This is a genomic window from Spirosoma lituiforme, assembly GCF_054776635.1.
The window spans coordinates 807,186-1,629,521 of record NZ_BAAHBO010000001.1; the positions used below are offsets into that span (position 1 = coordinate 807,186).

Consider the following 822,336-nt stretch of genomic DNA (forward strand, 5'->3'; position numbering starts at 1 on the left):
GGCTGATTCGGGGGAAATCAAATCGGCTAAACGGCAAGTGTTCTCCGATTCGGTAGTGCCCGGTTATGGGGCCGTTTGTCAGGCTGGTAGGCCGTACGATTACCCAGTCGAGCCCACTTTCCCGAACGGCCTGTTCCTGCTTTTCTTTTTCGGCTATCACACCGCTCAGCAGCGTCTTGATAATCAGCTTGCTGGGTAGCGATGCTTCCTCGTAACTCGTTCCCACCCCTAGCGACGATACCACGAACAGTTTCTGGACGCCCGCCTGATGCATGGCCACTACCAGATTACGGGTACCCTCCGCCACTGCCTGATCCTTTTGGCCGGGTCGGCTACCCAACGAACAGATAACCACATCCTGACGCCGGACCGCCGGTAATACGGTTTCGGGCTTAAGCACATCGCCCGTTAGAACCGTTAAATTAGGATGCTGAATGAGCAGTTTAGCCGGATCCCGAACAAAAGCGGTTACGAAATGACCCAGTTGAAGTGCTTGCTCCACAACCTGGCGTCCTGTTCCTCCGGTAGCCCCCACGACTAATACTTGCATAAAAAAGCTGATTTTAGGTATGTGTATAACCCAAAACCAGCTGTTCAGTTTTTACTATAATGCCGACCGGATTTTATTCCAGCAGATCCGGGCGTCGAATCCGGGTTCGTTCGAGAGCCTGTTCGTGCCGCCATTCGTCGATTTTTGCTTCATGACCCGATAATAAAATATCGGGTACCCGATAGCCTTCGAACTCGGCGGGGCGCGTATAGACGGGTGGAGCCAGCAAATTGTCCTGAAATGAGTCGGTCAGGGCTGATGTTTCATCATTCAGCACACCGGGCAGCAAGCGAATGATGGCATCCGACAGCACGCACGCGGCCAGTTCCCCACCGGACAATACATAATCCCCAATGCTTACTTCTCTGGTGATGAATACCTCTCGAACCCGCTCATCGACTCCTTTGTAATGCCCGCACAGAATGATCAGATTCTGTCTCAACGAAAGCGCGTTAGTCGTCTGTTGATTTAGTCGTTCACCATCTGGCGTCATGTAAATTATCTCATCGTAAGCGCGCTCGTTCTGCAACGACCGAATGCATTTGGCAATCGGCTCAATCTGCATGACCATACCGGCTCCGCCCCCAAAAGCATAGTCGTCTACACGTCGATGTTTATCCGCCGTGTAATCGCGCAGGTCGTGAACCACAACTTCCACATAGCCTCCCTGCTGAGCCCGTTGCAAAATGGAATGGGCAAAGAAACTATCCAGTAGCCGGGGCAGACAGGTTATAATATCAATCCTCATCGGTGTCATCCGGGCTGCGGTCAGTATCGTTGCCGTTTACGGCTTCGTTATCATCATCCTTGCTATTCTCTTCCATATAAATCTCCAGTAACCCGTCGGGTAAGGCTACGTTGAGTTTCTGGGTAGCGCGGTCAACCGTCCGAACAATATCGCTGTTGATTGGAATCAGGACTTCTTTGCCCAGGTAATCCATGGCAATCAGGTCCTGCGCATTCATCGCATACACGCCCCGGACAATACCTAACTCGCCCGCTTCGGCATCGACAATCTGGTAGCCAACGATTTCGTGAAAATAGAACCGAGTCTCATCAGTAATAGGCTCCAGCTCATCCAGGGGTAAATAGGCACCACAGTTGATCAGCCGCTCGGCCTGCTCAATGGTATCTACATCTTCGAAGGCAATGATAGCGCGACTCCCTTTAACGATAGCGATGGATTCGATAAAGTAGGGGATCAAGTCTCCTTTTACTTCCAGCAAAACGGATTCCAAATCGGCGTATTCGGCCGCGTTGTCTACGTCTAAAAAAAGGACTAGCTCGCCACTAACGCCATGCGTTTTGGTGATGTGTCCTACCTGGTAACAATCATCTTTTGTCATATATAAAGTGGCCCGTTAGCGCCTTATCAGAACCCTGTTCTTATTCGTTAGCCATGCGGTACTCAGCGAAGTGACCCCGTTGGGGGTCGTTGAGCAGCCACATGTAGTACAAAAATAGCCTGCTCATCGTTGAACAGGCTATTTTTGTACCATTTCAGAGCACGAGGCTCCGTAGAAAATTATTCAGCAGCTGGCGCGTCCGTTGCTGGCGTTGCTTCAGCTACGGGAGCTTCCTCAACGGCAGGTGTTTCGGTTGCAGCAGGTGCCTCAGCTACAGGAGCTTCTTCAGCAGCAGGAGCCTCAACAACTGGTTCTTCTACTTTGTTTTTCTTGGCGATAGCTTCAGCACGCGCTTCGTTCACTTTTTTCTCAGCATCCAGGCGAGCAGCACGATCCTGCTCTTTGGTTTGCGTTTTCGTGTCGGCAGCACCGGCCTTCCGACCATCTTTCTCATTTTTCCAGGTCGAGTATTTCTCGTCAGCCTGTTCCTGTGAGATGGCACCTTTGTTAACGCCGACTTGCAGGTGTTTGCGGTACATGATGCCTTCGTGCGACAATACCGAACGGGCGGTATCGGTCGGCTGAGCACCTACCATGAGCCAGTAAACAGCCCGTTCCGACTTCAATACGACCGTCGAAGGGTCGGTGTTGGGGTTGTATGAACCGATTTTCTCGATAAACCGGCCATCGCGAGGAGAAGTTGATTCCGCGATCACGATGTCATACATCGCCATTTTTTTGCGTCCGCGACGCGCTAAACGAATTTTAACAGCCATTTGTGCTTGTTTGTTTTTGACGGGAGACGCATCCCCCTTGTAAAACGTGGCCGCAAAGGTACAAAAAAAGTTTGAGGTTTTTAGTCAGACATTTGAGGTTTTCTTAAAAACAACATCAGACGTCTACCCACAAACCTCAAACTTTCACAAAAACCCTTCACTACACGAGTCTATAAGCCGGGTTCTGTCCTTCTACCAGAAGTAGAATGGCTTATCATTTATCTAGGATGGTCGTCACCGGCCACCTCGTTCGACCTACCCACGTCGGCGTTCAGCGCGCACCCGGTGGGGGTTACACTGAAGCGGGAACGGGCCGCTCCGCATCCGACGCATATTTGGTCTTTCAGCCCCTAAGGTTTATCCTGCCCCGCTGGTCACCCAGTGGGCGGTGGGCTCTTACCCCACCTTTTCACCCTTACCCCACCGTAATGGGGCGGTATATTCTCTGTGACACTGGCTGTCGAACGGTCGTCGCCAACCGCCCGCCTTCCCGTTAGGAAGTAGGGTGCCCTATGCTGCCCGGACTTTCCTCGCCCAATTACTCTGACGCGATAAGCCGACTCGTATCGCTCGGGGGTGCAAAGATACAGATAATCGAGGAGGTTTAAAGAAACCAACGTGGCGTATCGATTGTAAGTCTATTTCTCAGCACGCAGGGCGGTGATGGTCAACTTGTTGTCAAGCTAAGCCCGCCCGACCCTTACTTAATAGCCGCAATAGCAGCCGCGTAATCAGGCTCTTGCCCTATTTCCGGCACTTGCTGTTCGTAAACAATTTTCCCTTCGGGATTCACTACGATCACCGCACGACTTAATAATCCTTTCATCGGTCCGTCGGCAATTTGCACCCCGTACGAATGGCCAAAATCAGTTCTAAAATCAGAAAGCATTACTACATTTTTAATGCCTTCCGCGCCACAAAAAGCTTTTTGGGCAAAAGGCAGATCTTTGGAAATACAGAGAACGGTTGTGTTTTTTAGTCCTGCCGCATCCTCGTTAAATTTCCGTACCGATTTGGAACAAACGCCGGTGTTCACGCTTGGGAAAATATTCATGATCACATATTTGCCCTTATAATCAGCCAGGGTATTATCCTTAAGATCGATACCAGTCAACGTGAACTCTTTGACCGACGTGCCCACCGCGGGTAGTTTACCAACGGTATGAATGGTTTTACCACCCAGAGAAATGGCCGTACCCGTCGTTTGTGCCAGCGAGACACCTGTAACGAATAGTCCAGCAAGTCCCAGAAGAAAGAGTTTAAAGGCGTGCGTAAAATGTTTAGAACCGGTCATAAACTGTATAGATTGATAGTGATTCCTTAAATGTACAAAGATAGCCGCTCCAATCAGACAACAGGCAATACTTTCGTTGTTCTGGCTTGCTCGGTTTATAGGGTGATCTGTTGTTTACTTCGGGGGCTTCATAACCTTCCGGTTACGTATTTCTGCCAGTTGTGTTGTTCGCTAAATCCTAGCACGTCCCGAATTTTACGATTAGAAAATAAGGCTTCATGCTCGCCCAACTCGCGACTGATTGGCACACCGGGGAAGAATGTCTCAGCCAGTTCTTGGCTAGGAAGAATGGCTCCATTTTGATCGTTTCCCGCATTAAAAACCTGATACCCAAGACCTTCTTTTTGCAAACATAAATCCACAATCTGGCCCAAGTCACGCGCATCAATGTAACAGAAAGCATTCCGGCGTCGCACCTCAGGGTGGGCAAAATAAGTGGGAAACAGCTCGGCGTACTCGTGGGGCTCAATCACATTGCCAATGCGGAGGGCATAGATATCAAAACCCGACCGGCGCTGGAAGCTGCGAGCCGTTTGTTCATTGACCACTTTCGATAAGCCGTAGCTATCCATGGGATTCACGTCATACTCTTCTTCCAGCGGCAGTACAGTAGGATTGGTTTTGCCATCAGAAAAACAGATGCCGTAGGTCGTCTCAGAGGAAGCAATAATAATTTTTCGAATGCCCAGTTTCACGGCGGCCTCCAGCACATTATAGGTACCGATTGTGTTGACCCGAAACGTCTCATTATCGGGTTTGAGTAAGATTCTGGGTACGGCCGCAAAATGAACGACGGCATCAAATCTGGGAATGCCGGTACCAGGCTCCAATTCAGCCAGGTTGGCATACGAACTCATGGCACTAAAGACTTGTCCGGAATCGGTAACATCAACGACCAGATTGTCGACCCCCGGTTGATTCAGGGGTGTCAGATCGACATTGAGCACCTGGTATCCCTGGTCGATGAGGTAAGCAATAACATGCTTCCCGGCTTTTCCCGATCCGCCTGTAAAAAGTATTCGCTTTTTAGTCATGTATTCGTCTGGTTGAAACTATTTTTTTGGTCATGATTGGTCATGAACTAATACTGGTCGATGAGCAGGACCTGCCCTCCTTTTGGGGCGGGATTCTACAGAGATCAGACGATTTCCAGTCCGTGCGAGACCTAGCTATTGAAATTCGTCAGACGGATTCCTATGGTCTCCGATCGGGGAATCGCTTAATTTTCTGCCTAACCTTTACCTACCAGAAACCTCTTCACCACTGATTAATCGAATGCCCGGATGGTCGGCCAGGATACTCAGGACTGTATCGAAATACGTTTCGCCGGTGCCATTCTCTAAAGCCCTCAATTTATCGGCAAACAGTTTTTTGTTGTAGGGCGATTCTGGTCTGAGTTTGTCCAGATAGTAAGTTCGGGTCGTTTGATAGCCTAACGCATTCCGGCTATGGTCCATATGGTGCCAGACAAGGTCAACCGATTGGACGCCTTGTAGGGCGCCGTAGCCCCCATACAATAAATCATCGAGCGCGTCGAGACTAGGACCGATCGTCCAGCTTTCGCCAACCATAAATACCCGGTTAATCTCCGCATAAAAAGAGGGGATGTCGTTGATGGCGTTACCCTCAATCTCTATCCGTTTGACCATCGTTACCTTATTGTAATCCATCAACTTTTACGTTGATTCGTCCTTTAGCATTAACGACAGCCAGCATAGCGGTGGGGGTCAGGTAAACCTGATCGGGCTTGATTTCGTCGATGTGCCCATTGATCGTGACTCCTTTTACGACCTGATTATTTTTTAATCGCTCCTGTAACAACAACTGCATATCAGCTAGTTGCGAGCCGATGGGTATGGTGAATTGCTTCTCGAGGGTGCGGGCAAACGTACCTTTCAATAGCCAGCTGGCCGACTGCTGCAACACATTACGGGTATCCAGGTCGTACCGCAAATCTTTCAGCGAGATGGTCTGCTGCTGTGCATCGTAGTAAGGCCGTCCGCTCAGGTAAATGTCGCCATTGATCGTGCCTTTCAGGCCAGCCTTAATAATGAGGTTATCATTCTGACCGTACATATCCATGCTCGTAATGGTGATGGTGTACCGATTCTCGCTAAAGGAAAACGATTTTCCAACGAACTCGTCGGCGGCAAGTTTAGCCGCTTCCGGATACGTGGCTTCACTCAACAGCCCAATCTGAAAATCGTCCTTTACCTGCGGAACAACGGTTAGATCGGGGAGCGATACCGCAGGTTTCACATCGGGTTTAGCTCCGGTCGTCGTGAGTGTAAATCCTTCAATGCCGATGGTCGATCGAATGACCCGCCCCTCAAAACGCAATGGCGTAATGAGGATGCGTTTGGGCACCACCTGTAAATAAGTGCGGTACTTTTCGGAAATGAGGTAGGGCTCCCGGAGCGTATTCCAGACTTTCAGCACGGGAGTTCGAAGATCAATGTTCCGGCGCACCTGCTGATCCAGCGTTTTGGTGATGCTGCCCAGATTTTTGTCGATCATTCGACCAACAATGTTGGTGATCGGAATACTCAGCCCCACAATATTCACCGTTGGCCGACGCACCCAACCGTATCCATCCGCTTCGGTGTGCGTATTGACCGACCAGTCATGATCCAGATCAAACTTCGTCTTGAAACGCAGGTCGAGTTCAAACTCGGTTTCTTTGTACTGCGTGAAACCGAGTACCGATATGCCCGCTTTTACCCATATGCGCAGTGGCACCGTAAAGTGAAACAGGCTATCCTGCGCATTGACCAGAATAGTACCCCGCTTCCACACCTTCGTCATGAACTGATCCTTGTTGTTATCGTCCAGACTGTTGTCCTCGTAGATCAGGCCGTTGACCTGCGCATTGATTTGCCGTTCAACGTCGCCCAGCGCAATCGACACAGGTACATGAGCCGTGGACAAAAAGCGTTCATTTCGAACTTCCATTTCGGTGGTATTATAAGCTTCCTTGGGCGCCTTGGTATTCAGCCGGTTACCAGACGGATGTCCGCAACTTAACAGAAAAAAACTACAACACAGAACAGCACTGCTTAAATAGGCCAATGGACAGACCCTGTGACCTAAAGCCTGTTTACTTAAGCGTGACCTTCGTGGCACCATAGCCAAATTTCTGCTTTTGAGCGTCTTCAAAAAATTTAACGTGCGGATGCTGCCCTAATCGCTTGTGGAGTTCGGTGCGTAGCGATCCACTTCCCACCCCATGAATGAATGTAATATCGCTCATGGCGCTGGCAATGGCATTTTCAAGCGTTTTCTCGAATGTATCGAGTTGCAGCTTCAACAGCTCGGCCGGATTGCGATTGCCCGCTCCCTTTGGCAACAATGTCTCAATGTGCAGATCAACCACTGACGTTGGCCGTTCGATGGATACACCCTCTGTCTCCGATTTAGGCTTGAGCATTTCTGCCTTCAAATCCTCGGGGTGAATTAGTGCCGGTTTGGGCTGGGACGCACGATTGCTGCCTGGTGCCGACGGCTGCGGCTGTTCACTCTCCGCATCCAGCTGCGTAATGAAGCCAGGCAGATTAATCACGGGAACCGTTGTCTTGTTCTTAAAGAAAGTGGTGGCACGGGCTTTGAACCGCTTGATCAGCGGTGGCCGCAACGTCGATTTACCCGCTCTGAACCAAAGTCCCTGGACTACAAATGTCGGCCAGCTTTCGAAGCTGGCATGCAGGTACAGATCGTTCATTTTCTGTTGCGACTTGGGTTTCAATAAGCCGCTATGCAGCCCTCGAAACTGAACCCCACCGCCCGCACCCGCCGATTCTTCGCCCAGCACATAGGCAAGCTCCCAATCGGTATTGTTGATTAGATGGAGCGTGTACTCGCGATCATTGACCGGCAAGAACGCCAGGTAAATTCCTTGATTCGACAGAATGGTCGGGGCCTTGGGCTCTACTGTTTTCTGGGGGGCAAACGTGCTGGTTTTAAGCAGGCGGTCAGCCTCCAGAGGAGAAACGGGAACCAGTTCCGAACGCATTACCGGAATCCGGAACCCGTCTTCAATTTCAATTTCGATCATATCGCCGGGTAAAAAGCGCGATACCACTCCCTGTTCTTTTGCCCGGAGTAACCGGACTTTATCACCGATATTCATACTCGTTAATGGTCAGCCGTGTCAAGTCAATTGTCAAGTAGCTTTGGGGGCCAATGACCCGCCAAAAGTATAACCGATATAAACAAAAATCCCTTTCACTGACGGGCAAATCATTTGAAGAGAAATTTCAACAATCGACTATCTTCTTGGCTATCAACCAATACGCTGGGGCAAACTACCGGCATTAAGGTCGTTATTATCTTTCAGGGCTACCCCCGTCAGTTGCAGACGGAAGGCCGACTGAATGAGATACAGAAGTTTATCAACGGCCATTTCTGGCGATAAACCCTGTTCCCGGATGTTCGAAATACAGTTTCGGCGTTCATCCGTCAGACCAGATTGGGGCGCATATGTGATATAAGCTCCCATACTGTCGAACGAACTCAACCCCGGCCGTTCGCCAATAAAGACAACGGCCAGCCGAGGGCGCAGCATCTCCCCGATGGCATCAGTAATCGCTACCCGGCCCTGCTCGACCACGAATAGGGGCGTTAGCGAATAACCCGCCTGCTGAAGCTTACGGGCCAGCAGGGAAATGACCGGACCCGCATTTTTCATGATGGCCGTTGCGGATAAACCGTCAGCGATGATCAGGCAGACATCGGCCGGAGGGTTGTTAAGTTGCTGTAGGTAATCAATGGAACGGTCGTCGAGCAATCGGCCATAATCAGGTCGTTGCAGATACGTATCCCGACTCTCGGCCCGGCTTTGCAGGATGTGAACAGGCAGGCCAGCATCGGCCAGAGAGGTCTGTAGATCACCCAGATCCAGCTGCGAATATACCGCATCTTTGGCGTGCGCGTGCGCCAGCCTGAAGTGAAGTGATGCCTGAAGCGGCACCGAAACGCCGGTTTTCCCCAGCGCAATCCGGGCTCTGGTATACGCCTTCAGCGGCTCCCATTCATCGGGCTCTATGCCGTTCTTTCTGGATTCGTTCATGCGGGAAGAAGGGCTGCGACTAACTGGTTCTGCGCCCCACCCGACAGCCGGTTTCCGATACCATCCATAATGCCCTGCCGAAGAAGCCACGCTTCAAATTCGGGAGCCGGTCGCAGGCCCAGCACCCGGCGCAGGTAGAGTGCATCGTGGAACGAGGTAGACTGGTAATTAAGCATGATGTCGTCGGCACCGGGAATACCCATGATAAAGTTGATGCCCGCTACCCCTAACAACGTCAGTAGTGTATCCATGTCGTCCTGATCGGCCTGGGCGTGGTTGGTATAGCAAATATCCATGCCCATGGGCAAGCCCATAAGCTTTCCGCAAAAGTGATCTTCGAGTCCGGCCCGAATGATCTGCTTCCCATCGAACAGGTATTCGGGGCCAATGAAGCCAACGACGGAATTGACCAGAAAAGGAGCAAACTTCCGGGCTACAGCATAGGCGCGCACTTCGCACGTTTGCTGGTCGACGTTGTGGTGCCCGCCCGACGAGAGGGCACTCCCCTGCCCCGTCTCGAAATACATCAGGTTGGTACCAATCGTGCCCCGTTTCAGCGACAGGCCCGCTTCGTACGCTTCCTGCAATAGCGACAAAGTAACCCCAAAACTGGCATTCGCCTTTTCGGTACCGGCAATCGACTGAAAGATCAGGTCAACGGGCACCCGCTGCTCAATCAGTTGTAAGGTGGTCGTTATGTGGCTCAAAACGCAGTTCTGGGTTGGCATATCGAGTCGTTCGCGCAGGTTATCCAGCATGTACAGCAGTTGCGCCGTTGCCGCCGGACTATCAGTGGCCGGGTTAATGCCAATCATGGCGTCGCCACTACCGTACAGCAATCCGTCAATAATGCTGGCGGCCACCCCTTTCGCATCGTCGGTTGGGTGATTGGGTTGCAGGCGTACGGATAAATGACCTGACAATCCCTGTGTATTTCTGAATCGGGTGACGACCTCACATTTCTTAGCGACCAAAATCAAGTCCTGATTTCGCATCAGCTTGGATACGGCAGACACCATTTCCGGCAGCAGGCCGGGCGCTATCTGGTGCAACAGGACGGTGCTGGCTTCGTCGCTCAACAGCCAGTCGCGAAGATCTCCGACGGTAAAATGGCTAATGCTCGAAAAGGCCGCTTTATCGTGGGTATCCATAATCAGGCGCGTTACTTCATCGCTTTCGTAGGGAATAACGGCTTCATTCAGAAAGGTCGTCAGCGGCACATCGGCCAAGGCGATCTGGGCGGCCACCCGCTCTTCGTAACGCTCGGCAACCAAGCCCGCCAGCGCATCGCCCGAACGCAGCGGGGTTGCTTTCGCCAACAGTTCCTTCAGGTCCCGGAAGCGGTACGTAAAGTTGCCAATGGTGCATGTGTAGGCCATAAACAAATTTGTGTGTAATACTCGATCCACCGACAATCAAAAAGCTCCGTACGGTTCACAGCTGCGATTTCCAGAACCTACACAGTAACATACAGACCTTTTCCTCAACCCATGTTATTCGGCCGGGCTGGTCACCATTTCCCGTTGCCATTCCTGCTTCACTTTTTGGTACCTGCCCGATACGTAAAATACACCCGATAGGATAACCAGTCCGGTAAAGAATAGAAAACTCAGCCAGCTGTAGAAGTAAATCATGGCTACCAGCGTCACAATGGCCAGCACCAGAGCCAGCGCCGGGAAGTACGGATACAAGGGTGCTTTAAACGAACGGGGTAAGGCAGGTTGTGTTTGCCGGAGCCGAAACAAGGCCAGCATACTGACAATGTAAACGACTACCGCGCCAATCGTGGACAGGATTACCAGTTTACTCGTGTCAAATGAAAGCAACGCGATAATGCCGAAGACGGCACCCGCCATCAGCGCCCAGACCGGAACTTGGCGGGTTTTACTGACCAACGCCAGGCCGTGAGGCAGGTAGCCGCTACGGGCTAGGGCAAAGATTTGACGGGAATAGCTGATGATGATGCCGTGAAAGGAAGCGATCAGGCCAAACAGGCCAACGCTGGCAAAGAATTTGGTCAATGGGTTCTGCCGGCCAAGCACAAGGGCGATGGCTTCGGGCATGGGGTAATCGAGGTGATCCAGGTTTTCCCAGTTTGTAATGCCGCCCACACTAATCATAACTGTGAGGGCCAGAAAAGCCAGCGTCAGCACCGCCGAAATATAACCTTTGGCAATGGCATTTTTCTCTTCTTTCACCTCCTCGGCCACCATTGCCATGCCCTCCAGGCACACAAAAAGCCAGATAGCAAACGGCAGAGCCGCAAAAACACCCGACCAGCCGAAAGGCATCGGGTTGTGCAGAAACGTATCGAGGTGCGTGTGTGGGTACACGACGCCAATAAACAGCAACAGTTCACCGATGGCGATAATGGTCATCACCAGGGAAAACCAGGCCGCTTCTTTGATGCCCAGCAGATTGATCAGCGTGAACACAACGAATGACCCGATCGAGCACCAGACAACAGGAACGCCGGGGTAAAGAAAATGGACGTAGCTGCCCAGCGCCAAAGCAATAGCAGGTGTCGCAAACAGGAACTCAATGAGGGTAGCGTACCCGGCAACCAGCGCCCCAATAGGCCCAAAAGCCTGGAGGGCATAGGCAAACGGGCCTCCGGCGTTCGGAATAGCCGTTGTGAGTTCGGTGAAGCTAAAGATAAACGTAAAGTAGAGTACCGTAATGAACAACGTTGCCAGCAACAGCCCCAACGTACCAGCCACGCCCCAGCCATAGTTCCAGCCGAAATATTCACCGGAAATAACCAGCCCTACACCAATGGCCCATAAATGAATCGGTGTCAAGGCCTTTTTCAGTGCCGGAGTTTCGTTAGCCATCGAGGTTGGTATCGTTTTTTACAAATCCGTACAAATAGGTCAATTCTCTAAAAGTAAAAACAAAAAGCGGTCAGCCAATAAATAGCCGACCGCTTTTAGACAGGTTTTTGCCTGTATTAACCGAAATTACTCAATTTTTCCCACCATATCTTCTGGTTTCACCCACTGGTTGAACTCCTCTTCGGTGAGATAGCCAAGCTGAAGAGCGGTTTCTTTGAGGGTTGACCCATTTTTGTGAGCCGTCTGGGCAATTTCGGCGGCTTTGTAATAACCGATCTTTGTGTTCAGGGCGGTAACGAGCATCAGCGACGAATCGACGTGCTTTTTGATGTTTGCTTCGATGGGTTCGATGCCTTCCGCACACTTGTCGTTGAACGATACACAAACGTCGCCGATGAGCCGGGCCGAATGCAGGAAGTTGAAGATCATGACCGGCTTGAACACGTTCAGTTCGAAGTGACCGCTCATGCCCCCAATGTTAATGGCAACGTCATTGCCCATTACCTGCGCGGCCACCATCGTCATGGCTTCACTCTGGGTCGGGTTTACCTTGCCCGGCATGATCGACGACCCCGGCTCATTATCCGGAATGTGCAGTTCGCCGATTCCCGCGCGCGGGCCGCTCGACAGCATCCGAATATCGTTTCCGATTTTCATCAGGCTGGCGGCTACTGTTTTCAGCGCGCCGTGGGCCTCAACAATCGCGTCGTGGGCAGCCAGGGCTTCAAACTTATTTTCGGCCGTTATAAAAGGCAGACCCGTCACCGAAGCAATGTGTTTCGCGACGTTTTCGGAGTAGTTCGGGGGGGTGTTGATACCGGTTCCTACGGCGGTACCTCCCAGAGCCAGTTCGCTAAGGTGGGCCAGTGTATTGTTGATGGCCCGCAAACCATGATCGAGTTGCGACACGTAGCCCGAAAGCTCCTGCCCCACCGTCAATGGTGTAGCGTCCATGAAGTGCGTCCGACCAATTTTAACGATGTGCATGAACGCCTTCGATTTAGCCGCCAGCGTATCACGCAGCTTGGTGATACCCGGAATGGTCACGTCGACCAGAATTTTATAGGCCGCAATGTGCATGGCCGTCGGAAACGTATCGTTCGACGACTGCGACTTGTTTACGTCGTCGTTGGGGTGCAGGAATTTCTTCTCATCAGCGAGTTGACCGCCCTGCAAAACGTGTCCGCGGTAGGCAATCACCTCGTTTACGTTCATGTTCGACTGCGTACCGGAGCCGGTTTGCCAGACAACGAGGGGAAATTGATCGTCCAGCTTTCCGGCCAGAATTTCGTCGCAGGCCTGACCGATCAGATCGCTTTTTTCCTGCGACAGTCCACCCGCGTCGAGGTTCGTCAGCGCGGCCGCTTTTTTCAGGTACGCAAACGCCCGGATAATTTCGCGGGGCATTTTGTTGATGTCCTGAGCAATTTTGAAGTTTTCGATAGAGCGTTGGGTTTGGGCGCCCCAATAAACATTGGCCGGAACCTGTACCTGACCCATCGTGTCTTTTTCGATGCGGTATTCCATGAATAAAGAGTGAAAGAGTGAAAGAGCAAAAGAGTGACTTAGAAAGGCGACGGGTTTTCGCTCATTCAATCGTTCGCTCTTTCACTCTTTGATATGACTGCAAAGGTAAAACTGAAAAACAATTCTCGCTCGTCGTTTTTCGGTTAAACTAAATTCTCGCGTAGAACGGCCTCCCACCGGCCTTTAGGAAAGATAAATACAGGCGGAATACGTACCGCGGTGATCTAAAATTACCGGGAAATAGTTAGTGTCGAAAGGCCCAAAGCGCTCCTGTATGCCCACGAACAAACTACCTCAAAAAATAGCGGCTCGCCAGCACGAAATAACGGCTGATTTCCTGCGCATTATTGACCGGCATCTGTCCGATATTGTCGACGGTCGCGTGCTGGAGATGTACGAAATCCGGGACATTGCCGATGAAATGCATATTCACCCGACGCACCTGAGCAATACCATCAAACTGGCGACCGGTAAGGCACCCTGCTTCTTTTTCGAGGAAAAGATCATGCATATTGCCCGAGCAATGTTGCAGGCGAATCAACGCTCCATCGCCAACATCGCCACGACCCTTACCTTCGACCCCTCCAATTTTACCAAGTTCTTCAAGCGATTTCAGGGCATGACGCCCAAACAGTATCGGGAATCGGTTTTGCAGGAAGAATGGGCAAAAACTGAACTACTCACCATTTAATCTGAAGCTGTCACCATACTCCGGCGGATTGAAAGCCTCACTTTTGCGCCATCATCCTTAAACACAATACGATGGCAACTGAAAACAAAATTGCGCTGGTGACCGGTGGCAGCCGGGGTTTGGGCAAAAACATGGCCCTTAGGCTGGCCCAGAAAGGCATTGGTGTCGTGCTGACGTACAACAGCAGGCAGGACGAAGCTCAATCAGTGGTCGCTGACATTGAGGCCATTGGTCAGAAAGCAGTGGCCCTGCAACTGAACACCGGCGATGTCCGACGCTTCGACGCCTTTTATGAGCAGCTACAAACCGCACTGCACGACACCTTTGCCACAGATCGCTTCGATTTTCTGATCAACAATGCCGGTACGGCTGCCTATACCTTATTCGCAGATACCACCGAAGAGCAGTTTGATGAGATGGTCAATATCCATTTGAAAGGGGTATTTTTCCTGACGCAAAAAGCCCTGCCCCTGCTCAACGACGGTGGCCGGATCATCAACATTTCGACGGGGCTGGCTCGGTTTGCCAATCCGGGTTCCTCAGCTTACGCCAGCATGAAAGGGGGCGTAGAGGTCTTTACCCGGTACCTGGCCAAAGAGCTGGGCGCCCGGGGAATCGCAGCCAACGTGGTCGCTCCTGGTGCCATCGAAACCGATTTTGGCGGGGGACGCGTGCGCGACAATGCTCAGATCAACAGCCATCTGGCGTCAGTTACGGCGCTGGGCCGCGTCGGCCTGCCGGACGACATCGGCGGGGTAGTTGCCTTTCTGTGCAGCGAGGAAGCCCGGTGGATCAATGCGCAACGAATTGAAGTTTCGGGCGGTATGTTTTTGTAGCAATTACTTGTCTGACTAAGTAAGGATCAATCAGGGTCTGTGCTGATCGGAAAGCCGATTATACAGACCCTGATTGGTTTCCCTGGTTCATGTCCTCACGAACCACTCGTGTGTCAGCCATAATTGCCAGCCGGGTATTTGGCCCGTAAAGACACGGGCTATGGAAACCAACGTACATAACGTTTCAGTCGTTTGTATCTTCAGAGACCGGCTTTCCAAGTTGTATTTCCGTAAATGATTCGTCAGTTTTACAGGATAAGTCTTTACCCAAACTACGTATGGATCAACGCATTATTAATCTCTTCGACGAATACACGCACAAGCCTCTTAAACGGGATGATTTTCTGAAACAACTGGCGAAGCTGACCGGTAGCATGGCGGCTGCCCTAACCGTTCTACCACTTCTGGAGGTCAACTACGCGCACGCCGAAACGGTGGCCCATCAGGACGACCGGATCAAAACCGAGTCGGTTACGTTTCCTGGCTCAGACACCACCATGAAAGGATACCTGGCCCGGCCAACAGCAGCAGGTAAGTACCCTTCCGTTGTCGTCATTCACGAAAACCGGGGGTTAAATCCTCACATTGAAGACATTACGCGCCGGTTAGCCGTTGCCGGCTTCTTGGCGCTGGCCCCCGACGCCTTATCTGCCTCTGGCGGAACACCCAGCGACGAAACCCAGATGCGTGAACTATTCGGCAAACTGGATCCCGGGAAAACTCGGGAAAATTTCGAGAAAGCCCTCGATTACCTCAAAACACGGCCCGAAAGCAACGGGAAAGTCGGGTGCGTAGGTTTTTGCTGGGGGGGTGCCATGGCCAATCAGCTCGCGGTTCACTACCCTGATCTGAAAGCAGCTGTTCCTTTTTATGGCCGCCAGCCGGAAGCTGCCGATGTACCCAGCATAAAAGCCGCCGTACAACTCCATTACGGTGGTCTGGATGAGCGCATTAACGCCGGGATTCCGGCTTACGAAGAAGCCCTCAAAAAAGCAGGCGTTCCTTACGAGCTGTATGTGTACGAAGGGGCGCAGCACGCTTTCAATAACGATACAGCACCCACTCGTTACAATGAAGCCGCAGCCAAACTGGCCTGGGAACGGACAACAAAATTTCTGAAGGCGCGCCTGTCGTAATTACCAGCCATTTAGTAATAAACCCGAACAATTCGACAGGTTTCTGTTTTACTTATCGGCGGCCTCTTCAGCGTCTATGTAGTGGTTAGCTATTGATCAATAAATAGCCATTTCTTTAACGTAGTTCACCAACACAACGCATGAAAATCGGCAAAAAAGAAAACCCGGTAAAAGAGTTGAGTTTCGCCCTGGGAGCGGGCGTATTGGCAGGCATAGCCGGTACCGCAGCCATCACGATTTCTCAGATGATCGAGATGCGCATCACGAAACGGAAATCCAGTACAGCACCCGTCAAAGCGGTCTCCAAAGTTCTTAAACTGAAACCTACCCGAAAAGACGAAAAAGAAGCCGTATCGCAGGAAATTCACTGGACTTACGGCACAGCCTGGGGAATTCCAAGAGGGATTTTGTCTTTAACGGGGGTACAGGGCTGGCCAGCCACGCTTCTGCATTTTGCGGCAATCTGGGCAACCGAACTAACGATGCTTCCGTCGCTCGACGTAGCTCCACCCGTTACAGAGGAAGAGCCAAAGGCAATAGCTATTGATGCCCTTCACCATGCCGTTTATGCCGTTGCCGCCGGACTGGTGTACGACGCCATTGCGGAAAGCGATTGATTGATGAAATTTTCTGCTGTCATTTATTGATAACGCAATTTTTTATCTGTTTTTACTAAAACGATAGTTAAAAAGTTGGCAAAATCAGAAAAATAAAAAATCATGATGGGTTACTTTTTCAATGGTAGCGTATTAAGGGAGTAGAAACATACTAACTACTTTAATTCTACTAACGACATGGCAAAATCTGCATTCTTCCTACTGTCAATGATGGCTCTAGCAACGGCTTGCTCTAGCACAAAAACGGAGTCTACTACATCGGCAACGACAGTGTCAGACAGCGCGTCTACGATGGGTGATTCAACGACTACAATGAGCGACTCTACGTCGACCATGATGAGTGATACAACAAAGAAAGACTCGATCAAGTAGTCGTTCTTTTTCATATTCCGATTAACAAAGAAGCCCCTCTACAGAGGGGCTTCTTTGTTAATCGGGTTGTTAATTCCGGCAAACAGTTAAAGGTGTGGTGAAACCATCAATTTCCGTTTCGACAGCGATCCGGCAAACCAGTTTTTACGCAGGCCCACATAAATACCGGTGGCAGTAGGCAAAAAAGCGCCTTGATCCACTGCCACACTGGTATTTAGTTGGATAGTGCCCAGCATCGGTAATTGAACCGGACCGTTCACCTGAACCAAACCCGAAAACTGATTCAGTGTGCTGGCAAACGGCGCGCTATACGTACCCCTATTTCGGCTGTTCGATGCCTTGAGTAACCAGGTTGTTTGTTTACCAAGGTGGCCGCGCAGACCAATGTGCAGGACGGCTACCCGGTTGTTAATGATGGGTCCGTAAGGAAGATTTGGGCGTATGTCGCCTTCGGGGGTGAGAAACGGGGTTCCGATGGTGTGTGCATGAGTGGTCCACCCATCAATGAACTGAGAATTGTTAAAATAGTCGACCTTTCCCCGGCGCTGCGGATCATCAATAACGAATTGATTGCCGCCCTGATTCGCGGTATACAGGAATTCGATTACCCCACGATCCACGGAAAAGAAGCCATTCCCCCGATGCCTCCGGCGAATACTTAACCCGTTCAAGCCGTCGGCAATGGTAGTCAGGTACCAGATCGCACCGGTATCGTACGGATTTTGCCGATAGACCAGGAACGCACAGTCGCCAATGTTGAATTCGGCCCCTACATCCAGTGATCCCAAATGATTACCCACCCGATTCGTTTCGTCGAACGCTGAAATGTTCCCATCTACGGACAAATCAGAAGAGGGCAGCATGGTTACCACGTACAAGTAAGCTTTCAGACTCGAGGGGAGCTGCCCATTGTTCGATACATTCGTCCCTAAATAGGCCGACTGGCCTCCCCAGACGGCCTGGTGGTTGATCCCCCCGTATAGTCGGAAGGGCCAGGAGGATTTACCCAATCGTACGTAGAGCGAAGCCTGGTGAAGAAAAGTACCCTGAACTTTCCGATTCTCGTTCTCGAACCAGGCATGGCCGTAGATCGCATTGATACTGACAGCGCCTTTGGTGAATCCTATGGGTGCGTATCCCCGTGTGCCCAACTGGATCGTCGGTAAGGGCAGTGCATTGCCCGACATGGCGTAGGCTCCAGAGGTCAGCAGCGTGTCGACGAGCCCTATAATCGTTCGTCTACGACCGATATACAACTCAAGTTGTCGCCAACTGGCTTTTACGTACGCCTGCGGTACGATCACTTGCTTCGTCAACGAACCTCCGTTTCCAACAGCCTCGATACCGTATCCCCAATCAATTTTTCGGGTGGATGAGGCCCGATAGTCAGATGACAGCCCAAGCCGTACCGTACCGAAAGAGCCCGCCAGCGGTACCGTACCATATTGATTAGCCCGTTGCCAGAACGGCACCATCGGCCCCGTAGTCAGTAAGGCACCCACTTCGGTGTACGCCTGCGTGGTTCTGCTTACCGAATCCGATTGAGCTGATGCGTTGTTGAAGGAAGCCAGAAGCGAAAGAAGTAGTAAACAGGCAATATAGTGCATCGACCCTCGGTTGGATTGAGCAAATCTACCTAAACACCCCCTTCCTCAGATTAAAGCGAAATGAAACTACCTGCTGCCAATAAACAGGTAACCACAGCTTGATTTTACTTATTTCGTTAACTTCTCAGCTGCTTTTTCATCAACCATCCAGACCAATTCACCATCGGCGGGCTTGATAACCTGTGACGGATACTTATCAGGGTCGTAGTCCCCTTCAAGTACTTCTTTAAGCGGATCGGCTTTTTTTGGCCCAGCAATCAGAAACGCAACGCAGGAGGCCCGATTCACAATCGGCGCCGTTAACGTTAGCCGATACATATCCTGCTGCGTCAGGAAGTACGCTTTGGTCCAGGCAGTTGCCTCATGGACAACGTCGGTGCCAGGAAATAGCGAAAGTGTGTGCCCATCATCGCCCATACCCAGCAGGACCAGGTCGAACGTAGGGCCGGTGTCGCCGAAGTACTCATGCAGAATTCGGTCGTAGTCAGCGGATGCAGCCTCGGGTTCAAGGTCAGTACGCCAGACATGAATTTGTTCTTCGGGGGTGTAAACGTGCCCAAGCAGGGTATCATACGCCATACCCGCGTTGCTTTGCTCATCGTCGATGGGCACATAGCGTTCGTCGCCCCAGAAAACGTGGAGCTGAAGCCACGGAATCTGATCAACATAAGGTGCCTTAGCCAGCAGTTCATGTAACGCTTTAGGCGTACTTCCTCCCGACAGGGCAATCGTGAAGCGGTCCTGCGTTTTAAGTACTTCTTTAATACGCTTTGTAATAAAATCAGCCGCAGCTTTGGCCAGATCGGCGGGATTCTTTTTTATAATAAGTTGCATAACAGACGGTTCAGCTCTCACTCGGTGTTGTGGGCGAGAGTTTGTTAAACAAAATCCTCACGCATAGGCGTAAATACATCGACCAGTACCCCAGCCTCTTCGCAAACGGCTCCGTGCCAGACATTGGAAGGAATGTAAAACACGTCCCCCGCCCGCACGATGCGCGTTTCCTCGCCAATCATGATCGAAAACGCCCCACTGGCCACATAGCTCATTTGCGTATGAATATGGCTGTGGGGTGCGCCAACGCCACCCGTTTCGAAAGCGACCTTGACCATCATCAGGTTTGGATCGTAGGTCATGATTTTGCGCTTCACACCTTCGGCTACCGATTCCCACGGTAAGCGCTGGTCATCGACGAATAGGCTGGCGAATTGGGACATGGGTTGCAGTATTCAATATCTGAAATCGGTTTGCATCTTTCTGTGGTCTATGGCCCCGTGGTCTGTGTTTCCACGGGCCACGGGAAGACGTAAACGACTAACCCCTACTTCATCATCCAGTGAAAGCCGTCTCGCTCAACCAGTTGCTGGGCGGCTTCGGGACCCCATGAACCAGGTGCATAATTTGGAAAGTCAACAGGTTCGGACTCCCAGGCATCCAGAATCGGCGTAACGACTTTCCAGGCCGCTTCAACCTGATCGGCCCGCATAAACAGCGTTGCATCACCGGTCATGACATCCAGTAAAAGCGTTTCGTAGGCTTCCGGCTCCTGACCCTCATAATCCTCCTTGTAGCTGAACACCATCTCTACCGGATCGATGGCGAGCGTTTGCCCTGGTCGCTTGGCCTGGAACCGTAACCGAATATCCATGGCCGGCTGAATACCGATCGTCAACTGGTTCGAAGCCCAGTTTTCGGTGGCTTCTTCGGGAAAGGCGTAGCTAGGGGCGGGTTTGAACTGAATATTGATGACCGTTGCTTTTTCGGGAAGCGACTTGCCGGTACGCAGGTAAAATGGCACATCCTCCCACCGCCAGTTGTCGACGAATAGTTTAACGGCGGCAAATGTTTCTGTCTTCGAATCGGGCTTGACGCCTTCCTCTTCACGATAGCCAGGAATGGTTTTGCCGTCTTTCTCGCCGGGTCCGTACTGCCCCCGAACGGCCATATCCTTTACCTGCTCAGGCTTGATCCGGCGGATGGCGTTCAGAACATCTACCTTTTTGTTACGAACCTCGTTGGCGTCGAACGAAATAGGCGCTTCGGTCGCCACCATACACAGCATTTGAAGGAGGTGATTCTGGATCATATCCCGCAACGCACCAGACCCTTCGTAATAGCCACCCCGCCCTTCGAGACCGACCGTTTCCGAGGCTGTAATCTGTACATACTCAACATAACGTCGGTTCCAGATTGGTTCGAACAGTGAATTGGCAAATCGCAAGGCTAGTATATTCTGTACCGTTTCTTTCCCTAAATAGTGGTCGATCCGATAGATTTGCTCTTCGGCGAATAGGCCGCCCAGCAGTGTGTTTAGTTCCTGTGCCGTTTTAAGATCGTGGCCGAATGGCTTTTCGACCACAATTCTGACGTGGGATTTATCGCAGCAGAGTTCGAGTTTGCCCAGGTTGGTGGCAATGCCCGGCACCAGTTGGGGCGCTACGGCCAGGTAAAAAACAACGTTGGCCTGACTACCCCATTCCCCTTCTTTCTTGGCAACGAAGTCTGACAGTTTCGAATAGGCGTTTGCGTCACCCGCGTCCATTTGCAGGTAAGAGATGACGTTTGAAAACGACGCCCACGTGTTTTCCAGGTCGTCTTTCCGACGGGAAAACGACTTTACGCCTTCGAGCAACCGCTCCCGGAACGACTCATCGGTATACTCACTTCTTCCCAATCCAACCACCGCAAACTGGTCTGACAGGTAGTTATCGAGCGACAGATTGTACAAGGCAGGGGTCAGTTTGCGAAGATTCAAATCTCCGCTACCGCCAAAAATAAATAAGATCGTTGCCGAGGGGCGCTGATTAGTAGCTGGAATCATAGTCAGTTAGATGGACGGGCTGCAAATTACCGCCAGTCTGTTTTCCGAACAAGTTTACTCCGTTAAGGTTTCATCTTAGCCTACGATTCTGCTACTTTTGGCTGTTGTTTTAATCCCTATTCGTTTACATATGAAAATTGCCATAGGCTCCGATCACGCTGGTTTCCGTTATAAAGAAGCCATTAAACAGTTCCTCACAGGTCTGGGACACGAAGTTATCGATAAGGGTACGTATGCCGAAACGCCCTCTGTCGATTACCCACTTTACATCCGCCCCGTTGCCGAAGCTGTTGCTGCCGGCGATGTTGAGCGGGGGGTGGTACTGGGTGGCTCCGGCAATGGCGAAGCGATAATGGCTAACCGGATTAAAGGGGTGCGCTGCGGCCTGTGCTGGAACGAAGAGTCGGCCCGGCTGTGCCGCCAGCATAACGATGCCAACGTTATATCAATTGGCGAGCGGATGATGAGCGAGGAAACAGCCCTCAATCTGGTTAAAATCTGGCTCGATACCCCCTTCGAAGGCGGTCGACACCAGGCTCGCATTAACGAGCTTGACCGGTAACTGATCAACCCATGACTATCCTCTGGACGTACCTGAAACCGTATCGCTGGCTGGCAGTGCTGGCTCTGGCGTTGGCAGGTACTGCCCAGATACTGGCCCTGGTCGACCCCATTATTTTCGGGAAACTTATTGACGAATACGCGACAAATCCCGGCCGGAAAACCGATTCGGAGAAGATCAATGGGGTGTTGTTTCTGCTGGGACTTGCCGTTGGCGTAGCCGTTTTGTCAAACATCACCAAGGCCTTTCAGGAGTATACCACCCGGCTGGTCGTTCAGAAATTCGGCACCGACATTTTCAATGACGGCCTGAAACAAACGCTCCGGTTATCCTACCAAGAGTTTGGCGACCAGAGTAGTGGAGCTACGCTGTCCATTCTCCAGAAAGTTCGTACTGACACGGAGAAGTTCATCAACGCCTTCGTGAATATCCTGTTTTCGTCGCTGGTCGGCATCGGGTTTCTCATTTGGTACGCCGTCACGAAACACTGGGCCCTGGTACCCGTGTTTCTGATTGGCGTGTTGCTGCTGGGTGGCCTGACGGGTATGCTCAGTACTCAGATCAAAACCACGCAACGGTCGATCAACCGCGAAACAGCCCTGTTGTCGGGCGTTATTACCGAGTCGTTACGCAACATTGAACTGATAAAAAGTCTGGGACTAACGTTTCCGGAAATCAGACGGCTTAAGGTGCAGACCGGGCGCATTTTCGAGCTGGAAATGTTCAAGGTAAAACGGGTTCGGCTGCTTTCGTTCTGGCAAAGCACCACGCTCAACGTGCTCAAGCAATCGGTTCTGTTCACCCTCCTGTGGCTTATTTTCCGTCATGTTTTAAGTACCGGCGAGCTGATTTCCATGCAGTTTATTTCGGTTGCTATTTTCAGCCCGTTGCAGGAGTTAGGCAATATCATTCTGGCGTACCGCGAAGCCGAAGCGGGGTTGCACAGTTTCGAAAAATTGATGCAGAAGCCCATCGAACGAAACCCGGAATCGCCTGTGGTTGTCGGGCCCCTCGAACGACTACGTTTCGATGATGTGGTGTTTCGGCACAACGGCGCGGTTCAGAATGCAATTAACGGGGTTTCTTTCGAAGCCCAGCTGGGCGATACCATTGCTTTTGTGGGGCCATCCGGTTCCGGAAAATCTACTATGGTCAAGCTGCTGGTTGGTCTTTATCGACCCGTCGATGGGGAGATTTACTACAATGACATTTCCACGAAAGATATTCGCTTCAATCCGATGCGTCGACAGATCGGATTCGTTACCCAGGATACGCACCTGTTTGCCGGAACCATCCGCGAAAACCTGTTATTCGTTAAACCCGATGCTACGGAAGCCGAAATGCTCGACGCACTGGACAAAGCGGCCTGCGATCACCTGCTGGCTCGCTCGGCCCACGGGCTCGATACACAAATTGGTGAGGGCGGACTGAAAATGTCTGGGGGCGAAAAACAGCGGCTATCCATTGCCCGGGCCCTGGTCCGGCACCCACGCCTGCTGATTTTCGATGAAGCCACATCGGCACTCGACTCACTAACCGAAGAAGAAATTACCGATACTGTTCGAAGCGTGTCGGCTCTGAATGAACAGATTACCATTCTGATTGCTCACCGACTTTCGACCATTCTGCACGCCAATACCATTTTCGTGCTGGAGAAAGGCAAAGTCATCGAAATGGGTAGTCATGATGCATTGGTTGCCCAAAAGGGACTCTATTATGCCATGTGGCGGCAGCAAATCGGCGAACGCAGAACAAATCTGACCAATGCCGAGCCTTAACTATTACCTGTTTCAACCAGCTTATACATTACCCAAAAAAGAGGCTACGACAAGAGCCCAACAATGGCGGCACAGCTTTTTGCCCGTGCCTTACTGAAAGTCTCCTTATGAACAAGCGTGGTCGGCAGGTCAGCTATTTTCTGTCCAGTCAGTATTTTTCTGATGGGTTACGCACAACGCTGTCCATTCTCCTGCCTTCTTTATTCCTGGCGCAGTTCGGGCAGCTTCAGGCGGGGATGGCCATGTCGCTGGGGGCACTTAATGTCAGCCTGAGCGACGCCCCCGGCCCGGTTATGCACCGGCGCAACGGAATGGCCATCAGCGCCCTGATCAGCTTTTCGGTAACGTTCATAACGGGTTTTGCCCGGATGCATCCGTACGTGTTGGGCGTAGAAATATTCCTGTTCAGTTTTTTCTTTTCCATGTTTGCCATCTACGGCAGTCGCGCCACATCCGTGGGAACGGCGGCCCTGCTCATCATGATTCTGATGATCGACCGACCACTCGACGCCCGGGGTGTCATCCATGAGAGTACGTTGGTATTAGCTGGTAGCGTCTGGTACAGTACCATTAGTTTGATCGCATCGCGCCTGCAGCCGTACCGACTGGCGCAGCAGGCACTGGGGCAATGCATCCATGAGATCGCTAAACTCATGGCCATCAAAGGAGACTTTTACGACACCAGTACCCAACTGGACGATAACTACCGCCGACTGATTGCCCAGCAGGTCGATGTGAGCGAAAAGCAGGATGCCGTGCGGGAAGTCTTGTTCAAAAGTCGACGCATTGTTACGGAAACCACGCGAACAGGCCGGTTGCTGCTTCTGACGTTTGTGGATGTGGTCGATTTATACGAACAGATCATCGCGATGTATTACGACTATTCCGACATTCGCGAGCGTTTTGGCAAATCGGCGGTATTAGATGCTATTTCCCGATCCATCCGGCGCTTATCGGTTGAACTCGATCACATCGGCTTAGCCATTCAGTTGCCCGTCCCGTTTCACAGACCGGTCGACAGTACGCCTGAACTGGAAAACCTGAAACGCAGCATCGACGCACTCAGTGACCAGGATGGCAGTACGCTTGTACTCAAAAAAGTACTGGTTACGTTACGAACGATAAGCCAACGGGTCAGTACGTTACAAAAAAATCTTTCGTCCACGAAAGTGAACCCCGTCGATAACGAGGCCATGGAGTACGGCCGATTTGTTTCCCATCAGGAAATCGACCTGAAGTCGTTCCGGGATAATCTGACCCTTAGTTCGTTAACCTTCCGGTATTCGATACGAGTGGCCATAGCCATGCTGCTGGGCTTTATTATTACCAAACTCCTGCCCTACGGACACCATAGCTACTGGGTGCTGTTGACCATTTCGGTGATTCTGAAACCCGCATTCAGCCTGACCAAGCAACGAAATGTTCAGCGGATCGTTGGCACGCTGGCCGGGGGTATTATTGGTGTGCTCGTGCTCACCTATTTTCCTGACAAGCATGTACAGTTTGGCTTTATGGTCCTGTTTATGCTGGGCACCTACAGCGCGCAGCGGATCAACTACATCGTTATGGTCATTTGTGTAACTCCCTTCGTACTGATTCTTTTCAACTTTCTAGGGGTGAGCTACCTGGGGGTTGCCGAAGAGCGCTTCTTCGATACACTGCTGGGAGGCATTATTGCTCTGACGGCCGGATACGCATTCTTCCCGCAATGGGAGTCCGATCAGTTAGTTAAACCCATGAAGGCCATTTTGCACGCCAACATTCGGTATTTACAGCTATTGCTCGATAGCCTTTCCGGGGGAACGATTAGTTCGGTCGAGTACAAACTGACCCGTAAAGAAGTATACGTAACGTCGGCTAATCTATCAGCGGCTTTTGAACGTATGCTCTCTGAACCGAAGCACAAGCAGCGTAACGAGAAACTTGTTTACGAATTTGTTGTTCTGAACCATATTTTATCGGCCAATATCGCCACCATCACGTCTGCTCAATTAGCGAATCAGCCTGGTTGTTACCCAACGACCCTACAACGACCGATCAAACGGGCCTTATTCAGCCTGACTGAGAGTCTACGACGGTTGGGCACAACGGCCGAAAAACCGATTCAAGATAGCGCGGGAGTACCTCTGCCTGCGTTACCTGTCATGGACAATTCACCAGACCCGCTGTTGAGCGATCAGCTGGCGTTTATTCAACAGGTAAGCAGCGATATTGGGAAACTGGTGGAGCGGGTAGACAAATAAAAAATCCCCGACAGTTTCGCTATCGGGGACTTCTCGTGCATGTTGTAATGAAAACCAAGAATCTGATCGTTTTGTTCCATCATTGAAAAATTACCTGCTAGTTTTTCAACTTATTAATCTTTTTTCTCACGTCAATTTTCACCTCTAAAACCATTAAAACTATGCCCTATCTAGTGCTTGACCTTGAAATGACAGGACCCGAACCCGATTACAATGAAATTATTCAGATTGGCGCGGTTCTGTTCGATGATAACTGGGTCGAGAAAGGTACTTACCTCACCAATGTATACCCCGAAAATAAAGAAGCCTTTTCCTCCTCTTCCGAAAAAATCCATAACCTGTCGCTGGCCGAGTTAGAAGATGCACCCATGATCTACGACGTGCTGCCTGAACTGGAAGAGTGGATTTGTTTACAACTTGCCCTCCGCGTGCCCAAAGGCCAGTTGGACCGAACCCCGTTTTTACGTGACGTGGTCATCTGTGGTCAGAGTGTTATAAACGACATCAATTTCCTCAAAGAGGCCTATCGCTACGAGAAGCTGAAATGGCCCTTCTCCCGCGTACTACTCGATTTGCACACGCTGGCTTACTTTACCTTCCGGGTTTTAAAAGCAAACGGCCAGAAAGTGCCGGATCGCCTGAGTCTTACGGCTATTGCGGGCTATTTTGGTTTCTCCCGGGAGGATGGTTTTCACAATGCGCTCGAAGATGCCGTACTGACAGCCAGGTGTTTGAAAAAAGTCTTTGCCCTGGCCGATGAGATGAAGTTAATAGGCTAAGGCATGCAGATTCGCTTTGCATTCGAGGTAATCCTGGCGTTGTCCATCATTAACATCGGCTTTTTTTCGGCCGGACTCCTCTGGTTTACAAGCGACAATCGGCAGGCCAACCGCTTTCTGGCGGGGCTGATGGCGGCTATCTCGTGCTGGCAAATCGACGGTTTCTTTCGGGTATCGGGCTTGTATACACAAAATGCAGGCCTGTACTTTCTACCCATTTTCTATTCCTTCGCTTTTGGGCCACTTATTTATTTTTACGTCAAGAGTCTGACGAACAGTCACTTTCGACTCAAACGACAGCATTGGCTGCATTTTCTGCCGGTCGCCATTCAGGCACTGCTGTATTTCTTTCTTACCAGTCAGTCTTACGAATATCGAAGCTGGTTTTGGACAACCGTTCATTATCCGATCACATACAGCATCGAGTTTGACGGTACCTGGCTTTCCTTACTCATTTACTTAATTTTATCGTTGCGGCTGCTTCAGAAGTATGGCCATTATGTCCAGGAGAACTTCTCAGAAACCAGCCGACTGACCTTGCGGTGGCTTCGGGCTTTACTCTTTATTTTGGCTGTAGTGTGCGTTCAGTGGGCTGTCGAACTGATCCTGCGCGATATTTTCCATTTGTTTTATCAGTATGATTACTCATACTGGCTACTCTGTTTACTTCTGATTGTCTTGGGTGTAGCGGGTTTGAAGCAGGGTAATTTAGCCAACGTACAATTCAAAAATGATGCCGTTGCTGACCTTTCGCATAACCCGGCTAAACCAGTCATCGATGTCAAGCCAGAGCACATTGAGCGTATTCGGCGGGCGATGGACACCGACAAATTGTACCTCAATCCTACCCTGACCTTAACCGAACTTGCTCAGCACGTCGATCTCAATGCTAAGGTTGTTTCGCAGGTCATCAACGCTGGTATTGGCCAATCGTTCAATGATTTTGTGAACGCCTATCGGGTCAACGAAGTGAAGCAACGGTTGCACTCCAATGACCTGACCCGGCTTACCCTACTGGGTATTGCCCTGGAATCGGGCTTCAATTCAAAAACAACATTTAACCGGATATTTCGTCAGCACACCGGGCAGTCACCGAGCGAGTTTGCCCAGCGTGACTAAGGCCAAATCATCCGTTGGCACGTCCCAATCCTGTTCTGGGACGCTTGGGGCCATTTAGCCTTCCACTTTTGTATCGTTCAAACAAACCAAACCCGTTTCTGCGATGCGTACACTCATTTTTCTTACCGCCCTTGCCACCGGTCTGCTCACTGGCCCGATTGCCACCGCTCAATCCCCAGGTTTGGGTTGGTCTGATAAAAGCCGACTACTACCCGATAAGCTCCGTTCGTTGCCGGTTGGGCTCACGCTCTGGCATACGAATAACCCCTGTGTTCCAACGCTGGAAGGCGATACGTATTACTGGAAGCATGCAACGATGGTTCGCGCCGAAGTAGGCGACCTTGAACTGGTGGAGGCAGGGAGTTTCATCTGGTACGACTCAACGGGCTGGCATTCCAACATAGCATATGACCCCAGTCTGTTCGCCAAAAAATTTAACTGCCCCAGCGGCAAATTAAAAAATGGGCAAACTTATACGTTTGGCAAAAACTGGCGATTTGGTAAACAGGCTTACGGGGGCGATGCCCTTTGGTATGTAATTGCGCGCAATCGCTCGGGGAAATTATATAAAGGCTACGGCCTGATCGAGACTGAAGGTATAGTTAACAAATAGTCATTTTGCTAAACCAGACACGTCAATGAAAACGCTTGCGAATCTTACTGCTGTTTTTGCGTTATTATTCATCTTGTCAACCGCTGTACAAGCTCAGAACCAGTCATTCAGCATTGACCCTGATGCCAGTCGGCTTACCTGGACCGGTTACGCCGAAGTAGGCTCCTGGGCACCCACGGGTACACTTCGGCTGGCCAAAGGCCAACTAACCCAAATGGGTCGACGAATCAGCAGCGCAACGATGACGATGGATATGACTAGTATTCAGCATGAAAACGACCGGTTGCAAAGGCACCTTCTGGATGAAGCTTTTTTCGATACAGCTCGCTTCCCAACGGCCACCTTTGTTCTACGGTCCCTATCCGGAACAACGGCTACGGGACAACTCACGCTGAAAGGTATTACACAACCCATCTCCTTCCCCGTTACCACTAGCCAGGATGGCACCAGTTTGCGCATCAAAGGTCGGGCGCTCATTGACCGGACTCTATTCGGCATTCGGTATAATTCAACAAGTTTTTTTGCTGATTTGGGTGATCAGGCAATCAAAAACGAGTTTTCATTACAATTCGATGTTCTTGCTAAACCAATTGTGCCTACTAAACGAAGTGCTACCCGCTAGATACTAGCCCTAATAAACAAACGGACGCGGGCTGAAGCACAGAACAAAAACGATCAGGGCCAGCCAGCCCAACAGTTGCCGCTTAATAGTCAGTGGTTCTTCAAGTTCCGTCTCGGGATGGTAAATTCCGAGGAACCGCCCCAGTACGAATGCAAACGCCAGAAATCCGGAATACCCCTCCAGATCTGGCTGTACCCAGACAACTACTAATTGGGTAGCTACGACGCTGAGCGTGACGATCAGAGACGTCATTCGGTTTTCGCTAATGCGGGAGAAAGCCAGATATAAAAAGCCGATATACAGGCCAAAATTGCCTAACTCCGAGTAGAAAGCTTCGTCTGTTGGTACCGCAAAATCGCTGGGTTTGAACATACCTAACCCGGCGTAGAAGGCAAAAGCGGTGAACAGGATAGGCGACACCCACTGAAATCGCTTGCGCCCAATGAGGGCGTACATAATGTGTCCACCGTCCAGCTGCCCGATGGGAATGAGATTGAGCGAGGTAAAAAACAGCGCCAGATACCCGGCCATCAGGTACGGGTAGTGGATCATCTCGTACGGATGTGGTACTCGGGCGGGGTCAGCTACGTGGTTTTTGAAGAAGTTGAAGAGCAGGTTATCCCCCAGCTTCAGTGGCGAAACACCTTCCGGCAAGTTCTGGTAGGCGAATCGGCCATAGTCAAGTCCCCATTTCTGGTACTCTGGGTGGATGGTAAAAATAAATTCGGGTGGCGGCAAATGCGTGAAACCGTACCAGAGCACCACCAGCGCCAGGGCAAACCCGGCCAGCGGGCCAGCGATTCCAATATCGAAGTATTTCTGCCGACTATTGATGTAGTCCTGAATTCGGATGAACGCTCCCAGTGTACCGATACTCTGCCCGATGCCAAGCCATAACGGAATGTAGTAAGGTAAAGTAACCCGAACGTGATTGGCTTTGGCCGTAAAATAATGACCAAACTCATGAACGGTCAGTATCGCCAGAAAAGGAATCGAAAAGTTAAACCCATCTACAAACTCCGACCAGCCGAGCGTTTTCATCCCCTCAATCGGAATAAACAAACGCCCAAACATCCACTCGGCTCCCGCCATGGTAGTCGTAATCAGGGTCAGTAAAAAAAGACCTCCGTGAAGGAGGTAGGTACGGGTACGTGGGCTCATGTATGCTGTGGAATGTGGGATATAAGGTATATGATGTATGATGTCTGTACTGACCCTATATCATATATCTTATATCATACACCTGTTAAATAGTCTATTATTGTTGAGGGGGGCTGTACGTGTACGGCCTGAATACCTAACCCGGCAGCAGCCTTGATGTTCGCAGCATTATCGTCAAAGAAAGCAGTCTCTTCGGCAATCAGTCCACCCTCAGCCAGCACATGCTGATAGATTTCGGGCGATGGTTTGGCCAGGCGAACCTCATAGGAATAAAACACCCGTTCGAAAAGCTCCTCCAGTGTTGGCTGACCCATTCCCGTCAGTACACTATTCACTTTACGGATATGAATCGGACTGGTGTTGCTCAGCAGAAACAGGCGGTAACTCGACTTTAGTTGTTTGATCCGCTCGATGCGTTCGATGGGCAAATCGAGGAGAATTGTGTTCCAGGCCGTGTCGATTACTTCATCGGCCCACTGGTCTGATGACCCGGATTCGGAACCCGATTCGCTGGCCCGGCTTTTCAGCAGTGTCCGAACATGAGCCCGGAAAGCCTCGTCATCGATCAGGCCGGTTTCGTATTGCCCAACGATGTCGTGTTGCATCCAGAGCTCCCGCACCTGCTCTTCGGGCAGGTTAGCCAGCATGGCAAAATTCCGGATGGGGGCGGTCAAATCTATCGGGATGATTACATCGCCGAGGTCGAAAATAAGGTTTTTGAGCGTTGATGTATTAAGCATAAACTGCACGTATAGCGTCGGTTCGGGCGGTACGTGAACCGCAAGCCAAAGATAACGTTAGATTTGCAGACAAACGGTGAAACAGAATGGCAAAGTTGATGGTAAAGAACGCTTCGCTTAATCAACAAAGCCGCTGAGACTATCCCAGCGGCTTTGCTTATCTACTTGTTGATGGCCTGATTATTCCAGAACAACACCCATTTCGCAGAACTTATCGATGCGTTGGCTGATGCGTTCCTGCGGATCAATGGCGTTCAGTTGCTCGATAGAATCCAGAATAACTTTCTTCAGTTGGTTTGCCATGGCCTGGTGATCGTTGTGGGCACCACCAAGCGGTTCTTCCACAATTTCATCCACCAGCTTGTTCGCCTGCATATCGCGGGCGGTCAGCTTCATGGCTTCGGCGGCCTGTTCTTTAAAGTCCCAGCTACGCCAGAGAATGGTCGAACAGTTTTCGGGCGAAATAACGGAGTACCAGGTGTTTTCAAGCATCAGCACCTTATCGCCAATGGCAATACCCAGCGCACCGCCCGAGGCACCCTCACCGATGACGACGCAGATAACGGGCACCGTCAGCATGAACATCTCTTTCAGGTTACGGGCAATGGCTTCCCCCTGTCCGCGCTCTTCGGCTTCCAGACCCGGAAACGCACCGGGGGTGTCGATCAGTGTAATAATGGGCTTGTTGAATTTCTCGGCCAGCTTCATCAGGCGAAGCGCTTTCCGATACCCTTCCGGATTCGGCATACCAAAGTTACGGTACTGACGCTGCTTGGTATTCCGCCCTTTTTGTTGCCCGATGATCATCACCGTTTGCCCCCCCAGTTCGCAGAAACCACCGACCATCGCCGGATCGTCGCGCACGGTCCGGTCGCCGTGCAGTTCGATAAACTGATCGCACATGAGCGAAATGTAATCGAGGGTATAGGGGCGATCGGGATGCCGCGACAACTGGACGCGCTGCCAGCGGGTAAGATTCTGAAAAATTTCCCGTCGCAGTTTATCGATGCTCTTTTCCAGCACGTTAACCGCTTCGCTGACGTCTACATTGCTGGTTTGCGCTAATTTCTTAGTTTCCTCCAGCCGCGCTTCCAGGTCGGCGATGGGCTTTTCAAAGTCAAGGTATGTTCTCATGTATAAGAATGACCGGGTCGCCGGTGCGATTATGCCTGATGAATAATACCTGATAAACCGGCCCGTAGCCCTGTTCATCAGGTATTATTCATCACTCACCATTTATAAGTCAAAACGTTCGCCCTTTTTCGGGATAATAACCTGTGGAAAGCCTTCTTCCGCCAGGGTGGCCTTGAACGATTCCATACTTTCGTACTCGCCGTGAACCAAGAAAATGTTTTTGAGCGTTTCGGGCGACTGCATGCGCACAAAATTGATCAGATCATTCCGGTCGCCGTGGCCGCTGAATACGTCAATTTTTTCGACGTTGGCCAGCACCTGGTGGTCCGTTCCTTTGATGCTGAGGGTTTGTTGCCCATTCAGCAAACGCCAGCCGAGCGTACCTTCGGCGCAATAGCCGATGATCAGAATCGTAGCGTATGGATTGCTGATATTTTCGGCCACGTGGTACTCAACCCGACCGCCTTGCACCATACCCGATGACGAAATGATGATGCAGGGTTCACCAAAATTGGACACCGCTTTACTCGCCTTCGATGATTCCAGAAACTGGAAGTTCTGAAAATCGAACAGCGTTTCGTTTTCCTTGTAAAACTCCCGTGCTTCCTTATTCAGCAGGCTGATGTGCTGCATGTAAATTTTGGTACTCTCAAAGCCCATCGGACTATCCGAAAAAACCCGGATAGGCGGAAAGTTTCGTTCCGTATACAGTCGGTTAAGCGTATAAAGCAACGCCTGTGTCCGGCCAACACTGAATGAGGGAATAATAAGCCGCCCTGGAATATCGATGCAGGTCCGCTGAATAATATCAGCCAACGCATCTTCGGGCGTCATCTGGTTCTCGTGCAGACGATTGCCGTAGGTGCTTTCACAGACCAGGTAATCAACGGCGGGTACCGTAGCCGGATCAACCAGAAGCGGATAGTTCTTCCGGCCAATATCACCCGAGAAGCAAATACTTTTTCGCTCGCCGTTTTCCGTCACATTGATGACAATGTGCGCTGCGCCGAGTAAGTGCCCTGCCGGAATGAAGGTCACATCGACACCATCGGCAACCCTGAACTTGCGGTTGAAACCAATGGGGACAATATTCTCCATGGTTTCCCGAACCTGTTTGTCCAGAAACAGATCCTTCTGCATCTGTACCTGCCGGTCCTTGACGCGTTGTTTCTTGCTGGCGTTCAGCTCGTTAATGCGCTTTTGGTTAAGCGACGCTGCATCTTTGAGCAGCACATTCGTCAGGGAAAACGTCGGTTCAGTACAGAGTATCTGCCCTTCGTAGCCTTCCCGGAATAAATTGGGCAAATTACCCGAGTGATCCACGTGGGCGTGGGTCAGCAGGACCAGATTTATGCTTGATGCCTCAAAGGGGAAAAATCCCGGATGAGTAACGGCGGGGGGTGATTGACCGTTCGAACTAGCGTCTTGTGGTCTGGACCGATCCAGGTCTGAACCACAGTCAATCAGGATGCGGTAATCATCCTCCAGTTCCAGCAGATACATACTGCCGGTTACCTGCCGGGCCGCCCCCAGAAATGATAATTTCATGCGTGCAACTTTAACTATTCGGTGTCGTTTATTCGATATCTTAGGGTAGGTGCTTTTATCGCAAGTTGGGTGGCGCAATCTTCGTAAGTTTGCAAAAGTACGAAATACCCATCGAATCGCCTAACTGTTCCTTAATGCGCTTTATTCCCCCTTTCGTAGCTGCCCGTTCGCTTGTTTTAGCCACCTGTTTACTCCCTTTTTTTACTACCTCACGCTCTGTTTCTCAACCCCGGCCACCAGCCGATTCGGTAGCTATTCAGCAACTGCTCAGGCAGGTAGAAGCCGTTCAGGCCAGCCCAGCCGTTCGATATGGAACACTAGCACTGTCCGTTCGGCGGGTGCGAGATGGGAAAGAATTTATCGGCTACAATGCCCGCATGAGCCTGCCATCGGCCTCAACGCTAAAACTTATTACAACAGCAACGGCTCTGGCCGTATTGGGTCCTAATTACACCTATACAACGAGTCTTGAGTACGATGGTGCTATTAAAGATTCTGTTTTGACCGGTAATTTATACATACGGGGTATGGGCGACCCTTCGCTGGGGAGTTGGCGATTTCCGGCTTATTACGATTTGCCGGCCCTGATGAAAAGCTGGTCGGATGCAGTGCGCGCTGCGGGCATCCGCACCATTCAGGGAATGGTTGTGGGCGATGCCAGCCTGTATGACGACCTGACAACACCCGGCACCTGGCCCTTCGGGGATTTGGGCAATTATTACGGAGCCAGTTTAAGCGCGCTGAACATCAATGAGAATCTGTTCCGCGTATTTTTCAGACCAGGCAAATCCGTCGGTGCCTCTACCAGCGTGCTACGCACAGACCCCGTCCTGCCTTATCTTACGTTTCGAAATACGGTTACGACCGATGCCGCCAATACGGGTGATCAGGTAAACATTTACGGGGCTCCGTTTTCGAATCAGCAATGGCTGACGGGTAAGGTTCCGATGGGTGAGCCAGCCAACGAGTTCAGCGTAAAAGGCTCCCTACCCGATCCCGCCTTTTTTACCGCCTTTGCGCTTCATAACCAGCTTGTTCAGGATAATGTGACGGTCAGTAGTGCACCGATCTCGCAGGGTGGCGGGTTACCAAAAACAGTTATATCCGCCGGCAAACGAACCATATTAACTCAACACAAATCCCCATTGCTTACGGAGTTGATTCAACAGACAAACTACCAGAGCATCAATCTGTACGCCGAAGCGTTTCTGCGAACAACGGCGCTGGCGCTGACTAAATCCGTTCGGTCGACGAATGCCAGTATCGACGCGTTGACGGCCTATTGGCAACGCAAAGGGGTTGATTTAAACGGATTTCGGATTCGGGATGGAAGCGGCCTGTCGACGGTGGGTGCTCTCACGGCCGATAATATGACGGGAATCCTTAGTACCATGGGCCGGGAGAACGTATTTCCGCAATTTTACGAAACCATTCCTGTCGTGGGGCAAACCGGAACCGTACGAAGCCTGGCGCGCGGAACAGCCGCAGCGGGGAACATTCGGGCCAAAAGTGGTTCCATTGAAGGCGTTCGTGCCTATGCGGGATACTTTACCGCTGCGGATGGCGAACGCATGAGTTTTTGTGTGCTGGTCAATAAATTTACGCCCGGCCAGAACCGCGCCGTAACCAGCGCACTGGAAAAGATTTTCGTGAGTCTGGTAGGGTTGAATGCAACGAGTGAACGAGCGCCCCGTTGAACCGCTCTTTCACTCTTTCGTTCTTTCACTCTTTTAATTTTCTATTCATTTTCCAAGTGCTCGCAAACGGTTACAACGTTGAACCAGTACTGGCCAATGGCTTTTGTCACTTCGCTCAGTCGCTGGAAGGTCGGGGGTTTTGTGATAAAGCTGTTGGCCCCGTTGAAGTACGACGTTTCAATATCATCTTTGGCATCCGACGTAGTCAGCACCAGGATGGGAATGTGGCGAAACACATCGTCCGATTTAATTTCCCGCAGAGCCTCCCGGCCATCCTTGCGGGGCATGTTCAAATCCAATAATATAAGCTCAGGCAGCGTATGCGCTGCGCCTGCATACCGCCCTTCATACCGCAGAAAATCCATCAAGTCTTCGCCATCTTCAGCAAATGAAATACGGCTCGCTGGATAATGCTGATGAAAGGCTTCCCGAGTCAGGTAACGGTCATCTTCGTCGTCGTCAACTAGCAGGATATGAATAGGTTTCTGAAGCTGGTCGGTCATACTGTTGTTGTGATTGGCTTTCTGGTAAAACGACTACAAACGTGGTGCCCGCATTTGGTTTGCTTCGCGCCGTGATGTACCCGTGGTGATACATGATAACGCGCTTGCAAATGGCCAGCCCAATACCGGTTCCATCGAACGTGTTTTTACCATGTAACCGTTGAAAAACTTTAAAGATGTGGTCAATATATTTCTCCTCAAACCCAATGCCATTATCCTCAATGGAAATTTCAAAATAATTTCGGCCGGGTATTAATCCGGCATAACACTCGCCGTCTACGGCCTGAACCGCAATGCGAAGTACCGGCTGAACACCGGGCCGAACAAATTTCAGTGCATTGGAAATCAAGTTGTTGAACAAATGGTCCATTTGGCTGGCAATGCCGTCAATTACGGGCAGATGGCTGACCTCAAGCCGAACGTTCAACCCCTTGATTCGCAACTCCTGGTCATCCAGAATCCGCTGAACAATGTCACTCAGTGAAACCGGCTCAAAGTTCTCCCGATGGCTGGAAATACGGGAAAAATTCAACAGATCCTTTATGAGTTTGGACATACGCTCGGCCGAATTCGAGATTTTGCTCATGAACAGCAGGCTATCCGCGTCGAACAAGTTCCCGTATCGGTCAGTAATCAAATTAGCGAACGACTGGATTTTACGTAATGGTTCCTGTAGGTCATGGCTTGCCACAAAAGCAAATCGCTCCAGTTCTTCATTCGAGGCTTCCAGTTGCCGAATCTGGCCTCTCAACTGAGAATCATAAGCCCGTAACTGGTCTTCGGTTTGCTGCCGGTGCGTTAACTCCTGCACCAGCAACCGATATAAGACAAGTAACGTCAGGAATGTCAGCAAGGACAGCGCGGCAATGATAATAAGCGTGTTTCGATACGATCGATCCGCCTGCCGGATTCTGACTCCCATCAGGGTTTGCTCCGTTTCCACCATCAACGCCACATGACTCCGTAATAAATCCATCTGGCGCTTGCTCTCTGCATTGATTAATGAACTTTTAAAGTCAGACAGTTTGGTCTTCAAACGCGACTGGGTGATCGCCAGCTTGTCATTGATCAATTTCTCAAGTCGAAACCGACGTTGAATCTGAACCCGGTTATCGGTGGTCAGGCCCCGTAATTTGGCAATTTCTCCAGGTAGCAACTGAAGAGCTGTTCGATAGGGTTCCAGATGCGAAACATCATTGGTAATAACATACCCTCTTGAACTTGTCTCCACGTCCTTAATCAACGAGATAATGTTGTTGAGAACCTGGATAACTTCATACGTATGGCGAACCTGCCGGGTATCGTTGCCATACCGGGTATAGCTATAAAAGGAGATGACAAATCCTGAACCAATCAGCACCATAGCCACAATGAAGCCCATCGCAATGCGACGGTTCATGCGTAATGAGCCAATTGTGTTCACTTTTTGCATACCGTGGAGTTATTCCGTGGCAAAGATAAACAACGAACTTAGTGCCGTCTATTCTCTACAATGTTTCAACAACCAAATTATGGTTGGTGTAGATACATACATCCGCTGCGATGTGCAGGCTCTCGCGAACCATTTCCTCGGCCGACAGGCCCGACGCGTGCCTCTTCAGGGCTAAAGCCGCCGACTGCGCGTACATGCCCCCCGAACCGATAGCCGCTACATCGGCATCGGGCTCAATTACGTCGCCGGTACCTGATACCAGTAATAAATCATCTTTAGACGCCACGATCAGCATGGCTTCCAGTTTACGCAGGTAGCGATCCGTCCGCCAGTCTTTTGCCAGTTCAATAGCGGCCCGTTTAAGGTTTCCGCCGTAGGCATTGAGTTTTTCCTCGAACCGCTCGATCAGGGTAAAAGCGTCGGCGGTCGATCCGGCAAACCCGGCCAGTACCTTACCGCCCATCAGGATGCGCACTTTACGTACATTACTTTTGGCAACGGTGTTTCCCATGGTAGCCTGCCCGTCGGCACCAAGCGACACCTGACCATTATGACGAATACCAACTACTGTCGTTGCGTGAATTTTGGGTTGCATGAATTATAATTTGTTGATGTATATAACACCAGGTTGGTGGTTTGTAGTTCGTCGTTGCCTTGACCAACGCCATAGCCTGAGGTGGTCGTTAGCGGAATAACGAACCAACCCCCATTAACTGTTTTCGGAAAATGGGATCGGGCGGTTTACGCTCTCTTCGAGTGAGATAAATGTTTCGGTACGCTGAATACCACTTACTTTCTGAATTTTATCATGGAGCACTTCGCGGAGATGTTGCGTATCCCGGCAAACGATTTTGGCGAATATACTGTAAATACCAGTTGTGTAGTGAATGTTGACAACCTCCGGAATTTTTTCCAGCTGGCGGGATACTTCTTCATACAGAGAACTCTTGTCCAGGTAAATTCCCAGAAAAGCACTAATGTCCCAGCCAAGCTTGGTATGGTCGATGACCAGTTGAGACCCGCGAACAATTCCCATCTGCTTCAATTTGTTCATACGCACATGAACCGTACCACCCGACACAAAAATACGCTTGCCTATTTCCGTATAGGCCATGTTGGCGTCCTGCATCAGCAAACTCAGTATCTTTAGATCCGTATTATCAATTTCTAAATTTTTCTCGGTCATTTTAACGCATTTTTTGATGAGTGCTAACAAAACTAATCCATTTTTGAACGGTTTGTAAATTTTAGGAAATTTTTATATAAAATTTGCAATAAACAGCCATCATAGACTACCTTTGTATTGTCAAGTTGATCGAGCGGGGTCACACGCCGGTCTTCTTGATTCTTTTTCTCACACTGTAGGATGTCGAAATTGGCAGACGTGCCCTCCTGTCTCGGGGGTGGTGATAAAGGATAAACGCAGCATAATGCCGCCCGCAAGGGCGACTGGGGTTGACCACCAGAGTTGTACTGTAGCTAACTGCACCGTGGGCGGTTCGAGTCCCCCTCCTACAGCAAGTACCCGCCCTGGCGGTCGAAGAGTTTAGTTTGTTGATGAAGTGTAATTGAACACGCCGGCTCCCCGATGAGTCCGGCGTTTGTTTTTTTGTAGCCACTCGCAAACTTGTCGTCCCTACCCGGCCTCTATCTAGCTTAAACGCGGACTTTTTTGCGTATTTTTGTCATTTATTAAGCAAGACTTCCCGTCGTAACGACGATCCGATATTCCAACGTGAAACACATTCGTAATTTTTGCATTATCGCCCACATTGATCACGGTAAGAGTACCCTGGCCGATCGTTTGTTAGAATTCACCAAAACTGTTGGCTCCCGCGATATGCAGGCCCAATTGCTGGATAATATGGATCTGGAGCGTGAGCGTGGTATCACCATCAAGAGCCATGCCATCCAGATGGACTACATGCACAAAGGTGAAATCTATACCCTGAACCTGATCGATACGCCCGGCCACGTCGATTTCAGCTACGAGGTATCACGCTCTATTGCCGCTTGCGAAGGGGCCTTACTGCTGGTCGATGCCTCGCAGGGAACGGAGGCCCAGACGATCTCCAACCTGTACCTGGCCCTGAATAACGATCTGGTTATCATTCCCGTTCTGAACAAGATTGACCTGCCGGGTTCCAGACCCGAGGAGATTAAGGACGAAATGGTAGACCTGCTGGGTTGCGAACGTGACGACATTATTCCGGCGTCGGGAAAAGAAGGCATCGGCGTTCCCGAAATTCTGGCCGCTATTGTGGAGCGTATTCCAGCGCCGAAAGGCGAGCCCGCCGGTCCCTTGCAGGCGCTGATCTTCGATTCGCACTTCAACTCCTACCGGGGTATCGAAGTTATTTTTCGGGTCAAGAACGGCCGTATTCGCAAAGGCGATAAGGTGAAGTTCATGAACACCGGCAAAGAATACACCGCTGACGAAATCGGAACGCTCCGCCTGACTCAGGAGCCTAAGGACGTAATCGAATGTGGCGATGTGGGGTACCTGATCTCGGGTATTAAAGTGGCCAAAGAAGTAAAAGTCGGCGATACCGTTACCACTATCGACAATCCTGCCAACGTTGCTATTCAAGGTTTTTCGGAAGTAAAACCGATGGTCTTTGCGGGTATTTACCCGGTAGAAACCAGCGAGTTCGAAGATTTGCGCGATGCGATGGAAAAGCTGCAGCTCAACGATGCCGCCCTCGTATGGGAGCCGGAAACATCGGCCGCGCTGGGATTTGGTTTCCGCTGCGGCTTCCTGGGCATGCTCCACATGGAAATTGTGCAGGAACGCCTGGAACGTGAATTCGACATGACGGTGATTACGACTGTCCCATCGGTGCGGTTCGAGGTAATGACGACCAAAGCCGAAGAGCTTCAGGTGTCGGCTCCCGCTGAAATGCCCGATCCAAACCTGATCGATTACATTGAGGAGCCGTTTATCCGGGCACAGATTATTACTAAAGCGGAATACGTCGGTGGTATCATGGGGCTCTGTATGGACAAGCGGAGTTTGCTTAAAAATCAGGTGTACCTGACCGCCGACCGCGTTGAACTCCAGTTTGAGATGCCGTTGGCCGAAGTTGTATTCGACTTTTTCGATAAGCTCAAGACAATCTCACGTGGGTATGCCTCCCTCGATTACGAGTTCATGGACAACCGCGAGTCGGACATGGTGAAACTCGATGTAATGCTTAACGGCGACAAAGTCGATGCGCTCTCCGCCATTGTTCACCGCTCGAAGTCGTATGAATGGGGCAAGAAACTGTGCGAAAAACTACGTGAATTAATTCCCCGACAACAGTTTGAAATTGCCATCCAGGCAGCTATCGGCCAGAAAATCATTGCCCGCGAAACCTTGAGTGCCCTTCGTAAAGACGTATTGGCCAAGTGTTATGGCGGTGATATTTCCCGGAAGCGCAAGCTGCTCGACAAGCAGAAAAAAGGAAAGAAACGAATGCGCCAGGTCGGCAACGTGGAGATACCCCAGGAAGCATTCATGGCGGTATTAAAGATCAACTAAGAAAATGGCCAGCCCGAAACGAGCTGGCCATTTTTGCTATGTGCCTCAATAAATGAAAGAATCTTAGGCTAACGTAGCGTCTACTTTGATCGTTGCATTCAGTAATTTTGAGATAGGACAGTTGTGTTCGGCGTGATCGACGAGCTCATCAAACTTAGCCTTGTCAAGACCGGGTACGGCCGCTTTAAGCGTCAATACCGACGTCGTGATTGTTCCATCTTCCAGAGAAATAGCACAATCCACGTCCAGCGAATCGGCCGCAAAGCCAGCCTGCTGAATGTTAAAGGCCAGCTGCATCGCAAAACAACCGGCATGAGCAGCGGCTATTAACTCTTCGGGGTTGGTACCTGTGCCATTCTCGAATCGGGTTTTATACGAATATTGTGTTTCTTTCAGAACGGTGCTGGCCGTTGTTACGGTTCCCTGACCATCTTTACCGGTTCCGGCCCAATGAGCCTGTGCGTTGCGAGTGAGTTTCATGATGTTATGAGTTAACTATGTTTGTGATTTGATTTCGTTGAGACAAAAGTAGCAGACCTGTTTCTGCCTATTTTTCACCTATGTTAAAAAGTACCCGCTACTAAAAAAACGGAATCGCCGTTTCGTATTCAGCCCATGACATCCCCGCAGCAAGTCTTATTACACCAGCAATTGTACCAATTCGCCCAGCTTTCAGATGCAGATATCACCCTGTCAACTGAATTCTGGCAAGCCAGAACGGTCGATCGGCATGACTACTTCAACGTCCCCAATTCGCTCTGCCGGTATGTTGGTTTTATCGTAAAAGGGATTTTTCGAGTCTATTACATAGACCCAAAAACGGAACTGGAATATAATCTTTACTTCGCTGGCGAGAATATGTTTATTACTTCGTTAAAAAGTTTGCTCACCCGTACCACTTGCCCGTACCTGATCGAAGCGCTGGAAACATCGGAACTGATGGTGATGCAGTATGATCACCTGCAGCAACTGTACGAGCGTTCGCACGGTTGGGAACGCTTCGGGCGCCTGTTGGCGGAGCAGTATTTTCTGATGAATCAACTCCGATCGGAGAGTTTGCTGGCCCAGACCGCCGAAGAACGCTATGTGGATTTATTAACAAATCATCCGGACATTCTTAATCGGGTTTCGCTAAGTCATATCTCGTCGTACCTGGGCATCAAGGGGCCTTCGCTAAGCAGAATCAGGGCGCAGGTAGCCCGAAAAGCGTAGCCGTACAGGCAGCATGAGCACTGGTAAGAATTACTCTATTCCAGCCTAACCATACTTTCCTTAATACCCTCAGATTCTAAAACTTAGTTGCCTTTTCACTTGTTGAACCGGCTTTGAGTATATAAGGGTTTTCGCTCGCAGCCAGGTCATTTTTCTTTTAAATTAAATGGACAATTAGGGTGCGGCTACGCGCGTAAACCTTGACACCAATAACTACATATCCCGATAGACTAGTAGGTAATATACTGATAATCATTTTCTTATATTTATTTTGGAAAAACAAAATACACTATTCACCTTTGCCTAGCAATTAGCAAGGCTATCCTAGCTTTACCCATCCGATTAGCATGACCACGTTACACAAACCGGCACGATTCGTTTCAACCATCACCGCTTCTCCCCGTCGGGACTTAGGGATGTGCCGAATGCCAATGCAACCCTGTTGTTGAGGCTAAATTCTTTTCACCCTGTGTCCTGATCCGTGCGCGTTGACCCGACGCAGTACTTTTGCTCCAGCCGATCGAATGCGTACCTGCCAGCAAACCTAGTTGGGCACTGTGACAAACAATATAGCCTACTTAGTCAATAGAACATATAAGCCAATAATGAACCTTCCTCCATCTTCACTTCAATCATGCACCCAACACTTTTCACTTCCCCGTCCATCGCCCAAGGGCTTACTGCGCACGTGACATACCAGATTGCAGGTTTCGACCGACTGAATTTCGTGAGTGATATTGCCAATACCGTACCACAGGATGGCAACTACACCATTCGGGCTTTATCCTTTGAAGCGAATGGTATCCAGGCCAGCGGCTTACTGACGGTTCAGATGCAGGAAAACCACAGACTCAACGGTTTGCTGATGCAGCGTTTACGCTCCGTACGGGGACTAGTCAGTATACGGGAAGTTCAGTAAACTCTTTTTTGATTACCAGCGGGTCAGTCAGCGGCAACTGATTGGCCTGTTCATAAAAAAGCCGAAACGGCGGCAACCGTTCCGGCTGGCTAACAATAAGGCTCTGACCGGCCTCATTTCAACATAACCAAGACAAAGTAATGCAAAAACTTTTATTTGCAGGGGTAGCCTGGCTACTCTTCTGCGGAGGATTGCTGGCACAATCGACCGCAACACGACTATCGGGTACCGTTCGAACCGATAACGGCGAGCCGCTGCCGGGAGCAAACGTGGTGCTGAAAAACCAGACAAAAGGGGCAACAACTGACGCCAATGGCCTTTTTAGCCTGGAAGCCCGCTCGGGTGATGAACTGGTTGTATCAGCCATTGGCTACCAGACAACACAGATTAAGGTTGGCGTAAAAACAACGCTCGCTATTTCTTTGCGGGAGTCGGCTTCCCAATTAAACGAAGTTGTCGTCGTAGGTTATGGTACCCAGGACCGCAAAAATCTGGTCGGTTCGGTTACGCAGGTCAACGCCGACGAAATCAAGAACCGTCCGGTTGCCAGCTTCGACCAGCAGTTGCAGGGTCGGGCAGCCGGTGTTCAGGTGGCAGCCAATACGGGTGTACCGGGCGATGGCATTTTCTTCCGCATCCGGGGCACAACGTCCATCAACGCCAGTAATGATCCACTGTATGTCGTGGATGGTGTGTTTGTAAACAACCAGTCACTCCAGAAAATTACAACCCAGGGCCAGTCAAACAACCCATTAGCCGATATTAACCCCGCCGATATCGAATCCATTTCGATTCTGAAAGATGCCGAAGCGACTGCTATTTATGGTGCCCGCGCGGCCAATGGCGTTGTGCTGATTACGACAAAAAGGGGGGCATATAACAGTAAAACGAAAGTTAACCTGAACGCATCCGTTGGGCAGGCGTGGGCTCCCAAACTCTGGGATCTGGTTACGGGACCCGAGCACGCAACGATTATCAACGAAGCCTGGATTAATGATGGTAAGTCTCCTGCTACCCGCCCTTTCCGTCCGGTTTCGGAGGGAGGACGCGGTCTGCCCGAAGACCAGCCTACCTACGACCGGCTGAGTGATATTTTCCGGACGGGTGCCCTGCGGAACTATGATCTGGCCGTGTCGGGTGGTACCAAGCAAACGCGTTTTTACCTGGGTGGTGGCTACACGAGTCAGCAGGCAACGCTTCGTACCAATGATTTTGCCCGGGCGAGTTTCAAACTCAATCTTGATCAGGACATTACGGACAAAATTCGCATTGGCACAAGCAACATCTTCTCTCAGTCGAACCGGACCAATGCCCGCGTCGGCGATGGGCCACAGGGCGGCATTTTACAGGCTGCACTGCACACCCCAACGTATTTACCCAAGTTCAATATTGATGGAACCTATGCCAAATGGGCGGGTTTCGATAACCTGGATGTGCTGATCAATAACACCGATATGCACTCCATTAGTACTCGTTACATCGGCAACATTTACGGTGAATACGACATCGCGGACGGACTTAAACTGCGCAGTAGCTGGAGTATCGACTACAACAATTACGACGAATACGAGTACTGGAATACCCTGACCAACCGGGGTAGCGCCAGCAAAGGACTGGCAACATCGAGTGTCAGCAAAAATACGATCTGGATTAACGAACAAACGTTATCGTACCGAAAAAGCATTGATAACCAGCATAACTTCGGTGCCTTAGTGGGTAACACGTTACAGGGCAATGTATCGACCCAGACGCTGGCGCAGGGCACCAACTTTCCATCGGATGCCTTCAAACAGATTGTCTCAGCTTCGGTAACGACGGCTTCATCAACCCGCAACCAGTATAACCTGGTTTCGTTCTTTGGCCGGGTCGATTATAATTTCGCGAAGAAATATTTTGTTGAAGCCAGCCTCCGGGCCGATGCGTCATCGAAGTTTGCCCAGGGTCATCAGTGGGGTTATTTTCCGTCGGCCGGGGTTGCCTGGCAACTCAAGCAGGAAAACTTTCTGCGGGATGTTGCTTTTGTCAGCGACCTGAAAATCCGGGCCAGTGTAGGCCTGACAGGAAACCAGAATGGCATCGGCAACTACGCATCGCGGGGATTGTGGGGCGGTGGCAACAACTACCTGGACAATCCGGGCACAACGCCGGTCCAGTTGGCTAACCCCGACCTGAAGTGGGAAACCACCCGCCAAAGTAATATCGCCCTGAACGTTGGGCTGTGGAACAACCGCGTTGGTTTGGAAGTCAACGCCTATTCGAAATACACCTACGATCTGCTCTTATTGGTCCCGTTGGCTCAGAGTTCAGGCTTCGCCAGTATTTACCGGAACGACGGCGAAATCAGTAACCGGGGCCTTGAATTTGCCATCAATTCGCAGAACATCAACAAAGCGGGTTTTCAATGGAATACCAGCTTCAATATTGCGGGAAACGTTAACCGGATCGAGAAGTTGACCATTCCTGTCGATGCCAGTTACGCAGCCGAACGAATGGCGCAGGGCCAGGCATTCCACTCGTTCTACGTCTATAAACAGCTCTACGTCGACCCAAAAACGGGCGATGCGGTCTATGACGATGTGAACAAAGACGGCAGGATCACCGTGGCCGACCGGCAGTTCTACGGCAGTGCGCTGCCCAAATTTTTCGGTGGCCTGAATAATACCTTTGCGTATAAAGGCTTCGATTTATCGGTGTTCTTCAATTTCAGCTACGGTAACAAGGTCTTCAACAACAACCGTTTCTTTCACGAATCGGGTGGTACGCGGGATGACCGTCGGGCCATCAACAAGAATCAGCTGACCCGCTGGCAGAAAGAAGGCGACGTTACGGATGTGCCCCGAGTGACCACCATCGGGAATAATTACAACCTGAGCCCCACCAGCCGCTTTGTAGAGGATGGCTCGTTTCTGCGGCTGAATTCGCTGGTGCTTGGCTACACGATTCCAAAATCGGTGCTCCGGCGGGTGGGCGTTTCGTCGGCCCGGATTTACTACAGCGGTTCAAACCTGTGGCTGGTCAGTAAGTATCAGGGACCCGATCCGGAAGTTAACGTAACGGCTGACCCAACTACCCAGGGGTATGACCTGGGTACGCCCCCACAACCCCGAACGGCTCAGTTCGGCCTCAATCTGACCTTTTGATCCGTTAGCGCTTATTCACCATGAAACTGACAGTTAAACTAGTTCCCTTTTTTCTTCTGCTCACGGGTTGCCAATCCTTCCTGGATGTGCAGCCTGAACTACAAGTCGATGAATCGCAGGCCATAACCAATGCCAGTACCGCCGAAGCTGCGTTAAATGGGTTGTACAATCGTCTGGGTAGCGATGGCTATTATGGCTCCAACTTTCAGGCGCTGGCTTATTTATCGGGGGGCGATATCCAATGGACAGGTTCGCAGGGAGCCCCCCAGGAGATAACATCCCGCAAATTAACGGCCGATAATAGCTACGTCGGCTCAGCCTGGTCAGCTATTTACCGGACCATTCTCCAGGCCAACTACCTGCTGGAAACCGTACCCAATCTCACCGATCCCCTCCTGATCGCCGACCGGAAAAACCAGATTCAGGGCGAGGCTTATGCCTTGCGAGCCCTGTCGTACTTTGACCTGGTCCGAGGCTGGGGCGGTGTGCAGACAATTCTGAAAGCAACCCGTACGCCATCCGACAATACGGGTATTAGCCGCGGAAGTGCCGACGACACCTATGCCCAGGTACTCAAGGACCTGACTGCGGCCGAACCGTTATTGAGCGCTACGACCAACCGAAACAAAGTCACCCGGAAAACCGTCTGGGCGTTGCGGGCACGCTACCATTTGTACCGTCAGGAGTGGGATCAGGCAGAAACTTACGCCGGCAAACTCATCGATGATACAAACTACAAACTGGCCAAACCATACAACGCTTTTTTTGCGAACAACGCGATAGCCACGCCCGAATCAGTCTTCGAGATCGCCTACAGTAACTCGTTTAAAAATGGTCATTACAACTGGTGGTTACCGCCAGCCCTCAGCGGCCGACGGGAGTGGGCACCCAACGACAAGCTCGTGGCCCTCCTCAACGATCCGAATGTGGGCGGCAACCGGAAAGAATTGATTGCCCAGACGAGCCCGCCGGGTAATTTGTGGTACGGCAAACTGTATTACCGAATCCCGCTCGGCACCGATCCGGCCTATGTCATTCGCATTGCCGAGCTGTACCTGATTCGGGCCGAAGCGCGGGCGCAACTTGGTAAGACAACGGCCGCCCTTTCCGATCTGAATGCCGTTCGGGATCGGGCAGCCGTCCCCGCATTGCAGGCCGTTACGAAAGAAGCTTTATTATTGGCTATTGAAACGGAGCGGCAGGTCGAGTTTCCATTCGAAGCCGACCGCTGGTTCAATCTGATCCGGACGGGCCGGGTAGCTGCCGTGCTGGGCATTACCGATGCCAGTAAATACGTCTTGCCCATCCCGAATAGTGAAATCCTGGCCGATAAAGCCTTAACACAGAATCAAGGGTATTAAATCAGGTCCATTTATTATGAAAAAGCCATTTGTATTCTCTCTCCTTCTGCTGGCCTTCCTCACAGGTCAGCTTTCGGCCCAAACGCCCCAGACCGTAGGACCGGAGAAAGGGGCGCTTGTTATTGTTGGCGGGGGCACTATGGGCCCCGAACTCTGGAATCGGTTTATTGACCTAGCGGGTGGACCAGCCGCGGCCAGCATTGTTATTATCCCAACAGCGGGCGACGATTCATCGGCGAACAGCACTCCGCGCGAAAAGGAAAAACTGCTTAGCCTGGGGGTTAAAAACATTACCGTCCTGCACACCCGCGACCCAAAAGTTGCCAATCAGGAATCGTTTGTCGCTCCGTTGCGCAACGCTACCGGCGTCTGGTTTGTGGGCGGACGGCACTGGCGGCTGGCCGACTCGTACCTGAATACACTGGCCCACAAGGAGTTCAACGCCGTATTGAGTCGGGGTGGCGTCATTGGCGGTACATCGGCAGGCGCTACCATCCTGGGCTCGTTTTTGGTACGGGGCGATACCAAAGGCAATTCGATTATGATCGGCGACCATACCCAGGGGCTGGATTTTATGCACAACGTAACCATCGACCAGCACTTTCTGCGCCGGAATCGTCAATTCGATCTCATCGAGGTGATCAAAGCCAGACCCGAGCTATTGGGCATTGCCATTGATGAAAGCACCGCCATTGTGGTTCAGCAAAACACCTTCGACGTGATCGGCAACTCCTACGTAGGTATTTACGAAGCCGGACAGATCGCTAAGAGCACTAAATATCCATCGGGCCAGAACAGCAGCGGAGGGCCGTTTTATTTTCTAGGCAAAGGCCAGAAATTTGATCTGAAAGCCCGCAACGTAATTAGCCAGCAACCACCACGGCCCAACGAGCCGGCAAAGTGAGTTGAGGCCATTTTACTGAGAAGTCTAAAATGCATCCTTATTATTCTATTTATTCCATAGAATTTAATTAGATATGTCATTACCTTCGGCTACATCAATTGAATCGGCTCCAGCCTGGACCAGAGGGGAGAAAATAATCTTTCGCTTCGTCTTTATCTATTTCCTGATTCAGGCAATTCCCCTCGACTGGCAATTCTACCGAAACCTATTCTCCATCGACTGGGGAGCCCATTACTACCGCGATCTGTTCAATCTGGCACGGTACGCTCCCCATTTTTTTGGCCCAGTCGATACGTTCGTGAACTGGGCCGTTGTCGCCTTGATCGCGCTGGTAGGCACAGCAATCTGGACCATTCGGGATCGGAAACACGCAGCTTACGACGAACTGTATTACTGGCTCCGGGTCATTGTCCGGTATCGGCTGGCGGTGGCTATGCTCGCCTATGGGTTTATAAAACTGTTCCCCATGCAGGCCCCGTTTCCATCGCTCAGTAACCTCAACACACCGTACGGGGAATTTACAGCCTGGAAGCTTTTCTCGCTTAGTCTGGGCATTACGCCTTCGTACGAATCCTTCCTGGGTCTCGTCGAAATTCTGGGCGCACTGCTGCTGCTTAATCGCAAAACAACCACCATCGGCACGCTGATTATCATCCCATTTCTGGGTAATGTATTCATGTCTAATCTGGCGTATGAAGGGGGCGAACACGTGTATAGTTTCCTGCTCATTACGTTTGCCCTATTCTTGTTCTCCTTCGATGCGATCCGCCTGTTCCGGCTGGTTTCGCTGGAGCGCCCCGCCCTGCCTAATCGCTTCAGGCCGGTATTGACCGAAACCTGGCAACGCTACGGTCGGTTGGCCCTCAAAAGCAGTTTCATCTTTTTTGCCGTGTTTCTTTACGGCTACAAAACGTACGCAGCCTACAAAACAGGACCGTACCCGTTTCCTCAAACGCCGGGTTTGCCCGGAGCCGCTGGCGTGTATGATGTTCAGTTGTTTAAGCTGGCTGGCCAAACCCTCCCCTACTCTAAAACCGATTCGGTACGCTGGCAGGATGTTGTATTTGAAACCTGGAACACAATCAGTATTAAGTCGAACCGGCCGGTCATTCCGAATCAGGCCAATACCGAACAGATTCAGGTTGATGATGCCAATCGAACCTACGAGCAGGCGGGTACAACGGGCCGCCACTATTACAGCTACCAGATCGACTCGACCAAACACGTACTAACGCTGACAAATCGTAATCCGCACTACCCAAACGAAACGCTGACATTACACTACCAGCAGCTACCCAATCAGCTGGTCTTGTCGGGACTAAACAAAAGTCGTGATTCCGTGTACGTGGTTTTAGACAAACTTAACAAGAAGTACCTGCTGAACGAGGCTGCCAAAGCCGGTCGCCGGGGAACCCTTACGCTTTAATTACGCAAAACAATGGCACTCCCGAATAGCACTCCCGAACGGTTAGACTCAGGCCTGGTTTCGCCCGAAGAACTGACCACTACCCAACCCGCAGCCAGGCCACCAGCGACTCCTGACGGTTCGTCGGCAACGACCAGAGTACCCCTTACTAACCCCGAGAAAGGTCGCTATCCGGACTGGACACAAAGCCAGAAAATCGCCTTCCGCATAGCGTTTGTATTCTTTATTGTCATGTCTATACCAACCAATGCGAGCTGGTATAAGAACATAGCTTCCCTCGACTGGCTGCATCTGCACTACCGCGACCTCTATGACGTGGCCCGTTTTCAGCCGAACCTACTGGGTCGGGCAAGTTGGTGGCCCGCGTGGCTGGGCTACGGGGAATGGGTTTTTATTCTGCTGGTTTCTGCTGTGGTAGGCCTGATCTGGACGGCCGTTGTTGCCCTCCGCCGGACTGAGCCGAGCAACTATAACTGGCTCTACTACTGGCTTCGGGTGGTGGTTCGCTACCGGGCGGGCATCGGTATCATTGGTTTTGGCTTTACCAAACTATTACCCACTCAGTTGCCGTACCCGTCGCTCGGCTTGCTGAATACCAACTTCGGCGACCTTACGGCGCAGAAGATCTATTGGCTTTCCATTGGCATTGTGCCCTGGTATGAGGTGTTTACGGGCGTTGTGGAAGTACTGGCCGGAGCGCTTTTGTTTTTCCGGGCCACCACGTTCTGGGGAGCCGTTCTATTATTTGGCGCACTCGCCGACATTGTCTACGTCAATCTGGCTTATGATGGGGGCGTACATGGCTACAGTTCCTATTTCGTGGTGTTGTCAGGGTTCCTACTGGTCTATTACATCCGGGATCTGTATTCCCTGCTGATTCGCGAACAACGCACCATTCCGGTTCATTATTACCCGTCGTTTACGGGTTGGCAGCAGGGGGCGCGCATCGGGCTAAAAACCGCTACCATTGGCATTTTCCTGGTTCTTCTCTTCTGGATTCAATACGTCAATTTCCGGTACGATCCGTATAAACAACCCGCTCAGAAAGGCGTTCGCGAATTGCGAGGCAATTATGCCGTGACGGCATTCAAACTTAACAATCGCGAGATTCCCTATTCACCAGTAGACTCCGTTCGGTGGCAGGAAGCCACGTTCGAAAACTGGTCGACGCTCACGTTCAGGGTTAATCGGGCTGTCCCGCTTGACCTCTCCAACGGGGGCGGCTCCCCCATGCGCGACCTGAACCGAACGTTCGAATTAACGGGGGTAGCCGGTGGTCAGCGGGTATTTTATTACGATGCCGACCCGATCAGTCAGACACTGTACTTGCAGGATAAATACCGGCCTGCTACCGGTCGGCGGGGTGAAGGTGGAGAAAGTAGCGAGGATTCTGCTAAAAAGAAACAAACACCGAAATCAACGGCAACCTCAGGCAAACCCGCCGAATCCTGGATTCCCGCTTCAGCACTGGCCCACATTGGCCCGGAGGACACAAAAATTGAGTCTGTGGCCCGCACAACCCGGCGCACCAAAGGCATACAGTCCGAAGCCCGGCAGGAAGACGGAACCCGTAAACGAATGATACTCAACTACCAGACAACCGACGGATCGCGCGTGGTACTGACGGGCATCAATGAAAACAAAGATTCCGTTTATATCGTGCTGGACCGAATTAACCGCCAGTATGCCTTGTCGAAAAGCACGCTGAATGCGGGCACGTATTAGACGAAGGCCCGGACTAGATCATACCTCAATCGGAACGGTTACGGCGCAAACGGCTGTTATAGGCTTGATTCCTACTCCAATTAAATGATTAATCCTGAATTTGATGCCGTGGTTGTCGGCTCGGGTCCAAACGGTCTGAGTGCGGCCATTACCCTGCAACGCGCGGGTCTGTCGGTCATGGTGCTGGAAGCCAAAGACACGATTGGCGGGGGGCTTCGTTCGGCCGAGCTGACCCAGCCCGGCTTCGTGCACGACATTTGTTCGGCGATTCATCCACTGGCGGTTGGTTCCCCCTTTTTTCGGGCTTTGCCATTGGCCGAACACGGTCTGGAATTTATTAACCCGACGCTGGCAGCTGCCCACCCGTTCGATGATGGCACGGCCGCTGCCCTCCGGCGGTCGCTGACCGAAACAGCTCAATCGCTGGGTATTGATGAACAGACCTACCGGAAGCTGATGGAGCCTATCGTTCGGGACTGGCCGACGATGGCTCCCGATATTCTGGGGCCACTACGTTTCCCCAGGCACCCGATCAATATGGCTAGTTTTGGACTGGATGCACTTTTACCTGTCACACAGCTGGTCAAACGGTTCAAAACAAAAGAGGCACGCGGACTTTTTGGGGGCATGGCGGCTCACGCCATTCAGCCGTTGAGCAACCTGACCACCTCGGCTATTGCGCTGGTGCTGATGACGGCCGGGCACCTCTACGACTGGCCGATTCCCAAAGGAGGTTCACAGACCATAGCCAATGCGTTGGCGTCCTATTTTCGATCCATCGGCGGAAAAATTGAAACGGGGCAGCTAGTCCAGTCGCTGAAAGACATTCCGCCCACGCGGGTTGTTCTGTTCGATGTTACCCCCCGGCAATTGCTCAGCATTGCCGGCGACCGGTTTTCAGCGCTGTACCGCAAGCAGTTGGAGCACTACCGCTATGGCATGGGCGTCTTTAAAATTGACTGGGCGCTGGATGGCCCGATTCCGTTCACGGCACCCGACTGCCGGGCAGCCGGGACCATTCACCTCGGCGGCACGTTCGAGGAAATCGCGGATGCCGAACAGGCTACTTCGTCAGGTAAACATCCCGATAAACCCTTCATTTTGTTAGCCCAGCAAAGCCTGTTCGACGCCAGCCGCAGCCCCGAGGGCAACCATACGGCCTGGGCGTATTGCCACGTACCAAACGGGTCGACGGTAGACCGAACCCAGGTTATCGAGCAGCAGGTAGAACGGTTCGCACCTGGCTTCAGGGACCGGATTCTGGATCGGCATACGATGAACACCGCTCAAATGGAAACCTACAACCCGAACTACATCGGGGGCGACATCAACGGGGGGATCATTGACATTGGGCAGTTATACACGCGTCCGGTAGTCAGTTTATCGCCTTACAAAACATCCGCGCCGGGCCTGTTTATCTGTTCGTCGGCTACCCCTCCCGGTGGCGGAGTGCATGGCATGTGCGGCTACCATGCGGCTCGGGTAGCCCTGCGCGAAGGATTTGGCCTTCCGGTTCCAATAACGCTGGTAACGACCTAAGAAACCGGTAGCTTCAGCCCTCTGGCAGATGGCTCAACACGGGTTATAGCAACCGCCAACCGACCGCCCCGAATGATACAGAAGATACTAAGCGAAAGAACTGACACGTTGAATTTGTTGTCTTATCCTTGTATGGATTGATCCTTTTTTAGACAGGCTGTTTTCGCTCATATGGCTGCCCGAAAAAAGTGAATCACCCATGATTTCCGAGATCAGTAAACGATGTCTTTTTTTGTTAAACCCGGCTCCATTACTCGCCAGATTTGGGGTGACGCCGATGTAATTCTTCTGGTTTTTGCCGGTTCAGCCGCCGAGTTTGCCCTGAACCGGGCGGTAGACTGGTTGTTTTTCACGGGTAAACTCCCGGCTGATCCCATAGCCCGACTCTTTTCAACGGTCCGCTACGCGCAGGATATTGTCTTTTCTTCCGATGAGAAATCCCGGCAGGCCATTGCCCGTATGAGCGCCATTCATGGGAGTGTTGAGCAGAAGCGCGGCTATCAGATCCCCGATTGGGCCTACCGGGATGTTCTGTACATGCTGATCGACTACTCGATACGCGCTTTCGAAACTCTTCACCGACCCCTGACTGATGTTGAGCAGGAAGATGTGTTTGCTACCTTTCGGGAAGTGGGTGCGGGCATGCACGTTCCTGATCTGCCGACAAATTACGCCGACTGGAAAATCGACCGGGAAGCCCATCTGAACCGCGATTTGGTGCGCAGTGAGTTTACGGATAAGCTATTTCAGCGGTACCGCGAACAGCTGGGTAGCTGGCGGTACGATCTGCTCCGGCAAGCGCAGGCCGTTCTGGTGCCTAAACAGGTGAGTCAACGACTGTCCTTACCCCAAAAACCCCTCCTGACGCACACGATTGGGCTATACAAAGTGCTGAATGCGCTTGGTCTTCGCTCCGTCGTTCAGCGCGTACTGCTGCCAACAGACTATCTGGAGCAAATCCGGGGTTTGGACAGGTAAGTTTACCGTAGTAGGTTTACAGACGACGGCGTAAGGCCGAGTCAGCGTGGCCCGATCGCACACCATCAATCTCAACTTCATCAGCATGACGACATTACCCATTACTACGTCTGTTTTCGACCTGTTCAAGGTCGGGCCGGGTCCGTCCAGTTCGCATACCATTGGCCCGATGAAGGCGGCCTTTGATTTCCGGCAGCGGCTGGCTCAACTTCCGGCTGATGTCCAGCAACAGGCTGATGCGATTCATGTTTATTTGTATGGTTCGTTGAGCGCAACCGGCAAAGGGCACGGAACCGACCGCGCCGTGGTGGCGGGTTTGCTGGGCTGGCAACCCGAAACGACGGACCCCGTTGCAATGCTGAATCTGTTACGCGACCCAGTGGTATCGTATCCCGTTTCGATGGGTGATCGCTCGGTTGATGTCGGCGCATCGCACATTCATTTCGAACGGAAACGGTACGATTCTCCCTACGCCAACACGATGGTGCTCAAGCTAACGGCAGGTGATCAGGTATTGGCCGAAGAAGAATATTATTCGATTGGGGGCGGGTTCATCATTCGCAAAGGCGAACCCGAAGCCAGCGCTAACACCTATAACGTGCCCTACCCCTACAGCACGATGGCCGAGCTGAAAGAGCAGCTTACCGCCAATGCCATTTCGCTGGATGAACTGTTGATGGCGAATGAAATGGCATTGACTAACCGGAGCCGCACAGACGTGAACCAGCGGCTCGACCGGATCCTGGATTTTATGCATAAGGCCATCCGGCGGGGCCTGAAACAGAAGGGTGTACTGCCCGGCAATATCAGGCTGAGCCGCAAAGCACCCATTTTATTCCAGCAGGCCAAAGCTATGAGTCATCCGGGGGCGGACCTCCGCTCAGACAGTTTCCTCATTTTCCTGAACGCTTACTGCCTAGCCGCATCAGAAGAAAACGCGGCCGGTGGCATCGTTGTTACGGCCCCGACCTCGGGCGCGTCGGGCGTTATTCCGGGATTGACTTTCCTGGCCAAACATCATTTTCAGTACGACCGAGCAACCATGCGGACGGGTATGCTGGCGGCAGCCGTTATTGGTTTTCTGATCAAGCACAACGCCAGCATTTCGGGAGCCGAAATGGGATGCATGGGCGAAATCGGTTCGGCTTCGGCGATGGGGGCGGCTTTTCTGACCCGTTGTGCCCAGTCGGTCAGTGATATTGGCCCCATCGAAGCCGCAGCCGAAATCGGTATCGAGCACCACCTTGGTATGACCTGCGACCCCATTGGAGGCTACGTGCAGATTCCGTGTATCGAGCGCAATGCCATGGGAGCGGTGAAGGCCTACAATGCTTATTTGCTGGCGACATCGGGAGCCGCATCATTCCAGAAAATTTCGCTCGATGCGGTCATCAAGGTTATGAAAGCCACCGGCCGTGATATGTCGACCAGATACAAAGAAACGTCGGAGGCCGGACTGGCCCTGAGTGCCACCGAGTGCTAGGTACTTATACCGCGCTATTTCTGACAGGCGCCAAGAATCGACCTGGCGGGGGTGAAAAAGAAGGCTGGCACTACGCCTTTCTCTTTTTCACCCCCGCTTTCTTTTTGTTCCCCCGGTCGATTGCTTTAAACAATTGGTGGTATTTACTACTTTTTCAATGCATACGCTTACTAACACAGTCTAGCACGGACTACATCATGACTAATATATATACACCCCAGCAGCAACGTATTCTGCTCATTACAAGCCTGATTGTTATTGCAGGCTTCATCATTTTCGGCTTGAGCGGCTACATATCGGCCTTTCTGGGAGCCGCGATTCTTTACGTAGTTTTCCGGCCCTGGTTTACAGCGCTGGCCATCAAACGAAACTGGAGTCGGCCGCTGGTGACGACGCTTATCATTATTTTCTCCGTCGTGGTGATCATCATGCCCTTTTTAACGCTGAGCCTGCTGCTGATTGATCGCATTCAGTACTATTCCCAGCACACGGAAGATATTCTGAATCTGGCTAAGAAAGCCGAAGAACTGACGGGTTATCAAATTACCAGCCAGGAAAACATTCAGACGGTTCTTCGGCAGGGCGGTTCGTATGCCAGCCGACTACTACCTTCACTGGCGGGGGGAGCACTGGACTTCATCGTTATCCTCGGCCTGATGTTCTTTACGCTGTATTTTATGTTCGTGCAACAGGACGCTTTTCAGAAAGGACTTAAAAAGTACCTGCCTTTCAAATATGATACCCAGAAAGAACTCGGCGAATCCCTTAAAAACAACGTCAATGCCAACGTACTTGGACAGGCACTGGTCAGTTTTGTACAGGGCCTTTTGACTGGTGCCACATTGTGGGTATTTGGTGTTCCGGATGCTTTATTCTGGGGAACGGTGGCCTTTTTCATGGCGTTTATTCCCGTACTGGGCACTCCACTGGTGTGGGGGCCAGCCGGTTTGATTCAGCTATCACAGGGCAATACGGCTCAGGGCATCGGTATTCTGGTCGTGGGCGTTGTCGTTATCATTAACATTGACAATCTGCTTCGGATTATGCTGGCCAAGCGCATGGGCGACATCCATCCGCTTGTAACCCTGGCCGGCATTGTACTGGGGGTTCCCATTTTCGGCATCCTGGGGCTGGTCGTCGGGCCGCTGCTTCTCTCCTACTTTATTGTACTGATCAACGTATTCGAGCGGGACAATAAGAGTCAGGAAAAAGAAGTCGCGCTGGCCCAGGAACGAATAGCGAAAGAAGTTGCCCTGAAGAAATAGTTACTTCAGACTGTGGGATGGATGCGCCGTTGGAAAGATCACTAGCGCGTCGTAGCCCAGAATTGTCCGGCGAAGATCAACATCATTGATGTTGATCTTTTGCTTTTGCAGGGCTTTCCGAATGGGCAACAGATTGAAGACAACCCAACTCTCGCCTGGTGTGACCTCGAAGAAAGGTTTCAGGAACTTCAGTTCCCCATCGACGGGATCGAGCGGACGCTCCGGCAATGCCTTGAAGGGGCTTCCCTGGATTCCGTTTTTGCCAAAAATAGCGATGTGATAAGTGCCTTTGTAGTCGCTTTCGGCAAGGTTACTGAGCAAATTTCCACAGTCATAAACCGTCAGGTAGCTTTCCCCGCGGGCGCAGTGCATGGCTCCCAGTTTAACCAGTACCTTCTTGTCTTTTATGGCCGACGCGTAAGCCGCCATCAGCTGGTGTTTCATCAACTGCACCCGCAGGGCATGGCTCTGGCTCTTGTAAATTCGGGCCGACAATTGAATATCATCCAGTGTTTGTTTTTCAGAAACGGTCATTGGCTCTTTTGCTAAATCGGCCAGGTCCTGCTCGAATACAGCACTTTGCATGTACATGGGATGACTCAGATCGGCAGCGGCTTTCATGGCCGAAAGGGTAGCCCGTTCGGCCATGTCGGCATAACGCTGACGCACACGGGGGCGGGTAGCCTTATGGGCCAGGTCATCGTAAAGCAGTTGATCAGACATCATCATAACCTGGTCAAGACCAATCAGCGACGTATGCCTGCGGCTCGCTTCCTGAAGCATATGAAATTCCTCCTGCAAACTATAGAAAGACAGGGCGGGTCCGGCCTGAACGGCCCATTTCTTGAGTAACACCGTATCCGTTTGCGCAAGCTTCTGGGTAAGCATCCGGGCAATGTACGGGTCTACTTCCAGCGCAAAGGTGTTGAACGAAGTGGTTTTCAGTACCTGTTCCGTGAAGTAGGGGATTTCCGCCATGAAGTGGTCTTCCCCGATCAGAACGTGCTGATTCTCCTTAACGCCTGCCTGGATCAGGTCCCAGCCCTTACCCGTAAAACCAGTGGGGCTAGGTTGTAACAACAGGGTATTTTCGTTTAGCAGACGCGTCCACAGGGTGTCGGGTTGCTGGGCATATGCGGTGGAGATAGTAATTAGAAAAACAGCCGATAGTATGTATTGAACGATGCGAGACATTGGCACTGGTCTGTGAGTTGGGGTAGGTACCCGATTGATTGAAATAGTGTATAAAAATGGCTGTGAAGGGTGGGATAGTAACGGTCTGATTCCGGTACTATCCCACCCTTCACAGCCATTTTCGGTTTAACATACTCGTTATTGACGCGTTACTTTGCTGGCTCCCGATGTTTCCGAATCCAGCGAACCAACCTGACCCAGCGTAGCGTGACTGGCTCCGCTGGCATCTACCGAAGCTTTACCAACATTCATGTCGGTGGCTTCGATTTTACTGGCTCCGCTCAGGTCAACGTCTAACTGGGTGGCATGCCCCCGCAGCACGGCATTGGAGGCACCCGACAACTGGATGGTCAGCTTCTCCACCGATCCGTCGAAAACAGTCCGGCAGGCACCGCTCATGTCAATATCCAGGTTTTTATAATTACCGAAACCGACAAGACTGGCTTTGGACGCACCGGATAGTTTCAGCTCGTCGATGTTCGGAACGGTAATGGTCAGGCCGACGCGTTTGCGGTTATTCCAGTCGAACAGGCCGCCCTGCCGGTCAATTTTCACCTCCAGCGTGCTGCCGTTCACCCGAACGTCCATGTCGCTCATGTCGTCCTCACGACCGTCGGCAATAACTTTAAAAGTATCGCCCTTGCGGAACCGGACAACAAACGCACCGGCAATATTTACTTTCGAGAAGGCGGTCACGTTGAACTGGCGTGTATGGTCACCAATGCGGTCGAAATCATCGCCGAGTTCGCTGGCTACGGCACTTTGTACATCGTCGGTCAGGTCCGTTACGTCGTTGTCTTCATCCGTACCATCACGGTCTTTTTCGCGGGGGTAGTTGATACAGGCCAGCCCCTCTTCTTTGGTGAACTTCCAGAGGCTGGACGACATCCGTTCCAGTTCCCGTTCGCCAAACTCGTTCCGGATGTAGCGGGCAAAGTCTTCCGTCATCCGGAAGGGTTTACCGTACGGAATCATCAGGTCCATGTCCAGATCCTGCGCCCGGAAACGGGCTCTAGGCAACAGTTCCATCGAATTATCGAACCGCACCACCGAATCCCGGATGACATAAACATAGCGAACCTGCCGGGCGTTGGCCTGTGCATCGGCGCGGCTGCGGCCCTGCGCCCGAAACGTCTGAACAAGATTCAGGACTGATCCTTCGTACCCTTTCAATTCAATTGACGGACGATCATTCCAATTATCATTATCATAGTCGACGTCATTGATCGCAAACGTCGGTACGGCGGCCGGCACATTCAGCACCTTGGTTTCTTCAACCGTACCCCGGCGCTGAAAACTGCTGATCAACGGTGTTATCGTGCCCCCAAAGATGACCAGACCAACCAGCCAGATGCCGCCCAGCGTCAGGGCCGTCCGTGTCGAAATAACCGAGCGTGTGGTGATCAGCATGATGCCTAGCACCGCCAGCGCGAAGGCCGGAATAAGCCCCACCACCACCGCCGACAGCACCGTTGGAAGGGTTACGTCGGCCCGAATCAGGTCAGTCGGAAACCCACCGGGGCCAATGGCCGTACTCGACCATATGCCAATGGCGGCTCCAATAAACGCAAGGCAGGCAATCATGAGCGAGAAGCCCAGCAGCAGCATAATGACCCCCGCAAACACCCGGATCAGCGATACAACACCGTTCAGGAGTGGTCCCAGCGCGCGGCCAAGTCCGCCAATAATCGTGGCGATGGCCCGGAAAGGAAACAGCAGAATTCGGGTCAGGGCGCTTTCGTTCGTAGCAGTTTCGTTAATATTCAGGTTTTGTTTAATGCTGTTTTCAATATTGAACAGGGTGATGGGCTGGCCCTGCATTTCCATCTTTTCGGTAAGCGTATTGGCCGTTGGGGCAATCATCCAGAGAACGATGTACAGCAGAAAACCCACGCCGAAGAATACGATACCCAGTACAAACAACAGGCGAACAATACCCGTATCGATGCCGAAATAGGCGGCAATCCCGGAAGCAACGCCCCCCAGTACTTTGTCTTCGGGATTGCGGAAAAACTTCTTGACGGTTTTATCTTCCTCAATCGTTACAACGCCGGGCAGCGCAATCCACATGGCAATGTACACGATGAACGTGAACCCGCTCAGTCCGCCGAAAAACCCATCCGGGCCATTAGAAGCTCCACTTAGCGCCGGTAGACCAATAAACAACCCAACAAAAATCAGCCGTACCCACACCACATCCATGTTGAAATAGTGCGCCAGCCCGGCACAGACGCCACCCAGGGTTTTCCGGCGCACATCGCGCACCAGCCTCCGGGGCTCCTGATACACACCGGGGTTAGGAGGTGGGGTTGCAAATGTGGCTCCTGCTGACCCACCCGCCTGACTGCTTCGGGTTTGCGCGCTTCCCGCCGAAGAGGCCGAATGCCGACCGCCGTTGGTGACCAGCACTTCTTCTTCCTCTACGGCCTCAAAATCCGCAACCGTCCCCATAGCCGCAACGAGTTCATTCACATCATCGAGCGAGACAACCTGTTTGTCGGCGGCTTTCAGTTTGGCCAATAGCTTTTCGGCAATCCGGTTTTCGATATCCGTGACAATCTCCTGGCTGTCTTCGTAGGTTGAGAAATATTGCTGAACCGTAGACAGGTAGTTCTTTAATTTATCGTAGCCATCCTCTTCGATATGAAAGATGACGCCACTAATATTGATACTGATGGTCTTTTTCATTGCGATCCGACGTTGCAGGTTTATGAAGATAGAGTAGGTTAAGTGTTGGCTGGAGGAGTAATTGGTTCGGGGGAGGGCGACACGGTCACAGCACCATTCGTGATTTTTTTGTGCAGCTCAACTTTCCCGATAATCGAGTTGACGGATTCGGCAAGCTCCTGCCAGGTATCGTTGAGAGCCTCCAGCGAATTTCGGCCAAGATCCGTCAGGATGTAATATTTACGTGGTGGCCCCGACGTAGATTCTACCCATTTGTAATCGAGCAGACCGGCATTTTTCAAGCGGGTTAGCAAGGGGTACAGGGTACCCTCTACCACCATGATCCGGGCGGAAGTCAGCTCGTCGAGCATATCAGAGGCATATATTTCACCTCTCGATATGATATGCAAAATGCAGAACTCCAGAATCCCCTTCCGCATTTGCACCTGAGCGTTTTCTATATTCATCGGTGTATTGGCTTTCGTTAATTTCCTAAATCAAAGGTACAATAAGGTACTATGCGATGCAAGGTACCTTACTATTTTTATTCCCATTCCGGTATTGATGGCAAAAAATAGGGATGAATGGCTTGTGATGAGTACCGTCACGCATTTGCTTTTTCGAGCATTCGACAAAACCCCAATAAGACTATAGCAATAAACTATATAACAATGCAGCAAAAACAGCGACCATTGATCAACGATCGGTAAAATTTTCCCATATTTGCAACATTGTTGCATATTCAACTTTTAGTTGGTACCGCTCCTTAGCTGACGTACCGCTCCGTTTTTTTATGAAAACCACTTTATTGAGGCAAAAAGCAGACTACATCGGTATCACTGGCTCCGTCCTCTGCCTTGTTCACTGCCTTATCACGCCCGTACTGGTCTTAACGTCCACCCTGCTCAATCACGACACGCTTCGAGTTGGTTTCTTAAGCCTGGATTATCTGTTTATCGGCATCAACATCGTGGCCGTCTGGTCGGCTTCGCGGCATACGTCCCAGCTGATTCGCCTGGCACTTTGGAGTTTTCTGGTACTGTTTGCCCTTGGCTTATGGCTGGAGGATATACCAGGGTTCGACTACGTAGCCTACGCAGCCTCGCTGGGCCTGGTGATTACGCACCTGGCGAACATCCGGTATTGCCGCACGCACCATGTGCACTAGGTCAGCCTTACTCATTTCGATCAGTACTAATCAGCTTTCGTATGAAGACTCCATTTGTTTATACGCTCCTTCTGACCAGTATTTTGGTAGCCTGCTCGCCATCGGACAAGAAAGACCCGCTGCTGGCCGAAGCCACTCAGTATCACCAGCAAGCAACTGACATTCAGGCTGTTGTTGAGCCGCAAATCGAACAAATCGATTCGCTCAAAACGATTCTGTCTGCTCAGAAAACGGCCGCGGCTCAGGCCCGCGCCACGACCCTCGACAGTCTGAAAGCAGCTTTCGCCGACTGGGAAGAAAACCTGGTTGAAGTGCCTGGTATGCCGCATAATCATACCCACGAACATGGCGAACATCACCATCATACCGATGCTACGCTTAAAGATCTGCCCGCTGAACAGATGCGCGATCTGCAGCACGAAACGCTGAAATCCATTCAGCAGATTCAGTCCCGCCTGGATGCGGTGACGAAATCCATTTAGTCATCAACGAACCAATTATCGATGAAACAAGTCATTACCCTCTTTTTAATTCTCATTACTTCTTATCTCCGGGCGCAGACTATTTCAGGTACCGTATCGGATGCCATTACCGGCGAGCGGGTGGCGGGTGCCACCGTTCGCTTACCCGACAGCGACAAAGGTACCATCACCGACACGCTGGGACAGTTTTCCATAACTGGCCGAGGAACGCTTATCGTATCGTTCCTCGGCTATAAGACCGCTCGGGTTCGGGCCACAGACCGGCCAATGACCATCGAACTGGTTCCCGAAGCGGGCGAATTACAGACCGTTGAAGTCGTCGGACGATCAGCGCGTGACTATACGAGCGAGTATTCGTTTTCGGCCACCAAAATTGCGGCCCTCAACAAGGATATTCCGCAATCCATCAGCACGGTTACCAAAGAACTGATCGCTGACCGACAGGCATTTCAACTGGCCGATGCAGTAAAAATTGTCAGTGGGGTCATTCCGTCGAGTTTCTACAATCAATACGCCATTCGGGGTATCAGTCAGAATGAAGAAGGCCAGCTCGTCAACGGGATGCGGACCCGGCAGTACTACTTTCTGCAACCACTGACCACCAACATCGAGCGGGTAGAAGTTATCAAGGGACCAGCCAGTGCTTCGTTTTCATCAGTGGATCCGGGGGGGAGTATCAACCTGGTGACCAAAAAACCGCTGGCGACCAACCGGCGGGACGTGAGCCTGAGCGTAGGTAGCTTCAGCACCATTCGGGGAACGCTGGATTTTACGGGACCGCTCAACGACAGCAAAACCCTGCTGTATCGTATCAACGGAGCTTATCAGGAAGCCCGCAGCTACCGCGATCTGGTCAGCAATAAATCCTTTTTAGTTTCTCCCTCCTTCTCGTACGTCCCCAACAAGCAAACGTCCATCAATGCGGAACTGATCGTCAGCAACATGACGGGCAACCTGGATCGGGGACAACCCATTTTCGGGGCCACGGCGGGTGTAACGGACCTCAACAGTACACCCATTAGCCTGAATCTGGGCGCGCCGAACGATTTCTTCAAGTCGAAAGAGTTGATCCTGACAGGCAATCTCGCTCACAAATTCACCGACCGGATTACGTTCACCACGGCGTACATGAAACAAACCTGGACGGAAGATCTGCAGGAACACCGCACTACCAATGCCTTTGCGGTCGACCTGACGGGAAAGCCCGTTACGTCGCTGGCGGCCATGCAGTTTGTGCAGCGAAAGCAGTTCTGGAACGTCGATAACCTGAACAGCTACCTTAATGTCGACCTGAACACGGGCCAGGTCAGTCATAAACTATTGGTGGGGTACGATCTTCACCGCTGGCAGAAACTGAAAGGGGGCGGGCAAAATGCGGCCCGTGGCTACCTGCTCAAGGACGGAACAGTGGCCGCTGCGTTTGTGCCCGCCAATGCAGCTAATTACCAGACCATTGCCGTTGGGGGCAGTACACTCCCCCGCCCCAATGTCAACCACTTCGACCTTAGCAATCCGAGCTATACGATTCGTAATGTGGACGATTATGTGCTGAATGTGCGTACGGCTCTGCAACCTGCCCTAACGACAACCCAGGCGATTTACGTACAGGAACAGCTCAAATGGAATCGGCTGACGCTGCTGGCGGGGCTCAGACAGGAATGGTTCGACGACATAACCAACTACGGGGCACCCGGTACGATCACCGTCACCAAAACGGCGCTACTACCCCGGCTGGGTCTGACGTATGCCGTCAATCCGAGCGTAAACGTGTATGGCACGTACCTGCGAGGTTACCAGCCTCAGTCGAATACGGTAACCCTGATACCCGTTGCAGCCCCGGCAGGCAGCACATTCGACCCGCTGGAGAGTGATTTGAAAGAAGTGGGTGTAAAGACCGATCTGGCCGGTGGACGGCTCCGGGTTACGTCGGCCCTTTATGAAATCAACCAGCGCAATCTGCTCATGAATGCCAACGACCCGACCAATCCCGATCGGCTGGTAACGCGCGGAGCCGAACGCAGCCGGGGCTTTGAGGTTGATGCGGCTGGTTACTTGACACCCAACTGGCAGGTCAATGCATCGTACAGTTACATCGACGCGATCATCCTGAGTGATGCCGACGAAACATTGATCGGTGCCCGAAAACAGAACACCCCCGTCAACAGCGGCAATCTCTGGACGCGGTACAATTTTACGGCCAATTCGCCCTTGAGCGACCTGGGTATCGGGCTGGGTTTTCAGTACAGTGGCAGCAAGATTCCCTGGTTTACGCGCGCCTTCGAGGTACCCGCCTACACCACCGTCGACCTGGCGCTGTACTATACCCCCGCGAAAAGCAATGTCCAGGTGGCACTAAACGTCAACAACGTAACCAACCAGACCTACTGGACGGGGGCGCAAACGTACCTGCGCTTGTTTCCGGGTGCCCCCCGCAATACGATGCTGACCATGACCTACCGCTTTTGATCTTACGCCCTATGCTACGAACGGAACGACTGATTGCCCGCCAGGTATGGGATACCGCCTTTAAAAACCGGGCCATTTTCGGCTTACTCATCGGTATTGGTCTGCTGCTTGTTTATGCCGCGATAGCTGGCTGGATGACCTTTCAGCAGCAGACCGCCATGGGCCAGAAGTACCAGCAACAGGCCCGCCACGACTGGTTGAGCAACCCCGACAAGCACCCGCACCGCATGGCTCACTACGGTCATTTTGCGTTCCGGCCGAAAGCCCCGCTAAGCGTGTTCGATTTCGGGATGGAGAATTTTCTGGGCAATACCCTCTTTCTGGAAGCGCACAAGCAGAATACGGTCAACTTTTCGGACGCGGGGTTTTCGACGGGGATGCTGCGGTTTGGCGAGATCAGCCTGGCAATGATTCTGCAACTCCTGCTGCCCCTGCTCCTGTTTTTTCTGGGCTTCGGAACGGTAGCTACCGAACGCGAAACGGGTACGCTGAAACTGGTCCTGAGTCAGGGCGTAAGCTGGCAACAACTCATTACGGGCAAGAGCCTGGGCCTGGTGTCGGTAATGCTTGCCCTTTTTGGCCCGGTCGTGCTGACCACCAGTTTGCTCTGTTTCAGCTTGCAGGGGGGCATTTTCACCGCCGATCAGGCAATCCGGCTGGTGTTGCTGATGCTGGCTTACTTTCTGTACCTGACTTTCTTTTGCGTCATCGCCGTCCTGGTATCGGTCCGGAGCCAGACAGCCAAAACCGCCCTGGTATCGCTCATTGGCCTCTGGCTGATGCTTACGCTGGTGCTACCCAGGGCATCGCAGGCCTTGGGGTCTTATCTACATCCGGCCCCCTCAAAAGCAAGGTTTCTGGCAGCCATTCAGGCCGATGTCTTACTGGAAGGCGATAGCCACAACCCTAACGATCCGCATTACAAAGCCCTGAAAGATTCACTCCTGGCCGCTTATCAGGTCGCTACGGTGCAGCAACTGCCGATCAACTACAGCGGGTTTGTGATGGCCGAGGGCGAGAAAATCAGTGCTCACCTGTACAACGAGCATTTCAATCAGTTGCTGGCTATTTACGACCAGCAAAACCGCTTCTCGAAAGCAATGGCATTCCTGAATCCCTACCTAGCCATCCGGAATTTGTCCATGGCGCTGTCGGGAACGGACTTTGCCAGCTATGTCGATTTTCAGCAGCAGGCTGAGCAGTACCGTTATGACATGGCCCAGACCATAAACGATCTGCAAATTCGCTACATCAGCAACAAGAAGCTGGGACCGACCGACAAACCGTATCAGATCGACCATAAATACTGGCAGCAAATCCCCGATTTTACCTACCAGGCACCGGTAGTGGCGAGCGTTTTCCGGCACGAAATCATTTCGCTGCTGGCCTTTGCCTTCTGGTCGGTGCTGCTGGTAGTCATTGCGGGTCGATTGACTAAAACCTTAAAAGCAATCTAACATGATCCGGCTTGTATTCACTAATTTCATTCGTTCCGGTGGGGTTCGGCTCGGACTCGTTTTTCTGCTGACGATCGGTCTTGTCTCCCTGTTCGTGGGCAACCAATTCAATCAACGGCAGCAGCAGGCCGTAGCCGATGCCACGGCTTTTCAACGGCAGGATTTTCCAAGAAATGCTGCGCTGCACCACGACGATCTTGGTTTGCTACTGTACTACCTGAAATTCTCGGTCATTAATCACACCCGGCCGCTTACGGGCCTGTCTATCGGGCAGCGCGACATCAATGCGTCGGTGCAGAGCGTTACGCTTCGCGCGCTGGAGGGGCAGAAATACGATGCCGACCTGACCAACCCCGCCAATCTGCTGTTGGGCAATGTCGATTTCAGTTTCGTACTGATCTACCTGTTTCCGTTACTGATCATTGCGTTCACCTATTCGATTATCTCGGCCGAAAAAGAGAATGGCACCTGGGCCATCATCGCTACGCAGTGCCAGCACCTGATCAGATTTGTTAGCCAGCTTTTCTTCATTCGTCTGGTAGTAGTCCTGTCGGTTCTGGGGTTCATCTGCGGGCTGGCCGTTATCATGCTGGGTATCCCGTTGAACAGCGCATTCGGGTTGTTTCTGACTATGTCGGTGTTGTATGTGCTGTTCTGGTTCAGCGTCTGTTTTTGGGTAGCCTCGTTGCAACGGTCGTCCAGCACCAATGCCATGCTGCTGCTAAGTATCTGGCTGGCCCTGCTGATCGTTATCCCGGCCCTGGTCAACAATTACATGCTGATCCGCTATCCCGTGCCGGAAGCCCAGGCCACTACGTTGGCTCAGCGCAAAGGCGTTCACGAAAAATGGGACATGGATAAGGCCGCAACGGTCGAAAAGTTCTACGCGCATTACCCTCAGTTCCGGCAGGTGCCCGTGGCCGATATGCCCTTCGACTGGCGCTGGTACTATGCCATGCAACAGGTAGGCGACGATGAGTCGGCTGGTCAGGCGGGCGAGCTCCGGCGCAAGCTACAGCAGCGCGAGACGGCCGGGCGTATTCTTGCCCGGTTCGTACCAACGCTGCACACCCAGCTTCAACTCAACGAACTGGCCCGGTCGGGCCTGGGCAATCATCTTCGCTTTCTGGACTATACCGGCCGATTTCACGAAAAAATGCGGCTGTATTTCTACCCTAAAATTTTCCGTAATGCCCCCGTTTCGGCGGAGAAGTGGATCGCTTTTGCCATCGAAACATTTGCCGACACTATCCCCATCAGCCCGATTGCTGTTCTGGGGCCACTCCTGCTGTTCACTGCCCTGTTTGCCGGGCTAGGCTGGTTCCGGTTCCGGCAAACGATTTTCAATCCATAACACCCAGACCTATGCTGCAAGCCATCGACCTGACCAAACAATACGCGCCCACCCTGCCTCCTTCGCTCAACAACCTTAATCTAACCGTTCGGCCGGGCGAAATTTTCTGTCTGCTCGGCCAGAACGGAGCAGGCAAGACGACAACCATCAACCTGTTTTTAGGATTCGTCAGACCCACATCCGGCGAGGCTCTTCTTAACGGCCTGAGCGTGGCTGAACACCCGCAGGAATCAAAGAAATTTCTGGCTTACCTCCCCGAAACGGTTATGCTGTATCCGCACCTGACGGGTGTGGAAAATCTCCGTTTTTTCTCCGCACTGGCCGGATTTCGGTACGGCGATAACGAACTAAGCCAGTACCTGAATCAGGCCGGTTTGCCGCCTGACGCGCACCAGAACCGAGTAGGTGTTTACTCGAAGGGAATGCGCCAGAAGGTAGGCATTGCCATTGCCCTGGCCAAACAGGCGAAAGTACTGCTGCTCGACGAACCCACCAGTGGCCTCGACCCCAAAGCCAGCAATGAGTTTTCCGATCTGCTCCGAACATTGAGTGCGAGCGGAGCGGCTATCCTGATGGCGACTCACGACATTTTTCGGGCCAAAGAAGTGGGTACCCACATCGGCATCATGCGCCAGGGCCGCCTGATCCAAACTCTGTCCACCAACGATCTGACTGCCAACGAACTCGAAGCGATCTACCTGCAAACCGTCTGAACCAGGCAACGCATTGCTGCCATGACCGGAAGCCAGGTACGATCAACTGCCTCATAAGTGATTACCGAATTCACAGCCATACAGGCTAAACGCACAGTCGGATCTGTATTCTAAAAAAAGGAGTTGACCTTTGCCGTTGTTCTCCATCGGCATGAAAAAGATACACCTACCGCTGTTCCTTCTCCTCGTAGCCCAGACCGTTTACGGGCAAATTGACTGGGGAGCGTACTCCCAGAGTTTTTCACACGACATCCGGCATGATGCGTCATCCCTGTCGCTCATCGTCGCTATTCCCAAGAATAATAACTCGTTCTGGGACCTGGATGCTAACAGCCGTCATTTCTATGCGTTGGTAAAGGACGCTGCTTTCCAGACAATTCGGCCGAATAAGCTGCTTGCCCGCACGACGTTCGATACGGCACGGGCGCAGTTTTTTCTGCACGGCGTGAATCCGACGAACGCAGCGGACTACCAGTTTCGTGTCGTGGAATACCCCACCAACCGGGTTCTGGTACCATGGCAGCGCATCAGCCGATTTACGGATTCTACACTTATTAAGGAATCCGGATTATCCCGGATGGCTTATCTGGGCGGTTATAAAGCTCCGCTGAATCACTCGCTGATCGTCGATGTTCGCCATACCGGCACCAGTCAGCTTATCAGGACTTCGCTGGTTAGCTGGGTTTCGATAAAACCCGTCATTACCAGTGTTTACACCTCTGACAATCTGGACGCTTTTTTGAGAAAACTCCAGTATCCGTGGGCCAGAGAACCTGATTCGGACCGGGCGATTCGGCCATCGGACCCGCTGATATTACCCGCTACCAACAGGAACCTGGTCCTGCTGCTGGCGGCAAAAATCTACCAGAAAGAGCAGGTGCAGTATGAGCTGGTACGCAATGGCCGGGTGGTGAGGCCCTGGAAAAATAACGACTACGACAACAGCTTTATCTGGCTCAAAGACTATACACCCGGCTCCTATCGGCTAAACATTCGCTACACCGTTCAGCCTCAACATGTCAGGACGTATCGTTTTGAGGTAGCACCAGCCTGGTACCAATCCTTGGGCTTCAACATTATGGTTGGTGTATTTCTTTTTGCCTGTTTAGTCGCCTTCTTCTTCTTGATGCTTTATCTTCGGCAACGACAAAAAAGTCGCCAGGCGCTGGCAAACAAAACCAAGCTGCAACTGGAACTGAAGGCCATTTATGCCCAGTTGAATCCTCATTTTGTCTTCAACGCCCTGAGTTCAATTCAGGGGTTAATCAACAAGCAGGATATTCAGGGTGCCAACAGCTATCTGTCTGATTTTTCCCGGTTAATGCGCGAGTCCCTGACAAACAGCCATAAGGAAGAAATTTCGTTGCATGAGGAACTACAGGGACTGGAAACGTACCTGAAACTGGAGCAGCTTCGGTTTGGGTTTACTTACCAGATCACCCTGGATAAGTCGATCAATCGATACGACAGCAATGTTCCTGCTCTGCTCTTGCAGCCTCTGGTGGAGAACGCCGTTAAGCACGGTGTTGCCTCTTTAGGAAAGGCCGGCCAGATTCATATTCATGTCGACAAAACCGGTGATACCCTGATTATTCGTATTACGGACAACGGAAAAGGGTTCCCGGCGGAGGCTTCGTCAACCGGATTTGGCTTGAAACTAACCCGCGACCGCATTAGTCTGTTAAATGAGTTAAACCGGGAGCAGCCAATCCATTTTGAGGTGGTTCCTGACTCGGCCAAAGGCACCGAGATCATTCTCCGTTTTACGCACTGGTTTGCATGAAGGCCATCCTGATTGACGACGAAATCCATAACCTGGACAACCTGCGAGAACTATTGAGGCTGTACTGCCCGCAGGTAACCATTGGCGGTAGTGCCACGAGTGCGGAAACGGCAAAAGCGCTGTTGTACCAGCATCAGCCGGATCTGGTATTTCTGGATATTCAGATGCCCGGCCAAACGGGTTTCGATCTGTTGCGCAGCCTTTCCGTCCACAACTTTGAAGTAATCGTTGTTACGGCTTATGATCAGTACGCCATTCAGGCGATGCGCTTCGCGGCAGTCGACTATTTACTGAAACCAATCGACATAGGCGAGTTGCAATCGGCGGTTGATAAAGCCATAAAACAACGCCGGCTGAAAGTACAGAGCCAGCAGCTGGAGAATCTGCTGCACTTGCTGAAATCACAGCAAACAAATGAGGAACAGCGCATTGCGCTGGCCACTACCAAAGAAACCCGATTGGTAAAGGTCAGTGAGATTTTTCGCTGTGAATCGTCCAACAACTACACCACCTTCTACCTGAGCGGTGGCGAAGCGTTGCTGGTTTGCAAACCCATTTATGAGTACGAGGAACTCTTGAAAGACCACGGGTTTCTGCGCTGCCACCAGTCCCACCTGGTCAATACGAAGTGGATCAAAAGCTGGAAGAAAGAGTTTGGTGATTTCCTGTTATTAACCGACGGAGCCGAAATACCGGTTTCACGCGGCAAGAAAGATGCGATCCGGCAAGCATTGAACCTTTCCTGATCGGGATACACCTGTAGACAATCAGGAAGAGCTACCCGATGAATTCATGGGCACCTTGGCCAGAAGAATGACGGCGTGTAAAGCCAGGGAGCCAGGCAGGATTCGGTTACTCAACCAAACATACACCCTGGCTTAACAGGCTGGCATTCTCCTGACGTGATAAGCAACTTTTAGGCACACCATCCATAAATTAAAAAGCCCCACGGGCCGGGCCAGTGGGGCTGAAGTAACGTAACAGACATAAAACGCCTATCTGATGATTTTATTGTGTGCCCTGCAATCAGACGGCGCTTATTTATCAGTTTTTTTACCCATTCGAAAGTGGGGGCGTTCATTACATATAAGCTTCATCGCGGCCAACGCGGAGCTTCACTACGGTCAATGCATTCAGTAGTTTCAGCAGCGGGTAAGCCGGGTCTACCTCGTGCCAGCGGAAACCACCGAAGTTGGCCCGCCCCCCGTACTGGTGGCGATTGTTGTGGTACAACACCGGGCACCGATCCCCAAACCACTCCATCCACATCCAGTTGGGCACCCCCTTTTTAAATTTGGCCGGAATAGCGGCCCGGATGTTCAGAATGTCATTATAATAGGTACGGGTCTTCCCCATCATGTCGAACAGGTTTTTGGGAAATTCCGGCGAGTGGGGATTCTGGTCCGTATCCGCGTGAGCCGCTCCGGCGTACCGGTGGTGCAGGCGGTGCATAATACCGTAGGCGCGTGGGCTCAGAAACGAAGACCCCTGCCCGATGAAGGTAAGCACGTAAAAACTTTTTTCCAGCCTTTGCTCATGGTGAACATCGGGTGGGCGGCATAGCGGTGAAGAAAGAGGGTCTGCATCAACCCCGGCAAATACCAGTGCGCCAGAAAGAAAGCGAGGATAAGCATAAAAAGAGGTTGACAGATTTACAGCGGCAATAAATTACAATAAGTTCAGGCTCATCAGGCACGCCAGAAACTGACGGCATCCATCATTAATGCGTGAAAACTCGCCGACCAGCGCCGTCGCATGGCGCTCGATCGTAGCCGCCAGACTGAATCGGGCGTCGGTACACATGAGCATCCTCTGGCTCGATGAACAGACAGCGCCGTTGCAGAGCAGGTCACGGTTCAAGCGGTCGAGTTTGGTTTGTAACTGATTGAGGTCCCGGCAGTAATCAACGGCGTCGTGGCAAAGACTTCGGCAGGTATCGTGGCGCATTACCTCCAGGAGCAACGACCGTAACTGACGAATTTCTTCCTCCTGCTGGCGGATAATCTGTTGCCAGTGCTGTTGTTCCTGCTGGCAGGCAACCGTTGTTGAAGGCTGGCGAAATGGCATACGGGACAGGTTCGAATTCATGTGATTTTACGAGTAAGAAGTTGAAAAGAGAGCTATTGTACCTGACAATTCAGTTGATAAAAAAGCTCAGGACTATCGATAGGTCCAGCGTAGCGCCACAGCTCCAGGCCCTGCCGAAGCAGCACAAAGGCCGGCAGGACTGCAAAACCAAAACTCCGGACCACTTCGGGATGGGTCGTTTCGTTGATGTGCATCAGCTGCACGGTTGCATCGAGCCCCGAACGGAGGTTTTCCAAAAGCCGGTCCACATCGGCACGATAGGCCGGAGCAGCGGATGTACAAACCAGCAGCACAGACCGTTGAGCTGCCGCCGGTTCCAACGAAGACGGAGATACCATGACAATATGCCGGTTGATGGGCGTAAAATTGGGCATATTGCCCTGCCCAAACCGTGAGACACATCAGCCATAAAACTGATTAAAATCAGCCGCCTTCGGTCTATAGTCGTTTACTTTGCACCCATAGGATTTTTGCTAAAAGCCGCGCCACGGTTTGTTCGGGTGTCATTGAGAACCGTGGCGCGGCTTTTAGCAAAAATCCAGACTCCTAAAGATTGATTCGTATGTTCGACGACTCCTTCGAGGCCGTTTTTACCCACGCCACCATCGGCATCATCGTCTGCAATGAGCAGGGCCATATCGTGTCTGCCAACCGGCACGCGCGCGCCCTGTTTGGCTACAGCGAAGAGGCTATGACCAACGTATCCATCGATGCGCTCGTACCCGATTCGGTAACCGGACGGCACGCCCAGTTGCGAGCGTCTTTTAACGCCCATCCGCAGGTGAGAGCCATGGGACACGGGCGCGATCTCTTCGCCAAACGACAAGATGGATCAGTATTTCCCGCCGAGATTAGCCTGAGTTATTTCTACCGGGAAAAAGCGTTGATGGCGGTGGCGTATATCATCGACATTACCACCAAAAAGGAAGCGGAACAAACCTTACTGGAACAGAAAAGCCGCATCGAGCAGCTCAATGCCGAGCTGGAACAGAAAGTTATCGACCGTACCCACGCGCTGATGACCACGCTGCACCAGCTCGAACAATCGAAAGATGAACTGGCCAAAGCGTTGGCGGCCGAGCGCGAACTGGGCGAGTTGAAATCGCGCTTTGTGTCCATGGCGTCGCACGAGTTCAGAACACCCCTCAGCGCCATACTGACATCAGCATCGCTCATCGAAAAATACCCCGAAACCGATCAGCAGGCTAAACGGCTCCGGCATATTCACCGCATTAAGGCGTCCGTCAATCACCTCAACGACATTCTGGAGGAGTTCCTGTCGGTGGGTCGTCTGGAAGAGGGGCGCGTGGAAGCCACCTGGTCGTGGGTTTCGTTTCCGGAACTGGCGCGTGAAGTAACCGGTGATCTGCACGCTATGCTGAAAGCCGGGCAAACTATTCAGACCCGGTTCGACGATATACAGCCCGTGTATTCCGATCCCTCGCTGCTGCGAAAAATCTTGGTGAATCTGCTCTCAAACGCCATCAAATATTCGGGCGAACATCAGGCGGTTCAATTGGTAGCATCCTGTCAGGAAACCACGTTTCAGATCACAATCCGGGATCAGGGCATCGGTATTTCAGCCGACGATCAGACCCATTTGTTCGAGCGGTTTTTTCGGGCCAAAAACGCCACCAATTTTGCCGGTACGGGTCTTGGCCTGCATATTGTAGCCAAGTACCTCGAACTGCTTCGAGGTACCATATCTCTAACCAGCCAGTTAGACGCCGGTACGACGGTTACCCTCTCCTTTCCTCATGAAAACCATCCTACTCATTGAAGACAATGCCGCTATTCGGGAGAATACGGCGGAAATTCTGGAACTGGCCGGATACCGGGTTCTGACGGCCGAAAATGGCAAACGGGGCATTGAACAGGCCCTGACCGACCGACCGGACCTGATTATCTGCGACATCATGATGCCGGTTCTGGATGGCTACGGCGTATTACACATCGTCAACAAAAATTCCAGCCTGGGCGGAATCCCGTTTATTTTCCTGACCGCCAAATCCGAACGGGTCGATTTTCGAAAGGGGATGGAACTGGGGGCCGATGACTACCTGACCAAACCGTTTGACGATACCGAACTGCTCAGCGCCGTGGAGGGACGCCTGAACCGTTTTCAGCACGTTGGTGCCGGACCACTGCGGGCGGATTATGAGCTGGCGAAAGAAGTCATTGCGCCGTTTGTGGATGATGTTCGCTCGGCTGGCGGACTGGCGGAACTGGTGGCAGATCGAAAAGTGCACGCGGTTCCTAAGAAACAGTTTATCTATACCGAAGGCGACGAACCAACCCGGCTGTATTTTCTCAAACGGGGTCGCGTCAAAACCAGTCGTACCAGCCCGGACGGGAAAGAACTGGTAACGGGGCTTTACGGACCGGGCGAGTTTTTCGGTGATGTACCCTTGCTGGACGAAACAAATTATACGGACTCTGCCCTGACGCTTGAGGACGCCGACCTGGTGTACGTACCCAAGGCCGATTTCCGGCAATTACTGCTGGCACAACCCGACGTGGGTCGTCAGTTTGTTCGTCTGCTGGCCGGGCGCGTCAGCGAAAAAGAAGATCAGTTGCTGGATATGGCCTACGGTTCGTTGCGTCGGCGGGTAGCCACCGCACTACTTCGGCTTCAGGAGCCGCTACCCACCGGCGAGCTGGCCCCACCTATTCAACTCTCGCGCGATGATCTGGCGGCCATCATCGGCACCGCCACGGAATCGCTGATTCGCACGCTGAGCGAATTTAAACACGATGGGCTGATTGACGTCAGCAGTGCCGGTATTCGGGTTCTGCAACCCGACAAACTCCGCCGGGCCAACTGGTAAGGCCCGACGAAACTCATCTCACTGTTTTTAAGTCAACTTGCAGAATAAATTCATGTCCGGAATCAACCCGGCGGCATGTAATGGTCTTCGTGGGTGTAGCCGTATTCAGCTACTTTCTGCGCCCGATACCAATATAATTCCGGATTGTCAGGTGCCCAGGTATTCAGCCCATCGACATACCGGTTGAACATGCAGAACGCAGCCGCAATCAACACCGTATCGTGAATATCGCGGTCGGTGGCTCTTTCAGCGCGGGCCCGGTCAATCTGCTCAGTTGTGACTTGCTTGCCGCCTTGCTGTACGCTTCCGGCAATGGTTAATAAAGCTTTCAGTTTATCCGAAATAGCGGCCTGGACATAGTCCTGTTTCACCGACCGCACCAGCGACCAGTCGGTATCGACCAGGTGATGACTGGCTACGGCCCCGTGAATGGTCTGGCAGAAAAAACAATCGTTTTGAGCGGATACATACGTGGCAATCAGTTCCCGCTCGCCTTCGCTGAGGGTTGAATCAGGATGGTTTGCATTCGCGCGAAGCAGTACGTTGACCAGATCATTAAGGGGGCGGGCCGTTTCGGGGCTAAACGCCATCGGGCCGCGAATACCCAGCAGACCGGGCAAGAAATCGAGATGAGGCATGGTGTTCGTTTGGGTTTAGTTTGGTTTGGGTAAGGCGTAGCCTATCGTTCCCATGCGCTCGCCCATGGCCGCGTAGGCAGCCGGGTCGTCGGGCGTTAGCGTAGCGAGGCCATCCACATAGCGGTTGTACATCGAAAACGAAGCGGCAATGAGCACCGTGTCGTGAATATCGCCATCGGTCGCGCCTTCCGTTCGGGCAGCCGCCACCACATCGTCCGTCACCGTACGGGCATCAGCCGTTACGCGTTCGGCAATCGTGAGCAGAGCCCGAAGTTTGGACGAGATGGGTGCCGTTTCCGGATTTTGCAGTGCCTGATCGACAACCGATGCCTGTTCGCCAAAAAGATAGCGGGAGGCCGCAGCGTGGCTGTTCATACAGAAAGCCGTGCGGTTTCGGCTCGACACATAGGCCGCAATCAGTTCGCGCTCGGCATCGGACAATGTACTGTCGGGTGAACCGGCGCGAAGCAACGCCTGTGCCAATTCATAAAGTGGTTTACCCGTGTCGGGCCGGTACATAACCAGACTGCGAATACCCGGCGCGTCGTTATTGAGTTGAATATGTGGCATATGCAACGTTCTCGTTTTGGAATGAAAAATGGTTGGCTTACTATTTTTTGACAGGATTCACAGGACGTATTAAAAAAATGATTAGCAAAATAAATCCTGTAAATCCTGTCGAAAAAAAACTGTACACTTCCTACTATTTACTAAGAAACAGGCCTGTATCGCACAAAAACAGCCACCCAGGCAACCAGAAAGGCGATAGAAAACAGGAGCAACGCGTTGCCGAAACCACCCAACTCCGCGACCATCGTACCGACGAAAAACACCGACGTTGCTGTAAAAAAACGACCGATATTGAAGCTGATGCCAGCCGCCGTTGCGCGAATCCGAACAGAAAACAACGCCGGGATAATGCTCGACAATGCCCCCTGACTAATACCGAAGAACAAGGCAACAAAAGCCGTTTCGGCATAAATGATCGGCGAAAACTGGCGGTTCGAGAGAAACAGCAGCGCACAGCCGCCTGCACAGCCCGCGAAGGTCAGCAAAAGCGTTATTCGCGAACCGAGTCGCCCGATCAGGACGCCCGATACCATACCACCGATAATGCCGCCCATGCCGAGCAGCATCATGGTCAGTCCCCGTTCGCGCCCGCCCGTCTGACCGGCAGGCAGCAGCGACTGTACCCAGGTCGGAATCCAGGAAAACGTACCCCACAGCCCGATCAATACCGCCCCGAAAATCAACACGCCGGTCAGCAGGTTGGCCCGGTCGGCAGTTGTCCATGCCTTGTCGGGGTTCGATTGCTGGCGTTGCTGTACCCAGTTATCCGATTCAGGTAGACGCACGAACATCAGCAGAGCCACCAGTACCGGAATCAGGCCCAGCCAGAACGCCTGTCGCCAGGGAACCAGCCCGGCGTTGAGTCCGCCCGTTGCCACGATGCCCACCGGAAACATGACGGCCAGAATGCCCAGCACGACCGCCCGACTCGTTGAGGGCCAGATTTCAGATAGATAAACGGTAGTGAGCAGCAACACGCCACCCACGCCCGCGCCCGTCAGAAATCGACACACGAGCAGCACCGGCCAGGTAGGCGCGAAAACCGTACACAGCATGGACACGCCGTAAAGAAACGTAACGAACGCGACGGCCCACGCCCGCCCAATCCGATCCGCGACTAGGCCGAACACGAGTCCACCGACTGTCCAGCCGTACAGAAAAGCCGCGCTGATGTAAGCGCCGATTTCGCCTAATTGGGCTTCAGAAACCGACTGACCTACCAATTCCGGTATGGCAACCGGCAGAAATGTCGCCATGAGCGTAGAGGCCGTTCCGCCCAGCAAATACGACAGTGCACACAGTCCAAAGGCGAACCAGTTGGCGGGCAGGATTTGGGGTTTAGTGAGAGTTGCTTCCATTTTTAACGAGTGAAAGAGTGGCCAAAGAATGAAAGAGCGAAAGAGTGGCTGGCGCAAACAACGCTCTTTCGCTCTTTCATTCTTTAATTAAAGACAAGTGACACATAATAAAGCCCACCCACCGCCGGAGAGCCATAGGCCTGCACCACATACTGGTTGGTCAGGTTATTGGCACCAAGCTTGATGACCGTGTTGAGTGAGGATACCCGGTAGTTGACCTGTGCATCGAGGAGGTGATAGGCCGGTACGCGTCCGGGAATGAGCGCATTAAACGAACTTACCCAGTCGAAGCTTTCCTGCCAGTGCCACGCAACATTAAAACCAACATTGGGCAAAAGACTGCGGTGGCCGAGCGTGACGTTGGTCTTGAAACGGGGTGTATTGAAAGCGGCTACGTTGTTGGGATCGGCGTTGCGGATGTTGAAGGCCGACCACGTACCGTTGGTCCCGATCTGGTAGCCGCCCGGTGTCCGGTAGGTCAGACCGAGCGTGGCCCCCTGCGATGATACCTTGTCGGGGGCGTTGGTATACAGTTGAAACGCCTGAACCCGCCCGCTCAGAATATCCTGCGCGGCTGCGGCATTGGGTTTACTGTCCGAACCCAGCACCGGGCTTTCCGGACGTAGCACCACGGAGTTGAGAATGAAGTTGGTATAAACGCCGTAGTAGTAGTTGGCATCGACCGACAGATTACTGCTTAACAACCCGCGATAACCGACCTCAAAACTATTGACCCGTTCGGGCGCAATGTACGGCACGTTCGATTTCTGCAACTTGTCTTTGTTGTTCAGCACCGCCTGTTGCGGTCCGACTTTACCGACATCGGCCCCGAAACCAGCCCCAAACTGATTCACGCTGGCGGCTATGTACGAATTTTCGTAGACGTTCATGCCCGCGCTGTTACTGGGTGCGCCCCCCAGAATCGTGATCGGCCCCACGTTGAGTTTGATAAACTGGTCGGACGGTGTAGGGTTCCGGAAACCCGTCTGGTAACTCGCCCGGAAATGGTGCCGGTCGGTGACTGAATAGACCGCCGAGGCCCGGGGCGTAAAATACCCAGCGAAATTCTGGTTCTTATCGTACCGGCCCGATACCGTTAGTTTTAGCTTATCGGCCAGTATTGCCTTGCTGATCTGCGCGAACGCGCCGTATTCGTGGTACAGAATCCGCCCGCCCTTGTCGTCGAAAAGCGTGCCGTTCGTGAACAGACTGTATTGCCGGAAATTACCGCCAACCAGAACTTCCGCAACGTTATTGAGCGCCGATGTCAGGTTGTACTGGCCATCAGCGTGCCACATACTGGTCTGGCTCAGAATACCCGCGCCAGCCAGGCCCTGAATGGCCGTCAGCCGATTTTTCTGCGCTTCGTACTCGGCCGTACCGGGCAGCAATCGTCCCTGATCGGCGAAGGTTCGGGCAGCCGTCTGATCGTTGCCACTCACGTTCGGAATCGTGCCACCATAAGCGGCTGCGTACCGGCTGAACCAGGTGTCATCGGCTTTATCGGGTGTGACGACGTTGCCATTTAGGTCGCGCACCCACGTTCGGTTGATCTGCTGCCCCAGTGACCGCGTATTGTAGGAATTATGCGAGTCTTCGGCGTTGCTGTACCAGCGCACGAAGAACTGCTTCCCGCGTAATTCCAGCCGGTGTTGCGTAAGTGAAAATCCGTTGACCGAGAACCGATTAGAGCCGGTATAATTGGCGGTTCCTTTGGCGTAGTTGAACGCGTAAATCGCTTCTAAACCCGGCGTAATCCGGTAGTGGAGCGCCCCATTCAGCTTCAGGCTATAGACGTTGTAATCGGTCAGATCTTTCTCCAGATACCCCGTCCGCGAGACTTGCCCCGCATTCGTCAGGGTTCTGACCACCTCATCACCGTAGATATTGAGACCGTTCCGGGCCGGGTTTTGCGCCCCCCGCTGGTCGGTTGGAGTAGCCTGGTTTACATCGGTGTAATCGGTCGCAAACCAGTCGAGCCCCCACATATACGATGCGTTCAGCTTAAACGCGAACTTGTTATTGAATGCTTTGGCATACCGAATGGCATGATCGTTGTACATGGCGGCTCCCGTGTTCCGGTCATTCAAATGATTCACACCCACTTTGGCCTGAACGCTCAGTCCCTGGTGCGTGAACGGATCTTTGCTCGTCATCAGCAATGCGCCATTGAAAGCCGCCGGACCATACAGCGCCGAAGCCGCACCGGGCACCAACTCCACGCTCTCGGCATCCAGATCGCTCAGTCCGAACATGTTGCCGACCGAAAAGCCGAACCCGGCAGGTTGATTGTCTACTCCGTCGATGAGTTGCAGAAACCGGCTATTGCCCGTGCTGGCAAAACCCCGCGTGTTGATCTGCCGATAAGTCAACCCACTCGTGACCATGTCGACGCCCTTCAGGTTATTGATCCCCTCGTAAAACGAAGCGGACGGCGTTTCGCGAATGTTGCGGGCGTCCATTTTCTCGATTGTGACCGGTGCTCTGACCAGCCGCTCTTCCACGCGGGATGCGCCCACGACCACTTCATCCAGATCACTGACCGACAGGTTCAGATGAATGACAAGGGGAGCGTTACTATTCGTCACCGAAACCGTTTGGGGTTCGTAGCCAACCATCGAGATACGTAGCGTGAGTGCCCCTGCTCGGTTAGTCTGGATGCTGAATTTCCCGGCATTATCGGTGACCGCACCCGACCGTTGACCAGTCAGGGTAACCGTTGCGTTGACCAGCGGCTTATGATTAACGAGGTCCATTACAGAGCCGGTTACGTTAACGGATTGGGCAAACGTTAGGGTACTAACGAGCCAGAGCCCCGCGAAAAGCAAGGCGTATTTCTTTATATTCATGAGGTAGAAATGCGTCAAAATGACGGCACAGTCCCCTCTGCCCAGTACCTAGAAACTATTGGCGAAGGCAGAAACTGTACGCAGTAAGTTGTTTATGACTGATTGGATGTGGATTGTGGAGCCGGATGACCGCCCGGTGGACGGTTATAGCCCCGATTCACGATGCGGTCACCGAGCACCTCGTAATAAGCCGGATCGGTGGGAGTCACCGTCGCCATGCCGTCCACGTATTTGTTGTACAGGCAAAACAGCGCGGCCAGGAGCACGGTGTCATGGATCTCGCGATCGGTAGCGCCAGCCGCCTGCGCACGGGCAACGGCTTCGGGCGTGACGGCCAGACCCGACCGCTGCGTCAGGGCGGCAATCTGGAGCAGTGCTTTCATTTTCTCGCTCACGGGAGCGGTTTCGATGTCGGCTTTTACCGCAGCCGCTATCGTATCATCGCCGAGCAGCATATCGGCGGCTTTCGTGTGGGCGGCATTGCAGAAATTGGTCTCGTTGCGCGACGACACCAGGGCGGCAATCAGTTCGCGTTCGCCTTGTGACAGGGTTGATTCACCCCGCAGTAGTACTTGGGTCAGTTCCCGAATGGGCATGGCCGTATCAAGCCGGTATTCGAGCAGGCCCGTAATACCCGGCAAATGGTCCGGTAGAGGAATATGTGGCATGATGTAAAACAATATGGAGATTGGGCAGGTCTCGTTACACCGTTCGGTAACGACCCGCGACCAACGCGTTCGACAGTAATTAGGAGACACAAACTGTTGCCGGGCTATAAAATAGCGCCCAGGAAACAGCGAAAACGATTGATGGAATCGTTCACCTGAATAGCTATGAGAGGCAAGAAAATGGACAGAAAATCCACGTCAGGCCCTGGGCGGTGGAGACGAAACCCGCTGGGCTAATTGATCGAATAGAACCGGTTTTTCGGGAATCCGAATAGCGGTAAGCCAACCCCGCGACTGGAAACAAAAGGCAATTCGCGGGGCAGGCGAGTACTCTTTAAGCAAAAATTTCAGCAGCGTATTGGCTTTACTGGGCGAGTCGCTGGCACCGGTCACGTGCTCCTGCATGAACGAGAGCAAATCACTCTGCTAGAACGAATCACCACTCGTCTGGAGGCCGGAAATGAACAGCGTATCCCCCTGAACGGTCATGCTCACAACCGAATAATACTGCCCCCGGTACGTAAACCCGTCCGACGTCGTACTCGTAATCGCGCTGGCATCGGGTTTGTCATTGAGCGGAATCTGAAACTCGACAAGGCTATCGACGGAGCGGTATACCTGTAGCCGCTGGGAAAGATCGTGTTCAGCCTGCCACCATGTTCCTACGCATACCAGCACGTATGCCAGAATGTGATGCAGGAGCAAGCCAAACAAACCAATCGATATTGCCTTCTTCACGCGAACGTCGCAGGTAAAATTTTTCCAATAATAATACTAAATTTTAAACAAAGCTATAGACTCGCTTGTCGGCAACCCTATGCCGGGGCTTGTCAGGTTTTAGATGTTGGTATAGCGAGAACGGGACCACCCGCCAGCACCACACCGGGAGTAGGGTAAAATAGATTGTGGCAATTACCATCAGTGGTGCGTAATGACACGAGCCGCTGACGTTAATTGCCACAGAAACAGGTATATGGTCGGGTTGATTGAGACGTCTCGATTCTATCCGTTGTGGGACAGAACGTGACGACCCCGAACGTTCATGAAGTGGATGTCGTAATTGTGTTTAAGCTGCCGGTAAATTACCCGCGCAAACGTTACGAGGGCACCGCTGCTTTTTCGCCATCCGCTCCGATGAATCGTACTTGGCTCTACGGAGTTATTGTGGTAAAACAACTCCGTATAATCGTTATAGAACAGGCCTTTCCCTTTATTTTGCAGAAAGGATATGCACATTCTGTACTCCGTCTGGTCGGGCGGGGTTGTTTCGTCAAATGGGCCGAATTTATCCAGAAACGAGCTACGACGCAGGTGTGGATGATCACTGTAATAATGCACTTTCCGGTAATTCGTGGCCAACGGCGAGAATACCATTTCCGAAAACTTAGCTGAATCGGGTTTCAGGTACGGATACCGGAAGTACGCGTAAAAACGAACAATATCCAGTTCAGACCGCTTGTTCATCTGCGCCAGCGATTCGCGAAGAGCGGCCGGGAACTGAGGACCTGCTTCGAAATCATCTTCAACGAATAAGGTATAGGGTGTCTTCACCGCCCGCTGGCCTTTGTTCATGTTGTAGCCAGCGCCCATGTTGCGGGGGGAGGTAAGCAACTGAAACGGCATTTTCTGCTGAAGCTTTTTAATCCGGTCCAGGTGCAGAGGCTGGCTGCCATCGTCCGTTACGATAATCGCGCCAAACTGGCAATTAAGCGCCTGAAAGCTTTTAAGTAAATTTTCCAGCGAAAGGCTTCTGTTATAATTTGTAATTAAGAGCGTTACGTCGTTGAAGGTATGGTTCATGGTATCCTGTCCGTTTTAAGCGAATGACCTAGTGATTAACTGGGTCAAAAGTAGCAGCCTTCAGCGGCTACGACCGACGGACTTCGACAAGTAGCTAGTTTTGCCCGTTTTTAGGTTACATACCGCGATAAAATGGTAGTCGGCATTACCGTCAACGCTGGCTACTTATCTACCCTTATACCCATACCTACGCTTCATTGAGGCAGATACACCCGAAAGGTAGCTCCCTGCCCCGGCTGGCTGTGCGCCGTAATAGCGCCCCCATGATTGGCCACTACCTTTTCGCAGATAGCCAGGCCCACGCCTGTACCGGCAAACTCATTTTTGCCGTGTAGTCGCTGAAATACCTGAAATATCCGCTCCGTATACTTCTCATCGAACCCGACTCCATTATCCGTAATCTCAATACAGTGGTACATCGCGGCATGCCGGGTTGGCTTAACCGAATGAGGTAATTCGCGGGCGTTTAAGGTTGAGCAATGAATCTGAATCCGGGGAGTGGTGGAATCAGAACGGCTAAACTTGATCGCATTCGAGAGCAGATTTTGCAGTAGCTGACCCAATTGGGATGGATCTCCCTGCACCGCAGGCAAGGGTCCTATGTCAAGTTGAACCTGACTTTCGCTGACGGCTACGGCCAGATCATCCAGGGCAATGTCCACAAGCTGACGAAGCGGAACGGAAACCCGATTCACCTGATTGGTCGAAATCCGGGAGAAAGCCAGTAGATCCTTAATCAGGCGGGACATTCGCTGGGCCGCCGACTGCATCCGATCAACGTAGATCAGCTCTTCGTCCATGGTTGAGCCGTAACGCGTTTTGAGCAGATCGCTAAACTGCTGAATCTTACGCAGGGGTTCCTGTAAATCGTGACTGGCAATGTACGCAAACTGCTCCAGATTCTGATTCGAGCGCATCAGATGCCGGTTGGCTTCGGCAAAATCTTCGTTGGCTTCGGCCAGCTCTTCGTTGGTAGCGGCCAGTTCTTCGTTGGTAGCGTATAACTCTTCCGTGCGCAGGTAAACCTGTTTTTCCAGAGCCAGCTGAGCGCTCCGTTGCTGGGTAATGTCCTGAACGGTGCCCCGGACCTTATGCGCGGTTCCTTCCGGGGTAAACGTTATTTTACCCTGCGTTCGTAAAATGCGCTCCTGGCTGGTTGGGGTTGCCTCGACGTAATACTCGATATCGAACCGGCCCGAACTTTCCGGAGCCAGCAATTGCGCCAGCGCGTTGTGGATACGGCTTCGATCGGCCGCCCGGATGGACGATTGAACCCGCTCGCGCGTGATGGGTTCTGTTGGCAGAATGCCATGCCAGGACCGCATACGATCGGAAAACGTGATCTGATCGGTTGTCGGATCCAGTTCCCAGGTACCTAGTTCGGCCAATTCGACGGCCTGCTGAAGCGCTTCTTTTGCCTCTTCAATCTGACGCCGGTCCATTACTGTCTGCGTTACATCAACCGCCATGTGTAAAATGGCATACACCTGACCCTGTTCGGTCTTCAGCGGGTGGTACGTAACGTTGAACCAGTACGTTTTCCGTTGACCATCTATCACCAGATCAGCCGGTTGTTCCGCATGCTGATAGGCAACGCCCGTATCGTATACCTGCTCCAGCAAGTGTATAAAGGGCTGACCTTTCAGTTCCGGCAGTGCCTCGATCAGGTTCACGCCGATAACCGATACCGGTTTCTCCCAAATCCGCCGGAGTGCTTCATTCGCCATGTCGATGGTAAACGAACGGCCACTATACACGCCAATGGCAAACGGTGCCTCCTGAATCAGGTTTCGGAAGCGGATTTCCGCTTGTCGACGCGACAGGCTCAGGTCGATCTGGGCCCGAACTTTGGTGAGTAATTCGGGAGCGGCAAAGGGTTTGACCAGGTAATCGTCTGCACCAGCTTCCAGCCCGTCGATGCGGGCCTCCTGCCCGGCCCGGGCCGATAAAAAAATAAGGGGAATATGGCTGGTGGCGGAGTTCTGCTTAACCCGGCGCAACAGTTCGCTGCCGTCCATGACCGGCATCATTAAATCACTCAGAATCAGTTGGGGTGGATTGATCAGCAGTTGCTTGAGGGCCTCAGCGCCGTTGACGGCCGTGCGTACAGTAAAATGCGGCTCAAGCAGTCGGACCAGGTAAGCCCGCATATCGGCATTGTCGTCCACAACCAGGACACTGGCCGAGGAGGGACCCGGCAAGGCACTACCGGGTGAACTGGATACTAGCGCAGAACGGGATTCGGCGGGTAGCATCGTTTGCGCTTCTTCTAAAAAGGCGGCAGCCAGACCGCTTGCTTCCTGCTGGCGGTAGCCTTCGCTTACCTGATGGGCGGGCAAATGCGCGTTACCCATCGGAATGCGCACGGTAAAGGTACTACCCTCCCCTTCTACGCTGTCTACCTGAATACGGCCCTGGTGCAGCTGTACGAGTTCACTGACCAGTGAAAGACCGATACCGGTTCCCTCATGGGTACGGCCACCCGCCTGCTCCACCCGATGAAACCGCTCAAACATATGCGGCAATTCACGGGGCGGAATGCCTACGCCCGTATCCGAAATGCGCAGGATCGCCATGCCATCCTGGCTGTGCAGATGAACCCCTATCGTGCCCTGTAACGTGTATTTAAACGCGTTCGACAGCAAGTTGAGGACAATCTTTTCCCACATATCGGTATCTACGTAGACCAACGATGGCAGCGATGGGCAATCAACCACGAAGTTCAGTCTGGCTCTGTCGAGGAGCGACCGAAAACTACTGGCCAGGTCTACGGTAAAAACCGATAGATCCACGGGTCGGAACCGGGCAGTTACCCGGCCCGCTTCGATGCGACTGAAATCCAGCAGGTTATTGACCAGTTTAAGCAAACGACCAGCATTGCGGTGCGCCTGTTCAATCGGTTCTTTATACGCTATCGTCTGGGCCAGGGCGGTATGCTTCAGTTCCTCCAGCGGCCCCAGCATCAGGGTTAAGGGGGTACGAAATTCGTGGCTGATGTTGCTAAAGAAGGCCGTTTTGGCCTGATCGATGGCGGCCAGGGCTTCGGCTCGTTTTTGCTCCTCCTGGTAGGCGTGCACGTTCGAGAAGGCCGTATTAATGGTATTGGCCAGTAGTGCATAAAAAGTAAGGTATTCCTGATCCAGCGCCCGGTGCGGACTAACCCCGGCCAGAATGAACCCGACCGGTTCGGGATTTCCTGACAGCTGAATGGGCAATCGTAGCGCCGTATGGGGCGAATCCGGGTAAGGACCTCCCTGGAGCGGCCCAACCGTTTCGGCTAGTTCAGTAATGACCTGGGTTTGTTCCAGATCGGCGAGCCAGGGCGTTTGGGCGACGGTTAATTCGTGAAGGGCAATCGGCGCGGGGGAGTCGTCTTTCAGGCCGGACGCATTCACCAGCCGGGCCACCGCTCCTGTCGGCTGAAGTTCGTACAGGAGCAAAAACGGCAAATCCAGGGCAAACTCCCCAGCGGCTGTCGCCAGCCCTTCGTAGATATCTGCATTCGTTTTGGCTTGACCCGTCCGGGCGGCCACATCCCGAAGAACCTGGGTCCGCCGGGCGCTGAGCATCTTATCCGTCGTTTCGGTAATGGGGTGAAAAATGCCCCCCACCTCACCCGATTCGTCCCGTATGGGGGCGAATGAGAAAGTCATAAACGCTTCTTCCAGGTAGCCGTAGCGATCCAGAAACATGCGCTGATCTTTAATGTAGGTTCCTTCTCCCTGCTGCCCCTTGGTAAACGCATCGCCCACCACGGGAAGAGCGGTTTCCCAGCAGATTCGAAAATTCTGCCCCATTGATTCGGGGTGCTTGGCTCCGCAAATGGGTCGGTAGCTATCGTTGTAAATCTGGATGGTTTCCGGCCCCCAGGCAATGAGAATAGGAAAGGTTGACGATAGGCACAGGCTAACGGAGGTTCGCAGGCTTTGGGGCCAACTGGCAACTGGCCCGAGGGGCGTCTTCGACCAGTCCATTGACCGGATTAGTTTTCCCATTTCGCCCCCTCCGGCCAAAAATGGTTCCACAGCTTCATTCACATTCATTGGTAGATTAAATGGTACAGTTCAGTTCGTCTAGCTGTACGCATTTCGGCTGCAAGATACTGAACCGAGCCAAACTAGGTTTAACGCCCACCACGGGAACCAGGTTATTTTATCCTACAGACTGGCTACGCACCGAGACATTGGCCTGACCGAACCAGCCCCATCCAGACTGTGGAGCAGCCGACAATGTCAAAATTCAACCCCATAAACCCATTGTTTCAGGAAATCGGTAATAACGGTCAAGACGGCTTCCGGGTGGGTGTACAGGGAAAAATGATTACTGGGTACCGGGTGAAAATGATGATGTACCAACAGCAGCCCCGCCACGAAATTATGGTAGCGGCTGAGCCGTTGGTTTGGATTTGAACTGCATTACCCCGTCGGTCAGGCGCCCAAAACGAATCGTCAGCATATCCTTGAGGTAGTTTTGATAAACCTTCCACGGACGGCGCCCCCCTTGCTGAGGCAGCACTTGCCGGGCGCGCTGAACGTAACCCGAGGCTAAATCGACAAAAGGAACGGCGGCCATCCCGGCCTGTCGGCGAGGAACCGCGATGGCATAGTTGTGGCGATCCATGTGCCGCAGCAGCCGACAGACGTAGCCAGCGGTTAAATCGGTTTTTAGCGTCCACGACGCGTTGGTATAGCCAAAGGCGAGCGCCAGGTTGGGAACATCGCTCAGCATCATGCCTTTATACGCCATCCGCTCATTAGGGTGTACCAACTCCCCATCTACGATAAGCTGCATACCGCCAAACAGCTGAATGGTCAGGCCCGTCGCCAGCACTACCATATCGGCGGGCAGTTGCTGGCCCGACTTAAGCTGAAGCCCTTGCGGGGTGAAGTGGTCAATCTCATCAGTTACGACGGTAGCCCGCCCCTTCCGAATAGCATTAAACAAGTCGCCATTCGGCACCACGCACATCCGTTGATCCCAGGGATTGTATCGGGGGGTAAAGTGCGTTTTTACGTCGTAATCCGCCCCAAGCTGCCTGGAAACCAGCCCTATTAATTGCTGCTTTGTCTGGTCAGGACGGCTTCGGGCCAGCCAGTAAAGCCCGACACTACCGACTATATTTTTCCAGCGGATGAGCGAGTAGGCTAGCCGCTGGGGTAACCAGCGTTGCAGGCGAAGGCTCAGCTTGTCGTGGGCGGGCAGGGCAACAACGTAGGTAGGCGATCGCTGCAACAATGTCACCTGAGCCGCCGACGAAGCCAGGGCCGGCACCAGAGTCATGGCCGTTGCCCCGCTTCCCACCACTACGACCTGCTTACCCGTATAGGTCAACTCGCTGGGCCATATTTGCGGCAGCACGATCTGTCCGTCAAAGTCATTTTCGCCAGTGAACCGGGGCCGGTGGGGCTGATCGTACTGGTAATAGCCGCTGCACATATACAAGAATCGCGTATGCAGCGTATGCCGAACCGACCCCTGCTCGACCTCCAGCGTCCAGCAAGCCTGCGGAGTAGACCAGGCTGCGGAAATCACTCTATGGCCAAACCGGATGTGCGGAATTACGCCGTTCTCCCCGGCTGTTTCCTCAATGTAGTTTCGGATAGTGGCTCCGTCTGCGATGGCTTTCGGTTCCTGCCAGGGTTTAAAGGCATACCCCAGCGTATACATATCCGAATCGGATCGAATACCGGGGTAACGAAACAGATCCCAGGTACCTCCTATGGCCTGACGGGCTTCCAGGATGGCATAACGCTTGTGGGGCAGTTTCTTTTGTAGCCAGCAGGCGGCCCCGATTCCGGCCAGTCCAGCCCCCACAATGAGTACATCGAACGGAGATTCTTCGGAAGTAACAGCCTGTGTCACCATCATACTGAGTTATCAAATCTAACCTTACTTACGATCGCAAAAGTAAATCTGAAAAGGTGAAACGTGTGCAAAGTTTGACTGTGGCAGTTGAGGGTGTCCGTTTAAAAACCGCACCGGCGACCCGGCCAACACCACCGTCACGGGCGAATAACGATTCACTTGAATCAGACAGCCAAAAAAGTGATAACTTTAACCAATGCACGTACTCCATACTAACCCGAACGTACCGATCTACTCGATAGAGCCCGATGCAACCGGTAACACCCAGTTCAGGGTCTATAGTTTTGACGGCAGTCTGCCCAATCAGTCCGATCTTCTTATTCCCCATCGCAAGGATCATTACCTGCTGGTGTTCATCCGGCGGGCGAGCAGCCGTCAATGGATTGACATGACGCCCTATGAACTGAAGGACAACACCATCTATTTTTCCGGGCCGAACCACATCATCGTCAAGGAAGGCTTTACGCAATTATGGAGCACGGGTATTGCGTTTACGAGTGAGTTTCTGTCGCTTCAGGAAAATGCGTCATTAGCCCGGTTGCCACTTATTCAAAATCCGCAGAACAGGCATGAATTGCTACTTACAGAGACGGATATTCTGTTTGTGGAAGACATGCTGAGCCAGATTCGCCGGGAGTATCAACAGCCCGGCGAATGGCAGCAGCGAATGCTGACGGCTTACCTCACGGTGCTGCTTACGTACTTGAGCCGCCTGTATACCGAACAGTTTCCCGCTACCGAGACCTCGGCCGATACACTTCTGCTCAAACAGTTTCAAACGAAAATCGACACGTATTTTCGGCAGGTACACGAAGTTAGTGAATACGCGTCCATGCTCAATCTGTCGGCGGGCTACCTGAGCGAGGTGGTAAAAAATCAGAGTGGCAAGCCAGCCATCAAGCATATCCACGAGCGGCTGGTGCTGGAAGCCCGTCGCCTGCTCTTTCACACTAATAACTCGCTGAAAGAAATCGCTTTTGAGCTTGGCTTTTCAGATGCCTCGTACTTCAACCGGTTCTTTAAACGCGAAACCGGTATGACGCCCGCCGAATACCGGGCAACCATCCGCAAAATGTACCAGTAATGCCGCAGAATGTGTTTCATTCGGGTATCAGGCAGGGCGTAGCTTTGTGCGGTAAAACGAATCAACGATGAAAACGGTACTGATCACAGGAGCAAACAAGAGTATTGGCTTTGAAACAGCCCGGCAATTACTACAGCAGGGATATTATGTATACCTTGGAAGCCGCGATTTATCGAAAGGACAGCAGGCAGTCCATCAGTTGCAGTCGGAAGGGCTGACGCAGGTAGAGCCTATCGAGATTGATGTCAACAACCCGGACTCGATCAAAGCGGCCCGCGACGTGCTGGGTCAGAAAACAGCTGTACTGGACGTGCTGATTAATAACGCGGGTATTTCCGGTGGCATGGCGGGCCCGCTGGATATGGACACCAGCGAATTCAGGCAGGTATTCGACACGAATTTCTTCGGCGTTATTGACGTAACGCAGGCATTCATCGACCTGCTGCGGCCATCATTGGAGCCCCGCATCGTCAATGTCACATCGGGATTGGGATCGCTCACCTTGCAGAGTGATCCTTCCTGGATATACTATGGCATCACACCAGCCGCTTACGTTCCGTCGAAAGCGGCCCTGAACGCCTATACCATTGTGCTGGCGCATCAACTACGCGATACGCCGTTCAAGGTAAATGCCGTTGATCCGGGCTACACCGACACCGATTTCAATCACCACTCGGGGCCTGGAACCGTGCCGGATGCGGCCGCCCGGGTTGTGAAAGCAGCCGTATTTGGTTCAGATGGCCCAACGGGGCAGTTCTTTAGTGACGACAATTCGCCCGAAACAGGCATCAGCCCGTGGTAGGTTCACTGGATTTTACCGGACGGGTGATTGGTGGAGACACGAACCACGGACACGTACCCTGTTTTAACCTGGTGACTGTGTCAAGGCAAGAACCATAAAGACAAGGGTATGGATTATGGCTTACCGATACCGTTTCACCGATCTGGGTTTCAGAGCAAACCAGCCGATGATAGCCAGTGGGATAGCCAGGCAGAGCCAGGAAATACCGTCCCACAGGTCATCGCCGATCAGGGCCGATAACAGGCCAATAGTACTGAGAATACCCAACAAAATAGGTAAGGTCCAGACGTGCCAGTAATCATAGTTACTGGCACGCTGTGGTCTACGCAGAAAACGTCTGTGTCCCAAGATTTCTACCGGCTAAAGGATGGTTGCTGTACGGTTGACTGTACGCGGGCGAACTGCGCTCTGGTGGCTTTGTTGCGGGCAAACCACAGGTAAAGGCCGCTACCCAGCACAACAATAGTAATGACATCGAACAGCGCCCAGATGATTTTTAGCGGTAAGCCGCCGTAATCGCCAAAGTGCAGCGGTTGCGAAATAAATACGGCATTAACGTACCAGGGCATACTCCGCATATCGGTCAGTGTACCCGTTTTCGCATCGACCAGAGCGGGCTTTGCCAGGCGCGATGTCAGGGGCGTCGTGCCCTTCATAAAAACGGCGTAATGGTGCTGACTGGAATACGGCGTACCCGGATAGGCCACAAAGGATGGTTCCATACCGGGAGCAGCTTCTTTGGCGATCTTCATAGCCTGATCGAGTGGCGCCAGCGTACCCCGCAACGGAGCAGCTCCTTTGTAGGGCGCAACCATCTCGGCCAGTTGCCCCTGCTGCCACAGTCCCTGCACCACTTCGGCCAGCGTGTTCAGCACCCCCGTAAAGCCAACCACGGTAGCCCAGACAACCGTTACCACGCCCAGTAAATTGTGTAAATCGAGCCACTTCAGCCGGGTCGAGCGCTCCGTACGCACCATGCCGAAGTCGAACCGACGCATGATTGGACTGTAGAGCATCAATCCTGACCCAATCGCCACGACGAACAACAAGCCCATTAGCCCCAGAAACAGCTTGCCTCCCAGGCCCATGAACATGTCGACATGCAGTTGCAGCATCACGTACATAAAGCCTTCCTGCAGCTTGGGCTCTTCCAGAACACGGGCGGTGCGGTTGTCAAAGATAACCAGCTTGTAGTTATCGGCCGGCGCCGTCATGGAATCAGACAGGGTGAACGTCGTCGTATTCGGCTCGTGTTCATCCCAGTAAACGTACCGAATCACTTTGGTCGGAAACTGCTGGTGAACCGTTTGGGCCAGCCGTTCCAGGGGTACGGTTGGCGTTCCGGCGGGCATGGAAGGTGCCAGCGGGGGTTTGCCTTCAAGAGCCTCAATCTCTTCGTGAAAAATAAGCGGCAAACCCGTCAGGCAAAGCATCAGCAGAAAGGCTGTGCAAATCAGGCTCGTCCATTTATGAATCTGAAACCAGGTTTTAACTTGATGGGCGGTGCGCATAAGACCACTGGATTACGTGACTTGAACTGAAGATAAAACGGCATAGCCCCGACCACTGCCGGGGCCGTACGGTAGTCTAGAATTTGTAGGCAATGCTGCCGACGAAACTCCGTAGTTTCTGGGCGTTCATGGTGGTGTAGCCAATCCAGTAATGCTGGTTGGTCAGGTTATCGGCCTTCACCGACAGCCGGTACTTCCGCCGGTCGTAAAAGGCCGATGCGTTGAGAACCGTATACGCGGGCAAAATGAATTCACCCAGGCTGACACTGTTCTGAATCTTGTTATCACTGGCGTAATTGCCCCCGAAACCAAACCCCAGGCCACGAAGCGCGTACGAGTTCAGGCGGTAACTAAGCCAGAGGTTAGCCAGCACGGGCGAAGAAGCCGTCGTTGGTCGGCGACCGTTCACATCGGCGTCGGCCTTCGTTAGCTTGGAGTCGTTGTAAGAAAATCCGGCGACCACGTTAAACCCCGTGATCGGGTTCGCGATTACGTCGATCTCAATACCCCGGCTTACCTGCGTACCATCCTGCGTCTGAGCGAATTTAGCCGCGGCCAATGGGTTCGGATCGGTGCGCAGCAGGTTGCTTACCTGAATGTCGTAGTAGCTGATGGAGGTCGTTAACCGACCGTCAAAGGCATTCAGTTTTACCCCGGCCTCAAACTGGTTGGCCCGTTCCAGTTTGGCGAACCGTTGTGTTAGACTGTCGGTAGCCGTTACGTCGTAAGCATTGTAAATGCCCTGGTTGTTGAAGCTGTTCTGGTAGTTGGCAAACAGCGACACTTTATCCTTGATTGGCTGATAGACCAGCCCGAACTTAGGCGAAAACGCCGTCTGATTATAACCCGCCACAGCCGAACCAACAGTACCACCCTCGTTATGAAAGTCATCGACCCGCAGCGCGGCCAAAACACTTAACCGATCGGTCAGGTTCAGCACATCCGAAATGAAGGCACTATAGGTATTTCGAATGCCGGTGAGCGGATACGTGAAATCAGGCGCTTTGCTGGCGTACAACGCGTTCAGGGCCGCCCCGTTAAATTTACTGTAATCGTACTCCCTGGAAATAGGAACGGTATCGAACGTACTGCCAAAGAACAGTTGGTTGGCGTTTACATGCAGGTAATCCAACCCGACCACAATCCGATTACGCAGGCTACCCAACCGGAAATCACCATTAAAAAGCTGTTGCACCTCAAAAACGTCGTTGGTGCTGTTGCGTGTCGACTGATCGGCCCGGACCAAATCGTTATTTCCCAGGCCTCGGCTCGATGGAATCATGTAGAAATATGGGCCTATTCCATTCGAATAGCTGTGGCTGGTGCTAATGTTTGTCGACGACGTAAACGCCGGGGAGATTCGGTAATTAACCTGCCCGAACAGGTTTGTACTGCGCGACTGCTGCGTCAGGCCGGAGCCCATGTACGAATTGCGGTAATCGACGTTCAGCTGATCGGCACGGGTAGCCCCGAGGGTATAGCCCGGCACATAAAAGAAGAAGAGCTGCTTGCCAACGCTCTCATTCCGGTAAATTTCGGCATCAAGCTGAATGGATAACCGCTCGGTCGGCTTGAACAACAAGCTGGGAGCCAGCGCGACCCGACTGCTGAACCCCTGCGTCTGGAACGTGCCCTCGTGCTGGAACGCCGTATTGACGCGCAGCATCAGATTCCGGCTTTTGTTGAGCGGGGTGTTTACATCAAGACTGGCCCGCTGAAGATCGTAGCTGCCCGCCGACAGGGTAACTTCGCCCCCAAACGTTTCGTATGGTTTCTTGGTGACCCGGTTAACCAGGCCGCCGTAAGACGTTAATGCACTACCAAACAGGGTTGCCGATGGCCCTTTAATCGTTTCCAGTTTCTCCAGGTTAACAGCGTCGATGTCAGTTGTCACATTACCGGCCAGCCCATTCCGTAGCTGGCTCTGAACAATAAACCCGCGCGTACTATAATAGCTACCGCCATCACCAGCCCGGCCGGTCGCTTCCCACATTTTCTGAACACCGGGTGCGTTACGCATGGCATCATCAACCGAAAAAACGAGTTGCTCGGTCAGTAATTCTTTGCCGATGGTATTGTATACCTGTGGATTCTCCAGGTTTTTGAGGGGCATTTTCGACACATAGTCGCTGGATGAGCGGGCGAATCGATTGGTGCGGCTACCGTTTACGGTCACCTCCGTTAATTGCGATGCGCTTTCTGACAGGGTAACATCCACCGTAACGGTTTCCGTCCCGTTTGTGGTAACCGCTTGTTCTACCGTTTTCAGGCCGATAGATGAAACCTGAAGCTGGTACGTCCCGGCCTTAACATGATTGATTGAGAAATCACCTTTGGCATTGGTCAGGGCTCCTTGCCCTTTGCCTTTCAGGCTAACCGTTACGGCTTCAGCGGGATTACCGTCCGAGGTTTTTACGCTGCCCCGGATCGTGCCCCCTGTCTGGGCCTGAACAACAAAAGTACTTAATGAGAAAAAGAATACGTAGAGTACTTTAATGGCATTCATTTGTGGGTATTATATAGATTCATTCTAAAGAATTACAAATGAACGACAGAATTCGCTGCAATAAAATTTATTCTTATTAATTCTAAATAAATGAACCTGTTTTAGGATTCCTGAATGAAATTATTGAACTCCCTCCCGCAAGTTTTTCCTGATCGAATCCTCCGTTGTATTCATTCGTGAATGCAACCGTTACAATGGCAGGTTCCATCTTCTACACGTTTGTTCATGGCGTCTGGTTACCTTGGTTTGTATCCTCACGAACCAGGGGGCGGTGGATTTTCGTAGTCCATGCCCCACAGACTGCAGCCCCAGGGGCTATGAACCTATACAGTAGTACAATTCTGCTAAACTATATTTTCTCGTCGTTCTTCCTTGTAAATCAGTGGACTATTGTTTAGGTTAGAATCGCCTAAACCCTACGATCGTGAACCAGCCTATAACACATCCTGATCACTCTTTTAATGCAACACCCCAACCCCATCGCTCTACTCTGCTCGTAGGCAGCCTGCCCTTCTCCGACGAGACAGAATGCATGACTCGCGCCCTGGAGGCTCTGGGATCTTCTTTATTCTGTTTACCCGACGGAGAAATTGGCGAGAAAACGCCTGCATTTCCAAAAGGAAACCGCATCGCCTGGGTCGTGTACGCCATCGAAAAGATAACCGCCGATGCCGACAACTGGGAAATTGTGAAACAACCCAAACGGAGTTCGGATGACGGGATGGCCATTAATTATGACAGCTTTCAGAAGCTGAAGCCCAGACGCTCCCCCGCCGATTTACCCGAACACGTTCAGTTGGGGTACGATGATTTCTTCCGCTCCAGCTATCCTGTATTTCAGCGCCTGCGGGAGCAGTATGGCCTTCCCGACTTAAAGTTTCAGATGGGCGTACCCACCGGTTTTGCCATGGGTTTTGCGTTTGCCAGTCCCATTACCTGGCTGCGCTATACCTATGCATTCAACACCATCATTGCCCGCGAAGTGAATGCCGCCCTGGCGCAGGCGGGTAATGACCTGCTCATCCAAATAGAGGTACCTCCCGAACTTTATGCGGCTTACAAGCTGCCCACTCCGCTTATGGGACTTGCCCTGCGCCCGATTCTGGATCTGCTGAAAAAGATCACGCCCGGCGCCCAGATTGGCATTCACCTTTGTCTGGGCGACTTTCATAACGAAGCACTGGTGCACCCTAAAACGCTGGACAAAATGGTGGCGTTCTCTAATCGGCTGGTTCAGGCCTGGCCGGTTCAGCACCAACTGGTTTATGTTCATTATCCACTGGCCGAAGGAATCGTTGCCCCGCCAACGGATGAAGGATATTATGCCCCCCTGGCCGCTGTTCAGTTGCCCGGACATACGCGCTTCGTAGCGGGCTTTGTTCACGAAAAACGCACCCTGGCCGAACATCACCAGATTTTAAGGAATATCGAAACCGCCCGTGGCCAAGCCGTTGATATAGCCTGTTCGTGCGGACTGGGCCGCCGGTCTGCCCAAACGGCCAGCCAATTACTCGCCCTGATGGCTGAATTAAGTAGCGCGTAACCCACCCGATGGTTGTTACTGAAACAAGTCGTAAAACACAGGGCTATTGTGCCAATGAAAGTCGTCGAAAAAGAAACCGAAACATTTTGCCCGGCAAACCGGGCGCACTGGCGGGCGTGGTTGCAGGAACACCACGCGGATCAACAATCGGTTTGGCTCGTCTACCACAAAAAGAAATCAGCCACCCCCACCCTGACCTGGAGCGAAGCCGTAGACGAAGCCCTTTGTTTCGGGTGGATCGATAGCCTGGCAAAGTCCATAGACGACCACACATACCGGCAGTTTTTCAGCCGACGGAAACCGACGAGCGTCTGGTCAAAAATCAACAAGGAGAAAGTTAAACAGCTCATGGACAACGGCCTGATGACCCCGGCCGGTTTAACGGCGATCGACATTGCCAAACAGAATGGCTCCTGGACGATTCTGGACGACGTCGATGCGCTGGTCATTCCTCCGGATTTAGCGGCTGCTTTTCAGGAAAACCCAAATGCAGAACGCTATTTCCTCGACCTGAGCAAGTCCGATAAACGGGTCATTCTCCAACGGCTTGTCATGGCAAAACGGCCGCAGACCCGACAGAATCGAATAAGAGAACTGGTCGAATTGGCCGCCCAGGGTTTGAGACAAAAAATACGGCCATGAGTCATCGATTAGGGGCGCGGCAAGGAACGGTTCCTTGTTTTTAAGCGCCGAATGCGGTTCCTTTGTCCCAACGTTCTTTGTTTTCCGTCAAACAAGCTAATGGTTTTCCTGAGAGTTTCAGGAAATGAAAAAGGAATCGTGTGAGAATCACGAGCAGACGTTGCTACTGTCAGTGACAATTAAAAAGGGTTTGCCCTCGATGTCCATTGTCCCACAACCGGTTCGCCCGCTTCGGCGTATCGGTTACGATGGGGTGAGAAGGACGGCAAATACCGTCACAAGCCAGGAGACTTGCCTTTAGCTTTGCTGATTACGCCCACACGCGACTGGGTTTCATCACGATTGACTGCTTCATCCCTGCTTCTCCCCGAGGCTGGGGGTTGTTTGTCGTATTGTGTAAAATCTGGATCATGTGGTAGGCGTATGGAGTTCGGCATCGAACGCGATCAACCATTTTTTCCAATTACAACATGATCGCTCACAACCTCGGCTATCCACGAATCGGTAGCCACCGCGAACTCAAACGAGCCCTCGAACAATGCTGGGCTCAAACGATTACCCCCCAACAGCTTCAGGAGGTAGCCCGTCAACTCAGACAGGCTAACTGGCTGACTCAACAGCAGGCCGGCATTTCGCTGATTCCCTGCAACGATTTCTCGCTCTATGACCAGGTTCTGGACATGTCCCTGACGGTAGGAGCCATTCCCAACCGGTTTCAGCCCCTCCTCGACACCACAGACCCGGATCTGCTGCCGCTGTATTTTGCGATGGCCCGCGGTTACCAGCAGGCTGGACTCGACCTAAAGGCGATGGAAATGACAAAGTGGTTCGATACGAATTACCACTACATCGTTCCTGAGTTTTCGGCAGACCAGACATTCTCACTGCTTTCCGAGAAGGTTTTCACCGAGTTTGAGGAAGCGAAACAAACGCTGGGTATAGTGCCCAAACCCGTCCTGTTAGGACCCGTATCGTATTTGCTGTTGGGGAAAGCAAAAGATACGGGCTTCGATCAGCTGGACTTACTGGACCGCCTGTTGCCCGTGTATGAACAGATTCTTAGCCGGTTGCAGGCACAGGGAGCCGACTGGATTCAGCTCGATGAGCCCTGCCTGTCGCTGGATTTGACGGTTCAGCAGCGCAACATACTGGTCTCGGTTTATCGGCAGTTCCACGATCAGTTTCCGAACCTCAAGCTGTTACTGGCCTCGTATTTCGAGTGTTACGGAGACAATCTGACGACGGTTCTTCACCTACCCGTTGAAGCTATCCACCTGGATCTGGTCCGCTGCCCCAATCAACTGGCCGATGTGCTGAGTACCGATTTCGTCCAGCAGAAAACCCGCCTGTCGTTGGGCCTGGTCGATGGCCGAAACATCTGGATCAATGACCTGGATAAATCACTTGCTACTCTGCGTAAGGCCGTCGATGCGATTGGTCCCGATCGTATCCTTGTTTCGCCTTCCTGTTCGCTGGTACACGTTCCCTGCGATCTGTCGACTGAAACCGGGCAGGCAGGACTAAGCCAGCAAATCAATCAATGGCTGGCGTTTGCCCGCCAAAAACTGGACGAGGTTGCTACACTGACAACCCTTGTCCAGGACCCGAACAATTCCCAGGCGCTGGCTTATCTGACGAGTAATCAGAACGCCATACAGGCTCGCCGGGAATCGAGCGATGTCAATAGACCAGCCGTTCAGCAACGCCTGCAGCAATTGGGTGAGCAGGATGCCCGGCGCGGACAGACGTTTACGCAACGGCAGACCTTGCAGCGTGACCAGCATAAACTGCCCCTCTTCCCCACCACAACGATTGGTTCATTTCCCCAGACCGATGTGGTACGGGCCAACCGGGCAAAATTCAAAAAAGGGGAGAAAACGCTGACTGAATACGAAGCCTTTATTACGTCGGAAACCGAGCAGGCGATTCGCTGGCAGGAAGAAGTAGGACTGGATGTGCTGGTGCACGGCGAGTTCGAGCGGAACGACATGGTCGAGTATTTCGGTGAGTTACTCGACGGGATTGCCTTCAGCGAAAATGGCTGGGTACAGAGTTACGGGTCGCGGTGCGTGAAACCACCCATCATTTTTGGTGATGTTCACCGGCCGGAAGCCATGACCGTGCGTTGGGCGCAGTTTGCCCAGTCGCTGACGAGCAAACCCGTGAAAGGAATGCTTACGGGCCCTGTCACTATTTTACAATGGTCTTTTGTCCGCGATGATCAGCCCCGGAGAGATACCTGCCTGCAACTGGCCCTGGCTATTCGCGATGAAGTGGTGGATCTGGAAGCGGCTGGCATTGGTATTATTCAGATTGATGAACCGGCCCTTCGGGAAGGGTTACCGCTGCGTCGGGAAAACTGGAATACGTATCTGAACTGGGCCGTGATGGCGTTTCGGGTAGCCGCATCGGGTGTGCAGGACCAGACGCAGATTCATACCCATATGTGTTACGCGGAATTCAACGACATCATCGGGGCTATTGCCGATCTGGATGCCGATGTAATTACCATCGAAACGTCCCGATCACAAATGGAGTTGCTGGACGCGTTTGCCCGGTTTGCCTACCCGAATGAAGTCGGGCCGGGGGTGTATGACATTCATAGCCCACGGGTGCCGTCGGTAACCGAAATGGTCGATCTGCTTCAGAAAGCCACGAACGTGTTACCTGCCCGGAATCTATGGGTTAATCCCGATTGTGGCCTGAAAACACGACGCTGGCCGGAAACCACCGAAGCGCTGAAAAACATGGTGCAGGCGGCCCGGACCGTTCGTGAGGCTGTACTGGAATCTGTGTAATTAGCAACGGTCTTCTGCCGGGGAACCGGCAGAAGACTGTTTTTCTCCTTGTAGGCAACACCCGTAGCATGAATTACAAAGCGATTACGACCTTGAAAAAAGCGGATACGGAAGGCCGAATACCTCCGCACACGCTGGATCAGTACGTTCGCAGTGATCTGGCAGCCCAGCTCATGAAGGCCCTGACCCCCACCCTTGCCATTAACCGCGTTGCTTCAGGCTCATCGTCTACCAGCCTGACTAATCCGTCAACGGTCGATTTCACAACCGAACTATTTATCCTTGGTTCCAGCCAGTGGCAGAAGGTGAAAGCCTCGCTGTGTGCATCGGCAGCGTCTTTATCGACTGACCAGCAGCAGTTCGTCCGGCAACTAATTGATGAAATTGAAACGACCCACCTGAATGCCCCTTCTTCCAGTTAACTAGGTCAGACCTTTTGCCGGGAGTCGTTGCGATGGCATGACTTTCGGCAGAAGGTCTGAACGGGTCGTATACTATCCACCAGCCGGCCAATTTGCCGACCACGAGTGTTAGGTTTGGTGGACGTATCGTTTTACCTGATTTCAGGCAGCCGCTAAAATCTCCGCAAAGATTGTCTTAGTAATGGGCTTGATGTAAAAACGGGAGACTTCTTTATACGTTGCGGCTCTAGCATGATCTGCCGGATCAATTGAAGAACTCACTATATAAATCTTTATTTTCTTAGCGGGCTGAACAGTCACAAACTCATCCAGAAATTGCCATCCGTCCATCACGGGCATATTTAGATCGACCAGTATCACGTCTGGCAGTAAATCCGGTGATGCTATAATAGACCTGAGATAATTCCATGCGTCCAGTCCATTGTGAAAAATCAATAAACGCTCGCAAAAGTCAATTGCTCTTAATTGCTTTGACAGTATTTGCGTATACATTTTATCATCATCTATTACGCAGGCAATATTCAGTTTTTTCATTGGTTATGATTTAATTGTTACGGTGAAGGTTGTTTCCCGATTAACCTGGCTTTCAACCGAAATCCGACCATTCATGGCTTCGACCTGATTCTTGGTGATAAATAAGCCGATACCACGAGCATCCGCATTACCATGAAATGTTTTGTACATCCCAAAAAGCTTGTGGCCGTGCATGTTCAGATCAATTCCCTGGCCATTATCCGCTACTTTCAGTACAATGCCGTCTTCGCTCGGAAAAGCCGACAGTCTGATGACAGGAGTCCGATCGGGATGGCTGTATTTAAGACAATTGCTGATCAGATTTAATAAGACACTTTCCAGGTAAGCTGGATTGTACTGAACCACAATATGTTCACTAACATCAACATATACCTGGGCCTGAGCTTGTCGGAGCGACTGGGATAAAGTGGTCAGGATACGATCTATCTCGTAGCGTAGCTGTAGTGGTTTTTTGTCTTTGGTTTTATTCCCCCGCATCTGAATAACCTCATTAAGATGCACCAGTGTTTCCTGCAAGTTGACGATATTCAGCCCCAGCATATCCATGTACTCCTGCCGTTCTTTTTCGTCCAGTTCCTGAGATAGCATCTCGACCAGCAGTTGAATATTACCCGTATGCGAACGCAGGTTATGAGAAACGATGTGGGCAAAGTTTAACAGGCGGGCATTCTGGCTGCTGACGAGTTCCAGCGTTTTTCGCTGTTCTTCTTCCAGGCTTTTACGCGCATGAATATCCATGCATGTCCCTATCATAAGCCGTGGCTGATCGCCTTCTTCCCAGTCTATGATTTTTCCCCGGACTTCCACCCAAATCCACTGGCCTTCCTGGTGTAACATCCGGCACTCAAAGGTATAAATATCTACTTCTCGCCGGAGATACTGCTTTAGCAGTCGGTTACCCGTTTGCTGATCATCGGGATGAAGCAGGCTGCTCCAGAAATCTATTTTACTAATGGATGATTTATCCGGATTGTACCCTAAAATCGCTACCAGTTTCTGATTATAAATAACCTGATCGTTACGCAAGTCCCACTCCCAGGTGCCCACATTGGTACTCTGGATGATATTATCCAGCCGTTGCCGTTCCCGTTGTAAGAGGTCAACGTAGTTTTTTCGTTCAGAGATGTTCTTTATTTGCGAAACAAAGTATAGAGGCTCATTTTTCTGATCGCGTACCAGCGATACATGTAGAAGGGTCCATATCAATTGGCTATTTTTATGAATATAGCGTTTTTCGATGTGGTATCGATCGATCGTACCGGTTAACAACCGGTTCATTTGTTCGAGGTCAGTATCCAGATCATCCTGAAAGGTAATATCCTGGAACGTAATCTGTAATAGTTCACTTTCCGTATAACCCAGCAGTCGGCAAAGGCTAGTGTTGACTTTAAGCCAATTTCCTTTTAGGGAAACCAGAGCCATACCAATAGGAGCAAAGTCAAATGCCTGATGAAAACGTTGCTCACGCTCTAAAAAGCTATTGGCCTTGGTAACTTCCTGGGTTATGTCCTCCAGTGTTCCGTATAAAGCCGTACAGATACCCATGTCGAGACAGACGCTGGCGCGCATACGTACCCACTTAACCGTACCGCTTGTTGCGCGCAGCTGAAACGTACCTACTCTGGATTGGCGACACGTAATCACCTCATCGATCAGTTGTTGGGCGCTATCCTTGTCCAGATAGAATAGTAGACTATGCGCAACCGATGGAACGAACTCAGGGCCAACCTCATAAATCGTCCTTGCAACAGCATTCCAGTAAAGTTCGCCGGTTAGTAGATTCCATTCCCAGATACCCAATTGAGCGAGAGAGACTGTCCTATCGTATAAGTCAAGTTTAGTTTGCATTACCTGTCTACTGGAAAAAAAGAGAGTTGTCAAATAGTATATGCCAATTTCAACAATTTAGCAGCGCCCTGATTGTCTATTCAGCATCACCCAACGGTGGCTTCACAAACCAAAATTAATACACGCATAATCGGCTATTTTTTTTACATGAATTTGTCTTCAATTGTCAATTCATGCATTTGATTAATTTCTAATGACCAAAAATTAGTTTGCAGAATCTCTATCCGGACTGTTACAACCATTGGAGCAAATTAATCCCACACGAAGTTGTTTCAACGCGGTCACTAATTTTCGGGCACAGCTATACAGTATATGCGTGTCAGTAACACAATTATAAACTAACTAATCATAAATTACCACCGCCATAGTTAACTCAATTTAATTTTAAGTAATTTATTGTAACCATAAATGATATCATTAAATTTATTCAATACTGACAGGGTGATTACTCGATTGTTGATCCAAAAGTATCGAGTGGTTCGTGTCTTCACAATGTACAAATCAGGCTAACAAGCGACCGAAGTCTGTTTAGACCATACGCGCACTAGTGATCCTGCTGCGGCCAATCCCAAAAGTGCCAGCGTTTGACCCATTTGTGACAGGGCTTCCCGTGCGGTGTGCCGACCTTTGATCTATCAAAACGGATCATTAACCACGAATCACATAGATCATGAAAACGCTCATTAATCCCCTCGTCATTGCTTTTGCATTAACCCTCGCTACGTTTACCGCTTCAGTTGCCGATACCAAACCCGGTAACAATCCGGCTACCGCTGCCAAGTTTCAAACCAGTATGTACACCACCACGGAAGGCAAACTCCAGATTGCCGTCGAGAAAGAAACAACGGGTGCTGTCGATATTCAATTCGTGAATGCGCAGGGCAAGGTGCTGTTTGACCAACGGATGACCAAGAGAGAAAAAATAGCCCGCCTTCGCCTGACCGTCAATGATCTGCCCGACGGTTTATACCAGGTGCGGATAACGAATCACGTGGACGTGACTACGCATTCGGTCACCTTATCAACGCAGCAGCCCCTTGATGGCCCAGGTCGGCTGGTAGCCATTCGCTAGAGCCTGTCAGTCTGGTACAGGGCGGGTAATCAGACCCGCCCTTTTATCTGTCGGGGCTTTCGGCAGGTGCTTCTTCTCCATAGTTGTACAATCAATCCGTCGTTTCATTTTAGCATGTCCTTTTCACTACGAGTCGCTTTCTACCTGGCATTTACGTTATTCATCAACAGACCGGCAACTGCCCAGACCGATACCGTCAACTACGCCAGTCTGGCCCACGAAGAAATTTTAACCGGCAAGACAGATAATTTTGGTCTGTTCGATGACGCATTCTACCGAAATCAGTTCTTCCTGCTGGGCGAATCGCACGGGGTAGCGAAACCTCAGGAAGTTGATCTACGCCTGCTCACGCACCTCAACAAACGCGTCGGGGTCCGGTTCTACATCGCCGAGGTTGATGCCAGTCAGGCCTATTACTTAAATCAGTTTCTGGCAATGGGCCACCAGGCTACGCTGACCCGAGTATTTCGCATCTGGGTTGAGCAACAGGCCCAATGGGCTAACCAGGAGTACCGGCATAAAATTGAGGCTATCCGCGCATTAAACCAGACCCTGCCCAAAAACCGGCAGATTCAGTTCGTTGGCATCGACCGGATTCAGGATAAGCCCTTAGCGGCTGAACACCTGACGGAGTTACTCGGCAAACACGGGCGCGGTCAGTCGACGCAGCCACTGGCCGATTCGTTGATCGCGCAACTAGCGGCCAACCAACCCGATAGCGTAGTTGCCAGAACAGCGCTTGCCTGGCTTACCGACTGGGCCTCAAACGAAGCGGCCTATACCAGATTCTGGGGTAAAGATGCCGAAACCATTCGCCACCTGTTGACCAACGTAAGCTATTTAAAAACCATCAAGAGTCGGGAAATAACCATCTTCACCAATTTCAAAACGGTTTTGCCCAGCCTCAACCAGGAAAAGCTCTACGGTTTCTGGGGCTTCTTCCACGTGTTACAACGTCCATTGAAGACGGGGGTCAAGCCCTTTGCCTGCCAGGTGAACGAGTCGGATTTGTATTTGCACGACAAAATCGTTTCAATCACGTTCAGCTACCTGGATAGCTACACCATGACGCCAACCAAGTTCATGCCTCCCTTTTTGCAGGAAAAAGGCAAGGCCTTTAGCCGGATCGACAAGTTCAACAATGACAGCGAGTTGATGAAATCGGAAGGAATCGGCACGATACGATCCGTGACAAAACCCCACTCCGTGACCTTGTTTGCCCTGGACCGGCCGGGCTCATTTGCCCGCCAAACACCGATCCGCATTGCGTATGCGGCTGCGATGCCACAAAAACTGGTCTTCAGCCCTACCCTGCCCATGACCAGCTATTTTCAATACCTGATTCTGATACGGGATTCGGACATGACAACCCCGCTGCAACCCTAAGTCTTGTTTCGACTATTCGTTCATTGTCAGCGAACAAAAGGTACCTTAGTAGAGGTACCTTTTTTGTTTTTCGGCCTACCCGTTTCTGGTCACACCAAGCGATAGTTGTACCCCTGTCGGTAAACCTTTTACCGGAAAACTACTTTTATCAGTAGGTTGGTTTCTCTCGGGGTCCCCGTTTTTACCAAAATTCTCGTTTTAAGAAGATCACTCAAGGCTCATATTATGGATCTTTTTTCGGCTGTTAGTGCCCTGGTTGGGCTAAGTGCACTCCTCTCGTATATCAACCACCGCTTTGTCCGGCTACCCGGCACGATCGGTATTGTGGTGCTGACACTGGCACTTATTCTGGTGGTCCGGCTGGCGGGTAACTTCTCGACCGACACGGCCCGGCATCTCGTTCAGATCAATGAGCAGATTGATTTCTCTCGTACGCTGCTCGAAGTCATGCTCGGCTTTTTGCTCTTTGCCGCAGCCCTTCAAGTGGATCTGGAGGCCCTGAAGAAGCAATTTCGGGAAGTTCTGGTGCTCAGCACGGTAGGCGTCGTTATCTCAACGGGCTTAATCGGGTTGGGTTTGTACTGGTTAACGCAATACATTGGCACACCTATTCCCATGATAGGCTGTTTGCTGTTTGGTGCCCTGATTTCTCCCACTGACCCGGTAGCTGTAGGGGCTGTCCTCAAGCAGTCGCCCATTCCACCCCGACTGGAAACCATTATCTCCGGCGAGTCTTTGTTCAACGATGGTGTTGGCCTGGTTTTATTTGTTTCGTTACAGGAAGTAGCCAACCCAGACGTTGATTTCTTTTTGCTGGATGCCGTGAAGCTGTTTGCCCAGGAAGTAATCGGGGGAATTGGGCTGGGATTGGCAATGAGTTTTGTGGCGTATCGACTCATCAAGGCCAGTGATGATTTTCAGACGGTTGTGCTGCTGTCGCTGGCCCTGGTGATGCTTCTTTCGGTCGTGGCTAGCTCCCTGCACGTATCGGTTCCGCTGGCCGAAGTAGCGGCTGGCCTGTTGCTCGGCCAGCGTTTACCCGGCGGACAATCAACCGATAGCCCCAAGTTCTATCTCAAACGGTTCTGGCATTTGATCGATGAATTATTAAACACCGTGCTGTTCGTTATGATTGGTTTACAGGTAGTTGGCCTACCTTATCTGTCCAACTACACCTGGATCGCGCTCTGCGCCACCGTCCTGGTTATTGCGGCTCGCTGGCTGAGTATTCTCCTGCCCTTCCTGCTCCAATTTCAGCTAGCCAAGCAACCTAAAGGAAGTCTTCGGATCTTAACCTGGGCTGGCTTACGCGGAGGCATTTCCATTGCGCTCGCTCTGTCCCTGCCTGATTCACCCTACAACGAACTGATTCTGGCCTGTTGTTATGGTGTGGTTATGTTCTCCATCATCGGGCAGGGCCTGACGCTAAACCGATTGGTCACCTCCGTAGCCAAATCCCAGCAATCAATTAGCCAGACCAGCTAGTTGCCGAAGACTGACCTATAGTTAACTACCTTTCGTCATTGACCTACCACGATCAGAACCGGAGCGTACCGGCCGCTTATTTACCCGTTCTAAGCAGGGCTTTATTGGCTGACCGACGACCAGGTCGTATGTTTATACAAATTTTCTGCTCTTGAACCCGGTGTATTGGGCTCTGGTGCTGTACAAAGGGTAAGGGCCAAGATTATGATTCACTCACTGTATGCGGTTGCTTGTTTCTATCTACTTGGTCACATTAGTCATACTCTTGTCGGCGGCCGTACTCGCTCAACCAGCAGACTCTTCGGTTACTACTCACAAAACTCAGCGAACGCAAAGCGACAAGGCTCGTCTGCAAGACTACACAGCCACCGCCCAATATTATTTCGATATCGATCAGTACGATAGCCTGTACATCTACACAAAGCGGGGGCTTCAGCTGGTAAGCCAGGGAGTTCACCGGGGTTACCCCGGCGATTTGCACCATTTTCTGGCTCGCTACTATCGTCATCTTGGCTTATATGGCCAGGCAATTGGCCCGATCCGCCAAGCCATCAGCTACGCGAAAGCAGCCAATAACAGCAAGAAAGTTGCCGAGTTTCAGTACGCATTAGCCGTGATTTACTCGGATGCGGGTGATCTGGCCCGGTCTATTGATCAGATCGGGCTGAACATAACCTACCTGGCTACCCACGAAGATACGCCAACCCTTGGCGCAAACTACCTGCTGATCATTACCCTTTACCGACAGCTGAAGAACCCCGCTCTGGAAGAAATCTATACCCAGAAATATGTTGCGCTGGACAAACGAAACTGGCCACCGGTCGATCGCATGTACGCGTCTATCCTGAAGGGTGAACTACTGGAGCAAACCGGTCAACTCCGGGAAGCAGCGATGGCGTATAAACAGAGTTTGGCCTATGCGCGTCTGACAAACAGTCCTTTCCGAATAATCGATGGCCTTGAAATGGTTGGAATTAATTTACGCAACCAGCGTCGCTATGCATCAGCCATTCAGTTATTCAATGATCAATTCATCAAAGCACGTGCCTTAAGGCAAATGTCATTCATGGCCAGTGCCAAACGGGAATTAGCCATGACGTATCTGGCGTCAAAGCGACCGGAAGAGGCTTTGAGAGAAGCTCGTCTGGCCCTGGTCCTTTCCTGGCAGAATAAACAACGCGATGGCATTATTGCTTCGCTGGGCAGCTTGGGCGTTATCTTGAAAGCCAACGGACAGTATCAGAAAGCGTTGGCAGCCAATGAAGAGCAGCAACGGTTAAAAGAACAGACCTACTCCGAAAAAAATGCACAGCGGCTAGCTTACATGCAGGCGTTGTTCGATGTTGACTCAAAGGAAAAAACGATCAAACTTCTACAAAAGAATGTCCAGTTGGATCGACTGAAAGCGCTTCGCCAGCAGGAACAGCTTACCGTTGCCAAACAAACCCAGCTGGCTGCAGCCGCCAGCATTGGTCTGTTGTTCGCGCTGATGGGTACGGTCTATTTCTTTCTGCGCAAATCGCAGCGTGCTTACTCGACACTGACCCACCAGCAACAACTGTTACAACAAACGGCCAATGAACTAGCCGAAGCCAATGCCGTTAAAAACAAGCTATTTTCCATTGTTGGACATGATTTGCGCAGTCCCCTGGCCAGCCTGAAGACGACCATTCGACAGATCCAGGAAAACAACGATCCATCTACGCACGATCGGCCACTGGTAAGTCGACTGGAAAGGCAGGTGGACAACATGCTGGGGCTGCTAACCAACTTACTGGACTGGTCGATGATCCAGTTGAACGGCTTTCTCACCTTCCCCGAATCATTGCTGTTGTATCCCCTCATAGAGGAAATGCTCAGTCAGGCCAGTGAGCAGCTTCAACAAAAGCAGTTGACCGTTATCAACCAGGTCGACAGAAGGCATTTTGGCTTGGCTGACAAGCAACAGTTGCGCATTGTTTTGCACAACATCCTTACGAACGCCATTAAATTCTCTCGACCGGGGGGCTATATACGCATCCAGTCGATTATGCGCGAAGATTTCGTTGAGCTGCTGATCCGGGATTCGGGAATCGGCATGTCTACCGAACAGGTCATGACCCTGCTGGCCTGGCCGGAAGTGCGCAAAGGCACCATGGGCGAAAGCGGTATGGGGCTCGGTTTACGAATTTGTCGGGATATGCTGGCTCGCCAGAGCGGAAGCCTACACATTGACAGTAAGCTGGACAAAGGCACGTCGGTTCGTATTCAACTCCAGCGAGCGGACAAGCAGGTCCAGCGAACTGCTGCTCTCTGAAAGCGAACGTGCTGAACCCAACCCACACTAAACCGCAAGCCTGACAACTCATTCCACCTTATGTCCGGACCAAATGGTAGCCTGGTCCGGACGAGTCCCCTACTTCACCGCCACCACTTCAACCTCAATCAAGACATCTTCACGCGTTAGCTGAGACACGCTTTTCATGTCGATGATGGCAGGCATCTGCGTAAAGTACGCTTTCGCTAGGCTGTTGAGTGCCTGTGAATTGGTTGTGTCAACCGCGGTCGATGTACTGCGGATAGAATACGTTATCTGAGTCACATTCTGAAGCGTCATATCGACCGTCTGGAGCGCGGTTTTCAGGTTATCGAAAACCTGCTGGGCCTGTAGCCGTAAATTTCCCGGTCCCACCAACTCGCCCGTTGTTGTAAAGGGCCGTTGGCTGCACACGTACACTTGCTTGCCAGGAATACCGGGCTCCGCTTTGTACAAATAACCCGTCGGAACTTTGGGTGTCTCGATGGGCTGGGCCCGACCGCAGGAGGCCAGCACCAGTCCGATAACTAAAGTAAATAGGAGTTTTATCATTGTTATATTCGTTTTATTCCAAGAAGGTTTTATTTTTTTCAAGATGTTGTTCTGTTTAGGTATACTACCATTAAATATATATACATAAACGCTTTACCCTATTACAATTTAATAAACTTATTAACTGGATGTTCGTAACGTAGCCCGGCACTGGTCATCTTCCCCGTTTGTGTACCCGTTGCCGGGCTTCGAGTCAGGATCTGCCTGATCGACGCTTACGATCTGGGCCTGGTTTGTGTATGCCCCGGTACCCGTTACGCGGACAGTAAAGACCAGGTTCGCCGACTGGCCACTGGCGAGAGAGCTGATGGAACCGCGAAGAACGGATTGATTCATTGTCATGCCCGACGTAGAGGAGACAAATTCGACGCCCGTGGGCAGTACGCTGTTCAGTACAATATTGGTCGCCGTTGTTCCCCCCTGGTTGGTTACAATCAGGCTGACGCTAACTGGCTGGCCTTTCGCAACGGTTGGTTTACTCAGTTGCATCAGCATGCTCAAATCTGATTTGGTCATATCAGCTGCGGGCTGATTGGAGCGAACGGACGGCAAAGTGACTTGGTCGGGATTGGGCGAAACGTACACCTGAGACGAGTTGGTAAAGGTCCGAAGATAGGTTTGCGCTTCATCCCGTTCGCCGTTGGCCGTACCATTTTTCAGGGTCGCATACAGGGCTGGATTGGCCGACGCCGTAATTTCAGCCGTTGTCTGATACGCCCCCGCGGTCGTTATCCGGCCGATGTATTGCTGGCTGACACGGGCACCCGCCGATACCGCTGCGATCGTACCACTGACGACATTACTCAAAAGCCGGAGCGCGCTGCTAGCAGAAACGAAACTCATATTAGCCGGCAGGCGACTCTGGATGGTTACAGGGCCCGCATCGCAGCCACTTTTGTTTTGAACCAGCAGCTGGAAGCCAACCGTATCATTGACAGACACCACCAGCCGCGTCGGTTGCAGGGTAATGGTCAAATCGACGGGTGCCAGCGTAACGTTTTGGGTAACAGCCGTTGACGAGCATCCGTATACCGGCTCTACGGCCCGAACGCTGTACACGCCCGGTGTGGTAACAACAATCGACGAAGAAGTAGCGCCCGTACTCCACATATTTGACCCCGCATAAGATGAGATGAGCCGCAAACCGGTACGGCGGCAAATGCTCGACGTACCATCCGCCGACGTAAGGACAGGTGATGCGGGCTGAACCGTTGCGGGAATCACAGTAGCGGGAGGAAAATAAGTTCGCTTCTGGGTGTTTATCAGTCGAGCAGAATAGGTGCCCGCTCCCGCCGTTATCTGCTGAAGCGAACTGCCCGTATTCCACTGGTACGAATAACCAGCGGGCTGGGCAATAACCAGTTGGTTGGATCCGGCACAACTCAAACTCGTCAATGGCTGTGTCTCAGCCGGGTATGGCGTGGCAGACGCCCAAACGTTGTTGATCGCTGCCGCCCATAAATCACCGGCTTTTACCTGCCCGGTGGGTGAATAATGAATACCGTCTGGCCGGTCGTCCGTAGAACTGATCTGGTCAAGGTCGGGCCCCTGAAAGGCTTTGTAATTAGCTCGGCTAATGATCTGACTCTGAGCCGCCCGGACATTGTCGAACCGGCCACCCACGAACGAAGACAGCGCCACAATACAGCCCAGATCGGGCTTATTGAACTCCGTTCTCATTTTGTCGATCACCTTGCTGTAGTATTTGTAGGTCGAGTCGGTTGGATTGCCCCGATCATTTTCGCCATGCTGGATCAGAACGGCCCGGATGCCGGTTGTTGGCACGTAAAGGTTCATCAGATTGCGCAGGTTGGCATAGGGCATCCGCAGATCATACCGCACAAAGGAGTGCTGAAAGGGAATGTCGTAGGCGGCCCAGTAATTGTACTGCATGGTGGTTCCTCCGAATCCGGCGTTGTACAGCAAAACGGGTACATTCAGGCGACTGACCAACGCATCGCCCATGTGCCCCCACAGCCAGGCGTACTCCCCAAAAGGCGAACTGCCATTGTGGGTCATCAATTTATCGAAGGTCAGGCCGGGCAGGTATTGCGTATCGGCGGTGTTCAGGTATTGACGAAACGTATCGGTGTTGGGATCGACGGCCACCACCGTCACCCGATCATCATTGGCTCCGTTTATGGACGGGCATTTGTTAACGCCATCAACGATACAGCTTGATCCCTGGGCGTTGGAGTGGCCGATAATGGCAAAAACCTCACCCACACCAAACCGGTCTACCGAGTCGACCGCCACCAGATTTCCCCCTTTCGATCCGCGTACCTGGATTTTGTACCATCCTCCCGTTACGTCCAGATTGCCGCTGAACTGACCGTTGGTCGGATTGACCTGTAGCGTAGACCAGGCCGTTGTAGTACCCTGCCCGTTGGTCCGGACCAATGCGCGGGCTTCGACCAGATCCAGCGGTCGGCTATAGCTACCTGCCACCTGCACCTTTGCCCGGTTATTAGCGTCCCGCTGAACAACCATCCGGTTTATTGGAAACGTGACGTTTAATTGTGCGAATACGGCTACAGGCGTTCCCAGCCCCCACAGCATTACCCAGTAAAATAAACTTCGTTTAAAAGTCCTGCTCATTCTCTCCTGTACTTATCACGTTGACATATTACCCAGTATTGATTAATCCTCGAGCAATTATGATACCGAACTAGTATTTTTTATCTCTTTTTATTACCATTTTATTTAAATCATTAACTAAATGAATCAGCTGAGATGTGCTTATTCATTAGGCGCTATCCGTTCGTTGCGCAGGCTACGTAGCTACGTACCGGCTGGTGATTTTGTGGGTTTCAGGGTAATTTAGGGCCGACATACACCCTGATTATGAAAAAATCGCTTCCTCTTCTACTTTGCCTATCGGTCACCTGGGCCGTGGCTCAGCTTAAACCCTCTTTTATCACGCCCTACGAGCGTAGCCAGGGGAAAGAAACGGCCACCTACGCTGAAATTATTGACTATTACCAGCGACTGGACAGGCAATTTGATCAGGCGAAACTGGTGGAAGTGGGAAAAACAGATGTGGGTAAGCCGTTGCATGTGCTGCTTCTTTCCGCAGACAGAGTGTTCACCGCCCGGCCCGACCGGGTTACCCTGCTGATCAATAACGGCATTCATCCCGGCGAGCCGGAGGGCATTGATGCGTGTATGATGATGGTCCGCGATCTGCTACTGGCCCATAAGCTACCGAAAAACGTACTACTGGCTATTATCCCTGTCTTTAACGTGGGCGGCTCATTGAACCGGGGCGTGTCGCGGGTGAACCAAAACGGGCCAACGACATACGGTTTTCGGGGTAATGCCCGCAACCTGAACCTCAACCGGGATTTTGTGAAAGCCGAAGCGGAGAATACACGTTCGTTTCAGGTGATTTTTCAGCGACTTAAACCGCAGGTTTTCATCGACAACCACACCAGCAACGGGGCCGATTATCAGCACGTCGTTACGTATTTTGCCACTCAGAAAGACAAGCTTCATCCGGCCGTATCGGGCTACATGACGCAAACGTTTCAGCCTGAACTAGATAAACGACTGACTGATAAGGGGTTTCCGTCAGCACCTTACGTAAACCACCCTAAAGACACCCCCGAGAGCGGCTTGCTGGGCTACAATGACTCCCCCCGCTATTCGACGGGTTATGCCGCCATGTTCAATTGCTTTGGCTTTACGCTCGAAACGCATATGTGGAAAGATTATCCCGCCCGGGTAAAGGGCAGTTATGCGTTCGACGAAGCCGTCATGCGTGTATGCGAACGCGATGCCCGCACCATTCTGGCCAATAAGCAGCGGGCCGATGCTGCCGTCAGCCAGCAAACGACCTTTGCCATCAACTACCGGCTCGACCGCACGAAGACGGATTCGGTTACCTTTCTGGGCTACGAAGCTGGTTACAAACCCAGCGAGGTGTCGGGACTGAAACGGCTTTTCTACGACCGGAGTAAACCATTCACCAAACGCATTCCCTATCAGAACACGTTTGTAGCCGACCTTCAACTGACTAAACCCGATAGCTATCTGATTCCACAGGGGTGGCGGGAAGTCATTGCACTGCTCAGGCGGAACGGTGTTTCCATGCGGGCGCTTTCCAAAGACACGCTTGTGACTGTGTCGGCCTATTACATAGAGGATTACAAAACAGGATCTCGTCCGTACGAAGGGCACTATGTTCACTCAGGCGTGACGGTTCGGACGGAGACCCAACGGATTCCGTTTTACAAAGGTGATTACGTTATTCCAGCCAATCAGCCCGCCAACCGCTACCTGATCGAGACCCTAGAACCACAGGCCGCCGATTCATTTTTTGCCTGGAATTTCTTCGACAGCATCCTGGACCAGAAGGAGTATTTTTCCGGTTACATTTTTGAGGATACGGCGGCTGAACTGCTCCGGCAAAACCCGGCTCTTCGTCAGCAACTAGCCGACAAACGAGCCGCCGATAAAGCCTTTGCCGAAGATGGCAACGCCCAGTTGGCGTTCATTTACAAGCAAACACCTTACTTTGAAAAGACAGTCAACCGGTATCCGGTATACCGGCTGAAAGCTAAGAATTGAGCGCGTCTCTCTGACCCAAATTACATCAATGACCGCGTTTTGGGATCATCCTGACCGTTGAAAAACTTATCTAAAACCGCCTGAAAAACCGGGTTTGTGTTTGGTAAGGCCCCAAACAGAGTCATGCTGGAGCGCAGCTTCAACTCATCGATGCTACCCAGAATCTGGTTGGCGGTTTTCCCCTCGACAGCCAGTAATGCCTTGCTTATCTCGATCAATCGACCGCCCAGTACGGGATGCTGCAAATAGGCGTTTGCTTCATCCAGATTTTTAATGGCGTAAAAGCGGGCCGTTTCGCTGACGCCCAGGCCCGCTATCTGCGGAAAAATGTACCACATCCAATGGCTTTGTTTGTGGCCATTCGTTACCTCGGCGAGTGCCCGATCATAATCATTGGCCTGAGCCTCTATGAACCGGGTCAAATCAGTTTCTGCTAGCATCATGGTGTTGTCTTTGCCAACAAACCAGGCGGTTGTGCAGAAAGTTTACCGGCGCTTTTTCTTTGGTTGTTCCGGATGCAGGGCGTTAGCCTTCTTTCATCGTCTTCAAGTTGGTGCGGCAAAATGCACCAACTTGAGTAAAAAGACCTACAAACGATTACGGGTATCTTTTTTCATCACGAGACACAACGTCTGGCTGATAGGACCTTACCAAACGCAATTGATTATGGCATGATTTTTACGAGGGGCATGATCAGCCATTTTCGGTTCGAGTCCATCCGCACGCAAGTTTCTCCCACAACGTTTTACTTATCAAAAAAACTGACCAAAAGCAGAAGACTAACCCTGTGTTCTGTTCTTTCTGCTACTACCCGATATGATTCATCCGGTGTATGATCAACAACCCCTTATGCTTTGGCTTTACGATTTGCCGACCTGGCTATTTGCGCTGTTAACAATTGCTTTTTTTGTGGTATTGGGGCTAATCGGCCTGGTGTTAACGCACCGGAGAATTAACGAGGGGACATTCGCCACATTGATTGACAATGGCACGGTTGGCTGGTTTTTCTCGGGAGTGACTGTACTTTATGGCCTGCTGCTGGGCCTGCTGACGGTGGCTACCTGGAGTAATTTTACGCAGGCAACCGGGCTTGCGTCGAAAGAAGCGGCCACCATTGCGGTTCTCTACAGAAATTTTGCCGGTTACCCGCCTGAACAGCGCGTGCGTCTGCAACAATCGCTCCGGATGTATACCGAGTTTATCGTGCACAAGTCCTGGCCATTGCAACGCAGGGGTTTAATTCACGACGGCGAATCAGACCGCCTGATTCAATTGCAAACCATTATTCAGGCGATTGAACCCGCCACCGAAGGCAAAAAGATTTTACAGGCGGAGTCGATCCGGGCGTTTACGGCTCTGGTCGAATTACGCCGGTTGCGAATGGAATCGATTACGGGTAGCGTCCCCGGCGTTATCTGGTATGTCGTGCTGCTTGGGGCTTTATTAACGCTGCTTTTTTCTTACTTTTTTCTGGTCAAAGATATCTGGTTCCATGCGCTGCTGATCGCTATGCTGGCCACCGTGATTGGCCTGTTAATTTTCCTCATTGCCGCGCTGGACCACCCCTATCGAGGAGCCGTTAGCGTCGAATCAACGGCGTACCAGCTGGTACTCGACAAAGTCATGAAGCCCTGAACCGTTTATTGGCAACGGTCGAGCGGATCGGTTACCATCCCGTTGTGCACGGGCAGAACTACCCCTTAATCTGATACTTAGGATAATTTAATTTTTCCCTCAGACTCCCCTTAGACGGGCGCATTAGGTTTGCCTTCGTAATCAACCAAACTCAGATTATGAAACGCAAAAATCAGCTCCTATTGCTACTAGCCGTTGTTGGGCTGGCAGGCACATTTACCGCACACGCACAACCACCTGTAGGCCCCGGCGGTCCCGGTCCAAACGCCTTTGCGGGAATCCGACCTCCCCAACCGTCGGGAATGGTCGCCTTAACCACGTTGTCAGGTACGATACAGCAATTCACCGCCAACGATGAATCCGTTCTGGATGGTTTTACGCTCAATACAGGTTCGAATACGGTTGCGGTACAGTTTCCGGCTCACCTGGGGCAGGCTATTCAGGCCGCGGGGAAGTCTGGTAGTAAAGTAACGGTAACGGGCTCAACCGACACAACTCCCGAAGGAGCCGCTGTCTTTCGGCTGGTTAGTCTGACAAGCGGGCAATCGGTCGTGACCGATACACCACCTGCTGCCCCGGCTGCCTTACCTACCCCAACCCCCATTACTGTAAAAGGAAAAGTGGCTGATTATCAGATCAACCGACAGGGACAGGTTAGCGGGTTACGACTAAGCGACCAGACGCTGGTGCGGGTGCCTCCGCACGTAGCCGCTCAGCTCACAACGTTAGCGCCTAAAGAAAGCACAGTTTCTGTAACAGGTTACGTACAACCCGTTGGCGAAGGACAGGTCAGATTACAGAAACAGACTATCGTTGAGGCTTCTCAAATCACCGTCAACGGGCAATCCTTTCTGGTCCGGTAGCACCTTACGACAGGCTTCCGCTCTTTTTTCATGGTTCATCCGGTTCAGGTTGGCATCGCACAGGAACCGGATGAACCATGCGTATGTACGGAAACAACTCTAGGTATTTTTCTCCACAGCTTCCCCGGATATTTCCCTAGACAAAGCCATTCGGCTACCTGAAGGCTAGGGCATAGTGCATTATTTACGCCCTCCGCTAAGTCCGGTACAATATTTACACGAAATAGATGGCATTAGCCCATCATTCACGGTACAAAACACTAGCCAACTATTAAAATATGGTTAAATTATCGACAAACCCCACGACGCGCCAACCCAGCACGGCCAGCTTACGCGCACTGGACACGGCCAATTTCTTGCTGGCCGATGTTCGGGATGGGCTTGGCCCCTATCTGGCTATTTATTTATTAACCACCCTGCACTGGGATGCGCAGAATATCGGGATTGCCATGTCGGTTATGGGCATTGCTACCGTCGTCGCACAGACCCCCGCCGGTGCGCTGGTTGACCGAACCCGCCGGAAGCGCGTCTACTCAATCATAGCATCGCTCCTCATTGCGTTTGCCGCCGTCATCACGATTACTGTACCAACCTTTTCGGTCATTATGGGTGGTCAGGCCATTATGGGTGTAGCAGCCGCCTGGTTTGCTCCGGCGGTAGCCGCCATTACGCTGGGTATGGTTGGGCCCAAGGCGCTGGATAAACGGGTTGGCCGCAATGAAACCTTCAACCATGCCGGCAACGTATTTGCGGCCCTGCTGGCGGGTCTGCTGGGTTATTACGTGAGCACAAAAGGGATTTTCCTGCTGCTGGCGGCCATGTCTATTCTGAGTAGTATATCAGTTTGGCGCATTCGGGAAGAAGATATCGACCACCAGCTGGCCCGGGGTTGCTCGGACGAAGAGCAACAGGCCAATGATGGTAAGCCTTCGGGCATCCGGGCTATTCTGGGCAACCGATCGATTCTCTTTTTTGCCCTGGCCTGCGTGTTGTTCCACTTTGCCAACGCAGCCATGCTGCCCTTGCTCGGTCAGCGACTGGCGCAGGGAATCAACGCAGGCGCGTCTTCGGCCTACATGTCGGCCTGTATCATTGTGGCGCAACTGGTGATGATTCCTGTCAGTTACTTCACCGGAAAGTTAGCACCTAGTGGCCGTAAACGACTGTTGCTCATTGCGTTTGCCGTACTGCCGATCCGTGGTCTGCTGTACACATTAACGGGTGATCCAACATTGCTGGTTGCCATTCAGATACTGGACGGCGTCGGCGCGGGTATCTTCGGGGTATTATCCATTCTGATCGTTTCGGACCTGACGCGCGGCTCGGGCCTGTTCAACACCACGCAGGGCGCCATTGCCACAGCCGTTGGCCTGGGGGCTTCCCTCAGCAATGCATTCGCCGGTACATTATTGCAGAAAACGAATTACAATGTTGCCTTTCTGACGCTGGCATCCCTGGCGGTCGTTGCGCTGATCGTTCTCTGGTTCTTTGTGCCCGAAACGGCTCCATCAGCACAGCCGGTTGCGCGCGAAAACTGACCTTCCGGGGATTAATGATTGTGTATCGGACCGTAGAGTCCTGTTAACCGGCTTTTCTGTGGATTGGATTTACGCGCTACCAAACTGGTTCTTCTTTATTTTTTGCTGCGGGGCAACTCTTCTGTTTTCGATGGTTGGTCTGGTGCTGCTCCGTCCGTGGGTCAGGGCGCACGTAAGTGACTCAGCAGAGCACAATGATCTGGTCAGCTATTTCCTGGGATCTTCCGGTGTTATTTACGGCATCCTGCTGGGCCTGGTGGCGGCTGGCGTGTGGAGCAATTTTCAAGCCTTATCGGCTCAGGTAGACGGCGAAGCGACCATTACAGCCGCGCTGTATCAGGACATGGCCACGTATCCGCAACCCTATCGCCGGATGTATCAGCAGGAGTTAAAGGCCTACGTACGATCAGTTATTCATCAGGACTGGCCCGCTCATAACCGGGGAGAAATACCGCAGGAAAGCAGTAAGATTCTCCGTTCGTTCAAAAACAATCTCTTTGATTTTGTGCCGCCTACTCCCCGACTACGGGTCGTTCATGAACAAGCCATCAACCAGCTCAATGAACTGCTGATTGCGCACCGCCTGCGGTTACGGGGGGATCAGGCCAACCTGCCCGAACTGCTGTGGTGGGTCATCATTCTGGGGGCGTTGATCAACGTAGCCATCTCCTGGTTTTTTGTGGCGGAGGATATCACGCATCAGGTGGCTTTGACCGCGTTGATTGCACTGTTACTGGGGTCTCTTTTATTTCTGACAGCCGCCATGGACAATCCGTTTCGGGGTGGATTCAGCGTTGATGCCAGCGCTTTTGAATCCGTGCTCTATGAGATGGTCAATTACTAAGCGAACGCCCCCCCGTTGCATCCGCCAATCATTCTTTTACAAATACATATACAATACAACCATGATAACACATCGACTTCATTTACCCTTACTCGGTTTGCTTTGGCTAACCATTACGCTAAGCGGTTGCCTGTCGAACCGGCAGACCAGCTCGACCCTGAACCGGGTAGCCAGCGACAACTGCAACATCGATTCCAGCGGCACCTCTGGCTACGTGTTTCATCCGGTCAATCTGGTTCCCGGCTCGCCGGACGACCTGTTGCTCCGGCAACGCTACGGCGAACGCGGCCTTCGTATGGCGCAGGCCGTGGGGCTTACACCCCTGCTGGTGCAGATGACCCAGTTGGAGCAGCAACAACGTTCCGACCAGCTCCCCTCCACGCAATACCTGGTCATACGTCAGAAACTGACCGACCAGCTTCAACTCGCCAACTTCGATATTTCTACCGCAGCGGCTCTGGTCGATTGTGACAGCAAGCGCGCTACGCTAACGGCAACGTTGCTTACCCGCCGGGAAAACAGCCGCGAAAAACTTATGACAATCAGCGCCATTACCATCGGTGCGGTAGCTATTATCGGTGCCAGTCTGCTGAATCTCAACGAGCAACCGCATAGCGCCGACTGGCTACACATTGCCGGGGGTATCGGCGAAGGTGGCCTGGGTGTGCTGGCGTTACGGCAAAAACCGCCCCGGGCGGAGTACCGCCACCTACGCAATCCACTCCGCGATATATGGAATCGGGCCAAAACATCGACTGATTTTCCGCCCCTGGTCTGGTATTACCTCAACAAGCCGAAATCAGACAATAGCCCCGCTTTGGTCGACGCCCTGCGCAGCCGTTGGGAGTTGCTGGTTTCGCTGGATAAAAAAGCGGGGCGTCCGCGCAGACACACGCGTCGGGAGGTGGCTTATTTCAGCGATGGCGATACCTACACCGCCGAAGAACTCACCGTTCGGGCGGCCATGCTCGGGCAGTTGGAAACCGAACTTCGGCTCATGAACAATGACCTGACCATTCTGCTCAACGAAATTGTCCGACCAGTCACAAAACGGTAAGCCGAGTGGGCAATCGGAAACGAAAAATAAGCCTGTCAAATTAATTCTATCTTAAGCTTATCTTCATCTGGGCACGGCAACTTTGGTACATCAACCATAGAAAGCTAATGAAACGAACTCTTGTATCGGCCGCCCTTCTGGCCACCCTGCTCACAGCCAGCTGTAGCAAAAATGCGCTCATGCCCGACCAGACACAGGCCACCGAGACCAGTGCTCTTTTTGGCGCCCGTGCGTCGGCCAATCTGGTGGCCTTACCCACTGCCACATTACCCGCCACTGTGAAGTCGTACCTGGATCAGAACGCGTCGGGTTACACCTTGATCAGAGTTGAGAAGCTGATCCAGCCGGGCGCAACAACGGCTTCGGGAACGAAGGTGACCGTTCTGCAAAATGGTGTACCGGTCGAGTATTTCTTCGATACAAACGGCGCCCTCACGACCCGCCCTGCCGGGCCCCGTGGTGAAGTTATCACGCGTCTGACAGCGGCTCAGTTACCGGCTTCGGTCAGTAGCTACCTCAGCCAGACCTACTCAGGTTATCAGCTGGTAATGGCCGAGTCGATGCAAATCAGCGGATCGGTGCAGGAGTACCGGGTGCAGATTCTGGCGAACAATCAACGGATCGACGTTCACTTTGACGGCACGGGTAATTTCCGCGACGCGCATACGGCACCCGGCAACCTGACGACGACCCATTCGGTTAGCTACATTTCGCGGGACAATCTGTCGGACGCCATCAAAACGGCCCTGAGCAGCACATATGCGTCCTACACCTACGGGTGGGCCGAGCAGCATGTACACGACGGAACTACGACTTATGATGTCAAGCTATTCAGCAACAACCAACCTACCGTCCTGCATTTCGACACGAACGGTGCGCTGGTAGCGCCTAAGGGTCCAGCCGCTGGTGGTCCTATGTCGGGCACGGCCGTTGGTGGCCCAACGGCTCCGGTATCAGGCACCGCGATCGGTGGGCCAACGGCTCCCGGATCAGGTACGGCGGTGGGTGGCCCAACAGCCCCAGGTTCGGGCACCGTGGTGGGTGGTCCAGCAGCACCTAAACCGGGTACGCCAACTCCACCAGCTTCGGGAACAGCAACTCCAGGTGCGCCAGCCAACCACCAGTTGATTCTGGATGCCACCAAGTTACCATCAGCCATTACGACGTATCTGCAAACCAACTTCGGGGGATACACCTACCTGGCCGCTGATCTGCATACGCCCCCAACGGGCACATCCGGTGAATATACCGTTGATATCGCCGTTGGGCAGCAATTGTACAAACTCCGCTTCTCAGCCTCCGGTGAGTTGCTGATGGCCGAAGCCAGAGGATAGTACGTAGGGAATAATTCGTGCGAATAACGTAAAGCCGTTGCTGTTACCCGATTAACGCCGGGTAACAGCAACGGCTTTACGTTGTTGACGATCAGCCACTCTGGTTAATTTCTGATAGTATGGTCAAGCAGATTGATCTGGATTAAACGACCTTCCGGCCTACTTGACTACAGATTATTGGCTGTCACCGGGTCACGACGGACAAAAAAAGACCGGGTCAGCTAAAGCTAGTGCAATTTTTGCTGTACATGTGTAGTCCTTCATCCATGCTCACAGCTTGCTCTATGTCCACCCATAACGCCGACCATTATTTTAACCAGGGAAACGTTTATTTCAACAAGGGCGAGTATCAGCTGGCCATCGATCAATACAATCAGGCCACCAGTACTGATCCACAATTTTCGTCGGCTTTCTGCAACCTGGGGGTGGCGTTTGCTGAATTACACAACCACGCCAAAGCCATTGAATCCTGCCAGCGGGCTATCAAGCTAAACCCCCATGATGCGGTGGCTTTCTATAATTTGGGGCTTTCGTACGCGGAGACCAGTAATTATACCAAAGCGATCGATTCATTTCAATCGGCTATTTCGTTAAATAGCCGTTACGCTAAAGCCTACTACAATTTAGGACTTGCGTATGCTGCGGTGGGACAGTTTGAGTCGGCCATTGATCATTATCAGCAAGCGATTGCGATTCAACCCACATTTGCCAGGGCTCATTTCAGCATGGGGTTATGTTATGCCGAGCAAGCCGATTATGCCAAAGCCGTCGAGTCCTGTCTGCGCTCCATCGATATAAATCCCAGCAATGCCAAAGTCTACTATCAGTTGGGGCTTTTGTACGCCGAACTCGGAAACTACAGTAAAGCGGTTAAATACTGTCAGCAGGCCATCGAATTAAACTCCCAGGAGCCAGCCGCTTATTACCACATGGGGCTGGCCTGTCATAAATTATCAAATTTCACCAAGGCCATCGAGTGCTACCAGCAAGCCATTGAGTTGAATGGTCATTACGTCGAAGCCTATCATAATATGGGCCTCGCTTACAATAACTTAGGCAACAATGGCCGTGCTATTGAATGCTATCAGCAGGCCATTGTTCTGAACCCTCGTTATGTAGACGCTCACTATAGTATGGGAGCGGCTTATTACCGACTGGGTAACTACGGACGGGCCATTGAGTGTTATGAATTGGGTGATCATCTCAACCTTCGCGAATTAAGCCAGCGCTAGCCCACCGTACCTTTGTTCGGTTCGGCCAGACCGCTCACCCCTCAAATCGGATCTCCGCCCGAAACCAGCCCTCGGTGGCGGCAACGGTGAGGGTTCCGCCCATGAGCCGGATAATCTGATGACTGATCCACAAGCCCAGTCCATACCCATCGTGTCGGACATCGGCCTGGTAGAATTCGCGGGCAAGCCGGTCCGGATCCGGCACGGCGGAATTTGTCTGGTTAGCCAGCGACCAGATAACGGTTTCGTTCTGCTGAAGAATACTGAGGTCGAGCTTCGTGTGGGGAATAGCGTACTTGACGGCATTGTCCAATAAATTCAACAACACATTCGTCAGCTTGTCCTGATCAGCCAGAACAGTCAGCGACGGGGCCGCTTCATCCAGGCAGACCGACAGGTACAGATGCCGCTGGTTAATAGACGGATGATACCGTTCCGTGAGCAGTAAGGTCAGGTCGTCGAGTTCGATGCGCTCGGGTCGCAGTTGCAGTGTACCCGCCCGGAGCTGACTCATGGCCAGCAGATCATCGACCAGCCGACTCAGCCGACGTAATTCAGCCAGCTGACTAGCCAGAAAAAGCCGCTCCCGGTCGTTGATCGCTTCTCGCTGGGCCACTTCAATTTCGGTGCGCAAAATGCTTAACGGAGTCCGCAGCTCGTGCGAGGCAGCCGCAAAGAAATTCTGCTGGGTATCAACAGCCTGCCGGATACGATCGAGCATGTCGTTAATGGTATCGGCCAGTTCCTGTAATTCATCACCCGTTTTGGGGGCACGGATTGGGGTTACCTGCTCAGCCCGATTGACGGAGCGGGCCGAGTCGATGATATTACGCAGGGGTCTGAGCAACCAGCCGCTGAGCCACCACGCCCCAAGTCCCGATAGCGTCATGCTCATCAGCAACGTAACGGCCAGTAACCAGCCAATCTGCTGCAACTGGCGGTCTAGAGGCTGGTTACTATGACCAACAACCGTTGTCAGTTTACCATAGCCATCATCGGCGTTGCGCACATAGCTGGCGAGCCGGAACGTATCAGACTGCGCAATAGACCTCCTGGTATGAGCCAGCTTGTGCGCCGGGAACCGGGGGGATACGTACAGTCGCTTCCTGAAGCGTCCGGTAGAATACCACAGCGACAATACTTCGTCCCGCTCGGGCAAGGGAATGACCAGCGGATAAATAGACGTTCGTTCCGACAAACGGGCCGCCCGCTCAGTCAGCGACCGGTTGTCCTGTTGAATCAGCACGTCTTTAACCCGGTTGAATACGTAGAAGGCGGCTCCGGCAAATCCTAAAAAGAAGGTAACGCCAAAGACCAGCCCTATTTTCAGACGAATGCTACGAACCGGACGCAATAGGGACATAGAGAACAGACAAGAAGACGACAGATTTAATTAACCTCAAGGGTACCCCGCAGCCGATAGCCAACTCCAACGACCGTTTCGAGCAGGGGCGTTGCGTGGCCCCGGTCAATTTTTTTACGCAACTGATGAATATACACTTCCACCACGTTGCTCCCCCGGTCGAAGTCAGACTCCCATACTTTTTCGGTTAGCTGCGCCTTGGCAATCACCCGGCCGGCCTGACGCATCAGTTGTTCCAACAGTTGATACTCCCGGGGTGTCAACGTGATGGGCTGACCCGCCCGACTAACCTGCCGACTGGTCAGATCCATCGACAGTTCACCTACGCGCCAAACTGCCAGTCGGCTACCGGCCTGGCTGCGCTGTACGGTGCGGATACGAGCCAGTAATTCGTCCAGTTCAAAGGGTTTGCGCAGGTAATCAACGGCGCCCAGGTCCAGCCCGCGTACCACGTGTTGCGACTGGTTAAGTGCACTCAGAATCATAACCGGTATGTTGATTCCGAACGCCCGCAGGGTACGCAGCACATCGAAGCCAGTGGTGCCGGGCAACATCAGATCCAGAAGAATCAAGTCATAACCGCCCACGGCTGCCTGTTCGAGTCCAGCGGCTGCCGACAGGGCAGTATCTACCGAATAACCAGCCTGACGCAGGCCTTTTTGCAGGTGAATAACTAGTTTTTCTTCGTCGTCGATCAATAAAATTTTCATTAGAGCGCAAAAGTTTGTCCACGTATTGTCAGAGCGGTAGGATGCAGCAGCGGCAGACCCGTTCGGTTGACGAAGCCATCCGTCATTCGTTCGTAGCCAGCAACGCCCACCCGCTGAGCCCCCTCAAGCAGCAGGCTGATTTGATCGGCCTGGTGGGGCTTTAGTTCAACCAGGTATTTATCAGTGAGCAGCGCAACCAGGTGCCCGTTTTCGTCCTGCATATTCCCCATCAGCCGGCCTTCTGTCTGAACCATTTTACCCGATTGCGGGGGCGGGGGCGGCAGATCCGATACCTGAAAGCCTATTCCAGATCCAGCGTTTCGTACTTGCACTAACCGGTAAGTCGGGCTGGCTGGCTGACCAGTTGTTGCGGATTCGGAAGCGGGCCCGGAAACCGGTCTGGGATGTCCGGGGCCACCCCGATCCGGTTCGACGTCAGCGCCGACCAGTTGCCCGACGGGGGCCAGTCGTCTGATTTTGGCGGCTGTATGGGGCGGAAAGAGGAGGTGAACCTCACCCGTTCCCGTCCGCACCCGCAGGCCGTCATAATCCCCAATCCGGTTCGACAGATACCCCAGTACCCTCCCCGATAGGTGAGCGGAGTTTTGTGCTGACGCGTTTGTCGAACCAGACCAGAGGCTCATCAGAAATAAAAAATAGAGTAGCGGTTTTCTCATCAATTACAGGGGAATAGGGTGACCAGGAGCGTCTGTATGACTACCTTATTTTGCTGACTTTGTTCCGCGAAACCTGGCGTATGTACATAACCAGTTCAATAAAGAGAAGTCAGCTTACTGGCTAAACTAACGAGCGGATCTAAAGACCAGCTTAGTATGACATTAATTTTCCTTAAGCAAAGCGGATTCAACGGTCTACCCGGAACGAGTTGAATTTACGCCTGCCTGCTTACTCGGGCGCATTAACTTGAACGAGACTCCCTTTTTACAGATTTAAAAGCAGCTGGAGAAAACAGGCCAAGGTCGCTGTACGAACCAATCGGCTGGCATACCTGGCGCAACATCCAGAACAACAAAAAGGGCAGTCATTCTTTCGAATAACTGCCCTTCGAGGGTTTAGGCTGGTTGATTTAGTTAATGGCTATCAGACGACTGGGTGCAGTGGGCTGCTGGGTAACCAACGTTACCGCGTGAGTCGTCACCTCAACCCCGTTGCTGACCCGGACCTGATACGCCCCATCGGGCAAATCGCTCAGCGTCAGGCGAAGACGAGCTACTGTTTCTTTTTTGGCTATCCGTTGGGTGAACAGCACGTTGCCCTCGGCATTCACCAATTGGATGTCGACGATACCCGTTGCGTCTTTATCCAGAGCGATCTGCAGTTTGCCTTCGGCGGTGGTGTACATGCCCGTTTTGTAGCTGGCTACCTTAGCCGGACGTCCGCCGGGATTCGTGTTGTCCGCCAGGGAAGCGGAGAAGGTACCGGTGGTTAAAGCGAAGGCAACAACGAGGGAAGTAAGGAGCGTTTTCATGATCTATGTGTTTAGTGATTTACTTGGCTGTTTTGATAGATCAAAGGTCGCTGGGTTAGCCTAAGGAGGCTGTCTCAATTGGGTCAATCGCTAACACTTTTGAGAAAGGAAGTAAGTATATATGCTCACGCACTTTTCGTAGTGACAGGTTAGCCCTCCCGTATAAACAAAGCTGCGGTTGCCGGGTTGGGTTAACATAGCTCACTGAAAAATAAGCATCACTCCAGTAGCGGCCGTTTACTCCCGCTGAAAATTACACGCTCTATGCCTGGTAAAGTCCGTAAATATTGTGCCCCCCGCCGTATTGCCTTTCCGCTCCAATTTCTGGATGTATTTGTTGATCTATATGCCCATGCACGATCTCGTTTTACCCGCCAAACCAGTCGTTTACCTGACTCAAACAGTCCATCTATTTTATTGATGACGGCGGGCCATCTGGGCGATGCCCTCGTCTTGTCCTATACGTTTCCCCTCATCCGGCAGCGTTACCCAACCGCGCAGATTGACGTGCTGGCGGGCAGCTGGTGCGACCCGATCTGGAAGAACAATCCGTATATCCGACGCGTCATTCACCTCAACCACGTCTCTACCAATCGCAGCGCATTGTCCAGAACGGCAAAATGGCAGGCATTTTTTCGGTCAACTCGCTCCGCTATAAATTCCCTGCAAGACACCGTCTACGATTACTCGGTTGATATTCGCTACTCCGACTCGCCCATGCATTTCGTGCTGCCTTTTCTGCAGGTTAACCGTAAAATTGGTTTTGGCTCGCGGGGCATGGGTGGCCTGCTGGATAATGAGTTCTTTCTGCCCGATCAGGAAGAGAACAACTTCGATTTGCTGCTGATGCTGCTCAGGCCAATGGGTGTTTCGGGCTCTGTCCGGACGGTTGACCCATATTTTTTCCATCCCTCCCAACCACCCCGGCAGCTCTGGAGCAAAGTAGGTCAGCGGGTTCCGGAAACCAGAACCATTTTACTCTGCCCCGAATCAGGCAGCCCCCTTCGGATGCTATCGGCGGATTACTGGACCCGGTTAGCCACCCGCCTTTTGCAGGAAGGCTCATATGCCCTGGTATTCAGTGGGCAGAGTGCGTTTACAAAGGCACTTTACGAGCGGGTCCGAACCGAAAACCCGTCGGCAGTTAAGCGGTTGTATTCGGTTGTAGGCCAGTTAACGCTCGACGACCTGACCAGCCTGAGCGAACAGGCCGCGGCTGCTTTTACGCTCGACTCCTTACCCATGCACTTATGTTGCCTGGGTTGCCCCACCGTGTCGTTTCAGAAAAATGGCGTGGGTATTCAGTTTTTCCCGATTGGCAAGTATCCAACGCTGGTGATTCATAACCATGACAAGAGTCGTATGCTGACGCTGGACCGCCCAGGGTCGGACAGCGAGTACGTAACGGAATTTGACGATACGGTTCTTGATCGGGCCATACAGTGGTTTCGAACGCTCGACGCAAAACCGCTGATAAGTTCGCAATAGACTAAGCCCCAATGTCCAGTTTTTGTAGATTAATGGCCAAAGTATATACTTGACCGGCAGCGTAAAAGCGGAAGTTAGTAAGTAGAAAACCGAATTTAGTAGCCGTGTATTACTACTTATTCCGTACCGCCTTAATTGCCTTCAGCGCCACAATCAGGGGATTCAGCCCGCACAAAAGGCAATTCAGCCTACTTAATTTGACGGACTACGTTTAAATGCATAGGTTAGCTGACTAATTGATAATCAGACAAACCGGATGATATACAGTAGACAAGTGTACTTTGACGGAAGTATGCCTTCTATTCAGGACATCATCGAACGAGTTCGTCAGCGCACCGGCATTGAAGCCAACTACTTAGCCAACAAATGGCTACTAACGAACCCGCTCGACCAAACCGATGTGTTTAGTTTATATGCAGAGGGAGACAGCTGCCTCCTGCTGATGAATGAAGGAACGGAAACGGAGTTCTTGCAGGCAACGCTCTATGCTCTCCTTGATTTTGGCGGCTATTATCAGGACTGGTACGAATAACCCGGAACCAGCCTACACTTCCTGCTTTAAAAGCGACGAGATTAAAGCCGGGGAGCCGGAAAATGGACCGGACGAACTTATTTTCAGCGCGGCCAGGATCGAACCAAACTCACCGGCTTCTTCGATGGAGCTTCCTTGCAGCCGTCGCCAGAGATAACCGGCCATGTACGTATCCCCACAGCCCGTGGCGTCGATAACAGCCGTTGGTTGTGCCGCCATAATTGGGCAGAAAATGCCATCCTTATAAATAAGCGATCCCTTGCTACCGAGCGTTATGACTACCTCCTGTACACCCAGGTCCGCCAGGTACCGGGCCCCTTCGCGTGGGTCCTGCTGACCGGTGAGCACATTCATTTCGTATTCGTTTGCTTTTAGCGTATGCACGAAAGGAAGTACTTTCTTTTTGTCGGCCCAGTCCTGGTAAATGACGCGCTTCTGTTTGACGTACCTCAAATAGCCTTGCGCATCCAGCGATATCAGACTTTTTTTCGCCAGCTTCTCAATTAGCTTCGTCGGGATATCGTCGGACAATAGCGGCCCCAGATGGACTATTTTTGCGTCGATGGATGGTAGATTGGCGATTCGGAAAGGCAACGCTTTTTGCTCCACTCGCTGCTCCCTATGATCCTGATCAAAACTGTAGATGTTTTCGAAATAAACCGTGTGTGGACTGGGCATGGCATCCACTTTGATACCATCGGCCCGCAATTCATCGACAAACTGATGCTCCTGGAACGACAGCGCCGTTACTAATTTATAACTCAGGCCCGAATGGCGCAGGGCCTTGGCCATGTAAACAGATGTACCGCCCGGCCTGAACGCCACCGATTGGGGTGTAACAATTTTATCCAGCGATATATGGCCTATTATGCAGATGTCGAGCATTGTGCAGGTGATCGAAGTGTAGCAGCCAGTAGCTGAGCAAGTCAAAGGATACACGTGAGGGCTGATTTTACCGGCGTCTTCATTAGTCAAAGGCACCGGAAAACAATTCATTCACATCCCGATCGTTGTCAGGCCTAACCCAAAATAGATAACACGACCACGCCAGCCTGATGAATACGCTTTTCGGGTTCGGTAAAATTTAAAACCGCTGCAACGGCCCATTCGTTCGTTGTCACGATCACTTTTAGCCAGGAAGCGACACGAGCCCCAACCCTGTCTGACGAAAAATACTTAGGTCTCAAAAGTTCACGATAAGCCTTTCGGCCGGGCAAAAATGAACGTTCGCAAGGTAGAGCCAGGTTACGGCGTCACGGACAGACCGTTAACACCGTAACCTGGCTCTACGCAGCTTATTACTGAACAACGAAACTCTCGTTGGGTCGGCTCTGCACGATAAATGTTTTGGTAAGGGTCTCGGCTCCGGCAACGAGCGTCAGCTGGTAGGTGCCTGTGCCTAAGCTCGACAGGTCGAATTGCTGGCTCAGGCCCTTTTGAAGATTGACCGTTTCGGTGTAAACGGCCTGGCCGCTGGCGTCCCGAATCGCAACCTGGCCTTTCGTTTGAACAGGTTGAACGTATAACCTGATTTTATGCTCGGGGGTCATGACCAGACGGGTCTGAGCGGCTACAGATTTGCTAGGCTCATTGGTTGTTGCGAACGATGCCGTACTGGCTACCAGACCCAGCATCAGAATAAGTATTTTTTTCATGGCTGTTTTTGTTTGTTTTGCTATTTCGCCGTTGCGATGAAACAAAGTTGCCACAAGAGACTCAGGTCCGAAAATGAAAGGCGATGAGCGCGCCGATTGGGAGGATGAGCGCCCGTTTTCAAGCGAGGAACCTGAGATCAGGCGAACGAATGACTAACCATACCTAACTACTAGTCAAGCAATTACTTGGCACTACTCCGACCAGCTAACCAGGCACAGCGGCCCTGTTTTGACAAGGTTGATCAACTACGTTTATCGACAGATACCCTTCACTCGTCGCGCCAAACCCTTCGCTCATCGGCCGATTATAGCCTGTCGGTCGTTTTGATTTTCGAGGGGCTGACCTGAATCCTATTTTTGTTGTAGAGTCAGGTTTTCGCAATTGACGTGGCGTCAATTGCTATCTAGAAAGCGGGCATAACTTCCGGATAAGCTAGTAGCCAGCGGGGCCCTTCACCTTTTCACTAAAAACAGATAATGGTCGACAAGCTGACGTATTGGCAAAAATGGCAATTGGCCATTCGGTTGCTGCTGCTGTATTCACCGCTGCTGATGTACGTTAACCTGCCCGATTCCCTGCGGCATCCGGCCAAACTGCTGGAAGTATCGCCTTTCATAGCGGTTTTTATCCTGATTGCCATGTGCCTGTACTTCGTCTGGATCACGGCCACCGACTGGATTCAGATTCAATTGTTTCGCTGGTTTGGGGAGGATTTCTTGCTCGACTTCAACTGGCGGGCGCTAGTCCTTACCATGCTCATTTCGCTTGGGCTGGCGTCGCTGTATGCCCAGGTTTTTCAGTTTATCGTATCGACACTTTTTTCGCTGTTTTTCCACGATGATTTTGTAAAACATCCCTCGGCCCATCCCCGGCCGTTCAGCCCCGAGGTATTCGCCTACCTGCAACGGGTCAATAAAGTGTTCAATCTGGTCATCATGCTGTCGGCGTTTTACCTGACCATCCTTTCCCGCTCGTATCAGCAACTGAAACACGTACAGCTCCGGGCCGAACAATCGGAGAAAGAAGCCGCCATCAGCCAGGTCGAAGCCCTGAAAAATCAGCTCAGCCCGCACTTTCTGTTCAATAGTCTCAGCATTCTCACCTCCATGGTTCACGAAGATGCTGATCTCTCCGAGCGGTATATCAAGCAGTTAGCCAAGGTGTACCGGTACATTCTCGAACAGCGTGAACAGCAAGTCGTTTCCCTCAAAACAGAAATTGACTTCATCCGTGCCTACACGTTTCTGCTCCAGATCCGGTTCGAAAACAAATTCGAGGTCATCATCGACCTCAGTCCAGACCAGCAGACGCACTATCGAATTGCCCCGTTATCCCTTCAGTTACTGGTCGAAAACGCAGTTAAGCACAACCGGATGGCCATTGATGAACCCCTGCACGTGCGTATCTACTGCCAGGATGATGTACTGATTACGGAAAATACCTGGCTCCCCCGCGACCAGCCCGACTACTCGACCAGTATGGGATTGCGGAACATTGTCAATCGCTATGCGCTGCTCACCCCCCGGCCCGTATGGTACGGGCGTCAGGAAACTTTATTTGTCGTCAAAATTCCCCTGTTAGTATGAACGTCGTCATTATCGAAGATGAAGCCCGCACCGCCCGTCAACTGGAGCGAATGCTCAAAAAGTACGACGGGTCGATTCACATTCTGGCGCAGTTGCCTTCCGTAAAAGAAGCGGTCGCCTGGTTCAGTGAACATGGCCAGTCGCCACCACTCGACTTGGCCTTTATGGATATTCACCTGGAAGACGGACTGGCTTTCCGCATTTTCGATCAGATTCACCTGACCGTACCTGTCATTTTCACGACTGCCTACGACGAGTATGTACTCAAAGCGTTCAAGGTGAATAGCGTTGATTATCTGCTGAAACCGGTTGAGTACGACGAGCTGACGGCAGCCCTGGAGAAGTTCAAAACCACCCGGAGTCAGCCTGCCCTACCCGATCTGAGGGCACTGGTTCACCTGATACAGCAACCGGCATCGAACAGTTTTAAGGAACGTTTTATGGTCAGCATCGGTACCAAAATTCACAGCGTCGAGGTAACGGATGTTGCGTATTTCTATTCGGAAGAGAAAGCCACGTTTCTGGTGACAAAAAACGGGCAGTTGCTGCCGCTTGAGTATAGTCTGGATCAGGTCTCGGGGTTGCTCAATCCAGGAAATTTCTTTCGGGTAAACCGGCAGGTCATCATTGCCCGAGCCGCTATTCAGTCCGTTCACGCCTATTCAGCCGGGAAGCTCAAACTAGACTTACTACCCGTTTCCCGGCAAGAGGTGTTTGTGAGCACCAGCCGCCAATCTGAATTCAAAGACTGGCTGGGCCGATGATTGACAAGGGCTTTTCAACGGCCGGGCCCGGCCGGAACGGTGCCCCGTTACGACCGGGCCCGGAAGCCCATCATTACACAGAAATTAAGCGGTCGCGGGAGATGGTTCGCCACTCGGCGCTAACGTCGCCGTTTTCGATGGTGTATGCCCGTTCGTAGAGGGCTACCGTTGGGCAAATATGGTTGGGTAGTCCGTACACGATATCGCCAATCTGGTACGAATGTCCGACTTCGGCTTCGACGACCAGATGCTCCTCGCTCTGCCCGATTGCCTTTAGATCCGGGGCATTCAGAAACGTAATTCGCTGGGCCAGTTCGCCTTCGGCTGCTACAGATTTATGGCCAACATCCAGACATAACGTTGTGGAATCGGGCATAGAAATGACCCGCGAGACCACCAGCGCGGCCGGTAGAAACGGTTGCTCGGTCAAGACGCTCTGGTAGCCTTTGTCCCAATAGATGAACGTGCCGGGACTGCACTCGACATCCGGCCGTTTGGCGTGAATCGGGAACGTCGGGCTCCCGCCTACCACCAGCACGGGTTTCGTGAACCCTTGTGAAACGAGCGTATCGCGCAGGAGCTGAACGGGCCAGAAAGCCGCATCGCACTGGGTGGTACGAACCGCGACGTCCGGGTCGCGCAGGTGCCCGTCGTAGGCATGCAAACCCACCGGACGAACGCCCGGCAGTTGATCCAGTTCGGCATAAAGCGTCAGAACAGCCCCCCCCGGTGCAACGCCGGTACGGTTCATGCCCACATTCAGATCAATGTATACAGGCACCACCTGGTTAGTGGCCACGGCCAGATCGGACAGTTGGCGAGCGGTTGCGCTGTTATCGACCAGACAGGAAAAATCGGTTTGGGGATACATCCGGATCAGGCCAAGCAGCCGGTGCATTTTGGCCTCGTTTGGCTGATAGGCCAGCAGCACATCGGGCGCACCGATCATGGCCAGCATTTCGGCCTCCGCAATGGTGGCGCACTTGAACTTCCGGATACCTGCATCGAGCATTAACTGACAGGCCTCCCGCGATTTATTTGTTTTCACGTGGGGCCGCAACCGGCTCACGTTATCAATTGCTTTCACAAGAAAAGCAACATTTTGCCTTACCCGGTCCGGATAAATCACCAGGGCGGGCGTATCGAGATGGGTTACATCCGCAATCGAATACCAGGGCGCTTGTTCCATAACCTAAACCAGTTCAAACAGAGCCTCAACCTCGACCGGAATGTTGTCGGGCAACGAGCCCATGCCCACCGCCGACCGGACGCCAATGCCATTGTCGGGCCCCCAAACGGTGGCAAAAAGTTCGCTGCATCCGTTGATGACGTACGGGTGCCGACCAAAATCGGCCGTGCAGTTCACCATACCAAGCACCTTGATCACACGCTTCACCCGGTCCAGACTGCCCAGGTTCGTTCGGATGGTCGATAAAATCGTCAGTCCCACCTGCCGGGCGGCTAGTTTGGCCTGTTCGATATCTACGTCATCGCCAACACGACCGATGATCAGGCTTTTGTCATCCTGCACCGGGCCATGCCCCGATACGTACAGGTATTTTCCGTCGATCAGAAAGGGTTTATAAACACCCAGCGGCTGGGGAGCGGGTGGTAACGAAAGGCCGGTATCGGCAAAGGCTTTTTCGGGCGACATAGGGTTCGTCTGCATAGGAAATAAAAACAATATTCGGGCGAAAACGGCTTCATGGCGATTAAGGCCAGTTACTACACTGGTCTGGCACCCAGCGAAGCCGTACATTCGCAAACTTAACCGAAACGATCGGGTTAAGCGGCTAACAAGCCGAAATTCGTTTGATTTGTCGTACCAACGTTTATGAGAAAGTCATTGCCCATTCTGTTATTTTTCTTCGCTGCGTTGATCTGGATGGCGGCCACCCAGGCGCAACGGCCTACTCTTTACCTCATTGGCGACTCAACTGTTAAGAATTCCAACGACAAGGGCGACGGGGGTCTATGGGGCTGGGGCCACTTCATCGGCGCTTATTTCGACACAACGCGCATCCATATCGAGAACCAGGCCATTGGGGGGCGTAGCAGCCGTACGTTTCTGACCGAAGGCCGCTGGGATAAACTAATGAACCGGTTAAAGCCCGGTGATTTTGTTATGATCCAATTCGGGCACAACGACGCAAGCCCCGTTAATGACACCCTTCGGGCTCGCGGAACCCTCAGAGGTACGGGTAATGAGACACAGGAAATCGATAACCTAATTACCAAAAAACACGAAGTCGTGCACAGTTATGGCTGGTATATCCGCAAGTATGTAACGGACGCCAAAGCAAAAGGAGCCATACCCATTGTTCTGTCTTTAGTACCGCGCAATGCCTGGAAAGGTAGCAAGGTAATCCGGGGTGATACCGATTACGGCAAATGGGCCGCCGAGGTAGCCCATGGGGAACAGGATGGCAAGAAGAGCGTTTTCTTCATTAACCTGAATGAACTGGTTGCCCGCAAATACGACGTCGTGGGTGATTCGACTCTCCTGCAGGCCACCTACTTCGTCAAGGACAATGTGCACACGAACGCAGCCGGGGCCAAAGTCAACGCAGCTTCGGTTATAGACGGGCTCAAGGAATTAACGACCTGCCCGCTGAACAAATACGTAAACGAATAATGCCCCCGAATCGGGTACCCTCGCCCAACAAACAGTAAACCGGTTCGTCCATTTCCTTTTCCAGTCAGTACGCCGGTTAAAGTCGACTAATCATTTTTATTTAAGCATACGTTCACCAGGTAGCGCGTCATGCCGGGAAACCACTTCGCATGAGCTTAGCCGGCTTCGTCAACAGCATGAAACAGTTCTGCATTCTCCTGATCCTGATTTGTTTAACCGGCTCCATCAGACACGAAGCGGTTAGCTGGGTAGCCATTGGCGATTCGATTACGTATTTGAACGACCATCTCGACGAAACCGGAAATCGAGTCACCAAGGGGTATATGACCCGGGTTACGGAACGGCTCCCGTATATTCATTTTACCAACCAGGGGCACAATGGCTGGACTTCGGGTGGCATTGCCAGAGAAATTGACAACCTGGGCCTGAGTAAAGCCAATATGTACTCCGTCTTTCTGGGCACCAACGACTGGTGGGCTGGCCGGCCGCTGGGCCGCCTGGCCGACTATCAGGCCAATGCAGGCAACGCAACCGTGTATGGCTCATTCCGGATCATTATCAACAAACTCCGCCAGTTGAATCCGGAGGCCCCGATTGTTCTGATCACACCCATGCAACGGGCCGACTTCGTTTACCTGACTAATTTCAAGAACAACGCCTATGGCTCCTACAAGGCCAAAAACGGTCAGAACCTCGAAGCCTTTGCCAATGCCATCGACTCCATTGGCCGGTACGAGCAGCTGCCCGTACTGGATCTATACCACGAAAAAGGATTAAGACTAGAAAAGCTGGTTAAGTTCAAACGGCTGAAAGACCCGAAAAGCGGCCAGTACACAACCTATGGGTATCCAGACTTTATCGACGTCCCGTTTCAACCCGAAACGGATGAGTATCCTTATCCGGTAGAAGCCGTTGACATGACCTACGACGGGTTGCACCCATCCGACAAAGGGTATGAACTGATTAGTCGCCGACTGGTAAAGATTCTGAAAAAATACTAGGCTGGCTCTCCTTCCAGGCCAGCTCCGTTAACCGCTTTATCAGGGTTTGCGCGTGCTTTTTTGCCTGGCTCGTTATTTCTTCTGCGGTATAGCCAGCATGAAGCGACGTTCCATACATGTAAAGTGGTTCGATGTAATTCATCTGCGCATAATAGGCGGTCTGTTCCAGATTTCTGCAGTACTCATATATTCTGAAATGGTTTTTACCCAACGGTGTGTAACTCTCCGGCGGACCGCCTATCGTAAAACTCGCCATGAAGTTTTTACCTTTCAGGTGGTCTCCGCCCTGTCCGTAAGCAAAACCAGGGGTAAAGACCACATCAAACCAGTGCTTCAGGACCGCGGGCATGTTATACCAGTAAAATGGGTATTGAAAAATGATCGTCTGATGCCTCAGTAAAGCCCTCTGTTCGGCCACGGCGTCAATATGGTAATCGGGATAGAGTTGATTTACGTTCCTTACTTCAATAGCTAAACCACTGGTTTGCAGTTGTTCGACGATATTTTTATTCGCCAGCGAATGTTTGTAATTAGGGTGTCCCAGAATTAGTAAAGCCATTTTCTCGTTGCGTTTAACCTATAAAAATTATAGTTGCAAAACTATTTTTAGTAGTTTAGATCTGCAATAACTATCCAAAACGATAGGCTCATGAAGTATGGCAATGAAAACTGAGTGCTTAGGCAATTACGTGCGGGTCAACGATAAACTGTATCCCTGCACAACCAGTCTGGTCATGGATTTGATCGGTGGCAAGTGGAAAGCGTCCATCCTCTATCACCTCCAGGAATCGGAAAAACGCTACAATGAACTCCGGAAAGAAATGCCGTCGGTGACCGAGATGACGTTGAGTCTGCAACTAAAGCAACTGGAAAAAGACGGACTCGTGTCCAGAAAAGTATACGGCCAGAAGCCGCCGGTAAAAGTCATCTATAAACTGACCGATTTTGGCAAGCGATTTATCCCTGTTCTGGAAGCCATTACAGCCTGCGGTAACCAGATCGTGGTGGAAAAAGGCGAGTTTATAGCGAATCCGTAACGGAGAAGGCTGTTCCTGTTTCTCGCGCTACACCCTGATCGACTCCACAAACTCTCTGGGCGACTGCCCGGTAAGTTTCCTGAAGGCTCGGTTGAAGGTTGCTTTCGAGTTGAAGCCGCAGTCGAGGGCAATACCCAGCAGGCTTAAATGCCCGTTGGCTGGGTCGAGCGCCTGTTGTTTGAAGGCATCGACCCGGTACTGATTGACAAAATCATTGAAGTTTTTCCCCGTTCCGGCGTTGATGACCGGCGACAGGATGGACGTGTTTGTTTTAAGCCGCCGGGCGAGGTCGTTCAGCGACAGGTCCGGGTCCAGATAAGGTCGTTCGTTCTCCATATAGGTCAGTAAGGTATCGCGCCAGGACACCAGGTCAGTCCCTGACAGGGTGGGTGCTTTATTCACCTGCCGGGCCAATCCCCCCGCTTCCAGCATCGATTTGGATCTCTTGGCCGGTTCCTCTTCGGCTTCATCCGGCAAGGGTTTGATGGCGGCTGTTTGCGCCGGCGCGGGTGTCTCGGCAAACAACAACCGCCGACCCGGTTGCACCTGCGCGTAGCCGTGAATACTGACGTAATAGATGATAAAAACGCCGGCCAGTTCATCCCACCATTCCTGCCAGAACGTTAGGTTGAGCAGCAAATCGAGAATCAACATAATCAGGCTGAACAGAAATGTAGCCGTCAGGGCAATCAGAAAATTTCGGAACCAGCGAAAGCTGATGGTTTCGGTATCCGAAAACTGCGTCTTTATCCAGGCTCGATACTGCCGATAAAGCCTCAAGGACAGCATCAGGTAATACACATCCTGACCGATACCGATAATCGTCTCTACATCACTGATGTGGTACGGGTAATGCACCGTTGCTTTCCAACGCTCAACGAAGGCCGGACCCATCGAAAAAACGCTGATATGATATACCACATAAAGCAAAAACGGGACCGCATGCCAGCTATCCTGCCAGGTAAACCGGAAATCGGCATTGAGCTGGCTTTTCAGGTAGAAATAGCACAAAGCCGGGAGGAGAAACGCAAGCGACCGGGGGAAGAACTCCAGTTCGCGCCAGAGAATTTCAATACCGCCAAAGCCCAGCATGTACTCCCAGATATTAAGACTGAGGCCGATCAATACCCAACCGAGCAGCCAGTCAGACAGGCGCTCTTCGCGCCGGGCCCGTACCCACAACAGCAGAGCGTAAATCCAGCCCTGCATAAAGCCGAACAACAGGGGGGATGAATAGGCGTTGAACTGAAACGTCATCAATACAGCTATTTATGGGCAAGATACAGTCTGTTTGGTTACCGGAAGATATTGATGATTTTGCCATCATCTTCCTTTTTCACGACCAGAAAAGGTTTGCTCCCGTCAATCCGTTGCCCGCTCATAACCAAGTCAACCTGCTTGTCGTCAGCAACGTAAACTTTCGTGCCGATGGGCAATTTTTGTTTGGTATTCCCCATCGGCATCAGCATCATTATCTGTGTACCGTTTCCGGTTTCGTCGGGCCGGTAAGTAATGAGACTGATCTTGTGGGGCATCAGACTGTTGTTTCTGAAACGAATGGTTGCAACAGGCACTGAGGAGTGGGTTGTCGTTTCGGGATCGGTCAGGAGCGTTTTACCGCCATCATCAGCCGTTACGGTGAAGATAAACCCTTCGGTCGTTTCGCCGTCCCGGCTAAAGTAGAGCTTACTGCCCACTGGCCAGTTTTTGGGCGTCGATTCGTTGCGGTTCATGGTAAACCCGTACGCCATACCCGGCCCTTCGGCACGAAACATCCGGTGATAGCCAAGGTTGTTCCGCAACGTGAACGCCACTCGGGCAACGGTTTCGGTCGATGCTGTTTTTTGGGCCAAACTGCGTGAAGAAAGGGTCTGAACGAGCCCTAATAGAATAAAACAGATGTGTTTCGTTGTCATGTTTCCTGTGTTTATAGATTATCTTTTGTCTTGATCCGGCTGGCGTCGGTGCCGGTTTCGCGCTCACGGGCGGCTTTAATGTCTTTGCTACCAAAGCGATAAGTAAACCGGACCGTTACCCGACGGCTTTCCCATTTCCGGTCGATGTTGAACTGCTGCGTCAGAAAATCGGCCGATTGTTTCCAGCGCATGGTATTCAGTATATCGTCGATGCCTAGTGTTATTTTACCCCGCTCCTGCATGACTTTCTTTTGCAGGCTCAGGTTCAGGGCACCCAGCCCACCGATCCGGTAGACCGTCTGCCGGGTGGGGGCATTCCAGAAACCCGACACCTGCGCCGACCAGGTTTTCGGAAGGTTGAACGAATGCTGCATGTAGCCTTCAAAAGCAAACGCCCGCTGATCGAAGGGTTCCGTTGCCGACAGATTGCCCTGAAACCGATTCCAGGTGGCCCCGGCATAGGCATACGCAGTCCACCACTTTGTAAATTGATACGGTGCGTTAATCGACAACGTCAACGCGTCGATCCGGCCCACGTTGGCCACCGTCTGGTAAGCCATTAAACCTTCCTGCCGGATTACATCAGTGGTATACTCATTCGTGTGGCTATACGCCAATTTAATGGTCGATGCCCATTTGTAGGTATAGCTAAAGGCAAGGGTATGGGTATAGGTGGGGCGCAGGTAAGGATTTCCCCGCTGGCTCGTGTACGGATCGAGCTGATACACAAACGGATTCATATCCTGGTAGTTGGGTCGGCCAATTCGTCGCCCGTAGTTGAGGGCAAACTGGCCATTGCTGGTTGCCTGGTAATGCACAAAGGCCGTTGGAAACAGATTCAGGTAGGTCGTATCGGGCGCGTTGATGATCTGCTGGCGTAGGTCAACGGAGCGCCCCGTCACCGTCGAATGTTCGACCCGTATACCACCCTGCATCGACCATTTTCCCACCGACCGATTCAGGGAGGCATACCCCGCGCTGACAATCTCCCGGTACCTGAACCGATTTGTCCGGTTAACGTCGGGTTGCTCCCTGGTTTCGGTGTTATCGGGCCCAACAAAGGCCAGCAGATCGTTATCGGTGGTAACATCGGTGTGTTTCAGACCAGTCTCCAGTTTCAGGTGGCGGTTCTTCCATTCCTTCACAAAGTCGCTTTTCAGGGTAACGATGGTAATATCGGTGGCCGCATCGAACCGGCGTTGCCGCCTAAACAGGGGTTGCCCGGCCGGATCGACATAGTCGCTGGTAATGGCGCTGGGTGCCGTGTTGGCAAAACGCGTCACGTCCGCGTCGAGGTTGAGTTCCAGGCCAAGCGTGTCGGCGTAGCGGTAGTTCAGCGCGGCATTGATTCGGTTGTTCCGGGCGGGAGTTGCTGCCGTTCCGGTTGTCGACTGGTTTGCGATCGTCGAGTCCAGGATCATCTGACTGTCGATGATCCGTGTGGTCGTGTACGTTCCGAAGCGATTACCCGACGAGTTGCCCGATACCACAAAGCCAACCGTTTGCCGGGGCGATGCATTCCAGTGATCCAGCGTATAATCGGCCCCCGCTTTGTAAACAATGGACCGTGTACCATCGGAATCATAGCCGCTCTGGAGAAACTGCGAACCACCTGCTTTCCGGTTTAGCAGGACGTTTGTGATCTGGAAGTTATCGCTGACGGCGGCATTCCCGAACAGATTTATGCGTTTGGCACGGTAGTTCAGATCGAGTGCTGCGCTGGCCCGGTGGTGATCGCTCTGGCTATACCCTACCGATGCATTTCCATTCAGGCCCAAATTCTTATCCCGCCGGAATTTAATATTGATAATGCCCGCTCCTCCCTGCGCATCGAACCGGGCCGACGGGTTTGTGATCAACTCCACCTTATCGATATTCGACGCGGGCGTAGCCCGGAGCAGGTTGGCCAGGTCAGCCGCCGACAGGTTGGTTGGCTTCCCGTCGATAAACACATTGACGCCCTGTTTTCCGGCCATCCGGATGTTGTCGTTTGGATCAATGGCCACGCCAGGCGCCTGTTGCAGGAGTTCATAAGCTGTTTTCCCCTGTGCGGTGGCATCGGCCGCCACATTCAGTACGGTCTTATCGACCTGCTGCTCAACCAGTGATTTCTGCGCCCGTACGGTCACATCCATCAGCGTTTTCTCGGTGGCGTTGAGCACGATCGGCTCCAGTGCAAGGGATTGCCCGCCCTGTACGGTTATTAGCTGGCTGGTCGTATTCGCCATGCCCACCATGGATACTTGAACCCGGTACACGCCGGCGGCTACTTCAGTGAATACGTACTGCCCGGCTTCGTTGGCGAGTGCTCCCCCGGTCAATGTCGAGTCGGCTACCCGAAGAAGCTTGACGACAGCGAATGGTACAGGTTGCTGACGTATATCCCGAACAGAACCCGTTACAGACTGGGCAATGGACGAGACGGCCATCAGTAAAAGCAGCACGAACGTAGAGATTTGTTTCATAGGGTTGGCGTTTGAGATCGATAAGCCAAAGGTGGCAGAACGCTCCCCGCTGCTTCGCCCCAAACTAAATTTGAGACGCCCCAAATGATGAATTGAGCCGTTTACAACCGCCGGTGGGGCTTCGTCTCGCCAGGCCTTTTAGGCACCCCAGCGAATAGCAGGACCTTTGCCTAAAAGTGTAACCGATCAATCAACAAACAGACCAGTCCTCCGCTGCACGGCTTTCCTGGATGATGTATATTGATTGTTAAAACTATATACTATGATCAACGAAAGTTTGCCTACCACAGCTGCCCTTGACACGTATACCCCCATTAAGCCATTTACAGGATACGTGGCCGTGAGTCATGCCTTAATGCAACGAGAGGGATTTGCCGACTTCCTGTTCGACAATTTCGAAATGATCCGGGATTTGACCACGAGCCGGGATAGTTCGATGGGACTGAATCGGTTCGAGATGCAGTCGATTCGGTTCACGAAAGGCTACGGCCAGTATAAGGTTATTGTGGAACGCACCCTCAACGGCGACTTTGTTATCGGTTCCGTACGAAAGGTTGTTTGATAGAGCATCCTACTGTCAGTCAAAACGTTTCCTTACACCTTGTTGCTTATTTCTTTTCCGTTCATCCGCCGTAGACAACGCCCCGGCCGGATGAGGTTCGGGGCGTTCATCATTCGTTGACAGCTGTATTTAGTCAACCAAGATCATCGGGCAGAGCTGCATTGATAAGAATAATAACCGTTCCCTCAAAGATCATAAAAGTCTTCTGAATAGGGCTATAGCTTTAGAGAAAACCTTAACAGAATCCACATATGGCTTTCTTTAAATTCAAAATAGAATCTTACAAAGTCACCTCGTATCAGTATAGTACCTGGGACTTTACCAATGAAATTAAAGTGCTCAGTGAAGTGATGCCGTTTGGAGCCCGTTATTCCGCCCAACTTATTTTTGAGAAAGATAACAGCTACCAGTCTGATAATCGGCTCGGTTACGTAAAGCTACCACCAGCCAGTAAGCCCGGTTCAATCACGGAGATTGTCGTGGAGTGCAACAAGGAAAACTTCCCGGGATTTTATCAAATTCTGAGTACCGAAAAACCCGTTTATCTTTTTATTGCCTACGAAGACAAGCTAGCGACCAAGCCCGCGAATAGCCATTTCATCTTTCAAATGCAGCTATCAACAGACACAGAGCTACCCGGTGATTTTGAGAAATAAGCCCCTGCCTCAAGCGACGTACTACCAGGAACCGTAACGCCTTTTCTTCCTCATTTGTATCCCACTTTTGCACAATGCAAAATTCAGCACTTTAACATGTTGATTATCAAGCAACAAAAAAGCCATTCCTCAAGGCGGGAATGGCTTTCGCATTTTCTTAACCTAAACTAAGTCCGTACTTATGTAGAATATATGAGGTAATATATATGAGGTATGTCCTGCCATTTGGCGTTACCTATATCCTACATCATATAGCCTATATCATTTTCTAATTGCCTGATTTCACCCGATCCTGTTCCGCCGATGTAGCCGAGTTGCGTTGACGGGCGCTTTTAACGTTCTGATTTCCGAACCGGTAGGTGAACGTTAACATGATCCGACGGCTCTCCCAACGCGATCCGACCCGGAAATCAATGTCCTGCACCATGGCCCGGCCTCTGAACTGATTCATCCAGAAAGGATCGTTCACATTCAGCTTCAGGTTGGCTTTCCCATCCATCAATTTCTTCTGAACCCCGATACTGAACGCGCCCATTGGCTGTGCCCGGTAAAAGCCGTATTGGGAAGCCGAATTGTACCAGCCTGACACCTCGGCCGACAGCGTTTTGCTCAGCGTAAAATTGTTGGATGTGTATAGATTGAACGCCACCAGCTTCACCTGGTAAGGGGTATCAGAGTAAACCGTCTGGTAATTCTGGTAGTATGTGCTGATGTTATTCTGCATGCGCCACCACTTTGTAACGGGCACCGGGAAACTCATATTCAAGCTTAGATTATCCAGGTGACCCAGGTTTTCGGGCGTTACGTAAGTGATGTTCTGGGCGGCAATCTGCCGGGGTGTTTCCTGGTTGATGAAATCCGTTGTCCGGCTGAAGCCCAGTGTTGTCGAAAAAGCGCCTTTAAAAACGTGTGTCAGCTCAACCGAATTGGTGTACTGAGGCCGTAAAAACGGGTTTCCCTTCTGATACGTGTAGGGGTCCAGATAGAACACGAAGGGGTTCAGATTCTGGTAATCAGGCCGGTCGATCCGGCGGCTGTAGGACAGGTTCAGCACGTTATTCGTGTCCAGTTGCCGGGATAGAAACACCGTCGGAAACAGATTCAGGTAATTGCGGTCAACCGTCTGGTTCAGCGTGACCGATGTGCCCGTCGAGTGCGTGTGTTCGGCCCGTAGTCCCGTCTGGATTTTCAGCTTGCCGACTTTACCCGCGTAGTTGATGTAGGCTGCGTTGATGTTTTCATTGTATTTGAACTGGTTCGACCGGCTGGCATCGAACAACCACTGCCGGGTTTCCTGTTGCAGCGTATCGTAAATCGTGTTGTTGTCCGCATCGACAAAGCTGCTCTTTAAACCGGCTTCAAACTTGCTGCCGTTTTTCATTGGGTGCACGTAATCCGTCTTGAACGCCAGGATGTTAATGACCGACGGCATGTTGTTGCGTACATCCTGACTGGGGCGGTTCAGCGTATTGTCGGGATTATAATAGACTGTACTCAGGTCGTTTCTGTTCTGCCCGCCGTAGTGAACGTAGTCGGCATCAAGTGTCCACTCCCGCCCTTTCCCGTCAAAATCGTACTTGTAGTTCACGTTACCCGTCACGTTCGACATGTATTCACGGGCGTCGGTTTTAGTCGTAGGGCGGCTGGTAAGCTGCCGGTTTTGATCGCTGATAAATGTGTTGTTCTGCCCGTTCGAGCGCCAGTCATTCGAGAACCCATTGAACAGCACCCCGATTGTGCTTTTGTTACTCAGGAAATAATCCAGACCGGCTTTGTACGAATGCCCGACAAACTGGTTCGGCCGGAACGAATACTGATCGAAGTAGGTCGTTTTGCCGTTGTACGGAATGGCCCGGTTGATCTCGTTTGTCTGGGCGCTCTGCCGGTTCACGTAACTGTAGTTACCGAACACATTGACCTTGCCTTCGCGGTGGTTCAGGTTCAGCGACGTATTGAATTTGGGGAGATCGTCGCGGGCACCAACCAGGCTGTTCACCCAGCCATAGCCCGTACCGATGATGAATGTACCGTTGGTCCCGAAATTCTTGTTCTTTTTCATCTTGATATTGATGATCCCCGAGTTACCGGCCGCATCGTATTTGGACCCCGGATTGGTTATGATCTCGATACTGGCAATGTTATCGCTGGGGGTATTCTTGAGTAAGTTCGATACCTCCTGCTGCGACAGATAGGTTTGTTTCCCGTCGATGTAGACGATCACGCCCGCTTTTCCCTTCAGTTGAATCTGGTCATTCTGCCGGTCGATGGTGACGCCGGGCGCTTTTTCCAGCACTTCCAAGGCAGTGTTTCCGCTGGCGACAATGCTGTTTTCCACGTTCATCACGGTACGATCTACCTGTTGCTCAATGAATGGCTTCTGGGCAACAACCTTTACTTCGGTCAGGCTTTTGGTTTCGTCACTCATGGCCAGAGCAGGAACGCTGGCCGTTGGGTGAGCTTCATCAAGAGTGAACGGTACGCTATACGTTTTGCGGTATCCTATCTGCTGAGCCGCCACCAGGTAGTTACCGGCACCAACGTTTTCAAACGCATATTTCCCATCGACGTCACTGATCGCTCCTTTTACCAGCGTAGAATCTTTCGCTTTCAGCAGCATCATCGTTGTAAATTCAAGTGGTTTCCCTGCTGCAGAACCGACTTGTCCGTTTACGGTACCCCGCGTCAGGATTTGGGTAAATCCCGTTGATAGCGTGAATAGAAGTAAGAAAGAGGCCAGTAGACTAGTTTTCATAGAGGTTGACTTTTTGGAAGGTTGCGATGTCTCTTCTCAAGTACATGGCAAAGGTAGGTAGTGTGTATCGCAAAGTACCTGTTCTTACACAAGCGGTCTGAACGGCAGGATAAGCGGATTTTAATCAGGGATTAACTTAACAGGGAGAGATTCAGCCAAAAGACATCGATGAAGTCCGTACTGTTGCATGTCCATATACTTTTTATTTGTACTTTCCGGCAACACGTACGTAAGGTTATTCATGGAAGTACTCTATACAATCTGGGGGTTGTTCAACATTGGACTAGGCATTGCCCTACTTGCTGTTTCTTACTGGAACTTTCGCTTTTTCGCGCAACGGTATGGTGCACTGGCAACGGGAATCCTTTTTCTGCTAACGGCCTCCATGTGCCAGTCACCAACGTCCAAGCCGCAAACGGGCCCCAATCCGAGTTTTTCTGTGGCCACTGGTATTATTCCTGAATTCTCTCCCGATCGGGCGCGGTCGTACCGGGCGCGTCTGGCTGACTTGGGTTCGTGCCAGCTAGGGCAGCATATTACACTCTACCGAAAAAACCAGTCCGATTCGATTCAGATCACCAGTGCCGTTTACCTGACGGGCTTTATATCCGGTCTTTTATGGACGCCGACTGTAGCCTTCGCCAATGCTGGCCCGGATCGACGTATTCGTTACGGGGCAGCCGGTACACTGGAATGGCGGTTGCTTGGCATGCCAGTGTACCACCAGTTAAAGCAGTTTTCGGCCAGTGTATCCGTCGACAGTTTGTCGGCCTTCTGATTCGACGGATAGAATTTTGATTCCGAAACGCACCATCGGTCCGCCCAATCTCGAAAAGCCGGGCCTAGATTTTGATCCCTACGGCCCATACACTGGCATCTGGCCCTTGGCCGGCGCGGAATGGACTGGCGGGTTCGTACCGGAAGAACAGTTTTGACGTACTCCGGAAACCCAGTTCCGTAGTGAGTCCCCAACGCACAGGGTTCAGGTTGTAGGAACCGTGCGTCCGAACGGCCGAGCCGCCCTCTGGTTTCACTTTGGTATAACTGTCGAGTCGGATACCGGCATACGCACCCACGCCCAGTGTTATTCCCGACCGGAACACAACATTAAGCATTACCGGCAAATTCAGTTGAGTTGTTACAAGTTTCGACTTACGCAGATCCACATCGGCTTGCTCAACGCTCAATTGGCTGTTTCGGTTGACCAACACGTTTCTGTTTTCGAACATGAAGTTATTCCAGGCCACTTCGGGGCCGGTTATCAGCCGAAGTTTGGTTGCGCCATTCACCGACAGCGGAATTCGTTTTTGCCAGGACAACGCCACGAAACGGGAGCCAATCGGCCGAAAATCATAACCCGCTGGCAGCGACCCACCGAAGTTGTTGATGCCCAGATAAACGCTGAAATCAGACGTGATCCGATCCATGGCTCTCCGGCAACGGGTCGTAGAAACCGTCGAATCCGAGTTAATAATAACCGTAGTCGTTTGGGCGAACGAAGCCACGGAGGCAACCAACAACGCTGAGGTGAGGAGGTGTTTGATCGTTTTCATGGTTGTAGTCGATAATAGAGTTTAGGAAAATTGACGTTGCTTTTTATTCAGGTTGTATTCTTCTGTGGTATTTGACAGGAAGATGTACGTTCGGTAGGGCCAGGTTGCATGCCTATCAAAAAAATTTACATTTAGTTGGTTAACAAAACAATACACTACGCATAACCACCTAAAAATCAGACGATCAATCAATAAAAATAGCCACTTCGTTTAAGTGGCTATTTTTATAAACAGGCTGTCGTGGTATCAGTCTACTCCTCTTCACTGTTGTTCAGTTTGGCCAGCAACCCGTATCCCCCACGAAGCACGATCGGCGTCTTTTGGGGGTCGATGCCGGGAGGAAGCGTAACAGCGGTGTACCCGTTTTCATGCACGCCCGTTTTGAGTTCTATCTGTCGGAAATGATAAACAGCAGCCTGGGTGTCCTTACGATCAAGCACATAAATGTATGACTTACCGCCATAGTCGATGATAGCCGTTTCGGGCAGGGCGGTCAGGGGCTGCGTTTTCACATCGACCTGTGCCGACACGTAGGCCCCCGGAATGTAATCGCTGGCGGTGCCTTCGGGGTGAGCCAGTACCGAAATGGTCCGATCCGCTGCGATGGCTTTACCGATCAAAAAGATGGTTGCCCGACGATTGGGTACCTCTTCGCTCCCGATGCCAAAACGAACGTTCTGTCCACTGTGGATGCGGTTAATGTCTTTCTCGAAGATGTTCAGCCGAACGTGCGGGTGATCAACGTTTGTGATCTGCACCAGTACATCGGCGGGGTTCACAAAACGGCCATTGTTAACAGGCACGTCGGTCACGTACCCCGACACGGGTGCGGGTACCGTAATCGTGCGGGTCATTCGGGCGGGGCTTAGCGTAGCCGGATTGATACGCAGAATCGCCAGCCGCTGCCCCATGCCCGCCAGTTGCGCCTGTAAACTCTGCCGGCTGGACCGAACTTGCTGGAAAATCTTCAGGGCATTGACGTTATCACGGCTCAGTTCCTCCTGACGGGCATATTCCAGATCGGCATACTCCAGCTTGGCTTTGGTATCCAGATAATCCTGCTGCAATTGAATAAATTCGGGGTTTTCGAGCACAACCAGTGTCTGGCCTTTCCGAATACGCATGCCCGGCTCAAGCTGAATCTGACGAATGTAGCCACCAACGGGCACCGACACCGACACCATGTTCTGGGCGGGTACATCAATGGCCCCGTTTACTTTTAAGGTGGTGCTTAAGGACCGCAACGTAGGCTGGCCCAGGGCAATAGCAGCCATCGTATACTGAGCCTGCGTCAGCGAAACAACAACCGGACCCGCCGGTGCATTCGTCGCGCTGGAATCTGTTCCGCTCGCCTGCGGTTTTTCATCGGTCTTGTTCTGCCCCTCTTCCGACGTTCCTGTGGACTGGCAGGCCGTGGTCCAGACGAAAGCACTAATGAGTAGGGCGAACAAATGAAGTAGCTGTGCTGATTTTATTGGTAAATTCATGGGAATGCGAGAGAATGGCAAGGGAACTAGAGGTTGCCCAGTAAATAGTTGATGTAAAGAACCGCTTGGTTGTACTGATTCAGCAGATCAAGGTGGTTCGATCGGATGGTGAGTGCTTGCTGAAGAGCTAGCGAAAACTCAACGTACCCAATGTCACCACTGCCGAACGCCCGACGGGCATTAGCCTGAATCAGGCCAGCCTGGGCGAGGGCGTTCTGTTCATAGTACGCCAGTGCATCGCGGTACTGCTGGTATTGCTGTACCGCCTGAATCAGTTGCTGGCTCAGGGCAAACTGTTGCTGCTGCAACTCGGTCTGGGCGATCTGCTCTCCAATTCGGGCTGCATTGATGCGCGCCTTCTGAGCCTGCCCCAGTAAGGGCAACGAAATACCAACCTGCCCCCCCTGAAACCGGTAGCCCGGCCCAAAGTACAATTCCTGTCCATCAATTAGTTGATTACCCACCAGTGTCTGCGTAAACAGCCCCACCAGAAAATCCGGTTTCAGCCGCGCCTGTTCTACCAATCGGGCTTGCTGAGCCACCCTGATTTGCTGGGTCAGTTGGCGCAGCAACGGGTTTTGCTTCAGACTAGCGGTATCAACGGCCAGTTGAAGCGTCAGTTTGGTCAACGGCTGGTCTATTACATCAACGGCCGAGGGGCTGTTCAGTAAGGTCTGCAACCGGGCACGCGTCCCTATCCGGTTAGCTTCGTTCTGCGCCAGTCGAACCTGCTGATCGGCCCGCTGACTTTCGGCGGTTGCCTTTTCCAGACTTCCCGTTTCACCCGTACGGAAGCGGAGATTGGCCGCCTGCACAAACTCACTCAGCAACGTATCCTGCTGCCGGAACAAACGGCTTTTCTGATACAGGTATGCCAACTCGTAGTAGGCCGATCTGACTTGATACTGCACGTCGTTGCGTGTCACGAGTACCCCCGCTTCCCGGCTAGCCACGGTCTGATCGTTCAGGTCAGCCAACCGGCGCATCAATCCTGGATTTGGAATCGATTGCGTCACCGTCAGGTTATTGTCGAACCGGCGGCTGTTGTATTGACCCATCAGAAGTGTTGCGGACAATCGTCCGGCGTCGTAGGCGGTTCGGCGCAGGGCTTGTTGCTGGGTCACGCCCAGCCCCGCAATCTGGAGTTGTGTATTCCGGCTGCCGGCCTGCTGCAATGCCTGATCCAGCGTGATCGTTTGCATCTGCACACTCTGGGACCAGGCCCCCGTTGACGCGAGCATCAGCAGGATAACGGTAACCACGGCAGTCGTTTTTTGCGAAGCGGCTTTCGTTTCTTTTTCCAGTGCTTTCTTTTCCATCAGTGAATAGAGTATAGGCAACACGATGAGCGTGAGCAGGGTAGCCGTGAGTAAGCCCCCAATAACGACGGTGGCCAGCGGCTTTTGCACCTCCGCCCCGGCCGAGTTGGAGATAGCCATGGGAATGAAGCCCAATGATGCCACCAGAGCCGTCATGATAACAGGACGTAACCGAACCTCGGCCCCCTGCCGGATAATTTCGGTCATGTCCGTCAGACCTTCCTCGTGCCGGAGTCGGTTAAACTCGGCAATCAGGACAATACCGTTCAGGACCGACACGCCGAACAAGGCAATAAACCCGACGCCAGCCGAGATACTGAACGGCATGTCCCGCAACAGCAGGGCGAAAACACCCCCGATAGCAGCCATAGGAATGGCCATAAAAATGAGCAGACTCTGCCGAATGGAACCGAACGTGAAAAATAACAGGGCGAAAATGAGGCCCAGGGCAATGGGAACGGCAATGGTCAGTCGCTTTTTGGCGTCGACAAGGTTTTGAAACTGTCCGCCATACGTGGTATAATAGCCCGGCGGATACTTAATCTGCTGACCGACTTTTTGCCGAAGCTCGTCCACGATGCTTTCCACATCGCGCCCCCGAACGTTGAAGCCCAGGGTAATCCGCCGGTGGGTGTTGTCGCGCTGAATCTGATTGGGCGCCTGCTCCATCGTCACCGTAGCCACCTGACCAAGCGGAATCTGGCCACTCGGCGTGGCGATGTACGTATTCCGAATATCGTCCAGGTTCTGCCGCTTGTCTGCCGCCAGCCGCACAACCAGATCAAACCGCTTCTCTCCTTCGAAGACGAGCCCGGCCGACTGGCCCGCAAAGGCGGTGTTAATCACCCGGTTTACGTCCGACACGTTGAGGCCAAACTTAGCGATCTGCGCCCGGTCCAGCTTGATCAGAATCTGCGACAGGCCGCCTACCTGCTCGATGTACAGGTCCTGCGCGCCCTTGATCGTTCGAACAATCCGGCCTACATCGTTGGCCAATCGGGTCAACTCTTTCAGGTCTTCCCCATAAATTTTGAGGGCTACATCCTGCCGGGCACCCGTCATCAACTCATTGAATCGCATCTGAACCGGCTGCTGAAAACCAAACGTAACGCCGGGAATAACCGACAAAGCGTCTGCCATCTTAGCCGCCAGTTCATCGCGGGTTTTGGCCGATGTCCATTCACTTCTAGGTTTGAGAATGACCATCTGGTCGGCCGCTTCGATGGGCATCGGGTCCGTAGGAATTTCGCCGGAGCCGATTTTGGCCACGACCTGCTCGACCTCCGGAAACTGCTTCAGCAACACCCGCTCGGCTTTTAGCGTCGCATCCACTGTCTCGGATAGCGAACTACCCGTCAGTGTACGCGTGTCGACGGCAAAATCCCCCTCGTCCAGTTGTGGGATAAACTCACCCCCCATCCGGCTGAACAGAAAAACCGCGACCGACAGCAACGATACCGCACTCACCAGAATGAGTCGTCGATGTGTCAGCGCACGCAATAGAACGGGTTCGTAGAACCGATAAACCCGGTTCATAATCTTGTCCGAGAACGTCTCTTTGTGAACGATCGTTTTGTTGAGCAGCAGCGCCGAAATCATGGGCACATACGTCAGCGACAGAATGAAGGCCCCCAGAATGGCGAAGGCCACCGTCAGGGCCATGGGCCGGAACATTTTGCCCTCAATACCGGATAGCGCCAGAATGGGCAGGTATACGATGAGAATAATAATTTCGCCGAAGGCCGCCGATGAGCGAATCCGGGCCGCTGACAGGAACACCTCTTCGTCCATTTCGTCCTGCGTCAGGGTCTTATCCTTATTGCGCAGGGTAATGTGGTGAAGCGTGGCCTCGACGATGATAACCGCCCCGTCCACAATCAACCCAAAGTCAATGGCCCCCAGGCTCATCAGGTTGCCCGACACGCCGAACAGGTTCATCATGGCAATGGCAAACAGCAGCGCCAAGGGAATCACGGAGGCTACGACAAACCCGGCCCGGAAATTACCCAGCAGAAGCACCAGCACAAAAATTACGATGGTCGCTCCTTCCAGCAGGTTCCGCTCTACGGTACCGATGGCGCTGTTGACCATTTTTGTCCGGTCCAGAAACGGCACGATCATAACACCTTCGGGCAGGGTTTTCTGAATCTCGGCAATTTTGGTTTTGACCCGTTTAATAACCGCTGACGAGTTTTCGCCCTTGATCATCATCACCACTGCGCCAACCGTTTCGCCGACCCCGTTGCGGGTAACGGCTCCGTACCGCACCGCCGACCCCAGTTGCACGGTAGCTACATCCCGAACACGCACCGGTAAGCCTTGGGCACTGAGCCGAATAACAATGTCGCCAATATCACCCGGCGAGGTAATCAGCCCCTCGGACCGGATAAAGTAGGCATTCGGTTTTTTATCGATATACGCCCCGCCCGTATTTTGGTTGTTCTGTTGCAGGGCATTAAAAATATCGGTAATGGTGATGCCCATACTCCGCAGCCGGTCGGGATCAACCGCAATTTCGTACTGCTTTAGGAGTCCCCCAAACCCGCTGACATCGGCCACACCGGGTGTTCCCAGCAGCCCCCGCCGAATGGTCCAGTCCTGAATGGTACGCAGGTCGGTCAGGGAGTATTTCGATTCGTATCCTTTTCTGGTCGTAACGGTGTACTGAAAAATTTCGCCCAGCCCCGTCGTAACGGGTGCCATCACAGGAGTACCCACCCCGGGCGGAATCTGGCCCACCACGTTCTGAAGCCGCTCGGCAATCTGTTGTCGGGCCCAGTACACATCGGTTGCATCGGTGAAAACCACCGTCACAATAGACAGGCCAAAGCGCGAAAACGAGCGCAGTTCGGTAATATCGGGGATGTTGGACAAGCTGACCTCGATCGGAAAGGTCACCAGACGTTCAATGTCTTCGGCAGCCAGCGATGGACTGCTCGTAATCACCTGTACCTGGTTGTTGGTGATGTCGGGAACGGCGTCAATCGGCAACTGGGTAACTGACCAGCTACCCCAGAGAACCAGCGCGAGGGAGAACAGGCCAATGATCAGCTTATTGCGGATGGAAAACCGAATAATGGCATTCAGCATGAGAATGGGACAGAATTAAGAAGTGATCAGCCTCTGCTGGCCCGGAAGCGCCTAGGACACAACGGCGACCAACACCCAATGGCGTTAAGCACAGACTGAGGGAAACAGGAAAGTAGCCCGAACAACGTAGCACGCGTACCCGTATGGGCACAGTGGGGCTTACAGAATCAACCGACGGCCGTTCGGGGTGGATTGATGAGCGAGAAAACCGACAGGAATGAGTATAGATCGGCTTTACGGAAAAAGACCGCTTTGCTGGCCAGAATGGCCCCAACTACTGAAGAAACGTGCAGTCGGACGGTACCGGGCGAAAAGGCGGGCAGCGTATGCCCCCCCGCAGGCAAATTCTGGTGGCTGTGCTTGGGGTGTTTCTGATGTTCTGAATTGGCCCCGTAGTGCATCGCCAGGAAATCAATGAAACCTAACTGATCATCGGACGCGCGGTGCTGCTTGTAGTGTTGCATCAACTCGACCCACTTGGCCGACTGGTCAATGCTGAAGCCAGGGAGCAAACTGCTTCCCAACATCAGACCAGCCAGTAGTAATGCAACAATCGACTTCATACAAATTGCCTTTCACCCCAATAACGCCGAATGGCTCCCAAAGTTTCTCAACCTGATTGACGCTCCCTAATTTAGAACGAGTCAATGGTTTGCAGGAGCGGATATTGGCCTTTCCTCCTGGGTCGTGTCCTCACGAACTGGCGACCCGGCTGACACCACATCCGAAATCAATTAACGGGCAGGTAAATCAGAAACGTAGTGCCTTCGCCCAGCTGGCTGACCGCCGTGATAGCCCCGCCATGGTTAGCCACTACTTTTTCGCAGATAGCCAGGCCGACGCCCGTACCAGCGTACTCGCTGCGCCCGTGTAGCCGCTGGAATACCTGAAAAATCCGGTCAATGTACTTTTCATCGAAACCAATTCCATTGTCGGTTACCTGGATGCAGTAATACGCGACAGCCTCCCGGGCAGGCTTGACCGAAGGGGGCAATTGCTTCGCCAGAACGCGTTCATGCTGAACCTGAATATGGGGCGTTATACCCGCTTTCCGAAATTTCAGCGCATTGCTTAGTAAGTTCTGAAACAGCTGCCGCAACTGCGACGCATCACCCAGAATAGTCGGTAGGTCATCGATCAGGATTTTGGCCCCGGCCTGCTCAATGACCACTTCCAGATCATCCAGTACTTCGGTAACCAGCTTGCTTAACCGTACGGGTGCCGCTTTTTCCTGCCGAGTTGAAATCTGCGAAAAAGACAGTAAGTCTCGGATCAGCAATGACATCCGAACAGCCGCTAGCTGCATTCGCTCCAGATGACCAGCCCCGTCGCCTAACTGACTGCCATACTGGGTTTTTAGAATATCGCCGAAAGACTGAATTTTCCGAAGCGGTTCCTGCAAGTCGTGACTGGCAATGTAAGCAAACTTTTCCAGGTTATCATTCGAACGACGGAGGTCATAATTGGACGCTTCCAGCTCTTTGGTGCGTATCCGGACCTGCTCTTCCAGGTTGGCTGCCAATTCTTTCTGTTCGTGAATATCCGTTGCGGTTCCCACCCAGACGGTGATGGTCCCATCTTCGTCACGAATCGGTATAGCCCGGTTTAAATGCCAGCGATAGGTCCCATCCGACCCTCTCCGATAGCGGTTTTCTACGACAAAATTGGTTCCATCGGTGAGCGACTTTTGGTACGCTTCTAGGGTATGCGACAAATCATTGGGATGCACCACGTCTTCCCAGTTGATAGCGGCTGCCTGTTCGGTCGCCAGACCGGTATAGTCATACCAGCGCTGGTTGAAAAAATTCATTTTCCCGTCGGGCGTATTGGTCCAAGTCATCTGCGCAATGGCCTCCATGAGCGTACGGAACCGCAATTCGCTCTCTTCAATGGCCCGGCGGGTCAGCACCTGCTCGGTTACGTCGGTGGCCATGCACATAATGGCGTACACTCGGCCATCGGTATCATGCAGGGGCTTGTAAGTAAAATTAAAGTAATAGCGTTTCAGTACGCCGTCCACCACAATATCGGCGGCAGCTTCCTGGGCAGAATATTCGATGCCACTAACGTACACGTTATCCAGTATGTCCAGAAAAGGCTGACCCTCCAGCTCGGGGAGCGCTTCGAGGAGGGGTTTGTTCAGAACGGTATTGCCCTTGCCCCAAAACTTAAGCATGGGTTCATTCGGCATTTCAATAACCAGATCCCGGCCAACGAATAAATTCAAGGCAATAGGAGCCTCTTCGATCAGGTTACGAAACCGTTGCTCACTTTCCTGTAGTGCTTTTTTCGCTCTTACCTGCTGCGTAACCTCGGTAGCCACTACAATGATGCTAGCCGTTGCATCAGTAACATCGTAGGCGGGAGCATACACGAAGTCAATGTATGCTTCTTCCAGTTTCCCGTTCCGGTGCAGCCAGGCCAGGGTCTCGAAGCCATAATGGGCATTTCCCGACCTAAAAACCTCCGCCAACAATCGGGGAAATTCCTGCCCTTCGATTTCAGGGAGTGCGTTGAGCAGGGGCAGACCGATGATCGACGCATCTTTTCCCCACAGCTCCAACATGGGTAAATTGGCCGTTTCGATGACCATGCTGCGCTCATTGAGTATTCCGATGGCCACGGGTGCCTGGTTGATCATTCTCCGGAAACGTTCTTCGCTGGCCCGCAGCTTGCCTTCGGTTGCCACCCGGTCGCTGATGTCGTTGGCAATCACCAGCAGACCGTGGGTTTCCTCGAGGGCTTCGGCAATTCGGGTAACATTCACCTGCACCCATCGCTCGGATCCGTCTTTCCGAATGTACCGCTTCACCAGGCTGATGTAGTTCCGGTCGCCCCGCGTAAGCTCCCCGAACAGCCGACGGTTTTCGTCCTGATGATCGGGATGCGTTAAGTCGAGAAAATTAAACGTGTATAGTTCCGGGGCTGGGTAACCCAGCAGTTGGATAAAGGCCGAATTGGCCAGGGTGAAATTACCCTTCTCATCGGTGAACGACATGCCTACCGACGCATTGTTAAAGGCAATCGAGAACCGTTGTTCAGCCTCAAGAAGCGCCTTTTTCTGCTCCTTCGATTCGGTAATATCCAGTGCTACCCCCGAAAGGGATACCGGTTTGCCAGCCGAATTGAACAGGTATTGCCCGATTACCTTGACCCAGTGTACGGATTTGTCATTCCAGATAAAACGCGCTTCATAATGTATAGTATTGGTTTGTTCCGCAATCGAATAAGCCTGATCGCGGATGGAGCGGTCATCGGGATGGAGGTGATCGATGAATGTATTTCGGGTTACGGGCCCCAGCTCTTCACCCGTAAATATTCGGGCCAGAGAAGGCGAATAGAGCATGTGATTCGTCTCAACATCAATCGAAAACGAACCCGAGCCCGAACTTTCAATAGCCATTCGGGCCTGTTGTTCCACCAAAGCGGCCCGCTCCTGAGCAAGCACCTGGGCCGTAATTTCCTGCGCTACGCCCGAAAAGCGGTGGGCCTCCCCCGTATCGGTAAAATGAGTTTGCCCGATAAACCGCACCCAGCGCAGCTTGCCATCTAAAGTACTGATTGTCCGGAACGTGGTGTCGTATTGCCCACCGGATTCGGGATTTAAGGCCCGCTGCACTTCGTTGTCAATCCGCTCCCGATCATCGGGGTGGACATGTTTCAGGGAGTCGGTGTAGCTGAGATCACCTTTGACCCAGCCCAGCAGTCGTTCGCAGCGCTCGTCCCAGCTAGCCAGATTCCGGGCCGGATCGAACGACCAGGTACCCATCTGCGCCGACTCCAGCGCAAAGCGAAGCCGTTCTTCGCTTTCGTTTCGTTGCTGTTGCAGGGCAACCCGCTCGGTTATATCCTGCATGGCGCCCACCATGCGCACGGCACGGCCTTCACGATGCACAACGTACCCTCGGTCCAAAACGGTAGCCGTGGTACCATCGGCACAGAAGAATCGGTATTCGGCCGACCAGTTTGTACCGCCCCCGTCAAGTACGCGATGAATACTACCAACGACCCGGTCTTTGTCATCCGGGTGAATATGAGCATACCAGAATGTCGGCTCACTCGTGTTATGCTGCAATTCGTGGCCGAACAAGGTTTTAAGTCCCTCATTCCACCAGATCGTATCCCTGTCCAGGTCCCAATGCCAAACCGCATCACTGGTGGCTTTGGCGAGCAGGTCAAATAATTCGCTGGTTGTTACTAAATCGTTTGTCAATGGTTAGGCCCCGCAATCTTGATAAAACTCTCCCAGCGCTAAAGTTAAGAAAACAAAAACAGGCAACCATTCCCTGACAATGGTTTTACTGCCCACTGGGTAATCCGCAATTAGGCGAAACTATTTACTGTCCGTGTATACATACGCGGCTAGCCTGCTTAGCTGTTGGCTGAGTACCCGCTGGCGGCTCTTCATCTGCGCCAGATGCCGTTGGTAAAATTCAAGCATATGTCCGTTACGGCTAAGCATGGCCGATCGGGCAGGTTCGGTGTGAACCTGGTAGTCAATAGTCTGAGCGCACGTTTTGGTAACGCGAATCGCTTTTTCAAGGTGACGTATGTACGCTTCCTGTCGTTGTATCTGACGTTGGACATGAGCAATCAGCCAGTGTTCATGAGCCGGAACTGATTCGCTCGGTATGGGTTCTTCCCTTTCCTTCTCCCAAAGCGGACTCGCTGCGCTGGGTAACGAGTCGACATCGGCATTGACCCGATTGATTAAATGAATCAATTGATTTTGGTCATCAGGTTTAGCCAGATGGATAAACTTAGCGGCTGCACTAAACAAATAATGCTCCAGCAGCTGATGAAACGGGTCAGAAGGGGTTACCATTTTTTGGTTGGCTGGAAGGAGTTAAGGCCGAATCACTCCGAACGCGTGCTTGCGATTCAATGAATTTACCCGGCGTGTGTGGTTGATAAACGGCGAGTACACGGCCAGAAACTGGTTTGCTGAAGCTCGGTGAGTGGGTCCATGTCATAAACTGACTTCTCCGGTTCCGCCTTCATTGCCGGATGGCAACGAATTAGCCATTGGGTCGACATTGCTTCACCTGATGACCGGAACGGACTTCATATCGAATGAGAATCACGCCATAATAACAGTCCTGGTACTATGAATAAAGGCAAATTGAGCAAAACGGTAACGGGCTATTTAGCGAACGGTACAGTTTACTGCTTCTCAAACAAAGCTTCGCTCACGAACGGATCATTGACTGGCTGCATTGGGCACTCTCTTTTGCAAATGGCTCGGCAATTCCCGCTCTGTCAGCGAGTTTTTATTTCGCCAGAGCGTTGTCAATCCATAAATTGGTTGATTACTGACGGTTAACGAACCGCATTAAGCCGCTTCAACAACCTGGCGGTGACGTACTGCGCAGGCAGTATGTTTGCGTGTTGTACCTGGACGCTCTTAATGTAGGCAATCAGTTTTGACTCAATTGATTGATTGGACGAGTCATTAGCAGAGAAGAGATTCGCGTCGGCCTTCATAGGCAACAAAAGTAAGTAACCCTCTTTTTCCTTATTCGGGAAAAAGACCCAATTACCGGGGGGTGAATCACCCTTTTGTAACCTGGTTGCGCCATTTACCAAATTAAGGCTATACACTGAGCGTAACGGCAACCGCGGTGAGTCTTTATGACTGATTGTGTTACAGCTTCCTCATGCTCATTTTTTACATACCCTAAAAATGCCTCATCCTGCTGTGGGATGTTCATTCCTGATCAGAAACGAACACCCCACAGCAGGATGAGGAAACGAAAAGCGTCTGTTAGTTGAACGCCTTTTTGAGGGCATCGGCGGCTAAGGCCTGCGCCTGTTTAGCCTCGGGTAACACGGTTGCCATCCCAAAGAACTCATGAGTGACACCCTCGTACCGTTTGTAGGTGACGGCAACACCCGCAGCCTTAAGTTGATCGGCGAGTAATTTACCCTCCGTTTGCAAGGGATCCAGTTCGGCGGCAATCAGCGTTGTGCCCGGTAAGCCCCGCAGGTCTGCCTTAACCAGATTGATGCGAGGATCACTGCGCTGGGCGTTGTCGGAAACAGTCTGTTTCAGAAAGTAAGCCATCATTGGTTTGTCTAATGGCTTGGCCGTAGCATACTGGTTATACGAAGCACTGTTGAGATCATTACTGGCAATCGGGTACACCAGAACCTGATGAAGAGGCAGGGCTACTTTCTTATCCCGGGCCATGATGCTTACGTTAGCTGCCAGGTTCCCCCCGGCACTCTCACCCACCACGGCTACCCGCTTGGGGTCGCCCTTGATACTGGATGCATGCTGCAACACCCACTGATAAGCCGCGAAGGCGTCGTTATGCTGGGCAGGAAACTTGTCTTCAGGAGCCAGCCGGTAAGCCACCGATACCACCACTGCCCCTACCTGCTCGGCCAGCCCCTGCGCTGACGCGTTATAGGTATCTATGTCCGCAATTACCCAACCACCACCATGATAGTACACAATAACCGGGAAGGGTCCGCTACCCGTTTTAGGTGTGTATACCCGAGCGTGAATGGTCTTACTACCCTCAATAGGTATCTGTTGACCCATTGTGTCCACTTTTGGTTCCGGCATGGAAATGAAATAGTCGCGCATAACCCCCATCACCGCCATTGTGGGGGTAGGATTCAGGCGAGCTTCTTTGGGCGATAATTGCGGCAGGGGCTTAGCCTGAAAGCTGGCCAGCTTTTCCAGTACTACCTGCATTTGCGGAGTGATGGATGGCGCCCAGGCGGGCTTGGCCAGTTTAGGTTTAAGATCATCCGGGCTACCCGGCTTCATCGCCGTACTGTCGCCCGTTGATGAGGTCACCGTGTCTTTGTTATCGGTCGTTTCGGTCCGGTTATTCTGATTGCAGCCAGACAAGCTAAGTGTCGCTACGAACAAACAGCAGAGACTCAGGCGCTGAGGTAGAAATGGTCGTTGGGGCATGATACTATATAGTATTTTGTAGTCATTAGCTATAAACTTATTTAGTTAATTAAAGTTATTCTTGTTTACCTATCGGCTTAAGGTTTTACTCTATTGTCTGTACAGGCTGGTCGGCATTTTCTAACTAGTACCAACACATCGTATATGTTCACAAGTACATCTCGTCATTGGGCTTTTGCATGGAGCCTTCTGTGCCTTGTCATCACCCGGTCAACGGTTGCCCAGCAATCGCCCCCACTCGAGCCGGTATTTAAGGACAGTACCTACCAGATCACCGGCGTTGCTGTTTCTAAAACCGGCCGGTTGTTTGTCAATTATCCATACTGGACGGACACGTACCGTTACGCCGTGGCAGAAATAGGCAAAGACGGTACGGTCAAGCCCTACCCCAGTGCCGATTACAACACCTGGCGCGAAGGCCAGCCAGTAACAACAAATCGCTGGATTTGCGTGCAGTCCGTGCACGTCGACGCCAAAGACCGGTTATGGGTAGTAGACGCTGCCAGTCCCAAACAGAGTGGTGTTATCGGCAACGCCCATCGTCTGGTATGTTTTAATTTATCGACCAACCAGGTCGAAAAGACGTTCCCGATGCAGGGCATAGTCGGCTACGATAGTTACCTCAATGACATCCGCGTGGATACCGATCGGGAAGTAGCCTACGTAACGGAATCCAAAAAGGGAGGCATCATTGTCGTGGACATCAAAAGTGGTAAGTCCCGGCTTCTGCTCAGCGGAGACAAGTCGGTAAAAGCCGACCCCACGTATACGTTTGTTATCGATGGCCGCGAATTGCGCGACAATCTCGGTCCCGTGCGTTTTCAATCCGATGGACTGGCCCTGACGCCCGATGGGAACTATCTCTATTACAAACCACTCAGCGATAACAAATTATACCGCATCAAAACGGAGTACCTGCGCGATCAGGCCCTGCCAGCGGCTCAATTGTCGGCGCGGGTAGAAGACCTGGGCCGGGTTGCTTCCACGGATGGCATGATTATCGACCAACAGGGCAATCTCTACATGGGTGACGACCAGACCTATACGCTGTATCGCCTTCCGAGCGCTACGGCAGCCTCATTCAAACCCAACAAACAAGTACTATTAACGGATAATAACCGGCTAATGTGGCCCGACAGTTACGCCATTTATAACGGTTATCTCTACGTAACCACCTCACACATTCAACACATGGCCAAGCACAACGGTGGTAAATCTACCCGTAAACTACCCTACGAAGTACTGCGGTTGAAGATTGAGTAAACTGTTCAGCATGTCCTGGCGTACCTACACGATGTATAAGCTACCCATAAAAAACCCAGATAACTAAGTAGCTATCTGGGTTTTTTATTAATGTGACCCCGATTGGATTCGAACCAATGACCGCCTTCTTAGAAGGAAGATGCTCTATCCAGCTGAGCTACGGGACCAATACACTGGACGGGCTTTTACAAGCAGACCAATCTTCTTTTTTCACCTGTGCGTAAGGGGTTTCCCCAGCAGAAATGAGTAGAAGCGTCAAAATTACGCTCATTGACGCTATAATGCAAAAAAACTGAGCAACCAGTATTATTTTAAATTCATGGGCGGTCTAATCGTCTACTCCTTCAGTAGTTATTTCCTCAGCCGAAAAAAGCCATTTGTCTTAATCAGCCTCTGTGTGAGGCTGATTATAGGGCACCGATAACATTTACCTGACTGGAAAGTTATATGCCTATCTATGTACTTAATTCCGCAGACAGTCAAATGAGTAATAATTCTGAGAATCTGAAGGTCATTTTTTTCGAGCCGGCATCCGGGAATAAGACTGGTCGTATAATCGCCGATGGTTATTTTAGTTTCGTACCTACTTTCAAAGAAGGAGAAGAAATAAACATTGCCCTTTCCCGAAAAGAAACCGCCAACGAGACGGTGCATGATCCAATTGGGCATAAAACTCACCAGGTCGTTAAAACGGACTGGGTATTAATGATCGAAGAAGAAAGCAAAGAAGCGCTGGCTACCCTTGTCGTGTCGGTTTCGCCGATCGCTGTACAGACCAGTGTTATAGCTGAATTCCCCAATATCGTGGGTACTCATGCCTGACGGAAGATCCTCTGGACAGGGAAATCACCCTACCTGAGTTTTCTCCATTCTGCACAAATAGGGAAATAAAACGCATTTTGTCGCAAGAAACAGTTAACTTGTTGGTTGGGTAAAATACCTTGACTATGGCTAGATTCATTGAAGTAACAGTTAGTGAGCAGAATACGTTATTCGATGCAGGCCACATTGCGAGTGTGATGGACATGGCTGCAGGTTGCTACGTTTATGTGGTAGGTATAGCACAGCCATTTAACGTATCAGAAACGTACCAGGAGGTTGTCAATGCACTCAAAAAAGCACCCGATATTGCTGGATTTGTGTACTCAATTATTGATAAGGCAAAAAAAAGCAATCCATCAGCATCAGTTAGTTACTAATCTGGTACGTTGTTTTACCGATTAACGTAAAAAAATAGTATGAATCGAGAAGCCCGTTCGCATCAGAATGGGCTTTTCTGTTTAACTGCCTTTCATGTCTGAACGTAAAACCGGACACTAGTACTGATTCGGGAAAGCCGGCAAATAGTCGGCAATGGCCTGACTGCGTTGAATCGTATGATTTTTGCAAATGGCATTCGGAGCGGCTCCCTGTAAACGTTGTGAGCAAACCCAACAAGTTAAACGACAAGGCACCACTCGTGCCCGTATCATTACCTCATTCAGTAAGCCAGTTGTGACTGGAGCTTGAGCCACTTGTCTGTACTCAACCGGTGTTATAAACTGCAAGGCCTGATGAGGCCATTCCGTGCTGTACTCCACCAGCCACGCAGCCACCGTTTGGCCTACCTGTCGGATACTTGATCTGAAAGGCGAGTGACTCGGTAGGCAGGTAAAGGGGAATCGACAGCACGGGCCGCCGGGTCGTTACGAACCTTACGACTACCAATCAAATTATCCGACGTAAGATCTGGCCGCAACAGCAGACCGTGATCAGCACGGATTACAGGCCACACCCCAGTACTTGTGCCGCCAAGCCAACTGCTCGATCCGAATGCTGAATACTTTGTCTTTCTGCTTGATGACCGTTGGTTCTGCTAGCGCATTGCGGCTCATTCCCACACTCGTGAGTGATCTGAGCGATTATCTACCGGTTATCTTACGATTGAGACCGGACCACCGATGCGGCTGCTTTCAGTTCGCTTTTTAAAACTTGTGAAAATTAGTTTTTCACGCTATTGCTCACTGGCTCACTTTCAAAGGTTCAAGACATACTGAGTCCGATTTTCAAGAAACCTCATAAAGAATTAGCGGTATGAATAAGTCTATCTATCCGGCAGTCTTATCTAACGTACCCTTTAAAGCAAGTTTGTGAAACCTACCGCTACGGCGGACCATCAAAATTATGGGGAAGACTACGCTCACGAATTATTAAAAATAACTATAACAAAAAAGTAACCTTAAAAATAATAGAATGGATATAAACTCGCAGGAATACACTATTGTATTGCCTAAATAAACCATTGTCTTTATTAGTCATCTCTGCTTTTATAATAATTCATTAATTGGCTTTTACTTAATGATATTTTAATCTTTTTTGAGAGTAAAGGTTCTGGCATTATCCTTTATTACTTTATTTAAAATAATCACACCAAAAGAGGCATAGATTTAGATACTAAATCAGACCATCTACATTAAATTATTTAGCCTTTAGCATTGAATTACTTCATTAGAGCTATCCTTAAAAACTCTTTAATTTTCTTAATAATAGATTTAATAAGTTATGAAAATTACTTAATCATCAACAATTTAACTAACTGATTATAAGTAGTAGCTGTCATATATTTAAGCATTTCCTGAGTATAGAGAAACCTTGCCCTTTCACGTATAATTTGGTATAAACTTTTATATTTTTTAACCTACAAAACGTATGAAGACGAATATACAGAAATGCATCTGTAGAATTGGCAGATTTAGGCAGTTTATTCTGTTGAATATTTTACTGGCAAAACTACTTACTGTGAGTGCCGGAATTCCTGGCTCTTTATTATCAGTAGATATACCTATTACCGGAAAAGTTATCGATTCGGAAACTAAAACGGCGGTACCGGGTGTAAATATTATTATCAAAGGCACCGGTATCGGAACAACAACAGACACAGAAGGAAATTATAAGATCTCTGTGCCAAACACTTCGGCAACCTTAGTATTTAGTTTTGTTGGCTATATCAGTCAGGAAGTAAAAGTGGGTAACCGAAACACGGTCAGCATTACACTGGCACCTGATGCAAAAGCCCTTGGCGAAGTTGTGGTTATTGGCTACGGTACCGTAAAAAAATCAGACTTAACCGGGGCAGTAGCTACCATCAAAGGAGAAGAGCTGATGGATAAACCCGTACCCAACGTCTCCCAGGCGTTGCAGGGGAAAATAGCCGGCGTTGAAGTCAGCGTAAACAGCAACGCACCGGGAGCAGCCGCCAAAGTACGGGTTCGTGGTTTAGGATCAATCAACTCCAACATCGATCCGCTATACGTTGTCGACGGCGTCATTGGGGTGGATGGTAATTCTATCAATCCCAATGACATTGCCTCGCTGGAAGTGCTGAAAGATGCCTCGTCAACGGCAATTTATGGGGCACGGGGTGCCAACGGGGTTATTCTGATTACGACCAAACGGGGCCGGTCAGGAGCTGCCCGTGTTACGTACTCCGGCGACGTAAACGTGAGCGACCTGTACCGGCACGTCCGAACGCTAAATTCGGATGAGTTCATTCAGGTTTACAACCAGGCATTCACCAACGGCAGCAAGTTTGACCCCAATGGCGCGACCTGGACGCCCCTCGCTCCGCTTGATCACGCTCATTTCCCGCTGCTGTTCGATACAAACAACAAGCCTCTGTATAATACTAACTGGGAAAAAGAAGTCTATAAGCCCGCTTTTTCTCAGAATCAGAATCTGAACGTTCAGGGAGGCAATGAAAAAACCGTGTACAGTCTATCGCTTGGGTATTTGAACCAGAATGGCCTGATGATCAACTCCGGTTTCAAGCGGTACTCGGTTCGGTTAACGCTCGACAACAACGTTAACAAATGGCTGAAAATTGGTGGTACCATTTCGGGGATCAACAGCCAGCAAAAAGTAGTGTCGGACGGAAACGGAGGCTTAAACGTTCCCCGTTCGGTATCGGAAGAAGTGCCGATTGTACCCGTCAAATACCCGGATGGTACCTGGGCGGGCAATAACGACATTGCCGGTCTGGAAGGAGCCCCTAACCCGGTCAACACCGCCACAAACCGATACACGCTCAACAATACCCTGCAGGCGTTAGGCAATGTTTACCTGCTGTTTCACATCACCAAAGACCTCGACTTCCGGACGGATTTAGGCTATAATGTCAATTACCAGAAAAATAACTTTTTCTCGTCGCAGAACCTGCCGCACATCTCGGCGGATCAGGGCGGGGTAGCGGGGATTACCAATAACTCGACCCGGTACTGGCAATCGGAAAATTACCTGACCTGGAATAAAACCATTAATGAGCATCAGCACCTGACGGCCTTGCTGGGTGCCTCTTGGCAACAGTACAACCAGGAAACTGCCTACGTTGAGACTCAGAACTTTATCGACGATATTTTTCAGTGGCACAATCTCGGTTCGGGTTCGGTAAAAAGTTCGTCGACCTCATCGGATTATAAGTGGGCCATGAATTCTTACTACGCCCGGTTGAGCTATAACCTGAACGAGAAGTATTTATTCACGGCTACGGGTCGCTACGATGGGTCATCGAAATTCGGGGCCAATAATAAATTTGCCTTTTTCCCGTCTGCAGGAGCTGCCTGGCGCGTATCGGAAGAGGATTTTCTAAGAGGCAACAAAACCATTACCAACTTAAAAGTACGGGCAAGCTACGGCTTATCGGGTAATCAGGAAATTGGTCAGTACCGCTCCATTGCCCAGATTCAGCCGACCAACACCATATTGGGGGGTACCCAGCAATCGGCCCTGCTGCCCAGCTATCTGGGTAACCCGAATCTGAAATGGGAACGATCGCAGCAGTTCGATGCCGGGGTCGAACTGGGTATCGGTGAAGCCATCAACCTGACCGTCGATTATTATAACCGGGTGACCAAAGATTTGCTGTTGCAGGCCCCCATCCCGTGGTCGGCGGGTGAGCAAAATGCCAATGTGTACCAGAACATTGGCTCGGTCCGAAACTCGGGTGTGGAGGTGAGTTTCAACAGTACGAACATTCGGAAAAATAACTTTACCTGGACGAGCAGTGTCGTTTTTGCGTCGAACCGGAACCGGATTTTAAAACTGAATAACGGCAACGCGGATATTTTTCCCGGTCCTAATTTTCTGGGTCAGACCAACATTTTGCGAGTAGGCGAACCCATTGGATCGCTGTGGGGCATGACCCGGCTGGGTACGTACGGCACAAACGAGGCCGATGAAGCCGCCAAGCATAACCTTAAGCCCGGCGACCGGAAGTATATCTACAATGCCGATGGCAGCAACTACTACAGCATCATTGGCCGCACAACCCCCAAATGGACGGGCGTACTGAGCAACACGTTCAAATATAAAAACTGGGACCTTACTGCCGATATCCGCTTTGTGCAGGGTATCAATACCGCAGCCACCTTCAAGCATTCTACCGAAGACCGGCAGACGCTGGCAAACAGTCTGGCCACCGTGCTGGATGCCTGGACACCCGACCACCAGAACACCATGATTTCGCAAGTGCGAAACTACAAATTTGCGCAGGATTCGCACTTCGATACGTGGTGGGTAGAAGATGGCTCGTTCATTCGTGGGCAAAACTTTGTACTGGGTTACAACTTTGACAATTCTGCCCTACAGCGTATGAAAATAAACCGGCTGCGCGTCTACGCGAGTGTACAGAACCTATTCATTATCACCAAATACAGCGGTTACGACCCGGAGGTAGACACGTTTAATGCAGGGTACGGGTCGAACAGTGCCTTTTCGCAAAACCTCGATTTCTTTTCCTATCCCCGTCCCCGTGTCTGGAATCTGGGCGTAAACCTCACCTTTTAATTCTTTCACGAAACGTCATGAAATTAATCAGATATAGTGTAGTGGTCATTGCTCTGCTGACCATGGGGAGCTGTAAAGAGTTTTTACAGGAAAATCCAACCGGGTTTATTACGCCTTCTTCGAATGTTTCGAGCGTAAAAGTGGCTCGTGCCTACGCCAATGCGGGCTATGCCAGCCTGCAGGGTTTTCTGGCTGGTCAGCCTGCGTCTTATGGTGGCAATACCTGGAACCTGCTGGAGTTTGTAACCGGCAAAGTCAACAGTGATCTGGGACAGACCGGGTTTGCTACCTTTCAGAAGCTAGCCTACAATAATTCGTCCTTTTACTTTGATACCTGGTGGCAGCAGATGTACCTGGGAGTTGGGAACTGTAATCTGGCCATTCAGAGTATTCCCTCGATCAATGCCAGCGGACTAACGGACGAGCAGAAAACAAATATGCTGGCTGAAGTCCATACCCTGAGAGCCCTGTATTATTTTCAACTGGTGCGTATGTACGGGGCGGTACCGAGTGTAACCAGTACTCCGACCGACCTGAACCTGAATGTTCCCCGCACACCGGCGAAGGACATTTATGACAAAATTATTATTCCCGATCTGCTGCTGGCCGAAAAATCGACGCTACCCTGGCAGGATAATACCGGGAAGGTGTCGATGGGCGCTGTTGAATCGCTCCTGGCCGATGTGTACCTGACCTACGCGGGGGCCGCCATCAACGGTGGAGCGTCGTATTATGCCGAATCGGCCAAACGTTCGCTGAATGTGATTCAAAACGGTGGGTATACCTTATTTTCGGAATACACGGATATGATCAATCCGGCCAACAAAAACCTGGGCGAATTTATTCTGCAGGTTCAGTATGCCGCCAGTGTTCCATCCATTAACCCGCTGACACCCCTCACGATTCCCAACTATTCGGGCATCTCGAAATACGCGGATGAATACGGGTCTGTTTATCCGACGGATCAGTTTATAAAGTCGTTTCCGGCGGGCGACAAACGGGTGCAGGATCGGCAGTACGTATACCGGTCCTATCCCAGTCTGAAAACGGGCGAGACCGTAACATTCAGAAACACATATATCTATAAGTGGTTCGACGTGAACGCTGTAACGAATACCGCCAAGTCTGACCTCAATTATACATTGTACCGGCTGGCCGATGTGTATCTGATGTATGCCGAAGCATCCAACCGGGCCGAGGGTTCGCCTAATGCAAAAGCGGTTGATTACGTCAATAAAATTCGTACCCGCGCCCAACTGGCATCAATCGGTACGTTGAGCCAAAGCGCTTTCGAACAGGAGGTTTGGTTGCAGCGCTACTTCGAGCTATGCTTCGAAAACAAGATGTGGTTCGATATGATCCGCACCCGCAAAGTACACAACGACGTAACGGGCAACTGGGACGATTTTGTGGGGCACAAAACAGTTTTTGACGCCACATTTACCGAGAAAAATCTGCTCTTTCCAGTGCCTCTTCAGGAGCTGAACGTAAACCCGAATTTGTTGCCTAACAACACCGGTTATTAAGCCGCTGTCAGCGAATAGAGCCTCTTTTTACCGTCAGTAGCGCGCTCGTTACGGAATGCACAACGGATGGTAAAAAGGGGTGTGAGTCGTCAACATAAGTACTAACCTAGGCTTTACAGGCTTCTCTTTCTGTTTACACGGCTAGCTCTTGTCTCGGTTAACCGACGAGTCGGCAAAAGTGGTTTTCCTGAATACCTGTACCAAGTAGGCTTTCTCCATTTTTAGCTTCTGGCTTGTAGTACATCAACGCTTAAGCAACTCATTATGACAGACATTATGCAACTTCTTGTCGACGAGCTTACCGGCTTTTTGGGTATTCACCACTGGATGGCGATGTTCCGTTCGGGTGACTACCACTCATTACTTACCTGGAAGGGCATCCAGGCGGCCCTCTCTCCCCTGATTCCGCTCCTGTTATTGATCGAACTGATTCGGGGAGGTTTATACCGCACCTTCAACGTGGAAAACTATAAGATGTCTTTTTTGATCTACATCGTTAACCGCTTTATTTCCCGGTACCTTTCCATTGGCGCTGTCGCTTTTTGCATCGGCTTGTTTGAAAACCACGCGTTGTTTACGACTACCCTTACCTGGTACTGGTTCATCTACGGCTATATTGTTTGGGAACTCGCTCACTTTGTCTATCATTATCTGGGCCATAAAGTGCGGCTGTTCTGGTGCCTGCATTCTACGCATCATGCACCGGAAGATATGAACCTTTCGGTTACGTATGCCCACTTTTTCCTGGAGGCTCCCTACGCCGATGTTATCCGGACGACCATTTGTCTGCTACTCGGAGTGAATCCTCCCCTTTTGTTTCTGATCATGTTCATTGACGGAACGTGGGGCGCTTTTATCCACGTAGGGGAAAACCTTTTGAAAGATGGTCGGCTGGGTTTTCTCAATAAAATCCTGCTTACCCCCTCACACCACCGCGTACACCATGCCAAGAATCCACTTTACATGGACACTAACTTTTGTAATTTATTGCCTATTTGGGATAAAGCCTTTGGCACCCTACAAACGGAAGAGAAAGGTTTGAAAATTGAATATGGCATATCCCGGCAGGTCAGGCGGGGTCATTTTGGGGATGCTTATTTTGGGGAGTTCTACGCTCTGTTCATCGACATGAAACGGGCTCCCGGCCTGATAAATAAGCTTTTATACATCGTCATGCCCCCTGGCTGGAGTCACACAGGTGATCATAAAACGGCAAAAATAGTTCGCCACAATTATCTTCAGCAGACTACCAACGAGCCTGCGACTCCCGTAAGCTAACCCTACACAAACCGGCCAGTCTGAGCCGCCAGCTAAGGCAACCCATCCATGAATCAGTGGATGTACTAACAAAACTATCTACCGAGATTGGGAAAGCCCGCTCCTTTATCTCATTGGGGCAGCAGGTAAGTGAAGCCAGGTACACTTGTCGGCAGATCAGTCAACCGATCCGCATTTCGTTCAAGTCCTGACCAGAACAGTCAAAGCACTCACGAACTAATCCAATGCTCGGAAATGATGGAGCGCATCGTGTCAAAATCGTTGGCTTAACGATGCCGGCTTCAACAAAGACTAAGTTAAATGGAGTGGGGCTACCCCTAACTGACAGGGCCAAAAAGCCCATGTCCATCATTTTGTCTTGGCATCGTCGTTGGTTACCTTTTTACCCAGTGTTTCCCCTCCCGCCCGAATCTGCCCAAACTGCCAGCTAAAGGTCAGTTTGACCGATCGCGTGACGTACTGATTGGCGGTGTGCGCCCGAAAGGAGTTGGACTGCGAATCGTTAGTTTGCCGAAACGGATGCGTAAACGGATTGTTAAGCCCCAGCGTCAGGCTGCCTTTCTTGTCCCAGAACTCCCTGCGGGCTGCCAGACTGTAATGATACCAGGCCGAGTTTTTACCCTGCAACAGGACCCAGCCGGTGCTGTACATGCCGTAGGCTTGCAGCGAATAATTTTTGGGCAACTGATAGGCCATGTTCAGGTTAAGCTGCCAGAGCCAGCCCGCATTCTGCACCTGCAAGGCCGTACTACTGAATTGCGTATGGTAAAACTCCCCTCCGCCGTTTACTTTCCAGTTCCGGTTTAGTTGCCCCGCTACGTTTACATTCAGTCCCGTTCGCTGATTCCGCGCTACGTTCTGCTTGATGGTTTGCGATACCCCGGATGTATCGACCGTTCGCACGTCTTCGATGGAATTGTCGGTTTGCCGACGGTAGAGCGCCAGATTCAGATACGCCCCGCTTTTAGTAGTCAGGCTGTACGAGAGTTCGGCCAGATGCGTCAGTTCGGGGCGCAACTGGGGGTTACCCGCACTCAGATTCTTCGGGTCACTGGCGTTGATGAAGGGATTCAGATCCCAGATCATGGGCCGGGAAATACGCTGCGTATAGCTGACTTTGACCGACTGGCGCTCATCCAGTTGCTTACTCAGGATAACACTGGGTATGATGTTGGTAAAGCGAATACGGAACGGGGGTATTGAATCGGCAAATCGCCCATCCATAACGGTATTCTCCAGGCGAACGCCCGATTGAAGGGTCCATTTGGTTTGATTGGTCAGCTTCAGCGATGCATAGGTGGCCAGTACCTGCTGGTCATACGCGAACGTATTGGAACGACCTGCATTAAAAGTTAACAGATCGACCGCGTCCAGACTGCTGGTGTATATTGCATACGTACTGCCCACATCCCGCCGGATGGCTTTCACCCCAAATTCGAGCAGTTGGCGACCCGCGGATGAAAAGGGATGCGTATAATCGAGTTGAACCGTGAGCTGTGGATTCTGGCTTTTATTCTGGCTCATTTCCCGATAAATGGGCGAACCCGCTAGGCTATACTGGTCGCTGGTGTAGCGCGTGTTGTCGAACGTGTAGCTGTACTGACCCAGCACGGTAAGCTCCTGTTTCGGTTTTTTGAACGTTCGGGTATAGCCCGCGTTAAATTCCACATTGCCAAACGGCGATTGCTGGTCGACGTCCTGATTGTATTCCTGGGAGACAATACCCTCGGCATTTCGAAACCGGTTATAGAGCCCATTCGAATTGGGCCAGGCCCCACCCCACGTACTGATCGAGACGTTCACCCGGTTCAGCGTATCGAAGGCGTATTCCATACTCAAGTCCCCGAACCAGCCCCGATGAACGTTGTTGGCACTGCGTCGCTGGAACAACTCACCGGCGGGCTGGCCGTTCAGCAGCGATACGCGGGTTATTTCCGAAACACTTTTTTCGCGTTCGGCATCGGCATTTCCGGAAAACGTCAACCCAAATTTCTCCCGTTTGAATCCGTAGCTGCCCCCCAGCGACTGCATGTAGTTGCCCGCCGTTACGTCCAGATTACCAGAAGAACCTTTCAGCTGCTTCTTGGTGATGATGTTGATGACCCCGCCCGACCCTTCGGCATCGTAGCGCGCCGATGGACTGGTAATGACTTCCACCGATTGAATGGTATTGGCCGGAATCATCTTCAGCGCTTCGCTCAGGTTACGCGCCAGCAAACCCGACGGTCGACCGTTGAGCAGCACTTTCAGATTCGAGCTACCCCGCAGTTGCACATTCCCCGTTACGTCCACCGTGAGCATGGGCGCTTTGCGCAATACATCCACCGCCGTCCCTCCTTTGTTGGTCAGGTCGTTCGCTGCGTTATAAACCAGTCGGTCTGATTTTTCTTCGATCAATGCCTTCTGCCCGGTGATCACAACTTCGCTGAGTTGACGACTTTCCGGACGCAGTAATAGCGTACCCAGTTGCAAAACCGGCTTCTGGGCCGTCAGCGTAAGGGCGTCAACTGTCCGGGACTGGTAGCCAATAAACGTCAGCCGAAGGCTATAGGAACCGGGCAGTACGCCCGAAAAGGCAAAGGAGCCGCTTTCGGACGTTGTTTTGCCGGTCAATACGGCACCAGCAGCCGTTAACAGCGCAACCGTAGCAAAAGGTACTGGCTGACGAGTTACCGAATCCAGCACGATTCCGTTCAGCTGACCTGCCGATTGAGAAACGGCTGAAGGAGTTGGTTGCTGAGCAACAGCACGGATTGATAGCAAAAAGAAGAATGATACGTAGTAGAGCGTCGAGAAGTTCATGCCGATTAAATGCCGCCGGGAATCCAGTAGAATGGGGTAAAGTACGGTTTAATGGTTGGGGTATTTGGCAAAAGAATGACGAACGAGGTCTTTTTGGTGACCAACTGAGTTGGTCATTTACGTTTGTAGAGCTTGTGCGTTCCATGTTGTTTTGCAGAAAATTGCCTGATACTAAACGTTTTTTACGGACAAGCATGGCTCGACTATTCTTCCAGAAGCTTCTGGTGGCTTACCCTGATCTAACGGCCCTCGTCGTACGCCTGGGTTTTGGGTTTATGATGAGTGTCAATCACGGGTATGTCAAACTCATGCATTTCCACGAGTGGAAAACCGACTTCACCCACTTTATGGGTTTGGCTAGTTCCCTTTCGCTGGCGCTGGCTATCTTCGCCGAACTGGGATGTTCAGTGATGCTGATGCTGGGTTTGTTCACCCGGCTGGCTCTCCTGCCTTTATTGATCGCGATGGCGGTTATCTTCCAGTCGCACCACTGGGACTTGCTGGGCGAGGGTGAACTGGCAACGAGCTTTCTGATTGGCTACCTGGCTATTTTGGCCATCGGGCCGGGTCGCTATAGCCTGGACTGGCTGCTTAGCGAGCGACTGAAACCCAAAGCGAACTGAACCAAGTTGCGGGTACCACTCATTAAAAACGTAGACTGATCGATGCGACTACCTACCTGGTTCGATAACCGAAAGCGATGGTTACGGGAAGGACTCTTCTTTGTAGTCCTTTTCGTGCTGATGTCGCTCAACTCCTGGAATCGGCTGACCACCCTTAATGATTTTGGCCGAGCCCTTATCTACTTTCTGCTGCTCTACGGCCAGGCGCAGTTTCACCGGTTTGTGCTGTTTCCATTGTTATTCAGCCAGCAGGTCAGGCGCTACCTCGTCCTGACGACTCTGTGTTTGCTGGCGGGCAGCTTAGTAGTCTATACGGCTAATTACTGGCTTTATCCGGAGTTTTATAACACCCAGGACTGGCGCGAAATCGGTCTTTTCCATCTGGCTACCTGCATGGTCAGTCTGATTGCCATTCTGGCTCTTTTCCTGATCCAGCGTTTTTACCAGCAGCAGCAGGAGCGCCATGCGGATCAGTTGCTGCTTCAGGAGGTACAGATGAAGTTTCTGCACGCTCAGTTGAATCCGCATTTCTTTTTCAATACACTAAACAACCTGTACGGCATCAGCTTGCATCAACCTGCCCGCATGCCTGATTTACTGATGCAGCTCTCGAAGCTGATGCGGTATCAGGTCGATAGCAGTCGGCGGTCGTGGGTATCGCTTCAGCAGGAAATCGAGTTTATCACCAGCTACGTGACGCTGGAACGCGAACGCGTAGGAAACCGTTGCCAAATTGCGTATACGCATCCAACCGATACATACTGCCTACAAGGTTATCAGTTAGCCCCGCTCCTGCTCATACCGCTAGTCGAAAATGCGTTCAAACATGGAACAGGTGATATCCAGGGCTGCTTCGTCGCTATTTCCGTAACGCTGAATGGCGATGCATTAACCCTTCGCATCGAAAACTCGGTGCCGAGCCATAAGGTACCCGTTACGTCGACTGGACTGGGCTTGCAGAACACGCGCCAGCGGCTGGAGATTCTCTATGCCGGTAAGCATCAACTCCGGGTCGAACAGCCACCGGGCCGGTACAAAACCGAACTGATTGTTCAGTTAACTCCCTTGCTCCATGCCCAGTCCATTGCGGTGCCTGCTCATTGACGATGAAGTAGCCGCTCATTACGTATTACAACACTACGTTGAGCAGGTAGACCAACTAGCGCTGGTCGGCAGTTGCTATCATGCGCTGGAAGCCATTAATTTCCTGCACCGTCAGCCCGTCGATCTCCTGTTTCTGGATATCAATATGCCCCAGATGAATGGCCTCCAGATGCTGGAAACGCTGACCCATCCACCCAAAGTTATTCTCACGACCGCCCATTCGGAGTTTGCTTTGGAAAGCTACAATTACAACGTAGTGGATTACCTGCTAAAGCCCATCGAATTCGCCCGATTCCTGAAGGCCATTGATAAGGTCGTGGTCGCGCAACCCGAAGAAGAAACGCAACGGGTGAGTTTATCCATACCTGCTCCGGCTTCTTTTGTGATCAAAGTAGACGGCGACTGGGTACGACTGGCTTACGACGATCTGCTGTATGGCCAGAGCTGGGGCAATTATGTCAAGCTGTTCACTACGCAGCAGATCTACGTAACGGCCTTGACCATGACCGAGCTCGAGCAGCGATTACCCGCTCATCAGTTTATTCGCATCCATAAATCCTACCTGGCTTCTCTGAACAAAATCAGACGCCTGAGCGGCAACGAGGTTCTGGTAGGCGAAGCAACGCTGCCCGTTGGGCTTACCTACCGCCGGGAATTAGTGGACCGGTTCCAGTAAGGGTAAATCACTTAGAGCATGTTTAAAAACGTAAGTATTCACTCCGAGCCATTTTCAATGCGTCACTCTATGTGACAAAAACAGGATGCCAACGGCGACTTTTACCCAACGATCTACCACCTTAACACAAAGACCTTTGACAAAATCAGACCCTTCGCTGTACGTTCAATTATACTCTCTTTGACTGATTCAATTGATATAGTCATTTATAGGCGATGCTCCCTTTCCAAAGGGCTTAGGGATATCCTTCTTTTTGTTCGCCTTGCAACCTAGAAATTCTGTACCTTCAACATTAACAACCTGCTTCCTAGGTCGACAATAGATTTCTCACATTCACGTCCTTGACGTGAGTTAGGTACTACTATATCATGAAGTTAGGTTACGCCCGTGTCTCTACGGCACCGGCCGCCCGGCCAAGCTTAAAGGGCTATCCAAAGCCGGTGAGCAGAAAGCCCGACTTGGTGAAAGTCTCTACAAAGAAGCCAAGTATCCGGTTGAACAAATCGCCCGAGAGTTACACATCCCTAAAACTACTCTGTATAAGTATCTCCGTCTACGCGAGGTCGAAATTGGCGCTTCAGTCGAAATCCCGATTACCACAACGTAGAAAGTTGTAGCTGTGGCCCATTTAACTCTCCTTCTTTCGCCCAAATAACTATGACCAGTCTCGATAAGCATCCATCGAGGTTGAATCCTTCAGAACGGTATGCGAGCCGTCTGGCCCCGCAATGATTGCTCCCGTACCATGACTAGTTCCTCAAGAGGTGCACAGCTGTTTTATCGTTGAAGAGTCGTGTGAGCCGCTTGCCATAGGAATCAGTTTTGGTCAGCCGGTTACCCAACAACAAACCTGCCTGATTCTTTAGTTTGCTAAGATTAATGGTCTCTTCGATTAAGCTGGCGCAGGCCGCAAGCAGCAAATTTTCAGCATACTGAAAGGTAGATAGGGAGCGAAATCGAGCCATGTGAGTCACGTTATGAAGCACGTGTTTTGTCTTCGCTTTTGCTGAAATGCCCCATCCATGTCCAGCTCTGAAGAAAAAAAATTATGATTCAGTAACAAACCCCACGCAAAGGGTACGATTATTGTAAATAAATATACTATATGTTACTATTAAATAAAAAACTACACAAAAACAATAAAAGATGCTAAGGGAGCACAAAGAAGTATACAGACGGGTATACCCACAAATAGTCTATTTAAAGGAACCCTCATTTTATGTTAATCTATGATTAGACATATACTTCAGACGGTGGCGGCAATAACTTTTTTGATAAGTAGTGTCGGCTTCCCTTTATCATCATCTGCTCAACTGAAAATAACGCATCCGATTAGCCGGATGGTCGTTCAGCGTGATGTCTCTAATCAGGCAGCGGTACAGATTGCCGGTAGCTACAATCAGGCGGTGGACCTTGTTGAAGCACGGGTTGTAGCGAGAGTTGCCGGACAGGGAACCAATACAAACTGGACAACCTTACAGGTCAATCCAGTGAATGGACAATTTAACGGAAGCATTCAGGTAAAAGGAGGGTGGTATAAAATTCAGGTCCGGGGATCACTTTTGGGGACTATCGTGGCCAGTGATTCCGTCGATCGCTTTGGTGTAGGAGAGGTGTTTGCGATCATGGGGCATTCCAATGCCCAGGGATCAAGCTGCATCATTAACGGCCAAAATCATTGCCCAACTATTGGCGGAGCTGTTGACGAACGGGTTAACGTTATTGGGATCGATCAGCGCAGTACCACGACCACTCAGTACCTAAATACGGCAGAGACCCGCTACCTGCCAGGGTTAGCCTTCAGTCAGTTATTGCTCAAAAGTGGGAGTTCACCCTTTGGGGATATACCCTGGCTATGGGGCCATATGGGCGATGAACTGGTGAGTCGGATCAATGTGCCCGTCTTGTTATATAATGCCGGCTTTGGCGGTACAAATATGGAGATTACCTACAAGGCTGCCTATGATATTCCATTTCAACACGGTTTTTGTCGATATGACTTGCGGATGCCTTTTGTCAACATTCGCAATGTAATGAACCTGTATGTGCCTACAACCGGCATTCGGGCCGTATTGATTTTGCATGGCGAGAATGACCGGGGTAATCCGCAGGATTCGACCTATAAATATTATACGAAAGTGATCGATAAGATGCGTCTCGAATTTAACATGCCAAATCTGGCTTGTATCGTTGCCATATCGTCGTATACAGGAGCCCGTTTCGATAATGTACGGGCAGCCCAGTTCCAGGTCATTAACCAGCCAAAATATAAAGCGTTTATGGGGCCTGACCTGGATAACATCTACACCCTGGAGGATCGCCCCGATGGTGCACATTATTCGCCTACCGGGCAGGTTAAAGTCGGGGATGCCTGGGCGGCTGCCATCAACAACGTATACGCGTCCATTTCGCCTTATCCGGGTTTGCGGGAGCCTATGGCCAACATAAGTTGCGGGAGTGGAAATACGCTCACGTTGTCTCAGCCTACTGGGTATCAGTATGAATGGGACACGGGAAGCACCAGTCAGAGTCTGACAGTCGCGACGGGTACCTATTCGGCCCGGATTAAAGATAGTCAGTCAAGAATATTTTTCTCGCCCGCTCTCGTAGTTCCAGCTACCGTTCGGCCGAATTCGCCTACTATAACGACCGATAATGGAACCTGGAACATCTGTCGCACCACCGGTTTGCGGCTGACCTCGTCCTATTCTGGCGTCAATACCTGGAGCACGGGGGCAAGTTCATTATCGATTAATGTGACAACGCCGGGTGTTTATAGCCTACAAGCCAAGCATCCGGTCTACGGCTGTTTGTCGAGTGTTGTCTCGCAGACAGTCGGCTTGTCGAGCGTCTCCCTGGCTTTATCCATGCAGACCGCTAAACGAGTTGTCAACCTGAGTGACCCCACTCAGTTCAACTTGCTCGTACGCAATACCAGTGCCTGTGATGCCGGACCCATTTCGGTCATCAGCCGTCTTCCACCCAATGTATCGATCGTCTCAACCAGCGCGAGTATGACTGTTGCCAACGGCGTAGTTAGTACCTTGATACCTGCTTTACCCGCAGGTTCTCTGATTAATCAGACCTATACCGCTCGTCTGGATGCCGCTGGTTATTATCGAGCTACTGCCGAAATTACGGCAACAACGAATACCGCGTTGAACTCAACGCCGAACAATGGTACCGGAAATGGAGAAGTTGATGAAGCATCCATTGATTTGCGAACAAAGATTGTTTCATCGGCGGTGTATCAATCACCAAACCCGAATCAGCGAACCTTACCGATTGTTAAGCTGAATCAGCCTGTACCTGACCCGTCAAAGGCTGATCTTAGTTTACAGCTGTTGGCCAATCGCCTGACCCCCCGGGTAAATCAGCTTGTTGAGATCACCCTGGTCGTTAAAAACGAAGGGGGCTTAGCCTCATCGAATGTTTTACTTCAGGATGTGCTGCCGGCCAATTGTCAATTTGTCTCCTCGACAACGGGCATGAGTGTTTCGAATGGGGTCGTCAGTGGCCTTATTGCACAAATAGCCGCCGGTCAGTCGACTACCATGACATTTACCGTCAGGCTAACCACTGCGGGCGTATACACGAATAAGGCTCAAATTCTGAGTGCGGATCAAGCCGATTCCGACTCGACTCCCGGCAATGGATACACCAATGGAGAAGACGACCAGGGCAGTATTGTACTACGGTCACTCAACTGATAACTCCGAAAAACACAGTATAAGTAGTCGTCATACACGTTATCAATCCCAGACAATGATCCATCTCTTTATCAGAAATAAACAAATAAACGGCTATTTCGCTAAACCCATTAACCAAGTTTTTTACCCGATAAAGTTGAACCCATTATCTGAATTGTCCTTTGGATTTCTAACGGTCAATATAGGTCTAATCGAATCAGTTGCCTGCGGGTAATCAAGGATAACTCTGTGAAAGTCGCTGGGCCGAAGCGGTTTGCAAAGCCTTCATCAGTGCGGGCAGCAAAATGGGTTTGGAGACGTAATCATCCATGCCAGCGTTTCGACAGGCTTGCTCATCCTCCTTCATCGCGTTGGCCGTCATGGCAATGATGATCGGCTGAGGCCCTGCTTGCCGACGAATGGATTGAGTGGCTTCCAGGCCGTTCATTTCGGGCATCTGTACATCCATCAGAATCACATCATAAGCGTGTTGCTGTAGCATCGCGAGGACTTCCACCCCATGCTGGGCCAGATGCGGTTGGTAGCCTAACTTACTCAATAAACGAAGAATCAACTTTTGGTTTATGGGGTAATCTTCCGCCACCAGAATAGATAATGGATACTGCTGACCAAACTCAGTCGATAAGCGCTGCTGGGTAGGGCGCAAAGCTGCCTGCTGCGGCTGATAGGACAGATTGAGTTGTCGGTGAACCAGATCAAAAAGCTGATGCTGATGAATTGGTTTGGTCAACACGTTGGCAAACAACTCCGAATACGCTTTATGAGCGTCTTCACCGACAGAACTTAACAAGATAATTGGCAGTTGGGCATGGTTGATCTTTATCGCACGGGCTAGTTCAAGGCCATTCAGACCCGGCATATGCAGATCGGTAATGACGAGGTGAAAGGGAGCGCTTTCCACCAGTAAAGCCAGTGCCTCTTCGCCCGACGAGGCTGTCGTGGGAGCCAACTGCCACTGAGCAAGCTGGGTCTTCAGGATAAACAGATTTGTCGGGTTATCATCGACCAGCAGTATCCGTTTGCCAGCGTTATCCGCTAAATTGATGGGCTGATGCGGTGGTTGAACCGGCTGACCTACTTTTAAGTGGACGGTGAAGGTAAAGGTTGTTCCAGTACCTTCTACACTTTCTACCTGAATGTCGCCCCCCATTAATTTTATTAACCGTTCACTGATGGCTAGCCCCAAACCTGTACCACCGTAACGCCGGGTCATGGAAGAGTCGACCTGAGAAAAGGCCTTAAAAAGCCGATGTAGCTGTTCTCTGGCCATTCCAATGCCCGTATCGCGTACCTGAAAAAGTAGTTTGAGCTCGCTATCCACGAGGGGCTGGTGTAGCTTTACGTTGACTAACACTTCTCCCCGATCCGTAAATTTGACGGCATTGCCAACCAGATTGATCAAAATCTGACGCAGCCGCAGACTGTCTCCAATAAGGTGTAGAGGCACCTGTGGGTCAAGCTGATACACCAGATCAAGATTGGACTGGGCAGCTTTGCTGGCAAAAAGATCAAGTACTTCTTCGATGCACTGGGGTAAATCAATCTCGCCCTCTTCCAATTCCAGATGTCCCGATTCAATCTTGGAAAAGTCGAGAATATCATTGATAATGCCCAGCAAATTTTGGGCTGATTGAACGATGGTATCCACGTACTCCCTTTGCTGGTCTACCAGTTCAGTATCGTTCAGTAAATAGGCCATTCCCAGTACACCGTTCATGGGCGTACGGATCTCATGGCTCATGGTGGCCAGAAACACACTCTTCGCTTTATTGGCCTTTTCGGCCTCTTCCCGAGCCGTCTTCTCCTGAATTCGTCGCTCGCTGAGTTCCTCAATGAGGTGATGCATTTCATTCGCTTGACTTTGCAATGTCTCCGTCTGACTTCGTAATTCTTCGGCCTGGTTTCGCAGCTGTTCTTTCTGCTGAAATACTTCTTTTGTCCGCTGGCTGACCATTACTTCCAGTCTCCTTTTTCCGAGTTTGAGTATTCGTACGCGCCTTTGGTATAGCAGGTAAGTGCTACCCATCAGTAACAGAGCCCCAATCGTTCTGAACCACCAGGTTTGCCAATAGGGCGGTTCAAGAATAACTCGAAAAGCGGTCCCCTTTTCATTCCAGTGGCCGTCATTGTTAGAAGCTTTCACCCGAAACGTATAGGTACCCGGCTCAAGGTTCGTATAAGTCGCCACTCGCCCGGGACCCTTTAAACTCCAGCCTTTATCAAATCCTTCCAGTTTATAGGTGTACTGATTTCGTTCGGGATGCGAATAGTTAAGGGCGGCAAACCCAAAGGTTACCGTCGATTGGTGATGGGGAAGTGTGATCTGAAGCGAACGAAGCCAAATGGGCCGGTTAAAAACATGAAGATGAGTAATCACTACCGGGGGTATAAACAAATTGTCGGGTAACTGAGTCGGGTCAACTCTATTGAGTCCGTTGATACCACCAAAAAACAAGTGATTCTGTTGGCCTTCATAAGCGGCCATTCGATTAAATGACCCTGGCTGCAACCCATCGCCCGAATCAAAATTCCGGAACGCTTTTCTGGTCAGATTAAAAACCGACAACCCTTTGTTGGTACCAATCCAGAGCTTACCGTCCCGATCACTTAGCAGGCTCTGAATGACCTTACTGGCCAATCCGTCTTTTTCCTGGTAACTAATGAAGGACTGAGTTTGGGGGTCAAAACGGTTTAGTCCTCCGTTGGTACCCACCCACATCCGATGCCAGGCATCTTCGTGGAGGCTGTTGACTAAATTATGACTTAAACTCCCCGGAACAGACCGGTCATGCCGGTAGGTATGGAAGGTGCCGCTTTGGCCATCAATGACCTGAAGGCCATCCCCTTCCGTACCAATCCATAAATTTTGGTGGTGATCGAAGCACAACGAACTGATGTAGCCTTGTGTGAGGTGCCCGGAACGAGTCGGATCTGGTTTATAATGGGTAAACAGACGGGTCTTTTTGTCGTATCGGCTGATGCCCTTTCCCAGAGTGCCTAACCAGATTTCCCCTTTTCTCCCTTCCGTGATGGTGGAAACTGTTTCCTGACTGAGACCCTTGGCGTCGTCAGTTACCGGAAAATTCAGGAAGTCCTCTGATGCTTGGCGAAACAAGCTGAGTCCCCCTTTGTAGCTACCCACCCAGATATCCCCATCACGATCCTGGTAGATACTCATGATAAAATCGCTCGGAATACTTTTCGAATTAGTGGACTTGTGGCGGTAGTGAGTGTAGTGCTGGGTAGCTTTATGCAGGACATTCAGGCCACCCCCATCCGTTCCGGTCCACACATTACCCCGATGATCTTCCAGAACAGCCATTACGTTATTATTCGTAAGGCTGTTTGGGTCGTTAATGTCTTTCTGATACAGGCGGAATTTGGCTGGTTGATGGTCGAAGAAATTGATTCCTCCGCTATAGGTGCCAACCCACATATTGCCGCTACGATCCTGGCAAAGAGCGTAGATAGAGCCATTGTTCAGACCATTGGGATTGTTCTCCTGATAGGGGTAGTGAGTAAAAGCCGTTCTGTTTTTATTCAATACGCTGATTCCACCGTTTTCGGTGCCTACCCACAGGCCGCCTTCCCTATCTTCTGCCAAAGTATTAATATCGTCATGGCAGATAGACGTTGGGTTGCCCGCGTTGTGTCGATACTGGATGAACGTTTTTTGATCCTCATTCAGCAAGTTTAAGCCGCCCCCTTCCGTGGCAATCCACAGCCGCCCTTTTGAGTCCTGGAACAGCTTTTTGAGGGCGTTCTGGCTTAAAGACGAAGGATCGGAAGGTATGTTTTTAAAATGTTGGAAAGTCTGTCTCTGAGCGTCCCAGCGGTCCAGGCCCGCGCCTAAAGTAGCCACCCAGATCTGCCCTTTATGATCTACCAGCACATCCTGAATCAGGTTATGACCCAGACTCCCCGGATCACTGGCTCGATGCTGGTATCGGGTAAAGGTACCCTGGGCCGGATCAAATCGATTGAGTCCGTTTCCGGTTGCTATCCATAGATTCCCTTGACCGTCTTCCTTAATAGCCGTAACATGATTGTTACTTAAGGTTTTGCTATCCTTTTCGGTGCTTTTAAATACGCTGAATTTGCCGGTTTGTTTATCAAATCGGCACAGACCACCATCATCGGTTCCCACCCAGAGCTGGCCTTTGCGATCTTCATAAAGTGCCAACACGTAGTTATCACTTAGACTGGAGGTCTGGAGAGGATCATGCTGATACACCGAAAAGGAATACCCATCGTATCGATTTAGACCGTCCTGAGTGCCAAACCACATAAATCCCTGTTGGTCCTGCAGAATGGCGGTTACGTTGCTTTGGGATAGGCCTTCATACGTGGTAATGTGCTTAAAGCCTACATTGCTGGTTTGCGCTTGAGACAAATGGAAAAGCAGACTAGCGACCAACAGGACAGCAGTAAATCGGTTCATGAACGGCTCAGCAAACGGATATTACCCAGTGAAAAATAGTAGAAAAGCGGGGCGGACCCACTAGCATTAAAAATTAGATAGAAACCTCAAAATTAGATAGCTGAACGTATAGTCTATATCCTCTCACTGGTCGCCGAAGGTAGGTAAACTAAGGGTATAATGTACTTAATATACATACCTGTATGGAAAAATGAACTTATTATTTATTAAGTGGCCAATTATAAAAATTTGTCAAATACCACAGACTGTAAGCCAAAAACAAGGGCTATCATACACTCTATATGATAGCCTACAATTCCCCAACAAAAGCGAATATATCCGTTGGTTCTTAAGCAAGCTTTGTTGGCATTACCGACGTCAAAATATGTTGGTGATCTGACCGGGCCGCCTGTGCGGATGGAGCCGCTATACACCGTTCCGAAACCGTTAGAAACTGGCTTCACCGCCGACCTGGTCGAATTCACCTGGAGCGTTTACCGGCCTATAGTCCCCACCTCAACCCAGTCGAGTTAGTCTGGAGCCAACTTAAGCGATCTCTGAAAAACAGGCTCTTTACAAGCCTGGAATCGCTCCAAGCCGCTGTATTGGAAGAAGTTGCTTACTTACAGGCAGACCGCCACCGTATACGTTGTTTTTTTCGCAAAAAGGAGGTTTCTTTCTTCATGGACTAATTCACAGATATAAAAACGAAATTGGCGAAACATTATAGAAATATCTTTAACAATTCCCTCTACTACTAAGATCTTAGTGAAATAAATTTATCCCAATCATTAAACTCCTTATACGTTCCTACTGTAGAGAATAAGTTTTCAATTTGACTATCTGCTTCAATAGGATCATTTTGTATATGGTAATAAAGGCCGAGCAATTGTAATGTGCTAATTAGGCAATGGTCTCTTAACGTCGAATATCTTAGCATTTGATCGGGAAATACGGGTTCGTTTCTCTCAATCAACGGATTATCTTTATACGCATTTACGATTAATATTGGTTTTGGCTTTGTTCCTGTTCGTGCAAAGTACTCTGCTGACCATTTTTCAAGTTGAGCAGAATGTTTTTCTGCAGAAGACCCTTTGACGCCTTTAACTTCAACTACCGCAATCTTATCTTTATATTGTACAACTAAGTCTTCTCGATTATTTCCCGTCTCTAATATTATGAACCCTAGCTCTAGTAAGAGTTTTTCGATTTCTTCTTCAAGCTCTGACCCAGTAGCTACGAAGAATATTTTCTTTTTTGCTACAGAGTCATACTGCTCTCTTTTAATCTGTAACTCGTTGTTTAATGCTTCAATATTATCTGAGATTAAAGCTATATCATTTACCAACTCACTTTCAGTAGGCAGTAAATAATCCTTTGTCCATTCAGGCAACTCTATTCTTTCTCGTGAAACACGTATTTTTTTTATTACTGAGTATAAGTCGTTGAAGAAATCTTCTTGAACACTTTGAACGCTTTCTTTAACTGGAGGTAGAAAAACGCATTCTTGAGCCCAAAAACCTAAAGGTTTTTTATTTACAGGTGTCGAAGCAATTTTACTTCCTGAAAAAGTACTTAAATAAGCACTGTAATAAAAGTGGTTCTGATATTTTGTCAAAAAGTCAGTAAATAAGCCTTTTGATTCTATTTCAATGGTTGTACCTGACTGCTTATCTGTTTCGGTCTTAGGTATTGGAACAAAAAAATCGAGACTTTTTGATCTACCTACGTTATTAATATAAACATTAAAAAGGCTTTGCTCAGGCGTAAAATATATTATGGGAATATTTTTATAATGAATAAACTCTTCTAACTCTTTTTTTCGTCTCTCATAATCACCTATCCGATTTGTATATGAATCATCTAACATAAAAGGGAAATCTAAAAACAACATATCAAATTCAAGAAGTGTCCTTGAAGAAGTATATCTGAATCGATCTACATTCCTAAAATAACTCCCAAACTCTGCAACTTTTATTTTTGTCATATAAAAGTTAAATCTTTAGATTAATTGACATGACTTATTTTACCTTATAATCTCCAAAGTATAGACGTTTGATGTTAGACTGTTGCTAATACATTACAGCTATTATAGAACAAAAAGTAAACACCATTAGACATTTGAGGCTTATGATGAAATGCATACTTGTTTCAACCAACAACAAAAAAGCCAGTTAACAATTAAGCTAACTGGCTGATTTTCAATGTCGGGGTGGCAGGATTCGAACCTACGACCTCCTGCTCCCAAAGCAGGCGCGATACCGGGCTACGCTACACCCCGAAGAAGTACTCTTTCACTCAGCGGAGAGAGAGGGATTCGAACCCTCGGTACCGTTACCAGTACGACAGTTTAGCAAACTGTTCCTTTCGGCCACTCAGGCATCTCTCCGAAGCCAATCAAATCTCTTCCTGATTGATTGGGACACAAAGGTAAGGTAAGAATTCGTTCTCAGCAAGAGGTAGATCAAAAAATATTTTTTAAATCGCTACTTTCGCCCTTCCTGACGATAAACCCTATCGAGCGATTTGGCTCATCATCAGGCCAATACTTCCCAAAATGAACTGGCTTTACTCGTTATCCAGCACCGAATTTATTTTTATAGGCCTCTTTATTGGCCTCTATATACTGTACGTCTGGCGCACATTTCGACTGGCTCGTCAGCTAAATACAGCCGCCTGGGGCGTTGTACCCAAGTTTTTTCTACGGGGCAGTTACCTGACGTTGTTAATCATTGTTCTGCTGGGGCCGTCCTTTGGCGAGGCCGAAGACAATTTGCTGACCAGCGGGCACGATACGTTTCTGCTCGTCGATATTTCGCGCTCTATGGATGCCAGCGATGTTGTTCCTACCCGACTTGAACGGGTAAAGTACGATATTCAACAGTTGTGTGATACGTTACCAGCCGATCGGTTCGGCCTGATTATGGCCACTCAGGAGTCGTTCGTGCTGTCGCCCCTTACGGCCGATCATGACGCGCTTAAACAACTCATGCGCGAGGTACATACGAGTGCTTCACTGACCGGTGGGACCGATCTGTGCAATGCTATTGAACTCGCCCGCCAAAAACTTCTGGCCGACTCATCAACGTACCAGAGCGTTAGAGCCATTGTGCTTTTCAGCGACGGAGAGAATATTGGCCCCTGCGAACGCAGTGAACTGGCTCGTCTACGATCCTTCGGGCTACCCCTGATCACCGTTGGGGTAGGTACGGAAACGGGGGCGTCGATCAAGATGGGACGCGATTTTGTCCGGGATGATAATCGCCAGATCGTTCGGAGTCGGCTCAACCGTCCGTTTTTGCAGGAACTGGCCCGTGATGGCCGGGGTCAGTACATTGAAGCCGATCCAAATGGACTTTATGTAAACGAGTTGGCCGGGGTTTTACGTTCTCTGAAAGGTCGGGTTATCGACCAGCACCGGATGGCGGTATCCACGAACAAGTATTATTATTTTCTGATAGCGGCCCTGGTATTCATAGCGCTTGATCTGATTGTGACCATTCGAACCTTCCGATTGTGAGTTGGTCTGCCCATTTCGCCTTACTTTTGTCCACCATCCGTTAACGCCTGATGATTTATCTATTCATGACCGCCTGGCTGCTCTGGATCGAATTACTGCCGGTGAGTCCAATTTCCCGGAACAATCAAATGCGTCAGGAAGCCCAGGCCGCTTACCAGGCCGGCCAGTATGCCCGGGCCCTTTCCCTCTACGCTACGCTCAGTCAGACCACCACAACCATTGACCCGGCCGTACGGCTAAATCTGGGCCATACCTATTTCAAATTAAACCGATTCACGAAGGCGAAGCCGCAGTACGAAACGTTGCTTCAGTCAGACCGGCCCGATTTACGTACGGCAGCGGCTACCCAACTGGGTGTTATTGCCTGTCTGGAGCGTGACAGCGCAACGGCTTTGTCGTTGTTTCAGCAGGCCCTGCTCGAAAACGCCGACAACGAATCTGCCCGTTATAATTTTGAGCTGGTTAAGAAATATTATTCCGGCAAAAAACCGGATCCGACCACAAAACCGAAATCCGCGGATAAGAAACCCAGGCAGGTTAACAAGTCGCGCCCGGCGGGTGGCCAACAGGTAGAACGGTCGGCCCGGCAGGACGAGCTGTTGCGCCGGTTTCAGCGCCTGAACCTGAATGAAGAACAGGCCCTGCAACTCCTCGACGCCATGCAGAGCGACGACCTGCCGTATGCACTAACCCGCTCGGCCCGACGATCAACAAAACCAGCCGATACCGGGAACCGGTGGTAAGCGTTGGTGTTACTAGTATACTATGAACGAAGTCGTAATTGTTTCTGCTGTTCGAACGCCCATTGGGGGGTTTGGTGGTGTTTTGTCAACGTTGTCGGCGACTGATCTCGGGGCGGCAGCCATTCGGGGTGCGCTCAACCGGGCAAACGTTCAGGCCGATCAGGTGCAGGAAGTGTACATGGGTAACGTTGTCTCGGCGAACGTCGGGCAGGCTCCGGCGAAACAGGCTGCGTTAAAGGCAGGCTTGCCGGCAACCGTTCCTTGCACTACTATTAATAAAGTTTGCGCATCAGGAACAAAAGCCATTATGCTGGCCGCCCAGGCGATTCAGTTAGGGCAGGCGGATGTTATTGTGGCGGGCGGTATGGAAAGTATGTCGAATACTCCCTATTACATACCCAAAGCCCGTTTTGGGTATAAATACGGTAATGCCGAGCTGGTAGACGGACTGGCCCGTGATGGGTTGGTAGATGTGTATGACCAGTGTGCAATGGGCGTTTTTGCCGACAAAACAGCCGAGACTTACGGCATCAGTCGCGAGGAGCAGGACGCGTTTACGGTACAGTCCTACCGCCGAACGGAAGCCAGCACGCAAAGTGGTCAGTTCAACGCCGAAATCATCTCCATCGATGTAGCCGGGCGCAAGGGCAGTGTGACCATAACGGAAGACGAGGAGTACAAGAATGTCATTTACGACAAAATTCCAACCCTGAAGGCTGCTTTCACGCCCAACGGCACCGTTACACCCGCTAGCTCGTCGCCCATTAGCGATGGCGCGTCGGCGCTGGTCATCATGAACCGGCGAAAAGCGGATGAGTTGGGCTTGACACCCCTGGCTCGAATCGTGGCGTATGCGGATGCCGAACAGGAACCTCAGTGGTTTACCACGGCACCTACCAAAGCCGTTCCTCTGGCTTTACAACGGGCCGGGCTGACTACCAATGACATTGACTTTTTCGAAATAAACGAAGCTTTTTCGGTGGTACCGCTCACATTCAGTAAGGTACTGGAGATTCCACAAACGAAGCTGAACGTAGCGGGCGGTGCCGTTGCAATGGGGCATCCACTGGGGGCATCTGGAGCCCGTATTGTAACCACTCTTACCAACGTGCTGCACCAAAACGGCGGTCGCTTCGGGGTTGTTGGTATTTGCAACGGCGGTGGCGGGGCCTCAGCCATTGTGATTGAAAAATTGTAAAGAGGTCGATGGCGCGTTGGCCGGGCCACGTTGGCTCCGGCCAACGCGCCATCGACCCAACTTAATGTAAATAGATGAACGCTATTCAGGAGACCAATTTCCAATTTCCTGGCCAAACGGCCTTTTATCGCGGTAAAGTACGTGATGTTTACTCTTTTCCTGACAAACTGGTCATGATTGCATCTGACCGGATTTCAGCCTTTGATGTGGTGTTGCCCCGCCCCATTCCGTTCAAGGGACAGGTGCTCAATCAAACAGCGTCCTACTTCCTGAACGCAACGGCCGATATTGTCCCGAACTGGCTCCTAGCAGTGCCCGATCCCAATGTGAGTATTGGTCTCAAATGCGAACCGTACGCCGTTGAAATGGTCGTACGCGGGTATCTGGCTGGTCATGCCTGGCGAGAATATCGCGACGGGAACCGAGTGCTCTGTGGTGTTGCCTTGCCCGATGGGTTACGCGAAAATGATAAACTGCCCGAGCCCATTATCACGCCCTCAACCAAAGCGCACGAAGGGCACGATGAAGATATCAGCCGCGAAGAGATTCTAAGCCGGGGTATCGTTTCAGAACCCGAATACATTCAGCTGGAAGCTTACGCGCTGGCTCTTTTTGCCCGCGGTACAGCAATGGCGGCTGAACGGGGCCTGATCCTGGTCGACACCAAATACGAGTTCGGTAATCTGGACGGCAAGGTCTACCTGATCGACGAAGTACACACGCCGGATTCCTCACGTTACTTCTACGCTGACACTTACGCCGAGAATCAGCAGACAGGCCAGACCCAAAAACAATTGTCGAAAGAATTCGTTAGAGAATGGCTGATTGCGAACGGTTTTCAGGGTAAAACCGGCCAGCAAATTCCGATGATGTCCGATGAATGGGTTAACCAAATCACAACCCGCTATATTGAGTTGTTCGAAACAGTTACCGGGCAATCCTTTCAGCCCGCCGACGCTACCAACCCGCTCGCCCGAATTGAAGCCAGTGTTATTCAAACAATTACCATAAACCAAGCGTAAGATAACCGCTGACTGGACAGCGGTGCGGTCAGGTCAGCTTATCGATCAAAATTGACGATACATGAATTACACAATCGAAAAAAACGAACAGTTCGCCTTGATTCGGTTAGCCGAAAGTCAGTTCGGGGAAGACGTATCGACCACCTTCGAGATGTTAAGCCGGAGTCTGTTTCGGGAGGGCTACAGCAATATTATTGTTGACTTTGCCCCTGTCGAATCCGTTGATCAGATGGGTATAGCAACCATTCGCCGGATAAACAGACAGTGCATTAATGAAGTTGGCCTGCTGGTTCTGGTTACGAAAAATGAGGACCTGATTACAGTACTCGATAGTGCCAATATCAGCGATCTGACCATACTTCCAACCGTTGAAGAAGCCGTTGATGCCGTGTTTATGAACGAATTGGAGAATGACTTTCGGAGCGAAGAGGATGACGAGTACGACATCGGGGGGAGCGTCGGTAACGCCGATGCCTAACTCAACAACCAATCAGGATGCGGAACACGTCCGGCCTGGTAACCCGTCTTTTTCCCTGACTATTTTGGGAGCCGGGTCGGCGACGCCAACCTTGCGTCTTCATCAAACAGCACAGCTGCTGACTGTGGGTAGCGACTATATGCTCATCGACTGTGGAGAGGGCACGCAGCTACGCCTGATCGAGCAGCGGATTCGGCCGGGTCGCCTGCGCTACATTTTTATCAGCCATCTCCATGGGGATCACTACTTTGGTTTACCCCCTTTGCTGTCGAGCCTGAACCTGGGTGGCCGGACGGAAGACCTGTATCTTTTTGGGCCACGCGGCCTAGACGAGGTACTGACCACGATTTTTCGGGTCTCGACTTCACGGTTAGGCTTTACCCTTCATTTTCAGCCCGTTGAACCTGGCGAATCGGTTCTTTTGCTCGACCATCCGCAACTGACGGTTGAGTCTATTCCGTTGCAGCACCGCATTGACTGCTCCGGGTATCTTTTCCGGGAAAAACCGCATAAGCCGCATTTGCTTCGGGAGAAGTTACCGGCCGACGTGCCCGTTGCCTACCTGAAACAGCTTAAAGATGGTAACGATATCATGGGCGACGATGGTGAGATTCTGTACGCGGTTACCGACTACACCGAACCGGGCCCTCTCTCCCGCTCCTATGCCTATTGTTCGGATACGCGTTACGTAGAGGAGCTGGTGCCGCAATTGCAGGGAGTTAGTTTGTTGTATCATGAAGCTACTTTCCTGGAAGACAATGCCCAACGGGCGGCTGAAGTCTACCATTCTACGGCCAAACAGGCGGCTACGATTGCCGCAAAAGCCGGAGTCGGACGACTGTTGATTGGCCATTTCTCATCGCGCTACAAGCAATTTGACTTGTTTCTGGACGAAGCGCGTACCATTTTTCCGGAAACGTACCTGGCTATTGAGGGCGAAACAACGCCCGTATAAAGTCTGATTGTGGTAAGCTACTGACCAAAACGATTGTTTTGTGCCCGTTGCTTACCACTAACTATTTCTTTGACCTACCTCCACCGGTTTCTGACTATATTTAGCCCCTAAACTTTATCCATTCATTCATGCTGGCATTTCGCCTGGGGTTTTTAGACATCGGCTGGCTCGATTTTCTCGATATTGGCCTGGTCACCCTCCTTATCTACCAAATTTACAACCTCGTTCGGGGAAGCGTTGCCAGCCGCGTATTCGTTGGTTATTTATTGGTGTATCTGGCTTATCTGATTGTTAAGGCACTGGGCCTTAACTTGATGACCACCATTCTTGAATATTTTATCAGTGTGGGTGCCCTGGCCCTGATCATTATTTTCCAGCACGAAATTCGACGCTTTCTGCTGCTCATTGGCAAGTCGACCAACTTATCAAACAACCGGTGGCTGCGTCGATGGCTTCTCCGCGACTTCACGGGTGCTGAAGAAGCGACAACGTCCCTGAAGCCTATTCTGGACACCTGCAAAACGCTGGGTGCCGAGTTTTCGGGGGGGTTGCTGGTCCTCCAGAAAAACGACGATTTGGAGAAGTTTGCGGAGTCGGGCGAAGTCATTGATGCCGACCTGTCGAAACCGCTCCTACTGGCCATTTTTAGTCAGTACAGCCCCCTGCACGATGGAGCGGTTATCATTAGCGAAGGGAGGATTCGGGCGGCCCGTTGTATCTTGCCCGTCTCGGAAGACGACGAGTTGCCGCCTTCACTTGGCTTTCGCCACAGGGCGGCTTTGGGAATGAGTGAGGCAACAGATGCGGCCGTCATTGCTGTTTCGGAAGAAAGTGGTCGTTTATCGTTAGCCCTTAACGGTGAGTTGTTTACGAACCTTACCCAACCCGAATTAGAAACCCGGCTTGAAAAATACCTGCGCGAACCCAAAAATCGATCATGATCCGCTTGATGATAAATACCAAAAAGGCCCAGCCGACTAAGCGGTGGGCCTTTTTGGTTGATGGGCTATGGTTGCGAGGAAGGTTCGATTAATACTCCAATATATACGCTAGATTCTTGGCCTGCTCCACAAAGTCGCCGATTTGCTCTACCGAAGGCGGGCGTTGTGTAAACTGGCGGACGCTGTTTATTTTTATTAGTTTAGCGTGCAGATTTTTAGGCTCCCGCTCGGCCAATTCCTTAACGGTATCAACGCCGGCTTCTTCCATCAGGTCGCTGTACACGCGACCAATTCCTTTTATTCGGGCCAAGTCAGCACGATTAGCTAATTCTAAAATAATCTTTGCATCGACGCCACTTGTCGACGCCAGCGCTTTACGATCCGATGGCGTTCTGGTCGCTTCCAAAAGCGAATCACTATCACTGATTCCTTGTCCTTTCAAGGCATTTAATACGGCATCGGTAATACCGCGTAGTTCTCCTAACGTGAGGCTCATAGTTGAATAAAGCTGATTTATAACGTAAATGTTGACCCGACCTTCGGGCCACATAATACTTTTTTAACGAACAAGGTACTTTCTTCGGGTATCATTCAAAAGAAATTTCTTCTGAACGGTAAAACTGTCCGGATGAAGCTGATTAAATTCGTTTTGCCATTCAGTGTATCGAGACGGCTCGTTTTGCTGAAAAAGGCTGGCGTTTATTTTCTTCTGGAGCAAATATTCCTCGAAATTCATTTTACTATTTTTTCTGTTGGTACGAAAAAGCGGAATGTCGTTTTTATTGCTTTTTATACACCGCAAAAAAGACCTACTCTCGTCGAAAGCACAGACAAATGTACAACGTAAATTAGGCAACTAGTTTTCCGGGAACGGATTATTAGTAAGGATTGATCAGCCACACGCGTAAAAGGTAACGTCTTGATCGTCAACAAAGCAGTATCGCCGGTGTGTAGACCGCGAGCGGAAGCGATCAGAAGGCAGCCTTTTCTGAATGCAGAAACTACTTACCAAAAAACCTTCGTTCTAAGTACGTGATTCACAAACAACATTGAGTAGCTATGGCATAGCCATTTAAGTAAAAAAACGGCATTGATCTACGGTTTCCTTTATTCTTTTGGCAACAAAAACGGGTGAAAACGAAATCCTTTTACCCGATTGAATTCCAGCGAAGGTGCCGGAATTTTAAAGAATTGGGCCGTTCCAACAAACCGTTGTAGGGAAGGCGAAAAAGCATTTATCCGGGATAAATCGGCGTCGGGTGAAATAAAAAACTGACGGTATCGGTCAAACTTAACCGGGCGGCCTTCGCTATCAACCAGTGGTGGATTTTCATGCCCGCCAATCATACCACTACCGCTATACCCAACATCTATATTTAACCAGCGCGGAAATGAAGGGCCAACGGGTAATACAGACGCCAGATTAACGGATAACCAGTACTGCTGCCCATTGTAATCTTTCAACATTTGCACCCCCGTTGTTTTACCAAGTACATTAGGCCGGAAAGGCGGAAAAATCGTTTTCCGAAATCCATATTTTAAGCTCACAACCTGCTGACCGGACCCGTATTGCTGCCCCATGAAGAGGGCCGTTCCGGCAGCGTTGGCCAGCATATCGCCTTTCGAAAAACCCCAGCCTTCCGAATGTCCATCGTACACTTCCAGCGTCGTTTGAAACAGTAAAGCCAGCAGGCCACCGGTCAGAATACTGGCTTGTTCGTTTACTCCGCTCCAGCGCATTAACTCGTAACCTCCCCTGCTCATGCAATAAGCCGTTGCCGCATGGCCAACTTTGTCCATCTGGAGCCATTCCCGATTGTCATTGAAGGAATGAAACGGCACTTTTTTCTTATACCATTGCTTCCGCAGCATGAGTAATGTAATGGTGTAAAAAGCCGCGGTGCCCACCAGTACACCAATGAATCGTCCCTGCCGGATGCCCGCCGGTTCAGGCCCCACCGGAGCAACAGATAGCGGTTGAGCCTGAACTGGCTGACCAAGTAGGAGCACGCACAAACAGAGCCATACGAAGGCACGAAACGGGTATTTCATAAGCCAAAACTATCAAAAATAGATGGGTTGCCCGCTTTCTCATTGGCGCACCGGACCGGATTACCTGACGTGCGGACACCGAATACACCACGGATACGACGTCTGATGAGCTTTGCCAATGCAAACGCACCGGTCACCAGAGAATAAAAAACGGATAAAACAAAGGTAAATCGGTGGTTTTGGAACATCCGGCCTGCCAACTTTGTAACTATAACAGGAATACATACCCGAATAGAATACATTTTAGCTGCCTATTTAAATCATGGCGAAACGTAGTAAAACAATACAAAAAGGTCCCGATGTAGTTCTGATTGGAGCTGGCATCATGAGTGCCACACTAGGTGTGTTGCTGAAAGAACTGCAACCCGACATCACAATCGACATCTATGAACGCCTGGACAGCGCGGCTGCCGAAAGTTCGGATGCCTGGAATAACGCCGGAACCGGTCACTCGGCTTTTTGCGAACTCAACTACACTCCCGAACAGGAAGATGGTTCGATTGACCCCTCCAAGGCCATAAAAATTGCCGAATCGTTCGAGCTGTCGAAGCAGTTCTGGGCTTTTCTCATTCAACGTGGGTTTCTGAATGACGCCCCCAATTTCATCCGGTCTATTCCGCACATGAGTTTTGTGTGGGGCAAAGACAACGTTTCGTATCTGCGCAAACGCTTTGAGGCACTCCAGCAGAATTACCTGTTTCATGGTATGCGCTATTCGGAAGACCCAGCTCAACTGGCCGAGTGGATGCCATTGGTGATGCAGGATCGAGACCCGGCGCAGGCGGTAGCGGCTACCCGTATGGACATCGGTACCGACGTCAACTTCGGCGCGCTGACCAGGGCTATGTTTCGCCGGTTGTACGATATGCCCGGCGTCCATGTTCATTTTGCTCACGACGTACGCGATTTATGGCGGTCTAAATCGATGGGGGGCTGGAAGCTTCGGGTGGAGAACGTGACAACCAACCAGGTTCGCGATATTCAGACCCAGTTTATATTTATCGGGGCGGGTGGTGGTTCGTTGCGGCTTCTCGAAAAATCGGACATTCCCGAAAGCCGGGGCTTCGGGGGGTTCCCGGTTAGCGGCCAGTGGCTGAAGTGCGTTAACCCCGAGGTTATTGAGCAACACCAGGCTAAAGTATACGGCAAAGCGTCTGTGGGTGCCCCCCCAATGTCAGTCCCTCACCTGGATACCCGCATGATTGACGGCAAGCGCGAACTTCTGTTTGGGCCTTACGCTGGCTTCTCGACCAAATTCCTGAAAAGTGGCTCGTACATGGACCTTCCTAAATCCATTCAGCTGAGCAACATGGCCCCTATGCTCATGGCCGGCCTTCATAACGTATCCCTGACAAAGTACCTGATTCAACAGGTATTGCAATCGCCCGAAGACCGGCTGAATGCTTTGCGGGAGTACTACCCGGATGCCAGGATGGACGACTGGGAGCTGGAAATTGCCGGTCAGCGGGTACAGGTTATCAAGAAAGACGACGAAGAAGGCGGTGTACTCGAATTTGGCACCGAAGTGGTTAGTGCAGCTGATGGCAGCATTGCGGCTTTGCTGGGTGCTTCCCCAGGCGCGTCGACAGCGGTATCGATCATGCTCGATTTGCTGAAGCGCTGCTTCCCCGAGCAACTGGCGACCGATACCTGGCAGCAAAAACTGAAAGAGATGATTCCAAGCTACGGCCAGGTACTGGCAAACAACCCTGCACTTGGGCAGGAACTTAGAAAGCAAACAAGCGAGGTACTGGGTCTTGGCATTTACGAGTATACTGCCAGTGAAAAATAAGTAGCCTTAGCTAATCAGCACAGTTCTGAACGGTACTCCATAACGTACCCGTTCAAACCAGCTAATCAGAGAAACCCCTTCCGGCGACAACCCGATTCAGGCTGTTGCAGGAAGGGGTTTCTTGCGTTTTGACAAGCCGGAATCGTTCGTATAACATTTTTTTAACGTGAAATTTTATAGCTGTATCAGCAAGATTTTATACTCGTTGGCAGCGAACGTTAATACTAAATAGTACAAAAGTTTACTAAAACTAATTTTTGATAACAAAATAGCTGTAAAGTACAATTTAATGAGGCAAGTCAAATTTAATCGGCCTAAAAATTGCAGATGTATAAGTGATATCATAGTTTTCTGACTAATTTCGGTAACTATATATTTACTAATATAAAAATTTGACTACCTTATTTCCGTACTTAACATGAAGAAAAATTTATCTCAACGAGTAGCGATGCTATTTCGTTGTGTTCCTGTTTGCTTATTGTCGGTCGGTAATCTATCCCCATCCATTGGGCAAACTACTTACTACGTAGCCAGTTCGGGCAACGATTCAAACACCGGACGCACCAGCGACTCGCCCTTTCAGACTATTTCAAAAGTTAACAGCCTGGCGCTGCAACCCGGCGATCAGGTGTTATTCCGGCGAAACGATACCTTCCGGGGCAGCCTTCAACTTCGACAGTCAGGTACGTCGACCAGTCCAATTGTGATTGATGCGTACGGCTCGGGCAACAAGCCGGTTTTATCCGGCGCGGTAGCGGTTGGTAACTGGACTAACGCAGGGAACAATGTATGGCAGGCCAATTGCCCAAGCTGCGGAGATCGGGTAACGGGTTTATACCGCGACAACACGCCCCTCCCACTCGGCCGCTACCCCAACCTCAGTGCAGCCAACAAAGGCTATCTGACGGTTCAGTCGCACAATGGAAAAACACAACTCACCAGCCAACAGGGGCTATCGACCAACTGGTCGGGTGCCGAAGCCGTTTTCCGGCCCGTGCAGTGGATACTGAACCGGGCAACCATCACCTCGCAGTCGGGCAACACCCTCACGCTGGTCTCTTCCGGCACTTACGACATTACCGATAACTGGGGTTATTTTATTCAGAACCACCGGTCTACCCTCGACCAGCGGGGCGAATGGTTTTACAACCCGGCGACTAAAACGATTTTCCTATACGATGATCAGACAAACCCCAACAGTCAGTCTGTAGCGGCCACGGTTTTTTCGGAAGGGACCAGTGTCTCGTCGGCCTCGTTCATAACGATTCGCAATCTGAAGATTACCCAGACACTGGCAACGGGTCTGCTAGCCACCAACAGTTCCAACCTGACGGTCAGCAACGTAGACATTACGCAATCGGGAGAAGATGCGTTGTGTATTCAGGGGGCCGGACAACAACTGTTACTGGAAAATAACCTGATTGAAGATGCCAACAACAATGGCGTTGTCATTGCGGCCTACCAGAATGTCACCTTCCGGGGTAACACCCTCCGGCGCGTTGGCCTGATTCCGGGGCTCGGGAAAAGTGGTGATGGCACGTATGTTGGCTTTCAGTCGGCCAGCACTGCCAACACATTGATCGAAAACAATGTCCTCGATAACATAGGCTACAACGCCCTTAATTTCTCGGCCAGTACCACCGTTCAGCGCAACCAGATTAGCAACTTTTGCCTGACCAAAAGCGATGGCAGCGGTCTGTACATCTGGAATGGTAATCAGCAGGCCATGAGCGGTATCCGCCTGATCTCGAATGTTGTTTTCAACGGCATTGGTGCTCCCGAAGGATCGCCCAACGGCACGTCTTCGGGCGCCCACGGCATTTACCTCGATGATTGTACGAAGAACATGGAGGTAACCAACAATACGGTGTACAACTGCCGGGGGCTGGGCTTCTTTCTGCACGGTTCGTCGGCAATTAATCTGTCGGGAAATACGGCTTACAACAACAGTGAGGGTCAGTTGGCCATTACAAGCGCGGACGGATGCCAGCCCCGTAACAATCAGATTCAGAATAACCTATTCGTGAGTCGATTGGCCAACCAGTTTACGGTGAAATACGAGTCGAATCAGAATGACCTGAGCAGCTACGGCCAGTTCGATTATAATGCCTACGGTCGTCCTTTTGAAGATACGTACAAGGTATTGGCCGTGTATAACCGAACGACCGGATCAAATCTTTCGCTGGCGCAGTGGCAAAGTCAGTATGGTAAAGACCAGAACACCGTTAACAGTCCGATCACCTATTCGTCGGGTAATCCAGACGATTACATCAAGGCCCTGGTCAATAGCTCAGCCAATCCAAGTCAGGTATCTCTGGATGGCACCTACCGCGACATGCGTAACCGCATTTACACAGGACAGGTAACGGTACCCGCCTTTTCGTCGTTGATTTTGCTGAAAGATATTGCCGCATCGATGCCATTACGCGATGCCGACAATCCAGCCAATGCCGTGACCGGACTAGATTATAGCTACTACGAAGGAAGCTGGAATAATCTCCCAACCTTTAGTACCCTGACCCCCGTTAAGACCGGGGTTATTAACACGCCCACCCTGGCAATCCGCAACCGGGATGATAATTTTGCGGCTCGCTACACGGGCTACGTAAGCATTCCAGCCGACGGCATCTACACATTCTACACCAATTCGGACGATGGCAGCAAACTGCTGATCGGCTCTACCGAAGTCGTCAACAACGATGGTGGGCACGTTGTCCAGGAACGCTCGGGGTCCATTGGTCTGAAGGCGGGTCTCCATGCATTGACCGTACTCTATTTCGAAGGTGGTGGCGACCAGGCACTAAGCGTCAGTTACAGCGGTCCTAACTTGGGCAAGCAGACCATTCCGGATGCCGCCTTCAAACGCGTAGCCCCGGTTCAGTCTTTACGAAATGCCGACAATCCGGCCAACACAACGGCTGGTCTGGATTACAGCTACTACGAAGGAAACTGGAATAACCTGCCCGACTTTACGACCCTTACCCCGACCAAAACGGGAACCAGCACAAACCTCAACCTGTCGGTCCGCAACCGCGACAACACTTACAGCATTCGGTACACGGGCTACATCAGCGTTCCAACCGACGGCATCTACACGTTCTACACCACCTCCGACGACGGCAGCAAGCTGTTGATCGGCTCTACCGAGGTCGTTAATAATGACGGTCTGCATGCCGAACAGGAGCGGTCGGGCACGATTGGTCTAAAGGCGGGTGTGCACGCCATCAGCATTCTTTTCCTGCAAGGCGGTGGCGGCCAAACCTTGATTGCCAGTTACAGCGGCCCCAATCTGGGCAAGCAGGCCATTCCGGATGCCGCCTTTCGGCGCGTGGGGTCGGCCCAACCTTCGGTTAGTACCAATCCCAATGGAAGTGGTACAGGCTTACGGGCGGCTTATTTCAACAACCAATATTTAAACGCGCCCAGTGTACTGACTCGTACCGACGCAACAATCGACTTCGATTGGGGAACAGGTTCGCCTGCTTCGGGCACGGTCAATATCGATAATTACTCTGTTCGGTGGACGGGTCAGGTTGAAGCGCCCGTTAGTGGCACCTATTATTTCAGCACCAACGCCGATGATGGAATTCGGCTGTGGGTCAACGGCATTCAGCTTATCAATGACTGGAACGCCCACCCGCCCGTCGTTAACAACGGCACATCCATAAACCTGACCGCCGGACAACGGTATGACATCCGCCTGGAATATTTTGAATACAATGGCGGGGCTTTGGCGAAACTGTGGTGGTCCTATCCGGGACAAACCCAGCAAACGGTTCCCCAGAGCCGGTTATATCCCGCTTCGACCGCCTACGCCGGTAGCCGGTTAGGTAATACAGACGAGTATAACGCAGTGGGTCCACTTGTAAAAAATGTGTATCCAATACCGGCGAAGCAGAGTTTATGGGTGCAGTATTATGCCGAAACGGCTGGCGAGGCCACTATCCAGTTAGTCAACTCAGCCGCTTTGCCCGTTCATCAGACAAACCACCAGGTTATACCGGGCGAAAACCTGATCAATGTAGCGGTGGATCAGCTAAACAGGGGCAGTTATGTTTTGACACTCACCCAAAATCAGCAGCGGCATAGTCGTAAAGTGATCCTGACGGAATAAGTTTTGGCGGGATTCCCGCAAAAAGCCGTGGCCGGTTGCAACTGCCCGGTAAATGTTTAACTCCTTTTGTATCTTGTGCCATGGTGTCGTCATCGTGGCACAAGTCTTTTCAGGCCAATCGCATAACCTATTCATGATCAGAACGATACTCACCCTCATCTGCTGGATTTCCCTATTACCGCTGGCGCATGCCCAGGATCGGCTCAGCGGAAAATCATTCGCGACCCGTGCGGTTGTAATGGCTCGTCACGGCATGGCCTGTACCTCCCACCCGCTCTCGACCCAGGCCGCCATCGACGTGCTTCGATCGGGCGGTAACGCCATTGATGCCGCCATTGCCGCCAATGCGATGGAGGGTCTGGTAGAGCCCCACGTCAACGGCATCGGGGGCGACCTGTTCGCTATTGTTTGGGATGCCAAAACGAAAAAGCTTTATGGCCTGAATGCCTCCGGCCGGTCACCCTACACGCTCACCTTGGCCGAATTGCAGAAACGGGGGCTCAAACACATTCCGTCCGATGGGCCGCTGCCGGTATCGGTACCGGGCTGCGTGGATGGGTGGTTCGAACTGCACAGGCGTTTCGGGAAAGCATCCATGACCAGCATTCTGTCACACGCGATCCGGTACGCCCGCGAAGGCTATCCTGTTCACGATGAAGCCGCCTTTTACTGGCCGTCCATGATTGCCCGATTCGGTAACTACCCGAATGTGAAAGAAACCTACGCCCCCGCCGGAACGGCGCCCAAACGCGGGGAGCTTTTCCGAAATCCAGCCCTGGCCACAACCCTGGAAAAAATCGCCAAAGGTGGCCGGGATGCCTTCTACAAAGGCGATATTGCCCAAACGATTGATGCGTTCATGAAGAAAATGGGCGGCTACCTGAGCGCCAAAGATCTGGCGGATCATACCTCCGAATGGGTTGAACCCGTTTCGACCAACTACCGGGGTTACGACGTGTGGGAACTCCCCCCCAACAGCCAGGGTATTGCCGCGCTTCAGATGCTGAACCTGCTGGAAGGGTACGATTTTTCGCAAATACCCTGGGGTAGTCCCGAGCACATTCACCGGTTTATCGAAGCTAAAAAACTAGCGTTCGAAGACCGCGCCAAGTATTACGCCGATCCGGCTTTTGCTAAAATCCCCGTGCAGGAACTCATCGGCAAACGCTACGCTGCCGAACGACGTAAACTCATTGACCTGAACCGGGCAGCCAGCCGGGTAGAAGCCGGCAACCCGGCGCTGAAACAAGGCGATACGATCTATTTGACCGTAGCCGACGAAGACGGAAATATGGTTTCGCTGATCCAAAGCAATTACCGGGGCTTTGGCTCAGGAATGGTCCCCGATGGACTAGGCTTTATGCTTCAGGACCGGGGCGAATTGTACAGCCTGACTGACGGCCAGAACAACACCTTTGCCCCGCATAAACGCCCTTTCCAGACCATCATTCCGGCCTTTATTACCAAAGATGGACAACCCTTTATGAGCTTTGGCGTCATGGGTGGCAGCTTTCAGCCACTTGGCCATGTGCAGATCGTGATGAACATGATCGACTTCGGTATGAACCCGCAGGAAGCTGGCGACGCGCCCCGTATTGATCACCAAGGATCGTCGGAACCAACGGGCGAGAAAATGGTAGACTCGGGACAAATCACCCTGGAGTCGGGCTACCCCTACGAAACCATCCGCGACCTGATGCGCAAAGGGCATAAAATCGGGTATGGCCTTGGTGGCTACGGTGGTTATCAGGCCATCATGTATGACGCCAAAAACAAAGTTTACCACGGCGCAACCGAATCCAGGAAGGACGGGCAGGCGGCCGGTTATTGATAGGCAACAGCCGCTTATCACCAACGACGATAGTATGACTACCGTGTGTTCGAAAAAGTTACCTACTAATTTAAAATCCGTTAATTTCAGGTTACACTTACTAGCGTTCCAATCAAACGATTAACCTTACTCATTCTTTCTCTATAATTCTTTAGATTTATGGAATCTCCCAGTCGCGCTCCACTGTCAGGTAGAGCCAGTAATATGACAACCAAAGTGGGTACTGCGCTGACAGTTGCCTCGCGTCCAGCGCCGAGTGCAGCTCAGCGAACGGCTGCTTCGGTATCGGATGGGTACTGGGCTGCTAAGAAAGTGTTCTCCGACGGGCGGGAAAGAAGGTACTGGAAAGGTGGGGGCACACGAACTCAGGGATGGTATGGTATAGGCATAACCGGTAGTTGGGATGATGACACCGCTCCCGCTCCATACCTCGGAGATGGTCCCTTGAATGAACACGAAGCCGGGGTTGAACTGATGTCAAGGGTGGAGACGACATCCTCTGGCAGTCGGCTGGCTGTCGTGCAGGAAACAGAAGAGTCCTGGGAAGAGGTACATACGAGAGCGCGCACTAAGCGACGGCCTCCTGTACGTATTAGTATGCCCGCTGAAATGAGCATGGACGTTTGCACCAAGTTACTCGATTGGTGCGAAAAAGTTGATGAACTTATTAAACTATATGATGCGAATGAGAAAGATGTGGCTAAGTGGCGAAACACACTGGCTGCATTAAGTGGCGCTCAGATAGCCTTAGGTCTGATAGGCGGTGGGTTAATGATTGCCGGCATTGTAGCCACGGGTGGGCTTGCCGCCATTCCAATGACTGCGGGTGCCATCGCCATTGCCGCAACCTCAGCGGCCGCGGGCGTAGGGGTGGGTGCTGCACGATCAGTAGCGGAAGTAGGACTGGAAAACGCACAACGCGGAGAAGGGCAACATGGCAAAGCGGTCGTAGGGGGAACGGAGCTATTAAAAGGAGCTGGTGGCGTAGGCGGTAAAGAGGCCCTGACAAGAGGACTTGCGGCCGCTACACAGGCAGGAGCGGCATCAGCCGTTGGCGCTGCGGCAGGTGGCGGAGGGGTCGCTATTTCCTTAGTAAAGGGGGGTATGGGTGTACATAAAGCGTACAAAGTTGATGTTGGATCCATGAGAAATGAAATTCACTGGAACAAGGCGCTAAAAAACTTGGACTCTGCAGAAAAATTTGTGGCAAAGAACACGACCAGACTCGATCCCGGTTTTGTAATCCTGTTAAAACTTAAGATACAAGATACTAAAGCCAAGGTAGCCCAAATAGCCCAGACAAGGGTGTAACAGCTTACTATTGACACTACTGTGCGCATAGCACGAAGGCCGGGATGCTATGTCCCGGCCTTCGTGCTATACGAAACAAACTAGATTCGTTACCCGCCTACTCCATCACCATTTCGGTATGGGCGGGGGCTTCGATTTTCTTACCGATGAAGAGTAGCAGCAACGGTACACAAATCAGGAAGAAACCACCGATCACCAGAAACGCATCGGCATAGGTCATGACCAGGGCCTGTTTTATCACGGCACCCTGCATAACCCCGTACGCTTTACTGGTAGCGGCCATCAAGGCATCCCCTTTCGACAGGAACAGGCCGGTGTACTGCCGGATACGATCAACCGATAGCGGGTTATATATTGAAACGTTGTCGCCCAACCGCGATGCGTGAAACATGGTGCGCGTTGAGATGTAGGTCGTCATGATGGCGGTTCCGAACGTACCGCCCAATTGCCGGATCATACCCGTCAGGGCCGACCCCTGCGGAATCTCGATGTTTTTCAGATCGGCCAGGGTAACAGTCGTCAGCGGGATAAAAATCAGGCCCATACCAATACCCCGGATGATGAGCGGCCAGAAGAAATAATCCGGACCAGCCGCCAGACTAATGGCCGATAAATCGAAGCAGAAGCCAAAGAACAGCAGGAAGCCGATACCCGCGTACCAAACGGGAGAAATGTAATTCTTACTCATCAGCCCGCCCACAACCGGCATCATCAACCCCGTAGCGATGGAACCCGGCATAAGCAATAACCCCGTCTGGCTGGCGGTGAAGCCCAGAATGGTCTGACAGAAAACCGGAATAATAAAGACCGACGCAAACAGACCAAATCCCAGAATAAAGTTGAACAGGGTACCCACGGCAAACCGGCGCTGAAGCAATAAACGCAAGTCCAGAATCGGAATTTTGACTGCCAGTTGCCGCCAGATAAACCCAATCAGACCGACACCAGCGGCAAGAGACATACCAACGATAAAGCTGGAATCGAACCAGTCTTTTTCTTCGCCTTTTTCCAGAATAATCTGTAGACCACCAATACCCATAATGAGCAGGATCAGTGCCAGCCAGTCCATCTTACCCGCTATCATTTTTTCGGCGGGTTCCTTGATATACGTGTACGTCAGGAAAGTAGCCAGAATACCGAACGGGATGTTGATGTAGAATACCCAGTTCCACGACAGGTTGTCGGTGATGAACCCACCAAGCGTAGGGCCGATGGATGGGCCAATGATTACACCCAGCCCGAAGATAGAATTGGCAATACCCAGATCCTCTTTCGGAAACGTCTGAATCAGGATAGACTGGGCCGTCGTTAACAGCCCACCACCCCCAATGCCCTGAACAACCCTGAAGAAAACAAGCTCCCAGACGTTGGTGGATGTACCACAGAATACCGATGCGATGGTGAACAGAATAATCGACGCAGCGAAGTAATTCCGGCGACCCAGTTTGGCCGTTAGCCAGCCCGACATCGTAATCATGACCGCACTGGCGGCTGCGTATCCCGTAACAACCCAGCTAATATCACCCAGCGATGCACCCAGGTTACCCATCATCTGGTTCAGGGTAACGTTAACGATGGATGAGTCGATGGTTTGCAGCAGGGCGGCCGTAGTCACCGTTATGACGACGATCCATTTATCAAAACCTAACTTTTTCATGAGTTTACGGTTTGGGGTATTTGGTTTGGGGTATTCGGTTAGCGGCCGCGCCAGTTGCTTTCGCGTCAGCCAACCGTAAACCCCAAACCAAATACCGGTTCTACTTCTGCAAATCCACCGCTACGGTTGCGCTCATGCCGGGACGAAGTTTGGCATAGAGCGGGCCGTTTTTATCCAGCTCGATCCGAACCGGAATCCGTTGCACCACTTTTACGTAGTTACCCGTTGCATTATCGGGGGGCAGGAGCGTGAACTTAGCGCCCGTAGCACCGGCAAATGATCCGACATGGCCGATCAGCTTTTCGCCTTCGAACGCGTCCACATCAATCTCGACCGTCTGGCCGGTCTGCATCTGTTTCAACTGCGTTTCTTTGAAGTTAGCCGTTACCCACAGGCTCGAATTACCAACGATTGAACACAACGCCTGACCAGCCTGCACCAGCTGACCTACTTGTACGGCCCGCTTCGACACGACACCGGCAATGGGTGCCTTCACAACGGTATACGACAGTTGAAGTTTAGCTAAATCCAGGTCTGACTGGCGCTGTTTGATGGCCGCCTGGGCCACCGAAATCTGCCCCTCCGTTGCCCGGCGCTGCGAATTGGTAACCCCCGTTTGCGTGCCGGCAGCCGCTACCTGGGCCTGCGCTGTCTGTAATTGAGCCTGGGCCGCCTGAACCTGCGCCTGTGCGGCATCCCGTTCGGCCTGTACAGCATCGAACTGTTGTTGCGGAACCGTTTTTTCGGCCAGTAATCGGCTGTACCGCTCAAAATCTTGATTGGCTTTCCGGGCGCGCGCCTGAGCCGCCGTTACGTTAGCCTGGGCCGTAGCTACCTGATTACGAGCGGTCAGGACACTTGCCTGCGAACTTTGGATGGTAGCCGATGCCACGTTAACCTGCGAGCGCGAAACGCCCGCCGAAGCCATAGCACTTTGCAAAGCCGCTTCGGCCTGCGCCACCCGAATTTTATAATCGGCATCGTCCAGAACGATCAGCGTATCGCCTTCCTTAACAAACTGGTTGTCTTTGAACCGGATGGCTTTCACATAGCCGCCCGCTTTGGGGATGACCGGGTTTACATCCCCGTCTATCTGAGCGTCGTCGGTTGTTTCATGACGTTGCAGGTAGCGGAACTCGCTGTACCCGAAAAAGAGAGCAATGGCCAGGACAATGACGCCCCCTACGCGGAATAAAGTTTTCTTGTTCATGATTATGTCGTTCGTCGGAACGTGAGATTAATTAAAGATTGTGACCCGTGGCTTTTAGCAGCCGTTGGTACGCCAGCTGGGCATCCACGGTGGCATTGATGACATTGAGTTGCGCCTGAAGCAGAAAGCTATCGGCCTCCAGCAGGTCCGTAGAACCAACCAGCCCGTTCCGAAAGCGGGATTCGGTCAGGCGGTAATTTTCCTGCGCCTGCCCAACCGCCGTGCGAATCACATGTTGCTGCTCCAGCGCCAATTGGTAATTGTTGTAAGCCGTTACAACTTCCGATCGAATCTGATCGGTTTGCTGCTGGCCCTGTATGGTAGCCTGATCGATGGCGGTTTTAGCCGAATTCAGTTTGCCTTTCATGTTGTACAGCGAACCGATGTTGTAGCTCAACCCAGCTCCTACATTCCAGGCGCTTATGAAGGAACTGCCTTCGGGAATAAGCCGCGCCGTTGGGTTGATGTAGTTGTACCCCGCCGATACGCCCAGGTGAGGGTACATCACACTTTTGGTATTGCGTAGCATAGCCTCGGCGGATTGTACCCGCAGGGCATTCGCCTGCACCTCCGGACGACTCTGTAAGGCCTGCCCCAGGAAATTGCTCAGGGGCTCGGCGGTAACAACCGGATTGGCCAAGGTTGTGTCGACGGTTATAACCTGGTCGTCGGGCAGGCCGATGAGCAGACCGAAATTGTACAGAGCCGTTTGTCGGGCTTTCTCGACCTGCAGGCGACTGAGCTGTAAGTTGTTCCGCTGCAACTGAATTTTCAGGACCTCGTTCGCCGTAACAACCCCTTCTTTCTGCAAATTCTGGGCTTCCCGCTCCCGTTCATCGAACTGCCGTATGTTCTGATCAATCACGCTCGTTGACCGAATCAGCTTAACGATATTATAGTAAGCATCCGTAACGGTGTAAACCAGTTCGGAACGGTTACGCTGCGCATCCAGATGACTGGCCTTGGCCAGCAAACTGGCCGACAGTTCGGCTGTTTTCTCCGCGAAGCCGCCGAATATTTCCTTGCTGATGGTAGCGCCCCCAATGGTGGCGTTGAACGCCCCTGCCGGAATAGACGCCAGCGCTTTCCCATCACTCCCCTGCCCGAACGCAAAAGGCCCGGTCAGGCTATAGCGTGAGTACGCCAATGATGCATTTGCCTGGGGCAGACTACGATCTTTCGCTTCCTGCGAGCGGGCTTCGGCCGCCAGCGAGCGCGAATCGGCCAGTTTAATTGCCTTGTTGTTTTGTAAGGCACGCTGAACGGCCTGATCCAGCGGCATAGCAGCGGGTGTTGGCTGGGCGGTTGTCCAGCCCAGACTCAGCACCCACAAGCCTGCCCCGATTACGTACTTTTTCATTTTACCGGTTTCTAATTTTCTCAAGTAGTGTGTTCATTGTGCGTACTTCCTCGTCGGTCAGATGGCTCACGATCGACTCAAAATTTTTAAACTCGACGGCTACCGCTTCCACAAACTGGTAGGACTCTTCGGTCAGTCGCAAATTCACTCGCCGACGATTCTGCGGATCGACCTCACGAACAATCAGATTTTTCGCGACCAATCGGTCCGTCAGCCGGGTCATATCGGAGTTTATGTCCGTCATCTTCTCCTTCAACTCACCCGCAGTCAAACTATCAGGATACACTTCTGAAAGACGGCGTAAGGTGATGTACTGTTGAACCGACAGATCGAACGGAGCTAGCTTTTGTCCAAAATAATTGAAGATGTAGCTATCCGTTTGATGCAGATTTTTGATCAGTCGATGGTATTCGTTAACAACTAGCTTTTCCATGTCTGTTAGGTGCGTCAAAGGTATAACCGATATTCGTTTAAACAAATTTCGTTTAAACGATGAAAATAGTATAGCTGTTACCTCCTTCAAATCGCTTTGGGTCACTTCCCTTTTTTTAATACAATATTTTCTATTTATTAAAATAATACAATACGTATTGTCGCCCAATTGACGAATCCAAACTGGTTTTTCAGCCGTTCTAAGCTGTATTTTTTAATGGTATTTTAACCAAGGATTTGTTGAGATGGGTATCTTGGTTGACTGATTACATCAAAGCTGTCTAAGCTGTGAAAATTGAATCATGGTCAACGCGTTTCTGTCGTTCCAACGCCGGAGGCATTTTGGAATAGTAGTCAGGCATTAGTTTTACACGAAGATGCCTCCGGCGTCGGAACGACAGAAACACGATTGCGTTAATAATCTGATGATGCTAAGCTCTACACAACAAACGCGTCAACGGATTCCGTTGACGCGTTTGTTATCAGTGGCATTAACCAGTTAAAAATACTTGACTATCAATGAGTTCAGGCGTTGGCAATTTTCACCGAAGTCATGGTTAGTGACCCGGCGACAGCTTTGTCGTTGAAGAACGAAACCGCGTCACGCTTTCCCTGAAGCCCCAGGGTATACAGTAGTGGCAGATAATGCTCCGGCGTTGGAATAGCCAAACGGGCTTCGGGGCCTAACCGATCATAGGCAATCAGGGGCGCATGGTCGCCATTCAGGATTAGTCTCTTGAACGTATCATTCATGTGAATGGCCCAGTCATGGCCAAAGGCGGCATTGAAGTCACGGGAGGGCGGCAGAGCAATCATGCGCAGGTTGTGCACCATATTGCCACTCCCCAGAATCAAAACCCCCTTCCGACGCAGCGACGCTAACTCCTTAGCCAGATCATAATGGTACTGCCCACCCTTGGTGTAATCGATGCTCAATTGCAGGACGGGTATATTGGCCTCCGGATACATCTGGCGGACAACGCTCCAGGTTCCGTGATCGAGACCCCAGTCGTGGTCCATTCCAACAACCGTAGAATGAACCAGCCCGGCGGTTTCTCTGGCTAATTCAGGGCTGCCCTTCGCGGGGTACTGCACGTCGAATAGAGCCTGCGGAAATCCACCGAAGTCGTGGATCGTTTTTGGTGATTCCATCGCCGTAATGTGGGTACCCCGGCTTAGCCAGTGGGCCGAAATAACCAGAACGGCCTTTGGTACAGGAATTTCATCCGCCAGTTTTTTCCAGTATTGACTAAATTCATTGGTTTCAATGCCATTCATGGGCGACCCATGACCCACGAACAAAACGGGCATTTCCGGTCCCTGTTCAGGGAGTGAACTTGTAAACTGGTTAAAGCTGGCTACCAATGGCGTTCCTATCATGGTGGTTAAAAAGTCTTTACGGTTCATTGTTTCCCGGTATTGACTCTAAAATGGAATCCGCCGATGATAGGTTCCTATCAAGCTGGCCATCTGATATACCTAGTTTCGTCTTGACTTATACTTTACTGATTCTACCCATGAAGGGATCGCTGAAACCCGCTTTACCGGTTTCCACCCGACCGGCGTATCGCTGCTCGAACAACTCAAAACCCGCTATCTTTACACTGAAATCGTACCAGTTGTGGCTGTTTTTCAGATCGAGTACTACGGCTCGCTGCGCTCCGGTTGTCCCCGCTTTTTCCAGCGATACCAGCTGCTTTTTCGATTGATAGGCGTTGTCTGTCAATTGAATGGTGTACGCCCGAGCCGAATCTACATTCTTCAGCTTTACCCGTACATTGCCCGTTAATTTTTTCCGGGAATCCTGCTCGTATTCGCACAATACCTGAATGGCCGGATAATCGGGACCAGTCGTAAATGCACGATAAAAGCCGTTCGGCCCCTGTACGCGCAGGTGAACCGGCTGATCGATTGGCCAGGAATCCCGCAATTCGTCGCCGGCCGAAACGGTATACGATCGAATGGTTACGTCGTCATTCTGTCGGTGCTGAACCTGAAAAGGAGCGCCAAGCGCCTGTTTGCCGAACGCATCGGTTCTGGCCGCTAGGGTCATTATAAATTGGTTCTCCGTTACCTGGCCATCTACGTACAGTTCATACGGTAACGCGCACGACGGACGGATGCCTTCTTCCTGATGCGGCAGATAAGGGGATGCCGCCGGGTTGCTGGCACATTGCTGCATATCCTGTTCCGAAAGACGCCTGTAGTTGGCAGGAACGTCCCTGAACTGGGCTTTGTGTATGCCTTCGATAAACGTTTTTTTCTCCAGCGACTTGGGCAATTTGATGGTTTCGCCATTGTAGGGCCGGAACACCGACGAGAGGTCACCGCATATTGTGCGTCGCCAGGAGCCAATGTTCGATTCCTGAATGTCCCTGCCTTTTTTATGGCTTAAAAACTTCTCCAGAAACTGGAGCGTCGAGGTATGGTCGAATAGCTCCGAATTTATGTAGCCACCCCGGCTCCAGGGCGATACAACGACCAGGGGCACGCGAAATCCGAGTCCGATTGGACCGGTTCGGCCCGGATGTTTGCGCTGGCTTTCCTGCTCCTGCGTCACAAATTCAAGCCGGGTATCAATGCCTTTACTCGTCAAACCTGTTTCGGGCTGGTCCGGGTGCGCAGGAACAAACGGGGGCACATGGTCAAAATAGCCGTCGTTTTCGTCATAGGCCAGAATGAAAATCGTTTTTTTCCAGACGTCCGGGTTTTGGGTCAGCATGTCCAGCATCTCCGAAATGTACCAGGCCCCATACCAGGGCGCAGAAGGGTGGTCGGAGAAGTTCTCGGGCGCCACAACCCAGGATACCGTCGGCAGTGCGTTGTTCTTCACATCGTCCCGAAACTGGTGCAGCACATCCCCTTTCGGCACCTGAACCTGCCGCCGGGTCGGGCCGTCGTCGTACGTCAGCGTCTCTAGTTCGTGGTAGTGAACGTCGCGTACATTGGTCGTGAACGCTTTCTGATGGAGATTCTTTGCCCGGTCCGGTAGCTGGTTGAACTTCTCCGGCGTGTAAGCGACCAGATCGGACTGTACCATTTTCAGCCACTGCTGCTGATGCGCCAGTTCCCGTTTCACAGCCGCCTGTTCTTTATCGCTCTCACCAAGGCCTTTCAGTTTGGCTTCCAGGGCCTGTATCCGGCCGGGAATTGCTTTTTCTTCCTGCTGAATGTGCCGGTAATAAGCCGGGTGATAGCGAACCTGGTACTGCGAAAACCATTCGATGGGGTTATCGGTGAAGTTACTCAGCCAGCCGTCGGCCTCCCCTGCCAGCCCCGTTGGCAAACTAATTTCATTCTGGTAGATTTTCCAGGAAACCCCGTTTTCTTCCAGCCGCTCAGGAAACGTCGTCCAGCCAACCTCCGAGCCATAATCCACATTTTCGTTGCGGACATTGGCGATCGCTTTCGGGTCGCGGGGGTCCCGCAGCGTACCTGTCCAGAAAAACAGGCGATTGGGGGTAGTGCCCGTCAATGAGGAGCAGAAGTTTTGGTCGCAAACCGTAAATGCGTCAGCCAGTGCATAATAGAAGGGCAAATCGTCGCGGTTGTAGTAGCCCAGCGTAAGGGGCATATTAGCGTACTCCTTGTTACCCGACTTTTTGGCATCCAGCCATTTGTCATGCTTGCCCCCATGGAAAGCATCGACCTGGTTCTCCCAGGAGTGGGGCAGCGAACTCATCCAGGTCGCTTTCGTATCGTGCATGTTCAGCCGAAAAGGCGCGTATGTTTCGCCGGCCGCATTGGTCTGCAACCAGACTTTATGGTTACCGGGCAAGTCGATGGCTCGGGGGTCGTTGAATCCGCGCACGCCCTGCAACATGCCGTAGGTATGATCGAAGGAACGATTTTCCTGCATCAGAATCACGACGTGCTCGGCATCCAGGTAGCTCGTTCCCGGCTGAGGATCAATAGCAAAAGCCTTTTGAATCGACTCGGGCACGATACCCGAGAGGCTTGTTGACAACAACGCAGCTTTTTTTATAAAGTCTCTTCTGGAATCCATATGCGCAACGGTTAGCCGGGAAAACTCGCTCTGATGTATAACCCAAAAATAAGCCAGACATAATCAAAAAACTTTTCTACCGGATTATTAAATCATTTTGTTTCACTTGGCGCTTTACACACTGTACACGCGTCATCCTCTTAGTTGGGTCTTGGTTTTCCTCGAACCACGATCCATAAACCGCAACCCCAACTCCCATGTGGATTCTCTTTGCTTTACTGGCTGCTCTGTCGGCGGCCGTTGTTGTTACGCTGTCAAAAGCCGGTGTTAAACACGTCGATTCGAGTCTGGCCTTCGCTATTCAGTCAGTCCTGATCCTGATCGTGTCCTGGAGTGTGGTTATCGCGCAGGGGAACTTGCCGGATGTCTCCCGGATCGAGCGCCGGGTCTGGATCTACCTGATCATCGCAGGTGTCGTTACCTGCCTCTCATCACTCCTGTCGTTTCGGGCGTTGAAACTGGGGAATGCCTCTCAGGTATCGCCGATTACCAACGTATCGCTGCTCTTTTCGGTTATTCTGGCGGCCGTTTTCCTCAAGGAAAAAGTAAGCTGGCAAGTCGTTATGGGCGCTCTTTTGATGGCTGCCGGGGCCATTGTTATCGCCACAACCAGGGAATAATTTCCCCCGGCTGAATGACATTGACGGCAGGAACACGTCTAGAAATGGAGTATATTTGTCTACTATCTTCTGCGCGTTCTATGACCGTTACCGTAAACGAAAAGCTTGATCTTGCCAACAATTTTGTTCTGCATACCAATCAAAATATATTTCTGACCGGGAAAGCCGGAACGGGCAAAACAACCTTCCTTCAGCAGATTAAACAACTGAGTGCAAAACGCCTTGCGGTTGTCGCACCCACTGGTGTAGCCGCCATAAACGCGGGGGGCGTTACCATTCATTCGCTCTTTCAGCTACCGTTTGGCCCTCTGGTGCCGGGTGCAACGCAACGCGAAGGCAAGAAATTCAACAAGGAGAAAATCAACCTGTTGCGCACGCTGGATCTGCTGGTAATCGACGAGATCAGTATGGTCAGGAGCGATGTACTGGACGGTATCGATGAAGTACTCCGGCAGTATCGTACCAGTTCGGCTCCCTTCGGAGGGGTTCAGCTATTGCTGATCGGCGATATGCAACAGTTGCCGCCGGTCATCAAAGACGAGGACTGGGCACTCTTGCGGCCCTATTACGATACGGGCTATTTTTTCGGCAGCAAAGCGCTGCGGCAAACATCCTACGTACCCATTGAGCTAACGCACATTTATCGGCAGTCCGACGAGCGCTTCATTAGCCTTCTTAACAGCATCCGCGAGAAAACCGTGACCAGGGCGCAACTGGACAACCTGAACCAGCGGTACATTCCTGACTTTTCCCCAAAAGACGATGAGGGTTACATTACCTTATCAACGCACAACTCGGCAGCCCAGCAAATCAATAGTCAGAAATTGCTGGCGCTGAAAGCCAAATCCCGCCATTTCACCGCTACCGTAGACGGTGATTTCCCGGCCCATACGTACCCGACCGACGCCAGCCTCGAACTGAAAGTGGGCGCTCAGGTGATGTTCATCAAAAATGACATTAGCCGGGACAAACTCTATTACAACGGCAAAATCGGCCGGATTACCGACATGGACGATTCGGCCATTTACGTAAAGAGCCATCAGGGCGGGGAAGATATTGTCGTATACCCCGCCGACTGGACGAATATTAAGTATACCCTGGATCCGGTTACGAAGGAAATCAAAAGTGAGCCGATCGGCACATTCAGGCAGTTTCCGCTTAAGCTGGCCTGGGCGATTACGGTTCACAAAAGCCAGGGACTTACCTTCGAAAAAGCGATTCTCGATGTATCGTCGGCCTTTGCGCATGGGCAGGTATACGTGGCCCTTAGCCGCTGCAAAACCCTGGATGGGCTGGTACTCCGCTCCCCGATTCCGGCGCATAGTATCAAAACCGAACTGGAACTGGAAGACTTTCACGAGCATGTTCAGCAGCAAACACCCAACGAACAGCATCTTCATCAGGCAAAACTTACCAATCAGCAGCACCTGCTCCGCGAACTGTTCTCGTTTGAACGCACGACCTCCCTCCTGTATCGGTGTCGGCGGGTGGTGAATGAACACGCCAGCAGTTTAGACGCAGAAGGCGTCCCCATTCTGACGCAATTGACGGATTTGGTTCGGGAGCGGGTTAGCGATGTATCGGGGCGTTTTCAGCAGCAGCTACCCAGTTACTTCGCCAGCGAAAACCTACCCGAGCATAACCCGGCTCTTCAGGAGCGGGTCAGCAAGGCAGGTACCTATTTCCAGACGTTGCTGGGTTCTGAGTTACTCCCACTCCTGCACCGTTTCCCAACCGACTGCGACAATAAGAAAGTGCGCGATCTGCTGCTGGAAGTGCTGGATGAGCTAGAGAAGGAGCTGTTCAGCAAGCTGCGGAGTTTTGAGAGTTGTAAAGAAGGCTTCAATGCCTTGAATTACCTGCAGGCACGTAACCGGGCCGAACTGGATTTTCAGCCGGAACGCAAAAAGCACGAGCCACAGGTTACCGAAGCAGCGAGTGCAGATGGGCCGCCACGGGGTGGTTTATACGGTGCCCTGATGAAATGGCGAAACGATATGGCAGGCGAACACAATACCTCCGGCTTTATGGTGTTGCCCCAAAAAACCATCGTCGAACTGGCTCGTCTCCGTCCAACGAACCAGGCCGAACTGCTCGCCATTAAAGGCTTTGGCAAAACTAAAGTGAAGCAGATTGGCGAAGATATTCTGCGGATTATTCGCGAAACGCCCACGGGTCGGGCTTCCAGCCCGGCTGCGCCGAAAGTAAAAACGCCAAAACCACCCAAAGAACCCAAGGAGATGTCGCCCGCCATCACCTATGCGCTCTTCCGATCCGGCAAAGGAGTCGATGAGATTGCCACCGAACGCGGGTTGGCCGTCTCGACCATCGAAAGCCATTTACTGCCGTACGTTAAGACGGGTGAGTTGGCCATTAACGCGCTTCTTCCGCCTAAAAAAGTAGCCAGCATTCGATCTTACCTCGAACAGTACCCATCCGAACCCCTCAGCACCATCCGGCAGGGCTTGGGGAATGACGTATCCTTCAGTGACATCCGGTTTGTGCAGTATGCCATGCGGGCAGAATTGGGCGAAGCGGGGGCGTGAAAGAGAGGGTATGAGTAACAGACGGTATAGTTACTTCTCCTTGTTCATATCCAGGTATAAATTCTGAATAAGACTGACGAGCTCCCCAACGTGCGAATTTCTGGCATCCAGAATAATTGACAGTTAAATTAACTCCTCCTCGCCGTCAGCAGATTTTGTATCGAACTTGAGTATGTACGGTAGAACATTTCCGTAAAACCAGCTTGTAAATTTCCGGGCGCGTGCCTTCTGGCGACCATCTGAGCTATCACAGATGAAAACAATTACCTGGTCTTTATGACCGAAAGAAATCAAAAAAGATGGACCGGATAGTTGGTTCTGTCAGCGGATCTGCAGGAATACGTTTCCCGAGGGGGTTGTCGGCCACAGCAATCACCATTTCATAAGCATCGACGGTCGACAGACCCTTCAAATATGTAGCTGGAGGGTACGAATTTAATCTCGTAGCCAATCTCATCGACAGTTGTGAAAGCATAGATATGATACTCTCCACCAACGAACTCAAATTTGTAGCTATTTCTTAACTCGTTGTCCGGCATTTTCCTTTCGCAGGTTTTCAAAAACAGCCCGGTATTCAGGGTCTGTCTGGTAACGCTCCCGCGCTTCTCGCTGCACTTGTTCCTTTACGTCCACAAGTTTGCGAATCTTCTCGCGGGCCGTCATGGGTTTGGTTGGCGTTCCCATTGTAGTAATTGATTTTGGACGGCTGTGTACGAATAAAGTGTCAGTCAGGAAACAACTCTTTGGGGCAAATTTACTCTTCTCGCTCATCAATACCCGCCGTAGAACTTCCGTAGGCCCCACTCGATCGAAATCAGGGTTAGGATAACGAAGAATAGCCAGCGCCAGTTGATAAGCTCGTTCATTTCCTCAGTACTGGTCAGGCGCGCGGGGTGCGGACGATTGGTCAGTATCCGAACGAGTTCATCCGTTTGATTGACCGCATAGAATTGACCACCGGTCTGTTTGGCAAGCTGGCGAAGCAGCCCGTGGTCGGCGGTTGTGTTGAGCGCTTCGAGTTGCAGATCCCGCACGACAAACTGCCCGGCTGACTGCTCTGCTTTATTATTAGTCGTTACACTGGCTTTGAACCGATACGCGCCTTCTGGCAGACGGCTGATTTCAAAGCGGCTGTTTGCCTCGGTCGGCGTGTAGTTATACGAACGGGTCAGCCCTTTCTCGTCGCTGATCTCCAGCCGGACGGATTTGTCGTACAGACGCTCATAAATGTCGTTGTACAGCTCCGTCTCGAAAATAACTTTTTCGCCCGATACGAACTCATTCCGAATTGGGTAGACGCGCAGCTTACGGCGATCTTCTTTCACGGAAATGAGTTGAATTACTTTCTGCATCAACTCATCGACGACCTCCTGCTTATCGGTCAGCGCGTATTCTTCCAGCCGCCAGGCCCACAGACCCTCGCCCGCCAGTACGGCCGTTTTGCGCGGACTGGTTACGTTCAGCGCCAGTAGCGGTTTGGCTGTCCGGACGCTGCCAACCTGCTGCCACAGTACGACTTCGCTACCCGCCTGCAACCTGAATTCGCCGTAGGGAACCGACATAGGCGGCAATTTAGCTAAAATCGAAAGCCGTTCCGGATCAAGATTAAGTTGTTTAAAAGCCGGATTAAATACGCCCGTCACTTTATCGCTCTGGTTCGGTTGTGCGTTCACCTGCATCACCGGATTCGATGTATTGAACGGGCCCAGCGACGATTGGTTGCCAAGTACGAACAGCACGGGGGTATTTTTGGCGAGGTACTTCTGAAGCAGTGCATTACCGACTCCCCCATTGTCGGGAATCTGGTGCAGAATGATCAGATCATAGGTCTTGTCCGCCGATGCGGTGGCTTCGGCTGGCGTTCCGGTCAGGATACGCACATCGAGTTCGTAGTTCTGATTTTTCTCCAGAATATTCCGCAATGCTTTTACATCCGGGTGCGGAGTCAGGGCCAGCAGGAGCACTTTCTCTTTTCCATCAATAACATCCAGGTACACATCCTGCCGGTTGTTACGCGTACTGAACTCACCGGGTTGCGGTAGTACTTCCACTACGTAATGCTGAACCCCTTTCTGGGCAGCTGTCGTCTGGAACGTCAGTTGGTTGAACGAACTGCCTTGTTCCCCCGTTTTTCCCGAGAAATTAATTGCCTGACGACCTAATTCTTTGCCGTTCTGCCGTAGTACCACGGTAGCACTGCGTCCCTGATAACCGTTACTGACCACTTCGGCCTTAACCGGAAACTGATTACCCAGGTACGCAATCCGGTTGGCAATAATGCCTTTCAGTTGAATATCCTTCTTGGGAATGGTGTCGCCAAGGCCAATGGTCTGCAACGCAAACGGATACTGCCCGAACGTCGGGGAAAGTCCCTGATTAAAAATACCATCCGACACCAGCACCACATCGGTCAGATTACGCCCCTCGTAATCCGATCGGATGCCCGACAGCAGGCCTGACAAATCGGTTGTGCGCTGGGTGAATGGAATCTGCGTAAGATCGGACTTGCCGTCCTCATTCGTCAAAACAGAATCGCCAAACGTCCGAATGGACACATCCAACCCCTTCTCGGTCAATTGCTGTTGCAGCGTCTGCAAACTGGCCAATGCCCTGGTAAGCGCCGGTCGACCCGAAGCCGCTACCGACTCGGAGTTGTCGATAGCCAGCACGACTTTGGGTTTCTCGGTGAGCGTACGCAGACTACGGATCAGCGGATTCAGCAAGAGGAAGGCCAGAAAACTGACAACGACAAAACGCAGGGCTGCCAGCCCGTAAGTCGTTCGTTTATCGAATCCGCCACTGGCCGTTCCACTACCTGCCAAACGGGGCAGCGGCTGATACATCGCAAACGCATAGACTGCCCCCACGAGCAGGCACACCAGAATCCACCAGGGAGACGATTGGAAAATGAAATTCATTACGTTGGAAGAGTAAGAATCGAGGAGTAAGGAGAAAGCACAGTAGGGCACGTCTTTCTCCTCACTCCTGACGCCTAGGTTAGCATTCCTCCGTCCACTTGCAGCACCTGACCGGTGATGTAGCGGGAGAGGTCGGAAGCCAGGAAGACAGCGCAGTCAGCGATTTCTTCGGGTTGGCCGCCACGTTTCATTGGGATCTGCTGTTTCCATTCGTCCAGTGCTTTCTCATTAATCTCACCGGTCATTTCCGTCTCGATGAAGCCGGGCGCAATGGCATTGGAACGGATATTCCGGGACCCTAATTCGAGGGCAACGGACTTTGTAAACCCAATAATACCGGCTTTCGATGCGGCATAATTGGCCTGGCCTGCGTTACCCCGAATGCCTACAACCGATGTCAGGTTAATGATGGAGCCCGACTTTGCTTTCATCATGGACTTGATGGCCGCTTTAGTAAGGTTAAAGACCGACTTTAGATTAACGTTAATTACGGTGTCCCATTGTTCTTCGGTCATGCGCATTAAAAGGCCATCTTTGGTAATACCGGCATTGTTGATGAGCACATCGAGTTTACCGAAGTCGGCCAGAACTTGGGTAATCAGTTCATCGGCCGCTTTGTGATCCGATGCATCGGAGCGGTACCCTTTTACCTGCCCGCCAAACGCCCGAAGTTCTTCTTCCAGGGCCTGTCCTTTTTCGACACTCGACAAGTAGGTGAAGGCAACGCTGGCACCTTCCTGAGCAAATTTTTGAGCAATAGCCCGACCAATTCCGCGCGACGCACCTGTGATCAGAGCAACTTTTCCTTTCAGTAAATCCATTATAAAGGGTAATAATTAATAGAAGACGAAATTAGTAGTTTGGCCTGAAAGGACAAGGTACGCATAGGTTTTGGTTTCGTGGATAAGCTGCGTTACTTTGTCAAAAATCAAGTGTTCCACCATGCGCCCTTATCTGCTTCTGTTATTCCTTCTGCTATCGTCGGTATCCGTTACGGTAGCACAGAAAATTTTTGCTCATAACGATTACGCAAAAACACGCCCGTTCGTTGATGCCTACGATCAGCGAGCCGACTTCATTGAAGCCGATGTGTGGCTACAGAATGGTAACCTGGTAGTCTCCCACGAAAAGCCGACCGGCCCGTTACCAACGCTCGATTCTCTGTATCTGCAGCCCATCGTTCGTTTGTTTCAGCAGTACAAAGATCGACCCAGTTCAGACCGCGATTACACATTTTCGCTGGTTATTGACATAAAAGAAAATCCAGCTGAAGTGATACCAAAACTTCTAACGATGTTGCAGGCGAATCTGATTTGCTTTAACCGAATGGCCAATGCGAAAGCCGTACAGGTAATTATTAGTGGAAGTCGCCCCCGAATTGATACCTTCCTCGACTACCCATTACTCCAGTTCGATGGGCGACCCAGTGAAGTATACGACCAGGAGACGCTTCAACGCGTGGCGCTGATCAGTGATAATTTCCAGTCGTACTCGCGCTGGGATGGCACGGGCGATCTATCCAACGAAGACCGGGACAAACTCAAGCGCGTTGTTAAACGAGCCCACAACGACAATAAACCGTTTCGTTTCTGGGCGACACCCGACACGCCCAACAGTTGGAAACAGCTGCGAAAACTAGGCGTTGATATCATCAACACCGATAAAATTAGCGAGGCTGTCGGCGCAATCCGCTAAGGATGCGTTCTCGGATGAGGCAGGTTATCAGGGTTCAACAGTAAACCTTTTTGCTTCTTTACTTATAGGTTTACCTGCATGCAGTAACTTCCTAAACCTCTACTCATCGGATGGATATTCCACAAATTAAAAAGGCCCCGCTTACGTACGATGTGGCCATTGTAGGCTCGGGCGCCGGGGGCGGTATGGCGGCCTATATGCTCGCCAAGGCCGGGGCTAAAGTGATCCTGCTCGAAGCAGGCGGCTACTACGATCCCGCTGACCCTAAGTACATTACGCAATTAAAATGGCCTTATGAATCTCCCCGACGGGGAGCCAGCACGGCGGCCCGGTCTGGCGGAGATTTCGATGCGGCCTGGGGTGGCTGGGATATTGAGGGAGAACCTTACTCCGCTAAACCCGATACCGAATTTAACTGGTTTCGGTCCAGAATGCTGGGGGGGCGGACCAACCACTGGGGGCGAATTTCCATGCGCTTTGGCCCCGACGATTTTCGGCGCCGTTCGCTTTCGGGCGTTGGCGACGACTGGCCAATCAGCTACGACGACCTTAAACCTTATTACGATAAAGTGGATCGACTGATTGGCGTTTTTGGTTCCGTCGAGAACTTTCCCAATGAGCCGGATGGTATTTTTCTGCCACCGCCCAAGCCACGCCTGCACGAGCTAATGATTCGGAAAGGGGCTCAGAGCATCGGTATTCCCGTTATTCCCTCACGCCTAAGCATTCTGACCAAGCCGATCAATAACGAGCGGGGCTCCTGTTTTTATTGCCACCAGTGTAACCGGGGTTGCCAGGCGTATGCCGACTTTTCGGCCTCCTCCGTCCTGTGCATTCCGGCGGTCAAAACCGGTAACGTGACCCTGGTGAACGGAGCTATGGTCCGCGAAGTGCTGACTGATCCACAAACCGGATTGGCGACGGGCGTTAGTTACGTAAACAACCGCACACTGGAGGAAGTGACCGTTCGGGCAAAAGCGGTGATGCTGGGCGCAAGCACCTGCGAATCGGCCCGTATCTTACTCAATTCCAAATCCTCCCGTTTCCCAAACGGACTGGCCAATAGCAGTGGCGTGGTGGGTAAATACCTGAATGATTCCACCGGGGCCAGCCGTTCCGGATTCATCCCGGCGTTGATGGATCGTAAACGGTACAACGAAGATGGGGTTGGCGGTATGCACGTATTCACACCCTGGTGGCTCGATAATAAGAAACTTGACTTCCCCCGTGGCTATCACATCGAATACGGTGGTGGGATGGGTATGCCTGCTTATGGCTTTGGTAGTGGTATCGAAGCCTTGAATGGCACCATTCCGGGTCGTGATGGCAAAACCAAAACAGGTGGTGGGTACGGGGCCAGCTTGAAAGATGACTACCGACGGTTTTACGGTGCCTACATCAGTATGGCAGGCCGCGGTGAACCGGTACCTCTCGAAACAAACTATTGCGAGATTGACCCCAACGCAGTCGACAAATATGGGATTCCAACCCTGCGTTTTCACTACAAATGGTCAGACTACGAAGTGAAGCAGGCCAAGCACATGCAGGATACCTTCGAAGAAATTATTCATTCTATGGGCGGCATTGCTCTCGGTGCGAAACCTGGTCCGAACACAGCACATGGGTATGGTCTGGCCGCACCCGGCCGAATTATTCACGAAGTAGGCACTGTTCGTATGGGGAACGACCCGCAAAAGTCAGCCCTGAACAAGTATCAGCAAGCGCACGATGTCAAAAATCTGTTCGTCGTTGATGCCGCCCCTTTTGTGACACAAGGCGATAAAAACGTAACCTGGACAATTCTGGCCAGCGCCATGCGTACGTCACAGTACTACATTGACCAGGTGAAACAGAAAAGTCTGTAGCACGGATATTTTGTCCACGCTACAAACAAAATCGGCCTGACTGTTGAAGTCAGGCCGATTTTGTTTGTCAACTAGTTGTATGCTATTCTACAGCTACTTCGGGCTTTTTCACCGTAATGGTCAGGACTTCGCCTTCGCCACTATAGTCGGCCAGAATCACATCGCCCTCTTTCAGCTCGCCTTTCAGAATTTCTTCTGCGACGGGATCTTCGAGGTAGCGTTGGATGGCACGACTCAGCGGCCGGGCTCCATACTGCGGATCGTATCCTTTCTCAGCCAGGAAGTCTTTCGCTTTTTCCGTCAGTTCAACCGTATAACCAAGGTTGGTAACACGTCCCAACAGTTTACCCAGCATTAGGTCAATGATTTTGTGAATGTCTTCACGCAACAGCGAGTTGAACACAATCACATCGTCTAGACGGTTCAGGAATTCCGGCGAGAACGCTTTCCGAAGCGCACTTTGAATCGTGCTCTTCATCAGTTCATCCTGGCTTTCGGCGCTCTTCTTGGTTGAGAAACCAATACCAGCACCAAAATCTTTCAAATCACGCACCCCAATGTTGGAGGTCATAATAATGATCGTATTCCGGAAATCTACCCGACGACCCAGACCGTCTGTCAGGATCCCATCGTCAAGCACTTGCAACAGAATGTTAAATACATCCGGGTGTGCTTTCTCGATTTCGTCCAGCAAGACAACACTGTAAGGTTTACGGCGAATTTTTTCCGTCAGCTGACCACCTTCTTCGTATCCAACATAACCTGGAGGTGCTCCCACGAGTCGGCTCACGCTGAATTTCTCCATGTATTCCGACATATCAATCCGTACCAGCGCATCGTCTTTATCGAAGAGATACGTAGCCAGCACTTTGGCTAATTCCGTCTTACCTACACCCGTTGGGCCCAAGAAGATGAATGAACCGATTGGTTTCTTAGGATCCTTCAGACCAACACGCGTCCGTTGAATGGCTTTCACCAGCTTGTCGATGGCTGACTGCTGACCGATAACGCGGCCTTTCAGTTCTTCGCCCATGCTGACGAGTTTCTTACCTTCATCGTTTGACACACTCGTGACCGGGATACCCGTCATCATCGCTACGACTTCGGCAACGTTTTCTTCGTTGACGGTGTACCGGCGCTTCTTGGTATCTTCCTCCCACAACTGCTTGGCACGGTCGAGCTGATCGATCAGGCGTTTTTCTTTGTCGCGGAGCTGGGCGGCTTCTTCGTACTTCTGGCTCTTAACAACCTGGTTTTTCTCCTTCTTGATGTTTTCGATCTGCTCTTCGAGCTTCAGAATATCTTCAGGAACCGTGATGTTCGAGATGTGTACACGAGCGCCCACTTCGTCCATCACGTCGATGGCTTTATCAGGCAGGAAGCGATCCGAGATATACCGTTCCGATAACTTCACCGCGGCCTCGATAGCCTCTTTGGTGTAATTAACGTGGTGGTGATCTTCGTATTTGTCCTTGATGTTGTTCAGAATTTCGATGGTTTCGTCAATCGACGTGGCATCGACCATAACCATCTGGAAACGACGGGCTAACGCACCATCCTTCTCGATGTACTGACGGTATTCATCAAGGGTTGTTGCACCGATACATTGAATGTCGCCCCGAGCCAACGCTGGTTTGAACATGTTCGACGCATCCAGTGAACCCGATGCACCGCCCGCGCCAACGATCGTGTGTAATTCATCAATGAACAGAATGACCTCCGGCGATTTTTCCAGTTCGTTCATAACCGCCTTCATCCGCTCTTCGAACTGGCCCCGGTATTTTGTACCAGCCACGAGCGAAGCAAGATCAAGGGTTACAACGCGTTTGCCGAACAACACCCGCGACACTTTCTTCTGCACTATGCGCAGGGCAAGGCCTTCGGCGATGGCTGTTTTACCAACCCCAGGCTCCCCAATCAGGATCGGGTTATTTTTCTTCCGGCGGCTCAGAATCTGAGCTACCCGCTCGATTTCTTTCTCACGACCAACGATAGGATCGAGTTTGCCTACTTCGGCAAGTTTGGTCAGATCACGACCGAAGTTATCCAGCACGGGCGTTCTCGATTTCTCGGTGCCTTTGGGATCTTTCCCTGAGCTGGAACTACCGCTGCCACCAAACATCCCCCGGTCGTTATCGTCATCGTCGGTATCGCTTGCCATTGTGGGGCGGCTTCCCGTTGATTGATATTCCAGCATCTCTTTAATGACTTCGTAATTAACGTTGAATTTGTTTAGAATCTGCGTGGCGACATTGTCTTCATCGCGCAGAATCGATAGTAACAGGTGCTCCGTTCCAATGAGTGGGCTCTTAAAGATCTTCGCTTCCAGGTACGTGATTTTTAGCGTTTTTTCCGACTGACGGGTCAGTGGAATATTCGCCAGATTTTTCACATTGTTGGTGGCTGTTCCTTTCGTTGCCTGTTCGATCGTAACCCGGAGTTCATCGAGCGAGATGCCAAGTTTTTTCAGCAGCCCGACCGCTACACCCTCACCCTCACGAATCATACCCAGCAACAGGTGTTCTGTGCCGATATAATCGTGGCCTAAGCGTAAGGCTTCTTCCCGACTCAGCGTGATAACTTCCTTAACGCGGTTTGAGAATTTTGCTTCCATTCGTTTTAGGGTCTCCTTAGGTAACCGTACTACAGGCCTAACGAAGAGTTTTAAGGATTTGTTCACTCCCGAAGGCCAGTCAGTAACACGTCCGAAGCGGCCGGTCCCTGGCAGAACAACAGGTCTATTATACTAAGATTCGGTACAAATTCTTGGCCAAAATTCTGAGGGTAGACGACGGGCTGGTGGAATACATACGTTTCCGGCTTGTTTCGCGGATTTAGCTTCGACCGGGCGTCAAATAGGCCGACCGGCGGAGTTTTTTCGTACCATTCTGTCAGGCTCAGATTTACCTTCAGACGCATTAATTTCAGACAAATTGTCAGCAATTCACTATTCAGATCAAACAAAAAAGTCCATTTTTTTTGATAAATGGGCTCGAAGTCAGGCACAAAGTATTCAAAAAAGGGTGCCTTGCCGTAAGCGGCCTGCATGCACCGCCAGTGATGCGATTGCCAGGACTGGTCATTCGCTACCCGCAAATCACGGATTGGCTGGTGGTTCGTCCCCTGTTGCACGGGCACCGTAAGGACATCAACCTTATTTGCTGTCTGAACGTAGCAGCGATTTCTGTAACTTTGCTTCTGGTAATGCTCCTGGGCTTCAAGCTGAACCCGCTCGAACTGCATCAATCCTGAAAAGAAGTCAATGCAGGGTAAGTAATGCAGGTCAATGAGTAAATCAGATGCTTGAAGCGCTGGTTGATTTTTTTCCAATAACACCAACGTTGTATCCGTTCACAAGTAACGCAAAAAAGCGATACTATCAACTGATTTTTAGTATTTTTTTAATTTCCCGACGAACCGGCCTTTGGCTCCACGTTCGCCCTATACTCGTCAAATGATCTTTTTTCGACTGCTATCGCGTTTGCCATTTCCGATATTATATGGCATTTCCGATGTTTTGTCTTTCCTCCTGCTGCATGTCATCCGCTATCGTCGAGCCGTTGTACTGGAAAATTTACGCCTTTCCTTCCCCGAAAAATCACCGGATGAGCTGAAACGAATCGCCAGAGGATTTTATCGAAACTTATCTGACCTGATCGTAGAAACCCTCAAGCAGCCAAGTCTTAAACCCGAATTTTTTCAGAAGCATATCCACTTCCCGAATATTGACTTGATCCAGTCGAGAATTTTAGCGGGCCACACCATCATCGGCATGAGTTCTCACCAGGCCAACTGGGAGTGGATTCCGGCCGCGTTGGTGCTCAACAAGATGCCGGTCGACAGTATTTACAAACCGCTGAGCAATCCATTTTTCGAAAAGCTGCTGGTTCATATTCGGTCACACTTGGGTCCGGTGCCCACACCGATGAATCTGTTGCCCCGACAAATGGTCATCCGGAAGCATATTCCCCGGATTATCGGACTCATCTCCGATCAGGTACCCGACGTACCTGAGCAAGCGTACTGGACCGACTTTTTGCACCGCGACTCCCCTTTTTATCCGGGTTCCGAACGGTTGGCCCGCAGTCGGAAACTAGCCGTTTTCTTCTTCGATATTGTACGGGTGCGCCGAAGTTATTATGAGGTAACGTTCCGGCTCGTTGCGGAGCCTCCTTACGAGAACCTGCCGCTGGGTGCCATCATGGAAGGCTATCGGGATGTGCTTGAGACCTCCATTCGCCGAAATCCATCCGACTGGCTGTGGTCGCATAAGCGTTGGAAACACTGGCGGGGCAAGTATGCCAGCGTCGGTGCAAAACTCACGTAGAGACGCATATTTGCGTCTTTTAGGTGAAATATGGTTGTACCTATGTACCGTTCACCCAAAAGACGCAAAGGGTTGCGTCTCTACATGTTACAACGAATCCCGCCGGGCTTTCTCAGCCCGTGACGAATCCCGTTTGGCTTTTATTTTGTCGCCCTCCGTTACAATAGCATTTTCGGCCTTATCCAGTCCTTTGTTAACTGTCTCACCAACTTTCTTGGCACCCTTACTAACAGCCTCGTCGGCTACTTTTGCTTTTTCTTTAATCGCCTGGCCCGTTTCTGAAGCTGCGTTGCCAACATTCTGACCCGCATTTCTCATATCCTCTTTCACCCGTGCTTTTCGTTCGGCACGTTCCTGCTTGCGAATTTCTTTCTTACTCAGCGCTGTACTGTCCTGAGCGTAGGCCCCAACGCTTAGCGACAGGGCGAGTGCAAAAACACTTAGTAATTTCGTTTTCATAATAGTCCGGTAAATGAACAGGTTGTGTATATACTGATTTTCGACACGAAAGATGTCGTTGCCATTTAACGGCCTCCTGGCTGTTTTGTTTCCTGAAAACCAGCCAATGAACTCATATACAGGCTTAAAAAGTCAACTAACTTATCGGACGCCAGGCGAACATTTACGTATTCCCTTACGTTTTTCTAAAAAAATGGGCCACGCACCGGAAAGTGCTTTTTCCGTACCTTTGTCTGGTCAAACGGCACTGCCGCCCCCTGTATGCTCAATTCGCTGCTTTCTTCATCTTCATCCGATCTGGTCGGTACTTCACCGGAATTTCAGCCAGTCGGGGTCAATTCACCGGTTCTTTACACATCTTCGCTCACCCGGTACGTTCGTCGGAAAACCAGTACGGTTACGATCGGCGATGTACCGATGGGTTCTGATTACCCTATTCGTGTGCAGTCCATGACGACGATAGACACGATGGATACGCAGGGTTCTATCGAGCAGACGATCCGGATGATCGAAGCAGGCTGCGAATACGTTCGTATAACGGCCCCAAGCGTTAAGGAAGCTCAGAATCTGGAAAACATCCGAAAAGGATTACGGGCAAAGGGATACACGACTCCGTTGGTGGCTGACATTCACTTTACGCCTAACGCAGCTGAACTGGCAGCCCGTATTGTGGAGAAAGTCAGGATCAACCCTGGCAATTATGCCGACCGGAAACGGTTTGAATTCATCGACTACACGGATGCTGCCTATGCCGCTGAACTGGATCGTATCCGGGATAAATTTTTGCCGCTGGTTCGTATCTGTAAAGAATACGGTACCGCCATGCGCATTGGTACCAATCACGGTTCCCTTTCCGACCGGATATTGAGTCGTTATGGCGATACTCCTGTGGGCATGGTTGAGTCGGCACTAGAATTTCTGCGCATCTGCGAAGCGGAAAATTATTACAATCTCACCCTGTCGATGAAGTCGAGTAACCCGCAGGTGATGGTGCAGGCGTATCGGCTGCTCGTTCAGCGCCTGGATGAAGAAGGGCTGAAGCCTTATCCGCTGCACCTTGGTGTAACCGAAGCGGGCGAAGCCGAAGATGGGCGGATAAAATCGGCGCTGGGGATTGGTACACTGCTCGAAGATGGTATTGGCGATACGGTTCGGGTGTCGTTGACGGAAGAGCCCGAGCGCGAAGCGCCCGTAGCCAAAGCACTAATTGACCGGTACACCAGCCGGGCGGCCACCAGCGCGCCTATTCCAGCAGTTACAACGTACCCGATCAATCCCTTCCAATACGCCCGGCGGCTAACGCATGAGGTTGCCAATTTTGGTGGGCAGAACGTGCCGCGTGTCATGGCTGACTTTAGTGGTGTCCCGGTAACCGAACACAAAAGCCTGCATCCGGTTGGCCATTTTTACCTGCCTGAGCCGGATAAATGGCGCATGAATGACCTGGGGGCAGACTACGTGTATACCGGATCTCACCCGGCGCGGTTCATGCTGCCTAATGGGTTGAAACAGATTCTGGATTTTGCCGTTTGGCAAACTCTTCCCGACCAGATCAACACCTTTCCCATATTGACCGCTGAAGAGTATCTGTCAGCTCGTGCCCAGGAGACACCCTTGCAGGCGCGCCTGAATTTTGTTCAGGTGTCGCTGCCCGCTTTATCGGAGGAATTGCTCCGTTTATTGAAGGAGGATATGACAGTGGTGCTGATGATCTCAACCGCCAACGCGCACGCAATGCCGGAATTACGCCGGCTGGTTGTCGAGCTAATGAACCGCCAAATCACGACACCAGTTGTTGTTCAGCGAAGCTACGTGTCCATTGCCGAAGAAGACTTGCCTTTATACGCGGCTACTGATGTAGGGGGGTTACTCATTGATGGGTTAGGCGATGGCATTATGCTGTCGAGTGCCAACAACTCCGCCGACGAGCTGAAACGGCTGAATAGCCTGTCCTTCGGCATTCTTCAGGCTGCCCGTACACGCATTACCAAAACGGAATACATATCTTGCCCATCCTGCGGTCGGACCCTATTCGACCTTCAGGAAACAACGGCGCTTATTCGTCAGCGTACTGACCATCTGAAAGGAGTAAAAATCGGTATTATGGGCTGTATCGTCAACGGACCGGGCGAAATGGCCGACGCTGATTACGGTTATGTTGGTATCGGTCGCGACAAGATTGCGCTCTACCGGGGCCAGCAGGTCATTAAGAAATCGGTTCCCGCCGACCGAGCTGTCGATGAGCTGATCGAGCTTATTCGGGAGGATGATCGCTGGCTGGAGCCGACCCTCGAAAGTACCTTTTAATCGATGTTTGTTGAGAGAAGGGGTAATGTTTCGCTTACTTTCTTTGTTATTCAATAGAACAATCACGTTCGGCGTAGTGTCTGTTTGTATTCATTCGGGACCGCCTGTGCGGTGCTCTAGCTATAACCTCCTGTGAACAAATTCGTTGATTATTTAAAGATAGGGCCTGTTTTTGCCTATTTTCTGCGGGTCTTTCGTAAACCCGATCCCAGTAAACCAACCAGCGTGAATCTTCGCATGATGCATGGCATCAATCGAATTTCGATTCTGATGTTTCTAATGGCTATCATTGTCTACACCGTTCGTCACTGTGTTCGATGAATACCGAAACCCTGCGCGACTATTGTCTTGGTAAACCGGGTGTCACGGAGTCGTTTCCCTTTGGTGGCGATGCGCTGGTGTTTAAGATAGGCGGCAAAATGTTTGCGTTGCTGGCTACCGAAAGCCAGCCAACAACGATCAATTTGAAATGTGATCCGGAACGGGCCGTTCAGTTACGGGAAGAACATAACGCCGTAACACCCGGTTACCACATGAACAAGACGCACTGGAACACAATTACGCTGAATGGGCACGTTCGAACAGCCGATATCCACGACTGGATCGACCATTCGTACGAGCTTGTTAGGAAGAGTTTACCAAAGGCCGTACAGGCCGAATTGCCCTGAGTTTGTTACTTGCTAAAGTTCACCTGAACGATTAATTTAGCTAAGCTGGAAGAAAAACCAGATTGGGTTATGGAAGTTGTACTGTTAAGTCTGCTGTTTGTGCTGTATCTGACTATCCGGTATTTCCTGATGGATCATGACACGTCGGCAGACAAAGACCGGAAACGATTTCAGAAGGGCATCGAGTTGGTTCAAAATCGGCAGTTCGACGAAGCCCATCTGTATTTCGATGAAGTTATCCGGCAACACCCCAAGTCAGCACTGGCCTACGCCTATCGCGGAAAATGCCAGTTGGTGCAGGAAAATTATTACTCAGCCATATACGATTTAACGCAGGCTATTAACCGGGATAATACCCTGGCGGATTGTTATTTAGACCGGGGCACTGCTTATTATTATACGAACGATTATCAACAGGCATTTCGGGAATTCGATAAGGCAGTCTGGCACTTTCGCGACTTAGCCCCCGATGCTTATCGCTGGAGAGCGCTGGCCCGCATTCAGATGCGTCAATTACCTCAGGCCGAAAACGACCTCCGCCGAGCCGTTTCGTTAGGGGACGAAAACTCGTTTCATATCCTGCTCAAACCACCCTTCACCCGGCCGGTATACCAAAAAAAGTAGGTTTATCGTTTTAGATTTCCGGTTAGTTCCACAACCATCCAGCGACATGAACTAACCGAAAACCTAAAACGGTAAACCTATTTCAATTTCCCCATCTGCTCAACATTCCGGCGGGTATCCAGGCGACTGGCCTGGGCTAGCTCCATAGACTTCTGGGCGGCTTTCTGCGCATCGGCTGTTTTCCCACCCCGGCGGTACGCTTCGGCCAGTTCAAAATATAAATCAGCCTGCTCTTTGGGACCTGGTTTCAGGGCCAACCCTTTGTTTATCCATTTTACCACCGTCGGCGCATCGACAGCATCGGGGCTCGACCGATTAAACAGGCGGGAAATGTACATGTACTCGGGAATGGTCAGCTGATTCGAATTGACCTGGTTATCCATCCGATCGGCTGCTTTGGCTGTCTGACGGGCGCGGAAATAGGCGCTTACTTCCGGTAACAACGTCCGGTTGGCTGCTGCTTTCGGATCAACACCTATCTTGACCAGGTCCTGTTTTACCTGTATAACTTTAGCGATGGGGAACTGCGCACCACGCCCACTAAACAAAGACGACATCAGTATATTTTCGGCCACCTGAAAAGCCTGATCGGCTCCATACGCTTTCCGATACGCGTCCATGTGGCTAATCATGTACTGGAACATTGGATTCTCAAAATCCAGAACCAGCTTTTGCAGGGCCAGCCAGTTGGTCTGGTTGGCATACGTAGCCGGTGATTGCTGACGGGCGTACTCGTTCATAGCCGCCATATTGGCCACCGTATCTTTCGTAACCCGGGCGTACATCGCGTAATCGATCAGAAAACTGGTTGACCGTTCGCCCTGCTGGTAACGTGATTTCATGTTCTGACTGCGGGCCTGCGTATCCAGCGCGTTTGATCCATGCCGGATTACTTCATCCGTCGTGTTGTTACTCATGGCAAAGTGAACCAGGTTCTGCTGTGGGTCGAAGTACAGAAACAAGGGCAACGAGGGCACGAACAATCGACGGCTGTTTAAAAACGCCTGTGTAGCAGGCTGAGCAATGTCCAGTTTGGTACTCAGAAACTTATCGTTATAAAACTTACCAACCCGACCATCGGCCAGCGTCGGTATGAAGCTTTGGCAAGTGTGGCAGGTGGGCGAGAAGATTTCAACAAATACGGGTTTCCCGGTACGGCGGGCCTCCTGAAATACACTGGCAATGGGGGTTGTTTTAAATTGAATACCAGCCTTCTGGGCGAGCGCAACATGGGCTACCAGGAGTAGCAGGAGTATCTTCTTCATAAAATAGGAAAGCCATTACGAGTACGTCGTAGCAAATTAACGACCAAAATTACCGGGCCAGTATTTGTTATTGCTGCTGCTGTTTTTGCTGCTTTATTTCTTCCTCCAGTCGCTTGCTCAGCACCTGACAGGTTCTTTCGATGTCGTCGGCCATCTGTTGATCACCGGTTGCATTCAGCGCCGTATCGGCGATACCGCTCATAATCTCGATCATAAAGCGCTTCATGTCAACTACCTCCATCTCTTTGGTCCAGAGATCAATCTTAAGCGTACTGTTGTGGTACTGATCCCAGAGCGAAATGGCAATGGCGCGTGTGTCACTAAGTCCTTCGTTCGGGTTATCGGTGGCCTCCCAATAAATTTTCTCAGGAATATTCTGGTCGTCTAATTCAACCGTAAAGTGGATGTCTGATTTTTTCATAGATACAAAAATAAGTAGCGCAAGCGGAAACCCGTGATGCAGGACAGAACAAACATTTATCCTCGTCAGTACGCAAAACGACATTTTGGGTATTTTCGTCCCAAATTAACAGGCCTTATGTACACCTTATATGCCATCTCCAACTGCGATACGGTAAAGAAAGCCCGCGTCTGGCTGGCTGAACACGCGGTAACGTATCAATTTCACGATTACAAAAAATCGGGTATCGACCGGGAGACGCTCGACCGCTGGCTGACGCAAAAGCCGTGGGAACAACTGGTAAACCGATCGGGAACGACCTGGAGAAAGCTGCCCGATGTCGAGAAGCCGACTAATACCGAAGAAGCCATTGCGCTGATGATGGAAAAACCCTCCGTTATTCGTCGCCCGATCATCGAATCCGATGAAAAAATTGTGGCGCTGGGTTTCGATGCACCCACGTATGCGGAAACGTTTTCCCGGTAAGCTGGCGTTCTTCCACCAAAGTCAATTAAATACTATATAGATGGCAAAAAGAACCCTGGATTCGCCGGAAGCTGTTCGGTTTCTGGTGGATTCGTTTTACGAAAAAGTACAGGTTGACCCGCTTATTGGCCCTGTTTTTACCCAGGTAGCGCAGGTCGACTGGTCGACCCATTTGCCCAAGATGTATGCTTTCTGGGAGTCATTAGTCCTGGGCAACAACGCGTACGACGGCCATCCGTTTCGTCCGCATCTGATCGTCAATCAGAAACACACGCTGACCATCGAGCATTTTGAACGATGGCTTCAATTATTTTCGGCGACGCTTTCCGAAAATTTTACGGGCGACGCTGCAGATCAGGTACGCCAGCGGGCTACGCAGATCGCACTGGTCTGGAATAATAAGCTCGAGTATATCAATAACGACTCCTTTATGGAAGGGTAGTAAACCGAAGCACGGCCAGTGAGCCGTGCTTCGGTTTATTGTTTGCTGAACACTTTCTTCAGAATATCAGTCACCCGTGCCGCCGGGTTTTCCCGAATCTTCTGCTCTTCCTGGGCCACTAGGATAAACAAGCCATCGACGGCCTTATTGGTCGCGTACTCCGTCAGATTGGGGTTAACCTTCTGCACAAAAGGCACTTTATTGTAGGTATTGACCAGATCGCTATAATACCTTGTCGCGTTGTTTTTCTTCAGGGTACTATCAATAATAGGCGAAAATTCGGTCACCAGTTGCTGGCCTGACGTCCGGCGTAAATATTGAGTAGCAGCATCATTTTGCCCCCGTAGAATACCGACCGCATCCTGAATCGTCATCGACGTAATGGCCTTGATGAATACAGGTTTTGCTTTTTTAGCAGCATCTTCGGCGGCCCGGTTCAATGACAGTTCAAACTGATCGACTTGTTTATTCAGGCCCAATTGCCGGAGCGTCGAAGCTACTTTCTGCGCTTCGGGCGGAAAGGCAATTTTAAGCAGCGGATTTTTGAAGTATCCATCCAGCGCAGACGCTTGGTCGGACCCTTTACTGATGCCAATTTGCAGGGCTTGTTTCAACCCGGTAGCGATATCGCTGCTGCTCAGACCACCCGCCGTACCAGCCGACGCACTCGTCACTGCCTTAAGCACTTTACCAAACAGACCACCACCAGATGATTGCGGGGTACTAGCCTTTGTGGTGGTCGAATCCTGGGCAAAGCCGCTTTGGCTATTAATGAGCGCGACCAGGGCGGCTATAAAAACTTTTTTCTTCATCGTGGGATTGATTTAATCAGGTTGCCATTTTATAACGGTCGATGGCCCTAAATCGTTTTTTCGTACTTTTGACAGCGTCGAATGGCTAAAGTAAAGTGGGTACAGAAAATTTGTTGTGCTACACTGACGCCCGGATCCTATAATCGTTACACGTCATCCATTCGTCTCTTTCATATTGCTCAAGTACCATGACTAACTCCGTCCGCGCCGAAGTAATTACCATTGGCGACGAACTATTGTTCGGACAAATTACCGACACGAATACAGCCTGGATTGGAACCGAATTAACCAACATAGGTATTCGTGTGGTTCGAAAAACATCGGTTGGTGATCAGGCCGATGCCATCTTACAAGCGCTTACCGAAGCGCATCATCGTGCCGATGTGATCATCATCACGGGCGGTCTGGGGCCCACCAAAGACGACATCACGAAGAAGACGCTCTGTACTTATTTTGGGGTTGGCATGGTCCGCAACGAAACGGCGCTGGCGCTGGTAACGGATTTCTTCGAGAAGCGGGGCCGCGAAATGACCGACCTCAACCGCGGCCAGGCCGACCTCCCCGCCAACGCCGTTTACATCCAGAACGATTGGGGCACGGCTCCCGGCATGTGGTTCGACTACGAGGGCCGCGTTTATGTATCCCTGCCTGGTGTGCCGTTCGAGATGATACACCTCATGTCGAACCGGATTTTACCGGAGCTGACGAATCATTTTGAAACGCCCATCATCAAACACAAAATGATTCGGACCGTCGGCATTGGCGAGTCTTTTCTGGCCGAGCGGATCGAAGCCTGGGAAGATGCCCTCCCCGATCACATCAAACTAGCCTATTTACCAAGCTTCGGCGGAGTAAAATTGCGTTTAACGGCCACGGGAACGGACAATGCGCAACTCGACCAGGAATTGGCCGCGCAGGTAGCCAGCGTTATGCCACTCATCCAGAAAAACGTGTATGGCTTCGACAACGACGAACTGGAAACGGTTGTGGGTACGTTGTTAATCCATAAAAAGCAAACGCTCGCGGCTGCCGAAAGCTGTACGGGGGGCTATGTATCGGCACAAATCACGAAAGTACCGGGTTCGTCGGCTTATTTCTGGGGCAGCGTTGTTAGTTACAGCAATAGCGTCAAAGTATCCCAGCTCGGGGTACGCCCCGAAACATTAACCCAGTACGGAGCCGTCAGCGAAGAAACCATTCGGCAAATGGCCGAGGGTGTCCGTAACGCATTGGGCACCAGCATAGGTATTGCCACAAGTGGTATTGCCGGTCCCGGTGGCGGCACGCCCGACAAACCCGTTGGCACCGTCTGGATTGCCTGCGCCACCGAACAGCGAACCGTTACCAGACTGCTCAAGCTGGGCCAGTACCGCGATCAGAACATTCAATTGACCACAACATATCTCTTGAATATGCTGCGGGAAGAACTACTTACCCATGAAGTATAAATGAACGGGCAACCGAGGCTCGTGTAGTCTTTCGTTTATACTTCATCTTCGCACCGGCGACCCGGTCATCATTAGAAAATGGCACTTATCGACATGGTCATGCCCAAAATGGGCGAAAGCATAATGGAATGTACGGTTATCACCTGGCTCAAACAGCCGGGCGACCGTATCGACATGGACGAATCGGTCCTGGAAGTAGCTACGGATAAAGTGGACACCGAAGTACCGGCCTCGCACAACGGTATACTGAAAGAGATTCTGGTCAACAACGGTGATGTTGTTGCCGTCGGTGCGCCCATTGCCCGCATTGAGGTTGATGAAGCCGTTCATCAGGATACGAATCCATCTGCGATACCACCTGCCGAACAGTCAGCTAATGCCGATCAGACGCCCATGGGTATTGGCGATGTGGCGAATGTTTCGGCTCCTCATGAACCCGATGAACTGGAAGCCTCTACGGCTGCCCGTGATCTGGAGGCAAGTATCATGGCCATGAGCAGCCGATCGGCACCTGCGGAGAAAGCGGTAGCCACATCGGCGAGGACGCTGGCAGACGATACACCGGTTTTTGACAATCGTTTTTACTCGCCCCTAGTCTTGAATATTGCCAAAGAGGAAAGCGTTTCGCGCGACGAACTCGACCGGATTCCCGGTTCTGGTGTCGAGAACCGGATAACCAAAAAAGATATTCTTGCTTACGTACTGGATCGGGCGGAAGGCCGATTACCGGGTGCTGGTAACCCGGTACCGGAAGCGCCCCGAGACAAATCGCCCGTAATTGCCCCAACGCCAAAAACCGAGCCCCAGGCTCCCCGCTCAGTCAACGGCCAGTCGGATATTATTCAGATGGACCGGATGCGGAAGCTGATCGCGCAGCGGATGGTGGAGTCAAAGCAGATTTCGCCACACGTCAGCTCGTTCGTCGAAGCCGATTTAACGCCCGTTGTGGAATGGCGCACGCAGATTAAAGACAAGTTCAAGCAGCAAACCGGCGAAAACCTGACGTATACGCCCATTCTGGTCGAGGCTATTGTCAAGGCGATCAAAGACTTTCCGATGATCAACGTCTCGGTTGAAGGCGACACCATCATCGTCAAAAAAGCCATTAACATTGGGATGGCAGTTGCGTTGCCGAGTGGCAACCTGATTGTACCCGTCATTCACGATGCCGACCAGTATAACCTCACGGGCCTGACCAAAAAAGTCAACGACCTGACCCGGCGCGCCCGTGAAAACAAACTCACGGCTGATGATCTGGCGGGGGGTACGTACACCATCTCGAACATCGGCACCTTTGGAAACTTATTGGGTACCCCCATTATTGTTCAGCCACAAGTTGCCATTATGGCATTTGGCGCCATAGTCAAGAAGCCAGCCGTCATTGAAACCCCGCAGGGCGACTTTATTGGTATTCGGCAGTTAATGTTCCTGTCGCATTCGTACGATCACCGCGTTGTTGATGGTTCGCTGGGTGGTCAGTTTGTGCGCCGGGTAGCTGATTACCTGGAACAATTTAAACCAGGATTTTCATAATCTGACCGATAACTTGTGATGTCACCATTTCCTTTGCGCTGAAAGCAAACTCAACCCAATCAGTAGAATCAAAAAATCTAGGCGGAGCCGCCCACGCGGTCAGACAATTATGAAACAACGCATTGCCATTGACATGGATGATGTCATGGCCGATACCCACGCCAAATTTATCCAGTTATATCTGGAGGGCGAAACTCCCCGATACACGCTTGAGGAATTGAAAGAAAAATCGTTTCACGAGCTGTTCGATGAAAATGAATACAAACTGATCTCAGAACGGGTGTATGAACCGGGCTTCTTCCGGGATATTCAGGTTATGGACGGTGCCAAAGAGGTCATTACTGACCTGATGCAGAAGTATGACGTGTTTGTGGCTACGGCAGCGCAGGAGTTCCCGAACTCATTACGCGAAAAGTGGGACTGGCTTCAGGAACATTTTCCCAACATCACATGGCACCACTACATTTTCCTGGGCGATAAAAGCGTACTCAACACGGACTATCTCATTGATGACTTGCCCCGAAATCTGCGCACGTTCCAAGGCGAAGGTTTACTTTTCGACGCGCTTCACAACCGGGAAGACAAGCAATTTCGGCGCATGAAGTCCTGGCAGGACATTGCCCGGCATTTGCTGTAGCCGTCAACCAGTGATTCTTGCCAAAATCATCTTGTACAAAAAAAGGCGCCGAGTAGTCGGCGCCTTTTTTATGTATGCAGTTGGCTGTTATGCCTCTACTTCTGTCTCTTTTTCAACTTCGACCAGTCGGTCATGCCCTACTTCGTGCTGCGCTTTTTTAGCTTCGGCCGATGGTCTCAGCCGTACGATGTGAAGTTTGTGCAGTAAGCCGATAACGGGGAAGGTTGGATCGAACTCGAACCATTTAGCGCCGAAGTTGGCCGCATTTGGCCGTTTGTGGTGATTGTTCTGGAACAACTCACCCATCATGACTACGTCCAGAATTAACGAATTTTTCGATTGGTCCTGGTTGTCGAAGTTCGAGTAGCCGTACTTGTGACCACTCCAGTTGATGATCGCACCGTGTACGGGTCCCATCACGAAATGAACGGGCAACAGGAAGAAAAATGCCCAGTGCATATCCAGATAGATAAACGCGAAGATGTAGAACAGACTGTACAGGACAGCCCAGCCCGCCCGTGACGCCCAGGAATCACCTACTTTTTCGATAAAGCTCCACTCGGGATAGTTCCGGTCAAACTGCCGCTCAATGGGTTGCTTCCGGTGAAGAACGGCGTTATAAATGTCTTTTGTTTTCCACATCATGGTAAAGATATTTTTGGTATGATGCGGAGAATGAGGATCTCTTTCGGTGTCGCTGAAGGCGTGGTGCATCCGGTGAAGAACCGCATAAGCCCGTGGGCTCAAATACGACGACCCCTGCGATACATAGGTTAAAGCGTAGAAAAACCGCTCCCAAAATTTGCTCATTGAGAACATTTTGTGGGCCGAATAGCGGTGCAGAAAAAACGTTTGGCAGAACAATGACAAATACCAATGTCCAATGAACGCGGCCAGTACAATCACAATGATGACTATTAAAGGGTGAAGATTACCGTAACATAAGAATACTCCTACAAAAATAACGAAATTTAAAGCTATTTGACCTGCCTTTCTTAAAATAATACTTTAATTAATTTACAGTCGTTGCGTATTGTAACAGGTTGGCACCCATCCGCAATGCCTGCTGACGAACGGGTTCGGGGTCATTATACACGCTCTGGTCCTCCCAGCCGTTACCCAGGTCGCATTCGTAGCTGTAGAAACACACCAACCGGCCCTGATAAATCAGTCCGAAGCCCTGTGGTGCCTTGGCGTCGTGCTCGTGCACTTTAGGCAAACCAGTAGCAAATTTAAATTTTTGTTGGTAGACCGGATGGTTAAAGGGCAGCTCGATGAAGGTAAGTTCGGGGAAAACTTTCTTCATTTCCCGACGAATAAACTTGTCCAGTCCATAATTATCATCAATGTGCAGAAATCCGCCCGACATCAGATACCGGCGCATGTTCTGCACGTCGCCATCACTGAACGTCACATTTCCGTGACCCGTCATGTGCACAAACGGGTAACCAAAAATGTCGGGGCTGCCCGGCTCCACAATGTCCTCCTCCGGAAAGATGTTCATGCGCAGACTGGCGTTGGCAAACTTAATCAGGTTCGGCAGCGAGGTTTTGTTTGCGTACCAGTCGCCCCCACCGTTGTACTTCAATTTGGCAATCTTATACGCATATTGGGCATACGTACTGGAGAGGGAAAGTCCCAACAGGAGTCCCATCAGCAGTGTGCGGGTAAAAGCCATTCTCATAAGTAAATCAGGATACTGGTAAAACGAAGACAGGTGCTGTTTTGGTTTCTGCTACCTAATAAACTGATTATTCTTCATAAATCATACCGACGTATGTCACGCCAGACAGAAGTCGTATCCTCTATTCCGCGTTCAGTACAGTCAACGTATGGCAGGCCATCAAGCCGGCGGTTTCGGTCCGTAATCGATTTGGCCCGAGGGTCACCATCTGGAAACCAGCCGCCATGGCTTGCTGAATTTCTCTTTCGGAGAAATCCCCCTCCGGACCTACCAGAACGGCATAGTGACCGGCAGCGGTGGCCCGTTTCAGTAGGTTCTGTGGCAGCTCATTGGTGGGCAGATGCGCGATAAACCGTTGTTCTTCCGTTACGGTTTTCAAAAAGTCGCCGAATGGAAGAGCCTCATCTATGATGGGCAGGTAGGATTGCAGAGACTGCTTCATAGCGGCTACGGCAATTTTTTCCAGACGTTCCAGTTTCAGTACACGCCGTTCGGAATGCTGTCCGAAAAAGAAACTGATGCGCTCGATACCTATTTCGACCGCTTTTTCGATGAACCACTCAATCCGGTCACTATTTTTTGTCGGTGCGATACAGATTCGGATCGAGAACGAACGCGGAGGAGTCGTTTGAACCTCGGTGATGCGAAATGCACAACGCCGGGCATCGACGGAATGAATAGCGGCCAAGTATCGGTTTCCCCGACCATCGGTCACGGCAACGGCATCACCAACGCTGAGCCGAAGTGTTTTGACAGCATGACGCGAATCGTCTTCGGTCAATAACTGAACGGGCTCGTCTGGAACGATATCAGGCTGGTAGAATAAATGCATACGTGCCACAAAAGTACGCAGCCAGCCAAGTAAACGGCGAGCCATTAGTGGGGAAAATTTATCGCAGCCAACACATCTTGCCCGAAAGGAACCCACCCCGTCATTTTTTTGTAATTTTGCCGGATAGATTACTTACTGTGAAAAAAGTCGCCTTTTATACACTCGGTTGCAAACTGAACTTTTCCGAAACGTCTACCCTGGCCCGGACAATGGAAGAGCATGGTTTCGAACGCGTTGAGTTCAACCAGCAACCCGATATTTTTATTATAAATACCTGCTCCGTGACGGATAATGCCGACAAAAAGTGTCGGAAAATTGTCCGCGAAGCCCAGAAAATTAACCCTGATGGGTACGTTGCTATCGTGGGTTGTTACGCCCAGCTAAAGCCAAAGGAGATTTCGGAAATTCCGGGTGTCGATGTGGTTTTGGGGGCAGCGGAAAAATTCCGCCTTCACGAAATCATGCCTACGTTCGTGAAGGTGCCGTCGGGTCAACCCGCTCAGGTATTCAACTCTCCCATTGAGGAAGCGATCGACTACCATGCGGCCTATTCGCTGAACGACCGCACCCGCACGTTTTTGAAAGTACAGGACGGCTGCGACTACCCCTGCGCGTACTGCACGATTCCGCTGGCACGGGGAAAAAGCCGCTCCGATACAGTAGCGAACGTTGTTCAGGCAGCCCATGAAATTGCCGGACGTGGCGTAAAGGAAATTGTGCTGACGGGCGTCAACATCGGCGATTTTGGTCTGGTCAATAATGAGCGAAAAGAAACTTTTCTGGATCTGATACAAGCCCTGGACGAAGTTGAGGGCATTGAGCGGTTCCGGATTTCGAGCATCGAGCCGAATCTGCTGACCAACGAAATCATTGCGTTCGTGGCTCAGTCGAAGCGATTTGTTCCCCATTTTCACATTCCGCTTCAGTCGGGCAGTAACCGGGTACTGGGCCTGATGCGTCGGCGATACAAGCGCGAACTGTACGCCGACCGCGTACACCAGATAAAAGAACTGATGCCCCATGCGTGCATTGGTGTCGATGTGATTGTGGGTCACCCCGGTGAAACGGAGACAGAGTTTAAGGAGACGTACTTGTTCCTCAACGAACTGCCGATTTCTTATCTGCACGTGTTTACCTATTCTGAGCGGCCAAATACACTGGCGGTAGACATCAAGCCAGTCGTACCAGGCCACGTTCGGGCTGAGCGGTCGAAGATGCTCCACATCCTGTCGGATAAAAAACGGCGGGCGTTTTATGACTCGCAGATTGGCCGGGATGCTACGGTTCTGTTTGAGGAAGACATTGCCGATGGCTGGATGCAGGGCTTCACGGACAACTATGTTCGTGTGGTCGCCAAATACGACCCCCTGCTCATCAACGAAACCCGGACGGTGCACATGACCGCCGTGAATGCAGCGGGCTTAATGGAAGTCATCGAACCCGAGGGAGTGCTGGAAACGCATTCGTAGTGTATGATCAAGCCGGTGTTAGTACCGGCTTTTTTTTGGCTCTATTTCTTCGTACCGCTTAAAAGACCCTGTCTGGATCATCAACTCCCATGAAACTAGTCGCCGAGATTTTAATTAGCCTGGTTGCCATCGAACACCTCTATATCCTGTATATGGAAATGTTTGCCTGGACCACCCTTGGCCGCAAAACCTTTAAATCGTTTCCTCCTGATTTATTTGAGAAGACAAAATCGCTGGCGGCTAATCAGGGCCTTTACAATGGCTTTCTGGCAGCGGGTCTCATCTGGTCATTATTCATTAATGACGCTGTCTGGCAGACAAACGTTGCCTATTTCTTTCTGGGTTGCGTCGTCGTTGCAGGCACTTACGGAGCCCTTACGGCACAGCGCTCAATCTTTTTTGTCCAGGCCCTCCCCGCTATTCTGGCAATGGTAGCGGTAGCACTCGCTTAAGAACAAGCGGTACGTAGCTAACGGGCAAACGTGTGCATCAGTCATGGCCATTTGTGGTCTGGTATACCCCTAAAAAGCAGGAGACCGCCCCCAAGCGGGAACGGCTCCATGAGTACAACAAAACCACAGATAAAGCTGCCAGACATTGTAGGCCAGACAGGGTGCCTGTGGCTCAGTTGCGGTTAAATAATCGTGTTTTGAGTTATATGATGTATGATATGTAATGTATGCTGTGGTTACGTCATACATTACATATCATACATCTACCTTACGCTTCGATGAGGTATTCGTCGTGTTGGCTTACGTCCAGACCTGACTTTTCGTCTTCTTCCGTTACACGTAGTGGCAGAATCAGGTCCGTTATTTTCAGAATGACGTAAGACATCACAAAGGCGAAGACCGATACACCGACTAAAGCAATGATGTGCGTGATGAACAGCTTCGTTTGACCGAATGCCAGACCTTCGTCAACAACAGCGGAGTTGATGCCTTTGCTGGCGAAAATACCCGTCATCACCATACCGACCATACCACCAACACCGTGGCAAGGGAATACATCAAGTGTATCGTCAAGCGTCGATTTCGAACGCAGGTGAGCTACGTAGTTCGATACCATAGCGCCAACCGTACCAATGAAGATAGCGGTAGGAATCGTTACGAAACCGGCCGCAGGTGTGATCGCTACCAGACCAACTACTGCACCGATACAGAAACCAAGCGCCGACACTTTTTTGCCTTTGGCTGCATCAAACAACACCCAGGCCAGACCAGCAGCGGCAGCAGCCGTGTTTGTCGTTGCAAAAGCGGAGGCCGCCAATGGCGAGGCTGCAACAGCCGAGCCAGCGTTGAAACCAAACCAGCCGAACCACAGCAGACCCGTACCCAACAACACGAAAGGAATGTTTGCGGGGGGGAAATAACTCGCTTCGAGGTGCGACTTCCGGCGCTTCAGGTACAGGGCACCAGCCAGGGCAGCCCAGCCAGCCGACATGTGAACAACCGTACCGCCCGCGAAATCAAGTACGCCCAGTTTGAACAGGATCCCTTCTGGATGCCAGGTCATGTGAGCCAGCGGTGCGTATACGAACAGGCTGAACAGGATCATGAACAGAACGTACGACCGGAAGTTGATCCGCTCAGCCATTGAACCGGTTACCAGCGCAGGGGTGATAACGGCAAACTTCAGTTGGAAAAACGCAAAGACAACCAATGGAATGGAAGCCGCCAGCGACCAGGGCTTACCATCCAGCACACCTTTGAACATGAAGTGATCCATTGGATTACCAATAAAACCACCGATTGATGTACCGAAGGCCAGGCTAAACCCAACCACTACCCATAAAATACTGATAACACCCATGGCCACAAAGCTTTGCAGCATGGTCGAGATCACATTTTTGTTGTTTACCATACCACCGTAGAAATACGCCAGACCAGGTGTCATCAACAAAACCAGCGCGGTAGCAACGAGCATCCAGGCGGTATCGCCAGAGTTAATACCTTCTGTTACGATTTGCGTGGGTACGGAAGGCATCAAAACAGCCACTACACTGACAATCAGTAGAATGGCGAGAGGAATGTAACTAGGTTTTTGCATGATACATGAGGGGTTTTTGTTGTACTAGTAAAGCTTTAAGGTTAAGAAAATGAGGGTGTAAGCCTAGAACTTGAAAATAGCGGCCATACCCAGTGTAGTTTGAGAAGGAGTCAACGAACCATCATTCTTTTCAAACTTGTTGGCGGAGTAACTGTCAATCCGAAGTTCAGGCTTCAGCAGGAGGTGACCATCAGCTGCCGTGATGTTGCCCGTTACCGTTATCGAGTTAACACTGGCTCCATTGCCGGCCGCATCTTTCAAAGCGCGAACTCCATTTTTGTTATCGAATGTTTCGTAGCGAATGCCAAGGCCAAACTTATCGGTAAAGGCATAGTTCGAATAGATGGCTGCACCACCCCAGCTTTGTGCCGTAGAGGGACCACCTCCATTCTGGTAATCCCCTTTCTGCGAACCCATGGCCGCGTTGAGGCCCAGGAAGAACCGGGAGGTTACCTGGTACGTAGTTGTCAAATCAAACAATTGGTAGCTGGCATTATTGGCCGATACAATACCAGTTGCCGTAGTACCCACATCCTGAGAGGCTTCATTCGATACGATTCCGTTCAGGTAGACGTTCCAGCCGGCAACGGGCGCGAAAAAGAACTGTCCGATTAGGCCCTTCTTTTTATTATTATCAAATAAGTTATCGACGTTGTTAACCAGACCAAGCATTAACGAAGCCCGATCGCTGAAGGCATACTGTGCTTTCAGGCCAATATGGTAGAAAGGACCGTTATTGAACAAGTTAGATAACGAGTAATTGTAGTTAACCGGAGCGTCAATAACTTCATAGCCAATGTGCGTTCCAAACTGACCTGCGGTGAACGACAATTTATTGGTGGCTTTGTATGTAATGTATGCCTGCTTGATCGCCAGAGCGGTAGATCCAGGCCCAAGCGGCCCAATGTAATTGCCGTAGTTTCCCAAGTCGGAAAATGGTCCGAATGTCAGATCCATTACCGCATCGACCTTGCTGGCCGAATAAACTGCTTTTGCCTGCACCAAGCCAATACCAAACTGACCCGCTCTCTGATCGAATGCGCGAGCGTTACCCACTACGCCAGCCCCATTCAATCCTAAGTTTGACTGGCTTTTCGGATTATTGAAGTTACCAAAGTAATAGGTGTCCATATACCCGGAGAAAGTAAATTTTCCGGGTGTCGGTGTGGCGGTGGTATCCTGGGCATGACCGGCAAAACCCAAAAACAAAGAACTAATAAGTAAAATTGTTTTTTTCATACTCTTTATTCGGTTGTAGGTAATGGTCTCTGTAGTCTTATTGTGAAGCAAATTTTGTTCAATAAATTATTCTACGCAATAGTCAACCCGAAATAATTATGAATTAAGTCATAAATAAGTCAATTTAATTGAAAAAGTTCTATTAAATCAATGATAATTTACCAAATACACCTACTTCAAGATTATTTATTATATTTTGTTTATATGCATATTGACCAAATTTTATTCTATTAGTCAACCTTATTTTTACCACTAATACGAGAACGTTATAAGACCCAATATGGCAAAAATGCAAAAAGGCCTATCCAGCATGCTGGATAGGCCTTTTTGCATTTTCTGTATTCGACTAACTAAGCTTCGGCGTGTAGCCAAGCTTTCTTAGCTAGTAACGTTTCTTCTTCTTCGACATGCTCGGGATCAGGAACGCAACAATCGACCGGACAGACAGCCGCACACTGCGGTTCCTCATGGAAGCCCATGCATTCCGTGCATTTGTCCGCAACAATGTAATAGAATTCGTTCGACACTGGAGTTTGCGGAGCCTTGCCGCTCACGATCGTGCCATCGCCGAAATCGACTTCGCCCAGTTCAGTTCCCCCACCCCAGGTCCATTCTACACCACCTTCGTAAATGGCTGTATTGGGGCATTCGGGTTCGCAGGCACCACAGTTGATGCACTCATCGGTGATCATGATTGCCATGAGCAGTGTATATTTTATATAGTAAAAACTAGTTGTCTCAAATTGAACAACAAATATAATTATTTAAAGGTTGGCAACAAACTAATATTTCATTACATTAGTTGATGGAGTATTCCATTTGTTTATCTCATTCAATGCTTTTACCAGAACGACTGCAAACGTTTGTGGCTCTGGGCGACTTCCTGCGCTCGGCCGACGCCCAACCCGAACTTGCTCAACTTGCCCAACAAGCCAACTACAGAAACAACTGGTTCACTCCCGAAAATTCGCTGAATTCGCTTCAGGCCATTGCCAGTGAGTTTCTTGTCGAAGACAAACTCAACGCCTGGGTAAATCTATACGCCCCTGGGCCAGAGGCAGCCTTTACAAAGGCATCCCGCGCAGTAGGTGTTGTTATGGCAGGTAATATTCCGGCCGTTGGTTTCCATGACATGCTCTGCGTATTGATCAGTGGTCATAAACTGATGGCTAAACTAAGCAGCCAGGATTTTGTATTAATTCATTATTTAATACAAAAATTAAAAGAGATTAACCCAGGGTTCTCTGAATTGATCGAAGAAGCTGACCGGCTGAACGCAGCAGAAGCGTACATAGCAACGGGTAGTAACAATACCGCTCGCTATTTTGACTACTACTTTGCCAAGAAACCGCACATTATCCGCAAAAACCGTACGTCGGTTGGTCTGTTGATGGGCGAAGAAGGTGAAGATGAATTCCTGAAGCTCAGTCACGACATTTCCGATTACTACGGTCTGGGCTGTCGTAACGTCTCTACCATTCTGGTGCCTGATGGGTATGATTTTACTCCCTTCCTCCGCACCATAGAGCCCCAGGTATCCATTTACCTGAACAATCACAAATACCAGAATAATTACGACTACAATAAGTCCATTTATCTGATCAACGCCGTTCCCCACCTGGACAATGGTTATTTGCTGCTGACCGAGAACGATGGTCTTGTCTCTCCTATCTCGGTATTGTATTTCCAGACTTATAAGACCCGGGCCGATGCAGATGCCTGGTTTGCCAGCCGCACCGATCAGATTCAGGTCATTGCTTCCGCCAAGGGATGGTATCCCGGCAGTGTTGCTTTTGGCAGCACCCAACAGCCTGGCCTAACCGATTATGCCGATGGTGTCGACACAATGGCCTTTTTAGGGGAGCTGTAGATGTATGCTAAATGGTGCATGATAGATAAATGGTTGGTAAGCGCTTACCTTATGGTCTATCATGTATAATGCCTTCCAAAGCAGATCCAAGACCTGCTCAGTTAGGTTTTCGAATCAAGAGCAGTCTGGCGTTTTGCACCAGATTGCTCCCCAAAATGGTTATTGGTGGTCTTCTTCTGCCTTTAATTCGGGACCTTATGAAAACTCATAAGGCATAAAAAAAGCCCACCGTTTCGGGTGAGCTTTTTAGTCATTGGACAGTGACCGATACGGGAATCGAACCCGTGTTACCGCCGTGAAAGGGCGATGTCCTAACCGCTAGACGAATCGGCCGTCTTGTTAAAGACCCACCCTTTTAACTTTTCAGCTGCCGTGGTGGCGAATCGTGGTGCAAAGGTAAGGCGATGTTTTTTAAATGCAATAGCTGGCACTAAAATTTTTTCAAAAAAAGCGGTCCTGCGTGTTTTAGTGCTATTTTTGAGGTGGTTAGCTTTTAAATTTTTTTTCGTCACTTACATGAAACACTTTTTGCTGCTTGCAGGAATAATGGTCGCATCGCTGACCGTTCAGCCCAGATCGGCTTCTGCACAGTCCCCTTCCTCTGCTTCGATCGACGCACCCGCTAAATTTCTCGGTTATCAGATTGGCGAACACTTTACGCCCCATTACAGGGTGCTGGCTTATGCCGAACAGATAGCTCGTCAGCTGCCAAAACGCATCAAGCTTATTCCTTACGGTACCACGTACGAAGGTCGCCAGTTGATGGTGGTTGCCATCGGTTCAGAAGAAAATATGAACCGGCTGGAAGAAATCCGGACCAATAACTTGAAACGCATTGGCCTGATGGATGGCAATCCGACAGCCGCGGCTCAACCGCCTATTGCCTGGTTGAGCTACAATGTACACGGCAATGAAGCTGTCAGCTCCGAAACGTTTATGGATGTACTGTACCGGTTGCTCAGTTCGTCGGATGCGGTGTCGCAGAAAATCATGAACACAACCGTAGTCATTCTTGATCCGGGCTTAAACCCCGACGGGCATGATCGGTACGTGAACTGGTACAACCAGATGGTGGGCCGTACACCCGACCCGACCCCCTCCGCCCGCGAACATAACGAACCCTGGCCGGGCGGGCGCTACACCCACTACCTGTTCGACCCCAACCGCGACTGGGCCTGGCAAACGCAGGAAATCACGCAGCAACGCATGGCGCTCTACCAGCAATGGATGCCCCACCTTCACGGTGATTTTCACGAAATGGGCGTCGAGAGTCCCTATTATTTTGCGCCCTCGGCCAAGCCGTATCATGAAGATATTACGCCCTTTCAGCGGAAATTCCAACAAACCATTGGCGATTACTGCAGCCGCTACTTCGATAAAAATGGCTGGCTCTACTACACCCGCGAGCGTTTTGATCTTTTTTACCCAAGCTACGGTGACACCTATCCAACCTACAACGGGGCGATTGGAATGACGTTTGAGCAAGGCGGCAGTGGTCGGGCGGGGCTGGCTATTGAGAAAGCCGACGGGGACACCCTGACCCTGCGTCAGCGCATTGACCACCACGTAGCCTCCAGCATAGCGACCCTCGAATCGGTAGCCGACCGGCCCGCTGAGATCGTGAAGGAATTCGGTCAGTTTTTCGACAAATCGCGAAATACACCCATTGGAGCGTACAAAAGTTATGTCATTAAGGCCAATGGCGATGCAGGCCGACTAAAAGCGTTACAGCAACTTCTGGAGCGTAACAAAATCACCTATGGTTATGCAGGTAAAGCCCAAACGATAGGGAGTGGCTTCAACTACACCACGCAGAAAAATGATAAGAATGTGTCTGTTTCAGCCGATGATATCGTAATCAGCGCCTATCAGCCTAAATCGACGCTGTTGAAAATCCTGTTCGAGCAAAGTTCTGCGCTGGAAGACTCGGCCACGTATGACATTACGGCCTGGTCACTGCCTTACGCATTCGGGTTGCAAACCTACGGTCTGACAACGCGGATCAATCCAGGAAACACGCAGCCAGCCGCTGTTACCAGTTCAACCTCAACGACCGCTACATCCCGGCCTTATGCCTACCTCGTGCGGTGGCAGTCATTACCCGCCGTACAAATGCTGGCGGGCCTGCTGAAGCAGAAAATCAGGGTGCGGGCGGCCGAGAAGCCGTTTGATGTCGAGAACAAAACCTTTCCTTCGGGCACCCTCATCGTGACCAGAGCCGGTAATGAGCGCTTCGGGGAACGCTTTGACGCCCTTGTCCGGGCTGAAGCAGTAAAAACGGGAGCCGACCTGACGCCGGTCCAAACGGGATTTGTGAGCAAAGGGTCGGATTTCGGATCGGATTTTGTAACCGGTCTGAAGGCACCCCGCGTCGGTGTCGTTATTGGCGAAGGAACGCCACCACCGTCGGCGGGCGAAGTCTGGCATTTCTTCGATCAGGAATTGAACTACCCCATTGCCCTGATTGATGGCAACACGCTCGGCAACGTCCAGTGGAACAAGCTGGATGTGCTCATTCTGCCAACCAACTACAACTACGGCCGCTACCTGACCGAGAAGACCTTGTCCTCCATTAAAGACTGGGTGCGGGCGGGCGGTAAGTTGATTGCCATGGAACGGGCGGCCTCCTTCCTGGCCGGAAAAGATGGCTTCGATTTGAAAGAGAAAGACGACAAGGGGAAAGACAAAAGCAAAGATAAAAGCAGTATGCTCGACTCCCTTAAGTTGTACATCGACCGCGAACGGACGGCCATAGCCGACGATATTCCGGGCAGTATTTACCGGGTCGATGTCGACACGTCGCACCCGCTGGGTTTCGGTTTGTCGGGTGGTTATTATTCACTGGTGCAGAATGCCTATAACTTTGATTTTCTGAAAGATGGCTGGAATGTAGGTTACCTCAAAACAAACAACTACGTGGCTGGCTTCTCCGGCAGAAATGCCAAGGAAAAGCTAAAAAACACCTTGGTGATGGGCGTTCAGGAACTTGGCAGGGGCAGTGTCGTTTACCTGGCCGATGACCCGCTGTTCCGGGGTTTCTGGTATAATGGTAAGCTATTGTTTGGCAATGCCGTGTTCATGGTCGGAAATTAATCCGACATCTTTTCATCAAAATAAAGACGCAGCGATGACCGTATCGCTGCGTCTTTATTTTGACGTTACAGGGGGTAAAATCACAATGTATGTCCCTTTTGTCATCGACCTATAACGCATTTGCTTGGTGAAACCGTTACTGCTTCTTTCAATACTATTTTCCTTTCTTGGTAGTACACCGCTGCTGGCTCAGAAGAAAAATGAACAATATCAGCTTCATATCAGCCGGGCTACTTCACCTATCGTCATCGATGGAATCGTTGACGAACCGGCCTGGCAAGCAGCCGAAGTAGCTTCTGATTTCTGGATGGTGTTACCCATGGATACCAGCCATGCCAACGTTCGGACCGACGTTCGGATGGCCTACGATGATCACCAGATTTACCTGAGCGCCGTTTGTTACCACGGCAATGTGGCAGGACCATACATCGTCGAGTCGCTGCGCCGTGACTGGAGTTTCACCAAGAACGACAACTTCATTTTCTTCATGGATACCTTCGATGACCAGACAAACGGGTTCACGTTTGGCACCAACGCAGCTGGCGCCCAGTGGGATGGTTTGTTATACGAGGGCGGCAAAGCGAACTTAAGCTGGGATAATAAATGGACTTCGTCCGTCAAGAACTACGCAGATCGGTACGTGTTTGAGATGGCCATTCCGTTCAAAACGATCCGGTACAAACGAGGCATCTCCCGGTGGGGCATTAACTTCAGCCGACAGGATTTAAAAACAACCGAGAAATCATCCTGGACGCCGATCCAGCGCCAGTTTCCCACGGCGTCTCTGGCGTTAACGGGTGTTTTGGTCTGGGATCAGCCACCACCACAGCCCGGTCCGAACATTTCCCTGATTCCGTATGCCCTTAGCGGCATGACCCGCGATTACCAGAACAGTGTTCCAACCCAGAATCGATTCGACGCCGGTCTGGACGCTAAAGTTGCCATTACTTCTTCCCTAAACCTCGACCTGACGGTCAATCCGGACTTTTCACAGGTAGATGTGGACCAGCAGGTGACCAACCTCGATCGGTATGAGTTGTTTTTTCCCGAAAAACGGCAGTTTTTCCTCGAAAACGGCGACCAGTTCACCAACTTTGGCTATTCGACCATTCGTCCCTTCTTTAGCCGTCGGATTGGTCTCGGCGGGGTCCCTATTCGCTTTGGTGCCCGGTTGAGCGGCAAACTGAACAAAGACTGGCGCATCGGAATCATGGATATGCAAACGGGCAGCGTTGACTACCCAGGGGCCGGCATAGAGTCGCTACCAGCCCAAAATTTCGCGGTTGTAGCTCTGCAACGACGCATCTTTGCTCGGTCGAACATCGGTATGATGTTTGTTAATAAAGAATCGCTCGCGTATAATCCAACGACCGATAACCCAGCTTATACACAGTACAACCGCAATGTTGGCTTAGAATACAACCTGGCCTCGGCAAATAATTTCTGGTCAGGTAAGGCGCTGTACGTCAAGTCATTTAGTCCACAGGTTAGCGGCACGGATCAATCCGGTAGTGATGCGGTCTATGCTGCTAACCTACAATATAACACCCGTCGGTGGCTTATTGGCGGACAAGTGGAATCGGTTGGCAAGAACTATACGGCCGAAGCCGGATACGTGCCTCGCCGGGGTTACGAACGGGTTACGGGTACGCTTGGCTACACGTTTTTACCCATAGCCAGCGGTGTGCTGAGCCATGGACCAACGGCAACATCGACTTATTTTTTCGACCCCGCCGGACGACAGAGTGACAACGAAACGGTTCTTAGCTATGTCGTTACATTCCGGAGTAAAAGTGTGTTTACGGGCTGGGTCGCGACGGATTATGTCCGCTTGCTGCAACCGTTCGATCCCACTAACAGCGGCCGACAAACGCTGGCAACCGGCACGCAGCACAACTGGACGGCGTGGGGGACCGATTTTGATTCCAAACCACAAAGCGTATTCACGTACGGTTTTTCGTCGCGCTACGGGGGTTATTACGACAACGGTACCCGCCTGAACCTTACCGCCGACCTGGGTTATCGGTTCCAGCCCTACGTGAGTCTGGCGGCCAGTGCCAGTTACAACGATATTCGGTTGCCCCAGCCGTGGGGACAAACCACATTCTGGCTGGTTGGCCCCCGGTTCGACGTGACCCTGACGAACACACTCTACCTGACTACCTTTGTTCAATACAATGAACAGCAGAAGAACATGAACCTCAATGCCCGGATTCAGTGGCGGTACAAACCGGCTTCCGATTTCTTCCTGGTCTACTCGGATAACTATTTACCTAACTCAGCCCAGATCGGTCAGGATGTTCCGGGGTTCCTTTCGGTGAAGAACCGCGCGCTGGTGCTGAAATGGACGTACTGGTGGAACCTGTAGGGTACTGGGTTTCAAACAAACTGGGGTCGTGCCTGTTTAATTGACAATTCGCCGACTGGCGCGTGGATATCAACTACACTATAACTGGTTAACGTTTTATGAAAACTCTTCTGCGTTTTTTTCCATCAGCTCTGGTAGCTATTTTTCTGACTTTGTTTCTAACCAGCTGCGCGGCCATTGGCGATATCTTCAAAGCAGGTGCATATACGGGTATCATCGGGGTTGTCGTGGTTCTGGGCGTCGTTATCTGGCTCGTATCGAAGCTGTTTGGCGGTGGCGGCCGGAATTCGTAGTAAATTCCCTGATCATAAATCAAAAGGGCGATTCCTGCCAGGAATCGCCCTTTTGATTTATGATCAGGGAATTTTAATGAAAGTTTAATAGTGCCTTTACGCCACCAATTCCAGCAGATTATCACGCTGAAGTACGGCCCGCTGGCGCTCGCTCAGATCGTCGGATGCTCTCATCAGTGGCAACCGAACATCGGCCGAAATGAGGCCCATTATCTCAAGAATATTCTTCACCCCCACCGGATTTCCTTCTTCGTACAGGAGCGGGTCAATGCGCAGGAAATGGCCAAGCTCTTTTCGGGCAAACGCAAAATCGCCCTGCAGGGCGGCCTCAATCAAGCCCGTGAATTTAGCCGGAAACGCATTGGCAATAACGGACATTACGCCTACACCACCAATGCTGATAATGGGGACTGCCTGCACGTCATCGCCTGAAATAAGCAGGAAATCGTCGGGTTTGTCACGCGCAATTTCCATGCACTGCTCAATCACGCACGAAGCTTCTTTTACCCCGATGATGTTGGGGTGCTGGGCCAGTTCGCAGATCGTTTCGGCACTCATGTTGATGCCTGTGCGGAATGGAATGTTGTAGAGAATAACCGGCACTGGACTGGCATCGGCGACACGCGTAAAGTGTTCGATGACGCCCCGCTTACCGGGTTTGTTATAATACGGACAAACCGACAGAATGGCGTCGACGCCCTCAAAATCAATGTCTTTCATGCCCGACACGACATCGGCGGTGACGTTGCCGCCCACACCGAAAACGATAGGCAGACTTTTAGGGTTGTTTTCCTTCAGGTATTGTAGTAACTGAGCCTTCTCCTGTTTAGTCACCGTTGGCGATTCGCCGGTTGTGCCCTGCAGGACGATGTAACGAACGCCCCCATTAGCAATGTGCCGGACGATGCGGCCAAAGCCGTCGAAATCAATTGAATAGTCAGCATTGAAAGGCGTTACAATGGCAACGCCTACGCCGTGAAATTTACCGTATTGGCTACGAGTATCCATCAGTTAACTGGAAACAGGAATTTATTATCGCAAAGTTACGTGAATTTAGGCTGGAGTCACGCGTTTACGCCGTCATTGTCAACGAGAAATCTCTGGGCACGAAGTAAGCGGGTGTTTTCAACTCGAATACCTCGTCGTGGATGGATGCTACATACAAACCAGAGGCCATGGCCTTATCCCTAACCTCTTTGGCCCCTTGTACACAGGCCAGAATACCAAACAGTTTTTTATGCGCATACTCCGGGTGAAACCGCCGGAAACGATCAAGACTCTTCAGCAGTTGGTCAATGTCCCGATCTTTGAGGTGGCTTTTCACTTCCACCAGCACAACCGTATTTACCTCACCGTTGGCCATCCCCAACACATCGATTTCTAATGTATCCGGACCGTACTCTGTTTTGTAATTGGTCGTGATCGTCGTCATCCCGAACTGCTTACGCAGTACCTTTTCCATCGACGGGAAAGCCATGCCTTCGGTAAAGCTGCCAAATTTGTTACCGATATCACCAATGAGTTTGGCATTTTGCTTGGTTATCCGGTCTGTTTCCTTTTGACTCTGGGATAGTTCTTTCTGAGTTAGGGCTATTTCCTGAAGAATCTGACGTATATCATCAAAGTTGGTCGTGGCTTCCATAGTTCGGTGGGGTTGTCTGTTTGCAAAGGTAACGAATTCAGTACCAATCCCATTTACACGTTCAGCATGGCCATAAACTCATCTTCGCCAATCATGGGCACGTTCAATTTCCGGGCTTTTTCGACCTTGGATGGCCCTGCACTTTCGCCCACGATCAGATAGTTCAGCTTCTTGGAAATTCCGCTCAGCAGCCGGCCCCCGTTGGCTTCGATGCGGGATTCGAGTTCTTCGCGGCTGAAATTTTCGAAGGTACCCGTGTACAGAAACGTTTTCCCCGTGAGCGAATCGCCCTCCTGCTCCACCACTTTTTTCTCGCCAACAAATTGCAGGCCGGCGACCCGGAGGTTTTCCACATACTCGCGGTTATCCGGATCAGCAAACCAGGCCACAACGCTCTCGGCAATGCGCGGGCCGGTATCGGGTACGGCCAGCAGTGCTTCCGGACTGGCGTTCATGATGGCATCCATCGACCCGAAATAATCCGTCAGTTTTTCGGCGGTGGTATTGCCCACGTACCGTATGCCCAGCGCAAACAAAACGTTGGGCAACGGCTGGGCCCTGGAGCGTTCAATAGCCGTCAGGATGTTTTCGACCGTTTTTTCCCGAAAGCTGACAATCCGCTTTTTGCCCGTTTCCTCATCCAGAAATATTTTTTCAATACCCAGTAAGTCGTTTGCCGTCAGCTTATACAAATCGGCTGGGGTTTGGACCAGCCCCCGATCAATGAGCAGCTCAATTTTACCTTCGCCCAGGCTCTCAATGTTCATGGCTCGGCGCTGAATGAAATGCTCGAACCGGGCCTGCCGCTGGGGTGGGCATCCTCGCTCATTGGGACAATAAAAATGCGCTTCGCCTTCCTTCCGAACCAGGGGGGTTCCACAGGCGGGGCAGGTTGTTGGGTAAATAATGGGTTGGCTTTGTTCAGTACGACGAGTCAAATCAACACCCGTAATTTTTGGAATGATCTCCCCCCCTTTTTCCACAAAAACGGTATCGTAGAGCTGGACTCCCAGCCGCTCAATTTCGTTTGAATTGTGAAGAGAAGCCCGTTTAACAATGGTGCCAGCCAACAACACGGGCGTCAGCAGGGCAACGGGTGTTACGGCCCCGGTTCGACCAACCTGGTATTGAATTCCATTCAAGGTTGTGCTGGCAGCCAGGGCTTTGTATTTAAAGGCAATCGCCCAGCGCGGACTTTTAGCCGTATACCCCAGATCCCGTTGCTGATCGTAGCGGTTTACTTTAATAACGATGCCGTCGGTATTGAGCGGCAGTTCGAAGCGCTTTGTGTCCCACTCGTTAACATACAGCATCACCTCCCGAATATCCGCGCACTTACGCCAGGTTTGAGAAACGTTGAAGCCCCATTCGTTCAGCGCAACCAGGCTTTCTTCGTGGGTGTGAAAAACGTCAACGTCCGACAGAAATGAGTACAAAAAGCAATCCAGACGCCGTTTGGCAACCGCCGTCGAATCCTGCTGTTTAAACGTTCCGGATGCGGCATTGCGCGGGTTGGCCAGTAAAGCCTCCCCAATATCTTCCCGCTCTTTGTTAATCCGTTCGAATTCGGCCAGCGGCATAAAGCCCTCGCCCCGAACTTCGAATAATGGCGGAACATCGGTCTTATGAATCCGCAGCGGCACCGTGCGAATGGTCCGGATGTTGTTCGTAATGTCATCCCCCCGAACCCCGTCGCCCCTCGTTGCGCCCTGCACCAGTACGCCATTCTCATAAGTCATGCTCAGCGCAACACCGTCGAATTTTAATTCACAGATGTACTCGTAGGGTTGTCCGTTTAAGCCTTTCTGAACCCGTTTATCGAACTCAACAAGTTCTTCTTCTGAGTAAGTATTACCCAGGGAAAGCATCGGAAACCGGTGGTACACTGTCTTAAATTCCTTGCTGATGGTGCCCCCTACACGGGCCGTTGGCGAATCGGGTTGACGAAAATCAGGGTATTGCGTTTCCAGAGAAGTTAACTCGGCCAAAAGTTTATCAAAGGTGAAATCATCCACTTCCGAAACACTATGCTGATAGTATTGATGATTGTAGTAATTCAGGGTATTTGTCAGTTCGGCAATGCGTTCCTGGGGATTCATAGGCTTAATGAAAAGTAAAAGAGTTCGTCGTATAGTATAAGTGGCTGCTGCTAAGGCAACATCCAGGTTAGTCTGCCGCACAAGACATACGTCATCTATTACTTATTCCCTATCGACTGTCCATAATTCTAAATGGGCAACATTGGTTTTGTTTCTTCGTTCATCCAAAAAAAGGTACTTTTACGGGATAAAAAAAACAGCTTGCTGCTGGCCGTGCTTTTGTCGTGAATCGTTTCCGTCATTGGCCAGACCACAACAGTTGCCTAATCCCTGACGGTGATTTCTTTACAGTCTATGACACAGCCTCTCATTGCTCCTTCGTTGCTTGCGGCCGACTTTGCCAATCTTCAACGCGATCTGGAACTGGTTAACCGAAGTGAGGCTGATTATCTTCATTTTGATGTTATGGACGGCGTATTCGTGCCTAACATCTCGTTTGGGTTTCCACTTCTTGAGGCTGTTCGCAACCATTGTACGAAGCCCATCGACGTGCATCTAATGATTACAGACCCGGACCGTTACCTCGACGCGTTTGCGGACGGCGGAGCTTCCGTCATTCACGTTCACTACGAAGCCTGTCCCCATCTGCACCGAACCCTGAGCCGCATTCGGGAATTGGGCTGCAAAGCGGGCGTTGCGCTCAATCCGCACACGCCCATCAGTGGCCTGGTCGATGTGCTCGACCAGATTGATGTCATTTTGATCATGTCTGTTAATCCGGGTTTCGGGGGCCAGTCATTCATCCCTCATACCCTTCGGAAAATTGCCGACCTAAAACAACTGCTGGTAACCAGCCAATGCCCCGCCCTCATTGAAGTCGACGGCGGTGTTAGTCTATCCAACGCAGATGCCTTGCTACGGGCCGGCACCGATATGCTGGTTGCTGGTAATTCCATTTTTGGCGCCAAAGACCCTCTGGACACCATTCATCAACTAAAGAACAGCCGCCAGCTGCTGGTAGCCTAATCACTTTCCGTAACGCCTAATCTAATTGACTGGAATCAATTCCATGAAAAAATCGTACCTGACCGTCTTGCTCAGTGCGTTGTTGCTGACAACCGCCTGCCGCAATACTGAATCAAGCCAAGAAGAAAGTTCAGATACTGATACCACAGCGCTTGGGGCTCCACCCGCCCCCGATTGGGCCCAAAATGCGACCATTTACGAAGTTAATACGCGCCAGTTCTCCCGCGAAGGAAACTTTAAAGCCATTGAAGCCCAGTTACCCCGCCTGAAAGAACTGGGCGTGGATATTCTGTGGCTGATGCCGATTTACCCCATCAGCCAGAAAAACAAAAAAGGCACACTGGGCAGTCCGTATGCCGTTGCCGATTTTAAGCGCGTAAACCCCGACTATGGCACCCTGGATGACTTCAAGTCGCTGGTGAACCGGGCACACGTACTTGGCCTGCGGGTCATTCTGGACTGGGTACCCAATCATACCGGATGGGATCATACCTGGGTAACACAGCACCCGGATTGGTATACGAAAATTGGTGGCAAAATGACGACGCCTGTAGACCCAAAAACCGGTAAGGCGACAGACTGGACCGATGTTGCGGATTTGAACTACGACAATCCGGAGATGCGCAAAGGAATGATTGATGCGATGCAATACTGGATTAAGGAATGTGGTATTGATGGCTACCGCTGTGATGTAGCGGGCTTTGTTCCGAACGACTTCTGGGCTCAGGTACGCCCCCAGTTAGACAAAATCAAAACCGTATTTATGTTATCGGAGTGGGAAGATGAGCCCGATCAGTTTAAAAACTGCTTCAACATGAACTACGGCTGGAGCATGCACACTATGATGAAAGCGGTTGCCAAAGGGGCGCGTACGGCAGATAAGATCGACTCCCTGCGCGAAGCCAATCAAAAGCGTTTTCCGAAGTGGTATTACCAGATGCTGTTTACGCAGAACCACGACGAAAATTCGCACAACGGTACGCTGGCGGAGTCGTTTGGCCCATCCGCCGATGCTTTTTTTGTGTTGTGCAGTACGCTGGAAGGTATGCCGCTGGTGTACAACGGCATGGAAGCCAACCTGAATAAACGGCTGGCCTTTTTCGAGAAAGATACCATTGTATGGGGTACGTACGCCAAGAGCGATTTTTTCAAGACCCTACTGACACTCAAGCACCGCAACCGGGCACTTTGGAATGGACTGGCGGGCGGTAAGTTGGTGAAAATTCCGACCGATCATGACGACAAGGTATATGCATTCTATCGGCATCGCGACAATGATCGCGTTACGGTGGTGCTAAACCTGGGCGATAAACCGCAAACCGTACAGTTGGGCGGTGATGGTTACACCGGTACGTATACGGATGTGTTCAGCCATCAGCCCGTTGAACTGAAGCCGGAAATGGTTGTAACGCTGAAACCCTGGGAATATCGGGTGATGACAAATTAGTCGGTACAACGCAAAGTACACCCCGGTTGCCTGGCGCATTCGCCTTGGGGTACGTCTTTTTTCAATAGAATTTGCTGCTTATATTAGAGCTTATAGAGCGCTTTTTTATGCCTTCGCAACGTAACCTTTTCTTGAGCAGTCTTTTGCTTATTTCCTTTACGGGGCTTGCACAACAAACCGGGCTGCGTTCAGCCGGGCTGCGTTCCACCGGACGCGGTTCGACTGAACGCAGCCCGGCTGGAACGGAGACAAAAACATCAGAGAGTCCGACAGCATTCCAGCGGCAAACAGCCAGTTCCGTACAGTGGGCGAGTCGGGTCGTTGGGGTATCTTCGGAGAAAAGAGGGGAAAATTACGGCGAGCAATACAAAGCCATTCAGGCGTTGGGACGCCCCAACAAGCTACCTGATACAGGGCCGAGCCCGTGCGCCTGGGCACCATTTTATGTTGATGGTACTGCCGATGAGTGGATTCAGGTCGGCTTTGCCAAACCCATGCGGGCCCGGCAAATTGTTGTCGCCGAAAATGTAAACCCAGGGTCCGTGGTGAAAGTGATCGCCATCGACGAAAAAGGCGTTGAGCACATTGTCTACGAAGCCGCGAGCACCCAACCCCGAGCAGATCCGCTGCTGCGTATTTTCCTTAACGATTCGACATTGGTATGCCAGCAGGTCAAAGTGGTGATTAACGGAGCTGCTCTGAAAGGGCTCAATCAAATTGATGGTATCGGTATGTCGGAGGACATAAAACCCATCACGGTGAGCCTTGTTGTATCGAAAGACACACCGAAAGACATTAAGAAAGAAAACCTCGGTAAAGCGATCAACTCTGTGGGACAGGAGGTGGCTCCGGTTATCTCGCCCGACGGACGGACGCTCTACTTCACCCGGAACTTTAATAAAGCGAACCTTGGCGCATCGGACCGGCAGGATGTCTGGTATTCAACACTGGAGTCGGGCGTGGGCGGTAACCCCGCTGGCTGGAGCGAGGCCGTCAACATCGGTTCCCCCATCAATAACACGGGCGACAATGCCATTAGCGGTATGTCGGCCGATGGGCGAACGGCTTATCTCATCAACGTGTACCGCCCCAATGGGGGTATGGTCTTCGGTATCTCTAAATCGACGCGCACCAAAACGGGCTGGTCGCAACCCGTCGAGTGCCGAATTGCCAACAACTATAACCTGCACGAGAAAAATCAACTGGAATTTTGTGTAGCACCTGATGGGCGGGCCATTATTCTGGCCGTTCAGCGAAAAGACACCCGTGGTGACCGCGATCTCTATGTCTCCCTAAAAAAGACGGATACAACCTGGTCAGAACCGGTGTCGTTGGGGGGTGTTGTCAATACGGCTGATTTTGAAAGCTCGCCTTTTCTGGCTGCCGATGGCCGAACCATGTATTTTACGTCGGGTGGTCATCCTGGTTTGGGCAACGGCGATATTTTTGTTTCCCGCCGGTTAGACGACTCCTGGAGTAACTGGAGTGAACCCGAAAACCTTGGGCCAAGCGTGAATACGGATGAATGGGATGGTTATTTTACCATTCCGGCCTCGGGCGATTATGCTTACCTAAGTTCCAGGGATGGTTCACTGGGCGAAGACGACATCTTTCGGCTTAAACTGTATCCGGCGATCAAACCCGACCCGGTCGCGATCATTACTGGAACTGTACTTGACTCGAAAAGCAGGAAACCCGTTGCATCACAAATTGTGTCGAACATTGTGGGTGAGCGAAAAGGGCTGGAAAAAGTAGACTACAACCCGGAATCCGGAGAGTTCAAGCTTATTCTCCCTACTCAGAAAGCCTACACCCTCACCGCCAGCCATGAAGGTTACTTTCCCACTACCGAAACTATTGACCTGAGCAAAGACAAGCGCTTCCGCGACATCAAAAAGAGTATTCTGCTGGTTAAGATTGAAACGGGCCAGAAAATAACGATGCGGGAAGTACTCTTCGAGCAGAGCCAGTTTGCGCTGCTGCCCGGTGCCGATGCGGAGCTGGACCGGGTAGTTGATATGCTGGCGAAATACCCGGAAATGGAACTGCTCATTGAGGGACATACTGATAATCAGGGTGACTGGGAGCCGAACATGAAGCTTGCTGAAGACCGGGTACGGGTTGTGAAGGAGTACTTGCTGAGTAAGGGGGTTACCCCCGTTCGTATCCAGACAAAAGCCTGGGGACCAAGCAAACCCATAGCCAGCAACGGCACGGAAGAGAAGCGTAAACTGAACCGACGGGTAGAATTCACGATCCTGAAATTGTAAAACCAGCGGGTAGTGACTTACCTTTGCGCCCAAATGCCGCATTCACTCACTACTGACCGCATGATGAACGACAGTCGTTCCGGTTTATTTGCCCAGCTAAGTTCTCCCCGCTTACTGCTTGTTCTGATTTTAGTTCTTGCCCTTGGTCTTCGGCTTTACAAGTCCAGTGTGCATGGTCTTTATCTGGATGAAAAGTTTACCCTGATCAACATTGCCGGGGTTTCGCTGGAGGGTTTCAACCAGCATGATGTATTCTTCACACCCGGCAAGATCTACTTTACCCCGAAGGAGTTCTGGAAAGAAAAACACCTCCACGACTACATCAGGGCCATTATTCAGAATGATATAGGCAATAGTGCCTCGCACTATGCGCTGCTCTGGGCGTGGGTTCAGCTTTTCGGCATGAGCGACCTGTCCATCCGGATGCCTTCCATCATTTTCAGTACCCTCATCGTCGGCCTGACCTATTTATTAACGAAGCGTTACTTTCGGTCGGAGTCACTGGCTCTCCTTTGCGCCTTTCTGTCGGCCATTGAGCCGTTTTTTATTGCCTATAGCCACATGGCCCGCAATTATTGCATGACCATTTTCATCACCATGCTGGGCACGTATCTTTTCCTGCGCATCCTCGACCGACGCGCCGAAGGGAAAACGCCCATCGGGATGTATGTCGGTTACGGGTTATGCTTTGCGCTGGCGGTACTGGGTCATTATCTGGCCGTTACGGTATTTATGTGCCACGGCATCTACCTGTTCCTGTTCAATCGCAATCTGAAGACCTATATCGGTTTAGGACTCAGCGTTATCGGCGGCACGGTCAGCCTGATTCTCCCGTGGTTTGTTTTCGGGGGGGGTAAGTATACGCTCCAGACATTGGCTTATCAGGCCCAGCTTTACCGGGGGCTTGCCTATTCGAACCCCTACAACAACGGTTTCAATATTATTCTGCCCGCCACGATTCCTAACGTTGTCAAGAAGTCGATTCCACTCTGGTCCGATCTGATGATGTTCTCCAACGGGCTTTCTTCCGAAACGCTGGCCTTTCGCAACCTGATTGTTGCCTTTTCGCTCGGCTGCATAGCCGTTTTTATCATCCATCGGTTTGGCCGGGGGCGCACCGTTCCGACCTGGGTAAGCATTGCAGTTCCGGTGTTGCTGGTGGCTGGCTTTGCGCTTTATAGCATTCCGTCGCTCCGGCTGCTGGCTGCAGCGGCTACGCCCATCTTCTACTACATGCTTTATCAGGCGGCTGTCGGATACACCAATCAGGCTGATCGGCGGCTGGTCTTTTTCCTCGTTTTGCTGAGCACATTCCCGACCCTGTTTGTTATTGCCATCGCGTTCCGCAACGATCATACGTACGGCCTGATGCAACGGTATTCCGGCTTTTCGTTTCCCTACAGCGTTATTTTAGTTGGCCTGATCATTCGCCAGGTGTTCCGGCAACCCACTTACCTGCGGCTGACACTGGTAGCGGTTCTGCTGGTTCAGAGCTATTACCTGGTCGAACTGCTGTATCGGATTTATGAAGACCAGGCTCCCAAATACACCTATTATGGCCGCTACCGGATCGCAAATCCATACAATACAGCAGCCGATCGGATAAAGGAACTGTATGCTCCGGGCGATACCGTTCTTTACCCATCCGCCCGAACGGCTCCCCGCGATGAAGTTGAAAATACCTATACCCGCCACTCGATTATTGACGCACAATACACGAACTTGTATCTGCCAAAAGACGCGACGTATTACCAACGCATGGATACCACCCAGACCGACCGCATCATTCTGGTGAAGGGCAATTCGGGGAAGCGCATTACGATTTTTGACTTTGAAGGCACCAAATACCGGTATTAATCGTGACCACAGAACAACCAGCAACGAACAACACACATCGCTCCGGTCAGCCGTCGACAACCCGACGTTGGCTGCCGGGGTTGGGCTGGGCGTTGCTTGTTTTACCCGTTCTGTTGTTTGGGTTGACCTGGCAGGCATATGCAGTCAATGTTCCCAAATGGGATGATCACGCCTTACGGAACTTCCTGTTCAATTTCGACCAGGAATCAACCTTAACGGGCAAACTTTACCAGCTCTTCAGGCAACACAACGAGCACCGGATCGTTTTCGACCGGCTTGTTTCGCTACTTGACTATCAACTATTTAGTCGATTGAACTACGTCCACCTGATGCTGGTGGGGAATTTGAGTCTGGTAGGCTTGCTATTAATTTTCACGGCGGCACTTCGTCGTTCCCGGCCCGATTTGTCCGGCCAATCGTTGCTCTATGCTGCACCTGTTGCCTGGCTTCTCTTCAACCTGTCGCAGTGGGAAAATATGTTCTGGGGGATGGCCGCTCTGCAGAACTTCTCGGTTGTTCTGTGGGTGATCGCGGCTTTTTACTTCTTGAGTTACACTACCAACTGGCGACTTGCTTTTGTGGCGGGTATGCTGGCCACCATCACGAGCGGTAACGGCCTGATGGTGTGGCCCCTGGGGTTTCTGATTCTATTGTTACGGCTACCGGCTTATGCAGATAAAAACAATCGTGTACAGTTTGGGCCTATAATCGGTTGGTTAGCGGGTGCCGCCGTCATCGTAGCTCTTTACTTCACCGGCTTCGAAAAACCGGACGGCGTCAAGTACGTAAGGCCGGGGGTACTGGAACTGGGTAAGGGCTGGTTTGCCGTCATCGGGGCGGCTGCGGAGGCATTGCCCATTAATCCCCCGCTCCGAATCTGCATCCTGCTCGGAGGAATGATGGTTTTGATTTTCGCAGCTATCGTAGGCTGGAGTCTTCTTGTGAACCGGCTGGCGCTGGGCGACCTGTTTGGTTGGCTACTGACCTCAAAGAAAACTAGTCATAAATCGGCCCCTACGCTTTCGTCAGTTACGGTTTTCTTCTGGAGTTGTACCGCATTTATTCTGGGCACCTCGGCCATTGTCGCCTGGGCGCGCACGGGAGCCGGGGTTGATTTATTGATTACCAGCCGTTACAAAATGTATTCGCTTACGGGGCTAGCGCTTCTCTACCTGTACGGCGTGGCCATGCTGCCAAAACCCGCCCGGCGCTGGTGGCTTTTGGGTGGGTTAACGAGTAGCGTACTTTTAGCCGTACTTTCTTATTTTTCGTTTCTGAACGAAACGATCTGGTGGCGACACTGGCTAACCACGAATCAATTCAACTGGACGCATTCATCAAACGATGCCACCTTTTCGTCCGATTCCGTTTCGCAGCGGTATACCCCGCCTACTCCCGCCTTTTACGACAATGCGTTGCCCGTCATATACGGACCAGCCCAACAGGCACCACTTGCCGTAAACATCGGTAAAATACAGGGCGGTTACTCGGTAAAAAATGAGACGTTCCCCGCCCAGGGACTCGGAGACGCCAGTGCTTATCTGCTGGCCCGTTCGCCCAAGCGAACGTATTTGTTTCCGGTCTGGCAACGGCAACAGTCAATGGTAAAAGCCCGTTTCAGGCCGGGCTACTTGTTTACCAATGGCTTCGACAGTGCTATTTACTCGGCAGAAATGGCCGCAGGTGCGTACCAACTATTTGTGCTGATTGTTTCCAGCGCGAACACGTACGAACTTCGGCCGACAAACCAAACTATCGTATCCTCCGGTCCACCAAAAACTGTAGAAGCCAAAAACTGGTAGGTTCTGGAAGTCAACTTCGTTATCCGTTAATCAAACTATCCGTTGGTTCATAAGCAAAGTCATTCGCCCGATTCGTCCAGTCAGTCCTCCATACCGACAACGACAACCGCCCGCCCGGCGCTGAACCACTTTCGGCAGTTGGACGGCATCCGGTTTCTGGCCGTTGGTATGGTTTTATTCGACCACTGGATGGTGGGCCGGGTCGACGGATTACCATTGGGTGCCCTGGGTGTTACGATTTTTTTCGTATTAAGCGGTTTCCTGATCACCCGTATTCTACTATCGAGCAAAGATAAACTAAGCAGCCTGCCGCAGGGCGGCCTGGGAAAGTACCTCAAAACGTTCTACATCCGTCGGACGCTTCGCATTTTTCCCATCTACTACATCACCCTGTTTGTTCTCTACCTGATCAACGAACCACCCATCCGTCGGACCATTGGCTGGCTGGCCCTCTACGGCACGAACATTTACATCGCCATCAACCAGACCTGGATGGGTACAGTCGATCATTTATGGTCGCTGGCCGTTGAGGAGCAGGTGTACCTTATTTTTCCGCTGTTGCTCTTCTTTGTTCCCCGCCGGTTTTTACCCGCAACGGCTATTCTGATGATCGTTGGCAGCGTGGCACTAAGGTACGTGCTGTATCGGCTCCGGCTACCTTGGTTTATCGAATACGTGTCGACCCCTACCTGCCTGGATTCGTTTGGTTTAGGCGCCCTTATGGCTTACGGCTGGCTGTACAAACGCGACTGGCTCGTCCGGCTTTTCACGCCGTCGGCCGGGGTCTGGCTCAGCATTCTCGTTTTTGCCGCTATTGTTTACCTCAACCACTGGATCTCAATTGATTCGCCAAGGGGTTATCACAACATTGTATCGGAGGTATGGGAGCGACTTTTTGCGTCGTTGATTGGTTTCTTTCTGATTGGCCATGGTATCATCGGCTTCAAAGGCCCCATGAAATGGTTGCTCGAACACCCCGTTAGCCAGTATATGGGCCGTATCAGTTACGGTTTATATTTGTTCCATAACTTCATCTTCAACGTTTTTCATACACAACCAACGCATTTTACCATACGGGCCTGGCGCCGTTTATCGGACCTGATGCCCTTCCTGAACAGTTCGTACTTCTTCCCGTTTTCCTTTTATTTAGCCCTTACCATTATCCTGGCAACACTCTCCTGGTATTTGATTGAAAAGCCAATAAATGATCTGAAGGATCGGTATTCTTATTGATGCGCCATCAAACCGGAACCCGTTAATCACCATTTCCGGTCAGACCACTCACTAACGTACAGTCTACTTAGCTCATTTCGCCCGTAACAATTTTATATATTTGCAAATAGTTAGTAAATGTACAAGCCAGATTACGAGCCACCACGCGTTTAAACAAAAGAGAATTATCAACTCGTTTTCAGTTTACCCAACATCTGCCCTATTGTGCATTAATCCGTTTTCACTATTCAAGCAAGTATGAGTCTCCTGCTGTCAATTGTAATGCCGGCTTACAACGAAGAAGAAGTTATTGAAGCTGTTGTCAAGCAGTGGACTGATTTGTTGACCCGCCAATTTCCTACCGAAAACACCCGCCTGATTGTTGTGAATGACGGTTCGCGCGATAAAACAGGGGCTATCCTGGATCAGATAAAAGACCGTTACCCTAAATTAATGGTCGTCCATCAGCCTAATGGTGGGCATGGGAATGGGGTCGTGAACGGGTATCGGCAGGCGGTGGCGCTGGATTCTGAATACGTTTTCCAGACCGATAGTGACGACCAGTTCATTACCGATGATTTTGGTAAATTATGGGCCAGACGGAACGAGTCGCCGTTTATTCTTGGCTATCGGGAAGAACGGTACGACGCCCCGGCCCGGTTAATTATTACGCGTATTCTTCGGCTGAGCATTGCGTTTATTTACGGAACGTATATTATGGACAGCAATATTCCGTTCCGGCTCATTCGGGGTACATTCCTGCGTAAGCTGCTGGCTCAATTACCTAATCCAACGCCTTTCGCGCCCAATATTTTTCTGGCTGTAATGGCCAAAAAAGCGGGGCATAACACCTTCGATATTCCCATTACGCACAAGGAGCGCCTGACGGGTACGGTTTCTATTCTGAAATGGAAACTGCTCAAAGTCTGCATTCAAAGTTTTAAAGAGCTGGCCCAGTTTCGGCTTGAGTTGAGCAGCAAAGTGAAAGCACTGAAAAAGCCAGAGCCTGTAACGGCCTAGACACATTGCCGTCGTTTACCGTTGATTCTCAGTTGGCCGATGCACGGAATCCGTTGCGCCAGTTAACCGAAAATCGTAAGGCGACCTACCACTCATCTTCCGTACTAAATGAAACGAAGTCTCTGGATTGCTGTTGGTACCCTCGTGCTGCTGATTGGCGGCTGGCTGGGGTACCGACAGTTTTTTCCGGCAGGTCGGACTGTTGGCTCTCTGGTGCCGCCCGGTGCTCTGCTGGTGCTGGCCAGCGACCGGCTTCAGGATACGGTTTCGGCACGCGTCCTGCGTACCCAGCTTTCGCTCCGGCAACTGCCGGTCTTTGACGAAGCCCGACAGAAACTCGACCGTTTCCTTTACGCAACCGCCGACACGGCTACTGTGCTCAAGTTTGTTTCTGGCCGAAACATTCGTTACTCGCTGCACTCCATCTCCAAGACGACACTCGATTTCATTTTTTACGTTCCCATATCGGCTCAGGATCAGCCATTTCTGAACCGGCTCACAAATCCGGATCCCCGACAGTACCGGGTACTCAATCACACGTTTGCGGGCGAGAAAATCCTTGATTTGGTAGCCAGGGGCAATGAACCCGTTGGCTCGTTCATTCTGACCGATGGCTTTTTAGTGGGCAGTGTATCGGGTATCCTGATTGAGAACGTAGCCAAACGGATGCACCAGTCGCTCAAGTTGACCGCTGCCGAGCCAGACTTCCAGGTCGATGAGGACCATCTGGCGGGGCTCTCCATACGGCCCGAAGTACTTCAGTCACTCTTTAGCAACGTAGGCTCCCTGATAAGGCTCTTTCTGCCGGAAGAACTGAATCTTCAGTTTCGGCAATCTGCTTCGCGCTCTCACCTGATTGGTTACGCAGTCGACCAGATCGGCAACCGGCGCGACGTAGCGGCTTTATTCGCGAATCAAGCGCCCCGGCGCATCCAGTACGCCAACCTGATTCCCCAAACAACGGCTACCTTGTACCACATTGGTATCAGTGATGCTTCTCAGTTTGGGAAGTCACTCAGTAATCTGTTGGGCTCGGCCTCCAGCGGCTTTCTGCGGGATCGGTTCAAGCAGATTGCGCCCGAAACTAAGCCGTTGTATCAGTCATTGGGACCAGACATTATGCTGTGTCGTCTGGAATCGCCAACGGGTGCCTTGCGTCAGGTATTAATTCTGACCGCCCTGGATGGCAAAAAGCTGGCAAATGCCTATCAGCAGGTAGCCTACCGGTCAGGGGCCAAGATGGCTACAGACCCAAAGAGCTATTTGGGGCACAAGATTTTGTTATTAAATATTCCGGAATTACCCGCGTCACTCTTTAGTAGTTTGTTTTCGGGTTTCTCCCAAAGCTGGATTACCCAACATGGTACCTCCCTGATCGTAGCCAACAGCGAAGATGCCTTGCAGGACTACCTGCAACAGGTACAGCGCGGAGCCGTCTGGACGGCGGATGCCCGGCAGGCCGAGTTACTGAACTCAACCCTGCGCCCGGCCAATTTTACGGCGTTTGCCCGGCTAAATCGCGGCCAAGCGAGTGTGCTTGCCAGTTGGCCGCTGGGTTGGCAGAATTTGCTCGACAAGGTAGATCCGGCAACTGGTACGCCCGCCCTGGCTAACCTGGAAAACATGGCCTACCAGGCCAGTTATGGCAATGAGAACATTCAGTCTACCGTTGTGCTGGGCCGCAACACCCGACCTGCGAGCCGGGCAGTGCTCAACAAAGTTTTACTTCAGAAGAAGACAGAATTCAACGCACCACTCATTTCAGCACCCATCGTAACGGGTAACCTGAGCGATAGTTCTGCCCAGTTTTACGCCCAGAACAATGCCGGTCAGTTTGTGCTGGTCACACCCGATGGTGATAAACTGGTACAAAACAACACCGATGGCCCCATTCGCAGCAATGCACTGGGTGTAGACTTCCTAAACAACGGCCGGTTGCAATACCTCTTCATGACCGATCGTACGCTGTACGTGGCCGACCCGGTTCGGATCAGTAAAAAGGTAGCGCTACAGGCCATTCCATTACCGAAAGGCATAGACCCCTCTTTTCTGGCCCGCCCGCGGGGTAGTCAGCAACGGAATATGGTGGCGCTGGCCGCTCACGAAGATGGGCATATTTACGCGCTCGATCGCCAGCGCCGAACCTTCGTCCGACTCATGACGGCTCCCCACAAAGGCACGTTGCAGCTTCCGTTCCAGGTAATGGTGACGCCCTCGGGTATGGATATACTCGCTATGCAGGCGGACGGCACCCTGAATCACTGGCGGGAAAACGGGACGCAGTATCCGCACTTCCCCGCTAAAATTGAGCGAACGAATGAAGAGGAGCCTGAAATCCGGTTTGTTGGCCCGGCTCTTCTGCCGCCCGGACAAACGCAGATTCGATCCATTACCGACGAAGGTCAGTTGTTAACGATCAACACGAACGGTCTTATTGCCAACCGAATTCAGTTGTATCGGCCTGTTCGGCGGGGTTATTTCAGGCTGTTCCCGGACGAAGACCAGACGAACTGGTTGCTTCTGCGTACAACCGATACGGAAATTTCCGTGCTGGATCAGCAGGGGCAGCGTCGGTTCGATGTGCGCGCCCTGCAATCCGGCCGGAACAACATTCGCTACCACCGGCTGGGGGCTGGTATAGAGTTGGTTAGCGTTAAGTCGGGTGGTTTTACGATGCTTTATGACCTGAACGGTCGAATTTTAAACGACCGCCCGATTCCAAGCGATTTTCCCGTTGCGCTGCAATTCGATGAACGCACCAACGAATTATACATTTTGAGTGGTGCCCAGCAGGCGGTACAGCTATTCAGTATTCGATTACGATAAAAATATTTGGGACCAGTCGTTTATCGCCCGTCCCACCCTTCTACAACCATGCGCGTTTTACGCTATACCATTTTATTGATTGCCCTGGTTCTTTGGAGTGGCGGCCTGTCGAGTACCGTATTGCACGGACTTTATGATACGGGTATTGTTGTGGATGATTACCGGTTCGGCGACCTCTACCGTCTCTCAGCACTGCCTCAGTTTAAAGAAACCAAGCCTGTTTGCGCGTCGGCAAACCGGTCGAGCGATACCGATTCAACTCACCTGTATATTATTGGTGATAGCTTTTCCGAACCCGAACGGCTCACCCAATCCGACTTTCGGGTAAGCCGTTTTCAGCGCGTAGCCTGGGATTTCCAGCAACGGATTCAACTCGACTCAACCAAACGAAATGTGTTATTAATTGAATCGGTAGAGCGACATATCCGGGACCACTTTTTCCGGCCCATTCACGAGTTTGTCGTCCAGACCGATACCAGCAAATCCCCTACGCCGAAGCTTCCCCTGCGTCAGCGGTTAAGCAACGAGTTTCACCGCAGCGATATGGAAGAACGGCTCGAATCGGCCTTATTCAGTCGTGATTGGGCTTTCTGGTTCAAGGAGTTAAAGGCGAAACTGACCCTGAACTGGTTTAACCGGGAAAGTTCGGGTGTCAGCTTGTCAGAAGATCACAAGAGTGTGTTTCTTCGGAGTGACGTCGATACTACGAAGACGAAGATTTCATCGTTTACCCATATACCCGATAAGGAAATTACGGTGCTGGTCGATAGTATCAATTCGGTGGTTGCACGCTACAAACGCCTTGGTTTCGACGAAGTGTATTTTTCGATGATCCCTAACAAGGCCAGTATTGTAGAGCCAAATCGGGGGGCGTACAATCAGCTGATCGAACGGGTCCAGCAACACCCTAATCTGCGGGTGTCAACGATCGACATATACGATGTATTCAAGGCTGACCGTACATCACCCTACTTGAAAGGTGACACCCACTGGACTTGCGAAGGACGGGAGCAATGGCTTAATCTGGTACGCCAGAAAGCCCGGATTTAAAGAGACAAATAGGGCAGATAAGGCTCCAGTTTATTCATATCCCGGAAGGCCGTCACCTGATGCAGGTTATTATTATAGGCGTCGTAGCGGAGTTCAACGTAGAAATCGCGCAGGTTGTAGAGCAGAAATATGTTCTCGCCTTCGTAGCGGTTTGCAAGGATGTCGCCCGTGAAGTAAAGCGTGTCGAGTTGCTGGTCGGCAGAAAGGCTGGTAAAATCGGTGGGTTGCATAAGCTCGCGGGGTTGACAAGCGAAATAAACAAAAAGCGGGCGGCTCACCAAATGAGCCGCCCGACTTTATATACCACAACGCAAACACCAATAGCACACAACTAAAACATAATGTCAGGCAAATCCTTGCAAAACAGTGTACTTGTCTAACTGAGCAGTTTGAGTTTGAGCATAAAATTAATCAACTAATCTTCACCTGTTTGCCCGTCCGGGCCGCTTCGTAGATGGCCTCTACGATTTTTATATCACGCAGCCCTTCTTCACCCGGAACCAGCATCGGCTTTTTGTTCATGATGGCTTCGGCATCATCATCCATCTGTTTGGTCTGCTGCCAGGGTACTTCGTACGGGTATTCAATTTTACCACCATTGCCATTCCACACGCCCTTCTGACCATTGTAGGCGGAATAAGGCTCCATCCGTAGCGTGCCTTTGCTACCCGTTACATCCAGAAAGTTCATATTCATGCCGTAGCTGGACTGAACGGCCGCCCGCGCGCCACTCGGAAAAATAAGCTGGGCCATTGTCGTTTCGTCGAGCCCGTTTTTATAGATGTCAGGCCGGGTCGTGTATTGCTGGGCCGTTACGGCAATAGGCTCCTCACCCGTTGCCAGCCGGGCTCCCTGTAGGACATATACACCCATGTCGTACATAACACCGCCCCCCATTTCTTTCTTCTGCTTCCAGTGATCCGTCCGGTTGTCCTGATAACCCGCCGAGCAGCTGACCATCTGAATTTTACCGATTTTACCATCCCTCAGTCCCTTTATGTACTCTTGTGTATTGGGCTCGTGGTGAAGCCGATAGCCAACGGCCAGCGATACTTTGTTTTTCGCGCAGGCGTCGATCATATTCTGACATTCTTTCGCTGTAACAGCCATTGGCTTTTCCACCCAAACGTGTTTACCTGCCTTAGCGGCCCGAACAACGTATTCTTCGTGCATGGACGGCGGCAACACCACATAGACCACGTCGATGTCGGGGTTGTTGGCAATCTGGTCGAAGGTCTGGTAGGAGTAAATGTTTTTGTCGGGGATGTTGTACTGCTTTTTCCACTTTTCGGCTTTGGCAGGCGTACCCGTTACGATACCGGCGAGGTAACAATTTTTCGTTTTCTGCAACGCTGGCGCCAGCAGATCAGTGCTGTAGTAGCCCAGGCCAACCAGGGCCACACCAAGTTTATCTTTAGCGGGCTTTTGGCTAGCCCAAAGTGCATTGGGCGAAAGAGCCGTGGCTACGCCGGTAAGTGCCGTTTTGTGCAGGAAAGTTCTGCGAGAGGTCATCATTGGTTTCTTTGGGTTTCAGGATTTCCGCTTAACGCGTCTGTCGGTCAAACGAGGTTTGGCTACCGCAAACTACGAACCCTATACCACAAACATAGAGCTCCGCGCCAAAAACTTTCCCACCGAACCCGTCCGATAACCTTTTTGTTGAAAGTTGGGGCTATCCGTCCATAACGCCCTACTTTTGTACCATGTCCAAGAACGTCAATATCGGTTTAGTACAGATGAGTTGCTCGGCAGATGTCGAGACCAATGTTCAGAAAGCCATCAGCGGCATTCGTGAAGCAGCCCAGAAAGGTGCCCAAATCGTTTGCCTGCAGGAATTGTTTACATCGTTATACTTCTGCGATGTCGAAGACCACCACAACTTTGGTCTGGCCGAGGCCGTTCCAGGCCCCACCACCGACCGGCTGGCTCAGGTAGCGGGCGAGTTAGGCGTTGTCATTGTTGCGTCGCTGTTCGAGAAACGGGCGCAGGGCCTGTATCACAACACAACGGCTGTGCTGGATGCCGACGGTACTTATCTGGGCAAATACCGGAAGATGCACATTCCGGATGATCCCGGTTATTACGAGAAATTTTATTTTACTCCCGGCGATCTGGGGTATAAAGTGTTCGATACGAAATTTGCCCGGATTGGTGTGTTGATCTGCTGGGATCAGTGGTATCCCGAAGCAGCCCGCATCACCGCGTTGATGGGTGCCGAAATTCTGTTCTACCCCACGGCTATAGGCTGGGACACTACGGAACCGGATCCCGCGCAGAATACCGAACAGTACAACGCCTGGCAGACCATTCAGCGGAGCCACGCCATTGCCAATGGGGTACACGTGGTAGCCGTGAACCGGGTTGGTCGCGAAGCGGATCAGCAATTCTGGGGTGGTTCCTTTGTGTCTAATCCATTTGGCTCGCTGCTCTATCTGGCGCCCCATGACCAGGAACTCGTTCATGTTCAACCGGTCGACCTGGCTCTTTCGGAGAAATACCGCACAACCTGGCCCTACTTTCGCGACCGCCGGATTGACTCGTATCAGCCCATCACGAAGCGGTACATCGATCAGGAATAACGCATTGTACAACAGATGAATCAGGATGGGGCGACTTAGGTTGCCCCTAGTTTTACGGGTCCGATGTACCTTGTTTGCCGCCCCTTACAACCCCAACCATCTTGAAGCCGTTTATGAAAGTACTTGCCCTGGGTTTACTAATTAGTGTAGCGGGTACCGGCTATTGGTACTGGCAATCAGACAGGTCGGATACGGTAGCGGCTGTACGGCTACAGGGTCCATTGCCTGCACAGGCGACCCTCGTCCCCACACCCCGATCGCGCTTTACCCCAACGCCCAGCACACGCAAAGGATTTTATAGCCTCGACATCGTCAGCGACTTTACACTGCCCGCCACTAAAACAATTACGTTTTGCGGTGCCGGCCGAAACCTGCATGTCCAGCAGGATCGGACCAAGATTTTTCGGCGGGGATTTTCAGCCGTCGACCAAACCCGGATGGTGCCTAGTGTTGAAATCTGGAAAGACGGTTTTCCGGCAAAAAGCTGGAAGAGTGCCCTTCAGCTCAGCCAGCGCGCCTGGATCGTATACCGGGGCTATTTTAGAGATGCCTTCGGACTGGCGTGGGCGGAGAATAGCGAGAAAGCGGGCGAGACAGTCTACCGAACAGCCCCCGCAGCCCCCGGCGCCAGGCCAGCACCCCAAAACCGGAACACCCTGTTTCAGGCATCATCCGAGCTTAGCGGAGGTTGCTTCAATTTTGGCGACTGCCCGCCCGGCGGCATGAAAAACACGTACGGGTTTGTTTTTCTGGATATTGAAAACGATAACACCAGCGTAGGAAATCGGCAGGAGCAGGCCAATTTGTACACCTACATGATCAAAACGATCAAAGAGAACGTCAGCTCGCAAACGCAGGTGGGTTCTATTGCGCCCGTTCTGCACAACAGCGTCGGCTATTCGAGAGCCGAAGATTACAGAGCTACGCCCGAATGGCTCTGGACGATGCCTGCCCGCCATACCAACAACAGCCGCCAGCGTGGCATGCCCGATGGCATTGTCGGTAAATCCTTCGGTGATTACGCTGATTTTCAAATGCCGGGCACCTATTACGTATACCCTGATTTTGACTACTCGATCCGGCATACCGGCGATGGCGACCGACACTGGTTAGCCGCCCTGCTGGGCGAACAGGAGGTCAATATGAAGTTGTCTCCCAAGAAGCGTATCGCCTGGCACTGGCTGTTCAATACCCAGAGCGAACTACCCAACAGTAGCAAAGCTGAACATGCCGCCCCGCCTGCCATAGCGGAAGGAATGGGCATTTTTTACTGGTTTACAGGTGCTTACGGGGCCTTATTTTGGGACGATCACACGGATTTGATGCCCGATCAACCTTCCCCAGCTGATCCAAGTCAGAAAGGCGTCGGCAACGACCGAAATTATACCTGTTATGAACATTATGTTCATGGACTGTGGCGTCTCTTCAAGCATCACGGCGATTTGTTCAACGGGCGGGAGACTTACCTCAATGAGGCAACAGAATGTTCGTACGATGGTGGCCAGACCTGGTATAAGTACAATGCAAATCAGCTCAAAACGCACAACGCACCGTTTGTCAGGGCCATTGTAAACGGCGATCAGATATTGATAGCGGCTACCAAGGCCTACGCTCCGCAGAATCAAACCAATAAGGTCATGATGCGCTATGTTCAGAACGGGTATTCGTTCTACACAACCATCGCGCTGAAAGGCGATGAGATCTATCTGGGTCGGGCCACGATGAGCCGGGGCAACAAATAGTAATTGACTAAGTAAACCGATTGTTTGTCTGTCTTCCTGGGATAAACACACTGTCACGGCTGTTTATCCCGTTCTGCGAAAGCCCTAACCTATTCGTTTATGAATCTCGGGATTGAAATTGGCGGTACAAAATTGCAAATAGTAACCGGCGACAGTAACGGAAAGATTGTTCAGCGATTCCGGTATGCCGTTGATCCACAGCAGGGTGCCGACGGAATACGGGCACAAATTGCCATGACGATTAGCCAATTACCCGATCAACCCCAGGCTGTTGGCGTTGGTTTTGGCGGTCCGGTCGACTGGCAAACGGGGCGGATTGCCACTTCTCACCAGATTGGCGGCTGGGCAGATGTTAATCTGGCGGGCTGGCTTACCGACCTACTGCCCGAAGCCCGGATACGAGTCGAAAACGACGCAAATGTGGCCGCACTTGGCGAAGCCCGGCAGGGAGTAGCAACGGGTTTCAACCGCGTATTCTACGTTACGCTCGGTAGTGGGGTTGGCGGAGGTATGGTCATCGATAAAATGTTGTACCACGGAGCTATGCCGGGCGAAGCCGAAATTGGTCACTTGTGGCTGGTACCCCCCAGCGTAAGTGCTGATGGAAAACCACTGCCGGGTCAAACTATTGAACAGACCGTGTCGGGGTGGGCAGTAGATCAGCAAATAAGAGATCTTCTTCCACAACTGCCCGACGATTCTGCCTTGAAGATAGCGGTTCAGCAAGCGCACGCGTCGGGTAGCATCGGGAAAGAAGCCCGCTTTTTACACCCGGCCTACGAAGCGAGCGATCCCGTTGCCCGAATGCTGATCGAGCAGATTGGTTCTGTTCTGGCCCTGGGCTTATCTCACGTGACGCATCTGTTTCACCCCGACGCTATTGTGCTGGGGGGCGGCTTGTCACTGATTGGCGAGCCCCTCCGGGCAGCCGTTCGGCAGACGTTACCCCGTTTTGTGATGAAGTCATTTCAACCTCCGCCAGTGGTGCTACTGGCCAAATTAGGCGAAGACGCTGTGCCCGTGGGCGCGTTGTCGCTCGCCATGAGCCAGACGTAACGCTCTGCTGTTCAGTTAATATACGTTGCGATTCCTTACTCTTCTTATGAACCAGACTTATTTCAGACAGTACCTCGACCGGCAGAAACAAGCCTACGATGCCATACCCATCGACAAGGTCGAGCATATCATCAATCTCATAAAGAAATGTTGGGCCGAAGATCGGCAGCTTTTTGCGTTTGGCAACGGCGGCAGTGCCTCAAATGTGTCGCACTTTATTACTGACCTTGGCAAAAGTGCGTCCGATAGAATGGGACGGCGCTTTCGGTGCCTATCGCTCAACGAAAGTATATCCTGGATTACCGCCCTCGGCAACGACTACGCCTACGAAGATGTGTACATGCAGCAGCTGCACAATTACGCCCGCCCCGGCGATCTGGTACTAACCCTGAGCGTAAGCGGCAACTCACCCAACGTTGTCAAGGCAATTCAATGGGCCAACGACAATGACCTGACAACCATCGCGCTGGTCGGGGGAAAAGGCGGCCAGTTAGCCACCCTTGCCCACGAAGCCATTGTTATTCAGGATGAGCATTATGGCCGCGTAGAAGACGCCCAGATGACCATTTGCCATATGCTGTGTTACGGGTTCATCGAATCGTAATTGACGTAGAGGGAGACGCCAATATGCGTCTCTACATTATTAACTGTATCGATCATTCCGCCAGGGGTAAGCGGTATCCGAATAACCGCGTTCTTCCCAGAAACCGAGCTGATTTTTACTTAAAAACTCAATGCGCTTGATCCACTTGGACCCTTTCCAGGCGTACAGTTGGGGCGTAATCATGCGGAGCGGACCACCATGTTCCTGTGTTAATGGTTTTCCGTCGGCGGTATGGACCAGGAGTACATCGGGCTTAAGAGCTTCCTCAAGCGCAACGTTCGTTGAATAACCGTCGTACCCGTAACACATTACGTGCGTAGCGGTGCCTTTTGGATCGACCAGCGCAGCCAAATCCATAAAACGAACGCCTACCCAGGGGACGTTCAGACGAGACCAGGTTGTCACGCAGTGAAAATCGCTGATGTCCTCGACCTGAGGCAGCGCCATCAAATCATCCCACTTAAGCCTGACGGGATGATTGACCTCACCATCAATATTCAGTTGCCACTTATCGAGTGGTATGCTCGGTTGGTAGCCCAAATCGAGTACGGGCCATTTGGTCGTAACGGTCTGTCCAATAGGCACGGTGGGCATACCATGTCGGTTTGGCAGACCCGAACCCCGTGGTTTATCGGGGCCATCCTTGCTATCGGCCATAGAGGGCGTCTGAGCCATCTTATCCTCAAACCGACGTTTAAGTTTCATTCGGGCTTCGATGATCCGGTCGAGTTTTTCCGGGTTTTCAGCTGATGTGTTCGTGTCCATTTATGTTGTTTTTTTTATACAACTGATAAAAACGACCCCTGTTTAGCTCACCCGCACGTAACTGCCCAGCAGTTTTACTTCGGCGGAATGGTGGTTCAGGATTTCGTGTAAATCAGGATCACTGGCGTGGCCTTCGCATTCGAGCAAAAACCAGTACCGGAAGGTAGCCCCATCCCGCAACGGACGGCTTTCAATTTTAGTCAAGTTGATGCTTCGGGCGTTGAACTCCTGCAAGAAATCGGCCAGTACACCCGGCGACTGGGTATTGGGCAGGCGGGCAATCAATGTCGTTTTGTCGTGCCCACTGGGCTGATTGACAAAGTCTTTCGCTAGTATCAGAAAGCGCGTCCGGTTAAGATCACTGTCTTCAATATTGTCGAACAAAACCGGCACGTCAAACAATTTAGCGGCAATGTGCGAGCAGATAGCCGCCGTGTTTGGCTGTTGCTTAGCCAACTTAGCCGCTTTCGATGTCGATTCTACTGGCACCAGTTCGGCCTTTAGTTCATCAAAGTAATCGTTCAGGAAACGGCTGCACTGCCGGAACGCAATGTCTTTAGAGTAAATGTGCGTTATATCGGCCAGATTCTCCGCTTTGGTAGCAAACGTGAAGTGAACGGGTATCTGCACTTCAGCCGCGATCCGCAGGTCTTTTTCGAGCAGCAGATCAATGGCTTCTTCCACAACACCCTCCTGGTTATTTTCAATGGGTACCACCCCAAACCGGACCCGACCCGTTTCGACACTCTCGAACACCGAGCGGATAGTTGGCAGAGCAATGTACGCACTCATCGCTCCAAACCGGCTTTCGGCCGCCTGGTGGGTGAAGCTGCCTTCCGGACCCAGATAAGCTACCTGCTCGGGCAGTTCAAGATTGCGGGAAACGGCAAAAATTTCCAGGAAAATAGCCTCAATGGCCGGTCGGTTGAGGAGTCCGTTATTTTGTTCATCCAGCCGATCCAGAATCTGCTTTTCCCGTTCAGGCCGGTAGATAACCGTGTTGGTTGAGCGTTTGAGCTCACCCACTTTGCGCACCAGTTCCATGCGCTTGTTCAACAGCGTCAGAAGTTGATCATCGAGGGCGTCAATGTCGTTACGGAGGGACTCTAAAGTCATAAAAAAAGGCGTAAGTCGTAGGTCTTGCCGTGGTTGGTAGTCATTCGCTACCTCCAATTGGCAAACTTACAACTTACGCCTTACGACTGCTACGCCTTGCGGCTAAAACTTATACCAAAGCGACTTCATCAATATCTTTTTCAACACGCAGATTATCGATGATAAAGCGCTGGCGGTCGGGGGTGTTTTTGCCCATGTAATAACTCAGCAATTTGGGAACGGAGGTTTCCTTTTCCATGATAACGGGTTCGAGACGCATGTTCTCGCCAATGAACAGGCCAAACTCATCCGGAGAAATCTCCCCTAATCCTTTAAACCGGGTTATTTCTACCTTCTTCCCGCCCTTCATTAGTTTGTCGATACTTCCCTGTTTTTCCTCCTCCGAATAACAGTAAGTTGTTTCCTTGTGATTTTTCGGATTTCGCACGCGGAACAACGGGGTTTCGAGAATATACAGATGACCGTTCCGCACCAGATCGGGAAAAAACTGCAGAAAGAACGTTAGCATCAGCAATCGGATGTGCATCCCGTCTACATCGGCATCGGTCGCAATGACGATGCGGTTGTACCGTAATCCTTCCAGCCCTTCTTCAATATCCAGGGCATGCTGAAGCAGATTGAATTCTTCGTTTTCATACACCACTTTTTTGGTCAGTCCGAAGCAATTAAGGGGTTTACCTCGCAGGCTGAATACGGCCTGAGACTGCACATTCCGCGATTTAGTAATGGATCCACTAGCCGAGTCTCCTTCGGTTATAAACAACGTAGACTGGTACCGATCATCCGCTTTCAGATCGGGCAGGTGGTTGCGGCAGTCGCGCAGTTTCTTGTTGTGCAGGCTCGCTTTTTTGGCCCGATCATTGGCCAGTTTCTTGATACCGGCGAGTTCTTTGCGTTCCCGTTCCGACTGTTCGATTCGTTTCTTGAGCGCTTCGCGGACGGCAGGGTTCTGGTGCAGGAAATTATCCAGTTGTTCCTTGACGAACTCTTTGACGAATGAACTGACCGATTGCGCGTTTTGCTCGGGAGACATATTCTGCGACCCAAGCTTTGTTTTCGTCTGCGACTCAAAAACGGGCTCCTGAACCCGAATACTGATGGCAGCAATGATGGAGGAGCGAATATCCGACACCTCGTAATTCTTGTCGAAGTGACGCCGAACGGTTTCAACAACGGCTTCTTTTAGCGCGTTGAGGTGGGTACCACCCTGGGTTGTGTATTGCCCGTTAACGAATGAATAATACTCTTCGCCGTATTGGTTACCGTGCGTCATGGCAATCTCCAGATCGCTTCCTTTCAAGTGGATGATCGGATAACGCAGCGATTCTTCGTCTTTCTTGGTCTTGTCGCGCAGCAAGTCGAGCAAGCCGTTCTGCGATATATACTTCTGCTTATTGAATGAGATCGTAAGGCCTGCGTTCAGGTAGCAGTAGTTCCAGATCATATTTTCCAGAAACTGGGGAATGAAATGAAAATGCTTGAACACCGTATCGTCCGGCTCAAAGCTGATGAGCGTTCCGTTGCGCTCGTTCGTAGCATCTTCGTTCCGTTGTTTCAGTTCGCCCCGCTCAAATTCGGCCCAGACGGTACGACCATCCCGGAAAGCCTGAACCTTGAAATAGGTTGAGAGCGCATTGACCGCTTTGGTACCGACCCCGTTCAGCCCGACCGACTTCTGGAAAGCGCCTGAATCATACTTGCCGCCCGTGTTAATTTTGGAAACGACCTCCACAACTTTACCGAGTGGAATACCCCGGCCATAGTCGCGCACGTCTACCCGATGGTCTGTTACGCGGACATCAATTGTTTTACCAAAACCCATGACATGCTCATCAATGCAGTTGTCGATGGTTTCTTTTATGAGCACATAGATGCCATCATCGGCCGCCGATCCATCGCCGAGTTTACCGATGTACATACCGGGTCTCAGACGAATGTGTTCGCGCCAATCTAATGAGCGGATACTATCTTCATTGTACTGAACAGACTGATTGAGCAATTCTGCCATATGGACTAATTAACTAAAAGGGACTGTAAGGCCTGGGAGCCTTTTCAACCAAACATCGGAAAAATTATACCCTGCTGCCTAGCAGTATAAAAGTGAACCGCTCAATATGAAACTGTTTACAATCCAACAAAAGTTCGCTTACTTTGCCGACTGAACTGCACCATGTACTACAAAGGCCGATTATTCGTTAGTTAATGGCTTCATCTTTACCGTAGTCAAGCTGTTCGACATCTTAAAAATATGCAAAATCTAAGAATTTTCCACGTCTTACCGCCAAAATTTTTTCTTTTTGTTGTCACTTTCGTTCAGCAACGGTTTGGTAGTCGCTTGGCCATTCTGCTGCTATCAATAATTGGCATAACGGCTCAGGCTCAGATTGCAGTTCCATCGGGGGCCGGGGCAACCGGTACGTCTGGTCTGCCAGCAGGTACCGCCTTACCACCGGGGGTTAACACGAGTACTTTACCGGCCAATGTTCAGCAACAAATAAAGGGGCGCTCGGGCCAACCCCAGACCCAACCCAACGTTAAAGGCCGTACATCACCAACATCGCAGTCGCGCACGACCCGGCAACAGAATACCAACGGGGCAACCGGCAAAGGAGTTTCGCTAACCGATACCACGGACCAGGGCTTACAAACCGACGAAGAACTTGTTCAGGCGGGTGCCGAACGGGCTCAACGTCGGGAGCAGGAAGAAAAGCGTCGGAAGACATTTGGCTACTCGCTCTTCAACGACCCGGCCATGGAGAAAACGTTCGAGCCTAATTTGAATATTGCAACGCCCCGCAACTACGTTGTTGGTCCCGGCGATCAGTTGAATATTCAGATGTATGGCTATTCGGAGTCTGATTTTTCCCAGACGGTGTCGGCCGATGGTAATGTCTATTTTGCCCAGGCTACTGGTGTAGGCCCCGTTTCCGTATCGGGATTAACGGTTGAGCAGACAAAGGCCCGAATCATATCCCGGCTTTCGAAACGGTTTGTCGGCTTGCGTTCGTCGTCGTATGGTGCCCAAAATACCTTTCTGGAAGTCTCGCTGGGCGGAACGATCCGTAGTATACGCGTAACGGTTACCGGCGAAGCGGTTCGTCCCGGCACCTACACCCTCTCGTCTTTGTCGACTGTGATGAACGCGATTTACCAGGCAGGTGGTCCTAACGATATAGGCTCGTACCGCAAAGTTCAGCTCATTCGGAACAACAGAGTTGCCGCTACGCTCGACTTGTACGATTACCTGCTGAACGGTATCCAGCGGAACGACCTTCGCCTTCAGGACAATGATAATATCCGTTTCACGACCTTTCTGGAAAAGGTAGAAATTACGGGTACGGTAAAGCGGGCCAACATTTTCGAAATGGTTCCCGGCGAAACACTGGAGCGGCTGTTGTTCTACGCAGGCGACTTTGCGGCTCAGGCCTATAAAAATCGATTGAAAGTAACCCGGCTTACGGATCGTGAGGTGAAGGTAATTGACGTTACGACCCCAGAATTCAAAACGTTCGTTATGCAGGACGGTGATGTTGTCAACGTTGAACGGCTACTGGATCGTTTCGAAAACCAGGTCACCATCGAAGGCGCGGTTTTTAGAACGGGCCAATACTCGCTCGACAATAACCGCACCCTGAAACAACTCATCACCACCGCTGAGGGCCTCAAGGGCGACGCGTTTACCGGACGTATCACAATCGTTCGGACACGGGAAGATCTGGCGATCGAAAACCTGTCTATTAACCTTACCGATATACTGGCCGGTACCGGTCCTGACATTCCTTTGCAACGTGAAGATCAGGTCATCATTCCATCGCGTTTTGACCTGGTACAGCAGGCAACCGTTTCAATACTTGGCGAAGTAAACTTGCCCGATCCGGGTATGCCCTACATGGCTAACATGACCCTGGATGACATCTTGCTACGGGCCGGGGGTCTTAAAGAATCCGCAGCGGCTTCGATGGTCGAAGTGATCCGTCGGAAGAAAGATGCCGATCCCCGTTCACCATCAGCTCAAATCGCCGAAACGTTCCGGTTTAACGTAGACCGCGATTTATCGATCAATACCGATGCCAACCGAACCTTCATTCTGGAACCCTTCGACCAGATTATTGTACGCCGGTCGCCAAACTACGCCATTCAGACTTATGCGTTTGTAGCGGGTGAGGTAATCATTCCCGGTTCGTATCCGATTCGCACAAAAGATCAGAAAATTTCTGATCTCGTTATTCAGGCGGGTGGTCTTACGCCCCAGGCTTATGTTGAAGGCGCTACGCTGATTCGTCCGGTTAAACTCAGCAACGAGGAAATACGGAGACGGCAGAAAGCCATCGAAGAAATTGCCGATAATGCAGCCAAGACGGTTGTTGAAACCGAAGTTATTTCACCGGCAACCTCGGAAGCGATCGGGATTGACCTGAAGCGCATTCTGGCGAAACCCGGCTCTACGGAAGACATCTTACTTCAGGAAGGTGATACGCTTCGAATCCCTAAGTTACTCGAAACGGTTCGTATTCAGGGCGAAGTCCAATTACCCAACACCGTCAAATACAGAAACGGTCAGACGTTCCAGGACTATATTTCGCAGACGGGCGGTTTCACGTCCAAGTCGCAGCGCAAACGGGCATTTATCATTTACGCCAACGGCTCTGTTGACCGGACCCGCAAATTCATGTTCTTCAATTTGTATCCACGCGTTGAACCAGGTTCTGAAATCGTCATCCCCAAACGGTCGGTGGTTCCCCTAACGGCGCAGCAAATCCTTGGTTCGACTGTTGGTATAGCGGGTTCGCTGTTAACGCTGGTCACTACGCTTCTTCTGATCACCCGAGTTCAATAACTAAGGCATTTTCCGTATATGGCTTCTATAAACGAAAACGATATCGTCAATACGAATCAACTGGCCGCATCCCGGCCGTTGCCTCCTGACCAGATTTCGCCAAAATCCGTTGTCTTGCGTATTGCCCAGCTGAAGTACGTATTCCAGCGCAACTGGAAATTGCTGCTTATTATGGTAGCCATTGGCGGGGTTATCGGCTTCATCTATGACCTGGCCCATAAGCCGAAAATCACCTACACCGGCACGATCATGTTTAACCTGGGTGGTGGTTCATCGGGCGGTGGCTTTGGTGGTGAACTTGGGCAATTGGCGGGTGCTTTCGGCCTAAGTTCAGGGGCTCCCGATGCGAACATCTTTGTGGGCGACAACTTCCTGATCTACGCCAAATCCCGGCCAGTTGTCGAGAAGACCCTCATGCAGACGGATACCATCAATGGTAAAGACACATTGCTGGTCAATTACTACATACGCCACAGTGGCATACGGGATAAAGAGTGGGAAGACAACGACTCGCTCCGGGCCTTTTATTTCACGCGTCCTAAACTCCCGAGCGAATACACGAAGCTGGAGCAGATTGCCATGTCGGACATTTACACCCGTATTGGCACGGAAATGGCCGTTAAACAGCCAGAACGGAAATCCTCCTTCATGGAGCTGAGTACCTTCATGGAGAACGAACAGTTGGCCGCTACCTTCCTGACGAATCACCTAAGAACCATTGAGGCCGATTACCAGCGGAAGCAGACCAAGAAAACGCGTGAGATGTATGACCTGTTAAACTCACGATCCGATTCGCTGGCCAGACGCATATCCGGTTCGGAAAACAAGCTGGCCCAATACATGGACCAGAACCAGCAGGTTGTGGTAGCGCAGGCTCGTATCCAGGAAAACAAGCTAACGAGAAACTCAAGCTTTCTGACAACGCTGTATTATCAGGCCCTCTCACAGGCGGATAACATGCGATTGTCGCTTATTCGGGAAACGCCCCTGTTCACCATCATTAAGCCCGTTTATTACCCACTGTACCGGGAAATTATCAAAACCGCCGGTATGCAGATCGGTATTGTTTTAGGGCTTGTTCTATCCATTATCGTTATCTTTTTTCGGGAGACGTACCGTTCCGTCATGAGAGAATAAGCGTGTCTGTCCTGTTTTCTGGTATTCCTACTGTCACTCATTTTGAAAACCCACGAAGTTATAATTCAACCCGGTCGCTCTGAGCGGCATTACTGGCGTGATCTGTGGAGAAACCGCGAGCTGATGTTTATTCTGTCGATGCGGGATGTATCTGTCCGGTACAAGCAAACGGCCCTGGGTACTGCCTGGGGGCTGATTCGCCCGCTGATCACGATGATGATCATGGTGTTTGTTTTCAGCAAGATTGCCAAGCTACCCGCCGATCCGGGTATTCCTTATCCGTTGATGGTGTTAGGGGGCATTACCGTCTGGACATTCTTCTCAACCGCTTTTACCCAGATCAGTAATAGCGTGACCATGAATTCCAACCTGGTCACCAAGGTATATTTCCCCCGGCTTATCATGCCTATCAGCTCGGTGGCTGTTAGTTTTATCGACTTCCTGGTATCGCTGGGTTTGTTTATCGTACTGGCCATCTGGTACCGATTCATACCCGACTGGCACCTGCTTCTGTTACCCGCGTTCATTGCCCTGGCCCTACTGGCTTCGTTTGCGTTTGGGCTCTTCTTTGCTGCGGTAAACGTCAAGTTCCGGGATATTGGCCAGCTTATTCCGTTTATTGTTCAGGTTGGCTTTTACATCTGCCCGATTGCGTACAGCAGCCGCCTGGTGGAGGGTAAATCCAACGAATTCTGGTACCCGTTTTACTGGATGAACCCCATGGTCGGCATAATTGATGGTTTCCGCTGGTCTTTACTGGGCGAAAAAGCGTATTTTAACCCCCAAAGTCTGCTCATCTCCGTGTGTATTGTGGGCGTCTGCCTATTTTTGTCGCTTTACTTCTTCCGTAAACGCGAGAATACCTTTGTTGATGACATTTAACGAATTACGTTTTATTCTATGTGAACGTACATTGTAGAGCGTAAATGATAGCTAAATTATGTCGGTTATTACTGTCGAAAATATAAGTAAGCAATACATCATTGACCACCAGAAGGGCAAAGGTGCCAACACGCTGCGCGATGTGATTGCGGAAAACTTCCGGGCCATGTTCGGCAGTAAAAAAGATCAGAATACGGTTACGCATGAAGAGTTCTGGGCCTTGCGTGATGTCAACTTCGCCATCGAGCAGGGCGACCGGGTTGGGATCGTTGGGCACAATGGGGCGGGCAAATCGACCATCCTCAAAATTCTGAGCAAAATTATTGAGCCGACTACCGGCACGGTACGCATCAAAGGTCGGGTAGCCAGCCTGCTCGAAGTAGGCACGGGCTTCCACCCCGAACTGACCGGGCGGGAAAACATTTACCTGAACGGATCACTGCTGGGCATGAGCCGTAGCGAAATCCGGAAGCAGTTCGACGAGATTGTGGCTTTTGCGGGTGTCGAGAAGTTCTTGGATACGCCCGTGAAACGGTACTCGTCGGGCATGTACGTTCGGCTGGGTTTTGCCATTTCGGCTCACCTGGACCCCGAAATCATGATTGTCGATGAGGTACTGGCGGTAGGTGATGCTGAGTTTCAGAAGAAAAGCCTCGGCAAGATGCGCGACAACTCGGCCAGCGGACGGACCATCATCTTTGTCAGTCACAACCTCACCGCCGTACAGGCTCTTTGCAACAAGACGCTTTATTTCGAAAAAGGACGCCTGATCGAGCAGGGAGAAACCAACCAGGTTATTGCCTCTTACCTGAGCAAGGTATCCAAGACCCGGCTCGCCCGCGAGTGGGCCACACCCGAAGAAGCCCCCGGCAACGATCTGGTGCGCGTTCGTCGGGTAGAACTTGTCCCCGATTATCTGGATGAGCTTACCCACATTGATGTTCGTACGTCGATGAAGTTCCGGTTTGAGTTCTGGAACCTGATGGACCACGCCAACCTCAACCTGAGCCTGCACCTCAACTCCATGACGGGTGAGTGTATTTTCAACATTGGTACGCTTTCTCAACCATATGGAAAGGGGCTTATTGTGGGCGAATGCACGATTCCGGGCTTTTTCCTCAACGACGGCTCGTATACAATCTCGATGATGATTGTCAAGGATACCGTCACGCCCCTCTACGTTATGGAAGAAGGTATTACCTTTGACGTGGAAGATTTCCGGGAGGGAATTGCCTGGTACGGCAAATGGCCGGGTTATGTACGCCCCCAGATTCCTTTCCACACAAAAATGCTGGAACCTGTCACGAGTGAGCAGTAAATAGAGTTCAGTTAATGGTTTAGTTAAACCTGTTAGCGATTTTTATTTGTGTTGACTCTTATCCCACTTCTGAATTGATGATCAACGTCACTAAATCATATCTGCCAGATCTCGATGAGTATACTGCTTACTTAACAGGGATCTGGGAGCGTGTTCACCTAACCAACGATGGTCCCCTTGTTCGGAAACTGGAAGATCAATTGAAGGAATTTCTGGACGTAAAATACCTGAAGTTCTGCACCAACGGAACCGTCGTTTTACAACTGGCTCTGAAAGCGCTGGACATTAAGAAAGAGGTTATTACGACCCCGTTTTCGTATGTTGCCACCACCAATGCTCTGTTATGGGAAGGTTGTACGCCTGTTTTTGCCGACATACGCCCGGATGATTATAACATCGATCCGGCCAAAATTGAGTTGCTTATTACCGAGAATACGCAGGCAATTATGGCTACTCACGTGTACGGCAATGCTTGCCGTATCGAGGAGATCCAGGCCCTTGCCACCAAACATAATTTAAAAGTTATCTACGATGCGGCCCACACATTCGGCGCTCGTTATAAAGGCCAGTCTATTTTAAGCTACGGTGATCTGAGCACCTGTAGTTTTCACGCTACCAAAGTTTTTCACACGGGCGAAGGCGGGTGTATTGTGACCAACGACGAAGAAATGGCCGAGAAATTACACCATTTCCGGTCATTCGGGCATCAAAATGATACCTACTATGGTGTAGGCATAAACGCCAAAAATTCCGAACTCCACGCGGCCATGGGACTGTGTGTCCTGCCGAAAGTTCCGGAACTGATTGCGTCCCGGAAGGAGCGGTTTGGGTTTTACGATAACCGACTGGACTTCAGCAAAATCAGTCGCCCCTCGTTACTACCCGGTATGGATTATAATTATGCTTATTACCCGGTCGTTTTTGAGTCAGAGGAAATTCTGCTGCGGGTTATGGAAGCCCTGAAAGCGGATCAGGTAATGCCCCGCCGGTATTTTTATCCTTCACTCAATACGCTGGACTTTACGTTTGCGCCCGGTTCTGATACCGCTCAACCCTGCCCCGTTTCGGAAGATGTCGCGCTGCGGGTGTTGTGCCTGCCCATGTATCCCGATTTAGCCGAGGCTGATATTGATCGGATTTCGTCTATTGTCAACCTGGTTGTTGCTACGGTACCGGAGAGTGTCTGAGGCTACCGGTTCGTTACCTGTTTACTGACCCCACTCATCGTCAGGTCTATTTCCAGGGGTATTTTTCTGTTGGGGTTACCCGATCAGAAACATCTGTCACTATGAGTATTCTCTACTTTCTTTCTCTCCTTCTATTCGTCGGTTATGTTGGTCGGCTGTCGTCACGTATAGGCCGGCGTTCCCTGACCGAATGGTGGCTGACCTCCTTCTTACTGGGTGCCGGGAGTGTTATTTTAACGGGCTTCATTCTGTCAGCCCTGTACCAGACGGCCAATTCACTCATTTGGGCGGGTTCGGTATTTGGTACGGCAACAATCTTAGGGGCTGTCCTGACCTTCCTGATGCCTCGTCAGGAGCGGTTTTCGGTCAGAGCTCTTGTGCGGGAACGCTGGCAAACGGGGCGGGCCTGGTTCAGCGGATTATCGTCGTACCCCCGGTTTCTTTTCTCACTTCTGTTCCTGACGTTGGCGATCATTGCCGTTACCAACCTGTTACTCGTGCTGTTCACAGTCCCGAACGAATGGGACAGCATGACTGGCCACCTAAACCGGGTGATGCAGTACGTTCAGCGCGGTACAATGCGGCACTTTGGGGGGACTAACTGGAACATAGACACCTACCCGAAAAGTGTCTGTACGCTTCAGATCTACACTTTTCTGATGACCGGCCAGTTTGAAAACGGCTTCAAATTCATTCACCACCTGAGTTACTGGACGGCCATTGTCGCCGTATTCGGCATTGTCCAGCGCATTGGTCAGAACCGATTATCGGCTAGTTTTTTCTGTGCGCTGGCCTATGCCCTGCTGCCCGATTTTCTGATGCAGGCCATCACCACCGAAACGGATATTGTCTTGACAGCTTACCTGAGCGTTTTGCTCTACATGCTGTTCACGTACAAAAGTACGGGAGCGCAGTCAGCGTCCGATAACCGCTATTTGTATCTGGCCGGCCTGGCGTTTGGAATGGCATTCGGGCATAAGATTACCTTCGCGCTGCTGCTGCCTTCCGTATTTGTTATCATGATTTACACGGTCTTTCTGTCGCGCTCGCTGGCCATTACGTTTGGCAGAACCTGGCGACTGGCGGGGGCCATTGGTATCGGCGTATGTTTGTGGACGTTGCCAACGGGTTATCTGAAAAACATCGAGGTATTCGGCCACCCGATTGGCCCGCCAACGGCGCTTAAACACCAGTCGGTGGAGCGAGCGGGATCACTGGGTAATTTGCTGGAGCAGGGAAGCCGTAACATGGTTCGTTATGGTTTTGACCACATTAACCTGGATGGCATTCGGAATGTTAAACCAGGGGCAACCATCAACCACGCCATGCGTCAGCCGCTGGTGCTGGTGGAAGATAAGTTGCACATGCGGCTGGATGAGGAAACCGACTTCTCTATTCAGCCTTTCGCGTTCGACCGTAAGTTTGTCTTTTACAATGCCAATCCTTACTGGGGCATTTTCGGTTTTGGCCTCGTATTTCCATTGCTGATCCTGGTTTTGGCTGGTTTTGTCCGGTCAACGCCCCACCTCTACCTGGGCATAGCCTTACTGCTTCATTTCGCAGCCCTCTCCTACTCGGCTCCCTACGATCCGTTCAAGGGGCGTTACTTCATTGAAACCGGCTTGTTCGGTATTACGTTTCTGGCCTTGATTTTTCTACATCCACGTACGTCCGTTGATGTGCCGAAGCGAGCCATCTGGAAAACCTACGTTGGTGTGGTAACCGTATTGGGTTGCCTGTCAGCCTTGATGTGCGTCTTCCTGAATACCCGCGCGTTACCCTTTGCCTGGACAGCGCCGGATGGTGTTACCTTTCCGTCAGCCTTTCAGTCCGACCGCATTCGGCAGATAACGATTGGTCGTCCGGATACATACATTCCCTACAAACGCTTCGACGAACTGGTACCCGCCAACGCCACGGTCGCGCTGGCAACCATCAACGATGATTATGAGTATCCGCTTTATGGGCCTAAACTATCCCGCCGACTAATTGCCATTCATCCCTTTGAACAGGGATTAAAGCCGATTCCAACGAACGCGGATTATCTTTTCTTCGACAAAAGTGTCATCGCACCGCAACCCGGCGATATACGTCTGGGTACCGATACCACCATGCGGGCGCTCATGATCGTACCAGGCGAAGACTATTATTTACGAAAACTGCATTAATCATCAAGCCAATGACGCTCGCCATCATGCAACCTTATTTTATGCCTTACATCGGCTACATGCAACTGATGGGTGCTGTCGATACATTTATTCTGTACGACGATGTATCGTTCATTAATCGAGGCTGGATAAACCGCAACCGGCTGTTGATCAACGGACAGGAACACCTGTTTACCATACCGCTCAAAGATGCCAGCCAGAACAAACGGATCAACGAAGTTCACCTGGCCGACGATCCGAAATGGCGGAGTAAGCTACTGAAAACCATTGAGCAGGGATATCGGAAAGCACCTTGCTATCAGCAGGTTATGCCGTTAACCGAAAAAATAGTCAACTACACGACGGATTCCATTACCGATTTAGTCTACTTTAGTCTCGTTGAGTTGAATAAGTATTTGGGCTTGACCACCAGACTGGTTGCTTCTTCATCCATCTACTCGAACGCGGAGTTAAAAGGGCAGGAACGCATACTGGCTATTTGTCGGCAGGAAAACGCGACCCGCTATATTAATCCAATTGGTGGTATTGACTTATACGATAAGGTAACGTTTGAGGAAACGGGTATTCAACTGCGCTTCATCAAATCCAAAGTGGTAACCTACTCGCAGTTTAGCCACAACGATTTCATTCCCTGGCTATCCATTCTGGATGTCCTGATGTTCAACGACAGCGCCAGCGTTCGGGTACTTTTGGGAGAGTATGAATTAGTGTAAACAAAAGGCGAAAGAGCGAATGAGTGAATGAGCGGTAAGCCATAAAAAAACAGGCATCGCTCAGTCAATCGTTCACCGCTACGGCGGAACGCTCTTTCACTCTTTAACTCTTTAAATTATGGCAAAAGTTATTATTTTCGGGGTAATGGACACGGCTGAACTGGCCCACTTTTACCTGACGCACGATTCTGAACACGACGTAGCGGCTTTTACCGTTAGTCGCGAATACATGACTGGAGCCGAGTTCCAAGGCTTACCGTTGGTTGCCTTCGAGGATGTTGAAACGCTGTTTCCGCCCCAGGAGTACAAGTTTTTCGCCCCCATGACGGGTCGGAACATGAACCGCAACCGCGAACGGATCTACCTCGAAGCCAAAGCAAAAGGGTACGAGTTCATCTCATACATCAGCTCTAAAGCGACGTTGTTCGGAAATCAGATTGGAGAAAACTGCTTCATTCTGGAAGACAACACCATTCAGCCCTTCACAACCATCGGCAACAATGTTGTGCTTTGGAGTGGCAACCATATTGGTCACCATGGCCAGATAAAAGACCACGTTTTCTTTACGTCGCACGTGGTTATGTCGGGGCACTGCGTTATTGAACCGTATTGCTTTTTTGGGGTAAACAGCACCATCCGCGATTTTATCCACATCGGCACGGGCACACTTGTCGGCATGGCCTCGGCCATCTATAAAGACACCGACGAATGGGGTTTATACCTCGGGAACCCCGCCAAGAAACTCCCCCAACCAAGTTACGAAGCGTACTAGGCTTACGGGTTCGTAGTTTGTGGTTGGCAGACGCGCCAGTTTATTTCGCCGGTGCAGTTGGCCAACCATAAATTACGAATCACTAAACTCCTCCCATATCCTGAAAACTCTTCTCATCGGCCACGACGCCAATCGGGCCGGGGCACAACTTGTTTTACTGAATCTGATGCGGTTGCTCAAGGCAGAAGGCATATCGATGCATCTGCTTTTAGGCGAAGGTGGTCCGCTTTTAGACGAATACAAGGCTATTTGTCCGGTCACGCTATGGCCTGTCCCTGACCGCTTTGTCGTTAACGATCTGGCCGATAAAGTGCTGGGGAAGCTGGGACTCTGGGAGCAGTTTTACGAGCGGAAGCAGAAGGCCCGCCAGCGGGAAATGGGGGCATCGTTGGCGTTGGATACGTTTGATCTGGTGTTGGTCAATACCGTCACGAGCAGTCGTTGGTTTAGCCAGTTGGCCATTCCGGAAAAGACGCCGGTGGTTACGTTCGTGCATGAGCTGGACATATCGGTTCGGATATATACCCGTCCCGATGAGCTGGCTCATTTACTGGATCGAACAACACAATTGCTGTCCGTATCGAAAGCAACAGCCGCTTATTACCAAGAACAGCACGGTTTCGACCCTGCCCGCATGACGCTTTACACGCTGATTGATACCCCGTCGCTGGAACGCAACGTGCAGAAAGCCCTTAAACAACCCAGTATCTACCCGTCGCTGGGCCTGCCCGCTAACGCGCTGATTGTGGGTGGCTGCGGAAATGCCGAGTGGCGAAAAGGCAATGATCTGTTCGTGACGCTGGCCCGACAGGTCATTGGCCGGGAAACGCATACTGATCGACCCATTCATTTTGTGTGGGTTGGTGTTCCCGAGGGGAGACTGCGCGATGATTTGCTGGTCGATATTCGGAAGGCGGGACTGGCTGACCGGGTGCATTTGATTCCCCCAACACCCGATGTATTGCGGTACATGAGTCGGTTCGATGTTTTTGTCCTCTGCTCCCGCGAAGATCCCTACCCGCTTGTCGTGTTTGAAGCTGGTCTGTGCCACGTACCCGTTGTGTGTTTCGATAAGGCGGGTGGCTCGCCGGAACTAGTCGAGACTGACGGTGGCTTTGTTGTTCCGTATCTTGATCTGGACGCTATGAGTGACCGAATTCTGCACCTGCTCCATACCCCCGAACTGCGGCAAACGATGGGCGAACGACTGAGTCAGAAAATTCTGGAACGACATCCCGCGCAACAAAGCATTGAAACTCTCGTAACTTTGTTCGCTAAACTGACCCGACAGTAAGCAACGGCTTACCTTACTTCGGTTTGCCGCTGCCGTACCTGATCCATGACCATTGCCTTTACAATCTGCTCCATAAATTATCTGGCCCAGGCTCGGACCTTGGGTGATTCACTGCGAGAAACCAATCCCGATTATACATACCTGATCGGACTGGTTGATAAGCTGAGTGAAGCCAGGCTACCCGATGCGTTGGTACCTGATTATCCGATGGTTGAAGTGCATACCATCGGGATTCCTGATTTCGCGGCTATGTGCGACCGGTATGATATTACGGAGTTGAACACAGCAGTGAAGCCTTTTTACATCGATTACCTCTACAAGACGTATCCCGATGCCAGCCAGGTCATTTACTTTGACCCGGACATCATCGTATTTCAACCGCTTGACGAACTTAACGACGCGCTGGCTACCTATAGCCTGGTACTGACTCCGCACACCCTGTCGCCAATTCCTGACTGGGAGTTGCCCAACGAGCAACACCATCTCAACACGGGTATTTATAACCTTGGCTTTATTGGCCTGAGTAACGATGCGACCGCCCGTCAATTCGTTGACTGGTGGAAAGACCGCTTGGTCTACGAGTGTCGAATTGACCTCTGTGCCGGTCTTTTTGTTGATCAGCACTGGGTGAACTTCGCGCCTGTTTATCACGAAAACGTCTTGATCGACCACCATTTAGGCTATAACATGGCCTACTGGAATCTGCACGAGCGGTACAGCAGTCAGAACGATCAGGGCGAATGGGTGGTGAGTAACAACCGGGAGCCGGGCTCCGCAGAAACAACCGAGTTGTTACAGTTTTTTCATTTCAGCGGCTACAACCCCAACAGGCCGGACGATATTTCTAGGCACCAAACGCGCTTCGGTTTTGCCAGTCCCGGCACAACAACGACCGGGGCCGCTTCCCGTTACCTCGACCGGCCCGAACAGCAGCGACCCGATGTAAGGCCCTTGTTTGATCTATACCGTACTCGCCTGCTGGCCAACCACAACGAACTGTACCGGGCCTATCCCTGCGTGTACATAAAACCGCCGAGGGCAATCCGGTACTTGCGAGTTCGAAAATTGTTAAAAGAACCGTTCAATCGAGTGATCGCGCTCTTAGAATCTCGCTAGATATGACTGAAGGACCGCGCTTTCGAGAGCTTTGGATACACCGCTACCATAAGATTACTCACATCATTGGGAAGTTCTGGTCGTTTGCTATTAAATACAGTCGACTGCGGTTGCTCAAGGCCCGGCTGGGCGATCGTCCATTGGTGGCCATTATTCTGTCGGAGCAAATGGGCGACATCATTGCCTGTGAGCCGGTGGCCCGGGAAGTGCGTCGGCTTCATCCCAACGGATACATTATCTGGATTGTGCGCAAGCCTTTCGTTGATCTGGTCAAATACAATCCGAACCTCGACGGCTTTCTGCTGGAAAAGTGCCCCGGAGAGCGCGTACAGTTGCTACGATCGGGCATTTATGATAAGGTCTATAACATGCATATTTCGCACCGAAAGTGTAAATACTGCCCGGAAGACCCCGTCAACCCAACCGCCGATCGGATCGGTTTAACCTTCGATAATTACCTGGATCGGGGGGATTTGTTGTCTACATTTTCGCAGGCCGCTGGCTTACCGGCCCTCACTGGTGAGCCGAAAATGTATATTCCAGACGCTATCCGACAAGCCGTGAAAGCGCGAAATTTGCCCAGTCACGCCATTGTTATTCATTGCCAGTCGAGCCACATTCTGAAGGACTGGCCTGCCGCCAACTGGAATAAACTGGTCAAATGGCTCCTGGACACCTACCCTTACCCAATTATTGAGGTTGGGCAAACGCCGACGATTACCCTGACTGATCCACGTGTCCTGAACCTGTGCGGCCAACTCCGTTTGCTGGAAACCGCCGAAGTAATTCGGGGGGCTGCTTTATTTATTGGTATCGATAGTGGCCCGGCCCATATGGCCAATGCGATGAATACGGAAGCCATTATTCTGCTGGGTCAGTTATTCGATTTCGTCGATTACAGCCCTTATTCAGGCCGTTACAAGCGGGGTGAAGGCATCACCATTCTCAATGATTTCGGCCATCCGTGTGCCGACTTGCCCTACGCCTGGGTGCAGGAAGCCACGCAAAGACAACTGGGCCAGTCTAAACTTGTATGAAGCAGTCAACCTCCACGCGGGTTAATGTCGTCCTGCCCGTCTATAAAGCACAACTCACTCATTATGAGCAAATTGCTCTGACACAGTGCGCGCGCGTGTTGGGGAAGTACCCGATTTTATTGGCAGCTCCGCATTCGCTCGATGTGGCGGCTTACCGTCAGATTGTTCCTTCGCTACAGGTACGGACCTTCGACGACAGCTATTTCAACAGTATTGACGGCTACAATCGGCTGATGCTTTCCGAGGAATTTTACAAAGCCTTTTCCGATCAGGAGTATTTGCTCATTCACCAACTGGACGCCTTTGTCTTTCAGGACGATCTGGCTTACTGGTGCCAGCAGCAGTATGACTACATCGGTGCGCCCTGGTTGCGTGATCGGGATTTTACGGGCTGGCTCGATCAACTCGACTTTACCCTTCGGAAACAGGTGGCTACCTGGCTCAACCTCAAAAAACCCGATGGCATAACGCCCCGCGAAATCATTAACCTGAACGGCGTTGGGAACGGAGGCCTGACCCTCCGGCGCGTACCGGCTATGCTAAAATACCTGAAGCGGTTTGAGCGGAAAATTGCTGAATACAACCAGATAGCCATGCACCAATACCACGAAGATGTTTTCTGGAGCACGGAAGTAAATCGCTACTGGCCTCGGTTGCGCATACCTTCTTACCGTAAAGCCCTGCATTTTTCCATCGAGTTTTATCCACAATGGGCAATCGAACACTACAATCACGGTAAATTGCCCTTCGGCTGTCATGCCTGGGATATTCACGGGACCGATTACTGGCGTCCTATTTTTGCCAGGTATGGCTATCAAATCTGATCGTTTGCATGACCCAATCCATCCGTCCGTCTATTTCCATTGCCCTCTGTACCTACAATGGCGTAGCCCATTTGTCGGCCCAGTGGCAAAGTTTACTGGAGCAGGACCTGCTACCCGACGAAGTCGTCATCAGCGATGATCAGTCGACCGATGGTACCGTAGAGCTCATTGCCGACTTAGCGGCAAAGGCTCCCTTTACCGTGCGTATTCTTGCCAATCCGGTCCGGCTGGGGTCGAATAAAAATTTCGAACGAGCCTTGTCCGCCTGTACGGGTGATCTGATTTATATCTGCGATCAGGACGATTTCTGGTTGCCCGAAAAAATAGCTACCGTCACCCAGTACATGGTCGAAAACCCGGCTATGCAGGTAGCTTTTTGCGATGCCTGGGTCACGGACGAACAGTTAGCGAATAAACAGGGCCGGATGTGGGAAGTCGTTCGATTCGACGCGGTTGCGCACGAACGCTGGCAATCGGGCGAATCCATGGAAATTTTACTCGATGGGAATCGAATGATGGGGTGTGCATCGGTAATCAGGAAATCATTCCTTCCCTATGTATTACCCATCCCCCCCGATCTGCCCGGTGACTACATTTACGACGGCTGGATTGCGCTGGTCGCAGCGGCCAGCCGCCAGCTTGCGTACATTAACAAGCCCCTGCAATTGTACCGAACGCACGTTCAGCAACAAATAGGCGTACGCGCCCAGGAAGCCCAGGAGACCGTACTGGTTCGGAAACGGGTAACCCGGCAACGCGCCCAAAAACTAGCGCCACTTCAGCTAAAGCAAGCTCAACTAACCAAAATCAACCAACTGTTGACCAGCAGGTTACCTGCTAACGCACCCGGTTTTTCGCAGCTCTCCCGGCGACTGGCCCATTTTACCATGCGCGGTAACCTGCCCGACAATCGCCTGAAACGATTAGCGCCCGTTTTGGGCAGTATCAGGCAGGGAAATTATCAGCGCTACGCCGATGCATCGGCCAACTGGTACGCCCCCTACCTGGCTATTTTGGGCGATATACTCGAATGATGTAGTTTTGTACCCACTGTGCTATTAACTATCTGTACAATCCGTCAACTGCCCCAGGCGCTCGCGCTGGGCGACAGTTTTAGTCATTATTCGACTCCGTCAGCCGATAAGCCATTGGTTTTGATCGGTCTGGCCGACGACCCGACCCAGTTGCCCGCTGGTTTTGTTTCCCCCTATCCGATACTACCCGTTCAGGAATTGCTGGCGCCCACAGCGCTGGATGCCTTATCGGCCCAATATACCCCAACCGAGTTTGCGGCTGCCTGCAAGCCCTTATTTATTCAGGAAGCGTTCAGGCGCTATTCGAAGGAGAACAACTTGCTCTATGCCGATCCGGCCATTCACTTTGCCGGATCACTATCGCCCATCTGGGAACAGCTTGCCAAAGCCACTGCGCTGATTACCCCGTTTATCACAAAAAGTCCCGGTGACTTGCGCTGGCCGGATGAGAAGTTTTTCCAGAACGTCGGTCTGTACAGCGCTGACTTTCTGGCTTTCCGCCGATCGGCCGAAACCGACCGTCTGTTGACCTGGTGGGATAATCGGGTGCGGGAGCGGGCATTCGTCGATTTCTGTATTGGCTCGTGTCTGGACCAGATTTGGCTGATGCACGTACCCGTTTTCTTTCGGGATGTGCAGGTTATCCGTAATCCGGGATGGCACCTTGCCCTCTGGAACCTTCCCGAACGAAGCATTCAGAAGGAAAGCAATAGCTGGCTAGTATCAGGTCCCGGCGGGAACGGCCAGCCCCTGCAATTCATTAATTTCAAAGGACTGGAAAAGGCCGACGAGGGCTTTTTTGCCCATCAGCAGCGACTTCAACTTTCTCAACGGCCGGAAATTGACGCATTGCTGACCGGATACCGTCAATCGCTCAAACCCTACCAGATCATAGGCTTCGACGCAGTAAACCCCGCTTACGGAAAACAGCCCGAACCGGTCGTGTTACGCGGCTGGCGACACGCGGCCAAACAATCGTTGCAGCGCCTGACACGTTTTATCGACCGGGTCTATATCCCTGTCGTCAACTAAGGGGGTTACCCGAATAATGCGTACCCGGCAAGGTTTTATCAATCAATAAGTCTATTTTTGCAGGTAAATCATCTCAGAAAAGTACAACCAACTGGTTTGTAGATTTCCCTTCATGAAAGTACTCTACGACCATCAATCGTTTACGGGCGTTTCCTACGGGGGCGTTTCCCGTTATTTTTTCGAATTGATGCGTTCGTTTGCCGAACGATCCGACATTGAGTTTGAGTTGTCGCTTCGTTTGTCAAATAACGAATACCTCGATCAAACCTCGTTCAGTCGTCATTTGCGTTACCGGAGCCTGGCCCAGGTACGCAATGCCCATCGGGTAGCCTCCGTGCTGAACCGACTCTATAGTCTTCAACGGGTGAAGGCAGGCCGATTCGACATTTTTCATCCAACCTATTACCACAAGTATTTTCTGAACGCCATTGGCAATAAGCCGTTTGTGCTCACGTTTCATGACGCAACCAGCGAACGCTACGGCAAGCAGTACCCGGAAGTGGGGGAAGGCCTGTATGAGCTAAAAAAGCAGCTGATGCGCCGGGCCGACCGCATCATTTCGGTGTCAGAATTTTCCAAGCAGGAAATCCTGCGCTTCTTTCCCGTTGAACCGGAAAAGATTGAGGTTATTCATCTGGGTACAACGCTGGGCGAGTCTCTATCCGCTTCCGAACCGCTTACGGCTCCTTTGGCAGCTCCTTACCTGTTGTATGTCGGTAAACGTGGTCTGTACAAAAACTTTGACGGATTTTTCCGGGCCATCCAGCCTGTCCTGCGTCGCCATCCTGATCTACACCTTATTTGTGCGGGTGGGGGGTCGTTTAGCCCGGCAGAACAAGCCCTGTTTCATGCATCCGGGCTGATTAACCGCGTCCATTACCGACCCGCGAATGATACCAGTCTGATTGCGCTGTACCGACACGCCCGGGCATTCGTCTTTCCGTCGCTTAACGAAGGCTTCGGAATTCCTGTTCTGGAGGCTTACAGCAATGGTTGTCCGGTTGTTCTGAGCGATCGAAGTTCATTACCCGAAGTAGGGGGCGATGCAGCTTTGTACTTTGATCCCGAAGATGATGATTCCATTGCCGAAGCTGTAGAGCGCGTGTTGACGGATGACGCCCTTCATGCCGACCTACGCCGGAAAGGCACGGAGCGGTTACGCAACTTTTCATGCGCAAAAACGGCCCAACAGACATTAGAGGTCTATAAATCTCTCTCCTAATCGACTGCATGAGCCAGGCATCCCAATCCCTTCATTCGTTCGTCACGCAACCCTACCGTCCGTCGGCTAAACCAGCGAACGCGCTGGATTATCCTAAATTAACGATTGTAACGCCCTCCTATAATCAGGTACAGTATCTGGAGCGCACGATTTTGAGCGTGCTGAATCAGAATTACCCTAATCTGGAGTATTTCATCATGGATGGTGGCTCTACGGATGGTAGCCTGGACATTATAAAGAAATATGAGCCGTATCTGGCAGGCTGGGTCAGCGAAAAAGACAAAGGCCAGACGGATGCTATAAACAAAGGCTTCCGGCGGGCAACGGGCGATTACGTTGCCTTTCAGAATTCGGACGACGTCTTTGCGCCCAATGCCCTGTTGTGCGTAGCTGAGGCCTGGCGCAAAGCACCGGCTACCGATGTTTTTTTCGGCGATATGTACATTACGGATGAAGAAGACGTTATTCTGGAAGAAATGCGGGCACCGGATTTCTCGGTTGAATGTCATATCTACGAAGGCATGCAGGTGTTCAACCAATCCCTGTTTATCCGGCGCGAGCGGCTTATTCAGTTCGGTATGCTCGACGAGAGCCTTCGGTTCGTGATTGATTACGAAATTGTAGCTCGGCTGGGGGTTCAGCCGGGTATGCGGTTTCGGCACGTAAACGGTTTCTGGGGCGGCTTTCGGGTGCAGCCCGACGCTAAATCATCGACCATAGCGGCTACGGTAGGGCTTCAGGAGCATAAACTGGTACGAGACAGGTACCAGCCGATGTTAACTTCAGCCATGGGCGCGTCATTCTGGCAACGGTATAGCCGGTTACGGAAACTGCTGACGTTTGTCCTCCGGGGTGAGTTTGGGTACGTGCAGCACCGGCTCCGTCTGAATAAAACCAGACAATAAGTTGACCGACGCGCTGGCCGTGATCCTTCTACCGATTACTCATTACAAACTATAAACCAGTAAGCTTACATGAACAATTTCATTCGCTTTGTGCAGACACTCAACTATATGCGAATGGTTGTCGGTATCTGTATTATTGTGGATGGTTACCCGTTGATTTTCTTCTTTCGGGAAACCCTGAAACTGGCTCCGGCGAGCACAACCTTTACGGCCGTTGCGCTGGCGGGCGGTCTGGCGCTAATGGTTCCATTCACGATATTCCGACGGCTCTACCGGCCAAATACGACCACATTCTGGCTGGGCATTACCTTCCTGCTGCTCATCATCTTCTACATGTTCTTCTTTAACGGGGTACCCGGCTTTGAGGATTATGATAAGGATATGATCTATTTCGCCTATATTCTGATCTTTCTGTTTCTGCTGATCAACATTCCCAACGACATTATTCCGGTATTTATTCCGATTGTGGTGCTCTTTACTCTGGTGTCGAACCTGGGACTTATTTACGCCCTGATCACCGACCCTACCTGGGCCATCGGACAACGGGCTACCATCACGCTGAACAACGGAGATGAAGGTTCCGGTAACCCCCACGTGTTTTCCCGTAATGCGTTCATTGGCATCATTGCCTGTGGAATCGGGTTGTTCCGGCCGCAGTCCAACGTTATTCTCAAACTGCTTTGTTTTTTCGCCGGGGCCGTCAATCTGGCCGTACTGGTACTGACCCAAACTCGGTCGGCCATTGTTGCGCTGATTCTGGCCGTCATTTTGTTCATGTATTTCAACGTTCGGCCCGCTCAGATTCGTACCGCCGTTCGTAGCCTTGTCAAACCCGTGCCCATCCTGATTATGGTGGTTGGCTTTATGGGCGTCATTTTCTTTTTTCAGCGGTACTACACCATCTACCTCGTCCTCTACGATTATGTGTCGGGCTTTCTGGCAAAAAACCTGGATAACGTTTATGCACTGTTAGGAATGAAAGCACAGGGAGCTGATTACCAGGCGGTTCTCGACGACTCGGCCGCTAACCGATCGGTGAGTGGCATATTTCTCAGCAACTCGCTATCCGGTGAGCACATCCACATGCTGATTCTTGGCTATGGCTACAAATACACGTATCTGGACGTTCCGATCATTGAAGCTTTTACCAACCACGGCATCCTGGGCTTAGTTTTGTTCGGCAGCATCAATGGTCTGATTTTCTACGATGCCATACGGATCATGCGTACCAACCCGAATGATTTAAGCACCTTTCTGGCTTATTTCTACCTGCTGGTATTTGTTCAGTTGTTTACCAACGGGCGGCCCAACGAAATATCGTTCTGGTTTCCGTTGTCGCTCATGATTCGGTTTGTTGGCGTCGAGCACTTATTTCCGGCCTACCTGTCGAACAAAGAGCCCGTTAATAAACACGAAGAGTTCGTGGTCGTGCCAACGGCTCAGGCTACCTGACGCATCGCCTACGGGTCGTTGCTTTCTTAAAATCAAGAATTAATCGGTTGTTTCGCGGTATCTATGCGAATTTTAAATATCTGTGCGTACACCTGGCAAGCGGGTGGCCCCCCAAAAATTATTTTCGACCACACCGAAGTAGTCCTTCGGTATGGGCATCAGGTAGATATTCTCAGTCCGATTTCTCCCGGCGAAAAGCCCTACCCGTTACCCGATGGAGCACGGCTTATTCTCTGCCAGCGAACCCCGATTATCAGTCGCCTTTTCCGCGAATTTTCCCTTGATCTGTATCAATTCCTCAAGCAGCATGCGCATGAATACGATCTGATTCACTGCCACGGCCTGTGGCATTTTGGTGTGCTGGCCCCGTTTATGATCGACAAATCCGTGGCCAAGGTCATTACCATTCATGGTGTACTGGATCGGTGGGTTTACGCGCACAATAACTGGAAAAAGCAGATCATGGACACGCTGGCCCAGAAGGCTTATTTGCAGCGGGCGGATCTGGTACAGATAAACAACGCCGACGAACAGGCCGATGTGTTGCGTTATCTCGGGCATGCCCACCCCAACATCGTTATTATTCCCAACGGCGTGAAGATGAGCGACTTCACGACACTTCCTCCTAAAGGTAGTTTTCGCCGGAAGTTTGGCCTGCCTATGGATAAGAAATTGGTCTTGTTTATGAGTCGCTTAAACGCCAAGAAGGGGCTTGATTTACTGTTGCCGGGCTTCCGGGACTACGTTCAGAAGCATCCGGATACCGTGCTCGCTCTGGCTGGTTCTGATGATGGGTACGAAGCCACGGCCCGTCAGTTTATCGATCAGCATAATCTGGGCGACTCCATTCGGATGGTTGGTATGCTAACGGGCGATGACAAAAAAGCAGCTCTGGCCGATGCCGATCTGTTTACCCTCCCCTCGTATTCGGAAGGCTTCTCGATGGCTGTGCTTGAAGCAATGGCTGCCGGTACCCCTACACTGGTATCGGATCGGGTGGGCTTTGGCGAAACGATTCGGGCACATGAAGCCGCCGGACTATTGACTAGTCTGACGCCGGAAGCCGTTCGGGATGGGCTGGAAAAACTTTTGGGTAACGATCAGCTACGTCGGCAAGTCAGCGCAAACGCGACGGCTTTGTTAAAAGCGCAATACGATATTGACATTGTGGCCAAACGGCTACTGGATGAGTACACGAAGATCGTAAAGAAAACGTAAGCTACCCTTTCACATCCCGCCGGATCACCTTTTCCCAGTTAACCTGTTTCTCCGCTTCGGATAAATCGACGAATGGAAACTCCTGCAACAGTCGCTTGAGCTTGGGCAGGCAGTTTTCCAGACCATAGTACGACTTAAATTGTCTTGCCCGGCTTAGACCCGGAATCATGGGTTGTCCCGCATCGAAATCGCGGGGATGAAAATAAGTCATCACATAATCCGAGCGTTGCATGAAACCCTTGATGACACGATAGGGGAATAGCCGGAAGTACCCCCCACCCGAAAAGATCAGGTCCTGACCCAGTACAGCCGCCGTATTGATGGGAAATTCTTTCAGCAACGTGCCCTCCACATTCAGGTAGCCCGGCTCAAACATATTTAGCGATGCATCACCCCCGTGCGAGCGCCGGGCCGAAAATACGGAGCAGTCTATTTCAATACCCTGTTCCAGTAAAATCGGGAATACCCAACGGTTAAATTCCTTGATCGAAAAACCCGGTGCCCGATATGATCGTACTTTTTTTCCGGTCAAATCCTGTAAATGCTTGATAGAACGTTCCAGATCAGCCTGAAATTCGGCTGGTGTTTGTTCATACGCTAACTGGTGCGCGTAAGAGTGGGTCGCGATCTCGTAGCCGGCCGCATCAATTCTCCGGATGACATCGGGGTGTTTATCGGCTACCCAACCCAGGCAAAAGAACGTTGCCCGGCTGTTGGTGTCTTCCAGAAGCTGAAAAATGCGATCCATATTCTGGTGAATCCGTGTCTCGTACCGGCTCCACTCAGCCTCCGTACGGGTCGATGCGTTGTCGAGAATATGAAACCACTCTTCTATATCAAACGTCAGTATATTCATGAATTGTACAATCAAGCGTAGTCAAAGCGTCAGCCACCAGCCCGGCAACCGAAACTGCTCCCCTGGTTCGTGCCCTGGCCCCGTGGTTCGTGTCCCCACGAATCATCTGTCTGGTAGGCAATCTCCGCCGTTCCCTGGTTCGTGTCTTCACGGACCACTTGGGAGAAGGTAGTCAGGATTTATCTGTTAATTAATAGAACCGTTTCCCAGCGGCCAGAAAGGCTTTTACATCATCACGGGTTGGGAAGGTGAAATACGTCATCTGAGACGCGTCGTTCTCGATCAACTCATACTTACCCGTGTACACTTTATCGATGGATTCCAAAATAGCATCCATGCCCATCTTCTTCGTCACATCAATCAATTCGGCCTGACTCATGTTCCCAATGGCGAGTTTAGTTTGCACCAGAATTGGCCCGTTATCAATGCCCTCATCGACGAAAAATACGGAGACACCCGTGTGCGTTTCGTTGTTTTTAAGCACCCAGAACGAAGGCATCAGTCCCCGGTATTTGGGCAGCAGAGCCGTGTGCAGATTAATACAACCGTGCGTGGCTACGTCCAGCAGTTTGCGTTTAAAGATCTGGTTTCCAGCGATTGAGACGAACAGGTCGGGCTTGTACTCCCTGAGTTTATCCAGATTTTCGTCTTTATTGATATTTCCTTCGATATGAATCAACGGAATATTTCTATCAGACAAGACTTTACGGACGTTGTTGCGACTATCCAGTTTAGAGGTTACGAATTTAAAGCCATACCGCACAAAGAAGGGTAAGCCAAAAATATCGTACGTCTTTTTTATCTTCTCGCTGAAGCTTTCCCGCTTGCCAAAAGGCGATACATCGAATACAACCGTTGCCACAACTTCGGCATAAGGCGGCAACTTTTTGAGCAGGTAGTCAATGTTACGAGCGAGGTAGAATGGGTCATCCTGCGTAAGAATCACAAGGCGCATAAGCGGTCAGATAGTATTAGAAACACAAAACTACATATTCCGACCAGAAAGCCAGTATTCGTTTATTAACGAACAACCACTTTCCGGCGGAGCATTTGTCCATCAGCGGTTTGAAGTTCGGCCAGATAAACCCCCGCGTCGAGGTCGTTCAGGGCAATGGACAGTGTTTTACGGGCCGCACCACGCCAGTTTTTAACCATCCGCCCCAGCACGTCCCGCACGGTTACGTCCGTGATCGTTACCAGATCCGTCTGAATATAGAGCGTACGGTCAGCCGCTACGGGGTTCGGATAAAGCTGCACAACCGGCTCTGTTGGCTCGACACCCAATACCAGTGGTCTGGCACTGATCACGTTGCTGTAGGTCGATTCGGAAACCGTACTGAGCGCCCGTAACCGGTAATAATACGTGCCGAACATATTGGTGATGTTGGTATCGGTGAAGGTGTTCGCTGTTCCGCTCAGAACAGCAATCTGTTTAAACGTCGTTGGCGTATCATCAGCCCGTTCCAGAAACTGCGTTTGTGAACCGGCGGAAGCCGTCCAGTTCACATGAATCTGTTTTTCTGAAATGGGTCTGGCTGCGAGGGTCGTTACCTGGGCTATGGCATCGGCAATGGGCACGGCATCGAACGAAAAGGCCCGCATCCCGCGCGTATTCCGGAGAGTGGGGCCGTCGTAGAACGGAGATACCGGATCAGAGAAATAAGCGGGCAAGTACCGAAGCTTTTTGGCCGTAGCGGGCTGTTTTAGGCTAAGGGTCACTCGGTTGTTTCTGGCGAATCCATCCGTTACCAGTCCACTTTGTCCATCCAGGTAGAAGAAATCTTTCTGTTGGCGATAGGCAATCTGTGCACCCGTGGCGAAATTGTAGAAGGTCGTGTCCTTCTTCCAGACCATCTGCATCTGGTCATCGAACACCAGCGTAATGGAATCTTTCCGGCTGTTGTAAAACGTTTTCTTTATGTCAGGTGAGTTGATCTGCAGTGTGTCTTTCGAGCCGTAGATATCGCGGGCAATAAGCCGGAATTGCTCGTACGCCAGCCGTTGGTGGGCTAGTCCGCTGTAATGAACCCCGTCGTACTCCGGCGTGCCGACGGTCGCAATGGATTCGACGTTAGCGAAAAGGTACTTTGTCCGGCGTTGAAAATCGCGGATCGCAGCCGCACTATCGGTCGGATTCGACAGAATGTTAATCTGCCCGACATAAATACGGGCATTCCCGTAATCTTCCCGAAATTGATTGTACAGCTTGGCGAATTTTCCGGGATAACCGGGCGACCCAGTACCGGCATCCTCCTCCCCCTGTTTCCAGATAATGGCTTTTGTCTGTTTCGCCACACCCGCCCACCTAGCCTTGTTGAGCAGGTCGCCATAAGGCGTAATTGGATTAGCGTGATTAATAGGATCGCGAGCTGTCAGTACATCAATGGCCGTTCCCCCTTTCCCTCCGTTTATTACGCAGGTTGGAATACCAAAATTTTCGAGAATCAGCCGTTGCAGGGTGAGGCCAAAACCGCCTACGCTACCAAAGGGCTGTTTGGCCGCGTACCAGCTCATCTCATTCGTCGACCCCAGGTAAGGGTACGTGACGTTTCGCAGGTATTTATCGTTGAAATTGAAGGAATACAATACATCCAGATCCGTAAGGGCCAAAACGTTCGACTGACCGTCCAGAATATATACGTCTCCACAAACCACTCGCTCCGCAATAGCCACTAAAGTTGAATCAGCGTTTTTATAAGTAAATACACGGAAGGAATATTCGGCTGGCTCTGCTTTGATAATGGACGAAAAAGTAAAGGCAGCCGTGCTGTCCGCAGGGTCGAGCGTCTGGCTGATCACCCTGACTAATGAGTCCTCCCTGAACACCCGTACGCCTATTTTGGTGTAACCACGCGCATTCATAGTGCCACTTATCGTAACCGTAGCCTGATTGTTTGCATCGCGCGGGTAGAGCTGAAGTGGACGGGGTCCCTGCTGAAAATTAACCTGACCTAAAGCTGAAAAATAGTACAAAAACAATATAGCCCCTATGTAAAGTCTATTCATTAGCTTTGTGGAGTATAAAAAAAGTTATAATATTGCATGATTTCCGGATCGCAAACAAACAAGTAAAAATAAAGCCTTTACACCAAACAAGTATCAGAAAAAGCCATTTTTTCGCTTCTATGGTAATATAGAGTATGACCGACGTATCCGTCATCATTCTGACACACAACGAGGAAAAACACATCACTCGCTGTTTACAGAGCCTGCAGCCATTTACGAATAAAATATTCATCGTCGACTCCTTCTCGACCGACAGAACGGTTGAGATAGCCCGCTCATTAGGAGCCACTGTTGTTCAGAATGCCTGGGTTAACTACGCCACTCAGTTCAACTTCGGTATTGCGAACAACCCCTTCGATACAGCCTGGCAAATGCGCATGGATGCCGACGAGTATGTGATGCCGGAATTAGCCAGTGAGATCAACCAGAAACTCGCCGGTTTGCCGGCTAAAGTAGGCGGAGTTTACGTGAAGCGACGCGTCTTTTTTCTAAATCGCTGGATGCGCCACGGTGGGTTTTATCCTATTTGGCTGCTTCGGCTGTGGCGACGGGGTGACGGCTTCTGCGAGCAGGTCTGGCACGATGAGCACATCAAACTGACCAAGGGCGAGTCGATCCAGTTTTCGCACGATATTGTCGATCACAACCTCAATAATTTGACTTGGTGGACTCAGAAGCATAATCATTATACCATTCTGGAAATGATCAACCTGCTCAACTATCGTTACCAGTTCGACCAGGCCGAAACCGTTGAAGCCAATTTATTCGGTACGCAGGACCAGCGCATGCGATTTCTGAAGGAAAAATATGCGTCTTTACCCCTGTTTACCCGCCCGATCCTGTACTTCATTTATCGGTATTTTATCCGGATGGGCTTTCTGGACGGTCGACCGGGCTTCGTCTGGTGTTCGCTTCAGGCGCTCTGGTACCGTTTTCTGGTCGATGCGAAGCTGCTGGAAGTTAGTATTCGGGCTGGTAACGATAAAGACGCAATCATTCATTATTTCCTGACGGAATATGGCAAAGACCTTCGACCCAAACGACCCGAGCGGGTCGGCCAGTCGTAAACCAGACACAATTTCCGGCACAACAACAGATCGGTCAAACGGGAAAACCGATCTGTCGCGGTTCAACATCAGCTGGTACAACCCCGGCCCGCGCTGGAAAATTATTCTCTGGTTTATAACGAATTCAGTTTTTATTAATACCTATCTACCACTGCCCATTTCGCTCAAAATAGCCATTCTTCGGTTATTTGGCGCAAAAATTGGCAATAAAGTGGTGGTAAAGCCCGGTGTGAATATTAAGTATCCCTGGTTACTTACTATTGGAAATGACGTCTGGATTGGTGAGCAGGTCTGGATCGATAACCTGAGTGAAGTACACATCGGCGACAACGTTTGTCTGTCGCAGGGGGCCATACTGCTGACCGGCAACCATGACTACAGCCGATCGACGTTCGATCTGACAACCCGCCCGATTACGCTGGCCGATGGCGTCTGGATTGGGGCTAAATCGGTGGTGTGCGCGGGTGTGCACTGTGCATCGCACGCGGTACTGGCCGTTAATTCGGTGGCTACCCGTCCGCTGGAAGCGTATGGTATTTATCAGGGAAATCCGGCCGTTTGGGTCCGTCAACGAAACATCAAGGCGTGAAAGTATCGATCATAACTGTTGTGTATAATGGGGCTGAATTTGTTCGAAGCTGTATCGAATCGGTTCTGAACCAAACGTATGCCAACATCGAGTATATTATAGTAGACGGTAAATCGACCGATGGCACGGTGGCTATCGTCCAGTCGTACGGCACGAAAGTTGCCCGGTTCATCTCGGAGCCGGACAAAGGGCTGTACGACGCCATGAACAAAGGAATCCAACTGGCCACTGGCGACGTAATTGGTTTGCTCAATGCCGACGACTTTTACCGCCATAATCGTGTCATTGAGAATATGGTTGCCACGTTCGAGAAAAACGACAGCGATGCCGTTTATGGCGATATGTTGTACGTAGACCGGACTGACACCAGTAAGCTGAAACGTTACTGGCGCTCGGGCTGGTACAGCGATAATGCTTTTTTGTGGGGCTGGATGCCCGGCCATCTGTCCTTCTTTGCCAAGCGTCGGCTGTATGAACAATACGGCCTGTTTCGGCTCGATATGAAAAGTGCGGCCGACTACGAACTGATGTTACGTTTCATTCACAAGAATAAAGCCAGACTCGCCTACATGAACGAGGTAACCATCGTTATGCGGGCGGGTGGAATCAGTAACAGCAGTTTAAAAAACCGGCTTCGGGCCAACCGGGAAGACCAGTTAGCCTGGCAGCTTAATGGGCTGAAGCCTTACTTTTTCACTTTTTGGCTTAAACCCCTGCGCAAGCTTACGCAATACGTGAGCAAGCCACCCGAAATAGCTGATAAATGACCGATACCGTTCAATCAGATTTTTCTCATTTAACTAAATAATCCAATAAACTTTACGCTCCTTAACCCTGAATTGGGTAGCCTGTTTTCGAGTTGGGTAGCGTTCCTCGTCGGGTCTTTAGTCCGATTCCGCGAGCCTTTAAGTCCCTAAACGTCCCGCCTTATGAATATTGATTTGTTGATTGCGTTTTTACAGAACAAATTTGGTGACGAGCACTTTACGTTCGGCCTGTATCAATGTGTTCTTTCTTTTCTGGTAGCCTGCTTCGTTGCGGTTGTTGCCATTCCGGTGATTATCAAGATTTCAGAACTGAAATCGCTGATGGAAAATCCCGGTGCCCGCCGGTCGCACTCAACACCAACGCCCACCTTTGGGGGCATTGCTATCTTTGCCGCCATTCTTATTGCCTACTTTCTGTGGCCCAGCATTGATCAGACCGACCTTTACACGACCAATCTGTCAATTGCCGGTATGACCATTCTCTTCTTTATCGGTATCAAAGACGATCTGGTTGGTATCGATCCCGCCAAGAAACTCATGTTTCAGGTATTGGCAGCCATGATTCTGATTCTCTTCGGCGACCTCCGGGTGGATTATATGTATGGAATCATGGGATTTCACCATATTCAACCCATCATCAGTATTTTCCTGACCTGCTTCATTTTCATTACCCTGATCAACGCCATCAACCTCATTGATGGTATTGATGGCCTGGCGGGTGGTATCTCAACGATTGCCAGTGCTACGTTCGGGGCCTGGTTTTTACTGACGAACCATTTTACAATGGCTTGTATGGCGTTCACGCTGGCGGGCGGTTTGCTGGGATTTCTGCGGTTCAATTTCTCGAAGACCAGCAAGATTTTCATGGGCAACACCGGCTCGCTGATCATTGGCTTCATGCTGGCTTTTTTTGCGGTCCGGTTTGTTAACCTCAATGCAGCTTACCGCTACGAACCAACTGCTTTCTTCAACGCGCCCATTATTGCCATTGTCATTCTGATCGTGCCTATTTTTGATACGCTGCGGGTATTTCTGGTCAGAATTCTGGCAGGACGCTCACCCTTCTCGGCCGACCGTAATCACATGCACCATATTCTCCTGGATAATGGGTTGTCACACGTGGCCGCAACGGCCGTTTTGTGTGGCATATCGTTGCTCAACACCGTTATGTTCCTGCTTCTGCACCGCAACATTTCCAATACACTGTCCCTCATCATTCTGGGCTGTCTGTTCGCCTTATACATGCTCGTCAGCTTTATACTCAAGATGCGGGTTATGGTTCTATCAACTCATCCACGCCGTCGGAAAGCGGTGCTGCGCCGGGAGTTACAGAATGGCATTGTTGGTCGTCGGATTATCGATTATCTGTAAAATAAGATCATATTAACGCAAAAAGGCCCTTCAGCTAGCTGGAGGGCCTTTTTGCGTTAATGGCTAAATCAGGAAAGAATTTCCTTTTTCTCAATCCCCTGCGCATTACCGTCCAGAACGGCTTTAGCTACGTCAACTACGTTCTCAGTGGTAAAGCCGAAATAGGCCATCACCTCTTCGCCAGGTCCCGACAAACCAAAACGATTCATGCTAACGGTCGTCCCTTCGTCGGTGACGTACTTGTGCCACCCGATCGGCGAGCCCATTTCTACCGCTACCCGCTTGCGTATCGACGGCGGCAGAACCTCATGATGATAAGCCTGATCCTGTTTTTCGAATAATTCCCAGGATGGCATACTCACCACACGGGCCTCAATCCCCTGTTTTTTCAACTCGGCCTGCGCGTTCATAACCAGAGATACTTCAGAACCGGTCGCGATGAGAATTAGCTGGGGCGTACCTTCCGCTTCGCTTAGGATGTAAGCGCCCTTTTCCAGCCCACGCGCTGAGCCGTACTTTTCCTGATCGATAACGGGCAATTTTTGCCGGGAAAGAATGAGGACAACCGGACTCTTAGGGTGCTGCATAGCCACGCGCCAGGCTTCCACGGTCTCGTTGGCATCAGCAGGACGAATCACGACGATGTTAGGAATTGTCCGTAAAGCAATAATCTGCTCGACAGGCTGGTGCGTCGGGCCATCTTCGCCCAAGCCGATACTATCGTGGGTAAATACGAAGGTCGCCGATGATTCGGCCAGGGCAGTCAGCCGAATGGCTCCCCGCATGTAATCGGAGAAGTTCAGGAACGTGCCGCCGTATGGACGAACCCCGCCATGCTGAGCCATTCCGTTCAGAGCCGCGCCCATGGCGTGCTCCCGTACGCCAAACCAAATGTTGGAATTTTCGTAGTGACCGGGCTGGAAACTGACATCCCCTTTTGTTGGCATATCGTTCGAGGAAGCCAGATCGGCAGACCCACCAAAAAGATAATGCACCCGTTTTTTCAGTGCTTCCAGGGCTTTGCCGGATGCCTGGCGAGTTGCCAGTGGCCCATCGGCCGGAGCGAACAACGGCAGATCAGCTTCCCAATCCTGGGGCAGTTCACCCGCAAACGAGGTAGTAAATGTCTCCGCTTCGTTCGAAAACTGACTTTTATAGGCATCAAACCGCTTCTGCCAGTCAACCTGTAAGCCGGCACCCCGTTTCCCGGCCTCCAACAGATAAGGTTTTACTTCATCCGGTACAAAAAACGTTTCGTCTGGATTCCAGCCGTAGAACGCCTTCGTTTTCCGTACATTTTCCTCGCCGAGTGGGCTACCATGTACCTTGCTGGTTCCTTCCTGCGGACTCCCAAAGCCAATGATCGTACGCACCGCGATGATTGACGGACGGTCTGTTTCGGCCTGGGCAGCCCGAATGGCCTGGTCGATGGCGTCCAGGTCATTCCCATCCGCTACGTGCTGCGTATGCCAGCCGTAAGCGTCAAAACGTGCCATTCGATCTTCCGTGAAGGCCAGGTTAGTTGGGCCGTCCAGCGAGATTAAATTATCGTCGTACAGGTAAATCAACTTACCCAGCTTAAGATGCCCGGCCAGTGAAGCCGCTTCGGAGGCAATCCCTTCCATCAGATCGCCATCGCTGACAATGGAGTACGTGTAGTGGTCCACCACCGAGTGACCTTCCCGATTATAGTTCGCAGCCAGAAACGCTTCGGTCATGGCCATACCTACCCCATTGGCAAACCCCTGACCCAGCGGGCCGGTGGTTACCTCAACCCCCGGCGTCAAGTTCGACTCAGGGTGCCCCGGTGTTCGCGAGTGCAGCTGCCGGAAACCCTTCAAATCATCCAGTGAGAGGTCATAGCCATACAGGTGCAGCAAACTATACAACAGCGCCGAACCATGCCCCGCCGATAAAACGAACCGGTCACGGTCAGGCCAATGTGGGTCCTGCGGGTTAAACCGCAAAAACCGTGACCAGAGCACATACGCCATGGGAGCCGCTCCCAAAGGCAGACCGGGGTGGCCTGAATTCGCTTTCTGGACAGCATCAATCGACAGAAGCCGGATGGTATCAATACTGAGTTGGTCGAGATCAACCGATTTGTTAGCCATAATGAAAAAAGCAAACGTTGAAACTGTTTTTCGTTCACCGACTTACTCAAACGTAAGAGCAGCGTTTATAGACTAACTCACAAACACTAAAGAAGATTGAAAAAACTTAGCGTGGTGGCGTTCCAACAAGGACTTTCTACCCGATTAGTATCTGTTGACTCGATTAAGCCTCCAGCCCTTTGGGCTGCTACAGGACTTTTATCGACCATTTGTGCTGTTTCTTTCACGATCCTATTTATTTTCCCTCAGCATCTTTCTTCTTTTTCCACCGGGCGTTCAGCCAATGTTTATTAACCAGATCAACCACCAGCGGTTACATTTTTGTCTGAACGCTACTATCCATATCATGACATTGTCGAGCGGCAGAACTAAACCAATGACAACCATTTGCCGAACCCGTTCTGACTCCGAGGAACAGTCAGGGAGGACAGGACCTTCAATCGCTGACACTCGCGCGCCAACGCCAGTGAACGGCCTGTGGCTAGTGGCTTATGGTGAGGCTCCTCTCGCCCGACTCTCATTGAAAATCCCACAGGCGTCACTAGATTTACTTTCCGAATCGTAACGAGCGTATGACATTTTCTCTGTTGGTGGGGCTGAAAAACAACCTGGCGTATACACAGTATTTTTATACCCAGACCCGTCTGCTTTACCCGACCCTTGAGTTGGTTTTCGTCAGCTTCAATAGTATTGATGGGACGCACCAATGGCTCGATTCGTTGCAGGACGAGCACGTTACGTATTACTACGAGAAGCGGGAACGCACCCTGTCGGACACCTACAACAAGTGCATTGAGCTGGCCACGTCCGATTATGTCGTCTTTGCGCACAACGATATGGTGCTGGCACCCGGTTTCGTTGAACAGCTGGCGGCCCTGCAAACCGAACAGCGGGTGATTTTTTACACCACCATAGAGCCCCCTGTTTTTGCGGATGACCCACGCCCCGGCAAAATCGTTCAGAATTTTGGCGCGGATATCGATGCATTTCAGCGCGACGCTTTTTTTCAGTTTACCGTGGCTGAGCAGCAACGAAATGAGCAGTCGGGACAGACAGCTGTAGCCACCAGAAAAGGCATCTTTTTCCTGGCCGCATCCCGGCAATTGCTGCTGGACATCGGCGGTCTGGATCCGCTGTTCAACCCCATGTTCTGCGAAGACGATGATTTGCTGCTGCGGTTGGGCCTGAAAGGCGTAAACATGGTTATCGGGCTGAATGTGCTGTGCTATCATTTCGTCAGTAAAACATCCCGGTTTTCGGACGAGTACGTACACCGAACCAGGCAAATCGAGCACCAGTCCAACCGCAATTTCATTCGCAAATGGGGCTTTCGGAACAGTGCGACTATTCGTCACAAATACGACATTGGTCTGATTCTGACCAACGGAACATTGGCCACATTATGCAAACTGGAACCCTGGCTGTCAACCATTTACACCGACATCGACCCTGTTCAATACATTCAGGATGAGCAACCCCTAACCGCTATTGATCTGGTGGCAAAAATAAGACCACTAACGGCAAAGCGGACCAATGGCGTTCTGGTTTCGCTGGATGCCCGGAAGGCGGACGCTGCTCAACTGGAACAGGTGGCATTTCTTCAGGAAATCATCCACCAGCGAATCACCAAACCCCGGTCTTCGCTAAAGCGGCTGTGGTATCGGCTGTACCCGGCGTTTGTCTGGCGCGGGTATCGCATCCGAATCATAGACCCCACTACGCACGAAACGCAACTGATTCACAAAGAACTGACGTATGCTTGACCGATTATTTGCCCGTCGTATCCGGCTGTCGTACGGGATTACCGTCTGCAACGAAGCGGTGGAACTAGAGCGGCTGATTCTTTTTCTGCTGCTTCATAAAGATCCGCACGATCAAATTGTGGTGTTGCAGGATAGTACTCAGCCCGATGCCTGGGTTACCGACGTGCTGAACCGATACCAAGACAAACTAATCCACCGGGCCGCGCGTCTCAACGGTGATTTCGCGACGTTTAAAAACAACCTGTTAACGATGGCATCGGGCGATTATCTCTTTCAAATCGACGCCGATGAGCTCCCCAGCGACACCTTGCTTCATTTGCTGAAAGGCGAGCTGCGGAAACATCGGAAGGTAGACTGTCTGGCCGTACCCCGGATCAATCTGGTGAAGGGCCTGACGCCGGAGTGGGCCGACGCCTGGCAATGGCAGGTGGATACCCAAGGGCGAATCAACTACCCGGATTATCAGGTACGTATCTTTAAATTGAACCAGATCATCCGTTGGAAAAACAAGGTCCACGAAGAACTGGAAGGGCACCAGCATTGCCATTTTCTCCCATCCGATCATGATCACTTCTGTCTCTTCCACCGAAAGGACATCGAGCGGCAAAAAAAGCAGAACGAGTTTTACCAATCGCTCGAATGAGCGCCTTTCGGTAAAGAGTTTCCTGAATGTACCGTTATCCGTTAGCTTTGCCGGATGAAGAAAATAGCGTTTGTGGTGCAGCGGTACGGCGTTGAGGTCAACGGAGGGGCCGAATATTACTGTCGGCTGATGGCCGAACGACTGGCGGGTACTTACGAAGTCGACGTACTGACCAGTTGCGCGCTGGAATACATCACCTGGGCCAACTGGTATCCGGCCGAAACCGTGACCATAAACGGGGTGCGGGTCCATCGGTTCGCGACAGAGCACGAACGGCTGGTGAAGCAGGCTTCCCGGGCTGAACACAAACTCAAAAAATGGTCACAACCCAAAGAATGGCAGGGGCTGAACCGGCTCAAGATGTGGGCACGGGCACTAGTAGGCAAGACGATCCGGCGCTACAGCCGCCTGTGGGCCATTTACCAGGGGCCTTATACTCCCGACCTGATCACCTACCTAAAACGAAACCACCAGCAGTACGATGCGCTGATTTTCATTACGTACCTCTATTATCCCACCATTGATGGTCTGAATGTAGCGCCCCACAAGTCAATCTTTATTCCGACAGCGCACGACGAAGTACCCATCTACCTGCCCGTGTTCCGGCCGCTATTCCAGAAGCCACGCGCCATCCTATTCCTTACCCCCGCCGAACGTAGCTTTGTGCATCAGTTGTTCAGGAATGAATCCATCCAGAACGATGTCGTGGGCGTGGGTATCGAGCCAGCCCAGGCGCTGGCGGAACAACCCGTAAGCAGCATTCTGGGCACCGACGCCGAGTATCTGTTGTACATCGGGCGGATCGACACGGCGAAGGGTTGCGATACCCTTTTCGAGTTCTTCACGCGCTACAAAGAAGAGCATCCGTCAACCCTGAAACTGGTCCTGGTCGGGCAAGCATTCATGCCCATTCCCGAACACCCCGATCTGCTGCCGGTTGGGTTCGTAGACGAGCCGGTGAAAGCGACTTTGCTGCAACACGCCAAAGCGCTGATCATGCCATCGCCCTACGAGAGCCTGTCGATGGTAACGCTGGAAAGTTTTGCCGTTGGTATTCCCGTTATTGCTACCGCCGAGTGCGCCGTCCTCCGCGACCACATCGTGGGGAGCCAGGCGGGTCTGCTGTACCGAAGCTACGAAGAGTTTGCAACAGCCATCGATCAGATGCTGACGCAGGACTCGTCTAAAATGGCCGAGAATGGCCGCGCCTACGTTCGCCAGTACTACACTTGGGAAACGGTACTGGCGAAGTTTAACAAAGCGGTGGATTATGTGGTAACGCGCCAGTAGGCTTATTGAAACACTTCCTGTATGTTATTTAACCGCTTGTAGATGCTGTCTGTCCGGTTGATGAGGTCGTAGTGATTACCCCGTTCTACGATCTCTCCGCCTTCCATGATCAGGATTTCGTCGGCTTCTTTGATGGTGCTCAGTCGGTGGGCGATAACCAGCGTCGTGCGCCCTTCCATCAGGTTGTTTAGTGCTTCCTGAACGGATTTTTCGGATTCGACGTCGAGGGCGGATGTGGCTTCGTCCAGAATAAGAATAGACGGCTTCTTGAACACCGCCCGGGCGATGCTTAACCGCTGGCGCTGCCCGCCACTCAGGCGTATGCCCCGATCGCCGATGTTGGTGTTGTAGCCATCTTCGGTATCCATGATAAACGCGTGGGCATTAGCAACTTTAGCCGCGGCAATGACATCTTCCATCCGGGCATCCGGCTGTCCAAGGGCAATGTTGTTAAAGATCGAATCGTTGAACAGGATGATTTCCTGCGTTACGAAACTCATCTGTTTACGGAGCGACTCCATGGTGTAGTCACTCACATCAACGCCATCAATAGTGACGCTGCCCTGCGTGGGTTCGTAGAAGCGGGGAATCAAATCGGCAATGGTCGATTTACCCACCCCCGACGGACCAACCAGCGCAATTTTTCGTCCTTTCGCCATCCGAAAGCTGATGTTTTTCAGAACGGGCTTATCGCCGTACCGGAAGCTAACATTCTCGAAAACGACATCCCGTTGGAAGCGTTCCAGCGGTTTCGCATTCGGCTTATCCTGAATTTCGACGGGTTTGTCCAGCAGTTCCAGGATACGCTCACCGGCGGCCTGCCCCTGCTGAATGTTCGTAATGGCCACCACCATCGCTTTGGCAGGGCGGATTACTTGGGAGAAGATGGCAATGAACGCAATGAACGAGCTGGCTTGTAAGTTACTATCACTGCTCAGCACTAGACTTCCTCCGTACACCAGAATGCAGGCCACAACAAAAACGCCCGATGCTTCGGAGAAGGCAGGTGCCAGTTCCCGACGTTTGAAACCATCCAGACTGGCTTTGCGATGAAAGTCGTTTTCGATGCTAAAGCGCTGAAGAACGAACGGGGTCGCGTTGAAGGAACGAATGATCCGCATGCCCATCAGCGTTTCGTCCATGAGGGTCAGCATCCGCCCCATCGACGACTGTACATCCTGGGCTTCTTTCTTGAGCCGCTTCGTAACAGCCGCAATCCCAACGGCCGAAATCGGAATGATGACCAGGGTAAACAGCATCAGCTTGGCTGAAATCAGGAAGAGGGCCACAAAATAACCGATCAGCATGTAAGGTTCCTTGAAGACAACTTCGATTGAACTACCCGCTACGTTCTCAATGACATAGACGTCGCCGTTGAGCCGGGAAAGCAGATCGCCTTTGTGTTCCTTGGTGAAATAACCCAGGTGCAGGTTGTTGATTTTTTCGAACAGGGCCTCCCGCAATCGTTTGACGAGCAACGTCCGGGCGGCCAGCAGACACTGCTGTGCCAAAAATCGGAACAGGTTGGTCATAATGACCGCTACCACGATCATTCCCGCCAGGAAATAAAGGGCATAGATGGGATTCGTCGTTTTAAACTGGTAGATCAGGTGGTAGAAAATGTCCTTGAAGTAATTTCCGGTCAAGTGAAACTCCGGCATCGATGCGTACTTGGCGGCATCGGCGGTACTAACCGGATTGAACAGGAAATTGAGCAGTGGGATAATCAACGCAAACTGAAAGACGTTGAAAAACACGCTGATAATCGTGAAGAAAAAGAACGGGACAATAAATTTTCCATAAGGTTTGGCGTACGCCATCAACCGTCTATAAACCTTCATTCGTTGGTCGTAATGTGTATAATCCCATCCGCGTTTGGAATGGCTGGCTCCGGCTGGATCGGAACCGGTGTTTTACCCGAGCAAAGATCGGTAAACATCCAGATATTTCCGGGCCGAGTCCTCCCAATTGAACGTGGCGCTGTACGCTTTCATTGCTTCCCGGATGTGGCTGCCCGCCTTCTGGTAGTGCAGCATCCCGGATTGAAAATCGTCGTGCATGTTGTCGAAATCCTGAAAATAAAAGGCAAAATCTTTCCCGATCTCGGTCATGGCCGTGTGTTTCGACAAAAACACGGGTTTCCCCACCGACATGGCTTCGGTGATAGGCAGGCCAAACCCTTCGGCCAGCGAAGGCATAACCAGGGCCTGACAATTATGATAATACCACGATTTTTCCCCTTCCGTTACTTCATTAACCAGGTGCGTCCGGTCAGATACGTTCAGGTCCGATGCCTGCTGCCGGATGAAATTGGCGTACGCTTTGTCCTCATGCCGGCCCGCCAGCACCAGCTCCATACTCGGATTGCTCTGTAATAATGGTAAAATTCGATGCTGGTTTTTTTTGCGGGTAACAGCCCCGATGTTGAACAGAAACGGAACGGCGGGGCGGTATGATTTCTCTTCCAGAATGGGCTGCGGTAATCCGTTGGTACCGTTGTAGATCACATGCACGGCCCGGTTTCCGACATCGCAATGAGTCAGTACGTCGTTGCGGGTAAATTCGGAAATACAAACGATGGCGTCGCTGCGGTCAATATTTTCCTGCAAATGAGTGAGGCAACGGACTTTCTTCCGATCAGTCTTATCTTCGTACAGGAAGTTAAGATCATGAATCGTAAGCAGGACTTTTATCTTCTTGTTTCGGCGGGGCAGGTAGTTGGTGTTCTGGTATGTAGAATGCCATAAGTGATATTGATTAACCGATGGCATGAAAAACTTCTGCAACGAATGCTGCGGCAACGTAAGTACGGATGGACCAAACGCAGATTGTACGTGGCTCGGTATAAATACGGACAGCTTTTCCTGACTCATATTCTGCTGAAGAGCTCTACCCAGATTGAGGCAAAAGTAGTACAGTCCTGTATTGGCGTACTTCATTCGCTCGCAGTCGAAAATGGTTTGATGCATAAAGAAATCACTTTACAACGTTAGTTGGATGAACAGAAAAGTTTAGAACAGGCGTCATGGTTGTGAATGGGAACACACCTATAGGCTATACAAGTATGACGGTTCATTTATGGAGGAGGATGCCTAAACCCTGTGGAAGGGTTGGAAGATTACCAAAGCTATATTTTCCTTACTACAAAACCACCTTCGTCTTGGTAATGTTGTATAAGCTACCAATAATGTTGCATAAAGTACCGAAATCAGCGGGGCATTTCCCCAAGAATCTGCCATTCTAACCCATGTCTCATATTATTCTGGATTGCAACCTGATGAAGCATTCGCACTCGGGGCTGTACCATTATTGCCAGCAACTGGGCGACCATGTTAATCAGTTACTTAAGGCAGAAAACCTGCCCCTGATGCAGATGTATCTGCCGCCCCGGCGAAACGGACAAATTCCTAGCGAGCCTTACCACCTGGTTGAAGAACGATGGCATAAATTCATTCGGCCTTTCCTGAAAGACTGCCGTGTGTGGCACGCTCCGTTTCAGTCTGGCCGTATGTTGCCCAATAAAAAGCGGTACCCCAATATGAACGTTGTGCTGACCATTCACGATTTAAACGTACTGCACGAAGGAAAACCGGAAGCTGTCCAGCAGAAAAGTCTAGCGCATACGCAGTCACTGATTGACCAGAGTGATGCCATTGTCTGCATTTCCGAATTTACCCGAAGCAACGTTCTGGCCCATTGTCATGTAGGGAATACGCCCGTACACGTCATCTACAACGGACTCAACAAAATCCTGGAACAGACAGGCGAGCCCGTTGGGTATCGACCGACTGGTGAGTTTTTGTTCGGCATTGGCTACCAGAATAAGAAAAAGAATTTTCACGTTCTGCTCCCCTTACTCCAGTCGAACCCCGACCTGGAGCTGCTGCTGGCCGGTCATCACGACGATCCGGCTTACGTCGATCAGATGCGTCAACTGGCGCAACGTATGGGAGTCAGCGGGCGGCTACACTTGCTGGGTACAATTTCAGAGGGAGACAAAGCCTGGTATTTGAAACAATGCAAGGCGTTCCTGCATCCCTCGTTGGCCGAAGGCTTTGGGCTACCCGTTATCGAAGCCATGCAGTTTGGTAAGCCGGTGTTTCTCTCGATGGCAACGTCACTACCTGAAATTGGGGGCGATGCGGCTTTTTACTTCCCGAGTTTTGCCGCTGAGGTCGTACAACGTGTCTATGAAGAAGGCATGAAAACGTACGAGAACACACCACGAGTCGAAGCCATTATTCAGAATGCGGCACGATTTACCTGGGAAGAAAGCGCCAGACAATACGTAGACTTGTATCAGTCATTAATGAATTGAGTACAACGATTGGGTTAGACAAACACTCCTGACACGCATTTTAAGATGCTGTACGCCCCGGGTCGTTTTAATGTGAGTGGCGCTAATTGATGATTTCTGCGCTTGGATCCGCGTTGATATTTGCTAACCTTTCGCGCCACATTTGGCGTTCTTCAGGCGTTTGCCTTACCCAATCGGTAACTTCGCCAACGATTTTTAAGGGTGCCTGACTGCGGTAGGAACGTGTTGGGTTTCCTGGAAATTTTTTGTCCGTCACATTCGGATCGTGTTCAAAGCTTCCCGTCGGTTCAACCTTATAAACACGTTCGCGGCCAGTGCCAGTGGCCAGGGCTGCCGCCAGTCCCGCCCCATTAGCCAGGGCTGTAAAATAAATATGATTCATGATGACTTCGGGTTTGTAGTTCGACCTGAAGCCTGCTGTCAATAAATCGCCAACCTGCAAATCCGCTTTCGTCCCGTGGTAGAAGGGTCCGTTGTCTAAAACGTCCGTCTCATTAAGTGCCCTACTCTCGCTTTTCACCTTCAACTAATTGGGTTTTGTGTCTGCCTCTTCGTGGGTGTTCACTCTATCGTCAGAAGAACAGACATTAGTGCCAAAATCCTGCCGTTGAGAATCGTTTTTATATAACGACTTCCAACCCCTGCACCCTTATTTGTTAAGTTACGAACATTAGTCGGAATGCGCGGCCTGCCGACAGACACCCGCCATGCGGAGCGAATTAACCAACCGTATTCCTGCGGCTTATTTCTGCCTGGATACTCTTGAAGTTTTTTGAATATACGCTGCCAGATAAAACAGCACTAGTAAGTAAAATACCGGTTAGCACAAAACCTCCGTTGTGTGTGGCCGACCAAACAGCGATGCCAACTAAAAAACCGATGAACAGCGCAACTGGAATTTTCCGTGAATTCATCTTTTTCTCTTCTGACACAAGTTGGTCGAGTGTCATTTTAGCGTATTCCCTTCGTACAAACATCATAATATCTCTTTTTTCTATGCCGATAGGCGAAGCCATCAAACACGTATTTCAAAACTAAAATAATAAGAGTCGGGGCGTTTTTCCTGTAAGGCCCGAAAATGAAAGCCCGAATCTACTCCGTAAGATGGGCAAGTTGTCACATGAAACCCATCCCGCCAGAAACGGCTTGTTGGCTTTATCTGACGGCCACAAGGGCTGATGGTAAGCGCACTACGTGACTGAACGCAAACTACCTCAACCTTTACACCCCCTGTTGGGTTGGGCTGCTCGGCCTGACTCTACGGCCTGAATCCTGTCGCCCGGCTGCCAGCCCACGCGGAGCGAAGTTTATTCACTATTCTCGTCCTTGATACCCTTTAGGAGCGCGTAAACAGCCATTGCATGGCCGTGTCCTAAATCGAAATCATCTTTTAGCCAAGTAACAACTTCACCGGCTTTGACCTTGTCGCTCAACTTACCAGCTACTGAGAAGCCCTTCTCATCGGCTAAGCGTCGGAAATCGTCAGGACCATGGCCTGTTTTGGCCTTGATATTGGCTAAGTATGATTGAAACGACATTTTATTGATTGTAAAAAACTTGCCTTACTGGGGCGGTTAGCCTATCGCTGGAGCTCAACCTAACAAACCAAATTTGCCTAACTCCGGTGTGTCTTATGTCAACCGAAGCCGTATAAAGAGCCTATAAAGTCAACCTGTCGAGACGGGCGGTTTGTCGCGTGGCAGACCGCAAACAATCCCTTTCAGCTTATCTGGCGCACCCAATGACCACAGGGGCTGATGTCCCCTGAGACCATTTCAAACAACAACCGTAGCCGCCTGCCTTTACACCCCCTGCCGGTTGGGCTGCTGACTCTCTACCGGGTCGTGCTTCCCGTCGACGGGAAGCATGCCTACGCAACTCTACTTTGACTTGGACAATGTAATGTAAAAGGAAAGAACCAGCCAAACTGTGACGCCAAAAGAGACGGAGACGACCTCCCATCCTTCAGCACTTTTTTCGTTGATTAGCTTTTGAGCGTCTTCCCGAAGCGTTTTTGTTGACCAAAAGTTGGACACACGTAAAATCTGATACTCTTTCATCTAAAACTAAAATTCATTGTTACGGTGATAAATAAAATATTGTCTGTCAGGGGCTGTTGGCCTGTCTCCCACGAGCTACCCCGCAAAACAAAACCGGCCTAACCAGAGCGTTCACGTTGTCAACCGGAACCCAGAAATGCAAGCCCAAATGTTATCCTGCAAGACGTGCGGCCTGTCTCACGCAAGCTGACCGCTCACACTTTTATGCTTGTTTGGACCACCCAACGACACTATGCGATGATGGAGCAGCACGCAAATTCACGCAACAAACATGCTCGAACCTTTACACTCTCGTTTGGTTGGGCTGCCCCGGCTTCCTTCGGGACGTGCTCCCTGTCGCCCGCAAATGGGTAGTAGCACAACTACGACTCATCGTCATCCTTTCGGTAGCCCTCATAATAATACGATTGCTCAATTCCTTTAAAGATGATCTCTCTATTGTTAATCTCGTCGGTTAAATTAGCGACCAGCAACGTTCTTAATTCAAGATCATTCACTGGGCTGCGTTCCATGGCTTGCAGATACAGTATCTTGTCTACAAACTGCCAGTTAACCACTTTTTTGAGCCTCGTTTTCAGTAGCATATCCAGCCAAATCCGCATGCTCCTACCGTTACCCTCCATGAAGGGATGGACAATATTCATCTCCACATACTTGGCAATGATTTGCTTGAAGGTCTTCTCCGGCATTTGTTCGACTTTAGGCAAGATTTCGTTCAAATACAAGGCTGTTGCGAAGCGAAAGCCACCTTTAGAGATATTCTGCGTGCGAATCTTCCCGGCAAACTCATATAGCCCGTCAAACAAGTATTTGTGAATTTGTTGTAACCCTTTGATTGTGCCAACCTCTATGTTATCAATGTCACCACTGTCAAACAGACGGTAGGCCTTTTCTAAGCTTTTCTTATCCATTTGGGGTTGCATAGTTGATCGGGGGCGTATAACCCCATCAAATTATTATACCGAGCGCGAAGCTATTATCGAGCAGCAAAATTAGGCAGGGCGGCCTGTGCCGCGTTGCCTCTGTCGCAAGAAAGCTGCTCAACCTGTCAAAACCAAACTGCGGGGCGCTTGGCTTGTCAACGGGAGCCACCTAACGAGCCAAAGTCTTACTTGTTGAGCCGTGCCCCCTATCGACCGAAGCCGCCCACCACGTTATCCGCGGTTGTGTCCACCCAACGCCCGCGAGGGCTGATGGATGATAACGCTACTCAAGATAACAAACGTAACGTCAACCTTTATACCCTCATTGGGTTGGGCTGCAAACCCTCCTTCGGCACGAGCGTCCTGTCGCCTGACAAACCGCCAATCAACAGTAGACAGCAAAGAAAAGCCAAAAAGTTGTAGCTTCGTGGAAACGTTCATTCATGATGGAAAATCTTCTGGCTCGTGTCACCCTCAATCCAGCGGTCAGTCAAGGCAAGCCAACCCTGCGCAACATGCGCTTCACGGTGGCCCAACTGCTCGAACTGCTGGCTGCAGGCATGACCCATCAAGAAATCTTAGCTGATTACCCTTACTTGGAAGAAGCTGACATTCAAGCTGCTTTACTTTATGCGGCTCACATTGCTAACGCCCGTAGTATTGTGGCGTTGCCACTAGCCTCTTAATTACCTGTGTTCAAGTTTCTGGTCGACACCCAGCTACCGCCCATGCTGGCAACCTACCTGCGCTGGAAGGGTGCGGATGCCATTCACACGACTCACTTTCCAGAAGGTCATCTGTTGCAGGATGCGGATATTGCCAAAATAGCCCTGCGAGAACAGCGTATTATTGTGACTAAAGACTCAGACTTTCCCGATGCGTTTTTTCTCAAAGGGACACCGCCCCGGCTGGTTTATCTGCGCTTAGGCAACATGCGCAATCGGGAGTTGACCGCTTTTTTGGAAACTCGCTGGGCGTTGCTGGAAGAATTGTTAGTCCAAGATGTCGGTATGCTGGTCGTGAGTCAGCAGCAACTAATTAGTTATTAATGAAAGCTTACCCACTTGGGGTGATTCTCGTGTCAACCGAAACTGACCAACGAACCTAAGCCATCCTAACTGGGGCGTTTGCCCTGTCAGCCGAAAGCTGGAAATAAAAACCAAAAAATCTTGCCTGTCCGAGACGTGCGCCCTGTCGCCGGAGCGATGTACCACAATCATTTATATACCTGTCTGGCGCACCCAACGACCATGAGGGTTGATGGATAAGGAAGCAACTCCAAACAACAAACGTAGCCCCAACCTTTACACCCTCATTTGGTTGGGCTGCCAGGTTTCCCTCGGGACGTGCGTCCTGTCGACGGGAAGCTACTCCACACGAAGCGGCTTTATTAATCTCGGCCGCTCAACTCGGCTTTAATCTTTTTCAACGCATAAGAGCTTAGAAGTAAGGATGCCCCAAAGCCGCCCATTGAGAAAGAGTTTCTTCCCACTAGTTCGTTCAATGAATCAACTTTGTGAGAAACCAGAAGAAAGATATTGTATCCAAGGTTAGCTACTAAAAAGAAAGCGGCCACATACAGAACAGCCTTTATTAGTGTCTCTCGTCTTTTGAGGTCTTCAGTACTTACTTTTGACGATGGCTTAGTGGAAAAGGGGTTGATCATTTTTAAGAGATTTAAGAATCGAATGTTAAAAGAATTAGTGTTGTTCTTACCAGGATATTTCTCGTGTCGCCCGGAACATGCAGAACGAACCGAAAGCCTAACTTCTGCGGCCTGCAACCTGTCGACCGAAAGCTGACTAGCGAGCCCAAAAGCTGCCCTGTCGAGCCGTGCGCCCTGTCGCAGGGAACCCGCCTTGAACGCACATCTTGGCCGGTTCACCCAACGCCCACGAGGGCTGATGGATGAGCACGCTACGTTCCTGAACAAACGCAACTCTCAACTTTACACCCTCGTTTGGTTGGGCTGCCGATTCTGATTCGGGACGAGCATCCTGTCACAGGGAAGCTACCCTACACGGAGCACAATCGATATCAGTTTATACTTGTTTCTTTAAAATAACGCTTAAAAACGACAGCCATCATAATGCCAATATACGTGATCAATATGCCTGATAAGACTAACATTATTTTGACCATGAATTTTGTAAAACACGTAACGGGTATATACTTAAAAAATATACATAGTGCGTAAATCAATATTGACGAGATGATGATTACTAGCATGTGTTTATTTATAGCACGCCACTTATTAGTGTGCGCAATGAAAATAGAAACTTTATGCGACAAATATGGATTCGCATTACCAGTTTTAATAATATCGTTTAATTCTCTTAAACTATCTTTTCGACTTAATATAAATGCATACAAGACGGTAAATATTGATATAGCGACACTAAAAATGCCAAAGCTTAAACTTGACATATCTGAAAATAGATTAACAATTGTTTCATCCTTCATTTTCAGTCCAATATTCCGTTAAAACTTGCTTAAACTTATCTATAACAAATGTATGATTATATAGGTTATCCTGCAAGTCTTTTTCACTGATAGGTATTTCTGAATTATATATCTCTTCAACTGTTTCTTTTATCCTTTGGTTTAATTCTCCTTCTGAAGATTGAGTATATCTATACTCTTGATTACCGAATATTACTCGTTTAATATTTTGAAATTTTTTCCTAGTATCTTGTCTGTTCTCTAAAAGGGAAATTGTTTCTTCTGCAGGTAAATTTTTATATCTACGCTCAATCACAATCTTATTTTTTGCTTCTATAAGATAACGCTTAAGTTCTGGTTGTTCGTTATCCACATCGTGATCTACAGTTACTAAGCGTATAATCAATTCCGGAGCAACTTTTTTTATGGTTATATCATTAATAACTTTCTTTAATTTAATGTTCTCTATTTTAATGTTTAATACTTTATTTAAAACTGCCTTTGCTGTGCTAGCAAGTTCATTGAAGACTTTGTTTGGATCTTCGTAAAGGAGAATGATCCAATAATATTTATACTGAACTTGGTTTAAACCAGAGATATGAGGATACATTAACATAAAATTGTTATCGCTTCCAATTTTAGAGTCTTTTGTTAATGCTACTTTATTTCTTTCCTCATAAAAACCATCAATATAATTTGTGTTATAAGCAGTTGTTTTTATTAGTAAAGCAGGCCTATCTCCGATGATCGTTTCTTCATAATCAATTCCTTTAACAACACGTTCATATGTCTTTTTCTTTTTAGCGTATTTTATTTCTTTTGAACTCTGATTGTATTCATCTATAGTTCTTATTATACTCTTAACCAAATAATTGTAATCAATAGTGTCAAATAAATCTGATGCAGACTTTATATCTGATACATAAACAGGGACTTTAATAGAATAAGGGTAAGACCCATTTGTAGGTGTCGACGAATTAAATAGATCAAATTGGATCATAGATTTATAAATAAGAATTTTAGCACTGAAGTTTATGAAAGAATACGCCGTTTATTCTATCGCACAAAACTAAATTGATCTGTTAGGCTTCCTAACTTCGATATTTGGTCTGTCAACCGAAACCTGCCTAACGAATCGAAAAGGTTGTCTGATGAGCCGGGCGGTCTGTCGCACAGAAGACGGCACATGTGCTTTTTTACTGTCTAGCTATGCACCCAACGACCATGAGGGTTGATGGATGAGGACACCACTCAGAATAACACAGGTACCCTCAACCTTTACACCCTCATTTGGTTGGGCTGAAAACTTTCCTTCGGGACGTGCGTCTTGTCAGCGGAGGACTTCCCACGCGGAGCGGATAATAACGCACAATCCGCTTAAGAATATTGTTTGATAGCTACTTCCAGAGCCTGATATTTTTCAAGAGGAAAGTCGTTCTCAACCCACTGCTCTCTATAGCCTTCCAGCCCATATTGTTGATGCAACTTGTAGAGAACATTAAGGACTTCCATCGCAAACTTTTTAGTCGAGACTTCAAATTCAATTAGGATATTGGCTTTGTGTTTACTCTCGTCAAAACTGCCCCAACTTTTCCAATCTTCGAAATGAGTAATAATTGCAGTCAGCTTATCTGTTTCACGTTTTAATTCTAACTGGCACTCGCCCGGTTCATCCATAAAAATTACAACTTCATGAATAGATTCACCTTGAATTAAGTGTAATGCGGCTGACGTAAGTTCTTCTAGAGTGTCATGCAGATAAGAAACGCTCATGTCCACTTTTCGTCCTGCAATCTCAAACCCAACGTGTGCCCAACCCGCACCTGTCAAGTCATAGGTTACTTTGAAAGCTAATGGCTTTTCAAACCAATTCCATTTCATTAATTTCTGATTTACTTGCCATCTCAGACGGCTTACTTGTCACAAAAGACGTAGCTCTTCCACTCTTAAAAGCCCCTGACTGGGGCGTCTCCTCTGTCACACGGAACCTGCCGAATAAGCCCAAAGCCTCACTTTTGAGACGTGAAACCTGTCGCCAGTAACCTGCCAAACGAACACTTGATGGACTCGCACCCAACGCCCGCGAGGGCTGATGGATGATAACACTACGTCCCTGAACAACCACAGCGTCAACCTTTACACCCTCGTTTGGTTGGGCTGCCAAGCTTTCCCTCGGGACGTGCGTCCTGTCGACGGGAAGCTGCCCATTCAATTTAAGCTATCGCTTATCTAACTGTATTCGACTTACTAAATCAGCGAGATACATTCTATCTTCACATGCAACTTGTTTCAACGCCCACTCGTAAAGATCTTTATTTATATCGTAAACTACATGCCGGTTATTTTCAGTGATTTCAACAGCAGTATTACGACCATTTAAAAATTTCTTTGAAGAGGCAACAAAGAATATTTTACTGGATAAAGGAGTAGCAACAAATGCAATCTCTTTAACGTCCGGATTAAAATATTCATTAATTTTTTCTCTGATAACCAATGAATATCTATCAGGAAGTATAAAGTAATCATCCGTTTTTATTACATATACTATTACACATAAGTCACCCATTCGCTTTAGAACTTCTTCAGCAAATTCAGAATAGTCAATTGAATTAGAATAGCTTGTCATTGAACGTATTTCTTGTTGCTTCTCAAGTTCTGCTTTGAGTTCTGGTGCAGCATAAGGAAGTATTCGCCCGAAAAGTGCCTCGTCAATTTGGTCATCCATGTATTTTTTTATTATTGGATGCCTTGTCTCACTTGCTATTCCATATTTTATTAATTCGAGAAATGCTGACGTGTAGTTACTAGAATAATTACTCTTGGACTCTTCCGCGTATTTCTTAACTGCTTCAAAATGCAGTTGAAAATAATCTTCATACTTTTTCAAATCTGTCTCCAACGAAGTATGGTCTATCATACCATTGACAACTCTTGAATTTGACAGGTCTTCACTGAATACAGTTTTGGTAGTGGGTTTAGAAAAGAAATTATTCAGTTGTTTATCAAAGAGATAAATTCTTTCATCTTCAACATTGAAGAAGTTCTTGATGTGGCATTGGGATACGTAGTGATGATTTTTGGGTATGCTCATAATTCGTATGTAAATCTCTGCCCGACACTAAAGTCCAATTTGTCGAGCGAACCCGCTTTTAACCTGTCCAAACCCCCAAGTACGGCTTGTCGACGGGAGCCTTTTTGAGCCTAACTACCAATCAATTGCCTCGCGTCAAACGAGACCCGACCTACTAACGTAAAGTCTGCCTGTCCGTCAAGCGCGGCTTGTCGACCGGAGCCGCCGAACTTGCTTTTATGCTTGTTTCTACACCCAACGCCCGCGAGGGCTGATGAAGTGGCACACAAATCCACTGAATACGAACCGCCTACACCTTTGCACCCTTGTTTGGTTGGGCTGCTCGGCTTCCTGCGAGACATGCTTCCTGTCGACCGAGAACTACCCCACGCGGAGCCCAATATATACCGCTTCTTTTGTGTCTACTGTCGGAGTCGAACCCACAATCTCACCTTCACAAACCGGTCAAGTAATTGGCTTGTGGAGGGGACGCTTTAACCTTTAAGCTAGTAGACTTTTCAACTTGCTTGTTACGTACTTGGAATCATCGCTACTAAATCTTCCAAAGGTAGTACTAATAAAATTTTTGATAGCTTTCTCAAATCTTATTTCGTCATTCTTAAGTTTCTTTATTCCATTAAACGTTTTACAATTATTCTCTTTTGAAATATCAAACAAGATTTCAGCAATTCTGTCATTACTAGGCTTTGAAGTAGTTGATATTAAGTATGCTATGTTTTTTACAATATTAGTTAAGATTAAAAAATCAGTGTAATTGATATTATCTAATTCGTTAGGTAGATTAACCAAATGCAAATCTTCTAAAAAATTGTTGCTATTTTCTTGAATTTTTCCAAAGCGCTTAGCCATATCACTGGTATCTCTGTCTGTGTGAGACATATAATTTCTTACAATTCGGTAATATTCATAAATATCAATTATATCAGATGACAAAACTACTGACGTATTTCTCAATACATTTTGAAAATTCGTTTCTCCTTTATCTAGGTCGTTCCACACTAAATCGCTGTGGTATTTCACCCACTCTTTTTTGAAATCTTTAAAAAACTGTTCAGACTGTTGTAATACTGAAGTAACATAATATTGCCTTATTCTTGAGCTAAATTTCAAAAAACTGACTTCATCAACTCTTACTTTGTGCTTTTTTGACAGTTGCTGAATGTATTTTTTTGCATCGTTCTTCTTAGCTTGCTCTAAGAATTCACGAATAGCGATTTCGTTACATTCTACAACTGCATCAAACTCACCAAGCGTCTTTTTTAACTTTCGGTAAGATGGGTAAGAGAATTTGGTTATATCTAAATCTCTATCTGGCATTTTTATTAGCGAAGTTTTTGCCGTTCTGTTGAGCACCTTGTCTTACGAATGCTGACCCGCAAATATAAGCCCGCCCAACCGGGGCGTTCCCCTTGTCGCAGACCACCCAAAAAGCCCTTCCAACGGGGCGTTTCTCGTGTCGACTGGAGCCGGCTAACGAAACCCAAAGTTGCTTTGTCGAGACGTGCAACTTGTCACACGCGCCCTAGCACACGTACCTTTTTTCATGCTTGTTATGTCCACCCAACATAATATTGGGCGCAAATCCGCTAAACTACAATAACCTGTAAATCAGCGAGAACTAGTTTAGTGGTTCTTTTATAATCACTACCTTTGACATGTCTATCAAACGATAGTTGATGATGACTCAATACTAAAGAGTTCGGATAGCTTTTGCAAAATAAGTGGGCAAAAAAATTTTAGTTAATCAACTGATCGAGCGCGCCTGGAATATTGAAGGATATCCCGATTACTTCTTTGGAGCCGATAAGCAATTGTATCGATTCGACTCGAGAGGAAACATACAGCGCAATAAACGGATAATGCTCCGGTATACGTCGGGCTATGTCCTGAAAAGCCGTTTTTATAGCCTAAACCAGCTGCGCCCCTTACTCCGCAGGCATATTCCTACAGATCATCCAACGGCGATTTAAGGCTACTAATCTTGTCGGCACTCACGTGGGTATAACGCATAGTGGTTAGGATGCTTTCATGGCCTAGTAATTGCTGTATGTATCGTATGTCTGTACCTGCCTCCAGTAAATGAGTAGCAAAGCTATGCCGGAGTGTATGAATACCCCCTTTTTTATGAATACCAGCAGCGTGGACGGCATCACTATATACTTGCTGAATAGTGCGCCTGGCAATCGGCTCTCCAGTTTCTATGTTTTCAAATAAAAACGTTTGGGATGATCCACTACTGAGTGTATAGCAGGCAAGATACTCAATAATAGCAGCGTCAAGTTTGTCGGTAAGCATCACCACGCGGCCTTTCTTACCTTTACCAGCCCGAACCATGATAAGCCGTCGAACACGATCAACATCTGTCAGACGAAGATTAGCTACTTCACTGAGTCGTAAACCAGTGGCATATACCAGCTTAAAAAGCGTCCGGTATTTCAGGCTCGTTGTGGCTCGAAAAATGGCTTTCACTTCCCACACATTATACACCGCTGGAAGTTTGGCAGCTTGCCGCGGGTACTCAATGTCGTACATCTCTTTATCTCTCAGCAACACTTTTTCGCTGTAAAATTTCCAGGCGTTAATGTGAACGTTCAGGGTTGAACTGCTCAACCGCTTTTTGTCCAGCAAGAACAACAGGTATTGCCGGTACTCAAATTTGGTTAGCTCATGTATTGATCTGGGAGCGACATATCGAATTAGGCTGACGAGTGCTTGTTTGTAATTGCCGAGCGTTTTATAACTGTAGTTTTGTAGACGTAATGTGTTGCATAACTCAACAATAACTGGGTGCTGGTTGTAGGCATGCGCAGGCGGTGCATACCGGAAAGATTTGCGATTAGCCGATTTCCCTACGGGTGGCCAGAATGGATTGGTGGCCTGTTCGATCTCAGCACTAGTAGCGGTTGGTTTGTAGAGCCGCACAATGGCTTCATCGAACCGACAATAGTCTTTACCAAATAATTTCCCAATCTGCACAATGGCCTCACGTGTATTTGGCAGCAGCCAGCACCGGCGAGAATAACTCCACCTGCGACCCGCAACCTCGCGAATGAGATCATTACCAACAGTGTCATCAGGAAACGAGACAGCTAATAGAGTGGCGTCTTTTTCGTCAATACGGATCGTGATCATACTAGCAGATTAGAGTAGATGGATGTAATCACCTACTGACGACAAACTCCATCGAAAGTTTCAGCTGCCGGGCCGGCCAGATCACCGATGTTTACCAGAATTAACAGCGAATGAGTACCAGATTCAGCCCCTAAAACCCGGTTTTGTTACTTGGTATAAAGCTGAATCTGTTTGGTTCGGGCGCTGATGCCAACGGCCAGATAGGTAGGCTTGGCCTGTAAGACATGCCTGCCCGATGATACCAGCTTTTTAAAGCGCCGAACCCAGGCTTCCACGGATTCGGGGGTGTAATAATTTACCTGTCCGAACGAACTGGTCGGGTGCAGCCCAAATACTTCCCGAAGTCGCTCGAAAGCAATGGGGGTGATGTTGTATTTCAGGCAAATCAATGGCTTGCTCAGACAACCCGATGTTGACCGGCTTCGCTGTGGTTTATTGAGTACAGGATTGAGTCGGGCAATGGCCCCCTGCTGCAGCCGATCAAGGTCACACGCTTCGCACTGGAAGAAGCGGAACCGCACAAATTCCAGCCCCGCAGCTTTGTGCTCCTGGAGCCGGGACTGGAGGTTTAGCGTCTGCCCTACGTACACCACTTCGTTCCTAGCATCAATCAGGTAGTAGAGACACGGCTGAGGCAGAAACAGCGTTGAGCTATCCACAATCTGCCCTACTTCGAGGTAATTTCTGTCTGTTTTTTCGGCGTTTTTCATGTATTAAATATACTACAAACAATACTTATATACAACAAAAAATACCTATATTTTTTACCTTTGTTTTATGGCTGGAAGACGAGAAAAGAAAACCAATATTCAGGGAAAGTGGCTCAAAGAAGCGTTGGCCGCACAGGATGTGTCGGTTTACCGGTTGGCCAAAGAGTTGGGGTACAGTCGGGAAAAATTCTACCGGCATATCGGTAACAAAACGTACCTCAGCAGCGAGTCGCTGGCCGAAATAGCCACAAAATTTCCGACCATGAACATGCGCTATGTACTCACGGGAGAGGGAACACCGACACTGCCTAAATGAGGTATGTAGAGACTATATGGCTACGTGCTGTCGGTTCCTCTGAACCTCGTTCAACAAAGTCGGCTCTGAGGAACCTCTCTTATCAACTTTAAAAATTTGACAGCACAAAAAGACACATCGGACCACCGCGAACCTAACGAAGTTAGTCTAGCTAAAACTTGGGATTCTCGGTGGTCCGATGTATTTAAAAATTAACGTTACAACTCAAACGTGATGCCCTGAGCCAGCGGCATGGTGGTACCGTAATTGATCGTATTGGTTTGTCGGCGCATATACGCTTTCCAGGCATCGGAACCCGACTCGCGACCGCCACCGGTTTCTTTTTCGCCACCAAAAGCCCCACCAATTTCGGCCCCCGATGTGCCGATGTTTACGTTGGCGATGCCACAATCTGAGCCAGTCGCGGCCAGGAATTGTTCAGCCTCGCGCATGTTCAGGGTAAAAATCGCGGATGACAACCCTTGCGGTACGTCGTTTTGCTGCCTGATGGCCTCATCGAGCGTTGTATATTTCAGCAAATACAGGATCGGTGCGAAGGTTTCCCGCTGCACAATAGGCCACTCATTTTCAGCTTCAGCAAGGCACGGCCGGACATAACAGCCTGATTCAAAACCTAACCCCTCTACCAGACCCGGCTCCACAACGAATGTTCCACCCGATTCGAGAATTTCTCTGACCGCTGACTGGTAGGTATGGACAGCGGTTTGGTCAATAACCGGGCCTACATGAAACGACTCGTCTAACGGGTTGCCTATACGTAATTGCGCGTATGCGTTTTTGAGTCGGCTCTTTACATCATCGTAAATACTCTCCTGCACAATGACCCGGCGGGTGCTGGTACACCGCTGTCCGGCGGTACCAACGGCCCCAAATACAATGGCTGGAATGGCCAGATCGAGATCAGCATGCTCCGACACGATGATGGCATTATTCCCTCCCAGTTCGAGTAGGCTTTTGCCCAGCCGTCCGGCTACCGCTTCGGCTACGGCCTTTCCCATGCGGGTGCTGCCCGTGGCCGATACCAGCGCCACCCGTGGATCACGGGCTAACCACTCACCCGCATCGCGGCCGCCCGTAACAAGACACGATACGCCTTCGGGTACGTCGTTGTTCCGCAGTACTTCGCCAATAATCTGCTGACAGGCCAATGCCGTGAGGGGCGTTTTTTCCGATGGCTTCCAGATGCAGACATCGCCACAAACCCAGGCCAGCATCGCATTCCAGGACCAGACGGCTACCGGAAAATTAAACGCCGATATAATACCCACAACACCGAGCGGATGCCATTGCTCCAGCATCCGGTGAGCTGGCCGTTCGGAATGCATGGACAGGCCATACAACTGGCGCGACAGACCAACGGCAAAATCGCAGATGTCGATGATTTCCTGCACCTCGCCTAACCCCTCCTGCAATGATTTTCCCATTTCATAGCTTACCAGCGTACCGAGTTCCCGTTTATACCGCCGAAACTGCTCCCCCATCTGCCGGACAATCTCGCCCCGTCTGGGGGCCGGAACCAGCCGCCACTCGGCAAAAGCAGCCTGAGCGGTTTCGACAACCTGGTCATAATCATCCCTGGTCGATGGGGTGACGCGGGCAATCAATTGACCGTCGGCGGGCGAGTACGAGTCAAGGGTTTTTTTTGGTTGATCGGTTAGCGGATCGGTCGTATGCCAAAAGTGCTGTCCGGTGCTGGTACCGGGCTTGATGGGGTGAGTGGGTGATGGAAGAATGGACTGCATGGATCAGGATCTGGGGTTTGTTGAGACGCGGGCAAATCTACCCGCTTTACCCACACAATAGATACGGACACCTAAACTTTTTGCGTAATACTCGGTTGCAGTAAGATGAATGCATGATTCATTTTTTTTCAGACAACGTTATGAAAATCAACCACCCTTTACGCCTTTTAGCGCTGGGAACGGCGCTAGTGACGACAGCTAGCTGGGGCCAGACTACACCCACAGGAACGGCCACGTCAACAACCTACCCACAGGGAGCTATCACCACAGATTCAGCGTCAGCGAAGCCCTCCCGTGATCAGAAACGAGCCATGAAACGCAATCGGAAGATGACCAACCAGGCGTCGAAGAGTGCGGGCACCACCAATACGTCAACACAGGACGCCGATTACCGAAAGAGTTCGGCCAGCGAGGGCACTTCACTTAACAACAGCAACACAACAAATTACAACAGCAACAACGTTACAAACGCCCCAACCGGTGCCGGAAGCAACCCCAACACGATGACCGCGCCCGCTGGCCAGGCGAGTAGCGGACAATCCAATGGTTCGTCGGGTAATGCTAATGGAGGTAACTCGGCCAGCGCGGGAACGGCTACCTCGAACGCCGGTGCGGCAGAAGCAGTGTCGGGAATGAAGACCAGCCCCGAGCCAGCCGTAAAGTCAGGCAGTACAGCCCGCAACACGAGCATCGGTGATTTTATTTCGTCATCGCCAAACTATGTAACATTACAAAACGCTCTGCAATCGGCAGATGTGTGGGAAACATTAAAAGGTGGTGGTCCATACACACTCTTCGCCCCCACAAACGCGGCTTTCAAGAAACTTTCGTCGAACGCGCAGGGTGCCTTGCTGGATGGCAGTAACCGGGTGGCTCTTAAACAATTGCTGGCCTACCATGTGGTAAGCGGTACACTTAGCCCCGACGAACTCAGCAAGCAAATTAAAGCGGGGAATGGCAAGGCTCAGTTGAAAACTTTATCAGGTGCTACATTGACCGCTCAGGAATCGAACGGCCGTCTGACGCTTACCGATGAGCAGGGCAACTCTGCCACCGTTGATGCCACAGATAACCGGCAGGCGAACGGGCTTGTGTATAGCATAAACAGCGTGCTGAAGCCCAAATCAGGTATGGATGCTTTTCGATAAGCAATGAACAAAGCCTGAGCTGATCAGGTAAATTTCGGGGCGTAATGCATTTTATGAGTGCATTACGCCCTGCCTTTTTCTACGGCATAGTCCATAGTCCATTGAGAAACGGGGCTTTCCTTTCACAAGTACATTACTTTAGAAGCCAGGAACAGCTCATTTTTTGAAATTCTCTATATATTTGGCTCCTTTAACACCCTCCTCGTGAAACGCCAGTCTTCTTTAGTTTCAGAAAGTGTCCTGATTGACAAGCTTGCTCAGCGTGATCAGCAGGCATTTCAATGGCTCTACGACCAGTATTCGCCTGCTCTGTATGGTGTTGTGCTGCGCATTGTGCGCGACGACGATCAGGCAGCCGATCTTTTACAGGACATCTTCGTTAAAATCTGGAAAAACCTGGATGCCTACGACGCCAGCAAGGGGCGTTTATTCACCTGGATGCTGAATGTTGCCAGAAATACCGCTATCGATTTCCTGCGCTCCCGCAAAACGCAGCCATTTGCCGCAATCCGAACCGACGAAGAGAACGTACATATTGTTGACCGACAACACAACACGGAACAACCCAATCCTGACCACATTGGTATCAAGGAAGTTGTTAACCAGTTGAGACCTGAGCGCAAACAATTAATCGATCTTGTCTATTTTGGGGGGTATACCCATGAAGAAGCCGCCGAAGAATTGAATCTGCCTTTGGGAACCGTAAAAACCCGGGTCAGGGCTGCGTTGCAGGAATTAAAGCAATTATTCAAATCATGAACGTCACGGAATACATAGCCTCTGGTATCTTAGAGTCTTACGTCATGGGGGCGGTGAGCGACCAGGAGCGACGCGAGGTCGAGTGCCTGTCGTCTATCTATCCTGACATACGCCAAGAACTCGACCAACTCTCCGAAGTTCTGGAGAGCTATGCACTCCTGCACAGTGTAGAACCACCCGAATCGGTTAAGGCGAAACTGCTCGCTCAACTCGATTTTGAAAAACCTGTGCGCGAGACAATTGTCCGGCCGATGCCGGTAGATACGACAACAACTAACTCATCGCCTACCTTCCGGGCCACCTGGATCGTAGCGGCATCGATGGGTTTATTGTTGCTCCTGTTTTCTTTTTTCCTGCTGTCGCAGCTACGGACAAATCAGAAAACGCTGGCTGCATTTCGTACCGACAATAGCAAGATGCTGGCCGAAGTCCGCCAGCTGCGCGATCAGAAGACACAGAACGACCAGACGTTAGCCGTTCTGCGCCAGCCGGGTACCCGCACGCTGGAGTTGAAAGGAAATGACAAAGCTCCGCAAGGATCGATGCTCGTTTTCTGGAATAGCCAGACCCATCAGGTAGCGGTACAGGTGCAGTCGTTGCCGCCATTACCCGCCGATAAACAGTACCAACTCTGGTACATGGAGGGCGGGAAGCCTGTCGATGCCGGCGTGTTCGATGCCATGCCCTCGCCCGATCTGGTTCAGCAGCTAAGTCGTTCGGTTGGCCGGGCTGAAGCCTTTGCCGTAACCGTGGAGAAGCGTGGAGGAAGCCCCACACCTACCCTCTCCACGTTACTGGCCCTTGCTCCGGTAAACGCCTGAACGTACTACCCGTTTTTCTTGTTTTAATTGCGTAAGCCTCTGTATGGCTTATGGGTTGCATGCCCCTACCGATAAAACGTAAACAACACAACTAACATGAAGCTTCTCCTGTCATTAGTCCTGTCGGCCTGTCTTGTTTCAGCTCTGGCGTTTACAACAGATGATACCCCACGCCGTGTCGTGAAAACCGATGCCGAATGGAAAAAAATACTGACGCCCAGTCAGTTTACCGTGTTGCGCGAACACGGTACCGAACGGGCGTTTACCAGCCCGCTTAACGATATTCATGACCATGGTACGTTTTACTGTGCTGGCTGTCATAGCCCGCTGTTTTCGTCAGATACGAAGTTTGATTCGGGTACGGGCTGGCCAAGTTTTTATCAGCCAATTGCGAAAACGGCTGTCAAAGAAACAATTGACAAAACGTATGGCATGGTGCGCACCGAAGTGCAATGCGCCATTTGTGGGGGGCACTTGGGCCACGTGTTTAACGACGGACCTAAACCTACGGGCCTTCGTTACTGCATGAATGGCGTTGCGATGACATTCGAGAAAAAATAGCCTGATCAGATCAGGTAACGTTAAGATCTGTCTTTCCCACGATTATTTTTCTGGTTTCGCCTGAAAATAACCGGGTCAAAATCAGCCGGGCCGTGCATGCGACCCGGCTTTTGTATATCACATCGGTCGAAAATGCGTTATATTTGAGGCCAGCCCGACTTGTCCGGACTGGACTGTCCCAGGGTGTATTTCCACCAGTTACCCGTTTGGGAAAGTAGGCTATTGGCATACTGTAAAAATGCCAACACTGAATTAATTAGGTTATTCTTCGACTATTAACGCATGAGTCAATACAGGGAGCGATTCCGCGCTGTTCGACACGCTTTTGGCGAATTTAGACGACGCCAGAAATTAGCAGGCAATGTCAGGCGTAGAGTTGGCCATCACCTAGTGCGCGTCGCGGGTGAAGAGCGCGTCAATACATGGGTTCGTACATACCGTGGCTACCACAATCAGTTTCGTTCGTTTGTTCATCGGTACATCAATCCCGATTCCTGGTATTACCCTGTCCTCAAAAACGGCACGAAAGGCGTTCTCTGGCTTTCGCTGGCCCTCGGGATGTACGTATTTGTCCTGAACTATAACTTCCTGTACTTAACGGGGGCTATGCCGAGCGTTGAAGAGCTGAAAAACCCAAAGCTCAACCAATCGTCGGAAATCTATTCGCAGGATGGGGTGATGATCGGCAAATTTTACGCCGAGAACCGAACACCGATCAAGTACGAAAATATTCCGAAGCAGCTGATCAACGCGCTGGTTGCCACCGAAGATGTTCGTTTTTACGACCATAGTGGCGTCGATCCCCGGGCTATTGGCCGGGCCATGATTAGCTTCGGTCGTGACGGAGGTGGATCAACCATTACCCAGCAGTTGGCAAAGAATCTCTTTAAAACCCGTCGGAAAACCAGTACGGGCTTACTGACCCGCATTCCATTCATTCGAAAAGTTATTTATAAATCGAAAGAGTGGCTGATGGCCCTCAAGCTGGAGCGGAATTTCTCGAAAGACGAGATCATCACCTACTATTTTAATACGGTCGATTTTGGCAGTAATGCGTTCGGCCTTAAAACGGCGGCCCGTACTTTTTTCAACAAAGCACCCGATAGCCTGAATGTTCAGGAAGGGGCGGTATTGGTTGGTCTGCAGAAGGCGACGACGAATTACAATCCGCTTAAAAATCCGCAACGCTCCCGCGAACGCCGAAATGTGGTGCTGGGCCAGATGGCTAAGTACAAATTCCTGACAAAAAACCAGGCCGACTCCATCAGTGCCCTGCCACTTGTTACCGAGTTTACGCCCGAGAACCCTTACTCCGGCCCCGCGACCTACCTGAAGAATGCTGTTCAAGATTATGTGAAAAAGTGGGGCGAAGAAAACGGCTACGATCTCTACACCGATGGGCTACGCATCATAACTACCATCGACTCGCGGATGCAGACTTACGCCGAGGAAGCAACCAGCGAAAAAATGAAGCAGCTCCAGCGTTCGTTCGATAACCACTGGCGGGATCGAAAGCCCTGGACGAACGAGGACGGAGATGAAATTCCGGGCTTTATTGATTCCGTTGCTCGTCGCACTGAACGTTATAAAAGTCTGAGCCGACGTTTTCTACCGCTTTACCCTGATTCCATTATGTACTACATGAAAAACGTGAAGTACAAAATGCGGGTGTTTAGCTGGACTAACAAACGGGGTTACGACTCCGTCGAGATGACACCATACGACTCCATCGCTTATTACAAACGCTTCCTGCAATCGGGTATGGTGGCGATGGACCCCCGTTCGGGCTATATCCGGGCCTGGGTGGGTGGTCTGGATTACGACTACTTCAAGTACGACCACGTGAAGCAGGGAAAACGTCAGCCCGGTTCAACCTTTAAGCCGTTCGTATATACGACCGCTATTGATGATACGCTCATCAACCTCAGCCCCTGCGACCGGATTCAGGACAGGCCCTTCCGGAAAGAATACCGCGAAAATGGCGAGGACAAAATATGGGAGCCGAAGAACTCAACAGGCTACTACTCCTACTCGAATATGACCTTGCGCCGGGCCATGGCGCGTTCCGTAAACTCCATTACAGCGCAGCTAACCGACCGGGTCACTCCCGAACGGGTAGCGCAGTACGCGCACCGCATGGGCATTAAAAGCCGGTTGGAAGCCGTCCCTTCTATTGGGCTGGGTTCATCCGATGTATCTCTTTATGAGCTGGTTGCTGCTTATTGCACCTTCGTCAATGACGGCGAATCGACCGAGCCGATTATTGTTCAGCGAATCGAAGACCGGGATGGCAACGTCATTGAAACCTTCACCAGCCAGCACAAACGAGCGATCAGTTCCGAGACGGCGTTTCTCATGCGCTACATGCTCCAGGGTGGCCTGCAGGAATCGGGGGGTACATCGCAGAATCTCTGGTCGTTCGACCTGTTCAAAAACCACAATGAAATGGGGGGCAAAACCGGAACGACATCCAACAACTCCGACGGCTGGTTCGTGGGCGTATCCAACAACCTGATTGTGGGGGCCTGGGTAGGGGGCGATGACCGGAGCATCCACTTCCGCTCTACCGACCTGGGCGAAGGCGCCAAAACGGCCCTGCCGCTGGTGGGTAGTTTCTTAGAAAAGGTGTACCGTGACCCTAAATTCAAGAGTTTGCAGGGCCCCTTCCCCAAGGCGGATGGTATTACGAAAGAATACATGAACTGTGGCTACTCCGGTGATGAAGAAACGACGTCGGAATCTGACTCAACCGATACTTCGGGCGAAATAAGCGATTCTACATTCGTTCCTGTTGCGCCCACCCCAGACCCAACAACCCCGCCCGATACGACAAGGAATCAGTAGCGGATGGTGTTAATCTTAAGATTAGTTGTCAGCAGGTCTTTACGAGAGCAGGCTAACGCCTACATTCGTAAAGACCTGCTGATTTGCGTTGTATCGCTGTTGCGGAGAGAGAATGTTCCTGCTTTTTCGCTGGAAATGACTGTACCAATAGATAATCTCGAACGAGCCAAGCAACAAATCGTTAAACTTTTAGCCGGGGGTTGCGAGTTATAATTGGTACACAAGGAAGTTATGAAACTATTCACCCGAATTTTTCGCTGGGCCCTATTGACTCTACTCGTTCTGACCGTTGGTGTGCTTGTTGCAGCCTGGTTCGTCGATTCCCGGCAGACGGATCAGGAACTGGCAGAAGAATTCAGGGGGCAATCGATCCGTCCTGTTGTTCATTACTACCAGGTCGCCGAACGTGGCTCGCAGGCTCCCCGGACCATCCGGTTTATGGAAACACCTGCCCCAGCGGCTGATTCTACCCGGCCTGTTGTGCTGTTTGTGCACGGTGCCCCAAGTTCCTTGTCTTTTTTCAACGAGTTTTTCAAAGACACAACGCTCCTGAATCGTGCCCGCCTGGTAGCCGTTGATCGGCCGGGATACGGTTACTCCGACTTTGGTCGGGTTGAGACGTCGATTATTCGCCAGGCCGAATTGCTACAGCCACTCATTGACCGATACAAGAAAGCGCCTTATTTAATGATTGTTGGCTCGTCGTACGGCGGCTCCGTAACGGCCCGGCTGGCGATGAACAACCCCCATCTGGTCGATCACGTGGTATTTGTTTCGTCGGCACTAGGGCCGGGTCTGGAACGAACGTACCCAATCAGCTACTTTGCCGACAGTCCGCTTGTTCACTGGGGCGTTCCACCACTGCTCCGATTGGCTAATGACGAGAAACTGGCCCACCGGCAGGCACTGGAAGCCATCTTGCCGGATTGGCCAAAAATTCGGGCAAAAATCACGATGCTGCACGGACAACGCGATGAACTGGTCTATCCCACCAATGTCTCATTTGCCCAGCATCACCTGGTCAATGCCAAAGTAAAACAGTTCATTCTTCCTGAGAACCGTCATGACATCGTGTTCAATAAACGGGAATATATGACTGATATCATTCTCGACATCCTGACGCAACGACAGGTGAAAGAAACAGTGAAGGCCAAACCCATGGCAGTAAAAGCCGGGGCAGATGAAACAACCCGTCTTTAAGCCGTTATTTCAATTCTGTTTCCTTCCGGGTCGAGAATGACACTTTCGTAATAGCCATCGCCCGTGTAGCGCGGCTCTCCGACAACAGCATAGTTCTCCGTTCTGAGCCGTTGCGTCAGCGTATCAACAGCCTCTTTGCTGCCTACCGAAATGGCGAAGTGAATGAGTCCCATAAACTGCACGAGCGCGTCGTTCTTTGTATCCGGTATACCCGGCATCTGCATGATTTCCAGACGGGAACCACCATTCGGAAACGTCAGGAAATACGACGTAAACCCTTTGGTCTTGTTCATGTATTTCTCGTTCGAGATAACCCCGAAATACGTTTCGTAGAACGTTCGCATCCGCTCAAGGTCGCGAACCCACAGGGCAATGTGTTCGATGTGCATACGATAAATAGCAAGCGTTAATTCAATTGTAAGGCTTACAGTACCAGCATTGGCATCCAGAATACGCCATCCCCCAGCCAGCGATACCGTTCATTTTTGAGAAAATAGGCAGGATACCGCTGAATACCGTACAGCGTTACGCTCATCAGGGAAAGCATCAGACCGCACCGCTGGGCAAACCGGTCGGTGGTCAGGAAACAGATCCCAAAGCCCATCAGGACAATGAGAACCGTCGACCAGCGCAGAATTAGGCCGCACCGTTCCACCCCCCAGGCTGTAGCCAGCGAAAACAGGATTTGTCCGGGCATTTCGTATTGCTCCATAACAGCGAATAGCAACAGGTTCTGAAACGCGATCCCCGCGAACATCGCTCCCTGAACCATTTCGATGGTACTCACCGATGGCCGCTGCACCCACACACTTCCCCAAATACCAGCCGCGTACAACACAGCAACGAGGGGTTCTTTCAGTAAAAGGGCTGGATGGCGGGCGGGAAGTCGAAAAACCAGGCCGACATAAGCCACACAAATTCCGCCCAGTAGGAGTCCGAATTTAACGACGCTACCCGGCAGAAAAAAAAGCAAAATACTAACCACAGCAGCCGCTCCAGCGACAACACGCCAAAGTACATCAGCGTGCGTACGATGGAATCGATGGCGGGCGGTAAGTGGCTGACTGACCGGATTCTCCCTGTGTTTCCGGACATCGAGCAGCCGATCAGTCGTGTAGATAATGAACACGACCAGCGCCAATACGATAGGGGTAGCCCAGTGCACCGGATCAACATCGGACAGACGCGTAGCCATGCGGTTAGACAAGACAGCTCCCACAACGACGGGAAAACTCAGGTAGTAAACGTTGCGTAAATAAGTAAACAAAGGCTATAATTCGTCATAGAGCGGAGGGTAAAGGCTCCGCTGCGTTGATATAAATGCCACAGGCACAACGATGGACTTTTGTTGCTGCCTGCGAGTACGTAACCCGGCCGGACTAAAACGGTTCAGGTGGCGTCAGCCAGGGTTCCTGCCGTTGGAGTACGTTAACGGGCTGACCCACCCGCAGGGTTCCTAAGGTGAGCGCACCGGTTGGTTTGGCCAGCACATTCTGGCCAAACAGAATTTTGTGTTTCCACTGGCGGTATGTTGCCAGTGTACGCAGTGGTTCTCTCCCTTTCTGGCCTGTTTCCGGGTCTATGGTTGTCAATACACAGCGGGCGCAGGGTTTGACGCCAAAGAACTCGACATCGCCAATCCGAAACTGTTGCCAGGCATCTTCTTCGTATGGTAAACTGCCGGCAACCACAATATTCGGGCGGAAGCGAAGCATTGTGATCGGCTCCTCCAGCCGCTGATTCAGGGTATCGAGTGATGCCTGCCCGATGAGCAGGTACGGGTACCCGTCGGCAAAACTCACCGCATCCTGCTCGCGGGCATAAGCCGGGTCCACATCCCGATGAGTCGTTTCGGGCATGTAAACCAGTCGGCAGGGTTTTTCCAGAACGCGGCTGAACCATTGGTCGGCTTCCGCACTGACCAGCAGGGCAGGCACATGGCTACTGTCCCAAATGGTAACCCCGATTGTTTCGCGGGGCGGTTCTGCACCTTCGGTTTGGGTTGGTATAGTTAAAGGCAGCGTCAGTACATCGTCCGGGCGGTGGCGGTGCCAGACGCGCAACTCAGCCGTTTCATTGATAGCCACATTCAGCAGAGCCATCTGGTAATTGGTCCGCTGGGTCATAAAATCGCCGTTGGGGTCAACCAGCATGAATCGCCGGTCATAACGCAGTCCTTTCCCCTCCACAACCGTCTCGGTTACGGAAATAGCCCCCAAGGACTTTATGGGATAGATTAAGAGTTCAGAGATGGTCATTGTCGGTAGGTAGTTCGGTAAATCACATACTCATTCGTGGCATTGGGCTAACGGTTTGCGCCGTAAATTCTTCCTGTTCGTATTTAAACTGCGCGGCCATGGCAATCATAGCGGCATTATCGGTACAGTACTCAAAACGAGGAATATATACGTTCCAGTCCAGTTGCTGCCCAAGTTGACTAAGAGCTGTTCGCAACCCGCTATTGGCCGAAACGCCCCCGGCAATGGCTACCTCCCGAATACCCGTTTCCCGAGCCGCCCGCTTTAGTTTCGTCAGTACCATCTGCACCAGCGTGTGCTGAATGCTGGCACAAATATCGGCCAGATTTTCGGCAATAAAGTCCGCATTGGTTTTTACGTTGTCCCGCAGAAAATACAGAATCGCGGTTTTAATGCCGCTGAACGAGAAATCGAGGTTAGGCATTTCGCTCATGGGAAACCTGAAGGCAAGCGGATTACCTTCGTTAGCGTACCTATCGATCAGCGGGCCACCGGGATAAGGCAAACCCAGCAGTTTGGCCGATTTATCGAAGGCTTCCCCCACCGCATCATCCAGGGTTTGTCCCAGAACTGTCATGTCGAGCGGGCCATCCACCCGCACAATCTGGGTATGCCCCCCGCTCACAGTCAGACACAGAAACGGAAAGGCTGGCCGGGGAGCTTCGATGAAATGCGCCAACACATGCGCCTGCATATGGTTTACTTCAATAAGCGGAATGTTCAGACCCAGGGCCATGGCTTTGGCGAAGGACGTTCCTACCAGCAACGAACCCAGCAAACCGGGTCCGCGCGTAAAAGCAATGGCCGATAGCTCATTTTTCGGTAGATTTGCGTCGGCCAAGGCCCGCTCAACTACGGGCAGAATGTGCTGCTGGTGAGCCCTTGAGGCCAACTCAGGCACAACTCCGCCGTATTGTTCATGAATTAACTGAGTGGCAATTACGTTCGACAAAAGGTGCCCGTTGGCTAAAACTGCCGCCGACGTTTCGTCGCAGGAGGACTCAATGGCTAAAATGTTCACCGTACAAAACTAATGGATAATGATTTCTATCATACAACAATGGAAGTTGTGATTAAACCGTTCACTCGTTTATACAGTCGAAGGTGTACTCATTTTTCGTTATTTGTTGTAGCTTAGGCATTTCCACCCCGGATGCGTCAGTTTTTCGCCATATTTCTTAAAACACTGCTCTGCCTGGTCCTCACGGTACTCGGTTTGGCATTGGGCATTTTACTGAGTCTCCAGCTTCCGGCCGTACAAACCCGTCTGGCCCAGAAAGGGGCCGAATGGCTATCGGCCAAACTCCTATTCCCAGTTGATATTGACGGTGTTTCGATCAAATGGTTCGATTCGCTGACCCTCGAAGGCGTTCAAATCAGGGACCGTCAGGGACGACCTATGATTACGGTGAAGCGGATCGATGCCGACTATAACCTTAAAAATTTACTGGACTCATCGGCCCATAATATTCACCTGGATGAAGTGGTTTTGTACAAACCCGATGTCCGGATGATCAAAAATCCGAAAAATGGCGATACCAACCTCGACGAGTTCATTGCCCGGATTGAAGCCCTAACGTCTGACCCAACCAAACCCAGCATACCTAACCAGAACGTGCCGTTCACCATTGGCCACATTCACCTGGTTGAGGGCGCGTATACCCTCGAAGACCCGCGCGAACCGTTTATGCGCAACCGGGCCAGCTTCGACTACAATCACTTTACGCTTCAGCACCTCACCGCTGAAGTCAGCGATTTTCTGGTGCTGGGCGACACGATTGCGTTCGATGCCAAGGGGTTGTCGGGCATTGACCGTGACTCCCGGATCAAAATACGGCAGCTGGACACGCGCTTTCTCTACTGCAACACCAAAATGGAGTTGGGGCGGCTGTATGCCCACATTGGCAACTCGATTATCCGCAACGAGCTGACGTTTTTTTACGATAAACCGTCCGCGTTTGGTGATTTCAATAGTCGGGTACTCTTAAAGGCGAATTTCCGCAACAGCAAAGTAGAGTCAAGAGATTTAGGTTTCTTTTCGGATTACCTGCGGGGACTGAACGAGACCTGGTTGCTCAGCGGCCTCTTCATTGGCACCGTTAATGACTTTCAGCTTCGACGGACCGATCTCCGGTTTGGTCCTAACGGCCGCAGCCAGTTAACTGGTGATCTGGCCTGGAAAGGGTTGCCCGACATGGATAAAACGACGGTGAATTTTTCATTCACGCCGTCAACCGTCAATATGGCCGATATCCGGCAGTACTACCCAGACTCGTCCTTTAACCGGACCATCCAGAAGCTAGGCGTCGTTACGTTCAAAGCTACTTTTGCGGGCGCTTTCGATGATTTCAAAACGAAAGGAACGGTCCAGACAAGCATTGGTAACGTAACGGGAGATCTGGCCCTGAAACTCTCCGCCAAGCCTGATTTAACGACGTATACAGCCAACCTGAAGGGCGATAACGTAGACCTTGGCCAGTTGCTGAACCAGCCCGATGAATTTGGCAAGCTCGACGGCGAAGGCCGGATTACCGGACGCGGAACGAATCTGAAACGGGCCAGCATCGATTTTGATGGACAGTTGGGTCAGTTCGGCTGGCAGGGGTACGGCTATCACAATGTGGTTACGCATGGCAATTTGCAGAACGGCCTTTTCAAAGGAAATCTAACGATCAACGATCCAAATCTAGCGTTCAATCTAGAGGGTGAATTCAATCTGAGCGGGGCCAAAAACCATTATGACCTGCACGGTGTAGTTGGCCGGGCTGATCTGCGTGAACTGGGCTACCTCCGCGATTCGCTGGTGGTGAAAACCGATCTGGATGTCCAGTTGGAAGGCAGCAAGCTCGACGATATTGTAGGAAGTGCGGTGTTTACCGACGCGCTGCTGACGCTGAACCGGCCCGAACGGAATTTAACGGTGAGTAAGCTTACCCTGGCTTCCACGATCGAGCGTCAGATTGGCATCTCACCCGACTCCAGCAGTACCCAGCGTTATTTTGACCTTGATTCTGATTTCCTGACGACCCGTTTGCAGGGCACGTTCCAGCCCCAGCGGACAATCGATGATTTGACCAGACTAGCCAAAGAGTACCAGCTTTATTTTGCGGGCGATGCCGCTGGCATGAAGGCCTATTATGAACACAAGCAACGTCAGGTTGCTCGTACTGCCAGTCGGAAACCAGCCAATGCTACCCAACGCTACGGGGTCGATTACCAGTTGATTACCAAGAACACGGCCCCCCTGCTCAACTTTTTGACGTCGACGGTTTATGTAGCACCGGCTACCCGGCTCGAAGGTCGCTTCACCGTCGACAATACATCGTTTCTGACGGCAACGGTAAAAACGGATTCGGTACGGTTCGGAAAAATTGGCTTCGGCCAAAGCGACCTCGACCTGACGACCTCCAAGTTTGTTTATGGACAGGAGGTACTGGCTTCGGCCATTATTACGTCGAAACGGCAGTTGTTCAGCTCTGTCTTACCGACGCGTAATTTACAGGCAGAAGCCTCCTGGGCCGTCGATCATATTGATTTTACGAGTCGCATTGAGCAGGCCGACAGCGTGGGCCGGTACGTAAACCGGGCTGATCTGAACGGCGAGCTGCGATTCAAAGGCGACGCTATTGACCTGACCTTTCGTCAGTCGAAGCTGCGCGTGCTGGATGGCGACTGGACATTGAATCCGCAAAGCCTGATTCGAAAAGTTGGCAACGAATACACCATTCGGGACCTTTCGCTGCTGAACGAAAATCAATTGATTCAGGCATCGGGCAAAATTTCCGCCGATACCGCCGAACATCTGGCCGTAGAGGCTCAGAACTTTCTACTGGCCTCGCTTAACTCCGTTTTGAATACAACCCTCGGCGGTACGTTGAATGGGTCTATGGCCGTCCGAAACGTGTACGAAACGCCTATTCTGGAAAGCGCGTTATCGGTCAGGGAGCTTTCCTACGAAAATGCACTCATTGGCGACATACGCGCGCAGGGCGAATGGGACCAGCAGGCGCAACAGCTCAACGTAGACGCCCGGGTGAACCGCAACGGAGCTGACGTAGTAACCCTGACCGGAAACTATACACCTCAGCAAAAAACGAATCCTCTGGCGCTGAACGCGCGGGTCAATAACGCCAGCCTGTCGCTGCTGGAACCGTTTACGAAAGGGTTGTTTTCCAGCTTGGGAGGTACGGCCAATGGTGTAGTATCGGTTAGTGGCAAACCCGCCGTGCCGATACTGAAAGGCGACGTGACGATACAGGGCGGTCGGGGTCGATTTGATTACCTCAAGGCCGATTTTACGTTTGACGACAAAATTTACTTTGGCGAAAATGAGATCATTACCCGCCAACTCACCCTGCGCGATCCGCAAGGCAATACGGCCTTACTACGCGGTGGAGTTTATCACGATGGATTTCGGTATTTTACCCTTGGCTTCGATGCCGATCTGAAGAACTTCAAGATCATGAATACGCTGGCCCCCGACAATGATGCCTTTTATGGACAGGCTGTTGTCACGGGCCGGGCCGAACTCTATGGCCCCCTGAACAACCTGACTGTCCGCGCCAACGTAACCAGTAACAAAGGCACCCGAATCTATATTCCACTCGATGGAGCGACATCCGTAGCGGCCGATGACCAGATTCGATTCGTTAGCCATATCCCGAGCGGAACAACCGGAAAGCCCGGAAGCCAGACGGCAACCAAATCGGATGGCGAACTGGATCTGTCAAGAATCCAGATGGATTTTAACTTCAATATTACCCCCGATGCCTACTGCGAAATTCAGCTGGATCGCCAGACGGGTGACATCATCAGCGCCTACGGACAAGGCCGGGTCGCCATGAAAGTCGATACGAAAGGCGACTTTACCATGACGGGTAATTACGAAATTCAGAAGGGAGAATACACGTTTACGTTCCAGAACATTATCAATAAACGATTCCAGATTCGTCCGAACAGCCGCATCACCTGGACGGGTGACCCCTATGGAGCCCTGCTGGACGTAACAGCGGCTTACACCCAATACACCTCACTAGCTCCGCTTCTGGCGACCAGTGGCACCACAACCAACACCCGGGCCGATCAAAGTCGCCGGTACCCTGTCGATCTTGTTATCAAACTCAATGGCGAGCTAGGGGCTCCGTCTATCAGCTATGATCTGGACATCAAAGAGTATCCATCCTCGTCCGATTTCCGGCAGGCCGTCACGGCGTTTGAATCACGGCTTCAGAGTAACGACCAGGAACTGACGCGTCAGGTAAGCAGCGTGCTGCTGTTCAACCAGTTGCTTTCCGAAGGAACTAACCTGTTCGACCAGGGCCAGGTAAACTCCGGCGTAGCCAACAGCGTGAGTGAACTGCTCTCAAACCAGATTAGCCGCCTGGCCTCAAATCTGAATGAAAAACTGGACGTAGGCGTGTCGTTTGGCGGGTTTACGGGTGGTACACAAACGGATAACCTGCTCAACAACTTACAGCTTCGTTTCTCGTACCGGCTCCTTAACGATCGGCTGCGCATCAGCCGCGATGGTGGGTTCACGTACGGCCAAAGTCAATACAACGCAGCCAGCCTGCTCGGCGAATGGACCCTCGAATACTTTGTAACCCCCGATGGTCATTTACGGGCAAAAGTGTACAATCGAAACCAGCAGAGTATTCTTAGCCAGACCAGTTTCAACAGCACCATTACCACTGGGGGCGGTATCAGTTTGCTGTACACTCGTTCGTTTAACCGGCTTTTCAGCACCAAACGCCCCACCCCCGGCATCGCTCCTGCCAAGCCAGCCGACGAGCCAACCCCAACATCCAGCCCGGCATCTACGCTCTCGGCAACGGGTCGGGAAATGATACGGTAGCCATTCGGCGTAACGAATAAGTACCTTTCTGCTAAATATCTTGCGGAGTGAAGGGTTAAAAAAGCTATTTTTTTCCTTTATCTTTTTGTACTATTCCCCCACCTTATGACATTCGTTCGACGGTTGTTGCTCGTTGCTATGTTTGCGAGTATGGGCCACCTGCTTCTGGCTCAGCGTATGTTTACCAACCCGATCAAAAGCTCCGGGCCAGACCCCTGGGTGCTACAGAAAGATGGCTGGTATTACTACATGAATACGACAGGCCGTAACCTGACCTTGTGGAAAACCAAAAACGTAGCGGATTTAGCCACGGCCGAAAGCAAGGTTATTTATACCCCTCCCAAAGGCCTACCTTATTCGCGGGACTTGTGGGCACCCGAAATTCATTCGTTTCCCGACGAACAGGGTAAGGCTCACTGGTATATCTACTTCTCGGCCGACTCGATCAATAATCGATCGCACCGGGTTTGGATTCTGGAAAACCCATCCCCCGATCCCCTACAGGGCGAATGGACGATGAAAGGAAAATTGGGCGACAAAAACGACCATTGGGAGATCGATATGTCCGTCATCGAATACAAAGGGAAACTCTACGCGGCTTGGTCGGGTTGGGAAGGCACTACCAATGGTCGGCAGGATATTTACATTGCCCGGCTCAAGAACCCCTGGACTATCGATGGTGAACGCGTGAAGATTTCGCAACCCGATCAGCCCTGGGAACGCCACGGCGATGTGCCACAGGCCTGGCAAAACAATGGCGAAGTCGCCAAAATATACGTCAATGAAGGCCCGGAATTCCTGGCTCACAACGACCGGCTGTTTATTGTGTACTCGGCCAATGCCTGCTGGCTCGATTACTGCCTTGGCCTGCTTGCCCACGACGGAAGAGGTGATTTGTTAGACCCTACAAGCTGGACCAAGAGCGCGAGACCAGTCTTTACCCAGGCTCCCGAAAACGGCGTCTGGGCACCTGGGCATGGTGGTTTTTTCCGCTCTGCCGATGGCAAACAGGACTGGATGATCTACCACGCAAACGCGTCGGCAGAGGACGGCTGCGGGGATAAACGCGCCCCCTACATCCAGCCTTTTACCTGGAACCCCGATGGTTCACCTAACTTTGGTAAGCCAGCTCCCAGAACGCCCATGCCCGTACCAGCCGAAAATGAATAGCCGTTTGCCTTTCGTTTCCATATGAACCGTTCTTAGTAACCCTAATTAATCCGTTATGAATCGCTTAACAGCCTTAGTGCTTCTATTTATTTCCACGCTTTCCCTGGCGCAGCCAAATTCAGAACCGGGCCGGTGGTCGTCGGCAAAAGCGAATGCGTGGTATGCAAAAGAACCGTTTCTGGTCGGTGCCAACTATGCCCCAGCCAACGCGATAAATGAACTGGAAATGTTTCAGGCTGAAACATTCGACCCGGTCACAATAGACAAGGAACTGGCAATGGCCGAACAGATTGGCATGAATACCATGCGCGTCTTTCTCCATGATTTGTTGTGGCAGGACCCCGCCGGTTTCACCAAACGGCTCGATCAATTCCTGAGCATTTGCGCCGAACATAACATTCGACCAATGCTGGTCTTGTTCGATTCCTGCTGGGACCCCTACCCCAGGCTGGGCAAGCAGCATGACCCAACACCTGGCATTCATAACTCGGGCTGGGTACAGAGTCCGGGGGCCGATGCTCTCAGCGATGTGTCGCAGTACCCTCGTCTGGAAGCGTACGTGAAAGGTGTGGTTGGCGCGTTCAAGAAAGACAAGCGCATTCTGGCCTGGGATGTCTGGAATGAGCCCGATAACACCAACGACAACAGTTACGGGCAAAACCACACCATCAAAACAGAACTGCCAAAACCCCGTAAAATAGCCATCGTCACAAAACTCCTGCCGCATGTTTTTCAGTGGGCTCGGTCAGCAGGCGCTACCCAACCCCTGACCTCGGGCATCTGGGTTTTCCGCACGCCCGAAGATTGGCAGAACCCAGCCAAATGGACACCGATGGAAAAAGTGCAGGTAGACAATTCAGACATTATCACGTTTCACCAGTACTCAAGCCCGGAAGCGCTGGACAAGACCATCAAAGCAATGCTTAGCTTCGGTCGTCCAGTTATCTGCACCGAATACATGGCTCGGGGCGTCAACAGTAAATTCCAGTCTCACCTGCCCATTGCTAAACGCGCGAAAGTTGGCATGATCAACTGGGGGTTTGTGGCGGGTAAAACCCAGACATTCCTGCCGTGGGATAGCTGGCAGAAGCCGTACATAAACGGCCGTGAGCCCGCCATCTGGTTTCATGAGGTCTTCAAGCAAGATGGAACCCCCTATGATCCGACCGAAGTAACGGCCATTAAGCAGGCTACGGGTAAATAAGCCGTCTATTTGTTGCAGAACGCAAAAAAAAGTTGACCTCATAAACCTACTGATTACCAATACATAGGCTAAACCCGTTAACTTTTATCACATTTTTTTTCGGCGGGCCCTTGCACTGAATAGTCTAAACGCCTACTTTTGTGCCACGATAAAGGAAGACAGAAACACGGTCCGCTGTTAAAGTCAACCAGACATCAGAAAATGGTTCGGTAGTTCAGTTGGTTAGAATACCTGCCTGTCACGCAGGGGGTCGCGGGTTCGAGCCCCGTCCGGACCGCCACTGAAAATCAAGCACTTATCAGAAATGGTAAGTGCTTTTTTCGTTTCCATGTACAGCAATGGGATCAGTTCCAGAGCTTGTAAAGCGCACAGGATCTACTTGGGATTATGGGCTTAATCGTACCGAGTTGTTTTAGCGAGTCTCTTGCCCAGCATCCCGTTTTTATTGCCTGAGTTTGGTCCAGAAACTATCGGGTTGACCTCCGTTGACCGTCAGAACAGCACCGTTCAGGTGCGTATCGAAGAGAAAAATACCGATGAATACGTAAGGTTGCAACATTCAGTCTTTATAGACGAAAACGGTGAAATCGTTGGGCCAGTAGCCAACCCGGATTTGTACCTTTTTTGACAGAGTTCGACAAAAGCGGAGTATTTCATCGGGCTGGTAGGCCCTCAGCAATGCGTTCGGTTCAACACCGCCACTTAGCAAGTTGAATCCCAGTGCCATGCGACACCGGCAAAACAGGGCCTCGATCGCTTTATAAACAAACTCTTCATCACCAGACCGGTAAGTGAGGGAGCCGCTCGCCAACACGAAATCAGTCACCGGGATAGCAGGATCAAGGAAATCTCCTGATAGTAGCACGACATTGCTCTCGCGCCGGTATCGCTGGGTTGCGACCTGGAGCAATTCAGGTATTTGCTCACAACCATAATAGGAAAACGAGGAAAACCTTTTTTTTAAAAACGGGTAGAGGTCTGCGTGTCCGCAACCAGCATCCAGTACCGAGCAGCCGTTCAAATCACCTAGTTGGCTTAACGTCTCGAAGCGCGCCCATTGTCCTTCGATAGTGAGCCACCCCAGCGACCGGGTTGTACCAGCCCCATATCGTTCGATCAATGTTTTGTGATAACGAAAAATACTAGCTGTACCGGACAGGTTAATACGCTCTTTATTCATGGTGAATTACTCCATAGGGGACGGTAATACAGTTATTCTCCGAATTTGTGGTTATGCCAATTACCATGTGACGGTTAGTAAACCGCATCCACCGCAGGCTAATCACCGTTACAGTCTCTGGTTACAAATCAAAGGTAATGAGCAGATTGTATTGATAGGCAACGACCAAGCTACCCATATTACCCGGTATCCAGGCAGCAAAAGCCAGATTTTTGACGTAACAGGTATTCATTTAGATCCCTACACCTGTCTTCGTTGGCCAGAAACGATAGTTTTAGACTCTGGCTGTACGCGCTAAGCGAGGGACTTCGTGAACTCTGTGTGTCAGCGCTAGACGCAATGAAACAAACAGACGGTAGGAAATTTATTGGTAAGGGCCAACCTGCTTATTGGATTGCACCTGACAGACTCAACTAAACGCTCTTTTTTCGAGGCAACTCGGTCGAAAAATCGTTACTATTGAAACCCGGTTAACCATTGACAGCGCAGGCTGATAAAGAAAGTTACCCATGGATACACGGTGCAAATTGGCTCCCTGTTAGCCCGTTTTTTTTGAACCTCGCAATCCGCCAAGTCGACTTTTTTTGCTCTCTGCGATAATCAAAATCACCTACTGTTGACCGATAGCTGGGCGTTCCGGTCGGCACTTACCATCATTATCGCTGGCCAACGGATGGAGGTAGCGACCTGATTCTGTTTCTATGAAGCTATCATTATTCACCTTGCGACTTTCAGCCCGTATCTGGTTTAGCACCCTGCTCAGGGGGTTCAGTTTAATCGCCTTTGGGACCGCTCAGGCCCAATCGCCATCGGTAGCCAGCTACAACGTCGTCTGGACATCGCAAAGCGCTCATTCGGGAGAGTCGATGCCGTGTGGCGGGGGAGATATTGGCCTTAATGTCTGGGTCGAAAAGAATGATCTGCTTCTGTACGTATCCCGTAGCGGCACATTTGACGAAAACAATGCGTTGCTCAAACTGGGACGACTTCGCCTTCGGCTCAGCCCTAATCCATTCACGCCAAAAGCTAGCTTCCGGCAGGAACTCGATCTCCAAACAGGGTCTGTGCGGGTAACAGGAAGACAGGGCAAGCAAACGGTTGTGGTAACCGTCTGGGTCGATGTATTTCGACCTGTCGTACACCTGGATCTGACCAGCACTCAGCCTCTGACCGCCCAAGTCAGCTACGAAAGCTGGCGCACCCAGGATCGTGTGTTGACTAGCCAGGAAGGGCCGGCCACGTCTTACAAGACGCTGCCGGGGTTGAGCATTGTGCAACGACGGGACGAAATAGTGTTTAAGGGCAACGCGCTCCGTTTTTACCACCGAAACCAGGATTCAACTGTCTTCGATTATACCGTTCATCAGCAGGGGTTGGCTTCTCTGAAGGACAGTCTCTGGAATCCACTCAGCAACCTGACCTTTGGGGGAGAACTCAAGGGGTCCAACATGATTGCCAATGGATTTTCTTCCGGTATTTACCAGCAAACACCCTTCACAGGCTGGCACCTGAAAAGCCGTAAACCGGACCGGGCGATCAAGATTACGCTGGTCCTTCACCAGAATCAGGCCGCAACAATTGCCGACTGGCAACGGGGGCTGGAGCACCGGCTGGAGGAAACCAGGCAAACCGCCCGCGTCGCCCACGCCCGTACTCAATACTGGTGGCAACAGTTCTGGGAGCGCAGTTACATTCGTATCCAGTCTGAACAGGCCGATACCAGTGCGATTCCCTGGCAGGTAGGGCGTAATTATCAGTTGTTTCGCTACATGCTGGGCTGCAATGCGTATGGCACCTATCCGACTAAGTTCAACGGGGGGCTGTTTACCTACGACCCCATTTTTGTCAAGCCCGAACTGGCGTTTTCGCCCGACTTCCGGGCCTGGGGCGGGGGCACCTTCACCGCACAGAACCAGCGCCTGGTGTACTGGCCTCTGCTCAAAAGCGGAGATGTGGACCTGATGAAGCCGCAGTTTGACTTCTACCAGCGCGTTTTACCCACAGCCGAGCGCCGAAGCCGCTTTTACTGGGGACACGGCGGGGCGTGCTTTGGTGAACAGCTCGAAAACTTTGGGTTGCCCCAGGCTTTTGAGTACCTGGCTAACCAGTATATATTCACTAGTCCACGCCCGGTTACCTACGATCCGGGTGTGGACTACAATAACTGGCTGGCCTACAGCTGGGACACTGTACTGGAGTTCTGCCTGATGATTCTCGACGCTGAGCGCTTTAGCGGGCAGGACATTACGGCTTATTTACCACTGATTGAGAGCAGCGTTACGTTCTTCGATCAGCATTATCAGCAGCAGCAAGCCAGGCGTAGCCCCAACTCTCTGGACGAGCAGGGCCACCTCGTGTTGTATCCGGGCAGCGCAGCGGAAACCTACAAAACCGCCTACAACGCGGTGACCACGGTGGCGGGCCTGCGGGCCGTATTGTCCCGGCTACTGGAGTTACCCGAATCCTATTTGCCAGCTCCGAAACGCACATACTACCAGGCGATGCTCAATCGCATTCCTCCCATTCCGACCCGGATGATGCAGGGCCATCCCACCATTGCCCCCGCCGTGGCCTGGGATCGCATCAACAACACCGAAATCCCACAGTTGTACCCCCTATTTCCCTACAGTCTGTACGGACTGGGTAAGCCTGGCTTTGAACTAGCCCTGAATACGTGGCTCTACGATACCGAAGCGGCCAAAGTCAAGGGTTACGTGGGCTGGAAGCAGGATAATATTTTCTGCGCCCGGCTGGGACTGACGGAGGAAGCGGCCCGGCTCACCATGCTGAAGCTAAAAAATTCGGGTCGGCGTTTTCCGGCGTTCTGGGGTCCGGGCTTCGACTGGACACCTGACCATAACTGGGGGGGCTCGGGTATGATTGGTCTGCAGGAAATGCTGATGCAAACGGATGGCAAAACGATCCGGTTACTGCCGGCCTGGCCCCGAAACTGGAATGTTACCTTCCGGCTGCACGCGCCCTATCAGACAGTGGTGGAAGGCCGGGTGGTTGAAGGCAGAATCGAGCAATTGCGGGTTAGCCCACCGGAGCGAGCCCGGGACGTGGTGTTGCCACCAAAGTAGCGCGACTCGCAGACAACTGCTTAAGTTGACAGTTAGTCAAAAAAACTTCCTATAGAGCGCTCCTGGTTGAGACGAAGATACCTTACTATCCCTTCTTACGAGGGATATTTCGGGGAACGAACAATCCACCGCACACCTGTGCTAATTAGTTAATTTGGCTACGATAACCCATAATCTGGATACGTCCGGATGTTGCTTAACGCGGATCTTTGTGGTAACCAAACCACATAATACCATGATTTTAGTAACCGGAGCCACTGGCCAGCTTGGTACCGCAGTTATCCGTCAGCTATTGCAAAAAGTATCACCTACCCAGATTGCTGCCTTTGTGCGGGATCAGACTAAGACCGATCATTTAGTTGACCAGGGCATAATTGTACACGAAGGTCACTATGACGATAAAATATCCCTTGATCGGGCCATGCAGGGTATTGAAACGGTCCTGTTAATTGCCGGTACGGATGAGCAAAACCGGGTAAGTCAACACCAGCATGTCGTCGATGCAGCCCGGAAAGCGGGGGTCCAACGAATTGCCTACACGAGCCGGGCGTTAAAAGACCCTGCGACGCTGGTCAACCAGCTGATGCAAGGGCATTTTCAGACCGAGGACTACATTAAAGCGAGTGGGCTGGCTTATACGCTGTTTCAGAACATCCTCTATATGGATGCTATCCCCCAGTTTGTGGGCGGTGAGGCTGTTTTTGAGCGGGGTATTAATCTGCCGGCTGGGCAGGGTAGAGTTGCTCTGGCACTACGAAGCGAGATGGGTGAAGCGATAGCGAATGCTTTGGTCAAGAACGATCAGGGCAGCATAACGTATTGCCTGACAGGCGGTGAGTCTTACTCGTTTTATGACATAGCCGATGCCCTGACCAAGCTATCCGGCCAGTCGGTCGTCTACTCCCCCGCCGACCCCGCTACGTTCGAAACCGGACTAATCCAACGCGGTCTGCCGGAGGTAGTGGCTCGGCGGATTACCGGGTTTGTCATGGACATTGCCCATGGGCAGGAAGATCTTGTCAGCTCTGATCTGGAAAGGCTGTTGGGCCGAAAGCCAACGACACTCCTTGACGGATTACGATCGCTGTATGCTCGCTAACCAAAACGTTTTAGCTTTACACCGAAGCAAGTTAGGGGCCGTAAACCCGTCGAATCATGTCCACCCAGCCGCCTTACCGGATTGATACCATATCCGCCTATCATCAACTGGCCAATCTTCCCAAACCAAGTCATCCACTGATCAGTGTGGTCCGGTTCGAAGATATAAAGCCATGGCGAACGGAAAAGCCCCGAAGCCTGGTCAATAACTTCTACTGCATTGCGCTGAAACGAAATGTCAACGGCCCGATAAAGTATGGCCAACAGGCGATCGACTTTGCGGAAGGGGTGATGGTCTTTCTGGCGCCGGGCCAAGTGCTTACGATTACAGATGAGGAGGTCCACGAGCATACCGGTTGGCTGTTAATGATTCACCCCGATTTTCTGTGGGGTACTTCCCTGGCCAAAGGGATTCGAACCTACGAGTATTTTGATTATTCCATTCGGGAAGCGCTGTTTTTATCGGACACGGAAGAATCCATGATCGTTGCCCTCCTCCAGCAGATTCAGCGGGATTATCAAACGCCCATCGACAAGTTCAGTCAGGCCATCCTCGTTGCCCAACTCGAAGTATTACTCAACTATTCGAACCGGTTTTACCAACGGCAATTTATCACCCGCCGGACCGTCAACCACGCGTTGCTGGACCGGTTCGAGGCTCTGCTGGAGGCCTATTTTGCGGATGACGAACGGATAAAATCAGGTTTACCCACGGTGGGCTACCTGGCCCAGGAACTCCATTTGTCGCCGACCTATCTGAGCAGTCTGCTCAAAACGCTGACGGGGCAAAACGCGCAACAACATATCCATGAGAAGCTCATTGGTAAGGCCAAAGAACTGCTGTCAACGACGAGGTTATCGATTAGTGAAATTGCGTACAAACTAGGTTTTGAGCACCCCCAATCGTTCAGCAAGTTGTTTAAAACGAAGACGGACTCCTCTCCGGTTACCTTTCGAGATTCATTCAAGTAGCTAGCTCAACCGCTGTTGACGAACCGAATCGCCTGGCAGACGAGCCCGGTGCAAACAACCTAAAATTCAGCCGCTTTTAAATCGCTCCTAAAATCACGATACAGGCGTTTTTAGGTATGTACTGCCTTACCAGGGCACGCCCGAAAGCTAAAGGTACGTTAAGCATAAAGGCATGATCAATGCTTAACGTACCTGGCCTGGCAAACGGCTCACTCGCTCCGTAGGGATTTAACCGGATTCATCAAAGCCGCTTTGACACTCTGGAAACTAACCGTCAACAGTGCAATGGCTATCGCCGTTAGTCCCGCCAGCGCAAATATCCACCAGGAAAGGCCAATCTTGTACGCAAACCCATTCAGCCATTGATTCATCGTATACCAGGCGATGGGTGAGGCAATCAAAATGGCTATCAGCACCAGTTTCAGAAAGTCTTTAGTCAGCAAAGCCACGATGCTGCCAACCGTTGCGCCAAGCACTTTCCGAACCCCGATTTCCTTCCGGCGCTGTTCTGCCGTGAAGGTGGCCAGACCAAATAAGCCCAGACAGGAGATGAGGATGGCTACGATGCCGAAGTAGTTAATCAGTTGATTCACCACCGTTTCACTACGGTAGAGCTGCTCATAATCCTCGTCGATAAAATGATAGGTAAAGGGATAGCCAGGGTTCAGTTGTTTGGCCAGTTGCTCCAGACTATGAATCGCCTGGGCCGTCTGACCCGGTCGGGTTTTAATTAAAAAGTAATTGGTCCACTGGGGATACAGACTCAGCACCAGCGGCTGAATGGGCTCATGAAACGAGTTGAGGTGGAAGTCTTGCATAAGCCCTATAATGCGACCTTTCCCTATTTGATACGTTAGTTCTGTCCCGACTGGCTGTTTCAGTCCCATAAGTTTAGCCGCGGACTCGTTAATCAGATAGTGCGCTCCACTATCCGTGGGCGCAAAGTCCCGTCCCGCCAGCAGGCGAATATTCATGGTTTGGGTGAACCTGTAGCCCACCTTCATGGTGTATACCGTTTCTTCCCGCTTGGGATCTTTACCGGGCCAGGTTAATCCGCCGGTCGAACTACTGGCGATCCGAACCGGCACCTCACCCGTTGTCGTGACCGATTGAATAAACGGTGTTCGCTGGAGTTCCTGCCGGAAAGTTTCCATTTTAGCTCGCAAACGCCCTTCGACGGGTACGCGTATCACATTCTCCCGGTCAAGACCCAGCTGTTTGGTACGAATGAAATGCATCTGACGACCGATGATGAGCATACCAGAAATTAAAAACAGAGCGAGCGAAAACTGAACGACGACGAGCCCCTTTCGGAACGTAGCTCCTGTCGGTGCGGTGGCCAGTGAGCCTTTTAGTACGCGAACGGGTTGCATGGCCGACAGAAACAGGGCGGGGTAGCTACCCGCCACCAGACTGGTCAGGCTCACCAACAACAGCACGCTGAACCAGAAAGAAAGGGATAAAATGTTGATGGATAGCTGTTTACCAACTAGTTGATTGAGGGCGGGTAAAAGCAGCGTAAGCAGGCCCAGCGCCAGGCCCATAGCCAACAGGCTTAACAGGACGGCTTCGCCCATAAACTGACCCGCCAGGGAGGACCGCCTGGCACCAACGACCTTGCGAACGCCCACTTCTTTGGCGCGCAGGGAAGACCGGGCGGTGGCCAGATTCATAAAATTAACGCAGGCAATCAACAGAATCAGGAAGGCTACCAGGCCGAAGTTGCGCACATAGCTGATGCGTCCACCCGTCGGTTTACCGTTCGTATACTCCCCGTAGAGATAAGTATCCCCCAATGGCTGCAGAATCGGATCATCGGTCGCATCTGCTTTATACCGCTTGAGTAAGCCTTTCATGCGGGCTTCGGCCTGGGCAGGCTGGCTGGTCGGCAGTAGCTTGACGTACGTACGAAACGAATTATTGCCCCAGTTTTCCATCCAGTCCTCTTCATTACCCGCCAGATTGGTCAGCCAGTCTGCCTGAAGCGACACGTTCGACGGTATATTCTCAATAACCGCGCCGACCTGATAGTACTTCTCATCATTGAGTCGTACCGTTCGCCCAACGACGTTTAGACTACCAAAAAGTTTCTGGGCCAGCCTGCGGGTAATCACTAACTTTCCCGGCGAGTGAATTGCCAGACTAGCGTTGCCCTGCACCGCAGGAAACTGAAAAACATCGAAGAAATCATCCGAAACATACATGCCTATTTCCTTAGTGGCTGTTTGGCCCGCCTGGATCAGGTAATCATTCGTCCAGCTGGTAAACCGGGTGGCTTTTTCGACATCGGGTATGTCTCGTTTAAGGGCTTCCGCCAGCGGCCCAGGTGTGTAGCCATTGGTGTAGACGCCATTGGTCTGCCGTACAAAATACAGCCGATCGATGTCCTTGTAATTCTTGTCCATATGCCATTCGTCGTTGATCCAGAGCCAGATCAGCAGACTACAGGACATGCCCAGGGCCAGGCCAATGATGTTGATAGCACTTAGCAAGCGGTTGCGAATGAGGTGTCGCCAGGAAACGATGAAATAGTTGCGGATCATAGTCGGGCTCAACACAGCGGGTGAGGGATAAGTAGCGGGTTTACGTTGGATAAAGAAAAGGGTTATATAACGCAGCGCAGCCAGGCCGTATTCTCGTCTGGCTCGACGAATGCCAACCTGATCGACCCGTTTGACGTAAATTTCGTAGAGGTCTCCCAGCACATCTTCCAGCAGATGGGGAGCCAGGCACCGCTCCAGGAACCAGTCCGCCCAACGGGGTGGGGTCGTTTGTTTGTTAGCCACCGATGAGTTGTAGTTTACCGGCCGGGATCGCCTGCCAGAGCTGTTGACGAATGGTCTGTATATCCAACAGCGCTTTACTCCCCCCCGCCGTCAGGCTGAAGAAGCGTTTACGCCGTCCCCCCCGCTCGGCGGTGGCTCCACCCAACTGCGAGCGCAGAAATCCTTTTTCCTCCAGACGGTACAAGGTGGCATGCACTGCGCTGATGGTGATCTGGCGGCCCGTCTGCTGCTGAAGTTTCTCCCAGATTATGACGCCATAGGCCTCTTCAACGCAGGTGGCCAGAACCAATAGAACGATTTCTTCAAATTCACCCAGGAAGGCTCTTTTCATAAGGTTTTTGCTGGCGGGCAATTAGTTATAATAATGCAAATCAAATACAGTGCCAGAAGTTGGTTTACCGGTATCAAGCTCAGCCAGACGACATAGACCATCAACTGTTGGCGTAATGTTGTCCAGAAACGGACACCGAATGTACAATTGCGGACAGGTCTGGCCGTGGCCTGGTGTTGCTCCTGACTTTACACCGGAGCAATACCGGACCAACCGGAAAGTTTCTTCAGAACAGTAGAATCACATCGAGATCGAAACGCCCATCACTAAAAAAGAACAAGCCGTCGATTACGGGGTAGCACCCCAATCGACGGCTTGCCCCGACCAGATAAGACTAACTTTATGGCCGGGTAATGGAATCAGCAAAGGCTATTTTTTGAAAATGCGGTACAGTCGTCCCTGATCGGTAACGGCGTACAAGGCTCCATCGTTACCCTGGGTTATGTCCCGAAAACGTTGTAGCTGATCAGCAACGAGCCGCTCTTCGCCCACGACCTTGTTGTTTTCGATGACCAGTCTAACAATGTGCATACCACTCAGCGCCCCCACAAACAGGTTGTTTTTCCACTCGGGCATGGCATCGCTGGTATAAAAAGTCATACCACTGGGCGACACCACCGGGTCCCAGTAATACACGGGTTGTTCCAGTCCTTCTTTTTGCTGAATACCGGCTCCAACTTTCTCACCACTGTATTCGATACCGTAGGTGATGGTTGGCCAGCCATAGTTTTTTCCGGGCTGAATCCGGTTGATCTCATCGCCCCCCCGTGGTCCGAACTCACCTTCCCAGATGTCGCCCGTTACGGGATGAACAGCCAGCCCCTGCACGTTGCGATGGCCGTATGAATACAACTCAGGGCGGGCATTCGCATTGCCGGTGAAGGGATTGCCAGAGGCCGGCTGTCCGTCTTTCGTGATCCGGATAACTTTTCCCAAACCCGAATTCAGCGACTGAGCCTGCGGACGGGTAACTAAATCCGATCGTTCGCCGGTACTGATAACCAGATTGCCATCCTGTCCAACCAGAATCCGGCCACCGTAATGCAGGGTGCCTTTGTAGGCCGGAGTAGCGCGGTAAATGACGGTTGGGTTCTCGATCTTTTTCTCGTCGGCAGAGAGTTTACCTTTTGCCACAGCGGTCAGGTTTCCGTCAGAACGTGACTCGGAAAACACCCAGTATACCATCCGATTGGTCGCAAATTCAGGATCAACCCGAACGCCCAGCAAGCCGCCCTGCCCGCCCGCATTGACCGCCGGCAAGCCCGTGATGGGATCGCTGACCTGCCCGGACTGCGTTACCAGCCGCATGGTGCCTTCCCGCTCGGTAATGAGTAATCGCCCGTCGGGCAGGCTCGTTATACCCCACGGACTCTTGAGTGCTTCGGTCAGTACCTTGTGTTCGTAAGGCGTAGTCGTTTTAACGCTGCCTATCCGGGTTTGGCCCGTAAAAGCCGGTTTGTAATCCGAATTAGGGGCTTTTGTTTCGACCGAGGCCGATGTACCGCTGGCCGGGACGGTTTGGTTAGTGGCCGTATTCTGGCCGCAGGCCGTCAGCGAACTAACGGCCATCAGGATCAGGAGGTATTGTGGTATTGTTTGTTCTTTTGGCATATCAATTGAACTGCTAGTACACCCTAGAAACTGGTGAACAGGGTGATTCGTTCGTCGGTGGAACCTACCTTCGGACAACGTATCGGAAGCGGATTTCAGTATAAGCCGTTTCTGGCTGTATTCGGAAAGCCCAATCAATCAGGCCTTTTGCAGCTATTCGCCTACCTGGAAAGAGTCACCTGTTCCAGGTCAAGCTCGTATTCTTTCTGACGGATCAGCCCATCGCTGTACTGATTTGTGTGACGTAGTTCGTAAAGTTCTTCTCGCTGAACGGCAATGAGTTCCTGCCGTAACCGCCGATAGCGAACCTTGATCGATGCTTGCTTCACTACCTCCTCTATCTGGTTGCTTTGTGGCTGATGAACAATGGCTTCGTATGCTTCCCGTTGGCGGATAAAGGGCGTCAGCGTTGTGGATTCTACTGAATAATTTGTCTCGATGTGATGCAGTGCCCGATTGGCCAGTTGGGTCGATAGGGACCTGAGTTGCTGGTCATCGGTGTTGATTTGAGGAATGTTCAACAGGCGAATCAGGTAAGGCAACGACAGCCCCTGCACCAGCAGCGTGAAAATAATGACACTGAACGAGATAAAGATGATCAGGACCAAAAACGGAAAATGAGTCTGATCGAGTAATCGGGGTGGGAGGCTAAGAGCCGATGCCAGCGTGACAACACCCCGCATACCACACCAGCTCGTTAAGGTAATAAGTCGCCGGTCGAGGTCTGCGTTTTGTTTCCCGGAACCCCCGTGAAGCCACTGTGTCAGGTATGTCGTGGGGAACATCCAGGCCAGGCGAATGACAAGCAGGGCCAGACTGATGATCAAACCAAGGACAATGGCAACGTGAAAGGAAACACCTTCGGGATGCAGATGCTTAACGATCAACGGCAGCTGAAAACCCACCAGCACAAATGCCAACCCGTTCAGCACAAACGTTAGCGTATTCCAGACGCCAAGCATTTGCAGCCTGGTTTGACTCGTTAATATACGGGACGAGTGGTACGATAAGAAGAGTCCTCCACTCACGACAGCAAGTACCCCCGAGGCATGAAACTGCTCCGCCGTCAGATACATCAGGTAGGGTGTTGCCAGCGAAATAAGCGTATCCATCGTAGAGTCGGTTGGCATAAAGCGATGGATCAGGTAAAGGATTCCCCCTATGCCGCAGCCGATACCAATGCCCAGCAGACTGTCTACGACAAAGGCCGTTCCAGCCTCCTGAATCGAAAAGTGTCCCGACAAAACGGCTAGTAGCGAGAAACGAAACAGGATCAGACTGGTTGCGTCATTAATCAAGCTCTCCCCTTCCAGAACCGTGACGGTACGAACCGGGAGTTTAACTTTTTGTAGAATCGAGGTGGCTGCCAGCGCATCGGGCGGAGCAACAATGCTACCCAGCAGCAGCCCCTGGGCCAGCGAAAAGTTCGGAATGATCAGGTGAGCCAGTAAGCCAATACCCCCCGCCGTAACGATCACCAGGCCAACGCCATGCAGACCAATCTGTAGCCGATTTTTCCAGAACTCATGCCAGTGCGTATCCCAGGCCGCCCGAAAGAGCAGGGGTGGCAATAAAATAAAGAAAATCAGATCGTGTTTGACCCGCAAGGGTGGCATGCCCGGAATCAGACTGAGCCCCAGCCCGGCAATTACCAGAAAGATAGGTGCTGAAATACCCAATCTGGTGCTGACCATGGTTAGCGCAACCAGCGCCAATAGTAGGGTAATAATCAGAATTAAATGGCTTTCCATCGGTTATAAGTCGCGGCTTTGGTCAATGAACGGATTCCACCCTGACTTACTTTTGTCTGTTTTGTTAAAGAACGTTATTTCGCCTGTCGCCGAACAAAAAAATGACTTCGTAAAATGCTTGATTTGGCAAGTCGAATGGTCCGTTTTTATCAATGGAATCGAAGCTGGCAACTGAAAATTACCAGAAGTAGGTTAGGCTTAGGCGGGCGAAGAAGGGCGTGCCGGGCGTAAAGTGAATCTCTTCGACCGGAGCGGCTTCCCCTTTTAACCGGCTTTCGGTATCGAACTGCGTTTCCTTCCAGCGCGTGTTCAGCAGGTTCTGAATAGTCAGGCCTAACGTGTAGTTCTTTTTCGCGTAATTCATCTGCATATCAGTCACAAAGTAACCTTTGGCCACAACGGAGTTGTCTTCGTTGGCTGGTCGGTCGGCCATGTATCGGTAACGCAATGAACCACTTAGCCCATGCCTGGTTTGCAACGACAGTCCCCCGGTTGAGGTAAATACGGGCGCGAGTGGCAGGTAATTCTGATTGGTTTCGGCATCCAGCGAGCGCGGCTTGGCGGTGTTCAGATCCACATCGGCAAACAGACTTTTGGTCAGCTGATACCGAACGGATAGGTCCAACCCCTGTCGACGGGATCGGCCGCTTGGTTCTACAACGCCCTCGTCCCCAACGTATACGAACTCCTGCTTCATGTACAGATACCAAGCGGCTGCGTTAATGAACAGTTTGGGAAACGGTTTAACAATGATCCCGACATCTGACCCATACGCGCCGGGCAGAATCTCTCCGGTACGACGGAGCGATCCGTTCTGGGCCGTAACCACGCGCGCATCGTTGGAATGAAACCCCTTGCCCGTATTCACATACAGTTGAACATTCGGGTTTAGGGTGTAGTAGACATTCAGTTTGGGGGAGACAATGGCCTGCGTTGCTCGCTGCACTGGTGCAGCCGCGCCCGACGCGTTCAACAGATCTTCGTATTGGGAGCGAAAATAATCGACCCGAACGCCAGCGTTGATCGTGAAGCGGCTGGACACCTGAACGGCCTCATCGGCGTAAAGTGCTGCGTTGATCTCATTGACGTTTCCGTACTTGAGTTGTTCAAGCGTTTCCACGCGATTTTTAGTGTGCGACAACTCTGTCCCGTGGGTAATGTCCTGCCGGTACTGCGCGCCCAAAGTCGTGGTCCAACTGGTTTTGCCAATGTTGGCCTGGGTCGAATAACTGCCATTATAGCCGAACAGATTCCGGTGCTCTTTCTGCCGGATCTGATCGCCGTTGACGCTGTCCTTGAGAAAAAACGTGAAGTTGGAATACAGCTCGAAATTGTAATTGCTGTAGAAAAACTGGTTTTTGATCGTGTGATTTCTGGGCGTCACGGTAACCAGTTGAGCGTTAACATTCGTCCGGCTGGTTTCCCCGCCTTCGGTTGGATCAACGGAACCAAACCAGTCGATCAGGCCGGACTCGATTGCCCGGTCGGGAATCTGGCCCGAGTGATTCCATTTGCTCCAGAACGTAGAGCCGGTCAGGGTCAGGTTCGTATTGGGAGACAGATGGCCGTGGTACTTACCGACTACGTTTACCCGTTTGAAATGCTGAGGGTTGTCGAAGTACGAATTGGAATACGAATATTCTGATGCCAGGTAGGCCGACTGAGCTTTTGCTTTTCCCCGCTCTCCCAACAGGTCGATACCCGCAACGGCGCGATAGGTGTCGAATTGCCCTGCTTCCAGTTTAACAAACGAGCGATCCAGCGCGGTACGGGTTCGAAAATCGGCCCAACCTGCCGTGGCCAGGTTGCCCTTATCCGTCGTGTAAGGCCCTTTTTTGAAATCCACACCCTCGACCAGTTCCGGGATGACAAAATGCAGGTCGGCGTAACCCTGCCCGTGGGCGTGCGAAACCATATTAACCGGCATCCCATCAACCGTCAGACGAATGTCGGTGCCGTGGTCCAGGTCGAATCCGCGCAGAAAAATCTGTTCTGCCTTACCGCCCCCCGCGTGCTGACCGATGAACAAACCCGGCACCAGCCGCAGAATCTCCTGCGAATTTGTAATGGGTCGCAGTCGAATATCCAGGTTGCTGATCAACTGCTGGGTACTGGCTTTCAGGGCCGACACGGTAACGGCACTCAGGGTTACCGGGGCCACGGATAACATCGTCTGAATATGCGTCGTCTGATCATCCGTAATGGTAATTTCCTGTACAACAGGCACGTAGCCTAAGTGCGAAATCTCGATCTTGTAGGGCGAGGCTACTAGTTTATCAAAGCGATAACGTCCCAGTTCATCGGTCAACGTCGCTTTACCCAGGCCGACCACTTGCACAGTCACCCCGCGCAGGGGCAGGTGCGTACTCCCATCGAACACAATGCCGGTTAGCGTACCCAGATGGGCATAAGCGGCCTGTGCCATCGATAGGCAAATCAACAGGGTGTAAACGATATTTTTTAGCTTCATTTCTTGAATAGATATGGATTACCAACTCCTTTTTAGTCCCAAAAACCCACCAAACGAGTTGGGCAACAGCTGGCCCTGGTCAATTGCCAATGAGGCCGTCAGGCTTGTTTTGGGCAACCGGGGAAGCATCCACCGTACGCTGGACAAATAAGATACCTGCCCGTAAGGAGTATCGTAAGGACTGTTGTAGGTGCCGTAATTCTGACTGAACGACAACCGGAACATCCAGTCGATGGCGCGTCCAAACTGGCCATTGGCTCCTACGTAAATCATTTTTAGTCGGTTATTGGGAAAGAACTGCCCCCCTTGCGCCGACGTTTGCAGTTCGCGCTGGGGGGCGATAAAGGGCGTACCGATAGTGGTTCCCAGATACGACCAGCCTTCCCGGTATTGGCTGTGGTTGAAGTAGTTGTCCCGCCCCTGATAATTGGACGCAAGATCAAAAATGGAACCACTCTGGCTCATGGTACTTAAAAATTCCAGGACAACCCGGTTAAGCCAGCCCTTTGGCGCGGACTCCTTTCGGTGCCAGCTAAGCCCCGTTAATCCATCCGGCGCGTTGATCCAGAGCAGACCCGACAAGTCTTCGTAAATATGTTGGTGGTAAAGCAGCCAGGTCCCCGTTTGGGAGACCAGCTCAACACCAACATCCTGACTACCCAAACCGTTTCCGAACCAATACGTGCCGTCGAAACTGGAATAGTTGCTCGTTTGAACGTCACTGGGTCGCGTACCGAGTACCAAGTCCGGATAGTATTTAAATTCAGACGGCAATTTTCCGTCAACGGCCAGCGGGGTACCTTTCAGGTAGTCAGCCTGCCCGCCCCATTGCACCTCGTGGTTCATTCCGGCGTAGACCTTAACCCGACTGGCCGGTTTTCCAACCCGCAGATACAGGTATTTCTGATGCAGGTACGACCCCTGAATATAGGCCCCCGTAAACCAGCCATGAACATAGCCCGCGTTGATCGCCACAAACCGTTTGGTAAAGCCGAGGGGTATGTAGCCCAACGTAGCCAGTTGAATTTTGGGAATCGGTAACGCGTTACCTGATCCGTTGATAAAGCCTGACGAGAGCGTCGAATCGCCCAAGCCTGTAAGTTGCCGCCAGCGCCCAACGGCCAGTTCTATCCCTTTCCACCGCACTTTTCCGTACACTTCGGGCAATCGTATCTGACGGGTAACAGCCGCGTTACCAACAGTCTGAACGCCCACCGTCCAGTCGAACCGGCGCGGGCGGGCCGTTTTGGCCGTGTCGGTGGGCGCGTAGGGTTTCCAGAGACCGGCCCGTAACGTACCGCTAGGGGTCGTTAGCGGGACGGTCCCCCACTGATTGGCCCGCAGCCAGAACGGCATCACCTGACTTGTAGCAGCCCAGCCACCAACTTCAACTTGCGCTTGCCAACCAGCGTTTTTCGCCGATTGCGCCTGCCCGACGAGGCACAGGCCAATCAGCAAAACCAGCACCAGGTAGTGCTTCACTCGTTGGGGGGTCATTACAGGCTGACTTGGTTCGTCGGTAGCGTCAAGGCTCATTACGCAGCGGGTAGTTGCTTCGATTGTTTCTGACGCCAAGTTAGGTAAATAGCCAGCAAAGCCAGTACCAGTAGGATATAAGGTGCGTAGCCAACCACCTGCTCTATACTGTCTGTCAGTTGATTGCGCTGCCCTGAAACCCGTTCGAAAATCCAGGCCAGCGCGGCAATGCTAGCCAGCAAAGCCCCCGTCAGTCGGATGGTTGGGTAAGCCGAGGTCCGGCTCAACAGCATTAGCCAGGGAATCACCAGCACAATCAGTACCAGTTGCATCAGTTCAATGCCTAGATTGAAGCCTAGAATACTCAGCACCATCGGACCCGCATCCAGTTGCAGGTTAGCCAGCGTACTGGCAAACGCCAACCCGTGAATCAATCCGAAACCAGCTGCGATCCAGGCTTCACGACCCGGAAAAATAGGCCGAATGGCGTGCACCGCCGACACCAGAATGGATACGGCAATCAGCGTTTCGACCGACTGCGCTGGTAACCGAATCCAGCCCAAAGCGCCAGCCAGTAACGTAACGGAATGACCTACGGTAAAGGCTGTTACAATCAACAGTAGTCGTTTTAGGCTGTACCGCATTCCGCCAAATTTTCCCCACCGTTTGTTAGCCACCAACAGTGGAGCGGGCAGCAGCAACACAAATAAAAACAGTAGATGATCGGTGCCTTCGGCAATGTGCTGTGTTCCCAGCTTCACCATCGCCGTAAAACCCGACCAGGCGCTACCCGAACCGGCGGGTCCCGACGCCAGATTGACCGGCAGGGGTAGAATTCGGTCGTTAACGATGTCTAAACTGATCGTACCAACCTGTAGCGGAACCGCATCGACGAGTTGCCCGCGCGCCCAGTCCTGACGTACCGACACCAGAATTTTGTGGGTTCGTACCTGATGCAAGATCGCATCGTAGTGAAACGTAAACTGTCGTACATTGTCGCCAATCGGGGGCGTCATCTGCACCTGGGCCGTTAATTCCCGGTAAACACCGTTGATCGGGTTCTGGCTCTCATGAACGGTTAGATCGCCAACCGATACCGACCAGAAACGCCCATCGGGGCTTTGCGGACGAATGTGGCTTGTAAAGTAGGCCCGCAATTGCGGGCCCAGTCGCTCCACCAATCCCGCCGATGAATCGTTGACCACATGTCCCCAGGCCGATTGTAATTCAACCAGCGGAATCTGAAGCTCGGCGTCGATTCGGTTGGCGTGTACGTTGAGGAGCACTACCGAATTAGGCATAGGGTGGGCCGACGCGAACTCGGGGCGGACAACCGCCAGCATAAGCAGAATACCCATCAACAGCCGCCTAACCAGACGACTGTTGATCCCATAAACCTGGTTTACCAAAGACGATATTATCATTATATATAGTCGTAACCAGCCCTTATTTCGTGCCGCCGTAGTCGGTCGTATGGTCCCGCCAGACGGAGTGCGGGTGCGGAGTTCCCTGAATGATGACGCCACCCTGGTACGAAAATTCGATCCATACGCCCGGCCCGTCAATGCGAATATAATCGTTCTGCGCCGTTACACCCGTAGTACCCGAGTAAGCAATGTACGTATCTGCCAATTCAGCCGTGTATTTAGCCAGTACGGTTGCCGCCGTTGTCGCATCCAGATCGTTGACGTACAGCTTGATGGCATTTAAGACCAAGGCCTGCTTATCGCTGCTCAGGCTACTCACTTTCAGGCCGGATTTTGTGGTCGGAAACTTCCAGTCCTGACCAGGGCCCAGTACTAAATCGGAATACGTACCCGATAATTTGGCCGCAGTTTGTTCGGTACTGCTCAGCCCCGTCAGCATGGTCGCAAAGGCAACCCGTTCCTGCTCCATTGACTGGTAACTTTGGCCTGTAGCGGTGTTGCTCACAACGGCGGTCGGCTCAACACCCCGGAAAGCGGGCGTATAACCCGAACCGGCACTCCCGTTGAAGGTATACGGCTGGGTGTAATGGTGGCCCGTAAACAGGAGCTCCCACGTTGCGCTGGTACTCGGCGTTCCCAGAATCGAGAGGTAGAAGTTACCCGCCCCGTAGGTAGTACCACCGCCAGCGTAGTACAGATAATTGTCCGCGACCAGGTTACCCATCATCTCGTCGTATCCTTCATTCGGAGCGTTCAGAGCCAGCACCGCTACCATCAGGTTACGGAAAGCAGCCAGTTGGGTGGCACTGAGCGATGCTAAACTGACACCATATCGGGCCGAAAGCCCGGCTGGCAAATTCGACCATTTCTGCGCGTTGGTCAGGGAGTACGACAATTGTACGGCCGCCAGTTGGGTTTGGCTCAGGGTGGTCTCGAAAGCTTGCGCCAGACAGACTACGTTTGCCAGTCCCGTCGATGCGGCACAACTGCTGTTGGTACTCGTCGTGGATGACATGGCCGCCGTTACCGTCAGCGAAGACGCGATGTCTACGCCCGAACTACCACCGGGTCCCATGGTGCCGGTGGTACTGCCCGGTCCGGTGGTGCCGGCTCCAGGATTCGTGGGATTGACATTATGATCCTGACAGGCAAAGAAGGTAGTCAGTGTAGTGGCCAGCAGAAGGACTACTGCCAGCGTTGTTTGTTTAGGGAATGTCATTGAATAAGCTGATTTTAATGATTTTCGTACTAACAGAAATGCACATGATTAATCGGCGGGGACGTATTATCTGGAAGGCTAGTTACCGCCGTAGTCGGTTGTATGATCACGCCATACCGAATGGGAATGGGGAGTATTTTTGATGATAACGCCCCCCTGATACGAGAACTCGATCCATACACTGGGCCCATCCACCCGCACGTAATCTCCCTGGGAGGCCATTGCGGTTGTACCTGAATAAGCGACGTAGGTATTGGCTAATTCCGAGGTGTACTTGGTCAGTATCGAGGCTGCCAGACTCACATCCAAATCGTTCACATAGAGCTTAATGGCGTTCAGGACCAGGGCCTGCTTGTCGCTACTCAAACTTCCTACCTGTAGTCCGGACTTGGTGGCCGGAAACTTACCATCCTGCCCCGGTCCAAGTACCAGATCATTGTACGAGCCGGATAGTTTGGCGGTGGTTTGCTCGGTCGTACTCAGTCCCGTCAGCAGGGCGGCAAAGGCAACGCGCTCCTGCTCAAAGGCCTGATAAGTACGGCCAGCAGCCGTCACGGCAGCCTGCGGCTCAGTACCCCGGAAAGCGGGTGTCACGCCCGTGTTCGTTCCGCCGTTAAACGTGAAGGGCTGGGTGTAGTGGTGCCCCGTGAACAAAATGGCCCATAGACCCGTGGTGCTGGGCGTTCCCAGAATGGAGAGGTAATAGTTACCGGCTCCGTAGGTAGTACCGCCCCCGATGGTAGTCAGATAATCATCAGCCACCAGGTTGCCGACCATCTCGTCATACCCTTCGTTGGTAGCGTTCAGCGATAAAACGGCCACCATCAGGTTGCGAAAAGCGGCTAGTTGCGTGTCGCTGAGTGAACTTAGGTTAATGCCCAACCGAGACGACATTCCGGCCGGCAGATTCGACCATTTCTGCGCGTTGGCTTTAGAATAGGTGAGTTGGGTAGTAGCCAGTTGCGTACTGCTCAGGGTTGCTTTAAAGGCTTCGGCCAGGCATACCACCTGAGCAACGCCGGTCGACCCGCAGCTCGTTGTGGTAGCGGTTGCTGATAGTGTAGTCGTGATCGAACTGGAACTGCTCGTCGTTGATCCCGCTGAACTGCTGGAATCGACATCCGTTGATTTGCAGGACGCCAAGAAGCTGCTGCACCCCAGCAGGAACAACAGAATGATGAGTAGGTTACGTCGTTTCATAAAGAATAGTAAATAGCGTCAGTTGTGCGTCTGATTGCTTTTATACCAGAGTACTTGAAACCGTTTATCGCTGTTGCAGTCCCGCTTACCGGTTGGGGTAAAGAGCAGAAATGTTGTGGCGAATGGGCTGTTTATGCAGTAGCCAGCATGTACTGACGGATGCTTTCACAACCGATGCGCCACGCTGGCAAGACAAAAATCGTCCTTGACAAGAAGGGGTCGCCAAAAGAGTGGTCAATCCGGCGCGTTGAGGGGTAATCAGGCCGAATCTGTGGCGAATCAGATCATTTCCGGGGTGAACTTAGCCGTCAAGCAGACTGAAATGAGTGGGCTATACCGGCACAAAAAACGTGCAGCAGCCGCCAAACCGGACGACTGCTGCACGCTATCGATCAACTGATTAATTGGCCTTAGTTACCGCCGTAGTCGGTCGTGTGGTCGCGCCATACCGAATGGGAATGGGGGGTATTTTTGATGATGACGCCACCCTGATACGAGAACTCGATCCATACGCTGGGCCCATCGATGCGGACGTAATCGTTCTGGGTATTCATCGCCGTCGTACCCGAATAAGCGACGTAGGTACTGGCCAGTTCGGAAGAGTATTTGGCCAGCACGGTAGCAGCCGTAGTCGCATCCAGGTCATTGACATACAACTTGATCGCAGCCAGGACCAGTGCCTGCTTGTCACTACTCAACGTACTTACCTGCAAACCCGACTTGGTCGCCGGAAAATTGCCATCCTGACCTGGCCCCAGCACTAAATCGGAATACGTACCTGATAACTTAGCGGTGGTTTGTTCGGTACTGCTCAGCCCTGCCAGCAGGGCGGCAAAGGCAACGCGCTCCTGCTCAAAGGCCTGGTAGGTACGGCCAGCAGCCGTCACGGCGGCCTGTGGTTCGGTGCCCCGGAAGGCGGGCGTAATGCCCGTGAAAGCGCCCGCGTTAAACGTATAGGGCTGGGTGTAGTGGTGACCCGTGAACAAAATAGCCCATAGACCGGTAGTGCTGGGCGTACCCAGGAAAGACAGGTAGTATTTGCCGGCTCCGTAATCTGAACCGCCCCCGATGGTAGTCAGATAATCATCAGCCACCAGGTTACCGATCATCTCATCATAACCCTCGTTGGTAACACCCAATGCCAGCAACGCCTGCATCAGATTACGAAAAGCCGCTAGCTGGGTGGTGGTGAGCGCCCCTAAACTGATACCGTTCCGAGCGGAGAAGCCAGCGGGTAAGTTGGACCATTTCTGCGCGTTGGCTTTGGTATACGTTAGCTGCATGGTCGACACCTGCGAGCTACTCAGCGTGGCTTTGAAGGCTTCGGCCAGGGCAACGATCTGAGCGACTCCACTGCTAGACGAGCTGGTCGTTGCTGATAGGGCGGTCGTTACGGTGCTGGAATTAGCGGTTGTTGCCGTACCCGAACTGGTCGAACTGACCGTCAGCGACAGACTGCAACTCTGTCCGCCGAAGCTGAGCGCAAAGCTGGCTGTACCCGACCCCGATGGCGTACCCGTAATGGCGTAGGTTAAGTTACCGGCTCCACTAGCCAGTGTGCCTGCTTGCAGCGTAGCCGTCAACCCTGTTATGCCGGTAGAACTGATCGCGCTGCCCGCCGAATAAGCCACACCGTTGCCGCCTGTGTAAGGAACTGTGGCCGTTCCGGTGTAGGCCGTGCCACTAACCGCAGACGCTGAAAACGTGGCCGAACTACAGCTTAAGGCACTAACGCTCGCCGACGTTGGGGTAACCGTGCTGGAGTCGTCCGATTTTTTACACGACTCTATGGTAGCGCCCCCACTAAATACCAATAAGAGCAGGACGGTAGCATTCAGAATATCTCTTTTCATACGACAGGATATAAACTCAGGTGAGCGAACAGGTTTCTTGAATGAATGTACTCAGCTCCGTGCCGGTGTGTTGCAAAAAGTCGGCTAGCTGGGGTAAATAGTCGGCTTACCGGGGCGAACAGGCCATTTGCTTAGTAAACGGGCTAAACGCCTATCGGAAGTTTTACCTCATAAACAGACTAAAAAAGTCTTTCTCGTAGCTGCTCCCAATCGGAATTTCTTCCTCTTGCAGGAGTATCATACGACCACGGATCGACTGGATCTTGTCGATGGCAACGATAAACGACCGATGAACGCGAATGAACTTACTGGTGGGCAACTTTTCCAGGATGGCTTTCAGTGTAAGCCGCAAAACGATAGGTGGTCCTTCGTGCAAATGGATTTTCAGGTAGTTATCCAGTCCCTCAATAAAGATAATATCGGCAACGGTTACTTTGACTAGTCCGTAATCGGCCCGGAAAAAGAGGTGCGCCTGTTCGCCCCCCTGACCAGTGTCACCGGGCGTCTGGTGGAGGGTACGCCAACGGGTTTGAGCCCGCTGCACCGCTTTACTGAACCGATCGAAAGTGTAGGGTTTCAAGAGATAATCGACGGCCTCCACCTCATAACTCTCCAGGGCATATTCGCTGTAGGCCGTCGTAAAAATAACGAGGGTTTGCTGGGTGATCGACTTAAAAAAGGCCAGCCCCGACTCTTTAGGCATGTTAATGTCCAGAAAGATCAGATCGACGGGATTCATCTCCAGGTACAGCCGGGCTTCTCCGGTGCGCGTAAAGGTTTTGACCAGCTCTACAGCATTAATGCGGCCGCAGAAGGCCTCAATGACATCCAGAGCAGGGCGTTCGTCGTCGAGTGCAATAGCTTTCATTCGGATACCGTCAGGTGTAGATGAACACAAAAATCAGTCGGGCTGTCGTCAATAGTCAACTGATGGGCATTTGGGTACAGGAGTCGTAATCGCTCCCGAGTATTTTGCAGACCCACGCCCGTCGACGTTTCGAACGAGCTGACGTCGACCTTTTTGTTGGCAACCTTGAGGCTCAGGCTCGTTTCCTCTATGCGCAGGTGAATCTCAATCCGCGATTCTTCTTCCGGGCTCACCCCGTATTTAAATGCATTTTCGATAAACGAGAATAGCAGCAGAGGGGCAATTTCCAGCGATTGCCCCTCGCCTTCCAGCCGGTAGTCGACCAGAACGGCGTCCCGAAGCCGGGCTTTCTGGAGATCAATATAATTGGTAATATAATTGACCTCCTTGGTTAACGCCACTTTGTCCTGGTGCGCATCCCGAATGATGTAACGCATAAACTCCGAGAGCTTGACAATGGTATCGGCCGTATGTTCATCCTGACGGATCGCTAGTGCATAGATACTGTTGAGCGTATTAAACAGAAAATGGGGCTGAATCTGCGCCTTAAGCTGACGAAGCTCGGCCTGTAGCTGATCATTTTCGACCTGATGAAGCCGACTGGCCGTTTGAATGGAAATAGATATGAGCGTGCTGATACTCCCCACCAGGAAAAAGATGGCCAGCTTAACCGGCAGAAGCAGTGTAAACGGGGGCGCATGACCGTCATCGAAGGGCGGCCCCCCGGATGGCTGATGCGATAGACCCTTTTGATGATGTCGATCTGGCCGAGAATCGAGGGACTCGAAAACCGGTCTTCGCTCCTCATACCGGGTCTGAAGCTCCGATTGGGTCGGCGGTCCTTTCAGCATCATTTCTTCCACAAATAGTTGCCTAAACCAAGCCTGTGGCGTATTCTCTTCCGGTAGTTTGAAGAAAAACCATTGCTCGACACGATACGGAAGATAGGCGGCCGTCAATACACAACTGATCGCAACTAGCGCGTATTTCCGGTATTGCTTGGTCAGAAACCAGCGCGGAACCAACACCGTGTGGTTGAAAAACGTGAACAGAACCAGAAGCATGTACGCCAGTCCGTTCTGAACGAGGTGGTCGTGCGGCCGCAGCGGGGACCAGCTTACGCCCGTATAACCAAAATAAACCAGTGGCAGAATTACCAGGGCAATTCCGATCAATACATGGGTGCTATGGGCTCTTAACCAGGTTGCCATCCAATTCATTAGCTAGTCCGTAAAAGTAAGCGAATCGGCTGGGGCGTGGGAATAGTTGTGGCTAATAAGGCGAAAAATGGGGTAAACGAACGGGGCAGCTATTTGACCCATCCTGGCGCTTCTTCCCGGTGTTGCCGTATTTAAACCAGAAAGTAGTAACCGCCGACGTGAACAAACCGGCAAACGAAGAAGTATCCTAGAACAAAGTCAGTTAAACGCTTTTTGCGGATCACGTTGGCATCAACCGGCGTTTTCTTCTTCATCGGTTTATGTATTCAACCCTACGTCGCTGCCTGATAGCCGTTTCCCAGTTCGTTGTTTTTAGCAATAGTTACATTGCTCTTTGTGCCGTGGTCATGTGCCAGACCACGGTACGGTTATTCACACTTCAATTGCCCGGCTCGTTTCTTCCCTTCATCTTTTTCGGCACACTAGGCAGCTATTCCCTACACGTCTACCTCACCGATGTGTCATTGGGCCGAACGGATCGAGAACGCTGGATTGACCGCCATAAGCAACTGCTACTAAGTTTATTTATTGGCTCTGTCCTGGCTGGGGGCTGGTTATTGATCCAGCTAACCGCTTTCTTGACTGACTTGTTACCGGTTGTAGCCCTCACGTTTCTGTATACAGCGCCCAAAATTGACTGGCGTCCTTTCCGCGCACTACGTCGGATTGCTGTTCTGAAAACCACGTACCTGGCCCTGGTCTGGACGTACGTGACCGTGGCGCTACCCATTCTGGTAACGTCCCCCACACGTGCCAACTGGGCACTGGCCGCCACTTGGTTTCTGAACCGGTTTCTGCTCATTTACGGTATTGCCCTCTGCTTCGACTACCGCGACCGTGATGTGGATCGACAATCGAAGTGGCTAACCATTGTATCGATGTTAACAGGCCGACAGGTGCGTTTATTTTTTGGCATCATCGTCTTATGTTTTGGTGTAACCACGGGTACCTTATACGGGTTTGGGTGGGATAGATGGACGTTGCTGTGTGTTTGCCTACCCGTGATTTTGTTAGTGTTTATGGCACGACGGATTACGGCTGGCGCATCTGATTATGGCTATTACGTGTGCCTTGACGGCTTGCTGATGTTGACAGGTATTTTATTAACGTTGGCCCCCGATGGGTTTTCATTACGTTAACGTCCAATTCGTTGCTGGCTGATGCCTTTTCTGGCTGTACAGTCTGTCTGGGCCAAGCCGGAACTTGGTCCGGACAACCAGGCGATCGATACCTACGTATCAATGAATCCAAGCCACATTAACCCAATGGTATACCTGAAACAAACCTTGCTCGCTTTCCTGTCGCTCATAGCGATAAATGCTAAGGCACAGTTACTTGATACAATTAGTAAGGCCAGCCCATACAAACTTCATCTCAGAATTTTACAAGGAAGGAATCCCCCTATACTGTTTGAATCAGGTGGCGGACAGGATGCCTCCCAGTGGGACTCGATTGCGACCATAGTGCATCAGCAGCTCCAGGCCACCGTCATTACGTACGATCGGGCAGGCTTTGGCCAAAGCAGTTTTGATACCGTCAACTACACGATTCTTCAGGAGATCAAAAGCCTGGAAGCTGCTTTGCAGCAATTCGGTTTCGACAATACGAACATGCTGTTGGTGGGGCAGTCATTGGGCGCTTTTTACAACCGGGTCTATGCCGCGCGGCATCCGGCTCAGGTGAAAGGTATGATTCTGCTGGATCCCCGAATACCCTCTTACGCCGATATGCGACTGGCCAAAGCCTATTTTCAGCGTCTTCATCGCAAAGACTATGAAGCCAACTATTTGAGCTTTTACCATCTGCTTGCCAGAATGGAGCGCACCAGTAACTATGTGAGACAGGTCCCCTTGCCGTCTACCATTCCCTTACTGGATATTATGGCCGAGCACGGCCCTTTTGCCGAAGCCAGGGAAAACGAACGATTCAAAGCCGACCAGCGTAACTTGGTTAAGGGTCACCGAAATCGACGATTACTCTTTGCCGAAGGCAGTTCCCACAACATTCCGCACGATAAGCCAGCCCTGGTGATTGAACAGATCGTACACTTTTACAAGAAATACCTCTAACCCGTAGCGTCAGGAACAATGTGCTCCAGGAAATGATTATCCTGAAGTGTATAAATCAGGAGGACGACCTCCCCCACGGCGGGAAATAGATGCGGGACGACCCAATAAAAAAAAGTCAAACCCATGCCCTGGATTTATTTAGTTATTGCCGGTTTATTAGAGGTTGTCTGGTCCTACTCCATGAAGCAGTCCGACGGCTTTACCCGCCTTGTTCCCTCCGTCATTACGGTTGTTGCGATGATGGCCAGTTTCGGATTGCTCGCTTTGGCCATGCGCACGTTACCGTTGGGAACAGCCTACACAATCTGGACCGGCATTGGTGCGGTTGGCGCCTTTAGTATCGGTGTCCTCTTTTTGAATGAGTCATTTACCCTTACTCGCCTGATAGCCGCCTTGCTGATTGTAGGTGGGCTTATATTAATGAAACTCTCTTCGAGTCAGTAATAATGACTGGATCAAGATGATTCCCCTTCTCAAATACCATTTATAATCAAAAAACTGTTTATCAGGCAATTATCCCAAATTGAGTAAAAACTTATACGAAGCATATGGTCATTTCTTTAAACTAGTAAGGGTCATTTGTTTGTATTTAATAAAAAAAGTCAATTCATATGAATCCGATTTGTTCGATGGTTCGTATATAATTATGGATAAAAAGAGGAAGGTTTTCACCGGTCTGCGCTTAGCAGACCGGCTGATTTTTTAGCCTTATCTGCCCGGCAATTCTCATCTCTACCCACTCACCCCATCAAAAAACCCCGGCTATGCCAGGGTGTTTCGGGTCAATAGACAACTACACGTCTTTACTAAGTCGACCCAAAGGTGCCTATCGGGAAATCTCGGCGCCGTAATTCAGTTTTTTTTTGGAGCAGCCTATTTGCTGGTAGACCAGGGGCCACTTCCGACGTGAAATCGGACACCTCACCCCAGTTGTCAACTGCACAAATACCCCATCCAGGTCGTTATCTACCCGCTCAATAAACCGTCGATTGACCAGATACCGGCGGTGTAAACGAACAAACCAGTTTGCTGGTAGCTTGGCCTCAAAAGACTTCAATGTGTACGGAACCAGCAGTCGGCGTCCATCCGCCCATTGTAACCAGGTATAACTTGTTTCACCTTCCAGATAGACCAAATCGGCAATAGGTATCCATTGGGTTCCCGCATTGGCGGTATACACGCGCAGGGGGGGCCAGGAGAGCAAATCAGATGCAATCGCCGGCTCAGGACCAGAGTAAAAAGCCATACAAAAAAGTAGTGGTTACACCATATATAAGGAAATCATTATTTAGACAATCGCATTTTTCGGGTCACATGATGCGTAATCCGCGCTGGCCAGTACCCAGAGGGCACTTCGTTGAACAATGGCGTCAAACGGCGGTAGACGGGCTGCACAACTTCCGTTCGACCATTGTAATCGACATGCGGTAAAAACGAATAGCTCGTCAGTTCAGCGGACTCAATCTCATCCAGGCGAAAGACCTCCCACCTATTAGGCGCTGCATAGCCCGGAACGGTATCCCGGCCATACCCATACAGGCTTAGTTCCTGCGTAACCCGATGCAAACCTACCAGATAAGGCTCCACCGTTCGCCAGGTATCTTTGAGTTTAATCTGAACAACCTGATGACCGGTTATAGCCGCGTTGATGGTTGAAAAGACAGTATCGTTTGGTAAACTATTCATGACTAGATACAGACAAATCGTAATTAAAAAGACGTATCAACTAATCCGACGCACAATTTATATCAATCCTATTAATTTATATAAATATGTTCATTAATTATCTAACTTTTATTTACTACGTGATTAAAATCAACTGTGCAGAAACAGTACAGGCCGTTCCGCAACAGCGGCAACGGCCTGATTACGCCAAAAAGAATGTAGTGTCTAACGTTTTTCAATCCAGAAAGCATACCTGTATACGTAAAAAACAACGGAGTGGATTGTCAGTAATACCGAGTTTTGATCCTTTTTTGTCTCCGGACTACCGGCCAATAGACGTAGTGACCAAAAAAGAATTGTCGTATATACGTGTTGGGTGTCTGCTACGATTGACCGATTAATCAATAAATGGAAAGTATTTTCAATCAGCGGCCGACGCGGCTGCTGGCCCATAACGTGACGTAGGCCAACGATAAAATCGATGACGGCCGCTTAAACCAGCCTATACCGAACCCGGCAGATTCCGTAATTTGCGGGCAATGTTTGTCTCTACTCACTAATCTTGATTCATATGGTTGAAATTCGCCACCTGGCTGCTCATATGGAAGCGCTGGCCCCCCTCGCCTATCAGGAATCGTACGATAATGTTGGCTTGCTGATCGGTGATTCAGCGACCATTATTACGGGGGTACTGGTAACGCTGGATGTTATAGAAGCCGTTGTTGATGAGGCCATTGCCAAAGGATGTAATGTTATCGTTGCTCATCATCCAGTCATTTTTAAAGGACTCAAAAAGCTGAACGGCAAAACATACGTCGAGCGGACGGTTATCAAAGCCATCAAGCACGACATCGCCATTTATGCGGCCCACACCAACCTCGATAACGTAGCGGGGGGCGTTAATTTTAAAATTGCCGAGAAACTGGGCCTGCAAAATGTCAACATACTATCGCCCAAAACCCAGGTTCTGACCAAGCTGGTTACGTTTGTTCCGGTAGCGGCCACCCAAATCGTTCTGGACGCCCTCTACGAAGCGGGAGCCGGGCAGTTGGGCGAATACAAGAATTGTAGCTTTCGCGTTTCCGGAACCGGCACGTTTCAACCTTCCGATCAGGCTCATCCTACGGTTGGGGTAGCGGGCGAATACCACGAAGAGGCCGAAAATCGCCTTGACGTTATTATGCCAACGCACCAGCAGGAACAGGTACTGACGGCTTTACGCCGGGCGCATCCGTACGAAGAAGTAGCCTACTACCTGACCGGCCTCGACAACCAGCATCAGGAAGTAGGCTCGGGAGCGGTAGGTGATTTACCCGAGCCACTGGCGGGACAGGCGTGGCTTTCTTATTTGAAAGAGCACATGAGCCTGAACCTGATCCGGTACACGACCCTCCCCGACCGGCCCGTTAGCCGCATAGCCGTATGCGGTGGCGTGGGAAGTTTCCTGCTACCCGATGCCATACGGGCGAAAGCTGACGTATTCGTCACGGCTGATTATAAATACCACGAATTTTTCGACGCCGAAAACCGCATCAGCATATGCGATATCGGGCACTACGAAAGCGAAGTCTTCACGAAAGACTTAATTTGCGGCCATATAGCAAAAAAATTCACTACTTTTGCGGTAATTTTATCAGTAACGGACACGAATCCGGTTCGTTACTTCATATAGCACTAACTACATTCCGAATGGAACTGACGATTGCGCAAAAATTAGACGCTCTTCTGCAACTGCAATCCCTTGATTCTCAACTGGACGAACTCATAAAAATTCGTGGTGGCCTGCCCGAAGAAGTCCGTGACCTTGAAGACGATATCGCTGGCTTTGAAACCCGGATTGGCAAGTTTCAGAGTGAAATCAAGACCCTGGAAGAAGAAATTGAACGCAATCGCGTGGCCAAAAAAGACGCTGAAAAGTTGATCACCAAATACAAGGATCAGCAGATGAACGTCCGGAACAACCGCGAATTCGATGCCATCTCCAAAGAGGTTGAATTGCAATCGCTCGAAATCGAATTGGTTGAGAAACGGGCCAACGAAGCTCAATTTCGGGTTCGGGGTAAAGAAGAAGAAATCAAAACGACCCAGGCTGCGCTGAACGAACGGAAAGAAGATCTGAAAGCGAAAAAACAGGAACTTGACCAGATCACGTCGGAAAGCCAGGAAGAGGAAAAAGAAATCATTAAACAGCGTGACGACCAGGCGACGACCATCGAGCCCCGCCTGTTGAACTCGTACAAAAAAATTCGCGGCAACGCGCTGAACGGTTTAGCCGTAGTCATGGTAAAGCGGGGTGCTTGTGGCGGCTGCTTTAACGTTGTACCACCCCAACGTCAGGCAGACATCAAGGACAAGAAGAAAATCATCGTCTGCGAGCATTGCGGCCGGATTTTCGCCGACGTAGAAGGAGTTCCCGAACCAGCGCCAACGGGCCGTGGCCGGTAGTGAACCAACCGCATTGGGCTAACCCTCCGTGTATCCGTATGAAACATTTTTTTGCAACTGCACCGGGTTTTTACCCGGTGTTTTTGTTTCTGCTCATGCCGATGTTGACAGACGCCCAGGACTTTACCTGGACACCCGGCTTGCAACGGGCGTATGCTGATCTGCAAAAACTCGACAATCAGTCGGCTCAGGCGACGGTAGCGCAGGAGTCGGCCAGTAACGGCGTCCGCATTTTCGTCGATGATTACGCTGACATGCTCAAACTCGTCACTTCCGATGATGACCAGTTGTTTTCAGCCATCAGTGATCGGGAAGACGACCGGCTCGATGCGCTGAAGCAACTGGACGCTACATCGCCCTGGCAGCGCGTACTACTCGCTGAAGTTCGACTTCACTGGGCGTTCGTTAAGTTAAAGTTCGGAAAGGAAATGAGTGCCAGTTGGGATGTTATCCGGGCGTACAAACTCCTGGCCGAAAACCAGAAGCGATTCCCCGCGTTTCTACCCACCTATAAATCGTTGGGAACATTGCACATCATGATTGGTTCCGTACCCGATAGTTACGCCTGGGTTGCCAGCCTGCTTGGGCTGCACGGCAATGTTCGGCAGGGGCAGCAGGAATTAGTGCGGGCACAGCAAGACGCAACGTTCGGCCTCGAAGCCCGGCTAATTGATCTGATGGTGCGTGCTTACGTCCTGAAGTTTAGTGCTACCGACGGGCAAACGTTGACGCAATTGGTAAGCGACCATCCGGATAATCTGCTGCTTCATTTTTTCGGAGCAACCATTGAGCAGAAAAACGGTCACAGTGAACGAGCGCTGGCTTATCTGTCTACCCGGCCAATGGGCAAAAAATACCTGTCTCTCCCGGTTGTTGATAATATTCTGGGTGATATTTACCTTCAGAAAGGCCAGTACGCTACGGCAACCGCACATTTTCAACAGTTTTTGTCAACGTACAAAGGCCGTAACCTCCTGAAAGACTCGTATTACAAACTGTTTCTCTGCCACTGGCTAGCCGACAAGGGAGACGCAACCGGACTTCCCTATCTGAAAAAAGTGACGACCGTTGGCCGGACAACGGTTGAGTCAGACAAGGCTGCCCAAAAGTTTGCCGACGCCTATCTGCAAAAAGGGGCTTCATCAAATCAGAAAGTGCTGATGCGCGCCCGACTCGCTTCGGATGGTGGCTTTACGGATAGCGCACTGGCCTATTTACGCCCTTACAACGAAGCAGCCTTTCCCCTAACGGTTGAGAAAGCCGAGTACACCTACCGAATGGGGCGGATTTTTCAACGCCGAAACGATACGGATGTTGCCATTCCTTATTTAAGTCGGTCACTAGTCCTGAGCGAACCGGATCAGCTTTCATTCGGTGCTACATCGGCCCTGCAACTCGGCTATATCTACCAGCAAAAAAATGACCGCCCCCGCGCGCGGTCGTTTTTCCAGAAGGCGCTCAATTTCAAACGCCACGAGTACAAAAACAGCATAGACAACAAAGCAAGAGCCGCCCTGAGCCAATTGTAAATTAGCCGATCAAACAACGCGAGCCTGTGCGGCCCAGCCTGTGCGGCCCAACCTGCTTAAGCCGTCCTAACACAACTATTTCCGGACGAGCGGCTTTACGGACACTTCTTTGAAGTACACAACGTCATCTTTGCCGTGGTTTTGCAGACCGATATAGCCCGTATCGGGGCGTAAGCCATGGTAAGGCTCGAAGTCAAACTTACGGGGCGGCACAGGATCACCTTCCCGGTAGTCGGTCACTTTCACGCCATTTACGGAAACGATGGTCCGTGGGCCATCCAGCGTAATGTCCATTGTATTCCATTGAGGACCAGGCTTGCCGGGCTTGGCCAGCGGTTTGGTCAGCGAGTACAGCGTTCCTGTAACGTGATACTCGTCTTCATTGGATGTTTCGGGGTGATTGTCGATCTGCACTTCGTAGCCGTAATGAACCGGCATCCATTCTTCGCGGGGTTCGAGTGGTATGCGTATGTACACCCCCGAATTACTATTCTCTTTTTGCATCCGGTACACCACCCGAAGTGTACAGTTACTGAGCTTTTCCTTCGACCAGTACAGGAGTCCCATGCCGCCACTTCCCCGAATCATGCCCTTTTCGACCAGCATTTTCCCTTTCCCCACATGCTTCCACCCATCCAGATTGTTGCCATTAAACAGGGGCTTCCACCCATCAGTCTGACTCGTTTTGAGCTGAATGGCTACCGGCCTGTCGCCCGAATTAACCGGAATTGATTCTTCAGTAAACGCAAGCGTGGCAAGAAGGCCAAGGCTGATCAATATATTTCTGGTGATCATAAAGTAGTGAACGTGAGGTAATGGCTTAAAGTAACACATTAATGCGACGTTCTGCAAAAGGAGCCCTTTCGGTTAAGTCATAGATAGTTGAAAAATGAGAAACCTTTTTTAGTACAAACTAGTTGATATAACAACGTAGTTGAAAAACCGCAATGACAGTAGTAAAAGAACAAGAGCTTCAGGCCAGGTTTGCTGAGCGAATGGGGACACAAGCCATTTTTATGGTTAGTCATGTGAGTCATTTACTGGCGCGCAAAGCGAACCGTGAGCTGGCCCGCCTGGGTTTTACCTTACAGATCGAGCAGTTTCCGATTTTGTTTATTGCTTATTTTTCCAACGACGATTTGCTGTCTCAGCAGGATATAGCTAATTTTCTGCAAAAGGATAAGTCAGGCATACAACGCTCAATCCGCACATTGGAGCGGGACGGCTACCTTCGGATAGTGCCCGACAGCGACGACCGACGGAAGAATTTGATACGGCTGACCCCCGCCGGAAAAATGATTATTGAGCAGGCTCTCAAGACAACGGAAGCCATGGATCATGAAGTAATGAGTCAGTTAACCGCCGACGAACGCGAAACATTTGCACGGATAACCCTGAAGATTGCCAGTTTATTAGAAAAGTAATTTTTTTTATTTTATTAGTTGATATATCTACAGTAGACACCTCAACGATTGTATTTATGAAACGATTAATTGCACTTGGCTTAGTTTTTTCGCTGGCATGGCCCTCTATGGGATGGGCTCAGGCTCAATCTCAGGTGCCAGCCCCGGTAAGCTTCCGCCTGAAAGACTGTCTCGACTACGGTCTTAAAAATTTTGGCAGCATCCGCATTGCCCAAAACCAGATAGAAACTGCCAACCAGCAGGCGCGTCAGGCACTGGGTCAGTATTTACCGCAGGTAAACGTAACGGGAACATCGGTCAACAACATCAAACTCCAGCAAAGCGTTATTCCGGCCGGGGTATTCGGTCCTGAACCACAAGTCTTTATTATTGGTCAGAAATTTCAGACCAACGTAACTGCCCAGGCGACTCAAACCATCTTCGACCGGTCTTTACTGCTCGGGATTAAGGCCAACAAACCGAACCAGCAACTGGCCGCCCTGAATACGCGCCAGACACAGGAAGACGTCATTTATAACATTACCAGCAATTACTACCAGGTCTTCGTATCCCAGCAACAGATTGGGTTGCTGCGCGACAATCTCGAACGGACACAGCAGGTACTTAACATTCTGAAACTACAGCGCGACAATGGCGTTATTCAGCCCGTCGACTATACACGTACCGAAGTGAGCTACAACAGCACCCAGTCGCAGTTGACGCTGGCCGAGAATGACCAGAATCTGGCGATGAACCGGCTGAAGTACCAGATGGGAATGCCGCAGGAGCAGACGCTGGTTTTGTCGGATCCGACCCTGCTAACGCAATTACCCTCGCTGGAACAGGGTGAGTTTTCGGCGGCTAATCTGGTGTCTTTTCAGCAGGCAGAAACGAATATTCAATTGCAGGAATTGCAGCTGCAACGCATACGGGCGGGGTATCTGCCCACGCTGGGCCTGACCGCCAACTACGGCACGGTAAACCTGGGAGCGCAGACCATCGACAAACTGTTCACCAACTTCGTGGGCTTCGGCAGTTTTGGCCTGCGACTCAGCGTTCCCATCTTCGATGGATTTCAGCGCGATGCCCAGATCAAACAGCAACGGTTGACGCTGCTCACCCAGCAGGAACAGCAGAAATTGAACGTGTCTGCTTATCGGCTTCAGTTCAACAATGCCCAGTCGCAGATTCAGCGGGCGCAGACCAGCGTGCAGAACGATGATCGAAACGTGAAGCTGGCGCAGGAGGTATACAACATCACGACCCTGCAATACAAACAGGGAACCAAGCTGTTATCGGACGTGATCAACGCGGACAACTCGTATCGGGAAGCCCGAACCAATTACATCAACTCCCTCATTAACCTGTACCAGGCGCGGCTGGATCTCGAACAGTCGCAGGGTAAACTGCTTACTTTTTATAACCAACTCTGATCAATACAATCGACTAATAGATCATGAAAAAGACAACGCTACTCGTCGTCGCAGCCTTGCTAGCCATTACCGGTTTGATTGGCTTCCGCCTGTCGTCAAACAAGGAAAAAATCGATGAGCAAAAGAAACCCGTCGTTCAAACCAACGTGTCTATTCCGGTAACCATTTCGTCTGTAACCGAAGGCACTGTTAGTCAGCAACTCGTCAAGACGGGAAACCTGATTCCGTATAAAGAGGCCGACATTATTGCCACGACGGCGGGCAAGGTAACGAAAGTCAATTTTGACCTGGGTTCTTCCATCAGGCAGGGGTCTACGCTGGTGGAGCTGGACAACCGGCTCAAGGAGTTATCGCTCCAAGCCACGCAGCTTTCCATTGATCGGCTGAAGAAAGATGTAACGCGGTACAACACCCTGCTGGCCGGTAATGCCACCACGGAAATTCAGGTAAACGAAACAAAGTATAACTACGAGAACGCGGTCAACCAGGCCGAGCAGATCAAGAAGCAAATAGCGGATGCCAACGTGAAAGCACCGATTGGCGGACGAATTGTTCAGAAGGCCATTGAGCCCGGCGAGTACATTACGGTTGGTAAAGTGCTGGGTCGGGTGCTGGATGTTAATCGACTGAAAGTGCAGGTGCCCGTAAACGAAAGCGACGTCTACCAGTTACGCGAGGGCCAGACGGTTAAGGTACTGGCGGATGTATTTCCGGGCCGGACGTTCAACGGACGGGTAACTTACATTGCGCCCCAGGGCAGCGATGAGCACAACTATCCGGTTGAAATCACCATCGACAATGCCAACGGGTTGAAAGCGGGAACGTTCGTAAACGTCGATTTCTCGCAAAAGTCCAGCCAACGAGCCCTCCAGATTCCGCGTTCGGCGCTGGTCGAAAGCATCAAAAATCCCTATGTTTTTGTCGTGAATAATAATGTAGCGACCCGCCGTACGATCGCGATAGGCCGGGACTTTGGCGATTCGATTGAAGTACTTAGCGGCCTGAAAACTGGCGATCAGGTGGTCACCACGGGTCAGTTGAACCTGAGCGACGGAAAGCCGGTAAAAATCACAAACTAATTAACCGAAACCATGTCTATATCTGAAATAGCGGTTAAGCGGCCATTGCTGATCACCACCATTTTTACGGTCCTGATTTTGTTCGGGGCGCTTAGTTATCAGCAACTATCCTATAACCTGTTGCCCAAATTTGAGGCCAACGTCATCAGCGTGGTGACGACCTACCGGGGTGCTTCGGCCGATGAGGTTGAAACAAACGTGACCAAGCGTATTGAAGAAGCCCTCTCGTCGCTGGAAGGACTTGACCGCATGACCTCAACCTCGCAGGAGGGTGCATCCAGCGTGGTTATCCAGTTGAAAAACGGGGTGAATACTACTCTGGCGCAGCAGGACGCCCAACGTAAAATTGAGCAGATCATTAACCTGCTGCCCGACCAGGCCGACCGCCCTATTCTGAATAAATTCTCGACCGACGAAATTCCGGTGCTGCGGATGGGCGTAACCGCCAATATGTCGCCAACGGCTCTGTATGACCTGATCGATAATGACATCAAACCTCAGTTATCGAACGTGTCCGGCGTTGGGCAGGTGAACATCATCGGCGGGAACGAGCGGGAAATTCAGGTAAACGTTAACACCGAAAAACTACGGGGGTATGGCATCTCGATCGGTCAGGTATCGCAGGCCATCAACGCGGCCAACGCCAGTTATCCGGCTGGTCAGCTGGAGACGCGGCAGGCACAATATTCGATTCGGTTCGATGCTTCCGTTCAAACCGTGAAGCGGTTGCGGGACCTGATCGTAGCCCGTCGGACGGACGGTAGCCAGGTATTATTGAAAGACGTAGCCGAAGTAGTCGATGCGTCGACCAAACCAACGGCCATCAACCACATCAACGCGCAGCCGTCCATTGGTTTACAGATTCAGAAACAATCCGATGCCAATGCGGTATCGGTTAGCCAGGGCGCTCAGGTTAAGATCAAACAGCTGGAGAAACAGTACAGCAAAATTGGACTAAAATTCAACATCGCTTCCGACCAGTCGATTTACACGCTGGCTTCGGCCCACGCGGTGGTCGAAGATATGGGGCTGGCCGTTTTGATTGTATCGCTGGTGATGCTGTTGTTTTTACACAGTTTCCGGTCGGCGCTGTTTGTACTGGTTGCCTTACCATCGTCCATGATTCCAACCTTTGCCCTGATGTATCTGATGGGTTTCTCGTTGAATCTGATGACGCTGATGGCCCTGTCTCTCGTCGTGGGTATTCTGGTCGATGACTCGATTGTGGTCCTGGAAAACATCAACCGACACCTGGAAATGGGGAAAGACAAGCGGCAGGCGGCCCTGGACGGACGGAGCGAAATCGGGTTTACAGCACTGGCTATTACCCTGGTCGACGTGGTGGTGTTCGTGCCACTGGCCATGACAGGCGGGTTAATCGGGAACATTCTGCGTGAGTTTGCACTGGTCGTCGTTTTCTCGACCCTGATGAGCTTACTAGTCTCCTTCACGCTGACTCCCCTACTGGCTTCGCGTTTTGGCAAGATCGAAGTACTGAACCCCAAATCATTGTGGGGTAGCCTGAACCTTGGGTTTGAGCGTTTTCTGGATCGGCTGACGAATGCCTACGGCCGGATTCTGGTCTGGGTACTGGGTCACAAACGCTATATTTTCCTCGGCGTCATTGCCCTGCTGGTGGGTTCCATTGCTCTGGTACCGGCTGGTTTCATTGGGGGGGCCTTTATGCCGCAAAGTGATCAGGGCGAGATGAGCATTCAGGTCGAGTTAGCGCCAACCGCGTCTATTTACCAGACCAATACCACAGCGCAACGGGCGGAGCAAATCATCATGAAGCACCCCGAAGTGACAAACGTATTCACGAACGTCGGGTACAGCAGTAATGGCCTGGCCACCTCCTCCAACAGTAACCTGGCCGATATTAACGTCAAGCTGATCGATAAGAAAGAACGGAAGCTATCGACGGAAGCGTTCGGGCAGCTATTGAAACAGGAAGTCGGACAAATTCCAGGTGTGAAAGTAACGGTTACGCCAGTCGGCATTGTCGGGGCTTCACAAGCGCCTATCATGATTGCGGTAAAAGGCACAAAGCTTGCCGATATTCGGAAAGCAGCGGCCATCGTCAAACAAGTAACCGAGTCGGTGCCCGGCACGCAGGATGTTAAGTATTCGGTGAAGGATCCCAAGCCCGAAGTAACCGTAAACCTGAACCGGGAGCGCATGGCGCAACTGGGTATCAGCGCATCGGATGTAGGGATTGCCCTGCAGAACGCCTTCCGGGGTAATGACCAGTCGAAATTCAAGCAAAACGGGAATGAATACGATATTCTGGTGAGCCTGGATCAGTTCGACCGTACACAGCCTCAGGACGTTGGCCGTCTAACCTTCGTAAACAACCAGGGTAAAACGTTCGAACTTTCTCAGTTTGCTACTGTACAGGAGCAGGTTGGCGAAAGCGTACTGGAACGGATTGACCGGCTCTCGTCGATTACGATCAACGCGCAGGTGGTAGGTCGCCCCGTGGGGACGGTGGGTACGGATATCCAGACTAAAATGGCCCAGCAGAAACTACCGGAAGGGGTCAATATCCAGTACCTCGGTCAGTTGCAACAACAGTCCGATGCGTTTGGTAGCCTGGGCCTGGCGCTGATGATCGCTATTTTGCTGGTGTATTTCATCATGGTAGCCCTTTACGAAAGCGTGGTCTATCCGTTCGTGGTCCTGTTCTCCATTCCGGTGGCCCTGGTTGGTGCCCTGCTGGCCCTGGCCCTGACAATGGAAAGCTTAACGGTATTCTCGATCGTGGGCATGATCATGCTGCTCGGTCTGGTCGCCAAGAACGCCATTCTGATTGTGGACTTTACCAACCAGCTTAAAGCAGAAGGGCACGACGTGGTTGATGCGCTGATCGAAGCGGGTAAAGAGCGCCTGCGGCCTATTCTGATGACCACGCTAGCCATGATTCTGGGGATGCTGCCAATCGCGTTGGCGAGTGGCGCCGGTGCCGAAACCAAGAATGGTATGGCCTGGGTTATCATCGGTGGTCTGACATCATCGCTGCTGCTAACGCTGCTAGTCGTACCATCGACCTACCTGGTGGTTGACCGGATCATTGCCCGGTTCACGAAAAAGAAAGTCGTTCCGAAAAAACCACAGGAGCTGGAAGTGGCTAAAGCAATGGACTAAACAAACATACAAACGGCCAGCGGCTGTCTGAGTCAAAGACTGATCCAATCAGAATCTTTAACCCAGACAGCCGCTGGCCGTTTGTACTATATCGTTGCGACAGCGCTGGGCTTCATTCAGGCTTCCAGTGCGGCAACACCGGGCAGGGTTTTCCCTTCCATGTATTCCAGCAAGGCCCCGCCACCAGTCGACACGTAACTTACGCGGTCGCCATAACCGGCCTGGTTGATGGCCGAAGCCGAATCACCCCCGCCGATCAGTGAGAATGCCCCGTTTTCTTCCGTTGCTTTTACTACGGCTTCGGCAATGGCGTTGGTACCATGCGCGAAGTTCTCAAATTCGAATACACCCATTGGCCCGTTCCAAAGAATCGTCTTCGATTTCAGGACGATTTCTTTAAAGTCTTCGATGGTTTCAGGACCAATATCAAGGCCTTCCCAACCATCAGGAATCTCACCAGTTGCCACAACCTGCCGGTTCGCGTCGTTGGAGAAATCGTCGGCGCAAAGGTTATCGACAGGCATGTAAATGTTCACACCTTTTGCCTTGGCTTTTTCGAGCAGTTCCAGGGCAAGACCCTGTTTATCCGCTTCCAGCAGCGATTTGCCGATATTACCACCCTGCGCTTTGGTAAACGTATAAGTCATACCACCGCCAATAATCAGGTTATCGACTTTATCGAGCAGTTTTTCAATAATCAGGATTTTATCGGAGATCTTAGCCCCGCCCATGATAGCCGTGAATGGCCGCTCTGCTTCTTCCAGAATCTTCTTGGCATTAACCAGTTCAGCTTCCATCACATATCCTGCGACACGATCCTGTAGGAACTGACCCATTACAGCCGTCGATGCGTGGGCGCGGTGTGCCGTTCCGAATGCGTCGTTGACCCAAACATCGCCGAGCTTCGCCAGTTTTTCGGCAAACGCTTCGTCGCCTTTTTCCTCTTCCTTGTAGAAACGCAGGTTTTCGAGCAGCAGAATTTCGCCCGGTTGCAGGCTGGCGGCCAGATCCGTAGCCGACTGGCCAATGCAATCGTCAGCAAATTTCACCTCACGGCCAAAGGCTTCGGTAAGGGCAGGCAACAAGTGCTTAAGGGAATATTTCTCTTCAGGACCTCCTTTCGGCCGACCAAGGTGCGACATCAAAATAGCCGAACCACCGTCGTTCACGATTTTCAGAACGGTTGGAATCGTTGCCTTAATGCGCGTATCGTCCGTGATGTTAAACGCTTTGTCGAGCGGCACGTTGAAGTCGACCCGAACGAGGGCTTTCTTACCAGCAAAATTGTAGGAATCTAAAGTTTTCATGCGACTGCGTATGGTCGTTTGTTTTCAAAGCCAAACTTAGCAGTTTTTAGGCAGACGCAAGCGGGAAGTTTAGCGTAACGGTTATTAAACGACTACCCGAAGGGGCGTATGGCGGGCAATCTGGTCGAAGTCGACGTCGTTGTGAAGAATTGGCATATCGTAGAAGATGGCATAATGGGCAATCAGACAGTCGTTTTGCTTACGAATCGTAACTCCCTTTTTACGCAATGATCGATACAGATCAGCTGCCCCAATAGCCGCTTCAACGGGGTCGAGTTTTAACAGCGATTGGGCCAGCATGCCTTCTTTCACAATGGCATATCGATCGTCCGTTCGGACCCCTTGCAGAACCTCCTGTATGATTGTCGGCGTCACATAGATTCGCCGATCAGCCACGGTATACGCTATTACTAATTCTGTTTGTTTGCTGCGAACTTCCCGAAAAGCATCTACCCAAACCGACGTATCAACAATCATTGATCCCAATCGTTAGGCGTCGAATCGGTGCGCATCTGGTTTAAATCACCATCCCATTCAACTTTACCAAACAAAGAAAGCAACCGCTGACGAGCCTGCCGATCAATATATTCCTGGAGAGCCAATTCAACGACAGCCTTTTTAGTCTTCAAATGACTTATTTCCAGGGCTCTCTGAATCAACTTGTCGTTTATATCAATGTTCGTTCGCATAGATTTACGTTTACGTACACAAATATAAGCGCTTTTATACACATCAATACTTCCCTTCGCTGCCAGCCCCGCCGAAGTCGCCCCCACCGTATCGGGGGGTATCTTTGGGAACATGCGTTGCGTTGCCGGTGGCCTGCAGGGCTGCCATACTGGCGGCACTAAGAAAAAGCTCATTCGGCGAATCATCGTCCGGAGCATCGGTGAAACCATGTTTTGGACTCGCCAGGTATCGAATACCGAAGACGGCAATCCCAATCAGGGCCAGGCCACCCAACGTCAGGGCAACATTGAGCGGAACGAATCCGGTGTACTCATGAAACGTCATAACGGCAGCAATGAGCCCCAGGGTACCCAGAATGTTCAGCATGCGGTTGCGCTTCGTTAGCCCCTGCCACAAATAAATGGCCGGAATGATAAACGTCAACACCCAGAATAAGGCGGGTAGTCCGATTTCGGGAACTTTGGCAGGACTGGTCATACCCAGACCGGATTGAAGCAGCAGGCCGTTCAGTTGACGGACGATGAAATAATTGCCACTGGCGGCCAGCACAATAAGCGACAGCCATTGTCCTAAGTTCAAGGGATCGGCGTAATAAACCTGCTTCGTATCGCGCTTGATAACTTGCCTGATACCGGTATAAACAGCCAGCGAGATTGCTATCATAATAAACGGTAACATATCTTTTCCCCCGCTTATTTTTATGAAGCTATTGACGATTGCCGTGTAGAACGTAGCCAACGTGAAGAAGGCAATAAGCGTATCGCCGTAGTACCAGAGAATCAGCAGCAGGAGTGGCAGGGTAAACAGGCAATGAGTGGCCAGAGACAATCCATTCGGCAGAAACTGATTAAACCCGAACGCCAGAAAGCCCGTTAGCGTGACCACAAAAGCGTTGTCAATTCCATTCCGATACAACAGCCGACGGTTAATCAGGAACCCGCCCACGACCCCGATTCCGATACCAAAGGCTACGTTAAAAATGCCGTATGCCTTAGGGTTGTCGAGCAGGGCCGAGAAAATACTGGCCGGCAACAGGTAACAGGCCAGAATTGCCACGGTTGTAAACAGAAACAACCCAATTTCAATGAAGCCGTTGGTCTGACGAAACCCTACCGGATAGGCCTTACGAATGGCATTGATCTGCTCATCGGATACGAGATTCTGCCGATACCAGCGCTCGGCCTGCGTCAGTATTTCGCGGTTATAAATCCATTGCTCGTTATACGCTCTCATTGGTACGGTTGCCTTTGGGCAATTGGGTCATCAGGTAATAGACTAAGGCGATACCAGTCAGGATAAAATACCAGTAATACGCGTCGTCACCTGGTGGGCGGACGTAATGAAAAAACAGATAAGTAACCCCGATGTAACCATACACGGTACTCATCAGGAGGAACAGAAACGACCCATCCGTAACCGGAGCCGACTGTAACCGGCGGCCGCGACGAGAGTACTGGTCAAAGGCAATACAGGCCGTAGCCAGCCCCAGCGCAAACCACAGCCGGACGGCTTCGAAATTGAACAATCCCCCCAGCAAAGCTACCATCAGCAGGTTTCCGGCAATGGTTAGGTAGGTGTACGTAAAGTGAGGTTTGATTTTTCGTCGCTCCAGACCAATGGCCACGACAATCAGTACCAGAGCCAGTCCAACAGCCGAGATAACTGTTTTTTGGTCAAAAAAATTGGTTTTGACATAGAGCTCCAATGGCCGTACGGTAACCCCTACCCACGAGATCAGAGCCGTTAGGGCCATGCCTAAAACGCCCCGGTGGTCAAATCGGTAAGCCAGTGGTAAGAAGAGCAGAGCGGGCAGTAGGGTAACCAATCCGTAGCGCGATCCGAACACGTTGTAGGCATACTGCGCGTACCCTTCGAGGGTTAAGAACAGAAGACAAGCCAGAATCAGGGCGTAATCGCCGAAGGTTGACCGGCTTCGGGCCTGATCCATAGTCCATTCAGGCCGAAATCGCCACGCGAAATAAAAGCAGCCCACGCAGGCCGCTGCGATGCCCGTCAACAGGGCACCCTGGCCAATCTGGTCGACGTTATCATAGATCAACAGGCCAAGTCCCGAACTGAGCAGCAAGATGCCGATATAAAGCATTGACCGAAATTCCCAATGAAGGGAAAAGGGCCGCTGGCGCTCTGTTTCGGTTATTTTTGCCTGCTGATCGGGCAGCAAAATACCCTGTTTACCTAACTCATTCAGCACATCAACTGGGGACATAAACGCTTGTTTTTTTGTTCTTACTGTACCGGCTGTATCGACAGACGTTGGTCTGTATCAGGCGGTTTTCGGACTAACGCCCCTGGGTACACGCTACCCGTATTCTATGATCGGACGACAGAAGATTATTCTTACCCCCCGGTACTATCTCGACAATTTCCGTTACGTGCTGGATTTTGTTAAACGGCTTTACGGCAACCTGTTAAACGATGCCGAGTGGGACTTTATACACCGTTTCGAAGCCCTGAGCCTCGATGCACAATGCCTGTATGTCCGGCTCAGCAACCGCAAAGGACTCTTTTTTCGCATCAACAAACTACAATATACCGAAATAACCGACCTACCGGCGGCCGTTGGCGAATTACTCATGGCGGGGTTCGTCGAACGGCTTTCGGCTCACCACGAACCCATGGGTGAGCTAGCCCTCGGTGTTTTCACGAAGCCTGAGCTGGTAAACCTGCTCCCGTTGGAGCCGGAAGAGAGCCGACCATTAACCAAGGAGAAAAAGGAATACGTTGTTCGGTACGCTTTGCTGGAACTTGATTTTGCCGAAGTTGTTACGAGCCTTACTACGCACGAAACAGTGGTCAGAATGAACTTCGAGGCCGAAGGCATGATGGTCAAATACCTGTTCTTTGGCAACAGAGGCAGTAACATGACCGAGTTTGTGGTGCGCGACCTGGGCATGGTTAATTTCGAGCGGTACGACGAAAGCAAGCTAACGGCTCGTTTCCGAAACCGGAAAGAAGTGGAAGACAAGCTGCTGATCTCACTGACGAACGAGGCATTCTACGACCTGAAAGACACCGAAACCCCGGCCGACGATATTTATAACTGGTTCCTGAACTGGAACGAAACCCGCCCTGAACTAACCGAGATTGCGATTCCAGGTTATCAGAAACTAGTATGTCGGGTCGGTGCTTACCTGGAAAAACAGAAACTACCCGAGCAGGCGCTTGCGGTTTACGAACTGTCGGATCGGGTACCGGCACGGGAACGGCGGGTTCGTCTATTGTTCAAAAATGGCTCGATGGAGGAAGCGCTGGCCCTCTGCGATGAAATTGCCATTAAGCCGCTGAACGCTGAAGAACGCTATTTCGCCACAGATTTCAGGGAGAAGATTCTGGGGCTGAGTGAGAAGAAACGCACGCGTAAGGCGACCACGCGCTTTTTATCCGACGCGGAGAGCCTCAATATACCAGTAGCTTACAGGCACCACGTCGAAGCGGGGGTCATGAATCATTACCTGGAGAACGATTTCGACGCAGCCTTTACCGAAAACTACCCCTGGCGCGGCTTGTTCGGTCTGGTGTTCTGGGACATTATCTACGACGCCAATGTATCGGCTATTCACCACCCACTCCAACGTGCCCCATCCGATTTTTACCTACCCGATTTTTACATAAGGCGCGAAGAGCTGCTGAAAAAACGACTGACCGAGCTGGATACCAAAGACGAATGGCGTCGGCACGTGGGTCGTATGTTCAACGCTAAATATGGGATCACAAACGTACTGGTCGACTGGTCGGATGAGTTGCTCACCCTGGTTCAGCGCATGATCGAGCTGCTGGACATTGCCCAGTTACGGCTTATTCTGCTGGAAATGGCGCGCAACGTCCGCGAACACACCCGCGGCTTTCCTGACTTACTGATCTGGAATGAAAAAGGCGAGTATGATTTTGTGGAGGTTAAATCCCCCACAGATCACCTCGGCCCCCAACAATTACACTGGCTGGAATTTTTTCAGACGATTGGCGTGCGCGGGAAGGTTGTTCGGGTAATCTGGGAATTATAAAACCCGGCCAACTCGCAGAAAAACAGGAAACTGTATGTCGCGCTCATCATCGCCCCAGATCGGTTTCAGCTCCTCTCCCAGCCCGATGACGGGGTCTTCCTCATTTTCAAGGATGTACTGGCGCACGGCCGACCAGGTACGCAGGTAGTTCAGAAAGCGCTCCAGCGACCAGCTTCGACGGGCCGTAAAGTTGGCCTGCTGAACATCGGCGAATGGAAAGGGTAACGTTGCGTAGGCGTTGTCGATGTGCTTCCGTTGAGGGTCCCAGTAAGGGCCGATGCGGTTTCGGTAAAAATCGAGCAGTATGGCGTCAAGGCCAGCCCCGAGTTGCACCAGCCCGTAGCCCCATTCGGCAATGACGGCACCGGGCTTGCTGACGCGCCGAACCTCTTTGTGAAAGGCGTCCACGTCGAACCAGTGTAATGCCTGCGCTACCGTAATCAAGTCGAAGGTTTGGTCAGCGAAGGGCGTTTGTTCGGCCCGGCTGATCTGGTAGTGAATATTGGCCTTTTTCGTAGCGAGCAATAGTTGGGTTTCACTGATGTCGGTGGCATCAACCCGGACGAACCGATCGGCCAGCGCACCCGCTACCTGCCCATTGCCGGTAGCACAATCCCAGGCCGTTTGCTGGTAATTGGTAAAGGCTACAATAAATGTGTATAATTCGTCGGGGTAATCGATTCTGTATTGGGCGTACAGATTGGCGTGGCCCGAAAAGCGGTCGAGAGGCTGCATAATTTTATTTTCAACGAATATTAAACGTTTTTAAAGAACAAGTGTCTAATCTTTGGTTTAATAGGAAAACCCGACGTCAAAATTGGGTTATCGACCCAAAGCATCTATTTTTGCGAGGTTGACCTATTGAGCTCAATCAATCTGTTCGTTCATTTATCGTTTACCCGGTTCTCATGAAAAAATTTGTCGGCTTTTTAATCGCTTCGGCTTCGTTGGCTTTGGCCTCTATCGACGCCAACGCACAGGCTCCATCCGATATTCCAGAGGAGATGAATACCCTGATGACGAAGTATACCTGTATTGCCTGTCACCGTCCAAACCAACGGTTAGTAGGTCCAGCGTATGCAGACGTAGCCAAAAAGAAGTACTCAAACGAGGAAATCGTCAACCTTATTTATAACCCGATTCCAGCGCACTGGCCTGGTTACCCGCCAATGGCCGCTATGAAGCAAGTGCCAAAGGAAGACGCTATGAAATTAGCTGTTTGGATCAATTCGCTCGATGGCAGCCCAGCTAAAAAAGGGGGAGCCGGTAAAGCAAAACCAAAAAGCAAAAAAGCGTAACGAAAAAGCACCGGTTGTAAAGCCGGTGCTTTTTTTACGTGTTGGTGGCAGTAATGCTGTGGTGTCGGTTATAGGTAACCACGTTTGCCAGTTTCTCAGAACTGACGTCACAGTGCACGTTCCCAGTTACGATAACAACTACCCTTCATTCCCCGCATTAGCGATCAGGCTCCGTTGCCGGACAGCTTCGTAGAGCACCACGCCCGTGGCTACCGATACGTTTAATGACCCAACAGCGCCCAGCAGCGGAATCTTAACGTGGTTATCGACCATGCGAAGTAACTCAGGTGAGATACCGTCTTCCTCCGATCCCATGATGATTGCGATAGGCCCCGTCAGATCCGTACTCCGCTCGTACAGGTCACGACTTGATTTTTCGGTACAGGCCACGACAGTCACTCCCGATTCCTGCAAGTACTTGACCGTTTCCGTTAGCTCGGGCTCTCGACAAACTGAAATATGGTTTAGGGCCCCCGATGATGTTTTCATGGCATCGGAGTTAATGGCAGCGGCCCCCCGACCCGGAATAACAATGCACTGAATACCTGTACATTCGGCGGTACGGGCAATGGCGCCAAAATTCCGAACGTCGGTGATGCGATCCAGGAGCAGAAAGAAGGGCGTTTCGCCCCGTTCAAACACGTCGGCGATGACGTTGGAAAGCTTCACGTACTGCACCTGCGCTACCAGACAAACCACGCCCTGGTGGTTCTTCCGGGTCAGGCGATCCAGTTTTTCGACTGGTACCCGCTGAATGGTCACACGGTTCTGAAACGCCAAATTCTGGATATCGGGATTGCTCATCCCTTTCTCCATGTATAATTTATCGATCTGCTGCTCTGACTTGAGGGTTTCGATAACGGACTGAATACCAAACACCATCTCGTCGGGCTGCGGACGAAACTGTGGTCGTGACCCGCCGGGCCGATGTCCTCCAGGACGGGAGTTAGTGGGGCGATTTACTCGCGAATTGTTCCGGTTCTCCATGCTTCGACAATCGGGTACCAGACCGGCTGATACTCAATGAAGCGCACCAGTTCGTAATGATCCTCGACAAATTGATTCGGTTTTTTCGTAAAGGTAAAGTTTACTTCCGAGACATTGGCCCGGCGATTATAAACCCACACTTCACGTTCGCGGTTCCGTTGTACCCGGTCGGGAGCTCCGAGGACGATGTAAATCATGCCTTTATCAGTTTTCCAGCCCTCTTTGTAACTCGTAAACAACCGATTGGCTTCTTCAACCCGGTCGAAATACGCCTTCAGGGTTTTTCGGGCTACTTCTTCATTGCCCGACATTAAACTAAGCCAGTATCGGTCGAACGCTTTTTTTGTATCCTGCGCCTGGTTCAGTTCCCCGATCTCCGAACTGGTACTCATGTACAGAATGGGCTTGATCAGTTTTTCGGGGCGGGTTAGCTTCGGAAACCGTTTGTCGGTTACTACCAGGCCAATACCAGCGGCATCGGTTGTGTCTTCCAGAAAATAATAGAGTCCTTCGCGCGGAATAACGAATGGCTTATTCGTCGAGATGGTCATCGTTGAATCTTCCGTCAATGATTTGGCGGCCGGCCGGGGCGACGTATTCATCGGCGACGAAGCTGCTTCGAAGTCATGCCGATACCGGAACCCGTATAAGGGTTTGCTGATACCGTTTACATCACGAATGAGAATGGTGTCACCCACGTTTACGTAATTACGCAGTTGAGGTTGTTTACCGGCTTTATCGAACAGCGTAAATCGGTCGCTCAATTTGGTTGCCCTGAAGCGAAGCGACAGATCATTACGGGCTTTCGTGCCATTTGTCGTTTCGGTAATCTCGGTCAGCAGAACGGCGTTGGCCGCATCTTTAGGCCGTTTTACATCAAACATTAGCGTCAAATGATCGCCCTGTACGTTAATGTTCTGGGCCGTTAGTGGTACCGTACCGTACCCCAGGCGCTCCCGGTTGTTGTAATCGGGGTACATAACGTAGGCGATCAGAAAATGCTCCGTGAAGTCCGTTGGATTGAGCACCGGCTCACCCGTTGGCGACTTTGCCGTTATATCCATGTACACCCGAACGCTGGTGGTATCGGTGGCCAGAAACTTTCCTTTGATTGATGTCACCATCCACTCGCCAGCAGCCTTACCCGATACGGCGGGTGTTGTGCCCAGAGCGGGGCCATCCGTCATTACCTTAACGGGTGCCTGGTTTTGACCAGCCGTTGCCGTCGAACGGGGCTCGTTCGGGCGTTCGGTGCGTCGGGAATCATCTCGCGATGCATCGGCGGAGTTTCGCGGAGCTTGTTGAGGTCCGGCCTCTCCAGGCCGGACCTCTCCAGGTCGGGAAGCTACCGGGCGGTTAACTTGGTTTCGCTGCGCTTCAGTGCGGGCGTCATAAGCCGCATTGGCACGAGCCTGCTGCGTTTTTTTACTGGAGGAACAGCCCGCCGACAGGAAACAAATGAGGAGTAAAGCAGATAGAATACGCATAAAACAATGGGGTAATCTCTAGGGCTTCCAGATCTACAGGGCCTTACAACCGCAACGGTGGTCTGCCGCGTAAGTTTGCTTTTGGCATGTCAAGTAATAACGAAAAAAGAGCCCGTTTTGGGTTACTGATGCGGTTCATTTTTCTTTACTTACCACAAAAGAGTAATTTTGCCCACTGAATTGCAAACGCATGTATAAGACAACCGAAATTACTTCCGCCGAAATTGCTTCGGACAACCCCGTTCACCAACGACTCCTGTTCCCCTATGTCGAAGCAGCCGCTATTGTGCGGGGCAAGGTGCTCGAAATTGGGTGCGGCTGGGGCCGGGGTCTGGAGCTGCTGACGAAAGCGGCCGATCACTATACGGGCATCGACAAAAACGAAGAATTGATTGCCGGTCTGAGCGCCGAATACCCTCACTCGACTTTTATTGCCGCCAACATACCGCCGTTGAGCAGCTTACCCGACAATACATTCGATTATATCGTGACCTTTCAGGTGATCGAGCATATCGAAAACGACGATTTATTTATCAAGGAAGCGCACCGTGTGCTGAAACCAGGCGGCAAACTACTGCTGACCACCGTCAACAAAACGTTTTCGCTTACCCGCAACCCGTGGCATGTTCGGGAGTATTACGCCGATGGGTTGAAGACGTTGATGGCGAAGTACTTTCCACAGGTAGACACGCGCGGTATTCATGGCAATGAGAAAGTCATGACCTATTACGAACAGAATAAGGAATCCGTTAAGAAACTGACGCGCTTCGATATTTTCAATCTGCAATACCGGTTGCCCCGCCGACTGCTGCAAGTGCCATACGATCTAATGAATCGCCTGAACCGGAACCGGCTCCTGCAGGCCGACGGACTGGCGGCCGAAATCAACTACACCGATTATCTGGTAAGCAAAGACCCCGCCGGGAGTCTGGATTTTTTCTATGTCGCCACGAAGTAGCGCCGTTTCAAGGCAGTTGGCAGCGACAACTAGACGGGCGGTTGCATAAGCATTCGAATGCGTACCAGGGTACCCCGTCTGGCTATACTTTCAATCTCAACACTTGCTCCTACGGCTTCGCTGAGCCGCTTGACAATCTGTAAACCTACCCCTTCGCCGTGCTTGCCAGCGGAACTGGCGGGCTCGTTCTGCAACGGATCGGCGGGTAGCTCCTGGCTGGTATTGGGTTTCGGTGCAGCCGGCTGGACTTCATCCGGAGAAAGCACACCGATTGGCTCAACCGTTGGCCTGAGTTGCTTATGAAATAAGTCCACCAGGCCAGCGGGCAAACCCGGCCCGGAATCCTGCACGCTGAATACCCATCGCCAATCATTCTCAGACGACCAGGATACGGACACCATGCCGGGGCGATCTAAGCTGGAGGGCGTATAATTCAGGGCATTCACCAATAGATTCTGCGCGATACGATGAATTTTGAGCCTATCTGTTTTAACCACCAGGGTTTCCGGGCCATCGGCCCGTAAAATGATTCCTTTTGCCTGAGCCATGGGCTGAGCCATATCGACCAGTTCCATTAACAGGCGGGCAACATCGAACTCTTCCAGCTCGAGCGGTTCATGGCCAGCTTCCAGCCGGGCTAAATCCATCAGGCCCGTCAGCAACGATTGAACGCTGGCAAGGTTGCGGTTCAGCATGTCGATGTACTGATGACGCTCTTCCGGACTTAGGTCGTCCATCTGTAAAATTGAAGCCGCGCCCATGCTCAGCCCAAGCCCACTCCGTAAATCATGAGACGACGTTCGCAGCATGTCTCCCCGCTGGCGCGACATATTCTCCATTCCCTGTAAAGCTTCTTCAAGGCTAATTGCCCGGTTGGCGGCTTCCAGCCGTTGTAGCTCGTCGTACTTAACAACGCTGCCGCCCAATGTCTGGGTCATTAACAGCATAATGCGTTGCTGAGCCTGAAGAACAAGGTCGGGATCAGCCTGCGGGAAGACCTGGCGAAAGACCCCCAGTTCGTCAAATAGAATCCCCATCAAATGGTTGTATTCACTGAACAGATTTGGCAGACTAAGTGACTTTTGCCAGCGTTGCAGGCCATGCGTCTTGGCGGCCAGTACCGGGTCTGTCTGAACAGGCAGATTCAGCAACTGCTGTTCCAGCGAATCCAGAATAGCTGGGATTAAATTATTGAACTCTTCACGCGTTAGCGTAGCGATTTTTTTGAGTGACGCATCCGCTTCGCAGGCCGTTCGCCAGTTGTTCAGCAAGGTTTCCCGGCGATTGAACAGGAACGTAACCAGATCGATCACGGATTGGGGGTGGTTTGATGAAAAAGCGGCCATACATAAACGAGAAGTAAGGTATTTATCGGGCCTGCAAAATCATGACTCATGGGCGACATCATAATTTCGCAGGCCCTAACGTTTGCCGGTACCGTGCCTACCTTCACCAACTACGGTTGCTGGATCAGGAAAATCTTTGCCGAATCCGACTTCAGCACAAAACCCTGATTCTCGGGCTTAACCAAATAGCGTTTGTTATCCATCAACAGACTGTCGCCCTGCACTTTCCAGATAAAGGGCGTATCTTTCGACAGCATACCCATCTGTATGTGATTTGTTCCTTTTCCATCCTCGCTAAAACTGTAGACGGCTTTTGAGTCGCTCAGCATTGCCAGGTTCGTGCTATCAATTCCCTTGGTAGAATCAATGTTGAAAGTGGCCCCAAATCGTTTGTTCGTAAAATCAAGGTCACGAACGCCGGTTTGACAACCAACCAGCAAACCAAGCGAAAACCCGCCAATAACCGCTACCCAATACGCCATAAAAGAAGTTGTTTACAATCAGGTTCTTATTCTTATCAAATCCTCAACTGACCAAGGCGGTTAAATCTGAATCATTTTATCCTTTCTTGCGCTCACGGGAGCGCTTTCCAGCGTAAGCACGGCCAGCGGCAAATCGGCAAATAAGTCAGCCACCAGGAGCCCGTTCTTCGCTTCGCCTGCGCTACCCAGCAAACAGTGCTGCCACTTATCGGGAGCGTCGACGGGTAAAATGATGCGCGTATCCTGCCAGTCTAAGCCAAAAATATCATTCTGCTCGCCACCCAACAGCGCTACCCCCAACGGCACGGCAATCACGTACCAGGTCTGTTCATGTTGCCGGGCAAAGGCCAGCACGTGCTTTTTGTATCGGCCTTCGATCGGTAACGGGATGTAATGACCATTGGCAAATAGTTCAGGATTCTGATTGCGTTCGGTTAGCAGGGTGTGTACCAGCCAAAGCTTGATGCGGGAATCATACCGGTCTTTCCACAAATCGGCCCACGTAGTTGCGGAATCGTTCGCGGTCAAAGCATCCAGCCACTGTTGGCGAACCGCAAAATCGACGGGCCGGCGGTTGTCCGGATCTACCAGACTCAGGTCCCAGCCCTCGCAACCCTGGTAAATATCAGGTACACCGGGACATGTACATTTAAGAACAACCTGCGCCAACGAATTGATGATACCGAAATCACTAATCCGCTGGTGAAAAGCCCGGAAGCTGTTCCAGAAGGGTCGTTTCCGATCCAGCAGCTGCAACGCAAAGGCTTTAGTGGCTTCTTCGTAGGCCTCATTGGGCTCATTATACGTTGAGTTCCGCTTGGCCTCCCGCATGGCTTTCTCCAGGTATTCCGTCAGGCGATTGGGGAAATCGTCCTCATCCTGGCCGGGCATCGGGTAAGCACCCACCAGTGTCTGGTAAATAAAGTATTCTCCGTTGGTATCCGGGGCTCCATCTTCGGGGATGGCCTCATTATCGGGGTCATGCAGTTTACTATCCCGGTTGAGTTGCTGCCATTCCTGAACCGTGGCAATCCACTCATCCGTGAGTTCGGTGAGTACGTTCAGTCGGGTTCGTACGTCCTCGCCCCGTTTGGTATCGTGCGTTGAGGTTGCGTTCAGTGCCAGTGGCCAGTGCGTCTGCCGATCAAGCATTTTCTGGTGAAACGCATCGGCCGTCAATCCAAAATATTCGGGGGAATCACCCACTTCATCGTGGCCAATAAACCGGTTGTAGGTATACATCAGCGTATCCTCCACACCTTTAGCCATCAGCGGCCCCGTAAATTGCATGCACCGCTGGTAGAACCGTAGTGCCCGCTCATTGTAGGCATCTCCCGCCGACTGTGTTTTTTCCAGAATGGCTTCCTCCAGCAAATCGACGGCGGTAGTCAATGCTTCGTTCCGCTTCCTGACCCGATCAAAGATCGCTCGTACAGCATCACTTTCTTCGGCACTCAACGGCATCTGGTTGCCATAATACCGATACACCGGACTCTGAATCAGGAACTCACCGATGGCGGCCTTCAACTGCTCGGGCTCTACACTCGCCAGTAGGTCCTGATCAATCAGGTTTGATAGACAGAAAAGTGCATCCAGGTTATCCAGTTCACCATTCATGTGCTGGTGCAGGATAGCTGACTTCTTGTCGTACAATTCCTGACGAACGGCCATTTTTTCGCCCAGCAACGCGTGGTAAAAACGAGTGAAGCTGGCTTCACTTTCGGTTCGGGTGAACAGGTTATTCACCATCGACAGATAAGCATAGCCCGTTGCCCCCTGAATGGGCCAGTATAGTGGCAACTCTTCGTCATTTTGCAGAATCTTTTCGACAACGATGTAGGCTTCCGGGCCAGCCATTCCCCGGAGTTGCTCCAGGTAACGACTAGGGTCATTGAGGCCGTCAATGTGGTCAACGCGCAGGCCGTGAAACATTCCGGCTTCAAGCATTTGTTTCGGCAGCTCATGAACGGCCTCAAAAACAAAGGGATCCTGAATATTCAGACAAATCAGGGAGTTGACCGTAAAAAACCGGCGGTAGTTAATTTGCTGATCGGTTTCTGCGTGATAACACAATCGGTAGGGCTGTTCGTCGGCAATCTGCTTAACCCGTACCGGCGACTCATTCACCAGCGTTAAGCACCTTTTGATATAAGCCTGGCTATCAGCATCAGACCGAAGTTCAGCCAGCGACTTCTGCCAGTCGGCAGTTTGTTGGGTATAACCCTCTGGATCAGTAATCGATAAAAGGTGATCAAGCTGCGTCAGAAGTGCCTGAATGGCGGGGGTTGGCTTTTCGTCACTCGCCTGCAAAATGGTCTTGTAAGAGCGGGCGTGCAGTGGATACACCGTATCAAAATAAGCGATCTCGAACGTACCCTCTTTTGGCCTGATTTTCAAATCACCCTGTTCGATAACCTCGTCCAGGGGGCTTCCCAGAAAAGGAACCATCAGGCGGCCTTCGTGCACCGGGCTCTGCCAGTCTATGTCAAAAAAGCGAGCATACGGCGACAGTTGACCTTTTTCCAACACATCCATCAGCCAGGCGTTGTTCGGATGGAAGGCCATGTGGTTAGGAACAATATCCTGCACCCAGCGCATGCCCCGCCGGGTAAGTTCCTTGCTTATGGCGCTCAGTTGCGCTTCGGTCCCGATTTCGGGATTTATTCGGTGGGGATTGACGGAATCGTAGCCATGCATACTGCTCGGCACGGCTTCGACTATGGGTGACGCGTAAACGGTGTGGACGCCCAGCTTGTCCAGATAGGGAATGGTACGCTCAAAATCACGAAAGGTAAAGCCGCTGTGAAATTGGATTCGGTACGTGGAAACGGGATTTTTCATGGTGTTGTGCATATACTACAATCGACTCAGGTTTTACCTGAATTGTTTCAGAAACCGACCTAGATTCGGGCGATGCGCTGGCCTCCGCTGGGGAATTTGGCTGCCAGACGGGGTCGGCCGAGTCGATTAGTTTGTACCAGTCGGCGCCGGGTTCTCCAACGTCCGATAAAGTCATCGACTGGGGTTGATCCGAAAAATTCATCAGGCAAAGCACATGCTGATCCTCGTACCAGCGGTGCAAAATCAGGGTTTCCGTTGCTTCGTCGGCTACAACATCGAGTTGCCTGCGTTCCAGATGCGCCAGGGCGGGTAACTGCTGGCGCAGGGCGATCAGGGTTTGGTAGTAACGCAGCAAAATCTGGTGCGGCTCCTGCTCCAGCAGCGTCCACTGTAGCTTGGCGCGTTCGTAGGTTTCGTTACTTTCGGGGTCGGGTACTTCCTTGTTCGAATGAGAGCTTGCAAATTCTTCCTGACGACCGCGCCGGACGGCCTCTACCAGTTCAGGATCAGTATGACCGACGAAGTACAAGAACGGATCGGTCGAGCCCCATTCTTCGCCCATAAACAGCAGCGGAATATACGGGCTGACCAGTACGGCTCCGGCCATTAATTTGAGCGTTTCGTAACTATAGAGCTGGCTTGCCCGCTCACCCAGTTTCCGGTTACCCACCTGGTCGTGGTTCTGCGAAAAAACGATGAACTGCTGCCCTGCATTCGTTTCGGCACGCTGACCAAAGAGTTTATGGCGGACCGATGAGAACTGTCCATTGTATACATAAGCTTCCTGGTAGGATTTGGCCAGTTGCCCGATGCCCTTAAAATCGGCATAGTAACCCAGCGGATTCTCGCCTACAGAAACCCGCAGGGCATGATGAAACTCATCCATCCACTGGGCATCCATACCATACCCGTTCTCGGCTACCGGATTAATAAAACGGGGGTCATTCAAATCACTCTCGACCATCAGGTAATGCCGACGACCCGTTTCTGCCATGAGTTTGTCGACCTCCTCCCGCAGTTCCTGAAGAATATGCCTAGGGCTGAAGTCCTTAATGGCGTGAATAGCATCCAGCCGCAGGGCATCTACGTGGAAATCCCGAAACCACATCAGCGCGTTTTCAAGTACGTATCGACGGACACCATCGCACCAGGCATCGTCAAAATTGATGGCCTTCCCCCAGGGCGTGTAGTATTTGTCGGTCAGGTATGGGCCAAATTCACCCACGTAATTACCTTCCGGACCGAAGTGATTGTAAACTACGTCCAGCACCACGGCGATCCCTTTGTAATGACAGCTGTTGATCAGGTGCTGCAACCCGGCAGCTCCGCCATAGGAGTTTTGGACGGCATAAGTATACACGCCGTCGTAACCCCAGTTGCGGGAGTCGGAGAACTGAGCCACGGGCATAATTTCGATGGCATTTACGCCCAAAGCTTTCAAATAATCCAGCTTTTTCTCCAGTGCCTGAAACGTTCCCTTCTCGGTGAAGGTACCCGTATGTACTTCGTACAGCAGGTAACTATCCAGCGCGGGATTTACCCAGCACTGATCTTCCCAATGGAAAGCGGACGTATCGACAGCCTGCGAGGGGCCATGTACGCCCTGGGGCTGGCTAAGCGAGGTCGGATCCGGGCACTCCCGCTCACCATCAAGAATATATGTGTAAAGGTCTCCGGGTTTGATCTGGCTGGTGGTCAAACACCAATAGCCCAATACTTCCTGCTTTAACGGAATCGCGGATTGATTCCCGTAAATTTTAATGGCGACGTGTTTGGCAGTTGGGGACCATAGCACGACCTTTGCCTGATCTTCGGTCGGAAACGTTACCCCAAGCGACCGTTGACCGCTGTTGATGAGGTGTATCATATAATCACAACAATAGGCCTGTTGCTTACAGGCCGGTTTTGCTTGCCGGTATCAATCTGGCTAACCACGGGTAAAACCATAGGATGATGACTACCCGGCTCCGGTTCTAACCACTCGCTTATGAAAGACGCTTTTGAAACAAAACAAGAAATAAGGGAACGGTCCGATACCCCGTCAGCCCGGGAAGGATGGACCGTAGCCTAATAGAATAGGCTATTAATAATCCATTAGCCTATATTCCGTGTTACACAGGAAGCTAGGGAGATTTTGCTTTTGATTCTTCTGTAGATATGGGCTGCCGTCTACGTTGTACACATCCCCATTTACCAGAAAAGCGTTCACGCGATCAGCGCGCAAGATGAACGAAGTCAGCCTCCGTTTGAAGAACTATAAATCTGTTACTAATTCAATTCCGTTTTATGCATTACGACTATGCCATTGTTGGCGCCGGGTTTGCCGGTAGTGTGTTGGCCGAACGCTTAGCCAGCCAGTCCGGAAAAACTGTTTTACTCATCGACAAACGCCATCATATTGGCGGCAACGCTTATGATTGCCCCAATGAAGATGGCATCCTGATTCACCTGTACGGGCCGCATATTTTTCATACCAACTCGCCCGATGTATTTTCCTATCTGTCGCAGTTTACCGAATGGCGTCCTTACGAGCACCGGGTGCTGGCATCTGTCGATGAAAAACTGCTTCCGATTCCCATTAACCTCGACACCGTTAACAAGTTGTACGGCCATAACTTCACATCAGAAGAGCTAGCCGAGTATTTTAAGACCGTTGGGGAGAAGGTCGACGAAATTCGTACGTCCGAGGATGTCGTTGTCAGCCAAGTAGGTCGCGATCTGTACGAGAAGTTTTTCCGGGGCTACACGCGCAAACAGTGGGGTGTCGATCCATCGGAACTTGACAAAATGGTCACTTCCCGGATTCCGACCCGTACCAACCAGGATGACCGGTATTTTACGGACGAGTTCCAGTACATGCCGCTCCACGGGTACACGAAAATGTTCGAAAAGATGGTCGATCATCCAAACATCCACCAGATGCTGAGCACCGATTTCAAGCAGGTGCGGGATCAATTGTCGTTCGATGAACTGATTTATACCGGGCCGGTTGATGAGTATTTCGATTTCTGTTTTGGCAAGCTTCCGTACCGGTCACTTCGCTTCGATCACCAGACACTCGATACGCCCGATTACCAGCCTGTTTCGGTGGTTAACTATCCGAATGATCACGCGTATACGCGCATCACGGAGTACAAGAAACTCACCGGCCAGGAACACCCGAAAACAAGCCTGACGTTCGAGTATCCTCAGGACGAGGGAGATCCGTACTATCCGGTTCCTCGCCCCGAGAATGCGGCTTTGTATCGTCAATACAAGGAGTTGGCCGACGAGCAGACGGGGGTTCACTTCGTGGGTCGTTTGGGTACGTATCGGTACTACAACATGGATCAGGTCGTGGCGCAGGCACTGACGCTGTACAAAAAACTGATTGGAGCCGAATCGCTGCACGAAGTAGCTAAAAGCTAACCCGTTAGCCATCACTTTCTGATTTTTTTACCAGGCACCAAAGCCCCGAACTGTCGGGGCTTTGGTGCTTATACAGGTTTATTTTTGTACTCCATCGTCCAAATTCATCCGTACGTTTTCCATGAAAAAGTTTCTGCATGAAAATGGCCTTTCCATATTACTACTGGTTATTACGGTGTTGACGTTGCTGGGCCAGCTCATTGTCGGCTGGCACGAGTTCAACAACGAGCTGAGCGATTACGGGCGCTCGCCCCTAACGTTTGGGGCTTACCTGACCAGTGGCCACTGCATTGAAGCTGTATTTGAAAACTGGGAAAGCGAATTTTTGCAAATGGGCCTGTACGTGGTTTTGACCGTTTCACTTCGGCAAAAGGGTTCGTCTGAATCGAAGAGTCTGGACGGCAAAGAAGAGGTTGACCGGGAGCCATCACCCTCCCGCAAAGACGCTCCGTGGCCCGTTCGGCAGGGCGGCTGGGTATTATCGCTCTATAAAAACTCACTCAGCATTGCTTTTTTCCTGCTGTTTGCTCTGTCCTTTTTCCTGCACGCTGTGGGTGGTGCCAAGCAATACAATGCCGAACAGGTACTGATGGGCAAACTCGAGCAGCTATCGCTCTGGCAGTTCCTGGGTACAAGTGAGTTCTGGTTTCAGTCGCTGCAGAACTGGCAGAGCGAATTTTTGTCCGTTCTGGCCATTGTCGTACTATCCATTTTTCTACGGCAGAAAGGTTCACCCCAATCCAAACCCGTCGACGCCCCGAATGCGGAAACGGGCGAGTAGCCAGCCGGGCCAGCGAGAGCCTGGTTGTTCAGCTCACTTATGCGCGTTGGTAGCCAGGTCAGTTGGCCCAAACAAACGTGTAGGTAGCCAAAGACCATTGCCTTACTTCCCGCATTCCATTGCGTACCCAGACCTGAATGCGTTGGTTCTACGAGAGCGTGATAACCACGTTCTTAAATCAACGTACAACATGAAAAAGGTAGGCATTGCACTCGCTATGGCCTTGTTACTGGGGCCGCTAAGCGTCTGGGCTCAGACCGGTGGAAGCACAGGCGGTAGCAACAAGGGAAGCACTACAGGAACCCAGAGTTCATCTCCACAGAATAACGCCCGCCAGGCTAACACCAGCCAGACACTGGGCCGCGGAGTTCCCTATAACAAAGATGCCGAGCAAAAAGCAAGCTCAAAAAAGACGAATTCCGCTTCGTCCAGCGCATCGACTACTTCGGGTTCTTCCTCTTCGGCCAAAGGGAAGAGCATGACGGGCAGCAAAAATGCCGGACAGGGCAGCACCAAGCAGGGTAGTAAAACGGGTGGTACCTCGTCGGGTAACTCGGGCAACCAATAGTCTGGTAGTTTTTCGAATTACTCAACGTAAACTCCTGACGTATGCTAGCCATGAATTACAGAGGTCCGTTCCGTGTGCGGGCCGACCAAAAACCAATTCCTGAAATTTTACACCCCAACGATGCTATTGTGCGGGTAACCCGCTCCTGTATCTGCGGCTCAGATTTACACCTTTATCATGGCCTGGTCCCGGATACCCGGGTGGGCATGACCTTTGGCCACGAGTTCATCGGCGTAGTGGACGAGATCGGCTCATCGGTCCAGAACCTGAAAGTTGGCGACAATGTCATCGTTCCTTTTAACGTTGCCTGCGGAAAGTGTGCCTTTTGCAAGCAGGGGTTATTTGGCAATTGCCACGAATCGAATCCCCAAGCAACGGCCGTAGGCGGCATCTTTGGCTATTCGCACACGGCTGGTGGTTACGACGGTGGTCAGGCAGAATTTGTTCGGGTACCCTACGCCGATGTAGGGCCGACTATCATTCCCGACTGGATGGACCATGACGACGCTGTTTTGTTGACCGATGTCGTACCGACGGGCTACCAGGCCGCCGAAATGGGCGGCATTAAACAGGGCGATACGGTTGTCGTTTTCGGCGCGGGGCCGGTGGGTATTATGGCCGCTAAATGCGCGTGGCTGTTTGGTGCAGGTCGTGTCATTGTTATCGACCACCTCGAATACCGCCTTGATTTCGTGCGTAAATACGCCCAGTGCGAAGCGTACAATTTTCGGTCGATGAAAGACCCGGTTCTGTTCATCAAGAAAACCACCGACTGGTTCGGAGCCGATGTGTGTATCGACGCCGTAGGAAGTGATGCATCCGGGAGCGCGCTGCAGACGATTACCGGCAAAAAGTTACTGCTTCAGGCGGGTTCGGCTACGGCGCTTCACTGGGCCATCAACTCCGTCAAGAAGGGCGGTATCGTATCTATTGTGGGCGTGTATGGCCCTACCGATAACCTGGTTCCCATTGGTAACGTTGTTAACAAAGGCATCACGATCCGGGCGAATCAGGCATCAGTCAAACGCTTGTTACCCAGGCTCATCGATCACATTCAGGCGGGCCGTTTAAATCCCAAAGAAATCATTACACACCGGGTGCCTCTGGAAGAAGTTTCTGACGCGTATCACATTTTTTCGGCCAAGCTGGACAACTGCATCAAACCCATTCTGATTCCCCCCTCTGCCAGGAAATAAACTGTATTATGGAACCAACGCCGATAGCCGAACAAACACCGGGCGATTATTCGCACATAAATGGCTGGGGAATCGATGCCGACCCGCGCAACGAGCCGACCTATCCCATGAAAAACTACACGGGTGACGACCACCAGCGGCTAAACTGGGAACGCCCCCCGTTACAGACAGCTACGGTAGAAGTGCTTCAGTCTACCGAACGCCCTTCGCTGACGGCGGTATTTGGCACGTCGTCGCCACCGACTGGCCTGAGCGGGGTCATACGCCGGTATGCGTTTACGTTTAGTGAGTCGGAGTACGGCCACTGGCTACCGCTGCTCCTCGCCGACCGGATTAACGTGGTAGAGGGTATTGTAGATGACCTGAAGCGGGGGCACATCCCCAACATTTTTGCCGAAAAAGGCTGGAAAGCCGACTGGAAATACAACCGGAAAGGTCTCGTGCAGAATGTGCTGGTGGGGGTTGTCGTGACTACTGCCGTTATCGCTTTGCTGAGTCGCAAGAAGAGGTCCAACCAATAGCCGTTTCGCATGAATGTCACGCTAGAAATCTGGCGACAGAATTAATGCCAGCACCCCTGGTAAGCTAGTCGAATACAAAATGGCCGATATCGATCCGGGTATGTCTTTCTGCGCGTTACTTCCGCAGGGTCAGGCCGAGCGTCGGCAACGGGCCGAGCGCATGGTGGCCCAGATGGACTCCGAAGGATTTGGTGCATACTCCTTTACGGGTGCCTGCGCGGTTGAGTGTCCCGCTTCGGTATCGCTGGAAAGCATAACCCGGCTGAACCGGGAATATCTGGGCGCGAAGATCAAGTAAACACAATTGAAGCCGAAGAGAAGCCTTTCGCAGCATAGAGTCGAAACTCAGTGTTGCGAGAGGCTTTCTTGTAGTTCTGCATCTGGTTTATGTCTGGCAACGGCTCTATCTTTGGGCATGCCCTCTTCTCCACACCGGCAACGTCAGCTGCTGGTTATCGTTTTTGCTCAATTTGCCGGTACATCACTGTGGTTTGCGGGGAATGCCGTTTTACCGGAGCTTCAGCCCCTGCTGAAGACAACCGAACTCAACAGTTGGATTACCTCGTCCGTTCAGATTGGATTTATTATCGGCACGCTATGTTATGCGCTGCTGGCTATTCCGGACCGATTTCGGTCTACCTCGGTTTTTCTGATCTCGGTAGCGCTTGCCGCGCTGGTTAATACAGGCTGGCTTCTGTTCCCTATACGCGCCGAAACGATTCTGACTAGCCGATTTCTGACGGGCTTCTTTCTGGCGGGTGTTTACCCCGTTGGAATGAAGATTGCCGCCGAGCGGTTCGAAGCCGGTCTGGGCCAGGCCATGGGGTTTCTGGTCGGAGCTCTGGTATTGGGCACTGCATTCCCTTATTTGATTCAGGGTTTGGGTAGCCATCTTCCGTATCGTACGGTAACGGTGTCGGTCAGTGCGTTGGCCCTGAGTGGCGGCATCCTGATGGGGTTAAGCGTACCAGCCCGGCCCGCACGGGGTAAGGGGACTTTTTTCCGTTTTCAGACACTGCTTGCTCTGGGAAAACCTTCTTCTTTCCGGCCGGCCATGCTGGGCTATTTCGGCCATATGTGGGAATTGTACACCTTTTGGGCTTTTCTACCAGGCTTACTCATCTACTACCAGCAGCAACATCCTGACCAAACGATACCAACCTCCCTATGGACCTTTGGCACCATAGCCGCCGGCGCATTGGGCTGTGGCGGGGGTGGGATTCTGGCGTCACGCATCGGCAGCGCACGGGTAGCCCGGTATTTCTTGCTGACGTCCGGAATATGCCTGATTCTGGTACCCTGGGCCTTGTCACTGGCCCCCTCGGCACTCGGCTTATTTCTGCTGGTATGGGGCGCGGCTGCCGCTGGCGACTCTCCTCAGTTTTCAACACTGGTGGCTACCCATGCCATAACCGAAGACCGGGGCAGTGTACTAACTCTCGTTACCTGCGTTGGTTTTCTGTTAACCGTCATCTCGATTCAGCTTATGTCCTGGTTTGTGACGCAGGTTGGTTTTTCCGGCTGGCTGTTTTACCTGCTGCTTCCGGGCCCACTGCTCGGACTTTTGGCAATGCAAAAAAGGACCTAGTTATTTTATCAGATATCCGCTGTAGGCTATAGCTCCCATTTGATGCTGTTAGGTTTTTCAAAACCTAACAGCATAGGGTATAAAAATCCAACGTCACGTTCACATCCGTTGTTTGGTCAGTCAGGAAGCGACAAGGCCAATGTTAAGAGAGTGCTGCCGGGCGTCGGCACTATGGGCGAAGTAACACGACGCAACGCCTTTCGCTTCGATGCGCGCCATCAGCGCCATCGTCCGGGCTTTGTTCTTAGCCTGAATCTGACGAATGTACACGCAACGTATCTGATGCGGATACTGTTGAACAACAGACTCGTAAATGATCGGATCCTGCTGAGAATCATCACCAAGCAGAATAAACTGCCGGTCGGGGTACGTAGTCAGTATTTGCTCAATTCGATCGAACTTCGTGTGGTGTTTCCCCTTCCCCGTTTTCAATACCTGCGATAAACGTTTAAGCTGGCTTAGCCGATAAACGCCATCGGGCAACCCATTTTTTCGTGAAAACTCCAGGATATAATCGTACAGATTCCATTCGCTGCTCGATACGTAAAAAAAAGGATTCGACGCCTGAGGACCGCTGTTCGCTTCAGCCAGTAATTGATAATGAGCCACGACCCCATCAAAGGGCATTCGACTGTGGGCATTTTCGGTCAGCAACACCAGCAGCCGTTTGGCGATGGTAGCCGAATGGGAAACAAGGAAAGTATCATCAATATCAGAAATGCAGATGAACCGGGACGGATACGGGATCAACACCTGCCCCTCGCCTTCGGCCAGAACGGTTTCGGGCGTCAATGTCTGGGAAATAAGCTGAGCCCGAACCGGATGCCAGCCAGGAGCCAGTGGCGTCAGTAGCGGCATATCGACCTGAAAACAGCCATCGGCATCGGCCATAACCTGCACCGTCTGATTTTCTACCTGCAATCGAATCAGGGTGTGTGGATAAGGCCGCACCAGAAACAGCCGCAGCACAGCCAGTAAATTGATGAAGTCAATGTTCCGATAGTTATGCCGCGGCAGTGGACTTTGCCGGAACACATGGCCATAGATGGTCAGGCATTTGTCATTGCCAAATCCCCGGTATACTTTAACCGTCGGCTGGTCTGTGATCCGCAGTAATGTTAAGAAATAACGTTTTACTTTACCCTTCAGGCTTAATTTTTGTTTATACCCAAAAGGGGATTGCGCAGTGTTCATAACGTTCCATCAATATCACCCTTTTATAACCTGTAATCCGTTCAGAAGTTGACTTTTTTATTCGCCATCAACCCGGTATCGGGTGGAACGGACAAAACCGTTTGGGAAGAGGGTATCACCGCATTCTTCGCCGATTCGCCCCATACCTGCCATCAGTTTCATCTCGACGGAAAAACCGATGACGATACCATCCGTCAGCAAATTGACCGGCATAAACCCGACTGTGTTGTCGCCGTTGGGGGCGATGGCACCATCAAAATCGTGGCGACTGCCCTGTTAGGCAGTCCTATACCACTCGGCGTACTACCGGCAGGTTCAGCCAACGGGATGGCCCGCGAATTGGGCATTCCCCCCGATGTGAATGGTAGCCTTTCCCTCCTGCTCGATGGTGAGCCAAGGGCAACAGACATCATCAGGGTAAACGATAATGATGTTTGCCTGCACCTCAGCGACATTGGGTTAAATGCCCGCCTGGTTCGTTATTACGAAAAAAACAACCTGCGGGGCAAACTGGGTTACCTCAAGGGAGTAATTAAGGTACTGCAAAAGCGACGATTGCTGCGGGTATCCATCACCGTTGGCGACGAGTGTATACAACGGGCGGCCTTTATGGTCGTGCTGGCCAACGCCCGCATGTATGGAACCGGAGCCGTTATCAACCCGGAAGGCGACCCATTCGATGGGCAATTTGAGGTGGTTATTTTCCGCCGGTTGTCCTTCTGGGAAATCATCAAACTTTTCTGGCGCTACCGTCCTTTCGATCCGAAGAAAATAGAGATTTATCCGGCAACATCAATAGAGATTGCCACCCACCGACGGGCTTACTTTCAGGTGGATGGCGAGTATAGAGGGCGTGTTACCAACCTGAAAGCGGTCGTTGAGCCCGGAGCGTTGCAGGTCATGGTGCCCAAACGGGGGGCAGGGCAAGCAGATAAATAGCGAACTCGACAGGCCTAAAAAAAGATAAGGTTCCCCGATCTGAGCGGAGAACCCTATACTAACTATTCCTAAACCCTTAACCTTTTCTACATGAAAAACTAACTTTTACTCTTTTCTGTTCCAAATTCCCAGCAAATGGAAATCTGATTTATCTTACTGAATGTCAGCGGCTTCAACAGCAGATTGATTGGCATTCCAAAGGAAATTAATCATGCGTGTTGTGTGATCGGCCTGATGCATCCATAGACTAGCGTTCGCATCTTTCTGCTTGGCCAGTGTATTCGTTACTTGAGCGGCTGCTTCGTTGAACTTAGCGCGATCGGCAGGGCTGATGTTCAGAACGGCCGCCGGGCTTTGGTTGTACAACGAGATAACACTTATAAAGTTTGTCCAATTGGTAGTCTGCGCAAACTTGCCAACGGTATGTCCAATGTATGCAGCGAACTGCATTTGTGAACCATTGACAAGCATAGCACTTGCCGGCTTGGTAGCTGCCGGGCTATCATCATTGCTGGTGGTGGTAGCCGCGTTTGCCTGGGTGATCACTAATCCTAATCCAAGAACTACTGATGCAAAGATAACACGCGATTTCATTGATTTGTTCTATTTTGTTTTCAATCAGATAACGCACAAAGGTCTATAGAAAGTTTGGAAGTACAAGTACACATTACGTCCTTCACAAAATTTTCTTCCGAATCTTATGCGGCCCCATCCAATTAGAGCACAATTTTTTAAAACAAAACAATATATAACCAAATATAATTTTTACATTAAGTCAATACACCATGTATTCATACTAGTAAGGAAAAATGCAATTTTCTTTAAATAGTTATATCATTGGTTGTAATTATTCATGGCCATTTGTATGCCCATAGTACAAAAAGCGAGTGCAGCGCTTCCAACACGGTCCAGATAGTCGGGTAATTGAATCAGTTCGTCTTCGGGAAATTGCCCCAGCACAAAATCAACCTGCCGGCCTTTCGAGAAATTATTGCCAATACCTACCCGAAGTCGGGCGTATTCCTGCGTACCCAGCAACTCGTCAATACTGCGCAGGCCATTGTGACCACCCGGCGATCCTTTGGGTTTCAGCCGCAGTTTACCAAACGGCAAATCCTTATCATCGGTGATAATCAAGACATTCTCAACCGGAATATTCTCCTGCTTCATGTAATACAGAACAGCCTTGCCACTTAGGTTCATAAACGTGGTCGGTTTGACAAAGACCAGTTGTCTGCCTTTGTGCGGCCACTTTGCCGTGTAGGCCAGCCGGGTCATCGCGAAGCTGAAATCATGCTGTGCCGCCAGACGATCAAGAACCATAAAACCAGCATTGTGCCGGGTAAGCGCATACTCCGGGCCGATATTGCCCAGGCCAACGATCAGAAATTTCATAAACAGTTAATAGCTAACTCCACTAGAGCAGGCAAAATTAACACGATTACACACGACTGCCGCCCAGCGGTAGTAAACAAAGAAGGAAGATGATGAGCCGATGGTACCTGACTTCCGACTATTTTTACCGCATGAATCAACAGCGCCTAATTTTATCCAGCCCATTGCTGGAAATTGTTGTGAGTCGGCTGGCCCAGCAGCTCATCGAAAATTATCAGAATTTCGACGACACCGTTATTCTGGGGTTGCAGCCACGGGGTATTTATTTCGCCGAGCGCGTTACCCGCGAACTGAGCCGGGCGCTGGGCCATGATGTACCCCTTGGCTACCTTGACGCTACCTTTTACCGGGACGACTTCCGCCGTCGTGATACGCCCCTCCGGGCCAATACTACGCACGTTCCGTTCATCATCGAGAACAAGCGGGTCATTCTGGTTGATGACGTGCTGGCTACGGGGCGAATGGTGCGGGCGGCTCTCGATGCGATGACCGCGTTCGGACGTCCCCGTAAAGTGGAATTACTGGTGTTGATTGACCGGCGCTACAACCGTGATCTGCCCATCAAGCCGGATTACACGGGCATACGGGTCAATACGCTGGAATCGCAGCAGGTTCTTGTCGAGTGGACCGAACAGGGATCCGAAGCGGATCGCATCTGGCTGGTAGGCTAATCGAGTTGACTCCCCTATCGACTCGATCTAGTAAAAACTACTTATTCTTGACGAATAATAAATAAACGATTGGGTCATGACAATTCATAGAGGAGTTTTACCCGTTCATCGCCTTTTGATGTCGATTCGTCAAATGTAACCGCTGGTAACTACTTGTATTTTTGTTATCTTCGCCATGCGAATCCGAACAGCAAGACGACAAAACGGTTGAAGACACAGTTACCTCCATTCTTGATCTTATTGTGGTTAGTACTTAGTGTGGCATTTACGGCCGCACAGGCGCAAACCGTGTACACGGTTACCGGGCTGGTTACAGATGCCAACACGGGCGATCCCGTTCCTTTCGCCAGTGTTTCGCTGGTGGGACGACGAAACGGAACCTTAACGGACGAAAAAGGCCGCTATTCACTGGTTGTTAAACTTCTTACCGACTCGATAGCCGTCAGTTCAATGGGCTACAAAGTGAGTCGTCGGGCTATTGACCCCGAGCGCTCTACCCAGGCCGTTGACGTTAAACTGGAATCGGGTGGTAACGCTCTGCAGGAGGTGACCGTTAGAGCCGGCGAAAACCCGGCCTGGCGTGTTCTGCGGCAGGTACGCAAAAACCGCTCGATCAACGATCGAAAACGACTCACAGCCTACGAGTACGACAGTTACGTTAAAACCGAGATTGCGCTTAGCCACGTTTCTGATCGCATGCGCAAGAATCCGCTCATCAAACGGATTAATGAGGCCATGAGCAAGCATGACTCGATCATTGATAAAGACGGTCATCGGGTATTGCCCTTGCTGGCTTCGGAATCAGTATCGCGCTATTATTTTAAGGCGAATCCTCAGAACAAACGGGAAGATGTTCTGAAAACGCGCATCAGGGGGGTGGCCGTTGATGATGCGGGGTTAAGTTCGCAGTTGCTGGGCGGCACCAACCTGGTCAGTCAGAATTTTTACGATAACTACATCCCGATTTTAGGGAAAGATTTTGCTTCGCCCATCGGCGATAACTGGAAAAACTGGTACGAATTTTTTCTGGCCGACACCACCCAGATCGGCGACCACGTTTGTTACGAAATCCAGTTCGATCCCAAGCGTCCCGAAGATCTTGCCTTCGTCGGAAAAGCCTGGATCGATACTACTTCATTTGCGTTGTGCCAGATTGAAACCCGCATTGGTTCCGGTGCCAACCTGAACTATGTAAAGGAGATCACCATTGAGCAGGAACTGGAAACTACCACCGACTCTTCGGGTTCATCGACTACGGCTGGCTGGCTTCCGGTCAGTATTCGGCTTAAAGCCGACCTGACTGGCGTTGGCAAGCAATCGCTCGGGCTGCGGGCTCAGGTCACCCTGCGCAACAGCAACATCCTGGTGAATCGTCCGCATCCGGCGGCTTTCTACGAGCAACCTATTGAGCCAAGCGATACGGTTTCGACCAACAATGAGGCTTACTGGCATACGGTGCAGCGTACATTGGCCGGAGCCGATTCGCTTAATAAAGACGATCAAAAAACCCGGCAGGTCATCGAAAAGCTCCGCGCTGTTCCGGCCGTAAAAATGGCCGAAGCGGTGGGTCAGGTGGCCGTAACGGGGTTTTATAAAGTGGGCGGATTCGATATTGGCCCCTACCCTTACCTGTTTGCCGTGAACAGTGTGGAAGGCCTGCGAACCCGCATCGGATTCCGGACCAATGAGCAATTCAGCCGCAACTGGGTTCTGCGCGGTTACGTCGCGTACGGAACGCTGGACAGAGCCTTCAAATACGGGGGCGAAATCGATTATATGTTCTCCCGCCAGCACTGGACAATCCTGGGCGTTCGGATCGCCAATGACCTCGAACGACTGGGCCTGACGCCCGAACTGATTGGCGGCAACCGGATTTTTTACGCCCTGAGCCGGTTTGGCCGTTTTCGGGGGGGCTACCAGAGTTACCAGAAAGAAGTTTTCTTTAAAACGGAGCCCGTCAAAGGTATCCTGCTGACGGCAACCCTGGGTAGTCGCACCTTCGACCCTCTCTTTCCTTTTCATTACCGGACTGAACCTGAACTGGGTGATCAGTCGGGGCTGCGGTCCGATATTTTCGATGCCTACTGGTCTGTAGAGGCCCGGCTGGCACGCAAGGAAAAGTACTTGATGGACGGCAACGAACGGATTACCCTGGGTACCAAACGGGCTCCCGTCCTAACCATTCGCTACACGCACGGGGCTAAATCGCTGGGTGGTGAATACAATTATGACCGCCTGACACTACGTGCCCAGCAATCCCTGCGACTCGGTGCGCTTGGCCGGATGACTTATCTTCTTTCGGCGGGCTACACGCCCTCCACACTGCCAGCCCCTTTGTTATTCCCACACATCGGTAACCCGACTCCGCTGCTGACGACCAACACATTTAACCGGATGCAGTTCTACGAATTTGTCAGTGACCGCTTTGTTGCGGTTCATATTCAGCACCGGTTCGAAGGACTGTTATTTAACCGGATTCCCGGCATCCGCAAACTGAACTGGCGATTAGTAGCGAACATCGATGCACTATGGGGATCGCAAACCAAAGCTAACCAGGACGTAGAGTCGTTCAAGCCGTTACCGGGCGGAACGAGGCCTATTTATTTCGGCTCTCTGGACGGCAACAAGCCATACATGGAAGTAGGTTACGGCATCGACAATATTTTCAAGATAATCCGGATTCAGGCGATTCACCGGCTCAATTATCTGGAGGGTGGCCCAAACGGAATCCCGCTGAATTCATTTGCCCTGAAAGCGTCAGCCTCGTTTAGTTTTTAATCCCGATCCGTAATCATTTAGGCCCGTACAGAGTTACTAATAGTGTCTACTTATCAGTAACTCTGTACGCTGCTCATGTCACTCGTTGCGCCAACTATCGTTCATAAAATTTCTGGAGAAAGCCTCACTGAGTCGCCCGACTTGCTGGCGGTGGAGGAACCGCTGGAAATTCGACTGGGTTTCGGACCGGTAGACGATCGGCAGCAACGCCCGGTATCGGTAACCATGCGCACCCCCGGCCACGATGAAGAACTGGCTATGGGTTTTCTGTTTACCGAAGGCATCATCCAGAAACCCACCGACATCGTTTCATGCCGACACTGCGTGCAAGACGCTACTAAAGAAGGCAACGTACTACGGGTTGAACTGCATCCCGACGTTGTGGTTGACTGGTCGCGGCTGGAACGGAACACGTTCACGTCATCGAGTTGTGGGCTCTGCGGCAAGGCAACCATCGACGCCGTGATGGCGCTTACACCCGGTCCGATTATCGGCAACTTTTCGGTCGCCCCCCCCCTCTTACACGCCCTGCCCGAGCGCGTTCGCCAGACGCAACGGGCGTTTGCCCATACGGGCGGTCTTCACGCGGCTGCTTTGTTTGACGCAACCGGTAAGCTACTCATTGTTCGGGAAGACATCGGCCGTCATAATGCGCTGGACAAACTTATTGGTGCGGCCTTCTGGCAAAACTGGCTACCCTTGAGTGGATTCGGCATTTTTCTGAGTGGCCGCATCGGCGTCGAACTTGTCCAGAAAAGCTGGCTGGCCGGTGTTCCCATGCTAGCGGCTGTGGGCGCTCCGTCGAGTCTGGCGGTCCAGATGGCCAAAGAAGCCCAAATGACCCTGGCCGGTTTCGTACGCGATAGCCGCTTCAACCTCTACAGCGAACCAGCGCGGGTGTTGAGTGGGCTTCTCCAAGAGTAAATGAATACTGTCTAATTTGCCTATAGGACATTCGTTAATCTGCTAGCCCATCTTTTGTACATCGACTGACTATCATAGACTGGTAGCCTCAGTACAACAAGTCAAAAACAGGTAAGTGATTGGTGTAGCTTAACATAATGCCACTTATATAACAAGAAATTAGTCTTGCCAACCTATTGGTTTATTTGGGGTGCGGGTATCACTCTCTACACAAACTGCTGTTGGAGTTGGCCTAAAGGTCGGCGAGGGCTTCGGTCTTCCCGTGTTAGGATCTGTGGACAAGCCTTCAGGTGAGGGTTTCAAGCCGGTGAGTCCTAAAAAAAGACCAGGAGAATTGCCTGTATTTTGGTTGCGATCTAACCAATAACGCATCGGAGCGATGGCGGAAGCGGCAAAATAAGCAACAACGGCTTCTTTGAAATTTGCCGTATTGTGTACATTACCAATCAAGGCCGTTGGGGGAGTATCAGCTAAGCCACCTGTGTTCTGAGTTTGCTCCTGTACCAGTTTGTAGTATCGATAAGTATCCAGTGTGAGCGAACTTTGCCGAATTTCGACTAAACAACCGTTGCTACTGTAATAGGGGATCTGGGCTACTTTACGTCTTTGAATCAAGCCTCCATTGCTGAGCCGGTCGTCATACAAATTAAGATCGAAATTGTGAATGATCTCCCAGCACGAGGTTCGACAAGGGTAATCATGTACATAATACCCATTCTGTTGATCATCCGGGAAACAGTCTTCATAGAGGGAATTATTAATTGGGCTATTGATCATGTAAAACCCTTGCTGACAAGTATGGCACCACTCTTGTCTTTCCCAAAGTTTCCAGTCCCAGCGGTAGTAATTAGATTGCTCAGCAGGATCTTGCCAATCGACAAACAACTCATTAGCGCCCCTATACTGATTAACTGTGCCATCATAACGTTGAGCGGGTAGACTAGCTGGGTTGAAGTGAGTACTCATTTTCTTGATAGGCGGCACAGCCGGCATTCCCACTTGATCAGATTGATAACGAGTACCATTCTTAAGAGTAAATTGTAGTTGGTAACGATGCCCTATTTGCCCGACAAAATCATCGGGCGCTTGATAGCGGCCTGCTTCAGTCTCTCTTAATACGATAACTTGTATCGAATCTACTAAAATTTCAACCCTAACATCTGTTAATGGTAATGATCCAAATCGACCCGTAAGCGAATCAGATTTCGAACGATTCAATTTTATAACTTGTGGCTCGTTTAAATTAGTGATTGTACCGTCCACGACTATAACATTCACACGTTGTCGAAGCGTTAAATCCAATGAATCTACGCAGGCTAACGGGATTATAAGCGCTATCAGGCTAGTCGTAAGCAGAAGTATAAATGAGCGCATAAACGATCTGTTGCACAATCGTATAAAGAAGTGATATGTTGTAATATTCTAATCTGATTGCCACATTTTTGAGATTACAGGAATTTATGAATTATTGCTTTATTCCCTTAACATAATCCTAGTTATAAAACAGTCCCCCAAATGGTACTATTAAGAGTTGATTACTTTATTGCACTTTATTTATATAGAAATAGATCAGCTGTTCGTTGGTGTGTCATTTCAGGTTTATCGGTAAGTCTCATTGAAAATCAACTAGTCATGATCTATTGCAAAGAATAAAGCTACTTTCTCAGGTATTTAAGCAGCGCCAGAATACCCAGTATTCCCAACGTTAAACCGACTACGTACGAAAGAATGGTAAGCAGGACAAACAAGGTTTGCAGGTATTGAAAAGAATGATTCATAGCTAATCTTCCGGTACATTCGCTAAAGACAACTTATCTACATTTGTTACTCAATGATCTGCTTACCCTTATGAAACCCTTCGTCCCCCTGCTTTTCTGCTTCGCTGCCCTGCACTGGTCTTCCGTTCAGGCGCAATCCAGGCAACACCCTGCCAACGACAAAGCTACTTTTTCCAATCCATTGCCCGTCCAATTCGGTGATCCGTACGTGTTGTCTACCAGGGGCAAGTATTACATGTATGGTACGGGCGGAGCCGACAAGGGGTTTGCCGCTTACTCGTCCAATGATCTGGTTAACTGGGTAAAAGAAGGACAGGTGTACTTTCATGATAATAAAAATGGCTGGAGCGATCCCAAAGCCAGCTGGGATGGAGCTTATTGGGCACCCGAAGTCTACGAAGTGCGCGGCAAATATTACCTGTTTTACAGTGCCCAGTGGAACGTAAACCCGACGCACGAAAAGGAAAATTTCCGCATTGGCGTGGCCGTTGCCGATAAACCTACCGGCCCGTTTGTCGATATAGCGACCAAGCCCATCTTCGATCCGGGCTATCCCATCATCGACGCCAATGTATTCTTCGATACCAATGGTAAAGCTTATCTGTACTACTCACGTTGCTGCTACAAACACCCGGTTAAAAGCGATGTTTCTGAACTGGCGCGCAAAAAAGGCTGGTATACCGAGATCGAAGAAAGCTGGGTGTATGGCGTTGAACTTAAGCCAGATTTTTCGGGTGTCATTGGCCAGCCCGTTTTGCTGTTACGGCCACCGGTCCAGTTGAGCGACAGGCAGGCCCAGTGGGAAAGCCTGTCCGTTACGGCCCACGAAGCAAACCGCCGTTGGACGGAGGGTTCAGTTACGTTCAAGAAAGACAACGTGTACTACATGATGTACTCGGCCAATCACTTCGGTGGTCAGCACTACGCAATTGGCTACGCAACAGCCTCCTCCCCGCTGGGTCCGTTTAAAAAATCGGCGGATAATCCGATACTGGCGAAGAACGTCGATAAAGGCGGGGTGGTAACCGGCACGGGGCACAACAGCATCGCTTATTCGCCGAATGGCAAAGAAATGTTTTGCGTGTATCATGGTCGGACCGCCAAAACGGGCGACGAACGGGTCGTATTTATTGACCGTATGCAGGTAAAAAATGGCAAAATAATCATCTCCGGCCCCACAACAACCCCACAAAAGCTGCCTTCCGGTGCCGTAACCTCAGGCGAAGAATAAGTTCACCACAAAGACTATCTCCTGTGTTCGTTAGATGGTCGCTGTTCTGATTCATTTGTGTTGCTAGGGAGGGTCATTGTTGACGGCAACTAGTCTACCTGAGGTTATCAATGAACAGCTTAACTCAAGGTGCTATGAAGCAATAAGCGACAACTCCGGCAAGGCCAGAAGCGCTGATGATTGATACGCCTTCCATGCATCAACGTATACTAATAATCGTTACCCACAACATGCCCCCGACTGGATGCTAAGTAGACATCCGGTCGGGGGCATGTTGTGGGTAAAGGTATACAAGCTAAATTAATTCTTATACACTGAACTGCAGAGGGGGCAAGCTGACGGTTTCCCACCAATACGCACGCAGTTCCTGAAAGTAAGCGATCCAATCTTCGTACGTGTTTGGCTTGGTCAGGTATGAAGAAACTCCCAGCTTATAGGCATCCATAATGTCGTGGCTGCTCATGGAAGCACTAAGCATAATAATAGGTATCTGATTCAAGGGGGCAGGCATCTCTTTGATGGCCTTGAGTAACGCCCATCCATTTTCCCGCTCCGGTATATACAAATCCTGCAAAATGAGCTTGGGTACCTCCCATTCCTGAGTTTGCCAGTCGCTGAGCCAGTCCAATGCCTGTTCGACAGTAGCAGCCCGTACAACGGTTACTTCAGAAAGGCATGTTTGCATGGCTTTCCGGATTAGAAGCCAATGGTCATCACTATCATCGATAACCAGTACTTTGGCCTGGATAAAATTAGCCTTGATTTTGGCCTGGTCGCTTTTACTTTTCATGTGTATTAAGGGAGATATTAGTCGGTCCTTCATTAACCAACCTATACAACTAATGGGTTATAAAAATCTTTCATTTTTTGACACCCCGAGGCTAGTGACCGCATCGTTGGCTGGCTTCGTGTTAATTCCCGCTACAGCTTGGTAGGATTTACTTTATAAGCTAGCTAGCTGAACATCCATCTCATCTACCTCATTTACATTGTTTTTGTGCTGAAACTTATACAAGCAAAATCGTACGTTTTGTTAGGTAATGGGGTTCATGACCATATTGGTTCGGAGTCCGATTAGACAATAGAGTCGTTTAGTAAGGTAACGGTCCATCCGTATCCATTTCGAAAACAAAATACATAGCCGGAACCACTACACATCACGAAGACAGTATATATACGCAATTAAGCGAGATATCTTTTTTCGGGCGTGTCATTACCGAGTATGAGGTCATTGTTATGCCGACAACCCTGACGATCTACATTCGTCCATAATCTGATCGGGCCTGTATGTCAGTCCGTTCCCTTACTCTTCCCAGAACCCATAAACAGTACCGTTGAGCAGGTCGTTGCTCTAGAGAAACAATAGTTAATTTAGAACGAATACTCAAAAAACGTTATGAAAACCAAATCAATGGCTTTGGGCCTGTTTGTGACCCTGTCATTCGCAACAGTATCGTTGGCGCAACAGACCAACTCAACGATGAACGCAGGCACCACTACTTCGGTGGGGAAAGAAAGTACATCGTCTTTCGATAGCCAGAATAAAAAAGGGGCAGCCGCGGTATCCGCCGTGAAGGCCAGTCCGGAAAAACTTTCGGGTCCCGACCAGGACCTGATGCTTCAGGTCGCTAAAGGGGGCGTTATGCAACTGGAAGCCAGCAAGGTAGCCGTTCAGAAGGCAACCAATCCCGAGATCAAGCTTCTGGCACAAGCTGAAGTAGACGAACAAACGGGCTTATCGGCTAAACTCCAGGAGATTGCCAGTGCCAAAGGCATGACTCTGCCTACCGGACCGGATGCCGAAACCCAGGCAATGCTGGAAAAGCTGCAAAGTGCATCGGGTATGGCTTTTGACCGCCTGTATCTGACGGAGAGTGGCGTTAAAGGGCATGAGAAACTTGACACGGTTATGTCGACCGTTCAGTCGAACGCATCGGATGCCAGCCTGAAAGGCGTTGCTAAAGCAGCGCATCCGCTGAGCAAAACCCACCTGAAAGTAGCCCGTCAGATCGTCGATAAATTATAAGCTGATTTTTACGAACAAAAGCTGGTTCCGTCTCGTGAAAGACGGAACCAGCTTTTTTCATGTTTCAGCTACTATAGCCAGCCTATCTTTGACAAACGATGGCTTCAGGCTGGAGAATTGATTCTCAACCTGCCACCAGCCAAGACCCGACGGCACCAGTGACTCTACTGGTTTTTCGGCCGCTAACCCCTGAAGCATGGCTACCAGCCTGGTTGGTTCAGGACAACCGCTACTTACGTTAAAAACTCCGGGTTCGTGGATATTTTCACGACGGGTAAGCAGGCAATGCCAGTCATACAGCCCAAGTAAGGCCCAGCACGTTACCGCCCGCACATCAACCCCATTCGCCTGAGCCTGCTGAGCCTGTTGCCAGATTTCGCCCAGCCATCGCATCTGTTCGTCCTCTCTATCGCCCAGGTGAGCTTCCGTAACAACCATAGGAATGCCGTAGCGCTGCCAGGCTTCCAGCATCAGCCCTGCCAGACCGGTACGCTGGTGAGGGGCGGCCCGGACTACCTCTGTATCGACGTATTGATGACGGCCGTTACCTCCCTGCAGGTGAGCAGGGTATTTTTGTAGTCGATGGTCTAGGTAACGCTCACTGGTTACGTAGTAGTTGACACCAATAAGCGAGGGCGGACAGGCATATTCGACCATGAACCACAGGTCATGTTCAGCCGCTCCAGACTGCCGCAGGTAGTCCCATAACGGATGCCCGGGAATTACCCGGCCGCAAAGCAAATCCCAGCTTAGCCATCGGCGTTCGTTCTCCAGCTCGGCCTGGTAACCCAACAGCGGAGTACTGTGTGTTTTCCCCAGATCGTCGGTCTGGATAAGTTGTGCATCGGGCCGTACCTTACTGATTTCAGCCATAGCCATAACCGTGGCCCGGCATTCCCGCAAAAGCAGCTCAACAAACATTCGACACGAACGGCCGTGTGGGTACCAGTGCCCATAAAGCCCGCCAAATCGGGCGGTCGTGAGTGGCTCGTTGATGGGCGTGTAAGCGTCTATCCAGGGATACCGCTCGGCCACCCGAGCAGCATAGCGGGCCAGTTCAATGGCAAAAGCGGGCTTGTCATATGTGGCGTAGCGGGGGCCGCAACCGTGATGCACCAGACCAACAATGGGTTTAATCCCCAGTTCCTGCAAGCGAGTTAACCGCTCATCGGACCAGTTCCAGTCTAGCTCATCCGGGTGGTTGGGCGCCGTTCGTTCCCACAGAACGGGGTAGCGCAAGGCGCTGATACCCAGATCAGCAATCAAATCAAGGTCCTGCGGTCGGTCTTGATGACCACTTCGAATTATCTGATCCTGATACACATCACCGACCCGGTTCACGGTACACTCCAGGCCACCCCACAAAGCCAGCGGAGTTTGCTGCGCTCTATTTTGCGGCAATCGACTTATAGTACGGTTGCTCATTGTCGTTGTTTCACGGCTGAAGCCCGTTGGAGCCAAGAGTCCGCTTATGGTTATGTATCGTCAACACGGCTCTGCTTGGGTACGTCTTCCCCATTTGCGGGCTTGTGAGGCAATGGTCTTGTGGCCGTTACCTTATTCGGAAGCCTTCCGACGGTACACGCCTGACCGCGTCTGGTTATTACAGATGCCCGTTCGGGAATGTCTCTGAACGATAAAACAGACAACCTGATGAAACTGATTCCAACCAAAGTTCATGGCTTACTGGACTACACAACGGGAGTCCTCTTTCTGGCATCTCCCTGGCTGCTCAACTTTGCCGATGATCACAAGGCCCGCCAGGTGGCCGTGGGTACGGGCCTTGCGGTACTGGGCCTGTCGGCCTTCACCGATTACGAAGCCGGGTTAATGAAGAAAGTCCCTATGAAAACGCATCTGACCATCGACACGCTGACCGGTGTATTGGTAGCGGCTTCGCCCTGGCTGCTTGGTTTTGCCAAACGCATTGCCTGGCCACATCTGACTTTTGGTATTCTTGAGCTAGTTGCAGGATTACTGACGCACCCAAAACCGGCTTATGAGCAATAAGCTGGTCCGGACCAACCTACGGTGACCGCTGCCTTGTTTCCAGGTCAACTTATGGGCCAACGGCCGATTGGTGGATGAACAGGGTGTGCTTTAGAAGATGAATGCACAGCCGCAGCAAACGTTAGCTGAACGTGCCGAAACCATCCGTTGATGAGCCGCTCTTGAGCGTCAGTCTTTTAACGTTGCCAAGGCATTTGATAGTGGGCATCCTGTATACTTTTCTGGATAGGAAGACTGGCGCGGGAGTAGTCGTTCTGGTCATAGCTAGTGAAATCAGTTATTTGCAATCACCTAAGCAATTTCCACTCCAAATTGTGTATTTTGTCCAATGCTTCGTGAAGAAACTAACACTACAGCAGCCTGCCAACATTTATTAACTGACCACGCTGAACGCCAGCACCAGTTGATCAATCTTAGCCGTTACCGAAATCTGGTATGGTTGCTGGTTGACCGACATGGGAAAATCCGAGGTACTGCCCTCCTCGATACCCTCCGTACAATGAAGCATCAGCATGGCAGCATTGGCATAGGGAAAAATCTGGGTTATTGACTGGCCGATGAGGTGGGATTTAGGCTGCCCGGTAATCCGCTCCAGCGCAAGATTAGCATTCAGAACCCGGAAATCAACGATGCGTCCAGCCTCTCCTTTATCGGCCCAAAGCGGCTCAAGAACCGCGATGGCCGTCGGTATCTGCTCCAGAACAACATCCAGTAGCTGAGCCTGCTGAACAACTTTTTCCTGCGCTTTCTTGGTTGGGGTCGTATCGTTGTAGGTGACAATAATTCCCTCCGCAGTCGGTACAATTTTTCCGGCGCGCCAGATGTCATACTCGGGGTAGTAATGCTCTACTGTAATGATCTGGCCCGTTTCGAAGGCCCGGACGTATTGTTTATAGAGCCCGTTTATACTCGTTGCCGGGTATACTTCCCATATCGTTTTGCCGACCAGATCGTCGTATCGTAAACCCGTCATTTGCAGACCGGCTTTGTTGATCATCGTCATTCTAAAATCATTGACCTGCCCGTGTTCATCACGCAAGGCCTTAAAAACCGATATACCATTAACCGACTCGTCGAAGGCCGTTTGCAGCGTATCGAGTAAAGACTCCTCCGGTCCTTCTATCTTCGTATCGGCAACTTGCGTATACGTGATCAGCAGACTTTTCTCCCGCCGGACCACCGATACGTCTAATCCGGTTGGCACCGACTGGCCAGGACGAACGTAGTGAACCTTAAATTGGGCCGATTTTCCCGTATTCAGTACCTGCCGGTAGGTTTCGAGGAGATGTTTTTCGGCCAGATGGGGGAAGGCCTGGGCAAACGATTGCCCCAACGCTTCGACGGCCGGACAGTCTAACTCCTTCTCAGCTACCGAGTTAATTTTTGTCATGTACAGGTCAATCAACCTGCCATCGGCACCCCGAATAGCCTGAAGGACCAACGCACCATTTGGTGATGCCATCATTACGTTTTGCAATAATTCTGTTAAAGGCATATTCGTCCGGTTCATTGTGTTAGCCCAAAACTATTTCTGTATAAACGAATATAGCCACGTCTATAGATTATTTACCCTCCCCGGAAAAATAGCAAATACTTGATAATCAACAGTATAATTGTAGATTTTAATGAAATCTTGTTAAGATAGTATCAAATCATGTCATCTGTAACAATTTATATACATGTATATAATACTCGATAGGGAAGCTATGCTATCGGATTTCGTCTAGCAGAGAAAAAATTTAATCAGCTTACAAAGCATCATATAATAGCCAATTGACGGAAACTATTTAACTGGTTTACGCTACTTTTAGGAAGTCATCTACGGCGTAACTTCTTCTGTCCTATGCCTTATCGTTTCATCTTTGTTTTTCTCTTCTTTCTGACACTATCGGCTACCGGACAACCTACCCAGCCAGATACCTCCTTTACGCAGGTCGCTCGTAACCAGGCTATAACCGTTTACGAACGAACGGTTTACGAACAGGCTCACGTCTTCGAAGGCAACGAATACATCGCGCATGATCACCGTATAAAAATTCACCCGTTCTATCGACTGGATAGCCTTCAGATGGGTACTGTTTTTTACAACGGTGTGCAGTATAATGAGGTACCTATGTTGTACGACATCGTTCGGGATGAACTGGCCATTCAACAACCGGGCGGTGGCTATCGGATTCGGTTACGGACCGAGTACGTAGCGGCTTTTTCGCTGGGCGGCTATCTATTTTCGCGCATCGTTGGCGACAGTGCAGCGGGTGTACCGACGGGCTTCTACGAAGTGCTGTACAATGGCCGAACCAAGGCCCTCTCGCATCGGGCAAAAACCATCCACGAAGACATTTCGAGTGGCGCTTACCGAGCCGACTACGTACAAAAAGATCGTTTTTATATCTTGACAGATGGTCTCTATCATGAAGTAAAAAGCAAGCGCTCGTTGCTTAACCTGTTTCCCGACCAAGCCAAAAGTCTGCGCAAATACATTCGGGCCAATAAGCTGAAATTTAACGATGCCCAGCGTGAAGCAGCGGTGACGCAGGTGACGAAACATTATGAAGAACTAACCAAGTAACGATGGCTCAACTCTACCGTATCTGCGTCGTATTGCTGGGGCTGCTTTGTTGCGGGCAACTGACCTTTGGACAGACACCCACCGACAAAACCATCCGGGGTGATTTCTCGAATCTGCGCTTCGGGCAGTTTGTTCAGCAAATCGAGGCCCAAACTCCCTATCGCTTCTTTTACAATCCGGCCGATTCGGACAGCATCGTGGTCGATATGCGTGTTGAGAACCAGACCGTCCGCTCCATTCTCCAGCAGCTTTTCAAGGACACAAAATACTCGTTTGCTGTTGATAACCAGCAGCGTATCTACATTACAGCGGCCCGCCCTATCCGGACCGAATTACCCATTGGCTTCTTTGTGCGGGGGCGTTCAGATTCGGGAATTGACTTGACGTTTCTGACGGAAAGTCAGACCAAACGGGTAGAACCCGAAGCAAAGGTGTACGAAATAGGCAAACGCACCAATCCAATTCGGCCGGGGCGATCTACGCTGTCGGGTTATGTGCGCAATATCTCCTCCGGCGAGCCGATTGTAGGAGCCGCCGTTTATCTGGACAATCCGCGCGTGGGTACCCTTTCCGATCAGTTTGGTTTCTATTCCATCACGCTGCCCCGCGGACGGCACGACCTGAAGTTACGGAGCATCGGCTTGAAAGATACCCGACGCCGGATTATCCTGTACGCCGACGGTAAGTTCGATGTTGACATGGAAGACGACGTGATTGCGTTGAAAGAAGTGGTCATTGAGGCCGAAAAAGATAAAAATATTTCCGGCCTTCAAATGGGTCAGGAACGGGTCGATATCAAAAGCATCAAACAAGTGCCCACCGCCCTGGGTGAGGCCGATCTGCTCCGGGTTATCCAGACATTGCCGGGGGTGAAAACCGTGGGTGAAAGCTCGACCGGGCTCAACGTGCGCGGGGGCGCTACCGATCAGAACCTGATTTTGTATAACGACGCAACGATCTATAACTCATCGCATTTGTTCGGCTTTTTCTCAGCCTTCAACCCCGACATGATCAAGAGTGCCGAACTCTACAAAAGTGCCATTCCATCGCGGTTTGGGGGTCGGCTGTCGTCGGTACTGGACGTGCAAACGCGCGATGGCAACAAGAAGAAATTTGTTGGGTCGGGGGGAATTGGCCTGCTCACGGGTCGGCTAACGCTGGAAGGTCCACTCCTGAAAGATAAAACGTCCTTTATTGCCGGGGTTCGCTCCTCCTACTCCGACTGGCTGCTGAGACAGTTGCAAAACGCATCGTTTCAGCGAAGCCAGGCGCAGTTTTATGATGTTAACCTGCACATCACGCACGATGTTAACGAGAAAAACACGATCTACCTGACCGGCTATTTAAGCCAGGACCGGTTCAAACTCAACAGCGATACGGCCTACCGGTATCAGAACCAGACCGCCACGCTGAAATGGAAACACGTCATTACCAATAAATTATACAGCGTATTTACCGGAAGCTACAGCGGTTACACCTACGATGTAGCAAGCGAAAAGAACCCGGTCAATGCCTACAAGCTGGCCTTTTCCATCAGGCAGTCGCAACTGAAAGCAGACTTTAATTATTACCCGACCAACCAGCATGCCGTTGATTTTGGGATCAGTGCTACCCATTATAGAATTTCTCCTGGCCGTTTCGGGCCGAGTGGTAATGAATCGTTGATTCTGCCCGACGTAGTACCCACCGAGCAGGGGCTGGAAAGCGCGGTCTACCTTGGCGACCGTTTTGATGTCAGCCCGAAGCTGTCGATCAGTGCAGGGCTGCGTTATTCTCTCTATTCGTATCTGGGACCGGGATTGGTCTACCAATACGCGCCGGGATTTCCCAAGTCGGTGAACACCATTACGGATACCCTCTCGTACAGCACCAACAAAGCCATTTCGACATACCACGGACCGGAGTATCGGCTGGCTATCCGGTATGCCCTGTCGAACACGGCTTCCGTAAAAGCGAGCTTCAACCGGACCCGGCAATACATTCAGATGCTGTCGAACACAACCGTTATTTCGCCAACCGACATCTGGAAACTAAGCGACCCGAACATAAAGCCCCAGATTGGCGATCAGTATGCGGTGGGGGTTTACAAAAACAACCGCAACAACACCATAGAACTGTCAGTCGAAGCGTACTATAAAACCCTCCAGAACCTGCTCGATTACCGAAGCGGGGCCACCCTGATTCTGAACCACCATATTGAAACCGATGTGGTACAGGCCGAAGGAAAAGCCTACGGCATCGAATTTCTGGTCAAGAAAACAACGGGCAAACTGAATGGCTGGCTCAGCTACACTTACGCCCGAACGCTCTTGCGTACTAACGGGCTCAACAACAGTGAGAACATTAATCAGGGCAACTTCTATCCGAGCAGTTACGACAAACCCCACGACTTCACGATGATCAGCAATTACAAACTGAACCGTCGGTTTAGTGTATCGCTGAATTTCACCTACAGCACCGGGCGACCCATTACCCTTCCGGTCGGCAAATACATTCTCGATAACTCCGCCAGGTTACTCTATTCCGAACGAAATCAGTACCGCATTCCGGACTATTACCGCGCCGATATTGCCATGAACATTGAGGGCAACCACAAGGTAAGAAAGCTGGCCCACAGTTCCTGGACCATTTCGGTCTATAATCTTCTGGGACGCCACAATGCCTATTCCGTCTATTTTAAGGCAGAAAACGGACGCATCAATGGCTATCAGCTTTCCATCTTTGGCAACCCGATACCATCCATTACGTACAATTTTCGATTTTAAGAAAGACTATTCAGCGCTTTACGCTCATGAAAAATACATCGGTAAAAACAGTCGTCTGGCTACTCATTCTACTCGTTGGCGGGTGCGTAGACCCCTACCGTCCACCCGAAATCACCTCGCCGGGTAGTTACCTGGTTGTGAATGGCTTCTTCAACAGCGCACCGGGCACCACATCGACGATTAATTTATCCCGTTCACAAAGTCTGACGGATACCAAAGCTCCTGCCGTAGAAACAAAGGCCGTCGTCACGATCGAAAGCCAGAACAAAGCGACTTATCCCTTAATCGAAGGCACGTCGGGAACGTATACCCTGTCGGGCGTAACGGCCCAGTCGGGTGAGACGTACCGGCTGCACGTTCGGACGGCCAAAGGAGTTGATTATTACTCGGATTACGTGCCGGTGGTTCAGACTCCACCCATTGACAGCGTGAGCTGGCGGATAGAAAATAATGGCGTACAGATCAACGTAAATACCCATGACCCGAAAAACAACACCCGCTATTATCGCTGGGAGTTCGACGAAACCTGGCAGTACCTTACACCCTTCACGTCATTACTGGAAGTCAAAGACAAACAAATCGTTAGTCGTCAACTCAGCGTCAATCAGTGCTGGCGCAGTAATAGTTCAACAAATATTATAACGACCTCGACAACGCGGCTTAGTCAGGATGTGGTCAGCCAATTTCCGTTGACGTTTCTGACGGGTACGTCCAACAAGCTGGGCGTCAAATACAGCATCCTTGTCCGGCAGTTTGCCCTGAGTCAGAGTGGGTTCGACTACTATGATCAACTGGCTAAAATAACGCAGAATATTGGCTCCATTTTCGACCCACAGCCCTCGCAGATCACCGGAAATCTGCATTGTACAACCAACCCGGCGGAACTAGCGCTGGGCTTCTTCCGGGTGGGTACGATTGAAACCAAACGAATCTTTATTTCCCGTTCGGAGCTGCCAACGTTCTATACCGTTACCGGGTACAGCAATTGTTCGGTCGATACCCTTTCCGTAGCAGATATTATAAAATTTCAGACCGCCGTAATCGACGCCTACGACGCTACCCGCTACCTGACCACCTCTGACTATTGCGTGGATTGCCGCTTGATGGGCGGTGTACTGACAAGACCCGATTTCTGGAAATAATGACACCCCGCCGAACAAGCTTTCTTATGCCGATTTCTATACAGCGCGTCTTGTTTAGTCTGTTCCTGGCAATCAGTCTGGGGGCCCTTGGTCAGGCACCACCACCGGTCAATACACTCGTGCAATCATTTGACACATACCGGCGGCAGGCGCTTCAGGAAAAGCTGTTTATGCACACCGATCAGGCATTTTACCTAACCGGCGAAACCATGTGGTTTAAAGTGTATTACGTAGATGGCACGCATCATCAGCCACTCGATGTCAGCAAAGTAACGTACGTTGAGTTACTGGATAAGGAACACCAATCCGTGCTGCAAACGAAGATAGCCCTGAACACGGGGGGCGGTAATGGGACGCTCTTTCTGCCCTCTTCGCTCCATTCCGGCTCGTACCTCCTGCGCGCCTATACGAACTGGATGAAGAACTTCAGTCCCGGCTTTTTCTTTGAAAAGACCCTCACCATCGTCAATCCGTTCAAACCACTGGGACTTCCTTTACTACAGGCAACCCCCGATTACGACGTTCAGCTTTTCCCCGAAGGGGGCCATCTGGTTCAGGGTCTCCCCGGCAATGTAGCCTTCAGAACGGTTGATGTTTCGGGGCGGGGCGTACCGATTCGCGGCTGGCTGCTGAACGAGCAAAACGATACCCTGACGAAGTTCGCACCCCATAAATTCGGCATCGGCACGTTTACCTTCACGCCAGCGGCCAACACCCGTTACCGGGTTGTGATAACCGACGAAAAAGGGCGAATGATTACCAAAGCCCTCCCGATGGCTGACACCAAAGGCTATACCATGCGACTCGATGAAGCGGGAAGCAATCAGGTAAAAATAACGGTCAACACCAACATTGATGGCGCGTCGTCGGTTTATCTCTTCGCGCATACCCGCAACGAAATCAAGGTGGCTGAACAGCAGCCTATCCAACGCGAAACTACGTTTCTGGTCAACAAAAAAGCACTGGGGGAAGGCGTTTCTCACCTGACTATTTTCGACGCCGACCGCCGGCCCGTTTGCGAACGACTCTACTTCAAACGGCCTGCTGCACCCCTGGTTATCAACCTTAAATCCGATCAGCAACAGTATGCCTCCCGCACCAAAGTAACGTTGGATGCCCTTGTCGAAGCGGCTGCTTCACAACGTCAATCGGCAAGCTTATCGGTATCGGTTTACCGGCTCGATTCGCTGGCGGGTACCAGTTCGGGCAACATACTGAGTTACTTTTGGATGACGTCCGATTTGCAGGGCCGAATCGAATCTCCCGATTATTACGTACAGTCCGAAACGGCCGATATTCATCGGGCAACGGACAATCTGATGCTCACCCACGGCTGGCGTCGGTTCCGGTGGGACGACATTCTCGGCGGCAAAACCACCTCGGCATCGCCCTTTCCCAAACAGTCGTTTATTCCCGAGCACAACGGACTGCTTATTCAGGGAACCGTAACGGATCCCGCGTCGGGTAAGCCAGTGCCAAATGTTCAGACGTATCTGTCATCGCCCGGTAAACCCCTTCGGCTGTATGTATCCAGGAGCAATGCCAACGGGCAAATTCGGTTCGAGATGCAGGATTTCTACGGGCCGAAAAGCGTGATCGTGCAGACCAATCCCCAAGATAGTCTGCTGAAACTAACGATTACAAATCCGTTTGCGGGTTCCTCATCAGCCACGCGTTTACCGGAGCTGACCATTGCCGAGCCGCAGGCCGACCAACTGCTGAACCGCAGTGTGGCCATGCAGGTACAGGCTGCCTATTGGGGCGATCAGGCTATTCGGTATCAGCATCCATCGGTAGACAGCTCGGCCTTTTACGGAAAGCCCAGCGAGTCGTATTTATTGGACGCCTACACGCGTTTCCCCAGAATGGAAGAAGTGTTGCGCGAATATGTGCTGGGGGTAATGCCCCGAAAGAAGCAGGGACACTTTCGGCTGCACGTCCCCAATTTGCCGTACCGGACTATTTTTGAAGAGCCATCGCTGGTGCTGCTGGATGGGGTTCCTGTTTTTGACATGGATAAGATCATCGACTTCAGCCCATTGAAAATCAAGCAGATCGACGTCATTACGAATAACTATTTCATAGGCCAGTCCTTATTTCCGGGTGTCATCAGTTTCATGTCCTATAAAGGCGATCTGGCAGGCTTCCCGATGAGTCCAAGTTCGCTCAGCCTGGATTATGATGGCTTACAACAACAACGGGAGTTTTATTCGCCCCGTTACGAGACGGACAGACAACTCGGCAGCCGACTGCCCGATGCCCGGACATTATTGTACTGGAACCCCGACCTGAAAACCGACGCTCAGGGGAAAGGTCGTGTTCAGTTTTACACTTCCGATCAGGCGGGGACGTACATTGTGGACGTGAACGGCCTGACAGCCGATGGCCAGGCCGGTAGCCAGCGGGTGCTGTTCGAGGTGAAAAATAGCCCGAAGTGAGCGAGTATAGAAAATGGCTTTACCGCTCTTTTCTCACGACAGCAGCCCACTCATTCACCCGTTCACCGTTTCCATGAAGTCTATTTTCTTCGCTGGTTTATTCTTGGTCTTAGGACTACATACATCCGCCCAGCCTCAATCAAGATCGGTTCATCAACCAGCCACGTTCAATACGGCCCGGCCCTGGACGTACTGGTGGTGGATGGGCAGTGCTGTGAACGAAGCTGATATTACAACCCAGCTCGAACAGTTTGCGCAGGCCGGAATCGGGGGGGTTCACATCATCCCGATCTATGGAGTTAAAGGATATGAGAAACAGTTTATTCCATTTCTGACGGATCGCTGGCTGGCGGTATTTGCCCACACCGTCCGCGAAGGAAAACGACTGAATATGGGCGTTGACCTGACAACCGGAACCGGCTGGCCTTTTGGCGGGCCCGGTGTCTCGACCGATATGGCCGCTAAAAAATGGGCGATAGAAAGCGGAAAGCTTACCACCATGTTAACTGGCCAGTCCGTGAAACGCCCCGCGCCGGGTGGTCAGGGATTGGTCATCGACTACTTCAGCAAACAGGCCGTCGAGCAGTACCTTCGCCGATTCGACTCAACGCTGACTCATCTATCCGAGAAACCCCGCGCCGTTTACAACGACTCCTACGAGGTATACGGCGCGAACTGGACGGCCAACTTTCTGGCCGAATTCAAGACCCGGCGCGGCTACGACCTCACTAGCCAGTTAGCTTCTTTTTTAGATACGACCCAAAGCGAAACAAGCCGACTCGTTCACCAGGATTACCACCAGACACTGGCCGAGTTACTACTCGACGGTTTTGCCAAACACTGGGCCAACTGGGCGCACAGGGCAGGTTACAAAACCCGGAACCAGGCACATGGTGCACCCGGTAACCTGATAGACCTTTACGCGGCCGCCGATATTCCCGAAACAGAATCGTTTGGGTCCAGCCGATTCCCCATCCCGGGTCTGCGCGTGGACGCTAACTACGAGGTCGACCGGTTTGGTACGCCCAATCCGCTAGCCATGAAGTTTGCCTCCTCAGCAGCTCACCTGACAGGAAAACCATTGGTCAGTTCGGAAACGGGCACCTGGCTGGCTAACCATTTTCAGGTATCACTGTCGCAGATAAAGCCACAAGTCGATGAGTTGTTTGCATCAGGCATCAACCATGTTTTTTACCACGGCATACCTTATTCGCCACCAGCCGAAACCTGGCCCGGCTGGTTATTTTACGCGTCAACCAATTACGGGCCATCATCGCATTTCTGGCCGCATCTGCCGCTGCTTAACCAATACATCGAACGCTGCCAGACACGCCTGCAAGCCAGCAAGCCCGACAACGACGTACTTGTTTACTTTCCCATTCACGACTTATGGAACACCCCGGCAACATCAGCGGGAGGCATCCACCAACTGGAAGTACACCATGTAGAACGCTGGTTGTTGCCGCAACCCTTTGGTCGGCTGTGCGAGCAACTAAATGAGCAGGGCTACACGTTTGATTATGTTTCCGACGCCTTACTTTCTACGTTGACGGCTAGTCAAAAGGGTATCCATAGCCCTGGCGGAGCAACATATCGGGTTATTCTGGTGCCCCGCACTACTTATATTCCCGAATCCTCCTTACGACAATTGGTCAAGCTGGCTCAGCAGGGGGCACGAATTGTTTTTGACGGACACTTACCCGAACAGGCCCCTGGTTATCACAACCATCGGGCGCGGTCGGCAGAGGTGCAGCAATTGGGTAGAATGAGTCAAAAGCTACCGTCGGTACGAGTGAGTACAGACGTTTTGGGAACGATGAACCAACTGGGTGTTCGGGTAGAAGGCTGGGCGTCGGAAGGCTTATCCTTTATCCGAAAACGTCAGCAAAGCCGCCATTCGACCGATACCACCCAGTACTTCATCACGAACCTGAGTAACCGCTTTCATAAAAACTGGATCACGCTTTCGGCAACCGGTCCGGCGATTCGCTATAATCCGCTAACGGACCAGCGGGAAGCCCTCCCTGTTCGGAAGGGTGAAATGGGGCGAGATGATGTGTATTTACAGCTTGAGCCGGGCGAGTCGTGTTTTATCGATGTGTATTCAGGCACGCCCCAGTATGCCGATACCGATAGGCAACAACAACTCATTTCGCCATTGTCAACACCGGTAATTCCATTGCAGAATCCCTGGCAAGTACAATTCACGGAAGGACGCCCGGTTCAGGGAAGCCCTTTCCGGGGACAATCTGCCCTGAAAACAACCGTTACGTTACCAGCCCTCGTATCCTGGACTACACTTTCCGATTCGGCGAGTTATTTTTCTGGTACGGCCCATTACACCACTACCTTCGATTTACCCAGCGGTCCGATGGCGTCTGATTACATGCTCAATCTTGGCGATGTGCGTGAAGTAGCCGATGTATGGCTAAACGGCCAGCCACTGGGAACAGCTTGGTGCCTTCCGTTTCGGCTAGCCATCCCGGCTACTCGCTTAAAAGCAAAAGGAAATCACCTTGCTGTTGCGGTTACGAATCTGTCGGCCAATTACATGCGGCTCTACGACCGGCAACACCCTGGCTGGAAGAAGTTTTACGACATCAATATAGTAGACATCCGCTATAAACCCTTCGACGCGACAACCTGGGATGCCCTGCCTTCGGGTTTACTCGGCCCTGTCACGTTGACGCCCAGAAACAGATAAAGACTTGTTTTACGCTTATCCCTTCAGGAAGCGGACCAGCCCTACTTCAAGCAGCAGACAAGCCAGAGCAGCTAACAAAAAGTATTTCCAAAGACTTTTGCCCAGATTTTCCTGCTCCAGTACCTGCACAAAATCGCCGTCCTGTATACTATCGAAAACCTCCACGTTTGACTGGTTAACGAAAGCTTTACGTAACTCGTCGGCCGAGTAAAAGCTCATTGCCGATTCCTGATTTCCATGATTGAAGGCCAGCAAGCGCTCAACCTTACCCGGTCCATCGTTGGTACTCAGGCGTAATTCGTAATACCCGGCTTCCACTTCCTGACCGGCAGCCAGTTCGTTACTTTTGGGCATTTCGAGCTGAAGCTGGTTACCTACCATTCGCTGGACAGGAATGATTTCCAGCTTGTCATGCTTCAGTTTATAAACCGCCCGCTCCGACGGATTGCTAACGGGAATGGTTATCAGATTATCATCGAACGAGTAAGCGGTGCGCTGCGCCCGAACGCTGAGAGCTGCCATTTTATACATGATCGGCACAAACAGGGCATGCTCAGCCAAGTTACCATAGGCCGATGCCAGCGGACTAGCCAGTACGTACACATTTCCCTGAGCCGTACCTCCAATCACTTTTGACTGTGTCAGCAGCGGGTTACCATCCCGCAGGCTCAACAGTCGTTCACCAGCACTCCAGCGCCAAACGGGTGCGGCAGTCGGCATGTTGAGTGGTTCGGCCTGATAACTCTGCTGGAATACATCGCGAAAAAACGGATTTCGCCGGTCGGGATCAGCGACGGGTAAGGTGGCTGGCGTGACATTCGTTGTCGTTGTTCCCTGCACGTTTCCTACGCCCAGCGTCTGTAAAAAGGGACCATACGAATTAACATTTGGGTTTACGGGTGGAATAATGGTCAAACTTCCCCCCTGCCGGACAAATCGTTCCAGCTCAGTACGAAGCGCACCCGCTACTTCGGTAATGCCCTCCATGACAACCAGATCCGTTTCCTTGAGCTGTCCCACATCAAAGTTCTGGACACTGAAACTCCGCCGGACAAACAGACTGTCGTTGGCATAAACGGCATCTACGTAACTGGTCGGACGATCAGACGGACCTGACTTCTGTTCGTACAAATGCGTGACGCGAACGGCGGGCGATGCCTCGATAACGAAAAAGTACTGATTGTCGAACGTGATGGGATAATCTTCAAACACAATACGACCCCGGTGGTACCCTTTTGACGTTACGTTGAAGTTGAGCGAAACCGTTGCCGTGCCATCGGGAGTTATCGTTGCCGAAGCCGTTGATGTTTGTGTATCATCCAGATACAGCCGAATGGGCAGATTTTTCACATTCTCCCGACCCGCATTATTCAGCTTTACGTTCAGGCTGTTGTTCTGCATCTCACGGATAAACGGCGTCGACAGCCAGACCGAATCAACATAGACATTCTTTGTCGATTGTGCATCGAGCGGCACGATAAACAGCCGGTCAGTTGTGTCGATGGTAAGCTTCGATAAATCTCCTACCGTACTTTTTTGAAAATCGGAGAACCAGAAAAGCTGATTGCGTCCGCCCGGATTTAATGAGCTGAGCAAATTTCGCTGCCGACGATAAACCGTTTCGAGCGTCCGGGGCGTGTGCGCAAACCGGATAGACGTAACACGGTCGCGAACTGATTCTGCCGTTCCGGCCTGTTGCTCAGCCGCTGAGAAATCATTCGTCAGCAACTGAAGCGATGTGGTATTCCGAAACAGTGTCAGCAATTCATCCAGCTTGCTGGTGGCAATATCCAGGTACCGTTTTGTGTTTCGCTCATTCTGCATACTGAACGAGTTATCGACATACAGACTGGTTACACCCTGCCGGGACAGACCAAGCTTGTTTTTACTGGGAATAAATGGCTGAGCGAAGGCCAGTACCAAAAATATCAGAAACAGACAACGACAGGCCAGAATGAGCCAATGTTTTAACCGGCGAAATGACTTGGTTTCGGTTTGTACTGTTCGCAAAAGGGCTACATTCGTGAAAAACACGCGCCGGGTTCGCCGAAAATTAAACAGGTGAATGGCAACCGGAACCGATACTGCCAGCAGACCAAACAGGAAAGAAGGATATAGGAAATTCATTCAGGCTATTGTCGGCAAACAGGTTTTACTAGTAACGATTGGCTCTACGCCTTTCGTTTCTTTCGTTTACAAGTTAATCAGGGATTACCACTTCATAGAAGGCCGTTCTGGTCTTCAACACATCCGTATAAGTAATAGAACCTGTTTTGTTACCCACTGTGATAAAATCGCCCACGGGTGTATGGCCAACGATTTGCTGAAAGCCCGTCAGGTAATCAGCTTTTGTTTCGGAACGGTCAGCCCAAACAGGACCGCCGAAGGCGTTATAACCACCCCGCGCAGATCCGGCCTCAAACAGTACATCGCGCGTGTTTTCTGCTTGCCGATGAGCGTCGTTCAACAATCCGGCCAAATTAGTTTCGGCAGTGGGCTGTCCTATGTTGTAATCCATTTTTTTCAGGAAATGAGTTAGCCATCTATTAGTCACCCCGGCATGCGTGAAGATGCAGTTAGCCTGTTGGTGGGCAACCTGAAAAAGGGCTTTATGCTTATTAAATAAGGCGCTTAGTTCCGGTTGCGCCCGTTCACGAAACCCTGAACAGCGATAGCGCGGAAAGTGCAGGTATTGGACATCATGATTACCAATGAGCAAGATGAATTTATCGGGCTGCTGCTGTTTCTGCTGAATGATAGCGTTCAGGTTGGCATAAATCGTTTCGTCGTCGAAAACATAGCCATCCGTGTAATCACCCAGAAATACGACAAGATCATAGGCATCGGCATTAGCTTCCTGCCAAACGGCTTTCCCGTGCAGGTCGCTTACGGTCAGAACATTCATAAAGCTGAGATCAGACCATAAGGTACAAAAAAGCCCCGATAGGTTTTCTCCTATCGGGGCTATTAATTGAATCAGTATCTAGTTTGTTTTTAGGACCACTCTGAAAACGAAATCATAGTCTATCATAAAAATCAACCAAATCCGGATTTAACTTATAAAGTCCGTTTGACTTCTTTCAATTCGAAGCTTTCGATTACGTCGCCAACTTCGATGTCGTTGAAGTTTTTGATGCTCAAGCCACATTCGTAGCCAAACTTCACTTCGCTAACATCTTCCTTGAAGCGTTTAAGGGCGCTGATTTCACCCGTATGCACCACAATGAAGTCCCGAATAATCCGGATTTTGTTATTCCGTTTGATGTTGCCTTCTGTTACGTAACAACCGGCCACAGTACCGATCTTACTGATCTTGAACACATCACGTACCTCAATGTTACCAACAATGACTTCTTCCACAGTCGGAGCCAACAGCCCCTCCATAGCATCTTTCACTTCGTTAATCGCATCGTAGATAATCGAGTACAGGCGTATCTCAATCTGTTCCTGCTCGGATAGTTTCCGGGCACTGGCCGATGGCCGCACCTGGAAGCCAACGATTACCGCATCGGAAGCCGACGCCAGCAATACATCCGATTCAGAGATTTGGCCAACCGCTTTGTGAATGATGTTCACCTGTACCTCAGCCGTAGACAGTTGCAGGAGAGAATCCGAAAGCGCTTCGACGGATCCATCCACGTCACCTTTCACGATCACATTCAACTCTTTGAAAGTACCGATCGCTTTCCGGCGACCAATTTCTTCCAGCGTAATGTGTTTGCGGGTACGTAATGTCTGCTCACGCAGCAGTTGCTCGCGTTTATTGGCGATCTCACGGGCTTCACGATCTGTTTCCATCACGTTAAACTTGTCACCCGCCTGCGGAGCACCTGGCAAGCCAAGAATCTGTACTGGCTGCGACGGTCCAGCTTCTTTAATGCGCTCGCCCCGGTCATCTGTCATGGCCCGGATACGGCCGTAGTGGGCGCCAACCAGCATGATATCTCCCTGACGAAGCGTACCGTTTTCGACCAGAACAGTCGAAACATAACCGCGTCCTTTGTCAAGCGATGCTTCAATAACGGTACCCAATGCCCGGCGTGATGGGTTAGCCTTCAGTTCGAGCAGTTCAGCTTCAAGCAGCACTTTTTCAAGCAGATCGTCAACACCCAGACCCGATTTCGACGAAATCTCCTGTGCCTGGTATTTACCACCCCACTCTTCAACAAGCATATTCATAGCCGCCAGCTCAGTCCGAATTTTTTCGGTATCAGCACCCGGTTTGTCTACTTTCGAGAAAGCAAATACAATTGGGACACCCGCTACCTGAGCGTGGTTGATGGCTTCGCGTGTTTGAGGCATGATGCTGTCATCAGCCGCAATCACAATAATAACAACGTCCGTTACTTTAGCACCCCGTGCACGCATGGCCGTAAAGGCTTCATGACCCGGTGTATCAAGGAACGTTATCATCCGGTCGCCATCGTGTTTCACACTATAAGCACCAATGTGCTGCGTGATACCACCGGCTTCACCCGCGGCAACTTTAGCGCGACGAATGTAATCAAGCAACGATGTTTTACCGTGGTCAACGTGACCCATGATCGTCACGATCGGGGCACGTGGTGCCAAATCGTCGGGCTCATCGGCTTCAACGTCAATGCTTGCTTCCGTTTCATCTTCAGCCGAAATAAACTGAACGTCGTACCCAAATTCATCGGCAATAACCGTTATCGCTTCCGCATCTAGCCGCTGGTTGATCGACACGAACATACCCAGGTTCAAACAAACCGAGATTACTTCGTTGATCGACACGTCCATTAACGATGCCAGATCGTTAGCCGATACAAACTCGGTAACTTTCAGAGTTTTTGCTTCCAGCTCCTCCTGTTCATTCATCAAACGGCGATCATCTTCGCGCTGACTACGACGGTCACGCCGACGATCGGCCCCACGGTTTGGCGTGTTACCGCGCATCCGTGCGTTCGTTTGCTGAATGGATTTTTGAACATCGGCCTGGGTCGGTGCTTCACGACGACCGGTTCCTCCGCGATTGGCGTTGTTGCCAGTTCCACCTCGGTTGGCATTGTTGCCACTCCGGTTAGCATTATTGCCCGTTCCACTACCCGAACGATTGTTGTTCGCACTGGTGGTGTTGCCCGTTCCACCCCGATTGGCGTTGTTGCCACCTTGGTTTTGGCCTGTACCCGTACCGGCGGTACGATTCGCTGGTGCGGCTGCACGGTCACCCTGTCCCTGGCCTTGCGGACGATTACCGTCACGAGGTGCGGCTTCCCGTTGTCCGGTTGCCGGAGTGCGGTCGCCCTGCGGACGATCACCCTGTGTTCGGTTTGCTGGTCCACGGTCTCCCTCACGAGGAGGACGATTACCCGCCTGTCCTTGTGGCTGGCCGCTACCCTGACCACCCTGGTTTGGCTGGTTGGGTGTGCTGCCGCCTTCACGACCACCGCGAATTCGCTTGCGTTTTCCTTTCTTATCGACGTTGTTACCGCCACCCTGGCGAGGGTTGTTGACGGGCAACTCGATTTTTCCCAGAATTTTCAAACCGCCCAGCTGGTGACTGCCAGCAGCCCGGATCGTTTCCGTCTGAGCGTCTGGCTCATCGGCGGAAGTCGGTTTTGCGGCTGGCTGAACTTCTGGCTTGGGCTGATTGTTGGTCGGCTGGTTTTCTTTTGGCTTCTCCTGTGTAGCTGGTTTAGCCTCTGTCTGCCGAACTGGAGCGGCAACCGCTGGCTGCTCAACAACCGCTTTTGGCGGAGTAGAGGCAGGTGTCGGTTCAACAACAATCGGCTTCGCTGTTTCCTTAGGTGCTGTTTCCGTTTTTGCTATGTCAACCACATTCGCTTTTGGCTCAGTAGCAACTGGCGTAGAAACGGGTGGTGTCGGAGCTGGTTTTGCTTCGACTGGTGTTACTGACACTGGCGCCGGTTTCGGCGTTTCAGTAGCAACGGGTGCTGCTGGAGCAGGCGGTGCTACGGGTGGCGTCACAGGCTTCGGGGTCTCGACAACAACCGGCGCTACTGCTGGAGCAGGCGGTGCAACAGATGGGGTCACTACAGCCTGTTTCACTTCCTGTGGGGCCGGAACTTTCGCTTGCGGAGCAGGTTGTGAATAAGAAGGCTTTGCGTTCAAATCAATTTTACCCACCACTTTCAGTCCTGGCAAACCGGTCTGAGCGGTTTGTGGGGCTGCTTTTTGCTCTTCTGAAGCGGGTTTAGGTAAATCAGCCGGAGCTGACTCTGGTTTGTTTTCACCATTTGGACGTCTCGCGTCATCACGACGGTACAAAACGACATCCTCCTCCTGACGACGCGGTGGCTCAGCGGTTGCAACCGGCGGTTCAGCCCGGCGAGTTCCGTTCAGGAGTTCCGTAGATTTATACTCCTTCGCTAACACCTCCAACTGTTCTGTGTTGATTTTGGTGTTAGGATTAACTTCAACCTTAAACCCTTTGGCAGACAGACTACTCGCAACAGAGGATAGTCCTTTGTTGAGAATTTTTGCCACTTGGCTCAGGCGCATTGACTTTTCTTCTGCCATACTTCGGTTTATATTCGGCAAATTTAATAGTTGTTGGTAAGGTATGAACACCAGTTCCAACAATAAAAATCCCTCGGCATCAATATTGACGCGTTTAGGGTGTAAAAAGAGGATTAAATCGACAAACGGATTTCCTCTTTGCACGGGTACTCCACCTTATTCAAATTCCTGTTTGAGGATATTCAGTATTTCTTCAACCGTATCTTCTTCAAGATCCGTTCGTCGAACAAGTTCTTCTTTATTAAGCGCCAGTACACTTTTGGCCGTATCGAGACCAACTTTGCGCAATTCCTGAATCATCCAATCGTCGATCTCATCCGAGAACTCCATCAGGTCAACGTCTTCATCGTCCTCCTGTCCTTCGTTATCACGGAATACATCAATCTCCATATCAACCAGCCGCCCGGCCAGTTTGATATTCTGACCGCCTTTACCGATAGCCAGTGATACCTGATCGGGTTTGAGGAAAACAGATACCCGTTTCGTTTCCCGATCAATCTGCATCGAACTTATCTTGGCGGGGCTAAGCGCCCGGCTAATCAACAGCTCAAGGTTTTCGGTGTAGTTAATTACGTCAATGTTCTCGTTTCCGAGTTCACGTACGATACCATGTATCCGAGACCCTTTCATACCAACACAGGCCCCAACGGGATCAATGCGGTCGTCGTACGATTCAACCGCTACTTTGGCTCGCTCGCCCGGTTCCCGGACAATCTTACGAATCGAAATTAGACCATCGTAAATCTCCGGTACTTCAATTTCGAAAAGACGCTCCAGAAATACCGGTGATGTACGGGACAGAATAATCTTGGGTGTGCCATTGAGCATGTCAACCCGGCTGATTACGGCTTTGACAGCCTCTCCTTTCCGGTAACGATCCTTCGAAATCTGTTCCGTACGCGGCAGGCTCAACTCGTTGCCTTCGCTATCAACCAGAATGATTTCGTGCTTCAATAGCTGGTACACTTCGGCACCAACCAAATCACCAACCTGATCTTTGTATTTTTGATAAAGGAGTTCTTTCTCCATGTCCTTTATCTTCTGGATGAGCGTCTGGCGAGCCGTTTGCACAACCCGACGACCAAAATCGTCCAGTTTTACTTCTTCAGCAACCTGTTCGCCTACCTCAAAGTCATCCTGAATTTTGCGCGCTTCGGCGAGGGGGATTTTATCATAATCCCAAATATCTTCCGAATCGTCGTCAACAATTTCGCGCGTCCGCCACATTTCCAGATCGCCACTTTCAGCGTTAATAATAACGTCGAAATTTTCGTCTGTCCCGTATTTTTTACGAATCATCGTTCGGAAGACATCTTCCAGAATAGTGATCATGGTGGGCCGGTCAATGTTCTTCGACCGGGCAAAATCAGCAAACGATTCTATTAATAGTCCACTGGTCATGGTAGTAAGACAGTCTGTAAGTCGTAAGTCCGTAAATCTGTTGTCATAAACGGTGCCGCGCGGGTGAAGCGGAGAGCAACGGGTTAAAACTTATCGACTTACTCCTTATTACTTTATTTAAATGATATTTCTACTTGCGCCTTTTTTATCTGCTCAAATGGAATCGACGTAAGGCCGATTGGTGGAATTTCAGCAGCTAAATCAGCCTCTTTTTTCTTCTTGCTCTTCGATTGCTTTTCGGGCTCTATATCCAGCACGATATGATCGTCAGCTACCGAATCGAGCCAGCCTTTTCGCGTTTTTTCATCCACGAGTGTAACCGTTAACTGTCGGCCCACATTTCGTACGAACTGGCGTGGAAACGTTAACGGATAGTCAACTCCGGGGGATGAAATTTCGAGCGTAAAGGCCGATTCGCCAAAAAAATTCATCTCATCCATTTGTCCACCCAGCCTACGGCTGATGTCGGCACAGTCATCAATTTTGATGCCGGCATCACTATCCAACAAAATGGTGACCTTTAACCGGCCGCCCTGTCTGCCAGCAACCTGAATATCAACGATATAAAATTCGCCGTTGTTCAGATAGGGCTGTAATAATTCGGTGATTTTAGCTTTGTCGTCCACAAGGTAAGGCTAACAAAAAAGGGAGTGCGACTCCCTTTTTTAATCAATGCCATATGGTTTTTGTGCCACAAAGGTAATACGTTTATGCTTGCATCGCAAGCCCCCTTAATAGAGCAGTTGCAGGCATTCCGGGCATTATGCCTTATTTTTGCCTTTCTCAAGGTATTAATCTCGCTCAATAACGACGATATGACGCTTAGAATGCGAGCTGGGCAGTTCATTGCCTATTTTTTTCGGTCGCTCCTGTGGTCACTTAATTTACTGCTGGCTTTATACACTTGTTTGGCGTACTGGCTACTCTATAGTTTACAGGTAGAACATTGGTCGGCCAGCATGGTCATGATTACGTTACCAGTAGCCTGGGTGCTTAACTTTGTTGTTATTTGCCTGTGGCTAACAGCCAGGCCCTGGCGTAGCTGGCTGTCTGGCTGCGTGCTGATCATGGGACTGATTCTATTTGGCTCCAGAACATTTGTGTGGCACAGCCCAACCGACGTATCAGACAAAACCAAACTACTTAACGTGTTCAGCTACAACGTTCAATCGTTTGATCTGACGGCTTCCTGGGACCTCTACCGAAGCTCGCCACGCGTCCGCCGAACGATGAACTATGTACTGCGCTATGATGCACCGATCAAATGCTTTCAGGAGTTTTACAACTCGACGACCATTCCTGATTATAATCTGGTCAAGCGATTTCGGGAGGCTGGCTACACGTCCACGGCATTTCTGTTTCCGGAAATGGCCCAGGCAAAGGATGGTGATATCGGAGTAGCTATTTTTTCCAAGTACCCGATACTGGCGTCTGGACGGGAGGCATTCGGACCGCAGAACGGTATTGTATGGGCGAACATAAAACTAGGCAATGACACGATTCGGATCATCAATGTTCACCTTCACTCAATGGGTATTCGGGTCGGTAAAGTCTTGAAACAAAAAGAGATGAAGGGTGTTCAGCGGGAAACAAGGGGCGTGTTGAGTGCCTTGCATAACGGCTTCACCGATCGCCGGGAGGAAGTTATAAAGGTTGAGCGGTACATTCGGGAAAGCCCCTATCCGGTTATTGTTACCGGCGACCATAACGATACCCCCTATAGTGTCGTTTATGAACGATTGCGCCGAACTTTGCCGAACAGTTTTGAAGATGCCGGTCGAGGGTTTGGATTTACGTACAATCACCTGCCGGGTTTCATTCGGATCGACCATCAGTTTCACGACCCAAAATTCACTCCGGTCAACTTCGAAACCATCAATCATATCAAGTACTCCGACCACTACCCTATTGTAGGCACTTATTTGCTGAAATGAGGCAGGATGTATACTATATATGATGTGCTATATATGTAATGTACATCATATATAGTACATTCCTCACGGGTGTGCGTTCACCCAGGACTCACCATCGGTAAATACTTCCTTTTTCCAGATGGGCACGGTTTGTTTGATCGTGTCTATGATGTAGCGACAGGCTTCGAAAGCAGCCGCCCGATGGGCCGTAGCCACACCGATCAGCACCGCAATTTCGCCAATCTGCAAGGTTCCTTTTCGGTGGACAATCGTGTACCGGAGAATAGGCCACTGCTGCTGAGCATCATCCGCAATTTTCTGCATTTCAGTGATGGCCATCCGGTCGTATGCTTCGTATTCAAGCCGGTCGACGGGTCGTTCCTGCGTATTGTCACGCACCACACCCAGAAAAAAGTCAATAGCTCCAGCCTGCTCCGACTGAAGATAGGATAAGGCAGCACCCACGTCAATGGGGTCGGAAGTAAGAGCAATCATAAAAAGTTTGAACAGAGATCAGCCTCCGCTGACCGGTGGAATAAGGGCGATTTCATCGTGGTGAGCCAATAACTGTTCAGGTTCGGCATATTCACCGTTGACAGCCACCAGCAACGAACGAATACCAGCCAGTGCCGGATAATGCTGGTTCAGTTGCCCGAGGAGATCACCAACGCTGGCTCCTTCATTGAGGGGCACCGAAACCGTTGACTGACCCGTAAGATCACGCGTGATTCCAAATAAAAGCACCGAAACGGATGAGGTCATGAGTAAAAAAAGCCATTTTAATAGAGCGTCAAGCTGTCAGAAGAACGCACTGGGGGTCTATTGAAGTTCGTTAGCCACTAACAAAAAACTGTGTCACTACCCTGAAGCAGTAACACAGTTTTTTGTGTTGAAACCAGACTACCTACTTTGAGTTGTCCATTTTACGCTCAGCTTTCTTCATTTTTCGATCAGCTTTATTGAGCGTTTTGTTTGTTCCGTCTTTAATGTCTTCTTTCGTATTCTTGGCAGCTGTAGACATTTTGTCGCCTGCCTTATCGGCTTCGCGTCCTATCTTCCGACCAGCGGCTTTGGTGGTTTCTTTAGTTTGTTGAGCCGTTTCCTTTACGTTCTGCTTTGTATCCTGTGCGGTTACCATAGCAACTGAGAAGAAAAATGCAGCGGCTAATAGAGTTAACTTTTTCATGGGAGTTGAGTTGGTTTATACCTGAAACAACTCGATAGATAAACAATTGTTTATCCTTGCATTCAGCTTTTCCTAGTCTTTGTGCTTGAATACCTTCACCTGATACACATAATCCTGCATCCGCTTGATCTGCTGCTTGCGGGATAAGTGGGAAAGCGTATTCTTTTTATTTAACCGAAGTGCCTGGCCCTTCAGTGAATCGGCAGGAATATTGTTGAGCGCTTCGAGCATGTAATTGGTTTTCACCGCAAAACTGACCCCTTCCGACGTTGTTTGCTTACCGCTGATTATACCGATCACATTCCCTTTCTCATCCAGTAGAGGACCACCCGAGTTACCGGGGTTCACTCCAATAGCGACCTGATAAGCCGTTGAATCACCTCGATAACCGGTCCCCGAACTGAGGTATCCTTCGCCATAAACAATTTCTTCCCGTGGATAGCCAAGGGTATACACACGCTCGCCAAGATCGGAGGGGCGGGCGTCGAAACTATAGGGCACAGACGGCATTGACCGAAATGCACTATCGTCGCAAAGTTGCAGGAACGCTAGATCATGGGCCTTATCCGCATACACAACCCTGGCTTTGTACACATCGCCTTTTGCACTTTGAACGTACACCGAATCGGCGTCCCGAACAATGTGGTTGTTGGTAACGAAATAGCCATCTGCAGTGAGTAAAAAGCCTGACCCCGCCACTTGTGCCGGATTGGCGCTCAGTTTTCGCCCACGACCAGTATAATCGTTCAGTAATCTGCGCTGCGACGATTTAACGGCCTGGATTTCTTTGCTTAACTGGCTGTACTGCTGCTCCTGTTTGTGGCTTTGCTGATAGGAACGATAAAGAAAAATAGAGCTAAACGTCGTAATAATAGCCGCCGAAGCAGCTACAGCCAGTGTAGTCCGATACGTATTCCAGAGTGAACGGACCTGCACGGCCGGTTCAGATCGGTAATCAGCGGCCTCCTGGCGAATGCTGTTCATGTCAGCACGCGCCTGAACGGCGTTCATTTTTTGTCTGAACCGAACGCGCTCACCGTAAGCCTGCAACGCATTTTCAATATCTTTTTCTTCGTCCATCTCCAAAAAGAGTTAAAGAGTTGTGAACTCACCCGATACGTAGCCAACCTGATGAATCAGCGGACCACCCCGTACCTGTATGACCTGACAACATTTACTGTTTATATTCCGAAAAGAACAGCCGCTTCAACCGCATCAGACACTTGTATTTCTGCGTTTTGGCATTGTCGGCGTTGGTGTAACCAAACTTCTCGGTGATCTCCTGCATACTCAGATGCTGGATATAAAAATCATCCAGCAACGTCCGGCATGGTTCGCCAAGCCGGGAGAGCGAGTCGGCCATCAGCTCGAACTGGCGATCGCGTTCTTCGTGGTCTGCCAGATCGTCGTCAATCTGCCCGGCAACAAATTCATCCGTAGCGGGTCGTTCCACGTCGCGCACCATGTACCGGCTTCGCTGCGCTAACTGTTTGAGCCACAACCGCCGACCAACCGAGTATAGGTACGTTTTCAGTTGGCAATGCAATTCCAGCGAACCGCTCCTCACCTTCTCGTATAACACAATCAAGGCTTCCTGGTAAATGTCCTTGGCATCGTCTTCATTCCCGCTGTTGCTGGTAACGAAGTGGAGAACCATTGGAAAGTACCGTCGGTACAATTGCGTCAGTGCATCGTCGGAGCCATCGGCCAAACCCATCAGCAACTCTTCATCGGTGAATATGGGCGACCTGCTTTCCTTCATTGAGTTGAGTCATTACTTAATACAGAAACGTTTGAGACGTAACCCAAAAAAAAATAAAAAAAAGTTGGGTTACCTTTTTCTCTATAGGGTATTAACAGTGACATTAATTAGTAATCACTAAACAAAAACATCCCCAAAAATATGAAAGCAATCACGAAATCCGCCTTCTTTTTCATGGCTATGATCGCCCTGGCTACGTCTTGCAGCTCGAAGAAGACCGAAAGCACTGAAACGACCACCACCACGACTGCAGATTCTGCTTCGATGATGGCTACGGATTCGACGATGGCTACGGATTCTGCTTCGACGATGTCTGCTGATAGCGCGAAGTAATTTCTACTAAGGCACAACTGCCGGTATATCTTACCGACATCGCTATAAACGGTTAAAAGCCCTCTGACGAGTCAGGGGGCTTTTTATGTTTAGCCGCATTACACTAACACGCCTGTCAGCAAATTCATTTCAGTCGTGGGTGCTGCTCGCTCGTAAAGGATGGCGTAAACGGCGTTCGTGATGGGCATATCGACGCCGAACTGCTGATTTACTTCATGAATACTTTTCACGGCGTAGTATCCTTCGGCAATCATATTCATTTCTGCCTGGGCCGACTGGATGGTGTAGCCCCGGCCAATCAGTGTACCGAATGTCCGGTTGCGGCTGAAGGGCGAATAAGCGGTCACCAGTAAGTCACCCAGGTAGGCAGAGCCGCTCAGGTCGCGGTGTTTCGGGTACACGGCATCTACAAACCGCCTGATTTCCTGCATGGCATTGGACACCAATACGGCTTGGAAATTATCACCATACCCTAATCCACGCGTGATGCCACACGCCAGGGCAATGATGTTTTTCATGACGGCGCTGTATTCAATACCGTAGATATCATCGACGGGGGTTGTCTGCACAAAGCGGCACCGAAGTAAGTCGGCTACGGATGTGGCACACGCTGAGTTCTGGGACGCGATCGTAAGGTAAGATTTCTTTTCAAGCGCGACCTCTTCGGCATGACATGGACCGGCAATAACTGACATGCGCTCCACCGGAACACCGTATTGCTCGCTGACCCAGTCGGTTACCAGCTGGTTTGCGCCCGGAATCATCCCTTTGATAGCCGACACCACTGATTTACCAACAAAATCCGCCGGTTTCAAGCCCGTTAAGGCATCACTGATAAAGGCTGCCGGTACGGCTAGAATGATGTAATCGCTATCCTTTACGGACTCTTTGATTTTGGTACAGACCTTCACCTTGCGGGTATTGATCTGCACATCGCTTAAATAGCTGGGGTTATGGCCGAATTTTTTGATGTGATCAGCATCGGATTTCTTTCGGAGCCACCATTTGACACTGACGTTGTTTTCGGAAAGGATTTTGACGAGCGCGGTTGCCCAGCTTCCCCCACCTACCATTGTCAGCCGAACCGGTTGATTTACTTTCATGGGGTAAAGAAAAGCAGAAAGCCGTTGTATGACAAGTGCCGCCCATGTAGCCGTATGACGATTAGATCCAAACGATCGGGCCGATTTTTGCCCAAACAAAACGGGTAAGGCACTGACGCCTTACCCGTTTTGTTCGTGTTTGACCTATTCAACCGATTTTATTCCTCTTTCCCGTCCTCTTTCTTCTTGCTCTTGTTTGGGTCGCGTTTAATGACCAGTTCCCCATTCTTGAGCTTTTTGGAAACGGCAATGAAGGGTCCCGATATAATTTGCTCTCCGGGTTTGAGTCCTGACAAAATCTCGATGTTCTCGAAGTCACTAATGCCCGTTTTCACTTCCCGCTGCATAGCCTTCCCCCCCACATTTACAAAGACAATTTCTTTAGGTCTGTCTTTCTTTTCAGCCACATCAGCGGGTTTCTCGTCGACCGTACCGTTCGATCGATCCTGGGTTTCAGCCGTATCGATGGCCGATGAATCGGCGGCACGGGTTGTTACGGCCGCAATCGGAACCGCCAGTACACGGGGCTTACGATCCGTGATGATCTCGACGGAAGCCGTCATACCGGGCTTGAATGGATAGCCCTTCTTGTCCTTAAGCGCCAGCAGATCCGCGTATGATGTATTCAGTATTTTAACTTTTATCTCGAACTCGGTAACGGCGTCGGCCGATAGGGAAGCAGCAGCCCCTGACGAACTCGTCAGCCCGTTGGCGGTGTTGGCAATCTCATACACGACCCCTTTGAATTTACGGCCAGCTGTCGTATACGAATCCACTTCTATATCAGCCGTATCGCCCAGATTTACCCGTACAATGTCGTTCTCATTGACATTGACGCGTACTTCCATGTTCTGCAAATTGGCGATCCGCATGATTTCGGTACCGGCCATTTGAGATGTACCCACGACCCGCTCGCCCAACTCGATGTTGAGTTTGGAAACCGTGCCATTAACCGGGCAATAGATTGATGTTTTGCGCAGGTTTTCGTTGGCATCGCGCAGACTGGCTTCGGCGCTCTGGATGTTAAACTGCGAGGCTCTGACATTTGCATTAGCCGCTTCAACCTCCTGTTTGGCAACGTTATAGTTAGCCTCGCTGGTTTCTAAATCGGCTGCCGAAACAACCTTATCCGCAAACAGTTTACGATTCCGTTCGTAATCGGCTTTAGCCCGAATCAGCCGGGCACCCGACTGGGCTACGGATGCTTTTGACTGTTCCAGCTGCGCCCGGCTCTGATTAACGGATGCCCGCGCCCGTGCCAGAAGGGATTCGTAGTTATCGGGGCGAATACGGCATAGTAGTTGACCCGCTTTTACGGGGTCGCCTTCATTAACATACAGGCCGATGATTTCGCCGGATACGTCTGGGCTTATTTTTACTTCAACCTGTGGCTGAACCCGGCCCGAGGCACTAACACGCTCCGTGATATCAAGACGCCTGACCGACGCAAAATCAACCTCTGTTGACTTTGGTTTTCCCAGCATACCCGCCTGTTTTGCGGCTACCAATCCTCCTACGAGCAGGACCACAAGTCCTCCCAATATCCACCAAATGCGACTTGACTTCTTCTTCATGAGTAAGGAATTAGTGAAAGAGCAACGGAATGAACGTGTGGTATTTATTCACTCAATCACTAATTCACTAACTTAATTAAAACTAAGCGGTTTGTTCTGATAGTAATCTAAAATTTTCGTCCGGAATACGTAATCGTATTTGGCCTGTACCAGGCTGTTTCGGGCCCGATCGAGGTTTGTTTTAGCAATGCTGTAATCGGTGGCATTGATGGCACCGGCGTTCAATCGGCTTTCGGCTACCTGAAACGCTTTCTCCAGCGACACTACCTGTGCCTGGGTGGCGCGGTACTTGTTAGCACCTGCCCGCATGCTCGTATAAGCCGTTTCGATTTGCTGGCGAAGGGTTAGTCGGGTGTTCAAAGCCGTTAGCTCCGCATTCTGCTGCTGAATCTTGGCCGTTGTGATCCGGTTACGTGACAGATTTCCCTGAAAAATAGGAACTCGCAGAAATAAAGAAGCTGACTGGCTGAAGTTGTTCCCTAATTGAGTACCATACGAAATTCCCGTCCGGTCATACCCTGGCGTGGATGTGTTGATGGGTATATTCGCGCCGGTAACGGGATCAACAATAAAGCCTATTGTGGTCTGCGATGTCTGTCCATTGGGCGTAGAAGCATTAGCCGCACTGGAGTAAAGCGTGCTTAGATTGCCGTTCAGCGACAAGGTCGGGTAGAGACCACCCTTTGCCACCTGAACGCCCAATATGGCGCTCTTCACGCGTAGATCAGCACCTTTCACTTCAGGTAAATTTGTGGAAGCAACATCGTATAGCTGCTGTACCGATGCTGTATACGGATCCAAGCCTGGGTCAGGTACGGCAATGGGTTCAACATCAAAATCCTGATTGATGGGCACATTCATGGCCTGCAGTAAGGCGACTTTAGCCAGGTCGAGTGTATTCTGCGCCGTTACAATGTCTAGCTCGTTACTGGCTAAGGTAGCCCGCAATTCGTACAGGTTCGCTTCCGGAGCCGAGCCTGCATTGACCAGCCGCTGTGTACGCTCCAGTTGAGCCCGTGTGACTTCGGCCTGCCGTTGAGCCACCGCCAATTGCTCGGTACCCACCAGGACGTTCAGGTAATTCTGGGCAACCGTTAAGGATACATTGTTCTGAGTAGCATTTAATTCCTGTTGCCCAGCCTGCAACGCGACCTCGTTCTGCCGGATGGTACTACGCAGAACGCCACCGTTGTATAAAGTAGCCGATGTGTTTAGCTGAAAACTACTGGAATTGATTGTTTGCTGGACGAATTCGTTCGACTGCGGGTTGATACTGCGCCCACCGTTTATGGATTGGTTTCCCTGAAACACGGCGGTAGGCAGCATGTTGAGTCGGGCTTGCCGCAATTGCAAATCGCTGTTCGCAATGGTTAAACGCCCCTGCCGAATCTGAATATTATTTTGTTGGGCAACGTCGATACACTGCTGTAAATTCAGCCGGTTCGCTGCACTCGTTCCACTACCGGGCGATACAGCCGAAACTGTATTCTGTGCGTAGGTTGCCGACAAACCGGTTGTGAGCAATAGGGTCATTGCAACCCGCACCTGTTTCCACGCCACTTGCATACTCATAGAATTTGATGGTTCAATGATACAAACTTACCTTCGGCACAGCTATCGTTTTGGGATAAACGGCGCAAACTAAGTATGTTTCTGGTTTATAATTCGGATATATTGGCTGAAGGCGATTTTCACCTGTCCACTAATGACCGCGCTTTTCAGTACGGTGACGGCCTTTTTGAGACCATTCGGTACGAAGCGGGCCGGATCTGGTTTTGGGCCGACCACTTTACGCGCCTGTCGGCGGGGATGTCGGCGCTTCACCTGACGCCCCCGAAAAATTTTACTGCTGATTCTGTTCACCAAGCTATTTTACAGCTCCTCACGGCCAATAACCTGGTCCATCAATCGGCCCGCATCAAGATTCAGGTCTGGCGGCAAACGGGGGGGCTGTATACGCCGGTTACCAACGAGGCAAATGTCCTGATCACGGCGCGACCCGGACACTCTTTTTCAATCACAGAAAAAGCCCAAACAGGAATTTATGACGCCTTTCGGTTATCGCCCTCCCCTGTCTCGGCTTTTAAAACCCTGAATGCCCTTCCCTACGTGCTGGCGGGCCTATACAAAGAGCAGCGTAAACTCGATGATGTTATTTTGCTCGATACCAAGGGGCACCTTGCCGAATGCCTGGCCTCTACCCTGTTCTGGTACGCCAACGAAACACTCTACACACCTTCTCTCAAAACCGGCTGCATCAATGGCATTATCCGTCAGCAGTGTTTACGCAGTGCCCCAGGTTTGGGCATCGCTCTGCAGGAAGGCCTGTACCAGCCCGACATGCTCAGCGAAGCCGAAGCTGTATTCTGCGCCAATGTGATGGGCGTGCAGTGGCTGAATCAGGTAGATAATGATCGTATAAATCCGTCAGACGAAGTAAAAGAGCGACTTGGTTTGCTATGGCGTTACATCCAGAACTGATGGTTCCAGCCAGCCGTCTTTCAACCGTATAATCCGGGACCCATATTCGGCATTGACTTCCGAGTGCGTCACCTGAACGATGGTTACACCGTCTTTTTGATTCAACTCCCGGAATATTTCCATAATGTCGCGGGCCTGGTCGGAGTGGAGATTGCCCGTTGGTTCATCCGCAAAAATAACGGATGGGTTTGCCGCCAATGCTCGGGCAATGCCCACCAGTTGCTGCTGTCCACCCGATAACTGGGCCGGAAAAAGATCCTTCCGGGCCACGATGTTGAACCGGTCGAGTAACTCAGCCACGCGGCTTTTACGCTCCGAACCACTTAGTCCCTTGTAAAGCAAAGGCGTTTCAATATTTTCATACACGGTCAGCTCGTCAATCAGGTGATAGGCCTGAAACACGAAGCCGATCTGCGTCCGGTGAAGTTCGGTACGCTTTTTTTCAGATAGCTTCTGAACCGGCTGATCGTCGAGCAGGTATTCCCCTTCGGATGGTTCTTCCAGTAGACCCAGGATGTGTAGTAACGTGGACTTACCCGACCCCGACGGCCCCATGATGGACACAAATTCGCCCTTGGCAATATCAAGGGTAATATTACGCAGCACATAAACCCGTCCAAAACCCGCCGGATAGTATTTAGAGACGCTGTGGAGTTGAATCATAATTAATTACTTTTGACAAGGTTTTTCACGTAGATCAGTTCCGTTTCCGGTAAGTACGCCGGGCAAAATTGAGTTGTCCAGGAATGGTGGTCAGCGCGTTTTTGGCCTGCTGACCCTAAACGATAATCCAAGTTTCAATTTAACTTCTTTTCTTTAGTGGTTCAAGCGCCGTGCCAGAATCATAAACCGCTAATTGACAGAATTTTACCGACCACTCTATCGTCAGTAACGTCCGCTTACGGACAAATATACCGTTGAAATCGGACACCTTCGGGTTCACCATGCAACGAAACTGGCTTTTACGTCGTCTATTAATAAATCTTAAACCATCTACACAATGAAAGCAATTGCTCTAGTTCTTTTCATGCTGGTAGCGGGTTCGCACACCGCCAGTAGCCAAACGAAAAAAGACCGGGCGGTTTCCGGTTTCACGGGGCTTAGTATAACCAGTGGCATAGACGTTTACCTGACGCAGGGCAATTCTGAAAAATTGACCCTCGACGTAAAAGGTATCGATGAGGATCAGATCGTTTCCAGAGTAAAAAATGGTGTTCTCGAACTCTACATCGACCGGAAGGGAATGAACTGGGGTGGCAACCGGGGCAATTCCGTAAAGGCTTACATTACCTTCAAACAGCTGACCAACTTGCAGGCCGGGGGCGGCTCCGACGTCTTTGGTCAGGGAACCTTATCGTTCAACGATCTGAATCTGGACGTATCAGGTGGATCTGACTTAAAGCTGGACCTCAAAGCGGATCGCTTAAATGTGTCAGCATCGGGTGGGGCGGACGCCGTTTTACAGGGATCAGCCCGGACGCTCAACGCCAGTGGCTCAGGCGGCTCCGACCTCGATGCCCGCAAACTCATTGTTGAAACATGCAATGCCACGTCTTCCGGAGGCTCCGATGTGTATATCAACGCCAGCAAGGAAATGAGTTTAAAGGCGTCGGGAGGCTCCGACATCTATTATTACGGCCAGGGCAGAGTGCTGGCAAGCAGCAAATCGGGTGGGTCGGATATTCAGCGGAGAGATTAGAAAAAGCGCGAAAGAGTGAACGAGTGAAAGCGTGAATAACTAATTTCGCTCTTTCACTCGCTCATCGCACCGGCGACCCGGTCTTTTACCATTTTGACACCTACCATCGGAATCCTCGGCGGGGGCCAGCTTGGCCTCATGCTTCTGCAAGCTTCTATTGACTGGAATCTGCGCGTTCATGTACTCGATGCCGACGCCGAAGCGCCCTGCCGACATCTTTGCACACAGTTCACGCAGGGTTCACTAACTGATTATGACACGGTTTATCAGTTTGGTCAGGCCGTTGACGTACTGACCATTGAAATCGAGCGTGTCAATGTAGACGCGCTCGAAGCCCTCGAACGCGAGGGGAAGCGAGTATTTCCACAGCCTTCCGTCATCCGTATCATTCAGGATAAGCGACTGCAGAAGCAGTTTTATCGGGACCATAACTTACCCACCGCCGACTTCATTTTAACGGATACGCGTGCCGACGTAGCTCTGCTGGACATTCAGCAACCCGATTTTCTGCCTGCTTTTCATAAGCTTGGCCGCGATGGCTACGATGGCCGGGGTGTTCAGCGGATTGCGTCAGTTGCCGATGTTGGGAAAGCGTTCGATGCGCCCGGTGTGCTCGAAAAAGCGGTTGATTTTGAGAAAGAGCTAGCCGTAATTGTAGCCCGTAACGAACGGGGCGAGATGCAAACCTTTCCAACGGTCGAGATGGTGTTTCACCCCGAATTGAATCTGGTGGAATACCTGTTTGCGCCAGCGGAAATCTCCGACGCAATAGACCAGCAGGCGCAGGACATTGCCCGTCGTACTACCGAAGCCTTCGGCATCGTGGGGTTACTGGCGGTTGAGCTGTTTCTGGATAAGCAGGGTAACGTGCTGATCAACGAAGTCGCTCCGCGCCCGCATAACAGCGGTCATCACACCATGCGCGCTAACGTCACGTCGCAATTTGAGCAGCATTGGCGGGCGATCCTGAACTATCCCCTCGGTGATACTACGGCCTATCAACCTGCTGCCATGGTTAACCTGCTCGGCGAAGAGGGCCACACAGGTCCTGCCGTTTACGATGGCTTAGAAAACTTACTAGCCATGCCCGGCGTGTTTCCGTTTTTTTACGGCAAAGCCATTACCAAACCTTTTCGCAAAATGGGGCACGTCACCGTCATGGACCATTCGTTGGCTGATTTACGGAAAAAAGTAGGCGATGTTCAGCGAGGAATCCGAGTAATATCCACGTAGAGACGCAAGGATGCGTCCGTACGTGAACGTGGTTATGCAACCGTGTTTTCCAGCGTTCCGATGCCGTCGATGGTAATGCTAATTTCGTCTCCCGACCGAAGGGTAAAATTGTCGGGAGGCACAATGCCCGTACCCGTCATCAGAAAGCAGCCGTATGCGAACGAGCATTCTCGGTACAGGAACGAGACGAGTTCCGTATGGTGCCGTTTCATCTGGCTGATGGCAATGCTATTGGTAAAAGCCGCCTGTTCGTCGCGAATAATTTCCAGTCGTATCTGGGTATCAGGCGCAATGGGCGCTTTCGGAACGTACAGACACGGACCGAGGGCTGCGCTGCCATCGTAGGTTTTGGCCTGGGGCAGGTACAACGGATTTTCTCCTTCAATACTCCGCGAACTCATGTCATTGCCGCAGGTGTAGGCCACAATTTTACCCGATGAGGTGATAAACAGCGTTAACTCGGGCTCCGGCACGTTCCAGGTCGAATCGGCGCGAATACGAACCGCTGCGCCGGGTCCTACCACACGCTCGGGAGTCGACTTGAAAAATAATTCGGGCCGCTCAGCGTCGTAAACCCGGTCGTAAAAGGCAGACCCGCCCCCAGTATCGCCCGCCGATTTCTTCGACTCCTCCATCCGAGCGTCGCGGCTCCGCAGGTACGTTACGCCCGATGCCCACACTTCCTGCCGACCGATGGGTGCCAGCAGGCCGGTTTTCGTCCAGGTCTGGTAGTCATCGGATGGCGTGGCGACTGCTGTCAGCGTAAGTAAAAATTCGTGCAGGTCGTCCCGATTAACCAACTCGTCCCAATCATCGACGGGTACCGAGTAAAACTGATTTTGATAGTTGACGACAACACCGGAGCGGGTTTTGTAGAGATTCATAGAGAAGAAACTAAGCGATAATTGGCCAACAAACAGACCGATTTACCGGTAAAAGATGTTATAGCAGGTAGTTTACTGTCAACCCGAGATGCTTCAAAAAACACGGGGTATTGCCCTCAGCTATATTCGTTACCGCGAAACCTCCATCATTGCCCGCGTATACACCGAAGAATTTGGCCTGCAAAGCTATATTGTCAACAGTGTACGGACGGCAAAGAGCAAGCACAACCGCATCGCGCTTTTTCAGCCGCTCACCTTACTGGAAATGGTTGTTTATTACAAAAGCGACCGCGATTTGACCCGGCTTTCGGAAGTCAAGACGAATTACCCGTTCCAGAGCCTGCCTTTTGACGTGGGGAAATCGACCATCGCCATGTTTGTCACGGAGATGCTCAACAAAGTTCTGAAAGAAGAAACGGGCAGTCCCGTACTTTTCCGGTTTCTGATGGAATCGGTGGTTTTTCTGGAAGAAGCGAAGGCAAACTACGAGAATTTCCACCTGATCTTTCTGCTGAAGCTATCCTTTTTCCTCGGTTTCGGACCCGAAAATGCCCGTGAGTTCGAGAGCCAGCTTCGCGAGAACGCCTATCCTTTTTTACCCGATGAAGAGATGGACAAGGCACTCAACACGATGCTGCGTAAGCCATTCGGCACCCCCGTCAAGCTGGACCGATCGGCGCGCAATGAACTGGCCGACGCACTCGTTGCGTACTACCACATCCACATTGACTCGCTGGGCGAGGTAAAATCGCTGCCGGTGTTGCGCGAAGTAATGGGATAATTATCAAGTTTATGCAGCCCATTACGTTTGAACACTTTACCAATTTCATTCGACAGCATACAGGCGTTTCCCGTAAGAAACTCATTACACCATCCACTCAGTTTGAGAACGATCTGGGCATCACCGGTGATGATGGCATAGAACTTCTGGAAGCGGTAGAGAAACACTATGGTGTTGATTTAGGGAACAACGAACAGGGTTCCCGTAACCTGTTTAATCTGGCCCCGAATGAGTCCCTGTTTCACGGCGAAGGATTTAGTATGCCGCTCTGGTGGTTTGGTTTTGGTCAGAAACCTGTTGTTCGCGGGTTTACGGTCGGCGAGTTATATACCGTCCTTCAGGCATTACAGTCACACTAAACCTTACGTTTCAGTTCGAAATGTTGCCCTAGGTACACCCGGCGCACCTGTTCGTCGTTGGCTAGCTCTTCGGCAGTCCCCTGCTTCAGGATTTTCCCTTCGAACAGCAGATAAGCCCGGTCGGTGATGGAAAGCGTTTCGTTTACGTTGTGGTCGGTAATCAGAATGCCAATATTCCGGTGCTTCAGCTTGGCGACAATACTCTGAATATCTTCAACGGCAATGGGATCGACACCGGCAAAGGGTTCATCGAGCAGAATAAATTTGGGATCAACGGCCAGCGCCCGGGCAATCTCCGTCCGTCGGCGTTCGCCCCCGGATAGTACCTTGCCTTTGCTTTTCCGAACGTGCGTCAAACTGAATTCTTCCAGTAATTCTTCTACCTTCTCTTTTTGCTTGGTTTTGGGTAAGTCGGTCATTTCCAGAACAGCCAATACGTTTTCTTCAACCGACAAATCGCGGAATACGGATGCTTCCTGCGCCAGATAGCCCAGACCAAGACGAGCCCGTTTGTACATCGGCAAATCGGTTACATCGGTGTCGTCGATAAACACTTTCCCGCTGTTCGGCTTCACCAGGCCAACGGCCATGTAAAACGACGTCGTTTTACCAGCGCCATTCGGGCCCAGGAGCCCCACAATTTCGCCCGTTTCAACCTGATAGGATACGTTGTTGTTAACCAACCGCGATCCGTATTTTTTAATTAAATTTTCAGTTCTGAGAATCATTCTTGTCCGTTCTTGCTGCACACTGGTCACACAAAGTTCGGGCTTATACCAACCACTGACAACTATATTTAAGTATCTGCTACCCTATTCGTCGTTAATTAACAAATATTATGGTTGCCAACTCCACCCCCTTTCGCATTCGTTCGTTCAACGCTGACCGGAATCCCGTCTTGATAAAACGAAAATACGCGGCCATGCGCGAAAACTCTTTCCGATTTTTTCGGGGAACCAGTCACCTCTTCAATCAGGATATTCCCGCGGATTCGTTTCTTTGGAACGCACCCCTAACCTGGAACGTCGGCGATCTTCACATTGAAAACTTCGGTTCGTTCAAAGCCGATAATCGAGTGACCTATTTCGACCTGAATGACTTCGACGAGTGTATTCTGGCCCCTAACCTGATCGACCTGGCCCGCCTTACCTGTAGCCTGTTCGTGGCCGCCGATGATCTGAAGCTGACCGATACCGATATAAGCCAGCTAGCCGAATCCCTTACTAACTCGTATGCCCTTACCCTGGCTCGCGGCTATGTTCGGCAACTGGAACAGGATACGGCAACCGGCATCATTCGCCACCTTCTGCGTTCGGTCGATTGCCGGAAACGGCATCTGTTTCTGGAAAGCCGGGTCACGTACAAAAAACGCAGCGCTCAGTTTCGGAAACGATTATTACTCGCCCCAAAAATTGATCAGGCAACGAAAAGTCGTATTACCGATGCAATTAATGAGTGGGCAGCCACTCAACCTGATCCTCGTTTTTTCTCGGTGCTGGATGTAGCCCACCGCGTAGCCGGAACAGGTAGTCTGGGTATCGAACGGTTTATGATTCTGGTTCGGGGAGCCGGGCGTCCAGGAAAGGAGTACCTCCTGGATCTAAAAAAAGCCGGGCCATCGACGCTTCAAGCCCGTTTGGCGGATAAACAGCCTTTCTGGTTTAACGATGCCGCACGGATTGTCGACGTCCAGAAACGTGTTCAGGCCGCTTCCCCCGCGCTGCTTCAGCCATTGGTGATGCCCGATGGTACGTCGTATGTACTGCGTGAACTTCAGCCCAGCGAGGATAAAATCAGCCTGACCGAATTAAGTGGCAAGGTAAAGAAACTGAATAATCTGGTTAACAGCATGGGCCGCCTGTGCGCGTGGGGCCATCTGCGCAGCGGTGGTCGGCAAGGATCAGCCATCACCGATGACCTAATCGCTTTCGGGCTGGATTACAGCACCTGGCGTGACCAGCTTATTGCGTATGCCCGTCAATATGCCCGGCAGGTCAAAACGGATTACGCGGCTTATCGCCTTGCTTACGACGCGGATTACTTCACGGCCACATCAACAAGCTAGTGTTCACCAACCAGACAATCGAAACGGGTGCTACTCTTGGGGTTGGCCGGGTCGCCGGTGCGATTTTTTGTTGTGGTGTCGGTTACTCATAACCGACACCACACACCGCCTAAAAACTAACGATTTTACATTGGCTTCACGTCCTTGAGCATTAGTTGCAGCGTCGTATTTCCGTTGTAGTGGTTTTGTTCGACCTGGTAGCAGATTGAAAACGGCTGACCGGGGCGGAGCAGATCGGCAATAGGAGCAAAGCCAAACCCAATGGCCGTTAAGGCTTGCCCACCCCTCCCCTGACGAACGTTTATTTTGAGGTGTTTCTCCTTCATAATGATCGGTTCGCTAACCAGATATACATCCTCCGTCATGAACGTAGGCTGTAAATTGTGGGGACCAAACGGCCCCATCTGCCGAACGATCCGGTACAACTTATCGCTAATTTCACTGAAATCCAGCGGCAGATCAATGTCAATCAGGGGCGTCAGATGTTCTTCTTTAATGGTACGCGCCACTACCTCTTCAAACTTTTTCCGAAAGGCATCAATGTTACTGACCGACATGGTCATGCCAGCCGCAAAGGTGTGACCACCAAACTGTTCCAGCAAATCGGAACATTCTTCGATGGCTTCGTATACATCGAAACCCGGTACCGACCGCGCCGATCCGGCGGCCTTGTCGTTCGACTGGGTCAGAATGATGGTGGGGCGGTGAAAGTGCTCAATGCAGCGCGAGGCCACAATACCAATCACTCCCTTATGCCAGGTGGCATCAAACAGCACGGTGCTTTTAGCTTGCGTCAACAGCTCATTTTCGCGAATCATAGCCAGTGCCTGTTCCGTAATGCTGCTGTCAAACTCGCGTCGGCTATTATTGTGCTTATTAATGGCTATGGCAAACTCGTCGGCTTCTTCTTCCGATTCGGCCAGCAGGAGCTGCACGGCCGCTTTGGCGTGCTGAATTCGGCCAGCGGCATTGATCCGCGGCCCAAGCCCGAACACGAGGTTAGTGATGTCCAGCTCCCGCGAGAAACCGGCTATTTTGATCAGCGCTTTCAATCCGGTGCGCGGGTCCGAATTTATCTGCTTCAGCCCATAGTACGCCAGAACCCGGTTTTCGCCGGTAACCGGCACAATATCCGACGCAATACTGACCGCCACCAGATCCAGACAGGGATACAACTGGCTTAAGTCAATTTCCTTGTGCAGACAAAACGCGTGCAGCAGTTTAAAGCCCACGCCACAGCCGCTCAGTTCTTTGTAAGGATATAAGCAGTCTTCACGCTTGGGATCAAGTACGGCGGCTGCGTCGGGCAGTTCGTCGCCCGGACGGTGGTGATCACAAATGATAAAGTCAACCCCGAGGGCTTTGGCCTCAGCGACCCGATCAACCGATTTGATACCACAATCCAGGGCAATAATCAGGGAGAAACCGTTCTCGGCGGCCCACTGTACACCCTGCTGCGAAATACCGTAACCTTCTTTATAGCGGTCCGGAATATAATAATCGATGGCCGTATGGTAATTTTTCAGAAAGCCATACACGAGCGCCACCGACGTGGTCCCATCCACATCATAATCGCCATAAATCAGAATCTTTTCCTGCCGTTCGGGACGCATAGCCACGTTCAGACGCGCAATGGCCCGATCCATGTCCTTCATTTCGAAGGGGTTATGCAAATGACCAATCTCGGGACGAAAGAACATCCGCGCTTCTTCGTAGGTTTGTACACCCCGTTGTATCAACAGGGCCGCCAGAAACGGGCTCACGCCGAGCGAATGGGTCAATGTCTCTATGGCGCCCTGCTGTTCTACCGAGTCGGGGAAGGGTTTGGTGATCCAGCGTTTTACAGGAGTTGGCGGTTGGGCTATCATAATTGCAAGATAAATCCGTTTTTAGACAAATACTGTATCTATGCTCATTTTGCTTTCGGCGTTAAGCCTTTTCTTGTCCGGCGGAGAGCCGATTGAATCGCCCAAAAAGACCAACCTGCACGTTGAAATTCAGAACGTTCGTACCCTGAAAGGCGACGTTTACATTGCGTTGTTCAACGTAAAAAACGCCTTTCCTGAAGGAAAGCCACTGGAAGGTAAAAAGTTGGAAGCAACGGATAAAAACGTTCAAGCGACTTTTTCCGTCGAGCCGGGCGACTATGCCGTTGCAGTTTACCACGACGAAAATGGCAATGGAAAAATGGACAAGCGCGTCTTTGGGATTCCAAAAGAACCTTACGGATTCAGCAATAATTTTCGGCCCACCATGTCGGCCCCCAAATTCAGCGACTGTCAGTTCAGCGTCGGTAACACCAATAAATCGATCAGTATAAAACTGAACTAGACGGGCGCAACCGAATCGTCGTCGTTCCGGGATTAGCTTGGTTTTCCCCACGATTGCCGCCTAGGGTACGGGCTTTGAAGCGAATCTTGGGTGTAAAATAGAGAATTGGTATGAATCCTACAGGAAAGACTGGGCTATTCAAAAATTATTCGTAATTTTGTCTGGCAAATAACATCACTTGTTAATTGCCATGAGCTTAGATACCAGTAAGTTTCTTTACGAGGCTCTCACCTACGACGACGTATTGCTCCTGCCTGCCTATTCGGAGGTACTCCCACGCGATACGCAAACCGTTACCCAACTCACCCGCAACATCCAGCTAAATGTTCCTCTGATTTCGGCGGCTATGGATACCGTTACCGAATCGGCACTGGCCATTGCGATGGCGCAGGAAGGGGGCATCGGTATCATTCACAAAAACATGAGCATTGACGCTCAGGCCGATCAAGTTCGGAAAGTAAAACGCTCGGAGAGCGGGATGATCATTGATCCAATCACACTTCTCGAAACGGCTACGCTCGCCGATGCGCTGAAGATCATGCGGGAGTTTAAAATCGGTGGGATTCCCGTCGTAGATGAGAACAACAAATTGGTGGGCATTCTCACCAACCGCGACCTGCGTTTCCAGAGTGATCTGTCGCAACCCGTAACGGGTATCATGACGCGTAATAACCTGATTACAGCGCGGGAAGGACTAACCCTCGAAGAAGCGGAGAGCATTTTGCAGCAGTATCGGATTGAGAAACTGCCGATCGTCAACAACGAGTATCATTTGGTGGGGCTGATTACCTACAAAGATATTCTTAAGAAGAAGAGCCATCCCAACGCCTGTAAAGACGAACTGGGCCGGTTACGGGTGGGCGCAGCCGTTGGCGTTACCCCCGATTTGACCCGGCGCATTGAAGCGCTGGTAAAAGCAGGGGTTGATGTGATCAGTGTCGATACGGCCCATGGTCACTCAAAAGGTGTTCTGGACGCCGTTCGGAGCATCAAACAGCAATTTCCGAAACTACAGGTTATGGCCGGAAACGTAGCGACGGGCGAAGGGGCGAAAGCCCTGGCCGATGCCGGTGCCGACGCCGTAAAAGTTGGTGTAGGACCGGGTAGTATTTGTACCACCCGTATCATTGCCGGCATTGGTATGCCCCAGCTGACGGCTGTTTACGAAGCTGCGAAAGCGCTGCAAGGCACGGGCGTTCCGGTTGTTGCCGATGGGGGCATTCGTTTCTCGGGCGACATCACGAAGGCGCTGGCCGGTGGTGCCAGTACGGTTATGATCGGTTCGGTTCTGGCTGGCACCGAAGAGGCTCCCGGCGAAATAGTTCTGTACGAAGGACGCCGGTTCAAAACCTACCGGGGCATGGGCTCGGTGGAAGCCATGGAAGACGGATCTAAAGACCGCTACTTCCAGGATGCCGAAGACGACATTAAAAAACTAGTTCCCGAAGGCATCGTTGGGCGGGTTCCGTTTAAAGGGAAGGTTTCCGAAATTGTGTACCAGATGGTTGGTGGGCTGAAAGCGGGAATGGGTTACTGTGGTGCTATTGACATTCCGACACTTCAGCAGGCCAAATTCGTAAAGATCACCACAGCAGGTGCCCGCGAAAGTCACCCGCACGACATCTCGATTCAGAAAGAAGCGCCCAATTATTCGGTCAGATAGGTTTTGGTGTAGAATGATATAGGATGTATGGATATAGACTATAAAATGTGTCTATATCCATACATCCTATATCATTCTATGGGTTAATATAGAATACGGCACTGGATGTTCCATGCGTAGTCAGGTTCACCTCGCGGATGCCAATCTTGTAGCTGTCAATGGCGAATTCGGGAGAATCCTGGCTCATCTGGTAAAAGGTGGAAGGCGTCAGTAGCACAATCAAGTTTCCCCGCTGGACAACCTTTTCTACGTGGTAATGTCCACAAATTACCGTTACGTGGCAGGGCAAATCGCGGACTAATTCGAGAAATTCGTCGCTCTGCTGAAACGCGTATTTCTGGTCCATAAATACCACATCGGCAGCCAACGGTGGATGGTGCATGAAAATTACGACATTGTTATCGCGCAGCGCCTGAAAATATTCCCGAAGCCAGACCCACTGATTTTCGGAAAAGAACCCTTTCGAGGAATCTAAAAACAGGGCCGGTCTCCCCTCAAGGGGCAGTGCGTAATACAGTTCGCCGGTGTGCAAATCATGTCGCTTGTTGAATACGCTGGCCAGCATCAGCGAGTCGTCGTGATTACCCGAAATGACATAATTCGGGAAAGGGAGCGTGTCTATTTGCGCCTTCACCCATTCGTACGTTGCCTGATTACCAGCCGTATCGCAGATGTCTCCGCCAAGTACCAGACAATTGGGTTTCAAGTCGGCTACGTACGCCAGCGCTTTCAGAAAGTTTTGTCGGACATCTACGTTTTGCACGAGTTCACCGTCAGCGCCCAGGTGCAAATCGGTCAGGAAAGCGATACGCATGATTAAGAAAAAATGATAGTAGGAGAAACGATATATTATATATCTTTCTTGGCTTCGTTCCAGTACACGTCCATTTCGGCCAACGTCATGTCGCTTAGGGCTTTTCCATTGATACGAGCCTGTTGTTCAATGTATTGAAAACGTTTGATGAATTTTTTATTGGTGCGTTCGAGGGCCGTTTCGGGATTAATGTCGATGAAGCGGGCGTAGTTGACAAGTGAAAAAAGCAGATCGCCAAATTCTCCTTCGGCCCGCTGGTGGTCAATAACGGACTGAGTATCTGCATTGAACTCGGCCTTGAACTCCTGCATCTCTTCTTCCACTTTCTGCCAGACCTGTTCCTTCTCGTCCCAGTCGAAACCGGCACCCCGCGCCTTTTCCTGAATGCGCATGGCCTTTACCAGGGCGGGTAAGGAGCCCGGCACCCCACCCAGCACCGACTTGTTTCCTTCTTTGAGTTTAAGTTGCTCCCAGTTCGCTTTTACCTGCTCCTCGGTTTCGGCAACGACCTTACCTCCGTTCGCGTCCCCGTAAATGTGCGGATGGCGGTGGATGAGTTTATCGCAAATACCGTTCAGCACATCGGCCATATCGAACTGGCCGGTTTCGGATGCAATTTTGGCGTAGAAAACCAGGTGTAACTGAATGTCGCCCAACTCTTTACGCACCTCGGGAAGATCGTTTTCCAGAATAGCATCAGAGAGTTCATACGTTTCCTCGATCGTGAGGTGGCGCAGACTGTCCAGCGTCTGTTTGCGATCCCAGGGGCACTGCTCACGCAACTCGTCCATGATGGTCAGGAGTCGATCAAACGCCATCAGTTGTTCCCGACGGCGGGGAGTCATTTCAGTAAACGTCATACCGTAAAGGTAGCGCAAAAACCAGAAATGGCCGTACAGAAAATGAGGTTGCGAATGGCGGGAAGACTCCCCCGGTTTAGATAAATCTATAACGTTTTGTCCGGATAGAGTTGGGCAACAACCTGATAGCTTCGTTCAGTAAAGCCTTCTTAACTCGTCTGAATCTAGATAAAAGAAGTCTGGTCAAAACCGCCTGGTTCCGGCAGCAAATCGAATCGGTACTGAGCCGTTGAAAATAATTATGCCAGTCTGCTTGACATACGTCTAATTGATGCGTTTACTTTGCAAAACAAAGTACTTTATACCAATGCATTCATCGGCTATAGTTCCTTATCCTTCCGGCATGATTTCCCCTCGCGACGCGCGCACGGGTAGAGGCATACGTGCGCTGGCTTTATTGACGTTCATTGGGCTTAGCTTGGTGACAACACGGGGTTTATTAACGGGCAACTGGTGGTTCTTCATCATGCTGACCTGGAACCTGTTTCTAGCCTGGTTTCCGCTGGGCGTCGTGCTGGTGCTGCGCGATCTACGCCAGTCCGGCTTTACCAACAAATGGTTGCTGGCCAGTGGCCTGGCGGGCTGGCTAGCCTTTTTACCTAATGCTCCCTATATCATCACCGATCTGTTTCATCTTCAGCACATCGATCAGCCACTGCTCTGGTTCGATACCATGTCGCTGTTCGTTTTTGCCTTAACGGGTTTGCTGGTGGGCTTGTATTCCATTCTCATCATCCATCGAATGCTTCGGCCGCTGGCGGGCAATTGGCTGACCTGGGCCTTGATTTTTGGTAGCCAGATTCTGTCGGGATTCGGTATTTACCTGGGCCGTATTGGCCGGTGGAACAGCTGGGATGTGCTGACCAGTCCAACCGCCCTGACCATGGCCATTGCCCGTGCCTACCAGGATCACCTGAGCATAAAACTGACCATCGCCTACGGGTTTGTCCTGTTTCTGATGTACGTTGCTTTCTACTGGTACATCGAACATGAAAGCGAATCCGGACGTAGCCATTAGCAAGCAAAAATTTTCGGCGTAGGCAATCTGTGCCTATCGAATGCCAAATGCTGGTCAATTCGTGGATAGAAAGCCTGTTCTTTTCGCATTAGCTTTGCCAAATGATTGATTTCCCTAAAGTACTGCGCAGTTTTCGGTTTGCGGGGCAGGGTATTCTGGACTTGTTTCGATTTGAGAATAATGCCAAAGTGCATTTCCTGGTAGCTATACTGGTGGTTGGTGCCGGGTTTGTGCTAAGCTTAAGCCCGGTGGAATGGGCCATCATCCTGACCCAGATCGGACTGGTTTGGGCGGGCGAAGCATTCAACACGGCCATCGAGAAACTGTGCGATTTTGTATCACCGGGTTTACACCCTCAAATCAAAGCCATTAAAGATGTATCGTCCGGCGCCGTACTGATTCTGACCATTATCGCTGTACTCGTTGGCCTTATTATTCTTGGCGGTCATTTGCTAGACAGATTGGCTCTCTAGAGTAGCCGATCAGGTTACCCCGCTACGGTAGACCCCTTATTCCTTTTTCAACCTTTACTCATGCACGAATCGCGCGAACATCTACAAACCCTGACGGAAATTCGTAGCCTGATGGAGCGTTCCTCTAAGTTCCTGTCACTAAGTGGCTTGTCGGGTGTCTCGGCAGGTGTGATAGCCTTAATTGGAGCTATTGTCGTTTCAGTACGTCTGCAAACCGGTTTGGTTACGGCACTCCGATACGATTATTCGGATGGTTATTATACGACCATGAATCATCAGGAGGTCAGGCAGTTTCTGATCATGGTTGCCGTTATTGTCCTGGTACTGGCCTTACTATCAGGAAGCTACTTCACGATTCGAAAAACCCGACGTCAGGGCCAAACCATCTGGAACAAGTCATCGCAGCGATTAGTCTGGGCAATGCTTGTTCCATTGGCAACCGGTGGCGTATTTTGCCTGGCGCTGCTGCACTATAATTTGATCTGGCTGGCCTTTCCGGTAACCCTCATCTTTTACGGGCTGGCACTGCTGAATGGCAGTAAATACACCCTCCGTGATGTAGAATCGCTGGCCTACTGCGAAATTGGCTTAGGGTTGCTGTCGCTGTTTTGGCCCGGCTACAACCTGCTGACCTGGGCCATAGGATTTGGCGTTCTGCACATAGCGTACGGCCTGGCTATGTATTTTAAATACGAACGAACCACTGAATGAAGAACGACCTGCTGGCTCAATTTAACAAAGCCTTTGAAAGCAAAGCGCGGCTGAGCATCATGTCGGTATTGATGGTCAATGAGTTCATGAGTTTCAATGCGCTTAAAGAATTACTCGGCCTGACCGATGGCAACCTGGCTACCCACCTGCGGGCACTGGAAGAAGCCGGTTATGTTGCGGTGCAAAAACAATTTATCGGGCGAAAGCCCAACACAACGTATTCGGCTACTGACGCGGGCCAGCAGGCTTTTTCAGACCACCTGAACGCGCTGGAAGAGTTCATTAAGAATCTGTAGTACCACCCGAACATTCATTCCTGCCCATTCTTTTCACAATCTCTGGCTACTTGTTGTAGCCAATGGCGGCTGTGTGTTTTTTTACTTTTTCACTTTGAAAAACAAAGTACTTTTATGAAAATAATTACAAACGCATCTCATTCCCGGCCTGAAATTGGCCGGTTGTCGGACGTTGAAAACAGCTTTCCCCCTACCCCTCGTCCCCGTCTCCTGGCTCCGTTCGCCGACTCAGTCTTTAGCCTGGGGTTTCTGTTACTGGCTATTTCCGGCATTACGTTTCTGCTGTATGAGTGGCTGGGTGATCCAGTAGGTTCGGGGAACAGCAATGTCGCGTTTATCATGATCCATTATGGGCTGGCCATTGCGTTTACGCTGTCTTTGGAAGTCAATGGGTTTCTGAAAGTACGGCAACCTCGTTCTGCTGACGGCCAATCGGCCCGGTGGTTGGGTTTGTTGCTCTGGCTGATCAGTGCCTACGCCCTAAACCGGGAGATACCGGTTTTTCAGCAGTCAACGGCCTGGTTATGCGGAGTTTTGGTACTCACCGGAGTGGCTATGGTTGTGCATGGCTGGAAAGAATCGTTATCCGTCCGGGCGCAGCAAGTTCTGTACGCAATACTGGCAATTGGCTGGTGGCTATTTGCCTACATGGCAGTCTACATGGTTCAATTATACCTCATCAGCGTTCCTATGCTCATTGCCCTGGGCTTGTCGGCGCACACGTTTGTCCCGCTTGTATTCGCCATCGTGCTCGGAAAACGGCTTTGGCAGGATGCCCGGCAGGAAGAACACCTTCGCCTGGGCGTTAGCGTCGGATTAGCCATTCCGGTGCTCGCTGTCGGTTTATTTCTAGTCGGCTGGATCAGCGACCTGAATCGTATCGAGCAAACACAGCAGGAAGCCACAATCCGAAAAACGAGCGACTTACCCGCGTGGGTGCTCATTGGTCAACGGCTGAAATCCAGCCACGCAGGACCCGGTCGAATCTGGTTTGACTGGGTTACTAACCGGCTATTGTTAAGCAATCGGGTGTATGAGCGCGGCCGTTTTCTGTCCGACCAGGGTTGGGGGCTTACTGGCCTAACAAGCCTGGACAATGTGAGGCAGCATGATCCGCTGGTTGTTATTGCCTCACAGTTGTTTCCGGTCGATGTACTCTCGCCCGCCGACCAGCTGTCTCTGCTGAAAATCCTTGCGGCCGATCGACACAGTTCGGAAGAAAAATTCTGGACCGGCCGTCATTTAACGGTAGAGGACGTTGTATCGCAGGTGCGCATCTGGCCCGAATTCCGATTGAGTTACACGGAGCAAACGGTGCGGATTCGGAACCAGGCCCGGCATACGATCGAAGAAGCGTTGTTGACCTTTCATGTACCGGCAGGCTCGGTGGTCTCGTCGATGTCGCTGTGGGTTAATGGCCATGAAGAGCGCGCCCGGCTTACCACCGTAGCGAAGGCCGATACAGCTTATCGAACCATTGTTGGCGTAGAATCCCATGGTAGCTCTCCCAGAGATCCGTCCGTTGTGTATTGGCAGGAAGGCAATCGGATAACAGTGCGCGTGTTTCCCTGCCGGGCTGGCGACGATCGACGGGTGAAGGTGGGCATTACTTCTCCCTTAACACTGATCGACAAACAGTTAGTCTACCAAAGTCCCTATTTCGATGGGCCTAAAGCAGGTTCAGCCTCAGAACTGGTCAGCGTTGCTTTTGCCTCCACACCCAGCGAGCTAAAAACGCCCTGGCTATTCACGAACTTAATCGAGAATACGCTTACCCACCGGGGTAGTTACCAGCCCGATTGGCAGTTGCATTTCGAAGCCCCCACTCTCTCGACCAATGCCTTCATTCTGAACAACCAAGCCTACCAAACAGCACCCTATAAGCCAGTAACTGAGGCATTTTTGCCAACCGATGTCTACATTGACCTTAATGCGGCCTGGGAGAAAGAACAATTCACTGCGGCCTTCTGGAGCGCAACCCGTAAAAAATCGTGCCGTGTGTGGGTGTTCGATGATGGGTTGACGCAACTCACGGCTGGCAATCTCGACGCTATATATGACCGATTGACGCAGCAGGCATTCAGTCTGTTTCCGATATACCGGATCACGAACCCGGCAACAAGTCTATTAATTACTAAGAGCACACCGGTTTCGCCCGTTCTGACGGATCTGAAAGAGAGCCGCTTTGCCCATAATTTTGCCCTGTTGGCTAACCAGACCGCGCCAATTCGGACTTTCTGCTATTCGTCTGAATCCGGTGACCACGACTTGCCCGCGTACCTGAAGACACTGACTGAACTCCAGGTGCTGAACGTGCTGCACGGCACCAGCTACGATTTGATTAACCTTCTCGAAAAGACAAAGCAGTTTCCTCGCCTGCCGGATACAAACGAAAAAGTCGTTCTGGCAGAAGCAGGCATTGCGATTCAAAAGACACCCGTTAACCGCCAGCAAACGTCCACGGCTCCCGATCATTTAGTCCGGTTGTTCACGTACAATCAGTTACTTCGCCACATTGGTCGTCACTACGTTACAAAGAACTACCAGACTGACAGCCTGATTCGAGAGGCCCAACAGGCACACGTTGTTTCGCCCCTATCGAGTCTGGTTGTACTCGAAACAACAGCGGACTACGACCGATTCGGCATTAAAAAAGATAATCTGGGGCTCGATAATGCAACTTTGAAAGAAGAAGGAGCCGTACCGGAGCCTCACGAATGGGCGTTACTGGGAATGGCATTGGCTGTATTCGGATGGCTATTCTGGAAGAAACGCTATGCTCACGCCTGATGCAACAATGCTGCTCTCGGCCAGTCTGCTTTTGTTTGCAGGCTGGCCCGGCTACCCGGACCGAAGCCGCTGGCTAGGGCGATTGCTAATTTTTATACTTCTCTCGCCGGGGTTGCGCTACGCTTCGGCGTTGTTTGGTTTTCCCATTCGGTTGCAGCTCAGCACCTGGTCAGGTCACCTGCTTCGGCTGGCTGGGTTTTCGGTACAGACCGACGGCAATATGCTGCTGAAGAATGGTGTTGCGATGGCCGTCGACCCGGCCTGCGTGGGGCTTCAACTGACGGGAGTCTCGCTGTTGCTGGGCTTGTTTTTTCTTATCTGGCAGGAACGTCAATTACAGAAAGCCATCTCTTTCGGATGGGTAGTAGCCTATACAGCATTTGTTTTCGGGCTGACGGTTTTTTGCAATTTATTCCGCATTATGCTGCTGGTTTCGTTCGGCAGTTTGCCCGGCACGGGAGCCCATGAGGGAATTGGTCTGGTCTGCGTAGTGGTCTATGCATGGCTCCCGGCCTGGTTTGTAGCACGTTGGCTCTTGCTTCGTTTCGGTAACTCTTCACCCGGTCCCGAGCGAGGCCCGGCGTGGGGATGGCAACCCATTTGGGGTACAGCTATACTGGTACTCGGGATTGGCTTACTGGTTATGGCGTCACGATCCGATAAACCAGCCACTGACCTCTGCCAGCGGGTACAGACCCTTCCGGTGGGCTGGCGTGGGTACGAAAGCGGCTGCTCGTGTAAAACGTTACCGAGTGGAATTATGCAACTGGCCAAACCAGGTGTCCTGATCTACCTGAAACCACAACCCGATTGGTTCAGCGCCGACCACAGTCCAATGACTTGCTGGCGGGGCAGCGGCTACGAACTCCGGCGGGTCCACGAAACAACGCTCGACGGACACCCGGCCTACGTGGGTGAATTGAGTAAGCACGGAAAAACGCTTTACTCAGCCTGGTGGTTTAGCAGTGGAAAAACGACGACCATCAGTCAACTGACGTTGCGCCGAACCATGCTGCAGACTAAAGAAAACTTTTTTCTGATCAATGTAACGGTTGATACACCAACGGCTGGCATGGGAACAGATGCTTTCCGGATGTTCAGACACTGACTGGCACGGCAGTCATGGGAGCAGGAACGCTGGAACTGTCCGGCTGAATCAGCTGACCGGCTCAGGAGGCAGTGAGCAGAGAAAGGTGTGAATACGCCCATTCAGTTCACGCATCTGCTGGATATGGTTATTAAACAGGGTCTGCGTATCGTTGTCGGATGCAGCCGTGTTTTCTTCCAGTTCATCCATATCAGCTACAAACTGTGCCAACAGACGGATTAATTGCTGCTGTAGTTCCTGACCGTACCCGGTTACGTTTGGAGAAAGCGCCCGCCCGTTCGTTAACAGATCCGTAATGCAACCGTAGTTCGACTGTATCTTTCTGATTTGTAGTTGCCACTGACTTGCCCTGATTGCCCTGGCGTTAATAATTTCTTTTTTCAGCTTCATGCGTACGGTGGTTAAACTGTCTCTGATTCTCCAACAATCGGCTAAAACCAACTGGCTTTTTCAGCAAACTATACAGCTTTTTTTAAGATCTAGCCTTTTTCTTTAATTTCCGCTCTGCTTTAAGTAGTTTTAGTATTCGTTTTGCATCTTTAATAAATCTATAATGCACCTTTTCGACAATATCGTTCAATGATACCAGTTAATTTATTCATAAACCTTATGGGCAAATTGGCTGGTTTCAGCTTCGTAATGATAGTACCGTTTCCGACGATGCGAAAAGACCAGCTGGCGCCATACATGTCTGATGTAACTTGTTCTATCTCCTGCATGATAGCCACATGACAACAATGCCTGATAAAGAATCTATTCGGCTGGACGCCCTTGCCAGCTACCACATTCTTGATACACTTCCTGAACAAGAGTACGATGCGATAACCCGAATCGCTTCGTATATCTGTCAGACGCCTATCTCCCTGATAACTCTGCTGGACGACCATCGACAGTGGTTCAAGTCGGCGCATGGGCTGGGGGTGTCGCAGACCCCACGCCAGGATTCCTTTTGCGCACACGCCATTGAAGATCCCGACCACACATTAGTCGTTAACGACGCTCGTCTTGATAGTCGATTTACAAACAGTCCGCTCGTGACAGGCGAAAGCAATATGATTTTTTATGCCGGCGTGCCGCTGGTTGATGGAGAAGGGCAGGCTCTGGGTACTTTGTGCGTCATTGATCACGAACCCCGATACCTTTTGGCCGAGCAGCAGGCCGCCCTGGAAGATCTGGCCCATCAGGTTGTTTCGCTCCTTCAGTTCCGTCTGGCTTCAGCACAGTTGAAGGAAACTAGCCAGACGCTGCAATCGCTGAACCAGGAACTACACCAGAGTAATCATATTCTTCAGACCGTTGTCGACAATTGCCCCGCCGGTCTGGTACTTTGGAAATCCGTCTGGGAGAACGATAAGATTGTCGATTTTCAGTACATATTTACCAACGCGCAGAATGCCGCTCTTACGGGTTTAACCGTTGAGCAAATGATTGGAAACCGGCTGAAGTTGCTCTTTACGGACGAGGCAACCGGAGGCCTTTTTAACGATCTGCTGAAGGTCGTGGAAACGAGACAGCCTCAGAAACATCAGCGAGAGTACGCCTTTGGACAACGAACCGGCTGGGCCGAATTTACGCTTACGCCCTGTGGCGACGGGATTTTATTTTCGGTTCAGGATATTACGCCCCTCAAAAAGACAGAACAACAGTTACAGGCTCACTCGAACAACCTGACACAGCTGGTTTCCGAACGAACGTCGGAGATAAACCAGTTATCAGCCTTACAGAAAGCCATATTCGACCATGCCGGCGTAGCCATCATTTCAACCGATACGGAAGGCATTATTCAGACGGTTAACCCCGCGGCCGAAAAACTGATGGGGTATAGGGCCGACGAACTCATCGGAAGGCATAATCCTATTATGGTTTACGATCCGGCTAAGGTGGGAAGTAAGACCGAAAAATTAACCGAAAAACTTGGTAGATATATAGAAACAGACGTTGATTTACTTAAATTACTAACCGACAGTCAACCTGATACGTTCACGGTGATTAGCCGCGATGGCCGCCGTACACCGGTCGTATTTACCCGAACGGCTTTGCGCGATGAATCCGGTACCCTAACTGGTTACGTAGGTATGGCCACTGACATTACCAACCAGAAACAGATTGAGTTGTTACTGCAACAGTCACTGGAAAGAGAGCAGGAATTAAATAAGTTGAAATCAACGTTTGTGACTACCGCTTCCCATGAGTTTCGCACGCCACTGGCTACCATTCAATCCAGCGTTGAACTGGTGAAGCTTTATCTGGAGCAACCCCGCCAGGCGGCCCAACCCATCATTCAGCGTCATCTGGCGAGTATCGAAACCCAGATTCTCAACGTCAGCGACATGCTGTCTGACATGTTGAACGTAGCCAAGATCGAATCCGGTAAAATAGACTATAACCCGCAACGGGTCGATATTATTCACTTAATCAATGACGTGATTCGCACGCACTACGCCGAGCGGAACGATGGCCGGACGGCAATCGTGACGGTTAGTGGCCAACCGCAACTGATTTATCTGGACACCAAGTTAATGACCCATGTTCTGGTCAATCTGCTCTCCAACGCGTTTAAGTTCTCAACCCAAAACCCTGAACTGTACAGCTGTTTTGAGCAGACACACTTCCGGTTAACTGTGGCCGATAAAGGAATCGGCATTCCGGCCAGCGAGTTACCTCAACTGTTTACTACGTTTTTTCGCGCCAGTAATGCTGTCACCATCCAGGGTTCCGGGCTGGGCTTGGTCATTGCCCGTCAGTTTATTGACCTTCACGGGGGAAGTTTTACGATTGAAAGCCAAGAAAATCAGGGAACGCGCTGCACCATAACTCTACCTTATCATTCCACCATCACCAATTCCTGAGCAGATTATCAAAAGTGCTGTCCTCGCTATGCAAAAACTATTACTAATTGAAGATGAAACACTTATTCGTGAGAATCTAGCTGAATTATTGACCCTTAATGGCTTTGACGTCTACACAGCGCCCAACGGAAAGGAAGGACTCATGCTGGCTACCCAGCATCAGCCCGATCTGATCCTGTGTGATGTGATGATGCCTGAACTGGATGGTTTTCAGACGCTTGAGATTATTCGGGCCAATCCGTCGTTGAGTAACACGCCGTTTTTGTTTCTTACCGCCAAAGCCGACGTTATGGATACGCGCAAAGGCATGGCCCTGGGCGCCGATGATTACCTGACGAAGCCGTTCAAAATGGATACCCTGCTTATGGCTATTCAGGCGCGCCTTAAGCGCGAAGAGCAGCGGAAAGCCCATACCCAGGCGCTTCTTCAGGAGCAGCTTAAGGCCATGACTCACCTCTCCACGCACGAGTACAATACGCCCCTCACGGGTATCCTGGGCTTTACGTCCCTGCTGATCGATTATTACGGAGAGTTTAGCAAAGCCGAGAACCTGTCGATGCTCGACATGATAAAAGTTAATTGCCTGCGTCTGAAGCGATCGCTGGACAACAATCGACTGATCAACCGGTTGCAGAACATCTCCACATCAGATGCCTTTTACCATTTTTTCAGCACGGGCCATGCAGACATAACGCCCGACGTGCTCAATAAGCATATTCTTTCGGCCAGCTATCGTCAGAACCGACAGATTCCGTGTCACGTAGACGTGGAAAATGCGCAGGTGCATATCTCCGCAGACAATCTGGCCACTATTCTTGAAGAACTAACTGATAATGCCGTCAAGTTTTCGGCCGATGATCAACTCATTCACATTACGGGTCATTTATGTTCCGACCATTATGAACTGACTTTCCTGAATCAGGGGCAGCCTTTTCATCAGGACGATATCAACCGAACGGCCCCCTACCGGCAATTTGACCGCCCCAAGTACGAGCAGCAGGGCTTCGGACTGGGCATTGCCATCACCAACAAACTACTGGAGTTTAACAAGGGCTCCTTACACATCGAAAACGTAGACGCGGGTAGAACGCAGGTCGTTGTTCATCTCCCGATAGGGTAGTCAGCCGAAAAGCTGATGATTACCTCTCACCGGCTTTTCGACTAGCTGAGCGCTCCTTATTTCACCCTAAAGTCCGAATCTCGCAGACCTCTGTTGATCCTCACATTATCGACGGTCATGGCCATGGGGCCACGGGACGATTGCTGCTGGATCGTCATCGGAAATTTGATGCCGTTTACAACTCGATAATCGGAATAAGCCATCGTTGTCGTTACCTCATCTCCCCGCTGCGATTTACCTGTTATCACCGACTGCACCTTAAGGCCCGTCACGGCATCGAAATTATCCGTCCAGGTAGCGGAGCCATCGGAAGTTGTATGGCTAATTTTATACGTGTCTTTGTTCGCTACTTTTTCGGGGCCAATCAGCGTTGAGACTACGCCATTTTCGGCGTAGTGCAACTCGGGAAAAATAATGTTGATTGCGGTCATCTGCTGAGCCGGTACACCCTCCAGCGTGCGGCTTCCCTGCACACCGCCCATGGCCACCTTCGAGCCATTGCCGATCTGCCTCATCACCTCCGTTCCGTTGGCATTAACGACCGTCGAAAACTTGTTCGGCAGCTTCTGTTTCCGGGTGATCATGATAGCACCCCGCTGCCCTTCGCTGGACATGTGGGTCGTTACGTCGGTTACTTTTTCCAGGGCTGCTTTGCCGCCAATAGCGGCAATGTATTTATCGATTACCTGACTGGCCGTTGGGGTTGTTTGGGCCAGTATCGACTGGCTGCCCATGGCTAGTACACCCACCAACATCAATAGCTTTTTCATATCCATTCAGCAAATGTGTATAACCAAAGATACAGCTTTGTGCCCGAAATGGCAAGATGATAACCGCCCTTCCGCTGGTCAGGACAGGAGGGCAAACTGAGCGAGAAAGACGATAGCCCCCGTTGCATAGCCAATCAGGGCGAGCCAGCTTACCTTACGCAGGTACCACCCGAACGATAGCTTTTCCATACCCATCACCGCTACACCAGCCGCCGAACCAATCACCAGCAGGCTCCCGCCCGTACCGGAACAGTAAGCCAGAAACGTCCATACTTTATTGTCTACAGGGTAGGCTTGCAGATCGTACATGCCCATGGCCGCGGCCACAATCGGCACATTATCGACCACGGCCGATACCGCACCGATGAGCAGAACGATGCTGTCCAGATCGCCAACGGTGCGGCTCAACGAGTCTGCCAGCGACCGCAACAGCCCCGTCGCTTCCAGGGCTCCGACAGCCAGGAGGATACCCAGAAAGAAAAGAATACTGGGCGTATCGATCCGGCTCAGCGCATAGGAAGCCGTAAATTTCTTTCGCTCGGCTTCGTCTTTATCACTGTGCAACACCTCCGAGACAACCCAGATAAAGCCGAGCACCAGCAACATACCCGTATAGGGCGGCAGGTGCGTAACGGTCTTAAAAACAGGCACGAACAGCATCCCTCCCAGGCCAATGGCCAACATAAGGCGTCGCTCCCGTCGGGAGGCAGGCGTTACGTAAGGCCGGCTAACCCCCGATCTGACCGTTACAGCACTCTCGTCGGACGTAGATTTGTAGAACCGGGTCAGTATAACCAACGGCACCACCACCGAAGCCAGGCTGGGCAATAACACCGCCTGGATAACATGCGTCGCCGTAATTTGGCCGCCAATCCAGAGCATAGTGGTTGTCACATCGCCAATGGGCGACCAGGCACCTCCCGCGTTGGCTGCCAGAATGATGATACCCGCCATCATGCGCCGATCCTCGACATTCCGGATCAGCTTACGGGCTACCGATACCATAACAATAGCCGTCGTGAGGTTATCCAGCAGAGCAGAAAAGAAAAAAGCGAGCAGGCTCACAATCCAGAACAGGGTGCGGATATTACGACTGGCAATCCGATCCGTTATCAGCGTGAATCCATCGTGCGCATCAATCAGCTCAACCACCGTCATGGCCCCCATCAGGAAAAACAGAATTTCAGCCGTAGCCGTGAGGTGATGCTGTAACTGATGCCCGACCATTTCGGCATCGGTCGCCGTAAGCGCATAAACGGCCCAGCAAACGACACCCGTAATGAGTGCTGTTGCCGTCTTGTTGATCTTAATAAGGTGCTCCAGCGCGATCAGCAGGTAACCGACCACAAAGAGAACCATGAGAATACTTACCATAATGAGTCATTTTGTCCTACTTCTTGTTAACCATTTATGAAGCTACCCGCGTCTACGTTTATTATTCACCTCGCGTCACTGGGTCCGGACGGCATGGCCTTGTTTCCGTTTATTCTGGTGAAGCAACCAAATCCCGGGGCAATTCTCCTGAACCACGAACGAATTCATCTGCGCCAGCAGGCCGAACTGGGCATTGTCTTGTTTTACATCTGGTATAGTCTCGAATACCTTATTCGCCGGCTGCAATACGGTCAGCATTACCGGGCTTACCGGAATATCAGCTTTGAGCGGGAAGCATTCGCCAACGAACAGGATCTGGCTTATTTAGCGTCGCGCCGGTGGGGCACGTTCTGGAAATACGTAAGGAAATGATATAGGATGTATAATACATAGCGCATCATACATCCTATATCACACATCATTCGTCATTCTTTCGTCTTTCTACTTCTCATCACACCCGTCATCACAACCAAGTAGAGGAATACAATGACCAGGAGCGGAATGCCCGCCCGGAAACCCTGTAACCGTAGATCTTCGGGAATATTGAGGTAAAGCAAAATCGTAATCAGGCCCCGTGGCGCTACCCACAGCAACGCGCCTGACGTTCCCCAATAGGTTAGCCGAAGTGTCACCCAGCGCCAGCCGATGATGATAAGAACAAATAAGGCACTCACAATCAGCGCATCAACATCAACCAATTCGTGAGGAATGGCTGCGTAGCCTAAGATCAGGTAAAAGAATGTCCGCACGACAAAGGAACCTTCTGCCGTCAGGTTTTTGAGTTGGTCCAGTTCTTTTTCGAACAGGTCATTCTTGAGGATCAGGCTGAGCCGCCCCCGGATGAACAGTTCTGTATTGTTGAGGAACAAGCCGAAAATAAGAATGAGCAAAAGCGAGGACAAATGGTTGATTTCAGCGAGTGCGTAGACCAGAAAAAGCACCGATATGATGGGCAGGAATTTGATGCGGTGGTTGATGCGGCCAATCAGGTAAAGCAGCAGAAAGCAGCAGATCAAGGAAATGAAGGCCATAAAGAACGTATCGCGCGTAAAGAGCCACACGGCATTCAAGACCGACTCCCGGCTCAACAGCAGGAAATTATAGACCATAATTCCCAGAATACTGGCGAAAGCCGACTCATAAACGGCATATTCGCGCTGCTCGCCCGACAGCTGGTCTACCCGCTGAACCGTTGCAGTGCTGCTGATGATCGAGAAGGGTAGCGCGGCAATCAGGCAATGGTAAAAAGAATCGTTCAGGAGCAGGTAAAGCATACCTGCCATCAGTAGTGTCCCCCCCATAATGGCCAGCAGCGAAGCCAGGAGGGTACGTCGCAATACACTCAGCCGATCCGTGTGAAGCTCCAGATCAAGTCCGCCTTCCAGCACAATCATAATCAGCCCCAGCGTACCCAGCGTTGGCAGAATGGTGTTAACGTAAGGTACCTGAACATCGAAATACTGCGTCGCCTGCCTGGTCAGCATACCCAGCAATAGCAGCAACAAAACAGAGGGCGTTTTGAACCGGCTACTGAATAGGTCGAAGCCGTAGGAAATCAATACCGATAAACTAAGGACTATAATCAGAATTGATGAATCCATTCGGCGGAAGAATGACCGAGGGCCTGGCTTAATGACTACGTATAGTCTACTCAGGCACTCGCTCAATACTCGTTACTTTTTGGCGTAGTAATACAAATTTACGGATGATGCGCTGGCCCGTTCGCTGATCGTAAAGAAGCCTTTCGCATCTTTATCGAAACAGATGGCTTCTCCCTGCGGCTCCAGCCGGGTAACCAGTGAGCGCCGGGTACCGTACTGCAACGCATCCGGGATAGTCTGGGCACCGTCACGCTTCCAGTAGTATACCGTGGTGTATGTTCTGACCAGAATCTCCTTACCATCTGGCGAGATGGCGGCCCCTGTCACGTAATTGGCCAGCCCCCCCCCGAACGAGGGTAATTCGCCGTAATCGGTGGCCGTAATCAGATCACTGGTGCTTTGCGGATACGGCAGGGCGTACAGGTGCACTTTTTCTTCCCGCTTCGAGATGATGTAAATATCTTTCGTCTGAGGATCGACAAACATGGCTTCGGCATCACGAGGTCCCTGCGGATACCGAAAATTAATGCGATCAATCGACGTAATTGATGATTGCAAAGAAGCAGGCTCGGGCAACCGGTAGATCTGAACAGTCTGATACTGAGCATTGTTATCCCCTATATCGCCGATGTACAGGTAATTGACTCCATCCTGAGGGCCAGGCCCCGAAGCCAACTCTTCCCAATCGCGGTTGGCAATAGTGGGTACCGTTAGTTTACCACGTACCGTTCCATTGTAGTCCAGTAATGCCAGTTCGGCGGGACTACCGCTGTCCTGCTCAATCCAGATAGAACCGGGCTGGCTGCGGCTGTCGACCATACCCGATGCTTCGTCGATCTGACCGGGTGCTACGGGGGTAACCGTCGGGTCGGAGGCAAAATTAACATCGTACACACTAGGTACGCTGAGTTTGCACGCAGCCGCGGACATCCCTAAAAACAGCAAAATGAACTTACGCATGAAGACTTCCGGTTGATTCGAATGCCAAAGTAACGAATTGAAAGGCGAAAATGATGAACGACAAGACCAGTTTCGCCTGACTGGCCTGTTGTATACGCCATCAGATGGGGAGCAAAATCCGGAATGTAGCACCCAGCCCCGGCCTTCCTTCGGCCAGAATATGCCCCTGGTGGTTGTCAACAACTTTCTGGACAATAGCCAGTCCAATGCCGGTTCCCTGGTATTCACTCCGCCCGTGCAGCCGCTGAAACACCTGGAAAATGCGCTCAGCCTGGTGTGGGTCGAAGCCAATCCCGTTGTCGATCACTTCGATCAGGTGGAACAGGCGGTCGGCATCCGCATCAAGTAACGTCCCACCCGTCAGATCGCGTCCACGCACCCGGCAGCTTGTAATGGTGACCGTAGGCAGGTCAACGTTCTCTTCTGTTTTGGTAAATTTGAGCGCGTTACTAATGAGGTTCTGAAAAAGTTGCCGTAACTGAGATGCGTCACCCCGAACGGTCGGCAGCGGCTCAACCTTCACGACTGCCTTCTTTTCGTTGATGGCCGTTTCAATGTCGATCATTACCTCAGAAACCACCTGGTTCAGGTTGACCGGACCAACGGTTTCGCGCTTGGTAGCAATCCGTGAGTAGGCCAGTACATCCTTAATCAGTATCTGCATCCGGGCGGCCGCCGATTGCATTCGACTGATCATATCAGCGCCCGAATCGCCAATGACGGGCGCAAACTGCGACTGGACAATGTCGCCAAATGCCTGAATCTTGCGCAGGGGCTCCTGCAAATCGTGGGAAGCTACGTAGGCAAACTGCTCCAGGTTTTTGTTTGACCGCCGTAGGTCGATAACCGAGTTTTCCAGCTGTTGCTGAAGCAGTTTCAGGGGTGTGTAGTCGCCGAATGTCACCAGTACATCGTCGCCCGATTTTGTGGTCATAATGTCGAGCCAGGCATCGACCCCACCTCCGTTGTAGTGAAATTCAGACCGTTGCGATTCACCCGTGATGTAGGTTTTGTAGTACAGATCGAACATACCATCGGTTTTATACCCCGGAAGCCAGGTACTGCCCAGAGCCCCGACAACCACCTCGGGATCCTGCCCGACGTAGGATGCCAACTGACGATTGGCCAGCCGGAACCGAAAATCAACGACCTCACCCGCCTGGTTCCGAACCGGACTGAACAGAAAAATTCCGGTCTGGCAGGTATCAATAACCGTCTGTAATTCGGTCGCGGAGGTTTCGAGCCGTTGCTGCAGTTTTTTAAGCTCGGTAAAGTCGGAGAACGTAACCAGTATGTCCCGACCAACCTTCACCACAGTGTAGCTCTGCCAGAAATCCTGGACCTTCGTTTCGAGGTGAAAGGTAAAATGCTGCGTTCGACCCGTTTCAAAAATAGCAACATACCGCTGAAACAACCCATTGGTCAGGTATTCCGGAAACCACCGGCTAACCAGCTCACCCATGAGGGCGTCAGGCTCCTGACCAACATAACTGGCAATCATCTGGTTAGCCGTCCTGAACCGGAAATCAGCTATTTTCCCGAGCGGATTATACACGGGGTTGATCAGAAAAATAGCGACCTGCGCCGAGTCGATTACAGTACGTAGTTCATCGGACGATTGCTCGATGGTCATAGCCGACCGTTTGGTATCCGTTACGTCCGTGAAGGTAACAACGAAGCCGTTCCCGAGCTTTTGGCAGAATATGTCGAGCCAGATATCCAGCCCATCGTACTTGTAATAGACTTCCGTACGGCCGGGTAGCCCCGTTTCAGTTGTGTGTACGTATAAGTCAAACAGGCCGGTCTGGCTGTTACCAGGAAAAATCGTCAGCATCGTAGCGCCAATCAGTTCCTCCAGTTTCCGGTTCACCAGCAGTGTAGAACTGCGGTTGGCTACCAGGAATTTGAAATCAACGATTTGGTCCGTCTCATTTCGAATAGCCTCGAACGCCATGACGCCACTACTGGAACCGTCCAGTACACTATTGAGCAATTCGGCCTGGTGTTCTGCTTCGGCGGCTGTCTGTTCGAGCGAATGCTGAACCCGTTTGAGCTCCGTGTAATTCGTGAAAGTGACCAGCACATCATCGTTGAATCGAATGGCTTTCACATCGAACCACTCGTCCAGGTTGTCGAAGGTGTAATTAATCTCGAAGTACCGGTCTTCACCTGTATCCAGAACATGCCGGAAATGATCGAAGGTGGGGGTGTCTCGGTAACTGGCAAACCAGTCGGAGCAGAGCGTACCCTGCAAACGCTCGGGCAGCTGATGAACCAGGGCCGCCATTGTCCGGTTAACGATCTCGAACCGGAAATCAACGAGACGATTTTCGTTATCGTAAACAGCACTAACCACGAAAATCCCCGGCTGGGCAATATCTATAACGTACTGTAGGTTAGCCGCTGAGGTCAGAATAGCCTGTTCAGCCATCCGGGCCTTCGTCGTATTGGCAACGGCTAGCGTAACGCCATCACCAAGCTTCACGGCCGAGATCCGGAACCAATTGGTCTGTCCATTTCGCGTATAGGCCAGTTCCTCCTGGTAGGGCGTGCCCGTTTCGGTTACAACCCGGTAGTGGTCGAATAACGTATCATCCTGCGAACTGGTATATAAAGTCCGGAACGTCTGGCCAAGAAACGTTTCGATGGGGTAGCTAAGTAAATTGCCCACCATCGCGTTGGCGTGCGTAAAGCGAAAATCGGTCAGCATCCTCCTCTCATCCCGAATGGCTTCCAGGACTAAAATCGCATCCTGCGATGCGTTGAAGACGCCATCCAGCAGCGTTCGCTGCCGCTCCGTTTCCAGAGCCACCCGTTTTTGCTCCGTAATGTCATTCCCCATTACTACAACGCCGTCGTTCAGCTTGGTAATCGAGGTATTGTACCAGGCCTGCGCACCCGGATAAAATTGCTCGGACTGAATGGATTGCCCGGATTCGATTACCTGACAGAACAGATCGAATTGCCCCGCCTGGTGCGAGTCGGGGTTGATTTCCAGCAGCGTTTTACCAGCCATGTCGATACCTAGTCGGGACAATACAGTGGCCTGTCCCCGCTCGTTGACGAAGCGTATCCGAAAGTCCTGTATCTGGCCCTGTTCGTTACGGATAGCCTCGTATACGAACACCGTAATCAGCGAGGTATTGAGCGTATTATCCAGAAGAACCCGTTGTCGCTCGGCTTCCAGCGTCAGTTCCTTTGGTTTCGTAATAATCCGCGACAGGCTCAGCACGCCATCCCCCGCTTTAGACCGCGTCACGGCCAGCCACTGTTTCAGGACCGCATCGAAATGTTCGAACTCGGTGGCGATTCCCTTGTCGAAAACGTCGCATAACTGCTGAAAAAACTGCTCTGCTGCGGCCTGATACGTTGGGTTACCATGCCGAACAGACGTGCCGCTCGTAATCGTGTAGGCACCCGTTGCGGTTTGTCTGGCCTTTGGGTTGACGTAGTCAATAATGAAATCAACGATTCGATTCGTGTCGAATTCCTGACCGCTGTGAGTGATGCCTTCAGCGTGATCGGGGTGTTCGCGCACGGCGCGCATCCACACCACATTGTCGGGCAGGTGATCAAAAAGTTGGGCTAGAGTAAGTTGATTAGGTAAAGCAGCGGGCATTAGATTGGTGACGCGGACGGTTATAAGTTCGGTCAAATAGTGTAGCAAGTTACTTAAATTTATGTTACGACATTCGCCAGACCGTCTACTTTCAGCTTCGGTTTGTGATACAATTACACCCTCTTACCGCTTTTTGAGTCCGTCTGCTATCAAATAAAAAGAAAATCATATAAGCTACTGGCTGGCGGAGCATTAGGTACGGCCCTGTTTCTGCTTTACCTCCAAACAAACCTCGTTATGTACACTACCTCAATTCGTTTTTTAGCCGCCTTTCTGGCGCTTGGCCTCTGCATCAGTTTTGTTAGCCGACCAACGGCTGGTGGCTGGGTCAGCATTTTCGATGGCAAAACACTCAATGGCTGGAAGGTTACCGATGAAAGCCCGGAAACGTTCAGCGTACAGGACGGTGCTATCGTTGTGGCCGGACCGCGCGCCCATTTGTTTTACGAAGGGCCCGTCAACAATCACAATTTCAAGAATTTTGAGTGGAAAGCGCAGGTAAAAACCATGCCCGGCTCAAACTCAGGCATGTTTATTCACACGGCTTACCAACCGTCGGGCTGGCCATCCAAAGGATACGAAATTCAGGTTAACCAAACCCACACCGACTGGCGCAAAACGGGTAGCGTTTATGGGCTTCAGGACGTAAAGGAAGTATTTGTGAAAGACGGCGAGTGGTATACCGAACACATTATTGTGCAGGGTAAGAAAGTGGTTATCAAGGTCAACGACAAAATTATCAATGATTATACCGAAGCCGACAGCGTGAGCAATGCCAATTCAGGAAAAAAATTAAGCAGCGGGACCATTGCCTTACAAGGCCATGATCCAAAGAGTAAAGTCTTCTACAAAGACATCCAGATAAAAGTACTGCCTGACTAACAACCAGCAGCCAACGGTACGGATCGATAAAACCGGGCAAAACCATATGGTTCCCTTTTTCGTTTTACCCACAGACAACATCACCCAACGATTATGAAACACTTCACTACCCTGACCGAAGCAATGGAAGACCTTCGGAGCCGCGGATACACGCATGAATTTGGGCCTAAAAAAGACTTTCTGGAGGAGAAGAGCACCGAAACGAAGTTGAAAGGAGAGGATTTCAACGTGGATGAGTTCCACCGTTTCGAAGGAACCTCAGACCCCGGCGATGAAATGACGCTGTACGCCATAACGGCATCGAACGGCATGAAGGGTGTCTTCGTATCGCCCCAGGGTACGTACTCAAATGAAGTTTCGCCGGAACTGATGGCCAAATTTAACGTATCAGACCGCGCCAACGTCAATACCGACGGGGCCGTGAAGCCGATTGACCCGGTGGCTGCCGGTCAATAAGTCATTTACACGATAATTGCAAGAAAAAAGTCCGGAACATGTAAAATTTTTCGGACTTTTTCGGTATATTTGCGGCCTTTACAAAAAACACGCCGTCTATTTTGGTGCCAATACATTATGAAGTTATCCGAATTCAAATTTGATTTACCCGAAAGTCTTATCGCCAAATACCCGGTTGAGCGGGGTGAATCACGGCTTATGGTTGTAGACCGCAAAGCCAAAACTATTGAACACAAGCAGTTTTCGGATATGCTGGGTTATTTCAGCGATGGCGACGTGATGGTGATCAATAATACCAAAGTTTTTCCGGCAAGATTATACGGTAATAAAGAAAAGACAGGGGCCAAAATCGAAGTTTTTCTTTTGCGCGAATTGAACCGCGAAATGAAACTCTGGGATGTTCTGGTCGATCCAGCCCGTAAGATTCGGGTAGGCAATAAATTGTATTTCGGCGATAGTGATCTGGTAGCCGAAGTTATTGATAACACAACATCACGCGGCCGAACTATTCGTTTCCTGTTCGACGGGAATCACGAAGAATTTATGAAAGCGGTGGATGAACTGGGCGAAACACCGATTCCACGCGAAATGAACCGAGAAGCCGAAGAAGCAGACCGCGATGCGTACCAAACCGTTTTTGCACAGCACGTAGGTGCTGTAGCCGCGCCTACGGCCGGTCTGCACTTTACCCGTGCCATGATGAAGCGCATGGAAATCAAAGGCATTCACTTTGCGCCCGTTACACTGCACGTTGGCCTGGGTACATTTCGTCAGGTGGACGTTGAAGACCTGACCAAACACAAAACAGATTCGGAGAACTACCGGATTCCGGAAGATTCGTCTAAAATTGTGAATACGGCTCTCGATGCTGGCAAACGCGTATGCGCCATTGGAACCACGTCGCTGAAAGCCATTGAGTCGTCGGTATCGGCGAACAGTCGCCTGAAGCCCGTAGAAGGCTGGACGGACAAATTCATTTTCCCCCCGTACGACTTCAAGATTGCCAATTCGCTGTTGACAAGCCTGCATCTACCCGAGTCGATCCTGATTATGATGACGAGTGCTTTTGGTGGTCACGAACTTATCAAAGAAGCGTATCAGGTAGCAATCAAGGAGAAATATCGTTTCTTTAGCTACGGCGACGCCATGCTGATCATTTGATTCTCTCAGGTCTTGTCTTCACGGTTTCCTTTGCCGGACAATCGGAGAGGGCTGTGAAGACAAAGCCCCGGCGATTAATCACTCAATACAATTTAGTACTTTTGGGGCCTTGTGCCCCTTTTTTTATGACGGATACGAACCGCCCTTCTGCCAGCTCATCAACAACCAACTTTGCTATTATTGTGGCGGGGGGTAGCGGTAGCCGAATGAAGTCTGACATTCCCAAGCAATTTCTGCTTCTGAACGGTAAACCCATTCTTCAGCGTACAATTGAACAGTTTCTGTCTGTTGACCTGCCTGTATTTGCAGCTACCCAGACTGCGGATACTGCATCCCAAAAAATCAAGATTATCCTGGTTCTCCCCGCGCAGGAAAGGGCCATCTGGGATCAGCTTTGTAACGAGCACAATTTTCACCCCGATATTCAGACCGTTTCTGGCGGCAGCACCCGGTTTCAATCGGTACGCAACGGTCTGAAGGCTATTGAATCGCTTAATGGTATCGTTGCCGTTCATGATGGCGTTCGGCCGTTTGTGTCTCCGGCTATTATTCAGACCAGTTTTGCAACGGCAGCCCGAACCGGTTCCGCCGTAACCTGCGTACCTGTCAAGGATTCCGTTCGGGTCGTTGGGGCCGATGGCGTTAGTCAGGCAGTGGATCGAAGCCAGTATCGGTTGGTACAAACGCCCCAGACCTTTCAGCTGGCCCTATTTCGACAGGCTTTTCAAACCCAGGAGCAGGCTTTTTTCACGGACTGCGCCAGCGTTATGGAATTCGCCGGTTTCCCGATTACGCTGATTGATGGCGCCTACGAGAACATAAAAATTACAACGCCGGACGATTTACGCTAATGCGCCACCGATTCGCTCCTGATCATTATGCTACCGGCATACTCGCTGGCGACCGGCTGGTCCTGAGTCAGGCGATCACCTTAATCGAGAGTAAAAGATCCGATGATCAGGCGTTGGCACAGCAGGTTCTGGAGCGCATTTTACCACACACAGGCAAATCAGTCCGGGTCGGAATAACAGGCGTTCCCGGTGTTGGCAAAAGTACGTTTATCGAGTCTTTTGGTACCTATCTGACCGGCCTGGGCCATCGGCTGGCGGTCCTCACCGTCGATCCAACCAGCCAGCGTTCGGGTGGTAGTTTATTGGGGGATAAAACCCGCATGGAAACCCTCTCGATGAATCCGGGTGCTTACATTCGCCCCTCCCCGGCCGGCGACTCTCTGGGTGGTGTGGGGCACCGCACGCGCGAAACGATGCTCCTTTGCGAAGCGGCCGGTTTCGACCTGATTCTGGTAGAAACGGTGGGGGTCGGGCAATCGGAAACGGTTGTTCATAGCATGGTCGATTTCTTCCTGTTGCTGATGCTGGCCGGTGCCGGAGATGAACTACAGGGAATGAAACGCGGCATCATGGAACTGGCCGATGCACTGGCTATTACAAAAGCCGACGGAGATAACAGTCAATCGGCCAACCGCGCCCGGGTAGAGTACGAAAATGCGCTTCATCTGTTTCCACCCACGGGCACCGGATGGTTCCCGCCGGTACTCACTTGCTCGGCCATAACGAGTGCGGGTATTGACACCCTTTGGACAACCATCCAAAAACAGCAGCAACTAACCACCCAAAACGGCTACCGCGCCCGCCGTCGGCAGGAACAACAGCTTGCCTGGTTCAGGTCGCTGTTACAGCAACGTTTGGAGAGTCGGTTTTACAGTCAGCCAGGTATACAAGATCAGCTGGTTTCCCTTGAGAACCAGGTACGAGCGGGTACGCTTCTCCCCACTCCTGCCATTGAAATCTTGTTACACCAGTCGCCCGGAGAGTAGGCATACGGATTTTCGCAAGTAGCTAGCCTGCCTAACTCCGAAGCATACTCACAAACCCCGTCTTCCCGACGATTTATTGGCGGCTAGCGACCAGAAGTATCCAGTGGACCAGCTGATTTGCTGTAGGTTAAATTGATTAGCCCATAAACGAAGAAGCTGCTTTATCAAGATTGACAAAGCAGCTTCGAGTTAACAGGTCCTTGCACTTATGCCTAACCTGATCAGTTCCTATGAATTCCCCAACGTCCGGTCTGGCTCATTGGTGCGGGTTGCCGGAATAGCCGTGTCTGTTGTGCTGGTGTTCCAATCGGCGTTGTCGGTGCTTTTGTCCTCTTCCGTTACGGGAGGCTGCCCCCACGACGCCCGCTTCGACTCTTCGATCTCTTCGTCCGAGACAGTCGTTGCGTCATCAGATTCAGCCGCTAGCGCCTGCGCATTCGCATAGTCTCCTGGTACATCGGTATCGTTGCTATCGGCCACCCGGGATGGCAAATCGTTGTCGAGATTCTTGTCGTTCAACTGAGCAAGCTCCGGGGGAATACCCATGGTGTTGTGCATTGCCTGAGCCGCATACGACTCAGTGCTCTCTTTGCGGGAATTGCTACTTACGCTCATAACATTGACTAATTAAGTGTTGAGAATTTAAGAAAAGCGGTTACCTGCTTATGAGTTAATAGGCAGGCTGATTATTAAGATCTGTACCCGTTTCGGCGACATCGTCTTCACGTTCCTGCTGATCCTTATCAGCGTTAGTCTCCTGATCGTCGTCCTGTTTCTTTGCGTCTTCCTGCGCATTCGGAACCGGAACCTGATCGGCCGATGCGTAATCATCGGGTCCTGAAGTCGTTACATCAACTGTTGATGTGTTTGTTTTAGCTCCGTCGGCAACGGCTGCATTGGCTCCTTCTTCCGTTACTTCCATGGTGCTGTTACTGACATCACCCATTCGGATCACGCCATTTTTGCTATCCATATCGGTGCTGCCTATACCCCGGATGTTACGTCCATTCTGCCCGCCACGTACTTGCTCACTGTCGAGTCCGTTCGCTGAGTTTTCCTGTTCGTACGTATTTACATTATCGCTTGTTTGCCGATCTACATCGGTATCATCCGAGCCAAACGGCCCCTCAGTACGACCTGTAATCTGGGCATCTTCGCGTTCTACGTCTTTTTCATCTTTCATAGCACTGAGTCGTCTAATTTCATAGATTAACTTCGATACGGATAAAAAGTTTATTGCTTGCGTAGATGAAAAAATGTTTAATAACAGCCCAAAACAGCAACAGTTAATCCAAAAGAAACCCCCTACCACTCAATCAATATATAGACCATATAATATACATAAAAACCCCATGAATCATTTAAACGTGGTTTTACTGCTATATTCCCGTCATAATTACAAAGGCCTATCGTACTCTTTGTTGTTGCCAATGATATGATTTCCATAAAGAGTTTGCTTGTCTTTCTGAGATATAAGTGAACTAGATAAGCCCCTTCGGAAACTCGAATTTTAATAGTTGGATAAAGCGTAATGCAGAAAGCGGGCTGACACTGTCGACCCGCTTTTTTTTTGTTAGTATAATTAGTTATTCTCCCTTACTTATCCCACCAAACCCGGGTATACTGATCGTCTTTGCCTTGACGCGCCGTTACATCAGCATAGTTTTTTGCGTTAAGCGTGGTTTCCGTGGTTGGATAGGCTAACCGGCGCGGGATGGCAGTTCCACCATTCAGCGTGGTAGGAGCGGGTGTCAGCATGGGATATCCTGTCCGGCGCCACTCATTCCAGGCTTCTGTGCCCTGATTGAACAACGCAATCCACCGTTGATTACCAATAAGCGCAATTGCCTTGTCCGATGTGTAAGCGATGTCGGGCTGTGCGATGTAGGCAGCGAAGGCCGCGTCTGTGTAGCTGCTACCCAGCCACTGTTGCATAGATGCTTTAATAGCCGACTCGTACAGGGCTTTTGCATCGCCCGTTGTCCAGCCTAGTTTAGCCGCTTCAGCCTGAGCAAATAACACCTGCGCATAAGTCATGATGTTGACGGGAGCCGTCTGCGCACTCACGACCGAGCCTGCCAGCGAGTAATCCTGCGCTTTACCGGGTGCGGGAAATACGCCATAAGGAGCACCTACGTATTCACCTTTCAGGTTTTTAGCCGCGAAGACGGTCAGCCGTGGGTCGTTTATCTGCTTCAGGTAGTTCACGAATGTGCTGCTCAGGGCAAAATCTTTGCGGTTCGAGCGTACGTAGTTTGTGTACAACGGATTTTCGTTGTTGGCATCGGCCAGGTATTTGTACTGGACGTTGTCCGAATTAGACGTCAATACACCGTCGGCAAGGGCAGCCGCAAACTCAGTTTTACCTTTGGTCGGATCCACTTTTGATAAGCGTAGCGCAGCAATCAGCCGGAACGAAGCGGCTAATTTCTTCCAGCGGGTTGCGTTGCTCGACAGTATAATATCACCGCTCACAGCCCTGCCGCCATCAAATTGCGTTACGGCTTCTTTCCACTCTTTAAACAAGTCGGTGTAAATGTCCTGCTGCTTGTCGAATGCAGGCGAGAAGTTTTGATCGCCTTTGAGCGCCTGCGTGTATGGAACATCGCCCCACCGGTCAGTAATGTACTGATAAACGTAAGCTTTCAGAATCCGGGCAATGGCAATCTGGTTGCCATTGGAGCCGTAACTGGCGGCCAAACCCCGCGTTGCTTCGTTTGTATTCTGATCAATTATCTGCTGAAGATTGACCAGCGGTCCTGCATACAATCCGTTATAGCTGAAGTTGATCGTCTTGTAGCGCGAGTCTTCAATGTAGGTAACGTCCGAATATTGCTGAACATACAGCGCTGGCGTTATGTTGAAGCCACCGGGTCCAACCTGGGAGTTCATGGTCCCCACTGTACGTTGAGCACCGGTCATCAGACTGGCGGTATTCGGGAAAAGAGCGCTGTTGGGGTTTACGTTCAAATCCCCAAATTTATTACAGGCTACTGTTGCCGTCATCAGGCCTGTAAATAGCATTAGTTTATATCCTTTCATTGTTTCTTAAAGTCGTTTGTGAGTATATAACGTAGAGTACGCTTCCTCTATGTACTAATGAAAGTTACCAGAAGCGTTCTCTGTCGTTACGGGTTTAGAAACCTAAGCGAACGTTGATCCCGAAAGAGCGCACTGGTGGTAACTGACCACCTTCGTACCAGATCGTTTCCGATTCCGAAATATCGATGCCGCCCCCGATAGCACTGTAGATCAGCACTGGGTTACGGGCAATAAGCGATACGTTAGCTGATTTTACCACCTTGCCCAACACACGCTTCGGCAGGTTGTAGCCGAAAGCTACTTCCCGGAGTTTGACGTAGGTTTTGTCGTAAATCCACCGCTCGTTAAGGCCGAATAACCAGTTTTCGTACAGGTTCTGCGCATCAACCCGTGTTGTATTCTGTCTACCATCTTCCGTTACCCCGTCCAGCAGAACGCCACCACCCGTCGATGGATCGTCGCGCAATGGTTTGCCCAGTTCGTTCAGACCTGCCGTTTCAGCAGCCAGTCCCGAATAGGCGTTGAACATCTTGGTCGTCGAGAAGAATTTACCACCCACGACAAAGTCCGTGTTTACCCGCAGCGTCACATCTTTGTAGCTGAAGGTATTCAGCCAGCCGCCTTTGAACTTCGGCAGAACCGATCCCAGTTCGACGTTATCCTGTTTGATGTACAAACCAGCATTGGCACCACTGCTGTAGACCATGTTCCGGCCGTTGGCGTCTTTCTGAATACCCTGGCCTACCAGCGTACCCCAGTCGCGGGGAGTGCCATCCGTCCCTGTCCGCGCATTGAGCGTCAGTGTACGCCACTGCGGCCCATCAATCTGGTAGTTGGTCAATCCGCTGGCCAGTTCGATCACCTGCGACCGGTTCCGGTCTGCATTGATATCAAATTCCCAGTTAAAGCCCGACGCCGACCGAATCGGATTGGCATAAATGTGCAGTTCCAGACCCGATGTACGAATCAGACCGGCGTTGACGACGGCGTTTGAATAGCCACTGGTTGCGGCCACGGGTAGCGGAATGATCTGATTTTTGTTGTCATTCTGATAAGCCGTGAACTCCAGACCAATACGGTTACGCAGGAATTTCAAATCAAAACCCGCTTCGTACGACGATGACAGACCGGGCTTCAGCGTTGCATTTGGCAGTGTGCCAGGCAAAAAGGCTGTTGGATTACTGCCATAGGGCAGACCAGCCGTGTAAGCCAGTGCCGTTCTGTACGGATCAACATCGGTACCAACCTGAGCGTAGCCCGCCCGAACCTTGGCGTATGATAATACCTGGCTTTTTGGCAGTAGTTCGGTCAGGATCAAGCCAGCCGAAACGGATGGATAGAGATACGCATTGTTGGCTTGTGGCAACGTAGACGACCAGTCATTCCGGATAGAAGCCTCCACAAACGCGAAATCGCGGAACCCTAAACTTACGTTACCAAACACACTGTTCACCCGGCGTTCGTACAAATAGTTGTTGGCTAATGGGCGGTCGATAGACGCGGCTATGTTGTAAAAACCCGGTGCCGATAATCCTCCCTGTGTAGCCTGAAAAACAACATCCGTACGGTTGTAGCGGATGTTACCCCCGGCATTGGCGACAACGGACAGATCTTTGAAGTTCTGGTTGTAGTTCACCAATACTTCGTAATTGTTTTCCCGGCTGTTTGAGTTAAGGGTTGAGAAACCACCTTTACCGCCTTCGTTCAGCGTACCGATGGCGATACGGCCCTGCTGGTAGTAGGCATTCTGGTCACGGCGTATTGTGGCCGATGCTTTCAATGCCGGCGTAAATTGATACGTTAGACCAATGTCACCAAATAACCTGTCGCTCCGGTTGGTATTCGTGTTTTCGTAAGCCTGCGTGTAGGGGCTATCCCAATATTTTGGAGCGGGTTCGAGTGGTCCACCGATGTTCCAGCTCCGGAAGGTTCCATCCGGATTTTTATAGTTCCGAAGATCGTCCATATTCAACTGCCGCTGAAACCACTGGTTGAACATACCGATGGTCTGGTTATTGCCATTCAACGTAGCGCTGCTGATTGTTAATGGTGTTGAACCAAGTCCGCTGTTCTGCGGAGACGTTCCACCCGTAGAGCCGTAACGGTCGGCGGGTTGGTTTTTGGTATTCGTCGACGTATAGTTGATGTTCAGGTTCGCGGTCAGTTTATCAGCGAACTTGATCGAATTTTTGGCGCTGATGTAATCCCGGCTCTGCGACGAGTTGGGAATGATCCCGTTGTTGATAATGTGCGTGTAAGAAATCCGGCTCTGGAAAGCATCGGTACCACGTGAAAAAGCAATGTTCGTGTTGTTGCTGATTGGCTTTTCGAAGAAACTACGCACGTTGTTTGGCTGTGGCGAGAACGGCGTTAGCTGACCAAATTGTGCTCCCTGCTGCCATGAGAAAGCCGAGCGGTGCGGTGAACCATCCATTCGGGGACCCCAGCTTTCATCGGCCGAATAGTCCAAAATCTTCTGACCGTTAAACGACGACCACGACGCCGGGTGAATAGTAGGATCGAACTGGAACGTTTCCCAGGCCTGCGAGTAGCCACCGCCATACTCATTCTGGTACTTCGGCAGCAGAGCCACCATATCCAGCGTAGAGCTGTGATTGATGTCCAGGCGGGTTTCACCTGATTTAGCCCGCTTCGTCGTCACAACGATAACGCCTGCCGAAGCCCGGTTACCATACAACGCGGTGGCCGACGGTCCTTTCAGTACGGTCAGGTTTTCGACATCATCCATATTTACCTGGCTAATGTCCGTTGGTGTACCATCAACGACGTATAGCGGATCGCCACCCGACAGCGAGTTAACACCCCGAATACGAATGGACGGGTTACCGAATTTGGCTCCCGACTGACCAAGTACCTGCACACCCGCAATTTTACCAGCCAGTGCATTGCCGACATTCTGATCGCGGGCAAAATTAAGTTTATCCGCTTTCAAATCCTGAACGGCGTAGTTCAGGGCTTTCTTATCCCGCGAGATACCCAGCGCGGTCACAACAACTTCCTGCAGTTGTGAGGCATCGGGTACAAGGCTTACTGTAATGTTTGTCCGGTTGCCGATGGCAATCTCTTGTGTTGTGAAGCCAATGAAACTAAACACCAGCCTTGATCCGGCTGGCGCGTTGAGCTGAAACGAACCGGTAGCATCTGAGCTTGTGCCTCGCGACGTTCCTTTGACCGTAATGTTCACGCCCGGAAGGGCAGAGCCATCTTCCGACGAAGTAACCTTACCACTGATGGCTATATCCTGAGCTAACAACGGAATAGCGAATAAACACAGCATGAGCTGTGTCAGTAAAAATTTGCGCATATCACAATGTTTAAGTTAAGAAATGATACTTAAGTATAAAATTCTAAGCAAATTTATTAAAAATACATTAAAGATAAACCATCTATTGGCACAAAAAAGTCGTAGCTATCTACTGCCGATGCAGTTAATAATAGAATATTGTTCTACTTAATCACCTCTTTCCCCACTATTTCTTGACTAAGCATATATATTAATACATTATATTTTGTTAATGTATTTTTAATGTATCTTGGTTATTATTTATAAGTCCTTTTAGACTATTATTTCTCAGCACCAATATGCTCTTAAATCTGTAAATTTATTTTTACAACCAGTTTATGAGTATAAAAGTGGATACTGCTTCGGGTGATTATCCTATAATAATTTGTCATTTTAATTTACTTTCCATTTATTATATAGATTAAATAGAAAAAATAAATATAATCTTTTATTTAAGGGTATTTATACCATAGACCTACATACAAATTACTTAAGTATAATCTACCAATAATACAATTTCTCCTACTAAATTACAGGAGATACATTCGTTAAGATTATCTTTCATTTTTTCAAAAAAATCAGATTCATTTCCCTTTTCATTACCATTTCATTAAATAAAAAAGGATTAATATTGTCTTTTCTTAACTCAGCAATCTAAACGTCACCCATCAAGCTTTATGAGAAAAATTATAATTGGAAGCTGGTTACTTTCACTTATGTTCTGCTTGCCATTGCTGGCTCAGGATGCGGCTGTTACAGGCCGTGTGACATCATCGGATGACAGTTCCCCGCTGCCCGGTGTAAGCGTCGTTGTGAAGGGAACCACGCGGGGAACAACAACTGACGCAAACGGTACATATCGGATAAGCGCCGGTCCAGCGGTTACCCTGACGTTCTCGTTCGTCGGCTTTAAGTCACAGGATGTAGCCGTTGGAAGTCGTAATGCTGTAGATGTTGCACTGGCTCCCGATGCATCGACCCTGAATGAGGTAGTTGTAACGGGCTTCGGTATTCAGCGTACGGAGCGAGAGATTGGGACATCGATCGCCAGAATTACCAATGCCCAGATTACGCAGGCTGCCCCCATCAACATTGCCAATGGACTGACCGGCAAGGTTTCGGGTTTGCAGATTAATACGACGAATAATGGCGTGGGCGCGGGCGTACGGATCGTTCTGCGGGGAAACCGTTCCTTTTTGGGCAATAACCAGGCGCTACTGGTCGTCGATGGGGTTATTTCAGATAACACGTTCCTCTCGTCGATTAATCCCAATGACATTGCCGAAACGACCGTTTTGAAAGGCCCCAGTGCCGCGGCTCTTTACGGCTCCGATGCCTCTAACGGTGTGTTGATTGTGACAACCAAGCGGGGTACTACCAATAACAAACCTCAGATTACGTATAGCAATAACACCCAGTTTGAGAATATTTCCTACATGCCGGGATTGCAATCACAGTTTGGCGGCAACGGTGGAGAAGCCGCCCCTTATTATGATCGGAATTACGCTCGCCAATACGTTCCCTTCGAGAACCAGAGTTTCGGTACTCCTTACAACGGGTCATTGCAACCGCTTGGTTACGGTGTTCAGATTGTTGGTGCAGACGGTTCTGTTCGGCTGGATACGCTGAAAGTGCCCTATTCGTCACCAGCTAAAGATCCGCGCCGGGCGTTTTTCAATACAGGAGTTACGCAACAGCATGACATCTCGTACCGTGTTGGTGATAACCTGAACTACTTCAGCCTAGGTCTTCAACGGGTCGACCAGAAAGGAATTATTCCAAACGACAAATACCAGCGGACAACAATCAGCCTGTCGAGTGGCCGGTCGGTTGACAAATTTACCGCCAACGGTGCCGTGAAGTTTGCCTACCAGAATACTGATACGGAGAACGGCGATTTCAACCAGGGCAGACCCGTGTACTGGAACGTACTGAACCAGCAGGCTCACGCCCCCATCAACAGCTATCCGCTGAACGACATTACGTCTCCCTACGGTGATGTAAACGGATATTACAATGCTTATTATCCAAACCCATACTGGCAGATCACGGGCGATAATTCGCGGCAAGTGAACAAGCTCTATACGCTGCAGGGATCGGCCGATGCGGCTTACCAATTCAACAGTTGGTTTAACGTACTGTATCGCGTAGGTGGTCAGGTTTCGGCCCGGCAGTTCAAATCGCACGTTGCTGCTGTGTCCTTTAGCGATTATGCCCTTACCGACCCCTGGGAAGCGGGTAACATTGCCTCTTCGGTGGGTCAGGCAAACGCAAGAGTTAGTGATTTAACCGAGTTGAGAACCCGGTTTACCGGTGACCTGCTGGTTACCTTGAACCCAAAATTCGGCGATTTTACGACGAAATTGATTTTGGGCCAGCAAACCCGGCAAGAGTTCTACCGGTATACAACCGATGCTGCCGGTACGCTGGTAGTACCTGGGGTGTATAACATTGCCAATCGCCTTGGCAACCCATCGGTGAGTGAGGGAAGCACAAGCAGTCGTTTAATTGGTTTCTTCGGCGACTTTACCCTTGGCTACAAAGACTTTGCGTTTATCCACGCGACGGGCCGTAACGATAAAACATCGTTGCTATCGGCCGCTAACCGGTCGTTCTTCTACCCAAGCGTCGATGCATCGGTTGTTCTGTCGGAAGCCCTGCCCGCGCTGAGAGATAACAGTGTATTATCTTATTTGAAGATTCGGGGTGGTATCGCCAAAGTAGGCCAAGTGAACGTTGCTCCGTATCAATTGCAGAACGTGTTTAATCCTGGTATAGGGTTTCCATTTGGTAGTCAGCCCGGCTTTGAACTGAGTAACCAGCAGAACTATGCCGATCTGAAACCCGAATTTACGACCAACAATGAGGTAGGGGTGGAATTGGGCCTGTTCAACCGGTTCAACCTGGAAGCGGTTTATTACAAATCAACCACTACAAACCAGACCGTACCGATCGATATTTCGCAGGCAACCGGTTATTCAAGGGCACTGATCAATACCGGATCTATGGACAACCGTGGGTTTGAACTGGATCTGCGCACGATCAGACCACTGGTAAAGGCGGGTTCATTTACCTGGGACATCAATACGAACTTCACTTACCTGGAAAGCAAAGTAACGGATCTGTATCAGGACTTACCACGTATTAACATCGCCTATCCAAATGGGGTTGCCTCCGATGTGTATGCTGCCAAAGGATATGCCTATCCGGCACTATACGTAAACGATATTCAGCGGGTACAGACTACTGATCCGAACGCAATCAACTACGATCCAACCGGCCAGTTTGGCGGTCGGCCAGTGATTGATCCAACAACCGGTTACCCTGTTCTGGATCCGAACCTGAAATACGTCGGTACAACGCAGCCTAAATACCGGTTCGGCATGACAAACACCTTCAAGTTCAAGGGTGTAACACTGTCGGCAGTTATTGAATACCGGGGTGGTGCCGTTATTTACAATGCACTGGGTAACGCACTGGAATTTACCGGTGCTGGCATTCGGTCGACGTATGCGGGTCGGCAGAACTTCGTGTTTCCGGGTTCCGTCGTCAAAAATGCGGATGGCAGCTTCGCAAACAACACGAACGTAACGACGAAAGACGGTAACCTGACTTTCTGGACTAACTCGGCTTACCACAATGCGGGGTACAGCTACGTGACGAGCGCCGATTTCTGGAAACTGCGCGAAGTGGCGTTGAGCTACAACATTCCGGTGGGGATCCTGAGTTACACCCGGTTCATTAAGACCCTGAATATTGCGGTTACCGGTCGTAATCTGATCATGCTTCGGCCAAAAACAAACGTGTTCACTGATCCAGAATTCTCGGGGGGTACCAATGCCAATGATACCAGCAACGCCGTAGGCACAACGACAGAATACCAGGCTCCGCCAACGCGGTTCTATGGTTTCCGGGTGAGTTTTGGCTTCTAATCAGTTTTAATCAGCACACAACGATGACTTATATAAAACGAATAACAGCTGCGGCCTTCGCGGTGGTGTTACTGACTGTAGCAGGCTGTAAAGAGGGATACCTCGACATTAATAATAACCCCAACCAGGTAACGGCCGCTACACCGTCGCTGGTATTACCGGACGCCCTGGCCTCTACCGGTTCGTATATAACGACTAACTTCTATTTTCTGAACCTGTGGATGGGCTACTGGAACTGGAGTGGTAACTATTCGATCAATCTATCGGATAAGAACTACCAGTTCACGAATAGTTTCAATACGGGTATCTGGTCGAATGCGTATCTGAACCTGAAAAATTACAACTACCTGGATACGCAGGGAGCCGCCCTCGGACAGCCCCTGTTGCAGGGAATGGGGAAGATCATGAAAGCGCTGCATTTCCAGATTCTGGTCGATACGTATGGTAACGTTCCTTACTCCGATGCGCTGAAGGGTACGAGTAGCATTTTGCCCAAATACGATAACGGGCAAGCCATATACGACAGTCTGTTCACGCAGATCGATGCCGGGCTGGCGTTATTTACCAAAGCCGATCAGCAGGCGGCTCAGGGCCTAACGGTGCTCAACCCCGGTTCAAACGATATCATGTTTGGGGGAGACATTAGTCTGTGGCGCAAGTTTGCCAACACCCTTAAATTACGGATGCTGCTCCGTCAATCGGAAAAAACAGACCGGGCTTCTGTCGTTCAGGCGCAATTAGCAACAATTAAAGCGTCGGGATATGGTTTTCTGGGAGCTGGTCAGAGTGCCAGTGTAAACCCGGGCTACGTAAATTCGGCCAATCAGCAAAGTCCTTTCTACGGTGGGTTCTATCAGGTCAATGGCGCAGCCACACAAACGAACAACCAGTATAAGGGGAATCTGTACGCCATCACGTTTTATAAAAACACGAAAGACCCTCGCCTTGCTGCTTTTTATCGGCCGGTAACAGCCACAACCAATACGTTCAACGGTACACTGTTTGGTACGACCGATGTTTTGGTAAACAGTCAGGTGTCTGATATTGGTCCGGGTGTGCTGAAAAGTGTTGACCAGGATTCGCCCATACTATCGTCGCACGTGAGCTTGTTTATGCAGGCCGAAGCGGCTCAGCGGGGCTGGATAACCGGCGACCCTAAAACACTGTATCAGGCGGCAATTTCGGAGTCGTTCGTGAACGTGGGGCGTACGGCCGCCGAAGCCACTACTTATTATTCACAAACGGGGGTAAACAACGTAAACTGGGAGGCTTCGTCGAACAAGATCGAAGCCATCATTACCCAGAAATGGGCGTCCGAGAACAGTCTGGCTCCTTTCGAAGCCTGGTCTGATTACCGGCGGCTGGGCTTACCAACTACCATTCCTATTTCTTTGGAACCGACCACATCAGTGAAGCAGATTCCCGTGCGGTTGTTCTATCCTCAGAGTGAATACAGCACCAACGCTACCAACGTAAATGGCCAGGGTACGATCAATCAGTTTACGAGCAAAATCTTCTGGGTGAAGTAATGCCTAACCAAAACAAGCAAACAACCATGAACAAGTTTTTTAGTATTATCGTGGCCGCGAGTTTGGCAGTTGGTCTTACTTCGTGCCTTAAGGATGACGAACATTTTGTCGATTTTGCGGGTGCTGGCTATGTAGCTGAAATACCCTATGCGGCTAACCGGAGTATCCTGAAAACGGTCAGTGTGTCCGCTACCAGTACGTCGCTCGTCGCTCCTGTCGATATTAACATCGCGTCACCAAATCCGCCAACGCAGGCTATTCCGGTTACGGTGGCCATTGATCAAGCAGCATTAACCGCTTATAATACAGCCAACAAAACCAGCTATACAATTCTGCCGACTACAGCGTATCAGCTAACCAATCCAATGGTAACGGTTGCTGCGGGTCAGCGCATTGCGACGGTCAATGTAAGCTTCATTGGTACGCAGATTCCTACAACGGGCGGTCCTTATGCCGTTCCGTTGAGTATCACAACCGTACCGAGCAATGTGATTATCAGCGCAAACTACCATACGCAGATTCTGGTCGTTTCTTTAGCGAAGTAGGCCATGATTTAACGAAGAAGCCCCGCTACAAGTTGTAGCGGGGCTTCTTCTCGTTTATACCTTTCTATTAAGCAACGACCTCGGCCGTTACTGTTTCGGTTTTATTTTGCCCGGTCAGTTCGGCTAACAGTTCGGCTACGTTTACGGTAGCAAAGCTGCTGGCGTAATCGGCCATGGCATATGGAATAATCAGTTCGCCATTATTGATGAGGGCTCCGCAACTATAAACAACATTGGGCACGTAGCCCTCCCGTTCGTTTTCGTCGGGGCTCAGGATAGGTTCGCTGGTGCGGCCAATTACTTTGCAGGGGTCGTTGAGATCGAGCAGGAACGCGCCGATGGCGTACTTGCGCATGGGACCAACGCCATGACTCAGCACCAGCCAGCCAGCTTCCGTTTCGATGGGCGACCCGCAGTTCCCCAGTTGTACGTACTCCCAGTGGTAAGTCGGTTTCAGAATGAGTTCTTTCGTCTGCCAGAAATACAAATCGTCGGAATACATCAGGTAAATATTCTCACCATCCTGCCGCGAAATCATAGCGTACTTACCCCCAATCTTACGGGGAAACAAGGCCATGCCTTTGTTGGATACTTCGGCTCCATTCAACGTGCTGACGCTGAAGTGCGTAAAGTCCTTCGTCTCCAGCAGTTGCGGAAACGTAACGCGACCATTGTAGGCCGTATAGGTAGCGTAGTAGGTTACTTCTCCGTTATCGTCGGTGAACTGCACGAACCGCGCATCTTCAATACCGTTCGTTTCGTTCGGCGATGTTGGAAAAATGCACCGCTCATCCAGGCTTTGGTCGTCGTCAAAGTGGATCTCGTAATTTGATTTGCCCAGTGCCAGTAAACCGCTGGCAATGGTATCGTACTCGGCGTTGTACCGATATTGTGCCAGGACGCGTTTTATCTGCGCTTCCAGTTCCGAAAGATTGAACTCATCGCCCAATCCAACCATCATCTTCTCCTGGATGCTGTTTTCCAGCCGCAGCTCATACAGTTTACGCTCAAAAGTGGTTCGGTTGAACCGGTGATTGGGGACAATTTCGGGCGATGTTACATACCGGGAGGGCTGCCGTAAAACGATTTTTCCAGCTTCATCGATGTACCCCATCCGAAACGAGATGGACGAGACGTGCCCTTCTCCTGTGGCCCGCAGGCTTAAGATGAACCGTTTGAAACCAGGAGGAACATTTGTCTGGTCGGGATGCCAGATCATGGACGGATTAAACAAAGCGGCCGATTCAAGCGAATACTCCATGGTGAAGTACGCCCCCAACAGCAGCTTTCGATCTTCGGTGAGCGGCTCATCGGTCAATAAATGAGGCTTTATCTGCTCAAACCGATTTAGCAAAAATCGCTCTAATTTGTAGTGACGACCCCCGAATTCCCGAATCACTTCATCCAGTTTTCGTTCAGCCTCTTCGTCGGTCATACTGCCCACACGAGCCACAATTTTCAACGTCCGGGTGGTACTACCTAAATCAAAAGGGCGAAATAAAACACGGGTTGGGTCTGGCCGCAATACAATGCCAGTCCGAATGGCTTTTATACTCATTGATATTGATACGTTAGTGAATGACCAATTGATAGTTAGTGAGTGCGACAAAGGCAAAGGGTAAACATTGCTTCACACATTACTTACTCCTTACAACTTGATCATTCACCAACTTATTATCCTGCTTTTTTACTTACCCGTTCATCATAGCGGGCATGGCTACGTTAACTGGCTTTGCATCAGGTCGTTGTTTCTGACTAGCGTACAATTCTGCCAGGGCCAATAAATAGGAAAGTGTTGATTCGGCCCCCTGGTTCTGGTTTACACGATCAATGTGTAATCCGTCGCGGCAACCGCCAGTCTGCTGGTCGTAAAGTGGCAGGTTCAAGTCATTATAGCCTGTAAACCATTTAAAGATTCGGATGGCCGTTCGGTGCCATTCCTCGTCGCCCGTGGCCGAGAAAGCCGCCAGACAGGCCGAAACTGTACTTTGAGCTTCCAGCGGTTGCTGATCGAAATAAGCGCGGGGCTGTCCTTTTGTGTAGAACCCATTCGAACCAATTGGCTGAAACTGGCCATGTGATGCCGTTTGCAGATCCACAATCCAGCGTAAAGAATTTAGGCCGATATCGACCAGTTGTTTATCATTCGACCGGATCAGGACATGTGCTAAAACGGCATTGTCGTATGACAACGTGTTTTCGAACCAAGGCCAGTCTTCCGTGGCCGTTTCTGTATAGCGGAAAATCAGCTTATCGAGTAACTGACGTTCAATTGTTTTGGCCAGACGATCGTCATTGAATTTCTTCTGGTACTCATAGATACCCAGCAGCGCAAACGCCCACGAGCGGGGAGACGACATTGAAGCAACCGTTGGCAGAACTTTTTCGAATAAGCTCATGGCCCAGGTAACGGTATTTTTGTCCGCCGACCGACCAATGCAGGTACCCAAGGCCCAAATAGTACGCCCCGTGCTGTCGTCCGAACCAAACTCTTCGAGCCAGCGACGGTCGTAGCTCATAAAGTTTTTAAAACGTCGATGATCGTCCGTGTAGGCGTGGTTGATGAACGCGCAATAATTGTCGGCTGCTTTCGCCAGCTTTTGATCGCCTAAGCCCGCGTTCTGCAGAATGAGAGCTAAAATCAACGCGCGGGCGTTATCATCAGTACAGTAGCCTTCTTCGTAAAAAGGTAAATGATGACGGGCGTGCTGTATTATACCGGTCGAGTCGGTTAAGCGAAACAGGTGGTCGAGACGCAGAGCAGGCAGTTTGAAAACCAGGCTACTGTGTGCACCAACGGCGTATACGGCCTGGTTATTGACCGTGCTCATGCGCTCCTGCCGGGCATGCGCAAACGAGTCGGCATAGGCCTGAATGGCCCGCTCCCAAATCATCTCACGACCCATCAGGTACGCCTTTTTCCGAATCTGATGCCGCTTCGATTCGTCACTGAGCAGGTCGATAATTTCAGTAGCGATAGCGTCTGAGTCCCCGAAAGGTACCAGTACACCCCGTCCGTCGGCCAATAATTCCTCGGCATGCCAATAAGGCGTCGATACAACGGCTTTGCCGCAACCAAACGCGTACGATAGTGTTCCGGAGGTGATCTGCGCCGGGTTCAGGTACGGGGTGATATAAATATCGGCGGCACCCAGGTACTCCAGCAGGCCATCCAGTTCAACAAACTGGTTGTAGAACCGGACATTGTCGCGAACACCACAATCCTGAGCCAGCTTTTTCAGGCTATCCCGGTAGGCTTCCCCTTCGTGCTTGATCAGGTGAGGATGGGTAGCACCCAGTACCATGTAAACGACATTCGGGTACTGCTCAACGATTCGGGGCAATGCCCGAATTACGTTTTCGATACCTTTATTGGGCGACAGCAAGCCAAAGGTCAACAGGGTCTGCTTGCCTTCCATGCCAAACTTGTCCTTGAAAAAATGAGGATCGACAAAGGGCATATCGGGAATACCGTGGGGGATAAGGTCGATTTTCTCTTCCGGTATCTCATAAATATTGATCAGAAAGTCGCGCCCCTTTTCCGACATACAAACCACCCGAGACGATAGATCAGCAATACTTTTCAGCACCAGCAACTGGTCTTCATTGGGATCTTTCAAAATCGTATGGAATGTAGTGACGATCGGCATCGTCAGGTTGCGAAGTAATGTCAGAATGTAATTGCCCGCCGAACCGCCGTAGATGCCATATTCGTGCTGAAGACAAACGACATCAACGTCTTTTGAATTCAGGAATTCAGCGGCCTTTTTATACGCATTTTGATCGTGCTGGTAAAAATCATACCGCACTTCAGTGGGGTAATCGTACCCATCCACCGTATCGTTCACTGATACAACCAACGCCCTCGAATCAGGAATAAACGAATCATAAGATCCATATAGATCGGATGTGAACGTAGCGATGCCACATTGACGAGGCAGATAATCGCCGATGAACGCCACATTCTTAGGATTGTGCTCCCACACAGATGCATCCGTTTCTGCTTTATCAGAATGCTTATGGTTATTTGTGCCGGGTCGGTTTGTATGCGTTGCCATACGGTATGATAGTGGTAGTAATTAGTTACATAAAGTCTACCACTATAATCACCTGATGGGGTTATTTGTTTGGTTAAACCGCTTATTTTAATTGTCTTAATCAGATCGCACCCATTATGAACAAATATTGTTTTTATCAATCTACAATATAACCTATTTTCTATTGAAAATACACCATATAGGCCACTCCTTGAGTAACGCGTTTACTACCGCTTTTTTAGCTTGTAAAGTGCTCGTTTTAACTGCCTGTTCTGCTCGTTGAGCCGGTGAATTTCCTCATTGAGCTGAATAACATAACGCATGGTTTCTTCTACCTTCTCCAGCAAACGAGCGTCCATCGTGGCAGGATCGTACCCTACCTTGACAACCTCAGCCGCCGACGGCATATTGGGGAGATGCCTGTTCGTTTCAATGTAGCGCTTCACGCCAGCCAGGGGAAGAAGCGTATAGCCGGGCTCAAAAACCCGATCAGCCCAGTCCGTCTCTTTTTCGATGAATAATTTACCCAGGATAGGCTGCGCCAGCAAGACATCACCCCGCTCGTTTACGGTCAGCACTTTGTTAGCTTTGCCGGCAACCAGACTGTTGCTCGTCAGGTTTTCCAACCGTAATCCGGACTCGTCTGCCCGTTCACTTCGTATGTGCAGACGGGCTGTCGGCGCGCTTGTACCAATGCCAATATTTGCCTTATTGCCCAGCACGAGCGCATCGCTAATGGACACCTCCGCCCCTGCTCCAATAGCGGTGGCATTTGTGAGGTTGTGGGCTGATGCATCCGCTCCTGTTCCCAGAAACGTATTTCGGGAGCCACTACCCCGCTGGCCGGTAGCGTAGCCAATATAAACGTTGTCATCGCTGTTAACACTGGTCGATCCTGCCTTATGACCAACAATGGTGTTGTGGCTCCCCGTTGTAATTGCCCGACCCGAGAGGGAGCCGAAGAAGGTATTGCCTATACCTGTCGTTGTACTGAAGCCCGACTGATACCCAACGAATGTATTGGAATCGGCGACAGCATTATTCCCGGACTGGTAGCCGAGAAACGTGTTTTGCGCACCACGTACATTGGCATACCCCGTTTTACTACCGACGAAGACATTACCGATGGCCCCTTTCTGGCTAAAACCGGAAGAATCACCGATCATTATATTATTGTTCCCCAACGACTGTTGCGAAACGCCCATACCAGCCTGATTTCCCGCTACTACGTTACTGTAACCGCCCGTATTGTACCAGCCAGCCTGATACCCGACGAATACATTTGTGCTACTGTTTGTGTTAAGACCACCAGCTCCCCATCCCATGAACGTGTTGTAGCTGCCATTCCCGTTAAACCCTCCAGCGAATGTTCCTACATAGACGTTATTGGCCCCCCGGTAGTTCAGGTAACCGGCCTGATACCCAACAAACGTATTCTCACTACCCGACGTGGTTGAATTACCGGTAGAGTTACCCAGAAATGTATTCTTGATACCATTGGTAACTTGTGCACCCACGTTGGTACCTACAAAGACATTGTCACTACCCGGCGTGGAGGATACAGGGCCGTTTACGACTAAATTGTTCTGGGCGTGTGAAGCAGCCATGCCAGCTACCATTAATCCAATGATGCCCGAAACGTAGCTAAATTTCATAAAAAAGTAAGCGTGGATGGTTAATGAATCAGAACCTGACAATCGGTGCGGCCTAAACCGCAATAGACATGTGAAGAAAAGAATTTATTTAACGTTTTCTTCCATTCACGGATTAATTATATACTATCGGGTATACAAATCAAAGAAGATAGTCTACTGACTCTTTCTACTCGGGAAATGGGAATTCATAAATACGTTACGTATTGACGGCTAAATAGCCACTCGACACCCGCGCCCGGACGGTGACCAGCATTCCTGAAAGGGTCCTTTTTACGTACCTTGCGGACTTATTCCGCGTTGATCAGGTATGATTTGGCACACAATCTCTTCCTACATTCTAAAAAATAGAGTTCTGCTTATACTGATTGTATTGCTCGGTACCATAGTAATGGGGTACCAGGCAAGTAAGGTCAAGCTCTCCTATGAACTAGCCAAAATTTTACCGGTCACAGACACTGATTATCAGTACTACGAGGCTTTCAAATCTCGGTTTGGGCAGGATGGTAATGTGATGGTGCTGGCCATCGAAACCGATAGTATGTACCAGCTCGGTTTTTTCAGCGACTGGTACGCCCTAAACCAGAAAATCAAACGCATACAGGGAATTAAAGACGTGGTGTCGAACGCACACCTGTACAACGTCATTCGAGACGATTCTGCCCGTACATTCCGTATCCGCCCGCTGGTACCAGAGCCCATTACGACGCAGATCGGTTTAGACAGCCTGAAAACACGACTTGCCGCATTGCCGTTTTACCGCAACCTGGTAACGGACAGCAGTGGCAAGGCACACCTGATGGCCATTTCCTTCGATCAGACGATTGTTAATACCAGGAACCGGATTGCACTGGTTCGGCAGATCGAGGCCATGGCTGACTCTTTCGGCAGGAACCACACGCCTAGTACAAATTCCATTTCCTCCACTAGCCCGGTTCATCTGTCAGGCATGCCGTATATCCGCACCGAATTTTCGGCTAAAGTCAGTAAGGAAATGTCGCTGTTCATGGGATTGGCTTTTCTGGTTACGGCCCTGATCCTGTTCTATTTCTTTCGATCGCTAACGGTCGTGCTGTCGGCCCTTGCCGTGGTGGGCGTAGGCGTAATCTGGGCAACGGGCTACATCGTTCTACTTGGCTACGACATTACCCTGTTGACCGGACTGATTCCCCCGTTGATTATTGTTATCGGGGTCCCCAATGTTATTTTCCTGCTCAACCGATACCACGAAGAGCTGAACCGAAACCGCGGCCAAAAGGAAGCTTTACTGATAGCCAGCGAAAAGGTTGGAGAAACGACTTTTTTCGCGAATGTTACCACCAGCATCGGCTTTTTTGTCTTTTATTTCACGGGTAGTCCCCTACTGGTTCAGTTTGGTTTGGTTGCTGCACTGGGCATTATGACAACCTACGCGGTATCCCTTGTTTTAATACCCATCATTTTCAGTTACCTGATCGTACCAACGCCCAGTCAACGCAGTCATCTGGAACGTCGGCGGGTGAGCAGTTTCCTAGGTTGGGTCGATACGCTGGTGCATACGCGCCGAACGGCCATTTATACCTTCATCGCTATCGTAACAGCTCTTTCCACTGTTGGCGCTTTACAGATTAACCCGATTGGCTTTGTGGTAGACGACCTGCCAAAAAACGACCCGATATACACCGATCTGAAGTTTATTGAAAGTCGATTCAAAGGCATCATGCCTTTCGAGGTGAGCATTGACGCCAAACGGCCCGGCCGGGTACTAACGCCCCAGACGCTGACAAAGATTAAGCTGCTGGAGCGGGCGTTTGGTAAGTATCCGGAGTTTACGCGACCCCTGTCCCTGGTCGAAGCCGTCAAGTTTTTTTACCAATCCTACCGGGGTGGAGATCCGAAATACTACGCGCTGCCCGGAGCCCTCGAATTAAGCCAGTTAGCCGATTATGCTCCCCAGTTAAAAGGCGCTAAGAATGCAGTCGGAGGACTGGCTTTTAAGGCCTATCTGGACAGCACATTCCAGTATACCCGAGTCAGCTTCCAGATGCCCGACGTAGGTACGGTTCGGACCATGCAACTCCTGAACGAACTCCAGCCCAGAGCCGATTCTATTTTCAACACAGACCGGTCCACAGGCAAGCGCGTGCCAGACGCCGATCAATATGATGTTCACATCACCGGCAACAGCGTTGTCTTCACAAGAGGTAATGAGTACCTGCTCACTAACCTGGCAGAGAGTACGATTATGGCCATCTTACTGGTTTCGGTTATCTTGATCATGCTGCTACGCGATGTTCGGTTGAGCCTGATCGCTATTCTGCCAAGCGTAGTGCCCTTGCTTGTTACGGCGGGCATCATGGGCTTTTGTGGCATTCACCTGAAACCATCGACAATTTTAATCTTCAGCATCGCCTTCGGTATATCTTCCGATGGCACGATTTACTTCATCACAAAATACCGGGATGAGCTGAGGAATCAGAACGTGAGCCTGGATCGGGCCGTTTCGGAAACGATTCGCCACACGGGAATCAGCATGTTTTACACAGCCATGATTCTGTTTGCGGGTTTTGCCATTTTTGGGGCCTCGACCTTTCAGGGAACCGTAGCGCTGGGTATTCTTGTGTCCATAACCCTGCTCATGGGTATGGCCTCCAACCTCATTTTACTCCCTGCCTTCTTGCTGACCGTCGATAAACGCCGAAAGAAAAATGGGCTGCTGCCTGGTAATTAAATCGGCTACAAAAGAGGTCATCCCTACTTACGCTTATTAAGCTTCTTCAAGCAGCGTATCGAAGGAGATGAACTGATTGCCAAAGCGATGCTGAATACGTTCGCGCAGGGCGTCGGCATGGTATTGCTGATAAGCGGCATAATCGGCCATAGTCCTGAAGTCGAGTTGGACGGAGTAGGTTATACCCCCATTGTCAAGTTCGGTTAGTAACCGCAGAATTTTGTGGCTTACGGGAAGCTCGGTCGCCATTACCGCCGGCAGAAAAAAGCGTTTCATCCAGCGAAGCCAGTCAGACGCCACCTCATCGGCCACGCTGTACGTCGTGTTATAGAGAATCATAGACGGTAAACAACCGATTGGCGGTGTAAGTTGGTCATTTGGTTGTTTCTTTGCCAAAGAACTAAATTTGCTCAATAAATCATTCTACTCATGTATTCTGGATTAGTACACGCCCACTCGGGGCTCCGCTGGATAGCCCTTGTTCTGCTGCTGGCAGCCGTTGCTGTCGCTATTGGTAAATGGCAGGGGCGCAGCGGTTACACAGACGGCAACCGTAAGTTATACCTGTTCACCCTGATTGCGGTGCATACACAGCTTTTGCTGGGTCTGGCTTTGTTCTTCATCAGCCCCAAAGTCAACTTCTCGCTTCTGAGCGACAAGGTTTATCGATTTTACACGGTAGAGCATACGGCGGGTATGCTGATCGCAATTATTCTTGTTACGATTGGCTATTCGCGCTCCAAGCGGGCTACGGATGCTGTTACGAAACAACGGCTGATAGGCATTTTTTACGGAATAGGCCTTCTGCTCATCCTGGCGTCTATTCCCTGGCCATTCCGCATCCTTGGTGCCAACTGGTTTTAACCGGTAACACCTTTTACCCATAAACTCTACTGGCGCAGATCGGTGATAAAATTATCACCGATCTGCGCTTTTTGCTGATTTACAGGGTAAGAGCAGTGCACACAGCGGGGATAACAAAAAATTCACATAGCTTTTTCACCTTTCAATGCCTTTACGGTCAATTGTTTAGATAATTGGTATGAAATTTTTTACACAGTTGTGGGGAAATTTCTCCTCAAAGCCTAGGTAGATAGAGGTCTGTCCTGTACTTTTATAGTACGTAACGTGGATTTGACCTCAATTCTATGATGAGAAAAATGCTCCTGGCAGTATTTTGTACTGTCTCGTTTGGCATCGTTCAAGCACAAACCGTATCTACCGTAACTGACAATCTGACCGACGTACCCACCGCAACGTCTCACGAAGCAAGTTTTTACGATCAAATTCCGCTCGTAAAAAATGTCATCAATTACGCGAAAGAGCACCTCTCTGTTCGGTATCGCTCTGGAGGTACAACAACCCGGGGCTTCGACTGCTCTGGCTTCACTCGCTTTTGTTACAACAAATTCGGCATCTTGTTGCCCCACTCCAGCGCTGCTCAGGGAAATGTAGGTGACGCCATTGAAAAAGAATCGGCCCAACCCGGTGATCTGATTTTGTTTAAGGGACACAGTTCGGGCGGTAACCGAATTGGGCACGTTGGCCTGATTACGGAAGTGATCGGTGATCGCATTAAGTTCATTCACTCCGCCTGGAACGGGGGTGTCCGGTATGATTACTTAAGCGCAAACTACTACCAGCATCGCTTCATGGGTATCCGGCGCGTTGTTCACTTGCTGGCTGAAAAATAAACGGCTGAAAGCCTCCTTTTTATCTATACATCCTGAAGCGGCATTCCAGCCGCTTTATTTTTTTAAGGTTGTTCCGGCTCCCTGCTGCACAGCCGTTGCCAGTTCATCGGCATGACAAATAATTACTTTCGATACGCCGTTAGCCAAGGCTCTGAAGGCATTGTCTAATTTCGGAATCATGCCCTTATTGATCGTTCCTCCGGCTTTGTTTTCGGCGTACTGTGTAGGGGTCAGCACGTTGATAACGCTGGTATCATCGGATGGGTCGCTTAGGACACCTTTCTTCTCAAAGCAGTAGATCAGCGTTACCGTGTTATGATGGCACATATCAACCGCAATGGCCGATGCCATTGTATCTGCATTCGTATTGAGCAGATCGCCCGACTGCGCATACGTTAAGGGGGCAAAAACGGGGGTCAAACGCTGGCGAAGGAAAAACTGAATTTGACCGGAGTTCACTTCCTGTATGTCGCCAACCATACCATAGTCGACGTCTGTCACGGGCCGTTTGTGGGCCAGTACGGTTCCGGCGTCGGCACCCGTCATCCCGATCGCATTCACGTCGAGCGCCTGAAGTTTAGCTACGATTTGTTTATTAACCAGGCCCCCATAGACCATCGTTACCACATCGAGCATGGGCTGATCCGTAATGCGACGACCATCGACCATTGTGGTTTGAATACCCAGCTTTTCGGCCACCTGGGTAGCCACTTTGCCACCACCGTGAATCAAGAGTTTGTCGCCGGGCAAGGCAGCGAAAGTGGTCAAGAATCGTTTCAATGCTGCGGGATCATCAATGATGTTCCCGCCAATTTTTATGACCGTCAGGTTATCCATTTTTTAGAATTTCTTTTAATACTGCCTGAGCCGACCATTCCCGGTTAGCTGCCTGCTCAACAACCAGCGACTGAGGACTGTCGAGCACGGCGTCGGATACTTTCAAATTACGGCGCACCGGCAGGCAATGCATGAATTTGCCGTTATTCGTCAGGTTCATGTCATCCATCGTTACGGCCCAGGACGGGTCCTGTGTCAGTACTTGCCCATAATGCGTGTAGGATGACCAGTTTTTCCCATAAATAAAATCGGCACCGGCAAAAGCCTCTTGCTGGTTGTATACGACAGGGGTATTCCCAACAAATTCCGGGGCCAGTTCATACCCCTCCGGATGGGTCACCACAAACTCGATCTTCCCCGCCTTGGCACGGGCATTCATCCACTCACAGAACGAATTGGCAACAGCCTGCGGTAGAGGTTTAAAATGCGGTAACCAGGTCAGCACCACTTTCGGGCGGTCGGTACGTCTCGCTTCCTCAATTGTGATGCAGTCGGCCAAGGATTGCAGCGGGTGACGTGTGGCCGATTCGAGGTTGACGATGGGGACGCCAGCGTAGGTAGCGAACTGGTGCATGACCTGCTCCCGGTAATCTTTATCCCTGTCTTTCAGTTCAGCAAACGCCCGGATGCCAATGATGTCGCAATACCGGCCCATTACGGCAGCCGCTTCCCGAACATGCTCGGCTTTGTCGCCATTCATGAGCACGCCCTCTTCCATTTCCAGCCCCCAGCTATCCTGCCCGACATTCATAGTCATGACGTTCATACCCAGATTCTGAGCGGCTTTCTGCGTACTTAGCCGCGTACGAAGGCTGGAGTTGAAGAAGATCAGGCCAATGGTTTTATTTTTACCGAGCAGCTGATCGGCAAATGGATTGGCTTTGGCCGCAAGGCCGGATTGAATCAGGACGTCGATGCTGGTGACGTCGGAAAGGGAGAGAAAATTAGTCATTTAATTTTAAACGCAAAGGCGCTACGAAACAGCGATTAACTTAGTGAATACGGCGTTGCCGTATCGTATCATTCTAAACCACGGTATGCATATGATCAAGCTGATACCCTTCTTTTAGTAGGTTTATGCCCAGGTAAGCAGGTGCATCAGCTTGTATATAATCCTGCCAGTTCATAAGTAATTCTGTTTTTAACAAAATCAAAAATGGCTATCTGGTAGACTCCCCTAAACAGGTTCCGCCTTTAGGCACAGTCGTAATGCCTCCAGAAACTGATCGGCTTCATCGACACCGATAGCCAGCGACGGCAGCAGACGAATGATTGTTTTACCAGCTACACCCGTGAATTGCTTATGCTCGAACAGCAGCGTTTTACGAAGCGCATCAACGGGAAAGTCATACTCAATACCAATCATTAAGCCCCGGCCACGTAGCTCTTTGTAGCCGCCGATCTGGCGAATCCCATCCATGAAATAAGTACCCATCCGGGTCGCATTGTCCATCAGGCCTTCCTCCTTCATTATGTCCAGTACGGCCACAGCTGCGGTACATGCCAGGTGGTTCCCGCCGAACGTCGTTCCCAGTAGACCATAACTGGCCTTGAATTTGGGGGCAATGAGAATACCGCCGATTGGAAAACCGTTCCCCATGCCTTTGGCCATCGAAATTATATCCGCTTCAATTCCGCTGAACTGGTGCGAGAAAAACTTACCCGACCGGCCGTAACCACATTGTACACCATCCAGAATAAGTATGGCCCCCGTTTCATCACATCGCTTACGAAGCGTCTGTAAAAAATCATCGGTAGCAACCTGTATACCGCCCACCCCCTGAATACCTTCGATAATGACGGCGCATGTATCCGTAGTTATGCCTGCCAGGGCCGCCTGAGAGTCGTTGTAAGGCAGAAACGTAACGTGCTGGTTGTAGTTTATGGGAGCAACGATGGCGGGATTGTCGGTAGCCGCTACGGCACCGGCCGTACGGCCGTGAAATGACTTCGTAAAGGCCACAACCTTGGTCCGCCCGTTGTGAAACGACGCCAGTTTCAGCGCGTTCTCGTTGGCCTCGGCCCCGGAGTTGCACAGGAACAACGCATAGTCCGGGTGATCTGACAGCGCACCCAGTTTATCGGCTAACTCCTGCTGCTGCGGAATCCGGACAGAGTTGGAGTAGAACGAAATTTTGTTCAACTGATCAGTCAGGGCCTTTACATAGCGCGGGTGCGTATGCCCAACCGAAATAACCGCATGACCACCGTATAGATCGAGATAACGTGTACCATCGGCATCCCAGAGATAGCTACCCTGGGCGGTGGTTGGTTCAATATCATACAGCGGATAAACGTTAAACAGCTCTGCCATTTTCTTAATAATCTAAGCGTACCGAAAGAAGGTCTTCTTTTTGGCACTTTCCTATAAATGAGGTGCAAGTTTACGGATAATCAGGCTAAAAAATGGGCTAAAACACAAAAAGGAAGCCGAATTGGCTTCCCCTCTAGTTGGTTTATCGGCCAGCCCTCACAGCCCGTCTATAAACGCCCGAATGGTCTCAACAGATGCTTCGGGCTGTTCGATCATGCCCATATGGCCTGTCTGCTCCAGGGAGGCTACCCGGATTTGACTGGACGATTCGGCCAGTTGCGCTACTTTATCATGCGGGATTAATTGATCTTCCCGACCCAGCACGAATAAAACGGGAAATGGCGCATTGTTTACTACAGCCGTTCGATCAGGGCGGGCAGCTATGGCTTTGACACCAGCTGCCAGTGCTTCGGCGGGTAATGCCGAATAACGATCAATCAACAACTGTAGTTTGTCGGCTGGATAATTGGGCGCTACGGTCTTAGGCAATTGCTTCCGAATAAAGGGAGCGGTACCTTCCGTCTGCAGTTCACGAATTGCCTGTTGCCGAACCTGACTTCTTGCCGGGTCATCAGCAGCGGGGGTCGAATGGAACAATACCAGCCCCTGTACCCGCTCGGGGTATTTTTCGGCAAAGGCGAGGGCTATATAGCCCCCCATTGAGTGCCCTACTAATACAACCTGTTCAACCGTCGCCGACTGCAATAGGCTGTACAACTCGTCGGCATATCCTTCAATTGTTGTGCGGGTTGTAAGCCGGGAAAAATCGGGCGTCAATACCGCATATGCCAAAGCCAAATCGGCGTAGATGCTATCCCAAATGGTAGCATCTACGCCGTGGCCGTGGATGAGACAGATCGTTGGTCGTTGGCTCATCAGGAATTTTTTTCTCTATGCGTTATTGATAACACCCAGCAGGATAAGCACCAAGCCAACAACCAGACCGATAATACCGATAACACCCAGTACACTACCACCACCCAAGAGAAGTAACAGCAAACCGATGATACCAATGATCACACCAAGGCGAACGTTTGAGCTCATCGCTTTCGTTTGATCCGGTGCCACGTGGTTCTTGATTTTCTTATCCATTTTTTTGAGCATGGTACGCTCCATCAGCGACATTTTTTTCGTCGAAGCAACGTTTGACGAAACGTCAGCTTTTGCACTCGTCGTAGCCAGCATTTCGTTCAGGCGCGTCATGCGCTTAGCCAGTTTTTTGTTCGAAGCTAATTTGCTGTCGTTGCGTACATACGCTTCAACTTGGCTAACGGCTTGCTTGGTTTGAGCGATTTGTTGCTCAACAGGTGCTACCGAAGCTACGGCTGCGGGCTGGGATACAACGGCTTCTTCGGTAGCTACAGGCGTAGCCACTGCTACCGACTGAGATGGAGCCGACTTGAAACTTTCACGGGCGGTTGGCTGGAAGTAAGCTACCGGACGGCTGCAGGATGAGAGAATGGCGGCACCGATGAAGGCGGTGAAAATGCTTTTGGAAAACGTATTCATAATGTGTCAGTTTAAAAAGTTAATGGTTGATTTACAATCCAGAACAACTACAAGTTTTATGTTTTGTTGGAATGTCTGAAAAAAAGTAACGACAAATTCGATTAATTGACCTGGCTATTCGGCAAAATCCCCACCATTTCAGACGATTTCCTTCAACTGGCGGGGATTCAGCTCATTGCTCAAGTAAGGTTTATAGCAAGCCAATCAACAGAATAACGGCCCCTACCAGCACGGCTACCAAGCCAACGGTGGCGGCTGTACCCGTAGTCAGGATCAGCAGAAGTAAACCAACGATAACCAGGACAGCACCACCAGCCAGCGTACCCGAATTGACCATCGCTTTTTCTGGGTTAGCGGGAGCCAGCTGCTTGCTGATTTTCTTGTTCATTTTTTTCAGCATTACTCGCTCCATCAGGTTCATTTTCTTTGGAGCATTAGCTTCGGTTGGTGCCAGAGCTGCTTTGGCTGAACTAGCCGCCAGCAATGTACGAACTTTGTTCAGACGTTTTTGAACGGTCTTGTCAGCGCTTAATTTGCTGTCATTACGCACCATCGCATCTACCTGATCCAACGCTGCGGTTGTTTGGGCAACTTGTTCTGAGGGAGCAGCTACCGTAGCCGTAGCTGGTGTTTGAGCAGCAACAGGCGCAGCCATTTCGACCTGCGCTACAGGAGCAGCTTTTGCGGGTGCTGTAGCATAATGCTCACGGGCGGTTGGTTGAAAATACGCTACCGGACGGCTACAGGATGAAAAAACTGCAGTACCTAAAAGTGCTGCAACGATGTGTTTGGAGAACATACGCATAGTGTATAGTTTAATTAGTGAACGTTTTAGTATTCACCCTGATGAACTATAACTTTATTCATTTGTTGGCCGGTCGTTCAAAAAAAATTATGTGCTCCCGGTAAATCAGGAAGATTGTAAACGTGTAGGATAATTCAGCGTATCAACTCTATCAAGTATAATTACTTACACTTTTTAGCCTCAAGTCTGGTACTTTAGGTAAACTTTAGTGACAGACTGAAAGGAAATATACTGGCTATTAATAGCACAGGCAACCGCGTAGCATACGATTATATGATCGATGGTATTCTGACGATTGAACAGCATACAGTACTCCTTCTTTTCTTGTTCCGAACGAAATAACGAAGGCATGTGGTAACGTCGATCAGGCGGTATCTGCTTGAGAACCTTACGGCAAATTCATCATCTACACGGCTGGATTACTCCTTATAAATCTCTCACTAGTTGAGATTTACACAAAAAGGGGTAGCTGATTTTTACGTAAAAATCAGCTACCCCTTTTCAAAAAATTCGTCTATACTTAAGCGACGGAGCGGAATTGATGTGTGCTGGATTTGCCGAATTTTTCGCGGGCATATTCCAGATTAATCGTCAATTCGGTGGTTCCCGTTTGAGAAGGCATTTCAAACATAGCGTCGGTGATGATCGACTCACAAATGGAGCGTAACCCGCGGGCACCAAGTCCGTACTGCAGCGCCTGATCCACGATATAATTCAACGCGCTGGTATCCCAGTGCAGGGTAATCCCCTCCATGTGAAAAAGCTTGTCGTACTGCTTCGTAATGGCATTTTTGGGCTCCGTCAATATCTGCATCAGCGCGTTTCGATCCAGTGGCTCAAGGTGCGTCAATACCGGCAAACGACCAATCAGCTCTGGAATCAGCCCAAACGATTTCAGGTCGAGGGCTGAAATGTAGCGCATCAAATGGCCGCGTTCAAAGGTGTCGTTCAACCGACGATCGCCGGAGAAGCCAATGGGTCGGGTGTTTATCCGCTTGGTGATATGGCGTTCAATTCCATCAAAAGCGCCACCGCAGATGAACAGAATATTTTCGGTATTCAGGGCAATCAGACGCTGGTCGGGGTGTTTGCGGCCTCCCTGGGGCGGTACATTCACAACCGACCCTTCCAGCAATTTTAACAGCGCCTGCTGAACACCCTCGCCACTCACATCGCGGGTGATACTTGGATTATCGGATTTGCGGGCGATTTTATCAATTTCATCGATGTAAACGATACCGCGTTCGGCTGCTTCGACATTGTAGTCAGCCGCCTGCAACAAGCGGGTCAGAATCGTTTCGACATCTTCACCCACATAGCCTGCCTCGGTAATAACCGTCGCATCGGCAATGCAGAAAGGCACTTCGAGAATTTTGGCGATCGACCGAGCCAGGTAGGTTTTGCCCGTACCCGTTTCACCAACCATGATAATGTTCGATTTTTCGATCGTCACATCATCGTCGGTTTTTGGCTGCATCAGCCGCTTGTAGTGGTTGTAAACCGCCACAGTAATGGCTTTTTTGGCGTCGTCCTGACCAACAACAAACTGGTCGAGGTGCCGCTTCATGTCAATGGGTTTAATGAGCTTGATCGTAACTTCGGCGGGCTCACTCTTTTTAGGCCGCATTTCTTCCAGCACAACCTGATGTCCCTGTTCAATACAGTAATTACAGATGTGTGCATCGATGCCGGACAGGAGCATCATTACTTCGTTTTTGCGTCGTCCACAGAACGAGCAACTAATTTGTGGCATGAACGGTTGCAGAATAAATTGGCTGGGGGTTATCAGGCACGGAAGGTGGGGTACACCATTGGTCTGAGTCGGGTTAACGGTTCGTCTAAATACTTTGTTGATCCAACAGCTAATTTCGATAAAAAAAACGACTCAGGCGAACCTGAGCCGTTGCGTATTTACAAAGTTATTCGTTGGTCGCCAGAAAAAAGAACGGCATCCATCAATAAGGAACATTTACGGGATGCTTTCGTGCCCGAGGCAGCGCCTGTATTGAAAAATACCGTTCCGTCTTTTGGTCCTGTACCAGTTAAGCGGTTCTCTCCCGACGCAGTACTTCGTCGATCAGACCGTATTCTTTGGCTTCTTCAGCTCTGAACCATTTGTCACGATCCGAAGCCTGTTCTATTTCTTCGTATGTACGACCCGAGTGGCTGGCAAGAATATGATACAGATCTTTTTCCAGTTCGAGCATTTCTTTCATGGTCACCTGCATATCTTTCGAGGTTCCCTGCGCACCACCCGACGGTTGGTGAATCATGACGCGGGCGTGAGGCAGTGCCGAACGCTTGCCGGCAGCACCGCCTGCCAGTAACACAGCACCCATAGAGGCCGCCAGGCTGGTACAGACCGTAGCCACATCGGGCCGAACATATTGCATGGTATCGTAGATGCCCAAACCAGCGTATACCGAGCCACCTGGGCTGTTGAGGTACATCAGAATATCCTTTTTAGGATCGGCCGACTCCAGGAACAGCAACTGCGCGACAATGATATTCGCGATGTTGTCATCTACGGGCAGGCCCATAAAAATAATTCGATCGGCCATGAGCCGGGAAAACACGTCCACTTCGCGGAAGTTCATTGGCCGCTCTTCAATAACCGAACGGGTCATGTTTTCAACCGAATTATTTTCAATGGCGTGTTTCACGTAACCGTCGACAGACAAGCCATTGAGGCCCATGTGATGGACGGCGAAATTGCGGAATTCTTTTTCGTAATTCATAATTGGGTTTACTTCTTGATTTGAAAACCAAGAACGCCTGGTGTAAGTTCGAGAATTGTTTCGCTACAAAATTGCGTTATCATCTCGGAAAACCCTGTCAGTTTAGGTTTAGATTTTATCGTTGTTACTTGATATGAGCACCATCACCAATCGTGGTCCGGCTGAAAAAATACGCTTACAACGGCTACAGCGCGGTTTGTCCCAGGAAAATATGGCCGATTTGCTTGGCCTGTCCACAACCGCGTATGGCGATATCGAACGGGGTAAAACTGATCTGACCCTCTCCCGGCTAACCCAAATTGCGACCGTTTTGGCCGTATCGCCCTTAGCCCTACTCACCGACGAAGCCTTGACGGCACAGGTTATTGACGTAAAAACCGATGAACTGGCCAGCCACGAACTGGAAACATTGCGCCTGATGGTGGAAAAGCAACAATTCGAACTGGACAAACTTCGCCTGGAAGCCGACTACTGGAAGCGCAAATACGACGACCGCATTGCGATGGAAGTGCTGCGCTCCATGGGCGTGGAGCAGAAACGGGAACGGATCGGGTTTTAGTTTTTCTCTTTAGTTTACCAGTCGATGAACAGACGAAACAGATTCTGTAGATGAAAATTTGTCATTAATTACTTCACTTATTACCTGCGCGATTGCCAAATGAACGAACAAAGTAAAAACTTCCTGTATCAGTACCTTAACAATGCCTCGCCTACGGGTTTCGAATCGTCGGGGCAGCAGATTTGGCTGGATTACCTTAAACCCTACACCGACGAGTATATTGTCGACACATACGGCACTGCTGTTGGGGTTGTAGGCCCTGGTAAAGACTACAAAGTCGTTATCGAAGCCCATTCCGACGAGATTTCGTGGTTTGTCAATTACATATCCGACGATGGCTATTTGTTTGTCCGGCGGAATGGGGGTTCCGATGCGCTCATTGCTCCGTCGATGCGGGTGAATCTGCATACCAAGAAGGGCGTTGTAGAGGGTGTTTTTGGCTGGCCAGCCATTCACGTTCGTGACCTGGCTAAAGATACCGCCCCTAAAGTGACGGATCTGTTTATCGATGTAGGCGCGGCAACCAAACAGGAAGCACTGGATATGGGCATTCACGTGGGTACGGTCTGCACCTTCACCGATGGTCTGATGGAACTGAACGGACGGTTTTACGTCGGGCGAGCACTGGACAACCGCATGGGTGGTTTCATGCTTGCCGAAGTAGCCCGACTGCTGAAAGAAAACAACGTAATCCTGCCTTTCACGCTGTATATTGTCAATGCCGTACAGGAAGAAATCGGGTTGCGCGGGGCCGAAATGATTGCCCGCCGACTCAAGCCGGATCTCGCCATTTGTACCGATGTAACGCACGATACGCAATCACCGAAGTACGACAAAAAAGAACAGGGCGATCTGAAGTGTGGCGACGGACCCGTGCTGTGCTACGGCCCAGCCGTTCAGAACAATGTACTCGACTTCCTGATTGGCGTAGCAGAACAGCACGACATTTCGTTCCAGCGCCAGGCCGTTAGTCGCTCAACGGGTACCGATACCGATGCCTTTGCCTACGCTACCGAAGGCATTGCATCTGCACTGATTTCGCTGCCGCTCAAGTACATGCATACCACGGTCGAGACTGTTCATATGGATGATGTGCAGAACGTCATTAAGCTTATGTACGAAACGCTGCTGGCGCTGAAGGGAGACGAAGATTTCCGGTATATCAAGTAATGTTTTCTGATCACAAAGGCCCGGCGTACACAGAGAAACGTAAGTTAACTCTCCATGTACGCTGGGACTTTGTGATTAACTAATGTATCACCCGTTCCGGCGGAAGCCACCCTGCCCCCGCTGCCCGCCCCCATTTCGCTCCTGGAAAGGATCCCTTGGTGCCGTAACGCCAGCACCAAAGCTGCGTAGGTTATACACGAAGCTAACCATGAAGTACCGGTTTAATACGCGGCTCCGAACTTCCTCCGTGTAGGTGTCGGTTACGTTTCGTACGATGCTTTGATTCTGATTCAGCAGATCAAATGCCTGAAATCGCAGCTCACCATGATTTTGCTTGAATAACTGCCGGGACAGGGTTGCGTTCCAGAGTGTGTAGGACTGATTATAGCTGGCCGAGCTGCCTCCGTAATGGTTAAAATAAACGTTCGTGGAGAAGGTAAATTTAAGCGGTAGCTGGTAGTAGACATCGAGCGTAACCGTCTGGTTCAGGAAGGTTGTATTCTGCTGCGGCTGGAGCGAATACTTTGCGGATTGCCAGTTGATATTACCTGACAGGTTCAAATCCAGCTTCTCCGTAAAATTTGAGCTTATCGTAGCTCCCTGACCGATCAGCCAGTTTTTTGCCTGATTTGACTGGTCGTTAATAAAGCTTGTTCCCTGATTGAACGTCAGGTTCGTTGACAGGTTCAGGTTTGTCTTTTGGGCACCCAATTTGAGGGGTCGGCCAACGACAAACGACCCGTTGACCGTATAATACCCGTTGGTATTTACCGGTGTGGTTGTTTGCGCACCCGATGCATTAAACACCGTTGAATTGACGATTTTGTTGTCCGTCCGGCTTGCATTCAGAAAGATAAACATATTGCGAAATGTTGCCGCGTCGAACTGATTGTAATTCAGCGTTACCGCATGGCTGTACTCGGGTTGCAGACCGGCGTTACCCAGTTGAATATTCAGCGGATTCGTATTATTGGGAACCGGTTGCAACTGACTGACTGACGGCGCATTGATGCGCGTCCGGTAATTGAACCGCAACCGCCGGCTCTTCGCAAAATTGTAAGTTAGTAACGCATTGGGCAACAGGTTCGAAAACGTTCGATTCAGCGTCATATCGCGGCTCAGGTTGGTGGAATTTAGACTCGCCTGCTGCGCATCCAGCCCGAACGCGTAAGTATACTTCAACCGTTTTGTCTGCCACGTCAACCCACCGCGATTCGTTACGTAGTCGTTTACAAAATTGTTACTCAAGGCTGCATTCAGCCGGTCATATTGACTCGTTTGCCCGTTAAAATCATTCACCGCCCGGTTCGAGGTATTGTGATTGTTCGACAGATTGTAGTGGAATTCAAGCGTTTGACGAAGGGACAGCGGTTCCGTATAACTTACGTTAATCGTGTTGGTCATGGAGTTCGTTTGCTGGTCATTCCGTTGATTAATGGTCTGTGTCGTGATGCCGGTCAGGGTATCTTTCGTAATGACGCCAGATGTCAGGCTCGTCGACGATCCGTTAAACTGGTTCACCGATTTGTTGATTCCCGCATTGTTCTGATCATTCAGCGCAATTGTCCAGTTTGCCGAAAAACTCCGTCCTTTCTTCTGAAACTTTCGAAACAACAACAACTGGTTATTTCCCGTAAAACCCGTTCCGTTCGAATTGTAGTTGGTCGCACTCGAATTGGCCAGCACGCCCTCGCTGGTCAGGGTTCTCGCGCTGCTCTGGTTCATGTAATTCGAACTCAGCCACGACAAACTCGGAATGACCCGAATCGTTGTCAGTGAATCCATCCGGTAATCGAGCCGTAGGTTGACTCGTTGGTTGGTGTTGGTGTTATCAGAGCTATTGTTCTGGTCGCGAACAAACCCAGCCTGTGCGGTTGCCGGCGTTGTCCCGGCCGTACCGCTGGGAATCACGTTCTCCCGGTGGCTTTGCTGGTCCGTCAGTGTGTTGGTGTTGCTGGCGTTGTAGCTGCTGACAACGTCGACTTTTTTCCCCCACCCATCCCGGTAATTAATGCCTGCGGCCCACGATGTCGTAATCGCATTGCTGCCAACCTGACCAGCCCCGTTGCCACTGCCCCCACCGGCCCCGCCACGTACCACATTGCTCCCTCCTCCGCCACCCTGCCCCTGGCCAGCGCCACCGAAGTTATTACCAAGTCCCAGATCACTCGCCGTAAAACCCTGCTGGTTGACGTTGTTGGCCATACCCAACACCGAAATCTGACGACCATTGTTAAATTGACTGAGGCTCACCCGACCCGAGTAACGGGTATCTGATCCGGCGTTCCGGTCGCCGGGCTTGGGACCAGCGCCAATCGTCTGCTGACCAAACGACCCTTTGCGCTTGTCTTTTTTGGTTGTAATGTTGATGGTTTTCTCTCGATCACCATCGTCTACTCCCGAAAACGCCGACTGCTCCGATGCCTGATCGAAAAGCTGCACTTTGTCGATGATATCGGCGGGAAGATTACGGGTTGCCATCTTGGGATCGTTCCCGAAAAACGGCTTTCCATCAACCAGTACTTTGGTTATCGCCTGCCCCTGCGCTTTTACGTTGCCGTCGCGATCCACTTCCACGCCCGGCAGTTTCTTGAGCAGGTCCTCCACCTGTGCATTGGGACGCGTTTTGAACGAACCAGCGTTAAATTCCAGCGTGTCTCCTTTCACGGCGATGGGCGCGCGTTCGCCCTGAACGGATACTTCCGTTAACGTTTGCGATTGCGCAACCAGGTCAATGGCCCCCATCTCGGTTGTTTCCGTAGTGTTTGTTACCGAAATACGCCTGGCCCGGCTACGGTAACCCACATACGACACAAGTAACCGGTATTGCCCTTCGCTGATTTTGGGGAAAGAAAAACGCCCTTCGCCGTCTGTAATGCCAAACGAAACCAACGACGAATCGCGGGCCAGCAGCAAGGATACCGATGCTTCGAGCAGTGGCTTTCGGGTAAGCGAATCCACTACCTGCCCACGAAGCCCCCCCGACGACTGGGCTGCTGAACTATTGATGAGTACGGTGTATGGTAAAAGGCATACTATACTCCAGAACAACCACTTTGCTGTCGTTTGTCTTTTCATAATGGATGGAGGGCCATACGGTCTGTTATTCATGGCACATGATCATTTTTATCTATGCGGGGTCAGGGTGGTACTGCGCGATCCGCCGTTTTTTTGAGCGCTGCCGGATAGGTGGTTCGTGGGGACACGGACCAAGGAAAACGATCTAGAACGTGGAGTCAGTTTTAAGAATCGCACCGACGACCCGGCTGACTCCACGTTAATACGTTGATTCAAGAAATCCCGCCTTATTCAATTCCGCATCGGCATATTCTGCATCATTTTTTGACGAAAATCAGCCATTCCTTTCCGGCGTATCTGTTCCATTTCTTCGGCCGATATACTTTTAGCCGCTTTGGGCGGCAGTACGCTTGCTTCAGCTACGGACTCCATCGACACACCCGTTGCTTTGTACGATTCATTATCGGATTCGATTTGCATCACAACGCCTTTCGGAGGTGTCAGGTCAGCAATGGGTGAGTAAGTGAACGGCAGATCGGTGGTGTACCAGACGGTGTAGGTCTGTTTCCGACGGGTGGCGGTACCTTTGTGACAAACATAACCCGCTATTTTCTTGGTCTTTTCAATCGCCGTCCAGTCGGCTGCACTTGGCATGGGCTTTTCGGACCGGTAAATGTCCGTCACCGTCGAGTCTTTCTTCACCATCAGCACATCAATGCGTTGCCGGTTAGCCAGATCCAGATACGTCTGCTGATCGAACGGGGGCGTCATCCGCATGCCCGGCGGTCTACCTTCCCGGGAACCACCACTGGCTCCGCCATCGCCCCCTGGCCGACGAAACATCATGCCCCCCTGCGGACGGTCACGTTCTTCTTTAGCCATCGTCCCCGAGAAGACGAGTTTCTGCGTGAAGGATAGTACGTCCGGCATTCCTTCGGGTGCGTCGGGAGCACCGGGTTGCCCTTCCGGTCCATTCGCCCGCATTTGTGAGCGGTCGATCTGGCGCATACCTTCGTAGGTAATCTTGCCTGATACAGGCGTTTGTCCGTAGAGCGTTGTGGCCCAAAGCCCAACCGCGAGCAAGGTGATCAGGTGTTGTTTCATCGTACAAGGCGTTAGTAATCGGTGGCTATTGCTGGCTAAAAATCGCTGGAATCCTCTGTCAATAAGGGATTCCAGGAGTAAACGTTGCATTAAATTAAGAACTCTCCGCCAAAAGTTTTTTGAAGGTTGTTAAATGGACGCTGAGTCGCCTTTTTTACTGGTTAAATGTCGGTCTATGCATCCCAAGCGCATCATTTCACTGGTCCCCTCGCAAACCGAATTGCTCTTCGATCTGGGGCTGGATCAGGCGATTGTAGGCATCACAAAGTTTTGTGCCTATCCGGAAGATAAAGTTCGACAGAAGGCTCTCGTAGGTGGTACTAAGGACCTTGACCTGAATCGAATCCGGGAACTCATGCCTGATCTGATTATTGCCAATAAGGAAGAAAACACCCGCGAACAAGTCGAAGAACTACAGCGCCATCACCCCGTTCATGTTACGGACATGGCTACCCTATCCGACGCCTTACGCATGATTCGGGAGGTGGGTACGCTGGTCGGGCGGTCAACTGAAGCGGATCAACTGGCCCAGCGAATCGAATCCAGTTTGTGCCCTTCGTTTCAACCAGTGGGCCTGTCTGTGGCGTACCTAATCTGGCGGAAACCCTACATGGTTGCGGCCAGCAACACGTTTATTCATTCGATGCTGGCCGTAGCTGGTTTTACGAACGCGTTTGCGAACCAGACTCGTTACCCCCAAATTACCCCCGATGATTTGCAGAAAGCGCAGCCAGATCTCCTCTTTTTATCGTCGGAGCCCTACCCTTTCGGGAAGAAACACGTGGATGAGCTACAGCGAATTTGCCCGTCGGCTCAGGTAATTCTAGTGGATGGTGAAGTGTTTTCGTGGTACGGCAGCCGGTTGTTGCACACGTCCGACTATTTCAGGAGCTTGCGGAATCAAATCGCTAAAGACAACGCATGATCACCGACATTTCGCAACTCGATCCGAACGGTAGGTATACCTATGCCGATTACCTGAAATGGCAGTTTGACGAGAGCGTTGAACTGATTAAAGGAAAACTGTACCGGATGTCGCCTGCTCTAAAGCGAAGGCATCAGGACGCATCCGTAAATTTAGAATTTGCCTTGCTTAAATACTTCGAGGATAAATCATGCAAAGTATATGATGCCCCATTCGATGTTCGGTTGCCGGTGCGCAATGAGCGAAAGCCGGCCCAACTGCATACGGTGGTTCAGCCAGATATATGTGTAATATGCGATCTCAGTAAATTAGATGATGATGGTTGTTTGGGTGCACCCGACTGGGTTATTGAGATTACGTCGCCCCGAACAGCAAAAAATGACTTCAACGAAAAATTTAATTTATACGAAGAATCGGGTGTTCGCGAGTATTGGATTGTTCAGCCGAAAGAGAAAACCGTTCATGTCTATGTCCTGGAAGAGGAGACTTATGTGCTGGTCGACGTTTACGAATCTGGTGAAATTTCCAGTTGTATTTTCCCTGACCTTATCGTTTCCCACAACCGAATCTTCTCCTAAATGACTCGACAATCAACCAACGACACGCTTTCCGTCGCTTCCATTAATCTGATTTTATTTGCGGCCCAGCAACGGGGGGCCGACGCCGACGCCCTGATCCGGGCTATCGGGATCCCGGCGGAACAACTGCGCGACCCCGACGGGCGTGTACTGATTCGGCAGGTACAGGCGCTCTGGCGTGAGGTTACAGAAGTCACCGGCGATGCGAACATTGCGTTACAGCTTGGTGAGATGATCAATCCGGTAGCCATTGGCGTGCTGGCGTATGTCATGATGCATAGCCCAACACTGGGTCAGGCGTTTGACAAACTCTGTCGCTATCAGGATATTTCCTGCGAAGGTATTCTGACAACGGGGAGCCATATACAATCGCCCGCATCGGGAAAACAGTTCATGCTGTCGCTCCGGATAATCAGCGATGACATTATTTACCCGCAACACGTACTCAATTCTGAATTGTCGATTTACCTGTCGGCCATGCGTGCCCTGACCGGACAACGCATCGAGGTTCAGGCGATTCGATTCGCTTATCCGAAACCGCTGGATACAACGGAGCATGAACGCGTTTTTGCCCCCGCTCGCCTGACCTTCGACGCGCCCGAAACCGTGATGATCATGGATGCCGCCCTGCTCGACTTGCCCGTACTGAATGCCAGTCCAACGATATTGTCACTCGTTGAAAAGCACGCGAAAGACACATTAGACAAACTCAAAACCCCGTCACTGAGCAGCCGGGTGAAATCGGAGATCATCTCGCTTATGAAAGGCGAAGAACCCGCTCTGGCTGCCGTTGCCGACCGCCTGGCTATGGGCATCCGGACGCTCCAGCTCCATTTGAAGGAATCCGGAACGTCCTACCAGCAATTACTCGACGAAACCCGGAAAGAGCTGGCCGTCAGCCATCTGCGCGAATCAACCTTAAGCACTACCGACATTGCCTACCTGCTGGGTTTTGCCGAACCGAGTGTCTTTTTCCGATCCTTCAAAAAATGGACCGGCCTCACGCCCGGTGCGTATCGACTAAAGCCCGGTAATACAGATTTCCAGTCTGCTAGTCTGAGAAGATAAGGCTCCTTTATCCAGCAAACGTTCGCTTCTACTGACCCGTACTTGCGGGCCGGAAGTCAGCCTTACGTTGGCGGGCGTACCAGGCCAGTGTGTTACTTAATGCCTCGTTCATGGGCGTTGGCCGAAAATCGGGAAAGAGCGCCCGAACCTTCTGATCATTGAGTAGAATCGTACTGTCGTAGAGGTAGAGCATTTCTTTAACCTCCCGCAACACAGGCAGAAACAGGCCCAAAAAGCTGATCATTAAGCGACTATACAGCTGAACCTTCGTCGGTTTCCCCGTCAGTTCGTTAATCTGTCCGAACCAGGCCCGCATGGATGGTACGGTGATACCACCATAATTCCAGACAGCGTAAGACGCATCCGCCGGTTGTATCCGACTAGCCCATGCCCGCAAAAGAAGCCGGACAATAATTTCGGCGGCATCTTTCGTGTAAACCAGTTGGTGCGGAATGTCGGCGTTCACAATCCAGGGCAGCGCATTTCCCTTAAGGGCATTGTCGAAAATAGGTTTCATGCCTTCGTTTAGTACGTTTGGGCCCCAGAAGTCCGGTAGTCGTACGTTGAGCACCCGGCATTTACCCGCTCTGGCAGCCTGCTCCAGCCTAGTTTCGATCTCGACGCGTAGCTGACCTTTCCGGGTGCATGGGTTGGGCTGACTGTCTTCCCGAATCGGTTCCGTTGCGAGGCCGAAATTGTAAACATTTCCCGGCAAAATAATGGTGGCGCGGGTCTGGTGAGCCGCATCAATCACCTTGCTCGTAACGGCGTCCATGTTGCCAAACCACTTATGGTAGGGGTAATTGATGCCATGAAAGATAAAATCTTTTCCTCTAGCTGTCCGGTTTAGTAAGGCGACATCCTGTGCGTCACCTTCAACGATGGTCAGCGTGGGCCGATTCTGGAATAGGGCTTCCGCTTTGGCCCGGTTGCGGACCAGAATGGTTACGGGCAATTGACGGGCGAGCAGGTTGGCGGTGACGGCATAACCGATACTGCCAGTTGCCCCCAGCACAAGGATAGTGGGTTGTTCATGCATGCGTTTTGCGGGTTGATTAATGCACAGCAAAGGTCAGGCAGGTCCGCCAGGGGGTCGCTGACGAACGACGCAAATCGACTGACCAATCGCGAAAATCTGAGCATAACCAACAAGCCCTATTTGCCCAAATTTGCCGAACCAAGCGTTTTTTTTCGTTTCTTCAAGCACTGGATGGATCAAGCGCCAGCCAGCTACAACTGGCGCACGTCTAACTGCATGCTAATCAACCTATCAATGAAAAAACAGATCACCCACCTGGTTTTCTCACTACTCCTTACCGCTTCTGTACCGGCACTTGCCCAGCAACATTCGGAGCAGAAACACGATAAGTACATCTGGCCTACCGATGCGCAGGTGAAGCAGAAACTGGAAAACTGGCAGGACACAAAATTTGGCTTACTGATGCACTGGGGCACGTACAGCGAATGGGGCGTGGTTGAATCGTGGTCACTCTGCCCGGAAGATGAAGGCTGGTGCGAACGAAGAGGGCCTCATTCGGCCAACTGGTTCGACTACAAAAAGGCGTACGAGAATCTTCAGACAACGTTTAACCCGGTTAAATTCAATCCCGAACGCTGGGCCAATGCCGCCAAGAGTGCCGGCATGAAATACATGGTCTTTACGACCAAGCACCACGACGGATTCTGTATGTTCGACACGAAACAGACCGACTACAAGATTACTGACAAGAAAACGCCCTTCTCGTCGAATCCGCGCAGTAACGTAACAAAAGAGATTCTGGGCGCTTTTCGGCAGCAGGGATTCATGGTAGGCACGTATTTCTCCAAACCCGACTGGCATACCGAAAACTACTGGTGGCCCTATTTCCCGCCAAAAGATCGGAACGTGAGCTACGACCCGAAGAAACGCCCCGAGCTTTGGAAAAAATTCAGCGATTTCACCTACAACCAGATCGAAGAGTTAATGACCGACTATGGAAAAGTAGACATTCTGTGGCTCGATGGCGGCTGGGTTCGTCCGTTCAGCAGCATCGATTCGACCATTAGCTGGCAACGTACCATCCCCTACGATCAGGACATCAACATGGCCCGCATTGCCGGCATGGCGCGCAAGCATCAGCCGGGCCTGTTGGTGGTTGACCGTACAGTACCGGGTGAATTTGAGAACTACGTCACCCCCGAACAGTCGATTCCGGATCATTACATGCCCATTCCCTGGGAAAGCTGCATGACAATGGGCAACAGCTGGTCTTACGTGCCGAAAGAAAACTTCAAGTCGTCCCGGAAACTGGTGCAAACCCTGGTGGACATTGTAGCCAAAAACGGCAATCTACTGCTCAACATTGCCCCTGGTCCCGATGGCGAATGGCATGAGGAAGCCTACCAGCGACTGCAGGAAATCGGCAAATGGATAGCCGTGAACGGCGAGTCGATTTACGGAACCAAACCACTGGCCCCCTATCGGCAGGGGCAATGGGCGTTCACCTCGACCGGCAAATCGGTCTACGCATCCTATTTACCGACAGATGCCGAGAAGCAACTGCCGGCCAGCGTGGCCCTGCCTGCTCTTACAGTGGCTCCAACGGCCAAAGTAACCGTTCTGGGGACTACCCAATCGCTCAAAATGAGCAAAACAAAGGATGGGCTCCATGTTGTTATTCCGGAAAAGGTTCGTCAGCAGTTAGCCGGGCAACCTGTATGGGTACTCAAAATTGGATAACCGGCCCAGGCACCAATCGGTTACAGATTTTCCAGACTTGTGTGCTTGAAGCTATCGGCATATTTCAGCCCGTAGCCCAGCATCCGGTCCATACTCGAATGCGCAAATAGAATGATGCCCGCCAGCATAAGGGTCTGGTTACCCGCCATCAGGCCAAGTAGCCCGATCACGATACCCAGGCCCTTGTGATGAACGATATTGTACGAGACAGCCCCGACAAGCGGATTGACCAGGTAGCCAATCATGCTGACATCGGGAACCAGGATCAGGGCGGGAAACCACCACCAGGCAAAACTCAGGCGGGAGAACAGATAAATAGCGGCCAGAAACTGGATTAACTCTTCGGACTTTAAAAGCGTTTTCATGAACTTGAGGTAATTAGTACCTGACAAAGGTCCGGCCTATTGATCACCTGATTACTGACAAAGTACGCAAGTCAAGTGATCAATCACGAAAATCTTGACGTAAAAACGGCCGCTAATCAACTGACTAGCGGCCGTTTCTTTTTGTAGACATACGGCTCCATTTTGTAAAGTCAGCTTTAAGAAGCTGACTTTACAAAATGGCACTTCCCTAACTTCACCAAAACTCATTTTACTCCCTCAGGCTTTTCAGGTACGCAATGCTTTTGGGCATCTGCTCATACTCCTTATTGCTCTCATCCTCAATGTAATAATGCTTCACGCCCGCCTTTTTCGCTAACCGTATAATTTCCGGGATATTCACCTGACCGTCGCCCAGTGTAACATCGTTTTCGGGAGGAGTACCGCCGGTCAGGTCGCCTTTGACGCCTTTTTTGAGGTCTTTCAGGTGCATGAGTTTGTAGCGATTACCGTACTTTTTCAGTAACGCAACGGGGTCAGCTCCGCCGTGCTGCGCCCACAGAATGTCCATTTCGAAGGAGACATACTTAGGGTTGGTGTTCTTTACGATGTAATCATACAGCGTACCGTCTTCGTATGGGTGGAACTCGTACCCATGGTTATGGTAACAGAATGTCAGGCCGTTCTCTTGCAAAACCTTACCCACCCGATTAAAATCGTCAACGGCTTTTTTGGCATTGTCGAGGTTGAAGTTAGCCTTTTGGTGCGGAATCCAGGCGACCATCACAAACGAAGCGCCCAGCTCTTTCGCTTTATTAACGACGTCCATCGGGTCTTTTACGATCTGCTCGTAACCCGCCCCCGTGGCCGAAATGCGGATACCCCGTTCATCACACAGTTTTTTAAATTCCGCGCCCGTCATTCCTTTCGGCGCGCCAGCCTCCATATCGATGATGCCCAGCGCTTTGATGGTATCCAGGGTAGCAATGACGCTTTTAGGGAAACTGGCCCGGTAGGTATAGGACTCAACGCCAATCGGAAAGGTATACAACGGCTTACCTTTCTGGGCAAATCCGTCGGTCAGACTCAAGGCTACCGCTGCGACCAAACACAACGAGAAAATGGTTTTTTTCATGATCATAGATTTTTCTTTTAAACGCCCGGTCTTTGACCGGATATACCCAAGGCTGGACTTCTTCTATAAGACGATGGCACCCTGGATTTTACTTACAGTAGATTGACTTATGGTCATGCTCTAGTCTTCATGCAACGCAGAACGTTTATTCAGAATACGGGTTTGCTTTCGGCAGCCCTGAGCACCGCAGGACCGGAGTTGTTCGCTACATCGGTACAACCAGCACCCGCCAGAAACAAACTGCCCAACTGGAAAGGCTTTAACCTGCTGGATTTCTTCTCGCCTGACCCAGCCAAAAGTCGGCAGGCAACGCAGGAAGACCACCTGAAATGGATGCAGGACTGGGGCTTCGACTTCATCCGGCTTCCTATGGCGTACCCGTATTACCTCAGGTTCGACCGGAGTCGAAACATCACCCCCGATGAGGTGTATCAAATTGACCAGCAAGCCGTTGATCGCATTGACAAATTGGTTTCGTTGGCGCACAAGCACAATCTGCACGTCAGCCTGAACCTGCACCGGGCACCAGGCTATTGCGTGAATGCCGGATTTTACGAACCCTACAACCTCTGGACCGACAAAGCCGCCCTCGATGCTTTTTGCTTTCACTGGAATATGTGGGCTAACCGGTATAAAAATGTGTCGTCGAAGAAAATCAGTTTCGATTTGCTGAACGAGCCCAGCCTGCGAGCCGATATGAACGACCAGCACTCAAAACGGGGCAGCGTTCCGGGGGATGTGTACCGAAAAGTTGCGTTAGCCGCTTCCGAGGCCATCTGGGAAGAAAACAAGACCCATCTGATCATCGCGGATGGTAACGATACGGGTTCGTCCGTCATATCATCCATTGTCGATCTCAACATTGCCCAAAGCTGCCGGGGCTACACGCCGGGTATTATTTCTCACTACAAAGCGCCCTGGGCAAACAAAGACCCGGAGCATCTGCCCGAACCCAAATGGCCGGGACAAGTGGGCGACAAATACCTGAGCCGGGCCATGCTGGAAACCTTCTATCAACCCTGGATCGAGCTGGTTAACAAAGGCGTGGGGGTTCACTGTGGCGAATGCGGCTGCTGGAACAAAACACCCCACGACGTTTTTCTGGCCTGGTTTGGCGACGTGCTGGACATCCTGTCGACCAACGGCATTGGGTTTGCCCTGTGGGAGTTCATCGGCGACTTCGGCATTCTCAACTCGGGTCGCTCCGACGTAGCCTATGACGATTGGCATGGCTATAAACTAGACCGCAAACTGCTGAATTTGATCCGAAAAGTCTGAGTCAATTCTTTCTCGATACGGGCTATACGAAAGGGCGTCTTCTGGCCAGAGGACGCCCTTTCGTATAGCCCGTAATTGTCTTGAGCGGTCTTCCAGGCGGTCCAAGCCCGAGTTTAACCCGGTTAAAATCAGCCAGTCAAAAAAAATAAATTCCGCAGCCTTGTAATGTTTCAATACCTGAGTCGTCTTTGTCATTGAAATGGATCTACACGCCTTCAAACAACGGATACTGCCTGTTCAGGGACGCCTTTTTCGGCTGGCGCAGTTGTTTTTACGCAACCGCGAAGAAGCCGAAGATACGATGCAGGATGTGTTGTTGCGGCTGTGGACCAATCGGCAGCAGTTGGATACCTACCATAGCGTGGAAGCGCTGGCGGTGCAAATGACCAAAAACAGTTGCCTGGATCGGTTGAAAGCACACGCCCGGCAGAAAACCGCCGATGGTTTCGATTTGCCCGATGTGCAAACGGACGACGTTTCGCCTTACCAGCGCGTGGAGTTTGCCGACAGTGCCGGACTCATGCATCGGCTGATCAACGAGTTACCCGATCAACAAAAGCTCATTCTTCACCTGCGCGACGTCGAAGAGTATACATTCGAAGAGATTGAAGAGGTAACAGGGCTTAGTATCAACAACATACGTGTGATTTTGTCGCGGGCCCGTCAACGGCTGCGCGACCACTACACCAAAACGAACGACTATGAAGCAGGACATTGAAGCGCTGCTGGAACGATACTACAACGGCGAAACAACACTGGCCGAAGAAAAGCAGTTACGGCAGTTTTTCCAGCAGGACACCCTTCCGGCGCATCTGGAAGCCCATGCCGGTCTATTTCGCTACGTTGTCGAGGCCCGGAACGAACACCCCTCTCTGGCAGCCACGAGCCAGGTATCGGCCAAACTGAATCCCCCGCACGTCAGCCCGTTCAACCGATTTGCGACCTGGGGTTTACGACTGGCAGCTAGCGTAACCCTGCTTATTCTGGGGTTTGCCGGGGGGATCGGGTATACCAACTGGCGGTCGAACCAGGCTGGTCCGAATCTGGCAGATTCGGCACCCGCCCAGGAGATGAAAAAGGTCTTGGCGTTTGAGCAACTACCCAAAACATCAGCCAGCGAACGCATTCAGGCGGTTAATCAAAGTTATGAACTCAGCGAAGCTGATCAGGCCACTACGCAGCTACTGATTAACACGCTTAACTTCGATGCCAACGTGAACGTGCGACTGGCCGCCTGCCAGGCCCTGGCCCGTTTCGAGAACGAGCCCGACGTGCGCGATGCCCTCATTCAGTCGCTCCAGATTCAGACGGACCCGAATATTCAGATAACGCTCATCGAGATACTGGTCGCCATCAAGGAGAAGCGGGCAGTCAATCCAATGAAACAGCTGGTCAAAAATCAGCAGCTACTCGACGTGGTACGGCTGAAAGCCAAGGAAGGCATTCTCCGATTGAACCAAGCCCAGCATATACCGTCATAAATCAACCGTTCATGGGTAGCAGCGCTGGCGGTTTCCCCTGATCCACAATTCATTACCTAATCATCAAATCATGAACAGAATCATTTTATTGATCGCCGGCTTGTTATGGAGCCTGGCTCCCATCCAGGCTCAGGAATACAAGACTAAATTAGCCAATAGCAAAGACCGGAAGGTGACGATCGAGCTGGATGCCACCTCGCTCAAAATAGAAGGACATAATAGCGATGAGGTCATCATAGTGGCTTCGTCGGGCTACGAAGCGCCCCCCGAACGCGCCAAAGGCCTGAAGCCACTTTACAACTCGAACGTCGACAACTCCGGTATTGGTCTGGCCGTAACAACTGAAAATGGTGGTCTTCGCATCGAAAAGGCGACGCGCAAGCCAATCAGGTACACCATCAGGCTACCCCGCAAAGTGGCGCTGCTCTACAAGGAAACGAACTGGCAGGGATCGCTGATAAGCATTACTAACATGGACGGCGACCTGGAGATTAAGACCAATAACGCTTCCGTCAACCTAACGAATGTAACCGGGCCCGTTGTTGCCAATACCATCAATGGTGAGGTTAAAGTGGTGTACTCTACCCTGAGTCAGGAGAAACCAACGGCCATCTCAACGATAAATGGTGCGCTCGATATTACGTTGCCCGCCACGGCTAAAGCCGACCTAAAACTCCGGTCAATCAACGGAGAAATGTACACGGACTTTGATCTGGGCGTGAAAACGTCGAAAGATGGTATGTCGAAGGTTGGCGGGGGGCACGACATCGACGGCACCACAAACGGGGGTGGTGTTGAAATGAAACTCAACACCATTACCAGCAACATCTATATCCGGAAACAAAAGTAATGTTTAACTCCTCTGTTCACGATCATGAAAAACAGTCTATTCCTGATACTACTTGGCTTGCTCATCCGGCCCGCCTTCGGGCAGAAGATCATCGAAAAAACGTTGCCCGTCGCCAGCGGCCAGCTCGTGAATCTCAACCTAAAATTTGCCGACAGCATTCGGGTGCGGTACTGGGATAAACCCACGGCCCTCGTCCGAATTGCCGTTACCATAAACGGAGATAAGCTGAATGATGCCCTGCTGGTCACCTCCGGTTCCACTACCGACGAAGTGAGTCTTCAAACCGACTTCGATCAGGAGTTGATTAAGCAGGGGAAACCGGAAGATTGTCCCAACCAGCGCCACGCCTGGAACAATGGCCGTGACGGTGTCCGGTACACCCTGTGCAGCGAAATTAATTATCAGGTTTTTCTGCCCCGACAGGCCCGGTTAAACTTGGAGACGATTAACGGTAATATTGATATTCAGGGCGCCACAGCGTCTGTATCGGCCAAAACCATCAGCGGTTTTGTTGACATGAACTGGCCGAAAGCCAAAGGAGCCGATGTGGCGATGAAAACCATTACGGGCGAGGTTTACTCTAATCTGTCTATTGATTTCAAAGGGAAGAAGGAGAAGAACCCGATCGTCGGTTACCTGCTCGAAGGAACGCTGCACGGTGGAGGGCCAGCCGTTCGGCTGGAGTCGATCAGCAATAACATTTACCTGCGCGAGAATAATTGATTGTTTGATCTGGCTGGTCCGTAAGGACACGAACCAGCCAGATCAAACCTCACCCGCGGTCGGTCGCTTTCATATCGTGTCCATTTTTTTCAACTAAACATGGGGAAGCATTTCTCGATTTTGGGGTCATAAGTGGGGCAAGGTAACCTCAAGCGCGCAACCGCTTGTAAGATGGGACAACAACTGAAGACTTCGCGCAACATAACTCACCTGATAGTTAAGCCTTTTACTACCCAAAATATTGTTAATGAACTAACCGTTTGGTAAGCAATAAGTTTAATACCTTCAGTTGGGCCATTTCTGGCATAGAATTAGCCGCTAGTTCGTTTAATAAGCAATGTACATTAACTCAATTAAACGTTATGGCAGCTCTTGCAGATAGGATCGCGAGTTTTTTTAGTGGCAACGATTCCACCACCGACGAAGGGTTACGGGATTTGTTTATCAGTGAACTAAAAAGTATTTATTATAGTGAAAAACGGGCTGTCGAGGCCCTTGGCGATAAGGCGGAAGCCAGTACAACAGACGAAGTAAGGAGTGCTTTCCTAGCACACCAGGAGCAAAGTCGTATTCAGGTTGAGCGACTGGAAGAGATCTTCCGGATTATTGGCGTAAAAACCGAGATACGCATAACCGATGCCATTGATGGACTTATTAGTGACGCCAAGCGGGCCGTATCCGACACAGAGACCGGCTCATTAACCCGGGACGCTGCCCTTATTATTGCGGCCCAGAAAATTGAGCATTACGAAATTGCCGCCTATGGTTCGTTGCTGACGCTGGCCAAAATGCTGGACTTCAACCAATCGACCGAGTTATTGGCCCAAACGCTGGATGAAGAGAAAGAGACCGATAAAAAGCTGACGATTCTTGCGGAATCATTTGTCAACACCCGCTCGAAAGAGGAAGAAGACAGGCACCCCGGCAGTCATCACGAAAGCCGCCATGTAGCGCATAGTGTAGATGCAAACGTTACCCTGGGCGGTCCATTAGGCATTTAAACGGTAAACCCTACGTTGAACGCAGAAGAGCCCGGTATGTACCGGGCTCTTCTGCGTTCAACGTAGACCGGCTCTGCTAATGAACAAACCCGTTTCTGTGCTTTCTTTTTGACAGGACGGGTGTGCTTTCGGGTGGTTGCCGATGGTGCGTTGCCTGCTCATAGGCATACACTAACCTGATGAGTGTTGGTTCGCTGTAGGGTCGGCCGAAGAATTGCAAACCGGCAGGCAGGTTACCGTACGTAAAGCCCATGGGCACCGAGAAAGCTGGAAAGCCGGTTGGTGGCGATAAGGCATTATTGTTCGTTCCCGAAGGCGTGTTCAAATCCCCGATCAACCGGGGTGGATAACTGAACGATGGATACACCAGCGCATCGACCTGCGTTGAGTCCATGGCCCGCAGCAACAACTGACGCAGCCGCTCGCGTAGGGCCAGATTCTTCCCCCAGCCTTTATGTGCTTCGGGAGCCAGCGTATCAGCTTGGGCATCCAGCAATGATTTTTCGAGATACGGATGAAACTGCTTCGACTTAATGATGGATGCCAGGGTTTTATGCGGAGCGTTGGGCCCCAGATTAGCCAGGTACAGGTTGAAATCGCGCCTTAATTGCGGAATGGTATCAAATGACTTATTGATGGTGTCCAGTTCGGGCACCCGAACCGAATCAACCACAACAGCGCCAGCCGCCCGAAGTTCATCCAGCGCCTTGTTGAACAGCGCATACACCTGCGGATCTGAATTTTTGGGCATAATCATTTGCCGAAATACCCCGATACGAGCGCCTTTCAGCCCATTTTTATCCAGAAACTGGCGGTATGTCCGGGGAATTTTACCCTGGCTTTTGCTGGTCATGGTATCGGCTTTATCGTATCCCGCAATTACATCAAGCACTCTCACGGCATCGTCTACCGTTCGGCAGATTGGTCCGCCGGTATCGTTAGTCATGGCCAGCGGGGCAATGCCATCCCGGCTGACGAGCCCCAGTGTGGGGCGAAAACCGACCAGGCTCTGGTGCGACGCTGGCCCACGAATGGAACTTCCGGTATCCGTACCCAGCCCGACCGTGCCAAAATTAGCCGTTACGGCAGCCGCCGTCCCCCCACTCGACCCCGCCGTTGTGCGCCTGGTATCGTATGGATTGCGGGAGTAGCCCGGCAAAATAGAACTGACCGAAAACTGTCCCGACATGGCAAACTCAGCCAGATTCGATTTGGCAATAAGGATCGCTCCCGCTTCCCGAATTCGCTTGATGACAAAGGCATCGTCGGGTGGAATCGAGTTTTTCATGGCCAGCGTACCATTAGTGGTCGGCATGTCGTAGGTGTCGTAATTATCTTTCACAATGATGGGAATCCCGTGCAGCGGGCCAACCAGTTTCCCGCTTGCTTTGTAGAGCGAGTCGAGCCGTCGGGCTTCGGTCAATGCCCTGGGATTTACCATGATAAGGGCATTCAGATACGGCCCCTGTTTATCGTAGGCGTCGATCCGGTCCAGGTATAACTGAACCAGCTGTTCAGCCGTTACTTTACCCGCCTGCATGGCTTCGTGCACACTGGCGATCGTCGCTTCCTGCAGGTGTTTGGCTTTGAACGACTGAGCGCTCAACGGAGCGGTTACAGCTGCGTAAGCAACAAAAAGACAAAGTAAGTATTTATTCATTTAGCCAAATAAACAATAACTTTACTCGCGTTACGGTAATTTCATGGCCTAATAATAACCATTTATACCAAATAGAAATACAGTAACACCGAATAATATAATTGCCTGTTCTTTTTAGCGTATTTCGCGGCTTCACTTCTTTATGACGTATACACTTACCTTACTTACCTGCGCACTCACTGCGGGTTTTTCTGTCTCAACTCCCCTCCTGGCTCAGCAGACCAACGCCAAAACTCCGCTGGTTGCCGGAGTCGATAAGCGCTATACTGACGAAGTAAAAACGCTTGGCGATCAGCCCGCGGTAAAGAAAGCGTTCCAGATTTTTGTTGACTTGGAACCACAAACCAGGCAGGACCATATTAATCTGACCGAGACACCCGCTCCTCCATTCAAAGAAGGTGTACGGGCCAAAAAATATGCTGCCATGCTTAAAGAAGCGGGGGCCGACTCCGTCTGGATCGACGAGGTGAGTAACGTGATCGCCAAACGGAAAGGTCGCTCCGGAAAACGAACAGTCGTGGTCGAATCCCACCTGGACACCGTTTTTCCGGAAGGCACGGACGTAACCGTGAAGCACAAAGGTGATACGCTTTATGCGCCCGGCATCGGCGACGATACCCGTGGGCTGGCCACCATTCTGGCGGTCCTGAAAGGCATGGAAAAAGCAGCTATCGAAACCGATGCCGATGTGCTGTTTGTTGGTGCCGTTGGGGAAGAAGGATTGGGCGACCTTCGTGGGGTTAAACATTTGCTGCGGAAAGGGGGCCCAAAAGTCGATTCATACATTGCCGTCGATGGCGATGGTATCAGCTCGATTACGCACCGTGGGTTAGGCTCGCACCGCTATCGGGTCACGTTCAAAGGACCCGGTGGACACTCGTATGGATCGTTCGGCATTGTTAACCCGCACGGGGCGCTGGGCAAGGCCATCCATTACTTCACGACGGAAGCGGATAAGGTTACCCGGCAGGGTGTTAAAACCACATACAGCGTCAGCGTTATTGGTGGCGGCACCTCCGTAAATGCCATCCCCTACGAATCGTGGATGGAAATAGACATGCGTTCGGAGAGCCCCGAAAAGCTCACTGAGGTAGATCAACTACTACAGGCGGCTGTTCAGCGGGCGTTAAAAGAAGAAAACGAGATGAAACGGCAAGGACCCGATCTCGCCGTCGACGTGAAAAAAATTGGCGATCGGCCGTCGGGAAAAACGGAACAGACAGCGCCCATTGTGCAGCGGGCTATGGCCGTCACGAGCTACATGAACGTAACTCCTCAGCTAGAGGTAGCCTCCACAAACGCCAACACGCCTATTGCATTGGGTATTCCGGCGGTAACCATCGGTAGCGGAGGCATCGGCGGAGGAGAGCATTCCCTGAACGAGTGGTGGCTGAATGACAAAGGGCACCTGGGTATGCAGCGGATTCTGCTGCTCCTGCTGGCCGAAGCTGGCCTGGATAAAGGCGCGCCGGCAACCGAAAAAAAATCAGGCAACCGTCGGTAAGCTTTCCGGTTGCGACACAGGCAGGTACACGAAAAAGGTAGACCCTACCCTCAGCTGGCTGCTGGCCCAGATCATTCCCTCATGATTGGCGGCCACTTTTTCGCAGATAGCCAAACCAATACCGGTGCCGTCGTATTCATTCCGGCCATGAAGCCGTTGAAAAACCTGAAAAATGCGGTCCAGGTACTTTTCTTCGAAACCGATACCGTTGTCGGTCACGTCAATCCGGTGGTAAGCGGTAACCTTCCGTACGGGCTTTACCGAAGGTGGCAGATCACTATCCTGTATGAGCTGCGCGTTTATTTGAATCAGGGGAGCGATTAACTCGCCTGATTCACTTTTACGGCGAAATTTCAGCGCATTACTGACAAGATTCTGAAAAAGCCGCCGAAGCTGGGCGTGATCACCGGCGAAAACGGGCAGCGACCCGACCTGCACGATGGCGCCGGTTTCCTGAATCACCAGATCCAGATCCATCAGGGCCATGTTCACGGTTTCACTGAGCGGAGCCGCGACGTGTGCGTCACGCTGGGTCGAGATACGGGACAGACCAAGTAAATCCCGTATCAGGGTCGACATTCGATTGGCTGCCGACTGCATCCGATCCAGGTAAACCAGTTCCTGCTCCGTTGGAGCGATGAACTGGCTCTTCAGCAAATCGCCAAACTGCTGAATTTTACGCAGGGGTTCCTGTAAGTCGTGGCTGGCCACGTAAGCAAACTGTTGCAGGTTCTCGTTCGACCGGCTCAGCAGCGTGTTGGCTTTACTAAGCGCGTCGTTACTGGCCATCAACTCTTTTGTTCGGTGTTGCACTTGTTGATCCAGTTCGGCCGAGAGATTTCGGTAACGCTCTTCGCTTTCTTGCAGAGCCGCGTTCGTCTTCCGTAATTCAAGCAGTTTCACAACCTGCTGCGCCAGCACTTTCAGGGCGTCTAACTGAGTCTTGTTTAGTGTTCTGACCTTGTTGTCAATAACGCAAAGCGACCCTAATGCATACCCGCTTGGGTCGACCAGGGGCATTCCTGCGTAAAAAACGATGTGAGGAGCACCCGTTACCAGCGGGTTATCGGCAAAACGAGTGTCCTGACGTGAATCTTTAACGATCAGGGGTATACTGGGGTCAATGATGTTATACGCACAAAAAGCGATTTCCCGCGGGGTTTCTTTCAGATCCAACCCACGCGCTGACTTAAACCACTGTCTTTCTTCGTCGACAAGACTGATCAGGGATATAGGTGTCTGGCAGATGGCGGCTGCCAATTGTGTGATCTCATCGTAATCGGTCTCAGGAAGTGAATCCAGAATATCGTAACTTTTTAAGGTTGCTAACCGACTACCTTCCTCGACTGGGGTGGGCGGGTTACCCATAACTTAATGTATTGTAATGGTTGTGGCAATAACTAATTATCCACTTGACTCGTTTATCCGTGCTTCGATCAACTGATTAGCTTATAAGCGACGAACTTACTTATTTGTTCATGTTTGGTGCAAATAAGTTAAACACGAAAAAAAATAGCATCACGGCACGAATGAAGTACATTAACTCAGCCCGTATCAGCCACTTCGGTAAGCATACTGAGTGGTCTCAGCTTTTTTGTAGCTTGCAGCCACTCAGCAACCAGACCAACCCTACTCAAAACGTGATCAGAGCGCTTATTTTCGTTTGTTACATCGGCTTAACGGCGGGAGCCACACAGGCTCAGGAACTGTATATGCCACGCAATATCAAGAAAGCCTACCAGAAGGGGACCCGTTCTATGGATGGCAAACCCGGCAAAAGCTACTGGCAGAATTTTGCCCGCTATACGATCAACATTACGGCCACACCACCCAACCGGACCATTCGCGGTACGGAAGCGATCACGTACATCAACAATAGCCCCGATACGCTGAAAACGCTCGTTTTCAAGCTAATCCTGAACAGCCATAAGCCCGGAGCTATTCGGCAGTCGCCCGCATCAGCCGATTATCTGACGTCGGGTATTCACGTCGACAAGTATACCGAAGGCGCTGTAGCCCGGCAGTTTCCGGATGAGGGTATGGGTACCGGAAGCTATATCCAATTGACCAAAGCGATCGTTCCCCATGACTCGGTTAACCTGACGTTCGATTGGCATTACGATGTTTCGGTCGAGAGCGGACGGGAAGGAGCGCTGGATTCGACCACGTTCTTTCTGGCTTACTTCTACCCGCGCGTGGCCGTGCTGGACGATTATGCTGGCTGGGATGTGATGCCATTTACCGAAGCGCAGGAGTTCTACAATGACTTCAATGACTATACGCTCACGGTCAATGTGCCTAAAGACTACCTCGTCTGGGCAACCGGCGAGTTACAGAATGCCAGCGAAGTCCTGCAACCAGCTTTCGCCAAACGACTGAACGAATCCACGCAAACGGACTCGCTCATTCACGTAGCAACGCTGGCCGATCTGACGGCGAAAAATGTAACGGCTCAACAGCCCGTCAATGCCTGGAAATGGAAAGCCAGCTACGTACCCGACATGGCGCTGTGCATCAGTAACCATTACGTGTGGGACGCGTCGAGCGTGGTCGTTGATCGAAAAACAAAACGCCGATCCAGCGTACAGGCAGCTTTCCTGGATACGGCGAAAGACTTCCACCAAATGGTTGGTTTCGGCCAACATGCCCTGTCGTGGTTCTCCAACAACCTGCCCGGCATCCCTTACCCGTACCCTAAAATGACCCTTGTGCAGGGATTTGCCGATATGGAATACCCGATGATGGTCAATGACGCCACCACGCCGGACCTGAATTTTTCCCGCTTTGTGGCCGAGCATGAGATTGCGCATAGCTGGTTTCCCTTCTACATGGGCATTAACGAAACCCGTTATGGCTTTATGGACGAAGGTTGGGTAACCGCCCTCGAGTACCTGATCAGCCAGGCCGACTTAGGCACGAAACAAGCAACCGAAAATTTCCAGCAGTTTCGGGTAGCGTACTGGAGCAAGGACCCGTCGGCTGAAGAAGATTTACCGATTATTACGCCCGCCAACGTGCTGAGCGGAGCGGCTATGGCCAACAACGAATACGGAAAAGCGGCCATTGGTTACCTGGCGCTGAAGGAGTTGCTGGGCGATGATCTGTTTCGGAAAAGTCTGCATGAGTTTATGAACCGGTGGCACGGAAAACATCCCACGCCCTGGGATATGTTTTATAGTTTCAACAGCGCATCGGGCAAAAACCTGAACTGGTTCTGGAGCAACTGGTTTTTCAGCCATAACTACATTGACTTCGCGATCCAGAAGGTCGTTACTTCTTCCGGACAAACGACTCTTACCATTCAGAATATTGGAGGGTACGTAGCCCCTGTCGACGTTGTCGTGACTTTCACTGATGGTACTTCCAACACGTTTCACCAGACGCCAGCTATCTGGCAACTAAATCAGAAACAGGCAACCGTCAAGCTGCCAACCAAAAAGAAAGTGCGATCAATTAGTATGCAGGGCGGCATTTTTATGGACGCCGACGAAAGCAACAACAGCTGGCCAGCCAGGTAAGCACAGCTTGTTGTCGGCAAAAACCACGCCAACCTCTGCCTCAATTCAACAAGGAGCGGGGAACAATCATTTACGCTGGTACGTCTATAAAAGAAGACCTCCTTTTGAGTTTATGACTCGCCGACAGCATTTTATTATAATCCTGATTTTAGGGACGCTCTCTACCATCAGCCCATTCTCCATCGATATGTATTTGCCGGGCTTTCCGGCAATCGCCAGCGACCTGCGCACGTCGATCTCGCAGGTTCAGTTATCCTTAACGGCTTATCTGATCGGCATTTCGGTGGGGCAATTACTGTACGGTCCCCTGCTGGATCGGTTTGGCCGCAAGTGGCCGCTGTATGCGGGTCTGCTGCTGTACATAGCCGCTTCGGCGGGTTGCGCCCTGAGCACCTCCATTCATACGCTCATTGCGATGCGGCTCTTGCAGGCCCTGGGCGGTTGCGTGGGTCTGGTAGCCGCTCAGGCACTCGTGCGCGACCTGTTTCCCGTATCGCAGATTGTCCAGGTTTTCTCCCTGCTCACGCTGGTCATTGCGGTTTCGCCCATGATTGCCCCCACCGTTGGCGGCTACGCAACCGTAGCCTTTGGCTGGCATTCCATTTTTATCATTCTGGCCGTTATCACCGCGTTGATTCTGGTTGGTGTGTATTTTGTCTTGCCCAACGGCAAACTCCCCGACTCGGCGCTCTCCCTCCATCCGAAGGCCGTTATGGGCAGTTTTTTCACGGTTTTGCGGCAACCCCAGTTCCTGACCTATTCACTCGTTGGCGGCATCGCAACGGCGGCCCCCTTCGCCTATCTGGCGGGCTCTTCCGATGTGTTCATGAACATCTACCACGTTAGTGCGCAGGAATACGGCTGGATTTTTGCTTTTCTGGCCATTGCGCTGATTGCGCCTACGCAGTTGAATCAGGTTCTGTTAAAACGATTTACCAACGAACAGATCATTTCGACCACGCTGGTTTATCAGTCGATTGTGGGCCTGCTGCTGGTGCTGGGTACCTGGGCGGGCTGGTACGGACAGTATGGGCTGATTGGTATGCTCTTCCTCTTTCTGGCTGGACAGGGGCTAACCAGCCCCAATGCCTCGGCCCTGTCATTAGCTCCCTTCCGGCGCCACGCGGGTAGTGCGGCAGCCCTGATGGGTAGTTTCCGGATGGGTTTTGGCTCCATCATCTCGGCCTCGGTGAGTCTGTTGCACAACAACACGGCCATTCCCATGGTCGGTATGATGACAACCTGCGCCATCGTTGGCCTGCTTATTCTTTTAACCAGCGAACGAATCATTCGCTACCGGAGCAAGCCATCCGGTATGGACGAACAAATGGCGGAAGCGCTGCTATGAATGAGTCCGCCAAGCTTCATGAAGACACTGGGTACTGGCTGGAATCGATCACCATTCCTGACCTGAACGACAGCCTGCTGGCGAAACACAGTGGCGGGTTTGTTTCGTCGGCCGAAGCGTACGAAGATGTTCGGGCGCAGGTCATCGACATCAATCATGGGTCGTTCACTACGGCCAGTACCGGCGTGAACTTTCCGCTTGTGGTTGTCCGGCAAACCGAGCCATCGTTATTTACAGCATGTTCGTGTACTGAGCCAAACGATAAGCTCTGTACGCACCAGGTACAGGTACTGGCCGCTATTGCCCGGCGTACGGAGTTACGTCTGTTTTTTGATGATACCCTGCGGAGGGAAACCATCAGACCCGTTGCCAAAGAATACGGTCTGGAACGGGAAAGCCAGCTGGACACCTTTTTCCAGGTAGAAATCGACCGTAAAACGATTCACATACACCCCCGGCGCGCTGAACTTTTACGCCTGACTCAAGCAGATAAGGACTACCTGACGGCCAGTTTACTACCCAACGCAGAGCAGTCAGTACCAACCGCCAGCGAGTTACCGCCCAACCGCAAACGGATTCTGGTCTTTACCAAACCCCGCTACGCGGAGCATTTTTGCCTGAATCTTTTCGAAGCCGCGACGGCTCGCGATGGTAACGTAAAAAATCCGTTAACCCCTATCCATCCTTTCGATCTGCTGACAAAAGTTGATACCCTGGCGGACGTAAAGTTTTACTCGGCGGTCGCTAAGTTCCAGCATCAGCATCGGTCGAAACAGGCAACTACCGACCTGGATAGCCTGCGTCTGGTGGCTCATAATCCATTGAAGCAGGCCGTTTTTTACCATTCCAGTCGCATCTCGGAGAACATAACTGCCCATTCGCTTGTCCCGGTAAAGCTGGAGATCCTGAAGGTAGCCCCCCATCTGACCGTTCGGTTTATGAATGATTTCTACGAAATCTGGGGCTCCCTGACCCTCAATGGCACGTCGTACCCATTACATAAACTCGTTCTCAAATACGATTATTTTATCCTGCTTGACGACGTACTATACCTGATCGACCATCCGGCTTATCTGCGCGTTATTCAATTTTTCAACAGAAAGAACAATGTCATTGCCCTTCATGAATCGAAATACGAAGAGTTTCAGCAAACGGTTCTGGCTAAACTCGAAGAGCAGGTCCCGGTCGAATACGCTTATCTGAAACCGGCAACGCCCGCGCAACTGGCCGAGAATGGCTTTACGCAGGAACGGGAGCGTATACTTTACCTCTCCGATTCCGAAAATTACGTCATACTTACTCCCGTTATTAAATATGGGCATGTTGAGGTGCCAACGTTATCGAAGCGTCAGATACAGTCGGTCGACAGCCGGGGAAAGCTGTTTACGGTTCCGCGTGATGAAGAGGCCGAAATTCAGTTTACGATGGCCGTGCTGAATCAGCACCCGGATTTTCACGATCAACTGCACCAAACTTGTTTTTATCTCCACAAAAAATACCTGCTGGATGAACGCTGGTTTCTGCCCGCATTCGATGCCTGGCGTAGCCAGGGCATTCGCATACTTGGCTTTAATACCCTCAAAAACAACACGCTAAATCCCCACAAAGCTACGGTTTCAATTACCGTCAGCAGCGGCATAAACTGGTTCGAAACATCGTTGGGTTTAACCTACGGCAAACAGCGGGTATCGCTCAAACACCTGCACAAAGCGCTCAAAAACAAGAGTCGATTTGTCTCGCTCGATGACGGAACGCAGGGAATCCTGCCCGCCGAATGGCTCGATCGTTTCACCGCTTATTTTCAGGCTGGCGAAGTCGTTGACGATCGCCTTCGAACCCCTAGGGTTAACTTCGCAAGCATTCAGGAATTGTACGCCGAAGAGGAGCTGATGAACGATGTTAAAGACCAACTGGCCCTGTTTACCCGAAATTTCAACGATTTCCAGTCGATCCGTCCGGTTGCCGTACCCGACGGGCTACAGGCGTCGCTTCGTGACTACCAGAAAGAGGGCTTGAACTGGCTCAATTTTCTGGACGAATTTGAACTCGGCGGTTGCCTAGCCGACGACATGGGGTTGGGCAAAACCATTCAGATTATTGCGTTCATTCTACTTCAGCGAACCAAAAACCGACCTAACACCAACCTGATCGTAGTGCCGACTTCCCTTTTGTTTAACTGGCAGGCTGAAGTAGCAAAGTTTGCGCCCGACCTCAGGATTTTGCCTTTCTACGGAACTGACCGCGGCCTGAAAAAGAAAATTTTCGATCAGTACGAAATCATCCTCACGTCGTATGGTACCTTACTATCCGAGATTCGCTTTCTGAAAGGATATTCGTTCAACTACGTTTTTCTGGACGAATCACAGGCTATCAAAAATCCCGAATCGCAGCGTTACCAGGCGGCCCGGCTACTGCAGGCCCGCAATCGGATTGTACTGACCGGCACGCCCATCGAAAACCACACCTTCGATCTGTACGGTCAACTCTCTTTCGCCTGTCCGGGCTTGCTGGGCAGTTACAATCATTTTAAAGCGCACTACTCGACCCCCATCGATAAGTTCGATGATCGGCAGCGGGCCCGTGAACTACAGACTAAAATCAACCCCTTCATTCTGCGTCGAACCAAAGCGCAGGTAGCGACGGAACTTCCTGACAAAACGGAAATGATTCTGCATTGTGAAATGGGACTAGACCAACGACGAGTCTACGATGCCTACGAACAGGAGTTTCGTAACTTTCTGTTAACCAAAGACGAAGGTGATATTCCACGGGAGCGGTTGCATGTATTGCAGGGGCTCACCAAACTACGCCAGCTTTGCAACAGCCCGGTGCTGCTCAACGACGACGAGTTTTACGGCAATTCGTCGGCCAAAATTGATATGCTGCTTGAGCAGATCGAAAATAAATCACCAAAGCACAAAATTCTGGTCTTCTCTCAGTTCGTTTCCATGCTCGACCTGATCAGAACGGAGCTGGAGACCCGGCAGATCGGCTTCGAATACCTCACCGGCCAAACCAGCAACCGGGCCGCCAGCGTTGATCGGTTTCAGCGCGACGACTCGGTTCGTGTCTTTTTGATTAGTCTGAAAGCCGGTGGTACGGGTCTGAATCTGACCCAGGCCGATTATGTGTATCTGGTTGATCCGTGGTGGAACCCGGCCGTCGAGAACCAGGCCATCGACCGAAGTTATCGAATCGGGCAGAAGAAAAATGTGGTCGCCATTCGACTGATATGCCCAAACACCATTGAGGAAAAAATTCTGGAGCTTCAGGAGGCTAAAAAAGAGTTAGCGGACAACCTGGTCAAAACGGATGCCGCAATAGTAAAGTCACTGTCAAAGAGCCACTTATTGGCGCTGCTTCAATAAGTGGCTACCTATACAGCCTCCGGTCGGTTATGCCGCGGCTAATTTTTGTCGGTCGGTATGTGACTCTTGCCGAGTTGGTGTGTCTTATAGCTTTCCACCGTAACACAGCAGGCAAGCTTTCGGGCACAACTATTTATATGAGTAAATTAGATATTGAACTTAATGCCGTTAATAATTTATCTTTTGTTGCTGACGCCTATCCTTACAGAGATAACCAAACGATTATGGTCGTACTCAAATCGCCCTTGCGAACTAGTCTCCCACCAGATCGTTCCATATTATCTTTTCAAGCTGCAGACTTCACCGTTTCAGCGGTGATCGAGGCCTATAAACAAGAGGTAGTCCTTTTTTTAATTGATACCCTACGCGTTGCCGAGGATCTTCTGAACAAATCGACGGTTTCCCAAATAGCTCACCTCAACCCAATTTTCCTGAATTAAACGACCTGTTGACGTAGTTATCGTACGCAGCATACGTGTGACGACCCTAACCAGCGGCACCCATTTGCCAATTGATTTATTTACCTTTTATCATTTATGTAAACTTTTTATTTACAAAGTATTAAATAGACCTATATTCGCAGCGAAAACCAAGCGCACGTATGTCTAATCTACTTTGTGAAATCGCCAAGGTCACAAAACTTCCCTTCGTTGCGGACGCTTACCTGTACAAAGATGGCCGAACGATTGTCGTTGTTCTCAAGCCAGAATTACGGGAAAGTCTACCTCTGAATCGGTCGATGTTGACATTACCGGCAGATGGCTTTTCGGTCGATGCCGTCCTGCAGGTTTACGAACAGGAAGTCGTTCTTTTTCTGGCTAAGGCTTCGCGCGATGCCGAACTTCTTTTAGTCAGGTCGACAAAGAGCAAACTAACGCACCTTGTGCCACTCAGTCTGAATTAATTATCCGAAAACCTAGTAAGCCTGTGTTACGATGGCAACGTACACGCTGGCTCACAGCTCGCTGAACTGTTGCTTAACCACGTCAATTCCCTGCTTTGCTTCCTTGTCGAAATCAGTCCAGTTGCACTCTAGGGATAGGCCACCGCTGTATTTAATTTTTTTCAGCGCTCTGAAGTATGGTTTGAAATCATCCCCTGCAATTCCTGGGGCCGTTCGTTTTTGTCTTTCGGCCAGATGACAGTGCACAATGTAGTCTTTGTACTTAATGATCTCTTCCGGCTTTTCGTCTTCCTTGAGCATGTGGTAAATGTCGCACTGGAGCTTAAACCACGGGTTGTTGACTGCCTGAATAATGTCTACGCCATCGGCCAGACTATTGATAAAATTGGTTTCGCCCCGGTTTAGCGGTTCTACAGCCAGCGTAACGCCATGTTTTTCAGCCAATGGGGCCATTTTTTTACAAAGCTCGATATGCTGGGCTTTTGCTTTATCCCGGTCGAAACCGTCGGGTATAGCCCGCGAACCACCGCTCCCAAACACAATATTCTTCGAACCACACTCTTTGGCCCGCTTCAGCGCCAGATCGGCGCGCTGCAAAATAGCTTCGTGGTGTACCGTTGGCCCCACCGATTTTAAGCTACCAGGAAAAAAATAGATGTACGACAGAATGGGGATTCCCGTTGTTTTTAACTGCTCCAGGTTTCGGGCATAAGCTTCCTCCCCCCCATCAGGCAGCAAAAAACGACCGACGCTTTCTTCGACAAACGAACACCCCAATTCTTTCAGCATTGCCGCTTTCTCGTAAGGTGCACATACCCCCAGGGGCGGCATGAAGGGAGCTTTATCAGCCAACAACGGCCATGCTTCGGCAAGTGAATTAACCCCGACAGCCCCCGCCAGCGCAGCAACTGATGCTTTTATAAAGCGTCTCCTCGACGGCTCCTGTTTAGTTTGTGTCATGTACTTGGTAACTCTATTTACCTGTATGGCCCGCCGGACTCTCCCGCGATTGATCGACGCAACTTGTCAGAGCCCGGTACGTGTGGTACGTGGCTTTCCAGATATGGCCCTTTTGGCCCATACGGCGCTGGGGGTCTTTATCCAGTCCTTCCTCATACCAGTCACCATGTTCGTGGTCAATCAGATAGGTCTGACAGTATTGCCAAAGCAGTTTATACTTGTTAAAATACTGCATGGGGTCATGGGGATACTTGTTCGCCATGAGTAGCAGCGTGTTCAGACCCTCCGCCTGTGACCACCAGTTTTTGCTTTCCCGGATGATAGACATGCCGGGTTTATCCTTGAAATAATAGCCCTGGTCGTAGAAGCCCCCCACCGATTTGTCGAAGCCCATAGCCAGAGCATGATCGACCATTCGTTTGCTTACCTTGCGGGTTGTTTCGTCGTTTTTCAGACCCAGCGCATGAGAGGCTTCGAGCATCAGGTAAGCGGTCTCGACATCATGCCCAAACGAAACGTGGTCCAGATTGCGGTGCTTCAGGACGACGGCTTCCGACGAATCCTGAAACGAAACGGGGGTCCAGTCGGGCTGGAAAAATAAGATCAGATTGCCTTTGGGCGTCGTGATTTTATCCCGAATCAGGAAAAGCATTTCGGTCAGGCGCTCCCGAACCCGTGGATTCGGCCAGACGGCGTAGAGTTCGGTCAGAGCTTCGAGCAGGTGGATGGAACTGTTCTGGTCTTTGTAGCCCAGATCCGAGGTAGACGGCACCGCAGCACCCCGTTTGATGGGCGAACCATCCCGTTGCAGATGCTGAAAATAACCTTTATGGACCGGATCATGGCTGTGCTGTTCCAGCCAGTTGAATGTCTTTTTCGCCAGGTTCAGCGCGGCCGTATCCCTCGACATATGGTAGTAGGCGCTCAGGGCATAGAGACCAAATGCGTTGCCGTAAGCTTCTTTGTTGCCGACTCCTTTGAGCGTTCCTTTCCGGTCGACCAACGTATAGAAACCCCCGTATTCCTTGTCCCACATCTTGTCCCGCAGAAACTGAAAACCATGTCGGGAATCGTTCTTGTAGTGAGCAGTCGAAGGATACCGTTCGGCGGCTTTGGCGGTTGTCCAGACGTGGCGGGCCTGGGTTACAATCATTTTATCCTGTGCTCCCGTTGGCTTGAAATCGTAGGTAAATGCGCTAAGAAACCCGCCAAACTCCTGATCAACTGCCAGCGGATACCAATAGGTAAGCACCTCCGTACGAACGGACTTTTCCATTTCGGCCGCAATCCGGGATCGTTCAGCGTTTGTCTGCTGGGCCAGACCAAGGTGCGTCAGCCCGATCGTCAGCAAGCCGACGCCAATCGTCACTACGCTGTTTTTCATAAAGTCATGTTTAGGAGTCGATTCGTCTCGGTCATCCCGGCGCGTATGCTGGATTTTATTCAACAGAAAACCCGACATATCCGGCATACACAGACAAAGGAAGAATCGTAGCAGAATTTAACTACTTGCTGACTCCGTGCGTCGTTAAACTATAGTTGAGCTTTTTGATAATACTGGTACAAATGACCTGCCTATACGATCAATAGCTTACTGATAGTCATGCAGGCAGATTCACAAAAATTCGGGTTACCCTAAGTAGGCTGTCTTATTTTTAGGTTTACCATACAAAGATACCCGTTAACCCGTTTTCGACCGGGGTGCAACTGCGGCAACAGCAGGGGTAAATCCGGCCGTTACAATCTCCACTAGACCGACACAGTTCATGCGCCGACTTTTTTATTTACTCTCGTTTCTGACCGTGGCAGCTGGCCTACAGGCAGGAAGCAAGCCCGAACCGAAAACCAAACCAATTGTACTGGCCTACGTGGGTGGTTTTCGCGGTTTGGTAAACACCGATAATATGGCTGCCGAAAAACTGACGCACATCAACTATGCCTTTGTGGATGTCCGCAAGAACAGGGCCTGGCTACATAATCTCGCGACCGACTCAACCAATTTCAAGCGCCTGAACCAGCTCAAACTTCGGAATCCCGATCTTAAAATCCTGATTTCGATTGGCGGCTGGGCCTGGAGTGAGAACTTTTCCGATGCCGTGGTGAGCGATACGGGGCGTATCGCGTTTGCGGCTTCGGCAGTAGACATTGTTCGGGAGTACCAACTCGATGGCATCGATATCGACTGGGAGTACCCGGGTATGAAAGGGGAGGACAATGTCTTTCGGCCGGAAGACAGAGAAAATTTCACCCTGCTGTTCAAGTCCCTGCGAGAACAGTTGACCAGCCTGAAGCAACAAACGGGCAAAAATTACCTGGTAACGACGGCGCTGCCCGGATTTGACGCCATTTTCACCCATACTGACATGGCGAAGGCGCAGCAATACCTGGATTACGTCAATGTAATGTCGTATGACTTTTTCACCGGAGGGCCACTGGCGGGTCACCACACAAACCTATACGCATCGGGTAAAGTGGCTAACGAAACCTCGGGCGACCGGGCCGTGAAGCTTTACGAGAAAGCAGGCGTTCCTACCGAAAAACTTGTGCTGGGCATTGCCTTTTACGGGCGAGCCTGGCAGTTACAAACGGGCAATCCAAAAGCCCATCCCAGAACCATCACGAAAGTAGAACGGGGCGGAGGATACACCTTCATCAGGGACAGTTTACTTACAAATCCGGCTTACAAACGGTATTGGGACCGGAAAGCAAAAGCCCCCTATCTGTACAATGCCGACCTGAAACGGTTTGTCTCCTACGACGATGAAGAGTCGGTAAAAGCCAAATGCCGGTACGTAAAAAAACATGGCCTGGCCGGTGTCATGTTCTGGGAGTACTTCAGCGATCCCAAAAATTATTTATTGAGCGAGATTAACCGACAATTATAGCGGGCTATACAGGTGCCTTTTTTTGTTTTCAGTGCCCCTTTATTACAACCCTTTTTTGTAGACTGGTGTCTTTACAGGAAATCACGTGGCTGTACTATGCTATACTCAATAAAACGCCTTTCTGGTTTACTCGTTATTGGCACGCTTCTCTTTTCAGCCTGTAAATCCTCCGATACAACCCCATCCGACTCTATTTCACTGGGGTTGCACCAATCGGGCCGATTGAGTTCAGATATTCTTGTTCGGGCCGATTCAATTCAGGATAGCCGATGTCCGATAAATGCCAATGTTGTCTGCCTCTGGGGAGGGCAGGCTAAGGTTCACTTGATGCTGTCAAAAAATTCCGATTCAACGGCGGTTCGGCTGTCGTTGGGTGCTGATCCGGGCAGCACCAACAAACGGCCCGACTCAACAACCGTTTCGCTGAGGAACGAAACCTACAAAGTGATTTTGCGCGAGGTAAACCCTTATCCAGATTTGAATAAGATCGGCCAACCGCAAACGGCTGTGGTACAGGTATCAAAATTATAAGGGTTGTTCAGTAGCTTTTTGTATTTTGAAGGCTGCGACGTACTGTCGCAGCTTTTTTTGTACCCAACTAACTTCTTTTATGAGAAAACTGTATTTAGTGGCAGGCTTGTCTTTGTTGGCCGCTCCTCTTTTTGCCCAACGGACATTAATTCATTGCGGTAATCTCTTCGACGGGGTCAGCAATGGCTTACAGCCGCAAATGACCGTAGTCGTCGAAGGAAACAAGATCACCGCTGTTCAGAAAGGCTACACAAACCCCGCCGGTCAGGATCGGGTGCTGGACATGAAGTCGAAAACCGTTTTACCCGGCCTGATCGACATGCACGTTCATCTGGAGAGCCAGACGCGCCGGGGCGGGGCCATTGACGGCTTTACCAAGAACCCATCCGACGTTGCCTATCAGGCGGCTCAGTACGCTAAAACAACATTGCTGGCCGGTTTTACGACCGTTCGCGATTTGGGAGGCTCTGGGGTAAACGTGTCACTTCGTAACGCCATCAATGCCGGGTTGGTCGATGGTCCACGGGTGCTGACGGTTGGAAAATCCATTGCCACAACGGGCGGCCACGCTGACCCGACCAATGGTTACCGGAAAGATCTGATGGGTGATCCCGGTCCGGAAGATGGCGTCATCAACAGTCCGGAAGACGCCCGAAAAGCTGTTCGCCAGCGGTACAAAGATGGCGCTGATCTGATCAAGATCACGGCCACCGGGGGTGTACTCAGCAACGCGAAAGATGGTTCGGGCGCTCAGTTTACGGAGGAAGAAGTAAAAGCGGTAGTGGACGCGGCCAAAGATTATGGCTTTGCCGTAGCAGCCCACGCCCACGGAGCCGAAGGCATGAAACGCGCTATCCGAGCAGGGGTGCAGACCATCGAACACGGCACGCTGATGGACGATGAAGCGATCGAGTTGTTCAAAAAATACGGGACCTATTACGTGCCAACGATCATTGCCGGTAAAACAGCCGCCGATTCGGCCCGGCATTTTGGGTACTATCCGCCCCTGGTAACGCCAAAGGCGCTGGCGATTGGCCCAAAGATTCAGGCTACGTTTGCCAAAGCGTACAAAGCAGGCGTCAAGATTGCATTCGGTACCGATGCGGGCGTTTACATTCACGGTTTCAACGCCAAAGAGTTCGAGTATATGGTTGAAGCAGGCATGCCACCGGTAGAAGCCATCAAAGCGGCCCTGATGACCAACGCGAAGCTGCTGGGCATGAATGCCCAAATCGGTTCTGTGGAAACGGGCAAGTTCGCCGACATCATTGCGGTAGATGAAAACCCAATCCAGAACATCAAAACTCTGCAAGCCGTCCGCTTTGTGATGAAAGACGGGAAGGTTTACAAACAATAAGATAGCGTATAAACCAGCGGGCTAATTAATCAGTTGGGAACACGGGCCAGGAGGACACGGTCCACGGTCCCAACTGATTAATTAGCCCGCCAGTATCAATTCATTAACGCGCAGGGCCTCTTCGTGCTGAACCCAGTGGGTTGCTTCCTCGAAGAACACCACACGGCCGTTGTCGCACAGATCAATACTGAGCTGGGCCATCTCACGCTTCAGAAATTTATCGCGGGCACCCCAGATCAGTAGTGTCGGTACGGTGACCCGGATAGACGGACGTTTAATCGGTGGTACTCGAAGCGCGGCCCGGTACCAGTTAATCATGGATTTGATAGCCCCCGGCTGTAGCCAGGCCGCCTTGTACTGCACTAAATCAGCTCGCTTAAATGTTCCGGGACGGCTGCTGCCCAATAGCGTCTTAACCAGGGGTGTTGCGTTCCCCCTTCGGAATAGGAACTCGGGCAACACAGGCAACTGAAAAAAGCCAATATACCAGCTTCGCAGCATCTGACCCACATCACGGCTGGCAACTTTCTTCATCACGATCGGGTGCGGTACATTCAGGACAACCAGCCGCTCGACCCGCTCCGGAAACGAAACAGCCGTCCACCAGGCTACGGCGGCTCCCCAGTCGTGACCCACCACCACGGCCTTTTGTCGGCCGGCGGCATTGATCAAACCAATCACATCCGCCACCAGTATATCCAGCGCGTAGGCCTTGACGTCAGTGGGCTTCTCACTCAGGTTATATCCCCGCTGATCGGGCGCCCAAACCCGAAAACCGGCCTCCGCTAAGGCATCAATCTGTTGTTTCCAGCCATACCAGAATTCCGGAAAGCCGTGCAGTAAAATAATGAGCGGTCCCTCCGTAGGTCCGGCCTGAACCACGTGCAACCGTACCGGAGACGAGCCGTTTATGTCGACAAACGTGTGCGTCATGGACAGAAGAGAAACTGGTTAAGTCAGCAGTAGGTCCGTTACATTCTAGAAACCAAAATACGATTCGGCGTTCCGGTAACAGATGTCCTGAATAATCTGCCCGACCCAGTCAATATCGTTCGGTAACTCGCCATTTTCGATGTCGTTTCCGAACAGGTTGCAGAGAATTCGCCGGAAATACTCGTGGCGGCTGTACGACACAAAACTGCGCGAGTCGGTAAGCATGCCCACAAAAGCACTCAGCAGCCCCATGTTCGAGATGGCATTGATCTGCTTCTCCATGCCATCTTTCTGATCGAGAAACCACCAGCCGGAGCCGAACTGTACTTTCCCCCGAACGGAGCCGTCGTTGAAGTTGCCGACCATGGTAGCGATCACTTCGTTATCAGCCGGATTGAGGTTATACAAAATCGTTTTGGCCAGTTTGTTCCGGTCGTCCAGCCCACCCAGGAAGCGGGACATTGAAGCCGCCTGCGGAAAATCGCCGATACTATCCCAGCCCGTGTCGGGGCCAAGATCGCGTAGCCGACGGATGTTGTTGTTCCGGAGGGCACCCAGGTGAAACTGCTGCGTCCAGCCTTTTTCGTGATCCCATTCGGCAAACTGCACCAGCATAAAAGACTTGAATTTCAGCACATCGGCCGGTGGTACGGCAACGCCCCGGTGCAAATGGTCGAATATTCGCTGAACATCGCCCTCTTTATACGGCTCGGCATAAATCATTTCCAGACCATGATCGGATAAGCGGCAACCCATCTCGGCAAAATAGTCGTGCCTGGCTTTCAGTGCCTCTACATAGTCCGTCAGCGTTAGAATCTCCCGCTTCGTTACCTCACCCAGCTTGCTGATATAGGCCCGAAACGCGATTGGGTCTTCGGCCGCCATAGCCTTGTCGGGGCGGAAAGTAGGCCGTACTTTCGTCCGGAACCCGGTGTCGCTCCCACCCTGCTCCTGAGCCACCTTACGATGGTGTTCGAGCGAATCCAGCGGATCATCGGTCGTACACACCACCCGAACATCAAAATGAGTGAGCAGGGCACGCGTAGACAGCTGCGGCAATTGTTCATTGCACACGTCATAGATCGAGCGCGCCGTCGATGGATTGAGTACGTCCGTGATGCCAAACGGATTTTTCAACTCCAGGTGCGACCAGTGGTACAACGGGTTCCGCAGCGTATAGGGAATGGTTTCGGCCCATTTCTCAAACTTCTCCCAATCAGTCGCCTGGCCGGTGCAGTACTGTTCAGGAACTCCGTGCGTACGCATAGCCCGCCATTTATAATGATCGCCATGCAGCCAAAGCTGCGTTATGTTCTCAAACTGACGGTCGGCGGCAATCTGATCGGGAGGCAGATGGCAGTGATAATCGATGATCGGCATCTGCCGGGCATAGTCATGATATAGCCGACGAGCTGTTTCGGTTTGCAGCAGAAAGTCGTCGGACAGAAACGTGGACGCAGGAGCAAGTGTGTGCATGCGGATTAAAGCAGAAGTCGGTTTAATTCTCCCGGCTCTACCGTATTTTTTTACAGACCACTAACTTACAACGCAGGTAAGGTAAAAAAGTACCCTCGCTGACTTTTCTCTCAATAATTCTGGTTGATTTACAAATGCCCACCCCTTCTGGCCGTTTTCGCTGGCGTATTGTTGCGTTGCTCTTTCTGGCAACGACCATAAACTACATAGACCGGCAGGTATTGTCGTTCACCATGACGGATGAGTTGTTTCGGAAAGAAATGCTGGGTGTCGCTCCCGATGCCGTACTCACCAGAGAAGCCACCGACCGGTTCAAAGTGCTCTACGGCGATGTCGATGCGGCTTTCAAGTTTGCCTATGCCATCGGGTTTCTGCTGGTGGGCTGGCTCATCGACAAAATAGGCACCAAACGAGGATTTTCGCTGGGCATTCTAGTCTGGAGCGTGGCGGCTGTCGCTACGGCTTTCGTGAACACCATTGCCGGGCTACGCTGGATGCGGGCCTTGCTGGGCCTCGGCGAAGCAGCCAACTTTCCATCGTCGATAAAAACCGTGGCCGAATGGTTTCCCCGGCGCGAGCGATCTTTTGCCAACGGCCTCTTCAATGCGGGAACCAACGTGGGCATTATTCTGACGGCACTGGCCGTGCCGTATCTGATTCTGGCCTTTGGCTGGCGTAGCTCCTTTCTGATTACGGGCGTGATGGGATTTGTTCTTCTTATTTTCTGGTGGCTGATGTACAGTAAACCCGAACGAAACCCGAACCTGTCGCCCGAAGAGCTGACCTATATTCGAAAAGACGACGAACGGTTACCCCCCTTGAACGTCTCCTGGGGTCAGTTGCTGGGGTATAAACAAACGTGGGCGTTCGCCATTGGCAAATTTATGGCCGATCCGATCTGGTGGTTTTATATGTCGTGGCTCCCCGATTTTTTTAATTCAAACGACGCCCTCAACGAACGGCTCGATCTGAAAAGTTTCGGCATTCCATTCCTCATCATTTATGTCGTTTCCGACGCAGGCAGCGTCTTTTTTGGCTGGCTCAGCACACAGTTCATGCGCTGGGGCTGGTCGGCCAACCGCGCCAGAAAAACAACCATGCTCATTTGCGCCCTGTGCGTCGTGCCTATTTTCTTTGCGGCTCAAACCAACAGCCTGACCGTTGCGATGGCGCTCATCGCTCTGGCGACAGCTGCTCACCAGGGCTGGTCGGCCAATATGTATACCTTTGCCTCGGACCTGTTCCCCCGAAATGTCGTCGCTTCCGTAACCGGTATTGGCGGTATGTTTGGTGCAGTGGGCGGTATCTTACTGGCCTTGCTGTCGGGTCGAATTATTACGGCTTTTGGCTACCTGCCGATGTTTATCGTGGCCAGTTGTTCCTATTTGATAGCGCTGGTTATTATTCATCTGGTCTTACCGAAATTAGAGCCGGTGCGAACCGAAGAGCTAATGAGCGAGTATAGTGCCTAGAGGACGTTGTAATACATCTTTTACAGTCACGTTTAGAACCCATCGTACCCATGAAAATTGTCACCTTCGGCGAAGTGATGCTTCGCCTGAGTCCGCCCGGCGTCGAACGGTTTACTCAAACCGATACACTAGGTATGCATTTTGGGGGCACCGAAGCCAATGTGGCCGTGTCACTCGCCCAGTTTGGTTTGCAGGCTACTCATATTACCCGTTTTCCAGACCACGCGCTTGGCCGGGCAGCTTCGGGTTACCTTCGTAAATACGCCGTCAGCACCGAGCATATCCGGTATGGCGACGGTCGGCTGGGTCTTTACTTCCTGGAAACGGGGGCCGGTAGTCGCGCCAGCCAGATCATTTACGACCGGGTCGATTCTGCGTTTGCCCGCATTCGCCCGGATGAGATCGACTGGGAACCCATCCTGACGGGCGCGTCGTGGTTCCACTGGACAGGCATCACCCCTGCCCTCTCGCAGGGCGCAGCCGATTGTTTGCTGGCAGGCATACAGACCGCCAACCGGCTGGGTGTTCCGGTTTCGGCCGATATCGTTTACCGGAGTAATTTGTGGCAATATGGGAAAACGCCCCAGGAAATTATGCCTGCTCTAACGGAAGGGTGCACCCTGGTACTGGGCAGCAAAAATCTTTTCTCCGAACTATATGGCGTGGTGGGTAGCACATTTCAGGAATCGGGCCGGGCTCTGATGAAGCATTTCCCCAACGTGCGCTACATCACGGACACAAAACGACGGTCGGTCAGTGCCTCGCACAACCAGCTGTCGGCCAAGCTGTTCGATGGGCAGGACGTCTACAAATCGCGAATCTACGACATCAATCCCATTACGGATCGCATTGGTACGGGCGATGCGTACGTGGCGGGGCTGATTTACGGCTTACTGACGTTCAACGACTTGCAGCGGGCCATTGAATTTGGCGCAGCGGCTTCGGCTTTGAAGCATACCATTCCGGGTGATGTCAATCTGGCCTCCATTGCCGAAGTTGACACGCTGGCCAACGGCGACAGTTCCGGCAAACTGAAGCGGTAAGGTTTCCGGAAACAGGCAACGCGCAAAGAGGCCAGCGCCTGAAGCCAGCCTTGGCCGATTACCGACGAATGGCGCTTTTGATAAAATTGCCGTTAAGCGTAACGATGTAGTTCGTATTATTGCTGAATTATGACCAATCAAGGCGAAACGTCAAGTATAGTTAATAGTAAATCCGTCTGACTGATGACCGCAGGTCCGCTTGCTGCACACCCAACCATGGCTAAATTAACCCGTTCAACCCATCCCGCTCCCGTTTTCCCCGAAAAGATTTTACAGTTCGGTACTGGTGTCCTTTTACGTGGCTTACCCGATTACCTGGTACAAAAAGCCAATAGCGAAGGGCGATTTGAAGGCTCTATCGTTGTTGTAAAATCGACCGATAGCCAGACCGACGAATTTTCGGAACAGGACAACCTGTATACGGTTGCCGTTCGGGGACTTCAGCAAGGGAAGGAGGTATCAGAAAATACCATCGTGTCGGCTATTAGCCGGGTGTTAGCCGCTCAGACTCAGTGGAACGATGTGCTGGTTCTGGCCCGGAATCCAAAATTGCAGATCATCATCTCCAATACAACCGAAATTGGGTTAAACTACGTTGAGGAAAGTATTTTCCAACACCCTCCGCAATCCTTTCCGGCCAAGTTAACAGCCTTTTTGTATGAGCGGTTTCGCAGCGTCGGCGGCTCAAAAGCGAAAGGACTCGTTGTTATTCCTACCGAACTCGTTACCGATAACGGGCTAAAACTGCGGGACGCCGTTGAACAACTGGCTCAATTCAATGAACTGGGCAAGCTATTTACCAAATGGCTCAAGTTCCACGTCCGGTTTTGTAACTCGCTTGTTGACCGCATCGTTACCCGCCCCACCGAAAGCGCTCAGCAACTGGTGCAGCAGGAAACGGGTTACGAAGATGATCTGCTTACGTTTACCGAACCCTACCATCTCTGGGCCATTGAGGGCGACGACCGCGTTCGGGAAACCCTTTCGTTTGCGGGGCCATCTACCCCCCAGATCATTATCGACGAAGATATAAATTTCTATAAAGAGCGCAAGCTGAGGGTGTTAAACGGTACGCACACGCTCACAATGCCGCTGGGCTACCTGCTGGGGCTGGAAACGGTGGCCGACGAGATGCTCCACCCGGCAATGAGCAAGTTCGTTGAGTCGCTGATGCTGAAGGAGATTGTGCCAACTGTACCCGACTATGGCATTCCGGGGATGGACAAAGCGGCCGTGGAACAGTTTGCCCATGATGTACTGGACCGATTCCGAAACCCGCACCTCGACCATTTGCTGCTCAATATTTCATTACAGCAGACGGCTAAAATGCAGGCTCGCAATGTTCCAACGCTGCAACGGTATTACGAGCAGTTTAACAAGGTACCCCAGTTAATGGCGCTTGGCTTTGCTGCCTATCTGCTGTTCATGAAAGCAGTACGGGAAGAAAAGGGACAGTTTTTCGGCGAGATCGCGCTGCCGAGTGGTGGCAAACTCAACTACCCCATTCGTGATGACAAAGCCGGTTATTTCTATGGTGACTGGAAAACTGTTAAAGGGCGTACTCCGGTAACCGTACAGGAATTTGTAAAAAGCGTTTTGTCAGACACCAAGCTATGGCAAGTAGATTTGACCACGCTACCAGGTTTCAACGAGGCTGTCGCGAAGTACTTACATTCACTGCTCACGCTGGGCATTGTCAAAACGCTGGAAGGCGCCGTTGAATAAGCGAATACAGTCAGCACAGGCGCTGGCTGTTCGAGGCCCCACCTCATAGCCTTATACACAGCAGGGCGGGCAAGTATACTTGTCCGCCCTGCTGTGTGTTGACGAATCAAAATCACAAAAAGCTTCTGATTTTCTCGGCGGTTGCCGCCAGTTCGTCCTGGCTGGGCTTCATTTTGTTCTGAAAATTCATGTCGGCCATGGCGTTCATCGGTATCAGGTGAACGTGTGCGTGGGGCACTTCCAGCCCGATGACCGCTACACCAATACGCAGGCAGGGCACAGCTTTTTCAATGGCCGGAGCCACCTTTTTAGCGAAAGCCATTAAGCCCAGGTAGTGCTCATCATCCAGATCAAACAGATAGTCTACCTCTTTTTTGGGAATAACGAGCGTGTGCCCGGTCGTCGTCGGCATAACGTCCAGGAAAGCAAGATAGTCGTCTGTTTCAGCGATTTTGTGCGCCGGAATTTCACCAGCAACGATTCGGGAGAAGATGGAAGCCATAAGTGCAATGGTGAATCATCCGTTAGGTTTACCGGGCAATTTCGATGACTGTAAACTCCAGTACACCAGCCGGCACTTTGATCTCGGCCGTTTCGCCAACCCGCTTGCCAAGCAGCCCTTTCCCAATGGGCGAACCCACCGAAATACGACCCGCTTTCAGGTCAGCTTCTTCTTCCGAAACCAGCGTATAGAGCATTTCAGCCCCGCTTTTTACATTTTTGATTTTTACCTTCGACAGAACCGAAACCAGCGAAGTATCAATTGTCGACTCATCCAGAACGCGGGCGTTTGACAATACTTCTTCGAGTTTCGATATTTTCAGTTCGTGCAGGCCCTGTGCATCTTTGGCCGCATCGTACTCAGCATTTTCGCTAAGATCCCCCTTGTCACGTGCTTCGGCAATCTGGTGGGCAATCGCAGTCCGTCCTTTGGTTTTTAACTCTACTAATTCAGCTTTGAGCCGGTTGAGTCCTTCTTCGGTGTAATATGAAATCTTTGCCATAATATAATAGTACTAACTCGTTGTTCTTTTTGATTCGGTGCGCTCCTTAAAAACAAAAAGAACGGCCCGCCGACCGTTCTGCAACCAAATTGGTTTTCTTTGCAAACGCGTCAGAGTCGCCGTCGGGTTTCCGAAGCGCTCGGTTTATGAACATAATAACTTATTCGTCGCATTGGCTAAGCCATTTACTGGCCGGTCACATTCGTTTACAAGGCGTTCGGAGCAACGCGTCTTGTGATACAAAAGTAAAAATACTTCCCGGCTATATCAACACATAGTCGCGGGCCTACGTAAAAAACGATCTACTGATTCATGCCACAGCCACTTCGCCTTGTGTTTATGGGCACGCCCGATTTTGCCGTCGCCAGCCTTCAGCGGCTCCTGAGCGCCGGTTGCCAGGTTGTTGCCGTTGTTACAGCCCCCGACCGGCCTTCGGGACGCGGACTTCAGCTTACGCCTTCTCCCGTTAAGAAAGCGGCCGAAGCGGCTAATTTACCGGTTCTGCAACCCGAAAAACTCCGCGACCCGGCCTTTCTAGAACAGCTAGCCAGCTACAAAGCTGATCTTCAGATCGTTGTTGCGTTTCGAATGCTACCCGAAGCCGTCTGGAGTATGCCCACTATTGGCACATTCAATTTACACGGCTCATTGCTACCACAGTACCGGGGGGCAGCCCCTATCAACTGGGCCATTATCAACGGAGAGACCGAAACCGGTGTCACCACTTTTTTTATCGAGAAGGAAATTGATACGGGCCAGATGATCTTTCAGGATTACGAACCTATTTACCCCGACGATACGGCTGGAGCGGTTCATGATCGGCTAATGGAGCGCGGAGCCAATCTGGTCCTGAAAACCGTTCATGCCATCGAAGCGGGTGCTTATCCGCGCACACCGCAACCGGAGTCTCACGACCTGAAACCAGCCCCCAAGCTAAGCCGCGAAACAACCGAAATCAACTGGAACCAGCCCGCCGTAACGATTCGAAATTTTGTGCGGGGCCTGTCTCCCTACCCAGCAGCCTGGACAAAAATTAATGGTAAGGTATTCAAGATTTACGCGGTGTCTATTGTTGACGAATCGTTAGATACTAACTCTGCTACTCCCAAGGAAATAGCAGGTTATCTACTCACCAAGACTTCGGCTAGTATTGGTGAAGTTAAGACCGATGGTAAAATAACAATAGTTGTGAAAGTGGCCGATGGCTGGCTCCAGATTGACGCCCTACAGGCTGAAGGCAAACGACGCATGACCGCCGAGGAATTCCTGCGTGGCAATCGGTTGAATTAAGCTATACCAATGACTAACGCCAACCGCTCCCTCTCTTCCATAGTGGGTGTCTTCACACACCACCTAACCGGATGATGGACTGACGCAAATGTGGTGTGTACAGTTAGGCGCCACGGAGGCAAACACTCTTTCACTCATTCGCTCTTTCACTCTTTATGAAAATCAGTTTAATTGCTGCGGTTGCCCAAAACGGTGTTATTGGCCGCGATAACGACATGATCTGGCATTTGCCCGATGACTTCGCTTTTTTCAAGCGCAAGACCAGCCACCATCCCATCATTATGGGCCGTAAGTCGCTGGAGGCCCTGGGCAAACCCCTACCCAATCGCACAAATATTGTCATTACCCGTAACCCGGATTTTACCGCCACAGGCGTAATTGTCGTGCATACACTCGATGATGCCCTTGCCGAAGCAAAAAAGGCAGAGCGGGCTACCGACGAAATCTTTGTGATTGGCGGGGCCGAGATCTACAAAATGGCGCTACCCCTTGCCACCACTCTTCACCTGACTGAAATTCACCAGGCTTACGAAGGAGATGCCTATTTCCCGGCCTTCGACAAAAGAGAGTGGATCGAAGTAAGCCGACGCCCTCACTCTATTGACGATCGCCATGCTGCAGCCTTCGATTTTGTCGAGTATGAGCGAAAAAAGTAGCCGTTCGGGGTTTTACACCAATTCGCTGACCTGGTGCATGGCCCGAATCGAGTAAACGGGGGTTTCAACGTATCGGGAGGCAACAACCACTTCGGTAGTATCCCGGTGGAGATCAAATAGCTCTTTGGTTAACTCCGGACAATTGTTGTCTTTCGATAAGTGCGACAGCAACACATGGCTCATGAAAGCAGGCTTGTGGGTTATGAAAAGATCCAGCGCCTGCTGGTTCGACAAGTGCCCCTTCCCTCCTCTGATCCTGTTCTTAAGGAAATGGGGATACCGGCCATTCTCCAGCATAGCTTCATCGTAGTTGGCTTCCAGAAAGGCCGCATGGCATTGACTGAAGTGTTGAATGAGGTGTTCGCAGGGGGCACCAATATCCGTAAAAACGCCCACTTTCGTCTGTTGACCCGCTACCAGAAAGCTGTGTGGATCGGAGGCATCGTGGTGCTTCGGGAAGGCGGTGATGCGTAGTTCGCCAATTTGGACAGGTTCGTACGCGCGCAGGGCTTTTAACGGAAAACCCGTTTGCGGCAAACCCGAATTCTGCAGCGTACCGGGCGTAATGAAAACAGGTAACTGGTATTTTTTGGCGAGTTGGGGAATACCCCGGATGTGGTCGCCATGCTCGTGAGAGACAAAAATGGCTCTGACCTTTTGGAGGGAAAGCCCCAGCCGTTCCATTCGCCGTTCGGTTTCGCGACAGGAAATTCCGGCATCGATCAGAACCGCATCCTGCTCGTTTCCGACATAGTAACAATTACCGTTGCTGCCCGAATTCAGCGAAGTGATAAACAATTCCATAAGCCTACAAAGTACGGATAAAAAAGGATAGTTTAAGCACGTGGTCGCCTGGTTCCGGCTTTCTGGTAAAACCAGCGTCCATGCAACCGCTCTGGTCGGGCGTGTTGGGTTAGCCAGACCAATACGGTTCATTTCACCCCCTTTTGTAACCGCCGAATGGGGCAATTAAAACATACGTTCATCCTTCCCGGTTAAAATAGATTACGCTGTATCTGCACAACTAGCTATCAGACAGATGGATATCGAACGAATAGCAAACTTCGTAACACCTTTTCGGCTTGTGTCGCTTATGGGTGTCCTGGCAATAGCACAGGGGTTTGTCCATATGGATCAACAGAATAACATTTTGCAGTTCATTTTCGGGATTCCCCTGGCTGCGGGCATGCTGGGCTTCGACTACCTGATACGGCGGGCCACTCGCAACAACACACGCTATTTGTGGCTGGTCGAAGCCATCCTTGTTGCGTTCATGTGGTACGGCTTCAATCACTCATGAGCACTGGCTTAGGGTTTAAAACCCTTTTTCGATATGGTACTTTTGGGGCAAACTGATTTTGTACGGTTTTTTGCAGATCACCGATTTTTGTCGCTCAATGGCACTCTCGGCAATAACCGGAACAATGCCCGCTTCGGCGCATAGACTATCGACATGGCGCATGCCTTTCTGAAAAAACACGCGCTTGATCCAGCGGGCGCGTTCATCCCGGATCTCCCCGTAAAGTGTGTCGGTTTGGGTGCTGCGGGCCAAATACGTATCCGAGAACTGAAGCCCGTGCTGCTTGGCCTGCTCAACCATCCAAAGCAGGGCATTATCCGACAGACCCGCATCGGCATAGCCACCACCGACATTGCTGTGAATGCCCGTAAACCACACCTGTTTTACCCGCTGGTGCGGATCGAGCGTCGTTGCATCCCAGAGGGTTGGTAAAAACGCCCGCCGGTTTTCGTCAATGGAAAGCGCGTGGTAAGCCGATTTGACTTTCGGGTTGAGGCCCACGTTCAGAAAACGATAATTGCCCAGCAACCACTTCGATAATTTTTCCGCCAATACACTGCCCAACAGCCATTTCGGTACTAGTAGCGGAATACCTAACGAACCCACTGTATCCCAGACACCAATCATTTCGATGGTTGGCTCATAGCAGTCGTGGGTTCGTTTATACTGGCTGACCACCTGATCGTTCTTCCCCGTTTTCAGCTGTTTATAAGCCAGGCGAAGCTGCTGGAGGTGTTCCGTGGATTGACTGGCTTTTTTTGCCGATGCCGTTACAGGGCGGTTACTTTCCGTGGTAATAGCTGGCTTGTCGGGTTTGTCATCCGGGTTTGTTGCTGGCCGGGCAAGATGCTGACTGGTCAGCGCCTTATCGATGCCAAACTGGCAGATCAACCCCGCCAGACTACGTACTGTATAAGCCCCGCGACTAAACCCAAACAGATAAATGGAATCGCCGGGTTGATAGCGCTCGGCAATAAACAGGAAGCACTCAAAAATATTGTGCAACAGACCACTGCCCGTCAGGCCACCCATAAATCGGTCCAGGCCTTTGCCGGTACCCACACCGAGATCGTAGAATATTTCTTCCTGCCCCTCGGCTTTTGCCAGCGCCAGTGCCCGGGCGATTTTTACCACATTCGTCGGCACCAGACTGCCCCGGTCCAGTTGTTCGGGATCATTCCAGGTCCCATCGGCACAAACAATAATTTTCTTTCCCATCGTTCACAGCAATTAGCCATGAAAACTTAGGAAAAAGAATGACTACAGGAGCCAGGCATTTAGTTAACGTAACAGATTCTTACTGAGCGATCTGTGCGTGCATCAGCCAACCACAGCTAAGCCTGTACCATGTATAAGCTGCCACGGATTACGGTCACTTATTCGTTTAATTCCTCCAGTTCTACTTTTCTAAAATAGGTTTCTGCGCCCTCCGTTTGAAGCAGAATCTTACCTTCCCGAACGCTGGGGTTTGTACCTGTGGCAACCGTTACGCCATTGACGATGTGGGTACAGACACCATCTTTCGAAATGACCTCTATCCGATTCCATTCACCAGTGGGCTTTTCAGCGTCCCGTTTTTTCGCCATCCGCACCCAGGGGCCGGGCTCATTGCGTTTTCCATCGACCTCAATGGTGGTACCCCCAACGAGCCAGAAATCACCCACATCACCCTCCTGAATCTGGCATTCAATACCCACTGGCCAAACCCGATCTTCGGTGTTGAGGGGAATATGATACATAATTCCACTGTCCCGTTTGGCATTCTCGCGGGGTGGGTAGCGGTTCGCACCCCATTTGAATTCGACCGTAAGATGATAATTCCGGTACGCTTTTTCCGTACACAGGTACCCAAACTCTTTACCGGATACGTGCAGCTGACCATTTTCTACGGAGAAAACCTTCGTTGGATCTTCGTTCGTAGCGCGTTTATCGAGGAAAACGTACCAGCCAGACAGGTTTTTACCGTTAAATAATTGTTGTTTCCTGGGCGGAGTAGCCTTGGTCAACCCGGACGTAAATAGCAGGGCGAGAAAAATACAAGTCTTCATACAGACAGAAAGTGTTTATTCCGCCGGCCCTACTGCTTTATCTGCTTCTAATGGGTTCTGATGGAATATTTCTTCCAGCCGGGTAAACAGTTGCGGGTGTTTTTCCTGAAGCAGATCCGGGCGTTTGAAAAAGTACTCCGATACGACGGCGAAAAATTCAGCTTCGTTCGTAATGCCGTAGGGATTGATATCCGAGTGATTGGCTTTGATGTCGTGAATGCTCTTATGGATGAGCTGTAGCCAGGGTTTCACATGCTCTTTCTCCAGAAGATTTTCCGGCAGTCCATCGGTAGCGCCGTCGGCCTTGTCGAGCAGGTGAACAAACTCGTGAATACCCGTATTCCCTTTGCTGGTGTCATTGGCAAAGCCTTCGTGCAACGCCGGTTTCGACAATACCATGGTACTTTGCAAAGCACCGCCCTCCCCTACCATGCCCAGAATATTCCGATCATCGCCGGTAGTCTGGTAGTCCGCATTAAATCGATCCTGGTACAGCAGCACATTGGTCAGCGGATAGTACCAGTCAGAAAACCCGAAAATGGGAATGATTGCACTGCTGGCCACCAGTACTTTATCCAGATCATCGACCGTCGTGCCTACCCCGTCGATGGTGACATGACCCAGAAAATAGCTTACCCGCTCTTCGAATCGTTTCTTCTTGTCATCCGGCAACGACTGGTAGTACGAAACATGTTTCTGCAACAGTTGCGGGTAGCTGTCGGGCAGGGGCAATACGTCCTTATCTTTTTTGTCCTGTACGTAGCGCCAGAGAAACCAACCGGCTACGAGTACGGTAATCGTAATAAATAAAGTCATCTTTCGGCTGTTTGATTCGTGTCTCTTAAGACCAATGAGTACGCGTTTATAGCTGGTTTACTTTCACACCCACTTTCGATTGCACATTGATCAACGCCTGAATACCATCGGGACGAATGGCTATTTTCTGTGGCACAAACCGAAACGTTTTGATACCCAGATCCGTCGTCTTGCCCGGCCCTTTTTCAAAAGCTTTGTCGATCAGCGTCGGCAGTTTGGCAATATCGTCCCCCAGTGGAATAGTCAGCAAACGTTCCAGTAGCTTAGATAACCCTTTATGCCAAACCGTGTTCGAGCCGCTGGACAATGACTTCGCTGTTTCATCGTCAAAATCCAGCTGGCTAACCCGCAAGGTATTGGTAAGTGTATCGAATACAGGTCGCCCACGCAGGTAAACCGTACCATCCATCAGCCCGCTCAGGTTGGCCTTAACAATCAGCGATTTTTGCCCGCCATAAACCGATACCTCCCTGATAGTCAGGGCACCCAAAGCCAGTTTTTTGTTCTTGTTATTCGTCGTGATGGCCAGCATTCGATTGATGTCGGCGTAGGGAATGTAACTCAGCAGATGCAGGTCGGACGTCTCGGCAACCTGATCCCGTTTTTGTAGCCTGGGCAACGGCGTTTTCGGATGTTCCGGCTCTTTTGGCTTAAGTTCGGTCAGCGTTTCAAGCGCAATCCGGATGGGTGTCGTAATCTGGCGGTCGTTGCCGGTAACCGGCCCGGCCATCACACTGATCGGCTTGGGAGTCAGCCATAACCCGTACGCTTCCGTGATCAACAACGGCTTTTGCAGATCACGCCAGACAGGCTTCACCATTTTATCGAGACGTAGTTCTTTGTGAACGGCGGAGTCGATGGCCATTTCGATCGCTGTTTTATGTTTGTCCAGCATGTTCTGAACCAGCTTCGTCAACGAAATGCCGCCCCCAAATAAGTGAAGTTCGGGTTGTACAATCCAGGTATAATCTGTGAAGTTCGTATGGCTGTCCAGCCGCCAGTTTGGCGTCACCCCGATCGGGCTTTTGAAATTGACGTTCAACGCACAGAAAGGCTTCTTGGGAGGGGTTGTATCGTGACTGAAAGGCTTTGTGAGCCACATCTGCAGGGGTGCCGATAACTTTACCTGCCGATCGGCATACTCGACATGAACAGGCCCAAGCCGCTTGACCCGAAACGAAACAATACCTTTCGTCTTACCGTCCTTCGTCTCTTTACCCACCAGAACGGGATCAAGCTCTCGATTGATCTTTTCTTCCAGTTCCCGAAGGTCAAACGTAATGGTCCCGGCCAGGTAGGATAGCGGGATAGGAATCGGCGGGTCAAACCCCTCCGCTTTGGGTGCCTGTGGTTGCGCCTTCTGGCATTGCGCCAGAAGAACGAGCATGCACAAGCCAGTAATGCAGCCGAATAACGATGTTCTCATCAATGGTGGAAGCGGCCAGAACGCTGTTGTAACCGCATCCCCGATTAACCTGTTTTCTTCCGGGTATGTTTAATGGAGCCATTACTCTGGCTAATTAGGTCGGTACATTATGGGCTGGAGGAAGGAGCTTTCGTTTTCGTGGTCCGTGAGGACACAGACCACGAAAACGCGAAAACGGACTTGGTGCGTTGACGAATTATGTGCTGTCGGTTATTAATAACCGACAGCATATGCCCTGCCTGTATTGAGCGACTAAAATAGCTTTTCATTAGGGGGCTTTATACCCTTCATCCGAATATAGATTGTACACTGCCCCCGGTGGTGGGTCTGGTGCTCGAACGCTTTGGCCAGCAGAACTTCCCGCGTCATTTCACGCTGGCCCATTTTTACTGATTCCGCCAGTTGGGCATCGTTTAGCCCTTTAATGGCATCGAGTATGAAATCGTAGCTGTCCAACACCGTTTTGGTCAGCGCAGCTTTCGTTTTCAGCTCGCTCATTTCTTCCAGCTTCTTGCCCTGAAAGGGGTTTGGTTTACCGCCGACCATCGCCCCAAAGTTGTAATTGGCTGAGGCCAGGTGCAGCATCTGATCGGCAAAACTTCGGATCTCAGGCGTGGGCTTGTAACTCATCCCTTCTTCCGACATTACGTCCAGGTACTCTTTGGTGTATTCTCTGGCCCGTTGCCAGTCGGCCGTTAACTGCGTTATCGTGGTCATGGGGGCGGCCGCTTGCACAGCCGACGACACCCAGAGCAGGCTCACAACGGCGAGCATCAATCGAAGGGATAATTTAGTAATCATAGCAGAATTTCAGTTGACTAGTAACTGGTTATGACTTATTCTGGTAAAAGTTTGCCGAACGCCCAAGCTACTTTGGCTATTTATTCACCGGTTCGTTTTCGATTGGCGGGCTGGGCTGCTTTTACCGGTTTGAGAACAAACGGCTCCCCCGGTGCCAGCACCCTGATTCTGCCAGGATTACTAATCGCTTTCGCCAACCGGGCGGGATCGCCGTTGAATGGGGCAAAGTCAGGCGAGTCTACCGAACCCCAATGGCAAAGCAGCAATGGAGTATTCGGGTAAGCATTGGCTATTTTTACCGCACCCTCAAAGGTGAAGTGCCATTCACTATCCGAGAAATCAAAGAAAATAGCGTCGGGAGTAGGTCTGGTCAGGTGATGGTTCGCTACCAGGCGGGAGTCGCCGGGTGCCCAGATAATTCCATCCGGGGTTTCGATCCAGAAGCCACAGGCATCCTCGTTCCTAAACCGGCGCTTGCTCATGCCCGGATACGCATTCTGGTAGGCATGATCCGCCAGAGTCAGTTTAACCCGTACAGAGCCAACCGTGAAGCTGTCGCCAATGGCATGACCCAAAGCGGGAAGGCCCATGTTCTGCATCAGTGAATCAACATATACCGTTGAGTGAAAGACGCTAGTGGCTCCTTTTAAATCCAGATTAGTTGGTACGCTGAAGTGGTCATTATCGGCATGGGTCACCAAAACGGCGTCCAGGTGGGGAACGGCTTTGGCGGTAATCGGGAAGTCGATGAGCACAGGCATATCGAAGCCTTCCAGTACCGGGTCGACCATAAACGTAGTACCCCGCGAGTTGACAAAAAAGCCGGCAAAGCCCAGCCACCGGATAGTCGTTGCTTTGGATGTACCAAATGCACGGGTGCCGAACAACTGGGTCTTGGGCGCGCGTGCCTGATAGTTCTTTTCTGCTTTTTTAGTCGACGTGGCTTGAGGTCTGTCGCTGGTTGTTTGCGCCTGTGCACCCAAGGTCAGGGCAGAACCAGCCACGGTCAGCAGTGCCCATTTTCGTATAGTTATCATTGGTTTAACTGGGTAAAATTGATTCGATTTTCTGTGCCTACGGAATAGATAAGGTGCTCATTAGCAAGGCAAACAATTTTATTGAGGGCAAATCTCCTGCTATTTTCACCTTTGCCATGTATACAGATTCCGGTTTGACATACCATAATTACCGATTGTGACGATCGGGTGAACATTGGCAGGCCCTGACTGTTATTTTTGGACTTAGTCGACCCGGAAAGATGGATAAGATCAAGCAGTTAGAGAGCGTTGCCCAGTTCAATGCCGAACGCGGACAGCGGGTCCTGCACCCCCTGGTTAGTGTACTGGATCAATCCAGATCAACACGTATTCAACCCACTCGTCAACTGTCGGAACTGTATATCATTTTTCTCAAAGACATCCACTGTCTGCCCTTGATCTACGGGCGGAATCAATACGATTACCAGGATGAGACGTTGCTGTTCATTGCGCCCGGGCAAGTATTTGGTTTTGACCAGACAACCGCCGATCTTCAACCCAACGGCTGGGCGCTCGCCTTCCACCCTGACCTGATCCGCGGCACCTCACTGGGAAAGCATATTAGGGATTACAGTTTTTTTGGGTATGACATCAACGAAGCGCTGCACATTTCGGAGCGCGAGCGGCAGATCGTGCTGGAATGCTTCCGCAAAATTCACTATGAGTTGGAGCATCCTATCGACAGACATACCCGAACATTGATTGTCAGTACAATTGAGTTGTTTCTAAACTACTGCGTACGTTTTTACGACCGGCAGTTTATTACCCGTGAGCATCTGAATAATGATGTGCTGGTTCGGTTCGAAGAGTTAATGGATACCTATTTCGGCTCCGACAAACCTCATACGCTGGGTTTGCCTTCGGTAGGTTACTGTGCCGATCAGCTGAACCTATCAGCCAATTACTTTGGCGAACTGGTTAAGAAGCAAACCGGCAAATCAGCCCAGGAATACATTCAGCTCAAATTAATTGAGGTAGCAAAGGAGAAGATGTTTGATCGGAGCAAGTCCATCAGTGAAACTGCCTACGAAATGGGGTTCAAATACCCTCAGCATTTTGCCCGGCTTTTTAAGCAGCACGTGGGCCAGTCACCCAATGAATACCGGCTATTGACTAAGTAAAACCCGATACGCTGACCTAAACCAACTGTGACCGGATCAATCTCCGGATTGGGACTGTAATTTTGTGAAAATCAATCCTTGTACCCATGCCTGACGAACAAGCCCACGGTAACACCGAAATTTTACGGGAACTGCTGCACTATGAGATGCCGTTTGGCAAGTACAAAGGCAAGCTGATCCGGTCGCTGCCGATGTCATACCTGGAATGGTTCGTACAAAAAGGCTTTCCGTCGGGTAAGTTGGGCATGCTGCTACAAACAATGTACGAGATCAAGCTGAACGGACTGGACTACTTGCTTGACGGATTAAAGCAGAATTTGTAACAGCCGAATAAACGGTTACGATCCTGAACCGATATACTGCATGAAAATCAGAGCAATTATAACCGGCGCAACGGGTATGGTAGGTGAAGGCGTTCTTCATGAATGCCTGTTGCATCCCGATGTGGAGCATGTGCTGGTCATCAACCGCAAACCCGGTGGCGTAACCCATCCGAAACTTAAGGAGATCATTCTCAACGACTTCTTTGATCTGTCGCCGATCGAATCGGAGTTGGGCGGCTATAACACCTGCTTTTTCTGCCTGGGCGTGTCATCGGTCGGGATGGGCGACGACGAGTACCGGCACCTGACGTACGATCTGACCATGAATGTTGCCAGACTACTGTCGAAGCTGAATCCGGATATGACATTTACGTACGTATCCGGAGCAGGCACCGACAGTACCGAAGCGGGTCGGCTGGCCTGGGCGCGGGTAAAAGGCGCCACCGAAAACGCCCTGATGCAGCTGTTCAGGAATGCGTACATGTTCAGACCGGGATTTATGAAACCGACGCCCGGCCTGAAAAATGTGAAAACCTATTACAAATTTATTGCCTGGCTGTATCCCATCGGCCGGGCGCTCTACCCGGCCGGCTTCTCAACCTTGCAGGAACTGGCGCTCGCCATGATCAAATCGGCCAGCATCGGGTACGAAAAGAAAGTTCTGGAGGTGAACGATATCGTAATGCTGGCCAAGCGATAGTTCTCGTACTCCTACAGGAGTTTTAGCAGACAAAAAATCACTCAATTACCGAGACAATGACGTAATTATCGTTGCGGGTGATGCCATACAGAACGGGCTTTGCCGTCGTGCTTCGGTCGATGGAGAAAGCCTGGCCTTCGCTACGGGTTGGAATGGTTTTCACATAATTCAGCGTATGTCCTCGCTCCGGTAATTTTAGAACGTATACTTCGGGTTTGTCATGACCGGTACAGTAAATAAGGCCGCCTGGGCCCCAGGTACCACCCGACGTGCTGTAGGGCGCAAATGCCTGTAGCACATTGGCCGGAAACGCCCAGGCTTCCAGCTGTTGCCAGTTTTCATTAAATTTAACCAGTGTCGTCCAGCGGTTATCCCGCCCCTCGGCGGAAGCTTTATTGGAGTAATTGGCAAAGGCGACCCACCAATGACCCTGGTAAAAATCGGCCCAGGTAACGGAGCCAGGAAACAACCCAAAACTGTGATTACCAATGTGCTTCAGCGTGCGCGTGTCGAAGATTTCGATGGAGCTGGCCATGGGCACATCAGGGTAATTCGAGTGGGTACAGTAAAGTTTCTTCCCAATAACGACGCCACTATTCATGTGCTTCAACAAACCCGTTGTGTCATTCCAGGAGGCTACCTGTTTCCCATCTGACTTCGTATGTTTGGTTAGCGAATGGTTGTTGATAACGTAGAAATGGGTTCGGTCAACTGCCACACCCTGCTGGACCTGAGGCAGTTGAAATCGCCGGATTTCGATTGCTTGCTGCGCCAGGCTGATTGATGAGCATAAAATTCCCAAGACTAAAACGGCATTTCTGATTCCTTGATACAATCGCATGATGTAGAGATTCGCAGGTAAGGGCCGAAAGGTAAGCACCCCGGGCGTTTCGCTACAACTATCAGACGGCTACAGCGTTAAAAAGCAATCATTTTACGGAGCTTGCACTAACCCAGCGCCTACTCGGGTTGCCGGAAACGGAAGTCCTCGGGCCGTATGCTGTAGCTTCTGCCAGAGTTGCATACCACGTAAAACGGGCGAGGACTCCGCCCAGAGAGCGGCACATCCGGCCACATGGGCCGTAGCGGACGCAATACCACTACTAACGGCATACCGGCGCGGCCGCGACCAGGCAGAAAATGTATCGACGCCGGGCGCAGCAATATCAATTTTGCCCACTGGCGAGAACGGAGTAGGCTGGAGATTCTGGTTGAGCGCGGCTACCGACATAATCGTTGGCGAATTGGCCGGTGCACCCACTGATGACCCCGAACTGCTTGATCCGGAAATAAGCAGGCAACCCTTGTTCAGCGCGCTTTGTCCGACAGCGGTGAAGACCGCCGATGGCCCTCCTGCCATAGCCAGCGGTGCAAAAATGACAGGGCACTGATTGGCCATGGCCCAGTTGATACCCGTCAGTACGCTGGCAACGGTGCCCGTCATGGAGTTGGTCAACACCTTGGCCACGTAAATAGCCGATTGGTACCCAATGCCGTAGCGCGGAGTTGGGTTGGCAGGTGCCCGTGAACCACAGGCCGTACCGATCGTGTGCGTGCCGTGCCCGTTTAAGTCCAGAATAGGCTCCCCGACAAAGGTTTGACCGACAAGCGTACGACCTACGAAATCAGGATGTCCCAGATCAAATCCATTCGTCAGTACGGCCACGTTTATGCCTATACCGCTGCGTCGGCTGGCAGTCACTTTACAGGCATTTAGTCCCCAGGTTGCCTGAACCGCGTCTATATCTTCTTCTATTTCCTGATGGGAATGGCCGTTGCCCCCTTTGCGTATCTCGTTGGCAATCGTTTTGGTAGCCCGTAAAAACCCCCGCAAATACGCATTGGAGGTTTGCTGCAATGACTCGGTAAAGCCGGGCAAACCCTCAAACGTAGTATCTGTCGCTAGCTCGACGAAACCACTGTCAACGATACTTCCGCTTGTGCCGCCATCGGCAAACATAAAATACTCCGGATCGATGGAGGCAATAGGACTATCCGCAGCCATCGCGGCCTGGCCATCCATTCTATGCTCAATCGCGGCCTGGCCACCAATCAGCGCTATGTTGAGTTCGGGCAAAAAAACGGCATCGGCATCGGCCAGTTGATCCAGTGTAGCGGCTTGCCCCTCAAAATCTCTCGCATCAGCCATCCGCATACCCAGTCGGGTATTCATCGACGTAATACCTTTTTTGTCAGACCCTTGCTTAAACGTAAGCAGGTAACGACCGGTCCGAAAGCTGGTATCGCCCCGCGCCAGAGCCGCCAGCAACAAGTCTTCTACCGGCGAAGACACGCGGTTATCCGGCGACTCGTCCGGAGCGCCATTAAATGTACCCGATGTGGCCATGACGATGTCCCTCCAGCTAGCTGATACGTAATGATTTCATAAACTTTCCGATCGTTTTGGCTACCAGGTAACCGATTCGTCGGATGGTGGCAGTTGAATCGTTGACTCGGGCGACACATCCGCGACACCGGAAATTTTTCGGATTTTTTGCGCTACCTCATCGCTGCCGGAGCCGGTAATACAGCCAATCTGGTCAAGCACCTGATCAACATCGAATCCTGTTTCCGTTAATTTTCGGGACAGTTCACGAACTGATTTTTCATTGGATAGCGTAACCACCCACTTCTTCGTAGTAGACATAGTTGTATGGGAATAATGTACCGGCTGATCGTCTCCCCCAGAAACGATCAAGATGAGCAAACTGATAATCCATCGGCGGTATATCATGCATTTTTCACGGGCAGGCGGCCCGTAAATACCAAGCCACCTGCCCCGTTTTACGTTGTTCAAGGAGCCTGAACGAGCCCTGCCCCCACGCGGGTAGCCGGGTACGGCAATCGTCTGGCCGTGGCCTGCAACTTCCGCCAGAGTGCTATGCCGCGCAGACTGGATGATGTTTCGGCCCACAGAGCGGCACAGCCCGAGACGTGTGGCGTAGCCATACTGGTTCCGCTAATGGTTTTATAGCGGGTTGGGCGCGGCCACGATGAAAAAACATCCCGCCCAGGCCCCGAAATCTCGACCTTGCCGAAACTGGAATACGATGATGGTGCCAGGTTTGCATCGAGCGAGGCTACCGACATAATCGTTGGTGAGTTGGCCGGATAACCCGTCGCACCACCCGAATTACCGGCTGCGGCAATAATCAGACAACCGTTGTTCAGCGCGGCCTGGCCAGCTGCGGTATAAGCCGGCTGGACTCCACCCGACCCACCCAGGGACATGGATATGACGGCGCACCGATTGGCAATGGCCCAGTTCATACCGGACAGCACACTCCCTCCCACACTTCCACCCGAATTTGACAGTACCTTGCCGACGTAGATCGACGACCGGTAGCCGATACCATAGCGGGGTGTTGTACCGGCTGGCGTTTTGGGACCACAGGCCGTGCCTACCGTGTGCGTACCGTGGCCATGAATGTCCTGAACCGGTTGCCCGACAAACGTCTGGCTCACAATCGGGCGACCTACAAAATCGGGGTGCCCCAGATCAAAACCAGTGTCGAGCACGGCAACTTTTATACCGACACCACTGCGAACGCTGGGTGGTACCCGGCAGGCATTCAGCCCCCAGGTTGCTCCAAGTACCTGCGCTTCTTCTTCCACATCAATCAGCGCATTTCCGCTTTCTCGCAGTTCTTTCGCGATGGTTTCAGTGGCCTGCAAAAACCCGCGCAGAAATTCGTTCGGCGTACCGGGCGCCGTGGCCGTGGCCTGGCCCTGCAAAAATTCGGAATACATACTATCCGCAAAAACGAAATACTCCGGGTCGATAGACAGGATTGGGCTGTCGGAGGCAATCTCAGCAAAGGTGCTGATGCTGCGTTCCTGAGCCGCATGACCACCCAGTAGGGCAGAGCCAATTTCCGGAAAAATGACTGCATCCGCATCACTGAGGCTTTCCATTTCCAACGCCTGATTGTCGAAATCGCGGGCATCAGCAACGCGCATTCCCTGCGTTTGCAGAGACTGGAGCCCTTCTTCAATTGCCCCTTCTTTAAACGTGACTATATAACGGCCCGTCTCGAAACTGGTGTCATTGCGCTCCAGGGCAGCGAGCAATAGTTCATCAACGGATGTCGAAGCCCGGTTGGTCCCGTTTGACGAATTGGATGACTCTTTCTTAGCCATGATTTTTCACTTTTTTGGTTGTTAGATAGAATAAGAGGAAGGGTTTGATGATCAGATCCAGGATGGATCGACGAGAACGTCCAGCCGTACGTTTAAGGCTTGGCCAAAATTCACATTGATGCGCGTCGTGAAACCACCGTTGAAGGGACTCACATTGAGTACACTCATTGATGCGTTGCCAATGAATCGATTCTGGCGGGCATCCGAGCTAAATTCGCTGATCGAGACAAACACCCGCGAATTGGCCGTAATCCGGGCGTCCATTGACCGCAGGTTGACCAGCCCGTTTCCCCGCCAGGTAAAAAACGTGGAGAAGGTAGCCGCGCTTAAATTAGCCCCTACCTCCTTTGGTGCGGCCTGATGGCCGGCAGCCTTGGTATCCTGTATTTGCTCGGGCAAATTACTACCTGCCATAACCGCTTTGGCAGGACTCTCTTCCAGTTTTACGCTTTTAGTTTCCATGATTGTTTTGGGTTTGATAATCCCGATTTAGATTATCTCTTGAGACAAAGTAGGGCGGTAAATCAGTACAAAAACAAAACCCCTTATTTAACGGTAAATGTTTAAAAATCAACTATTTACAATATAAATACAGTTGCATTATAGGTTATTTTATAAGGCTACTTTCCAAATTCGTTTGGTTGCAGCTAGCGAATTTGTTTTGCTGGAAAAGGTACACTTCCGAGATTCGATCAGACCCTGAACGGGCTGTTGCATTAGAGAAAACCACTTTCTACGCTTTGTAGGGTGTTCTCCTTATTCCTACCATGCCCCTACTCATTACCTTCGTTGGCATTCTGGTTCTGATTGCGCTTATTTCGGTGGTTCGCCTGCACGCCTTTCTCGCTTTTCTGGTCGTATCAATGGGCGTGGGTCTGGCGTTGGGCCTAGAACCCCTGTTGGTACTGGACGCCATGCAGAAAGGTATTGGTGGTACGCTGGGTTCGATCACCGCTATTATCGCGCTGGGAGCCATGCTGGGGAAACTGGTTGCCCAGAGTGGCGCTGCTCAACGAATCGCCATGACTATAATGACGCTGGTCGGAACCCGGCACGCCCGGTGGGCCTTCCTGCTAACGGGCTTCATTGTAGGCTTACCCCTTTTTTATTCCGTCGGGTTCATGCTGCTGGCTCCGCTCGTCATCACGGTGGCTTACCGCTATAAACTACCTGCTCTGTACATTGGCCTGCCTATGCTGGCGTCTCTGTCGGTAACGCAGGGGTACCTGCCACCCCACCCAGCCCCGCTGGCGATTTTGAGGCAGTTCAATGCCGACATGGGTCTGACGCTTCTGTACGGCATCATTGTTTCCATTCCGGCTATCCTCATATCGGGTGCGTTGTTTGGCCGTACGCTGAAACGCTACACGACCTTACCCAACCCCGCCTTCATTGCGGCCGACTTGCCGGAAGAACAGATGCCGTCAACCACAGTTAGTTTCCTGACCGTTTTACTGCCCATTCTGCTGATCGGTTTTAGTACAGTCGTGAGCCCTTCCTTATCCGCAGGCTCGGCCACTCAGCAGGTTTTGCTCTTTATCGGGGAGCCGGTCGTCAGTATGTTTTGTGCCGTCATTGTGGCTAGCGTTACATTAGGTCTGCGGTTGGGCAAGTCCATGCCAGCCGTAACGGCTATGCTGGGCGATTCGATTAAAGATGTAGCCATGCTTTTTCTGATCTTTGGCGGGGCGGGTGCCCTGAAACAGGTACTGACGGATGGTGGAGTAAACCAGGCGGTGGCCGACCTGATGCATGACTCTACCCTACACCCCTATGTGCTGGCCTGGGGCATGGCCGCCCTTATTCGGGTATGCGTAGGCTCCTCGACGGTGTCGGGAATTACAACGGCCGGATTCGTGGCCCCACTCCTGACCGCGTCGGGTGTTGATCCCAATTTAATGGTATTGAGCATTGGAGCAGGCAGCATGATGTTTTCGCACGTCAACGACACGGGTTTCTGGCTCTTCCGGGAATACTTCCAGCTCTCGATGGTGGACACCCTGAAAACCTGGTCCATTATGGAAACACTGGTTTCGGTTTCGGGTCTGGCCGGCGTACTGGCGTTAAATTGGATACTGGACTAAGACTCTTCCGATCTGATGAGGGGGTGTCATATGCTTACATCTGACACGGCGAGGTTTTTCAAAGACGACTGGACTAAAACATGTCACCAACATTACCACGTACTTTCGCTCCATCAAACGGTACTATTCCCACAAAGAGTAGTAAATTAATCTTCCAATAACTCAACGGATACTATTGGAAGCCTCAACAAGCCCCTACCCGTACACTACCGACGCTGCCCTCTGGGATGACTTCTTGAGCGGCAGCAAACGGGCCTACGCCTACCTGTACAGCAAGTACGCCCCAGCCTTGTACAATTACGGCTACAAGATGGCCCAGAATCGGGAGTTGACCGAAGACTGCCTGCAAGACCTTTTCCTGACCATTCTGGAAACCCGCGAGCGCCTGGGCCGTACCGATTCCATCAAGTTCTATCTGATGCGCTCCCTGCGTCGGGAAATTGTCCGCAAGCTGACCAATGAACAACGGTTCGATCACGAACTGGATACGCTTGACTTTACCATTGAATTTCAGTACGAACCGACCTGGCTTGATCGGCAGATCTCGCAGGAACAATCAGCGCTTCTGCTTTCGGAGTTGAACAACCTCCCCGCCCGACAGAAAGAGGCCCTTTTCCTGAAATACTTCGATAATCTCAGCTACGAAGAGATTGCCGGGGTCATGGGCATTGAGCAAACATCCGTCTATAAAATCGTGTATAAAGCCATTGCGTCACTTCAGAAACGGCTGCCGGTGCAGACCGTACTTTTTTTAGTAGCATTCATTCGATAAATTTTAGTAAAAAAGCAGGTATACCGAGGGATATTTAATGACGCACCGCCCTTTGTTGAGTGTAAGGCCGCCGGTATCCTGTTATGAACTCCGCTCAACAACCCGACTACAGTCAGTATTCGCTTCATGATTTTGTGCTGGACGATTCGTTCCGGCAATGGGTTTTCGAGCCCAATGAGCAACGGATGACGTTCTGGCATGGCGTTATGCTCAGGAACCCCGAACAACAGCGGCTGATTGACGAAGCGACTTCGCTTCTGCTCCACCTCCACACTCGGTACGACGACCTGACAGACGCCAGCCAGCAGCGAATCTGGCAGGTTCTGGACCGGGCCTTCGACGAACAAAAAACCGAATCATCTGGTATCCGCCCCCTGTCGGTTTGGCAACGTTTCACCAGCAGGCGATCGGGATTCGGCTGGCGGGCCGCAGCCTCCCTGACAGGTTTTCTCCTGATAACCGGGGGCGTGCTCTACTATCGACTGATACCCAAGCAAATGCGCGTTCATACCACCTTTGGCGAAACCCGCCGGGTTACGCTTCCGGATGGTTCGGTGGTCCTGCTGAACGGAAACACGACGCTTACCTATTTGGATGCCTGGCGCAACGATCAGTCTCGTGAGGTCTGGCTGGATGGCGAAGGTTTCTTTACCGTCACAAAAAAGAAACGTCTGGGAGACCGGGTAAAATTTGTGACCCATACACCGGGCTTAACTATCACGGTTCAGGGAACGCAGTTCAACGTAAACACCCGCCGGGGCAGCACAGACGTCACCCTGGTGGAAGGGCGGGTGCAGTTGTCAAAACCCAACGAACCATCGGGGCGGGTAATCGATATGAAACCCGGCCAGTTTGCCACCAGCCAGCCCAACATCGAAACGGTATCGGTCAGCACCGAGAAACCGCAGGTACATACGTCCTGGGTCGAGCATCAATTTGTTTTCGACAATACAGCCCTGAGCACCATTGCCCAGCAACTGCATGATACGTATGGACTTGAGGTCGTTTTTGAAGACAACGACCTGGCCAACCGGCGGTTTACGGGTAACCTCTCGAATCAAAACATTGAAACGCTGCTAACCACCCTTTCGCTCACATTCGACCTGACAGCCCAGCGGAATGGCAACCGAATCAGTTTACGCCACAATCCCTGATATAACCCGATTTATTTCCCTATCTCTCATCCTATGAAAAACCAGTATCTTCTCTTTTCAATACTTTTGACGGGGATCTACGCTAGGCCTCAACCGGTTGTCGCGCAGTTGCTTACCCGAGCGCAGCCGGCCGTTGAACATACCATGGGGCCACACCAGTCTCCCCCCGAAGCATCGGCCAGTCAGCGTAACCGACGAAGCCGGTCTCTCAAAAAAGCATTGACCGAACTCGAACGTCGCTTTACGATCAGTGTGGCGTATGACGAGCAGTTACTGGCCGGTCGACAGACCGAACTTGACCTGGATGGTCTGTCGCTGGAGCAGGCTTTGGGTCAGCTAACGGACTCACAGGGGCTTCGCTACCGAAAAATAAATGCGTTGCTTTTCGCCATTCAGGCAGCGCCACCAAAAAACGGCGGGCCCAGTCTGCCCGCAGAAGGGGCCATACCAGCCGTCATTGACCGGAGCGAAACCACAACCAGCGTGGTTGAAGCGCCACAGGTCAGACGGATTACGGGACAGATTACGGATGAAAATAACCAGGGACTACCCGGAGCAAACATTGTTGAGAAAGGCACTACGTCCGGTGCCACCACAGATGCGAATGGCAATTTTGTTCTGAACGTAAGCGACGCAGCTACTACACTCACGGTTTCCAGCGTTGGTTACACCAGCCAGGACGTCACCCTTGGCGGCAGTAGCGTTATTAACATTAAGCTGGTTCCTGATGACAGAACGCTCAGCGAAGTCATTGTGATTGGGTATCAGACCGTTCGAAAGCGGGACGTAACCGGAGCCAATGATGTAATCAGCTCAACCCAGGCCAATAAAGTAACGGCCAACTCGCTGGCAGAATCGATTCAGGGCTTATCGCCGGGGGTTACGGTGCGCAATACGGGTGTACCGGGGCAACAGGCATCGATCCAGATTCGCGGGGTAGCCAGCTTTCTGAACACCGACCCGCTCTACGTCATCGACGGTATGATTGCCGACGCAAACCCCACCATCAACAACGACGATATTGAGTCCATTCAGGTCTTGAAAGATGCGTCGGCAGCGGCCATTTACGGCTCACGGGCGGCCAATGGGGTCATTATCATCACCACCAAGCAAGGAAAAGAAGGGCCAACCCGGGTGTCGTTCTCCGCCAAATACGGCATTCAGCAGGTGTATAAACGCTGGAATGTGATGGATGCGTCGGGCTTTGCAGCTCTGCAACGGACACAATACCAGAATGCCGGACAGACGCCCCCTTCCAGTGTGGCGACGGGTACATTCAACCCGAACATCAACACCAACTGGCAGGATCAGGTACTCCAAACAGGCAATTTGCAGGATTACAACCTAACCCTATCGGGCGGCAGCAAAACCGGCACGTACCTCATTTCGGGGAGTTATTTCAGCAACAAAGGCTACGTTATCGGCAGCAGTTTCGACCGGGCCAGCCTGCGGATCAACACCAAAAGTCAGTTTGGCCGGTTTACGTTCGGGGAAAACGCCCTGCTCACCAACTCGAATATCCAGAACTTTCCGGCGGGTAACCCCATTTACGACATGGCCGGCATGTTGCCCGTTATTCCGGTGCAGGATCCGAGTTATATCGACGCCAGTAACCCCGACGGGTATGGCGTCGGTCGAAATCCGGGCGCCGTTACGTATGCCTTTAACCCCGTAGCGGTTCGTAACCTGGCCAGCAACAAAAGCAATTTTGCCAAGCTGGTCGGCAACGCTTACCTCGACGTTAAACTGGCTGACTGGCTCACCTACCGCGCCAATGCGGGTCTGGAAGTGAGCTTCGATTACACCCAGAACCTGCGTCGGCTGGGTCTCTACCAGTACAGCGCATCCCCAGTACCAACGTCGGTTGGCGAAGATCGGTCACGCTACCTGAATCTGTTGTTCGAGCACACGCTGAACGTCAACAAGACGTTTGGTCTGCACAGTCTCAATGGCGTTGTGGGCATCAGCCAACAGACGGCCCGGCGCGATATTACATCGGGTTCGCGCACCAATCTCGGCTATGCCGGAGGCCAGTATTTTACCACGATCAATGCGGCTACGGGCATCTCAAACTCGGCCGGCAGCACCCCGGATGATTACCGGATTCTGGGCTACATAGGCCGGGTCAATTATGCCTATAACGATAAATACCTGCTGACACTGACCGGTCGGGTGGATCAGGATTCCCGGTTTGGCACGAACTACCGAACCGGCTTTTTCCCATCGGTGGCTGCCGCCTGGCGGATCAGTCAGGAGAAATTTTTTCATGTCGACTGGATCTCTGACCTGAAGTTGAATGCCTCGTACGGCAAGCTGGGCATTGTGGTGCCTACGCTGGGTTCATTCCCTTATACCGCGTTTATCAACAATAACCCAAGAGCCATTTTTGGGGTCGATCAGACGGCTAATGTGGGCGCTTACCAGGCGCAGCTTGCCAATCCGGATTTACGCTGGGAAGAACGGGTTCAGCAGAATTACGGCATATCGGCCAGTTTCCTGAACAACCGCCTGACCACGGAAATAAACGTCTATAATTCCTTGTCGAACGATGCCATTCTGAACCTGGCGGTACCGGGTTACCTGGGTAACCTTCGGGGAAATCCATACGTCAATACGGCTTCTATCCGCAACCGGGGCGTTGAGGTTGCGGCTACCTACCGCAACAACGAACATCCAGTCAAATGGGATGTATCGGGCAACTTTACAACCATCAAAAACCGGGTTGAGAACGTAGGTAACCAGGGGCAGGAGATAGACTACATCCAGAGCGGCAATACGCGCTCGCAGGTGGGGCTACCCGTGGGTCAGTGGTATGTGCTGAAAACGGCGGGGCTCTTCCAGAGTCAGGAGGAAATAAACAATTACCGGGGTCCGGCTGGCCAGCTTATTCAGCCCAATGCCAAACCCGGTGATGTTAAATACGTGGATACCAACGGCGACGGGCAGATTACACAGAATGATGATCGTCAGTTTGTTAGTTCTCCCTGGCCTAAACTTCAGGCGGGGGCGCAGTTCAACGCATCATACAAGCAGTTCAGCCTCAATCTGCAACTCACAGGCGTGTTCGGGTACACCGTTTATAACGACGTTCGGCGGGGACTGGATAGCTACCAGCTAACCAATTTCCGGCGGAATATAAACCCCTGGACGTCCACGAATACAACCACCAGCGACCCGCGTCTCGGCCTGGAGTCCGGCGATCAGGGCATTATCTCGAACAACTTTACCTACACTGACCGCTGGCTAGAAGACGCTTCGTACGTCCGTTTCCGTAATGTTGAAGTTGGATATACGCTGCCCAAGGCACTGCTCAACCGGCTCAGCATTCGCAGCGCCCGCGTGTATGTCAGTGGTCAGAACCTATTCACGATCACGAAATACACCGGCCTCGATCCTGACGTAACGGGATCGAACATTCAAGAACGGGGTGTCGATAATGGGCACTGGCCGTCGCCCCGCGTGGTCTCCCTCGGCGTCAACTGCGATTTCTAATACCAATCCACCGCTGAATACCGGTTATGAAGAATGAGCAGAAAACAGACGCTCCGGCACACCGTTTTCGCTCTTTCACTCTCTTACTCTTTCGCTCTTTCTTCAAGATGAAAAATAGATTTCTTTCATTAACAATTGTTGCAGCCATGACGCTGGTCGGCTGTGATCGAAACCTGGACATTGTCAACCCGAATCAGGTAACAGCCGAGTCGTTCTGGAAGACGGCCGACGATGCGCTGGCGGGCGTCAACGCCGTGTACAGCACTATGCACCGGGGTGGTATTTCGCGCTGGATGCCGTTCTACTACATCATTCGGTCTGACGAAGGCCGGAGCCAGAGCCCCGCTACCGATATTGTCAATAACATGGATCAGTTTCTGATCACTGACTACAATTATGGCAATGCCTACGCCGTCTGGAATGACAACTACATTGGTGTTAACCGGGCCAACCAGGTTATCGACAACGTACCCACTATTCAGATGGATGCTACCCTGAAAGGGCGCTACGTGGGCGAGGCCAAGTTTTTGCGGGCCATGTATTACGTCCACCTGGTTACGCTTTGGGGCAACGTTCCGTTGGTGCTACAAACGTCAGTGGTGGGCGATAAACCCGGTTCGGCTACGATTGCGCAGGTATGGGCGCAGATTGAAAGAGACCTGAATGAAGCGGCCACCGTTTTGCCAACCACCTACAGCTCTGCCGATTTGGGCCGTGCCACGAAGGGAGCCGCCTACGCTTTGCTGGCAAGAGCCCAGCTACAGCAACACAAGTATACCGAAGCCCTCACGCCCCTGCAATGGCTGGCCGAAGGCGAGGGAAAAACAGTATACGCGCTGATGCCTAACTACCGCGATAACTTCCTGATCACGACCGAAAATAACCGGGAATCGATCTTTGAATGGCAGTTCCAGATCAACACGGCCGAAACCACCGATGACGATACTGAAACGCCCAACCAGAATTATGGCACCTCGCTGGCGCAGTTTTTCGGTCCTCCGGTCATTGGCTGGTCGGATGGCGAAGCCCAGCGCTGGCCAACGCGTGAGTTTACCGAAAAAACAACGACCGGTGCCCGCGATCCACGGCTGGAAGCGTCGTTTCTGTTTGATTCTACCGACGTGCGCGGCCCTGACTATACCCAGATTTACGGGCAGTTATTCACGCAACGCTATGGCCGGGAGACAAAGCGGGTCTGGTTTCGAAAGTTCCAGAACGACCATTGGAAGAATGAAGAAGGCTATCGGTCACCCAATAACTGGCGGTACATTCGGTACGCCGATGTGCTGCTAATGTATGCTGAAGCCCTGAACGCAACCGGAAAAACAACGCAGGCCTATACCTACGTGGATCAGGTAAGGCAGCGGGCGGGCTTACCGACCCTGACCACGGCCAAACCCAGCCTGACGCAGGAACAGTTTCTGGCTCAGTTGAAACATGAGCGCCTGCTGGAACTATCGGGCGAAGGCCACCGCTGGAACGACCTGGCCCGTTGGGGAGATCTAGGTCCGCAGTTAGCCCCCCGCGACCCAGCTTTTTCTACGTTTGTGAAAGGCAAGAGTGAGTTGCTGCCCATTCCGCAACTGGATCGGGACCTGAACCCGAACCTGACGCAAAACCCGAATTATTGATTCTGTCCCTAATGAAGCACTGCCTGTTTTTTTTCGTAGTCCTGATTATAGCCTGCCAATCGGCCGACAAATCTACCCCCGCTCCGACCCCACCCGTTGCGACGGTGGATACGGTCGGGAAGTTCAGGAGCCCGTTGCTGACAGCCGCCCCCGATCCCTGGGTGGCCTACAAAGACGGGTTCTATTACGTGATGCACACAACGGGAAATACCCTTCGTATGTACAAAACGGCCGCCATGAGCCGCCTGGGAGCGAGCCGTCCCGTAACCGTCTGGACACCACCAGCCACCGGCCCTAACTCGCGCGACATCTGGGCACCGGAACTGCATTTCATTAATGGCAAATGGTACATCTATTACGCAGCCGACAACAATGGCATCGATGCCACTCACCGCATGTTTGTCCTCGAAAACGAATCGGCGGATCCAACGCAGGGCACCTGGGTAGACAGGGGACAACTGAATTTACCCGACAACAAGTGGGCTATTGACGGGACTGTTTTACAGAACAACGGGCAGTTGTATTTTGCCTGGTCGGGCTGGGACACCGATTTGGGTGGGTCTCAGTATATCTATCTGGTTGGTCTGGCTAACCCGTATACCGTTCAGGGCACTACCCGCGTCCGCATCTCCTCCCCCGAGTATGCCTGGGAAAAGCAGGGCTTCGGGGTGAACGAAGGCCCGGAGTTTCTGGTGCACAACAACAAAGTCTTCCTGATTTATTCAGCCAGTTTCTGCGGTACTGATTTGTACGCGTTGGGTCAGTTATCCGCCGATGCCAGCACCAACCTGCTCGCCCCTACATCCTGGACAAAAACAGCGACGCCGGTTTTCGGCCCCAACGGTGGAAATGGCACCTTCGGCGTTGGTCACAACAGCTTTTTCACCACACCCGACGGCAAGGAAAACTGGCTGGTGTATCATGCCAACGCGGCTGCGGGGCAAGGCTGCGGCAATGAACGCTCGATTCGGATGCAGCCGTTTACGTGGAAAGCTGACGGCTCACCCGACTTTGGTACACCAGCCGCACTAACCGACTGGATCAGGCGCCCCAGTGGAGAGTAAATGGATCGGGGTCAGTTAACCATCACTATAACGATTAGTCGCCATTGGCCCCTCTGCCTGTGAGGAAACAAGCAGAGGAGGTATTAAACAGCTCTTTCCACCACCTGAATGGCCTGGCTTGTTTTGAATCGACGGCTGAAATAGATAAACGAAGCAACAACCAGTACACCATAAACGGCCGATAAGATGTAAGCCCCATCCATAAAAAACTCCCGGTAGCTGATGTTGGCGTGCCCGAAATTCTTGTAAAGTAACACGGCTACGCTGCCCAGATAGCCATACCAATCGGCCAGCGTGACAATGAAGCCTACCGTGCTCACATACCGGAATGTGGCAATCAGACGCTCAAAATAAAGCCCGTTGCAGGGCACGTAGGCCATGTATAAACCCAGTCCCGTTAGCAGAAACCAGTTGCCGGGCGATAACATCCCCGTTGAGTAGGCATAGGTACTTGCACCAACCAGGGTTCCTCCGGCCAGCATCAGCCCGTTGAGCAGCGCAAACGCCCTAAAATTGTTGGTGACCCGCTGGAGCAGCGCCATAACAATAAGAATCCCTACCGCAACCAGGGTTTCCGTTTTAGCAAAAATACCCGGATTATTGACCCCCGCATCCTTCAGAATTTCCGGCCCGAAGTTATCCCGGAAATCCCGGAACGCGGATAACAAAACGTACGACGCAATGAGCAGAACCAGGCCCGGCCTGAAGTTACGGACAAAGTCCCGGCGCTCGTCGGCATTCATGGGTTTGCGTTCCGTACGCAGGGCACGATCTTCGGCGGTGGGGGGCGGTAGCAGCGTCAGGGCGTAAATAGATACCAGCATGGGCAGCACAAACAAGCTTCCCGTAACAAAGGGTAACCAGAACTCCGATACGCCCCAGTCGGCCCGGATCGTCAGCGCCACGGTTTTTACGAAACCCGACGCAAAAATAAACGAGGCTGTCAGGCCCGCCACGAGTCCATCCGTTTGCCGCCGTCCTTCCAGAAAACCCAGCATGGTTCCGTAGATCAGCCCCAGGGGTAATCCATTCAGAAACAGGAAAATAATATTGTAGGGCGCGGGAACCAGCGCAAAACCAAGCAGCGCCAGCAACGCTACCAGAACGAACAGCAAAATGTTGATTGCCCGACGGGACGGCGACATCTCCGAGACAACCTTGATGCCAATCCCTTTCGACAGGGCATACCCAAAGACCTGCGCCGTCACCAGCCATATTTTGTAGCTGATTCCGGCGAAAGTCATTCCATCAAACGTAACTGCCGTGATACCCCGGCGAAAGGCATACATACAAGCGTAGGTGCAAAAAGCAGCCGTAGCGCCGAAGAGCATGAAAACCGTTGGATTCCGGAGGAACTTAGGAGTCATTAATAGGGGAAGCTTAATACCTGCTTCAGTAGTCTACCGAAGCGTTGCAAGGTTACACACTTATCCTATAAATATGGCAAAGCAAAACGCAAATCACACAAGATGACCAGGAAGTTCAACTAAAGATAATATTGGCTCCCCCCCGGATAGTGCTTTACCTGGCGAACGTTGCGGGAAATGCCCGGTACTGCTGGTGCTCTTCGGCACGACCTATGATGCCTACGTACAGGAACCTCAAACAGGTTCAATGTGAACGAGCACGTCATAAACCGACGGTTTTTCACTGAGGATGGCCTTTTTGACAGCGTGGGCAATGTCGTGCCCCTGCTTGACGGTCAGATCGCCCGACACCAGCACGTGCAGGTCGACAAAATACTCGAACCCCGTTTTCCGAACCCGGTACTTGTCAATCCCTTTAACCTGGGGAACGGTTAACGCCAGGGCCCTGAGCTCATTTTGCCAGTCGCCAGCGGGGGTCTCATCCATGATTTCGCCGAACGAAGGGCGAAAGATCAGGTACGCATTGTAGACAATCACGAACGACGCCAGCAAAGCCGCCCAGTCGTCGGCGCTTTCGTAGCCAGGGCCACCAATCAGGGCAATGCTGATACCTACAAACGCCGTAAGCGACGTAATAGCGTCGCTCCGGTGGTGCCAGGCATCCGCTTTAACGGCGCTGCTTTCGGTTTCGGCACCAACCTTGGCCACTCGCCGAAAGAGAACTTCCTTCACCAGTACTACCCCCGCCAGAACGGCCAGTGTAAAAGGGGCGGGTATTTCGTGGGGAACCTGAATGTTTTTGATACTCTGCACCGCAATCAGAATTGCAGCCCCCACCAGCGCCATCGCCACGACAATGGCCGCCAGCGGTTCGGCTTTTCCATGTCCATAGGGGTGATCCTGATCCGGCGCCTTTGATGCGGTACGTAAGCCAAACCAGACAAAGATTGATGTGACGATATCCGTACCGGACTCCATCGCATCGGCCACCAGGGCGTAGGAATTACCCAGCCATCCGGCCAGTCCTTTCACCAGAACCAGCCCAATGTTCACGGCAATCCCGATCAGCGTTGTTTTTTGACCCCGTTCAGCCTGGTGCGATTTTATCGTTTGCTCCATATTTTTGTCTTTGTAACGCGGGCGTCCGGTCGGCATAGCGGATGGCCAGATTGCCGCTGCTTGGTTATCGCCTGTGCGGGCAAGGTGTCCGCGCTACTATTAACCGCTTCGTGTCTGGTTGGTTTATTGTTATTTTCCGGCAGGTTACTCGTCCTGGGTCGCGGGCGAAAACTGGCGTATTTCGTATACCTCCTGGTTAGGACCAGGAAACAGAGGAGCCTGCTTCTTTTTAAGCACTAGTTTATCCGGGCCAAGCGCCAGAATTCGATAACCGACCATAAAGAAGCCCCCGGCATCCCGGTAAATTAACGAGTCGCCCGCTACGACCTCAAACTGAAAGTTGCGTTGTTCACCGTCTTTTTTCATCAGAAGCCGACCTTTCCGATCGTACTCGTACACGATATTTTCGTCGGGATCCAGTACGCCCTTCCGCTCAACGAAGCCGTTCGTATACTGAAAAATCGAGTCCGTTTTCCAGGCCCCCACAATGTCTTTGTTGGTATAGGTTTGTTTGGTCTGACAGGCTAATACGATCACCGTACAGACACAAAGGAGCGCAAAGAAGCACAAAGTTTGTTGTTTCTTCGGCTGTCTCTGCGCTCCGTTCGTCATGGCGATAGTTGAGGATTACTGGTAGTTCGAATTTTGTTTCAGGATGCCATTACTCAAGTCAATTTCCCGTTGTGGCAGGGGAAAATAATAGTGCTTAGGCTTGCTAAAGGTACGGCCTGGTTTGAAAGGCCCGCGATCTTTTTTGTAGTGCGCTACGATGTCAATCAATCCGGCTTTATCCCAACGCATCAAATCCTGGTGCCGCTCGTTTTCGCCCGACAATTCAACCCGGCGTTCGTGCATAATGTCGGCCATGGTCGCGTTGGTCTTGGCTTTCAGTCCCGCCCGGCTCCGCACGGTATTCAGTTCGGTGTCGCCGTTTTTGCCGGACCGTATTTTGGCTTCGGCCACCAGCAGATACACATCCGCCGACCGCAACTGGGGCGCGTTCAACCCCTGATCCATATCGCCACTGTCGCTGAAGTTCGTGTATTTGCGAAACGCGTGACCCGTAATCCGCGTCATGTCCGCCTTAAAGGTCGTTTGGCCATTGGCTTTGCGGTCTACGATGTCGCCCTCAACCAGCACCGAATAAGCGCGCCGGGGGTCATTGGCTTCAAATTCGTTGATCAAATCTTCAATAGGTTCGTGGAAACCCCAGCCACCCCAGGCCCCAACGGTGTGGTAATAGGCCGGTGAGTTGTCGGTAGTCCAGCCTTGCTTGTACTGAAGTGAAAACAAGGCTTCCGATCCATTTTCGGTGGTCAGCTGAAAGTTTTGATCGTAACTGCTGGCCAGTTTGTAGGTGGCATTGGTCGTCACTTTCGTTCCCATTTCGATGGCTTTGTCCCACTTGCTCTGATACACATACAGCTTGGTCAGAAAACCGTAGGCCGAGCCTTTATTGACCCGCCCGGCGTTATCGCCCCCGTAATACACATCCAGCAGATCGGCCGCTTTAAGCCAGTCCGATTCAACCTGCGCCTGCACATCGGCCAGACTCGACTTGGCTTTGTTGAAATTTCCGGCCGTGGCATCGGCTTCGAGAATAAGGGGTACCTCGCCATAAATGAGCGACAAGCGCCAGTACACAAACCCTCTCAGAAAATAAGCCTCCCCCATCGATCGCTTCCGCAGGGTTTCGTCCATCGTCACTTTGGGCGCATTGATAAGTACGGCGTTGGCCCGGGAAACCACTTCGTATTTTGTTGACCAGGTAGCGCCAATATGCGAATTGGTGGCATCGAAGGTAAACAATTCGAGCGATGTTTCGTCGGGGTGATCGCCCGCCCGGTTCATGTCGTCGGAGCAGTTGTCGAAGGTGTATTCCGTATGGGCGTAGCCATCTTCGTTGAGCAACGGCGCATAAATGGCATTCGTGGCAGCCACCACATCATCACCGTTACGCCAGAAATTATTGGAAGCCGTCTGGCCGTAGGGAGTCGATTCGAGCAGGTTTTGCTGACAGCCGGTAACCGTCAGTAAAACAAGCAGACTGGTGGTAAGAACTAAATTTTTCATCTATAAATCAGTTTACAGAAACAGGCAGATTAGAAGGAAACGGTGGCACCAATGGTAAACGTCCGTGACTGCGGGTATTGTGCGTAATCGACGTTCTGCTGGGCGTACTGACCCGGTCCATACCCCAGTTCGGGGTTCAGACCGCTGTAGTTGGTGAAGGTCAGCACGTTTTGTCCCGTTACGTACACGCGGGTCTGCGACAGGTGCAGCGCATCCGTCACGGGCTTAGGCAAGGTGTAGCCCAGCGAAACGTTCTTCAGCCGTAGGAAATCGCCTTTTTCGACGAACAGATCGGACGTCCGGAAATTCTTGTTCGGGTTCGATGCGCTGACGCGGGGAATGGTGTTGCTCGTTCCGGCACCGGTCCAGCGCCCTGCGTTTTCGGCGTACATGTTAAACGAGTAGCTGGCATCCAGCCCCTGCATCCGGTCGGCGTTGTAGATCTGAACACCCCCAACACCTAAGAAGAACAACGACAGATCGAAGCCTTTCCAGGCCAGGTTTGTGTTGAACCCGTAGGTCACTTTGGGTTGTGGACTGCCGATAATTGTCCGGTCCCGGTTGTCAATAATGCCATCGTTATTCAAATCGACAAAACGCACATCGCCGGGGTGAATCAGGCCTTCCGTTCGGCGGGGATCGTTTTTCAGGGCCGCATCGCCGTCAATATCGCCCTGGGTCTGGTAAAGGCCATTGGTGCGCCACCCGTAGAACGTGCCGTACGGACTGCCTTCGTACGTACGGGTAACTTCCTGGTCGGTACGGCCGTAGAGCGGCCCGGCCAAAAACCCGCCGGGTGTTTGCAACTGCGTGATCTTGTTTTTGATGAACGTCGCGTTACCGCTTACCGTAATGGCCAGCGCGCCCACTTTTTGCTGATAAGTCAGTTCGAGTTCCAGCCCCTGGTTGCGCAGCTGCCCAATGTTTTGATCAGGAATGGAGGCTAAACCCAGCGTGCCAACCGCCGGTGGAGCCAGCAGCATGTTTTTGGTGTCCTTGATAAAGTAGTTGACCGTAGCCAGCAAGCGATTTTGCAGGAAGCCCATGTCCAGACCGAAGTTCGTCATTTCGGCCGTTTCCCAGCCGATGTTCGGGTTGGGTAAGCGACCCTGCGCCGAACCCAGTGTATTCTGATCGCCGAACGAGTAGCGGTAGTTGGAGGTAATCAGGGCCAGGTATTGCAGTGAGTTTACGTTCTGGTTACCCAATTGGCCCCAGCCACCCGTTACTTTCAGGTTGCTCATGAAGGGCACGGCAGTCTTGAAAAATGGCTCATCGGACACACGCCAGCCCAGCGAGAAAGCCGGGAAGTAACCCCACTTCCTACCCGGCGCAAACTTAGACGAACCATCCGACCGGAAGGTAGCGGTCAATAAGTAGCGGTCTTTAAAGCTGTAGGTGGCACGACCGAATACCGATTGCAACGCATCGTAACTCCGACCTGCATTATCGAGACCGATGGTAGCCGCCGACACGATGGTACTGGCGTAATTCATGTACCGCAAATCAGGCTCTTCACTCGGAAAATCGCGGCCAACGTTATTCGAGAACACCGTATTGAACGTCTGTGAGGTATAACCGGCCACCACACCAAGCGAGCTGGCACCGAACTTCCTGTCGTACGATAAAAAGTATTCCTGCAGGAACGACCAGTATTTGCTATTACCCAGTGTAAGCTGGTTGTACTGATTCGAGCGGAACTGATCGGTTATTTTAACCGCGAACGAACGGCTATCGCTGAATGTAGCGTCAAGGGCCACATTGGCGCGGGCTTTCAGCCCTTTAAACAACTCGTATTCGCCCGTTACGTTCCCCAATATCCTGTTGCGGGTGTTTTGCTGGTCCTGCACATCAACGGTGTAGAGCGGGTTATTGATATCGCCAAATGCGCCCTTGTCCTTCGTGGTACTGTAGGTACCGTCGGCATTTTTAATCGGCAGACCAGGATGAAAGCGAATGGCGCTCCAGACCAGACCATCCTGCGCCGATAGGGTATTCGGCGCGTTTTCGCGGGTATTCGTGAATTGCAGATTCTGGCCGATCTTCAGCCGTTCGCTGATCTTATGGTCGGAGTTGATGCGAAAGGTATATCGGTTGTAAAACGATTTTCCGATGATTCCCTGCTCATTGTAATTCCCGGCCGAAACCGCGAAAGACGAATACTTGCCCCCACCCCGCAACGACACGTCCAGGTTTTTCGTGGTCCCCTGCCGAAACAGTGCATCCTGCCAGTTAGTCTGCTGGGTCTGGTACTGCGGATCCTGCCAGATAGCGGGTACGGCAGAGCCATCGTTGGTGTAGGCTTCCTGCTTCAGTTTGGCCAGCGTAGGCGCGTCGAGTACAGGCAGCGTTTTAATTCGGTTCGACACACCATAGTAGCCATTGACGGTCAACTTAAGTTTATCATCGAACCGTCCCCGCTTGGTCGTGATCAGCACCACGCCATTAGCCGCCCGGGTTCCGTAAATAGCCGACGCAGAGGCATCTTTCAGCACGTCAATCGACTCGATATCGTTTGGATTCACGTCGTTCATACTCCCGGCAGGCACCCCATCAATCACCACGAGCGGGTCGGCATTGTTAACCGTTCCCAAGCCCCGAATCCGGATGGAACCGGCGTTACCCGGCGCGCCCCCGTTCCGAATGACATTAACGCCCGAGGCCCGTCCCTGTAAGGCCTGCTGAGCGCCCCCGGACGGAATGTTCTGGATATCTGTTCCCTTCACGGCCGAAATAGCGCCCGTTACATCTTTTTTCTCCTGCGTACCGTACCCTACAACTACCACCTCACCCAATTGCTGAATGTCTGTTTTGAGTGAAATGTCTATCGTACCCCGGTTACCGACAGCCACCTCCTGCGTGATATACCCAATGTAGGAAAACACAAGGGTTCCGTTGGCGTCGGGTACGTTGAGTGAATAGGCCCCGTTCACGTCGGAGACCGTGCCCGAATTCGAGCCCTTCACGACAATGCTCACGCCCGGAATGCCCTCTCCGTTATCGCCCGTAACGCGGCCCTTCACCGGAAATACCAGAGTCTGAACGTCCGACTCCATCAGACGACGATCCGATGCCGAAAGTACCAGGTCACCCATCGCCGTAGCCTGGTCCCGAGCCGATGCGCTGGCCGTTTTGATGATAAATACATCTTTCTTTACCTGTTTATACCGCAGATTGAAGGGCGTCAACAAGGCGGTCAACGCACTTTTCAGATCGGTTGCCTGCGCCCACTGGTCCGAAACCACGTACCGGTTCGACAGCATATCCGGCGCATACCCGAACGTTACGTTGTACTTAATTTCCAGTTTGTGCAACGCATCCTTTGCCAGCAGGCTAGAACGGGTCGGGTTGATCATACGCGCCCTGTTGTTGGTGGCCAGTAACTGGGCAGCTGTCGGGTAAGCCAGCAGCAGGTGAACCAGCAACAGCCCCAGGGTGGTCTTGGGGATACTAAAATTCGGTAAATTAACTTTCATACATCTATTGGATTACCGTTGTGAATGCTTGGCTATCAGGCAATTGAGTGCCCGCTATTTTGTGAATACATTTTCCGAAAAGATAATGCGGCTGGTCTGGCGGTCGATGGTCAGGTCATGAATCTCGGCCAAGGATGTCAGGAGTAGCTCCAGATCACGATTGGGGAGCCGGAGGGTCACTCGCCGATCGGTCAGCGATGCGCTGGAAAACTGAACCGTAATGCCAAAGTCAGCTTCGATAATGGCAGCAATTTCTCCCAGCGACGTATTTTCGAAGACAAACTGATTATCCTTCCAGGCACTGTATACCGCCGGATTTACAGTACGCCGGGCCATTCTATCCGGTTGCGCTTTAGGTATATCGACCAGTTCGCCCGGTTTCATTATGAGTGGTTCAGTTGCTTTATCGACGTAAAGCGCCACCTTGCCCGAGTTCAGAACAACCTGCGTTTTAGTGGCCCGTTCGCTGACGGTAAATGTGGTACCCAGCACCTCCACGCGCAGGTTACCCGGCATGTTGACGACAAACGTCTGGTGATTCGGCTGGTGCTCTACCGAAAAAAAAGCTTCACCCTGTAACGCCAGTTCTCGTGGATGTTCGGGTTGCCAATCGCCCAGGATGTCAATGGATGAATGGGACGCCAGCACTACCGTCGATCCATCCGGCAATTGAACCGTTTTGGTTTCCCCTGTTGCGGTGGTATAACGCGTCGGACTAAGGTTGTTGATAACCCAGAGCGTAGCCATCGCCAGTAGGAGTATGCCAACCAGCCCGGCTGCCCAGCGCTGGTAGTTACTGCCGTTTCGATGAATCCTGAAGGGTCGCGAATGACTTAATTTTTCGGCTTCAATGTTGAGCCAGATCGCCCGCATATTCTCGTCCGGCCGAATTTGCGGGTTGATTTGCCAACCCGTAATCAGTTTACGGGCTGCGTCTACCTCGCCAGCCCGGTCAGGGTTTTGGGCCAGAAAGGTTTCCCAGAAGGTGGTATTGGTAGCATCCGGCCGCTGCACCCAGCCGATGAAACCAGGGTCAGCTGCCAGATCAATGGCCGTAAATTGTGTATAATCCATGCAGGATGGTGTTGCAACCTGGCCGGAAGAGAGACCAGGCCAACGAGTAGGATGACCCGTTGCATAAGAGCAATGGCGGCTTGCGTTGATTTTTACCGGCTCAATCCAGAAAAAAACGAAAAAACTCAGAGCCTGGTCGCCAACAGGGCAAGAACCATCCACGATCCCGGCTGATTCAGGTGCTTACGCAGGCTATCCAGCGCCGTATGAACCAGGTTATATACCGTACGGATTTTGATCGACATCATGTCCGAAATTTCGGGGTACGAGAGCCCCTCGATGTAAAGCAGCGTAATGGCTTCCTTCTGGCGATGCGACAATTGCTCGATGGCCTGACGAAGCATTTCCTGCTGGTGCGCGTCGGCCTGTTGGTTAATCAACTCAAGTTCGGGGGAGAAGGCCGTGTCATTCTCATCGGAGCCGGGTATGTAGGTGGTGTACTGTTCCTCCTTTCGAAGACTGTGGTACACCTTTCGGCGCATGGCTTTGAGCAGATAGAACTTAACCGATGTTGTCTGCGACAGCGACCGACGACTACGCCAGAGTTCAACAAACAACGTCTGGATACAGTCTTTTACCAGTTCTTCATTCGGCGCAATGTGGTATCCATAGTGAAACAACACCGAAAAGTAGGTTGTATAGATCGTTTCAAACGCCTGTTGGTTATCGTCCCGAAAACGTCTCCATAAATCCTCCTCTTCCTGGCTCGTCATGGTCGTTACGTAAGCTGAATCGAATGGCAAAAGCCACTGGTTCAGGAACCCGTATTCGCTGTTTAGCCACGAAATATACTTATTTCTCTCTATATGCCATCCCTATGGGGTATTGTACTTACGTGTCTGGTAAAATTACTTATGTCGTCCGGATCTGTTCAAAAAGCCGATCACTATGGTTTAGACTAGGCATCAGGGCATCAGGACCATGGCCTTGATGACGCCGTTAGCCGGGTCGAGCCAACTGGCAAACGCATCACCCACCTGATCGAAACGAACACGGTGCGTAATGTAAGTAGTCGGATTGACCGCACCACTTTTCATACTCGAAATGACCAGCTCAAAATCAGCCCTTGTGGCATTACGGCTACTCATCAGCGTGGCTTCACGCTTGTGAAATTCGGGATGGCTCACGCTGATATCACCTTTCTGCAAACCAACCAGCACATACCGACCGCCGTGAGCCAGGTACGAAAAAGCCGTATTGATAGCCCGCAAACTCCCGGTAGCATCAATCACGGCCGTAGGCATGTCGCCGTTGGTAATGGTCCGCAACGCTTCGTGAACATCTTCGTTGGCGGCATGTATGGTAAAGGGAATGTTTAGTTTTTCCCGGCAGAACGCTAGTCGGCCTTCGTTAATGTCCAGCGCAATAACGGTTGCTCCGGCAATCCGGGCAAACTCCATCACGCCCAGGCCAATGGGCCCCGCCCCCACCACCAGCACAAACTCACCGGCCTGCACCGCGGCCCGACGAACGCCGTGGGCACCGATCGCCAGCGGCTCTACCAACGCCAGCTCATCAAAACCAAGCCCATCCCCATGTACCAGCAACCGCGAAGGAACCGACAGGTATTCGACCATACCTCCGTCCATATGAACGCCAGCTACCTGCAAGGATACACAGCAGTTTGGTTTACCCGTCCGACAGGCAATGCAATGGGTACAGTTGATGTACGGAATAATGGTAACGGCTTCCCCCGGCAAAAAATCAGGTGCTCCATCCGCGGCGACAACTTCTGCGGCCAGCTCATGGCCCAGAATGCGTGGGTAACTAAAAAAAGGCTGTGTTCCCTCAAAAGCGTGTAAATCTGTTCCGCAAATACCTACCTGCTTAATTTTCAGGATGGCGTTTCCGGGTGTTAAACGGGGCATATCAGCCTGTTCGTAAGCAAACTGACCGGGTGTGGTGCAAACCAGGGTCTTCATGAGATAAGTCGATCTAAATGGCGCGTCCCTTGCCTATACCGCTTGGCATTCAATATAGGGGAGCGCACGAAGGCGTAAACACTGTAAAGGAATCCTCTTTTTTTTATTACTGATACCACCCGGCATATCGGCTGAATGAATTCGGCTACTCAACAGACTCAAGTAGCCATCCGCCCAGTAAACTAACTGATCTTTAACACTATCGAATCCTCCGCTTGTGTAACTTTACACCTGGTAACTGAGCTATCCGGCATCATCCTGTTTCTATGAAAACTTTCTCCGTTCTGACGTATACGTTGGCAACCAGCGTTCTGGCCTTTGCCTTCAGTAGTTGTGCCCCAACTTTCACCACCACCTATCGGCTTGAGCCGGTTTCTGGCGATGTAACTATGATCGAGGGAAGACCAGTCACCAAGGCCGAGCAAAATGGCGTGGGCGTTGTCGCGTCCTTCGAGCGGGAAGATATAGAGTTCGTTACGCTTGACGTCGAGGTGAAAAACCGGACTAATCACGCCATCGACATCAACCCCGCCGACTTCCATTTTACGGCACTCGGCGCAGCGCAGGATACCCTTCCAGACCCAGCCAACGCCAGTCTGGCCCTCTCGCGGGTAGCCGCTGACCCGGCTTACGAGGCTGGGCGGATGCAGCTAAAGCGAAAACAGGAGGAGAAACGACTCAAAAAGGCCAAGGTACTGAATACTATCCTGATGGTTGCCCTCGTTGCCAGCGACGTATCGTCCTCTTCCAACAATCGTTCTTACCGCGAGTATGTCAGTAATCAGGTAGCGCACGGGGTTGCGTATCAGGGGCTGGCAGCCAAACGCATGATCGACTACAGCACCTTTGCTAACCGGATGCAGCGCTATGATTACGAAGAGTACCGCTGGCGTGAACTGGCTCTAAAAGCCAATACACTGGCCCCCGGCGAATCGATACGGGGATTTGTGTACTTACCCAAAGTGGCCAACGCCCGGTATTTGGCGATTAATTACACCCTGCCTGAACAGGCAAATGTACCCTTACTGTTCAGACAGGACCTCGTGCAACAGCGAAAAAGCCGGGCACACCAGTAAATGATCTTACCTCGACGATTGTATTACCAGTCATCTTCGTCATCCTCGAATGCCTGTTGCGCTCGTTCCAGTTCCAGGAATGTTTTCTGGTTTTGCTGCGCTTTGGCCAGCCGGATCCCCTTATCGTATAGCTCCGCTGCCCGCTCCCGCTCATCCCGTTCGGCGTAGAGCGCAGCGGCATGGTAATACGTTGGTAAATAATCCGGATGCTCGGCTAGTAGCTGGTCGAAGTAAAGCCGAGCCTGGGCGGGCTGGCTACTGATGTATTCCATGGCCAGTGCATATAGGTTGAATGGCTCATTCGGCTCTTCCTGTACAAATCGAATTAATTGTTGGATGCGTTCGTTATTCATACGTGCAAGAAAATTAGTATGCATGCATACTTTTAGTGGAGAGTATTTGTATTTTTGAGCCGTAAAAGTAAGGATTCAGGCGTAGTGAACAGTGTCCAGTTTAGACTGCTATGGGCAACGCTGTTGATTGCCGGCGAATCTCGATAACAACCACAAAACCCCAATAAGCATGAAAATTTTAGTGTGTGTGACGAGTGTTCCGGACACCACCACCAAAATTACCTTCACGGATAACAACACCAAGCTTAATAAGGCGGGCGTAACGTTCATTACGGGTCCTTACGACGATTATGCGCTGGCAAGAGCCGTTGAACTGAAAGAAAAAACGGGGGCTGCCATTACGGTGCTGAACGTAGGCGAAGCGGATTCGGAACCCGTTATTCGTAAATGCTTAGCCATTGGTGCCGATGATGCGATTCGCGTCAATGCGGAGCCTACCGATGCGTACTTTGTTGCCGAACAAATTGCCGCTATTGCAAAGGAAAACAGCTATGATCTGATCCTGATGGGTCGTGAATCCATTGACTACAACGGCGGTCAGGTACACGGCATAGTAGGCGAAATGCTGGGAGTTCCGTCTATTTCGCCCGTTATGCTGCTTGACCTGGACGGCGACACCGCCAAAATTACCCGGGAGATTGAGGGTGGCAAAGAAAGTCTGGAAGCGAAATTACCGCTCGTACTAGGCTGTCAGGAACCCATTGCCGAGTGGAAAATTCCAAATATGCGGGGCATCATGACCGCTCGGACCAAACCCCTCAAAGTCGTTGAGCCAACGGGTACGGATAAACTAACCACCGTTGCCAGCTACGAGCTGCCCGCCCCACGTGGTGCCGTCAAGATGATTCCCGCGGATGCCGTTGAGACGCTTATTCAACTCCTACACACCGAAGCCAAAGTAATTTAATCGTTCCTGTTTCCTGGTTATGGCTTACACCACAAGCTTGAAGACCGGAACCTGAAAACCATAAACCGAAAATTCTTTTATGTCTGTCCTCATATTTGCTGAATTAGACGAAGGTAAGATCAAAAAATCCTCGCAGGAGGCTATTTTCTACGGAGCAAAGGTGGCCGACATGATGGGCACTTCCGCAACGGCTATCATCGTTGGCCCGGCTGACGACTCCGAACTGGCCTCGGCCGGTAAATTCGGTGCGACGAAAGTTTTGCACGCGGCCGACGCCAAACTGGCCGAGCCCAATGGTATGGCGTACGCTACCGTTGTCGCGGCTGCCGCCCAGCAGGAAAGCAGTAAAGTAATTGTGCTGGCCAAATCGTCCTTAGCCGATGCCATGACAGCCCGCCTGGCTGGCAAACTAAAAGCAGGTTTAGCCGCTAACGTAATTGAGTTGCCTGACTTGTCTAGCGGTTTTCGGGTTAAGAGCAGCATTTATACCGGCAAAGCATTTGCCTACAATGATTTGAAAGCCGATGTGAAGATTCTGGCTATCAAGAAAAACACCATCACGCCTGTAGAGAAAGAGGCCACAGCCACGGTAGAAACCTTTACGCCGGTACTCAACGATGCAGATTTTGCCATTTCGGTAAAAAACACCGAGAAATCATCGGGCGACATTCTATTACCGGAAGCCGACCTGGTTGTGTCGGCTGGCCGTGGGTTGAAAGGACCCGAGAACTGGGGCATTGTCGAAGAGCTGGCCCAAGCTCTTCATGCAGCCACCGCCTGCTCCAAGCCGGTATCGGACCTCGATTGGCGCCCTCACTCTGAGCACGTGGGACAAACGGGAATCAAGATCAGTCCTAATCTGTACATCGCCTGCGGCATTTCCGGGGCTATCCAGCATCTGGCTGGCGTAAACTCATCGAAGGTGATTGTTGTTATCAATAAGGATGCTGACGCGCCTTTCTTTAAGTCGGCAGACTATGGCATCGTTGGTGATGTTTTTGACGTGCTTCCACGTCTGACAAAAGCGGTAAAGGCGCTGTAGTCGTGCGTAACGGGGTAATAAAGTCGTAAGCGGCTGAATATTTTTTTACTTACGGCTTGCTGACCAACAGGTGTCCCCATTATTACTTACGACTTTTTGTTAATTTCGCGCTGTGGATAAGATTAAGCTGGAAATATTAGGACTGTCGCCCAGCCAATCGCAATCAGGTTCGTTTGCATTGGTATTAGGCGAAGAATATGGCAACCGACGATTGCCCATCATCATTGGTATGTTTGAAGCGCAGGCCATTGCTATTGAAATCGAAAAAATTGTGCCTAACAGGCCCATGACGCACGATTTGTTCAAGCAATTTGCCGAGCAATTCAAATTTACCGTCCGTGAAATCATGATTTCCGATCTTCGGGAAGGCATCTTTTACGCTAAAATCGTCTGCTTCGATGGGGTTCGCGAATCCGTTGTCGATGCTCGCCCATCCGATGCGATAGCCATTGGTATCCGGTTTGATGTGCCCATCTATACGAATGAATCCATCTTGTCAGAAGCTGGCATTACAGCGACGGGCAATGATGAAGAGGAAGAGCAGGAAGAACTTGTTCGGTCGTCCAGTAAGTCATCAACGCGGTCCTTTGGCGACCAGCTGAAGAATGCATCGTCCGAAGAGTTACAAAAGATGCTTGACGAAGCCCTGGGCAATGAAGAATACGAACGAGCAGCCAAGATTCGCGATGAATTGAGTAAGCGCAACTAGCTTTACTTTCACTATAATTTAGAAGGCCATCTCTTCAAAGAGATGGCCTTTTTTCATTTTCTCTGCTTTTTTCGGATTACCAGTTCTTTGTAGCCAAAGGTGGGGTCGGGTTCTCGGGCGTAAATGAGTTCCGGCATAACACCGATTACCAACTCCGCCGTAGTGTAGATAAGACAGCCCTTTAGCAGGTGTCCTCCGATCGTCCGACCCGTTGAATCCGAAACGGACAAATGGAGATGGCTCCCATTCATTGACAGAATACCCACGAGCGAAACAATTTCAAAATGCCCCTTCCATACGCTTGGCGTTTCCTGATTAGCCAGACGCAGGGTCAGCGTAGTCAGGCTACCCACGCAGGTAAGTACAGCACCTGCGCTGATGCGTTCCTGCTGAACAATCATTTCCAACGCTTCCTTCAAATCCTGGCCTGGCGTCAGCCGCACAGAATAGGTCTGCATTGTTGACGCAATGGCGGGTATACGACTATTCGGCTGTGGTTGTGCGTTCAGCATGGTTATGAAACATTGGCCAATTATAACTAGTAAAAAAAGTCGCATCTGGTCTATCCGGTTAGTCAAGCCCTACTGTCATTTCAGAGTCTGTAGCCTACATAAATAAAAAAACCGGGAGCGTTGGCCCCCGGTTTTTTTATTTATGTGCTGTTTCCTTATTCAACACCGAAGAGTACATCTGACCGGCGGCCGCTGTTACCAGCCCGACGAGTTGCTTTCTTCTTAGCAGGTGCTGGGGGAGCCAGTAACTTAGCTTTCTGATCATCTGTCAGTGGCTTCAGATCCGTGATCGAGTAGCTGTTGTCGCTAATCGTCGTGTTGAAGCTACCTACTGCTTGCTCAGGCTGACCGTTGCATGGCAGTTTCGTTACAGTGAAGACAGCGCGGAAGTACTGAACCTGCGGACGTACCCGGCGACCTTTGTAGCGGATTGCGTTACCACTTTCAATTTTAGCTTTCTCAGCTTGCAGCTGTTGAGCTAAACCACCTGGCAATTCGCGAATGTTCAGGATAACCGTGTTTGTATCAAACTCAACAGTGCTGTTTGCCAGCTTGCGGTTCAGACCACGATAACGAAGGCGTGTAACCGTGTCACCAACCGACGTAACGGTACCGTTACAGTAACATACGTTAGCCACTTCGCGAGTGTATGGGGTACGGTAGTAAACTTCCAGACGCTCGAGTTTATGACGGTATTCGCACTCAACAACTTTACTACGTGGGCGAATGCTGGCGAAACTCGTGGTAGCCACTTCGCTCATACATGTGCCGCATTTCGCTACTTGCTTGTTGTGAACTGTTACGTAGTAGAAACCTGGATTTACCTGACCGTTGGCGAAGTAAGCGGTTGGGAAAGCAAGAGTCGTATCGGTCGTGTTTTCTAATTGAGCAATTACCTGATCCGTTGAACCAGCAACTACTGAATCGGCGCGGTAATACAAACGAGCCGTGAACGTTTCATTTCTTGGGTTCGGAGTTGTGCTACGCCAGCTAATTACAGGAGCCGTTGCCGCTGTGTTAACAGGAGCTGACTGTTGCGCGTTTGTGCTGTCTACGAAAGCAAGCGATGCACCTTTCAGAGAAGCGCCGTTGAAACGAACGTTCAACTCAGGAACCTGTTCGCAGGTTGGGCAGGTAACGGGAGCCTTAGGAATAAGCTTCTTCTGAATAAAACCTTTCCGAACAGCCAAGCCAACGTTAAAACCACCGTGCTTGCGTTTGAACTCATACAACTGGTCATCAACACCATTAACGATCAGGTAGTTAAGTTGGGTAATAAAACCTTGTCCCTGAACACCGATGTTCCAGTTATTGCGCAATGGGAAGAAAATAGCTACCGAACCCAACGCGCCCAGGTGATATAGACTAGGACTAGGGTTAACCGAACGAATTAAACCGCCACCACCGACAAATGAAGGAACGGATGGCAACGACAATGTTGATGGCGTATAGGCAGCGATTGTAGCCGCTTCTGAACGAAACAGACCACCTCGGGCACCCAACTCAATGAACGTTGTCGCATCTGGGTTACGACGGCTACGAGCCAGCGTAAACGTCAGGACAGGTCCAACCGTCAGGAACATATCTTCCGAAGCCCGTTGACGAATGGTTACCTGATCTCTCGTGAAGCCACGAGCGGCAGCCAACCCGTACAGGTAATCTGTGTAGATACTACGCGTGATGTAATTCTGGTAACCGAAAGATGCCCCTACGCCAAAACGCAGCCGGCGGGTAGCAGGTGTCAGGAAATAATCAACGTTGGCGGTAATGTTAAAACCAGCACCATTGTAAAGAGTATTGTCACGTTTGGTAGGACCAAATGTATTTTCCCACGTTCCGCAATAAGCAAAGTTAGGACCGGCATACAAACCTACCCGCCATGGCGACAGGCGCCGTACTAAGATAAACGTTTGAAAGGTTGTGTCGCAGTCGTCCAGTTCAGCAACATCACTGGCTTGTGCTTTGAAATCACCTCTACGCAGCGTATCGGTGTAAACACCTTTACCCAAACGATAGATGTTCTCTCGTGAATAATTGCCGCTCGGTGCGGTTGTCGTGGCGGGTTGAACCCGGACTGTGTCAGCCTGTTGAGCAAGACTAACAGAAGGTATTGCAAAACCTAGCAACACGAGTCCAGCCAGCATCCTCATAGGGTGTTGTTGGATAAATGTTCGCATATTTATTGAGTTAATTTGACGCAATGTTTGTTACTAAACTTTTATTCTCCCAAACGTGACTACGGAAATTTAGGGAACGGCCTGTCACTTTCCTGGCTGGAGGTTACTTAAAGAGCCTTCAGCATTCTATATGACTAACTTTTGAGGCAAATGTTTTGAGGTTGTTAAAACTTTATCTTCATTCTCAAAAAAATGCCTTTCTCCTTAAATTGTGGTCAACGCTAGTTAACCGGTCACACAGGTCATCTGATGAATGTCTTCGTCACGTGACCCAACAATTCGCTATTTTTCTGCAATGTTAAGACTGAAACGCAAAACTCAACCCATCTATCAGTTTTTTTTTCGCCTTCATTACTAAATAACCTAGTTGACCAAATTTATAGAATACTCCCTGGATCAATTTGGTCTGTCAGGATTAGCTGAATAATATCAGTGACACTATTACTGATTTAATAGAATTATGTTTAAAACCGGCGTTTTTTTATCAACAGTCAATAATAGTGAGAATAAGGTGATAAAAAAATAAATACATACATAGGGACTAAACAAACCCTAAATACCGGACATTTTCTCATTTGTTCTTCAATTCGTTCTATTTTTATCGCTTACCGTTCGATTCATTATCCAATTTTTTATACCTAGAAGTGGTAAGCAAAAGCAGGTAGTATTACCCATTATCTACCTTTTTTTCGATTTAACCCTTCTTTTATTTACTGACATTGAACGGACATTAATTAGCTATGCCGATTATATTATTCACCATATGTGAATGACCAAAACTATAAAGTGTACTATACCAATACGCTCATAACTTAGCCGGTTTACTTTTTCGAGTGCTTTTATATCTGCTCTACTCTAATGGATGTTTGAATCAGATTAGTCGCACATTTCGCGATGATTTTACCGGTAGAAGCCAGAATCCGGCCTTCGCAGTGAACAATATTTTTTCCTTCTCTGATGACCTCAGCCGTTGCCGTAACTACTTCGCCCATACGAGCTGCGTGTAAAAAATCAATCGTCAGATTAACGGATGTAAACGCATATTCCCGGCCGAGTGAATAAACCATGGCCCCAATTAAATCATCGAGAATGGCCGCGCCCGCACCACCGTGCAAAACGCCGGCCGGATTCGTCATTTCCGCCCGAATAGTGAAATCCGCTACCAGTCGGCCATAATCTGCTTCCTGAATGGTGCCATTGAGCCAGCCGCCAAAAGGCGATATGCTTCCACTCATGCTCTGCCCTACCCGAGAGCGGAAGAACTCCAGACGGGGATTTGTGTTATTATTCATAGCGGCAAAAATAGTACTTAACTAAGCTAAAAGTCTATAACATGCTATTATTTATGTACTTTCTTGGGAGTTTTTCAAGACTTGTACTACTTTTGGGCGTTTTTAATAAGCCTACGCAATTACTAGTCATGAATTATACGCTTACGCAGATACCCGATCGAACCGCAAAACCTCGTGAAAGCGGGCTGACCATGGTAATGGACAAAGGGTTGAGCCTCCGGGAGGTAGAAGATTTCCTATCTGTCTCTGCTGACCACACAGACATCGTCAAGTTGGGTTGGGCAACTTCTTTTGTCACTCCGCGCCTAAACGAAAAACTAGCCATTTATCGCGAAGCGGGCATTCCTGTGTACTTCGGCGGAACCTTGTTCGAAGCTTTTGTGGTGCGAAATCAATTCGACGATTATCGCCGGTTGTTGGATAAGTACGGGATGGATCACGCGGAAGTATCGGATGGATCAATTGATATGGTTCAGGACGATAAGTGTGAATACATTCGCCAGCTTGCAACTCAGGTCATTGTCCTTTCTGAGGTGGGTTCCAAAGATGAAGCCAAGATCATTCCTCCCTATAAGTGGATTCAATTGATGAAGGCCGAACTGGAAGCAGGTGCCTGGAAAGTAATCGGCGAAGCTCGGGAAGGCGGTACCGTTGGCTTGTTCCGGTCGAGTGGTGAGGTTCGGCAAGGGCTGGTTGAAGAAATTCTAACACAGGTTCCATGCGAAAAAATTCTGTGGGAAGCTCCACAGAAGGAACAGCAGGTTTGGTTTGTCAAACTCCTCGGCGCGAACGTGAACCTGGGTAACATTGCACCCCACGAAGTTATTCCCCTGGAAACCATCCGGTTAGGTTTGCGTGGCGATACATTCTCACAATTTTTAGATAAGTAGGGGGCAAAAACACATGGATCTTATTAAGTCGCTTTTTGATTTTTTGCTTCACCTGGATCGCTATCTTGATCTGTGGGCCAATGAGTATGGTGTGCTGCTGTATGCCATCCTTTTTCTGATCGTATTTACCGAAACAGGCTTGATCTTCATGCCGTTGTTACCTGGCGACTCGTTGTTGTTTGCAGCCGGTGCCCTGGCCGCCCGACCAACCAACGAACTGAGCGTGTGGGTCATTATTCCACTGCTTATCGTAGCTGCCCTAATGGGGGATAATGTGAATTACTTCGTCGGCAAATTTCTGGGTTCAAAGATCAAATCCCGCGAACGCATTCTATTCTTCAAACGCGAATACATTGCCGAAACGGAGAAGTTCTACGAAAAATACGGTGGACGTACCGTCATTATTGCGCGTTTTATTCCGATTGTGCGCACCATTGCGCCTTTTGTGGCCGGTGCTGGCAGCATGAGTTACGCTACGTATATCAGGTTCTGCATACTGGGAGCCATTTTGTGGGTAACGAGTATTTCGCTGCTAGGCTACTTTTTTGGAAACTTCCCGATCGTCCAGAAAAACTTCGAACTGGTTGTCTTTGGCATCGTTGGCTTATCTGTCGTACCCATTATTCTGGAATTTTTCAAGAAAAGGGCTCGCTAGACTAGTTGTCTATTCGTAAAAAGCACGATGCCATTGCCAATTGCAGTGGCATCGTGCTTTTAACCTAATTACTATGAATCGCTACGGCCTGATTGGCTTTCCACTCACGCATTCATTTTCGAAACGGTACTTCACGGAGAAATTCGACCGTGAAGGCATCATCGACAGCCAGTACGATCTGTTCGAGATGTCTACCATTACGACGCTGCCGGATTTGCTGGCACTGCCGGATCTGAGGGGGCTCAACGTTACTATTCCGCACAAACAGGCTGTTTTACCTTACCTCGACCGGCTCGATGCCTCGGCGGAGAAAATTGGCGCTGTTAATGTGATCAGGCTGGAAACGGATGGTTCCCGAACGGGGTATAACTCCGACTATTACGGTTTTCAACAGTCACTGGTCAACTGGCTAACATCACTTGGCCGTTCATCGGAGGGGTTGAAAGCCTTGGTACTTGGCACCGGTGGGGCATCAAAGGCCGTTACAGTTGCCCTATCCGACTTGGGTATTTCGCACCGCTATGTGTCGCGAACCAAAAGTGCCGACTCGTTCACTTACGATGAATTAGCGAGCGTCATAAACGATTTCCCGCTCATCATCAATGGCTCGCCAGTAGGTACGTACCCCAGAGTTGATGAAGCGCCAGTTCTCCCCTACTCATTGTTGACGGCCCGCCATTTGCTGTACGATCTGGTTTACAACCCTGTTGAAACGAAGTTTATGAAACTGGGTCTTGAACAGGGTGCTGCCGTTCATAACGGGCTGCGAATGCTGGAGTTACAGGCCGAGAAAGCCTGGGAAATTTGGCAACGGTAGATGTTGACCTTATTGCCTTTAGTTGAGGAGTCTATTCATTTATTTAATCGTATTACCAATGCCTCTGTTAGTATTTGCCGCCATTACGGCCAACTCCGGTGCTGAAACCGACCTTAAGAACGCCCTGTCCGAGCTGGTTCTGGCCGTACGAACCGAACCAGCCTGCCAACTCTACGAACTATACGAAAACACAGAACACCCTGAGCGGTTTATCATGCACGAACGCTGGGACGACGAAGCAGGATTACAGGCTCATAACCAGATGCCGCATATGAAAGCCTTCGGCGAAAAAGCGAAAAACTGGCTGGCCAGCCCAGCTGTGTTGACGAAAGTAAGTGTGTAGACGGGCTCAGGCCCGTTTATTTTTACAGCTTGTCCGTAAAGACACTTATAAACAAATATCTTTCATTCGATCTTCGTCCATCACAAACACATTGAAGTCTACCTGACCCCGTATACCCTGCACAAAACCACTCTGGTTATGCTGCCAAAGGTATAGCTTATCGGCGTCGTACGTCCGTAAGTGTTTGGCTGAATAGTCGGCAATCCAGAGTGGATACTCACCCAGATTGTCTTTGATGTACCGCTTATAGAGGTTCCCGTTCGTATAAATCATGGGCCTCACATGGTAATGTTCTTCAACGGTTTCGAGCCAAAGCCTTAGTCCGTTGATAACCGTTTCGTCCGACTGGCCATTTATTACCTCGAAATCGACAACCGGCACAAAATCACCTTCGCTCAGCTCCACGGTCCGAATAAAATTATTGGCCTGTTTGAGCGGGTCGCGGGTAGGGTGATAAAAATGATAGGCTCCCCGCCGTAAGGCTGATTTCTTGGCTTCACGCCAGTTCTTCCCAAAATGCTTGTCGGCTAGCGTAGCCCCCTCGGTCGCTTTGATAAATACGAACTGAAGTCGGACACCATCCGCTTCCATTTGCCTGACCCGCTCCCAGTTAATCCGATCATTATGCCGGGATACATCAATACCGTGAATGCCGTAGCGCATGGGTAACCGAATACCGAATGCCCGAACAAATTGCCAATCAAGCTCTTTTACCCTGCGCGACCGAACAACCAGGATAGTAGTCAAAACGATAAAAAATGCCGCAATCCATAGACCATATCGCTGAATGATGAGCTTAATCAGAACGCGGGTTTTCATGCAGTTTTTAATTTGTGGATCAAAAATACGGCATTAGACCCGAACATAACGAACATAAAAAAGCCCTCTGCTTACGCGAAGGGCTTTCTCAATCAAGCTTTGTAAGGCATTATCAATCGTGACCTTCCAGTTTGACTAGCTTGTTATACAAGCCAAGCAACAAAAAGGGAGCTGCCCACTGACCAACAAACAGGCTTTTATCACGCTCCTTTATGTACTGGTAATACAGCGAAACGCCCATTGAACCCAGTGCCGCCCACAAAAAGATGTCGGAAGGCAATTTAGCGGTTTGCTCTTCGATTGCTGTTGCTACTGGTCCTTCTGAATGCTCGGGATTATTGTTTTGAGACTTTGCCATAACGCTAAGTTGTTTGTTTTTCTACAGAACGACTAACTCAGCGGGTAATCATAAAGTTTTAAGACTATAGTCTTTAGCTAGTATTGTATGCTTACGGTCCGCTTCATTCAACTAAACGAGGTTCGGTGGGTTAAACTAAGCACGTTAGTTTAACCCACCGAACCTCGTCAAGATAACCGAACGCTACTTGTTAGGCTGCGGAGTCGTGCGTAAGTAGGGCTTAACGAACGTTACCCCTTTTGGAAACTTGGCCTCTAATTGATCATTCGTTACGGCAGGTGTAACGATAACGTCATCACCAGACTGCCAATCGGCAGGAGTAGCCACCTGATAATCAGCCGTCAGCTGAAGCGAATCAATGACCCGGATGAGTTCATTGAAGTTACGCCCGGTTGAGGCCGGGTAAGTCAGCGTCAGTTTTATTTTCTTATCGGGTCCAATCACGAATACCGAGCGAACCGTTGTTTTTTCGCTGGCATTCGGGTGAATCATATCATACAGAACAGCCACGTTCCGGTCGGCATCAGCAATGATCGGGAAGTTTACTTCAGAGCCGGTCACGTCCTTGATATCGGGCGTCCAGCGATTGTGTGACTCCAGATCATCTACCGATACGGCAATCACTTTCACATTCCGTTTGCCGAACTCATCCTTCAAGAGCGCGGTCCGACCCAATTCCGTTGTACAAACGGGCGTAAAATCGGCAGGGTGCGAGAACAGCATTCCCCAGGAAGTACCCAGCCATTCATGAAAGTGAATATGGCCCTGGGTTGTATCGGCCTCAAAATCGGGAGCAATATCTCCTAAGCGTAACGACATGGTAATACGGATTTATTAGTTAATTAAACCTATCTAGTTAATATAGTATTTACTAAATGGAAAACCGGCACTAAGCCGGTTTTGGAAGCAAACCTAAAAAACAATTTTCAAGTTCACAATCAGGTTCCTCATGTTGCTCAATACCTAGATCAGTTTGTCTTCTACAGCCATTCTAACCAGTTCGGCGGCATTACGCACCTGCAAACGTCGCATCATGTTAGCCCGGTGGTTGTCAACGGTTCGGACACTTAGCTGGAGTTTCTCCGCAATCTCCCGACTACTCATCCCATCGACCAAGAATTGTAATATCTCTTTTTCTTTATTAGACAGCTTCGACTGGCGTTCGGCGCGCCCGTGCCGATCTCCTTTCTTTAGCTGCTGCATGTAACCGCTCAAAATAATCGAGGCTACTGGCGAGCTGTAATATTTCTCTCCGGAAGCAATTGTCCGGATAGCTTTTATCATCTCATCAGACGATGAATCTTTCAAAATATACCCGTACGCCCCGGCTTCTACAGACCGCAGGATATAATCCTCATTATTGTGCATGGACAGCATTAGCACACGAACATTTTTGTACAACCGGCTGATAACCTGTGTTGTCTGAATACCCGACATACCCGGCAATGAAATATCCATGAGGATCAGATCGGGCAGGCGGCTTGGGTCGGGCTGGATAACCTTCAGTTTATCGAGAATTTCTTCGCCATCGTTGGCTTCGTCAATAATTTCCAGGCCGTCAGCTTGTTCAAGCAAAAGTCGAATGCCATCGCGAACGATAGAGTGGTCGTCCACCAACATTATTCTAGTAGGTGTCATGGGGAGCAAAATGCGTTTTATAAGGAATGCTTACTTGTATTTTGGTGCCTTTACCGAACGCCGATTGTACTTTGAATTTACCGTTGAGCAATTTGGTTCGTTCCTGCATGTTATGTAAACCCTGCGAGGGCGGGCGTAGTTCTGATGGATCAGTCGAGTCGCCGTTTATTTCTGATTTTTGTTTATATGATCCATTATCCTGCTTTTTTCGGGGTATCTGAAATCCCTTGCCGTCATCGCTGACCAACAACTGCAAGGAGCTGCCCCGCTCATTCAATTCAATATGAATGTGCGACGGCTTCGCGTGTCTAATGGCATTGCTCACCGCTTCCTGCGTAACCCGATAGAGCATGATCTCGACGTTTGGGTTCAATCGGGGCATATCGGAGGTAAAATTCGTTTCAAATGTAACCTCAAAGGATGTGCTCCGATCTTGCTCGGCAAGCATTTTTATGGCGGGTATAATGCCGAAATCGCTTAGCACGGTGGGCATCAGGTTATTGGAAATTGTTCTTGTTTCCTGGATAGTCTGCGTCACCAGGCTCTTCAGCGTTTTCAAATTCTTAGCGTACGGCGCCGAGCCAACCTGTTCCGGGGCAGCTGCTCTGGTCAGGCTGGCTTCAAGCCCTTCAATTTGCAGCTTAATGGCCGTAAGCATTTGCCCGAGGCCATCGTGCAGCTCGCGGGACAATCGTTTCCGCTCTTCTTCCTGACCGGCAATCAGGTATGACGTTCTAGACTTCTGGTCGTCAATCTCCTGCTGATACTGCAGCTTAGTCGCTTCAAATAACTTCTGCCGGGTTTCTTTCAGTGTTCGATTCGTGTTAAGCAATTTTTTATTCGCGGCTGTTGTCTGGCTCTCGGCCTCAACTAGTTGCGCAAACGTCTGTTTGAGTTTCCGGGCGGCAGGGCGGAAAATCAGGAACCCAATTCCCAATAGAATCGTGACTGTAAATACGTACAGGTAGAGTTCAATGGATTGCAGCAACGTCAGCTTGGCTCTGAGCTCAGTCGTGTATTCCCGAACAATACCGTCTATTTCCTCCAGAAATGGTTTTTCATTGGCCAGCATCAACTTGATACTGGCTTGTACTTCGGGCGTTTTTATGTCTTCGAACTTCTGAAGCTTCATCAGGCGGTGAGCACTCCGCTGGAACGCTTCAAACTGCGGGCGAATGGCTTCGTATAAGTGCTGAACGGTCGACGAGTTAACGATGAATACTTTCGGATTATCGACCTTTCCCTGTCGGCTTTGCAGGTGGTAGCGTTCGAAAGCAGGAAACACCTGTCGTAGGGCCGCCACATTTTCTGAGAAATCGGCTTGTTCGCTGGCGTCCGTTAATTGCAGCACCTGCTTCACGATCTGCTGGCTTTGGTGTCGTTGCAGCGCTGTATAGCGAATGATCCATAGCTCGTCCTGAACGGCACGCAACCGCCATTGCGTAAGCCCCTGCCCCACCGTCAGCAAAACGGCCAGAATAATCAGCAGTGTCATGTACAACCGGGTAAACCGAACGGGAATTACCGAGCCATCTTTTGTGTTGTCGTTGAGTGTATCAGGCACGAGCAGCGTGGTTGATGATAAAGTCCGTTAGTAAAAGTAATATTTTTTGTATTTTTACCATTGCATCTTCGCTCATAAGACTTCCTTCGACATGACTCGTTTATTGATTGCCTTCGTATTCGTATCGCTTGTAGCCCCGGCTTTCCGTCCGGCACTACCTTCTGTAGATCGGGTTAAGCCAGAAACGGTGCCTTCTGCTGCGGCCGAGCCGGTAAAACTCTCCTGGGAAGTTCTGCGCGATGTTACGTTCAAGAAAAAATGGTATGCCGAAGAGTCTGTATATATGCTGTATCCCACATTCGGGCAGGGTATTCAGAAACTGAACGGAAAAACGGTTGATCTTACCGGCTACGTTCTTCCGGTGGATCTGGAATCAAATGTTTACGTGCTCTCAGCTTTCCCGTATAGCGCCTGTTTCTTCTGCGGGGGCGCCGGACCCGAATCGGTTGTGTCGCTGAAATTTAAAAAATCCGACAAAAAATTTAAAACCGATGAACGTCGTACTTTCCGCGGGACACTCAAGCTGAATGCGGATAATATTTACGAGCTGAACTATATCCTGGCCGACGCTGAAATGATTCCGCAATAAGCCGGTCGATTTTTATACTGACGGTTGACACAGACAAAAGCCCGCTTCTCGTTAAAGAAGACGGGCTTTACATTACGGCAGATACGGCACTGAAGATTATAAGACTCTATTTATCGCAATATGTTTACGTACGTTGCGGTACATACTCTATAGCAACACAATAAATCTTTAGTATTAATGCCGCACTGTATAGGTGTTAATACTTCTTTCAACGATAGAAAAGACTATTTGTTTGATTATAACTGCCGATTAACCCTAAAATAGTGGCGTTTATAAATCTTATTTAGCCAATTAACTGAGTAATAACGCTCACGTAATCAATACCTTATCAACGGACACGGCTTATTAATCTGATGAACTTTCCCATTTCGCGAAAGCTGGTTACAATCAACTAGATCACCCATCACGGTTACTCTATTACCAATTCGTTAAGCGGCAATTTAAGTCCCCCCAGCCAGACAGGGTAGTAAGTTTATTAAACCTGTTTAATTTTACGAGACATACTGACGATCTATGAGTCTTGACCGCTTGCTGGGGTATTTTACGTTGCCTCGTTTAATTAAACTGTACATTGGCCTTTTTTGTCTGGTTGCTGTTCATCAATACCTGTTATTGAACCAATACAATAACTATTTGATGTTTGCGCGGCCATTCCATAATCTACTGCTCGATAAAAGCATCTACGGCCTGCACCCGAACTTATACGAAGATAACTACAAATACAGCCCCACGTTCGCCTGGCTCATGGGGCCATTTTACTACATGCCCGACTGGCTGGGTACCATTTTATGGAACCTGCTCAATACGCTTGTTTTGCTGGCGGGCGTCTGGTTTTACTTGTCGGATGAACGGAATCCCGCTGTCCAACGACGAGTGGCGTTGCTTATCATCATCCTTGAAGCACTCATTACGGCCCAAAATCTGCAGAGTAATAACTTCATTGTCGGCGCTATGCTGCTCGGGTTGTACTTTCTGCGCAATGAACGGGTCTGGCAAGCGGCCTTTTTCTTTGTCCTGTGTGGCTTTATTAAGTTTTATGGCATGGCAGCCGCAGGCTTCTTTTTGTTCTACCCCCGCAAACCGCAGTTCATTCTGGCCATGCTCTGCTGGATTGTTCTGCTTGGCATTGCCCCATTAACCCTTATCCCGCTCGACCATCTGATAGCGGAGTACAAGGAGTGGTTTCATGTCATTGTGATCAGTAAGCTGGGGCTACAGGTTTCCGTAATGGGTATTGTTGAGACGTGGTTCGGTATGGAAAAAACCGATGAAAACTACCGGGTTATTGAATTGATTGGCGCAACCCTTTTCCTGCTGCCGTTTCTTCGTTTCAAGCTTTGGCACGATAGGTTGTTTCAACGGCGGATGATCGCCTACTTTTTCCTCTTCATTATCGTTTTCAATAAAATGGCGGAGTCACCTACTTATGTCCTGGCGGTGACGGGCGTCGCGCTATGGTGGGTAACGCTTGACACGCCCTCCCAACTCGATAAAATTCTGCTGGCTCTGGTAATCATTTTCACATCGCTTTCTCCAACGGACATATTTCCTCAGGTAGTGCAAAAGCAGGTATTTCAGCCGTATAGTGTCAAAGCTATCGCCTGTTTGCTCGTGTGGGGCCGGGTGCAGTACCAGATATGGACACAGCCCGCTAAAACAGAACACGCCGTAGCGACCAGAATAGCCTAGTGCTACAGCGTGTTCTCTGATGGATCTCTTAAAAGGGGTTGGGCTATACCCGCATGCAACCTTACTCTTTCAGTACTTTATAATTGCGGTATTCGCCAAGCCGCCAGCCGAGAACGCTGTCCAGCCAGTAAGCTACTCGCTTCTTCAGACTCATGTTCCGGTTGATCTTGGCCGGATCAAATTCGTAATTCCCGTTCTTGACGTTTTCGGCCATAATGGCTGGATGAGTTCCTGTAAACGGGGCTATTTTCTCAATAACATAATAATTGACTTCTGTGCGTCCGCTGAATTCTTTGTTTAATTCTTCATCGTTCATCCAGAACTGCGCAAAGAATTTGGACTTATCGTTCATCTCTTTTGGAGGGCGAACGTAGCTGTAGTGGTATACAGGTACGCCAATATTACGTACCCACAACTTATCGCCCTTGTAATTTTGCTCTCGGGCCTGCTGGCTTGGGTACCGCCGAAACCCCTGCGAATCCCGGTACGAAAATACATCCAGCCCCTTCCGGAAAATCCGGATCTCTTTCAGATGCTGATACCGTGTTCCGTTCAGGTAATTATAACTTCCATAGAAATTCAGGAAATCGAATAACAGTCCCTGTACCTTCGGGTTTGGGTCGGCGTCTTCGATGGCTTTCTTGATCGTTGGCAAATCCTGTTCATGAATGATTTCGTCGGCCTGGATATGAAATAGCCAATCGCCAGTACATGCGTTGAGGGCAATGTTTGCCTGTTGAGCGAATATCTTACCGCCCTGGCGCATTTGCTCATCCCATATGGTGTCAACGATTTTTATTTTAGGACTTTTCAAGGCTTCAATGGCTTCACGAGTACCATCAGTAGAGTCACCAACAGCTACGACAAATTCATCACAGATGGGCAAAATCGATTGTATTGACTCCAGAAATGGATACTGGTATGTAAATCCATTTCGTATGTAGGAAAAGCCACTGATTGTCATAAACGGTCATTTAATTTTCACCAAAAGTAAAGAAACACGACGATCTAAAAAAAGTACGTCTTTACAGATCGATGGCTGTAGCTGACCGATTCTTACGTTCAACCTTTGTTTTCCCAGCAAGTAGAAAATAGTGAAAAGCCCGATAAACCTATTTGGTCACCGGGCCTTGCTACTCTCCATTTTCAGTAAACTTAAGCTGCCATTTGCAAATAGGACTCCTGATCGGACTGGGGTTCCTGCAACATCGGTACGATAACGGTATTCATACGCTCCCGCACGAAACTCTCCTGCAAATAAGACGGCAACTTGGCCACCAATTGCCGGTATGCCTGCAGACCAAGGGCTTTGGCAATGTAAGCTTCATGTACGGCGTTGACATGAGCCACAATGTTGACCAGACTCTGGTGAAACAGTTTGACGTCAATCTCTGAATCGACGAAGCGCTCGATCTCCCGATTGGTCGATGAGATACGCAGACGGCTCAACATATCGAAGTACGTTGTATAGCCGATTTGCCTGGCCAACTGCTTGTATTGCTCTACACTGAACTTTTGCAGAATTTCACCCGTCTTCGGACTACGAAGGGCCGTTTTGGGGTTCGTCTGAATAGCATTGCGTAACGCTTTTACGCGCTGATCGCGGGTTGTTTTCAGAAACTGCGCCAACTCAGCCTGGGCCGAAGCCGATCGTGAAGGCAATAACAACTCTGTTTTTGACGCCACGCTGAACCGTTTCGACATAGGCAGGCGTTGAATCCGGTAATTATTTATCGGCCCCAGAGCATAGTAGCCAATAGAAGCCGGATAATACCCCCGCACCACCGCGTTGCCGATCCGCCTACGAATCAGCTCTTCATTGCTGACATTGATGCCCTGCACAGCCAGAAACGCTCGGGCACTGAACAGAACACTGTAATACGCTTGCGGAAAAGTCCAGTGTAACGAACTTTGCAAATACTGCTCGTCATTAACAACCGGGGTAATCCGCAGCGCATATTCGGCGCTCCAGCTATTCAATAATAGTTTCTCCAAGGCCTTGCGGCTCTCGTCCGTTGCCCGTCCATAAAACTGCTGAAAGACAGGAAACTTGGCAATGTCAAAAAGGTCGTTTTGGTGATGGATATGGTAATCCATCGCAAAAAAATGGTTCAGAAACACCTGCGCCGGAATGGATTTCCGCCAGTTGTCGTCGAGCGGCAAACTGCCCGCCGAAGTCGGTGCAAAGGGTGCCTGAGCGTCCTGGGAATGCATCGTCACGTTGGTTATCTGTGTCATACATTATCAACGAAAAAGGTGCTCCCAGCGTTCATTTTTTAGCAACTTTTTCACCTACTTATACGACTGATTAACAGTATATTATGAGGTATTTTCAAGTCTGTTTTTCACCTTAAAAACTGCCCTGACTGGCAAGTAGCCCAACGGGTTAAGTTTATGGATTTAGATGTACTTTTGGGGCACGTTTCAACGTTGTTCTAAAACATGAATTGGACAAAATATATAGCCATCGCCGGGTATTTAAGCCTGACTACTCTTCCCTCATCTACCATCTGGGCGCAGTCCCCGAAACAGGCTACCCCGACAGATGGCACGGCCTCACTTGAAGGAGTTGTACAAGATGCCCAGACAAAAAAGCCTGTAATCGGAGCCGCCGTAATGGCAAAAAATCAGGAAGGTGTCGTACGTTCACAACAGATCACCAGTGCTGACGGTACATTCCAACTTAAATTAGATCCTAAGCAATCTTACGTTATCACGACGAAAGCAAACGGCTATACGACGCTTGATGAGCAATTGGCATTCACATCTGGAAGCACCAATCGGTTGTATGGGAAAGTCATTAGCTTGTTCCGAGATAGGAAACCGGTCAGTACGGCCACAACAAGTTCATCGACAGCAACAGTAACGGCTCCACCAGTACCAGCCGCTACAACGACATCGGTAGCCCGACAGGCGGCAGCAGGGAATACTCCTCCCCCTGTCTCCGATAATCAGCGGGTCGTTCCCCCCAAAACACTCGACGCCAAGGTGGTGTATACGCCCCCGCTTGTGGTAGCCGCTGTCGGCAAGACGACGCAATTGCGGGCGCTTCAATTTGTGCAAAGCAAAACCGAACTCCTGCCCGATGCCCAACCAGCCCTGGAACAGCTGTTGCAATTCATGCAAAGCCAGCCTACGGCCGAAATTGAGTTATCAGGGCATACCGATAACCAAGGCGATTTCGACCAGAACCTGGTTCTATCGAAACAGCGGGTAGATGTTATAAAGGCCTATCTGGTAAGCAATGGCATTGCAGCTAATCGCATCACAACGCGCGGGTATGGCCCCACACGCCCCATTGCCAGCAATAATTCGGAAGCAACCCGCCAGCTGAACCGTCGGGTGGAGATGATTGTGCTCAAGCAGTAATTTGGGTATACGGTGGCTGAATATACTGTATGCATCAGCCACCGTATACTGACATATATGGACACTACTTTCTCCCGAGCCATAGCCCGCCAATGACCAAGCCGGTGCCCGCAACTGTGTATATGGTGATGGGTTCGCCCATGAGCAAGTATGAGTAGGCGAACCCAAAAATTGGGCAAAGAAAAAGCCAGAGCGACGCCCGGACCGCATCCTGCCGAACCAGGTAAAACCATAATTGCAAAGCCGCTACCGACACGGGAACAATCAGCCAAAATACCGACAGCCAAAATCGCTCGTCGTAGTGGGCCATACTAAACTCAGTCGGGTTCAGGGCAGCACTCAACAGGGTAAAGGGCAATAGTAAGATTCCCCCCAGCAATACCTGCCAGCCGTTGATCACAAGCGTAGGCAATCGCCAGGTGACACTGGCGTAATAGACGGTAGCGGCCGATACAGAAACCATACCGCCCAGCAAGATAAGCAGTCCCTCCACAGTAGCATAACTATGTTGCAGGAGCGGATAAGTGGCCACTCCTACGCCTAAAAGACCCAGGAGCAAGCCACTGATCTGAAATAGACTTGGCATCTTCCGTAGCCACAGCGCCGATAGAAGCGCAATAAACAGCGGATTAGTCGCCGTCGATAAACTACCAATCCCCGCCGATACCTGCTTGAGCGCCAGCACAAACGCACCCAGGTAAATGGTTGTGTTCAGCAGCGCGAAAATGGCCAGTTGCCTGAATTCCGTACGCGTTGGCCAGGCGTTTTTTGTCCGTTGAATACCGTAAACAAAGACCAGCATACCGCCCCCGGCAATAAAAAACCGAACAGTAGCCAGGATAAGCGGATGCACCGATTGCACCCCAAATTTGGTTGCCACGGAAGCCGATGCCCACAGAGCCGCAAAGAGAAAGCCGGGAATGAGTTGTTTCATGGCGTCTCGTTCCCGGCTATTTATTTTTTCGTAAAATCATCGAAACTTGATGCGTGCACGCTGTAAGATCAAAAGCCTCGGGTGTCGCTTTGTAGCCAATTTAGCTTCTTTCCCCTAAAAGCCAATCTTGCCTTTCCGCGCATTGGGCTTTTGCTCGTTGGCCCAGTCGTGCATGTCAGCCAGCTCTTTTTCGAAACCGCCCGACAGGATCGGGAAGCGGCACCATGAACGGGGATCGAGGTTGTGATCATCCAGGTGAAACGAGGGCGCGTACCGTTCGCGTTTCCATTGATTTCGGCTCCACAGTTTAAAGAACCGATCTACCCAAAGTATCAGTTTATCGCGGTCGTAGCGATCCGCGTAACGGACTTGCATCAACTTCAGCACCTCAACGGGCGACTGCTTGTCGCGGATGGCCGACTCTTCGATGGAGTTCAGCACATCGTAGGGCATCAGATCGTCTTCGTCGGTTTGCTTTTTGTCCTGCGGGCGCAGTTCGGCGGTCGGTTGCAGGTTATTGACCGCTTTCAGGCCTTTCACTTTTATTAACTCATCCGGCTCGGCGGGCACACTGGTTGAAGCGGTCCGGTCGGTTGGTTCAGGCGCGTTGGTTACGTTCAGCCCAACGGTTTCCAGCCACCGCAGCCAGCCACGCAGGAAGTGCTTGTCAATACCCGTTATGGGCGAAATACTGCCCGACGTATCGCCGTCCATGGTTGCGTAGCCAACGGCGGCTTCGGAGCGGTTGGAGGTGGTTAGCAGTAGAGCATTGTTGATGTTGGCCAGCATCCAGATACTCGGCGCCCGCACCCGCGCTTGGATGTTTTGCAATGCCAGATCGTCGGTATCCCACGAAAGCTTACGGCCCAACTGTCCTTCGATCAGGCCGGTATAGGTTTCGACCAGCCCATTGATGTCAATGTTGAAGAACGTTGCGCCAATGTCGTCGGCTAATTCTTTGGCCGAATTGAACGTATCATCCGATGAGTTTTCGGTGCCCTGATACATCACCGTCAGCAGCTTACCTACTATCTCCTCCGCGGTTTTGCAATCCTGAATCGCCTTGATGTAGGCCAGTTTCTTCTTGACGCCATCCAAACCAATGTTCTCGATGGCCATTCGGATCATCAGGAAAACAAGCGCGGCAATAGACGACGAATCGGCCCCTCCACTCAATGAGAGCACATACCCCAGCGAACGACTTTTACGCAGGTAATCGAACAGACCCAGCGCAACCGCCCGGGCAAATTCCTCTTCTTTCAGGTAGCCGCCCCGCTCCCAGCCTTCCAGCTGGGCTTTCTGAATAACCGGCGCAATCTCGGGCCAGTCGAATCGGTCCGTTACGCGCAGATTCGGGTAAGCCAGCGCGATGTTGGCCCGATTCTGCGTCTGGTTCAGGCGGGTAGCCTCAACGTCGATAACAGCCGGAACGATAACAAAGTCCTCATAACTCAGGCGCGGTCCCGACACCAGCAGTTCGCCGTTGGACGCAACCATCGAGTCACCATCGTAAATGATCCGCCCTGCTTCATTGCCCAGCATGTTGGCATACACGTAACTGACACCAAACGAGCGCGATGCATCGACGACAAACCGTTCCCGCACCTGCGATTTCAGAAAGGCAAAATGACTGGCTGTCGGATTCAGAATAATATCGATACCCCGTTCGTACAGAAGGCGACCGGGGCGACTGGCCACCCAGGCATCTTCGCAAATCTCGAAACCGATGCGCACCCCCGACAAGTCATAGACCACGTCGCCAAAAGGATACGTAAAGTCGCCGATTTTGATCTCATCCCGGATGTAAGGCGGCCAGGGCTGAAACCAGCGCGTTTCGTAATGAACGCCGTTATTGGCCAGATACTGTTTGGCCGTAAACCCCAGAATCCGCTTGTTGGCAATCAGACAGGCCGTATCGAATGTCCGGTTATTGTGCCGCAACGGCAGCCCTACAGCCACCACAATGTCGTTGGTATACTCAACAATTTCCAGCAGCGAAGCAATGGACTGATCGATGGTATTCTGCGCAAAAAACGCATCCTCACAGCCGTAACCCGAGATACAGAACTCCGGCAGACACAGCAGACTGACATTCTGCCGCTGGGCTTCTTCAATGGCCTTGATGATGTTTTGCTTGTTGTGCTCCCAGGCAAGCGGGGTTTGATTGAGGACACCAGCGGCTACTTTGAGTAGTTTCATGTATGAAGGCAAAAAGCGGATAAATAAACGAGTGGGCTGCTTAGAAAGACAGTTCACCCACTTCATTCAATAATTGAGATAACACTGTATGGATAACAAAGATGGGGCGAAAATAGATTGGATGATGAAGTGAGTTTCTTGATTGTGGTGTCAGTTTTGAGAAACTCATTTCATCATCCACGCAGAAAGCCGGGAGAGTTTTACCTCATCCCGGCTTTCGCTGGCGTCAACCTGACAAATGTATGTGAACCTGTGTGCGACGCTTAGAACAGGTTTGGGTAATCGGAGATGATACCATCTACCCCCAACTGCTTGAGGCTATCGATTTCAGCTTTCGTGTTTACCGTCCACGGAATGATCAGCATACCCTGATTATGGCAGGCTTTCACCGTTTCGGCCGTTACAGTTTTGTAGTAAGGGCTGTACGTGTTGGGTTTGAAGCCCAGGGTCGCCAGGTTTTCATCCAGTGTTTTCGCGTTCGCAGTCAGGTACGATAGCGAAATATCGGGGTGCTGCTTATGAATCAGTTGCAGCGGCCGGGCATCGAACGACTGTATGATCAATCGCTTGCCTAGTTTCTGCTTTTGCAAGACCCCCATAACCAGATCAACGAATTCAGCGGGCGCGGGATGATACTCGCCATCGGTCGCCGGATTCGACTTGATCTCAACATTAAACATAGGCAGGGGCAGTCCCTTCGCTTTGGCGTATGTATTAACCGAATCGATCAGTTCCGACAGCAGTGGCTTGTAGGCCGGGAATTTCTCCTGCTGGGCAAATTGAGGATGCGGCTTACTCCCAACGTCGTATTTCTTGATGTCGGCGTAAGTCAGCTGATAGAGATTGATTTTCTTTTGCTCTTCGGCCGTAACGGGTGTACCATCCGGTTTGAGGGATATGTCCGCCGACATGTAGTTGTCATGCGACACAACGACCTGTTTGTCTTTCGAAATGACCACATCCAGTTCCAGCGTCTGAACGCCCAGATCCATCGCTTTTTTCATAGACCGAACGGTGTTCTCCGGCATAAGGCCGCGGGCACCCCGGTGGCCTTCCCGGTTGAACGCTGGCTGCGCCATCAGCACGTGCGAGCCCAGTAACAAAGTCAGTAATCCTAATTTTTTCGTTGTATTCATGTTGTCTGTTAACTCATTAAAAACTATACCGGGCACCAATCTGAATCTGGAACGGATCGCCCGACGGGGTTACAGCTCCCGAGTTATTGACCCGGTAGTTGTACCGCTGCGTCGACTGGCTGAAACCCGATACGGCTGCGGTACTTCCGCTGGCTGGAATACCCAACGCATAGAGCGACTGTGAACCCAGCGATAGGTTCGTACCCCGGTTCCGGTTCAGCAGGTTAGCGAAGTTGAAAATGTCGGCCGATACCTCGACTGCGTGATTCTTGTAAATGCGGAACCGCTTCAGCGCCCGGATGTCGAGTACGCCATAAAACCCATTGATACCGCCGTTGCGCTCGGCAATCTGACCCGAATACGCGTTGATGTAATTTTTCAGGCTCTGGCTGGCGTCGGGATTGTCGAGCAGCGTTTGCAGACCCGTCCGAACGTTGGCCGGCACTTCCGCGTTGTTGCGGTCGAAAACATAAGCCAAGTCATTGGTAGCCACGAAGTCGGCGTTGGTATTGGCCCCCGACAGCAGGGAGTAGCGTGTACCACCGATGCCGGTGTAACGAACGCCCAGTGTGATGCCGTAGAAGGATGGCAATGTACCGTAGAATACAACCTTATTACGGAACTGGTTGTCGGAATAGGTCATCTTGCTCAGGTTGCGCGGGTCATCTTTCACGGGTAATACCAGTGTAGCTGTATTGGCTACGTTACCGTTGTACGTCACGTTATCGCGGGTATCGTTCCAGGTATAACTCGCCGTAATTTCGCCGTCGCGGAAATACTGCCAGGTAGCATCGGCCACTACAGCGAACTGGTTGACGCGACCTTCGCTGTTCAATTCCAGCACCCGGCCCAGCTTCTGGCTAAGACGCCCCAACTGCCAGTCACCCACGCCATTCGTAGGCATCGACGCCAGTGGTACATACACGCCCCGGTTATCTTCGTTGGCCAGGCGGAAGAATGGATCAGCCACCATGTTGCGCTCAACGTACATGTAATTGTTGCGGCCCAGCGACATATAGCCCGAAATACCCACTTTCAGTTTGTCGGTCAGGAAACGCGAGTAGGAAACGTTGGCTTTATACAGCGTTGGCACTTTGGCGTTCGGGCCCGTCATGTTAATGGTAGGCACCTGGAACTGCGCCAGGGTCGGAATGCTGGCGTAGTTGCTCCGGTAAGCAGCAAAATCCGGCGTCGGTACGTTGGCTCCCCGCACATCGACCGTGGCAAAATGCTTGCCGTCGAAGGTCAGGTTGTTGATCAGCATGTAGTTGTTGATATCCGATGCAAATACCCCGGCGCCAAACCGCACAAAGTCACGGTGCTTGTTGTTGACATCCCAGTTGAACTGAACGCGCGGCTGTAGAATAAAGCTTTTGATCTGGTTGTCGGTGCGTAGCTTCAGTTCGTCGAATACCAACTGATTAAACTGCGCTTTAGGATATATGGCATAGTCGAAACGCAGACCCGCCGTCATTTCCAGCCCCGGTGTCAGTCGGGTACTAAGCTGTCCGTAAGCACCCGTGTTGACAATGCTGCTGTAGACCGTTGGGTCGGCTACGAGTGGCACTTCCCGGTAAAAACGGTATGGTTGCTGGTTATTGAACTTGTCAAGTGCGGTCTGCCCCGCTCCTGTATCGAAGGTATAATGGAAGCGCCCGTTCACCTCACTCCCGTAGAGCGACTTGGCGTGGGTGTACATCAGATCGACCCCAAACGTGTATTGCACCTTGTCCGTATTGAGGTAAAAGTTATCGACCAGTTGCAGCACATTGTTGGTGAAACCTTCCTGCGCAAAGCGGTGTCCTCCCATCTGAATGTTGGTTGACAGCGTACCGCCTTCGATGGTCGACACTACGTTTTCGACAATGTTGCGCGGAATGTTATCGGCTGGTAACTGATCACCGGGGCTGCTTTTCTGGTATGTGTACAGGTGCTGAAGCTTCAGTTCGTTGGTGATTTTGGGCGTAAACGTTGTACGGAGCGTAGCCAGCAGGCTGTTGTCGACGTTGTAATCGTTGCCGTATGATTCAAACGCGTTAATCGACGTGTTATCGACCAGACCCAGTTTGTTCCGGTCATTGGTGTAATTATCACGAATCGTCAGCAGGTTGTTCGCGTTAATCTGCCAGTCGATCCGGGCGAAAGCCGCATCGGTACCCCGTTTTTTGGGAAAAGTGCCAAACTGCTGCGTATTGGCCATCCCGTATTTGTTACGGGCAATCTCCACAAATCGGTTGAGGGTCGTGTTGGTCACGTTGAACCGACGCTCATCGAGCGGTGTCTGTACGTCGGCAACGATCAGCGGACGCGAATCCTGCTGATGATCCCAGACCACGAAGTAATGTAGCTTGTCTTTAATAATCGGCCCACCCAGGGAGAAACCAAACTGATTGGTCGAGAACGGCACATTCCGCAGGTTCCCCCGAATGTCGTATTTGCTCGACAGCCAGTTAGCGCGGGTGTAGTTGAATACACTGCCGGTCAATTTGTTCGTGCCGGCTTTCGTTACCGCACTGACCAGACCACCCCCGGCCCGACCGTACACGACGTCATACTGGTTGGTAATAACCTTGAATTCGCGAACCGCTTCAATCGAAATCGAGTAGGGCGCACCACTGCGGCTCGTGGTCGAACCAGCCGAGGTCGGGTTCTTCGCCGTCATTCCATCAATGGTGTAGTTTGTCGACGAGCCAAGCTGTCCCGATAGGCTACCGCTGCTGTTCGTCAGGGGCGACAGGTTGATTAGCTGCGTGAAGTTCCGGCCGTTGACGGGCAATGACACCAGCGTTTTGGCATTAATGGCCGTAGCCGCCCCCAGAATATCGGTTTTGTTTTTCAGTCCCGACGCCACGACCTGTACCACTTCCAGATCCTGCCCGGTTTCCTGCATGGTCAGGTTGACTTTGATGTCGTCGCCCTGATTGACCATGTACCCCGTCCGGCGCTGTTCGCCCAGACCAACCGCAGTTACCGTAACTGTGTAGGGCCCGCCAAGCGGAATTTCCTTAAAAAAGTATTCACCTTTTACGTTGGTAACGGTTCCGGTCGAAAAACCGGTTGACTCATTACGCAGCCGAATCGTAGCGCCGGGCAGGGGTGACTTCTGGCCTTCGATGATAACACCCGAAATGGATGCCTGTGTTGTTTGTGCTACAGTTTTATTGATGAAGAGGCAAACGAAGAGTAGCAGATAAAGAGGTAAATAGACGTGTTTGTTCATGCAGAGGATGCGTGTTTTTTTTTCGAACTGCAAAGAGAGTGGCGCTACGTTTCTTTAGTGTTATTTTAATATTATTAAATTATCATGCTTTTTATTAATAATCATAAAGTTTAAAATAAACTTATTAAAATGCAAAATAACTTTATATACGGGTCAATACAAACCGAAATCAAGCACAATAAGCCGCTGAACACAGTCCAAGACTATATTCAGCGGCTTACGGATTAAAAAACATTTATAGAATAAAGCCGGGCTGAATAAGTCCAGCCCGGCTTTAATATGAATCGTAATACTGGGTATTTATGTATTTACTACCGCTCGTTGTTTCCTCCGCTCAATTTTCCGGCTTTGTTGGCCTGGCCGGTAGCCGCGGGATTTTTAACGTACTTGTCCAGCCAGCCATTCATTTCCCACAACATGTGCAAAAGAGATTCCTTGGCGGTGTAGCCGTGGCTTTCGTAAGGTAAAAACACCAGCCTCGTGGTAGCGCCAAAGCCCTTGAGCGCATTGTAATACCGCTCCGACTGGATCGGAAACGTACCCGTATTATTATCAGCTTCGCCATGAACCAGCAGCAGGGGCGTTTTCATTTTGTCGGCGTTCATAAAGGGTGACATTTTATTATACACCTCCGGTGCCTGCCAGTAACTGCGCTGTTCATTCTGGAAGCCAAACGGCGTCAGGGTACGGTTGTACGCACCGCTGCGGGCAATTCCCCCTTTGAAAAGCTTGCTGTTCGACAACAGGTTGGCCGTCATAAAGGCCCCATACGAGTGACCACCCACACCCACGCGGCTCGAATCGACCACACCCAGCCGAACCCCTTCGTCGATGGCGGCTTTAGCACTCGACACCAGTTGTTCTACATACGTATCGTTTGGTTCTTTATCTCCTTCGCCCACAATCGGAATACTGGCATTATCCAGAATAGCGTAGCCCATCGTCACGAAAGCCGCACCACCCCAGTAACTAATCCGGTTGAATTGATAAGGCGATCCGGCCACCTGACTAGCTGCTTCTTTGCTCTTGAATTCGGCGGGATAAGCCCACAGAAATGTAGGTAGTGGCCCTTGCTCCTTCTTGTAACCGACGGGTAAATACAGCGTGGCCGTCAGTTCAACGCCATCCGCCCGCTTGTAGCGAAGCTGTTGCTTCTGAACCCCCTTCAACTGTGGGTACGGGTGTGGGAAATACGTTGCCTGGATGGGCGCAATTCTGGCTTTCAGATTCCGGACAAAATAATTCGGATTCTCATCGGGGGTTTCGCGGGTTGTCAGAATCACCTGCTTTTGTGCATCCAGAACGGCTACCGGACGCTCGAAATAGGGAGATGCTGACCGCCAGAGTTCACGACTCTGCCTGGTTTTCAGATTTAGCAGACTAACGAACGGCCGGTCACCCTGGGGTGAGGAACCGATTGCATTCAGCATCAGAATCTCATTGTTAGGCAGCAGGTTCAGCACATCACGACCATACTGATTTTGTTTGGTATCGGGTTGGCCGGGGTTCGTGTACCGGTCCTCGTACGAACGATCGAAGAGAATGGCAGTCTGCCAGTTGCCGGGATTGACCGTTTTGGTGATGGTTTTGCGGGTTTGCCACCACCGCTCATTGGCCAGCGCCGTCGACTCGTTACCCCATTCAAAATTTTCGAACCGGAACTGAGCCGCATAAATTTCTTTCGCGGTACCCGTAAATGGGGCCTCGACCATAAAGACCTTATCCCGAATATCGGCTTTTACTTTCGGATCGCCTTTGTCCTGCGCAACAGTGTAGTAAACCGACGCGGGTGCATCGGCCCGCCAGGCAAAATCACGCGGGCCGGTGGGAGCGCCGTCGCGGCTGTAGGGAACACTTTCCTGCAGAGGGCCATCGTTCAGGCTTTTAACCAGTGAACCAGCCATAGCATAAATGTCTGTTTTGAGCGGAAACCGGCCAACCGGTACCAGGTATGAGAACGGCGTATGTACCGTTTCGATCATGACATATCGGCCATCCGGCGAGGGGTCCGTTGACAGGATAATACCCGGTTGCCCAATGCTGGTCATCGACCCGTCGAGCCCGACCCGTGCTACCTGCGCCGTGGTGTAGAACGTGAATTGCCGCTCATCGGAAGGGCTCTTCAGTAAGTCCTGATAGGTGGGAGCCTGACCGCGCGCGCCAGCTACGTTCTCCTGGGTGGTGGGGCCACTGGGTATCCGACTTACCTCACTGGCGGGACCACGGGTAGACGGTACAGTTTTCACAATCAGGCTTTTGCTATCGGATACCCAATGATAGGGAACGCCTAGTGTGGCATTGAGGACAACAGAGCCAACCTTTTTGGCGGTTGCCGTAGCGACATCGGCTATGTAAAGATCGATCTGGCTGTCGGTCGAATTGGCGAACGCTATTTTCGTTCCATCGGGCGACCATTGAACGAAGCTGATGAGGGGCGTAGCCGGTAAGCCGGCAATGGCCTTTGCGTCTTTATCGGTCAGCTTTTTCAATGCCAAACCCGTTACGTACCGGGCGCGGCTAGGACCTGTATTGGCCGGGTTCAGGCGCAAACCAGCCAGTTTAAGTTCTGGCTGAGCCAGTTCGGCAATGCTGGGGGCCGATGCCTGCTCCAAAATAAGCATCATATCCCCTTTCGACGACATGCTTACGTTTGGCGTGGGGGGCACCGTCACTAAATCGGCCAAAGGCTTTGGCGGAGTCTGGTAGGTTGGCGCATCCTGAGCGTGTCCGGTCAGGGAAACTGCCAGCCAGGAAACAAGCAAAATCCAGCAACTTTGTTGAGCAGTTCTGTTGTGAAGCATCGAGTAACAGGTTGGTTCGACTAAAAAAGGAGAAACTGTATCATGGCCTCTTCATACCGATTCAGGTTTGCAGGAGCCTAAACGAAGCAGCCTTTGCCCAACCAGTAGAAAAACATATGATGTAACAAAGCTAAAGAATAATCAGAACACAGTCTGGACTAATAACACTTTGCCAAACATAATTTCTCATTTTTATTAAAAAGCCTATATTTTTAATGCCGATTCAACCCTTTCAGCAGATTCTATACGCAAGATCGTTTACATACAGACGAAGTAGTTACGTTACATGCCGTTCAGAACCGCTTGCTTAGATGCTAGAAATCCCCATAATCCACCTGTAAACAGGTCAACTTGAGCGTTTTGCGCCATAGGTCGACTACCTGCTGACGGTCGTCCAGAACCAGTTCGACCTGGTACCGGCCACGTATATGCTGATCGAACAGTTCGTGTTTTATAATGAAGTCTTTTCGGTTGTCATTCCGAGGCCGCATGAACAATTGATAGTCGCTTGATTTCCATTCGAAATAGCGTTCAAGCCAGGCCATTGTCTCGGATCGGCAAACGGCATCGCGGCCCGACAAAAACAGAATCGTGTACCCCGCCGACTTCAGCGACTGCACCAGACGAATAATTGGCCATTTGGGCGTGTCGGTACCCACCCGATGCCAGTCAAAGGGGGAACGGTCTCCGCGTTGAGCAACTGTACCGTCAATATCGACCAGTACGCAATCGGGCAACGGAAGCTCCGAATCGGGGTCGTTCACGATGACATCAGGCACCGTCTTTCGGCGCAAAATTTCCGGTGCAAACCTAAAATTAGCCTTGAGGGTAGCCAATTGTTCGGCCTGTCGCCGGATACCAGCCTCGCCTACGGAATCGGGTCGGGCACTGTCGCGCCGAATGCACTCCTCCAGCGGGGTATCAATCAGTTTATAGCTGATTTCGATTTCTTCGAAATGCTGGCTGAGCAACTTCCGAAACAGGGTGAAATAGCTTTGACGGAGGTTCGTGTTATCAATCAGGACATGCCAACCGCGCTTCAACCCTTCCAGGATCGCCGTTTCCTGCAACGCACTCACCAGCATCTCGATCCGACTTTTCTCCTGATCGGGCCAGGTTTTCCAGTACTCATTCAGCGAAACCGGCAACACACTACGCCGTATGTCATCGCGGTTAACCCGAAGCCAGTTGGCGTTTTCGAGACAGAACCGTTGCGCAAACGTCGATTTGCCACTACCACTCAGACCCGTCAGAATAATAACTTTCTTCATGATTACGCCCGCGTCTGGCTTTCACGAAGGGTCAGGATCAGCTGCGTTTTCACTTCGTGCAAGCCTTTCTCCAGACCGACCGGGTAGGTATGCGGGTTCACGAATCGTTTTACGCCCGGATGCAGGCTAGCCAGCTGAGTTTGTACCCGTTCCCGCACGGCATGAATATCGGGCAGGGCATAAACGCACGTTCCGGCCCGGAATACTGGAACCAGTAAATCTTCGTAAGCCTGTGTGTCGTCAAATCGCCGACGTTTGGTAAAATCGAGCGGATCAATCATAACGGTCGTTTCACCATCCTGACCGCTCATACGTTCCAGATCGTAAATCATGTCGGCCAGGAACCCCCGTTCGTCGCGAAACCGGCGTACCTGCTGAATACCCGGCGTTGATGTTTTAATGGCCTGTTCCGACAACTTCATCTTGTATTGCCAGGCGGGCAGTTCTCCGTTGGTCGATTGGCCGACGGGAAGTTCCTGACGCAGTGCGGCCAGTTTGTAAACGCCCCCCAGAGCAGGTTGGTCGAAGGCGGTAACGAGCTTTGTCCCAACGCCCCACACGTCTATTTTTGCTCCCTGCTGCCGTAAACTGTTAATAATCGTCTCGTCCAGGTCATTGCTGGCCACGATGGCGGTGCTCTGGAAACCAGCCTCATCCAGCAGTTTGCGGGCTTCGATACTCAGATAGGCCAGATCACCCGAGTCGAGCCGTATACCGGCTAGTTTGTGTCCACGCTGTACCAGTTTTCGCCCCGTTTCGATGGCATGCCGCACGCCCTCCAGACTATCATACGTGTCTACCAATAGCGTTACATTGTTGGGCAACGCATCGGCATAGGCGTCAAATGCCTGCTGCTCATCATCGAAAGACATAACCCAGCTGTGCGCGTGCGTTCCCCGAACCGGAATATCGTAGAGTTTACCCGCCAGCACATTTGAGGTGGCATCGCAGCCGCCAATGTAGGCCGCCCGACTCGCCGTCATGCCCCCGTCTACCCCCTGCGCCCGCCGTAAGCCAAACTCCAGCAAGGTATCTTTTTCGACAACGAGCCGAAGCCGAGCCGCCTTTGTCGCAATCAGTGACTCAAAATTAATGAGATTCAGCAGGGGCGTTTCCAGCAATTGGCACTGTAAAATCGGGCCCCGAACCCGCACCAGCGGTTCGTTAGGAAATACGACCGTTCCTTCAGGTACGGCTTCAACGTCGCAGGTCAGTTTTAAGGCGGCCAGGTAGTCAATAAATGCTTCCTCAAACAGGGGTTCGCCATCGTTGCCGGTTAGTGTTCGGAGGTAGCGTAAATCTTTCTTAGAGAAGCCGAAATGAGTAATGTAGCCAACGACGTTGGCCAGCCCACAGGCAATGGTAAACCCCCCATTGAATGGATTTTTCCGGAAATACAGATTAAACACCGCTTCTTTTTCTGACGTTTTTGTTTTCCAGTAACCATAGGCCATCGTTACCTGATACAAGTCGGTCAATAGGCTGAGCGAGGTGTCATATAGCTTATTTGTCATACAACGCGAAGGTAATGTGTTGCAGCTTTACAGAAAATTCGTGCCGACAAAAACATTTTTTAATTAATTTGGCCTAATAATTGTGAGGGGCGCTTTTAGCTGCTTCCTCCCCGCTTAGCGTAATCAGGTAATACACAGCTCGCGTACCACCATGCAGAAATTAAGTCTTTCCCAGTCCCTCCAGCAAAAGTTATCTCCGCAACAGATTCAGTTCATCAAACTCTTACAAATACCGACGATTGAACTGGATACCCGCATTGAGGAGGAACTGGAAATAAATCCGGCTCTGGAAGAAGGCATGGACGAAGACTATGATCAGAAAGATGATGACCCCTACGATGATGCCGACGATTACAAGGACCGCGACAATGACCTCGATATAGATAGTTACATTCAGGATGAAGATTATGCCGGATACAAAATGCAGGGCGATGGCAACTATGGCGAGGAAGAGCGGGATATGCCTCTGGCTACCAGTTCGAGCCTGACAGACTCCCTGCTACAGCAATTCGGCTATCTACAACTAACGGAAGAACAACGGGTTATTGGGTTACAACTTATCGGCAGTATCGAAGCGGACGGCTACATCCGACGGTCAGTCCAGGCCATTGTAAACGACCTGGCCTTCTCCCAGAATGTGTTTACCGATGCGGATGAAGTAGAGGAAGTGCTGCGAAAAATTCAGTCGTTCGATCCCGCCGGGATTGGTGCCCGCTCGCTTCCCGAATGTTTGCTGTTACAGCTTCGGCGCAAAGATCAGCTGGACCCGCACACTATGCTGGCGATCCGGATCATCGACGAATTTTTCGACGAATTCTCCAAGAAGCATTACGACAAGATCCAGCGTCGGCTCAACATCAGCGATGAATCGCTCAAACGAGTCATCGAAATCATTATCCGGCTTAATCCCAAGCCAGGCTCCATGGAGGGCGAAGCGGGGAACGTCCAATACCTCATTCCTGACTTTCTGCTCAGCAACAACAACGGTAAGCTGGAGCTAACGCTAAACTCCAAGAACGCGCCTGAGTTACGCATCAGCCGCTCCTTTGCCGATATGCTCGACACCTACGACAAGAGCAAGAAGCAGAATAAAAACCTGAAAGAAACGGTTTCGTTCGTAAAGCAAAAGCTGGATGCTGCCAAATGGTTTATCGACGCCATTAAACAGCGCCAGCAAACACTGCTCAAGACCATGAACGCCATTGTTCGCTACCAGTATGATTTTTTCCTGACGGGCGACGAATCCCGACTGAGGCCCATGATCCTGAAGGACATCGCAACCCTGATCGACATGGACGTATCGACGGTATCGCGGGTGGCGAACAGCAAGGCCGTGCAAACCGAATTTGGCATCTATCCGCTCAAATATTTTTTCTCCGAAGGTATCGCGACCGACACCGGCGAGGACGTAAGCAGTCGGGAAGTGAAGAACATTTTGAAAGATTTAATTGATGCGGAGCCCAAGCTGCACCCGCTCTCCGACGATAAACTGGAAAAAATACTGAACGACCGCGGCTACAACATTGCCCGCCGAACGGTGGCTAAATACCGTGAACAACTCAACATACCCGTAGCCAGACTCAGGAAGCAGTTGTAAGAATGATGAATGATGAATGGCCTGAGTGATTAACTTTGTGGGGCAGGTCAATACTGGTTTCAGGAGTCATTGATCGTTCATCCCTTATAATTTATCTTTTCCTTTGACCTCCCGTTTTGCCCACTTCCTGTCGGCGGTTCTTCATCCGTTGCTGATGCCAACATTTTTATTTGGCCTGTTGCTGTTCCGGGTTCCTACTGTGCTAAGCTTGGATGCCTTTTCTCCGTCATTAAGGTTAAGCATACTGGTCCTGGTTTTTGTGGGCACCTTCATGGTTCCCTCTCTCCTGATCTACTACCTTTACCGCAGTGGGTACGTCAGCAGTTTACAGCTAACTACGCTGGCCGACCGTCGGTTACCCTACTTCCTGTCGGCGCTGATCTATTTTATCACAGCCTATCTGTTCACCTTTCAGATGCAGGGCTTGTCGACGCTGGCACCTGAGATCGGCATTATCATTGGCAGCATTGCTGTCTCTATTTTATTTGTGGGCATCATCAGCTTATCCTGGCAGATCAGCGCTCACGGCGTTGGCATTGGGGGCGTGGTAGGGGTTATCGGTAGTCTGATGCTTAAATTTGGGCTTACCGATCTGTTTGTCCCGCTGCTACTGCTCGTGATGCTGTCGGGCTTTGTGGCCAGTGCCCGGCTCCGGCTCAACGCCCACACACCGGCCCAGGTTGGTGCCGGGCTGGCACTTGGGCTACTGGTTAGTCTGCTCACCGTATCCTGGTTTCTTTAACAGGCTACCTACTTAACATTTGCCATGTACGACAACCTTCTCTACACCGTTACAGATGCAGTTTGCCGGATTACCCTCAACCGGCCTCAGGTATATAATGCCCTTAGCCCCGGCCTGATTCACGACATTACCGCTGCCATGAACGCTGCAGGTGCCGATGAGCAGGTCCGGGTCATTGTGCTCACCGGCGCAGGCGATAAAGCATTCTCTTCGGGCGCTGACCTCAAAGAAGGTATAACGAATGCCGCTTCCTCAGACGGACAGCTAGCCCTCGGCAACACCCTGCGAACGACTTACAACCCCATGATTCAGGCAATCCGCAACGTAGCCAAGCCGGTTATTGGCCGCATCAATGGCGTAGCCGCCGGAGCGGGTTGCTCGCTGGCGCTGGCCTGTGACGTCGTTATCAGCACGGACGATGCGTATTTCAGCCAGATATTTGTCAACATCGGTCTGATGCCGGATGCGGGATCAACGTTTTTTCTGCCCCGGCTTATCGGTCCACAACGTGCTTTTGATTTGTGCAGCACCGGCCGACGTGTATATGGTCCCGAAGCAGCCCAGATTGGCTTGGCGAGCCGCTCGGTAGCCGCAGCGGAGTTAGATACGGCTGTGGATGAGGTTGTAGCCTATTATGCTTCCGCTCCTACTCTCGCCATCGGTTTGATGAAAAAAGTATTGAATCAATCGCTATACTCAGATCTGGCCCAACAGCTCGAACAAGAAGCTGACAACCAGGACGTATTGGGCCGTTCGATCGACGCAGCAGAAGGCATTAGTGCCTTTCTGATGAAACGAATCACAAATTTTTCCGGCAAATGAGTTGACAAACATCTTTTTCCTCCCTACTTTTGCACTCCCAATCAACGGGAAATGCATTCGTAGCTCAATTGGATAGAGCACCTGACTACGGATCAGGAGGTTTGGGGTTCGAATCCCTACGAGTGCACTGATAAAAGCCATTTACAAGATAATCTTTGTAAATGGCTTTTATATTTTTAGAGTAATTAATCTCTCATATGAAAAGTAGATCAGTCAGATTTCATACTGAATTACTTTGAGCTCATCCATTTCTATTTTCGTGTGTATCTGATATAAGCAACTGTAGCCTGTATATCCGTCCTATTTAGTCTTGACGATAGTAAAATCATCCGCTATCATCGGTATTGCTACTAAGAGCACATACTGAGTAAACTATTCATTACACCTTACGCTAACAATTTCATCCTTATTAATTAGTCTTAGTTGCTTTGCCCCAAACAGCCATAATAATCACGCAAATCTGGCCTTCTACTTAGTTTACTTATATTGACAAAAAAATACACTGGTGGCTTACAAAAATATAATCAGTAACACACAGTACTTCTAATGTCAAGAAAATAGTCATATACTATATAAGTAAGTAAATAATCACATGATTTTACTTTATCAATAAAATCTGTCGACTTAGATTAATGAGTATAACTTGTCGATCTCAATCAATAAGTTCTTATTACTCAACTTTAAGTTAAATTCTAGCAGAAATCTTATCCTTTATTATTACTTTCGTATGCCATACCGCTTCTTAAATAACTAATTGTGTTTACATTCCGGTGCATTTGTAGCAGACGTATCGTATCTGCATTTCTAACGTTCTTCTTAGGTATAACGTTATCAACCAGTCTGGCTCAGACGACCTATTATGTAGCTAATAACGGTAACGACAATAACACCGGTCGGTCCATATCTTCTCCTTTCCAAACTTTGCTTAAGGTCAATAGCCTCTCCCTGAAGCCTGGAGATCAGGTATTATTTCGCCGGGGGGATATTTTTCGGGGTACTTTGACGATCCGCCAGTCAGGTTCTGCCACTTTACCCATTGTTGTTGATGCCTACGGCAGCGGAGATAAACCCGTTCTGGCCGGTTCAGTACCCGTCTCTAACTGGACCAAGCTGGCCAGTAATATTTATCAGGCTTCCTGCCCCTCGTGTGGGAATTCCGTAACCGGTCTATACAACAATGGGGTTGCTTTGCCCCTGGGCCGTTACCCAAACTTGGATGTTTCTGATCCTGGTAAGGGAACGCTCACAATACGAGCCCATACAGATAGATATCAGATCTTTAGCCAGACGAACCTGCCTTCCTCCATTGACTGGAAAGGAGCAGAAGTTGTGATGAGACCAACGGCCTGGATTATTGATCGGGCCGTCGTTGATCATCAGTATGGTGATGCGCTAAACCTATTCAACTATTCGACTTATACGCCCAAAGATGGGTCCGGTTTTTTCTTCCAGAATCATCCGTCTACCTTAGACCAACAAGGTGAGTGGTATTACGATGCCGCCAACAAACTATTTCAGCTTTATGACACAACGGGTACACTCAATTCGAACACGTTGACCGCTACTGTTTATAGTCGGGCTATCGAGATACTAAACGTGTCTAATATAAGCCTTCGTAATTTGATGTTAATGCAAACACTTAACATTAGCTTGTTTGCGTCCAATGCGTCGAAGTTAACCATGACGAACCTTGATATCGTAAATTCAGGAGAAGATGGGGTTACGGTTACCGGGTCAGGTAGTGATTTACTGATGACTGATTGTCGCGTTCTCGACGCAAACAACAACGGTATTCAAATTGGTACGTATCAAAATGTTACGTTGCGAGGAAACAGCCTGCGCCATGTTGGCTCGGTTGTTGGGCGAGGTAAGAGTGGGGATGGACAGTATAACGGTTTGCAATCAGCGGCTAATCAGAATGTACTTCTTGAGCAAAACCGAATCGACAGTATTGGCTACAACGGAATCACGTTTGCTAACAACACAACGATTCGTCAAAATGTCATTTCTAATTATTGCATCACAAAGGTTGACGGTGGTGGTATTTATGCCTGGAATGGTAACCGAACATCGATGTCCAATATTCTCATTCAATCAAATATTATTTACGTCAGTCCAAATGTTCGGGGGAAGTATTCCACCGAAGACTATTCGATTGGTATATTTTTGGATGATTGTGTTGAGAAAGTAGTCATCAAAGACAATACTATTTTTGGTAACACACAATGGGGAGCCTTTCTTCATGGTAATCCGAATATCACGTTTACCGATAATACACTGTTTGATAACTTCGCTTGCCAGCTGGTCGTCTATCATAACGGTGGAGTATGTCCAATTCGGAATGATTTGATTACTCGAAATAGTTGTGTTGCCAAGCTACCGTCACAACTGGTGGCTCAATATGAATCAAACGCCGACGATTTACGCCAATACGGCCTCATCGACTCAAATTATTACGCTCGTCCTTTCAATGAAGAAGGTGCCATTCTGGGTGTCTACAATGTAGCATACGGACGAACTTTCTCCTTAAAAGAATGGCAGGATTTCTCGAAAGGTTTAGACCTTAATTCTTCCGGCAGCCCGCTGACCTATAACCAATACAAAAACGAAGGAGCTGGTGGAATAACCCGGTTTAATAGCACGTTTGAGGCTGATAATGATAATTGGCTTCTTATTTATAGCCGCTACAACAATGGTGAAGTTACGCAAGACAATTCGAACAAATTAGATGGGGGCACCCTGCGGGTGGGCTTCACCACGCCTTCGGGGCAAAGTAATTCGTATGCTCAGGCGATTAAGCAGGTTGCTTTAACAAAGGGGAAAACCTATGTACTTCGCTTTGACGCAGTGGCCACAGTTGACGCAACGATATTGATTTATCTACGCCAATACGGGCCTCCCTACAAAGAGTATGATCGGCGGTATTCCGTGACCCTGAGCCCCAACCGAAAAAGTTACGAATTGCCCTTTACGGTCTCAGACAGTGACCCCAATGCGGTCGTTCTGTTTCAGATAGATGGAGAAGGACCAACTTTCTGGCTGGATAATGTTCGTTTGCAGGAGGATGTTCCTATTTGGAACAACCCGGACGATTTTATAAAGCTGTTTTATAACCCAACATTAAAGGATAGTCTTGTTACGCTGGACGGTTATTTCCGTGATGTAAAGAATCAGGTTTACCAGAAAAATGTCCTCCTCAAACCGTTTACGTCGATCGTTTTATTTAAAGACGCTCTTCCCCAGTTACCCGCTGACTTAAGCGTTTCTCTGGTAAGTAACAAACGGGTACTGGGAATAAATGAGTTGGCCCGCATTCGGTTACGCGTTAGTAACCAGAGCGATCAACCCGCGGCCTTGGCTCGCTGGACGTGCCGATTACCAGCCAACATTCTGTTTGTTGATAGCCTTGGCCAGCCACGTACGGATAATGTGCTAACCGGAACAGTAAGTCAATTAGCTCCCCTAACCGATACGACCTTTACTTTTTTGGTTCAGCCAATTAGTGCCGGTTTATTTCGGTTATCTGCCCAGATCACGACAGCTACGTCGCCCGATCCCGATAGTCGCCCCAACTCAGGAACAGCCGATGGGGAAGATGATGCCTCGTCAATCGAGCTACGCGTTGATACTCCACTAGCTGGTGCTCGTGTTTTCGAGTCGCCAAATCCAAATCAGCGATTGTTACCAACCGTAGCACCCAGTTTCGATCAGAGCTTGACGAATCCTGATCAGGCAGACCTAAGTCTACAAATGGAGGTCAGTAACCGTGCTCCTGCGGTAGGCTCCCTAATTACCTGCACGTTGTCTATTGCCAACGCCGGTGGCCGGGCGGCTCAAGGTGTACGAATAGAAAACTTGTTGCCGAATGGATTTGACCCCGTGAGTTCAGGTAATTGGACACTAAATGGCCGGTCATTGATGACGACAGTGGAGTCAATTCCGGCCGCTGCTACTGTTCGTGTCTCTTTTCAGGCTCGGGTAACGTTGCCCGGGTTCTGGCTCAACCAAGCGCAGATCAGCGCATCCGCTGTTAGTGACCCTGATTCAACGCCAGGTAATGGATTTTCAAATGGCGAAGATGACGAGGCTCAGACGAACGGACGGACATTGTAACTTTGAAGCTGTTTAAATTTCATAAAATCAAGTGTTAATCAGTGCTTTTTTTGTCATTCCAACGAAGAAGAAATCTTCGGGGAAGCGGCAAGAAGAATCCTCATCCGAAGATCCCTCCTTCGTTTCTGCCCTGCTTCGTTCAATCAGAAACTTGGCAAACCCTATTTTTTTGACATGAAACTATATCTCTACCATTTACTTGTCAACTTACTCACAATGACCTTGGCTGTTGCTCAAACCAATGGTCCAGCCTGCGATAGCTATACGAATAAAACCACTGCGAATGGCCTGGGAGACGATTTGGTTCGTAGTGTGTACGCGAATGGTAACCTGGTTTATGTCGGTACAAATGGCGGATTAGCTATTTCATCTGACATGGGCAATACGTTTATCAACAAAACGACCGCTAATGGCTTGGGAAGTGACGGAGTACTCAGCGTATACGCCATAGGTAATACAATCTATGCTGGCACATTCGGGGGATTAAGCATCTCGACCGATGGCGGAAACACCTTCGCCAATAAAACTACGGCTAACGGTTTAGGCAGTAACCAGGTAAATAATGTCTATGTACTAAGCAACACGGTGTTTGCAGCTACCCCGAATGGTTTGGGCATATCGACCGATGGCGGTAATACATTCACAAACAGAACGACAGCCAACGGCTTAGCGTCGAATCAAACGTATGGCGTATTCGCCGTGTCGGGACCGGTTAGCACAACCGTTTATGTTAGTGTAAATGGGGGACTGGGGATTTCGACTGATGGCGGTAGCACGTTTACGACCAGAACGACGGCAAACGGATTAGGCTATAATGGAAGTAATATTATTTACGTGACAGGTAATAAAATTTACGTTGGAACCCCAAACGGATTGAGTATTTCGACCGATGGTGGCAATACGTTTAATAACAAAACGACCGCTGATGGTTTAGGGGACAACTACGTATATGGTGTGTATGCAATAGGCAATACCGTGTACGCTGGTACTAATCGCTCGCTTAGCCCCAATGGCGGACTAAGTATTTCAACGGATGGGGGCAACACGTTCACCAACAAAACAATGGCGAACGGACTAGGTAGTAACTACGTGACTAATGTGTACGCAAGTGGCAATGTAGTCTACGCTGCTACGGATAAAGGGCTATCCCTATGTACTGCAGCTCCTCTGCCTGTAACACTTCGTTATTTTAACGGCCGAATGGCAAACACAGGTGCACTATTAGGTTGGCAAACCGAACACGAAGCCAATAACGATCATTTCCGTATCGAACGTAGTAAGGATGCTATTGCTTTTGAGACGATTGGCAACGTGCCTTCTCAGGCATCAGGCGGCAGTTCGCTCACCTCTCTTGTTTATACATTCATCGATGCCAATCCCCTTCCTGGCACTAATTACTATCGACTGACGCAAGTTGATCAGGACGGCACTGGTACACCCAGTCGCATCATTGCCCTCTCTCACCAGGACGGCAATCTCGTGCTTTATCCTAACCCTGTTCAGGTGTCGGGTGAGGTTCTACTCGAACCGGCTGTCCAATATGACCAATACCAACTGATTGATGCTCAAGGTCATATCGTGAAACAAAGTCAGCAGCCAGGTTTATTGAGTCGCTTGTCAGTACATGATTTACCCGTTGGCGTTTATATTCTGAAGGCAAAATCAACTACCCAGCTTTTCATACGTCAAATTTTAGTGAGCCCGTAGTTCTATGCCAATACTCATCTCTGACAGCCACTAAAGCTGGCCAGTTAGACTCCCCTGATTAGTCAGACTTTTTGAATCCAGTGGCTGTTTTTGTAACGGCCATTTCAGGGATAACTCACGTTGAGACGTTCGAATATCCCTAACCGTATTAACCGGCGAGCCCAGTACAACCCCTAAATTATTGGTTGTACTGGGCTCGTCACTTGAATAGGCAATGTCTATACTGGTTTTCAAAGCTCTTACGAATCCATCCTATCTACGGTTAAGGCTTTACTAACCCAACTAAACCGTTTTCACTAAATCAACCAGTGTTTCAATCCAGATAGGGCTGTCGTTCAGGCTTTCGACCAGTTGCCAGTGCTTGCCACCGGCTTGCTCGAATAACTCTTTGTATTCAACGCCTACTTCAATGGTTGTTTCAAGGCAATCGGCGACGAAGGCAGGCGAGAAGGCCAGCACACTCTTGATGCCTTTGCCCGGCAATTCTTTAATGATGTCGTCGGTGTAGGGCTTGATCCAGGGATCGCTGCCCAGACGGGATTGAAAACAGGTCGTGTATTTGCCTTCAGGAATGTTGAGTGCTTTTACCAACAGGCGCGTGGTTTCGAAGCACTGTGCCCGGTAACAGTATTGGTTTAGCGGCTGAAGTGAATCGCAACACGCACCAAACTGACAGACGCTTTTTGTGACATCGCCTTTCCGGATTTGCCGTTCGGGTAAGCCGTGGTAGCTGAACAAAAAGTGGTCGTAGTCGTAAGCCGCCATGTATTTACGGCCCGTTTGCGCGAATCCTTCGATGAATTTTGGATGCTCCAGAAATCGGTTGGTAAACCGGATGGCGGGAATTACCTGCCAGTCCTTCACAATATCCATCACTTTCTGATAAACCGAACCCGTGGACGCGGAGGCATACTGCGGAAAGAACGGAACAACGATAATATCGGTTAGTCCCAGTTTCTGAAACTCGTCCAGACCGGCGTCGATACTGGGGCTTTGGTAGCGCATGGCCAGCCTGACCACATACTCGTCGCCCAGCGCCCGTTGCAGCTCCCGTTCAACAACCATTCCGTAGTACTTCAGGGGTGAGCCCGTTTCTGCCCAAAGTTCCTTGTATATCTTGGCCGACTTGGGCGCTCGAAAAGGCGCAATAATGCCATTGACGAGCACGGAGCGAGGCACAACAGGAATATCGATCACCCGGCCGTCCATCAAAAACTCACGCAGGTATTTTCGTACGTCGGGTACGGCTGGGCTGTCGGGTGTGCCCAGATTGACAATCAAAACGCCCGTTTTACCATACGATTTTTTAACGGTAACGGGTGGTTGAAAAACAGAAACGTCCATGATAAGGGAAACGGTAATGATAACCAGTAAGTTGCAGACCCTTCCGTAACTAAGTTGAGTCCAGCCCGCATGGGTAGTTATCTTATCCACAAAAATACGATATGAATAGATTTGTTTCGTTCTATATGATTTAGATTTGCATCAATTTTGTTGATCAACAAGTACAGGAAGAAAACTTCGCGTTGTTACTTCTTCATTTTCACCGCATGTATGACGCTGTCCCAGCTCGACTATATTGTTGCCGTTGATACGTATCGGCACTTTGCAACGGCCGCCGACGCCTGCCATGTTACCCAACCAACGCTGAGTATGCAGATTCAGAAACTAGAGGATGAACTGGGAGTCCTGGTGTTTGATCGTTCCAAACAACCCGTTGTACCCACCGAAACCGGACAGGCCATTTTGGCGCAGGCCAGAGATGTGCTTCGGGCCGCCCGGCGTATACCCGAAATTGTCAGTGAATCGAAGGAAGATTTCCGGGGCGATTTTCGGGTTGGTATCATTCCCACCCTGGCGCCATACCTGTTGCCTTATTTTATTGGCGATTTCATGGGCAAGTACCCGACGGTATCAGTACATGTTCAGGAACTGGTAACGGAGCAAGTGGTTGAGAAACTGCGCAATGGGCTCATTGACGTAGGCCTGGTCGTAACCCCGCTGGAAGAAAACGGAATTACCGAACTGCCGTTATTTCAGGAGCCTTTCGTCGCGTATGCGGCTGAGTCGAACCCGCTGCTGACCAAGGCAACCGTTTCTTCAACTGATTTACTATCCGATGGGTTATGGCTGTTGACCGAAGGGCATTGCTTTCGGACGCAGGTAATGAATTTGTGCGGTGCCGATCGGCTTGCCAATGGGAAGACGGCGCTGCAATACGAAACGGGATCGCTGGAAACACTGATCAAATTAATCGACAAACAGGATGGGTTCACCCTACTTCCCTATCTGGCTACTCTGGACATGGATGCTGCCCGCCAGGCGCGACTTCGCCCGTTCGATACGCCAACGCCCGTGCGGGAGGTGAGTCTGGTGATGCACCGGAGCTTTCTGAAACGTCAGCTTATTAACGCATTCAGACAGGAAATTCTGGCCCACCTGCCCAGCGAACTGGTGAATACACCCAAACGGGGAACCATCATGACTGTGCGTTAGTGGCTACTTAATGGTACCGGATCACGATTCTGTTCAGCGTTCTTTACGTCGTTCTGTTTCCCGAGGCTTCTTCGTTTGTTTCGTTCCAGCTGCCGGTAGCTTTCCCCAAATCCATGGCCAGATTTGATCATGTCCGTCAGTTCAGGAACGCCAGCCCGACCAACGACCGCCAGCCAGCGGGCAACCTCATCGGCGGCCGTCTGGTAAGCCAGCATAGTATGAAAATAGTCGCCCCCGAAAAAATCGCGGGTGGTTTCCAGCTCCGTCAGGGTCAGTAGTGGGCGTTGCGGAAACGATGGTCTCATACGCTCCTCCGCAAACGGTGCTGTTTGTTCCGAGCTGTCGGGGCGCTCCCAAACGGCCGGATTCGTGAACCGATAGTCAACCATTAACGCAAGTCCTTCATTGAACCATTGGGGAATCTGGCGTTTGACCCGCCACCAGCCGATCCGGCTGAACAGTTCATCATGGCATAGTTCGTGCGCAATTACATCGGTGTTATTTCCTTCCGGCCCCAAAATCAGATAGGCGCTGCCCCAAGGTGTACCCACGCTGCAACCAGCCCCCTCGCCCCCGGCGCAATACCGCTGGTAGTCACTCTGCTGAGGACAATAAATAAGAACAGCCTGGCCACGCTTGTCACCCCAGAACCGCCGAATCCGATCAAAAGCCGCTTGTGTATGCTGACGGAACTGTACTTGCTGTTTCGCCGTAGCCGCACGATGCATGTATAAGCGGCTCGTACCACTTGTAAATAACCGAAAATCGGCCGATGAGCCGATCATCAGGCACCAGAATACTTGCGGATAAAGCACCAGAAAGCTGATCGGCAGGGCCAGCAGCAGCGGTAAACCATAACGGACAACTACGTTTCCACGCATGAAAAAAATCAATAAAGCAGACTGGCCGTTGAGCAGACCAGTATGGCCTGTTTTTTTAAATAAACCGATACAGAAAAGGCGCTTTGTGAGCCCCCCCACTGTACTTTTTGTCAAGCCGCTCAACGATATCCAGGCTCAGTATTTTACGCTGGAAACTTGACCGGCGTAATGGCTGGCCTAAAATCGTCTCATAAAGATGTTGCAGATCAGCCATCGTAAACGTTTCAGCCAGCAGTGGCGCGGCCCAGCGAGTAACGCCAACCAGTTTGCGATCGAGATCCGTCCGTAACGTGTCCAGGGCTTTCTGAACGATGGCCTCGTGGTCTAACATAAGCGTGGGCAGCGTGGCCAGATCATACCAGTCGCACGTATCGGAAAGCGGATCCGGAATCGGTATGGCTTTTGTAAAATCGATCAGCGCATAATAACCGACCGAAACAAACCGATCCAGCAACCAGTGATCGTCCGTTGGGGCCAGCCCTTTGGCTTCCATAATAGCCCGCAAAGGCGCTTTGTCATGCCGGGCCAGATCCCCAAAAATGTAAAACTGTTCCAGATAAATATCCGTAAGGCTTGTTCGTTCGGCCAGCACCCGCCGGGCAGCATCGTTCAGGTTTTCGTCGCGACGGATGAAGCCCCCGGGCAAGGCAAACAGGTTCGTATTCTGGTATTCGAGCAGGAGAATTTTCAGCTGGTTCTGATGAAAGCCAAAAACAACAAAGTCCAGCGCCAGACCCGGCAGGAAATCATTTCCATTGGGACTTTGCTCCTCTGGCGTTAATTGATGCGGCATACGCGTAACAGTTAGGATGCGCAAGTAACAAAAAATTGGGTGGTCTCAATTTAGTTTTTTATTATTGTCACAGAATGAGACAATAGCCGGACCGTCGCTTCGTGACCGCGTCGGACTAGCTGGCCGGTTCGATACTTCTCGCGTTTACACTAAACCAAATTACATGAAAACCCTGATCATTTTATCGTTGCTAACGCTGCCACTGGCGCATGGTACGATGGCCCAGTCGGCCAAGACAGGCTCCGCGCCACAAGTCAAAACAGCCAATGGCGTTCTGGAAGGCGTTCTGGAACCAAGCGGTATCCGCGCCTTCAAAGGCGTTCCCTTTGCGCAACCGCCCGTTGGCGAGCTACGCTGGAAGGAGCCCCAGCCGGTTAAGAACTGGCAGACTACCCGAAAGGCCGATAAGTTTGGCCCACGGGCCATGCAGCGGGCTATTTTTGGCGACATGGGTTTTCGTTCAGATGGTATGAGCGAAGATTGTCTTTACCTCAATGTTTGGACACCCGCCAAGTCGGCCACCGAAAATCCCGGCGGGAAACCGCTGCCCGTACTGGTGTATTTCTACGGAGGTGGCTTTATGGCTGGCGATGGCTCCGAGGCTCGCTATGATGGCGAGAGTATGGCGAAGAAGGGTATTGTGGCATTAACGGTTAATTACCGCCTGGGTGTGTTCGGCTTCTTTGCCCACCCTGAATTGACAAAAGAGTCGCCTAACCACTCGTCCGGAAATTACGCTTACCTGGATATGGCAGCCGCCCTGCGCTGGGTGAAGCAGAACATTGCTGCTTTCGGGGGCGATCCGAACCGGGTAACGATTGCCGGTGAATCGGCGGGGTCCATTGCCGTAAGCGCGTTGATGGTATCGCCTTTATCGAAGAATCTGATTGCCGGTGCCATTGGCGAAAGTGGTTCCCTGCTGGGCGGCTTACCGCCTGTTCCACAGGCCAAAGGCGAAGAATCAGGCACGGCGTTTTCGACGGCTGTTGGGGCAAGTTCGCTGGCACAACTGCGGGCCATTCCAGCCGAGCAACTGCTGGAAGCAACGGCAAAACCCAGTACGCCCCGTTTTTCGGCTACGATTGATGGCTATTTCTTCCCAAAAACTCCGCTGGAAATCTTCACGGCTGGTGAGCAGGCACACGTACCCTTACTGGTTGGCTGGAACTCGGAAGAAATGAATTATCGGGCGGTGCTGGGTCAGGAAAAACCGACACCGGAAAATTACGCCAACGCCGTAAAAAAACTTTATAACGACAAGGCCGATGAAGTCCTGAAACTCTATCCGGGTAATACGGAAGAAGAGATTCTGGAATCGGCTACGGCCTTGTCCAGTGATCGTTTTCTGGCTTACAGCACCTGGAAATGGGCGGATATGCAAATCAAAACGGGCGGTGGCAAACCCGTGTATCGCTACTACTATTCCCGCCCCCGGCCGGCCATGACGCCCGAGATGGGCAACGCAGCACCCGGTCTGGCGGGTGGCGTTGTTAAATCAACGGATGCCAACGCAGTTAAGATAGCCCCTTCACGTGGTGCCGTCCACTCGGCCGAGATCGAGTACGCGATGGGCAATCTGGCTGGCAATAAAGTATACGCCTGGACACCGGAAGACTATAAGGTATCGGAGCTGATGCAGAATTACTTTGCCAACTTTATAAAAACAGCGAACCCCAATGGCGCTGGACTGCCCAAATGGTCAGCCGCCAACGCAGGCAACAGTGTGCAGTTTATGCATATCGACGTGAATCCAAAGCTCGAAACAGAAACGAATCGGGCACGTTACCTGTTCCTGGATCCTTTCTACGCCAAGCAGTAGCTGATGTATGGGCTAACCGAACGGGGGACAGTTTACCAAAACTGTCCCCCGTTCGGTTAAATACCTTCGATAATCAATTCAGCCACCTCCCGGCCTGTTTGCATGGCACCATTGAGTGATGGATAAGTGGTCTGATCCCCGCATTGATACAAACCATCTGCCAGCCGGAGCGACTGCCGTGTAATGTCATTTCCTGCCTGAGACGGGTTATAGGCGGGCAGAGCCTGCGGAATGTGGTACGTTCGCAGGTGCCGCCATTGGCGTACACCCTCCCCAAACCAATTACTAAGTTCTGCTCTGATTTTGCGGGTCAATTCCGGTTCATCAACCATAACCAGGCCCTGCGTACTAACCGACACCAGGGTTTGGCCGGCTGGAGCATAGGAAGGAGCTACATCGCTCATGATGGCAACATTATGAACGGCCGAACTGCGGTGGGTATTCAGCAATAAAAGTTTTTTATGCGCCTGCTCATCCGTAAATTGATCAGAGCGAACCGCGAAATAGGTGCAGGTTGTGTGGTTGAAAGCCTGTTCCGGCGGGGCTGCCCGACCCGATATGCGAGCGGCCTGCGCTGCATCGACGGCCAGTACCACAGCACGTCCCGTCAGGGTTTCGCCAGAATCCAGGTGAACGGTATGTCCCGGAACCCGTTGAACGGTCGTTTGCAGCCGAATCTGATCGGCTCCCAGTCGACTGGCTAATTGATTCGGAATGGCGCCGATCCCCTCAGCTGGTACGGCAGCATCGCCCAGAAAGAACATACGAAAGCAGAACTCGAAGAAATTGCTCGATGTAGTCAGTGTATCTTCCAGAAATACCCCCCCGAAAAACGGCCGGAAGAACCGATCGATTATCTGATCGGAAAAGCCGATCTCGTGCAGAAGGGCCAGCGTAGTTGTCGGGGTTTGCCGAAACAATTCGTACAACGGAAGTTCCTGTGTCCGGCGGAGAAGTTCCACAATACGCAGCTTATCCCCAAACGTACCAACGGGCGACAGCAGCGTTTGAAAAACCGAAAGAGGTTCCTGAACGGGGTTTAGCAGGCTTATCCATGTCGGCTCGGCCTGCTGATGAATAAGCGCCCCCGACCGAAATGCTCGTAGATCGAGCGCCGAGTAATTCAATAATCGTTTAGCTTCGGGGTAAGCAGTCAGGAAAATTTGAAATCCCCGGTCGAGCCGGAACCCATCCACTACATCCGTACGAACCCTGCCCCCTACGCCATCGCTGGCTTCAAGCAAAAGCGCCTTTATACCAGCCTGTTTGAGGTAAACAGCGCACGTTAGTCCGGCCATACCGGCACCAATGATAAGGACGGGTTTATCAACCGGTCCGCCAGGCTGACTGGACGAATCTATGGGCATATCGTGAGACTTGAGTTTACGAATTAAGCCCAAAATTAAGCGCAATGCGCACCAATCCGTGAGCAAAACCGAAGTTAGGTAGTACTTTTTTTATATAAATTGCACTATTCAACTTTACCTATTATTTAATTATTTGATAATCAGACGAAGAAAAATAAAAGTTGTTGCTTTTTTCGAGAACCATTAATTTTGTCAAAACGATTTGCGTTATAGCAGTATGGACGTATTAGTGGTTGATAATTTCGATTCATTTACGTACATGCTGGTTGATTACCTGCAGCAGGCGGGTGCTCATTGCCGGGTAGTGAGAAACGATGAACCTTGGGATTCCCTGATCGACGGGCCTGTCGACGCGGTTGTGTTGTCGCCCGGACCGGGGGTTCCTCGGCAGGCGGGGCATCTGCTGGCGGTGATTGAGCATTACTACCAACGAGTGCCCATACTGGGCGTTTGTTTGGGCCACCAGGCACTCGGCGAATTCTTTGGGGCAACACTTGTTCAGGCGAATCGGCCCATGCACGGAAAAGTATCGACCATTCGAACACAACCGGATGATGCCTTATGGCGGGGGTTGCCGCCTAAGTTTGGCGTAACCCGTTATCATTCCCTTGTTTTAGAAGACCTGCCCGCGCAGTTAATTGGAATCGCCTATACCGAACAGAATGAGGTTATGGCCCTGCGCCATCGATGGTTGCCTTTGTGGGGCGTGCAGTTTCATCCGGAAGCCGCCCTGACGGAGCATGGATTGGCGCTGATCGAAAACTGGATTGATTTTATATTGTTTACCCCTAAAGAGAATACCACCACCACAACCTTAACCACACAGTACGCATGAACTATCAAATTCGGGAAGAAGCCGGTTTCCGCTTTGTCGACGAAGGTCAGGGTGATGTGTTGCTCCTGCTGCATGGCCTGTTTGGCGCGCTTAGCAACTGGGACAGCGTTATTAACACATTTTCGGATCGCTACAGAGTCATCATCCCATTATTGCCCATTTATGAAATGCCCATCCGGCAGGCCAGTCTGGAAGGACTGGTCGCTTACATCGAGAAGTTTGTTGCCCTGAAATCGCTGGACGACTTAACCTTGCTGGGCAATTCACTGGGCGGCCATCTGGCGATTCTGTATACATTTAAAAACCCGGAGCAGGTTCGTCGTTTGGTCTTAACGGGTAGCTCAGGCCTGTTTGAGAACGGAATGGGCGGATCATTTCCCAAACGGGGCAGTTACGACTACATTGCCGAGCGCGTAGCCTACACGTTCTACGATCCGGCGGTAGCTTCGAAAGAACTGATCGATGAAGTTTTCGAAATTACCAGCAGTATTCCCAAATGCATGAGCATTGTGGCCATCGCCAAGTCGGCACAGCGCAACAATGTAGCCAAAGATCTGTCCAAAATTCAAGTGCCTACGCTGCTTGTTTGGGGGCTAAACGATACCATCACACCCGCCGAAGTAGGCCACGAATTTAACCGGCTGATTGCCGATTCGGAATTGCATTTTATTGATAAGTGCTGCCATGCACCCATGATGGAATGCCCGAACCGATTCAATGAGCTACTGGATAACTGGCTGGCCAAAAATCCAGTAACCGAGCTGGTGGCCTGAGTGGATGGTATGTACCGGAAACATAAATGTCTGTTCCTGGACTAAAAATGAAAACTATGCGAGAATTTCCGTAGTTTTCGGCAAACAGGTACTGTTTATCATACGACTTTCTATTAACTATGCTGGCTGCCGAACTAATTGATCCCATGCTTCCGGCTCTGAAGCCAACCGACCCGGTTGGGCAGGCACTGGCTTGGATGGAAGAGCACCGTATTGGTCAACTCATATTGACCGATCAGGGTGACTACCGGGGCATTGTAAGCGAAGAACTGCTTATGGACGTTGCTGATGATGAGCGACCTTTGCAGGAGGTGATGTGCCTGTTTGAACAGACTTACGTTAGTGAGGATCAACACATGCTTGAAGTATTGGGGCTGGCGGTTCAGCACCAGATGCAGGTGATTGCGGTTCTTGGCGAAGGTCGTGAGTTTATCGGCACCATTTCTGTAAACGAACTACTCAAAAAGTTTGCTCAGGATTTGGGAATTCAGGAAATGGGTGCCATTCTGATCCTGAATATGAACGAGCGGGATTACTCACTGACGGAAATCAGTCGACTGATTGAGACCAATAATGTCAAGATTATCAGCAGCTATTTTTCCAGCGCGGCTTTTGGCATGCCTGACCGGTCACGGCTGACGCTCAAACTGAATCGCCGTGACATTACCCCCGTCATATCGACCCTGGAGCGGTTTGGCTACCGGATCGAAGCGGCCTTTGCCAACGCCCCTGTAGAAAGCATTGATCAGGAGCGGCTCGATCTGCTGCTTCGTTACCTTAATACCTAGTTTCGACGTTCTCGGGTTGAGTTTTACCTGGATGGATTATCCGTCTGCCTCACCCCGCGAACTGTAAACGCTCATCTATGAAAATCGCCATTCACGGGCGCAACTTTCCCGAACCAGCACGGCCTTACATCCAATCGATGTTTGAGGAACTGGCCCGGCGGCAAACGGAAGTAATCATTTCGCTGGATTACCGCGATTATCTGGATAATGCGGGCGTAGCGCACTATAGCCAGTCTACTTACACGGTTGATGAAGGCGTTGCGGATGCCGACTTTATTTTTAGCCTGGGGGGCGATGGTACGCTGCTCGACGCCGTTACGCATGTTGGCTCCCGGCAAATTCCCATTATCGGTATCAACATAGGCCGCTTAGGATTCCTGGCCACGGTGGCCCCGGCTTCGGTACGTCTGATGATTGACGCCATCTTTAACGGGCAGTACACCATCGACGAACGTACGCTGGTGAGTGTACGGTCAAGTCAGGACATTTTTGGCAAGCTGCCTTTCGGCCTGAATGACTTTACAATTACCCGAACGCAAACTTCCTCAATGATTACGGTACACTCGTACCTCGACGGAGAGTTTCTGAATTCGTACTGGGCCGATGGGTTAATTATATCAACACCCTCAGGATCAACCGGTTATTCGCTTAGCTGTGGTGGTCCGGTTCTGTTACCCCAGACAGAGAGCTTTATTATTACACCCATCAGCCCGCATAACCTCAACGTTCGGCCCATGATTGTTATGGACACGTGCCAGCTGGCTTTCGAGGTCGAAAGCCGGAGTGGTAACTTCCTGGCAGCCCTGGATTCCCGCTCGTATACGGTCGATACATCGGTCAGAATCAGCGTTCAGAAAGAAGCGTTCAAAGCCAGGCTGGTGAAGCTCAGCGATGATAATTTTCTGAACACGCTTCGCAGCAAACTTAATTGGGGCTGGGACATCCGAAATTAACTGTTGAGTGTAATTACTCATGCTCTTTCAGTGTGATCTGATTACTTTTACCCCTTTATCGGTTCTGGCATAATTTTTATGGCCCATTGCCAATAAAAGCGAGCCCTCTACCGTTTCGGAATTGGCTGGCTTTCGGGCTAGCCGTGGTTGATTCACGTATTTAATGAGTATGAATAAGTATAAACAGGTAGTAATAAGCGCTGCGACAATCTGTTTGCTGGCAGGTTTAGTTACGGAAAGTTCGGCCCAACGCCGGCAGAATGCGCGCTTCGCTCCGTATTCATCCGTTTCGTTTGGTGCGGGTACATCAACTTATTTTGGCGACTTGGCGGGATATCGGAAGCCATTTAAGTCGCTGGTTACCCTACCCCGCTGGAATGTAGGCCTGGGTTATACCCGTCAGTTTACCCCACACTTTGCCGCCCGTGCTACATTCACCTGGGCGCGCATTACGGGTGATGACTACACCTTTGCCAAAAGCAATATTGAACAATACCTGGCTCAGTATGCCCGAAACGCGCACTTCCGCAACGACCTGAAAGAGTTTGCCGTAACAGGGATCTATAACTTCATTGAGGATGGCCGAAACTCCGAATCGAGAGCAAAATTTACGCCTTACATATTTGGTGGACTAGCCTTGGTAGCCCATAGCCCCGAAGCCAGAACGCCCGTAGCAACGGGCACCGGCACAGATGTATACGCTGGTCAGGAGTGGGTAAAACTTCAGCCGCTTCATACGGAAGGGCAAGGACAGCCGGACCGAGAAAAGCCCTATTCGCTGGTAACCGTAGCGATACCCGTTGGCTTTGGCGTGCGGTATAAATTAAATGATAACTTTAATATAGGGGCTGAAATTGGATTCCGCTATACCTTCACCGACTACCTGGACGATGTAGGCAACGGTCTCTATGCCGACCCGGCTACGGCATCGGGTGTAGCCACGGTGATGTCGAACCGGCGCTTTGAGAAATTTGCTGCTCGTTATAAGAATGCTCCGGATCGGTATACAGCCTTGGAAAACTTATACCAAAATGGCTCTCCTGAATTACAGGCGGCTATCTCAGATGCCTTAAATACGCCCGTCCGCTCAACGGATGGCAAATTTAATGACGGTTATTTGCTGACTAATTTTTCCATTCATTACATCATTCCGGGTAAAATAAAGTGTCCTCCTATCAAATAAGATGGTTGAAGACAGTTGTTTCGAGTTGTGTGTCAGCTTCATAAACTATAGGGCGTGGCAATCGTAGGCATCAATGAGCGTTATGGTTTTGCCTGATGTCTGGAATCTACTGTATGTATCAAAACGAGTTTAGAAAGGCCCGGCTCATTGTAGTCGGGCTTTTTATCAGCCTGAGTGTGCAGGCCCAAAAAATTGAGATCGGGGGAGGCTTGGGCGGTATGCTTTATAAAGGTGATGTATCTCCTTCGCTCAATCCTAGGTTTTACAGACCGGCCGGCAGTCTTTTCTTTCGGTATAATGCAACCCGCTCCTTTTCTGTGCGGGCAACTGGATCTCTGGGGGGTATTCGGGGTGAAGACCGAGTTAGCAACGACCCTCTGCAGAAAGCCCGCGATTATTCGTTCCGCACGAACCTGAGTGCAGCGGAAATTGATTTTGAGTACAACTTCCTGAACTATAAGTCCTCACCCAGGGAAACGAATTGGTCACCTTACATATTTGGTGGGATTGGTTTGTGCCGGTTCAGCAATGCAGTGGTGCGCGTTGGCGGGGTCGTTACCTACCCGTTGGGCGTCGGTATTAAATACGAAATTAAGCGGCCCTGGAGCGTTGGCGTGGAATTTGGCACCCGCTTCACCAAAAATGATTACCTGGATGGCCTGGGCGAGAATACATTTGGCAGGACGATGGCAAAAGTAGCCCAGAGCAATCCGGCCCTTAAAGACAGTTACACCTACACGGCCATAACCTTGAGTTACACATTCTACCGAATCGTTTGCCCTTAGGCTCATCCAGTAGCATCGTCCTGACGGCTGCACCTGCTTATGTCTTGTGTAGCCGTCAGGACGATGCGTTAAAACCTTACACTAACGAAAATAAATCCTGCACGCCCAGCATCCGTCGGCTGATGAACCCTTCGCCGAATTCGGCACCAATCATGTGCCCATGTTCACGAGTGCGTGACTCCAGAAATTTCATGAAAGGCTCGCCCGAAATATAGCTCTCAGGTTCGGTGCTTTCGGGATTGAAAAATTGACTTTTGTAGGCCTTTATAGCGGCTATTTTCTTCTCCCAATAGGGCGTAATATCTACGATAAAATCAGGCTTCAGTGAGCGATCCTGGATAAAGTTGTATATGAATTTAGGCCGGTGGGCTTCTTGCGGTTTAGCATCTTTCCCCACCGTTTTGATCTGACGCAGACCAGCATAAAAGCAGGCATCGGCAACTAGCTCGGCGGCACGACCATGATCGGGATGACGGTCGTCGGGTGTATTCGTTAAGACTATTTCCGGCCGAAACTGACGGATCACCGAGATGAGCGCTAGCTGATGCTCTTCATCATTCCGGAAAAAAGCATCCCGGAAACCCATATTTTCTCTGGCGACCAAGCCCATGATTCGGGCCCCTTCCATGGCTTCCTGCAAGCGAATTTCAGGCGTTCCGCGTGTGCCTAGTTCTCCCCGGGTTAAGTCGACACCAGCAACTGTTTTCCCCTGCGCCACCAACGAAAGAACGGTACCGGCACAAGTCATTTCAATATCATCGGGATGGGCCGCAATGGCCAGTACGTCAACGGTCATGTATATAGGTTTAACAGATTGGTAGTTGTAAGAAATAAGAAAATGCGCTGCCTAAGTAATCAGATGTAGGAAACAATCAGGTAAACAACCCACTGCCCATAAAATAGGACAGATAGATAATCGCCCAGGCAACGGATTTGTTCCGAATTGGTGCTAAAGGGGGTTGTCCGCGGTTTTTTCGGCGGAAACACCTTATTTAGCAGCCTAAATCCTCCAGTCACTCCTTGATTTATGTCCTACAAAGCGCTTGCTCTGCAGTTAACTTGTCAGACAGTAAACATTTGCCAGACCCGAGATGAAGCTGAAGCAATCATGCTTCAATCCATTGAGCGTATTGAACGCCAGATCGCGGCATCCGTTGGCCTGATTGGCCGTGACACGTTGTTGGTGGTCGTACCCGAATTTTTTCTGACGGGTCCGCCGACCAACGAAACTGTGGACCAATGGCGCGAGAAGGCGGCTCTCGACATGGACGGTCGGATCTATGAAGCCCTGAGCGCGATGGTGCAGCGGCAGCAAATTTATTTCTCCGGGAACGCCTACGAGCAGGACCCTTTTTTCCCTGAACTTTATTTTCAGACCAATTTCATTATTGGCCCCAACGGCGATATATTGTTGAGGTATCGTCGGCTAAATGCCATGTATACGCCGACTCCGCACGATGTGTGGGAACTGTATCTCGACGCCTACGGCTATGATTCACTTTTTCCAGTGGCCAAGACAAACATCGGTCATCTGGCTTGTATTGCTTCGGAGGATATGTTGTACCCCGAGGTAGCCCGTTGTTTAGCAATGCGTGGGGCCGAGATTTTGTTGCACTCAACGTCAGACATGGGTAGTCCCCAACGGATGCCCAGAAACATAGCCAAGCAGGCCCGGGCCATCGAAAATATGGCGTACGTGGTATCGGCCAACTCAGCAGGTGTGACGGGGAATGACTTGCCAGCCAGTTCTACCAATGGTCATTCCAAGATCATCGATCCTAAGGGAATCGTACTGGCCGAAGCGGCTTATGGGGAAAGCCTTGTGGCCAATGCCGATATTGATTTGGCGGCTTTGCGCGAGTTTCGACAACGACCAGCCATAGGAAACCAACTGGCTCGCCAGCGGCTGGAGCTTTACGCAGATAGTTACGCCCGATACAGTGCATACCCGCCCAACACGCTCATGAATCAACCGGCCGAGCGGCCCCAGTTCCTGCGAACCCAGCAGGAGGTAATCAAAAAGTTGTACAGCTAGCCCTGCGCGTTGACCTCGGTGGTCTGCGTTTTTCGTCGGCGCCGGGGCAGACGGAACAGGTTGCTGCCAGCCTCTTCGGGTGTTTGATCGCCCAGCAGCACCCCCCACGGCTGGAGGCCTTCTACCCGGTCAAAAATTACTTTCAGGATGGCAATGGCTGGGATCGACAGAAACATGCCCGATACACCGGCCAAAGCACCACCAATCAGCACCCCTACGATGGAGATAAGGGCGTTGATGCGAACTTTGGACGCGACGATCAGGGGAACCAGAATGTTGTTATCGATGAATTGAACGAGCAGAAACACCCCGACCACCCCCAGAATGATGGAAGTTTCGGGATTATTACTGAACGTAATGACAACCGTCAGTACCGTGGCTACCAGTCCACCGATGTAGGGAACCAGATTCAGGATGGCCGCCATAATGCCCAACAAAACAGCATACTGCACACCCAGAAATAACAAACCAACCGAGTTAAGAGCCGCTACGCAGGCTGTTTCGATCAGCAAACCAACCATGTAACTCTGAACAACGGCTTTTACCTCGCTCAGGACTTCCCGCACACGCTCCGTATGTTTTTCGGCAAAAAGCACGACAATGAAATGCAGCAGCATGCTACGGTAGTAAAGGAGCAGAAAAACATAAATCGGAATTAAGGTCAGCGTACCCAGAGGTCCGGTGATGAATCCCAGCGTATCGGGGCTTTGCAAACTATCCAGCGTTTGAGCCTGCGCTTTCTGGAGGTATTTTTCCTGTTGCCGATAGCTCACGTTGTATTCACGCCTGATCCATCGCTTGGCATCGCTGAAAAAATCGGTCAGGTTCTGCCGAATCTTGGGCAGGTCGTCGGCAAAGTCAGATATCTGCATGGACAGCGTTATGGTGACGGCGGATACGATGATGATGGCCACGAGCAGCGCCAGACTAATGGCAATAACTTTGTGAATGCCCAGCCGAATGAGTCTTTTCTCGATGGGGCGCAGCAGCACCGCAATCAGACCCGCCATAGCCAGTGGCACCAGAATGTCCTGCCCCAGGTAAATACCTGCCGTCAGGATAGCCAGGGCCAGCAGCGAGTGGGAGAATTGATGGTAGTGCGGGCGTAGCGGTTCAGCAGCCATATTCTGGGAGAGGTTCGTCTTGACGTAGTAAATAAAGGATCAACCTCTCAACATCCCATCCTATAATTTGTTCATTCGACGGAGGGAGCCAGTAGGTATCTCACCCCTACCTGACCATCTTTCCCCAAACTTGCTGTATTTTTGCGGTTTATTTACTCATGACATCAAGTATTCGCGATATCGCTTTTCAACTCAGACAGGGACAGCTTATTGCCCTGGCCGACGAAACCGGCTGGTCTGTTGTTGCCGACCCTGTTCATGATGCTGCGGTTGGAAAACTGTTAACCTTGCGAGCGCTGATGCCCAGTGGTTTGAAGCCAACCGTACTCATTCAAAACGCCGATCAGCTAGGTTTATACGTGGCCAAAATCCCCGATGTAGCCTACGATCTGGTTGAATTTGCGGAGATTCCGTTAACAGTTATTTACGATCAGGGGAAAAATCTGTCTGCTTTGCTGTGGCAATCGGCGGAAACCGGTGCTGCCGGGCAGCCAACGGGTGTAGTTGCCGTTCGTCGGGTGCTGAGCGAAGACGTGCAACGCCTGATTGGCAGTTTCGGACGGGGGCTGCTGTCGATCCCGTTTGAGTCTCTGGTCCTCCCGCCAGCCGCCGAACCGATTATCGTTGAGCGCTTTGGTGCCCTACCGGGTATGCCTAAACGTCCGCGCATAATGCGACTGGCCGTTAATGGAGAAATTAATTTTATCAGAAAATAGCGTAGTCGGGGAAGGGTTGTACAGCAACCCGACTCCATGAACGGACAAACCATCACGGCTGCTACGCCGAAGCGCCCCGTGATTATCTAGCATACATGAATTTTAGCGACACCTTACATAAGAATCCGGTCTTCGATGTCATTGCTCAACAGGCTGATGCGCTTGGTTTGCAGGCGTATGTTATCGGCGGATTCGTGCGTGATCTGGTTTTGGGGCGTCCGTCAAAAGATATCGATGTCGTCTGCATTGGCAGCGGAATTGCGCTGGCCGAAGCTGTTGGGAAAGCCCTCCGGACCAACGTATCGGTATTTCCGAGTTTCGGAACCGCCATGCTCAAGGCTACCGCACCAACGGATCAACAGGAAAACGAGGAGTGGGAGGTCGAGTTTGTGGGGGCACGGAAAGAATCTTACCGGAGTGAATCGCGCAAACCGATTGTTGAAGACGGAACTCTCGAAGACGATCAGAACCGGCGGGACTTCACCATCAACGCCATGGGAATCAGCCTGAACCGGAACAGTTCGCAACCCGAAACGGGCTATGGCGACCTGCTTGACCCATTCGGAGGCCTGAAAGACATCAAGCGAAAAGTTATCCGTACGCCCCTCAACCCTGACATTACGTTTTCTGACGACCCGCTTCGCATGATGAGGGCCATCCGGTTTGCCTCACAGTTGAACTTTGATATTGAACCCGATACATTCGACGCTATTGTTCGGATGAACGAGCGAATTACCATCGTTTCGAGAGAACGGGTAACCGACGAACTGAACAAAATCATTCTGTCGCCTACGCCTTCGTATGGGTTCAAATTGCTGTATCATGCCGGATTACTGGATCGGATCTTCCCGGAACTGATCGCCCTGAAAGGCGTTGAGACCATAGAAGGGAAAGGGCACAAAGACAATTTCTACCATACGCTACAGGTTCTCGACAACATTGCCAATCGAGCCAATCCGACCCGATATGCGGGTGAGGCTGAGAATGAACTTTGGCTGCGCTGGGCGGCTTTGTTGCACGACATTGCGAAACCGGCCACCAAGCGATTTGATCAGAAAGTTGGCTGGACATTTCACGGGCACGAGGACCTGGGAGCCCGGTGGGTACCCGGTATTTTCCGGACTATGAAATTACCGCTCAACGAGCACATGCGGTTTGTGCAACGGCTTGTGCGCCTGCACCTGCGGCCCATTGCCCTGACAAAGGAGCAAATTACGGATTCGGCCCTGCGTCGGTTGCTGGTCGATGCAGGCGAAGACCTGGAGGGGCTTATGGCGCTCTGCCGTGCCGACATTACGTCCAAGAACTACGAGCGGGTGCAGAAACACCTGCGCAATTTCGACCGGGTTGAACGGAAATTACACGACCTCGAAGAACGCGATAAACTTCGCAGTTTTCAGCCGGTCATTACGGGTGAGCTGATTATGGAAACTTTTGGTTTGCCCCCGTCAAAAGAGGTTGGCGAGATTAAGTCCATCATGCGGGAAGCTATTCTGGACGGAGTCGTCAAGAATTCGCTCGACGCAGCTTACCCATTTTTGCTTGAAGAAGGTCGCAAACGCGGCTTAACCCCTAAAACAGTCAAGAAGTACGAATAAAGGCTAGTAGGCCTGTAAGCCCCGGTTTATTGGTCGTTCAACCCGCTACATTAATTTACTTATGGATAATACAAATTTCCGTCGCTTTTTTGGCGCATCCCTCACCATTCTGGGTGTCGTTGTTGTTTTGTTCGCCCTGGTAGCCTTTCTATCAGAAGGAAAGGCTGTATTGGGCATGCACGTATCGAAAGCCGAATCCGCTGCGCCCTTCATTGTGGGTATGATTTTTCTTGTTACAGGCGTCAACCTCGTCCGCGAATCGTAGAATGACGTAGGATATAAAATGTATGGTGTGACGAAACAATACATTTTATACCCTACATCATTTGGCTTGTTTGGCCGTCAACAGCCAGTCGTACGTGTTGATGGGTTGAGGGAGCCCATCGGGTTTGATCTGAAGATACATCAGATGCAGATGAGTCGGTGATCGGGGCTTGTACGCGTTAAAGCCCGTCCGGCCCATTTCGGCCAGCTTCTGCCCTGCTTTAACCCATTGCCCCGGCGCTACATTGACCTCGCTGTTATGGGCGTAATAGAACAGCCCGTGCAATAGCGGGTCATACACCCAGATCCAGTTACCGCCCCGGTAATCAGAACCGGGTCTCCAACCCGTTTCAATGGCCAGTACCAGCCCCTGGCTCATCGCCAGAATATCAACGGGTTTATTGGTTTTATCGTCTATATTATCCTGATTGCGATCACTGATAAATATATCCTGGGCTGGGTGACTACCGCGCACATTGTAATCGAACAAGTCGAAACCGTTGCCTCTATAACCTTCACCGTGTTTACCGCCAATGGCACTGGTTGAGTAACCCCGCAGCGGGAAGTTGAAATAGACGCCCGTTCGGCGGAGACTATCCCGCTGAAGAGAATCCTGTTTGTAACTTTCCATACTCCGAAAGCGTGCGTGCAACCCCTGTAAGATGCTGCTGAACTGTAGTCGGGCTGAGTCTGGCGTTACACTTTGCTCCCTGATTTTCGTATAAAGAGTCTGAAACTGCTGGCAATAACTGTATACTGTAGGCTCATCGGAGTTGCTGACAACGGCCTGTGAAGAAGCCGCATTTAGACTACCAACCAACAATGCCCCCAAAATACCCGCTATCCGCATGAACGACGTTAGGTCAATCTTCACTAGTGTTTGTATTCGATTCTGGCAGTAAAAATACGGAAGTAGGGCGATTGGTACCTAGAATATTATGCCGCCAATGGCTCGTATACGTGTGTATTGGCCTATTTGACCTTTTTTTTCAGCTTATGTGAGATATTTTTCGAAAGCATTTGGAAAATACATTTATTGTGCCGTCCTTCGCCTAAATTTAAAATAGCAATGCAAACAGGAACTGTAAAATTCTTTAATGAAACCAAAGGGTTTGGTTTTATTAAACCCGATGATGGTGGCGAAGACATTTTTGTACACGCTTCCGGTCTCATCGACCAAATCCGTGAAAACGACAAAGTTAAATTCAATGTCGAACGCGGTAAGAAAGGCTTAAATGCCGTAAACGTCGAAATGGCTTAATCGTAAGATATACCAAGACAACCGTTGTAAAAAACATGCCAATCGGCATGTTTTTTTTTGTTCCGTCGGTTCGGCAGGTCCATTTTTGCAGGACTTCTTGTGGTCCACCAGTTCGTACGTACGGAACAGAAGGCTTATTATAGTATTAGCATGACCCAATCTATTGACCAACGCGTTGCCGCCCGCTTGAGCCTACAGCTGCGTTCCGTAACAGCCACAATCGACTTACTAAACGGCGGAGCCACCGTTCCTTTCATTGCCCGATACCGGAAGGAAGCTACCGCATCAACAGACGGAAATCCCCTCGACGAAGTACAAATCGGACAGATCAAGGACACCTATCAGAAATTAACCGACCTCGACAAGCGTCGGGAGGTAGTCTTAAAATCCATTGACGAGCAGGGCAAACTTACCCCCGACCTGCGCCGGAAACTGGAGGCCGTCGATTCGCTCACTGATCTTGAGGACCTATACCTACCCTACCGCCAAAAGCGAAAAACCCGCGCAACCATTGCCATTGAACGCGGCCTGGAACCCCTTGCTAACACGATCATAGCCCAGCGTGAAACAAGCCTGGACCGCCTTGCCCAGCGGCATCTTTCCGACGCTGTTCCTACCCTGGCTGATGCCTTACAGGGTGCCCGCGATATTCTGGCCGAACGGATCAGCGAAGATGCTGATGCCCGCCAGCGCATTCGTACCCTGTTTGAGCGGGAAGCCATCATTCGATCCGTCGTTAAAAAAGGAAAAGATCTGGAAGGAATAAAATACAAAGACTACTTCGATTTTGCCGAACCGCTCCGCCGGGTTCCATCGCACCGGCTGCTGGCCTTACGGCGTGGTGAAAGTGAAGGTTTTCTGACGGTTACCATTGGCCCGGACGAAGAAGCGGCTACCCAACGACTCGAACGTCAATTTGTGGCCGATCGGTCGGGTACGCCTGCTTGCAAGGAACAGATGACACTAGCCATTCGCGATGGGTACAAACGCCTGCTTAAACCGGCTCTCGAAACGGAATTTTCAAACGGATCGAAAGAGAAGGCAGATGTGGAAGCGATTCGGATCTTCGCTGATAATCTGCGTCAACTTCTGCTCAGCCCTCCACTCGGCCAAAAGCGCGTGATGGCTATCGACCCGGGTTATCGAACGGGTTGCAAGACGGTTTGTCTCGATGCGCAGGGAAATTTACTGACGGAAACCGTATTGTATCTGGCTCACTCCGAGTCGCAGAAGCAACAGGCTATTCAGACCGTTCAAAAACTTGTGTCCCAGTACGCTATTGATGCGATTGCTATTGGCAATGGAACCGCCGGACGAGAAACGGAAGAGTTTGTCAAAGCGCTGAACCTGGACAAGCCCGTGTTCATGGTCAGTGAACAGGGCGCATCAATTTATTCGGCTTCGGAGGTCGCTCGCGAAGAGTTTCCTGACCGGGATGTCACGGTTCGTGGAGCCGTTAGTATTGGCCGTCGCTTAATGGACCCACTCGCTGAACTAGTCAAAATTGACCCTAAGTCCATTGGCGTCGGGCAATACCAGCATGATGTAGACCAGACTGACCTCAAAGCCAGCCTCGATACTGTGGTGGAGAGTTGCGTGAATCAGGTGGGTGTATCGCTCAATACCGCCAGCGCTTACCTGCTGCGTTACGTATCGGGCCTGGGTCCTCAACTAGCCAGTAATATTGTTGCTTACCGAGCCGAAAATGGGCCGTTCACATCCCGCGATCAACTTAAGAAAGTGCCCAGACTCGGCCCCAAAGCATTTGAACAATGCGCGGGTTTCCTGCGTATCGAAGGGGCTAAAAATCCACTGGATAACAGTGCCGTTCACCCCGAGCGGTACGCCGTAGTGGAGCGCATGGCTGTTGACGTAGGCAGTCAGGTGGGTGACCTTATCCGCCGACCGGAGCTACGGCAGCAAATCAAGGTCGATCAGTATATCAGTAGCGCAGTTGGCCTGCCCACGCTCCGGGATATTCTGGCTGAACTGGCGAAACCGGGACGCGATCCGCGCGAGCAGCTTTCCAGTTTCGACTATGATTCCCGCGTTCGTTCCGTTGATGACTTGCACGAGGGCATGTTACTGGCCGGTGTTGTGACCAACATTACGGCTTTTGGAGCATTTGTCGATATTGGTGTTAAACAGGACGGCCTCGTTCATGTCTCCCAGTTGGCGAATCATTTTGTTTCGGATCCTAACACGGTTGTGAAAGTGTACCAGAAAGTAAAAGTCAAGGTCCTTGAGGTTGATAAGGCTCGAAAACGCATTGCATTAACTATGAAATTGTGATAAGTTGCAATAGGCTAATGTGCCCTATCGTTAAAATTTTGCCTATACTACCTTAACCCAATCTTGTATGCAACAACGCTGGTCTCGGGAATTCTTCCGTCCCGTACTGCTGAGTGCCTGCCTGCTCATGTTATTGAGTGCCTGTAATGCACTTCGTTCCTCTGGTCCGTCGGTTAGCCGTCGACCGGCCTCATCGGCCCGCCCCGTTGCCCGTCGCCCCCCCACCGGTAAAGTGCCTGGTAGCTCACCAGCTGTTCCGGCAAAACCAACCGGTAAAGTAGTGGATAGTCGTACCTACGAAAACCGGTACGTGCCCGAAGTCGTGAAAATTGCCCGAACCTATACCGGAACTCCCTACCGATCGGGTGGGAATACATCTACCGGGATTGACTGCTCAGGCCTGGTCTACGCCGTTTTCAATACAGTGGGGTTGAAGATGCCCCGCATATCGTGGCAGCAATCAGAGGTGGGTCACGAAGTAGAAGTAGCCGAGATTTTGCCGGGCGATTTAATTTTCTTCGTACCTGACAAAGGACAAGCCGGTTATGTATCTCACACCGGAATCGTGACCGAAGTAAACGGGGTACAGAACATCCGGTTTATTCATGCCTCTTCTTCACGGGGTGTTCGGGAAGATAATTTGTACGCTGATTATTTTAAAGGTCGATTTGTGAAGGCGCTGCGCCCATTTTAGTAGAAATAGAGGTATAAAAAAACCGCTCCTGGAGCTACCGTCTGGACACAAGTAGCTGACTTGGTTGGCGTGGTAATATTATTCTATACACTAGCCGGTTCACTTTCTGCCAACGTGAAATGATTGTCTATATATTATTCTACTTGTACTATTTTTGACTTCCATCACCTTTTCCTAAATTATTTATGTACAAGGTTTTTTACTCCTTCTTTCTGGTTTGTTCGCTCGCTTGTCTTCTGTGGTCTTGTCAAGATCACCGATTAACCCCTATCTCTCCTTTGCGAGTCCGGGTAAAGACGGTTACCCGTTCTGGGGTGAATACCCAACTTACCTATAATGCCGCCAATCAGCTTGTTAGATACACGAATAATAAGGATTCAACGGGTGGGGTAGTCTATGAGAATAACCGCTATGCTTATTCTTATTATGGCCCAACTACTGATTCGCTTTCCGCAAAAGAAACGTTTTACTACCTACCCTCGGATAGTACCAATGTTTTAGTTTTTAGCTATAGAATAGTCAAAGGTGTTTCAGCGGGTACATTTGTTACTTCCTACACGCTTGATGAACAGAATCGACCAATTAGAATTTCTCAACAAGATTTTGCAGCTACAATTCATCAAGACTACTCATACTTTACCTATGTAAATGATAATATTACTCAAGTAATATTGCACGCAACTGGCCCTACATATCCGTATCAAAACATAGTTGTTTATCCAACTGTGATTTACGAATACGATGATAAGCCTAACCCATTATACGGGTTGTATTTTTCCCCTAACCAATTACTTGAACCAGCTTTATTGCGCATAGGAGGTTCTTACATTGCCGATTTTGATGTCATTCGACAGTACAGCCGTAATAATATTACTAAGATTACTTTTTTAAATAGTACGGCTCCTCCTATCGAATATGCCTACCAATATAATAGTCAAGGATTACCGGTAGCCATTACTAACAAGACTAGCGGTCAGATAACAACCCTTACTTATGAGTCATACTGAAATAGTTTGTGGATCATTTCATACCAAGCAAAGTCCGCCAATCATTCTATTATCTGGACATAAATATTCCTCTTGGTATCTTTGACCAAAAGTGCAGACTAGGCATTTAGTAGATATCAAAGACAAGCGATTGATGAAACGAGGCAACTCGCTCCTCAATCGCTTGTTTGGAAATAGCCTTCATTCCATCCGTCAACTGGCCGCCAACGATTCGAAAGCAAAAGCCTTTTAGCGGTTCCTTGACAATGACAAGGTGAGAGAAGAAGACCTCATTAAGAAATATGGCTTATAACTGTCGGGCATGCGTGGAAGGCCGACCAGTGCTATGTATCGAGGGTAGTAGCAAAATTAATTTATTTGATCACCGAAACCGCCTTAAAAAGAACGATTCTATCGGTTTAACCAATGACATATCCCAGGGCTTAGGATTTTTTATCTATCCCAGCCTGGTCATCGATGACGAAACGTTCATACCATATGGCTTTTCAAATGTCAAAGTATGGAACCGAGCTCACCAATTTATTCCAAAAGATAAGTTCCACAAAAAGAATCTGCTACCTATTGAGCAAAAAGAATCCTATAAATGGATATAAGCATCGCTAAAAGGCAAACAAGCCCTAGCCAAAGCACGGCAGGTGATCATTATTCAGAACCGCGAGGGCGATGTTTACGACCAATTATGTCTTGTGCCCGACGTGCGTACCCATTTACTGATACGAGCCAAAACCAACCGAATCCTTACTGATAAGACAAAGCTTTTCGAACATCTGGCCCAGTAACCTGTGTAGGGTAGCTATGCAATAGAACTGGAAGGCGATAAACGGAAACGCATACAGAAACGGAGAGCCACCCTGGAGGTACGCTTTAGTCAAATAAGGATTGGTAGCAACCAGCATACTGATAAGCAAATGGCCGAAGGCGTAGAGATATATGCGATTGAAGCCAAAGAAATCACCCCTGGAATCGAAAATCCCATCCACTGGCGATTACTCACTACTTGGCCGGTTGAGAATCTGCAAGCGGTTCTGCTTTGTGTTGACTGGTACAGCTATCGTTGGATGATTGAGGTGGTATTCAGAATCTTAAAAAAGGAAGGGTTTGATATTGAGGCCAATAAGTTTTCGCGGGGAAAAGCCGTCCGAAAGTTGTGCTTGTTGACGATGGATCGGACCACCGAAGCGGACCATTATCAAACTTTTCATCATGCAGATTGCTTATGGATCAGCGGCAGAGTTACCTGCTTCGTGCTGTTTCTCAACTGAAGAACGAGCATGTATAGACTTGCACATACCGCAGTTGGAAGGGCGAACTGAGAAATTAAGAACCCATATAAACCATCTGATTTAAAACGGTTTATATGGATTATCGCCAGATTATGTGGCTGAAAAGGTTACCTCTTAGAACGAAGACCTGGCATTACTATCTTTTGGACAGGGCTTAAAAAGTTCGATGCGTTTTTTAATTGATTCAACCTCTTTAAAGATGTGTCCAGACGGTAGCTCCAGGAGCGGGTTTTTTTATGAAAAAGTTATCTATACAGCAGGTTGGGCGTTGTTGATAAGCTCTTCCCAGTGCGTACGATCTTTCTTTTTTAATTTCATCTCTAAGCTCAAAGCCTCGTTTCGCGTAGCAAACGCCTGTGTAAACCGTACCTCCCAGGGCTTTCCGTTAGCCGTAACAGGGTTAGTCTTAGCATTATGCTGCCACAGTGTTATTTTTAGGTCTTTACTCTGGCCAATAAAATACTGGTCAGTAGAAGGGCTATAGATAATATATACCGTATGCATGTGTATCGAGAGTGTTATCAAAACTACACAATTGATCATACAAAACAAACATTGTTCAAGCTAGCGGCTGGGTTGATTTAGCCTGATAAAAAAAATACCATTGAGTTTGGGATAAAGCTATTTTTTACTCATATTTGCACCCACAAAACACCAACAGCGGTGTTTAGGGGGGATTAGCTCAGCTGGCTAGAGCGCTTCCATGGCATGGAAGAGGTCATCGGTTCGACTCCGATATTCTCCACAACAACAAAAAGAACCACTCGTTTGGAGTGGTTCTTTTTGTTTACCGACCAGCCAACCGTTGGTAATCGGATAACTACTCCAACCGACCCATTACGCTGAATACGGGCAGTTTCTTTTCCCTCACCGGCAAGGTTTCTTCTTTCTAACCAATGATACGTTCCTGCCCACCAGGCAGCCGAAAGTTATCCAGCTGATGTGACCGTCACCAACCAGCTATTCCAGCTAAATCTAACGTTTTACGGAATCTGAATACTTGCCGTATGCCAAGTGGTTATGTATATATCTTATCCATTAATGGCTATTTTTCATTAATCGAAGGGAAATTTGCTAGATATTTATACAAATCACCGTTAAGTATATTTAGTATTTATAGAAACAAAAAACAGCAAACTTAGTTATCGAAAACTTTTGCTCTTTTATCTATGTACTCACCAAATCTTACAGCAAGCTACGCATCTGAAGAGGATGTTATTTCAGACCCCCCCGTTCTAAAAGACCGTTGGTTGACTTTTAAGCGCCCTTGCCCATCCTGCAAGCATTCATTCGCGCTGGAAAGAATTCCCCGCTCTTTTTTTCTGAAATATGTACTCTTCTTTGTGCCCACCCGTAAATACCAGTGTTACAACTGTCAACAGAAATTTGTTCGTGTTGGTTGAGGACAAATAAACGTATTTACAGCTTGCGCCAGAGCCGGTCAACCGACCGGCTTTTTTGTTTCCATATCCCCGTTATAAGCTAAGGGCAACTTCTTTCGTTTTACCATTAGGCAACCTAATTAGTCAGTACAACGTTATTTCTCGGTTATCGCCTAACAGAGTCAGGACGACTATTACTGAGCGGTCTCAGGATACTTTCGTATCTTGCCGTCTAATTGGACAGCACGAGCTGTGTAATACGCCTGTATTAAGCCTAACATACCGATCATTGCCGATAATGGTAAGAATTACGGCTAACGACATTACTTCTGTTTACGCGAATATAACCCTGTTACACAGTGTCTTTTCCCGAAACTAATTCGGGGGTTGTCAGAAAGAAACCGTTCTGACTTTTTTTTCGCTTAACCTGATTTTATGAAAAGCGCTTCTGCCGCGTTGGCGAACCCGGCAGATAGAAGCTACTTAATTGACAAATAAATTACCTTATTCATGAGCAAACAAGCATACATCCCGAAAGTAGCTGACTGGGTGCGAGTACATGGTTTTAACGATATTAAAGCCAATGCGGAGGGATTCCAAACCCCCATAGCCTACGGACGTCAGCAAGACAGCGAACAGTTTATTCCCGATGTAACCGGGAAGCAGTTCGACCAGGAGTCATACTTCGAGGTGATATTGAAAAGCAGTGGCGATGAAGCCCGGCACCTGCTATCCAAACTGAAATTGTTGAGTCAGTTGGCCGCCGTGAAAGGAGGAAAGCTATACTTGATGTCGCCGAGGGGGCATCGTTCCTACGCCAAAGAAGTTCTGGCAGAAAGCAATATCGTTGCTGAAGTAATCAATTTACCCTAGTCCCGTCTATTTTTTTTGTTAAAGCAGGCCCAGGAAACAACGCTTTTATGGTCGGGTAAGTCCAAAACCGCTTTGTGGTTGAACACTTTGCCCAGCATAGCAGTAGTTAGTCCATACAGCCTGTTTTAACTTTTTATGCCTCTTTTTGTCATCGTCCGGCACGGGCAATCGCAATGGAATTCCGAGAATCGCTTTACGGGTTCCACCAATACGCCACTAACTGATCTGGGGCGACACGAAGCCCGCCAAGCGGGTGTCTTACTGAAAGCCAAACAGCCACCCGATTTTGCGATCGGCTTTACGTCGGTTCTGCAACGCGCCATCGAAACTATGGCGATCATTCTGGCCGAAATTGGCCAGCCGGATTTACCCGTTGAGCAAAACGCAGCCCTCAATGAGCGCATGTATGGCGATTTGCAGGGTATGAACAAACACGACGCCGAAGTACGATTCGGTGCCGAGCAGGTTTTCCGATGGCGACGGGGCTATACCGACTGCCCCCCCAACGGTGAGAGCTTGGCCGACACCCGTGCCCGGGTTGTTCCTTACTTTCGGAGTACCATTCTCCCCCATCTGCAAGCCGATCAGTCTGTGATTGTTGCCGCCCACGGTAATAGTCTGCGGGCCTTGCTTATGGAACTGGAACACATCAGCCCCGAAGACATCGAGAAAGTTGAGCTGGCTACGGGCGTTCCCCGCCAGTATGATTATACCGTTGCCACGGGCGAATTCAAGCTACTACCCAGCTAAACCCTGAATTCTTTCGGACGCGATCCTGTTAACTCAGGTGCTAAAAACAATAAAATGTAAACGTATGAAAGCCGTTGTGTTAAGCGATTGGGGCGGTGCCGAAAACTTCACCGTTCAGGAGATAGCTACTCCCACCATCAAAGCTGACGAAGTGCTGGTAAACGTGAAAGCGTTTGGTGTAAACCCGGCCGACTTTAAAACCCGTAGCGGAGCGGCCCCTTATTCGAAAGACTACTCGCATCCTATCGTGTTGGGCTGGGACATGGCTGGTGAGGTTGTTGACGTTGGTGATGATGTAACGACGTTCAAACCGGGCGATGCCGTTTATGGCATGGTCAACTTTCCACAACCCGGTCAGGCTTACGCCGAATACGTTGCGGCTCCCGCTGCGCATCTGGCCTTAAAACCCGATGTGTTGTCGTTTGACGAAGCGGCCGCAGCTCCACTGGCGGTGCTCACGGCCTGGCAGGCGTTAACCGAACATGGTCAGTTGAAAGCAGGCGAAAAAGTTTTGATTCAGGCAGCCTCCGGCGGAGTTGGCCACCTGGGGGTTCAACTGGCCAAAGCACTCGGTGCCTATGTGATTGGAACCGCTTCGGGCAAAAACGAAGCCTTCGTCCGGTCGTTGGGAGTCGATGAATTCATTGACTATACCCAGACCAGCGTTGAGGAGTCGGTGAGCGACATTGATCTTGTTTTCGATACGGCCGGTGCCGATACGATTATGACGTCGGCTAAAGTTCTGAAAACAGATGGTCGGCTTATTTCAATTGCCTATGGCGCTATGGATAAAGTGCTGGCAATTCGTCCCGATATTCGTGCGGAACGCATCCTGGTTCACACCAGTGGCGATGACCTGCGTATTATCAACCAGTTCATCGACGAAGGAAAGTTAACCATCACAGTGAGCGAGGTGCTGCCCGCCGATCAGATTGCCGACGCTCATCGAAAATTGGAAAGCCGTCGGACAACTGGCAAAATCGTACTGACGTTTTAAATCGAATACCAGAACACAGCTGGTTATGATTGGTAAGCGTACTCACGATCAGTAATCCGTTCTACTCTTACTAATCATAACCATCTGTGTTCTATCTTACGTTTTCCGTTTCTTCTTCCGGGCCGACGGGAAGAGCACGTTGTTCAGAATGAGCCGATAGCCGGGTGAGTGAGGATGCAGGTTCAGGTCGGTAGGATTACGAAAGCCGCCCCCACCCCGCAGTCCTTCGGGATCGTGCCCACCGTAGAATGTCCATTGGCCTTTACCCGATTCTCCATAAATGTAACGGTCAGACGTTTTGCCTTCGCCCATCACCAGCGTGCTCGGCTTAACGGCCGCTTTTCGGAAGGCGGTTGTCTGGCCGAAAAATTCCTTGATAATGGATTCGTGATTTTGGGTAAGCATGGCCGGGATCACATCCCATTTTGCCGAGAAATTAAATAACTCGAAAAACCCACCAGCCTGATCGAAGCCGCGCCCACCGGCCGAATTGATATCTGAAAAGGTGGAGAATCCCCGGTATCCGTTGTCGCCTTCGAGGGTGAAATTACCAAAGGCGAAGGTTTTACTGAAGTCAAGTTTCGACTGAGCATCCGGGTCGACATCGTCGCCATCGTAGCTGCTGCCCACAATATCGACTCCATCAGCGGCCAGAGCAATGTCGAGGGTTTCGGCGGCCGAACACATGGCAAAAAGATACCCTCCACCCGCGCAGAACGCTTTGATGCCTTTCGCTACGGCAAGCTTCATCTGCGACACTTTTGCGAAGCCATATTTTCGGGCAATGTCCTCCTGTACCTTAATATCGGTTAGCGACTGCCGATGCAGGTTACGACCGTATTGCCCCGTAAAATCTTCGTGGTGCAGGTGCAGCCAGTCGTACTTGGGCAGATCGCCCTTCAGTACTTCCTCATCATAAACGACTTCGTAGGGAATTTCGGCATAGGTTAACACCAGCAGTACGGCGTCGGTATTCTCAAACTCGGCCGGACTTACCTTTATTGGGGAGTAAACAATGATTTTGGCCGCTTTCTGTAGCGTGACCACGTTCATATTTACATCAGGATCGGACAGTTGCTGCCTGATCGAAGCCGCTTTGGCATCGGAAATAACCTCGACCGAAACACCCCGCACCCGGCATTCGGTTTCAATAGACGCTATCTGCTTGATCATAAAACTGCCGCCCCGGTAGTTCAGCAGCCAGTCAACATCCAGGTCGTCTTTCAGCGCCTTGTATGCAATGCCATACGCCTTGAGGTGATTCGATTGCTGATTATCCATCGGAATCAGGATCGAGTTGGCCCGGCCAGGAACAGCCCAACCGATAATTGCCAGTAATAACAGAAAAGATAGGTGCCGTTTCATAACGTGCGTTATTTTTGACCCAACGTTGTTAACCCATGCCCAAGATCAGTTTCCCGATTGGTGGTTATGGGTACTTCCTCACCGGCCATCTGGCTTTTTCAGGAATCGCAACCCGTAAACACCCATCAACTCGGCAACCTCAATGGTCTGGAACTCTTCAAAAATTACTTGTTACGGCCTTACTTTACTCATTATTGGTTCACTCACGATGGCGTGCAGTCATCGCTCCTTACCAGCCAAGTCTCCCATGATCGAAACCGGTGTCTCGCAGACACTCGCTAAAGCCAGAAAGCAGCAAATCAGCCAACTGGCGTATACATTAAAGTTCGACATTCCCCCGCAGAAAAGCCAGCCTATTCTATCCACCGAAACAATTACTTTTTTCTGGACAGCCTCCGGGAATGACACAAACGCCCTACTGCTCGACTTCAAAGAAGAACGCGCTCATTTGCAGGCGGTTTCGACTAACGGCACGGCTATTCCCATTGTTGTGGAGAGCGAACATTTACTGATTTCTACTGCTTTTTTGAAACCGGGGAAGAATACCGTTTCCATTCAATTTATGGCGGGAAATTTATCCCTTAATCGCAACGATGAATACCTGTATACACTGCTCGTTCCCGACCGCGCCCGAACAGTTTTTCCGTGCTTCGATCAGCCCGATCTGAAAGCCACGTTTCAGGTTTCGCTGGTTGTTCCGGCTCACTGGCAGGCCTTGACGAATGCGCCCGTTCGTGACTCATCGGTTGTGGGTGATCGGAAGACGGTCAACTTTCTGCCGTCAGATATCATCCCCACCTATCTGTTCTCGTTCGTAGCCGGAAAGTTTACGCCGATAACCCGAACCCTGAATCGGCGCGCTATGACGCTTCTGCACCGCGAAACCGATTCAACCAAACTCCGGTTGAGTACCGATCTGCTTTTTTCTCTGCATGCCGATGCCCTGACGTTTCTGGAAGAGTTTACCCAGATCCCGTATCCCTTCCAGAAATTCGACTTTGTGGCCGTGCCCGATTTTCAGTATGGAGGGATGGAGCATGTCGGCGTGATTGATTACCGGTCATCGGCGTTGTTTCTCGATAACGGGGCCACCCGCGACCAACGCCTGGCCCGCGCCCACGTGATTGCCCACGAAACGGCTCACATGTGGTTCGGCGATCTGGTCACGATGCGCTGGTTCGATGATGTCTGGCTCAAAGAAGTGTTTGCCAACTTCATCGCCGATAAAATTATGGAGGTGTCGGCTGAAGCGTCGGACCGTTCTGACGCCAATTATGATCTTCAGTTTGTGGTGGATCACTATCCAGCGGCCTATGGTGTGGATCGTACCGAAGGGGCTAATCCCATTGGGCAGCCACTGGGCAATTTGCAGGAAGCCGGTTCGCTCTATGGCGGAATCATCTACCACAAGGCCCCGATTATGATGCGCCAGTTGGAGCAGCTGATGGGTAAAACCGCCCTCCGGGATGGCTTGCGGGAGTACCTCAAAAAATACACATCCGGCAACGCCAGCTGGGTTGACCTGATCCGTATTTTAGATGCGCACACGCCCGCCGATCTACAAAGCTGGAACCGGGTATGGGTCAACGAAACCGGCCGGCCGAAATTTACCTACCAACTCGATAAGCATGGCGGCAAAATCAGTCGGCTGGTGCTATCACAAACGGCAGAAGACGGATCGGCCCGCTTCTGGCCACAAACCTTCCAGATGGCGCTGGTATACCCCGATCATGTTGAGGAACTGACCGTGAACATGACACAGCCACAGGTCACGCTTTCAGAGGCCGTCGGCAAGTACGCTCCGTTGTTTGTGGTATTCAATTCGTTGGGGCAGGGCTATGGCCTTTTTCCGGTCGATACGGCAATGGTATCAAACCTGGCAACGCTCAAGAATCCGGTAACACGCGCTTCGGCTTACATCAATCTGTACGAAAATATGCTCTCGGGTCAAGGCATCACCCCTGGTCAACTGGCAACTACCTACCAGGCTTTACTGGCTAATGAACCGGAGGAGTTGAACCTTCGCTTACTAACCAATCAGCTTTCCGATATTGTCTGGACATTGACCAAACCCGAGAATCGACTCACCTTGGCAACCGCCGTAGAACGCGATGCCTGGAAAGCCATGGAGCAGGAAACAGCCGGGGGCAATCCAGCCGGGGGCAAAAAGAAGTTACTATTTCGTCTGTATCAGTCGATAGCGCTTAGCGCCGAAGCCCGTGACCGGCTTTACACGATCTGGAATGAACAGGAAGCACCCGCTGGCGTTACGCTTACCGAAGATGATTACACGGCGCTGGCCCTTTCGCTGGCTGTCCGCGATTATCCGGTCGATGGTATTTTGGCCAAGCAGCTGTCTCGCATCAAGAACCCGGATCGCCGGAAACGCCTGGAATTTATGATGCCTGCTCTCTCATCGAGTGTAGCCGAGCGCGACGCGTTTTTTGCCTCACTGGCCAGTGATGACAACCGCGAACACGAAGCCTGGGTAACGGCGGCTCTGGGCTATCTGCATCACCCACTGCGGGCAGAAACGTCAGCAAAATACCTGTCCAGAAGCCTTGATTTACTGGAGGAAATTCAGCGAACGGGTGATATTTTCTTTCCGGAATCGTGGCTCCGGGCAACCCTGTCCAGTTACCAGACACCCGAAACGGTGCAATTGGTCCGTAAATTTCTGGCCGACCGTCCAACCTATAATCCGCGGTTGCGGGCTAAACTGCTGCAAGCGGCTGATGGACCATTTCGGGCGAGTAAACTTGTCTACTAACCTTCCTGTTCCATACGCTGTCTTATCTGTCGTATTATTTTACCCATGAGGAATTTTTTCAGTTCACCCAAAACCCGGTTGCGCGTCATTGGCTTTGCCGAAGGCGTTTCCTATTTACTACTGCTATTCATTGCGGTTCCCCTGAAACGCATGGGTGGTCATCCGGAAGCGGTGCAGGTACTTGGACCCATTCACGGTGTGTTATTTATAGGCTATGTACTGGCCGTCATTCAGGCGCAGATCGAATATCATTGGTCAATGGGGAAAACCGGACTGGCCCTGTTGGCGTCCATTATTCCGGGAGGCACTTTCTACGCCGATCACAAATACTTTCGCCATTTGACCGACGCCCCCAACGCATAGGAATCAGGGCAACCTTGTGCAGGAGATTGATTCAGAACCTTTGTATGAACGCGAAAAGCCGGACAGATTGTCCGGCTTTTCGCGTTCATACAAAGGCCTATTTTATTTCAGCGCTTCTGCAGCTGCAGCAGCTTCCGCTGCGGCAATGGCTGCGCTATTTTTTTCAGCGTACTCGTCCCGTTGTGCTTCAAAGTGCGCGAAAATTTCGGTTACTGAATCAACGTTCTCGGCTACTTTGCTGTGCATAGTTCCCAGATTTTTTTCCAGGTACGAGTCGTTCAGCCCATTCATATTATCTACTTCGATCTTACCGATTTTCTCGATCAGTGCCGTCTGGCTATTTTGAAGGTCTTCCAGTTCACGAACGATTTTGTTCATCAACTCAAACTTCTGCAACTTATCCATGATAGTGTTTCTTTAATTGAGTACTCTATAAACGGCCTCCCGGCCAAATGGTTTTGTATTACTTCTTAAAAAAAACTGGCTTGCCTGCTGTACTACGTTTGCTGTACGCATCCGTGTACCCAGCAAAGTCAACCTAAACCGGAGCATATAGTCTGCTTTATGCCGCTATCCGGACTAGCCAATTTCGCCTAAACAGCTAACTATTAACTGTATATACATTTAATGTTACTCATATTATATATATGAACCTATTTTTACCGTAAAAAAGATATTTTTCAAATAAAGATAAACTTTACGATACATTTAAGCCGTCTAAGCAACACATAACGGCAATATTTAAGACTAATTATAAGATATTCATAAACTAAATTTTATTACTATTCTTAGAGCGTGCACTTATTTTCTTTCCACTTATTCCCAGTTAATTCAACATTTATGAAAAAACTATCTACCTACTTGTGTAGACGATTAGTGTTTAATCTTCTTACATGGGTTCCCGTATGCCTACCCTTGTTAACATCGTCTGATGTTCTGGCGCAATCAACCTCGGCAACCTGTAATACGGTTGTGCCACTCACCAATCCTACATTTACCAACCTCACCGTTACTTCCAGCCAGATTCCTATCGTTAGCGGGGATGAGTTCGCGAACAAGGGAAATCTGATTGATAATGATCTGTCCACGGCGACAACCTTTACATCTGCACTGGGCACGTCGGCTTATGTAGAGGTAAAAGACAATAGCGCTACAGGAACCAACCTGTACGGTGCGGGTACGTTCGCTGGGTTTATCATTAACAGTACCAGCGTAGCAGCAGCGGTAACGATTACAACGTATCTGGGTACTAGCGATACGCCCGTAAACACCAAGACGTTTGCTAATCTGGCCGATATTGGTCTACTGGGTGGCCGAGCAAAAATTGGCTTGATTGCCACTGGCTCTTTCGACAGAGTTCGTATCAATTATGGGGGCATTGTCGGCACAATCAGTGTGTATGCGCCCCTGATCGAACGCTTCTGCGATTCGGCACCCGCATTGGCCTGTAACACGCTGACCACCCTGACCAGCCCCAATGTTCCTGTTTATGTCAACCCGGATAATACGGGCTTCGGTGGTCTTGTCAATCTTGGCAGCATTACGAATGTTGACAATGCGGTAAGTGCTGATCTGACAGATTATGCCTCCGTAAACTTAACGGCGGGTGTGGGGACAACAGCCACGTTCTCCATCAAAAATGCGCTCAATGAATACGCTGGCGGGTCATTTGCCGGTATCGACGTGTCGAGCGCAGCCTTGCTGGACCTCGGCGTGCTTAGCGGTATCTCTATCTCGACCTTCAACAATGGAACACTGGTCCAAACGGTATCAGGCGCCAGTCTGCTGTCGGCCAACACCTCGATCACGTCAGGTTTAGGTCGCCGGGTTATTGGCTTTCTAACGGCGGCTGACAAACCATTCGACGAAATAAGACTGACAGTAACCAAACTGGTAGCGGCCGGTGTTGAAGAAACGCGGGTGTATGGTTTTGTGGCCGAGAAATTCTGCGCTGGCCCAAGTGTTGCCTGCGCCGACAACACGCTTCCACGGAACACACTGACCCCGCTGGTGGCTCCTCAATCGCCTGTTTACGTAGATGGGAACAACACGGGCTTCCCCGGAGCCGCTTGTGTCGCGTGCGGCATCAGCGATGCCAATAACGTAATCGACACGGATGCAACGAACTTTGCCACCGTAGTATTAACAGCCGGTGTATCAACCAGCGCTACGTTTGCGGTAGCTAATGCGCTGGATACGTATCCCGTTAACAGTTTTGCGGGCTTTGACATTCAGACCAATTCGATTGTGTCAGCCGCGGTTCTTGGCTCGGCCACCATCTCGCTGTACAACAATGGCGCACTGGTTCAGACGGGTACGGGCAACGCCATCATTGTTGGCGCAACCACCGCTTTGCTGAACGGCGTAACCCGTCAGACGGTCGGTATCGTTGCGTCGGTGCCTTACGATGAAGTAAAGATTACGATTCCCAGTCTAGTGGGTGTCAACTTGGGTACAATCAACATCTACAGCGCGATATTTGAAAAAACCTGTGCCGCAACCATCGTCTGCAATACGGCCTACAACCTGAGCAGTCCAACGTTCCCGGTTGTTATTAATGCCGCCCGCACAGGCGTTACAGGAGCGGTAGCAGCCGCTACAACTATACAGGACCCCTGGAATGCTGTTTCGGCGTCGACAACCGACTTCACCCGAATTACCAACACGGCCTCGGTAGCGACCAACGCATCCATATCGGTGCTGGATCCCATCAGTACCTACCCAACGGGTACGTTCGCCGGTTTCTCCGTGCGGAAAGTGTCGGGCCTTGTCAACGCCGACCTGTTTGCTGCATTAAGTGTGTCGACATACAACGATGGTGTGCTACAGGAAACGAGAACCGGTAATGGCAATCTGCTCGATCTATCGATCATCCTGTTCGGTGCCACAAGCGATGTTGCCAATGTTGGCTTTATCACAACCAAACCATTCGACGAAATTCAGTTGACGGTAGCCCCCCTGGTCGGTGTGAGTGTACTGGGCGGCAAGCTTGACGTATTCGGCGCTTTCGTCGACACGCGTACATCAACTGGTGGCGGTTTAGCCTGCGCCTTGAACACCAACCCCGACTTTGCCGTAACCAATAAGAATGTTCCGGCTACGGGTAGTGTAAAAGCAAACGACCTTGTACCGGCAGGAACCACCTATGGTCCAGCGCCTGCAGCAACCACTCAGCCGGGCGGTGCCTCGCCGAGCCTGACCGTTAATGCCGACGGTACGTACACGTTTACCAGTACAACACCAGGGGTGTATGTCTATTCGGTACCCGTCTGCGGATCAGGCGTGTCAGGAGCGGCTTGTGGTACACAAACACTGACCATCACGGTACTCGACCCAACGGTGAATACCAACAAGCCGGTAGCCAACCCTGATGTTATTGCCACGACAGGCGCAGCCAGCAGTCCGGCTCCCATAACGATCAACGTGAAAGCGAATGACGGGCCAGGTAATGCCGGTGGTACCTTAGGCACGCCTACTATTGCCACACCCCCTGCCAATGGATCGGCAACGATCGATGGAAGTGGTAACGTAATCTATACGCCCACGGCTAATTTCTACGGCACGGATGTATTGACTTACCAGGTTTGCGAAACGCCGGGCACGAATCTGTGTGCCACAGCCACCGTAACCATTACGGTGAAGGCACCGGGCAGCGCGAATACGACTCTGGCCGCCGATGATTATGTGAGTACCTATCAGGGCCTGTCGGCTTCTGGCAACGTCAAGACCAACGACAGCGACCCAGAGGGCAACACGCAGACGGTTACGGCTCAGAACACCACCCTGGCAGGCAAAGGCACGTTGGTCGTTACATCGGCAGGCAGCTACACGTTTACCCCCGTGGCAGGCGCTACCGGCCCGGTTGATTTCACTTACACAACAACCGATAACGGTTCGCCTGCGGTGAGTGCCAGCGGAACACTGCACGTATTGATCAACCCCTTCAATCCAAACCCGGATTTTGTGGTCACGACCAAAGCGGTATCCGTAACGGGCAATGTGAAAACCAACGATATGATTCCTGTGGGTGCTACGTATGGACCAGCGCCAACGCCAGCCAGCGCGCCAGCTGGGTCAACGCCTACCCTGACGGTAAATAGTACGGGTACGTTTACCTTCAGCAGTACAACACCAGGGGTGTATGTCTATAATGTGCCCGTCTGCGCACCGGCTCCGCCTACTTACTGCACCACCCAGGCATTAACGATCACTGTACTCGATCCGGCGGTAACGACCAACAAGCCAGTAGCTAACCCTGATTTTACGACCGTTACCGGTAATCCAACCACAACCGTTGCAACCGTCATCAACGTGAAAGCGAATGATGGACCGGGTAATCCGGGTGGTACACTGGGTACGCCTACCATCGCTACAGGACCTGCGCATGGTACGGCCAGTATCGACGGAAATGGTAATCTGTCGTATACCCCAACGGCGGGTTATTACGGTACAGATGTGGTAACCTATCAGGTTTGCGAAACGCAGACAAATTGTGCAACGGCTACCGTCAGCATCACCGTGAAAGCACCCGGCGCACCGGCCAACGTAAGCATCAACGACGATTACGTGGCGACGGCAGGGGTTACGCCTGCTACGGGCAACGTGCTCACCAATGACCTGGGCAATACGCTGACGGTTTCGAACGCGGGCACAATAGTTACGACATCAGGCACGCTGGTGCTGACGGCAACGGGTAGCTACACCTTCACGCCAGCCACCGGCGTAACAGGTCCAGTCAACCTGACGTACACCGCCTGCGACAACAGCACCCCATCGGTTTGCGGCAGCGCCACGATTCACGTGCTGGTTGGCCAGTCAATGCCAGACCTTTCGCCAATCATTCGGCTTCCCCTGGGCAACTTCACAGCTTCTGGAGATAATTCCACCCGTGATTTCATCGTGGAGGTTACCGAATACGCTGGACAACCTACATCAAGTGGCAACGTGAAAATCACGATCACAGCTCCGCTTGGGTATAATATCACGTATAACAATGCGCGAACCAGTATCAACGTATCAGGTGGGTCTACCAATCCGGTGGCCGTCGATAATGCAAAATGGACAGCGTCGCCAACCAGTGCCAGACAGTTAACGGTGACCATAAATGCAGGACAGTTCATTCCGGCGAATGGCACCTCCACTCTGGGCTTTACCATCTCACGAACGGGAGCTAGTACAGGAACAGCGAATCTTACGGTCAATGTGAACGACGACGCGAGCAAAACGTACGACAGTAATCCATTGAATAATATTTATGTGAGAAATATAAACGCTTTGTAGGTCATACACTTGGTGTCAAATATATAATTCATCATATTTGACACCAAGTAACAATTTGAGTATATCAATCGAGTTTAGTTTATCAATCAACCGATTAAGTTTATCAAAACCGAATTAAAAAAAGTAAACATTAACAATTATGACCAGAAAACTTTTACTAGTCTTTTCGATGGCCCTGGGTGGTTTATCTGCCAGTTATGCCCAGGACCCTTCAGTTGGTGGCTTTGTTATAACACCAAATCCATTAACCACCGGATCTGTTGGCACGATCAGTGCGAGCCTGGGCAACGGAAGCGCAACCGCTATTCCGCAAAGCGCCAACACAACGTATACCTTCAATTTGCCGCCCAATGTGGGCGTGACAGGTATTAGTGTTACACCCACAGCCCCTGTTTCGTCCACGACCAACTTTACCCCGTCCATTGGCACGTATAGCCCGGTCAATGGAACAATCGTCACGCTCATCAGCAACCTGGGCCCTGTACCAGGAAATGCCGATTACGTCGTCACGCTAAATGTTACTGGTGTGCAGCCAGGCACGAACGCGCCAGTGAGTTTAAATGCGGTTGGTACTGGTGTCGGGTTAACCAATGCTGCTGCCAATGACAATGCCAGTTCAAGCATAACGGTTACAGGTCCTCTACCCGTAGCGCTGGTTTCGTTTACGGCGAAAGCGCAGGAAAACCGCACGGTAGCTATCGATTGGACAACCTCGCTGGAAACGAACAACAAAGGCTTCCTGGTTGAGCGCAGTAAGGATCTGAAGCTATTCGAGCGTGTGGGGGAAGTAAGTGAGCTGGCAGCAATGAGCAATGCGGTGAAGAATTATCACCTGGTTGATCAGACGCCCTACTCGGGTACCAGCTATTACCGGCTAACGCAAACCGATTTGAGTGGTAAAGTAACGGCCTTTCCGGTAGCCTCTGTGGTACTGCGGGAAGAAGCATACGGTGTGTATCCAAACCCGGTTGTGAGCGATGGCCAGTTTACGCTTCGGTTGGATGAGCCCGAAACTGCTACGGTCGGTTTCTTTGGCGCTGATGGGCGGCCAATGTCCTTCCAGAAAACGGGTGTTCAGTCGGGCAATCTGTTACTGAAAGCAACGGGTAAGTTATCGGCTGGAATATATGTGCTCACCGTGGAAGAACGGGGTCAGACACGCCAGCATCGCATCGTTGTTCAATAAGCAAAGCGGTCAAACTTACTCATTTTACCACATTTACTTTTCTTGTCTCATGACTACAAAGACTGTACATATATCGGCTCCAGCGCCCAAAAAAGCCTACAAAACGCCTAAGCTAAAATCGCTGGGTAGTGTAAAAAAACTGACGCTGAAAAGTGGATCAGCCACAGACGGCTTCGGTTCATTCGCTTAGTTTTATCAGGTAAGCATACCTTTGAGCTTGATTTGCCAGTATCTTGGCGAATCAAGCTCTTTTCGTTACTTTCAATCCGATTTTAGTCACCATACCCATGCCTTTTACGCCGAACACCCGCGTTCAATTACTGCCTAACCAGTCTTCTTCAGTACTGGGAAATGAAACCATTCTGTTAAATTATGAGGCCGGTAATTATTACGAACTGAATGAGGTCGGCGGGTTCATCTGGGCTCTTTTGCAGGAGAAGAAAAGCCTGCTGGTTCACGAAATTCAGACGCAACTACTGGAGGAGTTCGATGTGGAGCCCGCCGTTTGTCAGGATGAGTTAGTGCTGTTTCTAGACAATTTACTCCGTGAAAAGCTCATCGAAGTCAGTGAATAGTATAGCAAAGTTTATATCCTCAGACTGGCGCAGAAAATGGCTATTGGCCAGCGTTTTCCTGGTGCTGGCCATGTATAAATGCCTGCTGTTTATTTTCCCCTTCAACAAATTTCTCAAAACGAACCCGAAGGCCCTTCAACCCCTGAACGGTCTGCCAAGCGAAACCATAGCCGATACCGTTTGGGCCATTCAGGTTGTGAGCAACCGGGTTCCCCTTGGCTTTACGTGTCTGGTACAGGCACTCAGCGCAAAATGGCTGCTGAACAACCACCCGGATGTACGTGTATGCATTGGCGTTCATAAGAGCGTTCATCAGGGCTTTGCGGCTCACGCCTGGGTCGTTTACAAAGACAGGATTATTTTGGGCGAACAGGCCAATCAGGTATTCGAGCCCATTCTGGACTGGAACTGAGTCCGATTTCTACGCACCTTATGCAGGTTGATCTTTCTTCTGAAGTAACGTTATTGATGATGGCCTGTTCGATAGAGCTACCGGCCGAAAAAAGAGAGAAGCTTACCCAGTTCGTAACCCATCAACCGATCAACTGGAATCGTTTGTATGCCCTGGCCGAGCGGCATCGACTAAAGCCGTTTTTATTCAGGTCGCTCCGCCAGATACCTGCCGTTTCCGAGTCGTTCATCGCTACTCTCAAGCAGGACTGCCAGCTAACCACGACCGACAATATGCTGAAAATACATCAGTACCATACGGTTGCCACGTTGCTGTCGGAGAATGGAATTGAGCAGATACCGCTTAAAGGAATATACCTGGCCGAACACGTCTATCCGGATAGCGGTCTGCGAATCAGTGGTGATATTGACCTGTTGGTCAAGCCAGACGATGTTTTCGCCACCATCGATTTATTACAGAAGCACCAGTATCATCTATCCGAAAAACAGGACCTACAATGGCGGCAGGGTGAAAAGCGGATTCTGTCAGACCTGTATGAAGTAAGTCTGTTCAAGCCTTTCTTCAATAATAGCCAGTTTGATATTGACCTGCACTGGAAAATCATGGGATTCAACCAGCATTACGCCCTGTTCGATCTGGCTTATGTTCAGTCACAGTCAGCGTTTGAGACCGAACGGAAAATTGTTCTACTGGCTACGCACCACGGCGTGAACAACATCTGGCAGCAGATGTACTACATCAATGATCTGTATTTTACGCTGGTTAAAGCCGATGTGAACTGGCCGTGGCTATTGCAGGAACTGAGCCGATGCGGCTTCAAAGAGGTTTTCCTGGCTGGTCTGTATTGGTGTCAGCAAATCTGGGCCTTACCCCTCCCCCCGCCGGTTCAGGATCTGGTTGCTTCCGTCAGAATCCGTTCACTCGCCGAAGCATACGCCAAAAGTTGGGAAGTTGAGAAACCTTACGAGTTCAGTCACCTCGTTTTAAGGCAATTAACGCTGCTGTTGACCGCACAAACGTCCATCGGTGATCGGTTAAAAACCTGTGCCACTTTTCTCACCAGCCGCGTGTTCCGCTACAGCCTGTTCAGGGTCGGCAAACGCCTGATATACGTTCCCAAAGAACTGGGTTTCATCACTATATTCATTCGTGCCGTTCAGTCGTTGCTGCGATTTATGCCCGGCCGCCGGTGATCAGGAAACCGCCGTGCCCCGGTTTTGAAGCGTAGTACGGCGGTTTCCATTCAACCATCCCGTTACCCTTTTTTGGGCAGCGATCCCAGCCAGAGAGCCAGATAAATGATGCGGCTCAGCAGCCAGTTATAGCGGGTTTTCTGCTTCACCGGTATTTTGGGATTGAAAACCGTGCTTACGATTTTAGCGTACACAGCCCGGTCAATAACATCCCAGATAGGATGATCGGTTCGGTCAACCTGTTCACGGGTAGCCTGATACAACTGTTGTGCCGACACATTGCCGTATTCCACAAAGTTGGCTTTCGTGTAGCGGTTTATGATGGCACTCGGCAGGATAGCGCTCAACCCGTTCCGGATCAGACCCCGACCGCGCCCCTTGTCGAAGCAAACCTCCAGGGGCGTTGCCAAACCCAGTTCAACAACGTGCTTATCGAAGAAAGGAAACGAGTATGTATGCCCGTGGTGAGCCCCGATATGGTTCAGTTGCTCGGCGCAGATGACATTGGTTGTGTTGAGAATTTGCTTTACGGGAACGGGGCGCCCTTTACTTAATTCAGTAGTCATTGGCTCGGTCGATACGGGCTGCTTTCGGCCAATGCGCTGCTTAAACTCTTCGCTGAACGCATTGTCGAGCAGCGTCCGATAGACCAGTCTGGCCTTGATCCGGCTGGCAGCGTAGCCCAGGATACCCGCCGTCGATAAACCGAAAAGTTGCTTTTGCCGACGCAAATGGACCAGGAACTCGCTGGAGGATTGTTCACGAAACCGTTTTTTCAGGTTAGTCCCCAGAATACTCAGCGCGTAGCGTTCAAACTCATCGTCGTTCCGCAGCCGGGGCGGATCGGCCACAAAATCGGGCGGGTACCGGTGGTCGATGTATTGATGGCAGGCAAGCTGTAAGGTTTCCCAATCGCCAGCATCAAGCAGCTGGTCCAGGTAATCAAATCCAGTTGCCATGACGCTGTCGCCATCATGTCCGGTCAGCAGAATATCGCAACCAAGCTGGCGGGCTTCCTGCGAAACTCCCAGGTGAAAACTGGACGGGATAATAAAATGATCGGGCCGGTCGAACTGGTGATTTATGGCGAGAACAGATGCCAGCACATCCGCTTTCGGCCGAACCGTATGATGCTGCGGCTGCCACTTACTGGTAAACGCCCGGACAAATTCAGACTCATCGGTAGAAGCCAGACCCGTATCGATGTTGAAGGTGTGCAGGCTGGACCGCTGTTGTTTGTGCAGCACAAACTGCGCCACGGCACTCACCGACGACGAATCCAGGCCACCACTCAGGTGAGCGCCTATGTGTTTCTTCCCGTTCATCCGCCGTTCAATGGCGGTGGTAAACGTACTGACGAAGGTTTCCGCGTATTCTTCCGGCCGGGTCAGGTTGCTGTATTTTTCCGGGTTGATCTGCCAGTAAGGCTGTAGGGTCAATTCCTGCGCACTTACCCGAATGAAATGGCCGGGCAACAAACTATAGATGGATTCGTAAAACGTTTCGGCGCTGTAGGGCACGTAGTTCGTTGTCCAGGTCAGGTACTCCCGGAACTTATGCTCGTTGGGCTTGATCACGACGTCCTGCAAAGCAAGCAACGCCTTTATTTCGGAAGCAAAGGCGAACAAACGGCCGGGGTGGTGAACATAATAAAACGGTTTTACCCCCAACGGATCACGCGCACAAACCAACGTCTGGCGGGCAGGCTCCCAAAGGGCTACGGCGAAATCGGCATTTATAGCGTTGAACGAATCGGGGCCGCCCTGAGCGAACGTTGAGGTGAATACGTTATCGCGTTTCGTGTCCGAAAAAAGGTCAGCATCGGCGGTGGCGCAGGTACCCGTTAGCGAATTAATTTCCAGGCTACCGGCAAAGGCCAGCAAGATCCCTGAATCAACTGGCTGGCTCGCCACTTCACCCCGATGAGCGAGCGCTCTGATCATTGCGGCCCGATCAACCGCAGACACATCCTGTCCATCGTACCGAATAATTCCCGCAATTCCACTCATACTATCAAAGGTAGCCTGAACGCTGATTTTCTGTATTCCCAAAACTACCTAATTTAAGCAGGACTCCCTATCTTGGCGAATCCGGATAGTAACCCACAAACGGCTTAATCGCTGTATGTTAGCCCGCAACCCGTTATCTTCGTGAGTTCGTATCAATGCATGGTCAGTCAAGCTATTAGCTGGCTATGCGTTGAGTAAGTTATCCTGTTCATCGACTGAAAATGCGTAAAAGCAGCCCTTTGTCCACCGTTTTTGTTTTTCTAAGCTTACTAGGCCTTGTGGGCAGTTGCCAGACCAGCAACGATCCGCCCCCCGATGATTCAGCTTACTACCCTCTGCAAACCGGCGACTACTGGGTGTATCAGGTTACGGAAGAGACCTACTCCCTCACCAGTGGCGCGACCACGCGGGTGTTTCAGCTTCAGCAGAAAGTTGGTAGTTCGTTTACCCGAAATGGGCAGGTGTTTTTCCAACTGGAAGAATCTACCCGTCAATCGGAACAGAACAGCTGGCAGGTCAGCGCCATTCGTACGGTATCCAAAAGCCTTTCGGAAGTTGTCAGCCAGGACAATAATGCACCCACGGTCAGTTTACTTTTCCCCGTTACCACCACAACATCCTGGAACATCAACACCTACAACGGCCTCTCCGATACATTGACGCTCCGCTACCAAAATATTGGCCGTCCGTTTGCCACGGGTACGTTATCATTCGATCGGACCGTTGCGGTTGTTGGCCCGACCGATTCGACGCTGATCAATTTAACAAAATACCAGCGGGTATACGCTCAGAATATAGGGTTGGTGTACCGCGAAAACACGGCCCTGTCTTATTGCCAGTCGACACCCGATTGCATCGGTAAAGGCAAAATCGACTCGGGTACCCGGCAAAAATGGACATTGATAGCGAGCAATCGAGTTCCTTAGCGCTGCCACACAACCTTGCCCGTGTGCCGTTCGGTATGGCCATCGTTGTACGTCAACCGTAACGAATACAGGTACATGCCGGGTACTGTTCCCTGCCAGAGAACCGAATTTTTTCCGGTCGATACGGGCAGGCTATTTTCGAAAACCAACACTCCCGACTGGTTATAGATCGACAGACGGGACTCGGTCGGTAATTCCTTTACATTCAGATTCAAGTCAAACTTTACGTAAGTACTTGCCGGATTCGGGTAAGCCACGAACGTAATCGGTTTATCTTCCGCTACTACAGCAATATCGAGGGTATAGGGCGGCTGCGTGCGATTGCCGGCAGCATCCTTCCCGAAAACGATGAGTTGGTAGTTGCCCCCCGCGGCAAGCGACAGGCTGGTGGTGACCTGTAATTGATTTGCCGACACGGCCGATACCGAAAACGACGAGGTTGCCAGCTTCTGTGGAGCGCAGGTGTCGCAGCTTTTCAGGTACACATCCACGGCGCTGGTATCTTTTGGCGAAAGGGGATTTTCGTCCAGAATATACACGTCCAGGCTTGGGTGCAGGCCAACCACGGCCTGGTTTTCTCTGATTCTCCCATCAACGAATACGTTTACCTCCGGACTGACCCGGTCCAGCAGACTATTGACCGGATAACTGGTACCGGTCTGCGCCTGCGCCCAGTCAATGCTCAACGCGGCCGCATTATTGGTTTTGCTCAATTCAACCAGCTGGTTATCGGGATCAATGAACACCTCCAATTTCTGCAACCGCTCGTCCCGGGCCACCGTATAGGTTAGGGTATCCCGGTATCGAAACGCCTTAAATCGCAGGGTACTGGCCGTAACCACTGAGTTAATCGTCTTTTTCACCGTCAGTGAAACAGCCTGCCCCGCTACGTATTTGCCCATATTGGCGAGGGGAATAACCAACCGGAGCGAATCGCTGTTCCCAAGCGAACGACCAGCCACGTTCGACTGAAGGTAAACGCCCTTGGGTTCGACGGCAAAATCAGGGCTGGGCAGCGGATAAAGGCTCACAGCGGGATCGCCCTGCAGAAGCATCTGCAGCATCACCGAAATATCGTAAGGATCGACACCCTCTTTTTCGAGGCTTCCATTCAGTTGCTGCTGTACTTTTCCAAAAGGCATATTCAGCGTACTGGCATCGGTGTACAGGCTGTTGTACAGTTTTGTCAGGTAGCGGGTGGTGGGTTGCTGAAAACTCCAGTAGGTATGTGCCAGTACGATACCAGCGCCTTTTTGAGGAGCCAGCAGCCAGTCCGTCGACAGGGTATTAAAGCTGGAGAAGATTTCCCCTACCCCGCAGCCGTTAAAAATCATAAGCGGGTAATGCTGGTTACGAAAGCCATTTTCGGGGGGCGATGCGTAGCCAAAATTCATATCGGTCACGGAGGGGCCAGCATGCCCAAAAAACGTAATCAGGCTAACCCCGTCGTTAACGAGCGGAGTGATGTCGATTTGTTCTACCTCATCAAGTTTGTTCTTGCTGAACGCGCTGATTTGCCCACCCAGTTGCCCGTTGGCATAAATCGTACCGATGCCGCTCAGGGCATCGCGGAGACCAGCAGCTTCTGGAGCACTTTTCCCTCCGCTGATGTGCACAATGTGCTTGCGCCAGAGCCCGTTCGATGTGGCTTGTTCGAGTTGTTTTACCTTCTCCAGATACGCCAGCACCTGTTCGTTTGTCGTTGCGTTGATCCGGCCCGTTGGAATAGCCGGTGTGTTCATCGAATACGTACCCAGACCAGCCGTGATCAAGATATCGGAACCGGGATAGCCAACAGTTGGGACTAAATCATCCGTTGCGGTTTTGGTCGTGTAAGGATAGCTGTTTGCGCGGCCCACCAGCAACAGGTTTTTGACAGCCGTGTTGGCCAGCGCATAATCGGTAAAGCGCCGGAGAGCCAGCGGGCTTTTTTCGCCGTAGTTGAACTGATCGAATAACGAATCGGACTCGATGATGAAGGGCTTGTACCCGCCCCCCTGAGAGGATGCCCGGTAGCTGGCATAGGCCACCGCCGACGGCCTGAGCGACGCATGGGTTATAATCAGATAATCCGTCGTTTTAGGCATTACCGATTGCCAGGCAACTAGCTGAATAGCAAGCGGTTTATTGATGCGATTGGTTACGAGTATATCCCGATTTCGGGTTGCATCCGTAACTACAAGTTGCGTTTGTGTTCCGGTGGTTTGGGTCGTCAGATACCGACAGTTTACCCGATCCGTTATGTCGTAGGCAACCGATGCGGCTGGTACATTTGCCACCGACATCAGCGCCGTTGAACCCGTGCTGGCTGGCAGATGAAATACTTTGCCTGACAAACCAGCCATGTCCGGTACTTGCGGGTAGGAAACTTTCGCGTAGGTTATCGAGTAATGGTTAGTAAAGCCGTTTTTCGCGGCTGTAAACCGGAGCGTAAGTTTGTCGTTCTGAATGGTTTCTGGCTTTATAGTTGCCTGAAACGTCTTGCTATCGAAGCCGGTAAACGAAAGCGGGGCTATAGATGCTGTCGTTGTGGCATCCAGTTGCAACTGGATCTGGTGGATTGTATTGTCCCGTCCATTGATCATTCCCTGAATGGCAATGGGCCAGTTTACCGACACCCGCCCCGGCAGTTTCATCTGAACAACGCCCACCGAATCGGGCGTAAGAATGCGCCCCGACCAACCCTCACCGGGTTCAAAATAGCTTTGTTGCAGGTAAGGCTCCAGTCCTTTCAGGTTGTTGAATGTATAGTCGCTGGTAAACGCCTGGACCGCTTCTTCGACGTGAAAGTCTATGGGCGATAGTCCCTGGGCGGATGCATTCAGTTCGGGCATTCGCCTGCCGGGCAGCGAAGCACTACTGGTCAGGAAGTAAGCCGACTTGTCCGAGAACAGGGTTTGGTAGGGGTGCAGCCGTTGCTGCGGCCGGTACAGCAGCGAATCCTGAGCCCCGTCATTTCCTTCGCCATAAAACTCAATATAATCCTGCGCGTTAAACACACCATCCTGTTGTCCCACTATTCGTATAGCCATCTCCTGCCCCCTGAAGAACAGCTGCCAGTTGATCGGATTTGTCAGCAGAAGCGAGGCATCCGCTACTTTTATGTCGTCGTAGCCTACACGGTAAACACCCGTCTGGCTAACCGATAGCTTAAGGTATTTCTGACCCGCCCGGATCCACTCATTACCAAATCGTTTTTGCCCATTTACGACCAGCGCATTCACCAAAAGCAAGAGAAGGAGTAATCCTTTTTTCATACACAGACGAGCATTATCTGGCTTCACATACCCAAACAGGATGTTACCAAACGTTTGTCAAAGATAACGAATCGAATTCATTAATCAGGTTGATTGTCTGCTCTCCAGGAAGCTGTTTGAACTAGTGAATAAGGATACATTTTCTAGTTAGGCTAGGCTCATTACCAATGCAAAGACCCCTTTGAACAGGTAGCCTTTACGTCAATTATATAGTAGCTTTTTTTGCGCTTCGACGCATCACTTTCGCAAGAATCGGGTTTATCGACATCCGTCTTCTAGTGACCTTTGTAGGCGTAAACCAACAGAAACGCCATGAACACAAACAGCCCGTATACGTATCAGCAGATTGCCCAGGCGATAGAACACTTGACGGCTACATTTCGTGAGCAACCTTCGCTTGAGGAACTGGCCGAAAGCGCGAATCTCAGTGCGTTTCACTTCCAGCGATTATTCACCGAATGGGCCGGTGTGAGTCCGAAGAAATTTGGCCAGTACCTGACACTCGAACATGCCAAAACAAGGCTGCGTACCGGAGCGGCTTTGGCCGATGCCGCTTATGACGCGGGTCTTTCCGGCACCGGTCGGCTACATGATCTGTTCGTGACCATCGAAGGCGTAACGCCCGGCCAGTTTAAACAGGCTGGGTCAGGACTGATTCTGGTTTATGGCCAATTCGAGAGTCCGTTTGGACCGTATGTGCTGGGGGCTATCAATGGCAAAATTGCCCTTCTGCACTTCCTGAATGTGAACGATGAACTGGAATCTGTCCTGACCGCGACCTGGCCAGAGGCATCCTACCAAAACGATCCTACGACTTTACAATCACTGGCCGATCAGATATTTCCGTCAATGAAGGCAACTGCGACACAAGGGCAACAGCTACCCGTTTTACTGCGTGGTTCTGCTTTTCAACTCAAGGTCTGGGAAGCGCTCCTGAAAATTCCGGAAGGTCAGTTGGCCAGCTATGACCAGATTGCAACCGTCATCGGGCAACCTACAGCGTCCCGAGCGGTCGGTACCGCGATCGGGTCAAACCCGATTGGTTATCTTATTCCCTGCCACCGGGTCATAAAAAAGACTGGTCTATTCGGTGGCTATCGCTGGGGTATTGAGCGCAAGCAAGCTATGCTCGGGTGGGAAGCCGCCCGAACCGATAAATAACGGCGCACTGTATACGTAGATCATTGAAATTCAATAGATTATTTTTTGCCAGCAGAACAAAAAACGCTCCTCCAGACTAGTCTACTCTATTAGTGCCTGAGTACTCAGCGTCTCTGGACCATGAGCCTTGTTGGCCTACCGGCTAAACAACGATAAGGCTGTTCATTAATCAGTAAATCACTTTTTTCAGCACCCGAACGCTTCGGTCCAGTTCTTCCTCCGAACTCGATGCAAAGCCCAGCCGGGTGCAGTTCAATCGCTGACCGGGCGGATTGTGTGTTACGCCACTCGACAGCGTTAGCCCTTCCTGTGCCGCCCATCTGGCCATTGCGTCCATATCAATAGCCGGGTCGAAGTGCGCCCAAACGGCCAGCCCGCCGTCTGGCCGGGTAAACTGAACGGCGTCCGGTAGCTCATTGGCGAGCAAGGCACAAAAATGATCTCTGCGGGTGTGGTAAACCCGTAGGGCTTTTCGAAGATGGCGCTTCAGATCACCTGTTTTGAACAACTGCCCAATCGCAAATTCGAGCATCGGATCGCCTTGCCGGTCGATGATGCGCCGAAACCGGGCCAGTTCGTCGATCAGCGCTGACGGGGCCACTACATAGCCAATTCGAAAGGCTGGAGCGACTGATTTGGTGAGCGATCCAACATAGACAACCATGCCCTGACGGTCGGCACTGGCCAGTGGCAAGATGGGCCGACTGAGGTAGTGAAAGTCATAATCGTAATCATCTTCAAGAATGGCAAACCCATACTGATCCGCCAGTTGCAACAACCGGACCCGCCGGCCGGGGTGAAGCGTTACCGTTGTCGGGTAGTGATGATGGGGCGTTACGAACACCATTCGAATCGGCTGTCGCTCACCGTACTCAGCCAGTTTGTCGAGGTCAATTCCGTGTTCATCAACGGGTACGGTGAGTATCCGGGCGCCCGCTTTTTGAAAATTCATGAGGGCACCCGCCCAGGTTGTCTCACCCGTTACGACTACATCGCCCGGCCGCAACAGCACCTGGCTGGCCAGATGCAGCCCCATAATGCTGCCCCGTGTAATGAGCATATTATTGGGCGTAGTTTGCAAACCGCGGGTTTCGTTCAAATGCCTGGACAGCTGCTCACGTAATAATAAATGCCCTTTGGTATCGCCGTAGCCAAAGTGCTGCTGCGGATTTCCCCAGTTAAAATACGAACGATAAGCGCGGCTCAACTCGGGCATCGGAGCCAGCCGACTGTCGGGAAAGCCATCATCCAGATGCAGGCCCGATTGGGTTGTCAGCACAGGTCGGGCCAGAAAATTAATCCGTTCGAACGCATAGCCCGGCTGGCCGTCAGCGGCCTTGTTTGGAACCAATGGTTCATCGTCCGCCAGCAGTGGCTGCGGCTTTACATCGGGCAGGTGGGAGGCCACGTACGTACCACTTCCAGCGCGGCTTTCGAGCCAGCCCTGCGCCATCCCTTCGTCATACGCAGCAACCACAGTCTGCCGATTCACCCCAAGCAAACCGGCCAGTTGACGCGTACCGGGCAACCGTTGACCGGGCAGCAGCGTACCCGCCCGAATCAATTGACCAAGCTGGTTGCTGAGTTGAACGAAAATGGGAAGCCGTGACGTCTTGTCGAGTTGAATCAATGATTTTAAGGGAACCATAACCGGACTAGTCAACTTATTGAAACTGGACGATTTGTATAGACCACTAAAGCAAGACATTTGCTTCATAAAAAACAAGAAGCCTAATGCAAACCACCCGTACAACACCCAGCCGTCTGGCCAAACGCGCTCATTACGACGCAGCAACGATCAACCCCATTCTGGACGAAGCCCTGTTCTGTGTGGTCAGTTATTCCATGGACGGACAACCCATGGCTATTCCAACGGCCTTCGCCCGGAAAGATGACAAGCTATACATTCATGGTTCGGTGGGAAGCCACTTTATTCGGGCCATTGAACACAGCAATCCCGTTTGCATTTCCGTTATGCTCACGGACGGATTGGTGCTGGCCAAGTCGGCGTTTCATCACTCCGTCAACTACCGCTCGGTTACCATTTTCGCTAATGCCCAGAAAGTAACCGACGAAGCCGAGCGCATGGAAGCTCTTGCCTTGATTACGGACCATCTGATTCCCGGCCGCTGGGCGGATCTACGCCCAACGACAGACAGTGAAATGCGGAAAACTACAGTACTCGTTTTTTCACTGGCCGAAGCCTCCGCCAAAGTTCGTTCGGGCGGGCCGAGTGATGAGCCCGAAGACGAAAACTTACCAACCTGGGCGGGTGTCATTCCGATGCAAACGGTACGATTAACGCCGGTAGCAGCAGAGACCAGCGTTGAAACCGAACTACCCAATTACCTACACTAAACCAACCAGATCATGCTCCCAATCAACGAATTGCTTCTCTTCGCGTTCGCTGCGCTGGGTCTGGTACTTAGTCCCGGCCCGAATATGATTTACATCATTTCGTGCTCCATTACGCAGGGCCGACGGGCGGGATTGCTTTCTCTGTCAGGCGTATTGGTTGGCTTTCTGGTGCACATCTGTCTGGTGGCGTTTGGTCTGACGGCCGTTTTCATGGCCATTCCGTTAGCCTACGAAATCCTGCGCTGGCTCGGCATTGGGTACTTGCTCTATCTGGCCTGGGAGGCCATTAAACCCGGCGGCACGTCGCCCTTTGACACACGCAATCTGGCGGAAGGTGACGTGCATTCCGATCGAAAGTTATTTCAGATGGGCTTTCTGACCAATGCCCTGAACCCCAAAGTGGCTGTCTTTTACTTATCGTTTTTCCCACAATTTACCCGGCCGGAATATGGTTCGTTGTTAAGCCAGAATATCGAATTAGGTTTCACTCAACTACTTGTCAGCGCTACCGTTAATTTGCTGATTGTTATGTCTGCGGCCCGGATAGCCCGTTGGTTTCAGGCCCGGCCAGCCTACATTCGAGTGCAGAAATGGCTCATGGCCAGCATCCTCACCGGCCTGGCCGTACGAATGGCAATCGACAAAGGCAGGTAATTGATTAACCCACTATACCCCTATGTACATCCCCAAGTCTTTTCTGGAAACCGACCGCGAGACCTTGTTTCAATTCATCCGAACCAACTCCTTTGCGTTGCTCGTCAGCACTGGCGACAATGGCATTCCAGTCGCCACTCACTTGCCCATTGAACTTGTCCCCACTGCCGACGGCCAGTTCCAGCTGGTTGGGCATCTGGCCAAAGCGAATCCACAGGGTAAATTGCTGGCCAGGCATACGCCTTCTCTGGCTGTATTTTCGGGGGCTCACAGTTATATCTCCTCCTCCTGGTACGATCACATCAATGTACCTACCTGGAATTACCTCTCGGTGCATGTTACCGGCCGAACAAGCCTTCTGACGGACGACGAAACCCTGGAGTTTTTACGACAACAAGTCGACAAATACGAAGCAAAATCAGCCTGCCCCGTATCGATTGAAAGCATGACCGAAGCTTATGTACGAAAAGAAATGCGGGGTCTTATTGCCTTCTCCATGACCATCGACAGCCTACAGGGTGCGGCCAAACTCAGCCAAAACCGGGACGATAAAAATTACCAGGCCATTATTGCTGAACTGCGCCAGACGGGCGATGCCAACGCCAGCGCGCTGGCGGACGAAATGGCACACCGGCGACCAGCTGTCGATTAACAAATTAGAACTCGTGAGCGGGCATATAGTATTTCGATAGGTGACAAAGTAGTGCTTACGGGGCAGGTTTCGACTAACAAGCCAACCGACCCGGCAGCCAGAAAACGACGGGTAAAAGACAGCAAGATTCGGGTTTCGTCCTTTTGAGCCGATTTCGAGATTTGCGTCCTAATAAAACAACGAGGTGCAAATGGAAATCAAAAATTGTACGTTAAGTGACGCTAATGCGATTTTACTGCTCTACCAAGCAGCAAGAAATCTCCAGGTTCAACGGAAAATGGTCGTGTGGCCGTCCTTCGACAAATCGTTTATTGACCAAGAAATTCAGGAAGAAAGGCATTGGAAAATTACCTCCGGCGAAGTAATGGCTTGCAATTGGGTGATTACCTTCGAGGACAAAGAAATTTGGGAAGAAAAAGATAGGGACGATGCGATTTACATCCATCGCATCTGCACCAACCCTACCTTACGGGGGAATCGGTATATTGATACCCTTGTTGAATGGGCAAAAGGTTATGCGAGCCGAATTGGGAAGCGATTCGTTCGATTGGATACGTTAGGCAACAACACGAAACTGATTGAGCATTATACGTCAGCCGGTTTCAACTTCCTGGGAATGGTTGAGTTGACTAATACAGCAAGTTTGCCAAGACACTACCAAGACGAGCCAACTTGTTGTCTGTTTGAGATTGATTTAGCCGCTACTTGATACGAACATACCGTTTGTCAAACCAGTTGATTCGGTATGGCATCGTCAAAGACCGCAATTTATACCGCCCTCGGGGCTAATCTGGCTATTGCCCTTACCAAGTTTGTAGCCGCGAGTGTTACGGGTAGCTCGGCCATGATCTCGGAGGGAATTCACTCCCTGGTCGATACCCTTAACGAAATACTGCTGCTGCTGGGCCTGAAGCGAAGCCAGAAACCCGCCGATCATAAACGACCTTTCGGGTACGGGCGGGAGCTTTACTTCTGGTCTTACATCGTTTCGCTGCTCATTTTTGCGGTGGGGGGCGGAGTGTCCTTTTATGAAGGAGTCACGCACATACAACATCCCGAACCCATTGAAAATCCGCAATGGAATTACATTGTACTAGGCATTGCTCTCGTACTAGATGGCGCGTCTCTAGTAACGGCGTTCAAAGCATTCAATGCCCAGCGGGGCAACCAGCCTTTCTGGGCTGCTGTGAAAAACAGCAAAGACCCGTCTACTTTTGTGGTGTTATTTGAAGATGGCTCCGATGTGTTGGGTTTAATTATTGCCTTTCTGGGCGTGTTTCTGGGCCATCAGCTCAACAACCCTTACCTGGATGGTCTGGCGTCTATTCTCATCGGCCTCCTGCTCATGGCGGTGGCGGTGGTACTGGCCCATGAAAGCCGAAGCTTATTAATGGGCGAAGGAGCCGACCCCGCCATTGTGCAGCATACCGTTGCTCTTACCGAAGCCGACCCGATTGTGAGCAAGGCTCATCAAACGCTCACGTTTCAAATGGGGGTTAATGATATTGTACTCATCCAGCGGGTAACGTTTGCGCCTAACCTCAGTGCCGAAGACCTCATTCAGGGCGTTGTCCGTATTCGGGCAACGATTCAGACGGCCGAACCCAGCATTCGGCAGGTGTTCATTGAACCCGTTAGCGCGGCTCTGTAAGAAACCTCCCGGGTCAGCTTTAAGACGTTGGCTTTACATAGTTTACCTAGCGCGAACGGCTACAAATGCACCAGATAATCGGTCAATAATTTCCATTGAAATTTCTGGTAAAACAGCCAGCCACCTTCGGCAATAACGGTGTTGATCAGCGCCCGATTTCCCGCTTCAGGGCCCTCATTATTAATGCCTTCGTGCTTGCCAATTTCAGAGGCAGTGATTGTATTCCCTGACAACTCAACCTGAAACGTGCTGCTTGCTTCCACATGAAAGAAGTGTTCCACTTCATCGGATTGCTCCTTTCGGGGATCTTTACCAGGCTGAACCGTAAACGCTACCAGGCTCTCGTTCGTAACCGTGTCAATGACCCGTACCCAGTTTTCGGGCATGGGACCGGGCAGTATGATCTGTAGACAATCTCCTACCTGGGGTGGACCACTTTCTTTGGGCTTGCCCGTCTGATCATGCAAAACGAAGTCAGCGGTAAACATGGATAAATGCGACCAGCCATTTACGTCCAGCAGTTTCGCAATGGATCGGCTAAACGCTTCCTGTGCACGAGCCTGGTCCGGAAATGTTTGCTGGCTGGCGTAAATCTTGTTTTTTGTTTCCTCACCCTGAACAACCTTAGCCTCGTGCTTAACCTGTTCAGTAATACCTTTTTGCGCCATACATCTAGTATAAATAAGCAGGAGTTTAGCTGGCTGAAAACCGGGGCGCGGCTTCCGGCAAACCAGACAATTTGGGGGCGCAGCCTGATTCTGGAATTCAAATCGGTTTCAGTGCTACGCGGTTGATCTGGAATCACTTATACCCCTTCCGGAATAAATCGTTTGTGTTGATCATGGTATGATTAGGGAACGGCCTGCTTTTTCGATTTGGGTCTATGACCATGTCGTTACCCTACTTTTTCCGTATTAGAACCGCTTCCTCACTCCTATTCTACTTCCTGGCCTTACCCTATAACCAGTCGGTTAGTACGGACGCACCCCACGAGGCAGAAACGCTGCCCTAGGTGATCTACTATGCACAATCTATACCGGTATCAACCTCTTTTTTCGCTCACCTTTCTCTGGCTAGTAGCCGGTACGATGGCGCTAGCACAGACCGTTAAGGGTCGGATAACGGATGCTACGACAGGGACGGCCCTTCCCGGCGTATCTATCCTGGTAACCGGCCAGAACGCTGGAGCCATTACCGATGTCAACGGTACGTACACACTTACCCTCGGTCCAGGCACCTATACGTTGCGCGTTAGTTTTGTAGGATATACCACCCAATCAGTTCCAGTACAGGTGGCAGCAGGGACCGATCCAACCGTCGACATTCGGATGGTGGAGAGTCTGGCCAGCTTGAACGAGGTCGTCGTTGTAGGCTCTCGGTCAACGCAGGCTCGATCCAGCACCCAAACCGTTGCCCCGGTAGATGTGATCCAGTCGCGCGACCTGATCGCTACGGGCCAGGTGGACCTAACGCAGCAACTGACGTTTGTGGCACCCTCATTTAACTCGTCCCGGCAAAGCGTATCGGATGGCACCGATCACGTTGACCCGGCCACTCTGCGTGGTCTTGGCCCCGATCAGGTACTGGTTTTACTCAACGGCAAACGGCGTCACAATCAGGCTTTGATTAACCTCAATGGCACCGTCGGGCGCGGCTCGGTCGGCACTGACCTGAACGCCATTCCTTCGTCGGCCATCGAACGAATTGAGGTGTTGCGGGATGGGGCTTCGTCGCAGTACGGTTCCGATGCCATTGCCGGAGTCATCAACCTCCGGCTGAAGGAGCGGCCCGGTACAACCGTCAACGCCCAGATTGGTCAACAGTATAAAGGTGACGGCCAGGTGGCGCAGGTGGGTCTCAACCACGGTTTTAAAATCGGCGAAAAGGGCTTTCTGAGCCTCACGGGTGAGTTTCGTCATCGGGGAGCCACCAACCGGGCAGGCGACTATACTGGCCCGGTCTACACAAACTGGAATGTAGGGCAACAGACCGGCGAATCGGCTGCGACCTATGTAGCCCGTCGGCAGGCGCTGTATCAGCAGGACCAGGCATTGATTCGTCAGAATGGTTTCGATGTATCAAACAACCTGCAGGTGGGAAACGCCCGGGTTCAAAATGCGGGGTTCTTTATGAACGCACGGGTACCCATTCGGGGAACATCGGCCAGTTTCTACGCCACGGGCGGACTGAATTACCGCCGGGGGCTGGCCGCTGGTTTTTACCGGTATCCTTACCAGACAACCCAGGTCATTAGCTCCTTGTATCCGAATGGTTTCTTACCCACCATTCAGTCGAGTATTAACGACCAGTCGTTATTGGTAGGCGTCAACGGTGAAACGAAAGGCTGGCGCTGGGACATCAGCAATGTGTACGGCGGCAACTCGTTCCGCTTCGATGTAACCAACTCCAACAACGCATCACTGGCCTACCTCGGCCCCCTTAATAACCCAACTTCTTTTTATGCCGGTACGCTTTCCTTTTACCAGAATACCACCGATCTGGGCGCGGCCAAAGATTTTGGTAAGCAGTTGGGTCTGACGTCGTTCAACGTAGCCGCGGGGGTAACGTATCGCAACGATCAGTACCGGATAAAACCCGGCGAAGCCGCTTCGTACCTGAACTTCAGCCCCCAATCGGGTCAGCTTGGCGGGTCGCAGGTATTCCCCGGCTATCAGCCCGCCAATGCCATCAATGCCAATCGAAATGTGTATGGTGCCTACGTGGATCTGGAATCGGATGTAACGGACCGGCTCCTGCTCAATGCCGCCGGACGATACGAATACTACACCGATTTCGGCGGTAATCTGGCCGGTAAACTGGCCGCTCGTTACCGCTTCAGCGAAGCGTTTTCTCTGCGCGGTTCGGTGAGTAACGGCTTCCGGGCCCCCTCGCTGCACCAGCGTTATTTCAGCGCCATCAGCACCGTTTTCGTTTCGACCGGGCAGGGATTAGAACCTCGCCAGACGGGCACCTTCCGCAACGACAGCCCCATTGCTCAGGCGTTTGGTGTTCCACCACTAGGTGCCGAGCGTTCCATGAATTTCAGTATCGGTGTCACGTCTCGTCCGCTTTCCAACGTTAGCCTGACGGTAGATGCTTACCAGATTCGGATCAACAATCGAATTATTTACAGCAACCAGTTTTCGCGCGGTACGAGCGGAGCGGGCCTGATTGTGACCAATATCCTGAACGGGGCCGGGCAGACGGATGTGAACAGCGCCCAGTTTTTCACCAATGCGGTTAATACACAAACGCAGGGCATCGACATTGTACTGGCGACTAATCCCCGACTCAGTACTGGCACGCTGGACATAACTCTGGCGGCCAACGTCAACCGAACCAAGTTGATCGGTGAGATTCAGCGTCCGGCAAACATACCAACCGATGCTACGTTTGGTAATTTCCTGTTTAATCGACAGGACAGCGCCCGGCTAACATCGGCCCAGCCACGGAGCAAAATTCAGTTGACGTTCAATTACCGACTCCGCAAGTTTGGGGCAGTTCTCCGCATTTCCCGCTTCGGCACGGTTCAATCCTATGATCCAATCAATCCGGCCCTGGATGAGACCTTCGATCCTCGTTTCGTTACGGATCTGAACGTATCGTATCGCCTGGTGAAAAACCTGAATTTTACCCTGGGTGCCAACAACTTGTTCGATGTGTACCCCAACCCCTTACGGGTGATCAACGCGCCGACACCAGAGCGGTACGGATCGGCGGTACTGGATAATTCGTCGTTTGGCCGGTTCATTTATGGCCGCAACGCCACGCAGTTTGGCTTTAATGGCGGCTACTATTTCCTGAACGTATCGGCCAGTTTCTAACCTGAATCGTATTTAAAAACGCTCAACCGGCCACCAGGCATCGAATAGGCTGGTAGTGACTGGTTGAGCGTTTTGCCAGCCCCGTTAAGACAGGCTGGCTTACTGAGTTTATTGATGACTCTATTTGACGACGTAGCTTAACTGACCGACCAACAGCTTCTGCATTTGCTGCCAGGTTTTCTCCCAGGACTGCTCCCGTAAAAATGCATCCAGTGCCGTTCGGTCCGACGCAGACGAGTACTGAACCATTTGGTTCAGAGACGTTTCAATAACTGATGCGGAATCCGTTATTAATACCTGCTCCCACCCGCCATACATCCGTTTAACGTCCCGAATGGGAGTCGACACAACGGGTAGGCCAGCCGCCAGATACTCCGGCGTTTTTGTCGGACTGATGTATCGGGTTGCCTCGTTGATCGCGAAGGGCATCATAGCGGCATCCCAGTTACTGAAATAAGCAGGCAGTTCTGCGTAGGCCTTCATACCCAGGTAGTGGATATTATCTCCCTGTGGCAAGGTGGCAGGATCTATTTTCACTACTGGTCCTACCATAATAAACTGCCAATCGGACAATCGTCGGGCTACATCGCTCAGCAAATCAAGATCAAGGCGTTCGTCGATGACGCCACTATAGCCTATGCGCATACCGGCAATATGCCGCTGATCTTCCGGGTCGGGAAGTGGTTCACGGGCTTGCTCAAAGTGCTCGTAGTCAATACAGCTCGGGAAGGCGAACACATTTTCGTGTCGTGACAATTTGGCCTCGTATAAACTATATCCCCCCGTAAAAACCACATCCGCCTGATCGAGCAGGCGCTTTTCTTCGAGAAGCAATTGGGCCGAAGCCCCTTTAAAGGCCGACAACTCATCCATGCAGTCGTACACGGTCAGGCGCGGACGCAGATGATCGGTAAATTGCATGGCCATTGGCGTATAGTACCAACTAATATAGTCACGGATGTTCTGTTGCTCAATCAGCTGACTAACCAGTTGCCGCTGTAGACGTATACCCATTTCAGGATCAGTGCCATGAGGTAAATGAGGTACGACAACCCGAATGTTATCGGCTACGGTCCGGACGTCCAGATGAAGCGTATCATGCCAGACAGGCTCCTCGACGTACCAAATTCGCCACTGCCGACTAGCCCGGATCAGGAGATGCTGCGGGCGCTGATAGACAAAGTTCCAGCGCAAATGCATGAAGCAGATCATATCCTGACTATTAGCAACTGAAGCGTTAGATGTAACAGGTATTTGATCGTGTAAACGAACGAATTCATCAATGGTCTGCTTCTGGATTTTACGGGATGAGTCGGCTTTATTTTCAGTAATCATAGATGGCTGATACACGTTGAGGATTAGTAAAACATAGCGCCCACGGAGCTTTTATGGGGGTAATAGCACGAACGAAACTCGCGATCCTGACCTGTTTCTTTTTTTTTACCGTCCTATAATGAGGATATGGTCCCTCCAGAACCACAGCTGAATTTTGATACCCTGGACGGCCATAGCTGAGGAAAAGGTAACCACTTCCCCGAAGCATAAGCGGCCGGGCTACCGGAGCGGCCGGACAAATGCTTGTCTACGTAAAATAGGGGTGTAACTAACTCGGAACTAAACGATCTGAAAACGGTTTATGTGGATGAAACAAGTTCAACTAATAAACTCATTTCAGTCATGGCAGCAGGAACACATGCCGTAGAAGCAACCGACGCGAACTTCAACGATCTTATAAATTCTGACAAACCCGTTTTAGTAGATTTCTGGGCCGAATGGTGTGGTCCTTGTAAAATGATCGGACCCGTTGTTGAGCAACTGGCCGGCGAGTACGAAGGAAAAGCCATCGTTGCCAAAATGGACGTGGATCAAAATGCGCAGGTTCCCGCGAAATTCGGTATCCGCAGCATTCCAACCCTGATGATTTTCAAAAACGGACAGTTAGTGGATAAAGTTATTGGTGCCGTTCCCAAAAACGTATTGGAGCAAAAACTCCAGGGCGCTATGGAACCAGCCGCTATCTAATCGTTAATTTACTTCACAAAAAAAGCCGTCCTGAGTTATTCAGGACGGCTTTTTTTGTGAGTATTGCTAGTGTGGCAGCCTCGCGGGCCACTTTTACGTCAGCATTGCTTCTCACAAAAGTGGCCCGTGTCTTCACGGGCCACTTTTGCACAACCACAAGCCAACTTACACCAACATCCGCATCGGATCTTCGAGCAGTTGTTTGAACGTTTGTAGGAAGGCCGAACCCGTAGCACCATCCACAACGCGGTGGTCGCAGGAGAGCGTCACTTTCATGACGTTTGTTGGTTTAGCCACATCTCCGTCAAACTTCACCGTCTGCTTGATGGCACCAACGGCCAGAATGCAGGAATCGGGCGGGTTGATAATGGCGGTAAACTCTTCGATACCAAACATACCGAGGTTGGAGATGGAGAACGTGCTGCCTTCCCAATCCTTCGGCTGAAGCTTCTTGTCTTTGGCTTTTCCAGCCAGATCTTTCACTTCGCCCGAAATGGTTGACAACGTTTTCTGATCGGCGTTGCGAACAACGGGTACCAGCAGACCTTCGTCGACCGCTACGGCTACACCAATATTGACGTATTTATATTTGCGAATTTTATCGCCCAGCCAGGATGAATTTACGTTCGGATGTTGCTTCAGGGCCAGCGCAGCCGCTTTGATCACGAAATCATTGAACGATACTTTAACCGGGCTAAGTCCGTTGACCGTACCCCGCAAGTCCATCGCCTTATCCATGTTGATTTCCATGGTCAGGTAGAAATGCGGAGCCGTGAACAGGCTTTCGCTCAACCGGCGGGCAATCGTTTTGCGCATCTGGCTAACCGGCACATCTTCGTAGTCACCCCCAACGGAGGTTGCGGTTGGTGCAGGAGCGGGTGCAGCGGCTGGAGCCGGAGCAGCCTGCGTTGGTGCTGCCGGAGCGGGTGCTGCGGGCTGGGCGGCTGGAGCAGGTTTGGCCGTTCCGGGTACAAATGATTCGACATCGCTTTTGACAATGCGACCTTCCGGACCAGTTCCCTGTACCTGAGCAAGGTTAATTCCCTTCTCTTCGGCAATGCGTTTGGCTAACGGAGACGCTTTTACGCGTCCGTTCGATTCTGATTCAGCACCGTCACCTTCGCCACCTGCATAGGATAAGTCGGAATCAGCGTTGGCCGGTAAACTAGCCTGCGGATTTTGCTCAGCCGTTGCACTGCCACTCTCTCCACCGGTAGAAGCAGGAGCCGCCGGAGCCGAGCCGCCTTCTAATAGTACTTTGAAGTTTGCCCCTTTCTCACCAACAACAGCAATAATGTCGTCGACGGCAACAGACGATCCTTCTTTTACACCAATATATAGTAACGTACCTTCTTCGTACGCTTCCAGGTCCATGGTCGCTTTGTCGGTCTCGACTTCGGCCAGCACATCGCCCGATTTTACGGCATCACCTTCTTTTTTGTGCCAGGCCACAATGGTACCCTCCGTCATGGTATCGCTCATTTTCGGCATCCGGATGATCGACGCATTGACGTTCTCAGCCGGAGCGGCAGACACCGCTTTCTGATCTGGTAGGTTTGACGTGGTTTCGGCGCCCGATGCACCCGCGGGAGCTGGAGCAGGCTCAGGTTTGGGGGCCACCGGAGCCGCAGCTTCCTGGCTTCCTCCGCTCGTGCCGTCGAGTAACGCTTTATAATCTTCACCTTCAGCACCGATTACGGCCAGAACGCCGTCTACCGGCACCGATGCGCCTTTTTCAACACCGATATACAGTAACGTACCTTCATCATAGGCTTCGAGGTCCATGGTGGCTTTATCGGTTTCAACTTCGGCCAGTACGTCGCCGGATTTTACTTTATCGCCCACTTTCTTGTGCCACTCCGCAATGACGCCTTCGGTCATCGTGTCGCTCATCTTGGGCATTCTGATTAATTCAGCCATATTTAGCTATGTGTATATCGGGTTATCTAGCAAAGCACCAGGCCACTGGACCGCCAGTGCGGTTAAGGCCCAAAATTAATGTAAAGCTGGTAAGATTGTATCTTTCCGGACAGGAAAATGGAAGAAGCAATCGCCGGAAGATTATATTGCTTTCCGGCCTACTCTACCCACAGTACCAATCCTTTCAGATACCCACCTTCGGGATGAAACAAACTGACGGGATGGTCGGCGGGCTGGCTCAGATGATGCAGCACGCGTACCTGTCGGCCCGCTTCGATGGCAGCTGCCACGATCGTATTATAGAACAACTCCCGGTCTACCACCTGCGAACATGAGAATGTAAATAACAGACCACCCTTTGCTACCCGACGCAACCCCTCGGCGTTTAGTCGTTTGTACCCCTGCACAGCCCGGTGCCGAGCCGACTGGCTTTTGGCGTAAGCAGGCGGGTCCAGTACAACAACGTCATATTGACCGTCATGGTTTTTCAGATAGTGCATCACATCGGCAGCATAGGCCTGATGACGCTCTTCATTCTCCCCAAAATTGGCCGCAATATTCTGAGTTGTCAGATCAATTGCCTTCTGCGAAACATCGACGGAATGCACCGAATGAGCCCCCGCCTTGAGCGCGTATACCGAAAAGCCACCCGAATAACAGAACGCATTCAGCACATTTTTGCCTTCAGCGTATTGAGCCAGCAGGGCCCGGTTGTCGCGTTGATCGAGGAAAAAACCGGTTTTCTGCCCTGTAATCCAATCGATCAGAAACGTATTCCCGTTTTCCTTTACCGGATGCGGTACCGGCGTCCGGCCGAAAAGGTAACTGTTGGTTACGGTAGCTCCGTACTCGTCGGGCAGCGTATCAGCACTTTTATCGTATACGGCTTTCAGTTCATCGCCAAATACGGCTTTCAGGGCTTCGGTAATAACGTCTCGCTCGCGGTGCATGCCAATCGAGTGCGCCTGAAACACGACAACACCGTTGTACACGTCCAGAATGAGCCCCGTACAGCCGTCACCTTCGCCATGAACAAGTCGATAACAGTTGGTCTCACCAGTTACAATCACCTGCCGGATGCTCCGGATATGAGCCAGTTTTTTCGTCCAGTAAGGTAAGTCAGGGACCACAGGACCACCCGCCGTTGCCCCGAACGAGAACACCCGTACGGCAATACTGCCATCGTGATAATGCCCGGTAGCCAGGTATTTTTGTCTGCTGTCAAACACTTCCACCACATCGCCATCGTTCAGATTGCCTTCGTAACGACTAATGGCTCGTGAGAATACCCAGGGGTGAAAGCGCCGGAGGGCCTCATCGCGACCGGCTTGCAGATATAATTTGGAAAATGTCATGCACAAAGGTAAAGAGTGAAAGGATTAAAGAGCGAAAGAGTAAATGAGTGAAAGAGCGAAAACATGGCTGCTGGTTTTTTGCCCTTTCGCTCATTCGCTCTTTCACTCATTTTTTTCCCATCTTTACGGTTTATTCCTGCAAACTTTTACCAACAATGCAACGACGTAGTTTCCTCAAGCAGTCCGGCCTGTTAACGGCCGGTGCCCTTACCCTCAGTCAGACAAACCTATTGGCCAGTGCCCCGGCCAAATCGATCAGCCCGTTTGGCGTTCAACTATACAGTGCCCGTGATGTACTGCCAAAAGACCCAAAGGAGGTCATGACGCAGCTGGCGAACATGGGTTACAAGCAATTCGAAAGTTTCAGCGGAGCAAAAGGTTTCCTGTGGGGCCTGGAGCCGAAAGAAATGAAATCGTTTCTGGACGGCCTGGGTGTCAAAATGGTTAGCACCCACTTCAATTTCCGGGAACAGATGGAGAAGCCGGACGAACTCAAAAAGAGTATCGAAATGGCCCACGGTGCCGGATTGACCTATTTGCTTTGCCCTTACATAGGACCGCAGAAAACCTGGGACGACTGGAAGAAAATCGCCGATCAGTTCAATGCAGCTGGTGAAGAGGTAAGCAAGGCTGGCCTGAAATTCGGCTACCACAACCACGACTATTCATTCCGTCCTCTGGATGGCAAACTTCCCCAGGAATACCTTCTCAACAACACCGACCCGAACAAGGTGATGTTCGAACTGGATTTATGCTGGATTGACGTCGCGGGCGTAAACACGGCCGAACACCTTAAAAAGTACGGCAAACGGTACGAGTTGTGCCATGTAAAGGATTACACCGTAAAAGCGGGCAAGCCCGTTCAGAATGATCTGGGCAAAGGCAACGTAGATTTCAAGAAGACACTGCGTGTCGCGATGGACAGCGGCATCAAGTACTTCCTGGTGGAGCAGGAAGAGTATGCTGAGTCACCTATGGTTAGCCTCAAAAACGACGCTGACTATATGAAGAAACTGTCAGTGTAATGATTAAGCCGCGCAGGCGGCCTCGCGGGATTTATGTGACTTTTCTGACCAACTAGGCCTTCGCCGATCTGCATTTTGTGCCAGCAAGAGCCTAGTCGGTCAGAAAAGTCGCATAACCTCTATGGGGTCATCTGTACGGTTCAATTTTCCTCCCTTGCCGAAAACAGGCGTCTCAGCCAGCTTTTCTTTTCGTCTACTTCCTCTTTCTGCTCCTGATCAGTCAACTGGTATTTTGCCAGAGCCCGCAAATCCGGCTGACCGGCATCTACCCAGCAGGTGTACCAAAAGTCACCCACCATTTTTACCGACGCCCGCATCTGGCGTTCGACCTGCCCACTCAACCGTTCGCTGTACTGCCGCGAGAAATCGGCCGAATAGACTTTGGTCGTTAATCCGTTACGCTCTTCGAATCCGTATTTTCGATTTTCTCCCAACTCTTCGGTGAGCTGCTTTTCGAAACGCAACACAGAATCCAGGGCCGCATTGGCGTTGAACACGGCCCGCCAGGCAGCTTTCTGAGGAGAATAGATATACTCAGCCTGCCCCGTCAGAAAATCATAATCGGTACTGAATAGCTCCGGTAGCCGCGACTCCCAAAATCCGTGTATCCCCTGCTGGCGGGTTAACTGCCCATTGTAGTTTCGAGTCGTGTGCAGAGGTACATTGGCGTCAGCAATATAATGACCTAAATCGGCCGCTACACGCAGGATTCGGCGAACATTAAGTTGCTTGAATGCTTCCGTCAGCTGGTATTTCGTCAGTTGTATCTGCCAGGGTACCAGCCCATGTAAGGCCAGCGTATCTTCACCGTACCGCTCCGTTGCCTCCTTATAATAGCGGGGTAACGTTGCAGCCGTTGTGTCTGCGTAGGCATCAAGGTCAATAAAATGGCGAGGGGCCTCCCCGACTACAGCATACCGGCGCTTGTCGGGATTAACGGCATTATCGGCCAGAAAGCTACTGTATTTCTTGAAAAAAGGCATCATATCCGTCGGTAGCGTGAACACGGCAAGTCGATTGATGTGCTGATGCGCAAAAAAGCCCCAATCAGGTTGGTAGTTGATTATCCGTTGCGGCCGGTGGAACGGCTGACCTTTGTTCATATCCAAGTTATGACCAAACACAGCAGGCTTAGCAGAGCCACCGATGGCGCGTTGACTAAAAAAAACAGCAACAAAAACAATCAGCCAAATAAATCGTTTGTACATTTGACAAAACATGGTACTATAGAGTTAAAATGTTTAACTATTTAACTAACACATCATGTTAATCAGAACAAAATTTGGTTTAAAATAATAAATCTCAAATAACATGAATGCCAAATCGAAGGGATATACCCTAATTATTGTGTTGCTTTGCGCTTTTGCTTTAACAATCTACGGTGCTTACTCACCGGCCAGAAAAGCCCAGAAACAGCAAATTGTATGCGTTAAATTCAAAAAAGGGATTGAAAGCGCAGCCGTTGAACAGCATATGAACGGTTTTGCTACCCTAAAGCACGAAATTCCACAGATCGTTGGTTACACGTCCGGCAAGACAATTCTGCCCAATCAGGCCGTTTCAGACTATGACGTAGTACATTACCTTACGTTTCAATCCGAAGCCGATATAAAAACATTTGAGAACAGCGAGGCCTACAAACAATTCGTGAAACAAAACGAGGTTGTCTGGGAAAAAACGTTGACAGTCAACGCAGATATTCGTCAGTAAGACTGAGTAAATCAAAGAATTTCGAATGGAACAGTTGCTTGTTCCATTCGAAATTCTTATTTTTGCGCCCTCATATCGCGACAACGATCTCATTTTATATACCAATGGCAAATCACAAGTCATCAAAAAAAGCAATCCGGTCGAGTGCCAAGAAGCGTCTGTTGAACCGTTACCAGCACGTAACCACCCGGAACATGGTTAAGAAACTTCGTACAACAACCGACCACGCCATGGCCGTTGAGTTGTACAAAACAGTTTCGTCTGCCTTAGACAAACTCGCTAAGCGTAACATCATTCACAAAAACAAAGCTGCTAACAACAAGTCGAAACTGGCTCGTTTGGTGAACAGCCTGAAAGCTGCTCAAGCTTAATAAGCAGTTTTTTGTTGTCGGATTCATAGTCAACAAGCTATCTGCAAAATAGACAATGCCCGTTTTTGCGGATGCTAAGTCATACGAAACCTTACCTTTTTGCGGGTAAGGTTTTTTTGTGCATTTTGTACACCTAAACAGCACCGTAATTGACTTATATCCATGACCTATCCATCTTCCGGCACCATTCAGAGCTGGGCAGAAGAAGATCGCCCGCGTGAAAAACTCATGCTCAAGGGCAAGGCTGTCCTTTCGGAAGCCGAACTAATCGCGATTCTGATCAACGCCGGTACCGTCGATCTTACCGCCGTCGATGTAGCCAAAATCATTCTGAAAAGTGTTGATAATAACCTGAACGATCTGGCCAAACTAAGCATCAAAGACCTTTCGAAGTTTCGCGGCATTGGCGAAGCCCGGGCCATTACCATCATAGCTGCGCTTGAACTTGGTCGTCGGCGAAAGGAACAGGACCGGCCCCAGCGGGCGAAGGTTACCTGTTCACGCGATGCGTATAACGAGATGATTCCTCATCTGATCGACAAACCACACGAAGAATTCTGGATTTTGCTGATGAACCGCGCCAATGAGATCATGCGGCCAGTATTAATTAGTACGGGGGGCGTGTCGGGCACGGTGGCTGACCCTAAATTAATTTTCAAACAGGCGATCGAGCATCTGGCGTCGTCGATGATTCTATTTCATAATCACCCCTCGGGTAATCTGACGCCTTCGCAAGCGGATAAAGACCTGACCAAAAAGCTGAAAGAGGCCGGACGACTGCTGGATATTCCGGTTCTTGACCATCTGATATTTACGGATAAGGCGTATTTCAGCTTTGCGGATGAAGGAATATTGTAAAGTAAGCCGGACAGGGTATTCAGCTTACTTTAAGCGCAGGCCCTGCATTACTTCCGCCCGGCTGAGTTCGCGGACCTGACCGGGTACCATACCTTCGGCCGTTAATCTTTCAATAGCCCAACGGACTAATCGCAACGTGGGAAAACCCACCGCAGCGGTCATTTTACGCACCTGGCGATTCTTGCCTTCATGGAGCGCAATGGATACCCAGGAGGTGGGAATAGCGGCACGATAGCGAATTGGCGGGGTTCGCTCGGGCAGGTTCGGTTCGTCAATGACTGCTGCCGTAGCCGGTAACGAATGATACGGTTTTCCGTCTACCGAGATCGTGACGCCTTTGGCTAGTTGCTGGCAAGTCTCGTCCGTCAGCGCACCATCAACCTGCACATAATAGGTCCGATTGTGCCGGAACTTAGGATTTAGTAGCCTATGGTTCAGCTGTTTGTCGTTTGTTAATAATAACAGGCCTTCACTATCAGCATCAAGCCGTCCGACCGGATACACGTCAGTCGGGAAATCAAATTCCAGATCGGCCAGGGTCTGTTTATCCCCCTCCCGGCTAAACTGGGAAAGCATAAGATAGGGTTTGTAAATAAGGAAGTACATAGCTTAATGGTGAATGATAGATTGATTGAATGATTGAGTAGATATACACGCCAGCCATTCTATCATTCAATCAATCTATCATTCACCATTGATAACCAAACCGGACAATGGTCGGCGTGAACAACATCGGGTAACATGGTGCAATCTATGATCTGGTCGCGCAGGTTGTCCGTGAGGGATGCGTAATCAATGCGCCAGCCTTTGTTGCTGGTACGGGCACCCGCCCGATAACTCCACCAGCTATACGCTACCGCGCCGGGGTGTTTATAGCGAAACCCATCGGTCATACCGCTGCCAAACCAATTATCCATCCAGGCACGTTCTTCGGGCAGAAAACCCGTTGTGTTCTTATTTCGAACCGGGTCGTGAATGTCGATAGCGGTGTGCGCAATGTTGTAATCACCCACCACAATCAGCTTCGGTCTTTCCAGGCGGAGCGTCTGTACATACTCGTAGAAATCGCGTAGAAATTCCATTTTAACGCCCTGCCTGGCTTCCCCGGTCGTACCGGAAGGAAAGTAACAATTGAGCACCGTCAGGTCGCCAAAATCTGTCCGGAGTATACGACCTTCGCAGTCATAGACGGGCAAACCGCAGCCCACGACAACGTGGGTAGGTGCTATTTTCGAAAAGGTTGCTACGCCCGAATAGCCTTTCTTTTCGGCCGCGTGCCAATGGTACTGGTAGCCCAACTGTTCGAAAACAGATAGGTCAACTACATCGGTTGTTGCTTTAACTTCCTGAAAGCAAAGAATATCGAACGGATGCTCTGCCAGCCAGTCAATCAATCCGTTCCGAATAGCCGCCCGGATACCGTTTATGTTATAGGAAATAAGTTGCATGCAAAAAAGAGGTATGATGTTTATTCTGGCGGGTTATTCTGCTTTTTTACCTCATCAATCATCAAAATATCATTTAACTCTTTTGTCCGACGGGCGTCATGGATACGAATCATATGAGGTTGCGTGAAATCAGTAGTACTCATTGCCTGCACATCCTCCTCGTCATAGCCAAATACATAAAGTGCTCTAACGAAACGATCTCTACTTCTGAATTTTCTACAGCCAGGATGGCTTTGTAAGTGTGATACATTTAGATGATCTGGGTGAGTCGCCCACCAAACCAAAATACAGTCTGCGCAACTTAATAAAGATGCGCCACCGCTCTTCAGGTGTCATAGCTACCTGCTCCTTTATCTAATCCTTGTGGGAACCATTCAGGTCTGTGTAGAACGTGATTCGCCGTTTCTTTCCCATGATCTAAACCTGTTGTTGGGTAGTGTATACCGCCATTCGTTCTGCTGATGTACACTACCCGTTCACTCATAAATTACCCGGCACCAACTCGTCTTTCGTGGCCTGAATCCGCTTCGTATCGGTGAACAGCAACACGAACACAATCAAGACGGCAGCCGCGATACCCGCCGGAACAAGCCAGAAGCTAGTCCAGTCAACACGGTCACCCGTTCTGAACATATCTTTCACGATTCCGGAGAGATAGGAGCCGATTCCCATACCAATACCATAAGTAGCCAGTGAGATCAAGCCCTGGGCTGATGACTTTATTTTTTCGCCCGCTTTGTTGTCGGTGTAAATCTGGCCGGTAACAAAGAAAAAATCGTAACAGACTCCGTGCAGAATAATGGCCAGAAACAACATCCATTCACCAGACCCACCGTCTCCGTAGCCAAAGCAAATGAACCGTACAATCCAGGCAATCAACCCCACGATAAGCATTTTCTTAACCCCTAACCGGGTGTAGGCCAGCGGGATGAGCAGCATAAAAATTACCTCCGAAGCCTGCCCCAGTGACATTTTGTTTTCTACGTTCTGCATACCGCCATCTGTCAGTGAAGGATTAGCCATGGCATAATAGAATGACAGGGGGATACAGATCAGCACCGACGAGAGAAAGAAAATAGCAAACGAACGATCTTTAAATAACTTAAACGCATCCAGCCCCAGGATCTGCGAAACCGATGTAGCTGTTGTGGCTTTAGGTGGGGTGTTGGGCAGGAAAAATGAGAAAATACCCAATACAATCGCCGAATACATCGATAGCTGGAAAATCGTCACTTTGTCGCCAAAGCCGTAGTATCCGACAATGTTGGTCACCACAATCCAGGATACAGTACCGAGTACACGGATGCCCGGAAATTCTTTTTCGGGACTGGCCATTTGCTGCATCGCGATGGATGAGGTCAGTGCCAGCGTTGGGGCAAAGGTTAGGCAGTAAACCAACAGTACCCAGAAAAACTGGTCGGCATCATTTACTTGAATGAGGTAGAACAGAACGACGGCTCCCAATAAATTGAGTACGCCCAGAACTTTCTGAGCCGCAAAATAGCGATCGGCAATCATTCCCACGAAGAACGGGGCAATGAGCATGGCAATTGAAAACGTGGCAAAAGCGGCTCCCTGCTGGGTACCAGTAGCATGAAGTTGGGTTTCAAGGTATTTTGTCACTTGGCCGTACCAGGCCCCCCACACAAAGAACTGGAGGAACATCATAACGGACAGCTTAACGCGGGTCGTTGACAGCATTGTAGCGTATACAGTTAGGTTTTAAGGCGATGAAGGTAACGAACGCCCGTTATCCCTGCAAGCCGGCCGAGTCCAAAAGTCGTCATTTGCCCCGAAATGAGTTTTACTGTTTTCAGCCAGGGCGGTACTTGCCGACTTTTATGGCAGGTTCAGTATCTTTACACTCTATCTGACTTATCTTCTTGCATGAAAAAGCAACTTATTACCCTTGTGGCTCTCGTGGCCATTCCAGCATTATCCTTTGCGCAGACAGCCGCCGAAGTAATCGATAAAAACATTGCTGCCTTAGGGGGTGCCGACAAAGTGGCCGCCGTGAAAACCGTTCAGTTCGACCAGGGTATGAACATTATGGGCATGGACATGACGGCCAAAACAACGACCATTGTCGGCCAGTCGTCCCGTACGGACATTACGGCGATGGGGCAACAAATAACGCAGGTCGTTGATGGCGATAAAGGCTGGGCAATTAACCCGATGGCGGGTGGCTCCGGTGCACAGGCCTTGCCCGACGATCAGGTTAAGATACAGAAAGGCAATACCTACATTATTGGCACCGAGTTAGCCACGGCGAAAGAAAAGAAATATCCGGTTGAGCTGGTCGGTAAGGAGAAAATGAACGGGAGTGGCAAGGATGTCTTCAACCTGAAAGTGACAAGACCCGAAGGTGTGGTAAATTATTACGTCGATGCAACGACCTTCCAGTTGGCGGGCAGCAAGGCAACGGTTAGTATACAGGGCCAAAGCGGTGAGGTTAAGTCGCAATACGGCAATTACAAAACGATTGATGGATTAACCATACCCTCAACCATCGAACTCAATACACCGGCCATGCCAGCTCCCGTAACCATGACGCTGTCGAATATGGTATTCAACCCTAAAATTGACTCTACCATTTTCGCTATGCCGAAATAACGTGGTGTAGCCCCTGCCGAATGGGGTATGTTTTATGAGTTTTTCGCACGAGGCACAGCCTTTACCGCGTATTTGTCCGAGAGACGCCAATGGCGTCTCTTTTTTTATACCCACTATTCATTTGCCTTTCTATAATTTAACCGTACTAAATAACGATATTTGAGCATTATGCAACCTGATTCTTATGCAAAACACCTCTTTACTCAAAATTGGTTACGGATCGCTTGCCCTGTTGTTGGGCGTGGTTACCGTTCATGCCCAGTCAAACCCAACGCTCAGCGGGTTTGTACCCGCCCGACAGGCAACCCAGGTCAAGCTCGAATCCGAGTTTAAAGCCAAACAATCGTCGGCCGCGTTTAAAAATCACTTAGTAAACCTCAGCAGCGTACCCCACCTGACTGGTTCGGTCGAGAACGAACACGTCCGTGATTACATTGCCGAAACCATGCGCAAGGCGGGCTGGCAGGTAGACATTTATCCACACGACGTCTTACTACCGAAGGGTCCCGGTGACATTGCGGTCGAACTGGTTGAGCCCATTCGTCAGCCGCTCAACATTCGGGAATTTCTTTTTAAGGAAGACAAATACAGCAGCGATCCACGCCTGACACCCGGTTACAATGCCTGGTCGGGTTCGGGCGATGCCACCGCCGAAGTCGTTTACGCGAACTATGGCCGGAAAGAAGATTTCGAGCAACTGAAGGCCATGGGCATTTCAGTGAAAGGCAAGATTGTACTGGCTCGGTACGGGGGTAATTTCCGGGGCTATAAAGCCCAGTTTGCCCAGGCCGATGGAGCCGTTGGCGTCATCATTTTTACGGATCCCGCCGATAGCGGCTACATGCGGGGCCTTACGTTCCCCGAAGGCCCCTATTACAGTGAAAGTGTGATTCAGCGTGGTTCTTTGTTGACGACGCCCTACACCGGCGACCCACTCACACCCGGCGAAGCGGCTTTGCCCATGGACGCCAAGAACACCCCCAAACGGCTCGATCAGAACGCTGTTGGCCTGCACAAGATACCGGTTACACCCCTTCCCTACGGGTCAGCTACCGAAATTCTGAAACGGATGGCGGGCCTACGACCCGTTCCGGCGGGCTGGCAGGGTGGTCTCCCCTATACCTACCGACTCGAAGGCGGTCCGGCCCTGAAAGTACGCTTAATGGTGAAACAGGAGAGGACAATTCAGCGGATTTATCAGGTAGTAGGTACGTTAACGGGAACTGAGTTCCCGGACGAGTGGATCATTGCCGGTTGTCACTACGATGCGTGGTCGTATGGGGCTACGGACCCAAATTCGGGCACCGCTATGCTGCTGAGCATGACCGAAACGATGGGTAAACTGGCCAAAGCCGGACAACGACCCCGACGCACGATTAAAGTATGCCATTGGGATGCCGAAGAGCCGGGCGTGATCGGTTCGGCGGAGTGGAGCGAACAGTTTAGGGATGAGCTTTCGCAAAAGGCGGTAGCCTACATGAACTATGATGCCGCTGTGTCGGGCCGAACCTTTGGCGCGAGTGCATCGCCGTCCATGAAAAAACTCATTATTGAAGCGACCCAGGCGGTTCAGTACCCGGATTCGAACAAAACAGTTTACCAGCACTGGATGGGCCACAAAGCCGCCGGAAACCCAACTCGCGTAACGGGATCGTCGGCCCCGGCAACGGTAGCGGGCGAGCCAACCATTGGTAACCTAGGCGGTGGTTCCGACCACATCGCCCCCTACATGCACATTGGTATCCCATCGTTGAGCGCGGGTATGGAAGGACCAACCCTGTATCACTCGCAGTACGACGATCTGTATTTCTACGACAAATTTGCCGATCCAACCTATAAAATGGGGCCGATGATGGAGCAGGTTGTGGGAACAATGACCATGCGGCTGGCCAATGCCGATCTGGTTCCTTATGATCTGGCCCGTTACCCCGCCGATCTGGCGGTTCACCTGAAAGCGGCCGAAAAAGCCATTCAGGCCTATGCACCAACCTACTCGATTAATCCGCTGCTCAATGCCGTTGCCGATATGAAAAAGAATGCCGACGCCTGCGAACTGGCCCGGCAGAATTACCTGCAAGCCGGGCGTACGGATAAGCTGGTGGAGCTGAATAAAGAATTACGGTTACTGGAACGGTCGTTTATTGACCCGAAGGGAAATGCTTTCGGTGGTTGGTACAAGTCGCTTTATGCCTCGTCGGACCCCAACAGCGGGTATGCCTCCTGGATGCTGCCCGGCCTGCTGTACGAAGCGTCGCTGAAATCGACCGCGAACCTGCCCGATCTGGAAGCCCGCTACAAAAAGGCCATTCAAACGTTGAGCGATAAGTTGCTTGTCATCTCGCAGGGACTGGGCGGAGGTAGTGCCCCGGCTGCCATAGGCAGTGGCAATAAGTAAGGATTTTTGGTTGTGTATCCGTGGCCTGTGTCCTCACGGGCCACGGATATAATGCAACAGCCAACCATGCGACGGACCGCCGTACACCAAGAACTAGATACCGTATACCGACTATTTATACGGCTTTCGCTGTTGGCTTGGCATGTTCGGGCTTAAGCACCACAACATCGCGCACCGCACCACCCGAATTAATTTTCTCGACCATCTTGTCCAGTAAAGGCGTGGCCCAATTGGGGATGTACTTGTCCGTCGTTTCGATCATTACTTTGGGGAAGTCATACAACGCCCGGCCAAGACCAAACTGCACCGCGCAGCGTTTCATGGCATCGCTGATGCCCCCTTTTACGGGTTCAACGCTGGTGCGACTGGCCCCGTCGGTTTTCCGGACAATTTCTCCTCCCGGCAATACCGCCATGATCGTACACAGAAATCCCCCATCAATTTCCTTGATTTCATTCTGCCAGCCTGCCCAGCCAAACTGATCATCGAACCGCTGCATAACGCACCGATTGGTAATGTACGGCACAACGACAATCTTCTGACCGTCTTTGGTCTGGCTTTGCACACGCCACTCGATTTCGTGTACTGTTAGTGGGGCTGTTAATGCGTTAAGTTCCATATTAAATGAGTTGTTGTTTACTTAAGTTTATTCGTAAATCTGTCGGCGGTGTCCAACTGCCACAACTTCGATAGTCAGTATATCGTCCTGGATATCGTAAATTAATCTATAATCTCCTTTTCGGACCCGATAGCCAGAACGGCCTTTCAACTTTTTACATCCATCAGGCCTTGGCTCATCAGCCAGCTTTTCAATTGTGTCCAACAACATGTCAGCTACCTGATCAGGCATTTTGTCTAATTGTTTCTGGGCTGTCTTCGTTAAAACAACGTTGTATTTAACCATTCGCCCGCTGCCGTTTCTGTCTGTATTCAGCCAACGGGATAGTCGGTTCGTTCCTGGCTTTTACGTCGTCATAGAGTCTGATGTCATCCAGTTCCTCCAACTCATCCAGAACCTGTTGCCACTGTTGAATTGGTAATATCACCGAAACACGCTTCCCGTGCTCGTCAGTAATGTATTGAGGGTGAATACTTTTGTCCATAACAGTACATTATAGTCGTCTACTTACTCCGCCATTTTCAGCAGTTCATTCAGCTTCAGCAGGGCTTCGATGGGTGTCAGGCGATTTACATCGATGGAGCGCAGCTTTTCCTTGATCGCTTCGGATTTCGGATCGCCGGATTCGATGATGCGAAGGGCCAGTTCCCGTTCCTGAGGTACCGCCTGCCGGATAGTCTCCCGATTAGCCTCGCGCTGGTGTGATGACTCCAGTTGCTTCAAAATCTCACCGGCCCGGCTAACGATCTGAGCGGGCATGCCGGCCATTTGAGCGACGTGAATACCAAAGCTGTGTTCCGACCCACCTTCTTTCAATTTACGCAGAAAGATCACCTTATTACCCAACTCTTTCACCGATACATTAAAATTTTTGATACGTGGATTGTCGGCAGCCAAGTCGTTTAGTTCGTGGTAGTGGGTGGCAAACAGCGTTTTAGGACGGCAATCGGTTTTGTTATGCAGGTACTCGGTAATTGACCAGGCAATCGATACGCCGTCGTACGTGCTCGTTCCCCGCCCGATTTCGTCCATCAGAATCAGGCTTCGTTCGCTCAGGTTATTTAAAATACTAGCCGTTTCGGTCATTTCGACCATGAACGTACTTTCGCCCCGCGAGAGGTTATCCGATGCCCCCACACGCGTAAAAATCTTGTCGACCAGACCCAGTTCAGCCACTGAAGCGGGAACAAAACTGCCTGACTGCGCCATCAGCACAATCAACGCCGTTTGCCGCAACAGCGCCGACTTACCGGCCATGTTGGGTCCCGTAATGATGATGATCTGCTGGGTTTCGTCGTCCAAGTAAATATCGTTGGGAATATAGGGCTCGCCGGGGGGCAATTGTTGTTCAATGACCGGATGCCTTCCATCCTTGATATTTAGTATTTTGCTCTCGTTGATCGACGGGCGGACGTATTTGTTCTTAACCGCTACCCGGCCAAACGACGCCAGCACGTCCAGCACCGACAGCACACGCGCATTCTGTTGAATGGCTCCCACGTACTCGCCAGCGGCAATAACCATTTCGTTGAACATCCGGGCTTCGATCTGAAAAATCTGCTCTTCAGCATTCAGAATTTTATCCTCGTATTCCTTCAGTTCCGGCGTGATGTACCGTTCGGCATTTACCAACGTCTGTTTCCGGATCCACTCTTCAGGTACCCGGTTTTTATGGGCGTGGGTCACTTCCAGATAATACCCGAATACTTTGTTGTACGCTATTTTAAGCGAGCTTATACCCGTCCGCTGTACTTCGCGTTCCTGTAGTTGCAACAGGTAATCTTTACCCGAATAGGCAATAGCCGTTAGTTCGTCCAGTTCCGCGTTGATGCCCGGCTTGATTATACCGCCCTGGTTGGAAAGCGTTGGTGGATCTTCGCGCAATTCGGTCTCGATGCGGTCGAGCAGAAACGAAACCGGGTTTAACTGATCGGCGTATTTCTTGAGCGATACAGCGTTCCGGGACGAGGAATCGTTCTGACTCAGCGCCGTAATCAGCAACTCCTTAATGGGCAACACATGCTGCAACGACCGTTTCAGCTGCAACAACTCCCGCGGACTTATCCGCCGAACGGCTACTTTGGACACCAGGCGCTCCAGATCGCCAATTTGCCGCAGATGACCGACCAGCGCATCGGCCAGGTCAATATCGTTGACGAGAAGCTCAACCATATTGAGCCGCTCATCAATGAGAGCCTTTTCCTTGAGCGGCAGATTGAGCCACTTGCGCAGCAGCCGTGCACCCATCGGCGTAACAGTCTGGTCGAGAATCTGAATCAGCGGAATGCCTCCTTCCTGCTGGGCAACGGTAAGTTCGAGGTTGCGGATGGTAAAGCGATCCAGCCAAACATACCGGTCTTCTTCGAGCCGGGTTACGCGGGTGATGTGCTGAAGGTCTTTGTGCTCCGTCTCGTTCAGGTAATGCAAAATAACGCCAGCCGCAATGATCCCGTCGGGCAACCCATCAATCCCGAACCCTTTGAGGGATGTGGTCTGAAAATGCTGCTTCAGAAAATTATACCCAAAGTCGTAGGTAAAGGCCCAGTCTTCGAGCGTGTAGGTATGAAATTTATCGCCAAATAAATTGGCAAACTCCTGCCGGTTACGTTTACAGTAAAGCACTTCCGACGGATTAAAACTCTGCAACAGCTTGTCGACGTAGGCGGCATTGCCCTGCGATGCCAGAAATTCACCCGTCGAAATATCCAGAAACGATATCCCGAACTGGTCATCCGGGTTACTGGCCCCGCTCTTGCCAAAATGGACCGCAGCCAGGTAGTTATTACGCCGGGTATCGAGTACGTTGTCGTTAAATGAAACCCCGGGCGTTACCAGTTCGGTCACCCCGCGACGAACAATCCCCTTAGCGACGGAGGGGTCTTCGAGCTGATCACAGATAGCGACGCGTTCGCCCGCCCGAACGAGTTTGGGTAAGTGCGTATCAAGGGAGTGATGGGGAAACCCAGCCAATTCTTCGTTCGATCCGCCGTTGTTCCGTTTAGTCAGCGTAATACCCAGAATCTTGCTGGCCCGAATGGCGTCCTCCCCAAAGGTCTCGTAGAAATCACCAACACGAAAAAGCAGCAGCGCACCGGGGTATTTGGCCTTAATCTGGTTGTATTGGCGGTTGAGGGGCGTTTCGTTTTTCTTGACCTGTGGCTTTGCTGCGGTGGCTGATTTCACTGATTTTCGTTGGATTGTCGTAAACAAAAATAGTGATTTTTCGGCGAAAATGCGAGAATAAAAGCGAACAGGTACCCTTCGGGTTTGTCCTGATTTTTGCTACCCGATGTTAATTATTGCCAAACGTAAACCTGCTATACGCTGCTTAGACATACTATCGGGATGGTGCTTATCCGGTTTTGCTGAGGGGATATGGCCTTTTCAGCATCCACTATTGTCGGACTTCTTCCGTTCTTTGTGCTTTCATTTCACTTAACGCTGCCCATGCCTCTTCGCAAACTCGCTTTGGATGACCTGAAGCGCCTGTCAGTTGATGATTTCAAAGACGCCGAAAAATTTCCGTATTGTCTTATTCTGGATGATATCCGAAGTCTCAATAACGTTGGATCGGTCTTTCGTACAGCCGACGCGTTTCGGGCCGCGAAGCTTTACCTGGGCGGCATAACAGGGCAACCACCCCATCGCGACATAACCAAGACGGCCCTCGGTGCCACCGAATCGGTTTCCTGGCAACACGTCCCTGATGTTATTGACCTGATAAAGCAACTCCAGGTAGATGGCTGGCTAGTTGCGGCTGTGGAGCAGGCTGAAGGCAGCACATCCCTGGCCGATTTTGTTCCGGAGCCAAACAAACCCTATGCGTTTGTGTTGGGTAATGAAGTCACGGGCGTTCAGGACGACATTATTCAACTGGCTGATCTGGTGCTCGAAATCCCTCAGTTTGGCACAAAGCATTCGCTGAATATTGCTGTCACAGCGGGCATCATTTGCTGGGATTTTCTTCAGAAAATGTAACAAAAACTTAACATTGGGCTTTAGATTGTCACGAAAAAACCGTATTTATTTGTAAATTTTTTTCTTTAAAATCAAATGGCAAACAAAACTGCAAAAACCAAACAGAAATCACTGGCATCTGACATCGCCAGCACGATTGAAACCAAACTCAGCGAAGCGGGTGAGGCTACCAAGAAAATGAAAAAATCCATCGAGAAATCGGCGGATAAACTAGCCAAGAAACTAGCCAAACTGATGCAGAAGACCGAGAAGAAGGTCGATAAGCCAGTTAAGTCGAGCGAAAAGAAACTAAAGAAGGAAGCATCCAAAGCGAAGAAAAACGCTCAGAAAGCGGAGAAGAACGCTCAGAAAGCGGAGAAGAACGCCAAACGTATGGCCAAAAAAGCGACAGCGCTGGTTACTGAAGCCGTTGACACGGCAACCAAGGCACCAACCCCAAAAGCAGCTCCTCGCCCCGCACGCACGCAGTCAGCGACGGCAAAACCAGTTGCTCCAAAAACAACCCGTTCAGCCGCTCCCAAGACAACCAATAATGCTGCCGTACCTGCGGAAACGCCGGAAGAAAACGCATAGTCCCATTCAGTACAATCAGCCTTTGTTAAATGCCCGCCACAAGCGGGCATTTTTTTATACCCTATTATTTTTATATACATTTTTTGTGACATTTATTACTTGTATATGTCCATTGTACGCCATACTCGCTTTCAATTACAGTTACTTGCTAGACTAACCTATCTTAAAACGGCTTTATGCATCACCGCTTTACTGCCATCCTACTGTCAATTTGTGCGATCCTGCTGATACCCGTAGTTGGGTATTTATATAAAACCTGCCTACCATTGACAGCCATGACCTACATAGGTATGCTCTCATCGGAATGGCTTATTGTGGCTGGCCTGTTGGCAATCTTGCTGCCAACGGTCGGTTATGGATTCTGGCTGCGATCTGGGTTGCGCAAGCGTCAGCGCCTGATCGTGAAATCAGAAGTTCTGCACTCAATTGTTCATGAGTTCCAGACGCCAATCACCGCTATTCGAATGGCCATCGATATTCTGGACTCTCCTATCGCGCAAAACCAGCCCGAACGAACCCAAAAATATGTCCGTATCATCCGGGAAGAAACGGAGCGCTTACAACATCAGGTTGAAACGATGCTAACCCTGGCGCGGGCTGATCACGACACACTAACGCTTAATCTGGAACCTATTGAGCTTGACCAGCTTCTGCAATCAGTAGCCGAACGTCATGGCGACTACCTAATGCTACGGTTGCAGGATGCGCATTCGCATGTTCTGGCAGATCGGCTTCACCTGACGAATGTGCTGTATAATTTGATTGACAACGCCATAAAATATAGCCTGGATCAGCCCCGGATTATGATCCAGACCCAGACCGACGATGACGGTCTAACCATTGCCGTTCGTGACAAAGGCGTTGGCATTCCGGCAAAAGCAATCACTCAAATCTTTCAACCTTTTTTTCGGGTCGATGATCATGACCAGCCTAGTATTAAAGGTTATGGATTGGGACTAAGCTACGTGCAACGAATTATCCAATCGCATGAATGGAGGATATGGGTACGAAGCGAGCCCCGCAAAGGCAGCGAGTTCATCATTCAAATTCCATCTCGTTCTATTTTGTCCTCCCCCTCGCACGTATCCAGATCAGGCTGACTTTATCCACCCATAAACACTTAAAACGGTCATTGGCCGCAATCAGGTGATTGCGGCCAATGACCGTTTTTGTCCCATGCGCCTTGCAGGTTATTTTGCGCTTATTCCTGTCGTTGCTTTGGTTACTTTCATAACCCCATTCATAATCCGCCAGTGGCCGGGAAATGTACAAACGAATGGATAATCACCAGGCGTAGCAGGTGCCGTGAACTTGAGCCGATACGTTTGGTCGGGGTTTACCAACGGCGTGGCTGCAATGACCTGCGCGATCGACGGAACGTAGTTTTTGTCGGCACCGTCTTTGGCCGTGATCAACTTATCGGCGGCAGCACCAATGATGTCCATGCTTTTTGGTTTCCCAATAACCAGATTGTGCTGCATGGCATCGGGGTTCTCCAGTACGATCTCGATTTGTTTTCCGGCTGTCACCGTAAACTCTTTCTTGTCGTAGCGCATTTCTTCCCGAACCGTTTTCAACCGGACAACTTCTGTATTTGGATCAACAGGTTCGCTTTTAGTGAGACCCCATACTTCATATAGACGGCCCAGTCGCTCACGGTTGTCAGTTGAGATGGTATTGCTCAGGCTTGCCAGAAACGACTTATCGGCATCCCGAATCTGAGCGGTCTGTTTCATATTCCAGCCATCCAGAACCCCTTTCATAATCGCTTCGCCCTGCGCCGAACCTAACTTCTGGCTCTGCCGTAATAAAGAGACGACCGAATCGATGGGCGCAACGGATGCATAGCTACGGGTAGCGCGTTCCAGGGCGTAGGCACTCAGGCTTTGCGGAGCGCGGTACGTGAGCGTATGAGTTGCGTTGTTATTCTGTTCGTTGCTTTCCGCAATGGTATTCTCGCGGTCGAGCATAACCGAGATCGTATAATCACCGGCCCGTTCAAACAGCACGCCCATGTCGCCAACCCAGGGACCGTTGTTCGATTTGCTGATGGTTACAGTTTCGCCGGGTTTAATACCGGTATCGTGCGTAACGCTCACAAAATTGATTTTGGCTCCTTCCAGGTCGCCTTTTGGCCCTTCAACCCGAACGCTCATTGGAATAACGGTTCCTGCGGGAATGGCGACGCCCCCGGCATTGGTCACGTCCACAAAAATACGGGTTCCCTCACGAACAGACGGCGACTCGGGGGTTGTCCGAACAGCCGCCACAACCAGGTCTGGCTGATTCCCCGTGGGCGTTACGCTGGCTCGTTGTTCGGGTGCACTGGGACCGTGTCCTTTTGTCGAATGGCTGCTCATGTCATGCGCAGGTCTCGGCTGAGCTGGTGCGTTCATGGTCAGTTGTCCCATGTATTTTTTCAGGAGCTGGCCATCCTGACCAGTCAGGGCACAGGCAAACGCGTCGGGTAACCAGCGATCGTTCGTTTCTGTGGCTTTATCGAGACGGGCGAGAATTGCTTTTTCGGTCGCATCGCTCTTTGGTGCATCAGATAAAGCCAGCACGGTGTTCAGCACGACCAGCGGCTCCTTGTCGTTCAGTAAATCAGCGTTCAACAACGTGGTGGCCGTTTCCTGCGTGTGCGGCAATACCTGAATGGCCGTTTTACGAACACCGGCATCCTGGTGTTTCAGCGCTGCGGTGGCCGCCATCGTTGCCGAAGCGTTTGAGCCATCCAACGCGCCTAATCCTTGCAAGGTCCACAGTGCGTGAATGGCGGCTGGATTGATGCCAATTTCATCTACCGACGCATCATTCACCAACGCAATGAGTTGGGGCACTACGTCTTTGTTGTTCCGTTCGATCAGCAGGCGCTGCGCTGTTGTCCGCCAGAACATGTTTGTGTTCTTCAGCGCAGCCACCAGCTCAGCGGGTTGACTGGTTTTGCTTAAAGCCATTGGCGCGTAAGCTGGTGCGTTTTTATACCCGACGCGGTAAATCCGACCGTGCGTAAAATCACGAAGGGGGGTTTCGTAAGCATTCCCCGACCCGTTGGTAGCACCCTTGGGTGTCGGATTGTGCTGAATGATGTAGCTGTACCAGTCAACGACCCAGACGGCACCATCAGGCCCAACTTCGGCAAAAACCGGCGCAAACCATTCGTCGGCTCCCGCAATCAGGTTGAATCCCTCGGCATCTTCGAAGTTGGTACCCATTTTCTGCATCACGTTCTGGTGCAGGATGTGACCCGTTGGTTCAGCGACGAAAGCAACCTTATTCCAGTACTTTTTCGGAAAAGCGCGGGCGGTATAGAAATTATGCCCAGCAGCAGCCGTGAACCCACCGAAGACATCCACCTGACGTACCTTTTCGGTAATTGGCTTCATATCCTTGTGCGTATCCGTACTACGACTGCCGTTTTCCCGGATGTGGGCCGCCCCGTGGTAATACCGATTCGGGATGGCCATGTACCAGCCGTGCGAGTTGTTGGCCGTTGAGCCGAAAATATCCCCGGTTTCCGAGAAACCCAGTCCCCAGGTGTTGTTCGATGTACTGGTTACGTACTCAAGCTTCGACCCATCGGGTTTGAAGCGAAAAAAGCCCTGCGAGAACTTCACGCTGTCGGCACCAACTTTCCCTTTGAAGCCCGCATAGCCTACGCTGCCCCAAATCCAGTTATCGAACCCGTAGTGTAAATTGCTCGGCCCAGCGTGGGTATCAAATGTACCAAAACCCGTAAAAACAACCTTTTTCACATCGGCTTTATCGTCGCCGTTGGTATCCTGCAGAAACAGCATATGCGGTGCCTGCGAAACGTACAGGCCGCCATTGCCGAAAGCCATCCCGGTTGGAATACTCAGCCCTTCGGCGAAGTTGGTGAACTTGTCGGCCTTGCCATCTTTATCGGTGTCTTCGCAAATGACGATGTAATCCGATCCGCCTTCGGGTTTGCGCTCGTTCGGATAATCCTTGGTGACCAGCGCATACAGCCGTCCGCGTTCATCCCAGGCAATGGCAATGGGGTGCATCACGTTCGGCTCGTGCGCGAACAAACCGAGGGTAAAATCTACGGGCACCTGAAGGTGTTTCATCGACTCTTCCGGCGAAAGCGGCTTCTGTTCCAGTTGCGGGCCAGGGCGTTTTTCGTAGTTCGGCAGTTGCGCTTCGGTATAGGCGAAAGGCTGTGGCTTCAGGTCGTCATGAAGTTTTTTGACCTCATCGCCTACTGCCCACAAAATACCGCGTTCCAGCAACTGCTGAAATCCGGGCTGGCTCCAGGTGCGTTCATCGTGACCATAAGCTGTGTAAAATACACGCCCTTTGCCATACTGCCGCGTCCAGGTGTAAGGTTCTTCTTTCGCATTGGGTCGACCGGCGTCGGACAGGTCTTTAAACTGATCGGCTTTCACCTCCCGAACGGCCAGTACGTTGTTATCCGCCTGCAGATGGCTGTGCAGATACGTTTCATCATACGCTTTAAACGACGGCAGACCCGCTACGATTGGGCTGTTCGGCTGAGTAAAGTGCGTCTGAATGGTATCCATCCGATGACGCCAGAACTGCCCCCCCACTACTTTATCGACGTACTCGGGGGAGTTCCGAAAGCAGAACGATGCACAGTGAACCGGAATAATACCGTGGCCCGCAGCGACGTAGTCGAGCATGGCTTTCTCCTGCGGTTTTCCGATACTGTCCCAGTTGGCGTAGATCAGCAGCCCGTCATATTTGTTCAGGTTCTCGGGGTTCAGGTCCTCCAGTTTATCCGTGTAGGTAAAATTGATTCCCTTATTGCCCAGAGCCGCCATAATTTCCGGTACGCGCTCGATGGGCCGGTGATGCCCATTGTCGCCGAGGAAGAGAATTTCCGTTCGTCGCGGCTTTAGTGGGTCCTGCCGACCAGCGGTCTGTGTCGCCGATTGGCGGGCACATTGGGCAAGAGCGAGTACTACCCCAATTGCTGTGATTATTTTTTTCATAGCTTTTTTATAACCAGTCGGCGAGGACGGTCTTATAGCGTGTAATCAGGTAACTTAATCAAGGCTCCACCCTGTAAAGCCGACTCGTGGGCCAGAATACCCACACTCGTCCAGTTGGCCGACTGCGCTGCGTTCGGGAACGGATCGCGGTCGTCAATAATGGCCGATACAAATTCATGAACCATGTGCGGGTGTGAGCCCCCATGACCGCCCCCCTGCGTAAACGACAGGTGTTGCTGTTCATCGGCATCGTACACCCCTTTCGTTGTAAAGCCAGCAATTTCGGCAGGCAGCAACCGGCCATAATCGGGCACGGTAACTTTTTCGGGAATCTCCGGCTCAGGCTTTTTGGCGGTGTGAATGACCGGCTGCTCATCTTCGATCAGTTGCCATTCGAACGACTTTTTGTCGCCGTACACCTCAAAGCTTTCCCGGTATTGCCGGGCCACGTCGAACAGGGACCGATAAACGTAAGCAGACAGATCGCTGTTCTTGAATTTAATGTGCGCCGACTCAACCGCAAACGGTGAGTTATGAATTTTGGCCAACTCCTCCCGAATCGTACCCGATCCGAAACAGGATACATAATCGGCTTCCAGTTTGAGCAAGCCCGCTACCGGCCCTACGCAGTGGGTGGCGTAGTGCATAGGCGGCAAGCCCGGCCAGTAGTCGGGCCATCCGTCCATATCCTGCTGGTGGCTGGCTTTCAGAAACTGAACTTTTCCCAGTTCTCCCTTCTCGTACAGCTCCTTCACAAACAGAAATTCGCGGCTGTACACCACGGTCTCCATCATCATGTACTTCTTGCCTGATTCCTTGCAGGCTTTCACGATTTCCATGCATTCCTCAACGGTCGTTGCCATTGGAACCGTGCAAGCTACGTGCTTACCCGCCCGCAACGCTTTCAGACTCTGCTCCGCGTGATTGGGAATGGGGGAATTAATATGGACCGCATCAATGGCCGGATCGGCCAGTAACTCGTCGTAATTACTATACCGTTTCTCAATGCCGTACGCGTCGCCGATTTCGTTTAATTTTTCGACGTTACGCTGACAAATGGCATACATGTTGGCGTTGGGATGACGCTGATAGATGGGGATAAATTCGGCCCCGAATCCGAGTCCGACAATGGCGATGTTGATCATAAAATTATGTATTAATGTGTAGAGACGCGACCCTTCGCGTCTCAGGCACCGAATGGTTTTTATAAATGTAAGCTCCCTTATATCTGCACCGTTGCTGACGCATAGGAGACGCGAGGGGTCGCCGGTGCGCCAGTGCGGTCCCTACGCGAATTGATAAACGCCAGCCCATCAACGGCTAGTTGTTCAGGCGAGTCGAACATAGGCCGGAAAATATGGGTAGCGGCTGCGAGTTCGGGCGGGTTCGGGCCAAAAGCTTCGATAGCAATCGGGCCTTCATACCCGGCATCGCTCAGCGCCCCAAATACCTCGTCGAAGTTGATGTGGCCTTTACCGGGTGTAGACCGATCGTTTTCCGAAATCTGGACATGAACCAGATAGGGGGCACACGTCCGGATGGCATCACCGATATTTTTCTCCTCCATATTGGCATGGAAGGTATCGAAAGCAGCCCGGCAATTGGGGTGATCAACGGCTTCTACGTAGCGCACCAGGTCATCGGCGCAGGTGAGCAGGTACGTCTCAAAGCGATTGAGGTATTCCGCGGCCAGAACAACATTCTTCGTTTGGGCATATTGAGCTACTTCACGCATGCCCGTTACCGACCAGTTCCACTCCTCAACGGTAGCGGGTTTACCCGTGAATACCTTGAAACCAGCATAAAACGGTCCCATCAGTATGTTCGCCCCAATCAATGCGCAACAGTCAATGACTTGTTTCAGGTGTTCGACTCCCGCCTGACGGACCGATGCATCCGAACTGATCAGGCTATGTTCCGGGCCACAAAGCGTACAGGCCTGAACACCCAGCCCTAATTCATTGATTTGCTGACCGATACGTGACCATTTCTCCGTATTATCCGGTGCGTTGATTGGAATTTCGACAAAATCAAACCCGCTCCTCTTCAGGAATGCGAATGTATCAGCCAAGTCTTCGTCTACAGACATTGTCCAGACGAACATGTTCATTCCTACCTTATTCATATTCGTTCCATAAAAAATTAAACAAATATAAATAGTCCTTATCTTCGCCACGTAGCCTTGATTGGCTAATACTAACTGTATTTTTGCATACATTGCAATTATTACCCGTAATTTGTGTTAAAAACCAACTACTGAATGAAACAGCCACTCCGTAAAGACCTTGAACCCGTCGCGGCTTCATTCATCGTGAAAAAATTGGTGGAGCCCCACTTTGATCCCAACTGGCATTTTCACCCTCAGTACCAGTTATTTTTGGTAGAGGAAGGGACGGGAACCCGCTTCATCGGTGACTCCATCAAGCCTTTTGGTCCGGGTGATTTAGTTTTTCTCGGCCCAAACCTACCGCATCTTTGGCGCAGTGATCAGATTTACTTCGATCGACAATCGGGCTTGAAAACGCGCGGCATTGTCGTTTATTTCACGGAAGATTTTCTGGGAACCGATTTTTTTGCCAGACAGGAAATGGCCCCCCTTCGGCAGTTGCTCGACCAGGCCCGCCAGGGTCTCGAGTGGACGAAACATACGCGCAGCCGGGCAGAAACGGCCCTCCATAATCTAACCAATCAGGCTGTTGGTTTCGATCGGGTTCTCAGCCTGCTGGCCTTACTAAACGATCTTTCGCGTGCTACCGATCATCGTTACTTAACCAGCCCTGGCTACACGAACACGGTAAAACCCACCGAAACGGACCGTATGCAATTGGTGCATGACTATGTGCTGGGGCATTTTCCGGATGACCTCAGCCTGGACACCGTTGCCGATCTGGCGGGCATGACATCGCCGGCTTTTTGTCGGTATTTTAAAACGCGGGCCAACAAAACCTTTTCCGAATTTGTCTCGGAGGTTCGCATCGGGCATGCGTGCAAACTGCTGATGAGCGGCAAGCTGAACATTACGCAGATCAGCTTCGAAAGTGGGTTCCGGACCTTGTCGAACTTCAACCGCCAGTTTAAGGACATCACCGGCCAGACGCCATCAGCTTACGTAAAAACCTATCGGCAATTATAAACAAAGCGGCCCGCTCTTCGAAGAGCGGGCCGCTTTGTTACTTACTATGTATGTATCTGACTTAATACAGGGTTGTTGTTCCGACTGATTCCCGTACCGTTACGCCTTCCTGAATGAACGCAAGCAAATCGGCCGTTAACCGATCCTTTTCGGTAACGAACAGACCGTGAGGAGCTCCGTCATAAACAAGGTACTGTGCATTTGGCAACGCGTTGGCCGTCCGCTCACCCGATGCTTCGATGGGCACAGTTTTGTCAGAATCGCCGTGAATGATCAGAGCAGGTACCTGAATTTGGGTCAGATCGTCGCGGAAGTCTGTTTCAGCGAACGATTTTGCGCATTCGAGGGTAGCCTTGTGAGATGCTACGTAGGCGCGGGCAAAATCCCCATCCAGATGAGCCTGGCTGACAGGATTGCTCAACAGGCTGACACCATAAAACTGCTTGCCGAATGTTTTCAGGAAATCGGCCCGGTCTTTCTGGAGGTTTTCGGTGATCTCATCAAACACGTCCTGATCAACGCCGTCCGGATTATCGTCTGTTTTGAGCAGATAAGGTGTTACAGCGCTTACAAAGGCGACTTTAGCCACCCGTGCGCCACCGTGGCGACTCATATACCGGGCTACTTCGCCCCCGCCCATCGAAAATCCGACCAGTGTTACATTCTGTAAATTCAGTTCGTCGAGAACGGCTTTTAAGTCATCGGCCAGTGTATCGTAATCGTACCCGTCCCATGTTTGACTTGACTTACCAAAACCCCGCCGATCGTAGGCAACAACCCGAAGACCGTGTGCAGGCAGTTCGGCTAATTGATAATCCCACATTTCGTGGCTTAGTGGCCAACCGTGAATCAAAACGACTGTTGATCCGGCAGCCCCGGTGCTTGTTCCTAGATCCTGATAAAAAAGTTTGATGTCGTTTCCGGAGGCATCAGTTCCTGCTTTGATGTAGCTCATAACGTAGTCACTTTTCTAGTTGAGTAATTCTGTTCAGGATATAGAACTGTGACAGCGGAAAATAGTTAGCTGGAAATGCCTATTTTTCGCCTTTCCGTTACGTAGTTTACACCCTATTTACATTAACACGCCCTGAAACACCTCGTCCAGACGGGATACGGGCTTGATATTTATTTTGTACCCTTTGGTATCCAGCCCTTTCAGATTATACTTCGAGATAAACATCTGTTTAAAGCCCAGCTTTTCGGCCTCGGCAATACGGGATTCGATACGGCTTACAGCACGAACCTCTCCCCCCAGCCCAATTTCGGCGGCAAAGGCAACCGACGGCGGAATGGCAATATCCTCATAACTCGATACAATAGCCGCACAAACGGCCAGGTCAATGGCCGGATCTTCGACCCGTAAGCCCCCGGCGATGTTGAGAAATACGTCCTGCTGACCCAGCCGGAAGCCCCCGCGTTTTTCCAGAACGGCCAGTAGCATATTCAATCGCTTGGCATCGAATCCGGTGCTGCTACGCTGTGGCGTACCATACGTAGCCACGCTAACCAGCGCCTGGCTCTCGATCATCAGCGGCCGATTCCCTTCCAGCATGGAACCTATGGTGACGCCACTCAAGGCTTCGTCACGCTGGGAGATCAGAATTTCGGACGGGTTAGTGACCTGTCGAAGCCCGCTGCCGAGCATCTCGTAAATACCCAGTTCGTCAGTACTCCCGAAGCGGTTTTTGTTGGTCCGTAAAATACGGTAGGTTGTATGACGGTCCCCTTCGAAAGTAAGCACCGTATCAACCATGTGTTCCAGCACTTTCGGTCCAGCCAGTGTTCCTTCTTTTGTGATATGACCGATCATAAATACGGGCACGCCACTTTCCTTGGCGTACTTCATAAACTCGGCCGCACATTCGCGAACCTGCGATACACTTCCCGCTCCTGACTCTACCAATGACGACTGCATGGTTTGAATCGAATCAATGATCAGGATTTCGGGCTCGAAGTGCTCCGCTACCCGAAAAATATTCTGGGTAGAGGTTTCGGTCATTACGTGGCAATCGCTCGTTGGCGCGTCCAACCGTTCGGCCCGCATCTTGATCTGCTGTTCGCTTTCCTCACCCGATACATACAGAACACGCATACCAGCCAGGCTGAGGGCAATCTGCAGCAGCAGGGTCGATTTACCGATACCCGGCTCACCACCAATCAACACCAGCGATCCGGCTACAATACCTCCCCCCAATACCCGGTTCAGTTCACTATCAACAGTGTATATCCGGGGCTGTTCTTCGTAATTAATGGCGTGAAGTGCTTTGGGCTTGGCCGCTACTTTCAGGCCACCCGGTCCTGACGATGGACTCCGCCAGCCACCTTTCTCGGGCTCGTCTTTTTGAACGACTTCCTCCACAATGCTATTCCACTCGCCACATGATGGGCAGCGTCCCATCCATTTTCCGGACTGGTGTCCACAATTCTGACAGAAAAAAGTAGTTTTTAACTTGGCCATTGGCTGCTAGATGACTTGTTGGTAAACCGCATTGACACGATTTTTGATGACGAGGCTACAAGGCTAATTAAACCCTGGCTGGTAAAGATAATCCAACCGCCAGCCATCGCATCAGCGACTCATTTTAGACTGGTTATTCGGTACATACAGAACGCCGTTCGCTCAAATTTAGTTGGTACCCCATGCCATATACGCTTAAATATCGTTTACTAACAAGTACATTTTTTTAGCTACAACAATGAAAAAAATCTTGCTTTTCGCATCACTCACGATTCTGCCAGCCTTGTCGTTTGCTCAGGGCGGTTTCCAGATTGGTATCAAAGGAGGGGTCAATCTTTCTAAACTCAGTTTTGGCAATTTCATCAACACCGGGACCAACTCCAATGGCGCACCCACCGTGAATGTTGACGGGCAGACGTTTCGAAATAACTTGAGCGATAGCTTCAACAGCAAAACAGGTACGTCGTTCGGTATCTACACCCGATTTGGCAAGAACCTGTTTATTCAGCCTGAACTACTCTACTCAACTCGGTCGGGGCAATTCGGCGTCATTCGAAATGGGCAGACCGAGACCATTACAGTTAAAACCACCAGTTTTGATGTGCCTCTTTTGCTGGGTATTAAAGGGGGCCCTATTCGGGTAATGGCGGGCCCGGTTGTTTCATTCCGGATCGATGATAATCAGAAATTAGGGCAGGCGTTGAGTCAATATACTAGTGGTAGCCTAAACGACGCCTGGGCCAAGGCCTATTATGGCTATCAGGTAGGCGGTGGTCTCGACCTTGGTTCGTTCGGTCTGGATGTCCGTTACGAAGGCAACATATCCGATATTGCTCAGATTGAAAACAGTCAGGGTAAGTTCAGCCAGCGCCTGAAATCATGGCAGGTCACGCTGGCTTACCGGCTATTTTAAGAACGTAATTCGTGCACAAACGAATAAGCCGTAACAGGTTGATGTACTAATAGCATCAACCTGTTACGGCTTATTCATTTTAAACTGTCAGTTAGTATCTATGTCCTAGTTCAGCAATTTAAGCCAATACTGAGCTAGCTGCTGGGTAATGTCTTTCATACGCCGACGAGAGATGGCTACATCCCGACCATCAGCCATTCTTACCTGGCGCTCGCGGTTGAACATATTTCGCTGAACGTAGGCCAGATTGACGATGTATGATTTGTGGATGCGCAGAAAAATTGAACCGTCTAGCGTTTTTTCGAATTCTTTGAGCGTTTTCGATACCAGATACCGTTTCCGGTCTCGGGTGTGCAGGAACGTATAATTGCCCTCCCCCTGCAAGCACAGGATATCATCGACAGAAATGAAAATTGTACGATTCAGGTAAGGCAGCGTAATGCGCTGTGTACCACGCTGGTAAGACGTCGGAAATTGTGGAACAACAGCAAGTGGCTGGACAGAGGAAAAAATAGAAGCTTCCATGGTGAAGACTAGTTTTGGTTCAGTGTTTAATATGAATCAAAACTAGTTTATGAAAGCTAGTCCTAAAAAATAGCCTGATCGACAAGGGCTACATATTATAGGTAACCAGTTGACAATCAGACATTTAATTAAGACCCTATACTTTTCTTCGAGTGTATCTACCCAGCCTATTGCGTAAAACTACGCAACATGGCCATGTACTATTTACGGCCGCTTTTTGGGTAGAGTTCGACAATATAAATTAACTCACAACGATGGATTGAAAATCGCGGATGCGATCAACAAACACCTGAGCCCGACGGCGGGAAATTTTCACCTGCTGACCGTCCGTTAATTCAAGTTCACCTTCTTTTTTAATAAAAAACTTACGAACGAATCCCAGATTTACAATGCAGGATTTATGCACCCGAACGAAGGCCTGCCCATCAAGTAATGTTTCGTATTCTTTCAATGTACGGGAAACCAGCATCTTGGTTCCATCTTTCAAAAAGAAATTCGTGTAGTTGCCGCAACCTTCCAGACGAACGATTTCATCAACGGATACAGTCCGTTTGCGGTCATAAAATGGGATGAGAAGTTTCTGGAGACATGTGGAATCGGCAATTTTTTCCACACTATTGTGGAAAGGTCTGGACACACTATCAAAGAGGGAGTCGTTAACGAATGCGTTCATAAGCGTTTTATGATATGATTGTGTATTAATAGTTAGAGGCTGACCTTCAGATACTTATTGTACTATTTCGGGTTCTCAAACAGTTCCCTATACCTTCTGTCGTATACCGTGTAGCTACAACAATCAGTCCTATTTGCCAAAAACAGTTTACTAAAGATAAATTCAGAAGACATAAGCTTCTGCTATTCAGCTATGTTTAACCGTTTAATCAACAAATTACGATCCACTTTAGGGTCGTTGCTGTTTCAATCATACAGATAGTGAGAAATAACGAGCTCTGAATCACGTCAGCCGGTTTTGGGGGCCCTACGCTCTGCTGAGTTTTACGTACCTTTGTTCCAAGCAAGTAGTGAAACACGTAGCGTATGCTGGATAAAGTAAAAGACCTACACCAGGAAATTGAGCAGTTTGAGATTAACACACCGGAGCAACTGGAGTTGTTTCGCATGAAATTCATCAGCCGTAAAGGTGTTATTACGGAATTATTCGAAGGGCTTAAAAGCGTTCCACAAGCCGATCGGCGAGCCGTTGGACAAGAGTTGAACGGACTTAAAAATCTGGCCCAGGAACGATTTGAGACGTCGGGTCGGGTCGTCGATGAACAGCGGGCCTTTGCCAACAGTGCTCCACCCGTTGATCTTACCCTGCCCACTATACCGAATCTAACCGGCACACAGCACCCGCTGAGTCTGGTTCGGCAACGGATTATTCAAATTTTCGAACGGATTGGTTTCAATGTTGCGGACGGCCCCGAAATTGAATCGGACTGGTACAACTTTGGTGCCCTGAATTTTCCCGACAATCACCCGGCCCGTGATATGCAGGACACGTTCTTTGTCGAGAAAACCTCGGAGGGTGCACCATCGGATATGCTGTTACGTACGCACACATCCAACGTACAGATCCGATTAATGGAGCGTCAGAAGCCCGGTACGGACGGTGCGCCGACGCGCTTCCGGCCTATACGATCGATCATGCCGGGTCGGGTGTATCGCAATGAAACCATTTCAGCGCGGGCACATTGCATGTTCCACCAGGTAGAAGGTATATACATTGACCGAAATGTAGGCTTTAAAGACCTGAAAGATACGCTCTATCACTTTGTAAAAGAGATGTTCGAGCCGGGTACCCAGATTCGCTTCCGGCCCTCTTACTTTCCATTTACTGAACCAAGCGCCGAGATCGACATATCCTGTCAGATCTGCGGAGGTAAGGGTTGCAACATTTGCAAGCATTCGGGCTGGGTCGAAATTGCCGGTTCGGGCATGGTTGACCCCCAGGTGATTGCCAACTGCGGCATCGATCCCGAGGAATACACCGGTTTTGCTTTCGGTATGGGCATCGAGCGCATTACGCAGTTAAAATACGTGGTGAACGACCTGCGGCTTTACACCGAAAACGACGTGCGTTTCCTGCGCCAGTTTGAAGGACTTTAAAAAGCGAAAGAGTGAATGAGCGAAAGAGTGACTGATAAAGCGTGCGTCAGCTATTCACTCTCTCGCTCATTTACCATTCACTCATTCAACATGTCTCCCATCCGACTATCTGATTTAGCCTTTACCCTCGAAGCCGTTGTCGACGAAGCGTTCGGGCAGAAGGCCGTGTGGGTTGTAGCCGAAACCAGCGACATAAAAAACTATCCCGACCGCGGCTACTGTTTTCTGACGCTGGTCGAGCGGGATCCTACGGGGTCTTCCGGTCGCGAGACGCTGGCTAAACTTGATGCCTGTATCTGGCGGAAGAACTACCACGCCATCAGCGATTTTGAGCGGGCAACGGGCGTCGCGTTTGCCCGGAACATTCAGCTTCTGCTGCTGGTTTCCGTCGGGTTTAGCCCGGTGTATGGCTTACGGCTGGAGATTTTGAAAATCGACCCGTCTTACACGCTGGGCAATCTCGAACGCGAGCGACAGACTGTTCTTGATACGCTCGTTAAGAACCACCCCGATCTGGTCTGGCTCGAAGCAGGTCAGTATATTACAGCCAACCAGCTCCTGCCCCGTCCGGCTGTCATTCAACGGGTGGCGCTCATTACAGCCCCCAATTCGGATGGCTGGCGCGACTTCCGTCATGAGCTTACCCAGAATCCATTCGGGTATGATTTTGTCGTTGACGAGTATCTGACACAGGTACAGGGCCAGGGTGCCGAACGGGCCATTTGTGGGCAGCTAGCCCGCATTGGAACCAGCGGTATCCCTTACGACGCCGTTGTTATCGTGCGGGGGGGCGGCTCGCAGTTGGATTTTGGCTCATTTGATACGTATCTGATGGGGCAGACAGTGGCCGGATTTACGATTCCGATTCTGGCGGGTATCGGCCACGAACGCAACGTAAGCATTACGGATTTGCTTTGTCATCAAAGCGTAAAAACGCCGACCAAAGCCGCCGGATTTTTGATCGAACACAATCGCCAGTTCGAAGAAACGTGTCTTCAGTTACGCGATCGGCTGCGGATTGTTGCCCGCGACACGTTGCAGACGGCCCGCGAGAATCTGGATCGGGAAACAGAGCGTCTTCGGTTTGTTTCACAGACCTACTTCCGGGAATGCCACACAAATCTTACCGAAAAAGCGGTTACCTTACGGCATCTCGACCCGTCGAATGTACTTCGTCGTGGTTACGCCCTGCTGCTACGCAACGGTCGGATTTTAACTCAGATGGCCGATGTTCAACCTGGCGAAACGCTTGAGGTACAGATGCGCGATGGCCTGATTACGACCCAGGTTACCAGTTTAGCTTAGGCTTCATACGCTTCCGCAGACTTCAGCCGGTAGCCTCGCGATGGCGAACTACCGGATTATTATTTACTTGACGAGAACGAATGACTTATCAGGAAGCTTATGACCAGCTCAGCACGCTGGTTTATGAAATAGAAAACGAGGAAGTCCCGCTCGATGAGCTACCCGGAAAGATTCGGCTGGCGACAGAACTGATTACATTTTGCCAGGATCGGCTGCGGGCGGTTGAAACGGAGTATCAGGAAGTTATCGAACGTTTGCCCAAGCGTTAACATCCCGAATTTATTAGGGCCCCATGTGTAACCTTTGCCAAACCTTACCTAATTTTAAGCCGGTGGCCCATTTTCTAAGGTGCTCAAGGTCGTTTTAGACTACGAGAAAGTAAAAAGCACCATTCTTTGCCTGATCGAGTCATTGCTCTATGAATTTATTTGCCAACTTAACTACTGTCCTGAATCCGGAGGTTCTGTCGCGTATTGCCGATTACATCGACGAGCCAATCGAAAAAACCCACAAAGCCGTTGATGGCCTTGTGTATACAATTATGGGGGGGCTGATGAAGCGCACAACAAGCGAAATTGGCGTCAATCAGTTGTACAATCACATTCAGAAAGGCCGATACGACGGCACTTCGCTGGACAATCTGACCACGATTCTTCGTGACCCCGCTCACACAAATACGCTGATTACCCAGGGTAATGACGTGATCAGTCATTTGCTGCCGGCCATGAAAAGCTCGATCGGCAGCATGATTTCGAGTTATGCCGGCATCCGTAATTCGTCGGCCATTTCATTGCTGGGCCTGATTACCACCATTGTGCTGCATGTGCTGGGCAAACAGGCAAAAGACCAAAAACTGGATGCCGATGCCCTGGCCGCGGCCCTTTTCGCCGAACGGGAAACGCTGGTCAGCAATGTTCCAGAGGAGTTTATGCCCCGGCTGGTGGAGAAAGTTGGTCTTCAGCAGATTGTCGCCGGACTAGCAGCACCCGCCCGCCGTACGCCCGTAGACTCCTCGGGGCGCGCCGTTTCTACTGCTACCCGACCAGCTGTCAGCTACGACCTGTCGGATGATACCGAAAACGACAACGGGGCCCTGACAAAATGGGGAGTTGGTGCGCTCATTGCCGTAGCGCTTGCGTTTGGCGGTTATTACCTTTATCAGAACACGCAGAAGTATTCGAATGGCGGGCAGGATGCAACCGATGGTACGTTAGTGGCCAGTGATACAATTCAGGCCGATACCGTAACCCGTTCGCTAGCGGTGCCAAAGGAGCCTGTTACTAAAACCGCCCCAAAATCAGCATCGGCTTTATCCGCTTCCCTGTCGGCCCCAGCCAGTGGCACGGGGCTAGCGGCAACGGCTGGGGCCGGTAGTCTGGCTCAGCAGATGACGCCTTATGTAGGCAATGCAGCTTTACCCAAAGGACGGGTATTTCCGTTGGCGGGTGTGGCTTTCCAGCCAGGATCGCTGTCGATGACCCCCGGCTCGCAGGCAACCGTTACGGAACTGGCGACCATGCTGAAAACCTATCCTCAATTACAAATATTATTGGTTGGCTATGCCAATGATGCTCAGGGCGGTTTTACCAATAAGAGTCTGTCGTTCAAACGAGTCAATATAATTAAACAGCAGTTGGTAACGTCGGGCATCAATTTTCAGCGAATCGACGCTATTGGCCGGGGAACGGGTGTTGCCAGAAATGACACGTCGCGTGTACCGAAGCCGACCATGCGCAAAATTATGCTGAAGGTCGTTTCCAAATAATTGACACTGAGATATAGGCAAAACGCCGTGTCACGGTTACTGAACTGTGGTACGGCGTTTTGCATTTCTCCGCATCAGGACGCCTTACCGGGAAACTTGCTGAACACTTTACCAACAGCCTCCCGAATCTGTTCAGTACTTACCCCCTTCTTGCTCAGAATACTCGATACTGCCGCATCCCACAGTAAATTCTCCCGTCGGGCATCAACGATGTGTAAACTGAGGGTTCCCTCCCGGTACGTTCCAACCGGAACTTCCTGACTTTGCCAGTGATACCGACGCTGCCCGATATAGCGCGGAGCCTCATAGATCGTGGTCGGGCGGGTCTGTGTCTTCTCGTTAACAACCGTACCGATATTAACCAGCAGATCTGGCCCATCCGCCGGTCGATCCGTTTTCAGTTGCCGATATCCCCGATTTGTCATTTCAGCAGCAACTGCCTGTTTCACCTGCTCCATCGTTGCCTGGTAGGACGTGCCAGGACTGGGGTCGATTCGGCTGGTATCAACAAACGCAAACGTTCGGTATGTCGACCAGTTTGCGGAGCTATCCCGTTCATTTTTTATAATTCGGTAACCCGAACAGCCTGCTACACCAAGCAGTAGAAAAAGAAGACCAATAACTGTTTTCATGACGGCTGAATTTGTGCCTTGAGAACGTACGGCAAACTCATTTTGTGTAAAAAATTTAGATACCGGACGCATGACAAACGCTCCGTTGCTGAAACAACTTGCACTGGTTGCAGTTCCATAGGGGTGCGTAAACTCCACTAACTAATTACACATATGAATCCAGAAACAGGAAAAACGGCTCTTATTACCGGTGCTTCCAGCGGAATCGGTCAGGAACTGGCCAAACTCTTTGCACAGGATGGTTATGATCTGGTTTTAGTCGGTCGTAGTGACGACAAACTGGATCGGTTGAGCGAAGTGTTCAAAAGCAATTACGGCACCCAGCAGGTTACGGTCATTCACAAGGATCTGGCTCAGGAAGACGCTGCTCAGGACGTGTACGATCAGGTGAAAGCAAAAGGTATTAGAGTCGATGTACTGGTGAACGATGCGGGGGTTGGCCTGTACGGGCTGTTTGCGACCGACACCGACTGGGAGCGTGAAAAGTCGATGATTCACCTCAACGTGCTGTCGCTGACCCAAATGACGAAGCTATTCCTATACGACATGCTAGCGCGTAATGAAGGTAAAATTCTGAATCTGGCCTCGTTGCTGTCCATTACGCCAACACCGTTGATGGCTGTCTACGCAGGTACGAAAGCCTACGTGTACAACTTCACCCAATCGCTGGTGAACGAGCTGAAAGACACGAATGTGACGATCACGGCTCTGCTGCCCAATGCAACGGATACGGATTTTTTCAACAAGGCCGATGCCGAAAATACGAAAGTAACCGACGACTTGCAGGACCCCGTTATGGTTGCGCAGGCAGGGTACGACGCACTCATGGCGGGTAAGCCCAAAATCGTGCCTGGCGGTATCAAAAATAAATCGTACGAAGTGATGGCTTACGTGGCACCACAGGAAACGATGGCTGCACTGATGCGCGATAAGATGTCGCAGAAACCCGAACCTGAAGAAAAAGAAGCGACTATATCATTGGCCTGGGGCATCGGCTTCGGTATCGCGGTGATTGCAGGTATCGCCCTAACGGTTGGCTACAAAAACACCAGCGAGTTTCAAAAAGCCCGTTACCGGTACAAGGCCAAATCGCTCGGCAATTCATTGACGGATACGCTGTCTTCAGCGTTGAACACGGCCGTTAGCAGCGTTGTCGAAACGTACCAGACAACAAAAGATAAAGCGCAGAAACTGGCCCGTAAGGGAGAAGAAATAGAGGAGGAAGTAGTTGCCTAAGCACTAAATAAGCTGATCGTCCCCGTGAGATTTTCGAGACCTTACGGGGATGCATCGTTCCCAAGCAATCTATTATGAAAAACTCATCGTTTTGGCGTATTGCAACGGCGGTGTTTGCCGCTGGCAGTATAGTTTACACAACGCTCTCCAGCAGCCGATCCCGCCAACAGAGCCGGGAACGGCACCAGGATGGTCAGGCAGGGTCCGAATATGAATACGATGTACCGGTTGAGTACGAAGACGTATTTGAGAAAAACATGATCGTTCCGGCAGGCTGGTCATTCGGTGTTGTGTGGTCAACGGTTTACTCTGGTCTGGCCGCATTACTAGTTCATCAGGCTTTACGCTCGCAGGCGTTCAATCCCCGTTACCAGAAGGCACTCCCCTGGTGGTGGACTAGCTGGACCCTCAATGCCATTTTTGGCCGTTTCTTCTCGCAGAATGACCCGCAGAGCATTGTCATTTCTGATCTGGTTACAAAATTCAACTTACCGGCGGCACTGGCCCTACACCAGAGTCTGGAAATCGGCAGAACGGAAGTCTCCTCCCCCGAAAAGTACCTTCGCATTCCAGTCAGTCTGTATGCGGGCTGGCTCACAACGGCCACAGTGGTCGGTACACCCAACACGTTGTTGACGATTAACGCCTGGGAGCCGGATGAAGAGCGGGATAGTCTTATCGCAGCAGCTATTTTAACAGCTACTGCCGGTGCAGGCTACCTGATTGCCCGCCGACTCAATGATCCTTGGTACATGGTACCATTCGTGGCCGGGTTCGGCGGTATTGCTACCCGTCAATCAAAAAAACAGCCGGTTGTTGGCTGGACAGGTGCCGTTCTAGCAGCCGCTTATGTAGGTCTACTTGCGTACTGGTTACCAAAGGGCAGATTTCACGACTACGATCGGACTGTCATTTACGATACGGAAGCCGACGTGCTGGCGGAGCCCGTCGAAACCTGGGAACCACACAGCGAGGCTATTATCCGGGAGCGCATGAAACCAATTGAAGACGAAGGGCTCGATTAGATAAATTTTGTTTAGTGAAAAAGCCGTCTTGTATTCACGAGACGGCTTTTTCATTAAACAAGTACTCGGCATAAACCAGACATTATGACTTAATAAATCGCAATACGTTGCTTTTTTCAGCCAAAATGTCCGACAAAACAGCTCGGCCCGCGATTTGTTAATATACTGTCAACGAGTAAACAACCAAACGGAACCGGTTAGCCGGCAAAAGAAAACTACCCTATACCATCATGGACTTTAAGAATTACACCATAAAAGCACAAGAGGTCGTGCAGAAGGCGTCGGAGATCGCCTTTGGCAACGGCCAGCAGGGAATCGAAACCGGTCACCTGCTACAGGCAATCCTGTCGGAAGATGAGAACGTTATTGGTTTCGTCGCGAAGAAAACCAACATCAATTTAAAAAATACCAGCGGTGCGCTGGATGCTATTCTGACTACCTACCCGAAAGTTTCGGGCGGAAATGGCAACATATATCTGTCGAATGATACAACCGCTGCCCTGGCCAAAGCCAGCAGTTACACCAAAGAGTTCGGCGACGAATTTGTGAGCGTTGAGCTTATGTTTTTGGGACTGATGGGCGGTAAAGATCAAATTGCAACGTTATTGAAAGATGCCGGTTTCAACGAGAAACAAACGAAAGCGGCCATCAACGAACTTAGAAAAGGAAACTCAGTGAAAGATCAGAACGCAGAAGCTAAATATCAATCCCTGGAACGGTTCAGCGTTAATCTGAACGAACGGGCCCGCACCGGTAAAATTGACCCGGTGATTGGCCGTGACGAAGAAATTCGGCGGGTGCTGCAAATTTTGAGCCGCCGAACCAAAAATAACCCCATTCTGCTGGGTGAGCCGGGCGTTGGTAAAACCGCCATCGTTGAAGGGCTGGCTCAACGCATTGTATCCGGCGACGTTCCGGAAAACCTGAAAACCAAAACCATTGTCTCGCTCGACATGGGTCTGCTTATAGCCGGGGCTAAATACAAGGGCGAGTTTGAAGAACGGTTGAAAGCTGTCATTAAGGAAGTTACGGACTCCGATGGCCAGATTATTCTGTTCATCGACGAGATTCACACGCTCATTGGGGCGGGTGCCGGTGGCGAAGGGGCCATGGACGCGGCCAACCTGTTAAAACCAGCCCTGTCGCGCGGAGAACTGCACACGATTGGCGCGACCACGCTGAAAGAATACCAGAAGTATATCGAGAAAGATAAAGCACTCGAACGCCGGTTTCAGGCCGTTATGGTCGATGAACCGGATATAGCGGATGCTATTTCGATTCTGCGTGGCATCAAGGAGAAGTACGAACTGCACCACGGTGTCCGGATCAAGGACGACGCGGTCATTGCCGCCGTCGAACTTTCGACACGCTACATTACCGACCGCTTTTTGCCCGATAAGGCTATTGACCTGATGGACGAAGCAGCCGCCAAACTACGGCTGGAAATGGATTCGGTTCCTGAAGAACTTGATGAATTGAACCGTCGGATCATGCAGTTAGAGATTGAGCGCGAGGCCATTCGGCGTGAAAACGATAAGGAAAAAGAATCGTCGCTGAACAAGCATATCGAAGACCTCAGCGAACAACGGAACAACCTGAGAGCGAAATGGGAATCCGAAAAAGAATCGGTCAACGAAGGACGAACCCTGAAAGAGCAGCTTGAACAGCTTCGTCTTGAAGCAGATCAGGCCGAGCGCTCCGGCGATTACGGTAAAGTGGCCGAAATCCGTTACGGTCGCATACCGGAAATCGAAACGAAGCTGACCACACTCGCGAAAGAAGGAACTGATCAGGCGAACTCTGATCGAATGATGCAGGAAGAAGTCAGTGCAGATGACATCGCCGAGGTAGTTGCCAAATGGACGGGTATTCCAATCTCGAAAATGCTGCAAAGCGATCGGGAGAAGCTGCTCAACCTGGAGAAAGAATTGGGCAAACGTGTAGCCGGGCAAGCCGAGGCCATTGAAGTAGTCGCCGATGCGGTTCGTCGGAGTCGGGCTGGTATGCAGGACCCCAAACGGCCAATTGGCTCGTTTATCTTCCTGGGCACGACCGGTGTTGGTAAAACTGAAGTGGCCCGGACGCTGGCTGAATACCTGTTCAACGATGAGAATGCGCTGGTACGCATCGACATGTCTGAGTACCAGGAACGCCACGCCGTAAGCCGACTGATTGGTGCCCCTCCGGGCTATGTGGGCTACGACGAAGGTGGTCAACTGACCGAAGCCGTCCGTCGGAAACCGTACTCTGTTGTGCTGCTTGACGAGATCGAAAAGGCGCATCCCGATGTCTGGAACATTTTGTTGCAAGTGCTTGACGAAGGGCGCTTAACGGATAACAAAGGCCGGGTGGCAAACTTCAAGAATACGATCATCATCATGACGTCGAACATTGGTAGCCACCTGATTCAGGAGAAGTTTACCGAAGATGAAGGCTGGAATCACTCGCTGGTGCTGGAGGAAGCAAAATCGGCCGTGCTGGAATTGCTCAAACAAACCATCCGCCCCGAGTTCCTGAACCGGATCGATGAGATCGTGATGTTCGAGCCGCTGACAAAGGCTAACATCCGCAAAATTGTGGACATTCAGTTCCGTCAGATCAGGCAGCGCCTGAACGAGAACGGCGTTCAACTCGATGCAACGGATGAAGTGCTGGATAAACTCGGCGAAGAAGGATTCGATCCTCAGTTCGGTGCCCGTCCGCTGAAACGGGTCTTACAGCGTCGGGTACTGAATGAACTCTCGAAGAGCATTCTATCGGGCGAAGTCAAAAAAGATTCCGTAGTACTGATGGAGCTCAACAGTGATGGTGAAATCGCCTTTACAAATCTGGATGCCGAAATTGAGATGTAAGTAACGAACATAGAAAAGCCCGGTCGCCGAAAGATGACCGGGCTTTTTATTTATGTTTACCCCTTATCCTGGCAAATACTGATGTTTACACAAACAATTTCTTACACGAATGCCAGGTAATAGCCTGTACAAAAAGACAATTGTTTACGTCAAATTCATTATATTCATAAAAACTTAGACTGTATATGGTTGCCGAGAAATTAAGTCCACTACAACTGGAGCTACTGAAAGTGTACTCATTCCAGCCTTCAGATCAGGATTTGCAGGCAGTTAAAAAGCTACTGGCCGATTATTTTTCAAGCAAATTAGTCAACAACGTGGCTAGATCGGTTGACGAAAGGGGTATCTCGCAAGACGACTTAGATGGCTGGTTGAATGAATAGACTACGTCTTGTTCTTGATACCAACGTTTTTTTAGTCTCGCTGGCTCCACAATATAAATACCACTGGATTTATGAATGTATCATACAAGACAAATTTGACCTGTGCCTGTCAACGGAAATTTTGCTTGAATACGAAGAAATCATCCAGCAACGTTATGGGCTAACGACTACAGATGCCAAACTGAGTTATTTACTCTTACTGCCAAATATCTACACAATCAGCCCTTCATACCGTTGGAATCTTATTGAAAACGATGAGGATGATAATAAGTTTGTAGACAGTTTTGTCGCTGCCAACGCCGATTACATCATCGGAAATGACAAGCATTTCAAAGGACTAGACCGTATAGGATTTCCACCAATTCGAGTCTTGACTTACGAAGAGTTCGAGGAAACCTATAAAAAGCAGTTAGTAGGCTAATTACGTTTCCATGGGCCTACTTCGCTAACCCATCACGCCGGGCGCGGTCCCGTACCCGTTGAGCACGGCTCTGACTATCGGGGTGAGTTGATACAATGGAGGCCAGCTTGCCGCTTTGTGCGCCACCGTTCAATTTGGCCAACTTTTCAAACGACGTAGCCAGCGCCATTACGTTGTACCCGTTTCGCTTCAGAAAATCATAGCTATAATCATCGGCTTCTGTTTCCTGTTGACGACTGAATTTAGCACTCATCAGGTAACCCGCCACATCCCCAACCTGCGACTGGGCGATCTTCCCAACGGTACCCGACCGCGAAGCAATGCCCGTACGCAGCGCCGAGAGCTGAAGGCCTCGCTTCATAGCGTCTTTAGAGTCTTTGTTAATGACGTGCCCGATTTCATGACCCATGATGGCCAGTAGCTCGTTATCGGTCATGATGTCCATAAGACCTTTGAAAACACGTACGCTACCATCAGCCGTAGCAAAAGCGTTGACGTCAGCCACTTTATACACTTTATAATTGAGAGGTAGCCCGCCCATAGTCTGGTGACGGCTAACGATCTTATTCAGGCGCTGTGTGTAGGGATCATTGGCTGCGGCAACCGGATTTTTAGCATCCATTTCTTTTATAGCCTGGCGCGATAAGTCGGCCACCTGGGCATCAGAAATGGTAGCCGAACTGACCGCCTGCATTAACGCCTGCATCAAGCTGGGGTTGGCGTTTTCCTGCGCCTGGCTCACGAAGGGCAACCAGGCCATAACAAGAGTGATTGATGCGATACGTTTCATAAGCTGAGTTTTTACGTGAACAAGGGGTTTCTACTGGCATACAAATTCATTCTATAGACATAGCAAACGCCTAAAAGTTTAGTATAAGGCTAAAAACGCAGCGTATTTGTAGCCTTATCGAGTACTGTCAAATGATTATTTCGACATTTTTATCCGCTTGTTCCGGCTGATTTTCAGCTGAATTTGCCAAACGCTAAATCGTTTGGCATTTTTGCTCCTGAATAAGATCGTTAAGACTTATATCCAATAACCAGAGGACAAAATGAAAGAGCAATCACGAAGAAGTTTCGTCAAAAAAAGTGTTGTTGCCGGGTTGAGCGCCGGACTGCCCACCGTTGTCAGTGCCCCTAAAGAACTATTTGTTCACCATGTGCTTTTCTACCTGAAGAACGCTGGCAATGAAGCCGACAAAGCCAAGCTACTGGAAGGACTGAACAAGCTGGCGAAGTGCCCAACCATTAAGATGGTTCATATCGGTACACCTGCCGCCACAAACCGTGAGGTTATCGAGCGGTCCTATGCCTATTCGTGGTTGTGCTTCTTCGACAGTCCCGCCGATGAAGAAGCTTACCAGAAACACCCCATCCACGATGATTTCCGGAACAACTACGCATCGCTCTGGGAGAAGGTCGTTATCTATGATTCGGTAGGTCCGAAACGATAGGCTGTTTGCCGGATAGATGTCCGCCGGATTTTCCTTCCTTTACCGCGGGCATCTATTGGGCCATCAGGAAGCTACCTCAACCGTCTGGCCAGTAGCGGGCGCAACAGCAACGGGCTGAGTGCTCTTGCCACGCGTCAATGAGATAAGGGCTCCTGTAAACACCAGACACGCCATTGTGAGGTAGGCATAGTGCATGCCCAGGAGTTGAGCCGCCGTGGTGTCAGGGGCCACATCATGCGCTAACGCGTAGCGGTTGCGGGTACTGTACCAAACGGCAGCCGCCAGCGCAATACCGATCACAAAACCAAGGTTGCGCATAAAAGCAATCATGCTGCTGGCAATACCGCGCTGCTCCAGTGGAGCGGCATTGAGCGCACTACTGCTGTTCGGCGACTGAAACAACCCGAAGCCCATGCTGACAAGTGCACTTCGCCAGATAACATCCTGCCAGTCCCAGCTGACATCCAGAAACGAAAAAGCAAAATAGCCGCAGGCCGTAACCAGCAAACCAAAACTGGACAGCCACCGGGTGCTGATCCGGCTGGACAGGTAACCACCCAGAGGGGCAATCACGCTGAGAGTCAATGGACCCGCTAACAAAACCAGGCCAGCCCGCTCGGGGTTCAGGGCCATTATCTGCTGCAGAAAGAAAGGGATTACAAACAGGTTACCACCCGACGCAATAAATCCGAAAAAAGCGGCCAGAATAGCCGCGGTGAACGGTCGGGTACGAAACAGGCTGAGCCGTAGCATGGGATCACTGACGCGCATTTCCCAGAATAAAAAGAGTGCCAACAGCACACCTCCTACGGATAACAGGCCAATAACCAGTGTACTATCCCACCCATAACGAGGTTCCGGACCAAAATCCAGCCCCGTCAGCAAGGTCGTCACGCCGACCAGAAACAACCCGGCCCCAACCAAATCAAACCGTTGCCCCTTTACGGTAGGGCTTTCGGGTAATATGGTCCAGGCCCGCCAGATGGCTAGTAAACCAATGGGAACGTTCACAAAAAATATACTCGACCAGCCAAACCGCCCCAGCAAAAAACCACCAATAACGGGGCCCGCACTGGAACCAGCCGCTACAATAGAGCCCATGATACCCAAAGCCTGTCCCCGCTCCTGGGGAGCAAATGTGTCGCTGATAATAGCCGGTCCGACGGCAAAAATCATGGATGCACCGATGCCCTGAAGCACCCGAAACCCCACCAGCGACCACAGATTCCAGGCCAGCCCGCAAAGCAACGACCCCAGTACAAACACGCAGAAACCCGTAATGTACAATTGTCGGCGGCCAACCCAGTCCGATAGTTTTCCCATAATGAGGAGCGTACTGGTCGTTGTCAGCAGGTAACACAGCACAATCCATTCTACACTGTCGCCAGCGCCTAGCTCCTTCCGGATGGTAGGTAGAGCAATGTTGACAATGCTGCTATCGAGCGTAGACATGAACGTACCGAACATGATCGTTCCCAGAATAATCCACTTGTTGGGCGAAGATGAAGCAGTGGGTGAAACAGACGGTACAGACACAAGAAAGCCAGGTTAATTCTGGAACGTAACCGACTGAATAAACCGGTTGTTCAGCAGACGTGCAGGATAGTTGAACCTAGCCAGGGAATTCACGCGTCCGTTAATGGTCAATTCCTTATCTTACCACACTTATCCGATACGCTCTTTTTTATACAACCTCATGAAAACATCTCGACGGACTTTTTTACAAACGACTACCCGAAATGGGCTTGCCCTCCTTTCAGCTGGCAGTCTGAACGCCGAAGCCGTGCTTGCGTCAAAATTGCCGGAAACCATCAATAAAGCTGCGCTAAAACCCGATCATGTCGTTCGCTCCCTACCCGAAAATATGGTTTGGGGATATTTCGGGGCAGACGTTCCACCCGTATACAAAGTGAAGGATGGCGATGTAGTTGAAATTCAAACCGTCAATCCATCGGGAGTAAGCCGCACAAACCCCGAAGAGTTTTATACCAAAAACAACCTACCCCTCGATCGGCACGCGCAGGAGGTCATTGCCATTATGAAAAACGTGAAACCCGAACCGTCGGGAATTCGCGGGCACATGCTCACCGGCCCCGTTTATGTTGATGGCGCGCAACCCGGCGACAGTCTCGAAATCCGGATTCTCGATCTAACCCTTCCGGCTAGCTTTGGGGTCAACAGTGTCTGGCCAGGCGGGGGCGGTATTCCCGACGAGGTTAAAACCCGCGAAACGTTCGTTTACCGGTACGATGCCAAACGAAAAACAGGTTCGCTAAAAGAAGGCGTCGATATTCCGCTCAACCCATTTATGGGCGTCATGGCCTTATCGCCACCGGCCGACATGGGTCGTCAGAGTTCGATTCCGCCCGGATTTTATGGTGGCAATCTGGACATCAAGCATTTAGTGAAAGGTACAACGCTACACCTGCCCGTTTCGGTACCGGGAGGGCTGTTCACTACCGGCGATGGGCATGGGGCACAGGGCAATGGCGAAGTAAGTGGCGTGGCGATAGAAACCGCCATCAATCTTACCGTCAAGTTCATTGTTCATAAAGGTCGAACGCTGAAACAACCACGGGCCGAAACACCAACCCATTTCATTGCCGTTGGCCTGGATAAAGATTTAAACAAAGCCATGAAAAACGCGCTCTCCGAAGCCTGTGCGTTCATTAAAGATGAACTCGGCTTCACGTTCAATGAAGCGCTGTCCATTGCCAGTACGGGCGTCGATTTTGAAGTTAGCCAGGTAGTCGACCAAACACTGGGCGTTCATGCCATGATCCCTAAATCGATATTCACCAAGAAGAAATTTGCGTATTGGGTTTGATGTAACGCAGGTATCCGTCCGCACTACTTTACCTGTACGGTGTAAGTATGAACAGGTTGTCCACTGCCGACGGTATTCGTCGGTTTTGTAGAAAAGACAACGTTTGCCGTGCCTGCCGTGATGCCTTTAATCTGAAAAACCACTGGACCAGTCCCCGTGTGTTTGCTTGTGTCGACGGCGGAGGCCATCTGCTGACGGGAAACGTCTACAACTTCCTGGTTATCCGAAGTACCAATCAAGTCGAGCGAGTTATTTCCGGGGCCCGGAATCTCAATTTCTTTGATTTCGCCAATCGAAATCTGAAGCTTTTTTGATGAACCAACGCCCGGCTGGCTACTTTTACTGCAAGCCAGCAGACTGATGGTCAGCCCTGTAATTGACGTGAATATGATCAGTCGGCACAGCCAGACGCGGGAGAAGAACATAGCGGATAAAGTCGTTGGGATTGCCATACCGCTATAACCGGCGGGCAACCCCAACGGTTTTAATCCATCCATTTCTGATACAATATGCCCACAAATAACCGCTACTTTGCTTTCCGCTGATAAAAGACAAAACCGTTTTCTTCACCGGTTTTCCGAACATCGGGCAACGAATCCAGCAGGGTTGGCTGCTCACTGGCTTTGCGAATGAACAGCACATTCTTATCAATTTTCCCCCGCAAGATCCATTCGTCATCATAGGATTTGGGGTTAGTGACCGGTGGTTTTCGGGTGTAGAAATAAGGACCATAACTATGGTAGCCGTACGTTCGTACGTAAACATCCTGTCCCTGAGCCCGTTCAAAGAACCGCATGGCCGCATCCTGCGAAATTCCTTCGATCCGGCCAATAAAAAACCAGAGCGTAAGGGTGATGAAGACGGCCATACCCCCGAAAAGCGTCAGCGATGCGCGCCCTGTTTCGCGCTGATTGAACCATATGATGGCCAGGATCAGAATGACCAGCAGCCAGATACCCGGCACTACTTCCCAGCCCGTCCAGTTAACCTTCGCATCCAGATTCTGTTGCGTAAACGCATCCTGATCCGCGTATGATTTCACAATATCCATGCGATGAGCCAGGATGGGTAACCCAACAATGGCAGCCACATAAACACCCCCGACCACCAGCAAACCCGCCCGCATCCAGTTGTTGAACTGTATTTTGCGTTCTTCTAACTGCACCAGTGTCAGGGCGGCAAAGTACGTCAGGGGAAAATAGCACAGCGACGAGTAGTGCACGATTTTCGATTGAACAATGCTAAACAGCACCAGCACGACCCAAAACAGAATAAGCATCCATTTCCGGAATTCCCGCTGGTAATTCCGTTCGATGAAAAGCGTTCCGAAAGCCCGGATGCCGAAGATAGACGCCGGAAAGCAACCTACCAGTAATATAATGACGTGATAAGCAGGAAACCCTACGTGGCCGGCATCGGGTGTACTGAACAGCCGAAACTGATAGGCCAGAAAGTTACGCATCAGCTCGGGTCCATGCAGGAAAATGTCCAGGCCATACCACAATAGCGACACAAAGGCAGCCGCCATCGAAAAAGCCAGAAATTGCAGTGGAGAAATAAACCACCGGAAGCGGCTCAGCATCCAGTAAACGCCCAGAACCAGGCACACAATCAGGTAGGCCACCGGGCCTTTGGTCATAATGCCCAGCCCCAAAACCAGCCCCCCGATCAGAATGTACGACCACTCGTTTCTGGGCACGGTCATAGCGCCCCCCAGTCGTTCGCGCTTCCAGGACGCGAAGATTAGGTTGACTAAACCAACAAAAATGAACAGGTTAAAAAACGGGTCGATAATGCCCGATCGGAAGTACAGATGAGGGGTAACCGACCCCAGGTAAGCCAGTGCCCACAACCAGCCGAACCGGTGACCGTGTAACTTCTGGCCCAGATTATAGAGATAGACAAGCGTGATAATACCACAAATGGCATTGGGCAGCCGAGCGGAGAATTCATTGACGCCAAAGAGATTCATCATGGCCGACTGAAACCAGAAAAACAGGGGTGGTTTTTCGTAGAACGGTTTGTAATCGATATGAACGTGTAGGTAATCGCCCAGCGCAATCATTTCGCGGGCGCACTCGGCGAAGTTAATTTCGTCCCAGTCGAATAACCGGACGCCCCCCAGAAATGGGATAAAAAACAAGGCCCCCGCAACGACCAGCACCAACGAATAAAAAAGTTTTTGATTCATTAAGGAAGTATAAATTGTCAATAATGATCGCCTTTCCCTAGAAAAAGACGCGTAAAAATAGCCGAAAAAAGATTGCCGGGATTACCGATATTCGCGCCAACAAGTCAGTTTTCATTTTTCGATGAACTGTTCTCCATGGTCTATGTTCCGCTCACCGTAGCCAGTGTCCTCACGGGCTACCCATGCGTCAGCCAGTGTTGCCATCCGGCGGTGTAGCCCGTGAAGACACTGCGCCTGGAAGACGGTACCGATCACGGAACCAGTTACAAATGCCTACAGAATAAGGTGACAGTATATATTAAATAACAGAAACCGCAAACGTTATAACCAGCAACAACCCCTTATGCTCGCCAATCATCGATTCACCAGCTTACCGGCTTATTCCCCGCTCCAGGCCCATTACAACGGCCTCAAAGATCAGCATATGCGTGATCTGTTTGCGAAAGACCCTGAACGGTTCAATACATTCACTCGTCAGTTCGAGGATATTCTAGTTGACTTCTCCAAAAACCGTATTACCGCCGAAACCCTTGGTTTACTGGAGCAGTTGGCTGAGCAGGCGGGCCTGAAAGACGCCATTGGAAAAATGTTTTCGGGCGATAAGATCAATCGGACAGAAGACCGGGCTGTATTACACGTTGCCCTGCGTAATCGCGCCAATACGCCTATTCTGGTTGATGGCAGCGATGTGATGCCCGAAATAAATGACGTACTGGCGCACATGAAATCATTTACCGAGTGCATCCGGTCGGGCGAGTGGAAAGGCTACACCGGCGAAGCCATTACCGATGTGGTAAACATCGGTATTGGTGGGTCAGACCTTGGCCCCGTTATGGTTACTGAAGCCCTCAAGCCCTACGCGGATGACAAAAAGCTGCGCGTTCATTTTGTTTCCAATGTCGATGGCGTGCATATCTACGAAACCCTACAAACTGTTCGTCCCGAGACTACCCTGTTTCTGATTGCTTCCAAAACCTTCACCACGCAGGAAACCATGACTAATGCACAAACGGCGCGGCAGTGGTTCCTGGATTCGGCGAAGGATGAAGCGGCCATTGCCAAGCATTTTGCGGCCCTATCGACCAATAAAAAAGACGTTGAAAAGTTCGGTATCGACCCCGACAACATGTTTGGCTTCTGGGATTGGGTTGGCGGACGCTATTCACTTTGGTCGGCGATTGGCCTGTCTATCGCGTTGTACGTAGGCTTCGATAAATTCGAGGAGCTGCTGGATGGAGCCCATGCGATGGATGAGCATTTTCGCCACACCCCCCTTGATCAGAACATACCCGTCATTCTGGCCCTGATCGGTATCTGGTACAACAACTTTTTTGGGGCACAAACCGAAGCCATCCTGCCTTACGACCAATACATGCACCGGTTTGCGGCCTATTTTCAGCAGGGCGACATGGAGAGCAACGGCAAGTCGGTTGATCGCGATGGCAAGCCGGTCGATTACCAGACGGGGCCAATTATCTGGGGAGAGCCCGGCACCAACGGCCAGCACGCTTTTTACCAGTTGATTCACCAGGGAACGAAACTGATCCCGTGCGATTTTCTGGCTCCGGCCATCAGCCAACGTCCCATTGGCGAACATCACAAAATTTTAATGGCTAATTATTTTGCCCAAACCGAGGCCTTAATGAACGGCAAAACGGAGCAGGAAGCAGCCGATGAATTACGCAAAGCCGGCAAGCCGGAAGAGGAGATTCAGTTTCTGGCTCCGTTCAAAATGTTTTCGGGAAACCGACCCACAAACTCGGTTTTGTTCAAGAAACTAACCCCCCGGACGTTGGGCAGTCTCCTGGCTATGTATGAACATAAAATCTTTGTTCAGGGCGTTATTTGGGATATTTTCAGCTTCGACCAGTGGGGCGTTGAGCTCGGTAAACAACTGGCCAGCCGGATTTTGCCCGAACTTCAGGATGATGCCTCCGTTAGCACCCACGACAGCTCAACAAATGGCCTGATGAACGCCTTTAAATCAATGCGCGCCGAGTAGTTGTATGAAATAATGATAATTTATTTTATCAACTATTGTCAAGATTAAAATTTTTCAAAAATTAGAATAGTTCAAAACATTGCTGAACAGCGGCCTGTTAATGGGGTGTAATTACAATTACATCCCATTGTTGTAAACTCAACGCTTTAATTAAACAAAACGCTATGAAACGTCAATTTTCACTTTTGGCAATGTGCCTCTGCGGTATCGGCTTTGCCAATGCCCAAACTACCACGAACACCTACTCAACGACGGGTGCAACCACAAATTCTTCGTATACCTCACCCGTAACGACAGACAGCACGAATTCGACAACGAGCATGTCGAATGATAACAACACGACGACAACAACAACACCAAACACGACGTACTCGACAAACAGTACACCTACCGACGTGACCACAACGACGACAACGGTAGACAATGATCGGCCGGATCGTGTAAAAGCAACCAAGGACTACAAAAACTTCGTATTCGGTATTTACGCTGGTTTGAACTCGACAAAACTGAAAGGAGAAGCCACGGGTGGCGACATCTCAGGACGCCTGGGTTACCAGGCTGGTTTCTTCGTACGGGGTGGTGGCCGGTTGTTCGGCCAATTGGGTGCTGAATATTTTGCTTCGAGTTCGAACTACTTCACCAGAAATGATGGCCAGACGATAAGCCAGATTCAGGATCAGATCAATATCCAGTACGTACAAATTCCTGTCTACATTGGCTATAAACTGCTTGAATCGGATCGTGGTATTTCAGCAATCCGGCTGCAGGTCGGTTTGGAATATGCCAACCGCATCAATTCAAACAGCGGTCAGTTTAACCTGAGCAACTCTGAAATCAAAAGCGGTACGTTTAACGGTCTAGGACAACTTGGTTTTGACATTGGTCCCCTGTTAATCGATTTGACATACCACTACGGCCTGAGCGATTCGATCAAAAACCCAACCAATGGTTCAACGACATCGACCGGCTTTGCTGGCTCAGCACGTCGTATCTTGAGCGCAAGTGTTGGCTTCAAATTCTAGTCGTTCTCAGTCGAGACAAAAAAAGCCGCCTTCAAACGAAGGCGGCTTTTTTATACCAACAGCGTCTCATTTATCATCTATACCGCCAAACATTCCCCATTGATGGGCGGTTGTAGGAACAAATACTCAACGTGTCACACTATGAAAACATTAACAAAAACAGTACTTCTGGCTGCCAGCGTATGTAGCACGAGCATTGCCTTTGCCCAACAAAATTCTTACGATGAGCGCAACGATCGTTCTTATCGACGCGATGAGCGCAGAGATGATCGGCGCATGGAACAACGGCTTGATGAGCGTCGGGAATACAATCGTCGGGAGGAAGAAGAACCCCGGTACAACAACCGGTATGAAGAACGGCGGGGCGACAGTCGGCGGGATGAGCGTATGTACGATGAGCGCGATTTGAGTAAAGCTTATGACGAAGGTTTCGAAGACGGTCAACGCAATCAGGTTGTCAGCGAACGTCAGGAACAACGCGAGAACTACAAGCATTTTACGTTCGGCCTTTACGGCGGAGCCAACTCAACTCGTTTTGAGGGAGAAACAACAAACGGACAGGGCCTCACGGGTCGCCTGGGCTACCAGCTCGGGTTTCTGGTTCGGGCCGGGGGCCGGGTTTATGGCCAGATCGGTGCTGAATACTTGACCTCAAGTTCGCAGTTTTATAAAGCTGGTGACGGACAAGCGGGCAGCGTTGGCGATCTCATCGGTAATATTGATCAGCGGTACCTGCACATTCCAGCCTACATTGGTGTGAAACTAGCGCAATCGGACCGTGGTGTATCGGGCATACGCCTGGCATTAGGTGCTGAATATGCAACTCCACTTGGCACCGACAAAAATGATTTCAACCTGGGCAACGCTGATTTTCAGGCTGCTACGGTAAATGGTCTGGCTAACTTAGGCTTCGATGCGGGTCCAATTACGCTGGATTTCGTGTATCATTATGGATTTGCGGACGTAATTGCCAGCGGCAACAGCAAACGCCGGATTCTGGGTGTAAACCTGGGGTTCAAATTTTAAGAAAATAAGCCAGAGCAATCGCTGGTCAACGTAGTTGCAGAAGTTGTAAGTTTGTCCGTGAGACTTTGTTGTCTGACTGGCGCCTGCAACTTCTGCAACTATTTTCATTTCTACTCTTTTCGATTCAGGTCTTAACAGCACTACTTATATGAATACCCTCTTCCCCATTTTTGTTAAGGCCGAAAAGCTGCACGTGCTCATCGTTGGCGGAGGCTACGTAGGCTTAGAGAAACTTACCGCCCTGCTCGCCAATTCGCCGGAAACCAGTGTAACGCTGGTGGCTCCGGAAATCCGGGACGAGATTCGGGAAATGGCGCAATACTATCCGAAGCTGCAACTCATTCAGGAGGCTTATAACCCTCTTCACCTTCTCGAGAAGGATCTGGTCATTGTTGGCACCAACAACAAGGCAGTCAATCGGTTGGCCCAGGAGGACTGTAAGGCTCGACGAATCCTGGTCAACGTAGCCGATACGCCCGACTTGTGTGACTTCTACCTGAGTTCGGTCGTCAAGAAAGGAGACCTGAAAATCGCCATCTCGACCAACGGTAAGTCGCCCACGTTTGCCAAGCGATTCCGGGAGGTCCTGGAAGAGATTTTACCCGATAGTCTGCAGGAAACCCTCGATAACCTGACCGCTATCCGAAATCAGCTCAAAGGCGATTTCGTGCAAAAGATGGAGAAACTAAACGAGATTACGAAAGTGTTGCGATAAATATCAACGCACCACCATGCATATTCTCGCTATATCCGGAAGCCTTCGATCCGGATCGACAAACACATTGCTCCTGCGGACTGCTGCTGAACTGGCTCCTGAAACCGTAACTATTACGCTCTACGACGGTCTAGATGCTATTCCGGCTTTCAGTCCCGAGCGAGATCAGGAAAATAAAACGGAGTCCGTTAAAAACCTTCGGCAGTTACTCCAGGAAGCCGATGCTGTGCTTTTTTGTACGCCGGAGTATATTCACGGGATGCCCGGCACGTTGAAAAACATGCTCGACTGGCTGGCTTCCTCAGGCGAACTTGTTGATAAACCCGTTGGGGTTATCAGCGCCGGGCCATCTGATATGGGTGGTTCGCGGGCTCATTCCTCACTTTCGTATACACTGGCTGTACTAACAGCCCAACTGCCTGAGAAGGCGTCACTCATTGTGCCTTTTGTCAAAACAAAGCTGAACGCTGTTGGCCGTATCACCGATCCTGTGCTGATCCAGCAAGTAAAAGATGTTGTTGATGCTTTGGTTCAGGCAGTTGAGCACAAAGAATAGTACATTCCGGCTACACAGCCAGTTCAATCATTGGATCCCAAAAATGGGTTTTGAAATCGACGACCCGGTCATTATCCACGTGTACACCTTCGTCTTCGAGCAGTTGCTGCATGATCGTTGGCCCGCCGAAAAAGTGTTTTCCCGTTAATACACCCGTGCTGTTCACAACCCGATGAGCGGGTACGTTGGGATGGCTATGGCTCCCGTTCATGGCCCAGCCTACCATACGGGCACCCGCCCGCAGACTCAAATAACGGGCAATTGTTCCGTAGGTTGTTACCCGGCCCTTTGGGATTAGGCGAACCACCTCATAGACCTCTTCAAAATAATCGCGCTGTTCGGGCATATGCTGTCTACCAGTTATTCAGATCAGCAAAGTAAACATGCAGGCACTACAGAAGGAATAGATTAGCGTAAATCCAGTCTCCCTATTTTCAACCACAACCGGGCGTCTCTATTACCCCAAGGTAGTAATCAGTTCCCGAAATAAGGTAGGCCACCAGTCAATGTGTCCCCATCGTTTACCAAATCGGACAATAACCGTGTCATGGAGGGGGCTGCAATAGATGAATTGACCGTGATCGCCCAGCGCGAAAAAATCAGATTCCTGATGCGGGCCATTGCGGTGTCCCCACCACAAGTATTTATAATAGCCGGTTGGCTTGGCTACCCACTGCCCCAAAGGTGGTTTATTACGGCTGAGGTACCGTTGATAGTCAGCTGCTTCATCGAATGACGGCAGGCTGGTACTTTGCTTTACCCACCATGCTGGAATGACTTGCTGCTTCTCGAACCGACCTTGATGTAGATAGAGCAGGCCAAGCCGGACGAAATCGCGGGCCGTAGCACTGAACCCACTGTCCATTTTAGCAAAACCAGAATCGTCGCTATCGAGATTCCAGGAAGCCGGTTGTTCAGCGCCAAACTGGCTCCATAGTTTCTCGGCGCAGTAATCGGACACGGTCATACCCGTTGCCTTTTCCAGTAACTGGCCCAATAAGAGTACATTATATCTATTATAGTGGTAGTAGCGCCCGGCTGGCTCAATAGACTCGCACCGTGCGAGTTGCTGCGGTAAATCAGGACCATACTGAATACGGCTTTCATCAGACCAGAGCGTTCTGCCTTCCCGGTACAGCAGACCGGAGCTCATACAAAGCAAATGCCGGATCGTCAGTGCCGGACTGATTCGGCTGGTCAATTCGGGAATTTGTTGCAAAACTGAACTATCCAGACCCGGCAACACTCCTTCGTCCAGGGCAATACCAACCAGTGCTGATATAACCACGTCTGTAATGGACAATGAAGTAACGATGCTATCAGCCGTGTAGCCGTTGAAGTAACGCTCACAGACCAGTTTATTCTGGTGAACAACCAGAAACGAGGTCGTACCCGATTGCTGTAGAAATGAGTTTAATGGCTGCTGAGATGTTTTTTGTCGATAGGTGATTGGTACAGTTCCTAACGTCAGGGGCGGGCCCGCTGGTAAAGGCATCAGCCATTCCGGATTGTTTGGTAGTATACGCGAGGAAAATAGCCGATGATCATCAATACTTGGCGGACTCCAGGCAATACGTCGGTATAAGTAGGCTAGAGTGGTGTTCATGATCACGTATAAACCTGTGGATAGATTAGTAGTTGCTCACTTCCGGTCAGGTCAACTATCCGTTATATCGACAGATCAGTTGCTATGCGTCATGGAAACAGATCAGCCGGTTTGTGACAAACCAGTAAATCCGCCGTACCCAGACATTGGCACATCTGTCTATAGCGGATTTTACGAACACACTTCTCTGCGGAGAGAAATCTATTGATCGTCGCTTTTCTCTTCGATTGCCTTCGATAAACGACCGTACCATTCTTCACCATAAGCGCGCACCAGCGCTTCCCGGACAAACTTGTAAATAGGCACGTTCAGTTGTTCGCCGAAACCACAAGCAGGGCTACAAATGGGCCAGCGATCATAGTTCAGCGCATGGAAAGACTCATATTTTGTTACCCGGATTGGGTACAAATGGCAGGAAATGGGTTTTTTCCAATCTACTTTTCCGTCGTTATACGCTTCTTCAATCCCACATTTAAGAATGCCCCGATCGTCCCAGGTTGCGTACACGCATTCCCGGCCAGCTACGGTAGTCGTCACAAAGCCACCCATATCGTCGGATTCATAACCGCCCTTCTGCTCCAGAACCCGAATTCCTTCCGGCGATAAATAGGGTTTTATATCTTCATAAATTCGATCCAGAATAGCGGGTTCGTCGCCCTCCAGCGGTGCACCCATATCGCCTTCCACGCAACAAGCGCCTTTGCATTTATCTAAGTTACAAACAAAGAATTTTTCGGCGACATCGTCGCTAATGCAGGTATTGTCAATCAGTATCATGTATGTAAAGATACAGGTTGACTGACAAATTTCCGTGATGATCTGCGTTAATAAAAAAGCCGCCCCGGTGTGGGACGGCTTCTGTCAACTGACGAAAGCCCATCTATCAGGGCTTCACGATCTTGATTTTCTGGCCCACTTTAACGCCAGCATCGGTCAGGTCATTCCAGGTCTGAATTTGCTCGATGGTTACGCCGTAGATTTGCGAAATACGGAACATCGTCTCCCCTTTCGCTACCGTATGGTAAGTAACCTCTGATTCGGGTACTGACGTTACTTTGGTCGAAGCGGACGGCTTAACCAGCCGACCACCGGGCGTAAGTTTCACCGATAGTTTTTTTCCGGCTTCGAGTTTATCAGCAGTGGTCAGGTCGTTGATGGATAACAATTCGTCAACGGTTAATCCGTACATTCTGGAAATGCTGTAATACGTCTGACCCGGTTCTACAATATGCGTTGTCGCCGATCGGTTGACAGTAGCTGAAGGGCGGGCTACTGTTGACTCCGGCTCTTCTTTCGGCTCCGACCTGGTCATAACGGGCGGTGTTGAGCGTGTTTCCGTCCGGGTAACCACAGCCGGGGCCGGGCGAGGGGGCGCTTTTGTTGCCGGTGCAGTGTTTGGGATAGTCAGGGAACCATCGGCCTGTTGCTCCCGGGGGCCTTCATACTTACCCGATTCAGGGCGACCCGTTTCTGGGCGACCCGATTCTGGGCGACCCGATTCTGGGCGACCCATATCGCCATCAGTTACCGGCGCGGGTTTTGTCCGTGGTGTGCTGGCGTAGGTGTCTCTGGCTTTGGCTGTTGTAGTGGTTACCGGGTTATTGTCCGTGTTCGCGCGCTCGGGCGTGGTTGCAACGGGTACTGCTTTCGTTGGCTCCGGCCCGTTAGGCGTTCTCACAATAACTACCCGCTGCGATCCGTCGCCGTTTTCTGACCGATTCGTGCTGGAGGCCGCTGGAGGCCGGGTCGTTGACGAGCTTGTTGTCGGCTGGATAGACGGTCGTTGCGGCTCCGATCGCTGGGGGGCAGCCGGTTCCGAGGTGCCATCATTCGGGGTTACCCCCCCACCAACTAATTTGGGCTGGTACATTTTCCGTTCCGACGCATTACGCGGAACACCGGCACTGCCGGATACAGGCCGGGACGTACCGTTCGTTGACGCCGATGCTACGTCCTGACGGGCTGGGGGCGTCGGGGTGCGATCGTAGACCGGTGCCGTTGGCGAGTTGATAATTTCGATTGGCTTGTTATTTGGTCGACGTTCCCGCAACCACATAACCCGACCCGTAACCAGTTTCTGCGCCCGATCCAGCCGGTTATACCGCATTAATTTTTTGAGCCGAATCCCGTAACGCTGTGAGATGCTCCGGGCCGTTTCGTCTTCGCGAACGGTATGAAACGGAACGAGGGCTTTTTTGCGCTTCTTCGCTAGATAGTATACATCGTTGACCAGTATCGGGTCGCTGTCGCTCATGTCGTTGTACCGCAAAAAACTCGACAGACTAATTTTTGCTTTCCGCGCCAGTGAGCCTGCATTATCGCCAGCCTGCGCCTGAATACCCGGCAAGCCGTTGATTTCGTACAAAACTGGATCATTTTTACTGCTCATTCCGGTTGTTACGCGCCGTAACACCGGAAATCCCACATCGTTCTGAACAAATTCCGCCGTTTTCTTCGTGTCTACGCTTACAATTTTCTGACGAACATCATTGATCTGATCACTGGCTACCGGAATCGCCATCACGTAAACTTTGTCGGTCGGCACGCCATCGCCCAACACCCAACGGTTGTACTTTCGAAGTTCAAATTCATCGACGCCCAGTTCCTCGGCAATGGACCGCATGGTTTTACCCCCCCCGTTCGGGTATTCAATGAGCGCAAACCGATTGCTCGTCTGGTGGAACTTCAAGGCGTTTTCAATGGCTACCTTGTGGGCAAAGAACCGCAGAATGTAGCGATCCGTATTGCCGTCCAGGGCTATTTCGCGGGCGTAAGCCCAATCGGGCGGAATCAGTTTGGCGATACCACCGGCACCAAGATAGTATGAGTACAATGAGGCAACCCAGTTGTTAAACTGGCCATTGCTTCGTTTTAGGTATTTGGCAGCTCCGTGCGTAGAGCTGGTAATGCTTTTCCGTTCATCAACTTCGTCGTCCACACGCAGCCCGTTGTCAACAGCCGTTTCGCGCTTGAACTGCCAGTAACCTACCGCTGTCGAAGAAGACACCGCATCGGGCGTTAGTGAACTCTCCTGAACAGCGAGGTACTTGAAATCAGTCGGTACATCTTCGTCGATCAGGATAGACTCGATCATGGGAAAGTACAAAACTACCCGATCAAGTTTAGCGGTCCAGTACTGCCGGTTCGATAGCAAGGCATTCACGTCCTGCTGCACAATACGCCGGGCATCGGGGTTTAGCCGAACCGAAATATCAGCAAAGGTTACCTGCTCCGGCACAATCGGCATTGATGTCGTTTGAGCCGATACACGTAATCCGATCAGAACGAGGAGAAGGATTAGGGAAGTTGATCGTTTATTCATTGTCATTGTCAGTAAATCAGTTCTTTTTTCTAAGCACCATAATCCCATCCCGAATGGGCAGCAACACATTTTCTACGCGCGGATCAGCCTGAACTTTCTGATTAAAAGCCAGCACAGCCAGCGTATCGAGGTCGGATTTTTTTACCGGCTCAATTACTTTTCCGGACCATAACACGTTGTCGGCCAGAATAAAACCACCTGGCCGCAGTTTGTCAATGATCAGGTCGAAGTAAAGAGACAGGTTTCGTTTATCCGCGTCGATGAACACCAGATCAAACGTTTGGGTCAGGGTTGGGAGTATATCCGCGGCCTGGCCAATGCGAAATTCGATGGACTCATTGAGGGGTGATTGCTGCCAGTAAGACCGGGCAAAATCTTCCAGTTCTTCGTTCTGATCGATCGTGATCAGTTTTCCGTCGTCGGCCAGCCCCTCCGCCAGACAAAGGGCTGAATAACCGGTGTAGGTACCAATCTCAAGCACATACCGGGGCCGTATCATCCACGAAATCATTGACAGAAAGCGGCCCTGCACATGCCCCGACAGCATTCGGGGCGCCATTACATGGGCGTGGGTGTTGCGGTTGAGCCGACGCAGCAGCTCACTTTCGGGCGAGGTATGGGCATCTGCATAGGCAGTTATGTCGGGCGGCAAAAAATCCATTCGGCAATTTACGGGCTTACTGTTGCGGCCGGTTGGGGGCAGGTTTTAGTAAAAGTAACGGATAGCGGTAACATATTGGTTATGCCCGATTCTAAATACGATCTTTTGAGTCGATCAAAATAGTAACCGGTCCATCATTCAGGAGTGACACGTTCATATCGGCTCCGAACGTGCCCGTCTGAATGGGTTTTCCCAAATCAGCTGCTAACTGAGCGATCATGGCTTCGTACAACGGAATAGCGACCTCCGGCCGGGCGGCTTCGATAAAGCTGGGGCGATTTCCTTTTTTGGTACTGGCATGCAATGTGAACTGGCTGATTAGCAGAATATCGCCACCGACGGCTGCCAGATCCAGATTCATTTTTCCTTCTTCATCACTGAAAATTCGCATGCCAACAATTTTACGACTCAACCAGTCAATATCCTCCTGAGTATCGGCATGTGTAATACCCAGCAAAATGAGAAACCCGGTGTTTATCTGGCCTTTCACCTTATTATCAATGACAACCGAGGCCTGAGAAACACGCTGAATGACAGCAATCATAGTAAAAGTACAAGAAGTAATCCGGCAAAAATACGTATGTATTGGTATACTATCCGGCAACGTCGTCAACAAGTTCGCAAGCCACTCCCTCAGAATTAGTACACATTCACCATTAACAGGCACTAATCTTGTACGAACAAGTCAACCCCAATGTGGTTCCGATCCAAATCAATACCATAAAAAAAAAGTATTCATCCTGACTAAACCCTTTCCCCGTTTATGAGTCATAAGCTTTACGATTACGTTTTTAACGTTGACACACCTTTTGAATTTTAAACTATGAATAAGACACTTCTTCTACTAATCATACTTATTGGTGCATCGGCCGCTTTTTTTGGTTACTGCGCTGTATTGATTGACTGGATTCAGGATTATTCAACCGGTGTTTACGCCCGTAATCGTCTGGAAGCTGTACTAGAATCCAGTGTACTTTTTCTTTACACCTTCTTTGGGGTGAAGTTTTTTTATCGGCATATTAATTCGCTGAGGTAAGTCAATACCCTTCTTGATTCCCGTTTCCGTTAGGCAGGAGGACTCAGGAAAACCTTATAAGACAATACGCATATGTGGTGGAAGAAAACCAAAGTATACAGTAAGCAGATCTTGAAAGATGCGAACCTCGATCCGGTTCCGTTTGTGAAAGAGCGGGTTCGCATGGAGTTTGCCCGAACCGTTCTGGAACCATTGCCCATCACCCAAACAGACCAGGGTAATCAGGTTGAGTTTCAGGCCGATGCCATTGTCTTGAGTTTACCGGCCTGGCAAACACTAAAAGTCGAACTGACAGCCCTTTCGGAAGCCCTTACCCCTGACCAGCGCAGCACCCTTACAAAAATTATTAACGCTATCGAACAAGAGTAACGGTCATTAACCGACCGTTACGGCCGCACATACGGACTTCAAAGGCATTTCGTTCACCGCCTGTATACTGTTCGTTAAGCACTGAGTCAAAGGCACGTATGGCCGGGTTACCCATCCTTCTTTTAGAAACTGGGTTGGCAAACCAGATTACCAAATTATTAAGGATTGACCGGTCGATTTCACACGATGGTAATGATGAGTAATTTTACATCTCTTTACCATTCGTATTCATTGTGATTTCCGTTCGATTTACGTTTGCTTTACTAGTTACGCTTGTTACCGGTACCCTTAACCGTAGTCTCGCTCAAACATCCATAACGCCCTCTTCCCCCTGGGGAACCTGGTTAATTGCCACTGTTCAATTGCCTACAGGCGAGAAAAAATGGGGTGGTTTCGCTGAAGTACAGGGCCGCGCCAATGGCGTGTTCAATCAATTTTTTTACAATGAATTGAAAGGCGGAGTCAGTTATGATCTTGACAAAAACTTCACGCTGACCGTGGCGGGTGGACGCTACGCCACCTACGATTATCAGGCCCTGTCCGACGGGCCGTTGAACACCGAGAAACGACTGTGGGAACAGCTCATTATTAACCAGTACCTGACCCGGCTGAAGTTTGAGCATCGCTATCGGGTTGAGCAGCGCTGGTTCACATTCCGCGATGGAACAACCCCCTACCGGAGCCGTATCCGCTACCGCATCAATATGTTTGTGCCGCTCAACAACCACACTGTTACCGCTAAAACCACCTTCCTGTCACTATACGATGAGGTATTTCTCAATCCGGTTGGGCCAACCTTCGAACGGAACCGGCTCTATGCGGGTATCGGCTATCAGTTTGATCAGCAGTGGATTCTGCAACTGGGCTGGGTGAACCAGACGAATTATAATGCCGCTAATTTTGACCAGGGTATTTTTACTCCTCAACTGGCAACCGGCAAAAATAACCTGGTTGTGGGACTTACCTACCGGATAAAACGCCGGCATACATCGGAAAGACTGCCTACCCAACCCGATTAGAACGGCAACCGGGTAAGGCAAAACCGGTGAATACCGTCGGTTTCCTGGTAGTCAATCTTCAGGCCGTAGCTATCGCCGATCTGCCGGATAATGGATAAACCCAGTCCAACGGAGTCTGGACCCGTACTTTCTTTTTTGAACCGCTCGAAAAGCCGTTCCGGCGATGACGTCAACTGGCCGCCCGTATTGCTCAGGCACAGCTGGTCAGTCGTGGATACCAGATCAATTCGGCCATTGGTCTTATTGTGTTTAATGGCGTTATTGACCAGGTTCGTCACCAGAATATCGGCTAAAATAGGGGGCAGTAATACGTCGAACGGTTTCACGGCCTCCGTGTTTACCGACAATTCTTTGAACGACAGTACCTCTTCCATATCCGCCAACTTCTCGGTCAGCAGGCTGGCTAAATCAATCGGTTGGCGGTCGTTGAATTGCCGGTTTTCAATTTTGGCTAACAGCAGCAATCCCTGGTTTAAACGCGATATACGCCGGGAAGCCTGATAAATACTCTCAATCCAGTGCGTCTGCGTTTCGGTTAACTGTTCACTCTGAATAAGTTGTTCTACTTTGGCGTTGATGAGCGCCAGGGGTGTCTGCATCTCGTGCGATGCGTTTTCGGTAAATTCTTTAAGGCTGCGGTAGTCCTGCTGCATCTTATCCGCCATTTTCTGCAACACGTCGTTCAACTCCCGGAACTCGGTGATTTCGGGTTTGTTGAGCGCGAGTGACGTGCCACTGCTCAAATCGAAGTGCTTAATACGAGCCAGTGTGTCGTAAAAAGGATGCCAGAGCCGTCCCGACAATTTTCCCTGAAACCAGAAGGTACCAACCAGTAATAAACCAAGAAAGAGCATCATGGCCACGGTCATAACTTCGATGAGCCGGTAGGTCTGAATAAGCGATTTGCGGATCTCGACCCGGTGCACAACTCCCTGAATGGGCTGATAAAACACTAACTGACGAAAGGGAGTCAGTTCATGATCGTATCGATTCAGGATCAATGTATCCGAAAATTCCTCGTCATGCGTAGCCTCCCCCGCTGCGGGCGTCACCTCGATCTTGTTCTCGACAAAATAGGGAATAGTCGACCACGTGTTGTGAGCGCGGACGTAGGTGTCAAAATCGCGCTTCTCAACCCGCAGCCGATTCTCGACTTCATCGTAGATAACCAGTCGGATAATCTGGTAAAAAGCCACCGCCGTCAGCAGATAGATGACTAGCGAAAACATCAGGTAAATTCGGTTGGTTTTGGTGAGGAGTTTCACGATTGACTGAATTTATAGCCGATACCATAAATGGATTGTACGTAGTCGGCGGCCCCTTTTTCCAGCAATTTTCGACGCAGATTTTTAATGTGCGAGTACACCATATCGAACGAATCGGCGGAGTCGATGTTGTCGCCCCAGAGGTGTTCGGCAATGGACGCTTTCGTCAGCGCAACATCCACATTCGACAGAAAATAAAGCAGTAAATCATACTCTTTCCGCGATAACGGAGTTGGCTGCCCCAGCACAAAAACGTTGCGGGTATGCGGTACCACAACAATTTCCCGAAATCGGATTTCGGTATGACCGCCAAATTGCCGACGACGCAGCAGGGACTTGACCCGGGCGTTGAGTTCAGACAGGTGAAAGGGTTTGGTGAGGTAATCATCCGAACCAATTTCTAACCCTTTCAACTTGTCTTCCAGAGCATTACGGGCTGATATGATAATGACTCCGGTAGTCGCGATCAGTCGTTTAAGCGTCTCGATTATCTGGAATCCATTTCCGTCGGGCAGGGTCAGATCAACGATAACGCAGTCATAACTATACAGGTGTATTTTTTCTTCTGCCTCCTGAAAGGTAGCGGCCATTTCACATATGTAGCCTTCCTTCACCATGTACTCCGTGATGCTTTCGGCCAGCCCTTGTTCATCTTCAACAACTAGTACTTTCATGATGTCGCCCAAGCTAGTAGACCACTAAAGTAGTGGCCAATATTGGAAATATTTAGGAGATGAACGGGGCATCTACATTCAGCTCTCTTCGCCTTTGCCCCATCCAGCCTAAAAAAACGTTGCTAAACATCCGTTTTCCCAAATGTTTCCAACATTGACCTCTTGCTTTGCAGTCATCTGGTTGTCAATCAGCTTAGTTCGGCCAGGGGTTGTCCATGAAAAAGACACATTTTCGCAATTCGTCAAAAGGGATTCCGGGCCGTGTTGCCTACCCTAAAAAAGCGGGGGGAGTTCTTCTGCTCACACTGTTTCTATTTACTTATCAGGCGCAGAGCCAGACGGTAACGCTGAATCAGTTGGTTGACCAGAGCGTCCGGCAGTATCCGTTTCTGAAAGCTAAACAGGCGGAAGTCAGTAGCGCGGAACGACGCATCAAAGCCAGCCGAACGGACCTGTTACCCTCGCTCATCGTACAGGATCAGTACACGTATGCAACCACAAACAGCCTCAACGGGTCGTTTTTTCCGAACGAAGGCACCGCGATCTCAACGTCGGGCGGAGTACGGCAAACAGCCATCTCACAGGCTAGTTTCGGTAGTTTCACCAGCGCCGTAATCGAATGGCGGGCCATCAATTTCGGCCGGATAAAAGCTAACATAGCCGTTGCGAAAGCCGACTGGCAGCGCAGCCGGATAGACTACGAAAATGAGATTTTCCAACACCAGGTTCGCACCATTGATGCTTATTTGGTTCTGCTTATCAATCAGAAACTGGTTCAGATTCAGCGGAGCAACCTGGAACGGGCACAAACGTTCAAACGCGTTGTCGATGCAGGAGTCCGGTCGGGGATGCGGGCGGGCGTCGATAGTTCGCTAGCCACGGCGGAGGCCGTTCGGGCCCGGTTGCTTCTGCTAGGCAGCCAGCAGCAGGAACAGGTCCAGCGGCTGCGACTCTCCGAACTAGCCGGACAATTGCAGCCCACTATGCAAATCGATAGTATGCGTTTTTACACGACACTGCCCAACGGCAACTTCCTGTCTGACTCACTCTCGCCCAAAAACCCAACCCTACGCCTGTTTCAATCGCAGATCAATCTATCGGCAGCCCGCAGTCTGGCTACGCATCGGTCCGGAATGCCCACTATTTCGCTGGTCGGCGTTGGGAATGCCCGTGGGTCCGGCTTCTCGAATCAGGGCGACATCTTTCTGTCAAACCAGGTAAACGGCCTGGGGTATCAGGTTGGCAATTACCTGGTTGGCGTTGTAGCCCGCTGGAATCTGACTAACATTCTCCGCGTTCGGCAGGATTATCACGCCGATCAGTTTCTCGTAGAGCGGTCGCGGCAATTGTTCAATACGCAGCGTCTGCAAATCACCCGGCAGTATCAGGAAGCCGAAACCCAGTACCAGGTGGCGCTGGAACAGGCTCGTCAGGCACCGGTCCAGTTGCAGGCGGCCAAACAGGCCTACAACCAGGCTAACTCCCGGTACCAGAGCGGTCTGACCGACTTGCCGACGTTACTCCAAAGCGTAGTTACCCTCAATCGAGCCGAAGTCGATGGCTACGTATCGATCAGCAATGTGTGGCGGTATCTCCTGCTGAAGGCGGCTGCTGAGGGTGATTTATCCCTGTTTATGAATCAGGTCAGGTAAAGACGCATACTTGCGTCTCGTGTACGGGCGTCATGCGTCTCTGCGTCAGCAATGTACAACCATCCGGGATAGGAGACGCAAGTAGGCGTCTCTACATAAATCAACTACAACTATGTATAACATCATTCGTTCAGCGCTGCGAAAACCGATTTCGGTGGTTGTGGCGGTTATGGGTCTTCTTTTCTTCTCGGTGATGTCGCTCTTCACCATTCCGGTCGATATTTTCCCGAGCCTCGATCTGCCTACCATTTATGTCGTGCAGCCGTACGGTGGCATGGCTCCCGACCAGATGGATGGGTTCATCGCAACCCGCTATCAGGATCACTTTCTGTATGTATCGGGCATTCGGGATATCGACGTAAAAACGATTCAGGGCTTATCGCTCATTAAGCTCTCGTTCTACCCCGGCACCGATATGGCCCAAGCTGCGGCCGAAGTTGCCAACAATGTGTCGCGGGCCAAAGCGTATATGCCCGAGGGAACTGTGCCGCCCCAGGTGGTTCGATTCGATGCCAGTTCGGTGCCGGTTGGCCAGCTGGTATTTGAGAGCCCCAGCCGATCGCTGAACGAAATTCAGGATTATGCGTCATCGCGGGTGCGGCCCATGTTCTCCCGGATTCCGGGCGTATCCAGCCCCCCACCCTTTGGCGGCAATCAGCGCACCGTCATTATTAAGGTCAATCCACAACTGATCCGCAGCTATCAGCTTACGCCCGAGGAGGTTATTAAGTCCATTGTGATCAATAACCAGCCTTCACCCGCCGGTAATATCCGCATTGGCGACAAGGCGCTCATGACGCCCGTTAACTCGCTGGTCAAACGGCCCGACGATTTTCTGAACATTCCGATTCGGGTAGGTTCGGGGCCAACGGTATTTGTTCGGGATGTTGGAACGGTGGAGGATGGTGCCGACGTAACGGTGGGTTATGCGCTGGTAAACGGGCGCCGGGCGGTGTATATTCCGGTTGTTAAAAAGTCCGATGCATCGACGCTGGATGTGGTCAGCAACATTCGCAAAGCCCTGCCCGACTTACGGGCTGCGGTACCCGAAGACGTTAAGATTTCCTACGAATTCGACCAGTCGGTTTACGTGACCAATGCCCTGAAAAGCCTGGTAACCGAAGGTATTTTAGGCGCTGTACTGACGGGACTGATGGTGCTGCTTTTTCTGCGCGACTGGCGTAGTGTCATCATTGTGGTGGTCACGATCCCGATCTCGATTCTGTCGGCCGTCATCATGCTGAACTTATGCGGCCAGACGATCAACATCATGACCCTATCGGGCCTGGCGCTGGCTATCGGTATTCTGGTCGACCAGGCGACGGTGACGATTGAAAACATTCACCAGCATCTCGAAGCAGGAAAGCCCAAAGCTGTTGCCATCTGGGATGCCTGTAAGGAAATCGTTTTCCCCGAATTTCTGATTCTATTGGCTATTCTGGCCGTATTTGCCCCGGCGTTTGTGATGAGTGGCGTACCACGCTCCATGTTCCTGCCTTTGTCGTTGTCCGTTGGGTTCGCCATGATTGCGTCGTTTCTGCTCTCGCAAACCTTCGTACCCGTACTGGCGAACTGGCTGCTAAAAGATCACATCCCCCACGAAGCGCCAACGCTGGCCCTCGATGCGCAGGAACGCCACGCGATGATGCATAACGGTGCTCCTGCGGTGGCCGGTGCCACTGGTTTTGAGAAGTTTAAGCAACGGTATTCGGCCGTGCTTGAAAACGTCCTGAACCGCCGAAAACTGGTTGTAAGTGGTTATCTGGTGGGCAGTCTGGCTGTTATTGTCGTCTGCTTCATGGTTATCGGCACCGATATTCTGCCCCACGGCAATAGCCATCAGTTTCAGATGCGGCTGCGTATTCCCGACGGTACTCGGGTAGAACGGACCGAAACCGCTACCCTGAAAGTACTCGACATTATCAAACAGGCCGTTGGGGCAGACAACGTCGAGATCTCCTCAGCGTACGTCGGCACGGTTCCGTCCAGTTACGGCACGTCCAATATTTTCGTGTTCAACAGTGGGCCACACGAAGCCGTTTTGCAGGTTTCGCTGAAGGAGGAACATCCCGTGAACATGGACAATCTGAAAGAAGACCTCCGGGGCCGCATTGCAAAGGCGTTGCCAACGGCCAGTATTTCCTTTGAACCAATCGAGCTGACGGAGAAAATCATGAGCCAGGGTGCATCGACGCCCATTGAGGTAACAGTAGCGGCCAAAGACCTGAACGAAGCCGGCCGGTTTGCCAACAAGATTCGGGAGCGAATGACGAAGATCGACTTTCTGCGCGATGTGCAGATTGCCCAGCCGCTGGCCTACCCCATCCTGAAAGTGACCATGAACCGTGAGCGAGCGGGTCAGTTGGGCGTTACGTCTACGCAAGTTGCCCGGTCGATGGTGGCGGCAACCTCGTCCAGCCGGTTTACGGATAAAAACCTCTGGCTCGATGAATCGAAAGGATTAGCCTACCAGGTACAGGTACAGATTCCAGAATACCAGATGAGCAGCGCCAGCGACATCGGCAATATTCCGCTTAAGAGCGGAGAAATGCACCCACTCTTGTCTGACGTCGCTACCTTCTCCGAGGATACGGCACCGGGTGAATACGATCGCGCGGGACCCAACCGGCTCGTAACGATCACGGCCAATTTGCAGAATAAAGATCTGGGTACGGCTCAGAAAGCCGTTCAACAGGCCATCAACGAAGCGGGCGACCCTCCTCGCGGTGTCCTGGTCGAACTGGGTGGGCAAACCAGTCTCCTGACGGATACCCTGAGCAGTTTGCAAACGGGACTACTAGTCGCCATTGTCATCATCTTCTTATTGTTGGCGGCCAATTATCAGTCCTTCAAGCTATCATTGGTGATTCTGGCGGCCATTCCGGCGGTGGTAGCCGGAGCTCTGCTCATGCTGCTGGCCTGCGGGGCTACGCTCAACCTCCAATCGTACATGGGCCTGATCATGTCCGTAGGGGTATCCGTCGCCAACGCCATTCTGATGGTCACGAATGCCGAGAATCTGCGCCTGGAAATTGGTGATACACGCAAAGCCGTTGTGCTGGCCGCCAATAGCCGGATTCGCCCGATTCTGATGACCAGTATCGCCATGATTGCCGGCATGGTGCCCATGGCGTCGGGCCTTGGTGAAGGGGGTGATCAGATTGCCCCGCTTGGGCAGGCCGTTATTGGCGGATTGATTGCCTCGACACTGGCCGCCCTGCTGATTTTACCCTGTGTGTTCACGCAATTCCAGACAAAAGCGACAACCCAATCGGTATCACTGGACCCGGAAGACCCCGAGAGCAAATTTTACCATCCAGAACTGAGCACCAGCGTGTAGTAGCTCGATTAAGCGTGCTTCCGTAGTCCATGAGGACACGGCCTACGAAGGCACGCCTTAGCCAATCAATTTGCAACACGTACTTTATCCTCGTCACTTGTTCATTTCCAACGTAAACTGACATGACTTCATTAAGCCAAAATCGCTCTTTTAGAAAGATGAAACTGCTCGTATATCTAATCGGAACAACCGCTCTGGCTACTGGTTTTGCAGCCTGTTCGTCGGCCAGCAGCGATAACAAGACGACGACTAAAGAACCCGAGATACAACGGGTCGACGTCACGACGGTGCAGGCTTTACAGCCCAGTAACCGGGTTACCCTGCCCGGTGAATTAAAGCCCTGGAATTGGGTGAGTATGTACGCCAAAGTGAAAGGTTTCGTGCGTGAAGTCGCTGTAGATCGGGGAACAACGGTTCGTAAAGGGCAGGTACTGGCCCGGCTCGATGCGCCCGAAGTTATTTCGGAACTCAGCCAGGCGCAGGCCCAGGTTCAGGCGCAAGAGGCCACGCTGGTCGAGCAAACAACACGGGCCCGCGCCAGCCGACAGACCTACAACCGGTTGGTGCAAACGGCAAAAATGGAAGGAGCCGTATCGGCCAATGAGTTGGATCAGGCGCTGGCAAAGATGCAGGCCGATAGTGCGATGGTCGCCGTTGCGCGGGGAACGGTGCAGGCCGCCCGCTCCAACTACCAGGCCAAAACGGAGCTTCGGCACTACCTCACCATCACGGCCCCGTTTGACGGTACAGTGATTGAACGGAACATCAGCCCCGGTGCCCTGGTCGGGGCGGGCGACAGTGGGAAACCGCTGTTCATCCTGGAAGACAGCCGTACGCTGCGCCTGACAGTAGCCATTCCCGAAACGTTTGCCAATCAACTTCAGACAAAAAGTGCCGTTTCGTTCACCGTAAACGCCATGCCCGACCGGCATTTCAGCGCAAAGCTGGCTCGTTCGGCCGAAAGTCTGGTGGAAGCCAACCGGGCCATGATGGCCGAATTTGACGTCGCCAATGCAGCGCACGAACTCAAATCAGGCATGTACGCCGAAGTGATGATGCCCGTAAAAAGATCAGGCAAAACGATGTTTGTTCCGACCACATCGGTGGTTAGCTCAAGTGAGAAAATGTTTGTTATTAAAGTACGTGACAACCAGGCGCAATGGGTGTCGGTTCAGAAAGGCAATGTCGTTGATAGCCTGGTCGAAGTATTCGGCGATCTGCCAGCCGGGACAACCATTGTGAAGAAAGCTTCCGAAGAAATTCGGGATGGGCAGGCGATTCAGGTAGTTAAGTAATATAGACTGTACACCCGACCGATTTTTTGAAACAAACAATCCAAGTTCTTTTGTTTACTTGTTCGGTAACGTCAATTTCGACCTACTCAACTGTACTTGTTTATGTCCTTTTATTCATATCCCCCCGAAACCCTGCTGTTTGATGCCGCCCGTAAAGGAGACACCGCTGCCATCAAAAAACTAATTGACGAACAGGTCAATGTAAACACACAGGATGGCAAAGGATTCACGCCCCTGATCATAGCTGCTTATGACGGACACATCGATGCTGCTAAAACGCTGCTGGATGCAAATGCAAACGTAAATGCACAGGATCTGAGTGGAAACACGGCCCTGATGGGCGTTTGCTTCAAGGGCTACCCGGAGGTTGCCCAACTGCTCATTGAACAGGGTGCCGACCTGAACATCCAGAACGGGACCGGGGGTACGGCCCTGATGTTTGCCACCTTATTTGGCCGTAACGACCTGGTAAAACTGATGCTGGACGCTGGTGCGGATACGGCCATTCGGGATAAACGGGGCCTGACCGCCCTCGATCTGGCTGTTCAGAAAGGCAATGAAGAGGCCTGGCTCTTACTAAAATAAGCAACGATGGCGCAGGGCTGAAGCCTTGCGCCATCGTCAATACCAACTCGCTTACTTACCGCCCGGCCGCGTTGGGCGAACCTCAATTTTGCTGGGCAGCGTACGGGCAGGCATATGAATCAGGTCAGCAACGATCTGTCCAATGTCTTCCGGCTGTATTTTCCAGGCGTCTTTTTCGCTGGGCTCGTGGTTGTCAAAATAAGTCGCTACGGAGCCGGGCATAATCGTCGTTACTTTGATGCCTTCGCTGCGTAGATCGAGCATGATGGCTTGCGAGAAGCCAACCAGACCAAATTTACTGGCGTTATAAGCTGCTCCTTTCTCGAAGAAGTTAGTCCCCGCCAGACTCGAAATCGTGATAAAATAGCCTTCCGTTTCTTTCAGCGCAGCCAAGGTAGCTTTCGCCGTGTAGAATACGCCCGTCAGGTTGATATCAATCGTTTCGTGCCACTGTTCGGGGGTCAGCTCCTGAATTGGGGCAAAATGGCCCACACCCGCATTGGCAATCACGTAATCGAGTTGCCCCCACTCTTTCAGAACCAGGTCGACGGCCTTCTGCTGAGAAGCCAGGTCGCGTACGTCGGCTGCAATACCGAGTGCATAGCCCGGTTTGATTTCGTTCAGTTTAGCCGCAGCCAGTTCCGCAGCGACGGATGAACGGCTGGTGATGGCCACTTTAATACCATCTCGAATAAGAACCTCGGCAACGCCGTAGCCAATGCCTTTCGATCCGCCCGTAATGAGCGCGGTTTTGTTGTTATCTGCCATGAATACATCAATAAGGTAAGAATCCGGCGAGGTGAGTCGCCCAGGAAAACAACTTGGCAGAGTGCGCTAAAGTTTTATAGACGCTACGGCAAAATTTAACCGACACAGGAGGGTGCATGATAGAGGATAAGTTGACCGGTGTAATCTTTGGTATCTAAAGCCCAATGGCCAGGCCTTTTAGCTGATTCACTACGCTTTCTATCGCTTGGCTCCGTTCCTGTTATCGACCCCTACTATGCCAACGTATCCTTCTATTCCCCCCTTTATCACGCGCCCATTGGGGCTACTTCTGGCGGGCCTCACTGTCGGACTGACCCTACACGCCCAACCGGGTGCGCCAAAAGCCAATGACTCAACGACGCCCCTGCACCTGCTCCAACCCGATTGTCCTGTGCCTTACGGGCAACCGAAGGTAAACGAGGTAACGGGTGTCCTCAACCGGATTTATACGTATCTGGAAGCCAATACGCCTACGCAACTTATTGACAAAGAGACGAAAAAAGAGCTGATAGCCAGCGGCACCTTTAATCCCAATGCGATCTTTAAACCCGGCGATTTTCGATTAATCAGTTACGAATGGGGCGTTACGTATGCCGGCATGCTGCTCGCCAGTGAAGCGACTGGCGACAGTCGGTACGCGGATTACACCAACAAACGGCTTCAATTCATTGCCGAGCAGGTTCCCTATTTCCGGGCGCAGGTAATCGCCGATCCGAAAGCCAACACACCTATGCGGTCGGTGATGGCACCCCATGCCCTCGATGATGCCGGGGCTATGTGTGCCGCCATGATTAAGGCCAGCCGTGCCGGGGGTATCAAGGCAAACATGCGGCCTATGATCGACAACTACATCAACTACATCCAGACGAAAGAATTCCGGCTATCGGATGGTACACTGGCCCGCAATCGGCCACAACCGAATACGCTCTGGCTCGACGATCTGTTCATGAGCGTTCCGGCTCTCGCTCAAATGGGAAAACTTACCGGCGATCAGAACTATTATGATGAAGCGGTGAAGCAGGTGACCCAGTTCTCGAAACGGATGTTCAATCCGCAAAAAGGCCTGTACATGCACGGCTGGGTCGAGGGGATGAGCGTTCACCCGGAGTTTCACTGGGCGCGGGCCAATGGCTGGGGCATTCTGACGGCGGTTGAGCTACTGGATGTATTGCCCGCTACCCACCCCGGCCGACCCATTATTCTGGACTTACTAAAAGCCCATGCCAAAGGCCTGGCTGCCCAACAATCCGGTTCGGGTTTCTGGCATCAACTCCTCGATCGGCCCGATTCATACTTGGAGACATCGGCAACGGCCATTTACGTATATGCCTTTGCGCACGCGATCAACCAGGGCTGGCTAGACTCGTTGGCCTATGCGCCGGCAACTCTGCTCGGCTGGAACGCCGTATCGACAAAAGTCACGCAGCATGGTCAGATTGAGGGCGTTTGTGTTGGTACCGGCATGGGCTTCGATCCGGCGTTTTATTACTACCGGCCAATCAATGTATATGCTGCTCACGGGTATGGCCCGGCTCTGCTGGCGGGTGCCGAGGTGATTAAACTGCTGAAGAGCAAAACATTCGAAATCAACGACAGCTCCCTGCAATTGACGCAGAAGAAATAACGTTCGCAATTTTTTGATGTTGATGTAGTGTCCGTTTTTAAGAAACCGACACTACATCAACATCCCGACACCACATCGACAACACGAGTAACCCTATATTTTGACGGCCTGACGGGCCAGTAACTTCCAGTTTCCTTTCTGCTTCACCCACACCAGCAAAACCGCCAGTTTGGCCTGACCTGGTTTCCCATCGTTAGCTGTTTCAGCCATGAGCTTGTGCCGCACCATAGCGGTGTTGTCTACGACGGTAATGGATTCTTCCGTCAAGTCAATGGTTTTGAAATCCGATACTCCACTGGTGAGGGCTTCGATGAAGGCTTTCTTATCCTCTATTTTACCCGTTGAGTGGCCATAGCTCAGTTCATTGGATGCCAGTGACTCCAGTTTCGCTTTGTCAGGGTCGATCATGAGCTGCCGTAATTGCTGAACGGCCTGAGCAACAGCTGCTTGCTCTCTACCCTGCGCCAGCCCCTTGGTGGCCAGCATGCCGCACAAGGCTATAATCGTCAGCAGATTAGTTTTCGTATACATAAACAATAAAGATTAGTTGAAAGACACCATTCAGAATCAGAACGCCAACAGGCTTTCTGTCATGCTAATAAACGTGAATGCCTGCGGTTTTTACCGTACAGGATACCGATAATTGACGTACAGCTTTCGCCAACTTCGTTTATAAATTCCTCAGAATAGGCATGAACGACCGTATACTAAGGAGTTTATACCTGATTATGAAGAATTTAGTAATTAGTCCGCAAATACTGTAACTGATGAGGATCATCTATTTGCTTATTTGTTTCGGTTATCTGATGATGGGTACCGTTGAGGCACAAATACCGCAAACCTTCGGCTCGACATTCTCTATTCAGATCAGCGCGGAAGGGCAACAACTAGTGACCTACGGCAAGATCGAACAGAAGAAATCCCTGATCAAGCTACTCCGTCAGCAGGTACCGAATCGGGAGGAAGACCTGACCAGTATTTTACTGATCGGCGGTGTGCTGTTGCTAGTGCTGAGTATCGTTGTAACGGCCTGGCTACGCGACCGGGCCCGCCTGCGCCGACTTGAAGTGGCTCAGGCCCTGCGCAAACAGATTGTCCGCGACCTGCACGACGAGGTAGACAGCACCCTGAGCCGTCTGTTCCTGCTAAGCGGCACGGTCGATCAGTTCATTGCCCGGAACAAGCCCGAATCGGTCGAGCAGGCTATCCAGAAAATCAACACCGACGCCCGCCGGATTCTGGAAGCCATGAACGAAATCATCTGGACCCTTAACCCCGAGAAAGACTCGTTGCTCCGCATTGCCATTCGTTTACAAACGTATGCTCAGCCGTTGATGGAGTCGACGAATATTCGGTTTTCGTTGATTGCCGACCCCGCTCTGGACACCTTACCCATTTCGGTGGAGGTGCGCCGGAACCTGTACCTGATTGGTAAAGAAGCCATTAATAACCTGGTCAGGTACTCAGAGGCCACCTGGGCTACGATGCGCTTTGAGCACCAGAAAAACCAGCTCAAGGTGGTGATTGAGGATAACGGAAAAGGTTTTAATCCAGCCCGGTTTACGCAGCGCACAGGGCAATTGAGTGTACAGGAGCGGGCCCAGGCAATAGGCGCTATACTGGCGGTGAAGTCGAGACCCGGCCAGGGAACCCTCCTGCAATTAACTGTTTATCCGTGAGCCTCATCCATTTATTCAATTTACGAACATTGCACTATTAACTGTTTTTCAAGACGTTACCTCCAAAATAAACTCTCCACACAGTAATTTATCGAGCCAATGAACGCACAATTTATCTTCGCCTTGATGATGCTTGTTCTATCATTTACAGCCCAGGCGCAACCGCCTTTCTCGGCTACCCTCACGAACCCGGCCAGCACAACGATCAAGTTCAATCCTAAGCAAAAAATTCCGACGCTCAATCTGCCCTGTAAACTAACCAACGGTCAGGACCGCCCCTACGCCTGTGAGTTTTCGTTCGATAAACTGGAGTTCTACGGTAAGGACGGTTCGTTGCTCGGAACGGCGAAACGGGTGAACAATGGTCAGCCCAAACCGACGCCCTTGCCATTTACCAAAGCCAAAAGTTCGGCGCCTGCCGGCCAGTCGGGCCTGATAACTTACACCGTCAAAGCCTACTTTACCCGTCGCAATAAACCGGCGTTCCCAGTCGACAAAGGATATCAGATTCGCACCTGCAAAGTCACGTCCTGTTTGCAGTCCGATCAGATTTCAACCGCCCTATCGGCAATCAAAATGCCTTCTGGAATAAACGAGAAGACCGTCATCACCTTCGATTTACAATGGGTATACGGCAAGAAAGATGGCCTGATGATTGGCCCGCGCGAATTGTATATTGAAAATGATGTAACCACCACTAAGTTCAAATTTTCGACGCAATACACCATGCGCGACAAATCGGAAGCCTGGATCAACATTGACCCCCGTATTACCGACGAGCCTTCCACGAATTAAATGACAGAAATTACCAGCGCAGGATAAGGACTACTGTCACGTAGCAAGCGACAATATTTTCCTAATGCTAGTTCCAGAAGCTGATCCACGAGAAATGGGATTGACCCCAACGAGCAATTCTGTCCGGCCGTTCGTATCTTTCGTGTCGATCTGGTTTTATCCTGGATCAGCTGTTCTGAATGGAAACAAGTACCAATCCTGCTCAACCCGTTCCCCTGCACCCCGGCCTGCCCTTCCTCGGCAATACGCTGGCTTTTCTGCGAAATTCGCTCGGCGTGCTGAATACGCTACAGCAGAACCACGACCGTATCGTTCACCTTCGGATTGGCGGACGGAATCAGTATCTGGTACTGAAACCCGAAGATGCCAAACACGTTTTGCAGGAAAACCATCGGAATTATGGTCGCTCACCGGGTTTCGATGTACTTAAAATCTTCCTGGGGAATGGGCTGCTCACCAGCGATGGCGACTTCTGGCGCAGGCAACGGCGATTGGCGCAACCGGCCTTCCACCGGCAGAAACTGGCAGCTCTAACCCAAACAATGATTTCGGAAACAGCCGACTGGCTTGACGAATTTAGTAGCACCAGGCGGAAAGAGCCAGTCAATATTTCGCAGGCATTTATGGACGTAACCATGCGAATTGTCTGCAAAACCTTGTTTGGGTCAGATACTACCGGCAAACTCGACGGTCTTTCCCATGCCCTGGACACGCTCAATTACCTGGCTAACAAGCGGATGCTGTCTCCGATTCGGTTACCTTATTCCTGGCCGACCCCAGATAATCAACGATCTAAACGAGCCCGAATGCTGGTCGATTCGTTTATTTTTGGTCTCATCGACCAACGACGAATAGCTTCTGACGAACGGGATGATTTATTGGGGATGCTGCTCAGTGCCGAAGATGAAGAAACAGGCGAACGAATGTCGGATCAGCAACTGCGGGACGAATCCGTAACTATTTTCTCTGCGGGTCACGAGACTACGGCGGTTTCTATGGCTTGGACAATCCATCTGCTCACCAAACACCCCGACGTACTGGCCCAACTCAAGACCGAGAGCGAATCCGTTCTGGGCGACGCCCGAACTCCGCCACCCGAAGCGTTTCGTGCCTTGACTTACACGATGCAGGTCGTTCAGGAGTCTTTGCGGCTTTACCCGCCCGCCTGGATCATGAGCCGACGAGCCCACCAGGATGACCATCTTGGCCCGTATACGATTCCGGCGGGCGATACGGCGTTGGTCTCCCCCTATCTTCTGCACCGCGACCCGGCTAACTGGCCGGATCCAGATCGGTTCGACCCTGAGCGGTTTGCGCCGGGCGGGCTTAAGGACAGGTTGCACTCGTACGCTTATCTGCCGTTTGGCGGAGGCCCCCGTTTGTGTATTGGCAATCAGTTTGCGCTGATGGAAATGCAGATTTTACTGGCCCTGTTTGTGCGCCGTTTTTCCATTAAAGCCGTCAGTAATCAGCGTATTGTTCCTAAGCCACTCATTACACTTCGACCGAATCAGGCTATTCAAGTCATTTTAGACCAGTTTTACAATTAGACTTTTCGAAGAACTTTGAAGCGAAGCCGTTCCACGAACAACAAGAAGTGTACATGCGTCAACCATTTAACCCATGAAGTAAAGATCAGTCGTGAAACATGGTTGTATCTTTCATAGATGCTATTGACTTTCTGACTGATAAAGCCAACCTTAGTCAATCCATTGATGTTCTGATCAATTCACTTTAAAAGCGACACAATGAGACTACAAATTAATGCCGTAAAGTTTACGGCCGATCAAAGCCTGTTAGATTTTATCCAGGCCAAACTCGACAAGTTAGACACATTCCATGACCGTATAATCGGTGGAGAGGTGTTTCTAAGGCTGGATGGAGCCGACTCCAACAAGGTTAAGGAGAAAATAGTAGAGGTCAGGCTAATGTTGCCGGGCAAAGAACTGTTCGTCAAAGAACACGACAAAAGTTTTGAAAGCGCAACGGACCGCGTAATGGATGTGCTGAAGGATAAGCTCGTTCGGTTCAAACAGAAACGTAACGACATTTCCAGTCCGGCTATTACAGAAGCTAAAACGAAGATAGAAGACGAAGATGAGGTCTTTGAAACCGACGAGTTATAAACGAATGTAACGGTACAATAAGCAGAAAAGCCACTCCTGATAGAGTGGCTTTTCTGCTTATCATGCGGGTAGAAACCCAATCACGTCTTACAAGCCAAATTCAGTTTTCACCTGATCAACAAAGTCCAGCTTTTCCCAGGTAAACAGTTCTACTTCAACTTCTTTTGTTTGCCCGTTGGCGCCAAACGTTTTCTTGACGACCTCGTTCTTACGGCCCATATGTCCATAGGCAGCCGTTTCAGAATAGATTGGGTTTCGCAGCTTAAGCCGCTGCTCGATAGCGTAAGGCCGCATATCAAAAATGGCAGCTACTTTCTCGGCAATTTCACCGTCGCTTATTCCTACCTTGGACGTACCATACGTGTTCACATACAAACCACAAGGCTTGGCAACACCGATGGCATAAGAGACTTGCACCAGTACCTGATCGCAAAGACCGGCAGCAACCAGGTTTTTGGCAATGTGCCGGGTAGCATACGCAGCCGAACGGTCTACTTTGGAGGGGTCTTTTCCGGAGAAGGCACCACCACCGTGCGCGCCTTTGCCACCGTAGGTATCCACAATGATTTTCCGGCCTGTCAGACCCGTGTCGCCGTGGGGACCACCGATAACAAATTTACCCGTTGGGTTGATGTAGTACGTAATGTTATCGGTAAACAAGCCATGAAGTTCCGCTTTCTGGGCGGCCTTCACGCGGGGAATAACAATATTGATAATATCATCTTTGATCTTAGCCAGCATCGTTTCGTCATCGGCGAAATCATCGTGCTGCGTTGATACCACGATGGTATCGATGCGGATAGGCTGGTCGTCGTCCGAATACTCGATCGTTACCTGCGACTTGGCATCGGGCCGAAGGTAAGGCATCAGCTCGATCTCATTGTTGCGGATTTGCGACATCTCACGCAGAATGGTATGGGCCAGATCCAGCGGCAACGGCATGTAGTTATCCGTTTCGTTGGTAGCATACCCAAACATCATACCCTGATCGCCCGCGCCCTGTGCGTTGGCCAGCGTTTCAAAATCGGGATTTTCAACCTTACGATCAACGCCTTGGTTAATGTCGGCCGATTGATCGTGAAGGGCCGAGAAAATACCGCATGAGTTGGCCTCAAACATGTATTCACTCTTGGTATAACCAATTTTACGAATGACCTCGCGTGTAATCTTCTGCACGTCCAGATACGTATCCGTCTTGATCTCTCCCGCCAAAACGACCTGCCCTGTTGTAACGAGCGTTTCGCAGGCTACTTTACTGGACGGATCGAAAGCAAGGAAATTATCAATCAATGCATCGGAGATTTGGTCAGCAACTTTATCGGGATGTCCCTCGGAAACAGATTCGGAAGTGAAGAGATAAGGCATTGCGCTATCTATAGTACTTGGTTGTAAAGTGCAAAGCTACGAGTTTCTGTATAGGGGACAAGCTACTAATTAAGCCTGATCTGGCTTACCCAACTATCTTTCGGCGTAATACATCGAAAAAGGCACTGAGGAAAGGCACAAATGGCATTGTCGTAAATAGCCGTAATTCGTCCAGAAAGCTTGTTTCCTCATCCAGAAAGGTGAAGACACGCCCCGGATTCTCGGTGTAGACACGCGTAAAAATGTCATCGGCCGGGTGACGATGCTTTTCCAGCACATTCAGAAAAATACTATCATATAATTTAAACCGGCGGGCAAACCAGGGGGCAGGGCGATGGGGCTTGCCCGTTTTTACCAGGTTTTGGACAATCGTCTGTAAGTATCGTTGCGTCCGCTGAAATGTATAGCCCGTTGACGCCTTTGTGTAGCCGCCCGATGTGCCAATTCGAACAATGTGATCTGATGGAACTTCGGGAGCCGATTCGTCCGACATAGGGATTACGCCGTACTCCGTTTCGCTGATCTGGTAAGCGCCAGGTTTTAGAAACTGATCAATATACTGCCGCAATTCAACTTCGTATTCTCCCTCCGTGATGAGTTTGTCATTAAAGAGTGTAAACTCAACCAGCGCCGTTCGTTCATCGAACGGTAGTACGTACATAAACCGGCAGTCGCCGTGTTGTGACACCCGGAAATCCATTATTTCGGGGTGGCGAGGATCAAAACAGGCCAGCTCGGTCTTGATCACCCACCCTTTAAAGTGTTGCAGCAGGTTATGGTTTTCGGGCTGGTCCAGCTTCAGTAGAAATGTGCTATCAAACACATAATCAGCAATGTAAGGCTCATCGTCGGCAATCACGAATCCGCCTTGTGGCGTATCCTTAATTCGGTTAATAGTAGCCTGCTTTCGCTCGATTGTCGGGTATTTGGCCAATTCGTGTTGTACAAACTCGTAAAAGTCAATACCCCGCAGCATCTTGTACTGGTAGTCACCCATGTCGATGGGCCCGGTGTAGGTTGTGCCATGAAAGCTGACCGTATCCCAGGAGCGAAACAGAATGGATTCGAAAGGAGTCGATCTGGGTGCCATTTCCGATACGTCTTCCGAGCGGGCGGGCGCACGTTTACGATCCCAGAAACACCAGGTGCGGTCGTTGCTGATTTTAGCCTCCCGCTCCAGAATTAAAATGCTTCGGTCACGCAAGGGTGACTGACTCAGATAGTAGGCCAGGCTCAGACCCGCCATGCCCCCTCCTGCAATGATGAAGTCGTATTTTTTCATGCAGCAAAGAAAAAGTCCGAACCCAGGGCCCGGACTCTCTTTTCTAAATCTGAAATAAGCTTAATTGTTCAGAAAGTTGAAAAAGCTATGCGCAGCTAACGCCTGGCTCCAACAACTTTCCTCTGAACAGTTTTATACGTGTACGTGCTTTTCGGCATGATAACTTGACCGAACCAATGGCCCCGACTCGACATATTTCAAGCCGCGCTGCAGTCCCTCTTCGCGGTATTTGGCGAATGTTTCGGGATGAATCCACTCAATCACTTCGTGGTGCATTTTGGTTGGCTGCAGGTACTGGCCCAGGGTCAGAATATCGAGCCCGTTTGCCGCCAGATCATCCATTGCTTTGACCACCTCATCGTACGTTTCGCCTAGCCCGAGCATAATACCCGACTTCGTGCGTTGGCCGTATTCTTTGGTCCGGCGAATTTGCTCAAGACTACGCTCGTAGCGAGCCTGCGGCCGAACGCGCCGATAGAGCCGCTCAACGGTTTCCATATTGTGCGAGACAACTTCCTGGCCCGCTGAGATCATTCGCTCGAGCGCTTCCCAATTGCCCTTCGTGTCCGGAATCAATGTTTCGATAGTTGTGGCTGGCGATGCTTCCTTAATCAGCCGCACCGTCTGGTACCAGATCTCGGCACCCCGATCTTTCAACTCATCCCGGTTAACAGACGTAAGAACGGCATGTTTCACCTTCATAAGCGTAATGGCTTCGGCTACACGACGAGGCTCATCGGTATCATATTCGTTGGGGCGCCCGGTTGCTACAGCACAAAATGTGCAGCTTCTGGTACATACGTTCCCTAAAATCATAAACGTAGCCGTACCGGCACCCCAGCATTCACCCATGTTTGGGCAGTTACCGCTCTCGCAAATTGTGTGGAGTTTATGTTCGTCCACCAGCTTGCGAACTTTAGCGTATTCTGGGCCGATGGGCAATTTTACACGAAGCCAGTCGGGCCGTTTTGGGGCACCCGCCCGGTTACGTTGTTGTTCGGAGGGTATTACGGGTAGTTCAATCATGTCACCTCAATCCTTTCCAGCAAAATTCGTTTTTCGGGCGTAAAGTTCACTAACTGGTCCGTAGGAAGCAAAAGGAACGCGGAGGTGAGCCTGCATCAACTATTATTTTTTGCTGCCAAAAAATAAGGTAATGTAACCTGTTGTAAAGAAGCTTCGGTTTCCGTCCTCACGTCGGCCGGTCGGGTCCGGATTTGGTATAATCACGATTTTATTAGGAAAGGCCTCAGCCAGAAAGCCAATTTCAACGCCCGTGGTATTGTTCCGGAAAGCGCTTAGTTCGAAACTAAGCGCTGCTTTCAGGTTTAACCCAACGGTTAGTTTTGATTCGCCAATTCCCTGAAAAAAACCACCAGCTCCCGTAACCGTTTCGCCGGCAGACGTAGCAAATCCGTTGACCTGTGATGCCGGTACGGTACGGGTCTGATTGCCGTAGGAAACTTCAAGATAATAAGGCTTAATAATACCCAGCGATGGGCCCGCGGCCAGAATGCCACTGATGGCGATTCCCTCGTCTGCGCTACGCTGGAACAGTTTTACTTCCCGGCCGTAGGAAGGCCGCAGAACGAACAAATAGTTTTCTTTCCCGTCGAGATAACCGGAGCCAATGTTATTGATGGATGAGCGGAGTTCTTTCGGATGTTTTACGTTGACCAGTTCAACGCTGAGATACCGGTATTGAGGCATGCCGAACAGTGAACCGGTCAGCTGCTTGGACTGCCGGAAGGCAAATCCACCCACAATACCCGAGTTGGTGTTTGTGGTGATACCGAACGTCGTTATTGTCGTATAATTATCATCCTCAACCACATCGGCCTTTTGCGCTGCGGCTCGTTGCCCTGGCAGAAGCGAGGTGCCTATCAGCAAGCCCAGCAATACGTATATAGTTCTCATCGTCGTAAAATCCAGAAATAAAAATACCATTTTTTGCGATCGTTAGCAACATCAGATCAAAGTATTAGCGTAACTACCCCCTAATCTATATGTTTATATTCGGCAGGGCGGAAAGTGACAAAGGCTGTACGTTGTAAATTTGCCGGGCAACCGTAACCGCTTGCGTCAATTTTTTATCACCGATAAACCGATTACCTACAGTTTTATGGCTACAATTCATATCGATTACCTGGGTGAACTGCGGACCGAATGCATTCATCTGCAATCAGGCACGCACATGAACACCGATGCGCCGACCGATAACCAGGGCCGGGGTGAGGCCTTCTCGCCGACCGACTTGGTTGCTAACGCGCTGGGAACCTGCATTATCACAACGATGGCTATTTTTGCCCGGCGGGATGGTATCGAGCTGAAAGGCAGTAAGCTGGATGTGACAAAAATCATGACCAGTCAGCCACCCCGGCGCATCGCCCGCATTGACATTGACCTGACATTACAGGCCGATGCATTACCCGATGAAGCGACCCGCTCCCGTCTCGAAGCCCTGGCGCATACGTGCCCGGTAGCCATCAGCCTGAACCCAGCTATTGAACAGGCCGTGAGCATCCGGTGGGAAGAAAGCGCTTCTGTTCCGGAGTAGCCAGACTACCGGACCTTATCGACCTTTTTTCGTTTTTGCCGCCAGCGCTTTACGTCGGCGGTCAGGTTTTCGAGAAAGAATGAAGGCCCTACGGATATGTAAAAGCCGGTATAATTAATCTGGCTTTCCGGAACATCCCGCTTTAGAATAAATCGGTAGCCTGTCAGTATGTTAAGCCCGAACCAGTGCAATGGACGAAGCCATTGTACTACCGGAAACTGATAGGCTGCCGATACCCCTACCCCCAATGGCAGAAAAACACCCCTGGCCACTTCATTTTTACCCGCCTGGTCGTCGTTGACTTCGTATCTGGAATGGCCGTAGCCGAATTCGATGGGCATACTCACTTCAAACGCTTTTCGCCGAAGCAGATAACGCTCATAATAAACGGTGGCTATTCGCAGACGGCGTGTAACAGACTCCGACGTGTTAGGTAACAAACCCGGATGGTCAATGCGCTGGTTGACGAAATAAAAACCGGCCCCCGCCTTAAAGCTGGCTGACCGCCCACCCTGAAGAGCTGGTCTGTCGCGTTGCGCCGGAAATAAAAAACCCGCCCTGATACCGTATACGCTAACCGGCACCCGGCGATTATCTTCGGTTCGGGTATCCTTGAAGAAAAAGAAACGTTGATCAGTAGACGCCGTAAACGTCAGCGATTTGGGTTCGGCCAACCGAATAGCCGTTGTGTCGGCGTAACTACCGATAATCTGGTCTACGTTTCCTGCCCGCACCTGCGAAAGGGCCAATACCATAAAAAATGAGGCATAGGCAGTGTGCACAAAGCCTCGAAAAGTCGCCCGCCAAGTTTGGTTATTTTTTTCCATTGTTCTGATGAACTCTTAACCAATAAATCGGACAATGGTTAGAATACCCCCGTGGCGGTTACTTGTAAATCAGCCCAATACAACTAATTCGTAATAAAACAACGGGCACAAAGGCAAAGTCAGATCGCAAAAGCATCGTACGGGCGGTTAAATTCAACCGTTAAGTCTATAAATACCAGCCACTACGGTATACTTACTATAAGATTAATACAATATTAACCTTTCGTCATTTTTGTTTACGCGTCTCGTTAGCTAACCCTCAATTTTGCTGCAGACTAGATTTCTTACAACAAAATCTGCTACGTATCCTGTCCGAAAACGTTCCCGGTAACGCTTGCATAAAAAAAATCAGGTTTTTTCTTTCTATTATCTACTATTATGAACAAAATTACAATGATGCTACAGAAACTGCCATCATAGCTCCATTCGGATCGTCCTTAAATAGTCCATAATTCATATAAACTCTAATCCACCCTCTTTTGATGACCACAGACCCATTCTCATAAGTAGAAACCCTTACGCCCGGCGCTTTGGCTAACACGAAACTGTTGTATACCGTGTCATACAAGTCATATTCTGCCTACAGCGCTGAAGAGTTCGCTCTTGACGACCTGTTTGTCCGATGGGTAAAATACCCTGAAGACGAGGAGGTAGCTTCCTATTGGCAACTATGGCTTTTGAACCATCCCCACCAGGAAGACACGATTGAGACAGCACGTGAGTTGATTCACACAGGTAGTATTTCGAATCTGTCCGACTTGTCAGCAGACGATGTTTCATCGGTATGGGGTCGAATTCGCGAGTCGCTCCAGACAATGGATGATGTTCGCCCGCTTCAACCCGACGTTCGGGCCGTTGTTGGCTGGTGGTACTTTATCAGAACGGCCCTGGCTGCATCGGGCGTGATTGCGCTGATTGGCTGGGCTCTCTGGATGCAGTACGGCCCCAATCAATCCGTCTGGAGCATTAACGCACCGGCTGGTCAGACCCGTCAGATTCGCCTGCCCGACAACTCAACCATGACGCTCTATCCCAACAGCAGCGTTCGGTACGCCAGAAGGTGGGGTGATGAAACGCCAAGAGCCGTTTGGCTGAACGGAGAAGCTGATTTTGCGATTACGCACCGGGGTGATACCTCGTCGGCGCGCCTGTTCAGAGTGCATACGAGTGGCCTTACGATTGAAGCGCTCGGCACCATTTTTCGGGTGCGGCAACGGCCCAAAGGTACGTACGTGGCCCTGACATCGGGGCAAGTCAGCTTACTGCTGAAGCACCAGGAGCCTATTCAGCTCAACCCCGGTGATGCAATCGAGGTAGCGGCTGGTACGGCCAAAAGCTTACCTTAATAAACAACCTTTACCCTAATCTACCTTAACATGCAGACAACTATTACCCAACCACCACGCCTGGCGTGGCTCTCTCTGCTTGGCCTGACGGCACTCGTGCTAGTAGGCCAGCCCGCCTTTAGCGCTCCCCCAACATTTCCCGAAAAGAACCTCATTAACCCTGAACAAGAGCGTATTATAACGGGAAAAGTCTTATCGTCGGATGACAATACAGGGCTCCCCGGTGTAAACGTCGCCGTGAAAGGCACGACGCGTGGTACCACCACCGACGCTAATGGTGACTACCGCATTTCGGTAACCAGCAACCAGTCCGTGCTGGTTTTCTCGGCGGTTGGCTTTACCACCCAGGAGGTTGCCATTGGCAATAAATCAGCCGTCAACCTGACGCTAAGTACCGATACCCGGGCCTTGAACGAAGTTGTTGTCGTGGGTTATGGTACGCAGAAAAAGAGTCAGACAACGGGAGCAATTTCATCGATTACCCCCAAGCAAATCACCGAACAACCCATCACCAACATTGGTCAGGCCATGCAGGGCCGGGTTGCCGGTGTAGACGTGGCGCAGTCGGGAAGCCGACCTGGTTCCGTACCGACAATCCGGATTCGCGGACGGCGTTCGTTCAATGCGGGAAATGACCCACTCTACGTAGTAGATGGTATTCCAATGATTGGTGGCCGGAACGAGCTTTCACCCAACCGCCCCTCTATTTTAGGAAACACGCTGGATTTTGTTTCGAGTGGTTACGAGGACATAAATCCAAATGATGTCGCTTCAATGGAAATCCTGAAAGATGCGACGGCGACGGCTATCTACGGGGCTCGGGGTGCTAATGGCGTTGTGCTGGTTACCACCAAACGAGGTAGCCCAACGGGCAAAACGACAATCAGTTACGACAACTATGTCGGGGCTACCAACGCTTTGGATAAGATTCATCTCTTCAGCGGATCTGAATTTGCCGAATTCGTGCGGGAAGCTTACCGGACCACGGGTAATTACAAAGACGCCAACGGCAATGCGGTTCCGACAGGTGTGGCGGATGCTTATGCCGATTCAAAGGTGGCGGTTCTGGGTGGTGACCCCAATGTAGCCACTGGCATAGCTGCTGGGCGCAATACCGACTGGCAGTCATTAATTCTGAAGCAGGGCATTCAACAGAATCATTCGCTGGGCGTTCAGGGGGGCAACGAAAGAACCCAGTTTTATATTTCTGCGGCCTATTTCCAGGATAAGGGAATTATGCCCGGCCTGGATTTCACACGTTATTCCTTGCGAGCCAACATTGACCACCAGATCAATAAAGTGCTTAAATTGGGTATTTCCTCTTACATGATGTACAGCCTGCGTAATGGAGCCACTCTGAATCCGTACAATTTTACGCTTCAGCAAAATCCGCTTGGTCGCCCCTACGACGACAATGGCAATTTGATTTTCTCGCCCACCAACGATGCATTGCTTACCAATCCACTGGCAGAAGTGGTGCCGGGTGCACAGGTAGACCAGTACAAAAAATACCGCATCTTCAATAGTATCTACGCCGAGGTAAACATCCTTGATGGTTTAAAATACCGGCTCAATGTCGGGCCCGATTTTACCATCCAGCGTAATGGACGATTTATCGGCGCCCAGACGAATGCCCGCAAGGGGGGCGAACCACAAGCCGCTACCACCAGTCAGTTTGGGTTCAACTACACCATTGAAAACATACTGACGTATAACAAAAAGATTGGAGAGCATACCTTCGGTCTTACCGCGCTGCAATCCATTCAGCGCGATAATTTCGAGTACAATTTCATTAGTGTACAGGGAATTCCCGCCGAAACACAGTCGTTCTTTAATGTAGGAAACGCCAGCTCGGTATTGGGAGTAGGGAGTAACTTAATTCCGTGGACCATCAACTCCTACATGGGTCGTATCAATTACGATTACAAGGACAAATACCTGGTAACAGCCACGCTGCGTCGGGATGGATCGACTCGATTCGGGGTAAACACGAAGTACGGTAATTTCCCCGGTATAGCCCTGGGCTGGAATATCAACAATGAAGACTTCATGAAAGGGTCTACCTGGATCGATCTGCTGAAATTGCGGGCCAGTCGCGGTTCGGTGGGTAACCAGGGGGTTCCACCTTTTCAAACGCAGGGGCTGCTGGGCCGCACGGTATACGCGTTTGGCAACACACCCGCTTATGGGTACCGCCCCGAAACGATTGGTAATCCTGATTTACAATGGGAAGCCTCAACCACCACCAACGTTGGCGTCGATTTCAGTTTGTGGCGCGGTCGGGTATCGGGTGCCATCGAGTTGTATCAAACGAACACAACCAATTTATTACTCTCCGACCAGTTACCGACATCCACCGCGTTCAACGCCGTAACACGCAACATTGGCGCCACCCGAAATAAGGGCCTGGAAATCAGCGTATCGACGGTAAACGTGAACACAAAGAGCGGCTTCAAATGGACGTCTGATATCGTCTTTTCTAAAAACAGCGAATCAATTATTTCCCTGTTCAACGGTGCCGTTGATGACGTAGGTAACAAGCGGTTCATTGGCAAGCCACTAACGGCATTCTACGATTATAAAAAAGCGGGTATCTGGCAGACGAACGAAGCCGACGCGGCTAAATCATACCAGAGTGCTGTCGGTCAGATTAAAGTGCAGGATACAAATGGCGATGGTCGAATTACGGCCGATGACCGCGTGTTCCTGGGCTCCGACATTCCAACCTGGAGTGGTGGTATTACGAACCGGTTCAGCTACCGAGGGTTTGACCTTAACTTCTTTATTTATGCCCGGGTTGGCCAAACCATCCTGAGCGGTTTCCACCGCGACAATAACCAGTTGGCTGGTCGCTATGAGCAAATTAAAGTCGATTACTGGACGCCTAATAACCCGACGAATGAGTTTCCCCGCCCGAACTCAAGCCAGGAGTTTCCTGTATACAACGCAGCCATTATTTACTTCGACGGTTCGTTCGTAAAAGTGCGGAACATCAACTTCGGCTATACGTTTCCGGCCAGCATTACGTCAAAACTTCGTCTGCAGTCGCTGCGGTTATTTACCAGCATTCAACAACCGTTTATTTTCTCATCCTACCGGTCGAAATACAATGGTGTCGATCCCGAAACGAGCGATGGAACGGTCAGCAACGGTGTAACGCCGGCGACCCGCATAACGACCTTTGGCCTGAACGTTAAATTCTAAGCGTGCAGCTTGTAAGCGATCTGTTTATTAACCTCTCAAGATTCAAGAAGATGAACGTCAATTTTTCCCATAAATCATTCCGTGTTCTGGCCCTGACCGCTCTCCTGCTCAGCGGTCAGGCGTGTAAGAATGTGCTGGATGAAACCGTAGTCTCAGCCATTGGCAACGATTACATCAATACGCCCAAAGGCTTCGAAGATGCCGCCAAAGCGGCTTATTCCTCCATGCGAAACTTTTATGGGTCGGAGCGCGGACTGACCATGACCGAGTTTGGCACGGATATTTACACGACCGGTGCCGACGGTAGCTACAAAGGGTTTCACTTTTACGATACCCAAATGAACAGCTTCGTCGATATCATCCAGCAGGTCTGGGACGAGCTGTACCGAGGCATCAACACCTGCAACGCCGTTATCGAACGGGCTCCGGCCGCTACCGTTTCGGATGCGACGAAAAAGCTTCGGGTGGCGGAAATGAAGTTTCTGCGGGCGCACTACTATTTTATTCTAGTGCAACAGTGGGGCGGTGTTGATCTGCGACTAACGGAAACGACCCTTCCCACCAAGAAAACCAGCCGGGCTACCGAAGCCGATGTCTATAAAGCCATTACGGCTGACCTGGAAGCAGCAATACCAGACCTGCCAACCACCAAAGCATCGGCACAATCGGCTAGCGATTACGGACGGGTGACCAAATCAGCCGCGGAACATTTGCTGGCTCGTGTCTACCTGACCAAAGCCACCTCATCGGCCAAAGCGGCTGATGATTATGCCAAAGCGGCTACCTATGCGCAGAATGTAATCGCTAATTATGGCTATAAGCTGCTCTCCGATTTTGCCAGCGTATTTGCGCAGGGAAGCGGGGAAATCAACGATGAGGTTATCTTTTCGGTGCAGTACACCTCCGATCCGCTAACCAACATCAATACGGCCAATACCAATAACGGAGACGGCAACAAGCTTCACCTCTATTTCGGTATGCAGTACGATGTGCAACCCGGCATGAAGCGTGACATTGCGAATGATCGCCCTTTCAAGCGGTTACGTCCAACAGCCTTCCTGACCGAAACGGTTTTCAAAGACCGGGTCAATGACTCACGCTACAAAAAGACGTTTAAGGATACCTGGCTGAGCAATAACCCCGGCACGAATCTGAATACGTCCTTTGACAACAGCAAGGCTAAAATGACACTGAAAGCGGGTGACACTGCCATTTACATTCCGGGGGTAGAATGGACCGTGGCGCAACGGGCCGCCAAGCCATATCAGGTGCTGGTACCCAGTGCCTACACAGCCGCTTTGTTTCCAACACTGCAAAAGTTCCTTGATCCCAACCGTCCTGATTTAACGTACGAACAGGGTAGCCGTGATTACCTGGCGTTCCGCCTGGCCGAGACCTATCTTATTCTGGCAGAAGCGCAATTAAAGCTTGGCAAAACAGCCGAAGCCGTAACGGCCATCAATACAGTTCGCCGTAGGGCTGCTTACTCGGGTAAAGAGTCGGCGATGGAAATCACAACCGCGCAGATGGATATGAACATGATTTACGAAGAGCGTGCCCGCGAATTTGCCGGAGAACAGATGCGCTGGTTCGATCTTAAACGGTGGGGAAATCTGGTGGAACGGGTTAAATTGTATAACCCAGATGCAGCACCCAATATCAAGGATTACCACAACCTGCGGCCCATTCCGCAAACGCAGATTGACCGGACAGAAAAAGCCGCGGATGGCAGCCCAGGCTTCGGTCAGAACCCTGGATTCTGATGCCCAACAACGGGTGATTCAGTGATTAGATAGCGTAGGCGACATTCACTGAGTCACCCGTTATAGTAGAATTAGGGCTTTTTTTGCTTACTGGAGCGACACTGGACGCGTAGTATGGCCAGAAGATTCGTACTTCGTGTTGTTCCAGTCAATTTTGTCGAACCCTAAAACAACGCCTACATCATCTGTGACGTAAAGACGCATCGCAGAACATTGCCGGAAAAACGCATATGATAAAATCGTTCATTGTTGGCCTTTTGGCCCTTAGCCTGATCGCTGCCGAAAAACCGCAGGCCCCCAACACGCTAAGTGCGCAGGAGAAAAAAGACGGCTGGAAATTACTATTCGACGGAAAAACGACCAACGGCTGGCGGGGTGCCTACAAAGACGCATTCCCGGCTAAAGGCTGGAGCGTTGCCGACGGATTGCTTACCATTCAGAAATCGGACGGCTCGGAATCCCAAAGTTTCGGCGATATTGTTACCGATGGCGAATTCAGCGATTTCGATTTGATGTTCGACTTTAAATTAACCGAGGGTGCCAACAGTGGCGTCAAGTATTTTGTGGCTGAGCAGAGCCCGAAACCAAAAGGATCGGCCTTTGGTCTTGAGTTTCAGGTGCTGGATGATGACAAACACCCGGATGCCAAATTGGGGCGGGATGGCAACCGAACGGTTGGGTCCCTGTATGACCTGATTCCGGCAAGCAGCAAAAAAGCCAATCCGATTGGCGAGTGGAATACGGGCCGTGTCATCTCCAAAGGCAACCATGTGGAGCATTGGCTCAACGGGAAGAAAGTAGTGGACTACGAACGGGGTAGCGAAAAATTCCGGGAGCTGGTCGCCATGAGCAAGTACAAAGCCCCCGAGTACAACGCCAATGGCCGTTTTGGTGAAGCCCCAAAAGGACACATTCTTCTCCAGGATCACGGCAACCAGGTGTCCTTCCGGAACATCAAAATCAAAACGCTTTAACCTGGCCCAAACAAATTGCAGCCACTTCGGCGGTCTGCTGTTTACGCCTAACCTTATTAATCAATTCGTTGGATCACATGGAAAATCGTCGTGAGTTCATAAAAAAATCTGCTCTTGCCGGTCTGGGCATGAGTTTTTCGGCGGGTAGTTACGCCCGTATCCTCGGCTCGAACGACCGTGTTCGGGTGGGCATCATTGGTTTTTCCGACCGGTTCCGTCAGTCGCTGGCACCCGCTTTCATGGAGCACGCCAAGGCGCAGAACTTTGCCTTCGTCGGCGTATCGGACATCTGGAGCCGCCGTCGTGAGGAAGCTGAGCAATTTTTGAAGGGCAAAGGCTGGAACGACGACTCGTTTTTTAAAGCCCGCAACAACGACGAACTGCTCGACCGGAAGGATGTCGACGCCGTTATCATCAGCACCGCCGATTTCCAGCACGCCCTGCATTGTGTAGCCGCTGTTGAGTCGGGTCGCGATGCCTATTGCGAAAAGCCGTTTGCCGAGTCATTGGAAGATGCCCGGAAGGCCGTTAAAGCTGTCGAAAGGTCGAAGCAGATTGTCCAGGTAGGGTCACAACGCCGGTCGGCACCCAACTACCATTCGGCCAATGAGTTTATTAAATCAGGAAAATTCGGGGACATCACTATGGTCGAAATGACCTGGAACGTCAACCAGCCCGGTCGCTGGCGTCGGCCCAAGTTAGTATCTGAAATCAAGAAGGAAGATACCGACTGGGACCGCTACCAGATGAACCGCCCAAAGACCGCCTGGGACCCGCGTAAGTACCTGGAGTTCCGGTTGTTCTACCCCTATTCATCGGGTATTCCGGGCCAATGGATGTCGCACCAGATTGATACAGTTCACTGGTTCAGCGGCTTGGATCATCCTCGTTCTGTCGTTGCCAACGGCGGTGTATACAGTTGGAAAGATGGCCGCGTTAACGCCGATACATTCACCGCTGTCTTTGATTATGGTCCGGACAACGACAAATCGAAAGGTTTTCAGGTACTGTACTCCTCCCGGATGAACAATGAAGCCGGTGGCGTTAAGGAATATTATTATTCGAACGGCGGCATGATTAACCTCGATACGAACAAAATATCGCCCGAAGGTGGTCTGGAAGCCAAGTATGCAAAAGACATGAATATGCAGGCCAATCTCCTGCCAACCATGTCATTGGGCGAAGGCGCAAAAATGGAAACCTCAGCCAATACCGGTGGAGACCCGATGACCTCGCTTCACATGTTGAACTGGATGGGTTGCGTCCGCAGTCGTAAGGAACCCAACGCACCGGCGCGGGTTGGTTTCAACCACTCGGTTGCTAACATCATGGCCACTACGGCCCTGCATACGGGTAAACGTGTAACCTGGGATTCGGCCAAACAAGACGTAGTAACCAGCTAGTTCTTAGCATTTTTGTAATGTGTGATATAGGGTGTATGATGTATTTTGGGAGATACATCATACACCCTATATCATATTTCATTCATTCTTCCTCTTATCTTACCAGCGCTGCACCAACCTGACAACTCAAGCATTTTTTCTGGGAGCAGAACTCGTTATGAAGTTCAATAGCCGCCTGCGAATCGAATGCTGTACGGATTCCCAAGCCAAGGGTTTCCCAGTTTTCGGTCAGGTGGTTTTTTTCTGAGGGCAATTGTTCGAGCAACGTTATGGCCCGGTCAATGTAGGCGGGTTGCCCGCGGTGGTGAGCGTAAGCCGCCAGCAACGGAACAACCGTATTGATCACAATATTTTCAGCCGCACTTTGCCCCAGCGCTGGTGCGCCCTTTTCTGTCTCCTTGCCGAATCGGTAATGCGTCTGCCAATACGCAGAAGGGGTAATCTGTAAAGTTTTGACCAGGCGATCGATCTCTGTTGTTCCCACAAAGAGCGAGAACAAACTAGCCTGTCTGGTCAGTAAACAAGCAAACTGGGCCAACCGGAGTGTTGGGAAATTAGCTGGCCGGAGTCGACCCCACTTCCAGGCGTGCGGCATTATCTGTTTTCCAGCGAGCAGGTATTTGGCCGATAGAAACCGGTACTCCCGCTGCAAGGCACGTACGTAATCGTCGGGTTCATCGTCGGGCAGCAAACCGGCCGTACCAAACAGCATGGCTTCGGCCTGCACCAATACATCCCGATGTTTGAGAATGGATTTTAACGGCACCGCCCGACTAAGCTGCGCCATGGGGTCGGCGTTGATTTTAAAACCCATGTTAGCCGCCAGTAACTGATAAGCCGCTTCCTCCCAATCGCCGTTTGTTTGCTTAACGATTTCCTGAACGCCAGCAGCCTTGCGCTCCAGCCGCTGCATCATGGCTTTGTCCAGCATCGAGGTAAGCCGCAACGGTGATACCGATTTGAACTGACTGGCACAGGGAATCGCGTCTGGCGATTCACGAAGACCCAGATAACGAGTTAAGAGCCCAGGATCGACGAGGGGACCAATTTCCAGGGTAGGCAACGACATGCCATCGGCTCTGTCTACCCGGCGGCTATGAATTGCTCGGTCGTCCTGCCAGACGACGTGCAGAATGACGTTATCATACGCCCGGTCGTGCTGATGCCGGTGAGCCAGCCAGTCGGATGTACGGATATGCATCTCGACCGTTCCTACCCATTCTACGTCGGCAATGAGCAAACGTGCATTCGTAAAATCCGGCCCGGCGTTGTGATTCCGAAAGCCCGTATGCAGTATCTGCACAACGTCACCATCGGTTGTTATCAGGTTGTTCCTGGTAAAATACTGGTACTGCCAAATGAAATACAGAAATGCTTCGGGCACGGGACAGTCGATGATAAGTAGACATAAAGGCTGACTGAATGCAATATAAACACAATCAGCAAAAATGCTACCTTATAGCTCATCCTCAATGATGCGTACCACCGCTGATTACGCCAGATTAATCAGGTGTTTAGCCATTTCCTGCTGTAATACCTTCGCTTCTTTTCTTGCCTGGTCGGCGAAATCTGCTTCGTTGGAGGCATACAGAATACTTCGCGACGCGTTCACCAGCAAGCCCCCCGACTTCGTTAAACCCAGACGTGACACATCGGCCAGACTGCCTCCTTGGGCACCCACACCCGGCACAAGCAGAAAGTTATCAGGGGCCAGTTTCCGAATCTGTTCCAGCTCGCTTGTCTGCGTGGCCCCCACAACGAACATAAGTTGATCAGGACTCGCCCATGTCTGAGCTGTTCGAATGACCAGATCAAACAACGACTGGCCATTCTGTTGTCCATTTTGCAGTAGCTGACGTTGAAAATCAGCACTTCCGGGGTTTGACGTTAACGCCAGCAGAATAACCCATTTCCCTTCATACGCTAGAAAAGGCAGCACCGAATCACTACCCATGTACGGAGCCACCGTAACGGAATCAAAGGAGAGCCCGGCCGCGGTCGGATCGAAAAAAGTACGCGCGTATAAATCAGAGGTATTACCGATATCACCCCGTTTGGCATCGGCGATGGTAAAGCAATTGTCAGGAATGTATTCCAGCGTTTTCTGAAGACTCTCCCAGCCACGCGGTCCCTGTGCTTCGTAGAAAGCGATGTTTGGTTTGTAGGCAACAGCAAGATCGGCCGTTGCGTCAATAATGGCTTTGTTGAAAGTAAAGACAGGATCCGATTCCGTTCGTAAATGATGAGGAAGTTTACGCGGGTCGGTGTCTAATCCAACGCATAAATAAGATTGTTTCTGAAAAATCTGCTCGCTTAATTCCGAATAGGTCATGCTCAACACCCGGCCGAAGGGTAAAATGATTCTGCCCAAAAGTACGACTTATGGTACCAGTTTCATAAATTTGCCCACAAGTGAAACACCATTACCTAACACATCTGGACTATGCATGTTCGACAAACAGCCATTGACGGTTTAATTGAGTTGACTCCACGCGTATTCGAAGACGAACGCGGCCATTTCTTCGAGTCATATAACAAGCCGCTTTTCGCATCGCTGGGTTTGCCGATGGATTTTGTGCAGGACAACCAATCTTTTTCCGTTAAGGGTGTTCTGAGAGGGTTGCACATGCAAAACGAGCCACACGCACAAGGCAAGTTAGTTCGGGTAATTACCGGGCAAGTCCTGGATGTTGCCGTGGATCTGCGGCCCGACTCTCCGACGTTTGGTCAACACGAAACCTTTTTGCTGGATGCCAAAATTGGCAATATGGCCTACATTCCAGAAGGGTTTGCTCATGGCTTCGTTGCCCTGGAAGATAGCATTTTCAGCTATAAATGCACCGATGTTTACCACAAAGCAGCCGAGTCGGGCATTATCTGGAACGACCCGGACTTGAACATAGACTGGGGCGTTACAGACCCTATTGTTTCCCAAAAAGACCAGGAACTGAAGCCACTCCGCGAGGTATTTCCGCACGCGGTGGTTTAATAAAATAGGGCACAGTGGCTGCTGATTAGCCAGTCATTGTGCCCTACTTCTCGTACATTTCCTCCAAAACTTTTCGGCCAACTTTCCGGGCCGAAAGCGGATTCTGCCCGGTTACCAGCCGCTCATCTACTTCTATGTAAGGCAGAAACGGAATTAGGCTTTTGCTGTATATTGCTTTTTTCTGCCGCAGTGAATCTTCCAGTAAAAAGGGCACCTCTTCTTCTAGCCGGCCGAGTTTCTCCTCGATGTTAGAATAGCCCGTCAGCTGTTTATTGGCAATCAGCAGCGAGCCATCGGATAGTGTTACATTCAGCAGGGCGCTTACGCCATGACATACCGCTGATACCATCCCCCCCTTCTCATAAATCTGACGCGTAACTGCCTGCAACGCCTGATTATCAGGGAAATCCCACAGGGTGCCATGCCCACCCGTAAAATAAATGATCTGGTATAGGGCAGGATTTACGTCGTCGATGCGTATCGAGTTATCCAGCTTGGCGCGAAAGGCAGGATCGTGATACCATTTTTCGTTGATGGCATCGCGTCGGTCCATGCTTTTCTCGTCAACGGGCACCGGACCACCGTTTGGGCTGGCAATATCGTAGGGCAGGTTACGGCCCGCCAACTCATCGTAAAAATGCGTTGCTTCGCTTAACCACAGGCCCGTTTTGTGCAACTTTGTCGGATAATCTGTGTGGTTTGTGCAAACGATAAGCACACGGTAAATAGGATCCATGGGGCAAAATGACGTTTGGGCCCATAAGTTCGAGTTTTAGCGCCAAACTTCAAACCGTAAGTGATAATCTACAGATGAGACGTTGGTTTTTCTCAAGGTAGAACATCTTTACCTCCTCGTTCGCCCTACTTAGGTAATCATCGGCCACACAGCAAAATACATTAGAAAAATTTTACAAAAAATAAGTATACATTAGGAATCAATCGCATATTTAGTATATTTGTTTATAAACCGTATACGTACTTGTCATCATGAACACCATCACTTACCATTCGCTTCAAGCTGAACATGCCTGGATGATTGTATCTGATCAGCTTCAGCAACGGAACAACATGTTAGCCAAGAGTATTTCGCATATGGAGCGTAATCCCAGCGATTTACCCATGGCCAGTCGGCTGATTATGCTACGTTATCACCTCAAGATGAGTTTACGGCAACTCACCCAAGAGGCCCGCCAGCAGAAAAAAACAGGCCAGCAGAGCAGTCGGATAGCCGAGCAATGGATGCATGTGCATCAGCTGTTTTTCCTGTTACGGCAAATTGATAATGAGCTTGGCCGGGCTACTACGGAAAATACGATACTGCGTTCATGGCTGGAATCACTCGAAGGACGTGTCTATCGGTCAGCCCTGGTGCATTTGAATTAAATAAGCAAAACATAGCCGTTACAGATAAAGCCGATGGAAACTAGTTTCCATCGGCTTTATCTGTAACGAACTTTCGCCGAAGTAGCCAAACAATCGTGGCATGGTTTATTAACGTAGCAAAGCTGTCCGGTTGCCAGAAATTGCTTCATCGGTGGCTTACTTCATCAACTGCTTCAGCGCCACGTCGGATACATTACCGGATTGAATCAGTAGCCGGTAGCGAAAGGTCACCGACTGACCCGCCGGTAGTGTGTAGTTCATAGCGGGGGCTTTACCATTGCTGAAAACGGAAGGGCCCAATGGGTTTGCAGCAAACAGGCCGTATCCTCTGGCGTGCCAGTAGGTTGGGTAGCCAATATTTTTGGGATTATCCATCAATACCACCGTCACCACTTCATTGTCAACTGTGCCAGTGAGTTTAGTCCACGGCGCACGAGTCCCCCAGACCGCGTCGCCCTCTACTCCTTCGCTGGTGCGATAAAGACCCGTTACACCAGCATTGTCCAGAACCGGTACTTTCGTGGCCACTCCCTGCGCATCGGTAAATACTTCCGGTTTGGTAGACGGTTGTTCAAGCTGGCGAGCCAGGCGCAGGGCAATCAGTCCTTCTTTATTGTCTTTAAAGACGACTTCCTGATCAACGGCTTTCAGGGTTGTAATCCGGTCAATGACCCGCTTGTCGGCACCAGCCCCGAACTGGTAGGTCGTCGTTTCCTGAAGCATAACCTTCCCATCTTTATCAAGCCAGTTGGCCGTAACAACCAGTTCGGCTTTCTCCTTGCCGCTTTTCATGGATTTTACTCCCGTGTGCACAATGGTGCCAAAAGGTCCTTTGTGTTCGGGCCCTATTTCGGTGGAATTATTCCAGAAGTCATGTCCGTTTACGTCGCCGTAATTGAACCATAAGCCAACATGGTGCGGGTGGTCGATACGCTCACCGGGACGAGGGTCCATCGGCCAGCCACGAGTGATGAAATTACCGCCCGCCGACAGGATCGGGTATAGCACCGGCTTCTTCAACACGGCGGGTCCCGGATAGATATAAGCGGTGAACGGTTTCCCATCTACCGTTACCGATACGTTCTTTTGCTCTTCATTATGCGTAAGCAGAATTTGATTCGACTGGGCCAAACTCGCCAATGCAGAACCGATGAACAGACAGGATAGAAAAAAACAGCGCATTGGATTGTTTATTACGTTATACACTTCGTCTGGAAAAGGCGCCAACAAAATAGCCTCAGCCTAAAAAAGCTGAGGCTACGCAAATACTACTGAACAAACGATCTGCTCACGAACCAGCCAATCCAGCAACGTATAATTCATTGTACGTTTCAACCAGGGCGTTCAGCCCGTTTGCAGAAGCAGTTGTTAGCAAATCCGTTAAGCACAAAGCATCTATCCTCGCCAGTTGATCAGCTTCTATATCAATTCTCCCTAATGCCGTATCGAACCGGGCGATCGTTTCGATAGCGGATTTGACTACGCCTGTTAATTGCCTGAATTCTTCCGTACTCAGGCTGGCATTACCTACGTAATTCTCAAGTCTGGCACCCTTTCTGTACATTGGGTAATTTTCCAATCCCATAAAGGCCAACATCCACTCCCGACTGTATTTTCCTAACGCCCTGCTTATTCCTGCGTAGTCGGCAATGAGTTCATCGTGTAGGTTATTAGCGGCACAGCCGTATCGCTTAAGCGTGTACAGATGGGTGCATTCGTGCTCAAGCCGGATCGTGAGTGAATGGGCTAACCATTCTTTCTGGTCAAGACTCAAGGCATCAGCGGCTACGTTGCTGTAGGGCTTTCTGCTCAGAACCATGATTTTATCTTTATACAGGCCAGGCGCGGGCAGAATGGTTTTCGAAAACGCCTGACTCCAGGTCTCCGTTGAATTACCCGGTACCCAGTTTGCTTTGAGCGTGTTTAGTCGACTCCAGTTCACTACCCCATTTGCCAGAAACGCTCCCATTGATTTAGGAATCGGAACGGGGTTGTTTTTATGCAACAGGCACTGCGTTATTTTCTCAAAATCTTGAACATCAGATACATAAACGACAAGTACGCTACCAGCCATACTTTTATAAAGCTCAATTTGTATTGACTCCGGATGGGTGAGGCCTAGTTTATTTATGCTCGTTACACCCTGCGTTTTCCCTTTTAACACAGCGTCGATGTAGGGCTGCGTTTTATTGATACCGTCTTCGATAGGGAAGCCCAGCTGCGGGTAACACGTTGTCAATAGCTCGAAAGCATTTGCCCTATCGTATGCCGACCACGACTGTATATAAGGCTCATCCGCGAAAAGCGCACCGGGGCAAGTCTTCGAGGGCGAAAACTTATTCTTAACATACGTCGCCAGCTCATCCGATAGCTGACCTGTCGGTTCATCGAAGAGCTGAGGTGATAGCGGTACAGTCATTTTATCAGGCGATCTGTCGTTTGGCCAATTGGGCAAAAAGGGCGTCCTTCTCCATGAGTTCGTCGTACGTACCCGTCTCGACAATCGTTCCTTTGTCCAGTACGTAAATACGATCGGCGTTTTTGATCGTACTCAGCCGGTGCGCGATGATGATGCGGGTTGCCTGAAGTTTGTCCAGGCTTTGCGATACCGTGCTTTGGGTTCGGTTGTCCAGCGCACTGGTCGCTTCGTCCATAAACAGCAGTCTTGGTTTATGGGCAATGGCCCGGGCAATCATCAGGCGTTGCCGCTGGCCACCCGAAAACGTACCGGCTCCTTCGCTGACAACCGTGTGCATTTCCATAGGCATGTGTTTGATATCCTCTTCCATACCAGCCATGCGGGCAGCCTCCCAGGCATCATCCAGTGTCAGTTCGGAGTTACCGATGATATTCTGAAAAATGCTGCCTGACATCAGCGCACCGTTTTGCAGAACGACCCCGATTTGTCGGCGAACCAGCTCTTTGTTCATCAGGTCATAGGCGTTTCCATCGTAGTAAACACTGCCCGTTTCAGCTTTTTCAAAACCCAGCAGCAACCGCATGATCGTAGACTTTCCGGAGCCCGATGATCCGACGAAGGCCACCATTTCGCCCGGTTTTATCTTGAAGGTAACGTTGTGCAAAACAGGGGGCTGATCGGCCTGATAGCGAAACGTAACGGAGTTCATTTCCAGCTCACCTGTCAGTTCGCCGGGGTCTACACTTTGCTCGGCCGATTCGGTTTCTGCCGCCAGGATTGGTTCAACACGTTCGTAAAGCGTGACCACGTTCAGCGAGGTTATCAACGCCATGCTCAACCGAAGACTATCGTTCAGAAACTGGTTGAACGAGGTAATGAACGCCATAAATACTCCCACCGATAACATAGACTTTGTGGCCGTGGTATCGGCATGCAGCACGGTGTAGTAGAGGAAGGAAAAGAAGAAAATACTTGTCAGAAGCGGGTACGATGCATTGAACGTCTCCACAAAGTTTTGATAACTTCCTGAATTGAAGGCGAGTCTTTTCAAGGTAGAGAACTTATCTGCCCAGAGTGCAAACACCCTCCGTTCGCCACCTGTGATCCGTATTTTCGCGATTCCCGACAGAAATTCGAACAGAAATCCCTGAATGTCGCCCTGGTATTTAGCCACCTGCCTGTCATACGATAATTTGAGCCAGCCAATGGCAGTGATAAAGACCGCTGCAATAGCGCCTAATCCTACTCCAACCCAGGCAAGGCTACTGTCGTAATAAAAAAGAAGGATCAGGTTTACCGATGAAAAGGCGCCACTCAGCACGGCTGTCATCAGGGTGTTGGACACAATCTGCCGGATCGCATTGATGCTTAAAACCCGGTTCGTTAAGTCACCCGCCGTGAATTTTTTGTAAAACGTAACGGGTAAGCGCAGCATGTGGTCCATGACCCCGGCCTGTAAATTGATACTGGACTTCGATTCAACGCGCAGTTGCAGAACGCCCTCAACCAGTTGCAGACCCGCTTTTACGAGGCCAATCATGATCAGGATGCCAAACACTTCCACGTGCAACGATCTATCTGCCGTAGGCACGACTTCATCGTACATAACACCCGACAAAATAGGAACCAGCAAGCCAATCAAACTACCCGCCAACGCGGCCAGAATTAATAATTTGGCGTTGTTTTCGACGCCTTTGATGGCAAACGAAAGTACTTTCCTGACCGAACTCATCTGGCCATCGAAGCCCGCAAAAAACATATACCCGATCGGCTCCAGCGCGTCGGCAATCGCATGATTGACAACCGATTCAGCTCCCGTTGACAAATTGTGCAGACTGTAGCTCGTTGGGGTCTTCTGGAGTAAAGCGACGGGCTGTTTATCGGTTTTCGTAAAGGCCAGCAGGGGGCCATTTTCATCTTTCCACCAGGTGTCTCTCAGAATGATCTTGCGCACTCTTAGTTTGGAGCTTTTCGCAATAATGTGCAGTTGATTCGTGACGTTATTCTGGTGAGACTCTACGTACTTGGGCTCTTCCAGCTTAAGGCCAATCTGATTACCGATCAAGCGACATGTCTGAAAGAGAATGGTCTGTTTCTGCTGGGTTTGATTGATACCCGGACCAGCCTGTTTACGGTTACCCGACACAACTGATTGTATCTTACCAAGCGTATTTTCTAAGCCTACAGTTTCGTAAATGCGTTTCTCCGACAGATGACTGCTCTCCTCTGCCTTTTGCGTATCGATCGCCGTTTTGAGTTGCGTATAAAAAAACTGCTCCAGTTTACTTAGTGAGAGTAACAGATAGATTTCATCCTGCAACAGCATCTCGCGGGTGCTCAATACCTTTATTTCCGTATCAGCTGTTTCGGCTTTCAGCCACAGTTTATTCGATACGGGAGCCAGAAAATCGGGGTACTTGGTGCAGCTTACCGGGGTGCTTCCGGCAAACAACCCCAACTCCCCCCGGAGTAAATGAATCCAGCTTATTCCACTGGACGGAAACGCAATGGTGTTCGCGGCTAATGTAGCGGTGCTAAACGCGTCGAGTGGTGTATAGACGCGCGGAGTGTTGGCGGTTATGACAGCCGCCGAGGTCTTGGCAATCCACTTGTCGATCATGTTCTTCAGAAAGAAATGATCCATATCGAGCAGATCCGCTTTGTTGATGGCCAGCAACGTCGCGCCACTGGAGAAAGCAACGAGTCGTGTCGTATCGGTAAATTGGGGGGTCAACAGACTAAATAAAATCTCCCCTTTTTTAACGGTGTATAAATGAGTCAATCGGGTCTGATAGTCGCCGTTCTCATCAATATCGGTATAAAAAATAGTGGCTTCGCCGGATAGAATCATCCAGAACCGATCCGTATCATTGAGTACAAACGGCTTTTCGGCGCTGATGTATAGTTTTTCTTTTATCGCTGACATAGGAATAAAGTCTACTTCGTTTCGATCAGATGGGCGTAAACCCCATTTTTCGCCATTAACTCCTGGTGCGTACCCCGCTCGACTACCTTGCCGTATTCCATGACAATAATTTCGTCACAATCAATGATGGTGCTGAGCCTATGCGCTACGATCAGACAGGTACACCCCCGCTTCTTGATATTATCCATGACCGTTTTTTCGGCCGTAGGGTCGAGCGCGCTCGTGGCTTCGTCCATGATCAGAATAGACGGGTTGGTGGACAGCGCCCGCGCTATTTCCAGCCGCTGGCGTTGCCCGCCACTGAAATTGGCTCCCCCTTCCATCACCGAACTATCGTAGGCATCTTTCCTTTCCGATATGGTGTCGTGAATGGCCGCATCGCGTGCCGACTGAATGATGTGTTTATCCGGAATCATCGAATCCCAGAAACTGATATTCTCTTTGATTGTGCCGTTGAAAACCAGGACTTCCTGATCGATGACCGCCAACGAACTGGTCAGTACGTGCCTTGGAATATCGGCCTTGGGTTTACCATCGAACAACACTTCTCCGCTCCACAGCGGATACAAACCGGAGGCTATTTTGGCTACCGTCGATTTGCCACTCCCCGACCCGCCGACCAACGCTACCCGACTGCCGGGTTTCAGTTTCAGGTTGAAATTCTCGACCAGCGCGGGCATAGTTGTGTTGTACCCAAACGTCACGTTTTTCATCTCGAAGTAGCCAACCAGCTTCGAGTGGGCCGCTGCTTGCTGATCATCCTTTGTATTGGACGCGTCTTTAAACTGTTCATCGACTTCATAATTCGTTACGTCATCGATACGGCCCATATCGCTCTCGGTTTCGTGCAGTAAGGTGCCCGCTGAGACCAATTGATTGACGGGAGAAATAAAATTTCCCATCAGGTACGTAAACGACACAAGGGCACCCAGCGTCATCTCGCCATCCATGATCCGCAGAGCGCCAATGCCCAGAATCAACGTAGACGTAAGGGACGTAATCAACGGAGGCAACACATTTAACCGGATGGTGAGCCATCCCAATTCCTGCTGGGCATTGGTCACTTTGGCCAGGTAACCGATCCAGTTCGTGAAGAAGTCGTTTTCCCGTCCTGATGCTTTTAGCGTTTCGATCATGCTGATGCCCGACACGGTTGTACCCAACAGTTTACCTGTTTCGTTACTGAGCAGGCGGCTCCCGTCTTTTCGGGCTCTGGATACGTATTTGAGCGCAATGACATTCAGCGTGGCCATGCCGACGCCGATGAGCGTTAGGGGAACATCGTACGACAGCATCAGGGCCGCGTAGAACAAAACGATGATTACGTTCAGCGCTGCATTAGCCAGATCGCCACTGAGCAGCCTGGCCACTTTGTCGTTCAGGGATACCCGATCGCCAATTTCACCACTATGCCGCTGCGTAAAAAACGAAATAGGCAGATGGAATACGTGCCAGAGAAATTTGCTGGAGGTTGTGAGTGCCAGTTTCGTTTCTAACCGAAGCAGATAATACTGCTGCAGATAGACCAGCACAGCATTGATCACGAAAACAGCCCCCATCGTCAGCAGCAGCGGCATAACAAAATCAGCATGGCCATTTACCAGGTATTTGTCGATGAACACCTGGATAAACGACGGAATAACCAAGCCCGGAATAACCAGGAAAAGACTGGCCAGAATGATGTACGCGATGCTCAGTTTCGAGTTAGCGATGCGTGAGGCCAGAGATGCCATTAACCCACGCTTTTCGTTTCCTTTCTCGAAGTGTTCCGATGGCTTAAACGTTAGTACCACACCCGTGTAGGCTTCGTCGAACTCCTGGTACGTGACGTGGTACCTGCCCTGAGCCGGATCGCTCAGATAAACTTTGTTTTTGGCAAAGCCTTCCAGAACCAGAAAGTGGTTGAAGTTCCAGAAGATGATGGCCGGCGTTTCAATCTGCATCAGCTTTTCAACCGACTTGGCAAAGCCTTTGGCTTCTAGCCCGAATTGTTTGGCCGCTTTGATAATGTTGGTTGCCTTCAGCCCATCCCGCGACACACCACAGGCAATCCGCAGTTTTTCCAGGGGTACAAGTTTGCCAAAGTGCCCTAAAATAATGCTAAGTGCTGCCGCCCCGCACTCCACACTCTCCATTTGCAGAATCGTGGGAACCTTGACCGGACGTGCTTGCTTACCTATCGGAAATTTCAGATCAGTTGCCATTCTAGTCTACACAAAATCAGTACAAATCGAAAAATTTCTTAAAGGCAGGCACCACAATCGCTATCGGGTTTTCCTGCTTTATGGTAATCTGGCCCAGGCAGGAGGTTCCTTCTTTTATGGCAATATCCGGTCCCTTCGCCGACGTCCACTTAAAGCCGCTGTATGATTCCTTATCTTTTTCAAATTCGACATGTACCTCGAAAAGCGGTCCCATCGACAGGAGGCCTTTGGCTAACTGATCGTTTTTCACGGAGGTCATCATGCCCTGCTGGGTAATCGGGAAGTCAGACACGTAGGTTACCCGACCTTTTATGAAGCCAAATTCCTGGGGCTGCACCGTTGACGGAACGACAAACGCTTCCATGTCACGCTTTATCTTTTTCCCATCCTGCGAAGGAATGTACAGAACACCCTTCAGGCTGACCAGTTGCCCTTCGTGCTGGTTCTTCAGTTTGAACAACGGGGTGCCCGGACTGACCATAACCCCGGCGTCCGTCAGTACTTCGACAACTTCTCCGCTGTAGGCACTCCGTATGTTGGCCTGCGTATCGTGACGCTCGGTCAGGAACTGGAGATTGCGTTCTGCTTCTGCAATCTGTTGCTTTTGCAGCGTAATTTTTTGCTGTATCCCAAACCCGGCATCGTGCTGCCGACTGGAGACTTCAGCCTGTTGAACCTTCAATCGTTCAATTGTATTTTTCGACGCGTCGATTTGTTGTTTTGTATTGGCAACCTGCGCCTTAACGATCAGTCCTTTGTCGAGTAGATTCATTTCTGACTCCAGCTGATTATGCAGAAAAGACAGCTTCTTTTTTTCGGCTTCTATTTCGCCCTGAATACTGACTCTATTCTGGCTGATCAATTCGCTCTCCAGCACCGTTCCTTTGCTGCCATACGATACGAGTTTAGCCATATCGAGTTTCTTCTCCGCCAGCACAGCTCGTGCATCCTCGATCTGCTGATAAAGTTCGGGTTGCTGCACCGTTGCGATCACCATTCCCTTTTCTACCTTGTCGCCATTTTTAATTTGCAGTTTCACGAGTTGGCCGTGTGAGGTAGCCACAACTTCGTGAACTTCTCCCCCCAATACGACACCGGTTACGTTCAGTCGCGTACTTACCCGCCCCCAGACGGCCCAGCCTATGCCCGTGGCCATTGCCATGAAAATAACCGAAAGGGCAATCCATGCTTTGGGACTCGTGACTTTAATTAATTGATCTAACTTTTCGGGAGTTGAAAGCTTTTCTAAAGCTGACTTTCTAAAAAAACCTGCTGACATGGCTTTAGCGTTTAATTGGTCGTGGTGACAGGGATGGTGTAAAAAGCTTTCTTGTCAATGGTAAAGCCTATATTTTCCGGACGGATCAATGTGCCGGTATCGTGTCGAAGATTGATGATAGCACCGGCAAATTGCCGATACGCCTGGATGTATCTTAACTGGGCCGTTGTCAGGCGTTCCTGAAACAGAATCAGACTCAGGAGCGTGGTGAGTCCTGATTTAAATTTGATTTGCTCATCGCTGAACACCTCTTTGTTGTATTTCAAGACCTCTTCTGCCTTTTCTAAAGTAGAAACACTGGCATGCAGATAGTTTACGTCGTTGCTGATATCCAGTTCAATACTTCGCTGAAGATTGTTCATGACTACGGTCTGATCATTCAGGGCAAACTGGCTTTTCGCCAGATTACCTTTCGCCCAGTTATTGTTCACCGGAAACGTAAACGTTAGCTTGGCCCCCGTACCCATGCTTCGGCCATAATTATTTGAGAACGAAGACAAAACGTCGCCCATGCCATTACCCGTACTGACGCTGCCGTACGAGAAAAACCCGGTTAAATCCAGTTGCGGTTTTGTGTTGTTTTCGGCCAGTTGATACTGCACTTTCGAGGCTTCCCGACCCAACCTGGCAGCGTTTAGATCCGCTCTTTTTTCGCGGGCTACCCGAATAAAATCGCCCCTGTCGAGATCACGTTTGTAATCCGATTCGGCAATGGTCGGAAAATCATTTTCGGGGCTATCCAGTAAAACACTTTCCTCACTGCTCAGGCCAACTGCTTTTCCCAGGTATACTCTAGCCGTATACAAATCCTGTTCAGCCTGTATGGTTAGCCGCTCCTGGCTGGCCAAATCAGCCTTGATCTGAATCAAATCACCGGCTGGTTTTTTATCCGCTTTGACTAACTCCTGGGTTACGGCCAGTACGTTGCGAACTCTACTTTCATTCTGCTGGTAAATATCGAGTGTTTTATAGGCGGTGAAGTAGTTCCAGTAAGCCGTTCCGATCTGCCACAGTTCGTATGAATTGGCGAACTCGTTATTGTTTTTCGCATTGGCTACGTACAAACCATACGTTCTCTCCAATGCAGTAGCAATTTGCCTGCCTTTGCCCCGCAACAGGGGCTGGCTCAACGAAAAGTTAAGCGTGCTCGCGCTGTTGCCTAGATAAGTAGCTACGGGCTGATTGAATGTGTTGAAGGGAAAATTATTAGTTGTAAACCCGTAGTTCATGCTGAACTCCGTTGTCTGTCCGGTTCGTAGCTTTCTGCGAACACCTGCCGATAAATTGAGGGTATTGGTTTTCAGGACACTGTTTTCAATGTAGGAGGTTCTCGGATCAGCACCCAGCAGGTTATACTGATCGTTCCGGATCATTAATTCAGAAAATGAATTAAAGTCGAAAACGCTTCGCTGAATCCGCCAGTCAGACTCAGCACTCCCGACCGCAAAAGCACTTCTGACAATGTTCGGGTTTTTAGCCAGTGCTCCGTAAGCTATTTCGACCAGATCGCACCTAACCTTCGACTGACCATATGCCTGATGGACACACATGATCAGCAATAAAATTATAGTATATATACAGTGTCTCATTACATCAAAGTTGAATTGATAACGTACTCCCCTATACGATGGCCTTGATAGCGTACTTTACTATGTGGTAGATAAGTATGCAAAATGAATGAAGAAGAACCCGACGTAAATTTTTATTACCTGTATGAATTGTATAGCTATCTGTATATCGCTCGTCTATCTTCTTCACCCACTCCGCAACATTGATTATATATATATAAAGGTGGGCGCACTGGCAGCCTACACTTCCGAGAAGCGATGCAGTATTTTTACAAATCGCGAGCCAGCCTGGGCCACGCCATCCAGCACGTTCGTATCAACTAAATCTTCATCAGGGTTGCCAACACCTAACTGATCAGTAGTCTTTCTCAGTCGGCTCGACAGAAACAAAGCCAGTGCATAATAAAAATTGGCTTTGAACTCCATGTTTGTCAGAAGCCTGGCATTTATTTTTTCACGAGAGATTTGATAAACAACAGACGGTTTCGTTACAATAACAGATACCGACGGTGGGCGCGATTCGATAAAAGACATTTCACCAACAACCTCACCAGCTTCCAGTTTAGCAATGCACTCATCGTAATTGTTGGTTGCACATACCGCTAATTGACCTGACAGAACGATATATAAACTATCGATAGCCTCGCCCTTATTGATCAACCGATCACCTGTTTCCAGCATTGACTTACTGCCATTCTGGAGCATCCACTCAACATCCCTATCATTCAGCTGACCTAAGAAAAAAAGTACGCGTTTCATAGAAGTATCCGTTTGAGGTATAAATTGCTTTTATTATACACAAATGTATTTTATTCAGAATGGAATATTATGACAAAAAAGCTATCAAAACTGACATTTAACTTCTCTAGTTAAGAGGATAATATGAATAGATATAAACGTGAAGCACAGCTTCTATCTCATAGAAATGGCCAATAACTGGCCAATTAATATAATAACAAAAAGTCGGCGAACAATGAAAGATGTGCCAATTTCACTGTCCGCCGACTTTTACTTATGTATGGATAGAATAGTTGATAACGATTAGTCTATGTGTAAGAGATTCTATCCAGAAGAATCCCTCTATTAAGCTTGTTCCTTATCACGTAAATCTATTTCAGCTCTTAACCTTTTAAGTTTATCATTCGTAAAAATACCCAACGGCGCTATAGCACCCAGAAACATGAAATTACTCGACGAATAACCCGTCCTAAAAGTTATAATCAAGGTAACCATAATCATTACGATTGTGAAGCCATTCCAAACCCTGTTAAAATTCCGGGTTGATTTTTCCTCCTTCTTGAGTTCATCTAAACTCATAGCCGGCAATGGCTTTTTAGAAAATAGATTAGACATATTCTTTACGCTTTATGGCATGGAAAGCTCCAAGATGTAACGCAGCGTTTAGCCCCGAGCCTGGCCTAGAATAGGATGAATCAAAAATCAGACACGAGAATTAAGTTCCTTTTTGATTGCCTGCCAGTTCCCCACGTTTAAAAACAAAATGGGCACCAAGGCAAAAGGAATGGCAAACAAAGTAGTAGAGCCCTGTTTTACGTATGAGTATACTGTAAAAATAGACAGTGCCAACAATACTCCAACGAATATGCCCGTCACAAACTCAATCATCTTCTTCTGTTTAAGCAAAGCTTCTTTGCTCATCTCTTGAAATTTCATATTTTTCATAAAAAATTTATCATTCAAATTGCCCATTAAATACTATATATTTTACACCTTCTCATTGATAATCAAACCTTATAAGCCAACCTCTTCCAGGAACTGTGCATAAAATTTACGGTACGAATAAATTTGGAATTATACAGACAAATTATATACCATCAATAAAAATAAAACAAAATTCACATATCTATCGAATTCTCTTAAAGAAAATCTTTTTCCGCTCACCAATTTCAATAACTAATATATTTTTATCTACTTTATATCTCCCTTTGAAAAACTTTAACATTTTTTCGCCGTGGAGCTGAATAGAACCATCCAATACCTTCCTATATAATATAGCAGACTCCTGATTGGTAAGAAAATTTAACGATAAGGTATCTTTAGTAAAAGTATAACCCCCTCTCGCAACTACCCTATTATTAAGTAGTTCATTAATCTTAAATGTATTAGCAGCTTCAAAATTCAGCCTATTCAGCTCTGTAGAGTTATCAATATTCTGCCAAGTGCCATAGAAATTATCCTTTGACATGTATTTATTTTTCAAATTATAAATAACAAGAAAAAACCCAATAAATACGAAGGGAATGTAAATCCATTTAATATTCCTGTATCTACCTATCCAATCAGGAGTTTCATTATTATTAAAAAGCGGAGGCTCTTCAATAAAATACTTGTAAAAAAGCGAATAGTCAGAGAAAAGAACAAATAATGCCATAGCGGTTAATAAGCTTGCCATACCTTTTGCCCCCTCTATATCATAAGCAAAATCTGTAAGCAAAATATTTACCATAAATGACAGGAACAGCATCACTCCTATTCTTGTGGTTTTTCGAAAAAATAAGAACAATGAACTTATGATTTGTATAACTGCTATTAAGGTACCATACCACTTTGAGTACCCAAAGTAATACCAAGTTAATTCGAACCCGCTCAACGATTCAATTGGCCTATCGTAAGTACTTGGCTGTGTCGTAAATTGCGTTCCTAATATCTTAGCAAACGCATAAGAAAGTATTATTGTTGCTAGAAAATAGCGACAAAACGTATAGGCATAGAAATGTAACTTTCTTGAATTCATAGTTTTCTACATGTATTTAAACGCTACATTTTATAACTTAACTGAGTCTAAAATTAATGTCATTTGATAATCATAGTCTTCTAAAGAGTACTCTTTAATTTTACGGCAAACATTTTCCATTGCAGTACGCTCTATCATATTAATTTTCTTACTATTAGATAGCTTTAATTGTTCATCGACTGTACTTATATGAAATATGGGAATATTACCTTCTAACATTTGCATTCTTTCTGAATGTAATAATGCTGATCTATCCAAAACATTCAGATATCCTCTTGCTAAAACTTCTAACTTTATACCAAACTTTAATGCATTAGACAGATATTCTGGTCTGTTAAGATGCTTCAATATGGAGTAGTAAACTTTCGTTTGTCTATTAACAAATCTAATATCGTAACTAGAAAATTTCATTATTGGCGATTTTGAAGATAAAAGATATTCTTTATTCTCCATAACTAAATCGTAAAACTTCTTAAATCCCCTTTTAAATTCTACTTGATAATTTGCTAGATTTTCAACTGATCCATTAAAAATTGGCTTGTTAAAATTAGATATTTTACGTTCTATGAAGTCTGTCTTCAATTTAACACCATATGTATTATAATTTTTTATATCAAATGACTCTTTGTTCAGCTCTGTTGTTTCGGAAGATCCAAACCCATACATAAACAAAGGCAAATCTAATTTTAACGTAGGTATAAGAGATGTTTCTAGTACAGTTCCAGTAATATCAAATCCATCTCTGTTTTCATCACTAACAAGCTTTTTTAACAGCGGACTCAGTAGAGTTTCATGATCTATTAGTACTGGGCTACTTCCAGATGCTATGACATTTTCTCGATGGAAATCTTTTGAATTTAGCATATGAGCTACTCCTAATAGAATACCTGCCCTTTCGTAATAGTTACAAATATCACTGATAGTATCACATGGAGAATATTCAACAAACTCCATCCATCCATACGAGCCCTTATCCAAGACTTTAAAAGTCTTTAGTTTTTCATTAAGCTTATCGTTTATCCAATTAATGAATGAGTTGTAAGTACTTGTAATACCAATATTAGTTGGCTTATAGACAATTTTATACGAATCATCGAATTCAATAACAACAGTAGATTCACCGTTATGCAAATCGCCTGCATTTAAGTGTAGTTTGACAATTTCGCCTATAGCTTTACTGAAAAGGGCTTCTATCTCTTTTTTATCCTGACATATATTATTAAATATTTTTTCAACAAATAATGTGATATAATAAGTTTTTGTCAGCAGCTTTCTAGCTAACATTGGGTATTTTAGGAAAAGAAACTGGTATTTATCTTTATATTTATCTGGAACATATATTTCCCTGTGAGCGCTTATTGATACCTCTTGATCAATTACAGCCTCTTTATCTAGAACCAATTGTGCCATTTCGTACAATTCGTTATATACTATGTCTTTCAACTGTTCTATCAAGCTGACATTCAAAGTTAACTTTACTTCAGTTATTTTTCTCAAGAAATAATCTATGAATGGTACAAAGAAATAATAAAAGGATTTTTCTTGACTATTTGTACTTATAAAGCTTAATGGCAAATTATCTATTCTGAACCATATATCATTTAACACTTTTAGCCAATCAGGCAAATCTATTTCTTCATTCGACACAATGACATTCGCTGTCATTGTTATTAGCTCTTCACTTGTCAAATTATTTAAAAGGCAATACTTAACGAAATCGTCATCAGATCCATCTTTAGAAATTGTCTTCTTCCAATACTCCAAGTAATTAAACTTTTCATAACTTTTATTTTCGCAACTAAATTTCTCACTAACTTCTAAAATTTCAAATGGAGTCAAGGATTTAACATACAACTCTCCCAAAAACTCTTGATAGTGCATATGTTTTGAAAAAATTAATATTGATAAGCTTTTTTTATATATATCATCACTCATGTGTGGTCAGAGAGAAGAACTAACGTTAACCTCTCTCTGACCACACATGAGTGCTATGAAAAAATCAGCTAACGCACGTCATGTGATATCTTTAGCAAGTGACGCATGTTAGAGAGCCTTCTAACTTACCAGTTGATGCACAATCCTGTCCATAGAATCGTAATCCCTTTCTCGCCACCAGCAACGGCCTCCAGCTCAGCATCTGACAACTCCATGTCTTCTACGTTGGCGGGAATGTTGATGAAAATAGTGGAAGGGTCGGTCTGATCAACGACCACTACTTTTTTGCCTTTCAGTTCCAGCGGCTTGCCAGATAGCTTTTCTATGGCTGCTACCGGGTTGGCCACCAGTTCATGTTTGAACGATTCATCTTCGTAACATTTGTCGATGATCGTCTGTAGGTTTTTCTCGGCGTTTACTTGTGCTTGATTGAAATCCATTGCCTTATTAGTTTGACTGTTTGTTAGTTAGTTATAGTTATTATGTATGTTAATTTTCAGCTTACCAGTTGATGCACAATCCTGTCCATAGAATCGTAATCCCTTTCTCGCCACCAGCAACGGCCTCCAGCTCAGCATCTGACAACTCCATGTCTTCTACGTTGGCGGGAATGTTGATGAAAATAGTGG

Annotated in this window: 684 protein-coding genes, 7 tRNA genes, 1 other RNA gene, 3 pseudogenes and 1 riboswitch (1 of these 696 cut by a window edge); of the genes and pseudogenes, 363 read left to right on the top strand and 332 right to left on the bottom strand. The window is 50.8% G+C overall.

Going from position 1 to position 822,336, the window contains the following annotated elements:
* The 14 genes from ACYU87_RS03480 to fumC all read right to left on the bottom strand — a co-directional run.
* On the bottom strand, nt 1-550 hold the 5' portion of the coding sequence (locus tag ACYU87_RS03480; protein ID WP_461132629.1) for an NAD(P)-dependent oxidoreductase. It extends 83 nt beyond the left edge of the window; 550 of the gene's 633 nt are visible here — the first part of the coding sequence; the start codon lies at nt 548-550; its stop codon lies beyond the left edge, outside the window.
* Between the two features lie 73 nt (nt 551-623).
* Complete coding sequence (gene trmD / locus ACYU87_RS03485; protein ID WP_461132630.1) at nt 624-1,298, bottom strand: tRNA (guanosine(37)-N1)-methyltransferase TrmD; 675 nt, start codon at nt 1,296-1,298, stop codon at nt 624-626.
* Nucleotides 1,288-1,896, bottom strand: a complete 609-nt coding sequence (gene rimM / locus ACYU87_RS03490) for a ribosome maturation factor RimM (protein ID WP_461132631.1) — start codon at nt 1,894-1,896, stop codon at nt 1,288-1,290. The genes trmD and rimM overlap by 11 nt, the downstream gene beginning before the upstream one ends.
* Nucleotides 1,897-2,075: 179 nt before the next feature.
* Nucleotides 2,076-2,672 carry a 30S ribosomal protein S16 gene (locus tag ACYU87_RS03495; RefSeq protein WP_461132632.1) on the bottom strand — a complete coding sequence of 199 codons (597 nt, stop codon included), beginning with the start codon at nt 2,670-2,672 and terminating at the stop codon, nt 2,076-2,078.
* A gap of 157 nt (nt 2,673-2,829) precedes the next feature.
* Nucleotides 2,830-3,240: RNase P RNA component class A (gene rnpB / locus ACYU87_RS03500), an RNA gene on the bottom strand.
* Nucleotides 3,241-3,372: 132 nt separating this feature from the next.
* Entirely contained in the window at nt 3,373-3,966 is a 594-nt protein-coding gene (gene tpx / locus ACYU87_RS03505; protein ID WP_461132633.1) for a thiol peroxidase, read from the bottom strand.
* Between the two features lie 128 nt (nt 3,967-4,094).
* Complete coding sequence (locus ACYU87_RS03510; RefSeq protein ID WP_461132634.1) at nt 4,095-5,000, bottom strand: NAD-dependent epimerase/dehydratase family protein; 906 nt, start codon at nt 4,998-5,000, stop codon at nt 4,095-4,097.
* Nucleotides 5,001-5,204: 204 nt separating this feature from the next.
* Nucleotides 5,205-5,636 carry a barstar family protein gene (locus ACYU87_RS03515; protein ID WP_461132635.1) on the bottom strand — a complete coding sequence of 144 codons (432 nt, stop codon included), beginning with the start codon at nt 5,634-5,636 and terminating at the stop codon, nt 5,205-5,207.
* Nucleotides 5,623-6,918 carry a DUF4403 family protein gene (locus ACYU87_RS03520; RefSeq protein ID WP_461132636.1) on the bottom strand — a complete coding sequence of 432 codons (1,296 nt, stop codon included), beginning with the start codon at nt 6,916-6,918 and terminating at the stop codon, nt 5,623-5,625. Before ACYU87_RS03520 ends, ACYU87_RS03515 begins: the two co-directional genes overlap by 14 nt.
* A 145-nt stretch (nt 6,919-7,063) precedes the next feature.
* Complete coding sequence (locus tag ACYU87_RS03525) at nt 7,064-8,092, bottom strand: Smr/MutS family protein (RefSeq protein WP_461132637.1); 1,029 nt, start codon at nt 8,090-8,092, stop codon at nt 7,064-7,066.
* A 153-nt stretch (nt 8,093-8,245) separates the two neighbouring features.
* Entirely contained in the window at nt 8,246-9,031 is a 786-nt protein-coding gene (eutC, locus tag ACYU87_RS03530; RefSeq protein WP_461132638.1) for an ethanolamine ammonia-lyase subunit EutC, read from the bottom strand.
* Complete coding sequence (locus ACYU87_RS03535) at nt 9,028-10,410, bottom strand: ethanolamine ammonia-lyase subunit EutB (RefSeq protein WP_461132639.1); 1,383 nt, start codon at nt 10,408-10,410, stop codon at nt 9,028-9,030. Before ACYU87_RS03535 ends, eutC begins: the two co-directional genes overlap by 4 nt.
* A gap of 114 nt (nt 10,411-10,524) precedes the next feature.
* Complete coding sequence (gene eat / locus ACYU87_RS03540) at nt 10,525-11,865, bottom strand: ethanolamine permease (protein WP_461132640.1); 1,341 nt, start codon at nt 11,863-11,865, stop codon at nt 10,525-10,527.
* A gap of 126 nt (nt 11,866-11,991) precedes the next feature.
* A complete protein-coding gene (gene fumC / locus ACYU87_RS03545; RefSeq protein ID WP_461132641.1) occupies nt 11,992-13,392 on the bottom strand; it encodes a class II fumarate hydratase in 1,401 nt (466 codons plus the stop codon).
* 274 nt (nt 13,393-13,666) lie between these two features.
* On the opposite strand from fumC, the gene ACYU87_RS03550 reads away from it, so the two are divergent.
* From ACYU87_RS03550 to ACYU87_RS03565, 4 genes are all read left to right on the top strand, one after another.
* Nucleotides 13,667-14,083, top strand: coding sequence for a helix-turn-helix domain-containing protein (locus tag ACYU87_RS03550; protein ID WP_461132642.1), 417 nt, complete (start codon nt 13,667-13,669; stop codon nt 14,081-14,083).
* A gap of 71 nt (nt 14,084-14,154) precedes the next feature.
* Nucleotides 14,155-14,919: an SDR family NAD(P)-dependent oxidoreductase gene (locus ACYU87_RS03555; protein ID WP_461132643.1), complete on the top strand. Its 765-nt coding sequence runs from the start codon at nt 14,155-14,157 to the stop codon at nt 14,917-14,919.
* Between the two features lie 278 nt (nt 14,920-15,197).
* The gene (locus ACYU87_RS03560; protein WP_461132644.1) at nt 15,198-16,055 is read left to right on the top strand and encodes a dienelactone hydrolase family protein; all 858 of its coding nucleotides are present in this window, start codon (nt 15,198-15,200) and stop codon (nt 16,053-16,055) included.
* 140 nt (nt 16,056-16,195) lie between these two features.
* Entirely contained in the window at nt 16,196-16,672 is a 477-nt protein-coding gene (locus tag ACYU87_RS03565; protein ID WP_461132645.1) for a hypothetical protein, read from the top strand.
* 155 nt (nt 16,673-16,827) lie between these two features.
* Here ACYU87_RS03565 and ACYU87_RS03570 read toward each other — a convergent pair whose 3' ends face one another.
* The 5 genes from ACYU87_RS03570 to zwf all read right to left on the bottom strand — a co-directional run bounded on the left by ACYU87_RS03570 (nt 16,828) and on the right by zwf (nt 21,472).
* Nucleotides 16,828-17,007 (bottom strand): hypothetical protein, encoded by a 180-nt coding sequence (locus ACYU87_RS03570; protein WP_461132646.1) that lies wholly within the window; start codon nt 17,005-17,007, stop codon nt 16,828-16,830.
* Nucleotides 17,008-17,130: 123 nt separating this feature from the next.
* Complete coding sequence (locus ACYU87_RS03575; protein WP_461132647.1) at nt 17,131-18,651, bottom strand: capsule assembly Wzi family protein; 1,521 nt, start codon at nt 18,649-18,651, stop codon at nt 17,131-17,133.
* 108 nt (nt 18,652-18,759) lie between these two features.
* Entirely contained in the window at nt 18,760-19,485 is a 726-nt protein-coding gene (gene pgl, locus ACYU87_RS03580; protein WP_461132648.1) for a 6-phosphogluconolactonase, read from the bottom strand.
* Between the two features lie 44 nt (nt 19,486-19,529).
* Nucleotides 19,530-19,868 carry a cupin domain-containing protein gene (locus ACYU87_RS03585; RefSeq protein WP_461132649.1) on the bottom strand — a complete coding sequence of 113 codons (339 nt, stop codon included), beginning with the start codon at nt 19,866-19,868 and terminating at the stop codon, nt 19,530-19,532.
* Between the two features lie 104 nt (nt 19,869-19,972).
* Complete coding sequence (gene zwf, locus ACYU87_RS03590; RefSeq protein WP_461132650.1) at nt 19,973-21,472, bottom strand: glucose-6-phosphate dehydrogenase; 1,500 nt, start codon at nt 21,470-21,472, stop codon at nt 19,973-19,975.
* A gap of 130 nt (nt 21,473-21,602) precedes the next feature.
* On the opposite strand from zwf, the gene rpiB reads away from it, so the two are divergent.
* From rpiB to ACYU87_RS03625, 7 genes are all read left to right on the top strand, one after another.
* Nucleotides 21,603-22,034, top strand: coding sequence for a ribose 5-phosphate isomerase B (gene rpiB / locus ACYU87_RS03595; protein ID WP_461132651.1), 432 nt, complete (start codon nt 21,603-21,605; stop codon nt 22,032-22,034).
* 11 nt (nt 22,035-22,045) lie between these two features.
* Nucleotides 22,046-23,812 carry an ABC transporter ATP-binding protein gene (locus tag ACYU87_RS03600; protein WP_461132652.1) on the top strand — a complete coding sequence of 589 codons (1,767 nt, stop codon included), beginning with the start codon at nt 22,046-22,048 and terminating at the stop codon, nt 23,810-23,812.
* Between the two features lie 107 nt (nt 23,813-23,919).
* Nucleotides 23,920-26,055, top strand: a complete 2,136-nt coding sequence (locus ACYU87_RS03605) for an FUSC family protein (protein ID WP_461132653.1) — start codon at nt 23,920-23,922, stop codon at nt 26,053-26,055.
* Nucleotides 26,056-26,216: 161 nt separating this feature from the next.
* Nucleotides 26,217-26,834, top strand: coding sequence for a 3'-5' exonuclease (locus ACYU87_RS03610; RefSeq protein WP_461132654.1), 618 nt, complete (start codon nt 26,217-26,219; stop codon nt 26,832-26,834).
* Nucleotides 26,835-26,837: 3 nt separating this feature from the next.
* A complete protein-coding gene (locus ACYU87_RS03615; RefSeq protein ID WP_461132655.1) occupies nt 26,838-27,953 on the top strand; it encodes a helix-turn-helix domain-containing protein in 1,116 nt (371 codons plus the stop codon).
* 103 nt (nt 27,954-28,056) lie between these two features.
* On the top strand, nt 28,057-28,566 hold the full coding sequence (locus tag ACYU87_RS03620; RefSeq protein WP_461132656.1) for a hypothetical protein: 510 nt from the start codon (nt 28,057-28,059) through the stop codon (nt 28,564-28,566).
* A 25-nt stretch (nt 28,567-28,591) separates the two neighbouring features.
* Nucleotides 28,592-29,188: a YceI family protein gene (locus ACYU87_RS03625; RefSeq protein WP_461132657.1), complete on the top strand. Its 597-nt coding sequence runs from the start codon at nt 28,592-28,594 to the stop codon at nt 29,186-29,188.
* 9 nt (nt 29,189-29,197) lie between these two features.
* Here the strand turns inward: ACYU87_RS03625 and ACYU87_RS03630 are convergent, their stop codons facing one another.
* The 4 genes from ACYU87_RS03630 to ACYU87_RS03645 form a co-directional block, all read right to left on the bottom strand.
* Nucleotides 29,198-30,349 carry a site-2 protease family protein gene (locus ACYU87_RS03630; RefSeq protein WP_461132658.1) on the bottom strand — a complete coding sequence of 384 codons (1,152 nt, stop codon included), beginning with the start codon at nt 30,347-30,349 and terminating at the stop codon, nt 29,198-29,200.
* A gap of 74 nt (nt 30,350-30,423) precedes the next feature.
* Nucleotides 30,424-31,089, bottom strand: a complete 666-nt coding sequence (locus ACYU87_RS03635) for an HAD family hydrolase (RefSeq protein WP_461132659.1) — start codon at nt 31,087-31,089, stop codon at nt 30,424-30,426.
* A 180-nt stretch (nt 31,090-31,269) separates the two neighbouring features.
* Nucleotides 31,270-32,223, bottom strand: coding sequence for an acetyl-CoA carboxylase carboxyltransferase subunit alpha (locus ACYU87_RS03640; RefSeq protein ID WP_461132660.1), 954 nt, complete (start codon nt 32,221-32,223; stop codon nt 31,270-31,272).
* Nucleotides 32,224-32,325: 102 nt separating this feature from the next.
* Complete coding sequence (locus ACYU87_RS03645; RefSeq protein WP_461132661.1) at nt 32,326-33,771, bottom strand: MBL fold metallo-hydrolase RNA specificity domain-containing protein; 1,446 nt, start codon at nt 33,769-33,771, stop codon at nt 32,326-32,328.
* 134 nt (nt 33,772-33,905) lie between these two features.
* Between ACYU87_RS03645 and dacB the strand changes: the two genes are divergently transcribed.
* On the top strand, nt 33,906-35,468 hold the full coding sequence (gene dacB, locus ACYU87_RS03650; RefSeq protein ID WP_461132662.1) for a D-alanyl-D-alanine carboxypeptidase/D-alanyl-D-alanine endopeptidase: 1,563 nt from the start codon (nt 33,906-33,908) through the stop codon (nt 35,466-35,468).
* A gap of 41 nt (nt 35,469-35,509) precedes the next feature.
* On the opposite strand, the gene ACYU87_RS03655 is transcribed toward dacB, so the two are convergent.
* From ACYU87_RS03655 to ACYU87_RS03670, 4 genes are all read right to left on the bottom strand, one after another.
* Nucleotides 35,510-35,971, bottom strand: a complete 462-nt coding sequence (locus ACYU87_RS03655; RefSeq protein ID WP_461132663.1) for a response regulator — start codon at nt 35,969-35,971, stop codon at nt 35,510-35,512.
* Nucleotides 35,928-37,370, bottom strand: a complete 1,443-nt coding sequence (locus ACYU87_RS03660) for a sensor histidine kinase (protein WP_461132664.1) — start codon at nt 37,368-37,370, stop codon at nt 35,928-35,930. Before ACYU87_RS03660 ends, ACYU87_RS03655 begins: the two co-directional genes overlap by 44 nt.
* A gap of 88 nt (nt 37,371-37,458) precedes the next feature.
* Entirely contained in the window at nt 37,459-37,998 is a 540-nt protein-coding gene (gene hslV / locus ACYU87_RS03665) for an ATP-dependent protease subunit HslV (RefSeq protein ID WP_461132665.1), read from the bottom strand.
* Between the two features lie 114 nt (nt 37,999-38,112).
* On the bottom strand, nt 38,113-38,589 hold the full coding sequence (locus tag ACYU87_RS03670; protein WP_461132666.1) for an Lrp/AsnC ligand binding domain-containing protein: 477 nt from the start codon (nt 38,587-38,589) through the stop codon (nt 38,113-38,115).
* A 549-nt stretch (nt 38,590-39,138) separates the two neighbouring features.
* Between ACYU87_RS03670 and lepA the strand changes: the two genes are divergently transcribed.
* Complete coding sequence (gene lepA, locus ACYU87_RS03675; protein ID WP_461132667.1) at nt 39,139-40,926, top strand: translation elongation factor 4; 1,788 nt, start codon at nt 39,139-39,141, stop codon at nt 40,924-40,926.
* Between the two features lie 63 nt (nt 40,927-40,989).
* Here lepA and ACYU87_RS03680 read toward each other — a convergent pair whose 3' ends face one another.
* Complete coding sequence (locus ACYU87_RS03680) at nt 40,990-41,406, bottom strand: OsmC family protein (protein ID WP_461132668.1); 417 nt, start codon at nt 41,404-41,406, stop codon at nt 40,990-40,992.
* A gap of 135 nt (nt 41,407-41,541) precedes the next feature.
* Here ACYU87_RS03680 and ACYU87_RS03685 point away from each other — a divergent pair, with 135 nt between their 5' ends.
* The 11 genes from ACYU87_RS03685 (at nt 41,542) to ACYU87_RS03735 (ending at nt 56,878) form a co-directional block, all read left to right on the top strand.
* A complete protein-coding gene (locus tag ACYU87_RS03685) occupies nt 41,542-42,138 on the top strand; it encodes a Crp/Fnr family transcriptional regulator (RefSeq protein ID WP_461132669.1) in 597 nt (198 codons plus the stop codon).
* 634 nt (nt 42,139-42,772) lie between these two features.
* Entirely contained in the window at nt 42,773-43,057 is a 285-nt protein-coding gene (locus ACYU87_RS03690; protein ID WP_461132670.1) for a hypothetical protein, read from the top strand.
* Nucleotides 43,058-43,197: 140 nt separating this feature from the next.
* Nucleotides 43,198-46,197 (top strand): SusC/RagA family TonB-linked outer membrane protein, encoded by a 3,000-nt coding sequence (locus tag ACYU87_RS03695; RefSeq protein WP_461132671.1) that lies wholly within the window; start codon nt 43,198-43,200, stop codon nt 46,195-46,197.
* Between the two features lie 20 nt (nt 46,198-46,217).
* A complete protein-coding gene (locus ACYU87_RS03700) occupies nt 46,218-47,558 on the top strand; it encodes a RagB/SusD family nutrient uptake outer membrane protein (protein WP_461132672.1) in 1,341 nt (446 codons plus the stop codon).
* Between the two features lie 16 nt (nt 47,559-47,574).
* Nucleotides 47,575-48,462 carry a cyanophycinase gene (locus ACYU87_RS03705; RefSeq protein WP_461132673.1) on the top strand — a complete coding sequence of 296 codons (888 nt, stop codon included), beginning with the start codon at nt 47,575-47,577 and terminating at the stop codon, nt 48,460-48,462.
* Nucleotides 48,463-48,535: 73 nt separating this feature from the next.
* Nucleotides 48,536-49,888, top strand: a complete 1,353-nt coding sequence (locus ACYU87_RS03710; RefSeq protein ID WP_461132674.1) for a DoxX family protein — start codon at nt 48,536-48,538, stop codon at nt 49,886-49,888.
* Nucleotides 49,889-49,900: 12 nt separating this feature from the next.
* A complete protein-coding gene (locus ACYU87_RS03715; protein WP_461132675.1) occupies nt 49,901-51,613 on the top strand; it encodes a hypothetical protein in 1,713 nt (570 codons plus the stop codon).
* 84 nt (nt 51,614-51,697) lie between these two features.
* The gene (locus tag ACYU87_RS03720) at nt 51,698-53,152 is read left to right on the top strand and encodes a phytoene desaturase family protein (protein WP_461132676.1); all 1,455 of its coding nucleotides are present in this window, start codon (nt 51,698-51,700) and stop codon (nt 53,150-53,152) included.
* Nucleotides 53,153-53,374: 222 nt separating this feature from the next.
* The gene (locus ACYU87_RS03725) at nt 53,375-54,130 is read left to right on the top strand and encodes an oxygenase MpaB family protein (protein ID WP_461132677.1); all 756 of its coding nucleotides are present in this window, start codon (nt 53,375-53,377) and stop codon (nt 54,128-54,130) included.
* Nucleotides 54,131-54,215: 85 nt separating this feature from the next.
* Nucleotides 54,216-55,613, top strand: coding sequence for an L-serine ammonia-lyase (locus ACYU87_RS03730; RefSeq protein WP_461132678.1), 1,398 nt, complete (start codon nt 54,216-54,218; stop codon nt 55,611-55,613).
* A 197-nt stretch (nt 55,614-55,810) separates the two neighbouring features.
* Entirely contained in the window at nt 55,811-56,878 is a 1,068-nt protein-coding gene (locus tag ACYU87_RS03735) for an AI-2E family transporter (protein WP_461132679.1), read from the top strand.
* Here ACYU87_RS03735 and ACYU87_RS03740 read toward each other — a convergent pair whose 3' ends face one another.
* The 3 genes from ACYU87_RS03740 to ACYU87_RS03750 form a co-directional block, all read right to left on the bottom strand.
* Nucleotides 56,879-58,072, bottom strand: a complete 1,194-nt coding sequence (locus ACYU87_RS03740; RefSeq protein ID WP_461132680.1) for a hypothetical protein — start codon at nt 58,070-58,072, stop codon at nt 56,879-56,881. It abuts the gene before it with no gap.
* 138 nt (nt 58,073-58,210) lie between these two features.
* Entirely contained in the window at nt 58,211-60,760 is a 2,550-nt protein-coding gene (locus ACYU87_RS03745) for a PspC domain-containing protein (RefSeq protein ID WP_461132681.1), read from the bottom strand.
* Between the two features lie 38 nt (nt 60,761-60,798).
* The gene (locus tag ACYU87_RS03750) at nt 60,799-61,206 is read right to left on the bottom strand and encodes a PadR family transcriptional regulator (protein WP_461132682.1); all 408 of its coding nucleotides are present in this window, start codon (nt 61,204-61,206) and stop codon (nt 60,799-60,801) included.
* 326 nt (nt 61,207-61,532) lie between these two features.
* On the opposite strand from ACYU87_RS03750, the gene ACYU87_RS03755 reads away from it, so the two are divergent.
* The 8 genes from ACYU87_RS03755 to ACYU87_RS03790 all read left to right on the top strand — a co-directional run bounded on the left by ACYU87_RS03755 (nt 61,533) and on the right by ACYU87_RS03790 (nt 70,908).
* A complete protein-coding gene (locus ACYU87_RS03755) occupies nt 61,533-61,907 on the top strand; it encodes a MerC domain-containing protein (RefSeq protein ID WP_461132683.1) in 375 nt (124 codons plus the stop codon).
* 41 nt (nt 61,908-61,948) lie between these two features.
* Complete coding sequence (locus tag ACYU87_RS03760; protein WP_461132684.1) at nt 61,949-62,389, top strand: hypothetical protein; 441 nt, start codon at nt 61,949-61,951, stop codon at nt 62,387-62,389.
* 21 nt (nt 62,390-62,410) lie between these two features.
* Nucleotides 62,411-64,855, top strand: a complete 2,445-nt coding sequence (locus tag ACYU87_RS03765) for a TonB-dependent siderophore receptor (protein WP_461132685.1) — start codon at nt 62,411-62,413, stop codon at nt 64,853-64,855.
* An 11-nt stretch (nt 64,856-64,866) separates the two neighbouring features.
* Nucleotides 64,867-66,312, top strand: a complete 1,446-nt coding sequence (locus ACYU87_RS03770; protein ID WP_461132686.1) for an ABC transporter permease — start codon at nt 64,867-64,869, stop codon at nt 66,310-66,312.
* Nucleotide 66,313: 1 nt separating this feature from the next.
* Nucleotides 66,314-67,666, top strand: coding sequence for a DUF3526 domain-containing protein (locus tag ACYU87_RS03775; RefSeq protein WP_461132687.1), 1,353 nt, complete (start codon nt 66,314-66,316; stop codon nt 67,664-67,666).
* 11 nt (nt 67,667-67,677) lie between these two features.
* Nucleotides 67,678-68,379 (top strand): ABC transporter ATP-binding protein, encoded by a 702-nt coding sequence (locus tag ACYU87_RS03780; protein WP_461132688.1) that lies wholly within the window; start codon nt 67,678-67,680, stop codon nt 68,377-68,379.
* A gap of 151 nt (nt 68,380-68,530) precedes the next feature.
* The gene (locus ACYU87_RS03785; protein ID WP_461132689.1) at nt 68,531-70,162 is read left to right on the top strand and encodes a histidine kinase; all 1,632 of its coding nucleotides are present in this window, start codon (nt 68,531-68,533) and stop codon (nt 70,160-70,162) included.
* Nucleotides 70,159-70,908, top strand: coding sequence for a LytR/AlgR family response regulator transcription factor (locus ACYU87_RS03790; RefSeq protein WP_461132690.1), 750 nt, complete (start codon nt 70,159-70,161; stop codon nt 70,906-70,908). Before ACYU87_RS03785 ends, ACYU87_RS03790 begins: the two co-directional genes overlap by 4 nt.
* Nucleotides 70,909-71,242: 334 nt before the next feature.
* On the opposite strand, the pseudogene ACYU87_RS03795 reads toward ACYU87_RS03790, so the two are convergent.
* The 3 genes and pseudogenes from ACYU87_RS03795 to ACYU87_RS03805 form a co-directional block, all read right to left on the bottom strand.
* Nucleotides 71,243-71,796, bottom strand: a pseudogene (locus tag ACYU87_RS03795) (hypothetical protein).
* A gap of 34 nt (nt 71,797-71,830) precedes the next feature.
* Nucleotides 71,831-72,250 carry a hypothetical protein gene (locus tag ACYU87_RS03800; RefSeq protein ID WP_461132691.1) on the bottom strand — a complete coding sequence of 140 codons (420 nt, stop codon included), beginning with the start codon at nt 72,248-72,250 and terminating at the stop codon, nt 71,831-71,833.
* Between the two features lie 32 nt (nt 72,251-72,282).
* A complete protein-coding gene (locus ACYU87_RS03805) occupies nt 72,283-72,588 on the bottom strand; it encodes a thioredoxin domain-containing protein (RefSeq protein WP_461132692.1) in 306 nt (101 codons plus the stop codon).
* Between the two features lie 224 nt (nt 72,589-72,812).
* On the opposite strand from ACYU87_RS03805, the gene ACYU87_RS03810 reads away from it, so the two are divergent.
* Together ACYU87_RS03810 and ACYU87_RS03815 are read left to right on the top strand one after the other, a co-directional pair.
* On the top strand, nt 72,813-74,030 hold the full coding sequence (locus tag ACYU87_RS03810; RefSeq protein ID WP_461132693.1) for a PAS domain-containing sensor histidine kinase: 1,218 nt from the start codon (nt 72,813-72,815) through the stop codon (nt 74,028-74,030).
* Entirely contained in the window at nt 74,008-75,078 is a 1,071-nt protein-coding gene (locus tag ACYU87_RS03815; protein WP_461132694.1) for a response regulator, read from the top strand. The genes ACYU87_RS03810 and ACYU87_RS03815 overlap by 23 nt, the downstream gene beginning before the upstream one ends.
* 62 nt (nt 75,079-75,140) lie before the next feature.
* On the opposite strand, the gene ACYU87_RS03820 is transcribed toward ACYU87_RS03815, so the two are convergent.
* From ACYU87_RS03820 to ACYU87_RS03865, 10 genes are all read right to left on the bottom strand, one after another.
* On the bottom strand, nt 75,141-75,716 hold the full coding sequence (locus ACYU87_RS03820; protein ID WP_461132695.1) for a carboxymuconolactone decarboxylase family protein: 576 nt from the start codon (nt 75,714-75,716) through the stop codon (nt 75,141-75,143).
* 15 nt (nt 75,717-75,731) lie between these two features.
* Nucleotides 75,732-76,286: a carboxymuconolactone decarboxylase family protein gene (locus tag ACYU87_RS03825; RefSeq protein WP_461132696.1), complete on the bottom strand. Its 555-nt coding sequence runs from the start codon at nt 76,284-76,286 to the stop codon at nt 75,732-75,734.
* Nucleotides 76,287-76,426: 140 nt separating this feature from the next.
* Complete coding sequence (locus ACYU87_RS03830; protein WP_461132697.1) at nt 76,427-77,644, bottom strand: MFS transporter; 1,218 nt, start codon at nt 77,642-77,644, stop codon at nt 76,427-76,429.
* 83 nt (nt 77,645-77,727) lie between these two features.
* Nucleotides 77,728-80,493: a TonB-dependent receptor gene (locus tag ACYU87_RS03835; RefSeq protein WP_461132698.1), complete on the bottom strand. Its 2,766-nt coding sequence runs from the start codon at nt 80,491-80,493 to the stop codon at nt 77,728-77,730.
* A 92-nt stretch (nt 80,494-80,585) separates the two neighbouring features.
* Nucleotides 80,586-81,161 carry a carboxymuconolactone decarboxylase family protein gene (locus tag ACYU87_RS03840; RefSeq protein WP_461132699.1) on the bottom strand — a complete coding sequence of 192 codons (576 nt, stop codon included), beginning with the start codon at nt 81,159-81,161 and terminating at the stop codon, nt 80,586-80,588.
* A gap of 198 nt (nt 81,162-81,359) precedes the next feature.
* Nucleotides 81,360-81,566, bottom strand: coding sequence for a hypothetical protein (locus ACYU87_RS03845; protein WP_461132700.1), 207 nt, complete (start codon nt 81,564-81,566; stop codon nt 81,360-81,362).
* A 21-nt stretch (nt 81,567-81,587) separates the two neighbouring features.
* Nucleotides 81,588-81,899 carry a hypothetical protein gene (locus ACYU87_RS03850; RefSeq protein ID WP_461132701.1) on the bottom strand — a complete coding sequence of 104 codons (312 nt, stop codon included), beginning with the start codon at nt 81,897-81,899 and terminating at the stop codon, nt 81,588-81,590.
* Between the two features lie 264 nt (nt 81,900-82,163).
* A complete protein-coding gene (locus tag ACYU87_RS03855) occupies nt 82,164-82,961 on the bottom strand; it encodes a glycosyltransferase family 2 protein (protein ID WP_461132702.1) in 798 nt (265 codons plus the stop codon).
* Nucleotides 82,962-83,155: 194 nt separating this feature from the next.
* Complete coding sequence (locus ACYU87_RS03860; RefSeq protein WP_461132703.1) at nt 83,156-87,004, bottom strand: ATP-binding protein; 3,849 nt, start codon at nt 87,002-87,004, stop codon at nt 83,156-83,158.
* 331 nt (nt 87,005-87,335) lie between these two features.
* Nucleotides 87,336-88,829, bottom strand: coding sequence for a flavin-containing monooxygenase (locus tag ACYU87_RS03865; protein WP_461132704.1), 1,494 nt, complete (start codon nt 88,827-88,829; stop codon nt 87,336-87,338).
* A gap of 193 nt (nt 88,830-89,022) precedes the next feature.
* Between ACYU87_RS03865 and ACYU87_RS03870 the strand changes: the two genes are divergently transcribed.
* On the top strand, nt 89,023-89,910 hold the full coding sequence (locus ACYU87_RS03870) for an AraC family transcriptional regulator (RefSeq protein WP_461132705.1): 888 nt from the start codon (nt 89,023-89,025) through the stop codon (nt 89,908-89,910).
* A gap of 67 nt (nt 89,911-89,977) precedes the next feature.
* The gene (locus tag ACYU87_RS03875; RefSeq protein ID WP_461132706.1) at nt 89,978-90,712 is read left to right on the top strand and encodes an SDR family oxidoreductase; all 735 of its coding nucleotides are present in this window, start codon (nt 89,978-89,980) and stop codon (nt 90,710-90,712) included.
* A gap of 120 nt (nt 90,713-90,832) precedes the next feature.
* Here ACYU87_RS03875 and ACYU87_RS03880 read toward each other — a convergent pair whose 3' ends face one another.
* From ACYU87_RS03880 to ACYU87_RS03890, 3 genes are all read right to left on the bottom strand, one after another.
* Nucleotides 90,833-91,060 (bottom strand): hypothetical protein, encoded by a 228-nt coding sequence (locus ACYU87_RS03880; RefSeq protein WP_461132707.1) that lies wholly within the window; start codon nt 91,058-91,060, stop codon nt 90,833-90,835.
* 5 nt (nt 91,061-91,065) lie between these two features.
* A complete protein-coding gene (locus tag ACYU87_RS03885) occupies nt 91,066-92,223 on the bottom strand; it encodes a PepSY-associated TM helix domain-containing protein (RefSeq protein ID WP_461132708.1) in 1,158 nt (385 codons plus the stop codon).
* 76 nt (nt 92,224-92,299) lie between these two features.
* Entirely contained in the window at nt 92,300-94,729 is a 2,430-nt protein-coding gene (locus ACYU87_RS03890; RefSeq protein ID WP_461132709.1) for a TonB-dependent receptor domain-containing protein, read from the bottom strand.
* Between the two features lie 424 nt (nt 94,730-95,153).
* On the opposite strand from ACYU87_RS03890, the gene ACYU87_RS03895 reads away from it, so the two are divergent.
* The 4 genes from ACYU87_RS03895 to ACYU87_RS03910 all read left to right on the top strand — a co-directional run bounded on the left by ACYU87_RS03895 (nt 95,154) and on the right by ACYU87_RS03910 (nt 100,134).
* Complete coding sequence (locus ACYU87_RS03895) at nt 95,154-96,272, top strand: hypothetical protein (protein WP_461132710.1); 1,119 nt, start codon at nt 95,154-95,156, stop codon at nt 96,270-96,272.
* Between the two features lie 54 nt (nt 96,273-96,326).
* Nucleotides 96,327-96,914: a YdeI/OmpD-associated family protein gene (locus ACYU87_RS03900; RefSeq protein WP_461132711.1), complete on the top strand. Its 588-nt coding sequence runs from the start codon at nt 96,327-96,329 to the stop codon at nt 96,912-96,914.
* Between the two features lie 83 nt (nt 96,915-96,997).
* Nucleotides 96,998-97,227: riboswitch (cobalamin riboswitch) on the top strand.
* Between the two features lie 157 nt (nt 97,228-97,384).
* Nucleotides 97,385-99,712: a 5-methyltetrahydropteroyltriglutamate--homocysteine S-methyltransferase gene (gene metE / locus ACYU87_RS03905; protein ID WP_461132712.1), complete on the top strand. Its 2,328-nt coding sequence runs from the start codon at nt 97,385-97,387 to the stop codon at nt 99,710-99,712.
* Nucleotides 99,713-99,780: 68 nt separating this feature from the next.
* Nucleotides 99,781-100,134 (top strand): hypothetical protein, encoded by a 354-nt coding sequence (locus ACYU87_RS03910; protein ID WP_461132713.1) that lies wholly within the window; start codon nt 99,781-99,783, stop codon nt 100,132-100,134.
* Between the two features lie 141 nt (nt 100,135-100,275).
* On the opposite strand, the gene ACYU87_RS03915 is transcribed toward ACYU87_RS03910, so the two are convergent.
* Nucleotides 100,276-100,668, bottom strand: coding sequence for a response regulator (locus ACYU87_RS03915; RefSeq protein WP_461132714.1), 393 nt, complete (start codon nt 100,666-100,668; stop codon nt 100,276-100,278).
* 3 nt (nt 100,669-100,671) lie between these two features.
* On the bottom strand, nt 100,672-102,516 hold the full coding sequence (locus ACYU87_RS03920) for a PAS domain-containing sensor histidine kinase (protein ID WP_461132715.1): 1,845 nt from the start codon (nt 102,514-102,516) through the stop codon (nt 100,672-100,674).
* 670 nt (nt 102,517-103,186) lie between these two features.
* Here ACYU87_RS03920 and ACYU87_RS03925 point away from each other — a divergent pair.
* From ACYU87_RS03925 to ACYU87_RS03940, 4 genes are all read left to right on the top strand, one after another.
* Nucleotides 103,187-103,588 (top strand): T9SS type A sorting domain-containing protein, encoded by a 402-nt coding sequence (locus ACYU87_RS03925; RefSeq protein ID WP_461132716.1) that lies wholly within the window; start codon nt 103,187-103,189, stop codon nt 103,586-103,588.
* A gap of 114 nt (nt 103,589-103,702) precedes the next feature.
* On the top strand, nt 103,703-104,974 hold the full coding sequence (locus ACYU87_RS03930; protein ID WP_461132717.1) for a TraB/GumN family protein: 1,272 nt from the start codon (nt 103,703-103,705) through the stop codon (nt 104,972-104,974).
* Nucleotides 104,975-105,199: 225 nt separating this feature from the next.
* Nucleotides 105,200-106,459, top strand: a complete 1,260-nt coding sequence (locus ACYU87_RS03935; protein ID WP_461132718.1) for a cation:proton antiporter — start codon at nt 105,200-105,202, stop codon at nt 106,457-106,459.
* 244 nt (nt 106,460-106,703) lie between these two features.
* Entirely contained in the window at nt 106,704-108,755 is a 2,052-nt protein-coding gene (locus tag ACYU87_RS03940) for a sensor histidine kinase (RefSeq protein ID WP_461132719.1), read from the top strand.
* A 99-nt stretch (nt 108,756-108,854) separates the two neighbouring features.
* Here ACYU87_RS03940 and ACYU87_RS03945 read toward each other — a convergent pair whose 3' ends face one another.
* Entirely contained in the window at nt 108,855-109,307 is a 453-nt protein-coding gene (locus ACYU87_RS03945) for a RidA family protein (protein WP_461132720.1), read from the bottom strand.
* Nucleotides 109,308-109,427: 120 nt separating this feature from the next.
* On the bottom strand, nt 109,428-111,905 hold the full coding sequence (locus tag ACYU87_RS03950) for a hypothetical protein (protein ID WP_461132721.1): 2,478 nt from the start codon (nt 111,903-111,905) through the stop codon (nt 109,428-109,430).
* Nucleotides 111,906-112,151: 246 nt separating this feature from the next.
* Between ACYU87_RS03950 and ACYU87_RS03955 the strand changes: the two genes are divergently transcribed.
* Entirely contained in the window at nt 112,152-113,876 is a 1,725-nt protein-coding gene (locus ACYU87_RS03955; protein WP_461132722.1) for a M14 family metallopeptidase, read from the top strand.
* 20 nt (nt 113,877-113,896) lie between these two features.
* Here ACYU87_RS03955 and ACYU87_RS03960 read toward each other — a convergent pair whose 3' ends face one another.
* Nucleotides 113,897-114,319, bottom strand: a complete 423-nt coding sequence (locus ACYU87_RS03960) for a DUF1810 domain-containing protein (RefSeq protein WP_461132723.1) — start codon at nt 114,317-114,319, stop codon at nt 113,897-113,899.
* Nucleotides 114,320-114,725: 406 nt separating this feature from the next.
* Here ACYU87_RS03960 and ACYU87_RS03965 point away from each other — a divergent pair, with 406 nt between their 5' ends.
* From ACYU87_RS03965 to ACYU87_RS03995, 7 genes are all read left to right on the top strand, one after another.
* On the top strand, nt 114,726-115,511 hold the full coding sequence (locus tag ACYU87_RS03965) for a bestrophin-like domain (RefSeq protein WP_461132724.1): 786 nt from the start codon (nt 114,726-114,728) through the stop codon (nt 115,509-115,511).
* Nucleotides 115,512-115,669: 158 nt separating this feature from the next.
* Nucleotides 115,670-116,374 (top strand): hypothetical protein, encoded by a 705-nt coding sequence (locus ACYU87_RS03970; RefSeq protein ID WP_461132725.1) that lies wholly within the window; start codon nt 115,670-115,672, stop codon nt 116,372-116,374.
* Nucleotides 116,375-116,652: 278 nt separating this feature from the next.
* Entirely contained in the window at nt 116,653-117,912 is a 1,260-nt protein-coding gene (locus ACYU87_RS03975) for an MFS transporter (RefSeq protein ID WP_461132726.1), read from the top strand.
* Nucleotides 117,913-117,970: 58 nt separating this feature from the next.
* A complete protein-coding gene (locus ACYU87_RS03980; RefSeq protein WP_461132727.1) occupies nt 117,971-118,756 on the top strand; it encodes a bestrophin-like domain in 786 nt (261 codons plus the stop codon).
* 61 nt (nt 118,757-118,817) lie between these two features.
* A complete protein-coding gene (locus tag ACYU87_RS03985; RefSeq protein ID WP_461132728.1) occupies nt 118,818-119,813 on the top strand; it encodes a hypothetical protein in 996 nt (331 codons plus the stop codon).
* Nucleotides 119,814-119,920: 107 nt separating this feature from the next.
* Entirely contained in the window at nt 119,921-121,147 is a 1,227-nt protein-coding gene (locus tag ACYU87_RS03990) for a PepSY-like domain-containing protein (RefSeq protein WP_461132729.1), read from the top strand.
* A gap of 284 nt (nt 121,148-121,431) precedes the next feature.
* Nucleotides 121,432-122,379, top strand: a complete 948-nt coding sequence (locus ACYU87_RS03995; RefSeq protein WP_461132730.1) for a tetratricopeptide repeat protein — start codon at nt 121,432-121,434, stop codon at nt 122,377-122,379.
* Nucleotides 122,380-122,413: 34 nt separating this feature from the next.
* Here the strand turns inward: ACYU87_RS03995 and ACYU87_RS04000 are convergent, their stop codons facing one another.
* The 4 genes from ACYU87_RS04000 to ACYU87_RS04015 all read right to left on the bottom strand — a co-directional run bounded on the left by ACYU87_RS04000 (nt 122,414) and on the right by ACYU87_RS04015 (nt 125,941).
* Entirely contained in the window at nt 122,414-123,742 is a 1,329-nt protein-coding gene (locus ACYU87_RS04000; protein ID WP_461132731.1) for a sensor histidine kinase, read from the bottom strand.
* 26 nt (nt 123,743-123,768) lie between these two features.
* Nucleotides 123,769-124,452 (bottom strand): response regulator transcription factor, encoded by a 684-nt coding sequence (locus ACYU87_RS04005; protein WP_461132732.1) that lies wholly within the window; start codon nt 124,450-124,452, stop codon nt 123,769-123,771.
* On the bottom strand, nt 124,452-125,129 hold the full coding sequence (locus ACYU87_RS04010) for a hypothetical protein (RefSeq protein WP_461132733.1): 678 nt from the start codon (nt 125,127-125,129) through the stop codon (nt 124,452-124,454). Before ACYU87_RS04010 ends, ACYU87_RS04005 begins: the two co-directional genes overlap by 1 nt.
* A 410-nt stretch (nt 125,130-125,539) precedes the next feature.
* A complete protein-coding gene (locus ACYU87_RS04015) occupies nt 125,540-125,941 on the bottom strand; it encodes a hypothetical protein (protein ID WP_461132734.1) in 402 nt (133 codons plus the stop codon).
* A gap of 264 nt (nt 125,942-126,205) precedes the next feature.
* Here ACYU87_RS04015 and ACYU87_RS04020 point away from each other — a divergent pair, with 264 nt between their 5' ends.
* Nucleotides 126,206-127,429, top strand: a complete 1,224-nt coding sequence (locus tag ACYU87_RS04020; protein WP_461132735.1) for a glycosyltransferase family 9 protein — start codon at nt 126,206-126,208, stop codon at nt 127,427-127,429.
* A gap of 292 nt (nt 127,430-127,721) precedes the next feature.
* Nucleotides 127,722-127,961, top strand: a complete 240-nt coding sequence (locus tag ACYU87_RS04025; RefSeq protein ID WP_461132736.1) for a hypothetical protein — start codon at nt 127,722-127,724, stop codon at nt 127,959-127,961.
* 12 nt (nt 127,962-127,973) lie between these two features.
* On the opposite strand, the gene ACYU87_RS04030 is transcribed toward ACYU87_RS04025, so the two are convergent.
* Nucleotides 127,974-128,846, bottom strand: coding sequence for a PfkB family carbohydrate kinase (locus ACYU87_RS04030; protein WP_461132737.1), 873 nt, complete (start codon nt 128,844-128,846; stop codon nt 127,974-127,976).
* A 413-nt stretch (nt 128,847-129,259) separates the two neighbouring features.
* Complete coding sequence (locus tag ACYU87_RS04035) at nt 129,260-129,616, bottom strand: T9SS type A sorting domain-containing protein (RefSeq protein WP_461132738.1); 357 nt, start codon at nt 129,614-129,616, stop codon at nt 129,260-129,262.
* A gap of 186 nt (nt 129,617-129,802) precedes the next feature.
* On the opposite strand from ACYU87_RS04035, the gene ACYU87_RS04040 reads away from it, so the two are divergent.
* The 3 genes from ACYU87_RS04040 (at nt 129,803) to ACYU87_RS04050 (ending at nt 131,967) form a co-directional block, all read left to right on the top strand.
* Nucleotides 129,803-129,964, top strand: a complete 162-nt coding sequence (locus ACYU87_RS04040; protein WP_461132739.1) for a hypothetical protein — start codon at nt 129,803-129,805, stop codon at nt 129,962-129,964.
* 129 nt (nt 129,965-130,093) lie between these two features.
* The gene (locus tag ACYU87_RS04045) at nt 130,094-131,203 is read left to right on the top strand and encodes a sensor histidine kinase (RefSeq protein ID WP_461132740.1); all 1,110 of its coding nucleotides are present in this window, start codon (nt 130,094-130,096) and stop codon (nt 131,201-131,203) included.
* Nucleotides 131,200-131,967 carry a LytR/AlgR family response regulator transcription factor gene (locus ACYU87_RS04050; RefSeq protein ID WP_461132741.1) on the top strand — a complete coding sequence of 256 codons (768 nt, stop codon included), beginning with the start codon at nt 131,200-131,202 and terminating at the stop codon, nt 131,965-131,967. Before ACYU87_RS04045 ends, ACYU87_RS04050 begins: the two co-directional genes overlap by 4 nt.
* Nucleotides 131,968-132,040: 73 nt before the next feature.
* Here ACYU87_RS04050 and ACYU87_RS04055 read toward each other — a convergent pair whose 3' ends face one another.
* Both ACYU87_RS04055 and ACYU87_RS04060 read right to left on the bottom strand, forming a co-directional pair.
* On the bottom strand, nt 132,041-133,156 hold the full coding sequence (locus ACYU87_RS04055) for a D-TA family PLP-dependent enzyme (RefSeq protein WP_461132742.1): 1,116 nt from the start codon (nt 133,154-133,156) through the stop codon (nt 132,041-132,043).
* Between the two features lie 3 nt (nt 133,157-133,159).
* The gene (locus ACYU87_RS04060; protein WP_461132743.1) at nt 133,160-133,636 is read right to left on the bottom strand and encodes a RidA family protein; all 477 of its coding nucleotides are present in this window, start codon (nt 133,634-133,636) and stop codon (nt 133,160-133,162) included.
* Nucleotides 133,637-133,801: 165 nt separating this feature from the next.
* On the opposite strand from ACYU87_RS04060, the gene ACYU87_RS04065 reads away from it, so the two are divergent.
* Together ACYU87_RS04065 and ACYU87_RS04070 are read left to right on the top strand one after the other, a co-directional pair.
* The gene (locus tag ACYU87_RS04065; protein WP_461132744.1) at nt 133,802-134,602 is read left to right on the top strand and encodes a rhamnogalacturonan acetylesterase; all 801 of its coding nucleotides are present in this window, start codon (nt 133,802-133,804) and stop codon (nt 134,600-134,602) included.
* A gap of 176 nt (nt 134,603-134,778) precedes the next feature.
* Nucleotides 134,779-135,603: an SGNH/GDSL hydrolase family protein gene (locus ACYU87_RS04070; protein ID WP_461132745.1), complete on the top strand. Its 825-nt coding sequence runs from the start codon at nt 134,779-134,781 to the stop codon at nt 135,601-135,603.
* Here the strand turns inward: ACYU87_RS04070 and ACYU87_RS04075 are convergent.
* Nucleotides 135,566-136,162, bottom strand: coding sequence for an NAD(P)H-dependent oxidoreductase (locus ACYU87_RS04075; RefSeq protein WP_461132746.1), 597 nt, complete (start codon nt 136,160-136,162; stop codon nt 135,566-135,568). The genes ACYU87_RS04070 and ACYU87_RS04075 overlap by 38 nt on opposite strands.
* Before the next feature lie 97 nt (nt 136,163-136,259).
* Here ACYU87_RS04075 and ACYU87_RS04080 point away from each other — a divergent pair, with 97 nt between their 5' ends.
* Nucleotides 136,260-136,640 carry a winged helix-turn-helix transcriptional regulator gene (locus tag ACYU87_RS04080; RefSeq protein WP_461132747.1) on the top strand — a complete coding sequence of 127 codons (381 nt, stop codon included), beginning with the start codon at nt 136,260-136,262 and terminating at the stop codon, nt 136,638-136,640.
* Nucleotides 136,641-136,667: 27 nt separating this feature from the next.
* Here the strand turns inward: ACYU87_RS04080 and ACYU87_RS04085 are convergent, their stop codons facing one another.
* The 3 genes from ACYU87_RS04085 to ACYU87_RS04095 are packed head-to-tail and all read right to left on the bottom strand — an operon-like array spanning nt 136,668 to nt 141,021.
* The gene (locus ACYU87_RS04085) at nt 136,668-137,897 is read right to left on the bottom strand and encodes a helix-turn-helix domain-containing protein (protein ID WP_461132748.1); all 1,230 of its coding nucleotides are present in this window, start codon (nt 137,895-137,897) and stop codon (nt 136,668-136,670) included.
* Between the two features lie 38 nt (nt 137,898-137,935).
* On the bottom strand, nt 137,936-138,556 hold the full coding sequence (locus tag ACYU87_RS04090) for a hypothetical protein (RefSeq protein WP_461132749.1): 621 nt from the start codon (nt 138,554-138,556) through the stop codon (nt 137,936-137,938).
* Between the two features lie 11 nt (nt 138,557-138,567).
* Entirely contained in the window at nt 138,568-141,021 is a 2,454-nt protein-coding gene (locus ACYU87_RS04095; RefSeq protein WP_461132750.1) for an outer membrane beta-barrel protein, read from the bottom strand.
* A 262-nt stretch (nt 141,022-141,283) separates the two neighbouring features.
* Here ACYU87_RS04095 and ACYU87_RS04100 point away from each other — a divergent pair, with 262 nt between their 5' ends.
* Together ACYU87_RS04100 and ACYU87_RS04105 are read left to right on the top strand one after the other, a co-directional pair.
* Entirely contained in the window at nt 141,284-141,583 is a 300-nt protein-coding gene (locus ACYU87_RS04100) for a hypothetical protein (RefSeq protein WP_461132751.1), read from the top strand.
* A gap of 251 nt (nt 141,584-141,834) precedes the next feature.
* On the top strand, nt 141,835-142,239 hold the full coding sequence (locus ACYU87_RS04105; protein WP_461132752.1) for a hypothetical protein: 405 nt from the start codon (nt 141,835-141,837) through the stop codon (nt 142,237-142,239).
* Nucleotides 142,240-142,507: 268 nt separating this feature from the next.
* Here ACYU87_RS04105 and ACYU87_RS04110 read toward each other — a convergent pair whose 3' ends face one another.
* Entirely contained in the window at nt 142,508-144,991 is a 2,484-nt protein-coding gene (locus ACYU87_RS04110) for an outer membrane beta-barrel protein (protein ID WP_461132753.1), read from the bottom strand.
* Between the two features lie 241 nt (nt 144,992-145,232).
* Here ACYU87_RS04110 and ACYU87_RS04115 point away from each other — a divergent pair, with 241 nt between their 5' ends.
* The gene (locus ACYU87_RS04115; RefSeq protein WP_461132754.1) at nt 145,233-145,769 is read left to right on the top strand and encodes a hypothetical protein; all 537 of its coding nucleotides are present in this window, start codon (nt 145,233-145,235) and stop codon (nt 145,767-145,769) included.
* Between the two features lie 64 nt (nt 145,770-145,833).
* Here ACYU87_RS04115 and ACYU87_RS04120 read toward each other — a convergent pair whose 3' ends face one another.
* From ACYU87_RS04120 to ACYU87_RS04150, 7 genes are all read right to left on the bottom strand, one after another.
* Entirely contained in the window at nt 145,834-146,544 is a 711-nt protein-coding gene (locus tag ACYU87_RS04120; protein ID WP_461132755.1) for a porin family protein, read from the bottom strand.
* Between the two features lie 251 nt (nt 146,545-146,795).
* On the bottom strand, nt 146,796-148,031 hold the full coding sequence (locus ACYU87_RS04125; protein ID WP_461132756.1) for an efflux RND transporter periplasmic adaptor subunit: 1,236 nt from the start codon (nt 148,029-148,031) through the stop codon (nt 146,796-146,798).
* Nucleotides 148,032-148,057: 26 nt separating this feature from the next.
* Nucleotides 148,058-152,440 carry a CusA/CzcA family heavy metal efflux RND transporter gene (locus tag ACYU87_RS04130; protein WP_461132757.1) on the bottom strand — a complete coding sequence of 1,461 codons (4,383 nt, stop codon included), beginning with the start codon at nt 152,438-152,440 and terminating at the stop codon, nt 148,058-148,060.
* Between the two features lie 167 nt (nt 152,441-152,607).
* A complete protein-coding gene (locus ACYU87_RS04135; RefSeq protein WP_461132758.1) occupies nt 152,608-153,003 on the bottom strand; it encodes a hypothetical protein in 396 nt (131 codons plus the stop codon).
* Between the two features lie 167 nt (nt 153,004-153,170).
* Nucleotides 153,171-156,653, bottom strand: coding sequence for a PAS domain-containing sensor histidine kinase (locus ACYU87_RS04140; protein WP_461132759.1), 3,483 nt, complete (start codon nt 156,651-156,653; stop codon nt 153,171-153,173).
* 120 nt (nt 156,654-156,773) lie between these two features.
* Entirely contained in the window at nt 156,774-157,265 is a 492-nt protein-coding gene (locus ACYU87_RS04145; protein ID WP_461132760.1) for a hypothetical protein, read from the bottom strand.
* 939 nt (nt 157,266-158,204) lie between these two features.
* Entirely contained in the window at nt 158,205-159,368 is a 1,164-nt protein-coding gene (locus ACYU87_RS04150) for an alpha/beta hydrolase (protein WP_461132761.1), read from the bottom strand.
* 144 nt (nt 159,369-159,512) lie between these two features.
* On the opposite strand from ACYU87_RS04150, the gene ACYU87_RS04155 reads away from it, so the two are divergent.
* On the top strand, nt 159,513-160,631 hold the full coding sequence (locus ACYU87_RS04155) for an L-dopachrome tautomerase-related protein (protein ID WP_461132762.1): 1,119 nt from the start codon (nt 159,513-159,515) through the stop codon (nt 160,629-160,631).
* Nucleotides 160,632-160,724: 93 nt separating this feature from the next.
* Here ACYU87_RS04155 and ACYU87_RS04160 read toward each other — a convergent pair.
* Nucleotides 160,725-160,798: transfer RNA gene (locus ACYU87_RS04160), tRNA-Arg, on the bottom strand.
* A 316-nt stretch (nt 160,799-161,114) separates the two neighbouring features.
* Here ACYU87_RS04160 and ACYU87_RS04165 point away from each other — a divergent pair.
* The 5 genes from ACYU87_RS04165 to ACYU87_RS04185 all read left to right on the top strand — a co-directional run bounded on the left by ACYU87_RS04165 (nt 161,115) and on the right by ACYU87_RS04185 (nt 169,255).
* Entirely contained in the window at nt 161,115-161,453 is a 339-nt protein-coding gene (locus ACYU87_RS04165; protein ID WP_461132763.1) for a hypothetical protein, read from the top strand.
* A gap of 125 nt (nt 161,454-161,578) precedes the next feature.
* On the top strand, nt 161,579-161,830 hold the full coding sequence (locus ACYU87_RS04170; protein ID WP_461132764.1) for a hypothetical protein: 252 nt from the start codon (nt 161,579-161,581) through the stop codon (nt 161,828-161,830).
* A 1,489-nt stretch (nt 161,831-163,319) separates the two neighbouring features.
* Nucleotides 163,320-166,451, top strand: a complete 3,132-nt coding sequence (locus tag ACYU87_RS04175) for a SusC/RagA family TonB-linked outer membrane protein (protein WP_461132765.1) — start codon at nt 163,320-163,322, stop codon at nt 166,449-166,451.
* A gap of 17 nt (nt 166,452-166,468) precedes the next feature.
* Entirely contained in the window at nt 166,469-167,977 is a 1,509-nt protein-coding gene (locus ACYU87_RS04180) for a RagB/SusD family nutrient uptake outer membrane protein (protein ID WP_461132766.1), read from the top strand.
* Nucleotides 167,978-168,253: 276 nt separating this feature from the next.
* Nucleotides 168,254-169,255 (top strand): sterol desaturase family protein, encoded by a 1,002-nt coding sequence (locus ACYU87_RS04185; RefSeq protein ID WP_461132767.1) that lies wholly within the window; start codon nt 168,254-168,256, stop codon nt 169,253-169,255.
* 348 nt (nt 169,256-169,603) lie between these two features.
* Here ACYU87_RS04185 and ACYU87_RS04190 read toward each other — a convergent pair whose 3' ends face one another.
* On the bottom strand, nt 169,604-172,057 hold the full coding sequence (locus ACYU87_RS04190; protein WP_461132768.1) for a TonB-dependent receptor domain-containing protein: 2,454 nt from the start codon (nt 172,055-172,057) through the stop codon (nt 169,604-169,606).
* 194 nt (nt 172,058-172,251) lie between these two features.
* On the opposite strand from ACYU87_RS04190, the gene ACYU87_RS04195 reads away from it, so the two are divergent.
* From ACYU87_RS04195 to ACYU87_RS04210, 4 genes and pseudogenes are all read left to right on the top strand, one after another.
* Nucleotides 172,252-172,680: a DoxX family protein gene (locus ACYU87_RS04195; protein WP_461132769.1), complete on the top strand. Its 429-nt coding sequence runs from the start codon at nt 172,252-172,254 to the stop codon at nt 172,678-172,680.
* Nucleotides 172,681-172,722: 42 nt separating this feature from the next.
* Nucleotides 172,723-173,784 carry a sensor histidine kinase gene (locus tag ACYU87_RS04200; RefSeq protein WP_461132770.1) on the top strand — a complete coding sequence of 354 codons (1,062 nt, stop codon included), beginning with the start codon at nt 172,723-172,725 and terminating at the stop codon, nt 173,782-173,784.
* A complete protein-coding gene (locus ACYU87_RS04205) occupies nt 173,753-174,460 on the top strand; it encodes a LytR/AlgR family response regulator transcription factor (RefSeq protein WP_461132771.1) in 708 nt (235 codons plus the stop codon). The genes ACYU87_RS04200 and ACYU87_RS04205 overlap by 32 nt, the downstream gene beginning before the upstream one ends.
* Nucleotides 174,461-174,941: 481 nt before the next feature.
* A pseudogene (locus ACYU87_RS04210) lies at nt 174,942-175,067 on the top strand (recombinase family protein); the annotation flags it as partial.
* Between the two features lie 142 nt (nt 175,068-175,209).
* On the opposite strand, the gene ACYU87_RS04215 reads toward ACYU87_RS04210, so the two are convergent.
* Nucleotides 175,210-175,425 carry a hypothetical protein gene (locus ACYU87_RS04215; protein WP_461132772.1) on the bottom strand — a complete coding sequence of 72 codons (216 nt, stop codon included), beginning with the start codon at nt 175,423-175,425 and terminating at the stop codon, nt 175,210-175,212.
* A gap of 375 nt (nt 175,426-175,800) precedes the next feature.
* Here ACYU87_RS04215 and ACYU87_RS04220 point away from each other — a divergent pair, with 375 nt between their 5' ends.
* Nucleotides 175,801-178,170: a sialate O-acetylesterase gene (locus tag ACYU87_RS04220; protein ID WP_461132773.1), complete on the top strand. Its 2,370-nt coding sequence runs from the start codon at nt 175,801-175,803 to the stop codon at nt 178,168-178,170.
* 214 nt (nt 178,171-178,384) lie between these two features.
* Here ACYU87_RS04220 and ACYU87_RS04225 read toward each other — a convergent pair whose 3' ends face one another.
* Entirely contained in the window at nt 178,385-182,611 is a 4,227-nt protein-coding gene (locus ACYU87_RS04225; RefSeq protein WP_461132774.1) for a hybrid sensor histidine kinase/response regulator, read from the bottom strand.
* Nucleotides 182,612-183,018: 407 nt separating this feature from the next.
* Between ACYU87_RS04225 and ACYU87_RS04230 the strand changes: the two genes are divergently transcribed.
* Nucleotides 183,019-183,282 carry a transposase gene (locus tag ACYU87_RS04230; protein ID WP_461133627.1) on the top strand — a complete coding sequence of 88 codons (264 nt, stop codon included), beginning with the start codon at nt 183,019-183,021 and terminating at the stop codon, nt 183,280-183,282.
* A gap of 65 nt (nt 183,283-183,347) precedes the next feature.
* Here ACYU87_RS04230 and ACYU87_RS04235 read toward each other — a convergent pair whose 3' ends face one another.
* The 3 genes from ACYU87_RS04235 to ACYU87_RS04245 form a co-directional block, all read right to left on the bottom strand.
* Nucleotides 183,348-184,577, bottom strand: coding sequence for a hypothetical protein (locus ACYU87_RS04235; RefSeq protein ID WP_461132775.1), 1,230 nt, complete (start codon nt 184,575-184,577; stop codon nt 183,348-183,350).
* 220 nt (nt 184,578-184,797) lie between these two features.
* Nucleotides 184,798-184,871: transfer RNA gene (locus ACYU87_RS04240), tRNA-Pro, on the bottom strand.
* Nucleotides 184,872-184,892: 21 nt separating this feature from the next.
* Nucleotides 184,893-184,979 (bottom strand) — tRNA-Ser (locus tag ACYU87_RS04245).
* 168 nt (nt 184,980-185,147) lie between these two features.
* Here ACYU87_RS04245 and ACYU87_RS04250 point away from each other — a divergent pair.
* The 7 genes from ACYU87_RS04250 to cdaA all read left to right on the top strand — a co-directional run bounded on the left by ACYU87_RS04250 (nt 185,148) and on the right by cdaA (nt 191,447).
* Nucleotides 185,148-186,110: a vWA domain-containing protein gene (locus ACYU87_RS04250; RefSeq protein WP_461132776.1), complete on the top strand. Its 963-nt coding sequence runs from the start codon at nt 185,148-185,150 to the stop codon at nt 186,108-186,110.
* Nucleotides 186,111-186,160: 50 nt separating this feature from the next.
* Complete coding sequence (locus ACYU87_RS04255; protein ID WP_461132777.1) at nt 186,161-186,853, top strand: tetratricopeptide repeat protein; 693 nt, start codon at nt 186,161-186,163, stop codon at nt 186,851-186,853.
* A 22-nt stretch (nt 186,854-186,875) separates the two neighbouring features.
* Nucleotides 186,876-188,051, top strand: a complete 1,176-nt coding sequence (locus ACYU87_RS04260) for an acetyl-CoA C-acyltransferase (protein WP_461132778.1) — start codon at nt 186,876-186,878, stop codon at nt 188,049-188,051.
* A 74-nt stretch (nt 188,052-188,125) separates the two neighbouring features.
* Entirely contained in the window at nt 188,126-189,073 is a 948-nt protein-coding gene (locus tag ACYU87_RS04265; RefSeq protein ID WP_461132779.1) for a phosphoribosylaminoimidazolesuccinocarboxamide synthase, read from the top strand.
* A gap of 61 nt (nt 189,074-189,134) precedes the next feature.
* A complete protein-coding gene (locus ACYU87_RS04270) occupies nt 189,135-189,551 on the top strand; it encodes an STAS domain-containing protein (protein ID WP_461132780.1) in 417 nt (138 codons plus the stop codon).
* Nucleotides 189,544-190,506, top strand: a complete 963-nt coding sequence (locus ACYU87_RS04275; protein ID WP_461133628.1) for a ribonuclease Z — start codon at nt 189,544-189,546, stop codon at nt 190,504-190,506. The genes ACYU87_RS04270 and ACYU87_RS04275 overlap by 8 nt, the downstream gene beginning before the upstream one ends.
* Before the next feature lie 128 nt (nt 190,507-190,634).
* On the top strand, nt 190,635-191,447 hold the full coding sequence (gene cdaA, locus ACYU87_RS04280; protein WP_461132781.1) for a diadenylate cyclase CdaA: 813 nt from the start codon (nt 190,635-190,637) through the stop codon (nt 191,445-191,447).
* Between the two features lie 88 nt (nt 191,448-191,535).
* Here the strand turns inward: cdaA and ACYU87_RS04285 are convergent, their stop codons facing one another.
* Both ACYU87_RS04285 and ACYU87_RS04290 read right to left on the bottom strand, forming a co-directional pair.
* Nucleotides 191,536-191,943: a DUF4332 domain-containing protein gene (locus ACYU87_RS04285; protein WP_461132782.1), complete on the bottom strand. Its 408-nt coding sequence runs from the start codon at nt 191,941-191,943 to the stop codon at nt 191,536-191,538.
* 611 nt (nt 191,944-192,554) lie between these two features.
* Nucleotides 192,555-193,499, bottom strand: coding sequence for a DUF2279 domain-containing protein (locus ACYU87_RS04290; RefSeq protein ID WP_461132783.1), 945 nt, complete (start codon nt 193,497-193,499; stop codon nt 192,555-192,557).
* A gap of 262 nt (nt 193,500-193,761) precedes the next feature.
* Between ACYU87_RS04290 and ACYU87_RS04295 the strand changes: the two genes are divergently transcribed.
* From ACYU87_RS04295 to ACYU87_RS04310, 4 genes are all read left to right on the top strand, one after another.
* The gene (locus ACYU87_RS04295; protein WP_461132784.1) at nt 193,762-195,291 is read left to right on the top strand and encodes a malate:quinone oxidoreductase; all 1,530 of its coding nucleotides are present in this window, start codon (nt 193,762-193,764) and stop codon (nt 195,289-195,291) included.
* Nucleotides 195,292-195,709: 418 nt separating this feature from the next.
* Nucleotides 195,710-199,405 carry a PA14 domain-containing protein gene (locus ACYU87_RS04300; protein WP_461132785.1) on the top strand — a complete coding sequence of 1,232 codons (3,696 nt, stop codon included), beginning with the start codon at nt 195,710-195,712 and terminating at the stop codon, nt 199,403-199,405.
* A gap of 133 nt (nt 199,406-199,538) precedes the next feature.
* A complete protein-coding gene (gene ggt, locus ACYU87_RS04305) occupies nt 199,539-201,236 on the top strand; it encodes a gamma-glutamyltransferase (protein WP_461132786.1) in 1,698 nt (565 codons plus the stop codon).
* Nucleotides 201,237-201,395: 159 nt separating this feature from the next.
* Nucleotides 201,396-202,547: a hypothetical protein gene (locus ACYU87_RS04310; protein WP_461132787.1), complete on the top strand. Its 1,152-nt coding sequence runs from the start codon at nt 201,396-201,398 to the stop codon at nt 202,545-202,547.
* A 97-nt stretch (nt 202,548-202,644) separates the two neighbouring features.
* Here the strand turns inward: ACYU87_RS04310 and ACYU87_RS04315 are convergent, their stop codons facing one another.
* From ACYU87_RS04315 to ACYU87_RS04340, 6 genes are all read right to left on the bottom strand, one after another.
* Entirely contained in the window at nt 202,645-204,204 is a 1,560-nt protein-coding gene (locus ACYU87_RS04315) for a DHA2 family efflux MFS transporter permease subunit (RefSeq protein ID WP_461132788.1), read from the bottom strand.
* A gap of 100 nt (nt 204,205-204,304) precedes the next feature.
* Entirely contained in the window at nt 204,305-205,414 is a 1,110-nt protein-coding gene (locus tag ACYU87_RS04320; protein WP_461132789.1) for an HlyD family secretion protein, read from the bottom strand.
* A 31-nt stretch (nt 205,415-205,445) separates the two neighbouring features.
* Nucleotides 205,446-206,774: a TolC family protein gene (locus ACYU87_RS04325; RefSeq protein ID WP_461132790.1), complete on the bottom strand. Its 1,329-nt coding sequence runs from the start codon at nt 206,772-206,774 to the stop codon at nt 205,446-205,448.
* Nucleotide 206,775: 1 nt separating this feature from the next.
* The gene (locus ACYU87_RS04330; protein ID WP_461132791.1) at nt 206,776-207,207 is read right to left on the bottom strand and encodes a MarR family winged helix-turn-helix transcriptional regulator; all 432 of its coding nucleotides are present in this window, start codon (nt 207,205-207,207) and stop codon (nt 206,776-206,778) included.
* Nucleotides 207,208-207,731: 524 nt separating this feature from the next.
* Nucleotides 207,732-208,613, bottom strand: a complete 882-nt coding sequence (gene ygiD, locus ACYU87_RS04335) for a 4,5-DOPA-extradiol-dioxygenase (RefSeq protein WP_461132792.1) — start codon at nt 208,611-208,613, stop codon at nt 207,732-207,734.
* 88 nt (nt 208,614-208,701) lie between these two features.
* Entirely contained in the window at nt 208,702-211,212 is a 2,511-nt protein-coding gene (locus ACYU87_RS04340) for a phosphocholine-specific phospholipase C (RefSeq protein WP_461132793.1), read from the bottom strand.
* A 197-nt stretch (nt 211,213-211,409) separates the two neighbouring features.
* Between ACYU87_RS04340 and ACYU87_RS04345 the strand changes: the two genes are divergently transcribed.
* On the top strand, nt 211,410-211,832 hold the full coding sequence (locus tag ACYU87_RS04345; RefSeq protein ID WP_461132794.1) for an EamA family transporter: 423 nt from the start codon (nt 211,410-211,412) through the stop codon (nt 211,830-211,832).
* Between the two features lie 80 nt (nt 211,833-211,912).
* Nucleotides 211,913-214,378, top strand: coding sequence for a helix-turn-helix domain-containing protein (locus ACYU87_RS04350; protein WP_461132795.1), 2,466 nt, complete (start codon nt 211,913-211,915; stop codon nt 214,376-214,378).
* Nucleotides 214,379-214,501: 123 nt separating this feature from the next.
* Here ACYU87_RS04350 and ACYU87_RS04355 read toward each other — a convergent pair whose 3' ends face one another.
* The 4 genes from ACYU87_RS04355 to fabG all read right to left on the bottom strand — a co-directional run bounded on the left by ACYU87_RS04355 (nt 214,502) and on the right by fabG (nt 218,117).
* Complete coding sequence (locus ACYU87_RS04355; RefSeq protein WP_461132796.1) at nt 214,502-214,672, bottom strand: DUF6169 family protein; 171 nt, start codon at nt 214,670-214,672, stop codon at nt 214,502-214,504.
* A gap of 219 nt (nt 214,673-214,891) precedes the next feature.
* Complete coding sequence (locus tag ACYU87_RS04360) at nt 214,892-215,062, bottom strand: hypothetical protein (protein WP_461132797.1); 171 nt, start codon at nt 215,060-215,062, stop codon at nt 214,892-214,894.
* Nucleotides 215,063-215,148: 86 nt separating this feature from the next.
* Nucleotides 215,149-217,296 carry a VWA domain-containing protein gene (locus ACYU87_RS04365; RefSeq protein ID WP_461132798.1) on the bottom strand — a complete coding sequence of 716 codons (2,148 nt, stop codon included), beginning with the start codon at nt 217,294-217,296 and terminating at the stop codon, nt 215,149-215,151.
* Between the two features lie 74 nt (nt 217,297-217,370).
* Entirely contained in the window at nt 217,371-218,117 is a 747-nt protein-coding gene (fabG, locus tag ACYU87_RS04370; protein ID WP_461132799.1) for a 3-oxoacyl-[acyl-carrier-protein] reductase, read from the bottom strand.
* A gap of 121 nt (nt 218,118-218,238) precedes the next feature.
* Between fabG and ACYU87_RS04375 the strand changes: the two genes are divergently transcribed.
* Both ACYU87_RS04375 and ACYU87_RS04380 read left to right on the top strand, forming a co-directional pair.
* A complete protein-coding gene (locus ACYU87_RS04375; RefSeq protein ID WP_461132800.1) occupies nt 218,239-218,991 on the top strand; it encodes a phosphatidylinositol-specific phospholipase C/glycerophosphodiester phosphodiesterase family protein in 753 nt (250 codons plus the stop codon).
* 110 nt (nt 218,992-219,101) lie between these two features.
* On the top strand, nt 219,102-220,856 hold the full coding sequence (locus ACYU87_RS04380) for a GMC oxidoreductase (protein WP_461132801.1): 1,755 nt from the start codon (nt 219,102-219,104) through the stop codon (nt 220,854-220,856).
* Between the two features lie 82 nt (nt 220,857-220,938).
* Here the strand turns inward: ACYU87_RS04380 and ACYU87_RS04385 are convergent, their stop codons facing one another.
* Both ACYU87_RS04385 and ACYU87_RS04390 read right to left on the bottom strand, forming a co-directional pair.
* Nucleotides 220,939-223,470 carry an ATP-dependent Clp protease ATP-binding subunit gene (locus ACYU87_RS04385; RefSeq protein ID WP_461132802.1) on the bottom strand — a complete coding sequence of 844 codons (2,532 nt, stop codon included), beginning with the start codon at nt 223,468-223,470 and terminating at the stop codon, nt 220,939-220,941.
* A 62-nt stretch (nt 223,471-223,532) separates the two neighbouring features.
* Nucleotides 223,533-224,192: a WbqC family protein gene (locus ACYU87_RS04390; RefSeq protein WP_461132803.1), complete on the bottom strand. Its 660-nt coding sequence runs from the start codon at nt 224,190-224,192 to the stop codon at nt 223,533-223,535.
* A gap of 118 nt (nt 224,193-224,310) precedes the next feature.
* Between ACYU87_RS04390 and ACYU87_RS04395 the strand changes: the two genes are divergently transcribed.
* Nucleotides 224,311-225,183: a lysophospholipid acyltransferase family protein gene (locus ACYU87_RS04395; RefSeq protein ID WP_461132804.1), complete on the top strand. Its 873-nt coding sequence runs from the start codon at nt 224,311-224,313 to the stop codon at nt 225,181-225,183.
* 87 nt (nt 225,184-225,270) lie between these two features.
* Here ACYU87_RS04395 and ACYU87_RS04400 read toward each other — a convergent pair whose 3' ends face one another.
* The gene (locus ACYU87_RS04400; RefSeq protein ID WP_461132805.1) at nt 225,271-225,642 is read right to left on the bottom strand and encodes a hypothetical protein; all 372 of its coding nucleotides are present in this window, start codon (nt 225,640-225,642) and stop codon (nt 225,271-225,273) included.
* 261 nt (nt 225,643-225,903) lie between these two features.
* Here ACYU87_RS04400 and ispG point away from each other — a divergent pair, with 261 nt between their 5' ends.
* The 4 genes from ispG (at nt 225,904) to ACYU87_RS04420 (ending at nt 229,241) form a co-directional block, all read left to right on the top strand.
* Entirely contained in the window at nt 225,904-227,949 is a 2,046-nt protein-coding gene (gene ispG / locus ACYU87_RS04405; RefSeq protein ID WP_461132806.1) for a (E)-4-hydroxy-3-methylbut-2-enyl-diphosphate synthase, read from the top strand.
* Between the two features lie 132 nt (nt 227,950-228,081).
* Nucleotides 228,082-228,270, top strand: a complete 189-nt coding sequence (locus ACYU87_RS04410) for a DUF6728 family protein (RefSeq protein ID WP_461132807.1) — start codon at nt 228,082-228,084, stop codon at nt 228,268-228,270.
* Entirely contained in the window at nt 228,267-228,617 is a 351-nt protein-coding gene (locus tag ACYU87_RS04415; protein ID WP_461132808.1) for an MmcQ/YjbR family DNA-binding protein, read from the top strand. Before ACYU87_RS04410 ends, ACYU87_RS04415 begins: the two co-directional genes overlap by 4 nt.
* Nucleotides 228,618-228,686: 69 nt before the next feature.
* Nucleotides 228,687-229,241, top strand: a complete 555-nt coding sequence (locus ACYU87_RS04420; RefSeq protein WP_461132809.1) for a tetratricopeptide repeat protein — start codon at nt 228,687-228,689, stop codon at nt 229,239-229,241.
* Nucleotides 229,242-229,318: 77 nt separating this feature from the next.
* On the opposite strand, the gene ACYU87_RS04425 is transcribed toward ACYU87_RS04420, so the two are convergent.
* Together ACYU87_RS04425 and gldC are read right to left on the bottom strand one after the other, a co-directional pair.
* Nucleotides 229,319-230,506 (bottom strand): thioredoxin family protein, encoded by a 1,188-nt coding sequence (locus tag ACYU87_RS04425; RefSeq protein WP_461132810.1) that lies wholly within the window; start codon nt 230,504-230,506, stop codon nt 229,319-229,321.
* Between the two features lie 67 nt (nt 230,507-230,573).
* Nucleotides 230,574-230,927: a gliding motility protein GldC gene (gldC, locus tag ACYU87_RS04430; RefSeq protein WP_461132811.1), complete on the bottom strand. Its 354-nt coding sequence runs from the start codon at nt 230,925-230,927 to the stop codon at nt 230,574-230,576.
* A 117-nt stretch (nt 230,928-231,044) separates the two neighbouring features.
* Here gldC and ACYU87_RS04435 point away from each other — a divergent pair, with 117 nt between their 5' ends.
* Nucleotides 231,045-231,392: an ArsC family reductase gene (locus ACYU87_RS04435; protein ID WP_461132812.1), complete on the top strand. Its 348-nt coding sequence runs from the start codon at nt 231,045-231,047 to the stop codon at nt 231,390-231,392.
* Nucleotides 231,393-231,432: 40 nt separating this feature from the next.
* The gene (locus ACYU87_RS04440) at nt 231,433-231,834 is read left to right on the top strand and encodes a group III truncated hemoglobin (RefSeq protein ID WP_461132813.1); all 402 of its coding nucleotides are present in this window, start codon (nt 231,433-231,435) and stop codon (nt 231,832-231,834) included.
* 35 nt (nt 231,835-231,869) lie between these two features.
* Here ACYU87_RS04440 and ACYU87_RS04445 read toward each other — a convergent pair whose 3' ends face one another.
* Complete coding sequence (locus ACYU87_RS04445) at nt 231,870-232,646, bottom strand: DUF4197 domain-containing protein (protein WP_461132814.1); 777 nt, start codon at nt 232,644-232,646, stop codon at nt 231,870-231,872.
* Between the two features lie 188 nt (nt 232,647-232,834).
* On the opposite strand from ACYU87_RS04445, the gene ACYU87_RS04450 reads away from it, so the two are divergent.
* The 3 genes from ACYU87_RS04450 (at nt 232,835) to ACYU87_RS04460 (ending at nt 236,264) form a co-directional block, all read left to right on the top strand.
* Nucleotides 232,835-234,094 carry a competence/damage-inducible protein A gene (locus ACYU87_RS04450; RefSeq protein WP_461132815.1) on the top strand — a complete coding sequence of 420 codons (1,260 nt, stop codon included), beginning with the start codon at nt 232,835-232,837 and terminating at the stop codon, nt 234,092-234,094.
* A 78-nt stretch (nt 234,095-234,172) separates the two neighbouring features.
* A complete protein-coding gene (locus ACYU87_RS04455) occupies nt 234,173-235,627 on the top strand; it encodes a dihydrolipoamide acetyltransferase family protein (protein WP_461132816.1) in 1,455 nt (484 codons plus the stop codon).
* 109 nt (nt 235,628-235,736) lie between these two features.
* A complete protein-coding gene (locus tag ACYU87_RS04460; RefSeq protein ID WP_461132817.1) occupies nt 235,737-236,264 on the top strand; it encodes a 5' nucleotidase, NT5C type in 528 nt (175 codons plus the stop codon).
* 87 nt (nt 236,265-236,351) lie between these two features.
* On the opposite strand, the gene ACYU87_RS04465 is transcribed toward ACYU87_RS04460, so the two are convergent.
* The 3 genes from ACYU87_RS04465 to ACYU87_RS04475 all read right to left on the bottom strand — a co-directional run bounded on the left by ACYU87_RS04465 (nt 236,352) and on the right by ACYU87_RS04475 (nt 238,780).
* A complete protein-coding gene (locus ACYU87_RS04465; protein WP_461132818.1) occupies nt 236,352-237,170 on the bottom strand; it encodes an acyl-CoA desaturase in 819 nt (272 codons plus the stop codon).
* Nucleotides 237,171-237,276: 106 nt separating this feature from the next.
* Nucleotides 237,277-237,918, bottom strand: a complete 642-nt coding sequence (locus ACYU87_RS04470; protein WP_461133629.1) for a DUF4159 domain-containing protein — start codon at nt 237,916-237,918, stop codon at nt 237,277-237,279.
* Between the two features lie 151 nt (nt 237,919-238,069).
* Entirely contained in the window at nt 238,070-238,780 is a 711-nt protein-coding gene (locus ACYU87_RS04475) for a 16S rRNA (uracil(1498)-N(3))-methyltransferase (RefSeq protein WP_461133630.1), read from the bottom strand.
* A 137-nt stretch (nt 238,781-238,917) separates the two neighbouring features.
* Here ACYU87_RS04475 and mtaB point away from each other — a divergent pair, with 137 nt between their 5' ends.
* Nucleotides 238,918-240,249, top strand: coding sequence for a tRNA (N(6)-L-threonylcarbamoyladenosine(37)-C(2))-methylthiotransferase MtaB (gene mtaB / locus ACYU87_RS04480; protein WP_461132819.1), 1,332 nt, complete (start codon nt 238,918-238,920; stop codon nt 240,247-240,249).
* 89 nt (nt 240,250-240,338) lie between these two features.
* The gene (locus ACYU87_RS04485) at nt 240,339-240,701 is read left to right on the top strand and encodes a DUF1304 domain-containing protein (protein ID WP_461132820.1); all 363 of its coding nucleotides are present in this window, start codon (nt 240,339-240,341) and stop codon (nt 240,699-240,701) included.
* A gap of 268 nt (nt 240,702-240,969) precedes the next feature.
* Here ACYU87_RS04485 and ACYU87_RS04490 read toward each other — a convergent pair whose 3' ends face one another.
* The 3 genes from ACYU87_RS04490 to ACYU87_RS04500 form a co-directional block, all read right to left on the bottom strand.
* Complete coding sequence (locus ACYU87_RS04490; protein WP_461132821.1) at nt 240,970-242,298, bottom strand: ammonium transporter; 1,329 nt, start codon at nt 242,296-242,298, stop codon at nt 240,970-240,972.
* 63 nt (nt 242,299-242,361) lie between these two features.
* Entirely contained in the window at nt 242,362-243,537 is a 1,176-nt protein-coding gene (locus ACYU87_RS04495; RefSeq protein ID WP_461132822.1) for a porin, read from the bottom strand.
* Between the two features lie 350 nt (nt 243,538-243,887).
* Nucleotides 243,888-244,238: a 4Fe-4S dicluster domain-containing protein gene (locus ACYU87_RS04500; RefSeq protein WP_461132823.1), complete on the bottom strand. Its 351-nt coding sequence runs from the start codon at nt 244,236-244,238 to the stop codon at nt 243,888-243,890.
* A 134-nt stretch (nt 244,239-244,372) separates the two neighbouring features.
* Here ACYU87_RS04500 and ACYU87_RS04505 point away from each other — a divergent pair, with 134 nt between their 5' ends.
* Nucleotides 244,373-245,407: an acyl-CoA reductase gene (locus ACYU87_RS04505; protein ID WP_461132824.1), complete on the top strand. Its 1,035-nt coding sequence runs from the start codon at nt 244,373-244,375 to the stop codon at nt 245,405-245,407.
* A 261-nt stretch (nt 245,408-245,668) separates the two neighbouring features.
* Here ACYU87_RS04505 and ACYU87_RS04510 read toward each other — a convergent pair.
* A tRNA-Glu gene (locus ACYU87_RS04510) sits at nt 245,669-245,740 on the bottom strand.
* 183 nt (nt 245,741-245,923) lie between these two features.
* Between ACYU87_RS04510 and ACYU87_RS04515 the strand changes: the two genes are divergently transcribed.
* From ACYU87_RS04515 to ACYU87_RS04525, 3 genes are all read left to right on the top strand, one after another.
* Nucleotides 245,924-248,500 carry a M14 metallopeptidase family protein gene (locus ACYU87_RS04515; protein ID WP_461132825.1) on the top strand — a complete coding sequence of 859 codons (2,577 nt, stop codon included), beginning with the start codon at nt 245,924-245,926 and terminating at the stop codon, nt 248,498-248,500.
* Between the two features lie 127 nt (nt 248,501-248,627).
* The gene (locus ACYU87_RS04520; RefSeq protein WP_461132826.1) at nt 248,628-250,868 is read left to right on the top strand and encodes a carbohydrate binding family 9 domain-containing protein; all 2,241 of its coding nucleotides are present in this window, start codon (nt 248,628-248,630) and stop codon (nt 250,866-250,868) included.
* A 98-nt stretch (nt 250,869-250,966) separates the two neighbouring features.
* On the top strand, nt 250,967-251,161 hold the full coding sequence (locus ACYU87_RS04525) for a hypothetical protein (protein ID WP_461132827.1): 195 nt from the start codon (nt 250,967-250,969) through the stop codon (nt 251,159-251,161).
* Between the two features lie 96 nt (nt 251,162-251,257).
* On the opposite strand, the gene dapA is transcribed toward ACYU87_RS04525, so the two are convergent.
* The 3 genes from dapA to ligA form a co-directional block, all read right to left on the bottom strand.
* Nucleotides 251,258-252,169: a 4-hydroxy-tetrahydrodipicolinate synthase gene (gene dapA, locus ACYU87_RS04530; RefSeq protein WP_461132828.1), complete on the bottom strand. Its 912-nt coding sequence runs from the start codon at nt 252,167-252,169 to the stop codon at nt 251,258-251,260.
* Between the two features lie 64 nt (nt 252,170-252,233).
* Nucleotides 252,234-252,803 (bottom strand): hypothetical protein, encoded by a 570-nt coding sequence (locus ACYU87_RS04535; RefSeq protein WP_461132829.1) that lies wholly within the window; start codon nt 252,801-252,803, stop codon nt 252,234-252,236.
* A 53-nt stretch (nt 252,804-252,856) separates the two neighbouring features.
* The gene (ligA, locus tag ACYU87_RS04540; protein ID WP_461132830.1) at nt 252,857-254,902 is read right to left on the bottom strand and encodes an NAD-dependent DNA ligase LigA; all 2,046 of its coding nucleotides are present in this window, start codon (nt 254,900-254,902) and stop codon (nt 252,857-252,859) included.
* Nucleotides 254,903-255,196: 294 nt separating this feature from the next.
* Here ligA and rpe point away from each other — a divergent pair, with 294 nt between their 5' ends.
* The 9 genes from rpe to ACYU87_RS04585 all read left to right on the top strand — a co-directional run bounded on the left by rpe (nt 255,197) and on the right by ACYU87_RS04585 (nt 269,352).
* The gene (rpe, locus tag ACYU87_RS04545) at nt 255,197-255,868 is read left to right on the top strand and encodes a ribulose-phosphate 3-epimerase (protein ID WP_461132831.1); all 672 of its coding nucleotides are present in this window, start codon (nt 255,197-255,199) and stop codon (nt 255,866-255,868) included.
* A 43-nt stretch (nt 255,869-255,911) separates the two neighbouring features.
* Complete coding sequence (locus ACYU87_RS04550) at nt 255,912-257,315, top strand: alpha-amylase family glycosyl hydrolase (RefSeq protein ID WP_461132832.1); 1,404 nt, start codon at nt 255,912-255,914, stop codon at nt 257,313-257,315.
* A 107-nt stretch (nt 257,316-257,422) separates the two neighbouring features.
* Entirely contained in the window at nt 257,423-259,585 is a 2,163-nt protein-coding gene (locus ACYU87_RS04555; protein WP_461132833.1) for an OmpA family protein, read from the top strand.
* A gap of 33 nt (nt 259,586-259,618) precedes the next feature.
* Nucleotides 259,619-261,442 (top strand): glycosyltransferase family 39 protein, encoded by a 1,824-nt coding sequence (locus ACYU87_RS04560; RefSeq protein ID WP_461132834.1) that lies wholly within the window; start codon nt 259,619-259,621, stop codon nt 261,440-261,442.
* Nucleotides 261,443-261,444: 2 nt separating this feature from the next.
* Nucleotides 261,445-263,244: a hypothetical protein gene (locus tag ACYU87_RS04565; RefSeq protein ID WP_461132835.1), complete on the top strand. Its 1,800-nt coding sequence runs from the start codon at nt 261,445-261,447 to the stop codon at nt 263,242-263,244.
* Nucleotides 263,245-263,286: 42 nt separating this feature from the next.
* On the top strand, nt 263,287-264,477 hold the full coding sequence (locus ACYU87_RS04570; RefSeq protein ID WP_461132836.1) for an acyltransferase family protein: 1,191 nt from the start codon (nt 263,287-263,289) through the stop codon (nt 264,475-264,477).
* A gap of 237 nt (nt 264,478-264,714) precedes the next feature.
* Nucleotides 264,715-265,476, top strand: coding sequence for a glycosyltransferase family 2 protein (locus ACYU87_RS04575; protein WP_461132837.1), 762 nt, complete (start codon nt 264,715-264,717; stop codon nt 265,474-265,476).
* Nucleotides 265,477-265,584: 108 nt separating this feature from the next.
* Nucleotides 265,585-268,302, top strand: a complete 2,718-nt coding sequence (locus ACYU87_RS04580; RefSeq protein WP_461132838.1) for a hypothetical protein — start codon at nt 265,585-265,587, stop codon at nt 268,300-268,302.
* A 48-nt stretch (nt 268,303-268,350) separates the two neighbouring features.
* Complete coding sequence (locus ACYU87_RS04585; protein ID WP_461132839.1) at nt 268,351-269,352, top strand: hypothetical protein; 1,002 nt, start codon at nt 268,351-268,353, stop codon at nt 269,350-269,352.
* Here ACYU87_RS04585 and ACYU87_RS04590 read toward each other — a convergent pair.
* Together ACYU87_RS04590 and ACYU87_RS04595 are read right to left on the bottom strand one after the other, a co-directional pair.
* Nucleotides 269,349-269,582: a hypothetical protein gene (locus ACYU87_RS04590; RefSeq protein WP_461132840.1), complete on the bottom strand. Its 234-nt coding sequence runs from the start codon at nt 269,580-269,582 to the stop codon at nt 269,349-269,351. The two genes, ACYU87_RS04585 and ACYU87_RS04590, sit on opposite strands and share 4 nt — an antisense overlap.
* 181 nt (nt 269,583-269,763) lie before the next feature.
* Entirely contained in the window at nt 269,764-270,864 is a 1,101-nt protein-coding gene (locus ACYU87_RS04595) for a Gfo/Idh/MocA family protein (protein WP_461133631.1), read from the bottom strand.
* A 191-nt stretch (nt 270,865-271,055) separates the two neighbouring features.
* Here ACYU87_RS04595 and ACYU87_RS04600 point away from each other — a divergent pair, with 191 nt between their 5' ends.
* The 4 genes from ACYU87_RS04600 to ACYU87_RS04615 all read left to right on the top strand — a co-directional run bounded on the left by ACYU87_RS04600 (nt 271,056) and on the right by ACYU87_RS04615 (nt 275,333).
* Nucleotides 271,056-271,931: a carbon-nitrogen hydrolase gene (locus ACYU87_RS04600; protein WP_461132841.1), complete on the top strand. Its 876-nt coding sequence runs from the start codon at nt 271,056-271,058 to the stop codon at nt 271,929-271,931.
* A gap of 113 nt (nt 271,932-272,044) precedes the next feature.
* Nucleotides 272,045-273,673 carry a hypothetical protein gene (locus tag ACYU87_RS04605; RefSeq protein ID WP_461132842.1) on the top strand — a complete coding sequence of 543 codons (1,629 nt, stop codon included), beginning with the start codon at nt 272,045-272,047 and terminating at the stop codon, nt 273,671-273,673.
* A gap of 99 nt (nt 273,674-273,772) precedes the next feature.
* Complete coding sequence (locus ACYU87_RS04610; RefSeq protein ID WP_461132843.1) at nt 273,773-274,729, top strand: ROK family protein; 957 nt, start codon at nt 273,773-273,775, stop codon at nt 274,727-274,729.
* 46 nt (nt 274,730-274,775) lie between these two features.
* A complete protein-coding gene (locus ACYU87_RS04615; protein ID WP_461132844.1) occupies nt 274,776-275,333 on the top strand; it encodes a D-sedoheptulose-7-phosphate isomerase in 558 nt (185 codons plus the stop codon).
* 39 nt (nt 275,334-275,372) lie between these two features.
* On the opposite strand, the gene ACYU87_RS04620 is transcribed toward ACYU87_RS04615, so the two are convergent.
* The 3 genes from ACYU87_RS04620 to ACYU87_RS04630 form a co-directional block, all read right to left on the bottom strand.
* The gene (locus ACYU87_RS04620; RefSeq protein WP_461132845.1) at nt 275,373-276,098 is read right to left on the bottom strand and encodes a molybdopterin-dependent oxidoreductase; all 726 of its coding nucleotides are present in this window, start codon (nt 276,096-276,098) and stop codon (nt 275,373-275,375) included.
* Nucleotides 276,099-276,140: 42 nt separating this feature from the next.
* Complete coding sequence (gene pheA, locus ACYU87_RS04625; RefSeq protein ID WP_461132846.1) at nt 276,141-277,214, bottom strand: prephenate dehydratase; 1,074 nt, start codon at nt 277,212-277,214, stop codon at nt 276,141-276,143.
* 109 nt (nt 277,215-277,323) lie between these two features.
* Nucleotides 277,324-279,222, bottom strand: coding sequence for a DNA topoisomerase IV subunit B (locus ACYU87_RS04630; protein WP_461132847.1), 1,899 nt, complete (start codon nt 279,220-279,222; stop codon nt 277,324-277,326).
* Between the two features lie 240 nt (nt 279,223-279,462).
* Here ACYU87_RS04630 and ACYU87_RS04635 point away from each other — a divergent pair, with 240 nt between their 5' ends.
* From ACYU87_RS04635 to ACYU87_RS04720, 18 genes are all read left to right on the top strand, one after another.
* The gene (locus ACYU87_RS04635) at nt 279,463-282,051 is read left to right on the top strand and encodes a polysaccharide biosynthesis/export family protein (protein ID WP_461132848.1); all 2,589 of its coding nucleotides are present in this window, start codon (nt 279,463-279,465) and stop codon (nt 282,049-282,051) included.
* Between the two features lie 18 nt (nt 282,052-282,069).
* Nucleotides 282,070-283,188, top strand: a complete 1,119-nt coding sequence (locus tag ACYU87_RS04640) for a hypothetical protein (RefSeq protein ID WP_461132849.1) — start codon at nt 282,070-282,072, stop codon at nt 283,186-283,188.
* A 42-nt stretch (nt 283,189-283,230) separates the two neighbouring features.
* Complete coding sequence (locus tag ACYU87_RS04645) at nt 283,231-284,070, top strand: ABC transporter permease (protein WP_461132850.1); 840 nt, start codon at nt 283,231-283,233, stop codon at nt 284,068-284,070.
* 58 nt (nt 284,071-284,128) lie between these two features.
* On the top strand, nt 284,129-285,388 hold the full coding sequence (locus ACYU87_RS04650) for an ABC transporter ATP-binding protein (protein WP_461132851.1): 1,260 nt from the start codon (nt 284,129-284,131) through the stop codon (nt 285,386-285,388).
* A 77-nt stretch (nt 285,389-285,465) separates the two neighbouring features.
* Nucleotides 285,466-286,575, top strand: coding sequence for a DegT/DnrJ/EryC1/StrS family aminotransferase (locus ACYU87_RS04655; protein ID WP_461132852.1), 1,110 nt, complete (start codon nt 285,466-285,468; stop codon nt 286,573-286,575).
* Nucleotides 286,576-286,676: 101 nt separating this feature from the next.
* Entirely contained in the window at nt 286,677-288,743 is a 2,067-nt protein-coding gene (locus ACYU87_RS04660) for an ArnT family glycosyltransferase (protein ID WP_461132853.1), read from the top strand.
* 11 nt (nt 288,744-288,754) lie between these two features.
* A complete protein-coding gene (locus ACYU87_RS04665) occupies nt 288,755-289,456 on the top strand; it encodes a WbqC family protein (protein WP_461132854.1) in 702 nt (233 codons plus the stop codon).
* Nucleotides 289,457-289,574: 118 nt separating this feature from the next.
* Entirely contained in the window at nt 289,575-290,228 is a 654-nt protein-coding gene (locus tag ACYU87_RS04670) for an acetyltransferase (RefSeq protein ID WP_461132855.1), read from the top strand.
* A gap of 19 nt (nt 290,229-290,247) precedes the next feature.
* The gene (locus ACYU87_RS04675) at nt 290,248-291,522 is read left to right on the top strand and encodes a glycosyltransferase family 4 protein (protein ID WP_461132856.1); all 1,275 of its coding nucleotides are present in this window, start codon (nt 290,248-290,250) and stop codon (nt 291,520-291,522) included.
* Nucleotides 291,523-291,567: 45 nt separating this feature from the next.
* A complete protein-coding gene (locus ACYU87_RS04680; protein WP_461132857.1) occupies nt 291,568-292,638 on the top strand; it encodes a glycosyltransferase family protein in 1,071 nt (356 codons plus the stop codon).
* A 2-nt stretch (nt 292,639-292,640) separates the two neighbouring features.
* The gene (locus ACYU87_RS04685; RefSeq protein ID WP_461132858.1) at nt 292,641-293,675 is read left to right on the top strand and encodes a glycosyltransferase family 9 protein; all 1,035 of its coding nucleotides are present in this window, start codon (nt 292,641-292,643) and stop codon (nt 293,673-293,675) included.
* Entirely contained in the window at nt 293,672-294,499 is an 828-nt protein-coding gene (locus tag ACYU87_RS04690; protein ID WP_461132859.1) for a DUF5672 family protein, read from the top strand. The genes ACYU87_RS04685 and ACYU87_RS04690 overlap by 4 nt, the downstream gene beginning before the upstream one ends.
* An 8-nt stretch (nt 294,500-294,507) precedes the next feature.
* A complete protein-coding gene (locus ACYU87_RS04695) occupies nt 294,508-295,533 on the top strand; it encodes a glycosyltransferase (protein ID WP_461132860.1) in 1,026 nt (341 codons plus the stop codon).
* 18 nt (nt 295,534-295,551) lie between these two features.
* Nucleotides 295,552-296,565 (top strand): hypothetical protein, encoded by a 1,014-nt coding sequence (locus ACYU87_RS04700; protein WP_461132861.1) that lies wholly within the window; start codon nt 295,552-295,554, stop codon nt 296,563-296,565.
* A 112-nt stretch (nt 296,566-296,677) separates the two neighbouring features.
* Entirely contained in the window at nt 296,678-297,787 is a 1,110-nt protein-coding gene (locus tag ACYU87_RS04705) for a glycosyltransferase family 4 protein (RefSeq protein WP_461132862.1), read from the top strand.
* Between the two features lie 8 nt (nt 297,788-297,795).
* Nucleotides 297,796-298,692, top strand: a complete 897-nt coding sequence (locus ACYU87_RS04710) for a glycosyltransferase family 2 protein (RefSeq protein ID WP_461132863.1) — start codon at nt 297,796-297,798, stop codon at nt 298,690-298,692.
* 69 nt (nt 298,693-298,761) lie between these two features.
* Nucleotides 298,762-300,144, top strand: coding sequence for a hypothetical protein (locus ACYU87_RS04715; protein WP_461132864.1), 1,383 nt, complete (start codon nt 298,762-298,764; stop codon nt 300,142-300,144).
* Between the two features lie 63 nt (nt 300,145-300,207).
* On the top strand, nt 300,208-301,362 hold the full coding sequence (locus ACYU87_RS04720) for a glycosyltransferase (RefSeq protein WP_461132865.1): 1,155 nt from the start codon (nt 300,208-300,210) through the stop codon (nt 301,360-301,362).
* A 1-nt stretch (nt 301,363) separates the two neighbouring features.
* On the opposite strand, the gene ACYU87_RS04725 is transcribed toward ACYU87_RS04720, so the two are convergent.
* The 4 genes from ACYU87_RS04725 to ACYU87_RS04740 all read right to left on the bottom strand — a co-directional run bounded on the left by ACYU87_RS04725 (nt 301,364) and on the right by ACYU87_RS04740 (nt 305,224).
* Nucleotides 301,364-302,218 carry a polysaccharide deacetylase family protein gene (locus ACYU87_RS04725; RefSeq protein ID WP_461132866.1) on the bottom strand — a complete coding sequence of 285 codons (855 nt, stop codon included), beginning with the start codon at nt 302,216-302,218 and terminating at the stop codon, nt 301,364-301,366.
* A 29-nt stretch (nt 302,219-302,247) separates the two neighbouring features.
* Nucleotides 302,248-302,376, bottom strand: a complete 129-nt coding sequence (locus ACYU87_RS04730; protein WP_461132867.1) for a hypothetical protein — start codon at nt 302,374-302,376, stop codon at nt 302,248-302,250.
* A gap of 32 nt (nt 302,377-302,408) precedes the next feature.
* Nucleotides 302,409-303,173, bottom strand: coding sequence for a methionyl-tRNA formyltransferase (locus tag ACYU87_RS04735; protein ID WP_461132868.1), 765 nt, complete (start codon nt 303,171-303,173; stop codon nt 302,409-302,411).
* 65 nt (nt 303,174-303,238) lie between these two features.
* On the bottom strand, nt 303,239-305,224 hold the full coding sequence (locus tag ACYU87_RS04740) for a sialate O-acetylesterase (RefSeq protein ID WP_461132869.1): 1,986 nt from the start codon (nt 305,222-305,224) through the stop codon (nt 303,239-303,241).
* Nucleotides 305,225-305,358: 134 nt separating this feature from the next.
* Here ACYU87_RS04740 and ACYU87_RS04745 point away from each other — a divergent pair, with 134 nt between their 5' ends.
* The 4 genes from ACYU87_RS04745 (at nt 305,359) to ACYU87_RS04760 (ending at nt 309,018) form a co-directional block, all read left to right on the top strand.
* Nucleotides 305,359-306,291 carry a glycosyltransferase family 2 protein gene (locus ACYU87_RS04745; RefSeq protein ID WP_461132870.1) on the top strand — a complete coding sequence of 311 codons (933 nt, stop codon included), beginning with the start codon at nt 305,359-305,361 and terminating at the stop codon, nt 306,289-306,291.
* A complete protein-coding gene (locus ACYU87_RS04750; protein ID WP_461132871.1) occupies nt 306,242-306,880 on the top strand; it encodes a WcaF family extracellular polysaccharide biosynthesis acetyltransferase in 639 nt (212 codons plus the stop codon). The genes ACYU87_RS04745 and ACYU87_RS04750 overlap by 50 nt, the downstream gene beginning before the upstream one ends.
* Nucleotides 306,877-307,647, top strand: a complete 771-nt coding sequence (locus ACYU87_RS04755) for a glycosyltransferase family 2 protein (RefSeq protein ID WP_461132872.1) — start codon at nt 306,877-306,879, stop codon at nt 307,645-307,647. The genes ACYU87_RS04750 and ACYU87_RS04755 overlap by 4 nt, the downstream gene beginning before the upstream one ends.
* A gap of 162 nt (nt 307,648-307,809) precedes the next feature.
* Nucleotides 307,810-309,018 (top strand): glycosyltransferase family 4 protein, encoded by a 1,209-nt coding sequence (locus ACYU87_RS04760; RefSeq protein WP_461132873.1) that lies wholly within the window; start codon nt 307,810-307,812, stop codon nt 309,016-309,018.
* A gap of 68 nt (nt 309,019-309,086) precedes the next feature.
* Here the strand turns inward: ACYU87_RS04760 and tkt are convergent, their stop codons facing one another.
* Entirely contained in the window at nt 309,087-311,132 is a 2,046-nt protein-coding gene (tkt, locus tag ACYU87_RS04765; RefSeq protein WP_461132874.1) for a transketolase, read from the bottom strand.
* 96 nt (nt 311,133-311,228) lie between these two features.
* On the opposite strand from tkt, the gene ACYU87_RS04770 reads away from it, so the two are divergent.
* From ACYU87_RS04770 to ACYU87_RS04785, 4 genes are all read left to right on the top strand, one after another.
* Nucleotides 311,229-311,426, top strand: coding sequence for a hypothetical protein (locus ACYU87_RS04770; RefSeq protein WP_461132875.1), 198 nt, complete (start codon nt 311,229-311,231; stop codon nt 311,424-311,426).
* Nucleotides 311,427-311,704: 278 nt separating this feature from the next.
* On the top strand, nt 311,705-312,895 hold the full coding sequence (locus ACYU87_RS04775; RefSeq protein WP_461132876.1) for a glycosyltransferase: 1,191 nt from the start codon (nt 311,705-311,707) through the stop codon (nt 312,893-312,895).
* Nucleotides 312,888-313,538 carry a glycosyltransferase gene (locus ACYU87_RS04780; RefSeq protein WP_461132877.1) on the top strand — a complete coding sequence of 217 codons (651 nt, stop codon included), beginning with the start codon at nt 312,888-312,890 and terminating at the stop codon, nt 313,536-313,538. Before ACYU87_RS04775 ends, ACYU87_RS04780 begins: the two co-directional genes overlap by 8 nt.
* Nucleotides 313,539-313,592: 54 nt before the next feature.
* Nucleotides 313,593-314,828, top strand: a complete 1,236-nt coding sequence (locus ACYU87_RS04785; protein WP_461132878.1) for a glycosyltransferase family 4 protein — start codon at nt 313,593-313,595, stop codon at nt 314,826-314,828.
* Between the two features lie 2 nt (nt 314,829-314,830).
* Here ACYU87_RS04785 and ACYU87_RS04790 read toward each other — a convergent pair whose 3' ends face one another.
* Together ACYU87_RS04790 and ACYU87_RS04795 are read right to left on the bottom strand one after the other, a co-directional pair.
* The gene (locus ACYU87_RS04790; protein ID WP_461132879.1) at nt 314,831-316,669 is read right to left on the bottom strand and encodes an ABC transporter ATP-binding protein; all 1,839 of its coding nucleotides are present in this window, start codon (nt 316,667-316,669) and stop codon (nt 314,831-314,833) included.
* Nucleotides 316,670-316,741: 72 nt separating this feature from the next.
* The gene (locus tag ACYU87_RS04795) at nt 316,742-317,797 is read right to left on the bottom strand and encodes a glycosyltransferase family 4 protein (protein WP_461132880.1); all 1,056 of its coding nucleotides are present in this window, start codon (nt 317,795-317,797) and stop codon (nt 316,742-316,744) included.
* A 278-nt stretch (nt 317,798-318,075) separates the two neighbouring features.
* Here ACYU87_RS04795 and ACYU87_RS04800 point away from each other — a divergent pair, with 278 nt between their 5' ends.
* The gene (locus ACYU87_RS04800) at nt 318,076-319,146 is read left to right on the top strand and encodes a glycosyltransferase family 4 protein (protein WP_461132881.1); all 1,071 of its coding nucleotides are present in this window, start codon (nt 318,076-318,078) and stop codon (nt 319,144-319,146) included.
* Between the two features lie 82 nt (nt 319,147-319,228).
* On the opposite strand, the gene arr is transcribed toward ACYU87_RS04800, so the two are convergent.
* From arr to ACYU87_RS04830, 6 genes are all read right to left on the bottom strand, one after another.
* Nucleotides 319,229-319,666, bottom strand: coding sequence for an NAD(+)--rifampin ADP-ribosyltransferase (gene arr, locus ACYU87_RS04805; protein ID WP_461132882.1), 438 nt, complete (start codon nt 319,664-319,666; stop codon nt 319,229-319,231).
* Between the two features lie 199 nt (nt 319,667-319,865).
* On the bottom strand, nt 319,866-320,162 hold the full coding sequence (locus tag ACYU87_RS04810) for a hypothetical protein (protein ID WP_461132883.1): 297 nt from the start codon (nt 320,160-320,162) through the stop codon (nt 319,866-319,868).
* A gap of 291 nt (nt 320,163-320,453) precedes the next feature.
* Nucleotides 320,454-320,684, bottom strand: a complete 231-nt coding sequence (locus ACYU87_RS04815) for a DUF4287 domain-containing protein (RefSeq protein WP_461132884.1) — start codon at nt 320,682-320,684, stop codon at nt 320,454-320,456.
* A 342-nt stretch (nt 320,685-321,026) separates the two neighbouring features.
* Nucleotides 321,027-321,206, bottom strand: coding sequence for a DUF4177 domain-containing protein (locus ACYU87_RS04820; protein ID WP_461132885.1), 180 nt, complete (start codon nt 321,204-321,206; stop codon nt 321,027-321,029).
* 362 nt (nt 321,207-321,568) lie between these two features.
* Nucleotides 321,569-322,117, bottom strand: coding sequence for a protein adenylyltransferase Fic (gene fic, locus ACYU87_RS04825; RefSeq protein ID WP_461132886.1), 549 nt, complete (start codon nt 322,115-322,117; stop codon nt 321,569-321,571).
* Between the two features lie 243 nt (nt 322,118-322,360).
* Nucleotides 322,361-322,570: a hypothetical protein gene (locus ACYU87_RS04830; protein WP_461132887.1), complete on the bottom strand. Its 210-nt coding sequence runs from the start codon at nt 322,568-322,570 to the stop codon at nt 322,361-322,363.
* 2 nt (nt 322,571-322,572) lie between these two features.
* On the opposite strand from ACYU87_RS04830, the gene ACYU87_RS04835 reads away from it, so the two are divergent.
* Complete coding sequence (locus ACYU87_RS04835) at nt 322,573-322,815, top strand: DUF433 domain-containing protein (protein ID WP_460984858.1); 243 nt, start codon at nt 322,573-322,575, stop codon at nt 322,813-322,815.
* A gap of 6 nt (nt 322,816-322,821) precedes the next feature.
* Complete coding sequence (locus ACYU87_RS04840) at nt 322,822-323,178, top strand: DUF5615 family PIN-like protein (RefSeq protein WP_461132888.1); 357 nt, start codon at nt 322,822-322,824, stop codon at nt 323,176-323,178.
* A 1,403-nt stretch (nt 323,179-324,581) separates the two neighbouring features.
* Here the strand turns inward: ACYU87_RS04840 and ACYU87_RS04845 are convergent.
* The 6 genes from ACYU87_RS04845 to ACYU87_RS04870 form a co-directional block, all read right to left on the bottom strand.
* Nucleotides 324,582-325,571: a hypothetical protein gene (locus ACYU87_RS04845; RefSeq protein WP_461132889.1), complete on the bottom strand. Its 990-nt coding sequence runs from the start codon at nt 325,569-325,571 to the stop codon at nt 324,582-324,584.
* Nucleotides 325,572-325,948: 377 nt separating this feature from the next.
* Entirely contained in the window at nt 325,949-326,452 is a 504-nt protein-coding gene (locus ACYU87_RS04850; RefSeq protein ID WP_461132890.1) for a hypothetical protein, read from the bottom strand.
* A 337-nt stretch (nt 326,453-326,789) separates the two neighbouring features.
* Nucleotides 326,790-327,662 carry a DUF4238 domain-containing protein gene (locus tag ACYU87_RS04855; RefSeq protein WP_461132891.1) on the bottom strand — a complete coding sequence of 291 codons (873 nt, stop codon included), beginning with the start codon at nt 327,660-327,662 and terminating at the stop codon, nt 326,790-326,792.
* Between the two features lie 480 nt (nt 327,663-328,142).
* A complete protein-coding gene (locus ACYU87_RS04860; RefSeq protein ID WP_461132892.1) occupies nt 328,143-328,979 on the bottom strand; it encodes a hypothetical protein in 837 nt (278 codons plus the stop codon).
* 627 nt (nt 328,980-329,606) lie between these two features.
* A complete protein-coding gene (locus ACYU87_RS04865; protein ID WP_461132893.1) occupies nt 329,607-330,794 on the bottom strand; it encodes a tyrosine-type recombinase/integrase in 1,188 nt (395 codons plus the stop codon).
* A 146-nt stretch (nt 330,795-330,940) separates the two neighbouring features.
* Complete coding sequence (locus tag ACYU87_RS04870) at nt 330,941-331,504, bottom strand: GIY-YIG nuclease family protein (RefSeq protein WP_461132894.1); 564 nt, start codon at nt 331,502-331,504, stop codon at nt 330,941-330,943.
* A gap of 67 nt (nt 331,505-331,571) precedes the next feature.
* Between ACYU87_RS04870 and ACYU87_RS04875 the strand changes: the two genes are divergently transcribed.
* Nucleotides 331,572-331,820 carry a helix-turn-helix domain-containing protein gene (locus ACYU87_RS04875; protein WP_461132895.1) on the top strand — a complete coding sequence of 83 codons (249 nt, stop codon included), beginning with the start codon at nt 331,572-331,574 and terminating at the stop codon, nt 331,818-331,820.
* 197 nt (nt 331,821-332,017) lie between these two features.
* On the opposite strand, the gene amaB is transcribed toward ACYU87_RS04875, so the two are convergent.
* Nucleotides 332,018-333,562 (bottom strand): L-piperidine-6-carboxylate dehydrogenase, encoded by a 1,545-nt coding sequence (amaB, locus tag ACYU87_RS04880; protein WP_461132896.1) that lies wholly within the window; start codon nt 333,560-333,562, stop codon nt 332,018-332,020.
* Between the two features lie 140 nt (nt 333,563-333,702).
* Here amaB and ACYU87_RS04885 point away from each other — a divergent pair, with 140 nt between their 5' ends.
* From ACYU87_RS04885 to ACYU87_RS04910, 6 genes are all read left to right on the top strand, one after another.
* Nucleotides 333,703-334,710 carry a fasciclin domain-containing protein gene (locus tag ACYU87_RS04885; RefSeq protein WP_461132897.1) on the top strand — a complete coding sequence of 336 codons (1,008 nt, stop codon included), beginning with the start codon at nt 333,703-333,705 and terminating at the stop codon, nt 334,708-334,710.
* Nucleotides 334,711-334,914: 204 nt separating this feature from the next.
* Nucleotides 334,915-335,469, top strand: coding sequence for an RNA polymerase sigma factor (locus ACYU87_RS04890; RefSeq protein WP_461132898.1), 555 nt, complete (start codon nt 334,915-334,917; stop codon nt 335,467-335,469).
* Nucleotides 335,466-336,290, top strand: a complete 825-nt coding sequence (locus ACYU87_RS04895) for an anti-sigma factor (protein WP_461132899.1) — start codon at nt 335,466-335,468, stop codon at nt 336,288-336,290. Before ACYU87_RS04890 ends, ACYU87_RS04895 begins: the two co-directional genes overlap by 4 nt.
* Nucleotides 336,291-336,386: 96 nt before the next feature.
* Nucleotides 336,387-336,851, top strand: coding sequence for a peptide-methionine (R)-S-oxide reductase MsrB (msrB, locus tag ACYU87_RS04900; protein ID WP_461132900.1), 465 nt, complete (start codon nt 336,387-336,389; stop codon nt 336,849-336,851).
* Between the two features lie 282 nt (nt 336,852-337,133).
* Nucleotides 337,134-339,695 (top strand): penicillin-binding protein 1A, encoded by a 2,562-nt coding sequence (locus tag ACYU87_RS04905; protein ID WP_461132901.1) that lies wholly within the window; start codon nt 337,134-337,136, stop codon nt 339,693-339,695.
* Between the two features lie 231 nt (nt 339,696-339,926).
* Nucleotides 339,927-340,895, top strand: a complete 969-nt coding sequence (locus tag ACYU87_RS04910) for an alpha/beta fold hydrolase (RefSeq protein ID WP_461132902.1) — start codon at nt 339,927-339,929, stop codon at nt 340,893-340,895.
* Here the strand turns inward: ACYU87_RS04910 and ACYU87_RS04915 are convergent.
* From ACYU87_RS04915 to tsaD, 4 genes are all read right to left on the bottom strand, one after another.
* Nucleotides 340,892-341,284, bottom strand: coding sequence for a VOC family protein (locus ACYU87_RS04915; RefSeq protein ID WP_461132903.1), 393 nt, complete (start codon nt 341,282-341,284; stop codon nt 340,892-340,894). The two genes, ACYU87_RS04910 and ACYU87_RS04915, sit on opposite strands and share 4 nt — an antisense overlap.
* Nucleotides 341,285-341,319: 35 nt before the next feature.
* The gene (locus ACYU87_RS04920; RefSeq protein WP_461132904.1) at nt 341,320-342,090 is read right to left on the bottom strand and encodes a hypothetical protein; all 771 of its coding nucleotides are present in this window, start codon (nt 342,088-342,090) and stop codon (nt 341,320-341,322) included.
* A 184-nt stretch (nt 342,091-342,274) separates the two neighbouring features.
* Nucleotides 342,275-343,153 (bottom strand): MOSC domain-containing protein, encoded by an 879-nt coding sequence (locus ACYU87_RS04925; protein WP_461132905.1) that lies wholly within the window; start codon nt 343,151-343,153, stop codon nt 342,275-342,277.
* Nucleotides 343,154-343,175: 22 nt separating this feature from the next.
* Nucleotides 343,176-344,174: a tRNA (adenosine(37)-N6)-threonylcarbamoyltransferase complex transferase subunit TsaD gene (gene tsaD / locus ACYU87_RS04930; RefSeq protein ID WP_461132906.1), complete on the bottom strand. Its 999-nt coding sequence runs from the start codon at nt 344,172-344,174 to the stop codon at nt 343,176-343,178.
* 132 nt (nt 344,175-344,306) lie between these two features.
* Here tsaD and ACYU87_RS04935 point away from each other — a divergent pair, with 132 nt between their 5' ends.
* From ACYU87_RS04935 to ACYU87_RS04950, 4 genes are all read left to right on the top strand, one after another.
* Complete coding sequence (locus ACYU87_RS04935; protein WP_461132907.1) at nt 344,307-349,007, top strand: translocation/assembly module TamB domain-containing protein; 4,701 nt, start codon at nt 344,307-344,309, stop codon at nt 349,005-349,007.
* Between the two features lie 105 nt (nt 349,008-349,112).
* Nucleotides 349,113-350,177 (top strand): glycoside hydrolase family 43 protein, encoded by a 1,065-nt coding sequence (locus ACYU87_RS04940; RefSeq protein WP_461132908.1) that lies wholly within the window; start codon nt 349,113-349,115, stop codon nt 350,175-350,177.
* Nucleotides 350,178-350,232: 55 nt separating this feature from the next.
* Nucleotides 350,233-351,381, top strand: a complete 1,149-nt coding sequence (locus tag ACYU87_RS04945) for a cellulase family glycosylhydrolase (protein ID WP_461132909.1) — start codon at nt 350,233-350,235, stop codon at nt 351,379-351,381.
* A gap of 203 nt (nt 351,382-351,584) precedes the next feature.
* Nucleotides 351,585-351,661, top strand: a tRNA-Asp gene (locus ACYU87_RS04950).
* A 279-nt stretch (nt 351,662-351,940) separates the two neighbouring features.
* On the opposite strand, the gene ACYU87_RS04955 is transcribed toward ACYU87_RS04950, so the two are convergent.
* Nucleotides 351,941-352,561: a class I SAM-dependent methyltransferase gene (locus tag ACYU87_RS04955; RefSeq protein WP_461132910.1), complete on the bottom strand. Its 621-nt coding sequence runs from the start codon at nt 352,559-352,561 to the stop codon at nt 351,941-351,943.
* Between the two features lie 701 nt (nt 352,562-353,262).
* On the opposite strand from ACYU87_RS04955, the gene ACYU87_RS04960 reads away from it, so the two are divergent.
* The 3 genes from ACYU87_RS04960 to ACYU87_RS04970 all read left to right on the top strand — a co-directional run bounded on the left by ACYU87_RS04960 (nt 353,263) and on the right by ACYU87_RS04970 (nt 357,714).
* On the top strand, nt 353,263-355,644 hold the full coding sequence (locus ACYU87_RS04960) for a DUF5703 domain-containing protein (protein ID WP_461132911.1): 2,382 nt from the start codon (nt 353,263-353,265) through the stop codon (nt 355,642-355,644).
* Nucleotides 355,645-355,879: 235 nt separating this feature from the next.
* Entirely contained in the window at nt 355,880-356,743 is an 864-nt protein-coding gene (locus ACYU87_RS04965) for an SDR family oxidoreductase (protein WP_461132912.1), read from the top strand.
* Nucleotides 356,744-356,799: 56 nt separating this feature from the next.
* Nucleotides 356,800-357,714 (top strand): helix-turn-helix domain-containing protein, encoded by a 915-nt coding sequence (locus tag ACYU87_RS04970; RefSeq protein WP_461132913.1) that lies wholly within the window; start codon nt 356,800-356,802, stop codon nt 357,712-357,714.
* Nucleotides 357,715-357,923: 209 nt separating this feature from the next.
* On the opposite strand, the gene ACYU87_RS04975 is transcribed toward ACYU87_RS04970, so the two are convergent.
* From ACYU87_RS04975 to ACYU87_RS05035, 13 genes are all read right to left on the bottom strand, one after another.
* Nucleotides 357,924-360,500: an ABC transporter permease gene (locus ACYU87_RS04975; RefSeq protein WP_461132914.1), complete on the bottom strand. Its 2,577-nt coding sequence runs from the start codon at nt 360,498-360,500 to the stop codon at nt 357,924-357,926.
* Nucleotides 360,493-360,831, bottom strand: coding sequence for a PadR family transcriptional regulator (locus ACYU87_RS04980; protein ID WP_461132915.1), 339 nt, complete (start codon nt 360,829-360,831; stop codon nt 360,493-360,495). The genes ACYU87_RS04975 and ACYU87_RS04980 overlap by 8 nt, the downstream gene beginning before the upstream one ends.
* Nucleotides 360,832-361,200: 369 nt before the next feature.
* Nucleotides 361,201-362,442 (bottom strand): PQQ-dependent sugar dehydrogenase, encoded by a 1,242-nt coding sequence (locus tag ACYU87_RS04985; RefSeq protein ID WP_461132916.1) that lies wholly within the window; start codon nt 362,440-362,442, stop codon nt 361,201-361,203.
* Nucleotides 362,443-362,603: 161 nt separating this feature from the next.
* Nucleotides 362,604-364,193 carry a Na+/H+ antiporter gene (locus ACYU87_RS04990; protein WP_461132917.1) on the bottom strand — a complete coding sequence of 530 codons (1,590 nt, stop codon included), beginning with the start codon at nt 364,191-364,193 and terminating at the stop codon, nt 362,604-362,606.
* A 178-nt stretch (nt 364,194-364,371) separates the two neighbouring features.
* Entirely contained in the window at nt 364,372-366,663 is a 2,292-nt protein-coding gene (locus ACYU87_RS04995; protein WP_461132918.1) for a TonB-dependent receptor, read from the bottom strand.
* 18 nt (nt 366,664-366,681) lie between these two features.
* Entirely contained in the window at nt 366,682-368,199 is a 1,518-nt protein-coding gene (locus ACYU87_RS05000; RefSeq protein WP_461132919.1) for a capsule assembly Wzi family protein, read from the bottom strand.
* Entirely contained in the window at nt 368,199-369,563 is a 1,365-nt protein-coding gene (locus tag ACYU87_RS05005; protein WP_461132920.1) for a HupE/UreJ family protein, read from the bottom strand. Before ACYU87_RS05005 ends, ACYU87_RS05000 begins: the two co-directional genes overlap by 1 nt.
* A 22-nt stretch (nt 369,564-369,585) precedes the next feature.
* Nucleotides 369,586-370,785, bottom strand: coding sequence for a DUF3500 domain-containing protein (locus ACYU87_RS05010; RefSeq protein ID WP_461132921.1), 1,200 nt, complete (start codon nt 370,783-370,785; stop codon nt 369,586-369,588).
* Nucleotides 370,786-370,863: 78 nt separating this feature from the next.
* Nucleotides 370,864-371,985: a DUF3500 domain-containing protein gene (locus ACYU87_RS05015; RefSeq protein ID WP_461132922.1), complete on the bottom strand. Its 1,122-nt coding sequence runs from the start codon at nt 371,983-371,985 to the stop codon at nt 370,864-370,866.
* A gap of 410 nt (nt 371,986-372,395) precedes the next feature.
* Nucleotides 372,396-373,838 carry a DUF3500 domain-containing protein gene (locus ACYU87_RS05020; protein ID WP_461132923.1) on the bottom strand — a complete coding sequence of 481 codons (1,443 nt, stop codon included), beginning with the start codon at nt 373,836-373,838 and terminating at the stop codon, nt 372,396-372,398.
* A 163-nt stretch (nt 373,839-374,001) separates the two neighbouring features.
* Nucleotides 374,002-374,706 (bottom strand): LytR/AlgR family response regulator transcription factor, encoded by a 705-nt coding sequence (locus ACYU87_RS05025; protein WP_461132924.1) that lies wholly within the window; start codon nt 374,704-374,706, stop codon nt 374,002-374,004.
* Nucleotides 374,703-375,917 carry a sensor histidine kinase gene (locus ACYU87_RS05030; protein WP_461132925.1) on the bottom strand — a complete coding sequence of 405 codons (1,215 nt, stop codon included), beginning with the start codon at nt 375,915-375,917 and terminating at the stop codon, nt 374,703-374,705. The genes ACYU87_RS05025 and ACYU87_RS05030 overlap by 4 nt, the downstream gene beginning before the upstream one ends.
* A 140-nt stretch (nt 375,918-376,057) precedes the next feature.
* Nucleotides 376,058-376,180 carry a hypothetical protein gene (locus ACYU87_RS05035; RefSeq protein WP_461132926.1) on the bottom strand — a complete coding sequence of 41 codons (123 nt, stop codon included), beginning with the start codon at nt 376,178-376,180 and terminating at the stop codon, nt 376,058-376,060.
* Between the two features lie 6 nt (nt 376,181-376,186).
* Here ACYU87_RS05035 and ACYU87_RS05040 point away from each other — a divergent pair, with 6 nt between their 5' ends.
* From ACYU87_RS05040 to ACYU87_RS05050, 3 genes are all read left to right on the top strand, one after another.
* Nucleotides 376,187-377,065: a UbiA prenyltransferase family protein gene (locus ACYU87_RS05040; protein ID WP_461132927.1), complete on the top strand. Its 879-nt coding sequence runs from the start codon at nt 376,187-376,189 to the stop codon at nt 377,063-377,065.
* 21 nt (nt 377,066-377,086) lie between these two features.
* Nucleotides 377,087-377,995, top strand: a complete 909-nt coding sequence (locus ACYU87_RS05045; protein WP_461132928.1) for an alpha/beta fold hydrolase — start codon at nt 377,087-377,089, stop codon at nt 377,993-377,995.
* 123 nt (nt 377,996-378,118) lie between these two features.
* Nucleotides 378,119-378,439 carry a DMT family transporter gene (locus tag ACYU87_RS05050; protein ID WP_461132929.1) on the top strand — a complete coding sequence of 107 codons (321 nt, stop codon included), beginning with the start codon at nt 378,119-378,121 and terminating at the stop codon, nt 378,437-378,439.
* A gap of 382 nt (nt 378,440-378,821) precedes the next feature.
* Here the strand turns inward: ACYU87_RS05050 and ACYU87_RS05055 are convergent, their stop codons facing one another.
* Together ACYU87_RS05055 and ACYU87_RS05060 are read right to left on the bottom strand one after the other, a co-directional pair.
* On the bottom strand, nt 378,822-379,241 hold the full coding sequence (locus tag ACYU87_RS05055; RefSeq protein WP_461132930.1) for a LytR/AlgR family response regulator transcription factor: 420 nt from the start codon (nt 379,239-379,241) through the stop codon (nt 378,822-378,824).
* Between the two features lie 38 nt (nt 379,242-379,279).
* A complete protein-coding gene (locus ACYU87_RS05060; RefSeq protein ID WP_461132931.1) occupies nt 379,280-379,681 on the bottom strand; it encodes a hypothetical protein in 402 nt (133 codons plus the stop codon).
* A 550-nt stretch (nt 379,682-380,231) separates the two neighbouring features.
* Between ACYU87_RS05060 and ACYU87_RS05065 the strand changes: the two genes are divergently transcribed.
* Genes ACYU87_RS05065 through ACYU87_RS05075 form a run of 3 tightly spaced genes read left to right on the top strand, consistent with a single transcriptional unit; the run spans nt 380,232 to nt 383,634 of the window.
* Nucleotides 380,232-381,332: a Nif3-like dinuclear metal center hexameric protein gene (locus ACYU87_RS05065; RefSeq protein ID WP_461132932.1), complete on the top strand. Its 1,101-nt coding sequence runs from the start codon at nt 380,232-380,234 to the stop codon at nt 381,330-381,332.
* A gap of 17 nt (nt 381,333-381,349) precedes the next feature.
* Nucleotides 381,350-382,105 (top strand): zinc ribbon domain-containing protein, encoded by a 756-nt coding sequence (locus ACYU87_RS05070; protein WP_461132933.1) that lies wholly within the window; start codon nt 381,350-381,352, stop codon nt 382,103-382,105.
* Between the two features lie 38 nt (nt 382,106-382,143).
* Nucleotides 382,144-383,634, top strand: coding sequence for a tetratricopeptide repeat protein (locus ACYU87_RS05075; protein ID WP_461132934.1), 1,491 nt, complete (start codon nt 382,144-382,146; stop codon nt 383,632-383,634).
* 75 nt (nt 383,635-383,709) lie between these two features.
* Here the strand turns inward: ACYU87_RS05075 and ACYU87_RS05080 are convergent, their stop codons facing one another.
* The gene (locus ACYU87_RS05080; protein WP_461132935.1) at nt 383,710-384,429 is read right to left on the bottom strand and encodes a 3-keto-disaccharide hydrolase; all 720 of its coding nucleotides are present in this window, start codon (nt 384,427-384,429) and stop codon (nt 383,710-383,712) included.
* A gap of 152 nt (nt 384,430-384,581) precedes the next feature.
* Here ACYU87_RS05080 and ACYU87_RS05085 point away from each other — a divergent pair, with 152 nt between their 5' ends.
* The 4 genes from ACYU87_RS05085 to ACYU87_RS05100 are packed head-to-tail and all read left to right on the top strand — an operon-like array spanning nt 384,582 to nt 390,693.
* Nucleotides 384,582-385,058, top strand: coding sequence for a MarR family winged helix-turn-helix transcriptional regulator (locus tag ACYU87_RS05085; protein WP_461132936.1), 477 nt, complete (start codon nt 384,582-384,584; stop codon nt 385,056-385,058).
* 56 nt (nt 385,059-385,114) lie between these two features.
* On the top strand, nt 385,115-386,470 hold the full coding sequence (locus ACYU87_RS05090; protein ID WP_461132937.1) for a TolC family protein: 1,356 nt from the start codon (nt 385,115-385,117) through the stop codon (nt 386,468-386,470).
* A gap of 23 nt (nt 386,471-386,493) precedes the next feature.
* The gene (locus tag ACYU87_RS05095) at nt 386,494-387,549 is read left to right on the top strand and encodes an efflux RND transporter periplasmic adaptor subunit (RefSeq protein ID WP_461132938.1); all 1,056 of its coding nucleotides are present in this window, start codon (nt 386,494-386,496) and stop codon (nt 387,547-387,549) included.
* Between the two features lie 12 nt (nt 387,550-387,561).
* A complete protein-coding gene (locus tag ACYU87_RS05100) occupies nt 387,562-390,693 on the top strand; it encodes an efflux RND transporter permease subunit (protein WP_461132939.1) in 3,132 nt (1,043 codons plus the stop codon).
* A gap of 116 nt (nt 390,694-390,809) precedes the next feature.
* Here ACYU87_RS05100 and ACYU87_RS05105 read toward each other — a convergent pair whose 3' ends face one another.
* The 5 genes from ACYU87_RS05105 to ACYU87_RS05125 all read right to left on the bottom strand — a co-directional run bounded on the left by ACYU87_RS05105 (nt 390,810) and on the right by ACYU87_RS05125 (nt 394,917).
* Nucleotides 390,810-392,000: a phosphoglycerate kinase gene (locus ACYU87_RS05105; protein ID WP_461132940.1), complete on the bottom strand. Its 1,191-nt coding sequence runs from the start codon at nt 391,998-392,000 to the stop codon at nt 390,810-390,812.
* An 84-nt stretch (nt 392,001-392,084) separates the two neighbouring features.
* A complete protein-coding gene (gene vapC / locus ACYU87_RS05110; RefSeq protein ID WP_461132941.1) occupies nt 392,085-392,477 on the bottom strand; it encodes a type II toxin-antitoxin system VapC family toxin in 393 nt (130 codons plus the stop codon).
* On the bottom strand, nt 392,474-392,689 hold the full coding sequence (locus ACYU87_RS05115) for a type II toxin-antitoxin system VapB family antitoxin (protein ID WP_461132942.1): 216 nt from the start codon (nt 392,687-392,689) through the stop codon (nt 392,474-392,476). Before ACYU87_RS05115 ends, vapC begins: the two co-directional genes overlap by 4 nt.
* A gap of 43 nt (nt 392,690-392,732) precedes the next feature.
* Complete coding sequence (locus tag ACYU87_RS05120; RefSeq protein ID WP_461132943.1) at nt 392,733-393,923, bottom strand: hypothetical protein; 1,191 nt, start codon at nt 393,921-393,923, stop codon at nt 392,733-392,735.
* Nucleotides 393,910-394,917, bottom strand: a complete 1,008-nt coding sequence (locus ACYU87_RS05125) for a DUF2157 domain-containing protein (RefSeq protein WP_461132944.1) — start codon at nt 394,915-394,917, stop codon at nt 393,910-393,912. Before ACYU87_RS05125 ends, ACYU87_RS05120 begins: the two co-directional genes overlap by 14 nt.
* A 106-nt stretch (nt 394,918-395,023) precedes the next feature.
* Here ACYU87_RS05125 and ACYU87_RS05130 point away from each other — a divergent pair, with 106 nt between their 5' ends.
* Nucleotides 395,024-396,712, top strand: coding sequence for a VRR-NUC domain-containing protein (locus tag ACYU87_RS05130; RefSeq protein ID WP_461132945.1), 1,689 nt, complete (start codon nt 395,024-395,026; stop codon nt 396,710-396,712).
* Here ACYU87_RS05130 and ACYU87_RS05135 read toward each other — a convergent pair.
* The gene (locus ACYU87_RS05135; RefSeq protein WP_461132946.1) at nt 396,707-397,447 is read right to left on the bottom strand and encodes a class I SAM-dependent methyltransferase; all 741 of its coding nucleotides are present in this window, start codon (nt 397,445-397,447) and stop codon (nt 396,707-396,709) included. The two genes, ACYU87_RS05130 and ACYU87_RS05135, sit on opposite strands and share 6 nt — an antisense overlap.
* 173 nt (nt 397,448-397,620) lie before the next feature.
* On the opposite strand from ACYU87_RS05135, the gene ACYU87_RS05140 reads away from it, so the two are divergent.
* Nucleotides 397,621-398,010 (top strand): c-type cytochrome, encoded by a 390-nt coding sequence (locus ACYU87_RS05140; RefSeq protein ID WP_461132947.1) that lies wholly within the window; start codon nt 397,621-397,623, stop codon nt 398,008-398,010.
* A gap of 138 nt (nt 398,011-398,148) precedes the next feature.
* Here ACYU87_RS05140 and rlmB read toward each other — a convergent pair whose 3' ends face one another.
* Complete coding sequence (rlmB, locus tag ACYU87_RS05145; RefSeq protein WP_461132948.1) at nt 398,149-398,997, bottom strand: 23S rRNA (guanosine(2251)-2'-O)-methyltransferase RlmB; 849 nt, start codon at nt 398,995-398,997, stop codon at nt 398,149-398,151.
* Nucleotides 398,970-400,484, bottom strand: a complete 1,515-nt coding sequence (locus ACYU87_RS05150) for a GWxTD domain-containing protein (protein ID WP_461132949.1) — start codon at nt 400,482-400,484, stop codon at nt 398,970-398,972. Before ACYU87_RS05150 ends, rlmB begins: the two co-directional genes overlap by 28 nt.
* A gap of 190 nt (nt 400,485-400,674) precedes the next feature.
* Between ACYU87_RS05150 and ACYU87_RS05155 the strand changes: the two genes are divergently transcribed.
* Nucleotides 400,675-401,442 (top strand): class I SAM-dependent methyltransferase, encoded by a 768-nt coding sequence (locus ACYU87_RS05155; RefSeq protein ID WP_461132950.1) that lies wholly within the window; start codon nt 400,675-400,677, stop codon nt 401,440-401,442.
* A gap of 29 nt (nt 401,443-401,471) precedes the next feature.
* Here ACYU87_RS05155 and ACYU87_RS05160 read toward each other — a convergent pair whose 3' ends face one another.
* The 4 genes from ACYU87_RS05160 to treZ all read right to left on the bottom strand — a co-directional run bounded on the left by ACYU87_RS05160 (nt 401,472) and on the right by treZ (nt 407,978).
* On the bottom strand, nt 401,472-402,788 hold the full coding sequence (locus tag ACYU87_RS05160) for a sensor histidine kinase (protein WP_461132951.1): 1,317 nt from the start codon (nt 402,786-402,788) through the stop codon (nt 401,472-401,474).
* A gap of 110 nt (nt 402,789-402,898) precedes the next feature.
* A complete protein-coding gene (locus ACYU87_RS05165) occupies nt 402,899-403,270 on the bottom strand; it encodes a hypothetical protein (protein ID WP_461132952.1) in 372 nt (123 codons plus the stop codon).
* 60 nt (nt 403,271-403,330) lie between these two features.
* Nucleotides 403,331-406,111 (bottom strand): malto-oligosyltrehalose synthase, encoded by a 2,781-nt coding sequence (treY, locus tag ACYU87_RS05170; protein WP_461132953.1) that lies wholly within the window; start codon nt 406,109-406,111, stop codon nt 403,331-403,333.
* Nucleotides 406,053-407,978, bottom strand: coding sequence for a malto-oligosyltrehalose trehalohydrolase (gene treZ, locus ACYU87_RS05175; protein WP_461132954.1), 1,926 nt, complete (start codon nt 407,976-407,978; stop codon nt 406,053-406,055). The genes treY and treZ overlap by 59 nt, the downstream gene beginning before the upstream one ends.
* A 419-nt stretch (nt 407,979-408,397) precedes the next feature.
* On the opposite strand from treZ, the gene glf reads away from it, so the two are divergent.
* The 7 genes and pseudogenes from glf to ACYU87_RS05210 all read left to right on the top strand — a co-directional run bounded on the left by glf (nt 408,398) and on the right by ACYU87_RS05210 (nt 414,173).
* Entirely contained in the window at nt 408,398-409,519 is a 1,122-nt protein-coding gene (glf, locus tag ACYU87_RS05180) for a UDP-galactopyranose mutase (RefSeq protein ID WP_461132955.1), read from the top strand.
* A gap of 121 nt (nt 409,520-409,640) precedes the next feature.
* On the top strand, nt 409,641-410,300 hold the full coding sequence (locus tag ACYU87_RS05185) for a DUF6766 family protein (protein ID WP_461132956.1): 660 nt from the start codon (nt 409,641-409,643) through the stop codon (nt 410,298-410,300).
* 190 nt (nt 410,301-410,490) lie between these two features.
* Entirely contained in the window at nt 410,491-410,868 is a 378-nt protein-coding gene (locus tag ACYU87_RS05190; protein ID WP_461132957.1) for a hypothetical protein, read from the top strand.
* Nucleotides 410,869-410,909: 41 nt separating this feature from the next.
* The gene (locus ACYU87_RS05195) at nt 410,910-412,064 is read left to right on the top strand and encodes a zinc-dependent alcohol dehydrogenase (protein ID WP_461132958.1); all 1,155 of its coding nucleotides are present in this window, start codon (nt 410,910-410,912) and stop codon (nt 412,062-412,064) included.
* 8 nt (nt 412,065-412,072) lie between these two features.
* Entirely contained in the window at nt 412,073-412,585 is a 513-nt protein-coding gene (locus ACYU87_RS05200) for a hypothetical protein (RefSeq protein WP_461132959.1), read from the top strand.
* A 109-nt stretch (nt 412,586-412,694) separates the two neighbouring features.
* Nucleotides 412,695-412,883, top strand: a pseudogene (locus ACYU87_RS05205) (succinate dehydrogenase/fumarate reductase iron-sulfur subunit); the annotation flags it as partial.
* Nucleotides 412,884-413,000: 117 nt separating this feature from the next.
* Nucleotides 413,001-414,173 carry an MFS transporter gene (locus tag ACYU87_RS05210; RefSeq protein WP_461132960.1) on the top strand — a complete coding sequence of 391 codons (1,173 nt, stop codon included), beginning with the start codon at nt 413,001-413,003 and terminating at the stop codon, nt 414,171-414,173.
* 120 nt (nt 414,174-414,293) lie between these two features.
* Here the strand turns inward: ACYU87_RS05210 and ACYU87_RS05215 are convergent, their stop codons facing one another.
* Nucleotides 414,294-415,367, bottom strand: coding sequence for an App1 family protein (locus tag ACYU87_RS05215; RefSeq protein WP_461132961.1), 1,074 nt, complete (start codon nt 415,365-415,367; stop codon nt 414,294-414,296).
* A gap of 48 nt (nt 415,368-415,415) precedes the next feature.
* Between ACYU87_RS05215 and ACYU87_RS05220 the strand changes: the two genes are divergently transcribed.
* Complete coding sequence (locus tag ACYU87_RS05220) at nt 415,416-416,306, top strand: diacylglycerol/lipid kinase family protein (RefSeq protein WP_461132962.1); 891 nt, start codon at nt 415,416-415,418, stop codon at nt 416,304-416,306.
* Between the two features lie 153 nt (nt 416,307-416,459).
* Here the strand turns inward: ACYU87_RS05220 and ACYU87_RS05225 are convergent, their stop codons facing one another.
* Both ACYU87_RS05225 and pth read right to left on the bottom strand, forming a co-directional pair.
* A complete protein-coding gene (locus ACYU87_RS05225) occupies nt 416,460-416,900 on the bottom strand; it encodes a hypothetical protein (RefSeq protein WP_461132963.1) in 441 nt (146 codons plus the stop codon).
* 240 nt (nt 416,901-417,140) lie between these two features.
* Complete coding sequence (gene pth / locus ACYU87_RS05230; protein ID WP_461132964.1) at nt 417,141-417,701, bottom strand: aminoacyl-tRNA hydrolase; 561 nt, start codon at nt 417,699-417,701, stop codon at nt 417,141-417,143.
* Between the two features lie 131 nt (nt 417,702-417,832).
* Here pth and pyrR point away from each other — a divergent pair, with 131 nt between their 5' ends.
* The 3 genes from pyrR (at nt 417,833) to fdhD (ending at nt 422,074) form a co-directional block, all read left to right on the top strand.
* A complete protein-coding gene (pyrR, locus tag ACYU87_RS05235; protein WP_461132965.1) occupies nt 417,833-418,372 on the top strand; it encodes a bifunctional pyr operon transcriptional regulator/uracil phosphoribosyltransferase PyrR in 540 nt (179 codons plus the stop codon).
* A gap of 258 nt (nt 418,373-418,630) precedes the next feature.
* Nucleotides 418,631-421,150 (top strand): DUF5686 and carboxypeptidase-like regulatory domain-containing protein, encoded by a 2,520-nt coding sequence (locus tag ACYU87_RS05240; protein ID WP_461132966.1) that lies wholly within the window; start codon nt 418,631-418,633, stop codon nt 421,148-421,150.
* A gap of 75 nt (nt 421,151-421,225) precedes the next feature.
* A complete protein-coding gene (fdhD, locus tag ACYU87_RS05245) occupies nt 421,226-422,074 on the top strand; it encodes a formate dehydrogenase accessory sulfurtransferase FdhD (RefSeq protein WP_461132967.1) in 849 nt (282 codons plus the stop codon).
* A gap of 159 nt (nt 422,075-422,233) precedes the next feature.
* On the opposite strand, the gene ACYU87_RS05250 is transcribed toward fdhD, so the two are convergent.
* Nucleotides 422,234-423,448: a DUF4249 domain-containing protein gene (locus ACYU87_RS05250; protein ID WP_461132968.1), complete on the bottom strand. Its 1,215-nt coding sequence runs from the start codon at nt 423,446-423,448 to the stop codon at nt 422,234-422,236.
* A gap of 281 nt (nt 423,449-423,729) precedes the next feature.
* Complete coding sequence (locus ACYU87_RS05255) at nt 423,730-423,852, bottom strand: hypothetical protein (RefSeq protein WP_461132969.1); 123 nt, start codon at nt 423,850-423,852, stop codon at nt 423,730-423,732.
* Nucleotides 423,853-423,922: 70 nt separating this feature from the next.
* Here ACYU87_RS05255 and ACYU87_RS05260 point away from each other — a divergent pair, with 70 nt between their 5' ends.
* Nucleotides 423,923-425,083: a glycoside hydrolase family 43 protein gene (locus ACYU87_RS05260; protein WP_461132970.1), complete on the top strand. Its 1,161-nt coding sequence runs from the start codon at nt 423,923-423,925 to the stop codon at nt 425,081-425,083.
* 307 nt (nt 425,084-425,390) lie between these two features.
* On the opposite strand, the gene ACYU87_RS05265 is transcribed toward ACYU87_RS05260, so the two are convergent.
* Entirely contained in the window at nt 425,391-425,873 is a 483-nt protein-coding gene (locus tag ACYU87_RS05265; protein WP_461132971.1) for a response regulator, read from the bottom strand.
* A 606-nt stretch (nt 425,874-426,479) separates the two neighbouring features.
* On the opposite strand from ACYU87_RS05265, the gene ACYU87_RS05270 reads away from it, so the two are divergent.
* Nucleotides 426,480-427,109, top strand: a complete 630-nt coding sequence (locus ACYU87_RS05270; protein ID WP_461132972.1) for a DUF4142 domain-containing protein — start codon at nt 426,480-426,482, stop codon at nt 427,107-427,109.
* A 57-nt stretch (nt 427,110-427,166) separates the two neighbouring features.
* On the opposite strand, the gene ACYU87_RS05275 is transcribed toward ACYU87_RS05270, so the two are convergent.
* Nucleotides 427,167-428,534 carry a family 1 glycosylhydrolase gene (locus ACYU87_RS05275; protein ID WP_461132973.1) on the bottom strand — a complete coding sequence of 456 codons (1,368 nt, stop codon included), beginning with the start codon at nt 428,532-428,534 and terminating at the stop codon, nt 427,167-427,169.
* A gap of 228 nt (nt 428,535-428,762) precedes the next feature.
* Here ACYU87_RS05275 and ACYU87_RS05280 point away from each other — a divergent pair, with 228 nt between their 5' ends.
* Entirely contained in the window at nt 428,763-429,119 is a 357-nt protein-coding gene (locus tag ACYU87_RS05280; protein WP_461132974.1) for an SPW repeat domain-containing protein, read from the top strand.
* A gap of 373 nt (nt 429,120-429,492) precedes the next feature.
* On the opposite strand, the gene ACYU87_RS05285 is transcribed toward ACYU87_RS05280, so the two are convergent.
* A complete protein-coding gene (locus ACYU87_RS05285; protein WP_461132975.1) occupies nt 429,493-430,584 on the bottom strand; it encodes a PAS domain-containing protein in 1,092 nt (363 codons plus the stop codon).
* Nucleotides 430,585-430,962: 378 nt separating this feature from the next.
* Between ACYU87_RS05285 and ACYU87_RS05290 the strand changes: the two genes are divergently transcribed.
* From ACYU87_RS05290 to ACYU87_RS05310, 5 genes are all read left to right on the top strand, one after another.
* Nucleotides 430,963-431,688, top strand: a complete 726-nt coding sequence (locus ACYU87_RS05290) for a hypothetical protein (protein ID WP_461132976.1) — start codon at nt 430,963-430,965, stop codon at nt 431,686-431,688.
* A gap of 2 nt (nt 431,689-431,690) precedes the next feature.
* Nucleotides 431,691-434,453, top strand: a complete 2,763-nt coding sequence (locus ACYU87_RS05295) for a TonB-dependent receptor (RefSeq protein WP_461132977.1) — start codon at nt 431,691-431,693, stop codon at nt 434,451-434,453.
* 26 nt (nt 434,454-434,479) lie between these two features.
* Complete coding sequence (locus ACYU87_RS05300; protein WP_461132978.1) at nt 434,480-435,595, top strand: DUF4249 domain-containing protein; 1,116 nt, start codon at nt 434,480-434,482, stop codon at nt 435,593-435,595.
* Nucleotides 435,596-435,621: 26 nt separating this feature from the next.
* Entirely contained in the window at nt 435,622-438,033 is a 2,412-nt protein-coding gene (locus tag ACYU87_RS05305) for a hypothetical protein (protein ID WP_461132979.1), read from the top strand.
* A gap of 73 nt (nt 438,034-438,106) precedes the next feature.
* Entirely contained in the window at nt 438,107-440,737 is a 2,631-nt protein-coding gene (locus tag ACYU87_RS05310) for a glycosyl hydrolase (protein ID WP_461132980.1), read from the top strand.
* A 15-nt stretch (nt 440,738-440,752) separates the two neighbouring features.
* Here ACYU87_RS05310 and ACYU87_RS05315 read toward each other — a convergent pair whose 3' ends face one another.
* The 5 genes from ACYU87_RS05315 to ACYU87_RS05335 all read right to left on the bottom strand — a co-directional run bounded on the left by ACYU87_RS05315 (nt 440,753) and on the right by ACYU87_RS05335 (nt 449,265).
* Nucleotides 440,753-442,864 carry a BatA domain-containing protein gene (locus tag ACYU87_RS05315; RefSeq protein ID WP_461132981.1) on the bottom strand — a complete coding sequence of 704 codons (2,112 nt, stop codon included), beginning with the start codon at nt 442,862-442,864 and terminating at the stop codon, nt 440,753-440,755.
* A gap of 73 nt (nt 442,865-442,937) precedes the next feature.
* A complete protein-coding gene (locus ACYU87_RS05320; RefSeq protein ID WP_461132982.1) occupies nt 442,938-443,642 on the bottom strand; it encodes a metallophosphoesterase in 705 nt (234 codons plus the stop codon).
* Between the two features lie 152 nt (nt 443,643-443,794).
* Nucleotides 443,795-447,238 carry a translation initiation factor IF-2 gene (infB, locus tag ACYU87_RS05325; RefSeq protein ID WP_461132983.1) on the bottom strand — a complete coding sequence of 1,148 codons (3,444 nt, stop codon included), beginning with the start codon at nt 447,236-447,238 and terminating at the stop codon, nt 443,795-443,797.
* Between the two features lie 156 nt (nt 447,239-447,394).
* Nucleotides 447,395-448,639, bottom strand: coding sequence for a transcription termination factor NusA (gene nusA / locus ACYU87_RS05330; protein ID WP_461132984.1), 1,245 nt, complete (start codon nt 448,637-448,639; stop codon nt 447,395-447,397).
* Nucleotides 448,640-448,752: 113 nt separating this feature from the next.
* Complete coding sequence (locus ACYU87_RS05335) at nt 448,753-449,265, bottom strand: ribosome maturation factor RimP (RefSeq protein ID WP_461132985.1); 513 nt, start codon at nt 449,263-449,265, stop codon at nt 448,753-448,755.
* Between the two features lie 84 nt (nt 449,266-449,349).
* On the opposite strand from ACYU87_RS05335, the gene ACYU87_RS05340 reads away from it, so the two are divergent.
* The gene (locus ACYU87_RS05340; RefSeq protein ID WP_461132986.1) at nt 449,350-450,573 is read left to right on the top strand and encodes an endonuclease/exonuclease/phosphatase family protein; all 1,224 of its coding nucleotides are present in this window, start codon (nt 449,350-449,352) and stop codon (nt 450,571-450,573) included.
* A gap of 63 nt (nt 450,574-450,636) precedes the next feature.
* Here the strand turns inward: ACYU87_RS05340 and ACYU87_RS05345 are convergent, their stop codons facing one another.
* The 5 genes from ACYU87_RS05345 to ACYU87_RS05365 form a co-directional block, all read right to left on the bottom strand.
* On the bottom strand, nt 450,637-451,047 hold the full coding sequence (locus tag ACYU87_RS05345) for a molybdenum cofactor biosynthesis protein MoaE (protein WP_461132987.1): 411 nt from the start codon (nt 451,045-451,047) through the stop codon (nt 450,637-450,639).
* An 18-nt stretch (nt 451,048-451,065) separates the two neighbouring features.
* Nucleotides 451,066-451,314, bottom strand: a complete 249-nt coding sequence (locus ACYU87_RS05350; RefSeq protein WP_461132988.1) for a MoaD/ThiS family protein — start codon at nt 451,312-451,314, stop codon at nt 451,066-451,068.
* 142 nt (nt 451,315-451,456) lie between these two features.
* Nucleotides 451,457-451,738, bottom strand: coding sequence for a hypothetical protein (locus ACYU87_RS05355; protein ID WP_461132989.1), 282 nt, complete (start codon nt 451,736-451,738; stop codon nt 451,457-451,459).
* A 72-nt stretch (nt 451,739-451,810) separates the two neighbouring features.
* Nucleotides 451,811-452,818 carry a S1C family serine protease gene (locus ACYU87_RS05360; RefSeq protein WP_461132990.1) on the bottom strand — a complete coding sequence of 336 codons (1,008 nt, stop codon included), beginning with the start codon at nt 452,816-452,818 and terminating at the stop codon, nt 451,811-451,813.
* Nucleotides 452,819-452,912: 94 nt separating this feature from the next.
* On the bottom strand, nt 452,913-453,500 hold the full coding sequence (locus ACYU87_RS05365) for an RNA polymerase sigma factor (protein WP_461132991.1): 588 nt from the start codon (nt 453,498-453,500) through the stop codon (nt 452,913-452,915).
* Nucleotides 453,501-453,641: 141 nt separating this feature from the next.
* On the opposite strand from ACYU87_RS05365, the gene ACYU87_RS05370 reads away from it, so the two are divergent.
* Nucleotides 453,642-453,833 carry a hypothetical protein gene (locus ACYU87_RS05370; protein ID WP_461064127.1) on the top strand — a complete coding sequence of 64 codons (192 nt, stop codon included), beginning with the start codon at nt 453,642-453,644 and terminating at the stop codon, nt 453,831-453,833.
* A gap of 98 nt (nt 453,834-453,931) precedes the next feature.
* Here the strand turns inward: ACYU87_RS05370 and ACYU87_RS05375 are convergent, their stop codons facing one another.
* The 3 genes from ACYU87_RS05375 to ACYU87_RS05385 form a co-directional block, all read right to left on the bottom strand.
* Entirely contained in the window at nt 453,932-454,936 is a 1,005-nt protein-coding gene (locus tag ACYU87_RS05375) for an NAD(P)H-dependent glycerol-3-phosphate dehydrogenase (protein WP_461132992.1), read from the bottom strand.
* Nucleotides 454,937-455,094: 158 nt separating this feature from the next.
* Nucleotides 455,095-456,510, bottom strand: a complete 1,416-nt coding sequence (locus tag ACYU87_RS05380) for an efflux RND transporter periplasmic adaptor subunit (RefSeq protein WP_461132993.1) — start codon at nt 456,508-456,510, stop codon at nt 455,095-455,097.
* A 72-nt stretch (nt 456,511-456,582) separates the two neighbouring features.
* On the bottom strand, nt 456,583-458,082 hold the full coding sequence (locus ACYU87_RS05385) for a TolC family protein (protein WP_461132994.1): 1,500 nt from the start codon (nt 458,080-458,082) through the stop codon (nt 456,583-456,585).
* A 75-nt stretch (nt 458,083-458,157) separates the two neighbouring features.
* Between ACYU87_RS05385 and ACYU87_RS05390 the strand changes: the two genes are divergently transcribed.
* On the top strand, nt 458,158-458,991 hold the full coding sequence (locus tag ACYU87_RS05390; RefSeq protein WP_461132995.1) for an aminotransferase class IV: 834 nt from the start codon (nt 458,158-458,160) through the stop codon (nt 458,989-458,991).
* On the opposite strand, the gene ACYU87_RS05395 is transcribed toward ACYU87_RS05390, so the two are convergent.
* A complete protein-coding gene (locus tag ACYU87_RS05395; protein ID WP_461132996.1) occupies nt 458,968-459,654 on the bottom strand; it encodes an ABC transporter ATP-binding protein in 687 nt (228 codons plus the stop codon). The two genes, ACYU87_RS05390 and ACYU87_RS05395, sit on opposite strands and share 24 nt — an antisense overlap.
* Before the next feature lie 337 nt (nt 459,655-459,991).
* Here ACYU87_RS05395 and ACYU87_RS05400 point away from each other — a divergent pair, with 337 nt between their 5' ends.
* The gene (locus ACYU87_RS05400) at nt 459,992-460,690 is read left to right on the top strand and encodes a head GIN domain-containing protein (RefSeq protein ID WP_461132997.1); all 699 of its coding nucleotides are present in this window, start codon (nt 459,992-459,994) and stop codon (nt 460,688-460,690) included.
* Nucleotides 460,691-460,783: 93 nt separating this feature from the next.
* Nucleotides 460,784-461,923 carry a 5-(carboxyamino)imidazole ribonucleotide synthase gene (locus tag ACYU87_RS05405; RefSeq protein ID WP_461132998.1) on the top strand — a complete coding sequence of 380 codons (1,140 nt, stop codon included), beginning with the start codon at nt 460,784-460,786 and terminating at the stop codon, nt 461,921-461,923.
* A 32-nt stretch (nt 461,924-461,955) separates the two neighbouring features.
* Here ACYU87_RS05405 and ACYU87_RS05410 read toward each other — a convergent pair whose 3' ends face one another.
* The gene (locus ACYU87_RS05410; RefSeq protein WP_461132999.1) at nt 461,956-462,807 is read right to left on the bottom strand and encodes a fumarylacetoacetate hydrolase family protein; all 852 of its coding nucleotides are present in this window, start codon (nt 462,805-462,807) and stop codon (nt 461,956-461,958) included.
* A gap of 88 nt (nt 462,808-462,895) precedes the next feature.
* Here ACYU87_RS05410 and recO point away from each other — a divergent pair, with 88 nt between their 5' ends.
* Complete coding sequence (recO, locus tag ACYU87_RS05415) at nt 462,896-463,588, top strand: DNA repair protein RecO (RefSeq protein WP_461133000.1); 693 nt, start codon at nt 462,896-462,898, stop codon at nt 463,586-463,588.
* An 11-nt stretch (nt 463,589-463,599) separates the two neighbouring features.
* Nucleotides 463,600-463,947 (top strand): hypothetical protein, encoded by a 348-nt coding sequence (locus tag ACYU87_RS05420; protein WP_461133001.1) that lies wholly within the window; start codon nt 463,600-463,602, stop codon nt 463,945-463,947.
* Here the strand turns inward: ACYU87_RS05420 and lptB are convergent.
* Nucleotides 463,944-464,675 (bottom strand): LPS export ABC transporter ATP-binding protein, encoded by a 732-nt coding sequence (lptB, locus tag ACYU87_RS05425; protein WP_461133002.1) that lies wholly within the window; start codon nt 464,673-464,675, stop codon nt 463,944-463,946. The genes ACYU87_RS05420 and lptB overlap by 4 nt on opposite strands.
* A gap of 110 nt (nt 464,676-464,785) precedes the next feature.
* Between lptB and ACYU87_RS05430 the strand changes: the two genes are divergently transcribed.
* Complete coding sequence (locus ACYU87_RS05430; protein ID WP_461133003.1) at nt 464,786-466,012, top strand: DUF2252 domain-containing protein; 1,227 nt, start codon at nt 464,786-464,788, stop codon at nt 466,010-466,012.
* Between the two features lie 125 nt (nt 466,013-466,137).
* On the opposite strand, the gene recJ is transcribed toward ACYU87_RS05430, so the two are convergent.
* Nucleotides 466,138-467,880: a single-stranded-DNA-specific exonuclease RecJ gene (recJ, locus tag ACYU87_RS05435; protein WP_461133004.1), complete on the bottom strand. Its 1,743-nt coding sequence runs from the start codon at nt 467,878-467,880 to the stop codon at nt 466,138-466,140.
* A 40-nt stretch (nt 467,881-467,920) separates the two neighbouring features.
* Here recJ and ACYU87_RS05440 point away from each other — a divergent pair, with 40 nt between their 5' ends.
* Nucleotides 467,921-468,343, top strand: coding sequence for a DUF2141 domain-containing protein (locus ACYU87_RS05440; RefSeq protein WP_461133005.1), 423 nt, complete (start codon nt 467,921-467,923; stop codon nt 468,341-468,343).
* Nucleotides 468,344-468,533: 190 nt separating this feature from the next.
* Nucleotides 468,534-470,006, top strand: a complete 1,473-nt coding sequence (guaB, locus tag ACYU87_RS05445; RefSeq protein ID WP_461133006.1) for an IMP dehydrogenase — start codon at nt 468,534-468,536, stop codon at nt 470,004-470,006.
* A 76-nt stretch (nt 470,007-470,082) separates the two neighbouring features.
* Here the strand turns inward: guaB and ACYU87_RS05450 are convergent, their stop codons facing one another.
* Both ACYU87_RS05450 and mazG read right to left on the bottom strand, forming a co-directional pair.
* Nucleotides 470,083-470,820, bottom strand: a complete 738-nt coding sequence (locus ACYU87_RS05450; RefSeq protein ID WP_461133007.1) for a metallophosphoesterase family protein — start codon at nt 470,818-470,820, stop codon at nt 470,083-470,085.
* 35 nt (nt 470,821-470,855) lie between these two features.
* Nucleotides 470,856-471,680 (bottom strand): nucleoside triphosphate pyrophosphohydrolase, encoded by an 825-nt coding sequence (gene mazG / locus ACYU87_RS05455; protein WP_461133008.1) that lies wholly within the window; start codon nt 471,678-471,680, stop codon nt 470,856-470,858.
* A 343-nt stretch (nt 471,681-472,023) separates the two neighbouring features.
* Here mazG and ACYU87_RS05460 point away from each other — a divergent pair, with 343 nt between their 5' ends.
* The 6 genes from ACYU87_RS05460 to xrtN all read left to right on the top strand — a co-directional run bounded on the left by ACYU87_RS05460 (nt 472,024) and on the right by xrtN (nt 478,076).
* Nucleotides 472,024-472,698 (top strand): DUF1361 domain-containing protein, encoded by a 675-nt coding sequence (locus ACYU87_RS05460; RefSeq protein WP_461133009.1) that lies wholly within the window; start codon nt 472,024-472,026, stop codon nt 472,696-472,698.
* A gap of 101 nt (nt 472,699-472,799) precedes the next feature.
* A complete protein-coding gene (locus ACYU87_RS05465; protein ID WP_461133010.1) occupies nt 472,800-473,171 on the top strand; it encodes a diacylglycerol kinase family protein in 372 nt (123 codons plus the stop codon).
* A gap of 60 nt (nt 473,172-473,231) precedes the next feature.
* Nucleotides 473,232-473,882: a hypothetical protein gene (locus tag ACYU87_RS05470; protein WP_461133011.1), complete on the top strand. Its 651-nt coding sequence runs from the start codon at nt 473,232-473,234 to the stop codon at nt 473,880-473,882.
* A complete protein-coding gene (locus ACYU87_RS05475) occupies nt 473,879-474,178 on the top strand; it encodes a winged helix-turn-helix domain-containing protein (protein WP_461133012.1) in 300 nt (99 codons plus the stop codon). The genes ACYU87_RS05470 and ACYU87_RS05475 overlap by 4 nt, the downstream gene beginning before the upstream one ends.
* A 114-nt stretch (nt 474,179-474,292) precedes the next feature.
* Nucleotides 474,293-476,968, top strand: a complete 2,676-nt coding sequence (locus tag ACYU87_RS05480; protein ID WP_461133013.1) for an XrtN system VIT domain-containing protein — start codon at nt 474,293-474,295, stop codon at nt 476,966-476,968.
* Nucleotides 476,955-478,076: an exosortase N gene (gene xrtN / locus ACYU87_RS05485; RefSeq protein ID WP_461133014.1), complete on the top strand. Its 1,122-nt coding sequence runs from the start codon at nt 476,955-476,957 to the stop codon at nt 478,074-478,076. The genes ACYU87_RS05480 and xrtN overlap by 14 nt, the downstream gene beginning before the upstream one ends.
* A 48-nt stretch (nt 478,077-478,124) precedes the next feature.
* Here the strand turns inward: xrtN and ACYU87_RS05490 are convergent, their stop codons facing one another.
* Nucleotides 478,125-478,466 (bottom strand): hypothetical protein, encoded by a 342-nt coding sequence (locus tag ACYU87_RS05490; protein ID WP_461133015.1) that lies wholly within the window; start codon nt 478,464-478,466, stop codon nt 478,125-478,127.
* A 338-nt stretch (nt 478,467-478,804) separates the two neighbouring features.
* On the opposite strand from ACYU87_RS05490, the gene ACYU87_RS05495 reads away from it, so the two are divergent.
* Both ACYU87_RS05495 and ACYU87_RS05500 read left to right on the top strand, forming a co-directional pair.
* Nucleotides 478,805-480,925: a sensor histidine kinase gene (locus tag ACYU87_RS05495; RefSeq protein ID WP_461133016.1), complete on the top strand. Its 2,121-nt coding sequence runs from the start codon at nt 478,805-478,807 to the stop codon at nt 480,923-480,925.
* Between the two features lie 28 nt (nt 480,926-480,953).
* Nucleotides 480,954-482,045, top strand: coding sequence for a hybrid sensor histidine kinase/response regulator (locus ACYU87_RS05500; protein ID WP_461133017.1), 1,092 nt, complete (start codon nt 480,954-480,956; stop codon nt 482,043-482,045).
* A gap of 56 nt (nt 482,046-482,101) precedes the next feature.
* Here ACYU87_RS05500 and ACYU87_RS05505 read toward each other — a convergent pair whose 3' ends face one another.
* Both ACYU87_RS05505 and nhaD read right to left on the bottom strand, forming a co-directional pair.
* Complete coding sequence (locus tag ACYU87_RS05505; protein ID WP_461133018.1) at nt 482,102-482,815, bottom strand: hypothetical protein; 714 nt, start codon at nt 482,813-482,815, stop codon at nt 482,102-482,104.
* A gap of 78 nt (nt 482,816-482,893) precedes the next feature.
* Complete coding sequence (nhaD, locus tag ACYU87_RS05510) at nt 482,894-484,189, bottom strand: sodium:proton antiporter NhaD (RefSeq protein ID WP_461133019.1); 1,296 nt, start codon at nt 484,187-484,189, stop codon at nt 482,894-482,896.
* Nucleotides 484,190-484,225: 36 nt separating this feature from the next.
* Here nhaD and ACYU87_RS05515 point away from each other — a divergent pair, with 36 nt between their 5' ends.
* On the top strand, nt 484,226-484,561 hold the full coding sequence (locus tag ACYU87_RS05515) for a hypothetical protein (RefSeq protein ID WP_461133020.1): 336 nt from the start codon (nt 484,226-484,228) through the stop codon (nt 484,559-484,561).
* Nucleotides 484,562-484,614: 53 nt separating this feature from the next.
* Here the strand turns inward: ACYU87_RS05515 and ACYU87_RS05520 are convergent, their stop codons facing one another.
* The 3 genes from ACYU87_RS05520 to ACYU87_RS05530 all read right to left on the bottom strand — a co-directional run bounded on the left by ACYU87_RS05520 (nt 484,615) and on the right by ACYU87_RS05530 (nt 490,405).
* Nucleotides 484,615-485,790 (bottom strand): sodium:proton exchanger, encoded by a 1,176-nt coding sequence (locus ACYU87_RS05520; protein ID WP_461133021.1) that lies wholly within the window; start codon nt 485,788-485,790, stop codon nt 484,615-484,617.
* 72 nt (nt 485,791-485,862) lie between these two features.
* A complete protein-coding gene (locus ACYU87_RS05525) occupies nt 485,863-486,750 on the bottom strand; it encodes a PE-PGRS family protein (RefSeq protein ID WP_461133022.1) in 888 nt (295 codons plus the stop codon).
* A 100-nt stretch (nt 486,751-486,850) separates the two neighbouring features.
* Nucleotides 486,851-490,405, bottom strand: a complete 3,555-nt coding sequence (locus tag ACYU87_RS05530) for a PAS domain-containing protein (protein WP_461133023.1) — start codon at nt 490,403-490,405, stop codon at nt 486,851-486,853.
* 201 nt (nt 490,406-490,606) lie between these two features.
* Here ACYU87_RS05530 and ACYU87_RS05535 point away from each other — a divergent pair, with 201 nt between their 5' ends.
* From ACYU87_RS05535 to meaB, 5 genes are all read left to right on the top strand, one after another.
* Entirely contained in the window at nt 490,607-491,251 is a 645-nt protein-coding gene (locus tag ACYU87_RS05535; RefSeq protein WP_461133024.1) for a 3-keto-disaccharide hydrolase, read from the top strand.
* Nucleotides 491,252-491,344: 93 nt separating this feature from the next.
* Nucleotides 491,345-491,707 (top strand): hypothetical protein, encoded by a 363-nt coding sequence (locus tag ACYU87_RS05540; protein ID WP_461133025.1) that lies wholly within the window; start codon nt 491,345-491,347, stop codon nt 491,705-491,707.
* Nucleotides 491,708-491,824: 117 nt separating this feature from the next.
* Nucleotides 491,825-492,868, top strand: coding sequence for a tRNA preQ1(34) S-adenosylmethionine ribosyltransferase-isomerase QueA (gene queA / locus ACYU87_RS05545; protein ID WP_461133026.1), 1,044 nt, complete (start codon nt 491,825-491,827; stop codon nt 492,866-492,868).
* 125 nt (nt 492,869-492,993) lie between these two features.
* Nucleotides 492,994-493,719, top strand: coding sequence for a 2-C-methyl-D-erythritol 4-phosphate cytidylyltransferase (locus ACYU87_RS05550; protein ID WP_461133027.1), 726 nt, complete (start codon nt 492,994-492,996; stop codon nt 493,717-493,719).
* Nucleotides 493,719-494,705 carry a methylmalonyl Co-A mutase-associated GTPase MeaB gene (meaB, locus tag ACYU87_RS05555; protein WP_461133028.1) on the top strand — a complete coding sequence of 329 codons (987 nt, stop codon included), beginning with the start codon at nt 493,719-493,721 and terminating at the stop codon, nt 494,703-494,705. Before ACYU87_RS05550 ends, meaB begins: the two co-directional genes overlap by 1 nt.
* A gap of 228 nt (nt 494,706-494,933) precedes the next feature.
* Here meaB and ACYU87_RS05560 read toward each other — a convergent pair whose 3' ends face one another.
* The 4 genes from ACYU87_RS05560 to ACYU87_RS05575 form a co-directional block, all read right to left on the bottom strand.
* Nucleotides 494,934-495,320, bottom strand: coding sequence for a hypothetical protein (locus tag ACYU87_RS05560; protein WP_461133029.1), 387 nt, complete (start codon nt 495,318-495,320; stop codon nt 494,934-494,936).
* A gap of 55 nt (nt 495,321-495,375) precedes the next feature.
* On the bottom strand, nt 495,376-495,888 hold the full coding sequence (locus ACYU87_RS05565) for a hypothetical protein (RefSeq protein ID WP_461133030.1): 513 nt from the start codon (nt 495,886-495,888) through the stop codon (nt 495,376-495,378).
* A gap of 413 nt (nt 495,889-496,301) precedes the next feature.
* Nucleotides 496,302-497,747 (bottom strand): SusD/RagB family nutrient-binding outer membrane lipoprotein, encoded by a 1,446-nt coding sequence (locus tag ACYU87_RS05570; RefSeq protein ID WP_461133031.1) that lies wholly within the window; start codon nt 497,745-497,747, stop codon nt 496,302-496,304.
* A gap of 94 nt (nt 497,748-497,841) precedes the next feature.
* Complete coding sequence (locus ACYU87_RS05575) at nt 497,842-501,072, bottom strand: SusC/RagA family TonB-linked outer membrane protein (protein WP_461133032.1); 3,231 nt, start codon at nt 501,070-501,072, stop codon at nt 497,842-497,844.
* A 656-nt stretch (nt 501,073-501,728) separates the two neighbouring features.
* On the opposite strand from ACYU87_RS05575, the gene ACYU87_RS05580 reads away from it, so the two are divergent.
* The 3 genes from ACYU87_RS05580 to ACYU87_RS05590 are packed head-to-tail and all read left to right on the top strand — an operon-like array spanning nt 501,729 to nt 507,057.
* The gene (locus ACYU87_RS05580) at nt 501,729-504,983 is read left to right on the top strand and encodes a SusC/RagA family TonB-linked outer membrane protein (RefSeq protein ID WP_461133033.1); all 3,255 of its coding nucleotides are present in this window, start codon (nt 501,729-501,731) and stop codon (nt 504,981-504,983) included.
* Between the two features lie 23 nt (nt 504,984-505,006).
* Nucleotides 505,007-506,512, top strand: coding sequence for a SusD/RagB family nutrient-binding outer membrane lipoprotein (locus ACYU87_RS05585; protein WP_461133034.1), 1,506 nt, complete (start codon nt 505,007-505,009; stop codon nt 506,510-506,512).
* Nucleotides 506,513-506,538: 26 nt separating this feature from the next.
* The gene (locus ACYU87_RS05590; RefSeq protein ID WP_461133035.1) at nt 506,539-507,057 is read left to right on the top strand and encodes a DUF1735 domain-containing protein; all 519 of its coding nucleotides are present in this window, start codon (nt 506,539-506,541) and stop codon (nt 507,055-507,057) included.
* 67 nt (nt 507,058-507,124) lie between these two features.
* Here ACYU87_RS05590 and ACYU87_RS05595 read toward each other — a convergent pair whose 3' ends face one another.
* The 3 genes from ACYU87_RS05595 to ACYU87_RS05605 form a co-directional block, all read right to left on the bottom strand.
* Nucleotides 507,125-508,615 (bottom strand): glycoside hydrolase family 130 protein, encoded by a 1,491-nt coding sequence (locus tag ACYU87_RS05595; RefSeq protein ID WP_461133036.1) that lies wholly within the window; start codon nt 508,613-508,615, stop codon nt 507,125-507,127.
* A gap of 133 nt (nt 508,616-508,748) precedes the next feature.
* Nucleotides 508,749-511,115 (bottom strand): glycosyltransferase family 4 protein, encoded by a 2,367-nt coding sequence (locus tag ACYU87_RS05600; protein WP_461133037.1) that lies wholly within the window; start codon nt 511,113-511,115, stop codon nt 508,749-508,751.
* Nucleotides 511,116-511,321: 206 nt separating this feature from the next.
* Nucleotides 511,322-512,749, bottom strand: a complete 1,428-nt coding sequence (locus tag ACYU87_RS05605) for a hypothetical protein (protein ID WP_461133038.1) — start codon at nt 512,747-512,749, stop codon at nt 511,322-511,324.
* Between the two features lie 370 nt (nt 512,750-513,119).
* Here ACYU87_RS05605 and ACYU87_RS05610 point away from each other — a divergent pair, with 370 nt between their 5' ends.
* Nucleotides 513,120-515,456, top strand: coding sequence for an efflux RND transporter permease subunit (locus tag ACYU87_RS05610; RefSeq protein WP_461133039.1), 2,337 nt, complete (start codon nt 513,120-513,122; stop codon nt 515,454-515,456).
* A gap of 36 nt (nt 515,457-515,492) precedes the next feature.
* On the opposite strand, the gene ACYU87_RS05615 is transcribed toward ACYU87_RS05610, so the two are convergent.
* Nucleotides 515,493-515,795, bottom strand: a complete 303-nt coding sequence (locus tag ACYU87_RS05615) for a DUF4286 family protein (RefSeq protein ID WP_461133040.1) — start codon at nt 515,793-515,795, stop codon at nt 515,493-515,495.
* 90 nt (nt 515,796-515,885) lie between these two features.
* Between ACYU87_RS05615 and ACYU87_RS05620 the strand changes: the two genes are divergently transcribed.
* Together ACYU87_RS05620 and ACYU87_RS05625 are read left to right on the top strand one after the other, a co-directional pair.
* Nucleotides 515,886-516,320 carry a cytochrome B gene (locus ACYU87_RS05620; RefSeq protein WP_461133041.1) on the top strand — a complete coding sequence of 145 codons (435 nt, stop codon included), beginning with the start codon at nt 515,886-515,888 and terminating at the stop codon, nt 516,318-516,320.
* Between the two features lie 284 nt (nt 516,321-516,604).
* Entirely contained in the window at nt 516,605-517,150 is a 546-nt protein-coding gene (locus tag ACYU87_RS05625; RefSeq protein WP_461133042.1) for a C40 family peptidase, read from the top strand.
* Nucleotides 517,151-517,204: 54 nt separating this feature from the next.
* On the opposite strand, the gene argB is transcribed toward ACYU87_RS05625, so the two are convergent.
* From argB to ACYU87_RS05665, 8 genes are all read right to left on the bottom strand, one after another.
* On the bottom strand, nt 517,205-517,987 hold the full coding sequence (gene argB / locus ACYU87_RS05630) for an acetylglutamate kinase (protein ID WP_461133043.1): 783 nt from the start codon (nt 517,985-517,987) through the stop codon (nt 517,205-517,207).
* Nucleotides 517,980-518,939 (bottom strand): N-acetylornithine carbamoyltransferase, encoded by a 960-nt coding sequence (locus ACYU87_RS05635; protein WP_461133044.1) that lies wholly within the window; start codon nt 518,937-518,939, stop codon nt 517,980-517,982. The genes argB and ACYU87_RS05635 overlap by 8 nt, the downstream gene beginning before the upstream one ends.
* A 225-nt stretch (nt 518,940-519,164) precedes the next feature.
* Nucleotides 519,165-520,301 (bottom strand): aspartate aminotransferase family protein, encoded by a 1,137-nt coding sequence (locus tag ACYU87_RS05640; RefSeq protein WP_461133045.1) that lies wholly within the window; start codon nt 520,299-520,301, stop codon nt 519,165-519,167.
* A gap of 156 nt (nt 520,302-520,457) precedes the next feature.
* On the bottom strand, nt 520,458-521,177 hold the full coding sequence (locus ACYU87_RS05645; RefSeq protein WP_461133046.1) for an alpha/beta fold hydrolase: 720 nt from the start codon (nt 521,175-521,177) through the stop codon (nt 520,458-520,460).
* Between the two features lie 15 nt (nt 521,178-521,192).
* Entirely contained in the window at nt 521,193-521,810 is a 618-nt protein-coding gene (locus ACYU87_RS05650; RefSeq protein WP_461133047.1) for a hypothetical protein, read from the bottom strand.
* A gap of 190 nt (nt 521,811-522,000) precedes the next feature.
* Nucleotides 522,001-522,615: a hypothetical protein gene (locus tag ACYU87_RS05655; protein ID WP_461133048.1), complete on the bottom strand. Its 615-nt coding sequence runs from the start codon at nt 522,613-522,615 to the stop codon at nt 522,001-522,003.
* A gap of 520 nt (nt 522,616-523,135) precedes the next feature.
* Complete coding sequence (clpX, locus tag ACYU87_RS05660) at nt 523,136-524,368, bottom strand: ATP-dependent Clp protease ATP-binding subunit ClpX (protein ID WP_461133049.1); 1,233 nt, start codon at nt 524,366-524,368, stop codon at nt 523,136-523,138.
* Nucleotides 524,369-524,657: 289 nt separating this feature from the next.
* Nucleotides 524,658-525,353, bottom strand: coding sequence for a ClpP family protease (locus ACYU87_RS05665; RefSeq protein WP_461133050.1), 696 nt, complete (start codon nt 525,351-525,353; stop codon nt 524,658-524,660).
* Nucleotides 525,354-525,486: 133 nt separating this feature from the next.
* Between ACYU87_RS05665 and ACYU87_RS05670 the strand changes: the two genes are divergently transcribed.
* Nucleotides 525,487-525,912, top strand: a complete 426-nt coding sequence (locus tag ACYU87_RS05670) for a helix-turn-helix domain-containing protein (RefSeq protein ID WP_461133051.1) — start codon at nt 525,487-525,489, stop codon at nt 525,910-525,912.
* Between the two features lie 99 nt (nt 525,913-526,011).
* Nucleotides 526,012-527,082, top strand: coding sequence for a M42 family metallopeptidase (locus ACYU87_RS05675; RefSeq protein ID WP_461133052.1), 1,071 nt, complete (start codon nt 526,012-526,014; stop codon nt 527,080-527,082).
* A gap of 87 nt (nt 527,083-527,169) precedes the next feature.
* On the opposite strand, the gene ACYU87_RS05680 is transcribed toward ACYU87_RS05675, so the two are convergent.
* Both ACYU87_RS05680 and ACYU87_RS05685 read right to left on the bottom strand, forming a co-directional pair.
* A complete protein-coding gene (locus ACYU87_RS05680; protein WP_461133053.1) occupies nt 527,170-530,160 on the bottom strand; it encodes an outer membrane beta-barrel protein in 2,991 nt (996 codons plus the stop codon).
* 231 nt (nt 530,161-530,391) lie between these two features.
* Nucleotides 530,392-531,204, bottom strand: a complete 813-nt coding sequence (locus ACYU87_RS05685) for a GLPGLI family protein (RefSeq protein WP_461133054.1) — start codon at nt 531,202-531,204, stop codon at nt 530,392-530,394.
* A gap of 175 nt (nt 531,205-531,379) precedes the next feature.
* On the opposite strand from ACYU87_RS05685, the gene ACYU87_RS05690 reads away from it, so the two are divergent.
* The 3 genes from ACYU87_RS05690 to ACYU87_RS05700 are packed head-to-tail and all read left to right on the top strand — an operon-like array spanning nt 531,380 to nt 533,775.
* On the top strand, nt 531,380-532,129 hold the full coding sequence (locus tag ACYU87_RS05690; protein ID WP_461133055.1) for a helical backbone metal receptor: 750 nt from the start codon (nt 531,380-531,382) through the stop codon (nt 532,127-532,129).
* Nucleotides 532,126-532,707 (top strand): Uma2 family endonuclease, encoded by a 582-nt coding sequence (locus ACYU87_RS05695; protein ID WP_461133056.1) that lies wholly within the window; start codon nt 532,126-532,128, stop codon nt 532,705-532,707. The genes ACYU87_RS05690 and ACYU87_RS05695 overlap by 4 nt, the downstream gene beginning before the upstream one ends.
* Nucleotides 532,708-533,775 carry an AraC family transcriptional regulator gene (locus ACYU87_RS05700; protein WP_461133057.1) on the top strand — a complete coding sequence of 356 codons (1,068 nt, stop codon included), beginning with the start codon at nt 532,708-532,710 and terminating at the stop codon, nt 533,773-533,775.
* Between the two features lie 28 nt (nt 533,776-533,803).
* Here ACYU87_RS05700 and ACYU87_RS05705 read toward each other — a convergent pair whose 3' ends face one another.
* Entirely contained in the window at nt 533,804-534,814 is a 1,011-nt protein-coding gene (locus ACYU87_RS05705; RefSeq protein ID WP_461133058.1) for an NAD(P)H-binding protein, read from the bottom strand.
* Between the two features lie 234 nt (nt 534,815-535,048).
* On the opposite strand from ACYU87_RS05705, the gene ACYU87_RS05710 reads away from it, so the two are divergent.
* Nucleotides 535,049-536,494 carry an alpha-L-fucosidase gene (locus ACYU87_RS05710; RefSeq protein WP_461133059.1) on the top strand — a complete coding sequence of 482 codons (1,446 nt, stop codon included), beginning with the start codon at nt 535,049-535,051 and terminating at the stop codon, nt 536,492-536,494.
* Nucleotides 536,495-536,514: 20 nt separating this feature from the next.
* Here the strand turns inward: ACYU87_RS05710 and ACYU87_RS05715 are convergent, their stop codons facing one another.
* Both ACYU87_RS05715 and ACYU87_RS05720 read right to left on the bottom strand, forming a co-directional pair.
* On the bottom strand, nt 536,515-536,859 hold the full coding sequence (locus ACYU87_RS05715; RefSeq protein ID WP_461133060.1) for a DUF4260 domain-containing protein: 345 nt from the start codon (nt 536,857-536,859) through the stop codon (nt 536,515-536,517).
* Nucleotides 536,860-537,088: 229 nt separating this feature from the next.
* A complete protein-coding gene (locus tag ACYU87_RS05720) occupies nt 537,089-537,952 on the bottom strand; it encodes a sugar phosphate isomerase/epimerase family protein (RefSeq protein WP_461133061.1) in 864 nt (287 codons plus the stop codon).
* A gap of 129 nt (nt 537,953-538,081) precedes the next feature.
* Between ACYU87_RS05720 and ACYU87_RS05725 the strand changes: the two genes are divergently transcribed.
* The 6 genes from ACYU87_RS05725 (at nt 538,082) to ACYU87_RS05750 (ending at nt 543,285) form a co-directional block, all read left to right on the top strand.
* On the top strand, nt 538,082-539,230 hold the full coding sequence (locus ACYU87_RS05725) for a glycoside hydrolase family 5 protein (RefSeq protein WP_461133062.1): 1,149 nt from the start codon (nt 538,082-538,084) through the stop codon (nt 539,228-539,230).
* 199 nt (nt 539,231-539,429) lie between these two features.
* Entirely contained in the window at nt 539,430-539,948 is a 519-nt protein-coding gene (locus ACYU87_RS05730; protein ID WP_461133063.1) for an RNA polymerase sigma factor, read from the top strand.
* Complete coding sequence (locus ACYU87_RS05735; RefSeq protein ID WP_461133064.1) at nt 539,932-540,711, top strand: HEAT repeat domain-containing protein; 780 nt, start codon at nt 539,932-539,934, stop codon at nt 540,709-540,711. The genes ACYU87_RS05730 and ACYU87_RS05735 overlap by 17 nt, the downstream gene beginning before the upstream one ends.
* 70 nt (nt 540,712-540,781) lie before the next feature.
* Nucleotides 540,782-541,561 (top strand): DUF4097 family beta strand repeat-containing protein, encoded by a 780-nt coding sequence (locus ACYU87_RS05740; RefSeq protein WP_461133065.1) that lies wholly within the window; start codon nt 540,782-540,784, stop codon nt 541,559-541,561.
* 24 nt (nt 541,562-541,585) lie between these two features.
* Nucleotides 541,586-542,284, top strand: a complete 699-nt coding sequence (locus tag ACYU87_RS05745) for a DUF4097 family beta strand repeat-containing protein (protein WP_461133066.1) — start codon at nt 541,586-541,588, stop codon at nt 542,282-542,284.
* A 362-nt stretch (nt 542,285-542,646) separates the two neighbouring features.
* Nucleotides 542,647-543,285 carry a YciE/YciF ferroxidase family protein gene (locus ACYU87_RS05750; protein ID WP_461133067.1) on the top strand — a complete coding sequence of 213 codons (639 nt, stop codon included), beginning with the start codon at nt 542,647-542,649 and terminating at the stop codon, nt 543,283-543,285.
* Between the two features lie 76 nt (nt 543,286-543,361).
* Here the strand turns inward: ACYU87_RS05750 and ACYU87_RS05755 are convergent, their stop codons facing one another.
* The gene (locus ACYU87_RS05755; protein ID WP_461133068.1) at nt 543,362-544,945 is read right to left on the bottom strand and encodes an amidase family protein; all 1,584 of its coding nucleotides are present in this window, start codon (nt 544,943-544,945) and stop codon (nt 543,362-543,364) included.
* 142 nt (nt 544,946-545,087) lie between these two features.
* Between ACYU87_RS05755 and ACYU87_RS05760 the strand changes: the two genes are divergently transcribed.
* Nucleotides 545,088-546,449 carry a M20/M25/M40 family metallo-hydrolase gene (locus tag ACYU87_RS05760; protein WP_461133069.1) on the top strand — a complete coding sequence of 454 codons (1,362 nt, stop codon included), beginning with the start codon at nt 545,088-545,090 and terminating at the stop codon, nt 546,447-546,449.
* Here the strand turns inward: ACYU87_RS05760 and ACYU87_RS05765 are convergent.
* A complete protein-coding gene (locus ACYU87_RS05765; RefSeq protein ID WP_461133070.1) occupies nt 546,432-547,817 on the bottom strand; it encodes a GAF domain-containing sensor histidine kinase in 1,386 nt (461 codons plus the stop codon). The genes ACYU87_RS05760 and ACYU87_RS05765 overlap by 18 nt on opposite strands.
* Before the next feature lie 161 nt (nt 547,818-547,978).
* On the opposite strand from ACYU87_RS05765, the gene ACYU87_RS05770 reads away from it, so the two are divergent.
* From ACYU87_RS05770 to ACYU87_RS05790, 5 genes are all read left to right on the top strand, one after another.
* A complete protein-coding gene (locus ACYU87_RS05770) occupies nt 547,979-549,967 on the top strand; it encodes a M1 family metallopeptidase (protein ID WP_461133071.1) in 1,989 nt (662 codons plus the stop codon).
* Nucleotides 549,968-550,079: 112 nt separating this feature from the next.
* Nucleotides 550,080-551,315, top strand: coding sequence for a multidrug effflux MFS transporter (locus ACYU87_RS05775; protein WP_461133072.1), 1,236 nt, complete (start codon nt 550,080-550,082; stop codon nt 551,313-551,315).
* Nucleotides 551,312-554,683: a DEAD/DEAH box helicase gene (locus ACYU87_RS05780; protein WP_461133073.1), complete on the top strand. Its 3,372-nt coding sequence runs from the start codon at nt 551,312-551,314 to the stop codon at nt 554,681-554,683. Before ACYU87_RS05775 ends, ACYU87_RS05780 begins: the two co-directional genes overlap by 4 nt.
* Before the next feature lie 29 nt (nt 554,684-554,712).
* Nucleotides 554,713-555,123, top strand: coding sequence for a hypothetical protein (locus tag ACYU87_RS05785; protein ID WP_461133074.1), 411 nt, complete (start codon nt 554,713-554,715; stop codon nt 555,121-555,123).
* Nucleotides 555,124-555,284: 161 nt separating this feature from the next.
* Nucleotides 555,285-555,587 (top strand): hypothetical protein, encoded by a 303-nt coding sequence (locus ACYU87_RS05790; protein ID WP_461133075.1) that lies wholly within the window; start codon nt 555,285-555,287, stop codon nt 555,585-555,587.
* Between the two features lie 51 nt (nt 555,588-555,638).
* Here ACYU87_RS05790 and ACYU87_RS05795 read toward each other — a convergent pair whose 3' ends face one another.
* Both ACYU87_RS05795 and ACYU87_RS05800 read right to left on the bottom strand, forming a co-directional pair.
* Nucleotides 555,639-556,547, bottom strand: coding sequence for a sugar phosphate isomerase/epimerase family protein (locus tag ACYU87_RS05795; RefSeq protein ID WP_461133076.1), 909 nt, complete (start codon nt 556,545-556,547; stop codon nt 555,639-555,641).
* Nucleotides 556,548-556,560: 13 nt separating this feature from the next.
* Nucleotides 556,561-557,931, bottom strand: coding sequence for an AGE family epimerase/isomerase (locus ACYU87_RS05800; protein WP_461133077.1), 1,371 nt, complete (start codon nt 557,929-557,931; stop codon nt 556,561-556,563).
* Nucleotides 557,932-558,313: 382 nt separating this feature from the next.
* Between ACYU87_RS05800 and ACYU87_RS05805 the strand changes: the two genes are divergently transcribed.
* From ACYU87_RS05805 to ACYU87_RS05815, 3 genes are all read left to right on the top strand, one after another.
* Nucleotides 558,314-559,432 carry a glycoside hydrolase family 18 protein gene (locus tag ACYU87_RS05805; RefSeq protein ID WP_461133078.1) on the top strand — a complete coding sequence of 373 codons (1,119 nt, stop codon included), beginning with the start codon at nt 558,314-558,316 and terminating at the stop codon, nt 559,430-559,432.
* Nucleotides 559,433-559,528: 96 nt separating this feature from the next.
* The gene (locus ACYU87_RS05810) at nt 559,529-559,963 is read left to right on the top strand and encodes a hypothetical protein (protein ID WP_461133079.1); all 435 of its coding nucleotides are present in this window, start codon (nt 559,529-559,531) and stop codon (nt 559,961-559,963) included.
* A 79-nt stretch (nt 559,964-560,042) separates the two neighbouring features.
* Nucleotides 560,043-561,320 carry a metal-dependent hydrolase family protein gene (locus ACYU87_RS05815; protein WP_461133080.1) on the top strand — a complete coding sequence of 426 codons (1,278 nt, stop codon included), beginning with the start codon at nt 560,043-560,045 and terminating at the stop codon, nt 561,318-561,320.
* An 81-nt stretch (nt 561,321-561,401) separates the two neighbouring features.
* On the opposite strand, the gene ACYU87_RS05820 is transcribed toward ACYU87_RS05815, so the two are convergent.
* Both ACYU87_RS05820 and uxaC read right to left on the bottom strand, forming a co-directional pair.
* Entirely contained in the window at nt 561,402-562,253 is an 852-nt protein-coding gene (locus ACYU87_RS05820) for an alpha/beta fold hydrolase (protein ID WP_461133081.1), read from the bottom strand.
* Nucleotides 562,254-562,298: 45 nt separating this feature from the next.
* Nucleotides 562,299-563,729: a glucuronate isomerase gene (gene uxaC / locus ACYU87_RS05825; protein ID WP_461133082.1), complete on the bottom strand. Its 1,431-nt coding sequence runs from the start codon at nt 563,727-563,729 to the stop codon at nt 562,299-562,301.
* 134 nt (nt 563,730-563,863) lie between these two features.
* Between uxaC and ACYU87_RS05830 the strand changes: the two genes are divergently transcribed.
* From ACYU87_RS05830 to ACYU87_RS05840, 3 genes are all read left to right on the top strand, one after another.
* Nucleotides 563,864-565,201, top strand: a complete 1,338-nt coding sequence (locus ACYU87_RS05830; RefSeq protein ID WP_461133083.1) for an MFS transporter — start codon at nt 563,864-563,866, stop codon at nt 565,199-565,201.
* A gap of 50 nt (nt 565,202-565,251) precedes the next feature.
* Nucleotides 565,252-566,244: a PfkB family carbohydrate kinase gene (locus ACYU87_RS05835; protein ID WP_461133084.1), complete on the top strand. Its 993-nt coding sequence runs from the start codon at nt 565,252-565,254 to the stop codon at nt 566,242-566,244.
* A 216-nt stretch (nt 566,245-566,460) separates the two neighbouring features.
* Nucleotides 566,461-567,969, top strand: a complete 1,509-nt coding sequence (locus ACYU87_RS05840) for a tagaturonate reductase (RefSeq protein WP_461133085.1) — start codon at nt 566,461-566,463, stop codon at nt 567,967-567,969.
* Between the two features lie 112 nt (nt 567,970-568,081).
* Here ACYU87_RS05840 and ACYU87_RS05845 read toward each other — a convergent pair whose 3' ends face one another.
* Both ACYU87_RS05845 and greA read right to left on the bottom strand, forming a co-directional pair.
* Entirely contained in the window at nt 568,082-568,471 is a 390-nt protein-coding gene (locus tag ACYU87_RS05845) for an HIT family protein (protein ID WP_461133086.1), read from the bottom strand.
* Nucleotides 568,472-568,499: 28 nt separating this feature from the next.
* A complete protein-coding gene (gene greA, locus ACYU87_RS05850; RefSeq protein ID WP_461133087.1) occupies nt 568,500-568,973 on the bottom strand; it encodes a transcription elongation factor GreA in 474 nt (157 codons plus the stop codon).
* 312 nt (nt 568,974-569,285) lie between these two features.
* Here greA and fmt point away from each other — a divergent pair, with 312 nt between their 5' ends.
* Both fmt and ACYU87_RS05860 read left to right on the top strand, forming a co-directional pair.
* Nucleotides 569,286-570,263, top strand: a complete 978-nt coding sequence (fmt, locus tag ACYU87_RS05855) for a methionyl-tRNA formyltransferase (RefSeq protein ID WP_461133088.1) — start codon at nt 569,286-569,288, stop codon at nt 570,261-570,263.
* Between the two features lie 155 nt (nt 570,264-570,418).
* On the top strand, nt 570,419-570,919 hold the full coding sequence (locus ACYU87_RS05860; protein WP_461133089.1) for a dihydrofolate reductase: 501 nt from the start codon (nt 570,419-570,421) through the stop codon (nt 570,917-570,919).
* 12 nt (nt 570,920-570,931) lie between these two features.
* Here the strand turns inward: ACYU87_RS05860 and ACYU87_RS05865 are convergent, their stop codons facing one another.
* Nucleotides 570,932-571,723 (bottom strand): MBL fold metallo-hydrolase, encoded by a 792-nt coding sequence (locus tag ACYU87_RS05865; protein ID WP_461133090.1) that lies wholly within the window; start codon nt 571,721-571,723, stop codon nt 570,932-570,934.
* 235 nt (nt 571,724-571,958) lie between these two features.
* On the opposite strand from ACYU87_RS05865, the gene ACYU87_RS05870 reads away from it, so the two are divergent.
* Complete coding sequence (locus ACYU87_RS05870; RefSeq protein ID WP_461133091.1) at nt 571,959-572,219, top strand: hypothetical protein; 261 nt, start codon at nt 571,959-571,961, stop codon at nt 572,217-572,219.
* Nucleotides 572,220-572,234: 15 nt separating this feature from the next.
* On the opposite strand, the gene ACYU87_RS05875 is transcribed toward ACYU87_RS05870, so the two are convergent.
* The 6 genes from ACYU87_RS05875 to ACYU87_RS05900 all read right to left on the bottom strand — a co-directional run bounded on the left by ACYU87_RS05875 (nt 572,235) and on the right by ACYU87_RS05900 (nt 578,347).
* Entirely contained in the window at nt 572,235-573,437 is a 1,203-nt protein-coding gene (locus ACYU87_RS05875; protein WP_461133092.1) for a DUF2235 domain-containing protein, read from the bottom strand.
* Nucleotides 573,438-573,595: 158 nt separating this feature from the next.
* Nucleotides 573,596-574,267 carry a 3-keto-disaccharide hydrolase gene (locus tag ACYU87_RS05880; RefSeq protein WP_461133093.1) on the bottom strand — a complete coding sequence of 224 codons (672 nt, stop codon included), beginning with the start codon at nt 574,265-574,267 and terminating at the stop codon, nt 573,596-573,598.
* A 15-nt stretch (nt 574,268-574,282) separates the two neighbouring features.
* On the bottom strand, nt 574,283-575,083 hold the full coding sequence (locus tag ACYU87_RS05885) for a M90 family metallopeptidase (RefSeq protein WP_461133094.1): 801 nt from the start codon (nt 575,081-575,083) through the stop codon (nt 574,283-574,285).
* Nucleotides 575,084-575,129: 46 nt separating this feature from the next.
* A complete protein-coding gene (locus ACYU87_RS05890; protein ID WP_461133095.1) occupies nt 575,130-576,470 on the bottom strand; it encodes a DUF4403 family protein in 1,341 nt (446 codons plus the stop codon).
* Between the two features lie 291 nt (nt 576,471-576,761).
* Nucleotides 576,762-577,310 carry a DinB family protein gene (locus ACYU87_RS05895; protein ID WP_461133096.1) on the bottom strand — a complete coding sequence of 183 codons (549 nt, stop codon included), beginning with the start codon at nt 577,308-577,310 and terminating at the stop codon, nt 576,762-576,764.
* 80 nt (nt 577,311-577,390) lie between these two features.
* A complete protein-coding gene (locus tag ACYU87_RS05900) occupies nt 577,391-578,347 on the bottom strand; it encodes an MBL fold metallo-hydrolase (RefSeq protein WP_461133097.1) in 957 nt (318 codons plus the stop codon).
* A 221-nt stretch (nt 578,348-578,568) separates the two neighbouring features.
* Here ACYU87_RS05900 and ACYU87_RS05905 point away from each other — a divergent pair, with 221 nt between their 5' ends.
* The 3 genes from ACYU87_RS05905 to ACYU87_RS05915 all read left to right on the top strand — a co-directional run bounded on the left by ACYU87_RS05905 (nt 578,569) and on the right by ACYU87_RS05915 (nt 580,491).
* Nucleotides 578,569-579,468, top strand: coding sequence for a helix-turn-helix domain-containing protein (locus ACYU87_RS05905; RefSeq protein WP_461133098.1), 900 nt, complete (start codon nt 578,569-578,571; stop codon nt 579,466-579,468).
* 86 nt (nt 579,469-579,554) lie between these two features.
* Nucleotides 579,555-579,791, top strand: coding sequence for a DUF3820 family protein (locus tag ACYU87_RS05910; protein ID WP_461133099.1), 237 nt, complete (start codon nt 579,555-579,557; stop codon nt 579,789-579,791).
* A 40-nt stretch (nt 579,792-579,831) separates the two neighbouring features.
* Nucleotides 579,832-580,491 carry a Rossmann-fold NAD(P)-binding domain-containing protein gene (locus tag ACYU87_RS05915; protein WP_461133100.1) on the top strand — a complete coding sequence of 220 codons (660 nt, stop codon included), beginning with the start codon at nt 579,832-579,834 and terminating at the stop codon, nt 580,489-580,491.
* Nucleotides 580,492-580,528: 37 nt separating this feature from the next.
* Here ACYU87_RS05915 and ACYU87_RS05920 read toward each other — a convergent pair whose 3' ends face one another.
* The 5 genes from ACYU87_RS05920 to ACYU87_RS05940 form a co-directional block, all read right to left on the bottom strand.
* Nucleotides 580,529-581,332, bottom strand: a complete 804-nt coding sequence (locus ACYU87_RS05920; protein WP_461133101.1) for a hypothetical protein — start codon at nt 581,330-581,332, stop codon at nt 580,529-580,531.
* A gap of 93 nt (nt 581,333-581,425) precedes the next feature.
* Nucleotides 581,426-582,838, bottom strand: coding sequence for a S8 family serine peptidase (locus ACYU87_RS05925; protein ID WP_461133102.1), 1,413 nt, complete (start codon nt 582,836-582,838; stop codon nt 581,426-581,428).
* A gap of 60 nt (nt 582,839-582,898) precedes the next feature.
* Nucleotides 582,899-583,138, bottom strand: a complete 240-nt coding sequence (locus tag ACYU87_RS05930) for a hypothetical protein (protein ID WP_461133103.1) — start codon at nt 583,136-583,138, stop codon at nt 582,899-582,901.
* 146 nt (nt 583,139-583,284) lie between these two features.
* Nucleotides 583,285-584,631 (bottom strand): S8 family serine peptidase, encoded by a 1,347-nt coding sequence (locus tag ACYU87_RS05935; RefSeq protein WP_461133104.1) that lies wholly within the window; start codon nt 584,629-584,631, stop codon nt 583,285-583,287.
* Between the two features lie 51 nt (nt 584,632-584,682).
* Nucleotides 584,683-585,093 carry a hypothetical protein gene (locus ACYU87_RS05940; protein ID WP_461133105.1) on the bottom strand — a complete coding sequence of 137 codons (411 nt, stop codon included), beginning with the start codon at nt 585,091-585,093 and terminating at the stop codon, nt 584,683-584,685.
* Nucleotides 585,094-585,398: 305 nt separating this feature from the next.
* Between ACYU87_RS05940 and ACYU87_RS05945 the strand changes: the two genes are divergently transcribed.
* The 6 genes from ACYU87_RS05945 to ACYU87_RS05970 all read left to right on the top strand — a co-directional run bounded on the left by ACYU87_RS05945 (nt 585,399) and on the right by ACYU87_RS05970 (nt 594,828).
* Nucleotides 585,399-586,715 carry a gluconate:H+ symporter gene (locus ACYU87_RS05945; RefSeq protein ID WP_461133106.1) on the top strand — a complete coding sequence of 439 codons (1,317 nt, stop codon included), beginning with the start codon at nt 585,399-585,401 and terminating at the stop codon, nt 586,713-586,715.
* A 175-nt stretch (nt 586,716-586,890) separates the two neighbouring features.
* Nucleotides 586,891-587,487 (top strand): RNA polymerase sigma factor, encoded by a 597-nt coding sequence (locus ACYU87_RS05950; RefSeq protein ID WP_461133107.1) that lies wholly within the window; start codon nt 586,891-586,893, stop codon nt 587,485-587,487.
* Nucleotides 587,488-587,570: 83 nt separating this feature from the next.
* Nucleotides 587,571-588,641, top strand: a complete 1,071-nt coding sequence (locus ACYU87_RS05955) for a FecR family protein (protein ID WP_461133108.1) — start codon at nt 587,571-587,573, stop codon at nt 588,639-588,641.
* A gap of 33 nt (nt 588,642-588,674) precedes the next feature.
* Entirely contained in the window at nt 588,675-592,133 is a 3,459-nt protein-coding gene (locus ACYU87_RS05960) for a SusC/RagA family TonB-linked outer membrane protein (protein ID WP_461133109.1), read from the top strand.
* Between the two features lie 107 nt (nt 592,134-592,240).
* The gene (locus ACYU87_RS05965; RefSeq protein ID WP_461133110.1) at nt 592,241-593,764 is read left to right on the top strand and encodes a RagB/SusD family nutrient uptake outer membrane protein; all 1,524 of its coding nucleotides are present in this window, start codon (nt 592,241-592,243) and stop codon (nt 593,762-593,764) included.
* An 11-nt stretch (nt 593,765-593,775) separates the two neighbouring features.
* Nucleotides 593,776-594,828, top strand: a complete 1,053-nt coding sequence (locus ACYU87_RS05970) for a glycoside hydrolase family 43 protein (protein WP_461133111.1) — start codon at nt 593,776-593,778, stop codon at nt 594,826-594,828.
* A gap of 83 nt (nt 594,829-594,911) precedes the next feature.
* On the opposite strand, the gene ACYU87_RS05975 is transcribed toward ACYU87_RS05970, so the two are convergent.
* The 8 genes from ACYU87_RS05975 to ACYU87_RS06010 form a co-directional block, all read right to left on the bottom strand.
* Nucleotides 594,912-596,195 (bottom strand): DUF5690 family protein, encoded by a 1,284-nt coding sequence (locus tag ACYU87_RS05975; protein WP_461133112.1) that lies wholly within the window; start codon nt 596,193-596,195, stop codon nt 594,912-594,914.
* A 234-nt stretch (nt 596,196-596,429) separates the two neighbouring features.
* Complete coding sequence (locus tag ACYU87_RS05980; protein WP_461133632.1) at nt 596,430-597,314, bottom strand: cation diffusion facilitator family transporter; 885 nt, start codon at nt 597,312-597,314, stop codon at nt 596,430-596,432.
* A 144-nt stretch (nt 597,315-597,458) separates the two neighbouring features.
* A complete protein-coding gene (locus ACYU87_RS05985; RefSeq protein WP_461133113.1) occupies nt 597,459-597,926 on the bottom strand; it encodes a hypothetical protein in 468 nt (155 codons plus the stop codon).
* Between the two features lie 15 nt (nt 597,927-597,941).
* On the bottom strand, nt 597,942-599,387 hold the full coding sequence (locus ACYU87_RS05990) for a RagB/SusD family nutrient uptake outer membrane protein (protein ID WP_461133114.1): 1,446 nt from the start codon (nt 599,385-599,387) through the stop codon (nt 597,942-597,944).
* Nucleotides 599,388-599,416: 29 nt separating this feature from the next.
* A complete protein-coding gene (locus tag ACYU87_RS05995; RefSeq protein ID WP_461133115.1) occupies nt 599,417-602,863 on the bottom strand; it encodes a SusC/RagA family TonB-linked outer membrane protein in 3,447 nt (1,148 codons plus the stop codon).
* Between the two features lie 54 nt (nt 602,864-602,917).
* Nucleotides 602,918-603,937, bottom strand: coding sequence for a FecR family protein (locus ACYU87_RS06000; RefSeq protein WP_461133116.1), 1,020 nt, complete (start codon nt 603,935-603,937; stop codon nt 602,918-602,920).
* A gap of 125 nt (nt 603,938-604,062) precedes the next feature.
* Nucleotides 604,063-604,650 carry an RNA polymerase sigma factor gene (locus ACYU87_RS06005; protein ID WP_461133117.1) on the bottom strand — a complete coding sequence of 196 codons (588 nt, stop codon included), beginning with the start codon at nt 604,648-604,650 and terminating at the stop codon, nt 604,063-604,065.
* A gap of 192 nt (nt 604,651-604,842) precedes the next feature.
* Complete coding sequence (locus ACYU87_RS06010; protein WP_461133118.1) at nt 604,843-605,859, bottom strand: zinc-binding alcohol dehydrogenase family protein; 1,017 nt, start codon at nt 605,857-605,859, stop codon at nt 604,843-604,845.
* Between the two features lie 266 nt (nt 605,860-606,125).
* Between ACYU87_RS06010 and ACYU87_RS06015 the strand changes: the two genes are divergently transcribed.
* Nucleotides 606,126-606,935 carry a hypothetical protein gene (locus ACYU87_RS06015; protein ID WP_461133119.1) on the top strand — a complete coding sequence of 270 codons (810 nt, stop codon included), beginning with the start codon at nt 606,126-606,128 and terminating at the stop codon, nt 606,933-606,935.
* 23 nt (nt 606,936-606,958) lie between these two features.
* Here the strand turns inward: ACYU87_RS06015 and ACYU87_RS06020 are convergent, their stop codons facing one another.
* A complete protein-coding gene (locus ACYU87_RS06020) occupies nt 606,959-607,288 on the bottom strand; it encodes a tetratricopeptide repeat protein (protein WP_461133120.1) in 330 nt (109 codons plus the stop codon).
* Nucleotides 607,289-607,457: 169 nt separating this feature from the next.
* Here ACYU87_RS06020 and ACYU87_RS06025 point away from each other — a divergent pair, with 169 nt between their 5' ends.
* The 3 genes from ACYU87_RS06025 (at nt 607,458) to ACYU87_RS06035 (ending at nt 609,946) form a co-directional block, all read left to right on the top strand.
* Nucleotides 607,458-608,195: an electron transfer flavoprotein subunit beta/FixA family protein gene (locus ACYU87_RS06025; RefSeq protein WP_461133121.1), complete on the top strand. Its 738-nt coding sequence runs from the start codon at nt 607,458-607,460 to the stop codon at nt 608,193-608,195.
* 79 nt (nt 608,196-608,274) lie between these two features.
* On the top strand, nt 608,275-609,237 hold the full coding sequence (locus ACYU87_RS06030; RefSeq protein ID WP_461133122.1) for an electron transfer flavoprotein subunit alpha/FixB family protein: 963 nt from the start codon (nt 608,275-608,277) through the stop codon (nt 609,235-609,237).
* Between the two features lie 112 nt (nt 609,238-609,349).
* A complete protein-coding gene (locus tag ACYU87_RS06035; RefSeq protein WP_461133123.1) occupies nt 609,350-609,946 on the top strand; it encodes a bifunctional nuclease family protein in 597 nt (198 codons plus the stop codon).
* A gap of 53 nt (nt 609,947-609,999) precedes the next feature.
* Here ACYU87_RS06035 and ACYU87_RS06040 read toward each other — a convergent pair whose 3' ends face one another.
* From ACYU87_RS06040 to ACYU87_RS06050, 3 genes are all read right to left on the bottom strand, one after another.
* Nucleotides 610,000-610,458 (bottom strand): PPC domain-containing DNA-binding protein, encoded by a 459-nt coding sequence (locus ACYU87_RS06040; RefSeq protein WP_461133124.1) that lies wholly within the window; start codon nt 610,456-610,458, stop codon nt 610,000-610,002.
* 155 nt (nt 610,459-610,613) lie between these two features.
* Nucleotides 610,614-612,602: a hypothetical protein gene (locus tag ACYU87_RS06045; protein WP_461133125.1), complete on the bottom strand. Its 1,989-nt coding sequence runs from the start codon at nt 612,600-612,602 to the stop codon at nt 610,614-610,616.
* An 872-nt stretch (nt 612,603-613,474) separates the two neighbouring features.
* Nucleotides 613,475-613,927 (bottom strand): PaaI family thioesterase, encoded by a 453-nt coding sequence (locus tag ACYU87_RS06050; RefSeq protein WP_461133126.1) that lies wholly within the window; start codon nt 613,925-613,927, stop codon nt 613,475-613,477.
* Nucleotides 613,928-614,055: 128 nt separating this feature from the next.
* Here ACYU87_RS06050 and ACYU87_RS06055 point away from each other — a divergent pair, with 128 nt between their 5' ends.
* From ACYU87_RS06055 to ACYU87_RS06070, 4 genes are all read left to right on the top strand, one after another.
* Entirely contained in the window at nt 614,056-614,817 is a 762-nt protein-coding gene (locus tag ACYU87_RS06055) for a phosphosulfolactate synthase (protein WP_461133127.1), read from the top strand.
* Between the two features lie 13 nt (nt 614,818-614,830).
* A complete protein-coding gene (locus tag ACYU87_RS06060; protein ID WP_461133128.1) occupies nt 614,831-615,472 on the top strand; it encodes a DedA family protein in 642 nt (213 codons plus the stop codon).
* A 73-nt stretch (nt 615,473-615,545) separates the two neighbouring features.
* Entirely contained in the window at nt 615,546-616,289 is a 744-nt protein-coding gene (locus ACYU87_RS06065; RefSeq protein WP_461133129.1) for a shikimate dehydrogenase family protein, read from the top strand.
* Nucleotides 616,290-616,347: 58 nt separating this feature from the next.
* The gene (locus ACYU87_RS06070; protein WP_461133130.1) at nt 616,348-616,632 is read left to right on the top strand and encodes a putative quinol monooxygenase; all 285 of its coding nucleotides are present in this window, start codon (nt 616,348-616,350) and stop codon (nt 616,630-616,632) included.
* Between the two features lie 45 nt (nt 616,633-616,677).
* Here ACYU87_RS06070 and ACYU87_RS06075 read toward each other — a convergent pair whose 3' ends face one another.
* From ACYU87_RS06075 to ACYU87_RS06095, 5 genes are all read right to left on the bottom strand, one after another.
* A complete protein-coding gene (locus ACYU87_RS06075; protein WP_461133131.1) occupies nt 616,678-617,451 on the bottom strand; it encodes a glycoside hydrolase family 25 protein in 774 nt (257 codons plus the stop codon).
* 112 nt (nt 617,452-617,563) lie between these two features.
* Nucleotides 617,564-617,809 (bottom strand): hypothetical protein, encoded by a 246-nt coding sequence (locus ACYU87_RS06080; RefSeq protein ID WP_461133132.1) that lies wholly within the window; start codon nt 617,807-617,809, stop codon nt 617,564-617,566.
* 183 nt (nt 617,810-617,992) lie between these two features.
* Nucleotides 617,993-618,628 carry a peroxiredoxin gene (locus ACYU87_RS06085; RefSeq protein ID WP_461133133.1) on the bottom strand — a complete coding sequence of 212 codons (636 nt, stop codon included), beginning with the start codon at nt 618,626-618,628 and terminating at the stop codon, nt 617,993-617,995.
* A gap of 144 nt (nt 618,629-618,772) precedes the next feature.
* Nucleotides 618,773-619,429: a response regulator transcription factor gene (locus ACYU87_RS06090; RefSeq protein WP_461133633.1), complete on the bottom strand. Its 657-nt coding sequence runs from the start codon at nt 619,427-619,429 to the stop codon at nt 618,773-618,775.
* A gap of 4 nt (nt 619,430-619,433) precedes the next feature.
* Nucleotides 619,434-621,011 carry a sensor histidine kinase gene (locus tag ACYU87_RS06095; RefSeq protein WP_461133134.1) on the bottom strand — a complete coding sequence of 526 codons (1,578 nt, stop codon included), beginning with the start codon at nt 621,009-621,011 and terminating at the stop codon, nt 619,434-619,436.
* A gap of 91 nt (nt 621,012-621,102) precedes the next feature.
* Between ACYU87_RS06095 and ACYU87_RS06100 the strand changes: the two genes are divergently transcribed.
* Both ACYU87_RS06100 and ACYU87_RS06105 read left to right on the top strand, forming a co-directional pair.
* A complete protein-coding gene (locus tag ACYU87_RS06100; protein ID WP_461133135.1) occupies nt 621,103-621,600 on the top strand; it encodes a DUF3299 domain-containing protein in 498 nt (165 codons plus the stop codon).
* 513 nt (nt 621,601-622,113) lie between these two features.
* Entirely contained in the window at nt 622,114-623,289 is a 1,176-nt protein-coding gene (locus ACYU87_RS06105) for a glycosyltransferase family 87 protein (protein ID WP_461133136.1), read from the top strand.
* Between the two features lie 61 nt (nt 623,290-623,350).
* Here ACYU87_RS06105 and ACYU87_RS06110 read toward each other — a convergent pair whose 3' ends face one another.
* The gene (locus ACYU87_RS06110) at nt 623,351-624,253 is read right to left on the bottom strand and encodes a glycosyltransferase family 2 protein (protein WP_461133137.1); all 903 of its coding nucleotides are present in this window, start codon (nt 624,251-624,253) and stop codon (nt 623,351-623,353) included.
* Between the two features lie 191 nt (nt 624,254-624,444).
* Complete coding sequence (locus tag ACYU87_RS06115) at nt 624,445-625,527, bottom strand: hypothetical protein (RefSeq protein WP_461133138.1); 1,083 nt, start codon at nt 625,525-625,527, stop codon at nt 624,445-624,447.
* A gap of 204 nt (nt 625,528-625,731) precedes the next feature.
* Between ACYU87_RS06115 and ACYU87_RS06120 the strand changes: the two genes are divergently transcribed.
* A complete protein-coding gene (locus ACYU87_RS06120; RefSeq protein WP_461133139.1) occupies nt 625,732-626,658 on the top strand; it encodes an OmpA family protein in 927 nt (308 codons plus the stop codon).
* A 64-nt stretch (nt 626,659-626,722) separates the two neighbouring features.
* On the opposite strand, the gene ACYU87_RS06125 is transcribed toward ACYU87_RS06120, so the two are convergent.
* The 7 genes from ACYU87_RS06125 to ACYU87_RS06155 form a co-directional block, all read right to left on the bottom strand.
* Complete coding sequence (locus ACYU87_RS06125; protein ID WP_461133140.1) at nt 626,723-627,592, bottom strand: DMT family transporter; 870 nt, start codon at nt 627,590-627,592, stop codon at nt 626,723-626,725.
* A gap of 114 nt (nt 627,593-627,706) precedes the next feature.
* Nucleotides 627,707-629,791 carry an NAD(+) synthase gene (gene nadE / locus ACYU87_RS06130; protein ID WP_461133141.1) on the bottom strand — a complete coding sequence of 695 codons (2,085 nt, stop codon included), beginning with the start codon at nt 629,789-629,791 and terminating at the stop codon, nt 627,707-627,709.
* 263 nt (nt 629,792-630,054) lie between these two features.
* The gene (locus ACYU87_RS06135) at nt 630,055-630,927 is read right to left on the bottom strand and encodes a glycerophosphodiester phosphodiesterase (RefSeq protein ID WP_461133142.1); all 873 of its coding nucleotides are present in this window, start codon (nt 630,925-630,927) and stop codon (nt 630,055-630,057) included.
* A 16-nt stretch (nt 630,928-630,943) separates the two neighbouring features.
* Nucleotides 630,944-634,147 carry a TonB-dependent receptor gene (locus tag ACYU87_RS06140; protein WP_461133143.1) on the bottom strand — a complete coding sequence of 1,068 codons (3,204 nt, stop codon included), beginning with the start codon at nt 634,145-634,147 and terminating at the stop codon, nt 630,944-630,946.
* A 311-nt stretch (nt 634,148-634,458) separates the two neighbouring features.
* Nucleotides 634,459-636,948: an alpha/beta hydrolase family protein gene (locus ACYU87_RS06145; protein WP_461133144.1), complete on the bottom strand. Its 2,490-nt coding sequence runs from the start codon at nt 636,946-636,948 to the stop codon at nt 634,459-634,461.
* A gap of 314 nt (nt 636,949-637,262) precedes the next feature.
* Nucleotides 637,263-638,219: a phosphatase domain-containing protein gene (locus ACYU87_RS06150; RefSeq protein WP_461133145.1), complete on the bottom strand. Its 957-nt coding sequence runs from the start codon at nt 638,217-638,219 to the stop codon at nt 637,263-637,265.
* Between the two features lie 2 nt (nt 638,220-638,221).
* The gene (locus ACYU87_RS06155) at nt 638,222-639,733 is read right to left on the bottom strand and encodes a nicotinate phosphoribosyltransferase (RefSeq protein ID WP_461133146.1); all 1,512 of its coding nucleotides are present in this window, start codon (nt 639,731-639,733) and stop codon (nt 638,222-638,224) included.
* A 151-nt stretch (nt 639,734-639,884) separates the two neighbouring features.
* On the opposite strand from ACYU87_RS06155, the gene rpoN reads away from it, so the two are divergent.
* The 6 genes from rpoN (at nt 639,885) to ACYU87_RS06185 (ending at nt 648,714) form a co-directional block, all read left to right on the top strand.
* Complete coding sequence (gene rpoN / locus ACYU87_RS06160; protein WP_461133147.1) at nt 639,885-641,330, top strand: RNA polymerase factor sigma-54; 1,446 nt, start codon at nt 639,885-639,887, stop codon at nt 641,328-641,330.
* A gap of 103 nt (nt 641,331-641,433) precedes the next feature.
* Nucleotides 641,434-642,072 (top strand): hypothetical protein, encoded by a 639-nt coding sequence (locus ACYU87_RS06165; protein ID WP_461133148.1) that lies wholly within the window; start codon nt 641,434-641,436, stop codon nt 642,070-642,072.
* 24 nt (nt 642,073-642,096) lie between these two features.
* The gene (locus ACYU87_RS06170) at nt 642,097-642,894 is read left to right on the top strand and encodes an enoyl-CoA hydratase/isomerase family protein (RefSeq protein WP_461133149.1); all 798 of its coding nucleotides are present in this window, start codon (nt 642,097-642,099) and stop codon (nt 642,892-642,894) included.
* Between the two features lie 53 nt (nt 642,895-642,947).
* Nucleotides 642,948-643,021: transfer RNA gene (locus ACYU87_RS06175), tRNA-Arg, on the top strand.
* Between the two features lie 794 nt (nt 643,022-643,815).
* Nucleotides 643,816-647,007: a right-handed parallel beta-helix repeat-containing protein gene (locus tag ACYU87_RS06180; RefSeq protein ID WP_461133150.1), complete on the top strand. Its 3,192-nt coding sequence runs from the start codon at nt 643,816-643,818 to the stop codon at nt 647,005-647,007.
* 216 nt (nt 647,008-647,223) lie between these two features.
* Nucleotides 647,224-648,714, top strand: coding sequence for a T9SS type A sorting domain-containing protein (locus tag ACYU87_RS06185; RefSeq protein ID WP_461133151.1), 1,491 nt, complete (start codon nt 647,224-647,226; stop codon nt 648,712-648,714).
* Between the two features lie 282 nt (nt 648,715-648,996).
* Here the strand turns inward: ACYU87_RS06185 and hemH are convergent, their stop codons facing one another.
* Nucleotides 648,997-650,058 carry a ferrochelatase gene (hemH, locus tag ACYU87_RS06190; protein ID WP_461133152.1) on the bottom strand — a complete coding sequence of 354 codons (1,062 nt, stop codon included), beginning with the start codon at nt 650,056-650,058 and terminating at the stop codon, nt 648,997-648,999.
* A 210-nt stretch (nt 650,059-650,268) separates the two neighbouring features.
* On the opposite strand from hemH, the gene ACYU87_RS06195 reads away from it, so the two are divergent.
* A complete protein-coding gene (locus ACYU87_RS06195) occupies nt 650,269-651,210 on the top strand; it encodes a LysR substrate-binding domain-containing protein (protein ID WP_461133153.1) in 942 nt (313 codons plus the stop codon).
* Here the strand turns inward: ACYU87_RS06195 and ACYU87_RS06200 are convergent.
* Both ACYU87_RS06200 and ACYU87_RS06205 read right to left on the bottom strand, forming a co-directional pair.
* Entirely contained in the window at nt 651,207-652,091 is an 885-nt protein-coding gene (locus tag ACYU87_RS06200; protein WP_461133154.1) for a hypothetical protein, read from the bottom strand. The genes ACYU87_RS06195 and ACYU87_RS06200 overlap by 4 nt on opposite strands.
* A gap of 55 nt (nt 652,092-652,146) precedes the next feature.
* Complete coding sequence (locus tag ACYU87_RS06205) at nt 652,147-652,884, bottom strand: NUDIX hydrolase (RefSeq protein WP_461133155.1); 738 nt, start codon at nt 652,882-652,884, stop codon at nt 652,147-652,149.
* 163 nt (nt 652,885-653,047) lie between these two features.
* On the opposite strand from ACYU87_RS06205, the gene ACYU87_RS06210 reads away from it, so the two are divergent.
* The gene (locus ACYU87_RS06210) at nt 653,048-654,703 is read left to right on the top strand and encodes a carboxylesterase/lipase family protein (protein ID WP_461133156.1); all 1,656 of its coding nucleotides are present in this window, start codon (nt 653,048-653,050) and stop codon (nt 654,701-654,703) included.
* Between the two features lie 56 nt (nt 654,704-654,759).
* Here the strand turns inward: ACYU87_RS06210 and ACYU87_RS06215 are convergent, their stop codons facing one another.
* On the bottom strand, nt 654,760-656,070 hold the full coding sequence (locus ACYU87_RS06215) for an NAD(P)/FAD-dependent oxidoreductase (RefSeq protein ID WP_461133157.1): 1,311 nt from the start codon (nt 656,068-656,070) through the stop codon (nt 654,760-654,762).
* 217 nt (nt 656,071-656,287) lie between these two features.
* Between ACYU87_RS06215 and ACYU87_RS06220 the strand changes: the two genes are divergently transcribed.
* From ACYU87_RS06220 to porG, 6 genes are all read left to right on the top strand, one after another.
* Entirely contained in the window at nt 656,288-656,905 is a 618-nt protein-coding gene (locus tag ACYU87_RS06220) for an anthranilate synthase component II (protein WP_461133158.1), read from the top strand.
* The gene (locus ACYU87_RS06225) at nt 656,902-657,678 is read left to right on the top strand and encodes an alpha/beta fold hydrolase (RefSeq protein ID WP_461133159.1); all 777 of its coding nucleotides are present in this window, start codon (nt 656,902-656,904) and stop codon (nt 657,676-657,678) included. The genes ACYU87_RS06220 and ACYU87_RS06225 overlap by 4 nt, the downstream gene beginning before the upstream one ends.
* Before the next feature lie 119 nt (nt 657,679-657,797).
* The gene (locus ACYU87_RS06230) at nt 657,798-658,466 is read left to right on the top strand and encodes a CBS domain-containing protein (protein ID WP_461133160.1); all 669 of its coding nucleotides are present in this window, start codon (nt 657,798-657,800) and stop codon (nt 658,464-658,466) included.
* Nucleotides 658,467-658,543: 77 nt separating this feature from the next.
* Entirely contained in the window at nt 658,544-659,419 is an 876-nt protein-coding gene (locus ACYU87_RS06235) for an NAD kinase (RefSeq protein WP_461133161.1), read from the top strand.
* 169 nt (nt 659,420-659,588) lie between these two features.
* Nucleotides 659,589-660,602 carry a DUF6089 family protein gene (locus ACYU87_RS06240; RefSeq protein WP_461133162.1) on the top strand — a complete coding sequence of 338 codons (1,014 nt, stop codon included), beginning with the start codon at nt 659,589-659,591 and terminating at the stop codon, nt 660,600-660,602.
* Between the two features lie 113 nt (nt 660,603-660,715).
* Nucleotides 660,716-661,387 (top strand): type IX secretion system protein PorG, encoded by a 672-nt coding sequence (gene porG / locus ACYU87_RS06245; RefSeq protein WP_461133163.1) that lies wholly within the window; start codon nt 660,716-660,718, stop codon nt 661,385-661,387.
* Between the two features lie 76 nt (nt 661,388-661,463).
* On the opposite strand, the gene bshB1 is transcribed toward porG, so the two are convergent.
* Nucleotides 661,464-662,183: a bacillithiol biosynthesis deacetylase BshB1 gene (gene bshB1 / locus ACYU87_RS06250; protein ID WP_461133164.1), complete on the bottom strand. Its 720-nt coding sequence runs from the start codon at nt 662,181-662,183 to the stop codon at nt 661,464-661,466.
* 231 nt (nt 662,184-662,414) lie between these two features.
* Here bshB1 and ACYU87_RS06255 point away from each other — a divergent pair, with 231 nt between their 5' ends.
* Nucleotides 662,415-663,422: a nitrilase-related carbon-nitrogen hydrolase gene (locus ACYU87_RS06255; RefSeq protein WP_461133165.1), complete on the top strand. Its 1,008-nt coding sequence runs from the start codon at nt 662,415-662,417 to the stop codon at nt 663,420-663,422.
* On the opposite strand, the gene ACYU87_RS06260 is transcribed toward ACYU87_RS06255, so the two are convergent.
* Nucleotides 663,419-664,546, bottom strand: a complete 1,128-nt coding sequence (locus ACYU87_RS06260; RefSeq protein ID WP_461133166.1) for an AI-2E family transporter — start codon at nt 664,544-664,546, stop codon at nt 663,419-663,421. The genes ACYU87_RS06255 and ACYU87_RS06260 overlap by 4 nt on opposite strands.
* A gap of 158 nt (nt 664,547-664,704) precedes the next feature.
* On the opposite strand from ACYU87_RS06260, the gene ACYU87_RS06265 reads away from it, so the two are divergent.
* From ACYU87_RS06265 to ACYU87_RS06275, 3 genes are all read left to right on the top strand, one after another.
* Nucleotides 664,705-665,262, top strand: coding sequence for an L-threonylcarbamoyladenylate synthase (locus tag ACYU87_RS06265; protein WP_461133167.1), 558 nt, complete (start codon nt 664,705-664,707; stop codon nt 665,260-665,262).
* Between the two features lie 95 nt (nt 665,263-665,357).
* Nucleotides 665,358-666,860, top strand: coding sequence for a CCA tRNA nucleotidyltransferase (locus ACYU87_RS06270; protein WP_461133168.1), 1,503 nt, complete (start codon nt 665,358-665,360; stop codon nt 666,858-666,860).
* Nucleotides 666,861-666,921: 61 nt separating this feature from the next.
* Nucleotides 666,922-667,125, top strand: a complete 204-nt coding sequence (locus tag ACYU87_RS06275; RefSeq protein ID WP_461133169.1) for a hypothetical protein — start codon at nt 666,922-666,924, stop codon at nt 667,123-667,125.
* A gap of 57 nt (nt 667,126-667,182) precedes the next feature.
* Here the strand turns inward: ACYU87_RS06275 and ACYU87_RS06280 are convergent, their stop codons facing one another.
* Entirely contained in the window at nt 667,183-667,974 is a 792-nt protein-coding gene (locus ACYU87_RS06280) for a M23 family metallopeptidase (RefSeq protein WP_461133634.1), read from the bottom strand.
* A 219-nt stretch (nt 667,975-668,193) separates the two neighbouring features.
* Between ACYU87_RS06280 and ACYU87_RS06285 the strand changes: the two genes are divergently transcribed.
* The 4 genes from ACYU87_RS06285 (at nt 668,194) to ACYU87_RS06300 (ending at nt 672,378) form a co-directional block, all read left to right on the top strand.
* The gene (locus tag ACYU87_RS06285) at nt 668,194-668,385 is read left to right on the top strand and encodes a cold-shock protein (protein ID WP_012925283.1); all 192 of its coding nucleotides are present in this window, start codon (nt 668,194-668,196) and stop codon (nt 668,383-668,385) included.
* A 150-nt stretch (nt 668,386-668,535) separates the two neighbouring features.
* Nucleotides 668,536-670,677, top strand: a complete 2,142-nt coding sequence (locus ACYU87_RS06290) for a Tex family protein (protein WP_461133170.1) — start codon at nt 668,536-668,538, stop codon at nt 670,675-670,677.
* A 67-nt stretch (nt 670,678-670,744) separates the two neighbouring features.
* Nucleotides 670,745-671,371, top strand: a complete 627-nt coding sequence (locus tag ACYU87_RS06295; RefSeq protein ID WP_461133171.1) for a C40 family peptidase — start codon at nt 670,745-670,747, stop codon at nt 671,369-671,371.
* 314 nt (nt 671,372-671,685) lie between these two features.
* Nucleotides 671,686-672,378, top strand: coding sequence for a hypothetical protein (locus tag ACYU87_RS06300; RefSeq protein WP_461133172.1), 693 nt, complete (start codon nt 671,686-671,688; stop codon nt 672,376-672,378).
* A gap of 707 nt (nt 672,379-673,085) precedes the next feature.
* Here ACYU87_RS06300 and ACYU87_RS06305 read toward each other — a convergent pair.
* Nucleotides 673,086-673,274 carry a hypothetical protein gene (locus ACYU87_RS06305; protein ID WP_461133173.1) on the bottom strand — a complete coding sequence of 63 codons (189 nt, stop codon included), beginning with the start codon at nt 673,272-673,274 and terminating at the stop codon, nt 673,086-673,088.
* Nucleotides 673,275-673,286: 12 nt separating this feature from the next.
* Between ACYU87_RS06305 and ACYU87_RS06310 the strand changes: the two genes are divergently transcribed.
* Nucleotides 673,287-673,640: a hypothetical protein gene (locus ACYU87_RS06310; RefSeq protein ID WP_461133174.1), complete on the top strand. Its 354-nt coding sequence runs from the start codon at nt 673,287-673,289 to the stop codon at nt 673,638-673,640.
* A 270-nt stretch (nt 673,641-673,910) separates the two neighbouring features.
* Here the strand turns inward: ACYU87_RS06310 and ACYU87_RS06315 are convergent, their stop codons facing one another.
* The gene (locus ACYU87_RS06315) at nt 673,911-674,204 is read right to left on the bottom strand and encodes a GIY-YIG nuclease family protein (RefSeq protein ID WP_461133175.1); all 294 of its coding nucleotides are present in this window, start codon (nt 674,202-674,204) and stop codon (nt 673,911-673,913) included.
* Nucleotides 674,205-674,332: 128 nt separating this feature from the next.
* On the opposite strand from ACYU87_RS06315, the gene ACYU87_RS06320 reads away from it, so the two are divergent.
* From ACYU87_RS06320 to ACYU87_RS06335, 4 genes are all read left to right on the top strand, one after another.
* Nucleotides 674,333-674,406 (top strand) — tRNA-Ala (locus tag ACYU87_RS06320).
* Between the two features lie 1,147 nt (nt 674,407-675,553).
* Nucleotides 675,554-675,916, top strand: coding sequence for a hypothetical protein (locus tag ACYU87_RS06325; RefSeq protein ID WP_461133176.1), 363 nt, complete (start codon nt 675,554-675,556; stop codon nt 675,914-675,916).
* Between the two features lie 135 nt (nt 675,917-676,051).
* A complete protein-coding gene (locus ACYU87_RS06330; protein ID WP_461133177.1) occupies nt 676,052-676,666 on the top strand; it encodes a 2,3-bisphosphoglycerate-dependent phosphoglycerate mutase in 615 nt (204 codons plus the stop codon).
* Nucleotides 676,667-676,730: 64 nt separating this feature from the next.
* Complete coding sequence (locus ACYU87_RS06335; RefSeq protein ID WP_461133178.1) at nt 676,731-677,663, top strand: NADP-dependent oxidoreductase; 933 nt, start codon at nt 676,731-676,733, stop codon at nt 677,661-677,663.
* A gap of 96 nt (nt 677,664-677,759) precedes the next feature.
* On the opposite strand, the gene ACYU87_RS06340 is transcribed toward ACYU87_RS06335, so the two are convergent.
* Nucleotides 677,760-679,028 carry an asparagine synthetase B gene (locus ACYU87_RS06340; protein ID WP_461133179.1) on the bottom strand — a complete coding sequence of 423 codons (1,269 nt, stop codon included), beginning with the start codon at nt 679,026-679,028 and terminating at the stop codon, nt 677,760-677,762.
* 142 nt (nt 679,029-679,170) lie between these two features.
* On the opposite strand from ACYU87_RS06340, the gene ACYU87_RS06345 reads away from it, so the two are divergent.
* Together ACYU87_RS06345 and ACYU87_RS06350 are read left to right on the top strand one after the other, a co-directional pair.
* Nucleotides 679,171-681,798 carry a M1 family metallopeptidase gene (locus ACYU87_RS06345; RefSeq protein WP_461133180.1) on the top strand — a complete coding sequence of 876 codons (2,628 nt, stop codon included), beginning with the start codon at nt 679,171-679,173 and terminating at the stop codon, nt 681,796-681,798.
* Between the two features lie 45 nt (nt 681,799-681,843).
* The gene (locus tag ACYU87_RS06350) at nt 681,844-682,161 is read left to right on the top strand and encodes a DUF3817 domain-containing protein (protein WP_461133181.1); all 318 of its coding nucleotides are present in this window, start codon (nt 681,844-681,846) and stop codon (nt 682,159-682,161) included.
* A gap of 102 nt (nt 682,162-682,263) precedes the next feature.
* On the opposite strand, the gene ACYU87_RS06355 is transcribed toward ACYU87_RS06350, so the two are convergent.
* Nucleotides 682,264-682,566: a hypothetical protein gene (locus ACYU87_RS06355; RefSeq protein WP_461133182.1), complete on the bottom strand. Its 303-nt coding sequence runs from the start codon at nt 682,564-682,566 to the stop codon at nt 682,264-682,266.
* A gap of 510 nt (nt 682,567-683,076) precedes the next feature.
* On the opposite strand from ACYU87_RS06355, the gene ACYU87_RS06360 reads away from it, so the two are divergent.
* From ACYU87_RS06360 to ACYU87_RS06385, 6 genes are all read left to right on the top strand, one after another.
* A complete protein-coding gene (locus ACYU87_RS06360; RefSeq protein WP_461133183.1) occupies nt 683,077-687,441 on the top strand; it encodes a beta strand repeat-containing protein in 4,365 nt (1,454 codons plus the stop codon).
* 139 nt (nt 687,442-687,580) lie between these two features.
* The gene (locus tag ACYU87_RS06365) at nt 687,581-688,627 is read left to right on the top strand and encodes a T9SS type A sorting domain-containing protein (RefSeq protein WP_461133184.1); all 1,047 of its coding nucleotides are present in this window, start codon (nt 687,581-687,583) and stop codon (nt 688,625-688,627) included.
* Between the two features lie 49 nt (nt 688,628-688,676).
* Nucleotides 688,677-688,817, top strand: coding sequence for a hypothetical protein (locus tag ACYU87_RS06370; protein WP_461133185.1), 141 nt, complete (start codon nt 688,677-688,679; stop codon nt 688,815-688,817).
* Between the two features lie 97 nt (nt 688,818-688,914).
* Entirely contained in the window at nt 688,915-689,202 is a 288-nt protein-coding gene (locus ACYU87_RS06375) for a PqqD family peptide modification chaperone (RefSeq protein WP_461133186.1), read from the top strand.
* Nucleotides 689,195-689,614: a lasso peptide biosynthesis B2 protein gene (locus ACYU87_RS06380; protein ID WP_461133187.1), complete on the top strand. Its 420-nt coding sequence runs from the start codon at nt 689,195-689,197 to the stop codon at nt 689,612-689,614. The genes ACYU87_RS06375 and ACYU87_RS06380 overlap by 8 nt, the downstream gene beginning before the upstream one ends.
* A 20-nt stretch (nt 689,615-689,634) precedes the next feature.
* Nucleotides 689,635-690,807 (top strand): nucleotidyltransferase family protein, encoded by a 1,173-nt coding sequence (locus tag ACYU87_RS06385; protein WP_461133188.1) that lies wholly within the window; start codon nt 689,635-689,637, stop codon nt 690,805-690,807.
* A 62-nt stretch (nt 690,808-690,869) separates the two neighbouring features.
* On the opposite strand, the gene ACYU87_RS06390 is transcribed toward ACYU87_RS06385, so the two are convergent.
* The gene (locus ACYU87_RS06390) at nt 690,870-692,816 is read right to left on the bottom strand and encodes an asparagine synthase-related protein (RefSeq protein WP_461133189.1); all 1,947 of its coding nucleotides are present in this window, start codon (nt 692,814-692,816) and stop codon (nt 690,870-690,872) included.
* 221 nt (nt 692,817-693,037) lie between these two features.
* Between ACYU87_RS06390 and ACYU87_RS06395 the strand changes: the two genes are divergently transcribed.
* Entirely contained in the window at nt 693,038-693,742 is a 705-nt protein-coding gene (locus tag ACYU87_RS06395; RefSeq protein ID WP_461133190.1) for a hypothetical protein, read from the top strand.
* On the opposite strand, the gene porU2 is transcribed toward ACYU87_RS06395, so the two are convergent.
* Entirely contained in the window at nt 693,739-696,999 is a 3,261-nt protein-coding gene (porU2, locus tag ACYU87_RS06400; protein WP_461133191.1) for a putative type IX secretion system sortase PorU2, read from the bottom strand. The two genes, ACYU87_RS06395 and porU2, sit on opposite strands and share 4 nt — an antisense overlap.
* 312 nt (nt 697,000-697,311) lie before the next feature.
* Here porU2 and ACYU87_RS06405 point away from each other — a divergent pair, with 312 nt between their 5' ends.
* A complete protein-coding gene (locus tag ACYU87_RS06405; protein WP_461133192.1) occupies nt 697,312-698,160 on the top strand; it encodes a methylated-DNA--[protein]-cysteine S-methyltransferase in 849 nt (282 codons plus the stop codon).
* Between the two features lie 169 nt (nt 698,161-698,329).
* Here the strand turns inward: ACYU87_RS06405 and ACYU87_RS06410 are convergent, their stop codons facing one another.
* Nucleotides 698,330-699,868: an aminotransferase-like domain-containing protein gene (locus ACYU87_RS06410; protein ID WP_461133635.1), complete on the bottom strand. Its 1,539-nt coding sequence runs from the start codon at nt 699,866-699,868 to the stop codon at nt 698,330-698,332.
* A gap of 26 nt (nt 699,869-699,894) precedes the next feature.
* Here ACYU87_RS06410 and ACYU87_RS06415 point away from each other — a divergent pair, with 26 nt between their 5' ends.
* The 5 genes from ACYU87_RS06415 (at nt 699,895) to ACYU87_RS06435 (ending at nt 703,475) form a co-directional block, all read left to right on the top strand.
* Nucleotides 699,895-700,518: a pyridoxamine 5'-phosphate oxidase family protein gene (locus ACYU87_RS06415; protein ID WP_461133193.1), complete on the top strand. Its 624-nt coding sequence runs from the start codon at nt 699,895-699,897 to the stop codon at nt 700,516-700,518.
* A gap of 12 nt (nt 700,519-700,530) precedes the next feature.
* On the top strand, nt 700,531-701,172 hold the full coding sequence (locus ACYU87_RS06420) for a LysE family translocator (RefSeq protein ID WP_461133194.1): 642 nt from the start codon (nt 700,531-700,533) through the stop codon (nt 701,170-701,172).
* Nucleotides 701,173-701,194: 22 nt separating this feature from the next.
* The gene (locus ACYU87_RS06425; RefSeq protein ID WP_461133195.1) at nt 701,195-701,824 is read left to right on the top strand and encodes an FMN-binding negative transcriptional regulator; all 630 of its coding nucleotides are present in this window, start codon (nt 701,195-701,197) and stop codon (nt 701,822-701,824) included.
* Between the two features lie 190 nt (nt 701,825-702,014).
* Complete coding sequence (locus tag ACYU87_RS06430; RefSeq protein ID WP_461133196.1) at nt 702,015-702,533, top strand: GNAT family N-acetyltransferase; 519 nt, start codon at nt 702,015-702,017, stop codon at nt 702,531-702,533.
* Nucleotides 702,534-702,569: 36 nt separating this feature from the next.
* A complete protein-coding gene (locus ACYU87_RS06435) occupies nt 702,570-703,475 on the top strand; it encodes a cation diffusion facilitator family transporter (RefSeq protein ID WP_461133197.1) in 906 nt (301 codons plus the stop codon).
* A gap of 59 nt (nt 703,476-703,534) precedes the next feature.
* On the opposite strand, the gene ACYU87_RS06440 is transcribed toward ACYU87_RS06435, so the two are convergent.
* On the bottom strand, nt 703,535-704,143 hold the full coding sequence (locus tag ACYU87_RS06440; protein WP_461133198.1) for a hypothetical protein: 609 nt from the start codon (nt 704,141-704,143) through the stop codon (nt 703,535-703,537).
* A gap of 221 nt (nt 704,144-704,364) precedes the next feature.
* On the opposite strand from ACYU87_RS06440, the gene ACYU87_RS06445 reads away from it, so the two are divergent.
* Entirely contained in the window at nt 704,365-704,487 is a 123-nt protein-coding gene (locus ACYU87_RS06445; protein WP_461133199.1) for a hypothetical protein, read from the top strand.
* 10 nt (nt 704,488-704,497) lie between these two features.
* Entirely contained in the window at nt 704,498-707,299 is a 2,802-nt protein-coding gene (locus tag ACYU87_RS06450) for a TonB-dependent receptor (protein ID WP_461133200.1), read from the top strand.
* Between the two features lie 120 nt (nt 707,300-707,419).
* On the opposite strand, the gene ACYU87_RS06455 is transcribed toward ACYU87_RS06450, so the two are convergent.
* Nucleotides 707,420-708,634 carry a glycosyltransferase family 1 protein gene (locus ACYU87_RS06455; protein WP_461133201.1) on the bottom strand — a complete coding sequence of 405 codons (1,215 nt, stop codon included), beginning with the start codon at nt 708,632-708,634 and terminating at the stop codon, nt 707,420-707,422.
* 342 nt (nt 708,635-708,976) lie between these two features.
* Here ACYU87_RS06455 and trxA point away from each other — a divergent pair, with 342 nt between their 5' ends.
* Complete coding sequence (gene trxA / locus ACYU87_RS06460) at nt 708,977-709,321, top strand: thioredoxin (RefSeq protein ID WP_461133202.1); 345 nt, start codon at nt 708,977-708,979, stop codon at nt 709,319-709,321.
* Nucleotides 709,322-709,486: 165 nt separating this feature from the next.
* Here the strand turns inward: trxA and ACYU87_RS06465 are convergent, their stop codons facing one another.
* Both ACYU87_RS06465 and ACYU87_RS06470 read right to left on the bottom strand, forming a co-directional pair.
* On the bottom strand, nt 709,487-711,241 hold the full coding sequence (locus ACYU87_RS06465) for a pyruvate dehydrogenase complex dihydrolipoamide acetyltransferase (RefSeq protein WP_461133203.1): 1,755 nt from the start codon (nt 711,239-711,241) through the stop codon (nt 709,487-709,489).
* A 158-nt stretch (nt 711,242-711,399) separates the two neighbouring features.
* Nucleotides 711,400-712,596: a class I SAM-dependent rRNA methyltransferase gene (locus tag ACYU87_RS06470; RefSeq protein WP_461133204.1), complete on the bottom strand. Its 1,197-nt coding sequence runs from the start codon at nt 712,594-712,596 to the stop codon at nt 711,400-711,402.
* A gap of 155 nt (nt 712,597-712,751) precedes the next feature.
* Here ACYU87_RS06470 and ACYU87_RS06475 point away from each other — a divergent pair, with 155 nt between their 5' ends.
* A complete protein-coding gene (locus tag ACYU87_RS06475; protein ID WP_461133205.1) occupies nt 712,752-713,621 on the top strand; it encodes a sugar phosphate isomerase/epimerase family protein in 870 nt (289 codons plus the stop codon).
* Between the two features lie 140 nt (nt 713,622-713,761).
* Here ACYU87_RS06475 and ACYU87_RS06480 read toward each other — a convergent pair whose 3' ends face one another.
* Complete coding sequence (locus ACYU87_RS06480) at nt 713,762-714,724, bottom strand: zinc dependent phospholipase C family protein (RefSeq protein WP_461133206.1); 963 nt, start codon at nt 714,722-714,724, stop codon at nt 713,762-713,764.
* Between the two features lie 208 nt (nt 714,725-714,932).
* Between ACYU87_RS06480 and ACYU87_RS06485 the strand changes: the two genes are divergently transcribed.
* The 3 genes from ACYU87_RS06485 (at nt 714,933) to radC (ending at nt 716,560) form a co-directional block, all read left to right on the top strand.
* Nucleotides 714,933-715,331 carry a Dabb family protein gene (locus ACYU87_RS06485; RefSeq protein ID WP_461133207.1) on the top strand — a complete coding sequence of 133 codons (399 nt, stop codon included), beginning with the start codon at nt 714,933-714,935 and terminating at the stop codon, nt 715,329-715,331.
* A gap of 104 nt (nt 715,332-715,435) precedes the next feature.
* Complete coding sequence (gene rpsT / locus ACYU87_RS06490) at nt 715,436-715,702, top strand: 30S ribosomal protein S20 (RefSeq protein WP_461068925.1); 267 nt, start codon at nt 715,436-715,438, stop codon at nt 715,700-715,702.
* 162 nt (nt 715,703-715,864) lie between these two features.
* Nucleotides 715,865-716,560, top strand: a complete 696-nt coding sequence (radC, locus tag ACYU87_RS06495; RefSeq protein WP_461133208.1) for a RadC family protein — start codon at nt 715,865-715,867, stop codon at nt 716,558-716,560.
* Nucleotides 716,561-716,584: 24 nt separating this feature from the next.
* On the opposite strand, the gene ACYU87_RS06500 is transcribed toward radC, so the two are convergent.
* From ACYU87_RS06500 to ACYU87_RS06510, 3 genes are all read right to left on the bottom strand, one after another.
* Complete coding sequence (locus ACYU87_RS06500; RefSeq protein WP_461133209.1) at nt 716,585-717,166, bottom strand: pseudouridine synthase; 582 nt, start codon at nt 717,164-717,166, stop codon at nt 716,585-716,587.
* 62 nt (nt 717,167-717,228) lie between these two features.
* The gene (locus ACYU87_RS06505; protein ID WP_461133210.1) at nt 717,229-718,008 is read right to left on the bottom strand and encodes an exodeoxyribonuclease III; all 780 of its coding nucleotides are present in this window, start codon (nt 718,006-718,008) and stop codon (nt 717,229-717,231) included.
* 480 nt (nt 718,009-718,488) lie between these two features.
* A complete protein-coding gene (locus ACYU87_RS06510) occupies nt 718,489-719,709 on the bottom strand; it encodes a nucleoside permease (RefSeq protein ID WP_461133211.1) in 1,221 nt (406 codons plus the stop codon).
* Between the two features lie 186 nt (nt 719,710-719,895).
* Here ACYU87_RS06510 and ACYU87_RS06515 point away from each other — a divergent pair, with 186 nt between their 5' ends.
* A complete protein-coding gene (locus ACYU87_RS06515) occupies nt 719,896-720,621 on the top strand; it encodes a LolA-like protein (protein ID WP_461133212.1) in 726 nt (241 codons plus the stop codon).
* Between the two features lie 184 nt (nt 720,622-720,805).
* Nucleotides 720,806-723,016, top strand: coding sequence for a M28 family peptidase (locus ACYU87_RS06520; RefSeq protein ID WP_461133213.1), 2,211 nt, complete (start codon nt 720,806-720,808; stop codon nt 723,014-723,016).
* Between the two features lie 115 nt (nt 723,017-723,131).
* Here the strand turns inward: ACYU87_RS06520 and ACYU87_RS06525 are convergent, their stop codons facing one another.
* The 4 genes from ACYU87_RS06525 to mutS are packed head-to-tail and all read right to left on the bottom strand — an operon-like array spanning nt 723,132 to nt 726,818.
* Nucleotides 723,132-723,635 carry a Rad52/Rad22 family DNA repair protein gene (locus ACYU87_RS06525; protein WP_461133214.1) on the bottom strand — a complete coding sequence of 168 codons (504 nt, stop codon included), beginning with the start codon at nt 723,633-723,635 and terminating at the stop codon, nt 723,132-723,134.
* 27 nt (nt 723,636-723,662) lie between these two features.
* Entirely contained in the window at nt 723,663-723,920 is a 258-nt protein-coding gene (locus ACYU87_RS06530; protein WP_461133215.1) for a type II toxin-antitoxin system RelE family toxin, read from the bottom strand.
* Nucleotides 723,913-724,119 carry a hypothetical protein gene (locus tag ACYU87_RS06535; RefSeq protein ID WP_461133216.1) on the bottom strand — a complete coding sequence of 69 codons (207 nt, stop codon included), beginning with the start codon at nt 724,117-724,119 and terminating at the stop codon, nt 723,913-723,915. The genes ACYU87_RS06530 and ACYU87_RS06535 overlap by 8 nt, the downstream gene beginning before the upstream one ends.
* Nucleotides 724,120-724,142: 23 nt before the next feature.
* Nucleotides 724,143-726,818: a DNA mismatch repair protein MutS gene (gene mutS, locus ACYU87_RS06540; protein WP_461133217.1), complete on the bottom strand. Its 2,676-nt coding sequence runs from the start codon at nt 726,816-726,818 to the stop codon at nt 724,143-724,145.
* Between the two features lie 264 nt (nt 726,819-727,082).
* On the opposite strand from mutS, the gene ACYU87_RS06545 reads away from it, so the two are divergent.
* The 3 genes from ACYU87_RS06545 to ACYU87_RS06555 all read left to right on the top strand — a co-directional run bounded on the left by ACYU87_RS06545 (nt 727,083) and on the right by ACYU87_RS06555 (nt 729,286).
* Complete coding sequence (locus tag ACYU87_RS06545) at nt 727,083-727,613, top strand: RNA methyltransferase (protein ID WP_461133218.1); 531 nt, start codon at nt 727,083-727,085, stop codon at nt 727,611-727,613.
* 75 nt (nt 727,614-727,688) lie between these two features.
* Nucleotides 727,689-728,186 carry a hypothetical protein gene (locus tag ACYU87_RS06550; protein WP_461133219.1) on the top strand — a complete coding sequence of 166 codons (498 nt, stop codon included), beginning with the start codon at nt 727,689-727,691 and terminating at the stop codon, nt 728,184-728,186.
* A 275-nt stretch (nt 728,187-728,461) separates the two neighbouring features.
* The gene (locus ACYU87_RS06555) at nt 728,462-729,286 is read left to right on the top strand and encodes a sensor histidine kinase (RefSeq protein WP_461133220.1); all 825 of its coding nucleotides are present in this window, start codon (nt 728,462-728,464) and stop codon (nt 729,284-729,286) included.
* Nucleotides 729,287-729,376: 90 nt separating this feature from the next.
* On the opposite strand, the gene ACYU87_RS06560 is transcribed toward ACYU87_RS06555, so the two are convergent.
* The 3 genes from ACYU87_RS06560 to ACYU87_RS06570 form a co-directional block, all read right to left on the bottom strand.
* On the bottom strand, nt 729,377-733,162 hold the full coding sequence (locus tag ACYU87_RS06560) for a PVC-type heme-binding CxxCH protein (protein ID WP_461133221.1): 3,786 nt from the start codon (nt 733,160-733,162) through the stop codon (nt 729,377-729,379).
* Between the two features lie 32 nt (nt 733,163-733,194).
* Nucleotides 733,195-734,307: a Gfo/Idh/MocA family protein gene (locus ACYU87_RS06565; RefSeq protein WP_461133222.1), complete on the bottom strand. Its 1,113-nt coding sequence runs from the start codon at nt 734,305-734,307 to the stop codon at nt 733,195-733,197.
* Nucleotides 734,308-734,384: 77 nt separating this feature from the next.
* Nucleotides 734,385-735,287, bottom strand: a complete 903-nt coding sequence (locus ACYU87_RS06570) for a sugar phosphate isomerase/epimerase family protein (RefSeq protein WP_461133223.1) — start codon at nt 735,285-735,287, stop codon at nt 734,385-734,387.
* A 135-nt stretch (nt 735,288-735,422) separates the two neighbouring features.
* Between ACYU87_RS06570 and ACYU87_RS06575 the strand changes: the two genes are divergently transcribed.
* A complete protein-coding gene (locus ACYU87_RS06575; RefSeq protein ID WP_461133224.1) occupies nt 735,423-736,295 on the top strand; it encodes an AraC family transcriptional regulator in 873 nt (290 codons plus the stop codon).
* A gap of 61 nt (nt 736,296-736,356) precedes the next feature.
* On the opposite strand, the gene ACYU87_RS06580 is transcribed toward ACYU87_RS06575, so the two are convergent.
* Together ACYU87_RS06580 and radA are read right to left on the bottom strand one after the other, a co-directional pair.
* Nucleotides 736,357-737,250 carry an alpha/beta fold hydrolase gene (locus tag ACYU87_RS06580; protein ID WP_461133225.1) on the bottom strand — a complete coding sequence of 298 codons (894 nt, stop codon included), beginning with the start codon at nt 737,248-737,250 and terminating at the stop codon, nt 736,357-736,359.
* 117 nt (nt 737,251-737,367) lie between these two features.
* Nucleotides 737,368-738,753: a DNA repair protein RadA gene (gene radA, locus ACYU87_RS06585; protein ID WP_461133226.1), complete on the bottom strand. Its 1,386-nt coding sequence runs from the start codon at nt 738,751-738,753 to the stop codon at nt 737,368-737,370.
* Nucleotides 738,754-738,991: 238 nt separating this feature from the next.
* Here radA and ACYU87_RS06590 point away from each other — a divergent pair, with 238 nt between their 5' ends.
* Nucleotides 738,992-739,666: a porin family protein gene (locus ACYU87_RS06590; RefSeq protein WP_461133227.1), complete on the top strand. Its 675-nt coding sequence runs from the start codon at nt 738,992-738,994 to the stop codon at nt 739,664-739,666.
* A gap of 105 nt (nt 739,667-739,771) precedes the next feature.
* Here ACYU87_RS06590 and ACYU87_RS06595 read toward each other — a convergent pair whose 3' ends face one another.
* Together ACYU87_RS06595 and ACYU87_RS06600 are read right to left on the bottom strand one after the other, a co-directional pair.
* Entirely contained in the window at nt 739,772-740,191 is a 420-nt protein-coding gene (locus ACYU87_RS06595) for a LytR/AlgR family response regulator transcription factor (RefSeq protein WP_461133228.1), read from the bottom strand.
* 241 nt (nt 740,192-740,432) lie between these two features.
* Nucleotides 740,433-740,864, bottom strand: coding sequence for a LytR/AlgR family response regulator transcription factor (locus tag ACYU87_RS06600; RefSeq protein ID WP_461133229.1), 432 nt, complete (start codon nt 740,862-740,864; stop codon nt 740,433-740,435).
* 365 nt (nt 740,865-741,229) lie between these two features.
* On the opposite strand from ACYU87_RS06600, the gene pheS reads away from it, so the two are divergent.
* The 4 genes from pheS to ACYU87_RS06620 all read left to right on the top strand — a co-directional run bounded on the left by pheS (nt 741,230) and on the right by ACYU87_RS06620 (nt 745,370).
* Nucleotides 741,230-742,300: a phenylalanine--tRNA ligase subunit alpha gene (gene pheS, locus ACYU87_RS06605; protein ID WP_461133230.1), complete on the top strand. Its 1,071-nt coding sequence runs from the start codon at nt 741,230-741,232 to the stop codon at nt 742,298-742,300.
* Nucleotides 742,301-742,390: 90 nt separating this feature from the next.
* Nucleotides 742,391-743,605 (top strand): exodeoxyribonuclease VII large subunit, encoded by a 1,215-nt coding sequence (locus tag ACYU87_RS06610; RefSeq protein ID WP_461133231.1) that lies wholly within the window; start codon nt 742,391-742,393, stop codon nt 743,603-743,605.
* An 80-nt stretch (nt 743,606-743,685) separates the two neighbouring features.
* The gene (xseB, locus tag ACYU87_RS06615) at nt 743,686-743,874 is read left to right on the top strand and encodes an exodeoxyribonuclease VII small subunit (protein WP_046376117.1); all 189 of its coding nucleotides are present in this window, start codon (nt 743,686-743,688) and stop codon (nt 743,872-743,874) included.
* 149 nt (nt 743,875-744,023) lie between these two features.
* Complete coding sequence (locus ACYU87_RS06620) at nt 744,024-745,370, top strand: DUF937 domain-containing protein (RefSeq protein ID WP_461133232.1); 1,347 nt, start codon at nt 744,024-744,026, stop codon at nt 745,368-745,370.
* Nucleotides 745,371-745,444: 74 nt separating this feature from the next.
* Here ACYU87_RS06620 and ACYU87_RS06625 read toward each other — a convergent pair whose 3' ends face one another.
* Nucleotides 745,445-746,002 (bottom strand): DUF4136 domain-containing protein, encoded by a 558-nt coding sequence (locus ACYU87_RS06625; RefSeq protein ID WP_461133233.1) that lies wholly within the window; start codon nt 746,000-746,002, stop codon nt 745,445-745,447.
* Nucleotides 746,003-746,155: 153 nt separating this feature from the next.
* Here ACYU87_RS06625 and ACYU87_RS06630 point away from each other — a divergent pair, with 153 nt between their 5' ends.
* The 5 genes from ACYU87_RS06630 to ACYU87_RS06650 all read left to right on the top strand — a co-directional run bounded on the left by ACYU87_RS06630 (nt 746,156) and on the right by ACYU87_RS06650 (nt 751,919).
* On the top strand, nt 746,156-747,238 hold the full coding sequence (locus ACYU87_RS06630) for an SDR family NAD(P)-dependent oxidoreductase (protein WP_461133234.1): 1,083 nt from the start codon (nt 746,156-746,158) through the stop codon (nt 747,236-747,238).
* 74 nt (nt 747,239-747,312) lie between these two features.
* Nucleotides 747,313-748,263, top strand: a complete 951-nt coding sequence (locus ACYU87_RS06635; RefSeq protein WP_461133235.1) for a tryptophan-rich sensory protein — start codon at nt 747,313-747,315, stop codon at nt 748,261-748,263.
* A 230-nt stretch (nt 748,264-748,493) separates the two neighbouring features.
* Nucleotides 748,494-751,115 (top strand): ATP-dependent chaperone ClpB, encoded by a 2,622-nt coding sequence (gene clpB / locus ACYU87_RS06640; RefSeq protein ID WP_461133236.1) that lies wholly within the window; start codon nt 748,494-748,496, stop codon nt 751,113-751,115.
* Nucleotides 751,116-751,300: 185 nt separating this feature from the next.
* Nucleotides 751,301-751,498 carry a hypothetical protein gene (locus ACYU87_RS06645; protein WP_461133237.1) on the top strand — a complete coding sequence of 66 codons (198 nt, stop codon included), beginning with the start codon at nt 751,301-751,303 and terminating at the stop codon, nt 751,496-751,498.
* Nucleotides 751,491-751,919, top strand: coding sequence for a putative toxin-antitoxin system toxin component, PIN family (locus tag ACYU87_RS06650; RefSeq protein ID WP_461133238.1), 429 nt, complete (start codon nt 751,491-751,493; stop codon nt 751,917-751,919). The genes ACYU87_RS06645 and ACYU87_RS06650 overlap by 8 nt, the downstream gene beginning before the upstream one ends.
* A gap of 16 nt (nt 751,920-751,935) precedes the next feature.
* Here ACYU87_RS06650 and ACYU87_RS06655 read toward each other — a convergent pair whose 3' ends face one another.
* On the bottom strand, nt 751,936-752,709 hold the full coding sequence (locus tag ACYU87_RS06655; protein ID WP_461133239.1) for a M48 family metallopeptidase: 774 nt from the start codon (nt 752,707-752,709) through the stop codon (nt 751,936-751,938).
* A gap of 262 nt (nt 752,710-752,971) precedes the next feature.
* Between ACYU87_RS06655 and ACYU87_RS06660 the strand changes: the two genes are divergently transcribed.
* Nucleotides 752,972-753,373: a Dabb family protein gene (locus ACYU87_RS06660; RefSeq protein ID WP_461133240.1), complete on the top strand. Its 402-nt coding sequence runs from the start codon at nt 752,972-752,974 to the stop codon at nt 753,371-753,373.
* Between the two features lie 63 nt (nt 753,374-753,436).
* On the opposite strand, the gene ACYU87_RS06665 is transcribed toward ACYU87_RS06660, so the two are convergent.
* On the bottom strand, nt 753,437-754,909 hold the full coding sequence (locus tag ACYU87_RS06665; protein WP_461133241.1) for an MFS transporter: 1,473 nt from the start codon (nt 754,907-754,909) through the stop codon (nt 753,437-753,439).
* 160 nt (nt 754,910-755,069) lie between these two features.
* Between ACYU87_RS06665 and ACYU87_RS06670 the strand changes: the two genes are divergently transcribed.
* Nucleotides 755,070-756,200: an acetamidase/formamidase family protein gene (locus tag ACYU87_RS06670; RefSeq protein ID WP_461133242.1), complete on the top strand. Its 1,131-nt coding sequence runs from the start codon at nt 755,070-755,072 to the stop codon at nt 756,198-756,200.
* 23 nt (nt 756,201-756,223) lie between these two features.
* Here ACYU87_RS06670 and ACYU87_RS06675 read toward each other — a convergent pair whose 3' ends face one another.
* Both ACYU87_RS06675 and ACYU87_RS06680 read right to left on the bottom strand, forming a co-directional pair.
* The gene (locus ACYU87_RS06675; protein WP_461133243.1) at nt 756,224-756,697 is read right to left on the bottom strand and encodes a hypothetical protein; all 474 of its coding nucleotides are present in this window, start codon (nt 756,695-756,697) and stop codon (nt 756,224-756,226) included.
* Between the two features lie 29 nt (nt 756,698-756,726).
* Complete coding sequence (locus ACYU87_RS06680) at nt 756,727-758,391, bottom strand: ArnT family glycosyltransferase (RefSeq protein ID WP_461133244.1); 1,665 nt, start codon at nt 758,389-758,391, stop codon at nt 756,727-756,729.
* Between the two features lie 343 nt (nt 758,392-758,734).
* Between ACYU87_RS06680 and pgi the strand changes: the two genes are divergently transcribed.
* From pgi to ACYU87_RS06705, 5 genes are all read left to right on the top strand, one after another.
* Nucleotides 758,735-760,393: a glucose-6-phosphate isomerase gene (gene pgi, locus ACYU87_RS06685; RefSeq protein ID WP_461133245.1), complete on the top strand. Its 1,659-nt coding sequence runs from the start codon at nt 758,735-758,737 to the stop codon at nt 760,391-760,393.
* A 164-nt stretch (nt 760,394-760,557) separates the two neighbouring features.
* The gene (locus ACYU87_RS06690) at nt 760,558-761,415 is read left to right on the top strand and encodes a porin family protein (RefSeq protein WP_461133246.1); all 858 of its coding nucleotides are present in this window, start codon (nt 760,558-760,560) and stop codon (nt 761,413-761,415) included.
* 141 nt (nt 761,416-761,556) lie between these two features.
* Entirely contained in the window at nt 761,557-762,441 is an 885-nt protein-coding gene (locus tag ACYU87_RS06695) for a hypothetical protein (protein WP_461133247.1), read from the top strand.
* Nucleotides 762,442-762,589: 148 nt separating this feature from the next.
* The gene (locus ACYU87_RS06700) at nt 762,590-763,156 is read left to right on the top strand and encodes a precorrin-2 dehydrogenase/sirohydrochlorin ferrochelatase family protein (protein WP_461133248.1); all 567 of its coding nucleotides are present in this window, start codon (nt 762,590-762,592) and stop codon (nt 763,154-763,156) included.
* Between the two features lie 16 nt (nt 763,157-763,172).
* The gene (locus ACYU87_RS06705; RefSeq protein WP_461133249.1) at nt 763,173-763,712 is read left to right on the top strand and encodes an NADPH-dependent FMN reductase; all 540 of its coding nucleotides are present in this window, start codon (nt 763,173-763,175) and stop codon (nt 763,710-763,712) included.
* Nucleotides 763,713-763,722: 10 nt separating this feature from the next.
* Here the strand turns inward: ACYU87_RS06705 and ACYU87_RS06710 are convergent, their stop codons facing one another.
* The 6 genes from ACYU87_RS06710 to dtd all read right to left on the bottom strand — a co-directional run bounded on the left by ACYU87_RS06710 (nt 763,723) and on the right by dtd (nt 769,845).
* Nucleotides 763,723-764,058: an MGMT family protein gene (locus ACYU87_RS06710; protein ID WP_461133250.1), complete on the bottom strand. Its 336-nt coding sequence runs from the start codon at nt 764,056-764,058 to the stop codon at nt 763,723-763,725.
* Between the two features lie 111 nt (nt 764,059-764,169).
* The gene (locus tag ACYU87_RS06715) at nt 764,170-765,318 is read right to left on the bottom strand and encodes a serine hydrolase domain-containing protein (RefSeq protein ID WP_461133251.1); all 1,149 of its coding nucleotides are present in this window, start codon (nt 765,316-765,318) and stop codon (nt 764,170-764,172) included.
* A gap of 201 nt (nt 765,319-765,519) precedes the next feature.
* On the bottom strand, nt 765,520-766,095 hold the full coding sequence (locus ACYU87_RS06720) for a DUF3109 family protein (RefSeq protein WP_461133252.1): 576 nt from the start codon (nt 766,093-766,095) through the stop codon (nt 765,520-765,522).
* Nucleotides 766,096-766,201: 106 nt separating this feature from the next.
* The gene (locus tag ACYU87_RS06725; protein WP_461133253.1) at nt 766,202-768,640 is read right to left on the bottom strand and encodes a lytic transglycosylase domain-containing protein; all 2,439 of its coding nucleotides are present in this window, start codon (nt 768,638-768,640) and stop codon (nt 766,202-766,204) included.
* A gap of 16 nt (nt 768,641-768,656) precedes the next feature.
* A complete protein-coding gene (locus ACYU87_RS06730) occupies nt 768,657-769,301 on the bottom strand; it encodes an O-methyltransferase (protein WP_461133254.1) in 645 nt (214 codons plus the stop codon).
* Between the two features lie 91 nt (nt 769,302-769,392).
* Nucleotides 769,393-769,845: a D-aminoacyl-tRNA deacylase gene (gene dtd, locus ACYU87_RS06735; protein WP_461133255.1), complete on the bottom strand. Its 453-nt coding sequence runs from the start codon at nt 769,843-769,845 to the stop codon at nt 769,393-769,395.
* A 279-nt stretch (nt 769,846-770,124) separates the two neighbouring features.
* Here dtd and ACYU87_RS06740 point away from each other — a divergent pair, with 279 nt between their 5' ends.
* The 3 genes from ACYU87_RS06740 to ACYU87_RS06750 all read left to right on the top strand — a co-directional run bounded on the left by ACYU87_RS06740 (nt 770,125) and on the right by ACYU87_RS06750 (nt 771,725).
* Complete coding sequence (locus tag ACYU87_RS06740; RefSeq protein WP_461133256.1) at nt 770,125-770,337, top strand: hypothetical protein; 213 nt, start codon at nt 770,125-770,127, stop codon at nt 770,335-770,337.
* A 72-nt stretch (nt 770,338-770,409) separates the two neighbouring features.
* Complete coding sequence (locus ACYU87_RS06745; RefSeq protein ID WP_461133257.1) at nt 770,410-770,706, top strand: hypothetical protein; 297 nt, start codon at nt 770,410-770,412, stop codon at nt 770,704-770,706.
* Between the two features lie 233 nt (nt 770,707-770,939).
* Nucleotides 770,940-771,725, top strand: coding sequence for a DUF2490 domain-containing protein (locus tag ACYU87_RS06750; RefSeq protein WP_461133258.1), 786 nt, complete (start codon nt 770,940-770,942; stop codon nt 771,723-771,725).
* Here the strand turns inward: ACYU87_RS06750 and ACYU87_RS06755 are convergent.
* A complete protein-coding gene (locus ACYU87_RS06755; RefSeq protein ID WP_461133259.1) occupies nt 771,722-772,990 on the bottom strand; it encodes a sensor histidine kinase in 1,269 nt (422 codons plus the stop codon). The genes ACYU87_RS06750 and ACYU87_RS06755 overlap by 4 nt on opposite strands.
* Nucleotides 772,987-773,664, bottom strand: coding sequence for a response regulator transcription factor (locus ACYU87_RS06760; protein WP_461133260.1), 678 nt, complete (start codon nt 773,662-773,664; stop codon nt 772,987-772,989). The genes ACYU87_RS06755 and ACYU87_RS06760 overlap by 4 nt, the downstream gene beginning before the upstream one ends.
* A gap of 215 nt (nt 773,665-773,879) precedes the next feature.
* Here ACYU87_RS06760 and ACYU87_RS06765 point away from each other — a divergent pair, with 215 nt between their 5' ends.
* From ACYU87_RS06765 to ACYU87_RS06780, 4 genes are all read left to right on the top strand, one after another.
* Nucleotides 773,880-775,316: a TolC family protein gene (locus tag ACYU87_RS06765; RefSeq protein ID WP_461133261.1), complete on the top strand. Its 1,437-nt coding sequence runs from the start codon at nt 773,880-773,882 to the stop codon at nt 775,314-775,316.
* A gap of 112 nt (nt 775,317-775,428) precedes the next feature.
* Nucleotides 775,429-778,656: an efflux RND transporter permease subunit gene (locus ACYU87_RS06770; protein ID WP_461133262.1), complete on the top strand. Its 3,228-nt coding sequence runs from the start codon at nt 775,429-775,431 to the stop codon at nt 778,654-778,656.
* A 158-nt stretch (nt 778,657-778,814) separates the two neighbouring features.
* A complete protein-coding gene (locus ACYU87_RS06775; protein WP_461133263.1) occupies nt 778,815-779,951 on the top strand; it encodes an efflux RND transporter periplasmic adaptor subunit in 1,137 nt (378 codons plus the stop codon).
* 102 nt (nt 779,952-780,053) lie between these two features.
* Nucleotides 780,054-780,536 (top strand): ankyrin repeat domain-containing protein, encoded by a 483-nt coding sequence (locus ACYU87_RS06780; RefSeq protein ID WP_461133264.1) that lies wholly within the window; start codon nt 780,054-780,056, stop codon nt 780,534-780,536.
* A 51-nt stretch (nt 780,537-780,587) separates the two neighbouring features.
* On the opposite strand, the gene ACYU87_RS06785 is transcribed toward ACYU87_RS06780, so the two are convergent.
* On the bottom strand, nt 780,588-781,304 hold the full coding sequence (locus ACYU87_RS06785; RefSeq protein WP_461133265.1) for an SDR family oxidoreductase: 717 nt from the start codon (nt 781,302-781,304) through the stop codon (nt 780,588-780,590).
* A gap of 235 nt (nt 781,305-781,539) precedes the next feature.
* On the opposite strand from ACYU87_RS06785, the gene ACYU87_RS06790 reads away from it, so the two are divergent.
* Nucleotides 781,540-782,928, top strand: a complete 1,389-nt coding sequence (locus ACYU87_RS06790) for a glycoside hydrolase family 88/105 protein (RefSeq protein ID WP_461133266.1) — start codon at nt 781,540-781,542, stop codon at nt 782,926-782,928.
* 93 nt (nt 782,929-783,021) lie between these two features.
* On the opposite strand, the gene ACYU87_RS06795 is transcribed toward ACYU87_RS06790, so the two are convergent.
* Nucleotides 783,022-783,459 (bottom strand): nuclear transport factor 2 family protein, encoded by a 438-nt coding sequence (locus ACYU87_RS06795; RefSeq protein ID WP_461133267.1) that lies wholly within the window; start codon nt 783,457-783,459, stop codon nt 783,022-783,024.
* A gap of 236 nt (nt 783,460-783,695) precedes the next feature.
* Between ACYU87_RS06795 and ACYU87_RS06800 the strand changes: the two genes are divergently transcribed.
* The 4 genes from ACYU87_RS06800 (at nt 783,696) to ACYU87_RS06815 (ending at nt 787,528) form a co-directional block, all read left to right on the top strand.
* Entirely contained in the window at nt 783,696-784,607 is a 912-nt protein-coding gene (locus tag ACYU87_RS06800; RefSeq protein WP_461133268.1) for a sensor histidine kinase, read from the top strand.
* A 99-nt stretch (nt 784,608-784,706) separates the two neighbouring features.
* Nucleotides 784,707-785,402 carry a hypothetical protein gene (locus ACYU87_RS06805; RefSeq protein ID WP_461133269.1) on the top strand — a complete coding sequence of 232 codons (696 nt, stop codon included), beginning with the start codon at nt 784,707-784,709 and terminating at the stop codon, nt 785,400-785,402.
* A gap of 179 nt (nt 785,403-785,581) precedes the next feature.
* Nucleotides 785,582-786,952 (top strand): cytochrome P450, encoded by a 1,371-nt coding sequence (locus ACYU87_RS06810; RefSeq protein WP_461133270.1) that lies wholly within the window; start codon nt 785,582-785,584, stop codon nt 786,950-786,952.
* Nucleotides 786,953-787,150: 198 nt separating this feature from the next.
* Nucleotides 787,151-787,528 (top strand): HPF/RaiA family ribosome-associated protein, encoded by a 378-nt coding sequence (locus ACYU87_RS06815; RefSeq protein WP_461133271.1) that lies wholly within the window; start codon nt 787,151-787,153, stop codon nt 787,526-787,528.
* Nucleotides 787,529-787,615: 87 nt separating this feature from the next.
* Here the strand turns inward: ACYU87_RS06815 and metK are convergent, their stop codons facing one another.
* The 4 genes from metK to ACYU87_RS06835 all read right to left on the bottom strand — a co-directional run bounded on the left by metK (nt 787,616) and on the right by ACYU87_RS06835 (nt 792,092).
* Complete coding sequence (metK, locus tag ACYU87_RS06820; RefSeq protein ID WP_461133272.1) at nt 787,616-788,893, bottom strand: methionine adenosyltransferase; 1,278 nt, start codon at nt 788,891-788,893, stop codon at nt 787,616-787,618.
* Between the two features lie 85 nt (nt 788,894-788,978).
* Nucleotides 788,979-790,175, bottom strand: coding sequence for a lycopene cyclase family protein (locus ACYU87_RS06825; protein ID WP_461133273.1), 1,197 nt, complete (start codon nt 790,173-790,175; stop codon nt 788,979-788,981).
* A gap of 132 nt (nt 790,176-790,307) precedes the next feature.
* Nucleotides 790,308-791,201: a lipoyl synthase gene (lipA, locus tag ACYU87_RS06830; RefSeq protein WP_461133274.1), complete on the bottom strand. Its 894-nt coding sequence runs from the start codon at nt 791,199-791,201 to the stop codon at nt 790,308-790,310.
* A 102-nt stretch (nt 791,202-791,303) separates the two neighbouring features.
* A complete protein-coding gene (locus ACYU87_RS06835; protein ID WP_461133275.1) occupies nt 791,304-792,092 on the bottom strand; it encodes a hypothetical protein in 789 nt (262 codons plus the stop codon).
* 205 nt (nt 792,093-792,297) lie between these two features.
* Between ACYU87_RS06835 and ACYU87_RS06840 the strand changes: the two genes are divergently transcribed.
* A complete protein-coding gene (locus tag ACYU87_RS06840; RefSeq protein WP_461133276.1) occupies nt 792,298-792,732 on the top strand; it encodes an OsmC family protein in 435 nt (144 codons plus the stop codon).
* A gap of 5 nt (nt 792,733-792,737) precedes the next feature.
* Here the strand turns inward: ACYU87_RS06840 and ACYU87_RS06845 are convergent, their stop codons facing one another.
* A complete protein-coding gene (locus ACYU87_RS06845; protein WP_461133277.1) occupies nt 792,738-793,487 on the bottom strand; it encodes a hypothetical protein in 750 nt (249 codons plus the stop codon).
* A 629-nt stretch (nt 793,488-794,116) separates the two neighbouring features.
* Between ACYU87_RS06845 and ACYU87_RS06850 the strand changes: the two genes are divergently transcribed.
* The 5 genes from ACYU87_RS06850 (at nt 794,117) to ACYU87_RS06870 (ending at nt 802,249) form a co-directional block, all read left to right on the top strand.
* A complete protein-coding gene (locus ACYU87_RS06850) occupies nt 794,117-794,905 on the top strand; it encodes a FecR family protein (RefSeq protein ID WP_461133278.1) in 789 nt (262 codons plus the stop codon).
* Between the two features lie 30 nt (nt 794,906-794,935).
* Complete coding sequence (locus tag ACYU87_RS06855; protein ID WP_461133279.1) at nt 794,936-798,109, top strand: SusC/RagA family TonB-linked outer membrane protein; 3,174 nt, start codon at nt 794,936-794,938, stop codon at nt 798,107-798,109.
* Between the two features lie 50 nt (nt 798,110-798,159).
* Complete coding sequence (locus tag ACYU87_RS06860; RefSeq protein ID WP_461133280.1) at nt 798,160-799,872, top strand: RagB/SusD family nutrient uptake outer membrane protein; 1,713 nt, start codon at nt 798,160-798,162, stop codon at nt 799,870-799,872.
* A 230-nt stretch (nt 799,873-800,102) separates the two neighbouring features.
* Nucleotides 800,103-800,846, top strand: coding sequence for a 3-keto-disaccharide hydrolase (locus ACYU87_RS06865; RefSeq protein ID WP_461133281.1), 744 nt, complete (start codon nt 800,103-800,105; stop codon nt 800,844-800,846).
* A gap of 77 nt (nt 800,847-800,923) precedes the next feature.
* Nucleotides 800,924-802,249: a Gfo/Idh/MocA family protein gene (locus ACYU87_RS06870; RefSeq protein ID WP_461133282.1), complete on the top strand. Its 1,326-nt coding sequence runs from the start codon at nt 800,924-800,926 to the stop codon at nt 802,247-802,249.
* A 94-nt stretch (nt 802,250-802,343) separates the two neighbouring features.
* On the opposite strand, the gene ACYU87_RS06875 is transcribed toward ACYU87_RS06870, so the two are convergent.
* Together ACYU87_RS06875 and pyrF are read right to left on the bottom strand one after the other, a co-directional pair.
* Nucleotides 802,344-803,633: a DUF2851 family protein gene (locus ACYU87_RS06875; RefSeq protein WP_461133283.1), complete on the bottom strand. Its 1,290-nt coding sequence runs from the start codon at nt 803,631-803,633 to the stop codon at nt 802,344-802,346.
* A 108-nt stretch (nt 803,634-803,741) separates the two neighbouring features.
* Complete coding sequence (pyrF, locus tag ACYU87_RS06880) at nt 803,742-804,581, bottom strand: orotidine-5'-phosphate decarboxylase (RefSeq protein ID WP_461133636.1); 840 nt, start codon at nt 804,579-804,581, stop codon at nt 803,742-803,744.
* 111 nt (nt 804,582-804,692) lie between these two features.
* On the opposite strand from pyrF, the gene rfbC reads away from it, so the two are divergent.
* Entirely contained in the window at nt 804,693-805,238 is a 546-nt protein-coding gene (gene rfbC, locus ACYU87_RS06885; RefSeq protein WP_461133284.1) for a dTDP-4-dehydrorhamnose 3,5-epimerase, read from the top strand.
* A gap of 43 nt (nt 805,239-805,281) precedes the next feature.
* Here rfbC and ACYU87_RS06890 read toward each other — a convergent pair whose 3' ends face one another.
* A complete protein-coding gene (locus tag ACYU87_RS06890; RefSeq protein ID WP_461133285.1) occupies nt 805,282-805,974 on the bottom strand; it encodes a type 1 glutamine amidotransferase domain-containing protein in 693 nt (230 codons plus the stop codon).
* 251 nt (nt 805,975-806,225) lie between these two features.
* Here ACYU87_RS06890 and ACYU87_RS06895 point away from each other — a divergent pair, with 251 nt between their 5' ends.
* Entirely contained in the window at nt 806,226-806,621 is a 396-nt protein-coding gene (locus ACYU87_RS06895) for a hypothetical protein (RefSeq protein WP_461133286.1), read from the top strand.
* Between the two features lie 156 nt (nt 806,622-806,777).
* Here ACYU87_RS06895 and ACYU87_RS06900 read toward each other — a convergent pair whose 3' ends face one another.
* From ACYU87_RS06900 to ACYU87_RS06950, 11 genes are all read right to left on the bottom strand, one after another.
* Nucleotides 806,778-807,803, bottom strand: coding sequence for a DUF6807 domain-containing protein (locus ACYU87_RS06900; protein WP_461133287.1), 1,026 nt, complete (start codon nt 807,801-807,803; stop codon nt 806,778-806,780).
* Between the two features lie 106 nt (nt 807,804-807,909).
* Nucleotides 807,910-809,040, bottom strand: a complete 1,131-nt coding sequence (locus ACYU87_RS06905) for a DUF7005 family protein (RefSeq protein ID WP_461133288.1) — start codon at nt 809,038-809,040, stop codon at nt 807,910-807,912.
* 4 nt (nt 809,041-809,044) lie between these two features.
* Nucleotides 809,045-811,966: an NHLP bacteriocin export ABC transporter permease/ATPase subunit gene (locus ACYU87_RS06910; protein WP_461133289.1), complete on the bottom strand. Its 2,922-nt coding sequence runs from the start codon at nt 811,964-811,966 to the stop codon at nt 809,045-809,047.
* 11 nt (nt 811,967-811,977) lie between these two features.
* Nucleotides 811,978-814,170: an NHLP family bacteriocin export ABC transporter peptidase/permease/ATPase subunit gene (locus ACYU87_RS06915; RefSeq protein WP_461133290.1), complete on the bottom strand. Its 2,193-nt coding sequence runs from the start codon at nt 814,168-814,170 to the stop codon at nt 811,978-811,980.
* 16 nt (nt 814,171-814,186) lie between these two features.
* On the bottom strand, nt 814,187-815,449 hold the full coding sequence (locus tag ACYU87_RS06920; protein WP_461133291.1) for an NHLP bacteriocin system secretion protein: 1,263 nt from the start codon (nt 815,447-815,449) through the stop codon (nt 814,187-814,189).
* 11 nt (nt 815,450-815,460) lie between these two features.
* Nucleotides 815,461-817,038 (bottom strand): TolC family protein, encoded by a 1,578-nt coding sequence (locus ACYU87_RS06925; RefSeq protein ID WP_461133292.1) that lies wholly within the window; start codon nt 817,036-817,038, stop codon nt 815,461-815,463.
* Nucleotides 817,039-817,257: 219 nt separating this feature from the next.
* Nucleotides 817,258-817,776, bottom strand: a complete 519-nt coding sequence (locus ACYU87_RS06930; protein ID WP_461133293.1) for a cyclic nucleotide-binding domain-containing protein — start codon at nt 817,774-817,776, stop codon at nt 817,258-817,260.
* Between the two features lie 681 nt (nt 817,777-818,457).
* Complete coding sequence (locus ACYU87_RS06935; protein WP_461133294.1) at nt 818,458-818,691, bottom strand: redox-active disulfide protein 2; 234 nt, start codon at nt 818,689-818,691, stop codon at nt 818,458-818,460.
* Nucleotides 818,692-818,881: 190 nt separating this feature from the next.
* On the bottom strand, nt 818,882-819,484 hold the full coding sequence (locus ACYU87_RS06940; protein WP_461133295.1) for a hypothetical protein: 603 nt from the start codon (nt 819,482-819,484) through the stop codon (nt 818,882-818,884).
* A gap of 318 nt (nt 819,485-819,802) precedes the next feature.
* Nucleotides 819,803-821,707, bottom strand: a complete 1,905-nt coding sequence (gene lanM / locus ACYU87_RS06945) for a type 2 lanthipeptide synthetase LanM (RefSeq protein WP_461133296.1) — start codon at nt 821,705-821,707, stop codon at nt 819,803-819,805.
* 125 nt (nt 821,708-821,832) lie between these two features.
* Nucleotides 821,833-822,147 carry a TOMM propeptide domain-containing protein gene (locus ACYU87_RS06950; RefSeq protein ID WP_461133297.1) on the bottom strand — a complete coding sequence of 105 codons (315 nt, stop codon included), beginning with the start codon at nt 822,145-822,147 and terminating at the stop codon, nt 821,833-821,835.
* Nucleotides 822,148-822,336: the final 189 nt, after the last annotated feature.

Excerpts from the sequence above, each read along its gene's own strand:
- trmD (WP_461132630.1), bottom strand. The coding sequence starts at position 1,298 with ATGAGGATTGATATTATAACCTGTCTGCCCCGGCTACTGGATAGTTTC.
- rimM (WP_461132631.1), bottom strand. The coding sequence starts at position 1,896 with ATGACAAAAGATGATTGTTACCAGGTAGGACACATCACCAAAACGCAT.
- ACYU87_RS03495 (WP_461132632.1), bottom strand. The coding sequence starts at position 2,672 with ATGGCTGTTAAAATTCGTTTAGCGCGTCGCGGACGCAAAAAAATGGCG.
- tpx (WP_461132633.1), bottom strand. The coding sequence starts at position 3,966 with ATGACCGGTTCTAAACATTTTACGCACGCCTTTAAACTCTTTCTTCTG.
- ACYU87_RS03510 (WP_461132634.1), bottom strand. The coding sequence starts at position 5,000 with ATGACTAAAAAGCGAATACTTTTTACAGGCGGATCGGGAAAAGCCGGG.
- ACYU87_RS03515 (WP_461132635.1), bottom strand. The coding sequence starts at position 5,636 with ATGGATTACAATAAGGTAACGATGGTCAAACGGATAGAGATTGAGGGT.
- ACYU87_RS03520 (WP_461132636.1), bottom strand. The coding sequence starts at position 6,918 with ATGGAAGTTCGAAATGAACGCTTTTTGTCCACGGCTCATGTACCTGTG.
- ACYU87_RS03525 (WP_461132637.1), bottom strand. The coding sequence starts at position 8,092 with ATGAATATCGGTGATAAAGTCCGGTTACTCCGGGCAAAAGAACAGGGA.
- eutC (WP_461132638.1), bottom strand. The coding sequence starts at position 9,031 with ATGAACGAATCCAGAAAGAACGGCATAGAGCCCGATGAATGGGAGCCG.
- ACYU87_RS03535 (WP_461132639.1), bottom strand. The coding sequence starts at position 10,410 with ATGGCCTACACATGCACCATTGGCAACTTTACGTACCGCTTCCGGGAC.
- eat (WP_461132640.1), bottom strand. The coding sequence starts at position 11,865 with ATGGCTAACGAAACTCCGGCACTGAAAAAGGCCTTGACACCGATTCAT.
- fumC (WP_461132641.1), bottom strand. The coding sequence starts at position 13,392 with ATGGAATACCGCATCGAAAAAGACACGATGGGTCAGGTACAGGTTCCG.
- ACYU87_RS03550 (WP_461132642.1), top strand. The coding sequence starts at position 13,667 with ATGCCCACGAACAAACTACCTCAAAAAATAGCGGCTCGCCAGCACGAA.
- ACYU87_RS03555 (WP_461132643.1), top strand. The coding sequence starts at position 14,155 with ATGGCAACTGAAAACAAAATTGCGCTGGTGACCGGTGGCAGCCGGGGT.
- ACYU87_RS03560 (WP_461132644.1), top strand. The coding sequence starts at position 15,198 with ATGGATCAACGCATTATTAATCTCTTCGACGAATACACGCACAAGCCT.
- ACYU87_RS03565 (WP_461132645.1), top strand. The coding sequence starts at position 16,196 with ATGAAAATCGGCAAAAAAGAAAACCCGGTAAAAGAGTTGAGTTTCGCC.
- ACYU87_RS03570 (WP_461132646.1), bottom strand. The coding sequence starts at position 17,007 with ATGGTCGACGTAGAGTCGCTCATTGTAGTCGTTGAATCACCCATCGTA.
- ACYU87_RS03575 (WP_461132647.1), bottom strand. The coding sequence starts at position 18,651 with ATGCACTATATTGCCTGTTTACTACTTCTTTCGCTTCTGGCTTCCTTC.
- pgl (WP_461132648.1), bottom strand. The coding sequence starts at position 19,485 with ATGCAACTTATTATAAAAAAGAATCCCGCCGATCTGGCCAAAGCTGCG.
- ACYU87_RS03585 (WP_461132649.1), bottom strand. The coding sequence starts at position 19,868 with ATGTCCCAATTCGCCAGCCTATTCGTCGATGACCAGCGCTTACCGTGG.
- zwf (WP_461132650.1), bottom strand. The coding sequence starts at position 21,472 with ATGATTCCAGCTACTAATCAGCGCCCCTCGGCAACGATCTTATTTATT.
- rpiB (WP_461132651.1), top strand. The coding sequence starts at position 21,603 with ATGAAAATTGCCATAGGCTCCGATCACGCTGGTTTCCGTTATAAAGAA.
- ACYU87_RS03600 (WP_461132652.1), top strand. The coding sequence starts at position 22,046 with ATGACTATCCTCTGGACGTACCTGAAACCGTATCGCTGGCTGGCAGTG.
- ACYU87_RS03605 (WP_461132653.1), top strand. The coding sequence starts at position 23,920 with ATGAACAAGCGTGGTCGGCAGGTCAGCTATTTTCTGTCCAGTCAGTAT.
- ACYU87_RS03610 (WP_461132654.1), top strand. The coding sequence starts at position 26,217 with ATGCCCTATCTAGTGCTTGACCTTGAAATGACAGGACCCGAACCCGAT.
- ACYU87_RS03615 (WP_461132655.1), top strand. The coding sequence starts at position 26,838 with ATGCAGATTCGCTTTGCATTCGAGGTAATCCTGGCGTTGTCCATCATT.
- ACYU87_RS03620 (WP_461132656.1), top strand. The coding sequence starts at position 28,057 with ATGCGTACACTCATTTTTCTTACCGCCCTTGCCACCGGTCTGCTCACT.
- ACYU87_RS03625 (WP_461132657.1), top strand. The coding sequence starts at position 28,592 with ATGAAAACGCTTGCGAATCTTACTGCTGTTTTTGCGTTATTATTCATC.
- ACYU87_RS03630 (WP_461132658.1), bottom strand. The coding sequence starts at position 30,349 with ATGAGCCCACGTACCCGTACCTACCTCCTTCACGGAGGTCTTTTTTTA.
- ACYU87_RS03635 (WP_461132659.1), bottom strand. The coding sequence starts at position 31,089 with ATGCTTAATACATCAACGCTCAAAAACCTTATTTTCGACCTCGGCGAT.
- ACYU87_RS03640 (WP_461132660.1), bottom strand. The coding sequence starts at position 32,223 with ATGAGAACATACCTTGACTTTGAAAAGCCCATCGCCGACCTGGAAGCG.
- ACYU87_RS03645 (WP_461132661.1), bottom strand. The coding sequence starts at position 33,771 with ATGAAATTATCATTTCTGGGGGCGGCCCGGCAGGTAACCGGCAGTATG.
- dacB (WP_461132662.1), top strand. The coding sequence starts at position 33,906 with ATGCGCTTTATTCCCCCTTTCGTAGCTGCCCGTTCGCTTGTTTTAGCC.
- ACYU87_RS03655 (WP_461132663.1), bottom strand. The coding sequence starts at position 35,971 with ATGACCGACCAGCTTCAGAAACCTATTCATATCCTGCTAGTTGACGAC.
- ACYU87_RS03660 (WP_461132664.1), bottom strand. The coding sequence starts at position 37,370 with ATGAACCGTCGCATTGCGATGGGCTTCATTGTGGCTATGGTGCTGATT.
- hslV (WP_461132665.1), bottom strand. The coding sequence starts at position 37,998 with ATGCAACCCAAAATTCACGCAACGACAGTAGTTGGTATTCGTCATAAT.
- ACYU87_RS03670 (WP_461132666.1), bottom strand. The coding sequence starts at position 38,589 with ATGACCGAGAAAAATTTAGAAATTGATAATACGGATCTAAAGATACTG.
- ACYU87_RS03680 (WP_461132668.1), bottom strand. The coding sequence starts at position 41,406 with ATGAAACTCACTCGCAACGCACAGGCTCATTGGGCCGGAACCGGTAAA.
- ACYU87_RS03685 (WP_461132669.1), top strand. The coding sequence starts at position 41,542 with ATGACATCCCCGCAGCAAGTCTTATTACACCAGCAATTGTACCAATTC.
- ACYU87_RS03690 (WP_461132670.1), top strand. The coding sequence starts at position 42,773 with ATGCACCCAACACTTTTCACTTCCCCGTCCATCGCCCAAGGGCTTACT.
- ACYU87_RS03695 (WP_461132671.1), top strand. The coding sequence starts at position 43,198 with ATGCAAAAACTTTTATTTGCAGGGGTAGCCTGGCTACTCTTCTGCGGA.
- ACYU87_RS03700 (WP_461132672.1), top strand. The coding sequence starts at position 46,218 with ATGAAACTGACAGTTAAACTAGTTCCCTTTTTTCTTCTGCTCACGGGT.
- ACYU87_RS03705 (WP_461132673.1), top strand. The coding sequence starts at position 47,575 with ATGAAAAAGCCATTTGTATTCTCTCTCCTTCTGCTGGCCTTCCTCACA.
- ACYU87_RS03710 (WP_461132674.1), top strand. The coding sequence starts at position 48,536 with ATGTCATTACCTTCGGCTACATCAATTGAATCGGCTCCAGCCTGGACC.
- ACYU87_RS03715 (WP_461132675.1), top strand. The coding sequence starts at position 49,901 with ATGGCACTCCCGAATAGCACTCCCGAACGGTTAGACTCAGGCCTGGTT.
- ACYU87_RS03720 (WP_461132676.1), top strand. The coding sequence starts at position 51,698 with ATGATTAATCCTGAATTTGATGCCGTGGTTGTCGGCTCGGGTCCAAAC.
- ACYU87_RS03725 (WP_461132677.1), top strand. The coding sequence starts at position 53,375 with ATGTCTTTTTTTGTTAAACCCGGCTCCATTACTCGCCAGATTTGGGGT.
- ACYU87_RS03730 (WP_461132678.1), top strand. The coding sequence starts at position 54,216 with ATGACGACATTACCCATTACTACGTCTGTTTTCGACCTGTTCAAGGTC.
- ACYU87_RS03735 (WP_461132679.1), top strand. The coding sequence starts at position 55,811 with ATGACTAATATATATACACCCCAGCAGCAACGTATTCTGCTCATTACA.
- ACYU87_RS03740 (WP_461132680.1), bottom strand. The coding sequence starts at position 58,072 with ATGTCTCGCATCGTTCAATACATACTATCGGCTGTTTTTCTAATTACT.
- ACYU87_RS03745 (WP_461132681.1), bottom strand. The coding sequence starts at position 60,760 with ATGAAAAAGACCATCAGTATCAATATTAGTGGCGTCATCTTTCATATC.
- ACYU87_RS03750 (WP_461132682.1), bottom strand. The coding sequence starts at position 61,206 with ATGAATATAGAAAACGCTCAGGTGCAAATGCGGAAGGGGATTCTGGAG.
- ACYU87_RS03755 (WP_461132683.1), top strand. The coding sequence starts at position 61,533 with ATGAAAACCACTTTATTGAGGCAAAAAGCAGACTACATCGGTATCACT.
- ACYU87_RS03760 (WP_461132684.1), top strand. The coding sequence starts at position 61,949 with ATGAAGACTCCATTTGTTTATACGCTCCTTCTGACCAGTATTTTGGTA.
- ACYU87_RS03765 (WP_461132685.1), top strand. The coding sequence starts at position 62,411 with ATGAAACAAGTCATTACCCTCTTTTTAATTCTCATTACTTCTTATCTC.
- ACYU87_RS03770 (WP_461132686.1), top strand. The coding sequence starts at position 64,867 with ATGCTACGAACGGAACGACTGATTGCCCGCCAGGTATGGGATACCGCC.
- ACYU87_RS03775 (WP_461132687.1), top strand. The coding sequence starts at position 66,314 with ATGATCCGGCTTGTATTCACTAATTTCATTCGTTCCGGTGGGGTTCGG.
- ACYU87_RS03780 (WP_461132688.1), top strand. The coding sequence starts at position 67,678 with ATGCTGCAAGCCATCGACCTGACCAAACAATACGCGCCCACCCTGCCT.
- ACYU87_RS03785 (WP_461132689.1), top strand. The coding sequence starts at position 68,531 with ATGAAAAAGATACACCTACCGCTGTTCCTTCTCCTCGTAGCCCAGACC.
- ACYU87_RS03790 (WP_461132690.1), top strand. The coding sequence starts at position 70,159 with ATGAAGGCCATCCTGATTGACGACGAAATCCATAACCTGGACAACCTG.
- ACYU87_RS03800 (WP_461132691.1), bottom strand. The coding sequence starts at position 72,250 with ATGAATTCGAACCTGTCCCGTATGCCATTTCGCCAGCCTTCAACAACG.
- ACYU87_RS03805 (WP_461132692.1), bottom strand. The coding sequence starts at position 72,588 with ATGGTATCTCCGTCTTCGTTGGAACCGGCGGCAGCTCAACGGTCTGTG.
- ACYU87_RS03810 (WP_461132693.1), top strand. The coding sequence starts at position 72,813 with ATGTTCGACGACTCCTTCGAGGCCGTTTTTACCCACGCCACCATCGGC.
- ACYU87_RS03815 (WP_461132694.1), top strand. The coding sequence starts at position 74,008 with ATGAAAACCATCCTACTCATTGAAGACAATGCCGCTATTCGGGAGAAT.
- ACYU87_RS03820 (WP_461132695.1), bottom strand. The coding sequence starts at position 75,716 with ATGCCTCATCTCGATTTCTTGCCCGGTCTGCTGGGTATTCGCGGCCCG.
- ACYU87_RS03825 (WP_461132696.1), bottom strand. The coding sequence starts at position 76,286 with ATGCCACATATTCAACTCAATAACGACGCGCCGGGTATTCGCAGTCTG.
- ACYU87_RS03830 (WP_461132697.1), bottom strand. The coding sequence starts at position 77,644 with ATGGAAGCAACTCTCACTAAACCCCAAATCCTGCCCGCCAACTGGTTC.
- ACYU87_RS03835 (WP_461132698.1), bottom strand. The coding sequence starts at position 80,493 with ATGAATATAAAGAAATACGCCTTGCTTTTCGCGGGGCTCTGGCTCGTT.
- ACYU87_RS03840 (WP_461132699.1), bottom strand. The coding sequence starts at position 81,161 with ATGCCACATATTCCTCTACCGGACCATTTGCCGGGTATTACGGGCCTG.
- ACYU87_RS03845 (WP_461132700.1), bottom strand. The coding sequence starts at position 81,566 with ATGCAGGAGCACGTGACCGGTGCCAGCGACTCGCCCAGTAAAGCCAAT.
- ACYU87_RS03855 (WP_461132702.1), bottom strand. The coding sequence starts at position 82,961 with ATGAACCATACCTTCAACGACGTAACGCTCTTAATTACAAATTATAAC.
- ACYU87_RS03860 (WP_461132703.1), bottom strand. The coding sequence starts at position 87,004 with ATGAATGTGAATGAAGCTGTGGAACCATTTTTGGCCGGAGGGGGCGAA.
- ACYU87_RS03865 (WP_461132704.1), bottom strand. The coding sequence starts at position 88,829 with ATGATGGTGACACAGGCTGTTACTTCCGAAGAATCTCCGTTCGATGTA.
- ACYU87_RS03870 (WP_461132705.1), top strand. The coding sequence starts at position 89,023 with ATGCACGTACTCCATACTAACCCGAACGTACCGATCTACTCGATAGAG.
- ACYU87_RS03875 (WP_461132706.1), top strand. The coding sequence starts at position 89,978 with ATGAAAACGGTACTGATCACAGGAGCAAACAAGAGTATTGGCTTTGAA.
- ACYU87_RS03885 (WP_461132708.1), bottom strand. The coding sequence starts at position 92,223 with ATGCGCACCGCCCATCAAGTTAAAACCTGGTTTCAGATTCATAAATGG.
- ACYU87_RS03890 (WP_461132709.1), bottom strand. The coding sequence starts at position 94,729 with ATGAATGCCATTAAAGTACTCTACGTATTCTTTTTCTCATTAAGTACT.
- ACYU87_RS03900 (WP_461132711.1), top strand. The coding sequence starts at position 96,327 with ATGAAAGTCGTCGAAAAAGAAACCGAAACATTTTGCCCGGCAAACCGG.
- metE (WP_461132712.1), top strand. The coding sequence starts at position 97,385 with ATGATCGCTCACAACCTCGGCTATCCACGAATCGGTAGCCACCGCGAA.
- ACYU87_RS03910 (WP_461132713.1), top strand. The coding sequence starts at position 99,781 with ATGAATTACAAAGCGATTACGACCTTGAAAAAAGCGGATACGGAAGGC.
- ACYU87_RS03915 (WP_461132714.1), bottom strand. The coding sequence starts at position 100,668 with ATGAAAAAACTGAATATTGCCTGCGTAATAGATGATGATAAAATGTAT.
- ACYU87_RS03920 (WP_461132715.1), bottom strand. The coding sequence starts at position 102,516 with ATGCAAACTAAACTTGACTTATACGATAGGACAGTCTCTCTCGCTCAA.
- ACYU87_RS03925 (WP_461132716.1), top strand. The coding sequence starts at position 103,187 with ATGAAAACGCTCATTAATCCCCTCGTCATTGCTTTTGCATTAACCCTC.
- ACYU87_RS03930 (WP_461132717.1), top strand. The coding sequence starts at position 103,703 with ATGTCCTTTTCACTACGAGTCGCTTTCTACCTGGCATTTACGTTATTC.
- ACYU87_RS03935 (WP_461132718.1), top strand. The coding sequence starts at position 105,200 with ATGGATCTTTTTTCGGCTGTTAGTGCCCTGGTTGGGCTAAGTGCACTC.
- ACYU87_RS03945 (WP_461132720.1), bottom strand. The coding sequence starts at position 109,307 with ATGATAAAACTCCTATTTACTTTAGTTATCGGACTGGTGCTGGCCTCC.
- ACYU87_RS03950 (WP_461132721.1), bottom strand. The coding sequence starts at position 111,905 with ATGAGCAGGACTTTTAAACGAAGTTTATTTTACTGGGTAATGCTGTGG.
- ACYU87_RS03955 (WP_461132722.1), top strand. The coding sequence starts at position 112,152 with ATGAAAAAATCGCTTCCTCTTCTACTTTGCCTATCGGTCACCTGGGCC.
- ACYU87_RS03960 (WP_461132723.1), bottom strand. The coding sequence starts at position 114,319 with ATGATGCTAGCAGAAACTGATTTGACCCGGTTCATAGAGGCTCAGGCC.
- ACYU87_RS03965 (WP_461132724.1), top strand. The coding sequence starts at position 114,726 with ATGCTTTGGCTTTACGATTTGCCGACCTGGCTATTTGCGCTGTTAACA.
- ACYU87_RS03970 (WP_461132725.1), top strand. The coding sequence starts at position 115,670 with ATGAAACGCAAAAATCAGCTCCTATTGCTACTAGCCGTTGTTGGGCTG.
- ACYU87_RS03975 (WP_461132726.1), top strand. The coding sequence starts at position 116,653 with ATGGTTAAATTATCGACAAACCCCACGACGCGCCAACCCAGCACGGCC.
- ACYU87_RS03985 (WP_461132728.1), top strand. The coding sequence starts at position 118,818 with ATGATAACACATCGACTTCATTTACCCTTACTCGGTTTGCTTTGGCTA.
- ACYU87_RS03990 (WP_461132729.1), top strand. The coding sequence starts at position 119,921 with ATGAAACGAACTCTTGTATCGGCCGCCCTTCTGGCCACCCTGCTCACA.
- ACYU87_RS03995 (WP_461132730.1), top strand. The coding sequence starts at position 121,432 with ATGTCCACCCATAACGCCGACCATTATTTTAACCAGGGAAACGTTTAT.
- ACYU87_RS04000 (WP_461132731.1), bottom strand. The coding sequence starts at position 123,742 with ATGTCCCTATTGCGTCCGGTTCGTAGCATTCGTCTGAAAATAGGGCTG.
- ACYU87_RS04005 (WP_461132732.1), bottom strand. The coding sequence starts at position 124,452 with ATGAAAATTTTATTGATCGACGACGAAGAAAAACTAGTTATTCACCTG.
- ACYU87_RS04010 (WP_461132733.1), bottom strand. The coding sequence starts at position 125,129 with ATGAGAAAACCGCTACTCTATTTTTTATTTCTGATGAGCCTCTGGTCT.
- ACYU87_RS04015 (WP_461132734.1), bottom strand. The coding sequence starts at position 125,941 with ATGAAAACGCTCCTTACTTCCCTCGTTGTTGCCTTCGCTTTAACCACC.
- ACYU87_RS04020 (WP_461132735.1), top strand. The coding sequence starts at position 126,206 with ATGCCTGGTAAAGTCCGTAAATATTGTGCCCCCCGCCGTATTGCCTTT.
- ACYU87_RS04025 (WP_461132736.1), top strand. The coding sequence starts at position 127,722 with ATGCCTTCTATTCAGGACATCATCGAACGAGTTCGTCAGCGCACCGGC.
- ACYU87_RS04030 (WP_461132737.1), bottom strand. The coding sequence starts at position 128,846 with ATGCTCGACATCTGCATAATAGGCCATATATCGCTGGATAAAATTGTT.
- ACYU87_RS04035 (WP_461132738.1), bottom strand. The coding sequence starts at position 129,616 with ATGAAAAAAATACTTATTCTGATGCTGGGTCTGGTAGCCAGTACGGCA.
- ACYU87_RS04045 (WP_461132740.1), top strand. The coding sequence starts at position 130,094 with ATGGTCGACAAGCTGACGTATTGGCAAAAATGGCAATTGGCCATTCGG.
- ACYU87_RS04050 (WP_461132741.1), top strand. The coding sequence starts at position 131,200 with ATGAACGTCGTCATTATCGAAGATGAAGCCCGCACCGCCCGTCAACTG.
- ACYU87_RS04055 (WP_461132742.1), bottom strand. The coding sequence starts at position 133,156 with ATGGAACAAGCGCCCTGGTATTCGATTGCGGATGTAACCCATCTCGAT.
- ACYU87_RS04060 (WP_461132743.1), bottom strand. The coding sequence starts at position 133,636 with ATGCAGACGAACCCTATGTCGCCCGAAAAAGCCTTTGCCGATACCGGC.
- ACYU87_RS04065 (WP_461132744.1), top strand. The coding sequence starts at position 133,802 with ATGAGAAAGTCATTGCCCATTCTGTTATTTTTCTTCGCTGCGTTGATC.
- ACYU87_RS04070 (WP_461132745.1), top strand. The coding sequence starts at position 134,779 with ATGAAACAGTTCTGCATTCTCCTGATCCTGATTTGTTTAACCGGCTCC.
- ACYU87_RS04075 (WP_461132746.1), bottom strand. The coding sequence starts at position 136,162 with ATGGCTTTACTAATTCTGGGACACCCTAATTACAAACATTCGCTGGCG.
- ACYU87_RS04080 (WP_461132747.1), top strand. The coding sequence starts at position 136,260 with ATGGCAATGAAAACTGAGTGCTTAGGCAATTACGTGCGGGTCAACGAT.
- ACYU87_RS04085 (WP_461132748.1), bottom strand. The coding sequence starts at position 137,897 with ATGACGTTTCAGTTCAACGCCTATTCATCCCCCCTGTTGTTCGGCTTT.
- ACYU87_RS04090 (WP_461132749.1), bottom strand. The coding sequence starts at position 138,556 with ATGACAACGAAACACATCTGTTTTATTCTATTAGGGCTCGTTCAGACC.
- ACYU87_RS04095 (WP_461132750.1), bottom strand. The coding sequence starts at position 141,021 with ATGAAACAAATCTCTACGTTCGTGCTGCTTTTACTGATGGCCGTCTCG.
- ACYU87_RS04100 (WP_461132751.1), top strand. The coding sequence starts at position 141,284 with ATGATCAACGAAAGTTTGCCTACCACAGCTGCCCTTGACACGTATACC.
- ACYU87_RS04105 (WP_461132752.1), top strand. The coding sequence starts at position 141,835 with ATGGCTTTCTTTAAATTCAAAATAGAATCTTACAAAGTCACCTCGTAT.
- ACYU87_RS04110 (WP_461132753.1), bottom strand. The coding sequence starts at position 144,991 with ATGAAAACTAGTCTACTGGCCTCTTTCTTACTTCTATTCACGCTATCA.
- ACYU87_RS04115 (WP_461132754.1), top strand. The coding sequence starts at position 145,233 with ATGGAAGTACTCTATACAATCTGGGGGTTGTTCAACATTGGACTAGGC.
- ACYU87_RS04120 (WP_461132755.1), bottom strand. The coding sequence starts at position 146,544 with ATGAAAACGATCAAACACCTCCTCACCTCAGCGTTGTTGGTTGCCTCC.
- ACYU87_RS04125 (WP_461132756.1), bottom strand. The coding sequence starts at position 148,031 with ATGAATTTACCAATAAAATCAGCACAGCTACTTCATTTGTTCGCCCTA.
- ACYU87_RS04130 (WP_461132757.1), bottom strand. The coding sequence starts at position 152,440 with ATGCTGAATGCCATTATTCGGTTTTCCATCCGCAATAAGCTGATCATT.
- ACYU87_RS04135 (WP_461132758.1), bottom strand. The coding sequence starts at position 153,003 with ATGAAGTCGATTGTTGCATTACTACTGGCTGGTCTGATGTTGGGAAGC.
- ACYU87_RS04145 (WP_461132760.1), bottom strand. The coding sequence starts at position 157,265 with ATGGTAACCCCTTCTGACCCGTTTCATCAGCTGCTGGAGCATTATTTG.
- ACYU87_RS04150 (WP_461132761.1), bottom strand. The coding sequence starts at position 159,368 with ATGCCCCAACGACCATTTCTACCTCAGCGCCTGAGTCTCTGCTGTTTG.
- ACYU87_RS04155 (WP_461132762.1), top strand. The coding sequence starts at position 159,513 with ATGTTCACAAGTACATCTCGTCATTGGGCTTTTGCATGGAGCCTTCTG.
- ACYU87_RS04165 (WP_461132763.1), top strand. The coding sequence starts at position 161,115 with ATGAGTAATAATTCTGAGAATCTGAAGGTCATTTTTTTCGAGCCGGCA.
- ACYU87_RS04170 (WP_461132764.1), top strand. The coding sequence starts at position 161,579 with ATGGCTAGATTCATTGAAGTAACAGTTAGTGAGCAGAATACGTTATTC.
- ACYU87_RS04175 (WP_461132765.1), top strand. The coding sequence starts at position 163,320 with ATGAAGACGAATATACAGAAATGCATCTGTAGAATTGGCAGATTTAGG.
- ACYU87_RS04180 (WP_461132766.1), top strand. The coding sequence starts at position 166,469 with ATGAAATTAATCAGATATAGTGTAGTGGTCATTGCTCTGCTGACCATG.
- ACYU87_RS04185 (WP_461132767.1), top strand. The coding sequence starts at position 168,254 with ATGCAACTTCTTGTCGACGAGCTTACCGGCTTTTTGGGTATTCACCAC.
- ACYU87_RS04190 (WP_461132768.1), bottom strand. The coding sequence starts at position 172,057 with ATGAACTTCTCGACGCTCTACTACGTATCATTCTTCTTTTTGCTATCA.
- ACYU87_RS04195 (WP_461132769.1), top strand. The coding sequence starts at position 172,252 with ATGGCTCGACTATTCTTCCAGAAGCTTCTGGTGGCTTACCCTGATCTA.
- ACYU87_RS04200 (WP_461132770.1), top strand. The coding sequence starts at position 172,723 with ATGCGACTACCTACCTGGTTCGATAACCGAAAGCGATGGTTACGGGAA.
- ACYU87_RS04205 (WP_461132771.1), top strand. The coding sequence starts at position 173,753 with ATGCCCAGTCCATTGCGGTGCCTGCTCATTGACGATGAAGTAGCCGCT.
- ACYU87_RS04215 (WP_461132772.1), bottom strand. The coding sequence starts at position 175,425 with ATGGCTCGATTTCGCTCCCTATCTACCTTTCAGTATGCTGAAAATTTG.
- ACYU87_RS04220 (WP_461132773.1), top strand. The coding sequence starts at position 175,801 with ATGGTCGTTCAGCGTGATGTCTCTAATCAGGCAGCGGTACAGATTGCC.
- ACYU87_RS04225 (WP_461132774.1), bottom strand. The coding sequence starts at position 182,611 with ATGAACCGATTTACTGCTGTCCTGTTGGTCGCTAGTCTGCTTTTCCAT.
- ACYU87_RS04235 (WP_461132775.1), bottom strand. The coding sequence starts at position 184,577 with ATGACAAAAATAAAAGTTGCAGAGTTTGGGAGTTATTTTAGGAATGTA.
- ACYU87_RS04250 (WP_461132776.1), top strand. The coding sequence starts at position 185,148 with ATGAACTGGCTTTACTCGTTATCCAGCACCGAATTTATTTTTATAGGC.
- ACYU87_RS04255 (WP_461132777.1), top strand. The coding sequence starts at position 186,161 with ATGATTTATCTATTCATGACCGCCTGGCTGCTCTGGATCGAATTACTG.
- ACYU87_RS04260 (WP_461132778.1), top strand. The coding sequence starts at position 186,876 with ATGAACGAAGTCGTAATTGTTTCTGCTGTTCGAACGCCCATTGGGGGG.
- ACYU87_RS04265 (WP_461132779.1), top strand. The coding sequence starts at position 188,126 with ATGAACGCTATTCAGGAGACCAATTTCCAATTTCCTGGCCAAACGGCC.
- ACYU87_RS04270 (WP_461132780.1), top strand. The coding sequence starts at position 189,135 with ATGAATTACACAATCGAAAAAAACGAACAGTTCGCCTTGATTCGGTTA.
- ACYU87_RS04275 (WP_461133628.1), top strand. The coding sequence starts at position 189,544 with ATGCCTAACTCAACAACCAATCAGGATGCGGAACACGTCCGGCCTGGT.
- cdaA (WP_461132781.1), top strand. The coding sequence starts at position 190,635 with ATGCTGGCATTTCGCCTGGGGTTTTTAGACATCGGCTGGCTCGATTTT.
- ACYU87_RS04285 (WP_461132782.1), bottom strand. The coding sequence starts at position 191,943 with ATGAGCCTCACGTTAGGAGAACTACGCGGTATTACCGATGCCGTATTA.
- ACYU87_RS04290 (WP_461132783.1), bottom strand. The coding sequence starts at position 193,499 with ATGAAATACCCGTTTCGTGCCTTCGTATGGCTCTGTTTGTGCGTGCTC.
- ACYU87_RS04295 (WP_461132784.1), top strand. The coding sequence starts at position 193,762 with ATGGCGAAACGTAGTAAAACAATACAAAAAGGTCCCGATGTAGTTCTG.
- ACYU87_RS04300 (WP_461132785.1), top strand. The coding sequence starts at position 195,710 with ATGAAGAAAAATTTATCTCAACGAGTAGCGATGCTATTTCGTTGTGTT.
- ggt (WP_461132786.1), top strand. The coding sequence starts at position 199,539 with ATGATCAGAACGATACTCACCCTCATCTGCTGGATTTCCCTATTACCG.
- ACYU87_RS04310 (WP_461132787.1), top strand. The coding sequence starts at position 201,396 with ATGGAATCTCCCAGTCGCGCTCCACTGTCAGGTAGAGCCAGTAATATG.
- ACYU87_RS04315 (WP_461132788.1), bottom strand. The coding sequence starts at position 204,204 with ATGAAAAAGTTAGGTTTTGATAAATGGATCGTCGTCATAACGGTGACT.
- ACYU87_RS04320 (WP_461132789.1), bottom strand. The coding sequence starts at position 205,414 with ATGAACAAGAAAACTTTATTCCGCGTAGGGGGCGTCATTGTCCTGGCC.
- ACYU87_RS04325 (WP_461132790.1), bottom strand. The coding sequence starts at position 206,774 with ATGAAAAAGTACGTAATCGGGGCAGGCTTGTGGGTGCTGAGTCTGGGC.
- ACYU87_RS04330 (WP_461132791.1), bottom strand. The coding sequence starts at position 207,207 with ATGGAAAAGCTAGTTGTTAACGAATACCATCGACTGATCAAAAATCTG.
- ygiD (WP_461132792.1), bottom strand. The coding sequence starts at position 208,613 with ATGAACCGTAAAGACTTTTTAACCACCATGATAGGAACGCCATTGGTA.
- ACYU87_RS04340 (WP_461132793.1), bottom strand. The coding sequence starts at position 211,212 with ATGGATTCCAGAAGAGACTTTATAAAAAAAGCTGCGTTGTTGTCAACA.
- ACYU87_RS04345 (WP_461132794.1), top strand. The coding sequence starts at position 211,410 with ATGTGGATTCTCTTTGCTTTACTGGCTGCTCTGTCGGCGGCCGTTGTT.
- ACYU87_RS04350 (WP_461132795.1), top strand. The coding sequence starts at position 211,913 with ATGACCGTTACCGTAAACGAAAAGCTTGATCTTGCCAACAATTTTGTT.
- ACYU87_RS04360 (WP_461132797.1), bottom strand. The coding sequence starts at position 215,062 with ATGGGAACGCCAACCAAACCCATGACGGCCCGCGAGAAGATTCGCAAA.
- ACYU87_RS04365 (WP_461132798.1), bottom strand. The coding sequence starts at position 217,296 with ATGAATTTCATTTTCCAATCGTCTCCCTGGTGGATTCTGGTGTGCCTG.
- fabG (WP_461132799.1), bottom strand. The coding sequence starts at position 218,117 with ATGGATTTACTGAAAGGAAAAGTTGCTCTGATCACAGGTGCGTCGCGC.
- ACYU87_RS04375 (WP_461132800.1), top strand. The coding sequence starts at position 218,239 with ATGCGCCCTTATCTGCTTCTGTTATTCCTTCTGCTATCGTCGGTATCC.
- ACYU87_RS04380 (WP_461132801.1), top strand. The coding sequence starts at position 219,102 with ATGGATATTCCACAAATTAAAAAGGCCCCGCTTACGTACGATGTGGCC.
- ACYU87_RS04385 (WP_461132802.1), bottom strand. The coding sequence starts at position 223,470 with ATGGAAGCAAAATTCTCAAACCGCGTTAAGGAAGTTATCACGCTGAGT.
- ACYU87_RS04395 (WP_461132804.1), top strand. The coding sequence starts at position 224,311 with ATGATCTTTTTTCGACTGCTATCGCGTTTGCCATTTCCGATATTATAT.
- ACYU87_RS04400 (WP_461132805.1), bottom strand. The coding sequence starts at position 225,642 with ATGAAAACGAAATTACTAAGTGTTTTTGCACTCGCCCTGTCGCTAAGC.
- ispG (WP_461132806.1), top strand. The coding sequence starts at position 225,904 with ATGCTCAATTCGCTGCTTTCTTCATCTTCATCCGATCTGGTCGGTACT.
- ACYU87_RS04415 (WP_461132808.1), top strand. The coding sequence starts at position 228,267 with ATGAATACCGAAACCCTGCGCGACTATTGTCTTGGTAAACCGGGTGTC.
- ACYU87_RS04420 (WP_461132809.1), top strand. The coding sequence starts at position 228,687 with ATGGAAGTTGTACTGTTAAGTCTGCTGTTTGTGCTGTATCTGACTATC.
- ACYU87_RS04425 (WP_461132810.1), bottom strand. The coding sequence starts at position 230,506 with ATGAAGAAGATACTCCTGCTACTCCTGGTAGCCCATGTTGCGCTCGCC.
- gldC (WP_461132811.1), bottom strand. The coding sequence starts at position 230,927 with ATGAAAAAATCAGACATCCACTTTACGGTTGAATTAGACGACCAGAAT.
- ACYU87_RS04435 (WP_461132812.1), top strand. The coding sequence starts at position 231,045 with ATGTACACCTTATATGCCATCTCCAACTGCGATACGGTAAAGAAAGCC.
- ACYU87_RS04440 (WP_461132813.1), top strand. The coding sequence starts at position 231,433 with ATGGCAAAAAGAACCCTGGATTCGCCGGAAGCTGTTCGGTTTCTGGTG.
- ACYU87_RS04445 (WP_461132814.1), bottom strand. The coding sequence starts at position 232,646 with ATGAAGAAAAAAGTTTTTATAGCCGCCCTGGTCGCGCTCATTAATAGC.
- ACYU87_RS04450 (WP_461132815.1), top strand. The coding sequence starts at position 232,835 with ATGACTAACTCCGTCCGCGCCGAAGTAATTACCATTGGCGACGAACTA.
- ACYU87_RS04455 (WP_461132816.1), top strand. The coding sequence starts at position 234,173 with ATGGCACTTATCGACATGGTCATGCCCAAAATGGGCGAAAGCATAATG.
- ACYU87_RS04460 (WP_461132817.1), top strand. The coding sequence starts at position 235,737 with ATGAAACAACGCATTGCCATTGACATGGATGATGTCATGGCCGATACC.
- ACYU87_RS04470 (WP_461133629.1), bottom strand. The coding sequence starts at position 237,918 with ATGGGACTCCTGTTGGGACTTTCCCTCTCCAGTACGTATGCCCAATAT.
- ACYU87_RS04475 (WP_461133630.1), bottom strand. The coding sequence starts at position 238,780 with ATGCATTTATTCTACCAGCCTGATATCGTTCCAGACGAGCCCGTTCAG.
- ACYU87_RS04485 (WP_461132820.1), top strand. The coding sequence starts at position 240,339 with ATGAAACTAGTCGCCGAGATTTTAATTAGCCTGGTTGCCATCGAACAC.
- ACYU87_RS04490 (WP_461132821.1), bottom strand. The coding sequence starts at position 242,298 with ATGCAAAAACCTAGTTACATTCCTCTCGCCATTCTACTGATTGTCAGT.
- ACYU87_RS04495 (WP_461132822.1), bottom strand. The coding sequence starts at position 243,537 with ATGAAAAAAACAATTTTACTTATTAGTTCTTTGTTTTTGGGTTTTGCC.
- ACYU87_RS04500 (WP_461132823.1), bottom strand. The coding sequence starts at position 244,238 with ATGGCAATCATGATCACCGATGAGTGCATCAACTGTGGTGCCTGCGAA.
- ACYU87_RS04505 (WP_461132824.1), top strand. The coding sequence starts at position 244,373 with ATGCTTTTACCAGAACGACTGCAAACGTTTGTGGCTCTGGGCGACTTC.
- ACYU87_RS04515 (WP_461132825.1), top strand. The coding sequence starts at position 245,924 with ATGAAACACTTTTTGCTGCTTGCAGGAATAATGGTCGCATCGCTGACC.
- ACYU87_RS04525 (WP_461132827.1), top strand. The coding sequence starts at position 250,967 with ATGAAAACTCTTCTGCGTTTTTTTCCATCAGCTCTGGTAGCTATTTTT.
- dapA (WP_461132828.1), bottom strand. The coding sequence starts at position 252,169 with ATGGATACTCGTAGCCAATACGGTAAATTTCACGGCGTAGGCGTTGCC.
- ACYU87_RS04535 (WP_461132829.1), bottom strand. The coding sequence starts at position 252,803 with ATGGAAGCCACGACCAACTTTGATGATATACGTCAGATTCTTCAGGAA.
- ligA (WP_461132830.1), bottom strand. The coding sequence starts at position 254,902 with ATGAATCCCCAGGAACGCATTGCCGAACTGACAAATACCCTGAATTAC.
- rpe (WP_461132831.1), top strand. The coding sequence starts at position 255,197 with ATGACACAGCCTCTCATTGCTCCTTCGTTGCTTGCGGCCGACTTTGCC.
- ACYU87_RS04550 (WP_461132832.1), top strand. The coding sequence starts at position 255,912 with ATGAAAAAATCGTACCTGACCGTCTTGCTCAGTGCGTTGTTGCTGACA.
- ACYU87_RS04555 (WP_461132833.1), top strand. The coding sequence starts at position 257,423 with ATGCCTTCGCAACGTAACCTTTTCTTGAGCAGTCTTTTGCTTATTTCC.
- ACYU87_RS04560 (WP_461132834.1), top strand. The coding sequence starts at position 259,619 with ATGCCGCATTCACTCACTACTGACCGCATGATGAACGACAGTCGTTCC.
- ACYU87_RS04575 (WP_461132837.1), top strand. The coding sequence starts at position 264,715 with ATGAGTCTCCTGCTGTCAATTGTAATGCCGGCTTACAACGAAGAAGAA.
- ACYU87_RS04580 (WP_461132838.1), top strand. The coding sequence starts at position 265,585 with ATGAAACGAAGTCTCTGGATTGCTGTTGGTACCCTCGTGCTGCTGATT.
- ACYU87_RS04585 (WP_461132839.1), top strand. The coding sequence starts at position 268,351 with ATGCGCGTTTTACGCTATACCATTTTATTGATTGCCCTGGTTCTTTGG.
- ACYU87_RS04590 (WP_461132840.1), bottom strand. The coding sequence starts at position 269,582 with ATGCAACCCACCGATTTTACCAGCCTTTCTGCCGACCAGCAACTCGAC.
- ACYU87_RS04595 (WP_461133631.1), bottom strand. The coding sequence starts at position 270,864 with ATGACCTCTCGCAGAACTTTCCTGCACAAAACGGCACTTACCGGCGTA.
- ACYU87_RS04600 (WP_461132841.1), top strand. The coding sequence starts at position 271,056 with ATGTCCAAGAACGTCAATATCGGTTTAGTACAGATGAGTTGCTCGGCA.
- ACYU87_RS04605 (WP_461132842.1), top strand. The coding sequence starts at position 272,045 with ATGAAAGTACTTGCCCTGGGTTTACTAATTAGTGTAGCGGGTACCGGC.
- ACYU87_RS04610 (WP_461132843.1), top strand. The coding sequence starts at position 273,773 with ATGAATCTCGGGATTGAAATTGGCGGTACAAAATTGCAAATAGTAACC.
- ACYU87_RS04615 (WP_461132844.1), top strand. The coding sequence starts at position 274,776 with ATGAACCAGACTTATTTCAGACAGTACCTCGACCGGCAGAAACAAGCC.
- ACYU87_RS04620 (WP_461132845.1), bottom strand. The coding sequence starts at position 276,098 with ATGGACACGAACACATCAGCTGAAAACCCGGAAAAACTCGACCGGATC.
- pheA (WP_461132846.1), bottom strand. The coding sequence starts at position 277,214 with ATGACTTTAGAGTCCCTCCGTAACGACATTGACGCCCTCGATGATCAA.
- ACYU87_RS04630 (WP_461132847.1), bottom strand. The coding sequence starts at position 279,222 with ATGGCAGAATTGCTCAATCAGTCTGTTCAGTACAATGAAGATAGTATC.
- ACYU87_RS04635 (WP_461132848.1), top strand. The coding sequence starts at position 279,463 with ATGCAAAATCTAAGAATTTTCCACGTCTTACCGCCAAAATTTTTTCTT.
- ACYU87_RS04640 (WP_461132849.1), top strand. The coding sequence starts at position 282,070 with ATGGCTTCTATAAACGAAAACGATATCGTCAATACGAATCAACTGGCC.
- ACYU87_RS04650 (WP_461132851.1), top strand. The coding sequence starts at position 284,129 with ATGTCGGTTATTACTGTCGAAAATATAAGTAAGCAATACATCATTGAC.
- ACYU87_RS04655 (WP_461132852.1), top strand. The coding sequence starts at position 285,466 with ATGATCAACGTCACTAAATCATATCTGCCAGATCTCGATGAGTATACT.
- ACYU87_RS04660 (WP_461132853.1), top strand. The coding sequence starts at position 286,677 with ATGAGTATTCTCTACTTTCTTTCTCTCCTTCTATTCGTCGGTTATGTT.
- ACYU87_RS04665 (WP_461132854.1), top strand. The coding sequence starts at position 288,755 with ATGACGCTCGCCATCATGCAACCTTATTTTATGCCTTACATCGGCTAC.
- ACYU87_RS04670 (WP_461132855.1), top strand. The coding sequence starts at position 289,575 with ATGGCAAAAGTTATTATTTTCGGGGTAATGGACACGGCTGAACTGGCC.
- ACYU87_RS04680 (WP_461132857.1), top strand. The coding sequence starts at position 291,568 with ATGACCATTGCCTTTACAATCTGCTCCATAAATTATCTGGCCCAGGCT.
- ACYU87_RS04685 (WP_461132858.1), top strand. The coding sequence starts at position 292,641 with ATGACTGAAGGACCGCGCTTTCGAGAGCTTTGGATACACCGCTACCAT.
- ACYU87_RS04690 (WP_461132859.1), top strand. The coding sequence starts at position 293,672 with ATGAAGCAGTCAACCTCCACGCGGGTTAATGTCGTCCTGCCCGTCTAT.
- ACYU87_RS04695 (WP_461132860.1), top strand. The coding sequence starts at position 294,508 with ATGACCCAATCCATCCGTCCGTCTATTTCCATTGCCCTCTGTACCTAC.
- ACYU87_RS04705 (WP_461132862.1), top strand. The coding sequence starts at position 296,678 with ATGAAAGTACTCTACGACCATCAATCGTTTACGGGCGTTTCCTACGGG.
- ACYU87_RS04710 (WP_461132863.1), top strand. The coding sequence starts at position 297,796 with ATGAGCCAGGCATCCCAATCCCTTCATTCGTTCGTCACGCAACCCTAC.
- ACYU87_RS04715 (WP_461132864.1), top strand. The coding sequence starts at position 298,762 with ATGAACAATTTCATTCGCTTTGTGCAGACACTCAACTATATGCGAATG.
- ACYU87_RS04720 (WP_461132865.1), top strand. The coding sequence starts at position 300,208 with ATGCGAATTTTAAATATCTGTGCGTACACCTGGCAAGCGGGTGGCCCC.
- ACYU87_RS04725 (WP_461132866.1), bottom strand. The coding sequence starts at position 302,218 with ATGAATATACTGACGTTTGATATAGAAGAGTGGTTTCATATTCTCGAC.
- ACYU87_RS04735 (WP_461132868.1), bottom strand. The coding sequence starts at position 303,173 with ATGCGCCTTGTGATTCTTACGCAGGATGACCCATTCTACCTCGCTCGT.
- ACYU87_RS04740 (WP_461132869.1), bottom strand. The coding sequence starts at position 305,224 with ATGAATAGACTTTACATAGGGGCTATATTGTTTTTGTACTATTTTTCA.
- ACYU87_RS04745 (WP_461132870.1), top strand. The coding sequence starts at position 305,359 with ATGACCGACGTATCCGTCATCATTCTGACACACAACGAGGAAAAACAC.
- ACYU87_RS04750 (WP_461132871.1), top strand. The coding sequence starts at position 306,242 with ATGGCAAAGACCTTCGACCCAAACGACCCGAGCGGGTCGGCCAGTCGT.
- ACYU87_RS04760 (WP_461132873.1), top strand. The coding sequence starts at position 307,810 with ATGAATATTGATTTGTTGATTGCGTTTTTACAGAACAAATTTGGTGAC.
- tkt (WP_461132874.1), bottom strand. The coding sequence starts at position 311,132 with ATGGCTAACAAATCGGTTGATCTCGACCAACTCAGTATTGATACCATC.
- ACYU87_RS04775 (WP_461132876.1), top strand. The coding sequence starts at position 311,705 with ATGACATTTTCTCTGTTGGTGGGGCTGAAAAACAACCTGGCGTATACA.
- ACYU87_RS04780 (WP_461132877.1), top strand. The coding sequence starts at position 312,888 with ATGCTTGACCGATTATTTGCCCGTCGTATCCGGCTGTCGTACGGGATT.
- ACYU87_RS04785 (WP_461132878.1), top strand. The coding sequence starts at position 313,593 with ATGAAGAAAATAGCGTTTGTGGTGCAGCGGTACGGCGTTGAGGTCAAC.
- ACYU87_RS04790 (WP_461132879.1), bottom strand. The coding sequence starts at position 316,669 with ATGAAGGTTTATAGACGGTTGATGGCGTACGCCAAACCTTATGGAAAA.
- ACYU87_RS04795 (WP_461132880.1), bottom strand. The coding sequence starts at position 317,797 with ATGCATCAAACCATTTTCGACTGCGAGCGAATGAAGTACGCCAATACA.
- ACYU87_RS04800 (WP_461132881.1), top strand. The coding sequence starts at position 318,076 with ATGTCTCATATTATTCTGGATTGCAACCTGATGAAGCATTCGCACTCG.
- ACYU87_RS04810 (WP_461132883.1), bottom strand. The coding sequence starts at position 320,162 with ATGGCTTCGCCTATCGGCATAGAAAAAAGAGATATTATGATGTTTGTA.
- ACYU87_RS04815 (WP_461132884.1), bottom strand. The coding sequence starts at position 320,684 with ATGTCGTTTCAATCATACTTAGCCAATATCAAGGCCAAAACAGGCCAT.
- ACYU87_RS04820 (WP_461132885.1), bottom strand. The coding sequence starts at position 321,206 with ATGAAAGAGTATCAGATTTTACGTGTGTCCAACTTTTGGTCAACAAAA.
- fic (WP_461132886.1), bottom strand. The coding sequence starts at position 322,117 with ATGGATAAGAAAAGCTTAGAAAAGGCCTACCGTCTGTTTGACAGTGGT.
- ACYU87_RS04830 (WP_461132887.1), bottom strand. The coding sequence starts at position 322,570 with ATGAACGTTTCCACGAAGCTACAACTTTTTGGCTTTTCTTTGCTGTCT.
- ACYU87_RS04835 (WP_460984858.1), top strand. The coding sequence starts at position 322,573 with ATGATGGAAAATCTTCTGGCTCGTGTCACCCTCAATCCAGCGGTCAGT.
- ACYU87_RS04845 (WP_461132889.1), bottom strand. The coding sequence starts at position 325,571 with ATGATCCAATTTGATCTATTTAATTCGTCGACACCTACAAATGGGTCT.
- ACYU87_RS04850 (WP_461132890.1), bottom strand. The coding sequence starts at position 326,452 with ATGAAATGGAATTGGTTTGAAAAGCCATTAGCTTTCAAAGTAACCTAT.
- ACYU87_RS04855 (WP_461132891.1), bottom strand. The coding sequence starts at position 327,662 with ATGAGCATACCCAAAAATCATCACTACGTATCCCAATGCCACATCAAG.
- ACYU87_RS04860 (WP_461132892.1), bottom strand. The coding sequence starts at position 328,979 with ATGCCAGATAGAGATTTAGATATAACCAAATTCTCTTACCCATCTTAC.
- ACYU87_RS04865 (WP_461132893.1), bottom strand. The coding sequence starts at position 330,794 with ATGATCACGATCCGTATTGACGAAAAAGACGCCACTCTATTAGCTGTC.
- ACYU87_RS04870 (WP_461132894.1), bottom strand. The coding sequence starts at position 331,504 with ATGAAAAACGCCGAAAAAACAGACAGAAATTACCTCGAAGTAGGGCAG.
- ACYU87_RS04875 (WP_461132895.1), top strand. The coding sequence starts at position 331,572 with ATGGCTGGAAGACGAGAAAAGAAAACCAATATTCAGGGAAAGTGGCTC.
- amaB (WP_461132896.1), bottom strand. The coding sequence starts at position 333,562 with ATGCAGTCCATTCTTCCATCACCCACTCACCCCATCAAGCCCGGTACC.
- ACYU87_RS04885 (WP_461132897.1), top strand. The coding sequence starts at position 333,703 with ATGAAAATCAACCACCCTTTACGCCTTTTAGCGCTGGGAACGGCGCTA.
- ACYU87_RS04895 (WP_461132899.1), top strand. The coding sequence starts at position 335,466 with ATGAACGTCACGGAATACATAGCCTCTGGTATCTTAGAGTCTTACGTC.
- msrB (WP_461132900.1), top strand. The coding sequence starts at position 336,387 with ATGAAGCTTCTCCTGTCATTAGTCCTGTCGGCCTGTCTTGTTTCAGCT.
- ACYU87_RS04905 (WP_461132901.1), top strand. The coding sequence starts at position 337,134 with ATGAGTCAATACAGGGAGCGATTCCGCGCTGTTCGACACGCTTTTGGC.
- ACYU87_RS04910 (WP_461132902.1), top strand. The coding sequence starts at position 339,927 with ATGAAACTATTCACCCGAATTTTTCGCTGGGCCCTATTGACTCTACTC.
- ACYU87_RS04915 (WP_461132903.1), bottom strand. The coding sequence starts at position 341,284 with ATGCACATCGAACACATTGCCCTGTGGGTTCGCGACCTTGAGCGGATG.
- ACYU87_RS04920 (WP_461132904.1), bottom strand. The coding sequence starts at position 342,090 with ATGGCTACGCGTCTGTCCGATGTTGATCCGGTGCACTGGGCTACCCCT.
- ACYU87_RS04925 (WP_461132905.1), bottom strand. The coding sequence starts at position 343,153 with ATGACCATCTCTGAACTCTTAATCTATCCCATAAAGTCCTTGGGGGCT.
- ACYU87_RS04935 (WP_461132907.1), top strand. The coding sequence starts at position 344,307 with ATGCGTCAGTTTTTCGCCATATTTCTTAAAACACTGCTCTGCCTGGTC.
- ACYU87_RS04940 (WP_461132908.1), top strand. The coding sequence starts at position 349,113 with ATGACATTCGTTCGACGGTTGTTGCTCGTTGCTATGTTTGCGAGTATG.
- ACYU87_RS04945 (WP_461132909.1), top strand. The coding sequence starts at position 350,233 with ATGAATCGCTTAACAGCCTTAGTGCTTCTATTTATTTCCACGCTTTCC.
- ACYU87_RS04955 (WP_461132910.1), bottom strand. The coding sequence starts at position 352,561 with ATGAATAAAGAGCGTATTAACCTGTCCGGTACAGCTAGTATTTTTCGT.
- ACYU87_RS04960 (WP_461132911.1), top strand. The coding sequence starts at position 353,263 with ATGAAGCTATCATTATTCACCTTGCGACTTTCAGCCCGTATCTGGTTT.
- ACYU87_RS04965 (WP_461132912.1), top strand. The coding sequence starts at position 355,880 with ATGATTTTAGTAACCGGAGCCACTGGCCAGCTTGGTACCGCAGTTATC.
- ACYU87_RS04970 (WP_461132913.1), top strand. The coding sequence starts at position 356,800 with ATGTCCACCCAGCCGCCTTACCGGATTGATACCATATCCGCCTATCAT.
- ACYU87_RS04980 (WP_461132915.1), bottom strand. The coding sequence starts at position 360,831 with ATGAAAAGAGCCTTCCTGGGTGAATTTGAAGAAATCGTTCTATTGGTT.
- ACYU87_RS04985 (WP_461132916.1), bottom strand. The coding sequence starts at position 362,442 with ATGCCAAAAGAACAAACAATACCACAATACCTCCTGATCCTGATGGCC.
- ACYU87_RS04990 (WP_461132917.1), bottom strand. The coding sequence starts at position 364,193 with ATGGAAAGCCATTTAATTCTGATTATTACCCTACTATTGGCGCTGGTT.
- ACYU87_RS04995 (WP_461132918.1), bottom strand. The coding sequence starts at position 366,663 with ATGAAGCTAAAAAATATCGTTTACACCCTGTTGATTTGCCTATCGATG.
- ACYU87_RS05000 (WP_461132919.1), bottom strand. The coding sequence starts at position 368,199 with ATGAGCCTTGACGCTACCGACGAACCAAGTCAGCCTGTAATGACCCCC.
- ACYU87_RS05005 (WP_461132920.1), bottom strand. The coding sequence starts at position 369,563 with ATGATAATATCGTCTTTGGTAAACCAGGTTTATGGGATCAACAGTCGT.
- ACYU87_RS05010 (WP_461132921.1), bottom strand. The coding sequence starts at position 370,785 with ATGACATTCCCTAAACAAACAACGCTGGCAGTAGTCCTTCTGCTGGCC.
- ACYU87_RS05015 (WP_461132922.1), bottom strand. The coding sequence starts at position 371,985 with ATGAAACGACGTAACCTACTCATCATTCTGTTGTTCCTGCTGGGGTGC.
- ACYU87_RS05020 (WP_461132923.1), bottom strand. The coding sequence starts at position 373,838 with ATGAAAAGAGATATTCTGAATGCTACCGTCCTGCTCTTATTGGTATTT.
- ACYU87_RS05025 (WP_461132924.1), bottom strand. The coding sequence starts at position 374,706 with ATGAAAGCTATTGCACTCGACGACGAACGCCCTGCTCTGGATGTCATT.
- ACYU87_RS05030 (WP_461132925.1), bottom strand. The coding sequence starts at position 375,917 with ATGGCAACCTGGTTAAGAGCCCATAGCACCCATGTATTGATCGGAATT.
- ACYU87_RS05035 (WP_461132926.1), bottom strand. The coding sequence starts at position 376,180 with ATGAAGAAGAAAACGCCGGTTGATGCCAACGTGATCCGCAAAAAGCGT.
- ACYU87_RS05040 (WP_461132927.1), top strand. The coding sequence starts at position 376,187 with ATGTATTCAACCCTACGTCGCTGCCTGATAGCCGTTTCCCAGTTCGTT.
- ACYU87_RS05045 (WP_461132928.1), top strand. The coding sequence starts at position 377,087 with ATGCCTTTTCTGGCTGTACAGTCTGTCTGGGCCAAGCCGGAACTTGGT.
- ACYU87_RS05050 (WP_461132929.1), top strand. The coding sequence starts at position 378,119 with ATGCCCTGGATTTATTTAGTTATTGCCGGTTTATTAGAGGTTGTCTGG.
- ACYU87_RS05055 (WP_461132930.1), bottom strand. The coding sequence starts at position 379,241 with ATGGCTTTTTACTCTGGTCCTGAGCCGGCGATTGCATCTGATTTGCTC.
- ACYU87_RS05060 (WP_461132931.1), bottom strand. The coding sequence starts at position 379,681 with ATGAATAGTTTACCAAACGATACTGTCTTTTCAACCATCAACGCGGCT.
- ACYU87_RS05065 (WP_461132932.1), top strand. The coding sequence starts at position 380,232 with ATGGTTGAAATTCGCCACCTGGCTGCTCATATGGAAGCGCTGGCCCCC.
- ACYU87_RS05070 (WP_461132933.1), top strand. The coding sequence starts at position 381,350 with ATGGAACTGACGATTGCGCAAAAATTAGACGCTCTTCTGCAACTGCAA.
- ACYU87_RS05075 (WP_461132934.1), top strand. The coding sequence starts at position 382,144 with ATGAAACATTTTTTTGCAACTGCACCGGGTTTTTACCCGGTGTTTTTG.
- ACYU87_RS05080 (WP_461132935.1), bottom strand. The coding sequence starts at position 384,429 with ATGATCACCAGAAATATATTGATCAGCCTTGGCCTTCTTGCCACGCTT.
- ACYU87_RS05085 (WP_461132936.1), top strand. The coding sequence starts at position 384,582 with ATGACAGTAGTAAAAGAACAAGAGCTTCAGGCCAGGTTTGCTGAGCGA.
- ACYU87_RS05090 (WP_461132937.1), top strand. The coding sequence starts at position 385,115 with ATGAAACGATTAATTGCACTTGGCTTAGTTTTTTCGCTGGCATGGCCC.
- ACYU87_RS05095 (WP_461132938.1), top strand. The coding sequence starts at position 386,494 with ATGAAAAAGACAACGCTACTCGTCGTCGCAGCCTTGCTAGCCATTACC.
- ACYU87_RS05100 (WP_461132939.1), top strand. The coding sequence starts at position 387,562 with ATGTCTATATCTGAAATAGCGGTTAAGCGGCCATTGCTGATCACCACC.
- ACYU87_RS05105 (WP_461132940.1), bottom strand. The coding sequence starts at position 392,000 with ATGAAAACTTTAGATTCCTACAATTTTGCTGGTAAGAAAGCCCTCGTT.
- vapC (WP_461132941.1), bottom strand. The coding sequence starts at position 392,477 with ATGATTGTTGATACGTCGGTTTGGGTAGATGCTTTTCGGGAAGTTCGC.
- ACYU87_RS05115 (WP_461132942.1), bottom strand. The coding sequence starts at position 392,689 with ATGCGAACGAACATTGATATAAACGACAAGTTGATTCAGAGAGCCCTG.
- ACYU87_RS05120 (WP_461132943.1), bottom strand. The coding sequence starts at position 393,923 with ATGAGAGCGTATAACGAGCAATGGATTTATAACCGCGAAATACTGACG.
- ACYU87_RS05125 (WP_461132944.1), bottom strand. The coding sequence starts at position 394,917 with ATGTCCCCAGTTGATGTGCTGAATGAGTTAGGTAAACAGGGTATTTTG.
- ACYU87_RS05130 (WP_461132945.1), top strand. The coding sequence starts at position 395,024 with ATGATCGGACGACAGAAGATTATTCTTACCCCCCGGTACTATCTCGAC.
- ACYU87_RS05135 (WP_461132946.1), bottom strand. The coding sequence starts at position 397,447 with ATGCAGCCTCTCGACCGCTTTTCGGGCCACGCCAATCTGTACGCCCAA.
- ACYU87_RS05140 (WP_461132947.1), top strand. The coding sequence starts at position 397,621 with ATGAAAAAATTTGTCGGCTTTTTAATCGCTTCGGCTTCGTTGGCTTTG.
- rlmB (WP_461132948.1), bottom strand. The coding sequence starts at position 398,997 with ATGGAGAACCGGAACAATTCGCGAGTAAATCGCCCCACTAACTCCCGT.
- ACYU87_RS05150 (WP_461132949.1), bottom strand. The coding sequence starts at position 400,484 with ATGCGTATTCTATCTGCTTTACTCCTCATTTGTTTCCTGTCGGCGGGC.
- ACYU87_RS05155 (WP_461132950.1), top strand. The coding sequence starts at position 400,675 with ATGTATAAGACAACCGAAATTACTTCCGCCGAAATTGCTTCGGACAAC.
- ACYU87_RS05160 (WP_461132951.1), bottom strand. The coding sequence starts at position 402,788 with ATGGCCGCTTTTTCATCAAACCACCCCCAATCCGTGATCGATCTGGTT.
- ACYU87_RS05165 (WP_461132952.1), bottom strand. The coding sequence starts at position 403,270 with ATGGCGTATTGGGTAGCGGTTATTGGCGGGTTTTCGCTTGGTTTGCTG.
- treY (WP_461132953.1), bottom strand. The coding sequence starts at position 406,111 with ATGAAAAATCCCGTTTCCACGTACCGAATCCAATTTCACAGCGGCTTT.
- treZ (WP_461132954.1), bottom strand. The coding sequence starts at position 407,978 with ATGATACACCTCATCAACAGCGGTCAACGGTCGCTTGGGGTAACGTTT.
- glf (WP_461132955.1), top strand. The coding sequence starts at position 408,398 with ATGCATTACGACTATGCCATTGTTGGCGCCGGGTTTGCCGGTAGTGTG.
- ACYU87_RS05185 (WP_461132956.1), top strand. The coding sequence starts at position 409,641 with ATGAAAAAGTTTCTGCATGAAAATGGCCTTTCCATATTACTACTGGTT.
- ACYU87_RS05190 (WP_461132957.1), top strand. The coding sequence starts at position 410,491 with ATGAAAAAGGTAGGCATTGCACTCGCTATGGCCTTGTTACTGGGGCCG.
- ACYU87_RS05195 (WP_461132958.1), top strand. The coding sequence starts at position 410,910 with ATGCTAGCCATGAATTACAGAGGTCCGTTCCGTGTGCGGGCCGACCAA.
- ACYU87_RS05200 (WP_461132959.1), top strand. The coding sequence starts at position 412,073 with ATGGAACCAACGCCGATAGCCGAACAAACACCGGGCGATTATTCGCAC.
- ACYU87_RS05210 (WP_461132960.1), top strand. The coding sequence starts at position 413,001 with ATGCCCTCTTCTCCACACCGGCAACGTCAGCTGCTGGTTATCGTTTTT.
- ACYU87_RS05215 (WP_461132961.1), bottom strand. The coding sequence starts at position 415,367 with ATGAACACTGCGCAATCCCCTTTTGGGTATAAACAAAAATTAAGCCTG.
- ACYU87_RS05225 (WP_461132963.1), bottom strand. The coding sequence starts at position 416,900 with ATGAAATCGCGTGTTATCTTTGCATCAGTAGTTCTTGGATTAGGATTA.
- pth (WP_461132964.1), bottom strand. The coding sequence starts at position 417,701 with ATGAAATTTCTGATCGTTGGCCTGGGCAATATCGGCCCGGAGTATGCG.
- pyrR (WP_461132965.1), top strand. The coding sequence starts at position 417,833 with ATGAATCAACAGCGCCTAATTTTATCCAGCCCATTGCTGGAAATTGTT.
- fdhD (WP_461132967.1), top strand. The coding sequence starts at position 421,226 with ATGTCACTCGTTGCGCCAACTATCGTTCATAAAATTTCTGGAGAAAGC.
- ACYU87_RS05250 (WP_461132968.1), bottom strand. The coding sequence starts at position 423,448 with ATGCGCTCATTTATACTTCTGCTTACGACTAGCCTGATAGCGCTTATA.
- ACYU87_RS05255 (WP_461132969.1), bottom strand. The coding sequence starts at position 423,852 with ATGAATCATTCTTTTCAATACCTGCAAACCTTGTTTGTCCTGCTTACC.
- ACYU87_RS05260 (WP_461132970.1), top strand. The coding sequence starts at position 423,923 with ATGAAACCCTTCGTCCCCCTGCTTTTCTGCTTCGCTGCCCTGCACTGG.
- ACYU87_RS05265 (WP_461132971.1), bottom strand. The coding sequence starts at position 425,873 with ATGAAAAGTAAAAGCGACCAGGCCAAAATCAAGGCTAATTTTATCCAG.
- ACYU87_RS05270 (WP_461132972.1), top strand. The coding sequence starts at position 426,480 with ATGAAAACCAAATCAATGGCTTTGGGCCTGTTTGTGACCCTGTCATTC.
- ACYU87_RS05275 (WP_461132973.1), bottom strand. The coding sequence starts at position 428,534 with ATGAGCAACCGTACTATAAGTCGATTGCCGCAAAATAGAGCGCAGCAA.
- ACYU87_RS05280 (WP_461132974.1), top strand. The coding sequence starts at position 428,763 with ATGAAACTGATTCCAACCAAAGTTCATGGCTTACTGGACTACACAACG.
- ACYU87_RS05285 (WP_461132975.1), bottom strand. The coding sequence starts at position 430,584 with ATGATGGCATCACCAAATGGTGCGTTGGTCCTTCAGGCTATTCGGGGT.
- ACYU87_RS05290 (WP_461132976.1), top strand. The coding sequence starts at position 430,963 with ATGCCTTATCGTTTCATCTTTGTTTTTCTCTTCTTTCTGACACTATCG.
- ACYU87_RS05295 (WP_461132977.1), top strand. The coding sequence starts at position 431,691 with ATGGCTCAACTCTACCGTATCTGCGTCGTATTGCTGGGGCTGCTTTGT.
- ACYU87_RS05300 (WP_461132978.1), top strand. The coding sequence starts at position 434,480 with ATGAAAAATACATCGGTAAAAACAGTCGTCTGGCTACTCATTCTACTC.
- ACYU87_RS05305 (WP_461132979.1), top strand. The coding sequence starts at position 435,622 with ATGCCGATTTCTATACAGCGCGTCTTGTTTAGTCTGTTCCTGGCAATC.
- ACYU87_RS05310 (WP_461132980.1), top strand. The coding sequence starts at position 438,107 with ATGAAGTCTATTTTCTTCGCTGGTTTATTCTTGGTCTTAGGACTACAT.
- ACYU87_RS05315 (WP_461132981.1), bottom strand. The coding sequence starts at position 442,864 with ATGAATTTCCTATATCCTTCTTTCCTGTTTGGTCTGCTGGCAGTATCG.
- ACYU87_RS05320 (WP_461132982.1), bottom strand. The coding sequence starts at position 443,642 with ATGAATGTTCTGACCGTAAGCGACCTGCACGGGAAAGCCGTTTGGCAG.
- infB (WP_461132983.1), bottom strand. The coding sequence starts at position 447,238 with ATGGCAGAAGAAAAGTCAATGCGCCTGAGCCAAGTGGCAAAAATTCTC.
- nusA (WP_461132984.1), bottom strand. The coding sequence starts at position 448,639 with ATGACCAGTGGACTATTAATAGAATCGTTTGCTGATTTTGCCCGGTCG.
- ACYU87_RS05340 (WP_461132986.1), top strand. The coding sequence starts at position 449,350 with ATGCTTGCATCGCAAGCCCCCTTAATAGAGCAGTTGCAGGCATTCCGG.
- ACYU87_RS05345 (WP_461132987.1), bottom strand. The coding sequence starts at position 451,047 with ATGATTGCTCTTACTTCCGACCCCATTGACGTGGGTGCTGCCTTATCC.
- ACYU87_RS05350 (WP_461132988.1), bottom strand. The coding sequence starts at position 451,314 with ATGACCTCATCCGTTTCGGTGCTTTTATTTGGAATCACGCGTGATCTT.
- ACYU87_RS05355 (WP_461132989.1), bottom strand. The coding sequence starts at position 451,738 with ATGAAAAAGTTAACTCTATTAGCCGCTGCATTTTTCTTCTCAGTTGCT.
- ACYU87_RS05360 (WP_461132990.1), bottom strand. The coding sequence starts at position 452,818 with ATGGACGAAGAAAAAGATATTGAAAATGCGTTGCAGGCTTACGGTGAG.
- ACYU87_RS05365 (WP_461132991.1), bottom strand. The coding sequence starts at position 453,500 with ATGAAGGAAAGCAGGTCGCCCATATTCACCGATGAAGAGTTGCTGATG.
- ACYU87_RS05370 (WP_461064127.1), top strand. The coding sequence starts at position 453,642 with ATGAAAGCAATCACGAAATCCGCCTTCTTTTTCATGGCTATGATCGCC.
- ACYU87_RS05375 (WP_461132992.1), bottom strand. The coding sequence starts at position 454,936 with ATGAAAGTAAATCAACCGGTTCGGCTGACAATGGTAGGTGGGGGAAGC.
- ACYU87_RS05380 (WP_461132993.1), bottom strand. The coding sequence starts at position 456,510 with ATGAAGAAGAAGTCAAGTCGCATTTGGTGGATATTGGGAGGACTTGTG.
- ACYU87_RS05385 (WP_461132994.1), bottom strand. The coding sequence starts at position 458,082 with ATGAGTATGCAAGTGGCGTGGAAACAGGTGCGGGTTGCAATGACCCTA.
- ACYU87_RS05390 (WP_461132995.1), top strand. The coding sequence starts at position 458,158 with ATGTTTCTGGTTTATAATTCGGATATATTGGCTGAAGGCGATTTTCAC.
- ACYU87_RS05395 (WP_461132996.1), bottom strand. The coding sequence starts at position 459,654 with ATGATTCAACTCCACAGCGTCTCTAAATACTATCCGGCGGGTTTTGGA.
- ACYU87_RS05400 (WP_461132997.1), top strand. The coding sequence starts at position 459,992 with ATGAAAGCAATTGCTCTAGTTCTTTTCATGCTGGTAGCGGGTTCGCAC.
- ACYU87_RS05410 (WP_461132999.1), bottom strand. The coding sequence starts at position 462,807 with ATGAATCTCTACAAAACCCGCTCCGGTGTTGTCGTCAACTATCAAAAT.
- recO (WP_461133000.1), top strand. The coding sequence starts at position 462,896 with ATGCTTCAAAAAACACGGGGTATTGCCCTCAGCTATATTCGTTACCGC.
- ACYU87_RS05420 (WP_461133001.1), top strand. The coding sequence starts at position 463,600 with ATGCAGCCCATTACGTTTGAACACTTTACCAATTTCATTCGACAGCAT.
- lptB (WP_461133002.1), bottom strand. The coding sequence starts at position 464,675 with ATGATTCTCAGAACTGAAAATTTAATTAAAAAATACGGATCGCGGTTG.
- ACYU87_RS05430 (WP_461133003.1), top strand. The coding sequence starts at position 464,786 with ATGGTTGCCAACTCCACCCCCTTTCGCATTCGTTCGTTCAACGCTGAC.
- recJ (WP_461133004.1), bottom strand. The coding sequence starts at position 467,880 with ATGATAGCCCAACCGCCAACTCCTGTAAAACGCTGGATCACCAAACCC.
- ACYU87_RS05440 (WP_461133005.1), top strand. The coding sequence starts at position 467,921 with ATGCTCATTTTGCTTTCGGCGTTAAGCCTTTTCTTGTCCGGCGGAGAG.
- guaB (WP_461133006.1), top strand. The coding sequence starts at position 468,534 with ATGAGCTTAGATACCAGTAAGTTTCTTTACGAGGCTCTCACCTACGAC.
- ACYU87_RS05450 (WP_461133007.1), bottom strand. The coding sequence starts at position 470,820 with ATGCGTATCGCTTTCCTGACCGATTTGCACCTGGGCGCTGACGGTGAA.
- mazG (WP_461133008.1), bottom strand. The coding sequence starts at position 471,680 with ATGACGTTTACTGAAATGACTCCCCGCCGTCGGGAACAACTGATGGCG.
- ACYU87_RS05460 (WP_461133009.1), top strand. The coding sequence starts at position 472,024 with ATGATTTCCCCTCGCGACGCGCGCACGGGTAGAGGCATACGTGCGCTG.
- ACYU87_RS05465 (WP_461133010.1), top strand. The coding sequence starts at position 472,800 with ATGATTGATTTCCCTAAAGTACTGCGCAGTTTTCGGTTTGCGGGGCAG.
- ACYU87_RS05470 (WP_461133011.1), top strand. The coding sequence starts at position 473,232 with ATGCACGAATCGCGCGAACATCTACAAACCCTGACGGAAATTCGTAGC.
- ACYU87_RS05475 (WP_461133012.1), top strand. The coding sequence starts at position 473,879 with ATGAAGAACGACCTGCTGGCTCAATTTAACAAAGCCTTTGAAAGCAAA.
- ACYU87_RS05480 (WP_461133013.1), top strand. The coding sequence starts at position 474,293 with ATGAAAATAATTACAAACGCATCTCATTCCCGGCCTGAAATTGGCCGG.
- xrtN (WP_461133014.1), top strand. The coding sequence starts at position 476,955 with ATGCTCACGCCTGATGCAACAATGCTGCTCTCGGCCAGTCTGCTTTTG.
- ACYU87_RS05490 (WP_461133015.1), bottom strand. The coding sequence starts at position 478,466 with ATGAAGCTGAAAAAAGAAATTATTAACGCCAGGGCAATCAGGGCAAGT.
- ACYU87_RS05495 (WP_461133016.1), top strand. The coding sequence starts at position 478,805 with ATGACAACAATGCCTGATAAAGAATCTATTCGGCTGGACGCCCTTGCC.
- ACYU87_RS05500 (WP_461133017.1), top strand. The coding sequence starts at position 480,954 with ATGCAAAAACTATTACTAATTGAAGATGAAACACTTATTCGTGAGAAT.
- ACYU87_RS05505 (WP_461133018.1), bottom strand. The coding sequence starts at position 482,815 with ATGAAAAAGCTATTGATGTTGGTGGGTGTACTAGCCATGGGCAGCCAG.
- nhaD (WP_461133019.1), bottom strand. The coding sequence starts at position 484,189 with ATGGTAAGTATTCTCATGGTTCTCTTTGTGGTCGGTTACCTGCTGATC.
- ACYU87_RS05515 (WP_461133020.1), top strand. The coding sequence starts at position 484,226 with ATGAAGCTACCCGCGTCTACGTTTATTATTCACCTCGCGTCACTGGGT.
- ACYU87_RS05520 (WP_461133021.1), bottom strand. The coding sequence starts at position 485,790 with ATGGATTCATCAATTCTGATTATAGTCCTTAGTTTATCGGTATTGATT.
- ACYU87_RS05525 (WP_461133022.1), bottom strand. The coding sequence starts at position 486,750 with ATGCGTAAGTTCATTTTGCTGTTTTTAGGGATGTCCGCGGCTGCGTGC.
- ACYU87_RS05535 (WP_461133024.1), top strand. The coding sequence starts at position 490,607 with ATGTACACTACCTCAATTCGTTTTTTAGCCGCCTTTCTGGCGCTTGGC.
- ACYU87_RS05540 (WP_461133025.1), top strand. The coding sequence starts at position 491,345 with ATGAAACACTTCACTACCCTGACCGAAGCAATGGAAGACCTTCGGAGC.
- queA (WP_461133026.1), top strand. The coding sequence starts at position 491,825 with ATGAAGTTATCCGAATTCAAATTTGATTTACCCGAAAGTCTTATCGCC.
- ACYU87_RS05550 (WP_461133027.1), top strand. The coding sequence starts at position 492,994 with ATGACGGATACGAACCGCCCTTCTGCCAGCTCATCAACAACCAACTTT.
- meaB (WP_461133028.1), top strand. The coding sequence starts at position 493,719 with ATGCGCCACCGATTCGCTCCTGATCATTATGCTACCGGCATACTCGCT.
- ACYU87_RS05560 (WP_461133029.1), bottom strand. The coding sequence starts at position 495,320 with ATGAGCGTAAGTAGCAATTCCCGCAAAGAGAGCACTGAGTCGTATGCG.
- ACYU87_RS05565 (WP_461133030.1), bottom strand. The coding sequence starts at position 495,888 with ATGAAAGATGAAAAAGACGTAGAACGCGAAGATGCCCAGATTACAGGT.
- ACYU87_RS05570 (WP_461133031.1), bottom strand. The coding sequence starts at position 497,747 with ATGAAAGGATATAAACTAATGCTATTTACAGGCCTGATGACGGCAACA.
- ACYU87_RS05575 (WP_461133032.1), bottom strand. The coding sequence starts at position 501,072 with ATGCGCAAATTTTTACTGACACAGCTCATGCTGTGTTTATTCGCTATT.
- ACYU87_RS05580 (WP_461133033.1), top strand. The coding sequence starts at position 501,729 with ATGAGAAAAATTATAATTGGAAGCTGGTTACTTTCACTTATGTTCTGC.
- ACYU87_RS05585 (WP_461133034.1), top strand. The coding sequence starts at position 505,007 with ATGACTTATATAAAACGAATAACAGCTGCGGCCTTCGCGGTGGTGTTA.
- ACYU87_RS05590 (WP_461133035.1), top strand. The coding sequence starts at position 506,539 with ATGAACAAGTTTTTTAGTATTATCGTGGCCGCGAGTTTGGCAGTTGGT.
- ACYU87_RS05595 (WP_461133036.1), bottom strand. The coding sequence starts at position 508,615 with ATGAGTATAAAAGCCATTCGGACTGGCATTGTATTGCGGCCAGACCCA.
- ACYU87_RS05600 (WP_461133037.1), bottom strand. The coding sequence starts at position 511,115 with ATGGCAACGCATACAAACCGACCCGGCACAAATAACCATAAGCATTCT.
- ACYU87_RS05605 (WP_461133038.1), bottom strand. The coding sequence starts at position 512,749 with ATGAAATTTAGCTACGTTTCGGGCATCATTGGATTAATGGTAGCTGGC.
- ACYU87_RS05615 (WP_461133040.1), bottom strand. The coding sequence starts at position 515,795 with ATGATTCTCTATAACACGACGTACAGCGTGGCCGATGAGGTGGCGTCT.
- ACYU87_RS05620 (WP_461133041.1), top strand. The coding sequence starts at position 515,886 with ATGTATTCTGGATTAGTACACGCCCACTCGGGGCTCCGCTGGATAGCC.
- ACYU87_RS05625 (WP_461133042.1), top strand. The coding sequence starts at position 516,605 with ATGATGAGAAAAATGCTCCTGGCAGTATTTTGTACTGTCTCGTTTGGC.
- argB (WP_461133043.1), bottom strand. The coding sequence starts at position 517,987 with ATGGATAACCTGACGGTCATAAAAATTGGCGGGAACATCATTGATGAT.
- ACYU87_RS05635 (WP_461133044.1), bottom strand. The coding sequence starts at position 518,939 with ATGACTAATTTTCTCTCCCTTTCCGACGTCACCAGCATCGACGTCCTG.
- ACYU87_RS05640 (WP_461133045.1), bottom strand. The coding sequence starts at position 520,301 with ATGGCAGAGCTGTTTAACGTTTATCCGCTGTATGATATTGAACCAACC.
- ACYU87_RS05645 (WP_461133046.1), bottom strand. The coding sequence starts at position 521,177 with ATGAGCCAACGACCAACGATCTGTCTCATCCACGGCCACGGCGTAGAT.
- ACYU87_RS05650 (WP_461133047.1), bottom strand. The coding sequence starts at position 521,810 with ATGAATACGTTTTCCAAAAGCATTTTCACCGCCTTCATCGGTGCCGCC.
- ACYU87_RS05655 (WP_461133048.1), bottom strand. The coding sequence starts at position 522,615 with ATGCGTATGTTCTCCAAACACATCGTTGCAGCACTTTTAGGTACTGCA.
- clpX (WP_461133049.1), bottom strand. The coding sequence starts at position 524,368 with ATGCCACAAATTAGTTGCTCGTTCTGTGGACGACGCAAAAACGAAGTA.
- ACYU87_RS05665 (WP_461133050.1), bottom strand. The coding sequence starts at position 525,353 with ATGAATTACGAAAAAGAATTCCGCAATTTCGCCGTCCATCACATGGGC.
- ACYU87_RS05670 (WP_461133051.1), top strand. The coding sequence starts at position 525,487 with ATGAGCACCATCACCAATCGTGGTCCGGCTGAAAAAATACGCTTACAA.
- ACYU87_RS05675 (WP_461133052.1), top strand. The coding sequence starts at position 526,012 with ATGAACGAACAAAGTAAAAACTTCCTGTATCAGTACCTTAACAATGCC.
- ACYU87_RS05680 (WP_461133053.1), bottom strand. The coding sequence starts at position 530,160 with ATGAAAAGACAAACGACAGCAAAGTGGTTGTTCTGGAGTATAGTATGC.
- ACYU87_RS05685 (WP_461133054.1), bottom strand. The coding sequence starts at position 531,204 with ATGAAACAACACCTGATCACCTTGCTCGCGGTTGGGCTTTGGGCCACA.
- ACYU87_RS05690 (WP_461133055.1), top strand. The coding sequence starts at position 531,380 with ATGCATCCCAAGCGCATCATTTCACTGGTCCCCTCGCAAACCGAATTG.
- ACYU87_RS05695 (WP_461133056.1), top strand. The coding sequence starts at position 532,126 with ATGATCACCGACATTTCGCAACTCGATCCGAACGGTAGGTATACCTAT.
- ACYU87_RS05700 (WP_461133057.1), top strand. The coding sequence starts at position 532,708 with ATGACTCGACAATCAACCAACGACACGCTTTCCGTCGCTTCCATTAAT.
- ACYU87_RS05705 (WP_461133058.1), bottom strand. The coding sequence starts at position 534,814 with ATGCATGAACAACCCACTATCCTTGTGCTGGGGGCAACTGGCAGTATC.
- ACYU87_RS05710 (WP_461133059.1), top strand. The coding sequence starts at position 535,049 with ATGAAAAAACAGATCACCCACCTGGTTTTCTCACTACTCCTTACCGCT.
- ACYU87_RS05715 (WP_461133060.1), bottom strand. The coding sequence starts at position 536,859 with ATGAAAACGCTTTTAAAGTCCGAAGAGTTAATCCAGTTTCTGGCCGCT.
- ACYU87_RS05720 (WP_461133061.1), bottom strand. The coding sequence starts at position 537,952 with ATGAAAAAAACCATTTTCTCGTTGTGTTTGGTCGCAGCGGTAGCCTTG.
- ACYU87_RS05725 (WP_461133062.1), top strand. The coding sequence starts at position 538,082 with ATGCAACGCAGAACGTTTATTCAGAATACGGGTTTGCTTTCGGCAGCC.
- ACYU87_RS05730 (WP_461133063.1), top strand. The coding sequence starts at position 539,430 with ATGGATCTACACGCCTTCAAACAACGGATACTGCCTGTTCAGGGACGC.
- ACYU87_RS05735 (WP_461133064.1), top strand. The coding sequence starts at position 539,932 with ATGAAGCAGGACATTGAAGCGCTGCTGGAACGATACTACAACGGCGAA.
- ACYU87_RS05740 (WP_461133065.1), top strand. The coding sequence starts at position 540,782 with ATGAACAGAATCATTTTATTGATCGCCGGCTTGTTATGGAGCCTGGCT.
- ACYU87_RS05745 (WP_461133066.1), top strand. The coding sequence starts at position 541,586 with ATGAAAAACAGTCTATTCCTGATACTACTTGGCTTGCTCATCCGGCCC.
- ACYU87_RS05750 (WP_461133067.1), top strand. The coding sequence starts at position 542,647 with ATGGCAGCTCTTGCAGATAGGATCGCGAGTTTTTTTAGTGGCAACGAT.
- ACYU87_RS05755 (WP_461133068.1), bottom strand. The coding sequence starts at position 544,945 with ATGAATAAATACTTACTTTGTCTTTTTGTTGCTTACGCAGCTGTAACC.
- ACYU87_RS05760 (WP_461133069.1), top strand. The coding sequence starts at position 545,088 with ATGACGTATACACTTACCTTACTTACCTGCGCACTCACTGCGGGTTTT.
- ACYU87_RS05765 (WP_461133070.1), bottom strand. The coding sequence starts at position 547,817 with ATGGGTAACCCGCCCACCCCAGTCGAGGAAGGTAGTCGGTTAGCAACC.
- ACYU87_RS05770 (WP_461133071.1), top strand. The coding sequence starts at position 547,979 with ATGAAGTACATTAACTCAGCCCGTATCAGCCACTTCGGTAAGCATACT.
- ACYU87_RS05775 (WP_461133072.1), top strand. The coding sequence starts at position 550,080 with ATGACTCGCCGACAGCATTTTATTATAATCCTGATTTTAGGGACGCTC.
- ACYU87_RS05780 (WP_461133073.1), top strand. The coding sequence starts at position 551,312 with ATGAATGAGTCCGCCAAGCTTCATGAAGACACTGGGTACTGGCTGGAA.
- ACYU87_RS05785 (WP_461133074.1), top strand. The coding sequence starts at position 554,713 with ATGCCGCGGCTAATTTTTGTCGGTCGGTATGTGACTCTTGCCGAGTTG.
- ACYU87_RS05790 (WP_461133075.1), top strand. The coding sequence starts at position 555,285 with ATGTCTAATCTACTTTGTGAAATCGCCAAGGTCACAAAACTTCCCTTC.
- ACYU87_RS05795 (WP_461133076.1), bottom strand. The coding sequence starts at position 556,547 with ATGACACAAACTAAACAGGAGCCGTCGAGGAGACGCTTTATAAAAGCA.
- ACYU87_RS05800 (WP_461133077.1), bottom strand. The coding sequence starts at position 557,931 with ATGAAAAACAGCGTAGTGACGATTGGCGTCGGCTTGCTGACGATCGGG.
- ACYU87_RS05805 (WP_461133078.1), top strand. The coding sequence starts at position 558,314 with ATGCGCCGACTTTTTTATTTACTCTCGTTTCTGACCGTGGCAGCTGGC.
- ACYU87_RS05810 (WP_461133079.1), top strand. The coding sequence starts at position 559,529 with ATGCTATACTCAATAAAACGCCTTTCTGGTTTACTCGTTATTGGCACG.
- ACYU87_RS05815 (WP_461133080.1), top strand. The coding sequence starts at position 560,043 with ATGAGAAAACTGTATTTAGTGGCAGGCTTGTCTTTGTTGGCCGCTCCT.
- ACYU87_RS05820 (WP_461133081.1), bottom strand. The coding sequence starts at position 562,253 with ATGACGCACACGTTTGTCGACATAAACGGCTCGTCTCCGGTACGGTTG.
- uxaC (WP_461133082.1), bottom strand. The coding sequence starts at position 563,729 with ATGCACACACTTGCTCCTGCGTCCACGTTTCTGTCCGACGACTTTCTG.
- ACYU87_RS05830 (WP_461133083.1), top strand. The coding sequence starts at position 563,864 with ATGCCCACCCCTTCTGGCCGTTTTCGCTGGCGTATTGTTGCGTTGCTC.
- ACYU87_RS05835 (WP_461133084.1), top strand. The coding sequence starts at position 565,252 with ATGAAAATTGTCACCTTCGGCGAAGTGATGCTTCGCCTGAGTCCGCCC.
- ACYU87_RS05840 (WP_461133085.1), top strand. The coding sequence starts at position 566,461 with ATGGCTAAATTAACCCGTTCAACCCATCCCGCTCCCGTTTTCCCCGAA.
- ACYU87_RS05845 (WP_461133086.1), bottom strand. The coding sequence starts at position 568,471 with ATGGCTTCCATCTTCTCCCGAATCGTTGCTGGTGAAATTCCGGCGCAC.
- greA (WP_461133087.1), bottom strand. The coding sequence starts at position 568,973 with ATGGCAAAGATTTCATATTACACCGAAGAAGGACTCAACCGGCTCAAA.
- fmt (WP_461133088.1), top strand. The coding sequence starts at position 569,286 with ATGCCACAGCCACTTCGCCTTGTGTTTATGGGCACGCCCGATTTTGCC.
- ACYU87_RS05860 (WP_461133089.1), top strand. The coding sequence starts at position 570,419 with ATGAAAATCAGTTTAATTGCTGCGGTTGCCCAAAACGGTGTTATTGGC.
- ACYU87_RS05865 (WP_461133090.1), bottom strand. The coding sequence starts at position 571,723 with ATGGAATTGTTTATCACTTCGCTGAATTCGGGCAGCAACGGTAATTGT.
- ACYU87_RS05870 (WP_461133091.1), top strand. The coding sequence starts at position 571,959 with ATGGATATCGAACGAATAGCAAACTTCGTAACACCTTTTCGGCTTGTG.
- ACYU87_RS05875 (WP_461133092.1), bottom strand. The coding sequence starts at position 573,437 with ATGGGAAAGAAAATTATTGTTTGTGCCGATGGGACCTGGAATGATCCC.
- ACYU87_RS05880 (WP_461133093.1), bottom strand. The coding sequence starts at position 574,267 with ATGAAGACTTGTATTTTTCTCGCCCTGCTATTTACGTCCGGGTTGACC.
- ACYU87_RS05885 (WP_461133094.1), bottom strand. The coding sequence starts at position 575,083 with ATGACTTTATTTATTACGATTACCGTACTCGTAGCCGGTTGGTTTCTC.
- ACYU87_RS05890 (WP_461133095.1), bottom strand. The coding sequence starts at position 576,470 with ATGCTCGTTCTTCTGGCGCAATGCCAGAAGGCGCAACCACAGGCACCC.
- ACYU87_RS05895 (WP_461133096.1), bottom strand. The coding sequence starts at position 577,310 with ATGATTACTAAATTATCCCTTCGATTGATGCTCGCCGTTGTGAGCCTG.
- ACYU87_RS05900 (WP_461133097.1), bottom strand. The coding sequence starts at position 578,347 with ATGATAACTATACGAAAATGGGCACTGCTGACCGTGGCTGGTTCTGCC.
- ACYU87_RS05905 (WP_461133098.1), top strand. The coding sequence starts at position 578,569 with ATGGATAAGATCAAGCAGTTAGAGAGCGTTGCCCAGTTCAATGCCGAA.
- ACYU87_RS05910 (WP_461133099.1), top strand. The coding sequence starts at position 579,555 with ATGCCTGACGAACAAGCCCACGGTAACACCGAAATTTTACGGGAACTG.
- ACYU87_RS05915 (WP_461133100.1), top strand. The coding sequence starts at position 579,832 with ATGAAAATCAGAGCAATTATAACCGGCGCAACGGGTATGGTAGGTGAA.
- ACYU87_RS05920 (WP_461133101.1), bottom strand. The coding sequence starts at position 581,332 with ATGCGATTGTATCAAGGAATCAGAAATGCCGTTTTAGTCTTGGGAATT.
- ACYU87_RS05925 (WP_461133102.1), bottom strand. The coding sequence starts at position 582,838 with ATGGCCACATCGGGTACATTTAATGGCGCTCCGGACGAGTCGCCGGAT.
- ACYU87_RS05930 (WP_461133103.1), bottom strand. The coding sequence starts at position 583,138 with ATGTCTACTACGAAGAAGTGGGTGGTTACGCTATCCAATGAAAAATCA.
- ACYU87_RS05935 (WP_461133104.1), bottom strand. The coding sequence starts at position 584,631 with ATGGCTAAGAAAGAGTCATCCAATTCGTCAAACGGGACCAACCGGGCT.
- ACYU87_RS05940 (WP_461133105.1), bottom strand. The coding sequence starts at position 585,093 with ATGGAAACTAAAAGCGTAAAACTGGAAGAGAGTCCTGCCAAAGCGGTT.
- ACYU87_RS05945 (WP_461133106.1), top strand. The coding sequence starts at position 585,399 with ATGCCCCTACTCATTACCTTCGTTGGCATTCTGGTTCTGATTGCGCTT.
- ACYU87_RS05955 (WP_461133108.1), top strand. The coding sequence starts at position 587,571 with ATGAACTCCGCTCAACAACCCGACTACAGTCAGTATTCGCTTCATGAT.
- ACYU87_RS05960 (WP_461133109.1), top strand. The coding sequence starts at position 588,675 with ATGAAAAACCAGTATCTTCTCTTTTCAATACTTTTGACGGGGATCTAC.
- ACYU87_RS05965 (WP_461133110.1), top strand. The coding sequence starts at position 592,241 with ATGAAAAATAGATTTCTTTCATTAACAATTGTTGCAGCCATGACGCTG.
- ACYU87_RS05970 (WP_461133111.1), top strand. The coding sequence starts at position 593,776 with ATGAAGCACTGCCTGTTTTTTTTCGTAGTCCTGATTATAGCCTGCCAA.
- ACYU87_RS05975 (WP_461133112.1), bottom strand. The coding sequence starts at position 596,195 with ATGACTCCTAAGTTCCTCCGGAATCCAACGGTTTTCATGCTCTTCGGC.
- ACYU87_RS05980 (WP_461133632.1), bottom strand. The coding sequence starts at position 597,314 with ATGGAGCAAACGATAAAATCGCACCAGGCTGAACGGGGTCAAAAAACA.
- ACYU87_RS05985 (WP_461133113.1), bottom strand. The coding sequence starts at position 597,926 with ATGACGAACGGAGCGCAGAGACAGCCGAAGAAACAACAAACTTTGTGC.
- ACYU87_RS05990 (WP_461133114.1), bottom strand. The coding sequence starts at position 599,387 with ATGAAAAATTTAGTTCTTACCACCAGTCTGCTTGTTTTACTGACGGTT.
- ACYU87_RS05995 (WP_461133115.1), bottom strand. The coding sequence starts at position 602,863 with ATGAAAGTTAATTTACCGAATTTTAGTATCCCCAAGACCACCCTGGGG.
- ACYU87_RS06000 (WP_461133116.1), bottom strand. The coding sequence starts at position 603,937 with ATGGATTATACACAATTTACGGCCATTGATCTGGCAGCTGACCCTGGT.
- ACYU87_RS06005 (WP_461133117.1), bottom strand. The coding sequence starts at position 604,650 with ATGACGAGCCAGGAAGAGGAGGATTTATGGAGACGTTTTCGGGACGAT.
- ACYU87_RS06010 (WP_461133118.1), bottom strand. The coding sequence starts at position 605,859 with ATGAAGACCCTGGTTTGCACCACACCCGGTCAGTTTGCTTACGAACAG.
- ACYU87_RS06015 (WP_461133119.1), top strand. The coding sequence starts at position 606,126 with ATGAAAACTTTCTCCGTTCTGACGTATACGTTGGCAACCAGCGTTCTG.
- ACYU87_RS06020 (WP_461133120.1), bottom strand. The coding sequence starts at position 607,288 with ATGAATAACGAACGCATCCAACAATTAATTCGATTTGTACAGGAAGAG.
- ACYU87_RS06025 (WP_461133121.1), top strand. The coding sequence starts at position 607,458 with ATGAAAATTTTAGTGTGTGTGACGAGTGTTCCGGACACCACCACCAAA.
- ACYU87_RS06030 (WP_461133122.1), top strand. The coding sequence starts at position 608,275 with ATGTCTGTCCTCATATTTGCTGAATTAGACGAAGGTAAGATCAAAAAA.
- ACYU87_RS06040 (WP_461133124.1), bottom strand. The coding sequence starts at position 610,458 with ATGCTGAACGCACAACCACAGCCGAATAGTCGTATACCCGCCATTGCG.
- ACYU87_RS06045 (WP_461133125.1), bottom strand. The coding sequence starts at position 612,602 with ATGCTGGCTGGACTCGTGTTGCTAGGTTTTGCAATACCTTCTGTTAGT.
- ACYU87_RS06050 (WP_461133126.1), bottom strand. The coding sequence starts at position 613,927 with ATGAATAATAACACAAATCCCCGTCTGGAGTTCTTCCGCTCTCGGGTA.
- ACYU87_RS06055 (WP_461133127.1), top strand. The coding sequence starts at position 614,056 with ATGAATTATACGCTTACGCAGATACCCGATCGAACCGCAAAACCTCGT.
- ACYU87_RS06060 (WP_461133128.1), top strand. The coding sequence starts at position 614,831 with ATGGATCTTATTAAGTCGCTTTTTGATTTTTTGCTTCACCTGGATCGC.
- ACYU87_RS06065 (WP_461133129.1), top strand. The coding sequence starts at position 615,546 with ATGAATCGCTACGGCCTGATTGGCTTTCCACTCACGCATTCATTTTCG.
- ACYU87_RS06070 (WP_461133130.1), top strand. The coding sequence starts at position 616,348 with ATGCCTCTGTTAGTATTTGCCGCCATTACGGCCAACTCCGGTGCTGAA.
- ACYU87_RS06075 (WP_461133131.1), bottom strand. The coding sequence starts at position 617,451 with ATGAAAACCCGCGTTCTGATTAAGCTCATCATTCAGCGATATGGTCTA.
- ACYU87_RS06080 (WP_461133132.1), bottom strand. The coding sequence starts at position 617,809 with ATGGCAAAGTCTCAAAACAATAATCCCGAGCATTCAGAAGGACCAGTA.
- ACYU87_RS06085 (WP_461133133.1), bottom strand. The coding sequence starts at position 618,628 with ATGTCGTTACGCTTAGGAGATATTGCTCCCGATTTTGAGGCCGATACA.
- ACYU87_RS06090 (WP_461133633.1), bottom strand. The coding sequence starts at position 619,429 with ATGTTGGTGGACGACCACTCTATCGTTCGCGATGGCATTCGACTTTTG.
- ACYU87_RS06100 (WP_461133135.1), top strand. The coding sequence starts at position 621,103 with ATGACTCGTTTATTGATTGCCTTCGTATTCGTATCGCTTGTAGCCCCG.
- ACYU87_RS06105 (WP_461133136.1), top strand. The coding sequence starts at position 622,114 with ATGAGTCTTGACCGCTTGCTGGGGTATTTTACGTTGCCTCGTTTAATT.
- ACYU87_RS06110 (WP_461133137.1), bottom strand. The coding sequence starts at position 624,253 with ATGACAATCAGTGGCTTTTCCTACATACGAAATGGATTTACATACCAG.
- ACYU87_RS06115 (WP_461133138.1), bottom strand. The coding sequence starts at position 625,527 with ATGACACAGATAACCAACGTGACGATGCATTCCCAGGACGCTCAGGCA.
- ACYU87_RS06120 (WP_461133139.1), top strand. The coding sequence starts at position 625,732 with ATGAATTGGACAAAATATATAGCCATCGCCGGGTATTTAAGCCTGACT.
- ACYU87_RS06125 (WP_461133140.1), bottom strand. The coding sequence starts at position 627,592 with ATGAAACAACTCATTCCCGGCTTTCTCTTTGCGGCTCTGTGGGCATCG.
- nadE (WP_461133141.1), bottom strand. The coding sequence starts at position 629,791 with ATGAAACTACTCAAAGTAGCCGCTGGTGTCCTCAATCAAACCCCGCTT.
- ACYU87_RS06135 (WP_461133142.1), bottom strand. The coding sequence starts at position 630,927 with ATGAATACAACGAAAAAATTAGGATTACTGACTTTGTTACTGGGCTCG.
- ACYU87_RS06140 (WP_461133143.1), bottom strand. The coding sequence starts at position 634,147 with ATGAACAAACACGTCTATTTACCTCTTTATCTGCTACTCTTCGTTTGC.
- ACYU87_RS06145 (WP_461133144.1), bottom strand. The coding sequence starts at position 636,948 with ATGCTTCACAACAGAACTGCTCAACAAAGTTGCTGGATTTTGCTTGTT.
- ACYU87_RS06150 (WP_461133145.1), bottom strand. The coding sequence starts at position 638,219 with ATGAAGAAAGTTATTATTCTGACGGGTCTGAGTGGTAGTGGCAAATCG.
- ACYU87_RS06155 (WP_461133146.1), bottom strand. The coding sequence starts at position 639,733 with ATGACAAATAAGCTATATGACACCTCGCTCAGCCTATTGACCGACTTG.
- rpoN (WP_461133147.1), top strand. The coding sequence starts at position 639,885 with ATGCAGAAATTAAGTCTTTCCCAGTCCCTCCAGCAAAAGTTATCTCCG.
- ACYU87_RS06170 (WP_461133149.1), top strand. The coding sequence starts at position 642,097 with ATGTACGACAACCTTCTCTACACCGTTACAGATGCAGTTTGCCGGATT.
- ACYU87_RS06185 (WP_461133151.1), top strand. The coding sequence starts at position 647,224 with ATGACCTTGGCTGTTGCTCAAACCAATGGTCCAGCCTGCGATAGCTAT.
- hemH (WP_461133152.1), bottom strand. The coding sequence starts at position 650,058 with ATGGACGTTTCTGTTTTTCAACCACCCGTTACCGTTAAAAAATCGTAT.
- ACYU87_RS06195 (WP_461133153.1), top strand. The coding sequence starts at position 650,269 with ATGACGCTGTCCCAGCTCGACTATATTGTTGCCGTTGATACGTATCGG.
- ACYU87_RS06200 (WP_461133154.1), bottom strand. The coding sequence starts at position 652,091 with ATGCGTGGAAACGTAGTTGTCCGTTATGGTTTACCGCTGCTGCTGGCC.
- ACYU87_RS06205 (WP_461133155.1), bottom strand. The coding sequence starts at position 652,884 with ATGCCGCATCAATTAACGCCAGAGGAGCAAAGTCCCAATGGAAATGAT.
- ACYU87_RS06210 (WP_461133156.1), top strand. The coding sequence starts at position 653,048 with ATGAAAACCCTGATCATTTTATCGTTGCTAACGCTGCCACTGGCGCAT.
- ACYU87_RS06215 (WP_461133157.1), bottom strand. The coding sequence starts at position 656,070 with ATGCCCATAGATTCGTCCAGTCAGCCTGGCGGACCGGTTGATAAACCC.
- ACYU87_RS06220 (WP_461133158.1), top strand. The coding sequence starts at position 656,288 with ATGGACGTATTAGTGGTTGATAATTTCGATTCATTTACGTACATGCTG.
- ACYU87_RS06225 (WP_461133159.1), top strand. The coding sequence starts at position 656,902 with ATGAACTATCAAATTCGGGAAGAAGCCGGTTTCCGCTTTGTCGACGAA.
- ACYU87_RS06230 (WP_461133160.1), top strand. The coding sequence starts at position 657,798 with ATGCTGGCTGCCGAACTAATTGATCCCATGCTTCCGGCTCTGAAGCCA.
- ACYU87_RS06235 (WP_461133161.1), top strand. The coding sequence starts at position 658,544 with ATGAAAATCGCCATTCACGGGCGCAACTTTCCCGAACCAGCACGGCCT.
- ACYU87_RS06240 (WP_461133162.1), top strand. The coding sequence starts at position 659,589 with ATGAATAAGTATAAACAGGTAGTAATAAGCGCTGCGACAATCTGTTTG.
- porG (WP_461133163.1), top strand. The coding sequence starts at position 660,716 with ATGTATCAAAACGAGTTTAGAAAGGCCCGGCTCATTGTAGTCGGGCTT.
- bshB1 (WP_461133164.1), bottom strand. The coding sequence starts at position 662,183 with ATGACCGTTGACGTACTGGCCATTGCGGCCCATCCCGATGATATTGAA.
- ACYU87_RS06255 (WP_461133165.1), top strand. The coding sequence starts at position 662,415 with ATGTCCTACAAAGCGCTTGCTCTGCAGTTAACTTGTCAGACAGTAAAC.
- ACYU87_RS06260 (WP_461133166.1), bottom strand. The coding sequence starts at position 664,546 with ATGGCTGCTGAACCGCTACGCCCGCACTACCATCAATTCTCCCACTCG.
- ACYU87_RS06265 (WP_461133167.1), top strand. The coding sequence starts at position 664,705 with ATGACATCAAGTATTCGCGATATCGCTTTTCAACTCAGACAGGGACAG.
- ACYU87_RS06270 (WP_461133168.1), top strand. The coding sequence starts at position 665,358 with ATGAATTTTAGCGACACCTTACATAAGAATCCGGTCTTCGATGTCATT.
- ACYU87_RS06275 (WP_461133169.1), top strand. The coding sequence starts at position 666,922 with ATGGATAATACAAATTTCCGTCGCTTTTTTGGCGCATCCCTCACCATT.
- ACYU87_RS06280 (WP_461133634.1), bottom strand. The coding sequence starts at position 667,974 with ATGCGGATAGCGGGTATTTTGGGGGCATTGTTGGTTGGTAGTCTAAAT.
- ACYU87_RS06285 (WP_012925283.1), top strand. The coding sequence starts at position 668,194 with ATGCAAACAGGAACTGTAAAATTCTTTAATGAAACCAAAGGGTTTGGT.
- ACYU87_RS06290 (WP_461133170.1), top strand. The coding sequence starts at position 668,536 with ATGACCCAATCTATTGACCAACGCGTTGCCGCCCGCTTGAGCCTACAG.
- ACYU87_RS06295 (WP_461133171.1), top strand. The coding sequence starts at position 670,745 with ATGCAACAACGCTGGTCTCGGGAATTCTTCCGTCCCGTACTGCTGAGT.
- ACYU87_RS06305 (WP_461133173.1), bottom strand. The coding sequence starts at position 673,274 with ATGCTGGTTGCTACCAATCCTTATTTGACTAAAGCGTACCTCCAGGGT.
- ACYU87_RS06310 (WP_461133174.1), top strand. The coding sequence starts at position 673,287 with ATGGCCGAAGGCGTAGAGATATATGCGATTGAAGCCAAAGAAATCACC.
- ACYU87_RS06315 (WP_461133175.1), bottom strand. The coding sequence starts at position 674,204 with ATGATCAATTGTGTAGTTTTGATAACACTCTCGATACACATGCATACG.
- ACYU87_RS06325 (WP_461133176.1), top strand. The coding sequence starts at position 675,554 with ATGAGCAAACAAGCATACATCCCGAAAGTAGCTGACTGGGTGCGAGTA.
- ACYU87_RS06330 (WP_461133177.1), top strand. The coding sequence starts at position 676,052 with ATGCCTCTTTTTGTCATCGTCCGGCACGGGCAATCGCAATGGAATTCC.
- ACYU87_RS06335 (WP_461133178.1), top strand. The coding sequence starts at position 676,731 with ATGAAAGCCGTTGTGTTAAGCGATTGGGGCGGTGCCGAAAACTTCACC.
- ACYU87_RS06340 (WP_461133179.1), bottom strand. The coding sequence starts at position 679,028 with ATGAAACGGCACCTATCTTTTCTGTTATTACTGGCAATTATCGGTTGG.
- ACYU87_RS06345 (WP_461133180.1), top strand. The coding sequence starts at position 679,171 with ATGGTCTGGAACTCTTCAAAAATTACTTGTTACGGCCTTACTTTACTC.
- ACYU87_RS06350 (WP_461133181.1), top strand. The coding sequence starts at position 681,844 with ATGAGGAATTTTTTCAGTTCACCCAAAACCCGGTTGCGCGTCATTGGC.
- ACYU87_RS06355 (WP_461133182.1), bottom strand. The coding sequence starts at position 682,566 with ATGGATAAGTTGCAGAAGTTTGAGTTGATGAACAAAATCGTTCGTGAA.
- ACYU87_RS06365 (WP_461133184.1), top strand. The coding sequence starts at position 687,581 with ATGACCAGAAAACTTTTACTAGTCTTTTCGATGGCCCTGGGTGGTTTA.
- ACYU87_RS06370 (WP_461133185.1), top strand. The coding sequence starts at position 688,677 with ATGACTACAAAGACTGTACATATATCGGCTCCAGCGCCCAAAAAAGCC.
- ACYU87_RS06375 (WP_461133186.1), top strand. The coding sequence starts at position 688,915 with ATGCCTTTTACGCCGAACACCCGCGTTCAATTACTGCCTAACCAGTCT.
- ACYU87_RS06385 (WP_461133188.1), top strand. The coding sequence starts at position 689,635 with ATGCAGGTTGATCTTTCTTCTGAAGTAACGTTATTGATGATGGCCTGT.
- ACYU87_RS06390 (WP_461133189.1), bottom strand. The coding sequence starts at position 692,816 with ATGAGTGGAATTGCGGGAATTATTCGGTACGATGGACAGGATGTGTCT.
- ACYU87_RS06395 (WP_461133190.1), top strand. The coding sequence starts at position 693,038 with ATGCGTAAAAGCAGCCCTTTGTCCACCGTTTTTGTTTTTCTAAGCTTA.
- porU2 (WP_461133191.1), bottom strand. The coding sequence starts at position 696,999 with ATGAAAAAAGGATTACTCCTTCTCTTGCTTTTGGTGAATGCGCTGGTC.
- ACYU87_RS06405 (WP_461133192.1), top strand. The coding sequence starts at position 697,312 with ATGAACACAAACAGCCCGTATACGTATCAGCAGATTGCCCAGGCGATA.
- ACYU87_RS06410 (WP_461133635.1), bottom strand. The coding sequence starts at position 699,868 with ATGTCTTGCTTTAGTGGTCTATACAAATCGTCCAGTTTCAATAAGTTG.
- ACYU87_RS06415 (WP_461133193.1), top strand. The coding sequence starts at position 699,895 with ATGCAAACCACCCGTACAACACCCAGCCGTCTGGCCAAACGCGCTCAT.
- ACYU87_RS06420 (WP_461133194.1), top strand. The coding sequence starts at position 700,531 with ATGCTCCCAATCAACGAATTGCTTCTCTTCGCGTTCGCTGCGCTGGGT.
- ACYU87_RS06425 (WP_461133195.1), top strand. The coding sequence starts at position 701,195 with ATGTACATCCCCAAGTCTTTTCTGGAAACCGACCGCGAGACCTTGTTT.
- ACYU87_RS06430 (WP_461133196.1), top strand. The coding sequence starts at position 702,015 with ATGGAAATCAAAAATTGTACGTTAAGTGACGCTAATGCGATTTTACTG.
- ACYU87_RS06435 (WP_461133197.1), top strand. The coding sequence starts at position 702,570 with ATGGCATCGTCAAAGACCGCAATTTATACCGCCCTCGGGGCTAATCTG.
- ACYU87_RS06440 (WP_461133198.1), bottom strand. The coding sequence starts at position 704,143 with ATGGCGCAAAAAGGTATTACTGAACAGGTTAAGCACGAGGCTAAGGTT.
- ACYU87_RS06445 (WP_461133199.1), top strand. The coding sequence starts at position 704,365 with ATGTCGTTACCCTACTTTTTCCGTATTAGAACCGCTTCCTCACTCCTA.
- ACYU87_RS06450 (WP_461133200.1), top strand. The coding sequence starts at position 704,498 with ATGCACAATCTATACCGGTATCAACCTCTTTTTTCGCTCACCTTTCTC.
- ACYU87_RS06455 (WP_461133201.1), bottom strand. The coding sequence starts at position 708,634 with ATGATTACTGAAAATAAAGCCGACTCATCCCGTAAAATCCAGAAGCAG.
- trxA (WP_461133202.1), top strand. The coding sequence starts at position 708,977 with ATGGCAGCAGGAACACATGCCGTAGAAGCAACCGACGCGAACTTCAAC.
- ACYU87_RS06465 (WP_461133203.1), bottom strand. The coding sequence starts at position 711,241 with ATGGCTGAATTAATCAGAATGCCCAAGATGAGCGACACGATGACCGAA.
- ACYU87_RS06470 (WP_461133204.1), bottom strand. The coding sequence starts at position 712,596 with ATGACATTTTCCAAATTATATCTGCAAGCCGGTCGCGATGAGGCCCTC.
- ACYU87_RS06475 (WP_461133205.1), top strand. The coding sequence starts at position 712,752 with ATGCAACGACGTAGTTTCCTCAAGCAGTCCGGCCTGTTAACGGCCGGT.
- ACYU87_RS06480 (WP_461133206.1), bottom strand. The coding sequence starts at position 714,724 with ATGAACAAAGGTCAGCCGTTCCACCGGCCGCAACGGATAATCAACTAC.
- ACYU87_RS06485 (WP_461133207.1), top strand. The coding sequence starts at position 714,933 with ATGAATGCCAAATCGAAGGGATATACCCTAATTATTGTGTTGCTTTGC.
- rpsT (WP_461068925.1), top strand. The coding sequence starts at position 715,436 with ATGGCAAATCACAAGTCATCAAAAAAAGCAATCCGGTCGAGTGCCAAG.
- radC (WP_461133208.1), top strand. The coding sequence starts at position 715,865 with ATGACCTATCCATCTTCCGGCACCATTCAGAGCTGGGCAGAAGAAGAT.
- ACYU87_RS06500 (WP_461133209.1), bottom strand. The coding sequence starts at position 717,166 with ATGTACTTCCTTATTTACAAACCCTATCTTATGCTTTCCCAGTTTAGC.
- ACYU87_RS06505 (WP_461133210.1), bottom strand. The coding sequence starts at position 718,008 with ATGCAACTTATTTCCTATAACATAAACGGTATCCGGGCGGCTATTCGG.
- ACYU87_RS06510 (WP_461133211.1), bottom strand. The coding sequence starts at position 719,709 with ATGCTGTCAACGACCCGCGTTAAGCTGTCCGTTATGATGTTCCTCCAG.
- ACYU87_RS06515 (WP_461133212.1), top strand. The coding sequence starts at position 719,896 with ATGAAAAAGCAACTTATTACCCTTGTGGCTCTCGTGGCCATTCCAGCA.
- ACYU87_RS06520 (WP_461133213.1), top strand. The coding sequence starts at position 720,806 with ATGCAAAACACCTCTTTACTCAAAATTGGTTACGGATCGCTTGCCCTG.
- ACYU87_RS06525 (WP_461133214.1), bottom strand. The coding sequence starts at position 723,635 with ATGGAACTTAACGCATTAACAGCCCCACTAACAGTACACGAAATCGAG.
- ACYU87_RS06530 (WP_461133215.1), bottom strand. The coding sequence starts at position 723,920 with ATGGTTAAATACAACGTTGTTTTAACGAAGACAGCCCAGAAACAATTA.
- ACYU87_RS06535 (WP_461133216.1), bottom strand. The coding sequence starts at position 724,119 with ATGGACAAAAGTATTCACCCTCAATACATTACTGACGAGCACGGGAAG.
- ACYU87_RS06545 (WP_461133218.1), top strand. The coding sequence starts at position 727,083 with ATGCCTCTTCGCAAACTCGCTTTGGATGACCTGAAGCGCCTGTCAGTT.
- ACYU87_RS06550 (WP_461133219.1), top strand. The coding sequence starts at position 727,689 with ATGGCAAACAAAACTGCAAAAACCAAACAGAAATCACTGGCATCTGAC.
- ACYU87_RS06555 (WP_461133220.1), top strand. The coding sequence starts at position 728,462 with ATGACCTACATAGGTATGCTCTCATCGGAATGGCTTATTGTGGCTGGC.
- ACYU87_RS06560 (WP_461133221.1), bottom strand. The coding sequence starts at position 733,162 with ATGAAAAAAATAATCACAGCAATTGGGGTAGTACTCGCTCTTGCCCAA.
- ACYU87_RS06565 (WP_461133222.1), bottom strand. The coding sequence starts at position 734,307 with ATGATCAACATCGCCATTGTCGGACTCGGATTCGGGGCCGAATTTATC.
- ACYU87_RS06570 (WP_461133223.1), bottom strand. The coding sequence starts at position 735,287 with ATGAATAAGGTAGGAATGAACATGTTCGTCTGGACAATGTCTGTAGAC.
- ACYU87_RS06575 (WP_461133224.1), top strand. The coding sequence starts at position 735,423 with ATGAAACAGCCACTCCGTAAAGACCTTGAACCCGTCGCGGCTTCATTC.
- ACYU87_RS06580 (WP_461133225.1), bottom strand. The coding sequence starts at position 737,250 with ATGAGCTACATCAAAGCAGGAACTGATGCCTCCGGAAACGACATCAAA.
- radA (WP_461133226.1), bottom strand. The coding sequence starts at position 738,753 with ATGGCCAAGTTAAAAACTACTTTTTTCTGTCAGAATTGTGGACACCAG.
- ACYU87_RS06590 (WP_461133227.1), top strand. The coding sequence starts at position 738,992 with ATGAAAAAAATCTTGCTTTTCGCATCACTCACGATTCTGCCAGCCTTG.
- ACYU87_RS06595 (WP_461133228.1), bottom strand. The coding sequence starts at position 740,191 with ATGGAAGCTTCTATTTTTTCCTCTGTCCAGCCACTTGCTGTTGTTCCA.
- ACYU87_RS06600 (WP_461133229.1), bottom strand. The coding sequence starts at position 740,864 with ATGAACGCATTCGTTAACGACTCCCTCTTTGATAGTGTGTCCAGACCT.
- pheS (WP_461133230.1), top strand. The coding sequence starts at position 741,230 with ATGCTGGATAAAGTAAAAGACCTACACCAGGAAATTGAGCAGTTTGAG.
- ACYU87_RS06610 (WP_461133231.1), top strand. The coding sequence starts at position 742,391 with ATGTCTCCCATCCGACTATCTGATTTAGCCTTTACCCTCGAAGCCGTT.
- xseB (WP_046376117.1), top strand. The coding sequence starts at position 743,686 with ATGACTTATCAGGAAGCTTATGACCAGCTCAGCACGCTGGTTTATGAA.
- ACYU87_RS06620 (WP_461133232.1), top strand. The coding sequence starts at position 744,024 with ATGAATTTATTTGCCAACTTAACTACTGTCCTGAATCCGGAGGTTCTG.
- ACYU87_RS06625 (WP_461133233.1), bottom strand. The coding sequence starts at position 746,002 with ATGAAAACAGTTATTGGTCTTCTTTTTCTACTGCTTGGTGTAGCAGGC.
- ACYU87_RS06630 (WP_461133234.1), top strand. The coding sequence starts at position 746,156 with ATGAATCCAGAAACAGGAAAAACGGCTCTTATTACCGGTGCTTCCAGC.
- ACYU87_RS06635 (WP_461133235.1), top strand. The coding sequence starts at position 747,313 with ATGAAAAACTCATCGTTTTGGCGTATTGCAACGGCGGTGTTTGCCGCT.
- clpB (WP_461133236.1), top strand. The coding sequence starts at position 748,494 with ATGGACTTTAAGAATTACACCATAAAAGCACAAGAGGTCGTGCAGAAG.
- ACYU87_RS06645 (WP_461133237.1), top strand. The coding sequence starts at position 751,301 with ATGGTTGCCGAGAAATTAAGTCCACTACAACTGGAGCTACTGAAAGTG.
- ACYU87_RS06650 (WP_461133238.1), top strand. The coding sequence starts at position 751,491 with ATGAATAGACTACGTCTTGTTCTTGATACCAACGTTTTTTTAGTCTCG.
- ACYU87_RS06655 (WP_461133239.1), bottom strand. The coding sequence starts at position 752,709 with ATGAAACGTATCGCATCAATCACTCTTGTTATGGCCTGGTTGCCCTTC.
- ACYU87_RS06660 (WP_461133240.1), top strand. The coding sequence starts at position 752,972 with ATGAAAGAGCAATCACGAAGAAGTTTCGTCAAAAAAAGTGTTGTTGCC.
- ACYU87_RS06670 (WP_461133242.1), top strand. The coding sequence starts at position 755,070 with ATGAAAACATCTCGACGGACTTTTTTACAAACGACTACCCGAAATGGG.
- ACYU87_RS06675 (WP_461133243.1), bottom strand. The coding sequence starts at position 756,697 with ATGGATGGATTAAAACCGTTGGGGTTGCCCGCCGGTTATAGCGGTATG.
- ACYU87_RS06680 (WP_461133244.1), bottom strand. The coding sequence starts at position 758,391 with ATGAATCAAAAACTTTTTTATTCGTTGGTGCTGGTCGTTGCGGGGGCC.
- pgi (WP_461133245.1), top strand. The coding sequence starts at position 758,735 with ATGCTCGCCAATCATCGATTCACCAGCTTACCGGCTTATTCCCCGCTC.
- ACYU87_RS06690 (WP_461133246.1), top strand. The coding sequence starts at position 760,558 with ATGAAACGTCAATTTTCACTTTTGGCAATGTGCCTCTGCGGTATCGGC.
- ACYU87_RS06695 (WP_461133247.1), top strand. The coding sequence starts at position 761,557 with ATGAAAACATTAACAAAAACAGTACTTCTGGCTGCCAGCGTATGTAGC.
- ACYU87_RS06700 (WP_461133248.1), top strand. The coding sequence starts at position 762,590 with ATGAATACCCTCTTCCCCATTTTTGTTAAGGCCGAAAAGCTGCACGTG.
- ACYU87_RS06705 (WP_461133249.1), top strand. The coding sequence starts at position 763,173 with ATGCATATTCTCGCTATATCCGGAAGCCTTCGATCCGGATCGACAAAC.
- ACYU87_RS06710 (WP_461133250.1), bottom strand. The coding sequence starts at position 764,058 with ATGCCCGAACAGCGCGATTATTTTGAAGAGGTCTATGAGGTGGTTCGC.
- ACYU87_RS06715 (WP_461133251.1), bottom strand. The coding sequence starts at position 765,318 with ATGAACACCACTCTAGCCTACTTATACCGACGTATTGCCTGGAGTCCG.
- ACYU87_RS06720 (WP_461133252.1), bottom strand. The coding sequence starts at position 766,095 with ATGATACTGATTGACAATACCTGCATTAGCGACGATGTCGCCGAAAAA.
- ACYU87_RS06725 (WP_461133253.1), bottom strand. The coding sequence starts at position 768,640 with ATGAATAAACGATCAACTTCCCTAATCCTTCTCCTCGTTCTGATCGGA.
- ACYU87_RS06730 (WP_461133254.1), bottom strand. The coding sequence starts at position 769,301 with ATGGATTTTTTGCCGCCCGACATAACTGCCTATGCAGATGCCCATACC.
- dtd (WP_461133255.1), bottom strand. The coding sequence starts at position 769,845 with ATGATTGCTGTCATTCAGCGTGTTTCTCAGGCCTCGGTTGTCATTGAT.
- ACYU87_RS06740 (WP_461133256.1), top strand. The coding sequence starts at position 770,125 with ATGAATAAGACACTTCTTCTACTAATCATACTTATTGGTGCATCGGCC.
- ACYU87_RS06745 (WP_461133257.1), top strand. The coding sequence starts at position 770,410 with ATGTGGTGGAAGAAAACCAAAGTATACAGTAAGCAGATCTTGAAAGAT.
- ACYU87_RS06760 (WP_461133260.1), bottom strand. The coding sequence starts at position 773,664 with ATGAAAGTACTAGTTGTTGAAGATGAACAAGGGCTGGCCGAAAGCATC.
- ACYU87_RS06765 (WP_461133261.1), top strand. The coding sequence starts at position 773,880 with ATGAAAAAGACACATTTTCGCAATTCGTCAAAAGGGATTCCGGGCCGT.
- ACYU87_RS06770 (WP_461133262.1), top strand. The coding sequence starts at position 775,429 with ATGTATAACATCATTCGTTCAGCGCTGCGAAAACCGATTTCGGTGGTT.
- ACYU87_RS06775 (WP_461133263.1), top strand. The coding sequence starts at position 778,815 with ATGAAACTGCTCGTATATCTAATCGGAACAACCGCTCTGGCTACTGGT.
- ACYU87_RS06780 (WP_461133264.1), top strand. The coding sequence starts at position 780,054 with ATGTCCTTTTATTCATATCCCCCCGAAACCCTGCTGTTTGATGCCGCC.
- ACYU87_RS06785 (WP_461133265.1), bottom strand. The coding sequence starts at position 781,304 with ATGGCAGATAACAACAAAACCGCGCTCATTACGGGCGGATCGAAAGGC.
- ACYU87_RS06790 (WP_461133266.1), top strand. The coding sequence starts at position 781,540 with ATGCCAACGTATCCTTCTATTCCCCCCTTTATCACGCGCCCATTGGGG.
- ACYU87_RS06795 (WP_461133267.1), bottom strand. The coding sequence starts at position 783,459 with ATGTATACGAAAACTAATCTGCTGACGATTATAGCCTTGTGCGGCATG.
- ACYU87_RS06800 (WP_461133268.1), top strand. The coding sequence starts at position 783,696 with ATGAGGATCATCTATTTGCTTATTTGTTTCGGTTATCTGATGATGGGT.
- ACYU87_RS06805 (WP_461133269.1), top strand. The coding sequence starts at position 784,707 with ATGAACGCACAATTTATCTTCGCCTTGATGATGCTTGTTCTATCATTT.
- ACYU87_RS06810 (WP_461133270.1), top strand. The coding sequence starts at position 785,582 with ATGGAAACAAGTACCAATCCTGCTCAACCCGTTCCCCTGCACCCCGGC.
- ACYU87_RS06815 (WP_461133271.1), top strand. The coding sequence starts at position 787,151 with ATGAGACTACAAATTAATGCCGTAAAGTTTACGGCCGATCAAAGCCTG.
- metK (WP_461133272.1), bottom strand. The coding sequence starts at position 788,893 with ATGCCTTATCTCTTCACTTCCGAATCTGTTTCCGAGGGACATCCCGAT.
- ACYU87_RS06825 (WP_461133273.1), bottom strand. The coding sequence starts at position 790,175 with ATGAAAAAATACGACTTCATCATTGCAGGAGGGGGCATGGCGGGTCTG.
- lipA (WP_461133274.1), bottom strand. The coding sequence starts at position 791,201 with ATGATTGAACTACCCGTAATACCCTCCGAACAACAACGTAACCGGGCG.
- ACYU87_RS06835 (WP_461133275.1), bottom strand. The coding sequence starts at position 792,092 with ATGAGAACTATATACGTATTGCTGGGCTTGCTGATAGGCACCTCGCTT.
- ACYU87_RS06840 (WP_461133276.1), top strand. The coding sequence starts at position 792,298 with ATGGCTACAATTCATATCGATTACCTGGGTGAACTGCGGACCGAATGC.
- ACYU87_RS06845 (WP_461133277.1), bottom strand. The coding sequence starts at position 793,487 with ATGGTATTGGCCCTTTCGCAGGTGCGGGCAGGAAACGTAGACCAGATT.
- ACYU87_RS06855 (WP_461133279.1), top strand. The coding sequence starts at position 794,936 with ATGCAGACAACTATTACCCAACCACCACGCCTGGCGTGGCTCTCTCTG.
- ACYU87_RS06860 (WP_461133280.1), top strand. The coding sequence starts at position 798,160 with ATGAACGTCAATTTTTCCCATAAATCATTCCGTGTTCTGGCCCTGACC.
- ACYU87_RS06865 (WP_461133281.1), top strand. The coding sequence starts at position 800,103 with ATGATAAAATCGTTCATTGTTGGCCTTTTGGCCCTTAGCCTGATCGCT.
- ACYU87_RS06870 (WP_461133282.1), top strand. The coding sequence starts at position 800,924 with ATGGAAAATCGTCGTGAGTTCATAAAAAAATCTGCTCTTGCCGGTCTG.
- pyrF (WP_461133636.1), bottom strand. The coding sequence starts at position 804,581 with ATGACCTATTCGGAATTAAGCGAGCAGATTTTTCAGAAACAATCTTAT.
- rfbC (WP_461133284.1), top strand. The coding sequence starts at position 804,693 with ATGCATGTTCGACAAACAGCCATTGACGGTTTAATTGAGTTGACTCCA.
- ACYU87_RS06890 (WP_461133285.1), bottom strand. The coding sequence starts at position 805,974 with ATGGATCCTATTTACCGTGTGCTTATCGTTTGCACAAACCACACAGAT.
- ACYU87_RS06895 (WP_461133286.1), top strand. The coding sequence starts at position 806,226 with ATGAACACCATCACTTACCATTCGCTTCAAGCTGAACATGCCTGGATG.
- ACYU87_RS06900 (WP_461133287.1), bottom strand. The coding sequence starts at position 807,803 with ATGCGCTGTTTTTTTCTATCCTGTCTGTTCATCGGTTCTGCATTGGCG.
- ACYU87_RS06905 (WP_461133288.1), bottom strand. The coding sequence starts at position 809,040 with ATGACTGTACCGCTATCACCTCAGCTCTTCGATGAACCGACAGGTCAG.
- ACYU87_RS06910 (WP_461133289.1), bottom strand. The coding sequence starts at position 811,966 with ATGTCAGCGATAAAAGAAAAACTATACATCAGCGCCGAAAAGCCGTTT.
- ACYU87_RS06915 (WP_461133290.1), bottom strand. The coding sequence starts at position 814,170 with ATGGCAACTGATCTGAAATTTCCGATAGGTAAGCAAGCACGTCCGGTC.
- ACYU87_RS06920 (WP_461133291.1), bottom strand. The coding sequence starts at position 815,449 with ATGTCAGCAGGTTTTTTTAGAAAGTCAGCTTTAGAAAAGCTTTCAACT.
- ACYU87_RS06925 (WP_461133292.1), bottom strand. The coding sequence starts at position 817,038 with ATGAGACACTGTATATATACTATAATTTTATTGCTGATCATGTGTGTC.
- ACYU87_RS06930 (WP_461133293.1), bottom strand. The coding sequence starts at position 817,776 with ATGAAACGCGTACTTTTTTTCTTAGGTCAGCTGAATGATAGGGATGTT.
- ACYU87_RS06935 (WP_461133294.1), bottom strand. The coding sequence starts at position 818,691 with ATGAAATTTCAAGAGATGAGCAAAGAAGCTTTGCTTAAACAGAAGAAG.
- ACYU87_RS06940 (WP_461133295.1), bottom strand. The coding sequence starts at position 819,484 with ATGGTAAATATTTTGCTTACAGATTTTGCTTATGATATAGAGGGGGCA.
- lanM (WP_461133296.1), bottom strand. The coding sequence starts at position 821,707 with ATGAGTGATGATATATATAAAAAAAGCTTATCAATATTAATTTTTTCA.
- ACYU87_RS06950 (WP_461133297.1), bottom strand. The coding sequence starts at position 822,147 with ATGGATTTCAATCAAGCACAAGTAAACGCCGAGAAAAACCTACAGACG.